At 73.6% G+C, this 922,746-nt stretch carries 745 protein-coding genes, 15 tRNA genes, 2 other RNA genes, 8 pseudogenes and 4 riboswitches (2 of these 774 cut by a window edge); of the genes and pseudogenes, 439 read left to right on the plus strand and 331 right to left on the minus strand.

Going from position 1 to position 922,746, the window contains the following annotated elements; translation table 11 throughout:
* Both smpB and ssrA read left to right on the plus strand, forming a co-directional pair.
* Positions 1-116: the 3' portion of an SsrA-binding protein SmpB gene (gene smpB / locus ACGH2B_RS17820; RefSeq protein WP_399090247.1), read on the plus strand. Its footprint begins 385 nt before the window's first position; only the last 116 of its 501 coding nucleotides appear in the window; the start codon falls outside the window, past its left edge; it ends in the stop codon at positions 114-116.
* A 157-nt stretch (positions 117-273) separates the two neighbouring features.
* Positions 274-643, plus strand: a transfer-messenger RNA (tmRNA) gene (gene ssrA / locus ACGH2B_RS17825).
* A 32-nt stretch (positions 644-675) separates the two neighbouring features.
* Here ssrA and ACGH2B_RS17830 read toward each other — a convergent pair.
* A complete protein-coding gene (locus ACGH2B_RS17830; protein WP_399090250.1) occupies positions 676-1,968 on the minus strand; it encodes an MFS transporter in 1,293 nt (430 codons plus the stop codon).
* A 103-nt stretch (positions 1,969-2,071) separates the two neighbouring features.
* On the opposite strand from ACGH2B_RS17830, the gene ACGH2B_RS17835 reads away from it, so the two are divergent.
* Positions 2,072-3,052, plus strand: a complete 981-nt coding sequence (locus ACGH2B_RS17835) for a LysR family transcriptional regulator (RefSeq protein WP_399090253.1) — start codon at positions 2,072-2,074, stop codon at positions 3,050-3,052.
* Between the two features lie 121 nt (positions 3,053-3,173).
* Here the strand turns inward: ACGH2B_RS17835 and ACGH2B_RS17840 are convergent, their stop codons facing one another.
* Both ACGH2B_RS17840 and ACGH2B_RS17845 read right to left on the minus strand, forming a co-directional pair.
* On the minus strand, positions 3,174-3,947 hold the full coding sequence (locus ACGH2B_RS17840) for a GIDE domain-containing protein (protein WP_399090256.1): 774 nt from the start codon (positions 3,945-3,947) through the stop codon (positions 3,174-3,176).
* Positions 3,948-4,159: 212 nt separating this feature from the next.
* Positions 4,160-4,303 carry a hypothetical protein gene (locus tag ACGH2B_RS17845; protein WP_399090259.1) on the minus strand — a complete coding sequence of 48 codons (144 nt, stop codon included), beginning with the start codon at positions 4,301-4,303 and terminating at the stop codon, positions 4,160-4,162.
* Positions 4,304-4,782: 479 nt separating this feature from the next.
* On the opposite strand from ACGH2B_RS17845, the gene ACGH2B_RS17850 reads away from it, so the two are divergent.
* Positions 4,783-6,027 (plus strand): uroporphyrinogen-III synthase, encoded by a 1,245-nt coding sequence (locus ACGH2B_RS17850; protein ID WP_399090262.1) that lies wholly within the window; start codon positions 4,783-4,785, stop codon positions 6,025-6,027.
* Between the two features lie 243 nt (positions 6,028-6,270).
* Here ACGH2B_RS17850 and ACGH2B_RS17855 read toward each other — a convergent pair whose 3' ends face one another.
* Positions 6,271-7,047: a class I SAM-dependent methyltransferase gene (locus ACGH2B_RS17855; RefSeq protein ID WP_399090265.1), complete on the minus strand. Its 777-nt coding sequence runs from the start codon at positions 7,045-7,047 to the stop codon at positions 6,271-6,273.
* Positions 7,048-7,400: 353 nt separating this feature from the next.
* Here ACGH2B_RS17855 and ACGH2B_RS17860 point away from each other — a divergent pair, with 353 nt between their 5' ends.
* From ACGH2B_RS17860 to ACGH2B_RS17875, 4 genes are all read left to right on the plus strand, one after another.
* The gene (locus ACGH2B_RS17860; RefSeq protein ID WP_399090268.1) at positions 7,401-8,006 is read left to right on the plus strand and encodes a CGNR zinc finger domain-containing protein; all 606 of its coding nucleotides are present in this window, start codon (positions 7,401-7,403) and stop codon (positions 8,004-8,006) included.
* A gap of 876 nt (positions 8,007-8,882) precedes the next feature.
* Positions 8,883-11,369, plus strand: a complete 2,487-nt coding sequence (locus ACGH2B_RS17865) for a HelD family protein (protein WP_399090271.1) — start codon at positions 8,883-8,885, stop codon at positions 11,367-11,369.
* 441 nt (positions 11,370-11,810) lie between these two features.
* The gene (locus ACGH2B_RS17870; protein ID WP_399090273.1) at positions 11,811-13,244 is read left to right on the plus strand and encodes an NAD-dependent malic enzyme; all 1,434 of its coding nucleotides are present in this window, start codon (positions 11,811-11,813) and stop codon (positions 13,242-13,244) included.
* A 353-nt stretch (positions 13,245-13,597) separates the two neighbouring features.
* Complete coding sequence (locus ACGH2B_RS17875) at positions 13,598-13,879, plus strand: HU family DNA-binding protein (RefSeq protein ID WP_004951951.1); 282 nt, start codon at positions 13,598-13,600, stop codon at positions 13,877-13,879.
* A gap of 307 nt (positions 13,880-14,186) precedes the next feature.
* Here the strand turns inward: ACGH2B_RS17875 and murA are convergent, their stop codons facing one another.
* Positions 14,187-15,533, minus strand: a complete 1,347-nt coding sequence (gene murA, locus ACGH2B_RS17880; RefSeq protein WP_399090276.1) for a UDP-N-acetylglucosamine 1-carboxyvinyltransferase — start codon at positions 15,531-15,533, stop codon at positions 14,187-14,189.
* Between the two features lie 297 nt (positions 15,534-15,830).
* On the opposite strand from murA, the gene ACGH2B_RS17885 reads away from it, so the two are divergent.
* The 10 genes from ACGH2B_RS17885 to ACGH2B_RS17930 all read left to right on the plus strand — a co-directional run bounded on the left by ACGH2B_RS17885 (position 15,831) and on the right by ACGH2B_RS17930 (position 30,060).
* The gene (locus ACGH2B_RS17885) at positions 15,831-16,505 is read left to right on the plus strand and encodes a YqgE/AlgH family protein (protein WP_399090279.1); all 675 of its coding nucleotides are present in this window, start codon (positions 15,831-15,833) and stop codon (positions 16,503-16,505) included.
* 184 nt (positions 16,506-16,689) lie between these two features.
* Positions 16,690-17,385 carry a hypothetical protein gene (locus ACGH2B_RS17890; protein WP_399090282.1) on the plus strand — a complete coding sequence of 232 codons (696 nt, stop codon included), beginning with the start codon at positions 16,690-16,692 and terminating at the stop codon, positions 17,383-17,385.
* Between the two features lie 722 nt (positions 17,386-18,107).
* A complete protein-coding gene (locus ACGH2B_RS17895) occupies positions 18,108-18,410 on the plus strand; it encodes a DUF3039 domain-containing protein (protein WP_399090285.1) in 303 nt (100 codons plus the stop codon).
* A gap of 339 nt (positions 18,411-18,749) precedes the next feature.
* Positions 18,750-20,048, plus strand: coding sequence for an extracellular solute-binding protein (locus ACGH2B_RS17900; protein WP_399090288.1), 1,299 nt, complete (start codon positions 18,750-18,752; stop codon positions 20,046-20,048).
* A gap of 5 nt (positions 20,049-20,053) precedes the next feature.
* On the plus strand, positions 20,054-21,010 hold the full coding sequence (locus tag ACGH2B_RS17905) for a carbohydrate ABC transporter permease (RefSeq protein ID WP_399097095.1): 957 nt from the start codon (positions 20,054-20,056) through the stop codon (positions 21,008-21,010).
* Between the two features lie 164 nt (positions 21,011-21,174).
* Positions 21,175-21,999: a carbohydrate ABC transporter permease gene (locus ACGH2B_RS17910; RefSeq protein WP_399097098.1), complete on the plus strand. Its 825-nt coding sequence runs from the start codon at positions 21,175-21,177 to the stop codon at positions 21,997-21,999.
* 11 nt (positions 22,000-22,010) lie between these two features.
* Positions 22,011-23,693, plus strand: a complete 1,683-nt coding sequence (locus ACGH2B_RS17915; RefSeq protein ID WP_399090291.1) for a beta-N-acetylhexosaminidase — start codon at positions 22,011-22,013, stop codon at positions 23,691-23,693.
* A gap of 291 nt (positions 23,694-23,984) precedes the next feature.
* Entirely contained in the window at positions 23,985-24,881 is an 897-nt protein-coding gene (locus ACGH2B_RS17920; RefSeq protein ID WP_399090294.1) for an FAD binding domain-containing protein, read from the plus strand.
* Positions 24,878-27,721, plus strand: coding sequence for a 2Fe-2S iron-sulfur cluster-binding protein (locus ACGH2B_RS17925; protein WP_399090297.1), 2,844 nt, complete (start codon positions 24,878-24,880; stop codon positions 27,719-27,721). The genes ACGH2B_RS17920 and ACGH2B_RS17925 overlap by 4 nt, the downstream gene beginning before the upstream one ends.
* On the plus strand, positions 27,718-30,060 hold the full coding sequence (locus ACGH2B_RS17930) for a xanthine dehydrogenase family protein molybdopterin-binding subunit (protein ID WP_399090300.1): 2,343 nt from the start codon (positions 27,718-27,720) through the stop codon (positions 30,058-30,060). Before ACGH2B_RS17925 ends, ACGH2B_RS17930 begins: the two co-directional genes overlap by 4 nt.
* Positions 30,061-30,295: 235 nt before the next feature.
* On the opposite strand, the gene ACGH2B_RS17935 is transcribed toward ACGH2B_RS17930, so the two are convergent.
* Positions 30,296-30,367, minus strand: a tRNA-Cys gene (locus ACGH2B_RS17935).
* 895 nt (positions 30,368-31,262) lie between these two features.
* On the opposite strand from ACGH2B_RS17935, the gene ACGH2B_RS17940 reads away from it, so the two are divergent.
* The 4 genes from ACGH2B_RS17940 (at position 31,263) to ACGH2B_RS17955 (ending at position 36,574) form a co-directional block, all read left to right on the plus strand.
* Positions 31,263-32,759, plus strand: a complete 1,497-nt coding sequence (locus ACGH2B_RS17940) for an MFS transporter (protein WP_399090303.1) — start codon at positions 31,263-31,265, stop codon at positions 32,757-32,759.
* A gap of 151 nt (positions 32,760-32,910) precedes the next feature.
* Positions 32,911-34,707: a DEAD/DEAH box helicase gene (locus ACGH2B_RS17945; protein ID WP_399090306.1), complete on the plus strand. Its 1,797-nt coding sequence runs from the start codon at positions 32,911-32,913 to the stop codon at positions 34,705-34,707.
* Between the two features lie 347 nt (positions 34,708-35,054).
* Positions 35,055-35,696: an IclR family transcriptional regulator gene (locus ACGH2B_RS17950; protein WP_399090309.1), complete on the plus strand. Its 642-nt coding sequence runs from the start codon at positions 35,055-35,057 to the stop codon at positions 35,694-35,696.
* A gap of 98 nt (positions 35,697-35,794) precedes the next feature.
* Positions 35,795-36,574: a S16 family serine protease gene (locus ACGH2B_RS17955; RefSeq protein ID WP_399090313.1), complete on the plus strand. Its 780-nt coding sequence runs from the start codon at positions 35,795-35,797 to the stop codon at positions 36,572-36,574.
* Between the two features lie 96 nt (positions 36,575-36,670).
* On the opposite strand, the gene ACGH2B_RS17960 is transcribed toward ACGH2B_RS17955, so the two are convergent.
* Genes ACGH2B_RS17960 through ACGH2B_RS17980 form a run of 5 tightly spaced genes read right to left on the minus strand, consistent with a single transcriptional unit; the run spans position 36,671 to position 40,956 of the window.
* Positions 36,671-37,669, minus strand: a complete 999-nt coding sequence (locus ACGH2B_RS17960; protein ID WP_399090316.1) for a glycine betaine ABC transporter substrate-binding protein — start codon at positions 37,667-37,669, stop codon at positions 36,671-36,673.
* Positions 37,669-38,553 carry an ABC transporter permease gene (locus ACGH2B_RS17965; protein WP_399090319.1) on the minus strand — a complete coding sequence of 295 codons (885 nt, stop codon included), beginning with the start codon at positions 38,551-38,553 and terminating at the stop codon, positions 37,669-37,671. Before ACGH2B_RS17965 ends, ACGH2B_RS17960 begins: the two co-directional genes overlap by 1 nt.
* Positions 38,550-39,833, minus strand: coding sequence for a betaine/proline/choline family ABC transporter ATP-binding protein (locus tag ACGH2B_RS17970; RefSeq protein ID WP_399090321.1), 1,284 nt, complete (start codon positions 39,831-39,833; stop codon positions 38,550-38,552). The genes ACGH2B_RS17965 and ACGH2B_RS17970 overlap by 4 nt, the downstream gene beginning before the upstream one ends.
* Positions 39,826-40,473: an ABC transporter permease gene (locus tag ACGH2B_RS17975; RefSeq protein ID WP_399090325.1), complete on the minus strand. Its 648-nt coding sequence runs from the start codon at positions 40,471-40,473 to the stop codon at positions 39,826-39,828. Before ACGH2B_RS17975 ends, ACGH2B_RS17970 begins: the two co-directional genes overlap by 8 nt.
* A gap of 15 nt (positions 40,474-40,488) precedes the next feature.
* Positions 40,489-40,956 (minus strand): Lrp/AsnC family transcriptional regulator, encoded by a 468-nt coding sequence (locus tag ACGH2B_RS17980; protein WP_399090328.1) that lies wholly within the window; start codon positions 40,954-40,956, stop codon positions 40,489-40,491.
* A 129-nt stretch (positions 40,957-41,085) separates the two neighbouring features.
* Between ACGH2B_RS17980 and hppD the strand changes: the two genes are divergently transcribed.
* The 3 genes from hppD to ACGH2B_RS17995 all read left to right on the plus strand — a co-directional run bounded on the left by hppD (position 41,086) and on the right by ACGH2B_RS17995 (position 45,490).
* On the plus strand, positions 41,086-42,234 hold the full coding sequence (gene hppD, locus ACGH2B_RS17985; protein WP_399090331.1) for a 4-hydroxyphenylpyruvate dioxygenase: 1,149 nt from the start codon (positions 41,086-41,088) through the stop codon (positions 42,232-42,234).
* Between the two features lie 237 nt (positions 42,235-42,471).
* The gene (locus ACGH2B_RS17990) at positions 42,472-43,836 is read left to right on the plus strand and encodes an FAD-binding oxidoreductase (RefSeq protein ID WP_399090334.1); all 1,365 of its coding nucleotides are present in this window, start codon (positions 42,472-42,474) and stop codon (positions 43,834-43,836) included.
* 208 nt (positions 43,837-44,044) lie between these two features.
* On the plus strand, positions 44,045-45,490 hold the full coding sequence (locus ACGH2B_RS17995; protein WP_399090337.1) for a dihydrolipoyl dehydrogenase family protein: 1,446 nt from the start codon (positions 44,045-44,047) through the stop codon (positions 45,488-45,490).
* A gap of 84 nt (positions 45,491-45,574) precedes the next feature.
* Here the strand turns inward: ACGH2B_RS17995 and ACGH2B_RS18000 are convergent, their stop codons facing one another.
* Entirely contained in the window at positions 45,575-46,051 is a 477-nt protein-coding gene (locus ACGH2B_RS18000) for an SsgA family sporulation/cell division regulator (RefSeq protein ID WP_399090340.1), read from the minus strand.
* Between the two features lie 490 nt (positions 46,052-46,541).
* Between ACGH2B_RS18000 and ACGH2B_RS18005 the strand changes: the two genes are divergently transcribed.
* The 4 genes from ACGH2B_RS18005 to ACGH2B_RS18020 all read left to right on the plus strand — a co-directional run bounded on the left by ACGH2B_RS18005 (position 46,542) and on the right by ACGH2B_RS18020 (position 52,318).
* Positions 46,542-48,137: an RDD family protein gene (locus tag ACGH2B_RS18005; RefSeq protein WP_399090343.1), complete on the plus strand. Its 1,596-nt coding sequence runs from the start codon at positions 46,542-46,544 to the stop codon at positions 48,135-48,137.
* 368 nt (positions 48,138-48,505) lie between these two features.
* On the plus strand, positions 48,506-49,306 hold the full coding sequence (locus ACGH2B_RS18010; protein WP_399090346.1) for an RDD family protein: 801 nt from the start codon (positions 48,506-48,508) through the stop codon (positions 49,304-49,306).
* A gap of 189 nt (positions 49,307-49,495) precedes the next feature.
* A complete protein-coding gene (locus ACGH2B_RS18015) occupies positions 49,496-51,886 on the plus strand; it encodes an immune inhibitor A domain-containing protein (protein WP_399090348.1) in 2,391 nt (796 codons plus the stop codon).
* Positions 51,887-51,997: 111 nt separating this feature from the next.
* Complete coding sequence (locus ACGH2B_RS18020; protein WP_399090351.1) at positions 51,998-52,318, plus strand: hypothetical protein; 321 nt, start codon at positions 51,998-52,000, stop codon at positions 52,316-52,318.
* A 159-nt stretch (positions 52,319-52,477) separates the two neighbouring features.
* Here ACGH2B_RS18020 and ACGH2B_RS18025 read toward each other — a convergent pair whose 3' ends face one another.
* Together ACGH2B_RS18025 and ACGH2B_RS18030 are read right to left on the minus strand one after the other, a co-directional pair.
* Positions 52,478-53,071: an isochorismatase family protein gene (locus tag ACGH2B_RS18025; protein ID WP_399090354.1), complete on the minus strand. Its 594-nt coding sequence runs from the start codon at positions 53,069-53,071 to the stop codon at positions 52,478-52,480.
* Between the two features lie 163 nt (positions 53,072-53,234).
* Complete coding sequence (locus ACGH2B_RS18030) at positions 53,235-54,563, minus strand: nicotinate phosphoribosyltransferase (RefSeq protein ID WP_399090357.1); 1,329 nt, start codon at positions 54,561-54,563, stop codon at positions 53,235-53,237.
* Between the two features lie 189 nt (positions 54,564-54,752).
* Between ACGH2B_RS18030 and clpS the strand changes: the two genes are divergently transcribed.
* From clpS to ACGH2B_RS18070, 8 genes are all read left to right on the plus strand, one after another.
* Positions 54,753-55,061: an ATP-dependent Clp protease adapter ClpS gene (gene clpS / locus ACGH2B_RS18035; RefSeq protein WP_345084787.1), complete on the plus strand. Its 309-nt coding sequence runs from the start codon at positions 54,753-54,755 to the stop codon at positions 55,059-55,061.
* Positions 55,061-55,654, plus strand: a complete 594-nt coding sequence (locus ACGH2B_RS18040; RefSeq protein ID WP_399090360.1) for a DUF2017 domain-containing protein — start codon at positions 55,061-55,063, stop codon at positions 55,652-55,654. Before clpS ends, ACGH2B_RS18040 begins: the two co-directional genes overlap by 1 nt.
* Before the next feature lie 310 nt (positions 55,655-55,964).
* A complete protein-coding gene (locus ACGH2B_RS18045; protein ID WP_399090363.1) occupies positions 55,965-57,428 on the plus strand; it encodes an amino acid permease in 1,464 nt (487 codons plus the stop codon).
* 277 nt (positions 57,429-57,705) lie between these two features.
* Positions 57,706-58,131, plus strand: a complete 426-nt coding sequence (locus ACGH2B_RS18050; protein ID WP_399090367.1) for a Mov34/MPN/PAD-1 family protein — start codon at positions 57,706-57,708, stop codon at positions 58,129-58,131.
* A gap of 188 nt (positions 58,132-58,319) precedes the next feature.
* The gene (locus ACGH2B_RS18055; RefSeq protein ID WP_399090369.1) at positions 58,320-58,493 is read left to right on the plus strand and encodes a putative leader peptide; all 174 of its coding nucleotides are present in this window, start codon (positions 58,320-58,322) and stop codon (positions 58,491-58,493) included.
* Between the two features lie 96 nt (positions 58,494-58,589).
* Positions 58,590-58,895, plus strand: a complete 306-nt coding sequence (locus tag ACGH2B_RS18060; RefSeq protein ID WP_399090372.1) for a MoaD/ThiS family protein — start codon at positions 58,590-58,592, stop codon at positions 58,893-58,895.
* A 1-nt stretch (position 58,896) separates the two neighbouring features.
* Positions 58,897-59,847 (plus strand): PLP-dependent cysteine synthase family protein, encoded by a 951-nt coding sequence (locus ACGH2B_RS18065; protein ID WP_399090375.1) that lies wholly within the window; start codon positions 58,897-58,899, stop codon positions 59,845-59,847.
* 597 nt (positions 59,848-60,444) lie between these two features.
* Positions 60,445-61,197, plus strand: coding sequence for an MBL fold metallo-hydrolase (locus tag ACGH2B_RS18070; protein ID WP_399090378.1), 753 nt, complete (start codon positions 60,445-60,447; stop codon positions 61,195-61,197).
* 172 nt (positions 61,198-61,369) lie between these two features.
* On the opposite strand, the gene ACGH2B_RS18075 is transcribed toward ACGH2B_RS18070, so the two are convergent.
* Positions 61,370-62,647 carry a PTS transporter subunit EIIC gene (locus ACGH2B_RS18075; protein WP_399090381.1) on the minus strand — a complete coding sequence of 426 codons (1,278 nt, stop codon included), beginning with the start codon at positions 62,645-62,647 and terminating at the stop codon, positions 61,370-61,372.
* Positions 62,648-62,985: 338 nt separating this feature from the next.
* Positions 62,986-64,296: a PTS transporter subunit EIIC gene (locus ACGH2B_RS18080; RefSeq protein ID WP_399090384.1), complete on the minus strand. Its 1,311-nt coding sequence runs from the start codon at positions 64,294-64,296 to the stop codon at positions 62,986-62,988.
* Positions 64,297-64,546: 250 nt separating this feature from the next.
* Between ACGH2B_RS18080 and ACGH2B_RS18085 the strand changes: the two genes are divergently transcribed.
* Positions 64,547-64,780 carry a glucose PTS transporter subunit EIIB gene (locus ACGH2B_RS18085; protein WP_399090387.1) on the plus strand — a complete coding sequence of 78 codons (234 nt, stop codon included), beginning with the start codon at positions 64,547-64,549 and terminating at the stop codon, positions 64,778-64,780.
* A 35-nt stretch (positions 64,781-64,815) separates the two neighbouring features.
* Here ACGH2B_RS18085 and ACGH2B_RS18090 read toward each other — a convergent pair whose 3' ends face one another.
* On the minus strand, positions 64,816-66,033 hold the full coding sequence (locus tag ACGH2B_RS18090) for an RNA-guided endonuclease InsQ/TnpB family protein (protein ID WP_399090390.1): 1,218 nt from the start codon (positions 66,031-66,033) through the stop codon (positions 64,816-64,818).
* A 200-nt stretch (positions 66,034-66,233) separates the two neighbouring features.
* On the opposite strand from ACGH2B_RS18090, the gene rph reads away from it, so the two are divergent.
* The 3 genes from rph (at position 66,234) to rdgB (ending at position 68,214) form a co-directional block, all read left to right on the plus strand.
* Positions 66,234-66,965: a ribonuclease PH gene (rph, locus tag ACGH2B_RS18095; protein ID WP_399090393.1), complete on the plus strand. Its 732-nt coding sequence runs from the start codon at positions 66,234-66,236 to the stop codon at positions 66,963-66,965.
* A 167-nt stretch (positions 66,966-67,132) separates the two neighbouring features.
* The gene (locus ACGH2B_RS18100; protein WP_399090396.1) at positions 67,133-67,552 is read left to right on the plus strand and encodes a hypothetical protein; all 420 of its coding nucleotides are present in this window, start codon (positions 67,133-67,135) and stop codon (positions 67,550-67,552) included.
* A gap of 32 nt (positions 67,553-67,584) precedes the next feature.
* Complete coding sequence (gene rdgB, locus ACGH2B_RS18105) at positions 67,585-68,214, plus strand: RdgB/HAM1 family non-canonical purine NTP pyrophosphatase (RefSeq protein WP_399090399.1); 630 nt, start codon at positions 67,585-67,587, stop codon at positions 68,212-68,214.
* Between the two features lie 57 nt (positions 68,215-68,271).
* Here the strand turns inward: rdgB and ACGH2B_RS18110 are convergent.
* Positions 68,272-68,353: transfer RNA gene (locus tag ACGH2B_RS18110), tRNA-Leu, on the minus strand.
* A 175-nt stretch (positions 68,354-68,528) separates the two neighbouring features.
* Entirely contained in the window at positions 68,529-70,067 is a 1,539-nt protein-coding gene (locus ACGH2B_RS18115; RefSeq protein WP_399090402.1) for an MFS transporter, read from the minus strand.
* Positions 70,068-70,458: 391 nt separating this feature from the next.
* On the opposite strand from ACGH2B_RS18115, the gene ACGH2B_RS18120 reads away from it, so the two are divergent.
* Both ACGH2B_RS18120 and ACGH2B_RS18125 read left to right on the plus strand, forming a co-directional pair.
* Complete coding sequence (locus ACGH2B_RS18120; protein ID WP_399090405.1) at positions 70,459-70,983, plus strand: hypothetical protein; 525 nt, start codon at positions 70,459-70,461, stop codon at positions 70,981-70,983.
* Positions 70,983-72,257: a sensor histidine kinase gene (locus tag ACGH2B_RS18125; protein ID WP_399090408.1), complete on the plus strand. Its 1,275-nt coding sequence runs from the start codon at positions 70,983-70,985 to the stop codon at positions 72,255-72,257. The genes ACGH2B_RS18120 and ACGH2B_RS18125 overlap by 1 nt, the downstream gene beginning before the upstream one ends.
* Before the next feature lie 239 nt (positions 72,258-72,496).
* On the opposite strand, the gene bcp is transcribed toward ACGH2B_RS18125, so the two are convergent.
* Positions 72,497-72,976, minus strand: a complete 480-nt coding sequence (bcp, locus tag ACGH2B_RS18130) for a thioredoxin-dependent thiol peroxidase (protein WP_399090411.1) — start codon at positions 72,974-72,976, stop codon at positions 72,497-72,499.
* Between the two features lie 226 nt (positions 72,977-73,202).
* Here bcp and ACGH2B_RS18135 point away from each other — a divergent pair, with 226 nt between their 5' ends.
* On the plus strand, positions 73,203-73,523 hold the full coding sequence (locus tag ACGH2B_RS18135) for a DUF3618 domain-containing protein (protein ID WP_399090414.1): 321 nt from the start codon (positions 73,203-73,205) through the stop codon (positions 73,521-73,523).
* Positions 73,524-73,620: 97 nt separating this feature from the next.
* Entirely contained in the window at positions 73,621-73,923 is a 303-nt protein-coding gene (locus ACGH2B_RS18140) for a GroES family chaperonin (protein ID WP_399097101.1), read from the plus strand.
* 228 nt (positions 73,924-74,151) lie between these two features.
* On the opposite strand, the gene ACGH2B_RS18145 is transcribed toward ACGH2B_RS18140, so the two are convergent.
* Positions 74,152-75,177: a GlxA family transcriptional regulator gene (locus tag ACGH2B_RS18145; RefSeq protein ID WP_399090417.1), complete on the minus strand. Its 1,026-nt coding sequence runs from the start codon at positions 75,175-75,177 to the stop codon at positions 74,152-74,154.
* A gap of 71 nt (positions 75,178-75,248) precedes the next feature.
* On the opposite strand from ACGH2B_RS18145, the gene ACGH2B_RS18150 reads away from it, so the two are divergent.
* From ACGH2B_RS18150 to ACGH2B_RS18200, 11 genes and pseudogenes are all read left to right on the plus strand, one after another.
* Positions 75,249-76,562, plus strand: a complete 1,314-nt coding sequence (locus tag ACGH2B_RS18150; protein ID WP_399090420.1) for an MFS transporter — start codon at positions 75,249-75,251, stop codon at positions 76,560-76,562.
* 117 nt (positions 76,563-76,679) lie between these two features.
* Positions 76,680-77,654, plus strand: coding sequence for a LuxR C-terminal-related transcriptional regulator (locus ACGH2B_RS18155; protein WP_399090423.1), 975 nt, complete (start codon positions 76,680-76,682; stop codon positions 77,652-77,654).
* A 71-nt stretch (positions 77,655-77,725) separates the two neighbouring features.
* Entirely contained in the window at positions 77,726-78,022 is a 297-nt protein-coding gene (locus ACGH2B_RS18160; RefSeq protein ID WP_399090426.1) for a hypothetical protein, read from the plus strand.
* 199 nt (positions 78,023-78,221) lie between these two features.
* Positions 78,222-79,493, plus strand: a complete 1,272-nt coding sequence (locus ACGH2B_RS18165; protein ID WP_399090429.1) for a type III PLP-dependent enzyme — start codon at positions 78,222-78,224, stop codon at positions 79,491-79,493.
* A pseudogene (locus ACGH2B_RS18170) lies at positions 79,490-79,801 on the plus strand (holo-ACP synthase); the annotation flags it as partial. The gene ACGH2B_RS18165 and the pseudogene ACGH2B_RS18170, both read left to right, overlap by 4 nt.
* A 132-nt stretch (positions 79,802-79,933) precedes the next feature.
* Positions 79,934-80,368: a hotdog fold domain-containing protein gene (locus ACGH2B_RS18175; protein ID WP_399097104.1), complete on the plus strand. Its 435-nt coding sequence runs from the start codon at positions 79,934-79,936 to the stop codon at positions 80,366-80,368.
* Positions 80,368-81,894, plus strand: coding sequence for a class I adenylate-forming enzyme family protein (locus ACGH2B_RS18180; RefSeq protein WP_399090432.1), 1,527 nt, complete (start codon positions 80,368-80,370; stop codon positions 81,892-81,894). The genes ACGH2B_RS18175 and ACGH2B_RS18180 overlap by 1 nt, the downstream gene beginning before the upstream one ends.
* A gap of 38 nt (positions 81,895-81,932) precedes the next feature.
* Positions 81,933-82,187, plus strand: coding sequence for an acyl carrier protein (locus ACGH2B_RS18185; RefSeq protein ID WP_399090435.1), 255 nt, complete (start codon positions 81,933-81,935; stop codon positions 82,185-82,187).
* 93 nt (positions 82,188-82,280) lie between these two features.
* A complete protein-coding gene (locus ACGH2B_RS18190) occupies positions 82,281-82,685 on the plus strand; it encodes an ectoine synthase (RefSeq protein ID WP_399090438.1) in 405 nt (134 codons plus the stop codon).
* Positions 82,682-83,218 (plus strand): diaminobutyrate acetyltransferase, encoded by a 537-nt coding sequence (gene ectA, locus ACGH2B_RS18195; protein ID WP_399090441.1) that lies wholly within the window; start codon positions 82,682-82,684, stop codon positions 83,216-83,218. The genes ACGH2B_RS18190 and ectA overlap by 4 nt, the downstream gene beginning before the upstream one ends.
* 170 nt (positions 83,219-83,388) lie before the next feature.
* A riboswitch (guanidine-III (ykkC-III) riboswitch) is annotated at positions 83,389-83,452 on the plus strand.
* Between the two features lie 32 nt (positions 83,453-83,484).
* The gene (locus tag ACGH2B_RS18200; RefSeq protein WP_345084734.1) at positions 83,485-83,805 is read left to right on the plus strand and encodes a multidrug efflux SMR transporter; all 321 of its coding nucleotides are present in this window, start codon (positions 83,485-83,487) and stop codon (positions 83,803-83,805) included.
* Between the two features lie 103 nt (positions 83,806-83,908).
* On the opposite strand, the gene ACGH2B_RS18205 is transcribed toward ACGH2B_RS18200, so the two are convergent.
* Positions 83,909-84,328 (minus strand): MarR family winged helix-turn-helix transcriptional regulator, encoded by a 420-nt coding sequence (locus ACGH2B_RS18205; RefSeq protein ID WP_399090445.1) that lies wholly within the window; start codon positions 84,326-84,328, stop codon positions 83,909-83,911.
* A 58-nt stretch (positions 84,329-84,386) separates the two neighbouring features.
* Here ACGH2B_RS18205 and ACGH2B_RS18210 point away from each other — a divergent pair, with 58 nt between their 5' ends.
* Complete coding sequence (locus ACGH2B_RS18210; RefSeq protein ID WP_399090448.1) at positions 84,387-84,914, plus strand: DUF6790 family protein; 528 nt, start codon at positions 84,387-84,389, stop codon at positions 84,912-84,914.
* A gap of 117 nt (positions 84,915-85,031) precedes the next feature.
* Here the strand turns inward: ACGH2B_RS18210 and ACGH2B_RS18215 are convergent, their stop codons facing one another.
* A complete protein-coding gene (locus ACGH2B_RS18215) occupies positions 85,032-87,308 on the minus strand; it encodes a transglycosylase domain-containing protein (protein WP_399090451.1) in 2,277 nt (758 codons plus the stop codon).
* A gap of 565 nt (positions 87,309-87,873) precedes the next feature.
* On the opposite strand from ACGH2B_RS18215, the gene ACGH2B_RS18220 reads away from it, so the two are divergent.
* The 3 genes from ACGH2B_RS18220 to ACGH2B_RS18230 are packed head-to-tail and all read left to right on the plus strand — an operon-like array spanning position 87,874 to position 90,577.
* Complete coding sequence (locus tag ACGH2B_RS18220; protein ID WP_399090454.1) at positions 87,874-88,671, plus strand: ABC transporter permease; 798 nt, start codon at positions 87,874-87,876, stop codon at positions 88,669-88,671.
* Complete coding sequence (locus ACGH2B_RS18225) at positions 88,664-89,524, plus strand: ABC transporter permease (RefSeq protein ID WP_399090457.1); 861 nt, start codon at positions 88,664-88,666, stop codon at positions 89,522-89,524. The genes ACGH2B_RS18220 and ACGH2B_RS18225 overlap by 8 nt, the downstream gene beginning before the upstream one ends.
* Positions 89,525-89,560: 36 nt before the next feature.
* Positions 89,561-90,577, plus strand: coding sequence for an ATP-binding cassette domain-containing protein (locus tag ACGH2B_RS18230; protein WP_399090460.1), 1,017 nt, complete (start codon positions 89,561-89,563; stop codon positions 90,575-90,577).
* On the opposite strand, the gene ACGH2B_RS18235 is transcribed toward ACGH2B_RS18230, so the two are convergent.
* The 9 genes from ACGH2B_RS18235 to ACGH2B_RS18275 all read right to left on the minus strand — a co-directional run bounded on the left by ACGH2B_RS18235 (position 90,563) and on the right by ACGH2B_RS18275 (position 95,574).
* Positions 90,563-90,727, minus strand: coding sequence for a hypothetical protein (locus ACGH2B_RS18235; RefSeq protein ID WP_399090463.1), 165 nt, complete (start codon positions 90,725-90,727; stop codon positions 90,563-90,565). The genes ACGH2B_RS18230 and ACGH2B_RS18235 overlap by 15 nt on opposite strands.
* 29 nt (positions 90,728-90,756) lie before the next feature.
* A complete protein-coding gene (locus ACGH2B_RS18240; RefSeq protein ID WP_399090466.1) occupies positions 90,757-91,434 on the minus strand; it encodes a hypothetical protein in 678 nt (225 codons plus the stop codon).
* Positions 91,419-92,744, minus strand: a complete 1,326-nt coding sequence (locus ACGH2B_RS18245; protein ID WP_399090469.1) for a hypothetical protein — start codon at positions 92,742-92,744, stop codon at positions 91,419-91,421. The genes ACGH2B_RS18240 and ACGH2B_RS18245 overlap by 16 nt, the downstream gene beginning before the upstream one ends.
* Positions 92,745-92,755: 11 nt before the next feature.
* Positions 92,756-93,499, minus strand: a complete 744-nt coding sequence (locus tag ACGH2B_RS18250; protein ID WP_399090472.1) for an ATP-binding cassette domain-containing protein — start codon at positions 93,497-93,499, stop codon at positions 92,756-92,758.
* Between the two features lie 72 nt (positions 93,500-93,571).
* Positions 93,572-93,898, minus strand: a complete 327-nt coding sequence (locus tag ACGH2B_RS18255; protein WP_399090475.1) for a hypothetical protein — start codon at positions 93,896-93,898, stop codon at positions 93,572-93,574.
* 30 nt (positions 93,899-93,928) lie between these two features.
* A complete protein-coding gene (locus tag ACGH2B_RS18260; RefSeq protein ID WP_399090478.1) occupies positions 93,929-94,237 on the minus strand; it encodes a hypothetical protein in 309 nt (102 codons plus the stop codon).
* 424 nt (positions 94,238-94,661) lie between these two features.
* Positions 94,662-94,847, minus strand: coding sequence for a hypothetical protein (locus tag ACGH2B_RS18265; RefSeq protein WP_399090481.1), 186 nt, complete (start codon positions 94,845-94,847; stop codon positions 94,662-94,664).
* 2 nt (positions 94,848-94,849) lie between these two features.
* Entirely contained in the window at positions 94,850-95,320 is a 471-nt protein-coding gene (locus tag ACGH2B_RS18270) for a hypothetical protein (protein ID WP_399090484.1), read from the minus strand.
* Positions 95,317-95,574, minus strand: a complete 258-nt coding sequence (locus ACGH2B_RS18275; RefSeq protein WP_399090487.1) for a hypothetical protein — start codon at positions 95,572-95,574, stop codon at positions 95,317-95,319. The genes ACGH2B_RS18270 and ACGH2B_RS18275 overlap by 4 nt, the downstream gene beginning before the upstream one ends.
* A gap of 107 nt (positions 95,575-95,681) precedes the next feature.
* Here ACGH2B_RS18275 and ACGH2B_RS18280 point away from each other — a divergent pair, with 107 nt between their 5' ends.
* The 6 genes and pseudogenes from ACGH2B_RS18280 to ACGH2B_RS18305 form a co-directional block, all read left to right on the plus strand.
* Positions 95,682-96,509, plus strand: coding sequence for a helix-turn-helix domain-containing protein (locus ACGH2B_RS18280; protein ID WP_399090490.1), 828 nt, complete (start codon positions 95,682-95,684; stop codon positions 96,507-96,509).
* Positions 96,506-96,712, plus strand: a complete 207-nt coding sequence (locus tag ACGH2B_RS18285) for a DUF397 domain-containing protein (RefSeq protein WP_399090492.1) — start codon at positions 96,506-96,508, stop codon at positions 96,710-96,712. The genes ACGH2B_RS18280 and ACGH2B_RS18285 overlap by 4 nt, the downstream gene beginning before the upstream one ends.
* A 153-nt stretch (positions 96,713-96,865) precedes the next feature.
* Positions 96,866-97,189: a DUF397 domain-containing protein gene (locus ACGH2B_RS18290; protein ID WP_399090495.1), complete on the plus strand. Its 324-nt coding sequence runs from the start codon at positions 96,866-96,868 to the stop codon at positions 97,187-97,189.
* Between the two features lie 268 nt (positions 97,190-97,457).
* Positions 97,458-98,582 (plus strand): methyltransferase domain-containing protein, encoded by a 1,125-nt coding sequence (locus ACGH2B_RS18295; protein ID WP_399090498.1) that lies wholly within the window; start codon positions 97,458-97,460, stop codon positions 98,580-98,582.
* Between the two features lie 528 nt (positions 98,583-99,110).
* On the plus strand, positions 99,111-102,458 hold the full coding sequence (locus ACGH2B_RS18300; protein WP_399090501.1) for an FG-GAP-like repeat-containing protein: 3,348 nt from the start codon (positions 99,111-99,113) through the stop codon (positions 102,456-102,458).
* 357 nt (positions 102,459-102,815) lie between these two features.
* Positions 102,816-102,986 (plus strand): annotated as a pseudogene (locus ACGH2B_RS18305) (GNAT family N-acetyltransferase); the annotation flags it as partial.
* A 20-nt stretch (positions 102,987-103,006) separates the two neighbouring features.
* Here the strand turns inward: ACGH2B_RS18305 and ACGH2B_RS18310 are convergent.
* Positions 103,007-103,480 (minus strand): GNAT family N-acetyltransferase, encoded by a 474-nt coding sequence (locus ACGH2B_RS18310; protein ID WP_399090504.1) that lies wholly within the window; start codon positions 103,478-103,480, stop codon positions 103,007-103,009.
* A gap of 233 nt (positions 103,481-103,713) precedes the next feature.
* On the opposite strand from ACGH2B_RS18310, the gene ACGH2B_RS18315 reads away from it, so the two are divergent.
* A complete protein-coding gene (locus tag ACGH2B_RS18315) occupies positions 103,714-104,406 on the plus strand; it encodes a hypothetical protein (protein ID WP_399090507.1) in 693 nt (230 codons plus the stop codon).
* Between the two features lie 129 nt (positions 104,407-104,535).
* On the opposite strand, the gene ACGH2B_RS18320 is transcribed toward ACGH2B_RS18315, so the two are convergent.
* From ACGH2B_RS18320 to ACGH2B_RS18345, 6 genes are all read right to left on the minus strand, one after another.
* A complete protein-coding gene (locus tag ACGH2B_RS18320; RefSeq protein WP_399090510.1) occupies positions 104,536-105,036 on the minus strand; it encodes a hypothetical protein in 501 nt (166 codons plus the stop codon).
* 34 nt (positions 105,037-105,070) lie between these two features.
* The gene (locus tag ACGH2B_RS18325) at positions 105,071-105,301 is read right to left on the minus strand and encodes a DUF397 domain-containing protein (protein ID WP_399090513.1); all 231 of its coding nucleotides are present in this window, start codon (positions 105,299-105,301) and stop codon (positions 105,071-105,073) included.
* Positions 105,302-105,381: 80 nt separating this feature from the next.
* Positions 105,382-106,239 carry a helix-turn-helix domain-containing protein gene (locus ACGH2B_RS18330; RefSeq protein ID WP_399090516.1) on the minus strand — a complete coding sequence of 286 codons (858 nt, stop codon included), beginning with the start codon at positions 106,237-106,239 and terminating at the stop codon, positions 105,382-105,384.
* A complete protein-coding gene (locus ACGH2B_RS18335; RefSeq protein ID WP_399090519.1) occupies positions 106,223-106,753 on the minus strand; it encodes a DUF6879 family protein in 531 nt (176 codons plus the stop codon). The genes ACGH2B_RS18330 and ACGH2B_RS18335 overlap by 17 nt, the downstream gene beginning before the upstream one ends.
* Positions 106,740-106,958: a hypothetical protein gene (locus tag ACGH2B_RS18340; protein ID WP_399090522.1), complete on the minus strand. Its 219-nt coding sequence runs from the start codon at positions 106,956-106,958 to the stop codon at positions 106,740-106,742. Before ACGH2B_RS18340 ends, ACGH2B_RS18335 begins: the two co-directional genes overlap by 14 nt.
* Positions 106,959-107,123: 165 nt before the next feature.
* Positions 107,124-108,434, minus strand: a complete 1,311-nt coding sequence (locus tag ACGH2B_RS18345; RefSeq protein ID WP_399090524.1) for an SGNH/GDSL hydrolase family protein — start codon at positions 108,432-108,434, stop codon at positions 107,124-107,126.
* 356 nt (positions 108,435-108,790) lie between these two features.
* Between ACGH2B_RS18345 and ACGH2B_RS18350 the strand changes: the two genes are divergently transcribed.
* From ACGH2B_RS18350 to ACGH2B_RS18385, 8 genes are all read left to right on the plus strand, one after another.
* Positions 108,791-110,104, plus strand: a complete 1,314-nt coding sequence (locus ACGH2B_RS18350) for a DUF445 domain-containing protein (RefSeq protein WP_399090527.1) — start codon at positions 108,791-108,793, stop codon at positions 110,102-110,104.
* 298 nt (positions 110,105-110,402) lie between these two features.
* Positions 110,403-111,173: a class E sortase gene (locus tag ACGH2B_RS18355; RefSeq protein ID WP_399090530.1), complete on the plus strand. Its 771-nt coding sequence runs from the start codon at positions 110,403-110,405 to the stop codon at positions 111,171-111,173.
* A gap of 44 nt (positions 111,174-111,217) precedes the next feature.
* Positions 111,218-111,451 carry a DUF3311 domain-containing protein gene (locus ACGH2B_RS18360; RefSeq protein ID WP_399090533.1) on the plus strand — a complete coding sequence of 78 codons (234 nt, stop codon included), beginning with the start codon at positions 111,218-111,220 and terminating at the stop codon, positions 111,449-111,451.
* Complete coding sequence (locus ACGH2B_RS18365; RefSeq protein WP_399090536.1) at positions 111,448-113,022, plus strand: sodium:solute symporter; 1,575 nt, start codon at positions 111,448-111,450, stop codon at positions 113,020-113,022. Before ACGH2B_RS18360 ends, ACGH2B_RS18365 begins: the two co-directional genes overlap by 4 nt.
* Positions 113,023-113,229: 207 nt before the next feature.
* A complete protein-coding gene (locus tag ACGH2B_RS18370) occupies positions 113,230-113,544 on the plus strand; it encodes a DUF6412 domain-containing protein (protein ID WP_399090539.1) in 315 nt (104 codons plus the stop codon).
* Between the two features lie 356 nt (positions 113,545-113,900).
* A complete protein-coding gene (locus tag ACGH2B_RS18375; protein ID WP_399090542.1) occupies positions 113,901-114,659 on the plus strand; it encodes a YidC/Oxa1 family membrane protein insertase in 759 nt (252 codons plus the stop codon).
* 310 nt (positions 114,660-114,969) lie between these two features.
* Positions 114,970-115,827 carry a fumarylacetoacetate hydrolase family protein gene (locus tag ACGH2B_RS18380; RefSeq protein WP_399090545.1) on the plus strand — a complete coding sequence of 286 codons (858 nt, stop codon included), beginning with the start codon at positions 114,970-114,972 and terminating at the stop codon, positions 115,825-115,827.
* Positions 115,828-116,230: 403 nt separating this feature from the next.
* Positions 116,231-118,033: a choice-of-anchor A family protein gene (locus ACGH2B_RS18385; protein ID WP_399090548.1), complete on the plus strand. Its 1,803-nt coding sequence runs from the start codon at positions 116,231-116,233 to the stop codon at positions 118,031-118,033.
* Between the two features lie 471 nt (positions 118,034-118,504).
* Here ACGH2B_RS18385 and ACGH2B_RS18390 read toward each other — a convergent pair whose 3' ends face one another.
* Positions 118,505-119,632 (minus strand): Gfo/Idh/MocA family oxidoreductase, encoded by a 1,128-nt coding sequence (locus tag ACGH2B_RS18390; RefSeq protein ID WP_399090551.1) that lies wholly within the window; start codon positions 119,630-119,632, stop codon positions 118,505-118,507.
* Between the two features lie 55 nt (positions 119,633-119,687).
* Here ACGH2B_RS18390 and ACGH2B_RS18395 point away from each other — a divergent pair, with 55 nt between their 5' ends.
* The 12 genes from ACGH2B_RS18395 (at position 119,688) to ACGH2B_RS18450 (ending at position 131,586) form a co-directional block, all read left to right on the plus strand.
* Complete coding sequence (locus ACGH2B_RS18395) at positions 119,688-120,890, plus strand: ROK family protein (protein WP_399090554.1); 1,203 nt, start codon at positions 119,688-119,690, stop codon at positions 120,888-120,890.
* A 1,270-nt stretch (positions 120,891-122,160) separates the two neighbouring features.
* Positions 122,161-122,313 carry a hypothetical protein gene (locus ACGH2B_RS18400; protein ID WP_399090557.1) on the plus strand — a complete coding sequence of 51 codons (153 nt, stop codon included), beginning with the start codon at positions 122,161-122,163 and terminating at the stop codon, positions 122,311-122,313.
* 369 nt (positions 122,314-122,682) lie between these two features.
* Positions 122,683-123,453: a GntR family transcriptional regulator gene (locus ACGH2B_RS18405; protein WP_399090560.1), complete on the plus strand. Its 771-nt coding sequence runs from the start codon at positions 122,683-122,685 to the stop codon at positions 123,451-123,453.
* Positions 123,454-123,853: 400 nt separating this feature from the next.
* The gene (locus tag ACGH2B_RS18410; protein WP_399090563.1) at positions 123,854-124,975 is read left to right on the plus strand and encodes a TIGR03364 family FAD-dependent oxidoreductase; all 1,122 of its coding nucleotides are present in this window, start codon (positions 123,854-123,856) and stop codon (positions 124,973-124,975) included.
* Positions 124,972-125,682 carry a phosphonatase-like hydrolase gene (locus ACGH2B_RS18415; RefSeq protein WP_399090566.1) on the plus strand — a complete coding sequence of 237 codons (711 nt, stop codon included), beginning with the start codon at positions 124,972-124,974 and terminating at the stop codon, positions 125,680-125,682. Before ACGH2B_RS18410 ends, ACGH2B_RS18415 begins: the two co-directional genes overlap by 4 nt.
* On the plus strand, positions 125,679-126,773 hold the full coding sequence (locus tag ACGH2B_RS18420; protein ID WP_399090569.1) for an ABC transporter ATP-binding protein: 1,095 nt from the start codon (positions 125,679-125,681) through the stop codon (positions 126,771-126,773). The genes ACGH2B_RS18415 and ACGH2B_RS18420 overlap by 4 nt, the downstream gene beginning before the upstream one ends.
* A complete protein-coding gene (locus ACGH2B_RS18425; protein WP_399090572.1) occupies positions 126,766-127,692 on the plus strand; it encodes a 2-aminoethylphosphonate ABC transporter permease subunit in 927 nt (308 codons plus the stop codon). Before ACGH2B_RS18420 ends, ACGH2B_RS18425 begins: the two co-directional genes overlap by 8 nt.
* Entirely contained in the window at positions 127,679-128,476 is a 798-nt protein-coding gene (locus tag ACGH2B_RS18430; RefSeq protein WP_399090575.1) for an ABC transporter permease, read from the plus strand. Before ACGH2B_RS18425 ends, ACGH2B_RS18430 begins: the two co-directional genes overlap by 14 nt.
* A 32-nt stretch (positions 128,477-128,508) precedes the next feature.
* Positions 128,509-129,573, plus strand: a complete 1,065-nt coding sequence (locus tag ACGH2B_RS18435) for a 2-aminoethylphosphonate ABC transporter substrate-binding protein (RefSeq protein ID WP_399090578.1) — start codon at positions 128,509-128,511, stop codon at positions 129,571-129,573.
* A 120-nt stretch (positions 129,574-129,693) separates the two neighbouring features.
* Complete coding sequence (locus ACGH2B_RS18440) at positions 129,694-130,473, plus strand: HAD-IIA family hydrolase (protein WP_399090581.1); 780 nt, start codon at positions 129,694-129,696, stop codon at positions 130,471-130,473.
* A 119-nt stretch (positions 130,474-130,592) separates the two neighbouring features.
* Entirely contained in the window at positions 130,593-130,829 is a 237-nt protein-coding gene (locus tag ACGH2B_RS18445; protein WP_399090584.1) for a hypothetical protein, read from the plus strand.
* A complete protein-coding gene (locus ACGH2B_RS18450) occupies positions 130,819-131,586 on the plus strand; it encodes a class F sortase (protein WP_399090587.1) in 768 nt (255 codons plus the stop codon). The genes ACGH2B_RS18445 and ACGH2B_RS18450 overlap by 11 nt, the downstream gene beginning before the upstream one ends.
* A gap of 50 nt (positions 131,587-131,636) precedes the next feature.
* Here ACGH2B_RS18450 and ACGH2B_RS18455 read toward each other — a convergent pair.
* Positions 131,637-131,710, minus strand: a tRNA-Lys gene (locus ACGH2B_RS18455).
* Positions 131,711-132,304: 594 nt separating this feature from the next.
* On the opposite strand from ACGH2B_RS18455, the gene ACGH2B_RS18460 reads away from it, so the two are divergent.
* The 3 genes from ACGH2B_RS18460 to ACGH2B_RS18470 all read left to right on the plus strand — a co-directional run bounded on the left by ACGH2B_RS18460 (position 132,305) and on the right by ACGH2B_RS18470 (position 135,248).
* A complete protein-coding gene (locus ACGH2B_RS18460; protein WP_399090590.1) occupies positions 132,305-132,721 on the plus strand; it encodes an SsgA family sporulation/cell division regulator in 417 nt (138 codons plus the stop codon).
* A 34-nt stretch (positions 132,722-132,755) separates the two neighbouring features.
* Positions 132,756-133,982: a hypothetical protein gene (locus ACGH2B_RS18465; protein WP_399090593.1), complete on the plus strand. Its 1,227-nt coding sequence runs from the start codon at positions 132,756-132,758 to the stop codon at positions 133,980-133,982.
* A 672-nt stretch (positions 133,983-134,654) separates the two neighbouring features.
* Positions 134,655-135,248 (plus strand): lytic polysaccharide monooxygenase, encoded by a 594-nt coding sequence (locus ACGH2B_RS18470; RefSeq protein ID WP_399090596.1) that lies wholly within the window; start codon positions 134,655-134,657, stop codon positions 135,246-135,248.
* A 388-nt stretch (positions 135,249-135,636) separates the two neighbouring features.
* Here the strand turns inward: ACGH2B_RS18470 and ACGH2B_RS18475 are convergent.
* The 6 genes from ACGH2B_RS18475 to ehuB all read right to left on the minus strand — a co-directional run bounded on the left by ACGH2B_RS18475 (position 135,637) and on the right by ehuB (position 139,927).
* A tRNA-Lys gene (locus ACGH2B_RS18475) sits at positions 135,637-135,710 on the minus strand.
* Positions 135,711-135,782: 72 nt separating this feature from the next.
* Positions 135,783-136,541: an IclR family transcriptional regulator gene (locus ACGH2B_RS18480; RefSeq protein WP_399090599.1), complete on the minus strand. Its 759-nt coding sequence runs from the start codon at positions 136,539-136,541 to the stop codon at positions 135,783-135,785.
* 285 nt (positions 136,542-136,826) lie between these two features.
* Positions 136,827-137,636: an ectoine/hydroxyectoine ABC transporter ATP-binding protein EhuA gene (ehuA, locus tag ACGH2B_RS18485; RefSeq protein WP_399090602.1), complete on the minus strand. Its 810-nt coding sequence runs from the start codon at positions 137,634-137,636 to the stop codon at positions 136,827-136,829.
* Positions 137,626-138,279: an ectoine/hydroxyectoine ABC transporter permease subunit EhuD gene (gene ehuD / locus ACGH2B_RS18490; protein WP_399090605.1), complete on the minus strand. Its 654-nt coding sequence runs from the start codon at positions 138,277-138,279 to the stop codon at positions 137,626-137,628. Before ehuD ends, ehuA begins: the two co-directional genes overlap by 11 nt.
* Positions 138,276-139,001 carry an ectoine/hydroxyectoine ABC transporter permease subunit EhuC gene (gene ehuC / locus ACGH2B_RS18495; RefSeq protein WP_399090608.1) on the minus strand — a complete coding sequence of 242 codons (726 nt, stop codon included), beginning with the start codon at positions 138,999-139,001 and terminating at the stop codon, positions 138,276-138,278. The genes ehuD and ehuC overlap by 4 nt, the downstream gene beginning before the upstream one ends.
* Complete coding sequence (gene ehuB / locus ACGH2B_RS18500; RefSeq protein WP_399090611.1) at positions 138,998-139,927, minus strand: ectoine/hydroxyectoine ABC transporter substrate-binding protein EhuB; 930 nt, start codon at positions 139,925-139,927, stop codon at positions 138,998-139,000. Before ehuB ends, ehuC begins: the two co-directional genes overlap by 4 nt.
* A 383-nt stretch (positions 139,928-140,310) precedes the next feature.
* Between ehuB and ACGH2B_RS18505 the strand changes: the two genes are divergently transcribed.
* Positions 140,311-140,811 carry a DUF3830 family protein gene (locus ACGH2B_RS18505; RefSeq protein ID WP_399090614.1) on the plus strand — a complete coding sequence of 167 codons (501 nt, stop codon included), beginning with the start codon at positions 140,311-140,313 and terminating at the stop codon, positions 140,809-140,811.
* Between the two features lie 238 nt (positions 140,812-141,049).
* Here ACGH2B_RS18505 and ACGH2B_RS18510 read toward each other — a convergent pair whose 3' ends face one another.
* Both ACGH2B_RS18510 and ACGH2B_RS18515 read right to left on the minus strand, forming a co-directional pair.
* The gene (locus ACGH2B_RS18510; protein ID WP_399090617.1) at positions 141,050-142,462 is read right to left on the minus strand and encodes an amidase; all 1,413 of its coding nucleotides are present in this window, start codon (positions 142,460-142,462) and stop codon (positions 141,050-141,052) included.
* A gap of 101 nt (positions 142,463-142,563) precedes the next feature.
* A complete protein-coding gene (locus tag ACGH2B_RS18515) occupies positions 142,564-143,529 on the minus strand; it encodes a D-2-hydroxyacid dehydrogenase (RefSeq protein WP_399090620.1) in 966 nt (321 codons plus the stop codon).
* A 244-nt stretch (positions 143,530-143,773) separates the two neighbouring features.
* On the opposite strand from ACGH2B_RS18515, the gene ACGH2B_RS18520 reads away from it, so the two are divergent.
* The 3 genes from ACGH2B_RS18520 to ACGH2B_RS18530 all read left to right on the plus strand — a co-directional run bounded on the left by ACGH2B_RS18520 (position 143,774) and on the right by ACGH2B_RS18530 (position 146,834).
* Positions 143,774-144,721 carry a decarboxylase gene (locus tag ACGH2B_RS18520; RefSeq protein WP_399090623.1) on the plus strand — a complete coding sequence of 316 codons (948 nt, stop codon included), beginning with the start codon at positions 143,774-143,776 and terminating at the stop codon, positions 144,719-144,721.
* A 95-nt stretch (positions 144,722-144,816) separates the two neighbouring features.
* On the plus strand, positions 144,817-145,548 hold the full coding sequence (locus ACGH2B_RS18525; RefSeq protein WP_399090625.1) for a decarboxylase: 732 nt from the start codon (positions 144,817-144,819) through the stop codon (positions 145,546-145,548).
* A 173-nt stretch (positions 145,549-145,721) separates the two neighbouring features.
* Positions 145,722-146,834 carry an LLM class flavin-dependent oxidoreductase gene (locus tag ACGH2B_RS18530; RefSeq protein ID WP_399090628.1) on the plus strand — a complete coding sequence of 371 codons (1,113 nt, stop codon included), beginning with the start codon at positions 145,722-145,724 and terminating at the stop codon, positions 146,832-146,834.
* 298 nt (positions 146,835-147,132) lie between these two features.
* Here ACGH2B_RS18530 and ACGH2B_RS18535 read toward each other — a convergent pair whose 3' ends face one another.
* Positions 147,133-149,031, minus strand: a complete 1,899-nt coding sequence (locus tag ACGH2B_RS18535) for a putative bifunctional diguanylate cyclase/phosphodiesterase (RefSeq protein WP_399090631.1) — start codon at positions 149,029-149,031, stop codon at positions 147,133-147,135.
* Between the two features lie 302 nt (positions 149,032-149,333).
* Here ACGH2B_RS18535 and ACGH2B_RS18540 point away from each other — a divergent pair, with 302 nt between their 5' ends.
* Positions 149,334-150,575, plus strand: coding sequence for a M6 family metalloprotease domain-containing protein (locus ACGH2B_RS18540; RefSeq protein ID WP_399090634.1), 1,242 nt, complete (start codon positions 149,334-149,336; stop codon positions 150,573-150,575).
* 56 nt (positions 150,576-150,631) lie between these two features.
* Here the strand turns inward: ACGH2B_RS18540 and ACGH2B_RS18545 are convergent.
* The 3 genes from ACGH2B_RS18545 to ACGH2B_RS18555 form a co-directional block, all read right to left on the minus strand.
* Positions 150,632-150,705: transfer RNA gene (locus tag ACGH2B_RS18545), tRNA-Lys, on the minus strand.
* Between the two features lie 69 nt (positions 150,706-150,774).
* Positions 150,775-151,416 (minus strand): bifunctional DNA primase/polymerase, encoded by a 642-nt coding sequence (locus tag ACGH2B_RS18550; RefSeq protein ID WP_399090637.1) that lies wholly within the window; start codon positions 151,414-151,416, stop codon positions 150,775-150,777.
* Between the two features lie 400 nt (positions 151,417-151,816).
* Positions 151,817-152,194, minus strand: coding sequence for a hypothetical protein (locus ACGH2B_RS18555; RefSeq protein ID WP_399090640.1), 378 nt, complete (start codon positions 152,192-152,194; stop codon positions 151,817-151,819).
* A 721-nt stretch (positions 152,195-152,915) separates the two neighbouring features.
* Between ACGH2B_RS18555 and ACGH2B_RS18560 the strand changes: the two genes are divergently transcribed.
* Positions 152,916-153,743 carry a hypothetical protein gene (locus ACGH2B_RS18560; protein WP_399090642.1) on the plus strand — a complete coding sequence of 276 codons (828 nt, stop codon included), beginning with the start codon at positions 152,916-152,918 and terminating at the stop codon, positions 153,741-153,743.
* Positions 153,744-153,844: 101 nt separating this feature from the next.
* Here the strand turns inward: ACGH2B_RS18560 and ACGH2B_RS18565 are convergent, their stop codons facing one another.
* Genes ACGH2B_RS18565 through ACGH2B_RS18580 form a run of 4 tightly spaced genes read right to left on the minus strand, consistent with a single transcriptional unit; the run spans position 153,845 to position 159,009 of the window.
* Entirely contained in the window at positions 153,845-155,224 is a 1,380-nt protein-coding gene (locus tag ACGH2B_RS18565) for an AAA domain-containing protein (protein ID WP_399090645.1), read from the minus strand.
* Complete coding sequence (locus ACGH2B_RS18570) at positions 155,221-156,765, minus strand: hypothetical protein (RefSeq protein ID WP_399090648.1); 1,545 nt, start codon at positions 156,763-156,765, stop codon at positions 155,221-155,223. The genes ACGH2B_RS18565 and ACGH2B_RS18570 overlap by 4 nt, the downstream gene beginning before the upstream one ends.
* A complete protein-coding gene (locus tag ACGH2B_RS18575; RefSeq protein ID WP_399090651.1) occupies positions 156,756-158,129 on the minus strand; it encodes a hypothetical protein in 1,374 nt (457 codons plus the stop codon). Before ACGH2B_RS18575 ends, ACGH2B_RS18570 begins: the two co-directional genes overlap by 10 nt.
* A complete protein-coding gene (locus ACGH2B_RS18580; protein WP_399090654.1) occupies positions 158,038-159,009 on the minus strand; it encodes a phosphatase PAP2 family protein in 972 nt (323 codons plus the stop codon). The genes ACGH2B_RS18575 and ACGH2B_RS18580 overlap by 92 nt, the downstream gene beginning before the upstream one ends.
* A 282-nt stretch (positions 159,010-159,291) precedes the next feature.
* Here ACGH2B_RS18580 and ACGH2B_RS18585 point away from each other — a divergent pair, with 282 nt between their 5' ends.
* Complete coding sequence (locus tag ACGH2B_RS18585) at positions 159,292-159,885, plus strand: histidine phosphatase family protein (protein WP_399090657.1); 594 nt, start codon at positions 159,292-159,294, stop codon at positions 159,883-159,885.
* 129 nt (positions 159,886-160,014) lie between these two features.
* Here the strand turns inward: ACGH2B_RS18585 and ACGH2B_RS18590 are convergent, their stop codons facing one another.
* The gene (locus tag ACGH2B_RS18590) at positions 160,015-161,412 is read right to left on the minus strand and encodes a tetratricopeptide repeat protein (RefSeq protein ID WP_399090660.1); all 1,398 of its coding nucleotides are present in this window, start codon (positions 161,410-161,412) and stop codon (positions 160,015-160,017) included.
* 233 nt (positions 161,413-161,645) lie between these two features.
* On the opposite strand from ACGH2B_RS18590, the gene ACGH2B_RS18595 reads away from it, so the two are divergent.
* Positions 161,646-162,071 (plus strand): hypothetical protein, encoded by a 426-nt coding sequence (locus ACGH2B_RS18595; RefSeq protein ID WP_399090663.1) that lies wholly within the window; start codon positions 161,646-161,648, stop codon positions 162,069-162,071.
* Between the two features lie 153 nt (positions 162,072-162,224).
* Here ACGH2B_RS18595 and ACGH2B_RS18600 read toward each other — a convergent pair whose 3' ends face one another.
* Both ACGH2B_RS18600 and ACGH2B_RS18605 read right to left on the minus strand, forming a co-directional pair.
* Entirely contained in the window at positions 162,225-163,544 is a 1,320-nt protein-coding gene (locus ACGH2B_RS18600) for an NAD(P)-binding domain-containing protein (RefSeq protein ID WP_399090666.1), read from the minus strand.
* An 84-nt stretch (positions 163,545-163,628) separates the two neighbouring features.
* A complete protein-coding gene (locus tag ACGH2B_RS18605; RefSeq protein WP_399090669.1) occupies positions 163,629-164,807 on the minus strand; it encodes a glycosyltransferase in 1,179 nt (392 codons plus the stop codon).
* A 673-nt stretch (positions 164,808-165,480) separates the two neighbouring features.
* Between ACGH2B_RS18605 and ACGH2B_RS18610 the strand changes: the two genes are divergently transcribed.
* On the plus strand, positions 165,481-165,738 hold the full coding sequence (locus ACGH2B_RS18610; RefSeq protein ID WP_399090672.1) for a chaplin: 258 nt from the start codon (positions 165,481-165,483) through the stop codon (positions 165,736-165,738).
* A gap of 404 nt (positions 165,739-166,142) precedes the next feature.
* Positions 166,143-167,003 carry a spermidine synthase gene (locus tag ACGH2B_RS18615; RefSeq protein WP_399090675.1) on the plus strand — a complete coding sequence of 287 codons (861 nt, stop codon included), beginning with the start codon at positions 166,143-166,145 and terminating at the stop codon, positions 167,001-167,003.
* A 342-nt stretch (positions 167,004-167,345) separates the two neighbouring features.
* Here ACGH2B_RS18615 and ACGH2B_RS18620 read toward each other — a convergent pair whose 3' ends face one another.
* The gene (locus tag ACGH2B_RS18620) at positions 167,346-167,945 is read right to left on the minus strand and encodes a hypothetical protein (protein WP_399097107.1); all 600 of its coding nucleotides are present in this window, start codon (positions 167,943-167,945) and stop codon (positions 167,346-167,348) included.
* A 120-nt stretch (positions 167,946-168,065) separates the two neighbouring features.
* On the opposite strand from ACGH2B_RS18620, the gene ACGH2B_RS18625 reads away from it, so the two are divergent.
* Together ACGH2B_RS18625 and ACGH2B_RS18630 are read left to right on the plus strand one after the other, a co-directional pair.
* Positions 168,066-168,755 carry a response regulator transcription factor gene (locus ACGH2B_RS18625; protein ID WP_399090678.1) on the plus strand — a complete coding sequence of 230 codons (690 nt, stop codon included), beginning with the start codon at positions 168,066-168,068 and terminating at the stop codon, positions 168,753-168,755.
* Positions 168,752-170,167, plus strand: a complete 1,416-nt coding sequence (locus tag ACGH2B_RS18630; protein WP_399090681.1) for an ATP-binding protein — start codon at positions 168,752-168,754, stop codon at positions 170,165-170,167. The genes ACGH2B_RS18625 and ACGH2B_RS18630 overlap by 4 nt, the downstream gene beginning before the upstream one ends.
* A 594-nt stretch (positions 170,168-170,761) precedes the next feature.
* Here ACGH2B_RS18630 and ACGH2B_RS18635 read toward each other — a convergent pair.
* On the minus strand, positions 170,762-170,914 hold the full coding sequence (locus tag ACGH2B_RS18635; protein ID WP_399090684.1) for a hypothetical protein: 153 nt from the start codon (positions 170,912-170,914) through the stop codon (positions 170,762-170,764).
* On the opposite strand from ACGH2B_RS18635, the gene ACGH2B_RS18640 reads away from it, so the two are divergent.
* Positions 170,913-172,064 carry a chitinase gene (locus tag ACGH2B_RS18640; protein ID WP_399090687.1) on the plus strand — a complete coding sequence of 384 codons (1,152 nt, stop codon included), beginning with the start codon at positions 170,913-170,915 and terminating at the stop codon, positions 172,062-172,064. The genes ACGH2B_RS18635 and ACGH2B_RS18640 overlap by 2 nt on opposite strands.
* A 161-nt stretch (positions 172,065-172,225) precedes the next feature.
* Here the strand turns inward: ACGH2B_RS18640 and ACGH2B_RS18645 are convergent, their stop codons facing one another.
* A complete protein-coding gene (locus ACGH2B_RS18645) occupies positions 172,226-173,182 on the minus strand; it encodes a helix-turn-helix domain-containing protein (RefSeq protein WP_399090690.1) in 957 nt (318 codons plus the stop codon).
* A gap of 129 nt (positions 173,183-173,311) precedes the next feature.
* Between ACGH2B_RS18645 and ACGH2B_RS18650 the strand changes: the two genes are divergently transcribed.
* Positions 173,312-173,962, plus strand: coding sequence for an NAD(P)-dependent oxidoreductase (locus ACGH2B_RS18650; RefSeq protein WP_399090693.1), 651 nt, complete (start codon positions 173,312-173,314; stop codon positions 173,960-173,962).
* Positions 173,963-174,039: 77 nt separating this feature from the next.
* On the opposite strand, the gene ACGH2B_RS18655 is transcribed toward ACGH2B_RS18650, so the two are convergent.
* The 4 genes from ACGH2B_RS18655 to ACGH2B_RS18670 all read right to left on the minus strand — a co-directional run bounded on the left by ACGH2B_RS18655 (position 174,040) and on the right by ACGH2B_RS18670 (position 177,688).
* Positions 174,040-175,398, minus strand: coding sequence for an alkaline phosphatase (locus ACGH2B_RS18655; RefSeq protein WP_399090696.1), 1,359 nt, complete (start codon positions 175,396-175,398; stop codon positions 174,040-174,042).
* Between the two features lie 228 nt (positions 175,399-175,626).
* Positions 175,627-175,702: transfer RNA gene (locus tag ACGH2B_RS18660), tRNA-His, on the minus strand.
* A 109-nt stretch (positions 175,703-175,811) separates the two neighbouring features.
* A complete protein-coding gene (orn, locus tag ACGH2B_RS18665; protein WP_399090699.1) occupies positions 175,812-176,429 on the minus strand; it encodes an oligoribonuclease in 618 nt (205 codons plus the stop codon).
* A gap of 5 nt (positions 176,430-176,434) precedes the next feature.
* Positions 176,435-177,688, minus strand: coding sequence for a GlxA family transcriptional regulator (locus ACGH2B_RS18670; RefSeq protein WP_399090702.1), 1,254 nt, complete (start codon positions 177,686-177,688; stop codon positions 176,435-176,437).
* Positions 177,689-178,605: 917 nt separating this feature from the next.
* On the opposite strand from ACGH2B_RS18670, the gene ACGH2B_RS18675 reads away from it, so the two are divergent.
* Positions 178,606-179,127, plus strand: a complete 522-nt coding sequence (locus ACGH2B_RS18675) for a universal stress protein (protein ID WP_399090705.1) — start codon at positions 178,606-178,608, stop codon at positions 179,125-179,127.
* Positions 179,128-179,613: 486 nt separating this feature from the next.
* Here the strand turns inward: ACGH2B_RS18675 and glmS are convergent, their stop codons facing one another.
* Positions 179,614-181,443: a glutamine--fructose-6-phosphate transaminase (isomerizing) gene (gene glmS / locus ACGH2B_RS18680; RefSeq protein WP_399090708.1), complete on the minus strand. Its 1,830-nt coding sequence runs from the start codon at positions 181,441-181,443 to the stop codon at positions 179,614-179,616.
* Between the two features lie 171 nt (positions 181,444-181,614).
* Complete coding sequence (locus tag ACGH2B_RS18685; RefSeq protein WP_399090711.1) at positions 181,615-181,914, minus strand: hypothetical protein; 300 nt, start codon at positions 181,912-181,914, stop codon at positions 181,615-181,617.
* A 191-nt stretch (positions 181,915-182,105) separates the two neighbouring features.
* Here ACGH2B_RS18685 and ACGH2B_RS18690 point away from each other — a divergent pair, with 191 nt between their 5' ends.
* Positions 182,106-183,701 carry a beta-N-acetylhexosaminidase gene (locus ACGH2B_RS18690; protein WP_399090714.1) on the plus strand — a complete coding sequence of 532 codons (1,596 nt, stop codon included), beginning with the start codon at positions 182,106-182,108 and terminating at the stop codon, positions 183,699-183,701.
* A gap of 229 nt (positions 183,702-183,930) precedes the next feature.
* Positions 183,931-184,767: an alpha/beta fold hydrolase gene (locus ACGH2B_RS18695; protein WP_399090717.1), complete on the plus strand. Its 837-nt coding sequence runs from the start codon at positions 183,931-183,933 to the stop codon at positions 184,765-184,767.
* 45 nt (positions 184,768-184,812) lie between these two features.
* On the opposite strand, the gene ACGH2B_RS18700 is transcribed toward ACGH2B_RS18695, so the two are convergent.
* The 4 genes from ACGH2B_RS18700 to ACGH2B_RS18715 are packed head-to-tail and all read right to left on the minus strand — an operon-like array spanning position 184,813 to position 190,587.
* A complete protein-coding gene (locus ACGH2B_RS18700; protein ID WP_399090721.1) occupies positions 184,813-185,970 on the minus strand; it encodes an acyl-CoA dehydrogenase family protein in 1,158 nt (385 codons plus the stop codon).
* Between the two features lie 5 nt (positions 185,971-185,975).
* Positions 185,976-186,917 carry a hydroxymethylglutaryl-CoA lyase gene (locus ACGH2B_RS18705; protein ID WP_399090724.1) on the minus strand — a complete coding sequence of 314 codons (942 nt, stop codon included), beginning with the start codon at positions 186,915-186,917 and terminating at the stop codon, positions 185,976-185,978.
* The gene (locus tag ACGH2B_RS18710) at positions 186,914-188,920 is read right to left on the minus strand and encodes a biotin carboxylase N-terminal domain-containing protein (protein WP_399090727.1); all 2,007 of its coding nucleotides are present in this window, start codon (positions 188,918-188,920) and stop codon (positions 186,914-186,916) included. Before ACGH2B_RS18710 ends, ACGH2B_RS18705 begins: the two co-directional genes overlap by 4 nt.
* A gap of 35 nt (positions 188,921-188,955) precedes the next feature.
* The gene (locus ACGH2B_RS18715) at positions 188,956-190,587 is read right to left on the minus strand and encodes a carboxyl transferase domain-containing protein (protein WP_399090730.1); all 1,632 of its coding nucleotides are present in this window, start codon (positions 190,585-190,587) and stop codon (positions 188,956-188,958) included.
* A 121-nt stretch (positions 190,588-190,708) separates the two neighbouring features.
* Here ACGH2B_RS18715 and ACGH2B_RS18720 point away from each other — a divergent pair, with 121 nt between their 5' ends.
* From ACGH2B_RS18720 to ACGH2B_RS18730, 3 genes are all read left to right on the plus strand, one after another.
* Positions 190,709-191,329 carry a TetR/AcrR family transcriptional regulator gene (locus ACGH2B_RS18720; protein WP_399090733.1) on the plus strand — a complete coding sequence of 207 codons (621 nt, stop codon included), beginning with the start codon at positions 190,709-190,711 and terminating at the stop codon, positions 191,327-191,329.
* A 78-nt stretch (positions 191,330-191,407) separates the two neighbouring features.
* A complete protein-coding gene (locus ACGH2B_RS18725) occupies positions 191,408-192,565 on the plus strand; it encodes an acyl-CoA dehydrogenase family protein (protein ID WP_399090736.1) in 1,158 nt (385 codons plus the stop codon).
* A 110-nt stretch (positions 192,566-192,675) separates the two neighbouring features.
* Positions 192,676-193,587, plus strand: a complete 912-nt coding sequence (locus ACGH2B_RS18730; protein ID WP_399090739.1) for an acyl-CoA thioesterase — start codon at positions 192,676-192,678, stop codon at positions 193,585-193,587.
* Between the two features lie 236 nt (positions 193,588-193,823).
* Here the strand turns inward: ACGH2B_RS18730 and ACGH2B_RS18735 are convergent, their stop codons facing one another.
* On the minus strand, positions 193,824-194,621 hold the full coding sequence (locus ACGH2B_RS18735) for a phosphatase (RefSeq protein WP_399090742.1): 798 nt from the start codon (positions 194,619-194,621) through the stop codon (positions 193,824-193,826).
* Between the two features lie 1,054 nt (positions 194,622-195,675).
* On the opposite strand from ACGH2B_RS18735, the gene speB reads away from it, so the two are divergent.
* On the plus strand, positions 195,676-196,653 hold the full coding sequence (speB, locus tag ACGH2B_RS18740) for an agmatinase (protein WP_399090745.1): 978 nt from the start codon (positions 195,676-195,678) through the stop codon (positions 196,651-196,653).
* Between the two features lie 229 nt (positions 196,654-196,882).
* Here the strand turns inward: speB and ACGH2B_RS18745 are convergent, their stop codons facing one another.
* The 4 genes from ACGH2B_RS18745 to ACGH2B_RS18760 form a co-directional block, all read right to left on the minus strand.
* A complete protein-coding gene (locus ACGH2B_RS18745) occupies positions 196,883-197,158 on the minus strand; it encodes a hypothetical protein (protein WP_399090748.1) in 276 nt (91 codons plus the stop codon).
* 119 nt (positions 197,159-197,277) lie between these two features.
* Entirely contained in the window at positions 197,278-198,054 is a 777-nt protein-coding gene (locus ACGH2B_RS18750; protein WP_399090751.1) for a TetR/AcrR family transcriptional regulator, read from the minus strand.
* Positions 198,051-200,336 carry a YhgE/Pip family protein gene (locus tag ACGH2B_RS18755; protein ID WP_399090754.1) on the minus strand — a complete coding sequence of 762 codons (2,286 nt, stop codon included), beginning with the start codon at positions 200,334-200,336 and terminating at the stop codon, positions 198,051-198,053. Before ACGH2B_RS18755 ends, ACGH2B_RS18750 begins: the two co-directional genes overlap by 4 nt.
* Entirely contained in the window at positions 200,308-201,123 is an 816-nt protein-coding gene (locus ACGH2B_RS18760; protein WP_399090757.1) for an ATP-binding cassette domain-containing protein, read from the minus strand. The genes ACGH2B_RS18755 and ACGH2B_RS18760 overlap by 29 nt, the downstream gene beginning before the upstream one ends.
* 215 nt (positions 201,124-201,338) lie before the next feature.
* Here ACGH2B_RS18760 and ACGH2B_RS18765 point away from each other — a divergent pair, with 215 nt between their 5' ends.
* From ACGH2B_RS18765 to ACGH2B_RS18775, 3 genes are all read left to right on the plus strand, one after another.
* Positions 201,339-204,161, plus strand: coding sequence for a discoidin domain-containing protein (locus ACGH2B_RS18765; protein ID WP_399090760.1), 2,823 nt, complete (start codon positions 201,339-201,341; stop codon positions 204,159-204,161).
* A gap of 474 nt (positions 204,162-204,635) precedes the next feature.
* Positions 204,636-208,544 (plus strand): ABC transporter ATP-binding protein, encoded by a 3,909-nt coding sequence (locus tag ACGH2B_RS18770; protein ID WP_399090763.1) that lies wholly within the window; start codon positions 204,636-204,638, stop codon positions 208,542-208,544.
* 116 nt (positions 208,545-208,660) lie between these two features.
* On the plus strand, positions 208,661-210,073 hold the full coding sequence (locus tag ACGH2B_RS18775) for a S28 family serine protease (protein WP_399090766.1): 1,413 nt from the start codon (positions 208,661-208,663) through the stop codon (positions 210,071-210,073).
* Between the two features lie 83 nt (positions 210,074-210,156).
* Here the strand turns inward: ACGH2B_RS18775 and ACGH2B_RS18780 are convergent, their stop codons facing one another.
* Positions 210,157-211,986 carry a glycoside hydrolase family 3 protein gene (locus ACGH2B_RS18780; RefSeq protein WP_399090769.1) on the minus strand — a complete coding sequence of 610 codons (1,830 nt, stop codon included), beginning with the start codon at positions 211,984-211,986 and terminating at the stop codon, positions 210,157-210,159.
* A 228-nt stretch (positions 211,987-212,214) separates the two neighbouring features.
* Between ACGH2B_RS18780 and ACGH2B_RS18785 the strand changes: the two genes are divergently transcribed.
* Positions 212,215-214,452 carry an ATP-dependent RecD-like DNA helicase gene (locus ACGH2B_RS18785; protein WP_399090772.1) on the plus strand — a complete coding sequence of 746 codons (2,238 nt, stop codon included), beginning with the start codon at positions 212,215-212,217 and terminating at the stop codon, positions 214,450-214,452.
* A gap of 157 nt (positions 214,453-214,609) precedes the next feature.
* Positions 214,610-215,899 carry a citrate synthase gene (locus ACGH2B_RS18790; protein WP_399097110.1) on the plus strand — a complete coding sequence of 430 codons (1,290 nt, stop codon included), beginning with the start codon at positions 214,610-214,612 and terminating at the stop codon, positions 215,897-215,899.
* Positions 215,900-216,451: 552 nt separating this feature from the next.
* On the opposite strand, the gene ACGH2B_RS18795 is transcribed toward ACGH2B_RS18790, so the two are convergent.
* Positions 216,452-216,745, minus strand: a complete 294-nt coding sequence (locus ACGH2B_RS18795; RefSeq protein ID WP_399090775.1) for a heavy-metal-associated domain-containing protein — start codon at positions 216,743-216,745, stop codon at positions 216,452-216,454.
* A gap of 263 nt (positions 216,746-217,008) precedes the next feature.
* Between ACGH2B_RS18795 and ACGH2B_RS18800 the strand changes: the two are divergent.
* Positions 217,009-217,380 (plus strand): annotated as a pseudogene (locus ACGH2B_RS18800) (DedA family protein); the annotation flags it as partial.
* Positions 217,381-217,917: 537 nt separating this feature from the next.
* Here ACGH2B_RS18800 and ACGH2B_RS18805 read toward each other — a convergent pair.
* From ACGH2B_RS18805 to ACGH2B_RS18825, 5 genes are all read right to left on the minus strand, one after another.
* Positions 217,918-218,841, minus strand: a complete 924-nt coding sequence (locus ACGH2B_RS18805) for a 2-dehydropantoate 2-reductase (RefSeq protein ID WP_399090778.1) — start codon at positions 218,839-218,841, stop codon at positions 217,918-217,920.
* Between the two features lie 124 nt (positions 218,842-218,965).
* Positions 218,966-219,160, minus strand: a complete 195-nt coding sequence (locus tag ACGH2B_RS18810; RefSeq protein ID WP_399090781.1) for a helix-turn-helix transcriptional regulator — start codon at positions 219,158-219,160, stop codon at positions 218,966-218,968.
* 353 nt (positions 219,161-219,513) lie between these two features.
* Entirely contained in the window at positions 219,514-219,876 is a 363-nt protein-coding gene (locus ACGH2B_RS18815) for a peptidoglycan-binding protein (RefSeq protein WP_399090784.1), read from the minus strand.
* 301 nt (positions 219,877-220,177) lie between these two features.
* Complete coding sequence (locus tag ACGH2B_RS18820; protein ID WP_399090787.1) at positions 220,178-221,191, minus strand: Gfo/Idh/MocA family protein; 1,014 nt, start codon at positions 221,189-221,191, stop codon at positions 220,178-220,180.
* A gap of 42 nt (positions 221,192-221,233) precedes the next feature.
* Positions 221,234-222,154, minus strand: coding sequence for a sugar phosphate isomerase/epimerase family protein (locus ACGH2B_RS18825; RefSeq protein ID WP_399090790.1), 921 nt, complete (start codon positions 222,152-222,154; stop codon positions 221,234-221,236).
* 360 nt (positions 222,155-222,514) lie between these two features.
* On the opposite strand from ACGH2B_RS18825, the gene iolC reads away from it, so the two are divergent.
* From iolC to ACGH2B_RS18895, 14 genes are all read left to right on the plus strand, one after another.
* A complete protein-coding gene (gene iolC / locus ACGH2B_RS18830) occupies positions 222,515-223,507 on the plus strand; it encodes a 5-dehydro-2-deoxygluconokinase (RefSeq protein ID WP_399090793.1) in 993 nt (330 codons plus the stop codon).
* Between the two features lie 169 nt (positions 223,508-223,676).
* Entirely contained in the window at positions 223,677-224,612 is a 936-nt protein-coding gene (gene iolB, locus ACGH2B_RS18835; RefSeq protein WP_399090796.1) for a 5-deoxy-glucuronate isomerase, read from the plus strand.
* Positions 224,609-226,483 (plus strand): 3D-(3,5/4)-trihydroxycyclohexane-1,2-dione acylhydrolase (decyclizing), encoded by a 1,875-nt coding sequence (gene iolD / locus ACGH2B_RS18840; protein WP_399090799.1) that lies wholly within the window; start codon positions 224,609-224,611, stop codon positions 226,481-226,483. The genes iolB and iolD overlap by 4 nt, the downstream gene beginning before the upstream one ends.
* A 37-nt stretch (positions 226,484-226,520) precedes the next feature.
* Positions 226,521-228,014 carry a CoA-acylating methylmalonate-semialdehyde dehydrogenase gene (locus tag ACGH2B_RS18845; RefSeq protein WP_399090802.1) on the plus strand — a complete coding sequence of 498 codons (1,494 nt, stop codon included), beginning with the start codon at positions 226,521-226,523 and terminating at the stop codon, positions 228,012-228,014.
* A 134-nt stretch (positions 228,015-228,148) separates the two neighbouring features.
* Positions 228,149-229,363, plus strand: coding sequence for a hypothetical protein (locus ACGH2B_RS18850; protein WP_399090805.1), 1,215 nt, complete (start codon positions 228,149-228,151; stop codon positions 229,361-229,363).
* A gap of 452 nt (positions 229,364-229,815) precedes the next feature.
* Complete coding sequence (locus ACGH2B_RS18855; protein WP_399090808.1) at positions 229,816-232,518, plus strand: alpha/beta fold hydrolase; 2,703 nt, start codon at positions 229,816-229,818, stop codon at positions 232,516-232,518.
* On the plus strand, positions 232,515-233,405 hold the full coding sequence (locus ACGH2B_RS18860) for an ABC transporter permease (protein ID WP_399090811.1): 891 nt from the start codon (positions 232,515-232,517) through the stop codon (positions 233,403-233,405). The genes ACGH2B_RS18855 and ACGH2B_RS18860 overlap by 4 nt, the downstream gene beginning before the upstream one ends.
* 641 nt (positions 233,406-234,046) lie before the next feature.
* Positions 234,047-236,161, plus strand: coding sequence for an FUSC family protein (locus ACGH2B_RS18865; protein WP_399090814.1), 2,115 nt, complete (start codon positions 234,047-234,049; stop codon positions 236,159-236,161).
* Positions 236,162-236,483: 322 nt separating this feature from the next.
* Complete coding sequence (locus tag ACGH2B_RS18870) at positions 236,484-237,563, plus strand: rod shape-determining protein (RefSeq protein ID WP_399090817.1); 1,080 nt, start codon at positions 236,484-236,486, stop codon at positions 237,561-237,563.
* Between the two features lie 625 nt (positions 237,564-238,188).
* Entirely contained in the window at positions 238,189-239,838 is a 1,650-nt protein-coding gene (locus ACGH2B_RS18875; protein ID WP_399097113.1) for a sensor histidine kinase, read from the plus strand.
* Positions 239,839-239,840: 2 nt separating this feature from the next.
* Positions 239,841-240,248, plus strand: a complete 408-nt coding sequence (locus ACGH2B_RS18880) for a roadblock/LC7 domain-containing protein (protein ID WP_399090820.1) — start codon at positions 239,841-239,843, stop codon at positions 240,246-240,248.
* 64 nt (positions 240,249-240,312) lie between these two features.
* Positions 240,313-240,675: a DUF742 domain-containing protein gene (locus ACGH2B_RS18885; RefSeq protein WP_399090823.1), complete on the plus strand. Its 363-nt coding sequence runs from the start codon at positions 240,313-240,315 to the stop codon at positions 240,673-240,675.
* Entirely contained in the window at positions 240,656-241,279 is a 624-nt protein-coding gene (locus ACGH2B_RS18890; RefSeq protein ID WP_399090826.1) for a GTP-binding protein, read from the plus strand. The genes ACGH2B_RS18885 and ACGH2B_RS18890 overlap by 20 nt, the downstream gene beginning before the upstream one ends.
* Before the next feature lie 25 nt (positions 241,280-241,304).
* The gene (locus ACGH2B_RS18895) at positions 241,305-242,711 is read left to right on the plus strand and encodes a cytochrome P450 (protein WP_399090829.1); all 1,407 of its coding nucleotides are present in this window, start codon (positions 241,305-241,307) and stop codon (positions 242,709-242,711) included.
* 127 nt (positions 242,712-242,838) lie between these two features.
* Here ACGH2B_RS18895 and ACGH2B_RS18900 read toward each other — a convergent pair whose 3' ends face one another.
* Both ACGH2B_RS18900 and ACGH2B_RS18905 read right to left on the minus strand, forming a co-directional pair.
* Positions 242,839-243,984, minus strand: coding sequence for a terpene synthase family protein (locus ACGH2B_RS18900; RefSeq protein WP_399090832.1), 1,146 nt, complete (start codon positions 243,982-243,984; stop codon positions 242,839-242,841).
* Positions 243,985-243,986: 2 nt separating this feature from the next.
* Positions 243,987-244,898: an SAM-dependent methyltransferase gene (locus ACGH2B_RS18905; RefSeq protein ID WP_399090835.1), complete on the minus strand. Its 912-nt coding sequence runs from the start codon at positions 244,896-244,898 to the stop codon at positions 243,987-243,989.
* 468 nt (positions 244,899-245,366) lie between these two features.
* Here ACGH2B_RS18905 and ACGH2B_RS18910 point away from each other — a divergent pair, with 468 nt between their 5' ends.
* Positions 245,367-247,553 carry a tetratricopeptide repeat protein gene (locus ACGH2B_RS18910; RefSeq protein WP_399090838.1) on the plus strand — a complete coding sequence of 729 codons (2,187 nt, stop codon included), beginning with the start codon at positions 245,367-245,369 and terminating at the stop codon, positions 247,551-247,553.
* Positions 247,554-247,761: 208 nt separating this feature from the next.
* On the opposite strand, the gene ACGH2B_RS18915 is transcribed toward ACGH2B_RS18910, so the two are convergent.
* The gene (locus tag ACGH2B_RS18915) at positions 247,762-249,729 is read right to left on the minus strand and encodes a hypothetical protein (protein ID WP_399090841.1); all 1,968 of its coding nucleotides are present in this window, start codon (positions 249,727-249,729) and stop codon (positions 247,762-247,764) included.
* Positions 249,730-250,060: 331 nt separating this feature from the next.
* On the minus strand, positions 250,061-250,984 hold the full coding sequence (locus ACGH2B_RS18920) for a GNAT family N-acetyltransferase (protein WP_399090844.1): 924 nt from the start codon (positions 250,982-250,984) through the stop codon (positions 250,061-250,063).
* An 883-nt stretch (positions 250,985-251,867) separates the two neighbouring features.
* Here ACGH2B_RS18920 and ACGH2B_RS18925 point away from each other — a divergent pair.
* The gene (locus ACGH2B_RS18925; protein WP_399090847.1) at positions 251,868-253,250 is read left to right on the plus strand and encodes a tyrosine-type recombinase/integrase; all 1,383 of its coding nucleotides are present in this window, start codon (positions 251,868-251,870) and stop codon (positions 253,248-253,250) included.
* Between the two features lie 22 nt (positions 253,251-253,272).
* Here ACGH2B_RS18925 and ACGH2B_RS18930 read toward each other — a convergent pair whose 3' ends face one another.
* Positions 253,273-254,415 (minus strand): Fic family protein, encoded by a 1,143-nt coding sequence (locus ACGH2B_RS18930; protein ID WP_399090850.1) that lies wholly within the window; start codon positions 254,413-254,415, stop codon positions 253,273-253,275.
* Between the two features lie 413 nt (positions 254,416-254,828).
* On the opposite strand from ACGH2B_RS18930, the gene ACGH2B_RS18935 reads away from it, so the two are divergent.
* From ACGH2B_RS18935 to ACGH2B_RS18945, 3 genes are all read left to right on the plus strand, one after another.
* A complete protein-coding gene (locus ACGH2B_RS18935) occupies positions 254,829-254,951 on the plus strand; it encodes a hypothetical protein (protein WP_399090853.1) in 123 nt (40 codons plus the stop codon).
* A 66-nt stretch (positions 254,952-255,017) separates the two neighbouring features.
* Positions 255,018-255,227, plus strand: a complete 210-nt coding sequence (locus tag ACGH2B_RS18940; RefSeq protein WP_399097116.1) for a hypothetical protein — start codon at positions 255,018-255,020, stop codon at positions 255,225-255,227.
* A gap of 144 nt (positions 255,228-255,371) precedes the next feature.
* Entirely contained in the window at positions 255,372-257,405 is a 2,034-nt protein-coding gene (locus ACGH2B_RS18945; protein ID WP_399090856.1) for an N-6 DNA methylase, read from the plus strand.
* A 31-nt stretch (positions 257,406-257,436) separates the two neighbouring features.
* Here the strand turns inward: ACGH2B_RS18945 and ACGH2B_RS18950 are convergent, their stop codons facing one another.
* Complete coding sequence (locus ACGH2B_RS18950) at positions 257,437-259,002, minus strand: serine/threonine-protein kinase (RefSeq protein WP_399090859.1); 1,566 nt, start codon at positions 259,000-259,002, stop codon at positions 257,437-257,439.
* Between the two features lie 196 nt (positions 259,003-259,198).
* Between ACGH2B_RS18950 and ACGH2B_RS18955 the strand changes: the two genes are divergently transcribed.
* The 4 genes from ACGH2B_RS18955 to ACGH2B_RS18970 all read left to right on the plus strand — a co-directional run bounded on the left by ACGH2B_RS18955 (position 259,199) and on the right by ACGH2B_RS18970 (position 269,176).
* Positions 259,199-260,995 (plus strand): PD-(D/E)XK nuclease family protein, encoded by a 1,797-nt coding sequence (locus ACGH2B_RS18955; RefSeq protein ID WP_399090862.1) that lies wholly within the window; start codon positions 259,199-259,201, stop codon positions 260,993-260,995.
* Positions 260,988-262,268: a hypothetical protein gene (locus ACGH2B_RS18960; protein ID WP_399090865.1), complete on the plus strand. Its 1,281-nt coding sequence runs from the start codon at positions 260,988-260,990 to the stop codon at positions 262,266-262,268. The genes ACGH2B_RS18955 and ACGH2B_RS18960 overlap by 8 nt, the downstream gene beginning before the upstream one ends.
* Positions 262,261-266,025: a hypothetical protein gene (locus tag ACGH2B_RS18965; protein WP_399090868.1), complete on the plus strand. Its 3,765-nt coding sequence runs from the start codon at positions 262,261-262,263 to the stop codon at positions 266,023-266,025. The genes ACGH2B_RS18960 and ACGH2B_RS18965 overlap by 8 nt, the downstream gene beginning before the upstream one ends.
* Before the next feature lie 82 nt (positions 266,026-266,107).
* A complete protein-coding gene (locus tag ACGH2B_RS18970; RefSeq protein ID WP_399090871.1) occupies positions 266,108-269,176 on the plus strand; it encodes a pPIWI_RE module domain-containing protein in 3,069 nt (1,022 codons plus the stop codon).
* Between the two features lie 358 nt (positions 269,177-269,534).
* On the opposite strand, the gene ACGH2B_RS18975 is transcribed toward ACGH2B_RS18970, so the two are convergent.
* Positions 269,535-269,607, minus strand: a tRNA-Arg gene (locus tag ACGH2B_RS18975).
* A gap of 311 nt (positions 269,608-269,918) precedes the next feature.
* On the opposite strand from ACGH2B_RS18975, the gene ACGH2B_RS18980 reads away from it, so the two are divergent.
* The 7 genes from ACGH2B_RS18980 (at position 269,919) to ACGH2B_RS19010 (ending at position 280,028) form a co-directional block, all read left to right on the plus strand.
* The gene (locus ACGH2B_RS18980; protein WP_399090874.1) at positions 269,919-271,712 is read left to right on the plus strand and encodes an ATP-binding protein; all 1,794 of its coding nucleotides are present in this window, start codon (positions 269,919-269,921) and stop codon (positions 271,710-271,712) included.
* A complete protein-coding gene (locus tag ACGH2B_RS18985) occupies positions 271,709-274,000 on the plus strand; it encodes a GTPase (protein WP_399090877.1) in 2,292 nt (763 codons plus the stop codon). Before ACGH2B_RS18980 ends, ACGH2B_RS18985 begins: the two co-directional genes overlap by 4 nt.
* Before the next feature lie 396 nt (positions 274,001-274,396).
* Complete coding sequence (locus ACGH2B_RS18990) at positions 274,397-275,050, plus strand: single-stranded DNA-binding protein (RefSeq protein WP_399090881.1); 654 nt, start codon at positions 274,397-274,399, stop codon at positions 275,048-275,050.
* 457 nt (positions 275,051-275,507) lie between these two features.
* Positions 275,508-276,896 carry an LAETG motif-containing sortase-dependent surface protein gene (locus tag ACGH2B_RS18995; RefSeq protein ID WP_399090885.1) on the plus strand — a complete coding sequence of 463 codons (1,389 nt, stop codon included), beginning with the start codon at positions 275,508-275,510 and terminating at the stop codon, positions 276,894-276,896.
* Positions 276,897-277,190: 294 nt separating this feature from the next.
* A complete protein-coding gene (gene ettA, locus ACGH2B_RS19000; protein ID WP_399090888.1) occupies positions 277,191-278,855 on the plus strand; it encodes an energy-dependent translational throttle protein EttA in 1,665 nt (554 codons plus the stop codon).
* A gap of 4 nt (positions 278,856-278,859) precedes the next feature.
* Entirely contained in the window at positions 278,860-279,294 is a 435-nt protein-coding gene (locus tag ACGH2B_RS19005; RefSeq protein ID WP_399090891.1) for an acyl-CoA thioesterase, read from the plus strand.
* Entirely contained in the window at positions 279,291-280,028 is a 738-nt protein-coding gene (locus ACGH2B_RS19010; protein ID WP_399090894.1) for a hypothetical protein, read from the plus strand. Before ACGH2B_RS19005 ends, ACGH2B_RS19010 begins: the two co-directional genes overlap by 4 nt.
* 216 nt (positions 280,029-280,244) lie before the next feature.
* On the opposite strand, the gene ACGH2B_RS19015 is transcribed toward ACGH2B_RS19010, so the two are convergent.
* The 4 genes from ACGH2B_RS19015 to ACGH2B_RS19030 all read right to left on the minus strand — a co-directional run bounded on the left by ACGH2B_RS19015 (position 280,245) and on the right by ACGH2B_RS19030 (position 288,335).
* A complete protein-coding gene (locus tag ACGH2B_RS19015; protein ID WP_399097119.1) occupies positions 280,245-281,258 on the minus strand; it encodes an ABC transporter ATP-binding protein in 1,014 nt (337 codons plus the stop codon).
* 140 nt (positions 281,259-281,398) lie between these two features.
* Complete coding sequence (locus ACGH2B_RS19020) at positions 281,399-284,074, minus strand: FtsX-like permease family protein (protein ID WP_399090897.1); 2,676 nt, start codon at positions 284,072-284,074, stop codon at positions 281,399-281,401.
* A 419-nt stretch (positions 284,075-284,493) separates the two neighbouring features.
* Entirely contained in the window at positions 284,494-287,811 is a 3,318-nt protein-coding gene (locus ACGH2B_RS19025; RefSeq protein ID WP_399090900.1) for an FtsX-like permease family protein, read from the minus strand.
* Positions 287,812-287,930: 119 nt separating this feature from the next.
* On the minus strand, positions 287,931-288,335 hold the full coding sequence (locus ACGH2B_RS19030; RefSeq protein ID WP_399090903.1) for a globin: 405 nt from the start codon (positions 288,333-288,335) through the stop codon (positions 287,931-287,933).
* Between the two features lie 61 nt (positions 288,336-288,396).
* Here ACGH2B_RS19030 and ACGH2B_RS19035 point away from each other — a divergent pair, with 61 nt between their 5' ends.
* Positions 288,397-289,416 (plus strand): methyltransferase domain-containing protein, encoded by a 1,020-nt coding sequence (locus tag ACGH2B_RS19035; protein WP_399090906.1) that lies wholly within the window; start codon positions 288,397-288,399, stop codon positions 289,414-289,416.
* A 64-nt stretch (positions 289,417-289,480) separates the two neighbouring features.
* Here the strand turns inward: ACGH2B_RS19035 and ACGH2B_RS19040 are convergent, their stop codons facing one another.
* From ACGH2B_RS19040 to ACGH2B_RS19085, 10 genes are all read right to left on the minus strand, one after another.
* Positions 289,481-291,340 carry an FHA domain-containing protein gene (locus tag ACGH2B_RS19040; RefSeq protein WP_399090909.1) on the minus strand — a complete coding sequence of 620 codons (1,860 nt, stop codon included), beginning with the start codon at positions 291,338-291,340 and terminating at the stop codon, positions 289,481-289,483.
* A 355-nt stretch (positions 291,341-291,695) separates the two neighbouring features.
* Complete coding sequence (locus ACGH2B_RS19045) at positions 291,696-292,835, minus strand: PP2C family protein-serine/threonine phosphatase (protein ID WP_399090912.1); 1,140 nt, start codon at positions 292,833-292,835, stop codon at positions 291,696-291,698.
* 433 nt (positions 292,836-293,268) lie between these two features.
* Positions 293,269-294,552 (minus strand): hypothetical protein, encoded by a 1,284-nt coding sequence (locus ACGH2B_RS19050; protein WP_399090915.1) that lies wholly within the window; start codon positions 294,550-294,552, stop codon positions 293,269-293,271.
* Between the two features lie 239 nt (positions 294,553-294,791).
* On the minus strand, positions 294,792-295,772 hold the full coding sequence (locus ACGH2B_RS19055) for an N-acetylglucosamine kinase (RefSeq protein WP_399090918.1): 981 nt from the start codon (positions 295,770-295,772) through the stop codon (positions 294,792-294,794).
* The gene (locus tag ACGH2B_RS19060) at positions 295,763-297,016 is read right to left on the minus strand and encodes a 6-phospho-beta-glucosidase (RefSeq protein WP_399090921.1); all 1,254 of its coding nucleotides are present in this window, start codon (positions 297,014-297,016) and stop codon (positions 295,763-295,765) included. The genes ACGH2B_RS19055 and ACGH2B_RS19060 overlap by 10 nt, the downstream gene beginning before the upstream one ends.
* 16 nt (positions 297,017-297,032) lie before the next feature.
* Positions 297,033-297,938 (minus strand): carbohydrate ABC transporter permease, encoded by a 906-nt coding sequence (locus ACGH2B_RS19065; protein ID WP_399090924.1) that lies wholly within the window; start codon positions 297,936-297,938, stop codon positions 297,033-297,035.
* 4 nt (positions 297,939-297,942) lie between these two features.
* Positions 297,943-298,896 (minus strand): carbohydrate ABC transporter permease, encoded by a 954-nt coding sequence (locus tag ACGH2B_RS19070; RefSeq protein ID WP_399090927.1) that lies wholly within the window; start codon positions 298,894-298,896, stop codon positions 297,943-297,945.
* Positions 298,897-298,907: 11 nt separating this feature from the next.
* Positions 298,908-300,248, minus strand: coding sequence for an ABC transporter substrate-binding protein (locus ACGH2B_RS19075; protein ID WP_399090930.1), 1,341 nt, complete (start codon positions 300,246-300,248; stop codon positions 298,908-298,910).
* 59 nt (positions 300,249-300,307) lie between these two features.
* Positions 300,308-301,474 carry an ROK family protein gene (locus ACGH2B_RS19080; protein ID WP_399090933.1) on the minus strand — a complete coding sequence of 389 codons (1,167 nt, stop codon included), beginning with the start codon at positions 301,472-301,474 and terminating at the stop codon, positions 300,308-300,310.
* Between the two features lie 264 nt (positions 301,475-301,738).
* Complete coding sequence (locus ACGH2B_RS19085; protein ID WP_399090936.1) at positions 301,739-302,827, minus strand: mechanosensitive ion channel family protein; 1,089 nt, start codon at positions 302,825-302,827, stop codon at positions 301,739-301,741.
* Positions 302,828-303,146: 319 nt separating this feature from the next.
* On the opposite strand from ACGH2B_RS19085, the gene ACGH2B_RS19090 reads away from it, so the two are divergent.
* From ACGH2B_RS19090 to alc, 6 genes are all read left to right on the plus strand, one after another.
* Positions 303,147-303,683, plus strand: a complete 537-nt coding sequence (locus tag ACGH2B_RS19090) for an HNH endonuclease (RefSeq protein WP_030283966.1) — start codon at positions 303,147-303,149, stop codon at positions 303,681-303,683.
* A gap of 247 nt (positions 303,684-303,930) precedes the next feature.
* The gene (locus ACGH2B_RS19095; RefSeq protein ID WP_399090939.1) at positions 303,931-304,197 is read left to right on the plus strand and encodes a hypothetical protein; all 267 of its coding nucleotides are present in this window, start codon (positions 303,931-303,933) and stop codon (positions 304,195-304,197) included.
* Between the two features lie 204 nt (positions 304,198-304,401).
* Positions 304,402-304,650: a hypothetical protein gene (locus tag ACGH2B_RS19100; protein WP_399090942.1), complete on the plus strand. Its 249-nt coding sequence runs from the start codon at positions 304,402-304,404 to the stop codon at positions 304,648-304,650.
* Between the two features lie 207 nt (positions 304,651-304,857).
* Positions 304,858-305,835 carry an acyl-ACP desaturase gene (locus ACGH2B_RS19105; protein WP_399090945.1) on the plus strand — a complete coding sequence of 326 codons (978 nt, stop codon included), beginning with the start codon at positions 304,858-304,860 and terminating at the stop codon, positions 305,833-305,835.
* A 352-nt stretch (positions 305,836-306,187) separates the two neighbouring features.
* On the plus strand, positions 306,188-307,189 hold the full coding sequence (locus ACGH2B_RS19110) for a LysR family transcriptional regulator (protein ID WP_399090948.1): 1,002 nt from the start codon (positions 306,188-306,190) through the stop codon (positions 307,187-307,189).
* A 110-nt stretch (positions 307,190-307,299) separates the two neighbouring features.
* The gene (gene alc, locus ACGH2B_RS19115) at positions 307,300-308,442 is read left to right on the plus strand and encodes an allantoicase (RefSeq protein WP_399090951.1); all 1,143 of its coding nucleotides are present in this window, start codon (positions 307,300-307,302) and stop codon (positions 308,440-308,442) included.
* 393 nt (positions 308,443-308,835) lie between these two features.
* Here the strand turns inward: alc and pepN (ACGH2B_RS19120) are convergent, their stop codons facing one another.
* The gene (gene pepN / locus ACGH2B_RS19120) at positions 308,836-311,406 is read right to left on the minus strand and encodes an aminopeptidase N (protein WP_399090954.1); all 2,571 of its coding nucleotides are present in this window, start codon (positions 311,404-311,406) and stop codon (positions 308,836-308,838) included.
* A gap of 121 nt (positions 311,407-311,527) precedes the next feature.
* Between pepN (ACGH2B_RS19120) and ACGH2B_RS19125 the strand changes: the two genes are divergently transcribed.
* Together ACGH2B_RS19125 and ACGH2B_RS19130 are read left to right on the plus strand one after the other, a co-directional pair.
* Positions 311,528-311,758 (plus strand): ribbon-helix-helix domain-containing protein, encoded by a 231-nt coding sequence (locus tag ACGH2B_RS19125; RefSeq protein WP_399090957.1) that lies wholly within the window; start codon positions 311,528-311,530, stop codon positions 311,756-311,758.
* The gene (locus ACGH2B_RS19130) at positions 311,745-312,092 is read left to right on the plus strand and encodes a type II toxin-antitoxin system PemK/MazF family toxin (RefSeq protein ID WP_399090960.1); all 348 of its coding nucleotides are present in this window, start codon (positions 311,745-311,747) and stop codon (positions 312,090-312,092) included. The genes ACGH2B_RS19125 and ACGH2B_RS19130 overlap by 14 nt, the downstream gene beginning before the upstream one ends.
* 68 nt (positions 312,093-312,160) lie before the next feature.
* Here the strand turns inward: ACGH2B_RS19130 and ACGH2B_RS19135 are convergent, their stop codons facing one another.
* The gene (locus tag ACGH2B_RS19135; RefSeq protein WP_399090964.1) at positions 312,161-313,192 is read right to left on the minus strand and encodes an aspartate-semialdehyde dehydrogenase; all 1,032 of its coding nucleotides are present in this window, start codon (positions 313,190-313,192) and stop codon (positions 312,161-312,163) included.
* Positions 313,193-313,524: 332 nt separating this feature from the next.
* Here ACGH2B_RS19135 and ACGH2B_RS19140 point away from each other — a divergent pair, with 332 nt between their 5' ends.
* Positions 313,525-315,270: a TIGR03767 family metallophosphoesterase gene (locus tag ACGH2B_RS19140; protein WP_399090967.1), complete on the plus strand. Its 1,746-nt coding sequence runs from the start codon at positions 313,525-313,527 to the stop codon at positions 315,268-315,270.
* Positions 315,271-315,456: 186 nt separating this feature from the next.
* On the opposite strand, the gene ACGH2B_RS19145 is transcribed toward ACGH2B_RS19140, so the two are convergent.
* Both ACGH2B_RS19145 and pepN (ACGH2B_RS19150) read right to left on the minus strand, forming a co-directional pair.
* Entirely contained in the window at positions 315,457-316,473 is a 1,017-nt protein-coding gene (locus tag ACGH2B_RS19145; protein WP_399090970.1) for a hypothetical protein, read from the minus strand.
* A gap of 305 nt (positions 316,474-316,778) precedes the next feature.
* Positions 316,779-319,358 (minus strand): aminopeptidase N, encoded by a 2,580-nt coding sequence (gene pepN, locus ACGH2B_RS19150; RefSeq protein WP_399090972.1) that lies wholly within the window; start codon positions 319,356-319,358, stop codon positions 316,779-316,781.
* A gap of 150 nt (positions 319,359-319,508) precedes the next feature.
* On the opposite strand from pepN (ACGH2B_RS19150), the gene ACGH2B_RS19155 reads away from it, so the two are divergent.
* On the plus strand, positions 319,509-320,153 hold the full coding sequence (locus tag ACGH2B_RS19155) for a disulfide bond formation protein DsbA (protein ID WP_399090975.1): 645 nt from the start codon (positions 319,509-319,511) through the stop codon (positions 320,151-320,153).
* A 152-nt stretch (positions 320,154-320,305) separates the two neighbouring features.
* Here the strand turns inward: ACGH2B_RS19155 and ACGH2B_RS19160 are convergent, their stop codons facing one another.
* The 3 genes from ACGH2B_RS19160 to ACGH2B_RS19170 all read right to left on the minus strand — a co-directional run bounded on the left by ACGH2B_RS19160 (position 320,306) and on the right by ACGH2B_RS19170 (position 324,297).
* Positions 320,306-320,947, minus strand: coding sequence for a superoxide dismutase (locus tag ACGH2B_RS19160; protein ID WP_345084175.1), 642 nt, complete (start codon positions 320,945-320,947; stop codon positions 320,306-320,308).
* A 198-nt stretch (positions 320,948-321,145) separates the two neighbouring features.
* On the minus strand, positions 321,146-322,591 hold the full coding sequence (locus tag ACGH2B_RS19165; RefSeq protein WP_399090978.1) for an amino acid permease: 1,446 nt from the start codon (positions 322,589-322,591) through the stop codon (positions 321,146-321,148).
* 293 nt (positions 322,592-322,884) lie between these two features.
* A complete protein-coding gene (locus ACGH2B_RS19170; protein WP_399090981.1) occupies positions 322,885-324,297 on the minus strand; it encodes an amino acid permease in 1,413 nt (470 codons plus the stop codon).
* Positions 324,298-324,604: 307 nt separating this feature from the next.
* On the opposite strand from ACGH2B_RS19170, the gene ACGH2B_RS19175 reads away from it, so the two are divergent.
* Positions 324,605-325,201: a biotin transporter BioY gene (locus ACGH2B_RS19175; protein ID WP_399090984.1), complete on the plus strand. Its 597-nt coding sequence runs from the start codon at positions 324,605-324,607 to the stop codon at positions 325,199-325,201.
* A 132-nt stretch (positions 325,202-325,333) separates the two neighbouring features.
* Here the strand turns inward: ACGH2B_RS19175 and ACGH2B_RS19180 are convergent, their stop codons facing one another.
* Positions 325,334-326,785, minus strand: a complete 1,452-nt coding sequence (locus ACGH2B_RS19180; protein WP_399090987.1) for an amino acid permease — start codon at positions 326,783-326,785, stop codon at positions 325,334-325,336.
* A 190-nt stretch (positions 326,786-326,975) separates the two neighbouring features.
* On the opposite strand from ACGH2B_RS19180, the gene ACGH2B_RS19185 reads away from it, so the two are divergent.
* Positions 326,976-327,461, plus strand: coding sequence for a ribose-5-phosphate isomerase (locus ACGH2B_RS19185; RefSeq protein WP_399090990.1), 486 nt, complete (start codon positions 326,976-326,978; stop codon positions 327,459-327,461).
* Positions 327,462-327,538: 77 nt separating this feature from the next.
* Positions 327,539-328,378, plus strand: coding sequence for an Fpg/Nei family DNA glycosylase (locus ACGH2B_RS19190; protein WP_399090993.1), 840 nt, complete (start codon positions 327,539-327,541; stop codon positions 328,376-328,378).
* A 415-nt stretch (positions 328,379-328,793) separates the two neighbouring features.
* On the opposite strand, the gene ACGH2B_RS19195 is transcribed toward ACGH2B_RS19190, so the two are convergent.
* Positions 328,794-330,023 (minus strand): GNAT family N-acetyltransferase, encoded by a 1,230-nt coding sequence (locus ACGH2B_RS19195; protein ID WP_399090996.1) that lies wholly within the window; start codon positions 330,021-330,023, stop codon positions 328,794-328,796.
* Positions 330,024-330,149: 126 nt separating this feature from the next.
* Here ACGH2B_RS19195 and ACGH2B_RS19200 point away from each other — a divergent pair, with 126 nt between their 5' ends.
* Positions 330,150-331,295 (plus strand): PP2C family protein-serine/threonine phosphatase, encoded by a 1,146-nt coding sequence (locus ACGH2B_RS19200; RefSeq protein WP_399090999.1) that lies wholly within the window; start codon positions 330,150-330,152, stop codon positions 331,293-331,295.
* On the opposite strand, the gene ACGH2B_RS19205 is transcribed toward ACGH2B_RS19200, so the two are convergent.
* A complete protein-coding gene (locus ACGH2B_RS19205) occupies positions 331,276-332,496 on the minus strand; it encodes a cation:proton antiporter (protein ID WP_399091003.1) in 1,221 nt (406 codons plus the stop codon). The genes ACGH2B_RS19200 and ACGH2B_RS19205 overlap by 20 nt on opposite strands.
* Before the next feature lie 514 nt (positions 332,497-333,010).
* Positions 333,011-334,240 carry an acyltransferase family protein gene (locus tag ACGH2B_RS19210; protein ID WP_399091006.1) on the minus strand — a complete coding sequence of 410 codons (1,230 nt, stop codon included), beginning with the start codon at positions 334,238-334,240 and terminating at the stop codon, positions 333,011-333,013.
* Between the two features lie 698 nt (positions 334,241-334,938).
* On the opposite strand from ACGH2B_RS19210, the gene ACGH2B_RS19215 reads away from it, so the two are divergent.
* Complete coding sequence (locus ACGH2B_RS19215) at positions 334,939-335,133, plus strand: hypothetical protein (protein WP_030283919.1); 195 nt, start codon at positions 334,939-334,941, stop codon at positions 335,131-335,133.
* A 93-nt stretch (positions 335,134-335,226) separates the two neighbouring features.
* Here the strand turns inward: ACGH2B_RS19215 and ACGH2B_RS19220 are convergent, their stop codons facing one another.
* Positions 335,227-335,613, minus strand: a complete 387-nt coding sequence (locus ACGH2B_RS19220; RefSeq protein WP_399091009.1) for an arsenate reductase family protein — start codon at positions 335,611-335,613, stop codon at positions 335,227-335,229.
* Between the two features lie 77 nt (positions 335,614-335,690).
* A tRNA-Gly gene (locus ACGH2B_RS19225) sits at positions 335,691-335,761 on the minus strand.
* A 137-nt stretch (positions 335,762-335,898) separates the two neighbouring features.
* On the opposite strand from ACGH2B_RS19225, the gene ACGH2B_RS19230 reads away from it, so the two are divergent.
* The 5 genes from ACGH2B_RS19230 (at position 335,899) to clpX (ending at position 340,741) form a co-directional block, all read left to right on the plus strand.
* Positions 335,899-335,975 (plus strand) — tRNA-Pro (locus ACGH2B_RS19230).
* A 299-nt stretch (positions 335,976-336,274) separates the two neighbouring features.
* Complete coding sequence (gene tig, locus ACGH2B_RS19235; RefSeq protein ID WP_399091012.1) at positions 336,275-337,666, plus strand: trigger factor; 1,392 nt, start codon at positions 336,275-336,277, stop codon at positions 337,664-337,666.
* Positions 337,667-337,951: 285 nt separating this feature from the next.
* Positions 337,952-338,554 (plus strand): ATP-dependent Clp protease proteolytic subunit, encoded by a 603-nt coding sequence (locus tag ACGH2B_RS19240; protein WP_399097122.1) that lies wholly within the window; start codon positions 337,952-337,954, stop codon positions 338,552-338,554.
* Between the two features lie 67 nt (positions 338,555-338,621).
* Positions 338,622-339,299, plus strand: coding sequence for an ATP-dependent Clp protease proteolytic subunit (locus ACGH2B_RS19245; RefSeq protein WP_399091015.1), 678 nt, complete (start codon positions 338,622-338,624; stop codon positions 339,297-339,299).
* Positions 339,300-339,457: 158 nt separating this feature from the next.
* Positions 339,458-340,741 carry an ATP-dependent Clp protease ATP-binding subunit ClpX gene (gene clpX / locus ACGH2B_RS19250; protein ID WP_399091018.1) on the plus strand — a complete coding sequence of 428 codons (1,284 nt, stop codon included), beginning with the start codon at positions 339,458-339,460 and terminating at the stop codon, positions 340,739-340,741.
* Positions 340,742-340,816: 75 nt separating this feature from the next.
* Here the strand turns inward: clpX and ACGH2B_RS19255 are convergent, their stop codons facing one another.
* Positions 340,817-341,764 carry a hypothetical protein gene (locus ACGH2B_RS19255; protein ID WP_399091021.1) on the minus strand — a complete coding sequence of 316 codons (948 nt, stop codon included), beginning with the start codon at positions 341,762-341,764 and terminating at the stop codon, positions 340,817-340,819.
* 137 nt (positions 341,765-341,901) lie between these two features.
* On the opposite strand from ACGH2B_RS19255, the gene ACGH2B_RS19260 reads away from it, so the two are divergent.
* On the plus strand, positions 341,902-344,520 hold the full coding sequence (locus ACGH2B_RS19260) for a valine--tRNA ligase (protein WP_399091024.1): 2,619 nt from the start codon (positions 341,902-341,904) through the stop codon (positions 344,518-344,520).
* Here the strand turns inward: ACGH2B_RS19260 and ACGH2B_RS19265 are convergent.
* Positions 344,486-345,727 (minus strand): hypothetical protein, encoded by a 1,242-nt coding sequence (locus ACGH2B_RS19265; protein WP_399091027.1) that lies wholly within the window; start codon positions 345,725-345,727, stop codon positions 344,486-344,488. The genes ACGH2B_RS19260 and ACGH2B_RS19265 overlap by 35 nt on opposite strands.
* 204 nt (positions 345,728-345,931) lie before the next feature.
* Here ACGH2B_RS19265 and ACGH2B_RS19270 point away from each other — a divergent pair, with 204 nt between their 5' ends.
* From ACGH2B_RS19270 to rodA, 9 genes are all read left to right on the plus strand, one after another.
* Positions 345,932-347,380, plus strand: coding sequence for a peptidoglycan D,D-transpeptidase FtsI family protein (locus tag ACGH2B_RS19270; RefSeq protein ID WP_399091030.1), 1,449 nt, complete (start codon positions 345,932-345,934; stop codon positions 347,378-347,380).
* A 355-nt stretch (positions 347,381-347,735) separates the two neighbouring features.
* The gene (locus ACGH2B_RS19275; RefSeq protein WP_399091033.1) at positions 347,736-349,247 is read left to right on the plus strand and encodes a bifunctional folylpolyglutamate synthase/dihydrofolate synthase; all 1,512 of its coding nucleotides are present in this window, start codon (positions 347,736-347,738) and stop codon (positions 349,245-349,247) included.
* Between the two features lie 2 nt (positions 349,248-349,249).
* Entirely contained in the window at positions 349,250-349,603 is a 354-nt protein-coding gene (locus ACGH2B_RS19280; protein WP_399091036.1) for a DUF4233 domain-containing protein, read from the plus strand.
* Between the two features lie 266 nt (positions 349,604-349,869).
* Positions 349,870-350,283: a nucleoside-diphosphate kinase gene (ndk, locus tag ACGH2B_RS19285; RefSeq protein WP_345084116.1), complete on the plus strand. Its 414-nt coding sequence runs from the start codon at positions 349,870-349,872 to the stop codon at positions 350,281-350,283.
* A gap of 298 nt (positions 350,284-350,581) precedes the next feature.
* Positions 350,582-351,601, plus strand: a complete 1,020-nt coding sequence (locus ACGH2B_RS19290) for a rod shape-determining protein (protein WP_003985182.1) — start codon at positions 350,582-350,584, stop codon at positions 351,599-351,601.
* Between the two features lie 282 nt (positions 351,602-351,883).
* Entirely contained in the window at positions 351,884-352,816 is a 933-nt protein-coding gene (mreC, locus tag ACGH2B_RS19295; protein WP_399091040.1) for a rod shape-determining protein MreC, read from the plus strand.
* 3 nt (positions 352,817-352,819) lie between these two features.
* On the plus strand, positions 352,820-353,539 hold the full coding sequence (gene mreD, locus ACGH2B_RS19300) for a rod shape-determining protein MreD (RefSeq protein WP_399091043.1): 720 nt from the start codon (positions 352,820-352,822) through the stop codon (positions 353,537-353,539).
* A gap of 42 nt (positions 353,540-353,581) precedes the next feature.
* Positions 353,582-355,726, plus strand: coding sequence for a penicillin-binding protein 2 (gene mrdA / locus ACGH2B_RS19305; protein WP_399091046.1), 2,145 nt, complete (start codon positions 353,582-353,584; stop codon positions 355,724-355,726).
* A gap of 20 nt (positions 355,727-355,746) precedes the next feature.
* Positions 355,747-356,937: a rod shape-determining protein RodA gene (rodA, locus tag ACGH2B_RS19310; RefSeq protein ID WP_399097125.1), complete on the plus strand. Its 1,191-nt coding sequence runs from the start codon at positions 355,747-355,749 to the stop codon at positions 356,935-356,937.
* Here rodA and ACGH2B_RS19315 read toward each other — a convergent pair.
* The gene (locus ACGH2B_RS19315) at positions 356,847-357,389 is read right to left on the minus strand and encodes an ATP-binding protein (RefSeq protein ID WP_399091049.1); all 543 of its coding nucleotides are present in this window, start codon (positions 357,387-357,389) and stop codon (positions 356,847-356,849) included. The genes rodA and ACGH2B_RS19315 overlap by 91 nt on opposite strands.
* Before the next feature lie 736 nt (positions 357,390-358,125).
* Between ACGH2B_RS19315 and ACGH2B_RS19320 the strand changes: the two genes are divergently transcribed.
* The 8 genes from ACGH2B_RS19320 to obgE all read left to right on the plus strand — a co-directional run bounded on the left by ACGH2B_RS19320 (position 358,126) and on the right by obgE (position 369,766).
* A complete protein-coding gene (locus ACGH2B_RS19320; protein ID WP_399091052.1) occupies positions 358,126-359,016 on the plus strand; it encodes a CHAD domain-containing protein in 891 nt (296 codons plus the stop codon).
* Positions 359,017-359,417: 401 nt separating this feature from the next.
* Positions 359,418-361,346, plus strand: coding sequence for a TIGR03960 family B12-binding radical SAM protein (locus ACGH2B_RS19325; RefSeq protein WP_399091055.1), 1,929 nt, complete (start codon positions 359,418-359,420; stop codon positions 361,344-361,346).
* Positions 361,347-361,682: 336 nt separating this feature from the next.
* Positions 361,683-362,414 carry a hypothetical protein gene (locus ACGH2B_RS19330; RefSeq protein WP_399091058.1) on the plus strand — a complete coding sequence of 244 codons (732 nt, stop codon included), beginning with the start codon at positions 361,683-361,685 and terminating at the stop codon, positions 362,412-362,414.
* Positions 362,415-362,560: 146 nt separating this feature from the next.
* A complete protein-coding gene (locus tag ACGH2B_RS19335; RefSeq protein WP_399091061.1) occupies positions 362,561-363,364 on the plus strand; it encodes a TIGR03936 family radical SAM-associated protein in 804 nt (267 codons plus the stop codon).
* Between the two features lie 217 nt (positions 363,365-363,581).
* Positions 363,582-367,370, plus strand: a complete 3,789-nt coding sequence (locus ACGH2B_RS19340) for a ribonuclease E/G (protein WP_399091064.1) — start codon at positions 363,582-363,584, stop codon at positions 367,368-367,370.
* A gap of 231 nt (positions 367,371-367,601) precedes the next feature.
* Positions 367,602-367,922 carry a 50S ribosomal protein L21 gene (gene rplU / locus ACGH2B_RS19345; RefSeq protein ID WP_399091067.1) on the plus strand — a complete coding sequence of 107 codons (321 nt, stop codon included), beginning with the start codon at positions 367,602-367,604 and terminating at the stop codon, positions 367,920-367,922.
* Positions 367,923-367,936: 14 nt separating this feature from the next.
* Positions 367,937-368,194, plus strand: coding sequence for a 50S ribosomal protein L27 (rpmA, locus tag ACGH2B_RS19350; RefSeq protein ID WP_399091070.1), 258 nt, complete (start codon positions 367,937-367,939; stop codon positions 368,192-368,194).
* 135 nt (positions 368,195-368,329) lie between these two features.
* The gene (gene obgE, locus ACGH2B_RS19355) at positions 368,330-369,766 is read left to right on the plus strand and encodes a GTPase ObgE (protein ID WP_399091073.1); all 1,437 of its coding nucleotides are present in this window, start codon (positions 368,330-368,332) and stop codon (positions 369,764-369,766) included.
* A 69-nt stretch (positions 369,767-369,835) separates the two neighbouring features.
* Here obgE and ACGH2B_RS19360 read toward each other — a convergent pair whose 3' ends face one another.
* The 5 genes from ACGH2B_RS19360 to ACGH2B_RS19380 form a co-directional block, all read right to left on the minus strand.
* Positions 369,836-370,471, minus strand: a complete 636-nt coding sequence (locus ACGH2B_RS19360; protein WP_399091076.1) for a lactate utilization protein C — start codon at positions 370,469-370,471, stop codon at positions 369,836-369,838.
* Complete coding sequence (locus ACGH2B_RS19365; protein WP_399091079.1) at positions 370,468-372,021, minus strand: lactate utilization protein B; 1,554 nt, start codon at positions 372,019-372,021, stop codon at positions 370,468-370,470. Before ACGH2B_RS19365 ends, ACGH2B_RS19360 begins: the two co-directional genes overlap by 4 nt.
* Entirely contained in the window at positions 372,018-372,785 is a 768-nt protein-coding gene (locus tag ACGH2B_RS19370; protein ID WP_399091082.1) for a (Fe-S)-binding protein, read from the minus strand. Before ACGH2B_RS19370 ends, ACGH2B_RS19365 begins: the two co-directional genes overlap by 4 nt.
* A gap of 372 nt (positions 372,786-373,157) precedes the next feature.
* The gene (locus ACGH2B_RS19375) at positions 373,158-373,928 is read right to left on the minus strand and encodes a FadR/GntR family transcriptional regulator (RefSeq protein WP_399091085.1); all 771 of its coding nucleotides are present in this window, start codon (positions 373,926-373,928) and stop codon (positions 373,158-373,160) included.
* Positions 373,929-374,115: 187 nt separating this feature from the next.
* Positions 374,116-376,188, minus strand: coding sequence for a hypothetical protein (locus ACGH2B_RS19380; protein WP_399091088.1), 2,073 nt, complete (start codon positions 376,186-376,188; stop codon positions 374,116-374,118).
* 539 nt (positions 376,189-376,727) lie between these two features.
* On the opposite strand from ACGH2B_RS19380, the gene proB reads away from it, so the two are divergent.
* The 5 genes from proB (at position 376,728) to ACGH2B_RS19405 (ending at position 382,184) form a co-directional block, all read left to right on the plus strand.
* Positions 376,728-377,804 (plus strand): glutamate 5-kinase, encoded by a 1,077-nt coding sequence (proB, locus tag ACGH2B_RS19385; RefSeq protein WP_399097128.1) that lies wholly within the window; start codon positions 376,728-376,730, stop codon positions 377,802-377,804.
* A 265-nt stretch (positions 377,805-378,069) separates the two neighbouring features.
* Positions 378,070-378,561 carry a hypothetical protein gene (locus ACGH2B_RS19390; protein ID WP_399091091.1) on the plus strand — a complete coding sequence of 164 codons (492 nt, stop codon included), beginning with the start codon at positions 378,070-378,072 and terminating at the stop codon, positions 378,559-378,561.
* A 451-nt stretch (positions 378,562-379,012) separates the two neighbouring features.
* Complete coding sequence (locus ACGH2B_RS19395) at positions 379,013-380,281, plus strand: glutamate-5-semialdehyde dehydrogenase (protein WP_399091094.1); 1,269 nt, start codon at positions 379,013-379,015, stop codon at positions 380,279-380,281.
* 106 nt (positions 380,282-380,387) lie between these two features.
* Positions 380,388-380,957, plus strand: coding sequence for a hypothetical protein (locus tag ACGH2B_RS19400; protein WP_399091097.1), 570 nt, complete (start codon positions 380,388-380,390; stop codon positions 380,955-380,957).
* A 102-nt stretch (positions 380,958-381,059) separates the two neighbouring features.
* A complete protein-coding gene (locus tag ACGH2B_RS19405) occupies positions 381,060-382,184 on the plus strand; it encodes a hypothetical protein (protein ID WP_399091099.1) in 1,125 nt (374 codons plus the stop codon).
* Here ACGH2B_RS19405 and ACGH2B_RS19410 read toward each other — a convergent pair.
* Positions 382,147-383,241 (minus strand): M48 family metallopeptidase, encoded by a 1,095-nt coding sequence (locus ACGH2B_RS19410; RefSeq protein ID WP_399091102.1) that lies wholly within the window; start codon positions 383,239-383,241, stop codon positions 382,147-382,149. The genes ACGH2B_RS19405 and ACGH2B_RS19410 overlap by 38 nt on opposite strands.
* A 131-nt stretch (positions 383,242-383,372) precedes the next feature.
* Between ACGH2B_RS19410 and ACGH2B_RS19415 the strand changes: the two genes are divergently transcribed.
* From ACGH2B_RS19415 to ACGH2B_RS19455, 9 genes are all read left to right on the plus strand, one after another.
* Positions 383,373-383,558 carry a hypothetical protein gene (locus ACGH2B_RS19415; RefSeq protein ID WP_399091105.1) on the plus strand — a complete coding sequence of 62 codons (186 nt, stop codon included), beginning with the start codon at positions 383,373-383,375 and terminating at the stop codon, positions 383,556-383,558.
* 142 nt (positions 383,559-383,700) lie between these two features.
* Positions 383,701-383,850 carry a hypothetical protein gene (locus ACGH2B_RS19420; RefSeq protein WP_399091108.1) on the plus strand — a complete coding sequence of 50 codons (150 nt, stop codon included), beginning with the start codon at positions 383,701-383,703 and terminating at the stop codon, positions 383,848-383,850.
* Between the two features lie 50 nt (positions 383,851-383,900).
* A complete protein-coding gene (gene nadD / locus ACGH2B_RS19425; RefSeq protein ID WP_399091111.1) occupies positions 383,901-384,512 on the plus strand; it encodes a nicotinate-nucleotide adenylyltransferase in 612 nt (203 codons plus the stop codon).
* A gap of 24 nt (positions 384,513-384,536) precedes the next feature.
* Entirely contained in the window at positions 384,537-386,495 is a 1,959-nt protein-coding gene (locus tag ACGH2B_RS19430; RefSeq protein WP_399091114.1) for a LytR C-terminal domain-containing protein, read from the plus strand.
* 366 nt (positions 386,496-386,861) lie between these two features.
* On the plus strand, positions 386,862-387,296 hold the full coding sequence (gene rsfS, locus ACGH2B_RS19435; RefSeq protein ID WP_399091117.1) for a ribosome silencing factor: 435 nt from the start codon (positions 386,862-386,864) through the stop codon (positions 387,294-387,296).
* On the plus strand, positions 387,293-387,946 hold the full coding sequence (locus ACGH2B_RS19440; protein WP_399097131.1) for a histidine phosphatase family protein: 654 nt from the start codon (positions 387,293-387,295) through the stop codon (positions 387,944-387,946). The genes rsfS and ACGH2B_RS19440 overlap by 4 nt, the downstream gene beginning before the upstream one ends.
* A gap of 114 nt (positions 387,947-388,060) precedes the next feature.
* Positions 388,061-388,133: transfer RNA gene (locus ACGH2B_RS19445), tRNA-Ala, on the plus strand.
* 228 nt (positions 388,134-388,361) lie between these two features.
* A complete protein-coding gene (locus ACGH2B_RS19450; protein WP_399091120.1) occupies positions 388,362-388,580 on the plus strand; it encodes a hypothetical protein in 219 nt (72 codons plus the stop codon).
* A 3-nt stretch (positions 388,581-388,583) separates the two neighbouring features.
* The gene (locus ACGH2B_RS19455) at positions 388,584-388,817 is read left to right on the plus strand and encodes a hypothetical protein (protein ID WP_030283838.1); all 234 of its coding nucleotides are present in this window, start codon (positions 388,584-388,586) and stop codon (positions 388,815-388,817) included.
* A gap of 158 nt (positions 388,818-388,975) precedes the next feature.
* Here ACGH2B_RS19455 and ACGH2B_RS19460 read toward each other — a convergent pair whose 3' ends face one another.
* The gene (locus ACGH2B_RS19460; protein ID WP_399091125.1) at positions 388,976-390,283 is read right to left on the minus strand and encodes a glycosyltransferase 87 family protein; all 1,308 of its coding nucleotides are present in this window, start codon (positions 390,281-390,283) and stop codon (positions 388,976-388,978) included.
* A gap of 151 nt (positions 390,284-390,434) precedes the next feature.
* Between ACGH2B_RS19460 and ACGH2B_RS19465 the strand changes: the two genes are divergently transcribed.
* The 7 genes and pseudogenes from ACGH2B_RS19465 to ACGH2B_RS19495 form a co-directional block, all read left to right on the plus strand.
* Positions 390,435-390,507 (plus strand) — tRNA-Ala (locus ACGH2B_RS19465).
* A 569-nt stretch (positions 390,508-391,076) separates the two neighbouring features.
* Positions 391,077-393,035: a protease pro-enzyme activation domain-containing protein gene (locus tag ACGH2B_RS19470; protein ID WP_399091128.1), complete on the plus strand. Its 1,959-nt coding sequence runs from the start codon at positions 391,077-391,079 to the stop codon at positions 393,033-393,035.
* A gap of 286 nt (positions 393,036-393,321) precedes the next feature.
* Positions 393,322-396,228 carry a leucine--tRNA ligase gene (leuS, locus tag ACGH2B_RS19475; RefSeq protein ID WP_399091131.1) on the plus strand — a complete coding sequence of 969 codons (2,907 nt, stop codon included), beginning with the start codon at positions 393,322-393,324 and terminating at the stop codon, positions 396,226-396,228.
* A 152-nt stretch (positions 396,229-396,380) separates the two neighbouring features.
* A complete protein-coding gene (locus ACGH2B_RS19480) occupies positions 396,381-397,142 on the plus strand; it encodes a hypothetical protein (protein ID WP_399091134.1) in 762 nt (253 codons plus the stop codon).
* Between the two features lie 180 nt (positions 397,143-397,322).
* Positions 397,323-398,168: a DegV family protein gene (locus ACGH2B_RS19485; protein ID WP_399091137.1), complete on the plus strand. Its 846-nt coding sequence runs from the start codon at positions 397,323-397,325 to the stop codon at positions 398,166-398,168.
* Positions 398,169-398,656: 488 nt separating this feature from the next.
* On the plus strand, positions 398,657-399,604 hold the full coding sequence (locus ACGH2B_RS19490; RefSeq protein WP_399091140.1) for a helix-hairpin-helix domain-containing protein: 948 nt from the start codon (positions 398,657-398,659) through the stop codon (positions 399,602-399,604).
* Positions 399,601-402,216 (plus strand): annotated as a pseudogene (locus ACGH2B_RS19495) (ComEC/Rec2 family competence protein); the annotation flags it as partial. The gene ACGH2B_RS19490 and the pseudogene ACGH2B_RS19495, both read left to right, overlap by 4 nt.
* A gap of 519 nt (positions 402,217-402,735) precedes the next feature.
* On the opposite strand, the gene ACGH2B_RS19500 reads toward ACGH2B_RS19495, so the two are convergent.
* Positions 402,736-402,981 carry a hypothetical protein gene (locus ACGH2B_RS19500; protein WP_399091143.1) on the minus strand — a complete coding sequence of 82 codons (246 nt, stop codon included), beginning with the start codon at positions 402,979-402,981 and terminating at the stop codon, positions 402,736-402,738.
* 79 nt (positions 402,982-403,060) lie between these two features.
* Between ACGH2B_RS19500 and holA the strand changes: the two genes are divergently transcribed.
* Positions 403,061-404,044: a DNA polymerase III subunit delta gene (holA, locus tag ACGH2B_RS19505; protein WP_399091146.1), complete on the plus strand. Its 984-nt coding sequence runs from the start codon at positions 403,061-403,063 to the stop codon at positions 404,042-404,044.
* Between the two features lie 1,163 nt (positions 404,045-405,207).
* On the opposite strand, the gene rpsT is transcribed toward holA, so the two are convergent.
* Complete coding sequence (gene rpsT, locus ACGH2B_RS19510) at positions 405,208-405,474, minus strand: 30S ribosomal protein S20 (RefSeq protein ID WP_030283819.1); 267 nt, start codon at positions 405,472-405,474, stop codon at positions 405,208-405,210.
* 283 nt (positions 405,475-405,757) lie between these two features.
* On the opposite strand from rpsT, the gene lepA reads away from it, so the two are divergent.
* The 5 genes from lepA to ACGH2B_RS19535 all read left to right on the plus strand — a co-directional run bounded on the left by lepA (position 405,758) and on the right by ACGH2B_RS19535 (position 414,300).
* Positions 405,758-407,626 (plus strand): translation elongation factor 4, encoded by a 1,869-nt coding sequence (gene lepA / locus ACGH2B_RS19515; protein ID WP_345084007.1) that lies wholly within the window; start codon positions 405,758-405,760, stop codon positions 407,624-407,626.
* A gap of 292 nt (positions 407,627-407,918) precedes the next feature.
* Entirely contained in the window at positions 407,919-409,808 is a 1,890-nt protein-coding gene (locus ACGH2B_RS19520) for an AMP-dependent synthetase/ligase (RefSeq protein WP_399091151.1), read from the plus strand.
* A 212-nt stretch (positions 409,809-410,020) separates the two neighbouring features.
* Positions 410,021-412,249 (plus strand): SpoIIE family protein phosphatase, encoded by a 2,229-nt coding sequence (locus ACGH2B_RS19525; protein WP_399091155.1) that lies wholly within the window; start codon positions 410,021-410,023, stop codon positions 412,247-412,249.
* A 133-nt stretch (positions 412,250-412,382) separates the two neighbouring features.
* Positions 412,383-413,615, plus strand: a complete 1,233-nt coding sequence (hemW, locus tag ACGH2B_RS19530; protein ID WP_399091158.1) for a radical SAM family heme chaperone HemW — start codon at positions 412,383-412,385, stop codon at positions 413,613-413,615.
* 97 nt (positions 413,616-413,712) lie between these two features.
* On the plus strand, positions 413,713-414,300 hold the full coding sequence (locus tag ACGH2B_RS19535) for a Uma2 family endonuclease (RefSeq protein WP_399091161.1): 588 nt from the start codon (positions 413,713-413,715) through the stop codon (positions 414,298-414,300).
* Here ACGH2B_RS19535 and ACGH2B_RS19540 read toward each other — a convergent pair.
* Both ACGH2B_RS19540 and ACGH2B_RS19545 read right to left on the minus strand, forming a co-directional pair.
* Entirely contained in the window at positions 414,278-415,111 is an 834-nt protein-coding gene (locus ACGH2B_RS19540; protein ID WP_399091164.1) for a DUF3097 domain-containing protein, read from the minus strand. The two genes, ACGH2B_RS19535 and ACGH2B_RS19540, sit on opposite strands and share 23 nt — an antisense overlap.
* A 60-nt stretch (positions 415,112-415,171) precedes the next feature.
* Entirely contained in the window at positions 415,172-415,906 is a 735-nt protein-coding gene (locus tag ACGH2B_RS19545) for an MBL fold metallo-hydrolase (protein ID WP_399091166.1), read from the minus strand.
* 182 nt (positions 415,907-416,088) lie between these two features.
* Here ACGH2B_RS19545 and hrcA point away from each other — a divergent pair, with 182 nt between their 5' ends.
* The 4 genes from hrcA (at position 416,089) to ACGH2B_RS19565 (ending at position 420,226) form a co-directional block, all read left to right on the plus strand.
* A complete protein-coding gene (gene hrcA, locus ACGH2B_RS19550; RefSeq protein WP_030283805.1) occupies positions 416,089-417,105 on the plus strand; it encodes a heat-inducible transcriptional repressor HrcA in 1,017 nt (338 codons plus the stop codon).
* A complete protein-coding gene (gene dnaJ, locus ACGH2B_RS19555; RefSeq protein WP_399091171.1) occupies positions 417,106-418,245 on the plus strand; it encodes a molecular chaperone DnaJ in 1,140 nt (379 codons plus the stop codon). It abuts the gene before it with no gap.
* A 146-nt stretch (positions 418,246-418,391) separates the two neighbouring features.
* Positions 418,392-419,486, plus strand: coding sequence for a nitronate monooxygenase (locus tag ACGH2B_RS19560; RefSeq protein WP_399091174.1), 1,095 nt, complete (start codon positions 418,392-418,394; stop codon positions 419,484-419,486).
* On the plus strand, positions 419,483-420,226 hold the full coding sequence (locus ACGH2B_RS19565; protein ID WP_399091177.1) for a 16S rRNA (uracil(1498)-N(3))-methyltransferase: 744 nt from the start codon (positions 419,483-419,485) through the stop codon (positions 420,224-420,226). The genes ACGH2B_RS19560 and ACGH2B_RS19565 overlap by 4 nt, the downstream gene beginning before the upstream one ends.
* A 138-nt stretch (positions 420,227-420,364) precedes the next feature.
* Here the strand turns inward: ACGH2B_RS19565 and ACGH2B_RS19570 are convergent, their stop codons facing one another.
* Positions 420,365-420,796: an OsmC family protein gene (locus ACGH2B_RS19570; RefSeq protein ID WP_399091180.1), complete on the minus strand. Its 432-nt coding sequence runs from the start codon at positions 420,794-420,796 to the stop codon at positions 420,365-420,367.
* A 268-nt stretch (positions 420,797-421,064) separates the two neighbouring features.
* Here ACGH2B_RS19570 and ACGH2B_RS19575 point away from each other — a divergent pair, with 268 nt between their 5' ends.
* Genes ACGH2B_RS19575 through ACGH2B_RS19585 form a run of 3 tightly spaced genes read left to right on the plus strand, consistent with a single transcriptional unit; the run spans position 421,065 to position 422,550 of the window.
* A complete protein-coding gene (locus ACGH2B_RS19575; RefSeq protein WP_399091183.1) occupies positions 421,065-421,421 on the plus strand; it encodes a histidine triad nucleotide-binding protein in 357 nt (118 codons plus the stop codon).
* A gap of 18 nt (positions 421,422-421,439) precedes the next feature.
* On the plus strand, positions 421,440-422,345 hold the full coding sequence (locus ACGH2B_RS19580; protein WP_399091186.1) for a ribonuclease Z: 906 nt from the start codon (positions 421,440-421,442) through the stop codon (positions 422,343-422,345).
* A gap of 55 nt (positions 422,346-422,400) precedes the next feature.
* The gene (locus ACGH2B_RS19585; protein ID WP_399091189.1) at positions 422,401-422,550 is read left to right on the plus strand and encodes a hypothetical protein; all 150 of its coding nucleotides are present in this window, start codon (positions 422,401-422,403) and stop codon (positions 422,548-422,550) included.
* Positions 422,551-422,598: 48 nt separating this feature from the next.
* Here ACGH2B_RS19585 and ACGH2B_RS19590 read toward each other — a convergent pair whose 3' ends face one another.
* Entirely contained in the window at positions 422,599-423,432 is an 834-nt protein-coding gene (locus tag ACGH2B_RS19590; protein WP_399091192.1) for an HAD family acid phosphatase, read from the minus strand.
* A gap of 469 nt (positions 423,433-423,901) precedes the next feature.
* Here ACGH2B_RS19590 and ACGH2B_RS19595 point away from each other — a divergent pair, with 469 nt between their 5' ends.
* The 3 genes from ACGH2B_RS19595 to ACGH2B_RS19605 all read left to right on the plus strand — a co-directional run bounded on the left by ACGH2B_RS19595 (position 423,902) and on the right by ACGH2B_RS19605 (position 427,104).
* A complete protein-coding gene (locus tag ACGH2B_RS19595; RefSeq protein WP_399091195.1) occupies positions 423,902-425,230 on the plus strand; it encodes an enolase C-terminal domain-like protein in 1,329 nt (442 codons plus the stop codon).
* 159 nt (positions 425,231-425,389) lie between these two features.
* The gene (locus ACGH2B_RS19600) at positions 425,390-426,475 is read left to right on the plus strand and encodes an S-(hydroxymethyl)mycothiol dehydrogenase (RefSeq protein ID WP_399091198.1); all 1,086 of its coding nucleotides are present in this window, start codon (positions 425,390-425,392) and stop codon (positions 426,473-426,475) included.
* Positions 426,475-427,104 (plus strand): MBL fold metallo-hydrolase, encoded by a 630-nt coding sequence (locus tag ACGH2B_RS19605; RefSeq protein WP_399091201.1) that lies wholly within the window; start codon positions 426,475-426,477, stop codon positions 427,102-427,104. Before ACGH2B_RS19600 ends, ACGH2B_RS19605 begins: the two co-directional genes overlap by 1 nt.
* Positions 427,105-427,411: 307 nt before the next feature.
* Here ACGH2B_RS19605 and ACGH2B_RS19610 read toward each other — a convergent pair whose 3' ends face one another.
* The gene (locus tag ACGH2B_RS19610; protein ID WP_399091204.1) at positions 427,412-428,785 is read right to left on the minus strand and encodes a 6-phospho-beta-glucosidase; all 1,374 of its coding nucleotides are present in this window, start codon (positions 428,783-428,785) and stop codon (positions 427,412-427,414) included.
* Between the two features lie 106 nt (positions 428,786-428,891).
* Here ACGH2B_RS19610 and ACGH2B_RS19615 point away from each other — a divergent pair, with 106 nt between their 5' ends.
* The 7 genes from ACGH2B_RS19615 to era all read left to right on the plus strand — a co-directional run bounded on the left by ACGH2B_RS19615 (position 428,892) and on the right by era (position 436,157).
* Complete coding sequence (locus ACGH2B_RS19615) at positions 428,892-430,037, plus strand: carbohydrate kinase family protein (RefSeq protein WP_399091207.1); 1,146 nt, start codon at positions 428,892-428,894, stop codon at positions 430,035-430,037.
* Positions 430,038-430,215: 178 nt separating this feature from the next.
* A complete protein-coding gene (locus ACGH2B_RS19620) occupies positions 430,216-431,211 on the plus strand; it encodes a PhoH family protein (RefSeq protein WP_399091210.1) in 996 nt (331 codons plus the stop codon).
* Positions 431,212-431,283: 72 nt separating this feature from the next.
* Positions 431,284-431,781 carry an rRNA maturation RNase YbeY gene (ybeY, locus tag ACGH2B_RS19625; protein ID WP_399091213.1) on the plus strand — a complete coding sequence of 166 codons (498 nt, stop codon included), beginning with the start codon at positions 431,284-431,286 and terminating at the stop codon, positions 431,779-431,781.
* A gap of 13 nt (positions 431,782-431,794) precedes the next feature.
* Positions 431,795-433,147, plus strand: a complete 1,353-nt coding sequence (locus ACGH2B_RS19630; RefSeq protein WP_399091215.1) for a hemolysin family protein — start codon at positions 431,795-431,797, stop codon at positions 433,145-433,147.
* Between the two features lie 563 nt (positions 433,148-433,710).
* A complete protein-coding gene (locus ACGH2B_RS19635; protein WP_399091218.1) occupies positions 433,711-434,475 on the plus strand; it encodes an AAA family ATPase in 765 nt (254 codons plus the stop codon).
* On the plus strand, positions 434,472-434,837 hold the full coding sequence (locus ACGH2B_RS19640) for a cytidine deaminase (protein ID WP_399091221.1): 366 nt from the start codon (positions 434,472-434,474) through the stop codon (positions 434,835-434,837). Before ACGH2B_RS19635 ends, ACGH2B_RS19640 begins: the two co-directional genes overlap by 4 nt.
* 381 nt (positions 434,838-435,218) lie before the next feature.
* A complete protein-coding gene (gene era / locus ACGH2B_RS19645) occupies positions 435,219-436,157 on the plus strand; it encodes a GTPase Era (RefSeq protein WP_399091224.1) in 939 nt (312 codons plus the stop codon).
* A gap of 52 nt (positions 436,158-436,209) precedes the next feature.
* Here the strand turns inward: era and ACGH2B_RS19650 are convergent, their stop codons facing one another.
* On the minus strand, positions 436,210-436,422 hold the full coding sequence (locus ACGH2B_RS19650) for a DUF4287 domain-containing protein (protein ID WP_399091227.1): 213 nt from the start codon (positions 436,420-436,422) through the stop codon (positions 436,210-436,212).
* A gap of 122 nt (positions 436,423-436,544) precedes the next feature.
* Between ACGH2B_RS19650 and ACGH2B_RS19655 the strand changes: the two genes are divergently transcribed.
* Positions 436,545-437,498: a phosphotransferase family protein gene (locus tag ACGH2B_RS19655; RefSeq protein ID WP_399091230.1), complete on the plus strand. Its 954-nt coding sequence runs from the start codon at positions 436,545-436,547 to the stop codon at positions 437,496-437,498.
* A 137-nt stretch (positions 437,499-437,635) separates the two neighbouring features.
* On the opposite strand, the gene ACGH2B_RS19660 is transcribed toward ACGH2B_RS19655, so the two are convergent.
* The 3 genes from ACGH2B_RS19660 to ACGH2B_RS19670 all read right to left on the minus strand — a co-directional run bounded on the left by ACGH2B_RS19660 (position 437,636) and on the right by ACGH2B_RS19670 (position 440,549).
* A complete protein-coding gene (locus ACGH2B_RS19660) occupies positions 437,636-439,006 on the minus strand; it encodes a GH1 family beta-glucosidase (RefSeq protein WP_399091233.1) in 1,371 nt (456 codons plus the stop codon).
* Between the two features lie 152 nt (positions 439,007-439,158).
* Entirely contained in the window at positions 439,159-439,425 is a 267-nt protein-coding gene (locus ACGH2B_RS19665; RefSeq protein ID WP_399091237.1) for a protealysin inhibitor emfourin, read from the minus strand.
* A 47-nt stretch (positions 439,426-439,472) separates the two neighbouring features.
* Entirely contained in the window at positions 439,473-440,549 is a 1,077-nt protein-coding gene (locus ACGH2B_RS19670) for a M4 family metallopeptidase (protein WP_399091240.1), read from the minus strand.
* 346 nt (positions 440,550-440,895) lie between these two features.
* Here ACGH2B_RS19670 and leuA point away from each other — a divergent pair, with 346 nt between their 5' ends.
* A complete protein-coding gene (gene leuA, locus ACGH2B_RS19675; RefSeq protein ID WP_399091243.1) occupies positions 440,896-442,671 on the plus strand; it encodes a 2-isopropylmalate synthase in 1,776 nt (591 codons plus the stop codon).
* 270 nt (positions 442,672-442,941) lie between these two features.
* Positions 442,942-443,649, plus strand: coding sequence for a TerB family tellurite resistance protein (locus ACGH2B_RS19680; RefSeq protein ID WP_399091246.1), 708 nt, complete (start codon positions 442,942-442,944; stop codon positions 443,647-443,649).
* A gap of 86 nt (positions 443,650-443,735) precedes the next feature.
* Here ACGH2B_RS19680 and ACGH2B_RS19685 read toward each other — a convergent pair whose 3' ends face one another.
* Genes ACGH2B_RS19685 through ACGH2B_RS19710 form a run of 6 tightly spaced genes read right to left on the minus strand, consistent with a single transcriptional unit; the run spans position 443,736 to position 449,159 of the window.
* Positions 443,736-444,959 (minus strand): cytochrome P450, encoded by a 1,224-nt coding sequence (locus tag ACGH2B_RS19685; protein WP_399091249.1) that lies wholly within the window; start codon positions 444,957-444,959, stop codon positions 443,736-443,738.
* Entirely contained in the window at positions 444,884-446,308 is a 1,425-nt protein-coding gene (locus tag ACGH2B_RS19690) for a cytochrome P450 (RefSeq protein ID WP_399091252.1), read from the minus strand. Before ACGH2B_RS19690 ends, ACGH2B_RS19685 begins: the two co-directional genes overlap by 76 nt.
* Complete coding sequence (locus ACGH2B_RS19695) at positions 446,305-446,883, minus strand: GTP-binding protein (RefSeq protein ID WP_399097134.1); 579 nt, start codon at positions 446,881-446,883, stop codon at positions 446,305-446,307. The genes ACGH2B_RS19690 and ACGH2B_RS19695 overlap by 4 nt, the downstream gene beginning before the upstream one ends.
* Before the next feature lie 28 nt (positions 446,884-446,911).
* Positions 446,912-447,271 carry a DUF742 domain-containing protein gene (locus ACGH2B_RS19700; RefSeq protein ID WP_399091255.1) on the minus strand — a complete coding sequence of 120 codons (360 nt, stop codon included), beginning with the start codon at positions 447,269-447,271 and terminating at the stop codon, positions 446,912-446,914.
* Positions 447,268-447,693, minus strand: coding sequence for a roadblock/LC7 domain-containing protein (locus tag ACGH2B_RS19705; protein ID WP_399091257.1), 426 nt, complete (start codon positions 447,691-447,693; stop codon positions 447,268-447,270). Before ACGH2B_RS19705 ends, ACGH2B_RS19700 begins: the two co-directional genes overlap by 4 nt.
* Positions 447,690-449,159 carry an ATP-binding protein gene (locus ACGH2B_RS19710; RefSeq protein ID WP_399091260.1) on the minus strand — a complete coding sequence of 490 codons (1,470 nt, stop codon included), beginning with the start codon at positions 449,157-449,159 and terminating at the stop codon, positions 447,690-447,692. The genes ACGH2B_RS19705 and ACGH2B_RS19710 overlap by 4 nt, the downstream gene beginning before the upstream one ends.
* A gap of 1,077 nt (positions 449,160-450,236) precedes the next feature.
* On the opposite strand from ACGH2B_RS19710, the gene ACGH2B_RS19715 reads away from it, so the two are divergent.
* The 4 genes from ACGH2B_RS19715 to ACGH2B_RS19730 all read left to right on the plus strand — a co-directional run bounded on the left by ACGH2B_RS19715 (position 450,237) and on the right by ACGH2B_RS19730 (position 452,684).
* Positions 450,237-450,431 (plus strand): hypothetical protein, encoded by a 195-nt coding sequence (locus tag ACGH2B_RS19715; RefSeq protein ID WP_399091263.1) that lies wholly within the window; start codon positions 450,237-450,239, stop codon positions 450,429-450,431.
* The gene (locus ACGH2B_RS19720) at positions 450,428-450,655 is read left to right on the plus strand and encodes a hypothetical protein (protein ID WP_399091266.1); all 228 of its coding nucleotides are present in this window, start codon (positions 450,428-450,430) and stop codon (positions 450,653-450,655) included. The genes ACGH2B_RS19715 and ACGH2B_RS19720 overlap by 4 nt, the downstream gene beginning before the upstream one ends.
* Positions 450,656-451,030: 375 nt before the next feature.
* Positions 451,031-451,777: a DNA repair protein RecO gene (gene recO, locus ACGH2B_RS19725; RefSeq protein ID WP_399091269.1), complete on the plus strand. Its 747-nt coding sequence runs from the start codon at positions 451,031-451,033 to the stop codon at positions 451,775-451,777.
* Positions 451,778-451,865: 88 nt separating this feature from the next.
* Positions 451,866-452,684, plus strand: a complete 819-nt coding sequence (locus tag ACGH2B_RS19730; protein ID WP_399091272.1) for an isoprenyl transferase — start codon at positions 451,866-451,868, stop codon at positions 452,682-452,684.
* Between the two features lie 70 nt (positions 452,685-452,754).
* Here ACGH2B_RS19730 and ACGH2B_RS19735 read toward each other — a convergent pair whose 3' ends face one another.
* The 4 genes from ACGH2B_RS19735 to ACGH2B_RS19750 form a co-directional block, all read right to left on the minus strand.
* Positions 452,755-453,177 (minus strand): Fur family transcriptional regulator, encoded by a 423-nt coding sequence (locus ACGH2B_RS19735; protein ID WP_399091275.1) that lies wholly within the window; start codon positions 453,175-453,177, stop codon positions 452,755-452,757.
* Positions 453,178-453,295: 118 nt separating this feature from the next.
* Positions 453,296-454,204: a metal ABC transporter permease gene (locus ACGH2B_RS19740; RefSeq protein ID WP_399091277.1), complete on the minus strand. Its 909-nt coding sequence runs from the start codon at positions 454,202-454,204 to the stop codon at positions 453,296-453,298.
* 1 nt (position 454,205) lies between these two features.
* The gene (locus ACGH2B_RS19745) at positions 454,206-455,000 is read right to left on the minus strand and encodes a metal ABC transporter ATP-binding protein (protein ID WP_399097137.1); all 795 of its coding nucleotides are present in this window, start codon (positions 454,998-455,000) and stop codon (positions 454,206-454,208) included.
* Positions 455,001-455,035: 35 nt separating this feature from the next.
* Positions 455,036-455,980 (minus strand): metal ABC transporter substrate-binding protein, encoded by a 945-nt coding sequence (locus ACGH2B_RS19750; RefSeq protein ID WP_399091280.1) that lies wholly within the window; start codon positions 455,978-455,980, stop codon positions 455,036-455,038.
* 204 nt (positions 455,981-456,184) lie between these two features.
* Here ACGH2B_RS19750 and ACGH2B_RS19755 point away from each other — a divergent pair, with 204 nt between their 5' ends.
* The gene (locus ACGH2B_RS19755; protein ID WP_399091283.1) at positions 456,185-457,567 is read left to right on the plus strand and encodes a glycine--tRNA ligase; all 1,383 of its coding nucleotides are present in this window, start codon (positions 456,185-456,187) and stop codon (positions 457,565-457,567) included.
* A gap of 96 nt (positions 457,568-457,663) precedes the next feature.
* Here the strand turns inward: ACGH2B_RS19755 and ACGH2B_RS19760 are convergent, their stop codons facing one another.
* Positions 457,664-459,136 (minus strand): MFS transporter, encoded by a 1,473-nt coding sequence (locus ACGH2B_RS19760; RefSeq protein ID WP_399091286.1) that lies wholly within the window; start codon positions 459,134-459,136, stop codon positions 457,664-457,666.
* 305 nt (positions 459,137-459,441) lie between these two features.
* Here ACGH2B_RS19760 and dusB point away from each other — a divergent pair, with 305 nt between their 5' ends.
* The gene (dusB, locus tag ACGH2B_RS19765) at positions 459,442-460,569 is read left to right on the plus strand and encodes a tRNA dihydrouridine synthase DusB (protein WP_399091289.1); all 1,128 of its coding nucleotides are present in this window, start codon (positions 459,442-459,444) and stop codon (positions 460,567-460,569) included.
* 127 nt (positions 460,570-460,696) lie between these two features.
* Here dusB and ACGH2B_RS19770 read toward each other — a convergent pair whose 3' ends face one another.
* A complete protein-coding gene (locus ACGH2B_RS19770) occupies positions 460,697-461,767 on the minus strand; it encodes a glutathione S-transferase family protein (RefSeq protein ID WP_399091292.1) in 1,071 nt (356 codons plus the stop codon).
* 445 nt (positions 461,768-462,212) lie between these two features.
* Between ACGH2B_RS19770 and ppdK the strand changes: the two genes are divergently transcribed.
* A complete protein-coding gene (gene ppdK / locus ACGH2B_RS19775) occupies positions 462,213-464,993 on the plus strand; it encodes a pyruvate, phosphate dikinase (protein ID WP_399097140.1) in 2,781 nt (926 codons plus the stop codon).
* A gap of 687 nt (positions 464,994-465,680) precedes the next feature.
* Positions 465,681-466,502, plus strand: a complete 822-nt coding sequence (locus ACGH2B_RS19780) for an ArsR/SmtB family transcription factor (RefSeq protein ID WP_399091295.1) — start codon at positions 465,681-465,683, stop codon at positions 466,500-466,502.
* Positions 466,503-466,832: 330 nt separating this feature from the next.
* On the opposite strand, the gene ACGH2B_RS19785 is transcribed toward ACGH2B_RS19780, so the two are convergent.
* The 14 genes from ACGH2B_RS19785 to nirB all read right to left on the minus strand — a co-directional run bounded on the left by ACGH2B_RS19785 (position 466,833) and on the right by nirB (position 487,358).
* Positions 466,833-467,141: a hypothetical protein gene (locus ACGH2B_RS19785; RefSeq protein WP_399091298.1), complete on the minus strand. Its 309-nt coding sequence runs from the start codon at positions 467,139-467,141 to the stop codon at positions 466,833-466,835.
* A gap of 217 nt (positions 467,142-467,358) precedes the next feature.
* On the minus strand, positions 467,359-468,072 hold the full coding sequence (locus tag ACGH2B_RS19790) for a hypothetical protein (RefSeq protein ID WP_399091301.1): 714 nt from the start codon (positions 468,070-468,072) through the stop codon (positions 467,359-467,361).
* Positions 468,069-475,448, minus strand: coding sequence for a toxin glutamine deamidase domain-containing protein (locus ACGH2B_RS19795; protein WP_399097143.1), 7,380 nt, complete (start codon positions 475,446-475,448; stop codon positions 468,069-468,071). The genes ACGH2B_RS19790 and ACGH2B_RS19795 overlap by 4 nt, the downstream gene beginning before the upstream one ends.
* A 181-nt stretch (positions 475,449-475,629) precedes the next feature.
* A complete protein-coding gene (locus ACGH2B_RS19800; protein WP_399091304.1) occupies positions 475,630-476,136 on the minus strand; it encodes a hypothetical protein in 507 nt (168 codons plus the stop codon).
* 146 nt (positions 476,137-476,282) lie between these two features.
* Positions 476,283-476,657, minus strand: coding sequence for a hypothetical protein (locus ACGH2B_RS19805; RefSeq protein ID WP_399091307.1), 375 nt, complete (start codon positions 476,655-476,657; stop codon positions 476,283-476,285).
* A gap of 147 nt (positions 476,658-476,804) precedes the next feature.
* The gene (locus ACGH2B_RS19810) at positions 476,805-477,749 is read right to left on the minus strand and encodes a TauD/TfdA dioxygenase family protein (RefSeq protein WP_399091310.1); all 945 of its coding nucleotides are present in this window, start codon (positions 477,747-477,749) and stop codon (positions 476,805-476,807) included.
* Between the two features lie 169 nt (positions 477,750-477,918).
* Positions 477,919-478,050 carry a hypothetical protein gene (locus ACGH2B_RS19815; RefSeq protein WP_399091313.1) on the minus strand — a complete coding sequence of 44 codons (132 nt, stop codon included), beginning with the start codon at positions 478,048-478,050 and terminating at the stop codon, positions 477,919-477,921.
* A gap of 207 nt (positions 478,051-478,257) precedes the next feature.
* Positions 478,258-479,094 (minus strand): carbohydrate ABC transporter permease, encoded by an 837-nt coding sequence (locus ACGH2B_RS19820; RefSeq protein WP_399091316.1) that lies wholly within the window; start codon positions 479,092-479,094, stop codon positions 478,258-478,260.
* Positions 479,095-479,100: 6 nt separating this feature from the next.
* The gene (locus ACGH2B_RS19825; RefSeq protein WP_399097146.1) at positions 479,101-479,979 is read right to left on the minus strand and encodes a carbohydrate ABC transporter permease; all 879 of its coding nucleotides are present in this window, start codon (positions 479,977-479,979) and stop codon (positions 479,101-479,103) included.
* A 107-nt stretch (positions 479,980-480,086) separates the two neighbouring features.
* Complete coding sequence (locus ACGH2B_RS19830; RefSeq protein ID WP_399091319.1) at positions 480,087-481,355, minus strand: ABC transporter substrate-binding protein; 1,269 nt, start codon at positions 481,353-481,355, stop codon at positions 480,087-480,089.
* A 297-nt stretch (positions 481,356-481,652) separates the two neighbouring features.
* The gene (locus tag ACGH2B_RS19835) at positions 481,653-482,471 is read right to left on the minus strand and encodes a putative protein N(5)-glutamine methyltransferase (RefSeq protein ID WP_399091322.1); all 819 of its coding nucleotides are present in this window, start codon (positions 482,469-482,471) and stop codon (positions 481,653-481,655) included.
* Positions 482,472-482,706: 235 nt separating this feature from the next.
* The gene (locus tag ACGH2B_RS19840; RefSeq protein WP_399091325.1) at positions 482,707-483,660 is read right to left on the minus strand and encodes an oxidoreductase; all 954 of its coding nucleotides are present in this window, start codon (positions 483,658-483,660) and stop codon (positions 482,707-482,709) included.
* A 576-nt stretch (positions 483,661-484,236) separates the two neighbouring features.
* Positions 484,237-484,560: a nitrite reductase small subunit NirD gene (nirD, locus tag ACGH2B_RS19845; RefSeq protein WP_399097149.1), complete on the minus strand. Its 324-nt coding sequence runs from the start codon at positions 484,558-484,560 to the stop codon at positions 484,237-484,239.
* A gap of 155 nt (positions 484,561-484,715) precedes the next feature.
* Positions 484,716-487,358: a nitrite reductase large subunit NirB gene (nirB, locus tag ACGH2B_RS19850; protein WP_399091328.1), complete on the minus strand. Its 2,643-nt coding sequence runs from the start codon at positions 487,356-487,358 to the stop codon at positions 484,716-484,718.
* Positions 487,359-487,956: 598 nt separating this feature from the next.
* Between nirB and ACGH2B_RS19855 the strand changes: the two genes are divergently transcribed.
* On the plus strand, positions 487,957-488,745 hold the full coding sequence (locus ACGH2B_RS19855) for a sulfite exporter TauE/SafE family protein (protein WP_399091331.1): 789 nt from the start codon (positions 487,957-487,959) through the stop codon (positions 488,743-488,745).
* Between the two features lie 74 nt (positions 488,746-488,819).
* Here ACGH2B_RS19855 and ACGH2B_RS19860 read toward each other — a convergent pair whose 3' ends face one another.
* On the minus strand, positions 488,820-489,200 hold the full coding sequence (locus ACGH2B_RS19860) for a cupin (RefSeq protein ID WP_399091334.1): 381 nt from the start codon (positions 489,198-489,200) through the stop codon (positions 488,820-488,822).
* Positions 489,201-489,780: 580 nt separating this feature from the next.
* On the opposite strand from ACGH2B_RS19860, the gene cutA reads away from it, so the two are divergent.
* Positions 489,781-490,137: a divalent-cation tolerance protein CutA gene (cutA, locus tag ACGH2B_RS19865; RefSeq protein WP_399091337.1), complete on the plus strand. Its 357-nt coding sequence runs from the start codon at positions 489,781-489,783 to the stop codon at positions 490,135-490,137.
* A 1-nt stretch (position 490,138) separates the two neighbouring features.
* Positions 490,139-491,194 carry a trypsin-like serine peptidase gene (locus ACGH2B_RS19870; RefSeq protein WP_399091340.1) on the plus strand — a complete coding sequence of 352 codons (1,056 nt, stop codon included), beginning with the start codon at positions 490,139-490,141 and terminating at the stop codon, positions 491,192-491,194.
* Positions 491,195-491,765: 571 nt separating this feature from the next.
* Here ACGH2B_RS19870 and ACGH2B_RS19875 read toward each other — a convergent pair.
* Positions 491,766-492,446, minus strand: coding sequence for a vancomycin high temperature exclusion protein (locus ACGH2B_RS19875; RefSeq protein ID WP_399091343.1), 681 nt, complete (start codon positions 492,444-492,446; stop codon positions 491,766-491,768).
* Between the two features lie 328 nt (positions 492,447-492,774).
* On the opposite strand from ACGH2B_RS19875, the gene ACGH2B_RS19880 reads away from it, so the two are divergent.
* The 7 genes from ACGH2B_RS19880 (at position 492,775) to ACGH2B_RS19910 (ending at position 504,013) form a co-directional block, all read left to right on the plus strand.
* Positions 492,775-493,812 (plus strand): adenosine deaminase, encoded by a 1,038-nt coding sequence (locus tag ACGH2B_RS19880; RefSeq protein WP_399091346.1) that lies wholly within the window; start codon positions 492,775-492,777, stop codon positions 493,810-493,812.
* A 952-nt stretch (positions 493,813-494,764) separates the two neighbouring features.
* Positions 494,765-495,610 carry a sirohydrochlorin chelatase gene (locus ACGH2B_RS19885; protein WP_399097152.1) on the plus strand — a complete coding sequence of 282 codons (846 nt, stop codon included), beginning with the start codon at positions 494,765-494,767 and terminating at the stop codon, positions 495,608-495,610.
* Positions 495,607-496,983 carry a deoxyguanosinetriphosphate triphosphohydrolase gene (locus tag ACGH2B_RS19890; protein WP_399091349.1) on the plus strand — a complete coding sequence of 459 codons (1,377 nt, stop codon included), beginning with the start codon at positions 495,607-495,609 and terminating at the stop codon, positions 496,981-496,983. Before ACGH2B_RS19885 ends, ACGH2B_RS19890 begins: the two co-directional genes overlap by 4 nt.
* A 266-nt stretch (positions 496,984-497,249) precedes the next feature.
* Entirely contained in the window at positions 497,250-498,512 is a 1,263-nt protein-coding gene (locus ACGH2B_RS19895) for an NAD(P)/FAD-dependent oxidoreductase (RefSeq protein ID WP_399091352.1), read from the plus strand.
* A gap of 9 nt (positions 498,513-498,521) precedes the next feature.
* Positions 498,522-499,544, plus strand: a complete 1,023-nt coding sequence (locus tag ACGH2B_RS19900) for a pyridoxal-phosphate dependent enzyme (RefSeq protein WP_399091355.1) — start codon at positions 498,522-498,524, stop codon at positions 499,542-499,544.
* A gap of 48 nt (positions 499,545-499,592) precedes the next feature.
* A complete protein-coding gene (gene dnaG, locus ACGH2B_RS19905; protein ID WP_399091358.1) occupies positions 499,593-501,503 on the plus strand; it encodes a DNA primase in 1,911 nt (636 codons plus the stop codon).
* 1,187 nt (positions 501,504-502,690) lie between these two features.
* Positions 502,691-504,013 (plus strand): sigma-70 family RNA polymerase sigma factor, encoded by a 1,323-nt coding sequence (locus tag ACGH2B_RS19910; RefSeq protein WP_399091361.1) that lies wholly within the window; start codon positions 502,691-502,693, stop codon positions 504,011-504,013.
* Between the two features lie 12 nt (positions 504,014-504,025).
* Here ACGH2B_RS19910 and ACGH2B_RS19915 read toward each other — a convergent pair whose 3' ends face one another.
* A complete protein-coding gene (locus tag ACGH2B_RS19915) occupies positions 504,026-505,513 on the minus strand; it encodes an FGGY family carbohydrate kinase (protein ID WP_399091364.1) in 1,488 nt (495 codons plus the stop codon).
* 82 nt (positions 505,514-505,595) lie between these two features.
* A complete protein-coding gene (locus ACGH2B_RS19920; protein WP_399091367.1) occupies positions 505,596-505,895 on the minus strand; it encodes a YtxH domain-containing protein in 300 nt (99 codons plus the stop codon).
* A gap of 272 nt (positions 505,896-506,167) precedes the next feature.
* Here ACGH2B_RS19920 and ACGH2B_RS19925 point away from each other — a divergent pair.
* The 5 genes from ACGH2B_RS19925 (at position 506,168) to ACGH2B_RS19945 (ending at position 507,953) form a co-directional block, all read left to right on the plus strand.
* Positions 506,168-506,240: transfer RNA gene (locus ACGH2B_RS19925), tRNA-Asn, on the plus strand.
* Between the two features lie 5 nt (positions 506,241-506,245).
* Positions 506,246-506,318 (plus strand) — tRNA-Asn (locus tag ACGH2B_RS19930).
* 179 nt (positions 506,319-506,497) lie between these two features.
* Positions 506,498-506,571 (plus strand) — tRNA-Ile (locus ACGH2B_RS19935).
* A gap of 411 nt (positions 506,572-506,982) precedes the next feature.
* Positions 506,983-507,366 carry a thioredoxin gene (gene trxA / locus ACGH2B_RS19940; RefSeq protein ID WP_030286841.1) on the plus strand — a complete coding sequence of 128 codons (384 nt, stop codon included), beginning with the start codon at positions 506,983-506,985 and terminating at the stop codon, positions 507,364-507,366.
* On the plus strand, positions 507,363-507,953 hold the full coding sequence (locus ACGH2B_RS19945; protein ID WP_399091371.1) for a histidine phosphatase family protein: 591 nt from the start codon (positions 507,363-507,365) through the stop codon (positions 507,951-507,953). The genes trxA and ACGH2B_RS19945 overlap by 4 nt, the downstream gene beginning before the upstream one ends.
* Positions 507,954-508,073: 120 nt before the next feature.
* On the opposite strand, the gene ACGH2B_RS19950 is transcribed toward ACGH2B_RS19945, so the two are convergent.
* The 4 genes from ACGH2B_RS19950 to ACGH2B_RS19965 form a co-directional block, all read right to left on the minus strand.
* Positions 508,074-509,105 (minus strand): rod shape-determining protein, encoded by a 1,032-nt coding sequence (locus tag ACGH2B_RS19950; RefSeq protein ID WP_399091374.1) that lies wholly within the window; start codon positions 509,103-509,105, stop codon positions 508,074-508,076.
* A 149-nt stretch (positions 509,106-509,254) separates the two neighbouring features.
* A complete protein-coding gene (locus ACGH2B_RS19955; protein ID WP_399091377.1) occupies positions 509,255-509,866 on the minus strand; it encodes a hypothetical protein in 612 nt (203 codons plus the stop codon).
* Positions 509,867-510,031: 165 nt separating this feature from the next.
* Positions 510,032-510,697, minus strand: a complete 666-nt coding sequence (locus ACGH2B_RS19960; protein ID WP_399091379.1) for a disulfide bond formation protein DsbA — start codon at positions 510,695-510,697, stop codon at positions 510,032-510,034.
* 125 nt (positions 510,698-510,822) lie between these two features.
* Positions 510,823-511,254: a MarR family winged helix-turn-helix transcriptional regulator gene (locus ACGH2B_RS19965; RefSeq protein WP_399091382.1), complete on the minus strand. Its 432-nt coding sequence runs from the start codon at positions 511,252-511,254 to the stop codon at positions 510,823-510,825.
* An 89-nt stretch (positions 511,255-511,343) separates the two neighbouring features.
* On the opposite strand from ACGH2B_RS19965, the gene ACGH2B_RS19970 reads away from it, so the two are divergent.
* The 6 genes and pseudogenes from ACGH2B_RS19970 (at position 511,344) to ACGH2B_RS19995 (ending at position 520,215) form a co-directional block, all read left to right on the plus strand.
* On the plus strand, positions 511,344-512,363 hold the full coding sequence (locus ACGH2B_RS19970; protein ID WP_399091385.1) for an NADP-dependent oxidoreductase: 1,020 nt from the start codon (positions 511,344-511,346) through the stop codon (positions 512,361-512,363).
* A 494-nt stretch (positions 512,364-512,857) separates the two neighbouring features.
* Positions 512,858-513,292 carry an organic hydroperoxide resistance protein gene (locus tag ACGH2B_RS19975; protein WP_399091388.1) on the plus strand — a complete coding sequence of 145 codons (435 nt, stop codon included), beginning with the start codon at positions 512,858-512,860 and terminating at the stop codon, positions 513,290-513,292.
* Between the two features lie 745 nt (positions 513,293-514,037).
* Positions 514,038-515,072 carry a LacI family DNA-binding transcriptional regulator gene (locus ACGH2B_RS19980; protein WP_399091391.1) on the plus strand — a complete coding sequence of 345 codons (1,035 nt, stop codon included), beginning with the start codon at positions 514,038-514,040 and terminating at the stop codon, positions 515,070-515,072.
* A gap of 312 nt (positions 515,073-515,384) precedes the next feature.
* Positions 515,385-517,118 carry a sugar ABC transporter ATP-binding protein gene (locus ACGH2B_RS19985; RefSeq protein WP_399091394.1) on the plus strand — a complete coding sequence of 578 codons (1,734 nt, stop codon included), beginning with the start codon at positions 515,385-515,387 and terminating at the stop codon, positions 517,116-517,118.
* Positions 517,111-519,131: pseudogene (locus ACGH2B_RS19990) on the plus strand (substrate-binding domain-containing protein). Before ACGH2B_RS19985 ends, ACGH2B_RS19990 begins: the two are co-directional and overlap by 8 nt.
* Positions 519,132-519,306: 175 nt before the next feature.
* Positions 519,307-520,215: a ribokinase gene (locus tag ACGH2B_RS19995; RefSeq protein WP_399091397.1), complete on the plus strand. Its 909-nt coding sequence runs from the start codon at positions 519,307-519,309 to the stop codon at positions 520,213-520,215.
* 132 nt (positions 520,216-520,347) lie between these two features.
* Here the strand turns inward: ACGH2B_RS19995 and ACGH2B_RS20000 are convergent, their stop codons facing one another.
* Positions 520,348-520,470 carry a hypothetical protein gene (locus tag ACGH2B_RS20000; RefSeq protein WP_399091400.1) on the minus strand — a complete coding sequence of 41 codons (123 nt, stop codon included), beginning with the start codon at positions 520,468-520,470 and terminating at the stop codon, positions 520,348-520,350.
* 145 nt (positions 520,471-520,615) lie between these two features.
* A complete protein-coding gene (locus tag ACGH2B_RS20005; protein ID WP_399091403.1) occupies positions 520,616-521,560 on the minus strand; it encodes an SGNH/GDSL hydrolase family protein in 945 nt (314 codons plus the stop codon).
* 387 nt (positions 521,561-521,947) lie between these two features.
* On the opposite strand from ACGH2B_RS20005, the gene ACGH2B_RS20010 reads away from it, so the two are divergent.
* Positions 521,948-522,442, plus strand: a complete 495-nt coding sequence (locus ACGH2B_RS20010) for a DUF3145 domain-containing protein (protein ID WP_399091406.1) — start codon at positions 521,948-521,950, stop codon at positions 522,440-522,442.
* A gap of 46 nt (positions 522,443-522,488) precedes the next feature.
* On the plus strand, positions 522,489-523,364 hold the full coding sequence (locus ACGH2B_RS20015; RefSeq protein ID WP_399091409.1) for an NAD(P)-dependent oxidoreductase: 876 nt from the start codon (positions 522,489-522,491) through the stop codon (positions 523,362-523,364).
* A 70-nt stretch (positions 523,365-523,434) separates the two neighbouring features.
* Here ACGH2B_RS20015 and ACGH2B_RS20020 read toward each other — a convergent pair whose 3' ends face one another.
* From ACGH2B_RS20020 to ACGH2B_RS20040, 5 genes are all read right to left on the minus strand, one after another.
* Positions 523,435-524,700 (minus strand): beta-ketoacyl-[acyl-carrier-protein] synthase family protein, encoded by a 1,266-nt coding sequence (locus ACGH2B_RS20020; protein ID WP_399091412.1) that lies wholly within the window; start codon positions 524,698-524,700, stop codon positions 523,435-523,437.
* A 73-nt stretch (positions 524,701-524,773) separates the two neighbouring features.
* Positions 524,774-525,022: an acyl carrier protein gene (locus ACGH2B_RS20025; RefSeq protein WP_033268693.1), complete on the minus strand. Its 249-nt coding sequence runs from the start codon at positions 525,020-525,022 to the stop codon at positions 524,774-524,776.
* Between the two features lie 95 nt (positions 525,023-525,117).
* Entirely contained in the window at positions 525,118-526,164 is a 1,047-nt protein-coding gene (locus ACGH2B_RS20030) for a ketoacyl-ACP synthase III (protein ID WP_399091416.1), read from the minus strand.
* Entirely contained in the window at positions 526,164-527,135 is a 972-nt protein-coding gene (locus ACGH2B_RS20035) for an ACP S-malonyltransferase (RefSeq protein WP_399097155.1), read from the minus strand. Before ACGH2B_RS20035 ends, ACGH2B_RS20030 begins: the two co-directional genes overlap by 1 nt.
* An 89-nt stretch (positions 527,136-527,224) precedes the next feature.
* On the minus strand, positions 527,225-528,409 hold the full coding sequence (locus ACGH2B_RS20040) for a PucR family transcriptional regulator (protein ID WP_399091419.1): 1,185 nt from the start codon (positions 528,407-528,409) through the stop codon (positions 527,225-527,227).
* 57 nt (positions 528,410-528,466) lie between these two features.
* On the opposite strand from ACGH2B_RS20040, the gene ACGH2B_RS20045 reads away from it, so the two are divergent.
* The gene (locus tag ACGH2B_RS20045; protein WP_399091422.1) at positions 528,467-529,138 is read left to right on the plus strand and encodes a pirin family protein; all 672 of its coding nucleotides are present in this window, start codon (positions 528,467-528,469) and stop codon (positions 529,136-529,138) included.
* A gap of 548 nt (positions 529,139-529,686) precedes the next feature.
* Here ACGH2B_RS20045 and ACGH2B_RS20050 read toward each other — a convergent pair.
* Positions 529,687-530,514, minus strand: coding sequence for a serine hydrolase domain-containing protein (locus ACGH2B_RS20050; RefSeq protein ID WP_399091425.1), 828 nt, complete (start codon positions 530,512-530,514; stop codon positions 529,687-529,689).
* A gap of 655 nt (positions 530,515-531,169) precedes the next feature.
* Between ACGH2B_RS20050 and ACGH2B_RS20055 the strand changes: the two genes are divergently transcribed.
* On the plus strand, positions 531,170-531,619 hold the full coding sequence (locus ACGH2B_RS20055; protein WP_399097158.1) for a MerR family transcriptional regulator: 450 nt from the start codon (positions 531,170-531,172) through the stop codon (positions 531,617-531,619).
* A 6-nt stretch (positions 531,620-531,625) separates the two neighbouring features.
* Positions 531,626-532,642, plus strand: a complete 1,017-nt coding sequence (locus ACGH2B_RS20060; RefSeq protein ID WP_399091428.1) for an aldo/keto reductase — start codon at positions 531,626-531,628, stop codon at positions 532,640-532,642.
* A gap of 78 nt (positions 532,643-532,720) precedes the next feature.
* Here the strand turns inward: ACGH2B_RS20060 and ACGH2B_RS20065 are convergent, their stop codons facing one another.
* The 6 genes from ACGH2B_RS20065 to ACGH2B_RS20090 form a co-directional block, all read right to left on the minus strand.
* Entirely contained in the window at positions 532,721-533,884 is a 1,164-nt protein-coding gene (locus ACGH2B_RS20065) for an alpha/beta hydrolase (protein ID WP_399091431.1), read from the minus strand.
* 308 nt (positions 533,885-534,192) lie between these two features.
* Positions 534,193-534,873: a response regulator gene (locus ACGH2B_RS20070; RefSeq protein WP_399091434.1), complete on the minus strand. Its 681-nt coding sequence runs from the start codon at positions 534,871-534,873 to the stop codon at positions 534,193-534,195.
* Positions 534,870-536,225, minus strand: coding sequence for a sensor histidine kinase (locus ACGH2B_RS20075; protein WP_399091437.1), 1,356 nt, complete (start codon positions 536,223-536,225; stop codon positions 534,870-534,872). The genes ACGH2B_RS20070 and ACGH2B_RS20075 overlap by 4 nt, the downstream gene beginning before the upstream one ends.
* A gap of 164 nt (positions 536,226-536,389) precedes the next feature.
* Positions 536,390-537,268, minus strand: a complete 879-nt coding sequence (locus ACGH2B_RS20080; protein WP_399091440.1) for a DUF4429 domain-containing protein — start codon at positions 537,266-537,268, stop codon at positions 536,390-536,392.
* Positions 537,269-537,359: 91 nt separating this feature from the next.
* Positions 537,360-538,583, minus strand: a complete 1,224-nt coding sequence (locus ACGH2B_RS20085; protein ID WP_399091443.1) for an alpha/beta hydrolase — start codon at positions 538,581-538,583, stop codon at positions 537,360-537,362.
* Between the two features lie 247 nt (positions 538,584-538,830).
* Complete coding sequence (locus ACGH2B_RS20090; protein WP_399091446.1) at positions 538,831-539,490, minus strand: TetR family transcriptional regulator; 660 nt, start codon at positions 539,488-539,490, stop codon at positions 538,831-538,833.
* Between the two features lie 116 nt (positions 539,491-539,606).
* Between ACGH2B_RS20090 and ACGH2B_RS20095 the strand changes: the two genes are divergently transcribed.
* Both ACGH2B_RS20095 and ACGH2B_RS20100 read left to right on the plus strand, forming a co-directional pair.
* Entirely contained in the window at positions 539,607-541,208 is a 1,602-nt protein-coding gene (locus tag ACGH2B_RS20095; protein ID WP_399091449.1) for an MFS transporter, read from the plus strand.
* A gap of 534 nt (positions 541,209-541,742) precedes the next feature.
* The gene (locus ACGH2B_RS20100) at positions 541,743-542,147 is read left to right on the plus strand and encodes a peptidase inhibitor family I36 protein (RefSeq protein WP_399091452.1); all 405 of its coding nucleotides are present in this window, start codon (positions 541,743-541,745) and stop codon (positions 542,145-542,147) included.
* 81 nt (positions 542,148-542,228) lie between these two features.
* Here the strand turns inward: ACGH2B_RS20100 and aceE (ACGH2B_RS20105) are convergent, their stop codons facing one another.
* Complete coding sequence (gene aceE / locus ACGH2B_RS20105) at positions 542,229-544,961, minus strand: pyruvate dehydrogenase (acetyl-transferring), homodimeric type (RefSeq protein ID WP_399091455.1); 2,733 nt, start codon at positions 544,959-544,961, stop codon at positions 542,229-542,231.
* A gap of 530 nt (positions 544,962-545,491) precedes the next feature.
* On the opposite strand from aceE (ACGH2B_RS20105), the gene ACGH2B_RS20110 reads away from it, so the two are divergent.
* The 6 genes from ACGH2B_RS20110 to ACGH2B_RS20135 all read left to right on the plus strand — a co-directional run bounded on the left by ACGH2B_RS20110 (position 545,492) and on the right by ACGH2B_RS20135 (position 550,013).
* Positions 545,492-545,923 (plus strand): DUF3052 domain-containing protein, encoded by a 432-nt coding sequence (locus ACGH2B_RS20110; RefSeq protein ID WP_399091458.1) that lies wholly within the window; start codon positions 545,492-545,494, stop codon positions 545,921-545,923.
* 146 nt (positions 545,924-546,069) lie between these two features.
* Positions 546,070-546,528 (plus strand): peroxiredoxin, encoded by a 459-nt coding sequence (locus ACGH2B_RS20115; RefSeq protein WP_399091461.1) that lies wholly within the window; start codon positions 546,070-546,072, stop codon positions 546,526-546,528.
* A 160-nt stretch (positions 546,529-546,688) separates the two neighbouring features.
* Positions 546,689-547,264, plus strand: a complete 576-nt coding sequence (locus ACGH2B_RS20120) for a TerD family protein (RefSeq protein WP_399091464.1) — start codon at positions 546,689-546,691, stop codon at positions 547,262-547,264.
* A gap of 163 nt (positions 547,265-547,427) precedes the next feature.
* A complete protein-coding gene (locus ACGH2B_RS20125) occupies positions 547,428-548,003 on the plus strand; it encodes a TerD family protein (protein ID WP_399091467.1) in 576 nt (191 codons plus the stop codon).
* A 52-nt stretch (positions 548,004-548,055) separates the two neighbouring features.
* Positions 548,056-549,180 carry a DUF475 domain-containing protein gene (locus tag ACGH2B_RS20130; protein WP_399091470.1) on the plus strand — a complete coding sequence of 375 codons (1,125 nt, stop codon included), beginning with the start codon at positions 548,056-548,058 and terminating at the stop codon, positions 549,178-549,180.
* Positions 549,181-549,275: 95 nt separating this feature from the next.
* Entirely contained in the window at positions 549,276-550,013 is a 738-nt protein-coding gene (locus ACGH2B_RS20135) for a Tellurium resistance (RefSeq protein WP_399091472.1), read from the plus strand.
* 199 nt (positions 550,014-550,212) lie between these two features.
* On the opposite strand, the gene ACGH2B_RS20140 is transcribed toward ACGH2B_RS20135, so the two are convergent.
* The gene (locus tag ACGH2B_RS20140) at positions 550,213-551,301 is read right to left on the minus strand and encodes a TerD family protein (RefSeq protein ID WP_399091475.1); all 1,089 of its coding nucleotides are present in this window, start codon (positions 551,299-551,301) and stop codon (positions 550,213-550,215) included.
* Positions 551,302-551,497: 196 nt separating this feature from the next.
* Between ACGH2B_RS20140 and ACGH2B_RS20145 the strand changes: the two genes are divergently transcribed.
* From ACGH2B_RS20145 to ACGH2B_RS20155, 3 genes are all read left to right on the plus strand, one after another.
* Entirely contained in the window at positions 551,498-552,670 is a 1,173-nt protein-coding gene (locus ACGH2B_RS20145) for an HpcH/HpaI aldolase/citrate lyase family protein (protein ID WP_399091478.1), read from the plus strand.
* A 77-nt stretch (positions 552,671-552,747) separates the two neighbouring features.
* Complete coding sequence (locus tag ACGH2B_RS20150; RefSeq protein WP_399091481.1) at positions 552,748-555,285, plus strand: phosphoribosyltransferase; 2,538 nt, start codon at positions 552,748-552,750, stop codon at positions 555,283-555,285.
* On the plus strand, positions 555,285-556,121 hold the full coding sequence (locus ACGH2B_RS20155) for an HAD family hydrolase (RefSeq protein ID WP_399091484.1): 837 nt from the start codon (positions 555,285-555,287) through the stop codon (positions 556,119-556,121). The genes ACGH2B_RS20150 and ACGH2B_RS20155 overlap by 1 nt, the downstream gene beginning before the upstream one ends.
* A 275-nt stretch (positions 556,122-556,396) precedes the next feature.
* On the opposite strand, the gene ACGH2B_RS20160 is transcribed toward ACGH2B_RS20155, so the two are convergent.
* The 3 genes from ACGH2B_RS20160 to ACGH2B_RS20170 form a co-directional block, all read right to left on the minus strand.
* Positions 556,397-556,606, minus strand: a complete 210-nt coding sequence (locus ACGH2B_RS20160; RefSeq protein ID WP_399091487.1) for a zinc ribbon domain-containing protein — start codon at positions 556,604-556,606, stop codon at positions 556,397-556,399.
* A 415-nt stretch (positions 556,607-557,021) separates the two neighbouring features.
* Complete coding sequence (locus ACGH2B_RS20165) at positions 557,022-557,681, minus strand: DUF4383 domain-containing protein (RefSeq protein WP_399091490.1); 660 nt, start codon at positions 557,679-557,681, stop codon at positions 557,022-557,024.
* 719 nt (positions 557,682-558,400) lie between these two features.
* Positions 558,401-559,696: a hypothetical protein gene (locus tag ACGH2B_RS20170; RefSeq protein WP_399097161.1), complete on the minus strand. Its 1,296-nt coding sequence runs from the start codon at positions 559,694-559,696 to the stop codon at positions 558,401-558,403.
* A gap of 226 nt (positions 559,697-559,922) precedes the next feature.
* Between ACGH2B_RS20170 and ACGH2B_RS20175 the strand changes: the two genes are divergently transcribed.
* The 3 genes from ACGH2B_RS20175 to ACGH2B_RS20185 all read left to right on the plus strand — a co-directional run bounded on the left by ACGH2B_RS20175 (position 559,923) and on the right by ACGH2B_RS20185 (position 561,618).
* Positions 559,923-559,997: transfer RNA gene (locus tag ACGH2B_RS20175), tRNA-Val, on the plus strand.
* 455 nt (positions 559,998-560,452) lie between these two features.
* Complete coding sequence (locus ACGH2B_RS20180; protein WP_399091493.1) at positions 560,453-561,004, plus strand: DoxX family protein; 552 nt, start codon at positions 560,453-560,455, stop codon at positions 561,002-561,004.
* Positions 561,005-561,117: 113 nt separating this feature from the next.
* Positions 561,118-561,618 (plus strand): VOC family protein, encoded by a 501-nt coding sequence (locus ACGH2B_RS20185; protein ID WP_399091496.1) that lies wholly within the window; start codon positions 561,118-561,120, stop codon positions 561,616-561,618.
* A gap of 524 nt (positions 561,619-562,142) precedes the next feature.
* Here the strand turns inward: ACGH2B_RS20185 and ACGH2B_RS20190 are convergent.
* From ACGH2B_RS20190 to ACGH2B_RS20200, 3 genes are all read right to left on the minus strand, one after another.
* Positions 562,143-562,985: an alpha/beta fold hydrolase gene (locus tag ACGH2B_RS20190; RefSeq protein ID WP_399091498.1), complete on the minus strand. Its 843-nt coding sequence runs from the start codon at positions 562,983-562,985 to the stop codon at positions 562,143-562,145.
* 132 nt (positions 562,986-563,117) lie between these two features.
* Positions 563,118-563,777 carry a nucleoside/nucleotide kinase family protein gene (locus tag ACGH2B_RS20195; protein ID WP_399091501.1) on the minus strand — a complete coding sequence of 220 codons (660 nt, stop codon included), beginning with the start codon at positions 563,775-563,777 and terminating at the stop codon, positions 563,118-563,120.
* Positions 563,778-564,287: 510 nt separating this feature from the next.
* Entirely contained in the window at positions 564,288-565,448 is a 1,161-nt protein-coding gene (locus ACGH2B_RS20200) for a methyltransferase (RefSeq protein ID WP_399091504.1), read from the minus strand.
* 426 nt (positions 565,449-565,874) lie between these two features.
* Between ACGH2B_RS20200 and ACGH2B_RS20205 the strand changes: the two genes are divergently transcribed.
* A complete protein-coding gene (locus tag ACGH2B_RS20205) occupies positions 565,875-566,786 on the plus strand; it encodes a universal stress protein (protein WP_399091507.1) in 912 nt (303 codons plus the stop codon).
* A gap of 16 nt (positions 566,787-566,802) precedes the next feature.
* Here ACGH2B_RS20205 and ACGH2B_RS20210 read toward each other — a convergent pair whose 3' ends face one another.
* The 3 genes from ACGH2B_RS20210 to ACGH2B_RS20220 form a co-directional block, all read right to left on the minus strand.
* The gene (locus ACGH2B_RS20210) at positions 566,803-567,402 is read right to left on the minus strand and encodes a DedA family protein (protein WP_399097164.1); all 600 of its coding nucleotides are present in this window, start codon (positions 567,400-567,402) and stop codon (positions 566,803-566,805) included.
* 319 nt (positions 567,403-567,721) lie between these two features.
* The gene (locus ACGH2B_RS20215) at positions 567,722-568,231 is read right to left on the minus strand and encodes a DoxX family protein (protein ID WP_399091510.1); all 510 of its coding nucleotides are present in this window, start codon (positions 568,229-568,231) and stop codon (positions 567,722-567,724) included.
* Between the two features lie 366 nt (positions 568,232-568,597).
* Positions 568,598-569,242 carry an HNH endonuclease family protein gene (locus ACGH2B_RS20220; RefSeq protein WP_399091513.1) on the minus strand — a complete coding sequence of 215 codons (645 nt, stop codon included), beginning with the start codon at positions 569,240-569,242 and terminating at the stop codon, positions 568,598-568,600.
* 751 nt (positions 569,243-569,993) lie between these two features.
* On the opposite strand from ACGH2B_RS20220, the gene ACGH2B_RS20225 reads away from it, so the two are divergent.
* A complete protein-coding gene (locus ACGH2B_RS20225; RefSeq protein ID WP_399091516.1) occupies positions 569,994-570,575 on the plus strand; it encodes a TMEM165/GDT1 family protein in 582 nt (193 codons plus the stop codon).
* An 81-nt stretch (positions 570,576-570,656) separates the two neighbouring features.
* Here ACGH2B_RS20225 and ACGH2B_RS20230 read toward each other — a convergent pair whose 3' ends face one another.
* Positions 570,657-571,337 carry an HAD-IA family hydrolase gene (locus ACGH2B_RS20230; RefSeq protein ID WP_399091519.1) on the minus strand — a complete coding sequence of 227 codons (681 nt, stop codon included), beginning with the start codon at positions 571,335-571,337 and terminating at the stop codon, positions 570,657-570,659.
* 571 nt (positions 571,338-571,908) lie between these two features.
* Positions 571,909-572,418 (minus strand): peptidoglycan-binding protein, encoded by a 510-nt coding sequence (locus tag ACGH2B_RS20235; protein WP_399091522.1) that lies wholly within the window; start codon positions 572,416-572,418, stop codon positions 571,909-571,911.
* 1,533 nt (positions 572,419-573,951) lie between these two features.
* On the opposite strand from ACGH2B_RS20235, the gene ACGH2B_RS20240 reads away from it, so the two are divergent.
* Complete coding sequence (locus tag ACGH2B_RS20240) at positions 573,952-576,027, plus strand: DHA2 family efflux MFS transporter permease subunit (RefSeq protein ID WP_399091525.1); 2,076 nt, start codon at positions 573,952-573,954, stop codon at positions 576,025-576,027.
* A 258-nt stretch (positions 576,028-576,285) separates the two neighbouring features.
* Here ACGH2B_RS20240 and ACGH2B_RS20245 read toward each other — a convergent pair whose 3' ends face one another.
* The 4 genes from ACGH2B_RS20245 to ACGH2B_RS20260 all read right to left on the minus strand — a co-directional run bounded on the left by ACGH2B_RS20245 (position 576,286) and on the right by ACGH2B_RS20260 (position 580,390).
* A complete protein-coding gene (locus tag ACGH2B_RS20245) occupies positions 576,286-576,615 on the minus strand; it encodes an antibiotic biosynthesis monooxygenase (RefSeq protein ID WP_345083731.1) in 330 nt (109 codons plus the stop codon).
* Positions 576,616-576,830: 215 nt separating this feature from the next.
* Entirely contained in the window at positions 576,831-578,282 is a 1,452-nt protein-coding gene (proP, locus tag ACGH2B_RS20250) for a glycine betaine/L-proline transporter ProP (protein ID WP_399091529.1), read from the minus strand.
* A gap of 562 nt (positions 578,283-578,844) precedes the next feature.
* Entirely contained in the window at positions 578,845-579,858 is a 1,014-nt protein-coding gene (locus tag ACGH2B_RS20255) for a CU044_5270 family protein (RefSeq protein WP_399091532.1), read from the minus strand.
* The gene (locus ACGH2B_RS20260) at positions 579,851-580,390 is read right to left on the minus strand and encodes an RNA polymerase sigma factor (protein ID WP_399091535.1); all 540 of its coding nucleotides are present in this window, start codon (positions 580,388-580,390) and stop codon (positions 579,851-579,853) included. Before ACGH2B_RS20260 ends, ACGH2B_RS20255 begins: the two co-directional genes overlap by 8 nt.
* Before the next feature lie 105 nt (positions 580,391-580,495).
* Between ACGH2B_RS20260 and ctaD (ACGH2B_RS20265) the strand changes: the two genes are divergently transcribed.
* Entirely contained in the window at positions 580,496-582,145 is a 1,650-nt protein-coding gene (gene ctaD / locus ACGH2B_RS20265) for a cytochrome c oxidase subunit I (RefSeq protein WP_399091538.1), read from the plus strand.
* Positions 582,142-582,492 carry a hypothetical protein gene (locus ACGH2B_RS20270; RefSeq protein WP_399091541.1) on the plus strand — a complete coding sequence of 117 codons (351 nt, stop codon included), beginning with the start codon at positions 582,142-582,144 and terminating at the stop codon, positions 582,490-582,492. The genes ctaD (ACGH2B_RS20265) and ACGH2B_RS20270 overlap by 4 nt, the downstream gene beginning before the upstream one ends.
* A gap of 257 nt (positions 582,493-582,749) precedes the next feature.
* Here the strand turns inward: ACGH2B_RS20270 and ACGH2B_RS20275 are convergent, their stop codons facing one another.
* The 4 genes from ACGH2B_RS20275 to ACGH2B_RS20290 all read right to left on the minus strand — a co-directional run bounded on the left by ACGH2B_RS20275 (position 582,750) and on the right by ACGH2B_RS20290 (position 586,502).
* Positions 582,750-583,427 (minus strand): hypothetical protein, encoded by a 678-nt coding sequence (locus ACGH2B_RS20275; RefSeq protein WP_399091544.1) that lies wholly within the window; start codon positions 583,425-583,427, stop codon positions 582,750-582,752.
* Positions 583,428-583,728: 301 nt separating this feature from the next.
* Positions 583,729-584,223, minus strand: coding sequence for a DUF6114 domain-containing protein (locus ACGH2B_RS20280; RefSeq protein ID WP_399091547.1), 495 nt, complete (start codon positions 584,221-584,223; stop codon positions 583,729-583,731).
* Between the two features lies 1 nt (position 584,224).
* Positions 584,225-584,842, minus strand: coding sequence for a DUF6230 family protein (locus ACGH2B_RS20285; RefSeq protein ID WP_399091550.1), 618 nt, complete (start codon positions 584,840-584,842; stop codon positions 584,225-584,227).
* Positions 584,843-585,269: 427 nt separating this feature from the next.
* The gene (locus ACGH2B_RS20290; protein WP_399091553.1) at positions 585,270-586,502 is read right to left on the minus strand and encodes a cytochrome P450; all 1,233 of its coding nucleotides are present in this window, start codon (positions 586,500-586,502) and stop codon (positions 585,270-585,272) included.
* 334 nt (positions 586,503-586,836) lie between these two features.
* Here ACGH2B_RS20290 and ACGH2B_RS20295 point away from each other — a divergent pair, with 334 nt between their 5' ends.
* The 3 genes from ACGH2B_RS20295 (at position 586,837) to ACGH2B_RS20305 (ending at position 589,806) form a co-directional block, all read left to right on the plus strand.
* Entirely contained in the window at positions 586,837-588,006 is a 1,170-nt protein-coding gene (locus tag ACGH2B_RS20295; protein ID WP_399091556.1) for a steroid 3-ketoacyl-CoA thiolase, read from the plus strand.
* Between the two features lie 68 nt (positions 588,007-588,074).
* On the plus strand, positions 588,075-588,749 hold the full coding sequence (locus tag ACGH2B_RS20300; RefSeq protein WP_399091559.1) for a HEAT repeat domain-containing protein: 675 nt from the start codon (positions 588,075-588,077) through the stop codon (positions 588,747-588,749).
* A gap of 4 nt (positions 588,750-588,753) precedes the next feature.
* Entirely contained in the window at positions 588,754-589,806 is a 1,053-nt protein-coding gene (locus ACGH2B_RS20305) for a HEAT repeat domain-containing protein (RefSeq protein WP_399091562.1), read from the plus strand.
* Positions 589,807-589,944: 138 nt separating this feature from the next.
* Here the strand turns inward: ACGH2B_RS20305 and ACGH2B_RS20310 are convergent, their stop codons facing one another.
* From ACGH2B_RS20310 to ACGH2B_RS20335, 6 genes are all read right to left on the minus strand, one after another.
* Positions 589,945-590,970 (minus strand): ECF transporter S component, encoded by a 1,026-nt coding sequence (locus tag ACGH2B_RS20310; RefSeq protein ID WP_399091565.1) that lies wholly within the window; start codon positions 590,968-590,970, stop codon positions 589,945-589,947.
* Positions 590,967-592,673 carry an ABC transporter ATP-binding protein gene (locus ACGH2B_RS20315; protein WP_399091568.1) on the minus strand — a complete coding sequence of 569 codons (1,707 nt, stop codon included), beginning with the start codon at positions 592,671-592,673 and terminating at the stop codon, positions 590,967-590,969. The genes ACGH2B_RS20310 and ACGH2B_RS20315 overlap by 4 nt, the downstream gene beginning before the upstream one ends.
* On the minus strand, positions 592,670-594,106 hold the full coding sequence (locus ACGH2B_RS20320; RefSeq protein ID WP_399091571.1) for an energy-coupling factor transporter transmembrane protein EcfT: 1,437 nt from the start codon (positions 594,104-594,106) through the stop codon (positions 592,670-592,672). Before ACGH2B_RS20320 ends, ACGH2B_RS20315 begins: the two co-directional genes overlap by 4 nt.
* Positions 594,079-594,729, minus strand: a complete 651-nt coding sequence (locus ACGH2B_RS20325; RefSeq protein WP_399091574.1) for an SCO2322 family protein — start codon at positions 594,727-594,729, stop codon at positions 594,079-594,081. Before ACGH2B_RS20325 ends, ACGH2B_RS20320 begins: the two co-directional genes overlap by 28 nt.
* Positions 594,729-596,000, minus strand: a complete 1,272-nt coding sequence (locus tag ACGH2B_RS20330; RefSeq protein ID WP_399091577.1) for a prenyltransferase/squalene oxidase repeat-containing protein — start codon at positions 595,998-596,000, stop codon at positions 594,729-594,731. Before ACGH2B_RS20330 ends, ACGH2B_RS20325 begins: the two co-directional genes overlap by 1 nt.
* Before the next feature lie 192 nt (positions 596,001-596,192).
* Positions 596,193-596,278, minus strand: a riboswitch (cobalamin riboswitch).
* A gap of 296 nt (positions 596,279-596,574) precedes the next feature.
* Positions 596,575-597,732, minus strand: coding sequence for an MBL fold metallo-hydrolase (locus tag ACGH2B_RS20335; protein WP_399091580.1), 1,158 nt, complete (start codon positions 597,730-597,732; stop codon positions 596,575-596,577).
* Between the two features lie 463 nt (positions 597,733-598,195).
* Here ACGH2B_RS20335 and ACGH2B_RS20340 point away from each other — a divergent pair, with 463 nt between their 5' ends.
* The 3 genes from ACGH2B_RS20340 (at position 598,196) to ACGH2B_RS20350 (ending at position 600,899) form a co-directional block, all read left to right on the plus strand.
* Complete coding sequence (locus tag ACGH2B_RS20340) at positions 598,196-599,647, plus strand: aldehyde dehydrogenase (protein WP_399091583.1); 1,452 nt, start codon at positions 598,196-598,198, stop codon at positions 599,645-599,647.
* Positions 599,647-599,883 (plus strand): ferredoxin, encoded by a 237-nt coding sequence (locus ACGH2B_RS20345; RefSeq protein WP_399091586.1) that lies wholly within the window; start codon positions 599,647-599,649, stop codon positions 599,881-599,883. The genes ACGH2B_RS20340 and ACGH2B_RS20345 overlap by 1 nt, the downstream gene beginning before the upstream one ends.
* 443 nt (positions 599,884-600,326) lie before the next feature.
* On the plus strand, positions 600,327-600,899 hold the full coding sequence (locus ACGH2B_RS20350) for a hypothetical protein (protein WP_399091589.1): 573 nt from the start codon (positions 600,327-600,329) through the stop codon (positions 600,897-600,899).
* Between the two features lie 165 nt (positions 600,900-601,064).
* Here the strand turns inward: ACGH2B_RS20350 and ACGH2B_RS20355 are convergent, their stop codons facing one another.
* Positions 601,065-601,442: a nuclear transport factor 2 family protein gene (locus ACGH2B_RS20355; protein ID WP_399091591.1), complete on the minus strand. Its 378-nt coding sequence runs from the start codon at positions 601,440-601,442 to the stop codon at positions 601,065-601,067.
* A gap of 348 nt (positions 601,443-601,790) precedes the next feature.
* A complete protein-coding gene (locus tag ACGH2B_RS20360) occupies positions 601,791-602,513 on the minus strand; it encodes a TetR family transcriptional regulator (RefSeq protein ID WP_399091594.1) in 723 nt (240 codons plus the stop codon).
* A gap of 242 nt (positions 602,514-602,755) precedes the next feature.
* On the opposite strand from ACGH2B_RS20360, the gene ACGH2B_RS20365 reads away from it, so the two are divergent.
* The 4 genes from ACGH2B_RS20365 (at position 602,756) to ACGH2B_RS20380 (ending at position 606,852) form a co-directional block, all read left to right on the plus strand.
* Entirely contained in the window at positions 602,756-604,096 is a 1,341-nt protein-coding gene (locus ACGH2B_RS20365) for a glycosyltransferase family 4 protein (protein WP_399091597.1), read from the plus strand.
* Between the two features lie 59 nt (positions 604,097-604,155).
* Positions 604,156-604,890 (plus strand): class I SAM-dependent methyltransferase, encoded by a 735-nt coding sequence (locus tag ACGH2B_RS20370; protein WP_399091600.1) that lies wholly within the window; start codon positions 604,156-604,158, stop codon positions 604,888-604,890.
* Entirely contained in the window at positions 604,887-605,957 is a 1,071-nt protein-coding gene (locus tag ACGH2B_RS20375; protein WP_399091603.1) for a prenyltransferase, read from the plus strand. Before ACGH2B_RS20370 ends, ACGH2B_RS20375 begins: the two co-directional genes overlap by 4 nt.
* Positions 605,958-606,042: 85 nt before the next feature.
* The gene (locus ACGH2B_RS20380; protein ID WP_399091606.1) at positions 606,043-606,852 is read left to right on the plus strand and encodes a maleylpyruvate isomerase family mycothiol-dependent enzyme; all 810 of its coding nucleotides are present in this window, start codon (positions 606,043-606,045) and stop codon (positions 606,850-606,852) included.
* Between the two features lie 216 nt (positions 606,853-607,068).
* Here ACGH2B_RS20380 and ACGH2B_RS20385 read toward each other — a convergent pair whose 3' ends face one another.
* From ACGH2B_RS20385 to ACGH2B_RS20420, 8 genes are all read right to left on the minus strand, one after another.
* Positions 607,069-607,458 carry a hypothetical protein gene (locus ACGH2B_RS20385; RefSeq protein ID WP_399091609.1) on the minus strand — a complete coding sequence of 130 codons (390 nt, stop codon included), beginning with the start codon at positions 607,456-607,458 and terminating at the stop codon, positions 607,069-607,071.
* Between the two features lie 149 nt (positions 607,459-607,607).
* Positions 607,608-608,618 (minus strand): LLM class F420-dependent oxidoreductase, encoded by a 1,011-nt coding sequence (locus ACGH2B_RS20390; RefSeq protein WP_399091612.1) that lies wholly within the window; start codon positions 608,616-608,618, stop codon positions 607,608-607,610.
* A 326-nt stretch (positions 608,619-608,944) separates the two neighbouring features.
* Positions 608,945-609,751, minus strand: a complete 807-nt coding sequence (locus tag ACGH2B_RS20395; RefSeq protein WP_399091615.1) for a hypothetical protein — start codon at positions 609,749-609,751, stop codon at positions 608,945-608,947.
* Positions 609,752-609,951: 200 nt separating this feature from the next.
* A complete protein-coding gene (locus ACGH2B_RS20400; protein ID WP_399091618.1) occupies positions 609,952-610,866 on the minus strand; it encodes an N-acetylmuramoyl-L-alanine amidase in 915 nt (304 codons plus the stop codon).
* A gap of 19 nt (positions 610,867-610,885) precedes the next feature.
* Positions 610,886-611,545 (minus strand): class I SAM-dependent methyltransferase, encoded by a 660-nt coding sequence (locus tag ACGH2B_RS20405; protein ID WP_399091621.1) that lies wholly within the window; start codon positions 611,543-611,545, stop codon positions 610,886-610,888.
* A gap of 307 nt (positions 611,546-611,852) precedes the next feature.
* Positions 611,853-612,038, minus strand: a complete 186-nt coding sequence (locus ACGH2B_RS20410; RefSeq protein WP_399091624.1) for a hypothetical protein — start codon at positions 612,036-612,038, stop codon at positions 611,853-611,855.
* A complete protein-coding gene (locus ACGH2B_RS20415) occupies positions 612,035-612,499 on the minus strand; it encodes a hypothetical protein (RefSeq protein ID WP_399091627.1) in 465 nt (154 codons plus the stop codon). Before ACGH2B_RS20415 ends, ACGH2B_RS20410 begins: the two co-directional genes overlap by 4 nt.
* Positions 612,496-612,753, minus strand: a complete 258-nt coding sequence (locus tag ACGH2B_RS20420; protein WP_399090487.1) for a hypothetical protein — start codon at positions 612,751-612,753, stop codon at positions 612,496-612,498. Before ACGH2B_RS20420 ends, ACGH2B_RS20415 begins: the two co-directional genes overlap by 4 nt.
* Before the next feature lie 92 nt (positions 612,754-612,845).
* Between ACGH2B_RS20420 and ACGH2B_RS20425 the strand changes: the two genes are divergently transcribed.
* From ACGH2B_RS20425 to ACGH2B_RS20435, 3 genes are all read left to right on the plus strand, one after another.
* Positions 612,846-613,685, plus strand: a complete 840-nt coding sequence (locus ACGH2B_RS20425) for a Scr1 family TA system antitoxin-like transcriptional regulator (protein ID WP_399097167.1) — start codon at positions 612,846-612,848, stop codon at positions 613,683-613,685.
* Complete coding sequence (locus tag ACGH2B_RS20430; protein ID WP_399091630.1) at positions 613,682-613,894, plus strand: DUF397 domain-containing protein; 213 nt, start codon at positions 613,682-613,684, stop codon at positions 613,892-613,894. Before ACGH2B_RS20425 ends, ACGH2B_RS20430 begins: the two co-directional genes overlap by 4 nt.
* A gap of 146 nt (positions 613,895-614,040) precedes the next feature.
* Positions 614,041-614,307 carry a DUF397 domain-containing protein gene (locus ACGH2B_RS20435; RefSeq protein ID WP_399091633.1) on the plus strand — a complete coding sequence of 89 codons (267 nt, stop codon included), beginning with the start codon at positions 614,041-614,043 and terminating at the stop codon, positions 614,305-614,307.
* 83 nt (positions 614,308-614,390) lie between these two features.
* On the opposite strand, the gene ACGH2B_RS20440 is transcribed toward ACGH2B_RS20435, so the two are convergent.
* The 4 genes from ACGH2B_RS20440 to ACGH2B_RS20455 all read right to left on the minus strand — a co-directional run bounded on the left by ACGH2B_RS20440 (position 614,391) and on the right by ACGH2B_RS20455 (position 620,421).
* A complete protein-coding gene (locus ACGH2B_RS20440; protein WP_399091636.1) occupies positions 614,391-616,958 on the minus strand; it encodes an ABC transporter permease in 2,568 nt (855 codons plus the stop codon).
* A 44-nt stretch (positions 616,959-617,002) separates the two neighbouring features.
* Complete coding sequence (locus ACGH2B_RS20445; RefSeq protein ID WP_399091639.1) at positions 617,003-617,773, minus strand: ABC transporter ATP-binding protein; 771 nt, start codon at positions 617,771-617,773, stop codon at positions 617,003-617,005.
* A gap of 291 nt (positions 617,774-618,064) precedes the next feature.
* Positions 618,065-618,745: a response regulator gene (locus ACGH2B_RS20450; RefSeq protein WP_399091642.1), complete on the minus strand. Its 681-nt coding sequence runs from the start codon at positions 618,743-618,745 to the stop codon at positions 618,065-618,067.
* Entirely contained in the window at positions 618,742-620,421 is a 1,680-nt protein-coding gene (locus ACGH2B_RS20455; RefSeq protein ID WP_399091645.1) for a sensor histidine kinase, read from the minus strand. The genes ACGH2B_RS20450 and ACGH2B_RS20455 overlap by 4 nt, the downstream gene beginning before the upstream one ends.
* A gap of 742 nt (positions 620,422-621,163) precedes the next feature.
* On the opposite strand from ACGH2B_RS20455, the gene ACGH2B_RS20460 reads away from it, so the two are divergent.
* From ACGH2B_RS20460 to ACGH2B_RS20470, 3 genes are all read left to right on the plus strand, one after another.
* Positions 621,164-623,572, plus strand: coding sequence for an acyl-CoA dehydrogenase (locus tag ACGH2B_RS20460; RefSeq protein WP_399091648.1), 2,409 nt, complete (start codon positions 621,164-621,166; stop codon positions 623,570-623,572).
* 112 nt (positions 623,573-623,684) lie between these two features.
* Positions 623,685-624,878: a lipid-transfer protein gene (locus ACGH2B_RS20465; protein ID WP_399091651.1), complete on the plus strand. Its 1,194-nt coding sequence runs from the start codon at positions 623,685-623,687 to the stop codon at positions 624,876-624,878.
* A gap of 161 nt (positions 624,879-625,039) precedes the next feature.
* Positions 625,040-626,479: an MFS transporter gene (locus tag ACGH2B_RS20470; protein WP_399091654.1), complete on the plus strand. Its 1,440-nt coding sequence runs from the start codon at positions 625,040-625,042 to the stop codon at positions 626,477-626,479.
* A gap of 458 nt (positions 626,480-626,937) precedes the next feature.
* Here the strand turns inward: ACGH2B_RS20470 and ACGH2B_RS20475 are convergent, their stop codons facing one another.
* Both ACGH2B_RS20475 and ACGH2B_RS20480 read right to left on the minus strand, forming a co-directional pair.
* Positions 626,938-627,570 carry a response regulator gene (locus ACGH2B_RS20475; RefSeq protein ID WP_399097170.1) on the minus strand — a complete coding sequence of 211 codons (633 nt, stop codon included), beginning with the start codon at positions 627,568-627,570 and terminating at the stop codon, positions 626,938-626,940.
* Positions 627,571-628,324: 754 nt separating this feature from the next.
* Positions 628,325-629,587: a sensor histidine kinase gene (locus ACGH2B_RS20480; protein ID WP_399091657.1), complete on the minus strand. Its 1,263-nt coding sequence runs from the start codon at positions 629,585-629,587 to the stop codon at positions 628,325-628,327.
* A gap of 883 nt (positions 629,588-630,470) precedes the next feature.
* Between ACGH2B_RS20480 and ACGH2B_RS20485 the strand changes: the two genes are divergently transcribed.
* From ACGH2B_RS20485 to ACGH2B_RS20495, 3 genes are all read left to right on the plus strand, one after another.
* Positions 630,471-631,355 (plus strand): MaoC/PaaZ C-terminal domain-containing protein, encoded by an 885-nt coding sequence (locus tag ACGH2B_RS20485; protein ID WP_399091660.1) that lies wholly within the window; start codon positions 630,471-630,473, stop codon positions 631,353-631,355.
* A gap of 71 nt (positions 631,356-631,426) precedes the next feature.
* Complete coding sequence (locus ACGH2B_RS20490) at positions 631,427-632,503, plus strand: Zn-dependent alcohol dehydrogenase (protein WP_399091663.1); 1,077 nt, start codon at positions 631,427-631,429, stop codon at positions 632,501-632,503.
* A gap of 60 nt (positions 632,504-632,563) precedes the next feature.
* Positions 632,564-633,514 (plus strand): 3-oxoacyl-ACP reductase, encoded by a 951-nt coding sequence (locus ACGH2B_RS20495; protein ID WP_399091666.1) that lies wholly within the window; start codon positions 632,564-632,566, stop codon positions 633,512-633,514.
* A gap of 328 nt (positions 633,515-633,842) precedes the next feature.
* Here the strand turns inward: ACGH2B_RS20495 and ACGH2B_RS20500 are convergent, their stop codons facing one another.
* Together ACGH2B_RS20500 and ACGH2B_RS20505 are read right to left on the minus strand one after the other, a co-directional pair.
* Positions 633,843-634,010, minus strand: coding sequence for a hypothetical protein (locus ACGH2B_RS20500; RefSeq protein WP_399091669.1), 168 nt, complete (start codon positions 634,008-634,010; stop codon positions 633,843-633,845).
* A 132-nt stretch (positions 634,011-634,142) separates the two neighbouring features.
* Entirely contained in the window at positions 634,143-635,894 is a 1,752-nt protein-coding gene (locus ACGH2B_RS20505; RefSeq protein ID WP_399091671.1) for a hypothetical protein, read from the minus strand.
* A gap of 209 nt (positions 635,895-636,103) precedes the next feature.
* On the opposite strand from ACGH2B_RS20505, the gene ACGH2B_RS20510 reads away from it, so the two are divergent.
* The 4 genes from ACGH2B_RS20510 (at position 636,104) to ACGH2B_RS20525 (ending at position 640,044) form a co-directional block, all read left to right on the plus strand.
* Positions 636,104-637,135: an ABC transporter substrate-binding protein gene (locus ACGH2B_RS20510; protein WP_399091674.1), complete on the plus strand. Its 1,032-nt coding sequence runs from the start codon at positions 636,104-636,106 to the stop codon at positions 637,133-637,135.
* A gap of 117 nt (positions 637,136-637,252) precedes the next feature.
* Positions 637,253-638,125 (plus strand): Nif3-like dinuclear metal center hexameric protein, encoded by an 873-nt coding sequence (locus tag ACGH2B_RS20515; RefSeq protein WP_399091677.1) that lies wholly within the window; start codon positions 637,253-637,255, stop codon positions 638,123-638,125.
* On the plus strand, positions 638,122-638,865 hold the full coding sequence (locus tag ACGH2B_RS20520) for a zinc ribbon domain-containing protein (RefSeq protein ID WP_399097173.1): 744 nt from the start codon (positions 638,122-638,124) through the stop codon (positions 638,863-638,865). Before ACGH2B_RS20515 ends, ACGH2B_RS20520 begins: the two co-directional genes overlap by 4 nt.
* A gap of 3 nt (positions 638,866-638,868) precedes the next feature.
* Positions 638,869-640,044 (plus strand): bifunctional RNase H/acid phosphatase, encoded by a 1,176-nt coding sequence (locus ACGH2B_RS20525; protein ID WP_399091680.1) that lies wholly within the window; start codon positions 638,869-638,871, stop codon positions 640,042-640,044.
* An 82-nt stretch (positions 640,045-640,126) separates the two neighbouring features.
* Here ACGH2B_RS20525 and eda read toward each other — a convergent pair whose 3' ends face one another.
* Positions 640,127-640,780, minus strand: coding sequence for a bifunctional 4-hydroxy-2-oxoglutarate aldolase/2-dehydro-3-deoxy-phosphogluconate aldolase (eda, locus tag ACGH2B_RS20530; protein ID WP_399091683.1), 654 nt, complete (start codon positions 640,778-640,780; stop codon positions 640,127-640,129).
* A gap of 306 nt (positions 640,781-641,086) precedes the next feature.
* Positions 641,087-641,884: a peroxide stress protein YaaA gene (yaaA, locus tag ACGH2B_RS20535; RefSeq protein ID WP_399097176.1), complete on the minus strand. Its 798-nt coding sequence runs from the start codon at positions 641,882-641,884 to the stop codon at positions 641,087-641,089.
* A gap of 726 nt (positions 641,885-642,610) precedes the next feature.
* Here yaaA and ACGH2B_RS20540 point away from each other — a divergent pair.
* Together ACGH2B_RS20540 and rnpB are read left to right on the plus strand one after the other, a co-directional pair.
* Complete coding sequence (locus ACGH2B_RS20540; RefSeq protein WP_399091686.1) at positions 642,611-644,143, plus strand: RNB domain-containing ribonuclease; 1,533 nt, start codon at positions 642,611-642,613, stop codon at positions 644,141-644,143.
* A gap of 39 nt (positions 644,144-644,182) precedes the next feature.
* Positions 644,183-644,581: RNase P RNA component class A (gene rnpB, locus ACGH2B_RS20545), an RNA gene on the plus strand.
* A 110-nt stretch (positions 644,582-644,691) separates the two neighbouring features.
* On the opposite strand, the gene ACGH2B_RS20550 is transcribed toward rnpB, so the two are convergent.
* Both ACGH2B_RS20550 and eccCa read right to left on the minus strand, forming a co-directional pair.
* A complete protein-coding gene (locus ACGH2B_RS20550) occupies positions 644,692-645,783 on the minus strand; it encodes an FG-GAP-like repeat-containing protein (RefSeq protein ID WP_399091688.1) in 1,092 nt (363 codons plus the stop codon).
* Positions 645,784-646,142: 359 nt separating this feature from the next.
* Positions 646,143-650,120 (minus strand): type VII secretion protein EccCa, encoded by a 3,978-nt coding sequence (gene eccCa / locus ACGH2B_RS20555; protein ID WP_399091691.1) that lies wholly within the window; start codon positions 650,118-650,120, stop codon positions 646,143-646,145.
* Positions 650,121-650,301: 181 nt separating this feature from the next.
* Between eccCa and eccD the strand changes: the two genes are divergently transcribed.
* The 18 genes and pseudogenes from eccD to ACGH2B_RS20645 all read left to right on the plus strand — a co-directional run bounded on the left by eccD (position 650,302) and on the right by ACGH2B_RS20645 (position 677,242).
* Positions 650,302-651,867 carry a type VII secretion integral membrane protein EccD gene (gene eccD, locus ACGH2B_RS20560; RefSeq protein ID WP_399091694.1) on the plus strand — a complete coding sequence of 522 codons (1,566 nt, stop codon included), beginning with the start codon at positions 650,302-650,304 and terminating at the stop codon, positions 651,865-651,867.
* A gap of 95 nt (positions 651,868-651,962) precedes the next feature.
* Complete coding sequence (gene eccB, locus ACGH2B_RS20565; RefSeq protein WP_399091697.1) at positions 651,963-653,507, plus strand: type VII secretion protein EccB; 1,545 nt, start codon at positions 651,963-651,965, stop codon at positions 653,505-653,507.
* Between the two features lie 3 nt (positions 653,508-653,510).
* Entirely contained in the window at positions 653,511-654,758 is a 1,248-nt protein-coding gene (mycP, locus tag ACGH2B_RS20570) for a type VII secretion-associated serine protease mycosin (protein WP_399091700.1), read from the plus strand.
* Positions 654,759-655,143: 385 nt separating this feature from the next.
* On the plus strand, positions 655,144-655,479 hold the full coding sequence (locus ACGH2B_RS20575; protein WP_399091703.1) for a hypothetical protein: 336 nt from the start codon (positions 655,144-655,146) through the stop codon (positions 655,477-655,479).
* A gap of 1,773 nt (positions 655,480-657,252) precedes the next feature.
* The gene (locus ACGH2B_RS20580) at positions 657,253-658,488 is read left to right on the plus strand and encodes a S8 family serine peptidase (RefSeq protein WP_399091706.1); all 1,236 of its coding nucleotides are present in this window, start codon (positions 657,253-657,255) and stop codon (positions 658,486-658,488) included.
* Between the two features lie 74 nt (positions 658,489-658,562).
* The gene (locus ACGH2B_RS20585) at positions 658,563-658,916 is read left to right on the plus strand and encodes a WXG100 family type VII secretion target (protein WP_399091709.1); all 354 of its coding nucleotides are present in this window, start codon (positions 658,563-658,565) and stop codon (positions 658,914-658,916) included.
* A 72-nt stretch (positions 658,917-658,988) separates the two neighbouring features.
* Complete coding sequence (locus ACGH2B_RS20590; protein ID WP_399091712.1) at positions 658,989-659,285, plus strand: WXG100 family type VII secretion target; 297 nt, start codon at positions 658,989-658,991, stop codon at positions 659,283-659,285.
* A 97-nt stretch (positions 659,286-659,382) separates the two neighbouring features.
* Positions 659,383-659,829: a hypothetical protein gene (locus ACGH2B_RS20595; protein ID WP_399091715.1), complete on the plus strand. Its 447-nt coding sequence runs from the start codon at positions 659,383-659,385 to the stop codon at positions 659,827-659,829.
* A 3-nt stretch (positions 659,830-659,832) separates the two neighbouring features.
* Positions 659,833-661,659 carry an alpha/beta hydrolase gene (locus tag ACGH2B_RS20600; RefSeq protein ID WP_399091718.1) on the plus strand — a complete coding sequence of 609 codons (1,827 nt, stop codon included), beginning with the start codon at positions 659,833-659,835 and terminating at the stop codon, positions 661,657-661,659.
* A 145-nt stretch (positions 661,660-661,804) separates the two neighbouring features.
* The gene (locus tag ACGH2B_RS20605) at positions 661,805-662,302 is read left to right on the plus strand and encodes a hypothetical protein (RefSeq protein ID WP_399091721.1); all 498 of its coding nucleotides are present in this window, start codon (positions 661,805-661,807) and stop codon (positions 662,300-662,302) included.
* Between the two features lie 526 nt (positions 662,303-662,828).
* Positions 662,829-667,247, plus strand: coding sequence for a type I polyketide synthase (locus ACGH2B_RS20610; protein ID WP_399091724.1), 4,419 nt, complete (start codon positions 662,829-662,831; stop codon positions 667,245-667,247).
* The gene (locus ACGH2B_RS20615) at positions 667,244-670,567 is read left to right on the plus strand and encodes an amino acid adenylation domain-containing protein (protein WP_399091727.1); all 3,324 of its coding nucleotides are present in this window, start codon (positions 667,244-667,246) and stop codon (positions 670,565-670,567) included. Before ACGH2B_RS20610 ends, ACGH2B_RS20615 begins: the two co-directional genes overlap by 4 nt.
* Before the next feature lie 146 nt (positions 670,568-670,713).
* Positions 670,714-671,664 (plus strand): thioesterase domain-containing protein, encoded by a 951-nt coding sequence (locus ACGH2B_RS20620; protein WP_399091730.1) that lies wholly within the window; start codon positions 670,714-670,716, stop codon positions 671,662-671,664.
* On the plus strand, positions 671,661-672,887 hold the full coding sequence (locus tag ACGH2B_RS20625) for a cytochrome P450 (RefSeq protein WP_399091733.1): 1,227 nt from the start codon (positions 671,661-671,663) through the stop codon (positions 672,885-672,887). The genes ACGH2B_RS20620 and ACGH2B_RS20625 overlap by 4 nt, the downstream gene beginning before the upstream one ends.
* Positions 672,884-674,824 carry an FAD-dependent oxidoreductase gene (locus ACGH2B_RS20630; protein ID WP_399091736.1) on the plus strand — a complete coding sequence of 647 codons (1,941 nt, stop codon included), beginning with the start codon at positions 672,884-672,886 and terminating at the stop codon, positions 674,822-674,824. The genes ACGH2B_RS20625 and ACGH2B_RS20630 overlap by 4 nt, the downstream gene beginning before the upstream one ends.
* A gap of 269 nt (positions 674,825-675,093) precedes the next feature.
* Complete coding sequence (locus tag ACGH2B_RS20635) at positions 675,094-675,600, plus strand: DUF6624 domain-containing protein (protein ID WP_399091739.1); 507 nt, start codon at positions 675,094-675,096, stop codon at positions 675,598-675,600.
* A gap of 211 nt (positions 675,601-675,811) precedes the next feature.
* Positions 675,812-676,215 (plus strand): annotated as a pseudogene (locus ACGH2B_RS20640) (transposase); the annotation flags it as partial.
* A gap of 79 nt (positions 676,216-676,294) precedes the next feature.
* Positions 676,295-677,242 carry a RimK family alpha-L-glutamate ligase gene (locus ACGH2B_RS20645; RefSeq protein ID WP_399091742.1) on the plus strand — a complete coding sequence of 316 codons (948 nt, stop codon included), beginning with the start codon at positions 676,295-676,297 and terminating at the stop codon, positions 677,240-677,242.
* 71 nt (positions 677,243-677,313) lie between these two features.
* Here the strand turns inward: ACGH2B_RS20645 and ACGH2B_RS20650 are convergent.
* The 6 genes and pseudogenes from ACGH2B_RS20650 to ACGH2B_RS20675 form a co-directional block, all read right to left on the minus strand.
* Positions 677,314-677,835: pseudogene (locus ACGH2B_RS20650) on the minus strand (transposase); the annotation flags it as partial.
* 50 nt (positions 677,836-677,885) lie between these two features.
* Positions 677,886-678,845 carry a hypothetical protein gene (locus ACGH2B_RS20655; protein ID WP_399091745.1) on the minus strand — a complete coding sequence of 320 codons (960 nt, stop codon included), beginning with the start codon at positions 678,843-678,845 and terminating at the stop codon, positions 677,886-677,888.
* A 152-nt stretch (positions 678,846-678,997) separates the two neighbouring features.
* Entirely contained in the window at positions 678,998-680,365 is a 1,368-nt protein-coding gene (locus ACGH2B_RS20660; RefSeq protein ID WP_399097179.1) for a DUF3616 domain-containing protein, read from the minus strand.
* A gap of 421 nt (positions 680,366-680,786) precedes the next feature.
* Positions 680,787-681,710, minus strand: a complete 924-nt coding sequence (locus ACGH2B_RS20665; RefSeq protein ID WP_399091748.1) for a PhzF family phenazine biosynthesis isomerase — start codon at positions 681,708-681,710, stop codon at positions 680,787-680,789.
* Positions 681,711-681,877: 167 nt separating this feature from the next.
* Positions 681,878-682,711, minus strand: coding sequence for an SDR family oxidoreductase (locus ACGH2B_RS20670; RefSeq protein WP_399091751.1), 834 nt, complete (start codon positions 682,709-682,711; stop codon positions 681,878-681,880).
* A 115-nt stretch (positions 682,712-682,826) separates the two neighbouring features.
* Positions 682,827-683,804, minus strand: a complete 978-nt coding sequence (locus ACGH2B_RS20675) for a DUF4429 domain-containing protein (protein ID WP_399091755.1) — start codon at positions 683,802-683,804, stop codon at positions 682,827-682,829.
* A 310-nt stretch (positions 683,805-684,114) separates the two neighbouring features.
* On the opposite strand from ACGH2B_RS20675, the gene ACGH2B_RS20680 reads away from it, so the two are divergent.
* From ACGH2B_RS20680 to ACGH2B_RS20705, 6 genes are all read left to right on the plus strand, one after another.
* Complete coding sequence (locus ACGH2B_RS20680) at positions 684,115-685,767, plus strand: alkaline phosphatase D family protein (protein ID WP_399091761.1); 1,653 nt, start codon at positions 684,115-684,117, stop codon at positions 685,765-685,767.
* A 182-nt stretch (positions 685,768-685,949) separates the two neighbouring features.
* On the plus strand, positions 685,950-687,272 hold the full coding sequence (locus tag ACGH2B_RS20685; RefSeq protein WP_399091764.1) for a multidrug effflux MFS transporter: 1,323 nt from the start codon (positions 685,950-685,952) through the stop codon (positions 687,270-687,272).
* Between the two features lie 53 nt (positions 687,273-687,325).
* Complete coding sequence (locus ACGH2B_RS20690; RefSeq protein WP_399091767.1) at positions 687,326-688,471, plus strand: serine hydrolase domain-containing protein; 1,146 nt, start codon at positions 687,326-687,328, stop codon at positions 688,469-688,471.
* 262 nt (positions 688,472-688,733) lie between these two features.
* Positions 688,734-689,693 (plus strand): small ribosomal subunit Rsm22 family protein, encoded by a 960-nt coding sequence (locus ACGH2B_RS20695; RefSeq protein WP_399091770.1) that lies wholly within the window; start codon positions 688,734-688,736, stop codon positions 689,691-689,693.
* Between the two features lie 739 nt (positions 689,694-690,432).
* Positions 690,433-691,029 (plus strand): TetR/AcrR family transcriptional regulator, encoded by a 597-nt coding sequence (locus tag ACGH2B_RS20700; RefSeq protein ID WP_399091773.1) that lies wholly within the window; start codon positions 690,433-690,435, stop codon positions 691,027-691,029.
* A 150-nt stretch (positions 691,030-691,179) separates the two neighbouring features.
* On the plus strand, positions 691,180-691,923 hold the full coding sequence (locus tag ACGH2B_RS20705) for a bifunctional DNA primase/polymerase (RefSeq protein WP_399091776.1): 744 nt from the start codon (positions 691,180-691,182) through the stop codon (positions 691,921-691,923).
* 84 nt (positions 691,924-692,007) lie between these two features.
* On the opposite strand, the gene ACGH2B_RS20710 is transcribed toward ACGH2B_RS20705, so the two are convergent.
* The 5 genes from ACGH2B_RS20710 to ACGH2B_RS20730 all read right to left on the minus strand — a co-directional run bounded on the left by ACGH2B_RS20710 (position 692,008) and on the right by ACGH2B_RS20730 (position 697,413).
* Positions 692,008-692,883 carry a hypothetical protein gene (locus ACGH2B_RS20710; RefSeq protein WP_399091779.1) on the minus strand — a complete coding sequence of 292 codons (876 nt, stop codon included), beginning with the start codon at positions 692,881-692,883 and terminating at the stop codon, positions 692,008-692,010.
* Positions 692,870-693,862, minus strand: coding sequence for an iron uptake transporter permease EfeU (efeU, locus tag ACGH2B_RS20715; RefSeq protein ID WP_399091782.1), 993 nt, complete (start codon positions 693,860-693,862; stop codon positions 692,870-692,872). The genes ACGH2B_RS20710 and efeU overlap by 14 nt, the downstream gene beginning before the upstream one ends.
* Before the next feature lie 60 nt (positions 693,863-693,922).
* Positions 693,923-695,233: an iron uptake transporter deferrochelatase/peroxidase subunit gene (gene efeB / locus ACGH2B_RS20720; protein WP_399091785.1), complete on the minus strand. Its 1,311-nt coding sequence runs from the start codon at positions 695,231-695,233 to the stop codon at positions 693,923-693,925.
* Positions 695,230-696,378, minus strand: a complete 1,149-nt coding sequence (efeO, locus tag ACGH2B_RS20725) for an iron uptake system protein EfeO (RefSeq protein WP_399091788.1) — start codon at positions 696,376-696,378, stop codon at positions 695,230-695,232. Before efeO ends, efeB begins: the two co-directional genes overlap by 4 nt.
* 723 nt (positions 696,379-697,101) lie before the next feature.
* A complete protein-coding gene (locus ACGH2B_RS20730) occupies positions 697,102-697,413 on the minus strand; it encodes a hypothetical protein (RefSeq protein WP_399091791.1) in 312 nt (103 codons plus the stop codon).
* A 132-nt stretch (positions 697,414-697,545) separates the two neighbouring features.
* Here ACGH2B_RS20730 and ACGH2B_RS20735 point away from each other — a divergent pair, with 132 nt between their 5' ends.
* Positions 697,546-698,205 carry a PhzF family phenazine biosynthesis protein gene (locus ACGH2B_RS20735; RefSeq protein WP_399091794.1) on the plus strand — a complete coding sequence of 220 codons (660 nt, stop codon included), beginning with the start codon at positions 697,546-697,548 and terminating at the stop codon, positions 698,203-698,205.
* An 88-nt stretch (positions 698,206-698,293) separates the two neighbouring features.
* On the opposite strand, the pseudogene ACGH2B_RS20740 reads toward ACGH2B_RS20735, so the two are convergent.
* Positions 698,294-698,972: pseudogene (locus ACGH2B_RS20740) on the minus strand (heme oxygenase (biliverdin-producing)).
* 143 nt (positions 698,973-699,115) lie between these two features.
* A complete protein-coding gene (map, locus tag ACGH2B_RS20745) occupies positions 699,116-699,973 on the minus strand; it encodes a type I methionyl aminopeptidase (protein ID WP_399091797.1) in 858 nt (285 codons plus the stop codon).
* A gap of 67 nt (positions 699,974-700,040) precedes the next feature.
* On the opposite strand from map, the gene ACGH2B_RS20750 reads away from it, so the two are divergent.
* Both ACGH2B_RS20750 and ACGH2B_RS20755 read left to right on the plus strand, forming a co-directional pair.
* Complete coding sequence (locus ACGH2B_RS20750; protein WP_399091800.1) at positions 700,041-700,271, plus strand: hypothetical protein; 231 nt, start codon at positions 700,041-700,043, stop codon at positions 700,269-700,271.
* A 217-nt stretch (positions 700,272-700,488) separates the two neighbouring features.
* The gene (locus tag ACGH2B_RS20755; RefSeq protein WP_399091803.1) at positions 700,489-701,568 is read left to right on the plus strand and encodes a substrate-binding domain-containing protein; all 1,080 of its coding nucleotides are present in this window, start codon (positions 700,489-700,491) and stop codon (positions 701,566-701,568) included.
* 83 nt (positions 701,569-701,651) lie between these two features.
* Here ACGH2B_RS20755 and ACGH2B_RS20760 read toward each other — a convergent pair whose 3' ends face one another.
* The 3 genes from ACGH2B_RS20760 to ACGH2B_RS20770 all read right to left on the minus strand — a co-directional run bounded on the left by ACGH2B_RS20760 (position 701,652) and on the right by ACGH2B_RS20770 (position 705,011).
* Positions 701,652-702,272 carry a hypothetical protein gene (locus ACGH2B_RS20760; protein ID WP_399091806.1) on the minus strand — a complete coding sequence of 207 codons (621 nt, stop codon included), beginning with the start codon at positions 702,270-702,272 and terminating at the stop codon, positions 701,652-701,654.
* Between the two features lie 165 nt (positions 702,273-702,437).
* The gene (locus tag ACGH2B_RS20765) at positions 702,438-704,000 is read right to left on the minus strand and encodes a sialate:H+ symport family MFS transporter (protein WP_399091809.1); all 1,563 of its coding nucleotides are present in this window, start codon (positions 703,998-704,000) and stop codon (positions 702,438-702,440) included.
* A 51-nt stretch (positions 704,001-704,051) separates the two neighbouring features.
* A complete protein-coding gene (locus ACGH2B_RS20770) occupies positions 704,052-705,011 on the minus strand; it encodes a dihydrodipicolinate synthase family protein (RefSeq protein WP_399097181.1) in 960 nt (319 codons plus the stop codon).
* A gap of 189 nt (positions 705,012-705,200) precedes the next feature.
* Between ACGH2B_RS20770 and ACGH2B_RS20775 the strand changes: the two genes are divergently transcribed.
* The 7 genes from ACGH2B_RS20775 to ACGH2B_RS20805 all read left to right on the plus strand — a co-directional run bounded on the left by ACGH2B_RS20775 (position 705,201) and on the right by ACGH2B_RS20805 (position 711,521).
* Positions 705,201-705,884 carry a FadR/GntR family transcriptional regulator gene (locus tag ACGH2B_RS20775; RefSeq protein ID WP_399091812.1) on the plus strand — a complete coding sequence of 228 codons (684 nt, stop codon included), beginning with the start codon at positions 705,201-705,203 and terminating at the stop codon, positions 705,882-705,884.
* Positions 705,885-706,394: 510 nt separating this feature from the next.
* Positions 706,395-706,940: a hypothetical protein gene (locus tag ACGH2B_RS20780; RefSeq protein WP_399091815.1), complete on the plus strand. Its 546-nt coding sequence runs from the start codon at positions 706,395-706,397 to the stop codon at positions 706,938-706,940.
* Entirely contained in the window at positions 706,937-708,268 is a 1,332-nt protein-coding gene (locus tag ACGH2B_RS20785) for an ABC transporter substrate-binding protein (RefSeq protein ID WP_399091818.1), read from the plus strand. Before ACGH2B_RS20780 ends, ACGH2B_RS20785 begins: the two co-directional genes overlap by 4 nt.
* Positions 708,265-709,245, plus strand: a complete 981-nt coding sequence (locus ACGH2B_RS20790; protein WP_399091821.1) for a carbohydrate ABC transporter permease — start codon at positions 708,265-708,267, stop codon at positions 709,243-709,245. The genes ACGH2B_RS20785 and ACGH2B_RS20790 overlap by 4 nt, the downstream gene beginning before the upstream one ends.
* Positions 709,242-710,087 carry a carbohydrate ABC transporter permease gene (locus ACGH2B_RS20795; RefSeq protein WP_399091824.1) on the plus strand — a complete coding sequence of 282 codons (846 nt, stop codon included), beginning with the start codon at positions 709,242-709,244 and terminating at the stop codon, positions 710,085-710,087. The genes ACGH2B_RS20790 and ACGH2B_RS20795 overlap by 4 nt, the downstream gene beginning before the upstream one ends.
* Before the next feature lie 91 nt (positions 710,088-710,178).
* On the plus strand, positions 710,179-710,928 hold the full coding sequence (gene npdG / locus ACGH2B_RS20800) for an NADPH-dependent F420 reductase (protein WP_399091827.1): 750 nt from the start codon (positions 710,179-710,181) through the stop codon (positions 710,926-710,928).
* Positions 710,929-711,293: 365 nt separating this feature from the next.
* Positions 711,294-711,521, plus strand: a complete 228-nt coding sequence (locus ACGH2B_RS20805; RefSeq protein WP_399091830.1) for a hypothetical protein — start codon at positions 711,294-711,296, stop codon at positions 711,519-711,521.
* Between the two features lie 43 nt (positions 711,522-711,564).
* On the opposite strand, the gene ACGH2B_RS20810 is transcribed toward ACGH2B_RS20805, so the two are convergent.
* The gene (locus tag ACGH2B_RS20810) at positions 711,565-712,359 is read right to left on the minus strand and encodes a site-2 protease family protein (RefSeq protein WP_399091833.1); all 795 of its coding nucleotides are present in this window, start codon (positions 712,357-712,359) and stop codon (positions 711,565-711,567) included.
* Positions 712,360-712,689: 330 nt separating this feature from the next.
* Between ACGH2B_RS20810 and ACGH2B_RS20815 the strand changes: the two genes are divergently transcribed.
* Complete coding sequence (locus ACGH2B_RS20815; protein WP_399091836.1) at positions 712,690-716,223, plus strand: AfsR/SARP family transcriptional regulator; 3,534 nt, start codon at positions 712,690-712,692, stop codon at positions 716,221-716,223.
* A gap of 120 nt (positions 716,224-716,343) precedes the next feature.
* Here the strand turns inward: ACGH2B_RS20815 and ACGH2B_RS20820 are convergent, their stop codons facing one another.
* From ACGH2B_RS20820 to panB, 3 genes are all read right to left on the minus strand, one after another.
* Positions 716,344-717,177, minus strand: a complete 834-nt coding sequence (locus ACGH2B_RS20820; protein WP_399091839.1) for an ABC transporter permease — start codon at positions 717,175-717,177, stop codon at positions 716,344-716,346.
* Entirely contained in the window at positions 717,174-718,202 is a 1,029-nt protein-coding gene (locus ACGH2B_RS20825; protein ID WP_399091842.1) for an ATP-binding cassette domain-containing protein, read from the minus strand. Before ACGH2B_RS20825 ends, ACGH2B_RS20820 begins: the two co-directional genes overlap by 4 nt.
* Before the next feature lie 306 nt (positions 718,203-718,508).
* Positions 718,509-719,399 carry a 3-methyl-2-oxobutanoate hydroxymethyltransferase gene (gene panB, locus ACGH2B_RS20830; protein WP_399091845.1) on the minus strand — a complete coding sequence of 297 codons (891 nt, stop codon included), beginning with the start codon at positions 719,397-719,399 and terminating at the stop codon, positions 718,509-718,511.
* Positions 719,400-719,920: 521 nt separating this feature from the next.
* Here panB and ACGH2B_RS20835 point away from each other — a divergent pair.
* The 4 genes from ACGH2B_RS20835 (at position 719,921) to ACGH2B_RS20850 (ending at position 725,219) form a co-directional block, all read left to right on the plus strand.
* On the plus strand, positions 719,921-721,540 hold the full coding sequence (locus ACGH2B_RS20835; RefSeq protein WP_399091848.1) for an MFS transporter: 1,620 nt from the start codon (positions 719,921-719,923) through the stop codon (positions 721,538-721,540).
* Entirely contained in the window at positions 721,537-722,175 is a 639-nt protein-coding gene (locus tag ACGH2B_RS20840; RefSeq protein WP_399091851.1) for a TetR/AcrR family transcriptional regulator, read from the plus strand. The genes ACGH2B_RS20835 and ACGH2B_RS20840 overlap by 4 nt, the downstream gene beginning before the upstream one ends.
* A 236-nt stretch (positions 722,176-722,411) precedes the next feature.
* Positions 722,412-723,428 carry an endonuclease/exonuclease/phosphatase family protein gene (locus ACGH2B_RS20845; protein WP_399097184.1) on the plus strand — a complete coding sequence of 339 codons (1,017 nt, stop codon included), beginning with the start codon at positions 722,412-722,414 and terminating at the stop codon, positions 723,426-723,428.
* A 555-nt stretch (positions 723,429-723,983) separates the two neighbouring features.
* Positions 723,984-725,219: an MFS transporter gene (locus ACGH2B_RS20850; RefSeq protein WP_399091854.1), complete on the plus strand. Its 1,236-nt coding sequence runs from the start codon at positions 723,984-723,986 to the stop codon at positions 725,217-725,219.
* A gap of 47 nt (positions 725,220-725,266) precedes the next feature.
* Here ACGH2B_RS20850 and ACGH2B_RS20855 read toward each other — a convergent pair whose 3' ends face one another.
* On the minus strand, positions 725,267-726,841 hold the full coding sequence (locus ACGH2B_RS20855) for a multicopper oxidase family protein (RefSeq protein ID WP_399091857.1): 1,575 nt from the start codon (positions 726,839-726,841) through the stop codon (positions 725,267-725,269).
* Between the two features lie 946 nt (positions 726,842-727,787).
* On the opposite strand from ACGH2B_RS20855, the gene ACGH2B_RS20860 reads away from it, so the two are divergent.
* The 3 genes from ACGH2B_RS20860 to ACGH2B_RS20870 all read left to right on the plus strand — a co-directional run bounded on the left by ACGH2B_RS20860 (position 727,788) and on the right by ACGH2B_RS20870 (position 733,362).
* The gene (locus ACGH2B_RS20860; RefSeq protein ID WP_399097187.1) at positions 727,788-728,609 is read left to right on the plus strand and encodes an alpha/beta fold hydrolase; all 822 of its coding nucleotides are present in this window, start codon (positions 727,788-727,790) and stop codon (positions 728,607-728,609) included.
* Between the two features lie 311 nt (positions 728,610-728,920).
* The gene (locus ACGH2B_RS20865; RefSeq protein WP_399091860.1) at positions 728,921-730,282 is read left to right on the plus strand and encodes a glutamine synthetase family protein; all 1,362 of its coding nucleotides are present in this window, start codon (positions 728,921-728,923) and stop codon (positions 730,280-730,282) included.
* Positions 730,283-730,338: 56 nt separating this feature from the next.
* On the plus strand, positions 730,339-733,362 hold the full coding sequence (locus ACGH2B_RS20870; RefSeq protein ID WP_399091863.1) for a bifunctional [glutamine synthetase] adenylyltransferase/[glutamine synthetase]-adenylyl-L-tyrosine phosphorylase: 3,024 nt from the start codon (positions 730,339-730,341) through the stop codon (positions 733,360-733,362).
* Between the two features lie 63 nt (positions 733,363-733,425).
* Here ACGH2B_RS20870 and ACGH2B_RS20875 read toward each other — a convergent pair whose 3' ends face one another.
* Positions 733,426-734,250, minus strand: a complete 825-nt coding sequence (locus ACGH2B_RS20875) for an aldo/keto reductase (RefSeq protein WP_399091866.1) — start codon at positions 734,248-734,250, stop codon at positions 733,426-733,428.
* 170 nt (positions 734,251-734,420) lie between these two features.
* The gene (locus ACGH2B_RS20880) at positions 734,421-735,644 is read right to left on the minus strand and encodes an MFS transporter (protein ID WP_399091869.1); all 1,224 of its coding nucleotides are present in this window, start codon (positions 735,642-735,644) and stop codon (positions 734,421-734,423) included.
* A gap of 183 nt (positions 735,645-735,827) precedes the next feature.
* Here ACGH2B_RS20880 and ACGH2B_RS20885 point away from each other — a divergent pair, with 183 nt between their 5' ends.
* Entirely contained in the window at positions 735,828-736,295 is a 468-nt protein-coding gene (locus tag ACGH2B_RS20885) for a MarR family winged helix-turn-helix transcriptional regulator (protein ID WP_399091872.1), read from the plus strand.
* 118 nt (positions 736,296-736,413) lie between these two features.
* Here ACGH2B_RS20885 and ACGH2B_RS20890 read toward each other — a convergent pair whose 3' ends face one another.
* A complete protein-coding gene (locus ACGH2B_RS20890; protein WP_399091875.1) occupies positions 736,414-737,028 on the minus strand; it encodes a TetR/AcrR family transcriptional regulator in 615 nt (204 codons plus the stop codon).
* 164 nt (positions 737,029-737,192) lie between these two features.
* Here ACGH2B_RS20890 and ACGH2B_RS20895 point away from each other — a divergent pair, with 164 nt between their 5' ends.
* Together ACGH2B_RS20895 and ACGH2B_RS20900 are read left to right on the plus strand one after the other, a co-directional pair.
* On the plus strand, positions 737,193-738,803 hold the full coding sequence (locus tag ACGH2B_RS20895; RefSeq protein ID WP_399091878.1) for an APC family permease: 1,611 nt from the start codon (positions 737,193-737,195) through the stop codon (positions 738,801-738,803).
* Between the two features lie 73 nt (positions 738,804-738,876).
* Entirely contained in the window at positions 738,877-740,484 is a 1,608-nt protein-coding gene (locus ACGH2B_RS20900) for an amidohydrolase (protein ID WP_399097190.1), read from the plus strand.
* 255 nt (positions 740,485-740,739) lie between these two features.
* On the opposite strand, the gene ACGH2B_RS20905 is transcribed toward ACGH2B_RS20900, so the two are convergent.
* Positions 740,740-741,255 carry a MarR family winged helix-turn-helix transcriptional regulator gene (locus tag ACGH2B_RS20905; RefSeq protein WP_399091881.1) on the minus strand — a complete coding sequence of 172 codons (516 nt, stop codon included), beginning with the start codon at positions 741,253-741,255 and terminating at the stop codon, positions 740,740-740,742.
* Between the two features lie 59 nt (positions 741,256-741,314).
* Here ACGH2B_RS20905 and ACGH2B_RS20910 point away from each other — a divergent pair, with 59 nt between their 5' ends.
* Entirely contained in the window at positions 741,315-742,256 is a 942-nt protein-coding gene (locus tag ACGH2B_RS20910; RefSeq protein WP_399091884.1) for an amidohydrolase family protein, read from the plus strand.
* A 3-nt stretch (positions 742,257-742,259) separates the two neighbouring features.
* Here the strand turns inward: ACGH2B_RS20910 and ACGH2B_RS20915 are convergent, their stop codons facing one another.
* From ACGH2B_RS20915 to ACGH2B_RS20925, 3 genes are all read right to left on the minus strand, one after another.
* A complete protein-coding gene (locus ACGH2B_RS20915) occupies positions 742,260-743,108 on the minus strand; it encodes a phosphatase PAP2 family protein (RefSeq protein ID WP_399091887.1) in 849 nt (282 codons plus the stop codon).
* Positions 743,109-743,207: 99 nt separating this feature from the next.
* Positions 743,208-744,341: a LacI family DNA-binding transcriptional regulator gene (locus tag ACGH2B_RS20920; protein ID WP_399091890.1), complete on the minus strand. Its 1,134-nt coding sequence runs from the start codon at positions 744,339-744,341 to the stop codon at positions 743,208-743,210.
* Between the two features lie 24 nt (positions 744,342-744,365).
* Positions 744,366-745,967 carry a glycoside hydrolase family 13 protein gene (locus ACGH2B_RS20925; RefSeq protein ID WP_399091893.1) on the minus strand — a complete coding sequence of 534 codons (1,602 nt, stop codon included), beginning with the start codon at positions 745,965-745,967 and terminating at the stop codon, positions 744,366-744,368.
* A 260-nt stretch (positions 745,968-746,227) separates the two neighbouring features.
* On the opposite strand from ACGH2B_RS20925, the gene ACGH2B_RS20930 reads away from it, so the two are divergent.
* From ACGH2B_RS20930 to ACGH2B_RS20955, 6 genes are all read left to right on the plus strand, one after another.
* The gene (locus tag ACGH2B_RS20930) at positions 746,228-747,502 is read left to right on the plus strand and encodes an extracellular solute-binding protein (protein ID WP_399091896.1); all 1,275 of its coding nucleotides are present in this window, start codon (positions 746,228-746,230) and stop codon (positions 747,500-747,502) included.
* A gap of 53 nt (positions 747,503-747,555) precedes the next feature.
* Positions 747,556-748,434: a carbohydrate ABC transporter permease gene (locus ACGH2B_RS20935; protein WP_399097193.1), complete on the plus strand. Its 879-nt coding sequence runs from the start codon at positions 747,556-747,558 to the stop codon at positions 748,432-748,434.
* An 8-nt stretch (positions 748,435-748,442) separates the two neighbouring features.
* Positions 748,443-749,357, plus strand: a complete 915-nt coding sequence (locus ACGH2B_RS20940) for a sugar ABC transporter permease (RefSeq protein WP_399097196.1) — start codon at positions 748,443-748,445, stop codon at positions 749,355-749,357.
* A 1-nt stretch (position 749,358) separates the two neighbouring features.
* Positions 749,359-750,972 carry a glycoside hydrolase family 13 protein gene (locus ACGH2B_RS20945; RefSeq protein WP_399091899.1) on the plus strand — a complete coding sequence of 538 codons (1,614 nt, stop codon included), beginning with the start codon at positions 749,359-749,361 and terminating at the stop codon, positions 750,970-750,972.
* Positions 750,969-752,006, plus strand: coding sequence for a LacI family DNA-binding transcriptional regulator (locus tag ACGH2B_RS20950; protein WP_399091902.1), 1,038 nt, complete (start codon positions 750,969-750,971; stop codon positions 752,004-752,006). Before ACGH2B_RS20945 ends, ACGH2B_RS20950 begins: the two co-directional genes overlap by 4 nt.
* Before the next feature lie 77 nt (positions 752,007-752,083).
* Positions 752,084-752,911, plus strand: coding sequence for an alpha/beta fold hydrolase (locus ACGH2B_RS20955; RefSeq protein ID WP_399091905.1), 828 nt, complete (start codon positions 752,084-752,086; stop codon positions 752,909-752,911).
* A 5-nt stretch (positions 752,912-752,916) separates the two neighbouring features.
* On the opposite strand, the gene ACGH2B_RS20960 is transcribed toward ACGH2B_RS20955, so the two are convergent.
* Both ACGH2B_RS20960 and ACGH2B_RS20965 read right to left on the minus strand, forming a co-directional pair.
* On the minus strand, positions 752,917-753,105 hold the full coding sequence (locus ACGH2B_RS20960) for a DUF397 domain-containing protein (protein WP_399091908.1): 189 nt from the start codon (positions 753,103-753,105) through the stop codon (positions 752,917-752,919).
* A complete protein-coding gene (locus ACGH2B_RS20965) occupies positions 753,102-753,932 on the minus strand; it encodes a helix-turn-helix domain-containing protein (protein ID WP_399091910.1) in 831 nt (276 codons plus the stop codon). Before ACGH2B_RS20965 ends, ACGH2B_RS20960 begins: the two co-directional genes overlap by 4 nt.
* Before the next feature lie 156 nt (positions 753,933-754,088).
* Between ACGH2B_RS20965 and ACGH2B_RS20970 the strand changes: the two genes are divergently transcribed.
* From ACGH2B_RS20970 to ACGH2B_RS20990, 5 genes are all read left to right on the plus strand, one after another.
* Positions 754,089-754,553 carry an ATP-binding protein gene (locus tag ACGH2B_RS20970; RefSeq protein WP_399091913.1) on the plus strand — a complete coding sequence of 155 codons (465 nt, stop codon included), beginning with the start codon at positions 754,089-754,091 and terminating at the stop codon, positions 754,551-754,553.
* Positions 754,554-754,653: 100 nt separating this feature from the next.
* Positions 754,654-755,103 carry a hypothetical protein gene (locus ACGH2B_RS20975; protein WP_399091916.1) on the plus strand — a complete coding sequence of 150 codons (450 nt, stop codon included), beginning with the start codon at positions 754,654-754,656 and terminating at the stop codon, positions 755,101-755,103.
* 203 nt (positions 755,104-755,306) lie between these two features.
* Complete coding sequence (locus ACGH2B_RS20980) at positions 755,307-755,774, plus strand: DUF3995 domain-containing protein (RefSeq protein ID WP_399091919.1); 468 nt, start codon at positions 755,307-755,309, stop codon at positions 755,772-755,774.
* A 215-nt stretch (positions 755,775-755,989) separates the two neighbouring features.
* Positions 755,990-756,274 (plus strand): hypothetical protein, encoded by a 285-nt coding sequence (locus tag ACGH2B_RS20985; RefSeq protein ID WP_399091922.1) that lies wholly within the window; start codon positions 755,990-755,992, stop codon positions 756,272-756,274.
* 347 nt (positions 756,275-756,621) lie between these two features.
* Positions 756,622-757,104, plus strand: a complete 483-nt coding sequence (locus ACGH2B_RS20990) for a GreA/GreB family elongation factor (RefSeq protein ID WP_399091925.1) — start codon at positions 756,622-756,624, stop codon at positions 757,102-757,104.
* 456 nt (positions 757,105-757,560) lie between these two features.
* On the opposite strand, the gene ACGH2B_RS20995 is transcribed toward ACGH2B_RS20990, so the two are convergent.
* The 3 genes from ACGH2B_RS20995 to ACGH2B_RS21005 all read right to left on the minus strand — a co-directional run bounded on the left by ACGH2B_RS20995 (position 757,561) and on the right by ACGH2B_RS21005 (position 761,057).
* The gene (locus ACGH2B_RS20995; RefSeq protein WP_399091928.1) at positions 757,561-758,682 is read right to left on the minus strand and encodes a serine hydrolase domain-containing protein; all 1,122 of its coding nucleotides are present in this window, start codon (positions 758,680-758,682) and stop codon (positions 757,561-757,563) included.
* 443 nt (positions 758,683-759,125) lie between these two features.
* Positions 759,126-759,635, minus strand: coding sequence for a GNAT family N-acetyltransferase (locus ACGH2B_RS21000; RefSeq protein WP_399091931.1), 510 nt, complete (start codon positions 759,633-759,635; stop codon positions 759,126-759,128).
* 297 nt (positions 759,636-759,932) lie between these two features.
* Complete coding sequence (locus ACGH2B_RS21005) at positions 759,933-761,057, minus strand: GNAT family N-acetyltransferase (RefSeq protein WP_399091935.1); 1,125 nt, start codon at positions 761,055-761,057, stop codon at positions 759,933-759,935.
* A 1,252-nt stretch (positions 761,058-762,309) separates the two neighbouring features.
* Here ACGH2B_RS21005 and ACGH2B_RS21010 point away from each other — a divergent pair.
* On the plus strand, positions 762,310-763,116 hold the full coding sequence (locus ACGH2B_RS21010; RefSeq protein ID WP_399091938.1) for a thioesterase family protein: 807 nt from the start codon (positions 762,310-762,312) through the stop codon (positions 763,114-763,116).
* A 202-nt stretch (positions 763,117-763,318) separates the two neighbouring features.
* Here ACGH2B_RS21010 and ACGH2B_RS21015 read toward each other — a convergent pair whose 3' ends face one another.
* The 3 genes from ACGH2B_RS21015 to ACGH2B_RS21025 form a co-directional block, all read right to left on the minus strand.
* On the minus strand, positions 763,319-763,537 hold the full coding sequence (locus ACGH2B_RS21015) for a helix-turn-helix domain-containing protein (RefSeq protein WP_399091941.1): 219 nt from the start codon (positions 763,535-763,537) through the stop codon (positions 763,319-763,321).
* Positions 763,537-764,034, minus strand: a complete 498-nt coding sequence (locus ACGH2B_RS21020) for a DUF2975 domain-containing protein (protein WP_399091944.1) — start codon at positions 764,032-764,034, stop codon at positions 763,537-763,539. The genes ACGH2B_RS21015 and ACGH2B_RS21020 overlap by 1 nt, the downstream gene beginning before the upstream one ends.
* Before the next feature lie 117 nt (positions 764,035-764,151).
* Positions 764,152-764,766 carry a TetR/AcrR family transcriptional regulator gene (locus ACGH2B_RS21025; RefSeq protein ID WP_399091947.1) on the minus strand — a complete coding sequence of 205 codons (615 nt, stop codon included), beginning with the start codon at positions 764,764-764,766 and terminating at the stop codon, positions 764,152-764,154.
* Positions 764,767-764,887: 121 nt separating this feature from the next.
* On the opposite strand from ACGH2B_RS21025, the gene ACGH2B_RS21030 reads away from it, so the two are divergent.
* Positions 764,888-765,850 carry an alpha/beta fold hydrolase gene (locus ACGH2B_RS21030; RefSeq protein WP_399091950.1) on the plus strand — a complete coding sequence of 321 codons (963 nt, stop codon included), beginning with the start codon at positions 764,888-764,890 and terminating at the stop codon, positions 765,848-765,850.
* A 345-nt stretch (positions 765,851-766,195) separates the two neighbouring features.
* On the opposite strand, the gene ACGH2B_RS21035 is transcribed toward ACGH2B_RS21030, so the two are convergent.
* The 5 genes from ACGH2B_RS21035 to ACGH2B_RS21055 form a co-directional block, all read right to left on the minus strand.
* Positions 766,196-767,302: a PDR/VanB family oxidoreductase gene (locus ACGH2B_RS21035; protein WP_399091953.1), complete on the minus strand. Its 1,107-nt coding sequence runs from the start codon at positions 767,300-767,302 to the stop codon at positions 766,196-766,198.
* Positions 767,302-768,216 carry a metal-dependent hydrolase gene (locus ACGH2B_RS21040; RefSeq protein WP_399091956.1) on the minus strand — a complete coding sequence of 305 codons (915 nt, stop codon included), beginning with the start codon at positions 768,214-768,216 and terminating at the stop codon, positions 767,302-767,304. Before ACGH2B_RS21040 ends, ACGH2B_RS21035 begins: the two co-directional genes overlap by 1 nt.
* A 554-nt stretch (positions 768,217-768,770) precedes the next feature.
* Positions 768,771-770,741 (minus strand): hypothetical protein, encoded by a 1,971-nt coding sequence (locus tag ACGH2B_RS21045; RefSeq protein WP_399091959.1) that lies wholly within the window; start codon positions 770,739-770,741, stop codon positions 768,771-768,773.
* A gap of 172 nt (positions 770,742-770,913) precedes the next feature.
* Entirely contained in the window at positions 770,914-771,198 is a 285-nt protein-coding gene (locus ACGH2B_RS21050; RefSeq protein WP_399091962.1) for a DUF397 domain-containing protein, read from the minus strand.
* Positions 771,199-771,256: 58 nt separating this feature from the next.
* Positions 771,257-774,397 carry an alpha-N-acetylglucosaminidase TIM-barrel domain-containing protein gene (locus ACGH2B_RS21055; protein ID WP_399091965.1) on the minus strand — a complete coding sequence of 1,047 codons (3,141 nt, stop codon included), beginning with the start codon at positions 774,395-774,397 and terminating at the stop codon, positions 771,257-771,259.
* 1,014 nt (positions 774,398-775,411) lie between these two features.
* Here ACGH2B_RS21055 and ACGH2B_RS21060 point away from each other — a divergent pair.
* Both ACGH2B_RS21060 and ACGH2B_RS21065 read left to right on the plus strand, forming a co-directional pair.
* On the plus strand, positions 775,412-776,251 hold the full coding sequence (locus ACGH2B_RS21060) for a GNAT family N-acetyltransferase (RefSeq protein WP_399091968.1): 840 nt from the start codon (positions 775,412-775,414) through the stop codon (positions 776,249-776,251).
* Positions 776,248-777,081, plus strand: coding sequence for a lysophospholipid acyltransferase family protein (locus tag ACGH2B_RS21065; protein ID WP_399091971.1), 834 nt, complete (start codon positions 776,248-776,250; stop codon positions 777,079-777,081). Before ACGH2B_RS21060 ends, ACGH2B_RS21065 begins: the two co-directional genes overlap by 4 nt.
* A gap of 63 nt (positions 777,082-777,144) precedes the next feature.
* On the opposite strand, the gene ACGH2B_RS21070 is transcribed toward ACGH2B_RS21065, so the two are convergent.
* Positions 777,145-777,765 carry a winged helix-turn-helix domain-containing protein gene (locus ACGH2B_RS21070; RefSeq protein WP_399091974.1) on the minus strand — a complete coding sequence of 207 codons (621 nt, stop codon included), beginning with the start codon at positions 777,763-777,765 and terminating at the stop codon, positions 777,145-777,147.
* Positions 777,766-778,319: 554 nt separating this feature from the next.
* Here ACGH2B_RS21070 and ACGH2B_RS21075 point away from each other — a divergent pair.
* The 4 genes from ACGH2B_RS21075 to ACGH2B_RS21090 all read left to right on the plus strand — a co-directional run bounded on the left by ACGH2B_RS21075 (position 778,320) and on the right by ACGH2B_RS21090 (position 782,648).
* Complete coding sequence (locus ACGH2B_RS21075; protein ID WP_399091977.1) at positions 778,320-779,207, plus strand: Gfo/Idh/MocA family protein; 888 nt, start codon at positions 778,320-778,322, stop codon at positions 779,205-779,207.
* A gap of 145 nt (positions 779,208-779,352) precedes the next feature.
* Positions 779,353-780,939, plus strand: a complete 1,587-nt coding sequence (locus tag ACGH2B_RS21080; protein WP_399091980.1) for an AMP-binding protein — start codon at positions 779,353-779,355, stop codon at positions 780,937-780,939.
* Between the two features lie 113 nt (positions 780,940-781,052).
* Positions 781,053-781,325 (plus strand): hypothetical protein, encoded by a 273-nt coding sequence (locus tag ACGH2B_RS21085; RefSeq protein WP_399091983.1) that lies wholly within the window; start codon positions 781,053-781,055, stop codon positions 781,323-781,325.
* 357 nt (positions 781,326-781,682) lie between these two features.
* A complete protein-coding gene (locus ACGH2B_RS21090) occupies positions 781,683-782,648 on the plus strand; it encodes a LysR family transcriptional regulator (RefSeq protein WP_399091987.1) in 966 nt (321 codons plus the stop codon).
* A gap of 58 nt (positions 782,649-782,706) precedes the next feature.
* Here the strand turns inward: ACGH2B_RS21090 and ACGH2B_RS21095 are convergent, their stop codons facing one another.
* Both ACGH2B_RS21095 and ACGH2B_RS21100 read right to left on the minus strand, forming a co-directional pair.
* On the minus strand, positions 782,707-783,345 hold the full coding sequence (locus ACGH2B_RS21095) for a PadR family transcriptional regulator (protein WP_399091990.1): 639 nt from the start codon (positions 783,343-783,345) through the stop codon (positions 782,707-782,709).
* A 203-nt stretch (positions 783,346-783,548) separates the two neighbouring features.
* Positions 783,549-785,576, minus strand: coding sequence for an FAD-dependent oxidoreductase (locus ACGH2B_RS21100; protein WP_399091993.1), 2,028 nt, complete (start codon positions 785,574-785,576; stop codon positions 783,549-783,551).
* Between the two features lie 1,259 nt (positions 785,577-786,835).
* On the opposite strand from ACGH2B_RS21100, the gene ACGH2B_RS21105 reads away from it, so the two are divergent.
* Positions 786,836-787,708 carry an arpA protein gene (locus ACGH2B_RS21105; protein WP_399091996.1) on the plus strand — a complete coding sequence of 291 codons (873 nt, stop codon included), beginning with the start codon at positions 786,836-786,838 and terminating at the stop codon, positions 787,706-787,708.
* Between the two features lie 68 nt (positions 787,709-787,776).
* Entirely contained in the window at positions 787,777-789,687 is a 1,911-nt protein-coding gene (locus tag ACGH2B_RS21110; protein WP_399091999.1) for a choline/carnitine O-acyltransferase, read from the plus strand.
* Between the two features lie 286 nt (positions 789,688-789,973).
* On the opposite strand, the gene ACGH2B_RS21115 is transcribed toward ACGH2B_RS21110, so the two are convergent.
* Positions 789,974-790,834, minus strand: coding sequence for an Fpg/Nei family DNA glycosylase (locus ACGH2B_RS21115; RefSeq protein ID WP_399092002.1), 861 nt, complete (start codon positions 790,832-790,834; stop codon positions 789,974-789,976).
* Between the two features lie 175 nt (positions 790,835-791,009).
* On the opposite strand from ACGH2B_RS21115, the gene ACGH2B_RS21120 reads away from it, so the two are divergent.
* Positions 791,010-793,151, plus strand: a complete 2,142-nt coding sequence (locus ACGH2B_RS21120; RefSeq protein WP_399092005.1) for an ATP-binding protein — start codon at positions 791,010-791,012, stop codon at positions 793,149-793,151.
* Here ACGH2B_RS21120 and ACGH2B_RS21125 read toward each other — a convergent pair.
* Both ACGH2B_RS21125 and ACGH2B_RS21130 read right to left on the minus strand, forming a co-directional pair.
* Positions 793,076-793,612 carry a hypothetical protein gene (locus ACGH2B_RS21125; RefSeq protein ID WP_399092008.1) on the minus strand — a complete coding sequence of 179 codons (537 nt, stop codon included), beginning with the start codon at positions 793,610-793,612 and terminating at the stop codon, positions 793,076-793,078. The genes ACGH2B_RS21120 and ACGH2B_RS21125 overlap by 76 nt on opposite strands.
* Complete coding sequence (locus tag ACGH2B_RS21130; RefSeq protein ID WP_399092011.1) at positions 793,609-794,874, minus strand: hypothetical protein; 1,266 nt, start codon at positions 794,872-794,874, stop codon at positions 793,609-793,611. Before ACGH2B_RS21130 ends, ACGH2B_RS21125 begins: the two co-directional genes overlap by 4 nt.
* Before the next feature lie 356 nt (positions 794,875-795,230).
* Between ACGH2B_RS21130 and ACGH2B_RS21135 the strand changes: the two genes are divergently transcribed.
* Complete coding sequence (locus tag ACGH2B_RS21135) at positions 795,231-798,509, plus strand: AfsR/SARP family transcriptional regulator (RefSeq protein WP_399092014.1); 3,279 nt, start codon at positions 795,231-795,233, stop codon at positions 798,507-798,509.
* Positions 798,510-798,973: 464 nt separating this feature from the next.
* On the opposite strand, the gene glnA is transcribed toward ACGH2B_RS21135, so the two are convergent.
* The gene (gene glnA / locus ACGH2B_RS21140; RefSeq protein WP_399092018.1) at positions 798,974-800,383 is read right to left on the minus strand and encodes a type I glutamate--ammonia ligase; all 1,410 of its coding nucleotides are present in this window, start codon (positions 800,381-800,383) and stop codon (positions 798,974-798,976) included.
* A gap of 246 nt (positions 800,384-800,629) precedes the next feature.
* On the opposite strand from glnA, the gene ACGH2B_RS21145 reads away from it, so the two are divergent.
* Positions 800,630-801,097 carry an RDD family protein gene (locus ACGH2B_RS21145; RefSeq protein ID WP_399092020.1) on the plus strand — a complete coding sequence of 156 codons (468 nt, stop codon included), beginning with the start codon at positions 800,630-800,632 and terminating at the stop codon, positions 801,095-801,097.
* 406 nt (positions 801,098-801,503) lie between these two features.
* Here ACGH2B_RS21145 and ACGH2B_RS21150 read toward each other — a convergent pair whose 3' ends face one another.
* The 4 genes from ACGH2B_RS21150 to lipB all read right to left on the minus strand — a co-directional run bounded on the left by ACGH2B_RS21150 (position 801,504) and on the right by lipB (position 804,524).
* On the minus strand, positions 801,504-802,196 hold the full coding sequence (locus tag ACGH2B_RS21150) for a DUF4191 domain-containing protein (protein ID WP_399092023.1): 693 nt from the start codon (positions 802,194-802,196) through the stop codon (positions 801,504-801,506).
* Between the two features lie 10 nt (positions 802,197-802,206).
* Positions 802,207-802,422 carry a hypothetical protein gene (locus tag ACGH2B_RS21155; protein WP_399092026.1) on the minus strand — a complete coding sequence of 72 codons (216 nt, stop codon included), beginning with the start codon at positions 802,420-802,422 and terminating at the stop codon, positions 802,207-802,209.
* A gap of 202 nt (positions 802,423-802,624) precedes the next feature.
* Positions 802,625-803,575, minus strand: coding sequence for a lipoyl synthase (gene lipA, locus ACGH2B_RS21160; RefSeq protein WP_399092029.1), 951 nt, complete (start codon positions 803,573-803,575; stop codon positions 802,625-802,627).
* Between the two features lie 124 nt (positions 803,576-803,699).
* Positions 803,700-804,524 (minus strand): lipoyl(octanoyl) transferase LipB, encoded by an 825-nt coding sequence (lipB, locus tag ACGH2B_RS21165; protein ID WP_399092032.1) that lies wholly within the window; start codon positions 804,522-804,524, stop codon positions 803,700-803,702.
* A 394-nt stretch (positions 804,525-804,918) separates the two neighbouring features.
* Between lipB and ACGH2B_RS21170 the strand changes: the two genes are divergently transcribed.
* Positions 804,919-806,373 carry a regulator gene (locus ACGH2B_RS21170; RefSeq protein ID WP_399092035.1) on the plus strand — a complete coding sequence of 485 codons (1,455 nt, stop codon included), beginning with the start codon at positions 804,919-804,921 and terminating at the stop codon, positions 806,371-806,373.
* A gap of 124 nt (positions 806,374-806,497) precedes the next feature.
* Here the strand turns inward: ACGH2B_RS21170 and ACGH2B_RS21175 are convergent, their stop codons facing one another.
* The 3 genes from ACGH2B_RS21175 to ACGH2B_RS21185 form a co-directional block, all read right to left on the minus strand.
* Positions 806,498-807,787, minus strand: coding sequence for an FAD-dependent oxidoreductase (locus ACGH2B_RS21175; RefSeq protein ID WP_399092038.1), 1,290 nt, complete (start codon positions 807,785-807,787; stop codon positions 806,498-806,500).
* 580 nt (positions 807,788-808,367) lie between these two features.
* Positions 808,368-809,249, minus strand: coding sequence for a TIGR01777 family oxidoreductase (locus ACGH2B_RS21180; protein ID WP_399092041.1), 882 nt, complete (start codon positions 809,247-809,249; stop codon positions 808,368-808,370).
* A gap of 51 nt (positions 809,250-809,300) precedes the next feature.
* A complete protein-coding gene (locus ACGH2B_RS21185; RefSeq protein WP_399092044.1) occupies positions 809,301-809,819 on the minus strand; it encodes a DUF4240 domain-containing protein in 519 nt (172 codons plus the stop codon).
* A 267-nt stretch (positions 809,820-810,086) separates the two neighbouring features.
* Between ACGH2B_RS21185 and ACGH2B_RS21190 the strand changes: the two genes are divergently transcribed.
* The 7 genes from ACGH2B_RS21190 (at position 810,087) to ACGH2B_RS21220 (ending at position 818,887) form a co-directional block, all read left to right on the plus strand.
* Positions 810,087-812,000: a hypothetical protein gene (locus ACGH2B_RS21190; RefSeq protein WP_399092047.1), complete on the plus strand. Its 1,914-nt coding sequence runs from the start codon at positions 810,087-810,089 to the stop codon at positions 811,998-812,000.
* A 186-nt stretch (positions 812,001-812,186) separates the two neighbouring features.
* Positions 812,187-813,128 (plus strand): SDR family oxidoreductase, encoded by a 942-nt coding sequence (locus tag ACGH2B_RS21195; RefSeq protein WP_399092050.1) that lies wholly within the window; start codon positions 812,187-812,189, stop codon positions 813,126-813,128.
* 216 nt (positions 813,129-813,344) lie between these two features.
* Positions 813,345-813,503 (plus strand): hypothetical protein, encoded by a 159-nt coding sequence (locus ACGH2B_RS21200; RefSeq protein WP_399092053.1) that lies wholly within the window; start codon positions 813,345-813,347, stop codon positions 813,501-813,503.
* Between the two features lie 175 nt (positions 813,504-813,678).
* The gene (locus ACGH2B_RS21205) at positions 813,679-815,091 is read left to right on the plus strand and encodes a radical SAM protein (protein ID WP_399092056.1); all 1,413 of its coding nucleotides are present in this window, start codon (positions 813,679-813,681) and stop codon (positions 815,089-815,091) included.
* Entirely contained in the window at positions 815,088-816,350 is a 1,263-nt protein-coding gene (locus ACGH2B_RS21210) for a YcaO-like family protein (protein WP_399092059.1), read from the plus strand. Before ACGH2B_RS21205 ends, ACGH2B_RS21210 begins: the two co-directional genes overlap by 4 nt.
* Before the next feature lie 12 nt (positions 816,351-816,362).
* Positions 816,363-817,121, plus strand: a complete 759-nt coding sequence (locus tag ACGH2B_RS21215; RefSeq protein WP_399092062.1) for a TfuA-like protein — start codon at positions 816,363-816,365, stop codon at positions 817,119-817,121.
* Between the two features lie 440 nt (positions 817,122-817,561).
* Positions 817,562-818,887: an MFS transporter gene (locus tag ACGH2B_RS21220; protein WP_399092065.1), complete on the plus strand. Its 1,326-nt coding sequence runs from the start codon at positions 817,562-817,564 to the stop codon at positions 818,885-818,887.
* A 383-nt stretch (positions 818,888-819,270) separates the two neighbouring features.
* On the opposite strand, the gene ACGH2B_RS21225 is transcribed toward ACGH2B_RS21220, so the two are convergent.
* From ACGH2B_RS21225 to ACGH2B_RS21275, 11 genes are all read right to left on the minus strand, one after another.
* Positions 819,271-820,593 carry a helix-turn-helix transcriptional regulator gene (locus ACGH2B_RS21225; protein ID WP_399092068.1) on the minus strand — a complete coding sequence of 441 codons (1,323 nt, stop codon included), beginning with the start codon at positions 820,591-820,593 and terminating at the stop codon, positions 819,271-819,273.
* 337 nt (positions 820,594-820,930) lie between these two features.
* Positions 820,931-823,594 (minus strand): pyruvate dehydrogenase (acetyl-transferring), homodimeric type, encoded by a 2,664-nt coding sequence (aceE, locus tag ACGH2B_RS21230; RefSeq protein WP_399092071.1) that lies wholly within the window; start codon positions 823,592-823,594, stop codon positions 820,931-820,933.
* Between the two features lie 231 nt (positions 823,595-823,825).
* Positions 823,826-824,449, minus strand: coding sequence for a GntR family transcriptional regulator (locus ACGH2B_RS21235; protein WP_399092074.1), 624 nt, complete (start codon positions 824,447-824,449; stop codon positions 823,826-823,828).
* Positions 824,450-824,649: 200 nt separating this feature from the next.
* Positions 824,650-826,416 (minus strand): 2-oxoglutarate dehydrogenase, E2 component, dihydrolipoamide succinyltransferase, encoded by a 1,767-nt coding sequence (sucB, locus tag ACGH2B_RS21240; protein WP_399092077.1) that lies wholly within the window; start codon positions 826,414-826,416, stop codon positions 824,650-824,652.
* 90 nt (positions 826,417-826,506) lie between these two features.
* Complete coding sequence (gene lpdA, locus ACGH2B_RS21245; RefSeq protein ID WP_399092080.1) at positions 826,507-827,895, minus strand: dihydrolipoyl dehydrogenase; 1,389 nt, start codon at positions 827,893-827,895, stop codon at positions 826,507-826,509.
* A 366-nt stretch (positions 827,896-828,261) separates the two neighbouring features.
* Complete coding sequence (locus ACGH2B_RS21250) at positions 828,262-829,809, minus strand: leucyl aminopeptidase (RefSeq protein ID WP_399092083.1); 1,548 nt, start codon at positions 829,807-829,809, stop codon at positions 828,262-828,264.
* 315 nt (positions 829,810-830,124) lie between these two features.
* Positions 830,125-830,961 carry an adenosylcobinamide-GDP ribazoletransferase gene (locus ACGH2B_RS21255; protein WP_399092086.1) on the minus strand — a complete coding sequence of 279 codons (837 nt, stop codon included), beginning with the start codon at positions 830,959-830,961 and terminating at the stop codon, positions 830,125-830,127.
* Positions 830,962-831,043: 82 nt separating this feature from the next.
* Positions 831,044-831,772 (minus strand): hypothetical protein, encoded by a 729-nt coding sequence (locus ACGH2B_RS21260; protein ID WP_399092089.1) that lies wholly within the window; start codon positions 831,770-831,772, stop codon positions 831,044-831,046.
* Positions 831,773-832,136: 364 nt separating this feature from the next.
* Positions 832,137-833,183, minus strand: coding sequence for a nicotinate-nucleotide--dimethylbenzimidazole phosphoribosyltransferase (gene cobT / locus ACGH2B_RS21265; RefSeq protein WP_399092092.1), 1,047 nt, complete (start codon positions 833,181-833,183; stop codon positions 832,137-832,139).
* A 110-nt stretch (positions 833,184-833,293) separates the two neighbouring features.
* Positions 833,294-834,133 (minus strand): class I SAM-dependent methyltransferase, encoded by an 840-nt coding sequence (locus tag ACGH2B_RS21270; RefSeq protein WP_399092095.1) that lies wholly within the window; start codon positions 834,131-834,133, stop codon positions 833,294-833,296.
* A 62-nt stretch (positions 834,134-834,195) separates the two neighbouring features.
* Positions 834,196-835,533 (minus strand): bifunctional adenosylcobinamide kinase/adenosylcobinamide-phosphate guanylyltransferase, encoded by a 1,338-nt coding sequence (locus ACGH2B_RS21275; protein WP_399092098.1) that lies wholly within the window; start codon positions 835,531-835,533, stop codon positions 834,196-834,198.
* A gap of 176 nt (positions 835,534-835,709) precedes the next feature.
* On the opposite strand from ACGH2B_RS21275, the gene ACGH2B_RS21280 reads away from it, so the two are divergent.
* Positions 835,710-835,922, plus strand: a complete 213-nt coding sequence (locus ACGH2B_RS21280) for a hypothetical protein (RefSeq protein WP_399092100.1) — start codon at positions 835,710-835,712, stop codon at positions 835,920-835,922.
* Positions 835,923-836,003: 81 nt separating this feature from the next.
* On the opposite strand, the gene ACGH2B_RS21285 is transcribed toward ACGH2B_RS21280, so the two are convergent.
* Positions 836,004-836,852 carry a class I SAM-dependent methyltransferase gene (locus tag ACGH2B_RS21285; protein ID WP_399092102.1) on the minus strand — a complete coding sequence of 283 codons (849 nt, stop codon included), beginning with the start codon at positions 836,850-836,852 and terminating at the stop codon, positions 836,004-836,006.
* A 38-nt stretch (positions 836,853-836,890) separates the two neighbouring features.
* On the minus strand, positions 836,891-837,487 hold the full coding sequence (locus tag ACGH2B_RS21290) for a DUF3043 domain-containing protein (protein WP_399092105.1): 597 nt from the start codon (positions 837,485-837,487) through the stop codon (positions 836,891-836,893).
* A 287-nt stretch (positions 837,488-837,774) separates the two neighbouring features.
* Between ACGH2B_RS21290 and ACGH2B_RS21295 the strand changes: the two genes are divergently transcribed.
* The 5 genes from ACGH2B_RS21295 (at position 837,775) to ACGH2B_RS21315 (ending at position 844,368) form a co-directional block, all read left to right on the plus strand.
* Positions 837,775-838,572 carry a PspA/IM30 family protein gene (locus tag ACGH2B_RS21295; RefSeq protein WP_399092108.1) on the plus strand — a complete coding sequence of 266 codons (798 nt, stop codon included), beginning with the start codon at positions 837,775-837,777 and terminating at the stop codon, positions 838,570-838,572.
* Between the two features lie 57 nt (positions 838,573-838,629).
* The gene (locus ACGH2B_RS21300; RefSeq protein ID WP_399092111.1) at positions 838,630-838,908 is read left to right on the plus strand and encodes a hypothetical protein; all 279 of its coding nucleotides are present in this window, start codon (positions 838,630-838,632) and stop codon (positions 838,906-838,908) included.
* Between the two features lie 92 nt (positions 838,909-839,000).
* Positions 839,001-840,275: a sensor histidine kinase gene (locus ACGH2B_RS21305; protein ID WP_399092114.1), complete on the plus strand. Its 1,275-nt coding sequence runs from the start codon at positions 839,001-839,003 to the stop codon at positions 840,273-840,275.
* Complete coding sequence (locus tag ACGH2B_RS21310; RefSeq protein ID WP_399092117.1) at positions 840,272-840,958, plus strand: response regulator; 687 nt, start codon at positions 840,272-840,274, stop codon at positions 840,956-840,958. The genes ACGH2B_RS21305 and ACGH2B_RS21310 overlap by 4 nt, the downstream gene beginning before the upstream one ends.
* A 221-nt stretch (positions 840,959-841,179) precedes the next feature.
* Positions 841,180-844,368 (plus strand): efflux RND transporter permease subunit, encoded by a 3,189-nt coding sequence (locus ACGH2B_RS21315; RefSeq protein ID WP_399092120.1) that lies wholly within the window; start codon positions 841,180-841,182, stop codon positions 844,366-844,368.
* A gap of 262 nt (positions 844,369-844,630) precedes the next feature.
* Here the strand turns inward: ACGH2B_RS21315 and ACGH2B_RS21320 are convergent, their stop codons facing one another.
* On the minus strand, positions 844,631-845,509 hold the full coding sequence (locus ACGH2B_RS21320) for a 4Fe-4S domain-containing protein (protein ID WP_399097199.1): 879 nt from the start codon (positions 845,507-845,509) through the stop codon (positions 844,631-844,633).
* 235 nt (positions 845,510-845,744) lie between these two features.
* Between ACGH2B_RS21320 and ACGH2B_RS21325 the strand changes: the two genes are divergently transcribed.
* On the plus strand, positions 845,745-845,906 hold the full coding sequence (locus ACGH2B_RS21325) for a hypothetical protein (RefSeq protein ID WP_399092123.1): 162 nt from the start codon (positions 845,745-845,747) through the stop codon (positions 845,904-845,906).
* 54 nt (positions 845,907-845,960) lie between these two features.
* Positions 845,961-847,334: a hypothetical protein gene (locus ACGH2B_RS21330; RefSeq protein WP_399092126.1), complete on the plus strand. Its 1,374-nt coding sequence runs from the start codon at positions 845,961-845,963 to the stop codon at positions 847,332-847,334.
* 64 nt (positions 847,335-847,398) lie between these two features.
* On the opposite strand, the gene nadA is transcribed toward ACGH2B_RS21330, so the two are convergent.
* Positions 847,399-848,589 carry a quinolinate synthase NadA gene (nadA, locus tag ACGH2B_RS21335; protein WP_399092129.1) on the minus strand — a complete coding sequence of 397 codons (1,191 nt, stop codon included), beginning with the start codon at positions 848,587-848,589 and terminating at the stop codon, positions 847,399-847,401.
* 355 nt (positions 848,590-848,944) lie between these two features.
* Between nadA and ACGH2B_RS21340 the strand changes: the two genes are divergently transcribed.
* Positions 848,945-849,301 (plus strand): HesB/IscA family protein, encoded by a 357-nt coding sequence (locus ACGH2B_RS21340; protein WP_399092132.1) that lies wholly within the window; start codon positions 848,945-848,947, stop codon positions 849,299-849,301.
* A gap of 228 nt (positions 849,302-849,529) precedes the next feature.
* Here the strand turns inward: ACGH2B_RS21340 and ACGH2B_RS21345 are convergent, their stop codons facing one another.
* Positions 849,530-851,020 carry a hypothetical protein gene (locus ACGH2B_RS21345; protein ID WP_399092135.1) on the minus strand — a complete coding sequence of 497 codons (1,491 nt, stop codon included), beginning with the start codon at positions 851,018-851,020 and terminating at the stop codon, positions 849,530-849,532.
* Positions 851,021-851,218: 198 nt separating this feature from the next.
* A complete protein-coding gene (locus tag ACGH2B_RS21350; RefSeq protein WP_399092138.1) occupies positions 851,219-851,446 on the minus strand; it encodes a hypothetical protein in 228 nt (75 codons plus the stop codon).
* 137 nt (positions 851,447-851,583) lie between these two features.
* On the opposite strand from ACGH2B_RS21350, the gene ACGH2B_RS21355 reads away from it, so the two are divergent.
* On the plus strand, positions 851,584-852,558 hold the full coding sequence (locus ACGH2B_RS21355) for a carbohydrate kinase family protein (RefSeq protein ID WP_399092141.1): 975 nt from the start codon (positions 851,584-851,586) through the stop codon (positions 852,556-852,558).
* 261 nt (positions 852,559-852,819) lie between these two features.
* On the opposite strand, the gene ACGH2B_RS21360 is transcribed toward ACGH2B_RS21355, so the two are convergent.
* A complete protein-coding gene (locus ACGH2B_RS21360; RefSeq protein ID WP_399092144.1) occupies positions 852,820-854,211 on the minus strand; it encodes a cysteine desulfurase/sulfurtransferase TusA family protein in 1,392 nt (463 codons plus the stop codon).
* Between the two features lie 325 nt (positions 854,212-854,536).
* Here ACGH2B_RS21360 and coxB point away from each other — a divergent pair, with 325 nt between their 5' ends.
* The 4 genes from coxB (at position 854,537) to ACGH2B_RS21380 (ending at position 859,021) form a co-directional block, all read left to right on the plus strand.
* On the plus strand, positions 854,537-855,505 hold the full coding sequence (gene coxB, locus ACGH2B_RS21365) for a cytochrome c oxidase subunit II (protein ID WP_399092147.1): 969 nt from the start codon (positions 854,537-854,539) through the stop codon (positions 855,503-855,505).
* Positions 855,502-857,238: a cytochrome c oxidase subunit I gene (ctaD, locus tag ACGH2B_RS21370; protein WP_399092150.1), complete on the plus strand. Its 1,737-nt coding sequence runs from the start codon at positions 855,502-855,504 to the stop codon at positions 857,236-857,238. Before coxB ends, ctaD (ACGH2B_RS21370) begins: the two co-directional genes overlap by 4 nt.
* Positions 857,235-857,633, plus strand: a complete 399-nt coding sequence (locus tag ACGH2B_RS21375; protein WP_399092153.1) for a cytochrome c oxidase subunit 4 — start codon at positions 857,235-857,237, stop codon at positions 857,631-857,633. Before ctaD (ACGH2B_RS21370) ends, ACGH2B_RS21375 begins: the two co-directional genes overlap by 4 nt.
* A 113-nt stretch (positions 857,634-857,746) precedes the next feature.
* Positions 857,747-859,021 (plus strand): Ig-like domain-containing protein, encoded by a 1,275-nt coding sequence (locus ACGH2B_RS21380; RefSeq protein WP_399092156.1) that lies wholly within the window; start codon positions 857,747-857,749, stop codon positions 859,019-859,021.
* Between the two features lie 19 nt (positions 859,022-859,040).
* On the opposite strand, the gene ACGH2B_RS21385 is transcribed toward ACGH2B_RS21380, so the two are convergent.
* A complete protein-coding gene (locus tag ACGH2B_RS21385) occupies positions 859,041-859,442 on the minus strand; it encodes a hypothetical protein (RefSeq protein ID WP_399092159.1) in 402 nt (133 codons plus the stop codon).
* A gap of 298 nt (positions 859,443-859,740) precedes the next feature.
* On the opposite strand from ACGH2B_RS21385, the gene ACGH2B_RS21390 reads away from it, so the two are divergent.
* From ACGH2B_RS21390 to ACGH2B_RS21415, 6 genes are all read left to right on the plus strand, one after another.
* Positions 859,741-860,361 (plus strand): heme-copper oxidase subunit III, encoded by a 621-nt coding sequence (locus ACGH2B_RS21390; protein WP_399092162.1) that lies wholly within the window; start codon positions 859,741-859,743, stop codon positions 860,359-860,361.
* Positions 860,362-860,440: 79 nt separating this feature from the next.
* Positions 860,441-861,250, plus strand: coding sequence for a c-type cytochrome (locus tag ACGH2B_RS21395; protein ID WP_399092165.1), 810 nt, complete (start codon positions 860,441-860,443; stop codon positions 861,248-861,250).
* Entirely contained in the window at positions 861,247-862,308 is a 1,062-nt protein-coding gene (locus ACGH2B_RS21400) for a Rieske 2Fe-2S domain-containing protein (protein WP_399092168.1), read from the plus strand. Before ACGH2B_RS21395 ends, ACGH2B_RS21400 begins: the two co-directional genes overlap by 4 nt.
* A complete protein-coding gene (locus ACGH2B_RS21405; protein WP_399092171.1) occupies positions 862,305-863,942 on the plus strand; it encodes a cytochrome bc complex cytochrome b subunit in 1,638 nt (545 codons plus the stop codon). Before ACGH2B_RS21400 ends, ACGH2B_RS21405 begins: the two co-directional genes overlap by 4 nt.
* Positions 863,943-864,081: 139 nt before the next feature.
* Positions 864,082-865,146 (plus strand): anthranilate phosphoribosyltransferase, encoded by a 1,065-nt coding sequence (gene trpD, locus ACGH2B_RS21410; protein WP_399092174.1) that lies wholly within the window; start codon positions 864,082-864,084, stop codon positions 865,144-865,146.
* Positions 865,147-865,310: 164 nt separating this feature from the next.
* A riboswitch (SAM riboswitch) is annotated at positions 865,311-865,428 on the plus strand.
* 207 nt (positions 865,429-865,635) lie between these two features.
* Positions 865,636-867,009 (plus strand): aminotransferase class V-fold PLP-dependent enzyme, encoded by a 1,374-nt coding sequence (locus ACGH2B_RS21415; RefSeq protein WP_399092177.1) that lies wholly within the window; start codon positions 865,636-865,638, stop codon positions 867,007-867,009.
* A gap of 1,657 nt (positions 867,010-868,666) precedes the next feature.
* Here the strand turns inward: ACGH2B_RS21415 and ACGH2B_RS21420 are convergent.
* Together ACGH2B_RS21420 and ACGH2B_RS21425 are read right to left on the minus strand one after the other, a co-directional pair.
* Positions 868,667-868,948, minus strand: coding sequence for an Lrp/AsnC family transcriptional regulator (locus ACGH2B_RS21420; RefSeq protein WP_143944179.1), 282 nt, complete (start codon positions 868,946-868,948; stop codon positions 868,667-868,669).
* On the minus strand, positions 868,945-869,715 hold the full coding sequence (locus ACGH2B_RS21425; protein WP_399092182.1) for a rhomboid family intramembrane serine protease: 771 nt from the start codon (positions 869,713-869,715) through the stop codon (positions 868,945-868,947). The genes ACGH2B_RS21420 and ACGH2B_RS21425 overlap by 4 nt, the downstream gene beginning before the upstream one ends.
* A gap of 196 nt (positions 869,716-869,911) precedes the next feature.
* Here ACGH2B_RS21425 and ACGH2B_RS21430 point away from each other — a divergent pair, with 196 nt between their 5' ends.
* The 5 genes from ACGH2B_RS21430 (at position 869,912) to ACGH2B_RS21450 (ending at position 876,329) form a co-directional block, all read left to right on the plus strand.
* The gene (locus ACGH2B_RS21430) at positions 869,912-870,151 is read left to right on the plus strand and encodes a hypothetical protein (RefSeq protein WP_399092185.1); all 240 of its coding nucleotides are present in this window, start codon (positions 869,912-869,914) and stop codon (positions 870,149-870,151) included.
* A 19-nt stretch (positions 870,152-870,170) separates the two neighbouring features.
* Positions 870,171-871,541, plus strand: a complete 1,371-nt coding sequence (locus ACGH2B_RS21435) for an NYN domain-containing protein (protein WP_399092188.1) — start codon at positions 870,171-870,173, stop codon at positions 871,539-871,541.
* 304 nt (positions 871,542-871,845) lie between these two features.
* On the plus strand, positions 871,846-872,862 hold the full coding sequence (locus tag ACGH2B_RS21440) for an NlpC/P60 family protein (protein ID WP_399092191.1): 1,017 nt from the start codon (positions 871,846-871,848) through the stop codon (positions 872,860-872,862).
* Between the two features lie 149 nt (positions 872,863-873,011).
* Positions 873,012-874,583 carry a hypothetical protein gene (locus tag ACGH2B_RS21445; protein ID WP_399092194.1) on the plus strand — a complete coding sequence of 524 codons (1,572 nt, stop codon included), beginning with the start codon at positions 873,012-873,014 and terminating at the stop codon, positions 874,581-874,583.
* 603 nt (positions 874,584-875,186) lie between these two features.
* The gene (locus ACGH2B_RS21450) at positions 875,187-876,329 is read left to right on the plus strand and encodes a glycosyltransferase family 4 protein (RefSeq protein ID WP_399092197.1); all 1,143 of its coding nucleotides are present in this window, start codon (positions 875,187-875,189) and stop codon (positions 876,327-876,329) included.
* Between the two features lie 297 nt (positions 876,330-876,626).
* Here the strand turns inward: ACGH2B_RS21450 and ACGH2B_RS21455 are convergent, their stop codons facing one another.
* A complete protein-coding gene (locus tag ACGH2B_RS21455; protein WP_399092200.1) occupies positions 876,627-878,423 on the minus strand; it encodes an AMP-dependent synthetase/ligase in 1,797 nt (598 codons plus the stop codon).
* A 291-nt stretch (positions 878,424-878,714) separates the two neighbouring features.
* Between ACGH2B_RS21455 and ACGH2B_RS21460 the strand changes: the two genes are divergently transcribed.
* From ACGH2B_RS21460 to ACGH2B_RS21485, 6 genes are all read left to right on the plus strand, one after another.
* The gene (locus tag ACGH2B_RS21460; protein WP_399092203.1) at positions 878,715-879,491 is read left to right on the plus strand and encodes a metallophosphoesterase; all 777 of its coding nucleotides are present in this window, start codon (positions 878,715-878,717) and stop codon (positions 879,489-879,491) included.
* A 155-nt stretch (positions 879,492-879,646) separates the two neighbouring features.
* Positions 879,647-880,120, plus strand: coding sequence for an SRPBCC family protein (locus ACGH2B_RS21465; protein ID WP_399092206.1), 474 nt, complete (start codon positions 879,647-879,649; stop codon positions 880,118-880,120).
* Positions 880,121-880,122: 2 nt separating this feature from the next.
* A complete protein-coding gene (locus ACGH2B_RS21470) occupies positions 880,123-881,322 on the plus strand; it encodes an ArsA family ATPase (protein WP_399092209.1) in 1,200 nt (399 codons plus the stop codon).
* A 104-nt stretch (positions 881,323-881,426) separates the two neighbouring features.
* Entirely contained in the window at positions 881,427-881,897 is a 471-nt protein-coding gene (locus ACGH2B_RS21475; protein WP_399092212.1) for a DUF5304 domain-containing protein, read from the plus strand.
* Between the two features lie 119 nt (positions 881,898-882,016).
* The gene (locus ACGH2B_RS21480; protein ID WP_399092215.1) at positions 882,017-882,958 is read left to right on the plus strand and encodes an ROK family glucokinase; all 942 of its coding nucleotides are present in this window, start codon (positions 882,017-882,019) and stop codon (positions 882,956-882,958) included.
* A gap of 72 nt (positions 882,959-883,030) precedes the next feature.
* The gene (locus tag ACGH2B_RS21485) at positions 883,031-883,792 is read left to right on the plus strand and encodes an endonuclease/exonuclease/phosphatase family protein (protein WP_399092218.1); all 762 of its coding nucleotides are present in this window, start codon (positions 883,031-883,033) and stop codon (positions 883,790-883,792) included.
* Between the two features lie 152 nt (positions 883,793-883,944).
* On the opposite strand, the gene ACGH2B_RS21490 is transcribed toward ACGH2B_RS21485, so the two are convergent.
* Complete coding sequence (locus ACGH2B_RS21490; protein ID WP_399092221.1) at positions 883,945-884,619, minus strand: hypothetical protein; 675 nt, start codon at positions 884,617-884,619, stop codon at positions 883,945-883,947.
* Positions 884,606-885,403 (minus strand): alpha/beta hydrolase, encoded by a 798-nt coding sequence (locus ACGH2B_RS21495; protein ID WP_399092224.1) that lies wholly within the window; start codon positions 885,401-885,403, stop codon positions 884,606-884,608. The genes ACGH2B_RS21490 and ACGH2B_RS21495 overlap by 14 nt, the downstream gene beginning before the upstream one ends.
* Positions 885,404-885,599: 196 nt before the next feature.
* Between ACGH2B_RS21495 and ACGH2B_RS21500 the strand changes: the two genes are divergently transcribed.
* The 5 genes from ACGH2B_RS21500 (at position 885,600) to ACGH2B_RS21520 (ending at position 890,849) form a co-directional block, all read left to right on the plus strand.
* Positions 885,600-886,388: a lysophospholipid acyltransferase family protein gene (locus tag ACGH2B_RS21500; RefSeq protein WP_399097202.1), complete on the plus strand. Its 789-nt coding sequence runs from the start codon at positions 885,600-885,602 to the stop codon at positions 886,386-886,388.
* A gap of 102 nt (positions 886,389-886,490) precedes the next feature.
* A complete protein-coding gene (gene macS / locus ACGH2B_RS21505) occupies positions 886,491-887,693 on the plus strand; it encodes a MacS family sensor histidine kinase (protein WP_399097205.1) in 1,203 nt (400 codons plus the stop codon).
* Positions 887,690-888,391 (plus strand): response regulator, encoded by a 702-nt coding sequence (locus tag ACGH2B_RS21510; protein WP_399092227.1) that lies wholly within the window; start codon positions 887,690-887,692, stop codon positions 888,389-888,391. Before macS ends, ACGH2B_RS21510 begins: the two co-directional genes overlap by 4 nt.
* A 213-nt stretch (positions 888,392-888,604) precedes the next feature.
* Positions 888,605-889,633 carry a 6-phosphofructokinase gene (locus ACGH2B_RS21515; protein ID WP_399092230.1) on the plus strand — a complete coding sequence of 343 codons (1,029 nt, stop codon included), beginning with the start codon at positions 888,605-888,607 and terminating at the stop codon, positions 889,631-889,633.
* Between the two features lie 199 nt (positions 889,634-889,832).
* On the plus strand, positions 889,833-890,849 hold the full coding sequence (locus ACGH2B_RS21520; RefSeq protein ID WP_399092233.1) for a 2-hydroxyacid dehydrogenase: 1,017 nt from the start codon (positions 889,833-889,835) through the stop codon (positions 890,847-890,849).
* On the opposite strand, the gene ACGH2B_RS21525 is transcribed toward ACGH2B_RS21520, so the two are convergent.
* Positions 890,815-892,869, minus strand: a complete 2,055-nt coding sequence (locus ACGH2B_RS21525; protein WP_399092236.1) for an anthranilate synthase family protein — start codon at positions 892,867-892,869, stop codon at positions 890,815-890,817. The genes ACGH2B_RS21520 and ACGH2B_RS21525 overlap by 35 nt on opposite strands.
* A gap of 93 nt (positions 892,870-892,962) precedes the next feature.
* A complete protein-coding gene (locus ACGH2B_RS21530; protein WP_351320556.1) occupies positions 892,963-893,019 on the minus strand; it encodes a trp operon leader peptide in 57 nt (18 codons plus the stop codon).
* A gap of 198 nt (positions 893,020-893,217) precedes the next feature.
* On the opposite strand from ACGH2B_RS21530, the gene ACGH2B_RS21535 reads away from it, so the two are divergent.
* The gene (locus tag ACGH2B_RS21535; protein ID WP_399092239.1) at positions 893,218-894,567 is read left to right on the plus strand and encodes a class II 3-deoxy-7-phosphoheptulonate synthase; all 1,350 of its coding nucleotides are present in this window, start codon (positions 893,218-893,220) and stop codon (positions 894,565-894,567) included.
* A gap of 174 nt (positions 894,568-894,741) precedes the next feature.
* Entirely contained in the window at positions 894,742-895,056 is a 315-nt protein-coding gene (locus tag ACGH2B_RS21540; protein ID WP_399092242.1) for a bacterioferritin-associated ferredoxin, read from the plus strand.
* Positions 895,057-895,077: 21 nt separating this feature from the next.
* Here the strand turns inward: ACGH2B_RS21540 and bfr are convergent, their stop codons facing one another.
* Complete coding sequence (bfr, locus tag ACGH2B_RS21545; protein ID WP_399092246.1) at positions 895,078-895,557, minus strand: bacterioferritin; 480 nt, start codon at positions 895,555-895,557, stop codon at positions 895,078-895,080.
* A gap of 153 nt (positions 895,558-895,710) precedes the next feature.
* On the opposite strand from bfr, the gene ACGH2B_RS21550 reads away from it, so the two are divergent.
* Positions 895,711-896,334 carry a sulfite oxidase-like oxidoreductase gene (locus ACGH2B_RS21550; RefSeq protein WP_399092249.1) on the plus strand — a complete coding sequence of 208 codons (624 nt, stop codon included), beginning with the start codon at positions 895,711-895,713 and terminating at the stop codon, positions 896,332-896,334.
* 348 nt (positions 896,335-896,682) lie between these two features.
* Here ACGH2B_RS21550 and ACGH2B_RS21555 read toward each other — a convergent pair whose 3' ends face one another.
* From ACGH2B_RS21555 to thiO, 5 genes are all read right to left on the minus strand, one after another.
* A complete protein-coding gene (locus tag ACGH2B_RS21555; RefSeq protein WP_399092252.1) occupies positions 896,683-897,591 on the minus strand; it encodes a deoxyribonuclease IV in 909 nt (302 codons plus the stop codon).
* Between the two features lie 113 nt (positions 897,592-897,704).
* Positions 897,705-899,663: a Stk1 family PASTA domain-containing Ser/Thr kinase gene (pknB, locus tag ACGH2B_RS21560; RefSeq protein ID WP_399092255.1), complete on the minus strand. Its 1,959-nt coding sequence runs from the start codon at positions 899,661-899,663 to the stop codon at positions 897,705-897,707.
* A gap of 126 nt (positions 899,664-899,789) precedes the next feature.
* The gene (locus tag ACGH2B_RS21565) at positions 899,790-900,584 is read right to left on the minus strand and encodes a thiazole synthase (RefSeq protein WP_399092258.1); all 795 of its coding nucleotides are present in this window, start codon (positions 900,582-900,584) and stop codon (positions 899,790-899,792) included.
* A 3-nt stretch (positions 900,585-900,587) separates the two neighbouring features.
* Positions 900,588-900,833 (minus strand): sulfur carrier protein ThiS, encoded by a 246-nt coding sequence (gene thiS, locus ACGH2B_RS21570; protein ID WP_399092261.1) that lies wholly within the window; start codon positions 900,831-900,833, stop codon positions 900,588-900,590.
* Entirely contained in the window at positions 900,830-902,062 is a 1,233-nt protein-coding gene (gene thiO / locus ACGH2B_RS21575) for a glycine oxidase ThiO (RefSeq protein WP_399092264.1), read from the minus strand. Before thiO ends, thiS begins: the two co-directional genes overlap by 4 nt.
* Positions 902,060-902,172: riboswitch (TPP riboswitch) on the minus strand. Its footprint overlaps the gene before it by 3 nt.
* A 145-nt stretch (positions 902,173-902,317) precedes the next feature.
* Between thiO and ACGH2B_RS21580 the strand changes: the two genes are divergently transcribed.
* From ACGH2B_RS21580 to ACGH2B_RS21600, 5 genes are all read left to right on the plus strand, one after another.
* Entirely contained in the window at positions 902,318-903,559 is a 1,242-nt protein-coding gene (locus tag ACGH2B_RS21580) for an NAD(P)/FAD-dependent oxidoreductase (RefSeq protein ID WP_399092267.1), read from the plus strand.
* 132 nt (positions 903,560-903,691) lie between these two features.
* Entirely contained in the window at positions 903,692-904,057 is a 366-nt protein-coding gene (locus ACGH2B_RS21585) for an Rv2175c family DNA-binding protein (RefSeq protein WP_399092270.1), read from the plus strand.
* A 115-nt stretch (positions 904,058-904,172) separates the two neighbouring features.
* Positions 904,173-904,838: a thiamine phosphate synthase gene (gene thiE, locus ACGH2B_RS21590; protein WP_399092273.1), complete on the plus strand. Its 666-nt coding sequence runs from the start codon at positions 904,173-904,175 to the stop codon at positions 904,836-904,838.
* 134 nt (positions 904,839-904,972) lie between these two features.
* On the plus strand, positions 904,973-905,890 hold the full coding sequence (gene metF, locus ACGH2B_RS21595; protein ID WP_399092276.1) for a methylenetetrahydrofolate reductase [NAD(P)H]: 918 nt from the start codon (positions 904,973-904,975) through the stop codon (positions 905,888-905,890).
* Positions 905,891-905,925: 35 nt separating this feature from the next.
* Positions 905,926-907,032, plus strand: a complete 1,107-nt coding sequence (locus ACGH2B_RS21600) for a hypothetical protein (RefSeq protein ID WP_399092279.1) — start codon at positions 905,926-905,928, stop codon at positions 907,030-907,032.
* A gap of 243 nt (positions 907,033-907,275) precedes the next feature.
* On the opposite strand, the gene ACGH2B_RS21605 is transcribed toward ACGH2B_RS21600, so the two are convergent.
* From ACGH2B_RS21605 to ACGH2B_RS21615, 3 genes are all read right to left on the minus strand, one after another.
* Positions 907,276-908,778: a phytoene desaturase family protein gene (locus tag ACGH2B_RS21605; RefSeq protein WP_399092282.1), complete on the minus strand. Its 1,503-nt coding sequence runs from the start codon at positions 908,776-908,778 to the stop codon at positions 907,276-907,278.
* 58 nt (positions 908,779-908,836) lie between these two features.
* Positions 908,837-909,457 carry a DUF4126 domain-containing protein gene (locus ACGH2B_RS21610; RefSeq protein ID WP_399092285.1) on the minus strand — a complete coding sequence of 207 codons (621 nt, stop codon included), beginning with the start codon at positions 909,455-909,457 and terminating at the stop codon, positions 908,837-908,839.
* Between the two features lie 437 nt (positions 909,458-909,894).
* On the minus strand, positions 909,895-910,509 hold the full coding sequence (locus ACGH2B_RS21615) for a TetR/AcrR family transcriptional regulator (RefSeq protein ID WP_399092288.1): 615 nt from the start codon (positions 910,507-910,509) through the stop codon (positions 909,895-909,897).
* A gap of 547 nt (positions 910,510-911,056) precedes the next feature.
* On the opposite strand from ACGH2B_RS21615, the gene ACGH2B_RS21620 reads away from it, so the two are divergent.
* From ACGH2B_RS21620 to ACGH2B_RS21630, 3 genes are all read left to right on the plus strand, one after another.
* On the plus strand, positions 911,057-911,542 hold the full coding sequence (locus tag ACGH2B_RS21620) for an SAV_6107 family HEPN domain-containing protein (protein ID WP_399092291.1): 486 nt from the start codon (positions 911,057-911,059) through the stop codon (positions 911,540-911,542).
* Positions 911,543-911,927: 385 nt separating this feature from the next.
* Complete coding sequence (locus tag ACGH2B_RS21625; protein ID WP_399092294.1) at positions 911,928-912,683, plus strand: methyltransferase; 756 nt, start codon at positions 911,928-911,930, stop codon at positions 912,681-912,683.
* Between the two features lie 256 nt (positions 912,684-912,939).
* Positions 912,940-913,356, plus strand: coding sequence for a DUF3040 domain-containing protein (locus tag ACGH2B_RS21630; RefSeq protein WP_399092297.1), 417 nt, complete (start codon positions 912,940-912,942; stop codon positions 913,354-913,356).
* A 462-nt stretch (positions 913,357-913,818) separates the two neighbouring features.
* Here ACGH2B_RS21630 and ACGH2B_RS21635 read toward each other — a convergent pair whose 3' ends face one another.
* From ACGH2B_RS21635 to ACGH2B_RS21650, 4 genes are all read right to left on the minus strand, one after another.
* Positions 913,819-916,221: a transglutaminaseTgpA domain-containing protein gene (locus ACGH2B_RS21635; RefSeq protein ID WP_399092300.1), complete on the minus strand. Its 2,403-nt coding sequence runs from the start codon at positions 916,219-916,221 to the stop codon at positions 913,819-913,821.
* 136 nt (positions 916,222-916,357) lie between these two features.
* Positions 916,358-917,767 carry a DUF58 domain-containing protein gene (locus ACGH2B_RS21640; protein WP_399092303.1) on the minus strand — a complete coding sequence of 470 codons (1,410 nt, stop codon included), beginning with the start codon at positions 917,765-917,767 and terminating at the stop codon, positions 916,358-916,360.
* The gene (locus ACGH2B_RS21645; RefSeq protein WP_399092306.1) at positions 917,767-918,789 is read right to left on the minus strand and encodes an AAA family ATPase; all 1,023 of its coding nucleotides are present in this window, start codon (positions 918,787-918,789) and stop codon (positions 917,767-917,769) included. Before ACGH2B_RS21645 ends, ACGH2B_RS21640 begins: the two co-directional genes overlap by 1 nt.
* Positions 918,790-919,069: 280 nt before the next feature.
* The gene (locus tag ACGH2B_RS21650) at positions 919,070-919,615 is read right to left on the minus strand and encodes a beta-class carbonic anhydrase (RefSeq protein WP_399092309.1); all 546 of its coding nucleotides are present in this window, start codon (positions 919,613-919,615) and stop codon (positions 919,070-919,072) included.
* Between the two features lie 488 nt (positions 919,616-920,103).
* Here ACGH2B_RS21650 and rsmH point away from each other — a divergent pair, with 488 nt between their 5' ends.
* The 3 genes from rsmH to ACGH2B_RS21665 form a co-directional block, all read left to right on the plus strand.
* The gene (gene rsmH / locus ACGH2B_RS21655; protein WP_399092312.1) at positions 920,104-921,063 is read left to right on the plus strand and encodes a 16S rRNA (cytosine(1402)-N(4))-methyltransferase RsmH; all 960 of its coding nucleotides are present in this window, start codon (positions 920,104-920,106) and stop codon (positions 921,061-921,063) included.
* 38 nt (positions 921,064-921,101) lie between these two features.
* Entirely contained in the window at positions 921,102-921,713 is a 612-nt protein-coding gene (locus ACGH2B_RS21660) for a septum formation initiator family protein (RefSeq protein WP_399092315.1), read from the plus strand.
* Between the two features lie 136 nt (positions 921,714-921,849).
* Positions 921,850-922,746: the start of a peptidoglycan D,D-transpeptidase FtsI family protein gene (locus ACGH2B_RS21665; RefSeq protein ID WP_399092318.1), read on the plus strand. Its footprint extends 1,137 nt past the window's final position; 897 of the gene's 2,034 nt are visible here — the first part of the coding sequence; its start codon is at positions 921,850-921,852; its stop codon lies beyond the right edge, outside the window.

Genomic DNA, 922,746 nt, shown 5'->3' on the forward strand with positions numbered 1-922,746 from the left:
TCGCGCTCGCCAAGGGCAAGAAGGAGTACGACAAGCGGCAGACCCTCCGCGAGCAGCAGGACCGCCGTGAGGCGGAGCGCGCGGTCTCCGCCGCACGCCGTCGCCAGCGCGGTTGACCACCGGGCCGGCCACCCGCCGCCGGCCCCGGAATACGCTGGCACCGTCGCGCGTTGTTCACGTACGATGGCTACGCACCCCAGCGAGGGTGTGCGGTCCCGTGACCGATGTCCGGCTTTTGCCGGGCGGGGCGCGGTGCTTTTGAAAAAACAACATGGGGATGATCGGTTTCGACAGCGGATGTCGAAGCAGGGGAAGCGAGTCGAGGAAGCGGCAATGATCTCGTTAACCATGTGTCGCAACCAATAATCGCCAACACCAAGCGCGATTCCTTCGCCCTCGCTGCCTAAGTAGCGACTTGCGAAGTGTCAGCCCGGGGCTGTTCCCGACCCGGATCCTGGCATCAGCTAGGGAACTAAACTTCTGATCCCGGTCACGGGGTTCAGAAGGAAATCAAACAGTGACTGAGCCCGTCGGAGACTTGTCCGCGTGATCTCCGGGGCCGAGAAAATCGCAGCGGACTGCACTCGGAGAAGCCCTGATTCCGCACCGTTGGACGCGGGTTCGATTCCCGCCATCTCCACAATTCCCATGTGAGGCCCAGGCCCCGGATGTCCGTCAGGACGCCGGGGCCTGAGTCGTTTCCGCGGGCGCCCGCGCCGGTGCCGGGCGGCGCGCCGTCGCCGTCGCCACCGTGAGGGCGAGCGCCGCCGCCGCGACGGGGACGGCGTACGGGCCCGCGGCGCCGGGCGGCAGCAGGTCCACGGTGCGGCCGCCGGTCGCCGAACCGGCCGCGATGCCGGTCAGCAGCGCCGTCACGGCCAGCGTCATCCCCTCGTTCAGCCGCTCCGGGGGCGTGCGGGCCGTCAGCAGCGCCATTCCGGCGATCATGGCGGGGGCGGTGGCCATTCCGGCGACGAGGAGCGCCGCGGCGAGGAGCGGCAGCCGGCCGGTGGCGGCGGTGAGCGGTACCGCCGTCAGCAGCGCGGCCATCGCGGTGAGCGCGGCCACCAGGCGCCGGTGCGGGTTCCCGGCGGGCGGCCGTAGTCCGCACAGCAGCCCCGCGGCGCAGGATCCGGCGGCCTGGAGTGCGAGCATCGCCCCGGCGGCGGACCGCGCGCCGTGCCCGTCGGTGTACGCGACGGTGACCACCTCCAGGGAGCCGAAGACCACCCCGGTGGCGGTGAAGACGGCCAGCAGCGGGGGCAGGCCCGGGGTGCGGAGTGGGGAGCGGGTGCGGCGGGTGTCCGCGGCGGCGGGTGGTTCGGTGCGGCGCTGGGTGGCGAGGAGCAGGACGCCGGTGAGCAGCAGTGTCGCGGCGACGGTGGTGCCGGCCTCGGGGAAGGCCGTGGTGCACAGCAGGGTGGCCAGCAACGGGCCGAGCAGGAAGCAGAGTTCGTCCGCGGCCTGTTCGAAGGAGTGGGCGGTGTGGCGGGCGGCCGGGTCGTCGCGGAGCAGATGCGCCCAGCGGGCGCGGGCCATCCCGCCGGTGTTGGGGGTGGTGGCGGTCGCCGCGGCGCAGAGGAAGAGCGTCCAGGCGGGGGCGGCGCCGCGGACGCACAGCACCAGGGCGAGGGAGCCGGTGACGGCGAGGGCGGTGGCCGGGACGGCGACGCGGGCCTGGCCGTACCGGTCGACGAGCCGCGCCGTCCAGGGGCCGACGACCGCGGTGGCGGCGAGGGCGGTGGCGGTGACCGCTCCGGCCAGCGCGTACGAGCCGTGGATGCGGGCGATCATCAGCAGCGCGCTGACGTTGAGCATGCCCATGGGCAGCCGGGCCAGCAGTCCGGCGGCGGTGAACGCGCGGGTGCCGGGCCGGGCGAAGAGCCGGGCGTACGGGGCGAGGACGGAGGGGCGGCGGGCGCGCGCGGGGCGGGCGGTCACCGGGCGGGCGGCGAGGAAGAGGATCACCCCTTCACGGTGGCCCCGGGTGGCGCGGGGCGTCCAACACCTGTCAACGCGTCATTCACGCAACGCTGTTGTGAGCCCCGGGCCCGGCTGCGAGGCTGGCGGGATGCCCCGCGACATCGACCCCCGGCTGCTGCGCGCGTTCACCGCCGTCGCCGAAGAGCTCCACTTCACCCGCGCCGCGGCCCGGCTGTACGTCGCCCAGCAGGCGCTCAGCCGGGATGTGCGGCGGCTGGAGCGGGAGGTGGGGGCGAGTCTGTTCGTGCGGACGACGCGGCGGGTGGCGCTGACGGCGGACGGTGCGCGGCTGCTGCCGTACGCGCTCCGGGTGCTGGCGGCGCACGACGCGCTGGCCGACGCGTTCCGGGCGGACACCGGGCGCCCATTGCTGGTCGATGTCGGGGCGCAGGCGGGCACCGGGCACCGGGTGCTGGAGGCGGCCCGTGAGCGGCTGCCGGACAGTTGTGAGCTGGTGGCGCGGTTCCACGGTGGGCTGGCGGGCGCGGCGGAGGAGATCGCGGCCGGGCGGCTGGACGTCTCGTTCGGCCGGTACGCCGGTCTCGCGCCCGGGGTGCGGGCCGGGCTGGCGCAGCAGCCGGTGCGGCTGGAGCCGATGGCGGTGCTGCTGGACGCGGGGCATCCGCTGGCCGGGCGGGCGGCGGTACCGCTCGCCGCGCTGGCCGGGGAGACGCTGTACGCGGCCGCCGGCAATCCGCGGACGACGGAGTGGACCGACCTCGCGGCGCGGCTCTTCGCGGGCCGGGGCGTGGCGATGGCCGCGCCGTTCCCGGAGATCGACGGGGAGCGGGAGTTCGCCCGGACGGTACGGAAGCGGGGCTGGTCGGTGCTGGCGAGCACGGAGTTCATCGAGGTACCCGGGATGGTGCTGCGCCCACTGGTGGACCCGGTGCCGCTGTCACCGGTGAGCATGGTGTGGCGCCGCGGGCTGCGCCACCCGGGCCTGGACGCGCTGCGTTCCGCCGCCCGCGAGCTGGCTTCCGAGGGCGGCTGGCTGACGGTATCCGGGGGCCGGGTGTGGCTACCGGAGGGGGACGCGGCGGTGATGGGGGTCGGGGCGGGGGAGTAGCGGCGGGCTTCCGCGGGGCGGGGCGGTTGCGGAAGGTTCGTCGCCGCCGGCCGGTACCGGTAGGGCGGGTGCCCCGGCAGTCCCGGGGCGCCCGCCCGTGTCCTTCGCTCCCCGTCGCCCGCTACAGCGCGTACGCCAGGGCGAGCAGGATCGCGCCGACGGGGGTGCAGAACACGGTCAGGACGCGGAAGACGGTGGACTTGCGGCGTTCGGTGGCGAGGAGGTCCTGTTCGGACATGGCGGCCATCAGGAAGGGGCTGCCGTCCTTGGGGGCGGCGATGGTCAGTGTGCCGCCCTCGTCGTCGCGGGCCTCGCCCCGTACGTAGCAGCGCGTGCCGGGGGCGACCGTCCACTCCTCCTGCTGGAAGCCGAGGGTGCGTTCGTTGCGGGTGATGCCGGGGATGTCGAGGAGGCCGAGCGGTCTGTCGTGGCCGGGCCGGTAGACCTCGAACCTGTCGTGGGTCTTCGCGGCGTGCTCGATGACCTGGTCCCCGGGCAGGACGGTGGTGCGGCCCGTGGCGTCCTCGACGAGGAACGGGGTCGGGCTGAGGAAGTCGGACACCACCTCGGTGCGCCGCCGCCGCTGGTTGGCCCGGCTGCCGCGGGTCTCGAACTTGCGGGTGACGCGGGTGCGGTACCAGACGCACTCGGTCTTGTTCAGCTCCGAGGTCAGCGGGCCGGCGGCGGACGGGCGGACGACCCCGGCGACCTCGGTGATCTGCCGGAACGCGCCCGGTCCGACCGCGTCGAGCGCCGCCCGGTGCAACTGCGACAGCTCCTGCGACGACAGCGTCTCGGTGGTGATCATCGTGCGGACGCGTTTCTTCGCCCGCAGCATCTGGAAGGCGCTCACCACGCCGATACCGACGAGCAGGATCCCCAGAAACGGAATCACGCGTCCTCCTGAACTCTCACGGCGTCACTCTCACGACGTAGGGCCGGACTTTCCCGGCGGGCGGTGGTGGCGGGCGGCGGGCCGGATCTCTTCCGGAGCGGCGCGGGGCCCTTACGGGACTGCCGCCGTCCCTTACGGGATGGCCACCGTCCCCTACGGGGCTGCCGCCCGTCCCGTACGGGTCCGAGGGCGTCCCCCACGGGGCGTACCGCTCAGCGGAACAGTTCGCGGAGCCTGCGGTAGCTCTCCGTCAGCGAACCGGCCGTCCGCCGCACCGACCGGACGAGATGGCCGACGGCGAACCAGCCGAGGAACACCACGGCGAGGCCGACGACCGCCCACTCCCACCACTGCATGTGCTTCCCCCGGGGTGCGGAGGCCGGCCGGGCGCTCCGGTCGGCCGGTCCGACCGGCCGTCCGACGGGTCCGGGCCGATCGGGGAGGGAGTCTACCGGCCCGTCCGTAGGCCGCCGGTGCCCGTTTTTCCTTGGTTTTCAGGTGAATTGCCGTGGTGCGGTCCGTGGCGGATGAGGGCGGGCCGCCCGGGGAACGCTTGCTGCGGACGGTGCCCGGTGGCGCTCCCCGGCGGCGTTCCGCGGTGAGCGGGTCGTATACATCCGGTGCGGTGCACGGCGGCGCCCGGGCCTGCGGTGCGGGGGCGGGGCGGACGGGCGGTGACGGTTGCGGTAATCGTCCCGTAACAGGTGGGAAATCCCGGTGGTCCGTGGCCGACATGAGACGTTGGCAGACTCGGGGGCCCGGTGCCGCCCGAGCCGCGGCGGGGCCGGCGGCGGACAGTGGATCACACGATGCGGGGCGGAACGGGACGACGGACATGGACGAGGTGCAGCGGGACACGGGGACGGACGCGGGGACCGGCGGCGGCCCGGAGGGCGGTGCGGGCTCCGGCCCGCGTGGCGCCGGGGTGAGCGGCGCCGCCGGGGCGGGGGAGGCGCCGCCGCTGGCCGGGTTCGCCGTCGGGGTGACCGCGGCCCGGCGGGCCGAGGAGCTGGGGGCGCTGCTGGAGCGGCGCGGCGCGCAGGTGGTGTACGCCCCGGCGCTGCGGATCGTGCCGCTCGCCGACGACTCCGAGCTGCTGTCCGCCACCCGCGGTCTGCTCGCGCACCCGCCGGACACCGTCATCGCGACCACCGGCATCGGGTTCCGCGGCTGGATCGAGGCGGCCGAGGGCTGGGGTCTGGGCGAGGCGCTGCTCGACCGGCTGGCCCGGGTGGAGCTGCTGGCGCGCGGCCCGAAGGTGCGCGGCGCGATTCGGGCCGCCGGGCTGCGGGAGAAGTGGTCACCGGCGTCCGAGTCCATGGCGGAGGTCCTCGACCGGCTGCTGGCGGACGGGGTGCGCGGGCAGCGGATCGCGGTCCAGTTGCACGGTGAGCCGCTGCCCGGTTTCGTCGAGGCGCTGCGGGCGGCCGGGGCGGAGATCGTCGGGGTGCCGGTCTACCGCTGGCTGCCGCCGGAGGACCTGGGGCCGGTGGACCGGCTGCTGGACGCGCTGACCGGGCACGGGCTGGACGCGGTGACGTTCACCAGCGCCCCGGCGGCCAGTTCGCTGCTGCGCCGGGCGGCGGAGCGCGGGATGCGGGACGCGGTGGTGGCGGCGCTGGCGCGGGAGGTCCCGGCGGTGTGCGTGGGGCCGGTGACCGCGCTGCCGCTCCAGGCGTACGGCATCCCCGTGCTCCAGCCCGAGAGGTTCCGGATCGGGCCGCTGGTGCAGTTGCTGTGCCGGGAGCTGCCGGGCCGGGCGCGGCGGTTGCCGGTGGCCGGGCGACGGCTGGAGATCCGGGGCCGGGCGGTGCTGCTCGACGGTGAGCTGCGGCCGGTGCCGCCGGCCGGGATGGCGCTGCTGCGGGCGCTGGCCGGGCGGCCGGGCTGGGTGGTCTCCCGCGCCGAGCTGCTGCGCGCGCTGCCCGGCGCCGGGCGGGACGAGCACGCGGTCGAGACGGCGATGGCCCGGCTGCGGACGGCCCTGGGCGACCCGAAGCTGATCCACACGGTCGTCAAACGCGGCTACCGGCTGGCGCTCGACCCGCACGCGGACACGGACAAGTACGGGGGCGCGTAGGGCGGCGGCCCGGGCTTGCGGCCTTTCCGCGGGGACACTCCGGTCCCGTGAGGGGCAGAGGCGTGCCCCCTACGGGACGCCGTCCCTCCCGTACGGGATCGGGGGGAGTCCCGGTACGGAAGGGACGACGGTTCTCAGGGGGGACGGGCCAGGTCCCTTACGGGAGCGGGAGCGCCCCTCGGGGGCGGGGGCCCGTGAGGGAGGCCGGGCGGGGCCCCGCTTCGGACCCGGCGCCGCCCGGTCTCACTCCGGATTCGTCACCCGGATCTTGGACTGGCCGTGCTTGCGGGTCTCCCAGTCGTCCATGAAGCGGGCGCGGAGGCCGTGCTTCTCGGCGAGGCGGATCAGGGTCTCGGTGCGGTAGTAGAAGTCCTCGCGCAGCACCTGGTGTTCGGCGCCCTCGGTGCGGTCGAAGGTGAAGTCGAAGAAGCCGCCGGGCGCCAGGACCCGGCCGACGTGCGCGAAGCATTCGTCGATGACGGGGAGCGGTGAGTGCGAGAAGACGCTGTGGGCGTGGACGACGTCGAAGTGGCCGGACGGCAGGAAGTCCAGCTTCAGGTCCTGGACGATCGTCAGGTGCGGCAGCTTGTCCTGGAGTTCGTAGCTGGTCAGGGTCTTCTTCGCGGAGATCAGGATGTCCGGCGAGATGTCGATGCCGTAGTAGTGGCCCGGGTCGAGGTGGGCGATGAAGCGCCAGCCGGCCCGGAGGTTGCCGCAGCCTATGTCGAGCATCCGGTGCTGCGGCGTCAGCCCGTGTTCCATGAGGTAGTCGAACTGCATCTGCCCGAGCGCCAGCCACCGTTCGTGGGTGCGGCTGCCCACCGCCGCCTCCGGGTTGCGGCCCGCGTCGGACGCCATCACGGCGCGGTAGTAGGCGACGTGCCCGGGGTGGCGCAGCCGCAGCCAGGTGTCGCGCGCGGTGCGCCGGACGTACGGGGCGATCTTCGCCGGGTTGCGGACCGCGTAGCCGACCTTGTGGGACAGGCTCGACCGGTTGGTGTGCAAGGGGGTGCGCGACATGGTGACCTTCGTCCTTCGGGTGCGGGCGGGCCGGCCGGGCGCCGGTCGGCGACACGGCATGCCCGGCCGGGCGGAAACGGGGACTTTCCGCGCGCCACGGCCCGGACTGTACATCAGATGTATACGCGGAATGTATAGATCGACGCGTGCGGCGACGAACCGTACGCGGAGTTGTCAACGGCCTTGTGCGCACGTCCCGTTCACCGGTACGGGAGAGGGGCGGGGTGCGGCACGGGGTGCGGGCCGCCCCCCCGCCGGGCGGGCCCGGTCGTACCGGCGCGGTAGGTGACGGCGGCCCGCGGCGCCGGGCACTCTGGAGACGCATCCTCGATTCCGAAGGAGTGATCAGGAGCATGGCGGCGCCTGACGAGGGCCTGCGGTTCGACTGCGGGCGGATCTGCCTGGACCTGCTGGCCACCTCCGGTCCGCCGGGCGAACTCCTCACCGGACCCGAGCAGTTGAGACGTTGGCTGACCGGCTCCGGCGTGGTCCCCCCGGACACCGCGCTGGACGGGGTCAACGGCCGCTGGGTGGCGCGCTTCCGGGGGTTACGGGAGGTGGTGCGGCGGGTCCTGCACGCCGAACTGACCGGCGGCGACGCCGTGATCGACCTGGACCTGCTCAACGCCACCGCCGCGGCCGCCGGCCCGCCCGCCGTCCAGGCCGTCCGCGGCCCGGACGGCGTCCTCACCCCGCGGCTCGCCCGCCCGGCCGACCGCACGGCGCTGCTCGCCGCAGTCGCCCGCGACGCCGTCGACCTCCTCACCGACCACGCCACCCGCGACCGGCTGCGCCGCTGCGAGGGCACCCGCTGCCGCCTCCTCTTCCTGGACACCTCCCGCGGCCGGCGCCGCCGCTGGTGCTCCAGCGGCGTCTGCGGCAACCGCGAACGCGTCGCCCGCCACCGCAAACGAACCGCGGCCCGGGGCACCGGCCCGGCGCCTGCGGAGGGGGGCTGAGCAGGGGCCGGGCCGGGGCTGAGTCCCGGCCGGGGTCGGGGCCGGCCCGGGGGCCGTGCGGGAGCCCGGCCGTCTGGAGGAGGCTCCGGCCTCCGGCGAGGGGCTGGGCCTCGTCACCGGGTGCGCCCTCGGCTTCGGGTCGCCTCCGGGTGCGGGGCTCCCGGCCTGGTCACCGGGTCCGTGTCCGTTCTCCGGGGCGGGGCTGAGCCGGGGCCGGACCGGGTCGGGGACCGTGCGGAGCCCGGCCGCCTGGAGGCGCCTCCGGCCTCCGGCGAGGGGCTGGGCCTCGTCACCGGGTGCGCCCTCGGCTTCGGGTCGCCTCCGGGTGCGGGGCTCCCGGCCCGGTCACCGGGTCCGTATCGGTCTCCGGCCACCCCGGGGACGCCGTTGCCTCCGGCCACCTCCGGGGCCGCCCCGGCCTCCGAGTGCGGGCTCCCGGCCCCTGCTCACCGGGCGCCCCCCAACCTCCGGCCCCAGACGATCCCCCGGCCCCGGGCCACCGGCACGCACCCACCGGCCGCTCAGACCGCCCCCCAGATGCGGCGCCGAACCGAAGCCCGGGTTCGCCGCCCCGCCCGAGGCCCCGCCCCCCCTCGCACGACCCGCCCCGGCCATCCCGGGCGCGGCGCCGACCCCGAAGCCCGGTTTCGCCGCCGTCCCCCGCTCAAGGCCGCCCGCACGGCCCGGCCCCGGTCCCGGACGTCCCGCCCCGTCCGCCTCGCAGGCACCTCCAAGACCACTCGCGAACCACCCGCGAACCCACCCCGCCCCGCCTCACCAGCCCTTCCCCGTCCGGCGCGCGGGGGATCGGATGCGTACGGTGCCCGGGTCGCGTACGGTTGACGGCTGCCCTACGCACACCAGAAGGGGGCCTGGGTGGCCGCGCAGAACGCCACGCACGCACCGGATCACACGCCGGAGCACACTTCTTCGGACGCCGTCGCCCCGGAGCCCGCCGCGGACTCCGGCTCCGCCGCCGCGCCCGCCGGGCTCCGCGAGCGGGAGATCGCCGCGGAGCAGACGCACCTCGACCGGGTCTACCGGCGCCTGGAGGAGAAGATCCACGAGGCGGAGTTCCTCATGGACGACGCCGCCAAGCGCGGCCAGGTCGGCACGCCCGGCGCGTTCGCCGAGCGCGACGCCCAGGTCTTCCAGGCGGGCGTCCACCTCAACCGGCTCAACTCCGAGTACGAGGACTTCCTCTTCGGCCGGATCGACCTGCTCCCCGGCAAGGACGGCAAGAAGGGCCCGGACGGCGCGTTCACCTCCGTCGAGCCCGCCGACGGCGCCGTCACCAACGGCCGCGCCACCATCGCCGAGACGCTGCACATCGGCCGCCTCGGCGTCCTAGACGCGGACTACTCCCCGCTGGTCATCGACTGGCGCGCCCCGGCCGCCGCCCCCTTCTACCGGGCCACGCCCGTCGCGCCGGGCCGGGTCGTACGCCGCCGCGTCATCCGCTCCAAGGGCCGCCGCGTCCTCGGCGTCGAGGACGACCTGATGCGCCCCGACGTCACCGCCACGCTCGGCGGCGAGGAACTGGCCGTCATCGGCGACGGCGCCCTGATGGCCGCGCTGGGCCGGGCCCGCAGCCACACCATGCGCGACATCGTCGCCTCCATCCAGGCCGAACAGGACCTGGTCGTCCGGGCGCCCGCCGCGTCCGTCACCGAGGTCGAGGGCGGCCCCGGCACCGGCAAGACCGCCGTCGCCCTGCACCGCGCCGCCTACCTCCTCTACCAGGACCGCCGCCGCTACGCGGGCGGCATCCTCATCGTCTCGCCCACCCCGCTGCTGGTCGCCTACACCGAGGGCGTCCTGCCCTCCCTGGGCGAGGAGGGCCAGGTCGCGATCCGCGCGCTCGGCTCCCTCGTCGACGGCGCCGAGGCGACCGCGTACGACCCGCCGGACGTGGCCCGGATCAAGGGCTCCGGCCGGATGCAGAAGCTGCTGCGCAAGGCCGCCCGCGGCGCCCTGGACGCAGCCCCTGCCCCGGCCCCGGAGCGCGACACCCAGCTCTCCTTCCTGGACGAGGACGACGCCCCGAGCGCCGCCCCGGCCGGCCCGCCGGACCGGCTCCGCGTGGTGGCCTTCGGCGCCCGTATCGAGCTGGACGCCGCCGACCTGGGCCGTATCCGCCGCACCGCCCTCGGCGGCACCGCCCCCGTCAACCTGCTCCGCCCGCGCGCCCGGCGGCTCCTCCTGGACGCCCTGTGGACGAAGTCCGGCGCCGGCCGCCGCTACTTCGACCCGGAGCTGGCCGCCGAGGCGCGCGCCGGCTTCGACGAGGACGTCAGCACCGAGCCGGTCTTCCAGGAGTTCCTGGACGCCTGGTGGCCGGAGCTGACCCCGCGCGGGGTGCTTGCCGCGATGGCCGACGAACGCACCCTCGGCCGCTGGGCGCGCCGCGTCCTGGCCCCGCGCGAGGTCCGGAAGCTGGCCCGTTCCCTCGGCCGCCTCGACGCCCGGGGCGAGGGCCCGCTCTCCGTCCACGACGTGGCGCTCCTCGACGAACTCCAGCTCATCCTCGGCGCCCCGGCCCGTCCGCCCCGCCCCCGCGAGGCCGACCCGCTGGACCAGCTCACCGGCCTGGACGAGCTGACCACGGCCGCCGACCGCACCTCCACGGGCCGCAGCCGCCGCGAGCGCCTGGAGGAGGAGCGCACCGACTACGCCCATGTGATCGTCGACGAGGCGCAGGACCTCACGCCGATGCAGTGGCGGATGGTCGGCCGCCGCGGCCGCCACGCCACCTGGACGGTCGTCGGCGACCCGGCCCAGTCGTCGTGGTCCGACCCGGACGAGGCCGCCGAGGCGCGCGACGAGGCGCTGGGCACCCGCCCCCGCCGCCGCTTCCAGCTCACCGTCAACTACCGCAACCCGGCCGAGATCGCCGAGCTGTCCGCGAAGGTCCTGGCGCTGGCGATGCCCGGAACGGCGGCGCCGGAGGCGGTCCGTTCGACGGGCCTGCGGCCGCGGTTCGCGGTGGCGTCCCCGGACGGCCGCGGCGCCGCGGCCCTCGACGCGGCGCTGGCCGCCGCCACCACCGAGGAGGCCCGGCGGCTGCTGGCCGAGGTGGACGGCACCGTCGGCGTGGTCACCGCGATGGCCCGCCGCGAACAGGCCCGCGCCTGGCTGGCCCCGCTCGGCGACCGCGTCGTCGCCCTCGGCTCCCTGGAGGCGAAGGGGCTGGAGTACGACGCGGCGCTGGTCGTCGCGCCCGCCGAGATCGCCGACGAGTCCCCGGCCGGCCTGCGGGTGCTCTACGTCGCCCTGACCCGCGCCACCCAGCGGCTGACGGTCCTCTCCGGCGACCGCGACGAGCCGGACGCCGACGGGGTCCCCGACCTGCTCCGCGACTGACGTCCGGGCCGGCCGGGCCCCGCCGCGGCAAAAGGCGGCGGCCACGGGATTCGCTTTCCGGGAGGGTTTGTTAGCCTTGTCCATGGCACCGGCCCGATCCAAGCCCCCGGGCCCAACCATCGTCGCTACGAGCGACCACTTGCCGCGAGGCGAGCATGGCGGGTCGGTGTCTCAGACCGCGTGACGGGCGCTCCTCCTCCGGGAGGGGCGCCCGTTGCCGTTCCCGGTCGCGGTGGCGCCCACCACACACCGGGCCGGAAACCGCCCTGCCGACGGCCCTTCCACCCGACGAGCCTCTCTCGTATGGTGGAAGTGCCTTTCCGGAATGCAGGGCTGGTTACCGTGTACCGGCTGGTAGGTGGGACGATCGGACGATGCGCAGGGCATCCGCGCTCCTGGGACAGCGCATAGGGAAACAAGGGAAAGCAGAGGAAGTCGGCCATGGCAACGGCGCCTAGCGTCTCGTATTCGATGACGGTGCGACTGGAAGTTCCCGCGAGCGGCACCGCCGTCAGCCAGCTCACCACGGCCGTGGAGTCCTCCGGCGGGTCGGTCACCGGCCTCGACGTGACCGCGTCCGGCCACGAGAAACTCCGGATCGACGTCACCATCGCCGCGACGTCCACCGCGCACGCGGACGAGATCGTCCAGAAGCTGCGCGGCATCGAGGGCGTCTCCCTCGGCAAGGTCTCCGACCGTACGTTCCTGATGCACCTCGGCGGCAAGATCGAGATGTCGTCGAAGCACCCCATCCGCAACCGTGACGACCTCTCCATGGTCTACACGCCCGGCGTCGCCCGCGTCTGCCAGGCCATCGCGGACAACCCCGAGGACGCCCGCCGCCTGACGATCAAGCGCAACAGCGTCGCGGTCGTCACCGACGGCTCCGCCGTCCTCGGCCTCGGCAACATCGGCCCCAAGGCCGCGCTGCCGGTCATGGAGGGCAAGGCGGCCCTGTTCAAGCGCTTCGCCGGGATCGACGCCTGGCCGATCTGCCTGGACACCCAGGACTCCGACGCCATCGTGGAGATCGTCAAGGCCATCGCGCCGGGCTTCGCGGGCATCAACCTGGAGGACATCTCCGCGCCCCGCTGCTTCGAGATCGAGGCCCGGCTGCGCGAGGCCCTCGACATCCCGGTCTTCCACGACGACCAGCACGGCACCGCCATCGTCGTGCTCGCCGCCCTGACCAACGCGCTGCGCGTGGTCGAGAAGGCCATCGGGGACGTCCGCGTCGTCATGTCCGGCGCGGGCGCCGCCGGTACGGCCATCCTCAAGCTGCTGATCGCCGCCGGGGTCAAGCACGCCGTCGTCGCCGACATCCACGGCGTCGTCCACGCGGGCCGCGAGGACCTGGTCTCCGCCGACCCGGACTCCCCGCTGCGCTGGATCGCCGACAACACCAACCCCGAGGGCGTGACCGGCACCCTCAAGGACGCCGTCGTCGGCGCGGACGTCTTCATCGGCGTCTCCGCCCCCAACGTCCTGGACGGTGACGACGTCGCGAAGATGGCCGACGGCGCGATCGTCTTCGCGCTGGCCAACCCGGACCCGGAGGTCGACCCGGCCATCGCCCGGCAGACCGCCGCCGTCGTCGCCACCGGCCGCTCCGACTTCCCCAACCAGATCAACAACGTGCTGGTCTTCCCGGGTGTCTTCCGCGGTCTGCTGGACGCCCAGTCCCGTACGGTGAACACCGAGATGATGCTGGCCGCGGCCCGCGCCCTCGCCGACGTCGTCCAGGAGGACGAGGTCAACCCGAACTACATCATCCCGAGCGTCTTCAACGACAAGGTCGCGGGCGCCGTGGCCGGTGCGGTGAAGGACGCCGCCAAGGCCGGGGACCCGGCTGTGACGGCCACCACGGCACTCTGACGACCCACGGGGCTCCCGGGCACGGCGCGTCGCGGACGGGCCGTGCCCGGGAGGCCCCTAGGGTGGCGGACGGCAACCGGTCGGCCACCACGCGTGGCGGCCTCCGAGCGGTTACGGGTGCGGAACGTCACGCCGACCGGGGCGCCGGCACTTTCCGTGTGACCCGCCAGGGTGCCGGATTGGCTTTACCGCCGCAGGTGGGGGCAGGATGCGTAACCGGGCGCGAGGGTCTGGCAGCAGACCCGGGTCCGGGGACTGTCCGAGGGCCCTGGCAGCATCGGCTTCGCTGTGCCCGAGACGCGGCTTCGGCCGCGGGGCACGCCCATTGGCAAGAAGAACACGGGAGTACAAAAATGAACCGCAGTGAGCTGGTGGCCGCTCTGGCCGATCGTGCCGAGGTGACCCGTAAGGACGCCGACGCCGTTCTGGCCGCCCTCGCCGAGACCGTCGGTGAGGTCGTCGCCAAGGGCGACGAGAAGGTCACCATCCCCGGCTTCCTGACCTTCGAGCGCACCCACCGTGCCGCTCGCACCGCTCGTAACCCGCAGACCGGCGAGCCGATCCAGATCGCCGCCGGCTACAGCGTGAAGGTCTCCGCGGGCTCCAAGCTCAAGGAAGCCGCCAAGGGCAAGTAAGCCCTCAGCAGGCATCGCAAAGGGCGGCCGCCCCCTCCCCGGGGCGGCCGCCCTTCGTCGTCCCCGCGGCCGGTCCGGCCGCCCGGTGGAGCGCCGGTACGCGCTCCCCGTGGTGCGCCGGGGGCATATGCGCCCCTGTACGCCCGTACGCGCCCCGCTGCGGACCTCACGGACGGACCCGGGGAAAGAGGGACGGACCGGCGCCGCGCCGCCGTCAGCGGGGCGGAGGCGGCGGCGGGGCCGGCAACGCGAAGGCCGCCCCGGCTCCGTACGGGAGCGGGGGCGGCCTTCGGCGGTGCGGCGGGCGTCAGTCCTGCGGGCCGCCGTTCGGCAGCTCGACCTTGGCGCCGAGGCTGACGAGCTTCTCCATGAAGTTCTCGTAGCCGCGGTTGATCAGGTCGATGCCGTGCACCCGGGACGTGCCCTGGGCGGCGAGCGCCGCGATCAGGTACGAGAAGCCGCCGCGCAGGTCGGGGATGACCAGGTCGGCGCCCTGGAGCTTGGTCGGTCCGGAGACCACCGCGGAGTGCAGGAAGTTGCGCTGTCCGAAGCGGCAGGCGGAGCCGCCCAGGCACTCGCGGTAGAGCTGGATGTGCGCGCCCATCTGGTTGAGGGCTTCGGTGAAGCCCAGGCGCGATTCGTAGACCGTCTCGTGGACGATCGACAGGCCCGAGGCCTGGGTCAGCGCGACGACCAGCGGCTGCTGCCAGTCGGTCTGGAAGCCGGGGTGAACGTCGGTCTCCAGCGCGATGGCGTCCAGCGAACCGCCCGGGTGCCAGAAGCGGATGCCCTCGTCGTCGATCTCGAAGGCGCCGCCGACCTTCCGGAAGGTGTTCAGGAACGTCATCATCGAGCGCTGCTGGGCGCCGCGGACGTAGATGTTGCCCTCGGTGGCCAGTGCGGCGGACGCCCAGGAGGCGGCCTCCAGACGGTCCGGGATGGCGCGGTGGGTGTAGCCGTCGAGCTTGTCGACACCGGTGATCCGGATGGTCCGGTCGGTGTCCATCGAGATGATCGCGCCCATCTTCTGGAGCACGCAGATCAGGTCCTCGATCTCCGGCTCCACGGCGGCGTTGGACAGCTCGGTGACGCCCTCGGCCAGGACGGCGGTCAGCAGGACCTGCTCGGTCGAGCCGACCGACGGGTACGGCAGCCGGATCTTGGTGCCGCGCAGCCGCTGCGGGGCCTCCAGGTACTGCCCGTCGGCGCGCTTCTCGATCGTCGCGCCGAACTGCCGCAACACGTCGAAGTGGAAGTCCACCGGACGGCCGCCGATGTCGCAGCCGCCCAGGCCCGGGATGAAGGCGTGGCCGAGGCGGTGCAGCAGCGGGCCGCAGAAGAGGATCGGGATCCGCGAGGAACCGGCGTGCGCGTCGATGTCGGCGACGTTGGCGCTCTCGACGTGCGAGGGGTCGAGGACCAGCTCACCGGGCTCCTCGCCCGGCCGCACGGTGACGCCGTGCAACTGGAGCAGGCCGCGCACCACGCGGACGTCGCGGATGTCGGGCACGTTGCGCAGCCGGCTGGGGCCACTGCCGAGCAGGGCCGCGACCATGGCCTTCGGTACGAGGTTCTTCGCACCGCGAACCCGGATCTCGCCCTCCAGCGGGGTGCCGCCGTGGACAAGCAGTACGTCGTCAGTAGAGACGGTCATGGATCTCGCGTTCCTGGAGACGGGCAGGGCCAAGGAGAAATGGTAAGGGGGCCGGAGGGGGTGTCCCTAGGCACGAGTGGGCCTCCGGCATGTAAGGGCTTTGTCACAACACGCTCGGTTGCGATCATTCTTTGCTTTGTAATCACCAATTGGCCAAAAAAGAGGCTAATTGTCTTGAATGTGATGTCGGGCGTGGGGTGGTGTGCGCCGGTGCTGCCGCCGTACGCCCTGCCCTGCACTCGCACAGGTGTGGGCATCGACTCCCCGCTCCGGCCGGAAGTGCGGGATCATGGCGCCATGACCGAGGTGTCCTCGCTCACAGGCCGGCTGCTCGTCGCGACGCCCGCGCTCGCCGATCCCAACTTCGACCGCGCGGTGGTGCTGCTCCTCGACCACGACGAGGAGGGCTCCCTCGGCGTGGTCCTCAACCGTCCCACCCCGGTGGGCGTCGGCGACATCCTCGCGCCCTGGGCGGCGCTCGCGGGCGAGCCCGGCGTGGTCTTCCAGGGCGGCCCGGTGTCGCTGGACTCCGCGCTCGGCGTGGCCGTGATGCCCGGCGGGCTCGCCGGCGCCGACGACGTGCCCACTCTGGAGAGCGGCGTACGGCCCGGGCGGGGCCAGGCCACCGCCGCCGGACCGCGGCCGGACGACGCCCGGCCCGGCGCCGCGCCGGGCGAGGAGCCGCCCGGATGGCGGCGGGTGCACGGCGCGATCGGCCTGGTGGACCTGGAGACCCCGCCGGAGCTGCTCGCCACCGCCCTGGGCAGCCTGCGGATCTTCGCCGGGTACGCGGGCTGGGGGCCGGGGCAGTTGGAGGACGAACTCTCCGACGGCGCCTGGTACGTCGTCGACTCCGAGCCGGGCGATGTCTCGTCCCCCGACCCCGAGGGGCTGTGGCGCGCGGTGCTGCGCCGCCAGCGCAACGAGATCGCGATGGTGGCCACGTATCCGGACGATCCGTCGCTGAACTGAGCGCCGCCGTCCGCCCTGGGCCCCGCCCGGCCCGCCCGTGGGCCGCTCGTCATCCCGGGCATCTGCCGTGGGCCGGGCCGTCCGCCGCCGATTGTCAGACCCCGCGGTTACTGTTCGTGAGGACTGAAGTCGGTGGACGGACGCGCGGTCGCGGGGCGGGCGTGCGGGATGACGGGGGAGTGCGATGCACAGGCCGAGTGTGCCCGGGGATCTGGTCGGCGCGGAGGAGCTGTGGGCCCGCGCGGTGACGCGGGCGGTGGTCGGCGCCGCGCTGGACGACGGCGAGGAGTACGGCGTCCGGTCCGTGCCGGACGGCCGTGAGCTGCGGTACTGGAACGCCGGCGGTAGCTGCTGGTGGCGGCTGACGCGGTCGGCCGGCGGCCGGGCGGTGCTCTGCGGGCAGGACGCCGACGGCAGTTACACCCATCTCGGTGACGCGCCGGTGGATCTCCTGGCCGGCGGCCCGGAGTGGCTTCCGTGGGAGCGGTTGCGCGATGACGCCGAGGGCCGCCTCCTCGGTTTCGTCTACTGGTGGGACGGCGTGCGCTGGGCCCGCGCCCCCTACCCGGAGCGGCTCTCCGACGACGGTCTCGGCATGGCCATGGGCTGGGCGGCGCCGGGCCCGGCCGGGCTGCGGGAGCTGGCCGGGGATCTGGTGGAGCGCGCCGAGTCGGATGCCGAGGAGGAGCCGGTCGCCGAGGTGCGGGCGTTCGCCGACGCGGTGACGGCCGGTGCGGTCGGCCCCGCCGCGATAGCCGCCCTGCTGGAGGCGGTCTGCGGCCCGGAGCCCTGGCAGGAGCTGGATCACGGGGCGGCGCTGGCGAGCGCCGAGGCGCTGGGGGCGACGGGGGAGGTGCGGGGCGGGGCGTTGGCGGGGTGAGGAGACGCCGGGGGCTGTTGCCGGGCGGCGGCGTTCTGGAGTGGCGGGCGGGGTGAGGGGGACGGCCCGGGCGTTGGCTGACGGCGGTCGGCCCGGATGTTGCGGGGAGGGGGCGGTAGCCCGGTCCGTCCGTGCTGCCCGTTCGGCCGGGTGACGCGGGGAGGGGCTGTCCGGTCCGTTCAGGTCGCCGGTCCGTTCAGCTCGCCGGTGTGTCCTGCCCGCCCCTGCTGTCCTGCCCGTTCGGTCATTGTCTGCCGTCTGCCGTCTGCCGTCTGCCGTCTGCCGTCTGCCGTCTGCCGTCTGCCGGTGGCCGTCTGCCGGTGGCCGGTGGCCCTGGCCGGGCGGGTTGTCCCGTGGCGTCCGGCCGGGATGCCGGGGGGAGGGGCGTGGCGGTCGGGTTCGCTCGGGTTGTCGGCTGTCCCGTGCGTGGCTGCTGCCCACCCGTTCGGTCTCGTCGGCTTTCTGCCGGTGGTCCGGGCGGGCCCGTCCGTCAGCTCGGCTGCTCGGGTTCTCCGTCGGGGTGGGCCAGGGTGAGGAAGTGCTCCGCCAAGGGGTGGGCTCCGCGGTCGGCTCGGCGCTCGGCGGTCTCGCGCTGTCGGCGGGGCTCACGCCGTCCGCACTGCCGTGGGCGGCGGCCGGTGTCGCCGCCGCCGGTCTGGGCCTTCACCTGGTGAGCGCCCGGCGCTCCCGGCACGCCGGGCGCCTGGGTACCCTTGGCGAGTATGAGCACTCTTGAGCCCGAGCCCGAGCGCGGGGCAGGAACGGGAACCCTCGTAGAGCCGACGCCGCAGGTGTCGAACGGTGACGGCGACCACGAGCGTTTCGCCCATTACGTCCAGAAGGACAAGATCATGGCGAGCGCGCTCGACGGCACTCCCGTCGTGGCGCTCTGCGGCAAGGTCTGGGTGCCGGGCCGCGACCCGAAGAAGTACCCGGTCTGCCCCATGTGCAAGGAGATCTACGAGTCCATGGGCGCCGGTGGCGACAAGGGCAAGGACGGCAAGGGCGGCGACGGCAAGAAGTAGCCGGAGCCGCACGTCGGCCGGGCGCGGCCGGCGGGTCCGCCGCCGCCGGGTGCGGGCGGCGCGGACCGCCGCGCGGGGCCGGTGCGCCGCAGCAGTACAGGGCCGAGGGCCCGGGTTCTCCGTGAACCCGGGCCCTTCGTCGTGTCCGGGGGGCGGAGCCGGCCCGCCCGTGGCCGGGCGCGGGCCTGGTGACGTACGGGCCCGAAAGTCCGGTGGGCGGTGAGTGGTGGAGACCTTTGGCGAACCCTTGTCCGACCGGGCAACGCCCTTTAACCTCCTCAGAGTTGTGCACTGCGAAACGCCCGTTGCGTATGTTGCAACACTCTTGGAGGTCCCGTCATGCACCTCTCCGCCCGTCTGGCCGCCGCCGGAGCGGCGCTCGCCCTGACCGCTCTCACCGCCACGGCGTGCGCCCCGGCCACCTCGTCCGGCGCCGCCGGAGGTGACTCCCGGACCGGCACGCTGCGGGTCTGGCTCTTCCGGGAGGTCGGCAACGCCCCCAAGGAGAAGGTGGTCCGGCAGGCCGTCGCCGATTTCACCGCCGCCCACAAGGGCGTGAAGGTCACCGTCGACTACATCCCCGTCGACACCCGCGCCCAGCGCGTCAAGGCCGCCTTCAACGACCCGTCCGGCGCCCCCGACGTCATCGAGTACGGCAACACCGACACCGCCGGATATGTCGCGGACGGCGGACTCGCCGACGTGACGGAGGAGTTCGGCGCCTGGTCCGAGGCGAAGGACACCGACCCCACCGCACGGCGGGCGGTGACCGTGGACGGCAAGATCTACGGCGCCCCGCTCTTCGTCGGCGTCCGCGCCCTCTACTACCGCACCGACCTGTTCGAGGAGCTCCACCTCCGGCCCCCGGCCACCCAGGACGAGATGGCCGCCGCCGCACGGAAGATCCGGGCGGCCCGCCCCGGGATGTACGGACTCGCCGTCGGCGGCGCGTACACCTATGGCGCGCTGCCGTTCCTCTGGTCGGCCGGTGGCGCCCTCGCCACCGAGAAGGGCGGCACCTACACCGCCGCCGTCACCACCCCGGAGGCCAGGAAAGGCATCGCCGCGTACGCCGCGCTCTTCGGCGACGACAACTGCCCGGCGTCCAAGTGCGCCGGGATGAACGGCAACGACACCGTCACCGCCTTCGCCGCCGGACGCGCCGGGATGGCCATCGGCGGCGACTTCAACCACCGCGCCGTCCAAGCCGGCAAGGTCAAGGGGAAATACGGCGTCGTCCCGCTGCCCGGCCGGAAGAAGGGCGAGATCGCCCCGGCGTTCGCGGGCGGCAACAACATCGGCGTCCTGCGCAGCACCTCCCACCGCACCCTCGCCGTCGACCTGATGGAGCGGCTGGCCGGGAAGAAGACGCAGCGCGGCCTCTTCGACGCGATGGGCTTCCTGCCGACCTTCACCGACGTCCGCGCCGAGGCCGCGAAACGGCAGCCGTACGTCAAGCCGTTCACCGACACCCTCGACGCCGGGGCGGAGTTCGTGCCCGTCACGCCGGGCTGGGCCACCGTCGACGCCTCGCTGGTACTGCCCACGATGTACCAGCAGATCGTCAGCGGCCGCAAAAGCGTCGACGCGGCGGCCACCGAGGCGGCCCGCGCCATGGACGGGGCCTTCCACAAGTGACCACCCTGCGCAGCGGGCCCCGCGCCGCCCGCGTCCGCCCCCGCGCCGCACCGCGCGGCCCCGCCCGGCGCCACGGCGGCTGGACCCCGTGGCTCTACCTCGCCCCGGCGCTGGCCGTCCTCGGCGCGCTGCTGGTCTACCCGATCTACCAGCTCGGCCTGATCTCGTTCCTCGAATACACCCAGGCGCAGGTCAGCGGCGGTCGGCCGACGACCTTTCAGGGGCTGGGCAACTACGCCGCGCTCTTCGGCGACGGGGAGTTCTGGTCGGTCCTGCTCGCCACCGTGTTCTTCGCCGCGGCGTGTGTGCTCGCCACCCTCGCCACCGGCTGCGCGCTGGCCGTGCTGCTCACCCGGGTCCGGGCGCTGCCCCGGCTCGCCCTGATGCTCGCCGGGCTCGGCGCCTGGGCCACGCCCGCCATCACCGGCTCCACCGTCTGGCTCTTCCTCTTCGATCCGGACTTCGGCCCCGTCGACAAGGTGCTGACCACCCTCGGGCTGAGCGGCTTCGCCGATTTCTCCTGGACGTACGACCGCTACACCGCCTTCGCGCTCGTCCTCCTCGAAGTCGTCTGGTGCTCCTTCCCGTTCGTCATGGTCACCGTCTACGCCGGGATCCGCGCCGTGCCCGCCGAGATCGTGGAGGCCGCGTCCCTGGACGGTGCCTCCGCGTGGCGGATCTGGCGCGGCGTCCTCGCGCCGATGCTGCGGCCGATCCTCGTCGTCGTCACGCTCCAGTCGGTGATCTGGGACTTCAAGCTCTTCACCCAGATCTATGTGATGACGGACGGCGGCGGGGTCGCCCGGCAGAACCTCGTCCTCAACGTCTACGCCTACCAACGGGCCTTCGCCTCCTCGCAGTACAGCCTCGGCGCGGCGATCGGCGTCGTCATGCTGCTGCTCCTGCTCGGCGTGACCCTCGTCTATCTGCGGCTGCTGCGCCGCCAGGGGGAGGAGCTGTGAGCCGACCGCGCACCGAGGAGACCGGTACGGGCGGGGCGGCCCGGACGGCAGCGGCCCGCGCTCCGCAGGCCGGTGTCCCGGAGGGCGACGCGCCGCCGGGCCGCGCCGCCGGGCCCCGTGCCCCCGCCCCCGTCCGCCGCCGAGGCCCGCGCCGTCCCTGGCGGCTGGCCGCCGAGGCCGCGACGCTGCTGATCGCCGCCGTCGTCGCCTTCCCGCTCTACTGGATGGTGCTCTCCGCCTTCAAACCCGACGCGGAGGTCCAGTCGGACTCCCCGCGTCCCTGGACGCTCGCGCCCTCCCTCGACGCCTTCCGGCGCGTCTTCCAGCAGGAGGACTTCGGCCGCTACTTCCTCAACAGCCTCTTCGTCGCCGGGACGGTGGTGGTGCTCTCCGCGCTGATCGCCTTCCTCGCCGCCACCGCCGTGACACGGTTCCGCTTCCGCTTCCGCACCACGCTGCTGATCATGTTCCTGATCGCGCAGACGGTGCCCGTCGAGGCGCTGACCATCCCGCTCTTCTTCCTGCTGCGCGACGTCGGCACCGCCGTGCCCGGCATCGGCCTCAACACCCTCGGCTCGCTGATCCTGCCGCACCTCGCCTTCTCGCTGCCGTTCGCCATCTGGATGCTGCGCGGCTTCGTCCGGGCCGTCCCCGAGAGCCTGGAGGAGGCAGCAGCCCTGGACGGGGCGAGCCGGGCCCGCTTCCTGTGGCGGATCCTCTTCCCGCTCGTCCTCCCCGGACTCGTCGCCACCAGCGTCTTCTCCTTCATCTCCACCTGGAACGACTTCCTGTTCGCCAAGTCGTTCCTGATCAGCGCCACCGAGAACTCCACCCTGCCGATGGCGCTGCTCGTCTTCTTCAAACCCGACGAGAACGACTGGGGCGGCATCATGGCCGCGTCGACCGTGATGACCCTCCCCGTCCTCGTCTTCTTCGTACTCGTACAGCGCCGACTGGTCTCGGGCCTCGGCGGCGCGGTGAAGGACTGAAGGGTTCCCGTATGCCTGACCACTCCACCACACACCCCGGCGCCCCGGACCACACCGTCATTCCGCTTCCGCTCCGGGCCGACGCCCTCCCGGACGGCGACGCGTTCGTCCTCGACGCGGCCACCGGCATCGACGCCGGACCCGGCACCGAGGGCACCGCCCACTGGCTGCGCACCGCCCTCGGCGCCGCCACCGCCCTGCCGCTGCCCCCGCACCACGACGGCTGCCGCGGCCGTATCCGGCTGCGTACCGACCCGGAACTCGCCCGCCGCCTCGGCCCCGAGGGCTACCGCCTCACCATCGACGGCGCTCTCCTCGCCCTCGACGGCGGCGGCCCGGCCGGGGTCTTCTGGGCGGCCCAGACGCTGCGTCAGCTCCTCGCCGACGACACCGCCGACGTCTTCCGCCGCGCACCGCTCACCCCCGGCGTCCGCGCCCGGTCACTGCCGCCGCTGCGGATCGAGGACGCCCCGCGCTTCGGCTGGCGCGGCATGATGCTCGACGTCGCCCGGCACTTCACGCCCAAGGAGGGTGTGCTGCGCTGGATCGACCTGCTCGCCGCCCACAAGCTCAACGTCCTGCATCTGCACCTCACCGACGACCAGGGCTGGCGGATGCCCATCGACCGCCACCCCGAACTCACCCGCACCGGCGGCTGGCGCGCCCGCACCAAACTCGGCCACCGCGCCTCGCCGTTGTGGACCGACATCCCGCACGGCGGCCACTACACCAAGGACGACCTGCGCGAGATCGTGGCCTACGCCGCGCGCCACCACATCACCGTCGTCCCCGAGATCGATATCCCCGGCCACTCACAGGCGGCCATCGCCGCGTACCCGGAACTCGGCAACACCGACGTCATCGACACGTCCTCCCTCTCCGTCTGGGACACCTGGGGCGTCAATCCGAACGTACTCGCCCCCACTGACAACGCCGTCCGCTTCTACGAGGAGGTGCTGGAGGAGGTCCTGGAGCTGTTCCCGTCGCGCTACGTCCACCTCGGCGGCGACGAATGCCCCAAGGAGCAGTGGAAGGCGTCCGACGCGGCCCAGAAGCGCATCGCCGAGCTGGGTGTCGACGGCGAGGACGGTCTCCAGAGCTGGTTCCTCGGCCACTTCGCCCGCTGGCTCGCCGACCGCGGCCGGTGCCTCATCGGCTGGGACGAGATCCTTGAGGGCGGTCTGCCCGAGGGCGCCGCGGTCTCCTCCTGGCGCGGCTACGCCGGGGGCGTCGCCGCCGCTCGCGCCGGCCACGACGTCGTCATGTGCCCCGAACAGCAGGTCTATCTGGACCACCGGCAGGACGCCGGGCCCGACGAGCCGGTGCCGATCGGCTTCGTCCGCACGCTGGAGGACGTCTACCGCTTCGAACCCGTCCCCGACGCCCTCACCGACACCGAGGCGGAGCGGGTGCTCGGCACCCAGGCCAACGTGTGGACCGAGGTCATGGAGAGTCAGGAACGCCGTGACTACCAGGTCTTCCCGCGGCTGGTGGCGCTCGCCGAGGTCGCCTGGTCCCGGCTGCCCGCGCCCGAGGACCGCGACTACCAGGAATTCGACCGCCGGATGACCGCCCACTACCCGCGCCTGGACGCGCTCGGCGTCGCCTACCGCCCGCCCGGCGGCCCCCACCCCTGGCAGCGGCGCCCCGGTCTGCTCGGACGCCCGATCGACGGGCCGCCCCCGAACGTGTGAGCCGCCGTACGAACGGGGCGCCCGTGCGGGCCGCTCCCGGGCCGGCCGGCCGCCGGACCGGGGCGCCGCGCGGGCGCCCCGGCGTACCCGTACGGCCCCGTACCACCGCCGCCCCACGGGCCCGCCACCCCGGACGAAAGCGGACCGGCGCGCCGTTCGGGACGGAACACCGCTTCGCGGACCCTCGCGCCGGGCGCCCGCGAGAATGTGCCAGAGTTGCCACGTCCGGACCGTGAGCACGTACCGTACGGCGAGCGGAACTGCCGGGACACCGGGGAAGGGGCAGCTGGCTTGACCACGCACGCACCGCAGGCGTCGCACACGGTGACGTTGCCGGCCTCGCTCGACGAGGCGGTGGCGGCCCTCGCCGCCATGCCCGCCGCCGTACCCGTCGCGGGCGGCACCGACCTCATGGCGGCGGTCAACGCCGGACTCCTCAGACCCGCGGGCCTCGTGGGTCTCGCCCGGATCAGTGAAATCCGCGGCTGGCAGTACCAGGACGGCCACGCCCTCCTCGGCGCCGGACTCACCCTCGCCCGCATGGGGCGCCCCGACTTCGCCGCGCTGATCCCCGGGCTCGCCGCCGCCGCGCGCGCCGCCGGGCCGCCGCAGATCCGCAACGCCGGGACGCTCGGCGGCAACATCGTCAGCTCCGCGCCGACCGGCGACACCCTGCCGGTCCTCGCCGCCCTGGAAGCCACCTTGATCATCGCGGGCCCCGGGGGCGCCCGCCGCGAGATCCCGGTGAGCCACCTCCTGGCGGGCCGCGAGATGCTGCGCCCCGGCGAACTCGTCGGCTATGTCCGGGTTCCGCTGCTGCACGCCCCGCAGACGTTCCTCAAGGCCACCGGGCGCACCGGCCCCGGCCGCGCCACCGCCTCCGTCGCGCTCGTCCTCGACCCGGCGCGGCGCGGGGTGCGGTGCGCCGTCGGCGCCGTCGCCGCGATGCCGCTGCGGCCCCTGGAGGCCGAGCAGTGGGTGGCCTCCCTCATCGACTGGGACGGCGAACGCGCCCTCGTCCCGGAGGCCCTGGCGGCCTTCGGCGACTACGTCGCGGCCGCCTGCATCCCCGACCCGGCGCCGCCGCAGGACGGCTCCGAGCCGCAGACCCTGCCGCCCGCCGCGCTGCATCTGCGCCGTACGGTGGCGGCCCTGGCCCGCCGCGCACTTGGGAGGGCGCTCTCGTGAGCGACGACAACCGCAGGCCGCAGCCCGAGCAGGGCTGGCAGCCGCTGCCGCAGGGCGGCGAGTACGAGCAGGAGGCCACGGCCTTCGTGCAGCTGCCCGAGGGGTTCACCACCGCGGCCCTCGGCGGCGGCGACTACTACCAGCCGGGCGCCGACCCGCTCGCCGCGCCCGGTCACGGCTACGTCCCCCCGGCCACCTTCACCCCGCCGATCCCCGGCGCCGGCACCGACCCGTCGGCCACCGGCCAGTGGACGATGCCGTTCGCCGACCCCTCCGCCGGGTACGCCGACCCGTCGGCCGGCTACCCCGACCGCACCGGGCAGGAGGCCGGGCCGACCGGCACCCCGCCGCACGGCACACCATGGGGCGGCGACCACGTCGAATGGCCGGTCGCGGGCGGTACGGACGCCGTCGGCGGCACCGGCCAGTGGGCGGTCCCGGGCGCCCCGGACGACGTCCTGGAGGAGTCCGGCGAATACCTGGTCGACGACGGCCGTACCGCCCCGCACGGCCAGGGACCCACGGGCGGCTACCCCGCCACCGGGTACCGCACCGGCTACGACCCCGCCGCCCCCGGTGGCGACACCTACACCGGCCAGGACCTCGGCCACCCGGCCCCCGACCCGTACGGCTACGCCCCGTCCGGTGACACCTACGGCGGTCAGGGCGGCTACGGCGGCCACCCCCTGGGGCAGGACCCGCTGTTCGGCGGTATCTCCGAGGACCCGTACCCGCAGGGCGGCGCCGGTCACGGGCTGCCCCAGGACACCGCCCACGGCACCGGCGACGCGTACGGCGCCCAGGAGGCGGCGCCGCCCGTGACGCCGGGCGGCGGCAGCGGCCACTGGTCGCTGCCCGCCGACGCGCTCGCCCAGTGGCCGCCGGCCGACCCGGCCACGCCGGAGGCGCCCGCCCCCGAGACCCCTGGCCACCTCGCCGAGCCCCCGGCGGACACCGCGTCCTGGACCGTTCCCACCGCCGCTGAACAGCCCGATGTCTCCGGCGAGTTCCCCCTCGACGCGGTACGCGACGGGGCCTACGGGACGTACTCCGGCTACGGCGCACCCGTCGGCGGCGCGGCCCGTCCGGACGCGGCGGAGACGGCGCACACCGAGACCGCGCACGCCCCCGGTGAGCAGGGCGCGCCCGCCTCGTCCGGGCTCGGCGCGGACACCGTTCCGGAACCGGCGGCGCCCGCCGGGGAGCCGCACACCGCCCCGGACGAGCGGCACCTCACCGCGGAACCGTTCGTCGGGGACGCGCCGTACGCCACCGGGGAGCCGCAGGTACCGCAGGCGGACGCCGGTGCGGCGGGCACCGCCACCGGTCTCTCCGCCGAGGGCCTTCCCGTGGACGGACTTCCTGCGGACGGCCTGCCCGCCGCCGGGATCCCGGGCGCACCGGGGCCGGAGTCCGGCCTGCCCGGAGCGCCGGGGGCGGAGCCGGACGCACCGGCGCACCTCCAGGGGCTTGGCCACGCGCCCGGCCAGGGCCCCGGTCACGCGCCGGACCACGAGCCCGTTCACGCGCCTGGCCACGCGCCCGTTCACGAGCCCGGCCGGGAGCCTGTCGCCGCGCCCGGCACGGCCGTTCACGGCACGCCGCCGCACGGCGTTCCCGTACCGGAGGCCGTACCCGCCGCGGAGGACACCGTCACGGCGGTGCCCGTCGCCGACCACGCGGCCACCGGGCCCGAGGCCGGTCACCCGGAGGACGCGCCGGTACCCGACCCGGGGGACGTCGCGAGCCCCGGGACCACCGACGGCACCGGGGCGGCCGGAACCGGGACCACCGGGGCGGTCGACGGGACGCCGGAGCCTGTTGGGGCGCATGAGGTCACCGAGGCCCCCGAGGCGGCCCCCCGGCAGCCCGGCGACGACGGTCCCTCCCCGGCCGCCCCCGGGCAGCCCGAGACCGCCGCACCCGAAGGCCCCGAGGACACCGCCCCGGAGACGGCCGGTCACGAGACCGCCGGTCACGAGACGGCCGCGCCCCACGCGCCCGCGCCCGGCACCGCCGTTCCCGACGCGGTCGCCCTCGACGCGTCCGCTCCTGACTCCGCCCCCGATATGGCGGCTCCCGACCCGGCCGTTCCCGACGCGGCCCCCCAGGTGCTGCCGCACTCCGGGCCGGACACCGCCGGGGCCGACGCGTACGCCGAGGAGCACCCGCACGCCTCGTACGTGCTGCGGGTCAACGGCGCCGACCGGCCGGTCACCGACGCCTGGATCGGTGAGTCGCTCCTCTACGTGCTGCGCGAGCGGCTCGGGCTCGCGGGGGCCAAGGACGGCTGCTCCCAGGGCGAGTGCGGGGCCTGTTCCGTGCAGGTGGACGGGCGGCTGGTCGCCTCCTGCCTGGTGCCCGCCGCCACCACCGCGGGCAGTGAGGTCCGTACGGTCGAGGGGCTCGCCGAGGGCGGCCGCCCCTCCGACGTGCAGCGTGCCCTCGCCGAATCCGGCGCCGTCCAGTGCGGTTTCTGCATCCCGGGCATGGCGATGACCGTGCACGACCTGCTGGAGGGCAACCACGCCCCCAGCGAACTGGAGACCCGCCAGGCGCTCTGCGGCAACCTCTGCCGCTGCTCCGGGTACCGCGGGGTGCTCGACGCCGTCGACACCGTCGTCACCGCCCGGCAGAAGGCCGCCGAGGCCGCCGCGGAGGCGGAGGCGCCCGAGGGCGCGGCGCACATCCCGCACCAGGCGGGCCCGGCGGAGCCCGCCCCGCAAGGGGCGCATGAGCCAGGCCCGCACGCCCCGGACGGACACGGTGGCGCCCCCGGCCACGACCCCGACGAACCCCACGGTCCGGACGCACCGCACCGGACGGGAGGCCCCGCATGAGCGGCACGACCGACGCAGCCACCGCGACACCCGCCGCCGGGGTGCCGATCCCGCCCGTCGAGCCGCCGCCGCACGGGCTCGGCGTCTCCCTGCCGTCCGCCGACGCGTCCGCCAAGACCCAGGGCACCTTCCCGTACGCCGCCGACCTCTGGGCCGACGGGCTGCTGTGGGCGGCGGTGCTGCGCTCGCCGCACCCGCGCGCCCGGATCGTCTCCCTCGACACCGCGCAGGCCGCCGAACTGCCCGGTGTCCGGGCGATCGTCACGCACGCGGACGTCCCCGGGGACGCCGGGCACGGCCGCGGCGTCGCCGACCGCCCGGTGTTCGCCAAGGACGAGGTGCGGTACCACGGTGAGCCGATCGCCGCGATCGCCGCCGACCACCCGGACACCGCGCGGCTGGCCGCCGCCGCCATCGCCGTCGAGTACGAGCTGCTGGAGCCGGTCACCGACCCGCAACTCGCCTTCGAGGCCGAGCCGCTGCACCCGGACGGCAACCTCATCCGGCACATCCCGCTCCGCTTCGGCGACCCGGAGGCCGTCGGCGAGGTGATGGTCGAGGGGCTGTACCGCATCGGCCGGCAGGACCCCGCGCCCATCGGCGCCGAGGCCGGGCTCGCCGTGCCGCGGCCGGACGGCGGCGTGGAGATCTACACCGCCTCCACCGACCCGCACACCGACCGCGATCTGGCCGCCGCCTCCTTCGGCCTCGACCCCGAGCGCGTCAAGGTCGTGGTGACGGGCGTGCCCGGCGCCACCGCGGACCGCGAGGACCCCGGCATCCAGCTCTCCCTGGGACTGCTGGCGCTGCGCACCGGCTGCCCGGTCAAGCTCGCCGCGACCCGCGAGGAGTCCTTCCTCGCCCACGCCCACCGCCACCCGACGCTGCTGCGCTACCGCCACCACGCGGACGCCGACGGCAAGCTGGTGAAGGTCGAGGCGCAGATCCTGATGGACGCCGGGGCCTACGCGGACACCTCCGCCGAGGCGCTGGCCGCCGCCGTCTCGTTCGCCTGCGGCCCGTACGTCGTGCCGCACGCCGTCATCGAGGGCTGGGCGGTGCGCACCAACAATCCGCCCTCCGGCCATATGCGCGGTGAGGGCGCGATGCAGGTCTGCGCCGCCCACGAGGGCCAGATGGACAAGCTCGCGGCGCGGCTGGGCCTGGAGCCGGACGAGATCCGGCGGCGCAACGTCATGGCCACCGGTGATCTGCTGCCCACCGGCCAGACGGTGACGTGCCCCGCGCCCGTCGCCGAACTGCTGCGCGCGGTCACCGAGGCGCCGCTGCCGGAGCTGCCCAAGGACACCCCGGAGGCGGAGTGGCTGCTGCCGGGCGGCCCGGAGGGCGCGGGGGAGCCGGGCGCGGTGCGCCGCGGCGTCGGCTACGCGCTGGGCATGGTGCACATGCTGGGCGCGGAGGGCGCCGACGAGGTGTCCACCGCGACCGTCAAGGTCAGCGGGTCGGTCGCCACCGTCATCTGCGCCGCCGTGGAGACCGGCAGCGGTTTCGCCACGCTGGCGCGGCAGATCGTGCAGGAGACGCTGGGCGTCGATGAGGTGCACATCGCGGGCGTCGACACCGATCAGCCGCCCGCCGGGCGCGCCTGCCACAGCCGCCACACCTGGGTCTCCGGCGGCGCCGTCGAACGGGCCGCCAGGATGGTCCGCACCCAGCTCCTCCAGCCGCTGGCCCACAAGTTCGGGATGTCCACCGAGCTGCTCCAGATCACCGACGGCAAGATCACCTCGTACGACGGGGTGCTCTCCACCACCGTCGCGGAGGCGCTGGACGGCAAGGAGCTGTGGGCCACCGCGCAGTGCCGTCCGCATCCGACGGAGCCGCTGGACGAGTCCGGGCAGGGCGACGCGTTCGTGGGGATGGCGTTCTGCGCGATCCGCTGCGTCGCCGACGTCGACATCGAGCTGGGCACCGTCCGCGTGGTGGAGATGTCCGTCGCGCAGGACGTCGGCCGGGTGCTCAACCCGCGGCAGCTACGGGCCCGGATCGAGGCGGGCGTCACCCAGGGGCTGGGCGCCGCGCTGATGGAGAACCTGCGCACCACGCGCGGTCAGGTGCGCCACCCGGATCTGACCGGTTACGCCCTGCCGACCGCGCTGGACGCGCCGGACATCCGCATCGTGAGCCTGGTCGAGGAGCGCGACGTGGTCGCCCCGTTCGGCGCGAAGGCGGCGAGCGCGGTGCCGGTGGTGACCTCCCCGGCGGCGGTGGCCTCCGCGGTCCGCGCGGCCACCGGCCGGCCCATCGGCCGGCTCCCGATCCGCCCGCAGGCGGCGGTGGCGCAGAGCGCGCAGGGCGCGCCGCAGGCGCACGCGTAGGGCCGCCCCGGGGGCGCCGTGCCGCGGGGCGGCGCCCCCGGGAAGCGGCGGCGAAAACGCCCTGAAGGCGGTCCCCGCCGAGGTCGGGGCCGCCTTCAGGGCGTGCGGCGGTCCGTTCCGGGACGGTGCGTGGAGCACGACGACGCGACAGCGCGCCGTCCGCGGAACGAACGCCGTCGAGGGCGGTCCACCCGCAGCGGGACCGCCCTCGATGAGTCCCTGATCGAGGGACCGGAGGCCGTGGCGGGAATCGAACCCGCGTAACTCGCTTTGCAGGCGAGTCCCTCAACCACTCGGGCACACGGCCGGGATGAGGCGATGCACCGACTGTAGGCAGACCCGCGCGGCCCCCGGAACCCTCCGGCCCGCCCCGCCACGAGGCCGCAACACGGGGCACACGTACGGCAATACGCGGCAACGGGCGGTAACGCGGGGCAACGCGGGGTTCATCCGTTGGTCCCGGCGCCCGCCGCTGACGCGGGCCCCCCGCGCCCGGGTCGTGCGGGGCCCCGCGCCTGGCCCGTGCGGGATGCGGGCACCGGCCCGTGTGGGACCCCCACGCTCGGCCCGTACGGGATCCCGCGCCTGGCCCGTGCGGGATGCGAGCACCGGGCCGTGCGGGCCCCCGCGCCCGGGTCGTGCGGACCCGCGTCCGGCCCGTGCGGGATCCGCCCGGCCCGTACGGGATGCCGGTCCGTGTCCGGGGCCCGGGGTCCGTGCCTGTGGCCGCCGCCGACGCGTGCAGCCCGTACGGGATGCGGACAGCCGGCCCGTACGGGATCCCGCGCCTGGCCCGTGCGGGATGCGAGCACCGGGCCGTGCGGGCCCCCGCGCCCGGGTCGTGCGGACCCGCGTCCGGCCCGTGCGGGATCCGCCCGGCCCGTACGGGATGCCGGGCCGGTCCGTGTCCGGGGCCCGGGGTCCCTGCCCGTGGCCGCCGTCGGAGTGCCGCCCTTACGGGCCCCGGGACCTGGCCCGTACGGGACCCACGCCCGTCCCGTACAGGGCGACTTCCCGGCCCGTACGGGGTCCGCGCCCGTCCCCTACGGGATCCGCCGCCCGCCGCCCGCGTACGTGTCCCGTACGGCCTCGTACACCCCCGTACGGGTCCCGTCGTAGGCCCTTCGGCCGAGGGAGATACCCGTCCGATGTCCTGTCCGGGGACAGGGGCGGTGCGGCGTGTCGGCCCTTACGCTGGGCCGATGACCGCCGACTCCGCGCGCGACAGCGATGTCGTCACCTCAGCCGTTCCGCCGTCCGCCCCGGATGTTCCGGGGCCCGTTCCGGAGGGCGGGCCGCCGGGTGGGGGCGTGTTCGGGCGGGGGTACCGGGCGCTGACGCTCGGGATCGTCTCGGTGGTGTCGCTGATCGCCTTCGAGGCGAGTGCGGTGAACACCGCGATGCCCCTCGCCGCCCGGGCGCTGCACGGCATCGGGCTGTACGCGTTCGCCTTCTCCGCGTTCTTCACCACCAGCCTCTTCGCGATGGCGCTGGCGGGGGAGTGGAACGACCGGCGGGGGCCGCTGGTGCCGCTGTTCACCGGGATCGGCGGGTTCGGCGCCGGGCTGGTGATCGCGGGGGCGGCGCCGACCATGGGCCTGTTCGTCGCGGGGCGCGGGGTGCAGGGGCTCGGCGGCGGGCTGGTCATCGTCTCGCTGTACGTCGTCGTCGGGCGGGCCTATCCGGAGCGGCTGCGTCCGGCGGTGATGGCGTCGTTCTCGGCGGCGTGGGTGCTGCCGGTGATCGTCGGTCCGCTGGCCGCCGGGAGCGTCGCCGAGCATGTCGGCTGGCGCTGGGTCTTCCTCGCCATCCCGGTCCTGGTCCTGCTGCCGCTGGCGGTGATGCTGCCCGCGCTGCGCGCCCTGCCGCGCGAGGCACCGGACCCGCGCGGCGGCCTCGGCGCGGTGCTCCGCAGCCGCCGCGCCCTCCTCGCGCTGGCCGTCGCCGCGGGCGCCTGGCTGCTCCAGTACGCGGGCGGGCACCTGACGCCGTACGCGGTGCTCCCGGCGGCCGCGGGGCTGGCGCTGCTGGTGCCCGCGGTGCGGCGGCTGCTGCCCCGGGGCACGTTCCGGGCGGCGCGGGGCCTGCCGATGGTCGTGCTGATGCGCGGGCTGGCGGCCGGGGCGCTGGTCACCGCGGAGAGTTTCATCCCGCTGCTGCTGGTCACCGAGCGCGGCCTGTCCGCCACCCTCGCCGGACTCTCCCTCACCGGCGGCGGTCTGACCTGGGCGCTCGGCTCGTACGTCCAGAGCCGCCCGCGGTGCGAGCCGTACCGGGAGCGGCTGATGGGCGCCGGGATGGCGTTCTTGGCGGTGGCCATCGCGGCGGTGCCGCTGGTGCTGGCCGCCGCGGTCCCGGTGTGGACGGTCGCGGTGGCGTGGACGGTCGGCGGTTTCGGGATGGGGCTGAACATCTCCAGCGGCGGGGTGCTGCTGCTGAAGCTGTCCCGGCCCGAGGAGGCGGGCGCCAACTCCGCGTCGCTCCAGATGGCGGACGCGCTCGGCAACGTCGTCTTCGTCGGCCTCGGCGGCGCCCTCTTCGTCGCCTTCGGCGGCGGCTCCCCGGCCACCGGTGCGGGCGCCCACGCCGCCGCTGCCGCGCCGCCCGCCGCCTTCCTCGCCGTCTTCGCCGCGATGGCCGTGGTGGCGGCTCTCGGCGCCGCCCTGGCGGGACGGCTGCGACCTGCGGAGACGGTCTAGAGGAGCCTGCGCGACGGGCGGGTGGGGGCCGGGCGGCGCGGTGTGAGGTCGGTCCCAACCCCGGCGCCCGGACGGCCGGAACACCGCGCCGCCCCGCCTCGCCCCGGTAGGCTGACGCGGTTGCCGATCGCCGAGCCAGCCGACGGAGACCGTGACTACCACCACCAGCGCCACCAGCAATCACCACCTGTCCCCGGCCTTCCCGGGCCGGGCCCCCTGGGGTACCGCGAACAAGCTGCGCGCCTGGCAGCAGGCGGCCATGGACCGGTACATCCAGACCCAGCCCCGGGACTTCCTCGCCGTCGCGACCCCGGGAGCCGGAAAGACCACCTTCGCGCTCACCCTCGCCTCGTGGCTGCTCCACCACCACGTCGTGCAGCAGGTGACCGTCGTCGCCCCGACCGAGCACCTGAAGAAGCAGTGGGCGGAGGCCGCCGCGCGGGTCGGGATCAAGCTCGACCCGGAGTACAGCGCGGGCCCGCTGGGCCGCGAGTACCACGGCATCGCGATCACGTACGCCGGTGTCGGCGTCCGGCCGATGCTGCACCGCAACCGCATCGAGCAGCGCAAGACGCTGGTCATCCTCGACGAGATCCACCACGCCGGTGACTCCAGGTCGTGGGGCGAGGCGTGCCTGGAGGCGTTCGAACCGGCCACCCGGCGGCTCGCGCTGACCGGTACGCCGTTCCGCTCCGACACCAACCCGATCCCCTTCGTCACGTACGAGGAGGGCAACGACGGCATCCGCCGCTCGTCCGCCGACTACACCTACGGCTACGGCAACGCCCTCGCCGACGGCGTCGTCCGCCCGGTGATCTTCATGTCCTACAGCGGCAACATGCGCTGGCGGACGAAGGCGGGTGACGAGATCGCGGCGCGGCTCGGTGAGCCGATGACCAAGGACGCCGTCTCGCAGGCGTGGCGGACCGCGCTGGACCCGCGCGGCGACTGGATGCCGAACGTGCTGCGCGCCGCCGACCAGCGGCTGAGCGAGGTCCGCAAGAGCATCCCGGACGCCGGGGCGCTGGTCATCGCCTCCGACCAGGAGCAGGCGCGGGCGTACGCCAAGCTGATCCGGGAGATCACCGGGCGCGGCGCGACGCTGGTGCTCTCCGACGACAGCGGCGCCTCGCAGCGCATCGACGACTTCGCCGCCTCCGACGACCGCTGGATGGTCGCGGTCCGGATGGTGTCCGAGGGCGTCGACGTCCCGCGCCTGGCCGTCGGCGTGTACGCCACGACGATCTCCACCCCGCTCTTCTTCGCGCAGGCCGTGGGCCGTTTCGTACGGTCCCGCAAGCGCGGCGAGACGGCGTCGGTGTTCCTGCCGACCGTCCCGACGCTGCTCGGCTTCGCCAATGAGATGGAGGTCGAGCGCGACCACGTCCTGGACAAGCCGAAGAAGGACGGGGACGAGGACCCGTACGCCGAGTCCGAGAAGGAGATGGACGAGGCCAACCAGGCGCAGGACGAGGACACCGGGGAGCAGGAGCAGTTCTCGTTCGAGGCGCTGGAGTCGGACGCGGTCTTCGACCGGGTGCTCTACAACAGCGCCGAGTTCGGCATGCAGGCGCACGCGGGCAGCGAGGAGGAGCAGGACTACCTCGGCATCCCCGGGCTGCTGGAGCCGGACCAGGTGCAGATGCTGCTCCAGAAGCGGCAGGCGCGGCAGATCGCGCACTCCAAGAAGAAGCCCGCGGAAGAGGCGGATCTGCTGGAGCTGCCGGCCGAGCGGCGCCCGGTGGTCAGCCACAAGGAGATGCTGGAGCTGCGCAAGCAGTTGAACACGCTGGTCGGCGCGTACGTCCACCAGAGCGGCAAACCGCACGGCGTGATCCACACCGAGCTGCGCCGGGTCTGCGGCGGCCCGCCGAGCGCGGAGGCCACCGCCGGTCAGCTCACCGAGCGGATCAAGAAGGTCCGGGAGTGGGCCACGCGGATGAAGTGAGCGGGCGTGGCCCGCGGAGCTGAGTGAGGAGGCGGTGCGCCCGGCGCACCGCCTCTTCGCGTACGGTGCGGAGGCGGGCGCGAGCTACGTCAACCGCGGTGCGGGCAGGGAAAGTTACTCGCAGGTCAGGGGGATTTAGCGAACATTCCGGACGGGAAAGACCGGATTCTGGACGGGGACTTCCGCTGACCGGACCAGCTCGCTACTGTCCCGTCACGCACACGCCCCGTGGCAGCGCCGCCGCGGAGCGCAGCCGGTGCATGCGGCCGGCGGCCTCTTGCGCGCGCTGCACCGGGACCGCAGCGCCCCGCGCCGATGATGCCGCCACTCGACCAGGAGGGGGCGTCGTGACCGCGGAGACCTCCCAGACGCTCGACCGGGGACTGCGCGTCCTCAAACTGCTCGCCGACACCGACCACGGCCTGACCGTCACCGAGCTCTCCCAGAAGCTCGGGGTCAACCGCACCGTGGTCTACCGTCTGCTGGCCACGCTGGAGCAGCACGCGCTGGTCCGCCGGGATCTCGGCGGCAGAGCCCGCGTCGGTCTGGGCGTACTGCGCCTGGGCCGGCAGGTGCATCCGCTGGTGCGGGAGGCGGCGCTGCCCGCGCTCCGCTCGCTCGCCGAGGACATCGGTGCCACCGCGCACCTCACCCTCGTCGACGGCACCGAAGCGCTGGCCGTCGCCGTCGTGGAGCCGACGTGGACGGACTACCACGTCGCGTACCGGGCCGGGTTCCGGCATCCGCTGGACCGCGGGGCCGCCGGGCGGGCGATCCTCAAGGCCCGTCAGGGCCGGGTCCAGGACGCCGGGCTGGCGCTGACCCACGGCGAGCTGGAGGCGGGCGCGAGCGGCGCCGCCGCACCGCTGCTCGGCGTCAGCGGTATCGAGGGCAGTGTGGGCGTGGTGATGCTCGCCGACGCCGTCTCCGAGCGGATCGGTCCGCGGGTGGTCGACGCGGCGCGGGAGGTCGCGGAGGCGCTGCGCTGAACCGGCCGGGCGGTGCGCGCCGCCGGGCGGTCCGCGGGGTGTGCCCGTGCCGGACGTGCGGTGCCGGTGCCCGGTCCGGGGTCCTCTAGGGTGGCGGGGTGTCCTCCCGCGCTCGTGCCCTGACGATCTGTGCCGCCCTGGTCCTCGCCCTGCTGCTGACCGCCGCCCTCGCGCCGCTGCCGTACTCGCTGGCGTACCCGGGGCCGACGGCGAACGTCCTCGGCGACAACAAGGGGAAACCGGTGATCACCATCTCCGGTGCCGACACCCGCCGGACCAGCGGCCAGCTACGGATGACGGCGATCGTCGCCACCGGGCCGGACGCCCCGGTGCACCTGCCGGACCTGGTCCGGGGCTGGTTCCGCGCGGACGAGGCGGTGATGCCGTCCGAATCGGTCTACCCGGTGGGCGACAACACCGAGGAGGTCGCGCGGCACAACGCCGCGGAGATGAAGGAGTCGCAGGACGCGGCGGTCGGCGCCGCGCTGGGGCAGCTGCACCGGTCGGCCCGTGACGTCGAGGTCACCCTGCGGCTGGCGGACATCGGCGGGCCGAGCGCCGGGATGATGTTCGCCCTCGGGATCATCGACAAGCTCGACGGGGACGGCTCTGGGGGCGAGCTGACCGGCGGCCGGACCATCGCCGGTACCGGCACCATCGAGACCGACGGGAGCGTCGGCCCGGTCGGCGGGGTGCCGCTGAAGATGCGGGCGGCGCACCGCGACGGCGCCCGGCTCTTCCTCGTCCCGAAGGCGGAGTGCTCCCAGGCGGTCGCGGAGCGGCCCCGCGGGATGCGGCTGATCCCCGTCACCACTCTCAAGGGCGCGCTGGACGCGCTCAAGGCGCTGAAGAGCGGCGGGTCGGTCCCGAGCTGCTGAGGCGGGGCGGGGCCGTGCGGTGAGCCCGGTCGGGCGGGAGGCGTGCGGTCCTCGGCCCGGCCGGGAGGCGTGAGGTCCCCGCCGCCTGCCGCCGCCTCACCCCTCCTTGATGAATCCCTTGGCGATCAGCCACTCCTTGGCGACCTCGTGGGGGTCCTTGCCCTCGACGTCGACCTGGGCGTTCAGTTTCTGGGCGACGGTGTTGTCCAGCGCCTCGGTGACGGGGTTGAGGAGTCCGGCGATCTCCGGGTGCTTCTTCATCGTCGGGGCGTACATCTCGGGCGCCGCGTTGTAGTTGGGGAAGAAGCGCTTGTCGTCGGCGAGGACGGTGAGGTGCATCGCCTTGATGCGGCCGTCGGTGGTGTAGACCTCGCCGAAGGTGCAGGCGGTGCCCTGGGAGGTCTGGGTGTAGACGACGCCGCTGGTCATCTTGTGGATGTTGCCCGGCGGGAGCTGCATGCCGTACCGCTTCGCCATGCCGGGCAGTCCGTCGTTGCGGGCGGCGAACTCGCTGTCCACGCAGAGGGTCACCGCCCCCGGGTCCTTCTTCAGCAGCGCCGCCATGCCGGAGAGCGTGGTGACGCCGTACTTGCGGGCGTTGGCGCGGTTGAGGGTGAACGCGTAAGTGTTGTTGAGGCGGGCGGGCGGCAGCCAGACGAGGTTGTTGGCGCGGTCGGCGTCGCGGACCGCGACCCACTGCTGATGCGGGTCGGTGATCGGCTTGTCGTGGCCGAGGTAGGTGATCCAGCCGGTGCCGGTGTACTCGTACATGCCGTCGGCGGTGCCGCTGCGGACCGCCTCGCGGGCGCCGATGCTGCCCTGGATGTTGGTCTTGTCGATGACGGTGGCGCCGGCCGCCTCGAAGACCAGGCCCATGATCTGGCCGAGGATGATGTTCTCGGTGAACTCCTTGGAGGTCACGGTCAACTGGGCGCCCTTGAGGGGCAGGCCGCGGCCGAGGGTGCCGGGGCGGACGTTGTCGGTCATCGGGCTGCCGCTGACCAGACCGCAGCCGCCGAGGAGGGTGACCACGGCGGCCAGGGCGGCGGCGCGGGCGGTGCGGCGCGGGCGGCGGCGCACGGGGCTCGGTGCCATCAGCGCGTTCCCTCCAGACCGTGCGGCCGCAGCAGCACTTCGACGAGTTGGGCCAGCCAGTCGACCAGCAGCGCGAGCGCCACGGTCAGCACGGAGCCGAGGACGAGGACCGGCATCCGCTGGGTGATGATGCCGGCCGAGATCAGGTCGCCGAGCCCGCCGCCACCGCCGAACGTGGCGAGCGTGGCGGTGCCGACGTTCAGCACCAGCGCGGTACGCACCCCGGCGAGGATCAGCGGGACGGCCAGCGGGAGTTCGACCCGGGCCAGCACACCGGTCGCGGACATGCCGATGCCGCGGGCCGCCTCCGTCAGCGTCGGGTCGATGGCGCGCAGTCCGGCGATGGTGTTGGCGAGCACCGGGAGCACCGCGTAGACCACCATGCCGATGACCGCGGCTCTCGTGCCGATGCCCAGCCAGATGACGAGCAGCACCAGCAGGCCCAGGGCGGGCACCGCCTGGCCGAGGTTGGCGACGGCGACCGCGAACGGTGTCACGCGGCGCAGCCGGGCGCGGGTCAGCGCGATGCCCAGCGGGATCGCGATGATCAGTACGAAGAAGGTGGAGACGGCGGTGAGCTGGATGTGCTGGCGCACCGCGAGGCCGACCTTGCCGTTGTCGACGGCCTGGTGGGCGATGGAGTCGAGGCGGGCGCCGCGGAACCAGAGCCAGGTGGCGAGGAGCGCGGCGGCCAGGAACAGCGGCATGGCCAGCGCCTGTTGCCAGGTGATCCGGCGCAGCCCCCGGGGCGGTGCCGCGGACGCGGCGGCGGCGCCCGTGTCCTCCCGCTCACGTATCTCGTCCCGGAACGCCAGCCCGCCCACCTCGTGTTCGCCCGGCGGCCGCTCGTCGCGGGGTGCGCGGCGCTCCTCGCGGGGGCTCATGCCGGGGCCCCCGCGCCGCCTTCGCCCACGCCCTCCTGCGCCATGCGGGTGCGGCGGGCCCGCGCCTCCTCCAACTGGTGGCGGTGTTCGATGGCCTCCAGGCGGTCGGCCTCCAGCAGTTCGTGGACGTTGTTCATCAGCGTTTCCATGTCGACGACGCCGATGTACTCGCCGCGCCGTCCGGTGACCGCGACCCGGCCCGTGTTGTCGGTGAGGACCGCCTCCAGCGCGTCGCGCAGCGTCGCGTCGCGGGTGACGGTGTCGTGCACCAGCGTCCCGGCGCGCGCCAGCGTTCCTTTCGCGCGCATCAGATCGCCGCGCCGCAGCCACTTGTAGGGGCGGCGGTGGCGGTCGAGCAGCAGCACCTCGTTGGTGTCGCCGTCGCGCAGCAGGTCGAAGATGGACGACAGCGGGTCGTCGACGCCGGCGGTGGGGAAGTCGACGATGCCGACGTCCCGTACGCGGGTGAGGTTGAGGCGTTTGAGGGCGGCGCCGGCGCCGACGAAGCCGGAGACGAAGTCGTCGGTGGGGTTGGTGAGGATCGCCTCGGGGGTGTCGAACTGCGCGATGTGGGAGCGCTCGCGGAGCACCGCGATCCGGTCGCCGAGCTTGATCGCCTCGTCGAAGTCGTGGGTGACGAAGACGATCGTCTTGTGCAGCTCGTGCTGGAGCCGGATCAGCTCGTCCTGGAGGTGGTCGCGGGTGATCGGGTCGACGGCGCCGAACGGCTCGTCCATCAGCAGCACCGGCGGGTCGGCGGCGAGCGCCCGGGCGACGCCGACGCGCTGTTGCTGCCCGCCGGAGAGCTGGCGCGGGTACCGCCCGTGGAACTCGCCCGGGTCGAGCCCGACGAGGTCGAGCATCTCCTCGACGCGGTTCTTCGTCCGCGCCTTGGACCAGCCGGTCATCTTCGGGACGAGGGCGATGTTCTGGGCGACGGTCATGTGCGGGAAGAGGCCCGAGGACTGGATGGCGTAGCCGACGGTGCGGCGCAGTTTGACCGGGTCCATGCCGGTGACGTCGCGGTCGCCGATGCGTATCCGGCCGGACGTCGGCTCGATCAGCCGGTTGATCATCTTCAGCGTGGTGGACTTGCCGCAGCCCGACGGGCCGACGAAGACGACCAGCTCACCGGCGTCGATCTCCATCGTCACATCGTCCACGGCGGGCGCCGGGCTGCCCGGGTAGTGCTTGGTGAGGTTCTCCAGCCGGATGTTGGCACCGGAGACCGCGGCGGGCGCGGCGGCCCCTTCGGCGGTGGGCACGGACGTCTCAGGCACGGATCCCCCTGGGAATGGTCAGCCGTCCTATGAGGACGTACGCGGCGTCGAAGAGCAGGGCGAGGACGACGATCCCGAGCGTGCCGGAGAGCACCTGGTTGAGGGCGTTGGCGCTGCCCAGCGACGAGATGCCGCGGAAGATCTCGTTGCCGAGACCGGGGCCGGACGCGAAGGCGGCGATGGCGGCGATGCCCATCAGCATCTGGGTGGCGACCCGGATACCGGTGAGGATCGGCGGCCAGGCCAGCGGCAGTTCCACCCGCAGCAATTGGGCGGCGCGGGACATGCCGATGCCGCGCGCCGCGTCCACCAGCGTGGCGTCCACCCCGCGCAGCCCGACGATGGCGTTGCGGACGACGGGCAGCAGCCCGTACAGCGTCAGGGCGATGACGGTCGGGGCGACGCCGAGGCCGACGATCGGGATGAGCAGACCGATCAGGGCCAGCGAGGGGACGGTGAGGATCGTCGAGGTGGCGGTGGTCGCGAGGTGTCCGGCCCATTCGCTGCGGTACGTCGCGACGCCCAGCGCGACGCCGAGGACGGTGGCGGCCACCATGCACTGGAAGACCGCGCTGGCGTGCTGCGCCGCGTCGGTCAGCAACTGGGCGTGGCGGCTGCCGAGGTACTCCCAGAAGCTCACTGGCCCCCTCCTCCGTCAGTCCTCCGACGCCTGTTGCACCAGAGGGATGATGCGCAGCGGGACCGGATTTTCCATCACGATCGCCGTCGAGGCCCGCACGATGCCATCAAAACCGACCACCAGGTCGATCACACGTTGGAGATCGGCGTTGGAGCGTGCGACGAGCCTGCAGAGCATGTCCCCATGTCCGGTCGTTGTATGCAGCTCCAACACTTCAGGAACGGTCGTCAAGTGAGCACGTACGTCCGCTCCTTGGCCTTGTTTGATCTCCAATGTGGCAAATGCGGTCACCGGGTAGCCGAGTGCCGCCGGGTCCACCTCCGGGCCGAAACCCCTGATGACTCCATTCGACTGAAGCCGGTCCAGCCGCGCCTGGACGGTGCCGCGCGCCACGCCCAACCGCCGCGACGCCTCCAGCACCCCGATCCGCGGCTCGCGCGCCAGCAGCTCGATGAGCCGCCCGTCCAAATGATCGATCGCCACCGCGCATCCCTCCGTTACCGATGGTCATCCTGTACAGATAGCCCGGCACAACCCCCGAACCGCTAGGCATAGTGCCCAGTAGATACGCGAACTATTGCGCACCTTGTGGATCGGAGGGAATCTGCGGCCATGGCAGACACGATGCACACTCAGCCCACCCCCGGCACGGCCCGACAGGCGGACCCCTTCCCGGTCAAGGGGATGGACGCGGTCGTCTTCGCCGTCGGCAACGCCAAGCAGGCCGCGCACTACTACGCCACCGCCTTCGGCATGACCCGCGTCGCCTACTCCGGACCGGAGAACGGCAGCCGCGAGACCGCCAGTTACGTGCTCGAATCCGGCGGCGCCCGGTTCGTCTTCACCTCCGTGATCAAGCCGTCCTCCGACTGGGGCCGCTTCCTCGCCGACCATGTCGCCGCCCACGGTGACGGCGTCGTCGATCTCGCCATCGAGGTCCCCGACGCCCGCGCCGCGTACGCCTACGCCACCGCCCACGGCGCCACCGGCATCGAGGAGCCCTACGAGACGAAGGACGAGCACGGCACCGTCGTCCGCGCCGCCATCGCCACCTACGGCGAGACCCGGCACACCCTCGTCGAACGCCGCGACTACACCGGCCCGTACCTGCCGGGCTACGTCCCCGCCAAGCCGCTCGTCGCCACCGGACCCCGCCGCTTCCAGGCCATCGACCACTGCGTCGGCAACGTCGAACTCGGCAGGATGAACGAGTGGGTGGCCTTCTACAACAACGTCATGGGCTTCACCAACATGAAGGAGTTCGTCGGCGACGACATCGCCACCGAGTACTCCGCGCTCATGTCGAAGGTCGTCGCGGACGGCACCCGCAAGGTGAAGTTCCCGCTCAACGAGCCGGCCATCGCCAAGAAGAAGTCGCAGATCGACGAGTACCTGGAGTTCTACGGCGGTCCGGGCGTCCAGCACATCGCGCTCGCCACCAACGACATCGTCGCCAGTGTCCGCGCCATGCGCGAGGCGGGTGTGGAGTTCCTCGACACCCCCGACTCGTACTACGACACCCTCGGCGAGTGGGCCGGTGAGACGCGGGTGCCCGTCGAGACGCTGCGCGAGCTGAAGATCCTCGTCGACCGCGACGAGGACGGCTATCTGCTGCAGATCTTCACCAAGCCGGTCCAGGACAAGCCGACCGTCTTCTTCGAGATGATCGAGCGGCACGGCTCGATGGGCTTCGGCAAGGGCAACTTCAAGGCCCTCTTCGAGGCGATCGAGCGCGAGCAGGAGCGCCGCGGCAACCTCTGACCGCCCCGCCGGCGGCCACCTCGCCACCGGCCCGCACACCGCGGCGCCGCCGGAGCTTCCCCGCGCCCGACCGGCCGGCGCCCGGCCGCGTCCGGCCCGCCGCCCCGTCCCGTCCGACGGGGCGGTGGGCCGCCGCGGCACGCCCGCCGCGGGGCCCGGCGGCCGCCGGTGCGGATGGCCGGGTTCCGTCCCCGCCGTGATCTTCCGTACGGCCCCCGCGGATGCGACGCTGACGCCATGGACCTTCTCGCACGGCTGCGCGCCGGCCTCCCCGACGAAGCGATCCTCACCGACCCGGACGTCACCGGCGCCTACGCCCGGGACATGGCGGGCTTCTGCGACGCCGGGCGGCCCGCCGCGGTCGTCCTGCCGCGCACCGCCGAAGAGGTCCAGCACGTCATGCGCACCGCCACCGCGCTGCGCGTCCCGGTCGTCCCGCAGGGCGCCCGCACCGGCCTGTCCGGCGCGGCCAACGCCACCGACGGCTGCCTGGTCCTCTCGCTCGTCAAGATGGACCGCATCCTGGAGATCAACCCCGTCGACCGCACCGCCGTCGTCGAGCCGGGCGTCATCAACGCCGTCCTCTCCCGCGCGGTGAACGAGCACGGGCTGTACTACCCGCCGGACCCCTCCAGTTGGGAGGAGTGCTCCATCGGCGGCAACATCGGCACCGCCTCCGGCGGCCTGTGCTGCGTCAAGTACGGCGTCACCGCCGAGTACGTCCTCGGCCTCGATGTCGTCCTCGCCGACGGCCGGCTGCTGTCGACCGGCCGCCGCACCGCCAAGGGCGTCGCCGGCTACGACCTCACCCGCCTCTTCGTCGGCTCCGAGGGCACCCTCGGCGTCGTCGTCCGCGCCGTCCTCGCCCTGAAACCGAAACCGCCGCGGCAGCTCGCGCTCGCCGCCGAGTTCCCCTCCACCGAGGCCGCCTGCGCGGCGGTCTGCGCGATCATGGCCGAGGGCCACACCCCGTCGCTCCTGGAGCTGATGGACCGCACCTGCGTCCGCGCCGTCAACGACTACGCGCGCATGGGCCTGCCCGACACCACCGAGGCGCTGCTCCTCGCCGCCTTCGACACCCCCGACGCCGCCGCCGACCTCGCCGCCCTCGGCGCGCTGTGCACCGCCGCCGGCGCCACCGAGGTGGTCCCCGCCGACACCGAGGCCGAGTCGGAACTGCTGCTCCAGGCGCGCCGCGTCACCCTCCTCGCCCTGGAACGCGTCCGCTCCGCCACCATGATCGACGACGTCTGCGTCCCCCGCTCGCAGCTCGCCGCGATGCTTCACGGCACCGCCGCCATCGCCGCGAAGTACGACCTGACCATCGGCGTCTGCGCCCACGCCGGGGACGGCAACACCCACCCCACCGTCTGCTTCGACCCCGCCGACGCCGACGAGTCCCGCCGGGCCCGCGCCTCCTTCGACGAGATCATGGCCCTCGGCCTCGAACTGGGCGGCACGATCACCGGCGAACACGGCGTCGGCATCCTGAAGAAGGAGTGGCTCGCCCGCGAACTGGGCCCCGTCGGCCTCGAAATGCACCGCTCCATCAAGCAGGCATTCGACCCCCTGGGCCTGCTCAACCCCGGGAAGCTGTTCTGACACCGGGGCGGGCCCCTCACGGCCCGCCACCGCCGTACGGTCCGGGCGCCGCGTCCCCGCCCCGTACGCCACCGGGCGCGCCCCACCGCCGGATGCGGCCCCGCCGCCCCGGACGCACGATGGGAACTGCCCGCCGCCTTCCGCGCGGCGGCGACCGTACGCGGCCGGGCCCGCCCGGCCGCGGCCCCACGCAGGGAGCGAGCAGCCGATGCCAGCCAGCGCAACGACCGCGGACGGTGAGACGTACGACGTGATCGTGGTGGGGGCGGGCCCCACCGGCGAGAACGTCGCCGACCGGGCGCACGCCGCCGGATTGAGCGCCGTCATCGTCGAGAGCGAACGCGTCGGCGGCGAATGCTCCTACTGGGCCTGTATGCCGAGCAAGGCGCTGCTGCGCCCGGTCACCGCCCGCTCCGAGGCCCGCCGGGTACCCGGCCTCAAGGACGCGGTCGCAGGACCCCTGGACGCCGAAGCCGTCCTCGCCCACCGCGACGCCTTCGCCTCACACTGGAAGGACGACGGCCAGGTCCGCTGGCTGGAGTCGGTCGGGGTGGAGCTGGTCCGCGGTCAGGGCCGGCTGGCCGGGCCGCGGAAAGTCGTCGTGGACGGGGAGCGGACGCTCCGCGCCCGGCACGCCGTCGCCCTCTGTACCGGCAGCCGCGCCGTCCTGCCGCCGATCCCCGGGCTCGCCGACGCAGCCCCCTGGACCAGCCGCGAGGCCACCAGCGCCGCGTCCGTACCGGGCCGGCTGGTCATCGTCGGCGGCGGTGTCGTCGGCGTCGAGATGGCCACCGCCTGGCGCGCCCTGGGCGCCGCGGTCACCCTCGTCGTACGGGGGGAGGGGCTGCTGCCCCGGATGGAGCCGTTCGCCGGGCGGCTGGTCGCCGCGTCGCTGGCGGAGGCGGGTGTGCTGCTGCGGACCGGGACGGGCGTCACCCGGGTGCGCCGGGAGGCGCCGGGCGGGCCGGTCACCGTGGAACTGGACAACGGCGACGAGATCGTCGCCGACGAGCTGCTGATCGCCACCGGCCGCGCCCCGCGCACCGACGACCTCGGCCTGGAGACCGTCGGCCTCACCCCGGGCTCCTGGCTGACCGTCGACGACACCTGCCGCGTCACCGATCTCGCGGACAACGACTGGCTCTACGGCGTCGGCGACGTCAATCACCGCGCGCTCCTCACCCACCAGGGCAAATACCAGGCCCGCATCGCCGGAGCCGCCCTCGTCGCACGGGCTCGGGGCGTCCCCCTCCTGGAGACCGACCGCTGGGGCGCGCACGCCGCCACCGCCGACCACGCCGCCGTCCCGCAGGTCGTCTTCAGCGACCCGGAGGCCGCGGCGGTGGGCCTGAGCCTCGCCGAGGCGGAGCGCGCCGGACACCGGATCCGCGCCGTCGACGCGGACCTCGGCGCCGTCGCCGGCGCCGCCCTCTACGCCGACGGCTACCGCGGGCACGCCCGGATGATCGTCGACCTGGACCGCGAGACCGTCCTCGGCGCCACCTTCGTCGGCCCCGGGGTCGGCGAACTGCTGCACTCGGCGACCCTCGCGGTGGCCGCCGAGATCCCCCTCGAACGCCTCTGGCACGCCGTGCCCGCCTACCCGACGATCAGCGAGGTCTGGCTGCGGCTGCTGGAGGCGTACCGCGGCTGACCCGGGAGCGGGCCGGGGGAGCCGTGCGCGCGGTGCCGGGCGGGGGATCGGTGATCCGGCGCCCGGCACGGTGTCCGGCACGGCTCACGCACCCGCGTCCGGGGTCTCGTCGGACGGCCACGGCTCGCCGGCCCACGGCGCGTCGCCGGTCGCCATCGCCAGCAGCTCGCTCAGTCCTTTGTCCATGCCCAGGTGCTCCTGCTCCGAGCCCGGGGGGACGACCCGCAGCGTGCGCTCCAGCCACGCCGACACCGCGGCGGCGGGCGCCTCCAGGAGGGCGTCCCCGTCCGGCGAGCTGAGCGCCATACAGACCAGGCTCCGGCCGTCCACCTTCGTCGGCCACACCCGCACATCGCCGTGACCGCAGGGCCGGAACACGCCCTCGACCAGCAGCTCGCGCGCGAACGTCCAGTTGACGGGCGCGTCCGAGCCGATGTGGAAGGTGATGTGGACCGCGTACGGGTCGTCGGTGCGGTAGGCCAGCCGGGCCGGCACCGGAACGCTCTGCTCCGGGGAGACGACCAGACCCAGTTCCAACTCTCGCTCCACCACGCTGTGCATCGGTTTTCCACCTCTCCGCTTCGCTGTACGGGCCCCGTGTTTTCCGCCCGCACAAGGAGAGAGGCCGCAGGCACACGGATCCTTACGCGACTTCTGGAAAATTCTTCGCGGATTTTTTCGCCGCCTCCGTCCAGGTGGTTCCGCGCACCCGGCCGACCGGTACGGAACGGCCCTTACGGGACCGGTGCGGCCCGTCCGGGCGGCGGAGCGCACGGGTTCGTCCGGGGATGTCCCCGCCGGATGTCTCGGGCCCGCGTTCGAGGGTCCGGCCGCCCGTTCGCCTCCCGCTCTGCCGCCCCGCCGTTCTTCGTTAACCTCCTCCGTGGACGATCGACGCCGAGCACGGTGCCCCCGCGGCAGCCGGGGCACGGCGGACGGTCACGCCGAGGGCCCCGGAAGCGGCCCCGTCCCGCGCGCGGCGCGGCCGGGGGCCACCGGAGGCAGGCGGCGCAGCGAGCACAGGCGTGGGACGTGAGGGGAGTTGGGGACAGTGGCGGAATCCCCCGGTAGTAGTGGAAACGTACCCGTTGGGGGGTATTACCCGGACCCGTCCATCCCCGGCTACATCCGGTACTGGGACGGTGCCGCGTGGGTCCCGGGCACCAGCCGGCCGGCCCCGGCCGAGGGCGAGGCGATGCCCGCACCGCCGCCGGGCGCCGTGCCCGCTCCGGCCCCCGCCCCGGCGGCCGCACCGCCCGCCGTCCCGGCGGCGGAGGAGACCGGTCCGGTCTTCCTCGACGACTCCGCCGCGGCACCGGGCGCGGGCGGCGAGGCCCCGCTCTCCTGGGACGACCCGGCCCGGCTGCACGGCAGCGGGCCCGCGCCCGCCGCCGCCTGGCGGGCCGACGCCGCGCAGCAGGGCGGCACCGGCGCCGCCGGGCCCGTCTCATGGGGCGCGCCCGACGCACCCTCCGCCACGGAGGAGCCCGCGGGCGCGGTACCGCCGCCCCGGGAGCGCGGCGGCGCCGACGCGGAGTCCGGGCCGCGGGACGAGGAGCCGGAGCGGCCCGCGCGGCCGGACGGCACCGTCGCCATCCGCGCGGTCCGTCCGCCCGCCCGTGACCAGGGCACCACCGCGATCCGTAGGGTCCGGCCGGGCGACGCTCCGGCGCCCAAGGACGGCGGCACGATGGCGATCCGGCTGCCCCAGCGGCCCGGCCCGGCCGCGGGTCAGGGCGGTCAGGGCGGCTCCGCGGGGCAGGCGCCTGCCGCCGGTCGGCCCCCGGTCGCCGGGCAGGGCGGGCCCGCGGGCCAGGCCCCGGCCGGCGGGCAGCTTCCGCCCGCCGCTCCCGCCCCGGCCGCCGGCCTTCCCGGTCCCGGCGGGCCGGGCGTTCCGGCGCCGAGCGGTCCGCAGTCGATGCCCGGCGCGGGCGCGGGCGGACCGGCCTACCCGCCGCATCCGCAGCACCCGCACCCCCGGCAGGCGCCGTTCAACCCGCCGCAGGCACCGCCCGCGCCCGGCCCCGGGCCGGTGCCGCCGCAGGCCGGACCGCAGCCCGGTCCGGGTGCCGGGGGCGGTTTTCCGTTCCCGGGCGGTGCGGGCGGTGACGACGGCGTCATCCCGTGGAAGCCGCCGACCGCCGACCCGTTCGCCACGGAGCAGGCGCATCCGGCGGCGCTCGGCCGCCGGCTGGCGGCCCGTCTGATCGACCTGGCGCTCGTCGCGGTACTGACGGTCCTCGTCGCGCTGCCGCTGTGGGGCGGCGCGGTGGACCACATCGACGCGAAGATCGCGGCGGCCAAGGAGTCCGGCCGTGAGGTGACGGTCTATCTGCTCGACGGCGGGACGGCTCCGCTGGTCCTCGCGGTGCTGGCGGCGGTGGTGATCGGCGGCGGGCTGATCGAGCTGCTGCCGACGCTCAAGTGGGGCCGCAGCCTGGGCAAGAAGGTGTGCGGGGTGCGGGTCGTGGACATCGAGAGCCACGACACCCCCGAGCTGACGGCCCTGATCAAGCGCTGGCTGGTCTTCGGCGTGCTCGGCTTCCTGATCGTCGGTGTGCTCGACGCGGCCTGGTGCCTCTTCGACAAGCCCTGGCGCCAGTGCTGGCACGACAAGGCGGCCCGCACGTTCGTCGCGGCGGACTGAACGGCGGACTGAACGGCGGACTGAACGGTGGCCTGAACGCGGACTGCGCGGTGAGCGGTGGCCTGCGCCGCTGACCTGCGGCGGAGCGCCCGGGGAGCGCGGCGCCCGGCCGGTGTCTCCGGGCCGGGTCCGGCCCCTCCGGCCGGGCCGGGCCCCGCGCCTCGGGCCCGGCTGGGCCCGGCCCGGCATCCGGCGCCCCCGGCCCGGCTCAGGCCCCGCACCCCGACGCCTCACCTCTCGGCCCCCGGCTCCCCGCCGGGGGCCGTCGCCGTTCCGCCCCGGGGCCGCCGCCCAGGGGGACCGGCGTGTCGTCCCCCGAACGGACTTCGCCGGATGCGCCCCGCTCCCGTAGGGGGTCGACTCGGGCCATGAGCAGCGAGCAGCCCCCGTCCGGATCCGGTGAACGGCCGGAGGACGACCCGTTCCTGAAGAAGCCCCAGGAGCCGTCGGCGGGCGGCGCGCCGCAGGGGGAGCCCCCGCCCGGCGGGACCTGGCCCGGCCGGGGCGCCGGCGGCCCCGGGGCGGGCGGCCCGTACGGCGGCGGCCCACCGCCCGGCGGCCCCGGGCCCGGCGGCCCGCCCCCGGGCGGCCCGTACGGTCACGATCCCTACGGGGGCACGCCCCAGGGCGGCGGCCCGTACGGGGGTGACCCCTACGGGGGCCGGTACGCCGGGAATCCGTACGGCGGGGAGCACGGCGCGGCCGATCCGCTCGCCGGGATGCCGCCGCTCGCCGGGCGGGGGCGGCGGCTGGTGGCGCGGATCATCGACGCGATCATCATCGGTGTGCCGGTCGGCCTGATCATGAGCGGCATCGTCGGCTGGGTCGACTACACCAGCACCAGCAACGCCGAGACCGGTAAGCAGGCGACGGTCTCGGGCGTGACGATGCTGGTGTACCTGGTCTACGAGGGGCTGATGCTGACCCACCGCGGACAGACCGTCGGCAAGATGGCGATGCGGATCCGGGTCGCGATGCTGACGGACGGCGCGGTGCCGACGACCCAGGCGGGCTGGGTACGGGCGGCGGTCTACACGCTGCCGGAGATCGTGCCGTGCTGCGGCCTGATCTTCTGGCTGGTCAACGTCGTGTGGTGTACCTGGGACAAGCCCTACCAGCAGTGTCTGCACGACAAGGCGGCCAAGACGGTGGTGGTGTCGACGGTCTGACACCGCGTCACCACGCCCGCGCCCCGGTGACGGCCGAAGGCCCGCCGGGGCGCTGCCATGTCCGGTGAGCGCACCGAGCGGACCGGATACCGTACGTCGCTGTCGTGTCCAAGTCAAGATCTGTCTTTTCCGGCGCCTCTCCGGTCAAATTCCCTTCACCATGTCTGCGTGAAGGGGAGGAAAGCGCACGTGAGAGAGCGAAGAAGGGTGTTCACACCGGCCGTCCTGGCCACGGCGATCGCCGCGATCGGGGCGGCCTCGCTGTCGTCCGGGGCGGCCGTCGCCGCCCCCGACACCCACCCGGCCGCCCGCCGACACGACCCCGCCCCCGAGCGGAGCGGTGACCACGACCTCAAGGGCCCGTACAGCGACCGGCAGGCCGCCCGCCGTGAGGAGGCCGTCAAGCAGGTGCTGGACGGCGACGCCAAGCCCACCCGCAAGGGCGCCTCACAGGTCGTCAAGCTCGGGAAGAGCAAGTACGTCGAGCTGGCCCGGGAGAAGACCGACAAGATCTTCACGATCCTGGTGGACTTCGGCGACAAGGTCGACGACACCACGACGTACGACCCGGACGGCGACGGCCCCAAGCCGCCCGAGAAGAAGTACGGCGGCACGCCGGGCCCCGCGCACAACACCATCGCGCGGCCGGACCGCAAGGACGACAACAGCACCGCCTGGCAGCCCGACTTCAGCCGGCAGCACTTCCAGGACCTCTACTTCTCGCACGACAAGAAGAAGCAGTCGCTGGCGAAGTACTACGAGAAGCAGTCCTCCGGCCGCTACTCCGTCGATGGCGAGGTCACCGACTGGGTCAAGGTCGACTTCAACGAGGCCCGTTACGGCTCCAACTACTGCGGCGACACCAACTGCGCCAACGCCTGGGACCTGGTCCGCGACGGCGTCAACAAGTGGGCCGAACAGCAGAAGGCCGCCGGCCGCACCGCCGAGCAGATCAAGGCCGACCTCGCCCAGTACGACCAGTGGGACCGCTACGACCACGACGGCGACGGCAACTTCAACGAGCCCGACGGCTACATCGACCACTTCCAGATCGTGCACGCCGGCGAGGACGAGTCGGCCGGCGGCGGCGCCCAGCAGACCAACGCCATCTGGGCCCACCGCTGGTACGCGTACGGCACCGACGCCGGCAAGACCGGCCCGGCGGACAACAAGGCCGGCGGTACGCAGATCGGCGACACCGGCATCTGGGTCGGCGACTACACCATGCAGCCGGAGAACGGCGGCCTCGGCGTCTTCGCCCACGAGTACGGCCACGACCTCGGCCTCCCCGACGAGTACGACACCACCGGCAGCGGCGAGTCCTCCGTCGACTTCTGGTCGCTGATGTCCGCCGGCTCCTGGCTGGGCACCGGCAAGGACGCGATCGGCGACCTGCCCGGCGACATGAGCGCCTGGGACAAGCTCCAGCTCGGCTGGCTCAACTACGGCAAGGCGAAGGCCGCGACCGCCTCCACCCACAAGCTGGGCGTCGCCGAGTACAACACCAAGGACAAGCAGGCGCTCGTCGTCGACCTGCCCGCGAAGACGGTGAAGACCGACATCGTCGAGCCCGCCCAGGGCACCCGCCAGTGGTGGAGCGGCATGGGCAACGACCTCAAGAACACCCTCACCCGCCAGGTCGACCTGACCGGCGCCGCCAAGGCGCGGCTCGCCCTCAAGGGCTGGTGGGACATCGAGGAGAACTACGACTTCCTCTACGCCGAGGTCTCCACCGACGGCGGCGCCGACTGGACCGCGCTGGACGGCACCGCCGACGGCCGGGCCATCCCCCGCGACGGCGGCGGCAAGCCCGGCCTGACCGGCACCTCCGGCGCCTACCGCGACCTGGTCTTCCCGCTCGACGCGTACGCCGGCAAGAAGATCGACCTGCGGTTCCGCTACCAGACCGACGGCGGACTGGCCCTCAAGGGCTTCGCCGCCGACGCGCTCACGATCACCGCCGACGGCAAGCCGGTCCTCACCGACGACGCCGAGAGCGGCGACAACGGCTGGAGCGCCACCGGCTTCTCCCGCATCGGCGGCTCCTTCACCAAGGACTACCCGCAGTACTACCTGGCCGAGAACCGCCGGTACGTCTCGTACGACAAGACCCTGAAGACCGGCCCGTACAACTTCGGCTGGACCACCGACCGGCCCGGCTGGGTCGAGCACTTCCCGTTCCAGCCCGGCGTGCTGATCTGGCTGTGGGACACCTCGCAGGCGGACAACAACGTCGGCGAGCACCCCGGCCGTGGCCAGATCCTGCCGGTCGACGCCCACCCGAAGGCCGAGAAGTGGGCCGACGGCAAGCTGATGCGCAACCGCTTCCAGACGTACGACGCGACCTTCACCAAGCGGTCCACGGACGCCCTGCTGCTCCACAAGGACGGCACGCCGGTGAAGATCCGCTCGAAGAAGGGCATCACGCTCTTCGACGACCACAACGGCGTCTACTACGACAAGACCAACCCGACCGGCGGCGTGCTCGTTCCTGACACCCACACCCGGATCAAGATCACCAAGGAGGCCAAGGACGGCTCCACGGTGACGCTCCAGGTGGCTCCCGCCACAAAGAAGTAAGAAAACCGCAGGTCAAACCTTGATCGGCCGTCGCCCTCTAGCGGGCGGCGGCCGATCACGTTTAGATGCGTCCTACGACAGCTTGCTGACACCCAGCCTCACGGGGGAGAAATGCAGAGGTCCCAAGGCGGCTTCATCCGGCTTCCCGGCGGAAGCGTGGTGGTCGCCCTGGCGCTGCCCAGACCCGGATGCGACGACCACCGGGTACGCGTCCTCGTCCACGCCGCCAACCGCCAGCGCGCCCTGACCAGGCTGCGCAACCTCGGACTGCGCGCCGTCTACCTGCGCGGCAACACGCGCCCGCCCACCCCGGACGAGGTGACCGCCGTCCTCCACCACCCCGACGGTCTCGTCTGGCGCCAGACCCCGGACGACGACACCGAGTCCTGGCACCCGATACGCGCCCTGCTCCGCCCGGCACGGGCCGCCTGACCCGCGGTGACCGGGGCCGCCCGGCGTGCGGCGGCCGGGGGCACCGTGCGACGGCCGCCTGACCTGCGGCGATCAGGGCCACTCCGCGTGCCGGCCCGGTCGTGCGACGGCCGCCTGACCCGCGGTGCCCGGTCCGCCACTCCCGGCGCGCCCGCGCCGTCAGCCCCTGGCGAGTACCGGCTCCCCGGTCAGCTCCGCCCCCGCCTCCCGTAGCTGGGCCAGCGCCCGCTCGGTGGTCGGGGCGGCCACCGCCGCGGTCAGATCGAGCAGTACCCGGGTGCGCAGCCCGGCGCGGAGCGCGTCGAGCGCGGTGGCCTTGACGCAGTGGTCGGTGGCGATGCCGACCACGTCCACCTCGGTGACGTCATGGGCGCGCAGCCAGTCGGCCAGCTTGGTGCCCTGCCCGTCCGCCCCCTCGAAACCGCTGTAGGCGGCGGCGTACGCGCCCTTGTCGAAGACCGCGTCCACGGTGCCGGAGGCGATGGCCGGGGCGAAGTTGGGATGGAAGCCGCCGCCCTCGGTCCCGGCCACGCAGTGCACCGGCCAGGAGTCCACGAAGTCCGGGTGGTCGGAGAAGTGCGCGCCGGGATTGATGTGGTAGTCGCGGGTGGCGACCACGTGGCGGTAGTCGTCCGCGGCCCGGTCCACGTGTTCGGTGATGGCGGCGGCGACGTCCGCCCCGCCCGTCACCGCGACGCTGCCGCCTTCGCAGAAGTCGTTCTGTACGTCGACGACGATCAGTGCCCGGTGCATGGTCGGTGCCTTTCCGACGGAAGGGAGTGACGGCCGGTGCCGTGGTGAAGGGTGGGGCGGTGGCCGGTACGGCCGAGACTAGCCACGCCCCGGCCGCCCGGGGAGGGGGTGTGCGCCACCCGGGTGGCGGGCCGCGGCGTCACGCCTGCCGCGGCCCGGTGCCTCAGTGGTACTCGGTGGGCAGCACCGGCTCGCCGCGGGAGAGCTGCGTCGCCGAGAGCGGCAGCTTCGCGCGGGCGGCGATGTGCCGGTCCCGGGCGGCGTCCAGCGGCTCGCGGGCGACCACCTCGCCGCCGGTGACCAGCGGCACCAGCAACTGGTGCGCGGCCAGCTCCGCGGGGATCTCGCCGGTGCCGACGACCTCCGCCTCGGCGACGCCGTGCTCGTCCGGCCGCCGCGCGGCCCACTTGCGTCCGCCGACCGACGACTTGCCGCCCAGCGACTTCTTCGCCACCGGCCGCAGCGGCGCGTCGGGCGCGTCGCTCTGCGCGCGGGCGACCAGCTTGTAGACCATCGAGCACGTCGGGTGCCCGCTGCCGGTGACCAACTGGGTGCCCACGCCGTACGCGTCGACGGGCGCGGCGGCGAGCGAGGCGATGGCGTACTCGTCGAGATCGCTGGTCACCACGATCTTGGTGTTCACCGCGCCCAGCTCGTCGAGCTGCTGGCGCACCCGGTGGGCGACGAGCAGCAGATCGCCGGAGTCGATCCGGACGGCGCCCAGCTCCGGCCCCGCGACCTCGACGGCCAGGCGCACCGCCTCCGTCACGTCGAAGGTGTCGACCAGCAGTGTGGTGCCGCGACCGAGCGTGTCGACCTGCGCGGTGAAGGCGTCCCGCTCGGTGTCGTGCAGCAGGGTGAAGGCGTGCGCGCTCGTCCCGACGGTCGGGATGTGGTAGCGGAACCCGGCGGCCAGATCGGAGGTGGTGTGGAAGCCGCCGACGTACGCGGAGCGGGCGGCGGCGACCGCGGCCAGCTCATGGGTGCGGCGGGCGCCCATCTCCATCAGCGGGCGGTCGCCGGCGGCCACCGACATCCGGGACGCCGCGGCGGCGACCGCGGAGTCGTGGTTGAGGATGGAGAGGATCACCGTCTCCAGCAGCACCGCCTCGGCGAAGGTGCCCTCGACCCGCATGATCGGGGAGCCGGGGAAGTAGACCTCGCCCTCCGGGTAGCCCCAGATGTCGCCGCGGAAGCGGTAGCCGGCCAGCCACTCCAGCGTCGCCTCGTCCAGGATGCCGCGCTCGCGCAGGAAGCCCAGGATGGTCTCGTCGAAGCGGAAGTTCTCCACCGCGTCCAGCACCCGGCCGGTGCCGGCGACCACGCCGTAGCGGCGGCCCTCGGGCAGGCGCCGGGTGAAGACCTCGAAGACCGAGCGCCGGTCGGCGTTCCCGGACCGCAAGGCCGCCTGCAGCATGGTGAGTTCGTACTGGTCGGTGAAGAGCGCCGTCGACGGCACCGCCACCGGCAGCCCCAGGTCTGCTGTGTTCATGCGGACGATGCTACCCCCAATACTCGTCAGATTGACGATTTCTGGTGGCCGACCCCGTGATGCCGCTCACGGCGGCCCCGCGGCCGGTGCGGGGCCGCCGCCCGCCGGACGCCGGGAGCGGTCACGGGCACCCGGCCCCGACCCACCCGCCCAGGGGCGTTTGTGCACGGCCCGGCCCCGGGTGGCAGCATGGGGCGTGTGAGTGTCCCAGTGGAGATCGAGCGCCCCGAGTCGAGCGAGGCACCCTACGAGGTGCCCGAACCCGACGTTCCCTGGGTCACGGTCGTGCACAACGACCCCGTCAACCTCATGAGCTACGTCGCCTATGTCTTCCAGTCCTACTTCGGCTACAGCAAGGACAAGGCCCACCAGCTCATGCTCGACGTCCACCACAAGGGCCGCGCCGTGGTCTCCAGCGGCAGCCGTGAGGAAATGGAGCGCGACGTGCAGGCCATGCACGGCTACGGCCTGTGGGCGACCCTTCAGCAGGACCGCTGATGGCCGGCCACTTCGAGTCCCAGCCCGGCGGCGGCGCGGCCGTCACCCTCGACGAGGTCGAGATCTCCATCCTGCGCAGTCTCGCCGTCCAGCTCCTGGAGCTGGTCGGGCCCGGCGACGAGAGCGGTGACGCCGCGGAGGACCTGCTCGCCTCCGTCTTCCGGGACGGCCCGAGCGAACCCCCCGCCGACCCCGTCCTCGCCCGCCTCTTCCCGGACGCGTACGGCGGTCCGGACCGGGTGCCGGACGACGACGTGATCGCCGCGTCCGCGGAGTTCCGCCGCTACACCGAGAACGATCTGCGCACCCGCAAACGCGAGGACGCGCTCGCGCTGATCCGCTCGCTCGACGCGCTGCACCCCGAGCCGGAGACCGGCGCCGTGCTGCGCCTCACCCCGCAGGAGTGCCACCGCTGGCTCGGCGGGCTCAACGATCTCCGGCTGGCCATCGGCACCCGCCTGGAGGTCACCGACGAGGAGGACGGCGGGGAACTGCTGCGGCTGCCGGACTCCGACCCCCGTAAGCCCATGGTGCTGGCGTACCTCTGGCTCGGCGGTCTCCAGGAAACGCTTGTCGAATCGCTGATGGCGTGAGTCCCGGTTACCATTCCTCAGGCGTTCGCTCAGAGAATGCTCAAATCCGGATAACGATCCCATCTCACGCGCGTGCGCCTTGCCGATTGTTTAGGGCTTTGTCCTAATTTTCGTGTGACCTTGCCATACAACGTCCCTGGTCGCCCTCCAAGGCGCCGTGATAGATGTTCACGACCTGCCGTGAGCGACGCCACCCCTGTCGCTGCGGGAGCGCTGAGCCGGCCGACCGCCGGCGTGCAGGAACTCCATCCGGGGGGATCGGAACCCGATCCGGACAGACCGGGTCGGTATGGAGAAAGGCGCACCACTCATGACCTCTGTGCAGGTCGATAAGCAGCACGACGGCAATGAGGCCGCTGGGAAAGGCTCCGAGGAGGGCTACCAGCGGGGTCTGGGAAACCGCCAGATCCAGATGATCGCCATTGGTGGCGCCATCGGTACCGGCCTGTTCCTCGGGGCGGGCAAGGCGATATCCAAGGCGGGGCCGAGCATCATCCTGGCCTACGCGATCGTCGGCCTCGTCATCTTCTTCATCATGCGGGCGCTGGGCGAACTGCTCATGTACCGCCCGGTCTCCGGCTCCTTCTCGGAGTACGGACGTGAATTCCTCGGCCCCTTCATCGGCTTTGTGACCGGCTGGACCTACTGGCTTTTCTGGGTCGTGACCGGAATCACCGAAGTCACCGCGGCGGCCACCTATATCCACTACTGGAACCAGGACATCCCCCAATGGGTGTCCTCACTCGTCTTCACCGTCGCGCTCTTCGGGATCAACCTGATCTCCGTGAAGATCTTCGGTGAGCTCGAATTCTGGTTCTCGATGGTCAAGGTCACCGCGATCATCGGCATGATCCTGATCGGTCTCGGCGTCATCATTCTCGGTTTCTCCAACGCCGGTGACACCGCTTCCTTCACCAACCTCTGGGCCGACGGCGGATTCTTCCCGAAGGGCATCGGCGGCACGCTGATGACCCTTCAGATCGTGATGTTCGCGTTCCTCGCCGTCGAACTCGTCGGCGTCACCGCGGGCGAGGCGAAGGACCCGAAGAAGGTTCTGCCCAAGGCGATCAACACCGTTCCGTGGCGCATCGGCCTGTTCTACATCGGCGCGCTCATCATCATCCTCTCGGTCGTGAGCTGGACGGTCTTCGAGCCGGGCGTCAGCCCGTTCGTCCGTGCCTTCCAGGAGATCGGCCTGCCCGCCGGCGCCGGCATCGTCAACTTCGTCGTGCTGACCGCCGCCCTCTCGTCCGCCAACTCCGGGATGTACTCCACCGGCCGGATGCTGCGCGACCTCTCGCTCAACGGCCAGGGCCCGAAGCTCTTCACGCACCTGAGCAAGAACGGCCTGCCCACCTGGGGCACCGGCGTCTCCGTCGCGATGATGCTGGTCGGCGTCTGGATCAACTACCAGTGGCCCGGCGACGCGTTCAACTACGTCGTGTCCTTCGCCACGATCTCCGGTATGTGGGCCTGGATCGTCATCCTCTTCTCGCAGCTTCGCTACCGGGCCAAGGCCAACCGCGGTGAGCTGCCGCAGTCGGACTTCAAGGCGCCCGGCGCCCCGTACACCTCGATCTTCGCCCTCGCGTTCATCGGCATGGTCATCGTGCTGATGGGCATCGACCCGGACGCCCGCATCTCGCTGTACGCGGCGCCGATCTGGGCCGTCATCCTGGGCGTCGGCTACCTCTCCATCAAGCGCCGCTCGGCCGAGGTCTTCGCGACCCGCGCCGCCGCTGAGGTCAAGCCCGGCCAGGACACCAAGAACTGACCGGCCGCACCTCCGGCGACGGGCCCGTACGCATCGCATCCCGCGGTGGGTACGGGCCCGTCGCCGTACCCGCGCGGGGGCCGGTCCCGGTGCCGCGTCCGGAGCGGCGGCGGTCCGTCCCCGGACGCGGTGTTCCCGGGCCTGACCTGCGTAACCGGGCGGGCCGGGCCTGGCGCCGCGCTCGGTGCCGCCGGGCCGTACGGGCCTGTCGGCGTCCGCCCGGCCGCCCGCGCGCACCCGCTCCCGGGCGCCGCGGACGCCCTCCTATCCTTGCCGCATGCTGACCCTGACCCAGGACCTCCACGACCGGATCGTCGCGCACGCCCGCCAGGACCACCCCGACGAGGCGTGCGGCATCGTCGCGGGACCGGCCGGCAGCGACCGCCCCGAGCGGTTCGTCCCGATGCTCAACGCCGCCCGCTCGCCCACGTTCTACGAGTTCGACTCCGCCGATCTCCTCGCCCTCTACCGCGAGATGGACGACCGCGACGAGGAGCCGGTGATCGTCTACCACTCGCACACCGCCACCGAGGCGTACCCCTCCCGCACCGACGTCAGCTACGCGGGCGAGCCCGGCGCGCACTACGTCCTGGTCTCCACCGCCGACACCGACGACGCGGGCCCCTTCCAGTTCCGCTCGTTCCGCATCGTGGACGGGGAGATCACCGAGGAGGAGGTCCGGATCGTCGAGGCGTACGCCTGACCGTTCCGGGCCCGGGCGGGCCGCGCCTCCGCCGGGGCCGGTCCGCCCGCCGCCACCTGGGGTTTTCCGGGACGTACGGGATCGGCCCGAGCGTGCCGCCGTGCGCCGCGTCCCACCTGCCGTACACAACAGTCCGCATCATGGGACGAGGTATCAAAACCCGGACCGGGAATCGATACGATGACCGCATGGTTGACCACGACGTGAGCGAGCAGAGGAGGGCCATGCGCCAGCAGGCTCCGCTCGCCACGCGTCGCTCCGCCTCCGCCCTGCTGGGCGCGTTCGGCTGCGGAGCCGCCCGGCTGCACATCGATCTGTGCCGCCTGACCAGCGCCCTGTGTCCGGGCCGCGCCGCGGCCTGACCGGCCCCGCACCACCCCGCCGCACCCGCACCGCCCCACGCCGTGCACACGGGACGCACCGCCACCCCGCCCCCGCACTCCGACAGGAGCACTCTCATGGCCATCGAGGTCCGAATCCCGACCATCCTGCGTACCTACACCGACGGCGCGAAGGCCGTCGAGGGCGGCGGGGACACCCTCGCCGCGCTCATCGACGACCTGGAGAGCCGCCACGCGGGCATCAAGGAGCGCCTCGTCGACGGTGCGGAGCTGCGCCGCTTCGTCAACGTCTACCTCAACGACGAGGACGTCCGCTTCCTGGACGGCATCGCCACCAAGCTGACCGACGGCGACAACATCACCATCCTCCCCGCCGTCGCCGGCGGCTCCACCGCCGCCGACCGCCCGGCGGACCTGGCCTGACATGCGGTACGACTCCCCGCTGGCGGCGGTCGGGAACACCCCTCTCGTCCGCCTCCCGCGCCTCTCCCCCTCCGCCGACGTCCGGATCTGGGCCAAGCTGGAGGACCGCAACCCCACCGGCTCCGTCAAGGACCGCCCCGCGCTGCACATGATCGAGCAGGCGGAGAAGGACGGCCGCCTCACCCCGGGCTGCACGATCCTGGAGCCCACCAGCGGCAACACCGGTATCTCGCTCGCCATGGCGGCCAAGCTCAAGGGCTACCGCATCGTCTGCGTGATGCCGGAGAACACCTCGTCCGAGCGGCGTGCACTCCTCGCGATGTGGGGCGCCGAGATCATCTCCTCGCCCGCCGCCGGCGGCTCCAACACCGCCGTGAAGGTCGCCAAGGAACTCGCCGCCGAGCACCCCGACTGGGTGATGCTCTACCAGTACGGCAACCCCGACAACGCCGGTGCGCACTACGCCACCACCGGCCCGGAGATCCTCGCCGACCTCCCGTCCGTCACCCACTTCGTCGCGGGTCTGGGCACCACCGGCACCCTCATGGGCGTCGGCCGCTATCTGCGCGAACACCTCCCCGGCGTGCGGATCGTCGCCGCCGAACCGCGCTACGACGACGTGGTCTACGGCCTGCGCAACCTCGACGAGGGCTTCATCCCCGAGCTGTACGACGAGTCCGTGCTCACCACGCGCTTCTCCGTCGGCTCCGAGGACGCCGTCGCCCGCACCCGCGAACTCCTCGCCGAGGAGGGCATCTTCGCCGGTATCTCCACCGGCGCCGCCCTGCACGCCGCGCTCGGTGTCGGCCGCAAGGCGGTCCGCGCCGGAGAGAGCGCCGACATCGTCTTCGTCGTCGCCGACGGCGGCTGGAAGTACCTCTCCACCGGCGTCTACACCGCCGAGTCCACCGAGGCGGCCATCGCCACCCTGCACGGACAGCTCTGGGCCTGACCCGAGGCGGCACATCCGGCGGGCGGTCCCTCGGGGCCGCCCGTCACCGTTCCTCCCGCCGCCCGCCGGGCTCCCCGCCGTCGTCCCGGACAGCCGTACGGTCACCGTCGCCGGGCGCACGGTCCGGTGGCGGGGGCGGCGGGGAACCCCGGGAGCCGGTGCCGTCCGCCGGGCGCCCGGCCGCTCCCGTACGGCGACCGCGCCGCCGGGGCGGTCTACGGCTCCGGCCCCGGCCGTCGACCACCGCCGCGACCAGCGCCAACGCGATCACCGCCAGTAACGCGGGCCACCACGAGCCGTCCATCGCCGCTCTCCCTTCGCTCCGCCGGTCCGCCGTCCGCACCGCTGCGACCGTACCGGCGCCCGGCCCGCGCGGCGCGGCGGGCGGGTCCCCCGTACGGCCGAACCGGACTGGTGATTCCGCCCACAGCTCGCCCCGCCACAGGAGCGGCACCCCGCCACGCGCCTTACCCTCGTGGGCACCGCACCGCGCGAGTGGACCCGCCGCGCACCCGCACGGACCGGCGAGGCAGCCGGCCACCGCCGCCCGGCCGGGTCCGCCGCTCCGCCGTCCCCGCACAGGAGGTTCACGCCCGCATGAAGCTCACTGTCGTCGGATGCTCCGGGTCGTTCCCCTCCGCGGATTCGGCCTGTTCGAGCTACCTCTTGGAGGCCGACGGCTTCAGGCTGCTCCTCGACATGGGCAACGGCGCCCTCGGCGAGCTGCAGCGCCACTGCGGTCTCTACGACCTCGACGCCATCTTGCTGTCCCACCTCCACGCCGACCACTGCATCGACCTGTGCGGCTACTTCGTCGTCCGCTACTACCGCCCGGACGGCGGACGCTGCGCGCCGATGCCGGTGTACGGCCCGGCCGGTACCGAGCGGCGGCTGACCGCCGCCCACGCGGACCTGCCGTACAACGGCGCGATGAGTGAGGTCTTCGGCTTCCGGGCGCTGACGGAAGGAACGTTCCGGATCGGCCCGTTCACCGTCCGGGCGGCGCTGGTGCGCCACCCCGTCGAGGCGTTCGGCTTCCGCATCGAACACGGCGGACGGTCCCTGACGTACTCCGGCGACACCGGGCCCTGTACGGCGCTCGACGACCTCGCCGAGGGCACCGACCTCTTCCTCTGCGAGGCGTCCTTCACCCACGGCAAGGAGAACATCCCCGACCTGCACCTCAACGGCCGCGAGGCGGGCGAGTCCGCCGCCCGCGCCGGTGCCGGACGGCTGATCCTCACCCACATCCCGCCGTGGACCGACCCGGACATCACCCTGCGCGACGCACAGAAGGTCTACGACGGCCCGGTCGAAACGGCCCGCGCGGGCACGGTCCACGAGGTCTGACGGACCGCGAGCCGCGACGAGAGCCCGGACCCGCGCAAGGCCCGGACCTGCGTAAAACCCCGGCCCGCGACGGAAGCCCGGACACGCGACGACAGCCCGGACACGCGAAAGGCGGCGGCCCCCGAGTGGTCTCGGGTGCCGCCGCCTCGTGTCCGGGTGCCGCGGGCTGCCGCTACTTCGCCGCCTTCGCGGTGCCCTGCTCCGTCTCCGGGACCTCGTCCTCGGGCTCGCGGCCCGGCGTCGGCAGGTTGAACTTGGTGATCGCGAAGCGGAAGAGGACGTAGTACACGACCGCGAAGCAGAGGCCGACCAGCGCCAGCAGCCAGGGCTTGGTGGCGATGCCGAGGTTGAGGACGTAGTCGATGGCGCCGGCCGAGAAGCCGAAGCCGTCCTTCATCCCCAGCGCCCAGGTCAGGGCCAGCGACACACCCGTCAGCACGGCGTGGATCGCGTACAGCACCGGCGCGATGAACATGAACGTGAACTCGATCGGCTCGGTGACGCCGGTGACGAAGGCGGTCAGCGCGAGCGAGAACATCATGCCGCCGACGACCTTGCGGCGCTCGGGGCGGGCGCAGTGCACGATCGCCAGGCAGGCGGCGGGCAGCGCGAACATCATGATCGGGAAGAAGCCGGTGGTGAACTGACCCGCCGTCGGGTCGCCCGCCAGGAAGCGGGCGATGTCGCCGTGCTTGCCGTCGAAGTCACCGGCCTGGAACCACGGGAACGAGTTGAGCAGGTGGTGCATGCCGACGGGGATCAGCGCGCGGTTGGCGACACCGAAGACACCGGCACCGGCCGCGCCCGAACCGACCAGCCACTCACCGAAGTTGTGCAGCCCGGTGCCGAGCACCGGCCAGATGTAACCGAAGACGATGCCGATGACCAGACCCGCGAAGGACGACAGGATCGGCACCAGCCGGCGTCCGCTGAAGAAGCCCAGCCAGTCGGGGAGCTTCTTGCGGCTGTAGCGCTGGTAGAGGAGGGCGACCACGATGCCGATCACCACACCGCCCAGCACACCGGCGTTCACCGGCGGCGCCACGTCGGCTATCTTCCCGTCGACCACCTGCTGGACCTTGGGCAGGCTGTCGTCGGTGAAGGTGCCCAGCACCTTGCTGAAGACGAGGTAGCCGACGACGGCGGCGAGCGCGGTGGAGCCGTCCGCCTTCTTCGCGAAGCCGATGGCGATACCCACCGCGAACAGCAGCGGCATGTTGTCCAGGAGCGCCCCGCCGCCCGCCGCCATGAACTCGGCGAGCTTGTTCAGGAAGGCGGGGAAGTTGTCCCGGCCGAGCATGTCGGGCTGGCCGAGGCGGACCATGAGCGCCGCGGCGGGGAGTGTGGCGATCGGCAGCATGAGGCTGCGGCCGATGCGCTGGCCGACGGCCATGGCGGCGGAGCCGCGGCTTTTCTTTTCCGGTGCCGCCGAGGCAGTGGCCGAACTCATCGGATTCCTCCAGGTGAGGCGGGCACTCATGAGGGGCGGCCCGCTTGTCTACACCACTCAGTGGTTTAGACCATTCTTAGCACGTGGTCCCGGCGCGAAGGAATCCATTCTTCGCAGTGGTGTGGACCACATGCGGACCGCCCCTGGAGGAGGGCGACCCGAAGCCCGGGAACGGCACCGCCCGTACGGGCAAAAGTGCAGGTCAGAGCGGATTTTCGCGGCCTGTCGCCGAACGGTCCGCGCGCCCCGCGCCGACCGCCGCGCCCCTCACCGCCCCGCCACCGTACGGCCTCGCCGCCCCCGTCCCGCAAATCCGGAAACCCCCTGTGCCGCCCCGGTCACTTCACGTTCTCCCGCTCCAATTCCTCCGCCACTTCCACCGGCTCACGCCCCGGAGTCGCCAGATCGAATTTCGTGATCACGAACCGGAACAACGCGTAGTAGAGCACCGCGAAGCACAACCCGATCGGAATGATGAGCCACGGTTTCGTCGCCAGCCCCCAGTTGATGACGTAGTCGATCAACCCCGCCGAGAAGCTGAAACTGTCGTGCACCCCCAGCGCCCAGCACACCGCCATCGACACACCCGTCAGCACCGCGTGGATCGCGTACAGCGCCGGCGCGATGAAGACGAAGGAGTACTCGATCGGCTCGGTGACGCCCGTGACGAACGACGTCAGCGCCACCGACAGCATCAGCCCGCCCACCTCCTTGCGCCGCCCCGGGCGTGCGCAGTGCGTGATCGCCAGCGCCGCCGCGGGCAGCGCGAACATCATGATCGGGAAGAAACCCGTGGTGAACTGCCCCGCCGTCGGATCGCCCGCCAGGAAACGGTTGATGTCGCCGTGCACCACCGTCCCGTCCGGCTTGGTGAAATCGCCGAACTGGAACCAGACGAACGTGTTCAGGAACTGGTGCACCCCCACCACCAGCAGCGCCCGGTTCGCCGTCCCGAAGATCCCCGACCCGATCCAGTCCAGATCCGTCAGCCACTTGCTGAACGACGTCAGCGCCGCACCGACCGGCGGCCACACGAACAGACAGACCACCGCGAACGCCAGCCCCACGAACGCCATCACGATCGGCACCAGCCGCCGCCCGTTGAAGAACCCCAGCCAGTCCACCAGCTTCACCCGGTGCAGCCGCTGCCAGCACCACGCCGCCGCGAACCCCATCACGATGCCGCCGAACACCCCCGGATTCTGGAACGTGGCCTGCGCCGCCGTCCCCTTCCCGTCCAGGCACACCCCGCCCCACGGACCTGCCTGCGTGAACGTCTGCCCCGGCGCGCACGCCTCGGGGAACTGGTGCAGCACCGCGAAGTAGACGAGGAACCCCACCACCGCCGCGAGCGCCGTCGACCCGTCCGCCTTCTTCGCCATCCCGATCGCGACCCCGATACAGAACAGCAGCGGCAGCCCGAGCCCCGAATCCAGCAGCGCACCGCCCGCACCCGCGAAGACCTTCGCGACGGAGTCCCAGCCCAGCCCCTCCGCGCCGAAGACGTCCGGCTGCCCCAGCCGGTTCAGGATGCCCGCCGCGGGCAGCACCGCGATCGGCAACTGAAGGCTGCGCCCCATCTTCTGCATGCCCTGGAAGAGAGAGGCGCCCCGCTTCGTACGGGGTGCCGCCGCCGCGCCAGAACTCATCCGCCACCTCCGGCAACCACCGCCGCCACCGTGCCCGGCGAGTGCCGCATACTGGTGGTGTAGACCACTTGTGGTGCGACCCCGGGCCCCCGGTACGCACTCCGGGTGATCGCTATCCTTCGCCAGACAGCGGACAAACGCCCGTAAAGCTGGGCTGAACGTGCACTACGGTTCGTGGCCGCAGGGCACCACCGCACCCCGCAGCACCGCCCGGCACCCGCGCCGGCGGCCGAGACAAGCAGGAGTGGACATGGCATCCAAGGCCGAGAAGATCGTCGCCGGGCTCGGCGGACTCGACAACATCGAAGAGGTCGAGGGCTGCATCACCCGCCTGCGCACCGAGGTCGCCGACGCCTCCCTCGTCGACGAGGCCGCCCTCAAGGCCGCCGGCGCCCACGGCGTCGTCAAGATGGGCACCGCCATCCAGGTCGTCATCGGCACGGACGCGGACCCGATCGCGGCGGAGATCGAGGACATGATTTGAAAGCTCCCGCGCCCTGACGGGCGGGGATTTCCGGCTTACGCTGCCTGACCGTCCGGCGGACGGTCAGGTCTGACGCGATCGGAGCCGGCCGGGTTCAGACCTGCCCGGACGAGCATCAGACGTGCGGAGTTCTTGTCCCTCGGGGACGAGGCTCCGCACGTCGTGCAGTGATAGGTGCGTTCACCCAGCGGCAGTGCGTGCTTGGCTCTCGCTCCGCACCGAGCGCAGTCCCTCGTGGTGTACGCGGGATGGACCAGATGGACGATCCGGCCGTGCTTACGGGCCATCTCCAGCAGAGCCCGCTTCGTGACGCCGATGGCGGCGTCCGCGGCCTTACGGGCCATACCGGTCCGCGCGAGAAAACGCGGCCGGAAATCCTCCACCGCGATCTCGTCGTGGTCCCGGACGACGGCCTTGGCCCACTTGCGGGCTGTGTCCGCCCGCCGCCGGGCGATCTTCTTGTGCTGCCGCGCGGCGCGCCGCCGGGCCCTGCGGTACCCCTTCGACCCGGGCCGCCCCGACGCCCGCCGACGGCCGGCCGCCGTGCGCTGGTGGTGAGTCAGCCCGGCGGCGGCCTTCCGGCCGTGCTCGGGATGCGGCAGATCATGGCGGTCGCTGGTGGTGGTCGCGATTTCCCTGACACCCCGGTCCACCCCGAGGACACGTCCGGTGCGGGGCAGGGCTTCGGTCCGGGCGGGGACGACGAACGACGCGTACCAGTGGCCGAGCTCGTCCCGGTACAGGCGCACCGACGACGGCTCGGCGGCCAGCGGGCGTGACCACACCACGGACACCCGGATACCTCCCGCCACGCACAAGCGCCCCTCCCGCAGGCGGAAGCCCGACCGGGTGTAGTTGAGCGTCAAAGCCGCCTCGTCCTTCTTCTTCGGGCGTGGCAGGCCCGCCCGCCGCCGTATCGGCAGCCGGTCCTTGATGTCCTTGAGGGCCTTGGCCCGGGACGTTCCGAAGTCCCGGACGGTCTGCTGCTGGGCGACGCTGGAGCCCTCGCGCAACCACGGTGTCACCGAGCGGGCCCCGGTGAGCATCTTGTACAGCCGCGCCGGACCGCACGTCTCGCCTTCCTGATGGGCCTTCCTGGAACGGGCCACACACTCGTTCCACACCCAGCGGCACCGTCCCCACTCCGCCAGCAGCAGGCGTTCGGACGCGGCGGACACCCGGAGCCGATAGGTGAATCTGACCTGCCCGGCCCGCTCCGTCACGGTGTGCACATCCGCTGCCCGTCGCGCCATGGAACGCACGCTACGGCGGCCGTGGGGCCCCGGTCCCCGAACGGAAGGGCTGCCCCCTTCCGAAGGGGTGTACCGCTCAAGCGTTCGGGGGTGGGCCGGGCCGTCGGCTCCCGTACGGTCCGGGGCCCGCGGCGTTCCGGACGGGTCCCGCACCCTCGCCCCGCCCGGCCCACGCCCCCGTTCCCGTTAGGCTCTACGGCATGTCTCGCATCGACGGCCGTACGCCCGAACAGCTCCGCCCGGTCACCATCGAACGTGGGTGGAGCAAGCACGCCGAAGGCTCCGTCCTCGTCTCCTTCGGTGACACCAAGGTCTTCTGCACCGCCTCCTTCACGGAGGGCGTGCCGCGCTGGCGCAAGGGCAGTGGTGAGGGCTGGGTCACCGCCGAGTACTCGATGCTGCCGCGCTCCACCAACACCCGCGGCGACCGCGAGGCCGTCCGCGGCAAGATCGGCGGCCGTACGCACGAGATCAGCCGGCTCATCGGCCGGTCGCTGCGCGCCGTCATCGACTTCAAGGCCCTCGGGGAGAACACCGTCGTCCTGGACTGCGATGTCCTCCAGGCCGACGGCGGCACCCGGACCGCCGCCATCACCGGCGCGTACGTCGCCCTCGCCGACGCCGTCGCCTGGGCCCAGGGCAAGAAGCTCGTCAAGGCCGGCCGCAAGCCGCTGACCGGCACCGTCTCCGCCGTCAGCGTCGGCATCGTCGACGGCACCCCGCTCCTCGACCTCTGCTACGAGGAGGACGTGCGGGCCGAGACCGACATGAACGTCGTCTGCACCGGCGACGGCCGCTTCGTCGAGGTCCAGGGCACCGCCGAGGCCGAGCCCTTCGACCGCGCCGAGCTGAACGCCCTCCTCGACCTCGCGGTCTCCGGCTGCACCGACCTCGACGCCGCCCAGCGCGAGGCCCTCGCCCGCACCCTCTGAGCCGGGGGCCTTCGCGGAAGGCCCGGCCCGCTCGTGCCGTCCGGCCGCGTCCCGTGGGGCGCGGCCGGAGCCGTTCTCCCGGCGTCCGGCGGCAACCAAATCGCCTCGCCCCGCGTTTCTCCCCATACCTGCTTTACCTGTTCATGACTTGGGGGAGGAACCGTCCCATGACCTCACGCACCCGCAGCACCCGCCCGCACCGCCGACGACCCGTCGCCACCGTCCTCGCGGCCCTCGCCGCCACGGCGCTCGCGATACCCGCGCTCACCGGCTGCGGCGCCGTCGACACGGCGATGGACTGCGCCCGTACCGCCACCGCCGTCGTGAACGGGGTCGACAAGCTCCAGAAGACGGCCCAGGGCGCCGCCGACAACCCCGAGCAGACCGAGAAGGCGCTCGACGGCCTCGACCGCGACCTCAAGGGCATCGGCGACGCCACCGGCGACCCCGACCTCACCAAGGCGCTGAAGAGCATGAACGACGGCATCGACAACGCCCGCAAGGCGCTCCAGGACGGCAAGGACCCCGACCTCCAGCCGCTCGCCGACGCGGCCGGTGAACTGACCAAGGTCTGCTCCCCGGGATGACCGGGGCCGGCGTCCCGGGATAATCACTGTCCATGCAGCACACAACCGAGCAGGACGGCCCGCGCCGCCTCATCCTCGCCACCCGTAACGCCGGCAAGGTCACCGAACTCCGCGCGATCCTCGGCGCCGCCGGTCTCGACGTCGAACTCGTCGGCGCCGACGCCTACCCGGAGATCCCCGACGTCAAGGAAACCGGCGTCACCTTCGCCGAGAACGCCCTGCTCAAGGCGCATGCCCTGGCCCGCGCCACCGGCCACCCGGCCGTCGCCGACGACTCCGGCCTCTGCGTCGAGGTCCTCGGCGGCGCGCCCGGCATCTTCTCCGCCCGCTGGTCCGGCCGGCACGGCGACGACCGGGCCAACCTCGATCTGCTCCTCGCCCAGCTCTCCGACATCGACGAGCCGCACCGCGCCGCCCACTTCGCCTGCGCCGCCGCCCTCGCACTGCCGGACGGCACCGAGCGCGTCGTCGAGGGCACCCTCGACGGCACGCTCCGCCACACCCCGTCCGGCGCCGGCGGTTTCGGCTACGACCCGATCCTCCAGCCTCTCGGCGAGAGCCGCACCTGCGCCGAGTTGACCGCGGAGGAGAAGAACGCCATCAGCCACCGGGGCAAGGCGTTCCGGGCGCTGGTTCCGGTGGTGCGGGAGTTGCTGGGCTGAGCCCATGCACAGGGAAATGGCCTGCGAATCAAACTTTCGATTCGCAGGCCATTCTTGTGCGGCGGAAGGGATTCGAACCCTCAAGCCCTCACGGGCCACAGATCCTAAGTCTGCTGCGTCGCCACTGCGCCACCGCCGCCAGCCGTCCTCATCGTACCGGCAGTTGTCCGCCCCGTACGGCCGCCCCCGCGCCGGATACGGGCGATCGCGGGGGAGCGAAGGCGGGGGAAACACGGTGGTGCGACGAGGGCCGGGGATCTCTCCCCGGCCCTCGTCGCCTTCGCACGGCGTCCCTCAGAACGCCGGTTCCCGGTTCAGAACTTCGGTTCCTGGTTCTGGGCGGTGATCATCTCGACCGCTTCCTCCTTGGTGGCGACGGAGGGCGGGGAGCCGGCCAGGGGCTGCTGGGCGGTCTCCGTCATGCAGGCGACGGCGATGATGCCGACGAGGGCGGCGCCCATCGTGTAGTAGGCGGGGACCATGACGTTGCCGCCGAAGGCGTCCATCAGGGCGGTGATCACCAGCGGGGTGGTGCCGCCGAAGATCGAGACGGCGAGGTTGTAGCCGATGGAGAGCGAGCCGTAGCGGACGTTGGTGGGGAAGAGCGCCGGGAGGGCGGCGGACATCGTGCCGAGCAGGCAGACGAGGGAGAAGCCCAGCAGGAGCATGCCGGTGACGACCGCGCCGAGGCTGCCTTGCTTGACCAGCAAGAACGCGGGGATGGCGGTGACGAAGAAGCCGAGCATGCCGCTCATCAGCAGCGGTTTGCGGCCGTAGCGGTCGTTCAGCCGGCCGACGGTGGTGATGACCAGCGCCAGCACGATCATGGTGGCGAGCAGGAGCAGCAGGCCGTGCGACTCCTTGTAGTGCAGGGCGTCGGTGAGGTACGTCGGCATGTACGACAGAAGCATGTAGACGCCGATGTTGTACGCGCCGACGAGGGCGACGCACAGGATCAGGGTGGGCCACTGCTGGGCGAAGATCTCGCCGATCTTCTTCTTGGGGGCGTTCTCCGAGAGGTGCGCGAACTCGGCCTCGGCCTCGACGGGGGAGCCGGTCGCGGAGTGCGTCTGGGACGCCTCCAGCTTCTGGAAGGCGGGCGTCTCGTCGAGCTTCAGCCGCAGGTAGAGACCGACCAGGCCGAGCGGTCCGGCGACCAGGAACGGCACCCGCCAGCCCCAGTGGAGCATGGCGTCCGACCCGAGGGCGGTCTGGAGGGCCAGCACGATCCCGGCGGCGCCGATGTAGCCGATCAGCGTGCCCATCTCCAGGAAGCTGCCGTAGTAGCCGCGCTTCTTGTCGGGGGCGTACTCGGCGATGAAGGTGGCCGCGCCGCCGTACTCACCGCCGGTGGAGAAGCCCTGGACGAGCCGGAAGGCGATCAGCAGGACGGGCGACCAGAAACCGATCAGGGCGTACGACGGGATCAGGCCGATGCACAGGGTGCCCAGCGCCATCATGATCATGGTGAGGGCGAGGACCTTCTTGCGGCCGATGCGGTCGCCGAGCGGGCCGAAGAACGCGCCGCCCAGGGGCCGGACGAGGAAGGCGACGGCGAAGGTGGCGAAGGAGGACAGCAGGCTGGTGGTGTCGTCGCCGCCGGGGAAGAAGACCTTGCCGATGGTGACCGCGAGATAGCTGTAGATCCCGAAGTCGAACCACTCCATGGCGTTACCGAGGGCGGCCGCCTTCACCGCCCGCCTGACCACGCGCTCATCGGTGATGGTGATGTCGGTGCGCCGAAGTTTGGGATTCCTGCGCCGGGCTATGGCACGGAAGAGCGCGCGGTGGCGCTTGAGGGCCTCCGGGGCGGGTTCGGAGGCGGGGTCTGCTTCGGTGCTGCCGGTCGGCACGAGGCGGTCCTCTCGTTCAGAGCGCGAAGTGCGCGGGGATACGACGGGTGCGCCTGCGCAGTCGAGCGCGGATCAAACCACCATCACTCCCGAAGGGGAGGTACGTCACTCCGGCTGAGCCGTCCGGGGAAGCCACTGTGGCCTGGGGTTTCGGGCGCCGCAAGCGGAGCCGTGCGGCACCTGGCCGAAAGGGCGCTGTTACAGAACTGGTACCAAGCCGCGTGGTCATCGCCGCGTGCGGGCAATCAGCCCGTGCGGGGGGCCGGGCAAGGTGGGCCGGTGCCGTTGCCATGTGTCCGCGAAGCCGCCGTTCGCCGGGCCCCTCGCGGGGAGTGGTGGCGTCGGGTGTGCCGGCGGGGGTGCGGGGCCGTGGCCCCGGAAGGAGAGGGCGATGGGCGACCGCGTAGGGGCGCGCCGGCCGCGGTGGCGTACCGCTGTGCCGGTGGGTGCCGTGCTCACGGTGGTGGTCGCGGCCGGGGTGTGGGGCGCGCAGGCGGGCCGGCACGCGTCGGCGGTGGACGCGGCGCCGCAGACGTCGGCGGCGCGGCAGCGGGCGTCGGCGCCGGGCCGGGCGCCGCAGAAGACGTCGGCCGAGGGGCTGCCCGGCGTCCGTGACTGCGGCTTCGGCGAGCCGGAGGTCGAACCGCGGGTGATCACGCTGACCTGCGCGGATTCGGGGATGGTGGCGACCGGGATCACCTGGGAGCGGTACGGCCGGACGTCGGCGGAGGGCCGGGGCGTGGTGCAGGTGGAGAAGGCGGCGGCGGGTGCGGCGGGGGACGCGGTGTTCCCGGCGACGTTCCGGCTGTACGGGGTGCGGACCGTCGAGGGCGGCCGGGCGTTCACCGGGCTGGAAGTGACGTACGACGGCTCGACGCCGCTGGGGGACACGACGGAGATGTACAGCCTCGCGTGATGGGGATCAGGGGCCGGATCGCGCTGGCCATTTCGGGTATGACGGCGCTCGCCGTGGTGGTGCTGGGTGTCGCGGTGCACCACATCGCGGACGCGGGGCGGGAGCGTGCGGCGCGCGCGTACCAGGATGTCCGGCTCAGTTCCGCGGTGCAGATCTACGAGCGGGACGGGACGCTGGCGATGGGGGCGCAGCTCGATGACGCGGCGTTGCCGGTGCCGTTGCGGGAGGCGGTGTTCGCGGGGCGGTCGGGGACGTATCTGAGCGGGGGCGACGATCCGCGGGTGTGGGCGGCGACGGGCGTCGGGGACGGGACGGGCGGCTCCCGGTGGGGGCGGTCGCTGTCGGTGTCGGCGGCGTATCCGCAGGACGATCCGGCGCGGGTGGCGCTGGACCGGGCGCTGCTGGTCGCGGGTGCGGGCACGGTCGTGCTGATGGCGGTGGTGTCGTGGTTCGTGGCGCAGCGGCTGTCGCGGCGGTTGCGGCTGAGTGCGGCGGCGGCGCGGCGGATAGCGGCGGGCGCGGGCCCGGAGCTGGAGTGGGACGGTTTGGCGAGCGCGGGGCGGGACGAGGTGGCCGAGTTGGGCCGGAGTGTGCATCACATGGCGACGTCGCTGGCGGCGCAGGCGCAGGCGGAGCGGGAGTTCACCGCGGATGTGGCGCATGAGCTGCGGACGCCGGTGGCGGGGCTGGTGGCGGCGGCGGAGCTGTTGCCGCAGCCGCGGGCGGTGGAGCTGGTACGGGACCGGGCGCAGGCGATGCGGCGGCTGGTGGAGGACCTGCTGGAGGTGTCGCGGCTGGACGCCGGGGTGGAGCGGGCGGACGTCGACGCCTGCGAGCTGCCGTCGCTGGTGCGGGGGATCGTGCGGCGGGCGGCGGGGCAGCGCGGGGTGGACGCGGTGTCGGTGGCGGTCGAGGGGGAGCCGCGGATCGTGGAGACGGACCGGCGCCGGGTGGAGCGGGTGCTGGTGAATCTGCTGGCCAACGCGGAGCGGCACGGGAAGCCGCCGATCGAGGTGGTGGTGGCGGGCAACCGCATCGTGGTGCGGGATCACGGGCCGGGGTATCCGGCGGAGCTGTGTGCCGAGGGGCCGCGGCGGTTCCGTACGGCGGCGCCGGAGCGGGGCACCGGGCACGGTCTGGGGCTGACGATCGCGGTGGGCCAGGCGGAGGTGCTGGGCGCGCGGCTGGACTTCGGGGTGGCCGAGGGAGGCGGGGCCGAGGCGGTCCTGGAGCTGCCGGACCGGGTGCGGGTGGCGGCGGACGGGGTGGTTTAGCGGACCGGACGTTTCCGGGGCGGTCCGGCCCGGGCCTGCGGGGGAGGCGCCGGTGCGGCGTCCTTGCCACCGGCGGAACACGGACGGCCCGCCCCGGCGGAACACGGGCGGCCGGGCGGTGGCGGACCGCGAACGGCCGGGCCGGGCGGACCGCAAGGGGCCGGGGGCCGGGGGCGGACCGCAGGAGGCCGGGCGGCGGGCCTCGGAGGGGCGTCCGCCCGGCCCAGGAAACCCGCTGCTCAGGCCGTGGGTGCCAGCTTCAGGTCCTTGATGATCTTGGCGACGTGGCCGGTGGCCTTGACGTTGTAGAGGGCGCGCTCGACCTTGCCGTCCTCGTCGACGATGACGGTGGAGCGGATCACGCCGGTGACGACCTTGCCGTACAGCTTCTTCTCGCCGAAGGCGCCGTACGCCTGAAGAACCTGCTTGTCGGGGTCGCCGAGGAGCGTCACCTTCAGCTCCTCCTTCTCGCGGAACGTCGCGAGCTTCTCCGGCTTGTCGGGCGAGATGCCGATGACGTCGTAGCCGTGACCGGCGAGGAAGTCGAGGTTGTCGGTGAAGTCGCACGCCTGCTTGGTGCAGCCGGGGGTGAGGGCGGCCGGGTAGAAGTAGACGATGACCTTGCGGCCCTTGTGGTCGGCGAGCGAGACCTCGTTTCCGTCCGCGTCGGGCAGGGTGAAGGCGGGGGCGGTGTCGCCGGGCTGCAGTCGCTCGCTCATGGCTCTCCTTCGAAGGTTTTGTACGCCCCGAGATTACGGCGTCGGGTGGACGGCCCGGCGGCGCCGGGGCATCGGGCCGCGCGTTACCGGGGGTGCTGTGGGGCGAGTGGTGGCGTGAGCTGACAGACTGTGGACACGAATCGGTCGCATGTGTGGTGGCCGGTTTTCGTACGGGGCCTCGTGCCCGGCCTCGTACGCATCGGCCCGAGACGACGGAGGCAGCGCGGTGTCGGAAGCCAGGACCCCTGCGCAGATCGAGGCGGACATCGTCCGCAGACGGCAGGATCTCGCCGTGATGCTCGACGAGATCGGTGTGCGGCTGCACCCGAAGACGATCATCGGTGAGGCGAAGGCGAAGACCGTCGAGGCGGTGGACCGTACGGCCGGCCGTGCCTACGTGGCGGCCAATCGCGTGGTCTCGGACATCCGCGCCCAACTGGTGTCGGAGGACGGTGCGCCGCGGCTGGAGCGGATCGTGCCGGTCGCGATGGTCGGCGTGGGCATCGTGGGTCTGCTGGTGGCGCGCTCCCGTAAGCACCGCGACTGAGTGCCGCCCGGCGTCCGGGGCACGGCCGGGGTGCGGGTACCGTCGTGCCGTGAGCCCGAATAACGCCAAGGACACCCACGACAAGCTGCCGATCCGGATGCTGCACGACCGTGTGCTGGTGCGGACGGACATCCCCGAGGGCGAGCGCCGCTCGACCGGGGGCATCGTCATCCCGGCCACCGCCGCCGTCGGCCGCCGCCTGGCCTGGGCCGAAGTGGTCGCCGTGGGACAGAACGTACGGACGGTGGAGATCGGCGACCGGGTGCTGTACGACCCGGAGGACCGTGCCGAGGTCGAGGTGCGCGGTGTGGCGTACGTCCTGATGCGCGAGCGTGATCTGCACGCGGTGGCCGCGGAGCGGCTGGAGGGCTCGGACGACGCGACGGGGCTGTATCTGTAGACGTTTCCCGGACCTGTTCCGGCGGCGTAGGACGTTCTCGGACCTGTGTGGTTCCGGCGTCGCGGGAGGTTTCCGGGGCCCGCCGCCGTACGGGAGCGGGCCCGCGGGTTGTACGGGCGGTGACCTGGTCACCGCCCGTTCCGTATGTCCGTGGCCGGGCGGAGGGGCCCGGGTCGTCGTCCGGCGGCCGGGGCGGCCCGTGGGCGGCACCGGCGGGCGCCGGGCGTATCAGTTCTCCGGTGCCGGGCGGGCGGTGGTGGCCGCCGGGCCGCGGAAGGTGGCGCGGTAGGCGCTGGGGGTGACGCCGAGCCGGGCCAGGAGGTTCTGGCGCAGCGAGACGGAGGTGCCGAAGCCGGTGCGGGAGGCGATGTGTTCGACGGTCATGTCGGTCTCCTCCAGCAATTGGCGGGCGCGTTCGGTGCGCTGGAGGGTGAGCCACTGCATCGGCGGGGTGCCGGTCTCCTGGCGGAACTTCCGGGAGAAGGTGCGCATGCTCATCGCCTGCCGGCGGGCGAGGTCGCGCAGGGTGATCTGTTCGTCGAGGTGGGCGAGGGCCCAGGCGCGGGCGGCGGCGGTGGTCGGGCCGCCCGCGGCGGGGACCGGGTGGGGGATGAACTGGGCCTGCCCGCCGTCCCGGTAGGGCGGTACCACCGTGGCGCGGGCCACGTCGTTGGCGACGGCGGAGCCGTGGTCGCGGCGGATGAGGTGGAGGCACAGGTCGATACCGGCGGCCTCGCCCGCGGAGGTCAGGACGTCGCCCTCGTCGACGTAGAGCACGTCCGCGTCGACCCGGACGCGGGGGTGGAGGCGGCGCAGCCGGTCCGCGGATTTCCAGTGGGTGGTGGCGCGGCGGTCGTCCAGCAGACCGGCGGCGGCCAGGACGAAGGCGCCGGTGCAGATGGAGGCGGTGCGGGCGCCGGGGCGTATGTGGCGCCAGGCGGCGGCGAGTTCGGGGCCGAGGACGCCGTCGGTCTCGGTCTCGTCCAGCTCGTGGGTGGCGGGGACGAGGACGGTGTCGGCGCGGGCGAGGGCTTCGGGGCCGTGGGGGACCTCGACGCGGAAGTCGGCGTCGGTGCGGATCAGTCCGGCGCGGGGCGCGCAGGTCGTCACCGTGTACAGCGGGTCGCCGGACGCGGAGCGGGCCTGGCGGAACATCTGGTGGACGATGCCCAGCTCCATGGGCATCACGCCGTGCCGTACCAGGGTGACCACCCGGTGCGGGGCGGTCGGCTCCGTCGTGGCGCGTGCGGTCATGGCACGATTCTTTCACCCTCTGGCACGCTGGCCACTGTCGAGGCCGGGGCGGTCGGCCAAGAGTGAGAGGTATGTCCTCCAGTTCAACGAGCCCCCCTCAGACAGAGCCGGCACCTTCCCCGCGCGGCGGGGGATTCCACCGTGCGTGGCTGATCGCTCTCGTCGGCTTCGTGGTCATCACCTGTGCGGGCACCTTCACGGGAATGCCCAATCTGCTGGTGAACCCGTTGCACGAGACCTTCGGCTGGTCCCACGGCACGGTCAGCCTCGCCGTATCGGTCAACACCGTGCTGTACGGGCTCACCGCGCCGTTCGCCGCGGCGCTGATGGACCGGCTCGGTGTGCGCCGGGTCGTGGTCGGCGCGCTGTGCGTCATCGCGGTCGGCGCCTGTCTCACCACGGTCATCTCCTCGCCGTGGCAACTGGTGCTGTGCTGGGGCGTGTTGGTCGGCCTCGGCTGCGGCTCCATCGCCATGGCGTTCGGCGCGCTGATCGCCGACCGCTGGTTCGCCGCCCGCCGGGGACTGGTCACCGGCTTCCTCAGCTCCGCCACCATGTTCGGCGGCATGGTCCTCCTGCCGCTGCTGTCCGAGGTCACCAACCGTTCCGGCTGGCGCAGCGCCACCTTGACCGTCGCGGGGGTCGCCGTGGCCGTCGCGGTGCTGTCGTTCCTGCTGCTGCGTGACCACCCCGCCGATCTCGGGCTGGCGCCGTACGGTGCCGTCCGGCCCGTGCCCCGGCCCGCCCCGGCGTCGGGGACGGCGCTGCGGGCCCTGCGGGTGCTGCGGTCCGTCCTCAGGCCGGGGCCGTTCTGGCTGGTCGCGGGCACCTTCGCGGTGTGCGGTGCCTCCACGAACGGCGTGATGATGGCGCACTTCGTGCCCGCCGCCCACGACGCGGGCATGCCCAGCACCACCGCGTCGACGCTGCTGGCGATCATGGGCGCGCTCAACGTCGTCGGCACGATCGCCGCGGGCTGGTGCACCGACCGCTTCGATCCCCGCTGGCTGCTGGCCGCCACCTACGCGCTGCGCGGGGTCAGCCTGGCGCTGCTGCCGGGGCTGATGGGGCCGGGGATGACGCCGTCGATGCTCTTCTTCACGGTCTCTTTCGGCCTGCTGGATCTGGCCACCGTGCCGCCGACGATCGCGCTGTGCCGGGAGTTCTTCGGGACCGAGAGCACCATCGTCTTCGCCTGGGTCAACGCCGCCCATCAGGTGGGCGCCGGGCTGGCGACGCTGCTGGCCGGGGTGGTCCGGGACCGCAGCGGCAGCTACACCACCGTCTGGTTCGGTGTCGCCGCGCTGTGCGGCGTCGCCGCGGTGCTCTGCCTCAGCATCAGGATGTGCCGGAAACCGTCGGGGGCACTTGCGGCGGGCAACTGAGAGGCCGGATTCTTTCCTGCTGTCCAGGACTGTCCACCCCCCGCCGGCCCGTACGCACGCGGTGCCCGGTACCACGTCACCGTGATGGAGAGGGACTGCATGCTTGAGGCACTGGGAATGAGTACGGCCACCGAAGCGGTCTACCGCGGGATGCTCACGCACCCGCAGGAGGGGGCGGCGGGACTCGCCGCCCGCCTCGGGCTCCCCGAACACCGGGTCCGCGAAGCCCTCGACGACCTGAGCGCGATGTCCCTGATACGCCCCGCCACGGACGATCCGTCCCGGCTGCACACCGTGCAGCCGGAACTCGCCGCCGAGTTACTCCTGGCCCGTCAGGAAGCCGCGCTCGCCGCGCAGCAGCAGCGTCTCCAGGAGGCACGGGCCGCCGCCCTGCGGCTGACCGTGGAAGTGGCCGCGCCCGCGGCCGCCCTCCACGGCGACGGCATCGAGATCCTGCACGGTACGGACAACATCCAGGACCGGCTGGTGAGGGCCGGCTCCGCACCGGGCACGGCGGTGCACGCGTGTGTCTCCGGCCGCCCGCGGCAGAGCGCCGAGTGGCGGCTGTCGCTGCCCGCCTGCCACCGCGTGCTGGAGGGCGGCGGCACCGTACGGGCCCTCTTCCTCGACAGCGTCCGTACGGCCCCCGAGCCGGCGGCGCAGGTGACGCAGCTCGCCTCGCGCGGCTGCCGGGTGCGGACCGCGCCGTCGCTGCCCGGCCCGTTCCTCCTCTGCGGCCGGCGCGTCGCCTTCGTCCTCCAGCAGGACCGCAAGGGCGAGCTGGAAGCGCTGGTGACGGAGGCGCCGGCGCTGGTCTCCCTGCTCTCCGCGCAGTTCGACGGTCTGTGGCGCACCGCCCAGGAGCTGCGGGAGCCCGCCCCGGCGCGCGGCGGCGGGACGGTGAGCCGGCAGGAGGCGGAGGTGCTCCGGCTGCTGCTGGAGGGCCATACGGACGAGGGGGTGGCGAAACGGCTCGGTGTCTCGCACCGCACGGCGCGCCGGATCGCGGCCACGGTGATGACCCGTCTCGGAGCGCGCAGCCGCTTCCAGGCGGGGGCGATCGCGGCACTGCGGGGGCTGATACGCGAGTGACGTCCGGGGTGATGTGTCCCCGGGCCGTCGGCCCTCTTGCCTTGCCCATCCCTGATACGCGACGGACGCCCATGATGTACCTCGTCCACCTCACACTGGTCCCTCCGGGAGCCTCCGCCGTCCTGCCCCCGGGGCTGAGGTCGGACCTGTACCGGAACGCGGTCCCGGACCTTCTCGACCATGTGTCGGTGCATCCGTCGGCCGAGCCGTATCCGGTGGTCGGGCTGTATTTGCGGATCGGCAGTCTGGAGGAGGCGGAGTCGGCGGCGCGGGACATCTGGAACACGGTGAGCGAGCGCACCGCACTGGCCGGCTGGCGTCTGTACCGCGCGGAGGTGCCGCTGCTGCCGCCCGGGCCCGAGGACTGAACAGTCCAGGGCCTGTTACGGCCGCCGTCTCCCCCTTCCGTGGGGGTGCTGGGACGAATCATGATCGTTCTCGTCCGACACCGGCACCCTCAGAAGGGGGAGACGATGCGTTCACCACTGGCCCACCGGGCCCGGTCCGGGGCGTCCGCACCCGTTCCCGTGCGCTTACCCGCGATCGCCGTGCGGGGTGAGCACGCAGATGTCTGAGGGCCATCCGTCCGGCCACCGCGCGCTCGCCGAGCGGTTCGGGACGCCGTTGTACGTCTACGAGGGGGAGGTGCTGGCCCGGACCTACGACGCGTTGCGCCGCAGTCTGCCGCGGCGGGTCGAGGTGTTCTACTCGCTCAAGGCGAACCCGAACGTCAGCGTCTGCGCGTTCCTGCGCGGGCTCGGCGCCGGCGCGGAGGTCTCGTCGTACGTGGAACTGCGCACCGCGCTGCGGGCCGGTGCCGCCCCCGAGGACATCATCTTCCTCGGGCCCGGGAAGGACGAGCGGGAACTCCTCGCGTGCCTGGACGCGGGCATCCACGCCGTGGTGTGCGAATCGCTCGACGAGATCGTCCGGCTCGACCGGCTGGTGGCAAAGCGCGGTGGCGCGCCGTGCCCGGTGATGCTCCGGGTCAATCCCGCCTTCGGCAGCAAGGGTTCGGGGCTGGCGATGGGGGGCAAGCCCCGCCAGTTCGGGATCGACGAGGAGACGCTACGGGGTGCCAAGAGCCTGCTGGCCGGGGCGCGGCACGTCCGGGTGCGGGGCGTCCACGCGTACATGGGGACGCGGTTCCTGCACCACGACGATGTCGCGGGCAACACCGAACGCATCCTGGAGATGGCCGAGCGGCTCGCCGCCGAACTGGGCTTCCCGCTGGAGACGGTGGACTTCGGCGGCGGTCTGGGCGTCGCCTACTTCGACAACGAGTCCGATCTGGACCTGCCGGCCCTGGGGGAGCGGATCACCGCCGCCGTCGAGCGGTTCGCCGGACGGCACCCCGGCTGCCGGCTGATCATGGAACTGGGCCGCTATCTGACGGCGATGTCCGGTACGTACGTGGTCGAGGTCCGGTACGTGAAGGAATCGATGGGGGACCTCTTCGCGGTCGCGGACGGCGGGACCAACCACCACATGGCCGCTGTCGGCGTCGGCAGCTTCGTCAAGCGGAACTTCCCGATCCGGCACCTCACCCGCCCGGACGACCCGGCGCTGCACGCCTACACCGTGACCGGCCCGCTCTGTACGCCCAACGACGTGATCGCCAAGCGGGTCCGGCTCCCCGAGGTCCGCCCCGGCGATCTGCTGGGCGTGGCCCGCTCCGGGGCGTACGGCCCCACCGCCTCCCCCGGGCTCTTCCTCAGCCACGGCTTCCCCGCCGAGGTGCTGACCTACCGGGGTGAGGCGCACCTGGTGCGCGAGCGCGACACCAGTGACGACCTGCTGGCCAAGCAGCGCCTCGTAGACCTGAACCCCACTTCGTGAGCGGGCCGGGCGCCCCGCCGGTCCGCGTCGGCATCGACGTCCTGGACCGCGGGGAACTCAGCCGTCTGCTGACCCGGCCGTGGTTCCTCCGGTTCTGTTTCTCGCCCCGGGAACTCGCGGACGCCGACCTGCTGGACGGTGAGCGCCGCGCCGAATTCCTCGCCGGCCGGTTCGCCGCCAAGGAAGCCGTCATGAAATCCCTCGGCATCGGCCTGCTGCAAGGTCTCCCGCCGCACGAGATCGATGTGCGGCGCACCGGCGGCGGCGCCCCCGAGGTGCGGTTCCGGGGCCGTGCCGCCCGGCTGGTGACCTGGCCGGTGGCGCTGTCCATCGCCCACAAACAGAACGTCGTGACGGCCGTGGCGATCTGTGTGCCGCCGCCGTCCGCATCTGGCGCACCTTCCTTGCCGCCCGCCCCATCCAAGGAGTTGAAGCAGCCCATGACCCAAGCTGCCGCCGCCCGCTCCCCCCGTGACGGAGCCCCCGAGGCCGTCGCGTCGTTACGGCTGAGGATCGGCCAGGAGGACGCCCACTACGGGGGCGGCGTCGTCGACGGCGCCCGCATCCTGCGTCTCTTCGGCGACCTCGTCACGGAGATCACCGTCCGCACCGACGGCGACGAGGGGCTGCTGGCGCAGTACCACGACGTCCGGTTCGCCGCCCCCGTCCGGCCCGGCGACTACATCGAGGCGCGGGGCCGGCTCGTGCGCAGCACCCGGCTGCGCCGCGTCGTCGAGCTGGAGGCGCACAAGGTCATCGCCGGCTCCCCGGAGGACGGGCCCAGCCGCGCGTACGTGCTCGACGAGCCCCAGTTGGTGTGTGCGGCCACCGCCACCACCGTGATCCCGTATCCGCCCCGCCGCAAGGAGAAGTGATGCACGGCGTCCTGCACGACATCCTGGAGAGCGCCGCCGCCCGGCACCCGCACGCGCCCGCCCTCCGCTCGCAGCACGGCGCCCTGACCTACGCCGAGTTCGAGGCGGCGGTCGCCCGGACCGCCGTGCGGCTCCGGGCCGCGGGGCTCGGCCGCGGCGACCGCGTCGTCATCACCGCCGGTGACGCCCACGGCATCGGTATCGTCCTGGCCGCCTACGCGGCGTCCCGGCTGGGCGCGGTCTTCAGCGTCCTGCACGAGCAGGTCCGCGGCGAGCCGCTGCGGCACGTCCTGGCGGACTGCGAGCCCCGCGTCGTGGTCTGCGACGACGACAGTGTCCACAAGGACGCGGCCGACCACGGCGCCCGCTTCCTCCTTCTCGACGCGCTCACCGGCGACGACCCCGGCCAACCGGCGCACACCGCCCCGCGGCTGCAGGCGCCGGGCCCGCTGCCCGTCGACCCGGTCAGCCTGATCTACACCTCGGGCACCACGTCCTTGCCGAAGGCGGTGGTCAGCACCCATCAGCAGGTGCTGTTCGCCGCCACCGCGATCCAGCGGTGCCTGCGCTACCGCGCGGACGACGTGATCTTCTGCCCGCTGCCGCTCTCCTTCGACTACGGCCTCTACCAGGTCCATCTGGCCGCGCTCAGCGGCGCCTGCCTCTACCTCGGCACCAGCGCCGAGGCCGGGCCGCCGCTGCTGCGCCGGCTGGCGGAGACCGGGGCGACGGTGCTGCCCGCCGTCCCCACCGTGGCCGACCGGCTCGCCTGGCTGGTGCGCCGCAGCAGCGGCGGCGGGCCCGGCAAGCTCCGGCTGCTCACCAACACCGGCGCCGCCCTCGCCGAGTCCACCCTGGCCGAACTCCGCGAAGCCCTCCCCGACCTGCGTATCCAGGTCATGTACGGGCTGACCGAGTGCAAGCGGACCGCGATCATGCCGGTGGACGGGGACCTGGGCCGTCCCGGCTCCTGCGGGGTGCCGCTGCCCGGCACCGAGGTCTTCGTGATCGGTGACGACGGGGAGCGGCTGGCGCCCGGCGAGATCGGCCAGTTCGTGGTGCGCGGGCCGCATGTGATGGCCGGGTACTGGCGGCGTCCGGACCTCGACGCCGAGCGCTTCCCGCGCGTCGACGGCCTGTTCCCCGAACTCCGTACCGGGGATTACGGCTGGCTGGACGAGGACGGCTACCTCTACTTCTCGGGCCGCCGCGACGACCTCTACAAGGAACGCGGCTTCCGCATCTCCACCACCGAGGTCGAGGCGGCGGCGCGGAAGATACCGGGCGTGACGGCCGCCGCGGTCCTCGCGCCCACGGAGGACAGGCCCGCCGTCCTGGCCGTCACCGGCGAGCTGACCGGCGACGAGGTCCGGCGGCTCCTGCCGCAGCACATCGAACCGTTCAAGATCCCGCGCCGCTGCGTCCACCTCCCGCAGCTCCCGGTCAACGGCAACGGGAAGGTCGACCGCAAGCGGCTGGCGCTCCTGGTCGGGCCCCCGGCCGGGCACCCGACCACGGCCGGCTGACCGGCCGGCCCCTCCGCCCTCTTCGGAAAGGAACCGTCATGGACCGCAACGACGTGCGCCAGGCCCTGGAGTCCGCGCTCACCGACGTACTGGAGCGCCCGGTCACGGACCTGCACGGGCAGGTCAGACTCTTCGACGACCTCCACCTCGACTCGACCACGATGCTGGAGATGCTGATGGCCCTGGAGGACTCCATCGGCCTCACCGTGGACCCCGAGGAGCTGGAGGTGGAGGACTTCGTCTCCGTCGACACCTTCACCGATTTCGTGCTCGGCCAACTGGCCGGCGCCTGAGACCGCCGTCCGGCACCCCCGGCCGGACGGCGGTCCCTGCCGCCCCGGCCGTTCCCTCCCGGCCGTCAGGCCCCCGAGAAAGGAAACCGCGCCGTGATCATCCGTTCCTTCCAGGACGTCGAGAACACCGACCGCCACGTCAAGGGCCACCTCGGCACCTGGGAAAGCAAGCGCATCGTGCTGGCCCGGGAGGGCGTGGGCTTCTCCCTCCACGAGACGACCGTGTACGCCGGTACCGAGACGACGATGCACTATGCGAACCACATCGAGGCGGTCCTCTGCACCGAGGGGGAGACCGAACTCACCAATGAGGAGACCGGTGAGAAGCACCTGATCACTCCGGGGACGATGTACCTGCTCGACGGTCACGAGCGGCACACGCTCCGGCCCAGGGTCGACTCCAAGTTCGTCTGCGTCTTCAACCCGCCGGTGACCGGCCGTGAGGACCACGACGCCAACGGCGTCTACCCGCTGCTGACCGAGGAGTCCTCCGCGTGAGCAACGCCGTCCCCGGCGCGGTGGACGACACCGGCCCGAAGGCCAAGGACATCGCCTACCGGAACCCCGGGGCGGCGGACGGCCCCGTCGTCTGGCAGCTCGTCAAGGACACCCCGGGCCTGGATTCCAACAGCCCGTACTACTACACCCTGTGGTTCCGGGACTTCGCCGACACCTCGCTGCTGGCCACCGTGGACGGGACGACCGTCGGCTTCCTCACCGGCTACCGGCGGCCGGACGAGCCCGGCACCTATTTCGTCTGGCAGACCGCGGTCAGCCCCCGGCACGGCATTCCGTTCCTCGGTGTGAAGCTGTTCCAGGCGGCCGCGGACCGTGAGGTGGCCCGCGGTGCCCGGTACGTCGAGGCGACCGTCTCGGCCGACAACAGAGCGATCATCATGGTGCTCAAGCAGTTCGCCAAGAAGCACGCCGCCCCGGTGCACACCGAGGTCCTCTTCCCCGCCGCGCTCTTCCCCGACGGCAGCCACCACGACGAGGTCCTCTACCGCATCGGCCCGATCACCGGCGGTTGAGCGCCGGCGGTCGCTCACCGGCGCCTGAGCGCCCGCGGCGCCGTCCCGCCGCGTGCCCCGTCCCGTCTTCCCCCGGGGCGGGGCACGCGGCTTTCCCGGGCACCTCGCCGTACGGGCGCGGGCCCGCGCGGTCCGGGCGGTGATCGAGGTCACCGCCCGTGCGGCGGGCCGCGTTGCTAGCCTCGAAAGCACCCGACGAGACGCGCCGTACCGGGCAGGAAAAGACGACGCACCCCTGTTGAAGCGCTTTTCACGGAGGTGCCGTCATGGCATGGATCCTGCTCGCGGTCGCCGGTCTGCTGGAGGTCGGCTGGTCGATCGGGATGAAGTTCACCGACGGGTTCACGCGGCTGTGGCCGAGCGTGTTCACCGGCGCGGGGATCGTGGCGAGCATGCTGATGCTGTCGGTCGCGGCGCGTACGGTGCCGATCGGTACGGCGTACGGCGTGTGGGTCGGGATCGGCGCCGCCGGTGCGGCGGTGGTCGGGATGGTGGTGCTGGGGGAGCCGGTGACCGCCGCCCGGATCTTCTTCATCTGCCTGCTGCTGGTCGCGGTGGTGGGCCTCAAGGCGACCTCGGGCCACTGAGCCCGCGGGGCGGCGGTGCGCGCTCCGGGACCGTGGTTTCCGCGCGGTTGCCGGAGCGCGCCGCTGTCCGGGGCGGCGCCGCCGCGGCGACGGGGCGGTGTGTTCAGTCGGAGGCGAGCAGTTCGGCCAGCCGGAGGGTGTCGTCGAGGTAGCGCTCGTAGGGGAAACCGGCGGCGACGAGCGCGGTCCGCAGTTCCTCGCCGAGCGGCTCGCCGGCGGCGTGGAAGGCGTCCCGTCCGGCGTCGGTGAGGCGGACCAGCCGCCGTCGCGCGTGTCCGGGGTCGACGGTGATCCGCACCAGAGCGGCCGCTTCGAGCGGGCGCAGCGCCCGGCTGATCGCCGGGTCGGAGACCGAGAGCGCCTGGGCGAGCCGGTGCTGTGTCGCCGGTTCGATCTCCTCCAGCGTGCCCAGCAGCCGTACCTGACTGTAGGTCAGGGCGTCGGGGCCGTCGGTGCGCCGCCGGGCCGCCTCGCCCATCAGCATGACCACGCGGTGCAGTGCGTCTGCGAGTCCGTCATCCACGGCTCCCACTGTACCCGACTGTTGACGGGTTAATATTAACGAGTTAAGAATGAGGTCCATGAACCTCACGTTCTCCTACCTCGCCCAATCCGCCTTCCCGCTGGTCTGGATCCTGGTCCCGGCCGCCGGAGCCTTCCTGCGGGCCCGCCGTGCCACGTCACCCCGCCAGGCGCTGGAGATCTGGCAGCGCTGGTGGGCCATCGGCGCCTTCGGCTGCGGCAGCCTGTGGATGACGGTCGCGTTCCTGGCCTTCCCGGACGTCATGGCCACCGCGATCGGCTTCGACCGGACGCCCTTCCTGTTCGAGATCGCCTTCGCCAACCTCGGGCTCGCCGTCATGGGCTTCCGGGCCGCTTCGGCGTCCGCCCGCGAGCGCGTCACCATCGGGCTCGGCGGCGGTATGTTCCTCTGGGGAGCCCTGGCCGGCCACCTCTACCAGTGGTTCGCCGGCGGTGACCACGCCCCCGGCAACACCGGCGGCGTCCTCGTCACCGACCTCCTGCTCCCCGCGGTCATGATCGTTCTAGCCGTACGGTCCCGGCGCCTGGAGGCCGTGTCCGGCCCCGCCGCGCCCGCCGTCGCCTGAGCCGCGGGGAGACGTTCCGGACCGTGGAGAACGACACCCTTCACCGACCCGGCGGCGGGACCGGCGTCCGGGCCGCGCGCCGTCCGGCGGCCGCCCGGGACCGTCCGGCGCTCCCTCCTAGTAGCCGTCCCCCTCGTCCGTACCGCCCCCGCCGTCGTTCTCGCCGCCGCCGTCCTCGCCCGTGCCGCCGTCCTCGCCCTCCCCGGTGCCGCCGCTGCCGCCGGGGGGCGGCGGGCCCGCGGTGGGGGCTGCGGGGCCGGTGGGGCGCCGCGGGCCGCCGGAGGGCGGGGTGGAGCCGGGGGCGGGGGTGGTGGAGCCGGAGGGTTTCGGGGTGGTGCCGGAGGCGGACGGGCCGGGGGAGGCGGGGGTCTTGGTGCCGGGCTCGGGCTTCAGGTCGAAGGAGCGGACCGGCTTCCCGCGCAGCGCGGCGGCCGTGTAGTCGGCCCAGATCTGGGCGGGGAAGCCGCCGCCGTTGACCCGGGGCAGCCCGGCGGCGCCGTAGAGCGGTTGTTGGGCCGCGGTGTCGGGGTGCTGGCCGAGGACGGCGACGACGGTGGCGAGTTCGGGGGTGTACCCGGCGAACCACGCGGCCTTGTCGTCCTCGGCGGTGCCGGTCTTGCCGGCGGCGGGCCGCCCGGCGGCCTGGGCGGCGGTGGCGGTGCCGCCCTCGACGACGCTGCGGAGCACGGCGGTCGTGGTGTCGGCGGCGGCGCGGCTGACCGCGGTGGTCTCCGGCCGGTCGGGCAGCGGGAGCGGCTGTCCGTTCCGGGTGACCTTGGCGACGAGGGTGTACGGGCGGTGCCGTCCGTGGTGGGCGAGGGTGGCGTAGACCTGGGCCATGTCCAGGACGCTGGGGGTGGCGGTGCCCAGCGAGATGGCGCCCTGGGAGGTGGCCAGGCCCGGGGCGTCCTCGGGGATGCCGAGGGCGACGGCGGTGTCCTTGACCTTGGCGGGGCCGACGTCGATGCCCATCTGCGCGAAGACGGCGTTGACGGACTTGTCCATGGCGGCGGTGACGGTGATGTTCCCGTACGAGCGGTTGTCCTCGTTGGCGGGGGCGAAGCCGGTGGGGTGTCCGCGCTGGACGGTCATGCGCTTGTTGGTGCCGTCGTAGGGGGTGTTCGGGGTGATGCGGGCGCCGCTCTGGGTGCGAGAGCGGTTCTGTACGGCGGCGGCGAAGACCAGCGGCTTGAAGACGGAGCCGACCTGGTAGTCGCGGCGGGTGGCGCTGTTGACGTACTGCTGGGCGTAGTCGGTGCCGCCGTAGAGGGCGACGACGCGGCCGGTCGCCGGGTCGATGGAGGCGCCACCGGCGCGGACGGCGGCGTCGACCGGCCGTTTGTCGCTGAGCCGGTCGGTCAGTTTGGCGTCGACGGCGTGGTTCAGGGCTTCCTGGCTCTTCCGCTCCAGGGTGGTGGTGATGCGGTAGCCGCCGGAGCGCAGGGTGTCCTCGTCGACGAGGTGGTGGTCGGTGAGGTAGTCGGTGACGGCCTTGACGACGTAACCGCGCTGACCGCTCAGGCCGTTGGGCGTGGTGGTGGCGCGGGGGGCGGGGAAGGTCATGGCGTCCCGGTCGGCGGCGCTGAGCCAGTGCTCCTTGACCATGCCGTTGAGGACGTACTTCCAGCGGCCCAGGACGCGGGGGCGGTTCTCGGGGTGGGCGATGACGTCGTACGCGCTGGGGGCGTTGAGGAGGGCGGCGAGGTAGGCGCCCTGGCCGGTGGTGAGCTGGTCGACGTTCTTGCCGTAGTACGCCTGGGCGGCGGCCTGGATGCCGTAGGCGTTGCGGCCGAAGTAGCTGGTGTTGAGGTAGCCCTCCAGGATCGTGTCCTTGCTCTCCTCGCGGTCCAGCTTGATGGCGATGAAGAACTCCTTGGCCTTGCGGGTGAGGGTCTGTTCCTGGCCGAGGTAGTAGTTCTTGACGTACTGCTGGGTGATGGTCGAGCCGGACTGTTTGCCCTTGCCGGTGGCGGTGTTCCAGGCGGCGCGGACCATCGCGGCGGGGTCGACGGCGGATTCGGAGTAGAAGTCGCGGTCCTCGGCGGCGAGGACGGCGTGCCGGATGTTCTTCGGGATCTGGGCGAGGCGGACGCTCTCGCGGTTGATGTCGCCGTCGCGGGCCAGTTCGGAGCCGTCGGCGTAGAGGTAGACGTTGCTCTGGGCGCGGGCGGCGCTGTTGGCCTCGGGGATGTCGACGAGGAGATAGCCGGCGACCAGTCCGCCGCCGACGACCAGCACGATCAGCAGGGCGGCGCCGAGGACCATCCGCCAGGTGGGGAAGGCGCGGCGCCAGCCGGTGCGGCGCGGGCGCCGGGCGTCGCCCTTCTCCTTACCGGGGCGCGGCCCCCACGTCCGGGGGTCGCCGTTCTCCGGGCCGTGCGGCTCTTCGCTCATGTCTGGTGGGACTCCTCTGCCGCGCCGGGCGGGTGCCGCGGCGGACCGGCGCCGTACGGAATGCGGGAGATGGGCGGATTAGTGATTCATGTGCCGGTATGTACTGTCGCATCATCCGATCCGTTCCCCGGGGTACGGCACACACCGGTGACCGTTCGGCCCGCGGCCGGACGGCGGTGCCGGCTCCCTCCGGCGGGTGATTAATGCGGTGGTGCCCGTGGCGGACGTGCCGCTAGGGTCTGGGGTTTGCCGCCGGGCCTCCGCGCCCGGCACGTACGCCGCCGGGCCCCGGCGCCCGGCGCGCCCGCCTCCGGAAACCGCCCGGGGCGGCGCCCGTCGCCCGCCCCCGACTCCCCGTCCGCCTCCGCACCCCGCCCGGCCGCCGCGTCCGTACGCGCCCGCCCGGCACCGCCCGGTCCGGCGTTCACGGGCGGGCACCCCTGCGCCCGGTGTTCCGGGCACCCGCGCGCCCGGCCGACCGGGCGCCGTACCCCCGCGCCCCGGCGCCGGCCGCCCGCGCGCGGCCACGCCCGCGGCGCCGCACAGGAAAGGGAGAAACGGACCGATGCTGTACGCGGCCGTGGCGACCGGAAGTTTCCGGCGCTACGCCACCTACCGGACCGCCACCGCGTCCGGTGTCTTCACCAACACCGTCTTCGGCTTCATCATCGCCTACTCCTACACCGCCCTCTGGGACCAGCGGCCCCACCTCGGCGGCTACGACCTGCCGCAGGCCATGACCTTCGCCTGGACCGGTCAGGCGCTGCTCGCCGCCACCTCGCTGATGGGCGGCGGCGGTATCGACGAACTCCAGGACCGCATCCGCACCGGCGACATCGTGGTGGACCTGCACCGCCCCGCCGATCTCCAGTTGTGGTGGCTCGCCGCCGACCTCGGGCGGGCGGTGCTCCACCTCTTCGCCCGGGGCATCGTGCCGCTCGCCGTCGGTGCCTGCTTCTTCACCCTCGCGCTGCCCGACGAGCCGTGGACCTGGCTGCTGTTCCTGACCTCGGCGGTGCTGGCCGCCGTCGTCAGCTTCGGGCTGCGGTATCTCGCGGCCCTCACGGCGTTCTGGCTGCTGGACGGCGCCGGGCTGGCGATGATCGCGGGCCTGGCGGCGCTGTTCTTCTCCGGCATGGTGCTGCCGCTGCCGGTCTTCCCCGACGCCCTCGCGCACGCCGCGCAGGTGCTGCCCTGGTCGGCGCTGCTCCAGGTGCCCGCCGACATCCTCCTCGGCGCCCGCACCGGCGCGGACGCGCTGCACGGTCTGCTGTTCCAGGCCGCCTGGGCGCTGGCGCTGCTCGCGCTGGGCCGGCTCGTCCAGTCGTACGCGACCCGGAAGGTGGTGGTGAACGGTGGCTGACCAGGTACGGGCGGCCCGCGCGGCGGATGCCGGGGGCCGGGCGGAGGTGGTGGCCCAGGGGCTGCGCGCCTACCGGCTGCTGGTGTGGATGTGGATCCGCTCGACGCTCGCCTACCGCGCGTCGTTCGCGATGATGACGGTCGGCAACTTCGCCGCGACCGCGCTGGACTTCGTCGCGCTGCTGCTGATGTTCTCCCGCATCGACGCCCTCGGTGGCTTCTCGCTGGCCGAGGTGGCGCTGCTCTACGGGCTGGCGGGCACCGCGATGAACCTCGCGGACCTGCTGATGGGCAACATGGACCGGCTCGGCAGGCGGATCCGCGACGGCACACTGGACACGCTGCTGCTGCGTCCGGTGCCGGTCCTCGCGCAGTTGGCGGCCGACCGGTTCGCGCTGCGGCGGCTGGGCGGGATCTTCCAGGCGCTGCTGGTGCTTTGCTGGGCGCTCGCCCATGTCGAGGTGGAGTGGACGCCGGGCCGGGTGCTGATGGTGCCGGTGACGGTCCTGACCGGCGCCGCGATCTTCGGGGCGGTCTACATCGCGGGCGCCGCCTTCCAGTTCTGGGCGCAGGACGCCGCGCAGGTGCAGAACTCCTTCACCTACGGCGGCCGGACGATGCTCCAGTACCCGCCGGCGGTCTTCGGCCAGGACCTGGTGCGCGGGGTGATCTTCATCGTCCCGCTGGCCTTCGTGAACTGGATGCCCGCCCTCTGGCTGCTGGGCCGCCCCGAACCGCTGGGCCTGCCGCGGTGGGTGGCCTTCCTGGGCCCGGCGGTCGCCGCGCTGCTCTGCACGGCCGCGGGTCTGCTCTGGCGCCGCGCCCTGTCCGCGTACCGCAGCACGGGTAGCTGACATGAACCAACAGGCTTATGAGGAAAGGGAGTTGTGGTGACAGAGGCGCTGATCGAGGTCGCCGGGGTGGAGAAGGTCTTCTCCGTCCGGCGGAAGGCGGGGCGGCTGCGCCGGGTCCGCGAGGAGGTGCGGGCCGTCGCCGGGCTGGACTTCACCGTCGCCCGCGGCGAGATGGTCGGCTACATCGGCCCGAACGGCGCCGGGAAGTCCACCACGATCAAGATGCTGACGGGCATTCTGATGCCCAGCGCCGGGCGGCTGCGCGTCGCCGGTATCGACCCGTTCGCCCGCTCCGGTGCGGGCGGCGCCGCCGGTGGCCGCCTGCGGCTGGCCCGCCGGATCGGCGTCGTCTTCGGCCAGCGCACCACCCTGTGGTGGGACCTGCCGCTGAAGGACTCCTACGAACTGGTCCGCCGGATGTACCGCGTCCCGGACGCCACCTACCGCGCCAACCTCGAACGCTGTGTGGAACTGCTCGACCTCGCGCCGCTGCTGGACGTCCCCGTACGGCAGCTCTCGCTGGGCCAGCGGATGCGCGGTGACATCGCGGCGGCGCTGCTCCACGATCCGGAGGTGCTCTACCTCGACGAGCCGACGATCGGCCTCGACGTCGTCAGCAAGGCGAAGGTCCGTTCCTTCCTGAGCGACGTCAACGCCGAGCGCGGCACCACCGTCCTGCTGACCACCCACGACCTCACCGACATCGAGCAACTGTGCCGCCGGGTGATGGTCATCGATCACGGCGCTCTCGTCTACGACGGCCACCTGACGGGACTGCGGGAGGCGGGGGAGGGTGAACGCACCCTCGTCGTCGACCTGGACCGCGAACTCCCGCCGATCGACGGTGTCCCAGGTGCCCGCACCGTCAAGGTCGCCGGTCCCCGTCAGTGGCTCGCCTTCCCCGCCTCGGCGAGCGCCGCGCCGCTGGTCGCGGCCATCGCCGAGCGGTATCCGCTGGTGGACCTGTCGATCCGGGAGCCGGACATCGAGGACGTCATCGCGCGGCTGTACGCGGGCGGGGCGCCGGGGGTGGAGGGCCTAACGGTCGCATGAGCCGGGGCCCGCGCACCGCACGGCGCGGTCCGAGCCGTGGGCGCTCTCCCAGGGCAGCGGTGCCGGGCCGAAGGCGAGCGCGAGGACCGACGCCACCACGAAGGAGGTGATGACAGGGCGCCATCCCCGGAGTGTGAATCTCTTCCTCACGCGTTTCTCCCTACGGTGGAAAATTCCGGTCAGTTCACCCGCATCCGCAGGCGCGATACGCGGGGAGAGGTGCGGAACAGAAAGCTGACGGCGCCGCACACCAGCCAGCAGGCGGCGACGAGCCAGGACGTGGTGTTCGTCGCGGGCAGGGTGGGCCAGGACCACAGCACGCTGGGGAAGGTCCCGCTCGTACTGCCGATGAAAAAGGCGGGGAACGCGATGACGAGCGGGGCGACCCAGAATTTTTCGTATCCGATGAGCGTCGCCGCGATGAGTGACACCCCGAGGAATCCGAGGTAGTTCCGCAGTCCGGTCTGTGCCAGATCTCCGGCACCCCAGGAGAAGGAGACGTACTGCACGAGCGCGGCGATGACGGTGGCGGAGAGGAGATGCCATCGCTGGAGGCGGGCTTCCTCGCGGGGTGCCGCGTCCTCGAATGCGCTCAGGTCCGAACGGCAGGAGAGGGCGACCGCCGCGCCGGTGAGGAGCGGCAGCAGTTCGATCAGCGTGGTCTGTTTCCCGGAATCCTCGGTGAAGGACGGAAGGACCAGCGGGAAGGCGCCCCATATGCCGCCGAGTACGGCGCTGAGGGCGAGTGCCGTGACCGGTCCGCCCAGCCTTTTGGCGCGTAGCCGCAGGATGAGATAACTCCGGTCGCGGGAGAGGGGACCGAGCGCCGTCCGCACCCTGTTCACGCTTTCCCGCACGGGGCGGAAATGGTCTTCACCCAGCGTGCCGCCTGCGCCTTCTGGTCGGCTTCCGGCTGCTTGAGGACCTTCTCCACCTGCTTGGTCGGGTCGAATCCGGTGTACACGTAATGGTCCCGGAGGGATCCGCCCCGGACTTTCGCCTCCACCCACGCACTGGTCAGGGCGGATGCCGCGACCCGCTTTTCGAGCTGGCGTTCCGTCTCGTCCGCGCAGTCCCGGAAGGGCGGCAGCGCCTCGTCGATCAGACCGCTCCATACGGCGGTGCCGCCGTACCCGACCTCGATGCCCGTGCCTTCGCCGCGAATGCCCTTCTCGGCGTAGGTGACACCCTGCGGGGCGATTTCGCGGGTGACGGCTTCCACCTTCTCGATTCTCGGCCTCATGGCCGGGAGGTAGGTGGCGTGGTCCGCCCAGAAGCAGATCCGGGAGGTGCCGGATGCGGTGCAGGTGACGTTGGAGCCGTCGGGAATCCGCGCCTGGGTGAGCGGCATGCCGCCGCCCACGAGTACGCCGACGACGAGAATCACGGCGGAGGCGGCGAACGCCGTGCGGGGCAAGCCGTTCCCGGTGTTTCCGGTGTGCTCGGCGCCGTTCCCGGATTTCCGGGAACCGCTCCCGGCGTCCCGCGAACCGCTTTCGGTATTCCGTCCGGGCAGCCCCGGAACCAGCGTGCGGACGGCGGACGCGCAGCAGGCGACGGTGAATCCCGCCACCGCGAGCAGTGCCTTCAGCGCGAGGGCGGAGAGGCTGACTTCCTGGTCGACGACGGCGACGGAGGGAATCCAGAAGCCGAGTGCGGAGTACTGCGGCAGGAGGGAGATCAGCAGGTAGCAGAACACCGCGGCGGCCAGTGCCGTGAAACGGGTGGGAATCAGCCGTCCCGCGGTGTAGGCGACGCCCACCACGGCGATCAGGCTCAGCGCGCTCGCCGCCCACATGGACAGGGAGGGGCTGCCCGGAGGGTGGGATATCGCGGTGTCCACCAGCGGGACGAGAGCGGAGACGGCGTACAGCCCGACGGTCCCGGCGAGCAGCGCGGTGATACGCGTCAGATCGAGGTGCCACGCGGGTCGGGCGTGCGCGGTGAAGACGTCGTCCCGCTCGGACGTGGACGCGGTGTAGCCGCGGTGAGCCGCGGCCATCGCACCGGCGACGAGGAAGACGACCACCGGCTGGGTCACGGCGGAACTCGTCTCGGGCCACAGACCGCGCCAGGAATCCAGCAGGAAGTAGAGAATTCCCCAGTAGACGGCGGCTATCGCGGGGGACCAGCGCAGCAGCGGGCTGCGGCGGATTTCTGTTCTCACAAAGCCCACGGTCAGTTCTTTCCTTCGATCACAGACGTGTACCCGCGTTCGAACTCCGTGTCGCCCGCGGTTCCGGGCTCCGCGCGGTCCTCAAGCTCGCCGACCGTTCCCCGGAAGAGGAGTTCGCCCTGGTGCTGTACGCCGATTCCGGTGCAGGTGAGGGAGGCGTCCTCCGCGAGGTGGGTGCTGAGGACGACGCTCGATGTGCGGCTCAGGTCGCGGACCAGGTTCCGGAAGTCCGACCGTTGGCGCGGGTCGAGCCCGGTGGTGGGTTCGTCGAAGATGATGAGCGCCGGTTCGCCGACGATCGCCTGGGCGATGCCGGCGCGGCGCAGCATGCCGCCCGACAGTTTCCGCAGGGGCGTCTTCGCCTTTTCCGTCAGACCGGTCCGCTCCAGCGCCTGTGCGGTGGCTTCGGGTATCCGCTTCGACGGCAGCTCGCGCAGCCAGGCGCAGTAGGAGACGAACTCGAACACGCTGAAATTTTCGGGGTAGTCGAACGACTGCGGCAGGAAGCCGATGTCGCGCCGGGAGGCGCGCAGTTCCTTACGGCCGTGCAGCGGTGTTCCCCGGAATGTGACGGTGCCCTTTTTCGGGGTTATCCGGGTGGCCATGGTGCGCAGCAGCGTGGTTTTTCCCGCGCCGTTGGGGCCCAGGAGGCCGAATGCACCGATTCCCAGGGAAAGGCTGATCCGGTTCACGGCGATGCGTGAGCCGTAGCTTTGGGTGACGTTTTCCAATTCCAGAATGTTCAAGGCGTTCCTCGTGAAATGCCTCAGGGCGGCCTTATGGCCGCCCCAAGGGTGTTCAGCGCTGGTCGTCGGTGGTCAGCGCGTTTCCACGGTGATGCCGCGGATGCTGAAGCGGCACTCGGGGGCGCCGCGGCGGGTGGTGCCGCCGGACTGGGCGTACCAGCCGTTGCGGAGGTCGGCCTGCGCGACGCAGTCCGACTCGATGCGCCAGGTGGCCTTGCCGGTGCACTCGGCCCAGCCGCCGGTGTTACCGACGCTCTTCTTGCAGCTGAAGCCGGAGCTCTTCGCGAGGGAGATGCCGGGGGCGGTGTCGCTGGCGCTGGCCTGGCCCGCGGAGAGGGCGACGACCGCGAGCGCCCCGGTGGCGGCGGTCAGCATGCCCTTGACGATTTTGCTGTTCAATGCGGTTTTCTTTTCTCTCGGTCCGGCGAATTACTGCTGGATGTAGACGGCGCGGATCTTGAAGGTGCAGCCGACGTACATGCGGTGCTTGCCGCCGCTCTGCACCATCCAGTCGGAATAGTCATCGGGCTCGGTCACGCAGTCGGCCCGTGCCCGCCACTTGCCCTTGCCGGTGCACTCGCCCCACCCGCCGGTCTTTCCTGCGCTGGTCTTGCAGGAAAGTCCTGCGGCCGCCTGTGCGGTCGGTGCCGCCTGCGCGGTACCGGGGATCGCGAGGGCGACGACGGCCGCCGCGCTGATACCCAGCGCGGTCTTGGTGGCCATATTCCTGAACCTCATGCGGTCTTCTTCCTGTGGTCTCCGGTGCGTGCGCGAAAAGGCGCACAGCGAAGAGGCCACCCCCCGCTATCTCTGGGGCGGCCTTCCGCCGAGGATCTTATGCCGCATGATCCAGAAGTGATCTCGCGGACCGGAGTGCCTGAATGCGCTATTCGCCACCCGACGCAAGTGGAGGACTTGTAAAGGCCGTTAGCGCTTTCGGGAAAGGACCGCTGTTTCAACTCGCACTGTCCGCCTACGGCTTGAGGGGACGTAATTGCTGACGGACCGCGCCATCACCGCGTTAGGTTCAAATCGCCCCATAGTGCGGTAAGTTGCGGCGCCGCGCCGGAGCTGTCCCGTGCCGTCGGGCGCTGTCGTGAGGGGTGGTGCGGAGGGCGCCGAGAAGCATGCGGGGTTGTGAAATCGTTACCGTATGAGACGGTTACCGGCAGTTCGGGCAGTTGATCGCGCGGAGCCATTCATCGACCGGTTCGCCCGCTCCGGCGCCGCATTTCGGGCGGGGGTCGTCGGTGCCGGTGAGTTCGTGGACGCGGAGGACGTCCTCGCCCACGGTGCCGGCGCGCGGCGCGGCGGGGGAGCCGTCCCTCTGTGCGGAGTGATCGTCCATGGCTACCTCCAGGGGTCTTCGGCGAGGACGTACAGCGGGTGGGTGAGTCCGCCGATGCGGTGCCGGAACGGTTCCGGCGGCGGCTGACCGCCGTCGCCCGGCGTCTGACCTGGCCAGATGCTCAGGGTGTGGACGCGCTCGGCGTCCGGGAGGGTGACGAAGAGGGCGTGCCCGCGCTTGATGTGCTCGCGCGCCGCGCGCTCCTCCGCCGCGTCCTGCGCCCACGCCCGTACCTGCCGGACGCGATCCGGTACGCCGACGGCTACCGGTCCCCGCGTCGCCCACGCCCACGCCCGTGGCGACCGTGCCGGAGCGGGCGCGACCCGTTCCGCGAGGTGGAGCGCCTGCCCGCGCAGCCACCGCACGGCGAGGACGGGCGAGACGGTCCACAGCGCGCCGACCGTGTGCGTGGCGTCGGCGTCCGAGTGCGCCTGCCGCCGCTGGAGGCGGACTTCGGCGAGATAGCCGCTCACAGGATCTCTCCTCGGCTGCGCGCGTTGACCAGCGTGATCCCGGCGATCAGTCGCTCGGCGCGGGACGGGCGCCGGAGGTGGGCCGCGTCGACCACCCACTCCTCGCCGCCGGTCAGCGACCGCAGCGACCACGCCCCGCACAACTCGCTCTTGGCGAAGGCGAGGCAGCGGCGTTCGGCGTCGGCTACGAGTTCGCCGCGCTGCGGGCGGTAGGGAGTCTGATCGCGTTTTCCGGACCTGCGTTCGACGGACACGATAGTGCCTCTCCGTAGTCATTCCGCTACCAGGGAGGTTCAGGCTGGCCTACGTTGGGAGGACCGTTCAACGTGTGTCACGGGGAGGAAAAGTTGGTGATCACGCCTTGAATCGCAAGGAGTTGGACCCGGACAAGTCGCCGGAAGCCGCGTTCGGAGCGCGTTTGCGCACGTTACGAGAGGAACGCGGCTGGACACAGGAGGAGTTGGCCGAGCGGATGGGCTACTCCGGCACTCATATCTCGGCCGTGGAAACTGGCCGCAAACGCCCAACTCTTCCACTCGCCCGAAGGGCGGACGTAGCACTGGGCACGGGAGAAGAATTCGAACGCGCGTGGCGCAAACTCCAGAACTCCGGCCTGCTGGAGGGCTTCCCGCAGTTCATCGCCCACGAGGCACAGGCGGCGGAGATCCGCCTGTACGAGGTCGGAGTGATACCGGGACTCCTACAGACGCCGGAGTACGCGACGGCGCTGGCGGAGAGCGGAGTGAAGCGCGGAGAGATCACGGAGGAGCAGGCGCCGGAGCGGGTCGAACTCGTCGCGGAACGGCAGGCGGCCCTCCTCCGAACGCCTCCGCCGCTGGTCTTCGTGGTGCTGGACGAGGGCTGCGTACGGCGACCTGTGGGCGGGACGAAGGTCATGAACGCCCAGTTGGACCGGGTGCTCGAATTCGCCGAGCTGTCCCACACCGTGGTTCAGGTGGCTCCGTTCGACATGGGGACGCGTCGCCCGTTCAACCTGCCGGTCACCGTGCTGACGCAGCCAGACCGCTCGCTCATGGCCTATGCCGAGTCTGCTCAACAGGGGTATCTTGAACGGGATATCACGTTCGTGCTGCCCCTGCTGACGGCCTACCATCAGCTACAGGCCGAAGCACCGTCCCAGGCGGAATCCATGGCCATGATCAAGCAGTTGCGAAAGGGCTCCCCGTGACGACCGAATCTCCCCGCTGGTTCAAGTCCTCGTACAGCGACCATGGCGGCCAGTGCATCGAAATTGCCGCCAACTTCGCCGCATCGCGCGGCATCGTCCCCGTCCGTGACTCGAAGGACCCGCAGGGCCCGGCGCTGAGCGTGCCTGCCACCGCCTTCGCGTCCTTCGTCGCGGGCGTCAAGGCGGACGAGTTCCGCGCCTGAGCCAGGCCGACGTACGGCGAAAAGCCCCGCCCGTCCTCCCGACCGGAGGCCCGGCGGGGCTTTCGTACGCCCTCTCGCGGACGCCGCCGCCGCGCTTCTACTCTCGGAGCGATCCATGAGCGTGCCGACAAGGCTGCGAAAGGGAGTGCCGTGATGACCGAGCCCCTGCATTGGTTCAAGTCCTCGTACAGCGACAACGGTGGCGCTTGCGTCGAGGTGGCCGCCGAGCGCTGGTTCAAGTCCTCGTACAGCAACAACGGCGGCCAGTGCATCGAGATCTCCGCCGACCGCTGGTTCAAATCCACCCACAGCAGCAACGGCGGCGCCTGTGTCGAGGTGACCGCCGTCCTCGTCGCCTCACACGGCGTCGTCCCCGTCCGCGACTCCAAGAACCCGGACGGCCCGCGCCTGAGCGTCCCCGCCACCGCCTTCGCGTCCTTCGTCGAAGGCGTCAAGGCGGACGCGTTCCGCGCCTGAGTCAGGCTGATGAACACCAGGCCACCCGGCGGCTGACCATGCCCCGGGTGGCCTGCCCCTGTGCGCCCCTTTTGCCTGCCGCCGGTGCTTCCTAGCATTCAGCGGCACGAACCAGTCGACTCGTGGAGGAAGACGCCATGCGCGCTCCCCGTATCGCAGTGATCCGTCACAACGGCGGCAAACACGCCGGTCCGCCGGATGACCAGCCTTGGCCGGTGCCGGACGAGGAGCCGAGCCCGGACGGTAGCCGTCCCCAGGAAGTGGCCCCGTGACCGCACCCCCGTCACCCGCCCACCCGGGGCAGGCCGCGCTCGCCGGGGAACTGGCCGAGCGCGGCCTGCTCTCGCCGGAGTGGCGCGAGGTATGGGAGCGGACGCCACGGCACCGCTTCGTACCGGACCCGGCGTGGAAGCAACTGCGGCGCGGTTGCGAGGCGGTGACCGGCCAGGAGCGGATGGAGCTGATCTACAGCGATCAGCCCGTGGTCACCCAGTTGGACGACGGGGAACTGGGCGGGCCCGGCGTCGCCACCTCCTCCAACAGCATGCCGTCGATGGTCGCCCGGCAGCTCAGCGCCCTGGACGTCCGGCCCGGCCACCGTGTTCTGGAGATCGGCACGGCCACCGGCTACGTGGCCGCCCTGCTGTGCCGACGGGTGGGCGAGGACCACGTCTTCACCGTGGAGATCGATGCCGCGCTCGCCGCCCAGGCGCGGGCCCGTCTCGACGCCGAGGGGCTGCATCCCACGCTGCGGGTCGCGGACGGCGGGGCGGGCCTCGCCGAGCACGCTCCGTACGACCGGATTCTGTCCACCTGCGCGTTGCGCGAGGTGCCCCGCGCCCTGGCCGGTCAACTCGCGCCGGATGGCGTGCTGGTGACACCGACGACCGACGTCTTCTACGGCGGCGCCACGGTACGCCTCGGCCGTCAGGACGACGGGCAGCTCTCCGGCCGGTTCTTCCACGGCGCCTCCTACATGCCCATGCGCTCCCACCGGTTGGCGAAGCCGGGGTCACCGGACACGACCACGGCGCGGCGCCGGAAGACCGACGTGGCCCCGGAGCGCCTCCACCCGCTGGGCTTCGCCCTGTACGGCAGCGCCCGGCTGCCCGGCGTACGGATGACACACGGCTTCCACCAGGACGTCCGGACCGTATGGCTCCAGGCCGAGGACGGTTCGGCGGCCGTGGCCGGTGGCGGAACGGTGACGGTGTACGGCCCGCGGGACCTGTGGGCGGAGGCCGAAGAGGCCGAGGCGGAGTACGCGGCCCGGGGCCGTCCGGACACCTCGTCCTTCGGCCTGACGGTTACCCCACACGGCCAGTACCTGTGGCTCCACGACCCGGCCGAAGCGATCCTCGCGATGCTGCCGCGTGAGGCCGCCGGTCCGTGACGCCGGGGTGACGCCGGCGTGCGGGGCTGGGGCCTGCCGCCCCAGCCCCGCCACCGCCTTCGCCTCCTTCGTCGAAGGCGTCAAGACGGACGCCTTCCGGGGCTGAGCCGGACCGAGGTGCGGCGGCGGTCCCGGGGCGGACCGCCGCCGTGACGCATTCCCGTTGCCCGCCGGAACCGAACCGGACAACGTAGTCCCGCACCCCGGGAGTCCGCCCGACGCGGCATCGCCCCAGGCCAGGGCGGCTCTTCCGGAACGCCCGCCGGATGCGCGGCCGGGCGGACGCCCCCGCCGCACCCGCGTACCGCGTGATCCATCCGCCCTGGCCACCGCCCCGACACGCGGCACGGAACGCGCGGCGCGCGGAAGGGGCCGGATCCCGACGGGCCGCGAACCGCGCGGGCCGCCCCGCCGTCTCCTCAGGCCGACGAACAACGGGGAGGGACTTGCTCCATGAGGAGAGACAACCGTCCGCGGAGCCGGGGGGCCACGCGGACCATCACGGCACGACGGCGGTGGATCACCGCCGTGGTCACCGCCCTGAGCGCACTCGCGGCCCTGCTGACCGTGCCACCGGTCGCGACGCCCGCGTACGCCCAGGACGACAACCGACCGTCGGAGTTCGGCACGTACAACATGCAGGGCTCCAACCGTGGCGCCCGGTGGACCGAGGAAGTCGCGCCGAGGGCCGGGCGGGGCGTACTGCTGGCACTGCAGGAGGTCGGCCCCGGGCCGCCCCGCCCGGCGCCCGGGACGGCGAACAACTACCAGCGGATCCAGATCGCCCGCACCCCGAACAACCTGCCCAACCACTACTCGATCACCCGCTGGCAGGTCGGCCAGGGAATCCGCTACGTGTACTACCTGCAGACCGACCCCCAACGGAGCCGGATCCTGCGCCGGGACAGGTGGCGGGGCGGCCGGGTGAACCTGGCGATCGTCACCGACACCCCGGCCGACGAGGTCCGCGTACTGGAGAACCCGCTCTACCGCCGGACCGGCCGGGGCAACGCCTACCGGTACCGTCCGCTGTTCGGCGTGCGGTACGGGAACACCTGGTACTGGGACATCCACGCCCGCAACAACGACGTCCCGCGTCTGATCCAGCGGGTCCGCGCCTTCGCCGCCCGGCACCCGGAGGCACCCAACTGGGCCCTGATCGGCGACTACAACAGGGACATCCACAACCTCGACGCGGAAGAGGCCCGCACAAGGCTGACCATGGAGGACGGGGAGCGGCTGCTGCGCACCACCTACCCGACCCACATCTCCGGTGACAGACGGACCGAGCTGGACTTCGCGATCACGCGCGGCCTGCCGGACAATCTGCAGGCGACCATCCCGAACGGCGGCGGAGCCGACCACGTGCCGCTCCGGTTCGCGCGGGCGGGAGCCCCCGATCTGCCGCTCATGCCGACCCGCCTCCGCACCATCCAGGTGCGAGGCCAACACCACCAGGGGATCCGGCGCACCCGGTTCGGCGCCTACCAGATGGGCCGGGCCGCGCACCGCTTCCTCTTCCGCAACACCCGTGGCGGCGCCCACCGGCTGGCCTTCCTCGGTGGCGGCAGCGGAGGCGCCCGCACCGCGCGCGGCGACGAGGACATCTGCCCCGCCATCAGACTGGACGCCAAGCCGGACCGGCCCGGTGTCATCGAGGACGGGCCGTGCGGCAACACACGGGCGCAATGGACGCTCACCGACGTCGGCACCGGCGTCGACATGGAGCTGAAGGAGAGCAACGGGGGAGCACAGCGCTGGCGGAACGTCGCCCTCCCCACTCTCTGCCTGGCCCGGCTCGGCCCCCATGTGATCGCCGAGCCGTGCGCCGAGAAGGACACCGACCAGTACTGGTGGGACGACGCCGTCGCGCTGTCCGGGGACTGGCCGGACGCCGCCAAGGACATCCGCCTGGAATCCGCCCGGTACGGCCTGCGTGCGGCCCGCGGCAGCCACGAGTCCGAAAGCCCGGTCACGCCCGCGCCCAAGCCGCGCCACGGAAAGTCGGACACCTCCCGGGCGAGCTGGAACATCGAGCAGGTCAGTCCGGACGACAACCTCGTGCGGTTCACGGACCCGTTCAACGGCAGCCTGTGCCTCGGGGCGGACGAGACGCTCGACGGGCCCTACAAGTTCGCCGCGGTGCGGGGGTGTGACAGCGGAAGCGACGCCGACGGTGCCCGCCAGCGCTGGCTGGGCGAGCGGTACGAGGACGGCACCATCCGCTACCGCAACGAAGCGAACAACCTGTGCCTGACGGCCCACACGGACCAAGACCGCCCCCTCAAGCTCCTGCCGTGCAACGACACCGAGGAGCAGAGCTGGAAGATCACGGATCCGGACACCAAGCCGGGGCTGAAGAAGCGGGACCTGCGCGTGATGCCCCTGGGCGACTCGATCACCTTCGGCAAACAGAGCTCCGACGGCAACGGCTACCGCGACGAGCTGTACGACGTCCTTGAGCAGGAGACCGGCGAGGGGCAGAACCGCGTCGACTTCGTCGGCAACGTGCACAACGGCACCATGGCCGACCGGGACAACGAAGGGCACCCGGGCAAGCGCATCGACCAGATCGCGAAGTACGCCGCATGCTCGGTGCCCCGCTACCAGCCGAACGTGATCACGCTGCACGCCGGGACCAACGACTTCAACCAGGAACACGACCTGGCGACGGCACATCTGCGGATGAAGGACCTGATCGAGAGGGTGCTGAACGAATCACCGAAGGCGGTGGTCGTCGTCGCGAAGGTCATCCCGACCGGAAAGCCCGGCCTCCAGCCCTACATCGACGCGTTCAACGCCAAACTGCCCGGCGTCGTCTCCGAACTCCGCGCCGCCGGCAAGCATGTGGTGCTGACCGACACCAGCGACGTCAAGGTCAGCGACGGCCTGGAACACGACGCCCACCCCAACGACAACGGCTACGCGAAAATCGGCTACGACTTCAACCGCGGAATCCTGGACGCCGCGGCCAAGGGCTGGATCGAAAAGCCCGCCCCGCAGAAGCCCGACGCCGGATGCGACCCCGACAAGAGCAAGGCGGGCCCCGGCTGGCGTGCACTGGGCGCCATCGCCCCCGGCATGTCCTACCCCGCCGGCAGCACCGACCTCGCCGACTTCGACGGGGACGGACGCGACGACTACGTACGGATCGGCGGCGACCGCAAGGTGCGCATCGCCCTCAACCGCAAGGGCAAGCCCGGCAAACCGCGCTGGGAAGAGGTGAACCCCGGCACCCGCCTCACCGGTGGCCGGGACAACTGGGTCATCCGCATCGCCGACATCGACGGGAACGGACGCGCCGACTTCCTCCTCGTACCGCCCCGCAGCAGCAGCGAGGACCCCATGCACGTCTTTTTGAACAGGGGGCTGAAGAACGGAAAATTCAGTTGGGACGGCACCCACGTCCTGGACAACCCGGCAGGGTTCGGCGTCCGGCAGGAGGCCATCCGCTTCGCCGACGTCACCGGCGACGGCCGCGACGACTTCCTCCAGGTAGGCAAGAACGGCTCCATACACGCCTACTACAACCGCCCCACGCACCCCAACGGCCGATGGTCCTGGGAGAAACACCGCTACTGGGCACCCGGCGTCTTCTACGGCTCCCGCGACATGCTGCGGCTGGCGGACGTCAGCGGCGACGGCAAGGCCGACTACCTCATGGTCGGCAAACACGGAGCCGTGCACGCCTACCTCAACAACGGCGACAAGACCCCCCACCGCTTCACCGAACACCGCTACTTCGTCAACGAGACCGACTACCCCGGCGACAAGGTGGCGTTCCGCGACATCAGCGGCGACGGCAAGGCCGACTACACCGTCGTCTACGGCGGCGGCTCCGTCCGCGCCTGGCTCAATCTGGGCGGCAATACGTAGGGCGCGCGAGGCCGCGCGCCCCGTCGTGAAAGGGAGTTGAGCGGGCCGTACCCACCGATCGGCGGGTACGGCCCGGCTTCTGTGTGGCCCACCGCCTTCGCGTCCTTCGCCGCGAGCACCAAGGCGGGCACATTCCGGGCCTGGGCCGGGCCGATGAACATCAAGCCACCCGGCGGCTGTCCGTGCCCCGGGCGGCCCGATCCGGCGGGGGCCGCACAATTGCCGTGCCGTTCTCGCGCCGCCGTGCTGGGATCGGATGCCATGACCTCCCCGCACCTCCCGCAGCACCCCCGTACCCCTGACTCGCCCCTCTCCCCGCCCGCTCCCCGTCCCGAAGACGCCGACGTGCTGGCGCGGATGGAACGGAACGTGGCCGAGCACGCCTGCCACCTGCACCGGAGCCTGGCCGGCGCGTCCGTCACCGAGACCGACGAGCTGGTCATCGCCGACAGCGGACTGGCCGACGACACCTTCAACATCGTCGCCGCCGCCCGCTTCACCCCCGAGGACGCCCCGGCCCGCATCGCCGGGCGCCGGAGCCGAGCCCTTCAGGAACCGAGGGAAAGCTCCCGCAGCTCCTCCGAGGGCAGGAAGCCGGAGCGCCGGTAGAGCGGGTCGCTGCGCTCGGACGGCCAGACGATCAAGGTCTCGAAACCGGCGGTGCGGCAGTGCCGCTTCAGCGCCTCCAGGAGGGCCGCGCCGGTTCCCCTGTTCCGTCGCGGCGGGGTGACGTAGAAGTTCGTGACGTATCCGATCGGCGCGTTGTCCTCGTAGGGCTCCGGCATCCGCTCCACCGGGCAGAGGAAGACATGGCCGCACAACTCCCCGCCGCGCTCCGCGACCCAGGCCAGCCAGCGGCCGTCGCCGAGCCGCTCACGGATCCACCGCTCGGCCTCCTCCGGCGGCCGGTCCGGCTCCGGCGGCCGCCCCGCGTGATCCTCCTGCTTGAACCTCCACCGCAGTGCGGCCAAGGAGCGGGCATCGGAGGGGCGGGCCGGGCGCACGGTGAAGTCGGAGGTCATGGGGTGAGTTTCGCGGCCGTACGGGCGTGAGGCGAGGGGATTTCGGCCTGGGAGGCTTGTACGCCGGGCGCGCGGTCGCCGTTCGCCGGGGGACGGGCGACCGTCCACAGGGCGCGGCCGCCGCCCGGCCGCGCTGATACCCTGCGCTCTTCGCCGGTCACCCGGACGGAGTCCCCGGCAGGCCGCACATGTCTCCTCTCTCCCCTCACCCGCAGCGCCATCAGCAGGACCTCATGACCGCGCTCGACGCGCTGGACCGCGCGTTCGCCCGCGAAGAGCCCTTCCCCGTCGGCGGCTGCACCTACTGCTACGGCGAGCGCGACCTCGCCGAACTCGCCGGGCCCCTGCACCTGATCTCCGACGACATGGTCTCCTCCGTCGCCCAGGAAGTGCCCAGCCACTGGGACGACTTCCCCCGCCTCTACCGCCGGCTGACCCCGCGCATCATCCGTCCCGTCGTCACCGGCGAGTTCCACGTCGACGAGGACCTCATCGCCACCCGCCTGCGGGAGGCGTCCTGGACCACCTGGGACAAACCCCTGGCCGACGCCCTCCACGACGTCTGGACGGCCTGGTGGCGAGCCACGTTGCACACCCACCCCAGCCCCGTCCGCATCAGGGAAACCCTCAGCCTCATCACCGTGGCCACCCACACCCTGCGCCCCTGGCTGGACATCTGGACCACCACCCGCACCCCCACCGCCGACGCCCACCTCGCCGACCTCATCGACGACGTGCTGTTCGAGTACGAACTCACCGACCTGCACCTGGGCTTCTACAACGAGTACCACGCGACCCCGGAACTCCTGGACTGGCTCCTCACCGACGCCCGCGGACGGGTCGAGGACACTCGTCTGGATCATCCCTATCTCCGGGAGCTGCACGGGGAGTTGAGTGGGGGGTCTGGGTCAGCGGGAGGTTGTTGAAGTGGGGGCGTTGCCTCAACGGGCAGGTCTTGGCTGGACGGGCGGGCCTCGGCTGAACGGGCGGCTCATGGCCTGGCGGGCAGCCCTTTCCTCAGTGGGCAGCCGGTGAGGCGCCGGGCGTCTCTTGCCTCAACGGGCGGGTTTCGGCCCGGTGGGCGGCCCTTGGCCCAGCGGACAGCGCAGCTCCGGAAGGGCGCGGTTCGGTGAGCAGCACACCAGCGCCAGGGAGAGGAACGCCGGACGCTCCAGGTAGAAGCCGTGGGCGACGTCGCCGCCCTGCCCGAGCCGTTCGGCGGCGCTGCGGGCCAGGGCCGCCGCCCGCGCGGGCGCCCGGTCCGGCGCCGACGCGAACCGCGGCCCGTACGCGGCGAGCCGCTCCCCGAGCCAGCCCGCCGCCTCCTTTGGCCCGTCCCAGGTGCCGCGCACCAGCACACCCGGCTTGACCAGCCAACGTGCCGTCTCCAGCGGCGGCAGATCCACGACGGGGAACTCCGCCGCCACCTCCTTGTACCGCCGGATCAGCTCCGGCCCGCCGTCCGCCGGCGGCGGCTCGGGATACGGCGGCCGCCGCAACGCCTCCTCGTCGAAACGCTGCTTCGGCCCGGTCCATACGTAGGCGTGGAAGTGCAACGGAGCTTCCTGGGAAGGGAATCGGGGCGGCCGGTCAGGCCGAAACGGTGAAACGGGCCGGGTCGATGCCCGCCGCGGCCAACTCGGCACCGGTGAACCGCAACGGCTCCGCCCCGGGCCGCTTGCTGTCCCCCAGCGCCCACACACCGGGCCCGATCTCCGCGAGCGTGGCGCAGGACTCACCGTCGGGATGGGTGCTGCCGCCGCAGGCCTTCCGGAATGTGATGCCGTCCAAGGGAAGTGCGTAAAGGTCGGATGCGGACATGGGGTGCCTCCCTGTTGTGGAGTTCGCGGCGTTTTTCGCCGTGAATTCATCATCGGGACGTGGCGGTGGTGAAAAAAGACCTAGTTACGTTGACGCATAAAGCCCTGGGCGGTATCCGTGAGGAACTCCGTGGCGGCATCTCCGGTGCGGGAATGCGACCAGAAGAGGTCGAACAGGGAAAGGTGCTGGGATATGTCCCGGGGGTCCCGCAGTACGACTTCCCCGGAGAAGAGTTCGACGGTGACGAGCCGGTCGTCGTAGATGACGAAAATGTTCATGGGTGTTCCGGGAACCTCGGCCGATTGCGGAATCACTCCCAGGTGAACGTTCGGCTTCTCGTTCACCTTCGCCATGTGGGCGCACTGCGCGGCCATGACGTCCGAAGCGGCGCGACGCCACCGGACGGCCTGCTCGGTCATCAGGAAGAAGAACGACCGAGAGGTGTCGTCCAACACCCGCTGGCGCTCCATGCGGGCATCAACCGCCCTGGTCACGTCACGGGCGGGAGCGCTCTCGACGGTGGGCGACAGCGTGGCGACCGCGTAGTCCCGGACGTGCAGAAGTCCGGTGGGGACAGCCGGGAGGAAATGCCTCATCTCCCGTGAGGAGGATTCCAGGGCCTTCAACTCCGCCTGTTTGCGGTAAAGACCCATACGGGCGTAGGTGCGCCACGATGCGTAATCGACATTCGCCCGGCGGGCGAGCCGCAGTATCTCGTCGGCCACTTCGGCGGGCACCGCCAGGGCCTTCAGGATGCGTTCGACATCCATGACGGTCGGCAGGGCCCGACCGGTCTCGATGCGGCTGATCTTCGTCTGGCTCATGTTGCAGCGAAGGGCCAGGCGCTCGCCGCTCAAACCGGAAGCACGGCGGAGGCTCCGGAGAGCCCCCGCCAGATCCTTACGCTCCCGTCCCTGCTCCTCAGGCTCGATCGACACTAAAAGGAACTGCGCTTTCGAGTGCCAGATCCCGCCATGCGAGGTATTTGTCGATGTCCGGGTCCTGGATCAGCTCCCGGTTGATCTGCGTGCCGTCGGCACGGTAATTCAGATGCACCACGGTGGTTTCGTCGAAAAGCCAGAAATCCTGTTCCGGAAGTCCCGGGTTCGGAGTGTCCGTCAGATCAATGATCCGGTAGTCCTCCCCGGCCGCGACATTTCCGGGGATGCCCCATTCGAACAGATAGCGGCTGTAGTCGGTCAGCGGCCGCCGCACGATCTTGGCCCGCGTCATCGTGCGCCCGGCCGACATGTGGCCCCGGATCAGGCCGTGCCACCGGGCGTTGAAACCGTCCGGTCGCGGCTCTCCGGCGAGGAACGCCCGCAGCGTCTCCGCCTCGCCGGGCATCGTGTACGTCTGATGGACCTCCAGGCGGAACGCGGAGCGCTTGAAGTCCCGCGAATACGCCCGCCATTCCTCGCCGTCCAGGAAGATCGGACTAGAGCCAGCCACGGACACGGGCGGCCTCCTTCAGAATCGTCTCGGGAATCAGGACCACCGACTCGCCCTCAGGCGTCCGCCGGGCCACGTCGTACCCCTGAACTGCCAGCATCAGAGGGTCCGCCGTCTCGTACACGGTCGGGCAGTCGCCGTCGCCGCACGTGTCATCGTCCCCGCCGCTGCACGGCCCGCCCGCGATCATGCGTAATACGTCCACGGAACTCCCCCTCAGGTCTCGGTGATCAGCAAGGTACGGAGCCCAGCCCCCGCGCCACAAGAGCAGCGGGCCGTCAGTCACGTACTCGCATAACTCAGGGGCTGTGAGGCGCGGTCATACGGCGCTGACCTGGGATGAGGGCGGCACTCTCACCACGCGGCCCCCTCACAACGAAGCCGGCGCCGCCCGTCGCAGATGGTCCAGGTTGACCGCGTCGGCCATCGCGCGGAAGCCCTCGTCGCTGGGGTGGAGGTGGTCGCCGGAGTCGTAGGCGGGGCGGAGGCGTTCGGGGGACCAGGGGTCGCGGAGGGCCTTGTCGAAGTCGACGACCTCGTCGAAGACGGAGCCGGAGCGGATGGTCGCGTTGACCTTGCTGCGGACCGCTTCGAGCTTGGCGTTGTAGCCGCGGTGGCCGCTGAACGGGGTGAGGGTGGCGCCGGTCACCCGCAGACCGCGGGCGTGGGCGTCGCGGACCACCTGCCGCATCCCGGCGATGATCTTCTGCGGGTCGTACTGGCGCGGCGTCTTGAGCAGGTCGTTGATGCCGGTCTCCACCACGACCGCCTTCACCCCGCTGCGGGAGAGCGCGTCGCGGTCGAAGCGGGACAGCATGCTGGGGCCGTTGTTGGGGGAGAAGCGGGAGCCGTCGACGAGCAGGCGGTTGCCGCTGATGCCCTGGTTGAGGACGCCGTAGCGGGGGGCGCCAGGTTCGGTGCGCAGGCGGGTGGCGAGGAAGTCCGTCCAGCGGTGATTGGCGCCCGCGGTGGAGGTGATGCCGTCGGTGATCGAGTCGCCGATCACCACGACCGCGCCGTGCGCCTCGTTGCTCCACACGTCGACGCCGGTCAGATAACGCCAGTACGGGCTCTGCTCGGTGTACGCGGCGCCCGTCGTGTCCTCCGTACGGTCACCACGCGCCAGGTACGACGTCTGCCGGGCGTACGGGTGGTACGTGGCCGGGCCGGACGGCGACGGGGAGTACGTGGTGACCAGCAGGTCCGCGTCCTGGGGGACGGCCAGCCGGACCGGGTCGCTGGTGACCGCGCCGCCCGCCGGGATGGTCACCGCCGGGCGGCCGCCGAAGGCGAGGCGGCGCATCGTGCCCGCCGCGGCCGTCGGGTCGCTGGGCGCCGCGGCCAGCGCCAGGGAGGCGTGGCTGACCGGCAGCGGGCGGGTGCCGTAGAGGTTCGACAACTGGATGCGGGCGCGGGAGCCGCCGACGCTGGTGTGCACGACGTTCCGGATCGACATGCCCGCGTAGCCGTCCAGGGTGCCCGGCTCCGCCGCCGCCGCCGACGCCGACCACGTACCGACCCACTGGCCGGAGACGGCGGGCGCCGCCGGGTTGCGGGACCGGCCGGTGGCGGTGTCCCAGGACCGGCCGGTGCCGCCGAAGCCGACGAAGATGGCGGTCGAGACGAGCACCACCACGGCCGCCAGACCGGCGAGCAGGGCGTAGCCCACACTTTTCTTCATGCGGGGCGGATCTCCTGGGACGGCGGAGCCGCGGGCTCCGGGCGGGCAGGGGCTGCCGGGCGCGTCGGCTGCCGCCGCCTTCGCCGTGCGGAAGGCGGCGGACCTGGGCATCCGGCGATCAGCGGCACCGTTGCGGTCCGATCGGTCCCGCCATGATCCCACGGCGGACCCGGGGGGCGCCCGGCGCCCTTCGCGCGCCCCTCCTGGTGGGGACGCGCGGGGCCCGCGGTGCGTTCCCGCGGTGGATACCGGGTGGGTCACAGTTGACGCAGACGGCCGGACGCCGCCGGGACACGGCGGCGGCGCGGCCGGTCCGCGGTGCGCCGCACCGCGGGATCCGGGAACGGGTGGAGTGGATGGAACGCACGCAGACGACGTCGGCGCCGCACGCGGCCCAATCGGCCGGCACCGGCCCGGGAACCGCCGCCGACCAGGAAAGACGCCGGGCCGTACGGCGGATGAAGACGCTCGCCACCGGCCTGCTGCTGGGCGTCGCGGTGCTCTACGCCCTGGCGAAATGGGCCGGGACGGCCGGCGCCGGGGGCTGGACCGGATACGTCGCCGCGGCCGCCGAGGCGGGCATGGTGGGCGCGCTGGCCGACTGGTTCGCGGTGACCGCGCTGTTCAAACGGCCCATGGGGCTGCCCATCCCGCACACCGCCATCATCCCCACCAAGAAGGACCAACTGGGGCAGAGCCTCGGCGAGTTCGTCGGGGAGAACTTCCTCTCCGACGAGGTGGTGCGCCGCCGGCTGCGCTCCGTCGGCATCGGCCGCCGCCTCGGCGGCTGGCTGGCGGAGCCCCGTAACGCCGACCGGGTGACCGCCGAACTGTCCACCGCGCTGCGCGGCGCGCTGACCGTGCTGCGCGACAGCGACGTACAGGCGGTCGTGGGGGAGGCGATCACCCGGCGGGCCGACGCGCAGGAGATCGCGCCCGGACTCGGCACCCTGCTCGGCAAGATCGTCACGGACGGCGGTCACCGGCGGGTGGTGGACCTGGTGTGCGCCCGCGCCCACGACTGGCTGGTCACCCACGGCGACTCGGTGATGAGCGCGGTCTCCGGCGGCGCGCCCGGCTGGACACCGCGGTTCGTCGACCGGAAGGTGGGCGACCGGGTCTACAAGGAACTGCTGCGCTTCGTCACCGAGATGCGGGACATGCCCGAGCATCCGGCGCGCGGCGCCCTGGACCGCTTCCTCACCGACTTCGCCGCCGATCTCCAGCACGATCCGGACACCCGGGCCCGCGTCGAACGCCTCAAGTCCGAGGTGCTCGCCCGCGACGAGGTGCAGGACCTCATCACGTCCGCCTGGACCGCGGTCCGCACGATGATCGTGGCGGCGGCGGAGGACGAGAACAGCGAACTGCGGCAGCGGGCCCGCGCCGCCCTCCTCTCCCTCGGGCAGCGCCTCGCCCGGGACGGACGCCTCCAGGGCAAGGTCGACGGCTGGCTGGAGGGCGCCGCCGTCTACGTCGTGACGACGTATCAGCACGAGATCACCGCCCTGATCACCGACACCGTCGCCTCCTGGGACGCCGAGCAGACCTCCCGCAAGATCGAGGCCCACATCGGCCGCGACCTGCAGTTCATCCGGATCAACGGCACCGTGGTGGGCGCACTGGCCGGACTGTGCATCTACGCGGTGTCGCGGGCGTTCGGGGGGTGAGGACGGCCCCGGGCGCCTGAGGGCGGTACGGGGCCGGGGCCCGGTGGGGGAGTGGGGCCGGGGCGCGCCCGGCGCCGGGGCCGTACGCGGCCAGGGCCGTACGGGGCCGGGGCCGGCCCGCACCCCGCCGACCGGCCGTGCGCCGGGCCCGCGCCTGACGCCGGGCCCGCGCCGCGCCCGTGCGTGATCGCCCGGGCCCGGTGGCGCGGCCGGGTCCGCCCCGCGCCCGGCGGAAGCGGGCGTCCCGCACCCGTCCGCACCCCTGGTGACCTCCGTCCGCACCGTCTACCGTGCCCGCGTGCAGGGGTCCTGGGAGCGGGCGGTCGCGGTGCGCGGGCGGCGGGCGCCGGTGCGGGCGGTGCGGGTGGCCGCCGAGGCGGTGGTCACGTGCGGGGTGGTCCTGCTGCTGCTCGTCGTCCATCAGCTCTGGTGGACCAACCGGCAGGCGCGGGACGCCGCGCGGGACCGCGTCGGGCAGTTGGAACGCCGGTGGGCCCGCCCGGAGCACCCGCCCGCCCCGCCGCCCGCCGGAGCCACCGGTACCGCACCGGCGACCGGGCCCGCACCGGACACCACCGCGCCCCGCGCGGCCGCCCGGCCCGCGCCGCCGCCCCGTCCGGACGCCGGGTACGCGGTCCTCCGTATCCCCCGGCTCCGTCTGGCCGTCCCGGTCGCCGAGGGCACCGGCCGCGCCGCCGTCCTCGACAAGGGGTACGTGGGGCACTACCGGGGCACCGCGCAGCCCGGCGGCGCCGGAAACACCGCGCTCGCCGGGCACCGCAACACCCACGGCGAGCCGTTCCGCCACCTCGACCGGGTGCGGCCCGGCGACACCGTCCGGATCGACACCGCCGACGCCGTCCACACGTACACCGTCCGCGCCGTGCTGCCCCGCACCACCCCCGGCGACACCGGCGTCCTCGCGCCCGTACCGCGCAGCACCGTCCACCCCGCGTACGGCTTCACCGCCCCGGGCGCGTACCTGACCCTGACGACCTGTACGCCGGAGTTCACCTCCACGTACCGGCTGATCGTCTGGGCGGTGCTGCGCGGCACCGAGCCGCGCTGACGTGCCTGCCGCCGGGCGCGGGGGAGCGCCTAAGCTCTCGCCCCGTGCGAAACCAGACACCCGGCGGCGTGCCCCCGGGCTCCCGCAAGCGCCCGGCGCTGCTGTGGCTGCTGCTGCCCTACGTCCTCTTCCTCGTCGCGTTGCCGCTGGTCAACCGGCTCACGCCGACGGTGTTCGGGCTGCCGTTCCTCTTCTCCTGGATGCTGCTGGCGACCGTCGCGACACCGGGTGCGGTGTGGCTGGCGCGCCGCGGTGACCTGCGGCGGGGGCAGCGATGAAGGCCACCGTCGCCACCTCCGTCTTCGGCGTCTTCATGGCGCTGACCCTGGCGCTGGGCCTGCTGGCGGTCCGCGCCCGCCGCGGCGGACGCCGCGAACGCGGGCTCGCCGAGTGGTCGGTCGGCGGCCGCAGTCTGGGCACCGTCTTCATCTGGGTGCTGATGGCCGGTGAGAGCTACACCAGCTTCAGCTACCTCGGCGCCGCCGGCTGGGGCTACCGCTTCGGCGCCCCCGTCCTCTACGTCATCGCGTACATGTCCTGCGGCTACGCCCTCGGCTACGTCGTCGGGCCGATGCTCTGGGCGTACGCGCGGCGCCACGGACTGGTCGGCATCACCGACATCGTCGCCCACCGCTACGGCCGCCCCTGGCTGGGCACCGCCGTCGCCCTCTTCGCCACCGTCTGCCTGCTGCCGTACATCCAGCTCCAGATCACCGGCATGGGCGTGGTCGTCTCGACGATCTCCTACGGCGCGATCAGCCTCAACTGGGCCTACTTCCTGGGCTTCGCGCTGACCACCACCTTCGTCGTGGTCAGCGGACTGCGCGGCAGCGCCTGGGTCTCCGTCCTCAAGGACGTCCTGGTCATCGCCACCCTCGGCTTCCTCGTCGTCTACGTGCCGCTGCACTACTTCGACGGGTACGGCGACTTCGTCCACCGGGTGGTCGCCGAGAAGCCGCAGTGGCTGACGTTCCCCGGGCACGAGTCGGGCGGTCTCGGCCAGGGCTGGTTCATCTCCACCACCGTCGTCAACTCCCTGACCGTGGTGATCTTCCCGACCACCGTCGCCGGCTACCTCGGCGCCCGCAGCGCCGACACCCTGCGCCGTAACGCCGTCTATCTGCCGGCGTACAACGTGCTGCTGTTCGTGCCGGTGGCGCTCGGCATGGCGGCGCTGTTCGTGGTGCCGGGGCTGACCGGCGCCGCGTCCGACCTGGCGCTCTTCAAGCTCGTCACGGACTCCCTGCCGGCCTGGGCGGTCGGGGTCATCGGGGTCGCCGCGGCGCTCTCCTCGATCGTCCCGATGGCGGTGTTCATGCTGGTCATCGGCACGATGTGGGGCCGCAGCGTGTTCGGCGCGCGGTCCGGCGGCGGGGCGGGCACGGGCCCGGAGCCGCCGCTCGACGGCCCGGCCGGGCGGCGTCAGAAACGCTGGTCGCAGCTTGTCGTGGTCGCCGCCGGGACCCTCGCGCTGCTCCTGACCTACTTCGCCCCGCAGACCCTCGTCCGCCTCTCCCTCATCTCGTACGAGGGCATGGCCCAACTCGTGCCGATGCTGCTGCTGGGTCTGGTGTGGCGACGGCTGACCTGGCAGGCGGCGGTCTCCGGAGCGGTGGCCGGTATCGCCCTCGTCTGCGGGGCGGTCTTCAGTGGCCACGATCCCCTCTGGGGCGTCAACGCGGGCCTGCTCGCCCTGGCCCTGAACGTCGCGGTCGCCCTCACCGTCACCCGTTTCGGCCCGCGCGCCCGCGACCCCCGCCCGGACACCGAGGTGCTGGCGCTGGACGACGAGTTCCCGAGGGCGGGGGAGCGGACCGGCGCGGGGGAGACGGCGGCGAAGGCCGGGTGACGGGGGAGCGGGGCGGGGCCGCGCGCCGGGCCTGAGTTCCGGGGGACCGGCCCGTGCCCCGACGTGGCCCGTGCCACAGCCCGGCCGCCCGTCGCCCGAACCGCCCGCCCCCTGGTTACCCTGGCCGCGACGACAGACCCCGCGCCGCCGTGGCGCGGGCCGCGCCGGGTTCCGGTGCGGTGACCGACGGCCGTGAGGAGGCGCCCGGTGGCCCGTATCGCCGAGATCTGGCGGCTCCACACCTCCGCCCTGACCCTCCTCGTCGTCGGACTGCTGCTGGCCGAGAGCGGCCTGGCCACCGCGCTCACGGCCGCCGCGACCACCGGCGCCATCCTGCTGCTGTGCCGGGCGTTCCTCCTCGGGCTCCTCGCCGGATGCGCCCGGCCGATGCCGCCGGGCCGGGTCCGTACCGCGATCCGGGACCGTGAACGGCGCACCGCCTTCCTGCCGCAACGCGATCCGGACGCCGCGGGCCGCCCGCGGCCCCGGGCACCCGGCCGCGCCCTCCCGACGGCCGCGTAGACGCACCGGGCAGCCGCCCGCACCGCCGCCCGCCGGGCCCGTTCGCGGAGCCCGGCCCGTATCCGGAAGAGCCCGCCACGGCGACGCCGCCGGGAACCGCCCGTACCGGGTGAGGCCCGCGCTTACGCCCTCCGGCGCGCCCTCCCGATCCCGGAACCGCTCCGTGAGCGCACGGCTTCGCCCACAGCGCCCGGCCGTCGCCGGGACCGTTCCGACCGCATCGCCCGGCCCGTACCCACGGGCCTTCCGCGCGCGGCCGGACCGGCGATCCGGCCAGGGCACCCGCACCCGCGTCCCGCACGGCCCGTCACGCCGCTTCCCCATCCGGCACGACGAGACCCGTGGAGGGCTCACCCATGTCTGTTTTCGGTCCGCTCGGCACGCTGCTGGCGCACGGCGCCGAGGCGCTCACCCCGCTCTTCGGCGCCTCGGCCACGGCCGCCGCCATCGTCCTGTGCACCCTCGCGGTCCGCGCCGCACTCCATCCGCTCGCCCGCGCCGCCGCCCGCGGCGAACGGGCCCGCGCCGCCCTCGCCCCGCAGCTCACCGCCCTGCAGCGCAAGCACAGGAACGATCCGGAGAAGCTGCGCCGGGCCACCACCGAGCTGTACGCCACGACCGGCGCCTCCCCGCTGGCCGGCTGCCTGCCGTCGCTGCTCCAACTGCCCGTCTTCTTCGTGATGTACCACCTCTTCTCCACCGGCGGCGCCGGGCTGCTCGGCCACACCCTCCTCGGGGCGCCGCTCGGCGGCCACTTCACGCAGGCGCTGGCCGACGGTGGCCCGTTCGGCCCGCACGGTCTGGTCTACCTGGGCCTGTTCGCACTGGTCGGAGCCGTCGCCACCTGGAACGTCCGGCGGGCGCGGACCGCGGCGGCCCGCCGGCCGGAGGCCACCGCCCCCGCGCTGCCGGGCGGCGCGGCCCTGACCAAGGCGCTGCCGCTGCTCTCGTACGCCACGCTGCTCACCGTCGCCGTGGTGCCGCTCGCCGCCGCGCTGTACGTCGTCACCACCACCGCCTGGACGGCCTGCGAACGCGCCCTCCTCCACCGCGACCGGCCCGCCGCGGACCCGGACGGCGACGTCCGGCCGGACGCGGTGCCCGCCCGGACCTGACCGGACCTGACCGGGACGGCCGCCGCCCGCGCCGGGACGGGCCGCTGGCCGCGCCCCCGACCGTTCCCGTACGGGAACACCTCCCGGCCCCGAGCGGTGTCCTGTTCCTGTGCGGGCACGGTTTCGGCCCTCATGCCGTACGCCGTTCCCGTACGGGAACGCTTTCCGGCCCCGTGTTCCAGTACGTGGACGGGGGTCTTGCGGAGTGGGCGGGGTTCTTGGACGATCGGCCAATTGCTCGATGGCCGTCCCCATCGGCCGGCCCGGGAGGACCCTTCCGGGCCGACCTTCGACCACGGGAGTGGTACCGATGAAGCTGCTGCGTGTCGGACCGACAGGGGCGGAACGCCCGGCGCTGCTCGACGCGGACGGGGTCCTGCGCGACCTCTCCGCGCTGGTGCCGGACATCGACGGGACACTGCTCGCCGACGAGGCGGCACTCGCCCGCATCCGTACGGCGTCCGGTACGGGCGAACTGCCCGCCCTCGACGCGGCGGGGCTGCGCACCGGCCCGCCCGTCGCCCGGATCGGCAAGGTCGTGTGCATCGGGCTGAACTACCACGACCACGCCCGCGAGACCGGGGCGGCCGTCCCCGAGGAGCCGATCATCTTCCTGAAGGCACCGGACACGGTCGTCGGCCCCGACGACACGGTGCTGGTGCCCCGGGGCGCGGAGAAGACCGACTGGGAGGTCGAACTGGCCGTCGTCATCGGCCGCACCGCCCGCTACCTCCCGGACGACGACGCGGCGCGCGCCGCCATCGCCGGGTACACCATCGCCCACGACGTCTCCGAGCGCGCCTTCCAGATCGAGCGCGGCGGCCAGTGGGACAAGGGCAAGAACTGCGAGACCTTCAACCCGCTGGGCCCCTGGCTGGTCACCGCCGACGAGGTGCCCGACCCGCAGAACCTCGGGTTGCGGCTGTGGGTCAACGGCGAACTGCGGCAACGCGGCACCACCGCCGAGCAGATCTTCCCGGTGGCCGAGACCGTCCGGTACGTCAGCCGGTTCATGACGCTGTACCCGGGCGACGTCATCAACACCGGCACCCCGGCGGGCGTGGCGATGGGCCAGCCGGAGCCCAAGCCGTACCTGCGGGCGGGCGACGTGGTCGAGCTGGAGATCGACGGCCTGGGCCGCCAGCGCCAGCAGCTCAAGGACGCCTGAGACGGGAGGCGGCGGGGCACCGGCCTCGGGGCGCGTTGTCCGGAGGGGTGCCGGGGGCCGGACAGGGGCCCGGGGAGCCCCGGCGGGGTGCGCAGGGGGCGCTGTCCGGCGGGGCGTTGGCCAAGGTTTCGCCTCTGAGAGGCGTTGCCTGACGGGGTGCCGGCCCGGGGCGGGCGGTCTGAGTCCGTGCCCGGGGCGCGCGGTCCGGAGGCCGGACCACGTGGTCCGGGGTGAGCCGCGCGCCACGTGCTCCGGCGGGTGAGGCCCGGCGTGGTCCGTGATGTGGTGCCCGGGCGTGTCGCTACGGCAGATGGTCCCTCCGGGGCCCATCTGCCGGTCGGTTTTCGGCGACGCGCCCGGGTGCTCATCCGCGCGCGCGGATGTCCTCCGCATAGTGCCCGGCATGCCAGGAAAGCAGAAAAGATGGTTGAGGGCGGCGCTGGCCGCCCTGGTCGGTACGGCGCTCGCCGCACTGCTGGGGCTCGGTGCCGCCGTGGTGTTCGCCGATCCCCTGCCGGGCGGGCTCGGCCCCTGCCTGGGGAGCGGCTGCCCCGGCTCCTACAACGACCCGAACAACGGCCCGATCGCGGGCCGGGACGAGAACATCAACATCTACGTGGGCGGTGACTACCGCGTCGGCGGCTCGGCCGCCGAGGCCGAGGGCAAGATCGTCACCCTCGGCGATTTCTCCATGAACAAGACCGGCGGCTCGGGCGTCTACAACGTCGGCGTGGTCGGCGTCGGCTCGCGGGTCCCCCCGCCGAACGGTTCCGATTTCCTCACCGTCGGCAACAACGTCACCATCGCACCGGGCCAGCGCCTCCTCGCCGAGGAGGGCTCCACCTCCGGTGTGGTCAAGTACGGCGGGACGCTCAGCGGGACCGTCAGCCCGAGCGCCGTGCACGACCCGGCGGCGGCCGACCCCTACCGCAACCTGCGCGGACAGTTGACCGAGTCCAGCGTGTGCTACGCCCGCGTCGGCGGGGAGCAGCGCCCCGCGACGGGCACCGCCGTCAACCAGGGCTACCAGACGCTCTTCCGCGGCGACGGCACCTCGCAGCTCCAGGTCTTCAACGTCGACTTCGACATCGCGTCGGCGAGCGGCGGTGACCAGGGCATCGCCTTCGAGAACATCCCCGACGGCGCGACCGTCCTCGTCAACATGCTCGGCACCAGCCGCACCATCAGCACCTACATCGGCCACGACCTCCAGCCGACCGGCATCCGCGAGCGGCTGCTCTGGAACTTCCCGGACGCGACGTCGGTCACCTTCAAGGGCAGCGCGCAGTTCCAGGGCGCCGTCCTGGTCGGCCCGCAGTCCAGCCTGACGACGGTCACCGTCCCCGGTATGAACGGCCGCTTCTTCACCGCCGGTTCCCTGGACCACCTGGGCACCAGCGGCTCGGAATTCCACAACTACCCCTTCACCGGCGACCTCCCCGACTGCGCCCAGACCCCGTCCCCGACACCGTCACCGACGGAGCCGACGGCCACGCCGACGGAGCCGACCGCGTCACCGACCGAGCCGACGGCGACGCCGACCGAGCCGACCGCGTCACCGACTGAGCCGACGGCGACGCCGACCGAGCCCACGGCCACGCCGACGGAGCCCACGGCGACACCGACGGAGCCGACGACCGGTCCCACGGAGCCGACGAGCCGGCCGACCGAGCCCACGGGACGTCCGACGGAGCCGACCGGTCGCCCGACCGAGCCGACCACCGGTCCGACGGAGCCGACGAGCCGGCCGACCGAGCCCACCGGGTACCCGACTGAGCCGACGGCGACGCCGACCGAGCCCACCGGCTACCCGACGGAGCCGACCGGCTACCCCACCGAGCCCACCGACCATCCCACAGAGCCCACCTGGCACCCGTCCGGGCACCCCAGCGCCTCGCCGAGCGACGGCCACGGGGGCTGGAGTGACGGCGGGACCAGCGGTGGCGGCCACGGCCACGGCTCCGGCGGTGGTGACGGCGGCCACGGCGGCGGCCACGGCGGCGGCCATGGCGGAGGTCACGGCGGCGGCCATGGCGGAGGTCACGGAGGTGGTCACGGAGGTGGTCATGGTCACGGCTATGGACACGGTGACGACGAGCTGGCCGCCAGTGGTGCGAGCAATCCCTGGCTGATCGGCTCCGCCACCGGCGCGCTGGTCATCGGAGCGGCGCTCATCCTGTTCATCCGCAACCGCCGCACCAACTGATCCCCCCGTCGGCCGGCCCCTGAGCCCGGCCGCCCCTCACCCGGGGCCCCGGTCACAGCCGTGACCGGGGCCCCGGCATGGCTGGCGGGCAAGGAGCAGAGGTCAGAGGCAGCGCGGCGGGGCGGGGGCCGAGCAGGGCTTTCCACTGGGCGGCGGATACGGGCCTGACGGCTCGGGCTCGGCCCCTGCGGGCGCGGTGCCCGGCCCGGGTGCCCAGGGCCCGGACGCCCGACTCCGGCCGCCCGGATGCCGGCCTCCGGCCGCCCGGACCTGGGAAGACCGGCCCTGGCGACCCGGACCTGGGAAGGCCGGGCCGGACGCCCGGCCCGCGGAGTCCAGGCCGGGCATCCGACTCCGGTCACCCGGACCTGGGAGGTCCGACTCCGGTCACCCGGACGTGGAGGTCCGACCCCGGCTCCTCGGCCCCGATAGGCCCGGGCTCGGGTGCGGGTCCTGGCTCCGGGCCCGCTCTCAGGCGTCGGGTATCCCGATCCGGACGGTGCGGCCCTCGGCCGCCGACAGCTTCGCGGCCTCCAGGACCCGCAGCGCGTCCGCCGCCTCCGTCGCCGTCACCGGAGGGCGGCCGCCCTCGCGCAGCGCCCGCGCCACCGCCGCGTAGTACGCCGGATAGTCACCGGGCAGCGTCGGGACCGGCGTACCGCCCCCGCTCTGCGGGGACTCCCCGGCACCGAGACGGCCCCACGCGGACTCCGGCTCCACACCCCAGGCCGCGCCCTCCGTACCGGGACGGGCGCCCGCGCGCAGCGCCGCCTCCTGCGGGTCGAGGCCGTACTTCACATATCCGGCCTCGCTGCCCAGCACCCGGAAGCGCGGGCCCAGTTGGGCGGCAGCGGCGTTCACCCACAGATGGGAGCGGACCCCGCTGGTGTGGGTGAGCGCGAAGAAGGTGTCGTCGTCGGCCTCCGCGCCGGGGCGCCGCACATCGGACTCGGCGTGGACGGACGCGACGGGGCCGAAGAGCGTCAGCGCCTGATCGACGAGATGGCTGCCGAGGTCGTAGAGGAGACCGCCGATCTCCGCCGGGTCACCGGACTCGCGCCAGCCGCCCTTCGGGAGTGGCCGCCACCGCTCGAAGCGCGACTCGAAGCGCCGGACCTCGCCGAACGCCCCCTCGTCGAGCAGCTTGCGCACCGTGCGGAAGTCGTTGTCCCAGCGGCGGTTCTGGAAGACGGAGAGCAGCAGACCGCGGTCGGCGGCGAGCGCCGCGAGACGGTCGGCCTCCGCGGCGGTGGCGGCGAGCGGCTTGTCGACCACCACCGGCAGGCCCGCCTCCAGCGCGGCGGACGCCAGCGCCACATGCGTCTTGTTGGGCGTCGCCAGCACGATCAGATCCAGCTCACCGGCGCGGGCGAGGACCTCCTCGGGGCCCGCGGCCGTCCGTATCCCGGGATGCTCCGCACGGGCCTGCGCCCGCCGCTCGGGACTGCGGGTCGAGACGGTGTCCAGCACCAGGCCCTCGGTCGCGGCGATCAGCGGGGCGTGGAACACCGAGCCCGCCAGGCCGTAACCGATCAGGCCGACGCGGAGCGGGGCGCCGTCGCGGGCCGGGGGTGCGGGGGTGCCGGGGAAGTCGCTCATGAATCCACTTAAGCAACAGTGTTTCCGAAGTGCAAGGGCTGGGGACAATGCAGACGTGACCAGCTACGACCACGAGCCGCCGGAGCACCCCGGAGCGACGGCCGCCGCTTCCTACGCCGCCGGTGCCGCGGCCGGCTTCAACCTCCCCGCGCTGCGCGGGCACAACGCCGCGCTCGTCCTCGGCCTGCTGCGGGCGGCGGGGGAGGAAGGCGTCAGCCGCCTGGAGCTGGCGGCCCGCACGGCGCTGACCCCGCAGGCCGTCAGCAAGATCACCGCCCGGCTGCGCGCCGACGGCCTCGCGGCGGAGGCGGGCCGCCGCGCCTCCACCGGCGGTAAGCCCGCCACCCTGCTGCGCCTCGTCCCCGGCGCCCGCCACGCCATAGGCATCCACCTCGACCGGGACGAAGCCGTCGTCGTCCTCGCCGACCTCGCGGGCGCCCCGGTGGAGGTACGCCGCGCCCCGCTCGACCTCACCGCGGGCGCCGAGCCGGTCCTCACCGCCGTGGAGCGGCAGGTCGCCGCGGTCCGTACGGCGGCCGACGCCCCCGGAGTGCTGGGCGTCGGCGTCGCCTGCCCCGGCCCGCTAGACCACACCACCGGGGTGCTGCGCCGGGTGACCGGCGCCCCCGGGTGGGACGGCTTCCCGCTGCGCGACGCCCTGGCCGAGCGGCTGGGCCTGCCGGTCGTCGTCGACAAGGACACCAACGCCGCCGCTCTAGCCCTCACCCACGGCCCCGACCGCCCCGGCTCGTTCGCCTACCTGCACCTGGGGACGGGCCTCGGCGCCGGGCTGGTGCTGGACGGCGCCCTGTACCGGGGGCCGCGCACCGGCGCCGGGGAGTTCGGCCACCAGGTGGTGTGGTGGGACGGCCCGCACTGCGCATGCGGCCGGCGTGGCTGTGTGGAGGCGCTGTGTCTGGCGGCGCTCGCCCGTGACGACCTGCCCGGCGCGGCCCGCGCGCTGGGCGTCGGCGCCGCCAACCTCGTGGAGCTGCTGGACATCGACCGCATCCTGCTCGGCGGCCGCACGATCGCCGCACACCCGGACGTCTTCCTCCACGGCGTCACCCAGGAGCTGACGGACCGTGCCACCACCCGCGGCACCTCGTCCCCACCGGTGACGGTCGCCCCGGCCGGCACCCCCTGGACAGCGGCAGAAGGCGCCGCCCACCTGATACTCGACCCCCTCTTCGGCGCCGCATCGGGCGCGATCGGCCTGCAACGGCCCATGGACGCCGGGCAATTCGCGGCTAGGTAAGGGGCGCCGTTCCTGAAGGGGCTCGCGGCGGGGACTCGTGCCCAAGCAGGGGGCCTGGGAGTGGCTCTGCTCCAGGAGGGGCGGCCCCATGGCCGGAATGGAGCCAGGCCCAGAACGGGGCGGGAGCAGCGCGTCTCCAGGCCGGAACGGGCGGGGCTTCCGGGACAGCCCACGGTGCCGGAGGTTCCGGGCTTCCGTGGAGACCGAGACCTCGGACCGACGGCGACTACCCGGCTCCTCCCACCGGCGGTCTCCGTTCGCATATGACGGTGAACGCGCGCCCCGGCGGCTCTCGCTCCCGCACACACCCACCCTGACGGAAAGTCATCTGATAGGGCGGGATCCGGCGGCTGGTCGGGTGCACACGCGCCCGGCCTCCCGGTGGCGGCCGTCCGCCGTGGCAGGGTCCGGCGCATACGGCGCGTGGTGGCCGGGGGCCGCGTCGCCGTATGCCCTGGCCGGCGAGCAGCGAAGGACTGTCATGGCGACACACCCACCCGAGCCCCCGCCCACCGGGGCGACCGAACCGCCCGTACGCACCACCGAGCCGCCGCACACTCCGGTCGCGCCCGCGCCCGTACCTGCGCCCGCGCCCGTACCTGCGCCCGCTGGTGCCCTGACCGGCGCGGCCTCGCCCGTCGCAGGTGCGGCCTCGCCCGTGGCCGTTCCGTATGGCCCGGCCGTACCCGCTGCCGCCCGGACCGGCCCGGCCTCGCCCGTCGCAGCTCCGGTCGCGTCCGCCGTAGCGCCGGCCTCGCCCGCGACTGCTCCGTACGCTCCGGCCGTACCCCCGCCCGCTGGGATCCCGACCGGCCCAGCCTCGCCCGCCGCAGGCCCGGCCGCGGCAGCCGTAGGCCCAGCCTCGCCCGCCGCAGGCCCGGCCTCGCCCGCGACCGTTCCGTACGGTCCGTCCGGCGCCGTCCTCGACCCCACCCGGCGGCCCGCGGCTACGACCGGCGCCGCCCACCGCGTCGATCCTGCTCGTCGCGCCGATCCCGCCCGGCTTCCCGGAGCCGTCCGGTGGGTTCCGGGCTGTACATTCCGGGTGATCTTCACCGGGGTCTTGCCGGTCGCCGCCTGTGCCATCGCCCCGGCTCTCGCGGTGGCCGCCGAGGCTCCGCCCGGCGCCGCTTCGGCGTATGCGGCTCCGGCGCATGCAGCTCCGGCCGTCCGCGCCCCGGCGGCGGCCCACTCCGGGGAGACGGGCCCGTACACCAGGTCTCGGGCCGCTGGCCACCACGTACGGGCCACCCGGGACCGGCCAGCCGATGTGTCCCCGGCGCCGCACCGCGCCCGGCCCGGCCGGTCACAGGAGCTGGCCGACGCGGGGCAAGGGCCGATGCCCGCCCTCGCCACCGCCGCCGCGGTCCTCTTCCTGGGCGGCGCCGGACTGCTCGCGGCCGCCCGGCGACTCCGCGGCTGAACCACCACCCGGACCGGCCACATCCGCTCGGCCCACCGAGGGCCCCGGCTCCCGGCCTCCTGGGTCCCGGCCTCCCGGCTCCCGGCCTCCCGGGCCCCGGCCTCCCGGGCCCCGGCCACCCGGGTCCCGGGTCCCGCCTTCCCGGCTTCCGCCCCCCCGCCCTTCTGGTTCGCTCCCCCCGCTCCCGCCTCCGCGCGACGCCCTCCCCAATTCCTCCTCCCCGCAGCCGAACTCCCCCTGGCTGCCCGCCCCACCGCCACCTCCGCTCCCGCTCCACCGCAGGTCGAACCGTCCGTAACCCACCTCCCGCTCCACCGGCGCCCCACCGTGCCCCGCATCGCTCCGCACCGCCCGTGCGAGGATCGCGCCGTGGATTTTCCGTACGGCCAGAAGCCTGGCGCGCCCGTCCGGTCCGGTATTCCCGAGCATGGGCGCATACCGAAGTACTACGCGGCGAAGGTCGGTATCGCGGCGCTGCTCGACACGTTGGGGGAGGGGGAGCCGCTGCCCGCCGAGCGGGAGCTGGCGCAGCGGTTCGAGGTGTCGCGGGAGACGCTGCGGCAGGCGCTGCGGGAGCTGATCCTGGAGGGGCGGTTGCGGCGGCTGGGGCGTGGCACCGTCGTCGCCGGGCCGAAGCTGGAGCAGCCGCTCTCGCTGGCCAGTTACACCGAGGGCGTCCGCAACCAGGGGCGCCGCCCGGGACGGCAGCTCATCGGGCTGGACCGCTTCCCGTGCCCGCCGCTCCTCGCCGTCGATCTCGGGCTCACCGCCGGGGACCCGGTCTGGCACATGGAGCGGGTGCTCCTCGCCGACGACGAGCGGGTCGGGCTGGAGAGTACGTACGTGGCGGTGGCGCGGGTTCCGGATCTGGACACCGCGTTCGCGCCCGACTCGTCGTTCTACGCGTACCTCCACGAGGAACTCGGCATCGGATTCGGGGACGCCGACGAGCGGCTGGAGACGGTGCTCGCCACCCCGCGGGAGGCGCTGCTCATCGGGACGCCCGGCGCCCTGCCGATGCTGCTCATCCACCGGTTCTCGCGGGACACCGAGGGCCGGCCCCTGGAACGGGTCCGCTCCCTCTACCGCGGTGACCGCTTCTCCTTCACCACCCACCTGAACCCGGGCACCGGCGACTGACACCGGCCCTCGGCCACCGGACCAGGGGCCACGACACCGGTCTCCGGCCACCGGGCCGCGGCGGCCCACCTCGCCGTCCCGCGACCGCCACCCGGTCACCGGCCACCGGCCACCGAAGCGAACAACCACCCCAACGCCCGGCCGAATCGCCACACCCCGGCCACCGAGCCGCGGCAGCCCACCTCGCCACCCCGCAATCCGCGCCCCCAGCCACCGCAGCCGCCCACCGCCCCCAACCCCTCGACCGAATCGGCGCCCCGGCCCGCCTCCGAGCCCGGCAGCCCGCCCACCCCCAACATCACAAACAAATAACGGGTCTAGTCCAACATTGCAGCCCCGTTCACACCCCCGTCGCCGAAGCGACCGTTCAGGGTCACTCGTCGCCGCGAGCGTCTGCGGCATGCGAGTCATAGTCGTCGGAGCCGGGGTGCTGGGCACCATGCACGCCTGGCAGGCAGTCGAGCGGGGCCACGAGGTCCTGCACATCGAGCGGGAGGCCGAGGCCCGCGGCGCCTCGGTCCGTAACTTCGGGCAGATCTGGGTCAGCGGCCGGGCCGGGGGTGAGGAGCTGGCCACCGCGCTGCGCGCCCGGGAGCTGTGGGAGGAGATCGGCGCCCGCGTCCCCGGGATCGGGTTCCGCGCCACCGGATCGCTCAGCGTCGTCATGAACGAGGCCGAGCGTGCCGTCGCCGAGGCCGCCACCCGCCGCCCGGACGCCGCCGACCGCGGCTACGCCCTCCTCGACGCGGCCGCCGCCCGTGAGATCAACCCGGCGCTGCGCGGCGACTTCCTCGGCGCCCTGTGGTGCGAACGGGACGCCGCCGTCGAACCCCGCGTCGCCCAACGCGCCCTCAAGGACGCCCTGCTGGCCTCCGGCCGCTACACCTACCTCGGCGGCCGCGAGGTCCGCGACGTCACCGACGGCCGGGCCGTCCGCGACGACCACGGCGACGTCCACCACGGCGACGCCGTCCTCCTGTGCACCGGCGCCTGGCTCGGCGGACTCGTCCGCGAACTCGCCCCCGACCTGCCGGTCCGCCGCGTCCGCCTGCAGATGATGCAGACCGACCCGCTCGGCGAGCGGCTCACCACCTCCGTCGCCGACGCCGACAGCTTCCGCTACTACCCCGCCTACGCGGGCGAGGCGCTGGACGCGCTCGCCGCCGTCCAGCGGCAGACGCCGACCGCCGCCGCGCACAAGATGCAGTTGCTGATGGTCCAGCGCGCCGACGGCGGACTGACCATCGGCGACACCCACGAGTACGAGACGCCGTTCGGCTTCGACGTCGTCGAGGACCCGTACACGCACCTCACCGGCGTCGTCGAGAAGATCCTCGGCCGCCCGCTGCCGGCCGTCCGCCGCCGCTGGGCCGGCGTCTACGCCCAGTGCACCGACACCTCCCGCGTCGTCCACCGCCGGCAGGTGCGCGACGGCGTATGGCTGGTGACCGGGCCGGGCGGACGCGGAATGACCTGCTCCCCGGCCATCGCCGAACAGACCGCGAACGAACTGGGCTGGTGACCACCGTGACCTCGGCACACTCCCCGTACGCCACCGAACTCGTCGTCCTCGACATGGCCGGCACCACCGTCGCCGACGACGGCCTGGTCGAGCGCGCCTTCGACGCCGCCGCCCGCCACCTCGGCGTGGCCCCCGGCAGCGACGAACACGCCGCCATGCTCGACCACGTCCGCGCCACCATGGGCGAATCCAAGATCTCCGTCTTCCGCCACCTCTTCGGCGACGAGGACGCCGCCCGGCGCGCCAACACCGCCTTCGAGGACGCGTACGGCGAACTCGTCGGCGAGGGCCTGATCGCGCCCGTGCCCGGCGCCCGCGAGGCCGTCGAGGCGTGCACCGCCGCCGGGCTCACCACCGTCTTGACCACCGGTTTCGCCCGCGTCACCCAGGACGCGATCCTCACCGCGCTCGGCTGGCACGACCTCGCCGCCCTCACCCTCTGCCCGGCCGACGCCGGCCGCGGCCGCCCCTGCCCGGATATGGTCCTCACCGCGCTGCTGCGCACCCGCGCCACCCACGACGTGGCCCGGATCGCGGTCGCCGGGGACACCTCGTACGACATGCTCAGCGGTCGCCGCGCCGGAGCGTCCGTCGTCGCCGGGGTGCTGACCGGCGCCCACGACGCGGCGCGGCTGACTCAGGCGGGCGCCACCCACGTCCTCGGCTCGGTCGCCGAACTGCCCGCACTGCTCGGGGTGGTGACATGACGGCGGCGCAGGCGGCGCCCCCGTCGGGCATCCGCTTCGACGGCGTCCACGTCGCCTACGGCGACACCGTCGTCCTCGACGGCCTCGATCTGACCGTCGAACCGGGCGAGTTCATGGCGCTGCTCGGGCCCTCCGGCTCCGGCAAGACCACCGCGCTGCGCGCCGTCGGCGGCTTCGTCACCCCGCGGCGCGGCCGGATCCTGATCGGCGGCCGCGACGTCACCGACCTGCCGCCGTACAAGCGCGGCATCGGCACCGTCGTCCAGAACTACGCGCTCTTCCCGCACATGAAGGTCGCCGACAACGTCGCCTTCGGCCTCAAGGCGCAGAAGGCGCCGCGCGCCGGGATCGGCCCCCGGGTGCGCGAGGCGCTGGAGCTGACCGGCATGGCCGGCTACGCCGACCGCCACCCCCGCGAACTCTCCGGCGGCCAGCAGCAGCGCGTCGCCCTCGCCCGCGCCCTCGCCATCCGCCCCGGCGTCCTCCTCCTCGACGAACCGCTCTCCGCCCTCGACGCCACCCTCCGCTCCGACATGATGGGCGAACTGGCCAGGCTGCACCGCGAGTTGCCGGACGTCACGATCCTCTACGTCACCCACGACCAGGTCGAGGCGCTGACGCTGGCCGACCGGATCGCCGTGATGGACGCCGCCCGGCTCCAGGACTGCGGCACCCCGCAGGAGCTGTACCGCCGCCCGCGCACCGCGTTCACCGCGTCATTCGTCGGCACCGCCAACCTGCTGCCGGTCACCGTCGCCGACGACGGCGTGGACCTCGCCGGACAGCGGCTGACCGTCCCCACCGGCGACGCGGCCCCCGGCGCCACCGCCACCCTCTGCGTCCGCCCGCACCTCGTCGGCGTCGGCGCGGCGCCCGCCGCGGACGCCAACACCCTGCGCGGCACCCTCACCGGCATCCAGTGGCGCGGCGCCACCCACCGCCTCACCGCCGACGTCTGCGGCCACCGCGTCCTCGCCGACGTCCGCGAACTGCGCGAACCCCCGGCCGTCGGCACGGACATCGCCCTGCACTTCGCGCCCGGCGACGCGGTCCTCGTCCCGGCGCAGCTCACCGGCGGTGCCGATGTCTAGCGCGACCACCACCCGCCCGGCGACGACGGGGGCGCCCCCCGAAGCGGTCCGCGCCCCCGGCAGGCGCCCCGCCCGCCGCTCCGGTGCCGCGCTCCGGGCGCTGCCGCCGGTCGCCGCCCTCGCGCTGGTCTTCCTCCATCCACTGGCCCTGGTGGTGTGGCAGTCCTTCTCCCCGGAGGGCGGCGGGCGCTCCACCGCGCCGTACGCCCAGGTCCTGGCCGAGGCGTCGTTCCGCGACGCGCTGGTCACGACGGTGGGGATCGCGGCGGGCGCCACCGCCGGCGCGGTCGTCCTCGGCTCGGTCCTCGCGCTGATCATCGCGTTCGTGCCGTTCCCCGGCGGCCGGGCCGTCGCCCGCTTCATCGACGTCTTCCTCTCCTTCCCCTCCTTCCTCATCACCCTCGCCCTCCTCTTCCTCTACGGCACCGTCGGCGTCGCCAACGGCCTGTGGACAAACGTCACCGGCGCGGCGAGCGGCCCCTTCGACTTCCTGCACACCCCGTGGGGCGTGCTGCTCGCCGAGGTCACCTACTTCACGCCGTTCGTGATGCGCCCGCTGCTCGCCGCCTTCGCCCAGATGGAGACCGGCCAGTTGGAGGCCGCCGCCTCGCTCGGCGCCCGCCCGGCGCGGATCGTGCGGACGGTGATCCTCCCGGAGGCGCTGCCGCAGCTCGCCGCGGGCGGCGCGCTGGTCCTGGTGATGTGCCTCAACGAGTTCGGCATCGTCCTCTTCACCGGTGCCAAGGGCGTCGTCACCCTCCCGGTCCTCGTCTACACCAAGGCGATCCTCGACGGCGACTACACCGGCGCCTGCGTCGTCGCCGTCGTCAACGTCGCCCTCTCCGTCGCCCTGTACGCCCTCTACCGGTACGTCATGGCGCGTACCGCAGCCGGAGGTCACCGCCGTGCTGCTGCATAGCAAGGCCGCCCGCCGGAGCGCGCACGCCGTGTTCTGGCTGCTCTTCCTGCCGCTGTTCGCGCTGCCGCTGCTGGTCATCGTCGCCGCGTCGTTCGCCACCGCCTGGAGCGGCGCCCTGCCCACGGGCGTCACCCTCGCCCACTACCGCGACGCGGTCCACGGCGACTTTGCCGACGCACTGCTGACCAGCGCCGTCACCGCGCTGGCCGCGAGCGCCCTGGCGCTGACCGCCGGCACCTGGGCCGCCCTCGCCGCCCAACGGCTGCCCCGCCGCGCCCGCCGCGTCCTGGACGGCCTGTTCCTGCTGCCCCTCGCCGTCCCGTCCGTCGTCGTCGGACTCTCCCTGCTGGTCGCCTTCTCGCAGCCCCCGCTGCTCCTCAACGGCACCCCGCAGATCGTGATCATCGCCCATACGGTGCTGGTCACCGCCTTCGCCCACCAGTCCGTCGGCGCCGCCCTCACCCGCCTCGACCCGGTCTACGAACAGAGCGCCGCCGGACTCGGCGCCCGCCCCGCGTACGTCCTGTGGCGGGTCAAGCTCCCGCTGCTGCTGCCGTCGCTGTCCGCCGCCGCCGGACTCTGCTTCGCCCTGTCCATGGGCGAGCTGAGCGCCACGATGATGCTCTACCCGCCCGACTGGATGCCGCTGCCGGTCCAGATCTTCGCCACCACCGACCGCGGCGCCCTCTTCGCCGGCGCCGCCCTCGCCGTCGTCCTGATGGCCGCCACCCTCCTGGCCCTCCTCGCCGTCTCCCGCCTCCGCACCCGCGCCGCCTTCCGCTGACCGGCCGGACCCGTCCCTCCTGGAGCCCCGCCATGCGCCACCGCCCCCGCCGCGCCCCGCTCGCCGCCTGCGCCGCCCTCCTCGTCCTGCCCGCCGCCCTCACCGCCTGCGGCACCTCCGCCGACCCGAACGCCAAGGAGATCACCGTCTACAGCGCCGACGGACTCCGCGGCGAGAAGGGCGACGGCTTCTACGACCAGGTCTTCAAGGACTTCGAGAAGAAGACCGGCATCAAGGTCAACTACGTCGAGAGCGGCTCCGGCGCTGCCGTCCAGCGCCTGGCCCGCGAGCGGTCCCACACCCAGGCGGACGTCGTCGTCACCCTCCCGCCGTTCATCCAGCAGGCCGACGGCAAGGGGCTGCTCGCCACGTACCGCCCCAAGGGCTCCGAACAGGTCGCCGCCGGGGACAAGGACCCGGCCGGCCGCTGGACCTCCGTCGTCAACAACTACTTCTGCTTCATCCACAACAGCGAGGAACTGCCGAAGCCCCCGAAGACCTGGCAGGACCTGCTCGACCCGAAGCTCAAGGGCAAGCTCCAGTACTCCACCCCGGGCGTCGCCGGCGACGGCACCGCCGTCCTCGTCAAGGCGCTGCACGACTTCGGCTCCACCGACGCGGCCATGACGTACTTCGCGGAACTCCAGACCAACAACGTCGGCCCGTCCTCCTCCACCGGCCAGCTCGCGCCCAGGACCGACAAGGGCGAACTCCTCGTCGCCAACGGCGATGTGCAGATGAACTACGCCAACACCAAGTCCCTGCCGCACCAGGGCATCTTCTTCCCCGCGGCGAAGCCCGGCGCCAAGCCCTCCACCTTCGCGCTGCCGTACGCCGCGGGCCTGGTCAAGAACGCCCCGCACACCGCGAACGCCAAGAAGTTCCTCGACCACCTGCTCTCCGAACCCGTCCAGCGTCAGGTCTCCGCGATCGGCGGCGGCTTCGCCGCCCGCCAGGACGTCAAGGCCACCGACGCCCACGCCAAGGAACTGTCCGCCCTCATGAAGGGCGTCGACATCTTCGAGCCCGACTGGAAGGACATCGACAAGAACCTCCCCGGCTACCTCGACGCCTGGCGCAAGGCCACCGGCGGCTGACCGGGCCCCACCGGGACGGGGCGCCCGCGGCCCCGTCCCGTCCGCCCGTAGGCTGGGCGTGCAGGCGCCGGCGGGATAGCGTCGGCGCCCCAGGTCAACACGTACGGCAGGAGTCCGGCAGTGGCAGAGCGCAAGCCGATCGAGTCATGGCTCACCGACATGGACGGCGTCCTGATGCACGAGGGCATCCCCGTCCCCGGCGCGGACGCCTTCATCAAGCGGCTGCGCGAATCCGGCCGCCCCTTCCTCGTCCTGACCAACAACTCCATCTACACCCCGCGCGACCTGCACGCCCGGCTCAGCCGCATCGGCCTCGACGTCCCCTGGGAGTCCATCTGGACCTCCGCGCTGGCCACCGCGCAGTTCCTGGACGACCAGCGCCCCGGCGGCACCGCCTACGTCATCGGCGAGGCGGGCCTGACCACCGCGCTCCACGACATCGGCTACGTCCTGACCGACCACGCACCCGATTACGTGGTTCTGGGCGAAACCAGGACCTACTCCTTCGAAGCGCTCACCAAGGCGATCCGGCTGATCAACGACGGCGCCCGCTTCATCGCCACCAACCCGGACGAGACCGGCCCGTCCGCCGAGGGCGCGCTGCCCGCCACCGGTTCGGTCGCCGCGCTCATCACCAAGGCGACCGGCGTCGAGCCGTACTTCGTCGGCAAGCCCAACCCGCTGATGATGCGCCACGGCCTCAACGTCATCGGCGCCCACTCCGAGAGCTCCGCGATGATCGGCGACCGGATGGACACCGACGTGGTCGCCGGGCTGGAGGCGGGCATGGAGACCTTCCTCGTCCTCACCGGCCTCACCCGCCCCGAAGAGGTCGAACGCCACCCCTTCCGCCCCTCCCGCGTCGTCGACTCCATCGCGGACCTCGTCGACCTGATCTGACGGAGCCGGGGCCCGGCGAGAGGCGCCGGGCCCCGCTCACCTGAACGGGGCACCGCCGCCGCGCCCCGGATGCGGACACCCCCGCACGGGCGGACCTTCGGAGTATGCGGAGGTTCACCATGCGCACGCTACTGCTCACCCTCTGTGCCGCCCTCCTGGTCTGCGCGGCGGGAGGCGCCGCGACGGCGGCAACCGCCCACCCCGCCGCGAGCGGCACCGCCGCCGAGACGAGCGGCCCCCAAGCGGTCGGCCTGGTCCTGGCCGGCGGCGCGATATTGATCATCGCCGGGCAACTGCTCCGGCTCCGGCTGCGCATCCGCCGCGAGCGCCAGAGCGGCGGCACCGATGACAACTGAGCCGCTCCCCGCCCCACCCCTCAGCACCCGTACGCGGCCCACCCCCGCCCCCGTCCGTACGGCCCCGGCGCCCGCCCGCACCCGCACGGAACCCGCACCCGCCCACGGCCACGCAGAGCCCGCACCCGCGCCCGCCCGGCGGCTCACCGGCGCCGCCTGGGCGGTCCTGCTGCTCGGTCTCTGGCTCTGGGGCGGCGACACCGCCGTCGCCCGGCTCACCGCCACCGGCGACATCGCCGCCGCCGGCCGCCCACCCGGCCCGGCCGCCCTCCGCGCCCGCCCATCGCTGCCCGCCACCACCGCCGGAGCCCCGCGCACCCTCACCGTCCACGCCCTCGGCCTGCACGTACCGCTCACCCCCGGCCCCCCGGGCACCGCCGCCCCGGCCGCCTCCGAGGACGGCCCGCCCGGCTGGTACGCCTCCGGGCCGCAGCCCGGCACCCCGGGCGTCGCGGTCCTCCTCGGCCGGGGCCCCGCCGCCGGGGGCGCGGCCCACCTCACCCCCGGCGCCCGGGTGGACGTCCGCCGCGCCGACGGCACCACCGCCCGCTTCACGGTGCGGGACGTCCGGCCCCACCCCCGGGACGCGCCCCTGCCCGCCGAGGCCACCGCCGCCCGCACCCCGCACCGCCCCGAACTCCGCCTGATCACCCGCGGCCCCGCCGCCCCGACCGCCGTCGTCTCCGCCACCCTGAGCGGCTACGGGACCGACGGCACCGCACACCGAGGCGTGGAAGGACGGAGATACGCGGAATGACGGACATACGACGAAGGCCCCCACCGAAGTGGGGGCCTTTCGCCTGTCTGTGCGCCGCCAGGGACTCGAACCCCGGACCCGCTGATTAAGAGTCAGCTGCTCTAACCAACTGAGCTAGCGGCGCCTGCTGACCTGAAGAACTTTACACGACCTTCCCGGGCGCCTTTGACCACCTCGGACCCTCCGCGGCCTTTTCATGCCTCCACGGGCGGTGAGGTGCGTCACACGGCCGCGACCGACCCGGACGGCGGACGCGACCGACCTCCGGCCGGCGGACGCGACCGGCCGGGCGGGCGAAAGTCCCGCGCTCTCGGGACCTTCGGCAGGTGGGCCGCCCGCCACCGTCTGTGAGGATCAAGATCACGGCGTTGCGCCATTGGCCGGACGGCCGACATGCGGCCCGGGGCGCCCCTTGCGAGGCTGGGACGGGAGCGGGGCCAGGCGCGAGCGGACGAAAGGCGACGGCGGTGACGGCACATCAAGCTGCGGTTCCGGCGGGCCGGATGAGGCCCTCCGTGCCCGCCCCGGCGCGCCGTCACACCCGACGGCCCCGCCGCGCCGACGCCCCCGGGGCGCCCGTCACCAGCTATCCGGAGCGATGGCCTCCGTCACTCGTTGCCCGCTACCTGCAACCCCGTAACGCCGCCTCACGTCTGCTTAGACGCGCACCCCACCCGGGTCCGCCGGGACCGTCCCTCCCACGGAAAGGTTGATCGTCATGGTGTCGACAGCCAAGCGCACCCTCGACATGTCCCTGCTGCTCGGTCCGGACGACGAGGTGCCGGTGGCGGGCCGCTTCAGCTACCGCAGCGACCGGCCGTACGAGGTCGAGGTCGACTTCATCACCCGCGGTGTCACCGCCGCGACCTGGGTGTTCGCCCGGGAGCTGCTGCTGGGCGGGGTACATGGCGAGCAGGGCGAGGGGGACGTACGGGTGTGGCCCACGGGGCCGGTCGGGCGGCGCCGGGTCCACATCGAGCTGTTCAGCGACGACAGCGTCTGCGAACTGTCGGTGCGGGCCACGGAACTGGCCGCCTGGCTGGAGCAGACGACGGCGATCGTGCCGCCCGGCCAGGAGGACCGCTACCTGGAGCTGGACAGCCACCTGGCCCGGCTGCTGGCGGGGAAGTGCTGAGACGGCGATGACTGTGACGACGGTGAGGACGACTATGACGACCGGGACCACGACCGCCGAAGCCCTGGAGACGGCCGCCCCCGCGCGGCGCCGCCCGGCGGCACCGCCCGTACAGCGCACCGGCCGGTCCGCGACGGTTCCCCGGCAGGGCTCGGGCCCCGACCTGCGGAGTGCCACCGGCGCCGCGACCGGCGACGACGGCACCCGCGGTGACGCCCGCACCCATGACCCGCGGGCACACGGCTTCCTGCCCGAGCGCCCCCCGGTCCGCACCATGATCGGCACCTGGACGCTGCTGGACGCCCTCGCGCGGACCGTGGCCCTCGCGCCGAGCGCCGCGGACGCCGTCGCCGCCGTCGAACGCTCCGGCCGCGCCGGGGAGCTGACCGCGCTGCGCCAGCGGGTCTCCCGGCTCTCCCCGCGCAACGCCGAGGCCGCCGCCATGCGGATCGCCGTGATCGCGGTGGCCTGCGGCTGGTCCGGGCTCGACCCGCAGGCCCCGGCCGCCCGCCGGAGCGCCGACGGCGGCTTCCTCGACCTGTGGTCCGCCATCGCGCACCGCATCGACCACGACCAGTTCGTGGCGCTGCCCGCGCTGTCGCTGCACAACTGGGCCCCGGAGCGGAAACCCCGCCGCCACCTGCCCATCGACCAGCTCGCCCGCACCGAACAGCTCGTACCGATCGTGCGCTGGGCCCCGGAGGGCGAACCGCTCTGCCGCCTCGACCGGCTGATGCTCGCGGTGACCCGGCTGGAGGCGCACGGCATCTGGCTCTTCCGCCTCGCCGAAACCCTCGCGGGCCGCGCCCCCGACGACTCCTCCACCCCGACCGCGCTGCGCCGCCTGGTCCGCATCCAGCACGCCCTGCGCGCTCAACTCTACGAAGAGACCGCCGAGTTGGCGGACGCGCCGGCCACCGTCCGGCAGTCCGAGGTGATCGCGACGCTCGCCGGACAGGGCGCCCTGGAGCCGCCCGTGCTCCAGGCGGCGGACGCGGTCCTCGGCATCGGCGGACGCCGCATGGGCGAGGGCGGCCGCCAACTGTTCCGCCGCCACCTCCCGGCCCACCACCGCGCCTGGCTCAGCGCCATGGACCGGCACTGCGCCCCCGTCCGCACCCTCGCCCACCGCGGTGGCCCCGACGCCGCCGTCTACCGCGAGGCCCAGGAATCCCTGATCGCCCTGCGCCGCACCTACACCGCCCTCATCCAGGCCGCCGCCGGCCTCTCCGCCACCCCCCTCCCCGCCGCAGCCGCCTGACCACCCCCGCGCGCCGCGCCGTACGACCCCCCCACGGTCGTACGGCAGAACCACCGGGCCGCCCGCCGCCGCTGCCCGCCGGGCAACGCCCCCGCTGCGGGCCGGGCCGTTCGTTCCCCGCCCGGATCGCTCGCCGCCCGGCCCCCCTGACGGCCGCGCGCCTGCGCTTTCAGTACCGCTCACCGCCTGCCCGGATCGCTCGCCGCCCGGCCCCCTGGTCGCCACGCCCCCGCTGTCCGCCGCCCGGACGCCCGCCCCGCACCCGTACGGCATCTCATGGGATCGACGACCACCTCCAGGTATCGCCCGGCGCCGTCTTCGACCTGCGCCCGCCCCGGTCCTACCCGCCGCCGCACCGCCCGGCCGCACGCGCACGGCGTCTCCTGAGCGCGACGACCCCGGGGGACACCCCACGCCGCCCCTGACCTGCGTCTACCACCCCGACCTCGGCCTCCGTCGCGCGCCCAGGCCGTCCCCGCCCGCCCGCTCCCGCCGGCCCTCCGTCCCTGCCGCGCCGGGCCGTGCCGCCCGCGTCCTCGTTTCCGGGAGTCCGGAATCCCGGTTGTTATTGGTCTGGACATGTCGTGCGTCCACTCGTAGCCTCGCGTTGGTCTAGACCGCACCGCACCTTCCCCCTGTCGTTGGAATCCCCACGTCCTCCAGGAGCGAGCTATGCGCAAGAGGTTCAGTGCCACCATGATCGGGCTCGGCGTCATCGGCGCCTCCCTGCTGTCCACCAGCAGCGCCTCCAGCCACGGCTACAGCGACGCGCCGGTCAGCCGTCAGTCGCTCTGTGCCCAGGGCACCGTCAAGAACTGCGGCGCCATCCAGTACGAACCGCAGAGCGTCGAGGGCCCCAAGGGCTTCCCGGGCGCCGGACCCGCCGACGGGAAGATCTGCTCCGGCGGCAACGAAGGCTTCGCCGAGCTGGACGACCCGCGCGGCGGCGACTGGCCCGCCACCAAGCTGACCGGCGGCCAGGGCTACACCTTCCAGTGGCGCCTCACCGCCCGTCACGCCACCACGGACTTCCAGTACTTCATCACCAAGGACGGCTACGACCCCAGCAAGCCGCTCACCCGCGCCGACCTGGAGCCCGAGCCCTTCATGACCGTCCCGATGGGCGGTAAGCAGCCGGACGCCACCTGGCAGTCCCAGGGCACCGTGCCCACCGGCAAGAAGGGCCACCACATCATCCTGGGCGTCTGGAACATCGCCGACACCGGCAACGCCTTCTACGCCTGCTCCGACGTCGACCTCTCCTGACCCGGTGACCGCCGGACGGCGGGCCCGCCGACGCAGGCGTCCCCACCGGCGGGCGCCCGGGTGCCCATGGCCCCGGCCGCCCGTCCGTCGCCCGCGCCCGGGCCCGCCGTCCGGCCCCCGACGTCCCGGCTTCCCGACGGCCCTTCCTCCGGAGTCCGCCCGGCCCGCGCGCGTCCCCGACCCGTACGGCGACCCCGTACGGGTGGCGGGCCGGGCGTCCCCGCCCCGGAGGACGGGCGTCCGCTCGGGATGCCCCCGGTCACGCTCCCCGTACGCCCCCTGTACGCCGGGTCGTAACCGGCCACCGCGCACGTGCACGGGCCGCTCACACCTGCCGTGAACGCCGAAGTGGGCGCCTCCGGAAAACCGGAGACGCCCACTTCACAGGTGCGCCGCCAGGGACTCGAACCCCGGACCCGCTGATTAAGAGTCAGCTGCTCTAACCAACTGAGCTAGCGGCGCGCGCTGACGAAAGAAATACTACCTGCTCCTCGGGGGTGCTTCCGACCACCCCGCCCGCGGGCCCGTGCCGGGTCAGATCGCGAGCGACAGCAGCACCGGGGTGGCCCGGCGGTTCAGGGCGTCGGCCGCCTGCCGCAGCCGGTGGGCGTTCTCCAGCGGCATCGACAGCGCCAGGCAGCCCACCGCCGCACCCGCCGTGATCGGCACCGCGGCGCAGACCGTGCCCACCGCGTACTCCTGGAGATCGAGGACCGGGACCGTCGGCGGCTGGCTGTCGAGCTTGTGGAGCAGGATCTTCTCGTTGGTGATCGTGCGCGAGGTGAGCCGGGCGGCCTTGTGCCGGGCCAGATGATCCTTGCGTCCGTCGTGGTCGAGCTGGGCCAGCAGGCACTTGCCGACCGCGCTGGCGTGCGCGGTGCGGTGGAACTCCGCCCACTCGTTGACCTTCGGGGCGAGCGGACCGTCCGCGTAGTGCAGGATCTTGACCTCGCCGTCGATGTACCGGCTGATGTAGACCGCCGCGCCCACCGAGTCCCGCAGATCGTCGAGGGTGATCTGGAGCTTGTCGCGGAGCGCCTGATCGCGGTCGCCGCCGGTGCCGAGCAGCAGCAGCGATTCACCGACGACGTACGCGCCGTCCGGCACCTGCTCGACGTACCCCTCGCGCCGCAGCATCGTCAGCATCTGCGCGAGATGGGTGGCGGGGAGGTTGGTGCGGCGGGCGATCTCGACATCGGTCACGCCGCCGCTGTGCCGGGAGACCGCTTCGAGGACGCGCAGGGCGTGCTGCACCGAAGCGAACGGCGCGGTCGGATCGGGCTTCAGCGCCACGGTGGCCCCCTAGCAGGTCGGTACCGCTTGCGTCGTATCCGCCACCGTCGGGCGCGAGCGGCGCGGGCCGCCGGCTGTTCCCGGGCGGCGGGACTTCTATCACGATAGCGGCCAACGACCGTCGGTGGAGAGGGTCTTGACCGAAAACCACACTCCGTGGAAGGCCGTCGCCCCGCTTTCCGGAACGGCATATGCCATGGTCACGGGCGTACGGGAGCGGCCGGGACGCGGTGGAGCCCGGCCCGGGGAACGGGGCCGGGCTCCACCGGACGGCAAGGCCGGACGTCACAGCACCGCGCGGAGGAACTCCCGGGTCCGGTCGTGCTCGGGGGCGGTGAAGATCTTCTCCGGCGATCCGGATTCGATGACCCGGCCCGCGTCGAACATCAGCACGTCATCGGAGATGTCCCGCGCGAAGGACATCTCGTGGGTCACGCAGAGCATGGTGATGTCCGTGGTGCGGGCGATGTCCCGCAGGACGTCCAGCACACCGGCCACCAGCTCCGGGTCGAGCGCCGAGGTCACCTCGTCCAGCAGCAGTACCTGCGGCCGCATCGCCAGCGCGCGGGCGATGGCCACCCGCTGCTGCTGGCCGCCGGAGAGCTGCGTCGGGTACTTGTCGAGGTGCGCGGTCAGCCCGACCAGGTCGAGCAGTCCGCGGGCCCGCTCCTCCGCCTCGTCCTTGCTCAGACCCAGCACATGGACCGGCGCCTCGGTGATGTTGCGCAGCACCTTCATGTTGGGGAAGAGGTTGAACTGCTGGAACACCATGCCGATGTTCTTGCGGACCTCGCGGATGTGCTTCTCGCCGGCGGGTATCAGCCGGCCGCCCTTCTCCTCGTGGGTGAGATAGGCGTCGCCGACCTTGATGGTGCCCTCGTCCGGCTTCAGCAGCGTCATCAGCAGCCGCAGGATCGTCGTCTTGCCGGAGCCGGACGGGCCGATCAGCGTGACGTGCTTGCCCGCCCGGACGGTGAAGTCCAGCGCGTCCAGGACGGTGTGGGACCCGAACCGCTTGGTGACGCGGTCGAAGCGGATCAGCTCGGTGCCGCCGGGACGGGCGGCGTCCTTCGTGAGGTGTGTGTCAGCGGACAAGGCGGCGCTCCAGGGCTCGCAGGAGGAGAGAGGTCGGGTACGAGATCACGATGAACAAGGCGCCGACGACGGTGATCGGCTCCATGTAGTCGAAGGTGGTCGCGCCGATGGTGTTCGCCTGGAACAGCATGTCGCCGACGGTGATCGCGGCGAGCATCGGTGTGTCCTTGAACATCGCGATGACGTAGTTGCCGAGCGCGGGGACCACCCGGCGCAGCGCCTGCGGGAGGATGACCGCGGTCCAGGTGCGGCGGCGCGGCAGGTTCAGCGCGACGGCCGCCTCCCACTGTCCGGCGGGCACCCCGTCGATCCCGGCGCGGTAGACCTCGGCGGTGTACGTCGAGTAGTGCAGCCCGAGCCCGATGACGCCGGTGACCAGCGGGGAGAAGGTGAGCCCCCAGCTCGGCAGCACGAAGAAGAGGAAGAAGAGCTGCACCAGCAGCGGGGTGTTGCGGACGAACTCGACGACCGCGCTCACCGGCCACGTCACCCAGCGGTTCGACGACCGCAGGGCGAGCGCCCAGACCAGACCCAGCGCGAACGACACCAGCGACCCCAGCAGCGTCGCCTCGACGGTGACGCCGAGACCCTTCAGCAGGTCGGGCAGGATGTCGCCGACGTACCCCCATGACCAGGTGTTCACGGCTTGCCACCTCCGGCGGCCGGTGCGGCGCTGCCCGGTGCGGCGGGGCGCGGGAACAGGCCGCCGGAGCGCTCCGGGGCCTTCCCGACGGAGGCCTTGGCGCGCCGCTCCGCCAGCCGCATGATCCGGGTCACCACGAACGCGATGACGAAGTAGAGGACGAGGATGATCCCGTAGACCTGGGCGCTCTCACCGGTGGAGAGCCGGGCGAGCTTGGCCTCGAAGGTCAGCTCGCCGATGGAGAGCAGCGACGCCAGGGCGGTGCCCTTGAGCAGTTCGACCAGCAGGTTGGTGAACGGCGGCAGCATCTCGGGCAGCGCCTGCGGCAGGAGGACCTTCCGCATCCGCTGCCAGGGCGTGAAGCTCAGCGCGATGGCCGCCTCCCGCTGCGCGGGCGCCACCGCGGCCAGCGCGCCGCGCACCACCTCGGAGCCGTACGCGCCGTACGACAGGCCGAGGGCGAGGGTGCCGGCCCACACCCCGGCGAGCTGCCAGCCCAGCAGCGGCAGGGCGAAGAACAGCCAGAACATCAAGACCAGAGCCGAGGTGCCGCGGAAGATCTCCACGTACGCACCCGACAGGAAGCGCACCACGCGCAGGCGGGAGGTGCGGGCGATGCCGATGCCGAAGGCGACGGCGGCGGCCAGCGCGGCGCTGTAGACCATCAACTGGACGGTGATCCACACGCCTTTGAAGAAGAGTTCCCACAGTGCTCCGGTCACCGTTTGCACAGCTCCTTCGTCGTGAGATCGGTCATGAAGTCCTCGGTGAATCCGAACGGCCGTACCAGCCGCAGGAGTTCACCGCTGCGCTTCATGGCGTGCAGCTCGCGGTTGAACGCGTCGCGCAGCTTCGTCTCACCGATCCGGAAGCCGTAACCGCCGCCGTCGCGCTGGGGGACGCCGTCCACCTCCGGGGTGAACGGCTCGGTCATCTCCACCCGCGGGTGCCGGCCGGTCCGCAGCGTCTCGATCATGGCGAGTGCGGTGCCCGCGAAGCAGTCGATGCGTCCCGCCTCCAGCGCCTCCATCCCGGCGATGGTGTCGCCGTAGGTCTGGATGACGCTCTTGCGCACGCCGTTGCCGACCGCGTAGTCCAGCTCCGCGTATCCGACGCCGGTGCCCATCCGGAATCCGCCGCGGGCGATGTCCCGATAGGAGTGAATTTTCTTCGGATTTCCCTTGGGGACGAGAAATCCGTCCTTCGACTCGTAATCCGGATCGGAGAAGAGCACCGCCTGGCAGCGGGTCTTGTTGATGAACATTCCGGCCACGATGACGTCGAACTGGAAGGAATGCAGTCCGGGAACCAGAGCGCCGAATTCGACCGGTACCGGCTCGAAATTCCGGACACCCAATTTCCGGAAGATGGTACGGGCGACGGTGGGTGCCTCGCCCGTCAGCTCGCCGTTCTTGTCGATGTACGCATAGGGCGCCTCACCGGCGATCCCCATCCGCACCGTGGAGCGCTCCCGCAGATCATCGAGGAGATGTCCCCCGTCCGTGGCGCCGGTGACATCGACCCGGGCGCACCCGGTCGCCGCCGTCAGGGCGCCTGCCGCACCGAAAGCCGCCGCTCCTGTCAGCAGTGAGCGGCGGCTGATCCCTCTGACACTGATGCCTGAATCTTTCCCCTGTGGTGGAGCCATGGGCGCGCAACTACCCGAACTGTTCGAATGTATGCCGCTCGTTTCCGGCCCTTGACGGAACTGCCGCCCGAGCGTGGTGTAAATCCGTTATCACCGTCTACGGTGAGAGTGCCGGATTACGCCGCAGTGGCAGCGGTATGCGTCATCGGCGGGTGTGTGCGGCCGTGTGGACAGGTATGTCGCCGCGGCCGGTGCCCGGTTTTTCCGTGGACGCGGGTGGAATTCACCGATTCGCCCGGCGCCGCCCTCCCGTACCCCGGGCCGTCCGGCGGATAGGCAGGCGGTAGGGCCGGGCGCGGGCGGGTCCGCGCGGCCCCGGGGCACGGTCCGCGCCGCGCCCGGCGGCGCCCGTACCGGCACACCACGGACCGAAGGAGACCTCCATGGCCGACCGTTTTCTCGACGTCTCGCTGGACAAGCGCGGCGTCCACTGCACCGCCCGGCTGCTCGACGACCGCGCGCCGCGCACCTGCGCCGCCGTCTGGGACGCGCTGCCCCTGGGCGGCGACGTCTACCACGCCAAATACGCACGTAACGAGATCTACACCCTCCTCGCGCCGTTCGCCCCCGAGGAGCCGCCGCTGGAGAACCCCACGATCACCCCGATCCCCGGTGACCTGTGCTACTTCACCTTCAGCGGCACCGAGCTGGGCACCTCCGCGTACGGCTACGCCGACGGCTCCGAGGCCCGCACCCGGGCCACCGTCGTCGACCTCGCGCTCTTCTACGAACGCAACAACCTGCTGATCAACGGGGACGCGGGCTGGGTCCCCGGCATCGTCTGGGGCACGATCGTCGAGGGCCTCGACCGGATGGCCGACGCCTGCCAGGACCTGTGGCGGGCCGGCGCGGTGGGGGAGAGCCTGAGCTTCCGCCGGGCGTAGCCCTTCTGCGGCGCGGGCGCGGGGTGGTCCGGCCGGGGCGCGCGGTGCGGGCGGGCGCGCCCCTCCGGCCCGGGGCCCGCCGCCCGGCTCCGGCTCGTCCCGCCCCGGCTCCGGCCCGGCTCAGCCCGTGGCCCGCCCCGACTTCAGCTCGGCCCTCCGCCCCGGCCTCAGCTCGGCCCGCCGCCCGGCTTCAGTCCGCCGCCCACCGGCGGGCCCGTCCGCCCGGCCCGTACGTCCCTCACCCCCAGGCCGCCGGGACCCCCGCCGCCCCCGCCTCGTACAGCGCATGGGCCGCGCGCAGGACCAGCGCGTCGGCGTGGCGGGCCGCGATCAACTGGACGCCGATCGGCAGGCCGTCGCGGTCCAGCCCGTAGGGGACCGTGGCGGCGGGCTGCTGCGTCATGTTGAACGGATAGGTGAACGGCGTCCAACCCGTCCAGCGGCCGAGCCCGGAGCCGGGCGGCACCTCCGTGCCCGCGGCGAACGCCGTGTCCGGCAGCGTCGGCGTCACCAGCAGGTCGTACGTGGTGTGGAAGCGGCCCATCGCGGTACCGAGCGCCATCCGGGTGTCGACGGCGGCCAGGTAGTCCAGCGCGCCGTACCGGGCGCCGATACCGCAGATCTCCGCGAGCCCGGGGTCCAGCAGCTCCCGCCCGGCCGCGTCCAGATGCTCCACCACCCGCGCCGCCCCGCTGAACCACAGCACATGGAACGCCTCCACCGGGTCGGCGATCGGCGGATCGGCCTCCTCGACGTGCGCGCCCAGCGACGCCAGCGTCTCCGCCGCCGCGCGCACCGCCGCCGCCACGTCCGGCGCGACCGGGACGTCCCAGCCGAGCGAGGGGCTGTACGCCACCCGCAGCCCGGCCACCGGCTCCGCCAGGGCCGCCAGGTACGAGCCGCCGACCGGCCCGAGCTGCGACCAGTCACGCGGATCGGGCGCGCTGATCACGTCCATCATCAGCGCCGCGTCCGCCGCGTCCCGCGTCATCGGCCCGACGTGCGAGAGCGTCCCGAACGGGCTCGCCGGATACAGCGGCACCCGCCCGTACGTCCCCTTCAGGGCGAAGACCCCGCAGAACGACCCGGGGATGCGGACCGACCCGCCGCCGTCGGTGCCCAGACTCAGCGGCCCGGCGCCCAGCGCGAGCGCCGCCGCGCTGCCGCCGCTGGAGCCGCCCGAGGTGCGCGCGGGGTCGTACGGATTGCCCGTGACGCCGCTCCGGGGACTGTCGGTGACGCCCTTCCAGCCGAACTCCGGGGTGGTGGTCTTGCCGAGGAACACCGCGCCCGCCTCCCGCAGCCGGGCCACCGACGGCGCGTCCTCGTCCCACGCCGCGCCGTCGGGGGAGAGCGTCAGCGAACCCCGCAGCGTGGGCAGACCCCGGGTGAGCAGCAGGTCCTTGACGCTCACCGGGACGCCGTCCACGGGACCCGCCGGGCGCCCGGCGCGCCAGCGCTCCTCGGACGCGCGGGCCCCGGCGAGCGCCCCTTCCGCGTCGATCAGGGCGAACGCGGTGGTCCGCTCCTGCGCGGCCCCGGCCCGCTCCAGCGCGGCGGTGACCGCCTCCACGGGCGAGAACGTACCGGCGGCGTACCCGTCGGTGAGCTGCCGGGCCGAGAGCGTGGCGAGCCGGTTCGGTGCTGACATGAGCGTCCTCCGGTCGGGCGGCCGCCCCGGGCGGGGCGGGACGGATGGCGGCGGGCGGTTCGGCTCGGCCGGCGCCCGGGGCGGACGGGCGGCGGGCCCGGTCACCGCACCGGGACGTAGCCGAGCCGTTTGTCGACGACGTTGTGCAGCGGCTCCCCGGCCGCCCAGCGGTCGAAGTTCTCCTCGAACTGCGCGGCCAGCACCTCCCGCCAGCCCAGCGTGTCGCCGCTCATGTGCGGTGAGACGAACAGGCCCGGCGTCTGCCACAACGGGCTGTCCGGCGGCAGCGGCTCCTGCTGGAAGACGTCGAGCGCGGCGCCCGCGAGACGCCCCGAGCGCAGCGCCGCGACGAGCGCGTCCTCGTCGACGAGCGGGCCCCGGCCGACGTTGACGAAGCGGCACCCGGGGCGCATCGCGGCGAACGCCTCCGGGCCGAACAGGCCGCGCGTCGCGTCGGTCAGCGGCGCCGCGCAGACCACCCAGTCGGCGCCGCCCAGCAGCGGGCGCAGCGCCTCGGCGGCGCGCACCGTGCCGAACTGCGGATCACCGGTGCGCTCCCGGCGGCCCACCAGTTCGACGGTGACACCCAGTGCCTTCAGGGTGGTGCCGACGGCCCGGCCGATGGGGCCCGAGCCGACGACGACGGCGTGCGTCCCGGCCAGCCGCCGGGTGTCGCGGTGCTCCCAGTGCCGCCGCCGCTGGCGCTCCCAACTGCCGTGGAAATCCTTGGCCATGGCCAGGACGAGCCCGGCGACGTACTCCGCGATCGGCTGCTCGAACACGCCGCGGGCGTTGGTCACCACCGTGTCGTCGGCGACCAGTGCCGGGCACAGCAGCCGGTCCACCCCGGCGCTCGCGGTGTGCACCCAGCCGGGCCGCGGGCCTCGGACGGGCCAGGCGTCACGGATCGCGTCGGAGGTGAAGTCCCAGGCCAGCAGCACATCGGCGGTGGGCAGCAGCGCGGCGAGGGTGGCCGGTTCGGCGGTCACCACCCGGGCCCGGCCGGTGAGCCGGTCCAGCTTCGGCGGCGGGTCGGAACCCAGGACGAGGACGGTGCTGTCAGGCATGGGCCAAAGCCGTTCTGAGACGTGGAACGGGGCGGGGGGAAGGGGCCGGCGGGCGACGGAGGGACCGGGGGCGGAAGCGCGGGACGAGAGGCCGGAAAATGCCGGAGATGTGAGGATTGACCACGCTAAGAAGTCGTAACTACCGTGTCAACAACGGCACTGTTCCGACGTCCCGGCTCATCCCGGCTGTCCTTCTCCTCTGGCCAGGTCCTGGCCACTGCCCTTCGCTCTCCTAGGGGCTTTCATGGACGTCTCCTTCCTCGGTGGCCCTCAGCCCCAGCTCGGTGTGGGCGTCGTCGCGCCCTTCGACTTCGCCCTCGACCGTGAGCTGTGGCGCTGGGTACCGGACGACGTGTCCCTCCACCTCACCCGTACCCCGTTCGTCCCCGTCGAGGTGAGCCTCGATCTGGCCCGCATGGTCAGCGAACACGAAACGCTGCGCGCCGCCGTCGAGGCGCTGAGCGCGGTCTCTCCGCAGGTCATCGCCTACGCCTGTACGTCCGGAAGCTTCGTCGGCGGCCTCGCGGGCGAGCGGGCGATGACGGCGGCGATGGTCCAGGCGGGGGCGGTCCCCTCCCTCACCACCTCGGGCGCGCTCATCGAGGCGCTGCGGGAGCTGGACGCCTGGCACGTCGCGGTGGTCACGCCGTACACGAGGTCGGTCACCGACTCCCTGGAGGCGTTCCTCGGCGAGGCGGGCGTTCAGGTCACCGGCCGCGCCTACCTCGGCCTGACCCGGCACATCTGGCAGGTCCCCTACCGCGATGTCGTCGCCATGGCCCGCACCGCCGTGACCGACCGCACCGACGCCCTCTTCATCAGTTGCACCAACCTCCCGACGTACGACGCCATCCCGCAACTGGAGGCCGAGCTGCGGATGCCGGTGCTCTCGGCCAACCAGGTCACGCTGTGGGCCGCGCTGCGGGCGATCGGCGTCCGCGCGGTCGGGCCGTACCAGGCGCTGCTGGACCCGGTGGCCCGCGCCGGTCCCGCCGCGATGAACTCCGGTGCGCCGCCCGCCCCGTCGGCGCCGGAGGTGCCCGGCACCCGTCCGGACGAACCGCCGGAGCCGGAACCCGCCCCGCCCGAGGCCGCCCGTACGGCCCCGCCCGCGGAGCCGTCACCGACCGCCGACCCCCCGGAGCGCCGCCCGCGAAAACCACGGGCCCGGCGGGGCGGCACCCGCCACTGAACCCGGCGCCGCCCGACGGCGCGCGGACCCCGGCCCGCGCGCCCCGCACCGCCGCGCCGTCCCCCGGCCCGAGCCCCCACCCAAGGGAGAACCGCATGACCACGGTCGGCTTCCTCTACCCCGGCCACTCCGCCGAGGACGACTACCCGCGCCTCGCCCGGCTCCTCGGCGACGGCATCGCGCTGCCCCTGGTCCACACCGACATCGGCGAGGACGCCCACCGGGTGGACGCGCTGCTGGAGATGGGGTCGGCGGCGCGGCTCGCCGCCGGCGCCGGCGAACTGCGCGCCCTGGGCGCCGAGGCCGTCGTCTGGGCCTGTACGAGCGCCAGCTTCGTCTTCGGCCGGGAGGGTGCCCAGGAGCAGGTCAGGGAGTTGTCCGCGGCCGCCCGGCTGCCCGCGTCCAGCACCTCCTTCGCGTTCACGGGCGCGGTGCGGGCACTCGGCGTCCACCGGGTCGCGGTCGCCGCGACCTACCCCGAGGACGTCGCGGAGCTGTTCCGGTCCTTCCTGAAGGAATCCGGTACCGAGGTCGTCGCCACCCGGGGCAGCGGCATCATCACCGCCGCCGAGGTCGGCACCTGGGGCCGCGACGAGGTGCTGGCCATGGCCCGGGCGGGCGACCATCCGGACGCCGAGGCGGTCCTGCTGCCGGACACCGCCCTGCACACCGCGGCGTACCTGGCGGAGCTCGAAACCGCGCTGGGCAAACCGGTCCTCACCGCCAATCAGGTCACCGTCTGGGAGGGCCTGCGCCTGGTGGGCCGCACCGTCGAACGCCCCGCCCTGGGTACCCTCTTCACCCCCGCCGCGCACCGGGAACGGTGAGAGGGCGCCCACTGGGATGCCCCCCCGCACGGCGCCGCGTGCCCCGGGCGGACCGGGGCCGCCGCGCTGCCCCAGGGCGGATTCACGGGAACGGGTGAACCGGCTCCGGGAATAACCGGAGCTGTTCTCCGGTTATCGTGGCCGCAGACCGGCGAAGCGAGGAGGACCCGCCCGTGAGCGGCGAAAGTGACCAGCAGGCCCAGCGCGACGAGATCCGCGGCACCGCCCAGGGGGACGCACCCGTCCCGCTCTCCGTCCTCGACCTCGTGACGGTCGGTACGGGCAGCTCCGCGGCGGACGCCGTCCGCACCGCCGCCGATCTCGTCCGCCTGGCCGAGCGCCGCGGCTTCCACCGCTACTGGGTCGCCGAGCACCACTCCATGCCCGGCGTCGCCTCGTCCTCCCCGGCGGTCCTCCTCGCCCACCTCGCCGCCCACACCGAGCGCATCCGCCTCGGCTCCGGCGGCGTGATGCTGCCCAACCACGCGCCGCTGGTCATCGCCGAGCAGTTCGGCACCCTGGAGGCGATGGCCCCCGGCCGCGTCGACCTCGGCCTCGGCCGCGCCCCGGGTACCGACGGCGCCACCGCCGCGGCCCTGCGCCGCACCGAGCGGCTGCACGAAGGGGCCGACGAGTTCCCCCAGCAGCTCGCCGAGTTGACCCGCTTCCTGGACGACACGTTCCCCGACGGCCACCCGTACGCCCGTATCCACGCGGTCCCCGGGCCCGTCCAGGCGGCCTCACCCGGTGGCGTGCAGTCCGCGCACCGCCCGCCGCTCTGGCTGCTGGGCTCCTCCGGGTTCAGCGCCCGGCTGGCCGGCACCCTGGGCCTGCCGTTCGCCTTCGCCCACCACTTCTCGGCCGCCAACACCGTGCCCGCCCTCGACCTCTACCGCGCGTCCTTCCGCCCCTCCGAGGTGCTCTCCGAGCCGTACGCCCTGATCGGCGTCGCCACCCTCGCCGCCGAGGACGAGCGGGCGGCCCGCCGCCAGGTCATGACCGGCGCGCTCTCCATGCTCCGGCTGCGCACCGGCACCCCCGGCCTGGTCCCGAGCCCCGAGGAGGCCGCCGCGTATCCGTACAACGCCCACGAGCGCGACTTCGTCGACGGCTGGCTCGCCAACATCGTCCACGGCACCCCCGACGCCGTCCGCCAGGGCCTCGACGACCTGGCCGAACGCACCGGCGCCGACGAACTCATGCTCACCGCCAACGCCCACGGCGCCACCGCCCGGCTGCGCTCCTACGAGCTGATAGCCGACGCGTACGGACTGCCGCGCGACTGAGGCGGTCGGGACCGGCCGCCGCACACCGCGCCGGGCCGACCCGCGTACGGAGCGGCGGGGCGGGTCGGTCCGCGCTGCGGTGCCGGGCGCCCGCCGTGGTCACAGCCCGCTGTCCGGGCGGCGCGCCGGTCGGCCGGGCTGCCGTGCGCACTGCTCGCGGCAGTGCCCGGAGCGCGCCGTGACGTCGGCGCGCTCGCCCGTCCGGCCCCGGAGCGCTCCATGGCCCCGGCGCACCGGCCCGCGGCACGCCGTCGGCCGCCCGCCGTTGCCGCCGCGCCCCGTCCGGCGCGGCGCACGCTCAGAAGTCGTCCGTCCGGCCGTCCGCGTCGAGCAGGGCGGTGATCCGCTCCGGGGGGAGCGGGCGGGCGTAGAGCCAGCCCTGGCCGGTGTCGCAGCCGATCCGCCGGAGCCGGGCCGCCTGCTCGGCGCTCTCCACACACTCCGCGGTGACCGTCAGCCCCAGCCGGTGTGCCAGCGCGACCAGCGCCTCCACGATCGTTTCATCGGCCGGATTCGGGTGCTCCTGTGACCGAAAACCGCTGACGAACGAGCCGTCGAGCTTCAGGACGGAGACCGGCAGCCGGCTGAGGTAGGCGAGGTTGGAGTAGCCGGTGCCGAAATCGTCGATGGCGATCCGTACGCCCATGTCACTCAGCGCCTGGAGCGCCTGGAGCGGCCGCCCCGCCGAGCCCATCACCGCCGATTCGGTCAGCTCCAGTTGCAGCAGCTCCGGCGGCAGCTCGGTCTCCGCGAGGATTCCGGCCACGTCCGCGACGAGGTCGGAGTCCCACACCTGACGCACCGCCACGTTGACGCTGACGACCAGCGGCCGGACGGCGGGCCGCGCGAGCTGCCAGGCGCGGGCCTGACGGCAGGCGGTCTCCAGCACCCAGCGGCCCAGTTCGACGATCGAGCCGTTCTCCTCGGCCAGCGCGATGAACCGATTCGGCGCCAGCGTGCCGAACTGCGGATGACGCCAGCGCACCAGCGCCTCCACGCCCTCGGCCCGCCCGTCGCCCAGCCCCACCAGCGGCTGGTACTCCAGCGTGAACTCGCCGCGGTCCACGGCCGGACGCAGCGTGCTGGACAGCGCCTGCCGGGTCATCCGGTGCGCGTTGCGCTCGGGGTCGAAGAGCGTCCAGCGGGCCTTGCCGTCCTCCTTGGCCCAGTACAGCGTGGTGTCGGCCGCCTGCATCAGGCCGGTGGCCGTCGTCCCGGCGGCGGTGCGCTCCACCACGCCGATGCTGGCCGAGACCGACAGCCGCTGCCCGGCCAGGTCGAACGGCTGCTGGAGGGCGTCCAGCGCGCACTGCGCCAGCTCCGCCACCTGGTCGGTGCCGGTGGAGTTCTCCACCAGCAGCGCGAACTCGTCACCGCCGAGCCGGGCCACCAGATGGCCGCGGGAGGTGTCGTCGTCCCGCGCGCCGGTGCGCTCCGCGCAGCGGCTCAGCCGCTGTGCCACCGCGCTCAGCAGCCGGTCGCCGACGCGGTGCCCGAGCGTGTCGTTGACGGCCTTGAAACCGTCGAGGTCGAGGTAGCACAGGCCGATACGGCCGGTCCCCGACGGCTCGAACGAGGCGGCCTCCAGCGCCGCCGACAGCCGCTCGAAGAAGAGCGCGCGGTTGGGCAGCCGGGTCACCGGATCGTGCATCTGGAGATGGCGCACCCGGGCCAGCAGATCGTGCCGGTCGCTGCTGTCCGCGACGGTCAGCAGGAACCGTTCGCCGTCCGGCAGCGGCTCGACGCCGACCTCCACCCAGAGGGTGTGGCCCGCCGGGTGCTTGAGGCGGCGGGTGCAGCGCAGCCGGTCACTGCGGCCGCACAGCACCTCGCGGTAGGCGGTCCACAGCCGGGGGTCGGAGCCGAGGTCGGTGAGGTCCGCGGCGGCGGCCGAGGTCAGCCGCGCGGGGTCGGTGCCGAGCAGTTCGCCGAAGGCGGGGTTGGCCGCGATGATCAGGCCGTCGCCGTCCAGCAGGGCCATCGGCAACCGGGCGGCGTGGAACGCGGCGCGGTAGTCGCCGAACGCCGTGGCCGGGCTCTCGTGGGCGAGCGCCGGGAGACGGCCCGCGGCGCCCTGCCGCTCGGCCCGTACACCGGATTCGTTGGTCGTACCCTCACGCTCCGTCACGGAGTCAAGCGTCACTCCGGGCGTGCGGCCCGTCCTGTCGGGGTGTCCGCTCACTGCTCGCTCCCGCATGGCGCTGGTCTCGTGACGGAGGGGGGAATCCGCGCTGGAAAGTGTGGCGATCATAGAGGCTGCCGCGGCGGGCGAGCCAGCGACATCGCCGTGATCATCGGCACGGGTGACGGAAGTTCAGCCATTTCTGCCCGGCTGTGTTCATCGGAGCCCACCGGATTGACCGTGATGGCTACGTGTGACGTTCCGTGACGGAGTGGCGCGGGGGCGCCGCTCACTCCGCTGGACGCGGAAACAGGACGAATACCTGTAAATCATCACAGGGTGGTTGGGGTGTCCAATTCCCGTCCCCGGAGGTCGATGTGGTGCGCCCCCAGACGCCCGACAGGGCCGAGCCCCGGAGGCTGCGCCGCGCCGCGGCGGTCGCCACCTCACTGACCGCGCTCATAGCGACCTCGATCGTCGCCGGCCCCGCCACCGCCTCGGAAGCCACCCTCTCGTGCGCCCTCGGCCGTACCGACGCCCACCACTCCGAGGGACTGGACACCTGGAACGCCGCCTACCCCCGCCCCCGCGGCGCCCTCGACGCCGTGATGATCTTCCTCTCGTTCCCCGACTCCACCCCCGTCGCCGGCGCGGGCGAACTCGCCCGCAACTACTTTCCGGCCACCTCCGGATTCTTCGACCGTGCCTCGTACGGGAAGTTCCGCCTCCGCCCCCACCTCCACAAGAAGTGGGTACGGATGCCGCACCGCTCCACCGACTACGGAATACGGCGTGACTGGGCGGCCGGCAGCCGCGCGTCCTACCTCCGTGACGCGGTCGCCGCCGCCGACCCCTCCGTCGACTTCGGCCGCTACGACATCGTCTACTTCGTCGCCGACCCGGACGCCCCCGGCGTCGACTCCGACGCCACCAAGGTCGTCAACCTCGACCAGCCGATGCGCGCCGACCGCACCGACCTGCGGCGCTTCGTCACCGTCTTCGAGCAGAACCCGCCGGACCGCAACGTCCTCGCCCACGAGACCAGCCACGTCTTCGACCTGCCGGACCTCTACCACCGCCCCGAGGGCGGCAAGGGTGACTGGGACACCTACGTCGGCGACTGGGACCTCATGGGCAGCCAGTTCGGTCTGGCGCCCGACCTGTTCGCCTGGCACAAGTGGAAGCTCGGCTGGCTCACCGACAACCAGGTCGACTGCGCCGGGCTCACCGGCGCCGGCTGGCACACCCTGCGCCCGCTGTCCGCCCCCATGGAACCGGGTGACGAGCGCCGCCCCCGGCTGCTGGTGGTCCGCACCGGACGGGACACCGCCCTCGCCGTCGAGGCCCGCGACGCCGCCGGCAACGACCGGACGGTCTGCCGCGAGGGCGTCCTCGTCTACCGCGTCCGCTCCACCGCCGCCTCCGGCACCGGCCCCGTACAGGTCCTCGACGGCCACCCGGCCACCGCCGCCTGCAAGGGCACCTCCGTCCATCCGCCGCTCGCCGACGCCCCGCTCGGCGTGGGGGAGAGCCTGCGGGACACCGCCGACGGCGTACGGGTGGAGGTCGAGGCGCGCGAACCCTCGGGTGACTGGACGGTCCGGGTCACCCGCGCCTGAACCCGCCCCGCGCGTACGACGAAGGCCCCCACCGAAGTGAGGGCCTTGTCTGTCTGTGCGCCGCCAGGGACTCGAACCCCGGACCCGCTGATTAAGAGTCAGCTGCTCTAACCAACTGAGCTAGCGGCGCCTGCTGACGTGGAAGACCTTAGCACCCGGAAGGGGGAGGGCAAAAATCGAATGCCCGGCGGCCGGACGCTCAGCGGGAGGTCAGCGCGGTGGCGGGGCGCTCCGGGGCCCGGTCGGAGGCGGCGCGGGCCGGGTGCCTGAGGCCCGCGCCGCCGGTGCGCGGGACGTCCACCCGGGCGGCGCGTACGCAGGCCCACAGCAGGACGTCCGGACCCGGCAGCCAGGGGCGGCGGACGTCGGGGGCGACCAGCCACCGGGAGGCGGGCGGGGCGGCGCCGTCCACCGGGCCGGCGGACGGGTACAGCGGCGGGACGGTCACCGCGTCCCCGCTGCCGTGGCAGAGCAGCGGCGGGACGGCGGCCGACCACTCCTCCCACTCCAGCAGCGCGGGCAGCCGCTGCGCGGTGCCCGGGGCGGCGAAGAGCAGGATCCGGCCCTGGTGGGCGGCGACCGGGCCGGAGCCGGGGCCGTCCGACCAGAGCCGGTCGACCATCCGGCGGCCGAAGAGCGCGGGCGCGTTGATCACGTCGAAGGCGGTGCCGCACGGCAGCACGCTCGGCGCGGCGGGCCGCTGCGCCCACAGAGAGCGCACGGCCCCCGGACGCGGGCTGGCGGAGGCCAGCCAGTCGGCGCCGGCGAGGGTGACGTAGGAGGCGGTGGGGAACCCCGGGGACGCCGGGGCGGGAGAGGTGTCGGACTGCCAGTCGCTCATGGGACAGGTCTACCGACGGGCGCCCCGCCCCCGAAGTGGTTTTCCGAAACCAGGACACTACGGGCCGGTAGGGGGTATCTTCCCCGCGCGCATATGCCGTGGGCTCATGGGAAAACCCGGACGGGTGACCTTTCGGACGTTTTCCGGGAGCGGTTCGCGGGGTGCTTTCCCAGGGGGTACGGGCGACCCGTACGGACGGGGCGGGGCCGTATGCCGGTGGGCTTCGGTGACGGTCCCGTCCGGTGGGGCGGGGCGCCGTTGCCGGGTCGGTCACGGGCGTACGCCGATGGGCCCGGCCCGCCCGTGGACGGCCGGGGGCGGTGCGTCGGCGGCCGGGCCGTGCGTCCGGAGGCGCCGGGCGGGGGCCCCGGGGCCCCACCGGGCGGCCCCGCGTACCGGCTCAGTCCCCGCCGTCGGGGCGGGTGGCGCCGTCGCGCATCAGGCTCCGGCCGAACTCGACCATCTTGCGGGCGTAGTCCTCCGTCCACTCCGCACGCTCGGCGAGCGCCGTCAGGGAGAGGCGGTCGAAGCGCTTGGGGTCGGCGAGCTGCGCGGCGGCCAGGGCCTGGAACTCCGTCGCCCGGTCGGCGGCGGCGCGGAAGGCGAGCGCCAGTTCCGTGGAGCGGCCCAGCAGCTCGTGCGGGTCCGCTATCGACTCCAGGTCGAAGAAGTGCTCCGGGTCCGCCGTGGCCGCGGGCGGTTCGAAGAGCAGCGGCGCGGGCCGCATGCGCCGGGGCGCCGCGCCGCGCGGGTCGGGAGCCGGTCGCGGCTCGGACATGAACGTACCTCCAGGGTCGAGTGCCGCATTCCATTGTCCCGCGCCGCGCAAGGGGGCAGGCCCACCGCGCGCGGGTGCGCGCGCCGGGGAGTGGGGCGGACCCTTCGTGCGCCGCACGGGGTGAGTGCGGGCGGCGGCGTCACGGCCCGCACGCCCCGGCGTTCCCTGTCCGCTTCCGCCCCCGGCGTTCGCCTGTCCGATCGGGGCTCAGGGAAACGATCCGAGGGCTCCCATCCGGTTCGGTGCTGAACGCGGCCGACGGAGTTGCGGAAGGGGCTCGATCTCCGGGTGGACAAGTGATAAGGAGTGAATTGGGTGGACGGCGATTCGGTGAGCTGGGCTGCGGAATTGAGAGGGGGATACATCGGGAATCGATCCGGAAGTGCGGAGATGCGGTGGGCATCCCTGCGGGGAACTCCGAAATCGTCCGTACGTCGGAAAGCGTCTGCGCGGAGACGGGGCGCGATTCTGCGCGAGCGGGGGCTCTGCCATCCTGGTGGCGGGAGTGCCGGGAGGCCGGTAAACGTAATGAGGCATGGGGGATTGATGGATTCTGTATTCGCGGATCAGGTGTGCGCGGCCGGGGAAACCGCCGGCGGTGCGCCGGGTGTGGGGGACAGTGCCCGCACGCGGGGCGCGGGCGCGGCGGTGTGGCGCGGATATCAGGCAGGCCGATATCGGGCAGGCCGGGACCGGCACCTCGCAGAAGGGTGAATTCGCGATGGGACGACCGCTGGACGGCGGCTCCGGTCCGCACAACGAAGGGCATGCGTCGGATCGAGGGAGGGTCTACCAAGCCGCGGGGGACCAGCAGATCACTGAGCACCATTACCACTACCCGGTGCGCCGAGGGGGCCTGCGGCGGGTCGTCCGGTGGCGCCTGCCCGAGGCGTGGCGGCCGGCTCTTCCCTTCGCGGTCCCGGTCGCGTTCGTTCTCGTCATCGTTCTCGCGCTGAAGGTGTGGCCGACCGCGCAGGGTTCGCCCGCTGACGAGGGACGCGGGGCGGCCGAACGGCCACAGGGCGCGGCGGCGGCCTCACCCGACCGTTCCGCCGGAAGTCCGGCCCCTTCGGAGCCTTCGTGGTCACCGAGCCCGCCGGAGCCTTCGCCGTCATTGAGCCCGCCGGCTGATGCCCAGTGGTTCGGAGAAATGAAACTGACATCCGTCGACCTGGACGCGGATCCGCCGAAAATCGTGGCTGATGACGATGAGGCGAATACCACCTTCAAGGTCGGCTATCAGTCCGGGCGTGACGGTGCGGGAGTGGAGATCGAGGGCCTGCAAATCCTTTGGGACAGGAAAAATTCGGTCGCCCTCTGGGAGGATTCCGCCACACCCACCTCCCAGCAGTGTGTGGACCGCATCGGTCAGCAGGGGGCGAAGAGCCTTCCGCTTTCCGAAGGCAGCCGCTTCTGTGTCAGTTCCTGGGACGGGCGGGTCGGTCTGGTCGATGTCGGCGCATATGACGAGACCCTTGAGGCGTACAAAGGAACGGTCATCGTGTGGCCGCCCTGCCGAAAGCATTGCAGCAGCCTTCCCCACGGCTAGAAAGCACCGCCCCGGCCTCCCGGCCGGGGCGGTTCACTGTGCGGCGGGTATTTCCGGGCTCTTCCTTCGTGCCCTTGTCCGGCGGCGACGCTGGCGAGGCGTCACGGCCGCCACGTCACCCGGTGTTCCGCGAGGCGGGCCAGGACGGCGTGGTGGGCCTCCCAGCCGTCCGGGAATCTGACCGTGACGCCGAGCTGGACCGGCTCCGTCGACGGGTGTTCGTCCAGCAGCTCGGCCACGCCCGCCCGGCAGACCACGACGCAGGCGTGGCGGTGGCGGGAGGCGAGGACGCACAGGCGGCCGGTCTCCAGGTGGAAGGCGGTGGCGTCGGGGCGGCCGGAGAGCGGGTGGAGGACCACCGTGACGTCGTACTCGCGGCCCTGGAGGCGGTTGGCGGTGTCCACCACGACGCCGCTCACGCCCAGTTCGGCCAGGGCGGCGCGGACCGCGGCGGCCTGATCGCGGTGGGCGGTGCCGACCGCGATCCGGGCGGCCGTCACCGGCTCCGGATCGGGGCCGCGCTCGCTGGTGGCGGCCGCGCCGCGGTCCAGGATCCGCCGCACGACGAGAGCCACCGCGCGTACCGCCTCCGGGTCGGTGCGCGGGGTGTGCCGGGCGGGCAGTTCCAGCAGGCCCCAGCCGGACGCGGCGGCCTCGTCCAGGACGCGGTCGACACCGGAGCCGTCGCCCGCCGTGCCGAACGCCAGGCTCCGGTCGCCGGGCCCCGTACCGCTGCGGAAGCGGGTGAACGGGTAGAACGCGTCGGAGACCAGCGGCGCCGCCGACGCGGGCAGCCGCCAGGAGACCGGCAGGCGGTGCTGCGGCAGGTCGGGGTTGTGCGCCAGGAGGGTGGCGACGGCGCTGGACGACGGGTCGTACGCGAGCCCGGCCCACTGCTCGGCGCCGACCACGCTGAACGGGTCGAGCTGGCCCGGGTCGCCGACGAACAGCGCCCGCTCGAAGAGTCCGGCGACGGCCAGCAGCGCGTCGGAGCGCATCTGGTACGCCTCGTCGACGATCGCGTGCCGCCAGCCCTCCTCGACCTTGGTGTGGGCCCACTTCGCGGCGGTGGAGACGACGACGTCCATCCCGGCGAGGTCGCCGATCTTCGCGGAGGCGCGGACCTCGGGCAGCGCGGCCAGCGCCGGGTCGACGGTGCCCGGCTCGCTGCCGTGCAGACGCCCGACCGGGAGCTGCGGATCCTTCTCCGCCAGGCGCAGCACCAGGTCGTCCACCTGGGCGTTGGTCTGCGCGACGATCATCAGCGGGTGTCCGGCGGCGGCCAGCTCCCGGGCCGCGCGGACCACGAGGGTGGACTTGCCGGCGCCCGGCGGGGAGTCGACGACCACGCCGGACCGGGCGCTGTGCAGGGTGTCGTGGAGGATCGCGTCCGTCGCCGCGGCGGCCGCCGCGCCCGGGTCGAACGGCTCGGTGCCGCCCGGCCCGGGGGCCGCTCGGGTCGTCCACGGGGCGCCGGTCACAGGAAGTCCTCCGGTGTCATCGGGTCGGGGGCGTCCCCCTCGGGGCCGGTGGGCGGCGGGCCGCCGTGCGTCCACGGGGTGTCCTCGGGCTCCGGTAGCTGCGGGCCGCCGCGCGGGGCGTGCTCGAACAGCGTCCAGCAGACCGTCTCACCGGGCTCGGGCACCGAACCGGGCGCGGGCACCTTGCCCCGTCCCATGCCACCGGTGAGCCGCACCGTCAGGCTGCCCGCGGCTCCGTCCCCGTACGCCGTGAGGACCGCGGTCTGCGTCTTGCCGTCGGGCAGTCGGCGATACAGCCGGGCGCCGTCGGTGAGCAGCGGGGTGTCGGTGGTGCGCAGCGTCACCAGGGGGCGCGGCATCGGGCGGGTGCCCTCGGAGAACGCCTCCTCGACGGCGGTGACCTGCCCGGCGAACGCCTCCCCGGCCAGCCGCCGCCCCGCCATCACCAGCGGATCGTCCAGCGCCTCCTGGGCGTCGAGCTGGGCCTGGGCGGTCTCCCGGGAGGCGAGTTTGCGGGCGGCGGTGACCGCGTCGTCCCGCTTGGGCTGCGGCGGCTCGCCCGCGCGCACCCGGTCGCGGTGGGCGGTGTACGACCAGCGGTCGCGTTTCCAGCGGTCGGCGACGTGGGCGCCGGGCGGCAGGGCGCGCAGCAGGTCCCAGCCGCGCCAGACCGCGTCCCAGGTGGGCCGGAGCTGACCGCCGATCAGCTCGTGCAGCTCCTCGGCGGCGCCGGGCACGCCCGCGTCGTACCGGGCCATCGCGGGGGCCAGCAGGACGTTGTCGAACGCCGGGTCGGTGGCCGGGCCCGCGGGCGGGCAGCGCAGCATGCCGTCCGCGTCGCGCGCCGACTCCGCGTCCTCGGCGGCGGCCCGGCCGGAGCGGCCGGCGGGCGGGTCGATCCAGGCGAGCAGGGCGCCCAGATGCTGGTCCTCCAGGGCGCTCTGGCCCGTCGCCCAGTGGCGGGCCAGCAGCTCCGTCATGGGCAGCAGCAGGCAGGAGCCCGGTACCCGGGCGCGCTCGCCGAGGTGGGTCAGCCAGCGGCCCAGCAGCGGCACCCGGGGCGGTGCGGGGTACGGCGCCTCCGGGTCCTGCTCGGCCGTCCGCCGGAACCGGGTCGAGCGGCCCAGCAGCCGGAGGTACGCGACGCCCGCGGTGGACGGCACGATCACCTGCGGGGCGTCGGCGCACAGCTCGACCTGGACGGTGACCTTCCTGCCGGTCTCCGGGTCGGTCTCCTTGCGCTCCTCGTGGCCGACGGTGTCGGCGAAGCCGTCGAGATACGGCAGGACCGCGTCGGCCAGCTCGGCGAGGAAGGCGAACCGCAGGTCACGGTCGCGGGGCTGGGCCACCGTCAGCAGCAGCGGACGGTCGCGGTCGGTGCCGACGAGGGCGCCCAGCGGGGCACCGGCCTCACCCGCCGTCGTCAGCGGGACGCAGACCAGCGGGCGGTCGGCCAGATGGCGGTGGCGGACGGTGGTGAGCGGCGCGGCCACTCCGGCGGCCGCCGCCTCCATCCGTGCCAGCGTCTCGATCAGCGGCATACCGGGTCCTTTGCTCCGGGCGCGGTACGGGGGAGCGGGACGGGCGCGGCGGCCAGCGCCTCGGCGCGCAACCGGGCGGCGCGGCGCAGTGCGGCGAGCGCCGGGTCGGCCTCGTCGGGGGCGTCGGCGCATCCGGGGGCGGCCGGGCCGTTCACCGGGTCGGCCGGGGGAGCGGGTGCGGGGACGCCGGCCGGGGGCGCCCCGCCGTCCGTCCCGCCGCCGTCGGCCGCCGGGCCGTCCGCCGCCGGTTCCGCGGCCGCCGCCAGTACCGCGTCGATGGTGCGCAGGGAGCCCAGTTCGCCGCGTACGCCGCGCCCCAGGGTCTCCACCGCGCCCCGCTCACGGGAGCGGCCGCGGCAGTGGAACGCCAGCTCGCAGGCGGCCAGGCACTCGGGCGCGTACGCCGCGTCGACCGCCTCGACGGCGTCGGCCAGCTCGGCGGCGGGGCGGGTCGCCGTCCGGCCGTCGTCGGCGAGGCGCAGGTCGAAGGTGGTCTCCGGGGGCAGCGCGGCGGCGATCTCCTCGACCCGGGTGAGGCGGGCGAGCTGCCGCCGGGTGGTCGCGAGCTGTCTGCGGATGTCGACGGCGGCGGCCGTGGGGAGGTTGGAGAAGTCCTGCGGGCACACCAGCAGCACCCGGTCGCCGACCCGGGCCGGGCGCTCGCCACCGGCGGTGACCTGCGCGGCGACGCCCTCCAGGGCGTGGACGTAGACCGCCGCCTGCCGGGCCGCCGCGCCCACCTTGGCGGCGTCCGCCGCGCCGTCGATCATCGGGAAGGACTTGATCTCCACGACCGTCCAGACGCCGTCCGGGCGGACCACCACCGCGTCCGGCTCCACGTAGGCGGGCGAACCGGCGACCTCGACGGCGAGCAGCGGATGGTCCAGCAGCGTCCAGCCGCCGGTGGCCGTGGCCTCCCGCAGCGCCAGCGCCGTCCGGGCGGTCCGGCCCTCGGGACCGGCCGCCGCCAGGTCCGGCGCGGCGACCTCGTCCGCCTCGGGCGCGGGGACGTGGGACGGCAGCCGGGCGTGCAGCAGCCGCAGCAGCTCCACGCCGCCGTCCGCCTTGACGCGGGCCTCGAAGCTGTTGCCCCGGGCGAGGGCGAACCGGGACTGGCCGTGGCCCGCGGGGGAGCCGAGCGCCCGGGCCAGGGCGGCCTTGTCGACGCCCGCGCCGTCCAGCAGCGCGCGGCGGCGGCAGCCCGGGTTGGCGGCCAGCGCGGCGAGCGCCCGCGCGTCGAGCGCGCGGGGGCGTATGCCCGGCCCGCGCAGCTCAGTGAGGCGCTGCCGCAGGCTCGGGGGCGGCGTCGGCGCCGCGCTCGGCGCAGTGGTCGCCGCGGGTCGGCTGTCGCGGAAAACGTTCACCCGGCGAAGTCTCGCATCCGCCACCGACAACGCCCCCCGCCCTCCCGCGCCGCCCGGTGGCGGTCCGGCGCCGCCGGGCGGTCGCCGGGGCGTCCGGTTCCGTCGCGGCGGGAGGCGTGCCCCGGGTGCGTACGGCGTCGGCGAGGCGGAGCAGCGGGCCGGTGAGCCAGGCGCCCACGCCCATGACGGCCACGCCCGCCAGCACGTCCAGGAGGTAGTGGTTGGCGGTGCCCATCACCACCAGGGCGATGGCCACCGGGTAGGCCACGGCGAGCGCCCGCGCCACCCGGGAGGAGGCCAGCCGCCACACGATCACGCCGCACCACAGGGCCCAGCCCACATGGAGGCTCGGCATCGCCGCGTACTGGTTCGTCAGCCCGCCCAGGCCGCGCGGGGCGGACGCCTCGGCGCCCCACCAGCCGTATCCGGCGTAGTGCGCCATGCCGTCCACGAAGCCCTGTCCGGCGTCGAGCAGGCGCGGCGGCGCGGTCGGGAAGAGGGTGAAGCCGATCAGCCCTATCAGGGTGGCGGTCAGCAGCCCGCCGCGCGCCACCCGGTAGTGCGCGGGCCGTCGTCGCCACAGCCAGACCAGGACCGCCGGGGTGACGACGTAGTGCAGCGCGGCGTAGGCGTACGCGGCGGGGACGCCGACCACGGGGACGCCGGTGAAGAGCCGGTTCAGCGCCGGTTCCGGGGTGAGGTGCAGGGCCCGCTCCACCCGGAGGAGGGCGGTGCCGTGCCCGGTGGCGGTGGCCACGTCGCCCCGGGCGAGCAGCCGGCCCGCGGTGTACGCCGCGTACACCGCGGCCAGGAGCGGGAGTTCGGTCCACCACCGGGGGCGGCCGGGCCGGGCCGCCGTGCGGGGCGCTGCGCTCGCCATCGCGCACCTTCTTCGTCGTGCTTCGCCGGGCGCGGCGGTCGCCGCGCCTGCCCCACCGGTGTCTCCGGCGACCGTCCACCATACGCTGTATGGCTCGCTGCTCCTCCCCAGGGCGGCCCGGCCCCGGGCGACCCGGTGCGCGATGATGGAATCCGCGGGGCGCGCGGGCCCGGAGCCGTGTCCGCGCCCGCCCGTACGGCGACGACGCCGCGGCGCACCCCGCGGCGTCCACCCGCACCACCTGCGACAACAGCCGAGAGATCGGCGAGAGGTACGGCCCCCATGGCACCGCGCATCCTCCTGGCCCGGCACGGACAGACCGAGTGGTCCCTTTCCGGCAGGCACACCGGCCGCACGGACATCCCGCTCCTGGAGGAGGGGCGCAGGGGCGCGAAGCTCCTGGGCGAGCGCCTGCACCGCGCGCCCTGGGACGGCCTGCCCGGCGTCGAGGTGCGCACCAGCCCGCTGCGGCGCGCCGCGGAAACCTGCGAGCTGGCCGGATTCGGCGACCGCGCCGAGCGGTGGGACGCCCTCATGGAGGTCGACTACGGCGCGTACGAGGGCCTGACGCCCGCGCAGATCAAGGAGCGGCGGCCCGGCTGGCTCCTCTGGCGCGACGGCGTACCCGAGGGCGAGACGCTCGCCGAGGTCGCCGCGCGGGCCGACCGCGTCATCGACTGGGCGCGCGCGGCCGACCGCGATGTGCTGGTCTTCGCACACGGCCACATCCTGCGCTCCCTGGGCGCCCGCTGGCTCGGCCTGGACGTCTCGTTCGCCGCCCGCATCCGCCTCGACCCGACCTCCCTGTCCGTCCTGGGCTGGGCGTACGGCGAGCCCGCCATCGAGCGCTGGAACGACACCGGCCACCTCGGCTGACGGCCGGCGCCGGAGACCGGCGGACGCGCCCCGGGTTCGCGTACGAGGCGGTCCGGAGGGGCGGCGGCACCGGGTGCGTCCGGCGCGCGCGGGGCGCCGGACGCACCCGGGGTGCGCCCTCGCCCCCCGTCAGCCCCGGCGGGCCGCCGGGAGCGCCGCGTGCTGCTCCAGGAACGCGGCGACCTCCGGAGCGGAGCGGTGCGGGCGCAGGGCGCGGGCGGTGGAGTCGAGCATCGCGCGGATCCGGGAGGACCTCACCTGCCCGAGGAGCCGCAGTGCCCGGCCCCCGGTGACGGCCGCCTCCTCGGGCGCGCCGTCGGCCGCCAGATCGCCCGCCAGCTCCGCCGTGAACAGCGCGGTGTTCCGGGTGAAGTGCGGTTTCTGGAGCGCCACCGCCCGGCGCGCGTGGGCCACCGCGCGCCCCCCGTCGCCCAGGGCCGCCCAGCACTGCGCCTCCAGGCCCTCCAACTCGGCCTCGCCGTAGAAGGTCATCCACTCGGGGTCGTGGTCGGTGGGCCCGTCCCCGAAGAACCGCCGGGCCCGGGTGAGCGCGCGCTCGCAGCCGGAACGGTCGGCGAGGAGCGCCAGTCCGCCCGCCTCCCGCAGCGCCAGCAGGGACCTCAGCCGGGGCGAGGCGAGCCGCCGCGCGGCCCGCTGGGCGGCCTGCGCCGCGCGGACCGCCTCCCGGGGGCGCCCGGCGTCCCGGGCGAGGAAGGCGGCGTTGCAGAAGGCGTGCGCCTCCAGCGCCGCGTCCCCGCAGACCCGGGCGGTGGCCAGCGCCTCGGCGTAGTGCGCGCGGGCGTCGCCGAAGCGGCCCGAGTCGTGCGCCAGCCAGCCGACGGACAGGGCCAGTTCACCGGCGCCGCAGTGCAGCCGGTCGGCGACCGCGCGCCGCTGGGCGCCCGCGTCGAGCAGGGCGTACGCGGAGTGCAGGGGCACCATCGCGCGGTGGTAGAGGTCGTCCGCGCCGTGCCGGTCGTCGAGCAGCCGGATCCGCCGGACCGCGTCCTCGACGGCGGTGGCCTCGGCGGTGCCGGGACGGCCGCCGGACGACGGCCGGGGCGCGGGGACGGCGAAGGCGGGTGGGGCGGCGATGCCCAGGGCGGCCGCCGGGCCGCCGGTGATGAACGCGCGACGCAGCACGTCGCTCTCCTCGCAGCTGGGGATACAGGTATCGCGGTGGTCGGGGGCAGGTGCCAGGGGCGCGGCGCTGACCGCCGCCGTACGCGCCCCCCGTCCGCGTACCGTCTCGCGCGCCGCGAAGCCCATGTCGGCCAGCGTCAGCCCCGGGAACATGTGCCGGAATACGCGCTCGTAGGCGTAGTTCGGGCAGCGGATCTCCCCGGACTCGACGCGGCCCACATAGCGGGCGTCGCACGAGACCTGCTCGCCGATCTCACGGGCGGAGCGCCGTACCGCCGCCGCGAACTCACCCGGTGACAGCTTGCCGCGAAGCTGCCGGAAGGCGGTGTTCGGACGGGCGGGGACGGTGCGGGACGACGCTGAACGCGCGGCTGGCGACGCCATGGCGGACCTCTCCGTGCCCTCTCTCCGGCGAGAGCCGCTTCCTGGCGGAGCGGCGGGACGAACGTACCCGCTGTGACGGAGTGGATACGGAGAGTATGCCTACAAACCGGATATCTCACCCACGATCCGCCATGAACTGCCATCCTTTGCGGCGGTCCGCCGCCGTAGCTGTTGACGGGGCACGCCGTTGGACACGGTGTCGATACGCAGCGGTGCAGAAGGAGGGGTTTTCCGTGTGGAAGTCCGGTGTGGGCGAGGGCGGCGCGACGCGTGCCCGGGCGGGGGTGCCGCCAGAACGGGCCCCGCTCTGCGACCTCGTCACGGTCCCCGCCCGGCAGGGGCTCGAAGCCGTCGACATCCTGCGGCTGCGCGACGGCGTCGGCCCGGTCCTGCACGACGGCCCCTGCCACACCCTCGGCTTCCTGGTGCCCGCCGGGACCGCGGAGCGCTGGGACCTGCCCGGAAGCGCCTGCACCCGGACGTTCGGCCGGGATGCCACCGGGTCCGCCGGGCGCGGCGCCCCGGAGCCGCCGGTGACCGGCACCGGCTGGCTGGTGCCGCCCGGCGGCGCGTACGGCGACGCCACCGACCCGGTCGTACTGCGCGCCGCCCTGGGCGAGGCGGCCCGCACCATCGAGGCTGTCGACCGCTGCCGCTGACCCGGGGCTCGCCCCGAGGGAAGGCCGGCCGCGGACCGTCCGCCGTACCTGGCCGGACGGCGACGCGCCCCGGTGCCGCCCGGTGGTCCGGGACGGCGCCGGGGCGCGCGGCGGTGGACGCGCGGCAGGGCGCGCGGGGGTGGGCGTGCGCCGTCAGCGGGCGGGCTGCGCCGCCTCGTCGGCGTACACCGCGCCGCACGGGGTCCGCTCCACGGGCGCCGCGGCGGGCGCCGCGCGGCCCGGTGCCGGACGGGGGATGGCGAGGCTTCCCGGGCCCTTGCCCAGCCGCCGCCGCACCCCGCGCAGCAGCCGCGCGGCGGTGAACGCCGTGCCGTAGACGGAACGCATCGACGGGCCGAACGACGCCGCGGCCAGCGGGCCCGCGAAGAACAGTCCCGGCCACGACGATTCGAAGAGCCCGCTCAGCTCGGGCGCCCGGCCGGGCCGCACCGTCCGCAGCCCCTCGCGCACCCGCGGATCGAGCAACCGCAGCCGCCGCAGATCCGGCACGAAACCGGTCGCCGCGATCACATGCTCGGTGTCCACCACCGTCGACCGGCCGTCGGCGGAGGCCAGTTCGAGGCGGACCACGCCGTCCCCGGGGACGGCGGCGCGCACCCGGTGGCCGGTCAGCACCGGGACGGCGGTCTCGAAGCGGTCCCGCAGCCACCAGGCGCCCGCCGGACGCGGCGTCTGGGGCGCCACCCGCCCCCGGGCCGGCCCCGGCAGCCACCGCACCGCCCAGGGCAGCTCGGCCCGCAGCCAGTGCGCCCACCCGGCGCCCAGCCCGCTGTGCGGGGCGCGCAGCGCGGCCGGGAACGGACGGATCAGCGACGGCGGCGCGGCCTCCCAGCGGATCCGCGCGGCCCGCGCCACGACCCGTGCCCGCGCCCCCAGCTCCGCCAGCAGCGCCGCCGTCTCCAGCGCCGACTGACCGCAGCCGACGACGGTCACGTCCCGCCCGGCGAACCCGGACAGATCGCGGTGGTCGCTGCTGTGCGAGGCGAGCGCGGCGGGCAGCCCGTACAGCGGTTCCGGGCGGCGCGCGAACGGCACCGCGCCCACCGCCAGCGCGACGGTACGGGCCCGCAGCGGCACGCCGTCCGCGGTCTCCACCCGGAACCCGCCGCCGTCCGGCCGCACCGCGGTCACCGTGCGCTCCTCCACCTCCGCCGGCACCGCCCGCTCGCCGAACCACCTGCCGTACGCGGTGAAGACGGTGCCCGGCAGCGGCACGCCCTGCCGCACCGGGACGCCCGCCTGCGCGCAGTACGCCGCCAGGGTGAACGCGCCCGCCGGGTCGGACAGGTCCGACGACCAGGGCGCGGAGGTGAGGTACATGCCGCCGGGCATGTGGTCCCGCCACGTCGCCATCGGGCGGCCCAGGACCCGCGGGCGCAGCCCGGCGGCCGCCGCGTGCGCGGCGATCGAGAGTCCGTAGGGGCCGGCGCCCACCACCACGAGGTCGTCCATGGATGTTCCCTGCTCCTTCTCGTCGTGCGGTTCTCGTCGGTGCGGCGCCGTACGGGCCGCGGGGCCGGATGCGGTGACGGTGTGTCAGCCCGTCAGGGACGGGTCCGATGCGGCCGTCTCCCGGGACGCGGCGGGCTGCGGGACCCCGGCGGTGGCCGCGGCCGCCCGGGACCCGGCGGCCCGCTCGTGGAGCGCGGCCAGCGCCCGCGCGGCCCGGTCCGCGCCGTACCGCGCGACGGCGGGCGGCGGGGGCAGCCGGCGCGGTGCGGCGCGCCGCTCCTCGCGCAGCGCGGCGGCCAGCAGATGGGAGCGCGGGACGACCTGCCGGGCGCCGGGCGCCTCCTCCTCGGGCAGCTCGTCCAGGGCCGGGCACCCGGTGTGCACCACGGGCAGCCCGGCGGCCAGCGCCTCCACCACGGCCGTCCCGAACGCCTGCGCGGGCGCGGGCGCGACGAAGACGTCCAGCGCGGCGAAGAGCGCGGGCAGCCCGGGGTCGCCGTGCCTGCCACCGCCCCCGTGCCAGGCGCCCGGCAGCAGGACACGGTTGCCCACCCCGAACTGATCGGCCGCCCGCCCCAGCGCCGCCCGCTCCGGCCCGTCCCCGGCCAGCACCAGCCGGGCGCCGGGCACCTGCGCCACCGCGCGGACCAGCAGGTCGAACCGTTTGCCCGGCACCAGCCGCCCGGCGCCCCCGACCACGAACGCGTCCGCCGCGAGACCCAGCCGGGCGCGGACCGCCGCGCGGGCGGCCGGGTCGTACCGGAAGGCGTCCGCGTCGACCCCCGGGGCGATCGTCTCGATGCGCTCCCCGGGGACGCCCAGCCGGCGCAGCCGGACGGCGACGGGCTCGGAGACGGCCACCGTCGCCGTGCCCAGCCGCTCGGTGCGCCGGTAGCGCGCCCGCACCCGGCGGGTCAGCGGACGCCCGTCCAGCTCCGTCGCGCCCAGGGTGTGGGCGGTGGCGACGACGCCCCGGACCCCGGCCAGCCGGGCGGCGATCCGGCCCGTGACGCAGGCGCGGTAGCGGTGGGTGTGGACCACGTCGTAGCCGCCGTGGCGGATCAGCCGGACGAGACGGGACAGGGTGGGCGGCTCGTCCAGGGACAGGACGGACCCGCCGTCGGCGCGGATGCCGTCGCCGACCGGCCCGTCACCGCTCAGGCTGACGACGTCGCAGCGGTACGGCAGCCGGCGCAGCATCAGCCGCAACTGCTGCTCGGCGCCGCCCACCTCCAGTCCGGTGACGAGATGCAGGACTTTCACCGGTTACCTCCTTACGGGCCCGGGGTCTACGGGCGGATCTCACGGGGCGGTGGGCGAGGAAAGACGGCCCCGGCACCGCGTTTCCGGGGCGCCGGACGGGATTTCTCCCGGCGGGCCTCCCATTTCCCCCCGTACGCCCGGTCCGGATTTCCCGGGACCGGCGGAACGGAAAAGAGAAAATCCGGAGCCATTCGGCGGACGGGTGGCGACCGTGCCGCCGAATGGCTCCGGCCGTGCGCTTCCGGTGTGGCGACAGCGGGGGAAAGCGCACCGTTCTCCGGAAAATGGAAGGGTGGGACACACCGGAGGTACCGGAAGGCGCATCCGGCGCCGCGGCGGGCCCGCTGGGCGGAATTCCGGGAAACGCGGTGCGGATGCCGCCCGCGCGGTCCCCAGGAATGCGCCGCGGACCGGACTGCGGGGCATGACGTCCTCCTGACCGGCGGCTGCCGAACAGGAATGCACTTTGGCAGAGAGTTCCCCGAGGTACCGGGCGGCACGCCGGACGGCCACTCGGGATACGGCACCGGGGCGATCTGCGCAACCGGGGCGAGAGGGTTCCGTCTTCCATAAGGATGAACGTTTCTCCCATACGGCGGAATACCCGCATCCCCGGCCCGCTCCCCGTCGTTGGGACCGATGTCCCATTCGTCAGAAGGAAAGGAAACGGGCGATGAAGCGGATCGTCACTTCGATCGCGCTGGCCACCGCCAGCGGTGCACTTGTGATCGGTGGTGCGGGGATTTCCTCTGCCACCGACGGCGGCCACGGTGGTGCCACCGCCGTCGGCAGTGCCTCGCACTCGCCGGGCGTGCTGAGCGGAAATGTCGTGCAGGTTCCGATCCATATTCCGGTGAATGTGTGCGGTAACAGCATCGGCGTGGTGTCGCTGCTCAACCCGGCATTCGGGAACACGTGCGCCAACAAGTGACCCGGCTGCCGGCCGCGTCCTGCGTCCGGCCCGGACCGCGTGGGTGACAGCGGGCCGCCACGACTCCGGTCGCGGCGGCCCGCTCGCGGTTCCGGGAGCCGTACGAGGGGTGCGGCGGGGCCGTACGAGGGGTGCGGCGGGGGCGTGCGGGTGCCTCCCGTGCGCCGGGCGGCCGGGCGGCACCGCGCCGGTGCGGAGCCGTCTCCCGCGCGCCCGGGCGGCGCCCCATGGCGTCACACCGGCCGGGGCGCCCGTCGCCGGCCTCCGTACGCCGGGGGCGGGTGCGGCTGCCCCGCGCGCTCCCGCCGGAATACCGGCCTCCCGTACCCTCCCCGCTCTGACCTGCGCGGATGACGCCGCGCCCGGTGGTCCTGACCGGACGGGGCGGTCGCCATACTGGGGGTATGGCGAAGAGCAGACGCGGGCGCGGCGGCGCGGAATCCGTGGTGGAGACGGTGGACGGCGGCGTCGCCGAACTGCGGCCCGACCGCGACCGGCCCCGGGCCCGGACGCTGCTGATCGACGGTGCCCCGCAGTCCTTCGTCGACCTCGACGCCCCGGAGTACCTCGACTTCTCCTACCAGCGGCGCCTCGGCCACGCCGTCGATCTCGTGGTGCCACCGGGCAAACCGCTGCGCGCCGTCCACCTGGGCGGCGGCGCCCTCACGCTGGCCCGTTACGTCGCGGCGACCCGGCCCCGCTCCACCCAGCAGGTCGTGGAGATCGACGCGCCGCTGGTCCAACTGGTGCGCCGGGAGCTGCCGTTGGAGAGCGGCTGGCGCGTCCGGGTGCGCGGCGGCGACGCCCGCGAGGCGCTGGCCAAGGTCCCCGACGGCTGGGCGGACCTGATCATCGCCGATGTCTTCCGGGGCGCCCGCACGCCCGCGCATCTGACCAGCACCGAGTTCGTCACCGACGTCCGGCGGGCGCTGGCGGACGGCGGCTGGTACGCGGCGAACATCGCCGACGGGCCGCCGCTGCGGTTCCTGCGCGGCCAGATCGCCACCGTCGCCACCGTCCTCCCGGAGCTGGCGCTCACCGCCGACCCGGCCGTGCTGCGCGGCAAGCGGTTCGGCAACGCCGTCCTGCTCGCCGCCGCGCACCCGTTGCCGGTCGCCGAACTGACCCGGCGCGCCGCGAGCGATCCGCAGACCGGCCGCGTCGAACACGGCCGGGCCCTACGCGACTTCACCGGCGGCGCGACCCCGGTCACCGACGCCACAGCCGTCGCCTCCCCGCAGCCGCCACCGGACGTTTTCGCCTGAGGAGGCGGGCAGGCGGGCGCGGAGGGGCGGGGCCGGGGCGGGTGCCAGGTACCGCGCCGCGCCTTGCCCGCGCCGAACGGGCGCCGCGCCGCGCCTTGCCCGCGCCCGACGGGACGGCCGGGCCGGACACCGCGCCGAGCCGGTACCGGGTCTCGTACGGAACCGGCGCGGCCAGGCGCCGGACACCGCGGCGGACCGGTACCCGCACCTCGTACGGCACGAGCCCCGCCCCGCCCCACGCCACGCCGCCCCGCCCCGCCCCGAACGAGCCCGGACGGGGCGGTGTCCGTCACACCCGGCCCGCCCCACGCCCGGCCGCGCCGCGTGGCCGGGCCCCGCGCCTCACTCCGGCCCGCTGCCGCTACTGCTACTGCTACTGCTGCTGCTGCGCTGCCTGCTCTCGCTGATCTGCACCACCGGTGAGTGACCGTCGTCCCAGGTGCACAGCACGGTGGCGTGACGGTCGCCGCCGCCGCTGGTGAAGTCCACGCGGATCAGGCCGTCCTGCTTCCACACCTGCATCTCCCAGCCCGCCTCCGGCGTCGCGGACACCAACTGCGCCGAGTCGGGCCGCAGGTCCAGCGCGACCCGGCCGCCCGACGTCGTGAAGCTCTTGACGGTGCCCTCGCCGTCCAGCGTCACGGCGGTCGGCGGCGGGGAGGGCCGGTGGCTCGGCTCCGGGCGGGCGGGCGGCGCGGGGCGCGACGGGGTCGGGGACGGCGAGGCGGTGGTCGGCGTGGGGGAGGGCTTGGGGCGGTGGGTGGAGGACGCCTGCGGTGCGGCCGTCGCCGACGAGGGCGCGGCCGCCGCGGAGAGCGGGACCGCGCGCGGCGGGTCGTACGCCGTACCGGACAGCACCGCGTGCACCCCGAACCACGAGAGGGCGACCGCGCCGCCGGTCGCCAGCGTCCACGCCCCCGTGTGCATCAGCCCGCGCCGCATCCGGCTCATCCCCGCACCTCCCGCCACCCCGCGCCCGGTCTGCGGGCCTGCCCGCGGCGCCACCGGGCAGCCGTCAACTCCGCGCCGGACGATACCCCCGTATGGCGTACGGTGCCGCCCATGGCAAGTGTGCTCGTCGTCGAGGACGACCCGTTCGTCCGCTCGGCCCTCATCCGTCATCTGACCGAGGCGTCCCACACCGTACGGAGCGTGGGCACCGCCCTGGAGGCGCTGCGGGAGGTGGCCCACATCGGCTTCGACGTGGTCGTCCTCGACCTCGGGCTGCCCGATCTGGACGGCGCCGAGGCGCTGAAGATGCTGCGCGGTGTGACCGATGTCCCCGTGATCATCGCCACCGCCCGGGACGACGAGACCGAGATCGTCCGGCTGCTGAACGACGGCGCCGACGACTACCTGACCAAACCGTTCTCGGTGGAACACCTCTCCGCCCGGATGGCGGCCGTCCTGCGCCGCTCCCGTACGGGCGGCGCCGCGGAGACCCCGTCCCGGGTGGTGCGGATCGGCGGCCTGTGCGTCGACCCGCTGCGCCGCGAGGCCACCTTGGAGGGCGCCGTCCTCGACCTGACCCGCCGCGAGTTCGACCTGCTGGCCTTCCTCGCCGAACGCCCCGGCGTCGTCGTCCCCCGCAAGGAACTCCTCGCCGAGGTCTGGCAGCAGTCCTACGGCGACGACCAGACCATCGACGTCCATCTCTCCTGGCTGCGGCGGAAGCTGGGGGAGACCGCCGCCCGGCCCCGCTATCTGCACACCCTGCGCGGGGTGGGCGTGAAGCTGGAGCCGCCGCGGTGAGATGGGCCCTGGTCAAGGTGGCGCTGGCGGTCACCGCGATGGTGGTGGTCGCCTTCGCCGTGCCGCTGGGCCTCGTCGTCAAGGAGATGGCGCGCGACCGGGCGTTCTCCAACGCCGAACGGCAGGCCGCCACCATCGGCCCCGTCCTCGCCATCACCACCGACCGCACTCAGCTCGAACGTGCCCTGGCCAGCGCCGATGCCGGGCCCGGCTGCCGGATCGGCATCCACGTCCCCGGCGACGGCAAGGGCACCCGCCCGGTCGGCATCGGCTTCCGCCGCGCCTCGGACCGCGACGTCGCCTCCGTCGTCGCCCTCGGCCGCGCCTCCATCGCCTCCGTCCGCGGCGGCTCCTCGCTGCTCCAGCCGACGGCCGTGGCGTCCGGCGTCGCCGTCGTCGAGGTGTACGTACCGGACGCCGCGCTCGGCAACGGCGTCGTGACGTCCTGGCTGGTCCTCTCCGGCGTCGGTCTGGCGCTGATCGTCGGCTCGGTCGCGGTCGCCGACCGGCTCGGCACCCGGATGGTCCGCGCCGCGAAACGGCTGGCCGGCGCCGCGCACCGGCTGGGCACCGGCGAACTCGGCGTCCGCGTCCCCGAGGAGGGCCCCAAGGAGCTGCGGTCGGCGGCCACCGCCTTCAACTCCATGGCCGACCAGGTCGTCCAGCTCCTCGCCAACGAACGCGAACTCGCCGCCGACCTCTCCCACCGGCTGCGCACCCCGCTCACCGTCCTGCGGCTGAACGCCGCCTCGCTCGGCGACGGCCCCGCCGCCGACCACACCCGGGCCGCCGTCGAGCAGTTGGAACGCGAAGTCGACCAGATCATCCGCACCGCCCGGGAGCAGAAGTCGCACTCGCAGAAGGCGGCGGCCACCGCCGGGTGCGACGCCGCCGAGGTGATCCGCGAGCGGATGGCGTTCTGGTCCGCGCTGGCCGAGGACGAGGGCCGCACCGCCCGGGTGGCGGGCGCCCACCGCCCGCTGCGCGTCCCGGTGGCCCGCCCCGATCTGGCCGCCGCCCTCGACGCGATGCTCGGCAACGTCTTCCGCCACACCCCCGAGGGCACCGCCTTCGCCGTCGACGTCCACCACGCGGGCCCGGCCGGGAACGCCGTCATCGTGCTGGTCTCGGACGCAGGACCCGGCATCGACGACCCGGACGCCGCACTGCGCCGCGGCCACTCCGGCGGCGGCGACGGCTCGACCGGCCTGGGCCTGGACATCGTCCGCCGACTGGCCGAGTCCACCGGCGGCGACGTCCGCATCGGCCGCTCCGTCCTGGGCGGCACCGAAATCCGCGTCTGGCTCGCCCTCGACGGCCACCCCCCACCCGACACCCCCCGCCACACCGGCACCCACCGCCTCCGCCGCCGCCTCCCACTCCGTACCCGCCGCGGGGGGAGGGTGAGCTGACGGGGTGCCGGGTACGAGGCGCGGGCCGGGCGGCAGGACCGAGGCCCGGACCGGAAGACGGGCCCTGGGCACGAGCCTGGGCGGGGCGGGCGTTGGGCCCGAGCGGCGCTCCTTTTTGGGGGGCTTGGGTGCGGCCCGGGGCGACGGGGCCGGGCGCAGTCCCGGGGTGAGTGGGTCCGGGCGCGGCCCGGGGCGGGCGGGCCGGGTGACGGGGCCGATGTCCCATGTCCGATGTCCGAGGTTCAACGTCCGCTCCCCTGGGACGGTCAACGTCCGACCGGCCCGGAGGCCCAACGTCCCACACCTGACGCCGAACGGCCGATGTCCGAGGTCCAACGTCCGAGGTCCGATGCCCGCGCGGCGGCCCAACGTCAGACGCCCAACGTCCGACGCCGAAGGTCCAACGCTCGAGGTCCGACATCGGACACCCGGCCCCCACCCATTCGGACACCCGGCCCCCACCCACACGGAACAGGGGCGCACCCCCCATGCGCCCCGGAGCGCCCCGAACACCGACCCGCGCCCCTCCACCACGTCCCCCGTCCCGCCCGCACACCCGGCCCCACCCGGCAACTCCCGTACGGTTCCCCACGTTCACGCCACCCACGGACCGCCCCGGCGTTCCGCACCACCGCACCACCGCACCACCGCACCACCGCACCACCGCACCACCGCACCACCGCACCACCGCACCACCGCACCACCGCACCACCGCTCCTCCCGCGACGACAGGCAGGTGTACGCCATGAGTTCCCCGGTCCCTCACCGCCGTACGAGCCGCTCGGCCAAGCTGTTCTCGGCCGGGGTGGCTCTGGCGGCCACCGCCGGCGCCGTGTTCGCCGCCCTCGTCCCCACGCCCGCCACCCCACCGGCCCCCACCCCGCGGACCGCCGCACCCGCCGGCCCCACCCCGTACAAGGCCACCCGTTCACCCGGGACGTCCCACTCACCCGGGACTCCCCACTCACCCGGGACGACCGAGGAACCCGCCGCCCCGCGGACGACCGCCGCCTTCTCCCCGTACGTCGACACCTCGCTCGACCCGGTCCCCGACCTCCTGGCGACGAAACGACGGACCGGCACCGGCCACTTCACCCTCGCCTTCCTCACCTCCGACGGCGGCTGCGAACCGGCCTGGGGCGGCGAGGTCCCCCTGGACGAGGACCCCGTCGCGCGCCAGATCGACGACCTGCGGGCGGCCGGCGGCGACGTCCGCGTCTCCTTCGGCGGCGCCGACGGCTTTGAACTCGGCCTGGTCTGCGACTCGGCCGAGGCCCTCACCGCCGCCTACGCCAAGGCCGTCGACCGCTACCGGCTCACCGCCGTCGACTTCGACATAGAAGGCCGCGCCCTCGGCAGAACCGCCGCCAACACCCGCCGCGCCCGCGCCATCGCCCGTCTCCAGCGCACCCACCCGGACCTGGACGTCTCCCTCACCCTGCCGGCGATGCCCGACGGCCTCACCGACGACGGCGTCCGCCTCGTCACCGACGCCCGGCGCCACGGCGTCACCGTCTCCACCGTCAACATCATGGCGATGGACTACGGCCCTTCCCACGACGGCGACATGGGCCGCTACGCCATCGAGGCGGCCACCGCGACACGGCGTCAGTTGACGGACGCCCTCGGGCTCGACGGCGCGGAAGCCTGGCGGGCCGTCGCCGTCACCCCGATGATCGGCGTCAACGACGTCCGGACCGAGACCTTCACCCCCGGCGACGCCGCCGAACTCGTCGCCTTCGCCCGCGCCCGGCACCTCGGCGGCCTCTCGATGTGGTCCGCCGCCCGCGACCGGCCCTGCCCCGGCGGACCCCGCCGCTCCGCCTCGCCCACCTGCAGCTCCATCGACCAGCGGCCACTGGAATTCACCCGGACGCTCGCCCGCTACACCGGCTGACGCACCGGCGCCCTTCCCGGCGGCCGCCGCCTCGCCGCGTAAACCGGCTGACGCACCGGCACCCTTCCCGGCCGCCGCCTCGCCCGTACACCGGCTGACGCACCGGCACTCTCCCCGGCCGCCGTCGCCCCGCCCCGTACACCGGCTGACGCACCGGCGCCCTACCCGGCGGCCGCCGCCTCGCCGCGTACTCCGGCTGACGCACCGGCACTCTCCCCGGCCGCCGCCGCCCCGCCCCGTACCGTCTCCCGGAACGCCGTCGGGGTGGTGCCGGCGTTCCGTTGGAAGAACTTCGTGAAGTTGGCGGCGTCGGCGAAGCCCAGCCGCCCGGCGATGGCCGCGGCTGAACCGTCCCCGTGCGCCAGCAGCCGCTTCGCCTCCAGCACCACCCGCCGGTCGATGAACTCCTTCGCCCCGATCCCGGCGCTCGCCTCCGTCGCCCGCGACAGCGTCCGCGGCGCGTACCCGAGCGCTCGCGCGTAGTCCGCCACCCGGCGGCTGGACGCGAAATCCCGCTCCACCGCGTCCCGGAACCGCAGGAACGTCGCCCCCGCCGCGCACTCCGCGTCCGCCGCGGGCACCTCCGGATGCGCCACCCGCAACACCAGCACGGCCAGCAGATGCCGCAGGACGTCCAGATGCGCCGCCCACGGCAGCCCGGCCCGCTCCCCGAACTCCTCGTGCAACTGCCCCAACGCCGCCCGCGCCCGCTGCGCCGCCGCGCCCTCGGGATGCCGGACGACCGGGCCGTACCAGTCCTCGACCCGCGCCGCGGACGCCGTCGCCGGATCCAGGAACCCGGGCTCGAACAGCACCAGCAGCCCGTCCGCCCGCGACAGGTCCCCGAAGTGCTGCACCTGCCCGGGGCGCGACCACAGCCAGTCGCCGGGGCCGACGGAGTGCTCCGTGAAGTCGACGGTGTGGCGCAGCCGGCCGCGCGCGACGGTCAGCAGATGGTGGAAACCGGGCCGGTGCGGGGTGGCCAGCCGGCAGGCGTCGGCCCGCGCGCGCAACTCGGCGAGGGTCAGCACCTCGACCCCGGACGGCCGCCCGGCCGGCGCGGAGAACGCCACCTCCGGAATCTCCCGCCCGACGGCCGCCTCCCGATCCTGTCGCATTTTCACCACCACACGTCCCATGTCCACCGCGATCCACGCACCTGACGGCTCTAGCGTAGAAGACATCGGCCCGGCCGATGACCGAAAACGTCCAGCCCGCCCAGGATGCGGCAGACCCCAGGAGAGACCATGTCCACGCTCGCGATCTTCGGCGCCAACGGCACCATCGGCAGCCGCGTCGTCCAGGAGGCCCTCCGCCGCGGCCACCAGGTCACCGCGGTCGTCCGCGACCCGGCGAAGCTCACCCTCAGCGACCCGAACCTGACCGTCACCACCGGCGACGTCCTCGACCCGGCGTCGGTCGCGAAGGTGGCCGCCGGGCAGGACGCGGTGATCAGCGCGGTCGGCGGCGGTGACGGACCCGGCCACATCGCCACCATCCGCCCCGCCGCCGAAGCGCTCGTCGCCGGTCTGCGCACCCTCGGCGACGCGGCGCCGAGGCTGCTGACCGTCGGCGGCGCCGGCTCCCTCCGCAAGCCGGACGGCACCCAGGTCTGGGACGCCGAGGGCCTGCCCGCGTTCCTGCTCCAGATCATGCACGCCCACGGCGACGCGCTGGACTTCTACCGCACCGTCTCCGACATCCGCTGGACCAACCTCAGCCCCGCGGCCCTCATCGAGCCCGGCGAGCGCACCGGCACCTACCGCACCGCCCTCGACGACCTGATCGTCGACGCCGACGGCACCAGCCGCATCACCGCCGAGGACTACGCGGTCGCCCTCCTGGACGAGGTCGAGCAGCCGCGGCACACCGGCGAGCGCTTCACCGTCGGCTACTGACCGCCCGCGCCCGCCGCACCCGCCACACGACGGGAGGGGGAGACCGACGCCCGGTCTCCCCCTCCCGTTTCCGCAGGTCAGCGCAGGTTCATCGCCTCGCGCAGCGTGCGGAACAGATCCGTCTGGTTCGTCACGCCCAGCACCCGGTACGCCTTCGGGCCCTGCGCCGCGATCCGCACCTCGGTGCCGGTGTGCTCCTGGGACTCGCCCGGCGCGTTGGTCCCGTAGCTGACCTTCAGCGGCTGGCCCTCATCGGTGACGAGCGTGGAGGTCAGCCCGGGCGGCGCCGCGTCCAGCGGAACGATCTGGCTGGCGTGGCCGTGGTCGGCGGTGGTCACCACGAGCGTGTCCGGGTGCTTGGCCGCGTAGTCCCGGGCGACCTTGACGGCACGGTCGAACGCGGCGGTCTCGCCGATCTGCCCGCACGGGTCGGCCGCGTGGTCCTGCTTGTCGATCGAGGCGCCCTCGATCTGGAGGAAGAAGCCCTTCTTGGCGTGCTTCTGCTTCGCCTCCAGGAGCTGGATCGCCTTCGTCGCGGAGTCGGCGAGGCTCGGCGTGGCGCCGGGACGGTCCGGGTTGGAGGTCACACAGCGCTGCGGGTCGGTGCCGCCCTTGGCCGCCGGCTTGCCCGTCCACTCGGTGGGGACGTTGCCCGGCGCGAAGAGCCCGAGCACCGGCTTGCCCGGCTTGACCGCCTTCATCGACGCGTCGTCCGTGACGACCTGGTAGCCGAGCTTCTGCGCCTGCCCGGTCACCGTCAGACCCTTGTACCGCCCGTCGGTCACCTTCTGGTCGAACCGCTGCTTACCGCCGCCGAAGAGCACATCGACCTTGTGGTTGACGGACTGCTCGGCGATCGACCCGGGCCCGCCGTTCGCCAACGCGTCGGTGGGGCACTTGGCCATGTCGGCCGGGCCCTGGCAGGAGCGGTCGGTGACGTGCGAGGCGAGCACCGCGGGGGTCGCGTCGGTGAGTTCGGCGGTGGTGACGGACCCCGTCGCGTACCCGCCCTTCTGCGCCAGCTCCAAAATTGTCGGCACCGCCTTGTCGGTCCCCGGCGTCTTGGAGATCCGCCCGTTCACCGTCTTCTGCCCGGTCGCCCACCCCGAACCGCTCGCCGCCGAGTCGGTCACGTAGTCCGGCGTCCCGTCCTTGTGCACGGCGTACGTGGTGTACGCGCCGGTGAGCGGGAAGCGGTCCATGTTCAGCCGGCCGTCGGCGCCGACCGTGTAGTCCCGGGCGAGCGTGATCTCCGAGTCGCCCATCCCGTCACCGATCAGCAGGATGACGTTCTTCGCCTTCCCGCCCTTGATGGCCTGCTGCGCCTGCCCCTTGGTGTCGGAGGCGCCGGCGGCGGTCGTGACGGCCACCGCGGCGGTGGTCGCGGCCACCACGGCGGCGGCGATCGTGAGATGACGGCGAACGGGTCTGGGCATGGAACGGCTCCTCGAAATTTCCGCGGGGCGGGTGACGACGAGACGTACACCACCAGCCACCGGTGAAGCGCGGGTGACGCTCCGGCGGTACTGCGGCATCCGGGACATGACACACGGATGCCGGACCGGGCCCGTACGGAAGGAAGCGGAGCCGCGTCATCTGCGGCGCCCCGGAAAGCGAGAAGCGGCGAGGGCCCGATCCGCTTTCGCGAACCGGGCCCTCGCCGTTGGGGTGAGTAACGGGACTTGAACCCGCGACATCCTGGACCACAACCAGGTGCTCTACCAGCTGAGCTATACCCACCATGACCGGTGCTGTGTGGTTCCTTTTCCCCACCGGCTGAGAAAAAGTGTACAGGGTCCGAAGGGGTGCTCGCTCCCGGCTCTGGCTCTGCCGGGAGCGAGCTGCGTCACTACGGCGTGGACGGTGCCACCGGCGGCACCACGTGCTTGGCCGCGAGCGCCTTGGCGGTGTCCGAGTCCGGGCCGGGCTGCGGTACGAAGACCGCCTCCCGGTAGTAGCGCAACTCCGCGATGGATTCACGGATGTCGGCCAGCGCCCGGTGGTTACCGCTCTTGTCCGGACTGTTGAAGTACGCCCGCGGATACCAGCGCCGGGCCAGCTCCTTCACCGACGACACATCGACGATCCGGTAGTGCAGATAGTTCTCCAGCGTCGGCATGTCGCGGTGGAGGAAGCCCCGGTCGGTCCCGACGGAGTTGCCGCACAGCGGCGCCTTGCCGGCCTCCGGCACGTGCTGACGGATGTACGCCAGCACCTGCTCCTGGGCGTCCTCCAGCGTCGTGCCGGCGTCCAGCTCGTCCAGCAGTCCGGAGGCGGTGTGCATCTCGCGCACCACCTCCGGCATGGTGGCCAGCGCCTCGGCGGGCGGGCGGATGACCACATCCACGCCGTCGCCGAGTACGTTCAGCTCCGAGTCGGTGACCAGGGCGGCCACCTCGATGAGCGCGTCGTTCGCCAGCGAGAGACCGGTCATCTCGCAGTCGATCCACACCATGCGATCGTTCATACGACTCACCCTACGGGGCGCTCACGCTGGCTGGGCAGCACGGGCCGTCCGGCGCCCCGCCCGACCGGTGGCTCCGGAAGGCGTGCCGCATAGGCGTCCGGCTGCGGTTTGCCGGCCTCCGCATCGGCGGTGGCCAGCGCCGCGGCCGGATTGGCCAGCGCCGCGAACCGGTCGCCCATCGGAGCCGCCCGCTCGCCCCGCTCCGTCCGCAGCCCGCCCTCGGGCGCACCGCCCTGCGGCCGCCGGGCCCGGTACGCCGCGCGGTACGCCGCGGGCGAGGCACCCAGTTGCCGCCGGAAGTGGCCGCGCAGCGCGACCGGCGAACGGAAACCGCAGCGCCCCGCGACCTCGTCGACCGAGTAGTCGGAGGTCTCCAGCAGCCGCTGGGCCTGGAGGACCCGCTGCGTGATCAGCCACTGGAGAGGGGCGCTCCCGGTCAGGGAGCGGAACCGCCGGTCGAAGGTGCGACGGCTCATATAGGCGCGGGCCGCCAGCGTCTCCACGTCGAACTGCTCGTGGAGGTGCTCCAGCGCCCAGGCGACGACCTCGGCGAGCGGGTCGGCGCCGATCTCCTCCGGTAAAGACCTGTCCAGGTAGCGCTGGTGCCCGAGATCGGCCGCGGTGCGCCGGGGCGGCACGACCAGCCTGCGGGCCAGTGCGTTCGCCGCGTCCGCGCCGTGGTCGCTGCGCACGATGTGCAGACACAGGTCGATACCGGCCGCGGTCCCCGCCGAGGTGAGCACATCGCCGTCGTCGACGAAGAGTTCACGCGGGTCCACATGGACGGACGGATAACGCTTGGCGAGCGTCGGCGCGTACATCCAGTGGGTGGTGGCCGGGCGGCCGTCGAGCAGTCCGGCCGCGGCGAGGACGAACGCCCCCGTGCACAGCCCGACGATCCGGGCCCCTTCCTCGTGCGCGCGGCGCAGTGCGTCGAGCGCCGCGGGCGGCGGGGCCTGGGTGATGGAGCGCCAGGCCGGTACGACGACCGTCCCGGCCCGGGCGATGGCTTCCAGCCCGTAGGGGGCGGAAAGTTCCAGCCCCCCGGTGGTGCGCAAAGGCGCGTCTTCGCCCGCGCACACAAGCAATCGGTATCGGGGAACGCCCGCGTCCTGGCGGTCGATTCCGAAGACCGAGAGCGGTATGGAGCTCTCGAAAATGGGGCCGCCGCTGAAGAGGAGCACCGCGACTATTTCGCGGCGTCGTCGGGCAGCGAGCTTGCGTGCGGGATCTGGTACGGCAGCGGAGTCCTGGCTCATGGCACTTAAGCCCCCCTCGGTCGTCTCGCCCTCTCGGTACTGCACAGCTCCCCCGCCATAACTACCAAGATCGAATCTACTGTGTCCCGTGAGGATGGCGTGCCAAGTTCACCACCCGCTGGTATGTCGATATGGCAACTTGGCGCGAAGCATTCGATCACGAAGCGTTCCACTCGTCGGGCCTCCAGGGAAAGTGCGCGTCTCGGCTCTGCCCGTTCGCAGTAGGGCACAACCATGCCGAGCGGTCCTTTCCGCCCTGCTCACGCCGGGGTTGAGGGGTGTCCGGGGTGGGGTGGTGATCCGGACCCGAAGTTGGCTGAAAACGGTTGTGGAGGGGGTTGTGCGCTCCCTTCATGGGCCCTGCGTACGTGTCGGAACACCCCTTGCTCCGATGCGCCCCCGCCCGCTTACGTCCCGCTCTGTCCTGATGTGCGGCTGCCGTCACGGCAGTCACAGGGGTTACGGGCGGGGTGCGGTCCCGGCGGGTGTCGCGCCGTGCGGGCCAGGGGCTGCCGCCGGGTGCCGGACGGCGGTGGAAGGACCGGCTCCGCGCGGCGGTCCGGGGCTCCGGAGGCGGTGTGGATGGCCGGAGATCGCCACACGTGTCTCATGCGGTACGTACGGGGCAGGCCGGGGCATTGCCAACCGGGCCGTGCTCCGGCATGCTCCGGGGAACCGTTCGAGGGGCACACCCCTCCCCGTGCGGGCACGTCGGTCGCCTCCGCGGCCCCTGGGCAGCGGAGGAGTGGCGCCGTACTCTTGGGGTAAAGCCTTGGGAAGATGATTCCCGGTCGTATCGTTCTTCGTTGAACTAAGACGTCGGCCTCTCGATCGGGCCAGCTCAGTCAACTGCCGGATCAAGTCACACGCCGTCCCCCGTTCACCCTCCGCAAGAGGACGTTCTCGCCGAGACACCAATGGCCGGTCACGAATTTTCCGAACCCGCGCACCGCAAGCAGGTGGCCGACCCGCTGGCCGACCTCCGGGCGGCGGAAGAGGCACACCATCCCTGTGATCCCGCGTTCCGGCACGGCGTCGTCGTCGGCTTCGACGGATCGATGTCGAGCGAGCGGGCGTTGGCGTATGCAATCGGTATGGCGCGGCGCCTCGGCTCGGGCCTGATCATCGTGCATGTCGCCAACAGGCTGCCGACGACCGTCTGGGCGGGATGCGAGCCGCCCGTCTTCGTGGACGTCCCCGATCACCGCACCGAGGTGCTGGGCCTGGAGCTGGCCTGCGCCGATCATCTCTCCGAGGTGCCCTGGATCCTCGTCGAGCGGGGTGGGGACATCTGCCACGAACTGGAGGAGGTCGGGCGGGAGTACGAGGCCGACGGGATCGTGGTCGGCTCCACCCACGGCATCGTGGGGCGGATCTTCGGCTCCGTCGCCGGGCGGCTGGCGCGCCGCGCGCAGCGCCCGGTCATCGTCATCCCCTGAGCCCGGTTCGCCGGGCCGGTTTCCCGGGTCCGGGGCTCCGGGCCCGTGGCCCGGCCCTTCCGCCCGGCTTTCCCCACGGCTTCCGCGTCGTCCTCCGGGGCGTGCGGCGCCCGGGGTACCCGGTGTTGCCCTGGAAGGCCGTCCCGTCCCTCTCCGTGCCCGTGTGTGCCCGTGTGCGGCTCCTCGGGAGGCGTCCGGATCTCCCCGGAGTGTGCACAGTTGCGGCCAAGACATGGGGATTGCGGGCAGTCGTGAGATCAACTGCCGTACCGAGGTGGATTGTGACGGTGTGACGGGTAGATACCGGTCGGGCGCGAGGGCCCGTCCGGGCAGGTTCCGGGCGTGTCAGGAGCGTGCCGCCGACCGGGAGATGACGGTTACCGGCGCGGCGGCATCCGCCGGCGTATGGGCGACGCCGGCAGCAGGGGAGGCGGCGGCTCCGTGCGGCGTGGTGGCACGCACGGAGCCGTCGGCCGTTCCGCCGGACTACTCCACGGTCACGGACTTGGCGAGGTTGCGCGGCTTGTCGATGTCGCGGCCGAGCGCCAGCGCCGTGTGGTGGGCGAGGAGCTGGAGCGGGATGCCCATCAGGATCGGGTCCAGCTCCGGCTCGTTCTTCGGTACGACGATGGTGTGGTCGGCCTTCTCCTGCTCCTGGTGGGCGACGGCGAGGATGCGGCCGCTGCGGGCCTTGATCTCCTCCAGCGCGGCGCGGTTCTTCTCCAGCAGCTCGTCGTCGGGCACGATCGCGACCGTCGGCATCGCCGGCTCGATGAGCGCCAGCGGGCCGTGCTTCAGCTCCGACGCCGGGTACGCCTCGGCGTGGATGTACGAGACCTCCTTGAGCTTCAGGGACGCCTCACGGGCCACCGGGTAGCCGCGCACCCGGCCGATGAACATCATCGACCTGGCGTCGGCGTACAGCGCCGAGAGCTTCTTGATGTCGTCCTCGCCCTTGAGGATCTCGTCGATCTGGCCGGGCAGCTTCCGCAGGCCCTCGATGATCCGCTTGCCGTCCGCGACGGACAGGTCACGGATGCGGCCGAGGTGCAGGGCGAGCAGGGCGAACGAGACCACCATGTTGGTGAAGCACTTGGTGGAGACCACGCAGACCTCGGGGCCGGCGTGCACGTAGATGCCGCCGTCGGTCTCCCGGGCGATCGCCGAGCCGACCACGTTGACCAGGCCCAGCACGCGGGCGCCCTTGCGCTTCAGCTCCTGGACGGCGGCGAGCACGTCGTAGGTCTCGCCGGACTGGGAGACGGCGACGTAGAGGGTGTCGGGGTCGACGACCGGGTTGCGGTAGCGGAACTCGGAGGCCGGTTCGGCGTCCGAGGGGATGCGGGCCAGCTCCTCGATCATCTGGGCGCCGATCTGGCCGGCGTGGTACGAGGTGCCACAGCCCAGGATCTTCACCCGGCGCACCGCGCGTGCCTCGCGGGCGTCGAGGTTGAGGCCGCCGAGGTGGACGGTGGCGAAACGGTCGTCGATCCGGCCGCGCAGCGCCCGGTCGACCGCCTCGGCCTGCTCGGAGATCTCCTTGTGCATGTACGTCTCGTGGCCGCCCAGGTCGTACGACTCGGCCGCGTACTCGACGGTCTCCGGCGTCGCCGTCGTCCGGGAGCCCTCGGTGGTGTACGTGCGGTAGTCGTCGGCCTTGAGGGTGGCCATCTCGCCGTCGTCGAGGGTGACGACCTGGCGGGTGTGGGAGACGAGCGCGGCGACGTCGGAGGAGACGAACATCTCGTGCTCGCCGATGCCGAGGACGACCGGGGAGCCGTTGCGGGCGACGACGATGCGGTCCGGGAAGGCGGCGTGCAGCACGGCGATGCCGTAGGTGCCCTCGATGTGGCGCAGCGCCTCGCGGACCTTCTCCTCCAGCGTCTCGGCGGTGGAGCGGCCGATGAGGTGGGCGAGGACCTCGGTGTCGGTCTCGGAGGCGAACTCCACGCCGTCGGCGGTCAGCCGGGTCCGCAGCTCGGAGGCGTTGTCGATGATGCCGTTGTGGACGACGGCGACCTCGCCGGTGGCGTCGAGGTGCGGGTGGGCGTTCTCGTCGGTCGGCGCGCCGTGGGTGGCCCAGCGGGTGTGGGCGATGCCCGCGGTGCCCTGGAACCGCTTGGGCAGCCTGGCCTCCAGGTCCCGGACGCGGCCCTTGGCGCGGGCGGTCTTCAGGCCGGCGGCGGACTTGCCGGACGCCTTGGCGTGCAGGGCGATGCCCGCCGAGTCGTAGCCGCGGTACTCCAGGCGCTGCAGCCCCTCCAGCAGCAGCGGCGCGACATCGCGCTTACCGATGTATCCGACGATTCCGCACATGGGGTGAGCCTCCTGGGTGATGTGGTGGCGGGCCGCGCGGCGCGCGATGGGACGCGCTGCCGGTGCGCGGCGGCCGCGCGGGTGATGACGTAAGAACGGATGGAACGGAAGAAACCGGAAGAAAGGGGTGTGGGGATGGCGGATGGGCCGGTGCGGGAGACCGCGGTGCGGTCAGCCGTAGACCATGCGGCGGAGCTGGCGGGCCGTGAGATCCGGTGGTGTCACGGCGCGGTGCGGCAGTTCCTGCCGGATGCGCTCGAAGATCGCGTCGTTGCGCAGTCCCTGGTGCTGGAGCTCGCGGTGGCGGCGGCGGACGAACGCCTCCGTCGTCTCGTCGAAGTACGCGAGCACGTCCAGCACCACCCGGGTGGCCTCACCGCGCTGCAGCGGTGTGCTGCGCGTCAGGTGGTCCACCAGGTCGTCGTGGAGGGCGGGGCGGGTGTCCGCGCCGCGGGCGGGGGGTTCGAGCACGGATCGATACTGCGGGGGAGCGGAGCGTTTCGCAAGAATCCTGCCCGATATCGGGCAGGATCGTGGCGAGGCGGTCGGGAATGGATCCATGCCTTGACCCGGAAGGGGGTGCGCGGTACGCATGGTGACCGTTCGGTCGCTCCATGCCATGTTCGACATGCCATGCACGATGCTCGCCGAAGGGATCGTCGATGAGACGACGCAGACTCCTGAGTTCCCTGCTGCTGGTGACGGCCGCCGGGATGTCCACCGCCGCGGCGCCGCCGACGGCCGCCGCGGCACCGGCCGCCACCCCGCTCGACCAGGTCATCCCCGCCCCCGCCGCGGTCCATCCGGGCGGGGGCGCCTACACGCTCGGCGACCGGACCGCGATCCGGGTCTCCGGCGGCGCCGAGGCCCGGCAGGTCGCCGGGTACCTCGCCGGGGTGCTCCGCCCCGCCACCGGCTTCGCGCTGCCCGTCACCACCCGCTCCGGATCGGACGGCATCGTCCTGAAGCTCGGCGGGCGGGACACCGCGAAGCTCGGCGCCGAGGGGTACCGGCTGGAGTCCGGGCCCCGCGCCGTCACCGTCCGCGCGGCCCGTCCGGCCGGGCTCTTCCACGGCGTCCAGACGCTGCGTCAGCTACTGCCGCCGTCCGTCGAGCGCCGCACCGAGCAGCCCGGCGCCTGGCGGATCGCCGGCGGCACCATCACCGACACCCCGCGCTACGGCTACCGCGCCGGGATGCTCGACGTCTCCCGGCACTTCTTCGGCGTCCAGAAGGTCAAGCGGTACATCGACCAGCTCGCCCTCTACAAGATCAACACCCTGCATCTGCACCTCTCCGACGACCAGGGCTGGCGCATCGCGATCGACTCCTGGCCCAAGCTCACCTCGCACGGCGGCAGCACCCAGGTCGGCGGCGGGCGCGGCGGCTTCTACACCAAGGCGGACTACCGCGAGATCGTGAAGTACGCCGCGAGCCGCTATCTGACGGTCGTCCCGGAGATCGACATGCCGGGCCACACCAACGCCGCGCTCTCCTCGTACGCCGAGCTGAACTGCGACGGCAAGGCGCCGCCGCTCTACACCGGCACCGACGTCGGCTTCAGCTCGCTGTGTGTGCCGAAGAAGGTGACGTACGACTTCGTCGACGACGTCATCCGGGAGCTGGCCGCGATGACGCCGGGCCGCTATCTCCACATCGGCGGCGACGAGGCGCACTCCACCAGCCACGACGACTACGTCACCTTCATGGACAAGGTGCAGCCGGTCGTCGCGAAGTACGGCAAGACGGCCATCGGCTGGCACCAGCTCACCGGCGCGCACCCGGCGAAGGGCGCCATCGCGCAGTACTGGGGCTACGACGCGACCTCCGCCGCCGAACGGCAGCAGGTCGCCGACGCGGCGGCGCACGGCACCCGGGTGATCATCTCGCCCGCCGACCGCTCGTACCTCGACATGAAGTACGACAAGAACACGCCGCTGGGCCTGGCCTGGGCCGGTTACGTCAGCGTGCAGCGCTCCTACGACTGGAACCCGGCCACGTATCTGCCGGGCGTCCCCGAGAAGGGGGTGCTGGGTGTGGAGGCGCCGCTGTGGGCGGAGACGCTGTCGACCTCCGCGCATCTGGAGTACATGGCCTTCCCCCGGCTGCCCGGCATCGCCGAGCTGGGCTGGTCCCCGGCGTCGGGTCGCGACTGGGACCGGTACAAGGTCCGGCTCGCCGCCCAGGGCCCGCGCTGGGACGCGATGGGCATCGGCTACTACCGCTCACCGGAGGTGCCGTGGCCTGCCCGGTCGTGAGGTGACGGCCCGGCCCGCGGGCCGGGGTGTGAGGTGACGGGCGGGCCGGTGCGGCCCGCCCGTCACCGTGCGCGGGGCCGTGGGGCGGGTGTGACGCAGACGGGCGGATGTGACCGACGGTAATGCCTTGACTGCGGGTTTCGGCCAGGTCAGGATCCCGAACGCCGGTCGGCAATGCCGAACCGTCGCCCGTTCCCGCACCGACCCTTCGCAGAAATCCGGGACTCTCATGCGTCTGCGTCACCCCGCCCTCAGGTCGCTGCTGACCTGCGCGGCCACTCTCGCCCTCGGTGTGCTGGGCCTCGCCGCGCCCACGCCGGCCGCCGCCTCGCCGCTCGACGTCCCGCCGCGGGGCGCCAACGACTGGTCGTGCAAGCCGGATTCGGCTCACCCGCAGCCGGTCGTCCTGGTCAACGGCACCTTCAAGCTCATGGCCGAGAACTGGTCCGCGCTCTCCCCGAAGCTCAAGGCCGCCGGGTACTGCGTCTTCGCGTTCAACTACGGCCATCTGGAGACCGACCCGATCGAGAAGTCCGCCGCCGAACTGAAGGACTTCGTCGAGGCGGTACGCGGCGCCACCGGCGCGCGGAAGGTCGACCTCGTCGGCCACAGCCAGGGCGGCATGATGCCGCGCTACTACGTGAAGTTCCTCGGCGGCGACGCGGTCGTCGACGACCTCGTCGGGATCGTGCCGTCCAACCACGGCACGGCCAATCCGCTGGCCCGGCCGCTCGGCGCGCTGTTCTGCCCCGCCTGCACCGACCAGATGGCCGGCTCGGCGCTGCTGCGGAAGCTGAACGCCGGTACCGAGACGCCGGCCGGTCCCGACTACACCGTCGTCACCACCCGGCACGACGAGATCGTGGTGCCGTACACCAGCGCACTGCTGAAGGGCCCGGAGAAGGCCGTCACCAACGTCGTCCTCCAGGACCGCTGCCCGCTCGATCCGTTCCTGCACGACCAGGCGACCAAGGACCCGGTCGTCGCGCAGTGGGTGCTGAACGCGCTCGGGCGGCGCGGGCCCGCCGATGCCGGGTTCCGGCCGACCTGCGTCGGCAGGGGCTGACCCGCCGGGGGCGGCCGCGTGACGCCGCCGCCCCCGGTGCGGCCGTCAGCCGACGCCCAGCTCCCGGGCGATCAGCATCCGCTGGACCTCGCTGGTGCCCTCGCCGATCTCCAGGATTTTGGAGTCCCGCCACATCCGGGCGACCGGGTACTCGTTCATGAAGCCGTAGCCGCCGTGGATCTGGGTGGCCTCGCGGGCGTTGGTGACCGCGATCTCCGACGAGTACAGCTTCGCCAGCGCCGCCTCCTTCTTGAACCGCTCGCCGTGCACCATCCGGGAGGCGGCGTCCCGCCACGCCAGCCGGGCGGTGTACGCCCGCATCTCCATGTCGGCGATCTTGAACTGGATCGCCTGGTTGCTGCCGATCGGTTTGCCGAACGCGTGCCGCTCATGGGCGTACTTCACCGATTCGTCGACGCAGCCCTGCGCCAGACCGGTGGCGAGCGCCGCGATGGCGATGCGGCCCTCGTCGAGGATGCGGAGGAACTGCGCGTAGCCGCGGCCCTCCTCGCCGACGAGGTTGGCGAGCGGCACCCGGACGTCGTTGAAGGAGAGTTCGCGGGTGTCCGAGGCGTTCCAGCCGACCTTGGAGTACGGGGCGGCGACGGAGAAGCCGGGGGTGCCCGACGGGACGATGATCGCGGAGATCTCCGGGCGGCCGTCGGGCTTGCGGCCGGTGACGGCGGTGACGGTGACCAGCCCGGTGATGTCCGTACCGGAGTTGGTGATGAAGCACTTGGAGCCGTTGATCACCCAGGAGTCGCCGTCGCGGACCGCGGTGGTGCGGGTGCCGCCCGCGTCGGAGCCGCCGTCCGGCTCGGTCAGCCCGAACGCGCCGAGCATCTCGCCGGAGCACAGCTTCGGCAGCCACTGCCGCTTCTGCTCCTCCGTACCGAAGAGGTACAGCGGCATCGCGCCCAGCGACACCCCCGCCTCCAGGGTGATCGCCACGGAGGAGTCGACCCGCGCCAGCTCCTCCAGCGCGATGCCGAGTGCGAGGTAGTCGCCGCCCATCCCGCCGTACTCCTCGGGGAACGGCAGCCCGAACAGGCCCATCCGGCCCATCTCGCGGACTATCGGGTACGGGAAGGCGTGCTGCTCGTAGAACTCGCCGATCTGCGGAGCGACGACGTCGTGCGCGAACGCCTCGACCGTGCGCCGGAGTTCTTCCAGCTCCTCGGGGAGACGGTGGTCCAGGGACATGGGTGTCACTCCTTGTGGGAGAGGGCGCGGACGGTACGGGACGGGCTCGGCCGTCCGAGGGCCTCGGCCATCCACACGCTGGTGGCGGTGAGGGCGGTGAGGTCGACGCCGGTGTCGATGCCGAGGCCGTGCAGCATCCACACGAGGTCCTCGGTGGCGAGGTTGCCGGTGGCGGACTTGGCGTACGGGCAGCCGCCGAGGCCGCCCGCCGAGGCGTCGACGGTGGTGACGCCGTGCTCCAGCGCGGCCAGGGTGTTGGCCAGCGCCTGTCCGTAGGTGTCGTGGAAGTGCACGCCGATCCGGCCGGTCGCCACGTCCGCGCCGTTCAGCGCGGTCAGCAGCGCCCGGACGTGGCCGGGGGTGGCGACGCCGATGGTGTCGCCGAGGCTCAGCTCGTCGCACCCCATGTCGAGCAGCGCCCGGCAGACCCGCACCACCTGCTCGATCGCGACCGGGCCCTCCCAGGGGTCGCCGAAGCACATCGACAGATAGCCGCGGACGCGGACCCCGGCCTCCTTCGACCGGGCGACGACCGGCGCGAACATCGAAAGCGCCTCGTCGACGGTGCGGTTGAGGTTGGCCTTGGCGAACGATTCGGTGGCGCTGGCGAAGACCGCGACCGACCGCGCCCCGAGGGCGAGCGCGCGGTCCAGCCCGCGATCGTTGGGGACCAGCACCGGCAGCATCGCCGCGTCGAGATCCCCGAGCCGGGCGAACAGCTCCTCGGCGTCGGCCAGTTGGGGCACCCAGCGGGGGTGGACGAAGCTGGTCGCCTCGACGACGGGCAGCCCGGCGGCGGCCAGCCGGTGCACGAACTCCGCCTTGACCTCGGTCGGGACGACCGTCTTCTCGTTCTGGAGGCCGTCGCGGGCGCCGACCTCGTGGATACGGACGCGCGCGGGCAGCCCCCGCGCGGGCACCGTCATGGGCAGTCCGGAAGCCGTCATCGCGCCTGCTCCTCCTCGCCGTCGGCCGGGGTCTCGTGCGGGTCGACCACGGCCAGCACCTGGTCCATGGCGACGGTCGCGCCGGGGGTGACGTCCAGCGCGGTGACGGTCCCGGCGTGCGGCGCGGCGATGACGTGCTCCATCTTCATCGCCTCCACCACCAGCAGCCCCTGGCCCGCCCGTACCTCCTCGCCGACGGCGACCTTGACGACGGTGACGGTGCCGGGCATCGGCGCGGTCAGCGCGTCGGCGCCGTGCCCGCCGGCCGCGCCGAGCAGCGCCGCCGCCACCGGGTCGTGGTCGGTGACGTGCCAGGAGTCGCCGTCGCGGCCCAGCCAGTCGCCGGCGCGGTGGAAGGTGTGGACCACGCCGTCGACGGTGACCCGCACGGTGTCCGCCGTCACCTCGGCGCCGTCCGTGCCGGGCGGTACGTCCCGGGCGACCGGCTCCTGTCCGGGCAGCTTGAGCCAGTGCCGTACCGGGGCCGCCGGGCCGCCCGGCCGGAAGCCGTCCGGTACGCCGAACGGGTCACGCCAGCCGCCCGCGTCCACCGCCGGCTCCAGCGCCGCCTGCCGGACCGCCGCGGCCGCCGCGTACACCTCCTCCGGCACCCCGTCCGGCAGCAGCGCGGCCGCCTCCCGCTCCACCAGGCCGGTGTCCAGCTCGCCGCTCACCACGTCCGGGTGGGCCAGCAGGCGGCGCAGGAACCCGGCGTTGGTGGTGACGCCGAGGGTGACGGTGTCCGCGAGCGCGGCCCGCAGGGCGCGCAGCGCCGCCGCCCGGTCCGGGCCGTACGCGATGACCTTGGAGAGCATCGGGTCGTAGCGGCTGCCGACCTCCGCGCCCTGGGAGAGGCCGGAGTCGGTGCGGACCGCGCCGCCCCGCACCTCGCGCAGCAGGTGGACGGTGCCGCCGGTGGGCAGGAAGTCGCGGGCCGGGTCCTCGGCGCAGATCCGCGCCTCGACCGCGTGCCCGGCGAAGCCGATGTCGTCCTGGGTGAAGGGGAGCTGCTCGCCCGCGGCGATGCGGAGCTGCCATTCGACGAGGTCGAGGCCGCGCTCCCCGGCGACGGTCACGGCCAGCTCGGTGACCGGGTGCTCGACCTGGAGGCGGGTGTTCATCTCCATGAAGTAGTGGGCGGCGGGGTCCTTGCCGGGGACGATGAACTCGACGGTCCCGGCGCCGCGGTAGCCGCAGGAGCGGGCCGCGCGGACCGCCGCCTCGCCCATCGCGGCGCGCGTCGCCTCGTCCAGCAGCACCGACGGCGCCTCCTCGATCACCTTCTGGTGGCGCCGCTGGAGGGAGCATTCGCGCTCGCCGAGGTGGACGACGTTGCCGTGGCCGTCGGCGAGGACCTGGATCTCGATGTGCCGGGGCCGGTCGATCCACCGCTCGACGAGCAGCGTGTCGTCCCCGAAGGAGCCGCGGGCCTCCCGGCGGGCGGCGGCGATCTCCTCGCCGAGCAGCGCCTCCTCCCGCACCAGCCGCATGCCCTTGCCGCCGCCGCCCGCCGACGGCTTGAGCAGCACGGGCACGCCGATCTCGCGGGCGGCGGCGGCCAGTTCGGCGTCGCTCAGCCCGCTGCCGGAGGAGCCGGGGACGACCGGTACACCGGCCGCGCGCACCGTCTCCTTGGCGCGGATCTTGTCGCCCATCAGCTCGATGGCGGCGGCGGGCGGGCCGAGGAAGACCAGCCCGGCATCGGCGCAGGCGGCGGCGAACGCGGCGTTCTCGGCGAGGAAGCCGTAGCCGGGGTGGACGGCCTGCGCGCCGCTGCGGGCCGCCGCGTCCAGCAGCCGCTCGGCGGACAGATAGCTCTCGGCGGCGGGCGCGGGCCCGAGCCGCACGGCGGTGTCGGCCTCCCGTACGTGCCGGGCACCGGCGTCCGCGTCGCTGAAGACGGCGACGGAACGGATGCCGAGGGCGCGCAGGGTGCGGATGACGCGGACCGCGATCTCGCCGCGGTTGGCGACCAGCACGGTGTCGAACATGGTGGTGGGCATGGCCTTCGAAGTCCCTCTCGTGTGCGGCACGTCGCTCACATCCGGAAGACGCCGTAGCCGGGCGCCGCGGCGTCCCGGGTGGGCAGCGGGGCGTTGGCGCAGGCGGTCAGCGCCAGGCCGAGCACCTGGCGGGTCTCCAACGGGTCGATGACGCCGTCGTCCCACAGCCGGGCGCTCGCGTAGTAGGCGTTGCCCTGCGTCTCGTACTGCGCGCGGATCGGGTCCTTGAAGGCGTTCTCCTCGTCGGCGCTCCACTCCTCGCCGCGCGCCTCCATCTGGTCGCGTTTGACGGTGGCGAGGACGGACGCGGCCTGTTCGCCGCCCATCACGGAGATCTTGGCGTTCGGCCACATCCACAGAAAGCGCGGTGAGTACGCCCGGCCGCACATCGAGTAGTTCCCGGCGCCGTACGAGCCGCCGATGACGACGGTCAGCTTGGGCACGCGGGTGCAGGCGACGGCGGTGACCATCTTCGCGCCGTGCTTGGCGATGCCGCCGGCCTCGTACTGCCGGCCGACCATGAAGCCGGAGATGTTCTGGAGGAAGACCAGCGGGATGCCGCGCTGGTCGCACAGTTCGATGAAGTGGGCGCCCTTCTGGGCGGACTCGGAGAAGAGGATGCCGTTGTTGGCGACGATCCCGACCGGGTGCCCGTGCAGATGCGCGAAGCCGGTGACCAGCGTCTGGCCGTACTCCGCCTTGAACTCCGCGAAGCGGGAGCCGTCAACGAGCCGGGCGATGACCTCCCGGACGTCGTAGGGCGTACGGGAGTCGGCGGGCACCATGCCGTACAGCCCGGCCGGATCGGCCTTGGGCTCCTCGACGGGCCGCACCGACCAGGGCAGCGGCGGGCGGTCGCCGAGCGTGGAGACGAGGGTGCGGACGATCCGCAGTGCGTGCGCGTCGTCCTCGGCGAGGTGGTCGGTGACGCCGGAGGTCTTGGCGTGCACCTCGCCGCCGCCCAGCTCCTCGGCGGTGACGACCTCCCCGGTGGCGGCCTTCACCAGCGGCGGGCCGCCGAGGAAGATCGTTCCCTGGTTCCGCACGATGACCGCCTCGTCGCTCATCGCCGGGACGTACGCGCCGCCGGCGGTGCAGGAGCCGAGGACGGCGGCGATCTGCGGGATCCCGGCGCCGGACATCCGCGCCTGGTTGTAGAAGATCCGCCCGAAGTGCTCACGGTCGGGGAAGACCTCGTCCTGCATCGGCAGGAACGCGCCGCCGGAGTCGACGAGGTACAGGCACGGCAGCCGGTTCTCCAGCGCGATCTCCTGCGCCCGCAGATGCTTCTTGACCGTCATCGGGTAGTACGTGCCGCCCTTGACGGTGGCGTCGTTGGCGATGATCAGCGTCTCGCGGCCGGAGACCCGGCCGATCCCGGCGATCACCCCGGCGGCCGGTGCGGCGCCGCCGTACATCCCGTCGGCGGCCAGCGGCGCGATCTCCAGGAACGGCGAGCCCGCGTCCAGCAGGGTGTCGACGCGCTCGCGGGGCAGCAGCTTGCCGCGGGCGGTGTGCCGGGCGCGGGCGCGCTCGCCGCCGCCGAGCCGGGCGGTCGCCAGCTTCTCGCGCAGTTCGGCGGTGAGCGCGCGGTGCGCCGCCTCGTTGGCGCGCCAGGAGCCGGACGCCGGATCGGCGGCGCTCCCCAGCACCGGTGCCTGCTCCATCAGTACGCGCTCCCTTGTTCGGTCACCGCGGGCCGCCGCGAGGGCGGCCCGCGGTTAATGGCCGTTAACGTCGCTCCATTCAGGTTAACGACCACTAACCCCACTGTCTACAATTACGGTCATGAGCAACGCCCCAGCCCCCGCACCGACCAGCCGCCGCGAGCAGATCCTCAAGGAGGCGGCCCGGCTCTTCGCCGAACGCGGCTTCCACGGCGTCGGTGTCGACGAGATAGGGGCCGCCGTCGGCATCTCCGGCCCCGGTCTCTACCGCCACTTCGCCGGCAAGGACGCGATGCTCGCCGAACTGCTGGTCGGCATCAGTGAGCGGCTGCTGGACGGCGGCCGGATGCGGGTCGCCGAGGGCGGCGAGAGCCCCGCGGCGGTGCTGGACGCGCTGATCGACGGGCACATCGACTTCGCCCTCGACGACCGCCCGCTGATCACCGTCCACGACCGGGAGCTGGACCGGCTGCGCGAGGCCGACCGCAAGCGGGTGCGCCGCCTCCAGCGCGAGTACGTCGAGCTGTGGGTGACGGTCGTCCGCGAGGTGCACCCGGCCCCCTCCGAGACGGAGGCGCGCGCCGCCGTCCACGCGGTCTTCGGCCTCCTCAACTCCACCCCGCACCTGGCCCGCCCCGGCTCGCTGCCGGGCCGTACGGAGATGGCGCGGCTGCTGCGGCGGCTGGCGCTCGGGGCGTTCGGCGCCATGGCGGGCGCCGCCGGTGCGCCGTCCGGTGCGTGAGCGTCTCTGGACACCGTGCTGACCGGCCGGTAGCTTTCGCTGAGCAAGCGCTTAGCCAGCGATCCGGAGGAGGCGGCCGTGCGTCGCACAGTGTTCAACGAGGACCACGAGGCGTTCCGCGAGACCATCCGCGCCTTCATCGAGGCCGAGGTCGTACCCGTCTACGACCGGTGGATGGAGGTCGGCGCCGCCCCGCGCGACTTCTACCGCAAACTGGGTGAGCTGGGCGTCTTCGGTATCGAGGTCCCCGAGGAGTACGGCGGCGCGGGGGAGACCAGCTTCAAGTTCACCGCCGTCATCACCGAGGAGTGCGCCCGCGCCGGCGTCAGCTTCGGCGGCTCCAGCGTCCACACCGCGCTCTGCCTGCCCTACCTCCTCGCGTACGCCACCGAGGAGCAGAAGCAGCGCTGGCTGCCGCCGTTCGTCACCGGCGACATGATGATGGCCATCGCCATGACCGAGCCCGGCACCGGCTCCGACCTGGCCGGGATGAAGACCACCGCCAAGCTCTCCGAGGACGGCGGCCACTACGTCCTCAACGGCGCCAAGACCTTCATCACCGGCGGCGTCCTCGCCGACCGCGTCATCGTCTGCGCCCGCACCGCGCCCCCGTCGCCGGAGGACCGCCGCGCCGGGATCACCCTCCTCGTCGTCGACACCACCTCCGAGGGCTACGCCGTCGGCCGCAAGCTCGACAAGCTCGGCCTGAAGACCTCCGACACCGCCGAACTCTCCTTCACCGACGTCAAGGTGCCCGTCTCCGACCGGCTCGGCGAGGAGGGCAAGGCGTTCTCCTACCTCGGCCAGAACCTCCCGCAGGAGCGCCTGAGCATCGCCGTCGGCGCGTACGCGCAGGCCGCGGCGGCGGTGCGGTTCGCCAAGGAGTACGTGCAGCAGCGCGAGGTCTTCGGCAAGACCGTCGCCTCCTTCCAGAACACCAAGTTCGTCCTCGCCGACTGCCAGTCGGAGGTGGACGCGATGGAGGCGTTCGTCGACCGCGCCCTCGACACGCACGACGCCGGGGAGCTGACCGCCGCCGACGCCGCGTCCGTCAAGCTCTTCACCACCGAGCGCGCCGCCGTCGTCATCGACAAGTGCCTCCAACTGCACGGCGGCTACGGCTACATGCAGGAGTACCCGATCTCCCGCCTCTACGCGGACACCCGCGTCAGCCGCATCTACGGCGGCACCAGCGAGGTCATGCGCTCGATCATCGCCAAGTCGATGGGCCTGTGACCGCGGTCCGGTCCCGGCAGAACCTCTGAAACGGCGTACGGACCCGGCACCCGGTCGCACCCGGGCCCCGGGTCCGTACGCCGCATCGCACCCGAACGGAACCGCACGACGTGAACGACGCCCTCAAGGATCTGCTCGACCTGCTCGACCTGGAGCGGATCGACCAGGACATCTTCCGCGGCACCAGCCGGGCGTCCCTGGTGCCCCGCGTCTTCGGCGGGCAGGTCGCGGCCCAGGCGCTGGTCGCGGCGGGCCGTACCGTCCCCGCCGACCGGCCGCCGCACTCCCTGCACGCCTACTTCCTGCGGCCCGGCGACCCCGGCGCGCCGATCGTCTACACCGTCGACCGGATCCGCGACGGGCGTTCCTTCACCACCCGCCGGGTCGTCGCCGTGCAGCACGGCCGGCCGGTCTTCCACCTCTCCGCCTCCTTCCAGGTCCACGAGGAGGGGCTGGAGCACCAGGAGCCGATGCCGAAGGCGCCCGACCCGCTGTCGCTGCCGACCGCCGCCGAGACGCTGCCGGACTACGCGGACCGCTTCGTCGATCCGGACGGCCCCCGGCGGCTGCTGCGCGCCCGCGCCGCCGTCGATCTCCGCTACGTCGATCCGCCGCCGTACGCCACACCGGGGGAGCCGCGCGAGCCCCGCTCCCAGGTGTGGTTCCGCACCAACGGGTCGCTCGACGGTCTGCCGGCCGCCGCCGGCGGCGAGCCGTTCGCCCGTCCGCTGCTCGACATCTGCCTGGTCACCTACGTCTCCGACATGACGCTGCTGGACTCGGTGCTGCTCGCTCACGGGCGCGGCGGCTGGGTGGCAGGCGACATCGTCGGCGCGAGCCTGGACCACGCCATGTGGTTCCACCGCCCGCTGCGCGCCGACGACTGGCTGCTCTACGACCAGGAGTCCCCCACCGCCCAGGGGGGCCGCGGCCTCGCCCGGGGGCAGATCTTCACCGCCGACGGACGGCTGGCGGTCTCGGTGGTCCAGGAGGGCGTGGTCCGGGTGCCTCGGGGGGATTGAGCCGGGGTGTCCGGGGTGGGCCGGGCCCCGGGGGAGCGGGCCGGGTGCCCCGGGGCCGGGTGCCCCGAGGGTTGGTGTCCGGGCGGCCGGGGCGTACGGGGGGTGGTTCGCCCGTACGTCCCGGTGACGGTGTGTGGGGCGGTGGTCTGCCGGTCGGCCCGGTGGCCCGTCGGTCGCCCTGGCCCGTTCCGGCTCGGGGCCCGTCCCGTCCGTCGTCCCGTCCGTTCCGGTGCGGGTCAGAGCAGGCCGGCGGCCTTGAGGAGATACGCGGTCAGCGGGTCGTAGTGGCGCGGGCTGCGTACGTGGTCGTCCAGCGGGATCGTGACCCGCAGCGTGCCCTCGGCCTCGGCGAGGAAGAGCGCCGGGTCGTTGCAGTCGGCGAAGCCCACCGCCTCGATACCGCGCTGCGCGGCGCACCCGGCCCAGCCGTGGTCGGCCATCACCAGATCGGGCAGCGGGCGGCCGGCCCGCTCCAGCCCGTCGAGGACCGCGGCCATCGGCGCGGGGGAGTGGGTGTGCCACAGCGTCGCTCCGCGCTCCAGCATCGCCACCTCGCCGAACTGGAACACCATGCCGTCGTCGGCCTGGAGCCCGTCCGGCACCACGACGATCTCGCAGCCCTTGGCCCGCAGCGCCTCCGCGGTGGCCCGGTGCACATCGAGCAGTCCGCCCGGGTGCCCGGTGGCGAACAGCACCCGCTGCCGCCCCGCGGCGGCCTTGTGCAGCACCGCCGCCGCCCGCTCCAGCGCGTCGACCGTCAGCTCGGGATCGATGGTGTCCTGCCCACTGCGGTGGTGCGGGTCGTCGATGACCCCGCACCGCTCCGCCATCACGGCCAGGACGTCCTGTTCGTCCGTCCACCGGTCGCCCAGCTCCAGCCCGAACCAGTAGTGACGGTCGCCGTTGGCGAGCCGCCGGTAGTGGGAGAGGTTGTTCTCCCGGGGCGTGGCGACGTCACCGGCGATCCGGGTCCGTACGAGATGGTCGACGAGTTCGGCGCGGGTGGGGACGGCGTCCACGGTGGGTATCGGCATGGCGCCATTGTGCCCGCCGCGGGTGACGGCGGGGGGTACACCGGTCTCCGGGGCCTTGGGGACGCCTTCGGACGGTGCGTTACGTGGCGAAGGCGGCGAGGGCGTCCTGCATCCGCGTCGGGTCCGGCTCTTCGAGCGGGTGGTGCCCCACGCCGTCGAACAGGGCTTTCCCGGCTGGGATTTCCGTGTTCGGGAGAGGCCGGGTGGCGAGGGCGGAGGCCGGGCCGGGGCCGGTGGACCGGCGGGAGGCGGTTCGGGCCGGGCTGGGGATGGGGCGTGCCGGGGCTCGGGTCGGCGGGGGCGATGGGGCCCGGGCCGGGCTCGGGGCCGGGCCGGGCGTGCGGCTTCGGGGGCCGTGGGGGCGGTGGGTTACCGGGGCCGGGGGCGGTGAGGTGGCGGTGGCGGGTGGTTCGGGCCGGCGTCGGGAGAACGGGGGGCCGGGCCGGGGGTGGTCTCGAAGGGCGGGCGGGGCCCTGTGGCCGGCTCGGGGCCGGGGCTGTGTCGGGCCGGGGGCCGGGGCTGTGCCGGGCCGAGGTCGGCGGGGGCAACGGGGGCCCGTGCCTGGGCCGGGGGTGGGCCGGGCGCGCGGCCTCGGTGGCCGGGGCGGGGCAGTGGGTTTCCGGGGCCGGGGCGTTGAGATAGCGGGTGGTTCGGGCCGGTCTCGGGGGGGCGGGGCTGGGGCCGGGCGTGCGGCCTCGGTGGCCGGGGGTGGGGCGGCGTGCTTCCGGGGGCCGGGGCCGGTTGGTATCGGGTGGGTCGAGGCCGACATCAGTGATGAAGGGGGTCCCGTGCCGGGGCTGGTCGGCCTCGGGGGTGAAGAGGATGCCGGGTCCGAGGGCGGGGGCGCTGTGCCGGGCTCCGGCCGGGCGCGCGGCCTCGGGGGCGAAGGGGTGCCGGGCCTGGAGCGAGCGGGGCTCTATGCCGGGCTCGGGCTCCGGCCGGGCGCGCGATCTCGGCGGCCGGGTCCCCGCCTGGACGTTCCGTCGAACAGCTCGGGGCCGGCTCACGTAAATGTCCATCCCCCGGCGCTTCCGGGCTCTCTACTCTCGCCCTCATGACCACCGCATCCGCCGCCGCGTCCGGCCCCGTCGGCCCCACCGACTCCTCCCGTGTCCCGCGTTACGCCGGGCCCGCGACCTTCGCTCGACTGCCCCGCCTCGACCAGGTCGGCGCCGCCGATGTCGCGGTGGTCGGCGTGCCCTTCGACACCGGTGTCTCCTACCGGCCCGGCGCCCGCTTCGGCGGCAACGCCATCCGTGAGGCGTCCCGCCTGCTGCGCCCGTACAACCCGGCGCAGGACGCGTCGCCCTTCGCGCTGGCGCAGGTCGCGGACGCGGGTGACATCGCCGCCAACCCGTTCCACATCAACGAGGCGGTCGAGACGATCGAGGCGGGCGCCGACGATCTGCTCTCCACCGGCGCCCGTCTGATGACGCTCGGCGGCGACCACACCATCGCGCTGCCGCTGCTCCGCTCCGTCGCGAAGAAGCACGGCCCCGTCGCCCTGCTCCACTTCGACGCGCACCTCGACACCTGGGACACCTACTTCGGCGCCGAGTACACCCACGGCACGCCGTTCCGCCGCGCCGTCGAGGAGGGCATCCTCGACACCTCCGCCCTCTCCCACGTCGGCACCCGCGGCCCGCTCTACGGCAAGCAGGACCTCACCGACGACGAGAAGATGGGCTTCGGCATCGTCACCTCCGCCGACGTCATGCGGCGCGGCGTCGACGAGATCGCCGACCAGCTCCGCCAGCGCATCGGCGACCGTCCGCTCTACATCTCCATCGACATCGACGTCCTGGACCCCGCGCACGCCCCGGGCACCGGGACCCCCGAGGCCGGTGGCCTCACCAGCCGCGAACTCCTGGAGATCCTGCGCGGCCTGGCCTCCTGCCACCTCGTCTCCGCCGACCTCGTCGAGGTCGCCCCGGCCTACGACCACGCGGAGATCACGTCGGTGGCCGCCTCCCACACGGCGTACGAACTCACCACGATCATGGCGCGCCAGATCGCGGCGGCACGCGGCTGACACGACGGAGGGGAGCGGACGGGCGACGGCCGCCGATGCTGTCGCCCGTCCGCCATTTCCGCGCCTTCACCGTCCGCCTTTTCCGGGCCTTCGAGGGAGACGGGCCCCGATGGGCCGCGCACCCCGATGGGCGGCCGGCCCGGTGAACGGTCCCGGGGCCGGCGGGTGGCCCGGCACCGCCGTCGACCGCGGCCCGGCCCCGGGCCCAGCCGCACCCGGAAGACGGTGCTCACTCAAGGGCCAGGTACTCGGGCGACGGGTGGGCGAGTTCGGGGTGATTCACCGTGTACCGGTCGCCGTGGATCGCGAGCATCGCCCAGTGCCACGCCTCGTCGTGAAAGATGAGTCCGCGGTACGGGGCGTCCTCCGGCTCGTACGGGTACCGCTCCAGGGCGGCTTCCCCGGCCTCCGCAGGCGTCAGCCCGCCGTGCCGCCGCATCACCCACGTGTAGCCGCGCCGCTCGGCCCGCAAACAGTCGAGGTACTCCGCCTCACTCCATGTCACGGCCCCACGCTGGACACCCGCTACGGGAACGAGTTCCGGGGCCCGGGCGACCGCGCCCGCCGGGGCTGCGCACCTGCCGCGCGGGCCTGAGCCTGTGCCGCTCGGCGGCCCGCGCGTGCTCAGGCGGGCGTGGCGTGTCCGGTGGCGCGCGGCGAGCGGGGTCGGCGGGCCGGGCGGGATATCCGCGAGCCGGGGGCCGGGGTAGCCGCGGGCGGGCCCGGGGGTGTGGCGACGGTGGTGCCGATACGGCCCTGGAGCAGCCGGGACAGTGCGGCGTGGACGTCCTCGACCGTGCGGTGCGGCTGGAACGACTGCCAGTCGAGGGCGGCCACCAGCACCATGCCCAACAGGGCGGACGCGGTGAGCGGGACGTCGATCTCCTCGCTCAGCTCCCCGGCGTCGACTGCGTCCCGCAGGACGGACTCGACGACGGTCAGCGCGCGGCCGCGCACCGACCGCAAGGTGGTGCGCCAGCTTCGGTTGGTACGCCACAGCTCGGCGACGTACAACTGGGTGAGCGCGGGTGCGCCGGCGATGAATTCCAGGCCGGCGCGGATCATCGCGTCCACCGCGTCGATATGGGTGCCGCCGCGCGCCGTCGCCTCGTCGGACGCCTGGCGCAGGGAGGCCGCGAGCAGATCGATGCCGTCCCGCAGCAACTCCTCGAAGAGGACGTTCTTGCTGGTGAAGTTGTAGTAGACGGTGCCCTTCGCGACCCCGGCGCGCTCGGCGATCTCGTCCACCGTGGTGGCGGAGAAGCCCTGCTCGGCGATGAGCGTGACGGCGGCCTCGAAGAGCTTGCGGCGGGTGCTCTCCCGCCGGGCGGCGCGGGAACCCGCCGCGGGGGCGGTGCCGTCACCGGCACCGCCCCTACGGCCTGTGGCGGTGTCGGTCACAGGCTGAGTTCCGGATGCAGATCCTTCATCCGGACGACCTGCCGGCCCCGCGCGGTCAGCGAGGTCAGGGCCAGCGAGGCGACGGTGAAGACCGCCAGCACGATGCTGCCCTGGGTGACGACCGAGAGGTCGCCGCCGGTGATCAGACGGCGCAGCCCGTCGACGACGTAGCTCATCGGCAGGAACGGGTGGATCGCCGCGAAGAACCCGGGGCTGGTCTGCACCGGGTAGGTGCCGCCCGCCGAGGTGAGCTGGAGCATCAGGATGACCAGGGTGAGCACCCGGCCCGCCGGTCCGAAGACTGCGCTCAGCAACTGGATCAGGGCGGTGAAGCACGCCGTCGCCAGCAGCAGATAGCCGACCGTGGCGGTCGCCCGCGCCATCTCCAGGCCGAGACCCCAGTGGAGTACGGCCATCAGCGCCAGCACCTGGGCCACGCCGATCGCGAAGGCCGGGAGCCAGGAGCCGAGGGCTATCCGCCAGCCCGGCGCGCCCGCGGCGAGCGCCCGCTTGCTCAGCGGCTGGAGCAGCATGAAGGCGACCATCGCGCCGACCCACAGGGACAGCGGGATGAAGTACGGGGCGAGGCCCGTGCCGTAGTTGGGCGCCTTGTGCATCGACTTGGCGGCCAGCTCGACCGGGTCGGCCATGACCTCGGTCCGCGCGTCGCGCTGCTTCTTGTCGTAGTCGGGGATCTTGTCGACGCCGCTGTTCAGGCCGCTGGCCAGTTGGTTGGAGCCGTCCTTCAGCTTGTACAGGCCGCCGTTGAGGGAGACCGCGCCGTCCTTCAGCTTGCCCAGGCCGCCCGCGAGCTGGTCGGTGCCGGTCTTGGCGTCACCGATGCCGTTGTGGACCTGGCCCGCGCCGTCGGCGAGATCGCCCGCGCCGTCGGCCAGCCGGCCGCTGCCGTCGGCGATCTTGGCGCTGCCGTTGGAGAGCGCGCCCAGCCCGGTGGCGAACCGCTCGGCGCCGTCGGCCACCTGGTGCGCCCCGGCGTTCAACTTGTTGATCTGCGCGATCTGGCCGTCGGCGTTCTTCGCGAGGGCCGGCACCTGCTCGGCGACCATCACCGCGCCCTGGTGGATCTCGCGCAGCTTGGCGCGCTGGGCGCCGAGGTCGAGGCGGGAGAGGGCGCTGTCGACCTTCTCCGCCGCGTCCGCCGCGGCGGCGGTACCGGCGGCGACGCCCTTCAGCTCCGGGCACTCGGCGTTGATGGACCCGGCGGTGCACTGCTTGCGGTAGACCGCGGCCGCGTCGTCGGCCGCCTGCCGTGCCTTGGCCGCGGCGGTCTTGGAGTTGCCCGGCAGCGTGCCCAGGTCGTGGTCGAGGGCCTCGGTGAGGTCGGCGACGAACCGCGCCCCCTTGGCGATCTCCTCGCTGTGCTTCTTGAGGTAGGGGAGATCCTTCTTGGCGAGGCCGTTGACCGCCGTGGCGAGCTGCTGGGTGCCGTCGGCGACCTGCCCGGCGCCCTTGCTCAACTGCTTGGCCTTGGTCTGGGCCTGGCCGATGCCGGAGTGGAGATCCGAGGCGCCCTTGCCGAGCTGCCCGGCCTTGTCGTGCAGGGTGTCGGCGCCGTCGCTGACCTTGCCCGAGCCCTCGTCGAGCTTGCCGAGGCCGCCCGACAGCTTGCCGGTGCTCTCCTCGGCGGTACCGAGCCCGTCGGCGAGCTTGCCCGCGCCCTCCTTGGCGTCGTGCAGCCCGTCGTCCAGCTTTCCGGCGCCGTCGGCGGCCTTCTGCGTCTGGTCGTGGAGGTCGGAGAAGGAGACGAAGATCTTGTCGAGGAACTGCCGCGAGGACTTCGCAGACGTCTTGGCCCGGATCTCCGAGAACACCGTCTTGGAGATCGAGCCGACGATGTAGTTGTTGGCGTCGTTCGTACGGACCTGGAGCGCGCCGGTCTGCGGGGAGTCCCCGCCGCTGGACGCGATGCGCTCGCTGAAGTTCGAGGGGATCGTCAGCGAGAGGTAGTACCTGCCGTCCTCCAGGCCCTTCGCCGCCTCACCGGAGCCGACCTCCTGCCAGTCGAACGTGTCGCTGTCGCGGACGCTCTTGGCGAGCTGGGAGCCCGCGTCGAGCTGCTTGCCGTCGGCCGTGGCGCCCTTGTCGTCGTTGACGAGGGCGACCGGGATCTTGTCCAGGCGGCTGTAGGGGTCCCAGAAGGAACAGAGGTAGAGCGCTCCGTAGAGCAGGGGGATCAGCGTGAGAGCGATGATGCCGAGCCGGGGGAGTGTGCCCCGGCCGAAACGCCTCAGCTCAAGCGCGGCCAGTTTCGGCGAACGCATGCGCTGTTTCCTCCTCGTGGGTGTCGGCCGGGCCCTGCGGGCCGGCGGTGGTCGTGGCATCGGTGGTGGCGCCCGGTGCGGCCGTGGCGCCGGAATCCGTACGGACGATCAGGGCGTCCTCGGGGGCGTCGCCGGCGACGGCGACGACGGTGGTGCCCGCCGCCGCCAGCTCGCGCAACAGGCCCCAGATCTGCTCGCGTTCGGCGGCGGAGAGCTTGAGGTCGATGTCGTCGACCGCGAGCAGATGCGGCTCGTGCAGCATGCCGAGCGCCAGGGACAGCCGCAGCGCCTCCGGGCGTTCGAGGTCGCGGACGGCGGTGTTCAATCCCTTCGGCAGGGTGTCGGGGTCGAGGCCTACGGCCGCCAGGGCGGCCTCGATCCGGGCCCGGCGCTCCTCCTTGTGGCGACGGCCCCAGGAGAGCCCGCCGAGCGGGGAGCCCTTGAGCCGGCCGACCAACAGGGCCTGCTCCCTGAGGTGTTCGGCGACGGTGAGGGCCGGCTCCAGCTCGGCGACGCCCGGAACGTGGGCGACCGCCGTCCGGCCGCGCACCGCGCCCATCCGCTTGGGCAGCGGGAAGCCCGCGACGGTGGCCTGGCCCTCGGCGAGCCGCATCCGGCCGGTGAGAGCGAGCAGGAGGCAGGTGCGGCCGGAGCCCGAGGGGCCCTGCAGCGCGATCAGCGCACCGGGCTCCGCGGAGATGTCGACACCTCTGAAGGCCCATCCGCGCGGTCCTTTGACGCCGATCCCCTTGGCGATGACCGCCGCCCCTTGACGGGTGGTGTCCACTGCCCCTCCTTTGATCTGACTGGTCAGTCTAAAAGTTTGCCGCATCGATCTCCGCTTGACCAATCGGGGCCCTGTCAAATGCCCGATTTCGGTGCGCTCGGCGGCGCGACGTGCTTAAGGTCACCCCTGACGTCGCAAGGACGCCGCGATATCCCCAGGAAGCGGCCCGCGCCGGGCAGTTGCGGAGCAGGGCCGCACACGGACGACGGAGAGCGATGAATCACACGGCACGGCATCCGGCGTACCCACCATCCCCCGAGCGTCACCCCGTGGTCCGCGTGGCCGCCCGCTCCCGCAGGGTGCTCGCGCCGCTCCTCGCGGCGGCCCTGCTCGCGGCCTCGGCCCCCGCGTCGGCCACCGCGCAGCCCCGGGCCGCCGCGCCCGGCGCCGCCCCGCGCGCCGGGGCCGACCGGGGAGCACGCTGCGGCAACGGCCCGGACTGGACAGCGAGTTCGACCCGTATCGACCCCGAGGACAGCCACCACGCCTACGTCGGCAACGGCTACCTCGGCCAGCGCGTCCCACCCAACGGCACCGGCTATGCCGCCCCCGGCGGTGCCACCGGCTGGCCGCTGAAGACCCCTGCCTACGACGGATCGTTCGTCTCCGGGCTCTACGCCAAGGGCCCCGCGAACGTCGAGGGACGGCAGGCCGTCGCGGCGATCCCCACCTGGACCACGCTCGACGTGACCGCCGGCGGGGCAGGCGCCGAGACCTACTCCTCCGCCACCCCCGCCGCCCGTGTCTCCCACTACCGGCAGACACTCGACCTGCGCTGCGGCTACATCCGGACCTCCCTCACCTGGACCACCGCCGACGGCCGCGCCACCGACCTCGTCTACGACGTCCTCGCCGACCGGACCGATGCCCACACCGGCGCCGTCCGCCTGCGGATGACGCCGCACTGGAGCGGCACGGCGACCGTCACCGACACCCTCGACGGCCGTGGCGCCCGCCGGATGAAGGCCACCGGATCCGCCTCCGCGCACGGCACCATGGACGTCGCCTTCCGCACCGACGGCACGGCCACCGACGGCGCCGTCGCCTCGACGCTGCGCCCCGGACCGCGGGTCCACGCCCGCCCGGCCAGGCTCCCCGCCCGCACCTCCGGGCTGACCAACCGGCAGCGCGTCACCTTCCCCGTCCGCAGCGGCCGCGGCTACGAACTGACCAAATACATCGGCGTCGACACCGCCCTGACCTCCCGCTCGCCCCGCGCCGCCGCCCGCTCGGCGTCGCTGCGGGCCGCCGAACGGGGCTGGCCGGCGCTCTTCGCCCGGCACACCGCCGCCTGGCGCGCCCTGTGGCGCAGCGATATCGAGGTGGCCGGCCGGCCCGAGCTGCAGTCCTGGCTCCGCTCGGCGCAGTACGGACTGCTCTCCGCCACCCGCGCCGGAAACCGCAACAGCATCGGCCCCACCGGGCTGACCAGCGACAACTACGCGGGCCAGGTCTTCTGGGACGCCGAGACCTGGATGTACCCGAGCCTGCTGGCGAGCCACCCCGCACTCGCCCGGTCGATCGTCGACTACCGCTACCGGACCCGTGCGGGCGCCCGCGCCAACGCACGCAAGCTCGGCTACGACGGGCTGTTCTACTCCTGGACCAGCGGCAGCAACGGCGATCTGTGGACCGAGTGCCATAGCTGGGACCCGCCGCACTGCCGCACCCAGAACCACCTCATGGGCGACATCTCCCTCGCGACCTGGCAGTACTACCTCGCCACCAAGGACACCGCCTGGCTGCGGTCGCGCGGCTGGCCCGTACTCAAGGGCATCGCGGAGTTCTGGGCCTCCCGCGCCACCCGTAACGCCGACGGCAGCTACTCCGTCAAGAACGTCGCCGGTCCGGACGAGTACAGCAACGGCGTTGACGACGGGGTCTTCACCAACGCGGGCGCCGCCACCGCGCTGCGCCACGCCCTGCGCGTCGCAGCCGTCCTCGGCGAACCCGCCCCCGCTGCCTGGCGCACCATCGCCGACAAGCTGCGCATCCCCTACGACGCCAAGAACAAGGTCTTCGCGCAGTACGCCGGATACCGGGGCACCACCATCAAGCAGGCCGACACCGTGCTGCTGATGTACCCCCTGGAATGGCCCATGACCACACAGCAGGCGGCGGACACGCTCGACTACTACGCGGCCCGCACCGACCCGGACGGCCCGGCCATGACCGACTCCGTCCACGCCATCGACGCCGCCGCCCTCGGCGAACCCGGCTGCGCCGCCTACACCTACCTCCAACGGTCCATCAAGCCGTTCGTCCGCGGGCCGTTCGCGCAGTTCTCCGAGGCGCGCGGTGACAAGGCGGGCGCCGAGGACCCGCACGCCGGACAGCCCGCCCAGGACTTCCTCACCGGCAAGGGCGGCTTCCTGCAGACCTTCACCCACGGCCTGACCGGGCTGCGGCTGCGCGAGAACGCCGTGCACCTCGACCCGATGCTGCCGCCGCAGCTCTCCCGCGGCGTCACCCTGCGCGGCCTGCGCTGGCAGGGGCGGACCTACGACGTGGAGATCGGCGCGCACCGCACCCGTGTCCGGCTGACCGCCGGTGCGCCGCTGCCGATCGAGACGCCGCAGGGCACCGGGACGGCCCGCCTCGGTCGGCCCGCCGTCCTCACGACCCGGCGGCCCGACCTCACACCCACGGACAACGTCGCACGCTGCACCCCGGCGACGGCGACGTCCGAGGAGCCGGGGATGTACGCGGGCGCCGCCGTGGACGGCAACACCACCACCGCGTGGGTGCCCGACGCCGCCGACGGCACGCTCACCACCGACCTCGGCCGCGTCACGACCGTCGGGCAGATCACCCCGCACTGGAACGCGACGAGGCCCGTCGCCTACACCGTGCAGGTCTCGCGGGACGGCAGCCACTGGACCGGCACCGGATACGCGGGCCGCACCCCGGCGCGGTACGTCCGCGTCACGGTCCACGGCGATCCGCGGCCGAACCCCGACGGGACGCCGAAGAAGCGCCCGGGCATCGCCGAACTGACGGTGGACGAAGTCGCCGGAGAGGGCCGCGCCGGGAACTGACCCGCACCGCCACCGCCGCGCCTTCCGGGGGCGGTCGGACCGGGACCCGCAGCCCGGCCGCCCCCGCACGCCGCCTGTGTCACGGTCGGCCGGATATCGCGCCCTCCGCACGGCCGGCCGTACCCCCTCCCTGCCCGCGCACGTGGAGAAGAGCGCCGACCAGCAGGCCGAAGGGGACGGTGCCGTACCACCCGGGCGGTACCGCTACGTGACTGAAGAGGCCGCCGCTGAAGAGGCCGCGTGGGCGATTCCGTGTTCTCATGTCACTCAGCGTGACGGCTGGTGGGCGCGGACACCATCAGGGATGTCCCTGATATCGCCCCTGACGCCCCTGACCTCGCCTCGGGGACGGACCCTGATTTCCGTACCGACCGCCGCGCGAAGTGTTACGGCGGGATGAAATCCGCCGACCGCGATGTTGGAGATTTCCGTCAAGGACAGAGGCGCGGGAGGCACCGGGTGGCGGGGACGGACATGGCAGAACAGAGCTGGGCGCGGAGGCTCGCGCACGACTGTTGGCATCACCGGACGGATGTGCTGCTCGCCCTCGGCTCCTCGCTGGGCGGTATGGCGGTCATGGCGCTGGTCCCGCTCATCCCGAAGCTGATCATCGACGACGTGATCGTCCACCACGACCGCTCGCTCGCCCCCTGGGCCACCCTCATGATCGTCGCCGCGGTCGTCGTCTACGCCCTCACCTACATCCGCCGCTACTACGGCGGACGGCTCGCCCTCGACGTCCAGCACAACCTCCGCACCCGCATGTACGGCTCGATCGCCCGGCTCGACGGCCGGCGTCAGGACGAGCTGAGCACCGGCCAGGTCGTCGGCCGCGCCACCAGCGACCTCCAGCTCATCCAGAGTCTGCTCTTCATGACCCCCATGATGATCGGGAACGTCCTGCTCTTCCTGGTCTCGCTGGTCGTGATGCTGGTCCTCTCCCCGCTGCTCACGGTCATCGCGCTGGCCGTCGCCCCGGCCCTGTGGTTCGTCGCCAAACGCAGCCGCGCACGCCTCTACCCGGCCACCTGGTACGCCCAGAGCCAGGCCGCCGCGGTCGCGGGGGTCGTGGACGGCGCGGTCTCCGGCGTCCGGGTCGTCAAGGGCTTCGGACAGGAGCGGCAGGAGACCGGCAAGCTCCGGGAGGCGGGCCGCAAGCTGTTCGCCGGACGGCTGCGCACGGTGCGCCTCAACGCCGTCTACAACCCCGCCCTCCAGGCCGTCCCGGCCCTCGGCCAGGTCGCGATGCTGGCCCTCGGCGGCTGGATGGCCACCCGGGGCGAGGTCACCCTCGGCACCTTCGTCGCCTTCTCCACCTACCTCGCCCAACTCGTCGGCCCGGTCCGGATGCTGGCCATGGTGCTGACCGTCGGCCAGCAGGCACGGGCCGGCGTCGAGCGGGTCTACGAGCTGATCGACACCGACCCGGTGGTGGAGGAGCGGCCCGACGCCCACGTCCTCCCCGCCGACGCCCCCGCCACCGTCGAGTTCGACGCCGTCACCTTCGGCTACGGCGGGACCACCGGACCCGAGCGCGACGCCGCGGCCCCGGTCACCATCGGCGCACCCGGGGAGCCTGCCCCGGGCGGAGCCGCGTCCCGCCCCGTACTGGACGGCTTCTCGCTGAGCATCGCCCCGGGCGAGACCGTCGCCGTCGTCGGGCGCTCCGGCAGCGGCAAGTCCACCGTCTCCCTGCTGCTGCCCCGCTTCTACGACGTCTCCGCAGGCCGCGTCCTGATCGGCGGCCACGACGTCCGCGACCTCACCCTGGAGTCGCTGCGCTCCGCCATCGGCCTGGTGCCCGAGAGCAGCTTCCTCTTCTCCGACTCGGTGCGCGACAACATCGCGTACGGCCACCCGGAGGCCACCGACGAGCAGATCCGTACGGCCGCCCGCGCCGCGCAGGCCGACGGCTTCATCAGTGAGCTGTCCGAGGGGTACGACACCAAGGTCGGCGAGCAGGGTCTGACGCTCTCCGGGGGCCAGCGGCAGCGGATAGCTCTGGCCCGCGCCATCCTCACCGATCCCCGGCTGCTGGTGCTGGACGACGCGACCTCCGCCGTCGACGCCCGGGTGGAGCACGAGATCCACGAGGCGCTGCGCGGGGTGATGGCCGGCCGCACGACGCTGCTCATCGCCCACCGCGCCTCGACCCTGGCCCTCGCCGACCGCATCGCCGTGCTCGACGGCGGCCGGCTCGTCGACGTCGGCACCCAGGACGAACTCACCGCCCGCTGCCCGCTCTACCGGAGCCTGCTGACCGACCCGGACGAGCTGGGCGGCGTCCCGCACGACCCGGCCGGGGAGGTGGCGGGCGCCTTCGGCGGCGAAGCCGCCGCGACCGGCCTGCTGGATCCGTTCCCCACGGACCTAGGGGAGGCCCGTCCCGACGGCGTACACCCCGGCGGCGCGCGCCCCGATGGCGCTCACTCGGACGGCGCGCGCCCCGCCACCCCGGGCGGCGCACCCGGCCCGGACGGCATCACCCCAGAGCTGTGGGTCCGCCGCGACTCCGACGGCGCCCCGGAGGGCATGACCGGACCGGCCGCCACCCCCGAACTCCTCGAACAGGTCGCCGCCCTGCCGCCGGCGACCGACACCCCGGACATCGACGAGGAGCGGGCCGCCGCGGCCGAGGACTCGTACGGCCTGCGACGGCTGCTGCGCGGATTCGGCGGGCCGCTGCTGATCGCCCTGGGCCTGGTGGCCGTGGACGCCCTCGGCGGTCTCCTCGTCCCGGTCCTCATCCGGCAGGGCATCGACGAAGGTGTGCGCCGCGGGGTGCTCGCCGGGGTGTGGACGGCCGCACTCCTCGCCCTGGTGACGGTGGTCGTCCAGTGGGCCGCGCAGATCGGCGGCAACAGGATGACCGGCCGCACCGGCGAGCGGGTCCTGTACTCCCTCCGCGTCAAGATCTTCGCCCAGCTCCAGCGTCTCGGCCTCGACTACTACGAGCGCGAGCTGACCGGCAAGATCATGACGCGGATGACCACGGACATCGACGCGCTGTCGACGTTCCTGCAGACCGGCCTGGTCACCGCCGTCGTCTCGGTGCTGACCTTCGGCGGCATCCTCGTCGCCCTCCTCGTCATCGACGTCCAACTGGCCCTGGTCGTCTTCGCCACCCTCCCGCCGCTGATCCTCGGCACGTATGTCTTCCGCAAGCAGAGCGTCAAGGCGTACGAGCTGGCCCGGGAGCGGATCAGCGTCGTCAACGGCGACCTCCAGGAGAGCGTCGCCGGGCTGCGGATCGTCCAGGCGTTCCGGCGCGAGGGCATGGGCGCCGCGCGGTTCGCCGACCGCAGCCACGCCTACCGCCAGGCCCGGGTCCGCGGTCAGTTCCTGATATCCGTGTACTTCCCGTTCGTGCAACTGCTGTCGTCGGTCGCCGCCGCCCTGGTGCTGATCGTCGGCGCCGGGCGGGTCGGCGCGGGCACCCTGACGGCCGGTGCGCTCGTCGCCTACCTCCTCTACATCGACCTGTTCTTCGCCCCCGTCCAGCAGCTCTCCCAGGTCTTCGACGGCTACCAGCAGGCATCCGTCTCGCTCGGCCGGATCCAGGAGCTGCTGCGCGAGCCGAGCACCACCCCCGCCGCCGCGGATCCCCGCCCGGTGCCCGAGCTGCGCGGCGAGGTCACCTTCGACCATGTGGACTTCCACTACGGCACGGATCCCGACGGCGCCGAACAGGCGCTGTCCGGCATCGATCTGACGATCCCCGCAGGTCAGACCGTCGCTTTCGTCGGCGAGACCGGTGCCGGCAAGTCCACCCTCGTCAAGCTGGTCGCCCGCTTCCACGACCCGACCGGCGGCGCCGTCCGCGTCGACGGCACCGACCTGCGGGAGCTGGATCTCACCGGCTACCGCCACCGCCTCGGCGTCGTCCCCCAGGAGTCGTACCTCTTCGCCGGTACGGTCCGCGACACCATCGCCTACGGGCGGCCGGACGCCACCGACGCGGAGGTGGAGGCCGCGGCCCGCGCGGTCGGCGCCCACCCGATGATCGCCGCCCTCGACGGCGGTTACCTCCACGAGGTCGCCGAGCGCGGCCGTAACCTCTCCGCAGGTCAGCGCCAGTTGCTGGCCCTGGCCCGGGCCGAGCTGGTCGACCCCGACATCCTGCTGCTCGACGAGGCCACCGCCGCTCTCGACCTCGCCTCCGAAGCCGTCGTCAACCAGGCCACCGACCGGCTCGCCGGACGCCGCACCACCCTCGTCGTCGCCCACCGCCTGACGACCGCGGCCCGCGCCGACCGGGTCGTGGTGATGGCCCACGGCCGCGTCGCCGAGGACGGCACCCACGCCGAACTCCTCGCACGCGACGGCCGGTACGCCGCCCTGTGGCGCGCCTTCACCGGTGAGGAGGTGACGGCGCGGGTCTGAGCCGTACGGTCCGGCGGGGCGCCCTCCGCCGGACAGGCGTTACCCATCGGTGCTGGTCGGCCCCGATTCCCCCCGGGTAGGTTCGGCGCGAATTCCGCGACCCCTGGGGAGGGATCATGCGAAGAACGTTCCGTTGGCTGGTGCCGCTCGCTGTGCTGATCGGCACGGCGGGCGCGACCAGCGTTCCGGCCGGAGCGGCCACCGCCGCACCGGAGACGAAGGACATCAAGGAGCGCCTGCTCGCGATACCGGGCATGCACCTGGTGGAGGAGAAGCCGGTCGACGGCTACCGCTACTTCGTCCTCACGTACACCCAGCCGATCGACCACCGCCATCCCGCGCGGGGCACGTTCGAACAGCGGCTGACGGTGCTGCACAAGGCGGTCGACCGCCCGACCGTCTTCTACACCTCGGGCTACAACGTCAGCACCACCCCGTCCCGCACCGAGCCGACGCAGATCATCGACGGCAACCAGGTCTCCCTGGAATACCGCTACTTCACGCCCTCCCGGCCGCAGCCCGCCGACTGGAAGAAGCTGGACATCCGGCAGGCAGCCGACGACCAGCACCGCATCTACCAGGCACTGCACCGCATCTACGGCAAGAACTGGATCGCCACCGGCGGCAGCAAGGGCGGTATGACGGCGACGTACTACCGCCGCTTCCACCCCGGCGACATGAACGGCACCGTCGCCTACGTCGCGCCCAACGACGTCGTCAACGACGAGGACTCCGCGTATGACCGGTTCTTCCGCACCGTCGGCACCCCGGAGTGCCGCACCGCGCTGCACAAGATCACCCGCGAGGCGCTCAACCGCCGCGACGAGATGGACGAGCGGTTCGCCCGCTGGGCCGGGAAGGAGAAGAAGACCTTCCGCCTCTTCGGCTCCGTCGACCGCGCCTATGAAGTGATGGTGACGGACCTGGAGTTCGGCTTCTGGCAGTACCAGCCGGCCGCCACCGCGTGTAAGGACGTGCCCGCCCCGGACGTCTCCACCGACGCGCTGTGGACGTGGATGGACGAGGTCGGCGGCTTCGACAGCTACACCGACCAGGGCATGGAGCCGTACACGCCGTACTACTACCAGGCAGGCACCCAGCTCGGTGAGCCCGGATACGGCTACCCGCACCTCAAGGGCCTGCTGAAGTACCCGGGCATCAACAACTCCCGCACCTTCGTCCCGCGTGACATCCCGATGCGCTTCGACCGGCGCGCCATGCCCGACGTGGACCGCTGGGTGCGCCACCACGCCCAGCGGATGATGTTCGTCAACGGCCAGTGGGACCCGTGGAGTTCGGAACACTTCGAGCTGGGCAAGGGCGCCCGGGACTCCTACGTCTACACCGTGCCCGGCGGCAACCACGGCTCCAACATCGCCAAGCTCAAGGACGCGGACCGTACGAAGGCCACCGCCTCCCTCCTGAAGTGGGCGGGCGTCGCCTCCGGCGGCAAGGCCACCGCACAGGCCCCCTACGACCGGAAGCTGGACCGCCAGGAACCGCGCCGCACCCCGCCCCTGCGCCCCTGACCTGCGGATCTAGCTCTGGTCACGGCTGACGGAACGTTACGGCGCGCCCCTCCGCCCGGAGGGGCGCGCCTCGTACCGCGTCGTCAGTACGTCAGCCCGTGGCCGACCGGGTACAGCTCCTCGTCCGGCGCGTCGGCCCGCATCACCGGCACCGGCAGCCGCCCCCGGGGCGACCGCCGCCCGGCGATCACCCGCGCCGCCGCCCGCACCTCGACATCGGTCCACCCGTAGGATGCCAGCCCCGCCCGTACGCCGTCGAGCTGCGCGAGGTCGTACGGATTGCGGACCGCGAGCTGGACCACCGGCTTCCCCGTGGCGAGCAGCGCCTCGACCAGCGTGCGCTGCGGGGAGCCGGGTGTGACGTCGTAGGTCGCGACGACCACGGCGTCCCGCTCGGCCAGCGCCGCCAGCGCCTCGCCGATCAGTTCCCCGTCCGGCGTCATGCCCGTGGACAGCGCGGTCGCGGCGAAGCCGAGGCCGGTCAGTTCCCGGGCCAGCACCTCGGTGGGCGGCCCGCCCGTCCCGGACGGCGCGGCCGCGTCCGCCCCCACCACCAGCACCCGGCGCTCGCGGCGGCGGGAGAGCGGCAGCACCCCGCCGGTGTTGCGCAGCAGCGTCGTCGTCCGGTCGGCGAGCGTGTCAGCCGTCTCCAGATGGCGGCGGATGCCCACCACCCGGTCGACCGCGGCCCGCGAGGTGTACGGGTCGGCGAAGAGCCCGCGGCGCTCCTTGAGCAGCAGGATCCGCTCCAGCTTGGCGTCCACGGCCTCCTCGGACAGCTCGCCCTCCTTCAGCGCGCGGACGACGGCGGCGTGCGCGACGGCGAGGTCCGGCGGGTTGAGCAACTGATCCACCCCGGCCTTGAGCGCCAGGACCGGCACCTGGTCGTCGCCGTACTTCTCGCGGACGCCCTGCATGCCCAGCGAGTCGGTGATCACCACGCCGTCGTAGCCGAGCCGTTCGCGCAGCAGCCCGGTGAGGATGGGGTGCGAGAGGGTCGCCGGGTCCCCGCTGGGGTCGAAGGCGGGGACGACGAGGTGCGCCGTCATGATCACGTCGATCCCGGCGGCGACGGCGGCCCGGAACGGCGGCTCGTCCAGCCGCTCCCACTCCTCGGCGGTGTGGTGGATGGTGGGCAGCCCCACATGGCTGTCGACATCGGTGTCGCCGTGCCCGGGGAAGTGTTTGGCGGCGGCGGCGACCCCCGCGCCCTGGTAGCCGCGCACCTGGGCGGCGACCATCCGGGCCGCGGCCTGCGGGTCGGAGCCGAAGGAACGGACGCCGATGACCGGGTTGGCGGGGTTGACGTTGACGTCGGCGTCCGGGGCGAAGTCCTGGCGGATGCCCATCGCGTACAGCTCGGCGCCGCTGATCGCGGCCGCGGTCGTGGCGTCCGTCCGCGAGCCCCCGGCGCCGAGCGCCATCGCCCCGGGCAGCAGGGTGGCGGGCGCGCCGATCCGCGCGACGACGCCGTGCTCCTGGTCGGTGGAGATCAGCAGCGGGACGGGCAGCCGCTGCGCCGCGCCCGCCCGCTGGATGCCGTTGGACAGCTCCGCGATCTGGTGCGGATCGCGGGTGTTGTGCGCCCAACTGAAGTAGATGATGCCGCCGACGTGGTACTTCGCGATGAGTTCGGCCGCGTTCGCGACGCCGATCTCCTTGCGGTTGGCGGCCACGTCGGCCGGGTCCGGATCGGTGGCGGAATGCCCGTAGACCCGCATCACGAAGAGCTGACCGGCTTTCTCCTCCGGTGTCATACGGGCGATGAGACGCCGCATCCGCTCCCGTACGGCGGCGGGGGCGGCCCCCGGGCGGGCGGCGGCGGGGCCCGCGGCGGCCGCGGGAACGGTGCCCGCGGCGCAGGCGGCGGCCGCCGCCGCGGCGGTGGTCAGGACGGCACGTCTGGAGTGCATGTGCGCTCCTTCCGGCGGGCTTCCCCGGCGAAATGAGGGACGGTTGGAGGATCACGGATAGCCCGAAAGTATCGCCCGGTCAATGACCGGTTGACCGGCGCCGCCCGGCGGTTGCGCCCCGGACGGCGCCGTGCACACGGCGGACGGCCCTTCCGGCGGCCTCTCTCCGGCGACCGCCCGAACGCCGTGCGGACCGCGTTGTCAGACCCCGGCGGTACCGTTCGGAGCATGGGCAACGCGGTCAACACCTCGGTGGTCGAAGGGGTCCTGGAGCGGATCACCTACGCCAATGAGGAGAGCGGTTACACCGTCGCGCGCGTCGACACCGGCCGCGGCGCGGGCGAGCTGCTGACGGTCGTCGGCGCGCTGCTGGGGGCGCAGCCCGGCGAATCCCTGCGGATGACGGGCCGCTGGGGCTCCCACCCGCAGTACGGCAAGCAGTTCACCGTCGAGAACTACACCACCGTCCTGCCCGCCACCGTCCAGGGCATCCGCCGCTACCTCGGCTCGGGCCTGATCAAAGGCATCGGCCCGCGCATCGCCGACCGCATCACCGAGCACTTCGGCGTCGCCACCCTCGACGTCATCGAGGAGGAGCCGGCCCGGCTGATCGAGGTGCCCGGCCTCGGCCCGAAGCGGACGAAGAAGATCGCCGCGGCCTGGGAGGAGCAGAAGGCCATCAAGGAGGTGATGATCTTCCTCCAGGGCGTCGGCGTCTCCACCTCCCTCGCCGTACGCATCTACAAGAAGTACGCGGACGACGCCATCGCCGTGGTGCGCGAGCATCCCTACCGTCTGGCGGCCGACGTCTGGGGCATCGGCTTCCTGACGGCCGACCGCATCGCGCAGGCGGTCGGCATCCCGCACGACAGTCCCGAGCGGGTCCGGGCCGGCATCCAGTACGCCCTGTCGCAGTCGGCGGACCAGGGGCACTGCTTCCTGCCCGAGGAGCAACTGATAGCCGAAGCGGTGAAGTTGCTCCAGGTGGACACCGGTCTGGTGATCGACGCGCTGGCCGAGCTGGCGGCGGACCCGGAGGGAGTGGTGCGCGAGAAGATCTGGCAGGGCGGCGGGGAGGAGCCCGTCACCGCCGTCTACCTGGTGCCCTTCCACCGCGCCGAGCTGTCCCTGGCCGGCCGGCTGACGCGGCTGCTGCGCGCCCCCGAGGACCGGCTGGCGGTCTTCGGGGACGTCGACTGGGAGCGCGCGCTGGCCTGGCTGGCACGGCGCACGGGCGCCGACCTGGCGCCGGAGCAGCGGGAGGCGGTATGTCTCGCGCTGACCCGCAAGGTGGCGGTGCTCACGGGCGGCCCGGGGTGCGGCAAGTCGTTCACGGTCCGCTCGGTGGTCGAGCTGGCCCGAGCCAAGAAGGCCCGGGTGGTGCTGGCCGCGCCCACGGGACGGGCCGCCAAGCGGCTGGCGGAGCTGACGGGCGCGGAGGCGTCGACCGTCCACCGGCTGCTGGAGCTGAAGCCCGGCGGGGACGCCGCGTACGACGCCGACCGGCCGCTGGAGGCCGATCTGGTGGTGGTCGACGAGGCGTCCATGCTCGATCTGCTGCTCGCCAACAAGCTGGTCAAGGCGGTCCCGCCGGGCGCCCATCTGCTGCTGGTGGGCGATGTCGACCAGCTCCCGTCGGTCGGTGCGGGGGAGGTGCTGCGGGATCTGCTCGCCGACGGCGGCCCGGTGCCGTGTGTCCGGCTGACCAGGATCTTCCGCCAGGCCCAGCAGTCCGGCGTGGTCACCAACGCGCACCGCGTCAACGCCGGGAAGCCGCCGCTGACGCAGGGCCTGCCGGACTTCTTCCTCTTCGCCGAGGAGGACACCGAGGCGGCCGGCCGGCTCACCGTCGACGTCGTGGCCCGCCGCATCCCCGCGACCTTCGGCCTCGATGCCCGGCGGGACGTCCAGGTGCTCGCCCCGATGCACCGCGGACCGGCCGGGGCGGGCGCACTCAACGCCCTGCTCCAGCAGGCGGTCACCCCGGCGCGCCCGGAGGTGCCGGAGCGCCGCTTCGGCGGCCGGGTCTTCCGGGTGGGCGACAAGGTCACCCAGATCCGCAACAACTACGAGAAGGGCGCCAACGGCGTCTTCAACGGCACCGTCGGCGTGGTCACGGATATGAACATCGACGACCAGCGACTCGTGGTCCGTACCGACGAGGACGAGGAGGTCCCGTACGACTTCGACGAGCTGGACGAGCTGGCGCACGCCTACGCGGTGACGATCCACCGCTCGCAGGGGAGCGAGTATCCGGCGGTGGTGATTCCGGTCACGACGGGCGCCTGGATGATGTTGCAGCGGAATCTGCTGTATACGGCGATATCCCGGGCAAAACGCCTGGTGGTGCTGGTGGGGTCCCGAAAGGCTCTGGGGCAGGCCGTACGCACCGTGTCCGCCGGCCGGCGGTGCACGGCGCTCGATCGGCGACTCGCCGGAGTCGTGGGTGCCGCCCGACTTCCCTAATCGGGTCGAAGGGGCGCAGGATGGTCAGGTAAACGGCACTCAGTGCCGCCCGAAGGCCGAATTGCCGACCCCGAGTGCACATCCCATGTCCAAATGGGGGAAGGTAGAGGCAGTCAGGGCACCTCGAAGAAGAGGCACAACGTCGGTGAGGGATGACGTGAGCGACAACTCTGTAGTACTGCGTTACGGGGACGGCGAATACAGCTACCCGGTCGTCGGCAGCACCGTCGGCGATGAGGGCTTCGACATCTCGAAGCTGCGCGCCCAGACCGGTCTGGTGACCCTGGACTCCGGTTACGGCAACACTGCCGCGTATAAATCCGCGATCACCTATCTGGACGGTGAGCAGGGGATTCTGCGCTACCGCGGCTACCCGATCGAGCAGCTCGCGGAGCGCAGCACGTTCGTCGAGACCGCGTACCTGCTGATCAACGGCGAGCTGCCGACCGTCGACCAGCTCTCCAACTTCAAGCAGGACATCACGTACCACACCCTCCTGCACGAGGACGTCAAGCGCTTCTACGACGGCTTCCCCCGGGACGCCCACCCGATGGCGATGCTGTCGTCGGTCGTCAGCGCCCTGTCGACCTTCTACCAGGACAGCCACAACCCGTTCGACGAGCAGCAGCGGCACATCTCCACGATCCGCCTGCTGGCCAAGCTGCCGACGATCGCGGCGTACGCCTACAAGAAGTCGGTCGGCCACCCGGTCGTCTACCCGCGCAACGACCTCGGCTACGTCGAGAACTTCCTGCGCATGACGTTCTCGGTGCCCGCCGCCGAGTACGACCTGGACCCGGTCGTGGTCAGCGCTCTCGACAAGCTGCTGATCCTGCACGCGGATCACGAGCAGAACTGCTCGACCTCGACCGTGCGTCTGGTCGGCTCCTCGCAGGCGAACCTCTTCGCCTCGATCTCCGCCGGTATCAACGCGCTCTGGGGCCCCCTGCACGGCGGTGCCAACCAGTCCGTGCTGGAGATGCTGGAGGGCATCCAGCGCGACGGCGGCGACGTCGACTCCTTCATCCGCAAGGTGAAGAACAAGGAAGACGGCGTGAAGCTCATGGGCTTCGGGCACCGCGTCTACAAGAACTTCGACCCCCGGGCGAAGATCATCAAGGCGGCGGCGCACGACGTCCTCTCGGCGCTCGGCAAGTCCGACGAGCTGCTGGACATCGCCCTGAAGCTGGAGGAGCACGCGCTCTCCGACGACTACTTCGTCGAGCGCAAGCTCTACCCGAACGTCGACTTCTACACCGGTCTGATCTACCGGGCCATGGGCTTCCCGACCGAGATGTTCACGGTCCTCTTCGCCCTCGGCCGCCTCCCGGGCTGGATCGCCCAGTGGCACGAGATGATCAAGGAGCCCGGTTCGCGGATCGGCCGCCCGCGGCAGATCTACACCGGCGTCGTCGAGCGCGACTTCGTGCCCGTCGAGCAGCGCTGACCCGTCCGGGCGCCCGCGCGCCCGGCATGCGCAAGGCCCCCGTCCGTCCAGGTCGGGGGTCGTTCGCGTCTTCGGTGTGAGGGAACGAAAAGCGCCCCGCCTCCAGATCCCCCCACGGGTCCAGAGCGCGGGGCGCTTCCCTTGTCCCGGGTCGGATTCCCCCCACGGGATCCGTCCGGGCGTTCAGGGTGCACCGCGATCTGCCGGGACGCGCACGTTCGGGAGGGCCGCTCAAAGCTCCCCGGGCACGTCGCCCCGGCCACGCGTAGCCGGGGCCGGTCCCCCAAGACCGGCACGGCTGTTGCCGAGCAGGCCCCGCCGGGGTGCCTGCACACCCGGTTAGACTCTCGACCCCCCTCGATGGTTACGTTCGGATCGCTGTGATCTGAGTCTCTTGCCATATGAGGGCGAAAACGGTCAAGGGCCGCGATCTGAATATCGCGGCCCTGACGTATGGGTGTTGTGCCCATTGTGGGAATTTTGTGAACGTGTGAGCTGTGTGGGCCGCGTAGTGGCCCCTGTGGCGAAAACCCCCGTCGGTGCCGGGAGCCGTCAGGCGGGGCCGACCAGCTCGTAGCCGGCCTCGTCCACCGCCTCGCGCACCGCGGCCTCGTCGAGGGCGGCCCGCGAGACGACGGTCACCAGACCCGTGGCGGCCTCCGCGCGCACCGAGACGACGCCGTCCAGCTCCGAGATCTCGGAGGTGACCGCACCCTCGCAGTGTCCGCAGGTCATGCCGGTCACCTTGTAGGCGGTGGTGATCTCGCCCGCCTGCGCCGCGCTCTCGCCGGAGTGGCAGGAGCCGTCGGGCGTGCAGCAGGAGCCGTTCGTCGATGCGGCGGTCATGGGAGTCTCCTCGTGGTGCCGATGTTCCGTGGACGTCGAAGTGCCGTACGGGTGCCGGGCTCGCCGGGGTGTGCGCCGCCAGGGTGCGGCGGGGCCGCCGGTGGCGCCCGACGGGATGCACTCTATACCCCTAGGGGGTATCAATCCAGCGATGGCGTACCGCTCCGTCCGGCAGGCGTTGCCACCCCGCGCACCGCGCGTCAGCCTGGGAGGTACCGGTCCGGAGCGGCCCGGACCGGCGCGGATCGAAGGAGGCGCGCCGGATGCGCGTACCGGCCCTCTACGGGCTGCTGGTGCTCACCACCCTGCCACCGCTGGTGCCCAACTCCGCGCTGCTCGCCTCCGCCGGAGTCCTCGCCGCGCATGGCGACCTCTTCCTCCCCCTCGTCCTGCTGGCCGTCGCGGGCAGCGCCACCGTTGGCGACGCCCTGATGTACCTGCTCGCCCGCCACTTCGGTGGCCCGGCCCGTGTCCGGATGCGGCGCCGGGTCCGCCGCCGCGTCCTCCTGGAGTGGACCTCCCGGCGCATCGAGCGCTACGGCCTGCCGTTCGTCCTCGGGGTGCGCTTCCTGCCCAGCGGGCGGATCGCCGGCGCCGTCGCCTGCGGCGTCCTGCGCTACCCGCTGCGCCGCTACCTGCTCGGCACCGCCCTCGCCGAGACCGTGTGGGCGGCCTGCGCGACCGGCCTCGGATACCTCGGCAGCGCCGCCGTGGACAACCGCCTCCACGCCGCCGCCCTGGGCTTCGGGATCTCGTGCGCCGTCGCCACCTTGGGTGCGGCCGTGCCGTGGCTGGCGCGCCGCCGGGCCGTCCGGGCGCGGAAAGCGCTGGTGCGACGGGTCCCCGCGACCGGGGTGCCGGTCCGGGGCGACGGCCCCGCCGATGCGGTGCCGCGGGGTGCGGAGGCGTGGGGCGGATGCCGTGCCGCGGGTCCGGAGTCGCGCCCTCGGTCCGTTGTCAGTGGTCGCCCCTACCGTTGGGTCATGACTTACGAACTCTCCGTGATTACCGCCGTGTTGGGGGCTGCGCCGGTCCGGGTGCGGCGCGCCCTGTGTGAGCTGGTGCGGGCCTTCCGGGCTCCCGGGCGGCTCCGCCGGAGCGGGGTGCCCTGCCGGCGGCATGGTGCGCCAGTGGCAGGCGGGCGTTGCACCGGGCCTTTGGGGCGTGCGGATTCAGTTGGCGTCCGTGGCCCGAAGTTCGCGGTCGACGGCGCGCAGCAGGGTGAGCAGCATGCGGTTCAGGGGCGTCGGGAGGGAGTGCCGTTCGCCCGCCTCGACGACCGCTCCGGTGAGGTATTCGTGCTCCAGCGGCCGTCCCGCCTCGCGGTCGTAGAGCATCGACGAACCGCCGCCGGGCGGGGCCATCGCATAGATCTCCAGCGTCCCGGAGATGTCACTGTCGCCGATGTCCGCGCCCTCCGCGCGGGCGACCTCCGCCGCCTCGGTGAGCAGCGCGCGGGCGAGCCCGGCCATCTCCGCCTCCCGGAAGATGTCCATCCGCTGGCCGAGCAGCGCCGTGAGGGGGTTGGCGGCGAGGTTGAAGAACAGCTTGCGCCAGGTGGCGGTGGTGAAGTCCGGCACCTGCGTGACGTTCAGCCCCGTGCCGTCCAGCAGCGCGGCGAACGCCTCGGACGACGGCCCCTGCGGCACGTGGAGTTCACTCGCGAGGTGGTGGACGATCCGGCCCGGTGCGGTGCGCTCCGCCGAGAGGTAGCAGATCACCGGCAGCGTCGCGGTCCCCTCCGGGAGGTACGGGGCCACCCGTTCGGCGAGCCCGGTGCCGTTCTGGAGCACGGCGACGGTGGTGTCCGGCCCGCACAGGGCGCGCAGCCACGGCGCGGCGCCCGGGGTGTCCTGCGCCTTGGTGGTCAGCAGTACCCAGTCGACGGGTCCGGCCTGTGCGGGGTCGGTGAGGACGGGGACCGCGGCGTGCCGCTCGGCGCCGTCGAGCATGACGGTGACCCCGTCGACGGGAGTGCGGACGCACAGGGTGACGTCGAGGCCGGCCCAGTGCGTCAGGGCGGCGGTGTAGCCGCCGATCCCGCCGGCGCCGATCACCGCGAGACGGGCGGAGGGGGAGCGAGAGGTCGTGGACATGGGGCGATCGTAGGAGGGGGCCGCCCGGCGTGTCCGGCGGTCGGCGGATCCCCCTCCCGTACGCCGGGCACCCGGTGGGGGAGCCGCGGGCCCCGGCTCGCGGTGGCCCGTGCTCCGGGCCGGGTCAGGCCCGCCGGCTGTGGCCCGGTCTGCGGGTCACCCAGTCGCGGACGGTGTCGGCGAACCAGTACGGCCTGCCGCCCTCGACGAGGTCCGGCTCGGGAAGCAGCCCGTGCTTGCGGTAGGAGCGCACGGTGTCCGGCCGTACCCGGATGTGCGCGGCGATGTCCTTGTAGGACCAGAGCCTCCGGTCGGTCATCGCTGCCTCGCCTCCCTGGATCCGGGCCCCGGCCGCGCAGCCCGTGAGCGGCGCGGCCAGGTCGGGTGTACCTGTCACCTGCGCCGGATCAACGACACCGGACGCCCTACGGACAGCGGCTGTTGATCACCTGTGACGGAAGACCCGCGTAACCGTGACGGATGTGACGCGCCGGGGACGGACGTGACAGAGACGGAACGGAAGGAGAGGGGTGGAGGTGCTGGAGAGAGGCGGCCGAGGGGGACGGTCCGGGCCGGACGTGCACGGCGGGCCGCCCCGCTCGGGACGACCCGCCGTGAGAAGGGGTGCCGTGAGAAGGGGTGCCGCGCCGCCGGGACGCGGGCCCGCTCGGGTCAGGAATAGAGCGCCTTCCAGGTCTTCTTGCCGACCTTCCCGTCGGCGGTCAGGTGGGCCGCCTTCTGGAACTTCTTGACGGCGGCGAGTGTCTGGTTGCCGAAGTAACCGGTGAGGCTGCTCCAGGGCAGGTACTTGCGGTTGGCCAGCAGGCACTGGACCTGCTTGACCCGGTCGTTGCGCTGGCCGTACACGGTGAGCGCGGTTCCGTCGTAGTAGGCGCAGGCCGCCCTGGGGTCCGGCCCCGCGGCGCTCCGGGCCGCGGAGGCCGTACCGGTCAGCAGGGTGGCGGTGATCAGCCCGGTGGCGGCCGCCAGGGCGGCCGGGCGGCGGATGGTGCGATGCAGTGAGGTGATGCGCATGATGTCCTCTTTTCCCCCGTTGGGTGCCATGCATCCGTATGGTGCCCGTCCGGCCACCCCCAGGGGGTACTCGCACCGGACCGCTCCGCAGTGGGATGCCGTGCGTCTACGGGCACGCCGCCCGCTCCCGCCGCGGTTGCCGGAAGGGCGGAGTCCGGTGTGTCAACTTTCCTACGTAAGAGGGGTGATGAGGGGGCACCGTCGCGGACCGGTCGCTTTGCGGCGCACATCCGGCGGGCCGGGGGCGCGGACGGACGGCACCGCCCCCGGGGAGCCCCGCGCCGGCGGAGGAGTGGGTGGTTCAGCGGTAGAGCGCGGGCCGTTCGGGCAGCTCGACGGGGACGCGCTCGCCGGTGCGCTGCGCCCGGACGCCCGCCCGGCAGACCACCGCGGCGGCGTAGCCGTCCCAGCAGCCGGGGCCCTCCACGGTGCCGCGCCGGGTGGCGTCCACCCAGCGCTGCACCTGACGGTCGTACGCGTCCGCGAACCGCTCCACGAAGCCCGCCGGGATGGTGCCGCCCCAGCGGCCCGCCGCGTTGACGAAGACACCGCGGTCATCGCCGATCCGGGCGGTGCCCCGCTCGCAGACCGCCTCGCAGGTGACCTGGTAGCCGAAGCCGCAGTTGACGAACAGTTCGGTGTCGACGAGGTGGCCGTCCGCCGTCTCGAAGACGATCAACTGCGGATCGTGCAGCCCCTCGGGCGCGCCACCGGAGGGCGCCGGACGGAGCACGCGTACGGCGGTGATCTCGGTGTCCAGCAGCCAGCGCGTCACGTCGATCTCGTGCACCGCGGAGTCCTGCAGCGTCTGCGCGTCGGTGCAGCCGGGCGGCGAGGAGACGTTGCGGTGGATGTGGTGCAGCATCAGCGGACGGCCGTACGCGCCGCGCGCCAACTGTGCCTTGAGGGTGAGGTAGTCGCTGTCGTAGCGGCGCATGAAACCCACCTGGACGAGGCGGCGGCCGTGGCGCTGCTCGGCGGTGAGCACCCGCAGTGCGGAGTCCGGGTCCGGCGTCAGCGGCTTCTCGCACAGCACCGGGAGCCCGCGGTCGAACGCCGCCATGAGCGCCGCCTCGTGGGCCGCCCCGGGCGAGGCGACGAGGACCGCGTCCACCCCCGGCGCGTCCATGGCGGCCACCGGATCGGTGCAGGCCACGGCCCCTTCGATGGCCTCGGCCAGTGTCCCGGCGCGGGCCGCGTCGGTGTCGGCGACGACCGCCACCCGCGCTCCGCTGATCACCTCGTCGATCCGGCGTACGTGGTCGGCGCCCATCCGCCCGGCGCCGATGACGGCCACCCCCAGCGTTCCGTGCATGTCGTCCTCCCGTTCCCGTCCGTGCCCGGTCCGGCCCGCCGCTCAGGCGCCGCAGGAGCGCAGGAAGCGGCGGGTGCGCCGGGCGATGGGCAGCGGCCGCTCCGGCGGGCAGGGGTACATGTCCTGCTCGACGATGGCGAAGAGCGGACCGCCCAGCTCCTGCGCGGCCTGCAGGACCGGCGGCAACGCGGGCTCCCCGAGCGGTGGTTCGCACATCACGCCCTGCCGGACGGCCGGTCCGAAGGCGGTGCCCTTGGCGCGGACGTCGGCCAGGACGGCGGGATCGACCTGCTTGAGGTGGAGATAGCCGATGCGTTCGCCGTAGGTGCGGATCAGTGCGGCGCTGTCGCCGCCGCAGTAGGCGTAGTGGCCGGTGTCCAGGCAGAGGGAGACCAGGCCGGAGTCGGTGGCGTCGAGGAAGCGGGTGACGTGCTCCTCGGTGTCGAGGTGGGTGTCGGCGTGCGGATGGACCACCAGCGTCAGGCCGTACTCCTCCCGGACCCGCCGCGCCAGCCACTCCGTGCCCTCGGTGAGATGGCGCCACTGGGCCGCGGTCAGCTCGGGCGGCTCCAACTGCTCGGCGGTCCGGTCGTCGCGCCAGAAGGACGGGATGGCGACGAGGTGCCCGGCGCCCGTCGCGCGGGCGAGCGCGGCGACCCGGGACACCTGCGCCCAGGTCGCGTCCCGGACGGCGGGGCCGTGGTGCAGCGAGGTGAAGACCGTTCCGGCCGAGATGCCGAGGCCGCGCCGGGCGGTCTCGTCCAGCAGCACCGCCGGGTCGGTGGGGAGGTAGCCGTAGGGGCCCAGTTCGATCCAGTCGTAGCCCGCCTCGGTGACCTCGTCGAGGAAGCGCCGCCAGGGGATCTGCTGTGCGTCGTCGGGGAACCACACGCCCCACGAATCCGGCGCGGAACCCACCCGGATGCGGTCCAGAACGGGGGCACCGGCACGGGCTGCGGTCATGTGGCGGCTCTCCTCTCGCCGGTCGGCGGTGACCGGGGGCGCGGGAGTGGTGGCCTCAGCCTCGCGGGCGCCCCGGGGGGTGTCAAGAATCCCTCCCGCCATGGGGATCTCCCGCCGTGACCGCCCGGGGCGCGCTCCCGGGAGCGGTGATTGCGCCATGCCGTTCCCCCTGGGCGGGCGGCCGTACCGGGGTGCCCGCGCGTGCGGGCCGCTCGCCCGTACGGCCGCCCCCGTACAGGTCAGGGCGGTGCGCCGCGCCGTTGACACGGTCCGGTGGCCCCACTAGACCTGTGCCCGCGACAGGGCACGGGCGCGCCGCCCGGTCCCGCCTTGCCGCACCGGGCGAAGCGAAGGGGACCCATGCCGGAACCGTTCGACCTCATCACCATGGGCCGTATCGGGGTGGACCTCTACCCGCTCCGGACGGGCGTGCCGCTCGCCGAGGTGGAGACGTTCGGGAAGTTCCTCGGCGGCTCCGCCACCAACGTCGCGGTGGCCGCCGCGCGCCTGGGCCGCCGCACGGCCGTCATCAGCCGCACCGGACGCGACCCCTTCGGCGACTACCTCCACCGGGAGCTGCGGGGGTTCGGCGTCGACGACCGCTGGGTCACCGCCGTGGACGGCCTGCCCACCCCGGTGACGTTCTGCGAGATCTTCCCGCCGGACCACTTCCCGCTCTACTTCTACCGCCGCCCCACCGCCCCCGACCTCACCCTCCGCGCCGACGAGCTGGATCACGACGCGCTGCGCGCGGCCCGGATCCTGTGGACCACCGGCACCGGACTGTGCGAGGAACCCAGCCGCACCGCCACCCTCGCCGCGCTCGCCGCCCGCGCCAGGCGCGGGCCCACCGTCCTCGACCTCGACTGGCGGCCGCTGTTCTGGGGCGGCGCGGGCGGCGCCTCCGGGGACGGCGGGGCGACCGGCGCCGCCGCCATGGCCGCCGCCCGCCCCCACTACGAGGCGGCGCTCGCCCACGCCACCGTCGCCGTCGGCAACATCGACGAGGCCGAGGCCGCCACCGGACTGCGCGAGCCGAGGGCCTGCGCCGAGGCGCTGCTCGCGCTCGGCGCCGAACTCGCCGTCGTCAAGCAGGGCCCCAAGGGTGTCCTCGCGGTGCACCGGGACGGCCGCAGCGCCGAGGTCCCGGCCTTCCCCGTCGACGTCGTCAACGGACTCGGCGCCGGTGACGCCTTCGGCGGCGCCCTCTGCCACGGGCTGCTGCACGGCTGGGAGCTGGCGCCGATGATGCGCTACGCCAACGCGGCCGGCGCCCTCGTCGCCACCCGTCTCGCCTGCGCACCCGCCATGCCGTTCCCGGCCGAGATCGACGCGTTCCTCGCCGGGCGGTGAACCCGCCGTGCTCCGGCGTCCGGGCGCCGGGCGGGGGCCGGGCCGCCGGGCCGGACCGGGGCGGGGCTCCGGCGCCGGTTCCGGACCGGACTTCCCGCGCGGACTGCCGGACGCCGTCATCGCCTCCGCACCTCCCTCACTGTCAGTGGTCGGGTGGAGACTTGTGGTCATGAACTCCGAATCCGCGTCATCCGCGTCCGCACCCGGCGCCGGCCGGTCCCTCGGCCTCCACATCCCCGCAGGTCACGGCGGGTCCGGGCGGTACGCCTTGGACATCACGCCCGAGCGGGCGGGCTGGGGCCACTCCTCGCTGCGCGTCCTCGACCTGCCGCCCGGCGGCCACCACGCCTTCGCGGCGGGGGAGAGCGAATGGATCGTGCTGCCCCTCACCGGGGGCTGCACCGTCACCACCGACGGCATCCCGCACGAACTCACCGGCCGCGACAGCGTCTTCAGCGGCCTGACGGACTTCGCCTACGTCCCGCGCGAGGCGCGCGCGGAGCTGACCAGCCGGGCGGGCGGCCGGTTCGCCCTCGCCGGGGCCCGCTGCGCCCGCCGGCTGCCCGCGCGCCGCGGGGCCGCGGCCGACGTCCCCGTGGAGCTGCGCGGCGCCGGGACCTGCTCCCGCCAGGTCAACAACTTCGCCGCCGCCGGGGCCTTCGCCTGCGACAAGCTCATCGCCGTCGAAGTCCTCACCCCGGGCGGCAACTGGTCGTCCTACCCACCGCACAAACACGACACCGCCCGCCCCGGTGAGGAGTCCGAGCTGGAGGAGATCTACTACTTCGAGGTCGAGGCCGCCCACGGCACCCCGGGCACCGGCTACCAACGCGTCACACCCTCCGGGCCCGGCCACCGCACCGACGTTCTCGCCGAGGTCCGCACCGGTGACGCCGTCCTCATCCCCGACGGCTGGCACGGCCCGTCCATCGCCACCCCCGGCCACACCCTCTACTACCTCAACGTCATGGCCGGTCCCGGCGCCGCCCGCGAGTGGCTGATCCGCGACCATCCCGACCACGGCTGGATCCGCTCCACCTGGGCGGATCAGCCCGCCGACCCCCGCCTGCCCCGCTACACCGCGCCCCCGGGAGACGCCCGATGACCACCCTTCGCCTCACCGTCGCGCAGGCCCTGGTGCGGTTCCTGGCCCGCCAGTTCACCGAGCGGGACGGCCGCCGCCACCGCCTGGTCAACGCCTGCTGGGGCATCTTCGGCCACGGCAACGTCGCCGGGATCGGCCAGGCGCTGCGTGAGGAGCCCGAGGCCCTGCCGTTCCTCCAGGGCCGCAACGAACAGGCCATGGTGCACGCCGCGACCGCCTTCGCCCGGCAGAGCGACCGGCTCCGCGCCCAGGCCGTCACGACCTCCATCGGCCCCGGCGCCACCAACCTCGTCACCGGCGCCGCCCTCGCCACCGTCAACCACCTGCCGGTCCTGTTGCTGCCCGGTGACACCTTCGCCACCCGCCGCGCCGACCCCGTCCTCCAGCAGCTCGAAGTCCCGTACGCCGGTGACCTCTCCGTCAACGACGCGCTGCGCCCCGTCTCCCGCTACTTCGACCGTGTCACCCGGCCCGAGGCGCTGATCCCGGCCGCCCTCCAGGCGATGCGGGTGCTGGCCGACCCCGTCGGCACCGGCGCGGTCACCCTCGCCCTGCCGCAGGACGTCCAGACCGAGGCGTACGACTGGCCGGCGGAGTTCTTCGCCGACCGGGTCTGGCGGGTGCCCCGCCCGGCGCCCGACGCGGACGCCCTCGCCGAGGCGGCCCGGGTGCTGCGCGGCGCCCGCCGTCCGCTGATCGTCGCCGGCGGCGGCGTCCACCACAGCGAGGCCGAGGACGCCCTGCGGGCCTTCGCCGACGCCACCGGCATCCCCGTCGCCGCCACCCAGGCGGGCAAGGGAGCGCTCCGCCACGACCACCCCGCCGATGTCGGCGGCATCGGCCACACCGGTACCGCCACCGCCGCCGCGCTCGCCCGCGAGGCCGATGCCGTCCTCGGCGTCGGCACCCGCTACACCGACTTCACCACCGCCTCCGCCACCCTCTTCGCCGACCCGGGCGTCCGCTTCGTCAACCTCAACATCGCCGCCTTCGACGCCCACAAGCTCGCCGCGCTGCCGCTGGTCGCCGACGCCCGCGAAGGGCTCACCGCCCTCTCCCGCGCCCTGCGCGGCCACCGCGTCGACGCCGCGTACGAAACGGGGTACACCACCGCGAAGGCCGCCTGGGAGCGCCGCGTCGACGCCGCGTACGCCGCCCCCGATCCGGCCGCCCGGCCCACCCAGACCCAGGTGCTCGGCGCGCTGGACGCCGTCGTCGGGGACACCGACATCGTGATCAACGCCGCCGGTTCCCTCCCCGGCGATCTGCACCGGCTCTGGCGTGCCCGCTCCCGCCGCCAGTACCACCTCGAATACGGCTACTCCTGCATGGGCTACGAGATCCCCGCGGCCCTGGGAGTCGCCCTCGCCGCCCCGGGCCGTCCGGTGTGGGCCCTGGTCGGCGACGGCACGTATCTGATGAACCCCACCGAGATCGTCACGGCGGTCCAGGAAGGCGTCGCGTTCACGCTGGTGCTGCTGCAGAACCACGGGTTCGCCTCCATCGGCGGGCTCTCCGAACAGACCGGCGGGGAGCGCTTCGGCACCGACTACCGCTTCCGCGCGGCGGACGGCACCTACACCGGCGCCCCGCTGCCCGTCGATCTCGCCGCCAACGCCGCCTCCCTCGGCATGCGGGTGCTGCGCGCGCCCACCGTCGGCGCGCTGCGCGACGCCCTCGCCGAGGCGCGCGGCGCGGACCGCCCCACATGTGTCTACGTCGAGACCGAAACGGCCGACACTGTGCCGGGCGCGCCGGGCGCCCAGTCCTGGTGGGATGTTCCTGTTGCCGAGACCGCGACGCGTCCGGCTGCGGTCGCCGCGCGCCGGGACTACGAACGGCACGCCGCCGACCGCCGCCGGTACCTCTGATCTCAGCCCGTAGTCGTCACCACCGAAAGGCCCCCGCATGCAGACCATCAGCCACTGGATCGGCGGCAAGCCCGTCGAGGGTGTGTCCGGCAACTTCGGCCCGGTGTTCAACCCGGCCACCGGCGCCCAGGAGAAGCAGGTCGCCTTCGCCTCCGCCGAGGAGGTCGACGCGGCGGTCGCCGCCGCCAAGGAGGCGTTCGCCACCTGGGGCACCAGCTCCCTGGCGAAGCGCACCTCGGTGCTGTTCCGCTACCGCGAGCTGGTCTTCGCCCACCGCGAGGAGCTGGCCCGGCTGATCACCGCCGAGCACGGCAAGGTGCACTCCGACGCCCTCGGCGAGGTCGCCCGCGGTCTGGAGATCATCGAGCTGGCCTGCGGCATCCCCGAGAAGCTCAAGGGGGAGCTGTCCACGCAGGTCTCCACCCGGGTGGACGTCGCCGCGATCCGCCAGTCCCTCGGTGTGGTCGCCGGCATCACGCCGTTCAACTTCCCCGCCATGGTGCCGATGTGGATGTTCCCGCTGGCCGTGGCGTGCGGGAACACCTTCGTCCTCAAGCCGAGCGAGAAGGTGCCCAGCGCCGCCCTCAAGCTCGCCGAGCTGGCCGCCGAGGCGGGTCTGCCCGACGGCGTGCTGAACGTCGTCAACGGCGACAAGACCGCGGTCGACCGCATCCTGGAGCACCCGGACATCGCGGCGGTCTCCTTCGTCGGCTCCACCCCCATCGCCAAGTACATCCACACCACCGGCACCGCGAACGGCAAGCGGGTGCAGGCGCTGGGCGGCGCCAAGAACCACATGCTGGTACTGCCCGACGCCGACCTCGACCTCGCCGCCGACTCGGCGATCAACGCCGCGTACGGCTCGGCCGGTGAGCGCTGCATGGCGGTCTCCGTCGTCGTCGCCGTCGGGGAGACCGCGGACCCGCTGATCGAGAAGATCAAGGAGCGCGCCGCCGCCCTCCGTATCGGTCCGGGCGACGACCCGGCGTCCGAGATGGGCCCGCTGATCACCAAGGTGCACCGCGACAAGGTCGCCTCGTACGTCCAGGGCGCCGCCGCGCAGGGCGCCGATGTCGTCGTGGACGGCACCGGCTTCACGGTCGAGGGCTTCGAGGACGGCCACTGGATCGGTGTGTCGCTGCTCGACAAGGTCACGCCCGAGATGGACGCCTACCGCGACGAGATCTTCGGCCCGGTGCTGTCGGTCGTCCGCGTCGCCACGTACGACGAGGCCATCGCGCTGATGAACGCCTCGCCGTGGGGCAACGGCACCGCCATCTTCACGCGGGACGGCGGCGCGGCGCGCCGCTTCCAGTTGGAGGTCGAGGCGGGCATGGTCGGCGTCAACGTCCCGATCCCGGTGCCGGTCGGCTACCACTCGTTCGGTGGGTGGAAGGACTCGCTCTTCGGCGACCACCACATCTACGGCAACGACGGCGTGCACTTCTACACCCGCGGCAAGGTCGTCACCACCCGCTGGCCCGACCCGTCGGACGGCGGCATCAACCTCGGTTTCCCCAGCAACCACTGACCGCCCGTCCGCTGCCCGCCGGTCGCCGACCGGCGGGCAGCGGCGCTTTCGCCCGGGCGGGCGCGGGATCCGGGCGGAGCGGCCATCGGCTACGGTGACCGGGCGTGTACACAACACCACTACCGGGGGACGCGATGCCACCTAGTACGGCGCTGACCAAGGGCGCACGGATCACGGGCGGCATGTTCTGCCTGGTCTTCTTCCTCTACACCGGGTTCTGGCTCTGCTACGACCTCTCGGAGCTCGGCTTCTCCGCGGTGTGGGACTACTGGACGGGCGCGCGTCCCCCCGGCCTCAACACCGTCAGCGACTCCACGCAGTTCTGTCTGGCGCTGGTGCAGTTGAGCGGCGTGATCGCGGCGTTCGCGGGGCGGCGTTCGGCCGGTGGGCTGATGGCCGTGGCCACCACCTTCACCTTCGCCACCGCCGTACAGACCATGATCAGCGTCGGGTTCCACACCGACAGCGACCGCTGGTTCCTCCGCGCACGGGCCGGTGAGGGCCCCTTCGACGCGGTCTTCCTCGGCAGCCTGCCGCTCGCCCTGCTGGCCTTCCTCGGCGGGCTCGTCCTGCTCGCCGGGATGCGGTCCTGGCCGCGGCCCACCCCCAGCCTGCCGCCGGTGCGTCCGGCCAAGGCCGCCGGGGCCATCGGCGGTCTCGTCCTCGGGGCGGTGGCGCTGTGCTCGGTGATCTGGCAGATCATGATGCTGGTGCAGGGCGGCGGCGCGGCGGACGCCGCCCTCATGTTCTACCTGGGCAAGGGCATCCTGACGTCCCTGACGTCGCTGGCCCCCGGCTGGTACGCGCTGGTGCTGCTGGTGCTGGCGGGTATCGCCGGGCTCGGCTGCCTGATCCGCGGCAATGCCGCCCGGGGTCTGGCCCTGGGGCTGGCGACGATGATGCTGCCGAACGCCGTTCTGTCGGTGATCGGGCTGAGCGGTGCCGGTCAGCTTTTCAAGATCAGCGATGCGGCGCCTGGCCAGAGCGTCCTCGGCATCGTGCAGTTGGCGCTGGAACTCCTCGGCTCGCTCGCCCTGTTCGCCCTGATGGCGAAGGGTGAGCCGGTCGCCCCCGGCTGGCAGCCGCCCGCGCCCGCACCGCGGTTCGGCGGCCCCGGCTTCGTCCCGCCCGGCCCGCAGGGCCCGCCGCAGGGCGGCTGGCAGCAGCCGGTCCCGCCGCCGGGCGGCCCGGTGCCCGGTGGCCCGGTGCCTCCGCAGGCGGGCCCGGTCCCGCCGATGCCGGCCCAGGGTCCCGCTCCGCAGATGCCGCCCGTCCCGTCCGCCGCCCCGCCGATGCCGCCCGGCAACCCGCCGGCCCCCGGCGGTTTCGGACCGCCTCCGCAGCACTGACGGAGGCGGAACCGCCCCGCGCGCCCCGCAGCCCGTACGGCCGATGGCAGTACGGGCTGCGGCATGCCCGGGCGCACCGCCCGCCGCCGCGCCGGCCCCGCACCGGCTCCCCGGGCCCGCCACCGCACTGTTCCCGGCCCCCGCCGCCACCGACGCACCCGGCCGCGCCGTACCGGCCGCGTGCCGACCCGACCGCCGCGCCGCGCTGACCCCGCCGCCGCACCCGGGCCGTACCGGAGCCGGCCGTTCCAACCGCCCGGCACAGCCCGCTTCCGCCCGGCAGAGCCCGCTTCCGCCCGGACCGGGCAATCCCGCGCCTCCCGGCACCGCCTGACGGCCCGTCGCTGCCCCGCCCCGCCCCGGCCCGGGCCCGCGTCCCCGTTTCGCGTCCTCTCCCGCTCCCTCTCCCGCTCCCGATGCCCCCTTTACGGCCCACTCCCTAGGATCCCCGTATGGATCTGCGACTGCGCGGGCGGCGGCTGTACGCGGCCGTCGGCGCTCTGGCCCTGCTCATGGGCGGCGGCGTGTGGACGGCAGCGTCCTCCGGCGCCGCACCGGCCGTGCACCGCGAGGACCGGGTGCTGACGATGCCGGAGAAGCCCGGCGGCACGAAGACCGTACGGATCGACACCTCCTACTTCACGGCGGGGAGTTCCGCCGCGCGCCGCCCCGCCGTGCTGCTCGCGCACGGTTTCGGCGGCAGCAAGAAGGAGGTCCGGCCGGAGGCGGAGCGGCTGGCCCGGGACGGCTACGCGGTCCTCACCTGGTCGGCGCGGGGTTTCGGCGCCTCCACCGGACGCATCGGACTCAACGACCCGGAGCGCGAGGTCGCCGACGTCGGCCGCCTCGTCGACTGGCTGGCGAAACGTCCCGAGGTGCGGCTCGACAAGGCCGGTGACCCGCGCGTCGGCATCGCCGGGGCGTCGTACGGCGGCGCCGTCGCGCTGCTCGCCGCCGGGCACGACCCGCGGATCGACGCCCTCGCCCCGCAGATCACCTACTGGAACCTCGCCGACGCGCTCTTCCCCCACGGCGTGTTCAAGAAGCTGTGGGCCGGCATCTTCTTCACCACCGGCTCGGCGGGCACCCCCGCCACCGCGCCGGGGCGCGCCCCCGCCTCGTCCGGCGGCTGCGGCCGGTTCGCCGCCGAGTTGTGCGCGATGTACGAACGGGTCGCGGTCGCCGGGAAACCGGACGCGGCGGCCCGCGCCCTGCTGGAGAAGCGCAGCCCGTCCGCCGTCGGCGACCGCGTCACGGCGCCGACCCTGATCATGCAGGGGCAGACCGACTCACTCTTCACCCTCGACCAGTCCGACGCGATGGCGCGGGCGCTGCGCCGCAACGGCGCCCCCGTCTCCGTCGACTGGATCGCCGGCGGTCACGACGGCGGCGACCGCGAGCGGGGACGGCTCACCGACCGCACCCGCGCCTGGTTCGACCGCTATCTCAAGGACGACAAGGGCGCCGGTACCGGGCCCGCGTTCCGGGTGAGCCGCGGCGGAGGCGTGGACTCCACCAACGGCGCCCTGCAACTGCGCGGCGCGAGCGGCCCGGCCTACCCCGGACTCGGCCACGACCCGCGCCGCCTCCGCCTCACCGGCCCCGAACAGCACTTCACCAACCCGCCCGGCGCGAGCCCGCCCGCGATCTCCGCCGTCCCCGGCACCGGCGCCCTCGGCGCCCTCTCCTCCCTGGGCACCGGCGGCCTCGCGGTCGACTTCCCCGGCCAGCACGCCCGCTTCGAGACGGCGCCGCTCACCGCACCCGTCCACCTCACCGGCGCCCCGCGCGCCGCCGTGACCGTACGGTCCACCTCCCGCGACGCGGTGCTCTTCGCCAAGCTCTACGACGTCGCCCCGGACGGCACCAAGCAGGTGCTGCCCGCCCAACTCGTCACGCCGTACCGCCTCTCCGGCGCCGACCGCGGTGTCCGCGTCGATCTGCGGCTGCCCGCCGTCGACCACGACTTCGCCGCCGGGCACCGGCTCCGCCTGGTCCTGGCCGCCACCGACCTCGGCTACGCCTCGCCCGCGAAGCCCGCCTCCTACACCGTGGCACTGGCCGGCGGCGGCGCCCTGAGCGTCCCCACCGACGGGCGGGTCCGCGCGGCCGCCGCCCCGCTGCCCGCCTGGACGTGGCTGCTGCCGTCGGCCGCCGCCGTCCTCGCCGCCGCCCTGCTGCTCACCGCCCGCCGCCGCACCACCGCCCCGGCCCCCGACCCGGCACTGGCGGACGTCCCGCTGGTGATCGAGGGGCTGAGCAAGAGGTACGCCGGGGCGAGCGACCGGTACGCGGTGCGGGACCTGTCGTTCCGCGTCGAGACCGGGCAGGTCCTCGGACTGCTCGGACCCAACGGCGCCGGCAAGACCACCACCCTGCGGATGCTGATGGGCCTGATCCGGCCGGACGAGGGCGGGATCCGGGTCTTCGGGCACGCGATCCGGCCCGGCGCGCCGGTGCTGTCCCGGGTCGGCGCGTTCGTCGAGGGCGCCGGTTTCCTGCCGCACCTGACGGGCCGCGCCAACCTCGACCTGTACTGGCGCGCCACCGGGCGGCCCGCCGCCGACGCGCACGCCGAGGAGGCCCTGGAGATCGCCGGGCTCGGCACCGCCCTGGACCGCGCGGTGCGCACCTACTCCCAGGGCATGCGCCAGCGCCTGGCCCTCGCCCAGGCCATGCTGGGCCTGCCCGACCTGCTGATCCTCGACGAGCCGACCAACGGTCTCGACCCGCCCCAGATCCGCGAGATGCGCGAGGTGATGATCCGTTACGCGGCCGCCGGACGCACCGTCATCGTCTCCAGCCATCTGCTGTCCGAGGTCGAGCAGAGCTGTACGCATCTGGTCGTCATGGACCGCGGACGCCTGGTCAGGTCCGGGCCGGTCGCGGAGATCACCGGTGACCAGGACACCGTCCTCGTCGGCGTCGCGGATCCCGGGGCGCTCACCGACGCGGTGGTGGAGAAGGTCCGCGGGCTGCCCGGTATCGTCGCCGCGGTCCGCGCCGACGACGGGCTGCTGGTCCGCCTCGACGACCCCGCGGACACTCCGGGCCTGCTCGGTGGACTCCTGCGGCTGGACCTGCCGGTGCACCGGGTGGGCCCGCACCGCCGCCTGGAGGACGCGTTCCTCACCCTGATCGGAGGCGACCGTTGACTGCCGTCACCCCGCCCGGACCGGCCACCGGACACCCCGCGCCGGCCGCCGCCCCCGGGTACCGCGCCCACCGCACCCTGCCGCTGCGCGTCGAGGCGCTGCGGCAACTGCGGCGCCGCCGGACGCTGGTGATCGGCGCCGGGCTGGCGCTGCTGCCGTTCGTCCTGGCCGTGGCCTTCGCCGTCGGCGGCGCCCCGGGGCGGCGGGCGAACGGCCGGATCACCCTGATGGAGACCGCGACGGCGTCCGGCGGCAACTTCACCGCCACCGTGCTGTTCGTCTCGGCGGGCTTCCTGCTGGTCGTGCCGGTGGCGCTGTTCTGCGGCGACACGGTGGCGTCCGAGGCGAGCTGGTCGTCGCTGCGCTATCTGCTCGCCGCGCCGGTGCCGCGCGCCCGGCTGCTGCTGAGCAAGCTCACCGTGGGCCTGCTCTTCAGCGCCGCCGCGATGGTGCTGCTGCCCCTGGTCGCCCTGGGGGTGGGCACCGCCGCGTACGGCTGGGGGCCGCTCACCCTGCCCACCGGCGGCGCGCTGCCGGCGGATACGGCGGTGGGGCGGTTGGCGGTCGTGGTGGCGTACCTCTTCGTCAGTCAACTGGTCACGGCGGCGCTGGCGTTCTGGCTGTCGACGGTCACCGACGCGCCCCTGGGCGCGGTCGGCGGCGCCGTCGGCCTGACCATCATCGGCAACGTCCTCGACCAGGTCACCGCCCTCGGCGGCTGGCGCGACGCGCTGCCCGCCCACTGGCAGTTCGCCTGGGCCGACGCCCTCCAGCCCGGGATGGAGTGGTCCGGCATGCTCCAGGGCGCGTCCGTCTCCGTCGCCTACGCACTGCTCCTCGTCGCCCTGGCGTTCCGCGGCTTCGCCCGTAAGGACGTGGTGTCCTGAACGACGGCCCGGGGCGGGACGGCTGACCCGGCGGCGGACCCGACCAGGGACGTCGCCGATCCGTCGTGGTGCTCCGCCCGGCCCGGCCCGGGGGCGCGTGGCGACCATCCACGCGCCGGGGCGCCCGCCAGGTGCGGAGGCTCCGGGCACGGACCGGCCGTTCGGGCACGGCGGTCGGCCCGACCCGGCCCGGCGCCGCTCCCGGGACGCTTCGCCCACGGGGCGCGTCACGGGTACGTACGCGCCGGGTGCGCGGGCCCGCGTGCGGCGCCTCCCGGCACGCGCACCGGGCCGGCGCGGCCCGCGCGGCCTCGGGCGGGCCGACCCCATGCGCACCCGGGCCCCGCACCCCGGCCCGGTTCCTGGCCCCGCACCGCGGCCCGGTTCCCGGCCCCGCACCCCGGTCCGGTCCTGGCCCCGCACCGCGGCCCGGCCCGGCCCGGCACCGCACCCCGGCCCCGCACCGCGCCCCGCCCGGGACCTGGGACCTGGGACCAGGAACCGGGCCCGGCCCCCCCCGCACGCCTCGGGCCGGGCCTCCGCCGCCCCTCTCCGCGCCCTCCCGGACCGCCCCCGACGCCACGCGAGACGCCGGTCCCCGCCGCCCCGAATCGCGGCATTTCGGCCCGTATTCTCTCGGCATGACCTGGTCGCGCGCGCTGAAGCAGACCGCCCGCTCCGGGCTGACCATCGAGCGGGCCAAACTCACCCCGGTCATCGCGGTGCGCGGCACCGCCGGTGTCGCCCTCGTCATCGGGCTCTGCCTGTGGCGCGGCACGCCCACCCTCGCCGTCTCCTCCGCCTTCGGCGCCTTCGCCGCGGGCATCATCACCTTCCAGCGCAGTTGGCGCCCGCGCCCCGTCCTCGCGCTCGCCGTCGCCGGCGGCTGCGCCCTCTCCACCTTCCTCGGCTACCTCGCCGCCGCCCACCTCCTCGCCTTCCTCCCGCTGCTCGCGGGCTGGACCTTCCTCGCCGGGCTGGCCTGGGCGATCGGGCCGGTCTCCGGTCTCGTCGGCACCCAGACCATCGCGATCATGCTGGTCACCGTCACCCTGCCGACCTCCGTGCTCGGCGCCCTCGAACACGCCGCCCTGATCGCCTTCGGCGGCCTCATCCAGGCCACGCTGATCATCGTCTTCCCGGTGCGCCCCTGGGGCGTCCAGCGCGACGCCCTCGCCGACGCGCTCGCCGCCGAGGCCGACTACGCCCGGCGGCTGCGCCACGACCCCGTCGCCCCGTTCGACCCGCAGCCCCTCATGGACGCCCGGCTCGCCTCCGCCGTCACCCCGCGCCAGGCCAAGCGGCGCCCGGTCCAGCTCCACGGGCCCCGCGGCATCGCCGAACAGATCCGGCCGGTCCTCGCCTCCCTCGCCGACCCGGTCGTCGGCGCGCCCCTGGAAGGCCCCGAACGCGACCGCACCCGCGACCTGCTGGGCGCCGCCGCCACCGCCCTGGACGCCGTCGCCCACGCCATCCGCCACGACCGTCCCGTACGGCTGCCCCCGGAGGCGATGGCCACCCTGGAGGTCCCCGACTCCGGGCCCGTGCTCAAGGGCGCCGCCCGCCGCTCCGCGTACCGCCTGATCGCCCTCCTCGCCGACGCCGTCGAATCCACCGACGAGCCCGTCGAGTCCACCCGCCCCACCACCGAGGAGGAACGCGGCCACCTGCTGCGCCCCAGCGTGCCCCGGCTGATCCCGGTCGCACTCCACTCCCTCCAGCGCGAACTGCGCTGGTCCTCCCGCATCCTGCGGCACGCCGTACGGGTCAGCGCGGTCGCCGCGGTCGGCTACCTCCTGGGCACCGCACTCCCCTTCGGCCACGGCTACTGGGCGCCGCTCGCCTCCGTCATGGTGATGCGCCCCGACTTCGCCCAGACCTACGCCCGCGGCGTCGCCCGGTTCTGCGGCACCCTCGTGGGCGTCACCGTCGGCGGTGCCCTGATGGCGCTCTTCCACCCCGGCGCCTACGTCGCCGCCGCCCTCGCCCTGGCCTGCGTCCTGCTGATGTACCTGCTCATGCGCACCGGCGTCTCGGTCACCTCGGCGTGCGTCGCGGCGTACGTCGTCTTCCTCCTCGGCATCGCGGGCGCCGGCTGGGAACAGACCGTCCTGGAACGCGTCGTCCTCACCCTCGTCGGCGGACTCCTCGCCATGGCCGCCTACGCCCTCTTCCCCACCTGGGAGACGCCCCGGCTCCGCAACCGCCTCGCCGACTGGCTGGACGCCAACGGCCGCTACGCCCTCGCCGTCTTCGAACTCCACGCCCGCCCCGCCGAACGCCGCCCCCGCCAGGTCCGCGACGCCCTGCTGGACTCCCGCGCCGCCCGCGCCGCCTGGGAGGAGAGCGAGGCCCGCGCCGAGAAGGAACCGGTACGCCACCGGGGGCTGTCCCGCACCTCCGCCGCCGCGGCGACCACGGCGCTCGCCACCATGGGCCGGGTCGCGATGATCCTGGAGGCCCACCTCCCCAAGAAGGACGCCGAACCGTCCGTCGGCGCCACCGCGTTCGCCTACGAACTGCGCGAGTCCCTGGAGCGTGCCACCCAGGCGGTCCTGGACCGCGAGGAACTGGACTGGAGCGAACTGCGCGCCGTGTGGGAACGCTGGGACGCGGAGGACGAGAGCCAGGGCGTCGCCCTGCGCGGCGCCGACCTCCTCCTCGACGCCCTCGACGACCTCGCCCACGCCCTCTCCCGCGGCCCCGGCGGCCGCAACCGCGCCGCCCGCGGCAGACTCGGCAGCAGCAGCCGCTGACCGGCGCCCCCGGGGCGGCTCCCCGGGCCGAGGCACCGGCCGCGCCCACGGAACCGGCCCACCCGGGGGAGCCCACGGAAACCGGTCCTCCCCGGGCACGGCGCGGAAACCGGCCCTCCCCGGGCCACGCCCCGTCCGGAACCCGCCCGGTGGTCCGCCCGTTTTCCCCACCGCAGGAACCAATCCACGCCCCCAGTAGTCTTGATAAATGCCCGCAATTGACGCCATAGGTGATCCCTTGGTGCCGTCTGGGCCGCGATGTCCGAGGACCCCGCCCCGCCGGGTCCTGTCATCCAGTTGAGAAAGAGCGAACGAACCTCCCATGGCGCCCAGCACCTCGTCCGGTACGTACGACATAGGCATCGACCTCGGCACCGCCAACACCCTGGTCCACGCGCGCGGCAAGGGGGTCGTACTCAACGAACCGTCCGTCGTCGCCGTCAACGCCGCGGGGGACGTCATCGCCGTCGGCACCGAGGCCAAGCGCACCATCGGCCGCACCCCGTCCGGCATCACCGCGCTGCGCCCGCTGCGCGAAGGCGTCATCGCCGACTTCCACGCCGCCGAACAGATGCTGCGCGCCCTGATGAAGAAGGCGCTGCCCACCCGCCGCTTCTCCCGGCCGCGCGTGGTCATCTGCGTCCCCTCCGGGATCACCGGCGTCGAGCGGCGCGCCGTCATCGACTCCGCGCGCGGCGCGGGCGCCCGCGAGGTGCACCTCATCGAGGAGCCCATGGCCGCCGCGATCGGCGCCGGACTGCCGGTCGCCGAACCGGTCGGCTGCATGGTCGTCGACATCGGCGGCGGCACCACCGAGGTCGCCGTCATCTCCCTCGGCGGCCTGGTCACCGCCCAGTCCGTCCGCGTCGCCGGGGACGCCCTGGACGCCGCGATCATGACGTACGTCAAGAAGAAGCACGCGCTGGCCATCGGGGAGCGCACCGCCGAGGACATCAAGATCGCGATCGGTTCGGCGGTCTGGAGCCCGGTCCCCAAGGACGAGGACGGTGTCCCGGAGCGCCCCACCACGTACACCGTCCGCGGCCGTGACCACGTCGGCGGGCTGCCGCGCGTCCAGGAGGTCACCGAGGAGGAGATCCGCGAGGCGCTGGCCGAGCCGGTCGACGCGATCGTCCGCGCGATCCACCGCACCCTGGACGAGTGCCCGCCGGAGCTGTCCGGTGACATCGTCGACCGCGGTATCGCCCTGACCGGCGGCGGCGCCCTGCTGCGCGGCCTCGACCAGCGGCTCCGCCAGGAGCTCGGAGTGCCGGTGACCGTCGCCGACCAGCCGCTGGACTGCGTCGTCAACGGCACCGCGAAGTGCGTCGACGAGTTCGCCGCCCTCCGCGGCCTCCTCTCCGACGCCAAGGAGCCGCCCCGCCGGACCGTACGCCTGTAACGGAACGCCGCCCGCCCCGGGCGCGGTGCCCAGGAGCCCGCCCCGGGAGGGCGCCGATGCCCCGGATGCGACGTATGTCCCCGGGGCGCCAAAGGGCGCCTACCTCCTCACGGGTGAACTCTTCGCCGCTCGGGACGCCCCCTGTCCCGCGGCCGTCCGCCACGAACGGCGCAGACGGTCCTACGCCACTCTGCGGCACCGCGGCGGACACCAGGTCGGAGAGTTCCTGGCACCCCGTACCCGGCGGACGGTCGACGCCCGCCACGCTCCGTTGAACACACCAGGGGCATGTGCCGCCGGACCAGGCGCGCGGTGACGGACCTCCGGAAGATCGCACTGCCGGACCATCCCTGCCGGACCGCCGAAAGCGCGTCCGATGACACGACTCACCCCGTATTCGTAAGGGAACTGACGGAGTGTCGAATATGAAGGGGAGGTTCGATTTCCGCTTGTTCGGGGCGTAGTGACCTGGCGTCAGCCTGCGATCAAACCCGGTTATGCTACTTCCGGTCCGCCGCCCCCCTGGAAGCGTTGCACGGTAACGCCCGTGACAGCGCTGTCCGTTGTGCCGCGGGCCCGGCAAGTCGTCCCGATCTTTCAATGTTTGAGGGTTTTGAGGGTGCAGATGGTTCGAGAAGGATCGTCACCCGGGGGGTCACGTCCCGTCTCGGTTCTCGCATGGGTCGTGCCCGCCGCCGTGACTGCCGTGGCCGGAGTCATCGCCGCGGTGACGGTCCCCTCCCCGGCGACCACACCGGTCGCCTGGGTCGGGGTCATCGCCACCGTGGCGGTCGCACTGGTCACGGCCGAACTGGCCCGCCGCGCAGCGGTGATCAGCGGACTGCGGCAGCGTGAGCGCGAGTACCGCACGTCCCTGTCGCGCCAGGAGTCGGAGACCATCCGCCTGGCCAAGGACCTGCTGCCCGAGATGGTCAACCGGCTCAGCGAGGGCGAGTTCCCCGAAGACGTCTTCAACGCCATGGTGGAGCGGCTCGGCAAGCACGCCGAGGAGGCGCAGCTCACCCCCGAGTTCCACGGCGCCCACCAGGCCGTTCTGCGGTCCGTGATGGAAGCCGTCGTCGCGGAGGAGGACCTCCGTGACGCCGCCCAGCGCGCGTTCGTGAACATCGCCCGGCGCGTCCAGGCGATCGTCCACCAACAGGCCCAGGAACTCCGCGAGATGGAGGACCGCCACGGCCACGTCCCCGAGGTCTTCGGCGACCTGCTCCAGCTCGACCACGGCACCGCCCTCATCGGACGCCTCGCCGACTCCATCGCCGTCCTCGGTGGCGCCCGCCCCGGCCGCCAGTGGAGCCGCGCCGTCCCGCTCTACAGCGTGCTGCGCGGCGCCATGTCCCGCATCCTCGACTACCAGCGCGTCGAACTGCACTCGGTCTCCGAGGTCGCCGTCGTCGGCCCCGCCGTCGAGCCGCTCATCCACGCGCTCGCCGAGCTGCTGGACAACGCCACCCGCTACTCCCCGCCGCAGACCCGGGTGCACCTGACCGCCGTCGAGGTGCAGTCCGGTATCGCCGTGGAGATCGAGGACGGCGGCGTCAGCATGAGCGAGGAGGCGCGCAAGCGCGCCGAGCGGATGCTGGAACAGGCCCAGAAGGGCATCGACGTCAACGACCTCGGCGAGACCCCGCGCCTCGGCCTCGCCGTCGTCGGCCGTCTCGCGCAGGTCTACAACTTCCAGGTGTCGCTGCGCACCTCCGCCTACGGTGGCGTCCGCGCCGTGCTGATCGTCCCGCAGGACCTGATCACCACCGCCCCCGCCACCGGCCGGGCCCACGGCATCGGCGCCTCCTCGGGCCCGCTGACCGCCCGTACGGAGAACCCCGCCCGGACCGTCCGCCCCGCGCCCGCGCCCGCACCGGCCCCCGCGCCCGTGGCGGCGCCGGTCCCCGCACCGGTCAACGGCGGCGGCTACTCCGCACCGGTCAACGGCGGCCACCCCGGCGACATCGCGGACGACATCCCCGTGGTGACGGAGCGGACCGCCACCGGACTTCCGCAGCGGCGGCGCAAGGCCCGGGCGACCGCCCCCATGACGCCTCCGGCGGCCCCCGCCCCCACCCCGGCGCCGGCCCCCGTTGCGGTTCCCGCCCCCACCCCCGCCCCGGACACCGCACCACCCGTGCAGCCCGGTATGTGGCTGGCGGCATTCCAGAGTGGCCTGTCCGGCGAGAGCCAGACACCCGCGCCCGCCGGTCCCTCCGGCGAGGCCGGTGCAGCCCGTGAGAGTGACGAGTCGTCGGAAAAGAGTGAGTAGCCATGATTCAGCACCGGCCCAACATGGACTGGATGCTCAAGGATCTCGCGGAGAGCGTGCCGCAGACCCGTCACGTCATCGTGCTGTCGTCGGACGGCCTGCGGATGGCTCAGCACGGCACCGACACCGACACCGCGGACCGGCTGGCCGCCGCCTGCGCCGGGCTGCAGAGCCTCGCCGGTGCGGTTTCCGCGGAGTTCCCCCGCAGTGACGGCCGGATGCGTATGGTCGTGATCGAACTGGACGGCGGGTTCTTCTACCTGATGGCAGCGGGTGCCGGAGCGTACCTCGCGGTGCTGGCCGATGAGGACGTGGACGCCGGCTTGATCGGTGCGCGGATGCGGGACCTCGTGGCCCGTATCGGCGAGCACCTGAGCAGCCCGCCGCGCCACAACGGACAGGTCGTATGAGCGAGGTCGTCGAACATGTTGCGGACATGCGGCGTCCTCGCCGAGGGGGAAGAGGGGCTCCGGAGTGAGCGATGCGGACGAGGGCTGGGAGGACGAGAACCCGGAGAGGCTTTATGTGATCACCGGCGGGCGCAGCGGATCCTCCGGAAAGTCGGCCTCCCTCGACCTGGTCACGCTGATCGTGTCCAAGAACGCCCCCAAACCCGGCCTGCAGCCCGAGCACGCCACGATCATGCGGCTGTGCCACTCCCCGCTGTCCGTCGCGGAGCTCTCCGCCTACATGCGTCTGCCGGTCAGCGTGCTCACCGTTCTCCTCGGTGACCTGCTGGCGGACGGCCGCGTCGTCGCCCGGGCACCCGTACCCCCCGCTCAACTTCCCGACCGTGCCCTTATTGAGGCGGTGATCCATGGACTTCAAAAGCTCTGAGACGCTTGTCGAGCACCCTGCCGAGGGCCCACGGACCGAGGACGTACTGCCGGATACCGCGGCGTCGGCGGTCAAGGTCGTCATCGTCGGCGGGTTCGGTGTCGGCAAGACCACGCTCGTCGGTTCCGTCAGCGAGATCCGCCCGCTGACGACCGAGGAGACGATGACCCAGGCCGGTGTCGGCGTCGACGACACCATCGGGGTGGAACGCAAGACCTCCACCACCGTCGCGATGGACTTCGGCCGGATCAGTCTCAACGACGAACTCGTCCTCTATCTCTTCGGCACCCCCGGTCAGCAGCGCTTCTGGTTCCTGTGGAACGGCCTGTTCGACGGGGCCCTGGGCGCCGTCGTGCTGATCGACACCCGCCGGCTGGAGGTCAGCTTCGACGTCATCGGGCGGCTGGAGGAGCGCGGCGTCCCCTTCGTCGTCGCCATCAACTCCTTCCCGGACGCGCCGACGCACCCGGTCGAGGAGGTCCGCGCCGCCCTCGACCTGCCGGCCGATGTGCCGATAGTCGACTGCGACGCCCGGCTGCGCCCGTCAAGCCGCGACGTCCTGATGACGTTGATGCGGTATCTGCATTCCCTCGCCGTGGCGTGAGCCGGCGAGGAGCCAAGGAGCCACTGTGAGCACTTCCCCCACCCCGCCCCCGGGCTGCCCGGCCCACGGCCTCGGCCCGGACGGGCTGCGCCGGCTGTACGGCCCGGAGGCCGAGGCCGACCCGATGGGGCTGTACGAGAAGCTGCGCGCCGAGCACGGTCAGGTCGCGCCGGTGCTGCTGCAAGGCGATCTCCCGGCGTGGCTGGTGCTGGGGCACCGCGAGAACCTGGACGTGGCGCGGACCCCGTCCCGCTTCTCGCGTGACTCGCGCCGCTGGCGGGACATGCGGGAGGGCCGTGTCGGCCCGGAGCACCCGCTGGCACCGCTCGCCGCCTGGCAGCCGGTGTGCAACCTCGTCGACGGCGCCGACCACGAGCGGCTGCGGGCCGCGGTCACCGACTCCATCAACCGCTTCGACCGGCGCGGTATCCGCCGCTACGTCACCCGCTTCGCCAACCAGCTCATCGACGAGTTCTCCGGCGCCGGTCAGGCCGATCTGGTGAGCCGGTTCGCCGAGCACCTGCCGATGCTGGTGATGACGCAGCTTCTGGGCATGCCGGAGTCGTACGGGCCCCGGCTCGTCGAGGCCGCCCGCGACATGCTCAAGGGCACCGAGACCGCGGTGGCCAGCAACGAGTTCGTCATGCAGACGCTGACGCAGCTCGTGGAGCGCAAGCGTGCCAACCCCGGCCACGACTTCACCACCTGGCTGCTGGAGCACCGTTCCGCCCTCACCGACGACGAGGCGGCGCAGCACCTCCGCGTCGTCCTGATCGCCGCCTTCGAGACGACCTCCAACCTCATCGCCAACACGGTGCGGATGGTGCTCACCGACCGGCGGTTCCGCGCCAGCCTCTCCGGCGGTCACATGACGCTGCCGGACGCGCTGGAGCAGGTCCTGTGGGACGAGCCGCCGTTCACCACCATCCTCGGACGGTGGGCCACCGGCGACACGGAGCTGGGCGGTCAGCGGATCAAGGAGGGCGACATGCTGCTCCTGGGGCTGGCGGCGGGCAACGTCGACCCGGAGATCAGGCCCGATCTCACCGAGCCGGTGCACGGCAACCGCTCGCACCTCGCGTTCAGCGGCGGTCCGCACGAATGCCCCGGTCAGGACGTGGGCCGCGCGATCGCCGACACCGGTATCGACACGCTGCTGGCCCGGCTGCCCGACCTTCAGCTCGCGGTCGCCGAGCACGACATCCCGTACCGGTCGTCGCTGATGTCACGTCATATGGTCGAGCTGCCGGTGAAGTTCACGCCCAAGCCGAGTCTGCCGGTGCAGACCGCCGGTACCGAGCTGCCCGCGCCGCGCCGTTCGGAGCCGCTGCCCGAGGCCGCGGGTCCGCGGCCGCCGGTCACGGCCCATGCGGCATCGTCGGCGGTGCCGGCGAAGCGCGGCTGGTGGCGCCGCTGGTTCAGCGGTCACTGAGCGGAAGATCCCGGGCCCGCGGCGTACGGAGCGTGTGGCGGGCCGGGCGTTGATCCGGAACGGCGGTACGCAGGTGCCGCCGTTCCGTCGTTGGCGGGGGCGTCCCGGTGGGGGCGGGACACCACGCTCAGGGAGCGCCGGGGGACGTCAGTTGCTCCCACCACCAGGCGATCGCCGGAACCCGCGGTGCGTCCGTCGAAGGATCGCTGGGCGTGTCCCGGTAGGTGACGTGGAACGACGCGCCCGGTACCGGCAGCGGATTGCGGTTGCGGGGGCTGGCGAAGCGCGGGGCCGCGTTCTGCCAGACGATGCATCCGGCGATGTAGTCGCCGAGCAGTTCCAGGTAGCGGAGCATCATCGGGTCGCCGCCTGCGGCGAGTTGGTCGCGCAGCCGGAGGAAGAGGGTCATCGCCCGGTCGCGCAGCCCGACCGCTTCGGCCAGCGCCTCGGCCGGGGTGCGGCCCCGCTCGTGCGCGATGACGTTGACGAGGTTCTGCTCGGGGAACTTCAGGTGGTCCTCCTTGGCGTAGGAGAACAGGTCGTTGTCGCTGCTGACGATGAAGCCCGCGGCGTCGGTCGCGGCCTGGACCGCCGGAGAGCAGAGCACATCGGGCGGCAGGTCGACGCCGTTGGCCGCCTCGCTCCAGGTGAGGGAGAAGCGGGTGCCGTTGAGCGAGACGGTCATACCGGCGAAGTCGTTGAGGCACGGCATGGCACGGCGCTCGGTGTTGCTGGTCTGCCAGGCGGAGGCGAACAGCCAGTCCCGGGTGCCGTCGATGAACCGGCGCAGTTGCCAGGGGCTGAGGAGCGCCCTGGTCCGTTCCACCAGATCGTGCAGCGCGTCGGTCACCGGGCCGGGGGGCGCCATCGACGAGCCCGGGTACTCCAGGGCGCGGACCATCCGGATGCCGGCGTCGACGGCCTTGCCGGAGGCGGTGGCGTTGCTGCCGGAGTCGAGCCAGTCGTCGACCGTGTAGGCCCAGTAGTTCCACAGCATGAACATGAACAGGTACTCCGGCTCACCACGCGGGATGAGCAGGCTGCTGAACCGCGCGCTGTCGGTGGCCAGCCCCCACGCGCGTTCCGTGGGGTCGGGGTAGAGACCGTGGCCGTCGATCCATTCCAGGGCGCGCCGTTCCAGCTCGGCGTAGTGCGGGTGGATGTCGCCGAGGGTCGCGATCGGGCAGTAGAACGGCGGGAGTTGCCAGCCGATGGGGGAGGGCCGGGAGCGGTCCCCGTCGGGGGCGGTACGGGTGTCGGGGGCGACGCTCATGATCAGTTGCCTCCCAGGCGGAAGAGCAGCAGCCGGGTCTCGACCGCGTGGTCACGCCAGATGCGGAACAGCTTGCCGTGGGTGCGCTCCGACTCCAGCAGCCGGTCGCGGGCGATGGGGGAGGGCACGCCCGTACGGTCCATCGTCTCCACCTCCGCGGTGCTCCAGGCCATCGACTGCATCCAGAACTCCGCGACGCGGTCGGTGATGTCCTCGTCCTGCTCCAGCTCCAGACCGGCCGCGTGGGCGGCGGTGATGTACTCGGTCAGGGTGCCCAGGCGGGTCTTGTAGTAGCCGTCGATGAACTCGGTCCACTCCGGGCGGCACAGGAAGTGCTCCTGGATGCCGAACCAGCCGCCCGGATTGAGGGCCTTGGCCACGACGGCGAACAGCCGCTCGCGGTCCATGTAGCCGGAGCTTTCGATGGCCACGGCGCCGTCGTAGCGGTTCTCGTCGGTCAGGTCGTGGACGTCGCCGAGCACTGGCGTGATCCGGTCGCCGACTTCGGCCTGCCGTGCGAAGTCGGCGATGACCGGTATGTGTTCGCCGGTGACGGTGATTCCGGTGACCTGGGCGCCGTACGTCTGCGCCCAGTAGATCGAGCCGCCGCCGACGCCGCAGCCGATGTCGAGGAGGTGACCGGGCGGGTTGCGCGGTACGTCCCAGAGTCCGGCGGCGTGGTCGAGCACGGCTTCCTGCGATTCGACGATGCGCCGCCGGAGGACGCGCTGCGCGACCGTGGTGTTGGGGTGGTCACCTTCGGCAAATATCCCCATATGGAAGTGCACACGTGGCCCGGGGCCGTATTTGTGCAGGATGTCGGAGGTCTTGCGCGTGTAGTAGAGGGGGACCTGCTTCTCGTCGAACCCGGACCGGCCGGGGACGGCCGCGTCGATGACGAGGTTGTTGTCCATGCTTCATCTCCGAGGGGCAGACAGTCCGGTGCGCCGGTAGCATCCGGCGCCCCGGTCAGGGGGTAGGCCGGAACCAGACAGTCCGGGCCCACACGGTCTGCCCGGTAATGATCATTCGCAATCTGGTTACGGACCTCACGTGACCAGAGTCATATGCAAACAAGCCAAAGATAAACATTTCTCGGCGAGGCGGACGCGGTCAACCCGTCGTTCGGTAAGGCGAAATGGCGTCAGAACGCGGAGAGAGTACGGGAATGGACGGGGCGTCAGTTGTGCCCGGAGTGGACCGTGTGACACCTGGGGTGAGGTCTCGGCCGAAGCGTGTTCCGGGTGGGCGCCGCTCGCGGCAGGATGTGCGGGAGGACGCGGCGCGCGGAGGTTCGCCACTACCGTGGAGCGCAGGCGGAGATACGGATCGGCACGGCCGCCCGGCAGGGATGCGGGGCGACGTACGGGGGGAGTGACGGCATGCTGGATCCCACGTCGATGGGGGCGGTTTCGGCCCTGCTGTCCACCATGGCGGCGTCCATGGCGACAGAAGCGGGCAAACGTGGCTGGGAATCGCTCGGCGCGCTCGCCCGCCGGATCACGGGACGCGAGGTCCCCGCGCCGGTCGGGGCAGGTGAGCGCGACGAACTGGCGGCGGCACTGGCCGGCGCCGCCGCCGACGATCCCGAGTACGCCCGCGCCCTCGGCGTCCTCTTCCGCACCGCGCCCGTCCGCGTCCGGCCGACGGAGGTCCCGCGCCGGCTCCCCGCCACCGTGCGTTTCTTCACCGACCGCCGCCTGCCCCTCAAACAGCTCGACAAGGAGGCCGGGCGCAAGGCGGACGGTCTGCCCCGCGTCGCCGTCGTGTACGGGCCCGCCGGCATCGGCACCAGCGCCGTGCCCATCCACTGGGGCAGCCGGAACGCCCACCGCTTCCCGGACGGTCAGCTCTACCTCGACCTGCGGGCCGGCGGCGGTCTCGACGCCCCCGCCGCGCTCCGCCGTTTCCTGCGCGCCCTGGGCGTGGACGACAAGGACGTACCGCCCGCCGCCGAGGACCGTATCGATCTCTTCCGCACCCTCGTCGCGGACCGCCGGCTGCTCGTCGTCCTCGATCACGCCCGCTCCGCCGCGCAGGTCGGGCCGCTGCTGACGGGCGCGCCCGGCGTCTTCACCGTCGTCGTCGCGCGCCGTCCGCTCGCCGGGCTCGACGCCGTGCCCGTACCGGTCGGGCCGCTCGACGCCAAGGACGCGCGCTCCCTCCTCGGCGATCTCACCGGACTGCGGTGGCGCGGCGACGAGGCGGCCGTGCTCCAGGACATCCTCGACCGGTGCGGCGGCTACCCGCACGCCCTGCGGACCGCCGCCGCCTCCCTGGATCTGGCGCGGGAGCCCGGCCCGGACGGTGGGGCGCCGCCCCTCGGGCTGCCCGCCGCGGGCGACCTCGATCCGGTGCGCGCCGCCGTCGACGGCGCCTACCGGGCGCTCCCCGCGGACGCCGCCCGGCTCCACCGGCTGCTGGCGCTGCACCCCTGGCCGGCCATCGGCCCCGCGCAGGCGGCGGCCACCGCGGAGATCACCGAGACGGAGGCGGAACGTCTCCTGGGGACGCTGGCCGAGCGCGGCCTGCTGGAGACCCGGGACGGGGTGCGCTACCACCACCGCCCCCTCGTCCGGCAGCACGCGGAGGCGCTCGCCGCCCAGGAGGACCGGCCCGCCGGGTGTGCCGCGGCCGTCGCCCGTACGGTGACCTGGGCCCTGCGTCTGGCGGTTCCCGCCGACCGTGCCGCCCTGCCGGAGCGCTGGCATCTCGGCCCGCTCTACGGTCTGCTGCCGCCGGGCCCGTACGACGGTCCCCGGGCGGCGCTGGGCGTCCTGGACTGCGAGCTGCCCACGCTGGTGGCGGCGGTGTCGGCGGCGGAGGCGTACGGGGATCACGACAGCGTCTGGCAGTTGTGCGAGGCGCTGTGGGCGGTGCAGCTCAAGGCCGGGCGCCACGAGGAGGTCCTGCCGGCGCTGCGGGCGGGCGTCCGCGCGGCCCGCGCCCTGGCCCCCGGGGCCGACGGCGCTCCGGGGCCCGAGGTGTCCGGCGGACCGGCCGGGGTGCGGGCCCGGATGCACACCCAACTCGCCCTGGCCCTGACGGAGCAGGGCGCCGGCCACTTCGCCGAGGCCGAGGAGGAGCTGCGGGACGCGGCCCGGGCCGCATCGTCGGCCGGGCACCGTCTCGGGCAGGCCACCGCGGTGGAGACCCTGGGCCTGCTGCGGCTGCGGCAGTGGCGGTACGCCGAGGCGCTGGAACTGTTCGAGGAGGCCGACGCCGTCCTCGTCACCGTCCCGGAGGGCGGCGAGGGCCGTGGTGACGTCCCGCGCGCCCGCGCCCTGCTGGAGCGCCACCGGGGCCGGGCGCTGCGCGGTCTGGGCCGTTACGACGAGGCCACGCGGTGGCTGGAGCAGGCCCTGGAGTTCTTCCGTACCGCGGACGACTACAACGCCGCCCGTGCCCTCACCGACCTCGGGGAGGTGTGCGGCGAGGCCGGGCGGCCGGAGGAAGCGCGGGCCCGCTTCGAGGAGGCCGCCGGGCTGCTCGGCGACGGCGGCGCGGGGTACCACCTGATCCGCCTGCGGGAGCTGCGCGAGACCGTCGAGGGGGACGGGGAGCGGTAGCGGGGGCGGTCCGGGGCTGCGGGCACCCGGCCCCCGGAGCGGCCGCGGCACCGGTTGCCGTCGTGTGCCGGGGCGGCCGCGCCGTTCTCCGGGCGGGCCGTCCCCCCGCCGTGGTCACCCGAGGGTTACGGACCGGTCGCGGTCCTGGCTGCCGTCGTCTATCGGGGCGGCCCCGCCGTTCTCCGGTCCGGCGGGGCCTTAGCGGCGCTCACCCGAGGGCGCCGTCCGCCGCAGGGCCGGCCGGGGCGACCGTCACCCGGTGGCGGGCCCGTGCCGTCCGTACCGTCAGGCCGTTCGCGATCAGGCTCCGCGGTGTGGCGCCGGCGGACAGGCAGGCGAACAGCGCCGAGGCGTGGGCGGCGGGGTCGGTGGCCGCGGCGTCGGCGGTGAGGGTGAGGGTGACGCCGGTACGGGTGCGGACGGTGCAGGTGCCGGGGGCGCTGACGTAGCAGGCGAGGGCGGAGTGCGGGTGGCGGGCCAGCACCTCGGCGCACCATGCCGCGGGCGGGCCCAGCCGGGGATCGCCGTCCGGACCGTGGCGGAAGATCACATCCGCCGCGGCCACCGCCGCCCGGTCCGCGGTGTCCTCGTGCGCCGCCGTGTGCGCCTGGACGGGGACGTCGCCCCGCCCCTCCGTGTCCCCCTCCGCCTCCTCCGGTTCGTACGACGGCTCCGCGTAGCGGCGCAGCGCCACCTCGTACGGGCCGAGGAGCCGGGTCAGGACGCGGAGCACGGTGGTGTGGTGCGGCGGGTCGTACGCGGGCAGCGGCAGGGGGTCGAGGAGGGCGGGGGCGTCGGGTTCGGTCAGGCCGAGGAGGTCGTGGAAGAGGGTGCGCAGGAGGGCGGCCGACTTACCGGGGGCGGAGGTGGTGAGGGCGGCGGGCCCCGGGTGCGGGCGGTGGGTGGCGATCGCGGTTTCGAACTGCGGGCGCAGCGGCCGGAGCGGGTCGAGGCGGGGTGCGGTGCGGACGAAGTCGGCGACGGGTGAGGCGGGGTCGAGGCCGTCGAGCGGGGCGGCGCCGAGGAGGACGGGGGTGCCGAGCGCGGCGGCGTAGTAGGTGACCGAGCCGTGGTCGCCGAGGACGAGGTCGGCCGCGAGGAGCGCCTGGCGCCAGTCGGTCAGCGGGTCGAGGAGTGCCAGACCGCCGCGGCACGCCCGCTCCAGCCAGGCCCGCACCTGGCCGGGGCCGTGGCCGTGCCAGATGTTGGGGTGGAGGACGGCGGCGAGGCGGTAGTCGTCGGCGGGGAGTTCGCCGGTCAGGCGGGGGAGGAGCGAGGGCAGCAGATCATCGCCGCCGTCGCCGAAGAGCGAGGCCGGATTCCAGGTGGAGTTGAGGACGACGAGCCGTTGCCCGTCGCGCAGACCGAGGGCCCGGCGGTAGCGGTCGCGGTAGGGACGGGCGTCCAGCATCCGGTCGAAGCAGGGATCGCCGGCGAGGACGGCGGTGTGCGCCGCGTCCGGACACGCGGCCCGCAGCCGCGTGAGCTGTTCCGGATGCGAGAGCACCATGGCGTCCGCGACCGGCTTCCCGTCGACGAGCAGCCACGCGTCCGACATTCCGAACACCGGGTCCGGCGTCCGGCGTCCGGCGTCCGGCGTCCGGCGTCCGGCGTCCGGCGTCCGGCGTCCGGCGTCCGGCGTCCGGCGTCCGGCGTCCGGCGTCCGGCGTCCGGCGTCCGGCGTCCGGCGTCCGGCGTCCGGCGTCCGGCGTCCGGCGTCCGGCGTCCGGCGTCCGGCGTCCGGCGTCCGGCGTCCGGCGTCCGGCGTCCGGCGTCCGGCGTCCGGCGTCCGGCGTCCGGCGTCCGGCGTCGCCAGTGTTTTATTATATCCGACACCGTGTGACAAAACGGCCAACTTTCCGCAAATTTCATGGAGTTGGCCGCCGAAGCTGGCGGAGACGGCGAGGTCCACCCGCGTCCGCAGTGCCTGTGTCCAGGGGAGTACGGGGACCCCGACCTCGGCCAGCAGCTCCGGTACGCCGGCCTGGAAGGGGGAGGAGCCGGTGCAGGTGGCCAGCAGTTGGACGCGCCAGTCGCGGAGCAGCGGCAGGACGTCGAGCAGCCGGGTCGCGGAGGTCACGTTGTGCACCACGAGCAGCACCCGCCGCACCGACCCCCGGGTGTCCCACCGCCCCGCCTCGGCGCCCACGGGTACCCGTATCCACGCGTCGCTCACTGGTCCCCCTCCGTCGCCTGCGTCCGCCCGCACAAGGCGCCGCCTCACCCCGCCCGCCCCGGCCCGCCGGGTCCGGCGCAAGGGGTCATGATCTCATCGGGCGTCACTTCGTGTGGGGCGGCGGGGCGATGGGGCGGGAGGGGCGTACCGCGCGCCCGGAACGGGCGGAGGTGCTTCCCGTCGGAGACCCCTCCGCGGAGGGCCGGGGCCCGGGGGGTCGCGGGTCCGGGCCACCGGCCGCTCGCGGTTCTCCCGGACCGCTTCGTACGGGCCCTTCTCCGGCGCTTGTCGCGGCTTCGCCGAGCCCGGCGAAGCCGGTGGTGGGCCCGGCCTACGGGGTAGGGGACTTCGCCGAGTTCCTGCAGCGGCCGGGGGCGGAGGGCGCCGATCTGGCTCGGGCGACGGAGGGCGGCGGGCCCGATGGGCAGGGAGCCGGCACGGGAGCCGGGGACTGAGGCGACCCCGGCCGGTCGTCGTGCGGCCGGAAGGTGTAGCCCTTCCTCTCTTCCGTGCCCCGGGGAGAGAGCGGCTTTGCGAACCAGAGGTGCGCGTAGGGCTCGTCGTTGAAGGCGGGAATCTCGACGTAGCCGCTGCTCCGGTAGAGACGGATGGCACCCTTCAGCGCGTTGTTGGTTTCGAGTCGTATCAGGTCCCTGCCGCGCCGGGCGGCGTGTCCCTCCAGCTCGGCAAGGAGGCGCCGCGCGAGGCCGAGCCCTCTGGCGCGGGGGCTGATCCACAGCCGTTTGATCTCCGCGGGCGCTCCGGCCGGGAGTTTGAGGCCGGCGCACCCCACCGGCGTGCCGTGCAGCCGGACGACGAGGAACAGCCCGCGTGGTGCACGCAGGGCTTCAGGGTCGAGCAGCAGGCTGTTCGCGGGGTCGAAGCCCCCGTCGAGGAGTCCGTTCATCTCGGAGACGTAGGAGCCCAGGCAGCGCACCGCGTCCGGATGGTCCGGATCGAGTACGTCCACGGAGACCGCCGGGGCGGCGGAGGGCGGCAGTTGACCGGCGTCCGCCAGGGCCCGAGTCACCCGCTCCCGCTGCCGGGCGGCGAGAGGGCTGAGGGGAGGCGCGGCGAGTGCCCCGCCACGGTCGCCGGGCAGGACACCGGCCTCCGGTCCGGCTTCGGCCAACTGCGCGGTGCCTGCCGTGCGGCAGTGTCCCTCAAGCCTCCCGGTGCCGTCGTACGCCGGTGCTTCGGGGCCCGCATCCGGGCTGCGGAGTGTTCCGCGGCGCGGGTCGATCCGCTCAGACATCCCTGAACTCCCTCTGTGTCCCCACTCTTCGTGGGTGGAGCCGTGATTCACGGGGCGGGACCGGCGGACGCCGCCGACGACGATGGCGGGGCTTCCGGACGCGTGATCAGGGAGTGCGCCCACGGGGCGCCGGCCCGACGGGGCGGAACATGATCAACCGTATGTGCGGTCCCAGGCACAGAGTGTCACTGGCTTGAAAGTGCCCACACCCCCATATGGATGTAGCGCACACCGATGCGGGTTGGTATAGCGCGACCTGCACTTTCCTCGCGGTCGCCGACCAACCCCCTACCCCGCCCGGACGCGCTGAATCAGCCACCCGGAACCGCCGCCGCGGCTCCGGCGGCCGCCGCGCCGCCGCGGCTCTTCCCGTCCCGCCTCGGCGCCCGCGCCTGCGCCGACGCCGGGCCTACTCGCCCCCCGGCCTTGCCGAAGCCTTCGCGCGGACCTCGCGGTCTGCCCCCCCTGGCCAGCAAAAAGACCCTCCCGAAGGAGGGTCTGACGCCGAGCGCCCCCGGCAGGACTCGAACCTGCGGCCAAGTGCTTAGAAGGCACCCAGTCCACTCCCGTTCCTATCCTTCTGACCTGCGCTTTTGGCAGTCTGTGGCATATCGTCAGGCTTTTCGGGGGACGCTTGGGGGACGACCTTGCTCGGCCGAGCCGTCTGGTTGGGGCGGGGCGCGAGGGGTTCGCGAGCCGCGTCTGCATTGGCGGGCCGCCAGGGCCGCGACCGCTTGAGGGGCCATGTGAGGTGTCAGCGAGGAAGGGCCCCATCGGGCACCTCCTGTCGGTGGGATCATGGAGGTAGAGCCCGCAGTAGCCCCCGATGCGTGGGTCTCCGCGAGGTCGGCACCGAAGGCAGGGCTGGATCGAGGTGTGGACGATGGACACCACATTCGACGTCAGGGTGTGGCAGATCGAGAGAGGCTCCGGACACCAGCGCGAGTCGTACGGGGTGCGTTGGTCCGTCGCGGGGAAACGCCACCGTAAGTCATTCCAGACGTTTGCGTTGGCCGATGGTTTCCGCGCGGAGCTGGTGACTGCGACGCACGTCGGCGAGCCGTTCAATGTGTCGACGGGCCTGCCGGAGCGGCATGAGCCGAGAGCATCCTTGGTTGGGTGGTACGACTTCGCTATCGAGTTCGCGGATGCCCAGTGGCCGCGGGTTTCGGCGAACCACCGGAGGAACACCGCTCGCACGCTGATGATCGTCACGACCGCGTTGATGGACCGAGATCCACCCGGTGTCCCCTCTTGCCGGGTGCGTACGTCGCTGGATAATTGGGCGTTCAACACCGGTCGCCGTGATGGTGCGCCGGAGGATGTCGCTGCGGTACTCGGTTGGGTGCGACGGCACACTCCGGCCATGGACACCTGGACCGATCCGCTCGTGGTGCAGGACGTGTTGCTGGTACTGGGGACGCTGTTGGACGGCAGAAGGGCGGCGGCCTCATCCGTGAAGCGGCATCGGCGGATTCTGAATTTGGTGATGAGGTACGCGATTTCCCGCGGGATTCTGGTGTCCGATCCGCTGCCCAAGGGGCGAGGGCAGGTGCCGCGGACCGGTGGTGCGATTGATCGTCGCCATCTGCTCAATGCGGAGCAGATGGCGGAGTTGCTCGACTGGATAAGGGATCGGCCGCGAGGTGGGCGGAGGCTGCATGCGTTCTTCGCCACGCTGTATTCCACGGGGCTGCGGCCGGAAGAGGCTGTTGCACTGCGCGTCTCAGACGTCGTCGCGCCGGGCCCGGGGGAGAGTCAGTGGGCCGAGATCGTGGTGCACGCTGCCGAGCCTGAGATCGGGCGTACGTGGACCGATAGCGGAACCCGGCATGATCAGCGGCATCTCAAAGGCAGAGCCGAGGGGGAAACGCGCATAGTTCCGTGCCCACCCGGCCTCATTCGCATATTGCGGGCGCACATTCAGGAGTCACGCTTGCGCCCCGGCGATCGTCTCTTCTCCGGGGAGCGTGGCGGAGTCCTTGCGGGCTCCGTCTACCGCCGCACATGGGGCCACGCTCGCAGCGAGATCTTGCCCCCGCATGTTTACGCATCACCGACGGGACGACGTGTTTACGACCTGCGGCACACCCAACTGACGACATGGCTGAACAACGGCATCCCACCTGCGCAAGTGGCCGAATGGGCCGGCACCAGCGTGGCCATGCTGTTTGCCGCTTACGCGCAGTGCATCAGCGGCCAAGAACAAGGTCTGCGGCAGCGGCTCGACGAGATGCAGGACATCTCGGCCGGCTTGGCGGCGTAAGCGCCGATGGTGGTGGGGTGGGTCAGTGCTCCCGCCGGTAGGGATCTTTGTACGGCTCCATGGACTGGCGGACCTCGTCCCGGACCGGGTCCATGAGGGGCCCGGGGGCGTAGTAGCGGGCGCGGGCCTTGCCGTGAGGGACGAGCCAACCGCGGGCGACGAGCTCCCGGATGTCGCGGATGGCTTGCTGGTCGCTGAGGTCGGCGTCCTGCTGGTAGACGGTGCGGCGTACCTTCGCGTCCGAGAACGCGGGCAGCAGGGCGTAGACGACCCGTTCGTCCAGGCCGGCCGCTTCGACGCCTTCGACCAGGCGGGTCCAGGCTCGCGACATGACGTCGAAGCGGCGCTGGGCCTGCTGGGCCTGGCGATGGTGGGCGGTCAGGCAGAACCGGATCCAGGGCCGGGTGTCCCGCTCGGGGCTCCAGTGCGGGCCGCCCACGTCTTCCAGGATCTGGTAGTAGGCGTACGTGTTCTGCCCCCGGCCGAGCCATTCCTCAATGGAGGAGAACTCGGGCGGCACCAGAGCCTCGCGGGAGAAGACCAGGGTGGACAGGGCGCGGGACATGCGCCCGTTGCCGTCCTTCCATGGGTGGATCTTGACGAGGTTGAGATGGGCCATGGAGGCGCGGACGTGGACGGGTGCGCCGAGGTCGCCCTCGTTGAGCCAGTCGATGAACTCTGCCATCAGAGCGGGAACGTCCGCTTGGTCCGGTGCGGTGTAAGCGGGGACGAGGGGGTCGTCGGGGCTGGTGACGTAGACGGGTCCGTCGCGCCAGCGGCCGGGGCGTTTGTCGAGGTGGTGGCCCTGGAGCATGAAGTGCAGGCCGTTGAGCAGGCCGGCGTCGTACCGGAAGTCGTCTCCGGCGTCGGCGAGGGCCTGGATGTAGGTCATACCGCGCTGGTAGCCCTCCAGCTCGGCACGCGTCTTCTCCCCGGTCTCCAGGGGTTCCTCACCGGACATGAGGGCTTCTACGTCGTCGACCGTCGCCGCGTATCCCTCGATGGTGTTCGACCCGGCGATCGCACGGGCGGTGAGGTTGCGGCGCAGCTGGCGGGTCCAGCGTGGGGTGGCCCGGAGCATGTGCCGCAGGGAGCGGCGCATGCTCTCGATCTCTTCGAGGGCCCGCTGGTCGTCGGCGTTCAGGGAGGGAGTTGCGTACAGCATGACTCCATGATGCAATAATTATGTCATCAAGTCAATCTTGTCCGGCTAGATGGATTGGATCTCTCGCCCCAGCCGTTCCCTCGCGGTGAGCAGGTTTACGGCAGCCGTGCGGCCCCCCGCGCGCCCATGGTGCAGGTAGGGGGTGTCGGCTTCAGCTCGGCCGCCCTGGCCGTGGGGGCCTTGCCCATGGGCGGACGGGGCGCGCGACTTCGTCTCAACTACCGCTTTACTGAGGAGATCCTGCGCTGGTCGCGGGCGCTCCTCAATGGAGAACCGGTGACCGACCTGACCGGTGACGCACCGGATTCGCTTTCCGGGTACCGGTCCCTGCTGCACGGGTAGCGGCCCGTGTGCGAGGGCACGGGGCGGAAGCGGCCGAGGCCGACGCGGTCGTGCGCACGGTGGGCGCGTGGGTGGCAGCCGGGGTCGCGCCGTCCGAGATCGCGGTCTGTGCCCGCTTCCACACGCAGGCCGCGCGGATCGGCGACCGGCTCGCCCGGGCTGGACTGTCCGTGGTGCGGGTCAAGGACGGGTAGCCCGATGACGCGCCCGGGGTCCGGGTGTCGAGCCTGCACAGTCTGAAGGGCCTTGAGTTCCGCTGCGTGGTCGTTGCGGGAGTGACCGCGTCGGCGGTCCCGTTCACGCCGGCGGTGACACCGGTCGAGGTCGATCCTCTGCCGAACGCGACTGACCTTGCGGCCGAACGGTGTCTGCTGTTCGTCGCGAGCGCCCGGACGCGAGAGGCGCTGTACATGTCGTACAGCGGGCGGCCGAGTGGCTTCCTCGGCGGAGTGCGGGGGCAGAAAGGGTGATGGCTTCCGCCGCCCTGTGAACAAAGTCAATGCTTACGGTGGTCGTAGTAGTCTGCGGGACGCGCGGGAGGGGGAAAGTGGCTTGATCACGCGCCGGCGGGTGGGGTTCATTCGCATATTTTGAGTTACATCCAGGGAGTTCAGATGTCCACGCCCCGTGCTGTACCCGTGTCCCTGGCCGAAATCGCTCGTCTCGCGGGCGTCGGGCGGGCCGCCGTCAGCAACTGGCGGCGGCGTCATCCGTCGTTCCCCGCCCGCGTCGCCGGCACGGACGTGAACCCCCAGTTCTCCCTCACCGAGATCGAGAACTGGCTCCGCGAGAACAAGAAGCTCAAGCGGTCCGCCGAACGCGAGTGGCTCTGGCCCCGCTTCGAGGCGCTCGGCGGACGGGACGAGACGGGGGCGGCGATCGCCGAGGTGGGCAGGCAGCTCGCCGGGCGGGGCACGGCGGGGGAGCCCGCGAGCTCGGAAGGGTCCGCGTACCCGGAGGAGGCGGTGGACCTGATCGAACGGGCCGTGGACCTCGGGCGACGTGAGGGGGGCCCGGAGACCTTCGCGTTCCTGCTGCGCCGCTGGCTCGACGTCCACGTACGCCAGATCGCCACGACCCCCGAACCGCTCGCCGCGCTCATGGCGGAACTCGCCACCCGCCTCGCCCCCGTCGACGGCGGCCTGGCGGCGCTGGACCCAGCCTGTGGCACCGGCCACCTCCTGATGGCCGCAGCCGAGGAGAGGGGTGGCGGGGCGGCACTGTCCCTGCTCGGCGGTGACCGTGACCCCGTCCTCGCGGCGCTTGCCGAAGCACGCCTGAACCTCGCCGAGCAGGCACCGCGGACAGAGCCCGCCTCCATCGACGTACGCGCGGGGGACTCTCTGCGCGACGACCCGTTCGCCGACGTCCCCGCCGACATCGTGCTGTGCAACCCGCCGTTCAACGAACGCGACTGGGGGTACGAGGAGCTGGCCACGGACGCTCGCTGGAGCCATGGGCTGCCACCGCGTACCGAACCCGAACTCGCCTGGGTCCAGCACTGCCTGGCCGGATTGCGGCCGGGCGGCGCGGCAGTGCTGCTGCTGCCCCCTGCCGTGGCGGCGCGCAAGGCCGGTCGGCGCATCCGTGGGTCCCTGCTGCGCACCGGCCAGCTGAAGGCCGTCGTGGCGCTGCCGCCGGGGTGCGCCGCGCCGCACAGTGTCTCCCTGCACCTGTGGGTGCTACGGGCGCCCGCTGCAGGCGATGAGCCGGCCGTGGGCGGTCATCTGCTGGTGGCCGACGGAGTGTCCCGCTTCCCCCGGGACCCGGGCCGTGAATGGGCCCCCGACTGGCCGGCGATCGGTGACTTCCTGCGCGAGGCTGTGGGGGGGACGGGCGCGGCCGAGGAGTCCCCCCATGTGCGGCGCGTACCCGTCATCGAGCTGCTCGACGACGAGGTCGACCTCACCCCGGGACGCCACATCACCCCGTCCCCGGCCGACAGTGCGCCCCGACTGGCCGCGTCCTGGCGGGAGTTCAAGGGCCTCACTGTCAAGGTGACCAAGTCCGCCCAGCTACTCGCGGCGCTCGAACTCGCCCCCGCCACACAGGACGCGCCCACGGCCACCACCGTCGCCGAACTGGCGCGGGCGGGGGTGCTCACCCTGCGCGGCGGCCAGCAGCCACCTGAGACGGCGGTCCGCACCGGGACGCCGTCCGCCGAGGACATCCCGCTCTTGACGGTTCCCGACCTCCTGTCGGGCGGCGCACCCAGAGGACATCTGGCTGCTGACGACCCGGCGCTGCGTGACGCCGTGATCGCCGAGCCAGGAGACCTCGTCGTGGTGGGAGTGGCGCGGGCCTTCTCCGCCTGGGTCCATGAAGGGGCACCCACCGCCCTGGGCCCTCAACTGCACGCCGTGCGGGTACAGCCCGAGCAGCTGGACGCCTGGTTCCTCGCCGGTTCGCTGCGCGCCCCGGCCAACGTTCGCCAGGCCGGGACCCACACGACGAGCTCCTCCCGCATCGATGTGCGCCGCCTCCAGGTCCGCCAGGTGCCGCTGCGCGAACAGCGGCGCTACGGTGCGGCGTTCCGCGAACTCGCCGCCTTCGAACAGCTGGCGCGACGCACCGCCGAGCTCGGGGCGGACCTCGTCCACGACCTCGGCGACGAACTGGCGGCCGGGCGGCTCGTGGGCGGGGCGTAGCGCGTCCGGCGGCGCAAGCCGACGGAGCGCGTCACGGCGCCTCGCCGTCCGACCGGATCCGCGAGGCATCACGACCGTCCGCGTCCGCGAGCCGGGCCGAGAGCTGGGCGTCGACCTCACGCCGTACGGACTCGACCTGCACGGCCTGTTCGTGCGGCAGGCCCGCAGCCGTGCGGCCCGCGGCTTCGACCGTGGCGACGGCGGCCTCCAGCTCACCGAAGGTGAGCCGGCATTCGGCCAGCCGCAACCGGACCTCCGCGCGCTCCGCCCGCTCGGCCGGACCGTCGCCGTGCAGGAGAGTGATGTCGATCCCCTCGTAGAGACGAGCCGCGGAGCCGAGGTCCCCGGCCAGACGAAGCCCGTCCGCCGCTCCCCGCCATACACGGCGCACCAGGGGGCGGCGCGCTCCCCACTCTGAGCGCACCCGCTCCGCGAGCGCGCTCAGACGATTGGCCGCGTCACCAGGCTCACCGGTGGCGATCTCCGACTCGGCCCGCGCGCACAGCAGTTCCACCGTGCGAGCGTCCAGCCACTCCACCTCGCCTGCCGCGGCGGACTGGGCAGGCGGTGCGGCGGGAGCGTGGCGGAACCGTACGGCCCGGTCCGCGGGTCGGCGAAGCGGCGCAGTGGCGTCGGGGTGGGTGCGCGGACGGGGCTCGGGGTCGCCGGGCTGCGGGCCGAGCGGTTCGAGGACCGCCAGGACCTCGTCCACGGGCGGTCGCTGTCCGGGCTGCTTGGCGAGCATGCGCAGCACGAGATCGTCGAGGGCGCCGGGAATGCCCGCGGAGTACACGCTTGGCGGCAACGGCTCCTCGTACAGGTGCCTCTCGGTCAGCCCGGCGTCCGCGCCGAGCGGGAACGGCGGGCGTCCCGTGAGCAGTTCATAGAAGACGCAGCCGAAGCAGTACACGTCCGTACGTGCGGTGGGCTCACGCTCCAGGAGCTGCTCCGGAGCCAGATAGCCGCGGGTGCCCAGGGTGGAACCGTGCGCGGTGTACCGGGTGGCGTCGGACCGGAGTGGTTTGGCGATGCCGAAGTCGATGAGGACGACCGCCCCCTCGTCGTCGATCATGATGTTGGCCGGCTTGATGTCCCGGTGCACGACGGGCAGCGTGTGCGCGCAGGTCAGCGCTCCCGCCATCTGCACGGCGACGGCGATCGCCGTCGCCAGTGGCAGCGGGGTGTGCTCGTCGAGGAAGGTCCGCAGACTCACCCCGGTCACCAGACGCATGACGATGTACGGCACACCACGGTGTGATCTGCTGTCGTACAGCTCCGTGATGCCCGGATGGTTGAGCGTGCCCAGGAGCGTGGCCTCGCGCCGGAACCGGGCGTTCCTGACGGCGAGTTCGGCCTCCCTCTCATCCGGGTCCAGGGCGTACAGGGCCTCGGAGTCGTGGCGCAGGAACTTCACCGCGACCTCGCGCCCCGCTGACATCGTGTCATCTTCGGAGGTCTCATGGTTCGGGGAGACCTCGCGGGCCCGCCAGACGTGGGCCATCCCGCCCTTGCCGAGCGACTCCACCAATTCATAGCGCCCGTCGATCAGATCACCCGTGCCGGGCCTGTACATCTCCGCGTACGAATCCGCGTCCACGCCGCGCCGCCCCTTCGTCCTTCCGCACCATCCGGCACAACAGACTAGCGTGAAGTCGATGCCTTGCTGGATCTTCGTGGACTCAGTTCACAGATGTATGTCATGCTGAGTCGAGTCCGAGGTGTCGTTCATGGCCCGCGAGGCCCGACGGCCTTGGACGTCCACCTGCCCTTGCCGCCCTACAACGGGGGTCACCATGCAGAATCCACCGGGCGTGGCCGGAGAGCACTGGCTGATCAGGGCGAGCCCCCGGATGGCTCGGCCCGACGCCGCGGCCTGCCCCACCCACCGCCGCATCGCGATGCGGCCCCAGCTCGTCGCCGAGCCGGCCGCGCCATTCCGATCCACGCCGTACGAGGAGTTCGGATTCGGCCCGCTCTTCACGGCGCTCGACCGCGTAGAACACGACGGCCGATCCGTCGAGCAGGTGCGCGAGGAACTGCGCAGCACCCGCGGACCGTTCCGTGGCAGGGGCGCACCGGTCCACCCCGCACACCTCGCGTGGACCGCGCACGCCCTGGAGCGGTACGTCGCGGCCCGCGCCCGGGAGCAGGCCGCCGCCGCAGAGGCGGGACTGCCGCCCACGCTGGCGGTCAGGCAGCCCTGGACATGGCGCACCCGCCGTCTGGACACACCCGATGCGCGTGGTGCCCGGCAGTACGAGCACACCCTGTGGGGCCGCACGTACGCCTCCGCCGAGGGGACGGTGCGCGACCTCTGGCTGCCCTCGCTGGGCCGGGCCAAGACCAGCCGCCCCGGCGCCGAACTCGGGGCCGTGGCGCAGGTGATGGCGCATGGGGCGCCCACGCCCCGGCGCAGGGCGCGGGACGCACCCCCGGCCGAGGCGACCGACACCGGCCGGCCGCCCGCCCTGGTGCGCGTCTTCGACATCGGGTGCGCCGACGGTTCGGTGGAACCGCTGCTCGGCGCAGCACCGTCGTTCGGTGAAGGACCCGTCGAGGCGAGGAATCGGTTTGAGGCCGAGGCCGTGCCGGCGTTCCTCTCCACCGCGACCGCGACCGGCACCAGACCCGGCGAGAGCTGCGTCGACTGCAAGGCCATCACCGGCTGTACGGATCTGAGGCGCACCCCGGGCCTGTGGGGAGGGCGACCCACGCCTGTTACCCGCAAGCGCCGTTCCGTCTCCGCCTGGGACCTGCGCCTGTACGCGGAGTGCCCTGCGCAGTATCACCTGGTGCGGCGTCTGCACCTCAACGACCTGTCCGGCGAGAACGAGGGGGCCCGGCGTGGCAGGGTCGTCGACTCCTGGCTGGACGCGCGCCACGAGGAACGGCCGGTGCGTGGTTGCCGGGACCGTGCGGCCCCCGACCCGGACGTGCTGCGGTCGACAACCGGTCTGGACGAGGCGGCCGCGCGTGAGGCCGCCGCAATGCTGGCCGAGCACCGGTTGCTGTGCCCGCTCGACGGACTCGGTGCCGACGAGCAGGTCCTCGTGCAGCATCGGGTGACGGCCTACGTTCCCGAACTCGACGTCGTCGTCCTCGCCGTACCCGATCTGGTGTACACCCATCGTGGCCGGTGGATCTGGCGCGAGACGAAGACATCCTCCCGCCCGCTGTGGGAGCGGGATTCACTGCTGCGTACGTATCCGCAACTGGCACTCGGTGTATTGCTGTTCCACGCGGGGGCGCTGGGCGACGACCCGCGCCGCTCCTGGGTCGAGCTGGAGCATCTGCGCGAGGGGCATGGGGAGAGCAGGCTCGAACGCATCGATCCCGGGCGCGCCGAGATCGTCGACGAAGCCCGGCACGTCATCTCCGGTCTCGCTCAGCCGCTCCTTGAGGACACCACGTACGAACCGAGGACCGGGCGCCACTGCCACGGCTGCCTGGCGCGCACCTGGTGTCGTCCGGGCCGTGCCTACGCCGCCGACCATCCACTGCCGAACGGCCCCGGTGCGTCCTCGTCCGCCGACGGGGCCGGGGCGAGTGCCGAGCTGACACCGCGAGGGGGTATCGCGTCCGATGACTGACCCGACTGACCGACATGCGGCCCCGGACTGGCTGTTCAACCGGGACGTCGTGCTGCTGAGGGACGTGGCCACCGCCGTCCTTCACCTGGCGGCCGTCGACAACCTCGACGCCTTCGTCCTGCCCTATCCGGCCGGCGCGCAGCGCGCCCTGGACGCCCTGACCCTCCAATGCCTGCGCAATGGGGCCACGCCCCCGGCCGGCGTGCCTGAGATGGTCCGCTGGGCCCGCGCCCGGCCGCTCAGCAGCTGGCCCCTCGACCAGCTGCCCGCCGACCTGTTCGACGCCGCGGACCGGCTGATCGACGACAGCTCAGGAGAACCCTCCCAGCTCTGCCACGAACTCTCTGTGCGCGGACGCGGCGACAGCACCGGGCGGCAGTACGACCGCATGGTCATTCACGAGGCCCTGCGGGTCTGCCGCGCGATGTCGGCGCCCGAGTCGTACACGGCCTTCCGTCGCCTCCTGGTCACCCAGCCCGTGCTCACGCAGGACGACTGGGCCGAGGTCGCCTGCGACCTCTTCCTCGACCCGGTCCGCTTCCTCGTCGAGGAGATCTATGCCCCTGTCCCCGCCGGGTTCCGGCGCGAGGGTTCGTATCTGTGCTGCCACCGCTGCCTGACCCTGCTGCACCCGGTGTCCGACACTGAGTGGTGGTGCGAGCGGGATCAGTGCCGCCACCAGGGCCCCGCACCGCACGGCCGGGTACTCGTGGCGGCAGAGACCGGAGAACTGCGCCAACTGCGCAAACCGTTGCGGCTGTTCGTCACGGGGCCCGGGCAGGCGGAGATCTCCCTGGAGAGCGAGCTTCGAGGGCTGGGGCTCGCCGTCGAGATGTGGCCCAACTTCGACTCGTACGACGTGCGTGTCATCTTCCCTGACGGTCATGTGTGGGCCGTGGACGTCAAGGACTGGGCACATCCGGCGTTCCTCGGCCGCAGCGCGACCGCGGTGCGTGCCGAACCGCCCTACGACGAGGCGTGCTGGGTCGTCCCGGAGTTCAGGGTCCGCGCACGCCGCGACTATCTCGACAGCTACGCCAAGGAGCGGGGCGCCCAGGCGGATGGACTCAGGCTTCTGACGGATCGGCAACTCGTGCGGGCGGCCCGGCTGCGACTGGCCGGTGACCGAGGGCCGGATGCCTCCGTCGGTCCGCTGCGCGCCAGAGCGGACGAACCGCCGCGCCCCGGCCGAGGGAGCGCCAGACACCGCCCCATGGGCAACACGACCCCGGCCGAGGACGCCGGGCAGGAGGACGGAATGGACGATGCGTGACCGCAGTAGTTGGTACCAGCCGGTCGTGGCCGCGCTCGGACCCTGGCCCGAGGAGCACGCCAGGACCCGGCCCGCCCTGCTCTGCCAGGTAGAGCTCGCCCTGCGGCTGATGGAGACCGTGGCACCCGGCCACGCCGCCGACGGGGCGTGGACACTCCTGGGCGGCTACGGGCTCGCCTTCGCACGCGCCGCGAAGCTGCCCGTGGGCGCCGCGGAACAGGTGGCACTGGCCGCCGCCCGGCACTTGCTCTGGCCGATGCGCCGCGGCCGGATGTGGCAGCAGTCTCTGGACGCGTACCTGGAGCTCCCGGAACGGCTGCGGGCATACCGTGTCCCGGCGCAGGGGGAGGCGGCATACCGGGTTCCTCCCAAAGTCGCCGCCGACCGCTTCGCCGTGTACGACGAGGCGCTGGCGAGCCTGCCGGGCTTCGCCGTCCAGCCGATGGATCAGGCGGAGGCGGGCGAGCATCGCTTCATGGACCGCCGCCACCGGCGTACCTCCGTCACCATCCCGGCCGACCTCGTACGGGATCCCCTACCGGGCCACCCCCTCACCGCCGGACGCCCGGCCACCGCAGGGCCTCTGGAGGTACCACTCGACGCACTCGCCGACGTGGCACGGTGGATGGACGAGGAGGAACGACGGCGCGGCCGCAAGGCAGGAAACTGGGCCCAGCGCCTCGACGACCTCGATCTCGATACCCGTACCCCCGACGGAACTGCCTTCGCGTCGGCCTCCGCGCTGCCGCTGGACCGGCTCACCCACCTCGTCGGCATGGTCGGTGCGGGTAAATCGACCCTGATGACGCTGCTCGCCGTCTGGGCGCACCACAACAGCCTGCGCATCACACTCGTCGTCGGCGATGTGGCCGAACAGCTCACCCTGACCGAACTCTTCCGCGGACTCGGCCTGAATGCCGCCCTGGTCCAGGGCGGCACCACGCGACCCCAGCACACCCAGCGGCTGCACCGCAGGCTCGCCGCGCGTGGAGCGCACTCCTTGCTCGCCCACACCGACGCGACCTTCAGGCACCTCAGCACCGCCTGCCCGCTGGACGCGCTGCGCGCGCTCGATGCATCGGAGCCGCTGCGCTACAACGACGCGCCGTGCGGCGGCCTGCACCCCGTGCGCAGGGACGGGGCCGGCGCGGGCGGTGACGATGTGACGGCCGAGAACGCCCTGCGCGAACTCGAACGCGCCCGCGGTGTTGTCGGCAGGCAGACTCCCGAGGACGGCGCCGGAGAAGAGGAGGAATGGGGGACCCCGCGCGCCTGCCCTCTCTGGAGCGTCTGCCCCCGGCATTCCGCCGCGCGCGACCTCGTCGACGCGCTGATCTGGGTGGCGAACCCTGCCAGCCTCGTCCAGACGGCCGTTCCACGCCAGCTCAACGCAGAACGCCTGCGCTACCTGGAACTGGCCTGCCTGCGCAGCGACATAGTGGTCGTCGACGAGGCCGACCGCGTACAGATGCAGCTGGACCAGATGTTCGCGCCGTCGGCCACCCTTGTCACCACCGGTGTCTCCGAGTCCTGGCTCGACCAGTTGCAGACCCATGAGATCGCCGAACTCGCCCGGCAGGGACGACTGCCGCTCTCCGACCAGGACGTGGAGCGGTGGTCCGCCGCCCTGGATATCGTCGGCACCGCGGCGGACCGGCTGTACGCCATGCTCATCGACGACGAAGGGCTGCGGAACTGGGCACAGATCGACTACTTCAGCGCATGGACTCTTCAGGAGAAGCTGCTGAACGCCTGGTATCCGCTGGCGTCCGGCCGGCCTGTCCGGCGTCCTGACGGTACGGAGGGGGCGGACGTCGAGGACGAGCTCGCGCTGTACGAGGACGAGGGCGAGGGCGAGGGCGACGGCGCAAGGGAAGGCTTGGGAGAAGCAGATTTCCCTGAGTCGGAGGCGCCCTGGGCGCACCGCCGCAGCGAGATCACCGGGTTCTTCGACAAGTTCCGGGACGATCCGCTCGGCGGGCAAGGCCCCTATATGACGCCCGCCGACGAGCTCATCGCTCTCGCCCACGACGTCCTGCACACCCTCGACGAGAAACGGACACGCGGCCGGGTCCGCGCGCTCCTCGACTCCTTCCTCGTCGGAGCGCCGGGGCCCCAGCAGCGGCCACCGGCCACCGCCCGGCAGGGCATGGAGCCGGCGCGCGAGGAAGTCCCTCTTACCGAGGAGTGGCGCGAACTGAACGCACGGCGACTGGAGTTCACCCTTGTTCTCGCCGCGCTGCACCAGCGTCTGGACCGGGTGACCTTCCTGTGGCCCCAGGTGGAGGCGGCGCTGCGGCTCGACGCGGCGAGCCACGAACTGACCCGCCGGCCACCTCTCGACTACGCGCCGCTCGTGCCCGAGGCACCCATGGGCAACGTCCTCGGCTTCCAGTACCTCATCGACGAACGGGCGGCCGCCCGCGACAAGGACGGCCGCCGCACCGGAACCCTGCGTTTCTTCCGCTGCGCGGGCGTGGGCCGCGAAATGCTCCTCGGCCTCCCCCAGCTCGGCGCCGATCCCGCCCGGGAGGAAACCGGTCCACACGTTCTGCTGATGTCCGGCACCAGCTGGGCCGGCACGTCCACCCGCGCCCATGTCCTCGCTCCCGTCCGAGCGGTCCTGAAACCGCAGAGCAAGGCGCTGCGGTCCATCCGGGACACCGTGTTCCGCACCGAGTTCCTCTACGACGAGGCCGGGCAGCCGATCCGTCTCTCCGGGCAGGACCCTGACAAACGCGAAGACGTCCTTCGCCTGATGATCGACCGTCTGGCCCGCCCCCGCAGGGACGGAACCACCTCTCCGCTGCAGAGCGAACTCGCCCAGATCCCCGACCAGCGCCGCAGGCGCGCCCTGCTTCTGGTGGGCAGCTACGCGGAGGCCGGGGCTGCCGCCACGGCCCTGGACGAGATCCCGCGATGGCGCGGCCGGGTACGCGTCCTGGCTGCCGACGACGCGGAACTAGAAGCCGCGGTCGACGGCACCGCGGCGGGCGGGAGCCGGACACGGAGCACAGGAGCGGTGCGGCGCGGAGACCTCGCCTCCTTCGCCGAGGACCCGGACGCCGAACTGCTCGTCGCTCCCCTGCTCGCCGTAGAGCGTGGGCACAACATCCTCACCACCCCGCAGCGTCCCGGCGAGGAAAGGGTGGCGGCGTTCGGAACGGCGTTCTTCCTGGTCCGTCCCCACCCCCGTCCCGATGACCTGTCCCTGGCCGTGTTCGCCATCAACGACTGGGCGAGCCGGTTCATACGAGGTCAACTGGACAGCGAGGGGGCGGCGTTCGGTGATCTGGTGGCGGAAGCCGACGGTCTGGACACGGCGGGCGGCACCTTCCGAACCGTAGCCCGCCGCGTCTGGAGGCACGTGCTGTCCCGTCCCTACATCTACTCCTCGCTCTCCGACAGCGAGCAGGAGTCCTTCGTCTGGGACCAGCTCGTCACCATCTGGCAGGTTATCGGCCGCCTCGTCCGCGGTGGTGTACCGGCCCGCGTCGTGTTCGTCGACGCCGCCTTCGCACCGCGACTGGCCGCGGCACAGGCACCCGTCGCAGGCAGGAGCAGGCGCTCCCGTATCAGCGACCCGGGGCTGCTGGTACGCCTCCGAGACGTCCTCGCCCCGTACTTCAGCGGAATCGAGAACACCGCCGGCAGGCCCGACCCTGCCGACACCGAACTCGTCAAGCTGCTCTACCGCCCGCTGTACGAGGCACTGTGCGGCATGGATGCTCCGCCCGCGCCGCGCCGCACCGACTGACACACCGGGACGCCGCCGTTGCCAAGGCTGTCGAAGACACGGCGCTCCACCGACCACGTGCGACATCGCAGGGAGAACGGACATGTACCAGCACATCCGCCGATCCGCCTACCACCTCGCCGAGGACAGCGAGCCCTGGACCGAGGACTACCGCGCCCTCGCCTTTCCCGAACACTGGCACGCGGACCTCCTCGAACTGCACAACCACGGGCGCGACGAGGAGAAGAGGCAGCGGACCCTGCCCACGCGCCGGCTCGACGGCGTCCTGCAGACCCTCGCTCCCGACGTGATCGTGCGCCCCCGCCCCCGGGTCCCTGTCGAGCCGGGGCCGGAGCAGAGCCCCCCGGCCGCCGAGGACTTCTGGATGTACGTCCCGGCCTCGGCGACCGACCCCCTCCCGGATCGCTCCCTGCGGCAGCTCCTGGACGCATGGCTGCGCACTCTCGGCCCTAAGGGCGCGGGGCAGGCCCCCGCGTTCCGCTCGCTGCTGCTCGCGAGCAGCGCCGACCTCAAGCGGAACATGCCCGAGTGGCAGTCGGTCACCGGCGTCGAACTGCTCACCGGCCCCGTCACCCCCGGCGGGACCGCCGCCCCCGCCCTTCGGCAGTTCCAGCTCGCCACCGACGCGTTGGCCCGCCGCATCCTGTCCCTCGACCCCTATCGCTTCGAAGGAGGAGAGCTGCGTTTTCGGGCTGTACCTCGCGGGCCTCGCGACCAGGGGGCCGAACTCATGTCGCAGCCGCTGTGCCGGACGGTCAAGCGCAAGGAGTGGTGGTTTTCCGTCGTACTCAACATCTCCCTGCACACCGCACCGTTCGACGCCAGGCCACGTCTGCACCTGCACTGGGGCGTACGGCGATGGGCGACGCATCCGCGGGCCACCACCAAACGCCTCAACCTCCCCTATCGGGAAGCCACCACGGTCTACTTGAGGCCCACCATCCCCTGGCTTCCCGGAGCACCGCCCACCGAGCGCTACGCACTCGCCCGACTGCGCCGGGACCGGGCAGCGGACACCTTCGTCTGGTCCGAGAACGACACGGCCGGCATCCTGCGCGGACTCAGCCTCGCCGGCAATTTCCCCGACCCTGAACAACTCCTCGCCGAACCGGGCTCCTGGATCGGCGAGGGTGGAGGGGTCCGCGCCGCAGTGGTGCACAGCACCCGGATGGGAAAGCACGAGATCGGCACCGGCTTCATGCCCAACCAGCGTGCCCAGCTGACCGAATGGGCCGAACAGGCCCTTCCCGAGCCCGTGGTGCGGGTACCCGATCTGAAGCGGGGGCGCGGCAAGGGCATCGGCGCACCGGGGAACCGGCGGCCCAAACCGAGGACCGACGAGGCCAAGAAGACCGAGCTGCTGCGCGAGACCCAGGCGCGCAGGGCGAACCTCGCGGCGCAGGCGCGGATCGCCGGCCCGGCCCCGCACCCCAGTGGTCGACCGTTGGTGGAGGTCCGGTTGCTGTGGCAGTCACCAGAGGTACGCAAGGAAGCGGTGGCCCAGTTCGCGCACGCCCTGGGTCTTGATGGTGACGGCGGCGCCTCCGCAGCCGCGATCACGGACCGGGACTTCGACGAAGCCCGGCCCGGGGCACCGGTCGTCCTCGAATGGCAGACGGAGGAACTCACCCTGCGGCTGCGGTGCCTGCCCCTGGCCGACGGACTCGGAGACCGGCTGGTGCCTGACCCGGCCGTCAAAGGCAAGGGAGCGGCCATCTCGACGGCCATCGTCGAGCGCCGCAAAGCCCTGGACTCATGGCTGCGCGCGGACGGCGCGGACCCTGGCCGCGCTGAACTCGCCCTGGTGGAGATCGCCCACCGCAGCACCTTCCGCCCGTCGACGACGGACCCCAAATTCGCCGTTCGGCTGGGGTGCGCCGACGCGGGCGTACTGACCCAGTTCGTCGTGACCCCCTCCACTGACCGGCAGATCGACAACGCGGACAGCATCGGGCATCGCACCCACAGCTCCTGGCTAGACGGGCTGCGTCAGCTTGGCGTCCGCGTACTGCCGCAGCACACCCTCGGCGACGACCTGCCCGAGGGGCTTCAGTACGCCGCCGTCTGGATGGTGAAGCGCCGCAAGGACGGTCCGACCCGGCTGCCCAAGCACCTGCCCGTGGCCGTCCTGGCCACCCCCCTGCCGCACGCGACGGGGCAGGCTGCCGTACGAGGCTGGGACGACGCTGCGGGAGAGTGGGTGCCGTATCCGCGCTTCCTCCTCGGCCTGGTGAAGCAGGCCGAGATCGATCCCGAGGCATGTGCGGAGCTTGACCCGCAGGACGGCGGCCCGCAATCAAGTGCCCCCCGTGTGACCGGCAAACAGTGGCGCACCAACCTCGCCCAGCAGCGCAAGGAGACCGCGGCATTCCTCCAGCGCGTACTGCACTCGCTTCGCGGCCAGCCCACCGCGCTGATCACTCACGCACAGAACAGCAGACTGCACTGGCCGTGGCTGCAGGACGGCCGGATCGAGCAAGATCTGATCCGGACGGGCCACGCTCCCGCGGGTCGGCTCGACGACGAACTCCGCCTTGTGCGCGTCCGAGGGTGTGGCGGACGGGAGGCCGCGCAGTGGTGGGGCCTGGCGGAACCCGGTAAGCCGCACGGCCAGCCGGCCGGCTTCTGGGCCCAGACCATCCCGTCGCAGGGCGGGGCCCCCGCAAGTGACCGAACCTTCTACAGCACTACGGAACGCCCCGGTACCCACGCGGTGTCGCCCTCCCTCGACCGCCTGGCCACCCGGGTCAATGCCGCGGGCAACCTCACCTCGCAGGCGGGCACCAACGCATGGAACCCGACCTTGCTCGAGATCGCAGTGCTCGGCTGTCACGCGGACGACGACCCGGACGCCCCCGCCCTGGGCAAGCCGGATGAGGCCGAGGCTCTGGCCCTCGCCCTACACCAACTGCGCCAGGCGCCGGACTATGCGGCGGCGCTTTCCCTGCCGCTCCCGCTTCACCTGGCGGGACTGGCCCAGGCATACGTCCTCCCGATGCTCGTGGAGAGTGATGTGAGTCCAGCAGGGGCGATGGCGGAGTCCGCTGTGGAGGGGGACCAGCGGAGCGCGACGGAGGACGATCCGGACCCGGACCTCATGGACGCGGCCGGACTGACCACGGAACCCCAAGCGGGATACGACGATGAGTGAAGCTCTTTTCCGGTGAACGCTTGCGCTTGGCCCGCTCCGAGCCGACGATACGGGCCGCCCAAGCTTTGACCCTGGCTCCTGCCCCGTGAAGCCCTCCAGCCAAGAACAGGACAGGCGCCGCTTTGGCGCCAGCCCTGTTCTGACCTGATGGCCCTTGAGTATGACTCTGACCAGCGACTTCTCTATCGCTAGGAGTGGCGCGCATGATTTGTTGCCTCAGCCCGGGGGACGCATGTGGGATGGGGGGCCCTGATGTGGGGTGCGAAACGGGGCAAAATGACGCCTCGGGCGATGGAAAAGCCCTCCGCGAGTGATCTCGCGGAGGGCTAAAAACAGGCTCTGACCTGCAAAAACTCTGCGCCCCCGGCAGGACTCGAACCTGCGGCCAAGCGCTTAGAAGGCGCCTGCTCTATCCGCTGAGCTACGGGGGCCGGTGGTGGACGTGGATCACGGACCGCGGACAAGGATAGAGGTCCGGGTGCCTCGTCCCGGTTGCTTCACCTCCGTGGCACGTTGTGGAGATTCCGTGAAGCGGTCCCGATAATCGCAGGCAGGTACGAATCCTGCATCGGTTTTGGCCGCTCAGGTGGCGGCTGTTGTGCAGTCGTTATGCCTGCGGGTCGCTCGCCCCGATCGTCTCATGCGTGGCTCGTACCGTTCTGTGGTGGTTTTCATGGCGCGCACACAGGTGTATACGCTTCAAAAACCCAACTAAATTGGGCATTCTGCACATGTGGCGACCATGGACGTACGACCCCGACTCATCGACGCCTTGTCCGTACTGCGCGACCGCGTCGACGCCGCACGTTTCCCGCTGCCGCTGAGCGGCGCGGCCCGCGCCCGGCGCAGCAGGGACGAACTGCTCGCCCAGCTCGACGACTACGTCATGCCGCGGCTGCGCGCACCCCACGCCCCGCTCCTCGCCGTCATCGGCGGCTCCACCGGCGCCGGGAAATCGACGCTCGTCAACTCGCTCGTGGGCCGCCGCGTCTCCGAAGCCGGTGTTCTGCGCCCCACCACCCGCACCCCCGTCCTCGTCTGCCACCCCGACGACCTCCACTGGTTCGCCGGCCGCCGCGTCTTGCCCCACCTGGCCCGCCTCTGGGTCCCCGAACAGGACGGCCCCGGCCCCGGCACCCGCGAACCCCGCCGGAACACGGCCCGCCCCCGCCCCGCCACCGCACCCCCGCACCCCGCCCACGGGACGGACGGACCGTACGACGGGGACCACGGCGCCGCACCCGGACGGCACGGAGCGCCGCGCCCGCCCGGCGGACGCCACCCCGCGTACCCGGACGACACACCGCACGGCCCCCGCGACGAGTCGCCCGTCCCCACCCTCCGCATCGAGACCGACCCCGCCCTCCCCGCCGGACTCGCCCTCCTCGACGCCCCCGACATCGACTCGCTCGTCGCCCGCAACCGCGAACTCGCCGCCGAACTCATCTGCGCCGCCGACATCTGGGTCCTCGTCACCACCGCCGCCCGCTACGCCGACGCCGTCCCCTGGCACCTGCTCCGTACCGCCAAGGAGTACGACGTCACCCTCGTCACCGTCCTCGACCGGGTGCCGCACCAGATCGCCGCGGACATCTCCGACCGCTACGCCGCCCTCCTCCGGCGCGCCGGACTCGGCCACGTCCCCCGCTTCACCATCCCCGAACTCCCCGAATCCGCGGGCGGCGGCACCGGACTGCTGCCCGCCAGCGCCGTCGCCGCCCTCCGCGACTGGCTCGCCCGCCACGCCCAGGACCCACCCGCCCGCACCGCCGCCGCCCACCGCACCACCGCCGGCGTCATCGCCTCCCTCCGCAGCCGCCTGCCCGCCCTCGCCGGTGCCGCCGCCGCCCAGCACGCCGCCGCGGTGCGCCTCGCCGCCCGCGTCGAGGAGGCGTACGCACAGGCCGCCACCCGCGTACGGCGCGAGATCGCCGCCGGGGAGGTCCTCGCCGGGGACGCCCGCGCCCACTGGCGCGACCACGCCCGCGGCGGCCGGCCCGACGACCTCCTCGACGCCCTCACCCACGGCCTCACCGCCCTCCTCGCCTGCGCCGTCGAACGGGCCGACGAACACACCGCCGACGCCTGGCGCCACGACCCGGCCGCCGCAGGCATCGCCCCGGCCGGCGCCGCCACCGGCACACCCGACCGCCTCGGCGTCGCCGTCCGCCGCTGGCGCCGCTGCCTGGAGGAGCTCGCCGAGGAGGAGATCCGCGAGGCCCGCGGCGGCCGGGCCGCACACCGCCCCGGCTCCGTCACCCCCGACGAACCCACCGCCCTGCTGGCCACCGCCCTCCTCGGCGGCGACCGCGCCCGCACCGCCGCCGAACGCCTCGCCACCCTCCTCGGCGCCCGCAGCACCCTCCGCCTCCACGACCGCGGCACCCGCCTCCTGACCGCCCACCTCGACCGCGCCCTCACCGCCGAACGCCAACGCCGCCTCACCCCCCTCGAACAACTCGCCGTCCCCCCCGACCAGCAGGCCGAACTCATCGCCGCACTGTCCGTACTGCAGAGGGAGAAGGTGACCGGATGACCGGGGGAGCCGACGACCGCGGGAACGGGACAGGGGAGAGGACGGACGAGGGGACGGAGCAGGCGGCGGGCGGGCCCGGTGGCGTTCTCGACGTCCCCCGGGGCGGCGAACCGGCCGCCCCCGGCCACCCCGCCCCGGTCCCGCCGCCCGCCGCCGGCACCTGCGCCGCGTGCGGCCTCACCGGCAGGTGCCACGCCTGCCGGGCCCGCGGCGAACGCGTCGACGCGGCCCCGCCCCCAGGACCCGCCTCCGCCACACCGCAACCGGACGGGGCCCCGGCCCCGGACACCCGTCAGCCTGCGGCAACCTCCCTGCCCGGCCCCGCCCGCCCCGGTACGGAACGCGGCGCCGACGCACCGGAGGACCACCGGGACTGGGCGGCCCGCACCGTGGTCTGCACCGACGGCCGCCTCGTCACCCGCGGCACCGCCTGGGACGACGGCCTCATCGCCCGCCGCGCCCCCGCCGGCGCCCCGCGCACCGACAAAACCGCCCGCCGGCGACGGCGGCTGCCCACCCCCTGGAGCCCCCGCACCCCGCAGGACACGGGCCCGCACCCGCACCCCGAAGACGGCCGCATCGGCCAACAGGGGAACGGAACACCCCCCGCCGCCCCATCGGAAACGGCCGCGCCCGCACCCCGCGACGTCCCCCCGGACCCCGCACCCGGCCAGGCGTTTCCCGGCGCCTACGGCTTCGAGCGGAACCCCGGCCACGCGTCTGGCGACCTCGGCGACACCCTGCGGACCCGCCTGGACGCCCTGCGGCAGCTCACCGTCCTCTCCCGCACCCGCCTGGACGGTGCCGTCCTCGACGACGCCGGACAGGTCCTCGACGCCGCCGACGCCCGCCGCCGGCTGTCCGCCCGGCACACCGTCGTCGCCCTCGCCGGCGCCACCGGCAGCGGCAAATCCTCCCTCTTCAACGCCCTGGCCGGCGCACCCCGCTCCCCGGCGGGCGCCCAACGGCCCACCACCGGCGAACCCGTCGCCTGCGTCTGGACCGGCGGCCACCCCGGCGCCGACGGCCTCCTCCACCGGCTCGGCATCCCCCCGCACCACCGCCACACCCCCGCCCCCGACGCCACCGGACTCGACGGACTCGTCCTCCTCGACCTGCCCGACCACGACTCCGCTCGGACCGGCCACCGCGCACAGGTCGACCGGCTCCTCCAACTCGTCGACGCCGTCATCTGGGTCGTCGACCCGGAGAAGTACGCCGACGCGGTCCTGCACGAGCGCTATCTGCGCCCCCTCGCCGGATACGCCGAGGTCACCTTCGTCGTCCTCAACCAGATCGACCGGCTGCCCGGCGACGCCGCCGACCAGGTCGTCGACGACCTGCGGCGACTGCTCGACGACGACGGCATGGCACTCGGCGAACACGGCGAACCGGGCGCCACCGTCCTCGCCCTCTCCGCCGCCACCGGCACCGGCGTCGACGACCTCCGCGACACCCTCGGCCGGTTCGTCGCCGACCACGCCGCCGCCGACCGCCGCCTGACCGCCGACCTCGACACCGCCGCCGCCCGCCTGCGCCCCGCCTGCACCACACAGGGCCGCGTCACCCTGACCGCGCAGACCCGCCGCGCCTTCGACAACCGGCTCGCCGAAGCCGTCGGCGCCGCCGCGACCGGCCGCACCGCCGAACACGACTGGCTACGCCACGCCGAACGGGCCTGCGCCACCCCCTGGGCCCGCCTCCGCGACCGCCACACCCGCACCCCCACCGGCCTCCATGTCTCCCCACCCGACCGCGCCGCGGCCCGCCCCGTCGTCGAACAGGCCGTACGGAACCTGGCCGGTGAGGCGACCCGCGCCCTGCCCGCGCCATGGGCCCAAGCCGTCCGCGACGCCGCCGGGCGGGGCGCCCGGGAGCTGCCCGCGGCGCTCGACACGGTCGCCGCCGAGGCGGAGGAAGCACTGCTGCCGGGGCCCGAACGGCCGAGATGGTGGACGGTGACGGCCGCGCTCCAGGCGCTGCTCTGCGTCCTCCAGGTCGTCGGCACGGTGTGGCTGCTGGGCACGGTCACGGGCCCCGCGCACGCCACGGGATGGCCCGCCGCCCTGGCGGTGACGCTCCTCGGCGCCGCGGGCGCACCCGCCCTGACCTGGGCATGCGCGGTCGCGGCCCGGGCCCCGGCGCGCCGCCACGGGCAGGAGACGGAGCGGCGCCTGCGGGACGCGGCGGCCGACTGCGGCCGGGCCCACGTCCTCGAACCGGTCGCCGCGGAACTGCTGCGCTACCAGGAGGTCCGGGAGCAGTACGCGATCGCGTCGGGGGCGTGAGGGGCGCGGGGTTCCGGGGCTCGCCGTCCGCTGGGTTCTCTTGTCTCCGTGGCCTCGTGTTCTCTCGCCCTCTCGTGTTCCCTCGCCCTCTTGTTTTCCGCTTGTTCTCTCGCCTTCTTGTTTTTCCGCGTGGCTGGGCCGTGTGTGCCGCGGCGTCTGCGGGCGCTTGTGCGGGGCGGTGTATGTCCGTGTTTCTCCGGGGTGAACTTCCCGTTCGGGTGGCGGAGTTGTCCCCATGGCGGCCGGTCGTCCACAGGGCCGAGCGGCGCCCGGCCGATGCCCGCAGCATGAGAACGGTCCACGCGGGCAGCGGCGGTCCGGACGATCCGGAAGCGGCCGCGCCACGGAGAAACGCAGGAAAGGGCGCCGGTGACGGTGGCCCGACGAGGGGGCGCGATGAACGACACGATGATCACGCTGGTGGGGAACGCCGCCACGGCGGTGGAACACCGGCAGACGCCGACGGGCGTGCCGGTGGCGAGGTTCCGGCTGGCGGCGACACCCCGGCGCTGGGACCGGGCGCGCGAACGGTGGACGGACGGGGACACCAGCTTCTTCACCGTCAAGGCGTGGCGCGCACTCGCCGACCACGTCGCGGCCTCCGTGACGGTGGGCGAACCTCTGCTGGTCCAGGGCCGGTTGCGTGTACGGGAGGGCGAGCAGTCCGCGGACCGCGGCGGACAGCGATGGATCGCCGCGGAGGTCGAAGCGGTCGCGATCGGCCACGACCTCGCCCGGGGAACCACCGCGTTCCGCCGGACGACACCCCGGCCCCGCACCGAAACACAGCCGGGAGAACGTGCCGGAGGGGGGAGCGAGTTGGTCCCGGATTGGTCGACGGGGGGAGGCGCGGCGTGGCGCGAGGCGGCGCCGGTGCCGCCCGCGCCGGACGCCGGAGGTGGCGGGGGCGCGGCTGAGGCCGCCGCGAGGGCGGCGGAAGGCGCGGCAGCGGGAGAGGAGGAGAAGGAGAGGGCGAAGGAGAGGGCGAGGGAGAGGGCGAGGGAGAGGGAATCGGAGGGCGGTATGGAGGGGCTGGTGGTGAAGGCGTAGGCGAGATGTGGGGTCGGTGGGGCCTGTTCCGATGCTGGGTTCGGCCTCGCCGCCCTGCCTGGGGGCTTGGCCTCGCCCCCTGCTCAGCCTGCTCTTGGGGGACGGGGACGGGGACGGGGACGGGGACGGGGACGGGGACGGGCTTCGGGCCTTGGGGCTTGGGCGTCGGCTCGTGCTGGGTGGGGTGAGGCGGGGGGACGGGGGAGCGGGGAGGGAGGGGGGAGGGGGAGGGGGAGCCCCCAGTGATTTATCGATAAACCCAGCCCCCACGTACGACCCTCGATAACGATTGCGATTCGGATCGCTTGCGGGGGTGTGATCCTCGGGACCGTGTTGCGGCTTCTCCCTAGGATCCGACGAGTACTCACGGGGGCTGATCTGTTCAGCTGTTGAGTTGTCTGGGATCTTTCCGGCGAGGCTTCTCCCCACTCGACCGCCTCGCCCAGAGGGGAAATTCATGCTTTCGAGGAAGAGGCGGGGCGCAGCCCGCCTTGCCGCCGCGGTCCTGGCTTCGGGCCTGGTCGCGGCGGGTGCGATAGCCACGGCGGGACCTGCCGCGGCGGACGAGACGGTCGCGGGGCACGGCGGTGCCACGGCCACGCTCGGTGGATTGAAGATCTACGACCAGGCGATCGTGCACGGCGAGGGTGGGGACCAGCCCCTCGGCGCGGGCCTGTTCGAGATGTCCGTGGACAACGGTGGCACGCTGCAGACGTACTGCATCGACGTGCACAACCCGACGCAGCAGCAGGCGAAGTACCAGGAAGTGCCGTGGAGCGCTTCGTCGCTGCACAACAACGCGGACGCGGGCAAGATCCGCTGGATCCTGCAGAACTCCTACCCGCAGGTCAACGACCTGGCGGCGCTGGCGCAGAAGGCCGGTGCGCGGGGGCTGAGCGAGAAGACCGCGGCGGCCGGTACGCAGGTCGCGATCTGGCGGTTCTCCGACCACGTCAAGGTGGACGCGGTGAACCCGGCGGCGGAGAAGCTCGCCGACTACCTGGAGCGCAGCGCGCGCAACCTCGCGGAGCCGAAGGCGTCGCTGACGCTGGACCCGCCCGCGGTCTCCGGTAAGTCCGGCAGCCGGCTGGGCCCGGTGACGGTGCGCACCAACGCGGACAGCGTCGCGGTGTCCCCGGCCGCGGACCTGCCGTCGGGTGTGAAGGTCGTCGGCAAGGACGGCAAGCCCGTCACGAGCGCCGCCGATGGCGCGCAGCTCTTCTTCGACGTGCCGAAGGGCGCGGAGGACGGCAGCACCTCGCTGACCGCGCAGGCCGCCACGAAGGTGCCGGTCGGCCGGGCGTTCACCGGTATCGGTGAGCACGCGAAGAGCCAGACGCAGATCCTGGCCGGCTCCAGCGAGTCGACGGTGTCGGCGACGGCGACGGCGTCGTGGAAGAAGCAGGGCGCGGTGCCCGCGGTGACCGCGCAGAAGAACTGCGCCAAGGGCGGGGTGGACGTCACCACCACCAACCGTGGCGACGAGGCGTTCCCCTTCTCGGTGTCCGGTAAGGACTACGAGGTCGCGCCCGGTGGTTCGAAGACCGTGACGGTGCCGGTGGGCGAGGACCAGCCGTACAAGATCACGGTGAAGGGTGCGGGCGGCTTCGAGAAGACGTTCTCGGGGGTGCTGGACTGCAAGACCGCCGGTTCCGGTGGCGGCAAGCCCACCCCGCAGCCCAGCCCCGCGTCGGTGGGCGGCGTCAGTGGAGGCGACACCACGGGCGGTGATCTCGCCGAGACGGGTTCCAGCAGCGCCACCCCGGTGATCGCGGGCGTCGCGGTCGTCCTGGTGCTGATCGGCGGCGGCGCGGTGTTCTTCCTCCGTAAGAAGAAGACCGCGTAACACCTCCTCGTGAGCGGCGGCGGGCGGCGCCCCTGGGCGGGGCGCCGCCCGCCGCCGTATGCCGGGGCCCGCCGTACGCCGGGGCGTGCCGCACCGCGCGGTCCCGGGCCCCGGCGGCTTCCGCGGGCCCGGCGGCGCGGCCCGTTCCTCCCCGGGGCATTCCCCGACGCGTTTCCGCCAGGGCAGGGCCGTACGGCAAGATGGGTGTATCTGCCCTCGCGCGGCCACGCCGCTTCATGGCCCACGCGGCGGAGCCCCTAGACCCGCACGATCCAGACTGCCGGACGGTTTCTCTTGGCTGAGTACATCTACACGATGCGCAAGACGCGCAAGGCGCACGGTGACAAGGTCATCCTCGATGACGTGACGCTGAGCTTCCTGCCGGGCGCGAAGATCGGTGTCGTGGGCCCCAACGGCGCCGGTAAGTCCACGGTGCTGAAGATCATGGCAGGTCTTGAGCACCCCTCGAACGGTGACGCGTTCCTCTCCCCCGGCTACACCGTCGGCATGCTCCTGCAGGAGCCGCCGCTGGACGAGTCGAAGACGGTGCTGGAGAACGTCCAGGACGGCGCCAAGGAGGTGATGGGCAAGCTGAAGCGCTTCAACGAGGTCGCCGAGCTGATGGCGACCGACTACTCCGACGAGCTGATGGAGGAGATGGGCAAGCTCCAGGAGGACCTCGACCACGCGGGCGCGTGGGACCTGGACACCCAGCTCGAGCAGGCGATGGACGCGCTGGGCTGCCCGCCCGGTGACTGGCCGGTCACCAACCTCTCCGGTGGTGAGCGCCGCCGTGTCGCGCTGTGCAAGCTGCTGCTGGAGGCGCCCGACCTGCTGCTCCTCGACGAGCCCACCAACCACCTGGACGCCGAGTCCGTGCAGTGGCTGGAGCAGCACCTCGCGAAGTACCCGGGCACCGTCGTCGCCGTCACCCACGACCGGTACTTCCTCGACAACGTCGCGGGCTGGATCCTGGAGCTGGACCGCGGCCGCGCCATCGGCTACGAGGGCAACTACTCCACGTACCTGGAGACCAAGCAGACCCGTCTGAAGGTCGAGGGCCAGAAGGACGCCAAGCGCGCCAAGCGGCTCAAGGACGAGCTGGAGTGGGTCCGCTCCAACGCGAAGGGCCGCCAGGCCAAGTCGAAGGCGCGTCTGGCGCGGTACGAGGAGATGGCCGCCGAGGCGGACAAGATGCGGAAGCTGGACTTCGAGGAGATCCAGATCCCGCCGGGTCCGCGTCTGGGCAACGTCGTCGTCGAGGTGGAGAACCTCTCCAAGGCGTTCGGCGAGAAGGTGCTCATCGACGATCTGTCGTTCACGCTGCCGCGTAACGGCATCGTCGGCGTCATCGGTCCGAACGGCGCGGGCAAGACCACGCTGTTCAAGATGCTCCAGGGTCTGGAGACCCCGGACGCCGGTTCCATCAAGGTCGGCGAGACGGTGAAGATCTCGTACGTCGACCAGAGCCGCGAGAACATCGACCCGAAGAAGACGCTGTGGGCCGTCGTCTCCGACGAGCTGGACTACATCAACGTCGGCCAGGTCGAGATGCCGTCGCGGGCGTACGTGTCGGCGTTCGGTTTCAAGGGGCCGGACCAGCAGAAGCCCGCCGGGGTGCTCTCCGGCGGTGAGCGCAACCGCCTCAACCTGGCGCTCACCCTCAAGCAGGGCGGCAACCTCCTGCTCCTCGACGAGCCGACCAACGACCTCGACGTCGAGACCCTGTCGTCGCTGGAGAACGCGCTGCTGGACTTCCCCGGCTGCGCCGTGGTCGTCTCCCACGACCGCTGGTTCCTCGACCGCGTCGCCACGCACATCCTGGCGTACGAGGGCGACTCCAAGTGGTTCTGGTTCGAGGGCAACTTCGAGTCGTACGAGAAGAACAAGGTCGAGCGGCTCGGTGCCGACGCGGCCCGTCCGCACCGTGCGACGTACAAGAAGCTGACCCGGGGCTGACATCGTGCGTCACACCTACGCCTGCCCGCTGCGCTGGTCGGACATGGACGCGTTCGGCCATGTCAACAACGCGGTCTTCGTGCGCTATCTGGAAGAGGCGCGGATCGACTTCATGGACCGGCTGGCGCCGGGGAACGGCAGTGTGTCGTTCACCGGTGGCTCGGTCGTCGCGCGGCACGAGATCGACTACGTCCGCCCGCTGGTGCACCGGCACGCGCCGGTCACCATCGAGCTGTGGGTCACCCGGATCAGTGCCGCGTCGATGACGGTCGCCTACGAGGTCAAGGACGAGGGGACGCTGTATCTCCGTGCCTCGACCGTCGTGGTGCCGTACGACTTCGCGGCCGAGCGGCCCCGTCGGCTGACCGCGGAGGAGAAGGCGTATCTGAAGGAGTACCTCGACGACGCCGCGCAGGCGAAGGGGGCAGTCGCCGGATGACGGTGCTGCGCCTGGCCGATGCCGGGGAGGCGGCGGATCTCGTCGCCTTCCTGGCCCGGCTGCTGCATTACGACAAGGCCGCCGCGGTGCGGTTGCAGGGCGGCGGCGGGGCGCTGGCCGTCTTCGGGCGGCCGCCGTCCTTCGAGGTCCTGGCGATCCGCACGGCGCGGCTGGCCGATCCGCGGGGTCCCGGCGGCCCCGACGGGATGCGGCTGGACACCACCGTGTCCGCCGGTGACCTGCTGGAGGCGATCGCTCCGGAGGGTGCCGGGGAGGCCGTGGTGACGGTGCCCGCGGCGGTCACCGGGCCGCCGTGGGCCGGGGTGCTGCCGCCGCGCGGTGGCTGGCGCCGGGTGCCGGGGCTGCCCGGTCCGGAGGCGCTGGGCCGGGCGGTCGCCGCGGCGGTCGCGGAGTTCCGGGCCCGGGACGAGGCGCTCGCCCCGCAGGAGCGGACGCGGGCGGCGCGGGACGCGATCGGCCGGGAGATCTGGTCGCGGACGCTCGGCGACACCCGGTTGCCGCTGCGCGCCGTGCACGCCGCGCGGTCCCTGGGCTTCCTGCGGCCCGCGCAGGTCGCGTCGGCGCCCGGTGGTGCCACGCTCACCGAGCCGGTCCCGCGGCCGCCCGCGCTGCTCGCCGCCGCCGGCTGGCTGCGGCTGTCCACCGCCTACGGGTCGGTGGCGGTACGGGTGACGGGGCCGGGGCTGTCGGGGCTGACGGTCACGCCGAGCTGAGCCGGCGGCCGGGCCGGCGGTCGTGGCGAGTCGAGTGGGGCCGGGCCTGTGGTGGCCCGGCCCGTTCTGTTTCTCCTTCTCTCTTTCTCTCTTTCTCCTCGGTGGGGCGGGGCCCGGTGCGGGCCCGGGTTTCGGCGGCTCCGGGCGGCGCGCCGGTGAGCCCCGGCGGGTGGGGCGTCCGGCGCGGTCCGGTCCGGGTGCGCGGCCGACGACGGCTCACGCCTCCGGCGCGTCCCGGCTTCCGTCCCTGCCCCTGGCGCCCCCGTCTCCGTCCTCCGCCGTTCCGTCCGTACGGTTGCGGGCCGCGCCGTCCGCGGTGTGGTCGGGCCAGACGCCGATGTGGTCGCTCTCCAGTTCCAGCAGGACGCGGTGGGCCATGCCCAGGGTCGTCAGGTGGTCGGCGGGCAGTTGCAGGCGTCCGGCGCGGTCGAGCATGGCGTACTCGCGGGAGACCAGGGATTCGGCGCCGGTCGTGGCGTCGCGTTCGGTGCGGCGCAGGACCTCGGACGAGGTGCGGCCGTCGCGGATGGCGACGGTGCGGCGGACCTCGTCGGCGACGGCCCGGTCGTGGGTGACGATGACGACGGTGGTGCCCAGCTCCGCGTTGGCGGTGCGGAACGCGGCGAAGACCTGCTCGGCGGTGGCGGAGTCCAGTTCGCCGGTCGGTTCGTCGGCGAGCAGCACCTTCGGGGTGCCCGCGAGGGCGACGGCGATGGCGGCGCGCTGCTGCTCGCCGCCGGACATCTCGTGCGGGCGGCGGTCGCGGCAGTGGCCGAGCTCCAGCATCGTCAGCAGGTCCTCGGCGGCGCGGACGCGTGCCGCGCGGCGCCGCCCGCCCGCCAGCCGCATCGGCAGGGCCACGTTCTGCACCGCGGTGAGGTACGGCAGGAGGTTGCGGGCGGTCTGCTGCCAGACGAAGCCGACGGTGTCGCGGCGGTGGGCGAGGCGGTCGCGGGCGCCCATCGTCAGCAGGTCGTGGCCGGCGACGCGGGCGGCGCCGGCGGTGGGGACGTCCAGTCCGGCGAGGATGTTCATCAGCGTCGATTTGCCGCTGCCGGACGCGCCGACCAGGGCCATCAACTCGCCCTCGGCGACCAGCAGATCGAGGCCCTGGAGGGCTTGGACCTCCACACCGTCGGTGGCGAAGACCCGGACCAGCCGGTCACAGACGATCAGCGCGTCGTGCCCGTAGGCGGGCCGGTCACCACGGGCGGCGGCGCGGCGTTCCAGGTCGGCGAGGGTGGCGGGGGCGGCGGGTGCGGCGGGGGCGGCGGAGGCCGGGGTGCGGCCGTCCGGTACGCCGCCGTCCGTCACGGCGCCGGGCGCGCGGCCCTGCGCCGTATCGCCGTCAGGGGACGCGGGTCGTTCCGTCACAGGTCACCAGCTCTCCGGTCGGGGGGTTGCCGTCGGCCGTACGGTGCGGCGTGGGCGAGGGCGGCGGCGAGGCTGAGGAGGAGGACGCCCGCCGAGGGCAGCAGCAGGGTGGCGGGGCCGGTCCGCAGGGGGACGGTGCCGGGGGTGCCGCCGGGCAGGGCGAGCGGGGTGAGGTCGGTCGCCGGGCCCAGCAGCCACAGGGTGACGGCGGCGGTCGCCGCGCCGCCCGCCGCGGCGAGCAGTGCCGGGGGCAGCGCCTCCAGGAGCAGCAGCCACCGGGCCTGCCGCCGGGGCATGCCCAGGGCCCGCAACCGGCCGAGCAGCGGGGCGCGTCCGGGCGCCGCGCGCAGCCCGTCGAGGAGCAGCGCCAGCAGCGCGTACCCGGCGCCGGCGGCGGTCGCCGCGCCGTACAGCCGCTGGGCGCCCTGCTGGAGCGGCGCGTCGGCGAGGCGGGCACGGACCTCGTCGCGCACCACGGTCACCGGGTGGGCGCCGGGCGGGGTGTGGGCGCGGACGGTGGCGCGGAGGGCCGCGGGGTCGGGGGAGGCGCCGGAGAGCAGCAGGGCGGTGGGGCGGGTGTCGGCGTCCGGGTGGAGGCGGTGCACGGCGGCGGCGCTGACGACGAGGAAGGAGCCGCCGGGCAGGGCCGGGGTGTCGGCGCGGACCGCGGCGGGCCGTACGACGACCGCCCCGGCCTCGGGCTGGAGCGGCATCGGGTCGTGGCCGAAGCGGCGCGGTACGTCGGGGGAGACGAGGGCGGGCAGCGGGGCGTCGCCGCCCGGGTCGGCGAGGGCGCGGGCGGGGAACGCGCCGAGGCCGGTGGCGCGGGACAGCCGGGCGTAGGCAGCGGGGTCGGCGGTGATGAGGGTCAGCGGCGGGCCGTTGTCCGGCGCGGGCTGTATCTCGGCGTGTACGGGGACGGCGTCGGTGACGCCGGGCAGCCGTGTCAGCGCGGTGCGCAGGGCCGGTGACAGCGGCCGGTCGGCGGTGATGCGGGCCTCGGCGCCGACGGTGGCCAGCGCGGCGGCGTCCCGTCCGTGGCCGATGCCTTCCAGGACTGCGCCGCCGAAGGAAGCGCAGGTCAGCGCGGTCAGCAGGGCGAGCAGCGGCAGTCCGGCGGCGGTGCGGGCACGGCCGGCGCGGGCCAGTGCCAGGAAGCCGGTGAGGCCGCGGCCGCGGGCGGCGGGCCGGGCCAGGGCGCGCAGCGGCAGCGGGTGGAGGCGGAGCAGCAGCAGGGTGGCGATCACCGCGATGAGGACGGGGACGGCGCTGGCCAGGAGGTCCGGGCCGGTCGCCGGTCCGTGCCGCCGCAGTGCCACGACGGCCGCGGCGGCGAGGGCGGCGGTGGTGAGTTCGGCGACGGCGCGGCGGCGGGAGGGCCGGGCGGTGGCGGTGTCGCGGCGGGTGGCGGGGCGCGGGCGCCGGTGGGCGTGGGCGGCGCGCAGCGGCAGGACGGCCGCGCCCGTCACGGCGGCGGCACCCGCGGCGAGCAGCGGCCCGGTGGCCGGGGTGCCGGGTACGCCGGGGACGAGGAGGGCGGCGGCGGCCCAGCCGGCCGCGGCGGCGGGCAGCGCCACCGCGCAGGTGCCCGCGGCGAGCCGTCCGGCCAGGCCGGGCAGACCGGCGCCGCGGGCCCGCAGCAGGGCGAGTTCGTCGTGGCGGCGGGCGGCGGCGAGGGAGCCGGCCATGACGAGGACCACGGCGGCGGCGGTGGCGACGGTGCAGGCGGCGACGGCGATGACCGGGGTGAGGGCGGCGCGGGAGCGTTCGTGGTCGGCGAGGAGGGTGTCGGCGGCGGTGTCGACGACGGTGCCCGGGCCGCTCGCGGCGCGGACGGCGGCGAGGCCCGCACCGTGTTCGAGGGAGGCCAGCCGGGCGCGGAGCGCCGGTACCTGACGTGCGGTCAGCGTGCGGGCGTCGAGCCCGTACCACCAGAACGTCTCCGGGGCGCCGCGCTCGTCGGCGGCGAGCGCGGCGCCGTCGCCGGGCGCCAGCAGCAGCGCCCCGCGCCAGGCGAGCTGCGGGGGGACGCCGCCGGCGGGGCCCAGGCGCGGGGCGGTCAGCAGGTCGTCGACGGACCAGTACGTGCCGGTGGCGGCGCGGGGCGTGAGCAGACCGGTGATCCGGACGGTCAGCGAACCGGGGTGCAGGGTGGCGCCGGGCCGCAGCCGCAGGGTGCGGGCGGTGGCGCCGGTGACGGCGGCCTCCAGCACCCGGGCTCCGGGCGCGGCGGCGCGCGGCAGGCGCCCCGCGGTGAGCGTGGCGTGCCCGCCGAGGTCCGACGGCGCGTACAGGGCGAACGCGGCGGGCGCGCCGTCCGGCCGGGGCAGTGCCGGGTCCGGGGTGGTCAGCGGAACGGTGGTGCGGACGCCGTGCATCGCTTCCCCGGGCGCGACGGGCACGCCCAGGACGCGGCGCAGCGCCCGGTCGGTGCGGTCCGGGTCGGGGGCCGCGCCCGGCCCGGCGTCGCCCCGGGACAGCGAGAGCTGCAGGGCGCGCTGCTCGGCGGGGGCGGTGGCGAGGGCCGCGCGGGCTCCCCGGGTCTCGTACGCGTCGGTACCCCGGACGAACGCCGCGGCGAGGAACGCGGTGACCAGCACGAGCACACCGAGCGCCGCGGCGGGCCCGTACGCCGGGTGCCGGGCGGTGCGCGGGCGGCGGGTGGGGGTCATGTCAGGCGGCCCTCCGGGCGTGCGGGCGCGGGGTGGTGGCGCTGGGCGCGGTGGACGGCACGGGCGCGGCGGTCGAGCGTGACGAGCGCGCCCGGGGCGGCGCGGGGCGGTGGGGGTACCGGGACCGACGAAGCGGGGCGGAACGTGGGAGCGGCGCGCCGGAGGGCGGGCACGGGCGGTGGACGGGGCCCATGCCAGGCGGTTCCCCGGGGGCGTGGGGCCTGGGCGAGGTGGGTGCGGTGGGCGGCCGGGACGAGCGCGGTGGGTGAGAGCGGTACGAGCGCGTGGCGGGCTGCGGTGACGGGTGGGGGCGGTGGGCGTGGTCCATGCCGGGCGGCTCCCCGGATGCGTCGGTCCTGAGCGGCGGCGCCGTGGCGGGGCGCGGCGGGGCGGTGCGCGGGTGTCGGGTGCCGGTCATGTCACGCGGCCCCCCGGCCCCGCGGCTCACCGGCGCTGTCGCCGTGCCGGGTGGCGACGGCGGCGGTGGCCAGCAGGGGGAGCGCGACGACCGCGGCGATCAGCGCTGCCACCTGCCCGGCGGGCAGCTCCACCAGGACCGGGGGCACGGGCCGGTCGGCGTGCTCGGTCAGGACGATCAGCGGGACGACGGTATGGGTCAGCAGGGTGCCCAGGGCCGCGCCGACGGCGGTGGCCGCCGCGATCAGCAGGCCCTGTTCGGCCAGGACCGCGCGGGCCCGGCGGCGCCGGGACGCGCCCAGCGCCCGCAGGACGGCGGATTCCGCGGCGTGGGCGCGGAGCGCGGCGGCGCAGCCGACCGCGAAGCCCGCGGCGGCCAGGGCGACGGCGACCACCGTGGCCGCGGCGAGCGCCGCCCGCGGGCCGCGGCCCAGCGGGTCGCCGTGGAGGGCGGCGGCCCTCTCGTCGCGGACCAGGACCTGTCCCGGCTCGGTGTCGGCGCGGGTGCGCAGGGCGGCCGCGGCCCGCGCCGCGTCGCCGTCCGCGGGCTCGATCCACCACTCGGTGGCGGGCAGCGGCGCGGCGTCGAGGTCGGTCAGCGCCTCGTCGAGGGCGCCGAGGTCGACGAGGAGGCCCGCGCCGTCGGCGGGCCGGTCGGCGGGGCCGGGCAGCGCCCGCACGGCGCGCACGATGCGGGCCCGTACCGGCTGCCCGCTCACCGTGAGGTCCACCGTGGCGCCCGCCTTCGAACCGCCGGCCCGCAGATACGCGTCGGTGGCGACGGCGGGCAGCGGGCCGCGCGGCGGGTGGGCGGCGAGGGTGCGGACGGTGGTGACGGCGGCGCCGTAGCCGTCGGGGGGCCGGGCGCCGGTGTCGTAGGTCTGGGCGGCGAGGGCGCCGGGCGGGACGGTGGCGGCGCGTACGCGGGGGCCGAAGTCCTCGTCGGCGTAGGTGCTCTTGGTGCCGAGGCGGCCGGTCCAGGCCGGTCCGCGGGGCGGGCGCAGGGCGCGGCCGGTGCCGTCGGGGAGGTCGGCGCGGGCGGCGGTGAGGGTCAGCCGCTGGCGGTGGGCGACCGGTGGCTGGGACATGGTGGCGGTGAGCGCGGTCAGCCGCAGCGGTCCTACGGGCGTGCCGCCGGGCCCGGCGGCGGTGAGGTCGGCGGTGCGGGTGTGCGGCCGCCCGTCGGCGGGGACGCGGCCCAGGGCCAGCGGGTACGGCGCGCCGTGGCCGTCGGTGAGCTGGACGGTGACGTCGGCGGGGACCGGTCCGGTGTCGCGGGCCGGGGCGCCGTGGGCGGTGCCCAGGGTGCGCAGCGAGCGGAGGGCGAAGGTCAGCCGCAGCCGGGTGGTGCGGTCGGGCACGGCCACGCCGGGCGGGGTGCCGGTGGGGGCGAGGGCGCGCAGGACGGGGTCGGCGGCGCGGCCCGGTGGCGCGTCGGCCGGGCCGCCGACGAGGTCGCCGCGGAGCAGCAGGGCGCCGGTGGCGGCCCGGGTGTCGAGGGCGAGGAGGGTGGCGGAGCGGCCGTCGGAGAGGGTGAGCGGTGCCTGTCCGGCGGGCAGCGCCGCCGCGACGCCGGGGGTGGCGGCGAGGGCGCCGCCGGTGCCGAACTGCGGGGCGCGGCCCGCCAGGACGCGGACGGCCGTGCCCGCCAGGAAGTCGGCCCGGTCGTCCTGGGAGCGGTCCCAGGAGGCGCGTTGGCCCAGGGCGAGCATGCCCAGGGCGGTGGCGAGGACGAGCAGCAGCACGGGGCCGGCCGCGCCGGTGGTGCGGCGGCCGATCCGCCAGGCGGCGAGCGCGGCGGTCAGGCCCCGTCCGGCGGCCGCGGCGCGTTCGGCGAGGCGGGCGGCGAGCGGCAGCAGCCGCAGCGTCACCACGGCGCCCGCGAGCAGCGCCAGGGCGGGCGCCGCCACCGCCACCGGGTCGATCACCGGCCGCCCGGCGGCGTCCTCGGTCAGCACCCCGCCGCCGTCCGCGGAGTGCCGCCGCAGTTGGACGAGGGCGACGGCGGCGAGGACGACGAGCCCCAGGTCGGCCCCGGCGCGCAGCATGGCGGGCGGTGCGGCCCGGCGGCCGGGCCGGGCCACGCCGGTGCGCAGCGCGGGCGCCGCGAGGATCAGGGCGCAGCCCGCCGCGACGGCCGCGGCGGTGGCCCAGGTGGCGGCGGTCGGCGCGGTGTCGAGGGGCGGGCCGCCGCGCGCGAGCAGGCGCAGCGGCGGGACGGTCAGCGGCGGCGCGGCGAGCGCGGCGGGCAGCGCGAGCAGCGCCGCCTCGGCCAGCGCGGCGGCGGCCAGGGTGCGGCGGGCGGCGCCGCGGGCCCGCAACAGGGCGCTCTCCGCGGCGCGTTCCCCGGCCAGCGCCCCGGCGACCAGCAGCAGCACGGCCCCGGCGAGCAGGATGAGCTGGAGCGCGACGATCAGTACGCCGGAGCGGTTGACGAGCAGGGCGCGCCGCAGGCCGTCGAGGGTGGCGGGGAGTTCGGTGGCGGCGGTGGCGCGCCCCGCGAACGCCGGATCGGCCATCAGCTTCCCGGCGGCCGGGCGGGCGGCGGCGGTCAGCGCGTCCAGCCGCCCGGCGGTCAGGGTGCGGAAGTCGCCGGTGACCAGCCAGCCGGCCGCCTCCTGGGCGACGCGCCCGCCGCGGAACGCCTCCGGGGCGGTCAGCAGCGGCCCGTAGGTGGTGAACCCGAGGGTGCGGACGCCCCGGCCGCCGAGTTCGTCGAGCCGCCAGTAGGGGTCGGTGCGGTCGGCGGGGCGCCAGACGCCGGTGACCTGGACGGTCAGGTCGGGTCCGGAGAGCCGGTCGGTGAGGGTGAGGCGGCGGCCGGGGGCGAGGCCGAGCCGGGCGGCGGCCGCCTCCGGCACCGCCACCTGGAGCGGCCCGCCGCCGGCGGGCGCGGCGGGCGCGGTGCCCGTGGTGAAGGTGAGGCGGGAGCGGTCGAGGGCGGCGAGCTGGGTGAGGTCCGGGTCCCCGCCGCGCCGGGGGCGGGCGCCGTCCGCCGCGAGGCCGCGGGGGAGCGCGTACGGGCCGGAGCGGAGCAGGGTGCGGACGGTGCGGGGCAGACCGTCGAAGGCGCGGGCGGCGGCGCGGCGCACCGCGCGGTCGGCCGCCGGAGTGGCGCCCGCGGGCAGTTGCGCGGTGACGCGGAGGGCGGCCGCGGACGCGGCGCGGGTGGTGAGCGCCCGGCGGAGTCCGGCGTCGCCGACGGCGTCCGCGTAGCCGGCGAGGGTGGTCAGGACCGTGGTGGTCAGCAGCACCGCGAGGAGCGCGGCGCCCGGCAGCAGCCGGTGCGCGCGCAGCCGCGGAAGGACGAAGCCGGACACGGATCCCCCTGCACCGGTCAGCAACCGAACACTGTTCGGATGCTGTCAGAGCGGGGGCGCCGCCGTCAGCGGTCCGTCCGGACGTGTCCGGATCGTGACGCGGTGCGCCATCGGGCCGCTCAGCCCGGCGAGTTGATCATCGTGGCGGCGGCGTACGTGAGGTAGTTCCACAGTTGCGCGGCGTGCTCCTCGGACAGGTCGAGGGAGTCCACCGCGTCGCGCATGTGGCGCAGCCAGGCGTCGTGGGCGGCGCGGTCCACGGTGAACGGCGCGTGCCGCATCCGCAGCCGCGGGTGGCCGCGGCCCTCGCTGTAGGTGCGCGGCCCGCCCCAGTACTGCATCAGGAACAGCGCCAGCCGCTCCTCGGCCGGACCGAGGTCCTCCTCCGGGTACATCGGCCGCAGCAGCGGGTCGCCGGCCACGCCTTCGTAGAAGCGGCGCACCAGACGGCGGAAGGTCTCCTCGCCGCCGACCTGGTCGTAGAAGGTCTGCTCCGGATCGGTGGTGCGCGGGTCGTGTGTCACCCGTCCATGGTGTCAGACACGCCGGGCGGCGCGGGCCGGGCCGCCGGTGGACAGTGGAGACATGGACGCGGAACGCGACGGCGACCCGGCCGGTCCCGAGGCGGCGGCCGCGGCGCGCGAACGGCTGGTGCGCGGCATCGAACGCGGCGGCGGACTGCGCGATCCGCGCTGGCGGGCGGCGTTCGCCGAGGTGCCGCGCGAGGCGTTCGTCCCGTCCTTCCACGAGAGTGTGCTCGGCGGCTACGAGCGGCTGGCGGGCGACGACGCCGATCCGCTGCGCCGGGCCGCCTGGCTGCGCGGCGTCTACCGGGACGCGCCGCTGGCGCTCCGCGTCGACGCGGCGGGGCGGCTGGTGTCGTCCAGCAGCCAGCCGTCGCTGATGGCGCTGATGCTCCAGGCGCTGGACGTCACCGACGGCTGCCGGGTCCTGGAGGTCGGCACCGGCAGCGGCTACAACGCGGCCCTCCTCGCCCACCGGCTGGGCTCCGCGCGGGTGACCACCGTCGACCTGGAGGAGGAGATCACCACGGCGGCCCGGGAACGCCTGGCGGCCGCCGGCTACCGGCCGTACGTGGTGACCGGCGACGGGGCGCTCGGCTGCCCGTCACGCGCCCCCTTCGACCGGATCCTCGCGACCTGCTCCCTGGGCGCGGTACCGGTGGCCTGGCCCCGGCAGTGCACGCCGGGCGCGGTGATCCTCGCGCCGCTCGGCACCGGTCTGCTGAAGCTGGCGGTGACGCCGGAAGGCCGCGCCGAGGGCCGCTTCCTGGCCACCCCGGCGTACTTCGTCCCGCTGCGCACCTCCGGCCCGGCGGCCGGCACCGACGGCGCGTTGGAGGCGGACGCGGTGGGGCTGGGACTGCCGCGCCAGGCGCTGGGCGACGACCGGTTCCGGTTCCTGCTGGGCATCGGGGCGGCCGGGCTGCTGCCCCAGGAGGCGTACGCGCTGTGGCGCCGTGAGCGGCGCCCGAGCCGGGAGCGGTACGGCGTGACGGTGGAGGGCGAGCGCCAGTGGTTCTGGCTCGACGACCCCGCCGGCCCCTACGTGTGGGAGCTGGGCGGGTACCCGAACGGGGCGTGACCTGTGCTGGTCACGCCCCGTTCGGCGGGCCCGGCCGTGGCCGGACCCGTACCTGTCCGGCGGGTCAGCCGCGGCGGACGGTGAGCGTCGTCCACGCGCCGACGTGCACCCGGTCGCCTTCGTGCAGGGCGACGGGGACGTACGGCTGGATCGGCTCCTCGGCGAGGTTGAGCGTGGTGCCGTTGGTGGACTCCTGGTCCACCACGGCCCAGCTCCCGTCCGGCTGCTGCACCAGCAGCGCGTGCTGGTGCGAGACGCCCGGGTCCTCCGGCGCGCGGCCCAGGTCGACGTCGGGCGACTCACCGGTGCTGTTGCGCCGCCGCCCGATCGCGATCTGCCCGCCGGCCAGCGGCAACTGCTGCTCGGGACCGTAGGCGGGGAGGTTGAGCCCCGCCGCCTCCGGGCCGCTGCGCCGCATCATCGCGGCGAAGTACTCACGGTCCGGCGCGATGGCGACGACCCAGCCGTCCCCGACGACCGGCACCGGCCCCTGCGGCGTCTCCGGAGCCTGCCCCGGACCGCCGCCCCACTGCTGCTCGCCCGGCGGGGGCGGCTGCTGCGGGTCGTACGGACCGGACTGCTGCGGCGGCACCTGCCCCTGCGGCGGGCCGGGCTGCTGCTGCTCGAACGGCGCCGGCGGCGCGACCGGCCCGCCCTGTGCCTCCGGCGGGCTCAGCGGCCAGTCGTCCCCGGGCTGCTGCGGCGGTACGGGCTGACCGGGCGCCCCCGGGCCACCGGGACCGGGCACGCCGGGCGGCGGGCCCTGCTGCGGCGGCGGGAAGCCGTACCCGTCCTGCGGCTGACCGCCCTGCGGGCCGGGGCCCGGCGCGGGCGGGAAGCCGTAGCCGCCCTGGGGACCGCCGGGCGGCGGGCCCTGCTGTCCGGCACCGACGGGCGGCGCGAACGACGCGGGCGCCTGCCCGGCGAACGCGAAGTGGCACTCCGCACAGGACGGCGCACCCGCGGCCCGCGGCGTACCGCACTGCGGGCACGCCTCCGGCGCCCCCTGCGGCCCGGGTCCGGGCGGCGGCGGGAAACCGGGCGCGCCCTGCGCGCCACCGGGCGGCGGGGGGAAGCCCTGGCCGTCCTGCGGCGGGGCGAAGTTCTGGCCGTCCTGCGGCGGCGGACCGCCCTGGGGACCGCCGGGCGGCGGGAAACCGGGCGCGCCCTGCGGCGCACCCGGAGGCGGGAAGCCGTAACCGCCCTGCGGCGGACCGTCCTGGGGCGCGGGCGGCGGGAAGCCGTAACCGCCCTGCGGCGCACCCGGAGGCGGCGGCATCTGACCGGGCGGCGGACCGGCGGGCGCGCCCGGAGGCGGACCGGCCTGCCCCGGCGGCGGGAAGCTGGGACCGTCCTGCGGCGTACCCGGCGGCGGGAAGCCGTAACCGCCCTGCGGCGGACCGTCCTGGGGCGCGGGCGGCGGGAAGCCGTATCCGTCCTGCGGCGCACCCGGAGGCGGCGGCGTCTGGCCCTGCGGCGCACCGGCGGGGGCACCCTGGGGCCCGCCCTGCGTACCACCGGGCGGCGGGAAGCCGGGCCCGCCCTGCGCGCCACCGGGCGGCGGCGGGAAACCGGGACCGCCCTGGGGGCCACCGGGCGGCGGGAAGCCCGGGCCGCCCTGTGTGCCACCGGGGGGCGGCGGGAAACCGGGCCCGTCCTGCGGAGCACCGGGCGGCGGGGGGAAGCCCTGGCCGTCCTGGGGCGGGGCGAAGTTCTGGCCGTCCTGGGGCGGGGGGCCGCCCTGGGGGCCGCCGGGCGGCGGGGTCTGGCCCGGGGGCGGCGGGCCGGGGGTCCCGGCGGGCGGGGTGTTCAGGAAGCCGGCGGGCAGGGAGGGCGGCGGGGGGACGGCGCCCGCCATCGGCCGGCCGCACACCTCGCACCAGTCCTCGGCCACCGACTGGTGTCCGTTCGGGCAGGTAGGCATGTCGGTTCTTCCCCCTCCGTACCGTGTCTCCGGCGCTCGCGGCCGGTGTTCTGGCTGGTCTGTCCTGGCGTGGGGCGGACCGTCTCACCGGCCACCGCGGGCGCGCCCCGTCCGTGCCGGAGCCGCCGCCCCGTCGCACAGTACCGTTCGCCGCCCCGCGACCGCCGCCCGCCCGGAAGACCCCGGCCCGCTCCCGCCGGGGCGCCACCGGGCGTCGCGCCACCCGCCCGCCCCGGGGTGTGGAGTGCGTCACCCGCCCTTACGAAACGGTGCCGATCCGGCGAAATCACCCGGACCGCCAGGAGCCGCCCCGGGGCGCGCGCAACGTTTCGCCGCGCCCCGGGGCCGACCGGGCTCAGGCCGTCGCGCCGTGCCCCGCCGGTGCCGGGAACGGCACCACCGCGACCGTGATGTTGTCGTGGCCGCCGCCGTCGAGGGCGTACGTCACGAGCGTCCGGGCGCTCTCCAGCGGGCGGGCGTGCGCGTCGGCGGGGAGCGCCGCGGCCATCTGCCCGGCGGACTCCGCGTAGTTCCACAGACCGTCCGTGCAGACCACGACGACGCCGGGCCCGTCCGGCTGGAAGTGCCGGGTGTGCGGCTCGACCTCGTACGCGTCCGCGCCCAGCCAGCCGGTGATGGCGTGCGCCCGCTCGTCGGCCATCGCCTCCGCCTCGGACATCAGATTGCCCGCGATCATCTGCGCGGCCCACGAGTCGTCCTCGGTCAGCCGGGTCGGCGGGACGCTGCGGTCGTCGGGCACCCAGTAGGCGCGGCTGTCGCCGACCCAGCCGACGGTCAGCAGCCCCCCGCCGACCACCGCGCCGACGAAGGTGCAGGCCGGGGCGTTCTCCCGGCGCGGCTCCTGCGGGTCGTCCGGCCCGGCCAGCGCGTTCACCGCCGCCGCCGCCGTCACCACCGCGTCGTGCATCGCCCGCTGCGCGTGGACGCCGCGCGGCAGCGACTGAAGCAGCGACTCGCACGCCGCCTCGCACGCCGCGGCGGACGCCTCGTCGGGACGGGTCGCGGACGACACCCCGTCGCAGACGATGGCGACGACGGCGGGCGAACCGTCCTGGAGGGCGGTCGCCGACACCGCGAAGAAGTCCTCGTTGCGGTGGTGGCGGCGGCCGAGGTCGCTGACCGCGCCGACACCCTCCAACTCCCGCTCCATGTGGTCGCGTTCGCGCGGCTGGGCCTGCCCGCAGCGGGGGCAGTATCCGGCCGCGTCCACCCCGCCCGCCCCGCACAGCACACACCGGCGGGTGCCGCGCACCGGCGTCTGCTCGGCGGCGTCGGCGACCGCCTCGTACCCGGCGACCCGCGGATCGGCGGCCGGTTGCCGCCCGCCCCCCTCGTCGCCCAGTGCCGCGTCGGGGATCCGGGTCTGCGGGTCGGGCGGCGCCGGGGCCGTGGCGCCGCAGCGTCCGCAGCCCGCGCCCTCCTCCTCCGGCGGCTCGCCGCAGCTCGGACACCTGGACGGCCCAGTCACACCCATGTCACACCCACGTCCCGGGGCGGAAACGGTCGGCCCGCTCCACCAGCTCGATCCTTGTCTCGCCACGCCGCGCCCTGCCGCGCGGTCGGCGCCGCCCCGGCGGGGCCGTGCGCCCCGCCCCCGGCCGTACGGCGGCTCCGGCGGCGCCGCACGGCACGGTCCGTCGGCCGGACGGGCACCGTGGCCCCCGGAGAGTACCCAGTCCGCATCGCGGTGCCGTACTCCGGGACTCCCCGGCGGCCGGATCCGCCCGGTGCCGTCCGCCCCGCCCGAAGTCGGCGGACCGGCCGGTCCGTTCGGCCACGGGCCCGCCGCCGCCCCGGGGAGCCGGGCGGGCCGGGCGGGCCGGGGGACGGCTTCGGGGGCGGCGGGCCCGTGGCGCGCCGCCGTCCGCCCGGTGGGCGGCGCGGTCCGGGGAGGTCGCGGGCATGCCCTACCCCCGGGGTCCCGGCCGCTCCGCGCCGAGCGCCTCCGCCACCGCCCGCTGGTAGCGCGCCACCGCCGCCTCGGCGGCCCGCAGATCGCACGGGGCGCTCCACAGCAGGCGCCGGGCCGCGTCGTACCGCTCGGCGGCCAGTGGATCGTCCGCCAGGCCGTGCCGGGCCAGCTCCGCCCGGTACGCGTCGAGGCGGCCGCGCAGCTCGGCGCGGACCGCGAGCGGCGCGGTCACCGCGGTCAGCGACTCCCGGGCGCGCAGCAGTTCGTCCTCGGCACTGACCTCCAGCCGGTCCAGCAGCGGGGAGAGGCGGTGCCACTGGGCGCGCCGCCGGAAGTTCGCGGCGGCGGCGAGCTGTTCGTGCAGCGCCGTCGACGGGCCGCTGACCGCCGGCACCTCGCACGCCGCGATCTTCGCCAGCACCTCGCCGCGCGCCTGCCGCGCCTCGGTCAGCGTCCGCTCGGCCCGCGAGAGGACGTCCCGCAGCCGCATCAGCCGCGCCTCGGCGTCCTGCCGCACGTCGAGCACCGCCTCGATCTCCCGGCGGACGTCCTCCAGCGCGCGGGCCGCCCGGTCGTAGCGGGTGGTGTCCGGGCGTCCGCCGCCGGGCGCGGCGCTGCCGCCCGGCGGGGCCACCCAGAACGCCAGCGGGTCGCGGATCACCTCGGCGCGCAGCCGGGTCAGTTCGGCGGTGATGTCCTCCAGATCGTCACCGGAGGGGTGGGTGCCGGGGCGGACGCCCACGGAGTGCGCCAGCGAGCGGGTGCGCCGCAGCTCCTCGGCGAGCAGATCGATCCGGGCGGGCAACGTGGACCAGACCGCGTCCGCGGCGACGATGGTGTCCAGCGCGCCGGCGTAGCGGGCGGTCAGCCGCGCCACCAGCTCCCGCAGGGTGCACGGTGCGCCGCCGGATCCGTCGGTGGCCGGGATGCGGGCGTCGCGCAGCAGGCCGGTGAGTTCGGCGAGGTCGTCGGGGGAGAGCCAGCGGCGCCGCTCGCGCAGCGCGCGGACGGCGGCGAGCGCCTCGGTGTACGCGTCGAAGTCCGCCCACAGCGCGGTCAGGGAGCGTTCGGTGGCCGCCCAGCGTTCCGCGGTGACGCCGGTCAGCTCCGCGCCCTCCAGGAGTCTTCGCCCCGCGTGGTCCTGGAGCGCCTCCAGGGAGGACTCGATCGCTTCGTACTCGGCGCTCAGCCGTTCCAGCGCGCGGTCGGCCTCCTCGCGGTCCAGCGCCTGACCGGGCGGCCGCTCAGCGGATCCGGGAAAGGGCCCCAAGACCCCCATCGATCACTTCTCCAAACTGCGTACGGGGCGCGGTGGTTGGTGCGCTTCGGCCGCCTCTCGGGGGAGCTGCCGCCCCCGCTTTTCCTCCATAGTGACGCCCCGGCGCCCCGTGTGGGGGCGATCGGCGGGGGTAATTCGCCGACGGTGCTCCCGCGATGCCCGGAACGCCCGGAACGGACCGGCGCGGGCCCGGCCCCGTCCGGGCCGCACACACGACGGGGCGCGGTTCCGTTACGTGTCTACGCCCAGGTCTCCCGCAGCCGCGCGTACGCCGCCGCCGGCGCCCCGGCGTGGTCCAGGGCGGACAGCGCGGCGCCCAGCACCGGGGGAGCGGTCACCACATGCGCGACCGCCTTCGGCGCGCGCTCCGCCAGCAGCCGTACGACCCCTTCGTGCAGCAGCGGGTGACGGGCGGCCAGCACCCCGCCGCCGAGCACCACCGGGATCTCCTCGTCGAGCAGTCCGAGCCGCTCCAGCGCGACCGCGGCCAGCAGCACCACCTCCTCCGCCTGCCGCTCGACGATCGACCGGGCCACCGCGTCGCCGTCCGCCGCCACGGCGAACAGCACCGGCGTCAGCTCGTACCGTCGGTGGTCGGCCAGCCGGCGCAGGTGCAGCGCCTCGATCAGCTCGGCCATGGTGGTCAGCCCGAAGTGGGCGGGGAGGGCGCGGGCCAGCGCGCTGGGCGCGCCGCGGCCGTCCTCGGCGCGGGCCGCGAACCACAGCGCCTCGTCGGCGAGATGGCCGCCGCCGCCCCAGTCGCCGGAGATCCGGCCGACGGACGGGAAGCGCGCCGTCGCGCCGTCCCGGCCCAGGCCCACGCCGTTGATCCCGGCGCCGCACACCACGGCCACCCCGTGCGGCTCGGCGCCGTCCGGCAGTCCGGCGCGCAGCAGCGCGAAGGTGTCGTTGGCGACGGTCACCGTCGCGGCCCAGCCGCGGCCGGTGATCTCCGCCTCCAGCGCGCTCTCCTCGACCGGCAGGTCGGCGTTGGCGAGGTACGCCGAGACGTGCGCCACCGGTCCCTCGGTCCCCGCCTGCGCCAGGACCGACGCCACCAGCGGCGCCAGGACGTCCACCGCGGGGCCGACGCCGACCGCCGCCGGGCGGAAGCCGCCGCCGCGGGCCGTGCCGAGGACCCGGCCGTCGGCGCCCACCAGGGCCACGTCCGTCTTGCTGTTTCCCGCGTCGATCGCGAGTGCCGCGCCGCTCAGGCCCACGTGAGGTGCTCCCTGTTGTGTGCGAGAAGATCGTCGGTGAGCTGCTCGGCGTAGGCGATCTGGCCGATCAGCGGGTGTGCCAGCAGCGCCTGGAAGACCCGGTCCCGGCCCCCCTTGAGCGCCGCGTCCAGCGCGAGGTGTTCGTACGCGGTGACGCCCGCGACCAGCCCGGAGAACAGCGGCTCCAGGGGGCGTACGGGCAGCGGCTTCGCGCCGGTGGCGCCGACCGTCGCGGGGACCTCGATCACCGCGTCGTCCGGCAGGAACGGCAGCGTCCCGTTGTTGAGGGTGTTGACGATCTGGGTGTCGCCGGTGTCCCGCAGCAGCGACGACGTCAGCGCCACCGCCGCCTCCGAGTAGAACGCGCCGCCGCGCTGCGCCAGCAGCTCCGGCTTCTCCGTAAGGCTCTCGTCGCCGTACATCTCCAGGAGCTGCTTCTCGATCGCGGCGACCTCCGCCGCCCGCGAGGGCTTCCGCCGCAGCTCCCGCACCACCTCGTCGTGCTGGTAGTAGTAGCGCAGGTAGTACGAGGGGACGACGCCGAGCCGCTCCACCAGGGAGCGCGGCATGTGCAGGTCCTCGGCGACCGCGTCACCGTGCTCGGCCAGCAGCTTCGGCAGCACGTCCTCGCCGTCGACGCGGACGGCCCGCTCCCACGTCAGATGGTTGAGCCCGACGTGCTCCAGCTCCACCCGGTCGGGCGTGACGTCCAGCAGGCGGGCGAACTTCCGCTGGAAGCCGATGGCGACGTTGCACAGTCCGACGGCCTTGTGGCCCTCGGTGAGCAGCGCCCGGGTGACGATGCCGACCGGGTTGGTGAAGTCCACGATCCAGGCGTCCGGGTTGCGGCGCCGGACCCGCTCGGCGATGTCGAGGACCACCGGGACGGTCCGCAGCGCCTTGGCGAGCCCGCCCGCGCCGGTGGTCTCCTGGCCCACGCAGCCGCACTCCAGCGGCCAGGTCTCGTCCTGGTTGCGGGCCGCCTGCCCGCCGACGCGCAACTGGAGCAGGACCGCGTCGGCGCCGTCCACGCCCGCGTCCAGGTCGGAGGTCCAGGTGATCCTGCCCGGGTGGCCCTGCTCGGCGAAGATCCGGCGGGCCAGCCCCCCGACCAGCTCCAGCCGGTCCGCCGCCGGGTCGACGAGGACCAGCTCCGCCAGCGGCAGGGCGTCCCGCAACCGCGCGAAGCCGTCGATGAGTTCGGGGGTGTAGGTCGACCCGCCGCCGACCACTGCCAGTTTCATGGGAACAGCCACAGGTTCAGCCCTTTACTCCGGTGAGAGTGACGCCTTCGACGAAGGCTTTCTGTGCGAAAAAGAACACGAGGATGACCGGCGCCATGACCAGCAGCGTCGCCGCCATGGTGATGTTCCAGTCGACGCTGTGCGCGCTCTTGAAGGATTCCAGGCCGTAGGAGAGCGTCCAGGCTCCGGGATTCTGTGCCGCGTAGATCTGCGGGCCGAAATAATCGTTCCAGCAGTAGAAGAACTGGAACAGTGCGATGGCCGCGATTCCGGGCTTCGCCATCGGCACGACGATCTTCAGCAGCGTACGGACCTCACCGCAGCCGTCCACCTTCGCCGACTCGATGTACTCCTGCGGAATCGTCAGCAGGAACTGCCGCAGCAGAAAGATGGAGTACGCGTCGCCGAACGCCATCGGAATGATCAGCGGCCAGAGTGACCCCGACAGATGCAGTTGCTGCGCCCACACCAGATACATCGGGATGACGATGACCTGCGGCGGCAGCATCATCGTGGAAATCACCAGGATCATCGCCGTCCGGCGGCCCCGGAAACGGAATTTCGCCAGCGCGTACGCCACCGGAATCGCCGAGCAGACGGTGAACAGCGTGCCCAGCCCCGCGTACATCAGGGAATTCTTCCACCAGTCCAGGAAGCCCGGCGTGTGGAAGACGGTGGCGTAGTTCGACCAGTGCCATTCGGTGGGCCACAGTTCACCGCTCATCGCCTGGCCGTCGCTCATCACCGACGTCAGGAAGACGAAGACGAACGGCAGCACGAAGAAGAGCGCGGCGGCGATCGCCACCGTGTGCACGGCGATCCAGTGCAGCAGCCGGGTGCGGCGGGCCCGCAGCGCCGGACCGCGCGCGTCGCCGCCGGACCGCGCCGGGGCGCCGGGGCCGCTCAGGGTCGTGGTGGTCATGGTTTCAGTCCTCCGCCGGGAGCAGGCCCGCGCGCTTGCGCATCAGCAGGGTGGTGACGGCCATGGCGATGACGAAGAGCACGAGCGAGAGCACGCACGCCGCGCCGGTGTTGAAGTTCTGGAAGCCCAGCGAGTAGACGAGCTGCGGAACGGTCAGCGTGGAGTGGTCCGGATAACCGGGCTGGACGACCGTGCCGGCGGTGAGGGAGACGCCGGAGGCGAGCTTCCCGGCGACCAGCGCCTGGGTGTAGTACTGCATGGTCTGCACGACGCCGGTGACCACCGCGAACATCACGATCGGGATGATCGCCGGCCAGGTGACGTAGCGGAACTTCCCCCACGCCCCGGCGCCGTCCAGCTCCGCCGCCTCGTACTGCTCGCGCGGGACGTCGAGCAGCGCCGCCATGAAGATCACCATCAGATCGCCGATGCCCCACAGCGACAGCAGCACCAGCGACGGCTTCGCCCAGTCCGGGTCGTTGAACCACGACGGCGCGTCGATGCCGACGGTGCCGAGGATCTCGTTGACCGGCCCGGTGCCCGGGTTCAGCAGGAAGACGAACGCGACGGTCGCGGCGACCGGCGGCGCCAGATACGGCAGGTAGAACGCGGTGCGGAAGAACCCCGCCCCCGACTTGACCTTCGTGACGAGCAGTCCGATACCGAGCCCGAAGACCACCCGCAGCGCGACCATCACCACGACCAGCCACAGCGTGTTCCACAGCGCCGGACCGAACAGCGGCATCTGCGTCAGCACGTACTTCCAGTTCTTCAGCCCGACGAAAGAGGGCTCCTCGATCTGGTTGTAGTGCATGAACGAGAAATAGACGGTGGCGATGAGCGGATAGCCGAAGAAGACCGAGAAACCGACCAGCCAGGGGGAGAGAAAACCGATCGTGCGCAGTTTCTCGCGCAGCTTCTTGCGGCGCAGCGCGGGCGCGCGGGTGGAAAGTGCCATGGCGGGCTCCGTCAGTTCTCGGACTGGAGGTTGTCGGCGTCGATCTGCGCGTCGAGTTTTCGCAGTCCCTCGTCGAGGTCGGGGACCTTTCCGGCTTCGACGTCGTAGGAGAAGTCCTGGAGCGCGGTCACGTACTGCCCGCCGTTGATGGACGGCGGCAGCGCCGAGCTGTGCGGGTTCTTCGCGATGTCCAGAAAGCTGCGGAACGTCGGATCGGCATCCAGCTCCGGCGATTTCAGCGCGGCGAACGTCGAGGGGACGTTGTGTATGGCGTTGGCGAAGTCGACCACCTGACCGGTGTCGGTGGTCAGGAACTTCACCAGCTCCCAGGCGGCGTTCTGGTGCATGCTGCTGTGCGCGACACCGATGACGGTACCGGTGAGGGAACCGCGCCCGTACGTGTCCGCCTGGTCGTCGGGGACCGGCAGCGGCGCGGTGTCCCAGTGGAATTTGGCCTTCGCGTCCTTGAGCATCAGCCCGCGCCACTCACCGTCCAGATGCATCGCCACCTTCTGCCGCAGAAAGGCGTTCTGCGACGACATCTCCGCACCGAACGTGGTGCGGAACTTCTCCAGCGGACCGTAGCCGCCCTGCGCCTTGATCAGCGCGAGCTGGGTGGCGAAGAACTTCTTGCTGCGCGGGTCCTTCGCCAGCGTCGCCTTGCCCTTCGCGTCGAAATACGAGGGGCCCCACTGGGCGAACAGCCGGTCCGGGCTGTTCTCGTACATCCGGAAGGACGGCATGAACCCCACGCGCTTGTACGAGCCGTCCGGGCGGCGCTGGGTCAGCTTCACGGCGTCCCGCTCGAATTCCGACATGGTCCGCGGCGGCCGGGAAATTCCGGCCGCCTTGAACGCGTCCTTGTTGTAGTAGAGCCCGTACGCGTCGGCGAGCAGCGGCAGTGCGCACTGCCGGCCACGGAACCGCGTGTAGTCGAGCAGCGTCTTCGGGAAGATTTTCTTCTTGTCCAGCCCGCTCTTCTCCAGGAACGGATCGAGATCCGCCCACATGCCCGAGGAGCAGTACTGCCCGACATTGTTGGTGGTGAACGACGACACCACGTCGGGGGCGTCGTCCCCGCCCGCCCGCAGCGCCTGGTTCATCGTCTCGTCGGTGACGTTCCCGACCGTCTCGACCTTGATGTTCGGGTGGAGTTTCCTGAAACGGGCGATGCTGTCGTTCACCGCCTTCACCTCATTCGGCTCCGCCCAGCCGTGCCAGAACTTCAGCGTCACCGGCTTCGCCGGATCGTCACGGTCACTGCCGGTGCTCGGCCGGGCACACCCCGAGACAAGGAGCCCGGCACCTGCCAGCGCCACGATCAGAGCGCGGCGTACGCGCGTGAGTGACATGGCGTACTTCCTTTACGGCGGGAGAAATGAAAAAGAGGAAGAGTACCGGCAGCGGGAATTCAGGCCGTGTTGAAGACGGTGTCGCGGGCGGCGGCCAGTGCGGTACGCAGCGCACCGGTGAGGATCGGATTGCCGTCGAGATGACTGATGCGCAGTTCGGGCCGGGGTAGCGCGAGACCGGTGAACTCCTCCTCGACCAGCGCCCGCAGCTCCTCCCCGCCGGCCTGCGCGACCGACCCGGACAACACCACGAGCTGCGGATCGACGACGGCCATCACGGAGGCGAGCCCGGTGGCCATCCGCCCCGCGACCTCGGCCCGTACGGACTCCACGCGCAGCGCCTCCTCGACGGTGCGGACGTGGCCGGCGCCGTGGGTGTGGGCGAGTTCGACGACGCTGGGCTCGCCGACCAGACTCTGGAAGCCGCCGCCGCCGTCGGCCCGCGCGGCGCTGCGGTCCCCGCCGCGCGCCAGCGGCGCCCCGGGCAGCGGCATGTAGCCGATCTCCCCGGCGCCGCCGGTCGCCCCGCGCAGCAGGACGCCGTTGAGCACGATCGCCGCGCCGACGCCCTCGTCCACCCAGACCAGCACGAAGTCGTCGTAGTCCTGCGCGGCGCCGTCGTGCTGCTCGGCGATGGCGGCGAGGTTGACGTCGTTCTCGATCTCGATGGGCGTGCCCAGGACCTCCGCCAGCTCCTCCTTGAGGGCCCGCGAGTGCCAGCCGGGCAGATGCGGCGCGTACCGCAGCCGCCCGGTGCTCGGGTCGAGCGCGCCGGGCGTGCCGATCACCGCGCCGTGCAGTTGCTCGCGGCCCAGTCCGGCCTTGGCGAGCGCCCCGTCGACGGCCGCCGCGACGAGCTGCGCGGTGCGGTGCGGTACGTCCTCGGCGACCGCGTCCGTGCCCACCCGGGCCTCGCCGCGCACCTGCCCGGCGATGTCGGCCACGGCCGCCGTGATCCCCTCCTGATCCACGGCGAGTGCGGCGACCTGCGCCACGAACGGATTGACCTCGTACAGTTGGGCGTTGGGCCCGGGCCGTCCGGTGACGTTGCCGGTGGAGCGCACCAGCCCGACGGCCTCCAGCCGCGCCAGGAGCTGCGACGCGGTCGGTTTGGACAGACCGGTCAGCTCGCCGATCTGGGTACGGGTCAACGGCCCCTGGGAGACGAGCAGGTCGAGCGCGGCCCGGTCGTTCATCGCCCGCAGTACCCGAGGCGTTCCGGGCATCCCCTGCCCCGCTGCCGCCATGTGCGCACCCACCCCGTTCACGGTGGCCCCGCCACCATCTGTTAGGAAACTTTCCAATCGTTGCAAGGACGGTAGGGCGCGCCCCGAGCGGCCGTCAATGGTTTACGCGCGAAGACTTTCCCCGGAGGTGGCCGGGGCGTCACCCGCCCGTCCTCCCGCCCCGCGACCGGCCCCGCCGCATACGGACGGCCCCCGTCCCGCGTGGTGCGGAACGGGGGCCGTGGGGCGCCGGTGGGAAGGCCGCTACTTGCCCAGCTTCGGCCGGGTGATCGGCGCCGTGGCGAGCGACTGCGGCGAGTCCGGGTTGCTGAGCGCGGACGGCGCGGCCACCGCGGCGGACGGGTCCGCCGCCGTCTCGCCCTCCTCCTCCGGCTCGGGGCGCGGCGCCAGCCGGATGGCGGCGCGGTCCAGCGCCTGCTTGACCCGCCAGCGCAGCTCCCGCTCGACGCCCGCGGCCTTCCCCGGCATGGTCTTCGCGGAGAGGGTCAGCGTGACGGTGTCCAGGGAGACCTCGCTCAGGCCCAGCACCTCCACCGGCTCCCACAACTGCTCGTTCCACGGCTCCGCCTTGGACATCTCCTCGCCGACGGCGGTGATGACCTCGCGGGCCCGCTCCAGATCCTGGTCGGCGGCGAGCTGTACATCGACGTGGGCGGTCGCCCAGCCCTGGCTGAGGTTGCCGATCCGCTTCACCTCGCCGTTGCGTATGTACCAGATGGCGCCGTTCGGACCGCGCAGCTTCGTCACCCGCAGCCCGACCTCGATGACGGTGCCGGTGGCCACCCCGGCGTCGATCTCGTCACCGACGCCGTACTGGTCCTCCAGGATCATGAAGACGCCGGAGAGGAAGTCGGTGACGAGGTTGCGGGCGCCGAAACCGATCGCGACGCCCGCGACGCCGGCGCTGGCCAGCAGCGGCGCCAGGTTGATGTTGAGCACCGACAGCACGGTGAGCGCCGCCGTCCCCATGATCACGAAGGAGGCGACGGAGCGGAGCACCGAACCGATCGCCTCGGACCGCTGCCGCCGCCGCTCGGCGTTGACCAGCAGCCCGCCGAGCGCGGTGCCCTGGGCGGCGTTGGCGGTGCGGTTCATCCGCTCGATGAGCCGGGTCAGGGTGCGGCGCACCACATGCCGCAGTACCACCGCGATCACGATGATCAGCACGATCTGGAGCGCGGAGGTGACCCACGTCCCCCAGTTCTCCTGGATCCACCCGGCGGCGTTGGTGGCCTTCTCCGTCGCGTCGTCGAGGGAGGTCGGGCCGGTGGCGTCGGGCGCCGGGGCGGCGCTGTAGGGCGCGGCGGCGACCGGCAGGACTGACCAGTGCACAGCAGAACCTTCCGTGTGGGACGAGGGGCCCGGACCGAGGGCGTGCCGCGGCTCGGGCAGACCCACCACACTAACGGGGCAACCGCGCCGAACCGCGCCCCTGTTCGAACGGTGACGCTTTCCGGACGGTTCCCCAACTGCCCCGGGTACGCCCGAAAGAGGGCGAAGTAACACCGTGCCGCGCGAACTGAGGGGGTGTGCCGGAAAACACCTCCGACCCGTTACGCGGTCATGGTGGCGCGGTGCCCGGACACCGGGTGACACTGGGGGAGATCGTCCCGGCGCGAGCCACGCGCCGCCGGCGTACAAGGAGGCACCCGTGCCGCATGTCCTGGTCCTCAACGCGTCGTACGAGCCGCTCGGCGTCGTACCGCTCCGCCGCGCGCTCGTCCTCGTCCTCAATGAGAAGGCCGTCAGCCTTGAGGAGTCCGGCGCCCTGATGCACAGTGCGACCCGCGTCATCCCCGCCCCGAGTGTGGTCCGTCTCAAGCGGTTCGTCCGGGTGCCCTTCCGCGGTCCCGTCCCTCTCACCAGGCGGGCGCTGTTCGCCCGCGACGGCGGTCGCTGCATGTACTGCGGCGCGGTCGCCACCAGCGTCGACCACGTCATCCCGCGCAGCCGTGGCGGCCAGCACACCTGGGAGAACGTCGTCGCCGCCTGCCGCCGCTGCAACCACGTCAAGGCCGACCGTCATGTGGCCGAGATCGGCTGGCGGCTGCGCCATCAACCGGCCCCGCCGTCCGGCCTGGCCTGGCGGATCATCGGGACGGGCCACCGCGATCCGCGGTGGCTGCCCTATTTGCAGCCGTACGGCGCCGACGACGCCCTGGCCCGGATCAGTGCCGTGACGGCATAGATCCGGGCCTTCGTGCGCCGGGCCCGCCCCGGCGCACGAAGGCGCGCCGTGTCCGTCCCGGCCACCGCAGAACTTGCCGTCCGGGGGCCGCTCGGGCGGCAATCCGTTCGCTCCGGGCCGGGGCGTACCGCGAAATCGCCCGTCCGGAAGGTGTGAGGTGGGTCACGTTCAACAGGCGAAAGCGTCTGTGTTCCGGTTCGCTGGGTAGTCCAGACCTTGTCCCACTGCCGATGAACGGGAGGCCCTCGTGGCCGCGTCCGCTCAGTTGCTCCTCGATGCCCTGTCCTCCAAACCCGGCGACGGGCCGGTGGAACCGGACCTCTTCGCGGGGCTCTCCGGCCCCGACGGCCTGGACGGTTCCGGCTCCGCCAGCTTCATGGAGCCGCCCCTCACCAGCGAGCCGCCGCTCGCCGACGCCGCCCCGCTGACCAGCGAGGTCCCGATCTCCGCCGAAGCGCCGCTGACCAGCGAACCGACGGTCACCGGCCTGGGTACGGAGTCCATGGAGGTCTGACGACCCCGGACCGCGTGGCTCGGCGCGCGCCCCGGCGCCGCCTGATGCCCGTGCCCGCACCGCCTTCCACCGCCCCGCCTCCCCGGACCGCCCTGTCCGGCGGGGAGCGGGGCGGTCGCCGTACGCGGACGTCCCGGGTCCGGCGGGTCCCGCTTGCGCCACCCCGGGCGCGCGGGCGGCGGGGGCGTCCTATACGTTGAGTCCGTGAGCAACAAGGTCAAGAAGAATGCCCTGCGCGCCGGAACCATCACGGCCGGCACCGCGCTGATGCTGCTGATGTCGTCCCCCGCGTTTGCGCTCACCCGCGACGACGGTGACGACCCGGGTCCGGGTCTGAGCGTGCTCTCCACGCTCGGCCTCTACGTCGCTGCCCCCATCGTTCTCTTCCTGGTCATCGCCGGGCTGGTCATGGCGGGCGACAAGTCCCGCAAGCAGGCCGGCTCCAAGGGCTGACGCCGGGCACCGACGCCTTCGAAGGGCGCCCTTCGGTTCGTATGAACCGAAGGGCGCCCTTTGCCGTTTCCGCAGGTTAACGCGGTGGTTTCGGGTGATTTGGGGAGGTTGGGTGCTTAACTGGGCCTCACCTACGATGCCGTAACCTACGGAGCCGTAGGTCCAACCTACGGTTCCGTAGGTCATCGTCCCCCCAGGAGTTCCCCCGTGACCATCGCCCCCGCCCGCCACGACGGAGAGCCTGGCCTCAGCGCCTGGAGCGACGCCCACCTCCTCTACGCACTCGAAGAGGTCGTGGAGAAGGAGCTGAACCGCCATCTGAAGGTCGCCAAGGAATGGATGCCCCACGAGTACGTGCCGTGGAGCGACGGCCGGAACTTCGACGGCGTCATGGGCGGCGAGGCGTGGGCGCCCGAGCAGTCCAAGGTCAGTGACATCGGCCGCATCGCGCTCGTGGTGAACCTCCTCACCGAGGACAACCTCCCCAGCTACCACCACGAGATCGCCACCCTCTTCGGCCGCGACGGCGCCTGGGGCACCTGGGTGCACCGCTGGACCGCCGAGGAGGGGCGGCACGGCATCGTGATGCGCGACTACCTGCTCACCAGCCGCGCCGTCGACCCCGTCGAGCTGGAGCGGTTCCGCATGGCCCACATGTCGGAGGGGTTCGAGTCCGACAACGCCCACAGCATGCTGCACTCCGTCGCGTACGTCGCGTTCCAGGAGCTGGCCACCCGCATCTCGCACCGGAACACCGGCCACCACTCCGGTGACCCGGTCTGCGACCGGATGCTGGCCCGGATCGCCACCGACGAGAACCTCCACATGGTCTTCTACCGCAACCTTCTGCGGGCCGCCTTCGAGCTGGCCCCGGACCAGACGATGGCCGCCGTCCGCGATGTCGTCACCGCCTTCCGGATGCCCGGTCACGGCATGCCCGGCTTCGAGCGGGCCGCCGCGCGGATGGCCATCGGCGGGATCTACAACCTCCGCATCCACCACGACGACGTGATCCAGCCGGTGCTGCGCCACCTCAAGGTGCTGGAGATCGGCGGGCTCGGACCCGTCGGCCTCGCGGCGCAGGAGGAGCTGGGGCTGTTCATGGGTGGGCTCGACGACCAGGCCCGTAAGTTCGACGAGCGCCGCGCCGCCATCGAGGCCCGCCGGGCGGCCAACGCCTCCTGAGCCATACTGTTCAGGTCCGCTGAATAGAGTGCGTCGTATGTTTCGGTGGAGCTGATGTTTTCGGTGCTGGTGCGGTGGGTGGGTGTCCACTCCGGCCGGAAGGGCGCCGCGGCAGTTCTGGAACCGCTCCGCGCCCCGCGCGTGGGAGGCGGCGCGCGGGGCCGGGATGCCGCTCGCCCTCGCCCTCGCCGGGATGGTGGTCCTCGTCGGCGCCGCCGCTCCGGCGTCCTCGGCCGACGCGCCATGGCGCTGGGCGCCGCCGGGGCCGTGCCGGGAGCGGGCGGCGAACGGTGAGCCCGCCCCGGGGCCGCCGGGGGACGGGGGCGCGTCCCCGGATGCGTACGCTGCCCGCATGGCCGACTGGGACATCAAGAAGTTGCGGATCCTGCGCACGCTGCACGAGCTGGGCACGGTCACCGCGACCGCCGAGGCGCTGCATCTGACGCCCTCGGCCGTCTCCCAGCAACTGACCGGACTGGCCAAGGCGCTCGGCGTCCCGCTGCTGGAGGCCCACGGCCGCCGGGTGCGGCTGACCGACGCCGCCCATCTGGTGCTCCGTCACGCCGATGTCGTCTTCGCCCAGTTGGAACGCGCCGACGCGGAACTCCTCGGCTATCTGCGCGGTGAGGCGGGCCGGGTCCGTATCGGCGCGTTCTCCACCGCCATCCCCGCGCTCGTCGTCCCCGCCGTCCGGGAGCTGCGCCGCACCCACCCCTCGCTCACCGTCTCCGTACGGGAGGCCGAGGCGGAGGCGGCGTACGAGCTGCTGGCCGAGGGCAGCGTCGATCTGGCGCTCTCCCTCGCCGCGCACGCGCCCACGCCCCGCGACCCCCGGTTCAGCCGCCTCGAACTGCTCGCCGACCCGCTGGACGTGGCGCTGCCCGCCGGGCATCCGCTCGCCGCCGAGCCGGGGCTGCGGCTGGCCGATCTGGCGGGCGAGCCGTGGATCTTCGGCTCCAGCGGCCCCTGGTCGCAGATCACCACGACCGCCTGCGAGAACGCCGGGTTCGTGCCCGAGCAGGCGCACGCCGCCGCCGACTGGAACGCGATCTGGGCGATGGTCGCCGCGGGCATGGGCGTCGCGCTGGTGCCCCGGATGGCGCGGCCGGGCGAGGCCGGCGGGCCCGCCCGGGGCCCGGCCGGCGGCCCCGGTGTCGTCCTGCGGGTCCTCCACGCCGACCAGCCGCGCCGCCATGTCGTCGCCGCCGCCCGCCGCGGCTCCGAGGGGGCGCCGGGCCTGTCCCGGGTGCTGGCCGCGCTCCAGCAGGCCGCCGCGGCGCGCGCCGGGGCCCGTACGGCGCCCGCGGACGGCGACGCGCCCCCCGACGGACCGCCCACCGTTCAGTCCGGCTGAACAACGACCTCACGAACTGTCGATGGACCTGCCCGGTGGGCGCTGCGACGGTGGAGGGGTCCGCGGCGCCGCACCACCGAAGGGCGCCGGCACTCCACCGAAGGGCGACGATGACCACCACCCCGGCCGACTCCACCGATCCGCACGCCAACGACGCCGCCCCGTACGGTGGCGGCGACCCCTTCGCCGACTACCGCGGCGGCGACTACGCCTTCACCTCCCTCGTCGACCTCGCCGACCGGCGGTTCGGAGCCGGGGTGATCGCCGCGAACGACGAGTTCTTCGCCGAGCGTGAGAACCTGCTGAAGCCCGGCCCGGCGGTCTTCGACCCCGAGCACTTCGGCCACAAGGGCAAGATCATGGACGGCTGGGAGACCCGGCGGCGCCGCGGCGCGGACGCCGACCACCCCTTCCCCACCGACGACGAGCACGACTGGGCGCTGATCCGCCTCGCCGCCCCCGGCGTGATCCGCGGCGTCATCGTCGACACCGCCCACTTCCGCGGCAACTACCCGCAGCAGGTCACCGTCGAGGCGACCGCCCTGCCCGGCAGCCCGGGTCCCGAGGAACTGCTCGCCGATGACGTGAAGTGGGAGGAGATCGTCCCGCGCACGCCGGTACGCGGCCACGCCGCGAACGGCTTCGAGGTCACCGCCGAGCGCCGCTTCACGCATCTGCGCCTCAAGCAGCACCCGGACGGCGGCATCGCCCGGCTGCGGGTCCACGGCGAGGTCGTGCCCGACCCGGGGTGGCTGTCCGCCCTCGGCACCGTCGACCTGGCGTCGGTCCTCAACGGCGGTGCGGTGGAGGACGCCTCCGACCGCTTCTACTCCTCGCCCACCCAGATCATCCGGCCCGACCTCTCCCGCAAGATGGACGACGGCTGGGAGAACCGCCGCCGCCGGGTCAAGGGCACCCACGACTGGGTCCGCTTCCGCCTCGCCGCGCAGGGCGAGATCCGCGCGGTCGAGATCGACACCGCCTACCTCAAGGGCAACTCCGCGGGCTGGGCCGCGCTGTACGGCTGCGACGGCACCCCCGAGGACGAGGCGTCCTGGTTCGAGATCCTGCCCCGCACCAAGCTCCAGCCCGACACCCCGCACCGCTTCGTGCTGCCCGGGGCGGTCACCGCCACCCACGTCCGGCTCGACGTCTTCCCCGACGGCGGTCTCGCCCGGATGCGCGTCCACGGCAGCCTCACCGAGACCGGCCGCACCGCCCTCACCGACCGCTTCACGGCGCTCGGCGGCTGACGGGGCGGGGCGGGGCGGGGCGAGGCCGGGAGTGAGCCCGGCCGACGGCGTCGACTGAGCGGGCCCGGGTGCTCCCCGGCGCCCGCCCGGACCGGCCCCGGGCCACCGGCCACCCGGACCGGTCCCGGGCCACCGGCCACCCGGACCGGTCCCGGGCCACCGGCCGCCCGCGCCGGTCCCGGGCCGCCGCCCGCCCGCGCCGGTCCCGGGCCGCTGGCCGCCCGAGGCCGGCCCGACCCCGTAAGGCCAGGTCACCGGCCAGCCCCGGCTCACCCACCGCGTACAGAAAACGGGGCGCCCGGGACCACACGGTCCCGGGCGCCCCGCCCGTGTACGAGCCGGCCGTCAGCCGTCAGCCGTCAGCCGTCAGCCGCCGGCCGGCTGTCTCGGCCGTCAGCCGGCCGCCGCGTCCGCCGCGCGGGCCTTCAGGGCGCGCTCGATGCCCGACCGGGACTCCACGACCAGCCGCCGCAGCGCCGCGCTCGGCTCCGCCGACGCCAGCCACGCGTCGGTCGCCTCCAGCGTCTCCGGGGAGATCCGCAGCGCCGGGAAGAGCCCGACCGCGATCTGCGACGCCATCTCGTGGCTGCGCGCCTCCCAGACCGTCTTCACCGCGTCGAAGTACTTCGCGGCGTACGGCTCCAGCAGCTCCTCCTGGTCGTGCTGCTGGAAGCCGCCGATGACGGCCTCCTGCACGGCGTTGGGCAGCGTGTCCGCCTCGACGACCGCCGCCCACGCGGCGGCCTTCGCCTCCGCCGTCGGCCGGGCCGCCCGCGCGGACGCCGCGTGCTGCTCGCCCGCCGAGGTCCGGTCGCGCTCCAGCTCCGCCGCGATGGCCTCCTCACCGGCGCGGCCGGTCGCCGCCAGCCGGCCCAGCAGCGTCCAGCGCAGATCGGTGTCGATCTCCAGCCCCTCGACCGTCTCCGTCCCGTCCAGCAGCGCCTGGACCAGGTCGAGGTGGGCGCCGGAGCGGGCCGCCGCGGTGAACGCGCGGGCCCACGCCAACTGGTGGTCGCTGCCCGGCGCCGCCGCCCGCAGTTGCTCCAGCGCCGCGTCCGCCCACCGCGCGAGACCGCTCTCACGCCACGCCGGGTCCGCGTACATGCTCAGCGCCATCTTGACCTGGCGGTGCAGCGACTGGACGACGCCGATGTCCGACTCCTTGCCGATGCCGGAGAGCACCAGCGCCAGGTAGTCGCGGGTGGGCAGTTCGCCGTCGCGGGTCATGTCCCACGCCGACGCCCAGCACAGCGCCCGCGGCAGCGACTCGGTGAAGTCACCGAGGTGGCCGGTGACGACCTTCAGCGACTCCTCGTCGAGGCGGACCTTGGCGTACGACAGGTCGTCGTCGTTGAGCAGCACGACGTCCGGCCGCCGGGTACCCGCCGGGAACGGTACGTCGGTCAGCTCGCCGTCCACGTCCAGCTCGATGCGGTCGGTGCGGACCAGCTTGCCGTCGCGCAGGTCGTAGCAGCCGATCGCGATGCGGTGCGGGCGCAGCACCGGCTCGCCGGTGGCGCCGGCGGGCAGCGCGGGGGCCTCCTGCCGCACCTGGAAGGTGGCGACGGTGCCGTCCGCGGCGAGGGTGATCTCGGGCCGCAGGATGTTGATCCCCGCGGTCTCCAGCCACTTCTTCGACCAGGTCTTCAGGTCCCGCCCGCTGGTCTTCTCCAGCGCGCCCAGCAGATCGCTCAGCCGGGTGTTGCCGAAGGCGTGCGCCTTGAAGTACTCCTGCACGCCCCGGAAGAACTCGTCCATGCCGACGTACGCGACGAGCTGCTTGAGGACGGACGCGCCCTTGGCGTAGGTGATGCCGTCGAAGTTGACGAGGACATCGTCCAGGTCACGGATGTCGGCCATGATCGGGTGCGTCGAGGGCAGTTGGTCCTGGCGGTAGGCCCAGGTCTTCATGGAGTTGGCGAACGTCGTCCACGAGTGCGGCCACTTCGAGCCCGGCGCGTACGCCTGGCAGGCGATCGAGGTGTAGGTGGCGAACGACTCGTTCAGCCACAGGTCGTTCCACCACTCCATGGTCACGAGGTCGCCGAACCACATGTGCGCCAGCTCGTGCAGGATGGTCTCGGCGCGCGTCTCGTACGCCGCGTCCGTCACCTTCGAGCGGAAGACGTACTGGTCGCGGATGGTGACCGCGCCCGCGTTCTCCATCGCCCCGGCGTTGAACTCCGGCACGAAGAGCTGGTCGTACTTCTCGAAGGGGTAGGCGTAGTCGAACTTCGCCTGGAACCAGTCGAAGCCCTGCCGGGTGACGTCGAAGATCTCCTCGGCGTCCAGGTGCTCGGCGAGCGAGGGCCGGCAGTAGATGCCCAGCGGCACCTTCCGCCCGTCCGAGCCCTCCCACGCGCTGTGCACGCTGTGGTACGGACCGGCGATCAGCGCGGTGATGTACGTCGAGATGCGCGGCGTCGGCGCGAACTTCCAGACCGTGCCCTCGGGCTCCGGCGTCGGGGAGTTGGAGATCACCGTCCAGCCCTCGGGCGCGGTGACGGTGAACGCGAACGTCGCCTTCAGGTCCGGCTGCTCGAAGGAGGCGAACACCCGGCGGGCGTCCGGCACCTCGAACTGCGTGTAGAGGTACGCCTGCTGGTCGACCGGGTCGACGAAGCGGTGCAGCCCCTCGCCGGTGTTGGTGTACGCGCAGTCGGCGACGACGGTCAGTTCGTTGCGCCCGGCGAGCAGGGACGGCAGCGCGATCCGCGAGTCGGCGAAGACCTCGGCCGCGTCCAGCTCCGTGCCGTTGAGGTGGACCTCGTGCACGGTCGGGGCGATCAGGTCGATGAAGCTCTCGGCGCCCGCCTCGGCGCAGTCGAAGCGCACCGTCGTGACGGACCGGAAGGTGCCGCCCTCCTGCGCGCCGGAGAGATCGAGAACGATCTCGTACGCGTCCACGGTCAGCAGTCGCGCCCGCTGCTGTGCCTCGTCGCGGGTCAGGTTCGTGCCAGGCACCAGGTCATCTCCTCGTAAGAGTCCTCGTCTGCGGGGTGCGGCCATCCTTCCACGGGCCCGTACGGGCAGCCGTACCCCTTTTCGGTGGCACTGTGGTAGGAAGACCGGTAGCATTGCGGGTATGAAGATCAGTGTGAGTCTGCCGCAGGAGGACGTGACCTTCGTCGACGAGTTCGCCAGCAGAACGGAGGCCGAGTCGCGGTCGGCCGTGATACACGCCGCCATCGAGCTGCTGCGCGCGGCGGAGCTGGAGTCGCAGTACGCGGAGGCGTTCGAGGAATGGGACGCGAGCGAGGACGCGAAGCTGTGGGACCGCACGAGCGGGGACGGAATCGCTCATGAGGCGTGGTGACATCTACCTGGTCGACATGGAGCCGGCGCGCGGCAGCGAGGCGAACAAGACCCGCCCGGCCGTGATCGTCTCCAACGACGGGGCCAACCGCGCGGTCGAGCGGCATGGCCGGGGCGTCGTCACGGTGGTGCCGCTGACCTCCAACACCTCGCGGGTGCTCGCCTTCCAGGTGTTCCTCCCGGCCGGCGAGAGCCGTCTCCCGAAGGACTCCAAGGCGCAGTGCGAGCAGGTCCGGGCCGTCGCCCCGGACCGGATGCGGCAGCGCGTCGGAGCGGTACCGCGGCAGCGGATGGCGGAGATCGAGACGGCGCTCCGCCGCCACCTGGCCCTCTGAGCAGCCACAACACGACGAGGCGCCCGCCGGAAACCCCGGCGGGCGCCTCGTGACGTGTGGGGGACCGCTCAGCCCCGCAGCTCCGCCGCGACCAGTTCGGCGATCTGGACGGCGTTGAGGGCGGCGCCCTTACGGAGGTTGTCGCCGGAGACGAACAGTGCCAGGCCGTTCTCCGCCGTCTCGTCCGCACGGATCCGGCCCACGTAGGAGACGTCCGCGCCGGCCGCCTGGAGCGGGGTGGGGACGTCGGAGAGGGCGACGCCGGGGGCCCCGGCCAGCAGTTCCTGGGCGCGGGCGGGGCTCAGCGGGTTCGCGAAGCGGGCGTTGAGCTGGAGGGAGTGGCCGGTGAAGACGGGGACCCGCACGCAGGTGCCGGAGACCTTCAGCTCCGGGATGCCGAGGATCTTGCGGCTCTCGTGACGGAGCTTCTGCTCCTCGTCGGTCTCGTTCAGCCCGTCGTCGACGATCGAACCGGCCATCGGCAGCACGTTGAACGCGATCGGGCGGACGTACTTGTCGGGCGCGGGGAAGTCCACGGCCGCGCCGTCGTGCGTCAGGCGGGTGGCGTCCTGCTCGACGGCCTTGCGGACCTGCCCGTCCAGCTCCTGGACACCGGCGAGACCGCTGCCGGAGACCGCCTGGTAGGTGGTGGCCACCAGCGACACCAGACCGGCCTCGTCGTGCAGCGGACGCAGCACCGGCATCGCGGCCATGGTGGTGCAGTTCGGGTTGGCGATGATGCCCTTGGGGCGCTCGGTGACCGCCGACGGGTTGACCTCGGAGACCACCAGCGGGACCTCGGGGTCACGGCGCCAGGCGGAGGAGTTGTCGATCACGACGGGGCCGGCGTCCGCGACCTTCGGCGCCAGCGCCTTGGAGGTCGCCCCGCCCGCCGAGAACAGCACGATGTCCAGGCCGGAGAAGTCGGCGGTGGCGGCGTCCTCGATCGTGATCTCGGTGTTCTGCCAGGGCAGCGTGCGCCCCGCGGACCGCGCCGAGGCGAACAGGCGAAGCTGCTCGACCGGGAACTTCCGCTCGGCGAGAATGCCCCGCATCACGCCGCCGACCTGGCCGGTGGCTCCGACGATTCCGATCCTCATGGGACTCCCTTTCCTGATCTGACATCGGTGCTGCTCGGGGAACACCTGCTCAGAAGTGCCTCCATCATGTGTGTGAACCCCGTCGCCTTGTCCAATCCGTTCCGGTACGTGGCCGGTACGTGGTCTGCGTCACGATGTCTCCCGCGGCGCCGGACCGGTCCGCGCGGCGAGTGGGCCCGCGGTGATCCCCGCGCGGTGATCCCTGTGCGGTGATGGGCCACCGGAGTTGCGGTGGCGTTCACGCCGACGACACCCCCGCTGCCAAACATCCCCGGTGAGCGGGCAGTTGAGCTGCCCGGCCACCTACGCGTACGCAACCGGGGAGTCCGCGCATGTCCCGCACACGGTCCGCCGCCTCCGCCCTCGACCGCCGCGCCTTCCTCGCCGCCACCGGCGCGGTCGGCGCCGCCGCCGGTCTCGGCCTCGCCTTCGGCGGCGCCGACCGGCCCGCCGCGGCCGCCACACCGCCGGACGGTGCCGCCCCCGTGGCGCCCGGCCCCGTCGGCGCACCGGCCGCGCCCCGCACCCCGTACACCCGGGGCACCACCCTCACCTCCGTCGCCACGCCGCACGGCAGCGGCGGCTACCGGCACCTCGGCGACGGCCCCGGCTGGCGGCGGCTGGTCCGCACCGAGCTGGCCCCCGCCCGCCCCGGGCGCGCGGAGCGCCGCACCGCCCTCGCCTCGTTCGTGCACTTCACCGACCTGCACCTGGTCGATGTGCAGAGCCCGCTGCGGTACGAGTACCTGCGCGCCGAGACGGCCAGTGCCTGGCGGCCGCAGGAGGCGCTCTCCGTCGCCGGTGTCGTCTCGCTGATCGAGCGGGTCAACGCGCTGCCCGGCGGGCCCGCCACCGGCGCGCCCCTCGCCTTCGTGATGACCACCGGCGACAACACCGACAACAACTCCCGCCTGGAGCTGGACTGGTTCCTCACCGCGATGAGCGGCGGCCGGATCACCCCGAACTCCGGCGACCCGCGCCGCTACGAAGGCGTCCAGGACAGCGGACTGCCCCTCTACTGGCAGCCCGGCAGCGCCCTGCGCGACGCCGACAAACGCCTCGGCTTCCCCCGCATCGACGGCTTCCTCGACGCGGCGATCCGCACCCTCCGCAGCCCCGGTCTGCGGATGCCGTGGTATTCCACCGTCGGCAACCACGACGCGCTGCCCGGCGGCTGCTACGCGTCCGGCGACCCGTACCTGACCTCCGTCGCCACCGGCGACCGCAAGCTGGAGACGCTCCCCGCCGACCGCGCGGCCCAGGTCTGGAAGGCCGTCCGCAAGGGCCTCGACCCGCGCGGCGAGGACTTCAAGGAGCTGCTGCGCTCCCAGGCGAAGAAGGCCCGGCACGTCACGCCGGACCCGCGGCGCGCGCCCTTCACCCGCGCCGAGTACCTGCGCGCCCACCTCGACCCGGCGCACACCGGCCCCGGCCCGCACGGCCACGGCTACACCGCGGACCACCTCGACGACGGCCGCCTGTACTACACCTTCCAGGTCGCCGACGACGTCCTCGGCATCAGCCTGGACACCACCGACCCGGCCGGCCACTACACCGGCTCCGTCGGCGCGGAGCAGTTCGCCTGGCTGCGCCGGACGCTGGCGGAGAACGAGCGCGGCGGCGCCCGGCACGTGCTGGTCTTCAGCCACCACACCTCCAAGACGATGGACAACACCCGCCCCGACCCGGCCCGCCCCCGCGAGAAGCGGCACACCGGCGCCGAACTGGCCGCGCTGCTCTCCGCGCACCCGTCCGTCGTCGCCTGGATCAACGGCCACACCCACCGGAACGAGGTCATCGCCCACCCGGGCTTCTGGGAGGTCTCCACCGCCTCCCACATCGACTTCCCGCAGTTGGCCCGGGTCATCGAGCTGACCGACAACCACGACGGCACGCTGTCGCTCTTCACCACCCTCGTCGAATCCGCCGCCCCGCACCGCGCCGACCCCGCCGACCTCTCGCAGACCGGCCTGGCCGCCCTCTACCGCGAACTGGCCGCCAACGCCCCCAAGGCCCGCAAGGACCTGGCCGGCGAGGCCACCGACCGCAACCTGGAGCTGGTGCTGCGGCGGCGGTGAGGGGCGGGGGCCGCTGGCCGGGACGCGGCGCCGGGGCGGTGCGCTGCGGAGCGGCCACGACGCCGGGTGCGGTCCGGTACGGGGCGGTGCGGGGCCTGACCGGTCCGGCTCCGGGCGGTGCGGGGGCCGGGGCGGTCTCCCGCGCGTCCTGGGCTCCGTCCGGCCGGTTCGCCGACGGCCCCCGCCCTACCGCGGTGCGATCACCACCGGCTCCGCCGGGTCCCGGTCCGCCGCCGCCATCAGGGCCGTCCGGAGGACGACGGCCTGTTCGCGGGGGGAGTGGTGCAGGCCGTCGGGGGTGCAGCGGACGACCGTGATGCCCAGCCGTTCCAGGAGTTCGCGTTTACGGGACCAGGCCGGGCCGGGGAGGGTGCCGTCGCCGTCGGCAGGTGCCGTGTCGATCTCCACCGCGACCGCCTCGGCGGGCCAGTACGCGTCCACACCGCCCAGGTGCGGGCCGCCCGGCAGGCGCAGGCCGACGTTCCACAGCGGGTCGGGCAGCCGGTGGTCGCGGACCAGTGCGTAGAGCCGGTCCTCGGCGCGGGTGCGGTCCCCGGCCAGCAGCAGCGTCACGGTGTCCACCACCTGCGGGCGGGTGGCCAGGTGTGCCCGGCGCAGTTCGCCGACGACGGTGGCCGCCTCGGCGTGCCCGTCCCGGACCGCCTCGGTCAGCAGGTGGCGTACGGCCGCCGTGTCCGTCAGCGTCGCCACCGTGTCGGCCAGCGCCCGCGCCACCGGCGCCACCGGCAGCCCGCCGATCTCCTCGGCCACGGGCAGTTCGGCGGAGTGTACGACCCGCACGAAACCGGCCGAGCGCAGCCGCCGCCCGCGGCCCACCAGGACGTGCAGCCGGTTGAGCGACGGCAGTGGGGGAGCGGCGGTGACGCCGTGCAGCGCCAGCGCCGCCGGGCCGGTCAGCATCGCCCGCGCCTCCGGACGCGTTCCGCCGCCCTGGTACGGGACCGAGGGGCCGCGCTCGGCCGCGTACAGCACGGCGGCGCGCAGCCGCTCCTCGGTGGACGGCGGGTCCGGGCGGAGCAGGTACACCCCGGGCAGCACCTCGCGCCAGGGGCCGCCGGGGCGGCAGCGGCCGGCGGTCTCGGCGGCCGTGACGCCCCGCTCGCGCAACCGGTGCGCGGTGACCAGAAGGCAGCGGGTGCCGTCGGCACGGAGGAGCGGGGAGAGCGGGGTGTCCTGGGTCATGCGGGGCACTTTCCCGCGCGTGGGCCGCCAGCTCACCGTTGTTACACATCTGTGGCAGGAAGCGGACAACTCCGTTCCGGAGCGCGGGGGTTCACCGGAGCTGCCGGGGCCGGTTCGTGGCGGGGCCGTGCCTCGTCCGGGGGCCGTGCCTCGGGCGGGAGCCCGGGCCGGGCCCACCTGGCCCTGAGCCGGGCCCCGGGCCAGGTGGGGCCGACCCCTGGGCCCCACGCCCGGCGGCCCCGCCCCGCCCGCTGCGTGCCGCGGGCCCGGCGCCCCCGATACCGCGGGGCGCCGGGCCGTGGCCGTCAGCCCCGTGCCCCCGCCGCCGCGTCGCACGCCCGCGCCCGCAGCGCGCGGGCCAGGTCGTCGCGCTGCTCCGACACCAGGCGGCGCAGGGCGGGCGCGGCGTCGGCGCGCTCGGTCAGCCAGGCGTCGGTGGCGTCCAGCGTGCTCTGCTCCAGCCGCCAGAACGGGAACAGGCCGCGGACCACGGCCATCGCGATCTCGATCGACCGCTCCTGCCAGATCCGCTCGATCGCCGCGAAGTACCGCTCGGCGTACGGCGCCAGCAGAGCGGACTGGCCGGGCCGGGCGAAACCGCTGATGGTGGCCTCCACCAGCGCGTTGGACAGGGTGTCCGACTCCACCACGTCCGCCCACGCCCGCGCCTTCACCCCGGCGTCCGGGCGGGCGGCCAGGCAGCGCACCTGGTGCCGCTTGCCGGACGCGGTGTCGTCGCGGGACAGCTCGGCGTCGACGGCGGCGGCGTCGGCCGCGTCCTTCGACGCCAGCGCCACCAGGAACGCCCAGCGCAGCTCCTGGTCCACGTCGAGCCCGTCGATCCGCGCGGTGCCGTCCAGCAGACCCCGCAGCAGTTGGAGGTCGGACGGCCGGTCGGCGACCGCGGCGAAGTGCCGGGCCCAGGCGAGCTGGTGGTCGCTGCCGGGCGCCGCGAGCCGCAGCTCGTGCAGCGCGCCCTCGGCCAGCTCCCGGGCCGCCGCCTCCCGGTGCTCCGGCGCGGTGTACGACGCCAGCGCCCCCTGCGCCTGCCCGTGCAGCGTCTGGAGCACGCCGATGTCGCTCTCCCGCCCGGCGAACCGCAGCACCAGGTCCAGGTAGTCGCGGGCCGGCATCAGCCCGTCGCGGGTCAGCCCCCACACCGCCGCCCAGCACAGGGCGCGGGCCATGGGGTCGGTGAGGTCGCCCAGGCGGGCCCGGAGGGTGTCGAGCGAACCCTCGTCGAAGCGGGTCTTGCAGTACGTCAGATCGTCGTCGTTGACGAGGATCAGCTCCGGCCGCTCGGCGCCCGTCAGCTCCGTGACGACGGTGCGCGGACCGGTGACGTCGGCCTCGGCGCGGGCGTAGCGCACCAGCGCGCCGTCGGCGTCCTGGCGCCGGTAGAGACCCACCGCCACCCGGTGCGGCCGCAGCTCCGGGTGGGAGGCGGCGGCCTCCTGGAGCACGGCCAGTTCGGTGATGCGGTCCTGCGCGTCATAGGTGACCTGCGGGGTCAGCGCGTTGACCCCGGCGGTCTGGAGCCAGGCGCGCGACCAGGCGGCCATGTCGCGGCCGGAGGTCTCCTCCAGCACCGACAGCAGGTCGCTCAGCCGGGTGTTGCCGTAGGCGTGCCGCTTGAAGTAGCGGCGGGCGCCCTCCAGGAACGCGTCCCGGCCCGCGTACGCCACCAGTTGCTTGAGGACGGAGGCGCCCTTGGCGTACGTGATGCCGTCGAAGTTGAGCTTGGCGTCCTCCAGGTCACGGATGTCGGCGGTGACCGGGTGGGTGGAGGGGAGCTGGTCGGCGCGGTAGGCCCACGCCTTGCGGTTGTTGGCGAAGGTGATCCAACTGTCGGTGAAGCGCGTCGACTCCGCCAGCGCCAGGGCGCCCATGTAGTCCGCGAAGGACTCCTTGAGCCACAGGTCGTCCCACCACTCCATGGTGACGAGATCGCCGAACCACATGTGCGCCATCTCGTGCAGGATGACGTTGGCCCGCCGCTCGTACGCCGCCTCGGTGACCTTGCCGCGGAAGACGAACTCCTCGCGGAACGTCACACAGCCCGGGTTCTCCATCGCCCCGATGTTGTACTCCGGGACGAACGCCTGGTCGTACTTGCCGAACGGGTACGGGTAGTCGAAGTGGTCGTGGAAGAAGTCCAGGCCCTGCTTGGTGACGGTGAAGATGTCGTCCGCGTCGAAGTGCTTGGCCAGCCCCTTGCGGCAGAGCGCGCCGAGCGGGACGACCAGCTCGGTGCCGTCCTCGAACGTCCGCCGGTAGCTGTCGCTCTCGTAGTGGTACGGACCGGCGACGACCGCGGTGATGTACGTGGAGATCGGCTTCGTCGTCGCGAAGCGGTGACGGCCGCCGGACGGTTCGCCCTCCGCCGCGCCGTTGCTGAGGACCAGCCACTCCTCGGGCGCGGTCACCTCGAAGGTGAACGGTGCCTTGAGATCGGGCTGTTCGAAGGTGGTGAAGACCCGGCGGGCGTCGGCCGGCTCGTACTGCGTGTAGAGGTAGACCTCGCCGTCCTCGGGGTCCACGAAGCGGTGCAGGCCCTCGCCGGTGCGGCTGTAGGCGCACCGCGCGTCGACGGTCAGGGTGTTCTCCGCCGCCAGACCGGCCAGCGTGATGCGGGTGCCGTCGAAGACCGCCGACGGGTCGAGGACGGTGCCGTTGAGCGTCACCGAGGTCACCGACGGTGCCACCAGGTCAGCGAAGGTGGTGGCGCCCGGCTCCGCGCAGCGGAAGCGGATCGTGGTCAGCGAACGGAAGGTGTCCTCCCCCTTCACCGCCGACCGGACGTCCAGCGCCACGTCGTACCCGTCGACGCTCAGCAGCCGTCCGCGCTCGTGGGCCTCGTCCCGGGACAGATTCTCACCTGGCACGCTGTGACTCCTTTGTCCTCTTCGTCTTCGCCGTCTTCTTCCGGTTCCGTCGTTCACCGGCCGGACACGGGAATCATGGCACGCCGGCTTTCTGTTGAAGCGGGCGCCGGCCGGCGTACGTCCGGCGTCCACCGCACACGAGGAGAGCACGTGTCCGACACCGCGAAGACCCCCGCCGACTTCTGGTTCGATCCGCTGTGCCCCTGGGCCTGGATGACGTCCCGTTGGATCCTGGAGGTGGAGAAGCTCCGCCCCATCGAGGTCCGCTGGCACGTCATGAGCCTGGCCGTGCTCAACGAGAAGCGGCTCGACGACCTGCCGCCGGAGTACGCCGAGGCGATGCGGCCCGGCGGCAGCGGCTGGGGCCCGGTGCGGGTCTGCGTCGCCGCCGAGCAGCGCTTCGGCAGCAAGGTCCTCGGCCCCCTCTACACCGCCCTCGGCACCCGTATGCACAACGAAGGCATGGGCCGGGACCGCGCCGCGATCGTGGCGGCCCTCGCCGACGCCGGGCTGCCCGCCGACCTGATCGACGCCGCCGACTCCGACGCGTACGACACCGAGCTGCGCGCCTCCCACAAGGCGGGTATCGAGCTGGTCGGCCAGGAGGTCGGCACGCCCGTCATCGCGGTGCCCGGCGCGGACGGCGAGCAGATCGCGTTCTTCGGCCCGGTCGTCACCCCCGCCCCCAAGGGCGAGCAGGCCGCCAAGCTGTGGGACGGCACCCTGATGGTCGCCTCCATCCCCGGCTTCTACGAGATCAAGCGGACCCGGACGGCCGGTCCGGTCTTCGACTGACGCCACGGGGCCCGGGGCGGTGACCTCCCGCCCCGGGCCCCGTCCGGCATGGGCAGGGCCCCGCGAGTCACGTCCTCGCGGGGCCCTGCCGTTCTTCCGCCTGCCGGGTGAAGGGTGAGAAGACGATCACGAGGCAGGACGCTTGAGGGGTGTCACGGCGCCAGCAGCAGCGTGTTCGCGCGCTCCTTGGCGGCGGCGTAGCGCTTGGCCACGTCCTGCCAGTTGACGACCTGCCACATCGCCTCGATGAAGTCGACCTTCTGGTTCTTGTACTGCAGGTAGAAGGCGTGCTCCCAGGCGTCGAAGACCAGGATCGGCACCGAGCCCTGGCCGACGTTGCCCTGGTGGTCGTAGATCTGCTCGACGATCAGCCGGCCGCTGACCGGCTCGTAGGCGAGCACGCCCCAGCCGGAGCCCTGCGTGGTGGCCGCGGCCTTCGTGAGCTGCGCCTTGAAACCGGCGTACGAGCCGAAGCTCTCGGCGATGGCGTCGGCCAGCTCGCCCACGCCGTCCTTGGCGTCGGGCTCGCCGCCGCCGTCACCGCTCATGTTGTGCCAGTAGATGCTGTGCAGGATGTGCCCGGAGAGGTGGAACGCGAGGTTCTTCTCCAGCCCGTTGATGCCGCCCCACTGCTCCTTGTCGCGGGCCTCGGCGAGCTGCTCCAGGGTGTCGTTCGCACCCTTCACGTAGGCCGCGTGGTGCTTGTCGTGGTGCAGCTCGATGATCTCGGGGCTGATGACCGGGGCCAGCGCCGAGTAGTCGTAGGGGAGTTCCGGAAGGGTGTAGGTCGCCATGTGCCCAGCCTCTCCAACTGCTTACGCCTTCTTATTGCAACAGGGAGCTATTGCAATTGGTATGCAAGAACGGTCGCCACGCTACCAGCCGGGGTGATCACCGGCGCGGTAAGGGCGACCTGCCCGGGACCGAAGACGGAGGCGGGGCGGGACCCCGGTAGGAGTCCCGCCCCGCCTCGTGCGATGCGTGCGCCCGGATCAGCCGGCCGCCGGCCCGTCGCCCGCCTCGGGCGTGCGGCCCAGCTTCGACCGCAGCAGCCCGATCACGGCCAGCACCGCCGCGAACCCGCCGGTGAACAGGAGCTGGACGCGCTGGTCACCGTCGCGCAGCATCAGCAGCAACACCGCCGCGATCCCGGCCAGCGCCACCCACGTCAGGAACGGGAACGCCCACATCTTCACGACCAGCTTCTCCGGTGCCTCCCGCTCCAACTGCCGGCGCATCCGCAACTGGGCGGCGGCGATGAAGCCCCACACCACCAGCACCGCGGCGCCGACCATGTTCAGCAGCCACTGGAAGACCGTCGTCGGCCACCAGAAGCTGAAGAGCACCGCGAGGAAACCGAACGCCGAGCACAGCACCACCGCACGGCGCGGCACCCCGCCGCTGACCTTGCCGAGGAACGCCGGGCCCTGCCCGCGCGAGGTCAGTGAGAACGCCATCCGGGACGAGCCGTAGATGTTGGCGTTCATCGCGGACAGCAGCGCCACCAGGATGACCACGTTCATGATCTGCCCGGCCGCCGGGATGTCCAGGTAGTCCAGGACCGCGACGTACGGGCCGCTCTTGAGGATGGACGGCTCGTTCCACGGGATGACGGTGACGATGATCGCCATCGAGCCGACGTAGAAGAGGGCGATCCGCCACATCGCGGTCCGCACCGCCCGCGCCACCCCGCGCACCGGGTCCTTCGACTCGGCGGCGGCGATCGTCACCGTCTCCAGACCGCCGTACGCGAAGACCGACGCCAGCAGGCCGACCATCAGCCCGTCGACGCCCTTGGGCAGGAAGCCGCCGTCGCCGGTGAGGTGGGAGGCGCCCGGCGCGGCGGTGCCCGGCAGCACCCCGAAGATCGCCAGCAGGCCCAGGATCAGGAAGATGGCGATCGCGGCGACCTTCAGCGCGGCGAACCAGAACTCGAACTCACCGAAGTTGCTGACCGCCGCGAGGTTGGCGCCGCAGAAGATCACCATGAAGAGCAGCACCCACATCCACGTCTGGGTGCCCGGGAACCACTGCGTCATGATGCCCGCCGCGCCGATCGCCTCGGCGGCCACCGCCACACACAGCAGCGCGGTGAACATCCAGCCGGCGGTGAACCCGGCCCACGGCCCGATCGACCGCCCGGCGTGCACGGAGAACGAACCGGACGCCGGATTGGCCGCGGCCATCTCGCCCAGCATCCGCATGATCAGCATGACCAGCGCGCCGGAGACCGCGTAGGCGAGGACGATCGACGGACCGGCGGCGGCGATGCCCGCGCCCGAGCCGACGAAGAGTCCGGCGCCGATCACCCCGCCCAGGGCGATCATCGACAGATGGCGCTGCTTGAGGCCGTTGGACAGCGTGCCGCCGCCGTCGCCTCCCTGGCCCGCGTCGGACCGCTCGCGCGCGGTCGCGGCGGACGGGGGTATCCCATTCATGTCGTACCTGTCCCAGTGGTGAGAGCGGAGCGGAACCTGCGTTCTCCCGGGGCTGCGACCTGTACGCCTCCGCCGCCGACCCCCGGCCCCCCGCCCGCGACGGCAGGCGTACAGCCCGCGAATGGCGCGGAAACGGGGGGTCCTCGGTGAAGCGCGCTCAGTTTGGGCGTCGGTGTCCGCTCAGGGCAACAGGCATGCAGCGAATGTTCGGTATTCAGACGCGATCGTGACCGTACGTGTCCAGGTCATCGTCGTATGCCACCACAAGCCCCGCCATCGCGGGACAACTCGCTTCAGCGCCGGGATGTCCGGTCGCGCACTTCCCGGGCACCGGCGACCAACAGGACCAGCGCGGTGGCCCCCGCCGACCACAGCAACTGCGGCCGGGCGGTGGCGTCGGTCAGCATCAGCACCAGCACCGCGGCCATCCCGGCCAGAGCCGCCCAGGTCAGATAGGGGAAGGCCCACATCCGCAGGGTCAGCTTCCCAGGAGCCTCGCGCTCGATACGGCGCCGCAGCCGCAGTTGCGAGACGGCGATCAGCGCCCAGACGAAGAGCAGCACCGCGCCGACCGCGTTGAGCAGATAGAGGAAAACCGAATCCGGCCACTTGAGATTCAGCAGCACCGACACGAAGCCGAACGCCACCGACGCCAGCACCGCCCGCCGCGGCACCCCGCCGCCCGCCACCTTCAGCAGCCCGCGCGGCGCCTCGCCCCGCTCCGCGAGCGAGAAGACCATCCGGGACGCGCCGTAGAGATTGGCGTTGAGCGCCGACAGCAGCGCCACGAACACCACGATGTTCATGATCAGCCCGGCACCCGGGATCCCGATGTGGTCGAGCACCGCCACGTACGGGCTCTGCCCCGGCACCAGCTTCGACCACGGCAGCAGCGTGACGATCACCAGCATCGAGCCGACGTAGAAGAAGAGGATGCGCCACACCGCGCTGCGCACCGCACGGCCCACCGCGCGCGCGGGATCGTCCGACTCGGCGGCGGCGATCGTCACGACCTCCAGACCGCCGAACGCGAACACCACCGCCAGCACCCCGGAGATCACCCCGGACCAGCCGCGCGGCAGGAAGCCGCCCTGCCCGGTCAGATTGGCCAGGCCCACCGGCTCGGTGTCCGGCAGCACCCCGAAGACCGCGAGCAGGCCCAGTACCAGGAACAGCACGATCGCGGTGACCTTCAGCGTGGCGAACCAGAACTCGAACTCACCGAAGTTCTTCACCGCCGCGAGGTTGGCGCCGGTGAACACCACCATGAAGAGGAGCACCCAGCCCCACTGCGGCACCGCGGGCACCCAGCCGTGCGCGATCTGCGCCGCGCCCGTCGCCTCCACGGCGAGCACCACGACCAGCAGGAACCAGTACAGCCAGCCGACGCTGAACCCGGCCCAGCGGCCCAGCGCCCGCTCCGCGTGCACCGAGAACGCCCCGGACGCCGGCATCGCCGCCGACATCTCGCCCAGCATCCGCATGATCAGCATCGCCAGCGCGCCCGCGATCAGGTACGACACCGTGATGCCGGGCCCGGCCACCGCGATCCCCGCGCCGGAGCCGACGAAGAGTCCGGCGCCGATCACCCCGCCGAGCCCCAGCATCGTCAGATGGCGCTGCTTGAGCCCCCCGGCGAGGGGCTCCCGCTCGCCGGCGCCCTCTCCGAGCGGAGGCGTCGCGGAGGGGGTCGGTGCGTCAGGCATGGCTCGTAACTCTCGCGCGGTGCGGGGCCCCGCGGACGGCGCGGCCTGTGGACCACCTCAGTTTCCTCGCCCCGGCGACCGCCGCAAAATGCTCCGGCGCCCGCCGCCCGCTTGGTGACGAGCATCACGTGACCTGCGAAAAGGCCCAGGGGACGGCGGTGCCGGGCACGGGTAGGAGTTGTTCGGAACTCTCCAAGCCACCCGGCGCCGCTTTGTCGCCGCCACACGATGATCGCGGTGGCTCCGCTGGACTAACGTCCATCGGGTCCGACCTGTCCGTATCCCTTCCGACCTTCGCGGAGTCCTGATGAGCACTGCAGCTCTCACCCGTCCCGGTGCGGTCCTCGCCGACCTGCTGCCCGCCGCCACCGCCACCCGTGCCCGCGTCCGTGACGCCGCGCTGGTCGCCGGGGGCGCCGTCCTGACCGGCGTCGCCGCCCAGATCGCCCTGCCGATACCGGGCTCCCCGGTGCCGGTGACCGGCCAGACCTTCGCCGCGCTCCTGGTGGGCACCGCCCTCGGCGCCCGCCGCGGCCTCGCCTCCCTCGCCCTGTACGCGGCGGTCGGCCTGGCGGGCGTCCCGTGGTTCGCCGAGGGCAAGTCCGGTCCCGGCGGCGCCACCTTCGGCTACGTCCTGGGCATGCTGCTCGCCTCCGTCGTGGTCGGCGCGCTGGCCCGCCGCGGCGGCGACCGCGGCGTGCTGCGCACCGCCGGGACGATGGCCGCCGGCCTCGCGGTGATCTACGGCGTCGGCGTCCCCTACCTCGCGCTGAGCACCGGCATCTCCTTCGGCCAGGCGCTCGCCGTCGGCATGGTGCCGTTCCTCATCGGCGACGCCCTCAAGGCGGCCCTGGCGATGGGCGCGCTGCCCACCGCCTGGAAACTGGCCGGCCGCCGCGGCTGACCCTCGCGTACGGTCCCGGGCCCGGCAGGGGAGACCCGCCGGGCCCGCACCACGGAACGGGCCGGGCCCCGCACCCACCTGACAGGTGACTGCGGGGCCCGGCCCGTTCCGGTGTCCTTGCGTTCCCGGCGGCTACGCGCGGTCCGTGGCCGGCTCGGGGGCGGCCTCCGCGGCCCCGTCGGCGGTCACGGCCTGTGCCGGTGCGCCGGCGGCGGCCTCGCGGGGACGGCGCCGGTCCAGGATCAGACCGATGGCCAGGACGACCACCGCGGCGACGACGGACAGCACCATCTGCTTACGGCCGTCCGGGTCGTAGAACATGTAGCCCACGACGAAGAGGATCAGCGCGATCGTCGCGTAGGTCAGCCACGGGTACATCCACATCCGGACCGTCAGCCGCTCCGGCATCTCCTTCTCGATGACCTTGCGCATCCGCAGCTGCGAGAAGCAGATGACCAGCCACACGAAGAGCGCGACCGCGCCCGAGGAGTTGAGCAGGAACTGGAAGATGGTGTCCGGCGAGGTGTAGCTGAAGATCGTCGCGACGAAGCCGAAGGCCACCGACGCCCAGATCGCCACGGACGGCACGCCGCCCTTGTTCAGCTTCGCGAAGGACTTCGGCGCGTCACCGCGCTCACCCAGCGAGAAGGCCATCCGGGACGCGGTGTACAGACCCGAGTTGAGACAGGACAGCACCGCCGTCAGCACCACGATGTCCATCACGGTGCCCGCGTACGGGATCTTCAGCGACTCCAGCACGGCCACGTACGGGCTCGCGTCCAGCTTCGGGTCGTCCCACGGCAGCAGCGTCACGATGACCGCGATCGAGCCGAGGTAGAAGAGCGCGATCCGCCAGATGACGCTGTTGACGGCCTGCCGCACGGCCTTCACCGGGTTCGGCGACTCGCTGGCCGCCAGGGTGACGATCTCACTGCCCATGAAGGAGAAGACCACCAGCAGCATGCCGGAGAGGATCGCGCCCGGACCGTTCGGCAGGAAGCCGCCGTGGCCGGTGAAGTTGCTCAGCCCGACCGCGTGGTCGCCCGGGGGCAGACCGAATATCGCCAGCGCGCCGACGATGATGAAGACGACGATCGCGACGACCTTGATACCGGCGAACCAGAACTCGAACTCGCCGAACGAGCTGACGGAGATCAGGTTGGTACCGGTCAGCACGATCATGACCAACAGTGCCCACGCCCACTGCGGGACGGCGGGGACCCAATTGGTCAAGATCGCGGCAGCCGCGGTCGCCTCGACAGCCAGCACGACCGACCAGAAGAACCAGTACAGCCAGCCGATGGTGAACCCGGCCCAGCGGCCGAGCGCACGGTCCGCGTAAGCGGAGAACGAACCGGATGTGGGGGAGGCCGCGGCCATCTCACCCAGCATCCGCATGACGAGCACGACCAGAAGTCCGGTCAGTGCGTAAGAGAGGAGAATGCCCGGTCCGGCGGCCTTGATACCGGCGCCGGACCCGACGAACAGTCCGGCTCCGATGACGCCACCGATGGCGATCATCGACAGATGCCGGTTCTTGAGTCCTGCCTGAAGCCCGTCCGTGGTAGGCGGGTGCGTGCCCATGTGCACCGTCCTTCAGTGGTTCTCGGTTTCGAGTCCCCGCATTAGACAGTCGGCACCGACCGCTTAGGAAGATCCGACTCCGGATCGTTGTCGTTCCTGTTCAGCTGTATGAAGAGTGGCTGAAACCTTCCCGCCATATGTACGAAGACCCGGCGCCACAGAGCCGCATTCCGCATGCCACACTCATGCCATGCGCGTGTATCTCGGCTCCGACCATGCCGGTTTCGACCTCAAGAACCACCTCGTCGACTGGCTCAAGGCCCACGGCCACGAGCCCGTCGACTGTGGTCCCCACATTTACGACGCCCAGGACGACTACCCCCCGTTCTGCCTCCGTGCGGCCGAGCGGACCGCGGCGGACGCCGACGCCCTCGGCATCGTGATCGGCGGCTCCGGCAACGGCGAGCAGATCGCCGCCAACAAGGTCAAGGGCGTGCGGGCCGCACTCGCCTGGAGCGAGGAGACCGCGAAGCTCGGCCGCGAGCACAACAACGCAAACGTGATTTCCGTCGGTGGCCGGATGCATACCCTTGAGGAGGCCACCCGTTTCGTGGAGATTTTCCTCGCCACCCCGTACTCCGGCGAGGAGCGCCACACCCGCCGCATCGAGATGCTCTCGGCGTACGAGACCACCGGCGAACTCCCCCCGATCCCGGCCCACCACCCGCAGGGCTGACCGCCCGCGAGCCCGCCGCCGCCCGCTTCCCCGGCCGCCGGGGGAGCGGGCGCACCCACACCTGAAGGACGCACCGCATGCCCGAGGGGCACACCATCCACCGCCTCGCCCTCGACCACCACGAGCGCTTCGCGGGCGAGGCGGTCCGCGCGAGCAGCCCGCAGGGCCGGTTCGCGGCCGGCGCGGCGCTCGTCGACGGCCGGGTCCTGGAGTGCGCGGAGGCCCACGGCAAGCACCTCTTCCTCGGCTTCGGGCCCGCCGGCTGGGTCCACATCCACCTCGGCCTCTTCGGCAAGCTCGGCTTCGGCACCGCCCCGGCGCCGCCCGCAACCGACACCGTCCGGCTCCGCCTCGCCACCGGCGACCACCACGCCGACCTGCGCGGACCCACCGCCTGTGAGCTGATCACCGACGCCGAGAAGCAGGCGATACACGACCGCCTCGGTCCCGACCCGCTGCGCGGCGACGACGACGGCGAACGGGCCTGGCGGCGCATCTCCCGCAGCCGCACCACCATCGCCGCGCTCCTGCTCGACCAGAAGGTCGTCGCGGGCGTCGGCAACGTCTACCGCGCCGAGGTCCTCTTCCGCCGCGGCATCGACCCGTACCTCCCGGGCCGGGCCCTCGCCCGCGACGACTGGGACGCGATCTGGGCCGACCTCGTCGCCCTGATGCGCGAGGGCGTCCGGCACAACCGGATCGACACCGTCCGGCCCGAGCACCTGCCCGAGGCGATGGGCCGCCCGCCGCGCGTCGACGACCACGGCGGCGAGGTGTACGTCTACCGCCGCGCCCACCAGCCCTGCCACCTGTGCACCACCGAGATCCGCACCGCCGACCTGGCCTCCCGCAACCTCTTCTGGTGCCCCCGCTGCCAGCCGGCACACGGGGGCTGCCCCCGGGCCGAAGGGGCCTGAACGGGCCCGAACGGGCGGCCCGGCGCGCCCGGCCCCGGCGGCCTGCCTCGGCCACGGCCCGCCCGGCCCCGGCGCCTGCCAGGTCACGGCGCCTGCCAGGTCGCTGAGGCCCGCTTCGGCCACGGCCCGTCTCACCACGAGCCCGGCGCCTGCCAGGTCACGGCGCCCACCCGGCCACTGAGGCCCGCCTCGGCCACGGCCCGCCCGGCCACGGCGCCTGCCAGGTCGCTGAGGCCCGCTTCGGCCACGGCCCGTCTCACCACGAGCCCGGCGACGGACGGCCCGCCGCGCACCCGGCCCGCCCCGGGCCCGCGCACCCGTTCCGGTGGCGGGCCCCGTGGACCGGCCCTCTCGGAAACCGGCCCTTCTGGAAACCGGCCCTCTCGGAATCCGGCCCTTTGGGAAACCGGCCCTCTCAGAACTCGTGCGGCAGCCACGGCGCGACGTCCGAGCCGAACGCCACCGACGCCGCCGCCAGCGCACCCGGCCGCAGCTCCCGCACCCGCCCGGCCCCGGCCATCGCCGACAGCGTGAAGCCGCCCAGGTACGCCGAGCCCAGCTCCCGTACGGAGAGCGCCAGGTCGGCCGGGTCGGCGGTCCGCTCGCAGAGCGCGCCGGAGCCGTCGCCGGACAGCCGCCAGCGGCCCTCGTTCCAGGGGCAGAACGGATCGGCCACGTCCAGCACCACGTCCACCGGCCGCTGGTACGTCCGCGCCGACAGCGCCGCGCCCAGCTCCACCGGCCGGACGAACGCCGCCTCACGCAGCCCGATCAGACACCGCCGCATGTCCGCGACGAGATGCAGCAGCGGATCGTCCACCGGAAGGTTCCGCGCCGTCACCCACGTCGTCAGGTCGATGCCGAAGAGGTAGCGCCACAGCGCCGCGCCCACCACCGGATCCGGCGCGGCCAGATCCCACACCCGGACCGTGCCCTGCGGACCCGCCTCGGCCCAGTCGCTCACCACGGAGTACCGGGCGTAGCCGGCCACCTCACCGCCGGACTCGGCCACCACGCACTGCATCGGCCCCTGGTCGTCGTCGCGGTCGTCCTCCGGGTCGAGGATCACCATCCGCTCCCAGCCCGGCTGCCGCGTCAGCATCCCGGCGCGCCCCGCGACCGTGCGCGCGTAGACCGCCTCGCACGCCGCCAGCGCCTCGTCGGGCTCCTTCAGCCGCAGCCGGACACCGTCACAGCCGGGCAGGTCCGGTGCGGCCACCCGGGTGGTGTCGACCTTGATCCGCATCTCCTGCGTCGCCGCGCCGTACCCGAACCGCCCGTAGATCGCGGACTCCGACGCCGTCAGCATCGCCAGCGGCTCGCCCCGCTCCCGTACGTCGTCCAGTTGCCGCCGCATCATCGCGGTCAGCACCCCGCGGCGGCGGTGCGTCGGCTGCACGCTGACCATCGTCATGCCGGCGGCCGGCACCGACGCGCCGCCCGGCACCGTCACACCGAAGGAGAAGGCGCCCGCGGTGCCGACGATCTCGCCGTCGTCCCACGCGGCGAGGGAGCGGCCGGGCTCCATCAGCTCCCGCCACAGCGCCCGCTCCTCGTCGGTCTCCTCCTCGCCGAAGGCCCGCTCCAGCTTCGCGTACCAGGCGTCTCCTTCGTCCGGCTGCAACATCCGCAACTCTGTCGTCATACGCCACCTGTACCAGGAGGGTCTCCGGCAGCGCGACCGCATTTCGAACGGGATTCCCGGCAATCACACCGGGCCGCGGCCGGCGAATCGACGCGCCGCCGAACGGGTGGATAAAGTCCCCGTGACATGACACGCCGCCCGGGATCGGAACCCCTGACGGCCCGGCTGCACAAGGCGCTGCACCGGGTCCGCGTCGGCGTGCGCAAGGCCGGGGTCGACTACTTCCGCGGCGACGGCTCCGACGGCCCGGCGGTCGTCGCGCTGCTGGTCTCGGTGGTGCTCATCGCGGGCGGCACGCTCTGGCACACGGAGTGGTTCGGGCCGACCGCACTGGTCCTCCCGGTGATCGCCGGCGGCCTCCTGCTGCGCCCCGCCAACCTCCTCATCCTCTACGCCGCTTCCGCGACGGCCCTGATCGTGGAGGCGGCGCTCTTCGGCCCGTACGACGAGGGCCCGGAGCGCATCACCCCCGGCACGGTCCTGATCGTCGCCGCCGTCGGGTTGATCGGCCTGCTCATCGCACAGTTCCGCAGCCGGGTCGGCGTGCCCTGGCGGCGCGGCTCCACCATGCTGTTCGACCTGCGCGAACGCATCCGGGTGCAGAGCGAACTGCCCCGGCTGCCGGAGGGCTGGCACCACGAGATGGCGCTGCGTCCGGCCGGCGGGCAGTCGTTCTCGGGGGATTTCGTCGTCGCCTCCCGCACCCAGGGCGGCAACATCCTGGAGGTCGTCCTCACCGACGTCTCCGGCAAGGGCATGGACGCCGCCTCCCGCTCGCTGCTGCTCTCCGGCGCCTTCGGCGGCCTCCTCGGCTCGCTGCCGCCGCACGGCTTCCTGCCCGCGGCCAACGGCTATCTGCTGCGCCAGGACTGGGACGAGGGCTTCGCCACCTCCATCCACCTCGTCCTCGACCTGGAGTCCGGCGACTACGAACTGCTCTCCGCGGGCCACCTCCCGGCCCTCCAGCTCTGCGCCGGGACCGGCCGCTGGGAGGAGAAGTCCGGCGAGGGCCCGCTCCTCGGGGTGTACGACGGGGCGCAGTTCGACCCGGTGAAGGGCCGGCTGCGCCCCGGCGACGTCCTGATGATGTTCACCGACGGCCTGGTCGAGTCCGCGGAACGCGACATCGCCGAGGGCATGGACCGGCTGACCGGCGAGGCCGACCGCTACGTCACGGGCGGCTTCGCGGGCGCCGCCTGGCATCTGATCGAAGCGGTCGCCAAGGACGTCAACGACGACCGGGCGCTGCTCCTCATCTGCCGGGACGCGTAGCGCCGGCCGGCTCGGGCGCCGCTTCCTCCGCCGCGTCCGCCGCGTCCGCCGCCTCGGCCGCGCGACGGCCGCCCGGCAGCACCCGCGCCAGCAGCTCCGCCCGCCCGGCGGCCAGCGGCCCGAGCACCGCGAGGATCAGCACGTACCCGGCGATGAACGGCGACAGCCGCTCGTCGAGCCCCGCGGCCGCCGCCATCGTCGCCAGGATCAGCGCGAACTCGCCGCGGGCCAGCAGCGAAGTGGCGATGCCCGCCGCGGGCCGCGGCCCGAAGCGGTGGATCCGCGCGGCCACCAGCCCGGCGAGGACGTTCATCACCACCGTCAGCGTGACCGCGATGAGCACCGGCACCAGCACCGACGGCAGGTCACCGGGGTTGATGGAGAGCCCGAAGGCGAAGAAGAAGATCGCGCCGAACGCGTCCCGCAGCGGATGCACCAGCTCCCGGATCCGGTCGCCGGAGCTGGTGCCGCCCAGCATCAGACCCACCATGAACGCGCCGATGGCGTCCGCGACCCCGAACCACTCGGAGACCCCGGCGACCAGCACGGCCGCACCGAGGAAGGAGATGACGAGGAGTTCGTTGTCCCGGGTGGCGATCAACCGGTCGACGACCCGGGTGCCCCACCGCGCCGCGGCGGCGAGCAGCAGCAGGAACCCGAACGCCTTGCCCGCGTCGAGCGCCGCCGCACCGAACGAGTCCGCACCGGAGATCACCGGCTGGAGCGCCGCCAGGTACAGCGCCAGGAAGATGTCCTCGACGACGATGATCCCGAGGATCGGCTTCGCCTCGGGACCGCCCAGCCGCCCCGTGTCGACCAGCACCTTGGTGACGATCGCGGACGACGAGATGCCCAGCACCCCGGCGAGCACCAGCGCCTCGGACGTGCCCCAGCCGAGCGCGAAGCCGAAGGCGAGGCCCGCGCCGACGTTCAGCGCCAGATAGGCGCCCCCGGCCAGCGCCATCGCGCGCCCGCCGTTCCTGAGGTCGTCCACATGGAATTCGAGGCCGAGGTAGAAGAGCAGCAGCACCAGCCCGAGGAGCGAGAGCATCTCCAGGTCGTGCGGGTCGGCAACCAGCACCAGGCCGGGGGTGTGCGGGCCGAGCAGAATCCCGGCCAGGATGAAGAGGGGGATGGTCGGCAGGCCGATCCGGCGGCCGATCCGGGCGAGCACGGCGGCGGCCAGAAAGGCCCCGCCCATGGCTATCAGGGTCTGCGCGTGACCGATGGCTCCTCCAAGGTCTGACGGGCGGACGGATGGACGGGGCCGACACGAGACGGGAACGGGACGAACGCCAGGAGTCGGCACTCAAGGTCAAGAGAGAGTCAAGAAATGGTCGATAGTTAGTTTACCAAAGGAGATTTCGGGTGTGCCGAAGTGTGCGCCGGATCCCCTGGGAGGGGTGCCCGCGCGTCCGGACGCGCGACATCAACACGATGGAAGGAAAAGGGAGTTGACCGGCCCCGGCCGCCCCGCGCGACCCCGGCCCGGCCCGGCCTCACGGGCAGGCGCGACCGCACGCCCCCGCGGAGCCCGGCGAAAGACCCGCCGGCCCCGCTGCCGGGCCTCCATCGTCACCGCCGGCGCGAAGAACGGCTTCCGGTCGACGGCGTCCTCGTACCCGGCCAGGCGGTACCAGCCGTCGAACACCTTGGGGGCAGCGCCCCGAACGAGCCGAGCGACCGGCCCGCACCGCCGAACGCCTCATGGCCGGTCAGCGCGGCGAGCCACCCTTGCGCACCCTCCCGGACGGCCCTCGCCCGGCCGGGGCGCCCGCCCCGGTCCCGTTCCGCTCCGCCGCCGCCCGGGCGGCGTCCTCCGGATCCCGGCGGAACGCCCACGCCATCGTCGGCTCCATCGCGAACCGGAAGACCTTACGGACCGGCGGGGTGCACAGCGCCGTCACCACCGCACCGGCGATCACCGTGACCGCGATCTCCCCGAGCGGGGTGTGCAGCCAGGCGTAGTCGTCGAACCAGCCCCAGAAACGGGACCCCTTGGCGAGGAAACCGTGCAGCAGATAGCCGTAGAGCGTGCCCGCGCCCAGCACCGTGAACCACGTCCGCCGCTTCGGCACCCAGGCGTAGAAGCACGCCGTCAGCACCAGCGAACACCCGAAGAGCGCCAGACTCATCACGGCACCGGCCCACCAGGTGGTGCCCAGCTCCTGCGCGCTGTCGCGGTGGTAGAACCACGCCGACGTCATCCGGGGCGCCGCCCAGTACGCCAGCACCACCGCCGCCGCGAAGACCGGCACAGCCGCGATCCGCACCGCCCGCCGCCGCACCCACGCGAAATGCTCCGGCCGCAGATTCAGCCCCAGCACGAAGAACGGCAGGAACTGCAGCACCCGCTGGAGATCGAGATCGTCACCGATCTCCGGCGAGACGGACGCCGCGACGGCGATGACGAGCGCCAGCGGCACCGGCCAACGGACGATCTTCCACAACGGCGTCGTCAGCCGCCAGAGGAACAACGCGACCAGAAACCACGTCAGAAACCACGGATCGAGCAGACTGACCGGCATCTTCGGATCGTCATTCGCCCACCGCGCGAAGAGCGTGTACGCCGTCTCGAAGAGGACATACGGAACGGCGACGCCGGTGACCAGCCGCTGCAGCCGGTCCTTGCGCATATCGAAACTGCGCGAGAAGTACCCGGAGATGATGATGAACGCCGGCATGTGGAACGCGTACACCGTCATGTACAGCGCCTCGGCGGCGCGGCTGCCGTCGGTCAGCGGCTCCCAGGCGTGCCCCATCGCCACCAGCACGATGGCGAGGTACTTCGCATTGTCGAAGAACGCGTCCCTGCCCCGCGCCGGTGCCGCACCATCGGTGCGTCCGGCCGCGGGTCCGCGCGACGGGGGCGCCGTCCGGTCCGCGTCCACCACCTCCCGGGCCTCGGGAAGGGCACGTCGCGAAGGGGCCGCAGGCTGAAACATCTGAGGCACCCTAGTGGCGATCCACCGAATGCGTAAAACCCGCCGTCAGGTAATTCGGCATTTCCCCAGGTAAGCGCCGCACGCGGCCTCCGGCCACCGCGTGATCCATTTCCCCGGCCGCCCGCGCCATATCCCGCCCGAATGCCGTACCCACCGCGGAACTCCCCGGCCAACGCGGAGTTCTATGGCATTTCACCCCCTTAAAACGGTCGATACCGTCCGCGGGAGCCGCCACCGGGAATGTCCCCTTCCGGCACCCGCACCACCGCACCCGATGTGAGTGGCACCACGTCAGGAAAAGCGCTCCGGCGTTCACGCGGTGAATACGCCGGAGCCTCCGCTCGAATAACGGAGTGGCGAAGCTCACTTACCGGCCAGCCGTAACGAAGTAATCCGGCCGAATTACCCGCCATGCCGCGCCGGCCGTTTCCTTACGCCCCGCCCACGCCGTACGGTGCCCCGCCCGGCCACCCCCACGCCCGCTTCCTGGCACCTTGCCGCCATGTTCCCCGGCCCCCGGGCGAGCGCGACGTTCCCCGCCTTCACCCGTCAACGGTACGAAGCGGGCAAAGCGTTGGCCGATGATTCGTCACCCGTATGCGGTGGGAAGTGACTTGGTGGCACGATGGGTGCCTGCGGGGGTGTGCGGCTGCACACTTCCCGGCCGGTGAGGCTTCCGACCGAGGGTGTGATCAGTTGTGGCTCTTTCGCTGTCAGTGGTGCTGCTGTTGGGGATCGTGCTGATCGTGCTGATCCGCGGCAAGACGATCAAGCCCGGCCCGGCGATCGTCGCCATCCTCTTCGGGTTCTTCCTCGCCTCCACCGGCATGGCCCCGTCCATAAACCGGTTCTTCAACTCCCTCGCGGACACGATCAACCACATCACCTTCTGAGCGCCGCCCCGCCGCCCACCCGCGGCGTACCGCGCGCCACCGCCCGCCGGCCCCGGGGCCGGACCGCATCCGCGGCCCGGCCCCGGATCCGTGTCAGCTCCCGGCCGAGGAGTTTCCCGCGCCCCGCGCCAGCGCGGACCGCACCGCCTCCTCGCTGCGCCCGACGACCGCCGTGCCGTCGTCGGCGGTGATGATCGGCCGCTGGATCAGCCGCGGATGCGCGGCCAGCGCCCCGATCCACCGCTCCCGCTCCGCGTCCGACCGCTCCCAGGACGCCACCCCCAGCTCCTTCGCCTCGGCCTCCTGTGTCCGTGTGATGTCCCACGGCTCCAGCCCCAGGCGCTCCAGCACGGCGCGCAGCTCGTCCGCCGTCGGCGGCTCCTCCAGGTAGCGGCGCACCGTGTACCGCGCCCCCTCCTCGTCGAGCAGGCCGACCGCCGAACGGCACTTGGAACACGCGGGATTGATCCAGATCTCCATACCGCCCACCCTATGGGCGTCCCGCGTACGACAAGAGGCCCCGGATCATTGGATCCGGGGCCTCTCGCCCTTCTCTGAGCGGGCGACGGGAATCGAACCCGCGTAGCCAGTTTGGAAGACTGGGGCTCTACCATTGAGCTACGCCCGCATGTGCCACAGGTCGTCGCGACCCCGGCACGCAGTGCACTGTAGCGGGTCGGACCCCTCCACCGCACACCGGTCGGCCGCCCCCGGATATGCGGCGGCCGCAGCGCCATCGGGCATGTACCCTACGTGTCGCACCGACGGGGTGTGGCGCAGCTTGGTAGCGCGTCCGCTTTGGGAGCGGAAGGTCGTCGGTTCGAATCCGGCCACCCCGACCAGCAGTATTACTTCGGCGTACGCCCCGGTGGACCGGCTCCCCGGGTGTTACCGCCTCTCGATGTCACCTACGGATTTTCGTAGGTGACTCTGCGCGGCCACGGCCTCCACGCGCCGCGAGCGCCCGCCGCACGGGCCCGCGAGGTCGCGTTGTCGGTGCCGTCCTCCTTGCGGTTACTATGCAAGCTGCGTGCCCGTGTGTCTTAAGGACCGGGCGCGATCGGCCGGGGCCCGCGCCTGCGGGAGCGTCCCGGAAGATCCCAGCAGAACCCCAAGAAGTCAGCCCCAAGGAGACCGAACCGTGAAGAGCGCCGTGGAGACCCTGAACCCGACCCGGGTTCGGCTCACTGTCGAGGTGCCCTTCGAGGAGCTCAAGGACAGCCTCGACGCGGCGTACAAGAAGATCAACCAGCAGGTCACGGTGAAGGGCTTCCGCAAGGGCAAGATCCCTGCCCGCGTCATCGACCAGCGGTTCGGTCGTGGCGCCGTGCTGGAGGAGGCCGTCAACGACGCGCTCCCGAAGTTCTACACCGAAGCGGTCAACGAGGGTGAGCTGAACGTCCTCGGCCAGCCCGAGGTCGACATCACCGAGCTGAAGGACGGCGAGCTGCTGGCCTTCACCGCCGAGGTCGACATCCGCCCCGCCCTGGAGATCCCGGACTACTCCGGCATCGAGGTCGAGGTCGACGCCGTCACCGTGTCGGACGAGGACATCGACAAGTCCGTCGAGCAGCTCCGTGAGCGCTTCGCCACCACCTCCCCGGTCGAGCGCGCCGCGCAGGACGGCGACGTGCTGACGCTGGACCTGGAGGCCAAGGTCGACGGCGAGGTCCTGGAGGACGGCGTCGCCAAGGGCGTCAGCTACACCGTCGGCTCCGGTGAGCTGCTGGACGGCATCGACGAGGCCGTCAAGGGCGTCGAGGCCGGCGGCACCGCCACCTTCACCTCCGAGCTCAAGGGCGGCTCCGCCCAGGGCAAGGAGGCCGAGGTCAAGGTCGACGTCACCGCCGTCGCCGCCCGTGAACTGCCCGAGCTGGACGACGACTTCGCGCAGCTCGCCAGCGAGTTCGACACGCTCGACGAGCTGAAGGCCGACAGCGCCAAGCGCCTCGAGCAGATGAAGAAGTACGACCAGGCCACCCAGGCCCAGGAGAAGGTGCTGGACGAGCTGCTGAAGCTCGTGGAGGTCCCGATCCCCGAGAAGCTGCTCGAGGACGAGATCAACACCCGCAAGCACAACCTGGTCAACCACCAGCTCGGCCAGATGGGCCTCGACCTCGCGAAGTACCTGGAGATCCAGGGCAAGACCGAGGAAGAGTTCGACGCCGAGACCAAGGAGCAGGCGGAGAAGGGCATCAAGACCCAGTTCATCCTCGATGAGCTGGTCAACAAGGAGAAGCTGAACGTCAGCCAGGAGGAGCTCACCGAGCACCTCATGCGCCGCGCGCAGTCCTCCGGCATGTCCCCCGACCAGTTCGCCCAGGCGGTCGTCGAGGGCGGCCAGGTGCCGATGCTCGTCGGTGAGGTCGCCCGCGGCAAGGCGCTCGCCGTCGTCGTCGAGGCCGCCACCGTCAAGGACAGCAACGGCGAGGTCGTCGAGCTGGACGACGAGGAGGAGGCCGAGGCCGCCGAGACCGTCGTCGCCGAGGCCGAGGGCGCCGACGCCGAGGCCGCGGAGAAGACCGAGAGCTGAGCTCCGGCCCCCTCCCGCACCCCTTGATCACGGGCCCGGACGCGCCGCTGTGCGTGTCCGGGCCCGTGTGCGTCACCGCCCGGTGAGCCTGCGCTCACAGCGAACAGTTCACCAAGCGGGATGGCGTTGTCCGACCTGCGCGTTAGGGTCCGTAGATACGAGGGCAGGGGAGTCTCGAACGCGCCGGGGCCATACCGTACGGCGCAGACCCCCACGCCCCGGCAGACGACGCTGAGACGGTTCCGTACCGTCCGACAACGAGCAGGTGGACACGTGACGATCCCGATGCCTTCCGCCGCCGCTGAGCCGACCTTCGGTGGCCTCGGCGACCAGGTCTACAACCGGCTGCTCGGCGAGCGGATCATCTTCCTCGGCCAGCCGGTCGACGACGACATCGCCAACAAGATCACCGCGCAGCTTCTTCTCCTGGCCGCGGACCCGGACAAGGACATCTTCCTCTACATCAACTCCCCGGGCGGCTCGATCTCGGCCGGCCTGGCGATCTACGACACCATGCAGTACATCAAGAACGACGTGGTGACGATCGCCATGGGCCTGGCCGCCTCCATGGGGCAGTTCCTGCTGAGCGCCGGTACCCCGGGCAAGCGGTTCGCGCTGCCCAACGCGGAGATCCTCATCCACCAGCCCTCCGCCGGTCTCGCCGGCTCCGCGTCGGACATCAAGATCCACGCCGAGCGGCTGCTGCACACCAAGAAGCGCATGGCCGAGCTGACCGCCTTCCACACCGGTCAGACCGTCGAGCAGATCACCCGTGACTCCGACCGCGACCACTGGTTCTCCGCCGACGAGGCGAAGGAGTACGGCCTCATCGACGACGTCATGACCTCCGCCTCCGGCGTTCCGGGCGGGGGCGGCACCGGGGCCTGAGCCCGCGGACCACTCGCCCCACAGCCACCCCAGCCCTTTGATCGCCACCAGGACGGTGAACCTTCCGATGAACAACTTCCCCGGCAGCGGCCTGTACCAGGGCGCCGAGTCCGAGTTTTCCGGCCCGCGCGCCGAGTCCCGTTACATCGTTCCGCGTTTCGTCGAGCGCACCTCGCAGGGCGTGCGGGAGTACGACCCGTACGCGAAGCTCTTCGAGGAGCGGGTGATCTTCCTCGGCGTGCAGATCGACGACGCGTCGGCCAACGACGTCATGGCGCAGCTCCTGTGCCTGGAGTCGATGGACCCCGACCGGGACATCTCGATCTACATCAACTCCCCGGGCGGCTCCTTCACGGCGCTCACCGCGATCTACGACACGATGCAGTTCGTGAAGCCCGACATCCAGACGGTCTGCATGGGCCAGGCGGCGTCCGCCGCCGCCGTGCTGCTCGCCGCCGGCACCCCCGGCAAGCGGATGGCGCTGCCCAACGCCCGCGTGCTGATCCACCAGCCGTACAGCGAGACCGGCCCCGGCCAGGTCTCCGACCTGGAGATCGCCGCCAACGAGATCCTGCGGATGCGTTCGCAGCTCGAGGACCTGCTGGCCAAGCACTCCTCGACCCCGATCGAGAAGATCCGGGACGACATCGAGCGCGACAAGATCCTGACCGCCGAGGAGGCCCTGGCGTACGGTCTGGTCGACGAGATCGTGGCGACGCGCAAGTCGTCGGTCTCGATGGGTTAGCGGTACCCGTACAGGCGCCGGACGCCCGCCCCCTTGGACCGAGTCGACGGAGTCGGTCCAAGGGGGGCCCGTACGAAGGGCCCGGCAAGGTACCGTCGATAGGCAAGCACCCGGGTCCGTAGGAGCAATGCGGATCCCAGGCGAAGGGGAAGCACCTCGTGGCACGCATCGGTGACGGCGGCGACCTGCTCAAGTGCTCGTTCTGCGGAAAGAGTCAGAAGCAGGTGAAGAAGCTCATCGCGGGACCTGGTGTGTACATCTGCGACGAGTGCATCGACCTCTGCAACGAAATCATCGAGGAGGAGCTGGCCGAGACCTCCGAGGTGCGCTGGGAGGAGCTTCCCAAGCCCCGCGAGATCTACGAGTTCCTGGGCGGCTACGTCGTCGGTCAGGAGCCCGCCAAGAAGGCCCTCTCGGTCGCCGTCTACAACCACTACAAGCGGGTGCAGGCGGGCGAGAACGGCGGCGGTCGCGGTGACGACGGCATCGAGCTGGCGAAGTCCAACATCCTGCTGCTCGGCCCCACCGGTTCCGGAAAAACGCTGCTCGCGCAGACCCTCGCCCGGATGCTGAACGTCCCGTTCGCCTTCGCGGACGCCACCGCCCTCACCGAGGCCGGGTACGTCGGCGAGGACGTCGAGAACATCCTGCTCAAGCTGATCCAGGCCGCGGACTTCGACATCAAGAAGGCCGAGACGGGGATCATCTACATCGACGAGATCGACAAGGTCGCCCGGAAGAGCGAGAACCCGTCGATCACCCGTGACGTCTCCGGCGAGGGCGTCCAGCAGGCGCTGCTGAAGATCCTGGAGGGCACCACCGCCTCGGTGCCGCCGCAGGGCGGGCGCAAGCACCCGCACCAGGAGTTCATCCAGATCGACACGACGAACGTGCTGTTCATCGTGGGCGGCGCGTTCGCCGGTCTGGACAAGATCATCGAGGCGCGGTCCGGCGCCAAGGGCATCGGCTTCGGCGCCACGATCCGCTCCAAGCGCGAGATCGAGTCGAAGGACCAGCTCAAGGACGTCATGCCGGAGGACCTGGTGAAGTTCGGGCTGATCCCCGAGTTCATCGGCCGGCTGCCCGTCCTCACCTCGGTGCACAACCTCGACCGCGAGACGCTGCTGCAGATCCTCGTCGAGCCGCGCAACGCCCTCGTCAAGCAGTACAAGCGCCTCTTCGAACTCGACGGCGTGGAGCTGGACTTCGACCGCCCGGCGCTGGAGGCCATCGCCGACCAGGCGATCTTGCGCGGCACCGGCGCCCGCGGACTGCGCGCGATCATGGAGGAGGTCCTCCAGTCGGTGATGTACGAGGTCCCCTCCCGCAAGGACGTGGCCCGCGTCGTCATCACCGAGGACGTCGTGCACTCCAACGTCAACCCGACCCTGGTGCCGCGCAGCCGCGGCGAGTCGGGCGAGCCGCACGAGAAGAGCGCGTAGCGCCCGTCCCGTACACACGAGAGCCGCCCGGCAGCCGACGCACTGCCGGGCGGCTCTTCGTCGGGCCCGCGGCGGCTACTTCTCCTGGCGCACCTCGTTGCGGAGCGTGGCGGTCTTCTCCGACAACTGCTCGGTGGTGAGCGCCTGCGCGGCGGAGGAGCCCGACGGGTCGGGCTTGGCCGCGGAGCTGACGACGCCGACGGCGCTGCTGTCGGCCCAGACGCAGGTGGTCGCCGTCATCGCACCGCTGATGCCGTTCGACGCGGAGTAGGTGCCCTTCTGCGTACGGCACTTCATCACGGCGCCGTCGAAGTCGTCGGGGGAGAACTTCGAGATCGGCACCGTCGTCTCGACCTTCACCCGCGAGGAGTTCTTCTTCTGGTCCTCGTCGACCTTGGCGAACAGGGTGTCCACCGCCGAATCCGGGTCCGCGACCTCGCCGTAGACGCCCGTGACGCTCAGGCCCTGACCGCTGGCGTTGGTGTAGGAGCCCTGCACCACCTTGCTGTTGGTGATGCCCATGGCCCGGAGTTCCTTGTCGTCCGAGAAGTTCTTGTCGCTGCTCGGGGCACCGGGTCGCTCGGGGGCCTTGGTGTACTCGCCGTTCACCAGCTTGTCCTTGAGGACGATGGTGTACGGGGGGACGCTGCCGCCGGAGCCGAAGGCGAAGTAGGCGCCGACGCCGATCGCCGCGACGACGGCCACCACGCCGATGATCAGGCCGACCTTCTTGCCGCCGCCGGAGGACGGCGGGCCCTGCGGGATCGCGCCGTACGGCGTCTGCTGGCCGTACGGGGCCTGCGGCTGCTGGCCGTAGGGGCCCGGCTGCTGCGGCGCGCCGTACGGGGCCTGCTGGGGGGCGCCCTGCTGGGGATAGCCGTAGCCCTGCTGCGGGGGCACCTGACCGCCCTGCTGCGGATAGCCGTAACCGGGCTGCGGGGCCGGGGGCTGCGGCTGGCCGTAGGGTCCGGGCTGCTGGGGCTGCTGGCCGTACGGTCCGGGCGGCGGCTGGTTGAAGCTCATGGAGCGGTTCCCCTCGTGACTGCTGGCGGCAGGGCTTTTCCTGCTCTGACACATCCTGTACGACGCCGGTGACAGCGGGGGCCCCGGGGGCGAAACCGATTCGAAGCTGCGACATCCGCGCCCGTACACTGTCGGTCGTGACCGAGAACACTCAGCAGAGCCCCCACAGCGCCCCCGAACTGCCGACCCAGTACACGCCGGCCGACGTAGAGGGGCCGTTGTACGAGCGCTGGGTAGAGCGCGGTTACTTCAGTGCCGACGCGAAGAGCGAGAAGCCCCCGTACACGATCGTCATCCCCCCGCCCAACGTCACCGGCTCGCTCCACCTGGGCCACGCCTTCGAGCACACGCTGATCGACGCCCTCACCCGCCGCAAGCGCATGCAGGGCTACGAGACGCTGTGGCAGCCCGGCATGGACCACGCGGGCATCGCCACGCAGAACGTCGTCGAGCGGGAGCTGGCCAAGGAGGGCAAGTCCCGCCACGACCTGGGCCGCGAGGCGTTCGTCGAGCGCGTCTGGCAGTGGAAGGCCGAGTCCGGCGGTCAGATCGCCGGGCAGATGCGGCGCCTCGGCGAGGGCCTGGCGTGGGACCGCGACCGCTTCACCATGGACGAGGGCCTCTCCCGCGCCGTCCAGACCGTCTTCAAGAAGATGTACGACGACGGGCTGATCTACCGCGCCGAGCGCATCATCAACTGGTGCCCGCGCTGTCTGACGGCCATCTCGGACATCGAGGTCGACTACCAGGACGACGACGGCGAGCTGGTCTCGCTGAAGTACGGCGAGGGCGAGGACACCGTCGTCGTCGCGACGACCCGCGCCGAGACGATGCTCGGTGACACCGCGGTCGCCGTCCACCCGGACGACGAGCGCTACGCCCACCTCATCGGCAAGCGGATCGCGCTGCCGCTGACCGGCCGCACCATCCCCGTCGTCGCGGACGCGCACGTCGACCCGGAGTTCGGCACCGGCGCCGTCAAGGTGACGCCCGCCCACGACCCGAACGACTTCGCCATCGGCCAGCGCCACGGCCTCGAATCGATCAAGGTGCTGGACGAGCGGGGCGTCATCACCGCCCACGGCCCCTTCGAGGGTCTGGACCGCTTCGAGGCGCGCTCGGCGATCGTCGCCGCGCTGCGCGCCGAGGGTCGGATCGTCGCCGAGAAGCGGCCGTACGTCCACTCCGTCGGCCACTGCTCGCGGTGCAAGACGACGCTGGAGCCGCGGCTGTCGCTCCAGTGGTGGGTGAAGGTCGAGACGCTGGCCAAGGCGGCGGGTGACGCGGTCCGCGACGGCCGGGTGAACATCCACCCCGCCGACCTGACGCAGCGCTACTTCGACTGGGTCGACAACCTCAACGACTGGTGCATCTCCCGGCAGCTCTGGTGGGGGCACCGCATCCCGGTCTGGCACGGTCCGAACGGCGAGACGGTCTGTGTCGGTCCGGACGAGCAGCCGCCGAGCGGCGAGGGCTGGGAGCAGGACACCGACGTCCTCGACACGTGGTTCTCCTCCGGTCTGTGGCCGTTCTCCACGCTGGGCTGGCCGGAGCGGACGCCGGACCTGGAGAAGTTCTATCCGAACGCGGTGCTGGTCACCGGCTACGACCTGATGTTCTTCTGGGTCGCCCGGATGATGATGTTCGGTCTGTACGCGATGGACGACGTGCCCTTCCGCACCGTCGCGTTCCACGGCATGGTCCGTGACGAGCACGGCAAGAAGATGTCGAAGTCGTTCGGCAACACCGTCAATCCGCTGGACTGGATGGACAAGTACGGCTCCGACGCCCTGCGGTTCACGCTCGCCCGCGGCGCCAACCCCGGCACCGACGTGCCGATCGGTGAGGACTGGGTCCAGGCGTCCCGGAACTTCGCCAACAAGATCTGGAACGCCACCCGCTTCGCGCTGATGAACGGTGCGACGATCGAGGGCGAGCTGCCCGAGGCCGAGCGGCTGTCGGCCACCGACCGCTGGATCCTCTCCCGGCTGAACACCGTCGTGGCCGAGGCCGACGCGTACTACGACGACTACCAGTTCGCGAAGCTCGCCGACGCGCTCTACCACTTCGCGTGGGACGAGGTCTTCGACTGGTACGTCGAGCTGTCGAAGACGACGTTCCTGGCCGGCGGTGAGGCGGCGAAGGTCTCGGCGCGGGTCCTGGGCGAGGTGCTGGACACCACGCTGCGGCTGCTGCACCCGATCGTGCCGTTCGTCACCGAGACGCTGTGGACGACGCTCACCGGCCGGGAGTCGCTGGTCGTCGCCGAGTGGCCGGCCGACTCCGGCTTCCGGGACACGGCCGCCGAGCAGGAGATCGCGCTGGTCCAGCAGGTCGTCACCGAGGTCCGCCGGTTCCGTTCCGACCAGGGGCTCCAGCCCGGTCAGAAGGTGCCCGCCCGGCTGGAGCTGGCCGGTACGGCGCTGGCGGCGCACGAGGCGGCCATCCGGTCGCTGCTGCGCCTCCAGCCCGCGGGTGAGGAGTTCAGCGCCACCGCGTCGCTGCCCGTCGCCGGTGCCACCGTCGCGCTGGACCTCTCCGGCGCGATCGACATCGAGGCGGAGCGCAAGCGGCTGACGAAGGACCTGGCCGCCGCCGAGAAGGAGAAGGCGCAGGCGCTGGGCAAGCTCGGCAACGAGGCGTTCCTCGCCAAGGCGCCGGAGAAGGTCGTGGACAAGATCCGCGGCCGGCTGGCCACCGCCGAGGAGGACCTCGTCCGGATCACCGCTCAGCTCGCGGCGCTGCCGCAGGCGTGATCGCGCCCGGGGACTGCCCCGGGATCCGCGCCGCAGGCCCCTCGTCCGTCCGGGCGGGGGGCCTCGGCCGTGCCGCGGCGTCCGTGGAGGCCCCGCGGCGCCCGGCCCGCGCGCCCCGCTCGCGTACCGGCCACAGCAGGACGTACGCGGTGGACACCGCCACGAAGCCCAGCCGGATCAGGCCGCGCGCCGCGTCGTCCGGGACGGCGAAGACGCTGCCGTAGAGGGTGAGCAGCGCCAGCCAGCTCCACCACGGCACCAGCCGCCGCTGCCCGATGACGTCCCAGAGCAACGTGCCCAGCAGCACCGACGCCGTGTAGTACGTGTAGACGCTGGGGTCGAGGACGATGCGGGCGTTGGCGCCGAGCAGGACCACGGCGGCCCAGCGGCCCCGCCACACCGCGAGCGTCCCCAGGGTCAGCCCGAGCGCGGCCTGTGCGGGGCGGTCCCAGCCGGGTGTCTCGGGGTCGCCGACGCCGAGCCAGCGCAGCGCGGATGCCGGGTGGTTGGGGATGGTGAAACGCGCGGCGGCCACCGTGCCGGGGGAGTCCAGGAAGAACGGCAGCCAGGCGAGCGCGACCAGCGCCGCGCACCACAGTCCGGCCCGCAGCCACTGCCGCCGGGGCAGCGCCAGCAGCAGTGGCAGGAAGGCGAGCGCGGTGGGTTTGGCGTCCATCGCCAGCGCCAGGCAGACGCCGGTCGCGGCGGGGTTGCCGCGGGTCAGGAAGCGGACGGCGAGGGCGGTGAAGAACAGCGCGAGGACGTCGTCGAGGTGGCCGAAGCGGACCGCGACCTCGATCCACATCGGGATGAACGCCAGCCCGGCGATCAGTACGCGCCGGCGCAGCCGCCGGTGGTTGGTGCCGGTGCCCAGGAAGTGTTCGGCGGCGCTGCGGCCGGCCAGCACCGTGATCACCAGGCCGAGCAGCGACATCAGCGCCGCGGCCAGGAACTGACCGGTGGCCTCGGGGAACGGGTTGAAGACCCCGGCGACCAGGAAGCTGACCGGGCCCATCTGGAGTTCGGGGTGGTGCGCGTAGAGGTTGAGGCCGCCGGTGCCGTCGCCGGCGGAGCCCTGGTAGAGGAGGGCGCCGCCGTCCCGCAGGTAGTGCCAGGAGAAGCCGCCGTGCGGCTCGACGACGGCGAACCAGAGCACCGTCCAGGCGGTGAGCAGCACCAGATGCATCCGCTGACGTGTCGGCGGCACGTTCTTCGCTCCCGTATTCCGTCCGTTCCGGTGGGAAAGGGCCCGTGGAGCCCCCCGCGACGAAGAGGGGGGAATGCGGGGAAAAGTTGCCTGGCGGTGGCGGGCGGTCATTTTCATCGCGCTCTCATCGAACGGAGGAACCCTGGGCGGGGCTCCGGGAGTTTTTCGGAGGAACCGCCCGAACCATGAGGAGCAGCGCCGATCATGAACAAACCTCTGCGCCGGGTCTCGGTCTTCTGCCTGACGCTGATCGTCGCGCTGATGGGCTGGGCCACCTGGATCCAGGGCGCCCACGCCGGTACGTACCGCAGCGATCCGGACAACCCCCGGGTCACCATAGGGAAGTACGCCGCCCCGATGGGCAACATCCTCGTCGACGGCCGCCCCGTCACCAGCTCCGCCGAGACCTCCGGCTCGCTGCGGTACAAGCGCACCTACACCGACGGCTCCCTCTACGCACCGGTCACCGGCTTCGCCTCGCAGATCTACGGCTCCACCCAGTTGGAGGCGCTCTACGGAGACCTCCTGGACGGCACCGACAGCCGCCTGCAGTCCCCGGCCGACGCGCTGACCCGGGCGCGTCCCAAGGGCGGCGACGTCGCCACCACCATCGACGCATCGGTGCAGAAGGCCGGGTACGCGGCACTCGGCGGCAAGAAGGGCGCCGCCGTCGCCCTCGACCCGGCCACCGGCAAGATCCTCGGGATGGTCAGCACCCCCTCGTACGACCCGGGGAAATTCGCCGGATCGGATGACGCCGACCGTAAGGCGTGGCAGAAGATGAGCGACGACCCGGACAGCCCGGAGGTCAACCGCGCGCTGCGGCAGGCGCTGCCGCCCGGCTCCACCTTCAAGCTGGTCGTCGCGGCGGCGGCGCTGGAGGACGGGCTGTACTCCTCGGTCGACGAACCGACCCGCAGCCCCGACCCGTACACGCTGCCGCACACCCGCACCCAGCTCAGGAACGAGAGCGCCTCGGCGCCGTGCGAGAACGCCGACATCCGCACCGCGCTCCAGTACTCCTGCAACACCGTCTTCGCGAAGATGGCCGCCGACCTGGGCAAGGACAAGGTCCGCGCGCAGGCGGAGAAGTTCGGGTTCAACGACGGGAAGGTCGACACCCCGGTACGGGCCGGCAAAAGCGTCTACCCGAAGGACATGGACGAGGCGCAGACCGCGCTCTCCGGCATCGGGCAGTTCGACGACCAGGCCACCCCGATGCAGATGGCGATGGTCGTCGCGGCCATCGCCAATGGCGGCGAGCTGAAGACCCCGCAGCTCGTCGACCGGCTCACCGACGGCTCGGGCAACACCCTGGAGGAGCCGGACACCACGGCGTACGGCCGGACGATGTCGGCGCACACCGCCGGGCAACTGCGCTCCGCGATGCGCACCGTCGTCGACAAGGGCACCGGCTCCAACGCCAAGATCGACGGCCTGACCGTCGGCGGCAAGACCGGCACCGCCCAGCACGGCGTCGACAACAGCGGTACCCCGTACGCGTGGTTCGTGTCGTACGCGCAGGACGGCCGGGGGCGTCAGGTGGCGGTCGCGGTGATGGTCGAGGACAGCGACGCCGCCCGCGCCGAGGTCTCCGGCAACGGCCTGGCCGCGCCGGTCGCCCGGGCGATGATGAAGGCGGCGCTGCGGTGAAAGACGGTGCCGCGGTGAGCGGGGCGGGGCCGGGCGGCGCTGCCCGGCGCAGGTCCGGCGCTGGTCCGGTGCGGTGAGGCGGTGGCCGGGGGCGGGCCGGGCGGCCGGACGCGGCGGGCCGTGCGGCGGTGCCGGGTGGCCGGTGGCCGGTGGGGGATGGGCGGTGCGGGGCGGGTGCCCGGGTGCGGCGGGCCGTCCGGTGCGGGTCCGGCCGGGCGGGCCGCGGGGGTGCGCCGGGCGGGCCGCGGGATGCGCCGGGCGGGTGGTCCCGGTGACGCGGTCGTGGCCTGCGGTGGGGCCGCGGGCCGTGGTGCGGGCGAGACCGTTGTCAGGGGTGACTCGTAGACTGGTCGGCGTGAGCGAGAGCCCCCAGAACGACGACCCCGAGCAGACCGACGCCTTCGAGGAGATGGTCGACGCCGAGACCCGGCGCGACCCCGATCTCGCGGTGATCGAGGCCGGCAGCCGCACCCTGCGCGCCCAGGCCGGACCCCCGCAGGGGGACGTGCCCAGCCGCCCCGAGGACCCCGAGACCGACCGTGCGCTGCGCGCGGTCGAGGAGGAGCTGGCGGGCCGCTGGGGGGAGACCAAGCTCGACCCGTCGGTGCGGCGCATCGAGGCGCTGCTGGACATCCTCGGCTCCCCGCACCGCGCCTACCCCGCCATCCACATCACCGGCACCAACGGCAAGACCAGCACCGCCCGGATGATCGAGGCGCTGCTCGGCGCCTTCGACCTGCGCACCGGCCGGTACACCAGCCCGCACGTCCAGTCCGTCACCGAGCGGATCAGCCTGGACGGCGCGCCGATCTCCGCCGAGCGCTTCATCGAGACGTACCGGGACATCGCCCCGTACATCGAGATGGTCGACGCCCAGCAGGAGTACCGGCTGTCGTTCTTCGAGGTGCTGACGGCGATGGCGTACGCCGCGTTCGCCGACGCCCCGGTGGACATCGCCGTCGTCGAGGTCGGCATGGGCGGCACCTGGGACGCGACCAACGTCATCGACGGCGATGTCGCGGTGATCACCCCGATCGCGCTGGACCACACCGACCGGCTGGGGGACACCCCCGAGAAGATCGCCGTCGAGAAGTCCGGAATCATCAAGAAGGACGCGACCGTCGTCCTGGCGCAGCAGCCGGTCGAGGCGGCGTCGGTGATGCTCAAGCGCGCGGTCGAGGTGGACGCCACCGTCGCCCGTGAAGGCATGGAGTTCGGCGTGCTCTCCCGCGAGGTCGCGGTCGGCGGACAGATGCTGACGCTGCGCGGTCTAGGCGGCGAGTACCCGGAGATCTTCCTGCCGCTCTACGGCGCCCATCAGGCGCACAACGCCGCGGTGGCGCTCGCCGCGGTCGAGGCGTTCTTCGGCATCGGCTCGGCGCACGCCCGCAGCCTGGACATCGACACCGTCCGCCGGGCGTTCGCCTCCGTCGCCTCGCCCGGCCGGATGGAGGTCGTCCGCCGCAGCCCGACGGTCGTGCTGGACGCCGCGCACAACCCGGCGGGCGCCCGCGCGGCGGCCGACGGTGTCACCGAGGCGTTCGGTTTCAGCCGCCTGGTCGGCGTGGTCGGCGCCAGCGACGACAAGGACGTCCGGGGCTTCCTGGAGGCGTTCGAGCCGGTCTTCGCCGAGGTCGTGATCACGCGTAATTCCAGCCACCGCGCGATGGACCCGGACGCGCTGGCCGCGGTCGCCGTCGAGGTGTTCGGCAGTGAGCGGGTCCAGGTAGAGCCGCGGCTCGACGACGCCCTGGAGGCGGCGATCACGCTCGCCGAGGAGGAGGACGAGTACTCCGGAGCGGGTGTGCTGGTCACCGGCTCGGTGATCACGGTCGGCGAGGCACGGCTGCTGCTGGGGAGGGGCTGACGATGCGGACGCTCTGTGCGAGCACCCTGATCGGCGAGTTCTTCGTCATCGGCTTCGCCGGTCTGGTGGCGATGCGGCTCAACGACCTCCCGGCGGCCACGGTCTGGACGGTCAGCGGTATCGCGATGCTGCTCTGCGTCCTGCTCTGCGGCGCGCTGACCCGCCCCGGCGGCGTCCAGCTCGGCTGGGCGCTCCAGATAGCCCTGATCGCCAGCGGTTTCGTCGTCCCGACGATGTTCTTCCTCGGCGTGGTCTTCGCCGCGCTGTGGTGGGCGTCGGTGCACTACGGCCGGAAGATCGACGAGGCGAAGGCCCGCTGGGCGGCGATGGCCGAGGCGGAGGCGGAGGCGGCGTAGCGCCCCGCGACCCGAGCGGCGGACCGGCGGCCGGTCCGGGTGCCGGAGCTGCTCCGGTGGCCGGGCGAGTGCCCGGCCGGCGTCCCGGTGACCGGGGCCGGGGCCGTATGCCGGACGGCGCCCCGATGGCCCGCCGCTCGGGCGCGGTCGGAGCCCGGCGGCCCGATGGCCGGGGGCGGCATCCCGTGCGGTCCCGGGCGCCGGGCCCCGGCCGCCTCCCTGTAGCCTCGCCTCACCGCACCCGTTCTTCGTAAGGAGTCTTCTTCATGAGCCAGCGCACCCTCGTCCTCCTCAAGCCTGACGCGGTCCGTCGTGGCCTGGTCGGCGAGATCATCGGCCGGATCGAGCGGAAGGCCGGCTGGACGATCGGTGCCCTGGAGCTGCGCACCCTCGACCGCGCGATCCTGGAGCAGCACTACGCCGAGCACGTCGGCCGGGACTTCTACGAGCCGCTGGTGACGTTCATGTCGTCCGGCCCGGTGGTCTCCCTCGTCGTCGAGGGTGAGCGGGTCATCGAGGGTGTGCGCGCGCTCGCCGGCCCCACCGACCCGATTACCGCACCGAGCGGGTCCATTCGTGGGGACTTCGGCACGATCACCCGGGAGAACCTGATCCACGCGTCGGATTCCGAGGAGTCCGCCGAACGGGAGATCAAGATTTTCTTCCCCGGCCTCTCCTGATACGTCATCGCGCGTATACCCCTCGTGACCAGGGGCGACCGAGGAAATCCCCGGTCGCCCCTCGGCATATCCGCCGCATTCGGGGGAACGCGCCTCCGCGACACGACGTCACCATTGAGTAAGGCGGGTGCGGGTACCGCCGACAATGGCGGAAGCAGCGCCCACCGCCGTGTTCGGACGGGCGGCGTGACGAACTACGATGAAGCTTCCGCGCCGTGCCGGCGCATCACCTCCTGCCGACCTCCAGTAAGCATTCGCTCCAGTTGGGAAGGCCAGACGTATCCTCATGGGGAACAACATGTCGTTCATCGGCCGTGACATGGCTGTCGACCTCGGCACCGCCAACACGCTGGTGTACGTCAGGGGTCGCGGGATCGTGCTGAACGAGCCCTCGGTGGTGGCCATCAACACCAACACCGGTGGCATCCTCGCGGTGGGCGCCGAGGCGAAGAAGATGATCGGGCGCACGCCCGGCAACATCGTCGCCGTACGGCCCCTCAAGGACGGCGTCATCGCCGACTTCGAGATCACCGAGCGGATGCTCCGGTACTTCATCCTCAAGATCCACAAGCGGCGTTATCTGGCCCGTCCGCGCGTCGTGGTCTGCGTCCCCTCCGGGATCACCGGTGTCGAGCGCCGCGCCGTCATCGAGGCGTCGACGCAGGCGGGCGCGCGGCAGGTGCACATCATCGAGGAGCCGATGGCCGCCGCGATCGGTTCGGGTCTGCCGGTCCACGAGGCCACCGGCAACATGGTCGTCGACATCGGCGGCGGCACCACCGAGGTCGCGGTCATCTCGCTCGGCGGCATCGTCACGGCCCAGTCCATCCGCGTCGCCGGTGATGAGCTGGACAACGCGATCATCCAGCACATCAAGAAGGAGTACAGCCTTCTGCTGGGCGAGCGGACCGCCGAGAGCATCAAGATCACTATCGGTTCGGCGTACGACCTGGAGCAGGACGAGCACACCGAGATCCGCGGGCGTGACCTGGTCTCCGGGCTGCCGAAGACCGTCGTCATCTCCGCCGCCGAGGTCCGCAAGGCCATCGAGGAGCCCGTCAACTCCATCGTGGACGCGGTGAAGACGACGCTCGACAAGTGCCCGCCGGAGCTGTCCGGCGACGTCATGGACCGCGGCATCGTCCTCACCGGCGGCGGCGCGCTGCTGCGCGGTCTGGACGAGCGGCTGCGCCGCGAGACCGGTATGCCCATCCACATCGCCGAGGACCCGCTCGACTCCGTCGCGCTCGGTTCCGGCAAGTGCGTCGAGGAGTTCGAGGCGCTCCAGCAGGTCCTCGACTCCCAGCCGCGCAGGTAGCCCGACCGGACCGCCGGCGCCGCGGACGCCCTGCGGCGACCGGCCCGGGCGGGCACCATGGCGGAGGGCCGCCCTCCTCTTCCCGCGGCCCGCTGATATACAGGCACCACCCCGAGGCGGCCGGTGTCCGGCCCCGGGCACCGCCCAACCCCCGGAAAAATCAGGTGGACTGACCCCGCACCACCAGCCACCGCACACAGGCACAACACTCCGCACTCCCGAACGAGACCGGCGCGGGCCCGCAGCCGGCCGGTCCTACGAGGAAGGACACGGCCGCCGCACGTGAGGGACACACGAGAGAGCCGGCTGCTACTTGTGCTGCTGGTCGCGATCGCGTTCGCGCTGATCACGGTGGACATCCGCGGTGGCGAACAGTCCCCGCTCGACGGCGCCCGCCAGGCCGCCGCCTCCGCCTTCGGCCCCGTCGAGAACGGCGTCGCCGCCGCGGTCAACCCGATCGGCAACGCCATCGGCGCGGTCCGCGACTCCGGCGAACGGCACACCAGGATCGCCGCGCTGGAACGCGAGAACGCCGCCCTGAAGGCCCAGCTCGGCTCGTCCGACCGCAACCGCAACCGCGCCGCCGAGCTGGACAAGATGCTCAAGACCGCCGGCGCCGGCCAGTACGGCATCAAGGGCGCCCAGGTCATCGCCATCGGCGCGGCCCAGGGCTTCTCCTGGACGATCACCATCGACGCGGGCAGCCGGGACGGTATCGCCCGCGACATGACGGTGCTCAACGGCGACGGGCTCGTCGGCCGCGTCACCACCGTCGGCACCTCGACCGCCACCATCCTGCTCGCCAACGACCCGGACTTCACCGTCGGCACCCGGATGGAGAAGACCGACGAGATCGGCTTCGCGTCCGGCCAGGGCGGCCGGGCGATGCGTGTCCAGCTCCTCAACGGCAAGGCGTCGGTGAAGAAGGGCGACCGGATGGTCACCTTCGGCTCCAGCCGGGACAAGCCGTTCGTGCCCGGTGTGCCGGTCGGCCGCGTCGTGAAGGTCGAGCCGTCCAACGGCGATCTGACCCGCACCGTCCAGGTCCGTACGTACGTCGGCTTCTCCCAGCTCGACGTCGTGGGCGTGGTCGTCCAGCCGCCGCGCAAGGACCCGCGCGACACCGTGCTCCCCGCGCCGCCGGCGAAGCCCCGGCCGACGCCGACGGTCACGGTCACCGCCACGCCCACCGACGGCGAATCCCCCAGGAGCTGACCGATGCGCATCAACCGGATCCTGCTGACCGTCCCGCTCGTCCTCATCGCCCTGGTCCTCCAGGTCAGCGTCCTGGCCCGGCTGCAACTGCCCGGCGCCGTACCGGACCTGCTGCTGCTCGTCGTCGTCGGCCTCGCGTTGGTCTATGGGCACGTCGGCGGCTGTCTCGTCGGCTTCGCCGCCGGCCTCCTCGCCGACCTCGCGCCCCCCTCCGACCACGCCATCGGCCGCTACGCGCTGGTGCTCTGCATCGTCGGGTACGCCGCGGGCCTGACCCGTCCGGAGAACGGCCGCCACCGCTCGGCGACCGTCCCGCTGCTCACCGTCCTCGGCGCCGCCGTCGTCTCCACACTGCTCTACGCGGGCGTTGGGGCGCTGGTCGGCGACACCACCGCCCGGCACGTCGGCGTCGGCGGTCTCGTCCTCAGCGCCACCGTCTACGACCTGCTGCTCGCCCCGTTCATCGTGCCCGGCGTGATGGCGCTCGCCCGCCGGCTGGAGGGCGAGCCGCTGACCGGCGACGGCTCCGGCGGCACGAGCGGTCCGGTCGCCGGGCGGGAGCCCGCGTACGGCTGGATGACCACCGGCACCGGCCTCAAGGCGAGCCGCGGCGGGATGAAGGCCGGGCGGGCGCCGAAGCCGCCCCGGCCCTCCCGGGGCGGCCTCCTCGGCCGCTCCGCGCGGAACAAGGCCGCGCGCATCAAGGGGGTCAAGCGCCTGTGACCGACCGACCGCCCCGCGTCCGGACCGAGCAGCGGAGGGGCCATGAGCAACATTCCTGAGACCGGCCGGACCACCCGCGTCACCGCCCGGCTGATCGCACTCCAGATCCTCGTCTTCTCCCTGCTGCTCACTCTCGGCGGCCGCCTCTGGTTCCTCCAGATCCGCAACGGCCAGGAGTACGCGAGCAAGGCCCGCAACAACCACGTCCAGCAGGTCGTCGACCCGGCCACCCGGGGTTCGATCCTCGACGCCCGCGGGGTGCCGCTCGCCGACAACGAGACCCGGCTGGTGGTCTCCGCCAGCCGCACCGAGCTGCTGAAGATGAAGGACGACGGCAAGGCCGTCCTCGGCCGCCTCTCCGACGTCCTCGGCATCCCCGAGCAGGAGATCCGCAACAAGGTCCGGCTCTGCGACGCGAAGACCCCGCAGCCCTGCTGGAACGGCTCGCCCTACCAGCCCATCCCGATCACCGACAAGGCCACCACCCAGCAGGCCCTGCAGATCCGCGAGCGCTCCGAGGACTTCCCCGGCATCAGCGCCGAGCCGACCGCCGTCCGCCGCTACGCCGCCCCGGCGAAGGCGCAGACCTCGCAGGTCCTCGGCTACCTCTCGCCGGTCACCGACGAGGAGATCAAGAAGGCCGAGCACACCCGCTCGCCGCTGCTGCGCTCGGACCAGATCGGCCGTTCCGGTCTGGAGCGGACGTACGACAGCGCGCTGCGCGGCAAGGCCGGAGTCACCCGCTACGAGGTCGACAACCTCGGCCGGGTCATCGGCAAGGCCCACAGCGATCCGGCCGTCCCCGGCGCCAACGTCGTCACCAGCATCGACGCCCGCGTCCAGGCGGTCGCGGAGAAGGAGCTGTACCAGGCGATGAAGGACGCCCGCCTGGAGCACGACAAGAACACCGGCACCAACTACAAGGCGGACGCCGGCGCCGTCGTCGTCATGGAGGCGAAGACCGGCCGCGTCGTCGCGATGGCGTCCAACCCCTCGTACGACCCGAACGCCTGGGTCGGCGGGATCTCCGGCAAGGACTACGCCAAGCTCACCGGCAAGAAGTCCAACTACCCGCTGCTCAACCGCGCCACCCAGGGGCAGGCGGCGCCCGGCTCGATCTTCAAGGTCATCTCGACCACCGCCGCGGTCAACGCGGGCTATCCGTTCAACGGGCACTACCCCTGCACCAGCTCGTTCAACATCGGCGGCCAGGTCTTCAAGAACTTCGAGTCGGAGAACTTCGGCCCGATCAGCCTCGGCCGCGCGCTGGAGGTCTCCTGCGACACGGTCTTCTACAACATCGCCTACGACCAGTGGAAGAAGGACGGCGGCAACAACCCCAAGAACCCCGCCGACTGGTTCTACAAGACGGCCCATCAGTTCGGCCTCGGCAAGAAGACCGGTATCGACCTGCCGGACGAGGTCAGCGGCCGGGTCCCGGACCGCCGCTGGAAGAAGGACTACTGGGAGGCGAACAAGACCGGCTGGTGCGCCCAGGGCAAGAACGCCGACGACTACGTCTCCAAGATCGCCAAGGAGAACTGCGAGTCCGGCATGAAGATGCGCGCCGGTGACTCCGTCAACTACTCCATCGGCCAGGGCGACACCCTCGTCACCCCGATCCAGATGGCGACGATCTACGCCGCGCTCTCCAACGGCGGCACCCTCCACGACCCCACCCTCGGCAAGGCGATCGTCAGCCCCGACGGCAAGAAGATCGAGAAGATCACGCCGAAGGCGCACGGCAAGCTGCCCGACTCCCCGGCGACGCTCAAGCAGATCGACGCGGCGCTCGCCGGCGTCGCCACCCGCGGCACCGCCGCCTGGCGCTTCCAGGGCTGGCCGCAGGAGAAGATCCCGATGCACGCCAAGACCGGTACCGCCGAGGTCTACGGCAAGCAGACGACCTCGTGGTTCGCGACGTACACCAAGGACTACTCCATCGTCATGACCATCTCCCAGGGTGGTACCGGCTCCGGCGCCTCCGGACCCGCGGTCCGGAAGATCTACAACGCGCTCTACGGCGTCGACGAGAAGGGCGAGATCGACAACAAGGCGGCGCTGCTGCCGTCCCCGCAGTCCTCGCTGCCGGTCATCGAGCGGGACGGCACCATCAAGGCGCAGCCCATCGAGCCGGTCGCCGACCCGTCGGCCGACGAGGGCGACGGAGCGGAGGCGGAAGAGTGACGACGAGTCCCACGTCCCGGATGTTCAACGTCCGGCGGTACGCCCCCGAGACGGGCGCCTGGGGCAAGCTGATGGACCGTGACTCGGCCGTCCGCAAGCTCGACTGGCCGCTGATGCTGTCCTGCCTGGCGCTGTCGCTGCTCGGCTCGATGCTGATCTTCTCCGCGACCCGCAACCGCACCGAGCTCAACCACGGCGATCCGTACTTCTTCTTCCTGCGGCATCTGCTGAACACCGGGATCGGTCTGGCGCTGGCCGCCGGGACGATCTGGCTGGGCCACCGCACGCTGCGCGGCGCCATCCCGGTGCTCTACGGCGTGTCGGTGGTGCTGGCGCTGCTGGTGCTGACGCCGATCGGCGCCACCATCAACGGTTCGCGGTCCTGGCTGGCGATCCCCGGCGGCTTCTCGTTGCAGCCCGCGGAGTTCGCCAAGATCACCATCACGCTGGGGATGGCGATGATCCTCGCCTCCCGGGTCGACGCGGGGGACACCCCGCACCCCGGCCACCGGACCGTCGTCCAGGCGCTGGGTCTGGCCGCCGTACCGGTCCTGATCATCCTGCTGATGCCGGACCTCGGCTCGATCATGGTGCTCGGCGCCATCATCCTCGGCGTGCTGCTCGCCTCCGGCGCCTCCAACCGCTGGATCCTCGGTCTGCTGGGCGCCGGCGTCGCCGGATGCCTCGCGATCTGGCAGCTCAACCTGCTCGACGAGTACCAGATCGCCCGCTTCGCCGCGTTCGCCAACCCGAGCCTGGATCCGGCGGGCGTCGGCTACAACACCAACCAGGCGCGGATCGCCATCGGCGGCGGCGGGCTCACCGGCTCGGGTCTCTTCCACGGCAGCCAGACCACCGGGCAGTTCGTGCCCGAGCAGCAGACCGACTTCATTTTCACCGTCGCCGGTGAGGAGCTGGGCTTCCTCGGCGCGGGCCTGATCATCGTCCTGCTGGGCGTGGTCATGTGGCGCGCCTGCCGCATCGCCCGCGAGACGACCGAGCTGTACGGCACGATCGTCGCCGCGGGGATCATCGCGTGGTTCGCGTTCCAGGCGTTCGAGAACATCGGGATGACGCTCGGCATCATGCCGGTCACCGGCCTGCCGCTGCCGTTCGTCTCCTACGGCGGTACGTCGATGTTCGCCGTCTGGATCGCCATAGGGCTGCTGCAGTCCATCCGGGTGGAGCGGCCGGTGTCGGCCTCCCGCTGACGCCCCACACGCGGCGTCCGCAGTTCGAACCAGAGCCCGGCGGGGCGGTCCGTCCCGCCGGGCTCAGCCGTGCCCCAGGCGTCCGCGAGGGCGCCGAACAGTAGACCGGAGAGGTCGGCTGCGCCGTCGTGGCCCCGCTCACCGGGCCGGGCGGCGCCGGGCCCGCCGTGCACGCTGACCCGCAGTCCGGCCGCGCCGTCGCCGGTCACCACGCGGACCAGGACGTCCGGTGCGCCGTCCGTCAGCGGGTGCGCGCGGGTGACCGCCTCCGAGGTGAGCAGGACGGCGGTGTCCCGCAGTGGCTCGACCGGGGTGCCGCGCAGTACGGCGCGGACGAAGTCGCGGGCGGCCCGGGCGGCGGCCGGGCCGCTGGGCGCGATCAGCAGATGAGGGCGGGTACCGGTCGCGGCGCGGACCGGTGCCCGGGCGCCGGTGGTGCGGGACGGGTGCACGGGTTCTCCCTTCCCGGGAGGACGGCCACCGGGAGCCGCGCGGGCCCCGGCGGACGGACGGCATCGGGCGGACCGGACGAGGACGTCACACCCTCCGTCACCGGCCCTCGCACACCGTAATTCAGGGGGCACGGGCCGCTCCCCGCTCCGCCGGGCGCGCCGTCAGCAGACGGGGCGCACAGGGGCGCGGAACGGTGGCGCACGACGGGAAGCGCGCCGGTCCCCACTCGCCCCGGCGCGGGGGCGGTGCGCTCGGGGGAGACCGGGGGTGACCTGGGGTGGGCTCCGGGGCGGGGTGCGGGTGGGGCGCCGTCGTGCTGGGCTCCTGCCCCTGGGCGGGGCGTGCCGGGCTCCCCGCTCCTGGGTTCGGGTGTGCCGGATGCCTCCCGCTCCTGGGTGTGCCGGATACCTGGCGCTCCGGGGCCGCCGGGTGGGCCGGGTTCCTCGTTCCCGGGGCCGGGTGTGCCGGGCGCGTCGCGCTCCTGGGCGGGGCGTGCCCGGCTCCCCGCTCCCGGGTTCGGGCCTGCCGGACGCCTGGCGCTCCTGGGCAGGGCGTTCCCCGCTGCTGGGACCGGGTCCGGGCCGGGTGCCCGCCCCGGCTCCGCCTCGTCCACCGGGCGCCGCCCGCGCCGCGGCCGTCCGCGAGCGTCTCCCTCCCCGCCACATCGCCTGCCATCCCCCGTCCCCCCGCTCCCGTCCTCCCCCCTCCCTCCGAATTCGCGACTAAATTCGATATATGGCGTGCACCGCCGGGGACGCGGTCCTCGGCTACCTCCAAGAGCAGCTACGGGCGATCGTCGCGCTCGACCCCGCGGTCCGCCGGGAGCTGCCCGACGCGGTGCACCGGATGCGGGTCGCGACCCGTCGGCTGCGCGGTGCGCTGCGGTCCTACCGGCGGCTGTTCGACCCGGCGGCGACCGAGCCGGTCATCGGCGAACTCGCCTGGCTGGCAGGGGAGTTGGGTATCGACCGGGACCGTGAGGTGCTGCTCGCGCGGATCGGTGACGGGCTCGCCGCGCTGCCGCGGGAGCTGCGGGCCGGACCGGTCCGCGCCCGGGTACGCGCCTGGTCCCGGCCCCGCAGCGGCGCCGCCCGGCATCTCACCGCGGTGCTCGACGGCGCCCGCTACCGGACGTTGCTCGGCACCCTGAACCGGCTCCTCGCCGACCCGCCGCTGCGCCCGCCCGCCGCCCGCGCCCCGGCGGAGGAACTGACCCGGGCGCTGCGCAAGGACTTCCGGCGGCTGTCCGGGCGGATGCGCCGCGCACTGGACGCCCCGCCGGGCCCGGAGCGCGACCGGGCGCTGCACGAGGCCCGTAAGGCGGCCAAACGCCTCCGGTACGCGGCGGAGGCGGCCCGCCCGGCGCTGGGCCGGCCCGCCGCCCGGTGCGTGCGCCGCGCCACCGCCCTCCAGGAGACGCTCGGCGACCACCACGACACCGTGCTGACCCGCGCCGCCCTGCGCGATCTCGCCGACCGGGCGCACGCGGCGGGCGAGAACGCCTTCACCTACGGCCTGCTCCACGGCAGACAGGAGGCGCTGGCGGCGACCTGCGAGGCCCGCCTGCCCCGGCTGTGGAAGAAGGCCGGGAAGGAGGCGCCGCCGGGCTACCGGCCGGACCGCTGACGCGCGACCCGCGCCCCGGCCCCGCGCGCCCCGGCACCGCCGGACCCCACGCCTGCCCGGACCCCACGCCCGCCCGGACGCGACCTCCCCCGCGGCGAACGCGGGACCGCGGGACCGCGAGGCGCCCGGACCCCACGCCCGCCCGGACGCGCGACGCGGTTCCGGCCCCCACGCCCGCCCGGACGCGACGCGGGCCGCCGGAGCCCAAGTCCGCCCGGACCGGTCAGGCCCGATCCGAGCCCGCCTCCGACCGCACCCCGAACCCCACCGAGCCCGGCACACCTGGCCCCCGCCCCGTAACCCACCGCACCCTCCGCATCACCCCCGGCACACGTCAAGGGCGCCCCTCCGGACACGTTAGGCTTGAGGGTCACCCCTGCCCGCTGACGAAAGATCCCGCGATGCCTGTCGAGTCGGTCTTCCCGCGCCTGGAGGCTCTTCTCCCGCACGTCCAGAAGCCGATCCAATACGTCGGCGGCGAGCTGAACTCCACCGTCAAGGAGTGGGACGACTGCGATGTCCGCTGGTCGCTCATGTACCCGGACGCGTACGAGGTCGGCCTGCCCAACCAGGGCGTGATGATCCTCTACGAGGTGCTCAACGAGCGCGAGGGCGTCCTCGCCGAGCGCACCTACAGCGTCTGGCCGGACCTGGAGGCGCTGATGCGGGAGCACGGCGTCCCGCAGTTCACCGTCGACGCGCACCGCCCGGTCAGCGCCTTCGACGTGCTCGGCGTCTCGTTCTCCACCGAGCTGGGCTACACCAACCTCCTCACCGCCCTCGACCTCGCCGGCATCCCGATCGAGGCCAAGGACCGTACCGAGGACCACCCGCTGATCCTCGCGGGCGGCCACGCCGCGTTCAATCCGGAGCCCATCGCGGACTTCCTGGACTGCGCGGTCGTCGGCGACGGCGAGCAGGCGGTCCTGGAGATCACCGAGATCATCCGGACGTGGAAGAACGAGGGCCGCCCCGGCGGCCGCGACGAGCTGCTCTTCCGCCTCGCGAAGACCGGCAGCGTCTACGTCCCCAAGTTCTACGACGTCGAGTACCTGGCCGACGGGCGGATCTCCCGCGTCGTGCCCAACCGTTCCGGCGTCCCGTGGCGGGTGTCCAAGCACACCGTCATGGACCTCGACGAGTGGCCCTACCCCAAGCAGCCGCTCGTCCCCCTGGCCGAGACCGTCCACGAGCGGATGTCGGTCGAGATCTTCCGTGGCTGCACCCGCGGCTGCCGTTTCTGCCAGGCCGGCATGATCACGCGTCCCGTCCGGGAGCGAAGCATCACCGGCATCGGCGAGATGGTGGACAAGGGCCTGAAGGCCACGGGATTCGAGGAGGTCGGCCTGTTGTCGCTGTCCTCCGCGGACCACACCGAGATCGGCGACGTCGCCAAGGGCCTCGCCGACCGGTACGAGGAGGACAAGATCGGCTTGTCCCTCCCCTCCACCCGGGTCGACGCGTTCAACATCGACCTGGCCAACGAGCTGACGCGCAACGGCCGTCGCTCGGGACTGACCTTCGCGCCCGAGGGCGGCTCGGAGCGCATCCGCAAGGTCATCAACAAGATGGTCTCGGAAGAGGACCTGATCCGCACGGTCTCCACGGCGTACGGCAACGGCTGGCGCCAGGTGAAGCTGTACTTCATGTGCGGACTGCCCACCGAGACCGATGAGGACGTCCTCCAGATCGGCGACATGGCGGTCAACGTCATCGCCGAGGGCCGCAAGGTCTCCGGGCAGAACGACATCCGCTGCACGGTCTCCATCGGCGGGTTCGTCCCCAAGCCGCACACGCCGTTCCAGTGGGCCCCGCAGCTCTCCGCCGAGGAGACCGACGCCCGCCTCGCCAAGCTGCGGGACAAGATCCGCGGTGACAAGAAGTACGGCCGCTCCATCGGCTTCCGCTACCACGACGGCAAGCCCGGCATCGTCGAGGGCCTGCTCTCCCGCGGTGACCGCCGCGTCGGCGCCGTCATCCGCGCCGTCTACGAGGGCGGCGGCCGCTTCGACGGCTGGCGCGAGTACTTCTCGTACGACCGCTGGATGGAGGCGGCGGACAAGACGCTGCCGGAGTTCGGTGTCGACGTCGCCTGGTACACCACCCGCGAGCGCACCTACGAGGAGGTCCTGCCCTGGGACCACCTCGACTCCGGTCTCGACAAGGACTGGCTCTGGGAGGACTGGCAGGACGCCCTCGACGAGACCGAGGTCGAGGACTGCCGCTGGTCCCCGTGCTTCGACTGCGGCGTCTGCCCCCAGCTCGACCTCGACATCCAGATCGGCCCGACCGGCAAGAAGCTGCTCCCCCTCTCGGTGGTCAACAAGTAGCCGGAAGAGGAGGGGAGTTGCCGCCGTCGGCGCGTCAACTCCCCGCAGGGGCAAGGGAGTTGGAGTTACCGGCTCCCCGAGTGTCCCTGGAGGCAAAGCAGTTCGGCCCGGCATCGCGCTCCGCGGTGCCGGGCCGTTCCCGTTGCCGCACACCGGGCGCCGGTATCGCCCCGCCGCGCCCCCGCATCGGCTCCGACCGCCCGCGACGCCGCCCGAACGGCCTCCCGTAAGGTCATCGAGGCGTGCGGGACGAAGCTCCGGCTCCGGGCGGGGGCCCGGGGAGCGAGGCCGCGCGCGGAACGACGGCGGTACGGCAAAGACACGGGGGAACGGCGCATGACGCACGGCGGCGTATCGAGGACGGCGGCGCCCGGTGGGGCGCCCGCGCCGGGCTGCTGCCTCGCCCGGCTGCTCGCGGTCCCCGTGGTGATCGTCATGGTGCCGCTGCGGCTCCTCTGGGACGGACTGTGCTGGATCGCCCGGCACGTCCTCGCCCCTGTCGGCCGATGGCTGTACGCGTGGGTGCTCGCGCCGGTGGGCCGGGCGGTGGCCTGGCTCTTCCGCCACTTGGTCGTGCTCCCGGTGGCGTTCCTGGTCCGGTACCTCCTCGTCGTCCCGGCCCGCTGGCTGTACCGCTGGGTGCTGACGCCACTGGGCCGGGCGACCCTCTGGCTGCTCCACCACATCCTGGTGGTCCCGGCCCGCTTCCTCGCCCGGTACCTGATCGTCGTCCCGGCCCGCTGGGTGTACCGCTGGATCCTCGCCCCGCTCTTCCGGTGGCTCGTGGTGATCCCCGCCACCGCCGTGTGGCAGTACGTGCTGTGGCCGGTGCTCCGCGCCCTCGGGGCGTTCCTCGCCGGCTGCTGGCGGATCGCCGGGCGGATCTCCCGGGCGGTGGGCCGGGGCATCGCGTTCCTCTGGCGATGGCTGGTGGCCCGCCCGTCGCGGTGGCTGTACCGCTGGGTGTTCACTCCGGTGGGCCATGGGCTGCGCGCCGTTCTCGGGCCGCCGCTGCGACTGGCGCGGGACGCCGCCCGCGAGGTCCGCCGGTCCCTGTTCGGCACCTGAGCGCGGCCCCGGCGGCGGCCGGAGCCCACCGCGGGGAACCGGCGGCGCGTGTGGCACGTACTCTTGGTAGCAGTACGACCGCACTCACGAAGGACTGAACGACACTGGGCAAGCGACAGCCCGAAGGCCCGCCGCCCGCACCGGCGGTGCAGCGCATCCGTCTGCGCTACACCAAGCGCGGCCGCCTCCGGTTCACCAGCCACCGCGACTTCCAGCGCGCTTTCGAGCGGGCCCTGCGCCGCGCCGAGGTCCCCATGGCCTACTCGGCGGGCTTCACCCCGCACCCCAAGGTGTCGTACGCCAACGCCGCCCCCACGGGTACGGGCAGCGAGGCCGAATACCTGGAGATCCAGCTCACCCAGGAGCGCGACCCCGCGACCCTGCGCGAACTGCTGGACGCGTCGCTGCCCGCGGGCCTCGACGTGACCGACGCCGTGGAGGCGCGGACCAGCGGTCTCGCCGACCGGCTCCAGGCCTCGGTCTGGGAGCTGCGGCTCGACGGCGTCGAGCCGGCGGAGGCCGAGCGGGCCTCGGCGGCGTTCCTCGCCGCCGAGGAGGTGCTGGTCGAACGCCGTACGAAGAACGGCATGCGGACCTTCGACGCGCGCGCCGCGGTGAGCGCGCTGGAGGTCACCGCCGCAGGCGGCGATAGGCCCGACGGCAAAGCCTGTGCGATACTGCGGCTGGTTGTTCGGCATGTGACACCTGCCGTTCGACCCGACGACGTCCTGTCCGGCCTCCGAGCCGCGGCCGACCTGGCGCCGCCGGTCCCCGCAGCGGTGACCAGGCTGGCGCAGGGGCTGCTCGATGAGGAGACCGGCGCGGTGACCGACCCGCTGGCGCCCGACCGCGACGCTGCCACGGCCGCCCCAACCACGGCCGCCGGGCCACGTGCCGCGACGGCGCCGAGCGGGGACAACCCGGCCGGTGCCGGGTACGGCACCGCGTAGAGCGCCGTCGTCGCGTCGCCGATCAACCAGGGAGCCACCCCGGTGCGGCAGACGCACTGACCAGGAGACTTTCGCCGGCCCCGGACCACGGGCCCGGTGAGCGAGACGACAGCTCCCGTGCGGCGCCCGCGCCCCGGACCGCAGGGCCGCGCTCATGACGCGGCACTGCGACCGGACCAGGCCCGGCGCCCGGGAGCGTGACGGGAGAACCGCCCGCATGCTCGAACCCATTGAGCCCACCGCACCCGCGCCGTCCACGGACCGTGGCGCGGACGACAACAATTCCCCCAGCGACACGCTGCCGCCGCGCCGCAGGCGCCGCGCGGCCTCCCGCCCGGCGGGCCCGCCGCAGGGCGCCGGAGCCACCGCCCAGGTGAGCGACGCCCCGCAGGCCGCGGCCGCGCCGCAGGCGCCCGCCGAGGAGACGCCCGCCGAGGCGCCCGCCGCGGACGCCGCTCCGGCCCGCCCGCGCCGCCGCGCCACCCGTAAGGCCACCGCCCCGGCCGGCGCCCCGCAGCCCGCCGCCGAAACCACCGAGGCGCCCGCGCCGCAGGCCCCGGCCGCCGAGGCCGCGCCCGTCGCCGATGAGGCGCCCGCGCCGCGTGCCCGTCGCCGGGCGACCCGTAAGGCCACCGCGCCCGCCGGTGCCCCGCAGAGCGCGGACGCGGCCCCGCAGGCCGTCGAGGCGCCCGCCGCCGAGGCGCCCGCGCAGGAGACGCCCGCCGAGGCGCCCGCCGCTCCGGCCCGCCCGCGCCGCCGCGCCACCCGTAAGGCCACCGCCCCGGCCGGCGCCCCGCGCGGTGCCGAGGAGACCGTGGCGCAGGCCCCGGCCGCCGCTCCCGTCGAGGAGGCGCCGCAGGCCCCGGCCGCCGAGGCCGCGCCCGTCGCCGATGAGGCGCCCGCGCCGCGTGCCCGTCGCCGGGCGACCCGTAAGGCCACCGCGCCCGCCGGTGCCCCGCAGGCCGCGGAGGAGACCCCGCAGACCGCCGAGGCGGCCCCGGCCGCGCCGAAGGCGGAGGCCGACGAGGCGCCGCGCCGTAAGGCCCGCCGCCGTGGTGAGCGGACCGCCGAGCCGGTCGCCGAGACGCCCGCCGCCGAGGAGGCGCCCGCCAAGGAGGCCCCGGCCCGTGGGCGCCGCCGTGCGCAGCGTCCGCCGACGGCCGTCTTCCAGGCGCCGGTCTTCGCCGAGCCGATGTTCCAGACCCCGGAGACCGCTGCCGCTGCCGCCGCCGCGGCCCGCCGCGAGGAGGAGGCCGCCGCGGCCGAGGCCGAGGTCGAGGTCGAGGTCGAGCAGCCCCGTGAGGAGCAGCCGTCCGGCCGCCGTCGCCGCCGCCGTGCCGAGCGGGCCGCCGAGCCCGTCGCCGTCGCGCCCGCCGAGGAGCCGGAGGAGAGCGCCGAGGAGGAGCCCGAGGAGGCCGAGGAGACGGCACAGCGCGAGGCCGCGCACGACGACGAGTCGGGCGACCGCCCCTCGCGCCGTCGCCGCCGCGGTGGCCGCCGCCGCCGTCGCGGTGAGGCCGCCGACGCGGACGAGCAGGCCGCCGAGGCCGCCGAGCAGCAGGAGAGCGCCGAGGACGAGGAGCCCGAGGAGGCCGCTCCGGAGCAGGACGGGGCCGACGAGCCGTCCGGCGGCTCCAGCAGCAGCCGTCGCCGTCGTCGCCGCCGCCGTCGCAGCGGGGACGACGGCGGGGACGGCGCCCACAACGGCGACGACCCCGAGCGCACCGTCGTCAAGGTCCGCGAGCCGCGCGAGCGCAAGGCCGAGTCCACCAGCGCCGACGAGGTCCAGTCGATCAAGGGCTCGACGCGTCTGGAGGCGAAGAAGCAGCGCCGCCGCGAGGGCCGTGAGCAGGGCCGCCGCCGGGTGCCGATCATCACCGAGGCGGAGTTCCTGGCGCGCCGCGAGGCCGTCGAGCGGGTCATGGTCGTCCGCCAGAGCGGCGAGCGCACCCAGATCGGCGTGCTGGAGGACAACGTCCTCGTCGAGCACTTCGTCAACAAGGAGCAGTCGACCTCGTACGTCGGCAACGTCTACCTCGGCAAGGTGCAGAACGTCCTGCCGTCGATGGAGGCCGCCTTCGTCGACATCGGCAAGGGCCGCAACGCCGTGCTCTACGCCGGTGAGGTCAACTTCGAGGCGCTGGGCATGGCCAACGGGCCGCGCCGCATCGAGACCGCGCTGAAGTCCGGCCAGTCCGTGCTGGTGCAGGTCACCAAGGACCCCATCGGCCACAAGGGCGCCCGCCTGACCAGCCAGGTCTCGCTGCCCGGCCGCTACCTCGTCTACGTGCCCGAGGGCTCGATGACGGGCATCAGCCGCAAGCTGCCCGACACCGAGCGCGCCCGGCTGAAGCAGATCCTCAAGAAGATCGTCCCCGAGGACGCGGGCGTCATCGTCCGCACCGCCGCGGAGGGCGCCAGCGAGGACGAGCTGCGCCGCGACGTGGAGCGCCTCCAGGCGCAGTGGGAAGAGATCCAGAAGAAGGCCAAGACGCCCTCGACGAGCGCGCCGAGCCTGCTCTACGGCGAGCCGGACATGACCGTCCGCGTCGTCCGCGACATCTTCAACGAGGACTTCTCCAAGGTCATCGTCAGTGGTGACGACGCCTGGGAGACCATCCACGGCTACGTCGCGCACGTCGCCCCGGACCTCACCGACCGGCTCCAGAAGTGGACGTCGGACGTGGACGTCTTCGCGACGTACCGGATCGACGAGCAGTTGATGAAGGCGCTGGACCGCAAGGTCTGGCTGCCCAGCGGCGGTTCGCTGGTGATCGACAAGACCGAAGCGATGGTCGTGATCGACGTCAACACCGGCAAGTTCACCGGTCAGGGCGGCAACCTCGAAGAGACCGTGACGAGGAACAACCTCGAAGCGGCCGAGGAGATCGTCCGCCAGCTTCGCCTGCGCGACCTCGGCGGCATCGTCGTCATCGACTTCATCGACATGGTCCTGGAGTCCAACCGTGATCTGGTGCTGCGGCGGATGCTGGAGTGCCTGGGCCGCGACCGGACGAAGCACCAGGTGGCCGAGGTCACCTCGCTGGGCCTGGTGCAGATGACCCGTAAGCGGGTCGGCCAGGGGCTGCTGGAGTCGTTCTCCGAGTCCTGCGTCCACTGCAACGGCCGCGGCGTCATCGTCCACATGGACCAGCCGACGACCACCGGCGGTGGCGGCAAGCGCAAGAAGAAGGGCAAGGGCGGCGAGCGCCACGACCACCACGAGCAGGCGGCCGAGCAGGCCGTGGAGCCCGCGGTGGAGCAGGCGGCCGAGCCCGAGGCGCCCGAGCTGGAGCCCGTGGCGGTGACCGAGGCGGAGCTGGTGCCCGCGGTGGCCGACGCCGACGAGTGGTTCAGCAGCCCGGCCGAGGCCGAGGCGGCCGCCGCCACCCGTGGCCGGGGCCGTCGCCGGGCGAGCCGGAAGGCGTCCGCCCCGGCGGGCGCGCCGAAGGCCGCCGAGGCCGCCGCGATCGTGGTGCCGGTCGTGGAGACCGCCCCGGAGCCGGAGGCCGTGCCCGAGGCGCGGCCCGAGGCCGAGGCGCCCGCCGCACCGGAGCCCGCGCCGGCCCGTCCGCGCCGCCGGGCGACCCGTAAGGTGTCCGCCCCGGCGGGCTCCCCGCAGGCCGCCGAGGCGACGGTGGTCGTGGTGGAGGCGCCGGAGAGCGCCGCGCCGCAGGCCGAGGCGCCCGTGGTGACGGAGGCTCCGGCGGAAGCCGACGGGGCGCCGGCCGAGGCCGCCGAGGAGGCGCCCGCCGCCAAGAAGACGGCGAAGAAGGCGGCCAAGAAGACGGCCACCGCCAAGAAGACGACCGCGAAGAAGACCGCGGCGAAGAAGACGACGGCCAAGAAGGCGACGGCGGCGAAGAAGACCACCACCGCCGCCAAGAAGACCGCCGCGAAGAAGACGACCGCGAAGAAGACCACGGCCAAGAAGACGACGGCGAAGAAGACGGCGGCCAAGAAGACCGCCGCCGAGCCCGCCTCGTCCGCCGCCGCGGAGGACTGACGGACGTGCCGCGCCCCGGGCCGGAGTGACGGCCCGGGGCCGGTTTGACCCCCAGGTCAAGGCCCCGTAACCTTGACCGTCGGTGTCTGTGTGACACCAAACCCCTGAGCAAAGACCTCCCGGCTCCCCGCCGGGGGAGGCCGCTCGTCCACTCGGATGTCACGGGAGTCTCCCAGGCCCGTGTGAGCGGCTGGCATCAGAGGATCCGTTTCCAGCGAAGGAGAGTTCCGCGTGTACGCGATCGTGCGCACCGGCGGACGCCAGCAGAAGGTCTCTGTCGGCGACGTCATCGAGGTTGACCGCATTTCCACCAGCAAGGTCGGCGACACCGTCGAGCTCTCGACGCTGCTGGTCGTCGACGGCGAGTCGGTCACCAGCGACCCGTGGGTCCTGGCCGGCGTGAAGGTCCAGGGCGAGGTCGTCGACCACCACAAGGGCGACAAGATCCGGATCCAGAAGTACAAGAACAAGACCGGTTACAAGAAGCGGATCGGCCACCGCCAGCTCCACACGGCGCTGAAGATCACCGGCATCGACGCTCCGGCGAAGTAAGGGACTGAGGAGACATGGCACACAAGAAGGGCGCATCGTCCACTCGGAACGGTCGCGATTCCAATGCTCAGCGGCTCGGCGTGAAGCGCTTCGGCGGTCAGGCCGTCAACGCCGGTGAGATCCTGGTCCGCCAGCGTGGCACCCACTTCCACCCGGGCACGGGCGTCGGTCGCGGTGGCGACGACACCCTGTTCGCCCTGGCCGCGGGCGCGGTGCAGTTCGGCACCTACCGTGGTCGCAAGGTCGTGAACATCGTTCCGGTCGCTGAGTGATCAGCCGCCGGGCGACAGCTCAGCAGTAGCACCACACCGAGGGCGGACCGCCTTTCTCGCACGTGCGGGAAGGCCGGTCCGCCCTTGGCGTGTTAGTACAGAGACATTCCCGTAGTTATCTGGAGGCACCTCACCATGACCACCTTCGTGGACCGCGTCGAACTGCACGTCGCCGCGGGTAACGGAGGCCACGGCGTGGCCTCCGTGATGCGGGAGAAGTTCAAGCCGCTCGGCGGTCCTGACGGCGGCAACGGCGGGCGCGGCGGCGATGTGATCCTCGTCGTCGACCAGGACGTCACCACACTTCTCGACTACCACCACCACCCGCACCGCAAGGCCACCAACGGCCAGCCCGGTGCCGGTGACCACCGGGCCGGGAAGAACGGCCAGGACCTGGTCCTGCCCGTTCCGGACGGCACGGTCGTCCTGGACCGGAAGGGCAATGTCCTCGCCGACCTCGTCGGGCAGGGCACCACCTTCGTCGCGGGGCAGGGCGGGCGCGGCGGGCTCGGCAACGCCGCGCTGGCCTCGGCGCGCCGTAAGGCGCCCGGTTTCGCGCTGCTGGGCGAGCCCGGTGAGGCGCGCGACATCGTGCTGGAGTTGAAGACCGTCGCGGATGTCGCGCTGGTCGGCTTCCCGAGCGCCGGTAAGTCCTCGCTGATCTCGGTGCTGTCGGCGGCGAAGCCGAAGATCGCGGACTATCCGTTCACCACGCTGGTGCCGAACCTCGGTGTGGTGACGGCCGGTTCGACGGTCTACACCATCGCGGACGTGCCGGGGCTGATCCCGGGCGCCAGCCAGGGCAAGGGGCTGGGCCTGGAGTTCCTGCGCCATGTGGAGCGGTGCGAGGTGCTGGTCCATGTGCTGGACACCGCCACGCTGGAGTCGGACCGTGACCCGCTCTCCGACCTCGACAAGATCGAGGAAGAGTTGGCGCAGTACGGCGGTCTGGAGGACCGGCCGCGTCTCGTCGTCCTCAACAAGGTCGACATCCCGGACGGTCAGGACCTCGCCGACATGATCCGCGGCGATCTCCAGGAGCGCGGTTTCCGTGTCTTCGAGGTGTCGGCCGTCGCCCGCCAGGGCCTGAAGGAGCTGTCGTACGCGCTCGCCGAGATCGTGGCGCAGGCGCGTGCCGCCAAGCCGGTGCAGGAGGCGACCCGTATCGTCATCCGGCCCAAGGCGGTGGACGACTCCGGCTTCACGGTCACGGAGGAGGGCGACCACTTCTACCGGGTGCGGGGCGAGAAGCCGGAGCGCTGGGTGCGGCAGACGGACTTCAACAACGACGAGGCGGTCGGCTACCTCGCGGACCGGCTCAACCGGCTCGGCGTGGAGGACGCGCTGCTCAAGGCCGGTGCGCACACCGGTGACGGCGTGGCGATCGGCCCGGAGGACAACGCCGTGGTCTTCGACTGGGAGCCGACGATGGCCGCCGGTGCGGAGATGCTCGGCCGGCGCGGTGAGGACCACCGGCTGGAGGCGCCGCGGCCCGCGGCCCAGCGCCGCCGCGACCGCGACGCGGCGCGGGACGAGGCGGAGCAGGAGTACGACGGCTTCCGCCCGTTCTGAGCCGTCCGGCACATGGCGAGGGCCCCGGGGAGTGTGTTCCCGGGGCCCTCGCCGTTGTGGTGTGTCCGGTCAGACGTCCGTCCGGATGATCACGTCCAGGGTGCGGGGGCCGTGGACGCCCTCGACGCGTTCCAGTTCGATGTCGGAGGTGGCGGACGGGCCGCTGATCAGCGTCGTCGGCCGTTCGGGGACGAGGCGGGCGACGGCTTCGGGGACGCCGACCTCCACGCTGGAGAGGTCCACGACGCAGACGTGCAGGTCGGGGACGAGGGTCAGGGCGCGGCGGCCCTGGCCCGGGGAGCCGTCGAGGAAGATCGTGCCGGTCTCGGCGCAGCTCACGGCGGAGGCGGTGACCACCCCGTCGAGGGCGTCGAGCGCGGGTGGTGGCACCGCCGGATCGTCCTCGCGGACCTCGCCGTCGTACGCGGCGAGCCAGGCGCGGTCGAGTCCGGCGGGGACGCCGACGAGGCGGGCGCCGCGGGCGGCCAGGACGGCGGCGACGGTGGCCGCGGTCTCCTCGGCGGTGCAGGGGTGGACCTCGGCGCGGTAGTCGACGAGCCGGTCGGTGAAGAGGGCGAGGCGGTCGGCGTCGGGGAGGGTGCGGCCGGTGCGGTAGGCGCGGGGGACGTCCGTCTCCGGTGCGGGGGCGAGCGCCAGGGCGTCGCGGATGCGGCCGAGGACCGTCTCGCGTGCGGTCGTGGTCACCGTTCCTCCTCGGGGGTGTCGGGGTGCGCGGCGCGCTGCCGGGCGCCTTCGGCGGCGGCGTCGCGCAGCGCGGCGGTGCCCTCGTCCGAGGTGAGCCAGGAGCGGAAGGTGTGCCGGGGCGGGACGGGGGTGTCGCGGCTCTCGCTCCAGCCGTTGAACGGCGGCGGCAGGTGCGAGATGGTGCCGTCGCGGCCACCGGCGACGCGGCCGATGCGGGCGGCGTTCTGCGCGGCGGTGTAGACCTTGGGCCGCTTCATCACGCCGGCCGCCGCCTTCATCGCGAGCTTCTCCGCGGTGGTACCGGACTGTTCGGTCTTCTGGTGGCGCAGCTCGACCAGGAGCGACGGGATGTCGATCTTGACGGGGCAGGCGTCGAAGCAGGCGCCGCAGAGGCTGGAGGCGTACGGCAGCGAGCTGTTGGGGTCGTCCTTGGCGGCGTGCATCCCGGCGAGCTGCGGGGTGAGGACGGCGCCGATCGGGCCCGGGTACGTCGAGCCGTAGGCGTGGCCGCCGGCGCGTTCGTAGACCGGGCAGACGTTGAGACAGGCCGAGCAGCGGATGCAGTTGAGCGCCTCGCGGCCGACGGAGTCGGCGAGGGCGGCGGTGCGTCCGTTGTCGAGGAGGACCAGGTGGAAGTTCTGCGGTCCGTCGCCGGGCGTGGTGCCGGTCCACATCGAGGTGTACGGGTTCATCCGCTCGCCGGTGGAGGAGCGCGGCAGCAGTTGGAGGAAGACCTCCAGGTCCTGGTAGCGGGGGATGACCTTCTCGATGCCCATGACGGTGATCAGCGTCTCGGGCAGGGTCAGGCACATCCGGCCGTTGCCCTCGGACTCGACGACGGCGAGGGTGCCGGTCTCGGCGACGCCGAAGTTCGCGCCGGAGACGGCGACCTTCGTCGTCATGAACTTCTCCCGCAGGTAGGCGCGGGCGGCGGCCGCCAGATGCGCGGGCACGGCGTCGAGATCCGGGTCGACGCCGGGGATCTCCTTGAGGAAGATCTGCCGGATCTCGTCGCGGTTGCGGTGGATCGCCGGGACGAGGATGTGCGACGGCTTGTCGTGCGCGAGCTGCACGATCAGCTCGGCGAGGTCGGTCTCGTACGGGGTGATGCCGCGGCTTTCGAGGTGTTCGTTGAGGCCGATCTCCTGGGTGGCCATCGACTTGACCTTGATGACCTCGCGGCTGCCGGTCGCCTCGATCAGCTCGGTGACGATGGCGTTGGCCTCGACCCCGTCGCGTGCCCAGTGGACGGTGCCGCCGCGCTCGGTGACCTTGCGCTCCAGCTCTTCCAGGAGGTCGGGGAGGCGGTTCATGGTGGCGGTCTTCAGCGCGGATCCGGCGTCGCGCAGCCGCTCCCAGTCGGGGAGTTCGCCGGTGACCGCGAGCCGCTTGGCGCGGATGGTGTGGGTGGCCTTGCCGAGGTTGCGGCGCAGTTGTTCGTTGCGCAGTTCGTCGTGGGCGGCTTCGGGGAAGCTGCGGTCGCCGCGGAGGTTGCCGGCGCCGTACGGGGCGCGGGGCGGGGCGGCGGGCATGCCCAGGAAGGTGCTCATCGGACGGCCTCCGTCGGGACGTACGGCGCGGTGCGGGTGGCGGCGAGGATCTGTGCGAGGTGCAGGGTGCGGGTGCCGGACCGGATACGGGAGAGTCCGCCGCCGATGTGCATCAGGCAGGAGGAGTCGCCCGCGGTGCAGACGGCGGCGCCGGTTTCGGCGATGTGGCCGAGCTTGTCGTGCAGCATCGCCGAGGAGGTGTCGGCGTTCTTGACGGCGAAGGTGCCGCCGAAGCCGCAGCAGGCGTCGGCCTCCGGCAGCTCGACGAGGTCGATCTCCTCGACCGCGCGCAGCAGCCGCAGCGGCTTCTCGCCGACCCGCAGCATCCGCAGCGAGTGGCAGGTGGGGTGGTACGTGACGCGGTGCGGGAAGTACGCGCCGACGTCGGTGACGCCGAGCACGTCCACCAGCAGTTCGGAGAGTTCGTACGTCTTCTTCTTGACGGTGGCGACGCCGGAGCGGAGCGCGGCGTCGCCGTAGCGCGCGGCGACGATCTCGTGCTGGTGGCGGACCGAACCGGCACAGGAACCGGACGGCATCACCACCGCCTCGATCGACGCGTCCCCGAACTGTTCCGCGAAACCGCGGACGAGGGGGACCGGCTCGCGCTGGTAGCCGGTGTTGACGTGCATCTGGCCGCAGCAGGTCTGCTCCGGCGGGAACACCACCTCGTGCCCGAGACGGGCGAGCAGCAGGGCGGTGGCCTTCACCGCGTCGGGGAAGAGGGTGTCCCCCAGGCAGGTGGCGAAGAGTCCGATACGCATGGAGCGCCTCCCACTAAGTTTACGGTCCGACCATTCTAGCGTCGGTCCGGAAGTCCGGGCGGGAGGCGGTACGGAACGGGTGCGTCGGACGTGCGCATGGGGGTGCCGGACGGCGGCGGGGGAGGGGAGCGCGGGCGGCTCGGGCATGGCGGAGCCGGGGCGCGGGGGCGCGAGGAGCCCGGTGGCGGGCGGGCCGGAGGCCGGGAATTACGGGGGCGCCGGGGGTGGGAGGCGGACGGGCCGCGGGCCGGAATGCGGGGCGGGGTGCCGGGAGGCGGGGTGCCGGAAGGTGGCGCGGGGTACCGGGAGGCGGGCCGTGGCCATGGCGAGCGCGGCCCCGGGTACGTGCGGCCCCGGCCACGCCCGTGCGGGCTACGCGCCCGCGTCCTCCGCCGCGCCGTCCTCGTGCTCGTCCTCGCCCTCGTCCTCGTCCTCCACGAGCGTCCCGTGGAAGCTGCGGATGTGGCGTTCGGCGAGGTCCGCGGCGGCGGCGCCGTCGCCCGCGCGGACCAGGCGGAGCAGTTCGGTGTGGTCGTCGTTGAGGGCCGCGGCGGTGGCCGGCCAGTCCTCGGCGTCCTCCAGGGCGCGCAGGATCAGCGGCCGGACCGACTCGCGGACCGCGGAGGTCAGCGTCGAGGTGAGGTCGTTGCCGGAGCTGCGGGCGATGGCGACGTGGAAGCGGGTGTCCAGATCGTTGAACTCCGCGGCGGACAGGCCCTCGGCGCGCAGCCGTTCCAGCAGCTCACCGGCCTCGTCCAGCGCCTCGGGCGCGCCGTGCCGCGCCGCCGCCTCGAAGCTGGAGCGCTCCAGGGTGACCCGGGCCTCCAGGACGTCGTGGAGGCTGTAGCTGCCGAGTGCGAAGTGCAGCCGCAGCAGCCGGCCGAGCGCGTCGTCCGGATGGCGCACGATCCGCGCCCCGGCGTCCGCGCCCCGGCCCGCCTGCGCCACCAGCACCCCGATGGTCTCCAGCACCCGCAGCGCCTCGCGCAGCGCCGAGCGGCTGACCCCGAGCACCGGCGCCAGCTCCCGCTCCGGCGGCAGCCGGTCCCCGGCCTTCAGCTCCCCGGCGAGCACCTGCGCCTCGATGCTCTCCAGCACCAGCTCATGCGTGCGGACCTGCCGCACGGGGCGCCACTCGGCCATCGGAATTCCCTCGGCTCGCTCTCGTACCGGACCGGCGACTGTCGCCTGCGGATGTCCCGTCCAGTCTATGGTCCGACCGCGTACGGACGGCCGCCGGGAGCGGGCGCCCGTACGCGGTCCGCGAACGCCGACGGGGCCCGCCGCTGACCGGCGGGCCCCGTCGGGCCGGTGTGCGCGCTCCGTTGGCTCAGACCGCCGCGGGCGCCTCCGGGGCGTCGGGCTCCGCCGCGCTCTCCTCTTCCTGGGCGCGCTGCCCGGGGATGCCGGCCAGCCGGTGCTCCATCCGGACGCGGCGGGCGTCGGCCTTGGCACACAGGTCCAGCGACGCCTGGTTGAAGCGGACCGGCGAGGGCGGGTCCGAGGGGCCGAGCAGGTGCTCCTTGAGCGCGGCGCGTTCGGCCGCGAGGGTGTCCAGCCCCGGGTCGCGGACGCTCGCCAGCAGCCCGGCGACGCCGTCCGCCTCGGGCGTGAGGATCGTCGCGGCGCGCACCGTCGGGAACTGCGTACGGAACTCCTCCTCCGCCATTCCGGAGGTGTTGGCGACCGCGTACGGCTTCTCGCTGGTCAGGTAGTCGGACACCACGCTGGAGACGTCGCTGATCAGCACGTCCGCCTGGTTGAAGCAGCCGAAGATGCCGGGGCGCGCGGTGGTGATGACGAGGTGCTCCCACGCCGGGAAGGACGCGAAGTAGGCGCGCTCCCAGGCGTCGGCGGCGGCCGCGACGGCGGCCGCGCGGCCCTGCGGCGGCGTGCCCTGGAGCCGCATCCGCTCCAGCTCGTCCGCGCTCTTGCGGAACGCCGAGGTGGTCAGCGCGGCCAGCTCCGCCTCGCACCGCTCCAGCTCCGCCGCGGCTCCGGCGTCCGGCCGCTCGCCGCCGCGCCGGGCGTTGGCCTCCGCGATCATCGCCTGGATACGGGCGTTGGCGGCGCCCGCCCGCCGGTCCACGGAGCCGGTCATCGGGTGCGGCTTGTACAGCAGCCGCACCTTCGGGTCGGCCAGCAGCGCCCGGACGATGTTCTCGCCGGCCAGGATCACCGAGGTGTTGCCCGGGTTGCCGTCCCAGCCCTCCCAGGTCGGGGCGTACAGCACCGTCGTCATCCGGTCCGCGGCGGGCGGGCCCGCGTACGGCAGGATCGGCGCGAGCTGCGGGCGGCCGACCTCGACGACGTCCTTGTCCTCCACGCCGATGTCGGCGAGCTGGTAGCGGTCGCGGGCCGCCGGACCCGCGACCCACACCTCGTCGTACGCCTTCGCGTACGGGTTGCAGGACGACAGCTTGTCGCTCTCACCGTGGTTGATGAAGGCGTGCTTGATGGAGGGGATACGCAGGATCTGCGAGGTCTTGCCGGAGTTCGCCGGGTGCAGCAGCAGCTTGAGCGCGGAGTGCTCCAGGCGCATCAGGTTGGCGACCTTGGGAATGCAGACGATCGGGATGTCCGTCGCCTCGATCTTCTGCACCATGAACCGCTCACGGAGCACGATGATCGGCTTGCCGTCGAGACCGGCGAGGGTGGAGAGCCACATGTTCGCCTGGTACGCGGAGGACGCGCCGCCGGAGAAGTACATACCGACCGTCGGCTCATACGCGGCCAGCCACCTGTCCAGCCACTCCAGGGCGCGCGCCTCGCCGAGGACGCGCTTCTTCGGCATCAGCCAGGTGCTCAGGTAGAGCGAGCCGCCGATCGACAGCAGCAGCGAGACGGCCAGCCCGATGCCGCCCCAGAACGCGTCCGTGGTGATCGCGGTGACCACCATGCCGGCCGTGGTGGGCACCGAGAAGCGCAGCAGCCGGCGGCCGGTCTGCCGGGACAGCAGCCGCGGCGGCGCGTCGGACAGCCCCAGCGCGCTCGCGTCGACGTTCCGCGTCACGAACGGCAGCGCGCGGCTGCGCCGCACCAGCACCGCGAGGGCCTGGCAGACGAAGTGCGTGCCGTAGAAGGCCAGCAGGGCGATGGTGAGCGGCGCCTGCTCGACGAGCGGGTTGATGCCGTCGATGTGCAGCAGGCCGACGAGGATCAGCATGTCGCGCAGTAGCTGACGAACCGTTACATCGAAGCGGACCCGGCCCAGCACGGCGAGCAGCCCGGGCTGCTTGTGCTGGAGGAACAGATCGAGGCCGAGGTTGGCCACGGACGCGACGATGAACAGGGGTATGACGGGCAACAGCGCACCGAGAAGCTGGGCGATGAAGGCGACCATCATCGCGAACAGCGCCGCGAGCTGTACGGCTCGTCGGGGGGCGATTCCGGCGGAAGGCACGGGGGAGGGCTCCTGGCAGCAAAAAGAGAAGGTCAGGTGGAGGCCGAGGGGGCGGCCGGGCCCCGCGCTGCGACGCCGCCTGGGCGGCGGAAACGGGACCGGTGGACACCCGACCGTATGACCTTGTTGGCTCCGGTGACAATCTGCTGTGGTTCTCATCACCGCGAATGCGGACCAAACGCGCGCAACCCCGAAGGCGTCATCGGCGTCTTAACCGACTTGTCCTCACCTCCCGGAACGTCAACGCCCTTGCCGCGCACCGGCGTCACGCCCCGCACCGCCCGGCGTGAGCGGGAGCACACCCCGCCGCCCGCCCGCGTACGCCGTCCACCACGCCGTCCGCCAGGCGATATCGCCACGCGGCCGCCCCGCCCGCTGCCGTAGATTGCCCGCACGGGCGGCCCGCGGGCCGCCCCGCACGGCGGCAACGGACGCGAGCACAGGGGTAGCAGGTGGCAGGGGCGAATCAGGGGACGGCGACCGGCGGGACCTCGGGAGCCGCGGGGCCGCGCGAGGGCGTCGCCGAGGCGCGCCGGGTCGTGGTGAAGGTCGGCTCCTCCTCGCTGACCACCGCCGCCGGCGGGCTGGACGCCGACCGCGTCGACGCGCTGGTGGACACGTTGGCGAAGTACCGCGACAAGGAGATCGTGCTGGTCTCCTCCGGCGCCATCGCCGCGGGCCTGGCGCCCCTCGGCCTCGACCGCCGCCCCCGCGACCTCGCCCGCCAGCAGGCCGCCGCCAGCGTCGGCCAGGGCCTCCTCGTCGCCCGCTACACCGCCTCCTTCGCGCGCTACGGCCGCCGCGTCGGGCAGATCCTGCTGACCAGCGACGACACCAGCCGCCGCGCCCACTACCGCAACGCCTGCCGCACCCTGGACCAGCTCCTGGCCATGGGCGCCGTACCGATCGTCAACGAGAACGACACCGTCGCCACCGACGAGATCCGCTTCGGCGACAACGACCGCCTCGCCGCCCTCGTCGCCCACCTCGTCCGCGCCGACCTCCTCGTCCTCCTCTCCGACGTCGACGGGCTCTACGACGGTGACCCGTCCACCCCCGGCACCTCGCGGATAGCGCAGGTCAGCGGCCCCGCGGACCTCGAAGGCATCGAGATCGGCAGCGCCGGGCGCGCCGGGGTCGGCACCGGCGGCATGGTCACCAAGGTCGAGGCCGCCCGGATCGCCGCGGCGGCCGGCGTCCCCGTCGTCCTGACCTCCGCGGTGCACGCCGCCGAGGCGCTGGCCGGCGGCCCCACCGGCACCCACTTCCTGCGCACCGGCCGCCGCTCCGCCGACCGTCTGCTGTGGCTGGCGCACGCCTCCACCCCGCGCGGCGCGCTGATCCTCGACGACGGCGCGGTGCGCGCGGTCGTCGAACGGAACTCCTCGCTGCTGCCCGCCGGGATCGCCGCGGTGGAGGGCGAGTTCACCGCGGGCGACCCGGTCGAGCTGCGGGACCCGTCCGGCACCGCCGTCGCCCGCGGACTGGTCAACTTCGACGCCCGGGAGATCCCCCGGCTGATCGGCCGCTCCACCCGCGACCTCGCCCGCGAACTGGGACCCGCCTACGAGCGCGAGGTCGTGCACCGCGACGACCTCGTCCTCCTCGGCCCCTGACGCCGGGGCGGCGCCGCCGGATCCACCCGCCCCACCGGTGACGCCGCCGTCAGCAGCGGGCGCGGCGGCGCCCGAACCGGAGCGGTGTGCCCCCTTTCCGCGGGGACCTTCGGCAAAACGCCCCCGCGACGCTCCGTGGACTGGTCCACTTTGTTGCGGGGGCGCCGCATCTGAGGGGCGCCCGCAACACGCCGAGGAAGACCGCACCGATCGGCCCCGCGCCCGCGCGAGGCGATTCGCATCATTCGCAGCACAGGAGGCCGCCGTGGTACGAGGGCGTCCAGGGGCACCGCGCCGGGGGACGGCGGGGGCCGGACTGATCAGCGTCGGGACCGGCACCCCGCCGGACGTCCGGCCCGACACCCCACGCGACCGGCCACGCGCCGCACCGCAACCGGCGCCCGACGGCCGCGAGCCGTCCCGCCTGTGGCACGTCACCCTCAGCGTCTCCGGGGCCGACGCCCCGCTGGCCGACGTCCGCCGCGCCCTCGAACAGCTCGCCCACGACCACCCGTTCCTGCTGACCAGCCGCTACGCCAACGACCACGCCGAGATCCGGTACTGGGAAGAGGCCCGCGACCTGCACGACGCCGCCGCCGTGGCCCTCCGCCTCTGGGGCGAACACCGCTCCACCGCGGGCCTGCCCCCCTGGGAGATCGTCGGCCTGGAGGTCATCGACCGCGACACCTACCACCAGCGCATCGCGGAGGGATACGGCCCCCCGCCGGCGGCGCCGGTGGGGGTACACCCGTACTGAGGGGGCGGGGCGACCGGGCGGACGCGACCGGCCGGTGCGTGCCGTGCGGCGCGGCCGAAGGGCGTACCGGGTGCCGGTGCGTGCCGCTGGGCAGGACGCCGGGCCCCAGCCCCCAGGGCTGTCGGGCACGCGGCCGCCCGACGTATCGGGCCGCCCGGCGTATCGGGCCGCCCGGGGGACGCGGCCACCCGGCGCATCGGGCCGCCCGGGGCACGCGGCTGCCCGGCGTATCGGGCCGCCCGGCGCACCGGGCCACCCGAGGCACGCGGCCGCCCGACGTATCGGGCCGCCCGGGGGACGCGGCCGCCCGGCGCACCGGGCCGACCCGCACCCGCAGCCCCGCGCCCGGCCGCCCCGCCGGGCCCGGCGACGTGCGTCCGACCGTCCCCGCCCCGTCCGCTCCCTGAACCACCCCGTGGATCCGCGTCGCCGCTCGTCTAGTCTTCCGCCCATGACCAGCAGCGCCTCGCACTCCTCACCCGTTCTCGCGACCGCGGCCCGCGCCCGGGAGGCCGCGGCCCTCCTCGCGCCGCTGCCGCGGACCGACCGCGACGGCGCCCTGCTCGCCATCGCCGACGCCCTCGTCGCCCGCACCGACGAGATCGTCGCGGCCAACGCCGAGGACATCGCCAAGGCCCGCGCCGCCGGCACCCCCGAATCGCTGGTCGACCGGCTGACCCTCACCCCGGAGCGGATCGCCGCCATCGCCGGTGACGTCCGGCACGTCGTCACCCTGCCCGACCCGGTCGGCGAGGTCGTCCGCGGCTCGACCCTCCCCAACGGCCTCGACCTGCGGCAGATCCGCGTCCCCCTCGGCGTCGTCGGCATCATCTACGAGGCCCGGCCCAACGTCACCGTCGACGCCGCCGCCCTCTGCCTGAAGTCCGGCAACGCCGTCCTGCTGCGCGGCTCCTCCTCCGCGTACGCCTCCAACACCGCCCTCGTCACCGTCCTGCGCGACGCCGTGGCGGGCGCCGGGCTGCCCGCCGACGCCGTCCAGTTGGTGCCCGGCGAGAGCCGCGACTCGGTCAAGGAGCTGATGCGCGCCCGCGGCCTGGTCGACGTGCTGATCCCGCGCGGCGGCGCCTCGCTCATCCGCACCGTCGTCGAGGAGTCCACCGTCCCGGTCATCGAGACCGGCACCGGCAACTGCCACGTCTACGTCGACGAGGCCGCCGACATCGACATGGCGCTCGGCATCCTCATCAACTCCAAGGCCCAGCGCCCCAGCGTCTGCAACGCCGCCGAGACCGTCCTCGTGCACGCCGGGATCGCCGAGGCGTTCTTGCCCCGCGCCCTCGAAGCCCTCACCCAGGCCGGGGTGGTCGTCCACGGCGACGCCGTCTGGCAGCAGGCCGGCCCCGGCCTCGTCGCCCCCGCCACCGAGGAGGACTGGGCCACCGAGTACCTCTCGTACGACATCGCCGCCGCCGTCGTCCCCGACCTCGACGCGGCCGTCGCCCACATCCGCCGCTGGTCCTCCGGCCACACCGAGGCCATCGTGACCGGTTCGCAGGCCGCCGCCCGCCGCTTCACCCAACTGGTCGACTCGACCACGGTCGCCGTGAACGCCTCCACCCGCTTCACCGACGGCAGCCAGTTCGGCTTCGGCGCCGAGATCGGCATCTCCACCCAGAAGCTGCACGCCCGCGGCCCCATGGGACTGCCCGAGCTGACCTCCACGAAGTACCTGGTCACCGGCGACGGGCACACCCGCTGACCCCCGGCCGGACGACGGCCTCGCCCCGGACGCCACCGGCAGCCCCGGGCGAGACCGTCAGCTCCGCTCCCTGCCCGAGCCGCCCGGACGGGGCTAATCTGGACGCGTGCCGGACGACGCGGGGGGCACGCCGTTCCCGGACGGCGAACAGCCCGACGAGCACGACCACGGGAGCCACGGAGCGGCGGACGAGGACTTCGCCTCCGTGGTCTTCGACGAGGCGTTCGTCCGCGCCGCGCAGATCCACGAACCCTCCGCCGTCGAACGCCTCGTCGCCGCCGCCGAGGCCCGCGCCGGCCTCGCCGTCGGCCCCGAGCACGACGGCGGCGACCCCTACGACGACCCCCGCGGCCCGAGCCCGTACGACGACGACACCTTCGCGCCCTACGGCCCGTACGGCCCCTACGGCGGCGCGCTCCGTCCCTACCGCGGTACCGCCCACTGGCACCGCCCGGTGGCCTGGGTGCTCGCCGTCGTCATGGGCGTCGGCCTCGTCGCCCTCGCCTTCACGGCCGTGCAGCGCGGCGGTGGTGGGGCCGCCCCGGGGCGGCCCCCGGCCTCCACGGACGCCCCGTCCGGCGGCCCCGCGCCCGGCCGTGGCCCGGCCCGCCCCGGCCTGCCGCCGCCCACGTCCACCGGGGCCGTCCCGTCGTCCGAGCCGCCCCGGACGCCCTGACGCCCCCGGCGCCGCCCCGGCCGCCGCGCGCTCCGCGCCGCCGGGCCGTATCCGTCCGCCCCACGACGTTTACGTCCCACCCCGCCGACCTACTCTGGTGATATGAGCGGACGAGGTGACCCTCCCGAGGGGACGCCGGAAGGCGCTCCGGGAGGCGGCGAGGACGAATACCGGTCGATGGTCTTCGACGAGTCGTTCATCCGCGCTGCCCGGCTCCAGGAGAACTCCGCCGACGAACGCCTCGGCGAACACCACGCGCCCGCCGTCCGCCCCCGCCGCCCGTGGACGCGGCTGCCCGGCTCACGCCAGGCGCTGCTGCTGGTCCTGCTGATCGTCATCGCCTTCGGCACCGCCATCTACATGGGCGTCCGCCACCCGTACAAGACGGCCGATCCCGGGCCCGGCGCCCAGCCGCTGCGATCGTCGGTGGTGCCGCTCACCCCGCCCGGCGCGGTGCCGGGCGGCGCCCCCGGTGACCTCTTCGCCCACAGCCCGGCCGCCCACTTCAAGACCGGCGCCGCCGGGATCACCATCCCGTCGAACGCGTCCCGCACCGCGCACTTCTCCGGCGGTCAGGTCATCGAGGCCCTGCGGCTGGCGAAGGAGTACCTGATCCGCTCCTCGGTCGACCCGGCCACCCTGACCGGCGGGAACGTCCGCTCCGTCCGGCTGCTGCTGGACACCGGGCAGCTCGATCAGTTCGACCGCTCCATGGCGCGCCCCGTCGACGACGGACGGCACGCGGCGACCGGCTGGCTGGTCCGCCTCGACCGCTCCACGACGGCGCTCGCCGACCGGAACGTCCGCGTCTCCGGCACCCTCGCCACCTCCGAGAGCGGCCCCGACTCCCTGGAGGTCACCGCCGACTACACCTTCGTCTACGCGGTACGGGCCACCGGCGGCGCGGCGCAGCACGCCGAGCACGGCACCGGGAAGCCCGTGCCCGGCGCCTCCTCGCTCTTCACCGTCCGCCGCGAGATCCGCTTCCGGCTGGACCGCGAGGACCTCGCCGACCACCGGCTGGAGGTCGCGCAGAGCACCCTCCAGGCCGGGCCGATGACCTGCTCCCCCCAGGCGGACGTCCTGCGCCCGCTGCTGGCCGGCCAGCGCGCGGGGGACGCCCGTCCGGCGGGTACCGATCCCTACTCCCGCCAGTGGGCGAACCCCTCGCTCTGCGGCCGGCTCGCCGCTACTTCCCAGCCGGCTCCGAGCCACCCGATCCGTTAGCGCCGTCGCCACCGGAGCCACCGGGGTGCTGCGGGCCGCGGAAGACCGTGTCCCGCAGCTTGCCGCCGAGGTCGCCCGCACCGCCCGCGATGTCCCGCACCAGGCCCATCAGCGGGTCCTTGCTGTTACGCACCGAGTCGGCGTAATGGGACGCGGAGTCGCGGAAGGAGTCGGACACCGAGGTGTCCTTGTCCTCGTCACGCCGCGGGTAGTGGCCGTCCATGATCCGCTGGTAGTCGCGGCTGGCCGCCCACTTCTTCAGCTCGGCGGCGCGCACCGTGGTGAAGGGGTGGCTGCGCGGCAGGACGTTGAGGATCTTCAGCACGGAGTCGCGCAGATCGCCGCCGGACTCGTACTCCTCCGCCTGCTCCAGGAACGCGTCGACGTTCATCTCGTGCAGGTGGTTGCCGCCCGCCAGCTTCATCAGGCCGCGCATCGACGCCTGGACGTCCTGCCCGACCAGCAGACCGGCGCGGTCGGCCGACAGCTCCGACTTGCGGAACCACTCGCGCAGCGCCGTCACGATCGCCATCACCGCGACGTTGCCGAGCGGGATCCACGCCACCCGCAGCGCCATCTTCGTGAGGAAGAGCAGCAGGGTGCGGTAGACCGCGTGCCCGGACAGGGCGTGCCCGACCTCGTGGCCGATGACCGCCCGCATCTCCTCCTCGTCCAGCAGCTCGACCAGACCGGTGGAGACCACGATGATCGGCTCGTCGAGCCCGATGCACATGGCGTTGGGCTGCGGGTCCTGATTGACGTACATCGGCGGGACCTTCTCCAGGTCCAGGATGTAGCAGGCGTCCCGCAGCATGTCGTTGAGGTGCGCGAACTGGCGGTCGCCGACGCGCACCGAGTCCGACAGGAAGAGCAGCCGCAGGCTGCGCTCCGGCAACAAGCCGCTGAGCGTCTTGAAGACGGTGTCGAACCCGCTGAGCTTGCGCAGCGCCACCAGCGCCGACCGGTCCGCCGGGTGTTCGTACGAACGGGACGAGATACCGGGGAACCGCCTGCGGTCCCGGCTCGGTACCCGCTCGCCGCCTGGGCTCTCCGTCATTGGGGCCTCCCCCTGTTCGACTGCGTGTGATTCAGACTAGAGGACGCCGCTGACAGCCGATTGGATGCTCGGGCGTACGCTGACCTCGCACCACATGACCGCACAGTCCCGTACAAACGGAGCGCCCCGCCATGACGATTCCGAGCGTGCTGCTCGCCGCTTCCGACGCCGCCGCGACGGCCGGTGCCACCGGCGTCTCCCACGCCAACGACGGCCCCGGATGGCTGCTCCGCGGCGTGATCATCGTCGGTGTCCTCGGTGCGGCACTCCTCGCCTGGCTCCTGCTGCGCGGCTACGGCGACTCGGACGGCAACTGACCGGACGCGGCCGGGGGAGTGAGGCCGCCGGGCGGCCGTCCGCGCCGGTCGCCGGCGGAGTCGCCGTGAGCCCGCGCGGGCCCGGCGCTTACGATGTGGCGGAAGTCTCTGCCCGCCCCCAGCCCGGATTGGTCCCCCGACAATGAGCCTGCACACCCCCGCACAGTCCCTGGTCTCCCTCGCCGAGGGCGGCCAGCACGACAGCCTCAACCCGCTCGTCACCGGCGGCGGGGCTTTCGTCGTCCTGCTCCTCCTGCTGGTCATCACCACCCGCTTCAACCGGGACCGCTGAGCCGGTCCCCGGCCTCCGGCAGCGCGCGGCGCCCAGTAGGGTCTGCACGCATGGGAGAGCACACAGAGCCCGTGAAGCGGCGACTCGGAGTGATGGGCGGGACCTTCGACCCGATCCATCACGGACACCTGGTCGCCGCCAGCGAGGTGGCCAGCCAGTTCCACCTCGACGAGGTCATCTTCGTCCCGACCGGGCAGCCGTGGCAGAAGAGCCACAAATTGGTGTCCCCGGCCGAGGACCGTTATCTGATGACGGTCATCGCGACCGCGTCGAACCCGCAGTTCTCCGTCAGCCGCATCGACATCGACCGCGGCGGCAAGACGTACACCATCGACACCCTGCGTGACCTGCGGGCGCTGCACGGCGACGCCGATCTGTTCTTCATCACCGGCGCCGACGCGCTGGGGCAGATCCTCACCTGGCACGACGCCGAGGAACTGGTCTCCCTGGCGCACTTCATCGGCGTCACCCGGCCCGGCCACGTCCTCGCCGACCCCGGGTTGCCCGACGGCGCGGTCTCCCTCGTCGAGGTGCCCGCGCTCGCCATATCCTCCACCGACTGCCGGGCACGCGTCGCCCAGGGCGACCCGGTCTGGTACCTGGTCCCCGACGGCGTGGTGCGCTACATCGACAAGAAGCAGCTCTACCGCGACAACGGCTGACGGGGCGGATCGAAAGGGGCACCGGTGACCGACCGACAGGACCCGTACGGGCCGCAGGACCCGTACACCCCCGACCCGTACGCCCACGAACGGCGGCAGGGCCGGCCGGAGTACACCTACGACGCGTACGGGCAGCCGGTGCGGGACACCGCGCCCGGCCAGGACCAGCACTACGACCCCTACGGGCGGCCCGCCGCACCGTACGGCGACCCGGCGTCCTACGGCGGCCACGACCCCTACGGGAGCCAGGCCCAGGGCTACGACGGCACCGCCCAGGGCTACGACCCCTACGGGAACCCGGCGCCCGGCGCCCCCGCACCGCAGCAGAACTGGGTCCCGCAGCAGGCCCCCCGCCCCCCGTACGAGCAGGCGCCCTACGCGCCGCCCGCCCATGAGCCGTACGAGCGGTCGTACGAGCCGTCGTACGAGCCCTCCGCCTACGGGCAGGACGCCTACGGCCGGGCCCCCTACGGGGAGCAGGGCCACGCCGGGCAGCAGTACGGCGCGCAGGGGTACGCGCAGCCCGGTCACGCCGACCCGTTCCAGGGCGGGGGCCGGGTGGAGCAGGACGTGCCGCAGGGCTACCCGGACGTGCCGCAGAGCTACCCGGAGGAGCCGCAGCGCCACCGCGAGCAGCCGCCGCGCCCCCCGGAGCAGCGCCGGTCGCCCGAGGACGCGGACCGGGCCGACGGTTCCGGACCGTCCGCGTCCGGTGCCGACCGGGACCCGGAGTACCGCACGGAGCAGTTCGCGTTCATCGAGGAGCCCGACGAGGACTCCGAGGACGTCATCGACTGGCTGAAGTTCACCGAGAGCCGCACCGAGCGCCGCGAGGAGGCCAAGCGGCGCGGACGCAGCCGCCGGGTGGCCCTCGTGGTGGTGCTCGTCCTGCTGGTGACCGGCGGTGTCGGTTACCTCTGGTGGGCCGGGAAGCTGCCGGGGCTGAGCGGTCCGGGCGCCCCCGCCGCCGAGGCGGGCGCCGGGCAGAAGCGCGACGTCCTCGTCGTCCACCTCCGTGACACCCGCACCGGCGACAGCTCCACCGCCCTGCTGGTCGACAACGAGACCACCGGCAAGGGCACCACCGTCCTGCTGCCGAACAACCTCATCCTCACCAAGGACGACGGCACCGCCACCACCCTCGGCAAGTCCGTCAAGGACGACGGCACCGAGCCCACCCGGGACGCGCTGGGCACCCTCCTGGGCGCCGATCTCAAGGCGTCCTGGCGGCTCGACACCCCGTACCTGGAGAACCTCGTCGAGACCGTCGGCGGCGTCTCCGTCGACACCGACACCACGGTCCCAGGGGCGAAGAAGGGCGACTCGCCCCTGGTCAAGCCGGGCCGCGACCGTCTCCTCAACGGCCAGTCGGCGGTCGCCTACGCCACCTACCGGGGCCCCGGCGAGACCCAGGACAAGCAGCTCGCACGGTTCGGCCAGATCATGCAGGCCACGCTGAAGAAGGTCTCCAGCGACGCCGACGGCGCCACCGCCACCGTGAAGTCGCTGCTCCAGGTGCTCGACCCGCCGCTCACCGAGGCGCAGCTCGGCAGCTCGCTGGCGGTCCGCGCCGAGCTGGCGAAGACCGGCGCGTACGGCACGCTGCTGCTGCCGGTACGGGCCAACGGCACCCTGGGCCCCGAGGCGGCCGGTTCCGTCGTCAAGAACGTCCTCGGCGGCACGGTCAGGAAGACCGACCCGGACGCCACCCCGCGGGTCTCGGTACGCAACGCCACCGGCGACGCCAAGACCGCGGCCAAGGCGCAGGCGGCCCTGGTCAACGGCGGCTACACCTACGTCAGCGGCGGCACCGCGGGCGCCGCCCAGGCCGCTTCCCAGGTCACGTACGCGGACGCCGCCGACCGGGGCAAGGCGGACGAGGTGGCCAAGACGCTGGGCCTGCCGGCGGGCGCGGTCCACAAGGCCGGCGGCGCCGCCAACGCGGACATCACGGTCGTCCTGGGCCAGGACTACCGGGGCTGACCGGCACGGAACGGGGCCGCCGTCTTCCCGAACGGGAGGCGGCGGCCCCGTGGCGTACGGCCCGGCCCACGACGCGAGGGGCCGCCACCGGGGAGACCGGGGTGGCGGCCCCTCCCCCGTAGGGGCCCGGCCGTCACCTGCGGCTTGAGCGGGCGGCCCCGTGGCGTACGGCCCCGGCTCCGGGGCGGAGGGCCGCTCCCGTACGGGCCCGGCGTCCCCGGGGTGACGAAAATCCCCGGCCGGGGTGTCGGTGGTCCGTGAGACCCTTGAGGGGAATCCGAAGCCGCTCGCACCGCCCGCCCGGGCGGTGGCGCCGTGGGCCGCGTGCCCGGGGCCGGCGGCCCGTCCCCGACCCGAAAGCCGCTTGTGACCGCCACGGACCGTTCCATCGAGCTCATCAACGCCGCCGCCCAGGCGGCCGCCGACAAGCTCGCGCACGACATCATCGCGTACGACGTCAGCGACGTCCTCTCGATCACCGACGCCTTCCTGCTGGCGTCGGCGCCCAACGACCGCCAGGTCAAGTCGATCGTCGACGAGATCGAGGAGCGCCTCAACAAGGAGCTCGGCGCCAAGCCGGTCCGCCGCGAGGGCGACCGCGAGGCCCGCTGGGTCCTCCTCGACTACGTCGACATCGTCGTCCACGTCCAGCACAGCGAGGAGCGCGTCTTCTACGCGCTGGAGCGCCTGTGGAAGGACTGCCCCGAGATCGATCTTCCCGAGGACGCCAAGGCGACCCGCGGCAAGGCCGCCGCGCACGCCGAGGCCACGGCGGGCGAGGCAGAGGGAGTGGGCAACTGAACGGCACCTCCGCGGGCCGCGGCCGCCGCATCGTCCTGTGGCGCCACGGCCAGACCGCCTGGAATCTGGAGCGCCGCTTCCAGGGCTCCACGGACATCGAGCTGACCGCGACAGGCCTGGACCAGGCCCGGCGCGCGGCCCGGCTCCTCGCGGCCCTGGGCCCGGACGCCATCGTCGCCTCCGACCTGCGCCGGGCCGCGGCGACCGCCGGTGAGCTGTCCGCCCTGACCGGGCTCGACGTGGCGCACGACGCCGCGCTGCGAGAGACGTACGCCGGCGCCTGGCAGGGGCTGACGCACGAGGAGATCGTCGAGCGGTACGGCGAGCAGTACGCCGCCTGGAAGCGCGGCGAGCCGGTGCGGCGCGGCGGCGGCGAGCTGGAGACCGAGGTCGCCGACCGGGCGGCCCCGGTGGTCCTGGACCACGCCGCGAAGCTGCCCGACAACGGCACCCTCGTCGTCGTCAGCCACGGCGGCACCATCCGCACCACCATCGGGCGGCTGCTCGGCCTGGAGGCGCACCACTGGGAGGGGCTCGGCGGGCTGTCGAACTGCTGCTGGTCGGTGCTGGGCGAGGGCGCCCGGGGCTGGCGGCTGCTGGAGCACAACGCCGGCACCCTGCCGGAACCGGTGCTCGGCGACGACGCCTGAGCCGCCCGCGGAGCGTTCCGCGGGACCGGATTTCACATCTGGGCAGGTCGCAGGCTAAAGTTCTTCTTGTTCGCGGCGCCGCCGGGGGAAACCCGGAGGGGCGGAACAAGACCCGGGGCTATAGCTCAGTTGGTAGAGCGCCTGCATGGCATGCAGGAGGTCAGGAGTTCAATTCTCCTTAGCTCCACAACCCGGATGATCCCGTCTCACGGATTCCAGTCCCGTACTGGATCGTGTGAGGCGGGATCATTGCTGTATCCGGAAACGGCATCGCGCCGGGCCGGGCGGTTCGGCCGCGGCGGCGCGGGCAGATTCGGTGCGTGGACCGCCGCGTCCGGGGCGGTGCCGTGACCGGACCGTCCCGCCGGGCGGCCCGTGGCAGAATCGGACCGCCGGCAGGGGAGGAGAGGACGCGATGCCCAGGAGCATCCTCGGGATGGTCGTCGACCTGCCCGCCGCCGGGCCACCGTGCCCGCACCGGTTCCCGGACGCCGCCGCCTCCCGCCCCGTCCCGTGCGGCGCGGTCCCGTCGTTGCAGTGCCCCGCCTGCGGCTCCGCCCGGGTCGCGCAGATGCTCGGCGACAACGGCGGCGTCTCTTTCGTCTGTACGTCCTGCGGCCACAGTTGGAGCTGACCGATGGGAGCCCACAGCAGGAAATGCGACTGGTGCGGCAGCGGTACGCCGATCGTCCGCGACATGGAGCCGCTCAACTCCGCGTTCCAGTACTGGTGCGAGGAGTGCGCCCGCGCGCTGGTCATCAAGGGCGACCCGATCGAGACCTACCGTGAACTGGACGGCGAGCCGATCTACGGCCGCCTCCTCGACGAACACTGCACGCTGAAGCGTTTCTACTCCTTCGCCACGGCCTGAGCGCGAACGCCGCCGCGGTGCCTGAGCGCGCCCCGCGCGTGGCCCGGCGCGCGCCGAACGCCGTACGTACGGCCCCGCCTGACGCCGCGTGAGCCGGGGCCGGGACCGTACTGACGTCACGTCACCCGTGGCCCGGCGGCCGGACCGTACCGCTCCGGCTACGCCCTTCCGGCGCGTCCCGCCCGGCGCAGCCGCAGCGCGCACAGGGCCAGCAGGGCGAGCCCGGCGAGCGGGTAGACGTCGGAGAGCAGCAGTTGGAGCGGGTTCTGGTGCAGCTCCTCGTGGCGGTGCCAGGCGTGCGGGACCCACCACAGGGCGAAGCTGACGAACAGGACGGCCAGTGCGCCCGTCGCCGTCCACCAGCGCCGTGCGGCGGCGCCGGTGCGGGCCAGTGCCTCGGAGCCGGTGAGGATCAGCGCCGGTACGCACCACACCCAGTGGTGCGACCAGGAGATCGGGCTGACCAGCAGGGCCGTCACCGCGCAGGTGACGGCGGCCCAGGCGCGGTCCCCGCGCAGCAGTGCGGCGGTCGCGAGGGCCAGACCGGCCACGGCCGTCACGGCGGCGGCCACCAGCCAGGCGCCGCCCGGGTCATGGGTGTGCAGCAGCCGCGCGAGGGCGCCGCGCAGCGACTGGTTCGCGGTGATCTCGACCTCGCCGACGCGGTCCGCGGCGAAGACGATCTCCGTCCAGAAACGGTGCGCGTCGCGCGGCAGGACGAGCGCGGAGAGCACGGCGGTGGCGAGGAACGTGGCGGTGGCCACCGCCGCCTGCCGCAGCCAGGGCACCCGCAGCGCCGTACGGAGCGGTGCCCCGCCGCGCAGCAGCCGGACGGCCCGTACCGCCCCGGCGAGCGCGAGGAGGACGGCGAACAGCGCGGGGGTGAGCTTGATGCCCGCCGCGATGCCGATACCGATTCCGGCCCAGCGGTTGGTGTCCCTGCGGGTGAGGTCCCAGAGGACGAGCACCGCGAGCAGCAGGTTGATCTGTCCGTAGCGCAGCGTCGTCCACACCGGCTCGCACCACACCAGCAGCGCGGACAGCGCGAGCGTGGCGGCGGCGCGCGGCAGCCGGTGCGGCCGTCCCACCAGCCGCAGCGAGAGGTGGACGGCGGCCACCAGCAGCAGGAGGTTGCCGGCCGTGGCCAGGGTGCGCATGGTGCCGACGCCGACCAGCGTCAGCGGGGTGAACAGCAGCGCGGCGAACGGCGGGTAGGTGTTGGGCAGGTGGGCGGAGGTGGCGACCATGTCGTAGAGGTCCGCGCCGGTGCGCGCGGTCCAGCCCTCCGCGCGGTAGACCATGAGGTCGATCATGGTCACGTGCGCCAGCCGCTGGGCGGTCCAGAACGCCGCGAACGAGACGAGGCAGCCGACCGCGGCCCAGACGGCCGCACGGCGTCCCGGCGCCCCCGTCGGCGGGGTGCGCCCGCCGGAATCGGTGGACTGTTCCAGCTCCGGCGCGGTCACGGCGTACGGCTCCCCAGGACGAATCGGGCACGGTCCGCCGACAGTACCCCGGGCCGTTCCGGGGGCCGCGGCAGGAGCGATTTGGCAGAAGCCCGGGAGGGCCGTGTAATGTAGTCGATGTCGCCGCGGGAGACCGCAGCGGAGAAGACCTGGGGCTATAGCTCAGTTGGTAGAGCGCCTGCATGGCATGCAGGAGGTCAGGAGTTCAATTCTCCTTAGCTCCACAGAAAGAGAGCGGGCCGTCCGAAAAGGGCGGCCCGCTTTTCGTTGTGTGTTCCCTTTTCCCGGTGCGGTCTCCGGGTGTGGTGTGTGCCACGGGGTGGACGCTCCGTGCGCCTCGCGTATTCGGTGTGGCGCTGTGACGTACGACCGGCGCGGGATTTCCGGGTGTGTGTGGCGCCCGGGGGTCGGTGGAGCGGTGTTCGGCGCCGCGCGAGGTGGCCTCCCGGCTGTCCGTGGTGCCCCGCTTTACTCTGACGGCTGATCACCTTTGCTCCGTCGTCCACCCGTTGGGGCTGTTCCGGCGTGTGTCCGCAGCCTTTTCCGAACCCTTCCGCATCCGGCCGTTCCTTGCATTCCCTTGCCGTTCCTTGGGGCCTTCTTGGCGTGCTCATGCCCCTGACGTGAACATTTCACCGAAAGAGTGACGCATCGCGTGCATGTCACCTCCCTCGTCCCACGCCGCACGCGAGGCACCGGACGCCGGTGTACGGCGGCGCGTACGGCGAGCCGTCGCGGAGCCGGTCGCGGTGCCGTCGTCAGCACCTACCGCATCGTCACCACAGGGGGTTCCATGAGATCGAGCCGCAGCAGAGCCGGGCGGGCGCGTACCGCGACGGTGTGGGCGGCGGCCCTGCCGCTGATCGCCGGGGCGCTCGCGCTGGGCGCGCCCGCCGCCGACGCCGCAGGTCAGGACGGTGGCCGGCATCAGCTCCGCGGCACCAAACCGGCCTGGGCGACCCAGCAGTCCGACCGCGGCGCCACCGCCGCGGGCACCGGCATCACCGCCCGCGTCTACCTCGCGGGCCGGGACGCCGACGGGCTCGCCGCGTACGCCAGGGCGGTCTCCGACCCGCACTCCGCCGACTACGGGAAGTACCTGACCCCCGGCCAGGTGAAGGCGCGCTACGGCGCCACCCGGCAGCAGGTGAACGCCGTACGCGACTGGCTGCGCGGCGCCGGGCTGACGGTCAGCGGGACGGGCGGCCGCTACCTCACCGTCCACGGTCCGGCCGCGGCCGCGGAGCGGGCTTTCGCCACCGACCTGCACAACTACCGCAAGGACGGCCACACTTACCACGCGCCCTCGGTGACCGCGTCCGCCCCCGCCTCGGTGGGCGCCGCCGTGCTGACCGTCACCGGCCTGGACAACGCGCCCCGGATGTCCCGCCACCACTCCACCGAGCTGCCCCCGCCGCCCGCCGTCTTCCGTAACGCCGGCCCGTTCTCCACGTACCACGGCTCCCGGACCGCCACGGGGCTGCCGAGCGCGTACGGGACCAAGGCGCCGTACGCGGTCAAGGGCTACACCGGCAAGCAACTGCGGGCCGCCTACGGGGCGGGGAAGTGGACCGGCAAGGGCGTCACCGTCGCGATCACCGACGCCTACGCCTCGCCGACCATCGCGGCCGACGCCGCCCGCTACGCGGCCCGCAACGGTGATGCCGGCTACCGCCGGGGCCAGCTCTCGCAGGTGCTGCCCGAGGACTACACGCATCTCGACGAGTGCGGCGCCGCCGGGTGGTACGGCGAGGAGACCCTCGACGTCGAGGCGGTGCACGCCGTCGCGCCCGCCGCCGACATCGTCTACGCGGGGGCCGCCTCCTGCATGGACGACGACCTCCTCGACACCCTCGGCCGGGTCGTCGACGGCCGTCTCGCCGACATCGTCTCCAACTCCTGGGGCGACATCGAGGCCAACGAGACGCCGGACGTGGCCGCCGCCTACGACCAGGTCTTCCAGCAGGGCACGGTCGAGGGCATCGGCTTCTACTTCTCCTCCGGTGACAACGGCGACGAGGTCGACAACACCGGCACCAAGCAGGTCGACACCCCGGCGAACTCCGCGTGGGTCACCGCCGTCGGCGGCACCGCGCTCGCCGTCGGCAAGCACGACACGTACCAGTGGGAGACCGGCTGGGGCACCCGTAAGGCGGTGCTCGCCAAGGACGGCGCGAGCTGGGACGGCTTCCCCGGCGCGTTCGGCGGCGGCGCGGGCGGCGGTACCAGCAAGACCGTCGCGCAACCCTTCTACCAGCGCGGAGTCGTCCCCGACGGGCTCGCTCAGGCGGGCGGCGGCAAGGCCATGCGCACCGTCCCCGACATCGCCGCCGTCGCCGACCCCAACACCGGCTTCCTGGTCGGCCAGACCCAGACCCTGCCCGACGGGAAGCAGGGCTACGACGAGTACCGCATCGGCGGTACCTCGCTCGCCGCACCCGTGATCGCCGGTGTCCAGGCGCTCGCCCAGCAGGCCCGGCACGGCATCCCGATCGGCTTCGCCAACCCCGCCATCTACCAGCGGTACGGCACCCCGGCGTACCACGACGTCACGGACCACCCGCTCGGCGCGGGCCGTGGCCTGGCGGTCGTCCGGACCGACTTCGTCAACGGCACCGACGCCTCCGAGGGCACCACGACCTCGCTGCGCAGCCTGGGCCAGGACAGCTCCCTGAGTGCCCGGCCCGGCTACGACGACGTCACCGGTGTCGGCTCACCGGCGGACGGCTACATCGCGTCGTACCGCCACTGATCTCCAGGCCGGCGCGCTCCTGACTCCGGGGGCGCGCGGGCCGGGGCCCGCGCCGGGCGGGAATCCTCGGCGCGGGCCCCGAGCCCCCTGCGGTACCCTGGCGCCATGCGTGCCGTACGCCTTCTGCTTAGCGGGCCGCGCTGATCAGTTCCGACCGGGCCACCTGCGGTGGCCGTCCGGGTCGGCATCGGCGCGGCGTCCCCTCCTGTGCGAGGGGCCTTTTTGTTTCCGCAGCAACCGTGTCCGCAGCAGCCGCAGGCAGAGACCATCGATGGAGCTTGAAGAGATGAGCGAGACGACGACCTCCCACGCCGCTGAGGGCGCGGGCGGTACCCCCGCCGAGGCGGCGGCGCCGCACCGTTACACCGCCGCGCTGGCCGCCGACATCGAGGCACGCTGGCAGGACATCTGGGAGGCGGAGGGCACCTACGAGGCGCCCAACCCGAGCGGTGACCTGGCCGGGGACCCCGCCGTGGTGGCCCGCCCCAAGAAGTTCATCATGGACATGTTCCCGTACCCCTCGGGCGCGGGCCTGCACGTCGGCCACCCGCTGGGCTTCATCGCCACCGACGTCTACGCCCGCCACCAGCGCATGACGGGCCACAACGTCCTGCACACCCTGGGCTTCGACGCCTTCGGCCTGCCCGCCGAGCAGTACGCCGTGCAGACCGGCACCCACCCGCGGGTCTCCACCGAGGCCAACATCGTCAACATGCGGCGCCAACTGCGCCGCCTGGGCCTGGGCCACGACCAGCGCCGTTCGATCGAGACGATCGACCCGGCGTACTACAAGTGGACCCAGTGGATCTTCCTCCAGATCTTCAACTCCTGGTACGACCCGGAGGCCGACAAGGCGCGGCCCATCGACACCCTGGTCGCGCAGTTCGAGGCCGGCACCCGGGCCACCCCCGACGGCCGCCCCTGGGGTGAGCTGTCCGCCGCCGAGCGCGCCGGTGTCCTGGGCGAGTACCGCCTGGCGTACGCCTCGGACGCGCCGGTCAACTGGTGCCCCGGCCTGGGCACCGTCCTGGCCAACGAGGAGGTCACCGCCGAGGGCCGCTCCGAGCGCGGCAACTTCCCGGTCTTCAAGTCGAAGCTGCGCCAGTGGAACATGCGCATCACCGCCTACGGTGACCGCCTGCTGAACGACCTGGACGGCCTGGACTGGCCCGAGGCGATCAAGCTCCAGCAGCGCAACTGGATCGGCCGCTCCGAGGGCGCCCGCGTCGACTTCCCCGCCGCGGGGAGCGCGATCACGGTCTTCACCACCCGCCAGGACACCCTGTTCGGCGCGACGTACATGGTGCTGGCCCCGGAGCACGAGCTGATCGCCGACGGCTCCCTGGTGCCGGACGCCTGGCCCGAGGGCACCCACGACGTCTGGACCGGCGGTCACGCCACCCCGGCCGAGGCCGTCGCGGCGTACCGCAAGCAGGCCGCGGCCAAGTCGGACGTCGAGCGGCAGGCCGAGGCCAAGGACAAGACCGGCGTCTTCACCGGCATCTTCGCCACCAACCCGGTCAGCGGCGAGCGGCTGCCGGTCTTCATCGCCGACTACGTCCTGATGGGCTACGGCACCGGCGCGATCATGGCCGTCCCGGCGCACGACAGCCGCGACTTCGCCTTCGCGCGCGCCTTCGAGCTGCCGATGCGCTGCGTCGTCCAGCCCTCCGACGACCGCGGCACCGACCCGTCCACCTGGGACGACGCGTTCTCCTCGTACGACGCGGCGCTGGTCAACTCCGCGAGTGACGCGATCTCCCTGGACGGGCTGGGCGTCACCGAGGCCAAGGCGAAGATCACCGAGTGGCTGGCCGCCGAGGGCATCGGCGAGGGCACCGTCAACTTCCGGCTGCGCGACTGGCTGTTCAGCCGTCAGCGCTACTGGGGCGAGCCGTTCCCGATCGTCTACGACGAGGACGGCGTGGCGCACGCACTGCCCGAGTCGATGCTGCCCCTGGAGCTGCCGGAGGTCGAGGACTACTCCCCGCGCACCTTCGACCCCGACGACGCCGACACCTCCCCGGAGACCCCGCTCTCCCGCAACGACGAGTGGGTCCACGTCGAGCTGGACCTGGGCGACGGCCGCGGCGTGCGGCGCTACCGCCGCGAGACCAACACCATGCCCAACTGGGCCGGTTCGTGCTGGTACGAGATGCGGTACCTGGACCCGCACAACGACAGCGCGCTGGTCGACCCGGGCATCGAGCAGTACTGGATGGGCCCGCGCGAGGGGCAGCCGCACGGCGGCGTCGATCTGTACGTGGGCGGTGCCGAGCACGCCGTGCTGCACCTGCTGTACGCCCGTTTCTGGTCGAAGGTCCTCTTCGACCTGGGGCACGTCTCGTCCTCGGAGCCGTTCCACAAGCTGTACAACCAGGGCATGATCCAGGCGTTCGTCTACCGGGACAGCCGCGGCATCGCCGTCCCGGCGGCCGAGGTCGAGGAGCGCGACGGCGGCTACTTCTACCAGGGCGAGAAGGTCAGCCGCGTCCTGGGCAAGATGGGCAAGTCCCTGAAGAACGCCGTCACGCCCGACGAGATCTGCGCGGAGTTCGGCGCCGACACGCTGCGCCTGTACGAGATGGCGATGGGCCCGCTGGACGTCTCCCGCCCCTGGGACACGCGCGCCGTCGTCGGCCAGTACCGCCTGCTCCAGCGGCTGTGGCGCAATGTCGTCGACGAGGCGACCGGCGAGGTCACCGTCGTCGACGCCGAGCCGGACGAGGCGACGCTGCGGGCCCTGCACAAGGCGATCGACGGTGTCACCCAGGACATGGCGAACCTGCGGTTCAACACCGCCATCGCCAAGGTCACGGAGCTGAACAACCACCTGACCAAGGCGGCGGGTCCGGTGCCGCGGACCGTCGCGGAGCGCCTGGTGCTGCTGATCGCCCCGCTGGCGCCGCACATCGCCGAGGAGCTGTGGCGCAAGCTGGGCCACACCGACTCGGTGGTGCACGCCGACTTCCCGGTGGCCGACCCGGCGTACGTCGTCGATGAGACGGTGACCTGCGTCGTTCAGCTCAAGGGCAAGGTGAAGGCCCGTCTGGAGGTCGCGCCGACGATCTCCGACGAGGACCTTCAGGCGGCGGCGCTGGCCGAGCCCGCGGTGGTGGCGGCGCTGGGCGGCGCCGGTATCCGCAAGGTGATCGTCCGGGCGCCGAAGCTGGTCAACATCGTCCCGGCGTGACGCGGCGCGGCCGGTCGCGGCCACGGTTGTAGGGGATTTCCCCTACGGGCAGGTTGGGGGTTCTCTCAGGGCCCGCAACCTGCCCGTGCCGTTTACGGTGGAGGGACGGGCGCGGGTGACCGGCCGGCGCCGCGATCTTTCCGGGAGAGCCCATGGAAGCCGCCATCGCCATCGTGGGGCTGCTCTTCCTGCTGTGCGTCGTCGCCGGGGTCTTCGCCGCGGTCAAGGCGGTTCAGGTGGCCAAGCGTGGTGTCGACCGCACCGTCACCCAGGCCCGCCGGACGGTCGAGGAGACCGGTCTGCGGGCCCGGCAGATGACCAAGCCGGGCGTCCCGGGTGAGCTGGCCCAGCTCCGGCTGTCCCTGCGGACGTCGATGCGGGCGACCCAGGAGGCGCTGCGCGGCGGGGCGGCCGAGGACGCGTCGTTGAGCGAGGCGCTCGGCCTGTTCGACCGCCTCAGCGCCCACGGCCACGCCCTGGACGACGAGCTGAAGCGCCTGGAGCGGGAGCCCGACCGCGCCACCACGGCCGCCCGCCTGCCGGAGCTGCGCGAACGCCTGGAGCGCATCACCCGCTCCGCCGAGTCGCTGCGCTGGGCGGCGCGTGACCGGCAGCGGAGGTTCGCCGACGACGACCTGGCGGCGCTGAGCGATCAGATCGATGTCGAGGCCGGTGCGCTGCGGCACTGGACCCGCGCTTCGGACGACGTGGGCGGCGCGGACGGCGCGGCGGGCAGCGGCTCCACCGACGGCGCGGGCCGGTCGGCGGCCGGTGCCGGGCCGTCCGCCGCCCCGGAGCCGGGGGCGGCACAGCCGCAGGCGATACCGGCCGCGGACGGGCGCGGCCGCTCCTCGTACCCGTGGCAGAAGCCGGCCTCGTGGCAGAAGTCGCCGGGGACGGGGCGCGCCGGCTGAGAGCGGGCGTGGCTCCGCCGGGTGCGGCGGGTGTTCCCCGCCGGGGGCCGCCCGGGGCGGTGTGCGGTGCGGGTGGCCGTGAACGGTCCTGCCGTGCGGGGGCGGTGGGGCTTGCGGCCGGGCGCGGGCGGGAGGCCCCGCGGTGTCGGCCGCCGGTCCTCCCCCGATAACCTCCCCTTCATGTCCCGCCATGTCGCCATCGTCACCGATTCCACGGCCTACCTGCCGCCGGTGGCACTGCAGCGCCACCGCATCACGGCCGTTCCGCTGACCGTCGTCCTGGGGGACCAGGCCCTGGAGGAGGGCACCGAGATCTCCGCGAGATCCGTCGCCCAGGCGCTGCGGAAGCGGCTCCCGGTGACCACCTCGCGCCCCGCCCCGACGGCCTTCGCGGACACCTACCGCAAGGTCGCCGCCGCCGGCGCCACCGACATCGTCTCGCTGCACCTCTCCTCCGAGTTCTCCGGCACCTACGACGCCGCGGTGCTGGCCGCGCGGCACTCGCCGGTCCCCGTAAGGGTCGTCGACACCGGCATGGTCGCGATGGCCCTCGGCTTCTGCGCCCTGGCGGCGGCCGAGACCGCCGAGGCGGGGGGCGACGCGGCCGCCGCGGTCGCCGCCGCCGAGCGCCGCGCCGCCGCGACCTCCGCCTACTTCTACGTCGACACCCTCGACTACCTGCGACGCGGTGGCCGGATCGGCGCCGCCCAGGCACTGCTCGGCTCCGCGCTCGCCGTCAAGCCCCTCCTCCAGTTGTCCGACGGGCGGATCGAACTGCTCGAAAAGGTCCGTACGGCGTCCAAGGCCATCGCACGGCTGGAGGAGATCGCCGCGGAGCGGGCGGGCGAGGGCGAGGTGGACATCGCCGTGCACCATCTCGCCGCCGCGGAGCGCGCCGACGCCCTCGCCGCCCGCCTGCGTGAACGCGTGCCCGGGCTGCGCGAACTCCACGTCAGCGAGGTCGGCGCGGTGATCGGCGCGCACACCGGGCCGGGCCTGCTGGGGGCCGTGATCGCACCGCGGTAGCGCGGGACGGGTGCCGCGGGCGCGCCGCCGGGAGGCCGGGCCGTCACCCTTCCGGGGGGCGCGGTTATCCACAAGAGGCTGGTTATCCACCGGATCGGACGTGGCTCAGCGCGGTGCGCGAGAACTGCCTACCGTCGGTCGGCATGAGCAGAGAGTCACGATCGGTGGGTGGTGCGTCACGCCTCGGAGTGGAGGGTGGTGGCGCGGGAGTCCGGGTGGATGGTGCCGGCTCCGGCGTCGGTGCCCGGCAGATGCCGGCCGGGGGTTCTGCTCCGCCGCTGACCGGGCGCGGCCGCCGTGCGAGCCGTCGCACCGCGCGTCGTGCCACGGCGGCCGCGGCGGTACGGGCCCGGGCGGCTGCCCTCTTCGGCGCGGTGGGAGCGGCGGGGGAGCGGCGTGACGGCGGCGGCGCGGTACCGGTGCCGGTGCTCAGCTCCGTCCCCGGGGCGGAGCGGGCGGCGCGCTCCGGGCCTGGTGCGGGGAGCGCGGTGAGCGTCGCGGCTGGGCCGACTCGCGAGGAGGGCGCGGGACGGGAAGCTGAGCCGGAGCGGAAGAAGGGCCTCGGGCCTGTCCCCGGTGCGGCTCCCGCCTCCAGCCGCGAACCCGCCGACGGCTACGAGCCCGGCGGCGGTGACACCGCCGCCCCCGCCCCCACCCGGTACGGCGACCCCCGTCCTCCCGGGCTCGGACTCCGGGAGCGGGTGCGGCTGGCGGTGGGGGAGCGGTTGCCGGTGTGGGTGCAGGCGCGGTGCGGTACGGAGCCGAGGGCGCTGGTCGCGTTGGGGGTGCTGCTGGTGGTGGCGCTCGGGTTCGCCGTGCAGCACTTCTGGTCGGGTGGGCCGGAGCAGGTGCGGGCCCCGGCGGCGGAGCGGGTGGTGCCGGGGCCCGCGGGGGCGCGGCGGCCGGAGCCGTCGGGGGCCGCCTCCGTGCCCGGTGCGGTGGCGGGTGGCGCCGCGGGCCGGCAACTGGTGGTCGACGTGGTGGGCAAGGTCGCGCACCCCGGAGTGCGGCGGTTACCGGCGGGGGCGCGGGTGATGGACGCGCTCGCCGCGGCCGGCGGGGTGCTGCGCGGGGCGAGCACCCAGGGACTGAACCGCGCCCGGGTGCTGGCCGACGGTGAACAGATCGTCGTCGGTGGACCGGGCGCCGGGACAGGCCCGGGCGGTGGTGCGAACGGGCCGCCCGGCGCGGCCTCGTCCGGCAGCTCGGGCGGCCTCGGCGGCCCGGGCGCCGCCGCGCCGGGGCAGCCGGTCAGCCTCAACTCGGCGACCGTGGAGCAGCTCGACACCTTGCCCGGCGTCGGCCCCGTACTGGCGCAGCACATCGTCGAATTCCGCACCCGGCACGGCGGGTTCACCTCGGTGAACCAGTTGCGCGAGGTGACCGGCATCGGTGACCGCAAGTTCGCCGACCTGCGTCCTCTGGTGCAGCCATGAGCACCGGACACACGGCCACGCGCACGCCGACCGCCCCGCACCCGATCACGCGACCGCGCCAGGAGGGCCCGGCCGATCTGCGTCTGGTGGCCCCGGCGTTGGCGGCGTGGGGCGCTGCCGCGCTCGCCCTGGGCGCCCCGGCGGGGGTGGTGGCGACGGGCTGCGCAGTCGCTGCCGCTCTCGCCGTACCGGCCCTGTGGGCGGCGAGGCGACGCCGGGCGGAGGCGGGCCCGGAGCCGGCGGAAGGGCCGCGTAACAGGTGGGGGCCCGCGCCGTACGCGCGGTCCGCCGGGGCGCTGGTGGCCGTGGCGATGGTGCTGCTCTGCGGGGCGGCGGGCGCGGCCTCCGCGGCGCTGCACGCGGCGGACGCCCGGCGTGGACCGCTGCCTGCCTGGGCCGCGCGCCACGCCCGGCTCACCGCCGAGGTGGAGGTGACCGGGGACCCGCGGACGGTCCGCCCGAAAGTCCGAGGATCGCACCGGTTGCCGCCGTCCTTGGTGTTCACCGCGGACGTGGTGCGCCTCACCGCCCCGGACGGCACGGTGACCGCGCTCCGTACACCTGCCCTCGTCGTCGTGGCGGGCCGGGGCGAGGACGGCAAATTCCCGGAGTCCGCTGCGAACCCCCAGGTCACGGGTGTGGGAGCGCGCCAGGCGGGGGCGGGCTCCCCGGATCGGGCCGCGGGCGGCGAGGCCCTCGGCAGGTGGCGGGCGCTGCTGCCGACCACCCGCGTCCGGGTGCCGGTCCGCGCCGCTCCGCCGGTGCCGCCCGACGACCGGATCGCCGCCGTCCTCCGGGTCACCGCGGACGGTCCGCCGCAGGTCACCGGCGAGCCCTCCGGACTCCAGCACCTGGCCGGTGGTCTGCGGGCCGGGCTCCGCGACGCCTCCGACGGGCTGCCGCCCGACGCCCGCGCGCTGCTGCCCGGACTGGTGGTCGGGGACACCTCGCGGGTGCCGCCCGACCTCGACGACGCGTTCCGGGCCACCGACCTCACCCATCTGCTCGCCGTCTCCGGCAGCAACCTCACCATCGTGCTGGCACTGCTGATCGGCCCGCCGCACCTCGCCTCCCGGGCCGAACGCCGGGGCCTGGCCCCGCGCCTGGGCCTGTCGTTGCGGGCCACGGCCCTCACCGGGGGCGCGCTCGCGCTCGCCTTCGTCCTCGTGTGCCGGCCGGACCCCAGCGTGTTGCGGGCCGCGGCCTGCGGCCTGATCACCCTGGTGGCGATCGGTACGGGGCGCCGCCGCTCGCTGCTGCCCGCCCTGGGCGCGGCGGTGTTGCTGCTGGTGCTCTACGACCCGTGGCTGGCCCGCAGCTACGGCTTCCTGCTGTCGGTCCTGGCCACCGGTGCGCTCCTGCTGCTCGCACCCCGCTGGAGCGCCGCCCTGCGCAGACGCCGGGTGCCACCGCGCCTCGCCGAGGTGATCGCCGCCGCTGCCGCCGCCCAGGCGGTCTGCGCCCCGGTCGTCGCGGTCCTCGCCGCCCGGGTCGGCCTGCTGGCGGTGCCCTGCAACCTCCTCGCGGAGCTGGCCGTCGCCCCGGCGACGGTCCTCGGGTACGCGGCGCTCGCCGTGGCGCCCGTACTGCCGCCCGTCGCCGGGGCGTTGGCGTGGTGCGCGGGTTGGCCCGCCGGCTGGATCGCCTGGGTGGCGCGTACGGGGGCGTCCCTGCCGGGCGCGGAGTTCCGCTGGCCGGGCGGCTGGGCGGGCGGGCTCGCGCTCGCCGCCGTCACCGTCCTCCTCGTACCGCTCGGGCGGCGGGTGCTGCGCCGCCGTCGGCTGTGCGCCCTGTGCGCGCTGGCGCTGGCCCTGGTGGTGTGGCGCCCGGTACCGCTGACCCGGGTGCTGACGGGCTGGCCGCCGCCGGGGTGGCGGGTGGTGGCCTGCGATGTCGGGCAGGGCGACGGCCTGGTCCTGGCGGCGGGCGACGGCACCGCGCTGGTGGTGGACGCGGGCCCGGAGCCCCGCGCGATGGACCGCTGCCTCACGGATCTCGGTGTGCGGCGGGTGCCCGTCGTGGTGTTGAGCCATTTCCACGCCGATCACGTCGACGGATTACCAGGCGTGCTCCATGGCCGGTCGGTCGGCCTGATCGAGACGACCACGCTCCGGGAGCCGCCCGGACAGGCGGAGTTCGTACGGCGCACGGCGGCCGGGGCGGGCGTTCCGGTGGCCGAGGCGGCACCGGGGGAGCGGCGTCGCCTGGGGCGGTTGAGCTGGGAGGTCCTGTGGCCGCCCGCGGACGGCACGGGGAGCGCGTCGGACCCGAACGACGCCAGCGTGACACTGCTCGTCCGCAGCGGCGACATGACCCTGATGCTCCTCGGCGACCTCGAACCACCCGCTCAGCAGGCCCTGCTGGACGCGCACCCGGAACTGCCCGCCGTGGACGTCCTCAAGGTCGCCCACCACGGCTCCGGCCATCAGAATCCGGCACTGCTGCGACGCCTGGCACCACGGCTCGCGCTCATCTCGGTCGGCGCGGACAACCCGTACGGCCATCCGGCACCCCGTACGGTCGACGCGTTACGGCACACAGGCGCCACGGTCCTGCGCACCGACACCGGAGGCGCGCTGGCCGTCCTCGGCACCCACACCCATCTGTCGGCGACCACGGGAGGCCGCCGTACGGGAGGCCGCCGCGTGCGTACGGAGGGCGGCCGCCGCCGGGCGCGGGTCCCTCACCCGGGCCGTAGCGCTCGCGGGCCCCGCACCGCTCGCCCGCTCCGCGACCGGTTCCGGACCCGTCGGTCCCGCCGCCTTCCCCCGCCGGCCTCGGGTATCGCCCGCGCCGGGACGGCCGCGGCCCTCGGACCCGCGGCCGTACGGGGCCGGGTAGGTCACGCCCGTCGGCTGCACGCCCATCGGGGCCGGCCCCCACCCCCAGCGCCCGGAAGGAACGCGAGGTGGCCGAGGGCGCACCGCCCGCCGTCCACCGGGACCACGTCGGCTCCCCCCTGCCTCGGAACCGGCTGCCCTGGAACCGGCTGCGCCGGAACCGGCTCTGCCCGGTCACACGGCCGCCCCGCCGAACCCCGGGACCGTACGGCGCCCACCGTCCACCGGAACCACCCGGCCCGCCCTCACCCCGGGCCGCCGACGGCGCACACCCCGGTCTCCCGGCAGCCGCTACTCCGCCTCGCGCCACCCCTCGTGTTCGGCGGCGAGGGCGTCCAGTCGCCGGGCGTCGTAGCGGCCGTCCGGGTCCTCGACGACGACCAGCCACTGGGCGTCCTCGGCGTCGTCCTCCCCGGCCAGCGCGTCCCGGACGAGCTGGGGTTCCTCGCGGACGCCGAAGCGTTCGCCGAGGGCCTCGGCCACCTCCTCGGCGGCGTCGCGGTCGGGCAGTACCAGTACGTGTCGTGCATCGCTCACCCGGCCATTGTCGGTCAGCGGGCCGGTACGCCGATCGCGCGGGCGGCGGTGTCAGTGGGGCGTGGGATGCTGGAACGCGATGGCCAGGAAGAGTGCAAACGACGATCCGCTCGCCCCCGTGACGCTCGCGGTGGGCCAGGAGGAACTGCTGCTGGACCGCGCGGTGCAGCAGGTGGTGGCGGCCGCCCGCGCCGCCGACGCGGACACCGATGTGCGCGACCTCACCTCCGACCAGCTCCAGCCCGGCACGCTCGCCGAGCTGACCAGCCCGTCGCTCTTCGCGGAGCGCAAGGTCGTGGTGGTGCGCAACTCCCAGGACCTGTCGGCGGATTCGGTCAAGGACGTGAAGGGGTATCTCGCGGCGCCCGCCGAGGAGATCACGCTCGTCCTGCTGCACGCGGGCGGTGCCAAGGGCAAGGGGCTGCTGGACGCCGCCCGGAAGGCGGGCGCGCGCGAGGTGGCGTGCCCGAAGATGACGAAGCCCGCCGACCGGCTGTCGTTCGTGCGGGGCGAGTTCCGGGCCGCGGGACGCTCCGCGACGCCCGAGGCGTGCCAGTCGCTGGTGGACGCGATCGGCAGCGATCTGCGGGAGCTGGCGTCGGCCTGTTCGCAGTTGGCCGCCGACGTCGAGGGCACGATCGACGAGGCGGTCGTCGCGCGGTACTACACCGGCCGCGCCGAGGCGTCGAGCTTCACCGTCGCCGACCGTGCGGTCGAGGGCCGGGCGGCCGAGGCGCTGGAGGCGCTGCGCTGGTCGCTCGCGACCGGCGTCGCCCCCGTCATGATCACCAGTGCGCTGGCCCAGGGCGTCCGCGCCATCGGCAAGCTGGCCTCCGCCCCCCGCGGCGCCCGCCCCGGCGATCTCGCCCGCGACCTGGGCATGCCGCCGTGGAAGATCGACCGCGTACGGCAGCAGATGCGCGGCTGGTCGGCGGATGGTGTGGCGACGGCGCTGCGCGCGGTGGCCGCCGCCGACGCGGGCGTCAAGGGCGGCGGCGACGACCCCGCGTACGCCCTGGAGAAGGCCGTGGTGGCCGTCGCCCGCGCGGCCCGCTCCCGCTGACCGGCCCGCGACCCCCGTCCCGGCTCCGCCCCTTCGTACGCGGCCCCGGCGCTCAACCGACCCGCGCCCGAGGGTCCCGCCCGGACCTGACGCACCGAACGGCCCGCACCCCGCCGGCCCCCTGGCCGCCCGCAGCACCCTTGACCGGCCCCACCCGAACGTTCGCGTGCTGCCCGGCGCCCCTCGGCCGTCCGCGCCCCACCCCGGCGCCCCCGCAGCCGCCCCGGGCCTCGGCCCCTTCAGCCACCCCGCACCCCAAGGAACCCCGCACCCCAAGGAACCCGCACTCCCGCCCGGCACTCCTTGACCACCCCGCGCCCCGGCCGGCCCCAACATCCGCCCCGGCCCGCGCCCCGCCCTGGCCTCGGCCCCCCGTGCTCGCCCTCGGCGCCCCGCTAACCCGAGCCCCAAGGGCCCGGCCTTTGCCCCTTGGCCGGCCCGGGCCCTGGCGCCCCCGCCCTCGCGCCCTTGGCCAGCCCGCGCCCCGCCGGCCCCGGCCTCGGCCCCCTGTGCTCGCCCTCGGTGCCCCGCCGACCCGCGCCCGAGGGCCCGCCCAGGCCTGACGCACCGAACGGCCCGCGCCCCGCCAGCCCCCTGGCCGCCCCGCACCCCAAGGCACCCGCGCCCCGCTCCTCAGCCGCCCGACCCCCTGGAACCCACGCCCCGCCTGGCCCCGCGCCCGCCCGGCCCCGCGCCCCTTTTCCGACCCGGAACCCGTACTCGACCCTGACGCCCAGCCACCCCGCACCCCAAGGAACCCCGCACCCCAAGGAACCCCGCACCCCAAGGAACCCCGCACCCCAAGGAACCCGCCCCGCCTCACGTATCGAACGGCCGGCACGCCCGTACCCGACCCCACCCCCGACGGCGCCCCCGCGAACCACACCAGCCCACGCACTCCGCCTCAGCCCCCAACAGCCTCCGCCCCAACAAAAAACCCCGCCCGCCCTGGGGAAGGGCGAAGACGGGGTTTTCCGTATACGTGATGTGCCGACGTACCCGGCGGAGAGCCGGGGGTCGGGGGGCGCCGCACCCGCGTGGCGAACGCAGGCCGTGTGCGGCGCGGTGGTGCACCGGCGAGGAGCGGAGAGAGGGGCCGCTGGGTCCCCGACGGCGGAGTGGTGCAAAGAGAATCAGACGGCGGACCGTCCGACGGAGGTCGTTCAGCCCTTGAGGCCGGCGACCTTCTTGGCCAGCGCCGACTTCTTGTTGGCGGCGGCGTTCTTGTGGATGACACCCTTGCTGACGGCCTTGTCGAGCTTCTTGGCAGCCTCGGCCTGGGCGGTGGTGGCCTTCTGGAGGTCACCGGCCTCGACGGCCTCGCGGGTGCGACGGATCGCGGTCTTCAGAGTGGACTTGACAGCCTTGTTGCGCTGACGAGCCTTCTCGTTGGTCTTGATCCGCTTCATCTGGGACTTGATGTTCGCCACGAAAGAGCCTTTTCAGGTTCGTTGGAGTTTCGAGTTGCGCCGCGTACAGAGAGGGCACGAAGCGCAGTGGACCAGGCTACCAGCCGCCTCCTCGGCCGCCCAATCCAGGCCGTTTCCGCCCGTACGGACCGTGTCCGGAGCGGCGGTGGGAGCGCCCGGAACGGGCCGGGGGCGCCGCTCATGGGACCATGGGGAGGACGCCACACCCGAGGGTGGTCTTGCGGATCATGGCGGGTCCGCCGGACGCACCCTGTTCCGCCTACCCGCCTTGAATGGACCCTGCGTGCCCGCGACCTCTACGAACGTGCCGGAGCCGAGCCGTACCGATCCGGCCCTCCTCCGTAACTTCTGCATCATCGCGCACATCGACCACGGCAAGTCGACGCTCGCCGACCGGATGCTCCAGATCACCGGTGTCGTCGACCAGCGGCAGATGCGCGCGCAGTACCTCGACCGTATGGACATCGAGCGCGAGCGCGGCATCACGATCAAGTCCCAGGCGGTGCGGCTCCCGTGGTCGCCGTCCGAGGGTGAGGAGGGGAGCGGTACCCACCACATCCTCAACATGATCGACACCCCGGGCCACGTCGACTTCACCTACGAGGTCTCCCGCTCGCTCGCCGCGTGCGAGGGCTGCATCCTCCTCGTCGACGCCGCTCAGGGGATCGAGGCGCAGACCCTCGCCAACCTCTACCTGGCGATGGAGAACGACCTCACGATCATCCCCGTCCTCAACAAGATCGACCTGCCCGCCGCGCAGCCCGAGAAGTTCGCCGCCGAGCTGGCGAACCTCGTCGGCTGTGAGCCGGAGGACGTGCTGCGGGTCTCCGCCAAGACCGGTGTCGGCGTGCCCGAGCTGCTGGACCGCGTGGTCCGCGACGTCCCCGCGCCGGTCGGCGTCAAGGACGCCCCCGCCCGCGCGATGATCTTCGACTCGGTCTACGACGCCTACCGCGGCGTCGTGACGTACGTGAAGGTCGTCGACGGCACTCTCACCAAGCGCGAGCGGATCCGGATGATGTCCACCGGCGCCGCCCACGAGCTGCTGGAGATCGGCACCAACTCGCCCGAGATGACGGCCGCCGACGGCCTGTCCGTGGGCGAGGTGGGCTATCTGATCACCGGGGTGAAGGACGTCCGGCAGTCCAAGGTCGGTGACACGATCACCCAGCTCAACAACGGTGCGACCGAGGCGCTGGGCGGCTACAAGGACCCCAAGCCGATGGTGTTCTCGGGCCTGTACCCGCTCGACGGCTCGGACTACCCGGAGCTGCGCGAGGCGCTGGACAAGCTCCAGCTCAACGACGCGGCGCTGGTCTACGAGCCGGAGACCTCCGCGGCGCTCGGCTTCGGCTTCCGCGTCGGCTTCCTGGGCCTGCTCCACCTGGAGGTCATCCGCGAGCGCCTGGAGCGCGAGTTCAACCTCGCGCTGATCGCCACCGCCCCCAACGTCGTCTACCAGGTCGACATGGAGGACGGCGCGCACCACGAGGTCACCAACCCGAGCGAGTTCCCCACCGGCAAGATCGACAAGGTCCACGAGCCAGTCGTACGGGCCACGATCCTGGCGCCCAGCGAGTTCATCGGCGCGATCATGGAGCTGTGCCAGACCCGGCGCGGCACCCTCCTCGGCATGGACTACCTCTCCGAGGACCGCGTCGAGATCCGCTACACCCTCCCCCTCGCCGAGGTCGTCTTCGACTTCTTCGACCAGCTCAAGTCCAAGACCCGCGGCTACGCCTCGCTGGACTACGAGCCCACCGGCGAGCAGGTCGCCGACCTCGTCAAGGTCGACATCCTGCTGCACGGCGACAAGGTCGACGCGTTCTCCGCCATCTGCCACAAGGACAAGGCGTACGCGTACGGCGTCCGGCTCGTCGGAAAGCTGCGTGAGCTGATCCCGCGGCAGGGCTTCGAGGTGCCGATCCAGGCGGCGATCGGCAGCCGCGTCATCGCCCGTGAGACGGTCCGCGCCATCCGCAAGGACGTCCTCGCCAAGTGCTACGGCGGTGACATCTCCCGTAAGCGGAAGCTGCTGGAGAAGCAGAAGGAAGGCAAGAAGCGGATGAAGATGGTCGGCAGCGTGGAGGTGCCGCAGGAGGCGTTCATCGCGGTGCTCTCCTCGGACTCCGACGGAGACAAGAAGAAGTAGCGGTCGCGCGCCCGCCTCCCGGTACGGGGGCGGGCGCGCACCGGACAGGGCGCCGGCCCCGCGAGGCCGGCGCCCTTCGGCGTATCCGGGGGAGGAAGGCGTCCCGGTCGGCGGGTTTGCGGGGGATATGGCGTGGATGCGGCGAGGGTGCATCTGCGCGTACAGCGTACGGATCACTTCGTGAACCAGTCGGCCGCAGACCCTTACATGGCGGCGGAACGGGGCCTACTCTGATCCCTGCTCAAAGGTTACTCGCGAGTCACCAGCAATGAAGCGGGCCCCGGAGGATGCCGTGACGGACACCCACACGCTGATCGACAACCGCCCGCCTTCGGTGGCGAGCCTCTTCCTGGAGCGGGTCGCGGCGACGCCCGACGCGGAGGCGTTCCGCCACCCCGTCCCGCCCGCATCGGGCTCGGGTCCCGATGACTGGAAGTCGCTGACCTGGCAGGACGCCGCCCAGCGGGTGTACGCCACGGCAGCCGGTCTGATGGCGCTCGGGGTCCGTCCCGAGGAGCGGGTGGCGCTGGCCGCCGCGACCCGCGTCGAGTGGATCCTCGCCGACCTCGGCGTGCTCTGTTCCGGCGCCGCCACCACCACCGTCTACCCCAGCACCAACGCCGAGGAGACCGCGTACATCCTGGCCGACTCCGGCAGCCGGGTGCTGATCGCGGAGGACGCCGCCCAGCTCGCCAAGGTCCGTGAGCGCCGCGCCGAACTGCCCGAGCTGACCCATGTCGTCGTCATCGAGGAGGCCGACGCCCGGCCGGACGAGGACGACCCGGAGGGCTGGGTGCTCTCCCTCGCCGATCTGGAGAAGCGCGGCGCCGCCTATCTGGAGGCGCACCCGGAGTGCGTCACCGAACGCGTCGCCGCCCTCCGCGCCGACCAGCTCGCCACCCTCATCTACACCTCCGGCACCACCGGCCGTCCCAAGGGCGTCCGGCTGCCGCACGACTGCTGGTCGTACATGGCCCGCGCGATCCAGGCCACCGGCATGGTCACCGCGGACGATGTGCAGTACCTCTGGCTGCCGCTCGCCCACGTCTTCGGCAAGGTGCTCACCGCCGGGCAGATCTCGGTCGGCCATGTCATCGCCGTGGACGGCCGGGTCGACAAGATCATCGAGAATCTGCCGGTGGTCCGGCCGACCTACATGGCGGCCGTCCCGCGCATCTTCGAGAAGGTCTACAACGGCGTCGCCGCCAAGGCGCGGGAGGGCGGCGCCGCCAAGTACAAGATCTTCCAGTGGGCGGCGGAGGTGGCCCGCGAGTACGCCAAGGTCTCCCAGGACAACTTCCGGCGCACCGGCAACGCCTCCGTCCCCTTCGCGCTGGCCGCCAAGCACAAGGTCGCCGACACCCTCGTCTTCGCCAAGCTGCGCGCGGCGTTCGGCGGCCGGCTGCGCGCCGCCGTCTCCGGCTCCGCCGCCCTCGCCCCGGAGATCGGCTACTTCTTCGCCGGCGCCGGCATCCACATCCTGGAGGGGTACGGCCTGACGGAGTCCAGCGCGGCCAGCTTCGTCAACCCGGGCGAGGCGTACCGCACCGGCACGGTCGGCAAGCCGCTGCCCGGCACCGAGGTGCGGATCGCCGAGGACGGCGAGATCCTGCTGCGCGGCCCCGGCATCATGCAGGGCTACCACGGCCTGGACGCCCAGACCGCGGAGGTCCTCGAATCCGACGGCTGGTTCCACACCGGCGACATCGGGGAGCTGTCGGCCGACGGCTATCTGCGGCTCACCGACCGCAAGAAGGACCTGATCAAGACGTCCGGCGGCAAGTACATCGCCCCGGCGGAGGTCGAGGGCCGCTTCAAGGCGGTCTGCCCGTTCATCTCCAACATCCTGGTGCACGGCGCCAACCGGAACTTCTGCACCGCGCTCATCGCCCTCGACGAGCCGGCGCTGCTCGCCTGGGCGGCCGACCACGGCATGGCCGGCCGCCCGTACGCCGAGGTCGTCGCCGACGCCCGGACCCGCGATCTGATCGACGGCTACGTGGAGCAGGTCAACGCGGACCTCCAGCGCTGGCAGCAGATCCGCAAGTTCCGGCTGCTCCCGCGTGACCTGGACATCGAGCACGGCGAGGTCACCCCCAGCCTCAAGGTCAAGCGCCCGGTCGTCGAGCGCTCCTTCAAGGACCTGCTGGACGAGATGTACGCGGGCTCGCGGGAGGCGTGAGGGCGCCCGCCCGGGCGGGCGGCGGGGCGGTGCGCGCCCCCTCGGCCGCCCGGTGACGGACCCGCCCGCACGCCCGTAGCCTGCGCTTCCCGGCCGGTCGACCACCGCCCGCGCGCCGTTCGGCGATGACACGGTGTCGTCCCCCGCGCTCGGTCTGTCACCCTGTCCGTGCGGCACGCGGCGGACGGCCGTGCCGCGCGGGAGGTGCGGGGATGACGACGACTGCGTTACCGGCGAAGGCCGGAGCCACGGGTCCGGCGGGCACGGCCGGGACGGCCCGCTCCCTCGCGCTGCCCGGTACGGCGCGGGCGGCGGCCGACGCCCGCCGCTTCGTCCGCGCCACGCTCGCCGACTGGGCCGCCCGCCGGCCACCGGGCGCGGAGCTGCTGGACGCCCGGCTGACGGACGAAGCGGTGCTGCTGGTCAGCGAGTTGGTGACCAACGCCGTGGTGCACGCGGGCACCGACGTGGACATTCACTGCCGGCTCGACGACCGGTCCGCCGACGGGCCCGGCGGACTGGTCGTCGAGGTCTCCGACCGCCACCCCGCCCGGCCGGTGTGCGGGCCGCACCACGGTGAGCTGCCCGGCGGCGCGGGCCACGGCCTGCAACTGGTCGGCGCGGTCGCCGCCTCCTGGGGCATCACCTACGGCCGCGCCGCCAAAGCCGTCTGGTTCCGCCTCGCGACCGCCGCGCCGGACCCCGGCGACCGCCCGCCCGGCCACGTACCGGCCGCCCGCACCGCCCCGGACGACGGCCCCGCGGCGTACCGCGGCGCAGTTCTCCCGGACGGCCCGGCCCTCCCCGGAGCCGAGGACGCCCGCCCTCCGGCGCCCGGGGGCCCCGAGGTCCCGGCGGACGCCCGGCCCGCCGCCGGATACGCCGACGCCGCCTACGGAGCGGGCAGCTACAGCGACACCTCCTACGGGTACGCCGCGCCGGACGGCGACCCCTCGGGCGCGGCCGCCGACTGGCTCACGCACGGTGCGCCGACCTTCCTCGCCGAGGCGTCCGACCTGCTCTCCGGCCCGCTCGACGCCGACCGCATCGCCTCGCTCGCCGCCCAGCTCGTGGTGCCCCGGCTCGCCGACTGGTGCGCGGTCTGGCTCTACGACGGCGAGGCGGGCGGCCCGGTGCCGGGCGCGCCCGGCGGCGACGAACCGCCGCGCCTCGCCCACGTCTGGCACTCCCGCGAGAGCCGCATCGACCCGCTGCGGCTGGCCCTGGAGAAGGCCACGCCCCCGGCCACCGCCCGCGCCACCGACGGCTCGGCCGTCCCCTGGGCGTGGCCGGAGGGCGCGGACGAGGCCGGCGGGACCGGGGACGCGGACGGCACCGGCGTACCCGAGGAGCCGCCCGATCCGGACGGCGCGGCGACGCCCGGCGGCCCCGGGGAGCCGCCCGCACCGGACGGCGCGGGAAGCCCCGGCGCCGCCCTCGCCTGCCCGTTGATCAGCGGCGGTCTGCGGCTGGGCACGGTGCTGCTCGGCCGGGCCGGGGTGCCGCGCTTCCCGGACGCGGCGGTCGGCCTCTCCGAGGACCTGTGCCGCCGGGTCGCCCGCGCCGTCGCCACGGCCCGCGCGTACAGCAGGCAGGAGCGGATCAGCCGGGTCCTCCAGCGGCGGCTGCTGCCGCACGGCCGGGCGCGGGTCCCGGGCGTCGCCTCCGCGGTGGTCTACGAACCGCGCGCGGGCGCCTGGGCGGGCGGCGACTTCTGGGACCTCTTCGACGCGGGCGACGGCCGCTGGTGCTTCGCCCTCGGCGACGTCTGCGGCAGCGGCCCGGAGGCCGCCGCGGTCACCGGTCTGGCCCGGCCGGTGCTGCGGCTGCTGGCCCGCGACGGCTTCGGGGTCGGCGCGGTGCTGGACCGGCTCAACGAGACCATGGCCCGGGAGGCGGCCGACTCCGTCGCCGCGGTGGCCGCCGCCGTCGCCGCCGAGGCCGGTGTGCAGTCCTCCGTCGGCCTGCGCGACGAGGGCGAACAGGCCCGCTTCCTGTCCCTGCTGTACGGCGAGATCGTGCCGCACCCGGACGGCTCCGGCGGCGTCCGCTGCACCCTGGCCAGCGCCGGTCACCCGCTGCCGCTCGTCCTCGGCACCGACGGCACGGTCCGGGTCGTCGCCGCGCCGCAGATGCTGCTGGGCGTGGTCGGCGACGCCACGTACGAGAGCGAGGCGTTCGATCTCGCGCCCGGCGAGACGCTGCTCTGCGTCACCGACGGCGTCACCGAACGCCGCTCGGGCCGCAACCAGTTCGATGACGACGACGGTCTGGCCCGCACCCTCGCCACCTGCGCGGGCCTGCCCGCGACCGACATCGCCGAACACATCCGCCGCGCCGTCCACGGCTTCTCCCCGACCCCACCCGACGACGACCTCGCCCTCCTCGTCCTCCAGGCCCTCCCGAAGGGACGGCGGGAGGAGGACGGACCGGGGCTGTGACGGGGGCGGGAGCGCCGCGGGCCCCGTCCGCCCGGCAGCGCGGCACCGGAGCCGGCGCCCCCGGTCCGGTCTCCTTCCGGGCCCGTGACGAGCCCGGCCCGGGGACGCCCCCGGATGACGGACAATGGACCCCATGCCTTCCGCACTGCCCGATGGGGAGCCGATGCCCGGGGACGGGGCCCTGCCCGCCGCCGCGCTGACCGGCGCCGCCGGCCGCCCGCTCGGTTTCTACCTGCACGTCCCGTACTGCGCGACCCGCTGCGGCTACTGCGACTTCAACACCTACACCGCGAGCGAACTGCGCGGCCCCGGCGGCGCCCTCGCCTCCCGGGAGACCTACGCCGACCACCTCGTCGAGGAGGTCCGGCTGGCCCGCAAGGTGCTCGGCGACGACCCGCGGCAGGTCGAGACGGTCTTCGTCGGCGGCGGCACCCCCACCCTGCTGCCCGCCGCCGACCTCGGCCGGGTGCTGGCCGCCATCCGCGACGAGTTCGGGCTCGCCCCGGACGCCGAGATCACCACCGAGGCCAACCCGGAGACCATCGACCCGCGCTACCTCGACGGACTGCGCGAGGGCGGCTTCAACCGGATCTCCTTCGGCATGCAGAGCGCCCGCCCGCACGTCCTGAAGATCCTCGACCGCACCCACACCCCCGGCCGCCCCGAAGCCTGCGTCGCCGAGGCCCGCGCCGCCGGGTTCGAGCACGTCAACCTCGACCTGATCTACGGCACCCCGGGCGAGAGCGACGACGACTGGCGCGCCAGCCTGGACGCCGCCCTCGGCGCCGGGCCCGACCACGTCTCCGCGTACGCCCTGATCGTCGAGGAGGGCACCCAGCTCGCCCGCCGCATCCGCCGCGGCGAGGTCCCGATGACCGACGACGATGTGCACGCCGACCGCTACCTCATCGCCGACGAACGCCTCGCCGCCGCCGGTTTCCGCTGGTACGAGGTCTCCAACTGGGCCACCACCGACGCCGCCCGCTGTCGCCACAACGAGCTGTACTGGACCGGCGCCGACTGGTGGGGCGCGGGCCCCGGCGCCCACAGCCACGTCGGCGGCGTCCGCTGGTGGAACGTCAAGCACCCCGGCGCCTACGCCCAGGCCCTGACCGAGGGCCGCTCCCCGGGCGCCGGCCGCGAACTCCTCGCCGACGAGGACCGCCGCGTCGAACGCGTCCTCCTCGAACTCCGCCTCGCCGACGGCTGCCCCCTGGACCTCCTCGCCCCCGCGGGCGCCCGCGCCGCCGCCCGCGCCCTGGCCGACGGCCTCCTGGAGGCGGCCCCGTACGAGGCCGGCCGCGCCGTTCTGACACTCCGCGGACGCCTGCTGGCTGACGCGGTGGTGCGGGATCTGGTGGACTGATTACCGAAAGAGTGAACCGCTGCGGGCGCCCTGCGCCCCCGTCCCGCTCTCCCTGCGCTCGCGGCAAAGACGCGGCGTGATGTGGAGGGCCACGGAGATGACCGCTGTGGAGGAACGACCGGTGACCGGCGTTTCCGAGATCTTCGCGAACCTGGAGGTTCCCGAGGGTTTCAAGGCGGAACTTCTGTGGGGGGACATTGTGATGATGGCCGGGCCTGACTGGGTCCACAACGACATCATCGAAGAGGTGATGGACCAGATCCCCCGGGCCAGGTGGCACCGCAAGCAGACTCAGGACGTCGCGATCCCCAAGGAGTCCAGCGAGCCCCAGCCCGACCTCGTCGTGCTGGAACGCGGAGCCTTCGAGGGCCCCGGCCGCCTGGCCCCTGTGGAGGCGGTGACGCTGCTGGTCGAGGTCGTGTCCCGGAGCAGCGTCGACCGGGACTACGGCGACAAGCGCGCGCTCTACGCGGCGGGCGGGGTCCCGTACTACTTGATCATCGACCCGATGGAGGCCCACTGCATGCTGCTCAGCAAGCCGGCGGGCAGCGGCCCGGATGCCGACTACGACGCCGAGGCGCTCACGAAGTTCGGACTTCCGGTGCCGCTGGAAGCACTCGGCATCGAGCTGGACACCAAGGATTTCCGCACCCTCCCGCCTCTCAGGAAGCACCGCCGACCGTGACGAAGTCGATCAGCTCCTCCACCCGGCCCAGCAGCGCCGGTTCCACGTCCTTGTAGCTGCGGACGCCCGACAGGATCCGCTGCCAGGCGGCGCCGGTGTTCTCCGGCCAGCCCAGCGCCCGGCACACCCCCGTCTTCCAGTCCTGGCCGCGCGGCACCACCGGCCACGCCGCGATCCCCACCGACGACGGCTTCACCGCCTCCCACACGTCGATGTACGGGTGCCCCACCACGCACACATGCGGATCGCTCACCTCCGCCGCGATCCGGGACTCCTTCGAGCCGGGCACCAGATGGTCGACGAGGACGCCCAGACGCGCGTCGGGCCCGGGGGAGAAGGCGCGGACGATCCCCGGCAGGTCGTCGATGCCCTCCAGGTACTCCACGACGACGCCCTCGATGCGCAGGTCATCGCCCCACACCCGCTCGACCAGCTCCGCGTCGTGCCGCCCCTCCACGTAGATCCGTCCCGCGCGGGCGACCCGGGCGCGGGCGCCGGGCACCGCCAGCGAACCGGACGCCGTCCGCGCCGGACCGCTCGCCGCCGCGCGGCCCCGGGGCCGTACGAGCGTGACGACCTCGCCCTCCAGCAGGAAGCCGCGCGGCTCCATCGGGAAGACGCGGTGCTTGCCGAAGCGGTCCTCCAGGGTGACGGTCGGCCCCTGCGCCGACTTCTCGCAGCGGATCACCGCCCCGCAGAACCCCGTGGTCACCTCCTCGACCACCAGATCCGCCTCCGCCTCGACCTCGGGCGCGGGCCGCTGCTTCTTCCAGGGCGGGGTGAGGTCGGCGCTGTACCGCTTGCTCTGCATGGTGTCGGGATGCCTGTTCTGTGACGGGTCGGGGGACGGATACGGAGACGAAGGCGCGGCTCAGGCCGGCGGGGCGCCGAAGCGGGCGGCGAGCGCGTCCCGCTGGGCGCGGACGAACGCGGCGTCCACCACGGCGCCGTGCCCGGGGACGTACCGCGCGTCCTCGCCGCCCAGGGCCAGCAGCCGGTCCAGGGCGGCGGGCCACTGCCGTCCGAGGGCGTCGGGCCCGGCGGACGGTGCGCCGGACTCCTCGACGAGGTCGCCGCAGAACACCGTCCCGGGCTCCGCGCCGCGCCCCGGGGCGAGCACCGCGAGGTCGTGCGCGGTGTGGCCGGGGCCGACGTCGGCCAGCAGCACCTGCCGGTCGCCGAGGTCCAAGGTCAGCTCGCCGTGCACGCCGTGGCGCGGCAGCACCAGGATGTCGGTGGCTTCGGTGGCCGCGTCCGGGTCGGCGCCGTGGCGCACCGCGTCCTCGCGCAGCGCGTCCCGTCCGCGGGCCATCAGCTCGGCGGCTCCGGCGGCGGCGAAGACCCGCACCCCGGCGAAGGCGGCGGCGCCCAGGACGTGGTCGAAGTGCGGATGGGTCAGCGCGATGTGGGTGACGTCACGGCCCAGCACCCGGCGGACGGCGAGCCGCAGTTCGGCGCCCTCGCGCAGGGTGGCGCCGGTGTCGATGAGCAGGACGGCGTCGGTGCCCGCGACGACGCCCACGGTCTCGTCCCAGCCCGGCATCCGGCGGCGGGCGACGCCGTCGCCGAGCCGCTCCCATCCCGCCTCTTCCCAAGTCGTGCGCATGCCGAGACGCTATCGGTAGCGCGGTGGCGACGCCCGGTGGATCACGGGGCGTGGCCGGTGTCGCACGCGAGACCCTTGCCCCACCGGTGCGACCCGGCCGTACACTGGAGCGGTACTGGCACTCGGACCGGTGGAGTGCCAGGCGAGGGAGCCGCAGGACGGCGGGACTGGAGGTGTGCGCGGTGCTCAGTGAACGCAGGCTGGAGGTGCTGCGTGCCATCGTCCAGGACTACGTCGGCACGGAGGAGCCGGTCGGCTCGAAGGCGCTGACCGAGCGCCATCGGCTCGGTGTCTCCCCGGCCACGGTCCGTAACGACATGGCGGTCCTGGAGGAAGAGGGGTTCATCGCCCAGCCGCACACCAGCGCGGGCCGGATCCCCACCGACAAGGGGTACCGCCTCTTCGTCGACAAGCTCGCCGGCGTCAAGCCGCTTTCCAGCCCCGAGCGCCGGGCGATCCAGAACTTCCTGGACGGCGCGGTCGATCTCGACGACGTCGTGGGCCGTACGGTCCGGCTGCTGGCGCAGCTCACCCGGCAGGTCGCGGTGGTGCAGTACCCGTCGCTGACGCGCTCCACCGTCCGCCACGTCGAACTGCTGGCGCTGGCCCCGGCGCGGCTGATGCTCGTACTGATCACCGACACCGGACGCGTCGAGCAGCGGTTGATCGACTGCCAGGGGCCGTTCGGTGAGGCGTCGTTGGCGGATCTGCGGGCGCGGCTCAACAGCCGGGTCGTGGGCCGCCGGTTCGCGGATGTGCCGCAATTGGTGCAGGATCTTCCGGACTCCTTCGAGCAGGAGGACCGCGGCACGGTCTCGACGGTGCTGTCGGTGCTGCTGGAGACGTTGGTGGAGGAGACCGAGGAGCGGTTGGTGATCGGCGGTACCGCCAATCTCACCCGCTTCGGGCACGACTTCCCGCTGACGATCCGGCCGGTGCTGGAGGCTCTTGAGGAGCACGTGGTGCTGCTCAAACTGCTCGGGGAGGCCAAGGACTCGGGCATGACCGTACGTATCGGGCATGAGAATGCCCATGAAGGACTCGCGTCCACGTCGGTGGTCGCGGTCGGCTACGGTTCGGGCGACGAGGCAGTCGCCAAACTCGGCGTGGTCGGACCGACCCGCATGGACTACCCCGGAACGATGGGAGCGGTACGCGCAGTGGCACGTTACGTCGGACAGATCCTGGCGGAGTCGTAAGTGGCCACGGACTATTACACGGTCCTCGGTGTCGGCCGCGACGCCTCGCAGGACCAGATCAAGAAGGCTTTCCGGCGGCTGGCGCGCGAGCTGCACCCGGATGTGAACCCGGATCCGAAGACCCAGGAGCGGTTCAAGGAGATCAACGCCGCTTACGAGGTGCTGTCGGACCCGCAGAAGAAGCAGGTCTACGACCTCGGCGGCGACCCGCTCTCGCAGGCGGGCGGCGGTGGCGGCGGCGCCGGTGGCTTCGGCGCCGGCTTCGGCAACTTCTCCGACATCATGGACGCGTTCTTCGGCGCCTCCTCGCAGCGCGGTCCGCGCTCGCGGACGCGGCGCGGCCAGGACGCGATGATCCGTCTCGACGTCGAGCTGGACGAGGCGGCGTTCGGGACGACCAAGGAGATCCAGGTCGACACCGCCATCGTGTGCACCACGTGCACCGGTGAGGGCGCGGCCCCCGGCACCTCCGCGCAGACCTGTGACATGTGCCGCGGCCGCGGTGAGGTCTCGCAGGTCACGCGGTCCTTCCTCGGTCAGGTCATGACCTCGCGCCCGTGCCCGCAGTGTCAGGGCTTCGGTACGGTCGTGCCGACGCCGTGCCCGGAGTGCGCCGGTGACGGCCGTATCCGGTCGCGCCGCACGCTGACCGTCAAGATCCCGGCGGGCGTCGACAACGGCACCCGTATCCAGCTCGCGGGCGAGGGCGAGGTCGGCCCGGGCGGCGGTCCCGCCGGTGACCTCTACGTCGAGATCCACGAGCTGCCGCACTCCGTCTTCCAGCGGCGCGGCGACGATCTGCACTGCACGGTCACCATCCCGATGACGGCGGCGGCGCTGGGCACGAAGTGCCCGCTGGAGACGCTGGACGGGGTGGAGGAGATCGATGTCCGGCCCGGCACGCAGTCCGGCCAGTCGATCCCGCTGCACCAGCGCGGTGTGACCCATCTGCGGGGCAACGGCCGCGGCGATCTGATCGTCCACGTCGAGGTGCAGACCCCCTCCAAGCTCGACCCCGAGCAGGAGGAGCTGCTGCGCCGCCTGGCCAAGCTCCGCGGCGAGGAACGCCCGACGGGACAGTTCCAGCCCGGTCAGCAGGGGCTGTTCTCGCGGCTGAAGGATGCGTTCAACGGGCGGTAGGCCGTTGTGGATCTGTGCAGGTGGGGCCCGGGGTTTTCCCCGGGCCCCGCGTGTGTCCGGCGGGTGGTGGCCGATCTTGTGCGGTGGCCGGGGCGGGTGGGTCTGCCCGTTTCGGTGCGGTGCGCGGGGCATGACACGATGTGGCCATGTCCACCGCGCTGACCGCTCTTTGCCGTCATCCGATCGTGCAGGCGCCGATGGCGGGCGGCGGTTCCGGTCCGGAGCTGGCCGCCGCCGTCGGTGAGGCGGGCGGGCTCGGGTTCCTCGCCGCCGGGCACAAGACCGCCGACGGCATGTACCAGGAGATCAAGCGGCTGCGCGGTCTGACCGGCCGCCCCTTCGGCGTCAATCTCTTCCTTCCGCAGCCCGAACTCGCGAGCCCCGCCGCCGTCGAGGTCTACCGCGATCAGCTCGCCGGGGAGGCCGCGTGGTACGGGACCGGGCTCGGTGAGGTCGATACGTACGGCGGCTCGGACGACGGGTACGAGGCGAAGCTGGCGGTGCTGCGCGAGGACCCGGTGCCGGTGGTGTCGTTCCACTTCGGCTGCCCCTCCCGCGCGGTGCTCGCCTCGCTCGCCGCGGTCGGGACGTACACCGTCGTCACCGTCACCACGCCGGACGAGGCGCGGGCGGCCGAGGCGGCGGGTGCGGACGCGGTCTGTGCGCAGGGCGTCGAGGCGGGTGGTCATCAGGGCACCCACCGGGACGATCCGCATGCCGACGGTACCGGCGCGCCGTTCGGGCTGCTGTCGCTGATCGCGCAGGTCAAGGCGGCGGTGCGGCTGCCGGTCATCGCCGCCGGGGGGCTGATGCGCGGTGCGCAGATCGCCGCGGTGCTCGCCGCCGGGGCCACCGCTGCGCAGTTGGGCACCGCCTTCCTCGCCACCCCCGAGTCCGGTGCGCATCCGCTGCACAAGAGCGCGCTGACCGACCCGCTGTTCACCCGTACCGAGCTGACCCGCGCGTTCACGGGGCGCCCGGCGCGGGGCCTGGTCAACCGCTTCCTGCGGGAGCACGGCCCGTACGCCCCGGCCGCCTACCCGGCGGTGCACCAGTTGACCGCCGGGCTGCGGAAGGCGGCCGGGCGGGCGGGGGACGCGCAGGGTATGGCGCTGTGGGCCGGGCAGGGGCACCGGCTGGCGCGGGAGCTGCCCGCCGGTGAGCTGGTGGCGCTGCTGACGTCCGAACTGGACGCGGCGCTCGGGGAGTTGAACGGACGCAAGGTGAGGGACGAGGTATGACGGCACCGGTTTTCGTGGTGGATTCGCTGGCGGGCGCGCGGCCCGGCGGCACGCTGGTGCTGGACGGCCCCGAGGGCCGGCACGCGGTGTCGGTGCGGCGGCTGCGGGCCGGTGAGGACGTGGTGCTGACGGACGGCGCCGGGACCGGCGCGTACGGCACGGTCGCGGCGGCCGAGGGCAAGGACCGGCTGACCGTCGCGGTGGCGGAGGTCCGTACGGAGTCCGTACCGCCGGTGCGGATCACCGTGGTCCAGGCGCTGCCCAAGGGTGACCGCGGTGAGCTGGCCGTGGAGACGATGACGGAGACCGGGGTGGACGCCGTCGTGCCGTGGGCGGCGTCGCGGTGTGTCACGCAGTGGCGGGGCGAGCGGGCCGCGAAGTCGCTGGCGAAGTGGCGGGCGACGGCCCGGGAGGCGGGCAAGCAGTCGCGGCGGCTGACCTTTCCCGAGGTGGCCGCGGCGCACTCCACCAAGCAGGTGGCCGAGTTGCTGGCGGCGGCCGATTTCGCGGCCGTGCTGCACGAGGAGGGCGCGACTCCGCTGGCCACCGCGGAGCTGCCCGCGGCCGGTTCGGTGGTGCTGGTCGTCGGCCCCGAGGGCGGCGTCGCCCCGGACGAGCTGGCCGCCTTCGCGGCGGCGGGCGCCGCACCGTACCGCCTGGGTCCGACGGTGCTGCGCACCTCCACGGCGGGGACGGCCGCGACGGCGCTGCTGCTGGGGCGGACCGGACGCTGGAGCTGAGGGCGGACGGCCGGGCCCGGGCGCGGCACCGGCCCCCGCCGTGCGCCCCGTGCCCGGCCCGTCCGTCCGCCTGTCCGTCGGCTGCGGGGGCCGGTCCGGGGTGCCGGGCGGTCGGCGTACGGACCGGCCGGGCCGCCGTCAGCCGACCAGTTCGGCGCTGAGGGTGATGTTCCCGACGCCCTTCAGCGCCTGGCTGACCGGGCAGTTGGCCTTGGCGCTCTGCGCCGCCGCCTGGAAGTCGTCCTCCGACAGGCCCGGGACGCGCGCCTTGACGGTCAGGGCGATGGTGGTGATGCCCTCGCCGAGTTGGAGGGTGACGTCGGCCTGGGTGTCGATGATCTCGGCGGTGTGGCCCTGTTCGGCGAGGCCGTGCGACAAGGCCATGGAGTAGCAGGCGGAGTGCGCGGCGCCGATCAGCTCCTCCGGGCTGGTGACGCCGTTGGGCTTCTCGACGCGGGCCGGCCAGCTCACGGGGAAGGTTCCGGCGCCGGAGGAGTTCAGGGTGACGGCGCCCTTGCCCTGGAGGAGGTTGCCCTCCCAGTGGGTGGTGGCGGTGCGGGTGGTTGCCATGGTGCGTCAGCTCCCGGTTTGTGGGGGAAAGGCCAGGTGTGCGCGGTCAGCTTAGGTGCCGGGCCGTCCGCGTCGGCGGTCCCTGGAGCTGCGCTCCGGCGTGGTCGGCCCAACCGGCCGTACGGCGGGCCGGGCCGGTAGCATCCGAGAGCGTGCGCAGGGTGCGTACGGGGTCCGCCGGGTGTGCCGGGACGTGACGAGGGCGGCCATCGCGCGGCCCTCCCGCTCCGGCGGGTGCGGCGGCCGATGACCCGGGAGGAGCCCACCGGTGGCGGGAGAACCGCAGGCCGACTGCCTGTTCTGCAAGATCGTGGCGGGGGAGGTGCCGGCGACCGTCGTGCGGGAGTCCGCGACCACCGTCGCCTTCCGCGACATCAACCCCCAGGCGCCGACCCACGTCCTGGTGATCCCGAAGGTCCACTACGCCAACGCCCGCGAACTGGCCGCCGCCGAACCGGCCATCGCCGGTGACGTGCTGCGCGAGGCGGGCGAGGTGGCCGCCGACGAGAAGGTCGACGGCACCGGCTACCGCATCGTCTTCAACACCGGCCCCGGCGCCGGGCAGACGGTCTTCCACGCCCACGCCCATGTGCTCGGCGGCCGTGACCTGCAGAGCCTGGTCTGACGGGGCGAAGGCGGAGAGTTGTCCGTACGCGAACTGGTCGTCCTCGGCACCGCGAGTCAGGTGCCGACCCGGCACCGTAACCACAACGGCTATCTGCTGCGCTGGGACGGCGAGGGGCTGCTGTTCGACCCCGGCGAGGGCACGCAGCGGCAGATGCTGCGTGCCGGGGTCGCCGCCCACGACCTCAACCGCCTGTGTGTCACCCACTTCCACGGCGACCACTCGCTGGGGCTCGCCGGGGTGATCCAGCGCATCAACCTCGACCGGGTGCCGCACCCGGTCACCGCCCACTACCCGGCGAGCGGGCAGCGTTTCTTCGACCGGCTGCGGTACTCCACCGCCTACCGCGAGACGGTCCGGCTGCGGCAGGAGCCGGTCGCGGCGGACGGGGTGCTGGCGGAGACTCCGGCGTACACACTTCAGGCGCGGCTGCTGTCGCACCCCGTCGAGGCGTTCGGCTACCGGCTGGTGGAGCCGGACGCCCGGCGGATGCTGCCGGACCGGCTCGCGGCGCACGGCATCGCCGGGCCCGACGTCGGCCGCCTCCAGCGCGAGGGGGAGCTGCGCGGGGTGCGTCTGGACGAGGTCAGCGAGGTGCGGCGCGGGCAGCGGTTCGCGTTCGTCATGGACACCCGGCTGTGCGACGGGGTGCACGCGCTGGCCGAGGGGGCGGATCTGCTGGTCATCGAGTCGACCTTCCTCGACGAGGATGTGCGGCTCGCCACCGAGCACGGCCATCTGACGGCTGGTCAGGCGGCGAAGGTGGCGGTGGAGGCCGGGGTGCGGCATCTCGTGCTGACGCACTTCTCGCAGCGCTACTCCGACCCGTCGCTCTTCGAACGGCAGGCGCGGGACGCCGGGTTCACGGGTGAGCTGACCGTCGCCCGTGACCTGATGCGGGTGCCGGTCCCCAAGCGGCGCTGAGCGTAGGGGCGTTGGGCTCGGCGCTCCCTGCGGACGGCTGGGTTCTCCGGCGGCGTTGCGGGTCAACGGCGTCGTCGAGCTGACCGCCGGGGCCCGGCTCACCCGCAGCGTCCGGCGCTGTCCGGCGGAGATCGCCGCGGCCTGGCGGCGGGCGGCGCGGCGGGTGCCGGAGGGGTCCGCCCGCGTCGGGACGCGGTGGGAGTGACCGGCGCCGGTCACTCCCGGCGTCCTCACGGCAGGTGGTACATCGGGCTCACGGCAGGTAGTACATCGGGTTCGGCAGCTTGAACGTCCGGTTGCCGTAGCCGCCGCGCAGATCGCTGTACTGGTCGCCGAAGTTGGCGACGATGTCGTAGCCCAGCGACTCGATGTGCTTACGGGTGCCGGACTTGAACTCGACCGTGGTGCAGTCGGCGCCGCACGGCAGGTACGCCGGCGGGTGCTCCTTGTCCTTCAGGTAGACGTGGCCGCGGTCGAGCGGGACGCCGTAGCCGACGTTCTTGAGGTTACGCACGCTCCACTCGCGCTGGGCCTCCTTGCGCCCGGTGAGGAAGAAGACCTCGGCGCCCTTGTCGTGGGCCCAGTTGACCAGGCGGTCCATGCCGAAGACCGGGTCCATGTCGGTCGAGGCGAGGTAGGCGTCCTGGCTCTTCTCGGTGAAGTGGAAGCCCTCGCGCAGCTCGTAGTTGTACGTCAGCAGCGTGGTGTCGTCCATGTCGAGGACGATGGCGGGCTTGGCGCCGCCCTTGTCCGGGTGCGCCTGCTGCCGGGCGAGCGCGCGGCTCAGGTAGGCGCGTGCCTTCGTCTCGATCGCGCGGACCTGGCGGGCGTAGTTGCTCTTCGGGGAGGCGTAGTGCTCGCCGTCGGCGGTGACGGTGTCGCCGTAGTACGCCTTGATCTTGTCCTGGACGAGGGTGAGGTTGGGGATCTCCTTGTCGGTCCGCGGCACGGAGTGCTCCGCGGTGGCCTGGCCGGCGCCGAACGCCGCGGTGCCGGCGACGAGCGCGGCGACCGTCACGGCGCCGATCCGCGCCCGGCGGGAGCGGAGGGCGTCCGGGACGCGGCGGGACAGGGAAGAGCGGGGCATGCGCGGCTCCTTCGGGAAGCGGTGGGGGTCCGCGCGGTGGCCGCGCGGGGCCGGGCCTGACCTGCCCGGACCAGGTAGATGTAACAGAGGCGCGGCGCGGGATCTACGCGCGAAGATTCAATGATTGGCAAAGAGACGGGAGTTCCGGGCGGCCCGGGGTGGGTGCCGGGTGGGCCGGAGCCGGATGCCGTCCGGCACCGGAGCCGGGTGCCGGGGCGGGCGCGCCACGCCCGCGGCCGGGCGGCCCGGCGCACGCCCGCGCCCGGAGGGGACGCCCCGGCTCGGGCCCGGACGCGCCAACTCCCGCCCGCCGCAAGCCGGGACGCCCGGCTCCCCGCCCCCGACGCCCCGTTGACGCTCCTCTCCAGCCCTCCTAGCCTCCCTTCCCGTCCGTGGACGCCGTCCACATACGCGGACATGTGCGGTGCCGCCGGACGGCGGTGCCCCTCTGGAGACAGGAGTGCGTCCCTTGGCCGCCACCCGTGCTCACGGCCTCACCGTCACCGAGGTCCGGCTCACCCCCGTCCTGGTCGCCGATCCGCCGCTGCTGAACACCCAGGGGGTCCACCAGCCGTACACCCCGCGGCTGATCGTCGAGGTGGTCACCGCGGACGGGGTCACCGGCGTCGGCGAGACGTACGGCGACACCGCCTACCTCGAACTGGCCCGGCCGCTGGCCGACGCGCTGCCCGGCCACCGGGTCACCGATCTGAACGCGCTGCCCGCGCTCGCCGCCCGCGTCTGCGGCGACTCCCCGGACGCGGGCGGGCCCGGCGCCGTCGACGCCGCCGGACTGCGCGGCGTCCGCACCGCCGACAAGCTCCGCCGCTCCGTCGTCTCCGCCGTCGAGGTGGCCTGCCTGGACGCCTGGGGGAAGGCGGCGGGGCTGCCCGTCCACGCCCTCCTCGGCGGCAAGGTCCGCGACCGTGTCGACTACAGCGCCTACCTCTTCTACCGCTGGGCCGCGCACCCGCGGGGCCGCGGCGAGGCCGACGGCTGGGGCGCGGCCCTCGACCCGGACGGCATCGTCGCCCAGGCCCGCCGCCTCGCCGCCGAGCACGGCTTCGGCTCCTTCAAGCTCAAGGGCGGTGTCTTCCCGCCGGACGAGGAGATCGCCGCCGTCCGCGCCCTCGCCGCCGCCTTCCCCGGCAAGCCGCTGCGGCTCGACCCCAACGGCGCCTGGTCCGTCGCCACCTCGCTGCGGGTCGCCGCCGCGCTCGACGGCATTCTGGAGTACCTGGAGGACCCGGCCGCCGGGACCGGCCCGATGGCCGAGATCGCCGCCGCACTGCGCGCCCGGGGCGGCACACCGCTGCCGCTCGCCACCAACATGTGCGTGACGACGTTCGAGGAGATCCCCGAGGCGTTCACCCGCGATGCCGTACAGGTCGTCCTCTCCGACCACCACTACTGGGGCGGACTGCGCGCCACCTGCGAACTCGCCGCGCTCTGCGCCACGTTCGGCGTCGGTCTGTCCATGCACTCCAACACCCACCTGGGCATCTCCCTCGCCGCGATGACCCACGCCGCCGCCGTCGTCCCGCGCCTCGACCACGCCTGCGACACCCACTACCCCTGGCAGACCGAGGACGTCCTCACCGAACGGCTCGCCTTCCACGGCGGCGCGCTGACGGTGAGCGACGCGCCGGGCCTCGGCGTCACCCTCGACCGCGAACGGCTCGCCGCCCTGCACCGCTGCTGGCGCGAGGACGACGGCGCGCTCCGCTCCCGCGACGACGCCGCCGCCATGCGCCGGGCCGACCCGGAGTGGCGAGTTCCGGCCGTGCCCCGCTGGTGAGCGGGGGCGGGCGCGGTGGCCCGCGCCCGTTCGCGTAGCCAAGATCACGGAATCCGTCCCGGCTCCTGCGGACGGCCGCCCGCCCCGCGTACGGTGTGGCACGGCTCGGTGGTGGTACGCCACAGTGATCCCGTACTGATCTTCGAGAGGGGCTGTCCCATGGCACAGGAAGTACGCGGCGTCATCGCGCCGGGGAAGAACGAACCGGTCCGGCTGGAGACCATCGTGGTGCCCGATCCCGGCCCCGGCGAGGCCGTGGTGCAGATCCAGGCGTGCGGGGTGTGCCACACCGATCTGCACTACAAGCAGGGCGGTATCAACGACGACTTCCCGTTCCTGCTCGGCCACGAGGCCGCCGGGATCGTGGAGTCGGTCGGCGAGGGCGTCACCGATGTCGCGCCCGGCGACTTCGTCGTCCTCAACTGGCGCGCGGTGTGCGGCCAGTGCCGGGCCTGTCTGCGCGGCCGTCCGCAGTACTGCTTCGCCACCCACAACGCCCAGCAGAAGATGACGCTGACGGACGGCACGGAGCTGTCGCCCGCGCTGGGCATCGGCGCCTTCGCCGACAAGACGCTGGTCGCCTCCGGGCAGTGCACCAAGGTCGATCCGTCCGTCTCGCCCGCCGTCGCCGGGCTGCTGGGCTGCGGGGTGATGGCCGGGATCGGCGCGGCCATCAACACCGGCAACGTCGGGCGCGGCGACACCGTCGCGGTCATCGGCTGCGGCGGCGTCGGCGACGCGGCGGTGGTCGGCGCCCGGCTGGCCGGCGCCGCGAAGATCATCGCGGTGGACGTCGACGACCGGAAGCTGGACACCGCCCGCACCATGGGCGCCACCCACGCCGTCAACTCCCGCACCACCGACCCCGTCGAGGCGATCCGCGAGCTGACCGGCGGTTTCGGCGCGGACGTCGTCATCGAGGCGGTCGGCCGCCCCGAGACGTACCAGCAGGCGTTCTACGCCCGCGATCTGGCCGGGACGGTCGTCCTCGTCGGCGTCCCCACCCCCGAGATGAAGCTGGAACTGCCGCTCCTCGACGTCTTCGGCCGCGGCGGCTCCCTCAAGTCCTCCTGGTACGGCGACTGCCTGCCGTCCCGCGACTTCCCGATGCTGATCGACCTGCACCAGCAGGGCCGGATCGACCTGAGCGCCTTCGTCACCGAGACCATCGGCATCGACGGCGTCGAGGGAGCCTTCGAGCGGATGCACGCCGGCGATGTGCTGCGTTCGGTGGTGACGCTCTGATGGCCGCCCGCATCGACCACCTCGTCACCTCCGGCACCTTCTCCCTCGACGGCGGCACCTGGGACGTCGACAACAACGTCTGGATCGTCGGGGACGACGACGAGGCGATCGTCATCGACGCCGCCCACGACGCCGACGCCATCCTCACCGCGCTCGGCGGCCGCACCCTGCGCGCCATCGTCTGCACCCACGCGCACAACGACCACATCGACGCGGCCCCCGCCCTCGCGGCCCGCACCGGCGCGCTGATCCACCTCCACCCCGCCGACCTGCCCCTCTGGCAGCAGACCCACCCCGGCACCCCGCCCGACCGGGAGCTGTCCGACGGCCAGGTCCTGACCATCGCCGGTACGGACCTGACGGTGCTGCACACCCCGGGCCACGCCCCCGGCGCCGTCAGCCTGTACGCCCCCGGCCTCGGCGCCGTCTTCACCGGCGACACCCTCTTCCAGGGCGGCCCCGGCGCCACCGGCCGTTCGTTCTCGGACTTCCCGACGATCATCGACTCGATCCGCGACCGACTGCTGAAACTCCCCCCGGAGACCGTAGTCCACACCGGCCACGGCGACCCCACGACAATCGGCGACGAGGCCCCCCACCTGGAGGAATGGGTGAAGCGGGGACACTGAGCCCGGCCGGGGCGGGCGCCGGCCTTCGGCGAAGGCGAAGCGCCCACCCCGACCCGGCACGAACACCAACCACAGCCGACCGAAGCCCTCGCACGGCGAGAAGGTGGTGGGGTCGGGGGTGGGGTTACGGACGTAAAGCGGAGCAGTCCGTAACCCCACCCCCGACCCCACCACCGCACCCACGGCCGGGCGATAGCGCACCCACGGCCGGGCGATAGCGCACCCACGGCCGGGCGATAGCGCACCCACCACCGCCCGGGAGAGGCACTGGACGAGACCCGCCCCGCCGCCCCGCTCGGCCCGCCCCTCACCCCACCTCGGCCGCCCGCTCCAGAATCCGGGCGGCCACCGCCGGCGAGTCCACCAGCGGATGGAGCGCCATCGCACGCAACGCCGCCGCCCGGTCCTTGCGTACGGCCGCCTCGACCGTCGCCCGTTCCACCGCCTTGAGCTGGAGCATCAGGCCCAGTTGATCGGCGCGCAGCGGGGCGCACGGCAGCGGCACCGGGCCGCCCGCGCCCACCTCGCACACCGTCTCCACGATCGCGTCCGGCGCCATCTCGGGCACGGTCGTCCCGTTGCGCACATTGAGGATCAGCCGCCCACCCGCACCGTCCGCGCCACCCGCACCGCCCGCACCGTCCGCGCCGTCGGAGAGTGCCCGCATCAGCGCCAGCGCCACCCGGTCGTACCCGCCGCCCTCCAGATCGCAGGCGTCACGCTGCCACCCTCCGCCGGCCTCCCGGCTCTCCGCCATGTACGTCTCCTCGCGCTCACGCCGGGTCGCCTCCCACAGCGCGTACGCGCCCTCCGGGCCGCCCGCCTCGGCCGCCCGCGCGAAGAACCCGCCCTGCTGCCCGTCGAGGAACTCCCCGCGCGTGACGGCCGCCTCCCGCACCGACGCCAGCGTCTCCCGGCGGAAGTAGTAGTAGTGCAGGTACTCGTTGGGCAGCGCGCCCAGCGCCGCCAGCCACTCCGCGCCGAACAGCCGGCCCTCCTCGAACGAGCCCAGCGCCGCCGGATCGGCCAGCAGCCCCGGCAGCAGATCCCGCCCGTCCAGCGTCAACGACCGCAGCCAGCCGAGGTGGTTGAGGCCCGTGTAGTCGTACGCGACCCGCCCCTCGGCGAACGCCGCGCCGTCCACGCCCGCGGCCCGCGCCGCCCGCCGCACCAGCCCCACCGGCGAATCGCAGATCCCGATGACCCGCTCGCCCAGCACCTCCGCCATCGCCTCCGTCACCATCCCCGCCGGGTTGGTGAAGTTGATGACCCACGCACGCGGCGCCAGCTCCGCCACCAGCTCCGCGATCCGCAGCGCCACCGGGATCGTCCGCAGCCCGTAGAGCACCCCGCCCGCGCCCACCGTCTCCTGGCCCAGCACGCCCTCGGCCAGCGGGATCCGCTCATCGCGCACCCGGCCCGCGGTGCCGCCCACCCGGATCGCCGAGAAGACGAAGTCCGCGCCGGTCACCGCCGCTTCCAGGCTCTCCGCCCGCCGTACCCGCACCGGCGCCGGATGCCCCTGCGCCTGCCGTTCGAGCACGTCGCCGATGACCGCGAGCCGCCGCGGGTCGGTGTCGTACAGGGTCAGTTCGTCCACCGCGCGGGCCGGGTCTTCCAGGAGCGCGCGGTACACCAGCGGCACGCGGAAGCCACCGCCGCCGAGAATCGTGAGCCTCATGGGCCGGAACGTACCGCAGCATCAGGCACACTGTCGGCACCGCCGGGACGGGGACGCACGCGACGGGAACCACCGGGACCGGACCGGCGGGAGAGAGGCGAGCACGGTGAGCGGACGGGGACAGAAGCAGCAGCCCGCACGGCAGGGCGCCACGGCGCCGGTGCTCGACCCCCTCGCCGGGGTGCGCACCGCCGCCGACCCGGCCACCGACGTCTACCTGACCGGCACGGTCTTCCTCGACATCATCCTCACCGGCCTCGACTCCGCGCCGGTCCGCGGCACCGAGTCCTGGGCCCGCGGCATGGGCTCCAGCCCCGGCGGCGTCGCCAACATGGCCACCGCCCTCGCCCGCCTCGGCCTGCGCACCTCCCTCGCCGCCGCGTTCGGCGACGACATGTACGGCGAGTACTGCTGGGACGTCCTCAGCCACGGCGAGGGCATCGACCTGACCTACTCCCGCACCGTCCCCGGCTGGCATTCCCCCGTCACCGTCTCCATGGCGTACGAGGGCGAACGCACGATGGTCTCGCACGGCCACGAGGCACCGCCGCCGGAGACCGCCTTCGACGGCGGCCACGCGCCCGGCTGCCCGCCGCCCTCCCGCGCCTGCGTCGCCTCGCTGGTGCCCGGCCGCCCCGAGGCGTGGCTGAGCTGCGCCGCCGCCCGCGGCAGCCGCATCTTCGCCGACGTCGGCTGGGACGACACCGGCCGCTGGGACCCGGCCGACCTCGACGGGCTCGCCCACTGCGAGGCGTTCTTGCCCAACGCCGAGGAGGCGATGCGCTACACCCGCACCTCCGATCCGCGCGCCGCGGCCCGCAAGCTCGCCGAGCGGGTGCCGCTCGCCGTCGTCACCATGGGCTCCGAGGGCGCCTGCGCCGTCGACGGCCGTACCGGCGAGAGCGCCGAGGTGCCCGCCATCGCCGTGGAGGCGCTCGACCCGACCGGCGCCGGTGACGTCTTCGTCGCGGGCTTCGTCACCGGCACCCTCGCCGCCTGGCCGCTCGCCGACCGGCTCGCCTTCGCCGGGCTGACCGCCGCCCTCTCCGTCCAGGAGTTCGGCGGCTCGCTCGCCGCCCCCGGCTGGTCGGAGATCGTCACCTGGTGGCGGCGGATCCGCGACGGCCGCACCCCGGACACCGCAGCCCTCCGCGACCGCTACGCCTTCCTCGACGCGGTGCTGCCCGCACCGGGCCGCTGCACGCCGCCGGCCCGCGCCGTCCCCACGATCGGCTTCCGCCGCCCGGCGTAGCGGGGCGGCGGCACACGGCGGCGGGCCGGGCCGTTCCCGCCCGCCGCTTCGGTCTTCGTAAAGCCTTTCGGTGTTGTCGGTGCCCCGTCGTACTCTGGAGCCGTAGGAGCTGAGTCACACGCACCGCTCATCAGCGATCGGCAAAGGACAGGGGTTGAGCAGGCCACAGCGCCGACCCATGACGCAGACATCCAGGCACCAGCAGGCGAGCGCCCAGTTCACCGTCCCGGCCAAGCACCCCATGGTGACGGTCCTGGGATCCGGGGACGCGCTGCTCCGCGTGATCGAGAAGGCCTTCCCCGAGACCGACATCCACGTCCGCGGCAACGACGTCACCGCCGTCGGTGACGCCGAGGAAGTCGCCCTTGTACAGCGCCTCTTCGACGAGATGATGCTGGTGCTCCGCACCGGCCAGCCGATGACCGAGGACGCGGTGGAACGCTCCATCGCGATGCTGCGCGCCGACGGCGACGGCGGCGCCGAGACCCCGGCCGAGGTCCTGACCCAGAACATCCTCTCCAACCGCGGCCGCACCATCCGCCCCAAGACGCTCAACCAGAAGCGCTACGTCGACGCCATCGACCAGCACACCATCGTCTTCGGCATCGGCCCCGCGGGCACCGGCAAGACCTACCTCGCCATGGCCAAGGCGGTCCAGGCACTCCAGGCCAAGCAGGTCAACCGCATCATCCTGACCCGCCCCGCCGTCGAGGCCGGTGAACGCCTCGGCTTCCTGCCCGGCACCCTCTACGAGAAGATCGACCCGTATCTGCGCCCGCTCTACGACGCGCTCCACGACATGCTCGACCCCGACTCCATCCCGCGCCTGATGGCCGCCGGGACGATCGAGGTCGCACCGCTGGCCTACATGCGCGGCCGCACCCTCAACGACGCGTTCATCATCCTGGACGAGGCGCAGAACACCAGCCCCGAACAGATGAAGATGTTCCTCACCCGCCTCGGCTTCGACTCGAAGATCGTCATCACCGGTGACGTCACCCAGGTCGACCTCCCGGGCGGCACGAAGAGCGGCCTGCGCCAGGTCCAGGAGATCCTCCAGGGCGTCGACGACGTCCATTTCTCCCGCCTCACCAGCCAGGACGTCGTCCGCCACAAGCTCGTGGGCCGTATCGTCGACGCCTACGAGAAGTACGACAGCCGCAACGGCGGCTAGGTCCGTCCCGCCGGCCGGCCGCCTCCGCGCGGCCGGCCCGGCACCCACCAGAAGCGAGAAGTCACACCCCCCATGTCGATCGACGTCAACAACGAGTCCGGCACGGACATCGACGAGCAGGCGATCCTCGACGTCGCCCGCTACGCCGTCGCCCGGATGCGCATCCACCCGCTCTCCGAGCTGTCCGTGATCGTCGTCGACGCCGACGCGATGGAGCAGCTCCACCTCCAGTGGATGGACCTCCCCGGTCCGACCGACGTGATGTCCTTCCCGATGGACGAGCTGCGCCCCCCGGCCAAGGACGAGGACGAGCCCCCGCAGGGCCTCCTCGGCGACATCGTGCTCTGCCCCGAGGTCGCCAAGAAGCAGGGCGAGGACGCCCCCACCGGCCACTCCATGGACGAGGAACTGCAGCTCCTGACCGTCCACGGCGTGCTGCACCTCCTCGGCTACGACCACGAGGAGCCCGACGAGAAGGCCGAGATGTTCGGCCTCCAGGCGGCGATCATCGACGGCTGGCGCGCCGAGCGGGGTCTGACCGGCCCGTCCCCGGCCCCCACCGTGACCTGACCGGACCCGGCAGATGACCACCCAACTCATCGCGGTCGCGGTGCTGCTCGTCGTGATCGCCTGGCTCGCCGCCTGCGCCGAGGCGGGCCTCGCCCGGACGACCAGCTTCCGCGCCGAGGAGGCGGTCCGCTCGGGCCGCCGGGGCAGCGAACGGCTCGCCGCCGTCGCCGCCGACCCGACCCGCTACCTCAACGTCGCCCTGCTGGTCCGCGTCGGCTGCGAGATGGCCGCCGGGGTACTCGTCACCTACGCCTGCCTGCGCTCCTTCGAGGAGACCTGGCAGGCGCTGACCGTCGCCATCGCCGTGATGGTCCTCGTCTCGTACGTCGCGGTCGGTGTCTCGCCGCGCACCATCGGCCGCCAGCACCCGCTCAACACCGCGACCGCCGCCGCGTACGTCCTGCTGCCGCTGGCCCGGATCATGGGCCCGGTCCCGCAGTTGCTGATCCTCCTGGGCAACGCGCTCACGCCGGGCAAGGGCTTCCGGAAGGGCCCGTTCGCCTCCGAGGCGGAGCTGCGGGCGCTGGTCGATCTCGCGGAGAAGGAGTCGCTGATCGAGGACGAGGAGCGCCGCATGGTGCACTCCGTCTTCCAGCTCGGCGACACCCTGGTGCGGGAGGTGATGGTGCCGCGCACGGACCTGGTCTGTGTCGAGCGGTACAAAACCATCCGCCAGGCGCTGACCCTCGCGCTCCGCTCCGGTTTCTCCCGCATCCCGGTGACCGGCGAGAACGAGGACGACATCGTCGGCGTCGTCTACCTCAAGGACCTGGCCCGCAAGGTCCACGTCAGCCGCGACGCCGAGACCGAACTGGTCTCCTCCGCGATGCGCCCCGCCGTCTTCGTGCCCGACACGAAGAACGCCGGTGACCTGCTGCGGGAGATGCAGCGCGACCGTAACCACGTCGCGGTGGTCATCGACGAGTACGGCGGCACGGCCGGGATCGTCACCATCGAGGACATCCTGGAGGAGATCGTCGGCGAGATCACCGACGAGTACGACCGGGAGCTGCCGCCCGTCGAGGAGCTGGGCGACGACCGCTACCGCGTCACCGCCCGCCTCGACATCGGCGACCTCGGCGAGCTGTACGGCCTGGCGGAGCTGGACGACGAGGACGTCGAAACCGTCGGCGGGCTGCTCGCCAAGCTGCTGGGCCGCGTCCCCATCGCCGGTGCCACCGCCGTCGTCGACCTCTCCGCCGACGCCGCCGCCCCGGACCTCACCGGCCTGCGCCTGACCGCCGAGTCCCCGGGCGGCCGCCGCAACAAGATCATCACGGTCCTGTGCGAACCGGTCCGGGGAGCGGGCACCACCGGAACGGGCAGCTCCGCCGGGGGCACCGGGCGCGGCGATACGGGGGACTGAGCGGGACCGGGCGGGGGAGCCGGGCGGCGTTCGCCCGGGACGTCGGGGCGGGTGGTGTCCGAGGAGGGGGCGTCCGGGCGAGCCCTGCCGCTGCGGTCCCGGGGCGGGGCTGCCGCCCGCCCGCCCGCTCGTTCGCGGTGCTCCGTACGCCCGGTGCGGAGTCCGCCGCCGGTCGCACGGCCGCCCGTCCTGAGCGCCGAGCCCGGCCCCGCGGCGCCCGTCATCGCCCCCTCCCGCCCCTTCCGGCGCCCGTGCGAAGCTTGCCCGGAATCAGCGCACGGCGAGGGGGATCCGACATCACCAGCGGTACGGGCGAGCAGCGGACGGACGGGGGGCCGGCCCGCCCGGCGGCCCCCGCGGGGACACCACCGGACGGGCCCGGCGTCTCACCGCCGGGGGAGCGGGCCGGGGACACCACGGGCGGGGCGCCGGGGGACGCGTCCGGAGACACGCCTCGGGAACGGACCGGGGCTCCGGGCAGCGCGTCCGAAGAGGCACCTCGCGAACAGGCCGGGACCCCGGGCGACCCGTCCGGCGGGGTGCCGCGGGACGGGGCCGAGGCGGTGTCCGGGACGGGCCGGCCGACCGCCGTCGGGGAGGCGCGGCCCCGTGGGCTGGTCGATCTGCGGGCGGTGGAGGCGGTGCCCGGGATTCTCCGGTATCCGGCCGGTGCCGTCGTCGTGGTCGCCGGGCTGCCGGGCAGCGGTAAGAGCACCCTGCTGCGCCGCTGGTCGGAGCAGGGCGGCGGGGCGTGCGGCGAGGTGCCGCGCGCGGCGGCCGGGGCGCGGGTGATCGACCCGCGCGCCGTGCACCTCGCCTGCGAGGCGGTGATGCCGCACTGGCTGCCGTACGCGGTCTACCGGCCCTGGGCGCGCTGGCGGCTGCTGCGCGAGGTGGGGGCCGCGCTGCGCGGGGACGGTCCGGTGCTGGTCCACGACTGCGGGAGCAGGCCCTGGCTGCGCCGTCTGCTGGCGCGCGGTGCCGCCCGCCACGGCCGGACGCTGCACGTCGTCCTCCTGGACGTGGGCGCCGCCACCGCGCTCTCCGGGCAGCGCGCCCGCGCCCGCTGGGTGCGCCGCCGCGTCTTCGCCCGCCACTGCCGCGGCCTGAACCGCCTGCTGCGCAGCCTGGACCGCCTCGCCGCCCCCGCCGCGCTGCCCGCCTCGCTCTCCGACGTGACGTCGCTGGTGGCGCTGGACGCCCGTACCCGGGAGCGGGTGGCGGCCGTACGGTTCGACGCCGCGCCCCGGCGGAGCGCGGACGGCCCGGAACCCCGTCCGCCCCGCGGGGCCTCCCGGACCGGCTCCCGCATATGCTCGCCCGTATGAGCGAAGCCGCACCGCTGGACCCCGAAGACCGCAAGATCATCACGCTCGCGCGTTCGGCGCGGGCCCGCAACGGTGTGCCCGAGGGCGCCGCCGTACGTGACGAGACCGGCCGTACCTACGTCGCCGGAACGGTGGCCCTGGACTCGCTGAAGCTCAGCGCGCTGCGGACCGCCGTGGCGATGGCCGTGGCCAGCGGCGCCCGCTCCCTGGAGGCCGCCGCCGTGGTCACCGAGGCGGAGCAGGCCACCGACGCGGACCGCGCGGCCGTCGCGGACCTGGGCGGCCCGGCCACCCCCGTCCTCGTGGCGGGCCCCGACGGCACGCTGCGCACGACCACCACGGCGGGCGACGCGAGCGCCTGAGCGGGCGGCGCGAGCGGTCTGAGCGGGCGACGCGAGCGGCCTGAGCGGCCGGCCGCTACGGAGGCGGTCGGCCCCCTGCCGTCCCTCGGGCGGTACGGGAACCGCTCCGCCCCGGGCGCGGTCACCTGCCCGCGGCCAAACCGCCCGCCGCCGCTCGGCCTGTGCGCCGGCCCGGCCCTGGGCCCTTCGGCCCGCGCTCCGGTCCGGCTCCTGCTCGCCGGCCGGTTCGTCCGCCGCCGTTCGGCCGCGCTCCGGCCGCCCACGGTGCGTCCGGCCGGGCACCGGGCCGCCCCGCTCGGCCCGCCGCCGCCCGGGTGCCCGGTCCCCGTACGAGGCGGCCGGTGGTCGGTGGGGCTGCGGGGATCGGGGACAATGGGCGCCATGAGCGCTCGTACAGACTCCTCCGCCCCGCATCGTGCGGGCTTCGCCTGCTTCGTCGGCCGCCCCAACGCGGGCAAGTCCACCCTGACGAACGCTCTGGTCGGCACGAAGGTGGCGATCACCTCCAACCGCCCGCAGACCACCCGGCACACCGTCCGCGGCATCGTCCACCGCCCCGAGGCGCAGTTGGTGCTCGTCGACACCCCGGGGCTGCACAAGCCGCGCACCCTGCTCGGCGAGCGGCTCAACGACGTGGTCCGCACCACCTGGGCCGAGGTCGACGTCATCGGCTTCTGCCTCCCGGCCGATCAGAAGCTCGGCCCCGGTGACCGCTACATCGCCTCCGAGCTGGCCGGGATCAAGAAGACCCCCAAGATCGCCGTCGTCACCAAGACGGACCTGGTGGACTCCAAGACGCTGGCCGCGCAGTTGCTCGCCGTGGACCGGCTCGGCAAGGAGCTGGGCATCGAGTGGGCGGAGATCGTGCCGGTCTCGGCCGTCGGTGAGGCGCAGGTGGGCCTGCTCGCCGATCTGCTGGTGCCGCTGCTGCCGGAGAGCCCGCCGCTCTACCCCGAGGGCGACCTCACCGACGAGCCCGAGCAGGTCATGGTCGCCGAGCTGATCCGCGAGGCGGCCCTGGAGGGCGTACGCGACGAGCTGCCGCACTCCATCGCCGTGGTCGTCGAGGAGATGCTGCCGCGCCAGGACCGGCCCGCGGAGAAGCCGCTGCTGGACATCCACGCCAACGTCTACATCGAGCGGCCCAGCCAGAAGGGCATCATCATCGGGCCCAAGGGCAAGCGGCTGAAGGAGGTCGGCACCAAGTCGCGCAAGCACATCGAGGCGCTGCTGGGCACGCCCGTCTTCCTCGATCTGCACGTCAAGGTCGCCAAGGACTGGCAGCGCGACCCCAAGCAGTTGCGCAAGCTGGGATTCTGAGGCCCGTACGCCTCGCCGCGGCCCCGGGCCCCGCGCGGGACCGGGGCCGCGGCTACCCGGCTCTTCGCCCCGCGAGGGTGTGCGCGACGAGGGCGTTGGCGTGGCCGTGGCCCAGCCCGTGCTCGGACTTGAGCCAGGCGACCAGCTCCATGTGGCGGGTCAGCGGCGAGGCGCGGATGAGGTCCTGCCAATGGCCGATCGGACGGCCGTACCTCTTCTCGATCGACGGGAAGTAACTCGCGGGTCCCTGCACGGTTTCACTCATGCCCGCAGCGTCTCACCCACCACTGACAACGCCCCGGCCCGCGAAGGCCGCCGGCCGCCCGCCCCCGCCCCGCGCCCCGAAAGACTTCGCGCGTGCCACCGCCCGAACGATGAGGTGACCCCATGAGCAATCACGGTGAGGCGGCGGCCGTCCGCCCGTTGACGCTGGCCTGGGTGCGCACGCACCTGGAGCCCGGTGAACGGATCGTCGGAATCGAGGCGCTGCACGGCGGTATCACCGCCGAGATGCGGCGGCTGACCCTCGGCACGCGGGACGGAGGCACCCGTGACCTGGTGCTGCGGACCTTCGTCGACGTGGCGCACGCCGAGGACTGGCTGAACCGCGAGTCCGGCGCCCTGACCCTGCTCACCGGAACCGACGTGCCGGCTCCCGGGCTGGTCGCGGTCGATCCGACCGCCGCGCACTGCGAGTATCCGTCGCTCCTCATGACGCACCTCGCGGGCCGGACCGTCCTCGGCGACGAGGGCGTGGAGGCGCGTGTCCCGCTGCTGGCGCGGCAACTCGTGGAGATCCACGCGGTACGGCCCGCCGAGCGGCCCCGGAAGTACGTGGCGCTGACGACCGCCGACACCGTCGTGGTTCCGGAAGGCGCCGACAAGGCGGTGTGGGACGCGGCGATCGAGGTGATCCGCAAGCCCGCGCCGCCCTACGAAGGCCGGTTCCTGCACCGGGACTTCCAGCCCGGCAACGTGCTGTTCGACGTACCGCCCGAGAGGCCGGCGGGCGCCCGGATCACCGGCGTCGTCGACTGGGCCGCGACCTCCTGGGGCCCGGCCGATCTCGATGTGGCGCACTGCTCCACCGTCCTCGCGCTGCTGCACGGCCCGGAGTGGGGCCTGCGGTTCACCGAGGCGTACGAGCAGGCCGGCGGGGTGCTGGCCGCGACCACGAGCGAGCGGCTGTACTGGCAGGTGCGGGACGGGCTGGCCAGTTCGGAGGAGGTGGCGCTGGTGGCGCGGCCCTGGCGGGAGGCGGGAAGGACGGAGCTGACGGCGCACGCCGTGGCGGAGCGGCTCGACGCCTACGTCACCACCTTGATGGAGACGCTGGGCTGAGCCGGGCCGGCCCGGGGCACGGCGCCGGTCCTCGTCCCCGACCGCCCGTCGATGGGACGGGCCGAGCGGACCGCCCGGCCGAGGCCCGAGCCGGGCCCGCCGCCCGGGCCCCGGCCCCGCGCCGCCCGCCGGGCCGGTCATCCCCGCTGCGCCCGCCAGGCGTCCCGCAGCCACCGGAAGGACGCCTTCGGGGTACGGAGCTGCGTCGCGTAGTCGACGTGCACCAGCCCGAACCGCTGCGTGTACCCCGCGGCCCACTCGAAGTTGTCGGTCAGCGACCACACGAAGTACCCGCGGACGTCCACGCCCGCCGCCATCGCCGCGTGCAGCGCCCGCAGATGCCCGTCGAGAAAGGCGATCCGCTCCCGGTCGTCGGTCCCGTCGTACGCGCAGCCGTTCTCGGTGATGAGCACCGGGGGCAGCCGGTCTCCGTAGCGGTCGCGGAAGGACAGCAGCAGTTCGGTGAGGGCCTCGGGCACCACCGGCCACCCGAAGCCGGTACGCGGGTACCCCTCGATCTCCCGGGGCGCGAAGGGGAGTTCGGGCGGCAGTGTGAGGCCGCCGAAGTCCGCGGCGGCGCCGCCGGGCAGCGGGGCGCCCACCCGCGTCGGCTGGTAGTAGTTGATGCCGTACCAGTCCAGCGGCTCGCCGATGATCTTCAGGTCCTCGGCGACCGGACCCGGCAGCAGCGCCGCCACATCGTCGTCCGGGTAGCGGCCCAGCAGCGGCGGGTCGGCGAACAGCCGGTTGAGCAGCAGGTCGTAGAGGTCGGCGGCGCCGGTGTCCGAGGCGGACGCGGAGGCGGGCCAGGTGGGGCCGTGGGAGTTGGCGATGCCGATGTTCCCGGCGCCGCGGGCGCGCAGCGCCTGGACGGCCAGCCCGTGGCCCAGCAGTTGGTGGTGGGCGGCGGGCAGCGCGTCGAAGAGCAGCCGGCGGCCGGGCGCGTGCTCCCCGATGCCGTAGCCGAGGAGGGTCAGTTCGGCCGGTTCGTTGAGGGTGATCCAGCGCTCCACGCGATCGCCGAGCCGGGCGGCGACGGCGTCCGCGTACGCGGCGAAGTGCGCGGCGGTCTCCCGGCGCAGCCAGCCGCCGCGCTCCTCCAGCGCCAGCGGGGTGTCCCAGTGGAAGAGCGTCGGCACCGGCGCGACGCCCGCCGCCAGCAGCGCGTCGACGAGCCGGTCGTAGAAGTCCAGGCCCCGGGCGTTGACGGCGCCGTCGCCGTCGGGCACCACCCGCGGCCAGGCCACCGAGAAGCGGAACGCCCCGGCGCCCAGCTCCCGCAGCAGCGCGACGTCCTCGCGGTAGCGGTGGTAGTGGTCGGTCGCCACCCGGGAGTCGGAGCCGTCCTTGATCCGGCCGGGCCGCTCGGCGAACGCGTCCCAGGACGACCGGCCGCGCCCGTCCTCGTCGATGGCGCCCTCGGTCTGCTGCGCCGAGGCGGAGACGCCCCAGAGGAACGAGGCGGGGAAACGGGGGAGCGGGGTGGGGACGTCCGGCACCGTTGTCATGGCCGGAGCATGGATACCGCCGGTAACGGAGTCAAGAGCCGCGCGCCCGGCCGTCCGGAACCGGCCCGGAACGGCCCCGGAACGCGGACGGAGGGCGGCGCGGCCCACCGGCCGCCACCGCCCTCCGTCCGTCAACTCTCCCGCGCCGTACCTCAGTCACCCTCCTTCAGCACCCGCGTGATCAGCGTGCGCTGCTCATCGGTCAGGCGCGGATCGGAGCAGTAGACGGTCTTGCCGTCCACGGTGATCTGGTAACAGAAGCCGTCCGGTACCCCGACCGGGGGCTCGGTGTGCCCCTGGGCGAGGGACTGTTCGGCGAGGGTGTGCCAGGCGTCGGCGTCGGACCGCGCCGAGGTGTCGACCTCGGCGCGGCGCGCGATGCCCGCGAAGCCACCGGTGCGCTTGATGTGAATGTGCATGAGTGGCTCCTACCCGCCCGGGACGCCGCAGACGTCCCGGCGCTGCGCTATTCGGCGGTGACGACGCCGGTCGTCGACCACGCCTTGACGACCGCCTCGTGCTCGGCGCCCGAGGCTCCGAAGCGGGTCTTCGCCGCCTCGATGGTCAGCTTGGCGAAGTCCGCGAACTGAGCGTCCTTCTTCAGTTTCCCGCCGGTCAGCACGTCGTACCAGACCTGCCCGGCCTTCTCCCAGGCGTTGCCGCCCACCGCCGTGGCGAAGAGGTAGAAGGCGTGGTTGGGGATGCCGGAGTTGATGTGCACCCCGCCGTTGTCGTCCTGCGTCTCGACGTAGTCCGCCATCGTCGCCGGCTGCGGGTCCTTGCCGAGGTTGGGGTCGTCGTACGCGGTGCCCGGCGCCTTCATGGAGCGCAGCGCTTCGCCGTTGATGCCGGGGGCGAGGAGGTCGGCGCCGATCAGCCAGTCGGCCTGCTCGGCGCTCTGCTTGAGGGCGTACTGCTTGATCAGCGAGCCGAAGACGTCCGAGACGGATTCGTTGAGCGCGCCGGACTGGCCGTTGTAGTCCAGGCCCGCGGTGTACTGCGTCACGCCGTGCGTGAGTTCGTGGCCGATGACGTCGACGGGGATGGTGAAGTCCTTGAAGAGCTTGCCGTCACCGTCGCCGAAGACCATCCGCTCGCCGTCCCAGAAGGCGTTGTCGTACTTCTCGCCGTAGTGGACGGTCGCGTTGAGCGGGAGACCGGCGTCGTCGATGGAGTGGCGGCCGTAGACCTTGAGGTACAGCTCGAAGGTGGCGCCGAGCCCGGCGTGCGCGCGGTTGACCGAGGCGTCCTTGGAGGCGCTGTCGGTCTCGGCGTGCACCTTGGTGCCGGGGAGGTCCTCGGTGTGCCGGGCGTCGTAGATGGTGCGGTTGGGCTTGTCGGAGCCCTCCGTGCGGGCCGCGGCGGTGTGCAGGGTGCACTCGTGGCGCCGGGTGCGCAGGGCCGCGTCGTACTCCAGGGTGCGGCGGGCCGGCTCGTGGTGTTCAGGAGCGTCGGATTGTGCCAGCTTGTCGAGGAGGTGGGGCGGCACGATCGTGCAGAAAACGGGAGTGGCCGGGGTGTCCGGCTTCGAGGTGACGTCCATACCTGCAAATGTCGCATTGCGTGACGCCGGTGTCACTGCCCGCTCCTGGATTTTCCCGAAAACGTGTGGTGCAAAAACGTGTGCCTGATCGCATTCCGGCCGTGTTGTCCATGCGGTCCCGCATACTGATACGGGGCCGCAGGACTCGATCGGCTCGGTTAAGGTGCAGGGCATCATGCGTTTCGGGCTGCTTCTCCTTAGCTGCCGCGGCGAGGGCCTGTAGTCGTAGGCCGACCCCCTCCCCGCGGAGTTCGGTGCTGCGAGCGATCGCCCCGTCGGCCTTTCCCGGCCCGGACGCATCCCGGGCCGGGGACATCCGCGGACTGCACGAGGAGCCCCACGCACCATGTCGACCCCGACCCCCGCCGAGAACGCCGTCGGCCGCCCCACCCCGGTCACCAACGCCACGCAGACGCAGCGGCCCTCCGGTATGCCGGTCCACAAGTACGGCCGGTACGAAGCGGTGGACATCCCCGACCGCACGTGGCCGGAAAAGCGCATCACCAAGGCCCCCCGCTGGCTCTCGACCGACCTGCGCGACGGCAACCAGGCGCTGATCGACCCGATGTCCCCCGCCCGCAAGCGGGAGATGTTCGATCTGCTGGTGAAGATGGGCTACAAGGAGATCGAGGTCGGCTTCCCCTCCTCCGGTGAGACCGACTTCAACTTCGTCCGCTCCATCATCGAAGAGGGCGCGATCCCCGAGGACGTGACGATCTCCGTCCTGACGCAGGCGCGCGAGGACCTGATCGAGAAGACCGTCGAGTCGCTGCGCGGCGCCCACCGCGCCACCGTCCACCTCTACAACGCCACCGCCCCCACCTTCCGCCGGGTCGTCTTCCGCGGCTCCAAGGACGACATCAAGCAGATCGCGGTGGACGGCACCCGGCTGGTCATGGAGTACGCCGAGAAGATCCTGGGCGACGAGACGGTCTTCGGCTACCAGTACAGCCCGGAGATCTTCACCGACACCGAGCTGGACTTCGCGCTGGAGGTCTGCGAGGCGGTCTGTGACGTCTGGCAGCCCGAGGCGGGCCGCGAGATCATCCTGAACCTGCCGGCCACGGTCGAGCGCTCCACCCCCTCGACCCACGCGGACCGCTTCGAGTGGATGTCGCGGCACCTGACCCGCCGCGAGTTCGTCTGCCTGTCGACCCACCCGCACAACGACCGCGGCACCGCCGTCGCCGCCGCCGAGCTGGCCGTGATGGCCGGCGCCGACCGCGTCGAGGGCTGCCTGTTCGGCCAGGGCGAGCGCACCGGCAACGTCGACCTGGTCACCCTGGGCATGAACCTCTTCAGCCAGGGCGTCGACCCGCAGATCGACTTCTCGCAGATCGACGAGATCCGCCGGACGTCCGAGTACTGCAACCAGATGGAGATCCACCCGCGCCACCCCTACGCGGGCGATCTGGTCTACACCGCCTTCTCCGGCTCCCACCAGGACGCCATCAAGAAGGGCTTCGACGCCATGGAGGCCGACGCGGCGGCCCGCGGCAAGACCGTCGACGACATCGAGTGGGCGGTCCCGTACCTGCCCATCGACCCGAAGGACGTCGGCCGTTCCTACGAGGCGGTCATCCGCGTCAACTCGCAGTCCGGCAAGGGCGGCATCGCGTACGTCCTGAAGAACGACCACAAGCTGGATCTGCCGCGCCGGATGCAGATCGAGTTCTCCCGCACCATCCAGGGCAAGACCGACGCCGAGGGCGGCGAGGTCACCCCGGCGGCGATCTGGGAGACCTTCCAGGACGAGTACCTGCCCACCCCGGAGAACGCCTGGGGCCGGATCGCGCTGCGCTCCGCGCAGACCTCGACGACCAGCGAGGGCACCGACGCGCTGACCGTCGAGGCGGTCGTCGACGGCGCCGACACCGTCCTGACCGGCACCGGCAACGGCCCGCTGGCCGCGTTCATCGACTCGCTGCACGCGATCGACGCGGACGTACGGGTCCTGGACTACGTCGAGCACACCATGAGCGAGGGCGCCGCGGCCCAGGCCGCCGCCTACGTCGAGTGCGCCATCGGCGACAAGGTCCTGTGGGGCGTCGGCATCGACGCGAACATCGTCCGCGCCTCGATCAAGGCCGTCGCCTCGGCCGTCAACCGCGCCTCCCGCTGAGGCGCCACCGCGCCCGTCCGGTGCCCCGTCCGCCCGTACCCCGTGTACGCGGCGGGCGGGGCACCGCGCGTACGGGGCCGGGCCGGCGTCAACCGGCCGCCCGCCGCTTCGTCCCGGCGGGGGGCACCCTCCGTCATTCGGCCGTTGTCCGTCCGGGGTGCTGACGCCGGATCGCGGATGTGGCTAACATCACGTCGGTGCGGCGAAGGGGCCGAGAAGCAGACGTTCGGTGCCCTCATGGCTACGGGGGAGATTCGGAGGTCTGACGCGATGGTCAAGCTGGGTGTGGTGGGCGTACGCACGTCCTGGCGGACCGTCGCCGACGGCGAGTTCTTCTGCCCCGACTGCGGCGGCGACCGCAACTACCGCCGCCGCACCGGCCACCGCCGCCTCACCGTCCTCGGCCTCCCGCTGCTCTCCCGCGGTCAGGCCGGACCGGTCGTCGAATGCTCCGCCTGCCGCGGCCGCTTCGCCCCGGACGCCCTGGACCACCCGACCACCGTGCGGCTCTCCGCGATGCTGCGGGACGCGGTGCACACCGTCACGCTGGCGCTGCTGGCGGCCGGTGGCACCACCTCGCGGGCGGTGCGGGAGACCGCCGTCGCCACCGTCCGCGACGCCGGGTTCCCCGACTGCTGCGAGGACCAGTTGCTGACTCTCCTCGCCGCGCTCGCCGCCGACACCGGCGCGCTGTCCCCCGCGTGCGGGACGGTGACCGGCGACGACGGCGCGGCCCGCGGCCTCGACCCGTGCGGCACGGCGCTCGCCATCGAGCTGCACGCGGCCCTGGGCCCGCTCGCCCCGCACCTCGCCCCGGCCGGCCGGGAGGCGCTGCTGCTCCAGGCGGCCCGGATCGCCCTCGCCGACGGCGCGTACACCCCCGCCGAGCGGGAGGTCCTGGCGACCGTCGGCGCCGCCCTGACGCTGGCGGGCGCCGACACCGAACGGCTGCTGGCGGCGGCCCGTACCCCGTCCTGACCGGCCCGGGCGCGTACCCCGTCCGGACGGCCGCCGGCCCCGTCACCCCTCGTGGGGCGGCGGGGCCGGCGGCCGTTCGCGTGAGGTCAGCCGCGGGTCAGGCGGACCGGCAGTTCCCGGAAGCCGCCGACGATGAAGCCGCCCGAGGGCTGGAGCTTCTCGACGGGGACGGCGAAGTCCAGGTCCGGGAAGCGGTCGAAGAGCGCCGGGAGGGCGGTCCTGGCCTCCATCCGGGCCAGCGGCGCGCCGAGGCAGTGGTGGACGCCGTGGCCGAAAGTGAGGTGTTCGGGGTCGGCGCGCCGGATGTCGAAGGCGTCCGCGGTGGGGCCGTGGCGCTCCGCGTCCCGGCCGGTGGCGGCGATGGCCGCGAGGATCGGCTCGCCCTGGCGGATGACCGGGCCGTCCGGCAGCGCGATGTCCTCGACGGCGAAGCGGAGCGGCAGGTTGGCCACGCTCGGCGACCGGCGCAGGGTCTCCTCGATGACGTCGTTCCAGCTCGCCTTCCCGTCGCGTACCAGGTGGAGCTGGTCGGGGTGGGTGAGCAAGGCGTGCACCGCGTTGCCGATGAGGTTGACGGTGGTCTCGTGACCGGCGACGAGGACGAGCAGGAGGGTGTCGATCAGCTCCGCCTCGCTCATCTTCTGCCCGTCGTCGTCGCGGGCGGAGACCAGCAGGCTGGTGAGGTCCTCGGCGGGCTCCTTCCGCTTCGACGCGACGAGGCTGCCGAGGAGTTCATGGATGGCCACCAGCGTGACCCCGGCCTCCTCCGGGTCGACGGTGGTCATGATGATCTCGGAGAGCCGGGCCAGCTCCGCGCGGGTGTCGCCGTCCGGGATGCCGAACAGTTCGCAGATGACCTGCATGGGCAGCGGGTGGGCGAGCCCCGCCCGCAGATCGGTGGTGACGCCGGCGGGCACCTCCGCGAGGTCGTCGAGGAGCGCGGTGGTGATGCGCTCGACGGACGGCAGCATCGCCTCGGTGCGGCGGGCGGTGAACGCCGGAGCGATCAGCTTCCGCAGCCGCCGGTGGTCGTCGCCGTACGCGGTGAACATGTTGTTCACGCCGACCCAGGTCTGCAGCCAGGTCTCGTGGTACTCGCCGCGCTGCCAGGCGGGCCAGTGCGCGCGGGCGTTCTTGGAGACGCGGGGGTCGGTCAGCAGCTCCTTGAGCAGCGCGTGGCTGGTGATCGCCCATGCCTCGGGGCCGTCGGGCAGCCGGACCCGGGTGGCGGGGCCTAGCGCGCGGAGGCGGGCTGCCTCGCCGTGGATGTCGGCTCCGGTCGGGTCGATGGCGACGGGCTGCTGTCCCATGGTGTGGCTCCTGCCTGGTCGGGAGTGATGGGGGTGAAGCGGGCCGGAAGAGCCGCGAGGGCCCGTTGGAACCCGCCGGGCCGCCACGTCAACGTCTCCGCCGGAACGGCGAGTTCGATGTCGGAGAGCCAGGCGGTGAGACGCTCGATCGCGGTGGTGGCGATCACCAGTGCGTGCCGCTGCACGGGGCACATGTGCGGCCCCGCCGCCCACGCCAGATGGGCGCCGCTGCCCGACCGGTCGTCGAGCGAGACCCGGCCGAACTGCGTGTTGGCGGCGGCGTACGAGACGAGCACAAGCTGTCCCGCGCGCACCCAGGTGCCGTGGAAGAACACGTCGCGGCGCGGGTAGTGGGCGGAGTAGTTGGCCACCGGCGGGTCGTTCCACAGCACCTCGTCGATGGCGTCCTTCGCGGTGAGGGCGCCGCCGGAGAGGGTGCTGTAGTAGCGGTCGTCGGAGAGCATCCGGGAGAGCGCGTTGCCGATGAGGTTGGACAGCGGTTCGTTGCCCGCCGCCAGCGTGACGACGATCTGCGCGATGACCTCGTCGTCCTCCAGCCCGTTGAGGTGGTCGAGGAACCACGACGTGAGGTCGGCGCCCCGCTCGGCCTTCTTCCGGCCGACCAGCTCCATGATGTACGCGGTGAAGGCGGCGTCGGCGCTGGTCGCCTCCTCGGGCGTCGCGCCGTCCATCAGCCCGCCCACGGCGGCGATGAGCTGGTCGCCGTACTCCTCGGGCATGCCGAAGAGGTTGTTGAACATCAGCAGCGGCAGCCGCTGGGCGTACTCCGGCATGAGGTCCACATCGCCGCGGGCGCCGAATTTCCGGATGAGGCTGTCGGCGGCGTGCCGGACGCGGGCGCGCAGTTCGTGCGGTTCGACGAGGCGGAAGCTGTCGGTGATCACCTGGCGGTAGCGCCGGTGGGTGTCGCCGTCGGAGAAGAGCGCGTTGGGCCGCCAGCCGAGCATCGGCAGCACCGCGGAGTCCGGCGGCACGGTCTGCTGCCAGCTTCGGGAGTCCTTCGACCAGGTGGTGTCGTCGTTGAGCAGGTCGAGGGCGGCGCGGTAGTCGGTGACCAGCATCGCGGTCACGCCGGCGCCGATCTCGACGGGGGCCAGCGCGCCGTACTGCCGCAGATGGGCGTAGTAGCGGTGCGGGTCGGCTGCGAACTCCGGGTCGTACATCCTGACCAGCCCGCTCTGCTCACCGGTCGGGTGCGGGGCGGGGGCGCCGCCGGGCGCGGCGGGGCCGGGCGCGTGGCCTTCCGGCGGTCCGGCGGCCGCCCCGCCGTGCGCGTGCGCGGGGCAGCCGGGCGGCGGGGCGGCGCCCGGTTCGTACGGGGAAGTCACGGGTTCTGGTTCTCCTGGGGCGTATGGGCCAGCACATGTCCGACGAGGGCGATCAGCGCGTCGACGGACTGGTCACGGTCGCGCGCGTCGCAGAGCACCAGCGGTGTCTCGGGGTGCAGGTCGAGGGCGTCGCGGAGCTTTTCGACGTCGTAGTGCGGCGCGTCCGGGAAGGTGTTGACGGCCACGGCGTACCGCAGTCCGGCCTCCTCGATGATGTCCATCACCTCGAAGGAGTCCGCCAGCCGGCGGGTGTCGGCGAGGACGAGGGCGCCCAGCGCGCCGCGGGCGATGTCCTGCCACAGCGGACGGAACCGCTTCTGCCCCGGGGTGCCGAAGAGGTACAGCACGAGGTCGCCGGGGAGGGTGAGCCGCCCGAAGTCGATGGCGACGGTGGTGGTGGTCTTCTCCCGCACCCCGGCGAGGTCGTCGACGAACGCGCCGGACTGCGTCATCACCTCTTCGGTGTGCAGTGGCCGGGTCTCCGACAGCGCGCGGATCAGCGTCGTCTTGCCGACCCCGAACGGTCCGGCGACCAGCAGTTTGACGAGGGTCTGGTCGCTGCCGGACAGGTACATCGAGCCGCCGCCGGTGGCGGGCGCGCCGCTAGGACTTGAGAGAGCGGAGTCCATCGAGAACCCTCTCCAGGATCTGCCGGTCGAATTGCTCGGCTTCGGGTATGGGGACACGGGCGTGCAGCCGTCCGGCGTCGACGAGGTCGGCCACCAGGACCTTGACCACGGAGACGGGCAGCCGCAGATGGGCGGCGACCTCGGCCAGCGACAGCGCCCCGGGCCGCAGCAGCTCCAGGATCCGGCGCTCCTCGGGCCGTAACTCGCTGGTGGGCGGCGCGTCCACGCCGTGCAGCAGGGTCAGCCGGTCCAGGGTGTTGCGGCTGGGCCGGGCCCGCCCGCCGGTGGCCAGATAGGCCGGTACGAGGCGCCTGCCGTTCTGCCGCGGGGTCATGCGGGGCTGCCGAGGTCCCGGGCCGGGCTGTTCATGACCTTGGAGCCCAGCGTCGCCACCTGCACCTGCATGTGGTGGGCGACGATGCCCATGTTGACCTCGGGCCCGGCGAAGACCGCGAGGCAGGTGTTCTCCCCGGCGGGGATGGCGAACACCCAGCCCTGCTCGGACTCGACGACGGTCTGCCGCAAGGTGGCGTCCCGCTCGGCGAAGGCGGCGGTCACCGCGCGTCCGGCGCCCTGGAGCGCGGACATCATCGCGGCGACGCCCTCGGCCGCCTCCCGGGTCAGACCGGGCGAGGAGCCCTCGATGAAGCCGTCCCCCGAGATGACGGCGGCGTGGATGACGTGCGGCAGTTCCAGGAGCGGTGCCAGCACCCAGGACTTGTCCTCGGTGACACGGCGGCGGGTGGGCGTGTTCATGCGTGGGGATTCCCTTCGGGGGAGCGAGGGGGCTCCGGGCGGGCGGCGGCCGCCCGCCCGGACTCGGTGCCCTGCTGGAGCGCGGCCCAGCGGGAGGCGGTTTCTTCGGGCGTACGGTCGGCGACCGGCTCGCTGCGGGGCAGAGCCGGCTCGGACTCGGCGACCGCCCGGCGGCGCCGGCGGCGCGGCAGTTCGTTATCGGAGCCCGGGGCGGCCCCGGGCTCGGGGTGCCCGGCCGGCGCGCCCGGCGCGTACGACGCGGTGGCCGGTGCGGGGGCGTGCTGCGCGGGGGCGTGCGGGGCGGCCACCGGCGCGGGGCTGGTGCCGCTGCCCGTCGCGGGGACGGCGCCCGCCGAGGCGGCCGGGCGGTGCGGTACGGGGGCCATGACGGACATCGGCTGCCGGCTCTCGTCGAGGACGGTCAGGAGCGGATCACCCGGGATGTAGATCACGGCGCGTACCCCGCCGTACGGCGAGGACTCGACGTGCACCCCGAAGCCGTACTGGCGCACCAACTGGCCGGCGGCGGCGAAACCGGCCCGCGGCGGGTCGCCGAGCTGGGTGAGCAGGACGTCCCGGTCGCCGGACATCAGCGCCATGGCGTGCTCGATCTCGTCGGGGTGCATCCCGACGCCGTAGTCGTCGATGATCACCGAGGCGCCGCGGTTGCCCTGCTGGAGCGTGACGGTGACCGGCAGTTCCCGGTGCGAGTGGTGCAGCGCGTTGGCGAGGAGTTCGGTGACGGTGATCGCCACCGGCTCGACGGCGCGGGCGACGACCGCGACCGGGTCCCGGAGCTGGTTGCTGACCTGCACCCGCTCGTAGCCGCGCAGCCGGGAGGTGGCGCCGACGACGAGTTCGGCGAGGTAGGAGTCCTCCCGGGTCAGGCCCGGCCAGGCGCCGCAGACGACGCCGGTGGCCTGGATGCGCCGCAGCGCCTGCTCGTTGAGGAAGTCCGCGTGGAGCAGGTCCTGGGCGACCGCCGGGTCGTCGTGGCGGTGCTGCATCTCCTGGAGCGCGGTCTGGAGGCGGTAGAGCAGCGCCTGGATGGTGGTGGTCGCGCCGCGCAGGGTGGCCTGGGCGGCGGCGTCGACCCGCAGCCGCTCCTTGGTGACCGCCTCGGAGATCTGGTCCAGGACGGCGGTGAGCGCGTGGTCGGTCTCGGAGTCCGCGAACCGCGCGTCGAGGAGGCCGCGTACGGGGATGTGCGGATGGGCCAGCGACGTGGTCAGGTCCGGGATGCGCGCGCCGGCCAGATGCCGGATCTCCGCCTCGGTGGCCCGCAGCCGGGCGGTGAGTTCGGTGTTGCCGCGTACCGTCGCCGCGTGCTGCTCCTCGGCGGCGGTCAGGCGCCCGGTGAGGATCTTGCGTTGCCGCTGCGCGCGGAGCAGGCACCCGGCCAGCACCACGGCGGCGGCCGTTCCTGCGCTGAGGCACCACAACAGCGCCTCCGGTATGGATGTCATCGGGGATCCTCGTTGGGGGAACGGGCCGGTGGACACGGTTCCGTCCGGCCGGCAGCGCCGCCGCGCGAGCGTGAACTGCCTTACGGAGTACCGGGTCTGACGGGATGTTACCGGCGCGTCGGGGTGGCGGACGGGTCGTTCCCGGCGTGGTCGAAGGGGCGCGGAAGGTGTGCTGCGGTCCCGTTGGCCGAGGGGGGAGCGGGCGGGGGCGCTCCCGGGCGGCGGTGGCACGCGGAGGGCCGTCGCGCCGCCTCCGGCGGTTGCCGCAGGTGCCGCCGGAGCGGGTGCGGATGCGCCGCGGCGGGGTGTTCGAGCGGGCGGCGGTGCATTGCTTGCCTTCCTCCGACGCCGATGCGGCCAGGTCAGGGATGCCCGCGGCGAGGGCCGCGGCGACGAGAAGAGAGCGTAGGGCGCCACCGCCCTCGCCACCAGGGAGGAGCGGAGGAAGATCGCCGTACAACATCCGTACGGAAGGGGGCAGTTGACGTGACGGTCCCGGTGATCTACGGGGACGCGCGACGGGTCGGCGGCGTACGGGCGGGAACGGGCACGCGCCCCGGCGCGGCGGGCATTTCCGTGCGCCTGTTCCGTGCGCTCCCGCGCTCCGGCGCCCCGTTCAGGATCACCCGGGCGGCGCCGCATCGGCGGCGTACCCGCTCCGCCGCCGACCGTGAACTCCGCGGGGGCTGACGGGTTTTCGCTCACCCTCTGAGCTTTTCTCGAAAGGACGGCCGGATTTCCGGTCTCCGCGGAATAAGGGGCACCGCACCGAAAGGGGGCTTACGGCCCGGTGCGTTCCCGCCCACCGGGCCCTTCGGCGGGCTGCCGGAAAAGGAATACGTGCGCGAACGGGCGCCCCTTGTGCCGGGGTGCGGGCTTTCGCCGGAGCGGGGCCACGTCGCCCGTGAATGGGGTCCGTACGGCCCGGAGTTCACCTCCATGTGAAGCGTTGGCCATAACCCGGTCCGGGTTACCCGGTCCGGGCTTTGCGGTGCGCCCCTCGTTGCGCACTCCGGGCCGAGGGGTCACTCTTTACCCCCCAACGGCGAAAGCTCCGACAGAAGGTGTGGGTCTCCGATGGACCGGATCGAAGAAGTTGAATCCGTCACCAAAGAATTGCGAAATACCCTCGCGCGCGCGGGAATCATCCTGCCGTCCCTTGGTCCCGACCCCGTTTCCTGTGCCAATTACGCCATGCTCCCGCTGGTGGAATTGGGCCGCTGCACGATGGATGTCGCCCGCCGGCTGACGGACGCGCTGGGGGAGCGATGAACACCGCGGGCCGCCCGCCGGTCGGCGGCTTCGCCCTCGATATCCGCACGGCCCGGGTCGGCAAGGTCGTGGCGGTCGACGGTGAAATCCTCCGGCTGCGGCCGATCGGCGGCGGCCGGGACTGGGAATGTGCCTGTACGACGGTCCGGCCGGCCACCGTCACCGAACGTCTCCGGGCGACGACCGCGTACGTGAACGCCCGCAGCAGAGGCGAATTGGCCTGACGCCCTTCCCGGCGGGGTCCGGGCCGAAAAGGCTCCACCCCGCCGCCCGGCGGCCCTCTTCGTCCGCCTGTGAGCTTCTCCGGCCGGTTCACCACCAGGAATTCCCCGGCCTTCCGGGTTTCCCGAGCTTTCCGCGATTTCCGCCGTTACCGGCATTTCCGCCGTATGGGGTCCGCCCGCGCCGCCGGTGCGCGTTTTCCCGCCGGGCCCGGCCGCCCGGCCGCCGCCCCGCCTCCGTGCCGCTCCCGATTCGGCCCGCCGCCCGTGCTGGGCCCGCCGCCCGCCGCCACCCGCGCCTGCCGGGCCCCGCGCCCCGGCCGCCTCCCGCCCCGGCCGGGCCCCGGGCGGCCCCGGCGGATGCGGGACAATGGCGCCATGAGTCTGTTCCGCGACGACGGCATCGTGCTGCGCACCCAGAAGCTCGGGGAGGCGGACCGGATCATCACACTGCTCACCCGGGGCCACGGCCGGGTGCGGGCCGTCGCGCGCGGAGTGCGGCGCACGAAGTCGAAATTCGGCGCCCGGCTGGAGCCGTTCTCCCACGTGGATGTGCAGTTCTTCGCCCGCGGCAGCGAGCTGATCGGGCGCGGGCTGCCGCTGTGCACCCAGAGCGAGTCGCTGGCGGCGTACGGCGGCGGGATCGTCACCGACTACGCCCGCTACACCGCGGGGACCGCGATGCTGGAGACCGCGGAGCGGTTCACCGACCACGAGGGCGAACCGGCGGTGCAGCAATACCTCCTCCTCGTCGGCGGGCTGCGCACGCTCGCCCGCGGCGAGCACGAACCGCACCTGGTGCTCGACGCCTTCCTGCTGCGTTCGCTGGCGGTCAACGGCTACGCACCCAGTTTCGACGGCTGTGCGAAATGCGGGCTGCCCGGCCCGAACCGGTTCTTCTCGGTCGCTTCGGGCGGGGTGGTGTGCGGCGACTGCCGGGTCCCGGGAAGCGTCGTACCCTCCTCGGAGGCCATCGGGCTCCTCAGCGCGCTGCTGACCGGCGACTGGGAGACCGCGGACGCGAGCGAACCCCGGCACGTCCGGGAGGGCAGCTCACTCGTCGCGGCGTATCTGCACTGGCATCTGGAGCGCGGTCTGCGTTCGCTCCGGTACGTGGAGAAATAGCCCGGCGGTAGGGTCCGGGCGGCGGCGCGAAGCCGCCCGGCGAAATGGACCGACCTCGGTATTCAAGACAATGGGAGACGTGGGCCGCATGGCACGACGCGGAATTCTGGGCCGTAATCGACGCGAATACGAGACGCCCGAGCCGCACCCTTCCGGTGCGCGGCCCCCGAAGATCCCCGGGGAGTTGGTCCCCGAGCATGTGGCCATCGTCATGGACGGAAACGGCCGGTGGGCCAAGGAGCGCGGGCTGCCGCGCACCGAAGGGCACAAGGTCGGCGAGGGTGTCGTTCTCGATGTCCTCAAGGGCTGCATCGAAATGGGCGTGAAGAACCTCTCCCTCTACGCTTTCTCCACCGAGAACTGGAAGCGTTCCCCGGACGAGGTCCGCTTCCTGATGAACTTCAACCGTGATGTCATCCGGCGGCGGCGCGACGAAATGGACGCGCTGGGTATCCGTATCCGCTGGGTCGGGCGTATGCCGAAGCTGTGGAAGTCCGTCGTCCAGGAACTCCAGATCGCCCAGGAGCAGACCAAGGACAATGACGCGATGACGCTGTATTTCTGTGTGAATTACGGCGGTCGGGCGGAGATCGCGGATGCCGCCGCGGCCATCGCCGCGGACGTGAAGGCGGGCAAACTCGACCCGTCCAAGGTCAGCGAGAAGACGGTCGCCAAGTACATGTATTACCCGGACATGCCGGACGTTGATCTCTTCGTTCGCCCGTCGGGCGAACAGCGCACCTCGAACTATCTGATCTGGCAGAGCGCCTACGCCGAGATGGTGTTTCAGGACATTCTCTGGCCTGATTTCGACCGCCGGAACCTCTGGGAAGCCTGCCTGGAGTACGCCAAGCGGGACCGCCGGTTCGGTGCGGCACCGGTCGCCGAGGGCGAGTCGGCGACCTGATCCGGCGCCGGGCATGCGAAAGGGCCGCCTCCCGCTCGGGGAGGCGGCCCTTTCCGCGTACGGGGCGCCGCTACTTCCGCTCGTCCGCCGCGCAGTCGCCGCAGGTACCGAAGATCTCGATGGTGTGGGCGACATCGCGGAAGCCGTGCTCCGCGGCGATCTGGTCGGCCCACTTCTCCACCGCCGGGCCCTCCACCTCGACCGCCTTGCCGCAGGTGCGGCAGACGAGGTGATGGTGGTGGTCGTCGGTGCTGCACCGGCGGTAGACGGCCTCGCCGTCGCTGGTCCGCAGGACGTCGACCTCACCGGCGTCCGCCAGCGACTGGAGCGTGCGGTAGACGGTGGTCAGGCCCACCGAGTCGCCCCGGTGCTTGAGCATGTCGTGCAGTTCCTGGGCGCTGCGGAACTCGTCGACCTCGTCGAGAGCGGCCGACACCGCGGTCCGCTGTCGCGTCGACCGGCCGCGTACCGGGGATCCCGCGCTCGTCGCCACCGTTGCCTCCTAGGTCGTGGTCGTCCCCCTGGACGGGCGTGTGGCCATTGTGCCAGGTGATGACCGGATCGCCGGGGGACCACTTACTCCCTCGCGGCGTCCGCGGGCCGGCCCGCGCTCAGACCCGTACGTCGTCCGCCGGAGCGCGGCCCCCGGGTACTTCCAGGGTGCACCCGTCGGCGCCCCCGGCGGCGGCCCGTGCCCGTTTCCTGGCGAGCGGTGCGGCGAGCAGCGTGAAGAGGACGAAGACGGCGATGGCGAAGAGCACGATCGTCGCGCCGGACGGCACGTCCACGTAGTACGAGGTCGCGGTGCCGGTCAGGGTGACGCCGACGCCGATCGCCACGGCCAGCGCGAAGGTGACCGCGAAGCTGCGGCTGATCTGCTGGGCGGCGGCGACCGGGATCACCATCAGCGCGGAGACCAGCAGCAGGCCGACGACGCGCATCGCGACGGTGACGGTGACCGCGGCGGTGACCGCGATCAGCAGGTTCAGCAGCCGCACCGGCAGACCGGTGACGCGGGCGAACTCCTCGTCCTGGCAGACCGCGAAGAGCTGCCGGCGCAGCCCCACGGTGATCGCCAGAACCAGCGCGGCCAGTACGCAGATCGCCGTCATGTCCTGCGCGGAGACGGTGGTGATCGAGCCGAAGAGGTACGTACTGAGGTTGGCGTTGGATCCGGCGTCGGAGAGGTTCATCAGCATCACGCCGCCCGCCATACCGCCGTAGAACAGCATGGCCAGCGCCAGATCGCCGCGGGTCTTGCCGTACCAGCGGATCAGCTCCATGGCGACGGAGCCGGCGATGGCGACGAAGGTGGCGATCCACACCGGACCGGCCCACGACGAGCCGCTGTTGATCAGGAAGCCGAGACCGACGCCGGTGAGGGCGACATGGCCGATGCCGTCGCCCATCAGCGACTGGCGGCGCTGGACGAGGTAGATGCCGATGGCGGGCGCGGTGACGCCGACGATCAGGGCGGCGATCAGGGCCCGCTGCATGAAGGCGTAGTTCAGGATTTCCATGTCAGCTCAGCAGTCCCGTCCCCAGCGCCGCGGGCGCCGTGTCGTCGGCGTGCGGGTGGACGTGGTCGTGGCCGGGCAGGGCGTGCTGGCCGACGGCCTCCGGCGGCGGCCCGTCGTGGACCACGCAGCCGTCGCGGAGCACCACCGCCCGGTCGATCAGCGGCTCCAGCGGGCCCAGTTCGTGCAGGACGAGCAGGACGGTGGTGCCGCGGGCGACCTGTTCGCGCAGCGCGCCCGCCAGCACCTCCTGGCTGGCGAGGTCCACCCCGGCCATCGGCTCGTCCATGATCAGCAGCTCGGGTTCGACGGCCAGCGCGCGGGCGATCAGCACCCGCTGGTGCTGGCCGCCGGAGAGCGCGGCGGCGGAGTCCTTGGCGCGGTCGGCCATCCCGACCAGCTCCAGCGCGTGGTGGACGGCCTCGCGGTCGGCGCGGCGCGGCAGCCCGAACCGGCTGCGGGCCAGCCGCCCGGAGGAGACGATCTCCCGGACGGTGGCGGGCACCCCGCCCGCCGCCGTGGTGCGCTGCGGTACGTAGCCGACGCGGTGCCACTCCTTGAAGCGGCGCAGCGGCGTACCGAAGAGGGAGAGGTCGCCGCCGGTCAGCGGGACCTGGCCGATGACGGAGCGGACGGCCGTGGACTTGCCGGAGCCGTTGGCCCCGAGCAGGGCGACGACCTCTCCGGCGTGGACGGTCAGATCGACGCCGCGCAGGACGGGGCGGGCGCCGAGCGACGCGGTGGCGCCGCGCAGCGCGATGACCGGCCGGTCGTCTCGCGGGGATGCCGCTTCTTCCATGCTGACCTCCGTCGTGGCGGGCCCGGGGTGGCTGGTCACTTGGTGCCGAGCGCCTTCTGGAGGGCGGCGAGGTTGGCGCGCATGACGCCGAAGTAGTCCTTGCCGCGGGAGGCGTCGGTGATCCCCTCCAGGGGGTCGAGGACGTCGGTCTTCAGGTGCAGGTCGCCGGCGAGGGCCTTGGCGGTGGCCGGGTTGGCGAGCGTTTCGAAGAAGACCGTCGAGACGTGGTGCTTCTCGGCCACGGTGTGGAGGGCCTTGATGCGGTGGGCGCTGGGCTCGGACTCGGGGTCGAGGCCGTTGATGGCCTCCTCGGTCAGCCCGTAGCGCTCGGCGAGGTAGCCGAAGGCCGCGTGGGTGGTGAGGAAGGTGTCCGACGCGCGGTTCTTCAGGCCCTTGGTGAAGTCGGCGTTCAGCCCGTCCAACTTCTTGACCAGGGCGTCGGTGTTCTTCTGGAAGTCGGCCTTGTGGCCGGGGTCGGCCTTGGCCAGCGTCGCGTTCACGCCCTTGGCGACCTCGGCGTACTTCACGGGGTCGAGCCAGATGTGCGGGTCGGCGTCGGAGCCGGAGGCGGCGTGGCCGTGGTGGTGGCCGTCGACCTCGTTGCCGTGCTCCTCCAGGGAGGTCATGGCGGAGGCGTCGGCGATGTTCTTCACGCCGGACTGGGCGACCGCCTCGTCCACGGCGGGCTGGAGCCCCTTGAGGTAGACGATCGCGTCGGATTCGCCGAGCTGACCGGTCTGCTGGGGGGACAGCTCCAGGTCGTGCGGTTCGACGCCGGGCTTGGTGAGGTTGGACACCTCGACGTGGTCGCCGCCGATCTGCCGGGCGAGGAACTCCATCGGGTAGAAGGACGCCGTCACCCGCAGCTTCCCGCCGCTGCCGCCGCCGGTGGCGCCGGAGGAGCAGGCGGAGAGGGTGAGCAGGGCGAGTCCGCAGGCTCCGGCGAGGGCGGCGGTGGATATGCGACGGCGTACGTTCATGACAGTCATTTTCAACAAAAGTGGAAACGATTGTCAACAACATGTTCGAACGGGGGCGTGGGGCGGGTGGTACCGGGAGGAAGCGGAGAGGCGCCCCGGCGAATTGGTCCGGGGGGTACGGCCGCCGGTAACCTGAATCATTCACCCGCACCGGCGCGCAGCGCCGCCGCCGTCCATCGTTCGCCGTCGTATGAAGAGAGCACCGTGGCCGCCGACAAGATCGACAGCATCGTCAGCCTGAGCAAGCGCCGTGGCTTCGTCTACCCCTGCAGTGAGATCTACGGCGGTTCGCGCGCCGCCTGGGACTACGGTCCGCTGGGCGTCGAGCTGAAGGAGAACCTCAAGCGCCAGTGGTGGCGCGCGATGGTCACCTCGCGCGAGGACGTCGTCGGTATCGACTCGTCGGTGATCCTGGCGCCCGAGGTCTGGCAGGCGTCCGGCCACGTCGCCACCTTCACCGACCCGCTCACCGAGTGCACCTCCTGCCACAAGCGCTTCCGCGCCGACCACCTGGAGGAGGCGTACGAGGCGAAGCACGGCCGGCTGCCCGCCAACGGTCTCGCCGACCTGAACTGCCCGCACTGCGGCAACAAGGGCGGCTTCACCGAGCCCAAGCAGTTCTCCGGTCTGCTCTCCACCCACCTCGGCCCCTCGCAGGACACCGCCTCGGTCGCCTACCTGCGCCCCGAGACCGCGCAGGGCATCTTCACCAACTTCGCGCAGGTCCAGCAGACCTCCCGGAAGAAGCCCCCGTTCGGCATCGCGCAGATGGGCAAGTCCTTCCGCAACGAGATCACGCCGGGCAACTTCATCTTCCGCACCCGCGAGTTCGAGCAGATGGAGATGGAGTTCTTCGTCAAGCCGGGCGAGGACGAGCAGTGGCACGAGTACTGGATGGGCGAGCGCTGGAACTGGTACCGCGACCTCGGTATCCGCGAGGAGAACATCCGGTGGTACGACCACCCCAAGGAGAAGCTCTCCCACTACTCCAAGCGCACCGCTGACATCGAGTACCGCTTCAACTTCGGCGGCACCGAGTTCTCGGAGCTGGAGGGCGTCGCCAACCGCACCGACTTCGACCTCTCCGCGCACGCCAAGGCGTCCGGCCAGGACCTCTCCTACTTCGACCAGGAGGCCGGCGAGCGCTGGACCCCCTACGTCATCGAGCCGGCGGCGGGCGTGAACCGCGCGATGCTCGCCTTCATGCTCGACGCGTACATCGAGGACGAGGCGCCGAACGCCAAGGGCAAGATGGAGAAGCGCACGGTCATGCGCCTCGACCCGCGCCTGGCGCCGGTCAAGGTCGCGGTCCTGCCGCTCTCCCGCAACCCGCAGCTCTCGCCGAAGGCCAAGGGCCTCGCCACCGACCTGCGCAAGAACTGGAACATCGAGTTCGACGACGCCGGCGCCATCGGCCGCCGCTACCGCCGCCAGGACGAGATCGGCACCCCGTTCTGCGTCACCGTCGACTTCGACACCCTCGACGACAACGCCGTCACCGTCCGCGAGCGCGACACCATGAAGCAGGAGCGCGTCTCCCTGGACCAGATCCAGGCATACCTGGGCGCGCGACTGCTCGGCTGCTGAGCCGGGGCGGGCGCCGCACCCGCATAAGCCGCCGGCCCCCTCCGTAGTCGCTACGGAGGGGGCCGGCGGCATGTGCGGGGTGCGGGGAGTGCCGTTTCACCGGCCCGCGCCCGAGCGGGCCACATCCGGTGGGGTCTCGCTGGCGAAGAGGGCGGCGGTGCGGTGGGCCGTGGTGCGGGCCCAGGCGCCGGTGGTCAGGGCGCCGAGCAGCAGGACGGCGGCGCCGCAGCCGGTGATGATCCACCAGGCGGGGCGGGCCGCCGCGATGAAGTCGGCGGTGGCCGCCGCGCCGCCCGGGGCCGCCGCCCGTACGCCGCCGGCCAGCACCGCGCCGATCACCGCGACGCCCAGCGACGAGCCGACCTGGCGGCTGGTGGACGCCACGGCCGCCGCGACGCCCGCCTGGGTGCGGGGCATCCCGGAGACCGCGGTGTTGGTGATCGGGGCGTTGACCAGGCCGAAGCCGATGCCGAACAGCACGTATCCGGTGAACAGCAGGGTGGTGGTCGACTCGGCGTCGAACGCGGCGAACATCAGCCCGCTGGCGGCCATCGCGCAGCCGGCGAGCAGCAGCGGCAGCCGGGGCCCGCGGCCGCCCACCAACCGCCCGGACAGCGGCGCGCACACCAGCGTCATCCCGGCCATCGGCAGCATGTACAACCCGGCCACCAGCGCGGAGTGGCCGCGGATGTTCTGCAGGTAGAGCGTGTTGAGGAAGAGGAACCCGGCCAGCGAAGCGAAGGCGCAGACCGCTATCACGGTGGCGCCGCTGAACGGTGCGCTGTGGAAGAAGCGCAGGTCGATGAGGGGTTCCACGCGCCGCCGCTCGTAGCCGATCAGTGCGGCGAGCGCGGCCAGCGCGACGGCGGCGAACGTCAGGATCTCCGCGGAGAGCCAGCCCGTCCCCGGCGCCTCGATGATCGCGTACGTCAGGGCGCCCAGCAACGCGATGACCAGCAGTTGGCCGACCGGGTCGGCGCGGCGCGGGCGCGGTGCGCGGGACTCGGGGACGTACCGCAGGGTGAGGAAGAGGGCCAGGGCGCCGATCGGGACGTTGATCCAGAAGATCGAGCGCCAGCCGATGGACTCCACCAGCAGTCCGCCGATGACCGGCCCGGCGGCCATGCTGATGCCGACGACACCGCCCCACACGCCGATCGCCCGGGCCCGTTCGCGCGGCTCGGTGAAGGTGTTGGTGATGATCGACATCGCGACGGGGTTGAGCATCGACCCGCCGACCGCCTGCACCATACGGAAGACGACCAGCCAGGTGAGGCTCGGCGCGAGGCTGCACAGCAGGGAGCCGAGGGAGAAGACGGCGAGCCCGACGGTGAAGACCCGCCGCCGCCCGAGCCGGTCCGCGGTCGAACCGGACAGCATCAGAAGCGACGCCAGGACCAGCGTGTAGGCGTCGATGGTCCACTGCAGCCCGGAGACGGAGGCGTGCAGTTCGTGCTGGAGGGAGGGGAGTGCGACGTTGAGGACGGTGTTGTCGAGGCTGACGATCAGCAGGCTCATGCAGCAGATCGCCAGGACGAGCAGCCGCCGCCGGTGGCTCAGCTCAGACATGGTTGAACGCTACAACGATATGTGGGGGAGAGCCCGGCCGGGCGGCGCGTTCCGGCGCGTACGCCCGCGGGGGCGCATACCCGGCGCCGCCCCGGCCCGCGTGGTCCGCCGCCGCCCGCACCCGGGGCGCACGCCCCGCCGCCGCCCCGGCCACCCGTAGGGGACACGTCCCCCGGCACCGCCCGCCTCCGTACCGCCCCGGCCACCCGTACGGGACGTGCCCGCCGGATGCGGGACAATGGGAGGTCGCACCGCCGGGTCGCCCCGGCGCCGCACCGCCACCGACCGCCGAAGGAACCCGCCTCATGACCTCGCTCCAGATCGGACCGCACACGGCGTCCCCGCCCGTGGTGCTCGCGCCCATGGCCGGGATCACCAACGCCCCGTTCCGGACGCTGTGCCGGGAGTTCTCCGGCGGCAAGGGGCTCTTCGTCAGCGAGATGATCACGACGCGGGCGCTGGTCGAGCGCAATGAGAAGACCATGCAGCTCATCCACTTCGACGCGTCCGAGAAGCCGCGCTCGATCCAGTTGTACGGCGTCGACCCGGAGACCGTCGGCAAGGCCGTCCGCATGATCGCGGAGGAGGATCTGGCCGACCACATCGACCTGAACTTCGGCTGCCCGGTCCCCAAGGTGACCCGTAAGGGAGGCGGCTCCGCGCTGCCGTACAAGCGGCCGCTGCTGCGCGCGATCCTGCGCGACGCGGTGGCGAACGCGGGGAGCCTGCCGGTGACGATGAAGATGCGCAAGGGCATCGACGACGGGCACCTCACCTACCTCGACGCGGGCCGGATCGCCGCCGAGGAGGGCATCACCGCCATCGCGCTGCACGGCCGGACCGCCGCCCAGCACTACAGCGGCACCGCCGACTGGGACGCCATCGCCCGGCTCAAGGAGCACGTCTCCGAGATCCCGGTGCTCGGCAACGGCGACATCTGGTGCGCCGACGACGCGCTGCGGATGGTCCGCGAGACCGGCTGCGACGGCGTCGTCGTCGGCCGCGGCTGCCTGGGCCGTCCGTGGCTCTTCGGCGATCTGGTCGCCGCCTTCGAGGGCACCGGCGCCTACACCGAGCCGACGTTCGGGCAGGTCGCGGCGGTGATGGTGCGGCACGCGGCGCTGCTCGGCGAGTGGATCGGCGACGAGAGGCGCGGCGTGATCGACTTCCGTAAGCACGTCGCCTGGTACACCAAGGGCTTCGCGGTCGGCTCCGAGATGCGCCGCGGTCTCGCCGTCAGCTCCTCCCTCGCGGAGCTTGAGGACCTGCTCGGCAAGATCGACGCCGACCAGCCCTGGCCCGCCGGCGCCGACGGCCCGCGCGGCCGCACCTCGGGCCGCGACCGCGTCGTCCTCCCCGACGGCTGGCTCGACGACCCCAATGACTGCACCGGCGTCGACGCCGGCGCGGAACTGGACACCTCGGGCGGCTGATCCGGCCGATCCGGCCGACGGCGACGGCGGGCCGGTCACCGGGCCCGCCGGGTCCGGCCCCCGGCGGGGGCGCGCCCGGCCCGGTGCGCCCGCCCGGCTGGCCCCGCCCCGCCGGGCGTCCGCGCGCTCACGGCCGCCCGCTCGGCGGCACCACTTCCCCGGCCGGTACCGGCCCCGGCGGCGTGCCGTCGCCGAACGGCCGGCCGCCCAGCTCCTCGCGGTGGTGCGGTGTCAGCCAGCCCCGCAGCTCCGGCCCGTCGGGCACGATCCCGGTCGGGTTCACGCCGGTGTGCACGCGGTAGTAGTGCTCCTTGATGTGGTGGAAGTCGACGGTGTCGCCGAATCCGGGCGTCTGGAAGAGGTCCTTCGCGTACGCCCACAGCACCGGGTCCTCGGCCAGCTTGTAGCGGTTGCACTTGAAGTGGCCGTGGTAGACGGGGTCGAACCGCACCAGTGTGGTGAAGAGCCGGATGTCCGCCTCGGTGATCGTGTCCCCGACGAGGTAGCGCCGCCCGGCCAGCCGCTCCGACAGCAGCTCCAGCCGCCGGAACACCGCCGCGTACGCCGCGTCGTACTCCTCCTGCCCGGTCGCGAACCCGGCGCGGTAGACCCCGTTGTTGACGTCCCGGTAGACGCCCTCCATCACCTCGTCGATCTCCTCGCGCAGCGCCTCGGGGTAGAGGTCGGGCGCGCCGGGCCGGTGCAGCGCCCGCCACTCGGTGGCCAGGTCGAGGGTGAGCTGCTGGAAGTCGTTGGTGACCAACTGCCCGCTCGGTACGTCCACGACCGCGGGGACGCTCACCCCGCCCGGGTATCCCCTCTCGCGTCTGTCGTACGCCTCGCTCAGGAAGCGGGTGCCGAGGACCGGGTCGCGCCCGTCCGGGTCGAGGGTGAAGCGCCAGCTCCGGTCGTCCTGGACAGGATCGGTGATGCCCATGGAGAGCGCGTCCTCCAGGCCGAGCAGCCGCCGGGAGATCACCGCCCGGCTCGCCCAGGGGCAGGCGCGGCTGACGATCAGCCGGTAGCGCCCCGCCTCGACCGGCCAGCCGTACCGTCCGTCGGCGGTGATGCGGTCGGCGAAGTGGCTGCGGGAACGGGAGAACGGCTTGCGGCCGTAGGCGGTGTTGCCGACGCCGCCGGGGGCGGACGCGCCGGCGCCCTCGGGACCGGCGCCGTGACTGTCGTGCGGGCGGGCCATCGCTCACTCCTCGCGGTGGGGACTGCTTGCCCGCCGAGCTTTCCCGCCCGGGGCCGCCGCGTCCCGGAAGGCTCGGCCGACCGGGCGCCCCGTGCGCTCCGTGCCGGTCCGGAATCGGACCGGGGAGTGCTCGAATGATGGGACCGTAGCCCGTCCGAGCGCGTGATCCTCGCCACCCCTGATAGCTCTTGCGCTCAGATGAGCAGATCGTACGGGGGTCCACCTCTCCAATGCTGGCACTGGGTGCCACGTGGTTGATGTTCATCTCCCGTACGCAAGCGAGGCGGAGAGTGACGAGAATCCGCAATACCGCAACGCACCGCGCTCATCCATTCAAGTGATGTATTCACCCGTCAAGGAGATATCTCTTTCGATCCGGTGGCGGACGAGCGGTTACGTACGCATGTCGACCAAGTGGACGTACCCAGATGCCTTCGATCTGGGTATGTTCCTCGCCGTCAGGGCAGCCATCCGCGAGGAGTCCAGTCCCGTGCCGGAAACACAGAATCCCCACGTAACCCAGCCTGCGTCCGCGAAGTTCGTGTACGACTTCACCGAGGGCAACAGGGACCTCAAGGACCTGCTCGGCGGCAAGGGCGCCAACCTCGCCGAGATGACGAACCTCGGTCTCCCGGTCCCGCCCGGCTTCACCATCACCACCGAAGCCTGCAAGGTCTACCTGGAGAGCGGGGAGGAGCCCGCGGCACTCCGTGCCGAGGTCTCGCAGCACCTCGACGCCCTTGAGAAGCGGATGGGCAAGAAGCTCGGCCAGGCCGACAACCCCCTGCTGGTATCGGTGCGTTCGGGTGCGAAGTTCTCCATGCCCGGCATGATGGACACCGTCCTCAACATCGGCCTCTCCGACGCCTCGGTCGGCGGGCTGGCGCAGCAGGCGGGCTCCGAGCGGTTCGCGTGGGACTCCTACCGCCGCCTCATCCAGATGTTCGGCAAGACCGTGCTGGACGTCGACGGCGACCTCTTCGAGGAGGCGCTGGAGGACGCGAAGAATGCCAAGGGCGTCACCGTCGACGTCGACCTCGACGCGGGCGACCTCAAGACGCTGGTCGAGCAGTTCAAGGGCATCGTCGCCCAGGAGACCGGCCGGGACTTCCCGCAGGACCCGCGCGAGCAGATGGACCTCGCCGTCCGCGCGGTCTTCGACTCGTGGAACACCGACCGCGCCAAGCTCTACCGCCGCCAGGAGCGCATCCCCGGCGACCTCGGCACCGCCGTCAACGTCTGCTCCATGGTCTTCGGCAACCTCGGCCCGGACTCCGGCACCGGCGTCGCCTTCACCCGCGACCCCGCCTCCGGCCACCAGGGCGTCTACGGCGACTACCTCCAGAACGCGCAGGGCGAGGACGTCGTCGCCGGTATCCGCAACACGGTCCCGCTCGCGGACCTGGAGCAGATCGACAAGGCGTCGTACGACGAGCTGATGCAGATCATGGAGACGCTCGAAACGCACTACAAGGACCTGTGCGACATCGAGTTCACCATCGAGCGCGGCAAGCTCTGGATGCTCCAGACCCGCGTCGGCAAGCGCACCGCCGGCGCCGCCTTCCGCATCGCCACCCAACTCGTCGACCAGGGACTCATCGACGAGGCCGAGGCCCTCCAGCGGGTCAACGGCGCGCAGCTCGCGCAGCTCATGTTCCCCCGCTTCGACCTGGGCGCCAAGGCGGACACCATCGGCCGCGGCATCGCCGCCTCGCCGGGCGCCGCCGTCGGCAAGGCCGTCTTCGACTCGTACACCGCGGTCAAGTGGTCCCGCTCGGGTGAGAAGGTCATCCTCATCCGCCGGGAGACCAACCCCGACGACCTCAACGGCATGATCGCCGCCGAGGGCATCCTCACCTCCCGCGGCGGCAAGACCTCGCACGCCGCCGTCGTCGCCCGCGGCATGGGCAAGACCTGTGTCTGCGGCGCCGAGGAGCTGGAGGTCGACACCAAACGCCGCCGGATGACGACGCAGGACGGCGTGGTCGTCGAGGAGGGCGACACCGTCTCCATCGACGGCTCCACCGGCAAGGTCTACGTCGGCGAGGTGCCCGTCGTGCCGTCCCCGGTCGTCGAGTACTTCGAGGGCCGGATGCACGCCGGCGCCGACGACGCCGACGAACTGGTCAAGGCCGTCCACCGGATCATGGCGTACGCGGACCGGGTCCGCCGCCTGCGGGTCCGCGCCAACGCCGACAACGCCGAGGACGCCGCGCGCGCCCGCCGGTTCGGCGCCCAGGGCATCGGCCTGTGCCGTACCGAGCACATGTTCCTCGGTGAGCGCCGCGAGATGGTCGAGCGCCTGATCCTCGCCGACACCGACGCCGACCGGGACGCCGCGCTGGAGCAGTTGCTGCCGCTGCAGAAGGCCGACTTCATCGAGCTGTTCGAGTCGATGGACGGGCTGCCGGTCACCGTCCGGCTGCTGGACCCGCCGCTGCACGAGTTCCTGCCCGACATCACCGAGCTGTCGGTCCGCGTCGCGCTCGCCGAGGCCCGCAAGGACGCCAACGAGAACGACCTGCGTCTCCTCCAGGCCGTCCACAAGCTGCACGAGCAGAACCCGATGCTGGGTCTGCGCGGTGTCCGTCTCGGCCTGGTCATCCCCGGTCTGTTCGCCATGCAGGTCCGCGCCATCGCGGAGGCCGCGGCCGAGCGCAAGGAGGCCAAGGGCGACCCGCGTGCGGAGATCATGATTCCGCTGGTCGGCACGGTCCAGGAGCTGGAGATCGTCCGCGACGAGGCCGAGCAGGTCATCGCCGAGGTCGAAAAGGCCCACGGCGTCAGCCTCAAGCTCACCCTCGGCACCATGATCGAACTGCCCCGCGCCGCCCTCACGGCCGGTCAGATCGCCGAGTCCGCCGACTTCTTCTCCTTCGGTACGAACGACCTCACGCAGACGGTCTGGGGCTTCTCCCGCGACGATGTCGAGGCCAGCTTCTTCACCGCGTACCTGGAGAAGGGCATCTTCGGCGTCAGCCCCTTCGAGACGATCGACAAGGACGGCGTCGGCTCGCTGGTCCGCAACGCCGCCGCGGCCGGCCGGGCCACCCGCCCGGACCTGAAGCTCGGCGTCTGCGGTGAGCACGGCGGCGACCCGGAGTCCGTGCACTTCTTCCACGAGGCCGGACTCGACTACGTCTCCTGCTCGCCGTTCCGCATCCCGGTCGCCCGCCTGGAGGCCGGCCGCGCGGCCGCCGAGTCCCAGGGCAGCGACAGCCGCTGAACCACGGGTGCCGGGCGTGCCCTCACACGCCCGGCACCCGTACTCCCACCGGAACCGCCGGCCGGCACCACCACCCTCACCGCCGCCGGGGCTCCGGACCGACGAGGGCGGCACCTTGTGCGGAGGTGCCGCCCTCGGATTTTTCCGCGGTGCGGGCGGGTGCGCGGCAGCGGTGGCGGTTCCACCGGCGCGGCATCGGCGCAGGACATGCGGACGAGGGCGGCACCCGTGCGGAGGTGCCGCCCTCGCTTTTTCCGAACTCCCCCCTCGGGAGCCGCCGCCTCCCATGTCGGCGTGGGGGCGGCTTTCAACGCGAATGCGGCGCGGCTGGTTCCATGCCCGTCACCCCCCACGGGATCGAGCAATCCGTGCCGCGCACACCTGCGGTGAATTGAGTACAGCATTCCTGGTGTCCACCCCTGTGCGCGACCCTTTTCAACTCTGGCCAAAAGGGCATGGTGACCGCACGTATCTGCGTGCATACTCAGGCGGGTCGGGGTGTCGGAGATGTAACCAAGGGGTGGGGGTTCGGTGTTGCGCGTCCATTTCAGTGGACCCGATCTGGCCCGCGTGCGGATTGCCGCGCGCCCCGATGCGCTGTGGGAAACAATTTTAAGTTTTCACCGACTCCGGGACCGGCGGGACGGAGTGGCCTTCGGGAAATGGCGGATGGAAACAAGGGGAAAGTTGAATGGCGAAACGCGGTTGCTGGCGCCGCTCGTGCCCACCCGCGGCTATTTCCCGGATTTCCTCACCCCGCCCGAGGGGCAACTCGGCGTCGATGACGCGCTCTCCGCGCTGCGCGAGACCCCGCCCGCCCGCGTCCACACCGAACTCGCCGGGCTCGCCCGCCCCCGGTCGCTGCCCCCTTGGATACGGGCCATGGGCGACGGCGACACCCGGCAGCTCGGCCACCTCGCCGGGGCGCTCCAGCGGTACCACGCGGCGGCCGTCGCCCCGTACTGGCCGCGGCTCCAGGCCCGGATAGAGGCCGACCGCGCCGCCCGGGGCCGGGCCCTGCTCGACGGCGGCGCCGAACGGCTGCTCGCCACCCTCCCCTCGACGCTGCGCTGGCGCGCCCCCGTCCTGGAGGTCGAGTACCCCGTCGACCGCGACCTCCACCTGGGCGGACGCGGTCTCCTCCTCATGCCGTCCTACTTCTGCCGCCGCACGCCGGTCACCTTCCACAACCCGGATCTCACGCCGGTGCTGGTCTACCCCGTCGACCACCCCGTGCCGCGCGCCGCGCCGGCGGCGCCGCCCGGCCGCTCCCTGGGACGCCTCGTCGGCCACACCCGCTCGGCGATACTCCGCGGCGTCGGCGCCGGCTGCACCACCACCGAACTGGCCCGCCGCGCCGACGTCTCCCTCGCCTCCGCCAGCCAGCACGCGACGGTCCTCCGCGACGCCGGCCTCCTCCTCACCCTCCGCCGCGGCAACGCGGTACTCCACACCTTGACGCCACTGGGGGCGGCGCTTCTGCGGGGTGGGCAGGTGGGGGAGGGGTGACGCGGGGGCCTGATGAGGTGCCTTCGCGGTGAGTGCCGGACGGGGCCGATGCGGCGAGGTTCCGGCGGTGTGTTCCGGCCTGCCGGGGAAAGTCCGGTGGGCGGCCGAAATCGTCGTTCCGGTAAGGGACACACCATGAGGCGCGGTACGCAGAGGTCTTCCGGGAAGGCGAAACGCCGTCGGTCGTCGGCTGCGGCGGCCGGAGGCACTGGCTCGGCCCCGCTTCCGTGCCCCGCTCCGAGGGGGAGCAGCGGGGAAATCCTGGAAACCTGAGGCGCTCGTGCGGCCGTTCCCGGAATTCCCTTCGGAGCTTCGCCGGCCGTACCGGCGTTACCCGTTCTGCCGCCGGTAGAGCGCGATGGCGCTCTCGTTGGGGAGGTTGGGCACGGTGACGGATTCGCCGGTGGTCTTGGACACCACGATCTTCGCTCCGCCGGGCGGCGCGGGAAGCGGGACGCCTGCGGCGTCGGTCCGGGAGACCGGCGGGAAAACGGGGTGGACGAGGTAGCCGATATCGAATTCCTCGACGGCCAGCGGCACCGGCGTGCCATCGGGCAGCGTCGGCTCGGCGTAGCGGTCACGGACGAGCGCGAGCGCTTCCTCGGGGCTGGTCGGCGGGGTGTCGGCGTGCTGGGGCATCGGGGGCCGGCTCCTGTTCGGTGGGGGTGCGGGGGCTCGTCAGCTCACTGGGGGCAGGGCTTGTTTCTTCGAGGTTTCCTCCTTCGTCCCACTCCTGATTGCGTAGGTATTCGCCCTGGTGGACAGAAGCCTTTGCGTTTCGCTGTGCGCAGGTGTGTGGGCGGGAGCCGGAGAGCTCACGTACGGAAAAGTCAGGAGGGAGGGGAATCAGCGGGAATCAGGATTGCTGCCATCCTTCCGCGAGCAAGCCCTCGACGGCACGGTCCACGTCGGGACGCCCCGGGCCTCCGGGAGCCCAGAGGGACCAGTAGGTGGTGATGTCCAACGCGACTTCACCCTGATCTCGGTGGATCCGGTATTCGAACGGCGCGTGGACGACGGACGCTCCGATCGGACCGTAGATCCAGGGTGCCCCGTCAATGGTTTTCACGGGGTGCACCACATGCCCCCGCGCCACTTCCAGGTTGACGGAGTCCTCGCCCTCCGGAAGGAAGCCGTCGGGCAGGCGGGCCATCGTGGTGCTGAAACTGATCTCCTGCCATCCGACGCCGAGGTCGGCTGCGTCGGACGGGTCTTCGGTGAGGAGGCTCTTGACGAAATCGAGTGCTACGGGTCCGTTGATTTCCTGGACGGTGGTGACGGATGCGTTCCGCCCCACCGGGTCCACCGTGAGACGTTCCGGAAGGTCGCCGCACCGCAGCATCCCGAACTCCTGTCGGCGTGACGGCGATGCGAGGGGGAGGTCGAATTCGTTGTCCCAGTAAGAGGTTTCCACCTCCATGGCGAGCGGGACGCATAGCTCCTGTGAGAACTGGAAGATGCCGGCGAGCGCCAGTTTGGCCACACCGATGTGGTCTTCGCCCAGCTCCTCGGCGTCGCATTCCAGGCGAATGGAGGAACCCGGGAAGTCGATAATTCTTGCCTGCGTCATCGGATGCGCTCCCACTTGACCCCGTCGTGCATGTATTCCGCCAGTACGCCGATATCCGGATCCGAGCAGATGATGCGGTCCAGCTTTTCGGCTCCGGGTGTCTTCTCCAGATTGGCGAGGATATCGTCGAAAAGGTTCCTCTCGCCGATGAGGGTGCCGTCCGGCCTGCGGAGCGTGACACTTCCATCGGGGAGCCGCTCGGTCGTCAACCCCTTTTTCGAGCGCACCTCGGCCTTTACCTTGAGGTAGATGCTGACATCTCGCGGCCGCGGAAGCGGGACGCCCTGCGCCTCACGCTTGTTGATTTTAACAAAACCGTGCGCTACCGCGTTTCTGATGTCGCCCGGCTTGGTGATCTCATTTTCCACCGTCGTTACTTCTACGCGGCGTGTGATGGGGCCGTCAGGCTCTGCGAGTCCGAGGTCGAATTCGGCCATGGCCTCATTCGAATCCGTGGTGGGCGCGTTCAACTCCAGCGCGGTGTGGAGTACATGGTCCGGATTCTCCTCCAGAAGCCTTCGCGCCTCGCGCATTTCGTTGAGGGTCTGCTCGAACTCCGCGTCGGCCTTCTTGGAGTGGAACTGGAGCCATGAATCCAGGTCGACGACGCGGTCCGCGGTGGGGCCGAGCAGGGCTTCGGCCTGGTTGCGGCGCTCTTCCAGGGACGACCGGCCGTCGTCCGGGTCGGGCGTGCTGCCCGGTTCCTCGGGTGCCGGGTGGTCGTCGTCCGAGGTGTGGTCGTCCTGTGAGTGTTCCTGAGCCGATTCCGCCTCGGGCGCGGGCCGATGGTTGTCGTCCGTCGGCTGCGTGTTCTTGAGGGGGTCCTGGTGGCTGTCCGGGTTCTGCCCGTGGGCGTTCTCGGGGGACGGCTGGCCGTCCGGGGTGGCGAGGGGCGGCTTGCCGTATGGCATCGGGTTCTGATCGTGGCGCAGCGCGTCGGCGAGGTACTGCGAGACGTGCGTGCCACGGCCGTCCGGTGCCTTCTCGCGGGCGTCCGCCGCACCGGAGAGGGGCGGCTCGGTTGCGGGGGTGTTCTCGTTCCCGGTGTCCGTCTCGGTGGCCTTGTCCGGCTGGTTGCCGGTCTCGGCGTCGGCGCTGGTCTCCGCCTCATCGGATGCCTCGTGGGCCGAGTCCGGCTCGGCCGCCTTGTCGGGGCCCTGCTCGTTCGCCTGGTCAGTGGCCTTTTCGGCGGCGGTCTGTTCGTCCGTGACCTTCTGGTCAGCGGCTTTCTCGTCAGCGGTCTTCTCGTCCGTGACCTTCTGGTCGGAGCTCTTCTGGTCCGCGGTCTCCTGGTCCGCCGCCTCCTGGCTCGCGTCCTTCTCTTCCGGACTCTTCTCTTCCGGGCTCTTCTGGTCCGTGGCCTTCTTGTCCGCGTCGGCTTCCGGCTTGTTGACGGCGTGGTCGGCGTGGAGGGGTTGGCGGTCGGGGCCCAGGGGGATGTGCCAGACGTTTTCGGCCTGGGGGATGTGCAGCGGTTCGTGGCTGACCTGGCCGGACTGGGTGTCGATCCAGATGATCTTGCCGTGGTGGTTGACCGCGTTGAAGGCGTGGCCGCCCCCGTTGTTGGGCCAACTGACCTGCACGATCGCGGCCGAGCCGTGTCCGGCCTGCCGGAGTTCGTCGGCGATCCGCTTCGCCGTGTCGGAGTTGCCGCCGGGGCCGGCGTAGGAGTGCGTGGCGCCGCTCCAGCGGATCTGGTTCTCGTTGGCGTTGCTCTCGGGGGACCACCTGTCCGGCTTGCCGTTGGCGTCGGTGTCGGGCGTCCGGGCGGCGGAGACCTGCGGGTTGCCGTACCAACTCTCCAGGAAGGAACGGGAGCAGTCGGCACAGTTGTTGCTGCGGCCGGGAACCGTGTGGCCGCCGTCGTTCTGCAACTGCCCATAGGGCCCGAAGGGGTCGGCGAACCGCTGGGGTGTGCCGTCCTCGTTGCGCGGTATGGCGGCTTCCAGCCGCTGCTGGTCGCTCGGGTCGGGCGGCAACAGACCACCGGGGTGGTGGTCCAGATCGTTGCGGATCGCTTCGAGGCTGTCCGGGTTCTCGGTGTCTTCTGCGGTCTCGGGGGCCTCCGCGGCTTCCGTATTCTCCGGGTTCTCCGAGTCGGTCGCCTCGGGCTCCTGCGTCGCTTCGGAGTCCGGCTCCGCCTCCGTGTCCTGCTCCGTGTCGTGCTCGGGCTGGGGGGCGGAGTCCGGCTTCGTTCCGTGCTCGGGCTGGGCGTCGGAGTCCGGCTTCGCCTCGGGCCCGGGGGCGTTCTCGGGCTTCGGCTGCGTCTCGGGGCCGGGTTGGGCGTCGGACTCGGAGTCAGGGGCCGGCTCGGCCTTGTCCTGCTGGTGGTCGGACTGGTCGGGCTGGTCGGACTGGTGGTCGTCCTTCTGGTCCGGCTGACCGGTTTCCGGGTCCGCCGGTTCGTTCTGCTCGACCGGGTGGTCGGGCTGGTGCGAGGTCTCCTCGGCCGGCTGCTGGGCCTGGTCGGTGTCGTGGTCCGGCAGCCCGGTCTGCGGTTCCGTCGTCTCGGGCTGGTGCGGCGCCTGCTGTTCCGGCTGGTGCTCGGGCTGCTCGGCCTCCGGCTCGGCCTGGTGCTCCGGCTTCTCCGCCCCGTGCTGCGGCTGCTGCTCGGTGGGGGAATCGGACTGCGGGGACGGACCCTGCTGCTGCGGCGACGCCTCGTCCGCCGGGGGCTGCTGGTGGGGCACCTGCGGCGGGGCGGGGTGCTGCTGCGGCCCCTGCTGCGTCTGCTGCTGAGGCGTCTGCTGCGGAGAGGGCTGGGGTTTCTGCTGCGAGGCGTGGGCGTTCTGGGGTTGTTGCTGTTGCTGCGGGGGAGTCTGCGGCGACGGCTGTTGCGGGACCGGTGCCTGCTGCTGCGGCTGCTGGACGTACGGGTTCTGCTGCTGGACCTGCGGGGCCGGCTGCTGCTGGTACGGGCCGGGCTGCTGCGGCTGCGCGTAGGGCGACGGCTGCTGCGGGTTCGGCTGCGGCTGCTGCGCGTACGGGCCCGGCTGCTGTTGCTGCTGGTACGGGTTCGGCTGGGCCTGTTGCTGGGGGCCGGGCTGCGGCTGCTGGGCGTACGGGCCCGGCTGCTGTTGCTGCTGGTACGGGTTCGGCTGGGCCTGTTGCTGGGGGCCGGGCTGCGGCTGCTGGTACGGCCCCGGCTGCTGGGCGTACGGGCCTGGCTGCTGGTACGGGCCCGGTTGCTGCGCGTACGGACCGGGCTGTTGCTGCTGCGGGTGCGGCTGGGGCTGCTGCGCGTACGGGCCCGGCTGCTGGGCATACGGCGTCTGCTGGTTCTGCGCGTAGGGGCCCGGCTGCTGTTGCTGCGGGGTCGGCTGCTGCGCGTAGGGCGACGGCTGCTGCGGGTTCGGCTGGTTCGGGCCGGGCTGCTGCGGCTGCGCGTACGGCGACGGCTGCTGGGGGCCGGGCTGGGGCTGCTGGGCGTACGGGCCCGGCTGGGCCTGCTGTTGCTGCGGGCCGGGCTGCGGTTGCGGCTGCTGGGCGTACGGCCCCGGCTGTTGCGCGTACGGCCCCGGCTGCTGGGAATACGGGTTCGGCTGCTGCGGGCCGGGCTGCGGCTGCGGGTTGTACGGGCCGGGGGCCTGCTGCTGCGGGGCAGGCTGGGCGTACGGGCCCGGCTGCTGTTGTGCGTACGGGCCGGGCTGCTGCTGGACGTACGGCGACGGCTGCTGGTACGGCCCCGGCTGCTGGGCGTAGGGGCCGGGTTGCTGCTGCGGGCCGGGCTGGGGCTGTTGTGCGTACGGGCCCGGTTGCTGCTGTGCGTAGGGGCCGGGCTGTTGCTGTGGGCCGGGGGTCTGGTGTTGCTGGGGCTGGGGGTTTTGCTGGGCCGCGGCGGGGTCGAAGGGGCGGCGGTTGGCGTCGAGGGTGAGGTGCCAGACACCGTCGGCGCCGGTGTTGATGGGCTGCTGGCTGATCTCGCCGGTCTGGCTGTCGACCCAGACGACCCGGCCGTTGTGGTTGACCGCGTTGAAGACGTGCGCGCCACCGCCGCTGCCGTCGGGGGCCTTGGGCCAGGTCACCAGCACCGCGGAGGCGGCGCCGTGGCCGGCCTGCCGGAGTTCGTCGGCGATCCGGGCGTAGCCGTCCTTGGCGTTCTGCCCGGAGTTGCGGAACGTCGTGCCGGCCCACTGCTGGATGTTGGCGGTGCCGTCGCGCTCACCGGAGGCGCGGTCGATGCCGCCGTGGCCGTCCGGGTCGTAGGTGCGGACCGCGGAGACCTGCGGATTGCCGTACCAGGACTCCATGAACGAACGGGTGCAGTCGGCGCAGTTGTTGGAGCGGCCGAGGACGTTGACGCCGCCGTCGTTCTGGAGCTGTGCCCAGGGCTGGAACGGGTCGTTGAACGGCCGCGGCGAACCGTCCGGATTGCGCGGGAAGCTCGCCTCCAGCGCCTGCTGGTCGTGCGGATACGGCGCGTACAGGCCGTTCGGCTGGGTGTTGAGGCCGATGCGTACGTCGGTGTGGCTGCGCAGGTTCGGGGGCTGCGGCACCGGCTGCTGGTGCGGCGGTTGGTGCGGCGGCTGGCCGTGGCCCTGGTCGGGCCCCTGGTGGTGCGGCTGCTGCGGCTGGTGGTGCGGCGGCTGCTGAGGGGCGTGCTGCGGTGGTTGGTGCTGCGGGGTGTACGGCCCCTGCTGGTGGGGCTGTTGCGGGTGAGGGACGTTGCCGTGCGGGGCCGGGCTGCCCGCGGAGTGGAGCCCCGGGGCGGTCGGGGGCGTGTCCGGGGCGCCGTCCCGGGGACGGTCCGTACGGCCGGGCCGGGTGGCGGCGGCCGGGGAGTCGGGCGCGGGCGCGTCCGGCCGGGTAGCGGCGTCGGGGCGGGTGCCGGGGCGGTCGCCGGGGGGACGGTTGCCCTCCGGCGCGGGGGAGGCCGGGCGGCCGTCCCCGGGGGCGGTGCCGGGGCGGTCGCTCTGGGGGGTGTCGCCGGGCCGGTCGCCCCGGGGCGGCGTGGTGCCGGGGCGGTCGCCGTCCGGGCGCGTGGGCGAGTCGGGGGTGCGGGAGGTGGTGGCTTCCGGGGTGCGGTGGGTCTCGTCCCGGCGCGGGGCGTCGGGGCGCGCGTCGTCGGTGCGGGGCCGGGACTCGCCGTCGCGGGCGGGTCCGTCGAGCCGCGGGTTGTGCGGCGGGGCCTGCGGGGACGGCTGCCGGGTGGAGTCCTGGACCACCTGGGAACCGTCGGGCCTGCGCTGGTCACCGGGGGGCGTGGCGGCGTCCGGCCGCGGGCCGTCGAGGCGGGGGTTGTACGGCCGGGACGTCTCCTCCCGGCGGGGCCCGTCGAGGCGGGGGTTGTAGGCGGGACGGTCGGCGGTCGGCCGCTGGGACGCGTCGTGGATCGCCTGGGAGCCGTCGGCGCGGCGGTCGCCGGGACGGTTCGGGGTGCTCGGGGAGGCACCGGAGGGCGGGGTGCCGCCACGGGGCGGGGCGGTGCTCGGCCCGCCCTGGGACGGGACGCCGCCCTGGGGCGGCATGGCGCCCATCATGACCGGGCCACCGGACTGCGGGGCCGCGGACTGCGGCGACTGCTGCTGGGGCGCCGACGGTGCGGGCCCCGCGGTGTCGGGCGCCTGCTGGGTGGGCGGCGGCAGGGTCGCCGAACCGGCGGACTGGGTGGTGACGGTGGTGTCGTCCGGGTCGTGCAGGGTCGGCATCGGGTTGCCGGGGGCCGGGTCGCGCTGCTGCACCGGGGGCGCCGACGAGGCGTGGTGCACCGGGGCGCCCTGGGGCGGCGCGCCCATGTGCGGCACGGACGGACGGCCACCGGATCCCGCGCCGTTGCCGGAGTCGCCGGAGGAGTCGGGGCTCCCGGACGGACCGCCGTCCGCCACGGGCGGGTTGCCGCCCAGATGCTCGGGGGCGGGCGAGGGCGGCGCGGGCGACGGCTCGGGCCGCACCGCCTCCGGGGTGGTGTCGTGCGCGGGCTGGGTGCTGATGGGCTCGGGGCCGGTGTCGGGGCGTACCGCGTTGTCGTGGGCCGGCTGCGTGCTGATCGGGTCCGGACCGGGACCCGGGGCGGGGCGCCCGGCGTCCGGGGCGGTGTCGTGCGCGGGCTGGGTGCTGATGGGCTCGGGGCCGGTGTCGGGGCGTACCGCGTTGTCGTGGGCCGGCTGCGTGCTGATGGCCTCCGGGCCGGGCCCCGGGGCGGTGTCGTGCGCCGGCTGGGTGCTGACCGGGTCCGGGCCGGTCGGGCCGTACGGGCTGTCGTTGCCGCCCTGGTAGCCGTCGTCGAACGGGGAGCGCTGGTCCGGGGGCGGCAGCGGCTGGGCGGGCGGGAGGTTGTGCGCCGGGGCCGTGGCGGGGGAGTCGGACGAGGCGGGGTCGGAGCCTGTGTCGCCCGGGGTGTTCCGGTCGCCGCCCACGGTGTCCGACGCGCGCGGGGAGTGCGTGGCGGGCCCGTCGCCCGGCGCGCCGCGGTCGGCCGGGCCGTCGCCGGTGTCGCCGCGGTCGCCTCCGCCGGGTCCGTCGCCTCCGGGGCCGTCACCGCCGTCCGTACGGGAGCCGGGGCCGTCGTCGCCGCCGGTGCGGGAACCGGGACCGTCGCCGCCGCCGGCTCCGTCGCCCCCGTTGGCTCCGTCGCCCCCGCGGTCGCCGGAGCCGTCGGCGCCGTGCTCGCCGGAGCCGCCGTCACCGCCGCCGTCGCCGTGGCCGGCGGCGGAGTCCAGACCGCCGCGGGCGCGGTGACCGGCCCGGCCGGCGGCGCCGTCGCGGAGGCTCTCGCCGAGTGTCTCGCCGGTGTTCTCCAGGGCGTCCTTGCCCGCCGCGTACCCCTCCTTCGCGGTGCGGCTGAGGTTGTAGCCGTCCTGCGCGCCGAAGTTCTGGTTGACGGTCTGGGCGATGAGGTCGGAGGCCATCGCCTCCAGCGCCGAGATGACCGGCTCCTTGGCCGCCTCCAGGATGGCGTCGAGGAGCTGCTTGGCGACCTCCTTGAGGATGCGGCGGACCACCTCGCGGGTGGCCAGCGTCGCCGCCGCGCCACCGATCTCCGACAGGCCGAGCGTGAACGGCGCCGCCGCCTGCGCCGCGATGATCTCCGCCGCCAGGATCGCCAACTGGACGATGACGGCCACCTTCATGCCGATGACCAGCATGGCCGCGGCTTCCAGCGTGAAGGCGATCACCTCGGCCGCCTGCGCGGCGTCGTCGAGGTATCCGGAGCCGCCGGAGAACTTCTCCCACTCCTTCCGGAAGCCCTCGACGCCGTCGCCGGAGTTCTCCGACAGGACGTTCACGGCGTACGACGCGCCCTGGGACGCGTGGCCCTGGACCTCCGACGCGAAGGTGCGCCACACCTGGGCGCACTCCATGAGCTTGTCCTCATCCGCGTGCGGCCAGTTGAAGCCGAGCATGTCCAGGATCCACTCCAGCGGATCCGGCAGCATGACAGACAAGATGAAGCTCCCCCGTGAGATGACGCCGCGTGGCGGGTGGGCGGAAGGCGGGCGGCGGCCTGCCGTCCGGTGGGTGCCCGCGGTGCGGCGCCGGGCCGGTCGGGGACCGGGAGACCGGGCCCCGGCGGCCGATACGGCTGCCGGACGCGGGCGGAAGGCGGAAAGGGCCAGGTCAGACGGGCTTTATGCTGCTGGAGGAGGCCGTCGGGTCCTGCCAGCCCTGCTTGTTGGTGACCTGCTGCTTGATGAGCGTCTCGTTGAAGTCTTCGTTCTCGGCATGGTTCTTGGACATCTCCGCCAGCGCCTTTCCGATCTTCTGGAACTGCGCGGACAGGTGGCCCATCGACTCGTACATGCCGTCCCGGACGCCTTCGTAGACGACGCCGAACTTCTCGCCGATGTCGTCATCGCCCCACGGCGGCGCACCGGCCATGCTGTCGAACGTCGTCAGACCGCCGACGAACTGCTGCCCGAACGACTTCTCCGGCTCGGCGCCGCCGCCCGGCTTCGCGGTCGCGGGCGGCCCGGCGCCCAGTGCGCTGAGACCGTCCATCAGCCGCGTGACCGACGCGGAGAAGTCCTCGCCGAGCTGGCTGAAGTTCTCACCCTGGGCCTTCAGACCCTCGGTATTGACTTGAAAGCTGTTTGATCCGGCCACGATGTCCCCCGACTCCGTCATGGTTCCCCCATGACACTTTCAAGCCGGAGTGTAGCCAGGGGCACTGACAACCGAACAGGTGATAAGAGCCACGCGCTGTTCCGGCGGTGGCGTGCGGGCGCGACGGCGGGCGGTGCGTACCGCCGTCACGCCCGGCGCGCGGGACGTCAGCCGGGCTGGTTGCCGCGGAGACGGCGGTAGAGCTTGACGGCGTCCGCCGGCGGGAAGTTCGGCAGGAAGGTCAGCTCGCCGTCGTCCTTGGCGATGACGACGTGGGTGCCGCCGGGGCTCGGCGGCGGGGCGCTCGGATCGTCCGGGAGCGGCCAGCCCGCGTGGATGAGGTAGCCCTCGTCGAATTCGTGGACGAACAGCCCGGAGGGGCCGCCGGGCGAACCGACCGGCGGGAAGTGCGCCCGCCCGATCTCCAGCGCCTCGTCCGCGCTGTGCGGCACCGGGCCGCCCGTGGTCCGCGCCTGCGGCGGAGGCGGGGGCGGCGGCGGAGGCAGGGCGGAACCGCCGACCGGTGTGCCGGGGTCAGTCATGGATGCTCCTCGTTCGGTGCGCTGCTGATGAGGACGGTCAAGGTAACCCACGCGTCCGGAGGCCGATCGGTTTCGCGGGACCGCCCCGGGCGTACGTGATCTCCACCGCGCCGGGCCGCCACGCCCCGCGCCGGACGCCGTCCGGGCTCAGTACGGCCGGTCGCCCGCGATGGCGACGCGTTCGGCGACGCGGCGGTGCGGGGCGTAGTCGGCGACGGCGTAGTGCTGGGTGGCGCGGTTGTCCCAGAAGGCGATGTCGCCGGGGCGCCACCGGAACCGCACCTGGAACTCCGGCACGTGGGCCTGCTGGAAGAGCAGCCGCAGGACGCGGTCGCTCTCCTCCTCGGTGAAACCGGTGATGCGGGTGGTGAAGGAGGTGTTGACGAAGAGCATCCGGCGGCCGGTCTCGGGGTGGCGGCGCACCACCGGGTGCTCCACCGGCGGGAATGTCTCCTGGAACGGGGCGAGTTGCTCGGGGGAGTAGAAGCGGGCGAAGCCAGGGAGGTAGTCATGGACGGCGCGGGCGCCCTCGATACGTTCCTTGATCTCCGCGGGGAGGTTGTCGTACGCGGCGGCCATATCGGCCCACATCGTGTCGCCGCCCATCGGAGGGACCTCGCGCAGTTGCAGCACCGCGCCCATGGCGGGGCGGGCGCGGAAGGTGACGTCGGTGTGCCAGACGTTCTCGAACGTCGGGGTGGTCCCGGCCGCCTTGTCGAAGCGGACCACGTCCTCGCCGGCGCCCCGCGGCAGCAGTGGATTGGTCTCCAGCTCGCCCCAGTGGGCGGCGAACGCGCGCTGGTCGGCGCTGGTCAGATGCTGGTCGCGGAAGAACAGCACCTTCCATTCGAGCAGCGCCCGGTTCAGCTCGTCGCGCAGCGCGGGCGTCAGCGGGCGGGACAGGTCCAGCCCGTGGATCTCGGCGCCGATCGTGCGGGCCAGCGGATGGACGCCGAAGAGTTCATAGGGCCGTTCCTGCCGGCCGTCGGGGGTGCGGCGCAGCACACGGGCGCCCTCGTACAGTCCGTCGGCGGGGACGCGGTGCGGGCGCAGTGCGGGGGTGGTGCGGGCGGAATCGGCGATGACCGTCAACGGGGCCTCCTGGGAGCGGGAGCGGTTACGGCGAGGTGGTACGGGTGGGCGCGGTGCGCGGGGGGATGCGGGCGGCGCGGGGTGGAGGGTCCGGAGCCGTCGGGGAGGCGGCGGACCGAGGGCGCTGCCTGCGCGAAGCCCGGGCCCGACCGGCGTACGGGGGCCGGAATCAGGCCGTACAGAGGGTGTCGGGGGGCGAGCCCACCCGGCCGCGGCGGCGCAGGAAGCTCAGGCCGCGGGGTGCGCAGCCGCCGTGGACACCGCGGGGGCGCGGCTCACGGGCGATCGGCTGCGTGCACATGCCAGGCACCGTACCCCATCCGCCCCGGGGCGACGCGGGACGTCCGGGGCCGGTCCGCCACCGTGGCGCGGGCCGGGACACGGCGCGCCCCCGGGTGCGGGCGGCCGGGAGGCGGCGCGTCCGGTGGCGGCAGGCGGCCCGCCCCGGGGCGGTTGATGCGTATCCGCCCCGGGGGACGGCGGATGCGTATCCGCCCCGGGCGGGCCCTCAGTCGTCGATCCCCGACCGTTCCACCCCGGCGACGATGTACCGCTGGAGGAGGAGGAAGACGACGACCAGCGGGGCGATGGAGACGCCGGCGGCGACGAAGAGTTCGTGGAGGTTGATGCTCTGGGCGGTGGTGAAGGTCGACAGCGCCACCTGGACCGTCCACGCCTCCTGGTCCTGGCCGATGACCAGCGGCCACAGGAAGGCGTTCCAGGCGCCGATGAAGACGATGGTGGAGACGGCGGCGAACACCGGGCGGGAGTTGGGGACGACGATGCGCCAGTACGTCCGCCAGTATCCGAGGCCGTCGACCCGCGCCGCGTCCTCCAGCTCCCGGGGGAAGCCGAGGAAGTACTGCCGGAAGATGAAGCAGGCGAACGCGCTGAACAGCGTGGGGATCACCAGACCGCGCAGCGTGGAGATCCAGCCCAGCGACGAGACCAGCACGAAGCTCGGGACGAAGGTGACCGCCGCCGGGACCATCAGCGTGCCGAGGATCGCGTAGAAGACGGCGTCGGCGCCGCGGTACGGGATGCGGGCCAGCCCGTATCCGGCGAGGGAGGCCAGCAGAACGGTGCCGAGCGTGGTGGAGACGGCGATCAGGGTGGAGTTCAGGAGCGCGCGGCCCAGTGGGAGGTTCGGGTCGTCGAAGACCTCGGTGAGGTTGGACCACTGCACATGGCGCGGGAAGAACGTCCAGTCCGGGGCGGTGATGTCCGCCTCGGTGGCCAGGCCGTTGCGGACCAGCAGGTAGAAGGGGATGAGGAAGAGCAGCGCCAGGGCGCACAGCAGCGCCACCCGCAGCGCGCGGCCCACCCGGATCCAGGCGTGGTGCATCGGCGGTCAGTCCTCCTTGCGGCCGAGGCCGAGCCAGCGGGCCTGGAGGACCGTCGCCACCGCGATGATCAGTGCGAGGATCACCGCGCCCGCGCTGCCCAGCCCGAGGTTCTGCTCCCGGCCGAGTGCCGTGTAGTAGAGGTAGACCAGCGGCGGCCGGGCGTACGGCGGATAGCCGCGGGCGTCGCTGAGCAGGTTGTAGAACTCGTCGAACGCCTGGAACGCGTTGATCACCAGCAGCAGTACCACCGCCACGGACGTGGCGCGTAGCTGCGGGAAGGTGATGTGACGGAACGTCTGCCAGCCGGGGCGCGCGCCGTCCACCGCCGCCGCCTCGTAGAGCTGCGGGGAGATCCGCTGGAGCCCGGCGAGGAAGAGGATCATGTAGAAGCCGGCCTGGAGCCAGAGCCGGACGGTCACGATGACCAGCCAGTACCAGGGCGGATCGGTCGTCGACAGCCACGCCGTCTGGTCCGCGCCGAACCAGTCCAGCACGGTGTTGGCGAGGCCGAAGCGCACCCCGTTGAAGAGCGACAGCTTCCAGATCAGCGCCGCCACCACGTAACTGCACGCCGTCGGAAGGAAGAACACCGACCGGAAGAACGCCTGGGCGACGCGGAGCCGGTTGACCATCACGGCGAGCGCCAGTGACAGCGCGTACGTCGCCGGGACGATGAAGAGGGTGAAGAGCGCGAAGGTGCCCAGGCTGGAGAGGAACGCGCCGTCCGTCAGCATCGACGCGTAGTTGCCGAGCCCCACGAAGTCGGTCGGGGTGACGGTGTTGTGCGCGTCGAAGAAGCTGAGATAGACGCTCCACGCCAGCGGGACGTACGTGAAGAGCGCCAGGCCCAGTGCGAACGGGCCGACGAAGATCCAGAACCACAGGGAGCGGCGCTGCGGGCCGAAGAACGTCGCCCGGGGCGTGCGCCGTTGGCGCTCCGCGGCGCCGCGCGCCCCCTGTCCGCCCGGGGGCGCCTCCGCCGTCCGCGCGGTCACCGCTTCCTGACCCGGGCCAGTTCGGCGCCGACCTGGCGGACGACGGTGCGCAGTTCGTTCTCCGGGGCGGCACCGTCCTTGATGATGCGGCTCAGCGCGTCCTGGTAGGCGGTGTGCGACGCCGTCGTCCAGCGCAGCGGTTCGGCGTGGCCGTGGTCGGTGGCGTACCGCACCGCGTCGGCGGCGGCGCCGGTCCGCAGCCGCGCCGCCTTCTTCGCCAGCGATGTCCGGGCCGGGATGTGGAAGCCGTACGACAGGGCGAAGTCCTGCTGGAGGTCGGTGCGTTCGATCCACAGCCAGGAGGCGAACGCCTTGGCCTCCGCCTTACGGGGGCTGCGCGCGCTGACCGCCGAGGCGTAGGCGCCCACCGGGACGGCCGGTGCGCCGTGCGGGCCGTCCGCCGGGAAGGGCAGGACGCCGAAGTCGTCGCCGAAGGTCTGCTGGATCTGCGGCAGCGCCCACAGGCCCGACCACTGCATCGCGGTCAGCTCCTGGAGGAACGCGGCCGGGTCGGACCAGTCGGTGGGGGCGCCGAGCAGCAGTGACTTGTCGGCGTACAGGCGGCGGATCTTGCCGAGGGTGCGGGCGGCCGCCGGGTCGTCGAAGCCGACCTTGCCGTCGTCGGTGACCAGGCTCAGCCCGGCGGCGAAGAGCGGGGTGCCGCCGAGGACGCCCGCGCCGCCGTCGTTCCCGAGGAACAGCCCCTTGGTCTTCTTCGTCGTCAGCTTCCGCGCGGCGTCGACCAGCGCGTCCAGGGTGCGCGGCGGTTCGAGACCGGCGTCCTTCAGCAGGCTCTTGCGGTAGTAGAGCAACTGGGTGTCGATGGTCTGCGGGATGCCCCAGACGCGGTCCTGCCAGATCTTGGGGGCCAGCACCGCCTGGTTGAAGTCGTCCTTGACCGGCTCGATCTCGGCGGTCAGGTCGACGATCTGACCGCCGCGGATCTGGTCCAGCGTCGGGCCGTTGGCCTCGAAGACGTCGGGGCCGGAGTCGGTCAGCAGCGCCGCGGCGGTCTGCCGGTCGTAGTCGCCGGGCCGCCACTGGACGGTGACCCGCCCCTTCTTGTACGACGCGGCGTACCGGCGGACGGCCCGCTCGACGCCCGCCTCGCCGTACTGGTGGTACCACTGGCTGATCCCCGGGCCCGAACCGCCGCCGCCCCGGCCGGTGTTGGAGCCGCAGGCGGCCAGTGCGCCGGTGAGCGCGAGCCCGCCGGCGGCGGCCAGCACCCCTCTCCTGCCGATGCCTGTGCCGGTGCCCGTCATGGCCTCGCCCCCTGCGTCCGCTGCCCGTTGCCTGCCGACGGTGATCGGCGATCACCGCGTGGTGCCCGACCACTGTGCCGTACGTGTGTGACCACCGCATGGCAACTGGACGAATCCGCACGGTGAGCGGCGGGGTGGCGGACGGGGCGGGGCGCTCCGGGGGGCGCGGTGGGGTGCGCCGCGCGCCCTGACGCGCCCCTGGGGCGGAGGGCGCGGCCCCCGGGCGGGCCGGTGCCGGTGCTCCCGGGGCGCGTCCGTGTCAGGGCTCACCGGGGGCACCGGTCTTCCCCGGGGGCGTCAGGCGCCGTTCGCCGGCCGGGTGCCGATGACGACCGTCGCGGACCGTTCCGGGCAGTGCTCCGTGCGGGCGCGCAGACCGTTGCCGGTCAGGGCGTGGAGGGCGGCCGGTACCTGCCGTTCGCCGGTCTCGCTCAGCAGGCTGCCGCCGGGCGCGAGCCAGTGCCGGGCCTCCGCGGCGACCCGGCGCAGCACGTCGAGGCCGTCGGCGCCGCCGTCCAGCGCCTCCCGCGGTTCGTGGTCCCGCGCCTCCGGCGGCAGCAGCCCGACCTCCTGGGTCGGTACGTACGGGACGTTGGCCAGCAGGACGCCGATCCGGCCGCGCAGCTCCGGGGGGAGCGCGGTGAAGAGGTCGCCCCGGTGGACGCGGCCGCCCACCGGGGCGGTGTTGGCGCGGGCGCAGTCCACCGCCACCGGGTCGATGTCGGCGGCGTGCAGTTCGACCGGCCCGGCGCAGGCGGCCAGCGCCGCGCCCAGCGCCCCGGAGCCGCAGCACAGGTCGACGACGACCGCGCCGGGCCGGGTGAGCCGGGCGGCCCGGTGGACGAGGAATTCGCTGCGCCGCCGGGGGACGAAGACGCCCGGCCCGACGCGCATCCGGAGGCCGCAGAACCCGGCCCAGCCCAGGACGTGTTCGAGCGGCAGGCCGGCCATGCGGCGGTGTGCCATGGCGGCGAGTTCGGCGGATGTGCGGGCGGTGGCGCGGAGCAGTTCCGCCTCGTCCTCGGCGAAGACGCAGCCGGCGGCGCGCAGGCGGGCGACGAGGCCGGGGAAGGACGGCGGCGGGGTGGCGGGGGACGCGGGTACGGCGTCGGGCATGAGGGCCTTTCGGGGGAGCCGAAAAGGGCGCTCTCCGGTCACCTCTGCCTGGTGAACCGCGCGGTGTCGGGGTGAGAGCACCCACCGGATACAGCGGTGATGGGTCCCACCTCCTCGTCTCGTCCACCGGAATGCGCCGTCACTCTACCCCGGGGGCGCGCGCCGGGCACCCGCGCGCCGGTCGGCGCCCGGGGCAGACCGGCCGTCGGCCCAGGGGTGGCGCGCGGGCCGCGGCTCAGGCCGGTTTCCGGGGGCCCTGGGCCGTGAAGCCGTAGCGCACGCCGGTGAGTTCCTCCGACGCGGCCCAGAGGCGGGCGGCGGCTTCGCCGTCACGGGCCCAAGGGGCGCGGGGGGAGGGAGCCGGGGCGCCGCGGAGCAGACCGCGGGGGCCGACGAAGGTGTCCGGTTTCAGATGCGGCGCGGTCGCGGCGCACAGCACGGGCAGCGCGCCGCCCTCGGGGCTCTGCCCGAAGAACCGGTTGCTCAGCTCCATCAGGCGCTCCGCGGACCGGCGGCCCTCCATACGGGGCGCCGTCGTCGTCAGGTTGGTGGCGGCGTACCCGGGGTGCGCGGCGGCGGCGACGACACCGGAGCCGGCCGCCGCCAGCCGCCGCGCCAGCTCGTGGACGAAGAGGAGGTTGGCGCTCTTGGAGCGGGCGTAGGCCCGCCAGCGGCGGTACGGACGGGTGCTGTTGAGGTCGTCGGGGTCGATGCCGCCGCCGAGGGCGTGGAGGAAGCTGGAGAGGGTGACGACGCGGGCGCCCGGGGTGGCGAGCAGCCGGGGCAGCAGCAGTCCGGTGAGGGCGAAGTGGCCCAGATGGTTGATGCCGATCTGCCGCTCGAAACCGTCGGCGGTGGTGCCCCGGGGCAACGCCATCACGCCCGCGTTGTTGATGAGCAGGTCGAGACGGACGGCGTCGAAGCTGTCCAGTCCGTCGGCGAAGGCGCGGACGGAGGCGAGGTCGGCGAGGTCCAGGCGGCGGAACTCCGCCTCGGCGGCGGGCACTTCGCGCCGCAGCTCGGCGAGGGCCGCCTCACCGCGTGCCGTGTTGCGGCAGGCCAGCACCACCCGCGCGCCGCGCCGGGCGAGCTCTCGCGCGGTGGCGTAACCGATACCGCTGTTGGCGCCGGTGACGACGGCACAGCGGCCGGTCTGGTCCGGGATGTGGCTGGGGCTCCACCGGGGCACGGCGACTCCTCCGTCGGGATCCGTCGGGGACGCGCATCAGCGTACGCCGGGGGCGCGCGGGGGCCGCCCGGAAGCAGGGGAGCGGAGGCGCCCGCGCGCGCGGACGGGGCGGGAAGCACCTGTGTACGCGGCGCTTCCCGGGGCCCTGGCCTGGGGGTTTGCCCCTCTTCCCGGGGCCGCGCTTCCCCTTGGGCCGTACCTTCTCCGGGGGCTCTGCCCCCAGGTGCTCGACTTCTCTCCTGGGCGGCGGGCCTCCGGACGGACGCCTCTCGGGCGGCGGGCGCCCGAGGAAGCCTCTTGGGCGGCGGCGGGCGACCGAGGGAAGTCTCTCCCCGGAGGCGTTGAAGGCCGTACGGGTGCCCGTCCGGCCCGGCGCGCCCGGCCACCTGGGGACCGGCGGCCTTCCCGGCCCCGGCAGCCCCTCCCGTCCGGTGACCGTCCGCCCCGGGGCTCGCCCCGCGCCCGCCGCCCCCGGGGCCGCTCAGGGGGCGGCGCCGGACCCGGCGGCCCTCCCGCCCGGTGCCCGGCAGCTCCCTGGGGGCACCCCTGGACCGCCGCCCCGGGGTGTCCGCACCGCTACGCCTCCCGGACCCGTACCGGGTACACCGGCACCGTCGTCCCCGGATCGTCCAGGCAGACCCCGCTGGTGAGGTCGAAGCGCTGTTTGAGCAGCGGGGAGGCGACGTACGGGCGGCCGGCGGCGGAGCCGGTCAGGCCGCGGGAGAGGACCTGCGCGCCGGTGAACGGGTCGCGGTTGCCGATCGCGTACACCGCCCCCGTCCGGTCGCGGAAGAGCGCCGCCTGAGCGCCGTCGGGCAGCAGTGCGGCGGCCCCGCGCCCGGGGGTGAGCGCGGTGAGCGCGCAGACCGGGAACCAGCCGCCGGGGCCGCGCACCTCGATGACGGTCGCCGTCGCGCCGGGGGCGCCCGGAGAGGTCCGTACGCCGGGGGCGCGCCCCGTGGTGGCCCCGGGGGCCGCACCCGTAGCGGCTCCCGCGGTGGCTCTCGTAGCGAATCCCGTACCGGCTCTCACAGCGGTTCCTGTCTCCGTGGAGGTCATCGTGCGAAGGTCCCTTCCGGTGTGCGTACGGGCAGTTCGGGGCCGGCCAGCAGGGCGAGGTCCGGCTTGATCTGGTCGCGTTCGGGCACGAAGCGGACCGACGGGTCCGGTACGCCCGGCGCGTTGACGAAGGAGGCGAAGCGGGCCAGCCGCTCCGGGTCGGCGAGGGTGAGCGCCCACTCGTCCTCGTAGTGGGCGACATGCGTCGCCATCAGGGCCTCCAGCTCCGCGCAGAGCCCCAGGGAGTCGTGCACCACCACATCCCGTACGTGGTCGAGCCCGCCCTCGATCCGTTCCAGCCACGCCGCGGTGCGCTCCAGGCGGTCTGCGGTGCGGATGTAGAACATCAGGAACCGGTCGGTCAGCCGCACCAGTTCGGCGTCGGACAGGTCCTGCGCCAGCAGATCGGCGTGGCGGGGTGTGGCGCCGCCGTTGCCGCCCACGTAGAGGTTCCAGCCGCTCGCGGTGGCGATGACCCCGAAGTCCTTGCCGCGCGCCTCCGCGCACTCGCGGGCGCACCCGGAGACCGCCGCCTTCAGCTTGTGCGGTGCGCGCAGCCCCCGGTAGCGCAGCTCCAGCGCGATCGCCATCCGCGCGGAGTCCTGCACGCCGTAGCGGCACCAGGTCTGCCCCACGCAGGACTTCACCGTCCGCAGCGCCTTGCCGTACGCGTGCCCGGACTCGAAACCGGCGGCCACCAGCCGCGCCCAGATCCGCGGCAACTGCTCGACGCGGGCGCCCAGCAGATCGATCCGCTGCCCGCCGGTGATCTTCGTGTAGAGCCCGAACTCGCGGGCCACCTCCCCGATGACGATCAGCTTCTCCGGGGTGATCTCGCCGCCGGGGATCCGCGGTACGACCGAGTACGAGCCGTTGCGCTGGAGGTTGGCCAGATGGTGGTCGTTGGTGTCCTGGAGCGCCGCCTGCTCGCCGTCGAGGACGTACCCGCCGGCGCCCACCGAGGGTGCCAGCGACGCCAGGACCGAGGCGACCACCGGTTTGCAGATCTCGCACCCCTCACCGCCCCGGGCCGCCTCCCGCCCGTGCGACCGCAGCAGCGCGGCGTACGAGGTCAGCCGCAGCGTCCGGACGATCTCGTACAGCTCCGCGCGGGTGTGCGGGAAGCAGTCGCACAGCCCGGGGTCGACGACGGCGCCGGACGCGGCCAGCGTGTCGTTGACGACGGCGGTGAGCGTCCGGACGCAACTGCCGCACCCGGTACCGGCCTTGGTGCACGCCTTCACCTCGGGCACGGAGGCGCAGGAGTGCGCGGTGACGGCCGCGCGGACCGTGCCGGTGGTGACGTTGTGACAACTGCACAGCACCGCGTCATCGGGCAGCGACCCCGGGCCGAGCGGCGCGGTGCCCGCCCCGGTGGGCACCACCAGCTCCTCGGGCGCCACCGGGGGCACCGTCCCGGTCAGCGGCCGCAGCATGCCGTACGCCTCGGCGTCACCGACCAGCACCCCGCCCAGCAGCGTCCCGTCCGCGCCCACCACCAGCTTCTTGTAGATCCCGGCGCGGGCGTCCGCGTAGACGATGTCGAGGCTGCCGTCCGTGGCGCCGTGCGCGTCGCCGAACGACGCCACGTCCACCCCGAGCAGCTTCAGCTTGGTGGACAGGTCCGCCCCGGTGAACGCCGGTGCGTCCGGCCCGGCGATCGCCGCCGCGGCGGTGCGGGCCATCTCGTACCCGGGGGCCACCAGGCCGTACACCCGGCCGTCGGCGGCCTGTGCGCACTCGCCGATCGCGTAGACCGCCGGATCGGCGGTGCGGCACCGGGTGTCGACGGTGATCCCGCCGCGCTCCCCGACGGGCAGCCCGCACTCGCGCGCCAACTGGTCACGCGGCCGTACGCCCGCCGAGAACACCACGAGGTCCGCCGGGATCCGGGCGCCGTCCGACAGTTCCAGCGCGGTGACCGCACCGGACGCGTCGGTGACGATCTCCCGCCCGGCGACCCCGGTGTGCACCCGCAGGCCCTGCCCTTCGACCGTACGGCGCAGCGCCCGCCCGCCGCCCTCGTCCACCTGGAGGGCCATCAGCCGGGGCGCGAACTCCACGATGTGGGTGCGCAGTCCGAGCCCCTTCAGCGCCCCGGCCGCCTCCAGGCCCAGCAGTCCGCCGCCGATCACCGCGCCGGTACGGGAGCGGCCCGCGTACTCCTCGATGGCGAGCAGATCGTCGAGGGTGCGGTAGACGAAGCAGCCCGCGCCGTCCCGCCCGGGGACCGGCGGCACGAACGGGTACGAGCCGGTGGCCAGCACCAACGTGTCGTAACGGACGGTACGGCCGGAGCGGGCGGTGACGGTGCGGGCCCGTCGGTCGATCGCCGTCACCGGGTCGCCCAGGCGCAGTTCGATGCCGTGCCGGGCGAGGAACTCCGGATCGCTCAGGGAGAGCTCCCCGGCACCGCGTCCGGCGAAGTACGAGCTGAGCTGGACGCGGTCGTACGCCGGGCGGGGCTCCTCGGCGAACACCACGACCCGGGTCCGCGCGGTGACACCCCGGTCGGCCAGCTCCTCCAGGAAGCGCTGGCCGACCATGCCGTGCCCGACGAGTACGAGGACGGGTCCGTGCCCCGCGCCGGGATCGGGGGGCGGTGCGGCAGAGGGGCGCGGGGCGGCTGCTGCGGCCATGTCGGGGCCTCCAACACGAGGGAGCGGGCGGCATGGCGACGGATCGCCAGGGCGCGGGAACGGGTGACGTCCAGCCTCCGCCGCCGCTGTTACTCCCGGGGAACCCCGCTGTTACCCGCGCGGAACGCCACGCTCAGCGGGCAGGTCGTGGAGGTGTGAGGGGTGTGCGGGGGCGTGGGTGAGGGGCGCGGGGATGGAGCCGGGCGCCCACGGGGCCGCGTGCCGTGGTGGCGCGGGGCGGGCGCGAGGCCGTGGGGTACGGGCGGAGGGCCGGGCCTCGGGGGCGGGCGGTTGTGGTGGTGCGGGGCCTGGCGGGTGGCGGGGCTGCGGGCTGCGGCGGCGTGGGGCTGTGTGGTGCGGGTCCTGGCGGGGCTGCGGGCTGCGTGCCGTGGCGGCGTGGTGGCGGGCACGGCGGGCACGGCGGGCACGGCGGGCGCGGCGGGCGCGGCGGTGCGGCCACCGGCCCGTGACGGGGCCTCGTGCGGTGCCGGCGTGGGCATACGGTGGCGGTCCCGGGGGGCGCCCGGCGGCGAGGGTGTGGGTGCGGCCGCCCCGGGGCAACGCCGTTGCCGGGGCCCCGCGTTCGTAGGATCGCCCCGTGCCCGCTGACATATCCCCCACCGTCCTGTCCCTGCTCTGCCTGGCGGCGCTCGCCGCGGGCTGGATCGACGCCGTCGTGGGCGGCGGTGGCCTGCTGCTGCTTCCCGCGCTGCTGGTCGGCCTGCCGCACACGCCCGTCGTCCAGGTCCTGGGCACCAACAAGTCCACGGCCGTCGTCGGGACCGCCGCCGCCGCCGTCACCTACGCCCGTAAGACCCCCGTCGACCTGCGGACGGCGCTGCGGATCGGGCTCACCGCCCTCGCCGGATCGCTCGGCGGCGCGTTCTTCGCCGCCGGGATCAACAGCGCGGTGCTCCGCCCGCTGATCATGGTGATCCTGCTCGGGGTGCTCGCGTTCGTCCTGCTCCGCCCGTCCTTCGGGACCGCGTCCGCGCCGTCCGGCCCGGTCACCCGGCGCCGGGTGCTCGCGGCGATCCTCCTGGCGGGCCTCGGTGTCGGCTTCTACGACGGGCTGATCGGGCCCGGCACCGGGGCGTTCTTGATCGTCGCGCTCTCGGCGGTGCTCCGGATGGACCTGGTGACCGCCTCCGCCACCGCCAAGATCGTCAACGTCTGCACCAACGTGGGCGCGCTCACGGTGTTCACCCTCCAAGGCGCCGTGCTGTGGCAACTCGGCGCGGTACTCGCCCTGTTCAACCTCGTCGGCGGCGCGGTGGGCGCCCGTATGGCGCTCAAGCGCGGCACCGGGTTCGTCCGCGGCGTCCTGGTGGTCGTGGTCGTCGCCCTGCTGGCCAAGTTGGCGTACGACCAGTGGGGCGGGGCCTGAGCCCACCGGGACAGGGGGCCGAGGCGGGCAGAGCGCCCCCCGGCCCCGGGCGCCTCACCCCTGGCTCGACCGCATCACCCCTGGGCCGTCGCCGAGCCTGCCGGGACGGGGCGGGGCGTCTCCGGGACCGCGGTGACGGCGGTGAGCAGGACCGCGGAGTCCTCCACGGCGTGCAGGGCGTGGCGCTCCTGGGGGATCCGGGCGATCTGCCCGGCGACCAGCTCGCGGTTGCCGCCCGGCGCGGTGAGGCGGACCCGGCCGTGCAGCACCTCCAGGCTGGCGGCGGGCGGGGCGTTGTGCTCCTCCAGCGCGTGGCCGGCCAGCAGCGCGATCACGGTCTGCCGCAACGGCCCGTCGTGCAGGAAGAGATGGGCGCTGCGGCCGTGCGCGGAGGCCCGCGCGTCGTCGAGCCGATCGCGGACGAGGGCCTTGAGGTCGTTGACGTCGCTGTCCATGCCGTGCCCTTTCCGCCGGTGCCCGCCGGACCGTCCGGGCATCCGGCCGTCCCGCTTCCGGCCGTCCGGCCGCCCGCCACCGGGCCGTCCCGCCCGTAGGGCCCACCGGACGTTCCGGCCGTGCCACGGGCCCACGGTTCCCGGGGAGGGTCGTGTGGCGTCCGTCCCTTTTCCATCGTGAGCCCTGGTCGGCAGGGCGCAAGCCGGGCTGCCGGGGCGGTCCGGAAGGGCCGCCCCGGGACGGCCCGGAGGGCTCGGGCGGGGGAGCGCGGCCGGATCGCCGCACGCCGGGCGCCCGCGTGCGGCGGCCGGGGCGTGCGTCGAAGGGCCACGCGCCCGGTGCCCGTATATCCCTGCCGGGGCGTGCGCGGAGGGCCGCGCGCCCCGCACGGTCCGGCCGCGCCGGCCCGCCGCGCCCCGCCCCCCGGCCGGTGGTGCCGTTCGTCTCCACCGTGATCGTCCGGGTCCGTACCATGCCGTCCGGAGATCAACTCGGCCGCTCCGCCCGGGACGCGTCCCGCCGACGCCGTCCGCCCGAACCGTCCCGCCCAGGGACACCGACCCGAAAAGGTGCGCCTACGTGACCGACCCGTACGAGCCCCCGGACCCCGCCCCGGGGCCGGTCCGCTGTCTGACCGTGCTGACGACCACCGACGACGAGGCGAAGGCGCAGGAGCTGGCGCGCGGGGCGATCGCGGCGCGGGTGGCGGCGTGTGCGCAGGTCAGCGCCCCGGTGACATCCGTCTACCGCTGGGCGGGCGCCGTGGAGACCAGCCGCGAGGTGCAGGTGCTGTTCAAGACCACCGAGGCCCGCTACGACGCGCTGGAGGCCCACATCCGGGCGGCGCACGACTACGACACCCCCGAGATCATCGCGACGCCCGTGGTGCGCGGCTCGGCGGACTATCTCGACTGGATCGCGAAGGAGACCCGCTGACATGCGACGACACGGCAGGAAGCACCGCGGGAAAGCGGTGGTGGCCGCCCTCGGCACCGGCCTCGGCCTGGCCGCCTGGCTGACCACCGCCGCGGTCAGCCAGGCCGGCGCCACCCCCGGCTCCGACGACCGCCCCCAGGGGCACGCGGCACCCGGCGCACCCGGGGGCGGCGGCCCCGCCGCGTCCCCGAAGCCGTCCGCCACCGGTGACGGCCGCACCCCGCGGATCACCATCACCTCCGCCGCCGCCTCCTGGACCGCCGAGGCGGCCGCCGACTTCTGGACGCCCGCCAAGATGGCCGCGGCGCTGCCTCACGGCTCCGCGGCGGGTGGCCCGCAGGTGCTGACCTCGGTCGCCCCGGCAGCGACGTCCGTGCCGACCGCCCGGCACATCGACGGCATCCCGTCCGTCGGCGTCCTCTTCTCCGTCGACAAGGACGCCCGCGCGCACTACTGCACCGCGAGCGTGGTCACCAGCCCGCGCCGCAACCTGCTGCTCACCGCGGGCCACTGCAACCCCGGTACGCGCGCCGCGTTCGTCCCCAAGTACCGCTCCGGGGCGGGCAAGCAGCCCTACGGGGTGTGGGCGATCACCAAGTCGTTCACCTACCCCGGGCACGGCACCACGGGCACCGCCTCCAACCTGGACTTCGCGTTCGCCACCGTCGCCCCCGACCGGCGCGGCCGCAACGTCGAGTCGCTCACCGGGGGCAACACCCTCACCCCGACGCCCGGTTACACCAACGACGTCACCGTCATCGGCTACCCCAGCGTCCGCAACGACCCCCAGGACCGCGCCGTACGCTGCGAGACCGGCACCAAGCGGCTCGCCGGATACCGCCAGCTCCGCATGGACTGCAACGGCTTCCACGGCGGCACCTCGGGCAGCCCCTGGCTCACCCACTTCGACGAGCGCACCAGGACCGGCCGCGTCATCGGCAACATCGGCGGCCTCAACGGCGGCGGCCCCGACGGCCCGCACGCCGACCGCACCTCCTACAGCCCCTACTACGGCGCGGAGATCATCACGCTGTACCTCCGGGCCCTCACGGGCTGAACCCGGGGGCCGCTGTCCCTGGGGCACCAGGCCCCCCGGGGACGCGGCCGTGCGTCCCCGGGGGCGACCGGTGGTCCGCCCTTCAGGGGACGCATGGAGGTACGTCCCCGGGGCACGAGGGCGTGGCTCCGGGGTGGCCGGGTGGCCCGGGGCGGTCTGTCCCGGTGCCCCTGGGGCGGGGGAGAGACTGTCCCTTCGGGTAGCGCGGCCCAGAGCTACCGGGGGCGGCGCGGTGCCCCCGGGGCCGGCCGCCCGCGCGCCCTTGGGACGGCGGAGCGGCCGCCGCTTCGGGACGGTCCGCCCCAGGGGCATCGGGGTCGGCGGTGCCCCGGGGTGAGCCTCCCGAGTGTCCTCGGGGCGGGGGAGAGACCGGCACTTCGGGGCAGCCCGGCCCAGGGTCGACGGCCCCGACGGTCCGCCGCCTCGCGGCAGGTGGCCGACGTCCCCTCGGGCGCGCCGGACGGACCGCACCGGCCACCCGCCCGGGGACGGTGCCCCCGAGGCCGGGCCGCCCCGGACGCTCCTGCCCCGGGGGACAGTCACCCCAGGGCGCCCGGGACGGCCACCGCTCCTACCGCAGCGCCGCCGTCAGCCCCGGTTCGTGCGGGCCCAGGAAGTGCGGATCGGGCCGGAAAGCCGCGTCGGCCGCCGCCTTCCCCGCCGCGGCGATCTCCCGTACGCCGCCGTAGGCCCAGGTCACGTCGCGCGGGGCGGCGACGCCCACGCCGTACGCGTCGATCCCGGCCGCCGTGCACAGGGCCAGCGCCCGCCGGATGTGGAAGCCCTGGCTGACCAGCACGGCCCGCCGGACGCCGAAGATCCGGCGCGCCCGGCTGCACGAGTCCCAGGTGTCGAACCCGGCGTGGTCCCCGACGATCCGCCGCCCCGGAACGCCGTGGCGCACCAGATAGCGGCGCATCGCGTCCGGCTCGTCGTAGTCGGTCCGGCTGTGGTCGCCGGTCACCAGGAGCGCCCGGACCGTGCCGCTCCGGTAGAGCCGTACGGCGGCGTCCAGCCGGTCCGCCAGATAGGGCGACGGTTCGCCGTCCCAGAGCCCGGCCCCGAACACCACCGCCACGGGGGCGCGCGGCACCTCGTCGAGCGCCCGTACGCGCGGCCCCGCGGAGACGTTCAGCCAGGTCGCCGGGGCCAGCGCCAACACCGTCAGCGCCACCGTGACCTGGTAGGCACGCCGTTGCCCCCGCCGGGTCCGCGGCACCCGCCACCGCACCCACCACCTCGGCCACCGCATCGCGCTCCTCCGCTCCCCGGGGCCGCCACCGGCCCGCACCTCCGTGAGCGACGCAGAACGGCCCGGCACGGTTGCAACCGGGCCCTGCCACCGGGGCGCGGCCCCCGGCATGGCGGGCCGCACCTCCGTGCGCCCCCGGCCGGACGGCCCGGCACGGTTGCAACCGGGTCCCGCCACCGTCGCGCGGCTCCCCGGTGGGGCCGACCGCACCTCCGTGCGCCCCCGGCCGACCGGTCACCGGCCCACCGTCCGTAATGTCCCCCACCACCGTTAACCTGGGCGAATCCGCCGACCGGCCCCCGATCCGTACCGCAGAACAGGTGTGACCGTGCCTTCCTCCCCGCCCGCAGCCCCCGCCCCCGCTCCGCTCCCCAAGGCCGAACTGCATCTGCACATCGAGGGCACCCTGGAGCCCGAGCTGGCCTTCGCCCTCGCCGAGCGGAACGGCGTCACCCTGCCGTACGCCACCCGCGACGAGCTGCGCCGCGCCTACTCCTTCACCGACCTGCAGTCGTTCCTGAACCTCTACTACGCCCTGATGGCCGTCCTGCGCACCGAGGACGACTTCCACGACCTCGCCGACGCCTACCTCACCCGCGCCCGCGCCCAGGGCATCCGGCACGCCGAGATCTTCTTCGACCCGCAGGCCCACACCGCCCGCGGCGTGTCCCTCGCCACCGTGATCAACGGCCTGGCCCGCGCGCTCGACGCCGCCCCCGAACGCCACGGCATCACCACCCGCCTGATCATGTGCTTCCTGCGCGACGAGAGCGCCGAATCGGCCCTCGCCACCTTCGAGGCGGCCCGCCCGCACCTCGACCGCATCACCGCCGTCGGCCTCGACTCCGCCGAGGTCGGCCACCCGCCGTCGAAGTTCCGCGAGGTCTACGCCCTGGCCCGGGAGGCGGGGCTCAAGTGCGTCGCGCACGCCGGTGAGGAGGGCCCGCCCGCGTACGTCTGGGAGGCGCTGGACATCCTCGGCGTGGACCGCGTCGACCACGGCGTCCGCAGCATGGAGGACGAGCGCCTGGTGGCCCGCCTCGCCGCCGAGCGGACGCCGCTGACCGTCTGCCCGCTCTCCAACGTCCGGCTGCGCGTCATCGACGACCTCGCCGACCACCCGCTGCCCGCCATGCTCGACGCCGGACTGCTGGTCACCGTCAACTCCGACGACCCCGCCTACTTCGGCGGCTACGCCGACGACAACTTCACCGCCGTCCGCGACGCCCTCCACCTGGACGACGCGACCCTCCGCACCCTGGCCCGCAACTCCTTCCACGCCGCCTTCCTGGACGAGACGACCCGCGAGAAGTACCTCAAGGAGATCGACGCACACGAGGAGGCGGCGGGAGCACACCAGGGGTAGCACCCGGGGTCCGGGGCGGGACGTATCGGGGCCGGGGCCTGGGGTACGGGTGCCGGGCTCGCCCCGGGGCCCGCACCTGGGTGCGCGACCAGGCTCTGTGCACGGCGGGTCAGGGGCGCACGCGGATGGAGAGGACCTGGGCTGGCCAGGGGGGGCGTCGGGCCCGCACCCCGGTAGGCGATGTGCCGCGGTCACAGGGGCACCTCCCCGTTCACGAGGCCGGGCCCGCACCCGGTGGGCGACGTTGCCCGCACCCGGTGGCGAAGCCTCCCCGCACCGGAGGCGCGCCACTACCCGGGGCCGGGGGCGCGGGCGCCACCACCCGGGGCCGGGGGGCGCGGCGCCCCCGCCCCGCGCCCCCCCGGCCCTGCCCTCTCACACCCCCTCCCCGCCCGAGGCGCCCCCGGTTACCGCCCGTTCCCGCTCGGGAAACACCCGCGAAACGCCCGCTCGGCAGCCTCACCCCATGACGGCGCCCCACCCCCGCACCCCACTCCGCCCACCGGACGCGCCCCCGTACGCACCCGGCGGACCGGCCCCCTTCGGGCCTCTCCCGGGCGGACCGGGCTCTGACGCGCCGCGCCTGGCCGGTCCAGCCCCGAGCGGGCCTCTCCCGGGCGGACCGGGTTCCGACGCGCCGCGCCTGGCCGGTCCAGCCCCGAGCGGGCCGGGCTCCGCCGCACCGCCCCCGGCCGGATCAAGCTCAGGCAGAGCGGGCCCAGGCGGACCAGGCCCCGGGTCGCCAGGCCCGGCAAGGCCAGGCCCGGGCCACCCGACCCCACACGGACCGACCCCACACGGACCAGCCCCACACGGACCATCCCCACACAGACCGACCTCGGGCGGACCGGCCCCCGCCCCCGGATGCTCGGCCCCTGCCCCCGGCCGCCTGGCCCCCGCCCCCGGAGGCTCGACCCCCGCCCCCGGCCGCCTGGCCCCCGCCCCCGGCCGCCTGGCCTCCGCCCCCGGCCGCCTGGCCCCCGCCCCCGGACACCCGGGCCGCGCCCAGGACACCCCCGTACTCGTCGCCGTCGCCCACGGCAGCCGTGACCCCGAGGCGCTGCCCGCCGTCCGGGCGCTGCTGGCGCGGGTCCGGGCGCTCCGGCCGGGGCTGTCCGTCCGGCTGGGGCACCTCGGGCTCGCCCGGCCGCTGCTCGCCGACACCCTTGACGGGCTGCGCGGCGGCGCCGTCCTCGTGCCGCTGCTCCTCGCCCCCGGTCACCACGTCACCCACGACCTGCCCGCCGCCCTCGCCGCCGCCCCGCACCTGGACGGCCGGATCGCCGCGCCCCTGGGCCCGCACCCGCTGCTCGCCGAGGCGCTGCACGGCCGCCTCACCGAAGCCGGCTTCACCCGGTACGCCGCACCCGGCCGCCCCGCCCACACCGCCGTCGTCCTCGCCGCCGCCGGGTCCCGCGCCCCGCGCTCCGCCGCCGGTACCGAAGCCGTCGCCGCGCTCCTGTCGGCCCGGCTCGGCGGCCTCCCCGTCGTCCCCGGGTACGCCTCCGCCGCCGCGCCCACCGTCCCCGGGGCGGTCCGCGCCCTCACCGCCCGGGGGCACCGCCGGATCGCCGTCGCCGGGTGCTTCACCGCCCCGGGACGGTTCGCCGCCCGGTGCGCCGCCGACGCCCCGGACACCGCCGCCGCCCCGCTGGGCGACCACCCGGCCCTGGCCCGCCTGCTGCTGCACCGCTACGACGAGGCGCTCGCCGCAGGGGAAAGCCCCGCCGCCGGAGATGTTGCCGGAGGCTACGGTTCCGCCCGGTACTCCCCCAGGGCGGCTACCGTCGCCGTATGACGGGCATTCCTGCACACACCGGCCGTAACGACACCGGCCGTGAGGAGACTCCGGGGGCGCACCCGGACCACCGCGCGCCGTCCGGACCGCCGTCCGCCACCCCCGGCTACACCCCGGCGGATGCCGAACGCTGGGTCACCGAACCGGACAAACGCCCCGGCCGCACCGCCTTCCAGCGGGACCGGGCGCGCGTTCTGCACTCCGCGGCCCTGCGCCGCCTCGCGGGCAAGACGCAGGTCGTCACGCCCGGCACCCGCACCCACCTCTGGGACGCCAGCCCCCGCACCCGCCTCACCCACTCCCTGGAGTGCGCCCAGGTGGGCCGTGAACTGGGCGCCGCCCTCGGCTGCGACCCGGACCTCGTCGAAACCGCCTGCCTGGCGCACGACCTCGGCCACCCGCCCTTCGGGCACAACGGCGAACAAGCGCTCAACGAGGTCGCCGCGCCCTGCGGCGGCTTCGAGGGCAACGCCCAGTCCCTCCGCCTCCTCGCCCGCCTGGAGCCCAAACGGTTCCGCACCACCGCCGACGGCACCCCCGTCAGCGTCGGCCTCAACCTCACCCGCGCCGCCCTGGACGCCGCCACCAAGTACCCCTGGCCCCGGGGCGGCCACCCCACCGACCCGGACTCCCCCAAATTCGGCGTCTACGAGGACGACCTGCCGGTCTTCGCCTGGTTCCGCCAGGGCGCGCCCGCCGCCGCCCGCAGCTTCGAGGCCCAGGTCATGGACTGGTCCGACGACGTCGCCTACTCCGTCCACGACGTCGAGGACGGACTGCACGCCGGCCACCTCGACCCCAACCTCCTCCTCGCCGACGCCGAACGCGCCGAGATCTTCGCCGTCGCCGCCCGCCGCTACGCCCCGGGCGCCGACCCCGCAGCCCTGGCCGCCGCCCTCGACCGCCTCCTCGACCAGGAGTGGTGGCCGCACGGCTACGACGGCTCCGCCCTCGCCCAGGCGCGCCTCAAGGACGCCACCAGCCAGCTCATCGGCCGCTTCTGCACCGCCGCCGAGACCGCCACCCGCGCCGCGTACGGCACCGGCCGCCTCACCCGGTACGCCGCCTCGCTCGTCGTCCCGGAGGAGACCCGGCTGGAGTGCGCCGTCCTCAAGGCCGTCGCCGACCGCTATGTCATGCAACGCCCCGACCAGGAAGCCCTCCGCGCCGACCAGCGCGTCGTCCTCACCGAACTCGCCGAGGCCCTGCTGCGCCGCGCCCCCGACGGCCTCGACCCCCAATTCCGGTCACTTTTCGACGAGGCCGGCGACACCGCCCGGATGCGCGTCGTCATCGACCAGATCGCCGCCCTCACCGACGCCTCGGCCCGCAGCCTCCACGCCCGCCTCACCCGCGCCCCCGGCACGCGCTGACCGCGCCACCCGATGACGCGCCGGACCGGACCCTTCCGTCCGCCCCCGCCGTGCGGGAGGCTCGGACCGCGCGCGGCGCGTCCGGGGTACCCGCCCACACGGGTGTCGCCGGGCGCGACACCCGCACCGCCGCGCGACGGCGAAACACGGTAACGAGGACGGAGAACGGGGGAGCGTAACCGGGGGACCGAACAGCGGGGGAACGATCGGCGACGCGCACGGCCCGCGGCAGCGGACGTACGGCACCGACAACGAGGAGGAAGCAAGTGGTCGAAGCACACCAGACGTTCGTCATCGTCGGGGGTGGCCTGGCCGGCGCGAAAGCCGCCGAGACCCTCCGCGCCGAGGGCTTCACCGGACGGGTGATCCTCATCTGCGACGAACGCGACCACCCGTACGAACGCCCGCCGCTGTCCAAGGGATACCTGCTCGGCAAGGAGGAGCGCGACAGCGTCTTCGTCCACGAACCCGCCTGGTACGCGGGCGCCGACATCGAACTCCACCTCGGCCAGCCCGCCGTCCGCCTGGACCCGGAAGCCCGCACCGTCCGCCTCGGCGACGGCACCCTCATCGTCTACGACAAACTGCTGCTCGCCACCGGCGCCGAACCGCGCCGCCTCGACATCCCCGGCACCGGGCTGGCCGGCGTCCACCACCTGCGCCGCCTCGCCCACGCCGAGCGGCTGCGCGGCGTCCTCGCCTCCCTCGGCCGCGACAACGGCCACCTCGTCATCGCCGGCGCCGGCTGGATCGGCCTCGAAGTCGCCGCCGCGGCCCGCTCGTACGGCGCCGAGGTGACCGTCGTCGAGGCCGAGCCCACCCCGCTGCACACCGTCCTCGGCCCCGAACTGGGCGATCTCTTCGGCGATCTGCACCGCGCGCACGGCGTCCGCTTCCACTTCGGCGCCCGCCTCACCGAGATCGTCGGCCAGGACGGCATGGTCCTCGCCGTCCGCACCGACGACGGCGAGGAACACCCCGCCCACGCCGTCCTCGCCGCCATCGGCGCGGCCCCCCGCACCTCCCTCGCCGAACAGGCCGGACTCTCCCTCGCCGACCGCGCCACCGGCGGCGGCATCGCCGTCGACGCGACCCTGCGCACCTCCGACCCGCACATCTACGCCGCGGGCGACGTCGCCGCCGCCGACCACCCGCTCCTCGACACCCGTATCCGCGTCGAACACTGGGCCAACGCCCTCAACGGCGGCCCCGCCGCCGCCCGCGCCATGCTCGGCCAGGACGTCGCCTACGACCGCGTCCCGTACTTCTTCTCCGACCAGTACGACGTCGGCATGGAGTACTCCGGCTACGCCCCGCCCGGCTCGTACGACCAGGTCGTCTGCCGCGGTGACGTGGCCAAACGCGAGTTCATCGCCTTCTGGCTCGCCGAAGGGCGGCTGCTCGCCGGGATGAACGTCAACGTCTGGGACGTCACCGGCCCCATCCAGCAACTCATCCGCTCCGGCCGGCCGTTGGACCCCGCAGCCCTGGCCGACCCGGAGGTACCGCTGGAGAGCCTGCTCCCGTAGCGTGCCGCCATGAACGCTCGTACCCCGGGCCCCAGCGGCCCCACCCCGCCCGCCGGCCCCGCGGCCGTCACCCTCGGCTCCGTCCGGGAGGCCGCGGCCCGGCTGGCGGGCGTCGCCCACCGCACCCCGGTGCTGCGCTCGCGCACCCTGGACGCGCTGGTGGGCGCCGAGGTCCACCTCAAGTGCGAGCCCTTCCAGCGCACCGGCGCGTTCAAGTTCCGCGGCGCCTACAACGCCCTCGCCCGCCTCACCCCCGAACAGCGCCGCCGCGGTGTCGCCGCCTACTCCTCCGGCAACCACGCCCAGGCCGTCGCCCTCGCCGCCCGCGAGCTGGGCACCACCGCCGTCATCCTGATGCCCGAGGACGCCCCGCGCTCCAAGCGCGAGGCCACCGAGGGCTACGGCGCCGAGATCGTCACGTACGACCGCTACACCGGCGACCGCACCGCCCTGGGCCGCGCACTGGCCGAGGAGCGCGGCCTCGCCCTCGTCCCGCCCTTCGACCACCCGGACGTCATCGCAGGCCAGGGCACCACCGCCCTGGAGCTGATCGAGGAGACCGGGCCGCTCGGCGCGCTGCTCACACCCCTCGGCGGGGGCGGCCTGACGGCGGGCTGCGCCACCGTCGCCACCGCCCTCGTCCCCGGCATCCGCGTGATCGGCGTGGAGCCCGCGGCGGGCGACGACACCGCGCGCTCCCTGGCCGCCGGGGAGCGCGTCGCCGTCCCCGTACCGCGCACCATCGCCGACGGCCAGGCCACCGAGACGCCCGGCGAGCTGACCTTCGCGATCAACCGGCGGCTCCTCGACTCCGTCGCGCTCGTCACCGACGACGAGATCCGCGCCGCCATGCGCTTCGCCTTCGAACGCCTCAAGATCGTCACCGAGCCCAGCGGCGCCTGCGCCCTCGCCGCCCTGCTCAGCGGCCGGATCGACGCGCTCCCGCCCCGCGTCGGCGTGGTCGTCTCGGGCGGCAACATCGCCCTCGACCGCTTCCTGGAGCTGATGGACGGCGCCCCGGCCGCACCCTGACCCGGCGGCCCGGACGGGACTGTCGGCGCCCGGCCGTAGAATTCATGCGTGGCAGGCAGGATCAACGATGACGACGTGAAGGCGGTGCGGGACGCGGTCCCGATCGACGCCGTCGTGTCCGAGTATCTCCAGCTCCGCAACGCCGGAGGCGGCAACCTCAAGGGCCTGTGCCCGTTCCACGACGAGAAGTCCCCGTCCTTCCACGTCAGCACCGCCAAGGGGCTCTACCACTGCTTCGGCTGCCAGGAGGGCGGCGACACCGTCGACTTCATCATGAAGATCGACCACCTCTCCTTCGCCGAGACCATCGAGCGCCTCGCAGCCCAGGCGGGCATCACCCTGCGCTACGAGGAGGGCGGCTACGCCCCCGGCCGCCAGCAGGGCGAGCGCACCCGCCTGGTCGAGGCCCACAAGGCCGCCGCCGCCTACTACGCCGAGCAGTTGGACTCACCCGAGGCCGAGATCGGCCGCCGCTTCCTCGCCGAGCGCGGTTTCGACCAGGCCGCCGCCCAGCACTTCGGCGTCGGCTACAGCCCCGCCGGCTGGGACCACCTCACCCGCTTCCTGCGCGGCCGCGGCTTCACCGACAAGGAACTGATCCTCTCCGGCCTCTCCCAGGACGGCCGACGCGGCCCCATCGACCGCTTCCGCGGCCGCCTGATGTGGCCCATCCGCGACATCTCCGGCGAGGTCGTCGGCTTCGGCGCCCGCAAGCTCCGCGACGACGACAACGGCCCCAAGTACCTCAACACCCCCGAGACCCCGATCTACAAGAAGGGCCAGGTCCTGTACGGCATCGACCTGGCCAAGAAGGAGATCGCCAAGACCTCCCGCGCGGTCGTCGTCGAGGGCTACACCGACGTCATGGCCTGCCACCTCGCCGGTATCACCACCGCCATCGCCACCTCCGGCACCGCCTTCGGCGAGGGCCACATCAAGATCCTCCGCCGCCTGTTGATGGACAACGGCTCGGCCCGCGTGATCTTCACCTTCGACGGCGACGCCGCAGGCCAGAAGGCCGCCCTGCGCGCCTTCGAGGACGACCAGAAGTTCGCCGCCGAGACCTACATCGCCATCGCCCCCGACGGCATGGACCCCTGCGAACTCCGCCTCGCCAAGGGCGACGCCGCCGTCGCCGATCTCGTCGAACCCCGCACCCCGCTCTTCGAGTTCGCCCTCCGCCAGATCGTGAGCCGCTACGACCTGGACACCCCCGCCGGCCGCGCCGCCGCCCTCGACGAGGCGGCGCCCGTCGTGGCCCGCATCAAGAACAGCGGCGCCCAGCACGAGGTCGCCGTCCAGCTCGCCGGGATGCTCGGCATCCTCGACACCCAGTTCGTCGTCCGCCGCGTCGCCCAGCTCGCCCGCTGGGCCCGCGAGCGCGGCCGCGACGGCGGCGACGGCCCGCCCCGCAGAGCCCCCCGCGGCCAGACCCCGGCGCCCGGCCCCGAGGCACCCGCCCCCGGCCTGCGCGGCCCCGCGCTCAACCTCCGCAGCCCCGCCCACCGCGTCGAGCGCGAACTCCTCAAACTCGCTCTCCAGCGCCCCGACCTCGTCTCCCCGGCCTTCGATGCGTACGGCACCGACGAGTTCACCGCCCCGCCCTACGCCGTGGTCCGCCGCTGCATCGAGGACGCCGGCGGCGCCGCCTCGCACGACGACGGCTACGTCCAGCGGGTCCGCGAGGCCGCCCCCGACGACACCGTCCGCGCCCTGGTCACCGAGCTGATCGTCGAGCCGCTGCACACCCGCCGCGACCCCGACGAGGCATACGCCGGCGTCCAGCTCGTCGCCGTCCGCCTCGCCGCCGTCAACCAACGCGTCACCGAGATCCGCAGCACCCTCCAACGCCTCGGCCCCCGAGCCGACCCCGACCACCTCACCGCCGTCCAGAACGAACTCTGGGTCCTCCAGCAGTACGGCCAGTCCCTACGCGAACGCGGCTACGCGGCGCTGTAGGGACGAAACCCTCCCCGAGCGGCCGCCCCCTGCCGGGGCGCCCCGGCCTTGGGCGCCTGCCCTTGGCGCCTGCCCTGGCGGCCCGGTCCCGGCCCGGCGCCTTCGTTCGTCCGGCCTCGGCCTTGGTTCGTCCGGCCTCGGTCCGTCCTGTCCCGGCCTCGGTCAGTCCCGTCCCGGTCGTGTCCGTCCGGCCCCCCGGGTCCTGCCCTTCGTGCCGTACCGGGCTCGCCGCCGCTTCGGCGGTCCGGCCGGTCGCCCTCCCCCGACGGCCCGTCCGGCCGCCCTGTCCCGGCGGACCGGTTACGGGCGCCGGCGTGGTCCATCCGGCCGCGGGCCCCTGCCCCGGCGCTCGCTCCGGTCCGTCGGCCCTCGTATCCGGCCTCCGCGCTGTCCTGGACCCGGCGGCCTCGGGGGCCCGCCCGGCCGCCTTGCCCCGGCGGACCGGCTATGGATCCTCGCCCGGTCCGTCCGGCCACCCTGCCTCGGCCTTCGCGCCGCCCCGGTCCCCGCTGCCGCTTCGGCGCCCGACCGGCGGCCCTGCCCTGGCGGCCTGGCCACGGGCCCCCGTCCGGTCCGTCCGGTCACAGGTCCTCCGCCCCGGCAGCCTCGGCCCCGGCTCCCGTCCGGTCGCCATGTCTCGGTCTTCGCTCCGCCCCGGTCCCCGCTGCCGCTTCGGCGCCCGACCGGCGGCCCTGCCCTGGCGGCCTGGCTATGGGCCCCGGCCCGGTCCGTCCGGTCACAGGTCCTCCGCCCCGGCAGCCTCGGCCCCGGCCTCCGTCCGGTCGCCCTGCCTCGGCCTTCGCGCCGCCCCGGTCCCTCGCCGCCGCTTCGGCGCCGAGCCGCAGGCCCTGCCCCGGCGGACCGGCTACGCGCCCCGGCCCGGCCCGTCCGGCCACAGGTCCGCTGTCCCGGCGGCTCGGCCTCGGCCAGCTCGCCAGCTCGCCCCTGGCCGTCCGGCCCCGGCTCCCACCCGGGCCACCGAGCCACCCGGCCCCGCTCCGCCCCAGCACGGCATAGCCGCGACGGCCCCCCTCCATCCCCACAAGCCCCCCACGCCCCGCACGCCCCGCACACCCGGACGGCGCGCTCCGCCCGACACCCCGGCGTAGCCGCACGGTCACGGAACGAACTCAGAAAGTGCTCGCACGCCCCTCGTGGCAGCCCTGTGTCGTACTCCACACTGAGGAGTGGTGCGCGAGCCAGCCGCGCCCCACCCGCTCCCGCGCACCCGCTTCCCGCCCGCGGTTCCTCGCGGTACGACGGCCGGCCCGCCGCCGCTCCCGGAGCCTGCCGCCCGCGCAGCGAATCCCCTGGAGGTCGCCCCCGTGCAGAGCCAGATCCTCCCCGGGGCGTCCGGCGCCCCGCAGGCCGCGACCGGGACGACCCTGCCGCAGGGGGAGGAGGCCCCGGCCCGCCGCGGCGCCCCCCGCCCGGCGCCCGGCCCGCTCCGCGTCCCCGCACAGCCCACCGGCCCCGCCCGCGGCGGACGGCCCCCGTCACCGGAGACCGGGCGCCTCCCGGACGCCCCCGGGACACCGGTCGCCCCCGAGGACGAGGACGAGGGCGTCCCCGGGCCGCCGCCGCGTCCCGAGGCGGCGGGCCCGTCCGCCGACCTCTTCCGTCAGTACCTCCGCGAGATCGGGCGCATCCCGCTGCTCACCGCCGCCGACGAGGTCGAGCTCGCGCGCCGCGTCGAGGCCGGTCTCTTCGCCGAGGAGAAGCTGGCCCGCACCCCGGACCTCGACTCCCAACTCGCCGGTGACCTCGACACGTTGGTGGTCCGCGGCCGGATGGCCAAACGCCGTCTGATCGAGGCCAACCTCCGCCTCGTCGTCTCCGTCGCCAAGCGCTACCTCGGCCGCGGCCTGACCATGCTCGACCTCGTCCAGGAGGGCAACCTCGGCCTGATCCGCGCCGTCGAGAAGTTCGACTACGCCCGCGGCTTCAAGTTCTCCACGTACGCGACCTGGTGGATCCGCCAGGCGATGTCCCGGGCCCTCGCCGACCAGGCCCGCACCATCCGCGTCCCGGTGCACGTCGTCGAACTGATCAACCGCGTGGTCCGCACCCAGCGCCGCATCCTCCAGGAGACCGGCCACGAGCCGACCCACGACGAGATCGCCGTCCACCTCGGCCTGACCACCGAACGCGTCGCGGAGATCCTGCGCCTGGCCCAGGAACCGGTCTCGCTGCACGCCCCGGTCGGCGAGGAGGACGACGTCTCCTTCGGCGACCTCATCGAGGACGGCGACGCCCCCTCACCCGCCGAGTCCGCCGCCTTCCTCCTCCTGCGCGAACACCTCGACGCCGTCCTGTCCACCCTCGGCGAACGCGAACGCCGCGTCGTCCAGCTCCGCTACGGACTCGCCGACGGCCGCCCGCGCACCCTGGAGGAGATCGGCCGCCTCTTCGGCGTCACCCGCGAACGCATACGCCAGATCGAGTCCAAGACCCTCGGCAAACTCCGCGACCACGCCTACGCCGACCAGCTCCGCGGCTACCTCGACTGACGCCCGCCCGTCTCACCCCTCCGGTACGAACGCCTCCTGCGCGGGCACCGGCGCGGCGAACGCCCCCGGATGCGCCTCGTCCCGCACCGCCGCGTACTGCTGGCGCACCGCCTGGCCCATCGGCAGCTCCTCGCCCGGCTCGAAGACCTGGCTCGCGGCGGCCGGCCACTGCGGCGGCTGGGACGGACCGCCCGGCTCGGCGGTGGGCAGCGTGCCGTGCGCCGCGCCCAGTGCCCACGCCGCCTGCCGCGCCGCGCCCAGCGCCGCGTACTCGGCCGGCTGCGGCACCACGACCTGCACGCCGAAGAGCGCGGGCGCCACCGCCTGCACCGCGGTCAGCTCCGCCGCCGCGCCCAGCAGGAAGACCCGGTTGACCGCCACACCCCGGCCACGCAGCACGTCCAGCGCGTCGGCGAGCCCGCAGAGCATCCCCTCGACCGCCGCCCGCGCCAGATGCTCCGGCTTCATGCTCTCCCGGCGCATCCCGTGCAACGACCCCGCGGTGTGCGGCAGATGAGGCGTCTGCTCGCCCTCCAGATACGGCAGCAGCACCATGCCGTACGCACCGGGCGTCGACTTCAGCGCCAGCTCCGACAGCCCTTGCAGATCCGTGCCGAGCATCTCGGCGGCGCCGCGCAGCACCCGTACCGCGTTGCTGGTGTGCACCACCGGCAGATGACGGCCGGTCGCGTCGGCGAACGAGGTGATCGTCCCCTCCGCGTCGGCCAGCGCCTCGTGGTGGATGCCGAAGACCGAACCGGACGCGCCCAGCGACATCACCGCGTCGCCGACGCCCACGCCGAGCCCGAAGGCCGCGGCCATCGTCTCGCCCGTCCCGGCGGAGATCAGCAGCCCCTCCGGCGTGAAGCCCGCCGTCCCCCAGGGAGGCAGCACCTCCGGCAGCCGCACCTGATGGCCGAGCGCCAGCTCCACCAGGTCGGGCCGGTACGCCTCGGCCGCCGCCGACCAGAAGCCGGTGGTCGAGGCGCCGCCCCGGTCCGTGGTGCGCCGCGCCGGGCGGCCCAGAAGCTGCCAGGCCAGCCAGTCGTGCGGCTGCATGACCTCGGCGATCCGGGCGGCGTTCGCCGGTTCGTTCCGGGCCAGCCAGCGCAGCTTGGTCACCGGGTGCGCGGCCTGCGGCACCGCGCCGACGGCCTGCGCCCACGCCGCCCGCCCGCCGAGCGAGTCCGTCAGATCGGCCGCGGCGCTCTGCGCCCGCCGGTCGTTGCCCACCAGCGCCGGCCGCACCACGCCGCCCTCGGCGTCCAGCGGCACCAGCCCGTGCTGCTGCGCCGAGACGCCGATCGCCTGGACGCCTTCGAGCAGCCCGTTACCGGCCGCCTCACCCAGTGACATCAGCCACGCCTGAGGATCGACCTCGGGCCCTTTCTCCACGGGGTGCGGCGCGTACCCCCGCCTGATGACGGCACCGGTATCGGTATCGCAGACCACGATCCGTGTGCACTCGGAAGAACTGTCCAACCCGGCGACTTTCCCCATGCCCCCAGATGATGCCCCATCCGGCGGGCCGGGGACGCGTCAGGGTTTACGGCAGACCCCGCGAGGGAAGGGCGCCCCGCCGTCAGGTGTTGCTCGTACCCCAGTCGTCCAGGTCGTCATCGCGCTGCTCACGCAGGGAACGGACCCGGTCGGCGACCGCCTGCGGCATACGGTCGCCGACCTTGGCCGAAACCTTGCCGAACGCCCGCGTCGCCGCCTCCCGGCCGCCCAGCGCGGCGGACTCGGCACTGTTGCGCACCGCGGGATTCTCCGCGACCCGCCGCGCCACCCTGCGCAACTGCTCGTACCGCTCCCGTCCGGCGCGCGTGCCGAGTACGTATCCGACGGCCAGTCCCGCGATGAACGTGAGCCGGTAGCGCATCGCTCCACCCTTCTCTGTCGTCGGCGGCGCGTCCGCCGGGGAGGGGTGTGCCGCCTCCGCCGCGGTGCCGTCCGCCGGTGGCGTTCGGTCGCGTCCGGTGCCGGTGCACCGGACCTGCGGGCTGTGCCGCGCGCCTGCCCTGCGGGGCCGGTGATCACCTGTGGCGATACCGATTGGCGGAGCACCCCCCTGCTTGCGCTAATGTATGTGTCGCAGCGAGCGCACGCCGTCCGGAGTTCCGGCCGACGAAGCATTCGAGGCACACGCAGCATTCCCCTGTAGCTCAATTGGCAGAGCAGCCGGCTGTTAACCGGCAGGTTACTGGTTCGAGTCCAGTCGGGGGAGCGCGATCCCCTGTAGCTCAATTGGCAGAGCATTCGGCTGTTAACCGGAGGGTTACTGGTTCGAGTCCAGTCGGGGGAGCAACAGCGAAAAGGGCCCCGAAAGGGGTCCTTTTCCATGTGCGGGGAACTGAACGCCCCATAGGCGAAGTCCTGTTGATCGTGCACAGCCGCCGGACGGCAGCCCACACGGGCAGCAGATCGTATGAGCGGCTATGCTGCGGCAGACGGCGCGCACATTTGTGCGCGGCGCGCCGTGTGGGGGCAGTAGCTCAGCCGGTCAGAGCAGCGGACTCATAATCCGTCGGTCGTGGGTTCGAGCCCCACCTGCCCCACAACAGGCCAGGCGCCTTGCCTGGGAGGCACGTACGAGGGCCCTCACAGCTTTCTGTGGGGGCCTTCACTGTATGCGGGCGCGGGAACGCGGAGGCCCCGGTGCGGTCCGCGTCTCCGTGGCGGCACCCGAATGTCGCCACGGCGCCGCCCGATCGGCGGCCGGTCGGTGACCGATGCCGGGGCGGGGCCGGAATTCGGGCCGGAACGGGACGCCGGAGGCCCGCCCGGGGGCGTTCGCCCGGTGTGCTGCGCGCCACGTCGAACGAGTGCCGCCGGGATGTCTAGGACGCCGCGCCGTGGGCAGGGGAGCGGGACGGTCCGGGGTGCGGAATACGGTGCGGGGTGATCCCGTTGCCGAAGCTGGATGCGGACCGGACATTGCGTGACAGAACCACAAGCAGGGAGCCCTCATGAGCACCGTAGAGCTGACCAAGGACAACTTCGACGAGATCGTCTCCGGCAACGATTTCGTCCTCATCGACTTCTGGGCCGAGTGGTGCGGCCCGTGCAAGCAGTTCGGTCCGGTCTTCGAGCGGTCCTCCGACAAGCATGACGACCTGGTGTTCGCCAAGGTGGACACCGAGGCGCAGCCCGAGCTGGCCCAGGCGTTCCAGATCCAGTCCATCCCCACGCTCATGATCGTCCGCGACAACATCGCCGTGTTCGCCCAGCCCGGCGCGCTGCCGGAGGCCGCGCTGGAGGACGTCATCGGGCAGGCCCGCGGGCTGGACATGGACGAGGTCCGGGCCTCGGTGGCCGAGGCGCAGCAGGCCGAGCAGGCGCAGGAGAAGTGAGCGAGCTGCTGCTGGTCCGGCACGGCGAGACCGAGTGGAGCAGGAACGGCCGGCACACCAGTTGGACGGATCTGCCGCTCACCGCCGTGGGCGAGGAGCAGGCCCGCGGTCTGCGGCCGCTCCTCGCCCGTCGCCGGATCGCCGCCGTCCGCGTCAGCCCGATGGCGCGGGCGCGGCGTACCGCGGAGCTGGCCGGGCTGACCCGCCCGGAGACCGACGAGGACCTGCGCGAGTGGGACTACGGCGGCTACGAGGGCGTCTCGACGCCCGACATCCAGCGGGAGCGGCCGGACTGGTTCCTCTTCACCGACGGCACCGTGCCCGGCCCCGACGGCCACCCCGGGGAGTCCCCCGAGCAGGTCGGGGCGCGTGCGGACGCGGTGCTGGCGCGGGTGCTGCCGCTGCTGGAGAAGGACGAGGGGGATGTCGCGCTCGTCGCGCACGCCCACTTCCTGCGGGTGCTCACCGCCCGCAGGCTCGGTCTGCCGCCGTCCGACGGGGCGCTGTTCACGTTCGGGACCGGCGCCGTCGGCATCCTCGGCACCGAGCACGACCGGCCCGCCGTGGTGGCCTGGAACGCCCGGTAGCCTCCCCGCCCGCGGGCGGCCGGACCGTCACCGGCGGAATTGCCTCACGGGCACGCCCGGGGGAGCGGCGGACCGGGCCCCGGGCCGCCCGGGCGCCGTGGTGTGCCGGGTGTCCCGGTGTCAGGGCGCCATCGGGTCGAGGTGCATCGGTTCGACCTTGCCCTCGATCATGGCGCCGAGTCCTTGGACGGCGCAGGTGTCGGGCCGGTCGGCGATGTGCACCGGCACTGTGGTCGCCTCCCGGATCATCGCCTCCAGGCCCGGGATCAGGGCGCTTCCCCCGGCCAGCATGATGCCGCGTTCGCCGAGGTCGGCGACGAGGTCCGGCGGGCAGCGGCGCAGTACCGCGCCGATGCCGTCCAAGATCGCGGTCAGCGGTGTCGTGATGGCGTGCCGGACCCGTTCGGTGTCGACCTGTACGCACCGTGTCGCCCCGCTGACCACGTCCCGGCCGTGTACCTCCGTGGGGCCCGAGGCGAGCCCGCCGGTGCTGGAGAGCATCAGGTGCAGCGGCCGTACCGCGCGGCTCGTCAGGTGCACCTCGTGGTGCTGGCGCAGATGCTGGACGACGGCGTGATCGATGGCGTTGCCGCCCACCGCCACGCTCTCCGCCGCCACGATCGAGCCCAGGGAGAGCACCGCGATCTGGGTGGTGCCCGCGCCGCATACGACGATCATGGTCGCCTCGGGCTGCTCGACGGGCAGCCCGCAGCCGACCGCGGCGGCCACCAGGGTGTCGACCAGCTCCACACGCCGCGCCCCCAGCCCGCTCAGCGTCTCCACCGCGGCGCGCTGCGCCAGCGGTTCGCTGCCGAACGGCTGGCAGATCGCGGCCCGCATGGTGGGGCGCCGCCGCCAGGTCCTGCGCAGTTTGTTGCCGACGAGCTGCCGCAGCAGCCGCTGGGCCATGTCGATGTCGACCACCGTGCCGTTGGCGACCGGCCGGACGACCCGGATGTACTCCGGTGTCCGTCCGTCCATCACCGCGGCGTCGGTGCCGACGGCCAGCAGCGCGCCGGTACGGACGTTCACGGCGGCCACCGTCGGTTCGTCGACGATCAGCCCCTGGTTCTTGAGGTAGACGCGGGTGCGGGACGCCCCGATGTCGACGGCCACCGAGCAACGGCGCAGCTGGGCGAGGCTGATGGTCATGGAAGATTCCTCCCCTGTGGGCCGGTACGGACGGAGCGTCGTCAGGAGCACTCCCGGCCATCCTGGGGCGGCCGGGAGTCCGCTGCGCGCTGGGGAGGGCCGGTCGGGGGACGTACCGGTGGACGGCGGGAACGAGCCGCCGGGGCAGGTCAATCCAGCCGGCGCTGGAAGAGGCCCCAGGTGAACTCCAGGACGGCGGTACGGAGTTCACCCGTAGGCGCCGGGACGGTGGCCCGCAGGTTCCAGCGGTTCGGGGCGTCGCCCTCCAGGGGGCGGGCCGGGGCGAAGGCGCGGGCCGCCTCGTCGACGGTGCAGGACCAGGGGGTGAGGTCGGCGGCGCTGCGCAGCCGCGGGGCGGGGGCGCCGGGCGCGCGGACGAGCCAGGCGTTCCAGACGGCGCCGCCCGGCGCGGTCAGCACCTCGAACCGCAGGGTGGGCCAGAGCGGCACCGGCCAGCGCAGCGCCTCGCAGGTCAGATCGCCGATCCGCCGGGTGGTGACGGACTCGGGCGTGCCGAGCAGCGCACGGTAGGGCCGTGCCCCGCGGCCCGCCCCGGGCGCGCGCAGCCGGGCCTGCCACCGCTTGTTCGCCTCGCGCTGCCGGGCCCGGTCCACGCCCAGTTCCCGCAGCGCCGCCTCGACGAGTCCGGGCTGGTGGTCGGCCATCCGCCGCAGCAGCACCAGTTGGAACGCGAGCGGGCCGGGCAGTTCGCCGGGGGCGCCGGGGGAGTGCGGCGGGCCATCGCCGGGGGTCGGGTCCATGGGGGTCATCGTCGCGCACGGCGGGGCGGGGCGCGGGGCGGGCGGTGCGGGGTGCGCCCACAAGGGCGGCGCGGTGGGGGAGTTGGGGAGCGGCGGGCGGCACTCCGTCGGCGCCCCGGGGCACAGGGGCGCCGCTCCGCCGTCGTACCGTCCTCCCGCGTCCCGTCAGCCGAAGTCGAACTCCCCGGTACGGGTCCGCTTCAGCTCGAAGAACCGGTCGTAGCCCGCGAGCAGCCGGGCGCCGTCGAAGACCCGTACCGCGTCCTCGCCGCGCGGGATCGACATCAGGACCGGGCCGAAGAATGCCACTCCGTCGATGTGGATCGTCGGCGTACCGACGTCCTCGCCCACCGGGTCCATACCCTCGTGGTGGCTCTGGCGCAGCAGTTCGTCGTAGCGGTCGGTCTCGGCGGCACCGGCCAGCGCGGCGGGCAGTCCCACCTCGGCCAGCGCCTCCCGGATGACGTTCTCGGTGTCCTCGCGGGCCTCGTTGTGCAGCCGGGTGCCGAGCGCGGTGTACAGATCGCGCAGCACCTCCTCGCCGTGCCCGGCGGCCGCGGCGATGCAGACCCGCACCGGGCCCCACCCCTCGTCCAGCAGCGCCCGGTACTTCTCCGGCAGGTCCTCGCGCCCCTCGTTGAGCACGGACAGGCTCATGACCCGGAACCGCAGATCCAGGTCGCGGTGGCGCTCGACCTCCAGGATCCACCGGGAGGAGATCCAGGCGAAGGGGCAGATGGGGTCGAAGTAGAAGTCGACGGTGTGGCGGGCGCCGCCGGATTGCGGGGTGTCCTGGGCGGCGCGGTCTTCCGGAGCGGTGGTCTCGGTCATGGGCTCAGGCTATGCCGGGGAGGGGCGGGGCGTCCGGGCCACTTCCGCCCCGCGGGGGTGGGCCACCGGGCGCTGTCGCCCGGCCGGACGACGGCACCGCCGCGTGCCCGGTATCTGCAGGCCGCTCACTCCGGAGCGGTGCCGAGCATCCGCTCCAGCAGCTCCTTGAGCAGGGTGCGCTCGGTGACCGTCAGGCGGCTCAGCGGCTCGCGCGCGAAGTTCAGCGAGCCGCGCAGCGCCTTGGCGGTGCGCCTGCCCTCGTCCGTGGGGGCGGCCAGCTTCACCCGGCGGTCGGCCGGGTCGGGCTGCCGCTCGACCAGCCCGCGGGACTCCAGGCGATCGACGATGCCGGTGATGTTCGACGGCTCGCACTTCAGGCGCTGGGCTATCTGGCGCATCGGGAGCGGCTGCGCGGCCAGCAGGCCGAGCACCCGGGCCTGTGCGCCGGTGAGGGAGTGCTGCGACGCCGCGTGCTCGTACTCCTCGTGGTAACGGGCGACGACGGTGCCGATGAGATCGACGACCTCGACGGTCAGGTGGTCTGCGCGCGGAGTCATGCCCACAAGGATACCCGGTTACTTGACAGCATGAAATATCCAGAGGCATGGTTGTTTCAGTTGCTGAAGTAATCAGGAAGGATCGCGTCATGTCCGCACTGCCCACGACCGGCCGTGAATGGCACCTCGTCGCCCGCCCGCACGGCTGGCCCACGCCGGACGACTTCGCCCTGCGCGAGGCCGCGGTGCCCGAGGTCGGCGAGGGCCAGATCCTCGTCCGCACCCGCCACTTCTCCGTCGACCCCTACATGCGCGGCCGGATGAACGACGTGAAGTCCTACGTCCCGCCGTTCCAGCTCGACCGTCCCATGGACGGCGGCGCGGTCGGCGAGGTCATCGCCTCGCGCTCCGCCGACGTGGCCGTCGGTGACCATGTGCTGCACGGCCTCGGCTGGCGGGAGTACGCGGTGCTCGACGCCGCGCGCGCCGCCAAGATCGACCCGTCGCTCGCCCCGCTGAGCGCCTACCTCGGCGTTCTGGGCATGCCCGGCCTGACCGCCTACGCGGGCCTGCTGGAGGTGGCCTCCTTCAAGGAGGGCGACGCCGTCTTCGTCTCCGGCGCGGCCGGCGCGGTGGGCAGCGAGGTCGGCCAGATCGCCAAGCTCAAGGGCGCCTCCCGGGTCATCGGCTCGGCCGGTTCCGACGAGAAGGTCAAGCTCCTGGTGGAGGAGTACGGCTTCGACGCGGCGTTCAACTACAAGAACGGCCCGGTCGCCGAGCAGCTCAAGGCCGCCGCCCCCGAGGGCATCGACGTCTACTTCGACAACGTCGGCGGCGACCACCTCGAAGCGGCCATCAGCTCCCTCAACGTCCATGGCCGAGTGGCGATCTGCGGCATGATCTCGATGTACAACGCCACCGAGCCCACCCCCGCCCCGCGCAACCTCGCGCTGGTCATCGGCAAGCGGCTGCGTCTGCAGGGCCTGCTGGTCGGCGACCACAGCGCACTTCAGCCGCAGTTCGTCGAGGAGGTCTCCGCCTGGATCCGCTCCGGTGAGCTGAAGTACCGCGAGACCGAGGTCACCGGCATCGAGAACGGCGTCGAGGCGTTCCTCGGCCTCCTTCGCGGTGAGAACACCGGCAAGATGATCGTGACTGTGACGGACTGAGGGACTGAGGGACTGCCCGACTGGGTGACGGGCCCGCCGACCGGCTGATCGGCCGGTCGGCAGGCCGTTTCCGGCTTCCGGCGTGCGGGCTGCCGGGGGCGTGCGGCGCCGAAGGGTGTGCGTACGGCTCCGGCGGAGGCGGTCCGGGGTCCGGCGTTGGTGAATCGCGGCGGAACCCGGTGGGTCGGGAGGCGGCAAGCTCGCCAGCTCCTGAGCGGTTTCGCCGGGTGATCCGGGGGTGGGCCTCGCTGCACGAGAGGCCCGTTGCCGTTCGGCGCCTCAGGGTGGACGGTCTGACGTCGGTCGGTATCGCCAGGTGGATGATCCGTCCTCGGCCGGTGCCGCTGAGTGAGCGGTCCGCCGACGGCCGGTGTGGTTGCCCGGCCCCCCGGTTTTACCTGCTCGCCGCGCCATGCGTACGGGTGGGCCGTTAGGCTCGGGGCAAGCCGTCGCGATCGTGGGCGCGAGTCGCGGCGAACCACAGGAGGATTCACATGTCCATCCAGCCGGTCGACGTCGTCTACACCGCTGTCGCCACCGCCGAGAACGGCCGCGACGGCCGCGTCTCCAGCGACGACGGCAAGCTCGACGTCATCGTCAACCCGCCCAAGGAGCAGGGCGGCAGCGGCGCGGGAACCAACCCGGAGCAACTGTTCGCCGCGGGCTACAGCGCCTGCTTCCAGGGCGCGCTCAGCGTCGTCGCCCGTCAGGAGAAGGCCGACGTCTCGGGCTCCCGCGTCACCGCCCATGTCGGCATCGGCAAGACCCCGGCGGGCGGTTTCGGCCTTAAGGTCGAGATCTCCGCGTCGATCCCCAACGTCGACGCCGCCACCGCCAAGGACCTCATCGAGAAGGCCCACCAGGTGTGCCCGTACTCGAACGCCACCCGCGGCAACATCGAGGTCACCCTCACCGTCGCCGACGCCTGACCCGGGAGGCCGCCTCGGCGACGCGCCCCGAAAGTGTCGGTACCCGTCGCACGGCAGCCCCGCGCGGGCCCCGGCCCGTGACCCGTTGGCGTCGTAAGGCGCCAGGACAGCAGCTCGAAGGCCGCTTCCCTTGGGAGGCGGCCTTCGGGTTTGCCGGGAAAGGCGGCAGGGTTATGTGATGCAGCGTCAGTTGGGGTTTCCTCCGGGCGCTTTCGTGGCTCCTTGAGTGTCGCGCCCCCGTCCGACCGGGCGTCGGGAGAGCGCGTCACCGCTGGGCCACCGGCCCGCCCCCTCCGCACAGCAACTCGCCTGCTTCCGTTGGCCGTTGACCTGTCCGCGCGCCTCCGCCCGCTCCTGCTCTTCCGTCGACCCACCCTCGGCTGATCCGCCCTTGTATCGACCGGCTCGGCCCTCTCCCGAAGCCCGCCCGCACTCGTACGCCTGCCGGCCTGCGCCTCCGCTCGCCAACTCGCCGGCATGACAACGGCATCCGCTCGGCGGCTCGGCGGCTCGCCGGCTCACCGCCGCCCCGTGCCCGCCGCGTACCGGCCGCAGACCGCACCGGGCCACCCTCCGCCCGGCGCCGCAGGCCCGCCCGAGCCGTCGCCCCGCCGGGCTCGCCCCCGGCCCCGGCGTGACGCAGGCCACGCAGCGCTCGTCTTGACGCCACCCCCGTGTAATCGATTTCGTATCCCCCGAGAAATCGATTACACGTCGATCGCACGCAGAGGATGGCAACGGCGCCATGGCGAACATCAAGGACGTGGCGGAGCGAGCAGGGGTCTCGGTCGCCACCGTGTCACGGGTGCTCAACGGGCACAGTCCGGTGGCCGAGACGCGGGAGCGGGTGCTCGCCGCCGTGCGGGAGCTGGGATATCGCCCCAACAACGTCGCGCGGGCGCTGCGTACCGCGCGGACCGGCACGCTCGGGCTGATCATCGGCGATCTCACCAATCCGTTCTTCACCGAGCTGGCCGACGCCGTCGAGGACGAGGCCCGCAGCCTCGGCTACAGCCTGATCATCGGCAACGCGGGCGAGCGCCCCGACCAGCAGGACGACCACATCCGCACACTCCTCGACCGGCAGATCGACGGGCTGCTGGTCAGCTCGGCGGGGACCGGCTCCCCGATGCTGGGCGAGGTCGTCGCCTCCGGTACGCCGCTGGTGCTGCTGGACCGGATCGTGCCCGACGTCGACGCCCCGTGCGTACGCGCCGACGGGCGGGAGGCCCTCACCGACCTCGCCGCGCACCTCGCCGCCCTCGGGCGCCGCCGTCCCGCGATCATCGTGGCGCCGGCCGGTACCCCCACCGGCGACGAACGGCTGCGGCTCTTCCGCACGGCGCTCGCGGCACACGGCATCGCACTCCCCGACGTGTGCGTGGGGAGCACCCCGGACCTCCAGCACACCGGTGGCCGTGCCGTGATGCGCGCCTTCCTCGATCTTCCCGAGCCGCCGGACGCGGTGCTGGCCACCGACAACCTCATGGCGCTCGGCGCGATGGACGAACTGCGCGCCCGGGGGCTGCGCATCCCCGAGGACATGGCGCTGGTGGTCTACGACGAGGTCCCGTGGTTCCGCCACGCCGACCCGCCGCTGACCGTCATCGCCCAGCCCACCCGGGAACTCGGCCGGGCCGCTGTCCACACCCTGCTGGCGCGGATCGAGGGCCGCGACGCCGGGTCGGTCCTGCTCCCGGCGAAGCTGGTGGCCCGCGGCTCCTGCGGCGAACCGGCCGGGGGGCCGGTGCCCGTACCCAGAGCGGCCGACGCCGGATGAGCCGGCCGCGCTGAGACCACCAGGGCCGTCCGTTCCGGTGGCTGCCGGTCCGGCAGAGGTCCGGTACGTACCCCTCGAACCGCCCCAACTCGTCGCGTCCCCGGGCTCGTTCCGGGAACACGTCGAGGAGAGGCCGAGGAGAAGCCCGAAGCTGCCACCCGGGAGAGCGGCCCCGAACGGCCCCCGCGCCCGGCCACCCGGGCACACCGCCGGGGCCTCGCTCCCGGGCGCACCACCCGTCCACCCGTGCCCCACCGGCACCACCCGAGCACGGGAAACCCGAGCACCACACCGAGGAAGAGAGGGCAGCGCATGACCGGCGTCAAAGACGACGTACCGGGCGGCCGCGAACTGCTGCGCGTGGAGGGGGTGACGAAGTCGTTCCCCGGCGTGCGCGCATTGGACGGGGTGGATCTGAGCCTGCGCTCCGGCGAGGTGCACGTCCTGCTCGGCGAGAACGGCGCGGGCAAGAGCACCCTCATCAAGATGCTCTCCGGCGCCCACCGCCCCGACCAGGGACGCATCCTCGCCGCCGGAGGCGCGGACAGCAGCGCCGACGGACTCCGCGAGGTGCACATCCGCTCCGCCCAGGACGCGGAACGGCTCGGGATCGCCACCATCTACCAGGAGTTCAACCTCGTCCCCGGGCTGACCGTGGCGGAGAACATCTTCCTGGGGCGGCAGCCGCGCACCGCCCTCGGACTCGTCGACAAGAAGACGATGCGAGCACGCGCCGCCGAACTGCTGCGCCGGGTCCGCCTCGATGTCTCCCCGTCCACCCCGGTGGCCGAACTGGGCATCGCCCGGCTCCAGATGGTGGAGATCGCCAAGGCGCTCAGCCTCGACGCCCGCGTCCTGATCATGGACGAGCCGACCGCGGTCCTCACCTCCGAGGAGGTCGACACCCTCTTCGGCATCGTCCGGGAGCTGCGCGCCGACGGTGTGGGCGTCATCTTCATCACCCACCACCTGGAGGAGATCGGCGCTCTCGGCGACCGCGTCACCGTCCTGCGTGACGGCCGCTCGGTCGCCGAGGTCCCGGCCACCACCGACGAGGACGAACTGATCCGGCTGATGGTCGGCCGCGACATCTCCGAGCAGTACCCGCGCCTGCGGCCGGAGTCGCCGGGCGCGCCGCTGCTGCGCGTACGCGGCCTGACCAGGCACGGAGCACGCACCAGCAAGGGCGTGGCGCCCCGTCCCGTCTTCGAGGGCATCGACTTCGACGTCCGGGCGGGTGAGGTGGTCGGCCTCGCCGGACTCGTCGGCGCGGGCCGCACCGAGGTGGCGCGGGCGCTCTTCGGCGTGGACCGCTACGACGCCGGGACCGTCGAGGTGGACGGCGAGGAGCTGACGCCCGGTGACGTACGGACGGCGATGCGCGCCGGACTCGGCCTCGTACCGGAGGACCGCAAGGGCCAGGGGCTGGTCCTGGACGCGTCGTTGCAGGACAACCTGGTGCTGGCCCGGCTGGACCGGGACACCCGCGGCGGGCTGGTCGACCGGCGCGGGCAGCGGCGTGAGGCGGCCGCGGTCGCGGCGCAGTTGAAGGTCCGGATGAGCGGGCTGGGCCAGAGCGCCCGCACCCTCTCCGGCGGCAACCAGCAGAAGATCGTCATCGGCAAATGGCTGCTCACCCGGACCCGGCTGCTGATCCTCGACGAGCCGACGCGCGGAATCGACGTCAGCGCCAAGGTCGAGATCTACCAACTGATCAACGAGCTGACCGCGGCCGGCTGCGCGGTCCTGATGATCTCCAGTGACCTCCCCGAGGTGCTCGGCATGAGCGATCGGGTGCTGGTCATGGCGCAGGGCCGCATCGCCGGTGAACTCCCGGCCGGAGCGGCCACCCAGGACGCGGTCATGGAACTGGCCGTCCAGGGCCCGGCCACCGGGAACCGGCCCCCTGCCGGGACGGCGGAGGCGGCCGACGGCCTCACCGACACGGCCACCGAGGCGCCCGCAGCGGCCCCCGGAGCCTCCGCCACCTCGCAGAACCCCATGAAATCCCCTGGTCAGAGCGCGATGGAGGGCTCCGATGACTGAGTTGCTGAAGACGCCGGAGAAAACCCCTCCGGCCCCGGAGACGGGCCGCGGCGCCGCGTTCGGCGAATGGTTCACCCGGGCGATCCTGAAGAACGGCCCGCTGGGCGGTCTGATCGCGCTCGTCGTGGTGATGGCCGCGCTGTCCAAGGACTTCCTCAACGGCCAGAACCTCCTCAACGTCGGCGTCCAGGCGTCCGTCACCGCGATCCTCGCCTTCGGCGTCACCTTCGTCATCGTCTCCGCGGGCATCGACCTGTCCGTCGGCTCCGTCGCCGCGCTGTCCGCCACCGTCGTCGCCTGGGCGGCGACCAGCGAGGGACTGCCGGTGTGGTGCGCGGTCCTCCTCGGGCTGGCGGTCGGGGTGGCCGCGGGTCTGGTCTCCGGCGCGCTCGTGGCGTACGGCAGGCTGCCCGCGTTCATCGCGACGCTGGCGATGCTGTCGGTCGGCCGTGGTCTGGCGCTGGTCGTCTCCGGCGGTACGCCCATTCCGTTCCCCTCCTCGGTCAGTGCGCTCGGTGACACCCTCGGTGGCTGGCTGCCGGTCCCCGTCCTCGTGATGATCGCGATGGGGGTGATCGCCGCGGTGATCCTGGCCCGTACGTACACGGGCCGGGCGATGTTCGCGATCGGCGGCAACGAGGAGGCGGCCCGCCTCTCCGGCATCCACGTCAAGCGGCGCAAGCTCGTCATCTACGCGCTCTCCGGCCTGTTCGCGGCGGTCGCCGGTATCGTGCTGGCCGCCCGGCTCACCTCCGCGCAGCCGCAGGCGGCGTCCGGGTACGAACTCGACGCCATCGCCGCCGTCGTCATCGGTGGCGCCAGCCTCTCCGGTGGCTCCGGCAAGGCGTCCGGCACCCTCATCGGCGCCCTGATCCTCGCCGTGCTCCGCAACGGCCTCAACCTGCTGAGCGTCTCGGCGTTCTGGCAGCAGGTCGCCACCGGTCTGGTCATCGCCGTCGCCGTCCTCCTGGACACGCTGCGCCGCCGGAGCGCCCGGTGACCGCCCGGAACGCGGCGGCGGGCCGCGACACACGGTCCCGTACGGGACGGACCGGCACGGGACGGGCCCGTACGGCGGGCACCGGTACGGGCCGCCGGTGGGGCGTGCGGTGCGCGGTGGCCGCCGCGGTGGCCGGGCTGACGCTGGGGCTGGCCGGCTGCGACCGCGGTGGCGACACCGATCTGGGGCTGGCGCTCTCCACGCTCAACAACCCGTTCTTCGTCGGCGTCAAGGAGGGTGCGCAGGCGGAGGCGGACGCCCGGGGCCTGCACATCAACATCACCGACGCGCAGAACGACCCCACCCAGCAGATCAACCAGATGGAGACGTTCACCAGCCAGGACGTCCGGGCGGCCATCATCAACCCGGTCGACTCGGACGCGGCGGTGCCGGCGGTCGGCGTCGCCAACCGGGCGGACGTACCGGTCATCTCCATCGACCGCGGGGTCAACGGCGGCAAGGTCGGCTCCACGATCGCCTCCGACAACGTCGCGGGCGGCCGCCTCGCCGCGAAGACGCTCGCCGAATCGCTGGGCGGCAAGGGCAAGGTGGCGTTCCTGGAGGGCCAGCCCGGGACGTCCGCGGCCCGCGAGCGCGGCCAGGGCTTCGAGGAAGGCATCAAGAAGTACCCCGGCATCCAGGTCGTGGCCCGCCAGCCCGCCGACTTCGACCGGACCAAGGGCATGGACGTGATGGCGAACATGCTCCAGGCCCATCGCGATATCGGCGGGGTCTTCGCCGCCAACGACGAGATGGCGCTCGGCGCGTCCAAGGCGCTCGGGGCGCGCTCCGGCAAGGACGTCAAGGTCGTCGCGTTCGACGGCACCCCCGACGGCGTGACGGCCGTGCGCAAGGGCACGCTGACCGCGACCGTCGCCCAGCAGCCCCGACTGCTCGGCAAGAAGGCGGTGGACTGGGCGCTGAAGGCCGCCCGCGGTGAGAAGCTGCCCGCCTCGGTCAAGGTGCCGGTCGTCCTGGTGACGTCCCGGAACGCGGCGTCGTTCGACGGCTGAGCGGACCGTGGCCCGCACCGCCTCCGCCACCACCCGGACGGTACGGGCCACGGACGCCCGCCGTCCGGCCAACCGCCACCGGGCCACGCGGCAGCCGCGCCGGGCATGGCGGACAAGATTTTCGGTACGGACACGAGAGAGCGGAGCGGTGAAGGTGAATAAGGGAGAGGGGCGCGTGTACGACGTCCTCGTGGTCGGCTCGGCCAACGCGGATCTGACGGTCCGGGTGGACCGGCGGCCGGGCGCGGGGGAGACCGTACTCGGCTCCGACCTGGTGGAATCGGCCGGTGGCAAGGGCGCCAACCAGGCCGCGGCGGCGGCCCGGATCGGCGGGCGGACCGCTCTGCTGGCCCGGGTCGGCGAGGACGCGTACGGCGATCTGCTGCTCGCCGCGCAGCGTGAGGCGGGGACGGACGTGACGCCGGTCGTCGTCGACGCGGCGGCCCGCACCGGCACCGCGATGATCATCGTCGGCCCGGACGGCGACAACAGCATCGTCGTCTCGCCCGGCGCCAACGCCGCCCTCACTCCGCGGGATGTCGCCGCTGCCCGGCGGACCGTCGCCGCTGCCACCGTTCTCTCCCTTCAGTTGGAAATTCCGATCGAGACCGTGCGGGCGGCCGCCGCGACCGCCGAGGAGTGCGGGACCCGTGTCGTCCTCAACCCGTCGCCGGTGCCGGAGCGGCTGGCGCCCGAACTCCTCGCGGTGGCCGACCCGTTGGTGGTCAACGAGCACGAGGCCCGGCGGCTCTCCGGCGCCGCCGACGGCACCCCGCTGGACTGGGCGCACGCCCTGCGTGACCTGGGCGCCCGCTCCGTCGTCGTCACCCTCGGCGGTGACGGCGCACTGCTCCTGGACGCGGCGGGCCCGCACGAGGTGCCCGGTGTCAGGGTCGACGCGGTCGACACGACGGGCGCCGGCGACGCCTTCACCGGCGCCCTCGCCACCCGCCTGGCCCGCGGCGACACCCTGTCCGACGCCGCCCGCTTCGCCGTACGCGTCGGCGCCGCCGCCGTCACCGGGCCCGGCGCCCAGCCGTCCTACCCGACCCTCGCGGACCTGGACGCCTTGCCGCGCGACTGACCTGCGGACGGGGCGAGCGGGGCGGGCGGCCGGCTCAGGAGCCTCGGTGCCTGAGTCCGGGCGTCGTGGCCCGGCGCGGCCCGCCGCTTCCGCGGGGTTCCGCCGGGCTCGCCGTGCCAGTCGCCGCCGCCGTCAGCTCTCCCGGCCCGTACAGCGCGGCGCCCGTATCTCCCGCCCGGCAGCGGTCGCGATCCACGCGGCATCGGCCGCGAAGCCATGCCGGCGGAAGGGGAAGGGGTCCGTGGCGATCAACATGACCTCATCATGCGGCCACACAACTCATCCGCGCTGAGCCTGTGGATAACCTCGCCCGGCGGCCGGGCGCCGGCCGCTCACCCCACGACCGAAGCCTGTGCGACCGACCACCTACCGCCCGGCCGCCCCGGAGGAAACCCCGAGGTCAAGCCCCCGGTGACTGATGGGAATCCGCCGGCTCCGCACGCGTGATGGCCCGGAACGCCATCTCCGCCAGCTCCCCCTGGCCACGGACGCCGGGGTGGAACCAGTCCCAGGTGCTCAACTGCCGTTCCGTGAAGCGGTAGTCGAAGACCGCGGGGTCGAAACGGCAGAGGGAGTCCTCGGCGCAGACCTCCGCCAGCGCCTCGTTGTACGCCTTGACGCGGTCGCGCACCTGCTCGCGGCGCTCGGCCGCCCGCTCCGTCAGGTCGTCCGGATCGCGCAGCATGGAGCCGCAGATCCCCAACTGCCACACCTGCTTGCCCAGCGGATTCTTGCGCCCCTCCGACCACAGACGGAGCAGATCGGGCACGGCGGCGACGTACACCTGCGTCCGGGGCAGCGAGGTGCGCAGCTTCTTCATCGCCCGGGTGAAGTCGGCGCGGAAGGCGGCTGCCGGGGTCATCGCCCGCACCTCGCTGCGGCAGGCGTCGTTGGCGCCGATCAGCACCGTCACCAGCTCGGGCCGATGCGCCGCCGCGGCGCCGACCTGGTCCGGCAGATCGCTCATCAGCGCGCCGGTACGGGCGAGGTTCCAGCTCTGCCCCGCCGGGTGGTCCAGCAGCCGCCGGGCGAGGCTGTCGACCTGGGGGGAGGTACCGGTCGCCCAGGAGACCTCGGGGCAGTCGGACAGCACCGTGCAGGCGTCGAAGCCGACGGTGATGGAATCGCCGAGCGCCGCGATCGACGCCGGGGCGGTGCGCCATACGGGGGCGGGCCTGGCGGACGGTGCGGAAGCCTTCGGGCTCGGCCGTGCCGCCGGTGCGCCGGCGCCGTCCTCGCTGCACGCCGTGGCGGACAGCAGCAGCGCACCGGCGGCGAGGACGGCGCCCACGCGACGCCGCGCGCCCCCGGCACGCCATCGGGTGGGCACACCGACGGACCGCATCCGGAACCGATTCGTACGCCGAGAGGGAAACGGCCGGTCGATCTCTGTCATCGCCTGTCCCCTCCGGCGCGCGGGTGATATCTCTTCGAAGTGCCGACGGTACGTCACCCCTGGAACGGGGCCGCGGGACAGCCCCGTTCCGGATCGGCCGCGCCATGGCCCGAACGGGTACGCGCAGTCGGCGCAAACCTCTGGCAACCCGTCATTTCCTGTCCTTTTTATGACAGATTGCCGCATATTGAGTCCAATGGTGTTTACTGTAGGTCACCTGGCACGCCGGTACCGAAACGCTCACCGGAGCGGACCGACGGCGCTCGCCCCGGCCGCCCACGGGGCGGGTACGAGGCCGCCGGGGAAGGCGAACCTCGAACCGCACTGGAGGTCCCGGTGACGACCCGTGGAGTTCTGTACGTCCACTCCGCACCGCGCGCGCTCTGCCCCCACGTCGAATGGGCCGTCGCGGGCGTCCTCGGCGTACGCGTCACCCTGGACTGGATCGCCCAGCCCGCCGCCCCCGGCACCTGGAGAGCCGAATTCTCCTGGCAGGGCTCCGTGGGCACCGCCTCCAAGCTCACCTCCGCGCTGCGCGGCTGGCACCTGCTGCGCTTCGAGGTGACCTCCGAGCCCTGTGCCACGGCGGAGGGCGAGCGCTACAGCTCCACCCCTGACCTGGGCATCTTCCACGCGGTCACCGGAATCCACGGCGACATCCTCATCCCCGAGGACCGGCTGCGCGCCGCCGTCGTCCGCGCCGAGGGCGGTGAGAGCGACCTCGCCGCCGAGGTCTCCCGCCTCCTCGGCAAACCCTGGGACGACGAACTGGAGCCCTTCCGGCACGCCGGGGAGGGCGCCCCCGTCCGCTGGCTGCACCAGGTCGTCTGAGACCACACCTTCCCCTGGAGCGCACTTCAGCCTCTAACGTGCGGGCATGGCTGATCACATCTCGGTGGCGGTGCTCGGCACCGGCATCATGGGCACGGCGATGGCCCGCAACCTCGCCCGTGCCGGATACGACGTCCGCGCCTGGAACCGCACCCGCGCCCGGGCCGAACCCCTCACCGCCGACGGCATCCGCGTCACCGGCACCGCGGCCGAGGCCGTCGACGGCGCCGACACCGTCCTCACCATGCTCCTCGACGGCCCCGCCGTCCTCGACGCGATGTCGGCGGCGGCCCCGCACCTGGCCCCCGGCACCCTCTGGCTCCAGATGAGCACCGTCGGCATCGAAGGCATCGCCCCGCTTGCCGCGTTCGCCGCCGCCCACGGCCTGAGCTACGTCGACGCGCCCGTCCTCGGCACCAAGGCCCCCGCCGAACAGGGCGAACTGACCGTCCTGGCCGCCGGACCGGCCGAGGTACGGGAGCGGGCCGCCGCCGTCCTCGACGTCATCGGGCGCACCACCCGCTGGGTCGGCGACGACGGCGCGGACGGCCACGCCAGCCGCCTCAAGCTCGTCCTCAACAGTTGGGTGCTCACCGTCATCAACGGCGCCGGCGAGGCCATCGCACTCGCCGAAGGACTCGGCGTCGACCCGCGCGACTTCCTCGCCGCGGTCGGCGGCGGCCCGCTGGACCTGCCGTATCTGCAGCTCAAGGGCGAGGCGATCCTCTCCGGGGACCTGCGGCCCAGCTTCACCGTCTCCGCCGCCCGTAAGGACGCCCGGCTGATCAAGGAGGCCGCCGCGGCCGCCGGCGTCCGTATGGACCTCGCCGAGGCCGCCGCCGAACGGCTGCGCCGCGCGGAGGAGCTGGGCCACGGCGGGGAGGACGGCGCGGCGGCCTATCACGCCTCCTTCGGCACCTGACCCCGCGGCGCAGCGCGAAGGCCCGCCCGGTCGTGGTGACCGGGCGGGCCTTCGTACGTCAGCGGTGGGTTCAGACGGTACGGAACGCCAGCACGACGTTGTGGCCGCCGAAGCCGAACGAGTCGTTCAGCGCGGCGATGCGGCCCTCGGCGGGCAGCTTGCGGGCCTCGCCGCGGATGATGTCCACATCGACCTCGGGGTCGAGATTGTCGATGTTGATCGTCGGCGGTGCCGTCCGGTGGTACACCGCCAGGATCGACGCGACGGACTCGATGCCGCCGGCGCCACCCAGCAGGTGACCGGTCATCGACTTCGTGGCGGCGATGGCGATGTGGTCGGTGTCGTCACCGAAGACCTTGCGCAGCGCCTTCAGTTCGGCGAGGTCACCCTGGGGCGTCGACGTCGCGTGCGCGTTGACGTGCACGATCTCGGACGGCTTCAGGTCGCTGTTGTCGAGGAGGTGCCGCAGCGCCTGCGCGATGCCGTTGCCGGACGGCTCGGGCTGCACGATGTCGTGGCTGTCGGCGGAGATGCCCTGGCCGACGGCCTCGGCGTAGACCCGCGCACCGCGCTTGGCGGCGTGCTCCGCGGACTCCAGGACGATGACGCCGGCGCCCTCACCCATGACGAAGCCGTTGCGCGCGGTGTCGAAGGGCCGCGAGGCGCCCTGCGGGTCGTCGTTCGACTTCGACATCGCCATCATGTTGCCGAACGCGACCATCGGCAGCGGGTGGATCGCCGCCTCCGTGCCGCCCGCGACGACGATGTCCGCACGGCCGGTACGGATCATCTCGATGCCGTAGCCGATCGCCTCGGAACCGGACGCGCAGGCGCTGACCGGGGTGTGCACACCCGCGCGGGCGTTCACGGCCAGACCGACGTTGGCGGACGGGCCGTTGGGCATCAGCATCGGCACGGTGTGCGGGGAGACGCGGCGTACGCCCTTCTCCTTCAGCACGTCGTACTGGTCGAGCAGGGTCGTCACGCCGCCGATGCCGGAGGCGATGACGGTGCCGAGCCGGTCGGGGTCGACGGAGGCGTCCTCGCCCGCCTTGGCGGTGAAACCGGCGTCGGCCCATGCCTCCCGGGCCGCGATCAGCGCGAACTGCGCCGAGCGGTCCAGCTTGCGGGCCTGCGGCTTGGGGAGGACCTCACCGGGGTCGACCGCCGCACGGGCGGCGATACGGACCGGGAGGTCGGTGGCCCAGTCTTCTTCCAGGACACGCACACCGGACCGGCCGGCGAGCAGCGCCTCCCAGGTCGAAGCGCTGTCGCCACCCAGCGGTGTGGTTGCGCCGATACCGGTGACGACCACGGTGCGATTGGTCGCGTTCACGGGAATTCTTACTCCACGGGTAGGGGTCTGAATACGGCGCCACCGCGGGGTGGCGACATGCGCAGGAGCTGGATCAGCTCTGGTGCTTGAGGATGTAATCGGTCGCGTCGCCGACGGTCTTGAGGTTCTTGACGTCGTCGTCGGGGATCTTCACGTCGAAGCGCTCCTCAGCGGCGACGACGACCTCGACCATGGACAGCGAGTCGACGTCCAGGTCGTCGGTGAAGGACTTGTCCACCTTGACGTCCTCGGTGGGGATCCCGGCGATCTCGTTCACGATCTCGGCGAGACCGGCGACGATCTCTTCCTGAGTGGCGGCCATGATGGCGCTCCTTGGTGCTCTAGTGATAACTGACGGGTGAAGCTGGGCACAGCGGCCGGCACATCGGGGGACGGACGGCGCTGCGTAGATCTTGCCTAGGGGAGGGTAACGACCGTAGCCGCGTAAACGAGACCCGCCCCGAAGCCGATGACCAGCGCGGTGTCACCGCTCTTGGCCTGCCCGGTCGCCAACAGCCGCTCCATGGCGAGCGGGATGGAGGCGGCGGAGGTGTTGCCGGTGGTCTCCACGTCACGGGCGACCGTGACGTTCTCCGGCAGCTTCAGCGTCTTCACCATCGAGTCGATGATCCGCATATTCGCCTGGTGCGGAATGAAGACATCCAGGTCGCTCGGGCTGACTCCGGCCGCGTCCAGCGCCTGCTGGGCCACCTTCGCCATCTCGAACACCGCCCACCGGAAGACCGCCTGGCCCTCCTGCGTGATGGCGGGGTAGCGGATCGCCTCAGGGGCCGTCCGCTCCTCGGGGCCGTCGCCGCCGGGTACCGGCGTCGTGCGGTACGCGTCCCACGGGATGGTCTGCTTGATCGTTTCGGCTTTGTCGCCCTCGGAACCCCAGATGGTCGGGCCGATCGCGGGCTCCTTGGCGGGGCCGACGATGACCGCGCCCGCGCCGTCACCGAACAGGAAGGCCGTCGCGCGGTCCTCCAGATCGGTGAGGTCCGACAGTCGCTCCACGCCGATGACCAGCACGTACTCGGCGGAGCCGTCGGTGACCATGCCCTTGGCGAGGGTCAGGCCGTAGCCGAAGCCCGCGCAGCCGGCCGAGATGTCGAAGGCCGCCGGACGGCCCGCGCCGATGAGGTGCGCGATCTCCGTGGCGATGGCCGGGGTCTGCTTGAAGTGCGACACGGTGGAGACGACCACCGCGCCGATCTGCTCCGGCGCGATGCCCGCGTCGGCGATGGCCTTCCCGGCCGCCTCGACGGACATGACGGCGACCGTCTCCTCCGGGCCCGCCCAGTGCCGGGTGGCGATGCCCGAGCGCGAGCGGATCCACTCGTCGGAGGAGTCGATGTGCTTGAGGATCTCCTCGTTGGGCACCACACGGGTCGGGCGGTAGCCGCCGACGCCCATGATCCGCGCGTACGGGGCGCCCTTCGCGGGCTTGATCTTCGAGGTCATCAGCTTCGGTCTCCTTGTTCGGCCGACGGGTCGGCGACCGGAGAGCTGTGCTCGGCGATCAGGGTACGGGCCGCGTCGAGGTCGTCGGGGGTCTTCAGGGCGAGCGTCCGCACACCGGGCAGGGCGCGCTTGGCCAGACCGACCAGTGTGCCGCCCGGCGCCGCCTCGATGAGCGCGGTGACGCCCAGCTCCTTGAACGTCTCCATGCACAGGTCCCAGCGCACCGGGTTGGCCACCTGACCCACCAGGCGCCGCACCAGCTCGTCGCCGCCGGTCACGACCTGACCGTCCTTGTTGGAGACGTAGCGGGTGTGCGGGTCGGCGACGGTCAGCTCACCGACCGCGGACTCCAGCGCCGCCACGGCGGGGGCCATGTGGTGGGTGTGGAACGCGCCGGCCACCTTCAGCGGGACGACCCGCCGGGTGCCCTCCGGCTTGTCCGCGACGAGCGCCGCGATCTGCTCGGCGGTGCCCGCCGCGACGATCTGCCCGGCGCCGTTGACGTTCGCCGGGGTCAGCCCCAGCTTCTCCAGATGCGGGACGACGACGGCCTCCTCGCCGCCGAGCAGCGCCGCCATACCGGTCTCGGTGACGGCGGCGGCCTCAGCCATCGCCAGACCACGCCGGCGGACCAGCGTCATCGCGGAGGCGTCGGACAGTGTGCCGGCCAGCGCGGCGGCCGCCAGCTCACCGACGCTGTGACCGGCCGCGGCGCCGACACGCGCGGCGAAGTCCTCGGGCGTGGCGAACAACTGCCGGGAGGAGATCAGCGCGGACGCCACCAGCAGCGGCTGCGCCACGGCGGTGTCACGGATCTCGTCCGCGTCGGCCTTCGTGCCGTAGTGGATCAGATCCAGGTCGATGGCCGCGGACCACTCACGGAGCCGGTCTTCGACACCGGGGAGGTCGAGCCAGGGGGTCAGGAAGCCGGGCGTCTGAGCGCCTTGGCCAGGAGCGACGAGTACGAGCACCCTCACACTCTCTCTTGTGGGAGGTCCCGCCCGCCCGTGGGGACAGGGACGAAGAACCATCGGGGTAATTGTTGGTGTCCGACAAAAGTCTAGAGCTGCGCTTCTCCGTCAGCCAGGCGCCCCAGGATCAATGCGATACGCAGGGTGAAGGCCGAGCGCACATCGGACGGGGACCATCCGGTGACGTCCGTCACGCGTCGGAGCCGATAGCGCACGGTGTTCGGGTGGACGAACAGCATCCGCGCCGCGCCCTCCAGGCTGCTCGCCTGCTCCAGATAGACGCTCAGTGTCTCCAGGAGCGCGGAGCCCGCCTCCTCCAGCGGCCTGTAGATCTCCTCCACCAGTTGGTCACGCGCCACCGGGTCCGACGCCATCGCGCGCTCCGGCAGCAGATCGTCGGCGAGCACCGGCCGCGGGGCGTCGGGCCAGGCGGCGCAGGCCCGCAGACCGGCGGCGGCCGCCTGTGCGGAGCGGGTCGCGGCCAGCAGGTCGGAGACGACCGGACCGGCCACCACCGGGCCCGCCGCGTACGGCCCGATCAGCGCCTTCGCCGCCTTGAGCGGATTGTCGGAGCCGCCGGCGATCACCACCAGACGGCTGCCCAGGACGCCGGTCAGCACCTGGAGCTTGGCGTGCCGGGCGGCCCGGCGGATCGCCTCCACGGTCAGTTCGCTGTCGCCGTCGGGCGCGGTGCCCAGGACGACGCAGACGTGCTCGGGGGAGTTCCAGCCCAGGGCCGCCGCCCGGGAGACGGCGCCCTCGTCGGCCTCGCCGGAGAGCACCGCGTTGACGACCAGCGACTCCAGCCGGGCGTCCCACGCGCCGCGGGCCTCGGCGGCCTGGGCGTAGACCTGCGCGGTGGCGAAGGCGATCTCGCGGGCGTAGACCAGCAGGGCCTCTCGCAGGACCGATTCGTCACCGGGGGCCGCGACCTCGTCGATCGCCGACTCCATGACCTCGATGGTCGTCCGGACCATCTCCACGGTCTGGCGCAGTGTGATCGCCCGGGTCAGCTCGCGCGGTGCGGTGCCGAAGACGTCGGTGCTGATCGCCTGCGGTGTCTCGGGGTGCCGGAACCACTCGGTGAACGCGGCGATACCGGCCTGCGCCACCAGACCGATCCAGGAGCGGTTCTCCGGTGGCATCGCGCGGTACCACGGCAACTGCGCGTCCATGCGGGCGATGGCTGCCGCGGCGAGTTTGCCGGACGACTGCTCCAGCCTGCGGAGGGTCGCCTGGTGCGGATGAGGGGCGCGCGATGCGGGTTCAGACACGGGACAAGACTGCCTTATCGGGGCGGGCGGGTGGCGCGGCGGGGCTACGGTGACTGCATGATTCAGGTGCGCGCGGGCGCGGAACGCTATCGGGGCGGCGATCCGGAAGCCGGTATCGAGACGCTGCACGCGTTCTCCTTCGGCCCCCATTACGACCCCGGAAATCTGCGGTTCGGCGCACTGATCGCCTGCAACGAGGAGCGGCTCGCGCCGGGCGCCGGTTTCGACGAGCATCCGCACCGCGACACGGAGATCGTCACCTGGGTCGTCGAGGGCGAGCTGACCCACCGCGACTCCACGGGGCACGGGACGACGGTGCGCCCCGGCGACCTGGCCCGGCTGACCGCCGCCGGCGGCGTCCGGCACATCGAACGCAACGACGGCGCCGGACCGCTGCGCTTCGTCCAGATGTGGCTGGCCCCGACGGAGTTCGGGGGCACCCCTTCGTACGACGTGGTGCGCGGCCTCACCGACAACACCCCGTACGCCGTCCCGCGCGCCGGTGCGACGCTGCACCTCCGCCGCCCCGCCCCCGGCGAGAGCGTCGAGCTCCCGACCGCACCACGGGTGTATGTGCAGGTGGTCCGCGGTGAACTGCGTCTCGGCGACGCGGTGTTGCTCCCCGGCGACGCCGCGCGGCTCATCGACGAACACGGCGCACGGCTGCGCGCGGAGACCCCCGCCGAGTGCCTGATCTGGGAGATGGGGGCGGAGCCCGGATACGTGTGAGGGCGGGGGCGGGGGGCGCGGCGGGGGGCGCTTGCCGCGGTGGCGTGTGGCCGGGGCGCTGGGTGCTGTGGCGGAGGGCGCTCGGGCGGCGGTGTTGCGGGCGGGCGGCAGACCGGGGCCCGGCGTCCCGGCCGGTGGTTGAGGGGTTGGGGTTCTGTCGGTGGGGTGCTGGGCCCCGGCCGGGGTTCGGGCGGGCCGGGGTGGCGTTGTGGGTGCTGGGTGCCGGCGCCGGTGCTGCGTGCCGGGGAGCCGTAGCGGTGGGGCGTTCGGGGGCGAGGCGTCGAAGGCCGGTGGTGGTGGAGCGGGGGCCGGGGCCGTGGTGATGTGGTTGGCGGTGTGCCGCGTGCTGGGTGGCCGGAGGCGTGGTGGTGCTTGATGGCGGGCGGCAGGGAGCGGAGCGGTGGGGTGGCCGGTGCCGGGACGTCGAGGGCCGGAGCGGTGGGTCGGGCGGTTCGGTGCCGTGGCAGCGCGGCGGCCGGTGGGCGCCGGGGGTGACGGTGGGCCGGGCGGTGGGCGGCCGGGGCCTGTTCGCGCCCGGCCACCGGGTGTCAGGCGGAGCCGAGTTCGGCCAGGACCGCGTCGGTCAGCGGCGGCCAGGCGTCGATGGCCCAGGGGCCGAAGGCACGGTCGGTGAGCGCGACGCAGGCGGCGCCTGTATCGCCCGCCTCCGGGTCCACCCACAGGAACGTCCCCGACTGTCCGAAGTGCCCGAACGTCCGCGCCGACGACGAAGCGCCGGTCCAGTGCGGCGACTTTCCGTCGCGGATCTCGAACCCCAGCCCCCAGTCGTTCGGCTTCTGGTGGCCGTAACCAGGCAGTACGCCGGTGAGCCCGGGGAAGACCACGGAGGTCGCGGCGGCGACGGTCTCGGGCGCGAGCAGCCGCGGAGCCTGAAGCTCGGCGGCGAAGCGGACCAGGTCGGCGACGGTCGAGACACCGTCCTTGGCGGGGGAGCCGGCCAGCTCCGTCGCGCCCATCCCGAGCGGCTCCAGTACCGCCTCCCGCAGATACTGCGGGAAGGGGATCTCGGTGGCCTCGGCGAGGTGGTCGCCCAGCGCCTCGAAACCGGCGTTGGAGTAGATCCGGCGGGTGCCCGGAGCGGCCATCGTGCGCGGCTCGTCGAAGGCGAGGCCGGAGGTGTGGGCGAGGAGATGGCGCACCGTGGCACCCTCGGGCCCGGCAGGCTCGTCCAGCTCGACCGCGCCCTCCTCGATCGCCACCAGCGCGGCGTACGCCGCCAGCAACTTGGTCACCGAGGCCAGCGGGAAGCGGTGCTCCTGGGGCCCGTACGCTCCGGCCACGCTGCCGTCGGCTCGTACGACGGCGACGGCAGCGGTCGGCACCGGCCAGTTCTCGATCATCCGCAGGCTCTGCATGGGACGAGCCTAAAGGCCGCCCGCCCCGGTCCCGCAGGCCGGTCGGTGCGGGGCGCCCACCAGGCGTGGACGGCTCACCCGGGCTGGAGCGGCCGGCCGGGTGGGCCGGAACGGTCGGGACGGGGACGGCGGGGGTGAGTCCGGGTGGGAGCGCGGCAGGGAAAGAGCGGTTGAGGTCGGCATGGGCGGTCGTGGGCCCGGAGTGGTGGGTGCGGTGGGCGTGGCGCCACCCGACGCCGTACGTGGCGGAGGCGGTGCATCGGCCGTTCCGGGCGGTGGGTGGGAGTACGGGCCGTACCGTGGGGAGCCGGACCGGCGCTCGGAATGCCGGGCAACGGGTGCTGCGCAAGCGGCCGAGCGGCCCCGAACGGTCCGCGCCGGAGGCACCGCCTTCGCCGCCCGCGCCTCGGTGCGGCAGGAGCGGCCATGCCGGGGGCTGGAGCGCAGACACGGCGGGGGCGGTCCGCCCCGCATCGGGCGCTTGCCAAATCCCGGTCAAGATCACGCTTGCTTGGAGTGCACTCCAACTCTTTAGCGTTGGGTGACGTCGACGGGGGCGACAGCCGAACAGGGGAGACACGGCATGACGGTGACGCAGAGCGAGCCCGTGATCGAGGAGACGGTGACGGGCGGCGGGACGGTGTCCGTACAGCGGATGCCCGGCGGCCCGCAGTGGGTGACGCGGGGCTGCGCGCAAGAGGTGCTCCACCCGCGCCCGACCGGCCAGGACCGCTACTCGATCAGCGAGGTGGCGGCACATACCGGGCTCAGCGCCCACACCCTGCGCTGGTACGAACGGATCGGCCTGATGCCGCACGTCGACCGCAGCCACACGGGACAGAGGCGCTTCACCAACCGTGATCTGGACTGGCTGGCGCTGGTCGGCAAGTTGCGGCTGACCGGTATGTCCGTCGCCGACATGGTGCGCTTCGCCGGACTCGTCGAGGGCGGCGACGCGACCTTCGGCGAGCGGGAACGGCTGCTCATCGCCCACCGCGAGGGCGTACGGAACCGCATCGCGGAGTTGCAGGACACGCTCGCCGTGCTTGATTACAAGATCGATGTCTACGCCGATGCCCGACGCCAGGCGTCGGAGAGGAGCTGACCCGCCATGGGTGACGAAAAGATCGACACCGTGGAACTGGGCACCGGCGGTCCCCGCGTCGGTGTGCAGGGCCTGGGCTGCATGGGCATGAGCTTCGCCTACGGCCCGACCGACGCCGACGAGGCGAGGGCGACCCTGGAACGTGCCCTGGAACGGGGCGTGACCCTCTACGACACCGCCGACTTCTACGGCAACGGCGAGAACGAGAAGTTCCTCGCGCCCTTCCTCCGCGCCCACCGCGACGAGGTCGTGCTGGCCACCAAGTTCGCGCTCTCCTTGGACCCCGCCGATCCGCACAAGCGCGTCATCCGCAACGACCGCCCCTACATCCGGCAGGCCGTCGAAGGCAGTCTGCGGCGCCTCGGCGTGGACACGATCGACCTCTACTACATGCACCGTCGCGATCCCTCCGTCCCGATCGAGGAAACGGTCGGCGCGATGGCCGAGTTGGTCGCCGAGGGCAAGGTCAAGCACCTGGGGCTCAGCGAGGTGACCACCACCGAACTCCGCGCAGCCCAGGCCGTGCACCCGATAGCCGCCGTCCAGTCCGAGTGGTCGCTCTTCAGCCGTGACGTGGAGGACGGCGTGGTCGCTGCCGCCGCCGAGCTGGGCGTGGGCTTCGTCCCGTACTCGCCGCTCGGCCGGGGGTTTTTGACCGGCTCCTTCACCAGCGCGGAGAAGGAACTGGGCCAGGATGACTTCCGCCGCCAGCAGCCGCGCTTCACCGGTGACAACGCCGCGGTCAACGCCGCACTGCTGGAGCCCGTCCGTGCCCTCGCCGCCGCCCACGGGGCGACGCCCGGACAGATCGCGCTGGCCTGGGTCCAGCAGCGGGCCGAGGTCCACGGCCTGACCGTGGTGCCGATCCCCGGCACCCGCAGGCGCACCCGCGTCGAGGAGAACACCGCCGCCACGCGCATCCGGCTCACGGGAGAAGAGCTGGCGCTCCTGGAGCCGATCGCGGGGAAGGTCGCGGGCGACCGGTACACGGACATGACCTTCACCTCTGCCGGACGGGAGTGACGGACGGGAACGGGGAGACGCGGGGACCTGGACCGGTGAGGCGGGGCGGGTGCCCGGCCTCCCCGGTCAGGGGCCGCTTCAGGTGACGGCCGTGTAGCGGCCGAGTGTGATGGCGGCGAAGTTGCGCAGGGAGTCGGTGCCCGGGGCGAGGTAGCCGGTGTGGCCCTCGGCCCGTATCGCGGAGACCCGCCGCGCTCCGAACGCCGGATCGGTGGGGTCCTCGCCATGGCCCAGCCCCAGCACATCGACGTGGGGCACGTCACCTATCCAGTCCGTGGCGTCCCGTGCGGCCCACACCCGGGCGTAGGCGTCCACCGCCGCGGCCGAGGGACGGCGCATACCGGGGGAGCCGAAGACGATCAGATCTCTCGCGGTGTGGCCCAGGGCCGGACCGGCGAGACCGCAGACGACCGAGCCGTAGCTGTGACAGAGCAGCGTCGGCGAGGGGGCGCCGACCGCGGCGAGGCCGGACAGGAAGCGCACCAGCCGGGGCACGCCGGCCTCGGCGAGCCGCCCGGTCGCGGCGTCCGGCCCCAGACCTACCGGGGTGGTGTACCCCGTCCAGGCGATCACGGCCGTCCGGACCCCGGGAGCGTCGGCGGCCATCCGGGCGCGCAGCGACGTCGCCATCCCCGTCGGTGTGCCGTACGGATCACGGGCCCGGTCGAAGGTGGTCAGATCGATGTCGGAGCCGGGCACGACGACGGCGGTGCGCACCGCCTCCGCCAAGTCGCCGTGCACCTCCGCGATCTGACCGCGGCCGCGCGGATCGAAGGCGAGGATCTGCCGGCCGGGCGCGAGCAGTTCGGTATAGCGGTCGGCCGCCCGGCGCGCCGCCCGGTGGTCCTCAAGAGTGCCGCCCGGGGCGGTCGACAGCGCCTGCTGACGGCCCCGCTCGGCCCTCAGCGCGAGGGAGTTGGCCTGGTACCTCAGAGCTATGGGGGCGCCGTCGAGATTGCCGACGGTCAAAGGGTGCCGCACGGCGAGGATGTGCCGCTGGGCCGCGGTGAGCCGGTCGAAGAAGCGCGCCACGCCGTCCGGGGAGGCCGTCGCCGGATCCGGCAGCGGGACCCCCGCGGAGTGGTCCGCGCGCCAGGCGGCGACGCCCGGCGCGGGCCCGGTCACGGCGGTCTCGGCGGAGCCCGCGGCCCAGCCGCCCGTGCCCCCGGCGACGAGTACGACGAGCGCGGTGGCGGCCAGCGCGCGTCGGCCTCGTCGGGTGGTGGCTCGTAGCAGCGACATGGTGTCTCCTTCGTGGGGTGGTGCGACGAAGGAAACGTAGAAAAGTGCAAGGCGGGACGGCGTCAACCCTCGGAGCCAACTCCCGGGTGATACCGCAGTAGGGGGTCGGGCTCCGGGTCACCCTCGGGTATCACAAGATCTCCCCACACAGGGGGAGCGGCGGGCGCCGCCCTGCTCGTCGGTGACGCCGCGGCTCACCTCGGCCGGCCGCGTGGCCGGGGCGACCGATCACGTGCCGGTGCTTCAGGAACCGGGCCGCGCAAGGCAGTACGGCGCACCGTCCGGTCGGTGCGCGCACCCCGGGCGCCTCAGCGTGCGCCCGGCGTGACCAGCCCCGACTCGTACGCGAAGATGACCGCCTGGGCGCGGTCCCGCAGCCCCAACTTGGCCAGTACGCGCCCGATATGGGTCTTCACGGTCTGCTCGGCGAGGATCAGCGTGTCCGCGATCTCCTGGTTGGAGAGACCGCGGGCGATCAGCTTGAGCACCTCTGTCTCCCGCGGGGTGAGGCCGTTGAGCTGCAGCGCGGTGCTCTCCTTGCGGGGCGCCGGGCCCTGGCGTGCGAAATCCGCGATCAGCCGGCGGGTCACGGACGGAGCGAGCAGGGCCTCGCCCGCGGCGACGATCCGGACCGCCGAGATCAGATCGGCGGGCGGGGCGTCCTTGAGGAGGAAACCCGAGGCACCGGCGCGCAGCGCCTCGTAGACGTAGTCGTCGACGTCGAAGGTGGTCAGCATCAGCACCTTCGGGCGGTGGGTGACGCCCTGCGGCGGGGCGAGCAACTGCCGGGCCGCCTCCAGGCCGTCCATCTCCGGCATCCGCACATCCATCAGCACCACGTCCGGATGCACCCGGCGGCTCAGCTCGACGCCCTGGACGCCGTCCGGTGCGTCGCCCACCACGTCGATGTCGCTCTGCGCGGCGAGCAGCGCGGCGAAGCCCGCCCGCACCATGGCCTGGTCATCGACGATGATCACCCGTGTGGTCATGAGGAGTTGGCGTCCTTGTCGGTCGGAAGCGGTCGCGGCAGTGGGAGCCGGGCGGTGACCAGGAAGCCGCCGTCCGGCAGGGGCCCGGTCGTCAGCGAACCCTCCACCAGCCGCACCCGCTCCCGCATCCCCACCAGGCCGTGCCCGGTGCCGGAGGTCTCCCAGGCGGCGGACGGGATCGGCGGCGGGCCGTTGAAGATCTGCACCGTCAGCGTGGTGCCGTCGGGGGAAGGCACCACCGCCACCAGGGTCCGGGCGCCGGGAGCGTGCCGCACCACGTTGGCCAGGGCTTCCTGCACGATGCGGTAGGCCGAGAGGGCCACCGCCGGCTCCGGTGCCACCGGCCCGTCGGCCATCTCCAGGCCGACTGGCACACCGGCCCGTATGGTGGCCTCGACCAGCCGGGGAATCTCGTCCAGACCGGGCTGCGGCGCCTTCTCCGGACCGGTGTCCCGCTCCGCCTCCGCACTGCGCAACACCCCCAGCAGCCGCCGCATCTCCGCCAGCGACTCCCGGGCCGTCGTCGCGATGGCGGCGAACTCCTCCCGCGCCTGCGGAGGTATGCCCTCCATGCGGTACGGCGCGCTGTCGGCCTGGACGGTGATCACCGACATGTGATGGGCGACCACGTCGTGCAGTTCGCGCGCGATCCGGGCCCGCTCCTCCAGGAGGGTGCGGCGGGAGCGTTCCGCCTCGCTGATGGTCTCCTGCTCCCGCAACTTCCGCCGGGCGTCGCCGCGTTCCCGCAGGATGACGCCGACCAGCAGCACCATGCCGGACAGGACGAAGAGCAGCATCCAGGTGTTGTCGTTGCCGCGGGGTGTCAGCGGCTCCAGCAGGATGCCCACCACACCCGTCGCCGCCCAGACCGAGCCCAGGGTGCGGCGGCTCTCCCGCTGGGACAGCACCACCATCAGCGCCAGATAGCCCATGATCGCCGCCGGCGGCCAGGGCCAGGGCTGGGTCTGCGGGGAGGCGGCGAGCAGCACCGCGCAGAGCACGTCGGCGCTGAAGATCACCCACCATGCCGCCAGCGGCCGGACCACCGCGATCAGCAACGGCAGTGTCTGCGCCACTCCCAGAAGGCCGGCCGGGGCGGCGGGCATGCCGTAGTTCTCCCCCAGGTTATGCACGCCGACCGGCATCAGCACCGTGGTGAGGAGAGCGGCGAAGGCGTACGGGAGGCGGCGGACCCAGACCTTCCGGGCCGAGCCGAGCAGCGGTGTGCCGGGCCGTTCGCCCAGCCCGGCGAACGCGGTCAGGCTCCGGCGGACCACGTGCAGGGGGCGCTCCCGGGCCGGTGCGCGCGCCGCGCCGGTGCCGGTCGAGGAGGGGGAAAGGTCTCGGATCATCGCGCAGTCAATGTAAGCGGCCGCCGATGACCCGAACGTCATACCGGAGTGCGGAGCCGACCCCCTACCACGGTATGACCCAAGGTCACCGCCGTTCGCCCGGCGGGCCGCCACCGAAGGCCCGCACGGAATACCGCGTACGGCCACGGGCGGATGCGCGGCGGCTACAACTCGGCGAGAAGTTCGGCTTTCTTCGCGCTGAACTCGCCGTCCGTCAGCAGCCCGGCGCCGTGCAGTTCGCCGAGCTGACGGATCCGGTCGGCGATGTCGGCCGGATTCCGTCCGGTGTCCCCGGCCCGGCGCACCGGCGCGCACGCCGCCGGGTCCTGCCCGGACTGTGCCGTCCGCACCGCGGCCAGCACCGCCGCGGCGAACGGCAGCGACTCGTGGACGGGCCCGTAACCGAGCCCGAAGACCACGGCCGCGGGATCCTGGTCGGCTTCCCCGGGCGAGGTGTCCGCAGCGCTGCGCTCCAGGAGCCGCAGATGGCCGGTGACCAGCTCCGGCGAGCGCCACTCCACGCCGCTCAACTCGTCGACGCCGAAGCTCTGGTCGCCGCGCTTCCACTTCGCGGACGACGCGCCCGTCCAGAACCAGCGGAACGTCACCGCGCTCCCGTCGAACGACGCCTTGCCGTCGTACGCCTTGAAATGCAGCGGACCCTCGGGCGGCGCGACCAGATGGCGGTCGGCGCGCTCCCCGGCGTCCGGGCCCAACCGGCCGCGCAGCACCTCCGCGTACCGCGCCGCCGGGGCCTCGTCCTCGGCGGGCAGCACCAGACGGTACGGATCGGCCTCCTCCTTGAGCTGTCCGTCGGCCGCCTCCATCAGGGGGTCGGCGCCCGGCCGCGGTACGGCGTGCAGGACGACGGTGCCGCGTCTGCCCTCGGACAGCTCGACGGCGCTCAGCGCCTCGTACGGAATGCGCCGCTCGCCGAGCGCCTGGAACAGCTTCGGCCTGCGGATCCCCCGTTCGAAGCGGATGAGTACGGAGTCCGTTCCGAACTCCCAGACGGCGTGAAAACCGGCCAGCACATCACCCATGCGGCTCATCGTATGCGGCGGTTGCCCGCCCGTCCCCCTTATGAACACCTTGTACCGTCTGAGGCCGTCTGCTCCCGGCCGCCGCGGCGGATCAGACGAGCCCGGCGTCACAGCCGGAGTCGTCGGCCGCGCAGCGCACGTCCGTGAGCGCGCCCACGCCGACCTTCGCGAAGTTGCGCAGGCTCTCCGTGCCGGGCGTGAAGTACCCGGCGTGGCCCTCGGCACCGTCGGCCGACAGCAGCCGGCTGCCGAACGCCGGGTCGACCGGGTCGGGGCCGTGCCCCAGCCCGCCGACCTCCAGATACGGCACGTCCTGGATCCAGTCGTCGGAGTCCCGCATGGCCCAGAGCCGGGCGTGGGTGCCGAGCGCCGCCTTGTTGGCCGCGCGCATACCGGGGCTGCCGGCCACCGCGATGTCCCGCACGTTGGACGGCAGATCGCGGGCGGCCAGGCCGCACACCACCGAGCCGTAGCTGTGGCAGAAGAGCGAGACGGTGTCGGCGGCGGGCAGCGCCCGGGTCAGCTCCTGGAGGCGGACGGCGCCCGCCGCGGCGAGCTGCCCGGTGGCGGCCTCCACCCCGAGGCCCGCCGGGGCGGTGTAGTCGGCCCAGGCGATCACGGCGGTCCTGGCCCGCGGCCGGACGGCACGCTCGGCGTCGTAGAGCGCGTCCGCCATGCCCACGGGGGCGCTGGTGGCGCGGGTGGTGCGCTCGAAGTTCGTCAGGTTGGTGTCCACCCCGGGGACGATCACGGAGACCCGGCGGGCCGTGCCGAGGTCGCCGAAGACCTCCGCGGCGCGCCCGCCGCCCGCCGGATCGAAGGCCAGGATCTGGCGGCCCTTGGACATCATCGACTCGAAGCGGTGCATCAGACGGCCCGCGTCCTGACGGCCGGCGGGCGTGAGGCGGTGGTCGAGGGAGCGCCGCTCCTCGATCACGCGGGCCCGGTCGAGCGCGGTGCGGTTGGCCCGGTAGCGCAGCTCGACCGGCGCGCCGTTCATGTTGCCGACGACCAGGGGGTACCGGTCGGCGAGTTCCCGGCGCCCGGCGCGGTCCAGGGAGGCGAAGAAGGCCCTCAGCCGGGTCGGTGCCGCGTCCGGGTCGGGCAGTTGCCGGCCGTGGAACGTGGCGGTCCGCCAGCCGGCCTCCGCGGTGGCCAGCGGGTTTGCGTCCTCCTTGTGGCCTCTGATCGCGGTCCAGCCCGTGAGGGTGAGCATCACGAACACCACCGCCAGGGCGAGTGCCGCACGCCAGGCGGTGGACTGCAGGAATCCGAAGGAACCGAAGGAGGGGCCGAGCCCAGAGAAAGAAGTCACCGCGGGCCACCCTAGGAGACGCGGAAGGGCCCCCGTCCCAGGGGTGAGTCATGTCACGTTTCGCGGTGGGTAATTCGAACAAAGCGGACACCCGCGGTCGCGCGCCCCTGCTCAGAGGTGCGGCGCCGGACTCATCGGGAACCGGTGCGTCACGCCCCGCCGGTGCTGGGTGACGGTGCGTCCCGTCCGGGTGGCCCGGCGGCGCACCTCCCCGGCGCGCGGGCGGACCGTACGCGCCGGGCGCGCGTCACCCCTGCCCGCGCCAGTCGTCGTCCAGGGCGGGCCGGATGTGGTCGAGGTAGGAGTGGGTCAGCTCACGGATCGACGCCACGGTGAAGTCGTCGCCCTCGCTCCACGCCTTCCCGGCGGCGCGCATCACGCCGTTGAACGCCCCGACCAGCACCCGGGGGCGCGGATCCCGGTCCGCGTCGAGCCCCTCGCGCCGGGCGATCAGCCGGGCGATCTCCTCCTCCAGCTCGCAGGAGCGCCGCAGATGCGCGGCGATCAGCGCGGGCGTCGACTCGATCATCTGGTACGAGCGCATGTGCAGCTCCACCGGGACGATCGGCTCGATCGCGGCGCCGATGTCGTCCCAGGCGACCGCCACCGAGCTGCGCAGCGCGGTCAGCGGGGACTCGGCGGCGGGCCGGCGGCGCAGCTCCTCCAGGAACCGCGCCTCGACCATCTCCTGGACGGCGAAGACGACTTCTTCCTTGTTGCTGAAGTAGCGGAAGAAGGTGCGCTGCGAGACGTCGACGGCGGCGGCGATCTCGTCGACGGTCGTCTCCTCGTAGCCCCGGGCCGTGAACAGCTCCAGCGCGGCGCGGATGAGGGAGTCCCGGGTGCGTTGTTTCTTGCGGGCGCGCAGTCCGCACAGAGCCGCTTCGCGCGGCGTCGACGGGGCCATGCTGCGCCGCCTTTCCGATGGTGTTCTCGCTGCTCAGCATAGCTGTGAGCGAAATGACAGTTACCGACTCATGAATTATTTTGTCAACTGTCAGTGGCTGACATTAATGTCTGAGTATGAGTTCCCAGACCCCGGTTGCCCAGAGCGCGCCGGAACTTCCCGTACCGGAGCCCCGTAAGGGCTTGCGCGGCCATCCGTGGCTGACTCTCTTCTCCGTCGCGATCGGCGTCATGATGGTCGCCCTCGACGGCACGATCGTGGCCATCGCCAACCCGGCCATCAAGCAGGACCTGAACGCCTCGCTGGCCGATGTCCAGTGGATCACCAACGGCTACATGCTCGCGCTGGCCATCGCGCTGATCACCGCCGGAAAGCTCGGTGACCGCTTCGGCCACCGCCAGACGTTCCTGATAGGCATCGTCGGCTTCGCCGCCGCCTCCGGGGCCATCGGCTTCTCCAAGGAAGTCACCTTCGTCGTCATCTTCCGCGTGCTCCAGGGCCTGTTCGGCGCGCTGCTGATGCCCGCGGCGCTCGGTCTGCTGCGCGCCACCTTCCCCGCCGAGAAGCTCAACATGGCGATCGGTATCTGGGGCATGGTCATCGGCGCCTCCACCGCCGGTGGCCCGATCGTCGGCGGTCTGCTCGTCGAGCACGTCAGTTGGCAGTCGGTGTTCTTCATCAACGTCCCCGTGGGCGTGCTGGCGCTCGTCCTGGGCCTGGTGATCCTCAAGGACCACCGCGCCGAGAACGCCCCGCGGTCGTTCGACATTCCCGGCATCGCGCTGCTCTCCGGCGCGATGTTCTGCCTGATCTGGCCGCTGATCAAGGCGTCCGAGTGGGGCTGGGGTTCGATGCAGACCTGGGGCTTCCTGATCGGTTCGGTGGTGCTCTTCGCCCTCTTCGCGCTCCTGGAGACGAAGGTCCGCGAACCGCTGATCCCGCTGCGGATGTTCCGCTCCGTGCCGCTCACCGCGGGCACGGTCCTGATGGTCCTGATGGCCTTCGCCTTCATGGGCGGGCTGTTCTTCGTGACGTTCTACCTCCAGAACGTCCACGGCATGAGCCCCGTCGACAGCGGTCTGCACCTCCTGCCGCTCACCGGCATGATGATCGTCGGCTCGCCGCTGGCCGGCGCGATGATCACCAAGTTCGGCCCGCGTATCCCGCTGGTCGGCGGCATGGTCCTCACCGCCGTCGCGATGTACGGCATGTCCGGTCTGGACACCGGCACCGGCACCGGCGCGATGTCGGTCTGGTTCGCCCTGCTCGGTCTGGGTCTGGCCCCGGTCATGGTCGGCGCCACCGAGGTCATCGTCGGCAACGCCCCGCTGGAGCTGTCCGGTGTGGCGGGCGGTCTCCAGCAGGCCGCGATGCAGGTCGGCGGCAGCCTCGGTACGGCCGTCCTGGGCGCGGTCATGGCGTCCCGCGTGGAGAGCGACCTGCCGGGCAACTGGAAGGCAGCGGGCCTGCCGCCGGTCGACTCGAAGCAGTTGGCCCAGGCTTCCGACGCGGTCTCGGCCGGTTTCGCGCCGGTGCCGCCGCACACCCCGCCGGTGATCGGCCAGAAGATCGTCGCCGTCGCCCACGACACCTTCATCTCCGGCATGGGCCTCGCCTTCACCGTGGCCTGCGGCGTGGCGGTCGTCGCCGCCGTGGTCGCGCTGTTCACCAAGCGCGGTGAGAACGCGGAGGCGGGCGCGGGCGTCGGCCACATCTGAGCAACCCGCACCCCCGACGGCGCGCGGCGGCACCGGTCAACTCCGGTTCGGCCGCGCGCCGTCGCGCTGTCCGGCCCCGTGTCCGCTCCGCCGCGCGGAACCGGCGCCGCCGGGGCCGTCATCCGCGCCCCTCGCCCCGCCCCGCGCGTCAACTCCCCGCCGTACGCGCCCTTCCGTCCCGCCACCCGCGATGCCTTGCCCCGTCCGGCCCCGGCCGCCACCCCATTTCACTCCTTCAGGTGAGCCCCGCACGGGAACCCGCCGCGGCGCCGTACGCGCGGTCGGCTCGCGGACCCCTTGGTACGGCCGGGAGGAACGGTTTCCGCGCCGCCCCGCCGCCGCTGTCGAGGCGTCAACCCGACGCCACAGATGCTTGGCCCCGAGCCCTACTCTCCGTCCACATCGCCCCACCGGGTGGTGCTGCCGCCAGGGCCTTGGCAGCCGCCCCGGCCGCCGCCGAAGCTCGGCAGTGAACCCGCCGCGGGCAACCGGCCGGCGGCACACCCATCGCCGTATTCACGGGGGAGATTCCATATGCGTACGTACCGCAGCACCGCGCTCGTCACCGGCCTCGCCGCGCTGGCCGCCACACTCGTCGCGCCCGCCGTCCTCGCCGCACCGGCCGCCCACGCGGCGCCCGGCGCCAGGGGCGCCGCCTCCGGCGACTGCGCCAAGGGCCAGCTCTGCGTCTGGCCGAAGGCCGATTTCGGAGGGAAGCGGCAGACCTTCGAGCTGGCCGGCACCGACATCGACAGTTGTATCCCGCTGCCCAAGGGCACCACGGCCGCCTCGCTCGCCAACCGCACCGGCCGCCCGGTCACCACGTACCAGAGCGCCGAATGCGCCGAGACCGGCGAGTTCGACACCTACCCGGGCGGCGGTAGCTGGGTGCCCAGCTCGCCGTACGGCTTCCGCGCCGTGAAGATCTGGGAGAGCTGACCCGGCGGCGTCCGGCCCCGGAAAGGGCCGCGCCCCCGACCGGCGGACCGGTCGGGGGCGCGGCAGGCACCGTGCGGTGGCTCAGGCGTCGCCGCCCGCCTCCCCGGCGTCGGCGGCCGTGACGTCCAGCAGCTCGTAGCGGTCGATGGCCTGCTTCAGCAGCGAGCGGTCGACCTTGCCCTCCTTCGCCAGCTCGGTCAGCACACCGAGCACGATCGACTGCGCGTCGATGTGGAAGAAGCGGCGGGCGGCGCCACGGGTGTCCGCGAAGCCGAAGCCGTCGGCGCCCAGCGACTGGTACGCACCGGGCACCCAGCGCGCGATCTGGTCCGGCACCGCACGCATCCAGTCCGACACCGCGACCTTCGGGCCGGGCGCGTCCGCCAGCTTGCGGGTGATGTACGGGACCTGCTGCTCCTCCTCGGGGTGGAGCAGGTTGTGGCGCTCGACCTCGACGGCCTCGCGGCGCAGCTCGTTCCAGGAGGTCGCCGACCAGACGTCCGCCTTGACGTTCCACTCCTCGGCGAGGATCCGCTGGGCCTCCTCGGCCCACGGCACCGCGACACCCGAGGCGAGGATCTGGGCCGCGTGCTCGCCCTTCTCCCCGGCCTTGACCCGGTGCAGACCCTTGAGGATGCCCTCGACGTCCACGTCGGCGGGCTCGGCCGGGTGCTGGATCGGCTCGTTGTAGACGGTCAGGTAGTAGAAGACGTCCTCGGAGTTCTCGCCGTACATCCGGCGCAGACCGTCCTTGACGATGTGCGCGATCTCGTACCCGTACGCCGGGTCGTAGGCGACACACGCCGGGTTGGTCGAGGCCAGGAGCTGGGAGTGGCCGTCGGCGTGCTGGAGGCCCTCACCGGTCAGCGTCGTCCGGCCGGCGGTCGCACCCAGCACGAAGCCGCGCGCGAGCTGGTCGGCCATCTGCCAGAACTGGTCACCGGTCCGCTGGAAACCGAACATCGAGTAGAAGACGTAGACCGGGATCAGCGGCTCGCCGTGCGTGGCGTAGGCGGAGCCCGCGGCGATCAGCGAGGCGGTGCAGCCGGCCTCGGTGATGCCGTCGTGCAGCATCTGGCCGGTCGGCGACTCCTTGTAGGCCAGCAGCAGTTCGCGGTCGACCGACTCGTAGATCTGGCCCAGCGGGTTGTAGATCTTCGCCGACGGGAAGAACGCGTCCATGCCGAAGGTGCGGTACTCGTCGGGCGCGATCGGCACGAAGCGCTTGCCGATCTCCTTGTCCCGCATGAGGTCCTTCAGCACGCGGACGAACGCCATGGTCGTGGCGATCTTCTGCTGACCGGAGCCCTTCTTGGCACCCGCGTACGCCTTGTCGTCCGGCAGCGGCAGCGGCTTGGCGCGCACGACACGGGTCGGCACGTAGCCGCCCAGCGCCTTGCGGCGGTCGTGCATGTACTGGATCTCTTCGGAGTCACGGCCCGGGTGGTAGTACGGCGGCAGGCCGTCCTCCAGATCCTTGTCCGGGATCGGCAGCCGCAGCCGGTCGCGGAAGCCCTTGAGGTCCGCGACCGTCAGCTTCTTCATCTGGTGGGTCGCGTTGCGGCCCTCGAAGTTCGGGCCGAGCGTCCAGCCCTTGACGGTCTGCGCGAGGATCACCGTCGGCTGGCCCTTGTGCGCCTTGGCCGCCGCGTACGCCGCGTAGATCTTCTTGTGGTCGTGACCGCCGCGGCCCAGGTGCAGGATCTGGTCGTCGGTCATGTTCTCGACCATGGCGCGCAGCCGGTGGTCGCCGCCGAAGAAGTGCTCACGGATGTACGCGCCGGTCTCGGTGGCGTACGTCTGGAACTGACCGTCGGGCGTGGTGTTGAGCTTGTTGACCAGGATGCCGTCGCGGTCCTGCGCCAGCAGCGGGTCCCAGCTACGGTCCCAGACCAGCTTGATGACGTTCCAGCCGGCGCCGCGGAACTGCGACTCCAGCTCCTGCATGATCTTGCCGTTGCCGCGGACCGGGCCGTCCAGGCGCTGGAGGTTGCAGTTGACGACGAAGGTGAGGTTGTCCAGCCCCTCGCGCGCGGCGATGGAGAGCTGGCCCAGCGACTCCGGCTCGTCCATCTCGCCGTCGCCGAGGAAGGCCCAGACGTGGCTGTCGGAGGTGTCGGCGATGCCGCGCGCCTCCATGTAGCGGTTCATCCGCGCCTGGTAGATCGCGCCGAGCGGACCGAGGCCCATCGAGACGGTCGGGAACTCCCAGAAGTCCGGCATCAGCCGCGGGTGCGGGTAGCTGGACAGCCCGTCGGGAGCCTTCGACTTCTCCTGGCGGAACGCGTCGAGCTGCGCGTTGGAGAGCCGGTCGAGCAGGTAGGCGCGGGCGTACACACCGGGGGAGGCGTGGCCCTGGAAGAAGATCTGGTCGCCGCCCTTGCCGTCGTCCTTGCCCCGGAAGAAGTGGTTGAAGCCCACGTCGTACAGGGAGGCGGAGGAGGCGAACGTGGCGATGTGACCACCGACGCCGATACCGGGGCGCTGCGCCCGGGAGACCATGACGGCCGCGTTCCACCGGGTCGCGTTGAGGACCTTGCGCTCGATCTCCTCGTTGCCGGGGAAGAACGGCTCGTCCTTGGTGGCGATGGTGTTGACGTAGTCCGTGCTGCGCATCTCGGGCACGGCCACGCGCTTCTCGCGGGCACGCTCGATCAGTCGAAGCATGAGGTAGCGAGCTCGTTCCCGGCCTCGCTCATCGACGGCTGCGTCGAGCGAGTCGAGCCATTCCTGGGTCTCTTCGGGATCGAAGTCCGGGACCTGGCTGGGAAGGCCGCCAATGATGATCGGGTTTCGATCGGATCCGGAAGCCACGCTGTTCCTTTGCGTTCGGTTCATGTCGTGCCCTGCACGCGTTAGCTGCTGCGCACGCGGTCGGATGGTGTCTCTCTGTGCTGTCTTTCGGTGGTCGCGCCGCCTTCCATCGTGTACCGAGGCATCGGGATACGTCATCTCTACCGAGGGGTAACCCCAGGCGGGAAGCCGATGGAGGCGCGGGCCGCCGTGACAGGTCGGCCAAATCGCAACCATACGCCCATGTCGACAGAGGGTGACGTACTGAGGTACGGAATCCGCATGGGCGTCCGAAGGCCGGGTAGAACCCCGTGAGAGGGATCGCCGTGGCTGTCCACACCGCAAACCTGGCAGATCGTCGTGAGGTACATCACTTCGGCCTGTCCGGATGGGGTCGCAGTTGCGGCGAGACGCTGCCAATCGTCACCGTTTAGGCGGTCTCCGTGGCCGGGTACTTGCGCGATCCGTCCCGCCCGTGTGGACTACGCCCAATGCTCCGCGCACGCGCGGAGCGTTCCAGAGCATTTCCGAAACATGACAGGAGGCAATCCGTGAGCGCGACCGCGGACCACGCGGAGGAGCGGACCAACCTTGCCACCAGGCTGGGGTTCGAGCCCGGACAGGTGGTCCAGGAGATCGGCTTCGACGACGACGCCGACCACGATCTCCGCGAAGGTATTGAGGCCGTTATCGGCCAGGACCTCGTCGACGAGGACTACGACGACGTGGCGGATGCCGTCGTGCTGTGGTTCCGGGATGACGACGGCGACCTCACGGACGCGCTGGTGGATGCCATCGGCCTGATCGACGAGGGCGGCGTTGTGTGGCTCCTGACGCCCAAGACCGGGCGTGAGGGCTACATCGAGCCGAGCGACATCAACGAGGCCGCGCAGACCGCGGGTCTCTCCCAGACCAAGAGCATCAGCGCGGGCAAGGACTGGTCGGGCAGCCGGCTGGTCTCGCCGAAGGCCGGCAAGCGCTGAGCCACCGCTCCGCCAGCCGCACCCGAGCCCCCTCCGGACCCGTTCCGGAGGGGGCTCGGCGTTGTCCGGGGACGGCCTCCGGCGGGCCCGGGCGGGCGCGTAGGGTTGGGCCGATATCTGTTGAACGTGAGCGAAGGGATGCACCCATGGCGATCGAGGTCGGCGCGAAGGCTCCGGAGTTCGAGCTGAAGAATCAGCACGGCGAGCTGGTCACGCTCTCCCAGTTCCGTGGTGAGAAGGCCGTCGTTCTCCTCTTCTACCCCTTCGCCTTCACCGGCGTCTGCACGGGCGAGCTGTGCGCGCTCCGCGACGAGCTGCCCAAGTTCGTCAACGACGACGTGCAGTTGCTGGCCGTCTCCAACGACTCCCCGTTCTCGCTGCGCGTCTTCGCCGAGCAGGAGGGCCTGGAGTACCCGCTGCTGTCGGACTTCTGGCCGCACGGTGAGGCGTCGCGCGCGTACGGCGTCTTCGACGAGGAGAAGGGCTGCGCGGTGCGCGGCACCTTCGTCATCGACAAGGAGGGCGTGGTCCGCTGGTCGGTCGTCAACGGCCTGCCCGACGCCCGTGACCTGAACGAGTACGTCAAGGCGCTCGACGCCCTCTGAGCGGCCGCCCTGATGGCGCCGGTTCCCGCCGCAGCCGACATTCGCCGGTGATATCTGCGATCGGCGGGAACCGGTCACTAGGATCGATTCGTTGATCCGATGCCATGCACGATGGGGGCGCGAAAAATCTTGACGTACCCCTCGAATCTAGGGAGGACTCGTGGGAGTCAGCCTCAGCAAGGGCGGCAACGTCTCGCTGACGAAGGAAGCCCCCAATCTCACCGCCGTGCTCGTCGGCCTGGGCTGGGACGCGCGTACCACCACCGGTACCGACTTCGATCTGGACGCCAGTGCCCTGCTGACGAATGACCAGGGCAAGGTGGCCAACGACCAGAACTTCGTGTTCTTCAACAACCTGAAGAGCCCGGACGGTTCGGTCGAGCACACCGGCGACAACACCACCGGTGAGGGCGAGGGCGACGACGAGGCCATCAAGGTCAACCTCGCCGGTGTCCCCGCCGATGTCGCGAAGATCGTCTTCCCGGTGTCGATCTACGACGCCGAGACCCGCCAGCAGAGCTTCGGCCAGGTCCGCAACGCGTACATCCGCGTCGTCAACCAGGCCGACGGCAACGAGCTGGCGCGCTACGACCTCAGCGAGGACGCCTCGACCGAGACCGCCATGGTCTTCGGCGAGCTGTACCGCAACGGCGCGGAGTGGAAGTTCCGCGCCATCGGCCAGGGATACGCCTCCGGGCTGCGCGGCATCGCGCAGGACTTCGGCGTCAACGTCTGACCGCTCGCGGGTCCGCGCCTCCGTGGCGCGCGGCCCGCGACACCGCTCGACCACGTGCGGCGCCGTATGCCCCGCGAGGGGGTGCGGCGCCGCACGCGTGTAAAGGGGCCGTGGCCCACGGTGCGCCGCCGCCCGTCACGTCACCGGGGAGGAACCGAACACCATGAGCGTCACGCTCGCCAAGGGGGGCAACGTCTCCCTGTCCAAGGCCGCGCCGAATCTCACGCAGATCATGGTCGGTCTCGGCTGGGACGCCCGATCCACCACCGGCGCCCCCTTCGACCTCGACGCCAGTGCGCTGCTGTGCGCCTCGGGCCGGGTGCTGGGCGACGAGTACTTCGTCTTCTACAACAACCTCAAGAGCCCGGAGGGGTCCGTCGAGCACACCGGCGACAACCTCACCGGTGAGGGCGAGGGCGACGACGAGTCGGTCCTGGTCGACCTCACCGGCGTCCCGGCCCAGGTCGACAAGATCGTCTTTCCGGTCTCGATCCATGAGGCGGATCTGCGCGGCCAGAGCTTCGGCCAGGTCAGCAACGCTTTCATCCGGATCGTCAATCAGGCGGACGGCAGTGAACTCGCGCGGTACGACCTGAGTGAGGACGCCTCGTCCGAAACGGCGATGATCTTCGGCGAGGTTTACCGCTACAACGGCGAATGGAAGTTCAGGGCGGTGGGACAGGGGTACGCGTCGGGTCTGCGGGGCATCGCTCTAGACTTCGGGGTCAACGTTTCGTAAAGGCGCCACGCTGTTGGCGGGGGGCCCGCAGAGCTAGGGAAATGGGTAAGCAGTGCTCCTGAAAACCTTTGGCTGGTCGTTCGCCGTCACGGTGGTCGGCCTCGCCTTGGCCGGCGTGCTCTGGGGGTGGCAGGGGCTCGCGGTCGTCGGGATCCTCTCCATCCTGGAGATCTCGCTCTCGTTCGACAACGCGGTCATCAACGCGGGCATTCTCCGCAAGATGAACGCCTTCTGGCAGAAGATCTTCCTGACGGTCGGCATTCTGGTCGCGGTCTTCGGTATGCGACTGGTGTTCCCGGTCATCATCGTGGCGGTCACCGCGAAGCTCGGGCCCATCGAGGCGGTCAATCTCGCCATCAATGACAAGGCCCATTACCAGGAGCTGGTCACCGCCGCCCATCCGGCCATCGCGGCCTTCGGCGGCGTTTTCCTCCTGATGATCTTCCTCGACTTCCTTTTCGAGGACCGCGACCACAAGTGGCTCGCCTGGATCGAGAAGCCGATGGCCCGCCTCGGCAAGCTGGACACCCTCTCCGTCATCGTCGCGCTGGTCGCCCTGCTGGTCACCGCCATGACGGTCGCCACCGATGTCGCGCACGGCGGCGGTGACAAGACCGCCACGGTCCTGCTCGCCGGTGTCGGCGGCCTGATCACCTACCTCGTCGTCGGCGGTATCTCCGGGTACTTCGAGGACAAGCTGGAGGACGAGGACGAGGACGACGAGGAGGCGGCGGCGCCCGCGAAGAAGGGCAACGGCGCGGTCGTGGGCCTGGCCGGCAAGGCCGCGTTCTTCCTCTTCCTCTATCTGGAGGTCATCGACGCGTCGTTCTCCTTCGACGGCGTGATCGGCGCGTTCGCCATCACCAACGACATCTTCGAGATGGCGCTGGGTCTGGGCATCGGCGCGATGTACATCCGGTCGCTGACGGTCTTCCTGGTCCGCAAGGGCACCCTCGACGACTACGTCTACCTGGAGCACGGCGCGCACTACGCGATCGGCGCGCTCGCCGTCATCCTGCTCATCACCATCAAGTACGAGATCAGCGAGGTCATCACCGGTCTCATCGGTGTGGTGCTGATCGCGCTGTCCTTCGGCTCCTCGGTGGTGAGGAACCGCCGCGAGGCCGGGCCCGGCGACGGCAGCGAGGCGAAGGCCGAAGTATCCTCCGGCGTGTGACGCCGACCTGATTGAGGAACGCTCTCAGCGGGGCGGCCACGGGGTGCGGACCTCGGGCCGCCCCGTTGTCATCGGTCGATCTGTGGGGTGGGCAAGTGTCGTTCCTGGGGAACTTCTGGCGCGGTGGTGCGCCGGCGTTCGACAACGGCGGCGGTTCGTACGTCGTCGAGCTGACGAAGCGGAAGCCGGTGGTCTCGCTCAGCAAACAGGGCGCGGACCACGGCCATATGCGGGTCAATCTGCACTGGCAGATGCGGACCACGGATCTGGGCGACCGGAACACCCGGAGCCTGCGCACCCTGCTGCGGCACCCGAGCCGGATGTTCACGCCCGAGATGGTGCAGTCGCAGGGCCCGGCGGTCGTCAAGATCGACCTCGATCTGGCCTGCATGTACGAGCTGAAGGACGGCACCAAGGGCGTGGTCCAGCCGCTCGGCGACTTCCTCGGCGAGCTGAATGCCCCGCCGTATGTGCAGCTCAGCGGCGATGACCGGTTCGGTTCGCCGTCCGGCGAGACGCTGTACATCAACATGGACCAGAGCGACGAGATCAAGCGGCTGCTGATCTTCGTCTACATCTACGACGGCACTCCGGCCTTCGACCGTACGCACGCGGTGGTGACGCTCTACCCGACCACCGGGCCGCGGGTGCAGATCCGGCTCGACGAGCGGGCGCCGCAGGCCCGGTCCTGCGCGATCTTCACGCTGGAGAACGTCAAGGGCGAGCTGACGGTGCGCCGTGAGGTGAAGTACGTCTACGGCTTCCAGGCGGAGCTGGACCGGCTCTACGGCTGGGGGCTCCAGTGGGGCCGGGGCTACAAGTCGAAGACGTGAGCGCGGGCGCGGAGCCGGGGCGGCCGCCGTACCCGCGCCCGGCGGCTGAGCCGCGCCGTTCCGTTCGCCGTACCCGGGACCGGCCGCCGCGGCGGGGCAGCCGCTGAGTCCGGCCGCCCGCCGGGTCCGGTCCGATCGCCGTCCGCCGCGCCCCGGGGCGCGCCTTCCGCCGTGGGGGCCGTGCCGGGGCGCGGTGTTGTCAGCGTCGCTGGAACTGCGGGCCCTGGGGCGGCAGGACGAAGGACGGCTCCGGTGCGGGCGGTTGCTGCGGGTAGCCGTACGCCGGGGGCTGCTGCGGGTAGCCGTACGCGGGCTGCGGCTGGTACGGCGGCGGGGCCGGCTGCTGGTGCGGCGGGCCGGGGTAGCCGTAGGCGGGCCGGGCCGGGGGCTGGGCGGGCGGCGGCGGGACGTGCTGCGGGTAGCCGTAGCCGCCGGTCGCCGGGGAGCCCTGCGGCGGGGCGAGCGGGAAGGAGTCGGGGAGCCTGCCGGGCGCCGGGTCCGGGACGTGCTGGGTCGCGGCGTCCGGGTCGGACGCCGGGCGGCCGCCACCCGCCGCGGCGACCGGTGGGGTGGCCGCTTCCTCGGGCCACGCGGACGGTGGCGGGACCACCGGGCTGTCCTCGCCCGTCGCGGCAGGCCCGTCCGGGGCCGGCGGAGCGGCGGGGTGCGGTGCGGTGGCGGGCGGCGTCGCGGGGCGCGGGGCCGGTGCGGGTGCCGTGGGCGGTTCGGGGGAGTGGCCCTCGTCGTCCTCGTCGACGGAGATGCCGAACTCGGTGGCCAGGCCGAGGAGGCCGCTGTCGTAGCCCTGGCCGAGGGCGCGGAACTTCCAGTTGCCGGCGCGGCGGTACAGCTCGCCGCAGATCAGGGCGGTCTCGTCGCCGGTGTCGGGGGCGATGTCGAAGACCAGGAGCGGTTCGCCGTCGCCGCCGGCCGCGTCGTAGAGCAGAACCCGCAGGTCCGGGACGCGGGCGAAGGTGCCGCCGTCGGCGGAGGCGGTGAGGACGACGCGGTCGACGGAGGCGTCGAGGGTGGTGAGGTCCGCCTCCAGGCTGTCGGTCAGGCTCTCGCCGACGGGGGTCTTGGCCAGGTGGCGGACGCCGCAGTCGGGGTGCCGGGGCTGGTTGTAGAAGACGAAGTCGGCGTCGGAGCGCACGCGTCCGTCGGGCCCCACCAGCAGTGCCGAGGCGTCGACATCGGGGACGCCCGCGCCGGGGGTCCACCGCAGGACGGCCCGTACGGCCGTCGTGTCCACGGGTACGTTCGACCCCTTCAGCATGGCGTGCGTCATAGCGCAATCCTGCCTTCCCCGGGGCCGGGCGGACAACGCGGGGGGCCGGGCCCGCGGGGGCGTGTGGCGGGCGTGACGGGGTGATTTCCCGCCCGAGGGAACTTTCCGACACCCCGCGCACGTACGATTATCGGCTGGATCCAGAGGTCATGACGCAGCGGGTATGCCCGGTTCGCGCCTGTATACGGGGAGTTGTATGCGGCATTTTGGGCATCTTGGGCCCGACATCCGGAAGAAGTTGTTCCACCAGGAGCCGGCGGAGTTCACCGCCGCCTCGCCCGCCCGCACCCTCGCGACCGCGCTCGGCGCCACGCTCTACAGCCCCGCCACCCGGCCGCGCCTCGCCGACGACATCCTCAAACAGGCCGCCCGCGGCGTCGTCTCGATGGTCCTGTGCCTGGAGGACTCCATCAGCGACGCGGACGTCACGGACGGGGAGGCCAACCTCGTCCGGCAGTTCGCCCGGCTCGACGCGGCGGCCGGGGACGGCGCCGACCTCCCCCTCCTCTTCATACGCGTCCGCACCCCCGGCCAGCTCGCCGACCTCGCCCGGCGGATGGGGCCCGCGGTGCGCCGCCTCTCCGGCTTCGTCCTGCCGAAGTTCACCGCCGAGAGCGGCGCGGAGTTCCTTCAGACCCTGCGCGCCGCCGAGAGCGCCTGCGGACAGCGGCTCTTCGCGATGCCGGTCCTGGAGTCCCCGCAACTGCTGCACCTGGAGACCCGCCGCGAGACGCTGGCCGGGATCGCCGCGGCCGTCGGCGCCCACCGCGACCGCGTCCTCGCCCTGCGCCTGGGCGTCACCGACTTCTGCTCCGCCTACGGACTGCGCCGCGCGCCGGACATGACCGCGTACGACGTCCAGATCGTCGCGTCCGTCATCGCCGACGTCGTCAACGTGCTGGGGCGGGCCGACGGCAGCGGGTTCACCGTGACCGGGCCGGTGTGGGAGTACTTCCGGCTGCACGAGCGGATGTTCAAACCGCAACTGCGCCGCAGCCCGTTCCAGGGCCGCGCCGAGCAGCTTCGGACCGCGCTGATCGAGCACGACATGGACGGACTGCTGCGCGAGATCGAGCTGGACCACGCCAACGGCCTGCTGGGCAAGACCTGCATCCACCCCTCGCACGTCGCGCCGGTGCACGCCCTGTCCGTCGTCAGCCACGAGGAGTTCAGCGACGCCGCCGACATCCTGCGGCCCGAGCGCGGCGACGGCGGCGTCCTGCGCTCCGCCTACACCAACAAGATGAACGAGGTGAAGCCGCACCGCGCCTGGGCGGAGCGCACGCTGCTGCGCGCCGAGGCGTTCGGGGTGGCCCGCGAGGGCGTCGACTTCGTGGAGCTGCTCACCGCGAGCGTGCCGCGGGACTGACCCGGCGGACGCCGACGTACGACGGGCCCGGCACGGCGCCCGTATCCGCAGAGAAACCGACGGAGGAGAAGAAACGCGTGGTGTGGACGGGAGAATGGGTCGCTCGGCGGCTCGGGGTCTCGCTCAGCGGCGGGGACCAGTTGCCCGGGCTGCTGGGGCTGGCGCTGCGGCGCAACCCCAAACGGGCCCATCTGCTCGTCTCGCACGTGCTCGGCAAGCATGTGCCGCAGCGGCCCGGTGTGGTGCACGGCGTCGGGGTGGGGCTGGGCCGCCGGGTGCGCGCCCTGCTCGGTGACGAGGCGGCCGCCCGCGCGGTGGTCCTCGGCTACGCCGAGACCGCCACCGGACTCGGCCACTCCGTCGCCGACGGGCTGGGCCTCGCGCCGTATCTGCACTCCACCCGGCGGCCGGTGGCGGGCGTCGCCCCGGCCGGCGGTTTCGAGGAGGAGCACTCCCACGCCACCTCCCATCTGCTGCTGCCCGAGGACCCGGCGCTGCTCGCGGGCGACGGCCCGCTCGTCCTCGTCGACGACGAGTTCTCCACCGGCCGCACGGTCCTCAACACCATCGAGTCGCTGCACGCCCGCTTCCCCCGGCAGCGGTACGTCGTCGTCGCCCTCGTCGACATGCGCTCCGAGGGCGACCGCCGCCACCTGGAGAAGTTCGCCGCCGGGTTGGGTGCCCGCGTCGACCTCCTCGCGCTGGCCACCGGCGGCGTCCGGCTGCCCGCCGATGTGCTGCGGCGCGGCCAGGAGCTGGTCGCCGCCCACGACGTCCCGGAGCAGGCGCCGCCCGCCGCGTCGCGCAACGCCGCCGTCCGGGTCGACCTGGGATGGCCGGACGGCCTGCCGGACGGCGGCCGCCACGGCTTCACGCCCGCCCACCGCGCCCGGCTCGACGCGGCGCTGCCCGCCATGGCCGGCCGGATCCGCGACCACCTCGCCGGCGCCCGCCGCATCCTCGTCCTCGGCACCGAGGAGCTGATGTACGCGCCGCTGCGGCTGGCCCAGACCCTCGACGCGCGGCTCGCCGCACCCGGCGGCTTCGGCGCCCTGGACGCCGAGCGCGCCGCCGAGACCTGGGCCGCGGACCCCACCGGCGACGACGACGGCCCGGCGGTGTATTTCTCCACCACCACCCGCTCCCCGGTCCTCGCCGTCGACGACCCCGGCTACGCCCTCCGCACCCGCCTGACCTTCCCCGCCCACGACGACCCGGCCGACGGCCCCGGCCCGCGCCACGCCTACAACGTCGCGCCCGGCGCCGACCCGGCCCGCCGCTTCGACGCGATCGTCGCCGTCACCGACGCGCCCGGCGACACCCCCGCGCTCCACGCCCCCGGCGGTCTGCTGGACCGCCTCGGCGCCCACACCGACCGGCTGCTCCTCGCCGTCGTCCCCGCCCGCACCCCGCGCCCCGCCCCGGCGGATCCCGCACCGCACCGACAGGCCCCGACCGTGCCCCTTCCCGAACCGCTGCGCGGCCCCGCGTTCTCCTCGTACGCCCCGGAGGATGTCGGCTGGCTGCTCCAGGACCTGTCGGCGGTGACGCTGGAGGCGCCGACCGAGGAGCGGGAGGAGGCCATCCAGAGCGGCGGCGCGCACTACGCGGAGTCGCTGCCCGTCGAGTACCAGCCCTCCGAGCGCTACCAGGCGCTGTTCCACGCCGCGCTGGAGACCTCCGCCGCCCGTATCGCCCGCGCCGTCGGCGCCGTCACCGAGACCGTCCTCGCCGACCACGCGGCCCGCGGCCGGACGGCGGGCCCGCCGGTCCTGGTCTCGCTGGCCCGCGCCGGGACCCCCGTCGGCGTCCTGATGCGCCGCTGGGCACAGCACGCGCACGGCCTGGACCTGCCGCACTACGCCGTCTCGATCGTCCGGGGCCGCGGTATCGACACCACCGCGCTGCGCTGGCTCGCCGACCGCCACGACCCGGCCGACGTCGTCTTCGTCGACGGCTGGACGGGCAAGGGCGCCATCACCCGCGAACTCACCGCCGCGCTGGAAGAGTTCCCCGGCTTCGCACCGCGGATGGCGGTCCTCGCCGACCCCGGCGGCTGCGTCCCGGTCTACGGCACCCGCGACGACTTCCTCATCCCGTCCGCCTGCCTCAACTCCACCGTCTCCGGCCTGATCTCCCGCACCGTCCTCCGCGACGACCTGGTGGGCCCGGACGACTTCCACGGCGCGAAGTTCTACCGCGAACTGGCCGGCGCCGACCTCTCCGGCACCTTCCTCGAAGCGATCACCGCCCGCTTCACCGAGGTCGAGGGCGGCGTCGCCGCCGACGCCGCCCGCCTGGCCGCCGAGGACCGCCGCCCCACCTGGGAGGGGTGGGCCGCCGTCGAGCGGATCAGCGCGGAGTACGGCATCGACGACGTCAACCTCGTCAAACCCGGCGTGGGGGAGACCACCCGGGTGCTGCTGCGCCGCGTCCCGTGGAAGATCCTCGCCCGCCGCGGCGCCGGACCCGATCTCGACCACGTCCGTCTGCTCGCCGAGGAACGCGGTGTCCCCGTCGAGGAGGTCGGCGAACTCCCCTACGCCTGCGTCGGGTTGATCCACCCGCGCTTCACCCGCGGCGCGACCGGCGCCGACGGACGGACGGTGGCCTGATGACGCACACCCTCGTCGCCAGCGACCTCGACCGCACCCTGATCTACTCGGCGGCGGCCATGGACCTCACCATGCCCGACGCCGAGGCGCCCCGCCTGCTCTGCGTCGAGGTCTACGAACACCGCCCGCTGTCGTACGTGACGGAGACCGCCGCGGCGCTCCTGGCAGGACTGCCCGCCCGGGCGCTCTTCGTCCCGGCCACCACCCGCACCCGCGAGCAGTACCGCCGCATCCACCTGCCCGGCCCGCCGCCGCCCTTCGCGGTCTGCGCCAACGGCGGCCATCTGCTGGTGGACGGCGAGAGCGACCGCGACTGGCAGCGCACCGTCGCCGCCCGCCTCGCCGAGGGCAGCGCGCCGCTCGACGAGGTCCGCGCCCACCTGGTCCGCGCCGCCGACCCCGCCTGGCTGCTCCGGGAGCGGACCGCCGAGGACCTCTTCGCCTACCTCGTCGTGGAACGGGCGCTGCTGCCCGACGGCTGGATCGAGGAGCTGACCGCCTGGGCCGACGCCCGCGGCTGGTCCGTCTCGCTCCAGGGCCGCAAGGTCTACGCGGTGCCGAAGCCGCTCACCAAGAGCGCCGCGGTCACGGAGGTCCGCCGCCGCACCGGCGCCGCCGAAATCCTCGCCGCCGGTGACTCCCTCCTCGACGCCGACCTCCTCCTCGCCGCCGACCGCGCCTGGCGTCCCGCCCACGGCGAACTCGCCGCCACCGGCTTCCACGCCCCTCAGGTCACGGCCCTGCCCGAACGCGGCATCGCGGCGGGCGAAGCCATCCTGCGCGCCTTCTGCGAGGGGGTACGGGAGGGGGACGGCGTCCTGGGCGCACCGGTCTGACGGCGCGGCCCGGCGCCGACGGTTCGGGCGGGTGCGTCCGAGCAGGTCAGCGCCAGATACGGTAGGAGACGAAGACCTCCGGGCGTGGTGTGTTCCTGGACAGCTCCATCACACCGGGGGTCTTCTTCCGTACCCGGACACCGGCCACGGGGCTCGTACCGCCCCGCGCCCGCCGGGGTGCGTACCCGGCCGCCGCCTCCGGGCCCCGCGCCCGCCGGGCCCGTACCCCGGGCCCCGTGTCCGCGCCGGGCTTCGTCCCCACGGGCGCCGCGGGATCAGCCGCAGCAGCCGCCTCCGCAGCAGCCGCCCCCGCCCCCGGAAGGCGCGGGCGCCGCGGCGGATCCGGCCACGGCGACGGTGGAGAGCAGCTTCACGGTGTCCTCATGCCCCTCCGGGCAGAGGGCGGGCGCGGCGGACTCGGCCATCGGCCGGCTCAGCTCGAAGGTGGAACCACAAGGACGGCACCGGTACTCGTAACGAGGCATGGCGACAGATTAAAGGGGCGACGGATGAAAGGGCGCCCCGCCTCGGAGGGAGCCGTCACCGCTGGTGGGAGCGGTCCGAGTGGGAGCGGTCCGAACGGGTCGTTCCGCCCGGGTCGTCCCGTCCGGGCGACACTCGGCGGTCGGCGGCCGGGCCCTCAGCCTTTGCCCGCTTGCTGTGCCTTACCTGCCCCGAGTCTTGGCGCGCTTTCCCGGTCGGCGGTCGGCGGCCGGGCCCTCAGCCGTGGCCCGGCCTCCTGTACCTTGCTCGCCCCGGGTCCTGGCGCGCTTCCCGGTCGGTGGCTGTCGGCCGGTGGTCGGGCCCTCAGTCGTGGCCCGGCCTGCTGTGCCTTGCTCGCCCCGGGGCCCCCGGGCGCCGGGCCCGGCCCCCGCCCCTCGGGGCCCGGGCCCGGCGGGGTCAGGCCCCCGCCCGTCCGGTGTCCGGTCCGCCACCCTCCTGGAGCTGCTCCAGCGCCGCCTGCCGCGCGGCCGTCGGGCCGGGGGCGGGCGTCCGCCGGTGGGCCGCCTCGGGGTGGCGGGCGCGCCAGTACGGGTTGTCGTGCGGCAGACCGCCGCTGACCCGCCCGTACATGCCGAAGACCATCAGCAGCAGGCCCACCACGAAGCTGAACAGCACATTCTGGATCTTGAACGCGAGGAAGTTCGCGCCCGTCTCCAGCAGCGCCAGGTTCACGAACCCGCTGAGCAGGAACAGCACGCCCAGCACGATGTTGAGCGTCGACGCGATGTTGCCGCCGATGACCATGCCGCCGAACAGGATGACGCCCACGACGATCGACAGGACGCTCAGCGCACCGTTGGTGTTCAGCCCGGCGACCGTGTCGCCACCGGTGTCGAAGAACCCGATCTTGTCGAGCAGCCCGAGAATGCCGAACGCGACCAGGATCAGCCCCATCACGCCCGCGCCGACCCGGTAGACCTTGCTGAGCCGGTGATCGACCGGCAGATGCTCATCGAGCCGGGTGTGACGCAGTTTGCCCCCGCGGAACAGATTCGAGGGCCCGTGCAGACCGTGCGGCCCGACCCTCGTGGTCCCGGTAGCCCCAGTGGTAGCCATCTCCGGCCTCCCTCGCGCAGAACGTGCCGCCTGGGCAGTGCTGCTTCCCAGCATCCGCCAGACCACCACACCACGCCAACGGACCCCGGAGAGCGACGGAACGGCCGGGATGGGGTAAGGGGGCGGGCGTGCCCTACAGGCGTGGAACGGGTGGGGCCGGAGCGTGCCCTACGGGCGCGGAACAGGTGCGGGGCCCGATGCCGGAGCCCGGCGCCGGAGCCCGATGCCGGGGCGCGGACCGGGTGCGTCGTGGGTCGGCCGGTGCGTGGGCCTGTTCCGGAGTCTTGCTCGTCCGGGCTGGGGGAGGGGCTATGGATGTGGGGCCTGTGGTCCGGTGGCCGGGGTGCGTCGGGGGGCGGCCGGTGCGTGGGGCTGTTCCGGAGTCTTGCCCGTCCGGGCTGGGGGAGGGGCTACGGCCGTGGAGTCCGCGGTCCGATCGGTGGCCCGGGCGCGTCGGAAGTCTGGCGGCTCGGGGCCTGCTCCGGGTCTCGCCCGCCCGGCTCGGGGATCGGTCCAGGGGCGGGCTGCTGACTGTGGGGGCGCGTCGGGGCCCGGCTGCCTCGCGGGGCGCCCTGGCCCGGGGGCCGCCGTACGGGCCGGGAGCCCCGCCGTCCAGGCCGGGAGCATGCCGTACGGGCCGGGTTCCCGCCGTACGGGCCGGAGCCCGGCACCGGACCGTGGCCGGGCGCGCGCCCGGCCCGCTCACCCTCCCGGCTCGCTCACCCTCCCGCCCCGCCCCGTTCCTCCCGGATCTCGCGGACCACTCGCGCGGCGGTCTCGCGTACCGCCTCCGTCTCGGTCAGGAAGTGCCACCAGTCGGGGTGGCGGCCCTCCAGGCCGGCGACCGCGCGGTCCAGCCGGGCGACCGCGTCGTCCAGCGGGCGGGCGTGGCGGGGGTCGGGGGTGCTGCGGCCGGTCATCGCCAGCCGCTGGGCGTCCCGGATCGCGAACCGCGTCCGGTCGACCTCCTGCTGCCGGTCGAACGAGACCGCGTCGAGCCGCTGCAGCCGGTCACCCGCCGCCGACACCGCGTCGTTCGTGGTGTCCAGCAGCGCCCGGACCGTCGCCAGATGGCTCGTCGCGTCCGCCCACCGTTGCTCGTCCCGCGCCCGCTGGGCCTCCCGCAGCTTCGTCCCGGCCTGCGCCACGGCCTGCGCCGCCTGCTCGGGGACGCGCTGGAGGTCCTGCCAGCACGCCGCGCTGTACCGCCGCCGCAACTCGCTCAGCACCGGATCGACCTGCTCCGCCCGCGTCGAGATCGCCTGCGCGCGGGTACGCAGCGACACCAGCCGCTTGTCGATCTCCGCCGCCCGCTCCGGCAGCCGCTCGGCCTCCGCCCGCACCTCCTCGGCCTGCCGCAGCACCGCGTCGGCGCGCCGGACCGTCTCCTGGACGCCGTGCCGCCCCGCGCCCTCGTTGAGCTTGGTCAGCTCCGGCGCGAGCGCCGCCAGCCGGGCCGCCAACCCGTCGGCCTTCAGCCCCTTGGCGCGTACGGCGTCCAGCGCGTTGCTCGCCGCGAGCAGCGCCTGCCGGGCCCGCTCCACGGCGGGCGCCAGCCGCGCCAACTGCGTCTCCGCCGCCGCCAGCAGCGGCCCGAGCCCCTGCCCGAACCGCTCCAGATCGGCCCTGGTCCGCTCCAGCTCCTCCCGGGCCCGCGTCAGATCCGCCCGCGCCCGCCCGGCGGCCGCACCGTCCAGATCGTCGCGGTCCAGGTCATGGGCGTCGACGGCCGTGATGTACCCCTGGCTGACCTCGTCGATCCGCCGGACGAACCCCTGGTACTCCTCGGCCACCCGGCTCGCCCGCGGCGAACTGTCCACCGCGGTGATCGTCTCGATCGAGATCCGCAGATCCCGCTGCGCGGTGTCCAGCTCGTAGAACGCCGCCGCGGCCGCGTCCTTCGCCGCCTGCGCCTCGGCCCGCTGCCCGTCCCCGCGCCCGAACCACCGCCGCGTACCGCCCCCGGCGAACGCCGCCGGAACCACCGCGACCAGCAGCGGCAACGGCAGCATCATCAGCCCCACCGCCTCACGCAACGGCCCCCGACGGCCCCGACGGCGTGCTCGCTGCTCGTACGGCTGCGTGTGTGTCGCCGTCACATCCCTCTCCCGATCGGATCGCCCCGGAACCGGCTGCCATTCTCCCACCCGCAAGAAACGAACACACCGTCCGGTAAGTTCGCGCTACACCCGCTGGCTTGCGGTTCCGCCCGCACGGCAAGGTAGTCTGTCGCCTCGACCAGGGCGCATAGCTCAGCGGTAGAGCGCTGCTCTTACAAAGCAGATGTCGGCGGTTCGAATCCGTCTGTGCCCACCAGGGAGAAGGCCCCTCGCCGATTGCGGCGGGGGGCCTTTGGCGTTCGGGGGCGATGCCGAGTACCGGGGGACGCCGTTGTGCCGGGTCGGGCGTGGTGGGTGCGTGTGCGCTTGGGGGTCGGGGGCTCGCTTTTCCGGTGATTGCTGCATTGGCCCTGGTGGGGGCGGGCGTGGGCGGCCTGGAGGGGGCAGGGTGCCGCCGCCCGCGACGAGTGACGGTGTGAGCCTCTTGGGCGGAAGGCCCCTTGCGGAGATCCGCAGGGGGCCTTCCGTATGCACGGGCGCCCGGGTGTACGCGCGCCGGGGGAGTGCGCGCGGGCCGGTGCGGGGGCGGAGTCGGGTGCCGTCGGATCGTTCGGACCGTTTGTCGCCGAGGGGGCGGCTGTGTATCGTCGGAAGGGATGACTTGAAGTTTCAAGTAAATGTCCGTGTTCCCGTCCGAAAGAGCGGATTGCCATGACCACCCCCCTCGGTAACGTCCCGACCGCGCGTGCCGGTGCGCCGGAGCATCCTGATTCGTCCCCGCACGGGTATGCCGTGGGGCTGCTGGTGTTGCGGTTGGCCATCGGGTTGACGATGGCGGCGCACGGGGCGCAGAAGTTGTTCGGCTGGTTCGACGGGCCGGGGCTGGACGGGACCGGGCAGTTCTTCACGATGAGCGGGTACCCGGCGGGGCACGCCATGGCCGTGGTGGCCGGGCTCAGTGAGGTGCTGGGCGGGCTCGGGCTGGTCGTCGGGCTGTTCACGCCGCTGGCCGCGGCGGCGGTCGTGGGCACGATGATCAACGCGCTCGCCGTCAAGTGGGGTGGCGGCTTCTTCTTGCCCAAGGGTGTCGAGTACGAACTGCTGCTGACCCTGGGCGCCGCCGCCCTCGCGCTGACCGGCCCCGGGCGCTACGCCCTCGACCGCTGGGTGCCCGTCCTGCGCTCCCACCGGCTGCGGTACGGCGCGTCGGCCCTGCTCCTGGGTGTGGTGCTCGCCGGGATCGTGCTGCTGGTGCGTAACTGACGGCCGGGGTGTAGCTGACGACCGGTGCATAACGGGCGTCCGGTGTGTGAAGGGCGTCCGGTGCGTCGCTGACGTTGTCGTTCACCGCCGCTGCGGAGAGGAAGGTGGGTCCGGTGCCGGTGCGCAGGCTGAATCACGCGGTGCTGTACGTACGGGATGTCGCGGTGTCCGTGGCGTTCTACGGGGAGGTCCTGGGGCTCGTTCCGGTCGACGAGGTGCCCGGCCGGGCGGCGTTCCTCCGGGCGGCCGGGTCCCTGAACGATCACGATCTGGGGCTGTTCGCCGTGGGGGAGGGCGCGCCGGGGCCCGGCACCGGGCGGGTGGGGCTGTACCACCTGGCCTGGGAGGTCGGCACGCTCGGGGAGCTGGTCGCGGCCCGGGAGCTGCTGGTGGCGCGGGGCGCGCTGGTCGGCGAGAGCGATCACCTCGTGTCGAAGTCGCTGTACGCCAAGGACCCGGACGGCAACGAGTTCGAGGTCATGTGGCGGGTCCCCCGTGAGGACCGTCCGGGCCCGGACGAACCGGACCGGCTCCGCCCGCTGGACCTCGCCGCCGCGCTCGCCCGCTGGGGCCCGGACCGGGAAACGGGAGCGGCGGCCGGCCAGGCCACCTGAATCCGGCGGCCTCCGGTCAGGCGACCGGAAACCGGCGGCCTCCAGCCAGGCCACCTGAAGCGGGCCGCCCACCTGAAGCGGATCGCCCGCCTGCCTGAAGCGGGCCGCCCACCTGAAGCGGCCCGCCCGCCTGCCTGAAGCGGGTCGCCCGCCTGCCTGAAGCGGATCGCCCGCCCACCTGAAGCGGGCCGCCCACCTGCCTGAAGCGGCCCGCCCACCTGCCCATTCGCCTCGCCCTCGGCTCAGCCCCGGGTTCCTCTCCGTAACGGGGGAGGGGCGCCCGGGGCTTTCGGTTTCCGGGCCTGCGCTGTGCCGCTCGGCCCTGTTCTCTCGCCGTGCGGTCCGGGCGTCCCGCCCGCCGCCGGCCGGTCGTTCCGTTCCCGTACCGGGGAAGCGTCCGGCCGGGCGGTCCTGGGCGAGCCGTCCGGACCTGCCCCGCCCGGTGGCGCGCCCGTACGAGGCAGCATCCGCGCGCCGTACTCACCGGGCCGGGGCTTGCGGGCTTCGGCCGGCCCTGCGGTGTTTCAGTACTCCAGCGACGACAGGAAGCCGTGGAGGGCGTGGTCGAAGTGGGGGGTGTTCTCCAGGTTGACCATGTGGCCGGCGGTGGGGACGCGGACGCGGTGGGCGCCGGGGACGGTCAGGGTGAGGGTGTGGGCGTTGGCGGAGATGTCGTGGGTGTCGAGGTCGCCGTCGAGGACGAGGGTGGGGACGCGGAGTTCGGTGAGGCGGTCGGCGGCGCCCGCTTCCAGGGGCGTGCCGGTGCCGTCGGAGTGGACCTCGATGTTGGCCTCGGCGGCGGCGCGCAGCCGTTCGCGCAGTCCGGGATGGACGGCCTCGGGGGACCGGTGCGGGCCGTCCACCCAGGCGCGCAGGAAGTGCTCGACGTACCGTTCGATGCCGTCCTCCTCGCCGCTCGCGGCGGCCTGTTCCCGCAGGTGGGTGAGGAGGAACGGGTCGGTGAAGGGGCGTCCGCTGATGCCCGGTGAGGCGAGGGCGAGCGCCGTGACGCGGTCGGGGTGGGTCAGCGCCGCGTCGAGGGCCACCCGGGCGCCGTGGGAGAGGCCGACGAGGACGGCGCGGTCCACCGCGAGCGCGTCGAGCAGCGCCCGCAGGTCGTCGTGGTGGGCGAAGTCGCCGCTCGCGGTGGAGGAGAGGCCGTGGCCCCGCAGGTCGTACCGGATCACGCGGAGGCCGGAGTTGACGAGCCAGACGAACTGCTCGTCCCACATGCGCTGATCGAGCAGCGCGCCGTGCAACAGGACCACGGCGGGGCCGGTACCGGCGGCTTCGTAGAACAGCTCGCCGTCGTCGATCGGCACCGTGCCGTTCTCGACCTCGCTCCATGCGGTGATGCCCTGGGTCATGCTCCGTCCGTCCTGTGAGCCGTGTCGTACGAGGTGGAGTGGGGTGCGGCCCCTTCGGGGCAACGTCCGGAGCGTGCGGTGAGTGCCGGGAATCTCCGGTCCGGGCGGTGCGCCGGGGCCGGGCCGTTCCGGTCAGGTGGCGCCGGGCGGGCGGGGCGCCGCGTCGGGACGGAAGGTCACGACGAGATCGGCGTGTTCCCGGGTGGCGGCGACCAGCCGGGCGTTGGCCTCGTCCGAGGTGTGGACGAACCGCTCCGCCGCCTCGCGTGCGGCACCGAACCGCTCGTGACGCGCGATCAGGCGCCGTACGCGCTCCGCGCCGGGCAGGTCGACGTACCAGACCTCGTCCAGCAGGGCGCGGGCGCTCCGCCACGCGGGCGTGTCCAGGAGCAGGTAGTTGCCCTCGGTGATGACGAGCGGGACCTCGGGCGGGACGGGGAGGGCGCCGGCGACGGGGTCCTCGATGCGGCGGTCGAACTCCGGGGCGTACACGACGGATCCGGGGACGGGGTGGCGCAGCCGCGTCAGCAGGGCCGTGTAGCCGTCCGGGTCGAAGGTGTCCGGGGCGCCCTTGCGGCCGAGCCGGTCCAGGCGGCGGAGTTCGGCGGTGGCGAGGTGGAAGCCGTCCATGGGGACCAGCGCCGCCCGCCCGGCCAGCCGGTCCACCAGATGGGCGGCGAGCGTCGACTTCCCGGCGCCGGGCGGACCCGCGATGCCGAGCAGGCGGCGCCGCCCGGGCGTCGCGGAGGCGGCGAGCCGGCGGGCGCGCGTGAGGAGAAGCTGCGGATCCATGGTGGGTCCATGGTGCCTGAGCGGCGGGGTGCGCGGAGGAGCGGGTCGCTGTGCTGAGGGGCGGGCTCCGGGGTTCTTGCGGAGGGCGGGTGGGGGCCGTGGCCGGCGTGCGGTGGAACGGCGGTCGGGGCGCGGGTGCGTGGGGGAGCGGGCCGCCGCGCTGAGGGTGGGCTTCGGTGTCCCGTCGGGCGAGAGGGCTGTGTGGCCCGCTTCCCCGATGGGGCCGCCGCGCGCGGGGCCGGGCGGATCGGGCCGCTGCTCGTCATCCGGCTCGGTGGAGCGGCTCTGACCAGCGCCGATCAGGGCGTGGCCCGCCCTGCACCGCTCCGCGACCGCGCGGGCGGGGCGGGTGCCGGTGCCGTACGCGATGGGACCGGAGGGCGTCCGCAGGGTGGTGGACCGTGCCCCGGCCGGGCGGCAGCCGTCGGCCGCCCCCCGGCGCGGTGCGCATCCGGTACGCACAGGCCCCGCGTCCCCGCCTCCCGGCCGGGACCCGACCGCGCCGCGGCTTCAGCCCCCGTGTGCCCCGGCCCGCAGCCGCCACAACGACGTGACCTCCGCCGCCCGCGCCGCGTGCAGCGGGTCGGCGGTGTCGCGGGCGCGGGGGTGGCGCGGGGCGATGTCGTGGCGGGCGGCGACGGTCAGTCCGGCCGTCGCGAAGGCGTCCAGCAGCTCCGCGCGGGGGCGCAGGCCGAGGTGTTCGGCCAGGTCGGAGAGGATCAGCCAGCCCTCGCCCTCCGGGGTCAGATGGTCCGCCAGGCCGTTCAGGAACCCCCGCAGCATCCGGCTGCCGGGGTCGTACACGGCGTACTCCACCGGGGCGACCGGTTTGGCGGGGACCCACGGCGGGTTGCAGATCACCAGCGGCGCGCGTCCCTCGGGGAAGAGATCGGCCTCGATGATCTCGACCCGGTCCGCGACGCCCAGCCGCTCGGTGTTCTCCCGGGCGCAGGCGAGCGCGCGCGGATCCTGGTCGGTGGCGACGATCCGGCGTACGCCCCGCCGGGCGAGCACCGTGGCGAGGACGCCGGTACCGGTGCCGATGTCGAAGGCCAGCTCCGAGGAGGGCAGCGGCGCCTCGGCCACCAGGTCGACGTACTCGCCCCGGGCGGGGGAGAAGACGCCGTAGTGCGGGTGGATGCGGTCCCCGCCCAGCGCGGGGATCTCCACACCCTTGCGGCGCCACTCGTACGCCCCGATCAGGCCGAGGAGTTCACGCAGGGAGACGACCGAGGCGGCGTCGGAGGGCGCCGTCCCCGGGGCCGGCGGCCCGTACGCCTGGGCGCACGCGGCGCGTACGTCGGGGGCGCGCGGCAGCGGCACCGCCAGCTCCGCGTCGAGGGGGACGAGCAGCATGCCCAGGATGCGGGCGCGGTGGTTCTGGGCCGCGCGGTGCCGGTGGAAGGCGAGCGCCGGATCGGCGGGCGGCGCCTTGCGCGGCCGGCGGTCGATCCGGCGGGCCAGCGCGGTCAGCAGTTGCCGCGCGTTGTGGAAGTCGCCGCGCCACAGCAGCGCGGTGCCCTCGCAGGCCAGCTTGTAGGCGGCGTCGGCCTTCATCCGGTCGTCCGCGACCGCGACCCGCTTCGGGGGCGGCGCGCCGCTCTCGGAGCGCCATGCGGCGGTACGGGCCTCGTCGGCCTCGGTCCATGCGACGACCGGCGGTGCGTTCACCTGAATGTGCCTCGTGTGGATGGTGCGGAACCCCGGCCGGCCGCCGCGGGGCGGGACACCGCCCGGGGCGCCGGGCCGCCCCGTGGCGCGCGGGACGCGGCGGACGGGGGCGGAGCGGCGGGATGGCGACGGCCGACTCTACCCGGTGCCGGGTGGCCGCGCCGGGGCGCGCGGGGCGCCGCCCGGGCCGCCGCCCCCGGTGCGGGACCTTCGTCCCGTGCCGCGCGGCAGCCACCGGGGCAGGATGAGAACAGCGGTAACGGGACGAAGCACGTGGGAGGTGTCCAACCATCGCAGGGCGGGCTTTTCCGTACGGGCGGCGCCCCGGGGCGCTCCGGTCACGGTGCCGGGCCCCGGCGCCGCGGACGCGCCCGGCGCCACCGGCCCCCGCCCGCGGGAGCACCCCACAGAGCCAAGGAGTCACGCATGGACGGCAACCTTCCGGTCATCGTCGCGGTGGACGGATCCCCCGACAGCGAACGGGCGCTGCGCTGGGGCCGGGAGGCGGCGCGGGTGCAGACGGCGCCGCTGCACATCGTCCACGTCTGGCCGTACGCCACCGCGGAGCGGGCCGCCGCCGGGGAAGCGGGCGGCGACCCCGTCCTGGCGCGGCTGCGCGACGAGTGGGAGGCCGCCGAAGGGGAGGCCGAGCCGGTCTTCCGCAGCCTCGGCGGACTGCCCGACGGGGTCCTGCCCGCGCTGGGCGCCGAGGCGCGGCTGCTGGTCCTCGGCTCGCGCGGACGCGGCGGCTTCGCCAGCCTGCTCCTCGGCTCCAACGGCCTCGCCGCCGCGGGTCAGGCGGCCTGCCCGGTCGTCATCGTGCCCCGCCCCGACCGCGGCGGCGGACGCCGCGCGGAGGGTGAACGGCTCGGACTCGGCGGCCCGCAGATCGCCCTCGGCGTGGACGCGGAGGAGGACGAGCCCGGCGCCATCGGCTTCGCGTTCGCCGAGGCGAGCCGCCGCGGTGCCCGCCTGCGGGTCCTCTCCGGCTACACCTGGCCGCTCCTGATGCCGCCCGCCTTCGAATACCTCGCCGCCTACGAGGCCACCCAGCAGGAGTACGAGGACGCGCTCGCCGCCGAGCTGGCGAAGGTCCTCGACCCGTACCGCAGGCACCACCCGGAGGTCGAGGTGGAGACGGAGCTGCGCGGCGCCGACGCGGCGGGGATGCTGGTGGACGCCTCGCTGGAGAGCGACCTGGTGGTCGTCGCCCGCCATCGCCGCCGGCTGCCGCTCGGGCGGCGGCTCGGCTCGGTGGCGCACGCGGTGCTGCTGCACGCCCTCTGCCCGGTCGCCGTCGTCCCCGGTCAGGCCACGGTCGCCACGGGGGGCGCGTGACGGGGCCCGGCGGCGGTCAGGCCGAGGCGCGCCGTTCCGGGCGGCGCATCAGGAACGCGGCCGCCGATCCGGCGAGGACGAGGGCGCAGAAGGAGAGCACCGTGCTCATCCAGGAGGCGCCCAGCCACTGCCCGCCGAAGTAGCCGAGGCTGACGCTGTACGCGGCCCAGGCCAGACCCGCCAGCGCGGACCAGGGCAGGAACTCACGGACCGTACGGTGCGCCACCCCGGCGCCCAGGCTGACCACCGAGCGTCCGGCGGGCGCGAAGCGGGCCAGGACGACGATGGCGCCGCCGCCCCGGGTGAGGGCGGTGCCCAGCCGCTGCTGGGCGGCGGTCAGCCGGCGGGAGCGGCCGATCGCGCGGTCGAAACGGTCGCCGCCGCGCCAGGCGAGCCGGTAGGCGACCATGTCGCCGAAGACGGACGCGGTCGCGGCACACAGCACCAGCGCGAACAGTTCCGGCAGATGCGCGCCGCCGTCCACGGTGGCGCCGACCGCGCCCGCCGCGGTCCGGGTGCCCGCCGCCGCGGTCGCCGCGGCGATCACCAGCACACCGCTGGGCAGGAACGGTACGAAGACATCGAGCACGATCGAGAGGCTGACCAGCGCGTACATCCATGGGGTGCCACTGACGGGCCCCAGGCTTTCCAACAACGTGCCACTCCCGGTCCGAACCCCGCCGCGACGTCGCATGGGGCGGCAGGGGCGGCTCTACAGCCATACAGCGTACGCCTGGGAAGCGGCGGCTTTTGTCCCAGGGGGACAGATGTTGTTCGTTTCACGTTCCCCCGGGTGTTCCGGCCCGGTGCGCCCGGAACGCGGAACGGCGCCTCCCGGGGGCGAGCGGTGCGCCCGGGAAGCGCCGTGGGGCCGGCGGCGGCGCGTACGGACCGTGAGCGGTCGGCCCGCACGCCCCGCCGTGCCGAGCGACGGATCAGACGGTCGCCCTCGGGGCGTCCGCCGGGTCCGCCTCCGGTGTGCCGCCCCGGTTGCCGAACAGCAGCCGGTCGAGGGACCAGGCGCCGGGGCCGAGGAAGAGGATCAGCAGGAACGCCCAGCAGAACATCGCGGACGGCTCGCCGCCGTTCTGTATCGGCCACAGCGCACTGCCCTGGTGGACGGAGAAGTACGCGTACGCCATCGAACCGGAGCTGATGAGCGCGGCGGCGCGGGTGCCGAGCCCCAGCAGGACCAGGAGCCCGCCGACGAGCTGGATGGCGGCGGCGTACCAGCCGGGCCAGGAGCCCGCCGGGACGGTCGAGCCGGTGCCCATCGCGCCGCCGAGCACACCGAAGAGCGAGGCCGCTCCGTGGCAGGCGAAGAGCAGGCCGACGACGACCCGGAAGAGCGCGAGGACGTGCGGGGCGTACCGCGCGGTCAGCGGCGCGGACGCGGCGTCGGTGCCGGTATGGACGACGGTGGGTGGATTGAGCGGAGCGGACATGTGGGGACTCCTACGGTTTCGGAGGGGACGGGTAACCGATGGAGGCATAGGTTAGGGACGCCTAACAGTGCTTGCAAGTTCAATCTCTAACCCATGATGAGCCGTGCCGGACCTAATTGGTCTGAACCAATCATGCGCCCAGGACCGGCCACGCTCAACGGTCCGGACGGCGGGAAATCCACGCGCCCCGGCCCCCGGGTGTCGTGTGCCCCCGAGTGCCCCGTATGTCCGCGCCGTCCGCGCCGATGAGCCGCCCGCCCGCCGGGTCCCGGACACGCGAAAGCCCGCCTCCCGGAGAGGTTCCGGGGGCGGGCGGGGTGCGAGGGAGCGGCCGGGGCGCCCGGCCGGGATGCTCGCGCCGCGGGATCAGCAGCCGTCGAGGAGCTTCGTCAGCGTGGCCTTCTCCGCCGAGTCCGCCGTCAGCGCGTACACGTGCTTCACCCAGATCCACATCCGCGCGTACTCGCACTGGTACGAGGTCTTCGGCGGCAGCCACTTCGCCGGGTCCTTGTCGCCCTTGGCCTGGTTGAGGTTGTCGGTGACGGCGACGAGCTGGGAGTGGGTCAGATCGTTGGCGAACTCCTGGCGGTGCGCGGTCGTCCACGCGGAGGCGCCCGACTTCCACGCCTCGGAGAGCGGGACGACGTGGTCGATGTCCAGGTCCGACGACTGCGTCCACTTGGCGTCGTCGTACGGCGAGACCCAGGTGCCGCTGACCGCCGCGCACTTGTCGTCCGTCTTGACGTCGGTGCCGTCGCGCTTGAGCACCACCTCGCGGGTGTTGCAGGCGCCCTCCTGGGTGATCCAGTGCGGGAACTTGTCGCGGCTGTAGCCGTCGGACGAACCCTCGGGCTGCTCCTTGATCTCGGCGAGGTAGGTGCGGGCGGTGGCCGCGCTCGGCGGGCTCGGCGGCGCCGCCTCGGCGGTGGCGCCGGTCAGCGCCACCGTGCCGACGAGCGCGAGGACCGAGCCCGCGGCGACCGTGAGGCGACGCGCGTAGACCTTGGGCATCGTAACTCCCTTGACGTGGGGGGAAGTTGGAAGCGGGCGGCGCCCATGCTGACGGCCTCGGATGACCGGCGGACGGGCGCCAGGTAACAGAGTGACGACATGCCCACGTCAGTTCAAGGGCTTGACGCGGCGCCATGTTCGTGTCGGAGCACCGGGGTTGGGCGCTCCCGCGCACGCGCCCCCTGCCGCGGACCCGAGGGACGGCCGGCCGTCGGCGTACCCGGGCGGCCCTGGACTCCGGCGGATGCCGCCGCGCCGGTGGGGCCCGTGTGCCCGCGGCGGACGCGCGCCGCCGCCGGGGAGCGGGGGCGCCGCCGTGACCGCCGGGGTTCCTCGGGCGGATGTTCGCCATGGGGCACGGACGTGCACCGGGGCGTGGGATCGGTCACGCCGCCCGGCGGTCCGCGGGGCGTCCGTCCGGAGGTCTCCGGCGCGTCCGGGCGGACGGGGCGCGGCCGTTCGCCCCGGTGGCGGCGCGGCGCCGCGGGGCGGTGTGCCCGCGGCGCCGTTCGCGCGGGGGCGGGGGCACCACGTACCCTGGCCGGAGCAGAAGGGGAGTAGCTCTTCGCCGGACCGTCGACATACTGCCCGCCCTCGTGGCGGGCCGGCGCCCGGAGGCACGCGAGCGCCGGATCACCGGCGTACGCGGGCCAGCGAGACCTTCGGCCGCAGTGTCCTGACGCTGCCGTGCCGAAGCGACCCCGGATACGGGCCCCTCGGCGCGGCCCGACCGAACGAGGTATCCCGCCCCGTGTTCAGCCTTACCGTCGCCGCCGTCGTCTTCGGCGTCATCTTCCTCGCCGAGCTGCCCGACAAGACCGCGCTGGCCGGTCTCATGCTCGGCACCCGCTACCGCGCCTCGTACGTCTTCGTCGGCGTCGCCGCGGCGTTCCTCGTCCATGTGGCGCTGGCCATCGCGGCGGGCAGCGTGCTGACGCTGCTGCCGCACCGCCTCGTCCAGGGCGTGGTCGGGGTGCTCTTCCTGGCGGGCGCCGCCGTGCTGCTCTTCAAGAAGGGCGACGACGAGGAAGAGGTGAAGAAGCCCGCCGACCAGAGCTTCTGGAAGGTCTCCGGGGCGGGCTTCATGATGATCCTGGTCGCGGAGTTCGGCGACCTCACGCAGATCATGACCGCCAACCTCGCGGCGCGCTACGACGACCCGGTCTCCGTCGGCGTCGGCGCCGTCCTGGGCCTGTGGGCCGTCGCGGGACTGGGCATCCTGGGCGGCCGCACGCTGATGAAGCGCGTCCCGCTGAAGCTGATCACCAAGGTGGCGGCGGTCGTGATGCTGCTGCTGGCCGGGTTCAGCCTCTACGAGGCGATCGCCGGCTGAGCCGCGGCCGGGTGGCGGCCGGTGACGGCGCCACCCGGTGGCTCGGGGGCGCGCGGCCGGGGGCCGCGCGCCGGGTGGCCGTTACGCCGTGGCCGGGTCCCCGGCGGGCAGGCGCAGGGCGATCCGGCCGTCCGGCAGCGCCTCGACGCGGATGCCGGTCAAGTCGCCGACGTGCGCCGTCGGCGCGAAGGCCGCCGCCCGGTCGCCGACCCCGACGACCCGCATACCGGCCGCCCGGCCCGCCTCGATGCCCGCCTCGGAGTCCTCGAAGACCACGCAGTCCTCGGGCGCGAAGCCCAGCTCCGCGGCGCCCTTGAGGAAGCCCTCCGGATCGGGCTTGCTGGCGCCCACGCTCTCCGCGGTGATCCGTACCGCGGGCATCGGCAGCCCGGCGGCGCCCATCCGGGCGTCGGCCAGCGCGCGGTCCGCGGAGGTCACCAGGGCGTGCGGCAGTCCGGCGAGGGCGGCCATGAAAGCGGGGGCGCCGGGGACCGGCACCACACCGTCGGTGTCGGCGGTCTCCTGCGCCAGCATCCGCCGGTTGTCGGCGAGGTTCTCCGCCATGGGGCGGTCCGGGAGGAGGGCGGCCATGGTGGCCCAGCCCTGCCGGCCGTGCACCACCCGCAGGACCTCCGCGGCGTCGAGCCCTCGCTCCTCGGCCCAGCGCAGCCAGCAGCGCTCGACCACGGCCTCGGAGTTGACCAGGGTGCTGTCCATGTCCAGCAGCAGGGCGCGGGTGGTGAGCGTGGTGGTGGCCGGCATCGGCGGACTCCTGGGCGCTACGAGGGGCGGGGGCGCCGTCAGGAGGGCGGGGCCGCTGCGCGCCCGGTGCCGCGGGGAGAGGTCAAGCGGCTCCGCCCGCCGGTCAGGGAGTGCGGGCGGAACCACTTTGTTCCTACACGATACAAAGCGCGCCGGGGTGCGGACAACCGGCCCCCCGCCGAACGTTCGCGGACCCGCGGATGAACGCCGCGTGCACACCCGGGAGCGCGTGGCCCGCCACCTCTCGCCCCGGGCCGGTCCGGCGGCGATCCCGGACCCGCCGTGCCTGGTCAGCGGCCCGTGAGGGGCCCTTGGCCGCCGCTCGCGCGCTCTTGCCACGGCCGGGTGCGGGGCGGCCCGGGTGTGCCTGATGTCACGGCTGCGGGGGTGCGCTCGGGGTGGTGGCGCGGGGCCCGCCGAGGCACGGACGCGCTCCGGTTACGGTCCGGCGGACCCGCCACGCCCCGTCCGGACGTGACGGCGTCTCCGTTCATCCGCGGGCCCGTCCCCGGGGCGCCCCGGGGACGGACCCCGGTCCCCGCGCCCCGTCCCCGTGAGGTGTCACCCGTCCCTACGGCCCGTACGTGCGGGACTCCAGGGAGGCGCGGGTGGCGGGGCCGTAGACGCCGCGGGGGTCGTCCGGGACGGCGTAGTGGGTCTGGTAGCGGGTCACCGCGTCCCGGACGGCCGGGCCGTAGCGGCCGTCGACGGGGGCGGTGTAGAGGCCCAACTCGCGGAGACGGAGCTGGAGTTCGGTCACCCGGCGGCCGGTGGCGCCCTCGCGGAGGGCCGGCGGGGCGGTGGTGGCGCGGGCCGGCGGGCGCGGGTGCCAGGTGCCGGGGGCGGAGGCGGCCGCGTCCGGGGCGGGGCCGGGGGAGGCGGCGCGGGTGGCGGAGCGGGACGGCGGCAGCGCGCCCGCCGGGACGCGGTCGTCGGCGGGAGCGGTGTCCCCGGCGGTCGGCACCGTGCCGCCGGAGGGCGATGCCGCCCGGTCCTCGCGCCGGTCGGCGAGCGGGTCGCCCCCGAGCAGCCCGGCGGTCACGGCCACCGCGGTACCGGCCACCGCCAGGACGGCGGGCACGGCACGCCTCCCCGGGCGCGCGCCCGGCGGCGTACGGACCTCGTCGGCGGGTTCCGGACACCACACCGTCCGCGACGTCGGCCCCGCGACCCCCGCCCGGCTCCGGCGCACCGCCCCGGCCCGCGCCACCGGACGGACACCCCGCAGCCCGCGCAGGTCGGGCAACGGCGCGAGCGGCGGGCGGACAGTGGACGGCGTGGCCCCGGCCCACGGCGGGGCGACGGGCGGCGGGGTCGCGGCCCGTGGCCGGGCGGCGGGGGCCCCTGGCCGGGTGGGGGGCGGCGGATTTCCGTCCCATGGCCGGGCGGCGGGCGGTGGCCCTCCGGGCCAGGGCCGGCCGGTGGGTGGCGGGCCTCCGGCAGGCGGCGCGCCCCCGGCCGGAGCTTCCGGGCCGGACCGCCACGCGGGGTCACCCGGGGCCGGCGGGGCGGCGGGCGGTACGCCCCCGCTCCCCGGCCGGGCGGCGGGCGCCGGCCCCTGGGCCGGGACGCGCGGAGCGGGTCGCCGCCACGCGCCGCCGTCCGGCGCCGACGGCCCACCGGACGCGTACACCGCGTCGGCGGGCGGGGCGACCGACGCGTACACCGGGCCGTCGGGCGTGGCGGTGGACGCGTACGCGGGGTCGTCGGGCGTGGCGGTGGACGCGTACGCGGGGTTGTCGGGCGTGGCGGTGGACGCGTACGCGGGGTCGGTGGACGGGACCGCTGGCGCGGAGGCCGCGGCGAGCGGTGCGGCGGCAGGTGCGTACGCCGGGCCGGCCTGCGGGAGGGTGGGCGTGTACCCCGGGCCGGGGTCCTCGGGGTCGGGGAGTGTCACGTAGGGGCGTAAGCGGAGGGGGGCGAAGTCGTCGGGGGCGGAGACGGCGCACAGGCAGGCGGGGCGGCCGCCGCCGCTCTCCGGCGCCAGGCAGTACGGGCACCTCGCAGACGTCACAGCGGTTCCTCCCGCGGTGCCCGGAAACCCGACGTGTGCGCGGTGGCCCCGGAGCGGTCCGCCGTCCCCGCCTCCGGGCGTACGGCGGAGCCGCGCGGACGTGCCCCGGCCCGCGGTGGCACGGCGGGCGTTCGGCCGCTGCGATTATCCAGCGCCGCCCCGGCGCGCGCAGGTACTCCGGCACATCCGGTGGGCGTACGGCACAAGGCGGCCGGGTGGCCGCACGGGGCGGGCGCGGCGCACGGCGCGGCGGGGTGGTGCGCGGGGGCGCATCGTCCGGACGCCGCGCCGTGCGCCGTCTCCCGGCGGGCCGCCGCACCGGCGTTGTTCCCGCGCTCGGCGGGCCGGATCCGGCCATCACCCCGAGGATGGAGGAAGTGGCCGACCGCCGCGGACGGCCGTACCCGGTGGCGTCACCGCGCGCCGGACACGGTGCCCGCGCACCGGACGGGCCGGGCCGGCCGGGAAACCGTACGGGCCGGGACGCCGGAGACCGTACGGCCCCGGAACGCCGGAAGTACCGGGCCGGGAGCCCGGTGGCGGGCGGCCGGCGGGCTCCCGGAAACGGGGTCCGGAAGGCCGGAAGAGGGGAAGACGCTCATGGCGCAGCACACCGCGGCACCGGCGGGGCCCGCCGGGACCGGGGACCGGGGATCGGTCCTCGTCGCGATCGGCGCACTGCTGCTCGGCATGTTGATCGCCGCACTCGACCAGACCATCGTCGCCACCGCGCTGCCCACGATCGTCAGCGACCTCGGCGGACTCGACCACCTCTCCTGGGTCGTCACCGCCTACCTCCTGGCATCGACGGCGGCGACCCCGCTGTGGGGCAAGCTCGGTGACCAGTACGGCCGCAAGAAGCTCTTCCAGACCGCCATCGTGATCTTCCTGATCGGCTCGGTACTCTGCGGGCTCTCCCGGAACATGGGAGAGTTGATCGGTTTCCGGGCGCTCCAGGGCCTCGGCGGCGGCGGGCTGATCGTGCTGTCCATGGCGATCGTCGGGGACCTCGTGCCGCCCCGGGAACGCGGGAAGTACCAGGGGCTCTTCGGGGCGGTTTTCGGCGCCACCAGTGTGCTCGGGCCGCTGCTCGGCGGGGTGTTCGTGGACCATCTGAGCTGGCGGTGGGTCTTCTACATCAATGTGCCGGTCGGCGCGATCGCGCTGGCGGTCATCGCCGCCGTACTGCACATCCCGGTCCGCCGGACCAAGCACCGCATCGACTACCAGGGCACCGCCCTGATCGCCGCGGTCGCCGCCTGCTTCGTGCTGATGACCTCGCTCGGCGGCGTCACCTATCCGTGGGGCTCCTGGCAGATCATCGGGCTCGGCGTCCTCGGGCTGGTGCTGCTGGCCGCGTTCGTCGCGGTGGAGCGGCGGGCCGCCGAACCGGTGCTGCCGCTGCGCCTGTTCCGGATGCGGACCTTCGCGCTGACCGCCGTCATCGGCTTCGTCATCGGCTTCGCGATGTTCGGCTCGATGACGTACCTGCCGACCTTCCTCCAGGTCGTGCAGGGTGTCACGCCGACCATGTCGGGTGTGCACATGCTGCCGATGGTCCTCGGCATGCTGCTGTCGTCGACCGCGTCCGGGCAGATCGTCAGCCGCACCGGCCGCTACAAGGTCTTCCCGCTGGCCGGGACCGCCGTCACCGCGCTCGGTCTGCTCCTGCTGCACCAGCTCGGCCCGGCCAGCGGCGTCGCGGTGATGAGCCTGTACTTCTTCGTCTTCGGCTTCGGGCTGGGCCTGGTCATGCAGGTGCTGGTGCTCATCGTGCAGAACGCCGTCGACTACCAGGATCTCGGCGTCGCCACCTCCGGCGCGACCTTCTTCCGCTCCATCGGCGCGTCCTTCGGCGTCTCCATCTTCGGCACGATCTTCGCGAACAAGCTGGGCCCGCGCATCGCCGACGCGGTCGCGGGCCGCCCGCTGCCCCCGGGCATCTCACCGTCGGTCATCGCCGAGGACCCGCGCGTCGCGGGCCAGCTACCGCCCGCCCTGCGCTCCGGCGTGCTCGACGCCTACTCCACCTCGATCACCGACGTCTTCCTCTACGCGGTGCCCGTCGTCCTCGTCGCGTTCGTCCTCGCGTGGTTCCTGAAGGAGGAGCCGCTGCGCTCCAGCGTGACCGCGCCGGACACCACCGAGGTGCTGTCCTCCAACCCCGTCGAACGCTCCTCGTACGAGGAGTGCGCCCGCGCGCTGTCCCGCCTCGGCAGCCTGGAGGGCCGTAAACGGGTCTACGAGAAGATCACCGAGCGGGCGGGGCTCGATCTGAAACCGGCGGCCAGTTGGCTGCTGCTGCGCATCCGGCACCACGGCTCGGTGGAACCGGCCCTGCTCGCCGACCGCACCACCGTGCCGCTCGGCGTGATCTCCGAGGCCACCCGACAGGTCGAAGAGCGCGGTCTCGCCGTCCGCGAGGGTCTGGATCTGTGGCTCACCGACACCGGGCGGGTGGTCGCGGAGCGGCTTGCCGACGCCCGGCAGGAGTCGCTGGCCCGGATGCTCGGCGACTGGTGGACCAAGGACCGGCCGACCGATCTGACCGAACTGGTCCGCGAGCTGACCAGCGAACTCTGCGGCTCGGACGCCGAGGAACCGCACAACGGCGACGCCCGCCACGCCCTGCCCCGTACGGGCCCGGCACCACGGCCGCCGGATCTGGCGAAGTGAGGGGACGGGCGGCGGGCCACCCCGGCCGCGCTGCCGGTGCGGGCTCCGGCCCGGGGGCGGTCCCGGTACTCCCGGGCCGCCGTTCCCGGGCCGCGTCACGGTGCGGAGTCACGGTGCGGACGGCCCCCAGAGGCCGCGGCAGGGCCGGAAGAGTTGCCCCGGGGGAGCCCTCGTCCCGGTGACGCGGGCGGGGCGCCCGCGGTGGGCGGGCGCCCCGGATCGGTCAGGTCGCCGGCCCTTCGGAGGACCGGCACCGCGTCAGCCCTGCTTCGGACCGGCCTGCTGGACGACCTCGAACGACCAGAGGGTGGAGCCGGACGCCGCGGGCTTCGGCCGCTCGCCGCCGCCCTCGCCGCCACCCTGGTGGGCGGCCTTCATCGGACCCTCCATCCACGCCTGGAAGGACGCCTCGTCGCGCCAGCGGGTGTAGACGAGGTACTGGTCGGTGCCCTCGACGGGCCGCAGCAGCTCGAACCACTCGAACCCGTCGGACGAGTCGACGGTCCCGGCACGGGAGGAGAACCGCTGCTCCAGAACCTCACGCTGCTCGGCGGGGACGGTGAGTGCGTTGATCTTCACGATGCTCATGCCGCCATCGTGCCCCATCCAGCGGGGCGGCCGGGGGCCAGGTCCCCCGAGCGGACGCCGGGCCGGTGGCGGCCTCCGGACGCGTACGGGTCCCCGGGCGGCCACCGCGCGGCCCCACGGCGCGCCCCCCGGACGCGCCGGAGCCCGGTGCCGCACCGGCACCGGGCTCCTCCGTCGCTTCCCCGTATCCGTATCCGTACGGGACGGGACGCCGGTCAGGCGGCCGCGGTCGCCTTCTGGCGGGTGATGCGGACGACCTCGCGGGCCTCCGCGTCGGTCTCCACCGCGGGGGGCGAGCCGGGCAGCGGCTTGCGGGCGCTCTCCGACATCCGCCAGACCGCGATACCGCCGATGACGGCCGCCGCCATCATGTAGTAGGCGGGCATCATGCGGTCGCCGGTGGCGCCGATCAGCGCCGTGACGACCAGTGGGGTGGTGCCGCCGAACAGCGACACGGAGATGTTGAAGCCGATGGACAGCGAGCCGTAGCGGACCTTCGTGGGGAAGAGCGCGGGCAGCGTCGAGGGCATCGTGGAGGTGAAGCAGACCAGCAGCAGGCCCAGCGCGCTCATCCCGAGGGCGATGGCGAGCAGCGAGCCCTGCCGGATCAGCAGCAGCGCGGGCACCGACAGCACCAGGAACCCGGCGCAGCCCGCGGCGATCACCGGGCGGCGGCCGAAGCGGTCGCTGAGCCGGCCCGCGAACGGCTGGACGCACATCATCACGACCATCACCGCGAGGACGACCAGCAGCCCGTGGGTCTCGTCGTACTTCAGCTCCGAGGTCAGATAGCTCGGCATGTACGACAGGAGCATGTAGTCGGTGACGTTGAAGACCAGGACCAGGCCGACGCAGAGCAGCATCGAACGCCACTGGCCGAAGATCATCTCGCGGACGCCGACGCGCTTCTCCGCCTCGCGCCGCTCCTTCTCCTTCGTCCGCGCCTCCGCCTCCAACTGCGCGAACGCCGGGGTCTCCTCCAGCCGCATCCGCAGGTAGAGGCCGATGATGCCCATCGGGCCCGCGATCAGGAACGGGATCCGCCAGCCCCAGGACAGCAGGGCGTCGGTGGAGAGCAGCGCGGTCATCAAGGTGACCAGACCGGCGCCGCCGACGTAGCCCGCCAGGGTGCCGAACTCCAGCCAGCTACCGAGGAAGCCGCGCTTCTTGTCGGGCGCGTACTCGGCGATGAAGGTGGACGCGCCGCCGTACTCACCGCCGGTGGAGAAGCCCTGCACCAGGCGGGCGACGAGCAGCAGGATCGGGGCGCCGACGCCGATCGAGGCGTACGAGGGGATCAGGCCGATGCAGAAGGTGCCCGCCGCCATCATGATCATGGTGAGGGCGAGGACCTTCTGGCGGCCGATGCGGTCGCCGAGCGGGCCGAAGACCATGCCGCCGATCGGCCGGACGAGGAACGCCGCGGCGAACGCGCCGAACGTCGACAGCAACTGCGCCGTCGGGTTCCCGGACGGGAAGAAGACCTTGCCGAGGGTGACCGCGATGTAGCTGTAGACGCCGAAGTCGAACCACTCCATGGCGTTGCCGAGCGCCGCGGCGGAGACCGCGCGCTTGACCATCGCCGGTTCGACGACCGTCACCTCGCCGGTGGACTCTCTGGAGGACGTGCCCCCGGTGCGCTGTTCCGAGTCGGATGCGGCGGCCATCCGGCCACCACCCTTGCCGCCCTTGTCACGGGGCCCCGGTGCGACGGGGGACTGCGTCGGCACGTGCTCGCTCGCCTGCGCTCTCTGGGTCGACTACAAGAAAAAGTCCCGTCACGGGGTGACGGGCGAAAGTCGACCATAGGGGCAGACCCGGTCATCACGGACGGTGCACGGTTGACCGCGCAAGAGGTCGCCTACCCGCTCTCCGCAGGCCAAACGTGCCTTCGCGGGCCTTCCGGCGAGGTCCCGTGGTGTGAGCCATATCGCGGTGAGAGCCCGCAACCGCGCGCCGGGGTGACGCGGCCCACACGCGGTGCGCGCCCTTTCCGCGCCCGCTCCTCACACGCGCTTCTCCGCCCGCCGGACGACGTCACCGGGCAGGGCCGGTGACCCGCGCCGGACGACCCGCCGCCCGCCCGAGCGGGCCGTCGCACCGCCCCCGTACGCACGACCGGCGCGGCGGCCCGTCGGGCCACCGCGCCGGGGGATCGTCGCGTCACTCAAGGATCCGCCCGGTGCGCGCCGACCGCCACCCGGCCGACCGCCACCCGGGCGGCCCGGGTCACTCCAGCCACGCCTCGTACGACAGCACCGCACCGGCCGCCACCCGCGCGTCGGGGATGGCCGCCGTGGTCGTCGTCTCGTTGCCGAGGAGGCGGCCGGTCGCCGGGTCGAGGATCAGCATCTGGCGGATGCCGTCCATCGCCCCGGCGCGCCCGGTGCAGACGTACGCCTGCCCGGGGCGGCCCAGCCGGTCGGTGACCCGGCCCGCCGGGCGCAGATCGCGGGCGGTGGCGAGCAGCGCCACGACCGCGGCGTTCTCCCGCGGCCCCGGTGTCCACTCCTGACGGAACGCGGAGAGCGCCTGGAGCAACTGCGGCGTCCCGCCGTCGGCCCCGCCGTACAGCGCGCCGAGCAGCCGCCGCAGCGCCTCGGGGTCGTCGGGCGGCGGGGTCCGCGACGCCAGGCCGCCGCCGGACGCCTCGGCGCCCGCCGGGTACGCCACCCGGTGCAGCACCTTGCCGTCCTCGACGGTGCTGCGGCGGCCGTCGCCGGTGGTGTGGATCACCGGGCGGCCCGGATGGCGCGGATCGGTCGCCACCACCAGCTCGGTGCCGCTGCCGTCGGTGTTCCACCGGGTCAGCCGCTCCTCGGGCACGGTGACCGGCGGCGCGTCCGCGGTGCCGGTGCGGCGGTCCAGGTACCAGCTCTGCACATGGCTGCCGCGGCGCGGCCCGGCCGCCGGATCCGCCGCGTCCGCGTACCTCTCCGCGCGCCGCGCCAGCTCGGTCAGCGGCAGGGACGGGCCGCCGGACCGCACCTGGAGGGCGGCCGGGACGGCGGCCGCCGGGGCGGCGCCGGGCCCGGAGAGGGTGTAGGCGAGCACCGCGAAGAGGGCCAGCGCCGCCGCCTCGGCACGGAGTACCAGCCGGCGGCCGATCTGGCGGCGGCGGTTGCGGTACAGCAACTGGTTCAGGGCCCGCTCGGCCCGGTGGTCGAGGGGCCGCTCCCGCCACGGCCCGGTGTGCGCCGGCGCGGGGTCGGCCGAGCGCAGCAGCTCCAGTTCGTCATCCATCGCACTCGCCTCCTGCTCGCGCGGACACCGGCGTCCGCATCCGGTCGATCTGGGTACGGAGCCGCCCCCGCGCCCGGTGCAGCCGCATCGCCGCCGCGCCGCGGCCGCAGCCGAGGGTGACGGCCAGTTCGTCGACGGTCAGCTCCTCCCACGCCGTCAGCCGCAGCACCTCCTGGTCGGCCGGGGAGAGCCGGGCGAGCGCCTCGTGGACCCAGGAGCCGGGCCGCTCCGCGTCCGGGCTCTCCACCGTGCCCCTGCGGTGGGCGATCTCGTGGTTGCCCAGGCGGTGCAGGAGACGGCGGTGGCGGCCCTTGCCGCGCACCGTGTTGGCCAGGCAGTTGCGGGCCACCCCGTACAGCCAGGGCAGGGGGGAGTCGGGGAGGTCCGCGCGGCGGCGCCAGGCGGTGGAGAAGACCTCCGCGACTATTTCCTCGACCTCGTCCGCCTGCCCGTCCAGCCGTCGCGCCACGAAACGGCTGACCGCCCAGTAGTGGGCGCGGTAGGCAGCGGCGAAGGCTTCGTCCGTGCTCATGATCGGTTGGTGTCCGGCACGCCCCCGATCGTCACACGCCGCCGGGGTGATCCATCCCACGGCCCCGGCGGTGACGCGGGGCGGGGCGCCGGACACCTACCGGGCATGAGAACTCCCGTGAAGTGGCTGACGACCACGGACCACAAGGCGATCGGCACGCTCTATCTCGTCACCGCGTTCGCGTTCTTCTGCGTCGGCGGGGTGATGGCGCTGCTGATGCGCGCCGAACTCGCCCGGCCCGGCCTTCAGATCCTGTCGAACGAGCAGTTCAACCAGGCGTTCACGATGCACGGCACGATCATGCTGCTGATGTTCGCGACGCCGTTGTTCGCCGGATTCGCGAACTGGATCATGCCGTTGCAGATCGGCGCGCCGGACGTCGCCTTTCCCCGGCTGAACATGCTGTCGTACTGGCTCTATCTCTTCGGGTCGCTGATAGCCGTGGGTGGGTTTCTCACCCCGCAAGGGGCGGCGGATTTCGGCTGGTTCGCGTATTCGCCGCTCTCCGGGGCGGTCCGCTCGCCCGGTATCGGCGGCGATATGTGGATCATGGGACTGGCGCTCTCCGGATTCGGCACGATTCTCGGATCGGTCAACTTCATCACCACGATCATCTGCATGCGCGCCCCCGGCATGACGATGTTCCGCATGCCGATCTTCACCTGGAACGTGCTGCTGACCGGCGTTCTCGTCCTGCTCGCCTTCCCGGTGCTCGCCGCCGCGTTGTTCGCCCTGGAGGCGGACCGGAAATTCGGGGCGCACATCTTCGACGCGGCGAACGGCGGGGCGCTTTTGTGGCAGCACCTCTTCTGGTTCTTCGGGCACCCGGAGGTCTACATCATCGCGTTGCCGTTCTTCGGGATCATCTCCGAGGTCATTCCGGTCTTCTCCCGTAAGCCGATGTTCGGCTACATCGGACTGATCGCCGCGACGATCTCCATCGCCGGGCTCTCGGTGACCGTCTGGGCGCACCACATGTACGCCACCGGCGGCGTGCTGCTGCCGTTCTTCTCCTTCATGACCTTCCTCATCGCCGTGCCGACCGGCGTGAAGTTCTTCAACTGGATCGGCACGATGTGGAAAGGATCGCTCTCCTTCGAGACGCCGATGCTCTGGGCGATCGGCTTTCTCATCACCTTCGTCTTCGGCGGTCTGACCGGCGTCCTCCTCGCCTCCCCGCCGATCGACTTCCACGTCACCGACTCGTACTTCGTGGTGGCCCACTTCCACTACGTCATCTTCGGTACGGTCGTCTTCGCGATGTTCTCCGGATTCCACTTCTGGTGGCCGAAGTTCACCGGCAAGATGCTGGACGAACGGCTCGGGAAAATCACCTTCTGGACGCTGTTCATCGGCTTCCACGGCACCTTCCTCGTCCAGCACTGGCTGGGTGCGGAAGGCATGCTCCGCCGTATCCCGGACTATCTCGCGGCCGACGGCTTCACCACCCTGAACACCGTCTCCACGATTTTCTCCTTCCTCCTCGGCCTGTCCGTCCTGCCCTTCTTCCACAACGTCTGGCGGACCGCGAAATACGGGGAGAAGGTCGCGGACGACGATCCGTGGGGATACGGCCGTTCCCTGGAGTGGGCGACCTCCTGTCCGCCGCCGCGCCACAATTTCCTGACGCTGCCGCGTATCCGGTCCGAATCCCCGGCGTTCGATCTGCACCACCCGGAGATCGCCGCCGAGGACGACGCGCTGCGGAGCGGGGAGCGGGCGGCGTCGGTGTCCGGGCGGAGCGGCCGGGCATGAGCGGGACGACCGACGGGATGCGGACCGACGCGGCGATCAACGAGATCGAGGGTTTCCTGCTGTGGGAGGCGGAGAAGCGCCGGGCACGGAGCCGGGCGGAGGCGTTCTGCGCCGGGCTGCCCTGGCTCACCGAGGCCCAGCGCGCGGAGGTCGAACGGCACTACTGCCGCGACCGGACCGAGGTCTCCCGCGAGTGTCTGGAGCGGATCGCGGCCCGCGCCACCGAACTGCGCGCCGAGTACGAGGCCGTCCACCGGACGCTGCGGCGACGGCTGCTGACCGGGTACGCGGCGGGCACGGTCGCGGTGGTGACAGCGGCGGTGGGCTTCGTCCTGGGCGGTCGGTGAGGCGCCGGCCGGTGGAGGCGGCGGGTGCCGGTCCCGTGCGGCCCCGGGGCGGCGGTCCGGTTCCGTACGGACGCCGGGCCGCCGTCCCGCCGCCTCGCCGTCCCGCCGCCCCGTGGTGCCGCCGGTGGCCGTGGGGGAGCGGCCACCGGCGGCACCACCGGTGCGGTGCGTGGGCCGACCGGTGCGAGAGCGGTGCGTCGGCGGTGCGTCGGCGGTGCGGTGCTCAGCCGCCGAAGACGGTCAGCCGCCGGTGGTGCTCAGCCGCCGACGGTGATCTGGGACCCCGCGTCGGTGGTGTCGCTGACCGCGTAGGTGGCGTTGAAGTTCGAGCTGGTCGCGGTCGTCGGGCAGCCGAAGCCGCCCTCGACCTTCACCGGCACCGCCGCGTCGGTGAACTTCAGGGTGGAGGGCGCGCCGTTGGTCCAGGTGCCGTTGACGGTCGCCGCCGCCGTCGGCGCGGCGGTCACCGTACACGTCGCCAGCCCGCTGGTCTTCAGGACGAAACCGCCGGACGGCATGGCCAGCCCGGCGGTCGCCGGGGAGCCGTTCTGGAGGGCCACGGTCCAGTCGCCGGTCGTGGTGACGGTGGCGCTGACGCCCGGCATGCTCGTGGTGCAGGAGCTGTAGGTCGGCGCGGAGACGGCGCTGCTCACCGGCCCGGAGGCGTTGGTGTTGCCGGGCGCGGCGGGCACCTTCCCGGTGGCCTCGGAGGCGGTGCAGGTCACCGTCACCGACCCGGCGGAGAACGTCGCCGAGCCGGAGAGTTTCGCGGCGAAGGCGTGCCCGGCGGGCGTGACGGTGGTGGACGCGGCGGCCGTCCCCGGCGCGGGCGCCGGCTCGGCGGTCGCCGGTCCGGTCGCGGCGAACGTCAGCCCGAGGGCCGCCACGACACCGGCCGACGCGGTGAGCACGGTACGGGTCAGATGCTGGGACATCGCTGATCTCCTTCGTACGGGTGGGTGCCCGGAGAGTCCGGGCGGTGAGGGGGAAGTGCGGTGGTGCCATCCCGCGCGGCGGCGCACAGCGGCACGGCCGCGCGGCGCGGTGGGCGCGCGCGGGGGAGCCGCGCGCGGGGTGAGCGAGGTGGAACGGCAGCCGTACGGGGCCGGTCGGCCAGGGGGTGCCGTACGGAGAGGTCCTGCGGGGTACGGCGGCGCCCTGCGGGAGGTGCGCCGCGAAGGTGCGGGCATCCGCCGGGCCCGGTGCGGAGAGGTCCTGCGCGTCACTCCTGCCGGGCTACGGGCGGGACCTTCCGGGCGTCGGAGCCGGGCCCGCCGCCGTGCCTGCCTCCGGACCCGCCTCCGGACCTGTCTCCGGACCCGCCGCACCGGCGTCCTCCGCCCCGCCCGACGTGCCGTCCCCCTCCGCCACATCGGCGGTCACCGGCTGCCACGCGAAGATCAGCGCGCCGCCGAGGATGCCGAGGACGGTGCCGAGGAGGAAGCCGCCGAGGTTGGACATGACGAGTGCGGCGGTCGCGCCGAGGACGGTCAGGACGCCGGCGAGGGTCCGGTGCTGCGGGGTGAACCACGCCGACAGGCCCATCAGGATCATCACCAGCCCCATCAGTACCGACGGGACTCCGGCGATGCCCTGCTGGAGCATGATCTTCAGCGGGGCCAGCGGCAGGGCGCAGATCTCGGCCCCGGCGAGCGCCGCCGCCAGTCCGCCCCAGAAGGGACGGCTCCGGCGCCAGCGCCGCCAGCGGGCGCGGACGGTGGCGGCGCCCACCTCAGAAGCATTCCTTCGCGCCCTTGGAAATCTTCATGCTGAGCCCGGAGAGCCGGAATGTTCCGGCGTTGGTGGACCAGGCGGTCTGCCGCAGGTGGTTGATGGCGATGTCGTCGGCCTGCTGCGCGAAGAGGTCCTGGAGGCCCTTGGCGTCGGCCGGTCCCTTGCTCAGCGTCGAGGCGTCCCGGCCGATCTCGATGCCGTGGAAGGACGCGTCGCCGGAGAGCTGGGTGGCGTCGACGAAGAGGTTGGTCGCCCGGACGGGTTCGCCGGCGCCGGCGGTGAGGTTGAGCGAGATGTCGCCGAGAACCGGCAGGCGGGTGACGACCGACTGGCACAGGTGGTGCAGCTCAGCGGTCTTGATGGCGGTGACGGCGACCGGCAGCAGGTCGCCTCTCGCGTTGGTGTCCACGCTGCCGTACTGGGCGAATCCGTCGCCCGTGAGGCGGTCCGCGGACACTTTGAACTGCTGTCCCGAGACGGCGAACGAGGCGGCGAGCGCTCCGTTGGCGAGGGCGATGCCCAGGGCGGCGGTGGTGGCGACGGCCGGGACGGTCAGCACGGCGAACCGCCGCCAACTGATGCGTCCCGTGACATGTCTGCCGTGTGCGTCCTTCACGACGGATCCCCTTCGATGAGTGCGGTGGGTCGCGCTGTCGAACGTGTGGGGGGCGTGCCAGGTGCGGATGCGCGGTGTACGGTCCGGGCGCCGCGGCCGTCGGGCGGCGCGGGGCACGGGGGGCCGTGCGGCAAAACGGGAGCGGGACGGGGCAGGGCCTGTGGTCGGCGCACTGCCGTCGTCGCTGAACTACCGGTGTTACCGCGGGTGTTACCGGCGAGTTGAATGTAATTCCGCCGCTGTCCGCTGGCAAGGACACGCGTGCGACGGTTTTCGGCCGTCTGCGCGTCGGGGCGCCCGTGGCCCCGCGCCCTCGGGCGCCCGTACCGCCCGCCGCCCCGAGCGCGTACGGAGATCACCGCCCGGTGGCGTACGAAGACCCGCCGTCCCGGAGGCAGCGGGCCCGTCCCGTACGGCGGGGTGCCGGCTACGCGTAGCGCACCCGCATCTCCTTCACGCCGTTGAGCCACGACGAGCGCAGGCGCCGGGGGGCGTCGGTGAGGGCGATGTCCGGCAGGGTGTCGGCGATCGCCTGGAAGATCAGGTTGATCTCCAGGACGGCGAGGGACTTGCCGAGGCAGAAGTGCGGTCCGCCGCCGCCGAAGCCGAGGTGCGGGTTGGGGTCGCGGGTGATGTCGAAGACCTCGGGGCGCGCGAAGACGTCCGGGTCGTTGTTGGCGGAGGCGTAGAAGATGCCGACCCGCTGGCCCTCGCGGATCCGCGCGCCGCCCAGGGTGGTGTCCCGGGTGGCGGTGCGCTGGAAGGAGACGACGGGGGTGGCCCAGCGCACGATCTCCTCGGCGGCGGTGGCGGGCCGCTCGCGTTTGTACAGCTCCCACTGGTCGGGGTGGGTGAGGAAGGCGTGCATGCCGTGGGTGATGGCGTTGCGGGTCGTCTCGTTGCCCGCCACCGCCAGCAGCAGCACGAAGAACCCGAACTCGTCGGAGCCGAGGTTGCCGTCGTCCTCCGCGGCGACCAGCTTGCTGACGATGTCGGCGGCGGGGCACGCCTTGCGGTCGGCGGCGAGGTTCATCGCGTACGAGATCAGCTCCATCGCGGCGGTGGTGCCGACCTCTTCGGTGATGGCGAGTTCCGGGTCGTCGTAGGCGATCATCTTGTTCGACCAGTCGAAGATGCGGGCGCGGTCGTCCTGGGGGACGCCGATCAGCTCCGCGATGGCCTGGAGCGGCAGTTCGCAGGCGATGTCGGTGACGAAATCGCCGGAGCCGGAGCGGCGCGCGCCCTCGACGATCTTCCCGGCGCGCTCCCGCAGCGCGCCCTCCAGCGCCCGCACCGCGCGCGGGGTGAAGCCGCGCTGCACGATCTGCCGGACCCGGGTGTGCTCGGGCGGGTCCATGTTCAGCATGATCAGCTTCTGGACGTCGATCTGGTCGCGGGTCATGGAGTCGTTGAAGCGGATGATCGACGTGTTGCGGTGCGCGGAGAAGATGTCCGGTTTGGTGGACACCTCCTTGACGTCCTCGTGGCGGGTCACCACCCAGTAGCCGTCGTCGCCGAAACCGGCGATGTTGTGCGGCTGCGCGCACCACCACACCGGCGCGGTCCGCCGCAGCCGGGCGAACTCGGGGAGCGGGACGCGCGACTGGTAGACGTCGGGGTCGGTGAAGTCGAAACCCTCGGGCAGCGCGGGGCATGGCATCGGCGGCTCCTGATCCGGTCCGGCGCGGCCCGGCGGCCGGCCGTCGCGGGCCGGGTGACGCCGCCGCCACCACTGGTTCTGACGAGTCATCAGATGTCGCGGCGAAGGTAGTAACGAGTTCTACAAGTGGCAAGGGGCCCGGCGCCGGACGTTCGCGGGCAAGGGTGCCCCGGCGGCCAAATTCCGGCACGTACGGAGCGGACGCGGCACCTGCATGCCCCTTGCGCCGCCGGGGTACGGCTCATGAGACTGACCGCAGAACTAGAACGCGTACTAGTTCTTCTTCCGTGGGTGCCGCCACGCCCCGCGGACGCGAGGAGAGGACGAGTCAGTCATGGCCGCGGAACCCGTCATCGTCGAAGCCGTACGCACCCCCATCGGCAAGCGCCAGGGCGCGCTCGCCAACCTCCACCCCGCCTACCTCCTGGGCGAGACGTACCGCGAACTCCTCGGCCGTACGGGCCTCCAGCCCGACTGCGTGGAGCAGATCGTCGGGGGCACCGTCACCCACGCCGGCGAACAGTCGATGAACCCCGCCCGCAACGCCTGGCTCACCATGGGCCTGCCCTACGAGACCGCCGCCACCACCGTCGACTGCCAGTGCGGCTCCTCGCAGCAGGCCAACCACATGGTCGCCAACATGATCTCCTCCGGCGTCATCGACATCGGTATCGGCTGCGGCGTCGAGGCGATGTCCCGCGTACCGCTCGGCAGCGGCTCCAAGCACGGCCCCGGCAAACCCTGGCCCGACGAGTGGCACGTCGACCTGCCCAACCAGTTCGAGGCCGCCGAGCGCATCGCCCGCCGCCGCGGACTGACCCGCGAGGACGTCGACGCGCTCGGCGTCCGCTCCCAGCAGCGCGCCCGGGCCGCCTGGGCGGAGGAACGCTTCAAGCGCGAGACCTTCGCCGTCCAGGTCCCCACCACCGAGGAGGAACAGGCCGCGGGCCAGGGCATGTGGCGCCTCGTCGACCGCGACGAAGGGCTGCGCGACACCTCCATGGCGGCGCTCGCCGGCCTCAAGCCCGTCATGCCGCAGGCCGTCCACACCGCCGGGAACTCCTCGCAGATCTCCGACGGCGCCGCCGCCGTCCTGTGGGCCTCCAAACGCATGGCCCGCGCCCTCAAACTCACCCCGCGCGCCCGCATCGTGGCGCAGGCGCTCGTCGGCGCCGACCCGCACTACCACCTCGACGGGCCCGTCGACGCGACCCGCGCCGTCCTCGGCAAGGCCGGGATGACCCTCAAGGACATCGACCTCGTCGAGATCAACGAGGCGTTCGCCTCCGTCGTCCTGTCCTGGGCCCGCGTCTTCGACCAGGACCTGGAGAAGGTCAACGTCAACGGCGGCGCCATCGCGCTCGGCCACCCCGTCGGCGCCACCGGCGCCCGCCTGATCACCACCGCCCTGCACGAACTGGAGCGCCGCGACAAGGAGTTCGCGCTGATCACCATGTGCGCGGGCGGCGCGCTGGCGACGGGGACGATCATCCAGCGGCTGTGACGGCGCCGCGCCCCGGCTTGACCTTCACACCGTGCGAAGGTCTTGCCTGGGCCCCGGAGGTGGTCACGATGACCCTGCCGGAAACGGATACGGACACACCCGCGGACCGCGCCCTGAAGGCGCTGGCACACGGCGACGCGTCGGTACGGCTGCGCGCCGCGCTCACGGTCGGCACCGACCCGCGGCCGCCGCACATCGCCCCGCTGCTCGCCCGGTGCGCGATCGAGCCGGACTTCTCCGTACGGGAGATGCTGACGTGGGCGCTGACCCGGCACCCCTCGGACGCGACGCTCCCCGGACTCCTGGCGGAGCTGCGCTCACCGCGCGCCCAGGCCCGCGGCCAGGCGCTGCACACCCTGTCCAAGACCGGGGACCGGCGCGCCTGGCCCGCGCTCACCCGGTCCCTGCTGACCGACGCCGACGACGAGGTGGCCCGCACCGCCTGGCGCGCGGCGGTCGCCCTCGTACCGGAGGAGGAGGCACCGGAACTCGCCGCGGTGCTGGCGACGCAGCTCGGGCGCGGCGGGCGGGAGACGCGGCTGAGCCTGAGCCGGGCGCTGATCGCCCTCGGCGACGCCGGGACGTCGGTGCTGCGTGCCGCGGCGCACGGCCCCGACCCCCTGGTACGCGACCACGCCCTGGTCACGGAGGCGCTGCGGCGTGACCCGGACGCCGGGTTCGATTGCGCGGTGGAGGAGGCGAAGCGCATCGTGGCTCTCGGCACGGCCGGCCGGGAGGGGTGAGACGGTGCTGATCGGTGAGGTGGCGCGGCGCTCCGGGGTCAGCGCCCGGATGCTCCGGCACTACGACACGCTCGGGCTGCTGCGCCCGACGGGCCGCAGCGGCGCCGGGTACCGCGAGTACGCCGGCGACGATCTGCGGCGCCTCTTCCACATCGAGAGCCTGCGCTCGCTGGGGCTGTCGCTGCGGGAGGTCGGCCAGGTGCTGGACGGTCCCGGCTTCGCGCCCGCGGCACTCGTCGACGACCTCATCCGGCGCACCCGCGAACGTATCGCCGCGGAGACGGCGCTGCTCACCCGGCTCCGCCGGATCGGCGCCGCGGAGCCCGCCGACCGCGCGGACGTCCTGCGGACCGTCGCCCTCCTCCAGGAGCTGGGGTCGCCGAGCCCCGATCGCCGCCAACGGGCCGCCCTGGCCGTGGCGGCGGACCGCCCGGCACCGGTGGAAGCCCTGGTCGAGGCGGTGCTGAGCGAGCCGGAGCCGAATGTCGCCGGGGCCTTGAAATGGGCTCTGGCCCGTGCCGGGGACGGCGCGCCGCGGCTGCTGGCGAAGGCTCTCGACGCGCCCGGGGCCACCACCCGGCGGCGCGCCGTCCAGGCCCTCGCCGCGCTCCCGGACGCCGTGGCGCGCACGGAGCTGCGCGACGCCCTGGCCCACCCCGACCTCGCGGTCCGCCGGGACGCGGCCCTGGCGCTCGGCGCCCGGGGCCTGACCGAGGCGGTCCCCGTCCTCGTCGCCATGGTCGCCGAGGGCGCCAACGACGTGGACGCGGCCGACGCGCTGAGCGTTCTCGCGGCCGGTGCGCCGGTGGCCGAGGAGATCGCCGCCCGCCTCACCGCCCGTCTCGTCCCGGGCGGTGCGGGCGCCCCCGCCCGCCGCCGCCTGGCGCAGGCCCTCGCCGGTGTCCCCGGCCCCACGGCGTCCCGCACCCTCACCGACCTGACCCGGGACGAGGACCCCGGGGTGGCGGTGACGGCGCGGTACGTCCTGACGCTGCGGGAGCCGTCGCCGGGGGAGGAGGGGGCCGGGGGCGCGGGCCGAGCGGGCGGGGCGGGCTGACCGGGCGGGGCGGCGCCACGCGGTGGCGTTACGCCTCGCCCGCCGCTGCCCGCCGCTGTCCGCCGCGTCCGGCGGGCCGCGCACCGCCGGACGCCGTACGGAAGCCACCCCGTACGGCCCGCGCGCGGCACCCGCCCGTCACGCCTCGCCCGCCCCGCCTCCACCGGGCGCCGCGTGGGAGCCGGGGGCGCCCGCCGACGGTCCTGCCGCCGGTGATTCCGTGGGCGCGGCGGCTTCCGCGGGAAGGGCGGGCCCCGGGGGCGGGGCGGATCCCGCGTACGGAGCCGGTTCCGTTTTCGGATGAGTCCCCGCGTACGGCCCGCTCTCCGGCTCGCCGAAGGCCACCGGCACGTCGAACGTCGCCTTCCGGGTCGCCCGCCGCAGCGCCTTCAGCAGCGGGCCGCCGACCGTGAGGGTCAAGACCACCGTGACCGCCGCGCGCGGCAGGTCCCAGCCGAGGGAGGTGGCCAGGCAGTACGCCACGTACCGGGCGAGGTTGTCGGGGAGCGGGTCGCCGGGGACGAAGGAGACGCCGGAGGCCGGACCGGCGATGTAGGGCCAGCCCTGGAGGTTCATCACCAGGCCGTAGCCGACCGCGGCGAGCGCCCCGTACCCGGCGAGCAGGGCCAGTTCGCGGCCGCCGCGCAGCCGGTCGGGGCCGGGCAGCAGACCGGCGCCCATCGACACCCAGCCCATCGACAGCATCTGGAACGGCATCCACGGCCCGACGCCGCCGGTCAGCAGCGCGGAGGCGAACATCGCCACCGAGCCGAGGACGAACCCGAAGCCGGGTCCCAGCACCCGTCCGGCCAGCACCATCAGGAAGAACATCGGCTCGATGCCCGCGGTGCCCGCGCCGAGCGGGCGCAGCGCGGCGCCCGCCGCGGCGAGGACGCCGAGCATCGCGATGGCCTTGGCGTCCAGACCGGCGTCCCCGATCGTCGCGACCACCACGGCCAGCAGCATCGGCAACAGCGCGGCGAACAGCCACGGCGCGTCCGCGGAGTGCGCGAGCCCGGAGGCGGAATCGGCCAGCAGCGGCCAGCCGAACGCCATCACGCCGGTCGCCGAGACGAGTGCCAGCGCGACGACGGACCGGGGGCCGAGCCGTACCGCCCGCGCCTGCCGCCCGGTGCCCGTCGTCCGCTTCCGTACGGCGCTCACGGCGCGGTCTCCAGGGCGCGGGCGACCTGCGGCACCGTCAGCCACGGCAGCGGTGCGAGGACCTTCGCGACCTGCGGGGCGAAGGCGGGCGAGGACACCACGACCTCCTCGGTCGGCCCGTCGGCGACGATCTCCCCTCCGGCCAGGATGACGACCCGCCGGGCCAGTTCGGCGGCGAGTTCCACGTCGTGGGTGGCGAGGAGGATGCCGTGGCCCGCCGCGGCCAGCTCCCGCAGCATCTCGATCAGCCGCGCCTTGGCCGCGTAGTCCAGGCCGCGGGTCGGCTCGTCGAGCAGCAGCAGCGGGGGCCGCGCGGTCAGCACCAGCGCCAGCGCCAGCGCCAGCCGCTGCCCCTCGGACAGATCCCGCGGATGCGTCGCGTCCGTCACCCCGGGCAGCAGCCGTGCGACCAGCTTCCGGCAGGTGCCCGGCGCGGCGTCCGCGTCCCGGTCGGCGGCGGCGCATTCGGCGGCGACGGTGTCCGCGTACAGCAGGTCCTGCGGCTCCTGCGGCACCAGTCCGACGTGCCGGACGAGAGCGGTGGGCGCGGTGCGGTGCGGGACGGCGCCGCCGACGGTCACCGAGCCGGACGCCGGGGCGTGCAGCCCCACCAGGGCGCCCAGCAGCGTCGACTTCCCGGCGCCGTTGCGGCCCATCAGCGCGACGGTCTCCCCGGCGCCGACGGTCAGGTCGACGGCGCGCAGCGCTTCGGTACGGCCCCGGCGGACGGCCAGCCGCCGCACCTCGGCGAGCGGCGCCCCGGGGGTGGCCTCCGCGGCGCTCCGGTCGGCGGCGCGGCGCCGCAGCAGCCCGGTCCGCCGCGGACGGGCCGGGGGAGCGGCCCGCTCGGGCGGCGGCTGCGGGGCGTCGGTCCGCCGCGGCTCCGCCCCCGCCAGCCGCTCCCGCAGCGCGGGCGCGTGGCGGCGGGCGTCGCGGACCGACAGCGGCAGCGGCGACCAGCCGGCCAGCGCCCCCAGATCGACGACGGGCGGGCGGACGGGGGAGTGCGCCATCATCGCGGCGGGCGGGCCCTGCCGTGGTGCGGCGCCCGGCCCCGGCACCAGGATGACCTGGTCCGCGTACTGCACCACCCGCTCCAGCCGGTGTTCGGCCAGCAGCACCGTCGTCCCCAGGTCGTGGACGAGGCGCTGGAGTACGGCGAGGACCTCCTCGGCGGCGCCCGGGTCCAGCGCGGACGTCGGCTCGTCCAGCACCAGCACCTTGGGGTGGGCGGTCAGCACCGAACCGATGGCCACCCGCTGCTGCTGCCCGCCGGAGAGCGTGGTCAGCGCGCGGTCGCGCAGTCCGGCCAGCCCCAGCAGGTCCAGCGTCTCCTCGACCCGCCGCCGCATCACGCCCGGCGCGAGCCCCAGCGACTCCATGCCGTACGCCAGCTCGTCCTCGACGGTGTCGGTGACGAACCGGTCCAGCGGGTCCTGCCCGACGGTGCCGACCACATCGGCCAGTTCGCGCGGGGCGTGGGTGCGGGTGTCCCGCCCGGCGACGGTGACGCGGCCGCGGAGCGTGCCGCCGGTGAAGTGCGGCACCAGCCCGCACACCGCGTTCAGCAAAGTCGACTTACCGACACCGGAGGGTCCGACGAGCAGACACAGTTCCCCCTCGGCCACGGTCAGGTCCACCCCCCGCACGGCAGGCGCGGACGCCTCCCCGTAGGTGACCGAGACCTGCTCGAACCGGATCACTGGACGCGCTCCTTCGGGGGACGGACGGGGGAGAGGGGCCGGGCGTCAGGGGCGGGACGCTCCCGGCGGGGCGCCCGTCCGACGAGCCGGGCGGGGCCGGGGGCCGGGGGTGCGCATGGGGCCTCGGCCGGGGCGGTGCCCGAGTCGGGGGCCTCGGCCGGGCTCGCGTCCGCGTTGACGGCCGGGCTCGGGTCCGTGACCGGGGCTGTGCCCGAGTCCGGGGCTGTGCCCGAGCCTGGGGCAGAGCCAGAGCCCAGGCCCGCTCCAAGGCATTCCGCCCCGGCAGGCCGTCCCGCCCCGGCGGCCCCCTCCGTACCCTGCCCGGTCATATCCGCAGGCCGCGGCGCCACCCACGCCGGGAGCAGACCGACGAGGGCGGACAGGGCCGGCCACAGCGGCAGCCGGGGGGCGGTCAGCGGGACCGCCGGCGGGTGCAGGGCTTCGGGAGCGTAGCCGGCCGCCGTGATCAGCAGGGCGGCCACCGCCGCGCCGGAGCCCGCCACCAGCCAGGCCCGTACGCCCCAGCGTTCGGGCCGGTAGCGGGTGCGGACCGAGCGGCGGCCGCCCAGCCACAGGCCGGCCAGCGCCGCCGCCAGCCCGGCGAGCAGCAGCGGCAGGCCGAGGACCGCGCCCGCCTGCGCCAGCAGGCCGTACGTTCCGGCGCACACGCCCAGTAGACCGCCGAGGGTCAGCGCCGCCGTGATCCGCCGCACCGCGCGCGGTACCTCGGCGCGGCGGCCGTAGCCCCGCGCGTCCATCGCCCCGGCCAGCGCCACCGAACGCTCCAACGCGCCCTCCAGCACCGGCAGTCCGACCTGGAGCAGCGCCACGAACCCGCGGTCCGGGCGGCCGCGCAGCCGCCGCGCCGCCCGCAGCCGCCGCACATCGGCGACCAGATGCGGCGCGAACGTCATCGCCACCACCACCGCCACCCCCGCCTCGTACAGCGCACCCGGCAGCGACTTCAGCAGCCGCGCGGGGCTGGCCAGGGCGTTCGCGGCGCCCACACAGATCAGCAGGGTGGCGAGTTTCAGTCCGTCGCAGAGGGCGAAGACCATGCCCTCGGCGGTGACCCGGCCGCCGACCCGGACGCCCCGCGCCCAGTCGGGCAGCGGTAGTTCCGGCAGCGTCACCAGGACGTGCGTCCCGGGGATCGGTGAGCCCAGCACGAACGCGAACACCAGCCGGATGCCCAGCACCAGCAGCCCCAGCTTCACGAACGCGCCGTAGGACCGGGCCCACGGCGCGTCCGTCCGCCGCGCCGCCACCACATATCCGGCCACCGCGATCAGCAGCCCCAGCAGCAGCGGGTTGGTGGTCCGCGACGCCGCCGCGGCCAGTCCCAGCGCCCACAGCCACCAGGCACCCGCGTGCAGCGCCGTGCTCCGGGTGGCCTCCGGCGCCCTCATCCGCGACGGCGGCGGGCCTGCCACACCGCCGCCGCCCCCAGCGCCACGACCGCCGCGCCGCCGCCGAGCAGCCCCGCCGACGGACCGCCGCCGTCCGCCCCGGCCGACGGCTTCCCCGACGCCTTCGGTTCGCCCGCACCGCCGACCTGCTCCGCGCACCCGGCCTTCGGGTACTCGGCGATCCCGCACAGCATCCCCTGCGCGTCGTACCGCAGCGGCTCCGCCACCGCGGCCAGCGCCTCACCGGCCGACGCGTCCTCGGGCACCCGCGCGCACGCCGTCCGCTCCTTCGGCGGCCGCTCACCGCCGGGCGCGTCCGCCGCCGACCCGAAGTCGACGACGACACCGATCCGCTTCGTCCCGGACTTCTCCGGCGTACCGGCGCACAGCGTCTTGAAATCGGTGGCGGCGCGCGGCCGGGCCACCGCCGACGACTCGGCGCTGACCGTGAACCGGAAACCGGCCACCGCGCCGTCCGCGGGCCGCAGCGTCGCCGGACCCTGCGTCGCGTACGTCCACTTCCCGCCCGCGCCGTCCCAGAACGACCAGTACCGGTACGCCTGTCCCTGCGCCTGCGCCGGGCCCGCGAGCGGTACGGCCACCGCCCCGGCCAGCGCCAGCGCACCGGCCCACCGCGCGCCCCGCATCACTGCCCGCGCTTCCGGCGGCCGCTCAGCAGGAACCCGATGCCCGCACCCGCGGCGAGACCCACCAGGACCAGCCACCACGCGTTGATCGACCCGGTGTCCTTCTCCTCCGGAGCCGCCTTCTTTGCCGCGGTGGACGGCTTCGGACCCGTCGCGTTCAACGCCGCCACCAGGTCCGTACCGCCGAAGTCCCGCGGGTCGGTGCCCGTGGCGTGCGCCGCCAGCACCAACTGCGCCCACGCCGCCGGGCCCGCCTGCTTCGCCCACGCCGGGCCGTTCTTCTCCAGCCACGCCAGCGGTTTCGCCGCCGCCGCGCCGTGCCCGCCGGCGGCCAGCGCCACCACCGCGTCGGCGGTGTTGCCGACGTCCGGCTGCGGCTTCGCGCCCGGCATCGCCGACATCAGATGCTGCCCGCTGCCGTCCATCTCCCGTACCAGGTACGCGCTCGCGCCCGACGCGGCCCGCCGCCGCGCGTCCGTCCCCGCTCCGGACGGCTCCTTCTTCCCGTCACCGCACTCCGGCGCGGCCACCGGCGTGGCGGCGCCGGAGCCCGCCGCCGGGACGACGAAGCCCTTGCCGAGCGCGCCGGTCGCCGCGGCGGCCGAGGCGTCCGCGTTGGCCGCCGCGCCCTTCAACTGGAACGTGAACGCGCCCCGCTCGGCGGGCTTGACGGAGCACCCGAGCCGGAACGTCAGCAGTCCCTCGTACGGCGTGTGCCCCTTCGGCGACGTGACCTCCGCCGGGTCCTGGCCCGCCGCGGTGAGCGCGCCGATGACCACCGACGTCGAGTTGGCGTCGCTGGGCGAACCGGGCATCGACGGCCAGCCGCCGTCGTCGTTCTGCACCGACTTCAGCCAGCGCACCGCCTTCTCCACCGTCGCGTCGTGCCCGCCGAGCGCCGCCAGCGCCTGCACCGCCGCACCCGTCTGGTTGGTGTCCCGCATCGTCGCCGCGCCGCACGCCTTCGCGGTGTCGGCCCGGTACGCGGGGAACGCGCCGTCGGCGCACTGCTGCCCGGCCAGCCACTCCACGGCCGCCGCGGCGGGCTCCACCCGCACGGTGTGCTGGGCGAGCAGTGCCAGCGACTGCCGCCACACCCCGTCGTACCGCGGGTCACCGGAGCCGTACAGGCCCGCGGGCAGCTTCGTGGGGGACGGTGCCGGGGCGGCGGTCGCGGCGGGCGCGGTCGCCGCGACCGGGACCAGCGCCGCGGCGCACACCACGGCGGCACGGCGCACCAGTGCGGCGCGGGAAGGGGCCAGGGGGGCCATCGGCGGGTGCCTCTCAGTCGGATCGCTCGGGGCGTCGCGGGGCGGACGGCCGTGCTCGGCCCGCCATCCGCGCGACGGCCGGGGCCGCAGGCGAAGGGCACCGGGCTCAGCTCCGTATACCTCGACGGTGCCGCCACCGTCCCGGCCGCTGCGCGCGGCCCGTCCGACGGCGGGAGCCTGTCGCGCCCCACCGGGTGTTCCGGCTCGTGCGGACGCGCCCACGGCGTACGTCCGCCCTGACGGTTGCGGGTCAGCGCCGGATTTCCACCGGCTTCCCCCGATCGGGCACACATGGAGTTGTCCGCACATTTTAGCGGTCACCCGGCCGGAATCCGCCGGTGCGGTGCGGGTGCCGGTGCCGGTGCGGGTGCCGGTGCGGGTACGGGTGCCGGTGCTCGTGCTGGTGCCCGAGGCGGTCGCCGTCGGGGCCGGTGGCCGTGCCGTACGACGGGTGGCCGGGCCCTGCGGCACCCCGGGGCGGCGGCGCAGGGCCGCCGCCCACCGCCCGGCCGGGCCCCGCGCCCCCGCCGTACGGTCGCCGCCCGGGCCGGGGCGCCGCCCGGTGACGGACGCCTCACACCGCCCGGTACGTCACCGGGTCCGAGCCCGCCACCGCCACCGCCCGGCCCCGCACCAGCAGCCGCCGCAGATGCGCCTCGGCCTCCGCCACCGCGATGTTCCGGGAGACGTACGGGATCCGCTCCCAGGGGCGGTTCCACTCCATCGCGACCGTGAGCTGCCACAGCGTCCGTGGCCGGGCGAGCAGCCGCACCAGGCCGTCCAGCCGCGCCTCGTGGTGATCGAGCAGCGCGCGGGCGCGCCCCGCCGCGTCGGTGAACGGGTGCTGATGGGCGGGCAGCACCTCCGCCGGGGCGAGCCGCGCGACCCGCTCCAGCGACGCGAGGTAGTCCCCCAGCGGATCGCCCGGCGCCTCGCCCGCCTCCTCGTACACCCCGATGTGCGGACTGATCCCCGGCAGCAGATGATCACCGGAGAACAGCCGCCCGAACCCGGCGCCCGGCCCGCCACCGGCCGTCCCGTGCCCGCCACCGGCCGTCCCGTGCCCGCCACCGGCCGTCCCGTGCCCGCCACCGGTCGTCCCCGGCCCGCCATCCGGCGGGACCCCGGGCCCGCCCCCGGCCACCCCCACCGCGCGCCCCGGGTGTGCCTCCTCCAGATGCAGACAGACATGGCCGGGCGTATGCCCCGGCGTCCATATGGCGCGCAGCCGGCGACCGGGCAGATCCAGCAGCTCACCCGGGGCGATGTGCCGGTCGGGCACCGCCGCCCGCTGACCGGGCAGCTCCCCGCCGCGTGCCGTGCGCAGCGGCGCGAGGTGTTCCTCGGGCGCCCCGGCGGCGGCCAGCTTCGCGGCCAGTCGCGCCCGCCACGCGGCGGGCCGCGCCGCCCGGGTGCGCCGTACGACGTCGGCGTCCGCCTCGTGCATCGCGATCCAGGCGCCGGACGCGTCCCGTACCGCCGCGGACAGTCCGTGGTGGTCGGGGTGGTGGTGGGTGAGCAGGACGCCGTGGATGTCGGCGACGGTGAAGCCGCAGGCGGCGATCCCGCCGGTCAGCGCGGACCAGGCGGCCGGGTCGTCCCAGCCGGTGTCGATGAGGACCGGGCCGCGGTCGGTCTCCAGGAGGTGGACGAGGGTGTGGCCGAGCGGATTGCCGGGGATCGGCACGGAGACGCTCCACACGCCGCCCCGGTGGTCGGTCACCTGCGTCATCCCGGCCCCTCTCGGTGTGCCCGCCCGTCGGGTTCGCAGCCGTATATCCGTATGCGCGCACCGGACCGCGCTGCCCCGGGGCGGTACGCCACGCCACTATAACTAGAACGCGTTTCAGTGGAGCGGCTCGCGGAGCCGGTTCCGGGGCCGATTCCGGAGCGGGGTTCCGGGGCCGGGTTCCGGAGCCGGTCCCGCCGTCGCCTTCCGCTCCCGCCGCCCCCTCCCGGCCGTGTGGACTCCTGCTCCGGGAGGTGGTATCAGTTCAACGACCCATAACTGACGTGCCGTCAGAATCCTGGTGCCGTCGCTCCGTCCACCCGGCGGGCGGCCCGCGGCGGCGCCGGACACGCGCGACGCGCAGGCAGTTGACGGAACGTTCCCACCCGCCCGCCACCGGATGCGCCACGCGGCCGACCGGGCCGCCGGACACCGGACGGGCGGCCGACCGCGGGAGGCGGCAGCCATGAGCGACCTCGTCGAACACGGCAAGCTCTACATAGGCGGTGAACTCGTCGACCCCGCCGGAACCGGCACCCTCGACGTGATCTCCCCCCACACCGAACAACCCATCGGCCGCGTCCCGCACGCCACCCGCACCGACGTCGACCGCGCCGTCGTCGCCGCCCGCACCTCCTTCGACTCCGGCGTCTGGGCCGACACCCCGCTCGATGAGCGCATCGCGGTCATCACCCGCATCAAGGACGCCTTCGCCGTCCGCAGCGAGGAGATCGCCAAGGTCATCAGCGCCGAGAACGGCACCCCTTACACCTCCGGCGTCATGGTCCAGGCGCTCGCCGCGATGCTCGTCTGGGACGCCGCCCTCACCGTCGCCCGCGACTTCCCGTTCGAGGAACGCCGCGCCGGACTCCTCGGCCCGCTCCTCATCCGCCGCGAACCCGCCGGTGTCGTCGCCGCCGTCGTCCCCTGGAACGTCCCGCAGTTCACCGCCGCCGCCAAGCTCGCCCCCGCCCTTCTCGCCGGCTGCTCCGTCGTCCTCAAGGTCTCGCCCGAGACCCCGCTCGACGCGTACCTCCTCGCCGACATCGCCACGGAGGCGGGGCTGCCGCCCGGCGTCCTGTCGATCCTCCCCGCCGACCGTGAGGTCAGCGAATACCTCGTCGGCCACCCCGGCGTCGACAAGGTCTCCTTCACCGGCTCCGTCGCCGCCGGCAAACGCGTCATGGAGGTCGCCGCCCGCAACCTCGCCCGCGTCACCCTGGAACTCGGCGGCAAATCCGCCGCCGTGATCCTCCCCGACGCCGACCTGGACGCCGCCGTCGCCGGGATCACCCCGTTCGCCTGGATGATCAACGGCCAGGCGTGCGTCGCCCAGACCCGCATCCTCGCCCCCCGCTCCCGCTACGACGAGATCGCCGAACGGTTCACCGCCGCCGCGAACGCCCTGACCGTCGGCGACCCCCTCGACCCCGCCACCGAACTCGGCCCCCTCGTCGCCCGCCGCCAGCAGCAACGCTCCCTCGACTACATCGCCCTCGGCCAGCGGGAAGGCGCCAAGATCCTCGCCGGTGGCGGCATCCCCGCCGACCGGCCCACCGGCTGGTACGTCGAACCCACCCTCTTCGGCGACGTCACCCCCGCCATGCGCATCGCCCGCGAGGAGATCTTCGGCCCGGTCATCTGCCTCCTCCCCTACGACGACGAGGCGGACGCGGTACGTATCGCCAACGACTCCGAGTACGGCCTGTCCGGCTCCGTGTGGACCGCCGACACCGACCGCGGCATCGACCTCGCCCGCCGCGTCCGCACCGGCACCTACTCCGTGAACACCTTCAGCATCGACATGCTCGGCCCGTTCGGCGGCTACAAGAACTCCGGCATCGGCCGCGAATTCGGCCCCGAAGGATTCGGCGAATACCTGGAGCACAAGATGATCCACCTCCCGGCAGGTGCCTGATGGCCGACCGCTGGCACCTGGAGGTCGACCACGGCGTCTGCATCGGCTCCGGCCTGTGCGCCGCCACCGCCCCCGACCGCTTCCGCCTCGACACCGCCCGCCGGTCCCACCCCGCCGCCCCCGAAACGGACGCCTCCGAAACGGTCCTCGCCGCGGCCGAGGGATGCCCGGTGGAGGCGATCACTCTCACCCTCGCACCCGACGGCGAGGCGATTTTCCCGCCGGAGGAGGAGTAGGGGAGGAATGAGGAGTAGGGGAGGGGCAGGGGAGGAGTGGCGGACGGGTGAGGGCGAGGGTGGGGGCGCCGGAATGCGGTGAAGGCGCCGTGCCGGAAGCGGGGAAGCGGCCGTGCCGGAAATCGGTGAAGCCGCCGCGCCGGAAGCGGTAACTCCGTTGCGAGCCCGGGTAGTTGGCCCGCAAGGGGGCCCGCCGACCCCTACGGGATCCCCCCTACGGGCCCCCACCACCGGGAAGCCGACGGCGAACCCGCACGACCGCCCCCGCCCCGGCGCCTCCCCGCCCGCCCGCAGGACGTTAGTGGCGCGTTATCCATACGACGGCGGAGCATCAGCGCCGAGCGGCAGTCTTACTTCCCAGAAGCCGGAAACACCCCCTCGGAAAGATCGGGAAGAACGTGTCGCACTACACCCGCCGTTACGCTCGCAAGGCAGCCGCCGCCATGGTGATCACGATTGCCGCCTTCGGGCTCACCGCCTGCCAGGACGGCGGCACCGACACCTCGTCCTCGTCCCCGGCCTCGTCCTCCGCCGCGGACAGCGCGGACGGCGCGGACGGCGCCAAGTCCTCCCCGGCCAAGGACCCCCAGGGCTCCGTCGGCGGCGCGGCGGCCAAGACCCCCAACAAGGCCGGTGTGAAGTGCACCGACCAGATCAACTACGCGGGTGACCCCCGCCCCAACGCCGAGATCAACTCCATCGGTGAGGAGACCGGCCACTGCCCGGCACCGCAGAAGGGCGACAAGCCGGCCGGCACCCCGAAGAAGCCGGGTGTGAAGTGCACCGACCAGATCAACTACGCGGGCGACTCCCGCCCGAACGCCGAGATCAACTCCATCGGTGAGAAGACCGGCTACTGCCCGACGCCGGAGAAGGGCGCCGCCAAGCCGGCCGGCACCCCGAAGAAGCCGGGCGTGAAGTGCACCGACCAGATCAACTACGCGGGCGACTCCCGCCCGAACGCCGAGATCAACTCCATCGGCGAGGACAGCGGCTACTGCCCGCCGGTCAAGTAACCGATAGGGAAACGGCGGTACACAAGGCGCCGCTGGTGCCGTGACCGCGTAGGTTCGCCGGGTTGGCGGTCGTGACGGTTGGATGTGCGGTGACGTCCGTTCGACCGCTGGAGGCGCGGTGGCCGAGCCTGTCCGCGTACGCGGATCGACCGGCGGAAGGACGGCTCAGGAGGCGGACGACTCGATCTCGCCCGCAAAGACGATGATCTGGTCGATGAGGCTCCGCCGCAGATGGACGACGTCCGTTCCCGCCAGGCGGGGGCCTCCGTCCGGTGTGGTGAAGACCCACTGGTATCGGGCCCATTCGCCGGGCATGTCCACCGATGAGCAGCGCACCATCGTGCCGGTCCCCGCCGGGTGGTGCCGGATGTCCAGCACGAACCGCTCGACCGCCGCGATTCCTTCGCTGCGGCCCAATGGCCCCCAGAAGACCACGTCTGAGGTCAGGGCCTGGGAGAGCAGGGCAGTCACATAGCTGTCGTCCGAGGCGTTGAACGCGGAGATGAACGTATCGATCGCGGAGCGTGCCGTCTCTTCCTGCATGCCCCAGTAATACCAGCCGTTGCACGTGCGCCCGTCCCGCGAGCCGGCCCCCGATCACGGTGGATCATCCCGGTCACAGCGCCGGGGAAACGGCCGGTGCGGAGGCCATCGGTACGGAAGCCATCGGTACGGAAGTAACCGGTACGGAACATCGCAGCGCGGGGAACCCGCACTGCACGCAGGGGCTCGACGCGGACGGCGTCGGGCCCCTGCTTCGTCGTGTGCTCCGTCGTAGGGAGGGGCGGTGCGCGTCGGGCGTGCCCGGCTGCGGCCGGTTTCCCGTAGGGAACATCCCGTAAGGGTCGAAATGGCCCCCTCGCGGGCCAACTACCCGCACCCCCACCGGAGCTAACCCACCCCGCCCCGCCCCGCGATCCCCCGCGCCCCCGCGCCCCCGCTCGTCCCCGCGCCTCCGCGCGCCTCCGCGCCCCCGCTCGCCCCCGAGGGCCCGCTCACCCCCGTCACCCCGATCAACCGGCACGCCATCTCGATGTCGATCTTCACCTGGGCGATCGACGCCCGGCCCGACAGCCAGGTGATCAGGGCGGAGTGCCAGGTGTGTTCGATGACGCGGACGGCGGAGAGCTGCTCGGGGGTGGGTGGGCCGTCGAGGCCCATGGCGTCGAGGATGATCGTGGTGGTGAGGCGGGAGACGGTGTCGACCTCGGGGCTGACGGAGCGGTCGGCGAAGGTGAGGGCGCGGACCATGGCGTCGGCGAGGTGGGGTTCGCGCTGGAGGGCGCGGAAGGCCCGCATGAGGGTCTGGGCGACGCGGGCGCCGGGGTCCTCGTCGGACGGCGGGCGTTTGCGGAGTGTGGTGTGGAGGTGTTGGAGCTGGTCCTGCATGGTGGCGACCAGCAGGTGCACCTTGGAGGGGAAGTAGCGGTAGAGGGTGCCGAGGGCGACGCCGGAGGATTCGGCGACCTCGCGCATCTGGACGGCGTCGAAGCCGCCGCGTCCGGCCAGCCGGGCGCTGGTGTGCAGGATGCGTCGGCGCCGTGCCTCCTGACGTTCGGTCAGGGGTGGACTCGCGGGAAGTGCCGGCCTGGCCGCCCTGGATTCCGTAGTCATATGTCCCATTCCATGGCATTTCGTCCGCGATGCGGTGCTGTGCCGGTGGTGCGATCGGCACAGCATGGCAGGGGCTCCGGCCGTGGCGCGAATCACCCGAGGCGGCTCCTCGCGCTCCCTGCCCGGCCGGTAGATTCAACAGCTCGTGAACTGATCAGTAGCTCTTCAGTTCTGAAACTTGTTCTAGATTACCGCCAGCGGTTACGCTCCGGCGGACGTCCAGTGAGGAAGGGGGCCGCGCGGTGACCGCAGAGGCCGTCCAGGCAGCGACGCCCCGCCCCGGTGGCACTCCCTCCACCACCGCCCGGCCGCCCGGCGACACCCCCCTGCGTATCGCGATGCTCACCTACAAGGGGAACCCGTTCTGCGGCGGACAGGGCGTCTACGTACGCCACCTCTCCCGTGAGCTGGCCCGCCTCGGGCACACCGTCGAGGTCATCGGCGCCCAGCCCTATCCGGTGCTCGACGAGGGCGTCCCGCTCACCGAGCTGCCCAGCCTCGACCTCTACCGTCAGCCCGATCCGTTCCGCACGCCCAAGCGCGGCGAGTACCGCGACTGGATCGACGCGCTGGAGGTCGCCACCATGTGGACCGGCGGCTTCCCCGAACCGCTCACCTTCTCCCTGCGGGCCCGGCGCCACCTCGCCGCCCGCCGCGGCGCGTTCGACGTCGTCCACGACAACCAGACCCTCGGCTACGGCCTGCTCGGCGGCCCCGGCGCGCTCGGCGCCCCGCTGGTCACCACGGTCCACCACCCCATCACCGTCGACCGGCGCCTCGACCTCGCCGCCGCCGACGGCGCGGCCCGCCGCCTCTCCGTCCGCCGCTGGTACGGCTTCACGCGGATGCAGAAGCGCGTCGCGCGCCGCCTGCCGTCCGTCCTCACCGTCTCCGGCTCCTCGCGCCAGGAGATCATCGACGACCTCGGCGTCCGCGGCGACCGCATCCACGTCGTGCCCATCGGCGCCGACACCGACCTCTTCGCCCCGGACCCGTCCGTCCCCGAGGTGCCCGGCCGGATCGTCACCACCTCCAGCGCCGACGTCCCCCTCAAGGGCCTGATCCACCTCGTCGAGGCGCTCGGCAAGGTCCGCACCGAGCACCCCGAGGCGCACCTCGTCGTCGTCGGCAAGCGCGCCGACGACGGGCCGGTCGCCGCCGCCGTGGAACGTCTCGGCCTCTCCGGCGCCATCGAGTTCGTCAAGGGCATCACCGACGCCGAACTGGTCGACCTGGTGCGTGGCGCGCAGATCGCCTGTGTGCCGTCCCTCTACGAAGGGTTCTCGCTGCCCGCCGCCGAGGCGATGGCCACCGGCACCCCGCTGCTCGCCACCACCGGCGGCGCCATCCCCGAGGTCGCCGGGCCCGACGGTGAGACCTGCCTCGCGGTGCCGCCGGGCGACGCCGACGCCCTCGCCGGGGGACTGCGGCGCCTCCTCGGCGACCCCGCCCTCCGCCACCGCCTGGGCGCGGCCGGACGCGAACGGGTCCTCGCCCGTTTCACCTGGCGGCAGGCGGCCCTCGGCACCGCCGAGCGCTACCGCGAGGCCATCGCCCGGCAGTCCGCCACCGCCCGCGCCTAGGGCCCCGCCCGCCCCACCGAGTTCCCCCGCCCCGACCCGCCGGACGAAAGCAGAACGCCGTGCTGACCGTCGACTTCTCCCGCTTCCCGCTCGCCCCGGGCGACCGCGTGCTCGACCTGGGCTGCGGCGCCGGCCGCCACGCCTTCGAGTGCTACCGCCGCGGCGCGCAGGTCATCGCCCTCGACCGGAACGCCGACGAGATCCGCGAGGTCGCCAAGTGGTTCGCCGCCATGGAGGAGGCCGGTGAGGCGCCCGCCGGGGCCACCGCCACCGCCATGGAGGGCGACGCGTTGGCCCTGCCGTTCCCCGACGACTCCTTCGACGTCGTGATCATCTCCGAGGTCATGGAGCACATCCCCGACGACAAGGGCGTCCTCGCGGAGATGGTGCGCGTCCTGCGTCCCGGCGGCCGTATCGCCGTCACCGTCCCCCGCTACGGCCCCGAGAAGATCTGCTGGGCGCTGAGCGACGCGTACCACGAGGTCGAGGGCGGTCACATCCGCATCTACCGGGGCGATGAACTCCTCACCAAGATGCGCGCCGCCGGGCTCGAGCCGTACGGCACCCACCACGCCCACGGGCTCCACAGCCCCTACTGGTGGCTGAAGTGCGCCTTCGGCGTCGACAACGACAAGGCGCTGCCGGTGAAGGCGTACCACAAGCTGCTGGTCTGGGACATCATGAAGAAACCGCTGGCCACCCGGGTCGCCGAACAGGCCCTCAACCCGCTGATCGGCAAGAGCTTCGTCGCCTACGCCACCAAGCCGCACCTGCCCGAGGCGGCCGCCAAGTGACGAGCCCGGGCCGTACCGAACGCCTCGTCCTGCCCGGCGTCCTCACCGCCGAACAGGCCGCCGCCACCGTCGCCGGCATCCTCGCCACCCAGCGCGCCGACGGCGCCATCCCCTGGTTCCGCGGCCACCACCTCGACCCGTGGGACCACACCGAGGCGGCCATGGCTCTCGACGCCGCCGGTGAGCACGACCGCGCCACGGCCGCCTACGACTGGCTGCGCCGCCACCAGAACGCGGACGGCTCCTGGTACGCGGCGTACGCCGACGGCGACGCGGACGAGCCCACCGACCGTGGCCGGGAGAGCAACTTCTGCGCCTACCTCGCGGTCGGCGTCTGGCACCACTACCTGTCCACCGGCGACGAGGCGTTCCTCGACCGGATGTGGCCCGCCGTCTACGCCGCCGTCGAGTTCGTCCTCGGACTCCAGCAGCCGGGCGGGGAGATCGGGTGGAAGCGGGAGGACGACGGTACGCCCGTCACCGACGCGCTGCTGACCGGCTCGTCCTCCGTCCACCACGCGCTGCGGTGCGCGCTGGCCATGGCCGAGCAGCGGGAGGAGCCGCAGCCCGACTGGGAGCTGGCCCTCGGCCGCCTCGGGCACGCGTTGCGCGCGCACCCCGAGCGGTTCCTCGACAAGTCCCGCTACTCCATGGACTGGTACTACCCGATCCTCGGCGGTGCCGTCCGCGGCGCCGCCGCCCGGGAGCGGATCGACGCGCAGTGGGACGCGTTCGTCGTCCCCGGGCTGGGCGTCCGCTGCGTCCTTCCCAACCCGTGGGTCACCGGCGGCGAGAGCGCCGAACTGGCCCTCGCGCTCTGGGCGATGGGCGAGTCCGACCGCGCCGTGCAGATCCTCCGCTGGATCGGACACCTGCGCGCCGACGACGGCATGTACTGGACGGGACGCGTCTTCGACGACGACGTGATCTGGCCACGGGAGCGGACGTCGTGGACCGCCGGTTCGCTGCTGCTCGCGGTGGCGGCGCTCGGCGGCGACGAGGCCACCACCTCGGTCTTCGGCGGCGAATCCCTTCCGGTGGGCCTCGCACCGGACTGCTGCGGCTGACCCGCCCGGGGCGGGCGGGAAGAACTCGCCGATACGTTCGGGAAATGGCCGCGCGTCCCGGAAACCGCCGTATTACGGTGCGGCCATGACTCTCCAAGGATCACTCAGCCACGAGCGGTACTGCGCCGAACTCCTCGCGGAGGCCGAGGCGTTCCGGGACACCGTGCGCGGCGCGGATCTCACCGCCACGGTGCCGACCTGCCCGGACTGGAAGCTCTCCGACCTGATCCGGCACGTCGGCGGGGCGCACCGCTGGGCCGGGACGATGGTCGAGCGCCGCGCCACCGACGCCGCCGCGTTCGACGACGTCCCCGGCGGGAAGGGCCCCGAGGGGGACGATCCGGACGCGCTGGACCGCTGGCTGGCCGAGGGCGCCGAGCAGGCCGTACGGGCGCTGCGGGAGGCCGGGCCGGAGGCCGCGGTGTGGACGTGGACGCCGTTGCGGCGGGCCGGGTTCTGGGCGCGGCGGATGACCCACGAGACGGTTGTGCACCGCGCCGACGCGGCGGTGACCGCCCGGGCGCCGTTCGAGGTCGCCCCGGAGGTCGCGGCGGACTGTCTGGAGGAGTGGTTCCAACTCGGCGAGCTGCCCGAGGTCGCGGCGCGGCTGGCCGCCCGCGAGGGCGTCAAGACGCCGTTCGCGCCCGGCCGTTCGATCCATCTGCACGCCACCGACGCCTCGCCGGAGCTGAACGCCGAGTGGCTGCTCGACCTCTCCGGCGACCGCGTCGTCCACCGCCGCGCCCACGGGAAGGCGAGCGTCGCGGTCCGCGGCCCGCTCACCGATCTCCTGCTGGTCGTCTTCCAGCGGCTGCCCGCCGACAGCGACCGCGTCGAGATCATCGGCGACCGCGAGGTGCTGGACGCGTGGCTGGAGTACGCGACGTTCGGCTGAGGTACGGGGACGGTCGGTCGGCGTAGGTGAACGCCCCGCCGGGGGACGGGCGAACGGCCCTCGCGGCGCCGCGAGGGCCCGCCCGGCGCCGCGAGGGCCCGCCCGGCGCCGGAGCCGACCCCGCCGCCGGAGCCGACCCCGCCGCCGGAGCCGCGCCCTGGCGGCGTCCGGCCCGCGCCCTGCCGGGAAAGGCGGGCGTGCCGGCCCGGTGGCCGATCAGGTGCCGGGCGGTGCCGCCGCCTCCAGCAGGGGCCAGCCGTCCATCTCCACCGTCGCCCGGCCCTCGTCCGGGCGCCAGCCACGGGCCAGCGCCGCGTCGAGCAGTGCCCGGACCGCGCCCGGTTCGTGCAGGTTCAGCGAGGGCCCGTGGCCCAGCCCCACGTCCCCGGAGCCCAGGGGGGCGCCGCCGGGCACGTACCGGCCCGGCCCGTCGGCGAAGACGAGGCGCAGTGAGCCGCCGGAGCCTGCCGGCTGGGGGTGCAGGGTGAGGGTTTCGCGGCAGTCCACGGGCCCGCCGGTCTCCCGCCGGTGGCTGTGGCGGAGGGTCCACAGGTAGGTGCGCCCTCCGGCGACCAGACGGCGGGGCTTCTTCGGATGACGGGGCATGGGTCGAGGGTATGCGGCCGGGCCCGGGGGGCGCCGCTCGACGGCGGTCACCCGTCGATGACGCCGGTCGGGGCCCGAGCGGCGCCGCTCGACGGCGGCCACCCGTCGATGAGGCCGGTCGGGGCCCGAGGGGGCCGGAGCGCCCGCCCTTACGTCATCAACTCCGCCATCACCCGCAGCGTGTGCGGATCGGGCGCCGTCACCAGCAGGTCGGTGACCGGGCCCGCCCGCCACAGCTCCAGCCGTTCCGCGATGCGTTCGCGCGGTCCGACCAGGGAGATCTCGTCGGCGAAGGCATCGGGGACGGCGCGGACCGCCTCGTCCCGGCGACCCGCCAGGAAGAGTTCCTGGATGCGGCGGGCCTCCTCGGCGAAGCCCATGCGGGCCATCAGCCGGGCGTGGAAGTTCTTCGCGGCGTGGCCCATGCCGCCGATGTAGAAGCCGAGCATCGCCTTGACGGGCCACAGCCCTTCGGTGACGTCTTCGCAGACCACCGCCCGGACCAGCGGCGCGATCCGGAAGCCTTCGGGCGCCTCGCGCAGCGACTTTGCGTACACGGCGGTGCGCAGCGGGGACCAGTACAGCGGCAGCCAGCCGTCCGCGATGCGGGTGGTCTGCGCGATGTTCCTGGGGCCCTCGGCGCCGAGGAGTACCGGCAGGTCGGCGCGGAGCGGGTGGGTGATCGGTTTGAGCGGTCTGCCGAGTCCGGTGGCGGTGGCGCCGCGGTGGGGGAGCGGGTGGTACGTGCCGTCCGATGTCACCGGGGCGGCGCGCCGCAGGACCTGGCGGACGATGTCGACGTACTCGCGGGTGGCGGTCAGCGGGCTGGCGGGGAACGGCTGCCCGTACCAGCCCTCGACGACCTGCGGTCCGGACAGCCCCAGGCCCAGCAGCAGCCGTCCGCCGGAGAGGTGGTCGAGGGTGAGGGCGTGCATCGCGGTGGCGGTGGGGGTGCGGGCGGCCATCTGCGCGATGCCGGTGCCCAGGGCGATGGTGGAGGTGTGCGCGGCGATCCAGGTGAGCGCGGTGAAGGCGTCCGAGCCCCAGGATTCGGCGGTCCATACGGAGGCGTAGCCGAGCCGTTCGGCCTCGCGGGCCAGTTCCAGATGGCGGGGGTCGGGGCCGCGTCCCCAGTAGCCGAGCGCCAGCCCCAGTCGCATGCCCGCCCCTCCCGCCGCCGGAACCGCAGAGCCCGCACCGGAACTGACGTAGCGTCAGAAACAGGCGGTGGCCGCACTGTACGACCGCCCACCGCACGACGCAACGGCCCCGCACCCACCTCGTACGCGCCCCCGCCGTCAACGCGGGAACGCCACCGCCACCGCCGACGCGGAAAAGTCACCGCCCCCGCCACCGACGCAGGAACGCCAACGCCCCTGCCGTCAACGCAGGAACGCCAACGCCACCGCCCCCGCCGTCAACGCGGGAACGCCAACGGCCCCCCGCCGCAAGGCGAGGGGCCGTCGAAAAAAGAGAGATACGCAGGTCAGCCGCGCTGGATGCCCGTCGTGTCCTGGAGGACGCCGCGGCGGCCGTCCTGGGTCTGGGCGATGAGGGCCTGGCCGCGCTGGTCGACCGCGAGGTACCAGGTGCCGGGCGCCAGTTCCGCGATGGGCGACGGCGAGCCGTCCTCGCCGTACAGGGGACGCGCCACCGGCACCGCGAACCAGAACGCCGCGAACTCCGCGGGCGCCGCCGCGCCCTGCGCGCCACCGGCCGTGGCGTCCGCCGGGGCGGGCTGCTGGCCGCCGTAGCTCTGCTGCGACGGGTCGGTCTGCTGGCCGCCGGGGTAGCCGTAGCCCTGGCCCTGCGGCTGCTGCTGCGCGCCCGGGTAGCCGTAACCGGGCTGCGGGCCCGTGCCGTACGCCCCGGGGGTCTGCGGCTTCGGCGCGCCGAGCAGGGGGGCGCTCAGGGCCGGGACCAGCGGCGTGGCGATGGCCCCCGCGGCCAGCACCAGCGCGGCGAGCAGGCCGAGGATCAGACCGGCCGAGGGGCCGCCGCTGCTGACGAGCGACCAGAACACCGTCCAGGCGGCGAAGATGGACAGCAGGGTGCCGATCTGGTTCAGCTCCAGACCGAGGACCTTGGGCGGCTGCGGCAGCGCCCGCCCGAGGATGATCAGCGCCGCGGCGGCGATGCCCGCGAGGTACACGCTCATCAGCAGCGGCAGCGATTCCCACGCGATGAGGCTGGTGGCGAAGGTGGAATAGAGCGGAAGGAACGAGGCGATGAACAGCAACACCGCTGCTCCGGTCACCACGCCGTCACCTCGACTGAGGGAGCGGATATTCAACGTAAAGGTCCTTTGTCGGTTTCGGTTTCGGGTCGGCGCTGACGCTCGGGTGCGCGGCGGGAGGCGCGGCGGTGGCCCCCCATCGTAAAGGCGAACCTATCGCCCGGACGGGCGGGCCGTCCCGCCGGTCGGTACGCCCCGGGGGAACACCGGGAGGCCGGGGGGACGTATTTCCGGGCCGGTGTTCCGCGGGGTCCGTCTCAATGCTCCAAGAAGTCCGTAATGCCCTCGGCGATGCCGCGTGCGGCCTTTTGCCGCCACTGCGCTTCGGTCAATTGCGCGGCGTCCTGCGCGTCGCGCATATTGCCGCATTCGATGAAGACTTTCGGGACCTTCGAGAGGTTGAGACCGCCGAGGTCGGAGCGGACGTCGAGGCCCGATCCGTGGTTGATGTAGTCGGCCGGTTCGCTGCCCGTCGCCGCCGCGAACCGCTTGACCAGCCCTGTGCCGAGGGTGCGTGACGGCGCGACGATCGCGGAGGTGTCCGCCTTGCCCGCGACGACCCGCGCCGGAAGGATCACGTGGAATCCGCGTTCCCCGGCGCCCGCGCCGTCGGCGTGCACCGACACCGCGGCGTCGGCGTGCGCCGCGTTGCCCCGCTCCGCCCGCTCGTCGACGCACGGCCCCCACGGCCGGTCGTCGTCGTGGGTCAGGACGACCTTGACGCCCTCCTGCCGGAGCAGCGCCCGCGCCCGCCGGACGACGTCGAGGGTGAACGACGCCTCGGGGTAGCCGCCGTTGGTGGCGGTGCCGGTGGTGTCGCATTCCTTACGGGCGTTGCCGACGTCGACCTGACGGGCGATCTCGGCGGTGTGGTCGCGGTTGCGGAGGTTGTGGCCCGGGTCGAGGACGACGGTCTTGCCGCGCAGCCCGGAGTGGCCGGTGGGGCTGGGTCCGCCGTGGCCCGCGCCGTGCCCGTCGGCGGTGTCCGACGGGACGGGCTTCGCGGCGCCGCCGTCCGGCGACGGGGCCGTGGCCTGCGAGGACGCGTCCCCGGTCGGCCGCCACAGGAACCAGCCCGAGGCCCCGGCGGCGATCACCGCCAGCAGCAGGACGAGGAGGAGCCCGCGCCGGCGGCGGGGCGGGGGGAAGGTGGAGGAGGGCCCGGAGAACACGTCGGTGATGGTAGCCCGCTCAGATTCCGGGCCCGGTGCGCCGCAGGACGTGCAGGGAACGGCAGACCGCCGTCTCGGTGAACGCGCCGGATTCCAGCGCCCGCCGGTAGATCCGCCAGGGCGCCTGCCCGCCGTCCGCCGGGTCCGCGAACACGTCGTGGATCACCAGCAGTCCGCCGTCCGCGAGGTGCGGCGCCCAGCCCTCGTAGTCGGCGCTCGCGTGCTCGTCGGTGTGCCCGCCGTCGATGAAGACCAGCCCGAGGGGCGTCCCCCACACCGCCGCGACCTGCGGCGACCGGCCGACCAGCGCGATGACGTGGTCCTCCAGACCGGCCGCGTGCAGGGTCCGCCGGAACGTCGGCAGGGTGTCCATCCGCCCGACCTCCGGGTCCACCACCGTCGGGTCGTGGTACTCCCAGCCCGGCTGCTGTTCCTCGCTGCCCCGGTGGTGGTCGACGGTGAGCGCCGTCACTCCGGCGGCGCGCGCCGCGTCGGCGAGCAGGATCGTGGAGCGCCCGCAGTACGTGCCGACCTCCAGCAGGGGCCGCCCGAGCGCCGCCGCCTCCACCGCGGCGGCGTACAGGGCCCGCCCCTCGTCCGCCGGCATGAAGCCCTTGGCCGCCTCGAAGGCGGCGAGCGTCTGCGGCGCGATCTGAACGTCGGCGGGCACGGCGGCCATGGCGTCCTCCTGGTCGTACGGTCCGTTCGGCGACCGCCCGGCGGGCGGCACCGGTGGCTCATCGTGCCGTACGGGGTCCCCGCCGCCTCGGGTGGGGCCGGAACGCGCGGCGGCGGCCCGGAAATCCGGAAAGCGGGGAAGCGGGTCCGTATTCCGGGAACCGATTCCCGCGTCCTCGGGGAACGGGCGCGGCGGCTTTTCCGGCACACCGGAATAGCGGCAATACGCCCGAGGGGACGAGGACGGGGACGGGGAGAACGACGGGGCGGCGGAAACGGGGAAGCGGGGGAGGGGAATGGGCCCGCCGCTACCGGCAGTCCGGGCAGTTGACCGCGCGGAGCCATTCATCGACCGGTTCGCCTTTTCCGGCGCCGCATTTGGGGCGCGGGTCGTCGGCGCCGGTGAGTTCGTGGACGCGGAGGACGTCCTCGCCGACGGTCCCGGAACGGGTCGGGGTGCGGGGGCCGTCCGCGCTGGTGGGGTGGGTGGTCACGGCTGGCTCCAGGGGTCTTCGGTGAGGACGTGGAGGGGGTGGGTGAGTCCGCCGACGCGGTGCTGGAAGGGTTCGGGTGGCGGTTGGGTCGGGTTGCCGGGCGGCTGGCCGGGCCAGATGCTCAGGGTGTGGACGCGGTCGCCGTCCGGGAGGGTGACGAAGAGGGCGTGGCCCCGTTTGATGTGGTCGCGGGCGGCGCGTTCCTCGCCCGCGTCCCAGGCCCACGCGCGGACCTGCCGGATGTGGTCCGGCGCGTCGTCCGCCTCCCGCGTCAGCCACGCCCACGGGGAGCGGACGGGTTCGGGTGCGATCCGCTCCGCGAGCCGGAGCGCCTGCCCGCGCAGCCAGCGGACGGCGAGGACGGGCGAGACGGTCCACAGCGCGCCGACGGTGTGCGTGGCCCCGGCGCCGGAGTGCGACTGCCGCCGCTCCAGCCGGACTTCGGCGAGATAGCCGGTCACAGGATCTCCCCCCGGCTGCGCGCGTTGACGAGCGTGATGCCCGCGATCAGCCGCTCGGCGCGGGACGGGCGCCGGAGGTGGGCCGCGTCGACCACCCACTCCTCGCCGCCGGTCAGCGACCGCAGCGACCACGCCCCGCACAACTCGCTCTTGGCGAAGGCGAGACAGCGGCGTTCGGCGTCGGCGACGAGTTCGCCGCGCTGCGGGCGGTATGGAGTCTGATCGCGTTTTCCGGACCTGCGTTCGACGGACACGATCGGTTCCTCTCTGTAGTTATTCCACTACCGGGAGGTTCAGGCTGGCCTAGTGTTTTGCTGTCTTCAACGTTCCGGTGCTGGAGGGCACGTTGGTAAACGTCAAGGAACTGAACCCCGAGGCGAGCCCGCAGGCCGCCTTCGGAGCACGCGTACGCAGCGCTCGTGAAGCGCGGGGGTGGTTACAGGACGAACTGGCCGAGAGGGTCGGCTACTCGGGCCGCCATATCTCGGCTATCGAAACTGGTCGTAAGCCGCCGACTCTGCGGCTTTCGCGGGGTCTTGATGAGGCGTTCGGCTTCACGGGGACTACGGAGTCGTTCGAGCGCGGCTGGGGCGAGATCAGGAACGGAAGCTTGCTGGAGGGCTTCCCGGAGTACCTGGGCCAAGAGGCCCGCGCTGCGGAGATAAGACTGTTCGACGTGGGCGTCGTTCCAGGACTGCTCCAGACGCCGGAGTACGCAAGCGCCATCGAAGAAGGTCATGTGCGGCGGGGCACGCTCACCTCCGAACAAGCAGCAGAACGGGTCGAGGCCCTGCTTGAACGGCAAGCGGCGTTGGTACGGAGGATTCCGCCCATGGTGATCGTGGTCCTGGATGAGAGCTGTATTCGACGGCTGATCGGTGGACCGAAGGTCATGGAGCGGCAGTTGGCCCGGCTTATCGCGTTCGCTGAACAACCGAACTCTGTGCTTCAGTTGGCTCCGTACGCCATGGGTGAGCGTCGCCCGTTCAACCGGGTGGTAAATCTGCTGACTATGCCGGACCGCTCCGTTATGTCCTACGTGGAGTCGCAGACCAACGGGCATCTGGACCGAGAGATCACGTCCGTGTTGCCGCTGGTGAGGGCCTACCATCAGCTACAGGCCGAGGCGCTTTCTCAGGCGGAATCCGTGGCCGTGATCGAGCAGTTGCGAAAGGGCTCCCCGTGACAACCGACTCCCTCCCCCTGACCTGGATCAAGTCCTCCTACAGCGGTAGCGGTGGCACTTGCGTCGAGTGGGCCCCCGCCCACGCGGCGGCCACCGGCATAGTTCCCGTCCGCGATTCCAAGGACCCGCACGGCGCGTCCCTGAGCGTCCCTGCCGCCGCGTTCGCGTCCTTCGTCGCGGGCGTCAAGGCCGGGGAGTTTCGCGCCTGAGCCAGGCCGACGTACGCCGAAAGCCCCGTCAGGTCCTCCGCGTTGGAGGTCGGCGGGGCTTTCGTACGCCCTCTCGCGGGCGCCGTCGCCGGGCTCCTACGCTCGGGCGCGACCGAGCGCGCTGACACACAGCGAAAGGGCACGCCATGACCACCGAATCCCCCCGCTGGTTCAAGTCCTCGTACAGCGACAACGGCGGCGACTGCGTCGAGATCGCCGCCGACCGCTGGTTCAAGTCCACCCACAGCGGCAACGGCGGCACCTGCGTCGAGGTGACCGCCGTCCTCGTCGCCTCGCACGGCGTCGTTCCCGTCCGTGACTCCAAGAATCCGGACGGGCCGAGGCTGAGCGTCCCGGCGACCGCGTTCGCGTCCTTCGTGGAGGGCGTCAAGGCGGGCGCGTTCCGGGACTGAGACAGGTCCGCGTACGGCAGGGCCCCGCCCGCCCCCGGATCGGGGGACGAGCGGGGCCCGGTGCCGTACGCGGCGGGCCGTTCCTACGCCCGCGCGACCGCTTCCAGGGGGCTGAGCGCGGCGGCCCGCCGGGCGGGGAAGGCGGCGGCGACCGCGCCGACGGCGAGGGAGAGCAGGGCCACGAGGGCGAGCGTGCCCCAGGGGAGGGAGAAGGCGTACTGCGGGATCGCGCCGTTGGCCAGTCCGCTGACCTTCCACGCCGCGAAGAGGCCACCGGCCATACCTAGCAGGGTGCCGAAGGCGGCGACGCAGACGGCCTCCAGACGGATCATGGTGCGGACGCCGGAGCGGTCCATACCGATGGCACGCAGGACGCCGATCTCCCGGGTGCGCTCCGAGACCGCCATGGCAAGGGTGTTGACCATGCCGAGCGCGGAGATCAGGACACCGATGCCGAGCAGTCCGAACATCAAGGTCATCAGCTCGCCCGCGACACCGGCCTGCTCCTGGACGAGCTGGTCGCGGTCCTGGACCTTCAGCAGCGGACTGTCGCCCACGGCGGCGCGCAGACGCTTCTCCATGCCGTCGGAGACCGTGCCGTCGGCGGTGTGGACCAGGACGCGCTGCACGGAGTCGCGCAGATAGCTGTGCCGCTGCACCTCGGGGCGGTAGCCGAGGACGTCCTGGGCGGTGGGGTTGTCCTGGTAGACGCCGACGACGGTGTAAGGCTCGTCGCGGTCGCCGGTTCCGGGGCCCATGCTCGCCTCGATCCGGTCACCGGTGGTGAGGTGATGGTCGCGGGCGAAGCTGCGGGAGACGGCGAGCCTGCCGGGGCCGAGGCCCTCGGCGGAACCGCTGACGAAGCGGAGCTTCAGCACCTCGTCCACGGTCCTCGGGTCCACCCCGGAGACCGACTTGACGAGCGGACCGGCGGAGAAGGTGGAATCCGCCACGGCGGAGACGGTCCGCACACCGGGCACGGCGGAGATCCGCCGGACGGCGGCGGAGCCGAGGTCGCCGATGGTGCCACGGGTGCTGATGACGTAGTCGGCGCTCAGCCCGGCAGCGGCCTGCGAGTCCAGCGCCCGGCTCGTGGACTCGTGGACGACGGCGAGACCGGAGACCAGCGCCGTACTGATCATCAGGGCGACGGCGGTGGCGGCGGTACGGCGCGGATCGCGCAGCGCGTTCACGCGGGCGAGGTGCCCGGCGGCGCCGAAGCGGGCGGTCACCCCGCCCAGCAGCCGGACCACCGGCCCGGCGAGCAGCGGGGCCAGCACGATCAGACCCGTCACGAGGAGGCCGCACCCGAACATCGCGGTCCGCAAGATCTCGTCATCGGCGCTGGTCGCGTCGCTCAGCGAGAACAGCAGGCCCACACCCGCGACGACGAGGACCGCACCGACCACACCACGGAGGCGGGAGACCACCACGGACGGCGGCCCTCCGGCCGTACGCATCGCCTCGACGGGAGCGATCCGCGCCGCCCGGCGCGCCGGCAGCCACGCGGCGAGCACGGTGACGCCGACCCCCACGACGAGCGAGGCGAGGACCGCCGCCGGGCCGATCACCAGCGGCCCGCTGGGCAACGCGTCACCGGACGTGTCCAGCACCGCAGGCAACGCCGTGGCCACCCCCAGGCCCAGCACGAATCCGAGCACGGACGCGGCGAGACCGACCAGCGCCGCCTCGGCGAGGACGGAGCGGACCACCTGACGGCGGGTGGCGCCGATCGCCCGCAGCAGCGCGATCTCACGGGTACGGCGGGCCACGAGCACGGTGAAGGTGTTGACGATCAGGAACGTGCCGATGAACAGCGAGACCACGGCGAAGAGCAGCGGCAGGCGCTCGTAGGCGCTGGTCGTGCCCGCGACGAAGACGGACTGCTGCGTGGCCAGGGCGGTGGCGGTGGTGGCCTCGGCCCGGTCGGCCGGCAGTACGGCGCCGACCCGGGCGGCCAGCGTGAACTGGTCGGTGCCCGGCGCGGCGGTCAGGTCCACCCCGCTGTAACGCCCCGGGGCGGCGAACAGCTTCTGGGCGGTGGCCTTGTCGAACACCGCCAGGGTGCCGCCGGCGTTCACCCGGCTGTCCGTGGTGGACACCAGGCCCACCAGGCGCTTCTTCAGGGCCGGTCCGTCCGTGGCGAGCGTCACGGTGTCCCCGAGGACGTACCCGGCGGCAGCCGCCGTCCCGCGGTCCAGCGCGACCTCACCGCCGTCGCGGGGGGCGCGGCCCGACGTGAGCGGATAGCGGGCGTCCCGCCCGCCGGGCCCGGGGACGTAGGCGACGCCGAGCTTGCCCCGCATGGTGTCGGCCCGCATCGGCGTGCCGTCCTTGGCGGCCAGGGTGACCGAACCGTCGGCCACCGGGCGGACGGAGGCGACACCGGGAAGGGCGGACAGCTTCCGGACCAAGGCGTCGTCCAGAGCCTCGTACTGCTCGTCGGGGGAGGTGCCCGGAACGGACTTCGGGCCCACGCTCACGTCGATGCCCGCGTAGTCCTCGGACATGGCGGCGCGGTAGGCGGCGGCGGTGGAGTCGGCGAAGACCAGGGAACCGGAGATGAACGCGACACCGAGACAGACCGCGAGCACGGTCATGAGCAGGCGGATCTTGTGCGCGAGAACGTTGCGCAGGGCAGTTCGCAGCATGGCGGGCTTTCGGAGTTGGGGGGACGGCGGGACGGTGAGAGAAGTCAGCGGCCCTGGGACTCGAACGCGAGCATCCGGTCGAGCACGGCGTCGGCGGTCGGGGCGTGCAGCTCGTCCACGAGCCGGCCGTCGGCCAGGAAGACCACCCGGTCGGCGTGGGCGGCGGCGACCGGGTCGTGGGTCACCATCACCACGGTCTGGCCCAGTTCCCGCACCGAGTCACGGAGGAAACCCAGCACCTCCGCGCCGGAACGCGAATCGAGGTTGCCGGTCGGCTCGTCGGCGAACACGATCTCCGGACGGGACACCAGGGCGCGGGCGACGGCGACACGCTGCTGCTGACCGCCGGAGAGCTGGGCCGGACGGTGCGCGAGGCGCCCGGACAGCCCCACGGTGGCGACGACGGCGTCCAGCCACACGGTGTCGAGCCGCCGCCCGGCGAGGCGCAGCGGCAGCGTGATGTTCTCCAGCGCGGTCAGGGTGGGCAGCAGATTGAAGCCCTGGAAGACGAAGCCGACCTTCTCCCGCCGCAGCTCGGTGAGTTGACGGTCCTTGAGCCGGGACAGCTCGACGTCACCGATCCGGGCGGAGCCCGAGGTGACCGGATCGAGGCCCGCCATGCAGTGCATCAGCGTCGACTTGCCGGAGCCGGACGGGCCCATCACCGCGGTGAACCGCGCCCGCGCGAACTCCACGGACACCGAGTCCAGCGCGGTGACCCGGGTCTCGCCCGCCCCGTACACCTTGGTCAGGCCCGTGGCGCGGGCGGCCGGTTCGGCGGCGGGGGGAGCGGAGGGGACGAACGTCTGTGACATGAGGACTCCGGCTGGGGAACGACGGCCCGCGAACACCGCGGGCCGGAGCGGACGTTCCTCATCCTTGCGGCCCTCACCTGCGTAAACGTCGTTCTGGAGGCGGTAGTTCAGCTCTGCCGAAAGGCAGGGGAGGCCGCCCGTCTCTGCCTTTCGGCAGAGCTTCGGCGGTCACCCCGCTCACGCCTTCGGCGGGGTCCGTTCCGCCTTGGGCCGGGTCCTGCTTCGCCTTCGGCCGGGCCTGCTCCTCCTTGGCCGGGTCCCGGCGCTGCGGGCGTCCGGAAGCGGTCCGGGTCAGGGGCGCAGGCCCGTGCGGTGCGCGAGGAGGGCCGCCTGGACCCGGCTCGCCGAACCGGTCTTCTCCAGGATCGCGCCCACATGCGTCTTCACCGTGCCGACGCCGATGGCCAGCCGCTCCGCGATGTCCTGGTTCGACAGGCCCTCCCCCAGCATCGCCAGGACCTCCCGCTCACGCCCGGTCAGCCGGGCGATCCGCTCGTCCGGTACGGCGGCCGTGCCACCGCTGTCCGGGACGCCGCCGCGCAGCATCCGGGCGATCACCGTCCCGGTGACCCCGGGGGAGAGCACCGCGTCACCGGACGCCGCCGCCCGGACCGCGCTGATCAGCTCCTGCGGCCCCTCGTCCTTCAGCAGGAACCCCGAAGCGCCGTCCCGCAGCGCCCGCAGCACGTTCTCCTCGTCACCGAAGGTCGTCAGCATCACCACGCGCGGCGCCGGATCGAGGGCGAGCAGCGGCCGGATCGCGCTCAGCCCGTCGCATCCGGGCATCCGGATGTCCACCAGCGCCACATCCGGGTGATGCGCGGCGGCCTCAGCGACCGCCCGGTGCCCGTCGGCGGCCTCGGCGACCACGTCGATGCCGTCGGCGTGCCGCAGGATCAGCCGCACCCCGTGCCGGATCATCGCCTCGTCGTCGGCGAGCAGGACACGGATCGGCCGGGCGGGCTCGGTCATGGGGTCTCCCAGGGAGCGGCGTCCCGTACGGACGGGACGGTGAAACGGTCGATGGAGATCAGGCGTCGCGAGGCATCGAAGCAGTACCGGGTGATGCGGAAGGAGCCGGGCCGGGCGTCCCCGGGCATGTAGACGCAGCCGGCCGCGCCGACGGGCCGCGACGGCTCGTGCCCGGTGGCCGCGGCACGCGCGGCCGGGATGTCGACGACCCCCTTCAGCTCCTGATAGGTCATGCCCGGACGCGGTTCCACCGGCCGGGCCGTCTGCCGCGGCTGGGCGTACACCAAGGCGACGGCGAGGGCCATCAGCACCCACAGCGCCGCGGCCCCGAGCGCGAACGCCAGCGCCCTGGCCGCCCGCGGTGCCCGGGTCGCCCGCGACAGCGCCGCCGCACCGCCGTCCGGGGCCGCCGGGGAAGCCTCCGCACCGCCCGGGGGCCGTGTCCGCGGGACGGTGTCGTCCGGCCGTGCCGGTACGGTCGCGGCCACCCGGAACCCGCCGGACGGCAGCGCCCCGGCCTCGAAGCTCCCGCCGAGCAGCTCGACCCGCTCCCGCAGACCCGTCAGACCGCGCCCCGTCCCCGCCTCGGACGGCGCGCCGTGCCAAGCGGGCGGCGCCCCGTTGCGGACGGTCACCCGCACCCTCCGGTCGTCCTGCTCGACCCGTACGGTCACGTGGGCGGCCGTCGCGTACCGGTGGACGTTCGTCAGGGCCTCCCGCACCACCCGGTGCACCGCGCGCCGCACCTGCGCCGGGCAGCCGTCGAGGTCGGGGCCCTCCCACTCCAGCCGGACCGCGATCTGGCCGTCCTGGGACTGTGCGACCAGCGCCTCGACGTCGGCCCGGGTGCCGGTGGCGTCGGTGAGCGGATCGGGACCGGCGTCCCCGCCGAGCGGGCCGAGGACGCCGAGGGCCTGCCGCAGCTCCCGCATCGCGTCCCGGGTGGTGCGGCGCACCAGGACGGCTTCCTCCCGCAGTTCCGGCGCGGCCCGGTCGAGGGCCAGCTCCAGCCCGCCGGCGTGCAGGGAGACGAGGCTGAGCCGGTGGCCCACCAGATCGTGCATCTCGGCGGCGATCCGCGACCTCTCCTGGGTGCGGGCCTCGCTGTCGGCGGAGCGGCGGGCCCGCTCGGCCGCGTCGCCGCGTTCGCGCAGCGCCCGCAGCAGCCGGGCCTGCTGACCGTGCACCGTCCCGACCAGACCGGGCACCACCACGGCGGTCACCGCCAGCACCAGCCCCAGCTCCACGCCGTGCACGATCGAACCGGTGCCGAGCGAGGGGCCGGCCGCGGTCGCGGAGATCAGGACCAGCAGGCCCGCGCCGCCGAGCAGCCGGACGCGGTGGCCCGGCCGCACCGTGCCGAGCGCCCCCGCGTACGCGGCACCCGCCGCCACCGGCCCGGCGACGGGCGCCGCCCCCGCCAGCACGGCGAGGACCAGGAGCACGGCCCCGGGCCGGCGCCTCCGCACCGGGAAGAGCGCCACCGCGACCGCCACCACACACAACTGGAGAACGGGGTGCGGCAGATTCCACAACCGCTGGGCGACCGCGAACAGGGCCAGGGCGGCGAAGGCCGCCCCGGCCGTCTCCGCGGCGCCCCGGCCACGTCCGCCCGGAGGCGCCGCAGCGTCCGGCCCGGGACGCCCGGCACGACGGAAACCGCTGATGAGGAGCATGCCGTCCAGTATTGGCCGCTCCGGGCGAGCGGGCATGGACCTCAAGACCGATCCGGGCTCTGCCTTTCGGCAGAGCCCCGGCCGTGGAGCGCCACCGGGGCCCGGCGCGGATGCCGACCGCCCGTTCCCGACCGGCCGTTCCCGTCCGCCCTGTTCCCGTTCGCCCTGTTCCCGTCCGCCCCGTTCCCGTCCGCCGTGGCGGGCTCCCGGGGCCACGGTGCGGACGCGGGGGCGGGCGGAGGGTTCCGGGCGGCCCCGCACGGGCGCCGTGCGCCGTGCGCCGGGGTGGAGCTTCCCGAGTGCCGGGGCGCGGGGCGGCGGGTGTCCCGGGGCAGGGTTGTACGGGGCGGTGAGGCGCGGCGGGGTGCCCGGGGCGCCGTGCGGACGCCGTGCCCGGCCCCGTCCGTCGTGGCGGCGTCCCGGCCATCGGGCTGGGGGCGGTGGGAGCGTTCCGGGCACTCCGCCCGGGGCGCCGTGCGCCGGGGTGGAGCTTCCCGAGTGCCGGGGTGCGGGGCGGCAGGTGCCCCGGGGCAGGGTCGCCCGGGGCGGTGAGGCGCGGCGGAGTGCCCCCGGGTCGGTGCTTCCCGGGGCGCCCGGAGTGGGGTTCCCCGGGGCGGTGGGGCCCAGGGAGGCGTTCACCGGGGGCCCGGCGTTCGCCGCGCGGCGGGCGGGGCGGGCCGTACCGTCATCCACCCCGTATCTGACCTTCCGTCAGATTGAAACGTGTTCTACTCTGCCCGCCATGGGCATCGGAATCACGCAGGAACACCGTGACCTGGCCGAGGCGGTAAGCGGATGGGCCGCGCGGACCGCGCCGCCCGAGGCGGTCCGCGCGACCGCCGACGCGGCGGGCTCCGGCACACCCGGCGACGCGGCCCGCCCCGCCCACTGGGACGACCTCGCCGCCCAAGGGCTCCTCGCCCCGCACCTCCCGGAGCGCCTCGGCGGAGGCGGCGGCACCGCACTCGACCTCGCGGTCGTCCTGGAGGAGTTGGGCGCCGCGCTCTTCCCCGGCCCGTACCTGCCCAGCGCCCTCGCCGCCGCACTGCTCCACCACGGCGGCGCGGACGACCTCGCCGCGCGCCTCGCCACCGGCGAGCGGATCGGCGCCGTCGCCCTCGGACCGGGCACCCTCACCGCCACCGCCGGGCCCGGCGGCTACGTACTCGACGGCGTCGCCCCGCCGGTCGCCGGAGGCGGCCCCGCGGACCTGATCCTGCTGGCCGCACGGGAGACGGCGGGGGACGGGGACGCACCCGGGGAGGCGCGCGGCGGCGTACCGGGGGAGACGCCCGGGGGCTTGCCCGGGGAGGCGCCGGGCCGGGCCGCCGACGGGGAGGCGCGGGATGCCGGGGCGCCGGACGCCGGGGGCGGGCCCCGTGGCGGGCGGCCGTCGGGTGCCTCGGCCGGGCGGCCACCGGCGGGCGCGTCCCGGCCCGCAGGGAGCGGCGCGCCCGCCACCCGCTGGTTCGCCGTGGACGCCGCCGCGCTCACCGTCCGCGTGCGGGGCGGCGCCGACCTGCTCCGGACCGTCGCCGAGGTACGGGCCGACGCCGTGACCGTGCCCGCCGCGCGGCGCCTCGCCGTCGACACCGGCCTCGTGCGGGACCTCGCCGGGGTGCTGTACGCCGCCGAGAGCTGCGGCACCGCCGCCCGGACGCTGCGCACCGCCGCCGAACACGCCGCCGTCCGCGTGCAGTTCGGGCGGCCCATCGGGCAGTTCCAGGCGGTCAAGCACCTCTGCGCCACGATGCTCATCCGCTGCGAGACGGCGCGGGCACTGGTCTGGGACGCGGCGCGGGCGCTCGGCGCGCCGCCCGCCGAACGCGCCCTCGCCGCCGCGCTCGCCACCGCCACCGCCCTCGACGCCGCCTCCGACAACGCCAAGGACGCCATCCAGATCCTCGGCGGCACCGGCTTCACCTGGGAACACCCCGCCCACCTGCACCTGCGCCGGGCCACCGCCACCCGCCAGCTCCTCGGCCCCGGCGACACCCACCGGCAGCGCGCCGCCCGCCTCGCCGCCGACGGCGCCCGCCGCACCCTCCACCTCGAACTCCCGCCCGCCGCCGACGCGTTCCGGCAGCAGGCCCGCACCGCCCTCGGCGCCGCCCGCGGCCTCGACCCGGCCGCCGCCCGCCGCGCCCTCGCCCCCACCGGGTACGCCGCCCCGCACCTGCCGCCCCCGTACGGACTCGGCGCCGGACCCGTCCAGCAACTCGCCATCCAGCAGGAGACCGCCGCCGCCGGCATCGAACTCTCCGGCCTCTCCATCGCCACCTGGGTCGTCCCCGCCCTCCTCACCCACGGCACCGACGCCCAACGCGCCCGCTACCTGCCGCCGACGCTCCGCGGCGACCTCGCCTGGTGCCAGCTCTTCTCCGAACCCGAAGCCGGATCCGACCTCGCGTCGCTGCGCACCCGCGCCGAACGGACCGCCGACGGCTGGCGGATCACCGGCCAGAAGGTGTGGACCTCCGCCGCCCGCGACGCCGACCACGCCATCCTCCTCGCCCGCACCGACCCCGACGCCCCCAAACACCGCGGCCTGACCTTCTTCGTCCTCGACATGCGCGCCCCCGGCATCACCGTCCGCCCGCTGCGCGAGATCACCGGCGACGCGCTCTTCAACGAGGTGTTCCTCGACGGCGTCGCACTCCCCGCCGACGCGGTCGTCGGCGCCGTGAACGACGGCTGGAAGGTCGCCCGCACCACCCTCGGCAACGAACGCGTCCACATGGCCGACCAGATGACGTTCGGCACCGGCCTTTCCGCCCTCCTCGACCACGCCGCGCGCCGCGACGGCGCCGTCCGCGCCCGCGCCGGGGCGCTCGCCGCCGAAGCGCACGCCCTCGGCTGCCTCACCCTGCGCACCACCCTCCAGCGGGTCGCGGGCGAGGAACCGGGCGCCGGGGCCAGCATCCGCAAACTCCTCCAGACCGCCCACCAGCAGAAAACCGCCGAACTGGCCCTGGAACTCCTCGGCCCCGACGGCGCCCTCGACGAAGGACCGGGCGCCCGCGCCCTGCACGGCTTCCTGATGTCGCGCTGCCTGACCATCGCCGGCGGCACCACCCAGGTCCAGCTCAACGTCGTCGCCGAACGCCTCCTCGGCCTGCCCCGCGACCCCGAGCCCCGGCCCCTGATCTGACCCGTATCCGGCCCGTGGCCGGGCCCTCGCCCGGCCTGTGCCCGGCCCCTCATACCCGATCCGTGCCGCGCCCCCGGGCGCGCTCGCCCCGTAGACGCCCCTGGAGACCCCCATGAGCGGCAAGGCGTACATCATCGGCGTCGGCATGACGCCCTTCACCAAACCCGAGAGCGGCGACCGGCGGTACTGGGACCTCGCCGCCGAGGCGGGCGGCAACGCCCTCGCCGACGCCGGAATCGGCTACGACGCCGTCGAACAGGTCCCCGTCGGCTACTGCCACCAGCAATCCACCGCGGGTCAACGCGCCGTCTACGGGCTCGGCATGACCGGCGTCCCCGTCTACAACGTCAACAACAACTGCGCGACCGGCGCCACCGCCCTGATGCTGGCCCGCCAGTTCGTCGAGGCGGGCGTCAACGACTGTGTCCTCGCCCTCGGCTTCGAACAGATGCGGCGCGGCGCCCTCGGCGCGGGCGCGGGCAGCGGCGACTTCGCGGCGTCACCCGTCGCCCGCCACTACGGCGTGATGGCCGCCGCCCACGGCTTCGCGCGAACCCCGCCCACCGCGCAACTCTTCGGCAACGCCGCCCGCGAACACATGGAGCGCCACGGCACCACCGCCGGACAACTCGCCGCCGTCGGCGCCAAGAACCACCGCCACTCCGCCCACAACCCGTACGCGCAGTTCCGCGACGTGTACACGGTCGAGGACGTCCTCGCCGCGCCCGTCGTCCACGCCCCGCTGACCCGGCTCCAGTCCTCCCCGACCTCGGACGGCGCCGCCGCCGTCGTCGTGGCCTCCGAACGGTTCGTCGCCGCCCACGGCCTCGCCGATCACGCCGTCGAGATCGCCGCACAGGCCATGACCACCGACACCGAGGCGAGCTTTTCCACCGGCACCTGCACCGACGTCGTCGGCACCCCGATGACCCGCGCCGCCGCCCGCCAGGTCTACGAAACCAGCGGCCTCGGCATCGAGGACATCGACGTCATCGAACTGCACGACTGCTTCTCCATCAACGAACTCCTCACCTACGAGGCGCTCGGCATGTGCGCCGAAGGCGCGTCCGGCGCGCTCGTCGCCGACGGCGCCACGACCTACGGCGGCCGTTGGGTCGTCAACCCCTCCGGCGGCCTGATCTCCAAAGGCCACCCACTGGGCGCCACCGGCCTCGCCCAGGCCGCCGAACTGGTGTGGCAGCTACGCGGCACCGCCGGGGAACGCCAGGTGCCCGGCGCCCGCACCGCCCTCGCCCACAACATCGGCCTCGGCGGCGCCGCCGTGGTGACCCTGCTCCGCAAGTGACGCCGGAAAGAGGCGAGTTGAACGGTGCGCGGGCCCCGAACCGGGCCTCCCCGGGTGCGCATCGGTCGTAGGTCCTAGGACCATGCCCGCGACCTGCGACGGGGCCGGGACCGGGCGGATATCCGATACGCGTTCGGTCCGGCGGGTGCGACCATTGCTCCATGCCCCCGACTGCTTCCCCGTCCACCGCCCTGTCCGCTCCACCCCGCCGCAGCGCGCCTCCCGGCTGGCTCGTCACGCTGCTGGTCTGCTCCGGTCAGTTCCTCGTCATCCTCGACGTCTCCGTCGTCAACGTCGCGCTGCCCGCCATGCGCTCCGGACTGGGCCTGAGCGAGCTGGGCCTCCAGTGGATCGTCAACGCCTACGTCATCACCTTCGCCGGTTTCATGCTGCTGGGCGGACGGGCCGCCGATCTCTTCGGCCGGAAGCGGATATTCGTCCTCGGGCTGGCGCTCTTCACCGTCTCCAGCCTCGCCGGGGGAGCGGCACAGGAGCCCTGGCAACTGATCACCGCCCGCTCCCTCCAGGGCATCGGCGCCGCCGTCCTCTCCCCGGCCACCCTCACCATCCTGACGACGTCCTTCCCGACCGGCCCCGCCCGCACCCGGGCCATCGCCACCTGGTCGGCGGTCGGCGCCGGAGGCGGCGCGGTCGGCGGTCTCGTCGGCGGCGTGCTCACGCAGTACCTGTCGTGGCGCTGGGTGCTGCTGATCAACGTCCCCGTCGGCGCGCTGGTGCTGATCGGCGCGGTGCTCTGGCTCACCGAGAGCCGCCAGGACACCGCCCGCCGCCTCGACATACCCGGCGCGCTGCTGGCCACCGCCGGTCTCGGACTCGTCGCCTACGGCATCGTGCAGACGGAGACGGCGGGTTGGGGCTCCGCCGCCGCACTCCTGCCGCTCATCGCCGGACTGCTGGTCATCGCCGCCTTCCTCGCCGTCGAGGCGCGCGCCAAGGCGCCGCTGATGCCGCTCGGCATGTTCCGGACGCGGGCGGTCTCCTCGGCCAACGCCGCGATGCTGCTCTCCGGCGCCGCGATGTTCTCCATGTGGTACTTCCTCTCCCTCTACGTGCAGAACGTCCTCGACTACTCCCCGCTGCGGGCCGGACTCTCCTTCATCCCGCACTCGCTGAGCATCGTCATCGGCTCGAAGCTCGCCCCGCGGCTGATGCGCCGCACCGGCGCCAAGACCCTCGCGGTCTGCGGCGCGGCGATCTCCGCCTGCGGCATGTTCTGGCAGGGCACCATGGGCGTCGACGGCACCTACCTCGGCACCCTGCTGGGCCCCGGCATCCTGATGGCCTTCGGCGCCGGACTCTCCGCCACCCCCGTCGCCGCCATCGCCACCTCCGGCGCCGCCCCCGGCGACCAGGGCCTGGTCTCCGGCCTGATCAACACCTCCCGCCAGATGGGCGGCGCCCTGGGCCTGTCCATCCTCTCCACCGTCGCCGCCGCCCGCGCCCTGTCCGGCGACGGCCCCGCGGCCCTGGCCGACGGCTACGGCCTGGCCTTCCACGTCGGCGCGGTGGTCCTGGTGGGCGCGGTCGTGCTGATGCTCATAGCCCTGCCACGGCGCAGGGAGGACGCGGCACACGCCTGAGGGCGCGTGCCTGACGGGGCGGGGCACGCCTGAGGGGGTGCGCCTGACGGGGCAGGGCACGCCTGAGGGGATCAGGCGCGTTCCCGTTCTGGGGTTGGGGGCGTTCTTTGCGGGGCGGTTGGCCGGTTTCGTATCCGGTGGCTTCGAGGCTGGAGGCCGGGTGGTGGTTTAAGCCCGGCCCTTTCGGGGCCTGGCGGCCGGGCGCCTTGTGCTCGGCGCCTTCGGGTCCGGGGATGGGGTGGCCGGGGCGGCCTCGTGCCTGTCGGGCTCCGGGGCTGGAGGCCGGGCGGCCGGGCCGGGGGAGCCCCGCCGTTCTGCCCGGGGTGGCCGTGGCTCCGCTCCGGTCCTGTGCCCGTTCTGCCCGGGGGCCCTGGCTCCGCTCCGGCCCCGTCCCGCTCCGTCCGGGGAGCCCGCCGCCGGTCCGTCTGGGGCCCGGCCCCGGCCCGTCCCCGTCCTCGCTACAGCCAGCCGTTGCGGCGGGCCGCGCGGACCGCCTCGATGCGGTTGCGGGTGCCGGTCTTGCCGATCGCGGCCGAGAGGTAGTTGCGGACGGTGGCCTGGGAGAGGTGCAGCACCCCGGCGATATCGGCGACGGTCGCGCCGTCCACCGCCGCGGTCAGCACATCGCGTTCGCGGGGCGTGAGCGGATTGGGGCCGGCGCTGAGTGCCGCCGCGGCCAGCCCCGGATCGATCACCCGCTCCCCGGCCAGCACCCGCCGGATCGCCGCCGCCAGATCCTCCACCGGCCCGTCCTTCACCAGGAACCCGGCGGCCCCCGCCTCCATCGCCCGGCGCAGATACCCGGGCCGCCCGAAGGTCGTCAGGATCAGCACCTTGCACGACGGCAGCCGGGTCCGCAGATCGGCCGCCACGTCCAGCCCGCTGCGGCCCGGCAGTTCGATGTCGAGCAGCGCCACGTCCGGCCGCGTCGCCAGCGCCTCCGCCATGATCCGGTCGCCCGCCGCGACCTGCGCGACGACCTCCATGTCCTCCTCAAGGCCCAGCAGCAGCGCCAGCGCGCCGCGCATCATCCCCTGATCCTCCGCGAGCAGCAGCCGCACCGGCTGCCCCGCCCGCTCGTCCCGCAGCATCTCGTCCACGGAGGGGAGAGTACGGGGCCGGGACACGGCACGGGGGCGGTTGGGCCGGTCCTGGCGCCATGGGGCGCGGTCGGGTCCGGTGCCATACCGAGCGGCGCTGTGCCGTGGGGTCCGGTGCCACGCCACGCCATGCCATGCCACGCCGTGCCACGCCACGCCATGCCGTGCGGTCCGGTCGGCGGTCCGGGCCTCGCGCACCCGGGCTCCGGGCACGTGCCCGCGTCCGCTCGCGCCGCGTCCGCCCGGGCCTGCGCCCGTTCCCCCTACGCCCGAGGCCGGGCCGGCCAAGGCCCCCATGCCTGGCCTGCCTGGCTGCCGTTCCCCGTACGCCCGGGGCCGGGCTCATGCCCGCGCCGTTCGGGGCCGTTCCCATGGCCCGTGCGCCCCGGGCCCGCGCCCCCGGCCGTGCGCTGCTCTCGTCCTCCGCGCAGGCCCGCGCCCCCGGCCGTGCGCCGCTCTCGTCCTCCGCGCAGGCCCGCACCCAGGGCCCGAGCCCCGGCCCGTAGCCTGCGCCCCGCTCCGGCCCATGGCCACCGCCCCGGGCCCGAGCCCCAGCCGTGCGCTGCTCTCGTCCTCCGCGCAGGCTCGCGCCCCGGGCCCGCGCCCCCAGCCGTGCGCCGCTCTCGTCCTCCGCGCAGACCCGCGCCCCGGCCGCCCGCGCCCCGCCCTGGGCCTGCACCCCGGGCCCGCGCCCCGCCCTGGGCCTGCGTCCCGCCCCGCCCCCGCCCCGCCCGGTGATGCGGACTCACCCGGCCGCGTCCGCCTCCGTCCGCTCGTCCCCCGTCCCCACCGGGACCTCGGCCGTCAGCCGGAATCCGCGACGGCCGTCGCGCCCGGAGGTCAGGGTCCCGCCCGCGGCGGCCAGTCGCTCGGCCAGCCCCCGCAGCCCGGTCCCGCCGCCCGACCGCCGGGAGCTGCCCTCCGGCGCCCCGGCCTCCGGAACCTCGGCTCCCGGCGCCCCGCCTTCCCGCACGCCGCCCCCGCCGGCTCCCGGAGCCCCCTCGCGGGCCCTTTCGTCGCTCCCGGCACCGGCGCCCTCGCCGCCCGCCCGCACCTGGCCCCGGGCCTCGTCCGCCCTCGCCTGGCCCTGGGGCTCGTCCGTCCCCGCCGGTCCCCGCCCGTCGTCCGTGACCGTCAGCCGGGCCCGGTCCTCATCCACCCGTACCACGATCGTGCAGCGGGTGGCGCCGCTGTGGCGGACGGTGTTGGTGACGCCCTCGCGGACCACCCAGCCCAGGAGCGCACCGGCCTGCGGGGGCAGCGGCGGGCCCGACTGGTGGACCTCCGGGGCGATACCGGCGGCCTCCAGCATCGAGCGGGCGCGGTCCAGTTCGACGGAGAGGCTGCCCTCGCGGTAGCCGCTGACCGCCTCCCGGATCTCCGTCAGCGCCTGCCGGCCGACCGCCTCGATGTCGGCCGCCTGCTCCAGCGCCGCGTCCAGATCGCGCGGGCCCAGCCGGCGTACCGCCTCCGCCTTGACGACCACCACGGACAGCGTGTGCCCCAGCAGATCGTGCAGATCGCGGGAGAACCGCAGCCGCTCCCGCTCCACCGCGCCGCGCGCCAGTTCCTGCCGGGTGGCGTCCAGTTCCTTGATGGTGTCGAAGAGGCTGAGGACCGTCGCCGTCACCATGCCGGACAGGAATGTGCCGTACCCGATGCCGAACGCGCTCTTGGGGTCGTGCTGCCCCATCAGGTATCCGGCCGAGCCGCCGAGCACCAGTAGCCAGAGCGCCAGTTTCCGGCCGCGCAGCGGCTGGACGGTGCCGGACGCCAGGGCCAGCAGCAGGAAGAACAGGTACCAGCTCCCGCCGAAGCCGAGGGCGACGGCGTAGGTGACGGCGGCCAGCGCGGCCAGCGCCCACACCGGCGCGGCCGTGGAGCGCAGCCGCGGGTTGAAGGAGAGGAAGACGACGGAGACGTAGAGGGAGTTGAAGGCCAGCAGTCCGGCACCGGCCAGCCACGGGTTACCGGTCCGCCCCTGGATGATGTGAGAGAACGCGCCCATCCCCAGCAGCAGCCAGGGCAGGAACGCGTACCGCCCCGGCCCCTTCCCGTGCCCGCGCGCCGACCACCGCCCCCGGCGCCCCGGGCCCCCTTCCCCGCCCGTCCCGTCCGCCTCCCGGGGCCGCCCCCACACCCCGCCGAGCCGGTCCACCCTGCGCCACTTAGCCCGGCGCCGGGGACCCCGTGCCGCGCCGGGCCCGTCCGCGTCCCGCGCCGGATCCCGGGGCCGCGAGGCCCCGCCGGCCGTCCCGCCGTCGCCCGCGTCCTCGGGGTGGTTCGTCCATCGCACTGTCATTCCCCCAGGTCGGGTCGGTCCTTCCGGTACGCGCGCCGTGCCCGGCGGGCCGCCCCGCTCCGGGCGTCGGCCGCGCGTCCCTCGTTCTCATGGTCATGACGGTACGCAGCGCCGACGCGGCGGGGCAGAGGAGAACGAGGGGGCCGGGCCTGGGACAAATGTCACCGGTGCGGCCCCGCCCCCTTAGCTGACGGGCCGTCAGGGGGGTTCCGGGTGCCGGGCGGATCGGCTATACAGGAGCCCATCGGCTAGAACGCGTTCTAGAAGTGCGGGTGCGACCGCAGCCACCGGCCGCACACCGGCCGGCCCCGGCCGTTCGGAGCCACCGGACACCACCGGACACCACCGGAACCCCCGCGCGCCACCGGCCCGAGCACCCGGCCCGCCCCGTCGGCCCGGAGGCCCGGAGGCCCGGCAGCCCGGGGCCCGGCCCCGCCCGCCGCCACCGGGCGCACGGCTCCGGCCCGCACCGCCCCGGGCCCGGCCCGCACCACCAAACGCGTCCCGGCCGACCCGTACGGCCCCGGCCCGTCGACGGTGCGGACGGCGGGCCGGGGTCCTCCTACGCGCGAAGGAGCGAGACAGCCCGATGCCCATCGACGTCGCCAAGGCCACCGGCGCCCCGCCGCGGACCACCGAACTCACCTGGGACCACAAGGACGTTCAGCTCTACCACCTCGGCATCGGCGCCGGCGCGCCCACCCCGGAGAAGGCCCACCCCGCCACCGACCCGGACGAACTGCGCTACACGCTGGAGAGCGCGCTGCACGTCCTGCCCAGCTTCGCCACCGTCGCGGGCGGGGGCATGGCGGTCGCCGGGGGACTGTCCGCACCGGGCATCGACGTCGATCTCGCCGCCGTGCTGCACGGCGGCCAGACCGTCACCGTCCACCGCCCCCTGCCGGTCTCCGGCCGCGCCACCCAGACCTCCACCGTGCCCGCCGTGTACGACAAGACCAAGGCGGCCGTCATCGTGCTGCGCTCCGAGGTCGCCGACGACGACGGGCCGCTGTGGACCTGCGACACCCAGATCTTCGTCCGCGGCGAAGGCGGCTTCGGCGGCGACCGCGGCCCCTCCGCCCGCACCGAGGTGCCCGAACGCGCCCCCGACCTCACCACCGAACGCCTCATCCGCGAGGACCAGGCCCTCCTCTACCGCCTCTCCGGCGACTGGAACCCGCTCCACGCCGACCCGTCGTTCGCGCGGCTCGCCGGATTCGACCGGCCCATCCTGCACGGCCTGTGCACCTACGGCGTCGCCCTCAAGGCCGTCGTCGACACCGCCCTCGGCGGCGACGTCTCCCGGGTGCGCGCCTACACCACCCGCTTCGCCGGGATCGTCCTCCCCGGCGAGACGCTGCGCCTGCGGCTGTGGCGCGACGCCCCCGGGCCCGGCCGCATCCAGGTGCAGGTCACCGCCGCCGACCGCGACGACGCCCCGGTCCTCGCCGACACCGTCGTCGACCACACCTGACCCGCCCCGCACCCGCGCCCGTCCCCGCACCGCCACCCGCACCGTCCGTTCGTACGAGAAGGAGCCGCACCGTGCGCGCAGCCGTACAGCACGAGACAGGACAGGACACCCTCGATGTCCTCGACGACGTCGAGGCGGTGGGCTTCGGGCCCGGCAAGGTCAGGATGCGGGTACGGGCCACCGGCCTGTGCCACTCCGACCTCTCCGCGATGAGCGGGGTACTGCCGCAGCCCACCCCGTTCGTCCCCGGCCACGAGGGCGCCGGCGAGATCCTCGACGTCGGCGACGGCGTCACCGCCCTCGCCCCCGGCGACCGCGTCCTGATGTGCTGGCTGCCCGCCTGCGGCGCCTGCCCGTCCTGCAAACGCGGCCAGAGCCACCTGTGTCTGGCCGGGTTCATGAACGCCGGGACGCCCAACTTCCGGCGGCCCGGCGGCGACGTCTTCGGCTTCGCCGGCACCGGCACCTTCGCCGAGGAGGTCGTCGTCGCCGCGCACTGCGCCGTCCCCATCCCCGACGACGTGCCGTACGACATCGCCGCCCTCATCGGCTGCGGCGTCACCACCGGCCTCGGCGCCGTCGTCAACACCGCGAAGGTGGAGGCCGGATCGTCCGTCGCCGTCATCGGCTGCGGCGGCGTCGGCATCTCCGTCATCCAGGGCGCGCGGGCCTGCGGCGCCGCCCACATCACCGCCGTCGACCCGGTGCCCGCCCGCCGCGAGGCCGCCCTCCGCTTCGGCGCCACCGAAGCCCTGGAGCCCGACGCCCTCGCCGACGCCAAGGCCAAGGTCACCGCGGGCGAGGGCTACGACTACGTCTTCGAGGTCGTCGGCAGGTCCGCCACCGCCCGCACCGCCTACGAGACCACCCGCCGCGGCGGCACCCTCTGCGTCGTCGGCGCCGGTGCCCTCGACGACACCTTCCAGGTCAGCATGTTCGAGCTGTTCTTCGACGAGAAGCGCATCCTGCCCTCCCTCTACGGCGGCGGCGACGTCCTGCGCTCCTACGAACGCGCCATCGCCCTGTGGCGCGCCGGACGCGTCGACCTCGAAGGGCTGATCACCCACCGCGTCCGCCTCGACGACATCAACGACGCCCTCGACCAGATGCGCACCGGCACCTCCCTGCGCACCTGCATCGAACTGTGACCGCCCCGGGCCGGGCGGCCGTACGGCGGCCACCCGGCCCCGCGACCGAGAGGAACGGCATTGACCGGCACCGCACTCCCCCTGGACGGCCGCACCGCCGTCGTCACCGGCGCGGGCCGCGGCCTGGGCCGCGCCGAGGCGCTGGAACTGGCGCGCCTCGGCGCCGCCGTCGTCGTCAACGACTTCGGGGCGCCGGGCCGCGACGGCTCCGGTGAGGCGTCCGCCGCCCCCGCCGAACAGGTCGTCGCCGAGATCACTGCGGCCGGCGGCCGGGCCGTCGCCCACACCGGCGACGTCGCCGACCACACACAGGCGGGCGAACTGATCGACCTCGCCCTCACCACCTACGGCGGCCTCGACATCCTGGTCAACAACGCGGGCATCCTCCGGGACCGGATGGTCTTCTCGATGACCGAGGACGAATGGGACTCGGTCATCCGCGTCCACCTCAAGGGCCACTTCAACACCACCCACTTCGCCGCGAAGCACTGGCGCGCCCGGTCCAAGGCGTCCGGCGCCCCCGCCTACGGCCGCATCGTCAACACCTCGTCCGAGGCGTTCCTCGCCGGCTCGGCGGGCCAGCCCAACTACGCCGCGGCCAAGGGCGGCATCGTCGGGCTCACCACCTCCACCGCGCTGGCGCTCGCCAAGTACGGCGTCACCGCCAACGCCATCTGCCCGCGCGCCCGCACCCGCATGACCGAGGACGTCTTCGCCGGCTTCGCCGAACCCGCCGACGGCACCCTCGACCCGCTGTCCCCCGCACACGTCGCCCCGCTCGTCGGCTACCTCGCCTCCCCGGCCGCCGCCCGCGTCAACGGCCAGGTGCTGGTCGTCCACGGCGGCATGGTCGCCATCGCCGAACGCCCCCGCATCGCCGCCCAATTCGACAGCGCCGAGGAGACCTTCACCTACGACGAACTCGACGCCGCCCTCACCCCGTACTACGCGAACCGCCCGGCGGGGGAGACCTTCGCCGCCACCGAGGTGCTGGGGCTCAAGCGGGGGTGAGGGCGGACGGCGGCGGGCGCCTCGGGCCGGACAACCCGGGCTGGACGCGGACTGCCCCGGGTTCGCCTCGGGCCGGACGTCCCGGGCCGGACGTCCCGGGGCGGACGCGGACTGCTCTGGGCGCCCGCCTCGGGCCGACCGCCGACCGCCGACCGCCGTCCGTCCGGGCCGTTCGCCGCGGGCCGGGGCGTGACCGGCTGCCGACCGGTCTCGGGCCGACCGCCGCGGGCCGCGCCCGGCGCCCAGCCCGCGCCCCGCACACGGCAACGGCCCCCGTCCCTTCCGCAGAAGGGACGGGGGCCGGGACAGGCTCCGGGGCGCCTGGAGATCAGGCGTGCTGGGGCTGCTTGGTGCGGCGGTGACGGCCGTTGGCGGCCGCCCTGGCCTCCTCCGTCGCTGCCGGACCGCGGTGCCTGCCGGAGCCTTGGGCCTCGGCGGCCTGGGCGGGTGCCTCCTGCGGGCGCGCCTCGGTCGTGTCGGTCTGGGCTTCGGGCATGGAAAGTGTCACTCCGTCGGATCGCTTACGGCTGTACGCGTCGAGGCCGCCGCGGTGCCGACGCCGGTGGCCGGCGCGACCAGCCGCGCGGGAACAACCCCGCGCTCCGTCAGGAGGGAAGGGCGGCCCCCGTCAGCCCCGCTGAATCCTAACGGGGCGGGTGATCACGCTCCACCGGGCCTCCCCGGCCGACAACGGCGCCTCCTGCAGCGGCACCGGACGGCAGGGAGAAGGGCGCGCGGCCCCCGTGAACGGCTCCCGGAACCCGGCCTCCGGCGGGGCGGGCGAGGGGGAGTTGCCGTCCCGGGGCGGCGGGAACGCCGCACCGATCGGGGCGATCCGCCCGCGGTCCTGCCACTGCCGGACGGGGTCCCCGTCCAGCCTGTTGCGCACCGGCAGCGGCGGCCGGGTGGTGTGCAGCCCCTGCATCGTCCGCCCCGCCCGGGACGGCCGCGACCGCTCCGCGTCCGGCGTCCGCACGGTGACCCCCGTCGGCGGCACGGGCACGGCGGCGGACACCGGCGGTACCGGCGGTACGTCCGCGGCGACCGGCACCGCGGGCAGCGCCGGAACCGGCCCGGGGCCCGCGGGCAGCGCCGCCACCGGGGCCGCCACCGGGGCGGGGGCCGGGACCGCCACCGGGGCCGGGACGGGCCCCGCCCCCGCCATCGGCTCCGCCGCCACCGCCCCGGCGAGCGACCCCGGACCCGCCACCGGCTCCGCGACCGGACCCGCCACCGGGCCGACCGCCGCTTCCGCGACCGGCTCCGCGACCGGTACCGCGACCGGCTCCGGGCCCGCCGCCCGTTCCACCGCCCGCTCCGTCGTCCACGGCCACAGCCCGTCGGACGGCTCCAGCGGTACGGCCATCCGCGCCAGCCCGCAGGGGACCGCTTCCGTGACGTACGGCAGCAGCAGCTCGCCGTCCGCGCTCCAGCGGCCCGATCCGGTCAACCACCCCTCGGGGGAGGGGAGTTGGCGCAGTTCCCGGTCGGCGGGGCGCCAGACGCCGAGGCGTTCGCCGTCGCCGTCCACGAGGTGCCAGGCCACCGCGCAGTGCTCGGGCGTCAGCATCTGCCGGGGCTGGACGGCGAACGGGGTGAGCGCCGCGTCCGCCGGGTGCAGGCAGGAGGGGAACCGCACCGGGAGCGCGCTGCCGAGGACGCCCCAGCCCAGGCGGTCCTCGCCCGGCGCGTCGGAGCGGACCAGCAGCAGTCCGCTGTCCGGATCGGCCAGCAGCAGCCGGTCGTTGCTCTCCTCGGTGATCTGGAGGAGGAGTGTCGTTTCGCCGCCGCGGCTCAGGTCGACGGCGACGGTCTTCGTCCGGCCGTCCAGCTCCTGATCGACGGCGAGCAACTGCCCGGAGCGGTCCAGCCAGGCGCCGCCGGAGCACCGCCCGGGAAGCTCCGCGAGGTGCTCGGGGCCGTCCGGACCTCCGTGCAGCAGCCACAGGGAGGTGGAGGTGGCGCCCGGCGTCAGCGCGTGGGCGCTGCGGCCGTCCGGCGCCGGGGGCAGCAGCGTCAGCTCCGGTGCCTCGATGGTGCCGAGCGGGAGTTCGCCGGTGTCCGGGCCCGACGGGTACAGCAGCGCGAGGGCGAAGCCGTCCTCGACGGGCCGCCGGATCAGCACCCGGCCGTCCGCCAGCGCCAGCAGCGCGCTGTCCGGCGCCTCCGGCGCCTCACCGGGCAGCGGTACGGCATAGGGCTCCGGTCCGCTCAGCGTCCAGCGCTCCGGGAACCGGTCGTCCGTCCCGTCACCCCGACGCGCCAGCCGGGCGGCGTACGAGCCGTCGGCGGCGATCGTCAGCGGCGCGCGGGGCGGACGTCCGGACGCCGCGCGGTCATCCCTGCCACAGACCGTCATCGGATGGTCACCTCCAGTCATCGGACCGAAGGTAGTTTTCGGACTTCCGGCCGATCAATGTGTGCGGTGAGGGTTCACGCATAAGGGTGGCGAAAGTCCGATTCGCCGGTGTTGATCAGGGTCCCTGTGCTGCGAGTTTCAAGCATGCGTAAAGTAAGGGCCGCCTAACCTCATGCTGTGCCGGGGGTCCGCCGCGCGTGGACCGCCCGCCCGACCCCCTGGAGTACGCGATGTCCCTTCGCCGCCGCGGCACCGCCGCCGCAGCCCTCGCCGCCGCCGGTGCCCTCGCCCTCGCGGCCTGCGGTTCCTCCGACGGGGGCGGCAAGAGTGACAACGGCACCGGCTCCAAGTCCGTCGCCCAGGGCGGCAAGGACTTCGCCAAGGCGGCGGAGGAGACCGCCAAGATGGGCACCGACGCCAAGGCCGGTCAGTTCCCCCGCGCCATCAAGCACGCCATGGGGACCACCGAGCTGAAGGCCGCGCCCAAGCGCGTCGTCGTCCTCGACGTCGGCGAGCTGGACAACGTCGTCTCCCTCGGCATCAAGCCCGTCGGCTACGCCCCCACCGAGGGCGACGAGTCGCTGCCGGACTACCTGAAGAAGGACGCCGGGAACCCCAAGAGCATCGGCACCATCAACGGCCTCAACCTGGAGGCCATCAACAAGCTCAAGCCCGACCTGATCCTCGGCAGCAAGCTCCGCGCCGAGAAGCAGTACCAGCAGCTCGCCAAGATCGCCCCGACCGTCTTCTCCATCCGCCCCGGCTTCACCTGGAAGGAGAACTACCTCCTCAACGCCGCCGCCCTCGACAAGACCGCCGAGGCGAAGGCGAAACTCGACGCGTACGAGAAGAAGGCGAAGCAGCTCGGCGAGGACATCGGGCCGAAGAAGCCGACCGTCACGATGCTGCGCTACATGCCGCAGTTCACCCGCCTCTACGCCCAGCAGTCCTTCATCGGCACCCTCCTCAAGGACGTCGGACTGCCCCGCCCGAAGAACCAGCAGGTCGACGACCTCGCCACCGAGGTCAGCCCGGAGAACATCAACCAGGCCGACGCCGACTGGATCTTCACCGGCGTCTACGGCGACCCGAAGGCCACCAAGCGGGACACCGCCGAGTCCAACCCGCTGTGGAAGAACCTCAAGGCGGTCAAGGACGGCCACGCCAAGAACGTCGAGGACGAGACCTGGTACCTCGGCCTCGGCGTCACCGCCGCCGACAGCGTCCTCGACGACCTGCGCGGATACCTCGTCAAGAAGTGACGTCCGGGCCCGGCGGCGCGGCGCCGGACAGGTGCCGCGCCGCACCGCCCGGCACCCGTCCGGCGCCCGCCGGGGACGCGGGACGGCGGGCCCCGGGCGGGAGGTAACCTTCCACCCGTGCCCGCACTGTCTGAAGTCCTCACCGCTCTCGACGCCCTCTGGCCCGCCGAGCGGGCCGAAGGGTGGGACGCCGTCGGCACGGTCTGCGGCGATCCCGAGGCGCGGGTCGAACGCGTGCTGTTCGCCGTCGACCCCGTCCAGGCCGTCGCCGACGAGGCGCTCTCCCTCGGCGCCGACCTCCTCGTCACCCACCACCCGCTCTACCTGCGCGGGACGACGACGGTCGCGGCGTCCACCTTCAAGGGCAAGGTCGTCCACACCCTCATCCGCGGCGGCGTCGCCCTGCACGTCGCGCACACCAACGCCGACACCGCCGACCCGGGGGTCTCCGACGCCCTGGCCGGCGCCCTCGACCTGCGGATCACCGGCCCGCTGGTGCCGGACGCCACCGACCCGCACGGCCGCCGCGGCCTGGGCCGGATCTGCGAACTGCCGCACCCGATGACCCTCGCCGAACTGACCGCGTACGCCGCCGCCCGGCTGCCCGCCACCGCGCAGGGCATCCGCGCGGCCGGCGACCCGGAGCGCGTCATCCGCACGCTCGCCGTCTCCGGCGGCTCGGGCGACAGCCTCTTCGACGCGGTGCGGGCCGCCGGGGTGGACGCGTTCCTCACCGCCGACCTGCGCCACCACCCGGCCTCCGAGGCCACCCAGAGCACGGGCGCCGTCCCCCCGGCGCTGCTCGACGCCGCCCACTGGGCCACCGAATGGCCCTGGTGCGAGCAGGCCGCCGCCCAGCTCGACGCCGTCTCCGACCGCCACGGCTGGGGCCTGCGCACGCACGTCTCCCGTACGGTCACCGACCCCTGGACCGCCCACGCGGCGTCCGTCCCGTCCACCCCGACACACACCACAGGAGCCCCCCGCTGAACGCCGCGCCCGCCGACCAGATCCGCCTCCTCGACGTCCAGGCCCTGGACGTCCGCCTCACCCAGCTCGCGCACAAGCGCAAGAACCTCCCCGAGCTGGCCGAGCTGACCACGCTGGAGGCCGACCTCACCCAGCAGCGCGACCTGCTCGTCGCCGCGCAGACCGAGGAGAGCGACACCACCCGCGAGCAGACCAAGGCCGAGCAGGACGTGGACCAGGTGCGCCAGCGCGCCGCCCGCGACCAGAAGCGCCTGGACTCCGGCGCCGTCACCTCGCCCAAGGACCTGGAGAGCCTCCAGCGCGAACTGGCCTCCCTCGCCAAGCGCCAGGGCGACCTGGAGGACATCGTCCTGGAGGTCATGGAGCGCCGCGAGGCCGCCCAGGCACGCGTCGCCGAACTGTCCGACCGGGTCGCGGCCGCCCAGGCCAGGACCGACGAGGTCACCGCCCGCCGCGACGCCGCGTACGCGGAGATCGACGCCGAGGCCGAGACGGTCACCAAGGAGCGCGAGCTGACCGTCGCCGACATCCCCGCCGACCTGCTGAAGCTCTACGACCGGCTGCGCGAGAAGCACGGCGGCATCGGCGCCGCCCGCCTCTTCCAGCGGCGTTGCGAGGGCTGCCGCCTGGAGCTGGACATCACCGAGCTGAACGACGTCCGCGCGGCCGCCGCCGACACCGTCGTGCGCTGCGAGAACTGCAGCCGCATCCTGGTCCGTACGCCCGACTCCGGTCTGTAGGCCGTGGTCCGCACCCTGACCGTCGAGGCGGACGGCGGCTCCCGGGGCAACCCGGGCCCGGCCGGTTACGGCGCCGTCGTCCTCGACGCGGCCACCGGCGAAGTCCTCGCCGAGGCCGCCGAGTTCCTCGGCACCGTCACCAACAACGTCGCCGAGTACCGCGGCCTCGTCGCCGGACTGCGGGCGGCGCACGCCCTCGACCCGGCGGCCCGTGTCCGGGTGCGGATGGACTCCAAACTCGTCGTCGAGCAGATGTCGGGCCGCTGGCAGATCAAGCACCCCGACATGAAGCCGCTCGCCGCCGAGGCGGCCGCCGCCCACCCGGCGGACCTGGTCTCGTACGAGTGGATCCCCCGGGCGGAGAACAAGCACGCCGACCGGCTCGCCAACGAGGCGATGGACGCCGGACGCGACGGCCGGCAGTGGCAGCCCGCCACCTCCCGCGCGGCGCTCGACACCCCGGCGCGCGGCGGTACGGACGGGGCCGCGGCGGTCACCGCCACGGGCACCGGCGCACCCGCGACGTCCGCCCCGGGCTGGGGCGCCGCCGACCTCGGCAAGCCCGCCACCCTTGTCCTGCTGCGCCACGGCGAGACGGCGCTGACCCCGCAGAAACGCTTCTCGGGCAGCGGCGGCACCGACCCGGAACTCTCCCCGGCCGGACTGCGGCAGGCCGAGGCGGCCGCCGCCGCGCTGGCCGCCCGCGGCACGATCGAGGCGGTCGTCAGCTCCCCGCTGCGCCGCTGCCGGCAGACCGCCGGGACCGTCGCCGACCGCCTCGGCCTCGACGTCCGCGTCGAGGACGGGCTGCGCGAGACGGACTTCGGCGCCTGGGAGGGGCTGACGTTCGGCGAGGTCCGCGAGCGGTACCCGGACGATCTCGACGCCTGGCTGGGCTCCACCCGCGCGGCGCCGACCGGCGGCGGCGAGACGTTCGCGGCGGTCGCCCGCCGGGTCGCCGCCACGCGGGACGCGCTGACCGCCCGGTACGCGGGCCGCACCGTCCTGGTGGTCACCCACGTCACGCCGATCAAGCAACTGGTCCGGCTGGCGCTCGGCGCCCCGCCCGAGGCGCTGTTCCGGATGGAACTGTCCGCCGCCTCGCTCTCCGCCGTCGCCTACTACGCCGACGGCAACGCCTCGCTCCGGCTGCTGAACGACACCTCCCACCTGCGCTGACGCGGTACGACGACGGGCCCGGCACCTTCCGCGGGTGCCGGGCCCGCCGTCGTCACGGTCGCCTCGTCAGTGCGTCAGTGCGTCAGTGCGTCAGCGCGGCGGCCTCGCGGGCGAGTTCGGTGACCTGGCCCCAGTCCTTCGCGGCCAGCGCGTCGGCCGGGAGCATCCACGTACCGCCGACGCAGCCGACGTTGGGCAGCGCGAGGTAGGACGGCGCGGAGGCGGCGCCGATACCGCCGGTCGGGCAGAAGCGGGCCTGCGGCAGCGGCGCGGCCAGCGACTTCAGATACGGAACCCCGCCCGCGGCCTCGGCGGGGAAGAACTTCATCTCCCGCACGCCCCGCTCCAGCAGCGTCACCACCTCCGACGCCGTCGAGACACCGGGCAGGAACGGCACCCCGCTGTCCTCCATCGCGGCCAGCAGCCGCGGCGACCACCCGGGGCTCACCAAGAACCGCGCCCCGGCCCCGCACACCGCCGTGACCTGCTCGGACGTCAGCAGTGTGCCCGCGCCGACCACCGCGTCCGGCACCTCGGCGGCGATGGCGGCGATGGCGTCGAGCGCGGCGGGCGTCCGCAGCGTCACCTCGATCGCCGGCAGCCCCCCGTCGACCAGCGCACGGGCGAGCGGCACGGCGTCGGCGACCTCCTGGATCACCACAACCGGAATGACAGGGGCGAGACCCAGCACGGAGGCGGGCACATCGGGCGCGGGGGAGGAGTCAGCGTGCGTCACGCGCCTATAGTGCGCCTCTCCGTGCGGGGGGCGCAACGGGCGTTGCGGCATATGCAACGAGTTAGAGATGAGGCGGGGCGGGCACGGGCGCGCGGTCCGCTGTTGACGGTCGAGGGTGACGGCTCGGTGCCGCGGCGCCGGTGATGCCCTGCGGCCCGGTGCCGTTACGGCTGGTGGGCGGCGGGGCGCCGCTGCCACGGAGGGCCGCCGGTGACGGGAGAGGGGCGGTGGGGGACGGTGCGCGTTGCCGGCCGAAGGCTGACACCTCGGGGCGGACGGCTCGCCGCCTGCAGCCCCGCCCCGCCCTCACAACTCCGTGACGATCACGTCCACCGCCCACGGGCGGCCCGCCCGCGCCGGGGCCTCGGCCTCCACCGCGTATCCGAGCGTGCGCAACGCCTCCACCAGCTCCGCCGGGTCCTCCGGGGACGCTCCGGCGGTCAGCAGATCGCGGACCATCCGCCCCTTCGTCGCCTTGTTGAAGTGGCTGACCACCGACCGCTTCTCCACCCCGTCCACGATCTTCGACTGGAGCACCCGCACCGTCGCCGTCCGCCCCGCGACCTCCCCCTTCGGCTTCCACGCCGTCGCGTACGCCGCCGACCGCAGGTCCAGCACCAGCCCCGACGCCGCGACCTGCGGCAACACCCGCGCCATCGGCTCCCGCCAGTACGCCCCGAGCGCGCCGGGACCCGGCAGCTTCACCCCCATCGAGCAGCGGTACGACGGGATCGCGTCACCGGGCCGCACCGCGCCCCACAGCCCCGAGAACACCAGCAGCGACCGGTCGGCCCGCTCCCGCGCCGCCGCGTCCAGCGTCGTCAGCCCCAGCGCGTCGTAGAGCACCCCGGTGTAGACCTCCGCGGCGGGCCGGGTGCCCGCCGTCCGCAGCGCCGCGTTCTTCGCGACCTCGCCCCGCAGCCCCACGCCGATGCCCAGCGTCTCGCGCGCCTTGTCCTCATCGCCCGAGCAGAGCGCGATCAGCTCCTCCAGCACCGTCTCCCGCGCGGCACCCAGCTCCGGCAACGACAGCCCGGCCACCTCCAGCGGCGCCCCCTCGCCCCCCGCGGCCTTCCCCTCGGACGGCGGCAACAGCACCAGCACGGTCTTCTCCTTCACACGACGAACGCGGTACGGGGCCCGGCCACGCCGAACCCCGCAAAAGGGTAGGTCCTGCCACCCACCACCCACCACGACGGAACCCCAGCTCGCGGCCGAGCCGGGACGCCTCCGGCCGAGTCGGCACGGGGCTGTGCCCGTGTGGCCCGGTGTGGCCCGGTCCTGTGTCTGGTCGTGCCCGGGGTCGGCCCGGTCCGCCCTGCTGAGGGTGCGCTTCGCCGTCGCCGCGACGGAATCGCGGCTCGCGGCCGGAGCCGGGACCCGCCTCCGGCCGAGCGGGCACGGGGCTGTGCCGGTGCGGCCCGTGTGGCCCGGTGGGCCCGTGTGGCCCGGTCCTGCGTCTGGTCGTGCCCGGGGTCGGCCCGGTCCGCCTTGCCGAGGGTGCGCTTCGCCGTGGCTGCGACGGAACCGCGGCTCGCGGCCGAGCCGGGACCCGTCTCCGGCCGAGTCGGCACGGGGCTGTGCCGGTGCGGCCCGGTGCGGCCCGGTCCTGCGTCAGGCCGTGCCCGTGCCCGGACCCTCGCCCGGCCTCGTGCCCGGGCCGGGCCCCGCACCCGCCCCGGCCCGTACTTCGCCCCGCACCGGCCCGGGGGCACCCACGGAACCCCAGCTCAACCCCCTGATGCCCCTGATGGCGGCCCGCACCCGACCGGCCCCGGGCCGCCCTGTCAAACCGCGCCGAGCGCGCCGTACCGCCTTACGCTCGGTGACATGCCCCGCCGCCCCATGCATGTGACCGACGCCGCGCAGGACCCGCTCGGGGCCGCACTGCGCGGGCTGCGCTGGCGGCTGGAGATCCCCGAGCACTTCCCGCCCACCGCGCAGGCGGAGGCCGACAGTGCGGCGCTCGCCCCGCGCATCCCCACCGCCACCGGCGACGTCGCCACCGCCGACAGCCTCGCCGACGCCACCGATCTGCCGCTCTTCACCCTCGAACGGCCCGGCGCCCCGGACCTCGACCGCGCGATGTTCCTCACCCGCCGCCCCGCCGGACGCGGCTTCCGCCTCCACTACGCCGTCGCCGACGTCGCCTCCTTCGTCACCCCCGGCGGCGCCCTCGACGCCGAGGCCCACCACCGCGTCGCCACCCTCGACCTCCCCGACGAACGGATCCCCCTCCACCCGTACGCCCTCAGCGAGCGGGCCGCCGGGCTCCTGCCCGACCAGGACCGCCCGGCCGTCCTGTGGCAGCTCGACCTCGACGCGGACGGCGATCTCACCACCGCCTCCGTCCGCCGCGCCCGGGTCCGCTCCCGCGCCCGCCTCGACCACCCGGCCGTCCAGCGGATCCTCGACGACGGCACCGCCGAGGAACCCCTCGCCCTGCTCCGCGAGACCGGACTGCTGCGCGAGGCCCGTGAACGCGCCCGCGGCGGCATCTCCCTGTACGTCCCCGAGGCCCGCCTCACCGTCCACGACGGCCACTACGCCCTCACCCACCGCGCCCCGCTGCCCGCCGAACGGTTCACCGCCCAACTCGCCCAACTCGTCGGCGTGGCCGCAGCCGACCTGATGCTCGCCGCCGGCACCGGCATCCTGCGCACCCTGCCCACCGCCCCGGACGGCTCCGTCGCCCGCCTGCGCCGCACCGCCCGCGCCCTCGGCGTCGACTGGCCGCACCACACGTCGTACGCGGCGCTCATCCGCGGTCTCGACCCGCACCGCGCCACCCACGCCGCGTTCCTCCAGGAGTGCGCCACCGTGCTGCGCGGCGGCGACTACCTCGCGTTCGACGGCCGCCCGCCCCCGCCGTCCGCGGCGATGCACGCCGCCGTCGCCCTGCCCTACGCCCACGCCACCGCCCCGCTGCGCCGCCTCGTCGACCGCTACACCTCGGAACTCTGCCTCGCCGCCTCGGCCGGAATCGCGCCACCGCCCTGGGTCCGCTCCGTCCTGCCCGGACTGCCCGCCACGATGGCGACCGGCGCCCGCCGCGCCGACGAGGCGGAACGCGAGTGCGTCGCCCTCGTCGCCGCCGCCCTGCTGCGCGACCGGATCGGCGAGACCTTCGACGCCGTCGTGACGGAGACCGGTGACGGTGCCGGAGCCGGTGCCCGCACCGGTACCGACGCCACCGGACCCGACGCCGCCGCCGGGGTCACCGTCCACCTCCGCGCCCCCGCCGTCGCCGGCCACCTCACCGTCCCGCCCGGCACCCCCGCGCCGCACCCCGGTGATGCCCTCCGCGTCCGCGTGGCCGCCGCCGAACCGGGCAGCGACCCCGTCCGCTTCACCCCGGCCTGACCGGCGGTTCCGGCCGGGTAGCATGGTCACCACGGCGGACGAGCCGGCCGGGCGGCCGCGTGAGGTCTTACGACCTCCCGAGGAACGTCCGGGCTCCACAGGGCAGGGTGGTGGGTAACGCCCACCCGGGGTGACCCGCGGGACAGTGCCACAGAGAACAGACCGCCGGCGCCGCAAGGCACCGGTAAGGGTGAAACGGTGGTGTAAGAGACCACCAGCCTCCGAGGTGACTCGGAGGGCTCGGTAAACCCCACCCGGAGCAAGGTCAAGAGGGAGCGCCCCGGCGCTCCTGCGCGGACGATCGAGGGCTGCCCGCCCGAGTCCGCGGGTAGACCGCACGAGGCTGCCGGCAACGGCAGCCCTAGATGGATGGCCGTCTCCCCTCGGCCCGCAAGGACCGGGGGTGACAGAACCCGGCGTACAGGCCGGTCTCGTCCGTCGGCTAGCTGTTAAAAGGGCCCCTGATCTGGAATTTTCCAGGTCAGGGGCCCTTGATTTTCCGTGGGGCGGGGCAGTCGCTCCCGGTGAGAGTTTCGGGCTGCGGCGCCCTAGGAATTCAGAGGGGCGGGGTCGCCGCCCTTGTTGATATGAGGTGTCACCTTTCCGGTTTTGGTTTCGACCCACAGGACTTCGTCCCGTCCGTCACCGTTGAGGTCGGCGAAATCGCGTCGTTGGGTTTCAGGGTCGAATTCACCGCCGTTGGCGATCTCGAATTCCTTTCCCCAGCGGGGCTGCCCGTTGCTTTCGATGCCGCCGTTCAGTGACACGTTCAGGGGCTTGGTCACGGTGCTGCTGACCAGGTAGTCTGCCCGATTGTCGCAGTCCGCGTCGGCGAAGGTGGGCACGTCCTTCTCGTTCAATCCGGTGGGACGGAATTGTCCGATGGATTTCCAATCGGGCTGATCGCCGTCGCTGCCCTCACGGTTGAACCACGCCTGTACGGTTCCGGAATCAAGGTCGAGCGTGAGGTGGTCGTCGCGTCCGTCCCCGTCGATGTCGGCAAATATCACCTTGGTGTTCCCTGCCGTGGCGCGGGGAATCCGCGCTTCGATCGTCCAGGTGGGTCGTCCGAGGGCGCCGGCTTCAACGATCTGCCGTTCCTTTGAAGCGCTCGTCTTCCATCCCTTCGCCGCTCCAGTTTCACGGTCGACCATCAGGTAGTCGTCGAGTCCGTCGCCGTCGAGGTCGGCGAAATCAATGTCATTCTGTGCGGAAAGACTGTCGGTGCCGGTGGTTAAAATTTTGCCAGGCTCTTCCCATCGGAACTGGTTCTTCTCATTGATCGCATTGAGGTTCTTCCATGCCTTCACTTCCCCGGTTTCGCGATTGACCACCAAGTAGTCGTCGAACCCGTCCCCGTTGACGTCGGCGAAGTCGACGTCCATACGTGCCGCATCGAATTCAGGGGATGTGCCGATGGGCCCCATTTCGTCCCAGCCGTGGTGGGCGCCTCCGCACTTGGCCGGAGAGGGCAAGGGAGCCGGCCGGGTGGCAGATGTGCCGCGTCCGGAGGGGGGAGTGCTCCGAGCCTCGCTCCCCGGTTTTCCGCCGCTGGTCTTATTCCCCTCGTCCTGGCTGGTCACCACGGGGATGACGGCGCTGACCACGCCGAACGCCCCGCCGCCGACGGTGGTGATCACAGCGGTGAGGAGAGCGACCTTGCCGGCTTCGCTCAGACCGCCGAACCATGCCCTGGCCCGGACCGTGCGTGAGCGCCGTGGGGGCGGAGGGGTTCGGTCCTCGCCGGAGTCGCCGCTCCGGTCCGAGTCGCCGCTCCGGTCCGGATCGCCGTTCTGAGATGACGGTGTCGAAGGCAATGCTCCCCCTTGACTCTCGGTCGGCTGACGAGCCCCAAGAGCCTAGGGCAATCGTGTGACCTGGACCACGGACGAGGCCGGGGGCGGCGGGGCGACGGTTGGTATCCGGCCTCGGCACGAGAAGGCCAGGAGGGGCGCGAACGACGGCTCCGCGGGCCAGGGGCCCGGGGAGCCGTCGCCGTTCACTCGCCTGTGCCCGTCTCTGTGAGCCCCGTCTGGATCAGCGGATTCCCCCGGCGACGTGAGACGAAGACACCCCGGCCCGGCGGCATCGGTCGGGGCCGGACGTTGCCGAGGACGTCGCCTTCGTCCGGGTCGCCGGAGAGCACCACGCCCTGCGCGCCCAGCTCCTTGATCCGCTGCATGAAGGGCTCGTACGAGGAGCGGCCCGCGCTCGCCGTGTTGCAGGCGATGAGGAAGCGGACGCCCACATCCCGGGCGAAGGGCAGGAGTTCGGTGAGCGGGGCGAGGGGGTTGCCGGCCGGTGTGGAGACGAGGTCGTAGTCGTCGACGATCACGTACACCTTCGGGCCCTGCCACCAGCTACGCGCCCGCAGCTCCTGTGCGGTGATGTCCGGGGCGGGGGTGCGACGTTTCATCAGGGCGGCGAGCGCCTCCACATGGTGGTCCATGGCGTTGGACATCGGGACATACTCCGCCAGGTGAGAGGGCGGGGCCGCGTCGAGCAGGGACCTGCGGTTGTCGATCACGAACATCTTGCATCTGTCACCGTCGTAGCGGTCGGCCAACTGCTCGATGAGCAGGCGCAGCAGGTTGGACTTGCCGGATTCGCTCTCGCCGAAGACGAGGAAGAAGGGGTCCTGTTCGAAATTCAGGAAGACCGGCTCCAGGTTGTTCTCGTCGAGGGCGAAGGCCACGCCGTGGTCTGGTGCCGCATGCCCGGCCGGCAACTGGGAGAGCGGCAGTTCGCGGGGCAGCAGACGGACGGCCGGGGCGACGGGGGCGGGCCGGTGCCGGGTGATCTCCTCGCGCATGGCGGCGGTGGCCTCGGACAGACCGGAGGCGGAGTGGCGGCCGTCGGTGCGCGGCACCGCGGCCATGAAGTGCAGCCCCTCGAGGGTGATACCCCGGCCCGGGACGCCCGGTGGCACGTTGGCCGCGGCCCTGCGGTCCAGTTCGGAGTCCATGGGGTCGCCGAGCCGCAGCTCCAGGCGGTTCATGAGCAGGTCCTTGAGGTTGGCCCGGACCTCCATGGTGCGTGAGGCGGTGAGCACCAGGTGGATGCCGTAGCCGAGGCCGCGCGCGGCGATGTCGTGGACCGCGGACTCCAGGGCCTCGTACTCCGTACAGAAGGTGCCCCAGCCGTCGATGAGCAGGAAGACGTCGCCCCACGGCTGGTCGGTCACCGAGATCTCGCCCTGGGCACGCATGCGGCGGAAGGTCGTGACGGAGTCGATGCCCGCGCTGCGGAAGTACTCCTCCCGGCGGGTGAGGACACCGTGGACCTCGGCGACGGTACGGCGCACCCGCTCGGGGTCGAGGCGTGAGGCGACGCCGCCGACGTGCGGCAGCCCGGAGAGGGCTGCCATGCCGCCACCGCCGAGGTCCAGCCCGTAGAACTGGACCTCCTGCGAGGTGTGGGTGAGCGCGAAGGAGGAAACGAGGGCGCGCAGCAGTGTCGACTTGCCGGACTGCGGGCCGCCGATGATCTGCATATGACCGGCGGCGCCGGAGAAGTCCCGGTAGAGGGTGTCGCGGCGCTGTTCGTAGGGCTTGTCGACGATCCCGAGGGGGACGACGAGCCGGCCCGCGCCCTCGTGGCCGGGCCGGGACAAGCTGCCGTGCTGCGCGTCTGCGGCGCCGGGGAGCAGGTGGTCCAGCGGAGGCGGGTTGTCGAGCGGGGGCAGCCACACCTGGTGCGCGGTCGGCCCCTGACCCTCCAGTCGGCGTACGACGACGTCAAGGACCGTGTCCGCCAGGGCGTTGTCCTGCGCCCGGGGCCGCGGATCAGGTTCGGGAGTCCCCGGGCCGGGCTGCTTGTGGTGCACCGGCACCGGGGCGGCGGTGAACGGGACCGGGCGGCGGTCCGTCTCCGGCTGCCCGTCGGCCGTCTCCGGGCGGTCCGGCACCGGCCGGTGCGCCCCGGAGACGTAGGCGGCCTTGAAGCGGTCCATCTCGTCGGTGCCGTACTTCAGATAGCCCGAGCCGGGGACGTTCGGCAGGTGGTACGCGTCCGGGACGCCGAGTGCAGCCCGCGACTCCGCCTCGGAGAACGTGCGCAGGCCGATGCGGTACGAGAGGTAGGTCTCCAGACCGCGCAGCCGTCCTTCTTCGAGGCGCTGCGAGGCGAGGAGGAGATGGACGCCCAGGGAGCGGCCGATGCGGCCGATCTGGACGAACATCTCGATGAAGTCGGGCTTGGCAGTGAGGAGTTCGCTGAACTCGTCGATGACCAGGACCAGGGACGGGACGGGGGCCAGGGCGGCGCCGAGGGAGCGGGCCTTCTCGTAGTCGTGGATGTTCGCGAAGTTGCCCGCCCGGCGCAGCAGCTCCTGCCGGCGGTTGAGCTCACCGCGGAGGGAGTCCCCCATGCGGTCCACCAGGGTCAGGTCGTCGGCGAGATTGGTGATCACCGCGGCGACGTGCGGAAGATCCGTCATACCGGCGAAGGTGGCGCCGCCCTTGAAGTCGGCGAGGACGAAGTTGAGCGTCTCCGAGGAGTGGGTGACCGCGAGGCCGAGGACGAGGGTGCGCAGCAGTTCGGACTTGCCGGAGCCGGTGGCGCCCACGCAGAGGCCGTGCGGACCCATCCCCTCCTGGGCGGCCTCCTTCAGGTCGAGCAGGACAGGGGTGCCGTCCTCGCCGACGCCGATGGGGACACGCAGCCGTTCCGCGCGGGAGCGGGGGCGCCAGGTGAGGGAGGTGTCCACGGATCCGGGATCGCCCAGGTCCAGCAGGTCGGTGAATTCGAGGTTGGCCAGGAGCGGCTCGTCCGGGTCGCCGCCGGGGGCCGGATGGAGCGGGGCGAGCTGGAGTGCCAGTGCCTCCGCCGCCTCGGGGCTGAGCCGGTCCGGGGTGCCTTCGTACACAAGCCCCTGCCCGGACTCCAGGCGCAGGGACCCGGGGTGCACATCGATCGAGAGACCGCCGAGCGCGCCGGTGATCCTGCCCGGTACGAGCTCGATGACGGTGACGCCCTGGATGCCCTCGGCCGTGGCGAGCGTGGACGTCGGGGGCGGAGCCGTCCCGTCGAGTACGACGACGAGGTGCGGCCGATCCAGGAGGGGCGGGCCGTCGGGCTGGAAGCGGGGGCGGCCTTCGAGCGGCCGCCCGAGCAGCTCGTCGAGGTCTGCCGCGCCGGTGGTGATGAGCCGGCCGCTGCCGGCGCCGTCGGTGTTCTCGCCCTGCACATGCGGTAACCACTTGGCCCACTCCCACCGGGGCGCGGTGTCCGGGGCGGCCGCGATGCCGACGATCAGGTCGTCGGGCGAGTGCAGGGCGGCCAACGAGGCGACGAGGGCGCGTGCCAGGGCCCGGACGGACTCCTCCTCGCCGCCGACGGTCACGTGGTAGAAGGCACGCAGTGAGATCGCCAGGGGCAGGCCGTCCACGGTGTCGTGCGTGGTGAGGAACCGCGACAGGGCGCCCGCGGTGAGGGGTTCGAGCTCGTCGGCGGGGGCGGTCTCGGGCGCGATGAGCGGGGTGGCGAGCTGCTGGCTGCCCAGACCGCCGCGTATCTGGGCGAAGTCATCGTCGCCGATGCGGCGTTCCCAGGTGCGGCCGCCCTCCGCGACGAGGGCCCAGAGCTGTTCCGGGGCGGGGTGAAGATAGAACTGTGCGTCGCGCTGCAGGCGCGCGGTTTCGGCGACCGAACGCCGGATTTTCGCCAGATGCTTCAGATAATCGCGCCGCATATCGGCGAGCTGCCCCTGGGTGCCGCGCCGGTGGCGGACGAGCATCGCGACGCCCATGGCCACCGTGGACGCGATCATGACCACGCCCATGATCTTCATGACCGGGTTCGGCGTCATGAAGAAGAAGACGACGGAACCGCCCATGCCGAGCATCGGGAGCAACTGCATGAGCGCGCCCTCCTGCTGTCCACGTGGCAGCTCGGGCGGCGGTGGTAACCGCACCGGCTCGGCGGGTACTTCCGACGGCAGAGCCCGCGGCGGCCGCTTGACCACGATCTGACCCAAAGCTGCGCCCCTCCCCTCGCCGGACAGCGCCCCTCGCACCCCCGTGGCGCCGGCTCCGTCCGCCGGGATCCTACTGGCGACCGCTGACACCGCGAGCGATAGTTTGGCGAGGCACGTTGTACACCCGCGGAATGCCGGTGAACGCGGGGGTGTTCGGGGCCGTTGGGGAAGACCGGTGGGCGTGGCAACCGGATTGCCGGCCTCCAGACCTGGGACAGCGTGGAGGGGGACGAGTCAGGTGAGTTCGGAGGTTCAGAAGGCGGGCCATGCGGGGGACCTACCCGGCCCCCGGGGGCGGACCGACCGCGGCACAGGCTTTCGCAGGGTCGTCGTCGCGGCGCCCGACGGCCGCCTCGACGTGGCGTTACCCGACGACGTGCCCCTCGCCCATCTCTATCCGGAAATCCTCCGCCTCTCGCGGCAGCGTCCGGTGCCCGGCGCACCGGTCGGCTATCACTTGATGCGGCGGGACGGCGCCGTACTCGACGAGGCGCGCTCACTGGCCGCTCAGCACATCGTCGACGGCGAGTTCCTCACACTGCGCCCCTTCTCCGATTCGCTTCCGCCCCCGGTCTTCGACGACGTCTCGCACGCCACTGCCAGCGCGGTCACCCGCGACCGCAGACTGTGGGACGACACCCTGATGCGTGGCGCCGGACTCTTCGGTTCCGCGGTCCTTCTCGTCCTGTTCGCCTTCGTGGTGTGGACCTCGGACCTGCGACGCGACATGCATGGTCTGCCAGGCGTCCTGACCGCGGTCTCCGGCCTGACGCTGCTCGCGCTCGCGATCGCACGCGCCCGGGTGTACCGGGACCGCGGCTCTTCGCTCGCCCTCGGCATCGGGGCGCTGGTGCATCTGGGCGTGGCCGGATCCGGACTGCTGCAGCCACCCGACGGACAGGGCGTCGGCCGGCTGCAGTCCCTGCTCGCCTGCGCCGCGGTGCTCGTGGCCTCGGTGCTTCTCGTGATCGCCACACCCAGCGGCGACGGCCCCTTCGTCGCCTTCGCCTTCGCCTCCGCCATCGGCCTGGGTACCACACTCGTGGCCATCCTGACCGGTCTGGAGCCGACCGAGGCCGCTGCGATCTGCGCTCCGCTGGTCATCGGCACGCTCGCGTTCCTGCCCGGCCTCTCGATCCGCTTCGCCCGCCTCCCCATCGGCTTCGACCCGCCCCGTTCGGACGCCGGTCTCGACCACCAGGACGAGCCCGAGCCGCACCCCGGTATCGACGCCGAACGCATCGCGGCCCAGGCGCGCCGCGGGCACGAGCTGCTCCTCGGTCTGGTCGGCGGCTGCGCGCTGGTCGCGGTGGGGGCCGCCGCCGTGCTCGGCTTCTCGGACGACCTGTGGGCCCAGCTCCTCGCGTTCGCCACCGGTGTGGCCATGCTGACGCGCGCCCGCCTCTTCCGGCACACGGCGCAGGTGGGCTGCGCACTCGCGGCGGGGCTGGCCTCCCTGGTGCTCCTGGGGCTCGGGCTCTCGCTCAACCCGCCCGCGCGGATGGTCCTGGAGGCGCTGCGGGGCGACACCACGGCGCTCGACATCCGCCTGGTCTGGCTCTCGGTGGCGGTGGCGGCGATCGCCACGGCCGTCGCCGCCGTCGCGCTGATCGTGCCGCGCAAGGGCGTCACACCGTTCTGGGGCCGCTTCCTCGACATCGGGGAGAGCTTCGTGCTCCTGACGCTGCTGCCGCTGTGCCTGGCAGTGTTCGACGCCTACCACGGGATGCGTTCTCTCTCCGCATGAGGCGCGGTACGGCGATGTGAGCTATCCATACCGCGGCCGGCCCCGGTACCCCCGAGGGACCGGCGGCCCGGCGGGGGAAAGGGGCAACGGATCCAATGGCATCACGGCGGGACGAACTCAACGCGTACACCTTCGCCAGACGGCGGCTGATCGCGCAGTTCCTGCAGCCGAGCGCGAGCGGTACGGAGGAAGCGTGGCCCCGGCCACTGCACGCGGTGCTGCCGGGGGCGATCGTCATGGTCGTCCTGCTGGCCGCGTTCGGTGCCTGGGGGATGTTCAAGCCGGCGGCGCCGCAGGGGTGGGGCAAGGCGGGCGAGCACGTCATCATCTCCAGCAGGTCGACCACCCGCTACGTGGTGCTGAGGACCGACGGCAAGGCCCAGCTACACCCCGTCCTCAACATGTCCTCGGCGAAGCTCCTGCTCACCCCGGACAAAGGCAAGATCATCAACGTCGACGAATCGGTGCTGGACAGCGGCCGGATCCCGCACGGACCGACCCTTGGCATCCCATACGCCCCCGACCGGCTGCCCGAGGCCAAGGAGGCCGGGGCCAAGAAGCACTGGGCGGTCTGCGAACGGCCCGGCGAGGGCGGCCGCGCGATCCAGAAGGCGGCCTTCATCCTCGCCCGGCGCGACATGAACCGGACCGAAGGCCCCGAACGCCTCACCGGCGGACAGATGCTGTACGTCCAGGGCCCGGACCGCACCCGCTACGTGGTCGACGCCGGGGGCACGGCATACCCGGTCGAGAACGACGAGGCGCTCCTGCGCGTGATGGTCGGGGACACGACGCCGCAGCGAGTCTCCTCCGGGTGGCTGGAGACCCTGCACAAGGGGGACGCGATCGACTTCCCCCGGCTGCCGGGCACCCCCGGGGCCGACGCCGGCATCGAGGGGCGGCTGGAGCCGGAGGTGAACAGGGTCGGCCGGATTCTGCAGGCCAGCTCCGGCACCCGCGCGCAGAAGTACGTCGTGCTCCGGGGCCGGGTCGCCCCCGTCTCGGACTTCATGGCGAAGCTCCTGCTCAACAGCGCGGAACTCTCCGCGCTCGGTCAGGCGGGCCGCGCGCAGCCCGTCAACGCGGGCACCTTCACCCCGGGCCGGCCCTTCGGCGCGGAGAAGAAGTGGCCGCAGCGGGAGCCGAACCGCGTCAACTCCGCGAGCACCGCGGAAGGTGGCCGGAGCACCGTGTGCAGCGTGCTGCGCGACGTGGACGACGACGGGGCCGGCAAGGGCGCCACCACACTGAGTACCTGGGCGGGCACCGCCTTCCCGGCGACCTTGCCCACCGGCTCCAGCAGCGCGTACGTCACCCCGGGCTCGGGCCAGCTCTTCCGCCAGTTCACGGGCGCGACGACCAACTCGGGCTTCACTTTCCTGATCACGGACACCGGCCTGCGCTACGCCCTGCAGTCCAACGGCGACCGCGCGACCGACGACGCGGGCATCGGCGAATCGGGCCCGGAGAAGCAGCGCGCGGAGCAGCGCGAGGCCCGCCTCGCGGAGGCCCGGCAGGCGCAGACCCGACTGGGCTACGCGAACGTCACCCCGGCCCCGGTCCCGGCGGCCTGGTCGGCCTTCCTGCCCACTGGCCCCCGCCTGTCGACCGGGGCCGCACTGACGCCGCAGGGGGCCTGAGCGATGAGGACGGCACACCGCGCTGCGGCCGCCCTCGCGGCCCCGCTCCTCGCCCTCGCCTGCCCGGCCGCAACCGCCCCCGCCGCCGCGGACGAGAGCCCGGGACAGTGCACGTTCCCGGACAAGCCCTACGCGGGCAGGCCCTGGTCGCTTCAGCGCGTTCTCCTCGACGAGCTGTGGAAACAGGCGACCGGCAAGGGCGTGCGCGTAGCGGTGATCGACACCGGGGTCGATGTGAAGAACCGTCAGCTCGCCGGGGCGGTGGACACGAGAAGCGGCCGCAATCTCCTGCCGAAGAACCTCAAGGACGAGAATGGCAACAAGATCGAACGCGGAAAAGAGAACGGAATTACGGATTCTGTCGGCCATGGCACAAAAGTCGCGGGAATCATCGCGGCCCGCCCGATGCACGGCACCGGTTTCACCGGCCTCGCCCCCGGGGCGACGATCATTCCGATCCAGCAGAACGACGCCGAGGGTCACGGCACGGCGGAAACACTCGCCGCGGCGATCCGTTACGCGGCGGGCCCGGCGCGGGCCGACGTGATCAACATTTCCCAGGACACGGCGGACGCCGTGGACCCCGCACCCGAGCTGAAAGAGGCGGTGGACGAGGCCTTGGCGGAAAAGACCGTCATCGTCGCGTCGGCGGGCAATGACGGCCTCGGCGGAAACGTCAAGGAAACCTACCCGGCGTCCTACGAGGGCGTTCTCGCCGTCGCCGCCTCCGACCGCAACAACGAACGCGCCGCCTTCTCCCAATCGGGCGAGTTCGTCGACGTCGCGGCGCCGGGGGTGGACATGATCTCCACGGTCCCCGGCGGCGGCCACTGCTCGGACGACGGCACCAGCTTCTCCGCCCCGTACGCGGCCGGGGTGGCCGCCCTCCTCAAGGAGAAGCGGCCCGGCTGGACCCCGCGCCAGATCAACGCCCAGATCATGCAGACCGCGGAGCGCGCCATCCCGGGCCACGACCGTCTGGTGGGCTGGGGCGTGGTCGACCCCGTGCGGGCGCTGACGGAGGCCGACAGGCCGATCGAGCATCCGGTGCCCGGCGATGACAGCGCCGGGAAGGCGAAGCCACCTTCTGCGATGACCCTGCCCACGGGGGAAACGCCGGAGGAACAGGTATCCCGCCTCGGTACATATGTGGCAGTCGGCAGTTCCGTTCTGGTGGCGGTTATCGCGGGCAGCGCCGTCGTCATGCGTGATGTCCGGCGAGTAAAACGGAAAAGCCGGCGGATGAGCTGATGAACGCCGGTCGAACTGACAACTCACCCATACCCGGATGTGCTCGAAAGCTCGACGGAAGTAGCGGAATCTCCGCCGGACGGAACCGCCGCCTGCTATGAACTGTGCGACGAGTAACGCGAGTTGGCCGAGAATCCGGTAAGGACTTTCCGGCGCTTTGACTACGGTGTCATGCACACGAACGGCTTCGATGGCGCAGCGGTTCCGGCGGACGGGAACAGCACCCGGCGGGGCCGACCGGGAAACGGGGAGGGGTAGCGGCGTGGCTGACGCAAGCGGGGGAGGCGGCGATCTCCGACTCGGGGTCGGTGCACTGGAGAGGTTCCAAAAACGCGTGGACGCGCTCCTGTCGGAGCTGGAGGGAGGTCCCGCCGGCAGTGCGGAAATGGCGGCTCAGCGCATCGCCCGCACCTCCCTCAGCGGCAGCAACGCCCCCTTCGCCGAGGCGGACGGTTTCCACCGGCAGTACAGCCGGGTCCATGAACAGCTCGTCTCACTTTCCAGGTCCCTGGGCGAGCAGATCACCATGCTGCGCATCGCCGTTCGGGGTACGGAGATCGGGTTCGAGAACCTGGAGGAGGAGCAGCGGGTTCGGTTTCATGCGATCAGCGACCGCCTCGTGACGGAGCGGGAGGCGGCGCTGAGGCAGCGGGACACCGCCGCTGACAAGCATGCCGACCGCAAGGACGAGAGCACCGGGTTCGACGTGGGGGAGGGCTGATGAGGGGAGGCGGGGACCCGCAGCTCGAGCCGACGCCCGAGCAACAGCAGAAGAAGACCTCGGCCGGGCTCCGGCAGCAGTTCCACGCGGTCGACGCCGTGGAAACGATGAAACCGTTCCCGGGCTTGCTCGGATTCGGAGGTGGTTGGGGAAACTTATTCGGCAGGACCGACTTCGCAGACCGTGAGCTCAACTCGATGCTCGACCTCCTCGAGACGGCCAATCCTCCGGACCTGGAGCACGTAGCTCGTGCCTTGGCCAAGGCACGAGACTCACTGAACGACGCGGCGAGGGAACTGGACGACTACCTCAAGAAGACGGACTGGGAGGGCGAGTCCGGCCGGGAGTTCCGCCGGTACGGCAGAGAACTCACCAAGCACGCCTGGGAAGTTGCGTCGTTCGCGAACGTGGCAGCCACACAGGTATCGGTGGCCGGTACAGGACTCGCGTCGGTCAGCAACTCCACTCCAAGACACCGCGACACGCGACTCGTCCCCAAGCGTCCCGAGGACTTCACATCCGTGGAGCGAACGGAGAACAACGCCGCGTACAAACAGGCCGTGGAGGTTGAGCGGAACCGGCAGGAGACCATCAACCAGATGAACCGGCTGGCCTCGTTCTACGCGGTCTCCGAGCAGAGCTTGGCGGCCCAGCAAGCACCTGCACCTCCCAAGCCTGTGAGGGCAGCAGTGCCTGAGCCCTCCGGCTCTGTCGGAGCGCGTCCGGGGGGTTCGTGGACGGTGGATGCGTTAGCAACTGGTGCAACGGCACACATCGGTCCAGGAGGGGGGAGGTTCGATGAGGCGTCGGAAGGCACCTCCTACGCATTGATCCCCGGCGCTTCCCCGTCCGGACCGGCTCCGGGGACGTCGGTCCAGATCGACACCACGGCACCACCGGTGGCCCCTGCCCCGAACCCTGCTCCCGCCCCCACAGGGTCAGGCCCCACCGGCCCTTCCGATGGACCGATGCTCCCGCCGGCAAGCCTCGGCACACCCCCGCCCAACGCCATGCGGCGCCCCGCCGGGGGCGGCAACGGCACAGCGAAGGCAACACCGCGCCCCGGCCCAGCCGTTGGGCAACCTGGCCGGCCCGGCACCACCGCCACGCCGACGGGAGGCACCGGCTCCGGCCGCAATACTCCAACGGCCGCGGGACGCCCCGGGCCTGTCGGGCGCCCCGGCGCCCAAGGAAGCAATCCCCCGGTCACGGGCCGGCCGAGCACCCGCGGCCGAGCAGGCACGACCGGCGGCGGGCCTGCGGCGACGGGAAGGCCGGGCACGGGCCGGACCCGTCAGCCCCCTATCACGGGTCGCCCCAGCGCTACGCAGCCCACCACAGGACGCGCGGGAACGAGACCGACCAGCGGCTCGACACGGACTCCGGGCGGAGGTGCCATCGGATCATCACCTGCGGCGCCCAGCCGTGGGTCCGCAGGCCGAACGGGCCAGTCAGGAGTGGTCGTGCCCCAAAGGTCAGCAGGCAGTCCTCGTCCTGCCGGCCGCGGCGCTGGCACACCTGCGGCGAATGGCGTCGTCGGCACCCCGCGCGGCGCCGCTGCGGGCTCCCGACCGGGCGCGGGAGATTTCACCGCCGGGGGCACCGGCCTGGCGGGCGGACGTCCGAACCGGCGACGCCCCGGCGAGGACGACCAGGAACGCGTCGGCAAGCGGTCTGATCACCTGGCCGAGGACGAGAAGACGAGGGAGCCCCGGCGGCGGAACACCGCGCCGCCGGCGATCGACTAGGCAGAGGGAAGGTTCGGAAGTCGGTATGACCGCAAGAATCAGCCACGCCCGCCGGAGCATGGTCGCCGTGGGATCCGTGCTCGGCGCGCTGACCCTCACCCTGTCGGGCGCGACGCCGGCACCCGCTGCCGAGGACGTGCGGTCCAAACAGTGGTACCTGGATGCCCTCTACGCCGAGAAGATCTGGAGGAAGACCACAGGCGAGGGCATCAAGGTCGCCGTCATCGACTCCGGTGTGAACCCCGACACCCCCTCGCTCAGGGGCCAGGTACTCGAAGGTGTCGATGCGACTGTCGAAAAGGGGGGAAGCACCGACGACACCGACGGCCAGGGCACCACCACGTCCGAACTGATCGCCGGAACCGGCAAGGGGGGTGGCCTCAAGGGGCTCGCTCCTGGAGCCAAAATCATTCCTATTCGAGTTCCGCTGCTCAAGCACGACGAGCTCCCGCCCGGGACCTGGATCGAACGCGACCCGCTCTATTACGCCATCCGCGCCGCAGCCGACAGCGATGCCCAGATCATCGCGGTCAACATCAGGAACGAACACGCCATCGGCAACAACGCGTATCAGGACTCTGCTGCTGAGTACGCGGCCAGTAAGGGAAAAATACTGATCGCGGGAACTGGTGATAACGCCAAAGAAGGTAACAAGCCCCTGTACCCGGCGAGAGAGCGACTTGTCGTCGGAGTTTCATCCGTCGACAAACAGGGGCACGTGGCCGACTACTCACAGCACGGGGACTACGTTCACCTCGCTGCCCCAGGGGTTGACATCCCGCGCTGGTGCGACACCAGTTTCCGGCACTACTGCGATGGAGGTGGAGCCAGCGCCGCCACGGCGATCGCTTCAGCATCGGCTGCCCTGATCTGGTCCGCCCACCCCGACTGGACCGCCAACCAGGTAATCCGCGTCCTCTTCGAAACGGCAAGTCGCAACTGGGGGAAGGACAGTCGCAGCAGCTATCTGGGGCACGGAATCGTTCGACCGATCTCCAGCACCGTCCGCGGCAAAGGGAGCCCTGGCTCTCCCAACATCAACCCTCTGACGCACAAGGACTCGATGGATGCCAAGAGTCCTTCCACTTCACTATCGACACAGCGCCCCGAGAAAAAAGAAAAGGGCAGGGTAAAAGCGCATGAGGCTGGCGAAGAAGCCAATGACGATAGCCAACCGGGCGTCGTCGCCGGTATCGCCGCCGTGGTATCCGCCCTGATCGCAGGCGTATTTTACCTGACCCGCAAGCGCCGTAATTCCTGAGCGTACCGAGGTCCTGTCCCCCGGCGAATCGTATACGTCGGCCTAAAAACCACACCGAGAAAGGAAGGCCCTTCATGGCAGTCCAGAAGGTCAATGACGAAGTCCTGCGGGGATTCGAGCAGGAACTCAACGACCGCTTCGGTTCCGTCAAAGCACAGCTCCATCAGCTACAGGCCGTGATCGACGGCATCGAGGGCAAATGGAAGGGCATGGGCGCCGTGTCCTTCGACCGCAAGCAGCGGGAGATCAACGAGCGCATGGCCCATATAGGCAACCTCCTGGCCCGCTTCCAGCAGGCGGTCGACGACAACCGCCGCATCGTCGGCAGCACCGAGCAGGAGGTCTTTCAGGCACTCAAGGGCATCGACACCGGGGCTGGTTCAGGCGCCGGTGCGGGCGGCGGCTCCTCCAGCTTCCACAGCATGTGACCCGCGGGAGCGCCGCTCCACCACCAGCACACGGACTTGAGATCAAACGGCGAGAGACAAACGGGAGGAATCATGGCCGTGGACGACGGCACGATGCTCGTCACCTATGCGGAACTTGAGCACGCAGCCCAGCAGATCACGAGCCAGGCCAAGAAGCTCGACGGTGACCTGGAAGCACTCCAGGCCCGTATGAAGGACGTCTCCGCCTTCTTCGAGGGTGAGGCCAAGACCGCCGCGGACGGTCTCCACCGCGAGTGGGACAGGAAAACCAGGGAGATCCACACCTCCCTGACGGCCATAGCCAACGCCGTCCGCGAGGCCAGCGCCGCCTACAGCGCGGCCGACAAGAAGGCCGCCGCCAACTACTGACGGCAACGACAGCACACATCACGCTCGCGGGGTGGGCACGCACGGGAGGTGTCCACCCCACGCACTGTGCCGTGGCGTAGGAGGAGGACCGCCGACGATGGCGTGGGACGAGTGGGAACATCTGAAGGCCGAGGCGGCGGAACGTACGTCGACGGGCATGCGGCTCAACAGCGGATTGCTTCCCGGCGATCCGGTCGCCGGAAACCGGTTGCTGTCGGATAAACGGGTCTGGTCCAAGGCCGGCGGTGAGCTCGCTGGCTTGAAGGGCGAACTCGGCAAGGCGGCCGGGAAACTGAGGGACGGCCAGCGGGGATTGGGCGATACAGCCGGGTGCCGGTCGGCCGCGGCGCAGCAGGAATTATTCGACTCGTGGGAGAAGTACGTCGAAAAGGTCTGTGACCGCTGTGGTGCGCTGGGCGCGCTCCTGGAGCGTTCCGGGCGCGACCTTTCCATGCCCGACAGCGAGGTCAGAGGCGAGCTGGACCGGCTCAAGCTCAGGTACGAGGACACCGAGGCTGTGGGCGGTTGGGCGAAGGGGAAGTGAGCCGTGGATTTCGCGACGCTGAAGGCGTTCGAACCGTCCGGGTACGAGGGAGCCGCAGACGGATACCGCGTCATGGGGGACTCGGCCGGGAAAGCGAAGAACGACATCGACAACCGGATCTCGGCGGCTGTCCGTAACCGAGTGGCGGGCGTGACCGCGACCGCCGCATTGGGTCACCTGAAGAAGTTGGCACAGAACCTTCACTACCTGCAGACGGAGTGCGGTCTCGTGAGCACCGCGCTGAACGGCTTTGCTTTCGACATGGAAGCTGCCCAGCGCAAATTGGAAGCGGCCATCGAGGACGCCCACGCCGCCCATTGCGAGGTGACGGCCGACGGTTCGGTTTCCTATCCGGCGGGCGGGGAGGAAGTCGACGGCAAGGTACCGGAAGGCGGCACGGTCACAGGAAGCACCGGGCCCTGGGACCCGGTGTCGGCGGCTGTGCGGCGCCAGGCGGCGGGCATTCACCCGAACCCGCATTACGGAAAGGCGTTGGGGTTCGCGGACCGTCTCGCCGACGCCGTACAGGAGGCCACGGAGACGGACGCAAAATGGGCCCCGAAGCTACTGGCTCTCAAGGCGGACGACGACCTGACCGTCTCCGGTAAGGACTGGGCGGATGTCCGGAAGGACATGACGGGTGTACGCGGGGCGGGTGAAAAGTACCTCGACTCCTTACCGCAGCCTCCCGAGGGCGGCTCCCCGAAGGACAATTCCTCCTGGTGGAAAGGGCTCACTCCGGAGGAGCAGGAGGAGTGGGTGTCGCTGCGGCCCCATGAGGTGGGTGGCCTTGACGGGCTGCCTTCCGTTGTCCGCGATGAGGCCAACCGCATCGTCTTCGCCGAGAAGAAGGCCCAGGTCCAGAAAGAACTGAACGGTATCCCGAAGCCGCCCGCCAACGAGTGGACGTGGATCACGTCGGGGGGATACCCCGCGAAGGTGCACACCGATGAATGGATGGAGTGGCACCGGCAGTACGGCGACCGGTACGAGAAGCTGACCAAGGCCCACGACGGAATGAAGAGCATTCAGAAGCGATTCGATGCGACCGGCAGGGACGGGCTGCCCGAGGCGTATCTGCTGAATTTCAGCGCGGAGGGGAACGGCCGGGCCGCCATCGCTACCGGAAATCCCGATACGGCTGATCACCAGGCTGTGTATGTTCCGGGCACCACCGCGAATCTGGGCGCGATCGACGGTGATATCGACCGGATGACCGAGCTGTGGCGCCAGTCGAACGCGGTGTCTCCCAGCGCTTCGGTCTCGACCATCACCTGGCTCGGTTATGACGCTCCGCAAGACATCGTCAAGGACTCGCCGTTCGAACATTACGCCTACGACGGGGCACCGGCATATCGGCAGTTCATGGAAGGTCTCGACGCTTCGTACAGCAGTTCCGGAGAGCCGCACCGCACGGCGATCGGGCACTCGTACGGCACGACGCTCATCGGGGCAGCGGCAGAGACCGGCGATCTCAAGGCCGACGACGTGATCTTTGCGGGAAGCCCTGGGGTAAAGGTTGGGTCGGCCGGCGAGATCGACGTCCCGAAAGGGCATGTGTGGAACGAGGAGGCGGACTGGGACTGGGTGCCGGACATCGGCCGGTGGGGCCATGGCGGCAGTCAGTGGAAGTTCGGCGGCGGCACGGCCATCACTCCCAGTGACGACGTTTTCGGCGCGAACCAGATGAACACACATGCCGAGGGAAGCGGACCGGATGCCACCAAAGGAGTCGAAGGCCATAGCGACTACTGGGGCAAGGATACGACCGCGTTGAAGAACCAAGCGCTGGTGGTCGTCGGAGAGTACGGCTATGTCACCGCTCCTTAGCGGTCAACTCCGCTCTCTGGGGGTGTTGTTGTTACACGCCAGAGCGTCACGAAAACACCGGACGAAACCTAGGAATTCCATGCGCCGTGTACTGTCACCCGCCGGGACCCTCGTTCTGGCCGGACTTCTCCTCACTGGATGTGGCATGACTGACAGTGGAAACGCAGATTCCCCCAGCGGCAAGTCCAGCGGATCGACCTCGGGGATCCCTTACGCGGGGACCGCCACCACCCAGGATGCATCCATCGCCTTGAAGCGGGTGTCCAGCCAGATCTACGACTTTGCCGGCGTCCCCGGAAGGGCTTCGAAGCCGGGGCCCGGTGTCAGAGAATGTGAGGGCAAGGACAGGGACACGTACTTCCAGATGTACCACCCCTGGAGTTTCGCGCCGAAGAACACGGGCGATGTCGGCATTGTCATGGAAAATCTCAAGGAGAAGCTCAAGACCGACGGTTGGGTCATCAAGGATCTTTACCACGACAACAGCCCCAATAAGGCGCTCAATTTGGTCGCCGACAACGATGAGAAGAAGGTCAGTGTCTGGATCGCTGAGCGGTCGAAGAGCAAGGTTCCGTTCCTCAGCGTCGAGGTCACATCCGGCTGCTACCGGATCCCGGACGGCCAGGAGATCGACCGGTTCTGACGGAGTGGGAGTGCTGAGTCGGCGCCGCCCCGGTGTGTCCGCACCGGGGCGGCGCCGTTCGTTCCGCCGGCCGGTGATCGCTCATCGGTTGGTGGCGGTTCGGCGGTGAATTCCCTTTTGGGTGCGGGATTGTCGGTCGGGGTGTGGGGCTGGGGTTGGCCGGAGGAGGTGGCGGGTGTCGCTGCGGCTGCCCGTTCGGGGCGGGGAGTGGTGTTCGAGGGTGGTTCCGAGGGGGTCGGGGGGTGGGGCCGGGGTGGGTGGCGGAGGGGAGAAGTCGCAGATGGGGGGCTATATCACGAGAGGTTGATGCACGCTACATCCATTCGGAGGTGTGGGCGTTGTTGAGCCATTGACAATCTGTGCCTGGGATCGCACACAGCGTTGATCGCGTTCCGTTTGTCCGTCGGAGGCATATGGGAGCGAACTCCCCGATCGTGTGCCCGGCGCCCCGGCCGTCGTCGCCGGGGGCGCCTGCCCGTGAAACAGCACTCCACACTCGGTGAGTGGTGGCGCAGAGGAGTTCAGGATGGCTGAGCGGATCGATCCGCAGCGCGCGGCGTCACACGGCCCGGACGCGAGGGCCGGAGCGCCGGTGGCCGAGGACGCCGGAAAGCTTGAGGACTGGCTTCTGGAGTGGGTGGCCGGGGCGAGTGGCCGGGCGCGCGGCGAGATCCGCGCGGACCGGCGGTTCACCTCGTACGGGCTGGACTCGATGGCGCTGACCCGGCTGGTCGCCGAGGCGTCGCGGCGGATCGGGCGGCCGCTCGCCGCCACCCTCGCCTGGAGCTGCCCGACCCCCGTGGAGCTGGCCCGGCATCTGGCCGGAGCGGGCGAGCGGTCCGAGCCGGTGGTGGCCGCGCCCGGCGGTGCGGCGGCGCGGGCGGTGGACGAACCGGTCGCCGTGGTGGGGATGGCCGCGCGGTTCCCCGGTGCGCCGGACCTCGCCGCGTACTGGGAGCTGCTGACCGAGGGGCGGGACGCGGTCGTCGAGACGCCGGCGGAGCGCTGGTCGGCGGACGAGTGGTACGCGCCGGGGGAGCCCGGCCGGATGGCCACCCGGTGGGGCGGGTTCCTCGACGCAATCGACGGGTTCGACCCGCTGTTCTTCGGGATATCGCCCGCCGAGGCACGTCATATGGACCCCCAGCAGCGGCTGGTGATGGAGCTGGCGTGGGAGGCGCTGGAGGACGCCGGGATCGTGCCGGGGAGCCTGCGGGGGCGCGAGGCGGGGGTGTTCGTCGGGGCGATGTGGAGCGAGTACGCCGCCTTGACCGCCGCCGATCCGACGCGGCTGACCGCGCACTCGGCCACCGGCGGTGACCTCAGCATCATCTCCGCCCGCGTCTCCTACACCCTCGGTCTCACCGGGCCCAGCCTGACGGTGAACACCGCGTGCTCGTCGTCGCTGGTCGCACTGCACCAGGCGCGGCGCAGTCTGCTCGCGGGGGAGTGCGACCTCGCGCTCGTCGGCGGCGTCAACCTCTTCTGCGACCCGGCGGGCACCGTCGCGATGTCGCACTTCGGCGCCATGGCCCCCGACGGCCGCTGCAAGGTGTTCGACGCCCGCGCCGACGGCTACGTGCGCGGTGAGGGCGGCGGGCTGGTGGTGCTCAAGCCGCTGTCCCGGGCCCGCGCCGACGGTGACCGTATCTACTGCACGCTGCGCGGCAGCGCCGTCAACAACGACGGGTTCAGCAACGGGCTGACCGCGCCCAGCCCGCAGGCGCAGGAGGCGGTCATCCGCCGTGCCTGCGCGGACGCCGGGGCCGACCCCGCCACCGTGCGGTACGTCGAGACCCACGGCACCGGCACCATGCTCGGCGACCCGATCGAGGCCGGGGCGCTGGGCGCCGTCTACGGGCCGGGACGGGCGGCGGACGCGCCGCTGCTGCTCGGGGCGGTGAAGAGCAACATCGGCCATCTGGAGGCGGCCGCCGGGGTGGCCGGACTCGTCAAGACCGCGCTGGTGCTGCACCACCGTCAAGTGCCGCGCAATCTGCACTTCGAGACGCCCAGCCCGCACATCCCCTTCGCCGAGCTGGGGCTCGCGGTGCCCACCGAGGCACGGCCCTGGCCGGGCGCCGCGGACGAGGAGGCGTGGGCCGGGATCAGCGGCTTCGGGTTCGGCGGCACCAACTGCCATGTACTGCTCTCCGGGGCGCCCCGGGAGGAGGCGGCGGAGACGGCGGGGACGGCCGTGCCGGGGGAGCCCGTCGCACCCGCGGCCGTCGCCGGAACCTCTGCCGACGCCTCCGCCGGAACTCCCGCCGACGCCTCCGACGCCTCTGCCGGAACTCCCGCCCACGCCCCCGGCGAAGCCACCGGCCCCGTCTTCGTCTTCGGCGGGCAGGGCTCCCAATGGCCCGGGATGGCCGTGGAGCTGATGGCGGAACCGGCGTTCGCGCGGGCGGTGCGGGACTGTGACCGGGCGCTCGCCCCGCACCTCGGCGGGCGCAGCGTCAAGGACCTGCTCACCCTGCGCACCGAACCGCTGGACGACACCGCCTCCGTGCAGTCCGCCGTCTTCACCCTGCAGGTCGCGCTCGCCGCGCTCTGGGCGGACCGGGGCGTGCGCCCGGCCGCGGTGATCGGGCAGAGCATGGGCGAGATCGCGGCGGCGCACGTCGCCGGTGCCCTCTCCCTGGACGACGCGGCGCGGCTGGTCGCCCTCCGCGCCGGACTCGTCGACGACCGGGCCCCCGACGGCACCATGGCCGTGGTGGGCCTGGACGCCGAGGCCACCCGCGCCGCCCTCGCCGCGCACGGCGCCGCCGACCTCGCGGTGGCCGTCGTCGGCGGACCGGACCGTACCGTCGTCTCCGGCGGCCGCGCCGCGATCGCGTCGCTGACCACGGCGCTCGCCGCGCGGGACGTCACCGTCCGCCCGATCGACGTGGACTACGCCTCCCACTCACCGCACATGGACCCGCTGCTCACCCCGCTGCGCAAGGCGCTGGCCGGGCTCGCCCCCGGGCCCGGCACCGTACCGATGTGGTCCACCGTCACCGGCGCGCCCGTCCCCGGCGAGGAGCTGGACGCCGCCTACTGGTGCCGCAACCTGCGCGAGCCGGTCCTCTTCGGCGACGGCATCGCACAGCTCGCCGCCCGCGGCCACCGCCACTTCCTCGACGTCAACCCGCACCCGGTCACCCAGCTCGACACCGAGCGGATCCTCGGCGGGCGCGGCGCGGCCCTGGTGTCGATGCGCCGCGGCGAACCGGCCGCGGCCCAGCTCGCCGTGACGGCCCGCGCCCTGCCGACCGCGCCCGCCCGCCCCGCGTGGCCCGCGCTGCTCACCGTCTCCGGACGCGACGAGGCGGCACTCGCCGAGGCCGCGCGCAAGATCGCCGGCCGTCTCGCCGCCGCCCCCGGCGACCTGCCCGGCATCTGCCACACCCTCGCCGCCCACCGCGGCCACCACGAGCACCGGCTCGCCCTCGTCGCCACCGACGCCCGGGAGAGCGCCGCCGTCCTCACCGCGTACGCGGACGGGGAGCGGCCGCCGGGCCCGGTGCGCGGCCGGGTCCGCGCCGCCGCCACCCGGACCGTCTTCGTCTTCCCCGGCCAGGGCGGCCAGCACGCCGCGATGGGCCAGGAGCTGTACCGGCAGGAGCCCGCGTTCCGCCGCGCCGCCCACGCCTGCGCCGAACTGATCCTCGCCGAGGGCGGTGTGGACCTGCTGCCCTGGCTGACCGGGGAGCGGCCGCTCGACCCGGACGCCATCGAGGAGGTCCAGCCCGCCGTGTTCACGGTCGGCGTCGCCCTCGACGCGCTCTGGCGGTCCTGGGGCGTCACGCCCGCCGCCGTCGTCGGCCACAGCATGGGCGAGGCCGCCGCCGCGTACGCCTCCGGGGCGCTGTCGCTGCCCGACGCGGTCCGGGTGATCTGCCGCCGCAGCGCGGCCCTGGCCCGGCTGACCGGCCGTGGCGCCATGCTGCTGGTGGACCTCGATGCGGACACCGCCCTCGCCCGGGTCGCGCCGTACGCCCCGAGCGCCGAACTGGCCGCCGCCAACGGGCCGCGCACCACGGTCCTCACCGGCGACGCCGCCGAGATCGCCGAGGCGGCCCGGAAACTCGACGCCGAAGGCGCCCTGGCCCGTGTCCTCCAGGTCGACGCCGCCGCCCACAGCCGCCAGGTCGAACCGCTCCTGCCGGACCTGCGCCGCGCCCTGAAGTCCCTGGCGCCCGGCCCCGAACAGGTGCCGTTCGTCTCCACCGTCACCGGCCGCGCCCACCCCGGCGAGGCCCTGGACGCCGGGTACTGGGCGCGCAACTTCCGCGAGCCCGTACGGTTCGCGGACGCCGCCGGGGAGATCGCCGGCGGCGGGCCGGTCTGCTTCGTCGAGATGGGCCCGCACCCGGTGCTCGCCCCGGCCCTGGCCGACCTGGTCCGCGCCCGGCAGGAAGGCGCCGCGACCGGCTCGCTCCGCCGCGACGAGCCGTACCGTACGACCCTCACCCGCGCGCTCGCCGTCCTGCACACCGCCGGCGCCGACCTGGACTGGGACCGCCTCCCGCTGCCCGCCGGACCGCTGACCGCGCTGCCCGCCCACCCCTGGCAGCGGCGCCGCTACTGGATCACCGACCCGCCACCCACCGCCGAGGACGGCCCGGACCCGGCACCCGCCGCCGACCGGATCGCCGCCGCCTCCTCACCCGCCGAGGCCGCCGCCCTGATCCGCCGCCATCTGACCGTCCATCTGGCGGCCCTGCTCGGCACGGACCCCGCCGACCTGCGGGACGACGTCCCGCTGCTCGCGCTCGGCGCCGGTTCGCTCGCCGCCATGCAACTGCGCAACACCCTGCTGGAGGACCTGGGCACCGACCTGAAGGTCTCCCGGATCCTCGCCGCCCCCTCACTCACCGCCCTCGCCGAGGAAGCCGCCGGCGCCACCGCCGGCACACGCCACGCCCCGGACGCTCCCACGGAGGTACTGCTGTGACCGACCCCACGGACCCGGTCCTCGCCGCCCTCGTCGCCCGCGGCGGCGACCTGCGGGCCGAGGCGGGCGCCCTCCGGCTGCGCGGCCCCGCCACCGTCCTCACCCCCGAACTCCGCGCCGACGTCGCCACCCACCGCGACGCCCTCCTCGCCCGCCTCGCCGACCGGCGGATGCTGCCCCTCTCCGGCATCCAGCGCCGCCTGTGGTTCCTCCAGGAACTCGACACCACCGGCACCGGCTACACCTTCAGCTACGCGAGCCGGCTGCGCGGCCGGCTCGACGTCGCCGCCCTCGACGCGGCCCTCGGCGCGGTCCTCGCCGCCCACCCGGGCCTGCGCGCCGGATTCGCCGAACTCACCGGCCACCCCGTGCAGTTCCTGCCCGACACCGCCACCGTCACCACCACCGTCCTCGCCCCCGGCCCGGACGGCGACTGGGCCGCGCCGCTGCGCGCGCACCTCGTCCGCCCCTTCGACCTGTCCCGCCCGCCGCTCCTCCGCTCCGCGCTGGTCCGCCTCGGCGACGACGACTGGATCTGGGGCGTCACCGTCCACCACCTCATAGCCGACGGCTGGACGTACGGCCTGCTGCTCGACGGCGTCTCCGCCGCTTTCACCGGCGCGGCGATCGAACCGGCCGCCGACTACGCCGAGTTCGTCGCCCACGAACGCGCCGTCGCCGACGCCCCCGCCCGCCTCGCCGCCCTCGACCACTGGGCGAAGACCCTCACCGACGCCGTCGCCGAGGCCCCCGCCGACCTGCCCACCGACCACCCCCGGCCCCGCGAACGCGGCTACCGCGGCGCCACCGCCTCGGCCACCTTGCCCGCCGCGACCGTACGGCGGCTGCGCGCCCTCGCCGAGGCGGAGGGCACCACCCTCTTCGCCGCGCTCCTCGCCGTCCACGGCGTGATGCTCGCCCGGCACACCGGCGCCGGCCGCGCCCTCGTCGGCACCCCGTACGCCAACCGCCCCGACGCCCGCTTCCACACCACCGGCGGCTGCTTCGTCTCCACCCTCGTCCTGCCCGTCGACCTCACCGGCGGCCCCGCCTTCCGCGCCCTCCTCGCCCGCACCGGCCGGACCTGCGCCACCGCCTGGGACCACAGCGACTACGCCTACGAGCAGCTCGTCGAACGGCTCGCCCCGCAGCGCGACCCCAGCCGCAACGCGCTCTTCCAGACCTTCCTCGCCCTCCAGGACCTTCCGGGCGGCCTCGACCTGCCGGGCCTGACCTGCGCACCCGTACCGTTCGACGCCGGCACCACCCAGTTCGACCTGGAGGTGTACCTCACACCCGCGCCCGGCGACACGCTGGAGCTGGAACTGCGCTACCGCACCGACCTGTTCGACCCGGCCACCGCGGACGGCTTCGCCCGCCGCTGGCAGCAGCTCGCCACCCGCCTCGCCGACGATCCCGACGCCACCACCACCCGCGTCCCCGTCCTCTCCGACACCGACCGGCAGGCCCTGACCACCGCCAACGACACCGCCCGGCCCTACCCGCACGAGGTCACCGCCGACGCGCTGTTCGCCGCGCAGGCCACCCGCACCCCCGACCGCACCGCCCTGCGCTGCGGCGACACGGAATGGACCTACCGCCACCTCGACGCACGGGCCGACGCCCTCGCCGCCCTGCTGCACACCGCGGTACGCCCGGGCGACCGGGTCGGCATCCTCATGCACCGCTCCGCCGACATGGTCGCCGCCGTCCTCGCCTCGCTGCGCGCCGGTACGCCCTTCGTCCCGCTCGCCCCCGACCTGCCCGCCGCCCGGCTGGCGCAGCTCGCCGCCGACTGCGGGCTGACCGCCGTCTGGACCGGACCGGACACCGCCGCCCTGCTGCCCGACGGCGTCCGCCCGCTGGACGCCACCGCCCCCGCGCCCGGCGGCCCGCCCCCGCGGGACACCGTCACCGACCCGCGGACGACCGCGGCGTACACCCTCTTCACCTCCGGCTCCACCGGCGTCCCCAAGGGCGTCGAGGTGCCGCACGCAGCCCTCGTCAACCTGCTCACCACCATGACGGACCGGCCCGGACTCGGTCCGGACGACACTCTCGTCGCCGTCACCGCGCTCTTCTTCGACATCTCCCTGCTGGAACTGCTGGCCCCGTTGCTCACCGGCGCCACCCTCGTCGTCGCCACCGACGCCGAGACCCGCGACCCCGACCGCCTCGCCGCCCTGCTGGAACGCCACGGCGCCACCGTCGCCCAGGCCACCCCGTCCACCTGGCGGATGCTGCTCGACTCCGGCTGGACCGGCCGCGCGGCGCTGCGCGTCTGGTCCGGCGGCGAAGCCCTCAGCCGCGACCTCGCCGACCGGCTGCTGGCCGCCTGCGCCGAGGTGTGGAACCTCTACGGCCCCACCGAGACGACCATCTGGTCCGCCCGCTGGCGCGTCACCCCCGGCGACGGCCCGGTCCTGCTCGGCGAACCCGTCGCCAACACGGCACTCCACGTCCTCGACCGGCACGGCATGCCCGTCCCGCCCGGCGTCCCCGGCGAGCTGTACATCGCCGGCGACGGCCTGGCCCTCGGCTACCTCCACCGGCCCGACCTGACCGCCGAACGCTTCGTCACCCTCGACACCGGCGACGGCCGCCCCGAACGCGCCTACCGCACCGGTGACCTCGTCCGCCGCCTGCCCGACGGCACCCCCGTCTACCTCGGCCGCACCGACGACCAGCTCAAGATCCGCGGCCACCGCATCGAACCCGAGGAGATCGAACAGGCCCTGCGCCGCCACCCGGCGGTCCGCGAGGCCGTCGTCGTCCCCGCCGACGGCGACACGCTCATCGCCCACCTCCTCGCCACCGACCCGGCCACCCCGCCCACCGAGGACGAACTCGCCGCCCACCTCGGCGGGTTGCTGCGCCCCGCCCTCATCCCGCAGCGCTTCGTCTGCCACCCCGACCTGCCCCGCACCGCCAACGGCAAGACCGACCGGGGCGCCCTGCGCCGCACCGCCGTGCCCGCGCCCCGCGCCGCCACCACCGGTGCCGAACCCCCGGAAAGCCCCGAGGAGCGGACCGTCGCGGCGGTCTACGAAGAGGTCCTCGGCACCGCCGGCATCGGCCGGTACGACGACTTCTTCCGCCTCGGCGGCCACTCGCTCGCCGCCACCACCGTCCTGTACCGGCTGCGCGAGGCCACCGGCGTCCGCGTCCCGCTGCCCGCCTTCCTCCAGGACGCCACCGTCGCGGCGGTCGCCGGGCACCTGCGGCCCGCCGATGACCTCGAAGCCGCCCTCGCCCTCCTGGAATCCCTCTCCGACGAGGAAGCGGCGGCCCTCCTGGCCGGAACCGACCCGGCCGCCTGAACTCCGTCCCCACCGCGGCGCCCGGCCCCGGGCGCCGCCCGGCGGCGGCCACCTCCCCAAGGCCGTACGGCCCGGCCGCCGCCCCGTACCACCTCCCCACCCTCCCCGAACCGAGCTCCCCCTCGGTCCCCACCCCTGGAGCCCTCATGACCGATCTCGCCAACCGGGTCAGCGACCTGTCCGACACCAAGCGCCTCGCCCTGCTGCGGCTGCTCGCCGAGAAGAACGCCGAGTCCCGCCTCCTGGAGCTGGCCGGCTCCCACCTGAAGGTGCTGCGTGAGGGCACGCCCCGCCTGTTCTTCTTCCCGGCGACGGAGGGCAGCGTCGCCTACATGAGCGGCTACGTCCCGCACATCCCGTCGCCCTGGGGCGTCTACGCCTGCCAGTCGCCCGGTCTCGACGGCGACCAGGCCCCGACCACCACCGTCGAGGAGATCGCCGCCCGCGGCATCGAGGAGATCCGCCGCATCCAGCCCGAGGGCCCCTACTACCTCGCCGGCAACTGCATGGGCGGCCTGCCCGCCTTCGAGGCCGCCCGCCAACTGGAGGCTGCCGGCGCCGAGGTGCCGCTCGTGCTGCACCTGATGCCGACGTTCGCCCGCGCCTGGAAGGAGCTGCCCGAGTCCGAATCGCTCCAGACCCGCGCCCTGCACGACTACGGCTTCATCATCGAGCGGCTGCTCGGCCACCCCGTCGACCTGCCGCTGGAGCGCATCGCCGCCGCCCCCGAGGAGGAGCGCACCGACATCCTGGTCGACTTCCTCGCCGCCCAGCCCGGCCTCGGCGGCACCGACCCCGAGGTGCTGCGCCACCGCATCGCCGTCTACCAGGCCAACCTCGGCGCGATGTTCGCCTACCGCCCGGCCGGCGGCCTCAAGGGCCGGCTGCACGTCCTGGCCGTCGGCGAGGGCACCCGCCGCGAGAACGTCGTCGACCCCGGCTCCCCGTACGCCAAGGCCCTCGGCGCCATGGACCCCGCACGCGTACAGATCGACAAGATCGACGCGGAGGCCAGCACCCTCTTCGACTGCGCGGAGCCGCACATGTCCCGCGTCGGCACCGCCCTGCGCGCCGCGGTCGACGGAGCCGCCCGATGAGCTGCCCCGTCAGCGCGGGCTACGACCCGCTCGCCCCCGCCTTCCTCGCCGACCCCTTCCCGCACCTCGCCGAACTCCGTACGCAGGCCCCGGTCTTCCACCACCCCGAGCTGGACATGTGGGTGGTCACCCGGCACGCCGACATCGAACGGATCATGAAGGACCACCGGACCTTCTCCGGCGCCAACACCCAGGAGCCGGTCTTCCCGCTGAACGAGGAGGCCCGCGCCCTCCTCGCCGACGGCTTCGGCACCAGCCCCACCATGTCCAACGGCCCCGAACCCAAGCACAGCCGGGTCCGCTCCCACTGCCTGAAGGTCTTCTCCGCCCGCCGCCTCGAAGTCCTCGCACCGACGGTCCGGGCCCGCGCCGACGAACTCATCACGCGGATGCTCACCCGCCCCCGCTTCGACGCCGTCAACGAACTGACCTACCCGCTGCCCGCCTCCGTGGTCTTCGCGCTGATCGGCTTCCCCGCCGAGGACACCGTGATGCTCAAGGAACTCGCCGCCGAACGGATGGTGTTCACCTGGGGCCGCGCCACGCCCGAGCAGCAGACCGACGTCGCGAAGTTCATGGTCCGGTACTGGAAGTACTGCGTCGACTTCGTCCACCGGCGGCTCGCCGAGCCCCGCGACGACTTCACCAGCGACCTCGTCCGCGTCCACCTCGCCGACCCGGAAGCCCTCACCGTCGACGAGATCACCAACGTCATCCACGCGATCAGCTTCGCCGGCCACGAGACCACCACCAACGTCGCCACCAGCGCCCTGCTGCGGCTGCTGTCCGACCGCGCCCAGTGGGAGGCGCTCTGCGCCGACCCCTCCCTCGTCCCGCAGGCCGTCGAGGAGGCACTGCGCTACGACCCCAGCCTCTTCACCTGGCGCCGGAAAACCACCCGCGCCGTCGACATCGGCGGCGTCACCGTCCCCGAGGGCGCGAAGCTGCTCCTCCAGATCGGCTCGGCCAACCACGACCCGCAGGCGTTCGACGACCCCGAGGCGTTCGACATCCGCCGCGAGGCCGCCCGTCACCACCTCACCTTCGGCCGCGGCATCCACTACTGCTTCGGCGCGCCGCTGGCCCGCATGGAGATCGGCACGATGCTGGAACTGCTCACCCGACGCGCCCCGGACCTGCGGCTGGCCGGGGAGCCCGTCGACTACCCGAAGAACATCTGCTTCCGCGGCCCGACGGAACTCTGGCTGGAGCACGACGCATGACCGCCACCACCGCCTACGAGCGGCTGTTCACGCCCATGGCGCTCGGCCGCCGCGAGGTGAGGAACCGCATCGCCTTCCCCGCGATGATCACCGGCCTGGGCGCCGGGAACCTCCCCACCGACCGCACCGTCGCCGCCTACGCCCGGATGGCGGCCGGCGGCGCCGGGATGATCGTCTCGGAGGCGCTGGCCGTCGACCCGACGTCCGCGCCCAAACCGTTCGCCCTGGTCACCTACGACCCGGCCGGACACGACGGCTTCGCGCGGATCGCCGACGCCGTCGAGGGCGCCGACTGCCGGATGATCGGCCAGCTCTACCACCTGGGCCGCAGCCAACTGTGGACCACCGACGGCGCCCGCCCCATGGGCCCCTCCGCCCTCCCTGACCACTACAGCCGCACCATGCCGCGGCCGATGACCCACGGCGACATCGCCCGGCTCACCGACGCGTTCGCCCGCTCCGCCGCCATGCTCGCCGCCCGCGGCTTCTCCGGCGTCGAACTCCACGCCGCCCACGGCCACCTCCTCTCCCTCTTCCTCTCCCCGTGGTCCAACCACCGCGAGGACGAGTACGGCGGCGACGCCACCGGCCGCTCCCGCTTCCTGCGCGAGACCGTCCAGGCCATCCGCGCCGCCACCGGCCCGGAATTCGTCATCGGCCTGAAAATGCCGGGCGACGAGGGCGTACGCGGCGGACTGCGCCCCGCCGACGCCGCCGAGGTCTTCACCCGTATCCAGGAGGGCGCCCCCGTCGACTACGTCTGCTTCGCCCAGGGCACCATCGCGCCCAGCTTCGGCGACCACATCCCCGACGCCGCCTACCCGCCCAGCCCCTACCTGGACCTCCAGCGCGAGGTCCGGGCAGCGGCCGGGGGAGTGCCGGTCGTCGCCGTCGGCCGGATCCGCACCGCGGCCGAGGCGGAGACCGCGCTGCGCACCGGCGCCGCCGACCTCGTCGCCCTCGGCCGGGCCCTGGTCGCCGACCCGGACCTGCCCCGCAAGGCCCGCGCGGGCCAGGAGGACCTGATCCGGCCCTGCGTGTACTGCAACGCCTGCTGGGGCGAGGTGCACACCGGCCGCCCGGCCGCCTGCCCCGTCAACCCCGCCTTCGGCCTCACCGAGAAGGAGGCGCGGCCACCCGCCCCGGCCGCCACCCCGCTGCGGGTGACGGTCGTCGGCGGCGGCGTCGCGGGCCTGGAGGCCGCCCGTGCGGCCGCCGACCGCGGCCACCGCGTGACGTTGCTGGCCGGGCACCGCCTCGGCGGCCGCACCCGCGCCGAGGCCGCGCTGCCCGGCCGCGGTGACCTCGCCCGGCTCGTCGCCGACCAGGAGGCGGCGGCCCGCCGCTCCGGCGTCGAGATCGTCCGCGGCGCACCCGCGGGCGAGGCGGACGTCCTCGCCACGGAACCGGACGCGGTCGTCCTCGCCACCGGCGCCCGGATGCGGCCACCCGCCGCCGGCACCACCGCGATCGGCGACGTCCCCACCGCACCGGACACGCCCGCCACCGGCACCGCCGTCCTCCTCGCCGAGGACGACGGCGCCGCGGCCTGCGCCGCGGCCGAACTGCTCGCCGCCCGCCACCCGCGGACGGTGCTGCTCACCCCCCGCCTCGCCCTGGCCGAGACGGTCCCGTACACCAGCCGCCTCGGCATCCACCGGCGGCTGGCCGCCGCCGGCGTCGAGGTGATCACCGGCGCGGCCGCGACCACCCTGGACGGCACCACGCTCCACTACGAGAACGTCTTCAGCGGCGAACGGGCCACCGTCGACGGCGTCGGCGCGGTCGTCTGGTCCACCCCCCGCGTCCCCGCCGACGACCTCGCCGCCCCCCTGGAGGCCCGCGGTCTTCCCCTGCACCGCGTCGGCGACGCCCACGCCCCCGCCACCCTCCTGGAGGCCCTGAAGCAGGCCCGCACGGTCGCGGCGAACCTGTAGCCGCGGACGAGGACGGAGAAGGGCCGCCCCGGTGCGCTCGCGCACCGGGGCGGCCCTTCGGAACGTCCGGCCCCCGGCCCCTGTCCCGCGGACCGCTCACCGCGACCGCCACGGCGATCCGGGCCCGGTTCCGCTTCCGGGGGTGGATCCATCATCCCCGTACGGAGGGGCGTCTGTCACCGTCCCCCGGAATGATCTTTACGCCCGGTTCGTCCCCCTAGGCTTGCGGGCAACAGGCGCAACACGCCGATCCGACCTGGGAGTTGAGAGTGACGCACGACGTTGCCGCACTGGCCGTGGAACTCACGGACATGGCCGCGGCCGATCACCGGTCCGCGGTCCACGCGAACAGCGACGACCCCGCCGAGCAACTGGCCTGGCGGCGGCTGACCGCCCGGCACGGTGACCGGCTGGGCGAGATCATGGACACCTGCGGCTGGCCCACGGCGGCACTCGTCGGGGAGGAAGCCGCCCGCGCCGCCTGGCTGATCGCCCAGCACGCCGACCGGCAGCTCGACATCCAGCGCCGCGCCCTCCACCTGCTGGAACAGGCGGTCGCGGCAGGCGAGGCCGCCCCGCGCGACCTGGCCTTCCTCCGCGACCGCACCCGGGTCAACGAGGGCCGCGCACAGCTCTACGGCACCCAGATCGCCGGCGTACGGGACGGGGCGCCCATCCCGTGGCCCTGCGAGGAGCCCGACCGCATGGACGAACTCCGCGCGGCCGTCGGCATCGAACCCTTCGACACCTACGTCGCCAGGTTCTCCCCGGCCTGACGCCTGTTGGTCTGACGTCCGCCGGTCCGACGCCCCGCGCCCGTCCGCGCGGCGCGCACCACCGCTCACCTGCCGCGTTCCGGCCCGCCGGACACGGCGGAAGGGCCGCCCCGGCGCACTCCCGCACCGGGTCGGCCCTCTCCCGTCAGCGCCCTGGGCACTGTCCGACGGGTCGTGTGACCAGGTCGGCGGGCGCATCGTTCCCGCTGGTGTGGGGCGGGGTGATCTGCCGGATCGCAAGTGGGCCCGGCTTGAGCCGCACTTGCCGGAGAACGTGGGACGAGGCGGTCGTGGGAAGAGCCGTCGCAGGGTGATCAACGGCATCCTCTTCCGGCGGCGGACCGGTGTTCCGTGGCGTGATCCGCCGGCGCGGTTCGGGAAGTGGCAGACGGTGCACGACAGGCGCCGAAGACGGCCGGCGGACGGCATGGGGGAGAGGATCCTGCGAGCTGCCCAGGCCGACGCCGACGCGGAAGGCCGGATCGACTGGAGCATGGCCGGCGTGGACTCGGCCTCCTGCCGCGCCCCTCAGCACGCGGCTGGTGCCCGCACCGGCGCGGCGCGCGTATCCCCGGACGGCGGAGCCGGCCTGTTCGACATCGTTGCGATGAGGCCCGCACGTCGCTGGAGATGTTTCGGTCGAATCGCCCCCTGGATGAGCAGCAACGCGTGTGGCTGTGGATTGGATGGCGTCATGGATTCCGGTGGGATCGCGTTGGTGACGGACCCCAGCTCCCGCACCAGGAGTGGAGCCGTGCTGGCCGAGGCCGTGCGGCGGCTGACGGGCCGAGATCCGGTGTGGCTGGACGCGCGGGACTTCGCTGCGGGCGGCCGGGGCCGGGCGCGTGTCGACGGCGGTGTACTGCGTTTGGACGTGCCGGGCCGTGTGCCGGCGGTGTCGCCCGCAGGGGTGATCGTCTACGCGATCCCGCCTGATGTCCGTCACGCCATGGAGGGGTTCCAGCAGTCGCTGCGGGAGTCCGGAGCGGTGTGCCTGGGCACCGACACGCAGGCTTGGCGGACGGCCAGCGACAAGGCACTGACGGTCGAGGCGTTCGCGCGGCACGGCGTACCACAGATGCCCACCCTCTGCATGGACCGCCCGCGTCCGGAGGAGGCGATCGGGGCTTTCGTGCGGCTCGGGGGTGATGTGTGGGCGCGGCCGGCGCTCGGGTCCCGCGGACGGGACGTCTTCCACCTCACCGCCGTTGAACACGTGCGGACGGCCGTCGCCCGGTATGAGGCGTCCGGGGCACGGTGGCTGATGGCGGCGGACGCGGGCAACTTCGCAGACAACGGCCTGCGGCATCAGTACCGGGCGGTGATCCTGGAGGGCGAGGTGATCTGGGCGGCCGAGTACGTCCAGAGCCTCCCGGACGCCCCCTGCAACCTCGCTCGGGGCGGGGTTTCCACCGTCTTGGGGCCGGGCCGGTTGCCTGCCCATTTGCGGCCGCTGGCCGTGGCCGCGACCGCGTCGATGGGTCTGCCGTTCGCCGGAGTGGACCTGGCCGCCGAGAATGGCGGCGTGGTCTTCGAGGCCAACCTCCATCCGGGGCTCATGTCGGACGGCGCCCTCGAAGGTATCGCGGTGCCCTACGTCCAGGCCCACCTCAACCGTCTCCGGGCCCGTGGACTGTACTGAGATTCCCTTGTTCTCGGACCTCGGCCGCACCACTTCCCCGTGACCCGCTCCAGGGCCCCTCCAGCCGGTCACGGGACGCGGATGCGGTCCGGAACCGGGATCATCTGCGGGGCACCACCCCACTGTCCGGGCGTGATCAAAACGGCCGGCGGGCGGCATCCGCCGTCACTCGTCAGATGGATCTTCGTGACGCCGCCGCGTGAACGGCCGATCGCCTCGCCGGGGCGATGCCAGGCAGGAGCACGGCGTCGCCCCGGTACCCGTGCCGGTCGGTGTCGTGCCCCACCAGCACGCTGGTGAGCACGCCACACCGCGGAATCCACGCTCACCGCGCTCCAGCCGGTCCGCCCTCCGCGTCAGCATCGGCCTGGACCGCTTGCAGGACCTCCTGCCGCGTGCCGTCCGCCGGCCAACGCCGATGACGGTCACGCACCGTCTTCCAAGTTCCGCCCCGGGGTGCCCGTCCGCTGCCGGAAGCGGATGCCGTTGATGACCACGCGATGGTCCATCCGACGCCCGCCCCGACCCGCGTCCTTCGGTAGGCGCGGCTCCAGCCGAGCCCGCTCCCTGTCCGAAAGATCACCCCGCCACACCGAGCGGAACGAGGCAGCAGCCAGGTGGTCATCGGCTCACCGGACAGGCTCTAGCCCCGCCACCGCACCCCGTGCCGGTGGCGCAACCGGTGGATCTCCCACCAGGCCACCGCCGTCACCGACACCGGGCCGCCGAGGAACGCGCAGACCGCGAGCGGCGCCGGGCCCGGCGGCAGACCGCCCGACCGCAGGCCGAGGAGGGCGAACGCCCAGACCAGGACGGTGGTGACCAGCGCGGGGAGCACCGGATGCAGGGTGGACAGGTTGAAGGCGTGCCGCAGCGCCGGACCGGAGGCGAAGCCGAGGAAGAAGATCAGCCACCAGAACGGCGTCCAGCACACGAACAGCAGGAGCGGCGTGGTCAGCGGCCCGAGGTGGCCGGAGGCCACACTCATCGCCTTGAACGCCATCACGGCCCACAGCGGCACCAGCACCCAGGCGCCGAAGAACCACAGGGCGGACCGGCAGGCCGGCCACAGCTTCGTCCGCATGGTCCGCCGCGCCCCGGACCCGGCCGCCCAGAAGAGCAGCGCCACCGTCACCGCCGCGCTCGGCAGTGCCACCCAGGGGGCGAAGATCATCCGTTGCGTCACCTGTGACCCCGCGTCCGCCATGTCCTTCCACCCCCCGAACACGGCCAGCAGCGCCACCGACATGACGACAGCCACCCAGGCCCGCACCCGCTGCACCCGCAGCACCTCGCGGTCCTCGATGACCCCCTCCGGGCGCACGGGGAAGATCCGCCGCGCCAACAGCCGTGCTGTCCGGGCCATTTGGTAACCGATCAGCAGCGGCACGGTCAGCCACCACAGGCAGGGAACGGCCAGCGCGAGGATCACCCCGGGGGAGATCTGTCCCCGCCGCCCCCGCAACACCTCACCCAGCGGCGGCCATTCGTCCTCCCGTAACCGCCGCCACAGCGGTGTGTACGCCCGCGGCGGCGGGGCACTCGCGGGCGCCGGACCGTCGTACGGCGAGCGTCCGGACGGGCGAGGTGCGTCGATGCTCATGGGCGTCCTTCCCCGGTCCCGGAGAGGGACGCGGTACGGCCCGGCCACGGTTCCGGCCGGGCACCCGCCACCGAGGCGGGCCACGCCGGTCCCCGCCACCGGGCATGCGGCGGCCCCCGTTCCGTACGGACCGGGGGCCGGGGCGCTACAGGCTAGTGGGCGCTCCTGGCTCCCACCGGGAACCACGTCGCCCGGGACTTCTTCCACTCGTCGTGGGGGAGGTCCTTGGCCTCGGTGCCGTCGCCGTAGAGGTCGGCGGAGCCGTCGTCGGTGATGAGCTGGGCGCGGGCGCCGGGGGCGGTGAGGTCGGGGACGTCGACCACCGCTTCCCAGCCGCCGGGGTCCTTCGTCGGCAGGTCCTGGGCCTTGGCGGGCGCGTGGCCAGGGACGCCGTCCCAGGTGTAGAGGGCGTAGGGGGCGCTGTTGTCCTCGGCGTCCCAGGAGCCGGCGACGATCAGGTACTGGTCGGCCGCGTTCTTGCGGATGTCGCGGACGGAGAGGCCGCCGAGGTCCAGTTCGACGGGCTTGCCGACCGTGGCGCGGGCGCCGTCGGAGACGACCTTGTCGAAGTTGGTGACCGGCACCAGCAGCGCCTTGCCGCCCTTCTCCGGCGGCACCAGCGGCGCGCGGAAGCCGATGTACGCGGTGCTGGTCGAGCCCGGCGCGAACTCCAGCCCCTCGACGTTGAATCCGTCGATCTGCTTGGGCACCTGCCCCTCGGCCGTACCTGCGGCGAAGCCGTACTTGTCGCCGTGCTTCTCGTCCCAGGCCACCAGATCGTCACGGAGCTTCTTGTACGAGCCGCCGAACGCGAGGCGGGTTCCGGCGCCGGAGCCGCTGACCTCGGTGGTGAAGACGGTGGCGCGGTCCGGCTGGAACTTGCCCTTCTTGTTGTTGCCCAGCGAACCCGTCCAGTAGATCGTGTCGCCGACGCGGGCCGCCGCCTCGATGTCGATCTCCTTGGAGACGTCCAGCTTGTCGCTGAAGTCCCAGGTCCTGAGCGGAGCGCCGCCCGCCCGCCGGTCGTACAGGCGCAGCACGTTCGACTCGTCGTCGGCGATGACGACGTAACCGCCGCCGACGTCCACGGCGGCCGACGCGTCGCTGGAGCCGGTGAAGTAGCGGGTGTCCGCGGCGTGCTGGACGGCGGCGGACGCCGCGTAGTGCAGCGTGGCGGTCGCCGAGCCGCCGTCGCCGTCGGTGACCTCGATCGTCAGATCGGTGTAGCCGACGCCGCGGGCGGTGACGGTGAGGGTGCGGGTGGCGCCGTCGCCGCTGACGTGGACGTCCTTGGTGGCGGCCACCGAGGTGTCGGAGCTGGCGCGCGCCGACACCTTCAGCGCCGCGGCGTCCCCGCCTTCCAGCTCGACCCGCACCGACGGGTCGCCGGTGGCGCCGACCGCGCCGGAGAGGTAACCGGACGACAAGGAGATCTCCGGCCCGCCGGACGCGGCGGCGAGCGCGGTCCCGCCCAGCCCGGCGGCGGTGAGGCCGAGGACCGTGCCGAGGACCAGCGGTATCCGGCGCGGGGACCGGCGGGAGGTGGGGGACAGACGACTGCGCACGGTGTGCCCTTCGACGGCTCCGATGTCGCGAACAATGCCCGGACAATGTCCAAGGCCGCCGTCAACAGCGCCCTCACCCCCGGGCGTACACGGGGTGAACAGCGGTCGGCGGCGCGGCAACACGATACGGAGCGGTAGGGCTCGCGACCAGGTCCGGACCATGAGGATTTCGCGGTGGGGCGCCGGGGGAGGGCCCGGGCCGGGCGCCCCCGCGCCGCGGGGCGGGCGAGCGGCGCGGCGAGCGGCCCGGCGAGCGGCCCGGTCCGTCCGCCGCCGGGCCGCTCGCCATCGGGCCCGCCGCTGCCCGTCGAGGGGTCGCGGCGGGCCCGGCCCGACGGCCCCGCCCCCCCGTAACGCCCTTACAGGACCGGCCGGTTCACCCCTCCGGCAGGGCGGTGGCGGTGCCGCCGACATGGGCGCGGGGGTCGCCGTCGCGGAGTTCGACGGTGAGGAGACCGGGGCGGCCCAGGTCGTGGCCCTGGTGGAGGGTGAGGGTGACGGGCGCGGTGACGAGCCCGAGGGTGCGGGCGTAGGCGCCGAGGGCGGCGGCCGCGGCGCCGGTGGCCGGGTCCTCGACGACACCGCCGACGGGGAACGGATCGCGGACGTGGAAGACGGAACCGCTCTCCCGCCAGGCCAGTTGCAAGGTGGTGAGATCCAGCCGCCGCATCAGCGCGGCCAGGCGGTCGAAGTCGTAGTCGAGGTCGGCGAGGCGGGCGCGGGTCGCGGCGCCCAGCACCAGATGGCGGGCCCCGGCGTAGGCGATACGGGGCGGCAGCGCCGGATCGAGGTCGGCGGCGGGCCAGCCCAGCGCGGCCAGCGCCTCCGCGAGATCGGCCGGGGCGACGTCCGTGACGTACGGCTCGACGCTGCTGAGGGTGGCGACGAGGCGGCCGTCCACCTCGCGGACGGTGACCGGGACGGTGCCGGAACGGGTGGCGAAGACCAGCTCACCCGGACCGTGGCGCTCGGCGAGCGCCACGGCGGCGGCGACCGTCGCATGGCCGCAGAACGGCACTTCCGCGAGCGGGCTGAAGTACCGCACCGTGAACGCGCGTCCGGGGACGCCCAGCCCCTCGGGCGGCGCGGTGAGGAACGCCGTCTCGGAGTAGCCGACCCGCGCGGCGACGGCGAGCCGCGCCGCGTCGTCGAGCCCCGTCGCGTCCAGCACGACACCGGCCGGATTGCCGCCCGCCGGGTCGTCGGAGAAAGCCGTGTACCGCAGAACTTCGGGATCGGCGGCGGAGCGCACCGCCGTGCCGGTGCCGACCGGGGCCGTGGAACTGTCGTCGCGTGTCATGGCGGCGAGAACCCCCTGTTCCGACCCGCTATTCCCGAGCCCGGCCCACCCGGTGCGGGCCGCCCGTACGGCCCGGCGGCCCGGGGCCTCGCGTGTGCCCCGTACCGGGGCGGGCGGCCCGCCCCGGACGGGCCGGCCCGGGGAGCGGCGGCCCGCACCGGACCGCCTCAACCCCGCCCGATGTACGGCATGTTCGTCGCCATCACCGTCGCGAACTGCACATTGGCCTCCAGGGGGAGCGCCGCCATGTGGGCGACGGTGCGGGCCACGTCGGCGGCGTCCATGACGGGTTCGGGGGCGGTGGTGCCGTTCGCCTGGAGGATGCCGGTCCGCATCCGGCCGGTCATCTCGGTGGCGGCGTTGCCGATGTCGATCTGCCCGCAGGCGATGCGGTACGGACGGCCGTCCAGGGAGAGGGACTTGGTCAGGCCGGTCATCGCGTGCTTGGTCGCCGTGTACGCGACGGAGTGCGGACGCGGGGTGTGCGCGGAGACCGAGCCGTTGTTGATGATCCGGCCGCCCTGCGGATCCTGGGCCCTCATCGCCCGGAAGGCGGCCTGGGCGCAGAGGAACGCGCCGGTGAGGTTGGTGTCGACGACCGCCCGCCAGTCGTCGGCGGACAACTCGTCCAGCGGGACCGCCGGGCCGAACGTCCCGGCGTTGTTGAACAGCAGGTCGACGCGGCCGAAGCGGTCACGGACAGCGGCGAAGAGGGCGTCCACCTCGGCGGGCCGGGTGACGTCGGTGGGCAGCGCGAGGGGCGGCGGCCCCGGGGGCGCGGTCGCCGCCGTCTCCGCCAGGGCTCCGTCGCGCCGCCCGGCGAGCGCCACCCGCCAGCCCCCGGCGATCAGGGCGTGCGCCACGGCCCGCCCGATACCGGAGCCCGCGCCGGTGACCACCGCGACCCGTCCCTCACCCGCGGCGGCCCCGCCTGCACCGCCCGCTCCGTACGCCTCCGGCCCGGGCCCGGCCGGTGTCTGCTGTGCCTGTACCTGTGCCATGGCGGCAGGGTAGAACCCGCGAGCCGCCGGGCGTCGGGGTGTCTCAGGAAGCCCGGGGGCCCGCCCGCCCCCTGGGGAACAACCCCGGCCCACCCCCGACCGGCCTCCCGCCCCCTCACCCCCCGTGGAACCGCTCCAGCACCGCCGCCTTCGCCGCCGCGAACTCCTCCTCCGTCAGGATTCCGTCGCGCCGCAGTTCTCCCAGCTCCCGCAGGCGGCGCAGCAGCACGTCGTGGTCCTCGGCCGGAGCCTCCGGCGCCGCCGCGGTGCCCTGAGGGGCGGCGGCCTGGAGCGGCGCGGGCCCGCCCCGGGCCGGCGCGGACCCGAGCGCGGCAGGCCCGCCGGGGAGCGCGGCGGCACCGCCCGAGGGTGCCCCGGCCCCCCGTCCCGGCGCCTTGGGATGCGGCAGCCGGGCGGTGACCGCCGCCGCGACCAGGGCGGTGCCGCTCTCCTTCTTGAAGCCCCACAGTTCGATGGCGTGCGGATCGTGTTCCGGTGCGGCGGACGGTTTCACGCCGTGCGGCCGGAAGCGCAGGAACCCGGATTCCAGCCCGGCCGACGGCTGCCACTCCACCGCCGCCAGCTCGCCGAGGGTGAACTCCTGGGGCCCGGCGTTCTTCTTGTGCTCGGTGGTGTTCCAGCGCCAGGTGACGGTCACCTGTTCCCCGTCGAACGTCGCGGTGCCGTCGACGCCCGCCCCGGACACCGGTACCGGCGGGCCGGGCAGCAGATAGCGGTCGCAGGGCCCCTCCGGGACCTCCTCCAGCGTCATCGCCCGCCGGATCTCGTCGACGAAGTACTCCGCGACGCCGGTCCGGTCCGGGTCGACCGCCAGGTGGTACGGGCTCGCGTCGTCCGGCAGACGGCCGCCGGTGGCCTGGAGCAACGGGTCGGCGCCGTCCCGCAGCCGCAACCGCAACCGGCCGCCCTTGCGCGCCGGTTCGTACGAGATGCCGGCGAGGGCCGCCAGCGGGACGATGTGTTCGCCCAGTTCCTGCCGTAGCCGGTGCACCCCGCGTTCGCCGCCCGGCACGATGCGTACGGCCTCGCCGTCGAAGATCCAGGTGCCGTCCCGCGTCATCAGTTCTGCCATGCCCCGGAGCCTAATGAGCGGCCGGAGCGGACGCCCCGGGGCCGACGGGCACGGCCCCGGGAGCGCGCGCCGGGGGAGCGCGACGGGGCGCGGACGGCCCGGAAACGCGCCCGGCTCCCGGGACGCGCCCCTTCGGCCGCCGCCCGCGCCGCCCGCGCGGCCCCGCACCGCCCTCCCCGCTTTGTCCCGCCGCGCCCGTTGCGGGCCGAGTTGCCACCGAGCTGTCATGTATGCGTCGGGCACGGGACAGCGGCCCGCCGTCCGCCACCCCTGGAATCACCGGTGACAACCACCGTCAGGGGAGGGGCAGATGACCCAGCACGCAGCGCACGAGCAGGGGACGGCCGCGCACGACCAGGAGCTGCGGGACGCCGCCGCACACCTCGGACGGCGCCGCTTCCTCACCGTCACCGGCGCGGCCGCCGCGCTCGCCTTCGCCACCAACCTGCCGCGCCCCGGCGCCGCCCACGCCGCCGAGGCCGACCCGCGCCGCATCACCGAGAACCCGTTCACCCTCGGCGTGGCCTCCGGCGACCCGCAGCCCGGCTCCGTCGTCCTGTGGACCCGCCTCGCCCCCCGCCCCTACGAGCCCGGCAGCGGCATGCCCGCCGCCCGCGTCCCGGTCCGCTGGGAGGTCGCCTACGACGAGAAGTTCACCCGCCTCGCCGGCCGCGGCCGCGCCGACGCCCACCCGGAGTTCCACCACTCCGTCCACATCGAACCCACCGGCCTCGCCCCGGACCGCGTCTACTACTACCGCTTCCGCGCCGGCACCTGGATCAGCCCCGTCGGCCGCACCCGCACCGCCCCCGCCCACGGCGCCCGCAACACCGCCCTGCGCCTCGGCGCCGTCTCCTGCCAGGCGTACCACGACGGCTACTTCACCGCCTACCGCCACCTCGCCGACGAAGACCTCGACGTCGTCTTCCACCTCGGCGACTACCTCTACGAGTACGCCGTCCCCGCCAACGGCGGCGCCCGCAACTACACCGACCGCACCCTGCCCGACCGCTTCAACCACGAGACCGTCACGCTGGAGGACTACCGGCTGCGCTACGCCCTCTACAAGTCCGACCCCGACCTCCAGGCCGCGCACGCCGCCCACCCCTTCATCGTCACCTGGGACGACCACGAGGTGGAGAACAACTACGCCGCCGACACCAGCGAGGACGACGCCCCCCGCACGCAGTTCCTCGCCCGCCGCGCCGCCGCCTACCGCGCCTACTGGGAGAACCAGCCGCTGCGCCGCCCCCAGCTCCCCAACGGCGCCGACGCCCGCCTCTACCGCCGCTTCCGCTACGGACAGCTCGCCCAGTTCGACATCCTCGACACCCGCCAGTACCGCTCCGACCAGGCGTACGGCGACGGCTGGCACGCCCCCGGCCCGGAATCCGCCGACCCGGCGCGCACCCTCACCGGCGCCGCCCAGGAACGCTGGCTCCTCGACGGCTGGCGCTCCTCCACCGCCCGCTGGAACGTCCTGCCCCAGCAGGTCACCTTCTCCGAACGCCGCTCCACCACCGGCGACGCGTACAAGGTCAGCATGGACAGCTGGGACGGCTACCCCGCCTCCCGTGAGCGGCTGCTCACCGGCGCCGAGGCGGCGGGCGCCGACAACCTCGTCGTCCTCACCGGCGACGTCCACGTCCACTACGCCTTCGACATCAAGCGGGACTTCGCCCGCCCCGGCTCCCGCACCATGGGCGTCGAGTTCGTCACCACCTCGATCTCCAGCGGCAAGGACGGCGCGGACAAGCCCGCCAACTGGGACGCGTACATGGCGGCCAACCCGCACCTGAAGTTCTACAACGGCCGCCGCGGCTACGTGACCGTCACCCTCGACCAGGCCACCGCCCGCGCCGACTACCGCACCGTCTCCGCCGTCACCACCCCCGGCGCCCCCGTACGCACCGCCGCCTCCTTCGTCTCCGAGGCGGGCGCCCCCGGACTGAACCCGGCCTGACCGCGCTCCGGGGCGGACGGGCACCGCGCCCCCCCCGGCGGCCGGGCCCGCGCCCCGGGGCGGACGGTCGCCGGACCCGCCCGCCCCGGGGCTTCCGGTCCGCCCGCCCCGGCCGAACCGGCCGGAACCCGTCCGGCGCATGACACGATGGTGCGCGGCCATCAACAAAACTGGAGACGCTCATGACGGACGCCGCGCCCGGCACGGCAGAGAATCAGGACCTTCCCCCCATAACCGAGCGGGGCCCGGCGGCACAGCCGTCCGCGTCCCGCCGCACCGGACTCCTCCTCACTCTCGTCCTCGGCGGCCTCACCGCCGTCCCGCCGCTCTCCATGGACATGTACCTCCCGGCCCTCCCGGAGGTCACCCAGGCGCTGCACAGCCCCGCCGCCACCGTCCAGCTCACCCTCACCACCTGCCTCGCCGGCATGGCGCTGGGGCAACTCGTCGTCGGCCCGATGAGCGACAAATGGGGCCGCCGCCGGCCCCTGCTCGCCGGCATGGTCATCTACGTCCTCGCCACCGCGCTCTGCGCCTTCGCCCCCAACGCCGAGATCCTCATCGCCTTCCGCCTGCTCCAGGGCCTGGCGGGCGCCGCCGGCATCGTCATCGCCCGCGCCGTCGTCCGCGACCTCTACGACGGCGTCGCGATGGCCCGGTTCTTCTCCACCCTCATGCTGATCTCCGGCGTCGCCCCGGTCATCGCCCCGCTCATCGGCGGACAGATCCTCCGGATCACCGACTGGCGCGGCGTGTTCGTCGTCCTCACCGCCGTCGGACTCGTCCTGACCACCGTCGTCTGGCGCACCCTGCACGAGACCCTGCCGCCCGAACGCCGCCACGCGGGCGGCCTGGGGGAGACCCTGCGCACCATGCGCGACCTCCTCGCCGACCGGGCGTTCTCCGGCTACCTCCTCGTCGGCGCCTTCGGCTTCGCCGCCCTCTTCGCGTACATCTCCGCGTCGCCCTTCGTCGTCCAGGAGATCTACGGCGCCTCCCCGCAGACCTTCAGCCTGCTGTTCGGCGTCAACTCCGTGGGCCTGGTCCTGGTCGGCCAGCTCAACGGCAAGGTCCTGGTCGGCCGGGTCGCGCTGGACAAGGTCCTCGGCTGCGGACTGACGCTGATCGCGGTGGCCGCCACGGCGCTGCTGCTGATGTCGTCGGGCGTCTTCGGCCCGGTCGGACTGTTCCCGATCGCCTCCGGACTCTTCGTCCTGATGGCGTCGATGGGCCTGGTCATGCCCAGCACCAACACCCTGGCGCTGCTGCGCACCCCGCACGCCGCCGGCTCCGCCTCCGCGCTGCTGGGCACCTCCACGTTCCTCCTCGGCTCCGTGGCCTCCCCGCTCGTCGGCATCGCCGGGGAGCACACCGCCGTCCCGATGGCCGTCGTACAGCTCGGATGCGCCGTTCTGGCGCTGGCGTCCTTCCTCGGCCTGTGCCGCCCGTGGCAGCGTGGGGAGGGAACGGACAAAGCCACCACCGACGGAACGGCCAGGCTCTGAACACACCGAAACCACCCCCCGCCCCGGGCGCCACACCCGCCCCGTACGCACCGGTGCTCCGGCCCGGCACCCCCGCCGAGGCCGGACTCGACGCCGGCTGGACGGCGCGGCTGACCGACGGCGTCCGGGCCCTGCCGCACGGCCCGGACCCGTGGTGCGCGGGGGCCGTCGTCCTCGCCGGACGCGGTCGGGTCGTCGCCGTCGAAGCGGCCACCGGCTGGGCGGTCCGCCACCGCGCCTACGACCCGGCGACCGACCGCGGCGTCCCGCTACCCCGCGACGCCTGGGAGCCGATGCGCCCCGCCACCGTCTTCGACCTGGCGTCCGTCACCAAACTCCTCACCGCCCTCGTCGCCCTCCAGCACACCGAACACGGCACCCTCACCCTCGACGACGAGGTCCGCGCCACCCTCCCCGCCTTCGCCCCCGGCATCACCGTCCGCCACCTCCTCACCCACACCTCCGGCCTCCGCCCCGAACTGCCGCTGTACGAAGGCGGGAGCCGGGCCGAGCGGTTGGCGATGATCCGGGAACACGCCGCCGCCCCCGACGGCCGCCCCGGCAGCGGCCCCCGCTACTCCGACCTCAACTTCCTCGCCCTCCAACTGCTGCTGGAACACCGCACCGGCCGCGGCCTCGCCACCCTCGTCCGCGACGGCCTCACCGCCCCGCTCGGCCTGCACTCCACCGCGTACGGACCGCTCGCCCCGCAGGGCGTGGCGGCGACGGAGGACCAGCGGCGGCCCTGGGCCAAGGCCGACCGCGGCATGCTCCGCGGCGAGGTCCACGACGAGAACGCCTGGGCGCTCGGCGGCGTCGCCGGACACGCCGGCCTCTTCTCCACCGCCCAGGACCTCGCCGTCCTGAGCCGGACCTTGCTCAACGGCGGCGCGTACGGCACCGTCCGCGTCCTGCGGCCGGAGACCGTCGCCGCCCTCCTCGACCCGCCCGGCCTCGGCTTCGCCGTCGACCAGCCCTACTTCATGGGCGAACTGTCCGGCCGCGGCGCCGCCGGCCACACCGGCTTCACCGGCACCAGCCTCGTCCTCGACCGCGCCACCGACACCTTCCTGATCCTGCTCGCCACCACCGTCCACCCCCGCCGCCGCACCGCGGGCTCCGCGCCCCGCGCCGCGGCCGCCACGTGTCTGGCACGGGCGGTGGCGGAGTGGGACGAGGCGGGGCGAGGGGCGGGGTGAGCGGGCGGGGCGATGTCGGGGTTGTTCCCTAGGGGGCGGGTGGGCCCCCGGACTGACCCCTACCCGGTCGGCGGGGCACGGCCCCGGCCCCGACCCCCGGGAAGCCCCGGAGGTTTCCCGTAAGGGGAGGCCCGCCCGCCCCACCGGGACGTCACCCGCCGTCGCTCTCTCCCGTACGAGCAGCCGGTCCGGCCCCGACCCCCGAAAACCCCCGGAGGCTTCCCGTACGGGGCGCCCCTCGCCGACCCGTAAACTTGCCCGAATGCACGACGAACTGCGCGCCGCTCTGGCCGGCCTGCTCGACGGCCTGCCGCGCGCGGCGGCCACGCGGGCCGTCGACCGGTTGATCAGCCACTACCGCGGCACCACGCCCACCGACGCCCCGGTGCTCCGCGACCGTGCCGACGTCGCCGCCTACGCCGCGTACCGCATGCCCGCCACCTTCGAGGCCGTACGGTCCGCGCTGGCCGCGTTCGCCGCCCGGGCGCCGCGGTTCGCGCCGCGCACCCATCTCGACATCGGCGGCGGCACCGGCGCCGCCACCTGGGCCGCCGCCGCCACCTGGGACGGTCACCGCTCCACCGTCGTGGACTGGGCACAGCCCGCCCTGGACCTGGGCCGGGAACTGGCCGACGGCACCCTCTCCGGCACCGAGTGGCGGCGCGGGATCATCGGCGACGGCCTCACCGTCCCCGAGGGCACCGACCTGGTGACCGTCTCGTACGTCCTGGGCGAGCTGCGGCCCGAGGCCCGCCGCGCCGTGGTGGACGCCGCGGCCACCGCCACCGCCGTCGTCCTGATCGAACCGGGCACCCCGGACGGCTACCTCCGCATCCGCGAGGCCCGCGACCGGCTGACCGCCGCCGGCCTGCGGATCACCGCCCCCTGCCCGCACGGCGCCACCTGCCCGATCGTGCCCGGCGAGGACTGGTGCCACTTCTCCGCCCGGGTCAGCCGCTCCTCCCTGCACCGCCAGGTCAAGGGCGGCTCCCTGGCGTACGAGGACGAGAAGTTCGCCTACGTCGCGGCGCTCCGCCCGCCCGCGGCACCCGACGGGCCCGCGGCGCCCCGCATCGTCCGCAAACCGCAGCTCCGCAAGGGCCAGGTCCTCCTGGACCTCTGCACCGCCGAGGAGGGCCTGCGCCGTACGACGGTGACCAAGCGCCACGGCGACCGCTACCGCGCGGCCCGCGACGCCGCCTGGGGCGACACCTGGGAGTGAGCCCCGGGGTCCGTCCCGGGGCCCGTCCCCGCCCCGGGGGCCCGTGCCCGCCCCCGGGCCCGGCTCGCTCCCGCACCCCGAAGGGCGCGGCCCCTCGCCCCGAACCCCGGCCCCGCACCCCGAAGGCCGGGCCCGGCCAACCCGGCCCTGGCACCCCGAAGGCCCAGGTCCCGCGCCCCGGCCCCGCGCCCCGAAGGCCCGGCCCCTCGCCCCGAAGGCCGGGCCCGCGCCACCCGGCGCGGGAGAACCGGCCCCAGCGCCGAGGATCGCCCGGCCCTCCGGCCCCGCACCCCGAAGGCCGGGCCCGGCCAACCCGGCCCTGGCACCCCGAAGGCCCAGGTCCCGCGCCCCGGCCCCGCACGCCGAAGGCCGGGCCCGGCGCCACCCGGCGCGGGAGAACCGGCCCCAGCGCCGAGGATCGCCCGGCCCTCCGGCCCCGGAAGCGACGAGGCCCACGCTCCGAACGCCCGGCCCCGCGCCCCGAACGCCTCGGCCCGGCCCCACCCGGCGCGGGAGAACCGCCCCCGCGCCGAGAACCGCCTGACCACCAGGCCCCGGAGGCGAGGCCCGCGCCCCGCCTCCCACCCGGCCCCGTCTCTCCCCCCCCCGGGCCCGGCCCCACCCGGACCCGAAGGCCGCCTCCCCGGGACCGCTCCGGCCCCCGGCAGCTCCGAAGGGCGCCCTCACCGTGCGAGACGCCCCGTCTCGCCCCGTCCTCCCCGCTCGATACCATCGCCCCATGCCCCCCACCCCCGCGCCCAACGCCGCGCGCCGCAGCGAGCGGTCCCGCCGTGCGATCTTCGACGCCGCTCTCGCCCTGGTCGGCGAGGTCGGCTACCCGCGTCTGACCGTCGAGGGCATCGCCGCCCGCGCCGGGGTCGGCAAGCAGACGATCTACCGCTGGTGGCCCTCCAAGGCGGCGGTCCTGCTCGACGCGTTCACCCAGGGCGTCGAGAGCTACGGCGAGGGGCTGCCCGACACCGGCGACCTCGCCGCCGACCTGAAACACGTCATGCGGAACACCTGCGACGAGTTCAACGACCCGGCCTTCCAGGCGCCCTACCGCGCGCTCGCCGCCGCGGGCGCCACCGACGAGGAACTCTCCCGCGCCTTCGTCGCCCGCCTGCTGGAGCCCGGATTCGCCGTCTACGAGGCCCGGCTGCGCACCGCCCGGGAAGCCGGGGAGATCGACCCGGACGCCGATCCGCGCATCGTCACCGAGATGCTGCTGAGTCCCTTCTCACAGCGCTGGCTGATGCGCACCGGAGAACTCACCCACGCCTACACCGACACCCTCGTCGACCTGGTACTCCGCGCGGTCCGCCGCCCCGGCTGACCACCACGCCCGATGCCCGTTCCCCGAGGAGCGGAGGCAAATGCCCCGCTTCGTCCACCCCGTACGGGCCCCGGATCCTGACACAGGTCACCCGGAGCGCCGGATGGTGGCAGCATTGTTCCCAGACCACCGCTCGAATTGAGGGGATAGATGGAACGCAAGAGCAGGTTCTCCCAGTGGCTGCGCCGGCCGAGGAGCGGATCGGACGGCGACGAGACGGACACGGGATCGGCGGCCGCACGCGGCCGCGAGGACCTGCTGCTGGCGGCGGCCGACGCGGGCTTCCCCATCGCCCCCGCCGCCCACCCCTCCGGCTACGGCTGTTCCTGCGAACGCATCGGCTGTCCCACCCCCGGACGCCACCCCGTCTCCTTCGGCTGGCAGACCGTCGCCACCACCGACCGCGACAAGGTCGCCGCCTGGATCCGCACCCTCCCCGAGGCCAACTTCATCACCGCCACCGGCATCACCCACGACGTCCTCGACGTCCCCGCCGAAGCCGGCCGCACCGCCCTGGAGCGCCTGGAGGCTGCCTCCGTCGAGCTGGGCCCGGTCTCGCTGAGCGGCGCCGGCATCGGCGACGGCCGGATGCTCTTCTACACCGCCACCCGCGGCACCCCGGACGACGAGGACGAATGGTGGCCCTGCGAGCTGGACTGCCACCCCGAGACCCTGGACGAACATCCGGGCCTGCGCTGGCACTGCCGCGGCAGCTACGTCCTGCTGCCGCCGTCCCGCCTCCCCGGTGACCGGCCCGCCGTCTCCTGGCTGCGCGGCCCCGAGCGCCCGCTGCCCGACCCGCTGACGCTGCTGGAAACCCTCACCGACGCCTGCGCCGAGTTCATCGGCCGCACCCCCGACCACGAGACGACCGCCTGGCCCATCGGCCGCTGACCGGGGCCCGCCGGGACGCCCGGCGGGCCACCGCCGCACCGCGCCCCCGGCCACCGGCCGCCGCGCCGCACCCGGCGCCCGCGGCTACGGCACCTTCGCCGACGTCCGCGCCTCGACGTAGTTCAACACCGTGACCTTGCCGCCCGCGCTCTTCGCCGGGACCTGCACCGCCTGCGCCGTCAGATTCGTCAGCGTGATCTTCGTGGCCTGTTCCACCGGCTTGTCCATCACGCCCTGCACCTGCGGCGACACCTGCATCGTCGAGCCCTCGGACACCGTCTTCTGCTGGTGGTAGAAGCTCGCGAAGAACACCAGCGCACCGCCGTCCTCCGTGCGCAGCGCCACCGGAGTGAACCGCGCCGGCTGATCCAGCCACTGGATCCGCGATTCGAGCGTGCGGGACTTCGCGTCCCGGTCCCGGCGCCAGGCGTCGGTCCGCGGCCCCGGCGCGAACAGACCGCCCTCGCCGGTCCGCAGATAATCCGCGTACGCCGTGCTCAGCTTCCCCGGATCCACCACCAGACCGCTGTCACCGCCCACCGGCACCGGCTCCGCGAACCCGTCCGCGTCCGTCTTGAACCGCGGCGCCTGAGCGCCGGAGAGCGCCGTCATGTAGACCGCCCGCCACGGGGCGTCGGCGGCGTCACGGCTGAACACCAGGAACCAGTGGGAGTACCGCCCGCTGCCGTCCTTGCGGTTGGTGACCGCGTCGGCGACGAAGAAACGCGGCCACCCCGCCTGCTTCGGGACCGTGAAACGCGGGTCGCGGAAGGTCAGCGGGGCGGCGTGCGGATTGCCCCCCGGGCGGACGGCGTGCGACGCCTTGATGCCCGCCCGGTCGATCATCAGCAGCGCGTCCGACTCGTACGTGGGATTGACGGCCGGATCCAGCGTGCGGGCCGCCTTGTTGAAGCCCTTGGTGAAGTCCTGGAGCGCCTTGGCGGCGTCAGCCTTCGTCACCGCCGGGACGATCTCCCGCTCGCCGTGCACCGTCACGCACCCGGTCAGCATCGCCAGCGCCGCCGCTGCCGACGTCAGTGCGAGCGACACCCGGAACGGCGACCTGCGTGTCATGGGGCTCGGGCTCCTTCGGGGCGACCGGGGCGGACGCGGACGCCGCCGGGGTGGCAGGATTCGGCGCCACCCTACCGGGGGACAGGAACACCGCGAGCGTGGGGACCAGATACACCGCCCACACCACGACCTGAAGCACCGTCGGATCCGGCTGGAAGTTGAAGATCCCCTTCAGCAGCGTCCCGTACCAACTGTCCGCCGGGATCTGCTCGCTGATGTCGAACGCCAGGGACGACAGCCCCGGCAGCCAGCCCGCCTCCTGCAGATCGTGGAAGCCGTACGCGAGGACGCCCGCCGCGACGATCACCAGCATCCCGCCGGTCCAGGTGAAGAACTTCGCGAGGTTGATACGGACCGCGCCCCGGTAGAACAGCCAGCCCAGCACCACCGACGTGGCCAGGCCCAACAGCGCGCCGACCAGCGGCCGCACGCCGTCCTGCGCCGACTGCGCCGCCGTCCAGACGAACAGCGCGGTCTCCAGGCCCTCGCGCCCCACCGACAGGAACGCGGTCACCACCAGCGCCGTGGTGCCCATCGCCAGCGCCGCGTCCAGCTTGCCGTGCAGCTCCTTCTTCAGATGCCGCGCGGTACGCCGCATCCAGAACACCATCCACGTCACCAGGCACACCGCGATGACCGACAGCGAACCGCCCAGCGCCTCCTGCGCCTGGAACGTCAGCTCCTGCGAGCCGAACTGCAGCGCCGCACCGAACCCGAACGACAGCAGCACCGCGAGCCCGATACCCGCCCACACCGGACGCAGCGCCTCCCGCCGCCCCGTCTTGACCAGATAGGCGATGAGGATGCAGACGACGAGGCTGGCTTCCAGCCCCTCGCGCAGACCGATCAGATAGTTGCCGAACACGTCGGTCCCTTCTCTTCCTTCATGGCGTTCGTGACGTACGGCGCCGGTGGCGCGGGCGGTTCAGGCGGACGTGAACAGCGCCCGGCCCCACCAGTCGGCGGCGTCCCGGACACCCGGCACCACCGCGAACACCGCGGAACCGACGTGCTGGATGTACTCGTTGAGCGCGTCGTGCCGCGCCAGCTTCCGCTGCAACGGCACGAACCCGTGGCGCACGTCGCGCTGGTACGCGAGGAAGAACAGCCCCGCGTCCAGCCGCCCCAGCCCGTCCGTACCGTCGGTGAAGGAGTAGCCGCGGCGCAGGATACGGATCCCGCCGTTGCTGTCGGGGTGCGCCAGACGGACGTGCGCCGTCGGCAGCATCGACGGCAGATGCACCGCGTCCCGCTCATGGCTGCGGCCCGCCGGGGCGCCCTCGGCCTTGTCCCGCCCGAAGACGTCCTCCTGCTCCTTGAGCGAGGTGCGGTCCCACGTCTCGATGTGCATCCGGATGCGCCGCGCGACGAGGTACGAGCCGCCGGCCATCCACGCCGCACCGCCCTTCGCCTCCGACGGCGGCACCCACACGTGCTTGTCCAGTGCCTTCGGATCGTCGCCCGCGACGTTCTCGGTGCCGTCCTTGAAACCGAACATGTTCCGCGGCGTCTGCGCGCCCGGCGTCGTCGACGACGTCTTGCCGAAGCCCAACTGCGACCAGCGGATCGCGACCTTGCCGAAGCCGATCCGGGCGAGATTACGGATCGCGTGCACCGCGACCTGCGGATCGTCCGCACACGCCTGGACGCACAGGTCGCCGCCGCTGCGCGCCTTGTCGAGGTTGTCGCCGGGGAACTGCGGCAGATCGATCAGCGCGTCCGGCCGCCGGTCGGCGATCTTGAAGCGGTCCCTGCCGTCCTTGGTGAAGAGCGTCGGCCCCACGCCGAACGTCAGCGTCAGCCGGGACGGCGGCAGCCCGAGCGCCTCCCCGGTGTCGTCCGGCGGCGCCTCGGCGAGCCCGCCGACCGCGCCGTCGCCGACCGGGTCGCCCGCCGTCATCGCGGCAGCCGCCTTCGTCCACTCCTTGAGCAGCGAGATCAGCGCCTCGCGGTCGTCGGTGATGACGTCGAACGCCGCGAAGTGCAGCCGGTCCTGGACGGCGGTGGCGATACCCGCCTGGTGCGCGCCGTGGAACGGCACGGCCGCACCGGCGACGGCGTCCGCGCCCGCCGGAGCGGCGTCCCCGGACCGCAGCGCCACGGCGCTGCCGCCCGCCGCGACGGCACCCACCGCCAGCCCCGCACCGCCCCAGCCCAGCAGCTTCCGCCGCGACGGCGCCGCCTTCTCCGCGGCGGGCGCCGGCGCCGCGGGCGTCTCCCCGGCAGACCCGGTCACTTGGTCACCGCCACCGCGGCGGCCAGCTTCGACAGCGGCTCGGCCAGCGCGTTCACACTGTCCGACAGCTTCTTGCGGTCCGCCTTGCCGACCGTGTCGTACGCGACGAAGCCGTCGGCGGAGCCCTTGTCGCGGTGGTCGTCGAGCTGCGCGCGGATCGCGGTGAACTGCCGGTCCAGCTCCTTCGCCAGCTCCGGCTCGTTCTTCGCGACCACCGGCTTCAGCAGCTCGTACGCCTTCTGCGCGCCCTCGACGTTGCCCTGGAAGTCGACCAGGTCGGTGTGGCTGTAGAGCTCCTCCTCACCGGTGACCTTGCCGGTGGCGACCTCGTCGAGGAGTTCCTTGGCGCCGTTGGCCATGCTGGTCGGCGTGATGTCGGCGGTGCCGACGCGCTTTTGCCAGTCCTTCAGGTCGGTGATGAGCCGCGCGGCCAGCTTCTTGTCGTCCGCGGTGATCTTCTTCTCCTGCCAGAGGGACTTCTCCAGCCGGTGCCAGCCGGTCCACTTCTGGCCGTCCTCCAGCCCGTCGGCCCGCACATCGACCTTCGGGTCGATGTCCCCGAACGACTCGGCGACCGGCTCCGTCCGCTCCCACCCGACACGGGAGAGGGCGTACGTCTTCTTCGCCTCCGCGACGTCCCCGGCGCGCACCGCGTCGGCGAACTTCCGCGCGGCGGGCAGCGTCCGGTCCGCCTCCCGCTGGACGTAGGTGCGGTACGCGGCGACCGCGGCGTCCAGCCGCGGGTCCCGCTTCGCGTCGGCGCCCTTGCCCTCGGCGGTCACCTTCCGGCGGAAGCCGTCGCCCTTCATCCCGGGCTTGCAGGCGACCTCGTAGTGGCCCGGCTTGATCTCGGCGGTGATCTCCGCCTTGGTGCCGGGGCCGATGTTCTCCCGCTCGGTGACGATGCGGTCGCCGGGCGCGTAGACATAGACCTCGGTGACCTTGGCGCCCTTGTTCTGCACGGCGAAGCGGACGTGCCCGGCGGGGAACGTGTCACCCGACAGCTCACAGGCGCTGTCGCTCGCCGTCACCTCGATCACCCCCTTGCCGCCCTTGCCGTCGCTCTTGGCCGCGCAGCCGGAGACGACGGTCAGAGCCGAGGCCACGGCGATGGCGGCGACGACGGGTGAGCGGAGGGCTCGCATGCGGGGCTCCAGTGGAGGCGAGGAACGGGATGGGGGCGATAAGGCGGACCTAAGTTATCTGAGGCTTACCTGAAAGATGCCCTCGTACGCCCGTGATCCGGCTCTCACGGGACACGGCACGGTGACGGAACGGTCGGGATTCCGTCATGGGAGAGTCAGCGAAAAGTCAAGTAAGGAGCGGGGGCGCCAGGTGGTCATGACGGCCCCCTGCCCCGGGCTGTCGCCCACCGCGGGCCCCTGCGCCTGCGCCGCCAGCCCCGCCCGTCCCGCTTCCCGGCCCCGGGCTCCTGCCCTGGAGCGCGCCGCTTCGATGTGCGGTGCCGGGCCCGTACCGCGACCCGTGCCCGGCCCCGCCTCGTCGTGCCGCCGGACCCGCGCCCGCACCGCCTCGCCTTGCCCGCCCCGCTTCCCGGCCGGGCTCTGCCCCGGAGCGCGCCGCCTCGATGTGCGGTGCCGGGCCCGTACCGCGACCCTGTGCCCGGCCCGGCCCGGCCCGGCCCGGCCCCGCCTCGTCGCGCGGTGCCGGCTCTGCACCGCCGCCCCCGCCCCCACCCCGCCGCCGCGACTTCCCGCCCCCACGCGACGGAGCCGGGCGGGCGCCCCGTGAAGGGGGCGCGGCCGCCCGGCTCCGCCATGACGTGAAGGGGGCACCGCCCGCCCCGCGCGGCCGCGGTTCCGCGGGGGGCGGGCGGTGCCGGGAGCCCGGCCGGGCTCCGGTGTCCGTTACAGCGGGCGCGCCCACAGGTCGTACTGGAGGCCGCCGCCGTCGCAGAACGGGTCCGCCCACTTGCCGCTGGAGACCAGGTCCGTACCGGCCTCCTGGCAGCCGCTGAGCGTCCAGAACTTCTTGCCCGTCCAGACGGTTCCGGGCGGGCCGTCCATCGGCTTGTGCTGCGGGGCGGCGTGGGCGGCCGGTGCGACGGCCTTCGCCTCGGCGGCGGGCGCGGCGCTGGCGCCGGTCTGCGCCGCGCCGAGCGCGGCCACCGCCAGCGCGGCGGTCGCGAACGCGCTGCCGAGGATTCGCCTGTTACGCATGGTGTGCATCCTTTCCCCGTGGTGCGGGGCTCCGTCGCGGCCCCGTCCCCCTGCACACGGATCCGGGCACCGCCCCGTATGACATCACGCCATGTGACCTGCGTCACATGACAGTGGTCCCACAATGATCCGATGACCGACATCGAAGTGCTCCGGGTCTTCTGCGGTGACGACGGCGCGGGCGGCAACCCGCTCGGCGTCGTCCGCGACGGCGCCGCCCTGCCCGGCCGTGCCGCGCGCACCGCCCTCGCCGCCGGACTCGGCTACAGCGAAACGGTGTTCCTCGACGACCCCGCGCGCGGCGCCGTCGACATCCACACCCCCTCCGTCCGCCTCCCGTTCGCCGGCCACCCCCTCGTCGGCCTCGCCTGGCTGCTGCGCGACCTCGGCCACCCGCCCGCCGTCCTGCGCCCACCGGCCGGGGAGGTGCCCGTCACCTACGAGGGCGACACCGTCTGGGTGCGCGGCCGTGCCGCCTGGGTCACCGAACGCCGCTGCGTGCGGTACGGCTCACCCGCCGAGGTCGACGCGCTGCCCGCACCGCCGCCCGGCGAGGGCTGGCTGTACGCCTGGGCCTGGCAGGACGAGACCGCCGGAACGGTACGCGCCCGCGGCTTCCCCCGCCGTGGCGACGGGATCGCCGAGGACGAGGCGACCGGCGCCGCCGCACTCCTCCTCGCCGACGCCCTCGGCCGCCCCCTCGACATCCGCCAGGGCGCCGCCTCCCGCATCCTCACCCGGCCGGGCCCCGACGGCACCGTCGAGATCGGCGGCCGGGCACGCCGGGCCTGACACCGCAAGGAGAAACGCAAGGGGAGCCGCAAGGGGCGGGTCCGGGGCGAAAGCCGCCCCGGACCCGCCCCGCCCGGCCCCGCTGCCGCTACGCGCTCAACGGGAAGCGCTCGCTCAGCGCGTGGAAGACCGCGTCGTTCAGCGCGAAGGCCCGCTTGCACTCGTCGATGATCCGCTGCTTCTCCAGATCGTCCGCCGGGACCGCGTCCAGCAGCGCGCGGTACTCCCGCTTGAAGGCGGCCGGATTGGCGATCCGCTCGAAGACGTAGAAACGCACCCCGTCGCCCTTGGGCGCGAAACCCCACTCCTTCTCGGCGGTGGCGCGCAGCACCTGCCCGCCCGAGAGATCGCCGAGGTAGCGCGTGTAGTGGTGCGCGACGTAGCCGCCGGGCCAGTGGCGGGCGCAGTGCCGGATGCGGTCGGTGTACGCCACCGTCTCCGGCAGCGGCGCCACCCGCGCGCGCCAGGACGGGCCGTTGGAAATGAGCCAGATCCCGCGCCAGCTCCGGCGTCCGGGCCAGCTCCGGCCGGACGAACGGCCCGGCGACCGGGTCCCCGGCCAGCCGCTCCGCCGCCTCCTCCAGCGCGCCGTAGACGAACCAGAGCTGCTCGGTGTAGCAGCGGTAGGCGCGCACGCCGTGCCGGGCGCCGATCAGGTCGGCCAGGAATGAATCGCCCGAGGTGGCGTCGTGCTGCGGCCGTGAGGCGGTACGGAGCTGCGTCGAGAAGGCGGCGGGCTCGGACGAGGCCGTGCTGGTCGGTTCCAAGGCTGACCTCCGGGAACGGATGAAGTTAGGTATGCCTTAGTAGATGCTGGGCGGTCGCCCCGGTCAACCCGTTCCCGACGAACTGTCGGTAAAAACCTCGACGCGGGCGCACCGCGCGGCGAACGCGGTGCGCCCCGGGCCGGTCAGGGCAGCGTGAGGATCTCCGCGCCGGTATCCGTCACCACGAGCGTGTGCTCGAACTGCGCGGTCCGCTTGCGGTCCTTCGTGACGACCGTCCAGCCGTCGTCCCACATGTCGTAGTCGTACGAGCCCAGCGTCAGCATCGGCTCGATGGTGAACGTCATGCCCGGCACGATGTCCGTCGTGTGGTGCGGGCTGTCGTAGTGCGGAACGATCAGCCCGGAGTGGAACGACGTGTTGATGCCGTGCCCGGTGAAGTCCCGCACGACGCCGTAGCCGAACCGCTTGGCGTACGACTCGATGACGCGGCCGATGATGTTGATCTGCCGCCCCGGCCTGACCGCCTTGATCGCGCGGTTCAGCGCCTCCCGCGTCCGCTCCACCAGCAGCTTCGACTCCTCGTCGACATCGCCGCACAGATACGTGGCGTTGTTGTCGCCGTGCACACCGTTGATGTACGCGGTCACGTCCAGATTGACGATGTCGCCGTCCTTCAGGACGGTCGAGTCGGGGATGCCGTGGCAGATGACCTCGTTCAGCGAGGAACACAGCGACTTGGGGAAGCCGCGGTAGCCGAGCGTGGACGGGTACGCGCCGTGGTCGCACATGAACTCATGGGCCACCCGGTCGAGTTCGTCGGTGGTCACACCGGGGGCGATGATCTTGGCGGCCTCCTCCATCGCCTGCGCGGCGATCCGGCCGGCGATCCGCATCCGCTCGATCGTCTCGGCGTCCTGTACCTCGGGACCGCTGTACGGGGTCGGCGCGGCCTTCCCGACGTACTCGGGCCGCGGGATCGAGGCGGGGACGGGGCGGGTGGGGGAGATCTTCCCCGGGGCAAGAAGCGACTGGCCAGACATGCCAGCGAGTGTATCGGCGGGCCATCGGGCAGGATGGCGGCACGGAAACGGACCTCAGGAGGCGGCGATGGCGCTGTTCAAGAGACGGACCGAGGGCAGGCCCGGCGAGTGGTTCTACTGCCTGCGGCACCAGAAGGTGGAAGAGGGCCCCGAATGCCGGGCCGCCGACCGCTTCGGGCCGTACGCCACCCGCGAGGAGGCGGCCCACGCCATGGAGACGGCCCGCGAACGCAATCTGGAGTGGGAGACCGACCCCCGCTGGCACGACCGCGGCACCAAGGACGACCCGGAGTCCTGACCCCCGGGCGGCCCGCTCACCCGGCCCGCCCGGCCGGGGCGGCCCCCGCCGTCCGGCCCCGGATTTCCCCGGCCCGCGGCCCCCGAGCCCCGCCTCCCGTCGCCGTAACGGCGCATTTCCGCGATTTCGTATCGTTACTCTCCCGATTCTTGACGTTACGAGTGGTAGTGGCGTTCACTTCAGCCGTTCCGGCAGCCAACGGGGAGAGAAAAACGAAATGAACGCACGAACGCGCCATATGGTCACCGGCGCGCTGGCCCTTTCTCTGGCTCTGCCGCTGGCCGCCTGCGGAAGCGAACAGCCGAAGGCGCAAGGCGACAACAGCTCCATCGGATTGCTGCTGCCGGACAAGGCCCCGCGGTACGACACTTTCGACCGCCGCATCATGGCCGCGAAGATCGCCTCCCGCTGCCTGGAATGCAAGCTCGAATACCGCAATGCCCTGGGCGAGGAGGACACCCAGCGCCGCCAGTTCGAGGAGATGGTCCGCGACGGCATCCGCGTCATCGTCCTCGACGCGGTCGACGCCAAGGCGGCCGGCCCGTGGGTGGACGCCGCCGCGAAGAAGGGCGTCAAGGTCGTCGCCTACGACCGCCTCGCCGAGGGCGCCATCTCCGCCTACGTCTCCTACGACAACGAGAAGATCGGCAAACTCCAGGCGGAGGGCCTGGTCACAGCCCTGGGAGCGCGCGCCGCCACCGCCCGCGTGGTGATGCTGAACGGCTCGCCCGCCGACCCCAGTGCCGTCGCCTTCAAGAAGGGCGCCCACGCCGTCCTCGACCGCAAGGTCGGCCGGGTCGTCTACGAGAAGGACGTCGCCGGCTGGTCCATCCCACTGGCCCGGAAGAAGTTCGCCACCGCCCTGAACACCCTCGGCCCGACGGGATTCGACGCGGTCTACGCCGCCAACGACGGAATGGCGGGCGCCGCCGCCGACGCACTCGAAACGGCCGGAGTGCGCGACGTTCCGATCGGCGGCCAGGACGCCGAACTCGCCGCACTGCAAAGGCTGGTGAAGGGGGTTCAGTCCTTCACCGTTTACAAGGAAGTCCGGCCCGAGGCACAAACCGCCGGAGAAATCGCCGTCGATCTGCTCCAGGGAAAGAGCATCACTTCACAGGCTCCGGCAACCGTCGACAGCAAGAGCCGCTCGCATATTCCCGCGAAGCTCTTCAACGCACAGCTCGTCACCCGGAAAAACCTGGCGGACACCGTGATCCGCGACGGCGCGGTACGCCCCGACCTCATCTGCACCGCGGAGCTGGCCGCCGACTGCAAGGAACTCGGCATCGGCTGACGCACCCGCCGCCGCGCCGCCCCCGGCCGGGCCCGCCGCGCACGTCACCACCGACACCGCCGCGCCGCACCCGGCCCCCGGTGTCACCACCGCGGGGGCGGCGGCGCCGTCAGCGCGTCGGCCAGGCGGGAGAGCCGGTCGCGGAAGCCGCGGCCGCCGCGCGGGGCGGGCCCGTGGTTCTCCCCGGCGGCGGCGCTGACCAGATGCTGCACCGTGTCCAGATCGAGCGGCGAGGCGTCGGGGCCCTCGCCCGCCGACGGCGGCGCCGTCAGCGCGTCGTGGGCCAGCGTGCGCAGCTCACCGTCCCCGCCGTCCAGCGTCAGCACGGTGGCGCCGCCGCGCCGGGCGTCGTGCACCCGCTCCAGCAGCCCGGCGCCCGGCGCCCACGGCGAGACGACCAGCAGGGTGTCGCCCCGCCCGGCCGACGCCAGCCGGTCGGTGGTCACCGACAGATGCGCCGGGCTCCCGGCGGGCGCCCGGTGCCGTACCAGCGTCGGCGACAGCTCCGGCAGCCCCGACCAGGCCGCCTCGTCGTCCAGATGCGCCGCCAGATGCCACGGCTCGTACGCCTCGCCGCCCACCAGCAGCAACCCGCCGTGCGGGACGACCGAGGAGCGCAGCGCCCCGGCGAAGCGGCGGGTGGCCTGCAACCACTCCGTCCCGGCGAGAACATCACGCAGCAACGCGACCCGTACGGCATCCATGGCCCGGCATCCTCCCGTGGGCCCGCCCTCCCCCCGCGGCGGTCGACCCCCGCATCACCCGAAAGGGGACGCCGCCCCGGGGGCGCGCCGGTCGGGGCCGGGGCGCGCCGGTCGGGTACGCCGGGCAACGACGGGCGCGCCGGTCGGGTACGCCGGGCGCGCCGGTCAGGAACGCTCCGGGGCCTTCCCGCCCGGCGCCTCACGGGCCGGGGGTTCCCGGCCCGGCCGTCCTTGGCCCGGTGCTCCCCGGTACGGCGCTTCCCGGCCCGCCGTCGCGGCCGCTCCCGCGTCCTCCGCCTCCGCCGCGAGGTGGTCGCGGGGCGCGTCCGGGTTCCACAGCCGGTGCAGGCGGCCCGGTACGTCGCCGCCGATCAACGCCACCACCAGCAGCGTTCCGGCGAATGTCAGACCGGCCAGCGCGCCGCCCAGGGAGCGGCCCTCGGCCAGCCGCGCGCCCAGCACCGGCGCCACCGCGCCGCCCAACGCGCCCACGTTGTACGTGAAACCCAGCCCGGCGCCGCGGCCCGCGGTCGGGAAGTGGCCGCCGAGGTAGCGGGGCAGCAGCCCGGAGACCCCGGTGCTCAGCCCCTGGAGCACGAAGAGCGACGCCCCGAGCAGGAGCAGGTGGTCCGCGACCGCGAAGACCGGGAAGACGAAGAGCAGCGACGCCAGCAGCGTGCAGACGTACGCCCGCCGCGCCCCGAAGCGGTCCCCGGCGAACCCCGCCAGCCAGCAACCCGCCATCGTGCCGAACCCCGCGAAGTACAGGACGCCGGTGACCTGCCCCGCGTCGTAGTGCAGCTCCGTCTTCAGATACGTCGGCAGCAGCGCCTGGAGCGGCCAGCTGTAGAGGAACGCGACGAACACCGTGCCGCTCAGCGCGAGATACAGCACCCAGCCGCGGGCGCCGCCCAACTGCACCGCCAGCGCGACGAGGGCCAGCCCGCCCACCACCGCCAACTGCGGCACCGCGCCCGCGCCGACCGGTGTGAACACCCCGAAAAGCGCGGCCGCCGCCACCGCCGCGACCAGGGAGTTCACCGTCGCCCGCAGCGGCGTCGCCAGCAGCGGCCGGAAGGGGTTAGGCGCCGCCGCCCCCGCCCCGGCGGCCGCCCGCCACTCGGCCGTCTCCGGCAGCGACCGGCGCACCCACCACGCCACCGTCAGCGGCACCAGCCCCAGATAGAACATCCAGCGCCAGCCCAGCGCCGGGACGACCCACTTGTAGCACTCGGCGGCGGCCACCGAGCCCAGGGAGAAACCGGAGATCAGAAAGCCGCTCGCCCGGCCCCGGAACCGGGCCGGCCAGCTCTCCAGGACATACGTCGCGCTCGCTCCGTACTCACCGGCCATGCCCATGCCGATCAGCAGCCGGGCGGTGAAGAGGCTGGTGTGATCCCAGGCGAAGCCGCAGGCGAACGTGGCGCACGAGTACAGCGCGATCGACGCGGTCATGGCCGTCTTCCGCCCGAAGCGGTCGCCGACCGCCCCGAGCACCGCACCGCCCAGCCAGCGGGTGATGAACGCCCCCGACACCAGGCTCGCCGCCTCCACCGTGTCCAGGCCGAACTCGTCGGCGATCTCCGTCAGGACGAGCGTGATCAGGACGAAGTCGAAACCGTCGAGGACGTAACCGAGCCAGGCGGCGAAGAACGCCTTCCACCGGGCACGGCCCACCTCCCGGTACCACGGAACGCCGCCCCGGGGCGGCTGCTGCACAGTGGGCACGGTGCCTCCCAAGGGGCCGGACGTGCGCGGTCTACGGGGGTGGCGCGGGCCTCACCGCGCCGGGAGCAGTCCGGCGGCGGTCAGCAGTCGGCCGACCTCGGCGACGGCCGCCGCGTCCAACGGGAGCTGGGGCGCGGCGGTCGTGCCGTGCGCGAGGACGCCGCGCAGCGCCAGCGCCGCCTTGAACGCCCCGAGCGCCGACGAACTGCGCCCCATCGCCTCCTCCGGGCCGACGTCCACCATGGCGAACAGCGCCGCCAGCCGCTCCTGTTCGGCGGCGGCCGCCGCCCAGTCCCCGGCCCGCGCCGCGTCGTACAGGCGGACGTACCCGGCCGGGTCGACGTTGCCGAGGCCGGGCACCACACCGTCCGCGCCCGCCAGCAGCGCGGCGTCCACGGTCAGTTCGGAGCCGGTCAGCACCGTGAAGCCGGGCGCCGGGCCGGTGCGGCGCCCGGTGCGGCCGCCCAGCGCGACCAGCAGCCGCCGCAGCCCGCCCTCGTCGCCGCTGCTGTCCTTGAGCCCGGCCAGCGTGGCGTCCGCCGCCAGCTCCCGCACCAGCGCGGCGGGCAGCTTGGTGTGCACGGCGACCGGGATGTCGTACGCGAAGAGCGGCAGGCCGGCGGTGGCGCGGATCCGGCGGAAGTGCGCGGCGATCTCGCGTGGATGGGTGCGGGTGTAGAACGGCGCGGTGGCCACGAGGGCGTCGGCGCCGAGGCGGGCGGCGGTGGCGGCGTGGGCGAGGACGCGGCGGGTGGTGGTGTCGATGACGCCGGCGAGCACCGGGACGCGGCCCCCGGCCGCCCGGACGACGGTGTCGAGGACCTGGGCGCGCTGCTCGTCGGTGAGGTAGGCGACCTCTCCGGTCGAGCCCAGTGCGAACAGCCCGTGGACGCCGCCGTCGAGGAGGTGGTGCACCAGGCGGGTGAGGGAGGCGGTGTCGACGTCACCGGACGGATCGAGCGGGGTGCAGACCGGGGGGACGACGCCGTGCAGCGGTGCGGGCAGTGCCATGGGCTCTCCAGCGGTGGTGCGGGTCGGGCGGACGCGCTCGGGCGCACCGTCCCATGGGACATCGGACATGGGATGTCCTATGTCTTGGGTCACAATAGCCCCGTGGACACGCGGTCGGTCAAGGGTCCCGGCCCCCGTCCGGGGACGGGTCGCGGACCGCCGCACGGCAGACGCGGGAGAGGGAGATTCATGGCGCGAGGCACGCTGTCCGAGGACGTTCAGGCGCAGATCAAGCAGCTCATTCTGGAGCGCGGGCTCACCCCCGGCGACCCGCTGCCCACCGAAGCCGATCTCGTCGCCCTCCTCGATGTCAGCCGCAACTCCGTCCGTGAGGCGCTGAAGGCGCTCCAGGCCATGCGCATCGTCGAGATCCGGCACGGCTTCGGCACCTACGTCGGCCCCCTCACCCTCGAACCGTTCGTCGAGGGCATCGCCTTCCGTGCCGCCGTCCGCCACCACCAGGGCGAATCCAGCCTCTACGAGCTGATGGAGGTCCGCGAGGCGCTGGAGTCCGGACTGATCGCCACCGTGGCCCGCGATCTGCCGCCCGAGGACCTCGCCGTCCTCAAGGGGCTCGTCGCCCGGATGGGGGAGGAGGCCGCCGCCGGGCACGTCGACGGCGCCACCGACCGCGCCTTCCACCTCGCCCTCTACCGCTCCCTCGGCAACCAACTGCTCAGCGACGTCCTCGACGCCTTCTGGGACGCGCTCCGCCGGGTCCGCGACGACCTCGCCGACGGCCCCCAGGACCCGCGGGTGACCCACCATCAGCACGCCGAGATCGTCGCCGCCCTGGAGGAGGGCGACGGTGACCGCGCGGTCGAGGCCATGCACCGCCACTTCGGCGACATCCGGCGACGGCTGGCGGAGTAGGGGCGGACGCGGGCGAGATGCCGCAGGTGCGGGGTGGCTGCGGCGCGGGCCCGGACCGGCCCTGGCGGCGCTCCCGGGCGGGCGTGGGGTGACGCCCCGGGGGGCGCGGCTCGGGCGGCTGCCCGGGGTGCCCCGCGCGGACGGCTCCGAGGGCGCCCTGTGCGGCCGGCTCCGAGGGGCCTCGCACAGCGGTTCTCCCGGGAGTCGGCCGCTCGTGTCTCTCCCGGCCGCCCGGCGGCGCCCCGGGCGGGACGGATGCGGCCCGGGCGGCGGGATGCCTCGCGCGAGCCGATCCCCCCACCCACCGGCCACGACCCGGCAGTCGCCCGCCCTCGCCCCGCCCCCCAACCGGCCCCAGTTCACCGCAAGTTAACGCTCCGTCAGTTATCTCGTAGCCGACCCCCGCGACACGAAACCGGGATATGTCCGGTCTCTTGACGCTCTATGGGGCGCTCCTTATGGTCACCGCAGGACGAGGGACGTCCTACGTCCGGCCGATGGGGGTGCCCCGTGGCATACGAGACGTCGGTGCCGTACCGCGCCGGGGACGACAGTCGCACCGCCTTCCGTATCCCCGCCGTCGTGCGCGCCCGCTCCGGGGCGCTCCTCGCCTTCGCCGAGGGGCGCCGTCACTTGGCCGCCGAACTGCCCGGCGGCACGCTCCACCTCGTCACCCGCGACCAGGCGCCCGCCGCCCGGCGCCGCGCCGCCGCCCGTTCCGCCGACGGCGGCGCCCGCCTCACCACGCCGTTCCGCCCGCAGGCAGGGGCGACCGGCCCCGCCCGCCAGGGCCGCCCCCTCTCCCTCGACGGCCACGGCACCCTGCCGCACTCCGGGCCCGCCGACCCGGCCGCCCGCGCGCGGATGACCGTCCGCGCCGACCGCCACCACGGCCGCGCCCGGCGCCCCGTCCACACCGTCTCCGGCCGCCCAGCCGCCTACGGCGCCCTCGTCCGCACCGGCCCCGCCACCGTCGGACCCCGCCGCGAAACCGGCGACGTCAGTGCGTACGCCACCCTCACCTTCCGCCGCATCCCCGTGGAGGACCTGCTGTGATCCACCGCCCGCCGCGTCGCAGAACGGTCCTGGCCACGGCAGCCGCCGCCCTCGCCGCTCCCGCCCTCGCCGGGTGCTCCGGCGCCACCGACCGGCCCGCCGCGCCCCGCCGCCGGAAGAAGGGCGAGAAGATCCGGCTCACCTTCTGGTCCTGGGTCCCCGGTATCGACAAACCCGTCGATCTCTGGAACCGCACCCACCCCGACGTCCACATCACCGTCGAAAAGGTCTCCGCGGTGGGCGGCCAGCAGTACGCGAAACTGCACGCCGCCATCAAAGCCGGAAATCCGCCGGATCTCGCCCAGATCGAATACCCCGTCCTGCCCGGATTCCTGCTCGACAACGGCCTTTACGACCTCGCGTCCCTCGGCGCCGCCCGGCACCGGAAACGCTTCGTCGGCTGGCAGTGGCGGCAATGCGTCTTCGGCGACGGCATTTACGCCGTTCCCCAGGCATCCGGCCCCATGGCCCTTTTCTACCGGCACGACCTCTTCGGGAAATGGGGCATCGAACCCCCGGAAACCTGGGACGCGTACGAAGCCGCCGCCATCGCCATCCGCGAAAAAGGTGCCTGGATCGACACCTTCGCCCCCGCCAACGGCAACCGCTTCGCCGGTCTCGCCTGGCAGGCGGGCGCCGCCTGGTACACCGTCCGCGGCGAGACCTGGACCGTCAGCCTCGACGACGCCCCCACCCGCCGCGTCGCCGATTACTGGCAGTCCCTCGTCGAAAGGAAACTCGTCAAGACGATTCCGGACCGGCAGAACGCCTGGTACAAGGACATCCAGACCGGCGCCATGGCCGCCTGGATCGGCGCCGCCTGGGGCGATGCGCTGCTCGCCGGAAACGCCCCCGCGACCGCCGGGAAATGGCGCGTGGCACCCCTCCCGCAATGGAGGAAAGGCGCCGACGCGCAGGCGAACTGGGGCGGCTCCACCACCGCCGTGCTCGCCGCCGCCTCCTATCCCGAGGACGCCCTGGAATTCGCCCTCTGGCTCAACACCGACCCGCGATCCCTCGCCCTTCTCATCGACGGCGGATACGGATTCCCCGGAGCCGCCACCGGCTACGCCACCGCGGATCTCGACGCCGAACGCACCTTCTTCGGCGGCCAGGAATACGGCAAGGTCTTCGCCGCCGCCGGCGCCCACGTCGACACCGCCTGGCGCTGGGGCCCCGGTGTCGACACCCTCTACCAACGCCTCGGCGACGCGTTCACCCGCGCCCTCGGCGACGGCACACCGTTCCGCGCCGCCCTCGCCGACGTCCGGCGCGCCACCGTCACCGACCTCCGCGACAAGGGCCTCGACGCGGTGAGCGGCACATGAGCCGCACCGTCCCCGACCGCCCGCGCGCCCCCCGCGCGCAGGCCCGCCCCGCACGCCCCCCGCGCGTCCGCCCCGCCGCCCGCGCCCGGAGCCGGCACACCCGCGCCGCCGCCGTCCTCCTCGCGCCCTTCCTCGGCCTCTTCGCGCTCTGCTTCCTCGCCCCGCTCGCCTACGCGGTGTACGAGAGCCTCCACCGCACCCACCGCACCGGACCGCTGGGGCTCGGAGGTCACCCCACCGAGACGTTCGCCGGGCTGGACAACTACGCGCGGGCCCTCGGCGACCCCACCTTCCTCGCCGGCTTCGGCCGCGTGCTGCTCTTCGGCGCCGTGCAGATCCCCCTGATGATCGCGCTGGCCACCGCCCTCGCCCTCCTCCTGGAGAGCGCGAGCGCCCGCGGCGTCCCCTTCTTCCGGACCGCCTTCTTCCTCCCGTACGGCGTCCCCGGCGTCATCGCCTCACTCCTGTGGGGCTTCCTCTACGTCCCCGGGATCAGCCCGCTCGTGGAGATCGCCGGGCAGTTGGGCGTCCACGTCGACTTCCTCGCCCGTGACACCGTCCTGTGGTCCCTCGCCAACATCGTGACCTGGCAGTTCACCGGCTACAACATGCTCGTCCTGATCGCCCAGCTCAAGGCCGTACCACCGGAGCTGTACGAAGCCGCCCGTATCGACGGGGCGAACGCCTGGCAGCTCGCCCGGCACGTCAAGCTCCCGCTGATCCGGCCCGCGCTCGTCCTCACCGGGCTCTTCAGCATCATCGGCACGCTCCAGCTCTTCGCCGAACCGATGGTGCTGCGCCCCCTCGCCGCCACCATCGACTCCGGCTACACCCCCAATCTGCACGCCTACAGCGCGGCGTTCACCGGCGACAATCCGCACACCGCCGCCGCCGAGGCGGTGCTGCTCGCCCTCGTCGCCTGCGTCCTGTCCTTCGGCTTCCTGCGGCTCGCCGGACGCGGAACGGACCGCGGATGACCGCCCCGCCGCTGCGCCACCGCATCCTGACCGCCACCCTCCTGACCGTCGCCGCCCTCTACTTCCTCACCCCCGTCTACTGGCTCGCCGTCTCCGCCACCAAGAGCACCGCCGACCTCTTCGGCACCTTCGGCTTCCGGCTCTCCCACCCCCACCTCCTCGACCGCCTCGGCGCCGTCCTCACCTACGACCACGGTGTCTACCTCCGCTGGTTCGCCAACTCCCTGCTCTACGCCGGGATCGGCGCCACCGCCGCCACCCTCCTGGCCGCCGCCGCGGGCTTCGCCCTCGCCAAGTACCGCTTCCGCGGCCGCGAGACGGTCTTCCGGGTGGTCCTCGCCGGGGTCCTGCTCCCGGGCACCGCCCTCGCCCTGCCGCTGTACTTCCTCTTCGGCGGTCTCGGCCTCGCCGACACCTACTGGGCCGTCCTGCTGCCCGGCACCGTCAGTCCGTTCGGCGTCTACCTCTGCCGCATCTACGCCACCGCCGCCGTCCCGGACGCGCTCCTGGAGGCGGCCCGTCTCGACGGCGCGGGCGAGACGCGGATCTTCGCCGCACTCGGGCTGCGGCTGATGACGCCCGCCCTCGTCACCGTCTTCCTGTTCCAGTTCGTGCACATCTGGAACAACTACTTCCTGCCGCTGGTCATGCTCTCCGACTCGCGGCTCTACCCCGTCCAGCTCGGCCTCACCACCTGGACCGGCTACGCCGACCGCCTCCCCGTCCTCTACCAGTACACGGTCGGCGGCGCGCTCCTCTCCGTCGTCCCGCTGATGATCCTGATGGCGGTCCTCCAGCGGTACTGGCGCACCGGGCTGGCCGACGGCGGTCTCAAGGCGTGACGGGGGCGCTCCCGCGGCGCCCCGGAACAAGATCGACAAGGTTGTCCACAGGCTGATCCGCGTCCCCGCCGCCCATGGCACCATCACTGCCATGACTACTGCTGACCAGACCCCCGCTGCCGATCCCGCCCTCTCCGAGAACGTCGCGACCCGCGCCAAGGCCGCCCTCAAGCGCGACCCCTGGGACCTGCCCGACGTCTCCGGGCAGATCGTCGGCGTCCTCGGCGGCACCGGTGACCAGGGCCGCGGCCTCGCCTACCGGCTCGCCAAGGCCGGACAGAAGGTGATCATCGGCTCCCGCGCCGCCGACCGCGCGCAGAGCGCCGCCGCCGAACTCGGCCACGGCGTCGAGGGCGCCGACAACGCCGAATGCGCCCGCCGCAGCGACATCGTGATCGTCGCGGTGCCCTGGGACGGCCACGCCAAGACCCTCGAATCCCTCCGGGAGGAGCTGGCCGGCAAGCTCGTCATCGACTGCGTCAACCCCCTCGGCTTCGACAAGAAGGGCGCCTACGCCCTCAAGCCCGAGGAGGGCAGCGCCGCCGAACAGGCCGCAGCCCTGCTGCCGGACTCCCGCGTCACCGCCGCCTTCCACCACCTCTCCGCGGTCCTCCTCCAGGACCCGGAGACCCACGAGATCGACACCGACGTGATGGTCCTCGGCGAATCCCGCGCCGACACCGACCTCGTCCAGGCCCTCGCCGGCCGCATCCCCGGCATGCGCGGCGTCTTCGCCGGCCGCCTGCGCAACGCCCACCAGATCGAATCCCTCGTCGCCAACCTGATCTCCGTCAACCGCCGCTACAAGGCTCACGCGGGCGTGCGGCTCACGGACGTCTGAGCCGCGGGGACCGGCCGGGGCCGGCCGCGGACGGGCGCCTGACGGCGGGCGTCCGGGCGCCGGGCCCGGCCGTGTCCCGGGCCCGGCCGTGTCCCGGGCCCGGCCGTGTCCCGGGCCCGGCCGTGTCCCGGGCCCGCCGTGTCCCGGGCCCGGCGGGCGTACGGCCGGTCGTTCGGGCGTACGCCCGTGCTCGGCGGGGGAGCGGCCGGTGCGGGGCGGTCCGGCGGGGGCGTGCCCGGCGCCGCCCCGCCCGGTGAGGGGGCGCGGCCGGTCCGGCGCACCCCGGCCCCGACCCCCGCCGGGCCCGGGGATCTCATGGGGGACACTGGGAGGGACCACACCATTCCCGACAGGAGCCGACCCCCATGCCCTCCGTTCCCTCGTCCCGCCCGGCCCCGCGACTGGCCGTCTTCGCCGTCGTGGTCTGCGTTCTCGCCGTGGCGGCAGCCGTCGTCTCGTTCGTCCGGGGTAGCTGGCTCGGCGTCGTCTGGATCCTGATGGCCGGGATCTCCAGCAACATGGCGTGGTTCTACGTCCGCCGTGACCGGCTGGCCCGCGCCGCCGAGGCGGAGCCGGCGGGCACGGGACTCTGAGCCGGCGGGACGGGCCCGGCGGGCGCGGCCCGCGCCCGTCCGGTCACCCCACCGGCACCTGCGGCTCGCCCTGCCAGAAGCGGAAGAATTCCTGGCCCCAGTAGGAGTCCCAGCGGGAGACGCCGAGGGTGTCGAGGACGGTGTCCACGAGCTGGAAGAAGACGTGGTTGATCTCCGGGACCCACAGCAGACCGAAGACGGCCAGCAGACCGAACGGCGCGAACGGGGCCACCTGGCGGCGCAGGGCGGGGGAGAGCCAGGGCTCGATGATGCCGTAGCCGTCCAGACCCGGGACGGGCAGGAAGTTGAGGATCGCCGCCGTCACCTGGAGCAGAGCCAGGAACGCCAGGGCGTAGCGGAACGGGTCGGGGACGCCGGCCAGCGAGTGGAGCCAGAAGGGCGCGCTGACGACGGCGGCGAAGACGATGTTCGTCAGCGGACCGGCGGCGGAGATCAGACTGTGGCGCCAGCGGCCCCGGATGCGGCCCCGTTCGATGAAGACGGCGCCGCCGGGCAGACCGATCCCGCCCATGATCACGAAGATCACCGGCAGCACGATGCTCAGCAGGGCGTGGGTGTACTTGAGCGGGTTCAGCGTCAGATAGCCCTTGGCGGCCACGGAGCCGTCGCCGCTGTGCAGCGCCGTCCTGGCGTGCGCGTACTCGTGGAGGCAGAGCGAGACGACCCAGCCGGAGACGACGAAGAGGAACACCGCGAAACCGGTGCTCGCGGCGAGCTGTTCGCTCCAGACGGCCCATCCCGAGACGGCCATTACCGCCACGAGGGCGAGGAAGACCGGGCTGACGCGGCGCTCGGCGTGCCGTATGGCGGTGGTCATCGTGCGGGGCTCCCAGAGGCGACGGCGGTGGACGTGCGTACGCGGTGTGGCCGGGCCGCACGGTACGGGTGACGGTAGCCCGACCGTATCGGCGGCGGGGCGGTCCGCGCACGGTGCGGGGGAGGGGTTCCGCAGGAGGCGTGCGCCGTACCCGCGTGCGCCCCGGTGCCGGGCGCGGGCCGGCCGCGTGGCCGTCCGCCCGCCCCGTGCGGAAGGCGTGCCACCGGTTCCCGGTACGGAATCCGGTGGTCGCGGGGCGGGCGGACGGGAGAAGGTGGGGCGGGCCCGTTCCGGGGGCGGCGGGCCGTACGGGGAGGAAGAGGGCGGCAGGTGACCGACAATGTTCGGGTGCGGTACGGAATTCTGGGCACGACGCAGGCGCTGAGGGCGGACGGGACGGCCGTGCCCCTCGGGGGCGCGCGGCTGCGCGCGCTGCTGGCCGCGCTCGCCCTGCGGCCGGGCCGCGCGCTGCCCACCGACGCGCTGATCGCGGACATCTGGGGGATGGACCCGCCGGCGGACGCGCACGGCGCGCTCCAGGCGCTGGTCGGACGGTTGCGGCGGGCCCTGGGGCACGCCGCGGTCGTCTCCGCCGACGGCGGCTACCGGCTGTGCGCGGCGCCGGACGCGGTGGACCTGCCGCGCTTCGAGCGGCTGGCCGCGGACGGCGCCGCCGCGCTCACCGCCGGCGACCCGCACCGCGCCGCCGCCCTGCTGGACGAGGCGCTGGCGCTGTGGCGGGGCCCCGCCCTCGCCGATCTCCCGGCGGCCCGTGCGGACGCGGTCCGGGCCGAGCGGCGGCGGCTGGACGCCCGCCGGGTGCGCCACGCCGCCGATCTCGCCCTCGGGCGGGCCGAGGAGGCGCTGCCGGGGCTGGACGCGCTGTGCCGGGACCACCCGCTGGACGAACCGCTCCAGGCGCTGCGGCTGCGGGCCCTGCGCGCCGCCGGCCGCCCCGCGCAGGCGCTCGCCGCGTACGAGGAGATCCGGGTGCACCTCGCGGACCGGCTCGGCGCCGACCCCGGCCCCGAACTCCGCGTGCTGCACGCCGAGTTGCTCGACCCCGTGGCGGGGGAGGGGAACCGGCCGGAGCCCGCACCGGGCGCCGCGGTACGGAACGGCGCCGGCCCGGCCCCGGGCACCCCCGCCGCACGGACCGGCCCCGTACCTGTCCCGCCGGAGCCCGGCCCCGCACCCGTACCGGACGCGGACGGGAACGCGCCGGAGCCCGGGGACATGCCGCCCGCGCCCGGGAGCGCTCCGCGTCCCCCGGACGGTGAGCCCTCCCCGGCCGCCCGCCCCGCCGCGGCGGCCCCCGCGCCGCGTCCCGGGAATCTGCGGGCGCGCCGTACCTCGTTCGTCGGGCGGGGGCGGGAGCTGGCGGGGCTGCGGGCGGATCTCGCCACGCACCGGCTGGTGACGCTGCTGGGGCCGGGCGGGGCGGGCAAGACCCGGCTGTCGCAGGAGGGCGCGGAGGCCGCCGCGGCGGCGCTGCCGGATGCCTGGCCGCAGGGCGTGTGGCTGGCGGAGCTGGCGCCGGTCGACGATCCGGCGACGGTGCCGGAGGCGGTACTCACCGCCCTCGGCGCCCGCGAGACGGTGGTCCGCGGCTCCACCGCGGAGGGGCTGCGCGCCGCCGGTGACCCGACGGCGCTCGATCCGCTGGGCCGCCTCGCCGAGCACTGCGCCGACCACCGGATGCTGCTCATCCTCGACAACTGCGAACACGTCATCGGCGCCGCCGCGGCCCTCGCCGAGCGGCTGGTCGGCGACTGCCCCGGTGTGACGGTCCTGGCGACGAGCCGGGAGCCGCTGGCCGTACCCGGGGAGGTGCTGCGCCCGGTGGAGCCGCTGCCCGACCCGGTGGCGCTGCGGCTCCTCGCCGACCGGGGCGCCGTCGCCCGGCCGGGCTTCCGCCTCGACGACGACCCGGCCGCCTGCGCCGAGATCTGCCGCCGGCTGGACGGTCTGCCGCTCGCCGTCGAACTGGCCGCCGCCCGGCTGCGGATGCTCTCCCCGCGGCAGCTCGCCGACCGTCTCGACGACCGGTTCCGGCTGCTGACCAGCGGCAGCCGTACCGCGCTGCCCCGCCAGCAGACGCTGCGCGCCGTCGTCGACTGGTCCTGGGACCTCCTCGACGCGCCCGAACGCGCCGTGCTGCGGCGGCTGTCCGTCTTCGCCGGGGGCTGGGACCCGGAGCTGGCCGAGGAGGTCTGCGCGGGCGACGGCGTCGACCGGCGGGAGGTCGCCGCCCTCCTCGGCTCGCTGATCGACAAATCGCTGGTGGTCGCCGCCCCGGCGGCGGACGGCCGGATGCGCCACCGCCTCCTGGAGACCGTCGCCGAGTACGCGGGCGAGCGGCTGGACGAGGCGGGCGAGCGCGCCGCCACCGAACGCCGCCACCTCACCGCCCACCGCGAACTGGCCCGCACCGCCGACCCGTTGCTGCGCGGCCCCGGCCAGCGGACCTGGCTGGGGCGGCTGGAGCAGGAGCACGACAACCTGCGGACCGCGCTGCGCCGCGCCGTCGCCGCGGGCGACGAGCACGAGGCGCTCTGCCTGGTGCTCTCCCTCCAGTGGTTCTGGACGCTCCGCGACCACCGGGCCGACGCCCGTACCTGGTCGCAGGCGGCGGCCGCGATGGGCCCGAACCCGTTCCTGCCGCCCGTCACCCCCGCCCCCGATCTCTACGAGCGGCCGATCGACGCGCCGCCCCCGATGAGCGCCGAACAACTCCTGGAGGCCCGCCGGGAGGTGCGGCTGGTGGAGCTGTCCAGCGCGGAGAACTACGCGGAGCTGCTGGAGGCCCCGGGGCGGAAGGAGGAGCTGGCCGGGATCCTCGTCGCGTACCGCGCGGGCATGCCGCAGACCTGCCGGGTGCCGGGCGTGCTCTGGTACTACCCGGTGCTGCTCTCCGGCCGGCAGCCCGATCTGGCGGACCTCGCCGACGAGGGCGTGGCCACCTGCCGGAAGCTGGGCTACGAGTGGGAGCTGGCCTTCGTCCTGCAACTGCGGGCGAAGATCCTCAACGACCGGCCCGGCGCGCTGGAGCAGGCGAGCCGGGACGCCGACGAGTCGCTGCGGCTGTTCATGGCGCTCGGCGACGACTGGGGCGTCGCCGAGGCGCTCTCCGGACGGGGCGAGGCCCGGTCGGCGCACGGCCGGTACGCACTCGCCGCCGACGACTACCGTGCGGCGATGCGGTACGCCGAGGAGCTGGGCGCCCACGGCCAGACGCTGATCCTGCGCACCCGGCTCGGCGGCGTGCTCGTCGAGGACGGGCGGGACGAGGAGGGGGAGCGGCTGCTGCGCGAGGTCCTGGCGGAGGCCGAGAGTGTCGCCGCCGGGCGGGACGCGATCCCGTTCGCGCGGCTGACGCTGGCGACGCAGATGATGGTGACCGGCCGTCCGGACACCGCGTACGAGCAACTGGTGCGGGTGCGGGGCGAGGCCCTGAGCTGGGGCCCGGAGCTGTTCGTCGGGATGGTGGACGCGGCGCTGGTCGCCGTGGACATCGAGCGGGGGCGCCCCGAGGAGCTGCTGCCGCGGCTGCGGGGCGCCCTCGGGCGGATGCGGGACCCGCTGACCCGGATGGTCGCCCCGGACCTGCCGGTGACGCAGTTGGTGACCGGCGCGCGGGCGCTGCTCGCGGTGCACGGCGAGCGCGCCGGGCGGGACGCGGCGCGGCTGGTGGGTGCCTTCGACGCGCTGTGGTCGCGGGCGCACGTCCCGCAGCGGCTGATCCGGCACACCCGGGCGGCGGCGGAGGCGGAGATCCGCGCGGCGGTCGGCGACGCGGCGTACGCGCGCGGACACGCCGAGGGCGGCGGCCTCTCGTTGGACGAGGCCACCGCCCTCATCTGACGCGAGCCGGGCGAAGGTCTCCCGGGGCGGTGGCCCCGGGCGCGTCAGGCCGGTGCCCGGCCGGCGGCGGACGCTCCCGCCACCGGCGCGGTGCGGTGCCGCGGGGTGCCGCACCACGGGTCAGGTCTTCGTACGGAACTTCTTGACCGCCAGCGGCATCGTGACCGCGGTGATCACCAGCGCCCAGCCGAGGGTGATCAGCACGGGGTGGGCGACGGGGCCGTGCCCGTTGATCAGGGCGCGGGCGGCGTCGGCGAGGTTGGAGAGCGGATTGACCTCGGTGAAGCCCTCCAGCCAGCCGGGCATCGACGCGGTCGGCGCGAAGATCGACGAGCCGAACTGGAGCGGCATCAGGACGATCATCGCCAGCCCCTGCACCGCCTGGGGCGTCTTCACCGACAGCCCCAGCAGGATGAAGATCCACATCAGGGCGGCGCCGAAGAGCGTCGACAGGGCGACCGAGGCGAGGAACGGCAGGAAGCCGCCCTTGATCTCCAGACCCAGCAGGAAGCCCATGACCAGCAGGATCGTGGTGGCGATCAGCATCCGGCCGATCTCGACGACGATCTTGGCGATCAGTACCGAGGAGCGGGCTATCGGCATGGTCCGGAAGCGGTCCATGACGCCCTTGCGGAAGTCCTCGTTGACGCCGGTGCCCACCGCCATGGCGATGTTCATGCCCATCATCGCCATCATGCCGGGCACCAGGTACTGCACGTACTCCTGCTGATGGCCCTTGCCGGCGATGGCGCCGCCGAAGACGTAGACGAACAGCAGGATGAAGATGACCGGCATCAGCAGGACGTCGAACATTGACTCCGGGTCGTGCTTGATCTGGAGGGCGTTGCGCCGGGCCAGCGCGGCGATGTGGCGCAGATTGGCGCGCAGCCCGATCCGGCCCTCGTCGGAGCCCGGCTTCGCCGCCGCCGGCGGTGTCAGTGTGGCGGCACTCATGCCGATACCTCCGCGTACTGGTCGTTCGCCCCGTCGTCGGCGGCGGACGCCTCCGAGGACTTCTGGCCGGTGAGGGCGAGGAACACCTCGTCCAGGCTGGGCAGATGGGTGCTGATCCCGGCGAGGGCGACACCGCGGCTGCCCAGCAGGCCGATCACCGCGGTCAGTTGCTCATCGCTGATGATGGGGACGTTGACGACCCCTTCGGCGGGGTCGGGGGTCGCGCCGCCGATGCCGTCGAGTCCGGCGTCGGCCAGCGCCGCGGCCACCGTGTCGAGGGCGGTGGGGTCGGCGGGCCGGACCTGGAGGGTGCGGCCGCCGACCTTGGCCTTCAGTTCGTCGACGAGGCCCTCGGCGATGACCCGGCCGCGGTCGATGACGGTCAGCTCGTTCGCCAGTTGTTCGGCCTCCTCCATGTACTGCGTGGTCAGCAGCACGGTGGCGCCGTCGCGGACCATGCGCTGCACCTCGTCCCACACCTCGTTGCGGGTGCGCGGGTCGAGGCCGGTGGTCGGCTCGTCCAGGTAGAGGACGGCGGGCCGCCCGATCATGGAGGCGGCGAGGTCGAGGCGGCGGCGCATCCCGCCGGAGTACTTGGCGGCCGGGCGCTTGGCGGCGTCGGTGAGCGAGAACCGCTCCAGCATCTCGTCGGCGCGGCGCCGGGCGTCCTTGCGGGACAGATCGAGCAGCCGGCCGATCATGTAGAGGTTCTCGAAGCCGGAGAGCTTCTCGTCGACCGAGGCGTACTGGCCGGTCAGCCCGATGGTGCGGCGCAGCGCGCGCGGCTGGCGCACCACGTCGTACCCGGCGACCACGGCGTGCCCGGCGTCCGGGACGAGCAGTGTGGACAGGCAGCGGACAAGCGTGGTCTTGCCGGCGCCGTTCGGTCCGAGGACGCCGAGCACGGTGCCTTCGCGCACGTCCAGGTCCACCCCGTCGACGGCTTTCACATCGCCGAAGTGCTTGACCAGACCGCGCACCTCCACGGCGTTGCCGCCCCGGGGGGTCTTCGTCTGTCGTGTCATGCCCCCTACGGTGCCGGGCCCCACCGACACCGCACCGACAACCCGCCGATACGAACGGGACGCCGTCGTTCCAGGGGTGGGGACGTACGGGCGCCGGCCCCTGGAACGCGGGCGTACCGGCCCCTTCCACGGACGGGGACGGCCTTGGAACGGCGGGGTGCCGTCCCGGGAACGCGGACGTGCCCCGGCTCTGGAACACGGGTGCCGTCCCGGGAACGCGGACGTGCCCCGGCCCTGGAACACGGATGCCGTTCCGGGAACGCCCGCGCACCGGCCTGGAACGCGGGCGTTCCCGGGACGCGCGGTCTAGTGGAACGTGTGCCGTTCCGCCGGGAACGTCCCGGCGACGACCTCCTCGGCGAACTCCTTCGCCGCGCCGCCCAGCAGCTCCCGCAGCGCGAGGTACTGCTTGACGAACTTCGGCACCCGGCCGGCGGTCATCCCGGCCATGTCCGTCCACACCAGCACCTGGGCGTCGCACTCCGCCCCGGCGCCGATGCCGACCGTCGGGATGTGCAGCGACCGCGTGACCTCGGCGGCCAACTCCGCCGGGACCGCCTCCAGGACCACCGCGAACGCGCCCGCGTCCTGCACCGCCTTGGCGTCCCGCAGCAACTGCTGCGCCGCCTCCTCACCACGGCCCTGGACGGGGTAGCCGCCGTACGCGTGGACCGACTGCGGGGTCAGCCCGATGTGCGCCATGACGGGGATACCGGACGACACCAGCAGCTCCACCTGGTGCGCGGAGCGCTCCCCGCCCTCCAGCTTCACGGCCCCCACGCCGGCCTCCTTGACCAGCCGGGTGGCGCTGCGCAGCGCCTGCACGGGGCCCTCCTGGTACGCGCCGAACGGCAGGTCGGCGACGATCAGGGCGCGCTCGGTGCCGCGGACGACGGCGGCGGACAGCAGGGTGATCTCGTCCATGGTGACCGGCACGGTCGACTCGTAGCCGAGGTGGCAGTTGCCCATCGAGTCGCCGACGAGCAGGACGGGGATGCCCGCCTCGTCGAGGACCGACGCGGTCATCGCGTCGTAGGCGGTCAGCATCGGCCATTTCTCGCCGCGCTCCTTGGCGGCGGCGATGTCGCGGACGGTGACCCGGCGGGAGCGGGTACCGCCGTAGAGGGACTTCACGGACCCGGCGGGCGTCGCCGCGGGCTCCGCGGCCGGTTTCCGGGCAGGCGAAAGCTGCGTCATGGTGACGGCTCCTGTTCTCATCTCGAAGCGCCCTGACGGCGTCTCCGGACTCCCCTCCATGCTGGCACGCGCCCCCGGGACGGGAAAGAGGCGGGCCACCCGGCGAGGGCGGGACGGGACGGGCCGCCCGGCGTGTGGGACGGGGGCCGGGCCGCGCGGGACGGGGCGCCCGTCCGTGGGACGGGGCGCCCGTCCCTGGGATGGGGCGCCCGTCCCGCGCCGCCGCCGGGCAGCCCGCGCCCGGCCTTCGTGCGTCGCGCCCCGGCCCCGTGCGTTCCCGTTCCGGCTTCGCCCGTCCCGTTCCCGCCTGTCCCGCCCGTGTCCGTCCCCGTTCCAGCTTCTCGTCCGTTCCCGCGCCCGTCCGTCCGCGTTCCAGCCTCCCGTCCGTCCCCGCGCCCGTCCGTCCGCGTTCCAGCCTCCCGACCGTCCCCGTTCCGCCGCGCCCTTCCCCTCCCCGGGGCGCGCCCGGCAAGGGCAGCGATACGGAACGGGGCCGTATCGAAAGGCGTACGCTGGCGGGCATGGCCAACTCCCCGACCCGCTCCGGCGTCCCGGGAGCCGGTCGCATCGACGCGACCGTGCACCGCCGCCGCTGGGTGATCCTCTCCGTGCTCATGCTCAGCCTGCTGATCGTGGTGCTCGACAACTCGATCCTCAACGTCGCGATGAAGACCATCGCGACCCCGGCGCCCGCCGGTCTGGGCGCCACCCAGAGCGAGCTGGAGTGGGCGATCAACGCCTACACGCTGGTCTTCGCCGGGCTGCTGTTCACCGCCGGACTGCTCGGCGACCGCCTGGGACGCAAGAAGGTCCTGCTCTTCGGGCTGGCGGTGTTCGGCGCCGGGTCGGTACTCGCCGCGTTCGCCGCCTCGCCCGCCCAGTTGATCGCCTTCCGCGCCCTGATGGGCCTGGGCAGCGCCTTCGTGATGCCCGCGACCCTCGCGATCTTGATGAACGTCTTCGACCGCGAGGAACAGCCCAGGGCGATCGGTGTCTGGGCGGGCGGCGTGGGCGTGGCCATCGCCGTCGGACCGATCGCCGGCGGGCTGCTGCTGGACCGCTTCTGGTGGGGCTCGGTCTTCCTGATCAACCTGCCGATCGTGCTGGTCGCCCTGGGCGCGATGGTCCGGCTGGTGCCCGACTCCCGCGACCCGGCGCCCGGCCGCCTGGACCCGGTCGGCGTCGTTCTCTCCGTCGTCGGTCTGGTCCTGCTGGTCCACGGCATCATCCGGGGCGGCCGGCTCGCCGACTTCACCGCCCCCGAGGTGGTCGCCACCGTCCTCGGCGGACTCGCCGTCCTCACGGTCTTCGTCGTCCACCAGCGGCGCAGCGACCACCCGTCGATCGACATCGGCTACTTCCGCAATCCGGCCTTCTCCGCCGCCGTCACCGCCATCGCGCTGGTCTTCTTCGCGCTGATGGGCGTCACCTTCTTCATCGTCTTCTACGTGCAGAGCGTGCGCGGCCGCACCCCGCTGGAGTCCGGGCTGCTGATCCTGCCGCTGGCCGCCGCGCAGTTGATCTTCGCGCCGCGGGCCCGGCACGCCGTCGGCCGCTTCGGCGCCCGCGCGGTGTGCACCGCCGGGATGGTCACCGTCGCCGTCACCATGGGCGGGCTGACGCTGCTCGGCGGCACCACCCCGCTGTGGGTGCTGGAGGTGCTCTTCTTCCTCCAGGGCACCGGCATGGCGCACATCATGCCGCCGGTCACCGTCTCGATCATGCAGGCGCTGCCCCGGGAGAAGGCCGGTTCCGGCTCGGCGCTCAACAACACGTTCCGGCAGGTCGGCGGCACCCTCGGCGTCGCGGTCCTCGGCTCGGTGCTCTCCACCGCCTACCGCGACGGCATCAGAGGCACCCTCGACGCCGTCCCCGGGCTGTCCGGGGAGGCGCGGCACGCCGCCGGGGAGTCCATCGAGGCCACCCTCGGTGTCGCCGCCCGGCTGGGCCCCGCCGGCCGGCCCCTGGCCACCGCCGCGCAGGACGCCTTCATCCACGCCATGCACCTCACCGCGCTGCTCTCCTCCGCCATCGCGCTGACCGGCGCCGTGGTGGTCGCGGCGTTCCTGCCCGGCCGCCCGACGGGCGCCGCGCCCGCCGCGGCGCCGCGCCCGGACGAGACCGCGCGGGCCCCGCGGTGACCGGCCCGCAGGCGTCCGGCCGCCCCGGACCGCCCGCCCCGGAGGCGGGGGACGGGCGCCGCGGCCGGCCCCGCTCCGCCGCGGCCGACACCGCCATCGTCGAGGCGGTGCTGCGCCTCATCGAGGAGGGCGCCGCCATCGGCGATCTGTCGATGGAGGGCATCGCCCGCGCCGCGGGGGTCGGCAAGGCCACCGTCTACCGCCGCTGGCCGGGCAAGGACGCCCTGCTGCTGGACGTCGTCCGCTCCCTGGACGACGACCTGCCCCCGGCGCGCGGCGACTCGGTCCGCGACGACCTCGTCGCCCTGCTGGAACACTTGCGCCGCCGCGGCCAGGCCAAGCGCCACTCCGCGCTGCTGCGCACCGTCCTCACCCAGGTGCAGGCGCAGCCCGCCGTCTGGCGCGAGTACCACGAGACGGTGATACGGGCGCGCCGCGAGGCGCTCCGCGCCGTCCTGCGGCGGGGGATGGCGCGGGGCGAGATCCGCGCGGACCGTGAGGTCGATGTGCTCGCCGATCTGTTCGTCGGCCCGATGCTGGCGCGGGCCCTGATCGACGAGGGGCAGGCGCTGCCCGAGGGGCTCGCCGAGCAGATCGTCGACACGGTGCTGGAAGGGGTGCGGCCGCGCCCCTGACGGCGGCGCCCGGTCCGTACGAGGGGCGCACGGCGGGGCGTCGCGCGCCGGGCCGGGGGAGGCATGTGCCCGTTCTGTCACAGGATGCGGTGGAGGGCCCTCGGCCGGAACTTCCCCCGTGGCCGCCTCGTCACTACGGGTGGAAAAGCGCCGTCCCACGATCACCTAGGGTCGGTGGGCGGAGTCGAGGCCGCGGTGGACAGAGCAGTGAGGGAAGCGGAATGGCGCAGGCGTACATGACGGAACCGGAGCAGGGGCCGGGTCCCGAACAGGCCGGTTCCCGGGCCGAGCGTCTGCGCAGGTGGTGGCGGCCGGAGCGGATGTGGCGGCGCGGCATCGTGCTCGCGGTGCTGGCCGTGGCGCTCGGTCTGCTGATGCTGCTGCACGCCAAGGTCCCCAACACCGTCGGCAACCTCGGCAGCCTGCTGGAGACGTTCCTGCCGTGGCTGGGTGTGGGCATCCCGCTGCTGCTCGTGCTGGCCGTGGTGCGCCGGTCGGCGACCGCGCTGGTCGCCCTGGTGCTGCCGGTCGTCGCCTGGACGAGCCTCTTCGGCGGTCAGGTCACCGGCAAGGCCGGCACCGGCGGCGATCTGACGTTCGTCACCCACAACGTCGACGCGGACAACCCCGACCCCGCGGCCACCGCCCGTGACCTGGTGGCCGCCGACGCGGACGTCATCGCCCTGGAGGAGGTGACGGCCAAGGCGCTGCCCGTCTACACCAAGGGGCTCGCGGCGGCGTATCCGTACCACACGGTCAAGGGCACCGTCGGGCTCTGGAGCAAGCGGCCGCTGTCCGACGCGGCGGCGGTGCCGATCAAGATGGGGTGGACGCGGGCGCTGCGCGCCACGGTGACCGCCCCGGACGGCGAGAAGATCGCGGTGTACGTCGCGCATCTGCCCTCGGTGCGGGTCAAGGTCAAGGCGGGCTTCACCGCCAGTCAGCGCGACGACAGCGCGGCGGCGCTGGGCCGGGCCGTCGCCCACGAGCCGCTGTCGCGGGTGATGCTCCTCGGTGACCTCAACGGCACGATGAACGACCGGTCGCTGGCCCCGCTCACCTCCCAGTTGCGCTCGGCGCAGGGCGCGGCGGGCGACGGTTTCGGCTTCACCTGGCCGGTGTCGTTCCCGATGGCCCGGATCGACCAGATCATGACCCGGGGCCTGACCCCGGTGGCGGCGTGGTCGCTGCCCGCCACCGGCAGCGACCACCTCCCGGTCGCCGCCTCGGTCAACCTCGCGGGCGGCTCCTGACCGCACCGCACCACCGGACACCGGGCGGGCGGAACGGCGGCGTTCCGCCCGCTCCGGCGTGTCCGGGGACGGCACGCGTTCCAGGGCCCGAGCGCGTTCCAGGCTGCACGCGTTCCAGGGCCCGAGCGCGTACCAGCCCGTCCGCGTTCCAGGCCGCACGCGTTCCGGAGCCCGCACGCGTTCCAGGCCGTACGTGCCCCGGGGCCGGGCGGCCCGACCCCGTGCGGCGGACGGCGGGGCGTGCGGCGTGCCGCCGGTGCCGCCGCACGTCCGGGCCCGGCGCTCCCGGCCCCGACCGGGCCCGGCGCTCCCGGCCCCGCGCCGTCCCGCCATCGCGCCGCGCCACCCCCGCCAGCACCCCACCGTGCGCAACGGCACACCCCGTCGTCACACGCGTGTCATCTGCGGGAATCGCGGACCTGTCAGACTTTGTTCCCCAACCGAACTTAACGAACGGACTTCACGAGGGGCCCGGCGGCATCCGTCCGCGCGGACGCCCCGCACCGTCCCCGTACATCTCCCGCTCCCGCCCCGCACCGCTCCGGAAGGTCTTCCATGCCCTTGGCTCTGCTCGCGCTCGCGATCTCGGCCTTCGGAATAGGCACCACAGAATTCGTGATGATGGGCCTGCTGCCCAACGTCGCGGACGATCTGGGCACCTCCGTGCCCACCGCCGGCTATCTCGTCTCCGCCTACGCCCTCGGTGTCGTCATCGGCGCCCCGCTGCTGACCGCGCTCGGCTCCCGGGTGCCCCGTAAGCCGATGCTGGTGGCGCTGATGGCGCTCTTCACCGCCGGTAACCTCGCCTCCGCCCTCGCCACCGACTTCCCGCTGCTGGTCGCCGGGCGGCTGCTGGCGGGGCTGCCGCACGGCGCGTTCTTCGGTATCGGCGCGGTCGTCGCCGCCCGGTTGGTGCGCGAGGGGCGCCAGGCGCGCGCCGTCGCCACGATGTTCCTCGGCCTGACCGTCGCCAACATCGTCGGTGTGCCCGCCGCGACCCTCCTCGGCCAGCATCTGGGCTGGCGCGCCACCTTCCTCGTCGTCGCGGGCATCGGCCTCGTCGCGATGGCCGCGCTCGCCCGCCTGGTGCCGCCGCTGCCCGCCGCGGAACGCACCGGGCTCGGCCGTGAGCTGCGCGCCCTCGCCGGGCGGCAGGTGCTGCTCGGCCTGCTCACCACCGTCCTCGGCTTCGCCGGCGTCTTCGCCTTCTACAGCTATCTCGCGTCGGTGCTGACGAAGGTCACCGGCTTCTCCGAGACCTCCGTGACGCTGGTGCTCGCCCTCTTCGGCATCGGGATGACGCTCGGCGCCCTCGCCGCGGGACCGCTCACCGACCGGGCGCTGCGCCCCACCCTCTACGGGTCGCTGGCCGCCCTCGCCGCGATCCTCGCGCTCTTCCCGCTGGCCGCGCCGTACAAGCCGCTGGTGCTGGCCGCTGTCGTCCTGGTCGGCGCCGTCGGCTTCATGACGACGACGCCGCTGCAGATGCTGGTGATGGAGAAGGCGCAGGGCGCGCCGACGCTGGCCGCCGCGTCGAATCAGTCGGCGTTCAACCTCGCCAACGCGGGCGGCGCCTGGGTGGGCGGCCTGGTCCTGTCGGCGCACCAGGGCTGGACGGCGCCCGCGCTGGTCGGCGCGGTGCTGGCCGCCGCGGGACTCGTGGTCGCCGTCACCGCCGGACTGCTGGACCGTACGGGGAAGGGCGGCGGCGCCTCCCGTGTGGTGGCCCGCGGCGGCGCCACGGAGGAGTCCGCCGGGGCGGCGGCGCAGGCCCCGGCCGCCCGCGGCTGACCGTTGCGGCCCGGCGCGCCCGGGCCGCAACTCCCGTACGGGCGGGGTCACTCGCGGTAGCCGAGCACCGTCATCATCCCGCTCTCCGAGTGGTACACGTTGTGGCAGTGCAGCATCCACAGGCCCGGGTTGTCGGCGTCCAGGTGGACCCGCACGGTGTGGCCGGGGCGCACGATGACGGTGTCCTTGCGGGCGCCGCCGGCCGCCAGCTCGAAGGCGTGGCCGTGCAGATGCATCGGGTGCCACATCGGGGAGTGGTTGCGGAACACCAGCTCCACCCGCTCGCCCTCCCGGACGGGGTAGCGCTGCGACGGCGTGTACGGCTTGCGGTTGATCGCCCAGTCGAAGCGGCGCATCGACCCGCTCAGCACGAGCTGATGGCGGCGGTCGACCGCACGGTCGGGCAGCCGCACCGCCTCCCCGCAGTCCAGGTCGAACGCGGTGACCAGCTTCCCGTCCAGCTCCCGGGGGCGGGTGGCGGGGCCGGGGGCCGCGCCGCCGCCGGTGCGCAGCACCGCCTGGGCCAGGTGCCCCTTGCCCTCGGCGAGCGCGGTGAGCGGGAAGACGCCGTCCTTGACGGTGACCAGCACGTCGTAGCGCTCGCTCATCCCGATCAGCAGCGTGTCGGTGTCGGCGTGCTCGACGGGGTGGCCGTCGGTGTGGGTGATCGTCATGGTGTGGCCGCCGAGCGCCACCCGGTACCCGGTGTCGCCGCCCGCGTTGATGATCCGGATCCGGACGCGGTCGCCGGGGGCGGCGGTGAAGGTCTCCGGGTCCTCCGCGGGCCGCCCGTTGATCAGATGGAGCGGGTAGTCGACGTTGCCCGCCTCGCCGCCGAGCAGGTCGCTGTGGGAGCGTTCCAGGACCCGTGACGGCCCGTCCGCCGTGACGGCCCGCATCTCGTGGCCGCTGTGGCTCATCCCGTGGTTCAGCTCCTTGAGGACCGCGTCCGGCGTGGACCCGTCGATCCCGTCCACCCAGTCGTCGAGGACGACCACCCACTCCCGGTCGTACGCGAGCGGCTCCCGCGGGTCCTCGACGATCAGCGGCCCGTACAGCCCGCGGTCCTGCTGCACCCCGACGTGCGGGTGGTACCAGTACGTGCCCGGCCGCGCCGTGGCGTAGTGGTACGCGAAGGACGCCCCGGGCGCCACGGGGTCCTGGGTGATGCCGGGCACCCCGTCCATGTCGTTGCGGAGCGCCAGTCCGTGCCAGTGGACGGTGGTGGCGTCCGGCAGGTTGTTGGCGAAGTCCACGGCCAGCGTGTCGCCCGCCGTCACCCGGATCTCCGGGCCGGTCAGCGCCCCGTCGTACGTCCAGGTGCGGACGGTGCGCCCGCCGAGCCGGACGGGTGCGGGCGTGGCGATCAGGGACATCCGCCGCACCGGGCCCTCGCCGCGCCGCTTCTCGGTGTCACGGACCCGGGGCCCGCCGGGGGTGACGTACCCGGCCGGTACGTCACCGGAGGCGGCCGGGGCCGCGTGGGCGGTGCCGCTGCCGGCGGAGCCGAGGAGTCCGGCGGCGACGGCGGCGGCCCCCGCCCCCAGCAGCGTCCGCCGTCCGGGCTCGGCGGGGCGGGCGGACGGATCGGTCAGCGGACGGGAGGGGCGCTCAGGTCGCATGAAGTACCTCGGGTGTCGGTGGGCGCACGGCCGGGGGAGCGGACGGGGACGGGGACGGGGCGGACGAAAGCCTGCCTCAAAAGCCAAGAAATGCGGACAAATCGCCGTTGGGGGAGTGAGCGGAAGGAGGGCGGGAGGGAGGCGGGGGAGTGTCGGGTGCGGGGTCGGTGGACGGTGCCGGGCGGCGCCCGGCGGGTCCGGTGATCGGGTGGTGCCCCGCGGGCACCTTACGACCTGGGGGCCGGGAAACCGCGTCGTCACGGCGCCCGGCACGGGCGGCACTCCTTCCTCCGGAGCCATGCCCGGCGCCGAGGAGTTACCCCCACGGGGTATGCGGGGGGGGCGCGCCGTCCGGTGGGCCGGTACGGACCGCCGGACGGGTGCGGGCCCCGGCGTGGACGGCGGTGGGCAGGGGCAGCGGCCTCGCGGCGCGCTCCGGGGGGAGTCCGGCGCGGCACCGCCCGCGTGCGGCACCTACCGAGGCCGGCCCTTCCGGCCCGCACGTGCGGCGCGCTCCGCGGCGGCCCGCACGTGCGGCGCGCTCCGAGGCGGAGCGCTCCGAGGCGGCGCGCTCCGCCCATACGCCCGGCCCGCCCTGCCCCCGAGGCCGCCCCGCCCCGCTCATGTGCCCCGCCCGGCCCCGTGTGCCCCGTCTCGCGGGAGAATCACCGCTCCGGGCGGGAGAATCGGCGCCGGGCGGGAAGAGAACGGGCAGGGCGCGGCCGGGGGCGGTGCGAGACGGATGAGCGGGAGGCCGCGGATGAACCGCAGCAAGGGCAGCAGTCAGGACAGCGGTGGCCAGGGCGGCGGCGGGCGGGGCGACGGCGGCGCCGGCCCCGTCGTCAGCGGTGACGGTGTGAGCGGTGACGGCGCCGGCGGGGTGCCGGGCGCGCTCCGCCGGCCGGGCGGCGCGGACGGGCCGGGTCCCGGCGCGCCGCCCGGCCGGATGGTGCGCGTCGGCGGGGTGCCGCTGCACGTCCTGCGGGAGGGCACCGGGCCCGTCGTGGTGCTCTGCGGCGGCCTCGGCATGGCCTGGTTCGACTGGGAGGACGTCACCGCGCTGCTCGCCCCGGACCGCACCGTCATCCGCTTCGACCGGCCCGGTCTCGGCCTGAGCGCCCCCGCGCCCGGCCCGCCGACCGCCGCCGCCGAGGCCGACCGGATCGCCGGTGTCCTCGACGCGCTCGGCCACCCCGGCCCGGCCACCGTCGTCGGCCACTCCATGGCCGCCTTCCACGCCGAGGCGTTCGCCCGGCTGCACCCGCACCGCTGCGCCGGCCTGGTGCTCGCCGACGGCTCCCTCGCCGACCCCTCCCGCCCGGTACTGCCCCGCGCCGTCCGGCACGCCTGGGCGGGCGGGGTGGCGGGCGCCGTCTCCGCCGCCGGGCTGCCCCGCGCCCTCGGTCCGGCCGGACGCCGCCTCGTCTCCCGCGCCGGGGCGCTCGGCCCGCACCCCGCGCACCCCTGGGAGCGCCCCACGTACCGCACCAGCCGCGTCGTCCGCGCCTGCGCGCTGGAGAACGCCGCCCACCCCTACCAGGCGGCGGAGGTGGCGGCGCTGCGCGAGGAGCGCGCGCTGCCACCCGTACCGGTGACGGTCCTCGCGGCGTACGGCGGCGGGGAGACGCCCCGGGAGCTGCGCTGGCTGGAGCGGCAGCGGGCGCTCGCCACCGAGCTGGGCGGCCGGTTCGTGGTGGCCGCGCCCGCCGGGCACCTGCTGATGGCGGACGCGCCGGAGGCCGTCGCCCGCGCCGTCCGGGAGCTGTGACGGGCCGCGCCCCGGAGGGTCACGCGCGGGTCAACGGCGGCTCCCCGGGAGGTCAGGACTGCCCCAAGCCGCCGGTTCTCCGCGCCGCGCACCGTGACAGACGGCGCCCGCGCGCCCCACGCTGACCATGGCGCTCTCGCCCGGCGCGCCCCGTGCGCGGCGGGCGGCGGTCCGAGGACACGGCCCGGCGGTTCTGGATCAGGCCAAGGGTGCGTAATGTGACGGTAACTCCCGAGCGTGATACTGGTGTGCCGGACGAGGTGCTCCCACACGTGTGGACGGGCCGATTGACCTGCGAGGATTGGTGAACCATGGACAAGCAGCAGGAGTTCGTGCTCCGCACGCTTGAGGAGCGTGACATCCGTTTCGTACGGCTGTGGTTCACCGATGTGCTCGGGTTCCTGAAGTCCGTCGCCGTCGCGCCCGCCGAGCTTGAGCAGGCGTTCGACGAGGGCATCGGCTTCGACGGCTCCGCCATCGAGGGCTTCGCCCGGGTCTACGAGTCCGACATGATCGCCAAGCCGGCGCCGGGCACCTTCCAGATCCTGCCCTGGCGCGCCGAAGCCCCCGGCACCGCCCGGATGTTCTGCGACATCCTGATGCCCGACGGCTCCCCCTCGTACGCCGATCCGCGCTACGTCCTCAAGCGGATCCTGGCGAAGACCTCCGACCTCGGGTTCACCTTCTACACCCACCCGGAGATCGAGTTCTTCCTGCTCAAGGACAAGCCGGTGGACGGGCGGCGGCCCACCCCCGGCGACTCGTCCGGGTACTTCGACCACACCCCGCAGAACGTCGGCATGGACTTCCGCCGCCAGGCGATCACCATGCTCGAATCGATGGGGATCTCGGTGGAGTTCAGCCACCACGAGGGCGCCCCGGGCCAGCAGGAGATCGACCTGCGGTACGCCGACGCGCTGTCGACCGCCGACAACATCATGACGTTCCGGCTGGTCATGAAGCAGGTGGCGCTGGAGCAGGGCGTACAGGCGACGTTCATGCCGAAGCCGTTCTCCGAGTACCCCGGCTCCGGCATGCACACCCACCTCTCCCTCTTCGAGGGCGACCGCAACGCCTTCCACGAGTCCGGCGCCGAGTACCAACTCTCCAAGGTCGGCCGGTCGTTCATCGCCGGACTGCTGCGCCACGCCGGGGAGATCTCCGCCGTCACCAACCAGTGGGTCAACTCCTACAAGCGCATCTGGGGCGGCACCAACCGCACCGCCGGCGCCGGCGGCGAGGCCCCCTCGTACATCTGCTGGGGCCACAACAACCGCTCCGCGCTGATCCGGGTGCCGATGTACAAGCCCGGCAAGATGGGCTCCACCCGCGTCGAGGTCCGCTCCATCGACTCCGGCGCCAACCCGTACCTGACCTACGCGGTCCTCCTCGCCGCCGGACTCAAGGGCATCGAGGAGGGGTACGAACTCCCGCCCGGCGCCGACGACGACGTCTGGGCGCTGACCGACGCCGAGCGCCGCGCGATGGGCATCGAGCCGCTGCCGCAGAACCTCGGCGAGGCCATCGACCTGATGGAGCGCAGCGAACTGGTCGCCGAAACCCTCGGCGAGCACGTCTTCGACTTCTTCCTCCGCAACAAGAAGCAGGAGTGGGAGGAGTACCGCTCCGAGGTCACCGCCTTCGAGCTGCGCAAGATGCTGCCGGTCCTGTAGTCCACCCCCGCCGTCGCCCGGCCCGGCGGCCGGGCGCACCCCGAGAGGCGCCCGCCATGGCACAACCCGCTCCGCAGGGCCGGCGGAGCAGCACCTTCACCCGGCTGCTGCGCCACGGCTTCACCGATCCGTCGGCCGCCGCCCGGCTGCTCCAGGCACCGGAACTCGCCGCCGTGTGCGAGGACCCGGTGCTCCTGGAGGCGTTCGGCGCGGTCGCCGACCCGGATCAGGCGCTGCTCGGGCTGGTCCGGCTCACCGAGGCGCAGGACGAGACGGAGCGGCAGCGGCTGCTGGCCACCCTGGTCACCGCGAAGCCGCTGCGGGACCGGCTGCTGGGCGTCATGGGCGCCTCCGAGGCGCTCGCCGACCACCTCGCCCGCCACCCGCACGACTGGCAGTCGCTCACCGCGTACGAGGCGGCCGATCTGCACCCGGCCACCCCGGAGTTCGAGGAGGCGCTGGCCGAGGGGGTGTGGGGCGAGGAGGGCGCCGTGCTGCCGCGGCCGGACGCGCTGCGCATCGCCTACCGCCGCTGCCTGCTGGGCATCGCCGCCCGCGACGTCTGCGGCACCACCGACGTCAGCGAGGCCGCCGCGGAACTCGCCGACCTGGCGACGGCGACCCTCCGCGCCGCCCTCCAGATCGCCTCCGAGGAGGCGCCGGGCGATGCCGCCGTCTGCCGCCTCGCCGTCATCGCGATGGGCAAGTGCGGCGGCCGGGAGCTGAACTACGTCTCGGACGTCGACGTCGTCTTCGTCGCCGAGGCGAAGGAGGGCACCGACGAGGCGGCGGCGCTCCAGGCGGCGACCCGGCTGGCGTCGCGGCTGATGCGGGTCTGCTCGGACGTCACCGCCGAGGGCACGATCTGGCCGGTCGACGCCAATCTCCGCCCCGAGGGCCGCAACGGCCCGCTGGTGCGCACCCTCAGCAGCCACCTCGCCTACTACCAGCGCTGGGCCAAGACCTGGGAGTTCCAGGCGCTGCTGAAGGCCCGGCCGGTGGCGGGCGACCCGGAGCTGGGCCGGGCGTACGTCGATTCCCTCGCCCCGCTGGTCTGGCAGGCCGCCGAGCGGGAGAACTTCGTCACCGACGTCCGGCAGATGCGGCGCCGGGTCATCGCGGGTATCCCCGTCGCCGAGGTCGACCGGGAGCTGAAGCTCGGCCCCGGCGGGCTGCGGGACGTGGAGTTCGCCGTCCAGCTCCTCCAACTGGTGCACGGCCGCAGTGACGCGACGCTGCGCAGCCCCACCACCCTCGACGCGCTGGCCGCGCTCGCCGCCGGCGGGTACGTCGGCCGCCAGGACGCCGCCGCCCTCGACGCCGCCTACCGCTTCCTGCGCACCCTGGAACACCGCATCCAGCTCCAGCGGATGCGCCGCACCCATCTGATGCCGGAGGACGACACCGATCTGCGGCGCCTGGCCCGTTCGCTGGGGCTGCGCACCGAGCCGGTCGACGCGCTGCGCGCCCAGTGGAAGTGGCACGCCCGCGAGGTGCGGCGGCTGCACGAGAAGCTGTTCTACCGGCCGCTGCTGGACGCCGTCGCCCACCTGGAGCCCGGCGAGACCCGCCTGTCGGCGAAGGCCGCCGGGCAGCGCCTCGAAGCGCTCGGCTACGGCGACCCGGTCGGCGCGCTGCGCCACATGGAGGCGCTGGCGTCCGGGGTGACCCGGAAGGCGGCGATCCAGCGGACGCTGCTGCCGGTGCTGCTCGGCTGGTTCGCCGACTCCGCCGACCCGGATGCCGGGCTCCTGAACTTCCGCAAGGTCTCCGACGCGCTCGGCAAGACCCCGTGGTACCTGCGGCTGCTGCGCGACGAGGGCGCCGCAGCGGAGAACCTCGCCCGCGTCCTGTCCGGCGGCCGTCTCGCCCCCGACCTGCTGCTGCGCGCCCCGGAGGCGGTGGCGCTGCTCGGCGCCGCCGACGGGCTGCGCCCGCGCGGCCGGGCGGCGCTGGAGCAGGAGGTGCTGGCGGCGGTCGGCCGGGCGGACGGCGCGGAGGCGGCGGTGGCGGCGGCCCGCGGGGTCCGCCGCCGGGAGCTGTTCCGTACCGCCGCCGCCGACCTGATCGGCGCGTACGGCACGGAGGACCACCCGGCCGAGGAGGATCACGGGCGGCTGCTGGACGCGGTCGGCTCCGCGGTCTCCGACCTGAACGCCGCGACGCTCGCCGGCGCGCTGCGCGCCGCCGTCCGGGAGAGCTGGGGCGACACCCTGCCGACCCGCTTCGCGGTGATCGGCATGGGCCGCTTCGGCGGCCACGAGCTGAGCTACGGCTCCGACGCCGATGTGCTCTTCGTCCACGAACCGCGCGAGGGCGCCGACGAACAGGAGGCCGCCAAGGCCGCGCAGGCCGTCGCCAACGAGATGCGGCGGCTGCTTCAACTCCCCTCCGCCGACCCGCCGTTGCCGATCGACGCGGACCTGCGGCCGGAGGGCCGTTCCGGTCCGCTGGTGCGCACCCTCGCCTCGTACGCCGCGTACTACCGGCGCTGGTCGCTGACGTGGGAGGCGCAGGCGCTGCTGCGCGCCGAACCGGTCGCGGGCGACGCGGAGCTGGGCCGCCGCTTCATCGAACTGGTCGATCCGCTGCGCTACCCGGCCGAGGGGCTGGGCGACGACGCGGTCCGGGAGATCCGGCGGCTCAAGGCCCGGATGGAGTCGGAGCGGCTGCCGCGCGGCGCCGATCCGACCACCCACGCCAAGCTGGGCCGCGGCGGGCTGAGCGACGTCGAGTGGACGGTGCAGCTCTTCCAGCTCCAGCACGGCTGGGAGCTGCCGGGACTGCGCACCACCCGCACCCGCGAGGCGCTGGCCGCCGCGCATCGAGCCGGTCTGATCGGCACCGAGGAGGCGCAGATCCTCGACGAGGCGTGGGTGCTCGCCGCCCGCGTCCGCAACGGCGTGATGCTGGTCCGCGGCCGCCCCGGCGACACCTTCCCCGCCGACGCCCGCGAACTGGCCGCCGTCGGCCGCTACCTCGGCTACGAGGAGGGCCACGTCGGCGAGATGCTCGACGACTACCGCCGCATCACCCGCCGCGCCCGGGGCGTGGTGGAGGAGGTGTTCTACGGGGGGTGAGCCGGGCACGGACCGGCCGGTGGCGCCGGTCCGCGGGGGACCGGCGCCACCGGCCGGTGCGGGTCAGTTGAGGGTGTCGGGGTCCGGGCCGGTCCGCAGGCCGCGGTCGAGTCCGGCGATCTCGGTCATCTCGGCGTCGGTGAGCGTGAAGCCGAAGACGTCGAGGTTCTGCCGGATACGGGCCGGGGTGACGGACTTGGGGATCACGACGTTGCCGAGCTGGAGGTGCCAGCGCAGTACGGCCTGGGCCGGGGTGACGCCGTGCGCCGCGGCGATCCGCACGATCGCCTCGTCCGCCAGGACCGCGCCCTGGGCGAGCGGGCTCCACGCCTCGGTGGCGATGGCGTGCTCGGCGTGGAAGGCGCGCAGTTCGGCCTGCTGGAGGCCGGGGTGCAGCTCCACCTGGTTGACCGCGGGCGTGATGCCGGTGTGCTCCATGAGCCGCTTCAGGTGCGGGACCTGGAAGTTCGAGACGCCGATGGCGCGCGCCCGGCCGCCGGCCAGGATCTCCTCCATCACCCGGTACGTCTCGACGTACAGGTCGCGGGCCGGGGTGGGCCAGTGGATGAGGTAGAGGTCGACGTGGTCCAGGCCCAGCTTGTCGAGGGAGGCGTCGAAGGCGGCCGCGGCGCGGTTCACGCCCTGGTCCTCGTTCCACAGCTTGGTGGTGACGAACAGCTCCTCGCGGGGGAGGCCGGAGGCGGCCAGCGCCTTGCCGGTGCCGCGCTCGTTGCCGTAGACCGCGGCGGTGTCGATGCTGCGGTAGCCGGCCTCCAGGGCGGACGAGACCGCGGCGTGGGTCTCCTCGTCGGGGACCTGGAAGACGCCGAAGCCGAGCTGCGGCATGGTCACGCCGTTGGTGAGCGTCACGTTCGGGACGGAGGTCATCAGGGGGTTCCTTTCACGGGGTGCCGTGGTGGCGGGGAGGGCGGCCGGCGGCGCGCGGGGGCGGCCGCCGGCCGGTCCGGGGGAGGGCCCGCGGTCGGTGTGCGGGCGCCGGGGGTGTCTTCCCGGTCTTCGCGGATCGGGGCGTGGCGTCCGGCGGGGACACCCCTGGGTCAGGAGTGGGCGGATCCCGCGGGGACGGGCGCGGCGGCCGCGTCGGGGCGGGCCGGGGCGGTCGCCGCTCCGGTACGGGCGGAGCGCCGTTCCAGCCGGTGGGAGACGACGGCCAGCACCAGGGCGGCGGCGGCCAGGACGGCGCCGACGGCGTTGGGGGCGGCGTAGCCGAGGCGGGCGGAGATCACCAGGCCGCCGAGCCAGGCGGCGAGGGCGTTGCCCAGGTTGAAGGCGCCGATGTTGGCGGCGGAGGCGAGCGTCGGGGCGCCGTGGGCGTGGTCGAGGACGCGCTTTTGGAGCGGCGGGACGGTGGCGAAGCCGAGCGCGCCGATCAGGAAGACCGCCACGACGGCCGTGGCCTTGCCGGAGGCGAGGAAGGTGAACAGCAGCAGGACGACAGCCAGACCGCCCAGGGCGGTGCAGAGCATCGGCATGAGCTTGCGGTCGGCGTACCGGCCGCCGATGAGGTTGCCGACGACCATCCCGGCGCCGAAGACCACCATCAGCCAGGTGACGGAGGACTCCGCGAAGCCGCTGACCTCGGTCATCATCGGCGCGATGTAGGTGATCGCGGCGAACACGCCGCCGAAGCCGAGGACCGTCATCGCCATCGCCAGGACGACCTGGCCGTTCCTGAAGGCGGCGACCTCGTCCCGCAGCCGTACCCCTTCCGGCTTGGGGACGTCGGGGACGAGCTTGGCGACGCCCGCCAGGCCCAGCACGCCGAGGGCGGCGACGATCAGGAAGGTCACCCGCCAGCCGGCGCTCTGGCCGACGTAGGTGCCCACGGGGACGCCGACGACGTTGGCCACGGTCAGTCCGGTGAACATCATGGAGATGGCGCCCGCCTTCTTCTCCGGCGCGACGAGTTCGGCGGCGACGACGGAGCCGATGCCGAAGAACGCGCCGTGGGCCAGCGAGGCCACGACCCGGCCGAGCAGCATGACGACGAAGACGGGGGCGACGGCGGAGATCACGTTGCCGGCGATGAACAGGCCCATGAGCAGCATCAGCATGTTCTTGCGGGAGATCCTGGTGCCGAGGACGGTCATGATCGGCGCACCGATCATGACGCCGAGGGCGTAGCCGGTGACCAGGAAGCCGGCCGTCGGTACGGACACCCCGAGATCCGCGCCGACCTGGGGCAGCAGCCCCATGATGACGAATTCCGTGGTGCCGATTCCGAAGGCTCCTATGGCCAGGGCCAGAAGTGCGAGCGGCATGACGAGGTCCTTCTGAGAGGCGGGGAGGGGACGCGGAGCAGAAGATGCATGAGCGCCTTACGTGCATCGACAATAGTTGCACACGATGGCTAATGGCAAACGCGGGTATAGTGGATCCCGTGATACGGCGGCGGAACCCCGCCGGCGCCTGCCGCCCGTACGACCCGACCGAGGGAGCTGTCCATGACCGCCACCGATCCGGCGATGACCGCACTGGCGCACAGTTGGTCGGCGCTCTCGCTGCTGCACGGCCGTATCGAGGGCAGCGTCGAGCGGGCACTGCAGTCCGGGCACGGTCTGAGCGCCCGCGAGTACTCGCTGCTGGATGTGTTGAGCCGCCAGCACGACGGCGAGGGCGGCCACCTCCAGATGCGGCAGGTCGCCGACGCGGTGGTGCTCAGTCAGAGCGCCACCACCCGGCTGGTGACCCGGCTGGAGGACCGCGGGCTGCTGTCGCGGTACCTCTGCCCCACCGACCGCCGCGGCATCTACACCGACGTCACCGACGAGGGCGCGCGTCTCCTGGAGGAGGCCCGGCCCACCCACAACACGGCCCTGCGCGAGGCCCTGGACCGGGCCGCCGCCGAGCCCGCGCTCGCACCGCTGGTGACCGCCGTCGAACAGCTTCAGGGCGACGTCGGCCCGGTGTGATCCACCGGGGGGGGGCGGCCCGGCGCCGGTGAGCCGCGCCCGGTCGCTCCCGCCCCCACCCGGCAGCCGAAATGCCGTCAACTCCCGTCACCGTGACGGGAGTTGACGGCATTTCGCGTTATCCGGCGTCCGCCGCCCGCATCCCCCGGACCCGGTCCAGTACGCCCGCCAGGGAGAGTTCGAAGGCGGTGTCGGCGCGGTGCGGGCCCGCGTGGGTGAGGGCCGCGGTGAGGCGGGGTGTACCGGCCGCGTCGGCGACCTCCCACATCGTCTCGGGGGCGGCCAGGTCGAGGGCGGAGCCGAGGACGACGTTCTCCACGGCGACGATCACGGGGATCACCTCGGACGGCGGGAACCCGGCGTCCAGCAGCACCCCGCAGGCCCGCTCGTAGAGCGCCAGCACGCGCGGGGCGCGGACGGGGGAGATGGTCAGCAGCGGGATGGTGCGGGGGTGGGCCGCGAAGGCCGCGCGGTAGCTGCGGGCCCACGCCTCCAGGGCCGCGTCCCACGGAGTCAGCTCCAGCGTGGCGGGGTCGATGGCCGCGCCGACGTGCTCACGCAGCAGCTCGATCACCCCGGCCCGCCCGTCGACGTGGTGGTAGACGGAGGCTGTGCGCACCCCCAGCTCCCGGGCTATCTGCGGCACGCTGAAATCGCCCTGCTCATCCACGAGCCGCAGCGCCGTCTCGCCGATCCGTGCCCGGTCCAGCAGCGGCGTCCGCGGCCTCGCCATGTCATCTCTCCCGCCCGTGAGGTCTTCCCGAATCGTACGGGCGGGGGTTACGGTGCAAAAACCGAAAGGCTTTAGGTTAAATTCCTTGCGGTCCCGTTGCCGTGCCCACCCCTCCCGCGCACCGGGCCGCCCTCCTCCTCCGCCGCAGAAGGGCACCCGCACGTATGGCCGCTCCCGCCACGACCCCGCAAGGGGCCACGTCCCGCCCCGCGCCACCCGGCGGCGCCCCGACGCTCCGCCGCGGCAGCCTCTCCGCCGCCGACATCGCCTTCTTCGTCATCTCCGCCGCCGCCCCGCTCACCGTCATGGCCGGAACGTCACCCGTCGCCATCGGCGCCGGCGGGCTCGGCGCCCCCGTCGGCTATCTGCTCGCCGGCGCCACCCTCGCCCTCTTCGCCGTCGGCTTCACGACCATGGCCCGGCACGTCCGCCACGGCGGCGGCTTCTACGCCTTCATCACCCGTGGCCTGGGCCGCCCCGCCGGATTCGGCGCCGCCACCCTCGCCCTCGTCGCGTACAACGGCATGCAGATCGGCGTCCACGGACTGTTCGCCACCGCCACCCAGGACGCCCTGGAAGCCTTCTGGGGTGTGCGTGTGCCCTGGCCGCCGCTGGCCTTCGCGGGGATCGCCGTCATCTGGTACCTCGGGTACCGCAGCATCGACTTCGGCGCGAAGGTCCTCGGCGTGCTGCTGGTCGCCGAGACCGGCATCCTCGTCCTGCTGGCCGGCGGCGTCCTGCTGCACGGCGGCGCGCACGGTCTCGCCGCCGACTCCTTCACCCCCGCGCACGTCCTGGTGCCCGGCACCGGCGCCGTCCTCGCCTTCGCGTTCGCCGCCTTCACCGGCTTCGAGTCGACGGCCATCTACCGCCGGGAGGCCCGCGACCCGGCCCGCACCATCCCCCGCGCCACCTACGTCGCCGTCGCCTTCCTCGGCCTCTTCTACGCCTTCATCATCTGGATCATCGTCCAGGCGTACGGCCCGGACCGGATCGTCGCCGCCGCCCTGCGCGACCCCTCCGGCCTCTTCTTCTCCGCCACCACCCGCTACGTCGGCGCCTGGGCCACCGACCTGATGCACGTCTTCATCGTGACCAGCATCGTCGCCTCCCAACTCGCCTTCCACAACGCCATCAACCGCTACGCGCTCTCCCTCGCCCAGGAGGGCGTACTGCCCGCCGCCCTCGGCCGCGTCCACCCCCGCAACCGCTCCCCGTACGTCGCCGGAGCCGTGCAGAGCCTCCTCGCCGTCCTCGTCGTGGCGGGCTTCGCGGTGGCCGGCGCCGACCCGTACCAGCAACTGCTGCTGTGGATGAACACCCCCGGCATGCTGGGCCTGCTCGCGCTCCAGGCGCTGACCGCCGCCGCCGTGCCGCTCTTCTTCCGCCGCATCAGCCACGGCGAGGGCCTGTGGCGCACCCGTGTCGCGCCGATCGCCGCCGCCGTGCTGATGACCGGCGCCCTCGGCCTCGTCATCTCCAAGATCGACCTGATGACGGCGGCGCCGCTCGCCACCAACACCGTCCTGGTCCTCCTCGTCCCCGCCGCCTTCCTCCTCGGCCTCGCCCTCTCCCGCCGGATCCGCCGCACCCGCCCCGCCGTCCACGCGGGCTTCGCCGCCGAACCGGCCGAATCCGACGGACCCGACGGACCCGACGGACCCGACGGACCCGACGGACCCGAGGGCGCCGACGGACCCGAGGCCGCCGGGGAGCGGACGCCCGCCGCCCCGCCCCGTCCCGCCGCCCCCGACCACCCCGCCGACGGTCCCTGACGACTGGCCCCCGCCCCCCTCTGAAACCGCACCACCCGAGGAGCCTTGCGTGACCACCGCATCCCCCGCCCCGCTGACCGCCGCCGACACCGTGCTGACCGGCGCCCGGATCCGCACCCTCGACCCGCGGCGCCCCTGGGCGAGCGCCGTCGCCGTCAAGGACGGCCGGATCGCGGCGGTCGGTGAGGAGGCCGACGTACGCGACTGGCGGGGCGCCGCCACCGAGGTCGTCGACCTGAGCGGCGCCACCCTCACCCCCGGCCTCGTCGACGGCCACTCCCACCCCGTCTGGGGCATCGACATGTCCGCGGGCATCGACCTCACCGCCGTCCGCGACCTCGACCAGCTCCGCGCCGCCCTCGCCACCGCCGCCCGCGATCTGCCGCCCGGCGGCTGGGTCACCGGCTGGGGCCTGGACCACAACGTCTTCGGCGGCCGCCCCGTCCACCGCGCCCTGATCGAGGACGCCCTCGGCGGCGCCCCCGCCTTCCTGCGGCTCTACGACGGCCACTCCGCGCTGGCCAGCGGCGCGGCGCTGGCCGCCGCAGGTGTCACCGGACCGCGCGCCTTCGCCCAGCGCGCCAGCGTCGTCTGCGACGCGGACGCCACCCCCACCGGGCACCTGATCGAGCACGCCGCGATGGACCTGCTGGCCGACGTCATCCCGCTGCCCGACCCCGCACAGCGCCGCGCCCGGCTGCTCGCCTCCCTGAACGAGATGGCCGCCGCCGGCCTGACCGGCGCCCATGTGATGGACATGCAGAGCCCCGGCGTCCCCGAACTCCTCGACGCGATCGAGGCGGACGGCCATCTCCCCGTCCGTCTCCGCCTCGCCCCCTGGTGCATGCCCGGCATCGACACCGACGGCCTCGACCACCTCATCGCCCTCCAGCGCCTCGGCGGCCGTCAGTGGCGGGTCGGCGGCGTGAAGTTCTTCATGGACGGCACCGTCGAGGGCGGCACCGCCTGGCTGGAACACCCCGACTGCCACGGCGAGGGCACCGACGCGTTCTGGCCGGACCCGGCCGCGTACACCCACGCCGTCCACCACCTCGCCCGCGCCGGGGTCCGCACCGCCACCCACGCCATCGGCGACGCCGCCGTCCGCCACGCCCTCGACACCGTCGAACTCCTCGGCGACACGGCCCGCGGGCGGCACCGCATCGAGCACATCGAGACCGTCCCCGGCGACCAACTGCCGCGCTTCGCCGCGCTCGGCGTCGCCGCCTCCATGCAGCCGCTGCACACCGCCTACACCCGCGCCGACCACACCGACGCCTGGTCCCGCCGGGTCGGCGAGGAGCGCGCCGCACGCGCCTGGCGCTGCCGCGACCTGCGGGACGCCGGCGCCGTCCTCGTCCTCGGCTCGGACTGGCCGATCGCCCACCACGATCCGCGCGCCACCCTCGCCACCGCCCGGCTGCGCCGCCCCGCGGGCGCCCCCGGCACCGCGCCCATCACCCCCGAACAGGCCCTCACCGGCCTGATGGCGCTGGAGGGCTGCACCTCGCACGCCGCGCTCGCCGTCGGCGAGGAACACGAGGCGGGCCGCGTCGCCCCCGGCTTCCGCGCCGACCTCACCGCCCTCGCCGCCGACCCCGTCACCGCCCCCGCCGACGACGTCGCCACCGCCCCGGTCCGCCTGACGATGTCCGGCGGCCGGATCACCCACCGGGGCTGACCCCCGGGAACCGGAACGGCCACGCGCCCCGGGGGAGCGGACTTCGGTCCGCCCCGGGGCGCGTGGCCGTTCCGCCGCCGGCCGCGCCTCGTTCCGGGCCTCGTTCCGGGCCCTGAGCCGGGTCCGGGCCGCACCGCGCCGGTGCGGATTCCGTGCACCGAGCCCCCGCGCGGCCACCCGGACCCGGACCGGGCCGCACGCCCACCGACGGCAGAGCCCGGGCCGGGGCGGGCCAGGGGGCCGCCGGCCCCGGCCTCACCCCCTCTCTCCGCCCCCCTCCGCGCCTGGCACGGTCGTACCGATGAGGCCCGCGAGGCGGTGCAGTTGCTCGGTGAGCGTCCGGCGTTCCTCCGGAGTGAACTGCGACAGGGCCGCGTACTGGCGGGCGCGCAGTTCGTCGCGCATGGCGGCCAGCCGGGCGGCGCCCTCCTCGGTGAGGCGGATGAGGACCTGGCGTTCGTCGTGCGGGGCGCGGCGCCGGGTCACCATGCCGCGGGTCTGGAGCTGCTGGAGCATGCGGGTGGCGGTGGGCACGCTGACCTCGGCGCGGGCCGCCAGCCGGCCGACCGGCAGCCCGTCGTCACCGGCGCCCTCGGCGAGCGGGGCGAGCAGGGCGAGCTGCGCCATGGACAGTCCGGTGGCGGACCGCCCGGCGGTGGCGGTCCGGGCCCGCCGCATGGCGCTGAAGAGCCGGTCGGCGGCGCGGGCCAGCTCGTCCACGCCGGGCTCCGCGGGGCCGTCGGCGGCGTCGGGGTTGCGCTTCTCTGGCATGAAAGTTAGCTTACTAAAAGAAATTCATTAGCAAGCTAAACGTTGGGAGGCGAGGGGTCATGACTCCCGCTCGTATCGACGTCCACCAGCACATCGTTCCGCCCGTCTGGGCCGAGACCCTCGCCGCCCGCGGCCTCGACTCCGGCGGCTGGGCCATCCCGGAATGGAGCTCCCGCGGCGCCCTCGCGATGATGGACCGCCACGCCATCGCCACCGGCGTCCTCTCCGTCACCGCCCCCGGCGTCCACCTCGGCGACGACGCGTCGGCCCGCGCCCTCGCCCGCGCCGTGAACGAGTACGGCGCCGAGGTCGTCAAGGACCGCCCCGACCGCTTCGGCCACTTCGCGAGCGTCCCGCTGCCCGACGTGGACGGCGCCGTCGCGGAAGCCGTCCACGCGCTGGACACCCTCGGCGCCGACGGCGTCGTCCTCATGTCCAACGCCCGCGGCCGTTACCTCGGCGACCCCGCCTTCACCCCCCTGTGGGAAGAGCTGGACCGCCGCGCCGCGAACGTCTTCGTCCACCCCGCCCAACCGCCGATGGACCTGCTCCCGGGCACCCCCGCCCCGCTCGCCGACTACGTCTTCGACACCACCCGCACCGCCCTCGACATGGTGCTGAAGGGCGTCATGACCCGCTACCGGCGCGTGCGGGTGATCCTCTCCCACGGCGGCGGCTTCCTGCCCTACGCCGCGTACCGCTTCTCCGGCCTGACCTCCACCGTCGTCGACCGCGAGCGCCCGGCCGAGGACGTCCTGCGCGACCTGAAGCGCTTCCACTTCGACACCGCGCTCTCCGCGAGCCCCAGCGCCCTGCCCGCCCTGCTCGCCTTCGCCGAGCCCGGCCACGTCCTCTACGGCAGTGACTGGCCCTTCGCCCCGGAGGAGGCCGGCGGCTACTACGACCACTTCCTGGAGACCTACCCGGACTTCACCCCGGGCCAGGCCGCGGCGATCGACCGCGCCGGCGCGGAGGCGCTCTTCCCCCGCCTGGCCCGCTGACCCCTAGGAGGCCGGCGCCGTCTCGACGACGTGCCGCGCCAGATGGTGCGGCAGCGTCCCGTACCACAGGCAGGCCACCGCGAAGCCGAACAGCAGGCACAGGGCGCCGCCGCACGCGTCCAGCCAGAAGTGGTTGGCGGTCGCGACGATCACCAGCAGGGTGAAGAACGGGTAGCACAGCCCCGCCGCCTTCACCCACGCCCGCCGGGCCAGCAGCGCCACCGTCAGCCCGCACCACAGCGACCAGCCGATGTGCATCGACGGCATCGCCGCGTACTGGTTCGACATCGACGCCAGATCCCCCGACGCCAGCGAACCCCAGGTGTGGTGCTGGACGAGGGTGTCGACGAACCCGCCGCCGGCCATCAGCCGCGGCGGCGCCAGCGGATAGAAGTAGTAGCCGACGAGCGCGACGCCGGTGGTCGCGAAGAGCGCGAGGCGGGCGGCGGCGTACCGCCCCGGGTGCCGGCGGTAGAGCCAGACCAGCACCCCGATCGTCACCACGAAGTGCAGCGTCGCGTAGTAGTAGTTCATCGGCACGATCAGCCATGTCACGGCGTTCACCGCGTGGTTGACGGTGTGCTCGACGGCGATGCCCAGGGCGTGCTCCGCCCGCCAGATCCCGTCGGCGTTCCGCAGCGCCTGCGCCTGCTGCTCGGGCACCGCGTTACGGATGACGGAGTACGCCCAGTAGCTGACCGCGATGAGCAGGACCTCGAACCACAGCCGGGGCGCGCGCGGGGCCCGCAGCCGGCTCATCCGGCCCGTCCGGGGAGGACGGTCCGCGGTCGCGCCGTGAGGCGGCGGGCTGACAGGACGGTCGTCCACGGTCCTCACATGCGCTTCACCCATAGGCAGACAGTTTGCCAGAAAAGGGTTACCCGTCTGTCATCCCCTGGTGGGGTTGGCGACGACCTGAATACTTCTAGGGGAGGATGCCCCGACCCCGCCCTACAGGGGCGGAGTGGAAGGCTCCGGAACCTTTGTCCGTTTCGATGGCGATACGGGCTCCGCGGGCGGCGCCTCCCCGGCGCCCCCGGGCCACGCCGGAGCCTTCGCACCGGCCCCCGCCCGGGGAGCCGACGCGGTCGAGCCCCGCACCACCAGCTCCGGGTGGAAGACGAACTCGCTGTGCGGCGCGGGCGTCCCGCCGATCTCCTCCAGCAGCGCCCGCACCGCGGCCTGACCCATCGCCGGAACCGGCTGCCGGATCGTCGTCAGCGGCGGATCGGTGAACGCGATCAGCGGGGAGTCGTCGAAGCCGACGACGGAGACCTCCCGCGGCACGTCGAGCCCCCGCTGCCGGGCCGCGCGGATCGCGCCGAGCGCCATCATGTCGCTGGCGCACACCACCGCCGTCGCCCCGCGGTCCAGCAGCGCCCCCGCCGCCGCCTGCCCGCCCTCCAGCGAGTACAGCGAATGCTCGATGCACCGCTCGGCGTCGGCGGCGTCCAGCCCGAGCTGTTCGCGGACCGCCCGGACGAACCCCTCGATCTTCCGCTGCACCGGCACGAACCGCCGCGGTCCGAGCGCCAGCCCGACGCGGCGGTGGCCCAGCGCCACGAGGTGGGTGACCGCCAGGTGCACCGCCGCCCGGTCGTCGGGGGAGACGAACGGCGCCCGCACCTCGGGGGAGAAGCCGTTGATCAGGACGAACGGCACGCCCTGGCCGCGCAGCCGGGCGTAGCGCTGCATATCGGCGGAGGTGTCGGCGTGCAGTCCGGAGACGAAGATGATGCCGGCCACCCCGCGGTCGACCAGCATCTCCGTCAGCTCGTCCTCGGTGGAGCCGCCCGGCGTCTGCGTGGCGAGCACCGGGGTGTAGCCCTGCCGCGTCAGCGCCTGGCCGATCACCTGGGCGAACGCCGGGAAGATCGGATTCTCCAGCTCCGGGGTGATCAGCCCGACCAGACCCGCGCTGCGCTGCCGCAGCCGGACCGGGCGCTCGTAGCCCAGGACGTCGAGGGCGGCCAGCACCGACTGGCGGGTGGCCGCGGAGACGCCCGGTTTACCGTTGAGCACCCGGCTGACGGTGGCCTCGCTGACACCCGCCTGCGCTGCGATGTCGGACAGGCGGGCGGTCATGCCGGGGACTTTACCTTTCGCCCCTCAGATTGCCCACCAGGCGCAAGCGTCCCCGGGGAGCACCGCCGCGGCCCCCCGGACCGGCAGCGGAGTGCTGGCCAGCAGCAGCCGTCCGGGCGCCTCGAACGCGATGTCGCGGCCGGTGGTGTTGACGGTGCAGACCACCCCGGGGCGGGCGAACGCCAGCACCCCGTCGGGCGCCTCGCGCCAGCTCATCTCCCCGTCGCCCAGCCCCGGCAGCGCCCGCCGCAGCGCCAGCGCCGCCCGGTACAGCTCCAGCGTGGAGTCCACGTCACCGGTCTGCGCCGCCACCGACAGCCCGCCCCATCCGGCCGGCTGCGGCAGCCAGCTCCCGCCGTCCCCGAAGCCGTACGAGGGGCCGTCCGCGGCCCACGGCAGCGGCACCCGGCAGCCGTCACGCAGCCCCTCCTGCCCGGAGGAGCGGCCCGCGCGGCGGGTGAACGCCGGGTCCTGCCGGGCCTCGTCGGGCAGTTCGGTGACCTCCGGCAGGCCCAGTTCCTCACCCTGGTAGAGGTAGGCGGAGCCGGGCAGCGCCAGCATCAGCAGGGTCGCCGCGCGGGCGCGGGCGAGGGAACCGAGCCGGGTGGCGTGCCGGACCACGTCGTGGTTGGAGAGCACCCAGGTGGTCGGGGCGCCGACGGAGGCGGTGGCGGCCAGCGACGCGTCGATGACCTCGCGCAACGCCTCCTTCTCCCAACGTGCCGTGAGGAATTGGAAGTTGAAGGCTTGGTGCAGCTCGTCCGGGCGGACGTAGAGCGCCAGCCGTTCCGGGGTGGGCGCCCAGGCTTCCGCGACACCGATGCGCGCGCCGCCGTAGCTGTCCAGCAGGGTGCGCCAGGAGCGGTGGATGGCGTGGACGCCGTCCTGGTCGAAGAAGGGCAGCGTCTGGCTGCCGATCAAGGTGGCCTGGCTGTCGCACCCGATGTCCGGCAGGCCCGGCGCCTTGACCATGCCGTGCGCGACATCGATGCGGAAGCCGTCGACGCCGAGGTCGAGCCAGAACCGCAGGATCGCCTCGAACTCCGCGTGCACGTCGGGGTTGTCCCAGTTCAGGTCGGGCTGTTCGGGCGCGAAGAGGTGGAGGTACCAGTCGCCGCGTTCGGTGCGGGTCCAGGCGGGGCCGCCGAAGACCGACTCCCAGTCGTTGGGCGGCAGCTCGCCGCCGGTGCCGCGGCCGGGCCGGAAGAGGTAGCGCTCGCGGGCCAGCTCCGGGTCGCGGAACCACGGGTGCCGGTCGGAGGTGTGGTTCGGCACGATGTCGATGATCACCCGCAGTCCGCTCGCGTGCGCGGCGCGGATCAGCGCGTCGGCGTCCTCCAGACTGCCGAACAGCGGGTCGACCGAGCGGTGGTCGGCGACGTCGTACCCGCCATCGGCCTGCGGCGACGCGTAGAACGGCGTGAGCCAGAGCGCGTCCACGCCCAGCTCCTTGAGGTACGGCAGCCGTGCGCGGACCCCGCGCAGATCGCCGATGCCGTCGCCGTCGCTGTCCGCGAACGACCGTACGTAGACCTGGTAGATGACGGCGTCGCGCCACCAGCCGGGGCCGGGGTGCTGCCCGGTGGTGTGGCGGACGGGGGTGGGGGAGGTGAGCTGCTCGGTCATCTGCCGTCCCTCGGTGTGTGGGGAGGCGGACGGCGTCCCGCCGGTGCGGCGCGGGGCCGCGGGGGCGCCGTGCGCCGCCAGGAGCGATGCGCCTGGCACCGGAATCAACGCGCGGACGGGCGCCGGGTGACGGCCCGTGCGCCTTCTCCCCGCAGACCTTTCCAGCAACCTTGCAGAAATATTGCGCAAGGTCTTTCGGTTTTCTTACGGCGCTGTTACGTTCCACCACGCCATCTCAGGCGATTCCCAAAGGAGTTCACATGCGGCGTGGCATACGTGGCGTCACCGCCACCGCACTGGCGGCGGGCCTGGCCCTGACGGCGACGGCCTGCGGTGGCGGCGACGGCGGCGGGAGCGGCGGCGACGGAAAGATTTCCGGCACCGTCACCTTCTGGGACACCTCCAACGACGCCGAGAAGGCCACCTACCGCAAGCTTGCGGAAGGCTTCGAGAAGGAACACCCCGGCGTCCACGTCAAGTACGTCAACGTGCCCTTCGGCGACGCCAACGCCAAGTTCAAGAACGCGGCGGGCGGCAACGCCGGCGCCCCCGACGTGATGCGCACCGAGGTCGCCTGGACCGCCGACTTCGCCCACCTCGGCTACCTCGCCCCCCTCGACCACACCCCCGCCCTCGACAACCCGGCCGACTACCTCCCGCAGGCCCTCGGCTCCACGAAGTACGACGGCAAGACGTACTCCGTGCCGCAGGTCATCGACACCCTCGGCCTCTTCTACAACAAGCGGCTGCTGAAGAAGGCGGGCGTGGACGTCCCCAAGACCTTCGCCGAGCTGGAGTCCGCCGCGAAGAAGATCAAGGCGAAGACCGGCGCCACCGCCCTCTACCTGCGCGGCGACGACCCGTACTGGTTCCTGCCCTATCTCTACGGCGAGGGCGGCGACATGGTCGACGCCCGCGACAAGACCGTCGAGATCGACGACGATGCCGGCACCCGCGCCTTCGCCGTCCTCAAACGCCTCATCGACTCGAAGGCGGCCGTCACCGACGCCACCGACGGCCAGGAGAACCAGCTCAAGGCCCTCAAGGACGGCGACGTCGCGATGGCGATCGACGGCCCCTGGGACATCGAGGGCGCCCGCGCCGGCAAGGCGTTCACCGACAAGGACAACCTCGGCGTCGCGCCCGTCCCCGGCGGCAGCAAGGCCCAGGGCTCCCCGCAGGGCGGCTGGAACCTCTCCGTCTACGCCGGATCCGGCAACCTCGACACCGCCTACGCCTTCGTCAAGTACATGAGCGGCGCCGACGTCCAGCGGAAGACCACCGAGCAGCTCAGCCTGCTGCCCACCCGCAAGTCCGTCTACGCCCTGCCGTCGGTGAAGAAGAACGAGATGGTGAAGTTCTTCCAGCCGGCCGTCAACGGCGCCGTCGAACGCCCCTGGATCGCCGAGGGCAACTCCCTCTTCGAGCCGGTCAAGGTCCAGATGAACAAGGTCCTCACCGGCGCCGCCACCCCCAGCCAGGCGGCCGCGGCCACCGGCGACGCCTACCGGAAACTGCTCAAGGACTACAAGTGACCCTCGCCGCCCGCGCCCGCCGCGCGCTGGCACCCCACTGGTACGCCTGGACGATGGTGGCGCCCGTCGCCGTCGTCCTCGGCGTCATCATCGGGTTCCCGCTGGTCCGCGGCGTGTACCTGTCCCTGACCGACGCCGACGAGGCCAACGTCGCCCGCGACATCGGCATGAACCACCTGCCGGCCACCTACCACTTCACCGGCCTCGGCACCTACCGCGCGATCCTCACCGACTCCGTCTTCTGGGGGCGCCTGGGCTGGACCGTCGTCTGGACGGTCGCCTGCGTCGGCCTGACCTACCTCATCGGGCTGGGCCTGGCGACGCTCCTCAACCGCCCGCTGCGCGGCCGCACCGCCTACCGCCTCGCGCTGATCCTGCCGTGGGCGCTGCCCGCCTTCGTCTCCGTCTTCACCTGGCGGATGCTCTTCAACGACCGCAACGGACTGCTCAACTCCGTCCTGACCGGCGGCGGCATCGGCGCGGTCCCCTGGCTCAACGACCCGACGTGGGCGAAGCTCGCCGTCATCGCCGTCAACGTCTGGCTCGGCGTCCCCTTCATGCTCGTCGCCCTCCTCGGCGGCCTCCAGTCCGTCCCGGGCGAGCTGTACGAGGCGGCCGAGATGGACGGCGCCGGACCCTGGCAGCGCTTTTGGAACATCACCCTGCCGGGCCTGCGCACCGTCAGCTCCACGGTGATCCTGCTCTCCACCATCTGGACGTTCAACATGTTCCCGGTGATCTTCCTGCTCACCCGGGGCGGCCCCGGCGACGCCACGGAGATCCTGGTGACGTACGCCTACCGCCTCTCCTTCGTCGACAGCCCCCGCGACTTCTCCGGCTCCGCCGCCTGGGGCGTCCTGATCCTCCTGATCCTCTGCGTCGCCGCCGTCCTGCACCGCCGCGCGCTCCGCAAGCAGGGAGAGACGTGGTGACCGAGACCATGACCGACACCGGGGCACGGACCGGGACCGACACCGGGACACGCGCCGGGACCGGCACCGGGCCCGCCGCCGCGAAGGCCCCCCGCCGCCGCGGCGCGCGCTCCCCCCTCGCCTCCCTCGGCCTGCACGCCACCTTGCTGCTCGCCGCCGCCGTCGCCGTCTTCCCGCCCCTCTGGCTGCTGATCACCTCGTTCAAACCGAAGAACGACGCCTTCACCACCGCCGTCCTCTCCCACCCGACCCTCGCCAACTACCGCCATGTACTGGGCGGCACGTCGTTCCCGACCTGGTTCGGCAACTCCGTCCTCGTCGTCGGCGTCACCACCGTCGTCGGTGTCCTCCTCGCCGCCACCACCGGCTACGCGCTCAGCCGCTTCCGCTTCCCCGGCATGCGGCCGCTGCTGTGGCTGCTGCTGATCACCCAGATGTTCCCGGTGGCCGTGCTGATCGTGCCGCTCTACAACCTGATGGCGGGCCTGGGCCTCCTCAACCAGCCCGGCGGCCTGATCATCACGTATCTGACGATCGCCGTGCCGTTCTGCGCCTGGATGATGAAGGGCTACTTCGACACCGTCCCCGTCGAGATCGACGAGGCGGGCCGCGTCGACGGCCTCACCCCCTTCGGCACCTTCTGGCGCCTGGTGCTGCCGCTGGCCCGCCCCGGGCTCGCCGTCACCGGCTTCTACACCTTCGTCACCGCCTGGGCGGAGGTCGCCTACGCCTCCGCCTTCATGACCGGCGAGGAACACCTCACCCTGGCCGGCGGGCTCCAGACCTTCGTCAACCAGTACACCAACGACTGGGGCTCGATGACCGCCGCCGCCGTCCTCATCGCCCTCCCCGCCACCGCCGTCTTCGCCTTCGCCCAACGCCACCTCGTCGCCGGACTGACCGCCGGCACCACCAAGGGATGACATGACTCAGGACCAGACCGCACCCGCCCCGAGCCAGGACGCCGCCCGCCCCGACTGGTGGCGCGACGCGGTGATCTACCAGGTCTACCCCCGCAGCTTCGCCGACGCCGACGGCGACGGCATGGGCGACCTGGAAGGCATCCGCCGCCGCCTGCCCCACCTGCGCGACCTCGGCGTCGACGCCGTCTGGCTCTCCCCCTTCTACGCCTCCCCGCAGGCCGACGCCGGATACGACGTCACCGACTACCGCACCGTCGACCCGATGTTCGGCACCCTCGCCGACGCCGACGCCCTCCTCGGCGACGCCCACGCCCTGGGCCTGCGCGTCATCGTCGACCTCGTCCCCAACCACTGCTCCGACCAGCACGCATGGTTCCGCCAGGCCGTCGAGGAGGGCCCCGGCTCCCCGCTCCGCGCCCGCTTCCACTTCCGCGACGGCCGCGGCGCGCACGGCGACCTGCCGCCCAACGACTGGGAGTCCGTCTTCGGCGGCCCCGCCTGGACCCGCCTGCCCGACGGCCAGTGGTACCTCCACCTCTTCGCCCCCCAGCAGCCCGACTTCAACTGGGAGCACCCCGCCGTACGCGACGAGTTCCGCACCGTGCTGCGCTTCTGGCTGGACCGGGGCGTCGACGGCTTCCGCGTCGACGTCGCCCACGGCCTCGTCAAGGCCCCCGGCCTGCCCGACACCGGCACCACCGGGCAGCTCCGCCTCCTCGGCCAGGACGTCCTGCCCTTCTTCGACCAGGACGGCGTCCACGACATCTACCGCTCCTGGCGCACCGTCCTCGACGAGTACCCGGGCGCCCGCATCGCCGTCGCCGAAGCCTGGGCGCCCAGCCCCGAACGCACCGCCCGTTACGTCCGCCCCGGCGAACTCCACCAGGCGTTCAACTTCCACTACCTCGGCACCGCCTGGGACGCGACCGCCCTCCGCGCCACCATCGACGCCTCCCTCGACGCGATGCGCCCCGTCGGCGCCCCCACCACCTGGGTCCTCTCCAACCACGACGTGGTCCGCCACCGCACCCGCCTCGGCGGCGACCTCGCCCGCGCCCGCGCCGCCTCCCTGCTGATGCTGGCCCTGCCCGGCTCCGCCTACCTCTACCAGGGCGAGGAACTCGGCCTCCCGGAGGTCCTCCACCTCCCCGACGAGGCCCGCCAGGACCCCGCCTTCGCCCGCCGCACCGGCGCCGCCGGTCAGGACGGACTGCGCGACGGCTGCCGCGTCCCGATCCCCTGGGAGAAGGACGGCTGCTCCTACGGCTTCGGCCCCGGCGGTAGCTGGCTCCCGCTGCCCCCGGAGTGGAGCGCCCTCTCCGTCGCCGCGCAGACCGGCGACCCGGACTCCACCCTGGAGCTGTACCGCGCCGCCCTCGCGCTGCGCCGCTCCCACCCCGGTCTCGGCGCGGGCACCGACGTCACCTGGCTGGACGCCCCCGACGGCGTCCTGATCTTCCGCCGCCCCGGCGGCCTCGTCTGCACCGTCAACGCCACCGACACCGCCGTCCGCCTCCCCGCCCCGGGCACCCCCCTGCTCTCCTCGGGACAACTCCCGTCCGCCGACGCCGAGTTCATCCTCCCGCCCGATACGACCGTCTGGTGGGACGCGTGAGCGCACCCGCTTCCCGCGCCACCCCCCGCCTCGCCGACCTCGCCGCTCAGGCGCGGGTCAGCGAGGCGACCGCGAGCCGGGTCCTCAACGGCCGCGCGGGCGTCGCAGCCGCCACCCGGCAGCGCGTCCTCGCCGCCCTCGACGTTCTCGGCTACGAACGCCCCGTCCGGCTCCGGCGCCGCAGCGCCGGGCTGGTCGGGCTGGTCCTCCCCGAGCTGACCAACCCGATCTTCCCGGCGTTCGCCCAGATCATCGAGCAGTCGCTGGCGAGCCACGGCTACACGCCGGTCCTGTGCACCCAGATGCCCGGCGGCTCCACCGAGGACGAACTCGTCGAGCAACTGGAGGAACGCGGCGTCACCGGCATCGTCTTCCTCTCCGGACTCCACGCCGACACCGGCGCCGACCCGGCCCGCTACCACCGCCTGCGCGACAGAGGCGTCCCGTACGTCCTGATCAACGGCCACCGCCCCGACATCCCCGCCCCCTCCGTCTCGCCCGACGACGGCGCCGCCGCCCGCATCGCCGTCCGTCACCTGGCCGCACTCGGCCACACCCGCATCGGGCTGGCCGTCGGCCCCGCCCGCTTCGTCCCCTCCCGCCGCAAGGCGGACGGCTTCACGGCGGCGCTGACGGAAGTCCTCGCCCTGCCGCCCGAGACCGCCGCCCGCCGCGTCCGCCACACCCTCTTCACCGTCGAGGGCGGCCACGCCGCCGCCGACACCCTCCTCGACGACGGCTGTACGGGCCTGGTCTGCGGCAGCGACCTGATGGCCCTCGGCGCCGTCCGCGCCGCCCGCGCCCGAGGTCTGCCCGTCCCCGCCGCGGTCTCCGTCGTCGGCTTCGACGACTCCCCGCTGATCCCCTTCACCGACCCGCCCCTGACCACGGTCCGCCAACCCGTCCAGGCGATGGCCGCCGCCGCCGTCGACACCCTCATCGAGGAGATCCAGGGCCACCCCGTCCGCCACACGGAGTTCGTCTTCCAGCCGGAGCTGGTCGTACGCGGCTCCACGGGGCCCGCGCCGGGGTGACCCGGTACGCGGGCACCGCCCGGTAACGCGGGTTAACCTCACGGGAGTTGACGCCCTCGACCTCGGGAGGACGACCGATGACCGTGCACGTGACCGTCTGGGACGACCGCGACCGGACCGGAGCGGGCCGGGCCCCGGCGGACACCGCCGCCCCCGCCCTCTTCCTCCACAACATCTTCACCTGGGGCAGCGACCCCGCGTACGGATTCGCCGCCCAACGCCCCCTCGCGGACACCCGGCGGCTCCTCCTCATGGACCGCCGGGGCTACGGCGACAGCCCCGACACCCCGCGCAGCGACTTCGCCACCGACACCGACGACGTCGTGGCACTCCTCGACGACAGCCGCTACGCGGCGGGACCCGGCGGCGCCCACCTCGTGGCACACGGCAACGGCGCCGTCGCCGCGCTCCTCGCCGCCGCCCGCCGCCCCGACCTCGTCCGCTCCCTCGCCCTCATCCAGCCCTCCGCCTTCACCGCCGCCGCCGGCCATCCCGTCGTCGCCGCCCTCCTCGACCGGGTCCGCGACGCCGCCCCCGGCATCCCCGACGGCGTCACACCGGAGCAGTACCTACGGGCGTCCACCGAAGGGTTGGGGATGGCCATGCCCGAGCCCACACCGCGCCGCCTCCGCGCCGTCGCCACCTCCATGGGGGAGCGCCCCATCTGGGAGGCGGACATCCCCCTGGCCCCGCTCCGCGCCGCCGCCCCACCGCTCCTGGTGATCTGCGGAACCTGGGACGACGCCCCCGACGCCTACCGCGAACACGTAGGACGCCCCCTCATGGCCGTCGCCGAATCCCTCACGGACTCCCTCGACGGCCGCCTCCTACGGGTGCCCGGCTACTACCCGCACACCCAGGAACCCGCCGCCGTCAACGCGGCCCTACGGGAGTTCTGGGGCTGACCGCGTCAGCCCTCGTGCGCCGCGTACGCGACGAAGGCGGCCCAGGCCGTGGGCGCGACGGCGAGCTGGGGGCCGCCCTTGTCCTTGGAGTCGCGGATGTGGATGGTGGTGGGGCAGGGGGCGATCTCGATGCAGCTACCGCCGTCGGGGCCGCTGTAGCTGGACTTGTGCCAGGCAAGGTCGTTGGTGCTCAAAGTGCTCCTTGAATACGTTTCAACAGAGTTGCGGAATCTTCGGGAGTCAGGGCCTGAGAGCGCATCTTGGAGTAGCACTGCTGCATAATGCTGACTTCCTTCGCATGGGTAAAAATCTGGTTGTGCTTGTTGCCCTCGTTGTATGCGAAGTTTCGATGGTCCGTGGTTTCCAGTACCTGCAAGGAGCCATTGAGTCCTGCGTGGTCCGGTTGCCGTAGGGGCATTACTTGCAGGTCCACATTGTCAAGGGCCCCGCACTCCAGAAGGAAATCGATGAGGTCCCTGGTGACTTCGGCGCCTCCCGTCTGCCTTTCGATCACGGCCTGTTCGATGATGAAGCTGAGCGTCACCGAGGGTTTGCGATACAGAATCTCCTGGCGTCCCAAGCGGTAGCTGACACGTTGCTCGACCAATTCCTGATCGGGAATTGGAGGGGTGCTGACGAAGAGAGTCCGCATGTACCCCTCTGTCTGCACCAGCCCCGGAATGACTCGGCACTCATAGATGTAAAGCGAGCGCGCCTGCTTCTCCAAGTGTGCCCAGCGCTTGAACCACGATGGCACACCAGGAGGGCGTACCAAATACTCCCCGGCGGCCTTGATCGCCCCGAACGCGTCGAGGGCCTTCTCGGCTCGCTCGATGAAGTCGGGCGGAGGTAAACGCCGCCCCTGCTCGATCGATGCAATGGTCTCGGGCGAGAACTGCACCAGTTGGGCGAACGCCGCCTGCGTCAGCCCGGCTCGTTCCCGAAAGACCTTGACCACGGCTCCGAACGCCTTGAGGCTGTCCGTGATCTCCGGCTCCGGACTGACCTTACTTTTCGCCACTGCTCGGCACCTCCGCTGCGTACACCCGTACGTCATTCAACTCGGCGATCATCACGCTCGGTTACGCGCACTGTCCACTTTCCGCACCCGTACGCTGACCGAGCGTACGGGCTGAGGTACTGGCCAACGCCTCGTCCAGGGCGCCAACTTGGGCATATGCACGCTTCATCCGCCGCGCAAGCGGCCCCCACCCCCGTCACCGCGCGTATGTTCGCGCAACGCTTCAGCGCCACCCGGCGCGGCGCCCGCCTCGCCCGGCGGCTGGCCGCCGCCCAACTCGACGCCTGGGGCACCCCGTACGGCAGCGAACGGTCCGACACCGCCACCGCACTCGTCGCCGAACTCGCCGCCAACGCCGTCCTCCACGGCCGCGTACCGGGCCGCGACTTCGAACTCCGCCTCACCCTCACCGCCGGTCCCGCCGGACGCGACCGGCTGCGCATCGAGGTCGCCGACACCCGCACCGAGGCCCGCCCGCCCGGCCCGGACGCCCTGCGCCCGCCCGCCCCGTACGCCGAATCGGGCCGCGGTCTCCTCCTCGTCAACGCGCTCGCCGACCACTGGGAGGTCACCGACCGCCCCGGCGTCGGCAAGATCGTCCGCGCGGAGGTGACGCTGTGATCTCCCCACGCGCGGCGATAACCCATCCGCCGCTCCCGCCGTTGGGCAGGTTCCGCGCCGGGCATCCGGCGCCAAGTCCGCTGCTGCGTAAGGGAGTTCCATGGCGAAGACGATCGGCGGCACCGGCCGGGTGTCGGTCTTTCCGCTGCTGCACAACTGGCCGGACACGTTCGGCGTGACGGCGTACGCGACGACCGGACACTTCGGTGACACGGCCGTCGTCGGCCACCTCCCCCTGCCGGGGACACCGGACGCGTACCTCATGGACCTCGCCGCCCGCCACGCCGCACAACCGACGGAATGGGTGCTCTGCCTGGGGTGGAGCAGCCGCGTCGTCCCCAAACCCGGCGGCCTGGACCTCCGCGACGCGACCTGGACCCTGACCGTCGACGGCACCAGCGAACCCGCCAAACCCGTCTACGGCCACAGCAAACTGCTCGTCGGCCGCCTCACCCTCACAGACCCGGAAGCCCCCGACGACTCCGATGACTCCGTGACGTACACCCGCCACCTCGCCCGGAAGGTCCTGGCCAGCCGGGTGGGGGACTGACCACGACCACCCGACGCCGCCCGGCCCCGGAGCCCGGAGGCCGTTCGGGCGGCTCCGTCCCGCGCCGAACGTCACGACGTCACCGTCCGAACGGCGTGCCTGGAACGGCCCGGACCCGTACGCGACCGGACGCGGAAGATCCGTGCCGCCGACGGCCACGGCACTGGCATCCTCACGTAGAAGCCGACGACACGGGGGACGTGATGACGCGGGTCTGGGGACGACTGGCATGCGGCTGGGCGGTGGCCTTCGCCGCCCTCCACCTCTACTGGGCCCTCGGCGGCAGCCGCGGACTGGCCGTCTCCGCCGGACCGCTCGCCGAGGAACGACCCGGCTGGTTCGTGGCGCTGGGCCTGTGGGGAGTCGGCGCGGTCTGCCTGACCGGCGCCGCCCTGGGACGGCGCCTCACCGGCCCCCGCCCGCCCGGAACGCCGGGACGCCTGCTCACCGCCCTGGGCTGGTCCGCCTGCGCCGTACTGCTCGTGCGCGGCGCGGCCCTCCAGTTCCTGCTGCTCACCGGCGCCGCGGGCCCCGCCATCCAGATCAGCCCGGAACAACGCTGGTGGACACTGCTCCTCTGGAACCCCTGGTTCCTGCTCGGCGGCGTGCTCTTCGGACTGGCGGCACGAGCCTTCGGCCGCCCGGCCGCCCCGGAACCGTCATCTGCCTGACCGCACGCGGTGTGCGGCGCGTGGGACGCGCGGCAGGTCCGGGCGCGCCTCGCCCGGGGCATGGGCGCGGGCCGGACACGGTACGGGCCGGGACTCCGCCCGGCGCCCCGCCCCGACATGCACTCCTCCGCCACCCCGGCGATCCTGGGAACAGCGCATTTCCCGGGGCCGGGCGCGTACGAGGCCCGGCCTCCGCAGCCGACGAGGAGGGCGCAGTGGGACACCACCACCACAAGTCGAACAAGGCGGTCGAGGGCGACCCGGACGACGGCCACGGACGCGGCATGCCCCGGCGCCCCGACCAACGGCAGGCCGAACGCCGCACCGAGGAGGACCGCCGCGAAGCGGGCCTCCCCGACGACGCCGGGAAGGACGACGCCACCCGCTACGCCGAGGAACGCGCCGAGGTGGAACGCGAAGCCGACCGAGGCGACCTCCCCCGGAACGCCGCCTCCCGGAAGAACCGCACCCCGTTCCCGCCCTCCGACTACGAAGAGTGAGCACGCCGGCCCCTCGCGGGCACCGGGCAACCGCGAAGCGGCGAGCCGCCCGGGAAAGCCGGAGGTACGAGCCGAGCGCCCGGCGTACGGGTGGGCGAACCCGGCATACGGGCAGGTGAGCCCGGGGCACGCGCCGTCAGGCCGGAGGCACGGGCCCGGCGCGCGCGGGCGAACCCGACGTCCGTGCGGGGGCGTCGGAGGCACCGTCCCAGTCGTGCGGGCGAACCCGGGACACGCACCGACAAACGCACGGACAAGCCCGGAACATGTGCGGCGAACCCGGGCGGACCCGAGTGGATACGCAGCGGCGAGCCGACATACGTGCAGGTCAGAGGTACGGAGCTGGAATGAGTCAGGAACCCGAGCCGATCAGCGCCGCCGAACGCCGCGCGCTGGAACGGGAACGCGACGCCCTGCGCGCCGCCCGCGCCACCGACGCCCCGGCCCCGCAGGACTCCGACCAGGCGGGCGACCGCGCCGACGACGCCAACGAGTCGGAACGCATCGACGAGGCCACCCACATCGAGGTCCGCATCGACGAGATCACCCAACGGCTGCGCGACGGCGAACGCGCGGGCCTGCCCTCCGTCAACGCGGTCGGCACAGGCAGCACCGTCACCGTGCGCTTCCCCGACGGCGACCGCGCCACCCTCCACCTCGCACTCCTGTCATCGGAACGCGACCCCACCCTCATCACCACCGACAGCCCCCTCGGCCAAGCCCTCCTCGGCCACGAAGCCGGCGACCGCGTCGACTACACGACCCCCGACGGCCGCCGGACCGTCCACCTCCTCTCCGTCGGCGAACCCGGCCCGGAGAACGACCACTAGAGCCCCGGAAAACGGCCACTGGAGCCCCGGAAAACGGCCACTGGAGCCCTGGAGGACGGTCACTGGAGCTCTGGAGAACGGCCACCGGAGATCCGGAGAACGGCCACCGGAACCTCACCGGCAGCCACCGTCCCGGCGATCTCACCGGCAGACACGTTCCCGGCGCCCTCGCCCCTCGCGTCGGCCCGGTCTTCCGTTCCAGCCACCGGGTTCTTCCGCGCGGCTGCTGCCGTTCGTTCCACCCGTTCCAGGTCGGCGATCCGCCTGTGCCAGCCCGACGTTCCATCCGTTCCAGGTCGGCGTTCCACCTGTGCCAGTTCGACGTTCCATCCGTTCCAGGTCGGCGTTCCACCTGTGCCAGTTCGACGTTCCATCCGTGCCAGGTCGGCGTTCCACCCGGCACCAGGTTCTCCCGCCGCCGTGCACCGTTCCACCTCCCCGGCCCGGCCTCGCCGTTCAGCCGCCCAGGCACTCCCGTACGGCCGTGACCAGCCGATTCGCCCGTGCGTCGCCGTGGCCGATCATGCGGTTGGCGACGTACGCGAAGCCCACACCGAACGCGTCGTCCCCGAACGCGAACTGTCCACCCGCACCGTCGCTCCCGAAGCTGCGCGCGCCGAGCATCGGCCGGAACGGCGAATCCAGCAGAAAACCCGCACCCCAGCGGGCCCCCGCATCGAACCCCAGCCAGCCCGCACCGGACGACACCTCCCGCACCACATCCGTCACGGACTCCGGGGACAGCAGCCGCCCGCCCCCTTCCACCCCGCTGACGGCCGCCGCGTACACCCCGGCAAGGCCCGTCGCGGAAGCCACCGCGCCCGCACCCGGCAACTCCGCACCGAGCACCGCCGGATCGTTCCAGCCGTACGGCACGTCGGTACCGGGGAAGACCAGCGCACCGTTCATCGTCACGATCCGGCTGAGCAGATGCTCCGGCCCCGGCATCGCGGGCCGCCCCGCCGCCTCCGACAACCGCGCCCGGCCCGCCCACTCCGCCTCCGGCAACCCGATCCAGGCCCGCAACCCCAACGGATCACCCACCGCCGCACGGAAGTACGCCCCCGGAGTGAGCCCGGTCAGCCGCCGGATCACCTCACCCAGGACGAAACCGAAGACATGGCCGTGGTACTCGTACGCCGCACCCGGCTCCCACAGCGGCCGCTGCTCCTCGACCGCGCGCACCACCGGCGTCCACGCCGCGATCTCCTCGAACGTGAGCTTCCGGTCGAGGGCGGGTATCCCGGCACGGTGCCCGAGAACCATCCGGGAAGTGATGCCTTCCTTGCCGTGCCGGGCGAACCCGGGCCAGTAACGGGCCACCGGCACGTCCAGATCCAGCAGCCCCTCCTGCACGAGCAACTGCACACACACGCCGACCAGGCCCTTCGCGCAGGAGAACACCGGCACGGCCGTCTCCCGCTCCCACAGCCGCCCCGTCCGCCCATCGGCGGTCCCACCCCACAGCTCGACGACCTTCCGCCCGCCCACGAACACCGTGACGGCCGCCCCCAGCTCCGGAAAGTCCGCGAAGTTCCCCGCGAACGCCTCCGCGACGCCCCCGAACCCCTCATCCACCTCGCCGTGACAGCACCCCACCGGTCCCACCCCTCTCGCCCACGCGCCCCGACGCGCGTCCCCGACACCTCCCGGCGCACGGTGCGTCCCGTACGCCGTCCCAGCGACCGCGACCGTAAGACGGCCCCCTCCCCGAGGCGAATGAATTTCCGTACGAGGCGCCCGGCCCGGTCGGGCCGGAGGCCCGTATGACCGATCCCGTGGACGACGGGCGGACACGAGACGAGGGAGAAGCGGCCGCGAGGCAGAGCCTGGAACCCACCGGAACGGCTGTAACACGCGCTTTTTCGGCCGGAGTTGACCGGCGGGGGGAGGGGAGAGGAGAGAGGGGAGAGGGGCGGAACGCCGCTCGTTCCAGGCGCCCCACGCCCGTGCCCGTGCCCCGCCGCGTCTCCGCGTGCCCGCGTACCGCTCCGTCTCCGTGTCCCGCCGCCCGCCGCGCTTCAGACGCCGAACGCCGCCGGATAGCGGATCGTCCCCGACGGAACCGGCGCGTCCGGGTCCAGGGTGAGCGCCATCATCGCCTCGTCCGGCACCTCGAACGGCGCGCGGATACCGAAGCGGGACGCCGGCACGAACCCGAAACGCGGGTAGTACGAGGCATGGCCGAGGACCAGCACGAGGTTCTCGCCCCGGGCACGGGCCGCCTCCAGCGCCGCGCGGATCGCCGCCGACCCGGCACCGGACCGCTGCGCCGACGGCACCACCGCACAAGGCGCGAGCGCCAGCGCCGACCGCCCCTCGACATGACAACGGGTCAGCAGCGCATGCCCCACCGGCGTCCCGTCCGGCGTCAGCGCCACGAAGGACAACCCGTCGAGCCACGCCGAGGAATCGGCACGCAACGCGTCGACGATCCCCGCCTCGTCAGGAGTGGGAAAGGCGGCGAGATTGATCTCGCGGATGGCGGGAATGTCGGCCGGCGTCTCGGCGCGAGTGATCCAGGTACTCATGTCGTTTCATTCCAAGGTCGCAGTGGACGGGTCGTTCGTTCCAGGGCTGAAGAACGGTCATTCCAAGGACGGGACCGTTCGTCCCGGGACAGAGGGGCCGGCCCGGAACAGAAGCCGCCGCTCCAAGGAGGGAGCAGCCCTTCCGGAGCTGAGCACCGACCATCTGTTCCAGGAACAGAAGCGGCCGTTCCGGAGCGGAGTGAGGGAGCGGGGGAGCGGGCACCCCGTCCCCGGGACGGCCCCGGGAACGGGCGGAGCAACCCCGGGCGCAGAGCGCGGGGCGCAGAGCAGGGCGAATCACTCCCATGTCATATCGATACGCCCCCCGACAGCGCGGTATCCGGCGCGCCGGAACGCATCCGCCATCGGGACATTCCCGAGATCGGTGTTCGCCCGCACGCGCGGCACCCCCTGCCCGGCCAGCACACGGGTGCCCTCGGCGAGCAGCGCGTCCGCGTACCCGTTGCCCCGGTACGCGGGCACCACCCCCAGATACGCGATGATCGCGTGATAGCCGTTGTGCGCCGGAATCACGAACCCGACCGGCTCACCACCAGGCAGCACCCCGACCCGCCACCACTCCCGCGGACTCCGGTACCGCACCAACTCTTCCTCATACTGCTGAACCGCCGCCTCCCGCGCGGACATCCGCCCCAACGCGGCCCGGCTGTGCGCATCCAACGTGCCCTCCAGCACCGACGTCATCAACGCCAGCAACTCTTCACGATCCCGTGGCGACCGGAAGGAAAGCGCGGCAGCGGACACAGCTCCGGGCGACGCGGGCCGACCCCGCCGGACGGCAGCATCGGACGTCACGGGCAAGTCCTGCCGTGCGACGCCGGACGCCACCGGGGCATCCTGTCCCGGGCCCCTTGGCGGAACGGTGCCGTGTCCCGGGCCCTGCGGCCCGAGAGCGTCCCGTTCCCCCTCCCGAGGCCCGGCACCGTCGCGTTCCACGGCCTGCGGTGCGCCGGCATCCTGCGGCGTCCACTCCCAGCGCAGCCGCTCGACGAACAACCGGGCACCGGTCCGTTCCAGCGCCGCCATGCGGTTCTCCACCGCCCGCCGTTCCACCCGGTCCGCACGCCATGCGGGCGCGACGGAACGGAGATACTCGGGCCGTGCCCCGTCCGGCAACACCACGGGCAACGCGGCACGCAGCAGCCGCAGCCCCGCGTCGAACGGGTCGGGGCCCACGGCACCCGCCCCGGAACCGTCCGGACCGGGGGCCGTGTCGTCGAGATCGAAGATGTCCAGGAGCGCCGGGACGGCATCACCCGGCCGCGACCACCAGGCGACACGCGCCAGAACGCGGTCACCGTGCAGCGCCACCCACATCCACGACGGCTTCCGCCGTCCTTCGGCGAGGTCATCCGCCAACTCGTCATTGAGGCTGTACGGCAGGCGGCAGAAGAGTTCCAACTCTTCAGGGCCGGTCAGGGGCCGCAGAGTCAGCCCGGACACCTCGTCCGGCCCGTCCGGACCGCGTACGCCGGACGACGCCCCGCCCCGGCCCGGGGAGCCGGGAGCGCCCGAGGCACGGGAGCCGGCGGAGTCCACCGGGACGACGGCACCGTTCGGGCCGAGGGGGTCGTTCGGGCCGAGGGGGTCGTTCGGACCGGTGAAATCGTTCTGACCGGTGGGGGCATTCGAGCTGGTCAGGTTGGTCAGATCTCCAGAATCGTGCGGATTTCCCTTGGCGTTCGGCGTGCCAAGGGTGCCCGGATCGGACGTCGGGCGCGGACATCCGTCCGCGCACTGAGGGTTCGGCTGTGTGGTCAAGGCGCACTCCTACGAGGCGCGCCCGTTCCTCCGGGATCAGCGGGAATCCGCGTCCCGGGAGGACGCGGGCGCGGTGACGGCGAGGGTCATGCCTGCCTCCCCCTTCCATGGCCTGGTCGTCGTATGTCGTGGTCATCGGCCACACCCGCGGGCGGGCCGCAGACACATCTATCCGGGCCGGCACAACAACAGCAAACCCTTTTCCGGCGCTCCTGGAGGCCCCGAATCCCCGACGCACCGGAACGGCTGCGTCACCACGGTGCGGAGCCCGCGCCACCGGCCCGCCCGGCCGGGCGCGTGGGCCCGGACCACGGGGTGCCCGGACCTCCGACCGGACGGACCGGGGCTCGCCGGCGAACGTAACACCCTTGCAATCCCTTGCGTAAGACCTTGCGAGCAGGTCGGGGGAGCCGCCTTCCGCGACGAGGAAGGTCATGAAAAGTCTGCGGCCGATCGGAAGGCTTGCTGCCAACTCCCGTGTGAATCAATCGAGTTATGGCTAGTCCGGCTGCTGTTGCGACGCAGAGCCGCGACGTGGTGCAGCGGGGAGGTCTGGGGGAAGGGCCACCGAGGGGCGCTTGCCGACGACAGACCCGCAGACCGCCCGGGCACAACCGCTGCTCCGAGGCGAGCCCCGGGACGCCCTGCACGCCCACGCCCGACGATGTCCCGGGCCCCATCCCGGGAACTCGGCCCGGTCCACGTTCCAGGGAGGCGGCCCCACCGCACCCGAGGTGCCCGCCCTTCGCCCTGTGGAATCGATCACGGCCCCTGCCCACGCGTCACGGGGCCCTTTACGCTCCTTTGAACGGGCCGGACGGTGCGGCCGGGCGGGCGTCCCGGCCGGATCCCGCCCCGGTCGACGACCTGTCCCGCGTGAGGAGAATCGCCTGTGACCATCGCCCCCACCGGACACGAGAGCTACTACGAGCGCACCGACGAGCACCACTACAAGCCGACGCCCCACGCACAGGGCGCCTGGAGCCCCGACGAGCAGCACTTCGGGCCGGTCTCCGGACTCCTCGCACACGTCCTCGACCGGCACGTCACCGAGCGCACTGGGCCCGGCATGGCCCTGGCCCGCATCAGCTACGACATCCTCGGCCGCATCGCCTTCGAGGAGTGCGAGATCACCGTGGAGACGGTCCGCCCGGGCCGGACCATCGAACTGCTCGAAGCCGTCCTGCGGATCGGCGGCCGTCCTGTCGTCCGCGCCCGCGCCTGGCTCCTCGCCTCCCTCGACACCACCGCCGTCGCCGACAGTCCCTTCGAACCCATCCCGCACCCCGACACCCTCGCGCCGTGGAGCATGGACGACACCTGGGGCGGCGGCTACATCGCCTCCCTCGACGCCCGCCGCGTCCCCGCGCAGCGCAAGGGACGTACAACGGCGTGGCTCTCGTCCACCGTCGACCTGGTCGCCGGCGAGCCGCGCAGCGAACTCGCCTCCTTCCTCACCCTCGTGGACCCCGCCAACGGCATCGCCGTACAGCAGGACCCCACCGCGTGGATGTTCCCCAACGTCGACCTCACCATCCACCTGCACCGCACACCCCGGGGCCCCTGGACCGGCCTGGACACCACCGTCACCTTCGGCCCCGCCGGACAGGGCGTCACCAGTAGCGTCCTGCACGACATCCACGGCCCCGTGGGCCACGCGGAACAGATCCTCACCGTCCGACCCCAGCCCACCGGCTGACCCCCCGAAGGCGCGCCGGGGGCCAGAGCGCCACACCGGCTTGAACCTCTCCCGGGGGCTCCCCCCCCGCCCTCCCCACCCCTCGCTCCGGACTGCCTCACCCCCGGGCGCCCCCGCCCTCCCCGGCCGTGCCCACCTCTCCGGGCGGCCCCGGCCCCCTGCGCCCCGCCCCGGGCCCTCCCCGCGCCTGCCCCTCCCGCCCCTACCTCCCCTCCTCGTCCGGCACCCACCGCAGGACATCTCCCGGCTGGCACTCCAGCACGCGGCAGATCGCGTCGAGGGTGGTGAACCGTACGGCCTTCGCGCGGCCGTTCTTCAGGACGGCGATGTTGGCGGGGGTGATGCCGACGGCGGTGGCGAACTCGCCCACCGAGAGGCCCCGGCGGGCGAGTTGTACGTCGAGGTCGACGATGATCGCCATCAGATGACCTCGGCCATCTCGCGCTGCAGCTCCGTCGCCTTGTGCAGCAGGCCCCGCATGACGACGACCAGCATGGCGAAGGCACCGCCCACCCCGACGGCGGCGAGGGCGGCACCCAGCGCGCCGAGGACCTCCATGCCGTCATCGGGCGAGGGTATGGAGGCCAGCGCCAGATGCCCGGTCACGCCCGCTGCCAGCAGGGTGGCCACGAGGGAGGCGCCGATGATGGTGTCGACCCAGCGGAAGGCCCGCGGGGTGAAGAGCGCGTCGCGCCGCACCATGGCGAGCAGCCGCCATGTGGCGACGAGCCCCACCTGGACGCAGGCCACCCCGGCGATCGCTATCGCCACGTACGGCACGGCGAACGGGGCGTACGGCGGGAAGCGGTCGACCTCCTCGGCCGCGGCGCCCGGGATGATCACGAACTGAGCGAACAGGCCGAACAGGATCGCCATGGCGATGACGGCCCGGAGCGCGACGATGAGAACTCGGTGCATGTATCGAATATCGATGGGTTTCCATCGAAAGTCAATCGATATTCGAGAGATGGCGCGTGCGCGATCCGGGAGATGGCGCGTTCTTGTGCGTGCGCGTCGGACCGTCGCGGTGGCGCCTCAACTCGCCCGCGGTGTCCGGAAGATCCGGTCCAGTTGGTGCCGGAGGGTCGCGATGGCCGACTCCGGACTGCGCTGACCTGCCAGGATGCTCGTCCCCAGCCCGGCGGTCATGGCGAGAAGGGCGATCGCCTCGGTCCGGGTGTCGGTGTCCGCGGGGAGCAGTTGGGCCTCCCGGGCCCGGTCGAGCAGTCCGGCCACGGCGTCCTCGGCGGCGGCCGGGCGCTGGAGGTAGGGCTGGGCGGCGAGCGCCTCGTCGGTCACGGCGAGCAGCGTGTACGAGGTGAGGACGAGATGGAAGGCGCGGCTCTCCTCGTCGGTGGGGAGCGAGGTCAGCAGCAGGGTCTCGATGACCGTGCGTGGCCCGGGGTCCTCGCCGGCCGCCCGGAGCCGCGCGCCGACCCGCGCCCCGAACTCCTCGGTCAACTGCTGGAAGCCGTGGAGCAGGAGGTTCTCCTTGGTCTGGAAGTAGTACTGCACCAGGCGGAGGGAGATGCCTGCCTCGGCGGCGACGTCGCGCATGCCGACGGCGTGCAGTCCGCGGCGGGCCGCGACCCGGACGAGGGCCCGGCCGATCTCGGCGCGCCGCTCGTCGTGGTCCACGCGCTTGGGCATCGGTACTCCTCGGGTCGGCCGCTCCGCCGGGCCGCTCGCGGCCCCGGACCTTTTCATGGTACCGCTGTACCACCAACGTGGTACGGTCGTATCACGAAACCGAGGCTCCAGGAGGTGCCCCGTGCCCGACACCACCCGTGCCCCGGCCGGCATCGGCCGCTACGTCAACGCCACCCTGCGCGAACGGCACTTCGCCGCCTGCGACGCGGTCCACGCGCTGGGCGCCCCCGCCCGCGCCGAGTGCGACGTGGAGACGGACTTCGGGACCACGCACGTCTACCGGTACGGCCCGCAGGAGGGCACCGCGGCCGCCGCCCGCGCCGCCGGCCGCGTCCCGGTCGTCCTGCTGCACGGCGCCGGGGGCTGCGCCGCCATGTGGTACCCGAACACCCCGGCGCTCGCCGCGGAGCGCACCGTCTACGCACTCGAAACCCCGGGCGACGCCAACCGCAGCGTGCACCGCGCCCCGCTCCACCGGCCCGAGGACGCCGCCCGGTGGCTGGACGAGGCGCTCGCCGGGCTCGGACTCGACCGCGTCCACCTCATCGGCTCCTCGTACGGCGGCTGGCTCGCCCTCAACTTGGCGCACCGGCGGCCCGGACGCCTCGCCTCCGCGACCCTGCTCGATCCGGGCGGGCTGGAGAAGGTGGGGCTGCGGTTCTTCGTCTGGGTCTTCCTGAGCCTGTTCGCGACCGCCGCCCCCGCGGCGCTCCGCCCGCGCCTCGCCGCCTGGCTGGACCAACCGGTCCTCATCGTCCCCGAGTTGCGCACCATGGCACGGACCGGTGCCCGTTCCTACCGCATCCGCCGCCCGGCACCCGTACCGCTCACCGACGATGAACTGCGCACCCTGCGCACCCCGCTCCACCTGGTGCTCGGCCGGCGCAGCCTCCTCCTCCACCCCGAACGGCAGGCGGAACGCGTCCCGCGGCTCGTCCCCGGCACCCGCGCCGTGATCCTGGAACACACCGGCCACGGCCCGCAGATCGACCACGCCGACGAGGTCAACGCCCAGATGCTCGCCTACCTGGACGGTGTCGACGACGCGACCCGGGAGGGGGAAGGCGTGCCGGGGAGGAAGTGACGGCGAGGCCGGAGGAGGCGGGGCCGGAGCGGGCGGGACGCCATCCGGCCGTTCCACCCGTCACCTGGCCGTTCCACCCGTCACCTGGCCGTTCCACCCGTCACCTGGCCGTTCCACCCGTCACCTGGCCGTTCCACCCGTCACCTGGCCGTTCCAACCGCCATCCGGCCGTTCCACCCGTCAATTGGCCGTCACCCGGCCGTTCCACCCGTCATCCCGCCGTTCCACTCCCGTCCCGCGGCGCGTCCCGGCCGGCCCGCCATTCCCTCCCCGTTCCGTTCCACGGCGTGCGCCCCGGCCGTCACGGCGGGAAGCCCTGACGGCCGGGGCGCACCCGCATCCCGCTCACAGGTCCAGTGTCAGCGACGCCCCCCGCGCCCGGGATACGCAGATCAGCAGCGAGTCGTCGCGTTCCGCGTCGGTCAGCAGCTCGTCGCGGTGGTCCACCTCGCCCGCCAGTACCCGCTGCTGGCACGTTCCGCAGAACCCCTGTTCGCAGGAGTACGGCAGATCCGGCAGCGCCTGCTCACGGATGGCCCGCAGCACACTGGTGCCCGGCTCCACCGTCACCGTCCGGCCGGTGCGCCGCAGCTCCACCTCGAACGGCGCGTCCCCGGCCGCCTCTCCGGGCGCGGCGGGCGCGAACCGTTCGGTGTGCAGCGTCAGCCCCTCCGGACCGTCGGGCAGCAGCGCCGCCACCGCGTCCATCAGCGGATCCGGGCCGCAGCAGTACACCGCGGCGTGCGGCGGCGCACCGGCCAGCGCCGCCGCCAGATCCGGCCGCCCGTCGGTGTCCTCGGCCACCACCGTCAACCGCTCACCGCCCGCCAGCTTCTCCAGCTCCGCCAGGAACGGCATCGACGCCCGCGAACGCCCCGCGTACACCATCCGCCACGGCACCCCCTCGGCCTCCGCCTGCCGCACCATCGGCAGCAGCGGGGTGACGCCGATCCCGCCCGCGATGAAGAGATAGGCGTGCGCGTCGGCGAGCGGGAAGCGGTTGCGCGGCCCGCGCACCTCCACCTCCACGCCCTCCCGCAGCGCCTCGTGCACCTCCCGCGAACCGCCCCGCCCGTCCGCGATCAGCCGTGTCGCGACGGTGTACGAGTCCGGGTCCGCCGGATCCCCGCACAGCGAGTACTGCCGTACGGTGCCCGACGGCAGCACCAGATCGAGGTGCGCGCCCGGCTCCCAGCCCGGCAGCCCCGCGCCGGTCAGCCGCAGCGCCACCACCCCCTCGGCCGCCTCGCTGCGCTCCGCGACCCGCAGCCGCAGCGCCCCCGCGCCCCGGCCACCGCCCCGGCCCGAGACCGGCTCCTCCAGTGCGGGCATCGGCCACAGCGGCGAGCGCCGGATCCGGCGGCGCAGCGCACCGCGCGCCAGCAGCGCCGCGGCCACACCGCCCGCCGCCAGCGCGGTCCGTACGGCACGGGGACGGGTGATGACGGGCATCAGGCACCTCCGGGGGAGCCGGTCGCGGCCGCGACCGCGGCGGGGGAATGGGCGAGATAGGCCGCGGCCTGCTCGGTACTGCCGTGGTGCGAGGGGTGGTACGACGGGCTCAGGTACTGCGGGATGGACCGCAGCATCGCGCCCGGCTCGGGCAGTACGCCCTCCCGCCCGCCGCGCCAAAACTCCCGCGCCGACGCCTTGCCGTCGCGCAGCGTCGGATCGTTCTCCATGAAGAAACGGACGCCGCGCTGCCACAGGAAGACCAGCGCGCCGAAGGCCAGCGCCCAGGTGCGGGCCCGGCGCCGGTAGCCGCCGTCAACGTGCAGGAAGAGTTCGTAGGCGACCGACCGGTGCTCGACCTCCTCCGCACCGTGCCAGCGCAGCAGATCCAGCATCACCGGGTCGGCGCCCTTCGCGTCCAGCGCATCGGCGTTGAGCACCCAGTCGCCGAGGAACGCGGTGTAGTGCTCGATCGCCGCGATCAGCGCGATCCGCTCCCGCAGCCACCACGCGCGCGCCCGCCCCGGCGGCAGCGTCCGGTCCCCGAGCAGCTTCTCGAAGAACCAGTCCACCTGCGCGGTGTACGGCTCCGGGTCCAGCCCCTGCGCCCGCAGATGCGGCAGCACCCCGTCGTGCGCCTGCGAGTGCATCGCCTCCTGCCCGATGAACCCGATGACGTCCTCGCGCAGCCGGGCGTCGCGGATCAGCGGCAACGCCTGCTTGTAGACGTGGACGAACCAGCGCTCCCCGGCGGGCAGCAGCAGATGCAGCACATTGATGGTGTGGGTGGTGGACGGGTCCCCGGGCACCCAGTGGAGCGGGGTACCGGCCCAGTCGAACGCGACGTTGCGGGCCTTCAGCGGCACATGCTCCTGGGCGGCCGCTCCGGGCCGCGACGACGCCTTGTTAGACATGGCGTCAATGTACTGGTCGGTAAGGAGCCGTCAACACCCCTCGCACAGGGAAAATCCCGGGAACCGGCACCCCACACCCCACACCCCGCACGCCGTTCCCGGGACACACCCGCCCAGGCTCCGCCCGATCCGGGCACCGGCCGTCCGGTACGGGAACGCCCGCCGCCCCGCACCGGATCACCCGCCGACCCGAACGGAACGGCCGCAGCCCCGAACGGCATGGCCGCATCCTCTACGGGCCCGCCCCGCATTCCGTACGGGGCTGCCCGCGTCCCGCACGGGCCCGCCCCACATTCCAGGGGGCCACCCTCACCCCGTACGGGACGGCGTCCCCAGGGCCCGCCGGGCATCCCGTACGAGACGACTCGTCCTCCGCGCGAGACGCCCCGCATTCCCAGGATCCGTCTCGCATTGCCGGGAGCCGCCCCGCATTCCGTGCAGGCCCTCCCGCATCCCACGGGGGCCGCCCGGTGTTCCAGGCCCCCCCGTATCCGTAGGGGGCGGGCCCTGGAACGCGGAACGCCCCCAGGACCCGCCCCCACCGCCGTTCCGTCTCAGCCCAGCCCATCGATACGGCCGCCGTCGCGCAGACGGCCCGTCAGCCGGGCGTGGCTGCCCGCCGGGACCCGCAGGGTCAGCAGGCGTCCCGGAGCGCCGCCCCGGACACCGCCGGTCGCCGCGATCGATGTCACGTCCCGGCTCCCGGCGGCCAGCAGCCACCACGTCCCGTCACCGGACTTCCACAGCGCCCCGGCCAGCACCCGCGGGGCCCGCGGGCCGCACGCCGTACCGCCCTCGGCGGCCGCCGCCACCGCGCCCGTCGCATACGGCTGCCCGGCCGGCGCCGGGCCCTGGAACACCGCCAGCGTCCGGCTCCCCGGGCCCCGCCAGGTCTCCGCCCGGGCGCACAGCCACGACGCGGTCCCCGCCCCGCCCGGCAACGCCTGCCGGGCGAACGGCCACGCGTTCACCGACCGCACGCCAAGACCCCGCAACGCCGGAAGCTGACACGCCGTCCGCGCCCACGCCGTCCGCCCCTCCGGACCGTCCACCGCGCCCGGCGCCTGCGGCGTCCCGTACGTCAACCGCGCCGGGGTCGTCTCGCCCAGATCGGTCAGCAGCGCCCCGTCCGTCCGCAGCGCCGGCCAGGAATCGCACCCGCCGGACGGGCCCGGCGACGGCGCCGGGGCGCTCACCCCCTGCGCGTCCACGGCCAGCCGCTCCCCGGGCGCCCCCGGCTTCAGCAGATCCACCAGCCGCACCGACGACGCCCACGGGGCCGTCAGATAACGGACGTTACGGGCCGTACGGCTCACCACCAGCGCGGCCGCCGACGCGTCCTGCGCCCCGTCCGTCCGCGCGAAGTCCAGCGCCGCGCCCGCGTCCGTCGAACCGTCCGCCGCCTCCGCGTACCGCACCAGCCGCTGCCCGTCGTGGAGCAGCACCACCGCCGCGTGGTCCACCGCCCCCGCGAACAGCAACTGCGCGGGCCCGGCCGCCGGACCCGTCGCCGTACCGGGCGCCGCCGCCACCTTCACCTGCGGCCCCGGCCGCGCCCACACCGCCAGCGCCCGCCGCAGCAGCGCCTTGTCGCCGGTACGGTCACCCCGCGCCGGCCAGGCCGCGAAGTCCTCCCGCGCCGCCGACTTCCATGCCGTCGGCGACGACACCGTCAGCCGCGCCGGGTCCATCGCCGCCCGCGCCGCCGCGTTCTCCGCGTACGGCGGGGCCGCCGCCCCCTGCGGCCCCCAGCCCTGCCCCGGCAGCCCCAGCAGCGCCCCGCAGACCACCACCGCGACGCCCGCCACCAGCAGCGCCCGGCCGTGCTGCCGCCGCCGGATCAGATCGGTGGGCCGGGCCTGGAGCGCACACGCGTCGAACTCCGGCGACTCCAGCAGCGACCGGCCCCGCACCGCGCCCGGCGCCGTCACCTCCTCTGCCTCCGCCACCGCGACCTCCGGGTCACGCACCCCGGCGGCCGTCAGCGTCCGCAGGACCTCCTCCGGCGCCAGCCGTTCCAGGGAGCGCAGGACGTACGCCGCGCGCCCCGCGGCCGACAGCTCCGCCAGCTCCCGGTCCAGGGACAACTCCGCCGCCCCACCCGGCCGCGGCGCCAGCCGCACCCCCCACACCTGCGGCAACGGCCCGGGACGCCGCCACCGGCCGCCCGCCACCGCCAGCGCCTGACGCACCACCTGGACCCGCAGCACCGCGTACCCGGGACCGTCCGCCTCCGGGGCGCCGCGCTGGCCGGGCAGCGGCAGCACATCGGCAGCGGTACGGCGGCGCGGCAGGGCCCGCTGCGCCACGGCGTGCGCGGCGCGTACCCGGTGGCCCCGGCCACCGCCGTGCGGCAACACCAGGTACGCCAGCCGCACCAGCCGCGGATAGTGCGCCACCAGCGCCGCCTCCGCCTCCTCGACGTCCACCCCGTCCGGGCCGTCCGGACCCCGCGCGGGGTCGTGGCCGGTGACGCGGTCCTCGGGGGCGCTGTCCTTGCGGGAAGGTGTCGGCTGCTGTTCCACGCCCGGTGAAACGAGCGGGAACGAGGCCGGTCACCCGCCGGAACGAGGCCGGAACGGGTGACCGGAGGAGCGCCGGGCCCGGCCGCGGACGGCCGCCCGGCACCGGGCACGGGCCCGGGAAGGAACACACCCGCGCCCGCGGGACCGGTCACCGGCCCCACGGGCGCGTCCGTCAGATGTCCAGATCGAACTCGCCGTCGCGGGCGCCCAGCACGAACGCGTCCCACTCCGCCTTGGTGTAGCGCAGCACCACATCCGGCTCGGTGGAGTTACGCATCGCGACCGCACCGCGTTCCAGGAACGCGATCTCGACCGCCTCCTCCGCGTCGCCCGGGGCGCGCTGCCAGGTCGCGTCCGAGATGTCGAGGCCGTACAGCCACGTCTTCTCCGCTTCCTTCACCGCCGCCCTCTCGGCCGCTTCCCGATCCGCTGCTTCCCGCTCCGCTGCGGCGCTCATGCCGTTGTCCCCTCACTCACGTGGTCCTTCCGGCTCAGCGTACGGGGTGACCGGCCGGTCACCGGATGTTCCAGCGGCGGAACTCGGCCGTCCCGCGCGCCCCCGAACCGGAGTTGGCCGCGCACTGGAACATCCCGGCGTCCTGCGTCCCGGCGGCCCCCGGCACCCGCACCGTCCCGACCTCCCGCCACGTCGTCCCGCCGTCCACCGAGCACGCCCCGGTGTACGCGGCGCCGCCCGCCCCGTCGGCGCCCCGCACCAGCCGCAGCGTCACCGGAGCGGTCACCCCCGCCAGCCGTACGTTGGTGTCGAGGGTGCCGTCGCCCGTCGCGTCGTAGGAGAGCACCACGCCGTGGTCCGGGGTGACGGCGAGGTCGAGGAAACCGCGCGCCCCGGGCGAACCGGGCTCCGCCGTCAGGCTGTTGCGGACGATCAGGCCCGCGCGGGCCCACGGCGCCGTCGCGTCCTGCCGCACCACCTCCGCCCGCACCGACCCGCCCGGGACCAGCGCCCCCGGCCGGTACACCGCGCCGAACTCCGCGGTGGCGCGCCACAGATCGCTGCCGCCGCCGTGCACCGCGAACCGGTCCGCCCGCTGACCGAAAACCGCCTCGTTGGTGGTGACCGTCGTCCACCCTGCCGCCAGCGGCCCCGCCACCCACAGGGCGTCCTCGCGCACCGCCCGCACCCGCTCCGCACCGCGCGGCCCGTACGTCGCGGTCAGCGTGTACGGCAGCGCCCGCAGCGGTTCGGCCGGCGGGCCCGGCGGCGCCGTGACCTGCCAGTGCGCCCGGCCGGTGGCGCCCGGTCCGACGGACGGCAGCGACAGCGGACCGTCCGGCTCGGCCGCCGGCCCGCGCAGCGCGAAGTCCACCCGGCCGGTGGCGCGCAGCCCGCTGACGTTCCGCAGCGCCGCGCTCACCCGCGCCCGCCCGCCCGGCGGCAGCGCCACCGGCTCCGCCGCGACCGTCAGCGCCCCCTGGTACGGCGCCGCCGCCAGGACGTCCCGCACCCGCCGCGCGGTCCGGTACGCGTCGGTGACCGGCCGCTGCGGATGGCGCTCCCGCCGCCGTGTCCACGCCTCCTCCCACGCGTACCAGTCGAACGTCTTCGGCTCCCGCCCGGCCGCCAGCGCGTCCGCCAACTCGTCCAGGTACGCCCGCCACTGCGGCAGATACACCTCGCCGGTCAGCCCGTCCCAGTCGCGGTTGGCGTAGCGCGTCAGCTTCCCGCCGTCCGCCGTCGGGCGGTCCGCCCACGCGGTGATCAGGGTGCGGGCCGACCGTTCCAGCCGCGCCGCCAGCGCCGCGTCCCCGCCCGCCGCCGCCCGCGCCTGCGCCAGCCACGGCCCCAGCAGGAACCGCCGGTGCGCGCCGGCGGTCTCCTCGCTCAGATGCATCAGCCGCAGCCACAGCGCCGACAGCGCACCGAACGCCGCCGCGTCACCCCGCCCGTGCGCCTCCTGGAGCTGGGGGATCAACTGCCAGGAACGGTTGGCGAGCGCCTGCCGGGCCAGGTCGGTCAGATCGTGGCGGTAGGTGTCGGCGCCGCGCAGCGCGGGCCGGACGGCCAGCAGCGCGGCGAACGCGGTGTCCACCGCCGCCGGATCACACGCCGGGGTGTGCGTGGCGTGCGCCGTCCCCGACCGCGCCGCCAGGTCCGGCCGGGCCGCGAACACCGCGTCGTGCGGTCGCCCGTCGGCGCTCGCGATCTCGTACGCGCTGGTGCGCAGCGCGGCGAACGCGGCCCGCGCGGCGCCGTCCCGGCCCCCGTACCGGGCGTCCGCGTAGCCGTCGAACCACGCGGCGCGGTCCACCGGCCGTTCGTTCCACGCCAGCTCCGCGAAGAGCGCGAACGCCGCCGGGTCCCGTTCCGCCGCCTCCGGCATGTACGCCGTCCCGGCCAGCGCGCTGCCCGGCTTGTCCCGCCACACCGTGAACCGTTCCGTCCACCGGTGCGTCTTCGCGCCCAGCGTGGTGCGCCCGCCGAAGTTGGGGATCGTCCCGAACGCGTACGGCGTCCCGCGCCAGTCGCGTTCCCGGTCGGTGACGGTGTCCAGATCGCTCAGCCCGTCCACGATCAGCATCCGGTCCCGGTCGACGCCGTCCAGCAGCTCCGCCCGCGGGTTCTCCTGCCAGCCGAGGATCACCCACACCGCCCCGGGGCGCGCGGTACGCAGCGCCCGTTCCACCGCCCGCGCCGCGTCCGCCACCGGGACGTCCCCCGGATCGCCGCCCTCGTGCAGCAGATCCATCTTGAAGTGACCGGCGGGCCCCAGCAGTTCGCGTTGGTGGCGGTAGAACGCGGCGGCGACGTCGGCGAACGTACCGGTGCGCGGGTCCAGCCAGTCCGGGCGCCGCAGCCCCGCCCAGACGCCCTGCGGCACGGTGACCGCCCCCGGGTTCCGCGCCGCGAAGTCCACCGGCACCGTCCCGAAGTACCCCGGCAGCACCGGCTTCATCCCCAGGGCGCGCAGCCGGTCGGTGATCCGCCGCCCCAGTTGCGCCCGCCGCGCCAGCAGCGCCGGGTCGATCGGCCCGCCGTAGCCGCTCATGTTCTGCAGCAGCCACCACGGCTGGTGCGTGGGGAGCGGGATCCAGGCGCGCGCCTCGGCGTCGGAGTACCCGAACCCGGTCAGCAGCCGGTGGTACACCGCCTCCGCACCGGGCGTGACCAGCACCTCGTTCACCCCGTGCAGCGCCAGCAGATCGATCAGCCGCTCCCAGCGCGGCCAGTCCGCGTACGGGGCGGTGTAGCCGTCGTGGGTGTCGTTGAGCGCGAAACGGTGCGGCAGCGCGCAGGACCGCTCGACGGGGGCGCCCGGGGCGGGCAGCCGGGCGGACAGCGCCAACTGGTCGCCGCTCCAGGAGAAGTGGGCCCGGCAGGTGTGCCGCAGATAGTGGTACGCGCCGGTCAGCAGCGTCGCCGGGGAGGTCCCCGCGATCTCGATCCGCCCGGCGCGCCCGCCGACCCGGAACCGGTCCCCGCCCCGGCCGTCCGGGGGCAGCGGGACGAGCCGGAACTGCTCCGCGTGGCGCGGCAGCAACCGGCGCAGCGCGTCGTGCGCCGGACCGGCATCGAACGGGGCGCCGTCACCCACCGCGTCCGGGGCGGGGACGGCGGCGCCCCCGCCGAGCGTGGCGCGGGCCCCGAGCGCGGCGGCGGAGCCCAGCAAGGTACGACGGGTCGGACGGGACATGGCTGCCTCCACTGCTCGGCGGTCCTGCGGCGACACAACGGGGACGGTGCGGAAGCGCGCGGGCGACACGCCCGCACCGGCACGCTAACGGCCCCCGGCCACCACTCCAAGGAGGAGGACGGGCCGTTCCAGGACCGGGCCGTTCCGGGATACGCCCGTTCCTGGGGCAGCTCGTTCCTGGAGCTGACTGTTCGGGACCGGCTTGTTGCGGGATCTGGTCTCTTCCAGAGGCCGGCCGTTCAGGGCCGGGCCGCCCCGACCGGCCTGTTCCAGGCCCCGGTGATGTCCCCGCCCCTGCCGTGCCTGCACCGGTGGCCGTTCGGAGATCCCTCTCCTGGGACGGCTCGTTCCAAGGGCCGGGCGTTCCAGAGGCCGGCCGTTCCAAGCCCGGCTGTTCCGGGTCCAGCCCGTTCCAGGAGCCGGCTTGTTCCGGGGCCCGGCCGTTCCGGGCCCAGCCCGTTCCAGGGCTCGCTCGTTCCGGGATCCGGCCGTTCCAAGCCTGACCGTTCCGGGGCCGGCTTGTTCCAGGGGCCGGCCCGCTCCAAGAACCGGCCGTTCCGGGTTCAGCCTGTTCCAGAGTCGGCCCGGTCCTGGATCCGGCCGTTCCGGGCCCGCCTGTTCCAGGCCCACGCCCAGGCCACGCCTCCACCGTGCCCGATCCGATGACTCTTCAGCGCCCCTCACCCGGACCAGACCGCTCCAGGCCCCGCCCGTCCCGGAACCAGCCCGTTCCCGCCCCCGCCCGTTCCCGTCCCCGGCCCCACCGGTGACTGTTCGGCGGCCCCTCACCCGTACGCTCCCTCCCCTTCACGCGCTCGGACGGCACCCGCGGGGAGAGTCGGGGTGGGGCGCCTCACCGTTCCGCCCGCGCCCCGGGCGCGCGCCGCCGCCGTGCCCGTCCCGCTTCCCGACACCGCAACCCGTACCCCGCCGGTCGCGCCCCGGGACCGGCGTCCGCCACCGTTCCGCGGCCTCCCGCAGCCGGGAGACCGCCGTCTTCCCGGAGGGTTCGCCATGCGTACGGCCCCGACCGTTCCCGCCCACGACCCCGCACCCGCCGCCGGACCGCGGCCCGGCTACACCACCGCGCTCGCCGCCACCGACGCGGAGATCCGCGCCGCGCAGCGGCTGCGGCACCGGATATTCGGCCAGGAGCTGGGCGCCACCTTGCACACCGAGGTGCCCGGACACGACACCGACGCCCTCGACGCCCACGCCGACCACCTCGTCACCGTCCACCACCCCACCCAAGAGGTGGTCGGCACCTACCGGCTGCTGCCGCCCGGCCGCACCCGGAGGCTCTACTCCGACGACGAGTTCGACCTCACCGCCCTGGACGCGCTGCGCCCCTCCCTGATCGAGGCGGGCCGTAGCTGCGTCCACCCCGACCACCGCGGCGGCGCCGTCATCAACCAGATGTGGGCCGCCCTCGCCCGCTACACCCTTCTCTCCGGCCACCGCTACCTCGCCGGCTGCGCCTCCGTCCCGCTCGCCGACGGCGGCACCGCCGCGGCCCACGCCTGGGCACTCGCCCGCACCCGCCACCCCGCCCCGCCCGGCCTGCACGCCGTACCGCACCGGCCCTGGCTGCCCGCCGGGGAACTGCCCGGGAAGCCCGCCGCCGCACAGTTGCCGCCGCTGCTCCGCGGCTATCTGCGGCTCGGCGCCTGGATCGCCGGACCGCCCGCCCACGACCCGGACTTCGGCGTCGCCGACTTCTTCGTCGTCCTCGACATGGAACGCCTCGGCGACCGCTACCGCCGCTACTTCCTCGGGGAGGACACCGCCCCGCGCACCCCCGTGCCGCCCGGCCCCCGCGGACCGGAACGCCGCTCCCCGGAGCGCGTGGCATGACCGGCGGCCCCTGGGACACCGTCCCCGGCTGCGGCCGCCACTGCGCGCGCCACGCCCTGCCGCCCGTCCCGGCGGTCACCACGGCGCTGCGCGGCGCCGCGTTCGCCGCCACCGTCCGCCGGGCCCTGGCCGACGGCGGACACCTCGCCGACCCCGCGCGGCTGCGCGACCGGGCCCGTGCCCTGCTCGCCGCCCTCGGCATCCGCCTGGACGGCGGCGGGCCGCTGCGCGCACCGTCCACCGGGCCCGGCACCCTCATCGTCGCCAACCACATCTCCTGGCTCGACATCCCGGCGCTGCTCGCCGTGGAGCCGGTGCCGGTGCTCGCCAAACGCGAGGTCGGCACCTGGCCGGTGGCCGGCGGCCTCGCCCGCCGCGCCGGTACGCACTTCATCGACCGCGCCAGCCCCCGCCAACTCCCGCAGGTTGTCGGCGAGTTGACGGAGATCCTCGCCTCGGGCCGGTCCGTCGCGGTGTTCCCGCAGGCCACCACCTGGTGCACCGCCGACGGAGGCGTCTTCCGGCGCGCCACCTTCCAGGCCGCGCTCGACGCCGGCGCCCCCGTCCGCCCGGTGACCTTGACCTACACGCAGGGCGCACTGCCCTCCACCGTCGCCGCGTTCTGCGGCCCGGACAGCTTCCTCGCCTCGCTCCGCCGCGTCCTGGCCGCCCGCGGCCTCGCCGTACGGGTCACCGCGCACCCGGCGCTGCCCCCGGGACGCTGCCGCGACCGCCGCGAACTGGCGGCCCTCGCCCGCTCCGCCGTCCTCGCCGCCCCGCACCCGGACACACCGGTGCGCCCCAACGCCCCGGCACACCACGGGGGCTGAGCCCCGGACAGACGGACGGCCGGGCCCGCACCTTCGTGCGGACCCGGCCGTTCGCCGTACGGATCAGGCGCTGGGCACGTACTTGTACCCCACGCGCCGCACCGTGACGATCGACGCCCGGTGGTCGGCGCCGAGCTTCCGCCGCAGCCGGGCGATGTGGACGTCCACGGTCCGGCCGTCACCGACGTGCCCGTACCCCCACACCGTCGTCACGAGCTGATCGCGGGTGTGCACCCGGTGCGGATGCGCCACCAGGTGCGCCAGCAGCTCGAATTCGAGGTACGTCAGGTCCAGCGGACGGCCCAGCACCTGCGCCGTCCGCTGCTCCGGGTCGATCCGTACGACCTCGTCACCGGCGTGCGCGCCGGGGGCGGACGCGGCCTCGGAGGCGGGCTCACCGGGCGGCCCGGCGGCGGGGTCGGTGGCCGGGTGGCGGCCCGCCGCCGCGGCCTGTTCGGCCGGTACGAGGACGAGATAGCCGACCATCGGCGGGCGGCCCGGCAGCGCCGGCAGGCTGCCCTGCGGCGCGGGCAGCCAGGTCGCGCCCGCGGTCAGCAGCTCGGCGACCGGCGGCACCTCATCGGGTGCCACGGCGCGCAGCCGCTGCCGGCCGACGTGCGGGGGAGGGGAGGAGGGGAGGGGGGCCGTCGCGGAAGTGGCAGGCAGCGGGCGGACGTTCGTCATGGAATTCAGCTCTTTCGCGCAGAGAAGCGTCAGGGGACGTCGTGCGCGCGGGCAGGGCCGACGGCGCCGTTCAACGGCGTCGGACGGAAGAGGTGCGGGCCCGCGCTCAGTGCGCGCGGCAACACAGACGATCGAAGGCGTGCGCCTGGCGGGACGGCCAGAAGGGCTCGAGGTCGCTGCGACCCGTCGCGCTGTCATTGAGGCTGGCCATGTCGCCCATTGAAGCAGACGGCTGTTGATATGTCCTTCACATGGACCGAGATGTGAGACGGATCGCCCACATACTGTCGCCCCCGTCCCGGCGCCCGCCCACCCGCGCCCGCCACGGCGTCAGTTCGCCCGCCCACCGGTACGGGACGGCGCGGACGGGGGCGTACGGCGACGGCCCCGGGGGAGCGCGGAGCCGTCCGCGCGCCTCCGGGGCGCGCCGCCGACCGGCGCCCCCCCGGGCCGGGCCGGTCCACCGCCGGATGCGCGCGACCCCGGGTGATTCCGGCCCCCGCGCCGGGTTCCGCCACCCCGGGGAGCGGGCCCCCGCGGGGCAGACTGGCCCCATGACGACCCCGCGTATCGGACTTCTCGGCACCGGCTTCTGGGCACAGCGCGTCCACGCACCCGCCCTGGCCGCCCACCCCGGAGTGGAACTGACCGGCGTCTGGGGGCGCCGCCCGGAGGCGGCCGAGGAACTGGCCCGCGCCCACGGTGCCCGCGCCCACACCTCCCCGGACGCGCTGTTCGCCGACTGCGACGCCGTCGCCCTGGCGCTGCCGCCGGCCGTCCAGGCACCCCTGGCGACCCGCGCCGCCGAGGCCGGCTGCCACCTCCTCCTCGACAAACCCGTCGCCCTCGACCCGGACGCCGCCCGGACCCTGGACGAGGCGGCCGCCCGCGCGCACGTCGCCACCATCGTCTTCTTCACCGCCCGCTTCGGCACCCACGAGGCCGAGTGGATCGCCGGGCGCGCGCAGGAGGGCGGCTGGTTCACCGCCCACGCCGACTGGCTCGGCTCGGTCTTCGCCGAGGAGAGCGACAGCCCGTACGCCGCGTCCGCCTGGCGCCGCGAGAAAGGTGCCCTGTGGGACGTCGGACCGCACGCGCTCTCCGTCCTGCTGCCGGTCCTCGGCGACGCGGTGGACGTCGCCGCCCGCCCCGGGCCCGCCGACACCGTGCTGCTGACGCTGCGCCACCGGGGCGGCGCGGCCAGCTCCGCCACGCTCAGCCTGACCGCGCCCCCCGCCGCGGCGGGCGTCGCCGTCACCCTGCGCGGCACCGCCGGCGTCGCCGCCCTGCCGCACCGTCAGGACGGCCCGCTGCCCGCCTATCACCGCGCCGTCGACGCCCTCCTCCTCGCCGCCCGCACCGGCCGCCCGCACCCCTGCGACCTCCGCTTCGGCCGCCGCGTCACCGAGATCCTGGCGGCGGCGGAACAGGCGCTCGGCTGACGGGCCCGCCGGGCCCCGTTGGCGCATTCGCGCAGGTACGGGCGGGCGCGGGCCGTAGCGTCGGCGTACCGGCGGGCCGTCACGGTGCGGACGACCGGCCCGCCCGCGACAGCCGCCGCACCGCACCGCACGAAGGAGCCCACCCGTGACCGCCCCCGCCTCCCCGGACGCCGCCTACCCCGACGTCCTCCTCGCCGCCTTGCGCCGCGATCCCGCCCGTACGGCCCTGATCGCCGCCGACGGCACGGAGTTCACCGCGGGCGGGCTGGCCGACGCCGTGCACCGGACGGCCGCCGTGCTGGCCGCCCGCGGCGTCGGCCGCGGCACCACCGTCGCCGTGCTCAGCACCACCCTGCCCGCCGCCCTCACCGCCCGCTACGCCGCCAACCACCTCGGCGCCCGGGTCGTCCTGCTCTACGACGGGCTCGCCCCCGCGACCCTCGCCACCCTCGTCGACGGCGCGGACGCCGCGTTCCTGCTCGTCGCGCCGGACCTGGCCGGCACCGCCCGCGCCCTCCTGGGCCACCTGTCCGGGCCCCGGCCCGTCGTCCACACCCTCGGCCCGGTCCCCGGCACCGGGGACCGGCCGCCCCTGGGCGACGACCTGGCGGCCGCCTGCGCCGCGCTCCCCGGGACGCCCGACGTCCCCGGGGCGGCGCTCCCCGGGGACGACTGGTGCATCCGCCACACCGGGGGAACGACCGGCGTCCCCAAGGGAGTCCGGATGACGCACGCCCCCTACGCCCGCATGCTGACCCGCCCCATGGCCGCCGCCGGGGACCCGCCCCGCTTCCTGGCCGCCACCTCCCTCGCCCACCTCGCGGGCATCTTCACCGACGTCACGCTGGTGGCCGGCGGCACCGTCGTCCTGCGGCCCAGCTTCGAACCGGGCGACGTGCTCGCCGCCGTCGCCCGGCACCGCATCACCCACCTGTGGGCACTGCCGCCGCTCCTCTACCGCCTCCTCGACCACCCCGACCTGCCCGCCACCGACCTCTCCTCCCTCACCCGTGTCACCTACGGCGGCTGCCCGGCGTCCCCGGCCCGGATGCGGCACGCCGCCGAGGTGCTGGGCCCGGTGCTCTACGGGGAGTACGGCCAGTCCGAGGCGCTGTCGATCACCGAGGCGGTCCCCGCCGACCTCGACGTCACCGGCCCCGGCGGCCGCCTCACCGTCGGCCGGGCCCGGCCCGGCGTCGAGATCGCCGTACGGGACGCGGACGGCCGCACCCTCGCGCCGGGGGAGACGGGCGAGATCCATGTCCGGTCGGCGGGCGTGATGTCCGGATACTGGAAGCAGCCGGAGCGCTCCGCGGAGGTCCTGGTGGGCGACGGCTGGCTGCGCACCGGCGACATCGGCACCCTGGACGAGGAGGGTCGGCTCTACCTCGTCGACCGCGCCAAGGACGTGATCATCGTCGTCGGCGGCCATGTCCACCCGCTGGAGATCGAGGATCTGCTGCACACCCACCCGGACGTCGCGCAGTGCGCCGTCTACGGGGTGCGCACCGACGCGGGCGAGGAGGTGCACGCCGCGGTGGTCGCGGCGCCGGGCCGCACCGTCGACCCGGAGGAGCTGCGCGCGTTGGTGGTTCACGACAAAGGCGCCATGTACGCGCCGGTGGTGTTCCGGATCTGCGACGCGCTGCCGCTCACGCCCGTCGGCAAGCCCGACAAGGTCCGGCTGCGGGCGGCGGCGCAGGCGTCCGGGGCGGCGGCCACGGCCCGCTGACCGGGCCCGCCCCCGCACCGTCATATCGCCGCTGGTCAGGGCCGATTGTCAGTGGCCGGCCGTAGAATGGGAACCAGTAAGTGAGGGTTCACCCAGCATCTGGAGGTTGCCCGATGGCCCCTGCCACTCTGACGACGAAACCTCTTCCGGCCCACTCGCCGGCCAAGAAGCCGCTGCCCGCCGGTTGGCCCCGCGAGCGGTATGAATCCCACAACCGCCGCCTCAAGGCCATGCGCCTGGCGATAGCCCTGCTCGACACCGGGGTTCACGGCCCCGACCAGGCGCCCAACGGCCGCATACGCGCGATGGCCGAGACCATCGGCGTCCACCGCCCGTCCGACACCACCTGCCGTCTGGTGCGCACCCTGCTCTACGACAACTGCTGACCCGAACGCACCCGGGTGCGGGGGAGACCGGCACCGCGACAGGAGAACGGGCCCTCGCGGGCGTCGTGCTGACGCCCGCGAGGGCCCGGTATCCCCCCGATTCCCCCGTCGGACGGTTCCCGCGCCGAGGGCGCGGAGCCTTGGCAGCGAGCGGTACGTGCCGCCGGGCCCGGTATGCAGCCGAAGCGGCCCGCGCACGTCCGCGGAGGCGAACGCCCCCTTGTGGGCGTCCGGAGCCTGCTGCCCGCGCCGTGTCCACCACCCTTCCAGTCGCCTGTACGGCCCCGCAACGCCGGAGTGATGCCACTTCAACTCGCATTGATTGCTAGGAGGTTATGAATCCTGGAGGGTAGGGACATGACGAGGAACGGTGCGCCGCGCGATGCCCCTGTGCGGCATCTGAGGGCTTTCCTGGTGCTGGCCGAGGAACTCCATTTCGGGCGCACCGCCGCCCGGTTGTTCATCACCCAGCCCGCCCTCTCGCAGCAGATACGCACCCTGGAACGCGATCTGGGCGTCCGGCTGCTCGACCGCTCCACCCGCCGGGTCGAGCTGACCCGGTCCGGCAGGGAACTGCTCCCGGCGGTACGGGAGGCGGTGCGCGCCGCGGACCGGCTGCGGGAGGAGGCCGGGGCCCGCTCGGGCGCCGGGAGCCTGGTGATCGGCTCGTTCGAGAACATCGCGCTGATGGAGCCGGTGCCCGCCGTCATCGACACCTTCCGGGCGGCGCTGCCCGAGGTCGGCGTACGGATGCGGCGGGCCGCGTTCGACACCGCCACCGTGCTGCTGGAGGGCGAGGTCGACGTCGCGTTCCTCTTCCTCCCGGTGCCGGACGGGATCCAGTACCTGACGCTCGCCGAGGGAGCGCGGTGCGCGGCGATCAGCGCGGCGGACCCGCTGGCGCGACGGGAGATCATCAGCCTCGCCGACCTGCGGGACCGCCCGCATCTGGGCTGGTCACCACGGGTGCCGCGGGTCTACCGGGAGCACTGGTCCGCCGACCCGCGGCCGGACGGCGGCCCGGTGCGCTACACCGACCACGGCGTCGTCGACTACGCCGGATCGCTGCTGGCCATCGCCATGGGCGAAGGCATCCAACTCCCCCCGGCTGCCGCCCGCCGCCTGTACCCGAGGGCCGGCGTCTCCTACCTCGACGTCAAGGACCTGACCCCTTGGTCGATGGGGCTCGCCTGGCTCCCCGCCAAACGGGACCAGCCCCAGGTCAAAGCCCTGCGCGAAGCCGCCCGGCGGGTGGTGGCGGAACGGGAGGGGCCGGGCGGCCCTGACACGGGTGGCGTCGTCAGGCCGTTCCGGGCGGGCTGATCCGGTGCCCGAGCCGACGCCGGGCCCGAGACCGGGGAGGCTCCACCGGGGGCGCACCCTAGGCGTCGTCCTGGCCCGCCGTGTCCCGGGTGCTCCCCGCACCCCCGGCGTTCTCCGCGCCTCCGCCGCCTTCCGCATCGGTCGCTTCCGCCGTTTCCGCCGGCTCCGTCATCTCGGCCACCTCCGCCAGCGCTGATGTCAGCCAGGTGATCCAGAAGGTCTCCAGGTCGATGCCGGCGCGCAGGACCAGTCGGCGCAGCCGGTCGCCGGGGGCGTCGGCGGACCGGAAATCGCGTTCCTCGATCGCGGTGTACTCCGCCAACTGGCGGCGGTGCAGGTCGAGATGGCGGCGCAACTCCTCGTCGAGTCCGACGTGGCCGACGACGGCCGCGGCCCGCATCCGCAGCAGCAGGGCGTCCCGGGGCGGCTTGGGGTCCTGCGGTTCGGCCGCCCACGCGGTCAGCGCGGCGCGGCCGGACGGCAGCACCTCGAACTCCTTCTTCTGTCCCCGGGCCGGCTGCGCGGCCGGGAGCGCCCGGATCAGTCCGGCGGCCTCCAGCTTGCCCAGTTCGCGGTAGATCTGCTGGTGGGTCGCCGACCAGAAGTAACCGATCGACTTGTCGAACCGCCGCGTCAACTCCAGCCCCGACGACGGTTTCTCCAACAGGGCGGTGAGGATCGCGTACGGCAGGGACATGGACGCATCCTAGGCCGGTCCGGCCACCTGACGAGGGCCACGCCCGCCCGGGGCCCCGCCTGCGCGGACCGGCCCGGACCTGCGCGGACCCGCGTCCGGCCGGAGCCCGGCCCCGCGCACGCCCGGCCCCGCGCACGCCCCGGCCCGAGCCCGCCCCGGGCCCGAGCCCGCGCGGGTCCCGCCCGTCCGCCTTCCGCCCTCCCTCACAACCGGGCCGCGAGCCGCGTCCCCCCGTCGATCGCGCGCTTGGCGTCGAGTTCGGCCGCGATCTCGGCGCCGCCGGTCAGATGGACGGAGTGACCGGCGCGTACCAGCGCGTCGTGCAGGTCGCGGCGGGGTTCCTGGCCGGTGCAGAGGACGACGGTGTCCACCGCGAGGGTCCGGCGCTCTCCGCCGACCGTCAGGTGCAGCCCGTCGTCGTCGATGCGGTGGTACGTGGCGCCGGCGGTCATCGTCACGCCGCGGTGGCGCAGTTCGGTGCGGTGGATCCAGCCGGTGGTCTTCCCCAGGCCCGCACCGACCTTGGTGGTGCTGCGCTGGAGGAGGTGGACGCGGCGCGGCGGCGCGCTCCGCCGCGGGGCGGTGAGGCCGCCCGGGGCGCCGTAGCCGGTGTCGACGCCCCACTGGCGGAAGAAGACCTCCGGGTCCTGGCTCGCCGGTTCGCCGCTGTCGGTCAGGAACGCCGCCACGTCGAAGCCGATGCCTCCGGCGCCGATGACCGCGACGTCTTCGCCGACCGGTGCGCCGTCCCGGAGGACATCGAGGTAGCCGAGCACGCTCGGATGGTCGGTGCCCGGGATCGGCGGGGTGCGCGGGGTGACGCCGGTGGCCAGCACGATCTCGTCGTACCCGGCGCCGTCCAGCGCCTCGGCGGTGACCGGTGTGCCGAGGCGGACGTCGACCCGCCACCGCTCCAGCGCGTGGCGGAAGTACCGCAGCGTCTCGGCGAACTCCTCCTTGCCGGGGATCCGGCGGGCGATGTCGAGCTGTCCGCCGATCGTCGTGGCGGCGTCGAACAGCGTCACGTCGTGGCCGCGTTCCGCCGCCGTCACCGCGCACGCCAGTCCGGCGGGTCCGGCGCCGACCACGGCGACGCGCCGGCGCCGCCGCGTCGGCGACAGCACCAGCTCCGTCTCGTGGCAGGCCCGCGGGTTGACCAGGCAGGAGGTGATCTTCCCGCTGAAGGTGTGGTCGAGGCAGGCCTGATTGCAGCCGACGCAGGTGTTGATGGCCGCCGCCTCGCCCCGTCCGGCCTTGGCGACGAACTCCGGGTCGGCGAGGAACGGCCGCGCCATCGCGACCATGTCGGCGGCCCCGCCGGCCAGCACCTCCTCGGCGACCTCGGGGGTGTTGATGCGGTTGACGGCGACCAGCGGCAACTTCACCGCACCGCGCACCCGCCGCGTCACCCAGGTGTACGCGCCGCGCGGCACGGACGTCGCGATGGTCGGGATACGCGCCTCGTGCCAGCCGATCCCGGTGTTGAGCAGCGAGGCGCCGGCCGCCTCGACCGCCCCGGCCAGCTCGATGACCTCCGGCAGCGTGGAGCCGCCCGGCACCAGGTCCAGCATGGACAGCCGGTAGATGATCAGGAAGTCCGGCCCGGTCCGCTCCCGCACCCGGCGGACGATCTCCACCGGGAACCGCATCCGGTTCGCGTAGGAGCCGCCCCACCGGTCGGTCCGCCGGTTGGTGGCGGTCACCAGGAACTCGTTGATCAGATAGCCCTCGGAACCCATGATCTCGACGCCGTCGTACCCGGCGGACCGGGCCAGCTCCGCGGCGCGTACGAAGTCCTCGACGGTCCGCTCGACCTCGTCATCGGTCAGCGCGTGCGGGGTGAACGGGCTGATCGGCGCCTGGAGCGCGCTCGGCGCCACCAGGTCCGGGTGGTGCGCGTACCGCCCGAAGTGCAGCAGTTGGAGCGCGATCCGGCCGCCCTCGCGGTGCACCGCGTCGGTGATCAGCCGGTGCTCGGCGGCCTGCGCCTCGGTGGTCAGCGCGGCCCCGCCCTCGTACGGCCGCCCGGCGTCGTTGGGCGCGAACCCGCCGGTGACGATCAGCCCGACGCCGCCGCGCGCCCGCTCGGCGTAGAACGCGGCCATCCGCGCGAACCCGCCGGGCGCCTCCTCCAGCCCGACGTGCATCGATCCCATCAGGACGCGGTTGGGCAGCGTCACGGGCCCCACATCGAGCGGGCTCAGCAGATTCGGGTACGGGCTCGGGCTCATCGGGCCTCCTGGCGCGGCGACGGTCGTCAGGGATGTTCTAGGGCACCCGAGCGGAGTTGTGCAACAAGTTGCATAAAAGAGTGACCGAGGCGACGGGACGCGGGGCGGCCTGCGGTCGGCCTTGCCGGGACCGGCTCCGGCCTGCCTGGCCCTGCCCGGCCCGGTTCGGCCCTGCTCTGCCCTGTCCGGCCCGGGGTCTGCCCAGCCCGGCCTGGCTCTGTCCTGCCCGGCCTGGCCCTGCCCGGCTCTGACCTGCCCTGTCCTGTCCGGCCTGGCTCTGTCCGGCTCTGGCCTGCCCTGTCCGGCCCGGCCTGGCCCTGCCTGGCTCTCCCCGGCTCTGACCTGCCCTGCCCTGTCCGGCCCGGCCTGGCCCTGTCCGGCCCGGCCTGGCCCTGCCTGGCCCTGCCTGGCTCTCCCCGGCCCGGTCCGGCCTGGCCCTGTCCGGCCCGGTCCGGCCTGGCCCTGCCCGGGTTCTGCCCGGCCCGGCCTGGCCCTGCCCGGCTCTGGCCTGCCCGGGCAGGGCCGGTGCCGCCGTCGTCCGCCCCCCTCTGCGTCCGCTGCCTGTGTCCGGCCCGCGTCCGTCGTCCGCGCTGCGCCGGGCCCGCGTCCGCCGCCTGTGCCTGTGCCCGCTGCCGCCCGCCTGCGTCCGGCCCTCGTCTGTCACCCGTCCGCCTGAGCGTGTGGCCGCTGCCGCCCGCCTGTGTCCGGCCCGCGTCCGCCGTCCGCGCTGCGTCGGGCCCGCGTCCGCCGCCTGTGCCTGTGCCCGCTGCCGCCCGCCCGCCTGAGCGTGTGCCCGCTGCCGCCCGCCTGTGTCCGGCCCTCGTCTGCCGCCCGTCCGCCTGAGCGTGTGGCCGCTGCCGCCCGTCCCCGTCCCCGCGCCCCGCTCGTACGCCTCCGTCTCCGCACGGTCCCGTGTCCCGCGGCCTGTGTCCGGTGCGCGGCCCCCCCCCGCGTGCTCCGGATGCCCGGGGGCCGCCCCATGGGCGCGCCCTGCTCCCGCTCTCGCCCGCCTGCGCCTGGGGCGCCCCCGCCCCCGCGTCCCGCCCGTACCCGTCCACCGCGTACCGTCGCCGCCCCGCGCCCCACCCGCCCCCGCCGCACCGTGGGCCGTCTCACAGCGGTCTTCCCGTTCACCTGGCCCCAACTCGGTTACCTCTCAGTAGAGTTGCCGCATTCCGAGGGGTGGCCGCCGGCGCGTCACGTACGGGGACGACGACGCGCGCCGCGCCGACCGCCCGCCCGCACACGGAAGGGACCGCATGAGCACACCGTCCACGACGCTCACGCTCGACCACGTGGTCGACACCGACCGCTACCCGCTCGCCGACCCCGACGCCCCCGCCGCCCGGACCGTCATCGACCGGGCCCGCCGCGACCTGCGCACCCTCGGCTGCACCGTCCTCACGGACTTCCTCCGCCCGCCGCAGCGCGACGCCCTGCGCGAGGAGTGCGCGGACCTCGCCCCCCGCGCCCACTTCGCCACCGAGACCGTCAACGTCTACAACATCGCCACCGACACCCCGCTGCCCGAAGGCCACCCGGGGCGCCGCACCTTCCTGCGCGGCAACGCCTTCGTCCCCCGCGACCGCATCCCCGCCGACGCGCTCATCAGCCGGCTCCACACCGACCCTGACTTCCAGCGCTTCCTCGCCGCCTGCTTCGGCCTGCCCCGGCTGCACCCGCTCGCCGACCCGCTCGCCGGACTCGTCCTCAACGTCGTCGAACCGGGCATGGAACACCCCTGGCACTTCGACACCAACGAGTTCACCGTCAGCATGCTCACCCAGGAAGCCGCGGAGGGCGGCGACTTCGAGTACTGCCCCGGCATCCGGTCCGCCGACGACGAACGCTTCGACGACGTCCGCGCCGTCCTCGACGGTGACGGCGGCCACCTCGTCCGCCGCCTCCCGCTGCGCCCCGGCGACCTCCAGCTCTTCCGCGGCCGCTACGCGCTGCACCGGGTCAGCCCGGTCCGCGGCGCCCGGGCCAGGCACTCCGCGATCTTCGCCTACAGCGAGCGGCCCGGCGTCATCGGCAGCCTCGCCCGCACCCGCCAGCTCTTCGGCCGGGTCCTCCCCGCCCACGAGGCCGCCGCCCGCCGCGCGGTCCGCGGCGACACCCTCCTGGACTGACCAACCCCCGTACGATTCCCGCTCGTTGAGCACGTCGCCCGTACGCATCCGTCGAATCGAGAGCCGCCATGCCCACACCCGAGGACACCGCACCCGGCACCACCTTCGCCCATGACGACCAGCTACCGAAGGTGCCGCTGCCCACCCTTGAGGAGAGCTGCGCCCTCTTCCTGGAGTGGTGCCGCCCGCTGCTGACCGACGCCGAACGCGCCGCCACCGAGGCCGAGGTGGCCGCCTTCCGCGCCCCCGACGGCCCCGGCCCCGTCCTGCACGCCGCCCTCGCCGCCTACGACGCGCTCCCCACCACCCATAGCTGGCTCGACACCTTCTGGCCCTACCGCTACCTCGGCCGCCGCGACCGCATCGCCCTCAACGCGAACTTCTTCTTCCTGTTCCGGGACGAGTTCCGGGACGAGTCCCGGGGCGGGGAGCCCGCACCGGGGACGGGCGCCGCACCGGCCGAGGGCGAGAGCGCCCCGGCCACGGCCGCCCTCGCCGCCGACCCCCAACTCTCCCGCGCCGCCGGCCTCATCGCCGGCGCCCTCCACCACAAGCGCCTCCTCGACGAGGAACGGCTCCCGCCCGTCCTCCAGCGCGGCCGCCCGCAGTCGATGGACCAGCACCGCTACCTCTTCTCCACCACCCGCATCCCCGGCACCGACCAGGACACCGTCCGCGCCCCGTACTCCGCCGAGTGGCCCGGCCCGTCCCGCGCCCGCCACATCGTCGTCCTCTTCCACGGCCGGATGTTCCGCCTCGACGTCCTCGCCCCCGACGGCACCCCCTACGGCCTCGACGACCTGCGCGCCGGGCTCGACGCCGTACGCACACTGGGCGCCGCCCCCGCCGAACCGGGCACCTCCGTCGGCCACCTCACCACCCTCGCCCGCGCCGAATGGGCCGACGCCCGCACCGCCCTCCTCGCCGACCCCGGCAACGCCGCCGCCCTCGACACCGTCGAAACCGCCCTCTTCTGCGTCTGCCTGGAGGACTTCGCCCCCGACGGCGTCCAGGAGGCGTGCGACGAGCTGCTGTACGGCGACCGCGGCAACCGCTGGTTCGACAAGGCCGTCTCCCTCATCGTCTTCGCCGACGGCCGCGCCGGCATCAACATCGAACACTGCGAACTCGACGGCACCACCGTCCTCGCCTTCGTCGACGGCCTCCTCGCCACCACCCCCGAGGAACACGCCCGCCTCGCCGGCGCCCGCACCCAGGGCCCGCCCGCACCGGCCCCGCTCACCTTCACCACCGACGACGCCACCCGCGCCCGCGTCCGCGCCGCCGCCGACGCCTTCGCCGCGTACGGCCGCGCCACCGCCACCCGCACCGTCACCTTCGACGACTTCGGCGCCGACACCGCCAAAGCCCTCGGCGTCTCCCCGGACGCCTTCGTCCAGCTCGCCTACCAACTCGCCCACCAGCGCGCCAAGGGCCACCTCGGCGCCACCTACGAATCGATCGCCACCCGGCAGTGGCGGCGCGGCCGCACCGAGGCGATGCGGGTGGTCACCGAGGAGATCCAGCGCTTCGTCGCCGCCATGGAGGACCCGGCCACCGACCCCGCCACCCGCCGCGCCGCCTTCCGCGCCGCCGCCCAGGCCCACGTCGCCCGCGCCAAGGACTGCCAGGCCGGCCGCGCCCCCGAACAGCACCTGTGGGAACTGGAGCTGATCCAGCGCCGCCGCGGCCCGGAACTCGGCCTCCCCGACCAGCCCGCCCTCTACCGCTCCCCGGGCTGGCTCACCATGCGCGACGACTACCTCAGCACCAGCTCAGCCCCCTCCGCCCACATCCAGTTCTTCGGCTTCGGCTCCACCAGCAGCCGCTGCATCGGCGTCGCCTACGTCCTCCTCCCCGACCGCTTCCACCTCTACCTCAGCACCCCGGAGAAGGTCGCGGAACCGATGCACACCTTCGCCGACCAGCTCCGTCGGGCGGTGACGGAGCTACGGGAACTGCTGGGCGAGGAAGGATGACCACGGCCATCCGCGACTGACGGGGCCGGCTCACCCCGTGAGACGGGCGGGGCCGCGGGTACGTCCGACCGCGGCCCGCCCACGGCTGACGGGGCCGGGCGCCGCGTTCGGCCATGCCCGGTCCGGCAGTGGTCCGGCAGCTACGGTCCCGTGGCCGCGGCCGAGGAGGCCGCGTCCGGCTGCGCGGGCTCAGGGCGCCCGGCCGGCCGTACGGGGCCGGGCGCCGCGCTCCACCGCGCGGCGCCCGCCGCCCCACCTTCCCCCCCCGCTCCCCCCCACTTCCCCCTCACTTCAACAACCGCGACATCCGCCGGTCCGCCAGAATCTTCCCGCCCGTCTGACACGTCGGGCAGTACTGCATCGACCGGTCCCGGTACACGACCTCCCGCACCGTGTCCCCGCACACCGGACACGCCTGGCCGGCCCGCCCGTGCACCCGCATACCGCTCTTCTTCTCCGCCTTCAGCTTCCCCGGCTCCAGCCCGCCCGAGCGCGCCACCGCGTCCGCCAGCGTCGTCCCGATCGCCGCGTACAGCACATCGGTCTCCTCCTCCGACAGCGACGCCGCCGCCTTGAACGGCGACATCCGCGCCACATGCAGGATCTCGTCCGAGTACGCGTTCCCGATCCCGGCCAGCACGCCCTGATCCCGCAGTACGCCCTTGATCTGCCGCCGCTCACCGCTCACCATCGCCCCGAACGCCTCCCGCGTGAACGCGGCGTCCAGCGGATCGGGCCCCAGCCGCGCCACCCCGGGCACCTCCCGCGGATCCCGCACCACATACACCGCCACCTGCTTACGGGTCCCCGCCTCCGTCACATCGAACCCGTCCCCCTCGACCAGCCGCACCCGCAACGCCAACGGCCCCTTCCCCGGTCGCGGCACCCCCTCCGGCACCTCCTCCCGCCACCGCACCCACCCCGCCCGCCCCAAATGCATCACCAACCGCAACCCCCCGACCCCCACATCCAGAAACTTCCCCCACCGCACCACGCCCCCGCACACCTCCCCCTCCAACTCCGTCACGGCGGGCTCATACGTCTTCAGCACACTGACCGCCACCGGAAAAACCCGCTCGACGGTCTTCCCTTCGACCCGCCCCCGCAGGTATCGGACGAGCGACTCAACTTCTGGCAATTCGGGCATGGGGTCAGTCTGGCGCAGCCGGGAAACTCCGGCGCGGTCGGAGCGGCGCCCGGCCGGGGAGCCGCCACCCGCACGGGCCGGTGGCCCCGGGCACCGCCGAGTGTCCGCCGCGTACTCGGACATACTCATGCAGGAGTCGTCCGGGTGCAGCCGGCGGCCGGGGCGAAGGGGGCGCATGCCGGTGGACGAGCAGAGCGTTCACAACGACATCAGCGGGCAGGTCCTGGGCCCGAGCCTGCAGGCGGGCATCATCCAGGGAGATGTGTACATCGGGGGCCAGGGGGCCGCCCTCCCGCCCGTACCGAGGCAGTTACCTCCCACCGCGCCGCTCACCGACCGTGCGGATGAGCTGCTGTTCCTGACGTCCCACTTCGATCGCTGTGTCCGTCGTGGCCACCCTTTCCTGGCGGCCATCAGCGGCCTGGGCGGCGTCGGCAAGACCGCTCTCGCGCTGGACTGGCTGCACTCCCTGAGACCGTCGCCGTCCGGCGGCCAGCTCTACGCCGATCTGGGCGCGCGGTCGCCGAGCGGGCCGGCCGACCCGGCGGAGACGCTCAGCCGCTTCCTGCGCGGCCTCGGCGTCGCACCGCAGCAGGTGCCGCACGCCCTCGCCGAACGCGCGGCGCTCTACCGTTCGCTGACCTCCCGGCGCCCGGTCGCGGTCCTGCTCGACGACGCCGAGAGCGCCGCCCACGTCCGTCCGCTGCTCCCCGGCGGGGGCAGCGTCACCCTGGTCACCAGCCGCGCCCGCCTGACCGGCCTCACCCTCGAAGGCGGTCACCAGCTCCACCTCGAACCGCTCGCACCGGACGACGCCGTCGCGCTGCTCGCGGACACGCTCGGGGACCACCGTGTGGCGGAGGACCCCGACGACGCCCGCGCCCTGGTCCGTCTCTGCGCCGGCCTCCCGCTCGCCGTACGTCTCGTCGGCGCGCGTCTGGCCGCCCGGCCGCGGCGCAGCATCGCCGTGATGGTCGGGGCCCTGTCCGAGGAACGCGGACGCCTCGACGCCCTGGCCATCGACGGGGACCGGAGCGTACGGGCCGCCCTGGACCTGTCCTACGGCGGTCTGTCCGCGGACGCCGCCCGGCTCTACCGGCTGCTCGGCACCCACCCGGGCAGACATGTCGACAACGGCCTCGCGGCAGCCCTGCTGGCCCCCACCGGGGCGACGGCGGGCGAGGCCGCGGAGCTGCTGGACGTCCTCCACGACACCCATCTGCTCACCGAGACGGGGGAGGGCCGCTACCGCTTCCACGACCTCGTACGGCTGCACGCCCTGGCGCGGGCCGAGGAGGACGAACCGGCGGCGGAACGCGCCGGGGCGCTGCGCCGTACAGCCGGTCACTACCTCGCCCTCGCCACCCTCGCGGAGCGCGCCATCGAGCCGCGGCGGACCGCTCTGGAGCGGGACCCGGCCTCCCGGGAGGCGCGCTCCGCGCCGTTCGGCAGCCGGGACGCGGAGGCGGCGCTGGACTGGCTGGAGCGGGAACTGCCCGACCTCGTCGCGGTCGTCCGGCGCGTCAGAACCACCGCCTTCCCGTGGTTCAGTTGGCAACTGGCCGATGCCATGTGGCCGCTCTTCCCCCGCCGCAAACACTACGAACACTGGCGCACCGTGCACAGGGAGGGGCTGGCCGCGGCCGAGGAGCACGGGGACCGGGTGGCGCAGGCCAGGATGCTGACCTCCGGAGGCCTGGGCGAGCTGGGGCGCGGCGAGCACGACCGAGCCCTGGACATGTTCGAGGCGGCGGCGGAGATCCTGGACGAGGACGGCGACGCCCTGGGGCACGCCCGGACGCTCAACTACCGCGGACTCGCCCTCCAGCGCCGCGGCGACGCGGAGGCGGCCGAGGCGCTGTTCGTCCGCGCCGCGGCCGAACTGCCCCGCCACGGAGATCCGCGCGCCGGCGCTCTGGCCCGCCTCAACGCCGCGGGAATCGCCCTCGACGCGGCCCGCCCGCAGGAAGCCGCGGCCGCCGCCGCGGCGGCGCGGGACACCCTGCGCGAGGCGGGCGACACCTACAACGCCGCCCGCGCGACGACCCTCCTGGGCCGGGCCCGGATGCTCGCCGGTGCGGTGCGGGAGGCGGAGGATCTGCTGTCCGAGGCGCTGACCGAACTCCGCGGTGTCAACGCCGGCTACGAGATCGCGCGGGCCCTGGAGGCCCTGGCCGAGATCGCCGGGAGCCGAGGGGAGGTCCCCTTGGCCAGGGCCCGCTACCAGGAGGCGCTCGATCTCTACGTCGGAGTGAACCGGACGGAACGCGCCGACGCGGTGCGCACCCGGCTGGGGGCGCTCGGCGCCGCCGGGTGACCGGCCGGCACCACCCGCACCGCCGCCGCGGCCAGCGCCCGCACCGGCAGACCGGCCACCAGCCAGGCGTGTGCCAGCGACGCCCAGATCTCCCACGACGCCACGGCGGCATGCCCGGAGCCCAGCTCCACCCAGGTGTCCCGCCACGGGGCACACCGCATACGGCACCTCGTGGGCCCCTGCGGGAGAGCCAGCACGGCCGCCCCGGGAGCGAGGTACGCCTCTCCGGCCGGCTCAGCGGCCCGGACCACCAGTACATCGGCCAGCAGCGGCCACGGGCGCGGCGCCGGAGGCGCGACACGCAGATGGTGATCGGTCACCCACCTGCCGCCGGGCAACCGCAGCCGCACCGTCGCCCGCACCGCCGTCACGGCGTCGGGCACGGGCGTCTCCCCGGCCACGGCGAGCAGCGTGGCGCCACCGGGGCCGGGCCCGCGGACACTCAGCCACCGCGCCGTCATGTCTCCGCTCCGCCCGCGACCCCGAAGTCCAGGGTGACCGGCAGCGACGCCGTCTCCGGTACCAGCCGCGCGGCCGGAGCCCGCAGCCGCAGCGTCCGGTAGATCAGCGACCGCATCCGGCGGGCGAACCGGCCCGGCTCCGAGGTGAGCCGGGCGGCCACCCGGGCGTAGAGCTCCGGCCGTGCCGCCGCGGCCGGAGCACGCAACTGCCGCCGCAGCGGGCGGTCGGCCCGCAACCGGGGCGCGAAGGAGCGCAATTCGGCCATGGGGGACCCGGGGTCCAGTTCCACCTCGGACGAGCCCGTGGTCAGCACCCGGGCGCCGGTCATCGTCCCGTAGAGGGCGGCGGAGCCGTGGTCCCCGACGATGATGTCGGACGCGACGACCGCGCCGCACCAGTCCGAGTACTGGCTGATCACCTGCACCCCCGCGCGTCCGAGCCAGGTCAGCCAGCTCTTGATCTGCCACTCCCCGTGCGCGTTCCAGATGTTCGGATGCAGCATCAGCGCGATGCTGTACTCGTCGCGCGGGAGATCCGCCGCCAGCCGTTCCAGCAGCTCCCACTCCTCGCCCAGCAACGACTGGGGCCCCCAGGTGGAGCAGGCGAGCACCAGCTCCTGGCGCGCTCCGGTGCGCAGCGCCTTCCGGTACAGCGCCCGCGACGGCATGCTCGCCCTGATCCGGTCGTAGCACGGGTCCCCCACCACATGGGCCACCGGCACCGCCTCCGGGCACTCGCGGCCGAGCCTGGCCAGCTCCTCGTCGTGGGAGAGCACGATCGCCGACGGGATGACGGCTCCGTCCCGCACCAGCCGCTGCCTGCTCAGCCCGTAGACACCACGCTTCGCCGGATCGGCCCCGGCGGCCGGATGCCCGGTCGGCGACGACACGAGCTTGTTGTGACCCACCCCGTGCGGCAGCACGATCACCGGTGCGTGCAGCTCGTGCAGGCTGCCGTGGCTGGCCGCCAGCGCCAGGTCGAACGGGAAGCTCACGGCCTGGGCCCAGGGGAGCACCAGCGCCCGGGTGCCCTCCAGGAAGGCGTCCACGCCCTGGCTGAAGACATCGGGTGCGACAGTGAAGATCACCTGCACCCGGGGGTCACCGTCGAGCAACCGGGCCGCGTCCAGCACCCGCTGCCCCGAGGTGACCGTGTGCACCACCGCGAGGATCTTCTTCCGCACCTTGCGGGTGGCCCACCGCTCGACGTCCAGCCGCAGCGGGACATGCCGCCACTCGAATCCCGATACCGTCATGTTCATTCGAACTCCCCCACGTTCAAAACGAGTTGACCGGTCCGATGTGCTGTGCCCGCGGTGTCCGCCCCGTCGGCCGACCCGCGGGTGCGGTCCTTCCGCCGCGGTTCCCACGGTGCGGGGGAGAGCTGTCACCGAGCCTGCAGATTCCTTGTACGGTTCCTGAGCCGCCGGTCAGCGCCGCGGAGAACCCGCCGACGGCACGCGCGGAAGCCGCCGGCGGCACGTGCGCCCCTGGCGCGACGGTGCGCCCCTGCCCACCCCCTCCGGTCCCTCCGGCTCCGGGCAACAGTTGAGATGAACCCCGCTCAGGCGTCCGGTGACCTCCGGACCGGGGTGGGAAGGCGAACCATCAGGGGGCGATGGTGGAACTTCTGTTACTGGGGCCGCTCGAACTGTGGCACGACGGCCACCAGTGGCCGCTCGGCTCTCCCAAGGCCCGCCACGTGCTGGCTTCCCTGTTGTACGCGTACGGGGAGCCGGTGGGCGTGGAGACGCTCGTCGACCGCGTCTGGGGCGAGGACGACGTCCCCGACACCCCCGTCGCCACCTTGCAGAGCTACCTGTCGCGACTGCGCGCCCTTCTGGCCGACGCGGTCGGCGACCGGGCCCGGATCGATCTCGTCTCGCCACGGCGCTACCGGCTCCGTGTCGCCGACACCGACGACGTCGACCTCTACCGCCTGCGGCGCATCCGTGCCGAGGCGCGTGCGGCGGCGGCGCGCGGTGACCGGGAGGGGGCCGTCGCCCGGCTGCGATGCGCCCAGGCGCTGTGGCGCGGCGACCCGCTCGCCGAATTCCCCGGAGCCTGGGCCGCGGCGGCGGGCGCGCGCCTGACCGAGGACCGCCGCTCCCTCCAGGAGGAACGCATCCACCTGGAACTGGAACTGGGCCGCCACACCGACCTGATCGGCGAACTCCGCGACCTCGTGGCGGAGAACCCCCTGGCCCAGCGGGCCGTCGCCGCCCTGATGCTGGCCCTCTACCGCTCCGGCCGCGACGGTGAGGCCCTGGAGCTGTACGCCACCACCCGGCACCTCCTCGGCGACCGGCTCGGCATCGACCCGGGGACGGAGCTGCGGACCCTCCAGAGCCGCATCCTCGCGCAGGACGCCGCGCTCGACGCACCCCCCGCACCCCGGCCGGAGCGTGACCCCGTCCCCGCCCCCGCCTCCGAGGCGCGCCCGGCCCCCGGGCCCGCGCCGAGCAGCACCCTGCCCCGCGACACCAAGGACTTCACCGGCCGCGCCGTCGAATTGCGGACCCTGCTCGCCACCCCGCCGCACGAGGGCCACACCACCGCCCTGCCACTGACCGTCGTCCACGGCATGCCCGGTGTGGGCAAGACCGCCCTCATCATCCACGCGGCCCACCGCCTGCGCGCCGCCTACCCGGACGGCCTGTTCTACGTCGACCTCCGCGCCTACAGCGACCAGCCCGCGTACGAACCCGCCGAGGCGCTCGCCTTCCTCCTGCGCAGCGCCGGTGTCCCCGTTCTGCGCAGCGCCGGTGGCCCCGATCCGCTCCCGGAGACCTTCGACGAACAGACGGCCCGCTGGCGGGAGTGGACCGCCCACCGCCGGATACTCGTCGTGCTGGACAACGCCAGGGACGCCGACCAGATCGTCCCGCTGCTCCCCGGCTCCGCGAGCTGCCGGGCGATCGTGGCGAGCCGCAACCGCCTGGCCGAACTGGACGGCGCCACCCACCTGCTGCTCGACGAACTCTCGCTCCCCGAGGCGTCCGCCCTCTTCACCCGGGTGGCCGGACGGGGGCGCTCCACGGACGACGCGGCTCTCCGCCGGATCATGCAGATATGCGGGGGACACCCGCTCACCCTGCAACTCCTCGCCGGCCGGCTGCGGCACCGGGACACCTGGGACCTGGAGCACATCGCCGAACGCCTGAGCCGCGCCGATGACCCCCTGGACGAGATGGGCGAACGCGTCACCGCGGCGCTCCAGCTCTCCTACGTCGACCTGCGTCCGGCGGCCCGGCGGCTCTTCCGCTACATGGCGCTGCACCCGGGACCGGACATCACCGTCGACGCGGCGGCCGCCCTGTGCGCCGCGGCGCCGGACGAGATCCGCCGCGCCGCCGACGACCTGCTGGACCGGCACCTCATCGAGGAACCCGTACGCGACCGCTACCAACTCCACGACCTCTTACGGGCCTTCGGGCGCCGCCTGTGCCGCGTGGAGATCCCCCGGTACGCGCGCCGGCAGGCGCTGAGCGGACTCCTCTCCTACTACCTGACGGCCGCCGACCGCGCCGAGCGCTCCGCCCACCCGGGATGGCCGCGAACCCCGGCCCTGGAGCGGGAATCCCCCTACGCCCCGGACTTCACCGTGCCCGGGGACGGCGCCGCGGACCGCGCCACCGTCTGGCTCACCGTCGAGCGCGCCAACCTCCTGGCCGCGGCGCGCACCGCGGCGGCCGAATTCCCGGAGTTCGCCGTCCTGTTCCCGCTCACCCTCGTGCACTCCCTCAAACTGTGGGGCACGGGCGAGGTGGCGGCCGAACTGCTCGACGCCGCCGTCACCGTGCTGCGCGGCACCGACGACCGGGCCACGCTGGCCCGTTCCCTGGTGGCGCGTGCCGACGTCCTGGCCCAGTCGGACCACGTACAGGCCCTGAGCTGCGCCCTTGAGGCGTACACCCTCTTCGAGACGCTCGGCGACGACCACGGCCGGGCCGACGCCTTCCTGCAGATCGGCCGGGCGCATCTGGCGGCCGGCCGCAGCGACGACTGCGGGCACGCACTGGAGCGGGCCCGGGAGCTCTACCGCGCGACCGGCGACCGGTACGGCGTGGCGGAGAGCTTCAACGTCCAGGGCGCGGCGTTGATCTTCAGCGCCGACTACCCGCGGGCGATGCGCTGCTTCGTCGAGATGCTGGGCATCCACCGCGGCCTGGGCGATCTGCACGGCCAGGCCAAAGCCTTCAACAACATGGGCGAAATTCATATGCACGAGGGCAAAAGGGAGAAGGCCCTGCACCATTACGAGCAGTCCCTGAAGCTGGTCCAGCGCTTCGGCGGACGACGAGAGGCCGCGATCCTCGACAACAACATGGGCGATGCCCATCTCGGAATGAACCAGATCGACCAGGCCCAGGCATTCTTCCGCCGGGCTCTGTCCAGCAATCGCGCCCGCGGCGACGCCGTCGGGGAGATGAACTCGCTGATCGGGCTGGGCCGGGTACACGCCGCGACCGGCCGGACGGAAGAGGCGATGCGCCACCTCCGCACCGCGGAGGACCTGGCTCTGCGCCTCGGCAACGTCTACGAGCGGCAGCGCGCCATGGTCGGCCGGGCCGATGCGCACCGTCTGGCCGGGGAATGGCAGGCGGCCCTGGAAACCTATGACGACGCGCTCCGCATAGCGCGAGAATTCGACTTCCCGCTCGACGCCGCCCACGCCCTGGCGGGAATGGCCCGCACCCACCTGAATCTCCACGGCAGCGAAACGGCCCGCCCCTACGCGGAACGGGCCCTGATGACCTACCACCGGCTGGGCGCCCGCGCCGAGGCGGACGCGCTCCGCCGCCTGCTCGGGCGGCAGAGCCTGCCGGCTCCCGAACCAGGGGCACCGGTCCGGGAGCCGACGGGGACGAAGGCTCAGCGGTCCGGGACCCGGTGAACCGCCGTCACCACATCACCTGATCGCAGTGGTACAGGGGCGCCGCCCGGTAGGGCATGGTCGCGGCAGGCGCGGCGGCCGACGCGGAAGTCGCCGCGAGGCCGGCCAGTGCCACCGTGAACGCGGCGCACGAGGCGAAGCGGATCACGGCAGCGCGGAAAGTTATGTGAAACAAAATAGGCCGTCTTTCGGTGTGAACCCATCATGGACCCCGCCGGAAACGGAAATTTCAGATGTGTCCGTGATCACCAGCGGGGGCGATAACGTACCCCAGCGCATGATCGAATTCTAATCGGCTGGGAATGCTCCTGGCATATTTTTCAGGCATATGCCTATGGGGTTTTCCTCCGAGGAAACGGCGGAAATCTCAAATTTCCCCAGCCCGGGTCCAGCCCACGCAAAAGCCGCCGACCGCACCCTCCGTGACAGGAGGGCGCAGCCGACGGCTTACCGAACCGGTGCCTTTACAGGTCGTAGTAAAGCTCGAACTCGTGCGGGTGGGGACGGAGCTGGATCGGGGCGATTTCGTGGGTGCGCTTGTAGTCGATCCAGGTTTCGATCAGGTCGGAGGTGAAGACGCCGCCCTGCTGGAGGTACTCGTTGTCGGCCTCGAGGGCGTCGAGGACGGCCGGGAGGGAGGTCGGGACCTGCTGGACGCCCGCGTGCTCCTCGGGGGCCAGCTCGTAGAGGTCCTTGTCGATCGGCTCGGCCGGCTCGATCTTGTTCTTGATGCCGTCGAGGCCCGCGAGGAGGAGCGCGGAGAACGCGAGGTACGGGTTGGACGACGGGTCCGGGGCGCGGAACTCGACGCGCTTGGCCTTGGGGTTGGTGCCCGTGATCGGGATGCGCATCGCGGCGGAACGGTTGCGCTGCGAGTAGACGAGGTTGACCGGGGCCTCGAAGCCGGGGACCAGGCGGTGGTAGGAGTTCACCGTCGGGTTGGTGAAGGCCAGCAGCGACGGGGCGTGCTTGAGGATGCCGCCGATGTAGTAGCGGGCGGTGTCGGAGAGGCCCGCGTAGCCCTGCTCGTCGTAGAAGAGCGGGTTGCCGCCCTGCCAGAGGGACTGGTGGACGTGCATACCGGAGCCGTTGTCGCCGAAGATCGGCTTGGGCATGAAGGTGGCGGTCTTGCCGTTGCGCCAGGCGACGTTCTTCACGATGTACTTGAAGAGCATCAGGTCGTCGGCGGCGGCGAGCAGCGTGTTGAACTTGTAGTTGATCTCCGCCTGGCCGCCGGTGCCGACCTCGTGGTGCTGGCGCTCGATCTGCAGGCCGGCGGCCTCCAGCTCCAGGGACATCTCGGCGCGCAGGTCGGCGTGGTGGTCGACCGGCGGGACGGGGAAGTAGCCGCCCTTGTAGCGGACCTTGTAGCCGCGGTTGTTCTCCTCGGAGCCCGTGTTCCACGCGCCGGACTCGGCGTCGATGTGGTAGAAGGACGCGTTCGCCGAGGTGTCGAAGCGCACCGAGTCGAAGACGTAGAACTCCGCCTCGGGGCCGAAGTAGGCGGTGTCGGCGATGCCGGTGGAGGCGAGGTACGCCTCGGCCTTCTTGGCGATGTTGCGCGGGTCGCGGCTGTACTGCTCGCCGGTGATCGGGTCGTGGATGAAGAAGTTGATGTTCAGGGTCTTGTCGCGGCGGAACGGGTCGAGGCGGGCCGTCGACAGGTCGGCGCGGAGCGACATGTCCGACTCGTGGATCGCCTGGAAGCCGCGGATCGAGGAGCCGTCGAAAGCCAGCTCCTCGTCGGGGTCGAACGCCTTCGCCGGGATCGTGACGTGCTGCATCACACCGGGCAGGTCGCAGAACCGCACGTCGATGAACTTGACGTCCTCGTCCGAGAGGTATTTCTGTACGTCGTCGGCGTTCTGGAACATCCCTACTCCTCCTTGCCCGGTCACCGGTCGGCGGACGCGGGGCTGATGCACGGAGCGCGACCTTTGGGGTGGCGCGCTTGCCCGACCATAGGCAGACGTGATTTCCCAAGCATGACCCATTTGTTTCGTCGGGGTTAACCGGGGCGCGGTCCGCCGCGCTCCCGATCATGCCTGGTCATGGCGTATCCGGCCGCTCGGCGGCGCCCCTCGGGCGGGGAAGGGGCGCGGTCACAGTACGGTGGACGGGTGGACAACAGGCAAGCAATCGGATCGTGGATCTCCGGCCCCCGCGCGGCCGCCGAGGACATGGGCGTCGAGTTCGGCCACCGCGGTGCGCAGCTCGGTCTGCCCGAGGAGGGCCCCGGCTCGATCGCCCGCCCGGGCCGCCGCTTCGCCGCCCTCTTCATCGACTGGGCGCTGTGCATGCTCATCGCGTACGGGCTGCTCAGCGGCGGTCGCGCGCAGTCGGCGAGCAACTGGGCGCTGGTCGTCTTCGCGGTCTTGAGCGTCCTGACGGTCGGCACCGTCGGCTTCACCCCCGGCAAGCGGCTGCTGGGGCTGCGGGTCGTCGCGGAGGGCGGCGGCCGCCTCTCGCTGCCGCGCGTGGTGCTCCGCACCGTCCTGCTGGTGATCGTCATCCCCGCCGTCATCTGGGACCGCGACGGCCGCGGTCTCCACGACCGCCTCAGCCGCGCGGTGCAGGTCCGCATCTGACGCCCCGGGCGCCCGCGCGCCGCCCGCCGCACCGCCCGTATTCGTTACGTATACGAAACGGTGGCGCCGGTGATCTCACGGTCCGTGACCGGCCACCGTGCCTCGGCCACCGTCGGGACGCCGTGACCGCCGCCGCACCAGCGGGAACCGCCGGAACGCCGCACGGCCACGGGGTTCCGGCGAGGGAACACCGTACGGCCACGGGATCCCGCCCCGGGGAACGCCGTACGGCCGACGGATCCGACCGGGAGGCGGCGCGTACGCCGCACACCCCGCCCACGGCCCCGTCCACGCGCCTGTCCGTCCACGCGCGCCATACAGAACGCCCCGGAGCCTTCAAGGCTCCGGGGCGTCGTGGCCGGTGGGGGAGGCGGGCCGGGTGTGCGGCCCGGCCGGGTGGGGACGGTCAGCGCATCTTGCCGCGCGGCGGGCGCATGTTCATGGGGCCCTTCGGCACCGGCATGTTGCTCATCAGGTCGCCGAGCGCGCGCAGCCGGTCGTTGACGGCGGTGACCTGCGCGCCGGGCAGGACCCGGGGCAGCTTCATCAGCCGGGTGCGGAGCTTCTTCAGCGGGACCTGGTCCTCGCCCTCACCGATCACGAAATCGTGGACCGGGGCGTCGGCGACCGTACGGGCCATCCGCTTCTTCTCGGCGGCCAGCAGTCCGCGCAGCCGGTTCGGGTTGCCCTCGCCGACCAGCACGATGCCCGCCTTGCCGACGGCGCGGTGCACCACGTCCTGGTTGCGGTTCATCGCCACCGCGGGGGTGACCGTCCAGCCGCGGACGTTCTCCAGCACCGCGGCGGCCGCGCCCGGCTGGCCCTCCATCTGCCCGAAGGCCGCCCGCTCGGCGCGGCGCCCGAAGACGATCGCCATCGCGAGGAAGGCCAGGACGAAGCCCAGGATGCCCGCGTAGACGGGGTGGCCGATCGCGAAGCCGACGGCGAGGAGAACGCCGAACACGACGATGCCCACGCCGACGACGACAAGACCGACCTTGGAGTCGACCCGACGGGTCATCTTGTAGGTCTGGGCGATCTGCTTCAGCCGCCCGGGGGTGCCGGCGCCAGCGCCGTCTGTGTTTGCCTTCCTCGCCATACCAAGAAGTTTACGTGGCCCGCGGACGGCGGGTCGCCGCGGCCTCCAGTACGTCCTGCGCCTCCTGCCGTTCGCCGGCCCGGCGCCGGTCCTCCAGGACCGAGTTCCAGGCGTTGCGGCGGGCGGTGCGCTGCCCGCCGCCGAGCAGCAGCGCCTCGACGGCGCGGAGCGCTCCGGTGACGGACGGGACGGGGCGTGCGGTGGCGCGGAGCGGCGCGGCCTGCATGGTGTGGGTCTCCCTCGGGGAGGTCGGCGGGGCGGACGCGGGGTGTGGGGCCATCGTCACCGGCGGGTGTTTCCGGCGGATGACCCGCCGGTCACGCCCGGGCGCGACGAGGAAGCGGCCCGCGCGCCCCCGGCCTGGGGGAGTGCGGGCCGCGTCCTCCTCAGCATGTGCCAGGTTTCACAAAGTGGCACGCCGGGGCGGCTCAGACCGCCTGAGTGGAGGCTTCGACCTCGCGCCGCTCGATCGCCTGCTGGTACAGCCGGCCCGCGCGGTACGAGGAGCGGACCAGCGGACCGGACATGACGCCGGCGTAGCCGATCTCCTCGGCCTCCTCCTTCAGCTCCACGAACTCCGCGGGCTTGACCCACCGCTCGATGGGGTGGTGGCGCACGGAGGGCCGCAGGTACTGGGTGATCGTGATCAGCTCGCAGCCCGCGTCGTACAGGTCCTGGAGCGCCTCGCTGATCTCCTCGCGGGTCTCGCCCATGCCCAGGATCAGGTTGGACTTGGTGACCAGCCCGGCCGTGCGCGCCTCGGTGATGACCTTGAGGGAGCGCTCGTAGCGGAAGCCGGGGCGGATGCGCTTGAAGATCCGCGGGACCGTCTCGACGTTGTGCGCCAGCACCTCGGGGCGGGACGAGAAGACCTCGGCCAGTTGGTCGGGGTCGGCGTTGAAGTCGGGGATCAGCAGCTCGACGCCGGTGTCCGGCATCGCGGCGTGGATCTGGCGGACCGTCTCGGCGTAGAGCCAGGCGCCGCCGTCCTCCAGGTCGTCGCGGGCGACGCCGGTGATGGTGGCGTAGCGCAGCTCCATGGTCCGCACGGACTCGGCGACGCGGCGCGGCTCGTCGCGGTCGAGCGCCTGCGGCTTGCCGGTGTCGATCTGGCAGAAGTCACAGCGCCGGGTGCACTGGTCGCCGCCGATGAGGAAGGTCGCCTCGCGGTCCTCCCAGCATTCGAAGATGTTGGGGCAGCCCGCCTCCTGGCAGACCGTGTGCAGGCCCTCGCTCTTCACCAGGCCCTGCAGATGGTTGTACTCGGGGCCCATCTTCGCCCGGGTCTTGATCCACTCGGGCTTGCGCTCGATGGGGGTCTGGCTGTTCCGGACCTCCAGGCGCAGCATCTTGCGTCCGTCGGGTGCGACAGCGGACACGTCGGCGCCCCTTTCTGCTATCGCGGCATTCGATTCAGCGGCGTACACCAGGGTACGCCCGGTATTTCGCACGTCTTTACGTGCTCGCCAACCCCGGATACGAGGTCCGCATTCCTTACGGTGCTCAGACCGCGCGGGGGAGGAGCTCCGCGCCCTCCAGGACGTCCCGCAGATGCTTCTCCACCGAGGGCAGCACCTCGGCGATGGTGATCTCGCGGCCCAGCTCGCCGGAGAGCGAGGCGACCCCGGCGTCCCGGATGCCGCACGGCACGATCTTGTCGAACGAGGTGTTGTCCGGGTTCACGTTCAGCGCGAAGCCGTGCATCGTGACGCCCTTGGCGACGCGGATGCCGATCGCGGCGAGCTTGCGGTCCTCACCGCGCTGCCCGGCGTTGGACGGCGCGTACTCGGGGCCGCGCAGCCGCGCGTCGTACATCTCGTCGTCGTCCTCACCGGTCTGCGGGGCGAGGTCGAGCTGGAGACCGCCGAGCGACGGGCGCTGCTCGACCGGGTCGCCGAGCACCCACACCCCGCTGCGGCCCTCGACGCGGGTGCCCTCGACGCCGAAGTCCGCGCAGACCCGGATCAGCGCCTCCTCCAGGCGGCGGACGTGCGCGACGACGTCGACCGGGCGCGGCAGCTTCTGGATCGGGTAGCCCACCAACTGGCCCGGGCCGTGCCAGGTGATCTTGCCGCCGCGGTCCACGTCGATGACGGGGGTGCCGTCCAGCGGACGTTCGTCGTCGGCGGTGCGGCGGCCCGCGGTGTAGACCGGCGGGTGCTCCAGCAGCAGGCAGGTGTCGGGGACCTCGTCGGCGAACCGGGCGGCGTGCACCCGGCGCTGTTCCTGCCACGCCGATTCGTACGGCACGGCGTCGGCGCCGAAGCCCAGATGCACAAAGCGCAGCCCCTCGGGTGCGGGGGTCTCCCCCCGAGAGATCGCAGTCACGGCAGCTCCTCTTCGCACTTCTGTCGCAGCGTGCTGCGACGTTCGATGCAGTTCCGCCGCATCCGTTCGATGCGGGCGTCTGCATGTCCGATGCCACTTCGCGCCCAGGCCACTGTACGGCCGCGGGGTGCGGCGGCCGGTGGCCGGGGGACCCCGGCGGGACGGACCGGCGAAACCGGCCGGCGGGTAGGGAAGGCGGGGGCGTGAGCCGGGTGAACCTCGCCGTGGAGTGCATGCTCCCTGCTCACACGATCGGATGAACGCGGTGCTCAGGCGGCCAGAAGAGGCCGGAAGGCCGTTACATTCGCGCCGTTCCACAAGGGCGACGAGCGTGCCGGACAGGGTCAGCCGGGCCCGGCGGCCCGGCCCGGAAGGCAGGAGACCGGTAAAGCTGATGACGGAACGACCCCCGCACCGCACGCCCAACCGCCGACTGGCCGCCCTCATCGCCGAGGCAGGGTTCTCCAACGCCGGACTCGCCAGGCGCGTCGACCAGCTCGGCATCGAGCACGGCCTCGACCTGCGCTACGACAAGACCTCCGTGACCCGCTGGCTGCGCGGCCAGCAGCCGCGCGGCACCACCCCGGCCCTGATCGCCGAGGTCTTCACCCGCAAGCTGGGCCGCCGCCTGTCGGCCCAGGACCTCGGCCTGGACGCCTGCGCACCCGTCTACGCCGGGCTCGAATTCGCCTCGACGCCCACCGAGGCCGTCGACATCGTCAGCGGTCTGTGGCGCAAGGACTCCGGCAGCCACGCCGAGCTGCGCAAGATCGCCTTCACCCCGGCCGGGCTGGTGGTGCCCAGCCGGGACTGGCTCATCGGCCGCCCCGACGAACGGGTGGCCCGCGGCGAGCTGGCCCCCGACGGCACCGGCCGGGTCCCGCTCCAGGGCCGGATCGTGGTGCCCCGCCAGCGCCGCACCGACCATCTCGACCGGGTCGGCGGCGCCCGGGTCACCGCCGGGGACATCGCGGCGCTGCGCTCGGTCGGCGAGCTGTTCCGCGCGCTGGACCACGCCTACGGCGGCGGCCACGCCCGCCAGGCCCTGGTGCGCTATCTGGAGCACGAGGCCGAGCCGATGCTGCGCGGCACGTACGGCGAGACGACCGGCCGCAAGCTCTTCGCCGCGGCCGCCGATCTGACCCGGCTGGCCGGCTGGACGTCGTACGACATCGTGGCGCACGGGCTGGCACAGCGGTACTTCGTGCAGGCGCTGCGGCTGGCGCAGGCGGCGGGGGACCGCGCGTACGGCTCGTACGTGCTGGTCACGATGAGCCGGCAGGCGGTCTACCTCGGGCACGGCCGGGAGGCGGTGCAGTTGGCGCGGGTGGCGCAGCAGGGGGTCGGGGGCGCGGCGCCGCCCGCCGTGCTGGCGCTGCTGCACGCGGCGGAGGCGCGCGGCCACGGCGTGATGGGCGAGGTACGGGCCTGCACGGCGGCGCTGTCGCGCTCCGAGCGGGCGCTGGAGGTCGCCCGGCCCGGTGACGAGACGCCGCACTGGGCGCGGTTCTTCGACGCGGCGCAGCTCGCCGACGAGCTGGCCCACTGCCACCGCGATCTGCGGCAGTTCCGGGCCGCCGCCCAGCACGCCGAGCGCTCCCTGGAGCTGCGGGCGCCGGGCTTCGCCCGCAGCCGCCTCTTCTGCCGGGTGGTGCTGGCCACCTCCCGGCTGGCCCTGGGCGAGCTGGAGCAGGCGTGCTCACTCGGCGCGGAGGCGGCGCTCCAGGCGGCCGACATGCGCTCGGTGCGCGCCCATGAGTACGTCGCCGAGTTCGAGCGGCGGCTGGAGCCGTACCGCGACGCGGCGCCGGTCCGGGGGTACCGGGACCGGGTGGCGGCCCTGGGGTGAGACGGCGGGGTCCGCCCGCCGGGCCGAACGGCCCGCACCGCCTTCGTGGCGGTGCGGGCCGTCGTGGTCCTCGGGTCCTGGGCGACCGGCCCGCACGGCCTCGGGGTGGTGCGGGCCGGTCGGGTCAGGCGGCCGTGTGCAGGGCGGCCGGTTCGGTGGCGGGCAGGCCGAGGTCGGTCAGGAGGGCGCGGGCGGCACGGCGGCCGGAGTCCAGCGCGCCCTGCACGGTGCTGATGCCGCGGTGGTCGCCGCACACGTACAGCCCGGCGAGCACCCGGACCGGCCGCTCCGGGTCGTGCGGGGCGGGCATCGCGGGGATCGCCGCCGGGGTGTGCCGCACGGCCAGCAGCTCCCAGTCGGTGGTGGCGGTGGCGTGGACCCGGGCGAGCTGCGGGCGGACCGCCGCGTCCAGGGCGGCGGCGGGCAGCGCGGCGGGGGCGCCGAGCACCACCGTCGTCAGCAGGGTGCGGCCCGTCGGGACGCGGGACGGGTCGATGGCGCCGGCCGCGTAGCTGCAGGCCAGCGGCGACTGCGTGGTCAGCAGCAGCGGTGTCTCGCGCGGGCCCGCCGGGCGCGGGCCGTGGCCGGGCGGGGTGGTGTGGTGCAGCACCGTCGCCGGGTGGAACGGCGGGACCCGCAGCCCCGGCAGCAGCGCCGCCGCGTCCCGGGCGCCGGTCGCGACCACCACCGCGCGGCAGCGCACCTCGCCGTGGTCCGCGGTGGTGACGGAGGTGGTGGCGACGGAGGTGACGCGGACGCCGGTGCGGACGGTGCCGGGCGGCAGGCCCGCGGCGAGCGCGGCGGGGAGCGCGGCGGCGCCCCCGGCGGGCAGGCAGAGCCGTCCCTCGGCGAACGCCCGCAGGGCCAGCGCGGCGCCGCGGCTGGAGCCGCCCAGCCGCGGATCGCCCAGCAGGACGCCGAGCAGCGGCCGCAGGAACGCGTCGTGGGCGCGCGGCGCGAAGACCGGGCGGCCGGACAGCGCGTCGGCCGCCGGGCGGTCGGGGGCCGTACGGTCGCCGAGGCGGTCCATACGCCGGTCCTGGGGGCGCTCCGGATGCCGGTCGGCGCGCGAAAGGGCGCGCGCGGCGGCGAGTGCGCCCCTTGTGCTCCGCAGTGCGCTGACTCGCTGGGCGCGCCGTCCGTTGTGCAGCCCGATCCACGGGGCGAACCGGCAGAGCTTCAGCGTCTCCAGGCCGGGGGTGCGCAGCAGGCCGGGTGTGGCGACGAGCGGCCTGCCGCCGTGGTCCAGGAGGAAGCCGTCGACGTCGTCGGTGGCCGACCGCCCGCCGATCCGCTCCGCGGCCTCCAGCACGGTGACCGTCAGCCCGGCGGCGGTCAGTTGACGGGCGGCGGCCAGCCCCGCAGGGCCGGCCCCCACGATGACCGCGTCCACGGCCGGTGAGGTGCGCTGCACGAGCCCCTCCTCAGATCGGTCCCGCCCGCCCGCACCGGGCCGGTACACGGGACGCCGGATGATGTGTCCAGGCACGGTAGGGACGGCCCGCGCCGGGCGGCCAGGGATCGCGCGGGGCGCGTCGGAGCGGACCGCGCGCCGGGGCCACGACCGCCGCCGCCGGGACGGGGCCGTGGCCCATGGGGCGGGAGCGGCTACGGGGCCGGGAGCGCCCGGAACCGGATCGCCACCTCCCGGTAGGGGAGGTGGCGGGGAGCGGCTACGGGGCCGGGAGCGGGCGCGTCGCCGCCCGAACGGGGCCGGCGCCGAGGCCCGTCGTTGCCCGAACGGGTCCGGCATCGAGGCCCGCGCCCGTACGGGGCCCGGTGGCCCGGCCCGTCGCCGGGCTCACGGTGTTCGGCGCCCCGCCGGCCCCTCGCCGCTGGTGAGGCTCCGGTGGGTCAAGCCCCTCGCCGCTCGTAAGGATCCGGTGGTCAAGCGCCCCGCCGGTCCGTGGCTGCCCGTACGGGTCCGGCGCCCCGCCGGTCCCTCGCCGCCCGGCGAGGACCCGCCGCCCCCGCTCCGCCCCGGCGACGTGGCCTCACGCCGCCCGGATCGCCTGCTCGATGCCGGGGTGGGCGAAGGTGAAGCCGTCGTCCAGGAGGCGGCGGGGGATCACCCGCTGGCTGCCGAGGACGTCTGCGGAGAACTCGCCGAGGGCCAGTCTCAGGGCCGCCGCCGGTACCGGGAACGGCGTCGGGCGGTGCAGCACCCGGCCCATCGCGGCCGTCACCTCACGGTTGGTCACCGGCTCCGGGGCGGTGAGGTTGACCGGTCCGGCGAGGTCGCCGTCGATCAGATGGCGCAGGGCGGCGATGTGGTCGTGCAGGGAGATGAAGCTCCAGTACTGGCTGCCGTCGCCCAGACGGCCGCCCAGGCCCAGCCGGAACAGCGGGAACAGCCGCCCCCAGGCGCCGCCCGAACGGGCCACCACCAGGCCGGTGCGGGCGAAGGCCGTCCGGATGCCGGCCTCCTCGGCGGGGGCCGCCGCGTCCTCCCAGTCGACACAGACCCCCGGCAGGAAGCCCTCGCCGGCCGGGGCCGTCTCGTCCGTGCGGCGGGCGCCGGTGTCGCCGTAGTAGCCGATGGCGCTGGCGCAGACGAAGACCCGCGGCGGGGTGTCCAGCGATGCCAGCGCCGTGGCGACGGCGGTGGTGCCGCGCACCCGGCTGTCGTGGATCTCGCGCTTGTACGCGGCGGTCCAGCGGTGGTCGCCGACGCCCGCGCCCGCCAGATGCACCACCGCCTCGCACCCGGCGAGCCCGGCGGTGTCCACCTCCTGACGTCGTGGATCCCAGCGCACCTCGTCGGGGGCCGCGGGCGGCCGCCGCACCAGCCGTACGGGGGTGTGCCCGTCGGCCCGCAGCGACCGGACGAGAGCTGAGCCGATGAGACCGGTCGAGCCGGTGATCGCGATCCGCATGGCGCCATACTGCCTGCCGGGCATCCGCCCCCGGGGGGATGCCGCGCCCCGTTATCCGCGGAAGCGTTCCCACAGGCGGGGCAGCCGGGCCTCCAGGGCCGCGTCGTCGTCGACGTCGACGTACGCCCCCAGCGGTTCGGCGGACTGCGGCGGCAGGCCGAGGTCCGGCAGCTCCGCGCCGGTCAGTCGCTCGTAGGCGTCATCGGCGGCGTACCCCAGCTCCTCGCCGTCGCCGTCCGTCTCCTCGTCGAACTCGCCGATCAGTACGGCGAGTTCGTCGGGGTCGTGCAGGGCGCCCTCGAAGGTCTCCCGGCCCTGGCCGATCAGCCAGCAGCGGAACGCGTCGAAGACGTCGTCGCTCGCGCCGTCCAGCAGCACCGCCGCCGCGGCCCACAGGTCCCAGGTGTACGCGCGGTGGTAGCGGGCCTCGAAGTGGCGGGCGAAGTCCAGGACGGATTCCGGGTAGCGGGCCAGCAGCCGCTCGGTCAGCTCGTCGGCGTGGTCGACCGGATCGCCTCCGGCCGCCGCGCGGGAGGCGTCGATCAGCTCCCAGAACTCCGTCTCGTCCATCACCGCTCCAGCATCGGGCCTGACGCAGGCGCACGCATGTGGAACGGCCCGCCGCCACCCGTGCGGCGGCGCCCGTCCGGTGGCCGGGACCGGGTGCGGGAGGAATGCCCAGGATGCGGCGGTACGCGCGGGACGGGTCCCGGAGTTGTTGATCAACGGCGGGGTGACCGGTGCAAGAATCACTCGTTGGAAGGCTGGCAACCCCCGGCACCTTCCGGTACCCGATCGGCAGACCCCATCCCTGAAGGGCGCTTCCACGCCATGCCCATGGACGAACGAACCCGCGCCGATGTCGAGCGGGCCGAGGCGGCCATCGTCGAGCACTACCCGCGTCTGGTGCGCCTCGCCCACCTCGTCCTGCCGCCCGCGATGGGCCGCCACCGCCGGGTGCTGGCCGCCCACGGCATCGTCCAGCGGGCCCTGCCGTCCACCGGACGCGAACGGGCCCGCGCCGTGCTCCCCGGACAGCGCAGCCCGCGGCCCGAACCGGGCTATCCGCTCGTCCGCTCGCGCGTCCTGGAACTGGCGCTCGCCCAGGCGAAACCGCCGCGCTGGCGCTCGCCGCTGCCGCTGGTGTGGGGACTGCGGCTCTTCCCGCGGGCCGGCGGCGCCGACGAACTCGCCCTGGACCAGGCGCTGTCCGCGCTCTCCGCCCCCGCCCGCGCCGCCGTCGCCCTGGGGTACCTGGAGGAGCTGGACGAGGACGAGGCCGCCCGGGTCCTCGACGCGGCGGGCGTCGCCGACCCGGCCGCCGCGCAGCGCGCCGCCGCCGCCCTCGTCCGCGACCTCGGCCCGGGGACCGCCGCCCTGCTGAACTCCGGCGAGTTCGACCCCTGCACCGTCCAGGCGCGCCCCACCGATCTGCTCCGGCGCCGCCAGGGCCGGCGGGTCGCGATCGCCGCCGCCGCCGTCCTGACGGCCGGTGCGGCGCTGCTCACCGCCGTCGGCGGGACGGACGCCGCCACGCCGCCCGCCCGGCCGGACCCGGCCGCCGTACGGGCCCGCCAGGTGATGGACCCCGAGCACCTGGTCCGCGCCCCCGACGACGCGTGGGCCGACACCTCCCGGGTGGACTTCACCGCCTGGTCGCCGCGGGGCGAGTACGCCGGGGACACGGCGCTCCTCGGGCGGGCCCTGCGGGTCTGGGGCGACCCCGGCGGCGACGTCCGCGTCACCGCCGCCGACGGCACCTCCACCCGGCCGCCGGACCAGCCGCCCAGGCTGCTCTACGCCGGGGTGATCGACGGCGTGACGGTGGTCGTGCTGCACGACGGCGACCGGCTGGTGCGGTACGCCGAGCCCGAAGGGGCCCCGCCGGAGCTGGAGTTCGCCCGCGTCGACGACGCCGACCTGACGACCTCCGGGGCGCTGGTGATCGGGCGCGGCACCGGATGGATGCGCTATCTCATCGCCCCGTGGATCACCGACACCACCACCCGCGACCTGCTGCGGCCCGGCGCCCCCGAGAAGGTGCTGCACGTCGCCCCGGACGGCGTCACCGACCGCATTCCGGCACCGCCCGCGGACGGTGCCGCCTGCGGGCGGTGGCCGGTGGCGCGCCTGCACTCCTCGGCGCGGATCACGGACCGGCACAGCTTCCTGCTGACCGACCTCGGCGACCTCACACCCGTCCACCTGACGTACGGCCCGGCCGGGAACGGCGGGCCGACCGCCGCGCCGCCCGCCGAGGCGACCGGCCGCGCGGCGCTGCTGAGCTGGGCCCGCACCGCCTGCTCACTGCGCCGGGAGCGGGGCGCCGGCGTCCGGTCCGTGAACAACTGGGTCTACGCCCGCCAGCGGCTGCCGGAGGACGGCACCACCGCCGACTGGGTGTGCAGCCGCGCCGACACCTGGCGCGGACCGGGCCGGGTCACCGTGCAGTTCGACCCCGGTCCGGCCCGGTCCGGCCGCCCCGCCCGGATCGTCGGCCGCGCCCGGGACACCGCCGCGTGCAGCCCGTACGGCCAGGCGGTCGTCGGCACGGCCCGCTGGCGCGCCGCCTCCGGCCGCTGGTACCTGCTCGCGGCGGGCAGCCCCGTGGTGCGCGGCCTCGACCTCACCGGTGCGGTGCACCGCACCACCCGCGCCACCACCCTCGCCGCCGCCGTCCCGGCGAACGCCCCGGTCCGGGTCGCCGGGGTGCTGCGCTCCGGAGGGCTGCTGCACGCGCTGCGGCCGTGAGAGGCGGGGCCGGGCGGCCCGCGCGGACCACCGCCGGGCGGCCCGCCCGTACGCCGCCGTCCTCCCGTACGTGACCGCCCCGGAGGGAAACTTCCGCAGGTCCCGGCGATACCTGACAGAAGATGTCGGGTATCGCTGGCACGGTCGCCGTGTACGGAACACCGCACACGGCGAGGAGTGGCAGGGATGACGACGGAACGGAACGGCGCGGCGGGCACGGGGCCCCTGGCGGGGCGGGTGGCGCTGGTGGCCGGGGCGACCCGGGGCGCGGGCCGGGCGATGGCCGTGGAGCTGGGCCGGGCCGGTGCGGTCGTGTACGTCACCGGCCGCACCACCCGGGACCACGTCAGCGAGGTGGGACGCCCCGGCGAGACGATCGAGGGCACCGCGGAACGGGTCACCGCCGCGGGCGGCACCGGCATCGCGGTCCCCTGCGACCACCTCGTACCGGAGCAGGTCGCCGCGCTCGTCGCCCGTGTCGACCGGGAGCAGGGACGGCTGGACATCCTGGTCAACAGCGTGTGGGGCGGCGACCACCTGCTGAAGTTCGACACCCCGCTGTGGGAGCTGGACCTCGCCGACGGCCTGCGGATGCTCCGCCTCGGCGTCGAGACCCACCTCGTCACCAGCCATCACGCGCTGCCGCTGCTGCTGCGCCGCCCCGGCGGTCTGCTGGTCGACATGACCGACGGCACCGCCGCCTTCAACCGCGCCTACCGCGGCAACCTCTGCTTCGACCTCGCCAAGAACGCCCCGCACCGCATGGCGTTCGGCCTCGCCGCCGAGACGGAGCCGTACGGCGCGACGGTCGTCTCGCTCACCCCCGGCTTCCTGCGCTCCGAGGAGATGCTCGACCACTTCGGCGTCACCGAGGAGAACTGGCGGGATGCCATCGCCCAGGAGCCGCACTTCGCGGTGGCCGAATCACCGGTGTTCGTCGGCCGCGCCGTCGCCGCCCTCGCCGCCGATCCCGACCGCGCCCGCTTCACCGGACAGTCGCTCTCCAGCGGCCGGCTCGCCCAGGTCTACGGCTTCACCGACACCGACGGCTCCCGCCCCGACGGCTTCGGCTACTTCGAGAACGTGGTGCTCGGAGGGGAGAAGGGGACGGCGGACGAGTACCGGTAGCGGACCGCGGCTGCGGTAGGGGTACGGGGCGGCCCCGTACCCCGCGCACCGGCCGGACGCCTGCCCGCCGCCCTCCGGTCACGTCCGCGGAACCTGCCGAAGGAGGGGCGCTTTTTCGCCAGAACGTGCGGCCTCCTGGCGCGGCTGCGTCATATGCCGCACGCTCGGTGGCGCAAGTTCCCGAGCGAGACCACATCCCGTGAAAGGAGCGCAGCCATGTCCGTGGTGACCGACAGCAGGCCGGCCGACGAGGCCGTGGCCGAGGCGAACATCGAGGGCGGCGACATCGTCACCGTCGACTGGGACACCCTCGGCATCGACCCGGAGAGCGACGGCTTCCACCGTCCCGTCGTCCTCTGCAACTCGCCGGTCTGATCCAGGCCGACGCCGGAGCGGGGCCCGCTCGCGCGGGCCCCGCCACCGGACGGCACGCCCCGTCCGGTGCGCACAGCCGCGGCGCCCGCCGCGCTCCCCGTCCGCACGCCGCCCGGCGGCGCCGGTGCCGGCCGCGCCCCGCCGGCCCCGGGACCCACAGGAGGTGCACCTGCCGATGGCCCCCGACAACCGCGTCACGCTGCCGACTCTCAAGGACGGCCGCAGCATCGTGCTGGAGCCGGACCGTCTGACGTTCGCCCGGGTCGACTCCGGTCTCGCCGAACGCGCCGCCCACTACGCCCACCTCGGCCACGGTGAACTCCCGCTCAGCGACCAGGACCGGGCCGTCTGGGCCAAGGTCGAACAGGCCCTGGAGGCGTGTGCCCCGCTGGTGCCCCCGGACTTCGGCGGCACCGCCGTCACCAAGCTCATCGTGGGCAACACCTACCACTGCAACATGGGCTGCACCTACTGCTACAACGAGCTGGACCTCAAGGACCGCAAGGGCTCCGAGGTCCCCGCCGGAATGACCTGGGAGACCGCGAAGGCCAGCATCGACGCGCTCTTCGCCCAGACCGAGGCGCCCGCCCTCCAGATGCTCTTCGTCGGCGGCGAACCGCTCCTGGAGAAGGAGATCCTGCGCAGGTCCGTGGCGTACGCCCGGGAGCGCTCCGCCGTCACCGGCCAGCGGATGTCCTTCGCGGTGTACACCAACGGCACCCTCATGAACCGCGAGACCATCGCCTGGGCCGGGGACGAGGGCGTCTCCCTCGTCGTGAGCCTCGACGGTCCGCCCGACCTCAACGACACCCACCGCATCTACCTCTCCGGGCGCCCCACCTCCAAGGCGGTGCTGCGCAACATCCGCCGCCTCGTCGACTCCGGCACCCAGCACATCCTCCGCGTCCGCGCCGTCAGCTCCCCGGCGACGCCGCTGGTCGCCCTCCACCGCTACCTGCTCGACCTGGGCTTCAACGAGATCCACGTACAGCCCATGTACGACGAGCACGGCATCGCGGCCGCCGAGGAGGAGGAGATGATCAAACTCCTGGAGTGGTACCGCGAACGGCTCCTGGAGGGCACCGCCATCGGCGTCATGCCCTTCGAAGGCTTCCTCGGCAAGCTGGTCCTCCGCGGCCGCGGCACCGGCTCGTGGTACCCCTGCTCCGCCGGGCGCAACGCCCTCGCCGTCGGCCCCACGGGCACCCTCTACCCCTGCCACCACTTCCTCGAAGAGGGCTCCTTCGAGATGGGCGACGTCCGGCAGGGCCTGCCGATCGCCGAGGTCCGCCAGCCGTTCTTCCAGCGCGTCGACGAACGCGAACCCTGCAACTCCTGCTGGGCCAAGCATGTCTGCGGCGGCGAGTGCTACCACCGCGCGCACGCCGCCGGCGCCGGATACACCGGGACGCTCCCGCCCACCTGCCGCCACCGCAAATCCCTCATCGGCCTCACCCTCGACGTCCTCGCCGACGTCGCCGCCCGCCGCCCCGACGTCCTGCGCGCCGTCGTCTCCCAGCAGTACTCCCGCATCACCCCGAACGACGCGGCGTACGCCCACACCGACCTCTCCCCGTACCGCGTATGACCGCCCCGCAGACCGCCACCGCCCCGCTCGACGCGCTCCTGACCGGCGCGGACTCCGGGCCGAAACACGTCTACGCCGGCACCCACCGGGTACGGACGCTCGACGACACCGTCGACCTGGCCTGGGCGCAGCGCCGCCGGGCCGGGATCTCCCGGGTCGCCGACATCACCGGCCTCGACACCCTCGGCATCCCCGTCTTCAACACGCTGCGCCCCCGCGCCGCCGCCGGGAACCTCACCGTCACCTGCGGCAAGGGCGTCGGCCGTACCGCCGCCCTGGCCTCCGCCCTGATGGAAGCCGTCGAACGGTACTGCGGCGAACAGCACGGCCGCCGCGGCCCGGTCGGCACCCTGCACGCCCTCGCCCGCACCCACAAGGTCCTCCACCCGCAGGCCCTGATCCCCGACCGGGCCTCCCCCTGGACCCTCGACGACCCCCTCGAATGGTGGCCGTACCGCAACCTCGCCACCGGCGAGGCGACCCTGCTCCCCGCCGAGACCGCCTTCTGGCCGTACACCTCACCCCACCCCTGGCTGCTGCGCTCCGCCGACGGCCTCGCCGCCGGCAACAGCCCCGCCGAAGCGGTCCTGCACGCCCTGTACGAGCTGGTCGAACGGGACGCCACCGCCTTCGGCGAAGTGCTCCGCAAGGGCCACGCCGTCCCCCTCGGCTCCCTGCCGCCGGAACCGGCCGCCCTCGTCGACCGCTTCCACGACCAGGGCATCGCGGTCCGCGTCTTCTCCTTCTCCCACGACATCGGCCTGCCGGTCTTCTACGTCACCACCGACGACCGCCGCGCCGGCGATCCGCTGCTCCTCAACGGCGGCGCGGGCTGCCACCTCTCCCCGCGGGTCGCCCTCCACCGCGCGCTGACCGAGGCGGCGCAGTCCCGGCTGAGCATCATCTCCGGCGGCCGGGAGGACATCGCCCAGCACGTCGCCCGGCGTGACGCGGGGTACGGGCAGGCGCGGGAGAGGATGGACGCCTGGGCCGACGGCTGGCCGTCCCGGCCCTACGATGACCACTCCGACCTGAGCACCGGCAGCCTGACCGGAGACCTCACCGCCGTCCGTGACCGGCTCGCCCGCGCCGGTCTCACCTCCGTCTACGCCACCGATCTGACCCTGCCGGAACTGCCGTTCTCCGTCGTCCGGGCCGTCGTCCCGGGCCTGGAGTTCTGCCATCAGGAGCCCGGACGCATCGGCCGCCGGATGGCCGCCGCCCTCCGGGAGGCCACCGCCCCCGCACACAGGAGCTGACCCCACCCGCCCATGGACGTGTCCGACACCCTCGCCGTCTTCGCCGGTCCCAGCCTGGCCGGTTCGCCGTTCACCGGGCCGCTCGCACCGTTCCTGCGGCCGCCGGTACGCGCCGGTGACCTGCGCACCGTCGCCGCCGGCCTCGCGCCCGGCGCCGTACTCCTCGTCATCGACGGGGAGTTCGGCCAGTCCCAGGCGGTGACGCTCACCGAGATCCGGGAGGCGCTCGACGCCGGGTTCCGGATCTACGGAGCCGCCAGCATGGGCGCGCTGCGGGCCACGGAGTGCGCCCCGCTCGGCATGACCGGACTCGGCTCCGTCGCCGCCGCCTACGCCGCGGGCCACCTGGTCGGCGACGACGAGGTCGCGCTCCTCTACGACCCGGACGACTACGGCCCGCTCACCGTCCCGCTCGTCAACGTCCGGCGGCTGACCGCACTGCTGGCGGGGTGGGGCGCCGACGCCGCCGACCGGGACCGCTTCCTCGCCGCCGCCCGGGAGCTGCACTTCCGGCGGCGGACCTTCGCCGCGCTGCGCCGCGCCGCCGACGCGACGCTGCCAGGACCCGCCGCGGACGCCGCGCGCGGACTGCTGGAGCCGTCCGCCCGCCGCGTCTGGGACGTCAAACTCGCCGACGCGGAGGCCGCGGTGAGCACGGTGCTCACCGGCCGGATCCCCGCACCCCGGCACGACGCGGCGCCGGTCCCGGCCGGGTACGCGGCCCTGCTCGACCCGGAGGCGGTGCCCGGCACGGAGCGGGACGGCCGGTGAGCGGCCCCTCGACCCGCACCGGCGAAGGACCCGAGGACGGGCCGGGGGAGGGGCCGGGGCCGGCCGGCGCCTCCGGTGACGTCCCGGCCGGAGCCTGCGACGACGTCCCGGCCGGAGCCTGCGGTGAGGCCCTGGCCGGGAACCTCGGTGATGTTCCGGCGGGGGGCTCCGGTGACGTGCCGATGAGGGGGCCCGGTGGCCGCCCGGCCGGGAACTCCGGTGGCCGCCCGGCCGGGAACCCCGGTGGCCGCCTGGCCGATGTCCCTGGTGACGCTCCGGGGAAGTTCCCTGGTCACGAGGGTGATGATGGCGGGAGTCCCTGCCGGGGCGCCGCATCCGGCACCGTGTCCGGCGCTGCTCCCGGCGACGGCGGGAGTGCCCACCGCGCCGCCGTGTCCGGCGCTGCTCCCGGCGACGGCGGGAGTGCCCACCGCGCCGCCGTGTCCGGCGCTGCTCCCGGCGACGGCGGGAGCGCCCACCGCGCCGCCGTCTCCGCCACCGTGTCCGGCGACGGCGGGCGTACCCGCCCCGCCGCGGTTCCCGGCACCGCCCTCGGCGGCCGGTTCCGGTTGCTGCTCGGGGCCGCCGTCGCGACGCGGTTCGCCGACGCCGGGCGGACCGCGGCGTTCGCGCTGGCCGCCACGGTGCTCTCCGGGGACCCGCGGGTCGTCTCGGCCGTCGCGGCGGCGTCGGTGCTGCCCTGGCTGCTGTTCGGGCTGCCCGCGGGGGCGCTGGTGGACCGCTGCGACAAGCGCCGGGCCTTCTTCACCGCCGACCTGTCGCGGGCGCTGCTCGCCACCGGACTCGCCGTCGCCGCACTGACCGGGCACCTCTCCGTCGCGCTGGTGCTGTGCTGCGCGTTCGCCCTGACCACCCTGCAGACCGTCTCCGACAGTTGCTTCAACAGCCTGCTCCCGGCGTTCGTGCCCAAGGAGTCGCTGGGGCAGGCCAACGCGCGGCTGAGCATGGCGCAGAACGGCATCGGCCAGTTCGCGGGCGCGCCCGCGGGCAGCACCCTCTTCACCTGGCAGCCGTTCCTCCCCTTCGCCGGGAACGCCCTGTGCTTCCTCGGCGCCGCCGCCGCGGTCCGCGGGCTGCCGCCCTGCCCGCCCGCGGCGGAGACCGGAGCCGCCTCCGGCGCGGGCCGCCGCCGCTCCTCGATCGGCGCCGACGTACGGGTCGGACTGCGCTGGATCGCCACCACCCCGCTGGTACGGGCCCTCACCCTGACCGTCGGGATCATGAACCTCGCCTCCGGGCTCTCCGCGGGCATCATGCCGCTCTTCGCCCTGCACACCCTCGGGATGCCGCGGGTCGCCTTCGGGGCGCTCGCCGGTGTCGCCGCCGCCGCCATGATCGGCGGCAACTTCCTCGCCGGACGGCTGATCCGCCGGATGCCGCCCGAGCGCGTCTCCCGGGCCGCGGTGCTCACCCAGATCGCCGCGTTCGCCGGGCTCGCCCTCGCCCCCGGCTACCCCGTCGCCCTGTGCTGCGTCGCCCTCCAGGGCTTCACCGCCGGACTCTGGAACGTGCCGGGGATGACCCTCCTGATGGAACACGCCCCCGCCGACCTGCGCGGACGCATCATGGCCGCCTACCGCACCCTCTCCATGAGCGCCGTCCCCCTCGGCGCCGTCCTCGCGGGCGCCCTCGCCTACCTCGCCGGAAACCGCGCCCCCTTCGCCGTCGCCGCCCTCTGCCTGACCGTGGCCGCCGCCCAGTTCGTCACGACCCGCCACCGCGCGACCCGCCCGGCCCGGGACTGAGAGAACGGCCGCCGACCGTACGGGACCGCCGTATGGGGCCCGTTGTACGGGACCGCCGGGCGGAGCCGGTGTACGGGACCGCCGGGCGGAGCCGGCGTGCGAGGTCCCCGGACGGGACCGCCGTACGGGCCCGCTGCACGAGGACGTTGTACGAGGCCCCGTACGGAGCCGCTGTACAGGACCGCCGTACGGAATTCGCGGGGCGGGGCCGCTGCACGGGGGCCGGGCAGGCCGGTGGTTCGGGCTCGGGCGGCGGGCGACGCCGGTCACCCGGCAGGTGGTACGGGTCCGGGCGGCGGGCGACGCCGGTCACCCGGCAGGTGGTGCGGGCCCAGGTGCCGGGCGACGCCGGTCGCCGCGGTCGGTGGTCGCCCGGCCGGTGGTCACCCGCCGTACCGCTCCGCCATCCGGCGGGCCGCCGCCGTGAAGCGGGCGCGCAGCGGCTCGGGTGCCAGTACCTCGCACTCGGGGCCCAGGCCGAGCAACTGCGCGTAGGCGACCTCGGCGTCCTCGACCGCGAGGGTGAGCGTCCACCGGCCGTCGTCCTCCGGGCCACGGGCGCCTGCCACCGCCTCGCGCGCCGCAGCGGGCTCCGTGACGTACGGCAGTTGCCGTATGCCGCGCTCCGTGAGCCGGAGCAGCACCTCCGTCCGCAGCAGCGACCGGGCGAACTGTGCCGCCCGCTCCGCCCAGAACCCCGGCAGATCGAACCCGGCGTCCCGGACGAAGCGCCCCTCCGCCACCGCCACACCGGTGAACCGGTCGACCCGGTAGATACGGAACGGAGCGCCGGACGCGGCGGTGGCCGGACCACCCGGCGGCCCGGCCACGCCACCACCCGGGCCCTGCGTCGAGCCGCCGTGACCGGCAACTCCCGCCGGGCCGTCGTGACCGGCGGCTGCCGCCGTGCTGCCGTGACTTGCAACTGCCGCCGGGCTGCTGTGACCGGCGGCTGCCGACGACCCGGCGCCCGCGCCGCCCACCGGACCGGGCGCACCCGTACCCGCAGCCTCCGCCGGACCGGGCGCGCCCCCGCCACCCACCGCCGAACCGGCCCCGCCCCCACCGGGCACCGCCGAACCGGCCCCGCCCCCACCGGGCGCCCCAGTCCCGGACGACCCCACCCGCGCCGCCAGATACCAGACCCCCGCCTTCAACACGAGGCCGTACGGCTCCAGTTCCCGTTCCACTTCCCGTTCCACGCCCCGTTGGCCCTCGTGGTCCTTGCGGAGGTAGCGGGCGCGTATCGGGTGGTCGCCCCACACCGCCTCGGCGACGGCCGGGAGTTCGGCGGGGGTCTCGGGGGTGCGGAACCAGGCGGGGGCGTCCAGATGGAAGCGCTGGGCGGCGCCGGACGCGGCCTCCCGCAGCTCGGGCAGGAGCGCCGCCGAGACCTTGAGGCGGGCCGCGGACGCCGCGTCCGCCAGCCCCATCTCGCGCAGCGCGGACGGCACACCGGACAGGAACAGCGTCTCCGCCTCGCTGCGGCCCAGGCCCGTCAGCCGGGTGCGGTACCCGCCGACGAGGCGGTAGCCGCCCGTCCGGCCGCGGTCGGCGTAGACGGGCACGCCCGCCTCGGAGAGGGACAGCACGTCCCGGGCGACCGTGCGCTCGCTGACCTCCAGCTCCCGCGCCAGCTCACCGGCGGTCAGCGACGGCCGGGACTGGAGGAGCAGCACCATCTTGATCAACCGGGCAGCACGCATGACCCCATCCTGCCGGGCACCACTGACAACGCCCGCCGCCCGGCCAACGCCCCACCGCACGAAGCCCGTTGACCGGCAACGGACCGGCGGGCCCTCCGTACCCCGGAACGGCCGACGGCCCGGCCCGCCGCGCCCGAAGGCGCGACCGGCCGGGCCGGAGGTTTCCCGTGCGAAGCCCGGGCGCGGTGGGTGATCTCCGCACGGGAGCGAGGGGGAGTGGTCCGCGGCGGACCGCGGACCATCCGGTTCCGAGGGGCGGTGGCCGGCGCGGGGCCGGACCGCCCGGAAGCGGGGCCGAACCGCCCCGCCCGCGGTCACGGGCAGGGGCGGCCCCTGGTCACAGGCCGTAGCGCGCCTTGGCCTCCTTGACCGTCTCCGGCTTGACGTCGCCCCGGCGGGCCAGCGCGGCCAGCGCCTGGACGGTCACCGACTGCGGGTCCACGCCGAAGTGGCGGCGGGCCGCGTCACGGGTGTCGGAGAGGCCGAACCCGTCGGTGCCGATGGAGGTCCAGTCCTGCTCGACCCACGGCGCGATCTGGTCGGGCACCGCCCGCATCCAGTCGCTGACCGCCACGACGGGACCGGGCGCGCCCTGGAGCGCACGGGTCACGTACGGGACGCGGTCCTCACCGTCGAGCCGGGCGGCGTCGCACTCCAGCGCGTCACGGCGCAGCTCCGTCCAGGACGGCGCCGACCACACGTCCGCGGCCACGCCCCAGTCCTCGGCGAGCAGGCGCTGCGCGTCGAGCGCCCAGTGGATGGCCGTACCGGACGCCAGGAGCTGCAGCCGCGGCGCGTCCTGCGCCGGGGAGGCCGCCTCCTGGAAGCGGTACAGACCCCGCAGGATCGCCTCCTCGTCCAGCCCCGCGGGCATGGCCGGCTGCACCTTGGTCTCGTTGTAGACCGTCAGGTAGTAGAAGACGTCCTCGGCGTCGGGGCCGTACATCCGGCGCAGACCGTCCTTGACGATCACCGCGACCTCGTACGCGAACGCCGGGTCGTACGAGAGCGCCGCCGGGTTGGTGGAGGCGATCAGGTGCGAGTGGCCGTCGGCGTGCTGGAGGCCCTCACCGGTCATGGTGGTGCGGCCGGCGGTCGCGCCGATGACGAAGCCGCGGCCGAGCTGGTCGGCGAGCGCCCAGAACTGGTCGGCCGTCCGCTGCCAGCCGAACATCGAGTAGAAGATGTAGAACGGGATCATCGGCTCGCCGTGCGTCGCGTACGACGTGGCGGCGGCGGTGAAGTCCGCGAGCGAACCGGCCTCGGTGATCCCCTCGTTGAGGATCTGACCGTCCTTCGCCTCCTTGTAGTACAGGAGCTGATCGCGGTCGACCGGGTCGTACGTCTGGCCCACCGGCGAGTACAGACCGGCCGACGGGAACAGCGACTCCATACCGAAGGTGCGGGCCTCGTCGGGCACGACCGGAACCCAGCGCTTGCCGGTCTCCTTGTCCCGCATCAGGTCCTTGACCAGCCGGACGAACGCCATGGTGGTGGCGATCTCCTGGCTTCCGGAACCCTTCTTCAGCGCGTCGAACGCCTTCTCCGACGGCATCGGCAGCGGCTTCGGCGTCACCTTGCGGGCGGGCGCGGGCCCGTCCAGGGCCGCCCGGCGCTCCCGGAGGTAGACCATCTCGGGGGAGTCCTCGGCGGGCCGCCAGTACGGGACGGTGTCGCCCTCCAGGGCGCTGTCCGGGATCGGCAGCTCCAGCAGGTCGCGCATGGCGCGGAACTCCTGCCCGGTGAGCTTCTTCATCTGGTGGTTGGCGTTGCGCGATTCGAAACCGGCGCCGAGCGTGTAGCCCTTGACGGTCTGCGCCAGGATCACGGTCGGCGCGCCCTTGTGCGCGACGGCCGCCTGGTACGCGGCGTACACCTTGCGCGGCTCGTGGCCCGCGCGGGAGGTCTGGAACAGCTCCAGCAGCTTGGCGTCGGTGAGCGAGTCGCCCAGCGCCCGCAGCCCCGGCGTGGCACCGAAGAAGTGCTCACGTATGTAGGCGGCGTCGCGGGTGGCGTACGTCTGGAACTGCGCGTCCGGCGTCTCGCGCAGCCGGCGGACCAGCGCGCCGTCGGTGTCGAGCGCGAAGACCTCGTCCCACGCCCGGCCCCACAGCGACTTGATGACGTTCCAGCCGGCGGCGCGGAACTGCGCCTCCAGCTCCTGAACGATCTTGAAGTTCGGGCGGACCGGGCCGTCCAGACGCTGCAGGTTGCAGTTGATGACGAAGGTGAGGTTGTCCAGACCCTCACGGCCGGCCAGCGCCAGGGCGGCGGTCGACTCGGGCTCGTCCATCTCACCGTCGCCGAGGAACGCCCAGACGTGGCTGTCCGCGGTGTCCTTGATGCCGCGGTGCTCCAGGTAGCGGTTGAACCGCGCCTGGTAGATGGCGGAGAGCGGGCCCAGACCCATCGAGACGGTGGGGAACTCCCACAGCCAGGGCAGGCGCCGCGGGTGCGGGTACGAGGGCAGACCCTCGCCGCCGGCCTCCTGGCGGAAGTGGTCGAGCTGCTCCTCGCTCAGGCGGCCGTCGAGGAAGGCGCGGGCGTAGATACCGGGGGAGGCGTGGCCCTGGATGTAGAGCTGGTCGCCGCTGCCCGTGCCCTCCTTGCCGCGGAAGAAGTGCTGGAAGCCGGTCTCGTACAGCCACGCCGCCGACGCGAAGGTGGCGATGTGGCCGCCGAGGCCGAGCTTGGAGCCACGGGTGACCATGGCGGCCGCGTTCCAGCGGTTCCAGGCCGTGATCCGGGCCTCCATCGCCTCGTCGCCGGGGAAGTCCGGCTCGGCGGCGGTGGGGATGGTGTTGACGTAGTCCGTCTCCAGGGGCGCGAGCGCCGGATCGGCGGTGTGTTCCACCGCGCGGCGCATCAGGTACGCCGCGCGGTGGGGGCCCGCCGCCGCGGTGACGGCGTCGAGCGACTCGCGCCACTCGGCCGTCTCCTCCGGGTCCCGGTCCGGGAGCTGGTCGAGCTGGCTGTACGGCAGGCGCACGGGATCGGGCATGGGTGGCCCCTTTCCGGACAGAGGGGGGAATGCGTTCGGCAGGCATTCGGCAGGCAGGGGTGTCGCGCCCCGCGGGCGACCATACGCCCCTGATCGATGATCGATCAACGCTCCCCGGAAGAATCACCGCAGGTCGGCACGGGGTGCCGCATACCCGGGCACCGCGTGCCAGACGAAAAACGGGGCGGGAACGCCGCCGTACGGCCGCCCCCGCCCCGGAGAAACCGCCGGTCAGACCCGCGGTGCGCAGCTCAGTACATGGGCCTTGAGCAGCGGGCCGATCCGCGGATCACGGCGCCGGAACGCGTCCACGATCTCCTGGTGATCCTGGGCGTGCGAGCGCGGCTCCGGGCTGAACCAGCGGATCGACAGCGTCGTCCACACCTCCACCCCCAGCGACTCCCAGGTGTGCAGCAGCACGCCGTTCCCGGCCGCCCGCACGATCTCCCGGTGGAACGCCACCGTGTGCCGCACCTGCGCCTCGCCGTCGCCCGCCCGGTCCGCCTCCCGCAGCCGCTCCACCTCGCGCTCCAGCGCCCCGGTGTCCCCGGCCAGCCGGCCGGCCGCAAGCTCCGCCGCCACCTGCTCCAGACCGGCCCGTACGGGGTAGCTCTCCTTGAGGTCGGCGGGGGTCAGGTCCCGCACCCGTACGCCCTTGTTCGGCGCCGACTCGATCAGCCGCAGCGACTCCAGCTCCCGCAGCGCCTCCCGCACCGGCGTCTGGCTGACCTCCAGCTCCACCGCGATCCGCCGCTCCACGATCCGTTCGCCGGGCTGCCACCGGCCGCGGACGATCCCCTCAAGGATGTGCTCGCGGATCTGCTCGCGCAGCGAATGGACGACGGGCGGGGTCATGACGGTGCTCCTCGCGGATGGGGTGGTGACGGAGACGATACGGGGCGTGGTCATCGCCCGGCGGCGGCCCGGGACACGGATCACACGTGGCGCTGCTCACGGCCGTCCGGTCCCGGCGCAGGTCACACGGGGTGGAACGCGAGCGGCCCCGCCCGGGAGAACCCGGACGGGGCCGTTGCACGCGCTGGTCGGCGCCTCGCTCAGAGACCGATCTCGGTCTCGAACTCGGCGGCTTCCAGGATCTGCTTGACCGTGGTCAGGTAACGGGCGGCGTCCGCGCCGTCCACCAGACGGTGGTCGTAGGAGAGCGCCAGGTAGGTCATGTCCCGGACGGCGATGGTCTCGCCGAGGTCGGGGTGGTTGATGACCACGGGGCGCTTGACGGTGGCGCCGATACCGAGGATGCCGACCTGGTTCGGCGGCACGATCACGGTGTCGAAGAGCGCGCCGCGCGAGCCGGTGTTCGAGATGGTGAACGTGGCTCCGGCGAGGTCGTCCGGGGTGATCTTGTTGGAGCGGACCTTGCCGGCGAGGTCGGCGGTCTTCTTGGCGATACCGGTGATGTTGAGGTCGCCGGCGTCCTTGATGACCGGGGTCATCAGGCCCTTCTCCGCGTCCACCGCGATACCGACGTTCTCGGTGTCGAAGTAGGTGATCGTGCCCTCGTCCTCGTTGATCCGGGCGTTGACGACCGGGTGGGCCTTCAGCGCCTGGACAGCGGCCTTGACGAAGAACGGCATCGGGGAGAGCTTGACGCCCTCACGCTGCGCGAAGGCGTCCTTGGCCCGCGCGCGCATCCGCATGATCTTGGTGACGTCCACCTCGACCACGCTGGTGAGCTGCGCCTGGCCGTGCAGGGCCTTCATCATGTTGTCGCCGATGACCTTGCGCATCCGCGGCATCTTGACGGTCTGACCGCGCAGCGGCGACGCCTCGATGACGGGGGCTGCGGCCTTCGGCGCGGCCGCGGCGGCCGGAGCCGGAGCGGCGGCGGCCTTGGCGGCCTCCGCGGCGGCGATGACGTCCTGCTTGCGGACGCGGCCACCGACGCCGGTGCCCTTGACCGTGGCGAGGTTGACGCCGTTCTCCGCGGCGAGCTTGCGCACCAGCGGCGTGACGTACGCGCCGTCGCCCTCACCGGCGGCCGGAGCCGGGGTGACGGGCGCCGGGGCGGCCGGAGCCGGAGCCGCGGGGGCCGGGGCCGGAGCGGCGGGCGCGGCCGGAGCCGGAGCCGGGGCGGCCGGGGCGGCGGGCGCGGGCGCCGGGGCCGCGGGGGCGGCCGGAGCCGGAGCGGCCGGAGCCGGGGCGGCGGGCGCGGCCGGGGCGGCCGGAGCCGGGGCGGCGGGCGCGGCCGGAGCAGCCGCGGCGGCCGAACCGATGACGGCGAGCTTGGCGCCGACCTCGGCGGTCTCGTCCTCGGCCACCAGGATCTCCAGCAGGGTGCCGGAGACCGGCGCCGGGATCTCGGTGTCGACCTTGTCGGTGGAGACCTCCAGCAGGGGCTCGTCCTCCGAGACCTCCTCGCCGACCTCCTTCAGCCAACGGGTGACGGTGCCCTCGGTGACCGACTCGCCCAGCGCGGGCAGCGTGACGTCGGTACCGGAGGCGCCACCGGCCGGGGCGGCGGCGGGGGCCGGAGCGGCCTCGGCCGCGGGGGCGGCCGCGGGCTCGGGCTGCGCGGCGGGGGCCTCGGCGGCGGCCGGGGCCGGGGCCGCGGCCGGGGCGCCGGAGCCGTCGTCGATGACGGCCAGCTCGGCGCCGACCTCGACGGTCTCGTCCTCGGCGACCTTGATGGAGGCCAGGATGCCGGAGGCGGGGGCGGGGATCTCGGTGTCGACCTTGTCGGTCGACACCTCCAGCAGGGGCTCGTCGGCCTCGACGCGCTCACCCTCGGCCTTGAGCCAGCGGGTGACGGTGCCCTCGGTGACGCTCTCGCCGAGCGCCGGAAGGGATACGGAAACCGCCATGGTTTCTGTTGCTCCTAACGGATGGTTTCCCGCGCGGGCCGGTGTCGGCCCGCGGGGAGGTGCGGATGTGGTCGCGCCCGGGACTGAGGGTCAGTCGTGGGAGTGGAGGGGCTTGCCGGCCAGCGCCAGGTGAGCCTCCCCGAGAGCTTCGTTCTGCGTCGGGTGCGCGTGAACGAGCTGCGCAACCTCGGCCGGCAGGGCTTCCCAGTTGTAGACCAACTGGGCCTCACCGACCTGCTCGCCCATACGGTCACCGACCATGTGGACGCCGACCACGGCACCGTCCTTGACCTGGACGAGCTTGATCTCGCCCGTGGTCTTCAGGATCTTGCTCTTGCCGTTGCCCGCGAGGTTGTACTTCAGCGTGACGACCTTGTCGGCGCCGTACAGCTCCTTGGCCTTCGCCTCGGAGATGCCCACCGAGGCGACCTCGGGGTGGCAGTACGTCACGCGCGGCACGCCGTCGTAGTCGATCGGCACGGTCTTCAGACCCGCCAGCCGCTCCGCCACCAGCATGCCCTCGGCGAAGCCGACGTGCGCGAGCTGGAGCGTGGGGACGAGGTCGCCGACGGCCGAGATCGTCGGAACGTTGGTCTGCATGTACTCGTCGACCAGGACGTAGCCGCGGTCCATGGCGACGCCCTGCTCCTCGTAGCCCAGGCCCGCCGAGACCGGCCCGCGGCCGATCGCGACCAGGAGGACCTCGGCCTCGAAGGTCTTGCCGTCGGCCAGCGTCACCTTGACGCCGTCGGCGGTGTACTCGGCCTTGTCGAAGAAGGTGCCGAGGTTGAACTTGATGCCGCGCTTGCGGAACGCGCGCTCCAGCAGCTTGGAGCTGTTCTCGTCCTCGACCGGCACGAGGTGCTTGAGGCCCTCGACGATGGTCACGTCGGTGCCGAAGGACTTCCACGCCGAGGCGAACTCGACGCCGATGACGCCGCCGCCCAGCACGATCGCGGACTTCGGTACGCGGTTCAGCTTCAGCGCGTGGTCCGAGGAGATGATGCGGTCGCCGTCGATGGTCAGACCCGGCAGCGACTTCGGCACGGAGCCGGTCGCCAGCAGGACGTGGCGGCCCGTCACACGCTCGCCGTTGACGTCGACGGAGGTCGGGGAGGAGAGCTTGCCCTCACCCTCGATGTAGGTCACCTTGCGGGAGGCGATCAGCCCCTGCAGGCCCTTGTACAGGCCGGAGATGACGTCGTCCTTGTACTTGTGGACGGCGTCGATGTCGATGCCCTCGAAGGTGGCCTTGACACCGAACTGCTCGCTCTCGCGAGCCTGGTCGGCGATCTCGCCGGCGTGCAGCAGCGCCTTGGTGGGGATGCAGCCGTTGTGCAGGCAGGTACCGCCGACCTTGCCCTTCTCGATCAGGGCGACGTCCAGGCCCAGCTGCGCCCCGCGCAGGGCCGCGGCGTAACCGCCACTGCCGCCACCGAGGATCACTAGGTCGAAAACGGTGCTGGCGTCGTTCGCCACGTCACGTCCTCCATGCATGGGTACGCCGGAGCCGGCCTTGCGATGCCGGTCGGCGGCTGTGGTTCGGCCGCTCTTCACGTCGGCCCTGGGTAAGGGGGGCCCTGTCCTGCCGAGAACCCATCTTCGCACTTGTTCGGTGAAGCTGGGACGGCGGGCCGGGCCTGGCGGTGGTACGTGAGCCGCCTCTCACGGGTTACTCGGGCGTAGGCGGCGCGTACCGCCACCTGAGGAGGGCGGGCGGGGCCTGCGGATTTCGTCGAGGGCGAACGCCGCACCCGCAGGGCGCCGAGGCCGCGGTGACCCGCGGCGCACCGACGGCCCCGGACGGTGAGCCCGGGGCCGTCGGCGCGCGAAGGGGAGCGGGGCTCAGCCCAGGTCGCCCGAGGCGGTGCGCTCGGCCAGCCGCAGCAGGGTGCGGACCGACGAGCCGGTGCCGCCCTTGTGCGTGTAGCCGTACGGCGCGCTCTCGTGGAACGCCGGGCCCGCGATGTCGAGGTGCGCCCAGGTGATGCCCTCGCCGACGAACTCCTTCAGGAACAGACCGGCGACCAGGCCGCCGCCCATCCGCTCGCCCATGTTGGCGATGTCGGCCACCGGGGAGTCCATGCCCTTGCGCAGTTCGGCGGGCATCGGCATCGGCCAGGACTGCTCGCCGACCTCGTCCGCGATCTCGTGGATCGTGGTGCGGAACGCGTCGTCGTTCGCCATGATCCCGAAGGTGCGGTTGCCCAGCGCCAGCACCATCGCGCCGGTCAGCGTCGCGACGTCGACGATGGCGTCCGGCTCCTCCTCCGACGCGCGGGTCAGCGCGTCGGCGAGCACCAGCCGGCCCTCGGCGTCGGTGTTGAGCACCTCGACCGTCTTGCCGCTGTACATCGTCAGCACGTCACCGGGGCGGGTGGCGTTGCCCGACGGCATGTTCTCGGCGAGCGCCAGCCAGCCGGTGACGTTCACCTCCAGGCCCAGCCGCGCGGCGGCGACGACGGTGGCGAACACCGCGGCGGCGCCGGCCATGTCGCACTTCATCGTCTCGTTGTGCCCGGCCGGCTTCAGCGAGATGCCGCCCGAGTCGTACGTGATGCCCTTGCCGACCAGCGCGAGCGTCTTCTCCGCCTTGGGGTGGGTGTGCGCGACGCGCACCAGCCGCGGCGGGGCCTCCGAGCCCTGGCCGACGCCGAGCAGACCGCCGTAGCCGCCCTTCTTCAGCGCCTTCTCGTCCAGCACCTCGACCTTGAGGCCGAACTCCTTGGCCGCCGCCTGCGCCTCGGCGGCGAACGACTTCGGGTTCAGCGCGTTGGAGGGGGTGTTGACCAGGTCGCGGGCGCGGTGGATCTCCGCCGCCAGCACCTGGGCGCGCTCGGTCGCCGCCTTGAACTCCTTGTCCCGCGGCTTGCCGCCGACCAGCGTGACCTCGGCGAGCGGCGCGGAGCCGCCGTTGCCGGCCTTCGCGGCCTTCTTCCCCTTGGCCGGGGCGCCGTCGCTGCGGAACGCGGTGAAGGCGTACGCGCCGAACAGCGCGCCCTCGGAGACCGCGGCAGCCGCCTCGGCGTCCTCCAGCGGCAGCGCGAAGGCCGCCTTCTTCGTGCCGTTCAGCGCACGGGCGGCGCTGCCCGCGGCGCGCCGCAGCGTCTCGTTGCCGTACGTCTCGCCCTTGGCCGGCGCGGCGCCGAGGCCGACCGCCAGCACGACCGGCGCCTTGAGGCCGTCGGCGGCGGGCAGCTTGGTCACCTCGCCCTCGGCACCCGTCGCGCCGAGAGTCTCCAGGACGGCGGCGAGCTTGCCGCCGAACGCCTCGTCCACGGCTTCGGCGCCGGTGGCGGCGACGGGGCCCTTGGCGCCCTTGGCCACGCCCACGACGACGGCGTCCGCGCGCGCCGTCGCGGCGGAGGAAGTACTGAGGGTCAGTGCAGTCACGGTGATGAAAGTCCTGTTCCGTCCGGGAATCCGTTCGCGCTCAGCAAGCAGCGTGCGGCCGAGCCTACGCTCGGGCCGCCCGCACGGAACGGGGCACGGCGCGGACACCCCGCCCCCAGAAGGGCCCGCAAGGAGGTCCCGCGAGGCACAACACCCTCCTCCGAGCAGGGGAGTTGAGGGGTTTCCGCCCGTTTCGGGGCGTCGGGGCAAAGAGGGGCGAACGGCTTGTTCCGCGGACGGAATGAGACCGGCGCCACAGTGACTCCGGGTGGGTGAGGCGCCGTCAACGGCCCCCGCGCGGCGGCCCGGCGGGGCTCAGCCCAGTGCCAGGACCACCAGCGCGGTCAGCGCCGCCGTCTCGGCGAGCGCGCCGAACACATCGCCCGTCACCCCGTCCAGCCGCCGCCGGCAGTGCCGCAGCAGCCCCTCGGCGACGGCCAGCGCCACCACCACCGCCAGCGCGGCGTGCACCGCGCCGGGCGCCCCGCCGACCGCACCGGCCGCGGCCGCCGCCGCGCAGACCAGCGCCGCGCACCCGGCCGCGGCGCCGCGCGGCACCGCCCCGGCGACCGCGGCGCCCAGCCCCTCCGGCCGCGCGGCGGGCACCCCCCGGCGGCAGGCGAGGGTCAGCGCGCAGCGCGCCGCGGTCGCCGACACGACGGCGGCCACGGCGCCGTGCGCCCAGCCGTCCGCGTACAGCCCGGACAGCGCCGCGACCTGCGCCACCAGCGCGAACAGCAGGGTGATGACGCCGAACGGGCCGATGTCGGACTGTTTCATCACGCGCAGCGCGTCCGCGGGCGGCTTGCCGCTGCCCAGACCGTCGGCGGTGTCCGCGAGACCGTCCAGATGGAGACCGCGGGTGAGCGCGGCGGGCACCGCGGCGGAACCGGTCGCGGCGAGCAGCGGCGAGCCGCCCGCCGCCAGCAGCGCGGCGCCGACCGCCGCCGCGACCGCCCCGACGACCAGCCCGGCCAGCGGGGCGCAGAGCATCCCGCCGCGCGCCGCCGCCCGGTCCCACCGGTGCACCCGCACCGGCAGCACGGTCAGCGTCCCGAAGGCGAACCGCAGCGCGTCCCCGGCAGCGGCCCGCTCCCCGGGCGTCGGCGGCGGTACGGATGCGGGGGCGGCGGAATCGGGCGTCTCGGTCATCGCGGCAGGCTATCCCGGAGGTGGGGGCGGCAGGCGGGACGGAAAGCGGCAAAGACGGCGAAAGCCGAGCATGTGGGATGGGTCACGGATGGCGCCGTGACGCCTCCGGACGGCCGGGAACGGCGCCCGCCTCCGCCGCCCGGCGCCGCGCCGCGACCTCCCACACCAGACACACCACCAGCGTCGCCGCGACCGCCGCCAGGTGCTCCTTGCCCGCGAGGTTGTTCTTGATGAACACCACCTCACCGGCCATCGCCGCCACCACCAGCGCACACGTCACCCGCGCCCGCAGCCGCCAGCACACGAACACCGCCAGACCCACCACCGCCGCCGACGGCCCGGTGTCCACCACCCACGCGTCCCCGGGCGGCAGCCCCACCGGACTGCCGGGCCCGATCCGCAGGCCCAGCCGCGCGTAGAGCGTCCCGGCGAGCGTCGCCAGATACGCCATCGCCAGCGTCCGCCACCGGCCCAACGTCACCTCCGCGATCCCGAACACCACCAGGACCTGCGCCAACGCGCCCCACACCGGCAGATCGAGCGCCGGGACGAAGAGCGACAGCGGCGTCCGCAGCAGCGCCAGCCACAGCGGCGTCCCGGCGGTCGGCGCCCCCGCCGCCTGCACCGGCCCGTACCCCCACGGCTGGTTCTGCACGATCTGCAGCGTCAGCGTCAGCGTCACCGACGCCAGCGTGAACGGGATCGCCCGCAGCCCGCGCGCCGCCAACGGCCCCCGCACGGCCCGCCACAGCGGTCCCCACTCGGCCTCCACGGCACGGCGCACCACACCACGCCGGACCGGCTCGCTCATCGGATGCTCCCCTGCTGCTCACGGCGGGCCGCGCCCGTACCGCTCCCGTCCCGAAGACCGCACGCCTCGGCGCGCACTGCCCCGAGCATGGCCCCGCACCCCCGCCACCTGCGGCATTTCACCGGGGCGCGGACGAGCGAATCGCCCCGCGCGCCACCGGCGCGTACGGCCCGGACCTCCGTACGGGGAGACGGGCGCGGCGGACGGGCGGCGCGGCCCGGCCGGCGGGCACACCCGCGCGACCGTCCACCGGACGGGGCGGTACGGGCCCGCCCCGGGGACGGCGCCCCACTCCCGACACGGCGCACGGCGCCCCTCCCGCATGAATCGGAAACCGGCCACCACCGGCCGGGAGGGGCCGCGGTCAGTCGCGGACCGGCAACTGCGCCGCCAGATCGGCGGCGGCCCGTACCAGCGGCAGCGCCAGCAGGGCGCCCGTCCCCTCGCCGGCTGTGACGCCGTGATCGAGCAGCGGGTTGAGCGCGATCCGGTCCAGCGCCTTGGCCTGCGCCGGTTCGCCGCTGAGCTGCCCGGCCAGCCACCAGTCCGGCGCGCGGAACGCCACCCGCTGCGCCACCAGCGCACACGCCGCCGACACCACACCGTCGAGGATCACCGGCGTCCGGCGCACCGCGCTCTGCAGCAGGAACCCGGTGATCGCCGCCAGATCGGCGCCCCCGGTGGTGGCCAGCAGCTCCAGTTGATCGCCGAGGACCGGACGGGCCCGGCGCAGCGCGTCACGGATCGCCGCGCACTTGCGCATCCACGCCAGATCGTCGATCCCGGCGCCGCCGCGGCCGGTCACCACCGACGCGTCGGTCCCGCACAGCGCGGCGATCAGCGTGGCCGCCGCGGTCGTCCCGCCGACACTCAAGTCACCCAGCACCACCAGGTCGGTCCCGGCGTCGGCCTCCTCGTCGGCGACCGCCATCCCGGCCCGGAACGCCGCCTCGGCCTCCTCGGCGCTCAGCGCGTCCTCGATGTCGATCCGCCCCGAACCGCGCCGCACCCGGTGCCGGGTGACCTCGGCGGGCAGCTCCCCGGCGTCGCAGTCCACCGCCATGTCGATCACCCGCAGCTCCGCACCGGCGCCCCGCGCCAGCACCGCCGCCGGGCTGGTGCCCTCCAGCGCGGCGGTGACGAGGTCCTTCGTACCGCCCGCCGGGCGCCCGGAGACGTTCAGCGCGGCCACCCCGTGGTCACCGGCGAAGAGCAGCACCCGGGCCCGCTCCAGCGGCCGCACCGGCACCTGCCGCTGCGCGGCGGCCAGCCATTCACCCAGCTCGTCCAGGCGGCCCAGCGCCCCGGGCGGCAGGGCCAGCAGGGCACGCCGCTCCTCGGCGTCACGGCGCGCACCGCCGTCGGGGCGCTCGATCAGGTGGGCGAAGTCATCGAGATTCAGGGCGCTCATTGGGCGCAGATTACCGGCACCGCCCGCCACGGCCGCGTCCGGAGCACGCGCGGTGCCCACGGCCCGCCCCGCACCCCGCCGCTCCTCGCCGCGCGGCCTCCCCGCGCCCCTCACCGCGCGAACCGCACCTCGCACACCACCGGCGTCCACGCGCGCAGCGCCGGGAAGCGCTGCCCGTACCCGCCGGCGGCGCCCGGTAGCGCCAACCGGCCGCCCGGCGACGGCAGTTCACGTACCGACGCGATGGCCGGATGGACGGCGGCGAGTGCGGCGAGCTGGCCGCGATCCAGGCTCCAGCGCACCGCGCCGGGCAGCGGCCCGGGGGCGAGCGCCCGGTACCGGCGGGCCACCGCCGCCGCCCGCCGCGGCAGCGCGTCGAAGACCAGCGCCCCGCCGGGCAGCCGCTCCGCGCACGCCGCCAGCAGCGCCCGCACCTCCCCGGGCGCCAGCCGCATCAGCAGCCCCGGCGCCGTCACGATCACCCCGCGGGACGGCTCGCCCACCGCGTCCAGCCAGCCGAAACCGTGCGCGGGACGGACCACCGTGCGGCGCCGCGCCCCGTCCGGCAGCAGCATCCGCCGCACCGCCGCCGTCTCCGGCGACAGCACCGAGAGCCAGTGCAACCGCCCGTTGTCCAGCCGCCAGTAGCCGGTGCCCAGCCCCTCGCCGAGCGCCACCACCGTCGCCTCCGGATGCCGCGCCACGTACGCCCGCACCGCCGCGTCCACACACCGGGCACGCCGCCCGGCCGCCCGCACCCCGGGCGGATCGACCGCCCCGGGCCCCTCGGGCACCGGCCGCACCGGACGCGCGGCGGGTGCGGTGGTACGGGCGTGGGCCCGCGGCGCGGTGCGGTGGCAGGCGCCGACGGGGGCGGCGGTCCCCGGCGCCGTGCCGGGGCCCGTCCGCGCGGTCGGCCCGGTCAGCTCCGTCAGCTCGGATTCGGTCACCGTTCAAGAGCACCCGCCGCCGGGCCGCCGGGCAAGCGGACACGTCCCCCGGCGGCCGCGTGTCATCCGCGCAGCGCAAGCGGCTGCCCGGCGACGACCAGCAGCACCTGCTCGCACTCGGCGCCGAACGCCGCGTTCAGCCGCCCCAGTTCGTCCCGGAACCGCCGCCCGGCCGGGGTCGCCGGCACCACCCCGGACCCCACTTCGTTGCTGACCGCCACCACCTGCCTGCGCGTCGCCCGGACGGCCGCCACCAGCGCGTCGGTCCGCTCCCGCAGCGCCCGCCGCCCGCCGGCCTCCCACGCCGCGTCGTCCCACGCCCCCACCTCGTCCATGACGTGCGTCAGCCACAGCGCCAGACAGTCGATGAGCAGCGGAGACGCGTCGAAGACCCGGTCGGCGGGGTCCTCGCCGCCCGGGCCCGGCCGCCGGTCGGCGCCCGGCTCCCGCGCCGGGCCGAGCACCGGGCCCGTGTCCCGCGCCCCGCCCGCCAGCAGCGGCACCAGCTCGCAGGTCTCCGCGGTACGCCACCCCGGGGGCCGCCGCTCACGGTGCAGCGCCACCCGCTGCGCCCACTCGGTGTCGCCGTCGCGTGTCCCGCCGGTCGCCACGTACAGCACGTCCGGGAAGGTCTCCAGCCGCCGCTCGGCCTCGGCCGACTTGCCGCTGCGCGCACCGCCCAGCACCAGCGTGCGCCGCGGCAGCTCCGGCGGCGCCCCGACCGGGAACTCCCCGGCCACCACCGTCGTCCCGTCCGGCACCGCCCGCGCGCCCGCCGCCGCCAGCCGGCGGTGCAGCTCCGGGCCCGGCGGCACCGTGTGGTCGAGGTGGACGGCGATCACATCGGTCGCCGCGTCCACCGCCCCGCTCGCCCGCAGCCGCGCCAGCGCGTCCGGCCGCCCGGCGACGTCCAGCAGCACCAGGTCGTACGGGCCGGTGCCGCCCATCGCCTCGTAACCGCCCGCCGCCGCGCCGTTGACCGGCCCGGCGGGGGCGGCGCCCGGCGGCAGGTACAGCAGCCGCTCGCCGCCTCCGCCGCCGATCTCGTAACCCGTCCCGGGGATGTCCACGGCGATGGCCCGCACCCGGTGCCCGTCCAGCAGCGCCAGCTCCCGCCCGTCCGCGACCCGGCCCGGCTGCGGCAGCCCCGCCGGGACCTCCAGCGCCGGACCGTCGTGCGGATGCGACAGCAGCACCTGCCGTACGCCCGACAGCGACCGCCCCGCGCGGGCGGCGGCGAACGCCGGGCCGGGCGTCAGGTCGATGAGCAGCGCGCCGTCGATGAGCAGCGCGGTCGCCGCCCGCGCCTCGTCGCCGACGGCGGTGGCGCAGGCCGCGCACGGGCAGCCGGGGCGCGGCAGCCCCCGGGGGGCTCCGGTGCCGAGCAGTGTCAGTTCCACCCGGCGATTTTCCCCCGGGCCGGGCCGCACAGCGCGCCGGGGGACCTCTCGACACGGCCGATAGGCTGCTGCCCGCACCACGTACGACCAGCAGGACAACACGCTCAGCAGCACATCACGGCACGGCGGACCGGGCCCCCGGCACGCCCGCCGCGCCCAGGACCCAGGAGGCGGACATGGCGTGGACGTGGCGGTTCGAGACGGCGGACGGTACGGAGGCGACACCCACGGTGGAGCCGGAGGAGTTCACGACCCAGGGGGACGCCGAATCCTGGATCGGCGAGGAGTGGCAGACCCTCCGCGACGGCGGCGTCGACCAGGTCCGCCTCTTCGAGGACGGCACCGAGATCTACGCGGGCCCGATGAGCCTCCACGCCGACGAGAGCTGACCGGCGCCCGGCACCGGACAACGACGAGGCCCGCGCCCCCTGCACCGGGGGCCGCGGGCCTCACGCCGTCACACCGGGGCGTCAGCCGCCCCGCACCCCGCACAGATGCAGCAGCCCGGCGACCGTACGGTACGGATCGGTCCGCCCGGCCCGCTCCTCGGCGCTCAGCAGCAGCTCCCGGCGGCGCGCACCGTCCGCACCGCCCTGCGCGGGCACCTGCGGCGCCGCGTCGGCCGAGGCGTCCGTGAAGACGCCGACGCCGTACCACTCCTGGAGCGGCGCGCCGATCCCGGCGAGCGAGGCGGTCAGCGCGTCCAGCCCGGACCGCGCCGCACCCCGCTCACCCTCCGGCGCCTCGAACGCGGCGAGCACACCGTGCCAGTCCCCGGCGAGCCCGGGCCGCATCGCCGCGGCGCCGGTGTTCCGCACCACGAGGGAGAGCAGACCACCGGGGGCCAGCACCCGCGCGAGACCCGCCAGATGCGCGTCCGGGTCCCGCGCGCCGCTCAGCAGCCCGTGGCAGAGCACCACATCGAACGAGCCGGGCAGGAAGTGCGCACCGGTGTCCCGGCCGTCCCCCTCGACCAGCCGCACCCGCTCCCGGATACCGTCCGGCTCCGCCGCGAGCGCGGCCCGTACGCCCTCCAGCGCACCCGGGTCCTGCTCCAGCGCCGTGACATGGTGACCGGCGCGGGCCAGCCGCAGCGCCTGCACGCCGTCGCCCGTCCCGGCGTCGAGCACCCGCAGCCGCTGCCCCACGGGGAAGCGCCCGGCGATCTGCTCCTCGATCTGCCGCCCGAGCAGCTCCTGCCGCACGGACGGCCGGACGACGGGAGCTGCGGGACGGTCCGCGGCGGCGGGCGCCGCGGGAGCGCCCTGCTGCGCCGGTACGGCGGGAGCCGGCAGTTGGGCCCCGGGGACGCCCGGCACGGGCGGAACGGGCCCCGCGGCGGGTGCGGCGGTCGCGGTCAGGGCCGCTCTCCGCGCTTGACCTGCGGCTTCGGCAGGCGTAGCCGGCGCATCTGGAGCGTGCGCATGACCGCGTACGCCTTGACGCCCTTGTGGCTCTCGTTCGGGAAGCGCTCCTTGAGCTGCTTGCCCATACGGAGCCAGATGCCGAGGGAGTCCAGCACGATCAGCACGATGATCACGAGCCAGAGCAGCAGCGCGATGTTCTGGATCTGCGGCACCCGGATCATGGTGAGCACCAGGATGATCACGGCCATCGGCAGGAAGAACTCGGCGACGCACCACCGCGAGTCGACGTAGTCACGGGCGAAACGGCGCACCGGACCCTTGTCACGCACGGGCAGATAGCGCTCATCGCCGCTGGCCATGGCCTCGCGCTGCTTGGCCATGTCGGCACGGCGCGCCTCACGCTGGGCCTTCGCCGCATCCTTGCGGTTGGCCGGCGTGTGCGCACGCGTACGGCGGTTGGCCTGCGCGTCGCTGCGCTTCGGCGTCGGGCGGCCCTTGGGGGCCTGCGGGTCGCGGGGCTGCTGGGGCTGGTCCGCGGTCACCTTGGCGGTCGCGGCCTGCTGATCCTTCGAACGGCTTCGGAACACAACACCCAAGGGTACGGGGTCGGCGGGTGTGAGCGGCGGTCCGAGGGGGAACGATCCGGCAACGGAACGGACCGGTCGAAGACCTCGTAACGGGACCGACCGGACGTGACCGTGGCCCTCCGGAGGCGCCCCTCCACCCTGTGCCGGAGCAATCCTCGTCCTGGAGGAGGAGCACATCCGGCTCCGAACAGTGCGGTAATGGAACCAGGGCCCGTACTGTGGGGTCTGTAGGTGTGCTGGAGTCCAACGCCCGAGGTAATTCGGTCAGAAGGGGGCGCGCGAGGCCCATGAGCGGTGTCATGAAGCGGATGGGGATGATCTTCCGCGCGAAGGCCAACAAGGCCCTGGACCGGGCCGAGGACCCGCGCGAGACCCTCGACTACTCGTACCAGAAGCAGTTGGAGCTGCTCCAGAAGGTGCGTCGCGGCGTCGCCGATGTGGCGACCTCCCGCAAGCGCCTGGAGCTGCAGCTCAACCAGCTCCAGGGTCAGTCGTCCAAGCTGGAGGACCAGGGCCGCAAGGCGCTCGCGCTCGGCCGTGAGGACCTCGCCCGCGAGGCGCTCTCGCGTCGCAGCGCGCTCCAGCAGCAGGTCACCGACCTGCAGACGCAGCACCAGAACCTCCAGGGTGAGGAGGAGAAGCTGACGCTGGCCGCCCAGCGGCTGCAGGCCAAGGTCGACGCCTTCCGCACCAAGAAGGAGACGATCAAGGCGACGTACACCGCCGCCCAGGCCCAGACCCAGATCGGCGAGGCGTTCTCCGGCATCTCCGAGGAGATGGGCGACGTCGGTCTCGCCATCGAGCGCGCCGAGGACAAGACCGCGCAGATGCAGGCGCGCGCCGGTGCCATCGACGAGCTGCTCGCCTCCGGCGCCCTCGACGACTCGACCGGTATGGCCAAGGACGACATCACCGCCGAGCTGGACCGCCTCTCCGGCGGCAGCGACGTCGAGCTGGAGCTCCAGCGGATGAAGGCCGAACTGGCCGGTGGCTCCTCCGCCGGACAGCAGGCCATCGAAGGCGGCCAGGGCGGTCAGGCGCAGCCCTCCGCCCCGCGGGACCAGCCGCGTTTCGACAAGCAGTGACCCACGCCGGCGGTTAGCCTCACAGGGATCGCCGGACCGCAGACGAGGGAGACCGTCGTGATCGTACGGATCATGGGGGAGGGCCAGGTGAAGCTGGACGACGTCCACTTCACCGAGCTCAACGCGTTGGACGACGAGCTGCTCGCCGAGATGGAGAGCGGTGACGAGGAGGGCTTCCGGCGGACGCTGGGCGCCCTGCTCGACGCGGTGCGCCGGATGGGCACCCCGCTCCCCGACGACGCCCTCGAACCGTCCGAGCTGATCCTCCCCTCGCAGGACGCCACGCTCGACGAGGTCCGCGAGATGCTCAGCGACGACGGACTGATCCCCGGCTGACCCCGGTCGGCGCCCGGCCCCGGGCGTCCACTCCAGCGCAGACGGACAGCGCCCCGGCCCCCGACGGGACCGGGGCGCTACCGTGTGCTCCCGTGACCCCTCCCGACACCGGCCGGGAAGCCCCGCGCCCCGGCCGCTTCCAGTGGCACCGGACGCACCCCCTGGCGTTCGACGCCGCCGTCGCGGTCTGCGCCCTCGCGGCGATCCTGTGCGGCGCGGTCGCCGGTCGCCACGGTCCGCACGGCGCGCGCCTCGTCGGGCACCCGCCGGAGCCCGCCACCGTCGTCCTCGCCGTCCTGGCGTGCGCCGCGCTGGTGCTGCGCCGCCGCGCCCCGCGTACCGTCCTCGCCGTCACCGGCGCGCTCACCCTCGTCGAACTGGTCACCGCGACCGGGCACTCCCGCGCCCCCGTCGCCGGGACGGCCGTCCTCGCGCTCTTCACCCTCGCCGCCCGCACCGACCGCCCCACCACCTGGCGGGTCGGCGTGCTCACCGGCGTCGCGCTGACCGCCGCCGCGATGCTCAACGGGCCCGGCCCCTGGTACTCCCAGGAGAATCTCGCGATCGTCGCCTGGACGGGGATGGCCGCCGCGACCGGTGACGCGGTCCGCAGCCGCCGCGCCTACGTCGACGCCATCCGCGAGCGGGCCGAGCGCGCCGAACGCACTCGTGAGGAGGAGGCCGGCCGCCGCGTCGCCGAGGAGCGGATGCGGATCGCCCGGGAGCTGCACGATGTCGTCGCCCACCACATCGCGCTCGTCAACGTCCAGGCCGGTGTCGCGTCCCACGTCATGGACACCCGGCCCGACCAGGCCAAACAGGCGCTGGCGCATGTCCGGGAGGCGTCCCGTTCGGCGCTCGGGGAGCTGCGTGCCACCGTCGGTCTGCTGCGTCAGTCCGACGATCCGACCGCGCCCACCGAGCCCGCGCCCGGCCTCGGTGTCCTCGCCCCGCTCGTCGACGGTTTCGTCCGTGCCGGGCTCCCCGTCGATCTCCAGGCGCCGCAGTCCGCCCAGGGGCTGCCCGCCTCCGTCGACCTCACCGCGTACCGCATCGTGCAGGAGGCGCTGACCAACGTCCGCAAGCACGCGGGCGACGGCGCCCGGGCCCAGGTCCGTATCGTCCGTACCGGGGACGCGCTGACCGTCACGGTGCTGGACGACGGCGCCGGGCGGGCGCCGGTGCCGCGCGGCCGGGCCGCGGACGGCGGCGGGGAGCCGGGCGGCGGCCACGGCCTCATCGGGATGCGCGAGCGCGTCCAGGCGCTGCGCGGCACCGTCGTCACCGGGGCCCGCCCGTCCGGCGGCTTCCAGGTGCGTGCCACGCTTCCCCTCCACCCCGCCCGTACGGAAGAGGCCCCGCTGTGACGATCAAGGTGCTGCTCGCGGACGATCAGGCGCTGTTGCGCAGCGCGTTCCGGGTGCTGGTCGATTCCGAGCCGGACATGGAGGTCGTCGGCGAGGCGTCGGACGGCGCCGAGGCGTACGAGCTGACCCGCGCGCACGTGCCCGACGTGGTCTTGATGGACATCCGGATGCCCGGCACCGACGGCCTCGCCGCCACCCGTCTGATCAGCCAGGACCCGCGGCTCGGCGGCGTCCGTGTGGTGATCCTGACGACGTTCGAGGTCGACGACTACGTGGTGCGGGCGCTGCGCGCCGGGGCGGGCGGCTTCCTCGGCAAGGGCGCCGAGCCGGATGAGCTGATCGCCGCGATCCGGATCGCCGCCGCCGGTGACGCGCTGCTCTCCCCGGCGGCCACCAAGGGGCTGATCGCGAAGTTCCTCGCCCAGGGGGAGGAGGGGCCCGAGCCCGGCGACCGGTCCGACGCCGCGCGGCGGCTGGCCACCCTCACCGGCCGCGAGCGGGAGGTCCTGGTGCTCGTCGCCCAGGGCCTGTCGAACGATGAGATCGCCGCCCGGCTGCAGGTCAGCCCGTTGACGGTGAAGACGCACGTCAACCGTGCGATGGCCAAGCTCGGCGCCCGCGACCGGGCCCAACTGGTGGTCACCGCGTACGAGACCGGACTCGTACGCCCACGGGTGCAGTGAGCGCGCGGGGGGCGTACTCCGATCGCGGTACGCCCCGCCTGCGGAAACCGACCTGGGAGCGAGGGAAACGGGCCGCGGCGTGACCGAAGGTGTAACCGGGCCGCTTTCCGTGTCCGCCGGCGCCCGGACGGCCGGGGGCGGCGCCCCGCCGCCGTGGCTGCCGCCCGGTCGCCGACCACTTCCGTCCCGCCGCCTTGAGAACCGAAGAAGGGCCGTCACCCATGTCCTGGCTGTCCCGCATCAGCCTCGTGCAACGGGGGCTGATCGCGCTGATGTCGATCGTCGCGATCGCCTTCGGCGCGCTGGCGATACCCCAGCTCAAACAGCAGCTCCTGCCCTCCATCGACCTGCCGATGGTCTCCGTGATCGCCCCCTACCAGGGCGCGTCCCCCGATGTCGTCGAGAAGCAGGTCGTCGAGCCGCTGGAGAACGGCATCCAGGCGGTCAACGGCATCAAGGGCGTCACCTCGACATCGAGCGAGGGCTCCGGCGTCATCATGGCGCAGTTCGACTACGGCAACGACTCCAAGACTCTCGTCGCCGACGTCCAGCAGGCCGTCAACCGGGCGCGGGCGAAGCTGCCCAAGGACGTGGACCCGCAGGTCGTCTCCGGCGGTACGGACGATCTGCCGACGGTCGTCCTCGCCGTCTCGTCCACCGAGAAGGACCAGCAGACCCTCGCCGACCAGCTCGACCGGACGGTCGTGCCGGATCTGAAGAACATCGACGGCGTCGGTCAGGTGAACGTCGGCGGGGTGCAGGACCGGATCGTCGCGGTCACCCCGGACGACAAGAAGATGGCCGCCGCCGGGATCGACGCCGCGGCGCTCGGCCAGGCGCTCCAGGCGGGCGGCACCTCGGTGCCGGCCGGTGCCTTCTCCGAGGACGGCCGCAGCCGGACCGTGCAGGTCGGCGCGGGCTTCACCTCCGTCGCACAGATCAAGGACCTGCGGATCGCCCCGGCGCCCGGCGCCGGCGGCGCGGCGGGCGGTGGCCGGGCCGGCGGTCCGGTCCGGCTCGGTGACGTCGCCACCGTCGCCGAGACGTCGGCCGTCCCGACCTCGATCACCCGCACCAACGGCAGGCCCAGCCTCTCCGTCACCGTGACGATGGACCAGGACGGCAGCGCCGTCGCCATCTCCGACGCGGTCAAGGACAAGCTCGACACCATCCGCTCCGGCCTCGGCGCGGGCGCGAGCGTCACCATCGCCTCGGACCAGGGACCGCAGGTCTCCCGGTCCATCGAGTCGCTGACCACCGAGGGGCTGCTCGGCCTGGTCATGGCCGTGATCGTGATCCTGCTCTTCCTGCTGAGCCTGCGCTCGACGCTGGTCACCGCGGTCTCCATCCCGCTCTCCGTCGTCCTCACGCTGATCGTGCTGTGGACCGGCGACCTCTCCTTGAACATGCTCACCCTGGGCGGTCTGACCATCGCGATCGGCCGGGTCGTCGACGACTCGATCGTCGTCCTGGAGAACATCAAACGGCACCTGGGCTACGGCGAGGAGCGGCGCGAGGCGATCCTCGCCGCCGTCAAGGAGGTCTCCGGCGCGATCACCTCCTCCACCCTCACCACCGTCGCGGTCTTCCTGCCGATCGGCGTGGTCGGCGGCATGGTCGGCGCCCTCTTCGGCTCCTTCTCCATCACCGTCACCGTCGCCCTGCTCTCCTCGCTGCTGGTCTCGCTGACCGTCGTACCGGTCCTGTCGTACTGGTTCCTGCGCGCCCCCGAGATCCCCGAGGGCACCGACCCCGAGCAGCTCCGCCGCGCGGCGGAGGAGAAGGAGGCGCGGAGCGCGCTGCAGCGGCTGTACGTGCCGGTGCTGCGGTTCGCCACCCGCCGCCGCGCGATCAGCCTGCTCATCGCCGTGGTGGTCCTCGTCGCCACCTTCGGCATGGCGCCGCTGTTGAAGACCACCTTCTTCGACCAGGGCGCGCAGGACACCCTGAGCATCCAGCAGGACCTGGCGCCGGGCACCAGCCTGACCGCCGCCGACAAGCAGGCCAAGCGGGTCGAGAAGGTCCTCGCCGGCACCGCGGACGTGCGGGACTACCAGGTCACCGTCGGCTCCTCCGGGCTGATGGCGGCCTTCGGCGGCGGCTCCGGCGCCAACCAGGCGAGCTACCAGGTCAAGCTCAAGGACGCGGCCGACTCCGACAAGGTCACCGAGGAGCTGCGCGCGGAGCTGGCGAAGCTCGGCCGGGCCGCCGGCACCACCTCCGTCAGCGCGGGCGGCGGCGGCTTCGGCAACCAGGACCTCAGCGTCGTCGTCAAGGCCGGTGACGCTGAGGTCCTGGCGAAGGCGAGCGAGCAGGTCCGCAAGGCCGTCGCGGGCCTGGACCACGTCACCGACGTCAGCAGCGACCTCTCGCAGTCCGTACCGCGGATCGCCGTGACGCCGAACGCGAAGGCCGCCGCGGCCGGTTACACCCAGGCCACGCTCGGCCAGGCCGTCGCCCAGGCCGTCAGCGGCACCCCCAGCGCCAAGGCCGTCCTCGACGACACCGAGCGCGACGTGGTCATCAGGTCCGCCCACCCGGCGACGACCGAGGCGGAGCTGAAGGACCTGCCGCTGCCGACGCCGTCCGGTATGGCCCGCCTCGGCGACCTCGCCACCGTCAAGACCGTGGCCGGGCCGGTGCGGATGACCCGGATCGACGGCGCCCGCTCGGCGACCGTCACCGCCAAGCCGACCGGTGACAACACCGGCGCGGTCTCCGCGAAGCTGCAGAGCGAGATCAAGGCCCTGAAGCTGCCGGACGGCGCCACCGCGACCGTCGGCGGTGTCTCCCAGGACCAGTCCGACGCGTTCGGCAAGCTGGGCCTGGCGATGCTGGCGGCCATCGCGATCGTCTTCCTGCTGCTGGTGGCGACGTTCCGGTCGATCGTCCAGCCGCTGATCCTGCTGATCTCGATCCCGTTCGCCGCCACCGGCGCGCTCGGTCTGCTGGTCGCCACCGGCACCCCGATGGGCGTCCCGGCGATGATCGGCATGCTGATGCTCATCGGCATCGTCGTCACCAACGCGATCGTGCTGATCGACCTGATCAACCAGTACCGGGCGCAGGGCCACGGCATCGTCGAGGCGGTCATCGAGGGCGGCCGGCACCGGCTCCGCCCGATCCTGATGACGGCGCTCGCCACGATCATGGCGCTGCTGCCGATGGCGCTCTCGCTCACCGGCGACGGCGGCTTCATCTCCCAGCCGCTCGCGGTGGTCGTGATCGGCGGTCTGATCACCTCCACCCTGCTCACCCTCCTCCTCGTCCCGACGCTCTACGCGATCATCGAGCTGCGCAAGGAGCGCCGGGCGGGGAAGAAGGCGGACAAGCGGGCCCGCAAGGCCGGCGATCCGCCCGCCGACGGCGCCCGCGACGACGAGCGGACCCCGGAGCCGGCCGGCGTCTGACGGCCCCTCCGGACCGGGCGTCCGGCCCCTCCACCAGCGGGAAGCCCCCGCGACCGCGTCCGGCGGCCGCGGGGGCTCCGGCGTTTCCGGGCTCTTCAGCGGTACGGGGCGGCCGGGCCGGGCGGTCCGGCCCGGGACAGGCCGGTCCGCGGCCCGCCCGCCGCGGCCCCCTCCGGGCGGCGCACCGGGGCCCGCCGTCACCCGGTGCGCCCCCGTCACCCGGTGCGCCCCCGTCACCGCCCGCCCGGACCGCGGCCCTCTCTCACCACCGCAGCGCCGTGAAATCCACCGGCCGCGGCCGCATCTCCCGCGCCCGCTCCGTCAACTCCCGCAGCCTTCGGGCCATCTCCTCCTCCGGCAGGTGCCTGCGGTCGCCGTGTCCGGGCAGCAGCCAGGAGAACCGCAGCCGGTCCGCGGTCCGGGCCAGCGACGCGGCCAGCTCGGTGACGGAGTACCAGGTGACGCTCTCCGCCACCTCCAGATCGCCGGTCGTCCGCGACCAGTAGAAGCTGTCGCCGCTGAAGCAGTACCGGTCGTCCGCGACGTACAGCACACTGCCGCGGGTGTGGCCGGGCAGCGGGTGGGCCACCAGCCCCTCGGCGATCTCCACCGGACCGGTGCCCCGCAGGACCTGATCCGCGTCCGGCGCCGCGTCCAGGTCGCCCTCGTGGATCCACAGCCGGGCGCCGAGGCGGTCGGCGTAGCGGCGGCCGTGCGCTGCGTGGTCCCGGTGGGTGAGCAGCACATCGGTCACCGGCCCGTCCGCCGTGAACCGCGCGGCCAGCGGTTCGGCGAAACGGGGCGTGTCGATCATCATCTGGGTGCCGTCCGGCCGCCGCAGCAGATACGCGTTGGCGCCCGCGGTGTGCGGCGAGTTGTGCCCGCACAGGCTGACCGTGTCGTCCAGCCGCAGCGGGTACGGATCGTGTTCCGCCGCCACCCGCCCGCCGCGCCGCCGCACCGACCGCGTCGGGCAGGCGAACGCCACCGCGTGCATCCGCCGCTCCTCCGCCGCGTCGCGCGGCTGCCGGACCACCTCGGACCGGCGGCCGATCTCCTCGATCAGCTCCGGCGCGAGCTGCCGCGCCACATCGCAGTTGGTGCACCGGTCGTCCACGTACCAGTCCCCGCCGTCCGCCATGTCTGCCACGTCCGCCTCCTCGACCCCTGTGACCCGTCGGTCCCCTGTGACCCGTCGGTCCTTCACTTCCCGGGCCCGAGGTTTCCGCACCACGCGGGAGAAGCGGAAGAGGGCCAGGCCCTTGTTTCTGCTGGTCATGGGCGCTCTGACCGGAGGGCTCCCGGCCCCGTCCGCGGGCCCGCGCACAAGGGCCCCGTACGGACCGCCCCGGCCCGGCCGTGGCTACGATGGCGCGATGAGCGACGACACCGGTGACGACACCTCCGAGAGCAGCTCCGGCGCGTCGCGCGGCTCCGGCGGGGGTCTTCCGGGCCTCGACACCCTGCGCCTCCTCGCCCGCTGGGAGCCCTGGGCGCTGCTGCTCGCACTGGTCGTGCTGGCCTTCGTCTTCTCCTGAGCCGGGGCCCGCGGCGGCCGCAACCGTACGGCGGGTCCGGAAGTCTGTTCCCGTATGAAGGCAACGGGAACGGCAAGACACCGGCCGAGGGCGTGGGCGGCGCTCCTGCTGAGCGCCCTCGGCTTCGCCGTGGCCGCCTGCGGCGGGGCGCCGGACGCCGGACGGCGGTCCCCCCAGGCGCGGCTGGACCTCACCTACGCGATGCGCACGTACTACCTCCCGCGCCCGGACGGGGAGCACCGGCCCAGCCCGTACGAGATCACCCTGAAGGCCCCGGAGAAGCCGGGCGGCGGAGCCGGGCCGGCCGTGCGGGGCGTCAAGGTGACGCTCGACCTGTCCGCCTTCGCGGGCCGCGCGAAGATCGGCCGGGTGAACAAGGGCTACGGCTGCGCCCGCTCCGGCGACGAGGTGGTCTGCGCCCTCGACGACATCAAGTCCGGCGAAGGCGCGATCTTCACCCCGTTCGAGCCGGAAGTCCTCCGCGACGCCCCGCAGGGCCCGGCCGGACGCATGAAGATGACCGTGACCAGCGCCAACGCCACCACCTTGCACCACACCACCGAGGTGGTCGTCGGCGCGCCCCGTCTGACGGCCCGGCAGGAGAAGCCCGTGACGGGCGTGGCACCCGGAGGCGAGATGCGGCTGACACCCGCCTTCGGCAACCAGGGCGACACCAGCACCGGCGACGGCACCGTCGTCACCCTCACCACCGAGCAGGCCACGCTCCGCCCCCGCTACCGCAACTGCCGCTACGACAAGCCCGTCCGCCCCACCCGCGCGGAGTGCGCCTTCCCCGGCGAACTGCGCCCCGGCACCGCCTACGAGACCGACGCCCCCCTCCTGGCCGTGGCCGACGAGAGCGCGCAGCGCGGCCGGTTCGACTACGCCGTGTACCGCGCCCACGAGCGCTCCGACGCGCAGTACGGCCCCCTCCTCGGCCCGTCGTCCCCGCGCGGGACGGGCCCGGCGCTGGGGCTGCGCCCCGTGGACGGCCGGGGCGAGGAGTTCACGGCCGACAGCAACGATGCCGACGGAATGGCCTTCTCCGGCCGGGAGTTCACCACCGACCGGGTCGACGACGTACGGGCCGTCCCCTTCCCGATCAAGGGCGCGGCGGGCGAGACGGTCATGGCCGATGTGCCGTTCGCGAAGGACTTCGCCGGGAAGGAGGTGCGGGTCACCCTGCCCGAGGGCCTCAGCACGGCGTCCGTCGACCCGGCGGGGTACCCGAGCGAGCTGACCTTCTGCCGTACGACCGGCCGCCGGACCGCGGTGTGCCCCTTCACCTCGTACGGCACCGTCCTCCCCGTCCGCATCGACGAACGGGTCGACGGCGCCCGGGGCGAGGTCCACGCACCGTCCGACCCGGCGACCGACCCCTGGCGGAAGAACAACACGGCGCCGGTGACGGTGGTGTACACCGGCTGACGGAACGGGGCCGCGCCCGCCCGGATCCACGGGCGGACGCGGCCCCGGCGGGCGCGCGGTCCGGCTACGGCAGCGCCAGCATCCGCTCCAGCGCCAGCTTGGCGAAGTGCTCGGTCTCCTTGTCGACCTCGATGCGGTTGACGGTCTTCCCGGCGGCCAGCGACTCCAGCGTCCAGACGAGGTGCGGCAGGTCGATGCGGTTCATCGTCGAGCAGAAGCACACCGTCCGGTCGAGGAAGACGATCTCCTTGCCCTCGGGGGCGAAACGGTTCGCCAGCCGGCGGACGAGGTTCAGCTCCGTCCCGATCGCCCACTTCGATCCGGCCGGCGCCGCCTCCAGCGCCTTGATGATGTACTCCGTCGACCCCACCTGATCGGCGGCGGCCACCACCTCGTGCTTGCACTCGGGGTGGACCAGCACGTTCACCCCCGGTATGCGGGCCCGGACGTCGTTCACCGACTCCAGCGAGAACCGCCCGTGCACCGAGCAGTGGCCGCGCCACAGGATCATCTTCGCGGCCCGCAGCTCCTCGGCGGTCAGCCCGCCGTTCGGCTTGTGCGGGTTGTAGACCACACAGTCGTCCAGGGACATGCCCAGATCCCGGACGGCGGTGTTGCGCCCCAGATGCTGATCGGGCAGGAACAGCACCTTGGTGGACGAGGCGTCCCCCTGCGCGAACGCCCACTCCAGCGCCCGCTTCGCGTTGGACGAGGTGCAGATCGTCCCGCCGTGCTTGCCGGTGAACGCCTTGATGTCGGCGGAGGAGTTCATGTACGAGACGGGCACGGTCGCCTCGGCGACGCCCGCCTCGGTCAGCACGTCCCAGCACTCCGCGACCTGCTCGGCGGTGGCCATGTCCGCCATCGAGCAGCCGGCCGCCAGGTCCGGCAGGATGACCTGCTGGTCGTCGCCGGTCAGGATGTCGGCGGACTCCGCCATGAAGTGCACACCGCAGAAGACGATGTACTCGGCGTCCGGCCGGGCGGCGGCGTCCCGCGCGAGCTTGAAGGAGTCGCCGGTGACATCGGCGAACTCGATCACCTCGTCGCGCTGGTAGTGGTGGCCGAGCACGAACACCTTGTCGCCGAGCGCCGCCTTGGCCGCGCGGGCACGCTCGACCAGATCCGGGTCGGACGGGGCCGGGAGGTCGCCGGGGCACTCCACGCCGCGCTCGCTCTTCGGGTCGGCCTCGCGGCCGAGCAGCAGCAACGCCAGCGGGCTCGGCGTTACGTCCAGGGGCTGGGCGGTGGTCACGACACGCACCCTCTCTTCTCCTCGGTGGGCGCGGCGGAGGCCGCACCGGGGGCCCGGGCGGAGGTGCCGCCGGACCCTTTTCGTCTATTTGACGCTATCTATCATATCCGCTTCACGTCACTTTGACGATGGCCATTGTGTCGATGTGACGCATCCGTACCCGCCGTTCCCGGGCGTCACAGCGGCCCCGCGCGCAGGTGTGCGAGCATGAGGAGGGAAGGTCAGCGGAGCCCGGCCGGGGCGGCCCGGAAGGGCCCGACCCACCACGCGCGCAGCCGGAATTAATCCGGGACGACGCCGGTTGCAGTTGGGTGCATCCGTTGACAAGCGGTCCGTACAACCCGGGAGAGATCAGATGAGCGTGCAGGACGAGAAGGCCGCCGTCAGTGACGGCATCATCCTGTCCGACGCGGCCGCGTCGAAGGTGAAGGCCCTGCTGGAGCAGGAGGGTCGCGACGACCTCGCCCTGCGGGTCGCCGTGCAGCCCGGCGGCTGCTCCGGCCTGCGGTACCAGCTCTTCTTCGACGAGCGCTCGCTCGACGGCGATGTGATCAAGGACTTCGACGGCGTCAAGGTCGTCACCGACCGGATGAGCGCCCCGTACCTGGGCGGCGCCTCGATCGACTTCGTGGACACCATCGAGAAGCAGGGCTTCACGATCGACAACCCCAACGCCACCGGCTCCTGCGCCTGCGGCGACTCCTTCAGCTGACCGGCTGCGGGACGACAGACGGCGGAAGGCGGCACCCCGCGAGGGTGCCGCCTTCCGCCGTTTTCCGTACCCGGTCGTTTTCCGTACCCGGCCGTCCCCCGATTCCGTCCCCGGTCGTTCCCCGGGCCGCTCCGCCCGGCCCCGCCGCGCGGGCCGGCCGGACGGGGAGATCCGACCGGCCCGCACGGCCGGGGTCCGGACGGGGCGCGCCCGCCGGGCCGGCCGGGACTACTGCGCGGGCACCGGCTCACCCGTCGAGGCGTCCAGCACCTTCCGGTCGTCCAGCGGCGCCTTCAGCGTCACGGACCGGGTGAACTCCTTCGCGCTCTTCACGCACAGCCGCCCCGGCTCCTTCTCCTTGCCGGTGATCTCCGTCCGCACCGCCGCGTCCGACTCCCGTACGCGCACCGTGTACGTACTGCACACCCCGCCCCAGAAGTGCAGCGTCAGTTTCCGGCCGCCGTCGGAGACCGCGTACGCCTCCGCCGCCATCGCGCCCGGCTGCCCGGACGGCGCCGCCGACCCCTTCGCGGGACCGTCGCCGGGGTGGGTCAGATACTGCGGCTGCACCGCCGGGTGCGCCACCGTCGACGCCGCGTCCGGACCGTCGCCCGCGCCCGGCTGCCGGACCTCGAACAGCCATGACGGCACCAGCGCCTGGCCGCCCGAGACGTACTGCACCGACAGTCCGAAGACCGCGCCGGTCACCCGGGCCGGCTGCTGCGCCCGGGTCGGCGCCGGCTCGCACCGCGCGATACCGCCGGAACTTTCCGGCGCCGCGTCCGACGACGGGCAGTCGCCCGGAGTGTGGCTGCCGTCGCGGGAGTTGAGCCGCGCCAGCGTCCGCTCCGCGCTCAGCACCGGGTACTGGGCGCCCTTCACCGGACGCGCCAACTGCCCGCTGCCGCCGACCACTTGACCGTCCGCACCGACCTGGAGATCGCTCTGCCAGCCGTACGTCGGCAGCCCGCCGAGCACCGGATCGGCCCGCACCGTGCGCACCGCCCCGGACAGCCCGTGCGCGTCCAGCCGGGCGTCCGACTGGCCCAGCGCCGCCAGCACCGGCCGCACCGCCCGCTCCGCCGCCCGCTGCGAGACGGCGCCCGCGCCGCTGCCGTCGTCCCGCGTCGCGGCGTCCGGCCCGCCCCGGTACGACGGGCACCCCGGCGCCTGTGACGCCCCGCCGTCCGCGCCGCCGCCGGGGGAGGCGGGCAGTGCGCAGTTGGTGCCGCCGGGCGTGCCGTACGCGGAGTACGTCCAGGAGCCCGAGCCGGTCTTGGAGACCGTCAGGACCGGGCCCCGGCCGTCCCGCGCCGGCCCGCCGACCTTCCAGGTGGTGCCCTCGGACCGGACCTTTCCGGCCACATCCAGCGCCTTCGCCAGCCGCTTCACCGCGTCCGGCGCGATGGCGCCCCGGGGCCGGTACACCGGCGCGGCACCGGGCCCGTCCGGCAGCGCCTTCACCGGCCGGTACGCGGCGCCCTGCGGATTGGGCTCACCGGCGGCGATCTGCCCCCGGCCCTGGTAGCCGTCGAGCACCAGGGGCGGCGGCCCGCCCGCCGTGCCGTGCTCCGGGCCGTCGCCGCCCGCCGCCGAGGCCCAGTACGCGGCCCCGCCACCGGCCACCAGTACCGCCGCGGCCACCGAGACGACCGCGACCCGGTTCCGCCGCGACCGCGTGGCACCGGTCGATTCGGGGGTGGTGTCCTCGCTGTTCACCGCATCGCTCCTTCGGCTCCGCCGTCGTCGTACGCCCTCCGCGGGGGAGGGCACCGGTGGGACGCCGCCGGGGCGCGGACGGTTCCCGGGCCGGTGCGCCCGGCGTCGCGGGCGGCGCCCCCGGACCGGCCGGACCCGGGCGCACCACCGGGCGGGCCCGGGGCACGCCCCGGCGTCCCGGCCCGGCCCTACCCGGTCTCAGTCCCCGTACTCCGACATGCCGTCCACCAGCGCCGCGGACCGCGCCGGGACGCGTACCCCACGCAGTTCGGCGGCGCGGCCGGGCGGGGGAGCGGTGTGCGCGGAGCGCCAACGCGGCGCCATCCGCGCGCAGTCGCCGCGCAACTGGTCCAGCGACTCGGGCTCGGCGGCGTCCGGGCGCCGGACACCGGCGGGGGAGGTGAGGTGCTTCACAGGCTTGGTCATACCGGAACCGTACGCATCCGGCCCCAGTCGGGAAAGCCCTACTATGGGGTAGTTCCGGCAGGTGGGAGAGGCCCCGGGGAGCGGGTAGCGTGGTGCAACGCCCGCCCCTCCCTACGCCTCCGCAGGAGTAGACAGCCGTGCGTATCGCAGTCACCGGCTCCATCGCCACCGACCACCTGATGACCTTCCCCGGCCGCTTCGCCGACCAGTTGGTCGCCGATCAGCTGCACACGGTCTCCCTCTCCTTCCTCGTCGACCAGCTCGACGTCCGGCGCGGCGGCGTCGCCGCCAACATCTGCTTCGGCATGGGCCAGCTCGGCGCCACACCGATCCTGGTCGGCGCCGCGGGCAACGACTTCGACGAGTACCGCGCCTGGCTCGACCGCCACGGCGTCGACACCCGTTCGGTCCGCATCTCCGAGGTGCTGCACACCGCCCGCTTCGTCTGCACCACCGACGCCGACCACAACCAGATCGGCTCCTTCTACACCGGCGCCATGAGCGAGGCCCGCCTCATCGAGCTGCAGACCGTCGCCGAGCGCGTCGGCGGCCTCGACCTCGTCGTCATCGGCGCGGACGACCCGGAGGCGATGATCCGCCACACGGAGGAGTGCCGCACCCGCGAGATCCCGTTCGGCGCGGACTTCTCCCAGCAGATCGCCCGCATGGACGGCGAGGCGATCCGCACCCTCATGGAGGGCGCCGCCTACCTCTTCTCCAACGAGTACGAGAAGGGCCTCATCGAGTCCAAGACCGGCTGGAGCGACGAGGAGATCCTCGCCAAGGTCGGCACCCGCGTCACCACCCTCGGCGCCAACGGCGTCCGCATCGAGCGCGCCGGCGAGCCCGCCATCGAGGTCGCCACGCCCGAGGAGCACGCCAAGGCCGACCCGACCGGCGTCGGCGACGCCTTCCGCGCCGGCTTCCTCTCCGGCCTCGCCTGGGGCGTCGGCCTGGAGCGCGCCGCCCAGGTCGGCTGCATGCTCGCCACCCTCGTCATCGAGACCGTCGGCACCCAGGAGTACGAGCTGCACCGCAGCCACTTCATGGACCGCTTCACCAAGGCGTACGGCCACGAGGCCGCCGCCGAGATCCAGCAGCACCTGGCCTGACCGGCCCGGGGGCGCCGTCGCCGCCCCGAGGTGTGACCGCGGCCCCGTGCCCCGCCCCCGGGCGAGGAGCGCGGGGCCGCGGCATGCCCGGCCCGGCGCGTCCGTACGCCCGGCCGCCCGCGGCTTGCGCCCGAGGAGCGCGGCCCGCCCGATCGGGCCCGCGGCCCGCGCCCTGCGCCTCCGGCATACGCCCCGGCCGCCCCGGCGCCCGTCCGCGGCCCGCGCCCCCGGCGAAGCGCGCGGCCCGCCCGCCCCGGCCCCCTACACCCGCCGCCGCACCACGTACGCGGTGCCGTGTTCCCCTTCCAGGGGCCGCTCGCCGACGTACTCCTGACCCTGTGTCCAGCACCAGGCGGGGATGTCCAGCGCCGCCACCTCGTCGTCCGACCGGACCGTCACGGTGGCGCCCACCGGCACCCGGCCGACCGCCTTCGCCAGCTCGATCACCGGCACCGGGCACCGCTCACCCAGCGCGTCCACCACCAGCGACCCGGGCTCCCCGCCCGCCGGCGCGGCGGCCGTCCCCGGCGCGCCGAGCGCCGCGCGCACCTCCCGCACCGCCTCCGGCAGCACGTCGAGGAACCGCTCCACCTCGTCCGCCGTGGTCCCGGACGGCAGCGACACCCGGACGTTCCCCTCGGACAGCACCCCCATCGCCTTGAGCACATGGCTCGGCGTCAGCGTGCTGGAGGTGCACGACGAGCCGGACGACACCGAGAACCCGGCCCGGTCGAGACCGTGCAGCAGCGACTCCCCGTCCACGTAGAGACAGGAGAACGTCACCAGATGCGGCAGCCGCCGCTCCGGATCGCCCACCACCTCCACATCCGGCACCAGCGCCGCCACCCGCTCCCGGATCCGCGCCACCAGCCCCCGCAACCGCCCGGCCTCCGCCGCCGCCTCGGCCCGCACCGCCCGCAGCGACGCGGCCGCCGCCACGATCGCCGGGACGTTCTCGAAACCGGGGGAGCGGCCCGACTCCCGCTCGTCCACCGGCCCCCGCGGCGCGAACCGCGTCCCCTTCCGTACGGCCAGCAGCCCCACCCCGGGCGGACCGCCCCACTTGTGCGCACTGCCCGCCAGCACCGACCACGGACCCGGCACCGGTCCCCACGGCAGCGACTGCGCCGCGTCCACCAGCAGCGGCACCCCGGCCGCCGCACACGCCTCGGCCACCTCGGCCACCGGCTGCTCCGTACCCACCTCGTGGTTGGCGGACTGCAACGCCGCGAGCGCGGTGTCCGGCGTCAGCGCCGCCGCGAACTCCGCCGCCGCGACCCGCCCGGCGCGGTCGCACCCCACCTCCGCCACCGTCCCGCCGGCCGCCTCGTGCACCTGCGCCGCGTGCAGGACGCAGGAGTGCTCCACGGCCGACCGCACCAGCCGCCGGCCGGTCCGCCGCCGCCCCGCCAGCACGCCGGACATGCCCGAATGCACCGCTTGCGTACCCGAAGGGGTGAAAACCAGCTCGTCGGCCCGGCACCCCAGCGCCTCCGCGGCGGCCTCCCGCGCGGCGTCCAGCAGCATCCGCGCCCGCCGCCCCTCCCGGTGCAGCCGGGCCGGATCGGCCCAGCCCTCGTCCAGCGAGGCGAGCAACGCCTCCCGGGCGACGGGGTGCAGCGGAGCGGAGGACGCGACGTCGAAGTAAGGCACGTACGAGACGGTAGCGGCCGCCCGCGGCGCCGCGGGCGCCACCGCCGCAGGCAGCCGCGCGGCCCGCCGGACGGTCCCGGGCGGGGCGTCAGATCCCGGGGGAAGGCGGGCATTCGGGGGCGGGAGAGAGGCCGCGGACCTGCCGGAACCACCCCTTCGGGGAGTGACGCGCCGCGTTGGGCACCCTCCCCGCGCACCCTCAAATAGCGTCCAGTAGGGTTTGGTCCGCATAAACATCCAAACCCCTGCCCGCGCCAGGGCCGGCGACCGACCAGCGAGACGGCCGCAGCCGGTCTCGCGGGCGAGACTCTCGGGAAGGCGCTACGTGAGTCCCAACGGCTCCGACCGCTCGTCGCGGCGCCCGATGCGGCGGAAGCTGCCGCAGGTGCTTGCTGCGGGCCTGGTCCTGGCGACCGCGACTGGTTGCACATCAAAGGACTTCCCCCGCCTCGGTATGCCGACGCCCGTCACGGACGAGGCGCCGCGGATCCTCTCTCTTTGGCAGGGCTCCTGGGCCGCCGCCCTCGCAACGGGCGTGCTGGTCTGGGGCCTGATCATTTGGAGCGTGATCTTCCACCGCCGCAGCCGGACCAAGGTGGAGGTCCCCGCACAGACCCGGTACAACATGCCGATCGAGGCGTTGTACACCATCGTTCCGTTCATCATCATCGCGGTGCTCTTCTACTTCACCGCGCGCGATGAGAGCGAACTCCTCAAGACGTCCAAGAAGCCGGCCCACGTGGTGAACGTGGTGGGCTTCCAGTGGAGCTGGGCGTTCAACTACGTCGAGGACGTGGACGGCAACAAGTCCACCGCCGCGAACAAGGACGAGCTGAAGCAGCTCAAGGCGATCCCCGACAAGTGGAAGAAGGGCTTCCCGGCCGGCGCCGACGGCGTCCACGACGCCGGTACCCCCGCCACCCGGGACCCCGACACCGGTAACCCGGGCCCGACGCTCTGGCTCCCCAAGGGCGAGCGGGTCCAGTTCATCCTGACCTCGCGTGACGTCAGCCACTCCTTCTGGGTGGTGCCCTTCCTGATGAAGATGGACGTCATCCCGGGACACACCAACGTCTTCGAGGTGACCCCCAACAAGGAGGGCACCTTCATGGGCAAGTGCGCCGAGCTCTGCGGCGTCGACCACTCCCGGATGCTCTTCAACGTCAAGGTCGTCTCCCCCGAGAAGTACCGGGAGCACCTGAAGGACCTGGCGAAGAAGGGCCAGACCGGCTACCTGCCGTCGGGCGAGGACCAGACGGCCCACGCCAGGAACGCGGAGACCAAGACCAAGTGAGCATCCTCAACGAACCCCAGGGTGCCGCCGCCGATTCGGCTCCGGCAGCACCGCCCGTACGGAAGAAGCAACCAGGCATCGCCGTGGTCAAGTGGCTCACCACCACCGACCACAAGACGATCGGCACGATGTACCTGGTCACTTCGTTCGCGTTCTTCTGCATCGGCGGCGTGATGGCGCTCCTCATGCGCGCCGAGCTGGCCCGTCCGGGCACGCAGATCATGTCGAACGAGCAGTTCAACCAGGCGTTCACGATGCACGGCACGATCATGCTGCTGATGTTCGCGACGCCGCTGTTCGCCGGATTCGCCAACTGGATCATGCCGTTGCAGATCGGCGCGCCCGACGTGGCGTTCCCGCGGCTGAACATGTTCGCGTACTGGCTGTACCTCTTCGGCTCGCTGATCGCGGTGGCCGGGTTCCTCACCCCGCAGGGTGCGGCCGACTTCGGCTGGTTCGCCTACTCCCCGCTGTCGGGCGTCGTCCGCTCGCCGGGCGTCGGCGCCGACATGTGGATCATGGGTCTGGCCTTCTCCGGCTTCGGCACGATCCTCGGTTCGGTCAACTTCATCACCACGATCATCTGCATGCGCGCCCCCGGCATGACGATGTTCCGCATGCCGATCTTCGTGTGGAACGTGCTGCTGACCGGTGTCCTGGTCCTGCTCGCCTTCCCGGTCCTGGCCGCCGCGCTGTTCGCCCTGGAGGCGGACCGTAAGTTCGGTGCCCATGTATTCGACGCGGCAAATGGCGGCGTACTGCTCTGGCAGCACCTCTTCTGGTTCTTCGGACACCCCGAGGTGTACATCATCGCGCTGCCGTTCTTCGGCATCATTTCCGAGGTCATTCCGGTCTTCTCCCGGAAGCCGATGTTCGGTTACATCGGTCTGATCGCCGCGACGATTTCCATCGCCGGTCTTTCGGTGACCGTCTGGGCGCACCACATGTATGTGACGGGCGGCGTACTTCTACCGTTCTTCTCGTTCATGACATTCCTCATCGCGGTCCCGACCGGTGTGAAGTTCTTCAACTGGATCGGCACGATGTGGAAGGGCTCACTGTCCTTCGAAACACCGATGCTCTGGGCGATCGGCTTCCTGATCACCTTCACCTTCGGTGGTCTGACCGGCGTCATCCTGGCGTCGCCCCCGATGGACTTCCACGTCTCCGACTCGTACTTCGTGGTGGCCCACTTCCACTACGTGATCTTCGGTACGGTCGTCTTCGCGATGTTCTCCGGATTCCACTTCTGGTGGCCGAAGTTCACCGGCAAGATGCTGGACGAGCGCCTCGGCAAGATCACGTTCTGGACGCTGTTCGTGGGCTTCCACGGCACGTTCCTCGTGCAGCACTGGCTGGGCGTCGAGGGCATGCCGCGTCGTTACGCGGACTACCTCGCGGCCGACGGCTTCACGACGCTGAACACCATCTCGACGATCGCGTCCTTCCTGCTCGGCCTGTCGATCCTGCCGTTCTTCTACAACGTCTGGAAGACCGCCAAGTACGGCAAGAAGGTCGAGGTCGACGACCCGTGGGGCTACGGCCGCTCCCTGGAGTGGGCGACCTCCTGCCCGCCGCCGCGGCACAACTTCCTCACGCTGCCGCGTATCCGGTCCGAATCCCCGGCGTTCGACCTGCACCACCCGGAGATCGCCGCGCTGGACGCCCTCCAGAACGGCCACGGTTCGGCGGATGACAAGGCTCTCGCCGGCGGCAAGGAGGCTGGCAAGTGAAGATCCAGGGCAAGATGTTCATCTGGCTCTCCGTCTTCGTCCTCGCCATGGCGGTCGTCTACGGCGTCTGGTCGAAGGAGCCGGCGGGCACCACCGCGCTGTTCCTCGCGTTCGGTCTGTGCATCATGATCGGCTACTACCTGGCCTTCACGGCCCGGCGGGTCGACGCGGGCGCGCAGGACAACGAGAACGCCGAGGTCGCGGACGACGCGGGTGAGCTGGGCTTCTTCAGCCCGCACAGTTGGCAGCCGCTCTCGCTGGCCGTCGGCGGTGCCCTCGCCTTCATGGGCGTCGTCTTCGGCTGGTGGCTGATCTACTTCTCGGCACCGGTCATCCTCGTCGGCCTGTTCGGCTGGGTCTTCGAGTACTACCGCGGCGAGAACCGCACGCAGTGACCACGGCACTCGTGCCGTAAGGGCGGGCCCGGACACCTCAACTGGTGTCCGGGCCCGCCCCGTTTGCAGTCCTCCAGCGCGCCGCTCCCGGGATTTCTCCATATTTTTGGTACATGAGTCCCAGACCCCGAACCCGGACGGTGCTGAGCTGCGGCCTCCTGCTCGTGCCCCTCGCGGTGTCCGCCACCGCGTGCGGGGGCTCGTCGTCGGAATCGCTCTCCGCAAACCCCTACGACGCGGCCGACCAGATCACGTCCAACACTCCGGACGGGACACGGAAGGCGGACCCCAACAAGCCGCTCGAAGTGTCCGTCACGGACGACGAGGCGCGCATCACGGACGTCACCGCCACCGACGCCTCCGGCCGCTCCATCCGCGGCGAGCTGACCGCCGACGGCAAGCACTGGCGCACCACCGTGCCGCTCGCCGCCGGCGTCCGCTACACGGTGCAGGTCAGCACCGAGAACGAGGACGGCGACCCCGGCCGCAAGACGCTCCACGTCGCCACCAGGGGCGGCGGCGACCGGCTCCAGGTCACCTTCGGCCCGGACAGCGGCGAGTACGGCGTCGGCCAGCCGGTCACCGCCAAGCTCAGCCGGGAGATCAAGGACCCGCAGGCCCGCGCGGTCGTCGAGAGCGCCCTGAAGGTCGACTCCACCCCCCGCGTCCAGGGCTCCTGGTACTGGGTCGACGGCAAGACCCTGCACTTCCGCCCCAAGGAGTACTGGCCCGCGCACGCCGCCATCGAGGTGCACAGCAACCTGGAGGGCCTGAAGATCTCCAAGGGCCTCTACGGCGGTCCCGCCAAGCCCGTGAAGCTCACCACCGGGGACAAGGTCGTCTCCATCACCGACGCGGCGTCCCACACCATGACGGTGCTGCGCAACGGGCGGCAGATCAACACGCTGCCGGTCACCACCGGCAAGCCCGGCTTCGACACCCGTAACGGCGTCAAGGTCGTCCTCGCCAAGGAGAGTTTCGTCCGGATGACGAGCGGCAGCATCGGCATCCCGGACGGCAGCTCGGACTCCTACGACCTGCCCGTCTACTGGGCGACCCGGGTCACCACCAGCGGCGAGTACGTGCACGCCGCGCCCTGGTCCGTCGGATCGCAGGGCGCGGCCAACGTCAGCCACGGCTGCACGGGCATGTCCACCGGCGACGCCGAGTGGTTCTTCAACACCGTGCGCGTCGGCGACATCGTCAAGGTCGTCAACAGCGGCGGCGAGGACATGGCGCCCTTCGGCAACGGCTTCGGCGACTGGAACATGCCCTGGCAGGAATGGCGCGAGGGCAGCGCCCTCAGGAACGGCGGCGCCACCACCACAGGGGCCGCCGAGCGGCAGCGGGAGCCCGCGGATGCGGCCCGGCTGCGCCCCGAGGTCTGAGGGCGCCTCAGACGGCCGCTCAGCTACGTGTGAGAACCCGTCCGCGCAGCAGCGACGCCAGCGCGTCGGCGAACGCCACCGGGTCCACCGGATGCGTCACCGCCGCGTCCGCGCGGCTCCAGGTGGCCAGCCAGGCGTCCTGCGGGCGCCCGATGAGCAGCAGCACCGGCGGGCAGTGGTAGATCTCGTCCTTGATCTGCCGGCACACGCCCATCCCGCCCGCCGGCGCGGTCTCGCCGTCCAGCACGCACGCGGCGATACCGCCCTGCTCCAGCGCCTCCAGGACGGCCGGCAGGGTCGCGCACTCCAGGATCTCCACCGGCGGGACATCGGATGCGGGCTGCCGCCCGGCGGCCAGCCTCACCTGCTCGCGGGTGGTGGCGTTGTCGCTGTAGACCAGCACCGTGGCAGTCGCCTGCATCGTTCCTCCACGCTTCGAAGCGGTACGGACCGGGGCGGCGCCTGTGCGGCGGACGCCCCCGCCGTAGGGGGCGCTCGGATGCTACTCCCGCAGGGGCCGCCGACAGGAGGGTCCGTACGCCACCAAGATCTGTCCGACGGTCCGTCAGGACTGGTCACGGTACGGCACCGAGGCCCCGCGGCGGGCTCCGCTTCCCTCCTTCGGGGGAAGCCGGAAGAGGCCCGTGGGAGCAGGGCATACGGCCTTGACACACCGAACGGCACCCCCCGGAGTGAGGGCGGGATAAGCGACCGACATAATGTCGGTCGTGGCGACAGCAACGACAGTAGAAACCGGGCACGCGCACCCGTCGGTCAATCGACCGAATCTCACCAGCGTCGGAACCATCATCTGGCTGAGTTCCGAGCTGATGTTCTTCGCGGCCCTCTTCGCGATGTACTTCACCCTTCGATCGGTGACCGGTGCCGAGTATTGGAAGGAAACCTCCGATGCGCTGAACCTTCCGTTCTCCGCGACGAACACGACGATCCTGGTACTCAGCTCGCTGACCTGCCAGCTCGGTGTTTTCGCGGCGGAGCGCGGCGACGTCAAGAAGCTCCGTACGTGGTTCGTGATCACGTTCATCATGGGCGCGATCTTCATCGGCGGTCAGGTCTACGAGTACACCGAACTGGTCAAGCACGAGGGCCTCTCGCTCTCGTCCGGCCCCTACGGTTCGGTGTTCTACCTGACCACCGGCTTCCACGGTCTGCACGTGACAGGCGGTCTGATCGCCTTCCTGCTGGTCCTGGGCAGGACGTACGCGGCCAAGAGGTTCACCCACGAACAGGCCACCGCGGCCATCGTCGTGTCCTACTACTGGCACTTCGTCGATGTCGTCTGGATCGGCCTCTTCGCCACGATCTACCTGATCCGGTAACCGGTCCCGACCGGGAACCGCAGTTCAGACAGACATAGCCAAAGCATCGACGCAGAAGATCCTGACACCGGGGTAATCCGTGAAAAAGCTCTCCGCACGACGGCGCCATCCGCTGGCGGCGCTCGTCGTCCTACTCTTCGCGCTGGCGGTCACTGGGGGGCTGTACGCCGCGTTCGCGCCGGCGGACAAGGCTCAGGCCGATGACACCGCCCAGTCTCTTGCCATCAAGGAGGGCAAGAAGCTCTACGCCGTCGGCTGCGCAAGCTGCCACGGCACCGGCGGTCAGGGCTCGTCCGACGGCCCGAGCCTGGTCGGTGTCGGCGCCGCAGCCGTCGACTTCCAGGTGGGCACCGGCCGTATGCCGGCCCAGCAGCCCGGTGCCCAGGTGCCGCGGAAGAAGCCCATCTACAACCAGGCGCAGACCGACCAGCTGGCGGCGTACGTCGCGTCGCTGGGCGCCGGTCCCTCCGTGCCGGGCAAGGATCAGTACAGCCCGGACGGCGCCGACGTCGGCAAGGGTGGCGAGCTGTTCCGCACCAACTGCGCGCAGTGCCACAACTTCACCGGCAAGGGCGGCGCCCTGACCAACGGCAAGTTCGCGCCGACGCTCGAGGGCGTGGACCCCAAGCACATCTACGAGGCCATGCAGACCGGCCCGCAGAACATGCCCTCCTTCGGCGACGGCACGCTGTCCTCGGAGAACAAGAAGGACATCGTCGCGTACCTCGGCGCCGTCAACGGCGATGACACCGCGAGCCCCGGTGGCCTGGACCTCGGTGGTCTCGGTCCGGTCAGTGAGGGTCTCTTCGGCTACATCTTCGGCCTGGGCGCGCTGGTCGCGGTCGCCATCTGGGTCGCTGCCCGGACTACGAAGGCCAAGAAGTCATGAGTGAGACTGGACGACACGCAGACGTGCCAGAAGAATCCCTTCCGAGTGAGCGCACCGCTCACGACAGTGCGCCGGCGAAGGCGGACAACCCCTTCGCGGACCCGGGTCTGCCCGCGCACGAGCACCGCATCCAGGACATCGACGAGAAGGCCGCCCGGCGCTCCGAGCGCGTCGTGGCCTACTTCTTCCTCCTGTCGATGCTCGCGACCGTCGCGTTCATCGCGTCGTACGTGATCTTCCCGATCGACAAGATCGTCTACATCTGGCCGATCGGGCACATCAGCGCGCTGAACTTCTCCCTGGGTCTGACCCTGGGCGTCGCGCTCTTCGCCATCGGCGCCGGTGCGGTCCACTGGGCCCGCACGCTGATGTCGGACGAGGAGGTCGCCGACGACCGGCACCCGATCGAGGCGGAGCCCGAGGTCAAGGCCAAGGTGCTCGCCGACTTCGCGCAGGGCGCGAAGGAGTCCGGCTTCGGTCGCCGCAAGCTGATCCGCAACACGATGTTCGGCGCGCTGGCCCTGGTGCCGCTCTCCGGCGTCGTCCTGCTGCGCGACCTCGGGCCGCTGCCCGAGAAGAAGCTGCGCACGACGGGCTGGAAGAAGGGCATCCGCCTGGTCAACCAGTCCACCAACCTCCCGCTGCGTCCCGAGGACATCGCGGTTGGCTCCCTGACGTTCGCCAAGCCCGAGGGCCTGGAGGAGGACGACGAGGAGTTCAACAACAAGATCGCCAAGGACGCCCTGATGCTCGTGCGGATCCAGCCGCAGAACATCAAGGACAAGCAGGAACTTGAGTGGTCGCACGAGGGCATCGTGGCGTACTCGAAGATCTGCACCCACGTCGGTTGCCCGATCAGCCTGTACGAGCAGCAGACCCACCACGTGCTCTGCCCGTGCCACCAGTCCACCTTCGACCTGTCCGACGGCGGTCGCGTGATCTTCGGCCCCGCGGGCCACGCGCTTCCGCAGCTGCACATCACGGTGAAGGACGGCTACCTCGAAGCCGTCAGCGACTTCGCGGAGCCCGTCGGCCCGAGCTTCTGGGAGCGCGGATGAGTAACGAGACGAGCGCGACCACCGCGCGTCGCGGCCAGGCGCCGCGGGGCGAGCGGATCGCCGACTGGGCGGACGGCCGGCTGGGCATCTACAGCCTCGCCAAGGCCAACATGCGCAAGATCTTCCCGGACCACTGGTCCTTCATGCTGGGTGAGATCTGCCTCTACAGCTTCATCATCATCATCCTGACCGGCGTCTACCTGACGCTGTTCTTCCACCCGAGCATGGCCGAGGTCACCTACCACGGCTCCTACGTGCCGATGCACGGGATCCGGATGACCCAGGCGTTCGAGTCGACCCTGGACATCAGCTTCGATGTCCGCGGTGGTCTGCTGATCCGGCAGATCCACCACTGGGCGGCCCTGATCTTCCTGGCCGGCATGATGGTCCACATGATGCGGGTGTTCTTCACCGGCGCCTTCCGCAAGCCGCGCGAGGTCAACTGGCTGTTCGGCTTCCTGCTGCTGGTGCTGGGCATGTTCACCGGCTTCACCGGCTACTCCCTCCCCGACGACCTGCTCTCCGGCACCGGCGTGCGGTTCATCGAGGGTGTCATCCTGGCGATGCCGCTGATCGGCTCGTACCTGCAGATGTTCATCTTCGGCGGGGAGTTCCCGGGGCACGACATCATCCCGCGGTTCTTCACGGTGCACGTGCTGCTGCTGCCGGGCATCATGCTCGGCCTGCTGGTGGCCCACCTGATCCTGGTCTTCTACCACAAGCACACGCAGTTCCCGGGTGCCGGCAAGACCAACAAGAACGTCGTCGGCATGCCGCTGCTGCCGGTCTACATGGCCAAGGCCGGAGGCTTTTTCTTCCTGGTCTTCGGTGTCATCTCGGTGATCGCGGCCGTCGCGAGCATCAACCCGGTGTGGGCCATCGGCCCGTACCGCCCGGACCAGGTGTCCACCGGCGCCCAGCCCGACTGGTACATGGGCTTCGCCGAGGGTCTGGTCCGTGTCATGCCGGGCTGGGAGTGGAACTTCTGGGGTCACACCATCAACTTCGGTGTGCTCATCCCGATCCTGATCTTCCCGCTGGTGCTGGTGGCCATCGCGGTCTACCCGTTCATCGAGTCCTGGGTGCGGGGTGACAAGCGCGAGCACCACATCCTGGACCGTCCGCGCAACGCCCCGACCCGTACCGGTTTCGGTGTGGCCTGGCTGGTCGCGTACTTCGTGATGCTGATCGGTGGCGGTAACGACCTGTGGGCGACCCACTTCCACCTGTCGATCAACTCGATCACCTGGTTCGTGCGGATCGCGTTCTTCGTCGGCCCGGTGCTGGCGTTCATCGCGACCAAGCGGATCTGCCTGGGTCTGCAGCGCCGCGACAAGGACAAGGTGCTGCACGGCCGCGAGTCGGGCATCATCAAGCGGCTGCCGCACGGTGAGTTCATCGAGGTCCACGAGCCGCTCAGCCAGGAGCAGCTGCACGTTCTCACCCAGCACGAGCAGCCCGCGCCGTTGGAGCTGGAGCCCGAGGTCGACGAGAACGGCGTCGAGCGCAAGGCCACGCGGTCGCAGAAGCTGCGTGCCAAGCTCTCGAAGGCGTACTACGGCGAGGACAACGTCATCCCGAAGCCGACCGTCGAGGAGTACAAGGAGATCAGCAGCGGCCACGGCCACCACTGATCACCGAGCCGCCGTGAGGACACGGCGGTAGTGAGACGCCACCCAGAGGGCCCCGTCCGGACACCGGACGGGGCCCTCCGGCCGTTCCGCGGCTCGATAGGGTTCCCCCATACGCAGGCACGAACCAGGAGTGTGGACCATGAACGTTGCGACCCCGGCAGGCGGCGACAGCGTGGCGGCCCGCACCTGGCCGGATGTGCTGAACGCCCTCCTCGGCGGCCGGGACCTCACCGCCGACGACACCGCCTGGGCGATGGACCGGATCATGCGGGGCGAGGCCACCGACGCGCAGATCGCCGGGTTCGCGGTGGCGCTGCGGGCCAAGGGCGAGACCGTCGCGGAGATCTCCGGACTGGTCCGCGCGATGTACGCGCACGCCCGGCTGATCGACGTACCGGGCCCCGGCGTGGACATCGTCGGCACGGGTGGCGACGGCGCCAAGACCGTCAACATCTCCACGATGTCCTCGATCGTGGTGGCCGGTACGGGTGCGAAGGTCGTCAAGCACGGCAACCGCGCCGCGTCGTCGGCGAGCGGCTCCTCCGACGTCCTGGAGCAGCTCGGCGTCCGGCTGAACCTCTCGCCGCGGCGGGTCGTGGAGGTCGCCGAGGAGGCGGGTATCACGTTCTGCTTCGCGGTCACCTTCCACCCGGCGCTGCGGCACGTCGCCGCCGCCCGCGGCCAACTGGGCATCCGCACCACCTTCAACGTGCTGGGCCCGCTCACCAACCCCGCGCGGGTCCAGGCGCAGGCGACCGGTGTCGCGGACGCGCGGATGGCGCCGATCCTCGCCGGGGTGCTCGCCGAGCGCGGCTCGTCCGCGCTGGTCTTCCGCGGGGACGACGGACTGGACGAGCTGACGACGACCGCGACGTCCCGGGTGTGGATCGTGCGGGACGGCGCGGTGCGCGAGGAGACGTTCGACCCGCGGGACGTCGGCATCCCGCTGGTGCCGGTCGAGGCGCTGCGCGGCGCCGACGCCGCGTACAACGCCGGGGTGGCGCGGCGGCTGCTGGACGGGGAGAAGGGGCCGGTGCGGGACGCGGTGCTGCTGAACTCCGCGGCGGCGCTCGCCGCGCTGGAGCCGGCCGCGGCGCCGCTGGCCGAGCGGATCCGGGCCGGTATGGAGCGGGCCGCGGAGTCGATCGACTCCGGGGCGGCCAAGCGGGCGCTGGAGCGCTGGGCGGCGGCCAGCAACGCCTGAGCGCCGCACGGCCGCTACGGGACTCGCCCTGATTCCCGTAACGGCCGGCAACGCCTCAGTGCCGCACGGCCGTTGCGGGGAATTCCGGGCGAGCCCGGTCCGATGTGATCTCAGTAATCGGACCGGGCTTGCGCCGTTCCGTGCATATGGCATGATGCTGCGCAGGTCACGAGTGACAGCGACACAGGCCCCGGCCCGCTGTCCGGCAACCCTCCTTCCGTGGCGGGGTGCCCCGGGTGATGACCAGGCCGCAGGCAGCGAGGTCTGCGGCAAGCGCGGATCCCTCGCCAGGGATCCTGGTCCTCAGAGGGAGAACTTCCGTGAACCAGCGAATGCGATAGGGCTGTAAAAGCCCCCTCTCCAGCTTTTCGCTTCTCAGTAATTCCAGCGCTCCGCCGCTGCTTTTCCTGCCCGGATTCCGCCGCGCCCTTCCGCGATATCCGTATGCCCGCGCGCGGTGAATTCGCCTTTCTCTCACGGGAGTTCGCCATGTCTGTCTCCACCGTTGCCACCGACCGCCCCGTTTGTTCCCCGCTGGACGTTCTGGGGCGAGATGTCCTGGTGCCGCTGGTCACCGGCGGGGAGGTCGGCTACGCCGCCCTCGACTACGCCGCGAGCGCCCCCGCGCTCCAGCGGGTCTGGGACGACGTGGCCGCCTACGCCCCGTACTACGGCAGCGTGCACCGCGGCGCCGGCTACCTCTCGCAGCTCTCCACCGACCTCTTCGAGAACGCCCGCGCCACCGTCGCCGGCTTCCTGGGCTGCCGCGACGACGACCAGGTGATCTTCACCCGCTCCACCACCGACTCCCTCAACCTGCTGGCCGCCGCGCTGCCGCCGGCCACCCGGGTCTTCGTCTTCGAGACCGAGCACCACGCCTCGCTGCTGCCGTGGGAGCGGCGCGACGGCGTCGAGGTCACCTACCTCGACGCGCCCCGCACCCCGCGCCAGGCCGTCGACATCCTGGAGAAGGCCCTCGCCGCCCGCGAGCCCTACGGCCCGGCGCTGGTCTGCGTGACCGGCGCGTCCAACGTCACCGGCGAGCTCTGGCCGGTCAAGGAACTGGCCGCCGCGGCGCACGCCCACGGTGCGCGGATCGTGCTGGACGCCGCACAACTGGCGCCGCACCACCCCGTCGACCTCGCCGAACTCGACGTGGACTGGGCCGCGTTCTCCGGCCACAAGCTGTACGCGCCGTTCGGCTCCGGTGTGCTGGCCGGCCGCGCCGACTGGCTTCAGGAGGCCGACCCGTACCTGGCCGGCGGCGGCGCCAGCCGGACCGTCGCGCGGCGCCCCGACGGCGGCGTCGATGTCGCCTGGCACACCAGCGCCGCCCGCCACGAGGCCGGTTCGCCCAACGTCATCGGCGCCTACGCCATCGCCTCCGCCTGCCAGGCCCTCACCGAGGCCGGCTTCGACACCCTCGTCGCCCGCGAGCAGGAACTGATCGCCCGCGTCCGCACCGGCCTCGCGGAGGTCCCCGCCGTCCGGATCCTCTCGCTCTTCGGCGACGACGCCCCCCGCGTCGGCGTGCTCTCCTTCGTCGTCGATGGCTGGAACAGCTCGCACTTCGCGGCGGCGCTCTCCGCCGAGTACGGCATCGGCGTCCGCGACGGCCTGTTCTGCGCCCACCCCCTGGTCCGCACGCTGCTGGGCGGCGCCCCCGACGAGCCCGGCGAGTGCGGCGCCCCCGACGCGGCCCCCGGCGAGCGCTCCCTCAACGCGATCCGCGTCAGCTTCGGCGCGGGCACGCCCGACGAGCACGTCGACCGTTTCGTCCGCGCGGTCAAGGAACTCGTCGCGGACGGCGCGCGGTGGAGCTACCGCACGGAGGAGGGCCGGTGCGTGCCGTACGCGGCCTAGGCCGCGGGTTTTTCCGACGGGGGTGAGCTGGTCGGGCCCGGCCGCTTGCGCGGGGCCCGGCCGCTTGCGCGGGGCTTTTTCCGACCGGGGTGACCTGGTCGGGCCTGGTCTTTCCGCTTGCGCGGGGCCTGGCCGCTTGCGCGGGGCCGGTTCGTGAGGGTGGCTTTCCGGCGGGGGCGTTCGGGCCTCTTCCGCTTGTGCGGTGCGGATTCGCTGTGCGGGGCGGGCCGTTGTGGTGGGTGCGGTTCGTGGGCCGCTTTCTCTCCGTTGCGCCTGCGGCGGGCGGGGTCGCTGCGCGAGGCTTTTCGGCTGCGGGGCCGGACCTCCGGACTTCGTCCTGCGGTCCGGCCCCTTCCGTGGGTGGGTGGGGAAAGACGGTGGCTGGGGTTGTCGGGGAGGTGCCTCCAGGAGGGGCGCGCCTCAACAACCACGTCCGGTGGGGGCGAGATCGGTGGCCCGCTGTCGCCCCGTCCAGTTGAGTCGGTCCGTCTGCCCGCGTCGGTCCGTCTGCCGCGTCGGTCCATCTATCCGGTTCGCTCCACCTGCCTGATGGGCCCTGCCCGCCCCAGTCGGCCTGCCCACCTGAGTCGCCCTACCTGAGCCTGCCCACCTGAGTCGCCCTACCTGAGCCTGCCCACCTGAGTCGCCCTACCTGAGCCTGCCCACCTGAGTCGCCCTACCTGAGCCTGCCCACCTGAGTCGCCCTACCTGAGCCTGCCCACCTGAGTCGCCCTACCTGAGCCTGCCCACCTGAGTCGCCCTACCTGAGCCGGCCCGCCTGAGCCGCCCTACCTGAGCCGCTACACCTGGTTGGCGAATGGTTGGCGAAGAACAAGAACGGCGGCACACGCCCCAACAGCCCGAACGCCGGAAAGCCGACGACAGCGGTACGCCCCGACGGACCGCATGGTGGGAGGGCCGACCGACGGTCGTACTCCAAGGACCTGGGCAGCGGGAGGGCCGACGACGGTCGTACTCCAGGACCTGGACAGCGGGAGGGCCGACGACGGCGGCGTACTCCAACGTCCCGGACTGAGGGAAAGCCGACGATGGCGGCGTACCCCAACGCCCCGAACGGCCGGAAAGCCGACAACGGCGGCGTACCCCAACGCCCCGAACGGCCGGAAAGCCGACAACGGCGGCGTACCCCAACGCCCTGAACGGCGGGAAAAGCCGACAATGGCGGCGTACCCAGTGGACCGAACGACGAGGTGAGGTCGACGACGGCGGCGTACCCCCACCGGCCCCTCACCACCCACCCACGGGAGGGGGCCCTCCGGAGGACGAAGTCCGCAGGAGGGCCCCCGCTCCCGACAACCCACGCCCGCCGCAGGCGCAACGGCGCTCAGCCACTACGGCGGGAAAGGTGGCAGAAGACAGAGCCCGCCGCAGGCGCAACGGCGCTCAGCCACTACGGCGGGAAAGGTGGCAGAAGACAGAGCCCGCCGCAGGCGCAACGGCGCGCAACCACCACGGCGGGAAGGGTGAAAGAGAACGGGCCCCGCCGCAGGCGCAACAACGCCCAACCACCACGGCGGGCAAGCCGAAAGACCGCAGGCACCGGCCCCGGCCCGCAACGCCCGCCGCAGGCGATCGGTCCGCCGCAGGCGATCGGTCCGCCGCAGGCGAGGACGGCGCAAGGCCCGCCGCCCAGGCGTCAGGTGTCGAGGCCGATCGCGAACGCCGCCTCAAGATCATGCTGCGAGTACGTGCGGAACGCGATGTGCGTCTCGGTGGAGGCCACGCCGGGCACCTTGCTGATGCGGCCGGGGATGACGTCGGCGAGGTCGTCGTGGGCGGCGACGCGCACCATCGCGATGAGGTCGTGGGCGCCGGTGACGGAGTAGACCTCGCTGACGCCTTCCAGGGCGGCGATCTGTTCGGCGATCTCCGGGATCTGGTCCACGCTGGTCTTGATGAGCACGATCGACGTGATCACGGCTGGCTCTCTCCCTCGGTCGCAGGCGTGTTCTCCCTGGTGACCCCCACAGTAGCGGGCCGGTGGCGGGCCCACGCGTAGAGGAAGCCCAGGGCGAAGCCGACGACGTGGGCGAGGTAGGCGACGCCGGGTCCGGCGGGGTCGCGCCGGGCGGCGAGCCATTGGAGGGCGAACCAGAACAGCAGCACCACCCAGGCGGGGAAGCGCAGCGGCAGGAAGAAGAGGAAGGGGAAGAGGCTGGTGACGCGGGCGCGCGGAAAGAGGTAGAGGAACGCGCCCAGGACGCCGGAGATGGAGCCGGAGGCGCCGACCAGCGTCTGGCCGGAGGCGGCGTGCGCGGCGGCGAAGCCGACGAGCGCCAGGTAGCCGGTGACGAGGTAGAAGACGGTGTACGCGGTGCGGCCCATGCGGGCTTCGGTCATCTGGCCGAAGACGTGGAGGAAGAGGGCGTTGCCGAGCAGGTGCAGCCAGCTCCCGTGGACGAAGAGCGCGGTGAGCGGGGTGAGCCAGGCGGCCGGGTGCCCGGCCCACAGGTCGCGGGGGATGACGCCCCAGCGCGCGAAGTACGCGGTCTGTGCCGAAAGGGCCGCGTCGCCGGTGCCGTACAGCGGGTTGAGGCCGGAGGCGGGGCCGAGGACGAAGAGGGCGCAGCAGAGGGCGATGAGGACGGTGGTCACGGAGTACGTACGGCGGGCGTCCGGCGGGGTGTGCGGCCGCCGTGGCCGGGGGGAATCGGGCGGTGGGGGAGGCAGGGGCGGCGCCGTCATGAAGGGGATCATGCCGCAATGGGGGCAATCGGGGCGGACTGCCTCGCCGCGTCCCGTCTCCTGGGCGGTGCCCGCGCGGCCGTGCCGTCAGGCCGTAGGGTTACGGTCGGTACTTTGCGTACTTCCCGCAGTTCGACGGCGCACCGCGTGAGGCCGCACCATCCGCACCGCACGAGTAGGAAGAAGGACGATCACGATGGCTGTTCCTCTGCCGACGGACCGGACCCGGTGGCGCTGCACCCTGTGCGGCAACCTCACCCGTTTCGACGTGACCCGTACGTCCAAGGTGGTGGAGTACACCCACCTCGACCTGGCCGGTGAGCCGAAGGTCGAGGAGCGCGAGGTGCTCAGCGACGCCATCGAGTCCGTGCGCTGCCGTTGGTGCAACGCGGTCGACCAGATCGAGCTGGTCGACCGGCCGGGCGCGGACGCCTGAGGATCGGGGCGAGTAGAGCGTGGTGGAGCGTCCAGCAGGGGAGTCGGGGGCGAACGGGACGGCGTCCGGCGGTGCGGGCGAGGAGGCCCTCGACCGCCCGCTGCCCGAGGGCGTCCGGCGCCGTGTCGTGGCGCTCACCGCGGACGCGTTCGGCACGCTGACGGTCGCCGAACTCCCGCCACCGCTGCGGCAGTACGCCCGCTTCACCCCGTCGCGGCGCGCCAAGTTCGCGGGCAACGCCATGGCCGCCGCGCTGGCGGGCGACGCCGTCTTCCGCCAGCGCATCGCCGGGCAGGTCCGCGAGGCGCAGCCGGAGATCGCCGGGGCGCTGGAGCACGGCACCCCGCCCGCGGCCGCCGATCCGCTGGACGTCGCGGCGGTGGCGTACGTGCTGCGCCCCGACGGCTGGTCGAAGCTGGTCGAGGCGGCGGGCGAGGAGGCGCAGCGGGCCCGCGCCGAGCGGGCGGGCGAGGAGGCGGAGCGCGAACTGGCCCGGCTGCGTGAGGAGCTGGCGGCGGTCCGCGCGGACGCCCGCGCCGACGCCGACCGGGTACGCGCCGAGCTGGACGCCGCCCGTAAGGAGACCGACGCGCTCCAGCGGAAGCTGCGCAGCGCCCTCAGCGACGTCAAGCGCGGTGCGGCGGCGGTCCGTAAGGCGGAGGCGGCGCTGGAGTCGGAGCGGTCCCGGGCGGCGACCGAGAAGGCGGCGGCCGACAGTGAGCTGCGCCGGCTCAAGGCGCGGATCGGGGAGAGCGAGGCGGCGCTGGAGACCAGCCGCCGCGCCGCCCGGGAGGGCCGCAGCGTCGAGGACATGCGGGTGCGGCTGCTGCTGGACACCGTCCTGGACGCGGCCCAGGGGCTGCGCCGGGAGCTGGCGTTGCCGCCCGCCGGGGTGCGGCCCGCCGACACCGTCGAGGCGGTGGAGCCCGGCCGGATGACGCCGAAGGACATCGCGGCCCGTGCGCTGTCGGAGACCGATCCGGCCCTGCTCGATCAGTTGCTGGCGCTGCCGCAGGCCCATCTGGTGGTGGACGGCTACAACGTCACCAAGACCGGTTATCCGACGATGCCGCTGGACAAGCAGCGGCTGCGGCTGCTGGGCGGCCTCGCGGTGCTCGCCGCGCAGACCGGCGCGGAGATGACGTGTGTCTTCGACGGTGCGGAGCTGGCGGCGCCGGTGCTGCTGGCGCCGCCGCGCGGGGTGCGGGTGCTGTTCAGCAAGCCGGGTGTGACGGCCGACGAGTTGATCCGGCAGTTGGTGCGCGCGGAGCCGCCGGGCCGTCCGGTGGTGGTGGTCTCCACCGACCGTGAGGTGGCGGACGGGGTGGCGAAGGCCGGGGCGCGTCCGGTGGCATCGGCCCTGTTGCTCAAGCGACTTGCGCGGGTCTGACGGACGGCGTGCCCGGGGGTGACGGGTCGACGATTTGTCCGTTCCTTGCTCTCTGACCGTCAAGTGCCCACTACAGCCCGTGTGATGTTGGTAAAACCTGGCCTCGTCGGGGTGTTTTTTACCCTGGGGGATTTGAAGCGATCACAACTCGGTTACTAAGGTCGGGCCTCGAACCTTCATGCAGTTGATCATCCACCCGGGATGAACAGTGAAGGAACCGCCGAGTCCGCGGCGTACGCGCGGAGCCGGGGCCACCACCCCCCACTTCCCGGTAGGCGGCTGAAGGAAGAAGGAGATCGCCCCCGTGGCGTCCCACCGTCGACCCAAGCAGCCGAGCCGTACTCGTGTGACCGTGCTCACCGCGACCGCCGCGGCGGCCGTCGCCCTCTCCTCCCAGGCCGCGCAGGCCGCCCCGTCGAAGAAGGACGTCAAGTCCGAGGTCGACAAGCTCTACGAGCAGGCGGAGCAGGCGACCGAGAAGTACAACGGCGCCAAGGAGCAGCAGCAGAAGCTCCAGAAGGAGGTCGCCGACCTCCAGGACAAGGTGGCCCGCGGTCAGGGCGAGCTGAACGAGCTGCGCAAGGGCCTGGGTGCCGTCGCCTCCGGCCAGTACCGCAGCGGCAGCATCGACCCCTCCGTCCAGCTCTTCCTCTCGGGTGACCCGGACACCTACCTGGAGAAGGCCGCCACCCTCGACCAGTTGAGCGGTAAGCAGGCCGATCAGCTCAAGGTCATCGCGGACAAGCAGCGCCGCCTCGCGCAGGAGCGCGCCGAGGCCGCCAGCAAGATCCAGGACCTCTCCGAGACCCGTAAGGCGCTCGGGGAGAAGAAGGACGAGATCCAGGGCAAGCTCGCCAAGGCGCAGGAGCTGCTCAACACCCTCACCGCCAAGGAGAAGGCGGCGCTGGAGGCGAAGGAGAACCGCGCCAACCGCTCCAACGACCGCGTGGACCTCGGTCACGACGTCCCCGCCTCGCAGCGCGGTGCGGCCGCCCTCGCCGCGGCCCAGACGAAGATCGGTTCGCCCTACGTGTGGGGCGCCACCGGCCCGTCCTCCTTCGACTGCTCGGGCCTGACCTCCTGGGCGTACCAGCAGGCCGGCCAGTCGCTGCCGCGCACCTCGCAGGCGCAGGCCAGTGCCGGTACCCGTATCGGCATGAGCGAGCTGAAGCCGGGCGACCTGGTGCTCTTCTACGGCGACCTGCACCACATCGGTCTCTACGCGGGCAACAACACCGTGCTGCACGCGCCGAAGCCCGGCGCCGCGGTCCGCTACGAGTCGATCAACAACATGCCGTTCCAGTACGGCGTCCGCGTCTGACGCTCCGGGCCACCCGCCCGGCCGTCCGCGCCGCACACCTCCCGCCCCGTCGGTGACCTCCCCGGTCGCCGGCGGGGCGGTGCCGTTGCCGCCGCCCGGCCGGACCCCAGCGGTTTCGCCGCCGTACGCCGCCGCTTACGATCGGCCGCATGGCAGGTCAGGGTGTACGGCGACCGCCCCGGGCCACGGCCGCGGGGTGCGCCGTGCTGCTGACCGCGGTGCTCGCCGCCGCGACCGGCTGTGCGCGGCAGCCGCCGCCGAGGGACCGGTTCCCCGAGGTGCAGCGGATGCTCGACGCCCGTGCGCGGGCGGTGCGGCAGCACGACGAGACGGCGTTCCTCGCCTCCGTCGCCCCGGGCAGCTCCGGCTACCGCGACCGGCAGCGGCGTGCCTTCCGCGCGATGGCGGAGCTGCCGCTGACCGGCTGGCGCTACGACCTCGTCGCGACGGACGCCTTCCCGCTGGCGTCCGGTGGCGGGGAGGCGATGGCCGCCAAGGTCGAACTCCGCTACCGGCTCAAGGGGTTCGACGCCGAGCCGGTGACCTCCGTGCAGTATCTGACGCTGACCCGTACGGACGGCCGCTGGCGGATCGCGTCGGACAGTGACGCCGCCGCGTCCGGTCATACCGGTACCCGCCAGTTGTGGGATCAGGGGCCGGTGGCGGCGGTGCGGGGGCGGCACGCGCTGGTGCTGGGGGCCGCCGGGGACCGCGGCCGGCTGACGGATCTGGCGCGGCGCGCGGACGCGGCGGTGCCCGCCGTCAGCGCCGCCTGGAAGGGCCGCTGGAGCGGGCAGGTGGTGATCGAGGCGCCCGGTTCGGTCGCCGGGATGGCCCAACTGCTGGGCAGCGGCGACCCGTCCGCGTACGCCGGTATCGCGGCGGTGACGACCGGTGAGGCGGGTGCGCAGGCGAAGGCGCCGGCGGACCGGGTGATCGTCAACCCGGAGGCGTACGCGGACCTCAACGACCTGGGCCGGGCGGTGGTGCTGACCCACGAGATCACCCATGTGGCGACCCGTACGGCCACCACCGGCGACACCCCGCTGTGGCTCTCGGAGGGGTTCGCCGACTGGGTGGCGTACCGGGGGCGGCGGCATGCGGCGGCCGCGGCGGCGCCGGAGCTGTCGCGGGCGGTCGCCGCCGGTCATCCGCCGCGCGGGCTCCCCGCCGACGCGGACTTCGGCTTCACCGGCGGCGCCGACCGGCTGGCGAAGGCGTACGAGTCCGGCTGGCTGGCCTGCCGCATGATCGCGGACACCTGGGGCGAGGCGAAACTGCGGGCGTTCTACCGGGCGGCGGGCGGCGTGACGGCGGGGGAGGGGCACGGGGGGCCGGGGGCGCCGTCGGCTTCGCCGTCGGCGTCGGTGCCGTCCCTGAAGCCGTCGCCCGGGGGTGGTGCGCCATCCGGTACGCCGTCCGGTGGGGCCGGGGACGGCTCGTCGTCCGACGCGTGGTCCGGTGGTGACACATCCGGCGGGCCGTCCGGTGGTGCGCCGTCCGGGACCGCTCCCGGGGAGCCCTCCGGGGCGGGCGAGGCCGGGAAGCGGGCGGGCGCCGGGCACCCGGGGGCGCCCGTGCCCGGGGCGGCGGACGACCGGCGTCCGGCAGCCCGTGACGCCCGCCTCGATGCCGTACTCCGTTCCCAACTCGGCCTGGATCTGGGCCAGTTCACGAAGAAGTGGCGGGCCTACCTCAAGGGGGCGCTGAAGGGCCACTGACGGGAAGGCCGGGCCCGGGTGCGCTGCCGGATCCTTCCGTCGCGCGTTGCGCCTCCCGGGCGGGGCGCCCACGGGGGCGCCGCTCTTGTCGAAGGCCCGGACCCGGCCCCGCGCCCCGGCCCCGTGCCCCGGCCCCGTGCCCCGGGCCTGCCGTCCGGCGGTGCGGCCCGGCTCTCAGCCGTAGGGCATGGCCCCTGACGTCCGCAGCGGGGCCTGGCCATGCCCGGGCGGACGGCAGGGGCCTCCGTCCCTTGGAGCGTGACGTCCGCGACCGGCCCGGCACAGGCCCGGCGGCACGGCCCCGTGCCCCGGGCCTGCCGCCCGGCGGTGCGGCCTCGCGCCCCGGACCTGGCATCCGGCGGCGCCGCCCCGCGCCCCGGACCTGGCATCCGGCGGTACGGCCCCGGCCTTCCGGGCGTGTGCCGGGTGCGGGGCCCGTCCCGGCGGGCGGCCGCGCCCCGGTTCCGCCCGGTCACAGGCTCCGCCGACGGCGTCACGCCCCGACCCGCCCCCGGTCCCGCTCCGCCTCGACCCGGTACTGTCGGCCAGGGGCGAGGCCGGTGGGTCGCGCCCGCCGAGCCGAGACGACGCCGAGAGAGCAGCGTGCACAAGACCCTCATCGTCACCAACGACTTCCCGCCACGTCCCGGCGGCATCCAGGCGTTCCTGCACAACATGGCGCAGCGGCTGGACCCGACCCAGGTCGTCGTCTACGCCTCCACCTGGAAGCGCGGCGCCGAGGGGCGGGAGGCCACCGCCGCCTTCGACGCCGAGCAGGAGTTCCCGGTCGTCCGCGACCGTACGACGATGCTGCTGCCCACCCCGGCCGTCACCCGCCGCGCCACCGCGCTGCTGCGCGAGTACGGCTGTACGTCGGTGTGGTTCGGGGCCGCGGCGCCGCTCGGGCTGATGGCGCCCGCGCTGCGCGCCGCCGGGGCGCGCCGGATCGTCGCCACCACCCACGGCCACGAGGCCGGCTGGGCGCAGCTCCCCGCCGCCCGGCAACTGCTGCGCCGCATCGGCGAGGGCACCGACACCCTCACCTACCTCGGCGAATACACCCGCCGCCGGATCGCCGCCGCGCTCACCCCCGAGGCCGCCGCCCGGATGGTCCAACTCCCGCCCGGCGTGGACGAGAAGACCTTCCACCCCGGCTCCGGCGGCGACGAGATCCGCGCCCGCCTCGGCCTCACCGACCGGCCCGTCGTCGTCTGCGTCTCCCGGCTCGTCCCGCGCAAGGGGCAGGACACCCTCATCGAGGCGATGCCCGCGATCACCGCCGCGGTGCCGGACGCCGTCCTGCTGATCGTCGGCGGCGGTCCGTACGAGAAGGAGCTGCGGGCGCTGGCGGCGCGTACCGGCGTGGCCGGATCGGTGCGGTTCACCGGCGCGGTGCCGTGGGCGGAGCTGCCGGCCCACTACGGCGCGGGCGATGTCTTCGCGATGCCGTGCCGCACCCGCCGCGGCGGTCTCGACGTCGAGGGCCTGGGCATCGTCTACCTGGAGGCGTCCGCCACCGGACTGCCCGTCGTGGCCGGTGACTCCGGCGGCGCGCCGGACGCGGTGCTGGACGGCGAGACCGGCTGGGTGGTGCCCGGCGGCTCCCCGCGGGCCACCGCCGAACGCGTCGTCGCGCTGCTGGAGGACCCGGAGCTGCGCCGCCGGATGGGCGAGCGGGGCCGTGCCTGGGTCGAGGAGAAGTGGCGCTGGGACCTGCTCGCCGAAAAGCTGAAGGAACTGCTCTGAGGCGCTGAGCCGTACGGCTTCACGGACGCGTTCCGGTCCCGGAACGCGTCCGTGAAGCCGTGAGCCGGGGAATGCCCCGAGGCCGGCTGCGGCCCCTCGCCGAGCGGAACGCGACCGTCCCCGTGGCGGGCCGTCCGGTCACGGCGCCGGGCCGCCCCTGGTACGGCGCCGGGCCGCCCCCGGCCGCGGCGCCCGGCGACCAGGCGCAGCGGCCCCGTACGCCCGGCCGGTCCCCGGGCACAGCGACGGGGCGCGTCCCAGCGGTCCGCGCCCCGTACGCCCGTCGTGCGGGACCCGTCAGCCCCGGTAGAGCGCCTCGATCTCCTCGGCGAAGTCCTTCGCCACCACGTTGCGCTTGAGCTTCAGGGACGGCGTGACGTGGCCGGAGTCCTCGGTGAGCTGGGTGGGCAGGATGCGGAACTTGCGGACCGACTCGGCCTTCGAGACCGCGGCGTTGCCGTCGTCCACGGCGCGCTGCACGGCGGCCAGCAGCTCCGGATCGCCGGCGAGCGAGACCGCCGTGGAGTCCGCGGGGCGGCCGTGCTCGGCGGCCCAGCGCGGCAGGAACTCCTCGTCGAGGGTGATCAGCGCGCCGATGAACGGGCGGCCGTCGCCGACGACCATGCACTCCGCGATCAGCGCGTGCGCCCGGATACGGTCCTCGATCACGGCGGGGGCGACGTTCTTGCCGCCCGCCGTCACCAGGATCTCCTTCTTCCGGCCGGTGATGGTGAGGTAGCCCTCCTCGTCGAGGGTGCCGAGGTCGCCGGTGTGGAACCAGCCGTCGGAGAGCGCCTCGGCGGTGGCCGCCTCGTTGTTCCAGTACTCCGTGAACAGATGCTCGCCGTGGAGCAGCACCTCACCGTCGTCGGCGATCCGCAGCACCGAGCCGGGCAGCGGCTGGCCGACGGTGCCGATCTTCTGCCGGTCCCACGGGTTGAACGCGGTCGCCGCACAGGACTCCGTCAGGCCGTACCCCTCCAGGGCGGAGAAGCCGATGCCGCGGTAGAAGTGGCCGAGGCGTTCGCCGAGCGGGGCGCCGCCGGAGATGGCGTGCGTGGCGCGCCCGCCGAGGACGGCGCGGAGCTTGCCGTAGACCAGCTTGTCGAAGAGCTTGTGGCGCAGCCGCAGGCCGAGCCCCGGGCCCGCGGCGGTGTCCATCGCCCGGCTGTACGCGATGGCGGTGTCCGCCGCGCGGTCGAAGATCTTGCCCTTGCCGTCGGCCTGCGCCTGGGCGCGCGCCCCGTTGTAGACCTTCTCGAAGACCCGCGGTACGCCCAGGATCAGCGTCGGCCGGAACGAGGCGAGGTCGTCGGTGAGGTGCTTGATGTCCGGCGCGTGCCCCAGCTTGATCGGCGCCATCACGCACGCGATCTGCACCAGCCGGCCCAGGACGTGCGCGACCGGCAGGAAGAGCAGGACGGACGACTCACCGGTCGAGAACAGCGGCCGCAGCCGTTCGACGACGTTGCCGACCTCGGCGAAGAAGCTGCGGTGGGTGAGCACACAGCCCTTGGGGCGGCCGGTGGTGCCGGAGGTGTAGACGATCGTGGCGGGCGAGTCGGCGTCCGCGAGGGCGGAGCGCTCGTCCACCTCCTCGTCGGTCAGGGCGGCGCCCGCGGCCGACAGCCGGGCGACGGCGTCCCGCTCGATCTGCCAGATGTTCGCGAGCGCGGGCAGCCGGTCGCGTACGGAGGTGACGGCCGCCTCGTGCGCGGGCGTCTCCACCAGGCAGGCCACCGCGCCGGAGTCACCGAGGATCCACTGGATCTGCTCGGCGGAGCTGGTGTCGTACACCGGCACGGTGATCGCCCCGGCGCTCCAGATGGCGAAGTCCAGCAGCGTCCACTCGTAGCGGGTGCGCGACATCAGGCCGATCCGGTCGCCGGGCTGGATGCCGGAGGCCATCAGCCCTTTGGCGACGGCGCGGACCTCGGCCAGGAACGCGGTGGCCGTGACGTCCTGCCACACGCCGTCGACCTTCCGGCCCACGACCGCCACATCCGGATGCTGCGCGGCGTTGCGGCGGATGAGATCCGTCAGATTGCCGTCTGCTGGGACCTCGTACAGGGCCGGAAGGCTGAACTCGCGCAAGACTGCTGCTCCTCATTGGCGCCGGTGCCACGACGCTGTGTGCTGCACCGGTTCGGTCCATGACTGGCAGGGGACTGGACTGCCCGGACGTTACCCACCGGTATTGCTTTGGGGTAGAGGTCGCGGCCAGATGTTCGATGCGTCACATGTCAAGGGTGCGCCGTGGGGCTCACGGCCCCACCTGCGAGGGCGGGCCGCCCGCGCAGACTAGACCAGCGTTTCGGTGACCGGAAAGTAACCGGAAGGGCGGCCCCCTCCCACCCGGCGGAGCCCGCGTCCTAGGCTGCTGACATGCGACTGCACGTGGTCAGTGACGTACACGGCAACAGCCGGGACCTCGCCCGGGCCGGGGAGGGCGCCGACGCCCTCATCTGCCTCGGCGACCTCGTGCTCTTCCTCGACTACGCCGACCACGCGCGCGGCATCTTCCCCGCCCTCTTCGGCGCCGGTAACGCCCGCCGCCTCATCGACCTGCGCACCGCCCGCCGCTTCGACGAGGCCCGCGCCTTCGGACGCCGCCTGTGGGGCGAGCTGGACGCCACCGGCGCGTCCCGCGAATCCGTCATCGAGACCGCGGTCCGCGAGCAGTACGCCGAACTCTTCGCCGCCCTGCCCACCCCCACCTACGCCACCTTCGGCAACGTCGACATCCCGCGGCTGTGGCCCGAGTACGCCCGCGAGGGCACCACCGTCCTCGACGGCGGGCGCGCCGAGATCGGCGGCCGCGTCTTCGGCTTCGTCGGCGGCGGCCTGCCCTCCCCGATGCGCACGCCGTACGAGGTCGACTACGAGGAGTACGCCGCCAAGATCGAGGCGGTCGGCGAGGTCGACGTGCTCTGCACCCACATCCCGCCCGAGGTCCCCGAACTCTGCTACGACACCGTCGCCCGCCGCTTCGAGCGCGGCAGCGCCGCCCTCCTCGACGCCATCCGCCGCACCCGCCCGCGCTACTCCCTCTTCGGCCACGTCCACCAGCCGCTCGCCCGCCGGATGCGCATCGGCGCCACCGAGTGCGTCAACGTCGGCCACTTCCGCGCGACCGGTCGGCCGTACGTCCTGGAATGGTGAGCCGGCCCGCCCCGCGCGCCGCCCGCACCACCGGGCCCGCTGGTGTCCGGCGGCGCCGCGCCGCGCGGTAGCCTTCAGCAGCACCAGGACAGCGGGTTCGACGCGAGCCGGGGGCCGGGCCGTACCGGCGCAATCGGCATGGAGGAGTCACGGCGATGGCCGAACACACCAGCTCTAGCATCACGATCGCGGCGCCGCTCGCCGAGGTGATGGGAGTGATCGCCGACTTCGAGCGCTACCCGCAGTGGACCGGCGAGGTCAAGGAGGCCGAGGTGCTGGCCAAGGACGACCGGGGCCGCGCCGCCCAGGTCCGGCTGCTCCTCGACGCCGGCGCGATCAAGGACGACCACACCCTCGCCTACACCTGGACCGGTGACGACGAGGTGAGCTGGTCGCTGGTCAAGTCCCAGATGCTGCGCTCCCTCGACGGCTCCTACCGCCTCGCCCCGGCGGACGGCGGCAAGGCCACCGAGGTGACGTACCAGCTCACCGTCGACGTCAAGATCCCGATGCTCGGCATGATCAAGCGCAAGGCCGAGAAGGTCATCATCGACCGGGCGCTCGCGGGCCTGAAGAAGCGCGTCGAGGCCGGCCCGCAGGGCACCGCCGACGCGGCCGGGGCCCACTGACCGTGCGGACCGTCCTCGTCACGGGCGCGGGCGGCGCCGGCCGCTCCACGCTCGCCGCGGCCACCGCGCTGGCCGCGGCCCGGCAGGGCGCGCGGACCCTGCTGCTCACCGGCCGGTCCGACGCCCCGCAGACCGTCCTGGGCACCGCGCTGACCACCACGGCCACCGAGATCGCCCCCGGACTGCACGCCCGCGGCATCGACCCCGGCGCCCGCTTCCGCACCGAGTTCCTCGCCTTCCAGGAGCGCGCGGGCGCCGCCCTCGACCTGCTCGGCGCCACCCCGCTCGACGCCGACGAGCTCACCGAACTCCCCGGCGCCGCCGCCTTCGCGCTGCTGCACGCCCTGCGCGCCGCCCACACCGCCGGCACCTGGGACACCGTCGTCGTCGACGCCCCGCCCGCCGACGAAACGATCCATCTCCTCGCCCTCCCCGCCCAGGTGCGCCGCTACCTGCGCCGGCTGCTGCCCCCCGAACGCCAGGCCGCCCGCGCCCTGCGCCCGGTCCTCGCCCAGCTCGCCGGCGTCCCCATGCCCGCCCAGAAGCTGTACGAGGCCGCCGAGCGCTGGGAGAGCGAACTCGCCGCCGTCCAGGCCGTGATCGACGCACCGGGCACCACCGTCCGGCTCGTCACCGACGCCGGTCCCGTCGCCGCCGGGGCGCTGCGCGCCGCCCGCGCCGGACTCGCGCTGCACGGCCGCCGCACCGACGCCGTCCTCGTCAACCGGCTGCTGCCGACCGGCTCCGCCGACCCGTTCCTCGCCGCGCTCTCCGGCGCCCAGCAGGACGCGCTGAAGGAGCTGCGCGAGGAGGTGACGGACGTCCCCGTTCACGAGGTCGCCCACCTCGGCCGCGACCCGCGGGGCCTCGACGACCTCGCCGGTCTCCTCGGCCCGGACGCCGCCCGCGTCGGCGCCACCGCGGAGACCGCCACCCGCGCCGCCGACCCCTGGACCGTCGAGGACCGGATCGCCGACGAGGGGCTGCTGGTGTGGCGGGTGCCGCTGCCCGGCGCCGCCCGCGAGGGGCTGGGGCTGGTGCGCCGCGGCGACGAGATCGTCGTCACCGTCGGCCGCCACCGCCGGATACGGACCCTGCCCTCGGCGCTGCGCCGCTGCACCGTCACCGGCGCCGGACTGCGCGAGGGCGTGCTCCGGATCCGCTTCACCCCGGACCCGGCGCTGTGGCCGGAGGACGGCTGATCCGGCCACCCCCGTTCGGGTACCGTCGAAGGTGAGTCCCGTCCCGGCCGCCGGGCGCACCGGCGCGCCGCGGTCACCCGCCGCAGGAGCCCACGGAGCCCGTCATGAGTGATGCCACCGACCGCCCGGCCGCCGCGCCCGACGCCGACGCCTGGGAGACGGCCTGTGCCGAGGACCTCGCCGCGGAGAAGGCCCGCCGCCGGGCCGAGCGGGGCGTCCCGCCGGGCAGCGCCGCCGACGAACTGCGCAAGCTCGCCGACGCGGTGACCGGCAAGCTCGCCGGCATCCAGCTTCCCGGCGCGCTCGGAGGCGCCGCCGCGTCCACCGCTGTCAGCGGTCTGCTCCGCCAGGCCAAGGCCGCCGTCGAGCCGGTCGTCGAGCGTCACCCGGACGTCTTCGACCACCTCGCCGCCGCCGGTTCCGAGCTGCTTGCCGCCTACCGCTCCGCCGTCGAGGGCGGCGAGGCCCGCTGGACCCGCAAGGAGACCGGCGACCGGCCGAAGGCCGCCGGACGGCCCGAGGACCCCCGCGACGACGACGGCCCGGCGGGCACCGAGCGCATCGACCTCGACTGACGCCCCGGGGGAGCGGGCCCCGGCCGCGCGCGGCCACCGCTCCCCGGACGTCGCCCTCCCCCTCTCCCCGCTCCGGTACGGTGGATCACGGCGGGGTTCGAGAGACAACTGAGGGACATATGGGACTCACCATCGGCGTCGACATCGGCGGTACGAAGATCGCGGCCGGTGTGGTCGACGAAGAGGGCTCGATCCTCGACATCCGCACGGTGCCGACCCCGCAGACCGCCGACGCGCTGACCGACGCCATCGCCGACGCGGTCCGCTCCGTCGGCGCCGCCCACCGCGTGGAGGCCGTCGGCATCGGCGCGGCCGGATACGTCGACGACAAGCGCGCCACCGTCCTGTTCGCACCGAACATCGACTGGCGCCACGAACCGCTCAAGGACAAGGTCGAACAGCGCGTCGGCCTGCCCGTCGTGGTCGAGAACGACGCCAACGCCGCGGCCTGGGGCGAGTACCGCTTCGGCGCCGGCGCCGGTCACAGCGACGTCATCTGCATCACGCTCGGCACGGGCCTGGGCGGCGGCATCATCATCGGCAACAAACTGCGCCGCGGCCGCTTCGGCGTCGCCGCCGAGTTCGGCCACATCCGTGTCGTCCCGGACGGTCTGCTGTGCGGCTGCGGCAGCCAGGGCTGCTGGGAGCAGTACGCCTCCGGCCGCGCCCTGCTGCGCTACGCCCGCCAGCGCGCCGTCGCCACCCCTCAGGACGCCACGGTCCTGCTGGGGTTGGGCGACGGCACCCCCGAGGGAATCGAGGGGCGGCACGTCAGCGAGGCGGCCCGCCGCGGTGACCCGGTCGCCGTCGACTCCTTCCGCGAGCTGGCCCGCTGGGCCGGTGCGGGCCTGGCCGACCTCGCCTCGCTCTTCGACCCGTCCGCCTTCATCGTCGGCGGCGGCGTCTCGGACGAGGGCGAGCTGGTCCTCGACCCGATCCGCAAGTCGTTCCGCCGCTGGCTGGTCGGCAGTCAGTGGCGGCCGCACGCCCAGGTCCTCGCCGCCCAACTCGGCGGCCGGGCGGGGCTGGTCGGCGCCGCCGACCTCGCCCGCCAGGGCTGATCCGCCGCCCGCCGCGTCCCGGACGCGGCGGGCGCCGTTCGTTCCCGGGCCCCGTCGGCGTAAGGAGCCGCCATGACCGTGCCTACCGGGCTTCCGAAATCGCGTACCGCACCGGACGGTTCGGCCGTCGTGCGGGTGCTCAGCTACAACGTCCGCTCGCTGCGCGACGACGAGGCGGCGCTGGCCCGGGTGATCCGCGGCTGCGCGCCCGACCTCGTCCTGATCCAGGAGGCGCCGCGGTTCTTCCGCTGGCGCAAGGCCGCCGAACGGCTGGCCCGCGCGAGCGGCCTGACGTACGTCACCGGCGGGGCCACCGCCACCGGCCCGATGATCCTCGCCACGCTCCGCGTCCACGTCGAGCGCACCGCCGACATCCTGCTGCCCCGCACCCCGGGCCTGCACCGGCGCGGCTTCGCCACCGCCGTCGTCCGCGTCGGCCGGGCCCGCTTCGGCGTCCTGAGCTGCCATCTCAGCCTCGCCGCCGAGGAGCGGTACGCGCAGGCCGGGCGGCTGCTGGCGGAGCTGGCCGCGCTGGACGTGCCGTACGCGGTGGCCGGCGGGGACCTCAACGACCGCCCCGGCGGCCGGAGTTTCCGGCGGCTGGCCGGGGAGCTGACCGACGCGTGGGCGGCGCGCCCCTGGGGCGGGGAGTTCACCTCGACGCCGCGCGCGCCGCACCAGCGCATCGACGCGCTCTTCACCACCGGCGGCGTGGAGGTGCTGGGCTGCGGTGTCCCGCACCCGCTGCCCGGGGTGCGGGCGGCGGATCTGACGGCGGCCACCGATCATCTGCCGGTGCTGGCGGCGCTGCGGATCCCGGCGGTGGCGCGGTAGCGGCCGGACCGCCGCGCCGCCGCCGGGGAGCGGGCCCGGGCCCACGGCGGGAAGCTGCTCCGGGGTGCCGTGGGGTTCGGACCGCCGCGCCGCCGCCGGTTCTGGCCGGGGCACCGCGGTGCCGTGGCTTCCCGGTGGCGGCGCGGTAGCGGTCAGACCACCGCGCCGCTGCCGGGCGCGGGCCCGTCGTCGTCCTCGTCGTCGCTCTTCATCCGGGCCACCAGCGTCGCGAAGCCGCCGAGGAACCCGCCGATGCCCAGCACCGTGATCCACCACGTCACCGGCTGCTGGAGCAGCACCATCAGGATCAGCAGCAGCGGACCGCCGAGCACCGCGATCCAGGCGAACTTCGTCGTGACGTCGGCCTGCGGGAGCGGCGGCGGCTCGGGCGGGGTGAAGTGGCCCTCGTCGGACGCGTCGAAATCGTCGTCGGACGGCTCGGCGGCGTTCCAGTCACGCGGGCCGACGCCCGGCGCGTACACCACGAAGCTGCCGGGGGAGCGGGGCGCCGCGGGGGCGGGCGGCGGCTTCGGTCCGGCGTCCGCGGTGTCCTCGGGCGCGCCGTCCTCGTCCGGGGCGCCGGACGCCGGGGCCGCGGGACCGGACCGTTCGGCTGCGGGCCGCCCGGTGGCGGGCCGTTCGGTGTCGGGCGTGGCCGGGGGGCCGGTCCTCGCGCCGCCGGGCTGTTCGCCGCCGGCGTTCTCGCCGCACACCTCCCGGCGGGCGTCGTCCCACGCCGGTTCCTCGCCGTAACCCGCGACGATCTGGGCCCAGGCGGCCTCTTCGTCCAGCGGATCCTGGGGATCGCGGGGGCTACGCTCCGCCACGGGCCGCCGTCCCCTCGTCCGCCGGGTCGGTCAGCGCGCCCGGGGCCAGCCGCCCGATGAAGGCGGCGGTGTCGCGGAAGATCTGCTCGGCGTCGTGGTCGAGGGTGGCGACGTGGTAGCTGCGCTCCAGCAGCCGTTGCGTCACGTCCGTCGACGACACCCGGGCCAGGATCCGCTCCGAGTCGGCCGGCCGCACGACATGGTCCTGCGGGCTGGTCATCACCAGCAACGGCTGGGTGACCTGCGGGAGTTCGCCGTCCACCAGCCGGAAGAACCGCCGTACGGAGTGCGCGGCGTGCAGCGGTACGCGGTCGTAGCCGATCTCTTCGGCACCGGGCTTGGCGATGTCGCTGACCAGCCCCTTCGTCGTCGGGACGAGGTGGCGCAGCACGGGCAGCAGCGGCGCCGCCGCGTCGTGCACCTTGTTGGCCGGGTTGACGACCACGACGCCGTCGATCGCGTCGCCGTGCCGGGCGGCGAGGCGCAGCGCCAGCGCGCCGCCCATCGACAGCCCGCAGACGAAGACCTTCGCGCACCGCTGCGTCAGCGACCGCAGCTCGCGGTCGACCTCCGCGTACCAGTCCTGCCACGTCGTGACCGCCATGTCCTGCCAGCGGGTGCCGTGGCCGGGCAGCAGCGGCAGTGTGACGGTGGCCCCGCGGTCGGCGAGGTACTCGGCCCAGGGACGTACGGACTGGGGGGAGCCGGTGAAGCCGTGACACACGAGGACGCCGACCTCTCCGCCGTCACGGCGGAACGGTTCGGCTCCGGGAAGGAGCGGCACCGGGGAACTCCGATCGATGGGGAATCTCGCTCGTCACCTGCAGCGTACGCGGAGTGACGCCGGTGGGGTAAGGGCGATTCCGCGATGCGGGGGCCGCCCGGCCCCGGGCGGCGGCCCGGAGGCGACGAGGCGGGCCCCGGGCCGGGTTAAGGTCTTTGCGTCACACACAGGAGGCAGTCGGTTGATCTACGGCGCAATGAAGTTCTCCCTCGGCGGTTCGCTCAAGCTGGCGTTCCGTCCCTGGGTGGAAGGCATCGAGAACGTCCCCGCCGAGGGTCCGGCGATCCTCGCGAGCAACCACCTGTCCTTCTCGGACTCCTTCTTCCTGCCCGCGGTCCTCGACCGCAAGGTCACCTTCATCGCGAAGGCCGAGTACTTCACCTCGCCCGGCGTGAAGGGGAAGCTGACCGCCGCGTTCTTCAAGGGCGTCGGACAGCTTCCCGTCGACCGCTCGGGCGCGCGCGGCGCGGGCGAGGCGGCCATCAAGAGCGGCATCGAGGTGCTGGAGCGCGGTGAGCTGTTCGGCATCTACCCGGAGGGCACCCGCTCGCCCGACGGCCGCCTCTACCGCGGCAAGCCCGGCGGTCTGGCCCGCGTGGCGCTGGCCACCGGCGCGCCGGTCATCCCCGTCGCGATGATCGACACCGAGAAGGTGCAGCCGCCCGGCAAGGTCGTGCCGAAGATGATCCGCCCCGGTATCCGCATCGGCAAACCGCTGGACTTCACGCGCTACCAGGGCATGGAGGGCGACCGCTTCATCCTGCGCTCGGTCACCGACGAGGTGATGTACGAGATCATGAAGCTCTCCGGCCAGGAGTACGTCGACATCTACGCGACCGCCGCCAAGCGGCAGATCGCCGACGCGAAGAAGAAGGCCGAGGCCGAGGCGAAGCGGGCCGAGGCGGAGACGAGGAAGACCGAGGCGCCCGGCAAGGGCAAGGGCCGCGGCACGGACGGACCGGGCAGGGCCGGGGCCGGGGCGTAGACGCGCCCCGGCGAGGGGTGGGGGCCGGGAATGACGGACACCGACATAGGGACACAGGCGGGCGGGCGCACGGCGCCGGACGCGCCGCGGCCGGGGCTGCGGATGTCCGTGGAGCTGCCGCTGTGGCGGGCGCTCACCGGCTACCGCGTCCTGACGCTGATCTACACGTGCTGCCTGGTCGCCTCGCAGTACGACGCGTACGTGCATCCGCTGGGCGCGGTCGGCTACATGGCGGCGCTCGCTCTTTGGACCGCGTGCACCTGGCGCCACACCACGTCGGCGGAGCGCTGCACCCGGCGCTTCCTGCTGTGCGACATCGGCTTCGCGGTGGGCGGCATCCTGCTGACCATGGTCGTGGAGTCCCATGAGCGGATCATGGGCGGCGCGGCCACGCTGCCGTCGATCTGCACCGCGGGCTCGGTCCTCGGCTTCGCGATCAAGGGCGGCTGGCGGTGGGCGATGGCCGCGTCCAGCGCGGTGGCCGTCGCCAACCTCGTCGAACGCGAGGAGCTGGCCGGGAACACCATCCACAACGTCGTCCTGGTCTGGGTGGCGAGCGTGGCGATCGGCTACGTCGTCGAGGTGGCCCGCGACAGTGAGCGCACGCTCGCCCGTGCGCTGCAGATCGAGGCGGCGACCCGGGAGCGGGAGCGGCTGGCCCGCGATATCCACGACAGCGTCCTGCAGGTCCTCGCGATGGTGCAGCGGCGCGGCGCCGCGATCGGCGGGGAGGCGGCGGAGCTGGGCCGGATGGCCGGGGAGCAGGAGGTCGCGCTGCGGACGCTGGTGGCCGGCGGGCTGGTCCCGCAGCCCCGCGCGGGCGGCCCGGCGGTCACGCCGCCGGTGGCCGCCGCGCCGCCCGAGGACGCGGCCGGCGGCCCGTGCGACGTACGGGCGCTGCTCGCCCCGTACGCCGGGAGCGGGGTGACGTTCTCCGAACCGGGCTCGGCCGTGGAGCTTCCGGCGCACGCCGCGGGGGAGCTGGCCGCGGCGGTCGGCGCGGCGCTGGACAACGTACGGGTGCACGCCGGGGACGGCGCCCGGGCGTGGGTGCTGCTGGAGGACGAGCCGGAGGCGGTCGTGGTGACGGTCCGGGACGACGGGCCGGGCATTCCCGAGGGGCGGCTCGACGACGCCGAGCGGGAGGGCCGGCTCGGGGTCGCGCTGTCGATCCGCGGGCGGCTGCGGGATCTGGGCGGCACCGCCGAGTGGCTGTCGGTCCCCGGACAGGGCACCGAAGTGGAGTTGACCGTTCCCAAGGGCGCACCGCCCGAGGGCCGACGCGGCGGAAGGGCGCGCGCATGAGTGACCAGGACGGACCGGGCCCGGTGGGCGGCGGTGGCGACGGGATCCAGGTGATGGTGGTCGACGACCACCCGATGTGGCGGGACGCCGTCGCCCGGGACCTGGCGGCCGCCGGCTGCGAGGTGGTGGCCACCGCGGGCGACGGTCCGCAGGCGGTCCGCCGGGCCCGCGCCGTCGTGCCGCAGGTCCTCGTCCTCGACCTCAACCTGCCCGGACTGCCCGGCGCGCAGGTCTGCAAGGAGGTCGTCGGCTCGCACCCCGGCGTGCGGGTCCTGGTCCTGTCGGCCAGCGGGGAGCACGCCGATGTGCTGGAGGCGGTGAAGTCCGGCGCGACCGGCTATCTGCTGAAGTCGGCGAGCACCGAGGAGCTGCTGGACGCGGTGCGCCGGACCGCCGCCGGTGAGCCGGTCTTCACACCGGGGCTGGCCGGGCTGGTCCTCGGTGAGTACCGGCGGCTCGCGACGGAGCCGGCGCCCGCCACCCCGGACGAGCCCGGCGCCCCGAGCCTGACCGACCGGGAGACCGAGGTGCTGCGGCTGGTCGCCAAGGGGCTGTCGTACAAGCAGATCGCCGAGCGGCTGGTCATCTCGCACCGCACGGTGCAGAACCACGTCCAGAACACCCTCGGCAAACTCCAGCTCCACAACCGCGTCGAGCTGGTCCGGTACGCGATCGAGCGCGGGCTCGACGACGTCTGAGCGCGGGGTGCGGCGGCTCTCCCTCCGAGGGGAACCGCGTCACCTCCGCGCCCCGCTCCCGCCCGTACGGGTGATCGTCGGACGCCAACTCGCCCCCGGCGCGCGGGAGTCGGCCGCGCGCCCGTCCCGGAGTGACCCAGATCACGTCTAGCGTGACCGCATCGGTTCGTGCGGGGCCGTGCGCGGCCCTCTGACGGGATGTAGGTGAAGGCGATGCGGGTCGGAGTGCTGACCGGCGGTGGCGACTGCCCCGGTCTGAACGCGGTGATCAGGGCCGTCGTCCGCAAGGGCACGCAGGAGTACGGGTACGGCTTCGCGGGCTTCCGCGACGGCTGGCGCGGGCCGCTGCGGGGCGATGTCCGGCCGCTGGACATCACCGCGGTCCGCGGCATCCTGCCGCGCGGCGGTACGGTCCTCGGCTCGTCGCGGACCAACCCCTTCCAGGAGGAGGACGGCGTCCGCCGGATCAAGGAGACGCTGGCCAAGGAGGAGATCGAGGCGCTGATCGCGATCGGCGGCGAGGACACCCTCGGCGTCGCGGCGCGGCTGTGGGAGGAGCACGGCATCCCCTGCGTCGGCGTGCCCAAGACCATCGACAACGACCTCTCGGCCACCGACTACACCTTCGGCTTCGACACCGCGGTCGGCGTCGCCACCGAGGCCATCGACCGGCTGCACACCACCGCCGAATCCCATATGCGGGTCCTCGTCGTCGAGGTGATGGGCCGCCATGCCGGCTGGATCGCCCTCCACTCCGGGCTGGCCGGCGGCGCCAACGTCATCCTCATCCCGGAGCAGCGCTTCGACATCGCGCAGGTCTGCGCCTGGATCGAGTCCCGCTTCCGGGTCCGCTACGCGCCGATCGTCGTCGTCGCCGAGGGCGCGATGCCGAAGGACGGTCAGATGGTGCTGAAGGACGGCAGTACGGACGCGTTCGGGCACGTCCGGCTCTCCGGTGTGGGGGAGTGGCTGGCCAAGGAGATCGAGGTGCGGACCGGCAAGGAGGCGCGGACCACCGTCCTCGGTCACACCCAGCGCGGCGGTACGCCGAGCGCCTTCGACCGCTGGCTGGCGACCCGCTTCGGGCTGCACGCCATCGACGCGGTCCACGCCCGCGACTTCGGCTCGATGGTGGCGCTGCGCGGCACCGACATCGTCCGGGTGCCGCTGGCCGAGGCGACGGCGCAGCTCAAGACGGTCGATCCGGCGCTGTACGCGGAGGCGGGGGTGTTCTTCGGCTGACCGCGCGGGCGGGGCGGGCGTGGTCCCGGGGCGCCCGCCCGGGCGCCCGCCCCGGGGTCGCGTCCGCCCGTCGCTCCACCGGGCCCCCGCCCGCCCGCGTCGCGGTGGTGCCCGGCGCCCCGCCCCGTATATTCGCCCCGGCGGGCAAAAGCCGCGAAACGGTCGGATGGGCCGGTGTGCGGGGCGAGGAGGAGGGCGTATGGAGATCGTCGCGTTCGGGGTGCAGGCCGATGAACGGCCGTTGCTGGAGCGGGCGTTCGCCGGGCGGCACCAGGTCCGCTGTCTGGACGTCAACCTCGACCGGGACACCGCGCCCATCGCCCACGGCTACGAGATCCTCACCACCGACGTCAACGCCGAACTCTCCGCCGAGGTCCTCCAGACCCTCTTCGCGGGCGGTACGCGACTGGTCGCCCAGCGCGCCACCGGCTTCAACAACATCGACCTCCAGGCCGCCGCCGACCTCGGCATGACCGTCGGCCGGGTCGCCGCCTACTCGCCGTACGCCGTCGCCGAGTTCGCCTGGGCGCTCGCCCTCGCCGTCGACCGCCGGGTGATCCGCGCCGCCCAGCGCACCCGGCTCTTCGACTTCCGCCTCGACGGGCTGATCGGCCGCGACCTGCGAGGACGCACGGCCGGCGTGGTCGGCACCGGCCGGATCGGCGAGGCGTTCACCCGCATCGCGCACGGCTTCGGCATGCGCCTGCTGGGCTGGGACCTCGCCGAGAACCCGGCCTGCCGCGACCTCGGGATGCGCTACGTCGACCGCGACCGTCTCCTCGCCGAGTCCGACCTGATCACCCTGCACGTCCCGCTGACCGACGCCACCCGCCATCTCGTCGACGCCGCCGCGCTGGCCGCCATGAAGGACGACGCGCTGCTGGTCAACACCAGTCGCGGCGGACTCGTCGACACCACCGCCCTCGTCGAGACCCTCAAATCCGGCCGGCTCTCCGGCGTCGCCCTCGACGTCTACGAGGAGGAGGCCGGGATGTTCTTCCACGACCGCTCCCTCGACGTCATCCGCGACGACGTCCTCGCCCGGCTGATGACCTTCAACAACGTCCTCGTCACCTCGCACCAGGCGTACTTCACCGCCGACGCGGTCGGCCAGATCATCGACGCCACCCTCGCCAACGTCGAGGACTACCTGGCCGGCCGCGACGGCGCGAACCTGCTCGTCACACCAGAACGGCCGCCAGCAACTGAGCGGTGAGCCGCGCCCCGTCCAGCGTCAGCACCGACTCCGGGTGGAACTGCACCCCGGCGAAGCCCGGCCCGCGCGCCGCGTGCACCTCGCCGGTGGCCGCGTCCCGGCTCAACTCCACCCGGTGCATGGCCAGTTCGGCGGCGGTGGCGTCGTCGCAGCGGGCGGTGAAGGTGTTGTAGAAGCCGACGGTCTCCGGCCGCCCGAAGAAGTCGATCCGCTCCTGCGCCCCCTGGAACGGCACCTCCTTGCGGACGATGTCCAGCCCCAGCTCCGCCGCCAGCAGCTCATGGCCGAGGCAGACCCCGAGGACCGGCCGGTCCGCCGCCCGCCCGCCGATCAGCTCCGCCGCGAGCGACCGCAGCAGGCGCATCTTCGGGTCGGCGGCGTCGGACGGATCGCCGGGCCCGGGCCCCAGCACCACCGGCCCCCGGTGCGCCCGCACCGCCTCCCGCAGCCCCGGCGTGTCGAACCGCCGCACCGTCACGCCGAGCCCCGACGTCCGCAGCAGATGCGCCAGCATCGCGGTGAAGGTGTCCTCCGCGTCCACGACCAGCGCATGGCCGCGCAGCGCCGCCACCGGCTCGGCGGACCGCATCCGCAGCCAGAACGGCGCCAGATCCGCCCGCCGCGCGGCCAGCGCCGCCCGCACCCGCGGATCGTCCGCCAGCCGCGGCGCCGCCCCGTCCGCCACCGGCCGCGCCGCCGCCCCGTCCGCCGCCGGCCGCGCCGCCGCCCCGTCCGCCACCGGCCGCGCCGCCGCCCCGTCCGCCGCCGGCCGCACCCCCAGCGCGGTGAGCACCCCCGCCGCCTTCGCATGCGTCTCCGCCACCTCGCCGTACGGGGCCGACGCCCGCACCAGCGTCGCCCCGACCGGCACCCGCAGCCGTCCGTCCGCGTCGATGTCGGCGGTCCGGATGAGGATCGGCGAGTCCAGCGTCTGCGCGCCGGACGCGTCCCGGCCCAGCAGTGCCAGCGCGCCCGCGTAGTAGCCGCGCCCCCGCCCGTCGGCGGCGCGCGGTTCGTGGCGCGCGATGACCCGGCAGGCGTTCTGCACCGGCGAGCCGGTCACCGTCGCCGCGAACATCGTCTCCTTCAGCACCTCCCGCGCGTCCAGCGAGGTCCGCCCGCGCAACTCGTACTCGGTGTGCGCCAGATGTGCCATCTCCCGCAGCCGCGGGCCGACGACCACCCCGCCGCCGTCGCCGACGGTGCACATCATCTTCAGCTCCTCGTCCACCACCATCGACAGCTCCTCCACCTCCTTGCGGTCGCCGAGGAACGCCAGCAGCCCCTCGGCGGTGGGGCCGCCCGCCGGGTAGCGGTAGGTGCCGCTGATCGGATTCATCACGACGGTGCCGCCGCCCGGCACGTCCGGCCGCGCCCCGGTCATCCGCACATGCACCTCGGGGCTGGCGCCGACCAGCGTCCGCGTCCCGGGGCGGTGCACCACGTACGTCCAGTACGCGCCGCGCTCCCCGGCCAGCAGCCGCCGGAACAGCGCCAGCGCGTCGGCGGCGCCGAACCCGTCGATCGCGCCCTCGAAGGTCCGCCGGATCACGAAGTTGGCGCCCGCCCCGCTGCCGATCTCGTCCCGCACCACCCGCCCGACGATCTCCGCGTACGCCTCGTCGGACACGTCGAACGCCCCGTCGCGCACCGCCACGCCGTGCGCCGGCAGCGCGGCCAGTACGGCGTCCAGCGGCAGTTCGTACGCGGTGTGCGGGCGCAGGACGGCGAGCGGGGTGGCGTCGTCGTGGGCGGTGAAACCGCGCTCGCGGATCTGCCGGAACGGGATCAGCGCCAGCGCGTCGGTGACCGGCGCGCCGGAGCCGTCCGGACCGTCGCCGAGCGGGATGTCCGCCAGCCGCTCGACCTCGGTGACGTCACCGAGCAGCACCTCGACGAGGGAGCCGTCGCGTCCGGGCGAGCGGCGGCGCAGCAGCGCGAACGGCGGGCAGCCGGGCGCCAGCAGCCGCCGCACCAGGGCGGCGGCGTCCTGCGGCGCGGCGGGGGAGGGGTGAGACATACCGGGTTCCTTCCGGGAGGAGGAACGGCCGGTGGATGCACCGAAGGCCGCCCCTCGGGCGGCCTTCGCGGAGTTCGAGTGAGTACGCGCGTATCAGCGGGCCGCCGGATGAGCGGTCCACCACCAGTTCATGACGTGCGGCGCGTACATGCCGGGCACCCTACCGGAGCCCGGCGGGCCCCGCGGCGACCGTCCGCACTCCGGACGGGGCGGGCCGCGGACCGGTACGGAAGCCGGGGCGGAACCGGTACGGAGCCGGGGCGCGGACCGTCCGGACACCCGGTGCGCCCCGTCTCACACTCCGGGCGGCGTCCGGACCCCCTCCGCCGACCCCGTAATGTGGGAGATGTGACCGTGAACGCTGAAACCCACGCCGGTGGCAACACCTGGCGAGACCTGCCCGCGGCGCAGCAGCCCGACTGGCCGGACCACGAGGCTCTGCGCGATGTGATCGCGGAGCTGGAGTCCTATCCGCCGCTCGTGTTCGCCGGGGAGTGCGACCAGCTCCGCGAGCGCCTGGCCGCGGTCGCCCGGGGTGAGGCGTTCCTCCTCCAGGGCGGCGACTGCGCGGAGGCGTTCGACGCCGTCTCCGCCGAGCACATCCGCAACAAGCTCAAGACGCTTCTCCAGATGGGCGCCGTCCTGACCTACGCCGGGTCCGTCCCGGTGGTCAAGGTCGGCCGGATCGCCGGCCAGTACAGCAAGCCGCGCTCCAAGCCCACCGAGACCCGCGACGGCGTGACGCTGCCGACCTACCGCGGCGACTCCGTCAACGGCTTCGAGTTCACCGAGGCGGCCCGGATCCCGGATCCGGAGCGCCTGAAGCGGATGTACCACGCCTCCGCGGCGACGCTGAACCTCGTCCGTGCCTTCACCACCGGCGGCTACGCCGACCTGCGCCAGGTGCACGCCTGGAACCAGGACTTCGTGAAGTCGTCGCCCTCGGGCCAGCGCTACGAGGCGCTCGCCCGCGAGATCGACCGCGCGATGAACTTCATGAACGCCTGCGGGGTCGACCCGGAGGCGTTCCGCACCGTCGAGTTCTTCTCCTCGCACGAGGCGCTCATCCTCGACTACGAGTCGGCGCTCACCCGCACCGACTCGCGCACCGGGCAGCTCTACGACGTGTCGGGCCACATGGTCTGGCTCGGCGAGCGCACCCGCCAGCTCGACCACGCGCACGTCGAGTTCGCCTCGCGCATCCGTAACCCCGTCGGTGTGAAGCTCGGTCCGAACACCACCGCCGAGGACGCGCTGGCGCTCATCGAGCGGATCGACCCGGACCGCGAGCCGGGCCGGCTGACCTTCATCACGCGGATGGGCGCGGACAAGATCCGTGACCGCCTTCCCGAGCTGGTCGAGAAGGTCACCGCGTCGGGCGCGCAGGTCGCGTGGATCTGCGACCCGATGCACGGCAACACCTTCGAGGCGGCCTCGGGCCACAAGACCCGCCGCTTCGACGACGTGCTCGACGAGGTCAAGGGCTTCTTCGAGGTCCACAAGTCGCTGGGCACCCACCCGGGCGGCATCCACGTCGAGCTGACCGGCGACGACGTCACGGAGTGCGTGGGCGGCGGCGACGAGATCTTCGTCGACGATCTGCACCAGCGCTACGAGACCGCCTGCGACCCGCGGCTCAACCGCAGCCAGTCGCTGGACCTGGCCTTCCTGGTCGCGGAGATGTACCGCGACCAGTGAGAGAGCCGGTCGCGGCGTATGCGACACACCTGTGGGGCGCGGATCTGTGATCCGCGCCCCACGGCGTTGTGCCCCTCCGGCGTTGTGCGGCCCCTCCGGCGACAGGTAAGGTAAGGGTTACCTCACTGAAGATCAACGGGATCGACGGGGCCGACTCGCGCGGAGGTGGACCGGGTGTACGTGTGCTCCTGCTTCGGCATCACCGAACAGCAGGTCCGCGACCACGCGGAGACCGGCGCCTGCACGCCCCGCCAGATCGCCTCCGCCTGCAAGGCGGGTACCGACTGCGGCGGCTGTGTGCGCCGCATCCAGGCGCTGCTGGGCCGGGGCGCCTGCCCGCGCCGTGAGCTGATCGACAAGGGCGCCGCCGAGCCGCTGACGGCGCGGGTCCCGGAGGTCTCCCCGGAAGCCGCACCGGCGGCCGCGGAGGCGGCGCCGTCGCTGCCCCGGGTGGTGCGGACGCCCCCGGCGTTCCGCGAAGCGGCCTGACCGCGCCCGTACGCGGCGGTCTCAGCTACTGGGCTGCTCGACGAGCTGGGCGATGTACAGCGCCTCGCCGAGCTTCTCCACCAGCTCCAACTGCGTGTCCAGATAGTCGATGTGGTGCTCCTCGTCGGCGAGGATGCTCTCGAAGATGTTGGCCGAGGTGATGTCGCCCTTGGCGCGCATCAGCTCGATCCCGCGCTTGAGGCGGTCGATCGCCTCGACCTCGACCTGCCGGTCCGCCTGGAACATCTCGGTCACCGTCTGGCCGATCCGGACGTGGAAGAGCCGCTGATAGTTCGGCAGTCCCTCCAGGAAGAGGATGCGGTCGGTGAGAATTTCCGCGTGCTTCATCTCGTCGAAGGATTCGGCGCGGGTGTACTTCGCGAGCTTCGGCCAGCCGAAGTTCTCCTGCATCTTCGCGTGCAGGAAGTATTGATTGATCGCGGTCAGCTCGGCGGTCAGCTGCTCGTTGAGAAATTCGATGACCTCGGGGTCGCCCTGCATGGCTGCGGGCTCCTTCCGCGCGGGAACAGGCAAGTGCGGCGCATCTTTGCACCGCCCGGAGCGTAACGTCCAGTAAGTGCACGCTTACTGTGGATTGCCCGTTTCGTCTCCCGTTGGTCAGGGGCACCCCTTCCGGTCTGACACCATGGAGGCATGGGTCAGCCGGAAAGCCGCGAAGCGGAGCATCCCCAGCTCCCTCCGGGGCAGCGACCGCAGCGGGGCTGGCCCGTCACGCACTACGGCCCGGTGCCCAAGTTCCGGCCCGAGCGCTGGGAGTTCCGTGCCTTCGGTGCCACCGCGGACGGCGTCAAACACTGCTGGACGCACGAGGAATTCGCCGCCCTGCCCTATACGACGGTCGTCGCCGATATGCACTGTGTGACGAAATTCAGCATGCTGGGCGCCGAATGGGGCGGCGTCCGTACGACGACGATCCTCGATCTCGCACCGCCCGCCCCCGAGGCCACCCATGTGATGGTCTGGGCGGAATACGGATTCAGTTCGAACCTGCGCCTGGAGGATTTCGCGGCGGAGAACTGCCTCTTCGCCACCCACCGCTCCGGCGAACTCCTCACCGCCGAACACGGCTTCCCGGTCCGGCTGATCGTCCCGCACCTCTACGCCTGGAAGGGCCCCAAGTGGGTCCGCGGCATCGAGTACATGACGGCCGACCGCCGCGGCTTCTGGGAGGAGCGCGGCTACCACAACCTCGGCGACCCCTGGCGCGAACAGCGCTACTCCTACCAGGAGGAACCAGGGGACGGCCCCGAGCTGTGACCGGCCCCGGCCGGTGAACGGGGAGCCGGATCCGGGGCTCCGGCGGGGCGCGTGCTGCGGCGGGCCGCCGGGCCTCCCCGCCGGGTGGCTTCGGCCGGGCCTCCGTGGTTTCCGGCAGCCGGATGACTCCGGCCGGGCCTCCGTGGTTTCCGGCAGCCGGATGACTCCGGCCGGGCCGCCCCGCTTTCCGGCAGCCGTCGGCCCGGCCCCCGTTCCGCGGGCGAGCCGCCGGTGTGAGGCTTCCGCCCGGCCAGGCGGTGCGCGGGCCCGGTGCCGTCCCGGATGCGGCCCGCCCCGGTCCGTCCGGCACCTCGGTGGCTCGCGCCGGTACGGCCCCGTACCGGCAGGTCAGCAGTGGGCGCCCGCGCGCAGTTCCTTCAGACGGGCGACGTCGGCGGCATGGCCCTCGGGGCCGCCGGGGGTCTCGATCACCAGCGGGACGCCGTCCGTCGCGGGGTGGGTGAACAGCTCGGCGAACGGGGCCGCCCCGATGTGCCCGGCGCCGATGCCCGCGTGCCGGTCCTTGTGGGCGCCGACGACGTCCTTGGAGTCGTTGGCGTGGATCAGCCGCAGCCGGCCCTCGCCGGTGATCTCCGTCAACTCGTCCAGCAGCGCCTTCATCCCGCCCGGCGCGGCCATGTCGTGGCCCGCGGCGAACGCGTGGCAGGTGTCCAGGCAGACCCCGAGCTTCGGATGGCGCTCCAGCACCTCGAAGTACGGCCCGAGATCCTCGGCGAGCGCGCACAGCGACGCGCCCTGCCCGGCCGTCGGCTCCAGCAGCAGCCACGGATCGTCGTCGTGCACCAGCTCCGCCAGCAGCGGCCGCATGTGCTCCCCGGCCTGCGCCAACGCCTCGGCGCGCGGCCGCCCGCCGGTCGCCGAACCGGTGTGCACGACGACACCGCGCGCCCCGATCTCCCGGCCACGGCGCAGTGAGTGCCGCAGCGACGCCACCGACTTCTCGACGGTCGCCGCGGTGTGCGAGCCGAAGTTGATCAGGTAGGGCGCGTGCACGTACGCCGGTATGCCCGCCTCGGCGCAGCCGGCCCGGAACGCCTCGTCCTGCGCCGGGTTCCCCGCCGGCGTCGCCCAGCCGCGCGGATTGGCGACGAAGACCTGGACCGCCTCACCGCCCATCGTGCGGGCGTAGGGAAGACCGGTCTTCGCCAGACCGCCGGCGACCGGCACATGGCCACCGACCGGATTACGGAGCCGGCCGCGCGCGGCGGCGTCTGCGGGGGAGGGATGGTTGCTCACCCCACCAGGGTGCCAGGCCCCACCGACAACGCGGGGCGGGGGCGGTGCGCCGCCCAGGCCCCGTGCCGGAAGCCGGTCACCCCGGCCCGGCCCCGGCAGCCGGGACCGGGCCCCTACAGCGCCCCCTTGAGCTTGATCGTGATCGTGCTGCCCTTCGGCGCCTGCTCGCCCGGCTCGACCGACTGGGACTCGACGGTGTCCTGCGGGAAGAGGAACGGCTTCTTGACCTCCACCGCGAAGCCGAGGTCGGTCAGCCGCTTCTTCGCGTCCTCGACGTTGTGGCCGGTCACCTCCGGCACGGTGACCATCTCCGGGCCCAGCGACAGCGTCAGCGTCACCGTCTCGCCCTTGCCGAGCTGCCCGCCGGCCGGGGACTGGAGGGCGATCGTGCCCCTGTCCTGGGGGGAGTGGACCGGCCGGTCGGCGAACTTCACCACGAAGCCCTCGTCCCGGAGCGTCTCCACGGCGTCGTCACGGTCGTCACCCGTCACATCGGGCACGTCCAGCGCCGCGCCGCGGCTCACCGTCAGCGCCACCGCCGTGTCGGGGTGGCGCTCGCTGCCCGCCGCCGGGTCCGTCCGGATCACCGACCCCTTGGCGACCTCGTCGCTGAACTCACGGCGCGTCGCCCCGGGCACCAGCCCGCGGTCGCGCAGCATGCGCCGGGCGTCGGCCAGCGGGGTGCCCGACAGGTCCGGAACGCGGACGATCTCCGGGCCGCGCGAGACGGTCAGCGTGACCGTGCCGGTGCCGCGTATGCGCGCGCCGGTGCCCGGGTCGGTGGCCATGACATGACCGCGCCGCACATTGGGGCTGAAGGCCCGCACCACCTTCACGCCCAGACCCTCGTCCCGCAGCGTCCGCTCGGCCTTCGCCTGGGCCATGTCCAGCACCGCGGGGACGGCGGTGAACTGCCCGGCGGTGACGTACCAGATGCCCGTACCGCCCCCGAGGACGAGCAGTACCGCGGCGACGATCGCCACCAGACGGCGGCGCGGGTCGGCGAACGGACCGCGCCGCGCGGGCGGCGCCGGGCGCAGCCGGGTGGTCGGCTCGGACGCCGGGACCTCCAGGCGGCTGGTGCGGTTCAGCGCCTCCTCGGGCGCCGCCCCGCCGCCCGCGAGACCGGGCAGCGGCGGCTGCACCACGACCCGCGGCAGCACACTCGTCCGCTCCTCGCCCGCCGGCACCTCCCTGGCCTGCGGCGGCACCGCGTCCAACTGGGCGTCGGTCAGACCGGACCGGGTCTCGCGCGCCGCCGACAGCAGCGCCACCGCGTCCTCGGGGCGCCCCCGAGGATCACGGGCGGTGGCCCGCGCGACCAGCGCGTCCAGCGGCGCGGCGAGGCCCGGCACCGCCTCGGACGGCGGCGCGACGTCCTCGTGCAGATGGCGGTGGAGCACCTGGGCCGCCGTGCCGCCGGTGTGCGGCTTGGCGCCGGTGAGCATCTCGTAGAGCACCACACCGCAGGCGTAGACGTCGACGCGGGCGTCGGCGGTGCCGTCCTCGATCTGCTCGGGCGCGAGGTACGAGACGGTGCCCAGGACCGCGCCGGTGGTGTCGGTGTGCGCGCCGACCGTGCGCACCAGCCCGAAATCGGCGACCTTGACCCGGCCGTCGTCGCCGATCAGGACGTTCTCCGGCTTCATGTCGCGGTGCACCAGGCCCGCGCGGTGCGCGGCGCCCAGCGCGGCGAGGATCGGCTCCAGCACGTCCAGCGCGGCCCGCGGCTGGAGCGCGCCCCGCTCGCGCAGCACGTCGCGCAGCGTGCACCCGGCGACGTACTCCATCGCCAGATAGACGTACGTCCCGTCCGTGCCCTGGTCGAAGACGCCGACCACATTGGGGTGCGAGAGCTTGGCGACCGACTTCGCCTCGCGGATGAAGCGGTCCACGAACGCGCCGTCCACGGCCAGCGACGGATGCATCACCTTCAGGGCGAGCACGCGGTCGAGCCGGGTGTCCAGGGCGCGGTAGACCGTCGCCATGCCACCGGCGGCGATGCGCGCCTCGACGCGGTACCGGCCGTCGAGCAACTGCCCGACCAGGGGGTCCTGAAGGGTCGTATCCACGGCAGACGAGTCTACGAGGAGGCACCGACACCGCGGCCCGCCCGGCCGCCCGCCCGGGTGCACTGAAGCCGAACGGTGACCGGAACCGGCTCCGGGGCGGCGCGGCACGCCCCGCCGCCCCGGAGGTCAGAACGCCGGGCGCTCCGGGTCCAGCTCCGCGCGGCCGTCCCGCGGTGAGGACGCCAGCGCGAAATGGCGGCGCGGGATGCGCCCGGCGCGGAACGCCAGCCGCCCCGCGTCGACGGCGTACCGCATCGACCGCGCCATCAGCTCCGGCTCCTGGGCGCGGGTCACCGCCGACGCCAGCATCACCGCGGCGCACCCCAGCTCCATGGCGAGCGCGGCGTCCGAGGCGGTCCCGGCGCCCGCGTCGAGGATCACCGGGACCCCGGCGCGCTCGGTGATGAGCTGGAAGTTGTGCGGGTTGCGGATGCCCAGACCGGAGCCGATCGGCGAGCCCAGCGGCATGATCGCGGCGCAGCCGGCGTCCTCCAGCTTCCGGGCCAGCACCGGATCGTCGCTGGTGTACGGCAGCACCGTGAAACCGTCGTCCACCAGGGTCTCCGCCGCGTCCAGCAGTTCCACCGGGTCGGGCAGCAGCGTCCGCTCGTCGGCGACCACCTCCAGCTTGACCCAGTCGGTGCCCAGCGCCTCCCGGGCGAGCCGGGCGGTGAGCACCGCCTCGCCGGCCGTGAAACAGCCCGCGGTGTTCGGCAGCACCTGGATCCCGTGCCGGGCGAGGACGGAGAGGACCGAACCCTGGACGGTCGGGTCCAGGCGCCGCATGGCGACCGTCGTGAGCTGCGTCCCCGAGGCGAGCAGCGCCCGCTCCAGGACGTCCAGGCTGGGCGCGCCCCCGGTGCCCATGATCAGGCGGGAGGTGAACTCCGTACCCCCCAGGGTGAAGAGATCGTCGGCCACCGGTCAGCCTCCCTGGACCGCGGTCAGCACCTCGACGCGGTCACCGGCGCCGAGCAGGGTGTCCGTCCACCGGGAGCGCGGGACGACGGTCTCGTTGACCGCCGCCGCGACCCCGGACGGGGCGGTGGACAGCGTCGCCACCAGACGGTCCAGGGTCAGCCCGCCGGGGATCTCCCGGGGGGCGCCGTTGACGGTGACCGTGACCGGTGCGGACGAGGCGGATCGGGCGGATGGGGTCGGTGTGGTCATGCCTGCTGCTCCTGGAGGACGCGTCCCGGGGCGGCCGGCGCACCGGCCCCCGGGGCGAAGCGGTCGGGGGAGAAGGGGCGGGCCTCCTCGGGCAGCCGCCCCGTGGTGAGCGCCTCGGCCAGCGCGTCACCGGTGATCGGCGTCAGCAGCACGCCGTTGCGGAAGTGCCCGGTGGCCAGCAGCAGCCCGGGCAGCGCCGTGGGGCCGAGCAGCGGCGCGTTGTCCGGCGAGGCGGGCCGCAGCCCCGCGCACGTCTCCACCAGCGGCAGCTCCGTCAGGCCCGGCACCAGCTCGTGCGCGTCCCGCAGCAGCTCGTAGACGCCGCCCGCGGTGACGGTGGTGTCCCAGCCCAGCTCCTCCGTGGTGGCGCCGACGACCAGCTCACCGTTCTCCCGCGGCACCAGGTAGAGCGGCCCGCCGCGCACCACGGCCCGTACGGTGCGGGACAGGAACGGGGCGCTCCCCAGGGGCATGCGCGGCATCCGCAGCCGCAGCACCTGGCCCTTCACCGGGCGCACCGGCGGCCGCACCTCGTCCGGCACGCCCGCCAGCCGCCCGCTGAGGCTGCCCGCGGCCAGCACGGTGCTGCCGGCCGACACCTGGGTGCCGTCGGCCAGCTCGGCGCCGGTGGCGCGGCCCGCGGTGACCGTCAGCCGGGCGGCGCGGGTGCGGTGGAAGACCACCCCGGCCCGTTCGCAGGCCACCAGCAGCGCGGCGGTCAGCCGCCGCGGATCGGTCTGGTGGTCGCCGTCGACCCGCAGGCCCCCGCGCACGCCGGGCGCGAGCATCGGCTCCAGGCGCCGGCACTCACGCCCCGGCAGCCAGTGGGACTCCAGCCCGCACCGCACCTGGAGTGCGTGGAGTTCGCGCAGGTGGGCGCGGTCGTCGGCGTCCAGCGCCACGGCCAGGGTGCCGCAGGCGCGGTAGCCCGCGTCCAGGCCGCTCGCCTCCTCCAGCTCCGCCACGAAGTCCGGGTAGCGGCGGGCGGACGCGAGGTTGAGGCCGAGCAGCGTCTCCTCGCCGTAGTGCAGTTCGGTGACGGCGGCGAGCATCCCGGCGGCGACCCGGCCCGCGCCGCCGCCCGGCTCCGGATCGGCCAGCGCGGTCCGCAGACCGCGCCGCGCGGCCCGCCAGGCGGTGACCAGCCCCATGAGGCCACCGCCGATCACCAGGACATCGGGGTGCGGCGGTGGATGCTGCGGGCTCTGAGGTGTGACGGATGGCGGCATGGGCGTCCAGCCCCTCCCTTCGCCGGCATGACCCGGATCAGGTTCGTACGGTCGGAGGCCGGTCAGCCTCCCTCTCAGCCCGGTGCGTCCGGGCTCCCGCGAGTGCGTGTCCGCCTCACCCTAGTACCCGCCCCCGAGGACCCGTAAGGGAGTGCCCGCCCGCCCCGGGGCGTGGCGGACGGGCCGTGACGCTGTGTCAGAGATCTCCTCGCGCGGTGCTGCGGACGGCCTCCCGCGCCGCCCTAGAGTGACCGGGTGAGCGAGCAGAGCAAGTCCCCCCAGGCCCCTGACCACACGCCGCGCGTGGTGATCGCCGGCGCCGGTATGGCGGGCGTGCAGACCGCCGTCGCGCTGCGCGAGAACGGCTGGCACGGTGCGATCACCCTCTTCGGCGACGAACCGCACCCGCCCTACGACCGGCCGCCGCTGTCCAAGGCGGTCCTGCTGGGCAAGGCCGACGGCGCCGCCTTCGACGTCGACTTCCGCTCCCTCGGCATCGACCTGGAACTGGACCACCCGGTGACCGGCATCCGCCCCGCCGAACACCTGCTGGACACCGTGCGCGGCCCCGTCCGCTACGACCACGCCGTCCTCGCCACCGGGTCCGCACCCCTGAAGCTGCCCGGCACCGAGGGCCACCCCGGTGTGCACCTGCTGCGCACCCTGGACGACGCGCGCCGGCTGCGCCCCGTCCTGGCCGCACGGAGCGACGTCGTCGTGGTCGGCGCGGGCTGGATCGGCGCCGAGTTCGCCACCGCCGCCCGGGAGGCGGGCTGCGCCGTCACCGTCGTCGAGGCCGCCGACCGCCCGCTGGCCGGGGCGCTGCCCGCCGAGGTCGCCGCCCACATGACGCCCTGGTACGGCGCGGCCGGGGCCGACCTGCGCACCGGGGCGCGCGTCGCCTCCGTCGAGCAGCGCGGCGTCGTCCTGGACGACGGCACCGCCCTGCCCGCCGACGCCGTCCTCGTCGGCATCGGCGCCCGCCCCGTCACCGGCTGGCTGGCCGGCTCCGGCATCGCGCTCTCGCCCGAGGACGGCTCGGTCCTCGCCGACGACCGGCTGCGCACCTCCGCCCCCGACGTCCACGCCGTCGGCGACTGCGCCTCCTTCCCCTCCGCCCGCTACGGCCGCCGCCTCCTGATCCACCACTGGGACAACGCCCTCCAAGGCCCCCGCACCGTCGCGCGGAACATCACCGGCGACCCTGCAGAGGCCACCGTCTACGACCCGGTGCCCTACTTCTGGTCGGAGCAGTTCGGCCGCTTCGTCCAGTACGCGGGCGACCACGGCGGCGCCGACGAACTGGTGTGGCGCGGCGACCCGGACGGCGCCGCCTGGTCGGTCATCTGGCTGCGCGACGGCGTCCTGGTGGCGCTGCTGGCGGTCGGCAGGCCCCGCGACCTGGCCCAGGGCCGCCGCCTCATCGAGCGCGGCGCCACCCTGGACCGGCTGCGCGCGGCCGACGCGTCCGTCCCGCTCAAATCCGCGGTGCGCTGAGCCGGACGGGGCGTACGGCGGCCGGACCGGCGCCCGCGCGAAGGCCGTACGCCGGTGCTCCGGCACGCCACGCGGGCCTCGCGCGGCGATGCCCGGCTACCGACTGTCAGTGCGAGGTGGCACGCTTGTCCTGTGACCGAGATTGACGCAAACATCGATGGACTCGTCCCCGCCTGGCTCACCCTCCCCGACATCGCCGAAGCGTTCGGCGTCCAGGTGACGCGCGTACGGCAGTTGGTCAAGGAGGGCCAGCTGATCGCCGTGCGCCGCGGCGAGAACAGGGCACTGCACGTGCCGGCCGATTTCATCCAGGACGGCAAGGTCGTCAAGGGCCTCGTCGGCACCCTGACGCTCCTGCGCGACGACGGCTTCGCCGACGAGGAGATGCTGGAGTGGCTCTTCACCCCGGATGAGTCCCTGCCCGGCACCCCCGCGCAGGCCCTGCGCGAGAACCGCGGCACGGAGGTGAAGCGCCGGGCGCAGGCGCTCGCCATGTGACGCCCCGGGCGGGCCGCACCCGGCCCGCCCGCGCCCATCAGCATCCGTAAACCGCTACGAGGTGGCGTACGCGCCGGACACCCGGCCGTACGCCACCGCCTTGGGGGAGCACCCGATGACGACCCGGACCCACGCCGCCCGCGCCGCGGCCCTCGCCGACGCCCGGCTCTACCTCTGCACCGACGCCCGCACCCGCCAGGGCGACCTGCCGCAGTTCCTGGACGCGGTGCTCTCCTCCGGGGTGGACATCGTCCAACTGCGTGACAAGGGCATGGAGGCGGCCGAGGAACTGCGCCATCTGGAGACCGTCGCCGACGCCTGCCGCCGCCACGGCACCCTCCTCGCCGTCAACGACCGCGCCGACGTCGCCCACGCCGCCGGCGCCGATGTGCTCCACCTCGGCCAGGGCGACCTCCCGGTCCCCGCCGCCCGCGCGCTGCTCGGCCCGGACGTCCTCATAGGCCGCTCCACGCACGCCGAGGCGGAGGCCGACGCCGCCCTCACCGAGCCGGGCGTGGACTACTTCTGCACCGGACCGTGCTGGCCCACGCCCACCAAGCCGGGCCGCCACGCCCCGGGCCTCGGCCTCGTCCGGTACACCGCCGCGCAGGCCCCCGCGCGCCCCTGGTTCGCCATCGGCGGTATCGACGCGGGCAACCTCGACGCGGTCCTCGACGCCGGCGCCCGCCGGATCGTCGTCGTCCGCGCCCTCACCGAGGCGGACGACCCCGCCGCCGCGGCCGCCGCGCTCGCCCGCCGGATACGCGAGCGGGACGCCTGACCCGGCGGAGACCGGTCCGCGTGCGGGCGGCCCGCCCGCGCCTTCCTGTCCACCCAGTGGACAGGAAGTGTGCCTATTCCGGCATTACACCGGAGCCGGTTGGTGACCGTCCCATGGGTGGATAACCTTCCCGTATGGCCCTAGGTACCGCTTCCACCAGGACTGATCGCGCACATACCGTCCGTGAGCTGCTCGCTTCCGGCAAACAGTCGTACTCGTTCGAGTTCGCCGCCCCGAAGACCGAGAAGGGCGAGCGGACGCTGTGGAACGCCATCCGCCGCATCGAAGCCGTCGCCCCGACCTTCGTCTCCGTGACCTACGGAGCGGGCGGCACCTCCCGTGAGGGCACCGTCCGCGCCACCGAGCGCATCGCCACCGACACCACCCTCACCCCGGTCGCCCACCTCACCGCCGTCAACCACTCCGTGGCCGAACTGCGCAACATCATCGGCCAGTACGCCGACGCGGGCATCCGCAACATGCTCGCGCTCCGCGGCGACCCGCCCGGCGACCCCATGGGCGACTGGGTCAGCCATCCGAAGGGCATCACCTACGCCGCCGAACTGGTCCGCCTGATCAAGGAGTCCGGCGACTTCTGCGTCGGCGTCGCCGCCTTCCCCGAGATGCACCCGCGCTCCACGGACTGGGACACCGACGTCGCGCACTTCGTCGACAAGTGCCGCGCGGGCGCCGACTTCGCCATCACCCAGATGTTCTTCTACGCCGAGGACTACCTCCGGCTCCGCGACCGCGTCGCCGCCGCGGGCTGCACGACGCCGATCATCCCCGAGATCATGCCCGTCACGAACGTCCGGCAGATCGAGCGTTTCGCGCAACTGAGCAACGCCGCGTTCCCGCCCGAGCTCGCGGACCGCATCCTGGCGGTCAAGGACGACCCGTCCGCTGTACGCTCCATTGGCATCGAGTACGCGACGGAACTCTGCGCGCGCTTGAGGGCCGAGGACGTGCCCGGGTTGCACTTCATCACCCTGAACCACTCCACGGCGACCCTGGAAATCTACGAGAATCTGGGGCTGCACCAGCAGTCCTGATCACGGTGCCGCAGCGCGGCGGAAGAGGGGCGTACATGGGCTGGGCGGTCCTCTACATCGCATTCGGATGCGTCGCGCTGTGGCTGCTGGGCGAGGTCCTCCTCCAGCACAAGGCCCGGCTCCGGTGGCGGTTGCTGGCCTTCGTCGGATTCCTCGGTGTGGTGGCGGGCGTTCTGCTCCCGTCGGTCCTCGTCATCGCGCTCGGCGCCATCGCGTTCGCCACCGGCCAGACCTACGTCACGCTCTCCTTCCGCCGCGGCTTCACCACCGGCTGGTCGCTGCGCGGCGCACCGCGGGAGAACAACCGCCGCCGCCGGGCGAAGTCCGGCGCCCGCCGCCCCGCCCTGCACGTCTCCGACGTCGAGGAGACCACCCCGCCCCCCGCCGGGGACGGCCCGGAGCCCGCGGACGGCGCCGCCCCCGGCCCGTACGACGCCGCCCCGCCCCACGGCACACCGGACGGCCACCCGTCCCACGACGGCTACGGCCCCACCGGGCAGCCGGGCCAGGACAACGCCTGGACCACCGGCGGTCACGACGCCACGGGACAGCCGGACCTGGCCGGCGCCTGGACCACCGGCGGCCCCGCCTTCGAGGGCCACGGCACGGGCCCCGCCTTCGACGGCCACGGCAGCGCCCCCGCCTTCGAGGGCCACGGCCAGGAGGCGGCCGCCGTCTACGCCCCGCAGCCGCTCCCCGACGAGACCGGGCAGTACGGCATCTACAGCCCCGACGCCCGCTCCGTACCGCACGGCTCCGACGCCTACGCCACCGCCTTCGGCGGGCAGCCGACGGACCACGACCCCTACGGCCACGGCGGCGGTTACGCCCCCGGCACCCAGGACGCGTACGCCGATCCCTACGGCTCCTACGCCCCGTACGGCACCGATCCGGGTGCCCCGGCGGCCGGGCCCTACCCCGGCGCCCAGCCGTACCCGCCGCACGACCCGTACGCACCGGTCGACCCGTACGCCCAGCAGCCCTACGGGGCGGGGTACGGCACCTCGCTCCAGGACTACGGCGACACCCCGCCCGGCGGGGTCTGGGTGCCGCAGCAGCGCGACGGCGTCCGCCCGCCCGCCGAGCCGCCCCACCCCCAGGCACCGCAGTACGACCACGAGGGACAGCAGTACCGGTACTGACGGGGCGTCACTTACCGCGCCGGTACCAGGGATACGGACTAGGGACGTAGACCCGGAGCGTGCGACCGGGCGTTCGCGGTGACCGCCCCCGCCGAGCCGCGTACGACGGTGCCGACCGGAGCGGTTCACCGTCAGCCGCTGCCGCTGCCGGTCCCGTCGCCGTGGTGTCGCGGGCCGGGCGGTCCTGCGAGGCGCCCGCGAAGTCGCCCACCGGGCCTGCCTGTCAACGGGTGCGACCCAAGGTCAGGACGACCCGCGCCAGTCCTCGCCGTTGACGATCAGTCCGGCGACGATCGCTCCGGACATCCCGGCGTGCGCCACCCCGCCGCCCGGGTGGGACCAGCCGCCGACGGCGTGGAGCCCGGGTATCCGGGTGGTGTTGGCGGGGCGCAGGAACCGGCCCCCGCCACCGGCCAGCGCGGGTCCGGACAGCAGCGCCTCCCCGGACGGCGGCAGCACCTCACGCCACAGCAGCCGCTCCCGCAGACCCGGCACCGCGGCCTCGGCGTACTCCGTCATCCGCGTGGCCAGTGCCTCGGCCGCGTCCGCGGTGAGACCGCCGGGCCCGGGCGCCGCCACCGTCGCCGTCAGCGTCACCGCCTCATGGGCGTCGTCGGGCCGGGTGGCCGGGTCGTCGGGCCGCAGCACCGTCACCGTCGGTCGCGCCGCCGGGGTGCCGTCCCCGCCGAACACCGCGGCCAGCTCCGCCGCGCGGTCATCGGTGTGCACCACCGTGCGGTGCGCGGCGCCGTCCGGCCGGGCACCGCGCAGCGCCAGCGCCACCGTCATCCGGGCGGGCGCCGGGCCCGGCTGCGGACCGGCCGGGGCGTCCTCCGGCTCCCACGGCGCACCGCCGGGCACCAGCCCCGCCAGCGCCTCGGGGGCGACCCCGGCGATCACGTGCTCCGCCTCCGTCACCTCGCCGTCGGCGGTGACGACCCCCGCCGCCCGGCCGTCCGTCACCACGATCCGCTCGACCGGCGCCCCGAAGCGGAACTCCACACCGCGCGCCACGCACCGCGCGTGCAGCGCGTCGGTCAGCGCCCGCATGCCACCGGCCGGGTACCACGTCCCGAAGGTCTGCTCCATGTACGGCAGCACCGCCGCGCTCGCCGGGACGGCGCGCGGATCGAAACCGTACGCCAGGGCGTGGCTCTCCAGCAGGGCGATCAGCCGCGGGTCGGACAGCTCCCGGCGGGCGATCTCCGCGAGCGTCGCGGTCGTCGGACCCTTGCCCCGGCCGAACAGGCCACGGCGGCGCACCGCCGGATACGGATCGCGCCCCAGCACCTGCCACTCCGACCACAGCGGCTCCTCCAGGAGCGGTCTGCGGGTGGCGTCCCAGGCGTCGCGGGCGCGGCCCAGGAAGTCGCTCCAGCGCTCCCCGGTGCCCGCGCCCAACGCGCCGTCCAGCGCCGCGAGGACACCGCCGCGCGAGGCGTTCGGCAACGCCACCGCCGTGCCGTCCGGGAAGACATGACGGCTCGCGGGATCGACCTGGGTGAGCGTCAGCACGCTCTCCAGCGGCTCCCGGCCGGTCTTGACGAAGAGATCGCGGTAGACCGCCGGGAGGTGCAGCAGCGCGGGCCCGGTGTCGAACCCGAAACCCTCCCGTACGAAGCGCCCCAGCGCCCCGCCGTACGTCGCCTCCCGCTCGCACACCACCACCCGGTGGCCCGCGACGGCCAGCCGCGCGGCGGCCGCCATCGCGCCCGCGCCCGCCCCGATCACCGCAATCCGTGCCATGTCCGCGACTGTATCCGCACCCACTGACAACACCCGCACCACGGCCCGGCGGTCGGCCTCAGCGCGGGACGGGGTCCGCCTCCGCGGCGGCCCGCAGCCGCTTCTCCTCGCGGCGCTCACGCCGTCGCCGCAGAGAGCGGCGGATCCGCGACCAGAGCAGGAGCACCAGCGCCAGACCGGCGACCAGCAGCGTGGCGGCGATGACCGCGGCCACGACCGGGTGGAACACCGCGAACGCGACGAGCCCCGCGACCCCGAGGTCCTCGACGAGACTCACCGCGATGTTGCTCGCCGGCTCCGGCGAGGTGTTGACCGCGATCCGCGCCCCCGCCTTGACGAGGTGGCTCAGCAGCGCCGTGGTGCCGCCGACGGCGCCCGCCGCCAGTTGCGGCAGCGAGCCGTCGTGCCCGGCCAGCAGCGCCGCCACCACACCGCCCGCGACGGGCCGTACCACCGTGTGCACGGCGTCCCAGACGGAGTCCACGTACGGGACCTTGTCGGCGACGGCCTCGCACAGGAAGAGCACCGCGGCGGCGATCAGCACATCCGGGCGCTGCAACGCGTCCGGCACCTCGTCGGTGACGCCGGCGGCGCCGAGCAGGCCGAGGAGCAGCACGACGGCGTAGGCGTTGATCCCGCTCGCCCAGCCACTGGTGAACACCAACGGGAGTACGGACATGCCGGAGATCGTAGAACAGCCCGGGAACGGGGTGCGCACGCCCGGGGACGGGGTGCTCAGGGGTGAGTACGCGTACTCAGACGGCGAGATGAGTAGGTACGCGGATGGGCCGGACCCCGCCGGAACGACAGAGTGGGGTGCACCGAAGGGACGCGGCGCCGCACCGCCGGCACGGGGCGGCGGAGCGGCGCGGCATCCCGGACGTGACGGGGGAAAACACGGGGGAAGCACGGGGGATACGGGGGAAGCGCTGTCCTGGTCGGATCGGTGGGGGAACGATCCGTGCCAGGGCAGCGCGCTTTCCGTTTCCGTCCCGGGGACGGCGACGCGGCCCCGGCGCCCCCGGGGAACGGCGGCGCACCCTAGGAGCGGACCCGGACCGCGCGTCCGGGCGGCGCCCCGACGCTCTCCGGACAGTGGCCCGTTCGGCCCGTGACTCAGCTCGGGTGGCCGCTCACCCGCCCCTGGAGCAGCCGGGACAGCGCCGCGTGCACCTCGTCGAGGGAGCGGTCCGGCTGGTACGACTGCCAGTCCAGCGCCGCCACCAGCACCATCCCGAACAGCGCCGACGCGGTCAGCGGCACGTCGATCTCCTCGCTCAGCTCACCCTCGGCGACGGCCTCGCGCAGGACTCCCTCCACCACGGCCACGGCCCGCTCGCGCACCACCATCAAGGTGGACTGCCAGGCGCGGTTGGTGCGCCACAGTTCGGCCACGTAGAGCTGGGTGAGCGACGGGTAGCGGGAGATGAAGTCCAGACCGGCGCGGATCATCGCGTCCAGGGCGTCGATGCGGCTGCCACCGCGGCCGGTCACCTTCTCGGCCGCCTCCTGGAGGGAGGTCGCCAGCAGTTCGATGCCGTGCCGCAGCAGTTCCTCGAAGAGAACGTTCTTGCTCGCGAAGTTGTAGTAGACCGTGCCCTTCGCGACCCCCGCCCGCTCGGCGATCTCGTCCACCGTGGTGGAGGAGAAGCCCTGTTCGGCGATGAGGGTGACCGCGGCGTCGAAGAGTTTGCGCCGGGTGGCGTCGCGGCGTGAGTGGGAGCTGTCCATGCAGGTGATTGTGCCGGTCCGCGGCGCCCGCCCGCTCACGGGCACAGCCCCGGGCGCAGCGCTTCCGTCCATGCCACCTGCCCGCCGCGGGCGGTCGGCGCGGCCGGCAGGTGGCGTTCCCGCGGTGGACACCGGCAGCGCCGCCGCCCCTGGCGCACCGGTAACGGCCGACCGCCCCCGGCGAATCGAGGCAGTGAAGGCATCGCCCTTTGTGCGAGGGGGTGTTGAGGAGCGGGGGTGGCGGCCCCGGGCGGTGTGCCGGCCGGTGACGGCCCCGGGGGTGCGCGTGGTGGTGCGTGGTCCGGGGCCGTTCCGCGAGGCCCGCGCCGGGCGGGCGTTGGCGTTACGGGTGGGGACGCGGCGGGCGGCGGTGACCGGTTCGGGGCGGTCGGCCTGGGTGGCCGCGCCGGGCGCGGACGGGGCCGCTCGATCGGGCCCGTACGCCTTCAGAATTCTACGAAAGCCCAGCTCAGGGCCGATTGTCAGTGGTGTGCCGCAGGATGGGGGCAACGGTTCCGAACCGGTTTGCGACGACTGGAGGTTCGTCATGGCAGCTCGTCCCGCAATGGGCAGCTCCGCTGCGTACGGTCCCCCGAGCGATGTCCACCCCGTTCTGCGGCGTTCGGCAGCGCCACCCGCCGCCCTCACCCTGCTCACCCAGGCCCAGCAGGGCCTCACCGAAGCCGAAACCCTCCCCTCCCCGAACGAACGCTTCGCGACGGCCCACCTCGCCGCGCTGCGCACCGCCGCCGCCGTGCTGGCGGTACGGGGCCGGCCCGAGGCCACCCCGCGCCGCCGCCGGCGCATCCGCAGCGTCTGGGAGGTGCTGCCGGAGGTCGCCCCCGAGCTGACCGAATGGAGCGCCCTCTTCGCCGCCGGAGCCGACCGCCGGGCACGCGCCGAAGCAGGCATACCGGGCGCGGCCGGCCCCCGCGACGCCGACGATCTCCTCCGCGCCACCGCCCACTTCCTCCGCCTGGTCGAGCGCATGCTCCTGCTCCAGCCGTCCCTCCCGCCCCAGCGCGCGGGATGACGGGAGGGATGCCGCAGGCGGGCGGGGCGGCTCCCCCGGGGCTGAGCCTTTGCCGGGGGAGCCGCCCAGCCAGGGCAGGAGTCGCCCCGAGCTGGGCGTTATCAGCATCTGGGGAGGGGGCCCTCTCCTCGGCCCACCGCTTCCGGGGCGGGCCGAGGGCCCGTCCCTGCTCGGGTCACCGGGCACCGCCCCGCGCTTCGCACCCCTGCGGGCGGGCGCGGGCGGCATGCCGGGCACCCGTAGGCGCCCGGCGACCGTCGCCGGGCTGTGCCCTTCCCGTGCGGGGCGCCGGAAGACGCAGGTGGCGCCGCAGGTCGCGGAGGGCGCGGGACGCAATAGGGTGGTGGGCGCCTAGTTGTTCTGCCCCTCCGAGGAGCCACCCGCCGTGTCTGACCCGCTGCGCCCGCGCGCATCCCTCCGTACCGCCGTGGTCTGGGAGGTTCTCAGGGACGCCCTGGAGCGCCGGGCCGGGGCCGCCGGGCGCGATGTCCTCGACGTCCTCGACACCGGGGGTGGCACCGGCAACTTCGCCGTGCCGGTCGCCCGTCTCGGCCACCGCGTCACCGTCGTCGACCCGAGCCCCAACGCCCTCTTCGCCCTGGAGCGCCGCGCCGCCGAGGCGGGCGTCGCCGACCGGGTACGGGCCGTCCAGGGCGATGCCCACGGCCTCTTCGACGTCGTCGAGCGCGGCGGCTTCGACGCCGTCCTGTGCCACGGCGTCCTGGAGTACGTCGACGAACCGGCCGAGGGCGTCCGCAACGTCGTCGCCGCGCTGCGGGAATCCGGCACCCTCAGCCTCCTCGCGGCCGGGCTCGGCGGCGCCGTGCTCGCCCGCGCTCTCGCCGGGCACTTCTCCGAGGCCCAGCAGGCCCTCACCGACCCGTCCGGCCGCTGGGGCGAAGGAGACCCGGTGCCCCGCCGGTTCACCGCCGACCAGCTCTCCGGTCTGGTCACCGGCGCCGGGCTCCAGGTCGGCGCGGTGCACGGCGTACGGGTCTTCTCCGACCTCGTGCCCGGCGTCCTCGTCGACACCGAGCCCGGCGCGATGGAGGCGCTGCTGAAGCTGGAGGCGGCCGCCGCCGAAGAGCCCGCGTTCCACTCCGTCGCCACCCAACTGCACGTCCTGGCCGAGCGCGGCTGATCACCGCCGGTGGCCGGCCGCCGGGTGCGGTCGGCCACAGCCCACCCGATCAGCCCCTTCTCCCCGTATGATCGAGGGACGACGTTCCGGCATGACGGATAGGCGGGTGGGGAATGCAGGCAGCATCACCACCGGCCGCCCTGGCGGCCAGGACAGTGGACTGGCGCAGAGGGGCGGGTTTCACCGGGGCGAATCCCTGCCTATCCTGAAAGGGCCGCACCCGGTCGCCCCCGCGACCGACGAGTAGGAGGACTCCGTGCCGCTCTCGGAGCACGAGCAGCGCATGCTCGAGCAAATGGAGCGAGCGCTGTACGCCGAAGATCCCAAGTTCGCGACAGCGCTTGAGGGAAGCGGGCTGCGTACGTACACCCGGCGACGGGTCTACCAAGCGGTCGTCGGCTTCCTGGTCGGTATCGGCCTGCTCATGGCCGGCATGGTCGCCCAGCAGATCTGGATCAGCGTCGTCGGCTTCCTGGTGATGCTCGGCTGTGCCGTCCTCGCCGTGACCGGGTGGCGCAAGGCCCCCAAGCCCGGCGAGCAGCGCCCCGGCGCCGCCGGTAAGCGCGGCAGGGCGGGCGGAGCGCCCGCGCGACGCCAGTCCGGCGGCCGCCGCTCGGTGATGAACCGTATCGAGGACCGCTGGCAGCGCCGCCGCGACGAACAGGGCCACTGAGCCCGCGTTCTCCCGCATCCGGCGCTCCGCGAGCCGCATGTCCGCGCCGATTGGCCTGGGGCACTGGGGCTCGGGTGGCTCCCGGAACCCTGTGGCCGTCCGTCGGCGATTCGTTGCGTCGCCGGTGCGCTGAGCGTCTCGTGGGTCTCATGACTTCGTGGGTCTCGTGACCTCGTGAATCCCGTTTCTTCGACGGGGCCGTCCGTATCTGGGTGGCCCCGTCGAAGTGCGTCATGGGACGAGTGCGCCGTGTTGCTCCCCGCTGGGCCCCTCTGGGCTGCGGGCCCGTGGACCGTGCCGACGGCCTGGCCGGGGACCTGTCCCGTGTGGGAGGTCGCCGTACGGGGCCGGAGATCGCCGGACCGCGGATCGCGTGGTGCCAGGCCCGGCCCGCTCTCCCGGCTGCCGTCCCGCTCGCCGTACGCCGAGCCCTTGGGCCACGGCGTACGGCGTTCGTTCGTGTCAGGTTCGTCGGCCGCCGGGGTGCAGTGCGGTGGTGAGGCGGCGGAGGGCGGTGGTGGCGCGGCCGGAAACGCGGCGTCGGCGGAATGCGTGCCACCGGGTGGTGAACGTCCGGAACAGACGGTCTGCGGAGCGGGGGAGCAGTGTCGCCCGCCACCGTGTCGCGCGGGACGCCTGTGCCCGCAGGGCCGTACGGATCAGCCGGACGTCGTCGGCCACCTGCGGTGCGGGCCGCGGACGGGCCGCGTACAGGGCTTCCTCGACCGCGCCGGCCACCCGGTGCACGGCCTCGGCGGGCCGGGGCGGTAGTGCGGCGACGCCGATCAGCCGGTCGGCGGTCCGGCGCGGGGTGAGCGTTCCGTCCGGCGCGATGCCCAGGTCCCGGGCGGTGTCGATCAGCTCTTCCCAGGCGGCGAGGGTGGCCGCCGGGCCGTCGGCGGAGAGCCGCCGCGTACGGGTCCGGGACCGCCACAGCGCCGGGAGCGCGGCCACCGCGAGCAGCAGCGGGCCGCCCAGCGTCAGGGCGATGACGCCCGGGACGGAAGGGCCGCCGCCCGACGGGCCGTCGCCCGGGACCGAGGGGGCCGCCGCCATGCAGCCCCCGGAGCCCGCCCGCTGGCCGGGGCCGCAGGACGGATCCGGCCGCGGGGCGCCGGACGGTGTGGTGGGCCGGGTCGGCTGCTGTGCCGGGGACCCGGGGGAGGTGTCCTGCGAGGTGTCCGGAAGGGCGTACTCCGGGATGGTGCCGCGGCTCGGGGTGGGCTCGAAACGGGTCCAGCCGATGCCTTCGAAGTACAGCTCGGGCCAGGCGTGGGCGTCCCGCAGGCCGACCGACGTCGTTCCGTCCGGCTGCTTGGTGCCCGGGGTGAAGCCGACGGCGACCCGCGCCGGGATGCCCAGGGTGCGGGCCATCGCGGCCATCGAGAACGAGAAGTGGACGCAGAAGCCCTCCTTCTGCGTAAGGAACCGGGTGATCGCCTTCACCCCGCTGCCCGCGCGCACCTCGGTGTTGTAACGGAAGCCGCCGTCGGTGGCGAACCAGTCCTGGAGCTTGACGGCCTTCGCGTACGCGGTGGCCGCGCCGCGGGTCACCTGCCGGGCCGTCGCCGCGACCACGGGCGGCAGCGAGGCGGGCACCTCGGTGTACTCGTGCCGCAGCGCGGCGGGCGGCGGCGGGGCCTCGGCGAGCTGCCGCGCCGTGGGCCGCACCCGCAGGCTCTCCACCTGGTACTGCAGGCCGCGGGTGTTCTGACCGCGGTCGCCCACCAGGGTGCGGCCCTGCTCCTCGAAGCGCCACCGCCCGGAGATGCCGATCCGGGAGGCCGGGAACGGCATCGGGAGCCAGTTCTGGCCGTACCACTCGGCGGTCGAGATCGAGGTGTTGATCCGGGTGGTGGCGACGTCGGGGGAGAGGCCCGCGGGACGTGGCAGTTGCTCGGGCACATCGGTCACCGTCCGCTCGGACGGCTTCCAGGCCGTGCCGTCGAACTGGTCGAGTGCCACGATCCGCAGATACAGGTCGCGGGTGTCGTCCGCCGTGGTGCGGTAGTTGAGGACCTCCTTGTCCTCGGGCTGGTTCAGGCTGTTCTGGAGGGAGACGAGCGGGTTGACCGCCGAGATGGTGCCGCCGCCGGAACCTCCGTCCCGGCCGCCCGTGCCGAGCAGCCCGCCGCCCAGCGACGGCAGCGCCGCGGGGACGGCGACGGCGACGCCGAGCGCCAGCGCGCCGATCCGCCGCCCGTGGCGCACCGGAGCGGCCCCGGCCGCCGCCTTCCCCGACCACGGCGACCACCGGGAGGTCCGGGCCGCCGCCCCGCCGAACACCCGGCCCCACCGCGACAGCCGTTCGCCGCCCTCGGCCAGCAGGAGCAGCAGATAGCCCGCGGCGGCGATCAGGAACCACAGCCAGCCCGTGCCGCCCGGCGCCAGCCCCGCCGCGACCGAGTAGAGCGCCAGCAGCGGCAGTCCGGCGGGTGCGGCGCTGCGGTACGTGACCGCCAGCGCGTCCACGACCAGGCCGATCAGCGTCACCCCGCCGACCAGCAGCAGCCGGATGCCCGGCGTGAGCGGCGCCGGGCTGGCGTACCGGCTGACGTCGGCCACCCCGGACCGCCCGAGGCTGATCAGCTCCGCCACGGCGTCCGGGCCCGGCAGCACCCCGAGGACCGCCTGCCCACCGGCGTACAGCGCGGTCAGCGTCAGCAGCGCCGGCACGGTCTGGGCGACGATGACCAGCGGGCGCGGCCACGGCAGGCGCCGTGCCCCGGCGCCCGCGGCCGTCACCAGCGCCACCAGCAGCGCCGCCTGGAGCATCCAGCCGACCGGACCGACCAGCGGCACCAGCGCACAGGACGCGCAGAGCGTCGCCACCGCCGCCCACAGCGCAGGCCCCCGCCCGCTCATCCGCGCCCTCCCGCCCGCACGGCCCGGCCACCCACGGTGCCCCGGCCGACGCCCGGCGTCCGCCCGTCCGCCATGGCGCGCCGTCCGCGCGGCCCTCCGCCGGCCCGTCGGCCGCTCAGGCCGCTCACGTTCCGCCTCATGTCCCGCTCCCCGCCCCCGCTGCCGCGCCGTCCGTGCCCGCCGGGGTGTACGGCGTGGCCGCCGCGCCCGCCCAGGGACCATCGGAGGGTATGCCGCCCGCTCCGTCGGCCGCCCGCCACAGCGCGGGCAGCGAGGCACCGGGCGCCACCGGCAGGGCCGTCCAGCCCGCCGCGCGGAAGATCCGCAGCCGGTCGTCGAGCGTCCCGGGGCGGGCGCCGGACCGCGCCTCCCGGGAGTGCTGTGCCCAGGCGGCGCCGTCCAGGACGAAGGCGACCGCGGCCGTACTGCGCCGCCGCATCCGCGCGGCCGCCTCGGCCGCCGCCTCGTCCAGCTCCCCGAAGAACGCGATCAGCAGGCCCTCGCCGCCGCGCAGCGCCTCGTACGCGGCCGAGAGGTCCGGCTCCCCGGACGGCTCCGCCACGGCCAGGGCGTCCAGCAGCAGACCGGCCGTCGCGGCGGGGTCCGCACCGCCCGGCCCGCCGGCGGTGCCCTCCGGGCCGGGCACCGAGGTGCCGGTGTCCGTCAGCAGCCGTACGGGGAAACCGCGCTCCAGCAGATGTACCGAGGCGGAGGCGGCGGCCGCCACCGCCCACTCGAACGCCGACTCCGGGCCGACGCCGTGGTGGGCCGCCTCGCGGGTGTCGAGCAGGACCGTGCACCGCGTCCGCCGCGGCTGCTCCTCCCGGCGCACCATCAGCTCGCCGTGGCGCGCCGTGGACCGCCAGTGGACCCGGCGCAGATCGTCACCGTGGCGGTAGCCGCGCGGAATGACGTCGTCCTCGCCCGCCAGCGCCGCCGAACGCCGCCCGTCGCCGTACCCGGACGCCTCCCCGGCCATCCGTACGGGCGGCAGCGGCTGGGTACGGGGCACCGCCGTCAGCGTGTCCGAGACACCGAAAGCGCAGGTCAGCTCGCACATGCCGAACGGGTCCGCCAGCCGCAGCTCCAGCGGACCCAACGGGAAGCGCCCCCGCAGATCCGACCGGACGCGGTACGACACCTCCCGGCGCCCGCCCGCCTCCACCCGGTCCAGGACGAACCGCGGCCGCGGCCCGAGCACGTACGGCACCCGGTCCTGGAGCATCAGCACGCCCGTCGGCAGCCGGGAGAGGTTCTCCACGGACAGCCCCACCCGGGCCTCGGCACCCACCGGCACCCGGGCCGGGGTGAGCGTGCGGCGGGCGGCGAGGCGGTAGCGCGTGCGGTGCAGCACCAGGACGCAGACCAGCGGCAGCGCCGCCAGCAGCAGCCCCACCCGCAGCAGATCCGCCTGGCCCAGCAGATACGCGCAGATCGCGGCGGCGACCCCCGCGGCGAGGAACGACCGGCCGCGCGTCGTCAGCCCGGCGAGGGCGGCCCGCAGCCCGCCCCGCCCGCCGGTCTCCGGGCCGCTCCCGCCGGACATCACAGCTCCCGTACGCCGGGCGGGCGGCGGTCCGGAGCATCCGCCCGGGCCTGCCGCGCCGGGTCCGGAACCGGGACGCGGTGCAGGATCTCCAGCACGATCTGCTCCGCGCCGCGGCGGTTCAACTGCGCCTGCGACGTGGGCAGCAGCCGGTGCGCGAGGACCGGGACGGCCAGCGCCTGCACATCGTCCGGGAGCGTGTACTCCCGCCCGGCGAGCGCCGCGGCCGCCTTCGCCGCGCGGACCAGGTGCAGCGTCGCCCGCGGTGAGGCGCCCAGTCGCAGATCGGGATGGGAGCGGGTGGCCGCCACCAGCTCCACGGCGTACCGGCGCACCGCCTCCGCCACATGGACGGCCCGCACCGCCTCGGTCAGCCGCACCACGTCCTGGGCGCGGGCCACCGGCCGCAGGCTCTCCAGGGGCGACGCCGCGCCGTGCACGTCCAGCATCCGCAGCTCGGCCGCCGGGCCCGGATAGCCCACGGACACCCGCGCCATGAAGCGGTCGCGCTGCGCCTCCGGCAGCGGGTACGTGCCCTCCATCTCCACCGGGTTCTGGGTGGCGACGACCATGAACGGGCTGGGCAGCTCGTACGTCCGGCCATCCATCGTGACCTGACGCTCCTCCATGGACTCCAGCAGCGCCGACTGGGTCTTGGGGGAGGCGCGGTTGATCTCGTCGCCGATCACGAACTGGGCGAAGATCGCGCCGGGCTTGAACTCGAACTCCTTGCTCCGCTGGTCGAAGACGCCGACACCGGTGATGTCGGAGGGCAGCAGATCCGGCGTGAACTGGATGCGCCGCACCGAACAGTCCAGGGACCGCGCCAGCGCCTTGGCCAGCATCGTCTTGCCGACGCCCGGCACGTCCTCGATGAGCAGGTGCCCCTCGGCGAGCAGCACCGTGAGCGCCAGCCGTACGACCTCCGGCTTGCCCTCGATGACACCCTCGACCGACCGCTGCACCCGTTCGGCAGTGGTGGTCACATCAACGAGGCTCGCTCGCTCGTCATACGTCGTCACCGGCCCTCCTCGGCCCTTCCCCGTGCCCGCGCTGAACAGAGGATCTCCCGCACCGGACCGGCGCCTTCCGTACGGCCCGGCCCGCCCCCTCACGCGGCGCCGTCCCCGGCCGGGCCGGGGCGGTGCCACCCCCGCATTCTCACCGCCGCGCGCACCCGGCGTCATGGCCTGTGGACAACTGACGGCGTTTCGCCTGGGCGGGTGACGGCCGGCCGCCCGCGTCCGGGCAGCACGGAGCCGGGCACGGGACACGCGTCCCGCACCCGGCGCCGGTACGAGGTCAGCGGGGGAAGATCTCCCGCAGCAGACCGGTGGTGACGTCGAAGACGAAGCCGCGGACGTCGTCCTTGTGGAGCAGGAACGGCGAGGTGCGCACCCGTTCCATCGACTGGCGGACGTCCTCGTCGAGGTCCTTGAACGCCTCGACGGCCCAGGTGGGACGCTGGCCGACCTCGGCCGCCAGATCGTGGCGGAAGTCCTCGGTGAGGCCCAGCAGACCGCAGTCGGTGTGGTGGATCAGCACCACCGACCGGGTGCCCAGCGCGCGCTGGCTGATGGTCAGGGAACGGATGATGTCGTCGGTGACGACGCCGCCCGCGTTGCGGATCGTGTGGCAGTCGCCCAGTTGCAGACCGAGCGCCGCGTGCAGGTCGAGGCGGGCGTCCATGCAGGCCACGACGGCGACGTTGAGGACCGGCCGGGCATCCATGCCGGGGTCGCTGAACGCTTCGGCGTACCGCTCGTTGGATGCGACGAGGCGGTCGGTGACGGTGGTCCCGGCGGTGTCGTCGGCCGGGGACGGCGACGGTGAAGCAGATATGGACATGGCCTCACCGTAGCTCCGGCCGCCGGATCCGGCCGCACCTGGGAGCGGGCATAGCGGATGACATCACCCCTTGTGACGTAATCCACATGGGGTGTTACGGAGCCCCCGTTCGGGTGAGCGGTGGCCCGAACAGCCGCTCCGGGACGCGCGGAACCGGTTGATTGACCGGGGAAGACGGTGGACTAAAGTGGCGCGAAGTGGGAGGCGTGACGCTCTCCTCGGTCCCCGAAGCCCTCGCGTGCGCACCGCACGTACGGTTCGGCCTCCTCCCGCTCCAGCGGCCTTCCGACGCCAATTCCCCGTCGCCGGAGAGCCACTTCCCCTTCAGAGCGGGCGGGGACCAAGCGGTACGTGCGGCACCCCGCCAGCGGCCGGGGACCCACCTGCCGCTCACCCATCGGAAGGCTTATGAGCGAGCGCAGCGAGCGAATCAGAAAGAGGTGCGCCCGCCCCGGATGCGGGACCGCCCGGCGAAGCGAGGTCCGCGCATGAGCGCCCACACCCGCCACGTCCCCGTCATGCTCCGGCGCTGCCTGGACATGCTCGCCCCCGCCCTCGCCGAGCCGGGCGCCGTCGTCGTCGACTGCACCCTCGGCCTCGGCGGGCACAGCGAGGCGCTGCTCGCCACCTTCCCCGCGGCCCGCCTCATCGCCCTCGACCGCGACCCCTCCGCGCTGCGCCTGGCCGGCGAACGGCTCGCCCCGTACGGCGACCGCGCCACCCTGGTGCACGCCGTCTACGACGAACTCCCCGAGGTCCTCGACCGCCTCGGCGTGCCCCGGGTCCAGGGCGTCCTCTTCGACCTCGGCGTCTCCTCCATGCAGCTCGACGAGGCCGACCGCGGCTTCGCGTACGCGCAGGACGCGCCGCTGGACATGCGGATGGACCAGACGACCGGCATCAGCGCCGCCGACGTCCTCAACACCTACGCGCCCGGGGAGCTGGTGCGGATCCTGCGCTCCTACGGGGAGGAGAAGCAGGCCAAGCGGATCGTCGAGGCGGTGGTGCGCGAGCGGGCGAAGGAGCCGTTCCGCAACAGTGCCCGGCTGGTCGAGCTGATCCGCGAGGCGCTGCCGCAGGCGGCCAAGCGGCACGGCGGCAACCCCGCCAAGCGCACCTTCCAGGCGCTGCGCATCGAGGTCAACGGCGAGCTGGCGAGCGTGGAGCGCGCCGTGCCCGCCGCGGTGAAGGCGCTGGCGGTCGGTGGCCGGATCGCGGTCCTCGCCTACCACTCGCTGGAGGACCGGATCGTCAAGCAGGTCTTCGCCGCCGGTGCCGCCAACACCGCGCCGCCCGGCCTGCCCGTCGTCCCCGAGCAGTACCAGCCGCGGCTGAAACTGCTCACCCGGGGCGCCGAACTCCCCACGGAGGAAGAGGTCGCCGAGAACCGGCGTGCGGCCCCGGCCCGGCTGCGCGGCGCCGAACGCATCCGCGAGGACATCGCGTGACCCCCCGGGGGCGTTCGCCGAAGGGGCCCTCCCGCCTCGTGGCGCTGTTCCCCGGCGGGAGCAGCTCCGCCGCGCGAACGCCCTTCGTCCTGCTGGTCGTCGTCCTCCTCGGCTCCGGGCTGCTCGCCCTGCTGCTGCTCAACTCGGCGCTCAACCAGGGCTCGTTCGAGCTGAGCCGCCTGGAGAAGCGGACCGACGAGCTGACGGACGACCAGCAGGAACTCCAGCAGCAGGTGGACGCGGTCTCCGCCCCGGGTGCCCTCGAACGCCGCGCCCGGGAGCTGGGCATGGTGCCGGGCGGCAATCCGGCGTTCCTCGCCCCGGACGGCACGGTCCGCGGCAAGCCGAGCGAGGCGACGGAGGAGCCGCGTCCGCTGCGTGCCCCGGCCGGCCCGTCGCTCCCCGGGGCGCTCGGCGGCGGCGCCACCCCGGGGGCGACGGCCACGCCGGGCGCCCCCGGGACGTCCGGCGCCACGTCCCCGGACGCCGCCGCCACCGCCGCCGGTGCCCCGTCCGCCGGTGCCCCGGCCTCCGGCGCCGCGTCCGCCGCCGTGTCCCGCCCGCGTGGTGCGGCCCCGGCCGGTCCCGTGCGTCCGGCCGCCGGGCCGTCCACCGCGGCCGTCCCTTCCCCGACAACCTCCGGCAGGTGAACCCGGTGACGGACCAGGCCCCCCAGCCGTACGACGCGCCGGACCCCGCGTCCCGCCACCGCGCCCCCGCGGCGGACGGGAGCGGGACGGCCCCCGGGGCCGCGTCCGCCGGCGTGCCGCACGGGCAGGCCGCGTCATGACCGCGCCCAAGGACCCCCGGCGCCGCGTCCCGCGCCCCGCGCAGAGCGGCGGCGCCCGCCGTCCGGCACCGAGGAACGGCCGCCCGGCGCCCAAGGGCGGCCGTCCCGCGGCAGGCCGTCCCGCCACCGGCCGCCCCCCGGCCGCCCGCCGCCCCGCCAAGGCCGCGCCGCCGCGGCGCCCGGCCCGGCCCGCGCCCGTGCTCCGGCTCGGCAGCCCCCGGCCCCGGCTGCGGCTGGTCGCCGTGGCGCTGACGCTGGTGATGCTGGTCTTCGTGGTCCGCCTCTTCCAGGTGCAGGCCGTCGACGCCGCCGCGTACGCCGCCAAGGCCAACGTCAACCGCTACGTCCCGGTGACCCTGGCCGCCGAACGCGGCGCCATCACCGACCGCTCCGGCACCGATCTCGCCACCACCGTCGACGCGTACGACATCACCGCCGACCCCAGCCTGCTGGCGCCCGACAAGATCAAGATCGCGGACGCCCCGCGGCGGGCCGCGGCGCTGCTCGCGCCGGTCCTCGGCGAGGACCGCGCCACCCTCGCCGCCAAGCTGGCCAAACCCTCCTCCCGGTACGTCGTCCTCGCCCGCCAGCAGACCCCACAGGTCTGGAAGAAGATCAAGGACATGCGGACGGAGCTGGACAAGAAGGCGGCCGCCGCGCCGAAGAAGGCGCGCGAACCCAACGTCCTCGTCGGGATCTTCGCCGACCGGCACAGCAAGCGCGTCTACCCGGGCGGCGCCCTCGCCGCCGGTGTCCTCGGCTTCGTCAACAGCGCGGGCAAGGGCGGCGGCGGGCTGGAGGCCCAGTTGAACAAGGCGCTGGCCGGCAAGGACGGCAAGCTCGTCTACGCGCAGTCCGGCGGCCGCCGGGTGCCCACCGCCGACACCCAGGAA

It is taken from the genome of Streptomyces sp. BBFR2 (assembly GCF_044497305.1).
Taxonomy (GTDB): Bacteria; Actinomycetota; Actinomycetes; order Streptomycetales; family Streptomycetaceae; genus Streptomyces.

What these genes read in the sequence shown, in the direction of transcription:
- ACGH2B_RS21380 (WP_399092156.1), top strand. Translation starts at nt 857,747, where the DNA reads ATGAGTCCCAGACCCCGAACCCGGACGGTGCTGAGCTGCGGCCTCCTG.
- ACGH2B_RS18025 (WP_399090354.1), bottom strand. Translation starts at nt 53,071, where the DNA reads ATGCACCGGGCACTGATCGTCGTCGACGTACAGAACGACTTCTGCGAA.
- ACGH2B_RS21185 (WP_399092044.1), bottom strand. Translation starts at nt 809,819, where the DNA reads ATGGACGAGACGGAGTTCTGGGAGCTGATCGACGCCTCCCGCGCGGCG.
- ACGH2B_RS20505 (WP_399091671.1), bottom strand. Translation starts at nt 635,894, where the DNA reads ATGACTGGAGGTGACCATCCGATGACGGTCTGTGGCAGGGATGACCGC.
- ctaD (WP_399091538.1), top strand. Translation starts at nt 580,496, where the DNA reads ATGAGAACTCCCGTGAAGTGGCTGACGACCACGGACCACAAGGCGATC.
- ACGH2B_RS20585 (WP_399091709.1), top strand. Translation starts at nt 658,563, where the DNA reads ATGGCAGTCCAGAAGGTCAATGACGAAGTCCTGCGGGGATTCGAGCAG.
- ACGH2B_RS20210 (WP_399097164.1), bottom strand. Translation starts at nt 567,402, where the DNA reads ATGTACGCGCTGGTCAGCCTCTCGATCGTGCTCGATGTCTTCGTACCG.
- eccB (WP_399091697.1), top strand. Translation starts at nt 651,963, where the DNA reads ATGGCATCACGGCGGGACGAACTCAACGCGTACACCTTCGCCAGACGG.
- ACGH2B_RS19080 (WP_399090933.1), bottom strand. Translation starts at nt 301,474, where the DNA reads ATGCCCGGAACGCCTCGGGTACTGCGGGCGATGAACGACCGGGCCGCG.
- ACGH2B_RS18460 (WP_399090590.1), top strand. Translation starts at nt 132,305, where the DNA reads ATGGTGTCGACAGCCAAGCGCACCCTCGACATGTCCCTGCTGCTCGGT.
- ACGH2B_RS20870 (WP_399091863.1), top strand. Translation starts at nt 730,339, where the DNA reads ATGGCACAACCCGCTCCGCAGGGCCGGCGGAGCAGCACCTTCACCCGG.
- ACGH2B_RS20885 (WP_399091872.1), top strand. Translation starts at nt 735,828, where the DNA reads ATGACCGCCACCGATCCGGCGATGACCGCACTGGCGCACAGTTGGTCG.
- ACGH2B_RS21060 (WP_399091968.1), top strand. Translation starts at nt 775,412, where the DNA reads ATGCGTACGGCCCCGACCGTTCCCGCCCACGACCCCGCACCCGCCGCC.
- ACGH2B_RS21050 (WP_399091962.1), bottom strand. Translation starts at nt 771,198, where the DNA reads ATGAGCGCCGCAGCGGAGCGGGAAGCAGCGGATCGGGAAGCGGCCGAG.
- ACGH2B_RS21055 (WP_399091965.1), bottom strand. Translation starts at nt 774,397, where the DNA reads ATGTCCCGTCCGACCCGTCGTACCTTGCTGGGCTCCGCCGCCGCGCTC.
- ACGH2B_RS19700 (WP_399091255.1), bottom strand. Translation starts at nt 447,271, where the DNA reads ATGACCCCGCGGCAGAACGGCAGGCGCCTCGTACCGGCCTATCTGGCC.
- ACGH2B_RS20575 (WP_399091703.1), top strand. Translation starts at nt 655,144, where the DNA reads ATGGCGGCTCAGCGCATCGCCCGCACCTCCCTCAGCGGCAGCAACGCC.
- era (WP_399091224.1), top strand. Translation starts at nt 435,219, where the DNA reads ATGAGCGCTCGTACAGACTCCTCCGCCCCGCATCGTGCGGGCTTCGCC.
- ACGH2B_RS19450 (WP_399091120.1), top strand. Translation starts at nt 388,362, where the DNA reads ATGCCCAGGAGCATCCTCGGGATGGTCGTCGACCTGCCCGCCGCCGGG.
- rdgB (WP_399090399.1), top strand. Translation starts at nt 67,585, where the DNA reads ATGCAGCACACAACCGAGCAGGACGGCCCGCGCCGCCTCATCCTCGCC.
- ACGH2B_RS18780 (WP_399090769.1), bottom strand. Translation starts at nt 211,986, where the DNA reads ATGCACTCCAGACGTGCCGTCCTGACCACCGCCGCGGCGGCGGCCGCC.
- ACGH2B_RS20675 (WP_399091755.1), bottom strand. Translation starts at nt 683,804, where the DNA reads ATGGCAGAACTGATGACGCGGGACGGCACCTGGATCTTCGACGGCGAG.
- ACGH2B_RS18435 (WP_399090578.1), top strand. Translation starts at nt 128,509, where the DNA reads ATGCGCCACCGCCCCCGCCGCGCCCCGCTCGCCGCCTGCGCCGCCCTC.
- ACGH2B_RS18990 (WP_399090881.1), top strand. Translation starts at nt 274,397, where the DNA reads ATGAACGACACGATGATCACGCTGGTGGGGAACGCCGCCACGGCGGTG.
- ACGH2B_RS20990 (WP_399091925.1), top strand. Translation starts at nt 756,622, where the DNA reads ATGAGTCAGGAACCCGAGCCGATCAGCGCCGCCGAACGCCGCGCGCTG.
- ACGH2B_RS18075 (WP_399090381.1), bottom strand. Translation starts at nt 62,647, where the DNA reads ATGAGTTCGGCCACTGCCTCGGCGGCACCGGAAAAGAAAAGCCGCGGC.
- ACGH2B_RS20215 (WP_399091510.1), bottom strand. Translation starts at nt 568,231, where the DNA reads ATGTCCGCTCCGCTCAATCCACCCACCGTCGTCCATACCGGCACCGAC.
- ACGH2B_RS21065 (WP_399091971.1), top strand. Translation starts at nt 776,248, where the DNA reads ATGACCGGCGGCCCCTGGGACACCGTCCCCGGCTGCGGCCGCCACTGC.
- ACGH2B_RS20045 (WP_399091422.1), top strand. Translation starts at nt 528,467, where the DNA reads ATGATTCAGGTGCGCGCGGGCGCGGAACGCTATCGGGGCGGCGATCCG.
- ACGH2B_RS20595 (WP_399091715.1), top strand. Translation starts at nt 659,383, where the DNA reads ATGGCGTGGGACGAGTGGGAACATCTGAAGGCCGAGGCGGCGGAACGT.
- ACGH2B_RS21620 (WP_399092291.1), top strand. Translation starts at nt 911,057, where the DNA reads ATGGCAGCTCGTCCCGCAATGGGCAGCTCCGCTGCGTACGGTCCCCCG.
- ACGH2B_RS20230 (WP_399091519.1), bottom strand. Translation starts at nt 571,337, where the DNA reads ATGCCGGCCACCACCACGCTCACCACCCGCGCCCTGCTGCTGGACATG.
- ACGH2B_RS18805 (WP_399090778.1), bottom strand. Translation starts at nt 218,841, where the DNA reads ATGTCCACGACCTCTCGCTCCCCCTCCGCCCGTCTCGCGGTGATCGGC.
- ACGH2B_RS17835 (WP_399090253.1), top strand. Translation starts at nt 2,072, where the DNA reads ATGCCCCGCGACATCGACCCCCGGCTGCTGCGCGCGTTCACCGCCGTC.
- hppD (WP_399090331.1), top strand. Translation starts at nt 41,086, where the DNA reads ATGGCAGACACGATGCACACTCAGCCCACCCCCGGCACGGCCCGACAG.
- ACGH2B_RS20115 (WP_399091461.1), top strand. Translation starts at nt 546,070, where the DNA reads ATGGCGATCGAGGTCGGCGCGAAGGCTCCGGAGTTCGAGCTGAAGAAT.
- ACGH2B_RS20500 (WP_399091669.1), bottom strand. Translation starts at nt 634,010, where the DNA reads ATGCCCGAAGCCCAGACCGACACGACCGAGGCGCGCCCGCAGGAGGCA.
- ACGH2B_RS19745 (WP_399097137.1), bottom strand. Translation starts at nt 455,000, where the DNA reads ATGGAAGAAGCGGCATCCCCGCGAGACGACCGGCCGGTCATCGCGCTG.
- ACGH2B_RS21180 (WP_399092041.1), bottom strand. Translation starts at nt 809,249, where the DNA reads ATGCGGATCGCGATCACCGGCTCGACCGGTCTCATCGGCTCAGCTCTC.
- ACGH2B_RS21280 (WP_399092100.1), top strand. Translation starts at nt 835,710, where the DNA reads ATGGCGTGGACGTGGCGGTTCGAGACGGCGGACGGTACGGAGGCGACA.
- iolC (WP_399090793.1), top strand. Translation starts at nt 222,515, where the DNA reads ATGCCGGAACCGTTCGACCTCATCACCATGGGCCGTATCGGGGTGGAC.
- ACGH2B_RS19370 (WP_399091082.1), bottom strand. Translation starts at nt 372,785, where the DNA reads ATGCGTATCGGACTCTTCGCCACCTGCCTGGGGGACACCCTCTTCCCC.
- ACGH2B_RS20810 (WP_399091833.1), bottom strand. Translation starts at nt 712,359, where the DNA reads ATGACCACCGCCATACGGCACGCCGAGCGCCGCGTCAGCCCGGTCTTC.
- ACGH2B_RS19195 (WP_399090996.1), bottom strand. Translation starts at nt 330,023, where the DNA reads ATGACGACAGAGTTGCGGATGTTGCAGCCGGACGAAGGAGACGCCTGG.
- ACGH2B_RS20330 (WP_399091577.1), bottom strand. Translation starts at nt 596,000, where the DNA reads ATGGCCCCCCTGGCCCCTTCCCGCGCCGCACTGGTGCGCCGTGCCGCC.
- ACGH2B_RS18080 (WP_399090384.1), bottom strand. Translation starts at nt 64,296, where the DNA reads ATGAGTTCTGGCGCGGCGGCGGCACCCCGTACGAAGCGGGGCGCCTCT.
- ACGH2B_RS20270 (WP_399091541.1), top strand. Translation starts at nt 582,142, where the DNA reads ATGAGCGGGACGACCGACGGGATGCGGACCGACGCGGCGATCAACGAG.
- holA (WP_399091146.1), top strand. Translation starts at nt 403,061, where the DNA reads ATGGCCAGGAAGAGTGCAAACGACGATCCGCTCGCCCCCGTGACGCTC.
- ACGH2B_RS18310 (WP_399090504.1), bottom strand. Translation starts at nt 103,480, where the DNA reads ATGACCTCCGACTTCACCGTGCGCCCGGCCCGCCCCTCCGATGCCCGC.
- ACGH2B_RS18580 (WP_399090654.1), bottom strand. Translation starts at nt 159,009, where the DNA reads ATGGCGAGCGCAGCGCCCCGCACGGCGGCCCGGCCCGGCCGCCCCCGG.
- ACGH2B_RS19270 (WP_399091030.1), top strand. Translation starts at nt 345,932, where the DNA reads ATGAACAAACCTCTGCGCCGGGTCTCGGTCTTCTGCCTGACGCTGATC.
- ACGH2B_RS19140 (WP_399090967.1), top strand. Translation starts at nt 313,525, where the DNA reads ATGTCCCGCACACGGTCCGCCGCCTCCGCCCTCGACCGCCGCGCCTTC.
- ACGH2B_RS19695 (WP_399097134.1), bottom strand. Translation starts at nt 446,883, where the DNA reads ATGTACCTGTCCGGCAGCGACCAGACCCTCGTCAAACTGCTGGTCGCC.
- ACGH2B_RS18875 (WP_399097113.1), top strand. Translation starts at nt 238,189, where the DNA reads ATGGTTCGAGAAGGATCGTCACCCGGGGGGTCACGTCCCGTCTCGGTT.
- ACGH2B_RS18145 (WP_399090417.1), bottom strand. Translation starts at nt 75,177, where the DNA reads ATGACCGCACGCGCCACGACGGAGCCGACCGCCCCGCACCGGGTGGTC.
- ACGH2B_RS20275 (WP_399091544.1), bottom strand. Translation starts at nt 583,427, where the DNA reads ATGTCCCAGCATCTGACCCGTACCGTGCTCACCGCGTCGGCCGGTGTC.
- mycP (WP_399091700.1), top strand. Translation starts at nt 653,511, where the DNA reads ATGAGGACGGCACACCGCGCTGCGGCCGCCCTCGCGGCCCCGCTCCTC.
- ACGH2B_RS18445 (WP_399090584.1), top strand. Translation starts at nt 130,593, where the DNA reads ATGCGCACGCTACTGCTCACCCTCTGTGCCGCCCTCCTGGTCTGCGCG.
- ACGH2B_RS18060 (WP_399090372.1), top strand. Translation starts at nt 58,590, where the DNA reads ATGGCCATCGAGGTCCGAATCCCGACCATCCTGCGTACCTACACCGAC.
- ACGH2B_RS18910 (WP_399090838.1), top strand. Translation starts at nt 245,367, where the DNA reads ATGCTGGATCCCACGTCGATGGGGGCGGTTTCGGCCCTGCTGTCCACC.
- ACGH2B_RS18000 (WP_399090340.1), bottom strand. Translation starts at nt 46,051, where the DNA reads ATGCACAGCGTGGTGGAGCGAGAGTTGGAACTGGGTCTGGTCGTCTCC.
- ACGH2B_RS19535 (WP_399091161.1), top strand. Translation starts at nt 413,713, where the DNA reads ATGACCGCTGTGGAGGAACGACCGGTGACCGGCGTTTCCGAGATCTTC.
- ACGH2B_RS20685 (WP_399091764.1), top strand. Translation starts at nt 685,950, where the DNA reads ATGACGGACGCCGCGCCCGGCACGGCAGAGAATCAGGACCTTCCCCCC.
- ACGH2B_RS20910 (WP_399091884.1), top strand. Translation starts at nt 741,315, where the DNA reads ATGACTCCCGCTCGTATCGACGTCCACCAGCACATCGTTCCGCCCGTC.
- ACGH2B_RS19420 (WP_399091108.1), top strand. Translation starts at nt 383,701, where the DNA reads ATGAGCCTGCACACCCCCGCACAGTCCCTGGTCTCCCTCGCCGAGGGC.
- ACGH2B_RS20025 (WP_033268693.1), bottom strand. Translation starts at nt 525,022, where the DNA reads ATGGCCGCCACTCAGGAAGAGATCGTCGCCGGTCTCGCCGAGATCGTG.
- ACGH2B_RS18755 (WP_399090754.1), bottom strand. Translation starts at nt 200,336, where the DNA reads ATGCGTTCGCCGAAACTGGCCGCGCTTGAGCTGAGGCGTTTCGGCCGG.
- proP (WP_399091529.1), bottom strand. Translation starts at nt 578,282, where the DNA reads ATGGCCGCCGCATCCGACTCGGAACAGCGCACCGGGGGCACGTCCTCC.
- ehuB (WP_399090611.1), bottom strand. Translation starts at nt 139,927, where the DNA reads ATGGCTCCACCACAGGGGAAAGATTCAGGCATCAGTGTCAGAGGGATC.
- ACGH2B_RS21600 (WP_399092279.1), top strand. Translation starts at nt 905,926, where the DNA reads ATGGGCTGGGCGGTCCTCTACATCGCATTCGGATGCGTCGCGCTGTGG.
- ACGH2B_RS20165 (WP_399091490.1), bottom strand. Translation starts at nt 557,681, where the DNA reads ATGGCTACCACTGGGGCTACCGGGACCACGAGGGTCGGGCCGCACGGT.
- ACGH2B_RS20730 (WP_399091791.1), bottom strand. Translation starts at nt 697,413, where the DNA reads ATGCGTAACAGGCGAATCCTCGGCAGCGCGTTCGCGACCGCCGCGCTG.
- ACGH2B_RS18675 (WP_399090705.1), top strand. Translation starts at nt 178,606, where the DNA reads ATGGCCGGTCACGAATTTTCCGAACCCGCGCACCGCAAGCAGGTGGCC.
- ACGH2B_RS20705 (WP_399091776.1), top strand. Translation starts at nt 691,180, where the DNA reads ATGGAACGCAAGAGCAGGTTCTCCCAGTGGCTGCGCCGGCCGAGGAGC.
- ppdK (WP_399097140.1), top strand. Translation starts at nt 462,213, where the DNA reads ATGTTCCTCGCCGTCAGGGCAGCCATCCGCGAGGAGTCCAGTCCCGTG.
- ACGH2B_RS20835 (WP_399091848.1), top strand. Translation starts at nt 719,921, where the DNA reads ATGGCCAACTCCCCGACCCGCTCCGGCGTCCCGGGAGCCGGTCGCATC.
- ACGH2B_RS19175 (WP_399090984.1), top strand. Translation starts at nt 324,605, where the DNA reads ATGAGCACTGCAGCTCTCACCCGTCCCGGTGCGGTCCTCGCCGACCTG.
- ACGH2B_RS17855 (WP_399090265.1), bottom strand. Translation starts at nt 7,047, where the DNA reads ATGTCGCGCACCCCCTTGCACACCAACCGGTCGAGCCTGTCCCACAAG.
- ACGH2B_RS18855 (WP_399090808.1), top strand. Translation starts at nt 229,816, where the DNA reads ATGGATCTGCGACTGCGCGGGCGGCGGCTGTACGCGGCCGTCGGCGCT.
- ACGH2B_RS18635 (WP_399090684.1), bottom strand. Translation starts at nt 170,914, where the DNA reads ATGGCGTACACCTGCCTGTCGTCGCGGGAGGAGCGGTGGTGCGGTGGT.
- ACGH2B_RS19630 (WP_399091215.1), top strand. Translation starts at nt 431,795, where the DNA reads ATGACCACCCAACTCATCGCGGTCGCGGTGCTGCTCGTCGTGATCGCC.
- ACGH2B_RS18220 (WP_399090454.1), top strand. Translation starts at nt 87,874, where the DNA reads ATGCTGTACGCGGCCGTGGCGACCGGAAGTTTCCGGCGCTACGCCACC.
- ACGH2B_RS19720 (WP_399091266.1), top strand. Translation starts at nt 450,428, where the DNA reads ATGAACACCGCGGGCCGCCCGCCGGTCGGCGGCTTCGCCCTCGATATC.
- ACGH2B_RS21015 (WP_399091941.1), bottom strand. Translation starts at nt 763,537, where the DNA reads ATGGCGATCATCGTCGACCTCGACGTACAACTCGCCCGCCGGGGCCTC.
- ACGH2B_RS20700 (WP_399091773.1), top strand. Translation starts at nt 690,433, where the DNA reads ATGCCCCCCACCCCCGCGCCCAACGCCGCGCGCCGCAGCGAGCGGTCC.
- ACGH2B_RS18815 (WP_399090784.1), bottom strand. Translation starts at nt 219,876, where the DNA reads ATGCGCATCACCTCACTGCATCGCACCATCCGCCGCCCGGCCGCCCTG.
- ACGH2B_RS20955 (WP_399091905.1), top strand. Translation starts at nt 752,084, where the DNA reads ATGACCGTGCACGTGACCGTCTGGGACGACCGCGACCGGACCGGAGCG.
- ACGH2B_RS21325 (WP_399092123.1), top strand. Translation starts at nt 845,745, where the DNA reads ATGAGCGACGACACCGGTGACGACACCTCCGAGAGCAGCTCCGGCGCG.
- ACGH2B_RS17995 (WP_399090337.1), top strand. Translation starts at nt 44,045, where the DNA reads ATGCCAGCCAGCGCAACGACCGCGGACGGTGAGACGTACGACGTGATC.
- ACGH2B_RS18890 (WP_399090826.1), top strand. Translation starts at nt 240,656, where the DNA reads ATGGACTTCAAAAGCTCTGAGACGCTTGTCGAGCACCCTGCCGAGGGC.
- ACGH2B_RS20440 (WP_399091636.1), bottom strand. Translation starts at nt 616,958, where the DNA reads ATGCTGCGAACTGCCCTGCGCAACGTTCTCGCGCACAAGATCCGCCTG.
- ACGH2B_RS20290 (WP_399091553.1), bottom strand. Translation starts at nt 586,502, where the DNA reads ATGCCATGCCCCGCGCTGCCCGAGGGTTTCGACTTCACCGACCCCGAC.
- ACGH2B_RS17875 (WP_004951951.1), top strand. Translation starts at nt 13,598, where the DNA reads ATGAACCGCAGTGAGCTGGTGGCCGCTCTGGCCGATCGTGCCGAGGTG.
- ACGH2B_RS18735 (WP_399090742.1), bottom strand. Translation starts at nt 194,621, where the DNA reads ATGCCGATACCCACCGTGGACGCCGTCCCCACCCGCGCCGAACTCGTC.
- ACGH2B_RS19050 (WP_399090915.1), bottom strand. Translation starts at nt 294,552, where the DNA reads ATGGGGGTCTTGGGGCCCTTTCCCGGATCCGCTGAGCGGCCGCCCGGT.
- ACGH2B_RS21635 (WP_399092300.1), bottom strand. Translation starts at nt 916,221, where the DNA reads ATGAGCGGGCGGGGGCCTGCGCTGTGGGCGGCGGTGGCGACGCTCTGC.
- ACGH2B_RS18550 (WP_399090637.1), bottom strand. Translation starts at nt 151,416, where the DNA reads ATGAGCGACTGGCAGTCCGACACCTCTCCCGCCCCGGCGTCCCCGGGG.
- ACGH2B_RS17890 (WP_399090282.1), top strand. Translation starts at nt 16,690, where the DNA reads ATGCACAGGCCGAGTGTGCCCGGGGATCTGGTCGGCGCGGAGGAGCTG.
- ACGH2B_RS21475 (WP_399092212.1), top strand. Translation starts at nt 881,427, where the DNA reads ATGAGTGATGCCACCGACCGCCCGGCCGCCGCGCCCGACGCCGACGCC.
- ACGH2B_RS19165 (WP_399090978.1), bottom strand. Translation starts at nt 322,591, where the DNA reads ATGAATGGGATACCCCCGTCCGCCGCGACCGCGCGCGAGCGGTCCGAC.
- ACGH2B_RS21400 (WP_399092168.1), top strand. Translation starts at nt 861,247, where the DNA reads ATGAGTGAGACTGGACGACACGCAGACGTGCCAGAAGAATCCCTTCCG.
- ACGH2B_RS21225 (WP_399092068.1), bottom strand. Translation starts at nt 820,593, where the DNA reads ATGCGTGCTGCCCGGTTGATCAAGATGGTGCTGCTCCTCCAGTCCCGG.
- ACGH2B_RS18345 (WP_399090524.1), bottom strand. Translation starts at nt 108,434, where the DNA reads ATGAAGAAAAGTGTGGGCTACGCCCTGCTCGCCGGTCTGGCGGCCGTG.
- ACGH2B_RS21320 (WP_399097199.1), bottom strand. Translation starts at nt 845,509, where the DNA reads ATGGCGGACGGCGGGGACTGGTACGTGGACGACCGGTGCACCAACTGC.
- speB (WP_399090745.1), top strand. Translation starts at nt 195,676, where the DNA reads ATGACCACCGCATCCGCCGCCGCGTCCGGCCCCGTCGGCCCCACCGAC.
- ACGH2B_RS18470 (WP_399090596.1), top strand. Translation starts at nt 134,655, where the DNA reads ATGCGCAAGAGGTTCAGTGCCACCATGATCGGGCTCGGCGTCATCGGC.
- ACGH2B_RS18090 (WP_399090390.1), bottom strand. Translation starts at nt 66,033, where the DNA reads ATGGCGCGACGGGCAGCGGATGTGCACACCGTGACGGAGCGGGCCGGG.
- ACGH2B_RS19795 (WP_399097143.1), bottom strand. Translation starts at nt 475,448, where the DNA reads ATGCTGCCGGATCCGCTGGAGTGGATCCTGGACATGCTCGGCTTCAAC.
- thiE (WP_399092273.1), top strand. Translation starts at nt 904,173, where the DNA reads ATGACGACCCGGACCCACGCCGCCCGCGCCGCGGCCCTCGCCGACGCC.
- ACGH2B_RS18010 (WP_399090346.1), top strand. Translation starts at nt 48,506, where the DNA reads ATGAGCAGCGAGCAGCCCCCGTCCGGATCCGGTGAACGGCCGGAGGAC.
- ACGH2B_RS18020 (WP_399090351.1), top strand. Translation starts at nt 51,998, where the DNA reads ATGCAGAGGTCCCAAGGCGGCTTCATCCGGCTTCCCGGCGGAAGCGTG.
- ACGH2B_RS21125 (WP_399092008.1), bottom strand. Translation starts at nt 793,612, where the DNA reads ATGACGGCGCGGTGGCTGAGTGTCCGCGGGCCCGGCCCCGGTGGCGCC.
- ACGH2B_RS18155 (WP_399090423.1), top strand. Translation starts at nt 76,680, where the DNA reads ATGAGTACGGCCACCGAAGCGGTCTACCGCGGGATGCTCACGCACCCG.
- ACGH2B_RS18030 (WP_399090357.1), bottom strand. Translation starts at nt 54,563, where the DNA reads ATGAACACAGCAGACCTGGGGCTGCCGGTGGCGGTGCCGTCGACGGCG.
- ACGH2B_RS18450 (WP_399090587.1), top strand. Translation starts at nt 130,819, where the DNA reads ATGACAACTGAGCCGCTCCCCGCCCCACCCCTCAGCACCCGTACGCGG.
- ACGH2B_RS19210 (WP_399091006.1), bottom strand. Translation starts at nt 334,240, where the DNA reads ATGTTTCAGCCTGCGGCCCCTTCGCGACGTGCCCTTCCCGAGGCCCGG.
- ACGH2B_RS19705 (WP_399091257.1), bottom strand. Translation starts at nt 447,693, where the DNA reads ATGAACACGCCCACCCGCCGCCGTGTCACCGAGGACAAGTCCTGGGTG.
- ACGH2B_RS19135 (WP_399090964.1), bottom strand. Translation starts at nt 313,192, where the DNA reads ATGAGGATCGGAATCGTCGGAGCCACCGGCCAGGTCGGCGGCGTGATG.
- ACGH2B_RS20195 (WP_399091501.1), bottom strand. Translation starts at nt 563,777, where the DNA reads ATGGATCCGCAGCTTCTCCTCACGCGCGCCCGCCGGCTCGCCGCCTCC.
- ACGH2B_RS19205 (WP_399091003.1), bottom strand. Translation starts at nt 332,496, where the DNA reads ATGGGCGGGGCCTTTCTGGCCGCCGCCGTGCTCGCCCGGATCGGCCGC.
- ACGH2B_RS20645 (WP_399091742.1), top strand. Translation starts at nt 676,295, where the DNA reads ATGGATTCCGGTGGGATCGCGTTGGTGACGGACCCCAGCTCCCGCACC.
- ACGH2B_RS18670 (WP_399090702.1), bottom strand. Translation starts at nt 177,688, where the DNA reads ATGAGCCAGGACTCCGCTGCCGTACCAGATCCCGCACGCAAGCTCGCT.
- ACGH2B_RS19890 (WP_399091349.1), top strand. Translation starts at nt 495,607, where the DNA reads ATGACGGGCATTCCTGCACACACCGGCCGTAACGACACCGGCCGTGAG.
- ACGH2B_RS19470 (WP_399091128.1), top strand. Translation starts at nt 391,077, where the DNA reads ATGAGATCGAGCCGCAGCAGAGCCGGGCGGGCGCGTACCGCGACGGTG.
- trxA (WP_030286841.1), top strand. Translation starts at nt 506,983, where the DNA reads ATGAGCACCGTAGAGCTGACCAAGGACAACTTCGACGAGATCGTCTCC.
- ACGH2B_RS20155 (WP_399091484.1), top strand. Translation starts at nt 555,285, where the DNA reads ATGACGCACACCCTCGTCGCCAGCGACCTCGACCGCACCCTGATCTAC.
- ACGH2B_RS19650 (WP_399091227.1), bottom strand. Translation starts at nt 436,422, where the DNA reads ATGAGTGAAACCGTGCAGGGACCCGCGAGTTACTTCCCGTCGATCGAG.
- ACGH2B_RS21430 (WP_399092185.1), top strand. Translation starts at nt 869,912, where the DNA reads ATGGCTGTTCCTCTGCCGACGGACCGGACCCGGTGGCGCTGCACCCTG.
- trpD (WP_399092174.1), top strand. Translation starts at nt 864,082, where the DNA reads ATGAACGTTGCGACCCCGGCAGGCGGCGACAGCGTGGCGGCCCGCACC.
- ACGH2B_RS19065 (WP_399090924.1), bottom strand. Translation starts at nt 297,938, where the DNA reads ATGACCACCACGACCCTGAGCGGCCCCGGCGCCCCGGCGCGGTCCGGC.
- mrdA (WP_399091046.1), top strand. Translation starts at nt 353,582, where the DNA reads ATGAGCAACATTCCTGAGACCGGCCGGACCACCCGCGTCACCGCCCGG.
- ACGH2B_RS18945 (WP_399090856.1), top strand. Translation starts at nt 255,372, where the DNA reads ATGTCCACGCCCCGTGCTGTACCCGTGTCCCTGGCCGAAATCGCTCGT.
- ACGH2B_RS21095 (WP_399091990.1), bottom strand. Translation starts at nt 783,345, where the DNA reads ATGTCCCTGCCGTACGCGATCCTCACCGCCCTGTTGGAGAAACCGTCG.
- ACGH2B_RS19970 (WP_399091385.1), top strand. Translation starts at nt 511,344, where the DNA reads ATGTCCGCACTGCCCACGACCGGCCGTGAATGGCACCTCGTCGCCCGC.
- ACGH2B_RS19410 (WP_399091102.1), bottom strand. Translation starts at nt 383,241, where the DNA reads ATGACGGAGAGCCCAGGCGGCGAGCGGGTACCGAGCCGGGACCGCAGG.
- ACGH2B_RS21525 (WP_399092236.1), bottom strand. Translation starts at nt 892,869, where the DNA reads ATGTCTCACCCCTCCCCCGCCGCGCCGCAGGACGCCGCCGCCCTGGTG.
- ACGH2B_RS20245 (WP_345083731.1), bottom strand. Translation starts at nt 576,615, where the DNA reads ATGAGCATCGTGAAGATCAACGCACTCACCGTCCCCGCCGAGCAGCGT.
- ACGH2B_RS19375 (WP_399091085.1), bottom strand. Translation starts at nt 373,928, where the DNA reads ATGGCCGAGTGGCGCCCCGTGCGGCAGGTCCGCACGCATGAGCTGGTG.
- ACGH2B_RS18785 (WP_399090772.1), top strand. Translation starts at nt 212,215, where the DNA reads ATGGGCAACGCGGTCAACACCTCGGTGGTCGAAGGGGTCCTGGAGCGG.
- ACGH2B_RS18260 (WP_399090478.1), bottom strand. Translation starts at nt 94,237, where the DNA reads ATGAGGTTCAGGAATATGGCCACCAAGACCGCGCTGGGTATCAGCGCG.
- ACGH2B_RS21615 (WP_399092288.1), bottom strand. Translation starts at nt 910,509, where the DNA reads ATGGACAGCTCCCACTCACGCCGCGACGCCACCCGGCGCAAACTCTTC.
- ACGH2B_RS19145 (WP_399090970.1), bottom strand. Translation starts at nt 316,473, where the DNA reads ATGACCCAGGACACCCCGCTCTCCCCGCTCCTCCGTGCCGACGGCACC.
- ACGH2B_RS20680 (WP_399091761.1), top strand. Translation starts at nt 684,115, where the DNA reads ATGACCCAGCACGCAGCGCACGAGCAGGGGACGGCCGCGCACGACCAG.
- ybeY (WP_399091213.1), top strand. Translation starts at nt 431,284, where the DNA reads ATGTCGATCGACGTCAACAACGAGTCCGGCACGGACATCGACGAGCAG.
- ACGH2B_RS19710 (WP_399091260.1), bottom strand. Translation starts at nt 449,159, where the DNA reads ATGACATCCATACCGGAGGCGCTGTTGTGGTGCCTCAGCGCAGGAACG.
- ACGH2B_RS18995 (WP_399090885.1), top strand. Translation starts at nt 275,508, where the DNA reads ATGCTTTCGAGGAAGAGGCGGGGCGCAGCCCGCCTTGCCGCCGCGGTC.
- ACGH2B_RS19180 (WP_399090987.1), bottom strand. Translation starts at nt 326,785, where the DNA reads ATGGGCACGCACCCGCCTACCACGGACGGGCTTCAGGCAGGACTCAAG.
- ACGH2B_RS18700 (WP_399090721.1), bottom strand. Translation starts at nt 185,970, where the DNA reads ATGTCCCTGGACCACCGTCTCCCCGAGGAGCTGGAAGAACTCCGGCGC.
- ACGH2B_RS21025 (WP_399091947.1), bottom strand. Translation starts at nt 764,766, where the DNA reads ATGCCCAAGCGCGTGGACCACGACGAGCGGCGCGCCGAGATCGGCCGG.
- ACGH2B_RS20030 (WP_399091416.1), bottom strand. Translation starts at nt 526,164, where the DNA reads ATGACCTCGAAGATCAAGCCCGCGAAGGGCGCCCCGTACGCGCGGATC.
- ACGH2B_RS20770 (WP_399097181.1), bottom strand. Translation starts at nt 705,011, where the DNA reads ATGGCACTGCCCGCACCGCTGCACGGCGTCGTCCCCCCGGTCTGCACC.
- ACGH2B_RS19610 (WP_399091204.1), bottom strand. Translation starts at nt 428,785, where the DNA reads ATGAGGCTCACGATTCTCGGCGGCGGTGGCTTCCGCGTGCCGCTGGTG.
- ACGH2B_RS21515 (WP_399092230.1), top strand. Translation starts at nt 888,605, where the DNA reads ATGCGGGTCGGAGTGCTGACCGGCGGTGGCGACTGCCCCGGTCTGAAC.
- ACGH2B_RS18070 (WP_399090378.1), top strand. Translation starts at nt 60,445, where the DNA reads ATGAAGCTCACTGTCGTCGGATGCTCCGGGTCGTTCCCCTCCGCGGAT.
- ACGH2B_RS20630 (WP_399091736.1), top strand. Translation starts at nt 672,884, where the DNA reads ATGACCGCCACCACCGCCTACGAGCGGCTGTTCACGCCCATGGCGCTC.
- ACGH2B_RS18645 (WP_399090690.1), bottom strand. Translation starts at nt 173,182, where the DNA reads ATGCGACAGGATCGGGAGGCGGCCGTCGGGCGGGAGATTCCGGAGGTG.
- ACGH2B_RS17885 (WP_399090279.1), top strand. Translation starts at nt 15,831, where the DNA reads ATGACCGAGGTGTCCTCGCTCACAGGCCGGCTGCTCGTCGCGACGCCC.
- ACGH2B_RS20240 (WP_399091525.1), top strand. Translation starts at nt 573,952, where the DNA reads ATGGCGCAGCACACCGCGGCACCGGCGGGGCCCGCCGGGACCGGGGAC.
- ACGH2B_RS19540 (WP_399091164.1), bottom strand. Translation starts at nt 415,111, where the DNA reads ATGCAGAGCAAGCGGTACAGCGCCGACCTCACCCCGCCCTGGAAGAAG.
- ACGH2B_RS20540 (WP_399091686.1), top strand. Translation starts at nt 642,611, where the DNA reads ATGCCCCGCCGCCCCATGCATGTGACCGACGCCGCGCAGGACCCGCTC.
- ACGH2B_RS20935 (WP_399097193.1), top strand. Translation starts at nt 747,556, where the DNA reads ATGGTGGCGCCCGTCGCCGTCGTCCTCGGCGTCATCATCGGGTTCCCG.
- ACGH2B_RS19750 (WP_399091280.1), bottom strand. Translation starts at nt 455,980, where the DNA reads ATGAACGTACGCCGTCGCATATCCACCGCCGCCCTCGCCGGAGCCTGC.
- ACGH2B_RS19960 (WP_399091379.1), bottom strand. Translation starts at nt 510,697, where the DNA reads ATGACCGAGACCACCGCTCCGGAAGACCGCGCCGCCCAGGACACCCCG.
- ACGH2B_RS18615 (WP_399090675.1), top strand. Translation starts at nt 166,143, where the DNA reads ATGGCGAAGAGCAGACGCGGGCGCGGCGGCGCGGAATCCGTGGTGGAG.
- ACGH2B_RS18590 (WP_399090660.1), bottom strand. Translation starts at nt 161,412, where the DNA reads ATGGCGTCGCCAGCCGCGCGTTCAGCGTCGTCCCGCACCGTCCCCGCC.
- ACGH2B_RS18325 (WP_399090513.1), bottom strand. Translation starts at nt 105,301, where the DNA reads ATGTCCGCATCCGACCTTTACGCACTTCCCTTGGACGGCATCACATTC.
- ACGH2B_RS21500 (WP_399097202.1), top strand. Translation starts at nt 885,600, where the DNA reads ATGAAGTTCTCCCTCGGCGGTTCGCTCAAGCTGGCGTTCCGTCCCTGG.
- ACGH2B_RS18955 (WP_399090862.1), top strand. Translation starts at nt 259,199, where the DNA reads ATGCAGAATCCACCGGGCGTGGCCGGAGAGCACTGGCTGATCAGGGCG.
- ACGH2B_RS19900 (WP_399091355.1), top strand. Translation starts at nt 498,522, where the DNA reads ATGAACGCTCGTACCCCGGGCCCCAGCGGCCCCACCCCGCCCGCCGGC.
- efeO (WP_399091788.1), bottom strand. Translation starts at nt 696,378, where the DNA reads ATGCGAGCCCTCCGCTCACCCGTCGTCGCCGCCATCGCCGTGGCCTCG.
- ACGH2B_RS20340 (WP_399091583.1), top strand. Translation starts at nt 598,196, where the DNA reads ATGAGCGACCTCGTCGAACACGGCAAGCTCTACATAGGCGGTGAACTC.
- ACGH2B_RS18375 (WP_399090542.1), top strand. Translation starts at nt 113,901, where the DNA reads ATGTCTGTTTTCGGTCCGCTCGGCACGCTGCTGGCGCACGGCGCCGAG.
- ACGH2B_RS19070 (WP_399090927.1), bottom strand. Translation starts at nt 298,896, where the DNA reads ATGGCACTTTCCACCCGCGCGCCCGCGCTGCGCCGCAAGAAGCTGCGC.
- ACGH2B_RS20605 (WP_399091721.1), top strand. Translation starts at nt 661,805, where the DNA reads ATGACTGACAGTGGAAACGCAGATTCCCCCAGCGGCAAGTCCAGCGGA.
- ACGH2B_RS19655 (WP_399091230.1), top strand. Translation starts at nt 436,545, where the DNA reads ATGAGCAATCACGGTGAGGCGGCGGCCGTCCGCCCGTTGACGCTGGCC.
- ACGH2B_RS18380 (WP_399090545.1), top strand. Translation starts at nt 114,970, where the DNA reads ATGAAGCTGCTGCGTGTCGGACCGACAGGGGCGGAACGCCCGGCGCTG.
- ACGH2B_RS21205 (WP_399092056.1), top strand. Translation starts at nt 813,679, where the DNA reads ATGGCCCCCGACAACCGCGTCACGCTGCCGACTCTCAAGGACGGCCGC.
- ACGH2B_RS18210 (WP_399090448.1), top strand. Translation starts at nt 84,387, where the DNA reads ATGAACCTCACGTTCTCCTACCTCGCCCAATCCGCCTTCCCGCTGGTC.
- ACGH2B_RS18150 (WP_399090420.1), top strand. Translation starts at nt 75,249, where the DNA reads ATGTCCTCCAGTTCAACGAGCCCCCCTCAGACAGAGCCGGCACCTTCC.
- ACGH2B_RS20090 (WP_399091446.1), bottom strand. Translation starts at nt 539,490, where the DNA reads ATGGCCCCGTCGACGCCGCGCGAAGCGGCTCTGTGCGGACTGCGCGCC.
- ACGH2B_RS21120 (WP_399092005.1), top strand. Translation starts at nt 791,010, where the DNA reads ATGCCGGTGGACGAGCAGAGCGTTCACAACGACATCAGCGGGCAGGTC.
- ACGH2B_RS21425 (WP_399092182.1), bottom strand. Translation starts at nt 869,715, where the DNA reads ATGACGGCGCCGCCCCTGCCTCCCCCACCGCCCGATTCCCCCCGGCCA.
- dusB (WP_399091289.1), top strand. Translation starts at nt 459,442, where the DNA reads ATGACCTCGCTCCAGATCGGACCGCACACGGCGTCCCCGCCCGTGGTG.
- ACGH2B_RS21385 (WP_399092159.1), bottom strand. Translation starts at nt 859,442, where the DNA reads ATGCAGGCGACTGCCACGGTGCTGGTCTACAGCGACAACGCCACCACC.
- orn (WP_399090699.1), bottom strand. Translation starts at nt 176,429, where the DNA reads ATGAACGATCGCATGGTGTGGATCGACTGCGAGATGACCGGTCTCTCG.
- ACGH2B_RS20170 (WP_399097161.1), bottom strand. Translation starts at nt 559,696, where the DNA reads ATGATGCTGCCGTTGCCGCTGCTGGTCGCGGTGGTTCCGGCGGCGTTC.
- ACGH2B_RS20905 (WP_399091881.1), bottom strand. Translation starts at nt 741,255, where the DNA reads ATGCCAGAGAAGCGCAACCCCGACGCCGCCGACGGCCCCGCGGAGCCC.
- ACGH2B_RS18055 (WP_399090369.1), top strand. Translation starts at nt 58,320, where the DNA reads ATGGTTGACCACGACGTGAGCGAGCAGAGGAGGGCCATGCGCCAGCAG.
- ACGH2B_RS19920 (WP_399091367.1), bottom strand. Translation starts at nt 505,895, where the DNA reads ATGCGCTACCGGCTCACGTTCATCGCGGGACTGGCCGTCGGATACGTA.
- ACGH2B_RS21465 (WP_399092206.1), top strand. Translation starts at nt 879,647, where the DNA reads ATGGCCGAACACACCAGCTCTAGCATCACGATCGCGGCGCCGCTCGCC.
- ACGH2B_RS20945 (WP_399091899.1), top strand. Translation starts at nt 749,359, where the DNA reads ATGACTCAGGACCAGACCGCACCCGCCCCGAGCCAGGACGCCGCCCGC.
- iolD (WP_399090799.1), top strand. Translation starts at nt 224,609, where the DNA reads ATGACCACCCTTCGCCTCACCGTCGCGCAGGCCCTGGTGCGGTTCCTG.
- ACGH2B_RS19200 (WP_399090999.1), top strand. Translation starts at nt 330,150, where the DNA reads ATGACACGCCGCCCGGGATCGGAACCCCTGACGGCCCGGCTGCACAAG.
- ACGH2B_RS21315 (WP_399092120.1), top strand. Translation starts at nt 841,180, where the DNA reads ATGTCCTGGCTGTCCCGCATCAGCCTCGTGCAACGGGGGCTGATCGCG.
- ACGH2B_RS19980 (WP_399091391.1), top strand. Translation starts at nt 514,038, where the DNA reads ATGGCGAACATCAAGGACGTGGCGGAGCGAGCAGGGGTCTCGGTCGCC.
- ACGH2B_RS20890 (WP_399091875.1), bottom strand. Translation starts at nt 737,028, where the DNA reads ATGGCGAGGCCGCGGACGCCGCTGCTGGACCGGGCACGGATCGGCGAG.
- ACGH2B_RS19835 (WP_399091322.1), bottom strand. Translation starts at nt 482,471, where the DNA reads ATGCCCGACGCCGTACCCGCGTCCCCCGCCACCCCGCCGCCGTCCTTC.
- ACGH2B_RS20385 (WP_399091609.1), bottom strand. Translation starts at nt 607,458, where the DNA reads ATGCCCCGTCATCCGAAGAAGCCCCGCCGTCTGGTCGCCGGAGGGCGC.
- ACGH2B_RS21260 (WP_399092089.1), bottom strand. Translation starts at nt 831,772, where the DNA reads ATGAGCGAGCCGGTCCGGCGTGGTGTGGTGCGCCGTGCCGTGGAGGCC.
- recO (WP_399091269.1), top strand. Translation starts at nt 451,031, where the DNA reads ATGAGTCTGTTCCGCGACGACGGCATCGTGCTGCGCACCCAGAAGCTC.
- ACGH2B_RS19010 (WP_399090894.1), top strand. Translation starts at nt 279,291, where the DNA reads ATGACGGTGCTGCGCCTGGCCGATGCCGGGGAGGCGGCGGATCTCGTC.
- ACGH2B_RS19870 (WP_399091340.1), top strand. Translation starts at nt 490,139, where the DNA reads ATGCGACGACACGGCAGGAAGCACCGCGGGAAAGCGGTGGTGGCCGCC.
- ACGH2B_RS20015 (WP_399091409.1), top strand. Translation starts at nt 522,489, where the DNA reads ATGGCTGATCACATCTCGGTGGCGGTGCTCGGCACCGGCATCATGGGC.
- ACGH2B_RS20925 (WP_399091893.1), bottom strand. Translation starts at nt 745,967, where the DNA reads ATGACCGAGCAGCTCACCTCCCCCACCCCCGTCCGCCACACCACCGGG.
- ACGH2B_RS19665 (WP_399091237.1), bottom strand. Translation starts at nt 439,425, where the DNA reads ATGCACATTCACATCAAGCGCACCGGTGGCTTCGCGGGCATCGCGCGC.
- ACGH2B_RS18985 (WP_399090877.1), top strand. Translation starts at nt 271,709, where the DNA reads ATGACCGGGGGAGCCGACGACCGCGGGAACGGGACAGGGGAGAGGACG.
- ACGH2B_RS18560 (WP_399090642.1), top strand. Translation starts at nt 152,916, where the DNA reads ATGGGACGACCGCTGGACGGCGGCTCCGGTCCGCACAACGAAGGGCAT.
- nirB (WP_399091328.1), bottom strand. Translation starts at nt 487,358, where the DNA reads ATGGCCGCAGCAGCCGCCCCGCGCCCCTCTGCCGCACCGCCCCCCGAT.
- ACGH2B_RS21155 (WP_399092026.1), bottom strand. Translation starts at nt 802,422, where the DNA reads ATGCAGGCCGCGCCGCTCCGCGCCACCGCACGCCCCGTCCCGTCCGTC.
- ACGH2B_RS18535 (WP_399090631.1), bottom strand. Translation starts at nt 149,031, where the DNA reads ATGCGGGAGCGAGCAGTGAGCGGACACCCCGACAGGACGGGCCGCACG.
- ACGH2B_RS18465 (WP_399090593.1), top strand. Translation starts at nt 132,756, where the DNA reads ATGACGACCGGGACCACGACCGCCGAAGCCCTGGAGACGGCCGCCCCC.
- rodA (WP_399097125.1), top strand. Translation starts at nt 355,747, where the DNA reads ATGTTCAACGTCCGGCGGTACGCCCCCGAGACGGGCGCCTGGGGCAAG.
- ACGH2B_RS19785 (WP_399091298.1), bottom strand. Translation starts at nt 467,141, where the DNA reads ATGCCCCAGCACGCCGACACCCCGCCGACCAGCCCCGAGGAAGCGCTC.
- ACGH2B_RS21445 (WP_399092194.1), top strand. Translation starts at nt 873,012, where the DNA reads ATGGCAGGTCAGGGTGTACGGCGACCGCCCCGGGCCACGGCCGCGGGG.
- leuA (WP_399091243.1), top strand. Translation starts at nt 440,896, where the DNA reads ATGTCGACCCCGACCCCCGCCGAGAACGCCGTCGGCCGCCCCACCCCG.
- ACGH2B_RS19875 (WP_399091343.1), bottom strand. Translation starts at nt 492,446, where the DNA reads ATGCGGTGGCCGAGGTGGTGGGTGCGGTGGCGGGTGCCGCGGACCCGG.
- ACGH2B_RS19245 (WP_399091015.1), top strand. Translation starts at nt 338,622, where the DNA reads ATGAACAACTTCCCCGGCAGCGGCCTGTACCAGGGCGCCGAGTCCGAG.
- ACGH2B_RS21415 (WP_399092177.1), top strand. Translation starts at nt 865,636, where the DNA reads ATGTCTGTCTCCACCGTTGCCACCGACCGCCCCGTTTGTTCCCCGCTG.
- ACGH2B_RS20975 (WP_399091916.1), top strand. Translation starts at nt 754,654, where the DNA reads ATGGCGAAGACGATCGGCGGCACCGGCCGGGTGTCGGTCTTTCCGCTG.
- ACGH2B_RS19290 (WP_003985182.1), top strand. Translation starts at nt 350,582, where the DNA reads ATGTCGTTCATCGGCCGTGACATGGCTGTCGACCTCGGCACCGCCAAC.
- ACGH2B_RS20255 (WP_399091532.1), bottom strand. Translation starts at nt 579,858, where the DNA reads ATGGATGACGAACTGGAGCTGCTGCGCTCGGCCGACCCCGCGCCGGCG.
- ACGH2B_RS18100 (WP_399090396.1), top strand. Translation starts at nt 67,133, where the DNA reads ATGACCTCACGCACCCGCAGCACCCGCCCGCACCGCCGACGACCCGTC.
- ACGH2B_RS20895 (WP_399091878.1), top strand. Translation starts at nt 737,193, where the DNA reads ATGGCCGCTCCCGCCACGACCCCGCAAGGGGCCACGTCCCGCCCCGCG.
- ACGH2B_RS20480 (WP_399091657.1), bottom strand. Translation starts at nt 629,587, where the DNA reads ATGGGCGCGTTCTCTCACATCATCCAGGGGCGGACCGGTAACCCGTGG.
- ACGH2B_RS20435 (WP_399091633.1), top strand. Translation starts at nt 614,041, where the DNA reads ATGACCACCGAATCCCCCCGCTGGTTCAAGTCCTCGTACAGCGACAAC.
- leuS (WP_399091131.1), top strand. Translation starts at nt 393,322, where the DNA reads ATGAGCGAGACGACGACCTCCCACGCCGCTGAGGGCGCGGGCGGTACC.
- ACGH2B_RS21195 (WP_399092050.1), top strand. Translation starts at nt 812,187, where the DNA reads ATGACGACGGAACGGAACGGCGCGGCGGGCACGGGGCCCCTGGCGGGG.
- ACGH2B_RS18695 (WP_399090717.1), top strand. Translation starts at nt 183,931, where the DNA reads ATGCGTCTGCGTCACCCCGCCCTCAGGTCGCTGCTGACCTGCGCGGCC.
- ACGH2B_RS21100 (WP_399091993.1), bottom strand. Translation starts at nt 785,576, where the DNA reads ATGAGCCCGAGCCCGTACCCGAATCTGCTGAGCCCGCTCGATGTGGGG.
- ACGH2B_RS18650 (WP_399090693.1), top strand. Translation starts at nt 173,312, where the DNA reads ATGTCCACGCTCGCGATCTTCGGCGCCAACGGCACCATCGGCAGCCGC.
- ACGH2B_RS19045 (WP_399090912.1), bottom strand. Translation starts at nt 292,835, where the DNA reads ATGGGTGTGACTGGGCCGTCCAGGTGTCCGAGCTGCGGCGAGCCGCCG.
- ACGH2B_RS18125 (WP_399090408.1), top strand. Translation starts at nt 70,983, where the DNA reads ATGGGGATCAGGGGCCGGATCGCGCTGGCCATTTCGGGTATGACGGCG.
- ACGH2B_RS18365 (WP_399090536.1), top strand. Translation starts at nt 111,448, where the DNA reads ATGAAGGCCACCGTCGCCACCTCCGTCTTCGGCGTCTTCATGGCGCTG.
- ACGH2B_RS18870 (WP_399090817.1), top strand. Translation starts at nt 236,484, where the DNA reads ATGGCGCCCAGCACCTCGTCCGGTACGTACGACATAGGCATCGACCTC.
- ACGH2B_RS21035 (WP_399091953.1), bottom strand. Translation starts at nt 767,302, where the DNA reads ATGCCCGTCATCACCCGTCCCCGTGCCGTACGGACCGCGCTGGCGGCG.
- ACGH2B_RS18930 (WP_399090850.1), bottom strand. Translation starts at nt 254,415, where the DNA reads ATGCTGTACGCAACTCCCTCCCTGAACGCCGACGACCAGCGGGCCCTC.
- ACGH2B_RS20450 (WP_399091642.1), bottom strand. Translation starts at nt 618,745, where the DNA reads ATGACCGAGCCCGCCCGGCCGATCCGTGTCCTGCTCGCCGACGACGAG.
- ACGH2B_RS18715 (WP_399090730.1), bottom strand. Translation starts at nt 190,587, where the DNA reads ATGGAGCAGGCACCGGTGCTGGGGAGCGCCGCCGATCCGGCGTCCGGC.
- ACGH2B_RS18525 (WP_399090625.1), top strand. Translation starts at nt 144,817, where the DNA reads ATGACCACGGTCGGCTTCCTCTACCCCGGCCACTCCGCCGAGGACGAC.
- ACGH2B_RS20055 (WP_399097158.1), top strand. Translation starts at nt 531,170, where the DNA reads ATGCCCGGCGGCCCGCAGTGGGTGACGCGGGGCTGCGCGCAAGAGGTG.
- ACGH2B_RS19640 (WP_399091221.1), top strand. Translation starts at nt 434,472, where the DNA reads ATGAGCGAAGCCGCACCGCTGGACCCCGAAGACCGCAAGATCATCACG.
- ACGH2B_RS20390 (WP_399091612.1), bottom strand. Translation starts at nt 608,618, where the DNA reads ATGCGACTGGGGCTGGCGCTCGGCTACTGGGGACGCGGCCCCGACCCC.
- bcp (WP_399090411.1), bottom strand. Translation starts at nt 72,976, where the DNA reads ATGAGCGAGCGACTGCAGCCCGGCGACACCGCCCCCGCCTTCACCCTG.
- ACGH2B_RS20060 (WP_399091428.1), top strand. Translation starts at nt 531,626, where the DNA reads ATGGGTGACGAAAAGATCGACACCGTGGAACTGGGCACCGGCGGTCCC.
- ACGH2B_RS18420 (WP_399090569.1), top strand. Translation starts at nt 125,679, where the DNA reads ATGACGGCGGCGCAGGCGGCGCCCCCGTCGGGCATCCGCTTCGACGGC.
- ACGH2B_RS20125 (WP_399091467.1), top strand. Translation starts at nt 547,428, where the DNA reads ATGAGCGTCACGCTCGCCAAGGGGGGCAACGTCTCCCTGTCCAAGGCC.
- ACGH2B_RS18585 (WP_399090657.1), top strand. Translation starts at nt 159,292, where the DNA reads ATGGCACCGCGCATCCTCCTGGCCCGGCACGGACAGACCGAGTGGTCC.
- ACGH2B_RS18965 (WP_399090868.1), top strand. Translation starts at nt 262,261, where the DNA reads ATGCGTGACCGCAGTAGTTGGTACCAGCCGGTCGTGGCCGCGCTCGGA.
- ACGH2B_RS19255 (WP_399091021.1), bottom strand. Translation starts at nt 341,764, where the DNA reads ATGAGCTTCAACCAGCCGCCGCCCGGACCGTACGGCCAGCAGCCCCAG.
- ACGH2B_RS18960 (WP_399090865.1), top strand. Translation starts at nt 260,988, where the DNA reads ATGACTGACCCGACTGACCGACATGCGGCCCCGGACTGGCTGTTCAAC.
- ACGH2B_RS19185 (WP_399090990.1), top strand. Translation starts at nt 326,976, where the DNA reads ATGCGCGTGTATCTCGGCTCCGACCATGCCGGTTTCGACCTCAAGAAC.
- ACGH2B_RS19405 (WP_399091099.1), top strand. Translation starts at nt 381,060, where the DNA reads ATGAGCGGACGAGGTGACCCTCCCGAGGGGACGCCGGAAGGCGCTCCG.
- ACGH2B_RS21130 (WP_399092011.1), bottom strand. Translation starts at nt 794,874, where the DNA reads ATGAACATGACGGTATCGGGATTCGAGTGGCGGCATGTCCCGCTGCGG.
- ACGH2B_RS18925 (WP_399090847.1), top strand. Translation starts at nt 251,868, where the DNA reads ATGGACACCACATTCGACGTCAGGGTGTGGCAGATCGAGAGAGGCTCC.
- ACGH2B_RS20670 (WP_399091751.1), bottom strand. Translation starts at nt 682,711, where the DNA reads ATGGCACAGGTACAGGCACAGCAGACACCGGCCGGGCCCGGGCCGGAG.
- ACGH2B_RS19740 (WP_399091277.1), bottom strand. Translation starts at nt 454,204, where the DNA reads ATGGAAATCCTGAACTACGCCTTCATGCAGCGGGCCCTGATCGCCGCC.
- ndk (WP_345084116.1), top strand. Translation starts at nt 349,870, where the DNA reads ATGAGCCAGCGCACCCTCGTCCTCCTCAAGCCTGACGCGGTCCGTCGT.
- ACGH2B_RS18385 (WP_399090548.1), top strand. Translation starts at nt 116,231, where the DNA reads ATGCCAGGAAAGCAGAAAAGATGGTTGAGGGCGGCGCTGGCCGCCCTG.
- ACGH2B_RS21330 (WP_399092126.1), top strand. Translation starts at nt 845,961, where the DNA reads ATGAAGGCAACGGGAACGGCAAGACACCGGCCGAGGGCGTGGGCGGCG.
- ACGH2B_RS20665 (WP_399091748.1), bottom strand. Translation starts at nt 681,710, where the DNA reads ATGACACGCGACGACAGTTCCACGGCCCCGGTCGGCACCGGCACGGCG.
- ACGH2B_RS20380 (WP_399091606.1), top strand. Translation starts at nt 606,043, where the DNA reads ATGACTCTCCAAGGATCACTCAGCCACGAGCGGTACTGCGCCGAACTC.
- ACGH2B_RS20000 (WP_399091400.1), bottom strand. Translation starts at nt 520,470, where the DNA reads ATGTTGATCGCCACGGACCCCTTCCCCTTCCGCCGGCATGGCTTCGCG.
- ACGH2B_RS21105 (WP_399091996.1), top strand. Translation starts at nt 786,836, where the DNA reads ATGAGCACACCGTCCACGACGCTCACGCTCGACCACGTGGTCGACACC.
- ACGH2B_RS18290 (WP_399090495.1), top strand. Translation starts at nt 96,866, where the DNA reads ATGACCGAGCCCCTGCATTGGTTCAAGTCCTCGTACAGCGACAACGGT.
- ACGH2B_RS20825 (WP_399091842.1), bottom strand. Translation starts at nt 718,202, where the DNA reads ATGACACGACAGACGAAGACCCCCCGGGGCGGCAACGCCGTGGAGGTG.
- ACGH2B_RS18775 (WP_399090766.1), top strand. Translation starts at nt 208,661, where the DNA reads ATGCGAAGAACGTTCCGTTGGCTGGTGCCGCTCGCTGTGCTGATCGGC.
- ACGH2B_RS17960 (WP_399090316.1), bottom strand. Translation starts at nt 37,669, where the DNA reads ATGGCACCGAGCCCCGTGCGCCGCCGCCCGCGCCGCACCGCCCGCGCC.
- ACGH2B_RS18215 (WP_399090451.1), bottom strand. Translation starts at nt 87,308, where the DNA reads ATGAGCGAAGAGCCGCACGGCCCGGAGAACGGCGACCCCCGGACGTGG.
- ACGH2B_RS21605 (WP_399092282.1), bottom strand. Translation starts at nt 908,778, where the DNA reads ATGGCACGGATTGCGGTGATCGGGGCGGGCGCGGGCGCGATGGCGGCC.
- ACGH2B_RS19760 (WP_399091286.1), bottom strand. Translation starts at nt 459,136, where the DNA reads ATGTCTGAGCTGAGCCACCGGCGGCGGCTGCTCGTCCTGGCGATCTGC.
- ACGH2B_RS21295 (WP_399092108.1), top strand. Translation starts at nt 837,775, where the DNA reads ATGAGCGGTGTCATGAAGCGGATGGGGATGATCTTCCGCGCGAAGGCC.
- obgE (WP_399091073.1), top strand. Translation starts at nt 368,330, where the DNA reads ATGACCACCTTCGTGGACCGCGTCGAACTGCACGTCGCCGCGGGTAAC.
- map (WP_399091797.1), bottom strand. Translation starts at nt 699,973, where the DNA reads ATGTCTGGCCAGTCGCTTCTTGCCCCGGGGAAGATCTCCCCCACCCGC.
- ACGH2B_RS19060 (WP_399090921.1), bottom strand. Translation starts at nt 297,016, where the DNA reads ATGAAACTGGCAGTGGTCGGCGGCGGGTCGACCTACACCCCCGAACTC.
- ACGH2B_RS20325 (WP_399091574.1), bottom strand. Translation starts at nt 594,729, where the DNA reads ATGCGGGGCGCGCGGTGGGCCGGTGCGCTGGCGCTGGCCGGGGCGGTG.
- ACGH2B_RS20140 (WP_399091475.1), bottom strand. Translation starts at nt 551,301, where the DNA reads ATGACGCACGCCATGCTGAAGGGGTCGAACGTACCCGTGGACACGACG.
- ACGH2B_RS20100 (WP_399091452.1), top strand. Translation starts at nt 541,743, where the DNA reads ATGCGTACGTACCGCAGCACCGCGCTCGTCACCGGCCTCGCCGCGCTG.
- hemW (WP_399091158.1), top strand. Translation starts at nt 412,383, where the DNA reads ATGCCTTCCGCACTGCCCGATGGGGAGCCGATGCCCGGGGACGGGGCC.
- ACGH2B_RS20345 (WP_399091586.1), top strand. Translation starts at nt 599,647, where the DNA reads ATGGCCGACCGCTGGCACCTGGAGGTCGACCACGGCGTCTGCATCGGC.
- ACGH2B_RS21610 (WP_399092285.1), bottom strand. Translation starts at nt 909,457, where the DNA reads ATGTCCGTACTCCCGTTGGTGTTCACCAGTGGCTGGGCGAGCGGGATC.
- ACGH2B_RS18825 (WP_399090790.1), bottom strand. Translation starts at nt 222,154, where the DNA reads ATGACCGCAGCCCGTGCCGGTGCCCCCGTTCTGGACCGCATCCGGGTG.
- ACGH2B_RS19805 (WP_399091307.1), bottom strand. Translation starts at nt 476,657, where the DNA reads ATGACTGACCCCGGCACACCGGTCGGCGGTTCCGCCCTGCCTCCGCCG.
- ACGH2B_RS19565 (WP_399091177.1), top strand. Translation starts at nt 419,483, where the DNA reads ATGACGGCACCGGTTTTCGTGGTGGATTCGCTGGCGGGCGCGCGGCCC.
- ACGH2B_RS19040 (WP_399090909.1), bottom strand. Translation starts at nt 291,340, where the DNA reads ATGCCTACCTGCCCGAACGGACACCAGTCGGTGGCCGAGGACTGGTGC.
- ACGH2B_RS19770 (WP_399091292.1), bottom strand. Translation starts at nt 461,767, where the DNA reads ATGGCCCGCCCGCACGACAGTCACGGCGCCGGTCCCGAGGGCGCCGGC.
- ACGH2B_RS20755 (WP_399091803.1), top strand. Translation starts at nt 700,489, where the DNA reads ATGAACGCACGAACGCGCCATATGGTCACCGGCGCGCTGGCCCTTTCT.
- ACGH2B_RS18040 (WP_399090360.1), top strand. Translation starts at nt 55,061, where the DNA reads ATGGCCGGCCACTTCGAGTCCCAGCCCGGCGGCGGCGCGGCCGTCACC.
- ACGH2B_RS20610 (WP_399091724.1), top strand. Translation starts at nt 662,829, where the DNA reads ATGGCTGAGCGGATCGATCCGCAGCGCGCGGCGTCACACGGCCCGGAC.
- ACGH2B_RS20360 (WP_399091594.1), bottom strand. Translation starts at nt 602,513, where the DNA reads ATGACTACGGAATCCAGGGCGGCCAGGCCGGCACTTCCCGCGAGTCCA.
- ACGH2B_RS21350 (WP_399092138.1), bottom strand. Translation starts at nt 851,446, where the DNA reads ATGACCAAGCCTGTGAAGCACCTCACCTCCCCCGCCGGTGTCCGGCGC.
- ACGH2B_RS20080 (WP_399091440.1), bottom strand. Translation starts at nt 537,268, where the DNA reads ATGGGTGATGTGCTGGCCGGTTTTCACGCCGTCTGGGAGTTCGGAACG.
- rph (WP_399090393.1), top strand. Translation starts at nt 66,234, where the DNA reads ATGTCTCGCATCGACGGCCGTACGCCCGAACAGCTCCGCCCGGTCACC.
- ACGH2B_RS20805 (WP_399091830.1), top strand. Translation starts at nt 711,294, where the DNA reads ATGCCCTCCGTTCCCTCGTCCCGCCCGGCCCCGCGACTGGCCGTCTTC.
- ACGH2B_RS20190 (WP_399091498.1), bottom strand. Translation starts at nt 562,985, where the DNA reads ATGACCCAGGGCATCACCGCATGGAGCGAGGTCGAGAACGGCACGGTG.
- ACGH2B_RS18905 (WP_399090835.1), bottom strand. Translation starts at nt 244,898, where the DNA reads ATGGACAACAACCTCGTCATCGACGCGGCCGTCCCCGGCCGGTCCGGG.
- ACGH2B_RS20970 (WP_399091913.1), top strand. Translation starts at nt 754,089, where the DNA reads ATGCACGCTTCATCCGCCGCGCAAGCGGCCCCCACCCCCGTCACCGCG.
- ACGH2B_RS18265 (WP_399090481.1), bottom strand. Translation starts at nt 94,847, where the DNA reads ATGGACGATCACTCCGCACAGAGGGACGGCTCCCCCGCCGCGCCGCGC.
- iolB (WP_399090796.1), top strand. Translation starts at nt 223,677, where the DNA reads ATGAACTCCGAATCCGCGTCATCCGCGTCCGCACCCGGCGCCGGCCGG.
- ACGH2B_RS21200 (WP_399092053.1), top strand. Translation starts at nt 813,345, where the DNA reads ATGTCCGTGGTGACCGACAGCAGGCCGGCCGACGAGGCCGTGGCCGAG.
- ACGH2B_RS20335 (WP_399091580.1), bottom strand. Translation starts at nt 597,732, where the DNA reads ATGACGCAGGTGACCGACCACCGGGGCGGCGTGTGGAGCGTCTCCGTG.
- ACGH2B_RS18425 (WP_399090572.1), top strand. Translation starts at nt 126,766, where the DNA reads ATGTCTAGCGCGACCACCACCCGCCCGGCGACGACGGGGGCGCCCCCC.
- ACGH2B_RS18880 (WP_399090820.1), top strand. Translation starts at nt 239,841, where the DNA reads ATGATTCAGCACCGGCCCAACATGGACTGGATGCTCAAGGATCTCGCG.
- ACGH2B_RS21135 (WP_399092014.1), top strand. Translation starts at nt 795,231, where the DNA reads ATGGTGGAACTTCTGTTACTGGGGCCGCTCGAACTGTGGCACGACGGC.
- ACGH2B_RS19985 (WP_399091394.1), top strand. Translation starts at nt 515,385, where the DNA reads ATGACCGGCGTCAAAGACGACGTACCGGGCGGCCGCGAACTGCTGCGC.
- ACGH2B_RS18610 (WP_399090672.1), top strand. Translation starts at nt 165,481, where the DNA reads ATGAAGCGGATCGTCACTTCGATCGCGCTGGCCACCGCCAGCGGTGCA.
- ACGH2B_RS20160 (WP_399091487.1), bottom strand. Translation starts at nt 556,606, where the DNA reads ATGCCTCGTTACGAGTACCGGTGCCGTCCTTGTGGTTCCACCTTCGAG.
- ACGH2B_RS19955 (WP_399091377.1), bottom strand. Translation starts at nt 509,866, where the DNA reads ATGGACCCGACCCCCGGCGATGGCCCGCCGCACTCCCCCGGCGCCCCC.
- murA (WP_399090276.1), bottom strand. Translation starts at nt 15,533, where the DNA reads ATGACCGTCTCTACTGACGACGTACTGCTTGTCCACGGCGGCACCCCG.
- ACGH2B_RS19170 (WP_399090981.1), bottom strand. Translation starts at nt 324,297, where the DNA reads ATGCCTGACGCACCGACCCCCTCCGCGACGCCTCCGCTCGGAGAGGGC.
- ACGH2B_RS19280 (WP_399091036.1), top strand. Translation starts at nt 349,250, where the DNA reads ATGCGGACGCTCTGTGCGAGCACCCTGATCGGCGAGTTCTTCGTCATC.
- ACGH2B_RS19815 (WP_399091313.1), bottom strand. Translation starts at nt 478,050, where the DNA reads ATGTGCACGCAGCCGATCGCCCGTGAGCCGCGCCCCCGCGGTGTCCAC.
- ACGH2B_RS18710 (WP_399090727.1), bottom strand. Translation starts at nt 188,920, where the DNA reads ATGCCCACCACCATGTTCGACACCGTGCTGGTCGCCAACCGCGGCGAG.
- ACGH2B_RS20075 (WP_399091437.1), bottom strand. Translation starts at nt 536,225, where the DNA reads ATGATCCGAGACCTTTCCCCCTCCTCGACCGGCACCGGCGCGGCGCGC.
- ACGH2B_RS20065 (WP_399091431.1), bottom strand. Translation starts at nt 533,884, where the DNA reads ATGTCGCTGCTACGAGCCACCACCCGACGAGGCCGACGCGCGCTGGCC.
- ACGH2B_RS19715 (WP_399091263.1), top strand. Translation starts at nt 450,237, where the DNA reads ATGGACCGGATCGAAGAAGTTGAATCCGTCACCAAAGAATTGCGAAAT.
- thiS (WP_399092261.1), bottom strand. Translation starts at nt 900,833, where the DNA reads ATGACCACACCGACCCCATCCGCCCGATCCGCCTCGTCCGCACCGGTC.
- ACGH2B_RS19660 (WP_399091233.1), bottom strand. Translation starts at nt 439,006, where the DNA reads ATGACAACGGTGCCGGACGTCCCCACCCCGCTCCCCCGTTTCCCCGCC.
- ACGH2B_RS21020 (WP_399091944.1), bottom strand. Translation starts at nt 764,034, where the DNA reads ATGCACCGAGTTCTCATCGTCGCGCTCCGGGCCGTCATCGCCATGGCG.
- ACGH2B_RS21340 (WP_399092132.1), top strand. Translation starts at nt 848,945, where the DNA reads ATGAGCGTGCAGGACGAGAAGGCCGCCGTCAGTGACGGCATCATCCTG.
- ACGH2B_RS19480 (WP_399091134.1), top strand. Translation starts at nt 396,381, where the DNA reads ATGGAAGCCGCCATCGCCATCGTGGGGCTGCTCTTCCTGCTGTGCGTC.
- ACGH2B_RS21480 (WP_399092215.1), top strand. Translation starts at nt 882,017, where the DNA reads ATGGGACTCACCATCGGCGTCGACATCGGCGGTACGAAGATCGCGGCC.
- ACGH2B_RS18795 (WP_399090775.1), bottom strand. Translation starts at nt 216,745, where the DNA reads ATGACCGCCGCATCGACGAACGGCTCCTGCTGCACGCCCGACGGCTCC.
- ACGH2B_RS18920 (WP_399090844.1), bottom strand. Translation starts at nt 250,984, where the DNA reads ATGTCTGAGCGGATCGACCCGCGCCGCGGAACACTCCGCAGCCCGGAT.
- ACGH2B_RS19560 (WP_399091174.1), top strand. Translation starts at nt 418,392, where the DNA reads ATGTCCACCGCGCTGACCGCTCTTTGCCGTCATCCGATCGTGCAGGCG.
- ACGH2B_RS20620 (WP_399091730.1), top strand. Translation starts at nt 670,714, where the DNA reads ATGACCGATCTCGCCAACCGGGTCAGCGACCTGTCCGACACCAAGCGC.
- ACGH2B_RS18515 (WP_399090620.1), bottom strand. Translation starts at nt 143,529, where the DNA reads ATGCCTGACAGCACCGTCCTCGTCCTGGGTTCCGACCCGCCGCCGAAG.
- ACGH2B_RS21485 (WP_399092218.1), top strand. Translation starts at nt 883,031, where the DNA reads ATGACCGTGCCTACCGGGCTTCCGAAATCGCGTACCGCACCGGACGGT.
- ACGH2B_RS19525 (WP_399091155.1), top strand. Translation starts at nt 410,021, where the DNA reads ATGACGACGACTGCGTTACCGGCGAAGGCCGGAGCCACGGGTCCGGCG.
- ACGH2B_RS18770 (WP_399090763.1), top strand. Translation starts at nt 204,636, where the DNA reads ATGGCAGAACAGAGCTGGGCGCGGAGGCTCGCGCACGACTGTTGGCAT.
- ACGH2B_RS20475 (WP_399097170.1), bottom strand. Translation starts at nt 627,570, where the DNA reads ATGCTGCGGGACGAGCGGGCGGGGCAGCCGGTGCGGCTGCTGCTCGCG.
- ACGH2B_RS18160 (WP_399090426.1), top strand. Translation starts at nt 77,726, where the DNA reads ATGATGTACCTCGTCCACCTCACACTGGTCCCTCCGGGAGCCTCCGCC.
- ACGH2B_RS20405 (WP_399091621.1), bottom strand. Translation starts at nt 611,545, where the DNA reads ATGGCCGCCGTGCCCGCCGACGTTCAGATCGCGCCGCAGACGCTCGCC.
- ACGH2B_RS21390 (WP_399092162.1), top strand. Translation starts at nt 859,741, where the DNA reads ATGTCGGTCGTGGCGACAGCAACGACAGTAGAAACCGGGCACGCGCAC.
- ACGH2B_RS19820 (WP_399091316.1), bottom strand. Translation starts at nt 479,094, where the DNA reads ATGCACCACGCCTGGATCCGGGTGGGCCGCGCGCTGCGGGTGGCGCTG.
- ACGH2B_RS19685 (WP_399091249.1), bottom strand. Translation starts at nt 444,959, where the DNA reads ATGGGACAGCAGCCCGTCGCCATCGACCCGACCGGAGCCGACATCCAC.
- ACGH2B_RS18845 (WP_399090802.1), top strand. Translation starts at nt 226,521, where the DNA reads ATGCAGACCATCAGCCACTGGATCGGCGGCAAGCCCGTCGAGGGTGTG.
- ACGH2B_RS20095 (WP_399091449.1), top strand. Translation starts at nt 539,607, where the DNA reads ATGAGTTCCCAGACCCCGGTTGCCCAGAGCGCGCCGGAACTTCCCGTA.
- ACGH2B_RS19485 (WP_399091137.1), top strand. Translation starts at nt 397,323, where the DNA reads ATGTCCCGCCATGTCGCCATCGTCACCGATTCCACGGCCTACCTGCCG.
- ACGH2B_RS18570 (WP_399090648.1), bottom strand. Translation starts at nt 156,765, where the DNA reads ATGCCGCTGATCGAGACGCTGGCACGGATGGAGGCGGCGGCCGCCGGA.
- ACGH2B_RS20820 (WP_399091839.1), bottom strand. Translation starts at nt 717,177, where the DNA reads ATGAGTGCCGCCACACTGACACCGCCGGCGGCGGCGAAGCCGGGCTCC.
- ACGH2B_RS17860 (WP_399090268.1), top strand. Translation starts at nt 7,401, where the DNA reads ATGGCGGCGCCTGACGAGGGCCTGCGGTTCGACTGCGGGCGGATCTGC.
- bfr (WP_399092246.1), bottom strand. Translation starts at nt 895,557, where the DNA reads ATGCAGGGCGACCCCGAGGTCATCGAATTTCTCAACGAGCAGCTGACC.
- ACGH2B_RS18390 (WP_399090551.1), bottom strand. Translation starts at nt 119,632, where the DNA reads ATGAGCGACTTCCCCGGCACCCCCGCACCCCCGGCCCGCGACGGCGCC.
- ACGH2B_RS18350 (WP_399090527.1), top strand. Translation starts at nt 108,791, where the DNA reads ATGGAACGCACGCAGACGACGTCGGCGCCGCACGCGGCCCAATCGGCC.
- ACGH2B_RS20295 (WP_399091556.1), top strand. Translation starts at nt 586,837, where the DNA reads ATGGCCGCGGAACCCGTCATCGTCGAAGCCGTACGCACCCCCATCGGC.
- ACGH2B_RS19190 (WP_399090993.1), top strand. Translation starts at nt 327,539, where the DNA reads ATGCCCGAGGGGCACACCATCCACCGCCTCGCCCTCGACCACCACGAG.
- ACGH2B_RS19950 (WP_399091374.1), bottom strand. Translation starts at nt 509,105, where the DNA reads ATGACCATCAGCCTCGCCCAGCTGCGCCGTTGCTCGGTGGCCGTCGAC.
- glnA (WP_399092018.1), bottom strand. Translation starts at nt 800,383, where the DNA reads ATGTTCCAGAACGCCGACGACGTACAGAAATACCTCTCGGACGAGGAC.
- ACGH2B_RS19035 (WP_399090906.1), top strand. Translation starts at nt 288,397, where the DNA reads ATGGACGCGGAACGCGACGGCGACCCGGCCGGTCCCGAGGCGGCGGCC.
- ACGH2B_RS20655 (WP_399091745.1), bottom strand. Translation starts at nt 678,845, where the DNA reads ATGAGCATCGACGCACCTCGCCCGTCCGGACGCTCGCCGTACGACGGT.
- ACGH2B_RS20350 (WP_399091589.1), top strand. Translation starts at nt 600,327, where the DNA reads ATGGTGATCACGATTGCCGCCTTCGGGCTCACCGCCTGCCAGGACGGC.
- ACGH2B_RS19395 (WP_399091094.1), top strand. Translation starts at nt 379,013, where the DNA reads ATGACCAGCAGCGCCTCGCACTCCTCACCCGTTCTCGCGACCGCGGCC.
- ACGH2B_RS17870 (WP_399090273.1), top strand. Translation starts at nt 11,811, where the DNA reads ATGGCAACGGCGCCTAGCGTCTCGTATTCGATGACGGTGCGACTGGAA.
- ACGH2B_RS21170 (WP_399092035.1), top strand. Translation starts at nt 804,919, where the DNA reads ATGACGGAACGACCCCCGCACCGCACGCCCAACCGCCGACTGGCCGCC.
- ACGH2B_RS21550 (WP_399092249.1), top strand. Translation starts at nt 895,711, where the DNA reads ATGGGTCAGCCGGAAAGCCGCGAAGCGGAGCATCCCCAGCTCCCTCCG.
- alc (WP_399090951.1), top strand. Translation starts at nt 307,300, where the DNA reads ATGACCACCACCCCGGCCGACTCCACCGATCCGCACGCCAACGACGCC.
- ACGH2B_RS18850 (WP_399090805.1), top strand. Translation starts at nt 228,149, where the DNA reads ATGCCACCTAGTACGGCGCTGACCAAGGGCGCACGGATCACGGGCGGC.
- ACGH2B_RS19325 (WP_399091055.1), top strand. Translation starts at nt 359,418, where the DNA reads ATGCCTGTCGAGTCGGTCTTCCCGCGCCTGGAGGCTCTTCTCCCGCAC.
- ACGH2B_RS18900 (WP_399090832.1), bottom strand. Translation starts at nt 243,984, where the DNA reads ATGAGCGTCGCCCCCGACACCCGTACCGCCCCCGACGGGGACCGCTCC.
- ACGH2B_RS21000 (WP_399091931.1), bottom strand. Translation starts at nt 759,635, where the DNA reads ATGAGTACCTGGATCACTCGCGCCGAGACGCCGGCCGACATTCCCGCC.
- ACGH2B_RS18640 (WP_399090687.1), top strand. Translation starts at nt 170,913, where the DNA reads ATGAGTTCCCCGGTCCCTCACCGCCGTACGAGCCGCTCGGCCAAGCTG.
- ACGH2B_RS20850 (WP_399091854.1), top strand. Translation starts at nt 723,984, where the DNA reads ATGCCCTTGGCTCTGCTCGCGCTCGCGATCTCGGCCTTCGGAATAGGC.
- ACGH2B_RS19590 (WP_399091192.1), bottom strand. Translation starts at nt 423,432, where the DNA reads ATGCCCCGCTCTTCCCTGTCCCGCCGCGTCCCGGACGCCCTCCGCTCC.
- ACGH2B_RS19730 (WP_399091272.1), top strand. Translation starts at nt 451,866, where the DNA reads ATGGCACGACGCGGAATTCTGGGCCGTAATCGACGCGAATACGAGACG.
- ACGH2B_RS20050 (WP_399091425.1), bottom strand. Translation starts at nt 530,514, where the DNA reads ATGCAGAGCCTGCGGATGATCGAGAACTGGCCGGTGCCGACCGCTGCC.
- ACGH2B_RS19320 (WP_399091052.1), top strand. Translation starts at nt 358,126, where the DNA reads ATGGCGTGCACCGCCGGGGACGCGGTCCTCGGCTACCTCCAAGAGCAG.
- ACGH2B_RS20145 (WP_399091478.1), top strand. Translation starts at nt 551,498, where the DNA reads ATGCGGCATTTTGGGCATCTTGGGCCCGACATCCGGAAGAAGTTGTTC.
- ACGH2B_RS19800 (WP_399091304.1), bottom strand. Translation starts at nt 476,136, where the DNA reads ATGACGGAGTCGGGGGACATCGTGGCCGGATCAAACAGCTTTCAAGTC.
- ACGH2B_RS17940 (WP_399090303.1), top strand. Translation starts at nt 31,263, where the DNA reads ATGACCGCCGACTCCGCGCGCGACAGCGATGTCGTCACCTCAGCCGTT.
- ACGH2B_RS20760 (WP_399091806.1), bottom strand. Translation starts at nt 702,272, where the DNA reads ATGGATGCCGTACGGGTCGCGTTGCTGCGTGATGTTCTCGCCGGGACG.
- ACGH2B_RS20750 (WP_399091800.1), top strand. Translation starts at nt 700,041, where the DNA reads ATGGCGCTGTTCAAGAGACGGACCGAGGGCAGGCCCGGCGAGTGGTTC.
- ACGH2B_RS20980 (WP_399091919.1), top strand. Translation starts at nt 755,307, where the DNA reads ATGACGCGGGTCTGGGGACGACTGGCATGCGGCTGGGCGGTGGCCTTC.
- ACGH2B_RS21215 (WP_399092062.1), top strand. Translation starts at nt 816,363, where the DNA reads ATGGACGTGTCCGACACCCTCGCCGTCTTCGCCGGTCCCAGCCTGGCC.
- ACGH2B_RS17850 (WP_399090262.1), top strand. Translation starts at nt 4,783, where the DNA reads ATGGACGAGGTGCAGCGGGACACGGGGACGGACGCGGGGACCGGCGGC.
- ACGH2B_RS18600 (WP_399090666.1), bottom strand. Translation starts at nt 163,544, where the DNA reads ATGGACGACCTCGTGGTGGTGGGCGCCGGCCCCTACGGACTCTCGATC.
- ACGH2B_RS19600 (WP_399091198.1), top strand. Translation starts at nt 425,390, where the DNA reads ATGGCACAGGAAGTACGCGGCGTCATCGCGCCGGGGAAGAACGAACCG.
- ACGH2B_RS18315 (WP_399090507.1), top strand. Translation starts at nt 103,714, where the DNA reads ATGACCGCGCTCGACGCGCTGGACCGCGCGTTCGCCCGCGAAGAGCCC.
- ACGH2B_RS21085 (WP_399091983.1), top strand. Translation starts at nt 781,053, where the DNA reads ATGGCCCCTGCCACTCTGACGACGAAACCTCTTCCGGCCCACTCGCCG.
- ACGH2B_RS17895 (WP_399090285.1), top strand. Translation starts at nt 18,108, where the DNA reads ATGAGCACTCTTGAGCCCGAGCCCGAGCGCGGGGCAGGAACGGGAACC.
- ACGH2B_RS20005 (WP_399091403.1), bottom strand. Translation starts at nt 521,560, where the DNA reads ATGCGGTCCGTCGGTGTGCCCACCCGATGGCGTGCCGGGGGCGCGCGG.
- ACGH2B_RS21520 (WP_399092233.1), top strand. Translation starts at nt 889,833, where the DNA reads ATGGAGATCGTCGCGTTCGGGGTGCAGGCCGATGAACGGCCGTTGCTG.
- ACGH2B_RS20220 (WP_399091513.1), bottom strand. Translation starts at nt 569,242, where the DNA reads ATGCCCAAGGTCTACGCGCGTCGCCTCACGGTCGCCGCGGGCTCGGTC.
- ACGH2B_RS20510 (WP_399091674.1), top strand. Translation starts at nt 636,104, where the DNA reads ATGTCCCTTCGCCGCCGCGGCACCGCCGCCGCAGCCCTCGCCGCCGCC.
- ACGH2B_RS20300 (WP_399091559.1), top strand. Translation starts at nt 588,075, where the DNA reads ATGACCCTGCCGGAAACGGATACGGACACACCCGCGGACCGCGCCCTG.
- ACGH2B_RS18820 (WP_399090787.1), bottom strand. Translation starts at nt 221,191, where the DNA reads ATGCACGGAACGCTGGGGGTGGCCGTCATCGGCGCCGGGCGGATGGGC.
- ACGH2B_RS20795 (WP_399091824.1), top strand. Translation starts at nt 709,242, where the DNA reads ATGACCGCCCCGCCGCTGCGCCACCGCATCCTGACCGCCACCCTCCTG.
- ACGH2B_RS21640 (WP_399092303.1), bottom strand. Translation starts at nt 917,767, where the DNA reads ATGTCCGGCGGGAGCGGCCCGGAGACCGGCGGGCGGGGCGGGCTGCGG.
- ACGH2B_RS20355 (WP_399091591.1), bottom strand. Translation starts at nt 601,442, where the DNA reads ATGCAGGAAGAGACGGCACGCTCCGCGATCGATACGTTCATCTCCGCG.
- ACGH2B_RS19975 (WP_399091388.1), top strand. Translation starts at nt 512,858, where the DNA reads ATGTCCATCCAGCCGGTCGACGTCGTCTACACCGCTGTCGCCACCGCC.
- ACGH2B_RS18625 (WP_399090678.1), top strand. Translation starts at nt 168,066, where the DNA reads ATGGCAAGTGTGCTCGTCGTCGAGGACGACCCGTTCGTCCGCTCGGCC.
- ACGH2B_RS17990 (WP_399090334.1), top strand. Translation starts at nt 42,472, where the DNA reads ATGGACCTTCTCGCACGGCTGCGCGCCGGCCTCCCCGACGAAGCGATC.
- ACGH2B_RS21190 (WP_399092047.1), top strand. Translation starts at nt 810,087, where the DNA reads ATGGACGAACGAACCCGCGCCGATGTCGAGCGGGCCGAGGCGGCCATC.
- ACGH2B_RS20880 (WP_399091869.1), bottom strand. Translation starts at nt 735,644, where the DNA reads ATGCCGCTCGCACTTCTGGCCCTGGCCATAGGAGCCTTCGGAATCGGC.
- ACGH2B_RS21405 (WP_399092171.1), top strand. Translation starts at nt 862,305, where the DNA reads ATGAGTAACGAGACGAGCGCGACCACCGCGCGTCGCGGCCAGGCGCCG.
- ACGH2B_RS21235 (WP_399092074.1), bottom strand. Translation starts at nt 824,449, where the DNA reads ATGACCCCGCCCGTCGTCCATTCGCTGCGCGAGCAGATCCGCGAGCAC.
- ACGH2B_RS19020 (WP_399090897.1), bottom strand. Translation starts at nt 284,074, where the DNA reads ATGACCCCCACCCGCCGCCCGCGCACCGCCCGGCACCCGGCGTACGGG.
- ACGH2B_RS21110 (WP_399091999.1), top strand. Translation starts at nt 787,777, where the DNA reads ATGCCCACACCCGAGGACACCGCACCCGGCACCACCTTCGCCCATGAC.
- ACGH2B_RS18765 (WP_399090760.1), top strand. Translation starts at nt 201,339, where the DNA reads ATGAATCACACGGCACGGCATCCGGCGTACCCACCATCCCCCGAGCGT.
- ACGH2B_RS17900 (WP_399090288.1), top strand. Translation starts at nt 18,750, where the DNA reads ATGCACCTCTCCGCCCGTCTGGCCGCCGCCGGAGCGGCGCTCGCCCTG.
- ACGH2B_RS21255 (WP_399092086.1), bottom strand. Translation starts at nt 830,961, where the DNA reads ATGACCGAGACGCCCGATTCCGCCGCCCCCGCATCCGTACCGCCGCCG.
- ACGH2B_RS21510 (WP_399092227.1), top strand. Translation starts at nt 887,690, where the DNA reads ATGAGTGACCAGGACGGACCGGGCCCGGTGGGCGGCGGTGGCGACGGG.
- npdG (WP_399091827.1), top strand. Translation starts at nt 710,179, where the DNA reads ATGACTACTGCTGACCAGACCCCCGCTGCCGATCCCGCCCTCTCCGAG.
- ACGH2B_RS18690 (WP_399090714.1), top strand. Translation starts at nt 182,106, where the DNA reads ATGAGACGACGCAGACTCCTGAGTTCCCTGCTGCTGGTGACGGCCGCC.
- ACGH2B_RS18165 (WP_399090429.1), top strand. Translation starts at nt 78,222, where the DNA reads ATGTCTGAGGGCCATCCGTCCGGCCACCGCGCGCTCGCCGAGCGGTTC.
- ACGH2B_RS19860 (WP_399091334.1), bottom strand. Translation starts at nt 489,200, where the DNA reads ATGGACAGCGACGTCAACGACCTCAAGGCCCTCGTCCGCGATCGGCTC.
- ACGH2B_RS19455 (WP_030283838.1), top strand. Translation starts at nt 388,584, where the DNA reads ATGGGAGCCCACAGCAGGAAATGCGACTGGTGCGGCAGCGGTACGCCG.
- ACGH2B_RS17930 (WP_399090300.1), top strand. Translation starts at nt 27,718, where the DNA reads ATGAGCGGCACGACCGACGCAGCCACCGCGACACCCGCCGCCGGGGTG.
- ACGH2B_RS20865 (WP_399091860.1), top strand. Translation starts at nt 728,921, where the DNA reads ATGGACAAGCAGCAGGAGTTCGTGCTCCGCACGCTTGAGGAGCGTGAC.
- ACGH2B_RS18720 (WP_399090733.1), top strand. Translation starts at nt 190,709, where the DNA reads ATGAGCAACGCCCCAGCCCCCGCACCGACCAGCCGCCGCGAGCAGATC.
- ACGH2B_RS18045 (WP_399090363.1), top strand. Translation starts at nt 55,965, where the DNA reads ATGACCTCTGTGCAGGTCGATAAGCAGCACGACGGCAATGAGGCCGCT.
- thiO (WP_399092264.1), bottom strand. Translation starts at nt 902,062, where the DNA reads ATGCCGCCATCCGTCACACCTCAGAGCCCGCAGCATCCACCGCCGCAC.
- ACGH2B_RS18180 (WP_399090432.1), top strand. Translation starts at nt 80,368, where the DNA reads ATGCACGGCGTCCTGCACGACATCCTGGAGAGCGCCGCCGCCCGGCAC.
- ACGH2B_RS20180 (WP_399091493.1), top strand. Translation starts at nt 560,453, where the DNA reads ATGACCACCCCCCTCGGTAACGTCCCGACCGCGCGTGCCGGTGCGCCG.
- ACGH2B_RS19160 (WP_345084175.1), bottom strand. Translation starts at nt 320,947, where the DNA reads ATGGCGACCTACACCCTTCCGGAACTCCCCTACGACTACTCGGCGCTG.
- ACGH2B_RS19330 (WP_399091058.1), top strand. Translation starts at nt 361,683, where the DNA reads ATGACGCACGGCGGCGTATCGAGGACGGCGGCGCCCGGTGGGGCGCCC.
- glmS (WP_399090708.1), bottom strand. Translation starts at nt 181,443, where the DNA reads ATGTGCGGAATCGTCGGATACATCGGTAAGCGCGATGTCGCGCCGCTG.
- ACGH2B_RS17965 (WP_399090319.1), bottom strand. Translation starts at nt 38,553, where the DNA reads ATGAGCCCCCGCGAGGAGCGCCGCGCACCCCGCGACGAGCGGCCGCCG.
- ACGH2B_RS19220 (WP_399091009.1), bottom strand. Translation starts at nt 335,613, where the DNA reads ATGGAGATCTGGATCAATCCCGCGTGTTCCAAGTGCCGTTCGGCGGTC.
- ACGH2B_RS19365 (WP_399091079.1), bottom strand. Translation starts at nt 372,021, where the DNA reads ATGAGCACCTTCCTGGGCATGCCCGCCGCCCCGCCCCGCGCCCCGTAC.
- ACGH2B_RS18410 (WP_399090563.1), top strand. Translation starts at nt 123,854, where the DNA reads ATGCGAGTCATAGTCGTCGGAGCCGGGGTGCTGGGCACCATGCACGCC.
- ACGH2B_RS18200 (WP_345084734.1), top strand. Translation starts at nt 83,485, where the DNA reads ATGGCATGGATCCTGCTCGCGGTCGCCGGTCTGCTGGAGGTCGGCTGG.
- ACGH2B_RS20465 (WP_399091651.1), top strand. Translation starts at nt 623,685, where the DNA reads ATGAGCGGCAAGGCGTACATCATCGGCGTCGGCATGACGCCCTTCACC.
- ACGH2B_RS21075 (WP_399091977.1), top strand. Translation starts at nt 778,320, where the DNA reads ATGACGACCCCGCGTATCGGACTTCTCGGCACCGGCTTCTGGGCACAG.
- ACGH2B_RS17915 (WP_399090291.1), top strand. Translation starts at nt 22,011, where the DNA reads ATGCCTGACCACTCCACCACACACCCCGGCGCCCCGGACCACACCGTC.
- ACGH2B_RS21115 (WP_399092002.1), bottom strand. Translation starts at nt 790,834, where the DNA reads ATGCCCGAATTGCCAGAAGTTGAGTCGCTCGTCCGATACCTGCGGGGG.
- ACGH2B_RS20470 (WP_399091654.1), top strand. Translation starts at nt 625,040, where the DNA reads ATGCCCCCGACTGCTTCCCCGTCCACCGCCCTGTCCGCTCCACCCCGC.
- ACGH2B_RS17845 (WP_399090259.1), bottom strand. Translation starts at nt 4,303, where the DNA reads ATGCAGTGGTGGGAGTGGGCGGTCGTCGGCCTCGCCGTGGTGTTCCTC.
- ACGH2B_RS20860 (WP_399097187.1), top strand. Translation starts at nt 727,788, where the DNA reads ATGGTGCGCGTCGGCGGGGTGCCGCTGCACGTCCTGCGGGAGGGCACC.
- ACGH2B_RS20930 (WP_399091896.1), top strand. Translation starts at nt 746,228, where the DNA reads ATGCGGCGTGGCATACGTGGCGTCACCGCCACCGCACTGGCGGCGGGC.
- ACGH2B_RS21150 (WP_399092023.1), bottom strand. Translation starts at nt 802,196, where the DNA reads ATGGCGAGGAAGGCAAACACAGACGGCGCTGGCGCCGGCACCCCCGGG.
- ACGH2B_RS20455 (WP_399091645.1), bottom strand. Translation starts at nt 620,421, where the DNA reads ATGCTCCTCATCAGCGGTTTCCGTCGTGCCGGGCGTCCCGGGCCGGAC.
- ACGH2B_RS18065 (WP_399090375.1), top strand. Translation starts at nt 58,897, where the DNA reads ATGCGGTACGACTCCCCGCTGGCGGCGGTCGGGAACACCCCTCTCGTC.
- ACGH2B_RS19680 (WP_399091246.1), top strand. Translation starts at nt 442,942, where the DNA reads ATGGTCAAGCTGGGTGTGGTGGGCGTACGCACGTCCTGGCGGACCGTC.
- ACGH2B_RS20790 (WP_399091821.1), top strand. Translation starts at nt 708,265, where the DNA reads ATGAGCCGCACCGTCCCCGACCGCCCGCGCGCCCCCCGCGCGCAGGCC.
- ACGH2B_RS19605 (WP_399091201.1), top strand. Translation starts at nt 426,475, where the DNA reads ATGGCCGCCCGCATCGACCACCTCGTCACCTCCGGCACCTTCTCCCTC.
- panB (WP_399091845.1), bottom strand. Translation starts at nt 719,399, where the DNA reads ATGACGCAGCTTTCGCCTGCCCGGAAACCGGCCGCGGAGCCCGCGGCG.
- ACGH2B_RS19240 (WP_399097122.1), top strand. Translation starts at nt 337,952, where the DNA reads ATGCCTTCCGCCGCCGCTGAGCCGACCTTCGGTGGCCTCGGCGACCAG.
- ACGH2B_RS20625 (WP_399091733.1), top strand. Translation starts at nt 671,661, where the DNA reads ATGAGCTGCCCCGTCAGCGCGGGCTACGACCCGCTCGCCCCCGCCTTC.
- ACGH2B_RS19545 (WP_399091166.1), bottom strand. Translation starts at nt 415,906, where the DNA reads ATGCGCACGACTTGGGAAGAGGCGGGATGGGAGCGGCTCGGCGACGGC.
- ACGH2B_RS20845 (WP_399097184.1), top strand. Translation starts at nt 722,412, where the DNA reads ATGACGGAACCGGAGCAGGGGCCGGGTCCCGAACAGGCCGGTTCCCGG.
- ACGH2B_RS20260 (WP_399091535.1), bottom strand. Translation starts at nt 580,390, where the DNA reads ATGAGCACGGACGAAGCCTTCGCCGCTGCCTACCGCGCCCACTACTGG.
- mreD (WP_399091043.1), top strand. Translation starts at nt 352,820, where the DNA reads ATGCGCATCAACCGGATCCTGCTGACCGTCCCGCTCGTCCTCATCGCC.
- ACGH2B_RS19110 (WP_399090948.1), top strand. Translation starts at nt 306,188, where the DNA reads ATGGCCGACTGGGACATCAAGAAGTTGCGGATCCTGCGCACGCTGCAC.
- ACGH2B_RS20915 (WP_399091887.1), bottom strand. Translation starts at nt 743,108, where the DNA reads ATGGGTGAAGCGCATGTGAGGACCGTGGACGACCGTCCTGTCAGCCCG.
- nadD (WP_399091111.1), top strand. Translation starts at nt 383,901, where the DNA reads ATGGGAGAGCACACAGAGCCCGTGAAGCGGCGACTCGGAGTGATGGGC.
- ACGH2B_RS18810 (WP_399090781.1), bottom strand. Translation starts at nt 219,160, where the DNA reads ATGACCGACCGGAGGCTCTGGTCCTACAAGGACATCGCCGCGCACATC.
- ACGH2B_RS20920 (WP_399091890.1), bottom strand. Translation starts at nt 744,341, where the DNA reads ATGACCGCCCGCCTGTCCGACATCGCAGCGCAGGCGGGTGTCAGCGAG.
- ACGH2B_RS21070 (WP_399091974.1), bottom strand. Translation starts at nt 777,765, where the DNA reads ATGACGAACGTCCGCCCGCTGCCTGCCACTTCCGCGACGGCCCCCCTC.
- ACGH2B_RS18175 (WP_399097104.1), top strand. Translation starts at nt 79,934, where the DNA reads ATGACCCAAGCTGCCGCCGCCCGCTCCCCCCGTGACGGAGCCCCCGAG.
- macS (WP_399097205.1), top strand. Translation starts at nt 886,491, where the DNA reads ATGTCCGTGGAGCTGCCGCTGTGGCGGGCGCTCACCGGCTACCGCGTC.
- sucB (WP_399092077.1), bottom strand. Translation starts at nt 826,416, where the DNA reads ATGGCGGTTTCCGTATCCCTTCCGGCGCTCGGCGAGAGCGTCACCGAG.
- ACGH2B_RS21460 (WP_399092203.1), top strand. Translation starts at nt 878,715, where the DNA reads ATGCGACTGCACGTGGTCAGTGACGTACACGGCAACAGCCGGGACCTC.
- ACGH2B_RS18185 (WP_399090435.1), top strand. Translation starts at nt 81,933, where the DNA reads ATGGACCGCAACGACGTGCGCCAGGCCCTGGAGTCCGCGCTCACCGAC.
- ACGH2B_RS20695 (WP_399091770.1), top strand. Translation starts at nt 688,734, where the DNA reads ATGCACGACGAACTGCGCGCCGCTCTGGCCGGCCTGCTCGACGGCCTG.
- ACGH2B_RS20940 (WP_399097196.1), top strand. Translation starts at nt 748,443, where the DNA reads ATGACCGACACCGGGGCACGGACCGGGACCGACACCGGGACACGCGCC.
- ACGH2B_RS18620 (WP_399097107.1), bottom strand. Translation starts at nt 167,945, where the DNA reads ATGCGGCGCGGGCTGATGCACACGGGGGCGTGGACGCTGGCGACCGGC.
- ACGH2B_RS20775 (WP_399091812.1), top strand. Translation starts at nt 705,201, where the DNA reads ATGGCGCGAGGCACGCTGTCCGAGGACGTTCAGGCGCAGATCAAGCAG.
- ACGH2B_RS18520 (WP_399090623.1), top strand. Translation starts at nt 143,774, where the DNA reads ATGGACGTCTCCTTCCTCGGTGGCCCTCAGCCCCAGCTCGGTGTGGGC.
- ACGH2B_RS19915 (WP_399091364.1), bottom strand. Translation starts at nt 505,513, where the DNA reads ATGGGGAAAGTCGCCGGGTTGGACAGTTCTTCCGAGTGCACACGGATC.
- ACGH2B_RS18510 (WP_399090617.1), bottom strand. Translation starts at nt 142,462, where the DNA reads ATGTCAGCACCGAACCGGCTCGCCACGCTCTCGGCCCGGCAGCTCACC.
- ACGH2B_RS19570 (WP_399091180.1), bottom strand. Translation starts at nt 420,796, where the DNA reads ATGGCAACCACCCGCACCGCCACCACCCACTGGGAGGGCAACCTCCTC.
- ACGH2B_RS19670 (WP_399091240.1), bottom strand. Translation starts at nt 440,549, where the DNA reads ATGGACGTCACCTCGAAGCCGGACACCCCGGCCACTCCCGTTTTCTGC.
- ACGH2B_RS18865 (WP_399090814.1), top strand. Translation starts at nt 234,047, where the DNA reads ATGACCTGGTCGCGCGCGCTGAAGCAGACCGCCCGCTCCGGGCTGACC.
- ACGH2B_RS19130 (WP_399090960.1), top strand. Translation starts at nt 311,745, where the DNA reads ATGAGGCGTGGTGACATCTACCTGGTCGACATGGAGCCGGCGCGCGGC.
- cobT (WP_399092092.1), bottom strand. Translation starts at nt 833,183, where the DNA reads ATGAGCGCCCTGAATCTCGATGACTTCGCCCACCTGATCGAGCGCCCC.
- ACGH2B_RS18085 (WP_399090387.1), top strand. Translation starts at nt 64,547, where the DNA reads ATGGCATCCAAGGCCGAGAAGATCGTCGCCGGGCTCGGCGGACTCGAC.
- rsmH (WP_399092312.1), top strand. Translation starts at nt 920,104, where the DNA reads ATGAGCGCCCACACCCGCCACGTCCCCGTCATGCTCCGGCGCTGCCTG.
- ACGH2B_RS20460 (WP_399091648.1), top strand. Translation starts at nt 621,164, where the DNA reads ATGGGCATCGGAATCACGCAGGAACACCGTGACCTGGCCGAGGCGGTA.
- ACGH2B_RS19620 (WP_399091210.1), top strand. Translation starts at nt 430,216, where the DNA reads ATGACGCAGACATCCAGGCACCAGCAGGCGAGCGCCCAGTTCACCGTC.
- ACGH2B_RS18980 (WP_399090874.1), top strand. Translation starts at nt 269,919, where the DNA reads ATGGACGTACGACCCCGACTCATCGACGCCTTGTCCGTACTGCGCGAC.
- ACGH2B_RS20875 (WP_399091866.1), bottom strand. Translation starts at nt 734,250, where the DNA reads ATGACCTCCGTCCCGAACGTGACGCTCACCAACGGCGTGACCATGCCG.
- ACGH2B_RS19790 (WP_399091301.1), bottom strand. Translation starts at nt 468,072, where the DNA reads ATGACGCAGGCAAGAATTATCGACTTCCCGGGTTCCTCCATTCGCCTG.
- ACGH2B_RS18120 (WP_399090405.1), top strand. Translation starts at nt 70,459, where the DNA reads ATGGGCGACCGCGTAGGGGCGCGCCGGCCGCGGTGGCGTACCGCTGTG.
- ACGH2B_RS18555 (WP_399090640.1), bottom strand. Translation starts at nt 152,194, where the DNA reads ATGTCCGAGCCGCGACCGGCTCCCGACCCGCGCGGCGCGGCGCCCCGG.
- clpS (WP_345084787.1), top strand. Translation starts at nt 54,753, where the DNA reads ATGGGGCGTGTGAGTGTCCCAGTGGAGATCGAGCGCCCCGAGTCGAGC.
- ACGH2B_RS19340 (WP_399091064.1), top strand. Translation starts at nt 363,582, where the DNA reads ATGCTCGAACCCATTGAGCCCACCGCACCCGCGCCGTCCACGGACCGT.
- rpmA (WP_399091070.1), top strand. Translation starts at nt 367,937, where the DNA reads ATGGCACACAAGAAGGGCGCATCGTCCACTCGGAACGGTCGCGATTCC.
- ACGH2B_RS21090 (WP_399091987.1), top strand. Translation starts at nt 781,683, where the DNA reads ATGACGAGGAACGGTGCGCCGCGCGATGCCCCTGTGCGGCATCTGAGG.
- ACGH2B_RS19125 (WP_399090957.1), top strand. Translation starts at nt 311,528, where the DNA reads ATGAAGATCAGTGTGAGTCTGCCGCAGGAGGACGTGACCTTCGTCGAC.
- ACGH2B_RS18655 (WP_399090696.1), bottom strand. Translation starts at nt 175,398, where the DNA reads ATGCCCAGACCCGTTCGCCGTCATCTCACGATCGCCGCCGCCGTGGTG.
- ACGH2B_RS21210 (WP_399092059.1), top strand. Translation starts at nt 815,088, where the DNA reads ATGACCGCCCCGCAGACCGCCACCGCCCCGCTCGACGCGCTCCTGACC.
- ACGH2B_RS20855 (WP_399091857.1), bottom strand. Translation starts at nt 726,841, where the DNA reads ATGCGACCTGAGCGCCCCTCCCGTCCGCTGACCGATCCGTCCGCCCGC.
- ACGH2B_RS20590 (WP_399091712.1), top strand. Translation starts at nt 658,989, where the DNA reads ATGGCCGTGGACGACGGCACGATGCTCGTCACCTATGCGGAACTTGAG.
- ACGH2B_RS20445 (WP_399091639.1), bottom strand. Translation starts at nt 617,773, where the DNA reads ATGTCACAGACGTTCGTCCCCTCCGCTCCCCCCGCCGCCGAACCGGCC.
- aceE (WP_399092071.1), bottom strand. Translation starts at nt 823,594, where the DNA reads ATGCCCGATCCCGTGCGCCTGCCGTACAGCCAGCTCGACCAGCTCCCG.
- metF (WP_399092276.1), top strand. Translation starts at nt 904,973, where the DNA reads ATGGCCCTAGGTACCGCTTCCACCAGGACTGATCGCGCACATACCGTC.
- ACGH2B_RS20205 (WP_399091507.1), top strand. Translation starts at nt 565,875, where the DNA reads ATGGACGGCAACCTTCCGGTCATCGTCGCGGTGGACGGATCCCCCGAC.
- ACGH2B_RS20580 (WP_399091706.1), top strand. Translation starts at nt 657,253, where the DNA reads ATGACCGCAAGAATCAGCCACGCCCGCCGGAGCATGGTCGCCGTGGGA.
- ACGH2B_RS18970 (WP_399090871.1), top strand. Translation starts at nt 266,108, where the DNA reads ATGTACCAGCACATCCGCCGATCCGCCTACCACCTCGCCGAGGACAGC.
- ACGH2B_RS18505 (WP_399090614.1), top strand. Translation starts at nt 140,311, where the DNA reads ATGGCCGACCGTTTTCTCGACGTCTCGCTGGACAAGCGCGGCGTCCAC.
- ACGH2B_RS21040 (WP_399091956.1), bottom strand. Translation starts at nt 768,216, where the DNA reads ATGTCTAACAAGGCGTCGTCGCGGCCCGGAGCGGCCGCCCAGGAGCAT.
- ACGH2B_RS19965 (WP_399091382.1), bottom strand. Translation starts at nt 511,254, where the DNA reads ATGACTCCGCGCGCAGACCACCTGACCGTCGAGGTCGTCGATCTCATC.
- ACGH2B_RS20485 (WP_399091660.1), top strand. Translation starts at nt 630,471, where the DNA reads ATGCCCATCGACGTCGCCAAGGCCACCGGCGCCCCGCCGCGGACCACC.
- ACGH2B_RS21650 (WP_399092309.1), bottom strand. Translation starts at nt 919,615, where the DNA reads ATGTCCATATCTGCTTCACCGTCGCCGTCCCCGGCCGACGACACCGCC.
- ACGH2B_RS18140 (WP_399097101.1), top strand. Translation starts at nt 73,621, where the DNA reads ATGCTGCACGACCGTGTGCTGGTGCGGACGGACATCCCCGAGGGCGAG.
- ACGH2B_RS18705 (WP_399090724.1), bottom strand. Translation starts at nt 186,917, where the DNA reads ATGACGGCTTCCGGACTGCCCATGACGGTGCCCGCGCGGGGGCTGCCC.
- ACGH2B_RS20070 (WP_399091434.1), bottom strand. Translation starts at nt 534,873, where the DNA reads ATGACCACACGGGTGATCATCGTCGATGACCAGGCCATGGTGCGGGCG.
- ACGH2B_RS19830 (WP_399091319.1), bottom strand. Translation starts at nt 481,355, where the DNA reads ATGACGGGCACCGGCACAGGCATCGGCAGGAGAGGGGTGCTGGCCGCC.
- ACGH2B_RS19415 (WP_399091105.1), top strand. Translation starts at nt 383,373, where the DNA reads ATGACGATTCCGAGCGTGCTGCTCGCCGCTTCCGACGCCGCCGCGACG.
- ACGH2B_RS18050 (WP_399090367.1), top strand. Translation starts at nt 57,706, where the DNA reads ATGCTGACCCTGACCCAGGACCTCCACGACCGGATCGTCGCGCACGCC.
- ACGH2B_RS19075 (WP_399090930.1), bottom strand. Translation starts at nt 300,248, where the DNA reads ATGTCACTCACGCGCGTACGCCGCGCTCTGATCGTGGCGCTGGCAGGT.
- ACGH2B_RS20735 (WP_399091794.1), top strand. Translation starts at nt 697,546, where the DNA reads ATGACCGACATCGAAGTGCTCCGGGTCTTCTGCGGTGACGACGGCGCG.